The organism is Phocaeicola vulgatus ATCC 8482, assembly GCF_000012825.1.
GTDB classification, from domain to species: domain Bacteria; phylum Bacteroidota; class Bacteroidia; order Bacteroidales; family Bacteroidaceae; genus Phocaeicola; species Phocaeicola vulgatus.
On record NC_009614.1, the window covers coordinates 2,075,049 to 2,997,794 of the forward strand.

Genomic DNA, 922,746 nt, shown 5'->3' on the forward strand with positions numbered 1-922,746 from the left:
CTGCGGTAAGGCCCGTTACTTGTTCTTCCCGGACCTTTGCTGTTGTTGTTTCAGTCATAACCGTTGCCATTCATAAATTATTTCTACCAGTTCTTCGTCCGCCAGTTTTTGGATTTCCTCGTCCGAGCAATAGCAGGCGATTTCCTCGTCCAGCTTGAAAGCTGCCGGGTCAAGGCTTCTGATGCCGTCCAGCAGTTCCGGCACCAGGCTGTCTGCGGCAACCGTATAGCTTCCGTCCCTGCCTTGCACCTTCCGTGCGGGATAGCTCCTTTCCCGATAAACCAACATTCTCATTTTCGGATTGGCACCCTGCTGTCCTTTGTGGACTTTGCTTGTTGTCTCTCTGTTCATACCTTCATTTTTTTAGTTTGTTTGACATGATCGGCTCCGTGGAGCCGGTTTTTCGGTTTCTTACTTGCCGGACTGTCCTTTGCCGGGGATTGCGCAAGGCTTGGCAAAAGAAAATACCGCAGCGAAGCGAGGATGATTTTCTTTTAGCCAACCAGCCCCTGAAAGGGGCCGCCTTGCGCAATCAACCCGGCAAAGGGCTATATTTGCAGGTAAGAAATTGAAAGAATGGCTGGGATTTTCAATTTGTCGGATACAACATGTAATAAGTGTAATGAGCAAATTTAAAAGCATACAACGAAGGTTTTTCAAATATTTTCCAAACTATCGGATATCAATATCATATCGTAAAACAAGCGAAGGCGTGGCATTCCGGAATAAATACATGTCTTCGCGTCAAAGGTGATTGATTGAAATGAATATATTCTCTGCTTTTGATACGGGTGTCATGGTAGCTCTCTTGCTGGGTATTGAGTTTCTTAGGAGTGATATCCAAACAATTCTCTATTGTAAAAGAAACGATCCCGGGATTTTTAAGAGCTGCCTGTATACATTATTTATATTGTTGGCAAGTCTTTATTCCATTGTGGCCGGAGCCATGCTTAACCCCGAGCCCGTACCCGTTTATGAATTGATGCCCGGTTTTCAAATAGGAGTTTATGGTTCTTGTTTTTTGTTTATATTTCTTGTTATCGCCGGTCTTTACCGTAAAATATTACCTCTCGTCCTTTTGGGGTACGCTATGGTATATGTAATCGGTGTACTGATACCGTTACTTGGATATGTAGTGTCCATGATGAATTATTTCGCCAGCGTAGGATGATTATGAAGATCAAAGATGTTTTCCAGAGAAAATGGATAACAGACAGTATAACAAAAAGAAGGTATCCTTTTCAGATACCTTCAATGACGGGCCGGTTGCATATTTACCCTAATTTCCGCAAGCGAATGAAATCAGAGATTGCCATGCATTTTTTAGTGAGTTTATTATCTTTACATTGTGTTTTAGTGAAACGAAGGTGCCAAAGGTCCACTCTTTTGCATAACTTCCCCTTACCCCATGAAGCGACTTGAGGCAATACGCATTACCCACCATTAGAATAAGGATTAGCCAAAATCCTGTTGAAAGGCTATTTTATACGCTGGATTCTCGGTATAGATGTTTAGCACGTACGTCCTTGAAGTCCTAATCCACTTTGCGGCAATCGAGATGTATTTGAAAATATTGGTGTCCGGTAAAAGTTTGACCGAATCAAAAATACAAGGCTGAATCCCCTCTCGGAGGTCCAGCCTTTTTCGTTACCTTTGTTTCTGCTAAAAAATAAATCAATAACGATGAACAAAGGTAGTCATTTCAACGGACAGCCGGCATATGGTCAGCTGATAAATTTGCTGGACAAGTCAAAAATTCTCCAAATCAGTCAAGAAAAGGGCGGCGAACGGTATGTCAAACACTTTGACGCTTGGCAGCATCTGCTGATAATGTTGTATGCCGTGATCAAACGGTTCGATTCGCTGCGGGAAATCACGGACTCGATGTTCCCTGAAGCGAGAAAGCTTGCCCATCTTGGGATAAGCATGATGCCCCGGCGCAGTACTCTGTCTGACGCAAATGCACGCAGGTCAGAGGGAATCTTTGAGGCAATCTATCGCGACCTGTACAAGACATACCGCAACGAACTTTCATCGGACAGCCGAAACAATCCATCTTCCAGTTGGATAAACCGGCTGCAGATTATCGATTCGACGACAATCAGCCTGTTCTCCAACCTTATCTTCACGGGAGTCGGACGCCATCCGAAGACGGGGAAGAAGAAAGGCGGCATAAAGGTCCACACCAATATCCATGCAAACGAGGGAGTTTCTTCAGATATCAGGTTCACATCTGCCGCCACTAATGACAGTTTCATGCTCAAGCCGTCAAATTACACAAGCGGAGACATCGTTGCCCTGGACAGGGCCTACATCGATTACGCCAAGTTCGAGGAGCTGAGCCGGGCAGGTGTCATATATGTCACCAAGATGAAGAAGAATCTTGTCTATGAGGTTTCTGCTGATACGATATACATGACAGAAAGTGGGTTGATGGCACTTCGGGAACGCCATGTGACATTCACGAAGAAGGTCAAAGATGGCGACGATATAAAGCACCATGCACGCATAGTCACCTACGTCGACCAAAAGAAAAGAGGGGCCAAGCTCATATCCCTCCTCACAAACGACATGGAGATGAGCGCCGAGGATATTGTGGCAATCTACCGGAAACGCTGGGAGATAGAGCTGTTGTTCAAGCAGATAAAGCAGAACTTCCCCCTTCGGTACTTTTACGGCGAAAGCGCCAATGCCATCAAAATCCAGATATGGATAACCCTCATCGCCAACCTTCTACTGATGGTGCTGAAGAAACGCATCAAACGCAGCTGGAGCTTCTCGGGATTGGCAACAATGGTCAGAATCATGTTAATGTATTACGTCAACCTCTACACCTTCCTCGAAGAACCCGACAAAGACTGGTCAAAACTGGTAGCCGAGGCAGAATCGCCACCCAAGGAACTCCTGCTCTTTGGATAGAGGGGCTTACCAGACAAAACAAACACCCGCAATGCCTATCAAGTGACACTGCGGGTAGGCGAATCGTACTACACTAAACTTTAGCGGACAGCAATGATTTGAAAACGAAAGTCTTAATACGACTCGATATGGATAGGCCAAAATCCTTAACGTTTAATTTTCGGATGATTGTTTTGTAGAAGTTCCTTATCAATGCAGTCATCAGCAGGTATACTGCATTTTCTGCCATGAATGACTTTGGCAAATGTTTCCATCCAAACCCGTTGTTCATGTCATCGAGGATTCTTTCCTTCCCACCGCACAGGTTATAGAACTCTACGACATCCCTTATGTCGGATTCGAAATCATTGGTAAGGATACACCGGTAGGTATATTCTCCTTCCCATAGCTCCCGTATGTCATCTGTTCTTCTTTGTCTTTGGATGACAAGACGGTATGGTTTCCCCTTCCACTTTTCTACGACAATCGAATTCAGCTCGAACCTGATTCCGTTGATCTCCTCAGCCTTCCATCCCCTGAGGGCGAACATGTCATCGTAAAAAGCGGAGCATCTGTTGGCTCTGATATAGAAGTACTTGCAATGGGCCTTGACGGTATCTACAATCTCTTCGGAGCACGACCCACAATCCATACGAGCTCTATTTATATGAATGCCGTTACATTCCAGCCTGGTGAAGATTCTTTCCAATGTACACTGCTGGCAGAACCGGACATTCGTGTTGCCATCCCGATTTTCAATGCCGACAATATGGTCACCTATAACGGCCACTCCCGGGCTGTATCCTGTGAACTTCTTGTATGTACGTTTGGCATCATACTTCTCCGTTTCAATGAACTGGTGGTCAAAATCCAGATCGTAACCCTGCTCCTGACATAATTCTCCGGTAGCAATGAGAGACTTGACCAACAATTCGTTCATTGTGTCAGCTGTATTGAAGTCATATGATTTACCTGAGTCTGGAGATGAATACGTTATGTTGTCTGTAGTCAGTTCTTTTATGGCGCGAAGAATCGTGTCTGCGCTGCAGGTTTTAAGTTTGGGATGCAGGGAAAGATGGGGCATGAGATGAGTGGATATGTCTTCAATGCACGAGCCGCCACAGAAGAATACGCACATGAGAGAACGGATGATTTCACTGTATTGGTAACCATAGGTTCTGCTACGCAGTCCTAATGTGGAGTCGATTACGTCCGATAAAAGAGCATCAAATTGCTCCATGATTGAAAATATTCCGCCAAAAGGTGTGATTGAATCGAATTTTATTTGTACTTTAGCCATGTCTGCTGAAGATTGGTTTGATTTTTATTGCAACACGAAGTTAAGTGAATCTTCTGACATGACAAAGCACTGGGTAATACATTACTACTCAGTGCTTTAAATTATTCTTGTACAAAAGTGTTGCGGAAATTAGGTATATCAACAATTGAGGAAGCGTTATGCTTGTTTTGTTGTGACTCCACTCAAAATGCGGTGTTCCGGTTTCACGCTTCCATGTATTATCAGGTTCTTCCAAGAAACCTGGAAGGCGTAAAATAATCCACATTTATGAAGCAGTATTGGTCTTTTTTCAAATCGGGCAAGTTTGCTTTTCTTGCCTTGTTCTTCGTATCACTTACGGTAATATCTTGTGACAACGATGACGATAACAATGTTTCTCCCGATCCGCCTATTGAGAAAGGCGAAATTGAGCTTGCAGAAAATGCCCAAGCTCTCAACTATTTTGATTTTATCAATCCGAACGATGTGGAGATCTTAAATGCTGACACAACACAGATTCGTGTGAGCCAGGCATACCTGGATAAGATAAAGACAAAGGTAAACAAGAACGATGTGTTGTCTATATGGCGCAGCATTGACACGCCACCTTTCATTCGGAAGGTATCAAATGTATCGGCAAACGGAAAGGATGCTATTCTGACGACAACCCAAGGTACATTGGCAGACCTGATAGAGCATGGCGACTTCAAGCTGAGCACGGAATTGTATGTTAACTACGGCGAGAAAGGCTTGAAGAACCGTTATTCCAAAGACGGCGTTTATCATCCCAGCGTGGTTATCTTCAGCGGTACAGAAGACAATGGCAAAAAGTATGCAACAGCCGAAGAGCTGCTGGCCCAAGAAGCTACATGGCATATTTTCAACAAGGATGGAATAACCAATTATTCATACGAAGAAAAAGGCTTACGCATTGGACTGAAGGATGTACAGACCCACACAGCATTAGACCTTGAAATCGGCATCAACATTTCCTGGTTCAAATTACGTAACTTTGATTGCTACTTCACAGGTGAGTACAAACTGGATGGTCCTCTGTTCGTTGAATGGGATGTGAAGGATAAATCAAGCGGCGGTGAAGTCCCATTAGTCTATTATCCTCCTATTGTAGTTGTATTCCCGATAGCAGGTCCCATTCACATTTCGGTCATGGTTATACCCACTTTAACTATGGACTGTAATGCACATGCAAAAGGCACGATAGGCATAACTCTGCCCATGACTTTTGATTCTTCCTTTAAGCTGGGTCCTTCCTATGCAAGAGACAGAGGCTGGGTCTTTTATAAAGAATACAACCATTCGTTTAACTGCTATGTAGATCGAACCAACATCACTTACTCTGGTGAAGTGGCTGCAAGCCTGGGTGTATATTTCAAGACGGAAGTCAATATAGCCTATTGCGGAGGTCCTTTCGTTAAAGTAGGTCCTTCTGTTTCAACAGATCTGTCTGCAAGTGTAGTAACGGGTTCCGACTATCAGTTCAAGGTCAACACCAGCGGCAAGTTTAAGCTGGCCGGTAAGACAGGAGCCGAATTGCATATAGTGGGATATTCGTTAGGCAAGTGGGAAACGGAATATGTTTTAGCGGAGAAAGATGCCTGGAATAAAGAATTTATAGTAGATATGTGGCCTAAGTAGGGCTTTTAGCGGATAAACCTCAATCAGTCATTAGAACGAGAAAAGTAAAGCGACTGACTATTTTTATTCGTTCTAACGACCGAATTGGGTTAAAAGAGACAAAATGGGCGAGGAAGACCACTGAGCTTTCAGCCTATTTTGTGACTTTCACTTATAGTCTAAAACGATATAGCATTAATGAATTGTCTTCCTCGTCCATATTGGGTATGATATACGAATAATAATAGGGTGCCATATATCCCATTACTCTAAAATTCGTAGGAACGGATACATCTGCAATGAGCTTACCTTCTTTATAAATTTGCAGCCCATCTTTTTCTATATCCTTCTTTTTATACGATCTGAATAAAGATTGATTGCTGATTACGTGTGTTGAAAATAGTTTAGGATATCTTTTGTCCGCCTGACTACTCTAATGCTATCCACTTTCTATCCACCCTTATTTTTGTGACAGACTGTTGGCTGGATGCTCGTGGAAAATCGTTACTTTTGCAGCCGTTTTCAGGCAGGATAGGTTCATGTAATTGGGATAAAGTGGCATTAGCCGTAGGAATTCCTGCATCAGAAAGTGATTATTATCAACATAAACCTAATTTCCGCAACACTTTTGTATAAGAATAATTTAAAGCAGTGAGTAGTAATATATTACTCAGTGCTTTGTCATGTTCGAAGATTTACTTAACTTCGTGTTGCGTAAAAATCAAACCAATCTTCAGCAGACATGGCTAAAGTACAAATAAAATTCGATTCAATCACACCTTTTGGCGGAATATTTTCAATCATGGAGCAATTTGATGCTCTTTTATCGGACGTAATCGACTCCACATTAGGACTGCGTAGCAGAACCTATGGTTACCAATACAGTGAAATCATCCGTTCTCTCATGTGCGTATTCTTCTGTGGCGGCTCGTGCATTGAAGACATATCCACTCATCTCATGCCCCATCTTTCCCTGCATCCCAAACTTAAAACCTGCAGCGCAGACACGATTCTTCGCGCCATAAAAGAACTGACTACAGACAACATAACGTATTCATCTCCAGACTCAGGTAAATCATATGACTTCAATACAGCTGACACAATGACCGAATTGTTGGTCAAGTCTCTCATTGCTACCGGAGAATTATGTCAGGAGCAGGGTTACGATCTGGATTTTGACCACCAGTTCATTGAAACGGAGAAGTATGATGCCAAACGTACATACAAGAAGTTCACAGGATACAGCCCGGGAGTGGCCGTTATAGGTGACCATATTGTCGGCATTGAAAATCGGGATGGCAACACGAATGTCCGGTTCTGTCAGCAGTGTACATTGGAAAGAATCTTCACCAGGCTGGAATGGAACGGCATTCATATAAATAGAGCCCGTATGGATTGTGGGTCGTGCTCCGAAGAGATTGTAGATACCGTCAAGGCCCATTGCAAGTACTTCTATATCAGAGCCAACAGATGCTCCGCTTTTTATGAAGACATGTTCGCTCTCAGGGGATGGAAAGCTGAGGAAATCAACGGGATCAGGTTTGAGTTGAACTCGATTGTCGTAGAAAAATGGAAGGGGAAACCATACCGTCTTGTCATCCAAAGACAAAGAAGAGCAGATGACATACGGGAGCTATGGGAAGGAGAATATACCTACCGGTGTATCCTTACCAATGATTTCGAATCCGATATAAGGGATGTCGTAGAGTTCTATAACCTGCGCGGTGGGAAGGAAAGAATCCTCGATGACATGAACAACGGGTTTGGATGGAAACATTTGCCAAAGTCATTCATGGCAGAAAATGCAGTATACCTGCTGATGACTGCATTGATAAGGAACTTCTACAAAACGATCATCCGAAAATTAAACGTTAAGGATTTTGGCCTATCCATATCGAGTCGTATTAAGACTTTCGTTTTCAAATACATCTCGGTTGCCGCAAAGTGGATTAGGACTTCAAGGACGTACGTGCTAAACATCTATACCGAGAATCCAGCGTATAAAATAGCCTTTCAACAGGATTTTGGCTAATCCTTATTCTAATGGTGGGTAATGCGTATTGCCTCAAGTCGCTTCATGGGGTAAGGGGAAGTTATGCAAAAGAGTGGACCTTTGGCACCTTCGTTTCACTAAAACACAATGTAAAGATAATAAACTCACTAAAAAATGCATGGCAATCTCTGATTTCATTCGCTTGCGGAAATTAGGTTTACCATTCCAGACGTTCCTTCACATTGTTCATCGCCTCTTTCAGGCTGCTGTTCATGACCCGCGCATAATGCTGCGTCATGCGTGTGGAGGCATGTCCGAGCATGACGGACACGTCCTGCAAGGGTACATTGTTGGCGAGCGTGACGGTGGTCCCGAAAGTGTGCCTGGCCACATGCGTGGTCAGATTTTTCTTTATGCCGCAGAAATCGGCGATTTCCTTGAGGTAGCTGTTCATTTTCTGGTTGCACATGACAGGCAGGCAGCATCCTTTCTTTACGCAGATCGGATGTTCCCTGTATTTCTCCAATATGGCCAGTGGAACGGGCAGCAGCGGGATGTTGCTGATGGAAGACGCTTTTCTGCGGTGTTCCAACTTGACCCTTCCCTTCCTTATCCACCAGTCACCGAGATTGTCCTGTACCAGGTTTTCACCACTCAGAGTGGCGACATCGGAGAACGCCAGACCGGTGAAGCACGCGAAGACAAATATGTCCCTGACCAGCTCGAGCCGTGGGATGGTGAATTTCTTTTTCATGACGGCCTGCAACTCGTCGTAGGTCAGGAATACCGGATCGGTCTCGTCCTGTTCCATCTTGTAACCGTAAAAGGGATTCTTACGCATCCATTCCTTTGCCAATGCCATGTTGGTGAATTTCTTGAAACATTTCATGTAGCGGACTATCGTGTTACGGCACAGTCCCCCCTCCGTTTTCAGGTAAATGTCAAACGCGCGGATGAACTCCGGTGTCAGCTCATGGAAGGTGATATCCTCCTTGCCGTAATAAGAGGGGATAAGCCGCTGCAATTTCTTCACCACGTTCTTGTACCGGTTGATCGTAACGGGAGAGTAGTCTATGCCTGTCAGTGTTTCCATTTCCTTGATGCCATCCTGCATGGTACCGAGCAATGTACGCATTTCGGTGTCTTTCCCGAAAACACGTTTCAGGATCAGTTTCGGGGTAATCAGGGCCTGTTCCAATACCAGTTCCTTGTGTTTCTCGAGGGCACGTGCGTGTAACTCCGCAATATAGGTATTCAATGCGATGGATGCCCTGTCCCTGCCCTTGCTGCATCCTTTGGCCGCATTCCATAAGTTCAGAGGCACGCTTCTTTGGATACGGGCATCGTCGTAGCTCCCGTTGATGGTTATCCGCATCAGTACGGGGGCCTCACCGTTTTTCAACAATTTCGTTTTGAGCACGAAAAAAAGAATGTTCATTGTTCCTTGTTTCATCACTTTTGTTTTTTTAGAGGTGTTACATCCAATTGTTTCGTCAAAACCGGATGGCATGAGGACGTGAAACGAAATGTTAAATTCGGTGGCTTTTTTGAGGGACTTGTGGAATAGCCATAAAAATCCCATTTTTATCAGGTTCGAATTGCCTTTTGTATCCCGGGTTCGATTCCTTTTTTTATCCCGATGGGAAATACCGAATTTTTAAATTTATTTCACATTTTCAACTCCATCCGGTCATGTGTGCAAAATTACTTTTTCACACCGGAGATTGAAATTGTCAAACAGTTGAAAAACAATGAAGTATGATACATATTTATGGCTTTTTCAAAAGCCTTAAAAAAAGCCACTGAACTGGCAAAATCCAACTTCACAAATATGTAATGAAATGCGTAGCGAGGGTAAAAAAAGAACCCTTGAACTATCTCTAATTCAAGGGTTTTCTAAAATTGAAAAGCTTTTTGGTGGTGCCACCAGGAATCGAACCGGGGACACAAGGATTTTCAGTCCTTTGCTCTACCAACTGAGCTATGGCACCATTATTTCTTGTTTGCGGTTGCAAAGGTAGTGAAACTTTTTTAAACTACAAACTATTTCTAAAAAAAAACACTGATAAAAACATAAGGTGCTTATTATCAGTGTTGTTTAATTAAAATTATTTTTCTTTTAGTGGATTCCAACCTTGCGCTTTCAGCTCAAACTCTTGTCCGTCACGGGTAATCAGGGCACATCCCAGCTCCGGTTTGGTGATGTGACCAATCACTTTTATACCCTCTATAGCCGAAACTCGTTCATGCTCTGTTAAAGGTACAGTAAATAATAGCTCATAGTCCTCACCACCATTTAAAGCACATGTTGTCACATTCATATTCAGTTCTTCCGCCATTACAGCCGTTTGGTAATCAATGGGAATTCTTTCCTCGTAAATGCGACAGCCGGTATCGCTTTGTGAGCATATATGTAGCAGTTCCGAAGAAAGGCCGTCGGAAATATCCATCATAGCGGTGGGCTTGATTCCCGCTTTTGCCAGTTTCTCAATGATATCCTTACGTGCTTCAGGCTTTAACTGACGTTCCAAAATATATTCTTTTCCGGAAAAATCCGGATTTGCTTCTTTTTCTCCTTGGAAAACAGCCTTTTCACGCTCTAGAAGTTGAAGTCCCATATAAGCTCCTCCCAAGTCACCGCTGACACAAATCAAGTCTGTATCTTGTGCGCCGTTGCGATAAACCACTTTGTCCTTGTCCGCTTCACCTATGCAAGTAATACTGATGGCGAGCCCGGTTACGGATGAAGTTGTATCTCCACCCACAATATCTACATGGTGTAGTTCACAAGCCAGTTTTAGCCCATCATAGAACTGTTCTAAATCTTCAATACAAAAGCGTTTGGACAGTGCGATAGAAACTGTGATTTGTTTTGGAGTACCATTCATAGCATAAATGTCCGAGAAGTTTACGATGGCCGATTTATATCCCAAATGTTTCAATGGGGTATAAACCAAATCAAAATGTACCCCTTCCATCAGTAAGTCTGTGGTCACCAATACCTCTTTATCTTTAAATTCCAATACGGCTGCATCGTCTCCCACACCATATTGGGTTTCCGGATTTTTTAACTCGATATCCTTCGTTAGATGTTTAATGAGGCCGAACTCACCTAAGGTCGCTATTTCTGTTCTGTTTATTTCCTGCATGTTCTTAAATTCGATTAATCATTTCACGCATAATGGTAGTCATGCGCGGTTGCGCTTCATCTGCCGCTTTCTGAACCTCTTCGTGTGAAACTTCCACAATTTTTCCCTCCACGCCTAGGTCGGTGATAACCGATACTCCAAACACTTTGATGCCACAATGGTTTGCTACAATAACTTCAGGAACGGTAGACATACCTACGGCGTCAGCTCCAAGAATGTGGAACATCTTGTATTCTGCCGGAGTTTCGAAGGTAGGTCCCTGTGTACCGATATATACTCCTTGTTGTACTTTGATACCTTTTTCTTTAGCGATCTCCAGTGCTTTGTCTATCAGTTCTTTGGAGTAGGCTTCACTCATATCCGGGAAACGGGGGCCGTATTCAATGTTCTTGCCGTGCAACGGATGTTCGGGAAAAAAGTTGATATGATCTCTGATAATCATCAGATCACCAATTTCAAAGTCTGCATTCGTACCTCCAGCTGCATTGGATACGAACAATGTTTTGATGCCTAATTCACGCATCACCCGTACGGGGAAAGTAACTTCTTTCATGGAGTATCCTTCATAGAAGTGGAAACGTCCTTGCATAGCCATGATGTCTTTATTACCTAATTTGCCGAAAATCAATTTACCGCTATGTCCCTCTACGGTTGAAACAGGGAAATTAGGGATATCTTTGTAACTGATCTCGTATTTATCGGTAATTTCGTGTACCAGGCTTCCTAAGCCGGTACCTAATATAATAGCAGTTTCGGGACTGGTATGCATCTTTTCTCTAAGAAAAGTTGCTGTTTCTTGAATTTTTTCTAACATAGTCGGTTATATTTGAGTTAAACAGTTCTTGTTGGTCTTGTAAAAAGGCTACCTCAATGGGCAGCATATATATATAAGGTTTCAGCATTTCGTCCATCAGTGGATGGGCTGCTAGTCGTACAGAGTCTTTTTCAGTGGTGATAATCATGCGTTTACCTTCCGGAAGTTTCATGAAACGCTTCTTTATCAGTTCCATATCTCTTGCTGTAAAGTCATGGTGGTCACTGAAAGCCAGTGACTCAATGTGCTCATTGTATGGTGATAAATCTTGAATGAGTTTTGCTGGGGAGGCTATGCCTGTCACCAATAGGATATGCTTGTCTTTTTCTATCTCTTTTAATGAAACTGCATTCCCTGCTGTAAACAACGGATGCAGCTTGCCGTATGTTAATGTTGTGAAGTAGAGCTGCTGATAGGGGTAAAGTTCCATTTGCTTGCTTAAGACTCTTAAATCCATAGGGGTGATGTCCTTAGGACATTTAGTGACAATGACAATATGTGCCCGGCTTTTTCCGTTTTCAGGTTCGCGCATTCGTCCGGCAGGCAGCAAGGTGTCTTCGCAAATCAGTCGGTGGTAATCTACTAATAAGATGTTTATTCCGGGCTTTACATATCGGTGCTGGAAAGCATCATCCAAAATAATCACTTCTGTTCCAGGGGCGATGTGACTATTGCATAACTGCTCTATGCCATGACAACGGTCCCGGTCTACTGCCATATGGATATCCGGAAACTTCTGTTTCATTTGGAAAGGTTCGTCACCTATCATCTGTACGGACGTATCCGGTCTGGCAAGTACAAAGCCTTTGGATTTGCGTTTGTAGCCGCGGCTTAGTACGGCTACTTTGTAATCTTTCTGCAATAATCTTATCAGGTATTCTGTATGGGGGGTCTTTCCGGTTCCGCCTACGGTGATGTTGCCTACCGAGATGACCGGGATATCAAACTTACGTTCTTTGTATATTCCCCAGTCAAACAATTTATTACGCAGCCATACACCGGTCCCATAAATCCATGAAACCGGATATAGCCACTTGTTTATCTTGATAAGATTACCTTCCATGTGCAATTTATTGGATATTAGGGTCAAACGGCATACGTGCCTGTATACAGTTGGCGTCTTTTATGTTCTCCAGCGCCTTGAAGCTGTTATAATAGCTTCCCAAATATTCTTTAATTTCGCTGTTTATATAATGTTTTTTCTGATTTCCCAGCAGGCTTGCGAAAATATTTTCTTTTTCAGGATAGCCGATAATACTGTAATTTTCGATACCGGCTTGGGTGGCGGCGGCATTCAATGCTTTGTCTATACCTCCCAGCTCGTCTACCAGACCAAGGTCTTTTGCCATGGCACCGGTCCATACACGGCCTTCAGCAACTTTTTCAATAGCCTCTGTAGACATTTTTCTACCTTCAGCGCAACGGTTTACGAACAGCTTGTATCCTCGGTTGACATAGTTCTGCATTAATTCTTGTTCTGATGCATTTAGCGGGCGGGTGAGAACCGGACCTAGGCTGGCACCCAAATCAGCCATTTTATTAGTTTTCACTACATCAAAATTTAGTCCTAAAGTTTCAGTAAACAGTTTCTCACCTGAATACATCATGCCGAATATGCCGATAGAACCAGTCAGCGTAGTCGGGTCAGCGAAAATGCGGTTTGCAGCGCAGGAAATGTAATAGCCTCCTGATGCAGCATAATCTCCCATAGAAACGATTACCGGTTTTTTCTCTTTCAGTCTTACTACTTCACGCCATATTTGATCTGAACCGTATGCGCTGCCACCCGGTGAGTTGACGCGTAATACAACAGCTTTTACGTCATCGTTATCACGTAATTTGCGCAGGTCTTTACACATCTTTTGTACATCAATACAATCTTCTGTGGAACTGCCGGGAGCATCCAGGATCTCGCCGTATGCATAATATACGGCTATTATATTTCCACTTTTGTCTTTGGGCACATTTTTCTTGACGTTTATCATGTCTTCTATGAAAAGACTGTTTAGTTTGTCGTTTTCGTCACGACCGCTTAATTGTTTCAGATAGGAAATAACCTCATCTTTATACATCAGGGTATCTGCCAGTTTGCATTGAATATATTCTTCTGCCTGACAAAAATCCATATATCGGTCAGCATAAGCATTCAGAGTATCTGTCGGGATGCGTCGTGAGTCGGATACATCTGCAAGAATACGATGCCAGACAGATTCCAGACATTCGGTCATCTGTTCGCGGTTGGCCGGACTCATTTCTGTAGCAATAAACGGTTCCACGGCTGATTTGTAAGTGCCCACTCTGAATACCTGTACTTCCAGTCCTAGTTTGGAAACCAGATTTTTGAAGAAAACAGGTTGCATGCCTGCTCCGTGCCATCCAATACTTCCTTGCGGATTGATAATTATTTTATCGGCCACGCTGGAAAGATAATACATCCCCTGTGCATATTGGTCTGCATAAGCAACGATGAATTTGCCGCTTTCTTTGAAATCCAGTAATGCATTGCGTATTTCCTCTAAGGAAGCGTATGATGCTTCCAGATAAGAAGGTTGGATATAAATACCCTTGATTTTGTCATTGTCTTTTGCCTTCTTGATAGAAGCTAGAATGTCATCCAAACCGTATGCTTCAAATTCTTCTCCCAAAAGTTGTTGGAGTGGGTTTTCCTGTACACGTTCGGACAAACTGCCTTTAAAGTCGAGTACGAAGATAGAGTTGTCTTTCACCACCGTTTCAGTATCCGATGAGGCGACTATGCCAACCAGAGTGATAATCCCTAGTATAGTGAACACTACGCCTGCCAGAATGACGCCGATGACGCTGGCAAACGTAAATTTTAGAAAATCTTTCATTGAATGTGTTGTTTTTAATGTTAATAATTAGCTAACAAAAATAGGTTATTGCATTGAAAAAAGCAAAAAAAGTGAACTTCTTTTGTTACCTGTTTGTTCTTCATTTATAATAACCCATAAATACGTTGTTTTATATGACAAAAAGTTTTAAGGAGGCTCTGAAAGCCCGTCGTACATTTTATCGGATCCAAAACAAATCGACATTGTCTGATAAAGAAATAAGAGATTTAATTTGTTTTGCTGTAGAATTTGTCCCCTCAGCTTTCAATTCTCAAACCACTCGTGTTGTGTTATTAACAGGTAAGGCGCATGAAAAGTTGTGGAACATTGTAAAAAATGTCTTGCGTAAGCGAGTTCCGGCTGAGGTATTTGGCAAGACCGAAGAAAAGATTGATGGCTGTTTCGCTTGTGGATATGGTACTATTCTCTATTTTGAAGATATGGCTATCGTTCGCTCTTTGCAGGAAAGTTTCCCCACTTATAAAGATAATTTCCCTATCTGGGCAGAGCAGACCGATGCTATGCATCAGTTGGCAGTCTGGACCATGCTGGAAGATGCAGGAATGGGGGCGTCTTTGCAGCATTATAATCCGCTGATTGATGATGAAGTACGTAAAGTTTGGAATTTGTCTGATGACTGGAAATTGATAGCGCAGATGCCATTCGGTGTGCCTGTTGCACAACCGGGCTTTAAGGAAGTGAAGTCATTGGATGAGCGTGTTTTTGAATTTACTGATTAAAATTCATGTCTTATCTTTTGGCTTATTAGGGGAAAATAAGCATCTTTGTGTGCAATAAAAACAAAGATGTGCTATGAAAAAATTATTATCACTTCCCCCTAATCTGGTGGAATGTTTTCATGATATAGAGAAAGCGGACCAGACAGAGTGGTTTTGTACTTCCGATCCTATAGGTAGTAAGCTAGGATCAGGCGGGGGGACTGCATGGCTGTTGGAGGCTTGTTGTCAGAAAGTAGCTCCTGACAGCGATTTTCTTACTTGGCTGGGAAAAGAAAAACGTATTTTACTTCATGCAGGCGGGCAGAGTCGTCGTTTGCCCGGATATGCGCCATCCGGCAAAATTCTTACTCCCATTCCTGTATTCCGGTGGGCCAGAGGACAACGGCTGTCACAAAATCTGCTTTCCCTCCAGCTCCCTTTATATGAACAAATCATGGAGAAAGCTCCGTCTTCTCTTCATACATTGATTGCAAGTGGAGATGTTTATATCCGTGCGGGCCAACCGCTTCAGACTATTCCTGATGCGGATGTGGTGTGTTACGGTTTATGGGTAGATCCTAATCTGGCAAAAAACCATGGTGTTTTTGTTTCTTCACGGGCTACTCCCGATAAGCTTGATTTCATGCTTCAAAAACCTTCGGTGGAGGAATTGGGGAAATTAATGCAAACCCATCTTTTTCTGATGGATATCGGAATTTGGCTGTTAAGTGACCGTGCGGTTAGTCTGTTGGTAAAACGATCTTATAAGGAAGGAAAACTCTCTTATTATGACATGTATTCTGATTTCGGACTTACATTGGGAGAGCACCCGCGTATGATGGACGATGAACTTAACAAGCTGAGTGTGGCTATTCTGCCGTTGCCCGGAGGGGAGTTTTATCATTACGGAACCAGTCGTGAACTTATTTCTTCTACATTGGCAGTACAAAATCTGGTAAACGACCAGCGGGAGATTATGCACAAGAAGGTAAAACCGCATCCGGCCATGTTTGTTCAAAATGCTGAGGTAGGTTATCAACTTACCTCACAAAATTCGGAAATATGGATAGAGAACAGTTATGTAGGAGCAGGATGGAATATCCATCACCAGACCATCATAACAGGGGTTCCCGCTAATAATTGGAACCTAGAGGTTCCGTCCGGTGTGTGTATTGATGTGGTTCCTTTTGGAGAATCTGGCTATGTAGCGCGTCCATACGGCTTCAATGATACTTTCAAGGGAGCTTTGGCTAAGGAAGAAACATATTATCAAGGAATGTCTGTAGGTGAGTGGTGTGCTGTACGCGGCATTTCGGTGGAAGAAATAGAAAACGGTCACGACTTGCAGGCCGCGCGTTTGTTTCCGGTTTGCTCATCTGTAGAGGAATTGGGAGCAGTTATGCGCTGGATGGTCTCTGAACCGGCATTACAGCAAGGAAAAGAAATATGGCAACGCTGTCGTAAGTTATCTGCCGATGATATATCTGCTTATTCTAATCTTTATCGTCTGGCAGAACAGCGTGAAGCTTTCCGGATAAAGAATTGGCCGGCATTGGCGCATAATTATGAACGAAGTGTCTTTTATCAGCTAAATTTGGAGAATGCTGCTGGAGAATTTGCTCGGTATGATCTGTCGTTGCCTGAGCCTTTATCAGAATCGGCTCCGCTGATGACACGTATCAGTGATAATATGTTTCGTGCCCGGGTGCAGCAGCTTAAGGGGCTGGCTTATCGGGAATATGAGAATGAGGCTTTTCGTTTGATGCGCGACGGACTTACTGCTTCGGCTTTAGCCAAGAGGCAGCAACCGCATTTGTCAGTGTACTCCGATCAGATTGTCTGGGGGCGTAGTCCGGTCCGTATTGATCTGGCCGGCGGATGGACGGATACTCCACCTTATTGCTTGAATGAAGGGGGGAATGTGGTGAATATTGCTATTGAGTTGAACGGGCAGCCTCCTCTACAAGTTTACGTGAAACCCTGTCGGGAGTATAAGATAATTCTTCGTTCTATAGACTTAGGCGCTATGGAAGTGGTTACAACTTACGGGGAGGTAAGGGATTTCATGCAAGTGGGATCCCCATTCTCTATACCTAAAGCGGCATTGGTGCTGGCAGGTTTCCAGCCGGGCTTTTCCACCGAATCGTATGTTTCATTGGAAGAGCAGTTGAAGGCGTTTGGCTCCGGAATGGAAATCACTCTGCTTTCTGCGATTCCTGCGGGCTCCGGTCTGGGTACAAGTTCTATTCTTGCATCAACTGTGCTGGGGGCAATCTCTGATTTTTGCGGACTGAACTGGGATAAGAACGAGATATGTAACCGTACGCTTATTTTGGAACAGTTACTGACTACCGGAGGGGGGTGGCAAGATCAATACGGAGGTGTGCTTCGTGGAGTGAAATTATTGCAGACTCATGCAGGTATGGATCAGAGTCCGTTAGTGCGCTGGTTGCCCGATTATTTGTTTACAGGTGGCGAATATCAGAAGTGCCATTTGCTTTATTACACGGGAATTACCCGTACAGCCAAAGGAATTTTAGCTGAAATCGTGCGTAGCATGTTCCTCAACTCCACAGAGCATTTGTCTATACTTGGCGGTATGAAGGGGCATGCTCTTGACTTGTACGAAGCCATTCAGCGTGGGAATTTCGATGAAATGGGGCGTTTGGTTGGTAAAAGCTGGAAGCTGAACCAAGCGTTGGATCCCGGCACTAATCCCGAGGCAGTTGAGACTATCATTCGCCGGATTGATGATTATTGCCTGGGATATAAATTGCCAGGTGCGGGGGGAGGCGGCTATCTTTATATGGTGGCTAAAGATCCTGAGGCTGCTATACGTATTCGAAGTATTCTTACTCAGAACCCACCCAACAGTTGTGCCCGTTTCGTTGATATGGCTTTGTCCGACAAAGGCTTGCAAATTAGCCGAAGCTAGTTATAACTGAATAGAGTTGGGAAACCAGCCGGGTGATATTTTCTTTAGCAAACTCCGGTTCCATTGCCTTCTCCAGGGTGATGGGGCCGGGGGCTATAGAGAATATACCTTTGAATCCCGCTTTGTTTAATTCCGGCAGGTTTTCTATACTGCCTGCCAGTACAATAACGGGAATATGTTCTTTTTGTGCTTCCTTTAGTATTCCGTATGGTACTTTTCCCATAGCTGTCTGCCGGTCTGCTTTTCCCTCGCCCGTAATAATGAGGTCTGCTCCTTTTATTTTTTCGGAGAAGTCGATGGCTTTCAATAATAATTCTGTTCCCGGTTTTAGCTCTGCGTTAAAAAAAGCCAGTAGTCCACCACCCATGCCTCCGGCTGCACCTGCACCGGGGTAGTTCGTGATATCTTTTCCTGTCGTTTTCTTTATAACTTCGGCTAATGATTGCATGCCTTCATCCAGTCTTTGCACCATATTTGAATCGGCTCCTTTTTGTTGTGCAAAGATATATGCCGCTCCGTCAGGGCCGTAGAAAGGGTTGGCTACATCACATGCTACCATGAAGTGTGTTTCTCTTAGTGCGGGATGAATACCGGATGTGTCTATGTTTGCCACGGCTTCCATTATTTGGCCTCCTGTACCTAAGGTATGCCCTGATTTGTCTAGAAAGCGGAAACCTAGTGCCTGTAGCATTCCTAATCCTGCGTCATTAGTCGCGCTTCCGCCAATACCGATTATAAAATTTCTGCATCCTTTGTTTAATGCGTCTTTTATCAATTCTCCTGTACCAAAGGTTGTTGTCAGCATAGGATTTCTTTGTTCAATAGGTACGAGAGGTAGTCCGCTGATGGCAGCCATTTCTATAATAGCTGTTCTGCCATTGCCGGACAGACCGTAATGTGTTTTTGCCATTTTCATTAGCGGTCCATGTGCCGATAAGGTTATATATTTCCCTTTAGTGGCTGTGATGAGTACGTCCAGTAAACCTTCACCGCCATCAGCGATGGGAATAACTGAAGTGTGGCAGGAAGGATTTATGCTTTTGATACCTTTTTCGGCAGCTTTTCCTGCTTCTGCTGAAGTTAGACAGCCTTTGAATGAATCGATGGCGATAATTATTTTCTTCATTGTATATCTTTATATAGTGCAAATCTACTGAAAACTTTTCTTCTTTAAATAGAACAGGTTGTCTTTTATTTGTGGATTGGAATATGTGTAGCTTGATGGATAAAGTAGATGTTTTTTGCTTTTGTCTGGGTGTAAGTATTGGTTCTTGAAGTTGATGGTGTTTCCGAACAACCGTCGAGATGTAAGAAAATGATTTTTATTCTTCTCGGCATTTTTTTCCTACAGTTTTTCCCCAGTGTTTGCGGAGTCAGCACTTTTGAGAGCTCTGTGGTTTGTGTTTCGTAACCTGTCCGGTTTTTCTTCGGGCTTGCTTCTTTTCCGTCTTTCCTTGTTTTCCGTCTGCTATCTTCGTATGGGTCCCTTCCTTTTTCCGTCCCTATACGCGCGTGCGAATATTATAATGTGTGTGTCTTTTTCCTCCGGTGTCCTCCGTTATAAAAACATGCTTTGTAACACATCTGTTATTCAGTGTATTACAAAAAAGTTTCAGGAAATCCGTATAATTTTTCCTTCGTATGTTTGCTGGTAATCGTTAAAAGGTCTACCTTTGCATCCGCAATCGAGAGAGATGCGGCACTTCAGACAGTGTGTGACTGACTTGGTGAACCAAACGTAGGAGAGTTTTCCTTGACAGTGTCTGCACCCAGTATCTTACCTTAGCGGGGCTAAGGGAGCGAGAACGGATAAGACCTGGGAAGGATGAACGTCCCGCCTTTTATGGAAGTTTCGAAAAAAAACTTTTTCAAAAAAACTTTCGAAAACATTTGGCGGTTACGATAAAATCTCTTACCTTTGCATCCGCTTTCGGAAACGATGGCAAGACATAAATGAGAGTTCTTTGAAAGATTTAAGATAAACAAACAAGTAGTACAAGCCGGTGCACCGTATGTAATATATATATGGTGTACGGAAAAACAAGAACCGTCAATATTGATATTGATAGATTTGGAATCCTTGAGCAGATTATCAACTGAATAGTTGGAAAAAGATATTATTACAATGAAGAGTTTGATCCTGGCTCAGGATGAACGCTAGCTACAGGCTTAACACATGCAAGTCGAGGGGCAGCATGGTCTTAGCTTGCTAAGGCCGATGGCGACCGGCGCACGGGTGAGTAACACGTATCCAACCTGCCGTCTACTCTTGGACAGCCTTCTGAAAGGAAGATTAATACAAGATGGCATCATGAGTCCGCATGTTCACATGATTAAAGGTATTCCGGTAGACGATGGGGATGCGTTCCATTAGATAGTAGGCGGGGTAACGGCCCACCTAGTCTTCGATGGATAGGGGTTCTGAGAGGAAGGTCCCCCACATTGGAACTGAGACACGGTCCAAACTCCTACGGGAGGCAGCAGTGAGGAATATTGGTCAATGGGCGAGAGCCTGAACCAGCCAAGTAGCGTGAAGGATGACTGCCCTATGGGTTGTAAACTTCTTTTATAAAGGAATAAAGTCGGGTATGGATACCCGTTTGCATGTACTTTATGAATAAGGATCGGCTAACTCCGTGCCAGCAGCCGCGGTAATACGGAGGATCCGAGCGTTATCCGGATTTATTGGGTTTAAAGGGAGCGTAGATGGATGTTTAAGTCAGTTGTGAAAGTTTGCGGCTCAACCGTAAAATTGCAGTTGATACTGGATATCTTGAGTGCAGTTGAGGCAGGCGGAATTCGTGGTGTAGCGGTGAAATGCTTAGATATCACGAAGAACTCCGATTGCGAAGGCAGCCTGCTAAGCTGCAACTGACATTGAGGCTCGAAAGTGTGGGTATCAAACAGGATTAGATACCCTGGTAGTCCACACGGTAAACGATGAATACTCGCTGTTTGCGATATACGGCAAGCGGCCAAGCGAAAGCGTTAAGTATTCCACCTGGGGAGTACGCCGGCAACGGTGAAACTCAAAGGAATTGACGGGGGCCCGCACAAGCGGAGGAACATGTGGTTTAATTCGATGATACGCGAGGAACCTTACCCGGGCTTAAATTGCAGATGAATTACGGTGAAAGCCGTAAGCCGCAAGGCATCTGTGAAGGTGCTGCATGGTTGTCGTCAGCTCGTGCCGTGAGGTGTCGGCTTAAGTGCCATAACGAGCGCAACCCTTGTTGTCAGTTACTAACAGGTCATGCTGAGGACTCTGACAAGACTGCCATCGTAAGATGTGAGGAAGGTGGGGATGACGTCAAATCAGCACGGCCCTTACGTCCGGGGCTACACACGTGTTACAATGGGGGGTACAGAGGGCCGCTACCACGCGAGTGGATGCCAATCCCCAAAACCTCTCTCAGTTCGGACTGGAGTCTGCAACCCGACTCCACGAAGCTGGATTCGCTAGTAATCGCGCATCAGCCACGGCGCGGTGAATACGTTCCCGGGCCTTGTACACACCGCCCGTCAAGCCATGGGAGCCGGGGGTACCTGAAGTGCGTAACCGCGAGGAGCGCCCTAGGGTAAAACTGGTGACTGGGGCTAAGTCGTAACAAGGTAGCCGTACCGGAAGGTGCGGCTGGAACACCTCCTTTCTGGAGAGGACGAAAGATCGATAAGGTTTTTGTTCTTGTACTGCTGGTGTTGTTTATTCAAGATATGATTCCGTAATGATACGGAAGAGAGAAAGTAAGAAGCCGGGTCTAATTAAACAGACTAGGTTGAACTTAGTCCTATAGCTCAGTTGGTTAGAGCGCTACACTGATAATGTAGAGGTCGGCAGTTCAACTCTGCCTGGGACTACGAACGGAATCAAGTTCGGGGGATTAGCTCAGCTGGCTAGAGCATCTGCCTTGCACGCAGAGGGTCAACGGTTCGAATCCGTTATTCTCCACTCCATCGGAAACGTAAGAAACGAAGATGAACGATCTATGACATATTGTACAAGCAAACAGTAATTTTAGTAGTAAAGAGCTGAAAGTATATATCATCCCGCTGGCACGCAAGTGTGAGCGAATGGATAAGGAAAGTAAAAAAGGGCGCATGGCGGATGCCTTGGCTCTCGGAGGCGATGAAGGACGTGATAAGCTGCGATAAGCTTTGGGGAGGTGCAAATGACCTTTGATCCAGAGATTTCCGAATGGGACAACCCAATATCTTGAAGAGGTATTATCTTACTATGTAAGAGGCTAACGCAGGGAACTGAAACATCTTAGTACCTGCAGGAAAAGAAAATAAACAATGATTCCCCCAGTAGTGGCGAGCGAACGGGGAACAGCCCAAACCATCCATGTTACGGCATGTGTGGGGTTGTAGGACTACGCCGTTGCATGAAGACATCAGAGAAGAACTTTCTGGAAAGAAAGACCATAGAGCATGACAGTTGCGTATTCGAATGTTGTCGAAGCATAGTAGTATCCTGAGTAGCGCGGAGCACGAGGAATTCTGCGTGAATCTGCCGGGACCATCCGGTAAGGCTAAATACTCCCGAGAGACCGATAGCGAACCAGTACCGTGAGGGAAAGGTGAAAAGCACTTCGAACAGAAGAGTGAAATAGTTCCTGAAACCGTGCGCCTACAAGCGGTCGGAGCTCGTTAATGAGTGACGGCGTGCCTTTTGCATAATGAACCTACGAGTTGCCTTTGCCGGCAAGGTTAAGTGTGACGACACACGTATCCGAAGCGAAAGCGAGTCTGAACAGGGCGTATAGTCGGCAGTGGCAGACGCGAAACCAAGTGATCTACCCTTGGCCAGGTTGAAGGCTGGGTAACACCAGCTGGAGGACCGCACCAATAAGCGTTGAAAAGCTTCTGGATGAGCTGAGGGTAGGGGTGAAAGGCTAATCAAACTTGGAGATAGCTCGTACTCCCCGAAATGCATTTAGGTGCAGCCTTGCGGGTTACTGATGTGAGGTAGAGCGACTGATAAGATGCGAGGGCTTCACCGCCTATCAAGTCTTGACAAACTCCGAATGCGCATCAGTTCTACCGCAGGAGTGAGGGCATGGGTGCTAAGGTCCGTGCCCGAGAGGAGAAGAATCCGGACCACCTGCTAAGGTCCCGAAATGACAGCTAAGTTAAACTAACGAAGTCTGACTGCTAAGACAGCTAGGATGTTGGCTTGGAAGCAGCCATTCATTTAAAGAGTGCGTAACAGCTCACTAGTCGAGGAGTCGGGCGTGGATAATAATCGGGTATCAAGTTGTCTACCGAAGCAGTGGGATCATTAATATGATCGGTAGGGGAGCATTCCAGTCGGCGTCGAAGGCGTACCGTGAGGTATTCTGGAGCGTCTGGAAAAGCAAATGTAGGTATAAGTAACGATAAAGGGGGCGGGAAACCCCCTCGCCGAAAGACTAAGGTTTCCTGATCAACGCTAATCGGATCAGGGTCAGTCGGGTCCTAAGGCTCAGCCGAACGGCGATGCCGATGGCAGAAACGGTTAATATTCCGTTACTACCTTCAGGAGTGACGTGGAGACGCAGTAGTGACAGTGCCGCCATCTGACGGAATAGATGGTTGAAGGGTGTAGGAGTCGATCATGGCAGGCAAATCCACCATGAGATCCGAACCTGATAGTATGCCGCGTCCTTCGGGACAAGGCAATAGTGCGCGTAAGCATGCTGCCGAGAAAATCCGCTAAACTTAATCCTGGAGGTACCCGTACCGCAAACGGACACACGTAGTCGGGATGAATATTCTAAGGCGCTTGAGTGATTCACGGTTAAGGAACTAGGCAAACTGACCCTGTAACTTCGGGATAAAGGGTCCCTACCCTTTTATGGGAGGGCGCAGAGAATCGGTCCAGGCAACTGTTTAACAAAAACACAGGGCTGTGCCAAATCGAAAGATCCAGTATACAGCCTGACACCTGCCCGGTGCTGGAAGGTTAAGAGGAGATGTCATCGATAAGAGAAGCGTTGAATTGAAGCCCCAGTAAACGGCGGCCGTAACTATAACGGTCCTAAGGTAGCGAAATTCCTTGTCGGGTAAGTTCCGACCTGCACGAATGGTGTAATGATCTGGACGCTGTCTCAACCGTGAGCTCAGTGAAATTGTAGTATCGGTGAAGATGCCGATTACCCGCGATGGGACGAAAAGACCCCGTGAACCTTTACTATAGCTTATCATTGAATCTGGGCACGTGATGTGTAGGATAGGTCGGAGGCTTTGAAGCAGGTACGCCAGTATTTGTGGAGCCGCTGTTGAAATACGACCCTTTATTTGTTTGGATTCTAACCCGTGGATACGGGGACATTGATTGGTGGGTAGTTTGACTGGGGTGGTCGCCTCCAAAAGCGTAACGGAGGCTTCTAAAGGTGCCCTCCGGCCGATTGGTAACCGGCCTTAGAGTGTAATGGCATAAGGGCGCTTGACTGGGAGACTAACAAGTCGATCAGGTAGGAAACTAGAGCATAGTGATCCGGTGTTTCCGTATGGAAGGGACATCGCTCAAAGGATAAAAGGTACTCCGGGGATAACAGGCTGATCCCTCCCAAGAGCTCATATCGACGGAGTGGTTTGGCACCTCGATGTCGGCTCGTCACATCCTGGGGCTGGAGAAGGTCCCAAGGGTTGGGCTGTTCGCCCATTAAAGTGGCACGCGAGCTGGGTTCAGAACGTCGTGAGACAGTTCGGTCTCTATCTATCGTGGGCGCATGAAATTTGCGTGGCTCTGACACTAGTACGAGAGGACCGTGTTGGACAGACCTCTGGTTTGCCGGTTGTGCCGCCAGGTGCATTGCCGGGTATCTAAGTCTGGATCGGATAAGTGCTGAAAGCATCTAAGTACGAAGCCGGCCACAAGATTAGATTTCTCAGGGTCGTTGTAGACTACGACGTTGATAGGATGCAGGTGTAAAGATGGAGACATCAAAGCCGAGCATTACTAATTGCCCGTTCACTTTCCTTATATGTCGGATGGTGTATACCTTTGGTTTTTACTACAGAATGAAATTACGATAACAGCTCAACAATATGTCAACCTTATTCAGGTGGCTATAGCACAAGGGTTCCACCTCTTCCCATTCCGAACAGAGAAGTTAAGCCTTGTCACGCCGATGGTACTGCGTCACAGTGGGAGAGTAGGTAGCCGCCGTTTTGATTGAAGCCTTCGGACTTGAAGAAGTTCCGGAGGCTTTTTTTGTATCCGCACGCATGAAATGTGGCCTCTACCGTTTTTTCCCCGTGGGTGTGGGTACCTTTCCCACGGAACTGTCCGGAAGGGGCAGGTTTTTATTTAGAATTAGAAAAGGGGTTAAAAAGATTGTATTTCATAATTTCTTTATGATTATCGAATATATTTACCACTTGAACTTGAATAATTTTTAGGTCTGCGTGAACAAAAAAACAATAGAATTGTTTCAATAATATAAACCGAGAATCTTTCGAAACTAGTAGCCAAAATGAAGCTTATCGTCAAAATAGGATTAATAGTCCTGCTTTTAATGTTTAATTATCAGGGAGTCGATGCAGATGTTGTTTCTTCCGCTATTGACAGATATGCTACTACTACAGAACATCAAGATAATATGGCATCTGATCATGGTACATTGGATACCATGTCTTTCACCCACTCTTTACTCACAGGGCAACAGCAGGTATTAGCGAAACTAATGCCCGACGATCTCCGTATCCGCAGAGCAGAGGAACTTCAACAGAACTTCTTAAAAATTCTCATAGGTCGTTTTTCACTACGGGAAGAAATACTGGCAACTGACCGCGCTAAGATCTTTCCGTCTAATCCCATTCATTGTGTGTCTCCGGCATGTCATTATTTCGTGTTCACGCTGAGACGCATTTTGATTTAATTAATCGTTATAAATTTAGTTGTTTCACCTTCTCCGGCGCCCTGCAGAGTGTCGGGGTTGGTATAGAATTGTCATTTAACTATAACGATTAATTAAAACATATATCATGGAAACTATTCAAAATAAAACTACTAATAAGATTGTAGGTATTAAAAATGCGGGTTGGGTAATTATATGCTGCTTTATCATTGCAGTTTGTATCTATCACTTCATATTGGGGAATCCATCCAACTTTATGAATAATGACCCTAATAACCATCCGTTGCCGGGCAGTTTCCTGGGAACAATTTACAAAGGTGGTGTAGTGGTGCCCATTATCCAGACCCTGTTGCTCACCGTCATAGCGTTGAGCGTTGAGCGTTATTTAGCCATCCGGTCTGCTTTTGGCAGAGGTTCGCTGGTGAAATTCGTCGCTAATATTAAATCTACCCTGGCCGCTGGTGATATGAAGAAGGCACAAGAGCTATGTGATAAACAAGGCGGTTCTGTAGCCAATGTAGTTACTTCGACTTTAAGAAAGTATGCCGACGTGGAAAACGATGCGACACTTTCCAAGGACCAGAAAGTACTGGCCATTCAAAAAGAATTGGAAGAAGCAACTGCACTGGAGCTCCCTATGATGGAGCAGAATCTGCCTGTTATCGGTACAATCACCACATTGGGTACCTTGATGGGACTACTCGGTACGGTAATTGGTATGATCCGTTCATTTGCAGCTTTGTCTGCCGGTGGTGGTACGGACTCCATGGCTTTGTCACAAGGTATTTCCGAGGCGTTGATCAATACGGCATTCGGTATCTTGACAGGTGCATTGGCGGTTATTTCTTATAACTACTACACTAATAAGATTGATAAATTGACTTACAGCCTCGATGAAGTAGGTTTCTCTATTGTACAGACCTTTGCGGCTTCTCATAAATAATCGTGCCAACCCTTTAAAATAAACTGCTATGGGTAGAGCAAAGATTAAAAAGAAAAGTACGTTCATAGATATGACGGCCATGAGTGACGTCACTGTGTTGCTGCTTACTTTCTTTATGTTGACTTCAACATTCGTAAAGAAGGAGCCGGTACAGGTGTTTACTCCAGCCTCCGTTTCTGAAATCAAGATTCCGGAAACGAATATCCTTCAGATTCTGGTGGACCCGCAAGGGAAAATATTTATGAGCCTCGACAAACAGCCCGACATGAAGGCCGTATTGGAGAAAATGGGTGAGGAGTACGGAGTTGATTTTACTCCTGAGCAGGAGAAGAAATTTGTGACAGCTTCTACATTTGGTGTCCCGATGAGAAGCATGCAGAAATATCTGGATCTGCCTTCCGACCAGCAGGATAAACTGTTGAAAAATGAAGGTATCCCCTGTGACAGTACAGATAATCAGTTTAAATCATGGGTACGCAGTGCTCGTCAGGTGAATCCTGATTTACGTATTGCTATCAAAGCTGATGCGTCAACTCCCTACGCTGTGATTAAAAACGTAATGAACTCACTTCAGGACCTCAGAGAGAACCGGTACAATCTGATTACTTCTCTGAAGACTACTTCTGATAAATAAAACCGAATAATTATGAGTGCTGAAGTACAAGAAAGCAGCAAAAAAGGAAAGGGTTCGAAGCAAAAAAAGATGACTGTCCGCGTAGACTTTACGCCTATGGTGGATATGAACATGTTGCTGATTACTTTCTTTATGCTGTGTACCACGCTGAGCAAACCTCAGACGATGGAAATAAGTATGCCGAGCAATGACAAGAACATCACTGAAGAGCAGCAGAGCAAGGTGAAGGCTTCACAAGCAATTACCCTGTTACTGGCCGGAGGAGATAAATTGTATTATTATGAAGGAGAACCTAATTATAAAGACTATACATCGCTGAAGGAAACTTCCTATAATGCAGATGGTCTGCGTTCCATTCTTCTTAAAAAGAACTCGGCGGCAGTTCGTGAAGTAAACGATCTGAAAAAACAGAAAGCTGATCTAAAGATATCAGAGGAGGAGTATACGAAAAAACTGGCTGAAATAAAAAGCGGAAAGGATACCCCGACTGTTATTATTAAAGCAACGGATGACTCTTCATACAAGAATCTGATTGATGCTCTAGATGAAATGCAAATATGCAATATAGGTAAGTATGTAATTACAGACATCGCAGATGCAGATCAGTTCTTGATCAAGAACTATGATACGAAGGGCGATCTGAGTAAAGACATTGCGGAATAGTAACACACATTTAAAAGGAGGAAAAGAAAATGGCAAAAATAGATTTGACCTCACCTGAATGGTGTGAACTGATATTCCAAGGTAAGAACAAGGCATACGGTGCCTATAAGATGCGTGCCAATTCACCTAAACGCCACACGTGGGCAATGGTAATTGTAGTGATCATTGCTGCCATAGGTTTCAGTATACCGACATTGGTAAAACTGGCAACCCCGAAGCAGAAAGAGGTGATGACAGAGGTGACTACCTTGTCACAACTGGAAGAACCCGAAGTGAAACAGGAAGAGTTCAAGAAAGTGGAACCGGTGGCTCCGCCTCCTGCTCTGAAAAGCTCTATCAAATTTACAGCTCCTGTCATCAAAAAAGATGAAGAAGTGCGTGATGATGAAGAGATAAAGAGTCAGGAAGAATTGACTCAGACCAAAGTGGCTATCTCTATTGCCGATGTGAAAGGTAATGATGAGTTGAACGGTAAAGATATTGCTGAACTGAAAGAAGTGATAACCAAAGCCCCCGAAGCAGAAGAAAAAACATATACTATGGTAGAACAGATGCCTCAGTTCCCGGGTGGTGATAGAGAATTGCTGTCTTTTATAGCAAAGAATTTGCATTATCCTACCATTGCGCAGGAAAAAGGAATACAGGGTAAAGTGTTTGTCCGCTTTGTGGTTTCGGCTACAGGTGACGTAAAGGATGTGAAGGTGATGCGTTCTCTGGACCCGTATTGCGACAAGGAAGCCATCAGGGTGATCCAGTCATTGCCGAAGTGGATTCCGGGAAGACAGAACGGACGTAATGTTCCCGTGTACTATACCGTTCCTATAACTTTTAAGCTACAATAATATCTATATATGATGATGAAGCTGTATATTGCATTATTGGCTGCTTCGTTGCTGCTGCTTTCGGGCTGCGGCAACAAACCCAAACCGGGGGAAGACGATACGTTGACCTCTGGCACTATAACGATAGCGGTGGACGAAACTTTCCGTCCCATTATAGAAGAGGAGTTACAGGTGTTTTATGCATTGACACCGGATGCCACCGTGCATCCCATTTATTGCAGCGAAGTGGAAGCCATGAAACTTTTGCTGGCGGATAGTGTACGTCTGGCTATAACCACCCGGCAACTCACCAGGCAGGAAACAGCCTATCTTAATGACAAGAAATTCTTTCCTGTATCGGTAAAGATGGCGACAGATGGTTTGGCCTTGATAGTGAACAAGCAAAATACGGATTCATTAATTACGGTTGACCAGTTTAAAGAAATACTGACGGGGAAAGTTACTGACTGGAAACAGTTGAATCCTGCTTCCCGTTTGGGTGAGCTCCAACTGGTATTTGATAATCCCAATTCGAGCACCGTACATTATGTACTTGATTCGATCTGCGGCGGTATGCCTTTGTCGAAGGACCTGAAGGCGCAGAAAACAAATCCGGAGGTGATTTCGTATGTGGCTAAGAATCCCGCAGCTTTAGGGGTTATCGGTGTCAACTGGATAGGAAATCCTGCGGATAGTACGCGACTCTCTTTCAATGACGTCATTCGGATAATGGCTGTCAGCCGTGCGGATTCGGCTACAGTGGGAAATAGTTTCAAGCCTTATCAAGCTTATCTGGCTTTGAACCAGTATCCGCTCACTCGCAATGTGTACATTTTACTCAATGATCCTAAAAGTGGTCTGCCCAGTGGTCTGACTTCTTTCCTGACAGATTTCCGGGGACAGCGTATCATCTTGAAATCAGGACTGGTACCTGCTACGGCTGCTGTGAGGATTGTAGATGTAAAAGAGGAATAATAAATGAACAAAAAAGAAGAACCATGAAAAAATTAGTATTAACCGTGATGAGCCTGTGCCTGGCCGTAACTATGTGGGGACAGACACCAGCAGGCAGCGAATGGTCACCCCAAGTGAAACAGGCTGCCACGATGATAAAGGAGAATCCGGCAAAAGCCTCCGAGGCTTTTGATGAACTGATGAAAGGTAAAAATAAGAAGAATACTTCCTTGTTGGTAGAGATAGGCCGGGCTTATCTGGACCAGGGAAAAACAGCAGAAGCTGCCGAATATGCACAGCGCGCTAAAGATGTGAACAGTAAATGTGCTGTAGCCTATCTGCTGAGTGGTGATGTGGCATTGAAACTAAATGATGTGAACAAAGCCAGCAGTGATTATAACCAGGCTATTTATCTGGATGAAAATTGCAGCGAAGCTTATTTTAAATATGCACAGGTATATAAAGGTGTAGACCCTCAACTGTCACTGGATATGTTGATGCGTTTGCAGACTAAGGCTCCGGACGATAACCGTATCAGTAAGGAATTGGCCGATGTATATTATACGATGGGGCAGTATGGCAAAGCAAAAGAAGCTTATGAAAGTTATCTGAAAGTAGGTACGCCTACCGAACAGGACTATACCCGCTATGCCATGTTGCTATATCTGAATAAGGATTATGCGCAGTCTTCGGATATGGTAAAGAAAGGTCTGGAACTTGCTCCGGAAAATCATGTGCTGAAACGTCTGGCGATGTATGATAATCTGGAGTTAAAGGATTACAAAGAAGGACTGGAAGCAGCCGCCACTTTCTTTTCTAATCCCGGTAATCCGGATTATGTATATTTGGATTACGTTTATTTCGCCCGTTTGCTGGAAGCTGACAAGCAGTATGATGAAGCGGTGGCACAGTTCGACAAAGCACTGGCTATGGACAAATCGCATACGGAAATCTATAAAGATATCTCTGATGTATACGAAAAGGAACGTGATTTTCCGAAGGCCATAGAGGCTTATAAAAATTATTTGGGCGGAATGAAAGGTGATCCGGATATTAGTGACCTGTTTTTATATGGACGTTTGAACTATTATGCGGCTACTGATTCTGCTTATCAGGATAAGCAACCACTTTATCTAGCTGAAGCCGATACTATTTTTGCACAAGTGGCTGCTAAAGTTCCCGATAACTATTTAGGAAACTTCTGGCGTGCCCGTGTTAATTCTTTGCGTGATCCTGAAACAACTCAGGGATTGGCAAAGCCTTATTATGAGGCTGCACTGAGTATTCTGGAACAGAAGCCTGATGCTACTAAATCAGTGTTGGTGGAATGTAACAGCTATTTGGGATATTATTATTTTGTAAAAGAAGATTATAACCAGTCAAAACTGTATTGGAATAAGATATTGGAAATTGATCCTGGAAACGAAACTGCTACTAAAGCACTAGGAGGAATTAAATAGTCCTTCTTTTTTTCATTTATCATTTGAGTTGAGCGGACAGTACTTGGTTGCCGCCCGCTTAATTCGTTTAACGGTTAATGAATGTTAAAGATGAGTCATTCTTCTTGTTTATTCAAATAAACTATATACATTTACAGTGTACTAATCAACTAATACACTAAATAACTAATAAAACCATAAACACAATGATGATTGAAGTAAAGAACTTGTCTTTCAGTTATGGAAAGAGAAAACAGAAAGTCTTTGATGACTTCTCGCTAGCATTGGACAAAGGTTCAGTTTACGGCCTTTTAGGGAAGAACGGTACAGGTAAATCTACTTTGCTTTATTTAATGACAGGTTTGCTTCGTCCTCAGGCCGGACGGGTGCTTTACAAAGGGGTGGATGTTTCCATGCGCTATCCCCTGACTTTGCAGGACATGTTTCTAGTGCCTGAAGAATTTGCTTTGCCATCAGTCAGTTTGAAACAATACTTGAAGCTGAATACTCCGTTTTATCCGAATTTCAGCAATGAACTCTTGAGCACTTGCCTTCGTGATTTTGATATGAATGAAGATATTCATTTGGGCGAGCTTTCGATGGGACAGAAGAAGAAAGCATTTATGTGCTTTGCATTAGCTACCAATACCTCTTTGTTGGTAATGGACGAGCCCAGCAACGGATTGGATATTCCTTCTAAAAGTCAGTTTCGTAAAGTAATCGCTTCGGGCATGACCGATGAAAAATCAGTCATCATCTCTACGCACCAGGTGAGAGATATTGACAGCCTGCTGGATCATGTGGTTATTATTGACGGTACCCGCGTATTGTTGAATGCATCGGTAAAGACCATCTGTGACAAAGTCTATTTTGCAGAGCAAGGCATGAATGAACCGACGGACACAGCACTCTATGTCCAGCCGTCCGTCCAGGGAAACAGTGTCATCTTCCCGAACACTGAGAATGAGGAAACGAATTTGAATCTGGAAGTATTATTCAACGCTATGCTGGCAGAGAGAGAAAAAATGCAAACCATGTTTAACAAGTAACACACACAAACATTATGGATACGAATAACTTCTTTAGCTTTTCGCGTATTGCAATGGTAATGAAACGCGAGATTATGGAAAATTGGAAAACGAATCTTTATCGTTTGATAGGAATTTATGCTGCATTCGCCTTGGTAATGATACTTCATATGTGGACAATGAGTTCTGGTAGGTCTTCTCAGATATCGTTTACTACTTATTGTTCTAATATAATGGGGACCTTTGTTTTTATCATTGGTATTGCCAGTATTGCTTATGCTGCCAACATTATGGAAAACATGATTACAAAAGAAAAACGTATCGCTTTTCTGATGCTTCCGGCGACTATGATAGAGAAATTTGTAGCACGATTTTTAATTGTTACGGTAGGGATGGCCGCAGCCATTATAGTTGCCGCTTCATTGGCAGAGATTACGCGTTATCTTGTACTTCCTTTGTTTAATTTGCCCGAGGCATTCCATCAATCAGTGTTGTACCATCTTCTTTCTATGGCTGCTATAGATGGAGAACAGGTATTTAGGGGATCGGGATCCGCTTTGAATATGTCCTACCAGAACTGGCTGGGTGAGCTGTGCGGATGGGCTTTCTTGGTGTGGTCACATTCACTTTATATTCTAGGGGGGAGTTATTGGTACAAGAAACCTTTTTTCAAGACATTGGGTACATTGATGCTTATTTCTATTCTGTGTTCGGTCTTGTCAGTACATATCATATCATGGGTAGGCAATGACGGTATGCGTAGTTTCGCTGAATGGCTGGAAGCTAATTTCCAGTGGGTGACATTAAACAAGTTACTTTCCTTAGGGGTGGCGTTCTTCAGTGCATTCACCATGTTCAACTGGTGGCTGAGTTACCGGCTCTTTACCCGTTCACAAGTTATTAAACCCAAATTCCGTTTGCTATGAAATTTAAAGAAAGTAAATCCATTTACTTGCAGATAGCTGACCGGATATGTGATGAAATCCTGCAAGGACAATATACGGAAGAAGAGCGTATTCCATCGGTCAGAGAATACGCCGCCACAGTGGAGGTGAATGCAAATACGGTGGTCCGCACGTATGATTACCTTCAGGGACAAGAGATCATTCACAATAAACGCGGCATTGGTTATTTTGTATCGGCAGGGGCTAAAGACCGGATTATTGCTTTACGGAAAAATACATTCCTGCATGAAGACCTGCCTGAGTTTTTCAGACAAGTGAAGACATTGGATATTCCCATGAAGGAGATAGAAAAAATGTATAAGGAATATCTGACTCAACAATGACACAACACCAAGCACATCTACGACAACACATACACAACATCGGTTAGATAAAGAAATCCCGGCAGAGCGATGACTCGCCGGGATTTCTTATATCCGGTTACTTGTCTGCTATAAAAATTGTAGTCCAGTATAACCATTCGGTTGCAGCTCGGAGGATATCGGGATTGATAGATTGGGTGTTATCTTTGGGATGATGGTAATAACCGCCTCCCAAGGCCCATAAGTCTATACATGGATAGCCGGCTTTCATAAAGACTGCACCGTCTGTGCGAGGGCGGGTCAGGAAATGAGTCTCACTAGTGAACAGACGTCGATGTACATACCTATCATTGGCTTTCTCTGATAGCTCAGCCAGTTCGGGGTATTTATAGTGATAATTCGCTCCTAGCATCTCACCTACACCCACTTGTTCCAGATTCAGGATTGCTACCACTTTGTTTTGGGGCACAAGGGAATGGTTGGTGTAGTAGGTACTTCCGGTGAGTCCGGCCTCCTCGCCGTCCACACTCATAAAGATGATGCTGCGTTTCGGTTTTATCTTTGATTTTGCCAGTGCTTCGGCTACTCCCAGCATGGCAGCGGAGGAAGAATTGTTGTCATTCGCTCCTTCAATTAGGAAAGGAATCATTCCTAAGTGGTCCAGATGGGCGGAAATGATTACATATTCATTGCATAGTATAGGATCACTGCCTTTGATCATGCCCAAAATATTTTTTCCAGTAGCATTGGGATTATAGGTAGCATTCATTTTGATGTGGGCTCTCTTTCCGGTATGGAAAGAGGCAGGCTTCTGAGTCTTATAAATCTGCCGGATGGTTTCTTTATAGGTCTTGCCTGTTCCCCTGAAAATATCATTGACCACAGTGTCTGTAACATGACAATAGACAAATCCCGGATTATAGGGGGCATTCGGACCGGGAACCCATTTGTATAACAAGCCTGCCGCACCATGGGCTGCAGCGTTGTTCAGCTTGGTTTGGTGCAAAGTATGTTTGTACCACATGGCCAGTGAATCGGGGTTACGGCTTATATTGGGTGTTTCTCCCTCTACCAGCACAATCTTGCCTTTTACATCTATGTCTTTGTAATCATCATATCCTAATTCGGGTGCTGTAACGCCAAATCCGGCATATACCACATCGGCTGTCACTTCTCCGTTACTGGTCATTCCTCCGGCAAACCAACCATCTGCCCAAGGGTATGTCTTGGAGATCCATACAGTTTTTTTCTTGTCTTGGGTGACAGGAAATAGGATATCCATAGTGCTTCCCGGTTGTATCTCTACACAAGGGTGGGGGAATAGCTGTATGTAGGAACCATTCTCACCACGAGGTATTAGTTTCCACTCTTTAAAATATCCTTTTACGATATCTACAGCTTTAGCCATTCCGGGCGAACCTGCGAGTCGTCCCTCCAAGGCCGGGTCTGAAAGTTGCTTTACATAACCGAAAATCTTTTCGGTAGTGATGTTACGATGCATGGCATCAAGGTACATTTCTTCATCAGTCATGGTAGCCGTTCTTCTTTGGGCGGATGAAGACAGGGAGCCCAATGCAAGAATTGCAGATAACAAGAGGAGTCCTTTTTTCATGTTAATATGTTGATTTAAGATTCGGTTCTAAAGATAAAAAGAAAAGATCAGATTCCTGTTTATCTCCTTGTAAAAATCTTAAGTTCGTATTTCTTGATATAAATCAAACCGTTACATCGTGAAAAGTCTGTACCTTTGCACCCCGAAAATCAAGGGTAACAAGTGGACGTAATTCAAGAACCGAGAAGTGTACGAAAGAACCTTGCCAGACTGGCGGTTCCTATTTTCATTGAAACATTGCTGATTATGATGCTGGGCGCGGTAGATACCGTGATGCTGAGTCAGTATTCAGACAATAGTGTGGCTGCCGTCGGGGTGGTCAACCAGCTCATCATGTTTGCTTTCCTGATATTCGAGGTGATTAATATAGGAACTTCCGTACTCTGTTCGCAATATTTGGGAGCAAGAATGCACAAGAATATGGTGCAGGTGGTGGGAGTATCATTGATACTCAATTTGGTGTTCGGCCTGTTTGTCAGTGCTATTCTGCATTACGGAGCCACTTCTCTGCTATCTATGATGGGACTTCGTCCCGAACTGATGGAATATGGAGTGAGTTACATGAAGATAGTAGGGGCATTCGCTTTTTTTCAAGCCATATCTCTGACTATTTCTGCCTCTTTGCGTAGTGCTAACAAAGCGGTTTATCCCATGATGGTAACGGTAGTTGTGAATATTCTGAATATCATCGGTAACTATTCGCTGATTTTCGGTAAGTTCGGCATGCCGGCTTTGGGAGTGGAAGGTGCGGCTATCTCTACAGCATTTGCCCGAGGGGTATCTATGGTGATACTTTTTGTAATTCTTTTCCGCAAGCATATTCCCAGATTTCCGTTATCCTATTTTTGCCCCTTCCCGTTTGTCGAGCTGAAAAACCTGTTGAAAATCGGAGTCCCCTCGGCCGGAGAAAATATGTCCTACAGTTTCTCTCAGGTAGTATTGACCTATTTTATTAATATGTTGGGGAATGAAGCGCTGGCTACCCGTACCTATGTGGTGAATATAGTGATGTTCGTTTATTTGTTTGCTATTGCCATGGCACAAGGCGGAGCCATCTGTATCGGACATCTGGTAGGTGAAAGGAAAATTCATGCTGCCTATCTGTTAGGCAAATATGTGATGCGTATTTCTATTTTGGTTTCTTTGGTTTTATCCTGTATCTGGGCTTTGATGGGGCATACCTTGTTTAGCTGGTTGACAGATAATCCGGAAATTATCCGTCTGGGTACTATTATCCTGTTTATTGATGTGATTTTGGAAGTGGGACGGGCTATTAATATTTATGCGACGAATGCTTTACGTGCAACGGGTGATGTAAATTATCCGTTTTATGTAGGATTTGTTGTTCAGTGGAGTGTTGCCGTAGGTTGTGGTTTCTTGTTCGGCATTCATTGGGGATGGGGATTGGTAGGTATGTGGTGTGCGTTTGTGCTGGATGAAAATCTTCGTGGTATTATCTTTGTACAGCGTTGGAACAGTCTGAAATGGACTAAAAAGGGATTTGTGAAATAAATCTTCATTTTCGCAAACTTTATGCATCTTCAGGCCGTTAAACTCAAGAAAAAGAATTAATTTTGCAGTCTGATAATTATCAAAGAATATAATATGGAGCTCGATTTACTCACGGCAATATCACCTATTGACGGTCGATACAGAGGAAAAGCGGGAGCTTTGGCCTCTTATTTTTCTGAATTTGCACTCATCAAGTACCGTGTGCAGGTAGAAATTGAATACTTTATCACTCTGTGTGAACTACCGTTGCCACAGCTGAAAAGCTTTGATCATGCACGTTTTGATGCATTGCGCGCTATTTATAAGAATTTTTCAGAAGCTGACGCACAGCGTATTAAAGAGATAGAAAGTGTAACAAACCACGATGTAAAGGCTGTAGAATATTTCATCAAAGAAGAATTCGATAAGTTGGGCGGAATGGAGGAATACAAGGAATTCATTCATTTCGGATTGACATCACAGGACATAAACAATACTTCTGTACCTTTGTCTATAAAGGAGGCATTGGAACAAGTGTACTATCCGCAAATTGAAGAGCTGATTGCTCAGTTGACTACATACGCTGAAGAATGGGCAAATATCCCTATGTTGGCAAAAACACATGGGCAGCCTGCTTCTCCTACTCGCCTGGGTAAAGAAATCATGGTTTTCGTTTATCGTCTGAATCGTCAGCTGGCTGTATTGAAAGCTTGTCCTGTCACGGCTAAATTCGGTGGTGCGACGGGTAATTACAATGCACATCATGTAGCTTATCCCGAATATGACTGGAAAGCATTCGGAAATCAGTTCGTGGCAGAGAAGCTGGGGTTGGAACGTGAGGAATATACTACTCAGATTTCTAATTATGATAATCTGGGAGCCATCTTTGATGCCATGAAGCGCATCAATACCATTATGATTGACATGAACCGCGACTTTTGGCAGTACATCTCTATGGAGTACTTCAAACAGAAGATTAAAGCGGGCGAAGTCGGTTCCAGCGCTATGCCGCACAAAGTAAACCCCATCGACTTCGAAAATGCTGAAGGTAATCTAGGTATGGCAAACGCTATTTTGGAGCACCTTTCTTCTAAGTTGCCTGTTTCCCGCTTGCAACGTGACTTGACAGACTCTACTGTGTTGCGTAACGTCGGTGTACCTTTCGGTCACATTGTGATTGCTATCCAAAGTTCGTTGAAAGGTCTGCGTAAACTGTTGCTGAATGAGAAAGCAATCTATGCCGACTTGGATAATTGTTGGAGTGTGGTGGCGGAAGCTATCCAGACTATTTTGCGCCGCGAAGCCTATCCTCATCCGTATGAGGCATTGAAAGCTTTGACCCGTACAAACCAAGCTATCACAGAAGGGGCTATTAAAGAATTCATAGAAACACTAAATGTAAGCGAAGATATTAAAAAGGAACTGCGAGTGATTACACCGCATAATTATACAGGTATTTAAAAAATAGTTAGTTGGATTTTAATCAAAAAAGCCCGAGAGGGCGTTATACATTAATTAATAAACAAAAGGAAAACCATGAGTACAGAAAATGAAAGCAGACAAGAAGGTGCTGCAAACGAAGAAAACCAGAATGTAAGCCGTGATGGTGGTTATAAGTCTTATAACAGAGACAGTAATTACAACAGATACAACAACGACGGCGAACAGCGTCCTTATCGTCCTCGTACGAACAGCTATAATCGCGAAGGTGGCGACCGTCCTTACCGTTCTTCTTATAACAACGGTGACCGTCCTTCCTATAATCGCTATAATAATAATGGTGACCGTCCGCAACGTCCCCGCTTTAATCCTAACAGTGAGGATGGAGGAGAACAACGTTCATACCGTCCTCGTACAAATTATAATCGTGAAGGTGGTGAGCAGCGTCCATATACTCCGCGCCCTCGTTTCAATAATGGTGAGGAAGGTGGTGACCGTCAATACCGTCCCCGTACAAACTATAATCGCGAAGGTGGTGAGCAGCGTCCTTATACTCCGCGTCCCCGCACCGGAGGATATAATCGCGAAGGTGGCGAGCAGCGTCCATATACTCCGCGTCCCCGTTTTAACAGCGGTGAAGGTGGTGAACAGCGTTCTTACACTCCGCGTCCTCGTACCGGCGGTTATAATCAAGGCGGCGACCGTCCTTATCGTCCTCGTACCGGTGGTTATCAAGGTGGTGGATACAATCGTCCCTATCGCCCCCGTACGGCTGATTATAACCCGAATGCAAAGTATAGTCTGAAGAAACAGATTGAATATAAAGATATATTGACCGATCCAAATGAGCCGATTCGTCTGAACAAGTTCTTGGCTAATGCAGGTATATGTTCCCGTCGTGAGGCTGATGAGTTTATTACAGCAGGTGTAGTCAGTGTAAATGGTGAAGTGGTAACCGAATTAGGTACTAAGATCAAGCGTACTGACGAAGTGAAGTTCCATGACGAACCGGTAAGTATTGAACGCAAAACTTATATTTTGTTGAATAAACCGAAGGATTGTGTGACTACTTCTGATGATCCTCAGGAACGTAAGACTGTAATGGATTTTGTGAAAGGTGCTTGTAAGGAGCGTATTTATCCAGTTGGGCGTTTGGATCGTAATACTACCGGTGTATTACTGTTAACTAACGATGGTGATTTGGCTTCCAAGCTGACTCATCCTAAGTATTTGAAGAAGAAGATTTATCATGTATATTGTGATAAGAATGTAACCAAGGCAGATCTTGACCAGATTGCAGCAGGTGTGACATTGGATGATGGAGAGATCCATGCAGATGCCATCAGCTATGCATCGGAAACAGACAAGTCACAAGTCGGTATTGAAATCCATTCCGGAAAGAACCGTATTGTGCGTCGTATTTTTGAATCCTTGGGATATAAGGTAATCAAGCTGGACCGCGTTTATTTTGCTGGCCTGACTAAAAAAGGTTTGCGTCGCGGTGACTGGCGTTACCTGACGGAACAAGAAGTGAACATGCTCCGCATGGGCTCATTTGAATAATAAACAATAAAGAGACAAAACAATGGAAAAAATTAGTAGAACAAAGATTGTTGACTTGCTGAAGCGCCGTGATTTTGGTGCGATGGTCAATGTAAAAGGTTGGGTTCGTACCCGCCGCGGTAGCAAACAGGTAAATTTTATCGCCCTGAATGACGGTTCTACAATAAATAATGTGCAGATTGTTGTTGATTTGGCAAACTTTGACGAAGAAATGTTGAAGCAGATCACCACCGGTGCATGTATCAGTGTGAACGGTGAGTTGACCGAATCCATTGGCTCTGGTCAGGCTGCCGAAGTTCAAGCGCGTGGAATCGAAGTATTAGGTACTTGTGATAATACTTATCCGTTACAGAAGAAAGGTCATACGATGGAGTTTCTTCGTGAGATCGCTCATTTGCGTCCCCGTACCAATACATTTGGAGCTGTATTCCGCATCCGCCACAACATGGCTATCGCTATCCATAAGTTCTTCCATGAACGTGGTTTCTTCTATTTTCATACACCTATTATCACAGCATCCGATTGTGAAGGTGCGGGACAGATGTTCCAGGTTACTACCAAGAATCTTTATGATTTGAAGAAAGATGAAAACGGAGCGATTATTTATGATGATGATTTCTTTGGCAAACAAGCCAGTTTGACGGTTTCCGGACAGTTGGAAGGTGAATTGGCTGCTACTGCTTTGGGGGCTATTTATACATTTGGACCTACATTCCGTGCGGAGAACTCCAATACGCCGCGTCACTTGGCCGAGTTTTGGATGATTGAACCTGAGGTTGCGTTCAATGATATTACTGATAATATGGATTTGGCCGAAGACTTTATTAAATATTGTGTACAGTGGGCGCTTGACAACTGCTATGATGATGTGAAGTTCTTGAACGATATGTTCGATAAAGGATTGATAGAACGTTTGCAGGGCGTGCTGAAGGAAGAATTTGTCCGTCTGCCTTATACGGAAGGTATCAAGATACTGGAGGAAGCTGTAGTAAAAGGTCATAAATTTGAATTCCCGGTATATTGGGGAGTAGACTTAGCCTCTGAACATGAACGTTATTTGGTGGAAGAGCACTTTAAACGTCCTGTAATCCTGACAGACTATCCGAAAGAAATCAAGGCATTCTATATGAAGCAGAATGAGGATGGCAAGACGGTGCGTGCAATGGATGTATTATTCCCGAAGATTGGCGAAATAATAGGTGGTTCTGAACGTGAGGCTGATTATGACAAATTGATGACCCGCATTCAGGAACTGGGAATTCCGATGAAGGATATGTGGTGGTATCTGGATACCCGCAAGTTTGGTTCATGTCCTCATTCTGGTTTTGGACTTGGTTTTGAACGGTTGTTGCTGTTTGTTACCGGTATGACCAATATTCGTGATGTGATACCTTTCCCACGTACTCCGCGCAATGCTGAATTCTAATTGTAGGAAATAATAATTCAAAAAATCCTGCCCTATAACATAGAGCAGGATTTTTTTTGTGTTTAACTGTAAAAAAGTTATTTGAAAAGCAGAAAGTTTGAAAAATTTTTCTAATTTTGTTGTATCCACATAACGCAATTTGTTAACTAAATATATACAGCTATGAAACGGAAAAAATTATTCCTACTGATGATAGCATTCTTGCTAATCGGTACTTCGCGTGTAGTGGGACAGGAAAAATCGGATGCAGCCCCTGTCAATTTGAAAGGGATTTGGCAGATGTGCTTTTATGTATCAGGTACTCCTCAGGTGCCGGGTGAGTTGAAACCAAGTAATTCTTTTAAAATTTTGTCTGATGACGGCAAGTTTACCAATATGACCATGATTCCTAATCATGGAGCCATTATTATTGGTTCCGGTACCTATCGGCAGACTGCTCCTAATGCTTATACAGAGCATGTGGAGAAAAATCTGCATCTTCCACAATTGGTAGGTGTGGATAACATTTTGGAATTTGAGATGAAGGGGGGCGATGTCATGGTACTGAAGTTTTTTGTGAAAACGGATAAGGATGGAAATGAAATCAATTCCTGGTATTATGAAACTTGGAAACGGGTGAAAATGCCTCCTGTTTATCCAAAGGATTTGGTCAGATAAGTTTGAATCTTTGTTTATAAACAAAGGATAGTCATTGGGGAGGGGCTGCTCTTTCATTTTTTGAAAGCGTGGTCCCTATCTATATGGTGGGATATGTGTCTTGTTTATATGATTACTTGTTTGGATACTTAAATGAAAGGTGTCTATGTATTAATTGTTTCCAATAAAATGATGTAGTGAGTAACTGTTACCTGTTTGCAGGTTGCTTAAATATACGGTAAAATTCCTGTAATCTCTTCTTAATTTGCACAGAATTTCAAAAAATGTGCTATTCTTCATCACTTTTATGCCTTTTCGAGAACAAAAATTGGAAATAATCGTTAACTTTGTCGCCAATAACAGAAATAGAAAAGGAGATTAATGTCTAAACTTTATATAATAGCGGGGTGTAACGGAGCTGGTAAAACGACTGCTTCGTATACGGTATTACCCGAAATTTTAGAGTGCCGTGAATTTGTCAATGCCGATGAAATCGCCAAGGGACTTTCTCCTTTTAACCCCTCAAGTGTAGCAATCGAAGCGGGACGACTGATGCTGAAACGCATCGGAGAACTGTTGTCAGCCGGAGTCAGTTTTTCTGTTGAAACTACATTGTCTACCCGTTCTTATATCAATCTTATCCAGCAGGCACAAAATCAAGGATATAGTGTCAGCCTTATTTATTTTTGGCTGAATTCGCCTGAACTGGCTATAGAGCGAGTGAAACAGCGTGTTGCCAACGGAGGGCATGATGTACCTGCTCCCATTATCCGTCGTCGTTATCGTTCGGGGTTGGAAAACTTTTTCCGTATTTATATGCCTTGCGTGGATTATTGGATGCTTGCGGACAATAGCTGCACACCGCGTGTTATTGTGGCGGACGCCTTCCGTTTGGGAGATGAGGTCCATATCTATAATCAAGAACTTTTTACTAAAATCAGAAGTTATGTCAACTGAAGAAGAATATAAGGAATTAAGTGCGAAGTTGCGTTATGGTTTAGAATTAGCGGAACAGCGGTTGATAGAGGAAACTGCACGGCGCGAAGGGACACTGTGTTATGGTCGTCCCGATGGAAAAGTAGTTCGGATCTCAGCAACTGAACTTTTAAAGCTTCGTCAGTCCGGTGGAAACAATGCGGCATCTGTGGCTGTTTGTACTTGCTCTGAGATGGAGAGTGGCTGGAATCGTTGAAAATATATGAATAACTGTATATGTATAGGGAAGAATCAAAATTTCTTCCCTATGTTTTTACTCCGTTATTCAAAGCCTAGATGTGGTTGTATCAGCCTTTTGTATGCAAAAAGCAGGAGGAAAAAATATCTTAATTTGTTTGTCAGTTCAAAGAAAAGCCGTACCTTTGCAAGCCGATTATTATCAAAAGTTTATAAAGAATTAATTCTTAGCGTGTTAATAGTTCTTTGTCCGGGAACGGTTAGAAACGCTGGGAAGAATTGTTTTTTAGTAGTTAACATTTAAAAAAGAATTTAAGAGTGGATACTTTAAGTTACAAGACCATTTCTGCAAACAAAGAAACAGCTCATAAAGAATGGGTTGTTGTCGATGCAACCGATCAGGTCGTAGGCCGTCTCGGTTCGAAAGTTGCGAAACTGTTGAGAGGAAAGTACAAACCAGACTTTACCCCTCATGCTGACTGCGGTGATAATGTTATTATCATTAATGCAGACAAAGTGAAATTTACCGGAAACAAGTGGAACGACAAGGTTTACTTGCGCTATACAGGTTATCCCGGTGGTCAGAGAGAAATGACTCCTGCCCAGTTGATGAAGAAACCTAACGGTGAAGAAAAACTGTTGAAGAGAGTAGTAAAGGGTATGCTTCCTAAAAATCGTCTGGGAGCACAGTTGCTGGGCAATTTGTATGTTTACGCTGGTAGTGAACATAAACATGAAGCTCAGACTCCGAAATCAATTGATATAAACTCACTTAAATAATAAAGAATGGAAGTAGTAAATGCATTAGGCAGACGTAAACGCGCCGTAGCACGCGTGTTCGTAAGCGAAGGTACAGGAAAGATTACTATTAACAAGAGAGACCTTGCACAGTACTTTCCATCAACTATTCTTCAGTATGTAGTAAAACAGCCTTTGAACAAGCTGGAGGCTGCTGAAAAATATGATATCAAAGTAAATCTTTACGGTGGTGGTTTTACAGGTCAGTCACAGGCTTTGCGTCTGGCTATCGCCCGTGCGCTGGTTAAAATCAACCCTGAAGATAAAACAGCTCTTCGTTCAGAAGGCTTCATGACACGTGATTCTCGTTCTGTAGAACGTAAGAAACCGGGTCAGCCCAAAGCACGTCGTAGATTCCAGTTCAGTAAACGTTAATATCCGGTTTTACTTGGAACTGGTTAAGAAGCGTTTAGTATCTAAACCAGCGGGACTCTACTTGGTAGCGGACTACCCGATGGTTGGTTGAGATAAACAAAAAAGAAAGTAAACGATTTAAAGAATAACAAAATGTCTAGAACTAATTTCGATACATTATTGGAAGCCGGTTGCCACTTCGGACACCTTAAGAGAAAGTGGAATCCCTCAATGGCTCCTTATATTTTCATGGAACGCAATGGTATCCATATCATTGACCTCCATAAAACAGTTGCTAAAGTAGATGAAGCTGCTGATGCACTGAAACAAATCGCAAAATCAGGTAAGAAAGTCCTGTTTGTTGCTACTAAGAAACAAGCTAAACAAGTAGTAGCTGAGAAAGCTGCTTCTGTAAATATGCCTTATGTAATCGAGCGTTGGCCGGGTGGTATGTTGACTAACTTCCCGACTATCCGTAAGGCTGTGAAGAAAATGGCTACTATCGATAAGTTGACCAACGATGGTACTTATTCAAACCTTTCTAAGAGAGAAGTTCTGCAAATCTCTCGTCAGCGTGCTAAATTGGAGAAGAACTTAGGCTCTATCGCTGATTTGACTCGTTTGCCGTCAGCACTGTTCGTTATCGATGTGTTGAAAGAAAACATTGCAGTTCGTGAAGCTAACCGTCTGGGTATCCCTGTATTTGCTATCGTTGATACAAATTCAGATCCTTCAAACGTAGACTTCGTGATTCCTGCAAACGATGACGCTACTAAGTCTGTAGAAGTGATCTTGGATGCTTGTTGTGGCGCTATCGCTGAAGGCTTGGAAGAAAGAAAAGCTGAAAAAGTAGATATGGAAGCTGCCGGTGAAAATGCTCCTAAGGGTGCTGGTAAGAAGAAAAATACCAAGGCTCGTATGGATAAAGCCGAAGAAGAAGCTATCAATGCTGCTAAGGCTGCCGCTTTCTTGAAAGAAGACGAAGAAGCTTAATAGTATAAATTGAGAGTTGAGAATTGAAAATTGGGGAAGGGGCAGATTATGCTGTTGATTCTCAATTCTCAATTTTCAATTCTCAATTCTGTTTTAAAGATATTACTAACAATTAAAAAATAAAGGAATATTATGGCTGTAACTATGGCTGAAATAACCAAGCTTCGTAAGATTAGTGGAGCTGGTATGATGGATTGCAAGAACGCCTTGACTGAAGCAAACGGCGATATCGATAAAGCAATGGAAATTATCCGTAAAAAAGGACAGGCTGTTGCTGCAAAACGTTCTGACCGTGAAGCATCTGAAGGTTGTGTGCTGGCAAAAAAGGATGGCGAATTTGCTGCTATCATCGCTTTGAAATGCGAAACCGACTTCGTTGCTAAAAATGCTGATTTCGTAGCGTTGACTCAAGCTATTCTGGATGCTGCTGTTGCCAACAGATGCAAGACTTTGGAAGAAGTAAAGGCTTTGCCTATGGGTAACGGTACTGTACAGGATGCAGTAACAGACCGTAGCGGTATCACTGGTGAAAAAATGGAATTGGATGGCTACAATGTGGTTGAAGGTGCTTATACTTCTATTTATAACCACCAGGGAAATAACCAGCTTTGTACTATTGTTGCCATGAATAAGGAAGCTGAAGCTGCCGCTCACGGAGTTGCTATGCAGATTGCCGCTATGAATCCTATTGCAATTGATGAAGCCGGTGTTCCTGAATCTGTAAAAGAAGCTGAAATACAGGTAGCTATTGATAAAACTAAGAAAGAACAAGTAGACAAGGCTGTTGAAGTTGCTTTGAAGAAGGCTGGTATCAACCCTGCACATGTAGACAGCGAAGAGCACATGGAAAGTAACAAGGCTAAGGGCTGGATTACTGACGAAGATATTGCCAAAGCTAAGGAAATCATTGCTACTGTTTCTGCTGAAAAAGCTGCCAACTTGCCGCAACAGATGATTGAAAACATTGCTAAAGGTCGTCTGGGTAAGTTCTTGAAGGAAGTTTGCTTGCTGAACCAGGAGGATATCATGGATGGTAAGAAGACTGTAAGAGAAGTGTTGAAGGAAGCTGATCCTGAATTGCAGATCGTTGCTTTCAAACGTTTCACTTTACGTGCTGAATAAGATTTCCGCAATTATAGAATGGGGGACTGTGTGACAACAGTCCCTTTCTTTTTTCCGGTTATTTGGTCTGGGTATATCCTTCAGCTTTCAATAACTCGATGACCCGTTGCTTGAACTCTCCTTGGATAAGGATCTCCCCGTCTTTTACTGAACCGCCTACTCCACATTTGCTTTTCAATAATTTACCCAACTCTTTCAGGTCATTTTCTGTTCCGATGAACCCGTTGATTAATGTCACGGTTTTGCCACCCCGTCCTTTTTTTTCTATATTGACACGGAGTTTCTGTTGTTTTTTATCTAATGTCTCAACCGCTTCCTCTTCAACACTTTCATACTTGAAATCAGGATTTGTGGAATAAACCACATTCAGACGTTCTTTCCAATCGTTATTTTTCATGTGAATTTTGCTTAAATGAATACTCAAAGATAAGACTTTTTTTATACTCTATCCGTCAATGTAACAAATAAAAGTGTACTTTTGCAAATTACCTAATGATAATACCTAAAGAAAAAGATGGATATACGTATGCATAAATTCTCGGATAAAGTGCCTGAGCCGACTTTGCGCAGACTTCCGTGGTATCTTTCGAATGTGAAACTGATGAAAGAACAGGGAGAAACGTACGTGTCTTCTACCCAAATATCCAAGCAAATCAATGTAGATGCTTCCCAAATAGCGAAAGATCTTTCTTATGTAAATATATCCGGCCGTACACGTGTGGGGTATGAGATTGATGCGTTGATAGAGGTGCTGGAGCGTTTCTTGGGATTTACCAAAATGCATAAAGCTTTTTTGTTTGGTGTCGGTAGTTTGGGAGGTGCTTTATTGCGCGACTCGGGGCTGCATCATTTTGGATTAGAGATAGTAGGTGCGTTTGATATTAATCCCGGATTGGTCGGGAAGGAAATAAATGGAATTCCTATTTATCATTCGGATGAATTTGAGATAAAAATGAAATCCTGTGATGTGAATATCGGGGTATTGACTGTGCCTATTAATATAGCACAGGAGATAACAGATAAAATGATAGCGGGTGGCATTAAGGCTGTTTGGAACTTTACACCGTTCCGTATTCGTGTACCGGAAAATATTGTGGTGCAGAATACATCACTTTATGCTCATCTGGCTGTAATGTTTAACAGATTAAATGTAATTCAAGAATAATAATATGAAGATTATAGCCGTAGGAATGAACTACGTTGCACATTGCCACGAGTTACATGCTGATGAAAAATTACCGGAAGAACCGGTTATTTTTATGAAACCGGATTCGGCTCTGCTGAAAGACAGCAAGCCGTTTTTTATTCCTGATTTTTCTCAGCAGGTGGATTATGAGACAGAATTGGTAGTACGTATTAATCGTTTGGGAAAGAATATTGCTCCGCGTTTTGCCAGTCGGTATTATGATGCGGTGACGGTAGGAATAGATTTTACGGCACGTGACCTTCAGCGGCGGTTCCGGGAGGAAGGCAAGCCTTGGGAGCTGTGTAAAGGGTTTGATAGCTCGGCTGCCATAGGTGATTTTGTGCCGGTAGACAGATTTAAGGATATACAGAATTTAAACTTTCATTTGGATATAGATGGAAAAACAGTGCAGAGAGGCAACACTGCGGATATGTTGTTTAAGGTGGATGAGATAATTGCATACGTTAGTCGGTTTTTTACATTAAAGATTGGAGATTTGCTCTATACGGGGACTCCTGTGGGAGTAGGGCCAGTCGGCATAGGACAGCATTTGCAGGGGTATTTGGAAGGTGAGAAATTATTAGATTTTTATGTAAGATGAAAATAAGAGTAGGATTTGGATTCGATGTGCACCAACTGGTAACCGGTCGTGAACTATGGCTTGGAGGAATAAAATTTGAACATGAATTGGGGCTATTGGGACACTCGGATGCCGATGTGTTGATTCATGCCATTTGTGACGCTTTGCTGGGAGCTGCCAATATGCGTGATATAGGTTATCATTTTCCTGATACTGCGGGTGAATTCAAGAATATTGATAGCAAGATTTTATTGGCTGAAACGGTGGACCTGATTGCTGCAAAAGGATATAAAGTAGGTAATGTGGACGCAACGATTTGTGCTGAACGTCCTAAATTGAAAGCGCGGATTCCGGAAATGCAGTTGGTACTTGCTCATTTGATGAGGATTGATGTGGATGATGTTTCCGTAAAGGCTACCACTACAGAGAAACTGGGATTTACGGGCAGGGAGGAGGGCATTTCCGCTTATGCCACTGTATTGATAGAGAAAGCGGAATGATTTGTTGCGCTTTATTGGGAAATATCTTCTGGCAAGATCTTGCTGGAAGATTATAGGATAAGGCCGAATGCTAGTAATACGCCGAATAGCAGCATATTGCGGGAGGTTTCTCCCAATATGCTGTTTAATTCTTTTCCCCTGTTGATTTTTACCATTCTTTGCCATGCCATGAAGTGAGGTAACAGATAAATTTGGGGTAATAATGCAGCCCAAATGTGCCCGGTCGGGATAAACAATAAACAAAGCCATGCGGCAGCCAATCCCAAAAATAAGTATAATTGTTGCCCTGCATTGGCTCCCCAGCGTACTACGATTGTTTTCTTTCCGCTTTTTGCATCCTGATCGCGGTCACGGTAATTATTCACCATCAACAAGGTATCTATAATCAGTCCGCAAGCTAGAGAGGCGAGTGTCACATTCCAAGTCCAGTCACGGCACATCACATAGTAAGTGCAGCCTACCGGTACAAATCCGAAAAAGACAATGACAAGTATGTCTCCCCATCCGTGATAAGCTAGCGGATAAGGTCCTGCTGTATAAAGAAAAGCGAATAAAACACATAAAATTCCTACTGGAATCATTTCAATCCCTCCATAAGCTAATAGGCATAACCCTGCTAAACAAGCTGTTGCTGTGGTCAGGGCGATTCCCTTTCTCATGGCGTTCAGTGTGATCCATCCTTGCGCGCAGGCACGTTCAGGACCCAAACGGTCTTCACGGTCACTGCCTTTCAGGTAATCAAAGTAATCATTAATGAAGTTGGCGTCTATCTGCATCAGAAAAGCGAAGGCAAAGCAAAGCAATGCTGGTGTCATTTGGAAGCAGCTGTCTGCATAGGCCAAGGCACATCCCAGTAAAACCGGAGTGGCGGCTCCTGCCAATGTTTTAGGGCGGGCGGCTAGAAGCCATGCTTTTATTGAGTTAACTTGAACAATTTCCATTTCTATTTATAATTAAGGTTGTGCAAAGATAAAACAATTAATTCTGTATCTTTGTCTCCAAATAGAAAGGATTATGAAGAAACAGTTTCTTTTTTTGCTTTTAGCGGTTATTCTTTTGTCTTCTTGCGCCACAGCTACTTTGTCCGAGTTTCCGGGGGTAGGGCGTGTGAAGCAATATGATTTTTATAGTTATGATATTCCACCCGCTTTTGACGGTTTTCGGATAGGGTTTGCTTCGGATTTTCATTATGAGAGTCGCTTTAAGAGGAGTGAATTGAACAGCGCGGTGCGGGCATTAAAGTCAATGCATGCCGATGTCTTGCTGTTGGGTGGAGATTATCGTGGCAAGAAAGGTGGAAATCTGGATACTTTGTTCACCGCCTTGAGCAGAGTTTATACGCCTTACGGAACATTTGCTGTGATGGGAAATCATGATTATGGCTATTGTTATTCCGAAGTGGTGGAGGCCATGCAAAAGAATCATGTGCGGTTGATGGAACATAAAAGCTATAAGCTGATGAAAGATGGTCAGTATATTATAGTGAGCGGTGTACGCAATCCGTTTGATTTAAAAAAGAATGGTGACTCTCCATCCCAGCATTTTCCGGCGGATGATTTTATTATATTGCTCACGCATACTCCCGATTATGCAGAAGATACCGATGTGTCGAATGCCAATTTGGTGTTAGCGGGGCATACTCATGGTGGGCAGGTGAGCTTGTTTAAAAAATATTCTCCGGTAAAGCACTCTATTTATGGAAACCGTTTTCTGACTGGTTGGAAAGAGAATAGCAAAGGTACTCCGATTATTATAACCAATGGATTGGGTACTTCGCGCGTTGACGTCCGTTTATTTACTCCCAGCGAAGTTGTTCTGGTAGTCTTGCATCGTGTTGAAAAGCAGAAAGAATAGACTGTTTGTCCGTTAATAATGTACAGGGTGTCCATAATCGGACACCCTTTTTTATGTTTACTTGTTGATACTTAGTGGATTAATTCCGTGGCATGTACTTTGCACTTTATAAAGTGAAGCGACTCAAGAAAAAAAACGGATCATGTTGCAACGTTTTTAGAGTCATTTGCGTCTTATAAATAAAGACACAAATAAACACGAATTATAAACATTAAAAATAAGACATTATGAAAACTACAATGCTCACTAAAGCCATGATGGCAGTTCTTTTTGCAATGACAAGTGTATTAACATTGAATGCGGCCAAGCCTGTGAAGATTACAAATGAAGAGGTGGAAAATGGTCGGGTGTCGGCTAAGGTCGTTTATGAACAGGAAGGTACTTTCCTGACTCCGGAGTATCGTTTTGAGTTCAGATACAACGATAAGGGACAAATCATAGAGAAGAAAAGTATGAAATGGAATGGCACGGATTGGATAAATTATTATTGTATGGAAGTTACGTACACAGACACAGAAGCGCATATTGATTATTCTTTGTGGAATAAAAATAAAAAAGAGTTTGTCCCTACGCAGAAATATGTATATACGTTAGATGAAGCTGGGAAGTTTTTGGCGTGGCACTCATATAAAAAGGATACGACAGGCTGGGAGTTGGACGGATTGATAAATAGTAAGGTACTGCTGGCAAAGCGTTAATGGAGTGCGTCCTTTGAATTTTAGATTAAATAATTGATGTGTTTTTCCCCGGGGAATTTGGATTGTATCCTCCCGGGGATTTTTATTTTTTCAGTCGTTCATATACTGCCGGATGCAGGAAATATCGTATATCTCGTCCTTCCGCCAGTGCCTGTCTGATAAAAGTAGAACTGACTTCCAATAACGGAGTATCGGCTAATTGCACGGAAGGAGGAAGGGTTGTTGGATCAATAGTGAAATTCGGACGGGGATAGATCATTACATGATGATTCTTTAAAATCTCCTCTGCTTTGTACCAACGGGGGAATAAAAGCCAGTTGTCCGCCCCGATGATAAGGGTGAATTCCCGGTTGGGATAGGCTTTGTGTAAAGCATCCAATGTGTGTATAGTATAGGAAGGACGAGACAGGTGGAATTCGAAGTCGGAAGCCCGGAATTTGGGATAATCCGCAATGGCCAGTTTTACCAGTTCCAATCGCAGATTATCATCCCATAAATCCGTTTGTTGCTTTAATGGATTGTGAGGAGAGACGAGAAACCATATTTCATCCAGTCCATTATATTCACATAAATAATTGGCAAGTGCCAGATGGCCCATGTGGATAGGATTGAATGAGCCGCCGAAAATACCAGTCTTTATCTTACTCTTTTCCATTTATTGTAATTCCATACTTGTCCTACAGTGACAATACCCATTGCTATGGCAATAATGTATTGTTCCATTGCCATTGCAATGATGCCTACAGCCAAAGCTATAAAACCAATGAGGATACAAAGTATCGACATTCTTTGGGCCAGTTTTTTCGGATCTTTGATCATCGTCTTATTGTTCAATAAAGTTTCTAATAACTTTCAGTGCTTCCGCCTTTGCCTTCTCCAAATCGTCATTTACTATCACGGTATCGAATTTATCGGCGAACCCCAATTCGAATTCTGCTTTTGCGATTCGGCTTTCAATCACTTCGGGGGCATCAGTACCACGGCCTTGCAGGCGTTTACGGAGTTCTTCTACACTGGGTGGTTGAATGAAAACAGACAATGCGCGGCTGCCATAATATTTTTTGATATTACATCCGCCTACCACATCTACGTCAAAAATCACATTTTGTCCGGCTTCCAATTGTTTTTCCACTTGTGCTTTCAAGGTTCCGTAGAAACGGTTTTCGTATACTTCTTCGTATTCCAGAAACTCATTATTGGCAATGCGTTGTCTGAATTCCTCAGGAGATAGGAAGAAATATTCCACACCATGCCGTTCTTTTCCGCGAGGAGGGCGGCTGGTGGCAGAAATAGAGAAAGACAGGTTCAGGTTTTGTGTCAACAGATAGTTGATAATGGTTGATTTGCCCGAACCCGAGGGGGCTGAAAAAATGATAAGTTTTCCTGTTGCCATATCTTGATTCTTTGCTTATGAGAATGGTGTCCGGTATGTGAACCGGTTACATTACATTTAACACCTGTTCTTTGATTTGTTCCAGTTCGTCCTTCATCTGCACTACGATGTTTTGCATTTCGGCATGATTGGATTTGCTGCCAGTCGTATTGATTTCGCGTCCCATTTCCTGTGCTATGAAACCAAGTTTTTTTCCTTGTCCATGACCGCCTGCCATGGTTTCACGGAAATATCTCAAGTGATTGCTCAGTCGTTGTTTCTCTTCGTTAATATCTAATTTTTCAATGTAATAAATCAATTCTTGCTCCAGGCGGTTTTTATCATAATCCACACTGATGGTCTTTTCCAAAGCATCTGTAATGCGTTCACGTATCTTGGCTACACGCTCTGTTTCGTAGGGTTCGATGGACTTTAACAAACGCTCGATGTTGTCAATCTTTTCGTTGAATTTCTTTTCCAAGGCGGTTCCTTCCTGTTTGCGGAAATCTACCAAATGGTTGATGGCCTCTTCCACTACCCGGCGGACTACCTCCCATTCGTCTTCCGAAAGTTCTTGTACATCGGCTTTGGTCAGTACGTCAGGCATTCGTAGAAGGGTTGCAAACCAATCTTCGGGCATTGGTATATGGGTCATTTCGGAAATAGATTTTATCTGATTGTAGTAGTTTTCTACAAGGGCGGCGTTAATGGGAGTGGCTGTATCCGAAACGTCTTTCTCTATCCACAGGCTGAAATCAACTTTACCGCGTTCCAATGATTTGGAAATCATATTGCGGATTTCCATTTCTTTTTCACGGTATAAAGGAGCGATCCGTGTAGACAAGTCCATTGCTTTACTATTTAAAGACTTGATCTCTACGTTAATTTTTTTTTCTCCGAATATAGCGGTTGCTTTACCGTATCCGGTCATTGACTGTATCATAACTAATATGTTTTTTTGCAAAAGTAATCTTTTTATGGAAATGAAGTATAAATAAAAGTGTATATTTGCAGATTATATTATATAAGTAGAGCATTATGTCGTGTATTTTGCATATTGAAACTTCAACAGAGGCCTGCTCTGTTGCCGTCAGTGAGGATGGATTGGCGGTGTTCTCCAAAGAGGATTTGAAAGGACCTTCACACGCCGTGCAGCTGGGCGTATTTGTAGATGAGGCTTTATCTTTTGTCGACAGTCATGGTATGCCGTTGGATGCAGTGGCTGTGAGTTGCGGGCCCGGCTCGTACACAGGGCTGCGTATTGGTGTTTCTATGGCGAAGGGTATTTGCTATGGACGTAATTTGCCACTTATCGGTCTGCCGACATTGGAGGTGTTGTGTGTGCCGGTGTTGTTACATCATGATTTGCCTGAGGATGCCTTGCTCTGTCCTATGATAGACGCACGTCGCATGGAAGTCTATGCAGCTGTTTATGATCGCGCATTGGGCGTGAAAAGGGAAATAGCCGCCGATATTGTTGATGAGCATTCCTATTTGGAGTTCCTGAATGAACATCCGGTCTATTTTTTTGGTAACGGTGCAGCCAAATGCCGTGGGCAGATTACTCATCCCAATGCTCATTTTATTGATGACATCCGTCCGTTAGGTAAATGGATGTTCCCATTGGCAGAAAAGGAAATGGTAAGGCAGAACTTTAAGGATGTGGCTTATTTTGAGCCTTTCTATTTGAAAGAGTTTGTAGCTTCCAAACCCAAAAAGCTTTTGTAACAGCCGATGAACAAATCAGTGCATAAATCATAAATTTTAAATATATATGGAGTATAATACTCAACAACGAACTTTACCCCTTCCTGAATATGGCAGAAGTGTGCAGAACATGGTAGACCACGCCTTGACCATCGAGGACAGAGCTGAGCGCCAACGTTGTGCGAACACGATTATCAACATTATGGGCGGTATGTTTCCGCATTTGCGGGATGTGCCCGATTTCAAACATAAATTATGGGATCATTTGGCTATTATGGCCGATTTCAAGCTGGATATCGATTATCCGTATGAAATTGTGAAGAAAGAAAGCCTGGAGGTGAAACCCGATATGTTGCCTTATCCGCATAATGGAATCCGTTACCGTCATTATGGACGTATTTTGGAGAACATGATTAAAAAGGCAGTGGACTATCCGGAAGGTGAGGAGAAGAAGCAGCTGATCAGCCTGATTGCAAACCACATGAAGAAATGTTTCCTGAACTGGAACAAAGACGGGGTGGAGGATCAGAAAATCTTGGATGATCTTCGCGATTACTCTAAGGGAATGATTAATCTGACCCCTGAAGACCTGCATTTGAATGAACAACAACGTGTTTATGTTCCACGCAGGCCGCAACAGAACAACAATCAGCGCAGACCGCAACAAAACAACAACCAAAGAAAGAAATATTAATTCCTAAAAAATGATACCATGGCTTCGTTTGTAATTGAAGGAGGACATAAATTGCACGGCGAAATACACCCGCAAGGTGCTAAAAATGAAGTGTTACAGATTCTTTGTGCCACTCTGCTGACCTCGGAAGAAGTGACCGTAACTAATATTCCGGACATTCTGGATGTGAACAATCTGATTCAGTTGTTACGTGATATGGGTGTCAAGGTATCAAAAACAGGGATTGATTCGTATACATTTAAGGCTGACACTGTGGATTTGAACTACTTGGAGAGTGATGAATTCTTAAAGAAATGTTCCAGTCTGCGTGGATCAGTCATGTTGGTTGGTCCGTTGGTTGCCCGTTTTGGAAAGGCTTTGATTTCAAAACCGGGCGGTGACAAGATTGGCCGCCGGCGTTTGGACACTCACTTTATCGGTATTCAGAAACTGGGAGCCTGTTTTAATTATGATGAGGAACGAAGTGTTTTCAGTATTTGCGCAGAGCATTTGGAAGGTACTTATATGTTGCTGGATGAAGCTTCGGTTACCGGTACGGCTAATATTGTGATGGCTTCTGTCCTGGCGAAGGGCAAAACGACCATTTACAACGCAGCTTGTGAACCTTATCTGCAACAACTTTGTCGTATGTTGAACCGCATGGGGGCGAAGATTTCCGGTATTGCATCTAATTTGCTGACTATTGAAGGAGTGGAAAGTCTGCATGGCTGTACGCATCGGGTGTTGCCTGATATGATTGAAGTAGGCAGTTTTATCGGAATGGCAGCTATGACAGGAAGTGAACTTACCATTAAGAATGTATCGCATGAAAATTTGGGCATTATTCCAGAAAGTTTCCGTCGTTTAGGTATCAGAGTAGAACAGCGGGGAGATGATCTGTTTATCCCCGAGCAGGAACATTATCAGATAGAATCGTTTATTGATGGCTCTATTATGACCATAGCAGATGCTCCCTGGCCGGGGCTGACTCCCGACTTGCTCAGTGTGGTACTGGTGGTGGCTACACAGGCGAAAGGCAGTGTACTGATTCATCAGAAGATGTTTGAAAGCCGCCTGTTCTTTGTGGACAAGCTCATAGATATGGGAGCACAGATTATATTATGTGACCCTCATCGTGCCGTTGTGATAGGGCATGACCGTAATTTCCAGCTTCGCGCCGGAAATATGATTTCACCCGATATCCGTGCCGGTATCGCTTTGCTGATAGCGGCAATGAGTGCCGACGGTATAAGCCGCATACACAATATAGAGCAGATAGACCGGGGATATCAGAATATAGACCAGCGTTTGAATGCGCTTGGCGCACGTATTACTAGAATTTAGAGAAATCAATCATGATTAAGAAAGATGAAGTTTTCAAGATTGGTATATTCAACAAACCGCATGGAGTAAAAGGAGAAATCTCATTCACTTTTACGGATGATATTTTTGACCGTGTGGAATGTGAGTATCTGGTCTGTTTGTTAGACGGTATATTCGTGCCTTTCTTTATTGAAGAGTATCGTTTTCGTTCAGATACCACTGCTTTAGTCAAACTGGAAGGGGTGGATACCTCGGAAAAGGCCCGTATGTTTACGAATGTAGAGGTCTATTTCCCGAAGAAATATGTCGGTGAGGAGGAAGATTCGGATGATATACCTACCTGGAACTATTTTATTGGCTTTAAGGTGGAAGATGTGAATCATGGTGAGTTGGGCGAGATTGTGGCGGTGGATGACAGTACGATGAATGTCCTTTTTGCCATTGAGAAAGGTGGTGAGGAACTTTTGCTGCCTGCCCACGAGGAATTTATCACCAAATTGGATAAGAAAAAGCGTTTGCTGACGGTCGAAGTACCTGATGGCTTGATATAAATATAGAAGGTGCGCACGATGAAGAAAAAAGGAAGGAAAGCATTTTGGCATAATTTCAAGTTTAAGTATAAACTGACCATTACCAATGAAAATACGTTGGAGGAGATTGTGGGACTGCACGTTTCCAAACTCAATGGTGTGTCTGTATTGCTGTCTGCCGTAACGGTAATTTTCCTGATTTCGGCAACTATCATTGTTTTTACTCCTTTACGTAACTATTTGCCGGGATATATGAACAGTGAGGTACGTGCGCAGGTGGTGACCAATGCCTTGCGGGCCGATTCATTACAACAAGTGGTGACGAGGCAGAATATGTATATCATGAACATTCAGGATATATTTAGCGGGAAAGTAAAAGCTGATACAGTCCAATCTATCGACTCTCTGACCATTCTTCGTTCTGATTCTTTGATGGAACGTACCAGGCAGGAAGAAGAGTTTCGCAAGCAATATGAAGAATCGGAACGATATAATCTGACGGCTGTTGATGATAATAATGCCGCTTCCGGATTGATATTCTATCGTCCTACACGGGGCATGATGTCATCTAATTTTGACTTGGAGAACAGGCATTACGGTGTGGACATTGCCGCTAATCCAAATGAAAGTGTGTTGGCAACATTGGATGGGACAGTGATTTTGTCTACTTATACGGCAGAAACCGGTTATGTTATTCAGATACAGCATGGACAGGATTTTGTGTCGGTGTATAAACATTGTGGTTCGTTATTAAAGAAAGAAGGAGATCCGGTGAAAGGTGGTGAAGCTATTGCATTGGTAGGAAATACCGGTGAAAAAACTACCGGACCGCATCTGCATTTCGAATTATGGCATAAGGGACGTGCGATTGATCCCTCAAAATACATTGTATTTTAACAACATTATGAAAAAACAAATAGCGATATTAGGTTCTACCGGCTCTATCGGTACACAAGCTTTACAGGTAATAGAGGAACATCCAGATTTATATGAGGTCTATGCGTTGACAGCCAATAACAGGGTCGATTTATTGGTAGAACAAGCCCGTAAGTTCATGCCCGAGGCGGTAGTGATAGCCAATGAGGAAAAATACCTTCAATTGAAAGAGGCGCTGAGTGATCTGCCTGTCAAAGTATATGCAGGAGCGGATGCGCTCTCTCAAATTGTGGAATCACAACCTATTGACATTGTACTGGCTTCTATGGTAGGTTATGCCGGATTGCGTCCTACTATAAATGCGATAAAGGCAGGTAAAGCTATTGCTTTGGCTAATAAAGAAACACTGGTTGTAGCCGGGGAGTTGATTAATGCACTGGCAAATCAGTACCATACACCTGTACTTCCCGTGGATTCGGAGCATTCGGCTATCTTCCAGTGTCTGGAAATAAATAACCGGTTGGAGAAAGTGATCTTGACAGCTTCAGGAGGGCCGTTCCGTACTTATACCATGGAGCAGTTGCAAACAGTGACCAAAGCACAAGCTTTGAAGCATCCCAATTGGGAGATGGGAGCGAAGATAACCATTGATTCGGCTTCCATGATGAACAAAGGGTTTGAAGTGATTGAGGCTAAATGGTTATTCGGAATGCGTCCGGAGCAAATTGAAGTGGTAGTTCATCCACAATCTGTCATTCATTCTATGGTGCAGTTTGAGGATGGGGCTGTGAAAGCACAGTTGGGCATGCCCGATATGCGTTTACCTATTCAATATGCTTTTTCGTATCCGGAGCGCGTGAAATCTTCTTTCGAGCGGTTGGATTTTGCCCGTATAACAGACCTGACTTTTGAACAGCCTGATACCAAACGTTTTCGTAATTTGGCATTGGCATACGAGGCTTTGTATCGGGCCGGAAATATGCCCTGTATAGTGAATGCAGCTAATGAAGTGGTGGTGGATGCTTTCCTGAAAGACAAAATATCTTTCCTGGGTATGAGTGATGTCATAGAACAGACTATGGGTAAAGTTGCTTATATCAAGGAACCGACTTATGAAGACTATGTGGATACTGATGCTGAGGCGCGTCGGGTAGCGTTGTCCCTTTTGTCATCTTAAATGGTAGTTGGCAGAGAATTATGTTAATTATAAATTATAAAATAGTAAATAGTTAGATGGAAACATTTTTGATTCGTGCTCTTCAATTGATAATGAGCCTTTCATTATTGGTCATTATTCATGAGGGAGGACATTTTCTTTTTTCACGTCTTTTTAAAGTAAGAGTAGAGAAGTTCTACATATTTTTTGATCCGTGGTTTTCTTTGTTCAAATTCAAACCGAAGAACAGTGATACGGAATATGGTATTGGCTGGGTGCCTTTGGGGGGATATGTGAAAATTTCGGGTATGATAGACGAATCTATGGATACCGAGCAGATGAAACAGCCTGCTAAGCCATGGGAATTTCGTTCAAAACCGGCTTGGCAGCGTCTGCTTATCATGGTGGGTGGTGTCTTGATGAATTTCTTGCTGGCTATCTTCATCTATTCCATGATTTTATTCCATTGGGGAGATTCTTTTGTATCGCTGCAAGACATGACTCATGGTATGAAATTTAATGAGCGTGCCCGGGAAATAGGTTTCCGTGACGGTGATATTCTTCTTCGTGCAGATGAAAAACCATTGGAGCGTTTCGGGGTGGATATGCTTCGTGATATTGCTGAGGCACGTACAGTGACTGTATTGCGCGACGGAAAGGAAGCCGAAGTATATATGCCTGAGATCAGCTTGTTGGATATAGCAAAGGACGATCCGATGTTTGTTACGGCGTTAGTTCCTAATGTCGTTGACTCGGTGATACCGGGCGGTGGCTTGGATAAGGCCGGTATACAGAAGGGAGATAGTCTGGTCGCGGTCAATGGCGAGAGGTTGAACTCATGGAATGCATTGGTGGAAAAACTGGATAATATGCAGGCTGATGCGGAAGCTACAGGAGATAAAGATGCTTCTCTACAAATGGTATATTCGCGTAACGGACTGCGTGACACCGTGACGGTGCGTACAGACTCTTTGTTTAGAGTGGGTGCAACATTCTCTTCATTGGCTGATTATAAAGAAACAACCCGTGAATTTGGTTTCTTTGAATCTTTTCCTGCAGGGGTACAATTAGGAGTAAATACATTAAAAGGATATGTGAACGATATGAAATATGTGTTCACCAAAGAAGGAGCCAAGAGCGTAGGTGGTTTTGGAACGATAGGAAGTATTTTTCCGAAAGTATGGGATTGGCATCGCTTTTGGGAAATGACTGCTTTTCTGTCAATCATCTTGGCGTTTATGAATATTCTGCCTATTCCGGCATTGGATGGCGGACATGTATTATTCCTGCTTTATGAAATCATTGCCCGCCGTAAGCCGAGTGACAAGTTTATGGAATATGCGCAGATGGTAGGTATGTTTTTACTGTTTGCCTTGCTCATTTGGGCGAACTTTAATGATATCATGCGATTCTTGTTCTAGGTCTGCATGACAGAAAAGGACACGGCATTTTTATAACAATGCCGATAGGCACGGATTTCCGCAAAGATTGAATCAATCGTCTTTGCGGAAATCTGCGTTTTTTATATTGTTTCTCTCCCGTGGTGAAAAAAAGACATAAAAAAAGAGCGAAAGTTTTTATCAAACCCGCTCACATCCTGAAGAACCCCCCTCCATTATGGGGTTCTTTTCATCTTTCTCGTCTCAGTTGTGTTATCCTCTCTCTCTTGTACCTAAAAAAACAACTCTTTTAATACCTATAAAACTAATCTCCTGAAAACTTTCTTTTTCTAATTACCTTAAATCTTACTACTAATACCTTTCTAAATCAATCTTTCTTTACCTAAATCTAATACCTTAAATTAAAATCTTTACCTTAATACTTAATACCTAATTTTGTTCTTTTCTTTATTAACTTAATATTTGGTTTCACAACCACATTGCAAAGGTACGGTTTTTCTTGAAATTAGCAAGTAAATATATGCTGAAAAACATAAAAAAGGGTGAATTCATGATATATATCAAGAAAACACCCCTTTTTTATTTCTTTTAGCGTTATCGCACACGGATGATGCGTTGATTACTGCTGCCCCGAAATTCCAAGTAAGGAGAGTACAAATCCGGCTCAAATCGTCCGTCTACTATAACATCCACATAATCCAGTATCGGTTTTAACATTTCATCGTTTTGTATCTGTTCAAATGTATATCCAGTATAACACCAGATGTTTTGTCCGGTAGCTTCTTTGATCTGTTTGACCAGAGCCAGGAATTCTTGGGGATGATAAAGTGGATCTCCACCGGAAAAGGTGATTCCGTCCAATAATGGATTGGCATTTATTTCGCAGATCATTTTTTCTATTTTTTCCGGTGTGAGCGGAGTGCCTGCCGATGGATTCCAGGATTCGGGATTCTGGCAACCGCGACAATGGTGACGGCATCCGGCCAGATAGATGGAATAGCGGATGCCTTCACCGTCGACTATTGTTTCAGGATAGGTAAATAACAAGTTCATGCTGATTATCCATGCTTTACCCGGTCACGTTCTTCAGCACGCTTGGCTGAATTCCAAGTGCTGAGGTCGCCTGTCAAATACCCGGTAATGCGACGCATTCGCATTATATTCTCGCTCTGGCAAACAGGGCACTTGTCGTAAATGACTCCTTTGTAACCGCAAGCCTGACAAGTATCAACAGGATGGTTGATGGAACCGTATCCAATGCCTTCGTCATGCATTACTTTTACAATCTTGGCTATGGCTTTTACATTTTTCTGAGCTTCTCCGTCCAGTTCCACGTAAGTGATATGCCCTCCGCGGGTAATGGCGTGGAAAGGAGCTTCCCGTTTTATCTTCTCGGTGATGGTGATGGGCTCTTTTACATCTACGTGGAAAGAGTTTACATAATAGTCATTATCCGTCACGCCGGGAATGATGCCGTATTTGCGGCGGTCCATACGGGTGAAGCGTCCGGAAAGTCCTTCGGCAGGAGTGGCAAGTACGGAGAAATTCAACTGATATTTCTGTTTGTATTCGTCTGCCACTTTATTCATTTCCGTAACGGCTTCGAATAATGTATCCCATGCTTTCTGGCTATGTGCGTGACCTTCTCCATAAAGAGCCATCATGGCATTGTGTCCGCCGATAAAGCCTATCCCTAATGTGCCTTGACGCAATACATCCCCCACCTGGTCGTTGGGCGAAAGTTTTCCTCCGCCTTTCCACACATCATTCCCCATCATGAACGGGAACTGGCGTGCCAAGGCTGTACGTTGATACTGGTAGCGTGCATACAATTGTTCGGCGATTAGTTCGGACAAAGCATGTACACTTTCTATGAATATTTCTTTTGCTTTTCTTTCTATGGCCTCTTTCTTGCCTGACTCTTCCAGACTTTCTGCCTTGATGCGTGCTTCGATGGCCAGCCGGGGCATATTCATGGTGGTGAATGACAGGTTGCCACGTCCTAATGAACTTTTTTCACCTGCTATATTTTCGTATACGCGGGTACGGCATCCCATAGTTGCCAGTTCATAGCGGTAGCGTTTAGGGTCCTTGATATCCCATTTCTCATTTTTGTTATAAGGAGTATCCAAAAACATAAAATTAGGGAACAAGGCTTTTGCGGTGGTACGGCAGGCTTTCAGAAACAAGTCGAAATTGGGAGCTTGGAATTCCATTTTGCCTTCCAGTGCCGCTTCGAAGTTTTCCATGGCTTTCTTATAGTCCTCTTCGGAATAAGATACTCCGTCTTTAACCTTGAATATCTGTATGGGGAAGACCGGTACTTCGCCACGGGTACCCAGGCCTTCGATGGTAGCTTTCAGCAGTTCCTCTATGACCATGCGGCCTTCGGGAGAAGTGTCTGTTCCATAATTGATGGAACTGAACACGACTTGGTTTCCCCCTCGCGAATGCATGGTGTTCAGGTTGTGGATGAATCCTTCCATGGCCTGATGTGTATCTTTGCGCGTCATGGCGTATGCTTTCTCTTCAATTTTCTTGAGAGCCTCTGTTCCGGGTTCTTTTCCCTCTACTTCTATATAAAACTCGGTTAAAGTTTTCAGATGTTTGCGAAATGTCTTCCGGACCCCTTCCGCCATAAAGAAGTCGAAGGCGGGAATAGCTTGTCCGCCGTGTTGCTCGTTCTGGTTTGTCTGGAATATGATGGTGGCCAGAGTGGCATAACTTTGAATGGACTGTGGAGTACGGATACTTCCGTTTTTAGTGCGGAAGCCGCGTTCGAACAAGTCATCCAGGTCATATTGGATACAAGTGGTAGTCTTGGTGGGATAGTAATCCAAATCATGTATATGTATGTCGCCCAACTGATGTGCTTCGGCATATTTTTTAGGCAACAGGTATTTATAGGTATAGTCTTTAGTAACTTCCGAGGCAAAAGTCATCATCTGTCCGGCGGGAGTATGGCTGGACATGTTGGCATTACTCAGGTTGACATCATTTTTGTCGATGGCTACAATGCCGTCCATGATGTGCTTCATTTGCGTTTTACGGTCGCGTTCCGTATTCCGCCATTCGCGATAAATAATATATTTCTTGGCCACTTCGGGACGTACTTTCATCAGTTCCTTTTCTACCAGATCCTGAATCTCTTCCACACTGATGGTTGGAGATACGAAATTGCTGATAACCCGCATGGTAATTTCAGCAATCAGTTTGTCTTCATTGTCAATTCCGGAGGCATGGAATGCCTTGCCGATTGCATTTTTAATTTTACTGATGGAAAAGTCTTCCCGCTTTCCATCACGCTTAATAATACAAATCTCAGCGTAATTCATTGTTTGAAAAATTAATTGTTAATTTAAAAAACTTGGCTGTCCTTCCAGGCAGGTTTTCTGACTTATCTCTCCCTTAAAACGCCTTCCCGCAAATGGTTTTGTAGTGGCATATTGTTTCAGCTCTACGAGAATTACAGCAGCGGGTACTGTTGCTGATTTTCACGGCATTCCCTCTTGGAAGTGGTTAACTTCACCTTGTCGGACAGCTGCAAAGGTATAACATTTTGGGAAACTTTCTATTTAAAAAATGGATAAAAGTTTTCCAAAACGGATAACTTATTGAAGATGGGAAGGTTATAAAATGTACCACAATGCCATCATGTGGCAGACCGTTCCTCCTAATACGAACAGATGGAAAACAGAGTGCATATAGGGCAATTTGGGGAAGGAATAAAAGACAGCTCCGGTGATGTAAGACACTCCTTCACCGATTAACCAATAAATAAAAGCGGGAGGCACATGTTGGCAGAGCGGCTTGAAACCTACAAAAATGCTGCATCCCATGGCTATATAGCAAATTGTTTCCAGGTTGCTATGTTCTTTCAGGTTACAAAAACATAGAATGATCCCGGCGAGGGCGCATAGCCATACGAAACTAAGAATTCCCCATCCCCAATAATCTGCTTCCCGCAAGGCTATCAGCATGATGGGGGAATAGCTGCCTGCGATATGCAGATAAATCGAAGCATGATCGAATTTGCGCAACACTTCGCGGTGAGGAGATGGTTTGCTGGCATGATACCAGGTGGAGCTGATATAGGAAGACAGCATACCGAATAGGTAGAGCCACATGCCGCCTGTTGCCCACGGATTGCCACTTTTCATGGCAGTAAGCAACAGATAACCGCCGCCGGCGATACCTATCAGGATACCAACGCCATGTGACAGGGTATTGGCCCACTCTTCTCCTTTGGTATAGTGTATGGTCAATTTCTTATAAGTTTTTTGGAGTTAATCCCATGCTTTTTGCTTTCTTCAACATGTGTTCTAAAGCAGCATCATGTTCATTAGGGATGATTCCATCCAGTATGGCATCCTTGATAGAACTTTTCAGACTGCCTATTTCACGGCAGGGCTGCAGGTCGAATATCCGCATAATTTCTTCTCCGTCTACCGGAGGTTGGAAATTGCGTATCCGGTCTTTTTCTTCCAGGTCTTTCAGCTTCTGGCGTACCAGTTTGAAGTTATCCAGGAATTTTTGTTTTCGTGCTTCATTTTTTGAAGTGATGTCCGCTTCGCACAGCATCATCAAGTCGTCAATATCATCTCCGGCTTCAAAAAGCAGACGTCGCACGGCGGAATCGGTTACTACATCATCTGCGATAACAATGGGGCGCATGTGCAGGCTGACCAACTTTTGGACATATTTCATCTTCTCATTCATGGGCAGTTTCATCTTGCGGAAGAGATCCGGAACCATTTTTTCACCGATAAAGTTATGATTATGGAAAGTCCATCCTATACGTGGCTCCCAGCGTTTGGTACGTGGCTTGCCTATATCATGCAACAGCGTAGCCCAACGCAGCCATAGGTTGTCGGTATGTTTGGAAATATTGTCCACAACTTCCAGGGTATGATAGAAGTTGTCTTTATGGGCACGCCCGTTTCGGGTTTCCACTCCTTGCAGCGCCACCAGTTCGGGAAAAATCAAAGGCAGCAGTCCGCAGCGGTCCAGTTCTATAAAGCCTTTGGACGGTATGGGGGCGAGCAGGATCTTGTTCAACTCGTCGGCGATGCGCTCTTTGGAGATAATATGAATGCGTTCCTTGTTGCGTGACAGTGCTTCGAAAGTGGTGTCGTCAATATAGAAGTTCAGTTGTGTGGCAAACCGGACACAACGCATCATGCGGAGCGGATCGTCACTGAAAGTGATGTCCGGGTCCAGCGGTGTACGGATAGTTCTCTCTTTCAAATCGTCCAGCCCGTTAAAAGGATCTACCAGTTCACCGAAACGTGCTTTGTTCAGGCACACTGCCATGGCATTGATCGTGAAATCGCGCCGGTTTTGGTCATCCTCCAAGGTGCCGTTCTCTACTACAGGCTTGCGGCTGTCATGGCTGTATGATTCCTTGCGGGCCCCCACAAACTCCACTTCCGTATCATGGTACTTGATTTGTGCCGTACCGAAGTTTTTAAAAACAGAAACGCGTGCCCCACGTCCCAGCTTCCTGCCGAAGGCCTGTGCCATTTCAATTCCGCTCCCTACTACTACAACGTCTATATCCTTCGAGGGACGCTTCAGGAATATATCTCGTACATAACCTCCTACAACGTAACATTCCAATCCCAGTTCGTCTGCCGTTTCGGAGATTAACTTGAATATCTTATTATTAAAGTGTTCTTTTAGTTCCATATTCATCTTAAAGAGGGGCAAATTTACGATTTTTTGCGCAGGATAAGGAGAAATCACGCAATTAAATTGTATTTTTGCCTGCATATAAAACGATCAAGTACATGAAAAAGATAGGATTAGTAGCATTATTTGCCTTGTTGCTGGCCGGTTGTGATGATGGCGGCGAGAAGAAAGCGCAAGAAAATTTGCGTAAGGCCGAAGCGGCTTTGGAAAAAGAGAACTTTAATGAGGCCAAATTGCAGATAGACAGTATCCGCATCCTTTATCCGAAAGCGTTTGAAGCTAGAAAACAGGGAGTCAAGCTGATGCAGCAGGTGGATTTGAAAGAACAGCGGAAAAGTCTGATTTACCTGGATAGCATGATGGTGGTGAAACAAGCTCAGCTGGATTCCGTCAAGGGTAATTTTGTTCTTGAGAAAGATACTGCATATCAGGAGGTGGGTAACTATTTTTATCCCACCCAGACGGTAGAAAAGAATATAGGCCGTTCATTCTTGCGCGGACAGGTGAACGAGCAGGGGGAAATGTCCCTTACCTCTATTTATTGTGCTGGCGGTACGTTGCATCATACGGCGGTGAAAGTGAGTGTGGGGGATACCTTTGCCGAAACTCCCGCCTCGAAAGACAGCTATGAAACCACTGACTTGGGCCGTGCAATCGAGAAGGCCGATTACAAGATGGGGGAAGACGGCGGCGTTATCGCTTTTATTGTAGCGAACAAAGATAAGAATATCCAACTTCAGTTTATCGGAGACCGTACTTATAAAACGGCTATGCAACCCAATGACCGTAAGGCGATTGCAGAATTGACGGAGTTGGCGCGCATCCTGTCCGGCATGGAACAAATCCGTAAAGATAAGAAAGAAGCGAACTTGAAAATAGAGTTTGTAACCCGCAAAATGCAGGAACAGGAGGAAGAGAAGTAATGTGGATGGGAACACAAACAATGCGGATCCTGAAGAGAATCTCCCCAAAGTCCGCATTGTCCGTGTTCCTTGTTTCATGTACAGCCCTTACAATCGCTTCAAGGCCAGCTTGATCACTTTCTCTACCGGGGCGGCAGGCTCCTCTTTCAGTATGGCAGCCACTACCTTTTGTGATGCGGCTTGTGCGAATCCCAGCATGGTGAGTGCGGCGACAGCCTCGTCATGAATTTCCGTATTGCCCGGATTGGCAAACATTTCACTGTTCACCGTCTCCACGCCCGAAGTGGCGATCTTGTCCTTTAAGTCCACTATGATGCGTTGGGCAGTTTTCAGGCCGATGCCTTTTACCGTTTTCAATAACTTGTCATTACCGGAACTGATTACTCCGCACAGCTCGGAAGGGGATAAGGCCGACAGAATCATACGTGCCGTGTTGCCGCCGATGCCCGATACGGAAATCAGTAACAAAAACAACTCCCGTTCCTGTTTGGTCGAGAATCCGTAGAGTACGTAGGCATCTTCCCGGATCGCTTCATAAATATATAATTTCGTATTGCTCTGATTCTGAATGGCCGAATACGTATTCAATGAGATATTGATGCCATACCCCATCCCGTTACAATCTAAAACCACCGTTGCCGGAGTAATCTCCGCAATGTCTCCTTTAATATATTCTATCATGGTTGTTTCATTTGAAAATTTACAGTTCTTTGCAAAAATAGGACATCTATCTTTTAAATTATAAGTTCGGCAAGAATATTTTTAAATTATTAGGTCGTAGTGAACAAAAAAACGAGGCAAAATGTTTATTTTTGCAGCGAATTAACAGATAATAGTAAACTAAACCCAATAAAAGATGAAAAAAATAAGAGCGGCCGTGGTTGGATACGGTAACATTGGTCAGTATGTAGTGGAGGCTTTGGAAGCTGCTCCCGATTTTGAGATTGCAGGTATCGTCCGTCGTAGCGGTGCGGAAAACAAGCCTGCCGAGTTGGAAGCATACGCTGTGGTGAAAGATATAAAGGAATTGAAAGATGTGGATGTGGCTGTGCTGGCTACTCCGACCCGTAGCGTGGAAGAATATGCGAAAGAGATTCTGGCAATGGGTATCAATACGGTAGATAGTTTCGACATTCATACACAAATCACTTCTCTCCGCCGTTCATTGGATGAGTCGGCAAAGGCCGGTAAGGCTGTCGCTATTATTTCTGCCGGATGGGATCCGGGAAGCGATTCTGTAGTCCGTACACTGCTGGAAGCCATCGCTCCGAAGGGCATTACTTATACCAATTTCGGTCCGGGACGCAGCATGGGGCATTCCGTAGCAGTCCGTGCCATTGATGGAGTGAAGGATGCTTTGTCCATGACTATTCCTGTGGGAACCGGTATCCATCGCCGTATGGTGTATGTGGAACTGGAAGAAGGTGCGGACTTCAAGACTGTGGAAGCCGCCATCAAGTCGGATCCTTATTTTGTAAATGACGAGACACATGTAAAACAAGTTCCATGTGTGGACGATTTGAACGACGTGGGTCATGGCGTTAACCTGGTTCGCAAAGGGGTATCGGGCAAGACTCACAATCAGTTGTTCGAGTTTGACATGAAGATTAATAATCCGGCTCTTACCGCGCAGGTGCTGGTTTGCGTGGCACGCGCCTCCATGAAACAGCAGCCCGGATGTTATACCATGATCGAAGTTCCTGTAATTGATCTGCTGTGCGGCGACCGTGAGGAACTGATTGCCCATTTGGTATAAAGAGGTTTCCTCAAAAAGAACGATATTCTGAAAATCTCTTCTCTGTTTTATTCCGGAGAAGAGATTTTTTTATTTCCTTTGTGTTCATAAACAAAGAAATAGAACAATGATAGCAAGTATTGTATGGGATGTGGATCCTATCTTATTTAAAGTAGGTAGTTGGGAAGTGCGTTGGTATGGGCTGATGTGGGGCCTTGGTTTCATATTGGCTTATGAAATGGTAAGCCGTTTATTCAAAAAAGAGAAGTATCCGGAAGAGTGGGTGGACAAGCTTTTTGTCTATTGCATAGTCAGTACGGTCATTGGCGCCCGTCTGGGGCACTGTTTGTTTTATGAATGGGACTATTATGGCGCCCATCCTGTTGAAATATTCAAGATTTGGAAAGGCGGGCTGGCAAGTCACGGAGGGGTGTTCGCCATCATTCTGGCTCTGATGTGGTACTCGAAAAAAGTAACCCGGAAAAGTGTGTGGTGGTTGTTTGACCGCATGATACCTGCTGTGGCGATTGTCTGCTTCTGTATCCGTTTTGGTAATTTAATGAATTCCGAGATATTCGGATATCCCACCACGTTGCCTTGGGGATTTGAATTTGTCCGTTCCCGGGAGTGGCATCAGCTGTATGAAGGTTTGCCTTGCCATCCTACTCAGATTTATGAAATGCTGTATTGCCTGGTTGCCGGTGTAACTGCCTGGGTGATGTACCATACATACCATTTACAAAAGAGGGTGGGATTAATAACCGGAGTAAGCTTGCTTATATTCTTTGGCACTCGCTTTGCTCTGGAGTTTATGAAGAATCCGCAGGTTGCCGAAGAGGCGGATATGACTTTTAACATAGGGCAGTGGCTCAGTGTGCCTCTGATTCTGCTGGGGGCGTATCTCATAGCCACCAGCCGCACCCGGAAAGAATAAAGGTTCCGGGAGAGGGGGGAAGCAGGTGAAAGGATACCTTTTCAGCCTTCCGGCATCGCCCTGTATATCACGTGCGGGGCGCGTCCGTCTCTTTCTATTTTCTTTTCGCTGCTCCATTGGCGTAGTTCGCTGCCGGCTTTTGTTTTCAGCAACCCTGTCAAGGCACAATATTCCTTGCAAGTGATAATGGAGTGCTCTTTCAGATAATTTGTCAGCCGTACAAAGCGTTCTTCTGCTGAATATCGGGTGGAGGAGGTCCGGAAACCATATTCCGCCCGTTCCAGCTTTCCTTTGCTTCGTACCTCCTTACGGAATTTCCGGGTGGGTTTGAACTTTATGTTGTCAAAATGTACCGATGCGGCGCGTATCTCGCTTTTGTCCGTTACCTTGCGGCAAGTCAGAGTGGCCGAGAATGTACCCAGTTCTCCCAGTTTTACGTTATAACCGTCTGCCAGGTAATTGGCGATAATGCTTTCCAGGTCACATAACAGACCGACGACGGTCCCTTCGTGGACGGTGGAACGCCGGGCGATGTCTTTAGCCAGGTCTTTCAGGTTTTTTGTGCCCGATACTACAATTTGCGGATACAGGGTGGGCTGTTCCTTCTCTCCCTGTATGTCGGGGGAGGTTTTGAAATCATACTTTGCTGCCATGTTTAATGCTTTTTAATAGGGAGATTAAGTCGTTTCTTGCTGAACGCTAAGGGGATTCTTTCTATTAACTTCTATAGACGCAGGCAATGGACCGTACGGTTTACTGTAGTGGACTGTACGGTCTGCTATAGTGGATTGTACAGTCTGCCATCGGAGTCTGTCTTAGTATTCAGGACAAAAGTACTTAATCATACTGGAAAAACCTATTAATTCATAGGAGAAAAGAGCTTATACGGGCAAATTAGATGTTTCCCTTGAAGGTTTGAGGGATTTTCCTTTCATTGTGGTGTCTTTCTTTTCAGTTGGTGTGCTGTAAAGGTAAGTGTTTTATGCTGATTACCGGCATACTTCGGATAGAAAAAGAGGAGGCGGGCTGACAGTAGGCTGAAGGATTATCCTTCAGGTGTTTTCTTCGATGGAATGGGGAAAAACAGCCCAAACTGAAGGCTGAAGGAAAATTGGCATGAATTTGTTTTTAGAGGTGAAAAGGCGTATGGTTCACGAGAAATGTTACATAATCCGTCACTTTTGTTGCAATGAAACAAAAATGCCGGCAGCTGTAACAAATGTTTTATAGAGGTTGCCGGCTGTCCCCTACCTTTGCCTCAGAAAAACTTCTAAAAACATTTAATGCTATGAACAAAAATCAGCAAAAGAACCGGATGGGAGCGGTCATTATTTTACTTGCCGCCGCTTGCTTGAATGGTTATGCACAACAAGATTCTACCAAAGTGTCCTCTGATTCGAAAGAGGAAGGCAATCGCAATGTCATGTTGAATGCGGCTAGTGCCAATGGTCCTCGTGAAATCTCTATCGGTCTGCCCGGTGGTGATGTGAATGTACTCGAAAATGGTCTGCCTGTGGTATATAATTCGAATCCTCATAATGTAAACACGCATTGGCGCGGAGACAGCAGCTTGGGACATACCGGATTGCTGAAGATTTCCGAAACAGCGATTACTACCGGTAATATAGGTTATGCTGTCAATTCGTTTACGGAACTCGGCTTGAATAAAGAGAAGAAAATGAATGGTGTGCTGAACTACGGCACCAATCATTTCGGTAAACAGCAATTTGACTTCAATCTGAATGGAAGCATCGGAAAAGATTGGTTTTACAGCGGCAGCATCTATCAGAATTTTGATCCGGGTTCGTTCAAACTGCGTTTTGCGCAATATCAGGACCGGACTCAGATCTATAAGTTTGCCTTGACCAAGTTCTACAATGAAGGACGTGGACAGCTCTCTGCCATCTACCATTACAGCAACAGCCATTGGTTGTCCAATGCTACCACCGGTGCACCATTTATTTATGTAGGCGATGGGAGTGTGAAGGAAATTCCCGGTTTCGGACTGGGGACTTCTTCTTATCTGCCCAATGTATCGGATATGGTTTATATGGACATGCGTACCGGCGAGATGAAAAAGATCAGTCTGTATGATGCTACGGCCAGTAAAGGAAATCAGTTGACGGTTCTGAACCGTTACCGGTGGGATAACGGGTTGGAGTGGAAAATCAATATGAAGTATGACCATGCTTTGGGTTCCTATCTGTACCAGACTCCGATGTCTATGGAGCAGAAAGTAGGAGCCGACGGCTATAGCACCAAAGGACTGGATGGAACATTGAATCCTTATGAGGGATATGTACAGAGCCGCATGTCCTGTTTCAACCGGGGGAATATAGATGAGTTCTTCTTTACCACCGAGTTGTCGCGGAAGTATGATGATATGACTTGGCGTGTGGGGGTGAACGAATGGTATTATGATGTGGACTATGCTTCGAACACTACCATGTATGACCATACGGTGGAAGAATATCCCCAAATGTTGTACAGCGCCGATACGAAGGATATTCATCATTACGGAAACACTCCTTATTATAATCTGAACCAGAATGCTTCCGAATATTACAAAGGACATGAAAACAAACTGGCTCTTTATGCTACTCACGACTGGGACATCACCGATAAATGGAATGTGTATTATGGCGCACGCTTCGAGTACCAGCGTCTGGCAGGAAAGAACCTGGCGGTATATAATGCCGAAGGCAATCCGGTAGGCCGCTTTGCCGGTTATCATATCGGGGCAGTTGCAGCCGATGGTACGAAGATAGCTCCCCGTTATTTCAGTTACAACTGGCTGAACATGGCTTTCACGGCTGCCGCCACTTATAAAATGACAAAGCAGTTTGGCTTTACCGCCGATTTCACCTACAATACCCAGCGGCCGAATATGTCGAACTTTGCTCCTGCCGAGATGCCGAATGTAGATAAGATTACGATTCCGTTGGGGCGTGCGGGTATTTATTTCAATAATGACTGGATTAGTCTGACCTCACTGTTCAGTTATATTGCCAAGACTAACAACAACTCTACCTTGAATCTGATTAATCCGAATAATGATAAGGATATTAAGGCGGCTGCATTGAGTTATGATATTGAAACAATAGGGTGGACGACGGATGCGGTGGTGAAACCTTTCAAAGGATTTGATTTCCACTTCCTGTTCACTTACCAAAGCCCGAAGTATAAGAAGTATGAAACGGGAGTGACCTTTAGTGACGGGACAACATCGGGTATCAATGCCACCGGCAATATCGTTACCGAAATTCCGAAGGTGCTGATTGAGCTGGACCCTAGTTACAACATTACCAAAGACTTGAAGGTATGGGCCAGTTTCCGTTACTTCAGCAAGACGTATGCAAATATTAAAAATGCTTATTATTTCAACGGCCGTTGGGAAACATTCGGTGGAATAAACTGGAATGTGAACAAACATCTGTCCTTAAGCGGAACTGTGATAAACTTCTTGAACCAGACCGGGGCGAAAGGAAGTATTTCGGGAGCCGAGCTGGTAGATAAGGAGAATGCGGCGGCATATAACGGCGCATGGATGGCAGGCAGCTATATCCGTCCGTTCACCGTAGAATTTGCGGCGAAAATAACATTCTGATTCAAGAGGGATTTAATTCTTCTTTATGGTGGAAAAGTAACATTTATACATAAGAATGAAACAAATGTTTCAGCCGGTAAGGCAGGTTTCCGTTAACTTTGCCGATAACGAAAAACAATCAAACAAAACTTTTAATATCCTATACTTCATGAAAACAAATCTTGTTAACCTTGCATTAGGTTTAGCCTTTACAGGAGGCGCTGTTTCTTGTCAGTCACAAAAAAATGACCTGGTTTTCGAACATCAGGGAGATACGGTGACAATCGTACATATTGTCCGTCCCGCTAAATATTTGTTGCTTCCGATTCAGGAGAGCAGCAAGGAAGGACTGGTAAGGCTGGATACTGGGAGCCCCGCAGATACCGATATGGATGTGCGTCTGGCTACAGACAGCGTTGAATATTATGTTCCGTTTGCCTTGCCTCAGGGAAGTGAGGAAGCTACTGTCATTATAAAGAAGGTGGAGGCAGATGCGCTGTGTTGGGACAGCATCCGGGTTTCGGATACATTTGATACGGCAAACAGGGATAAGTTCCGTCCGGTTTATCATCACACTCCGCTTTATGGCTGGATGAATGATGCCAACGGACTGGTTTATAAAGACGGTGAATATCACCTTTATTTTCAATATAATCCATACGGCTCCGTATGGGGAAATATGCACTGGGGACATTCCGTGAGCAAGGATTTGGTTCATTGGGAGCATCTTGACCCAGCGATTGCCCGTGATACATTGGGGCATATCTTTTCGGGAAGTGCCATTGTGGATAAACATAACAGCGCAGGCTACGGTGAAAATACAATTGTCGCTTTTTATACTTCGCACCGTAATATACCCAGTGGGCAGAGCCAGGTGCAAAGTATGGCATACAGTACGGACAACGGGCGTACTTATACGAAGTATGAACAGAATCCGGTTCTTACTCCGTTTGACGGACTACAGAATTTCCGTGACCCGAAGGTCTTTTGGTATGAACCCGAACAGAAATGGATTATGATTGTCAGTGCGGATAAGAATATGCGTTTTTATTCATCTGCCAACTTGAAGCAATGGGAATACATGAGTGAGTTTGGAGAAGGATTTGGCCCTCAGCCCAATCAGTTCGAATGTCCGGATTTCATCCAACTGCCTGTAGATGGTGACCGGACCAGGATGAAATGGGTGATGATTGTCAATATCAATCCGGGATTTGTCTATGGAGGCAGCGGTACGATGTATTTTACAGGCGACTTTGACGGGCATCAGTTTGTATGTGATACGAAACCCGAGGTGGTGAAATGGCTCGACTGGGGAAAAGACCATTATGCCACTGTTTGTTTCTCGAATACCGGCGACCGTGTCATTGCCGTACCTTGGATGAGCAACTGGCAGTATGCTAACTATACTCCTATACAACAGTTCCGCAGTGCCAATGCTTTGCCGCGTGAGCTGAGTCTGTATACGGGAGAAGACAAACAGCTTTATCTGAGTGCCGCACCGGTAAAGGAAACGGAGCACTTGCGGAAAGATTCTAAAAAGCTGGATGATTTTACAGTAAATGGCGAGAAGCGTTTAGAAACACTTTTTGAAAATAACGACGGCGCTTTTGAACTGGAATTGCAACTGGTGTCGGCTGGTAAAGAGGCTGGTTTTGAATTGCTGAACAGTTTGGGTGAGAAGGTGAAGATTTATTTGGACGCTTCGGAGGGACGTGTGGTAATGGACCGTGCGGAAAGTGGTATTGTAGATTTTGGCAAGAAGGTAAAACCGCATGATTTGGATACCGAAGAAAGTTATGCTCGTTATAAAGAGGTTACGGTGAATTATAAAAATGATTTTGCTTTGGGTACTTGGGCTCCGATAAACACCGCGAAGGCACATAAAATTCAAGTTTTTGTGGATAATGGAAGTGTGGAGTTGTTTGTTGACGGTGGCCGCGTTGCCATGACTAATCTGGTATTCCCGAATGAACCTTATAACTCTTTGCGTTTTTATAGTAAAGGAGGAGAGATGAAGATTTCAAATTTCACAATATATAAGTTAGGTTTGTAAACTAAGTATAAAGCCATGAATAGCAATAAAAATCTGTATGCCAAATTAATTCCGGTGATGCTGTGTTTCTTCGCCATGGGATTTGTAGACCTGGTGGGGATTGCATCGAATTATGTAAAAGCGGATCTGGATCTGACAGACTCTCAAGCCAATATATTTCCTTCCTTGGTCTTCTTCTGGTTCCTGATTTTCTCCGTACCTACAGGTATTCTGATGAATAAGATAGGGCGTAAGAAGACAGTTCTTCTGAGTCTGATTGTCACTTTTGCCTCTTTGCTGCTCCCAATATTCGGCGACGGCTATACGCTTATGTTGATTTCTTTCTCTTTACTGGGTATCGGTAATGCGTTGATGCAAACCTCTTTGAATCCGTTGCTGAGTAATATTATTGCGGGGGAAAAGTTGGCAAGTACATTGACTTTCGGTCAGTTTGTAAAAGCTATTGCTTCCTTTCTTGCCCCTTACATTGCCATGTGGGGAGCGATGCAGGCTATTCCTACTTTCGGGCTTGGCTGGCGGGTATTATTTCCTGTTTATATGGTGATAGCCGTTTTTGCCATCGTGTTGTTGGGGCTGACCCCTATTGAGGAAGAGAAACCCGATAAAGCGTCCGGCTTCAAAGCGTGCTTTTCCTTGTTGGGAAAACCGTTTATTCTCTTGTCTTTCATTGGGATCATGTGCCATGTCGGTATTGATGTCGGTACGAATACAACGGCTCCTAAAATCTTGATGGAGCGTTTGGATATGACATTGGCTGAGGCCGGTTTTGCAACAAGTCTTTATTTTATTTTCCGTACGGTGGGTTGCTTCCTCGGAGCCTTTATCTTGCAAAAGGCTTCTGCAAAGTCTTTCTTTGCTCTCAGTGTCGTGTTCATGTTGCTGGCAATGGTGGGATTATTTATATTCCATTCGGAAACAATTATTTATATTTGCATTGCCATGATTGGTTTCGGTAACTCCAATGTGTTCTCTATTATATTCTCGCAGGCATTGTTTGCCATGCCCGAAAAGAAAAATGAAGTTTCCGGATTGATGATTATGGGGCTGTTCGGCGGTACGGTATTTCCGTTGGCCATGGGAGTTGCCAGTGATGCCATGGGGCAGAGTGGCGCTGTGGCGGTGATGACTGTCGGAGTTATCTATTTGTTGATGTATACCTTGAAAATAAAGAAATGATTTTAATTGTAAACAGTAAATAATATCATGAATCAAATCATCGTAGGAATGGGTGAGGCACTATGGGATGTGCTGCCCGAAGGAAAGAAAATTGGTGGTGCTCCGGCAAACTTCGCTTATCATGTGTCACAATTCGGTTTTGACAGCCGGGTGGTCAGTGCGATTGGCGATGACAAGCTGGGTAATGAGATACTTGAGAATTTTGATGGCAAGAACTTGAAGTATCAGATAGAGAAAGTGCCTTATCCCACAGGAACCGTACAGGTGGAACTGGACCCTAATGGGGTACCTATGTATGATATAAAAGAAGGGGTGGCTTGGGATAATATACCTTTTACACCTGCTTTGGAAGAGTTGGCAAAGAATACCCGTTCCGTATGCTTCGGCTCGTTGGCACAGCGTAGTGTGGTTTCAAGGGAAACAATCAACCGTTTTCTGGATGTGATGCCCGAAGGAGAAGGACAATGTAAAATTTTCGATGTGAATTTGCGCCAAGGTTTCTATACGAAGGAGATTCTTTGCAACTCGATGAAAAAATGTAATATTTTAAAGATTAATGACGAGGAGTTGGTCACAGTGAGCCGTATGTTCGGTTATCCCGGCATAGACTTGCAGGATAAATGCTGGATTCTGTTGGCGAAATATAATCTGAAGATGTTGATTTTAACGTGTGGTGTCAATGGCAGTTATGTCTTTACTCCGGGTGAGATTTCATTTGTAGAGACTCCGAAGGTGGAGGTGGCCGATACGGTAGGTGCGGGCGATTCGTTCACGGCGACTTTTGTAGCTGCTATTTTGAAGGGAAAGCCGGTTGCCGAGGCGCATAAACTGGCTGTTGAGGTTTCTGCATACGTATGTACGCAAAACGGGGCTATGCCTGAGTTGCCGGCTCGTTTAAAGAATGAGTTGATTTAAATTTTAATGGTTGCGGATACTCATTCAAATTGGATTGGAAATCATATTGTCTGAGGCTGTATCGCGAAGAACCTGTAAATACAAAGTAGATGTAATCAGGTTCTTCGCGATGTTCTTTTTTTACTTTCTCTTGCAGATGTTTGTTTTATTAGCGGTTACCTTTTATCTTTGTTATCTATAAATACCTTGAGGAACATGAAAAAACATCTTTTGTTTTTGATTTTATGCCTTATGGGAATTCTGACATCGTGCAGTCAGAAACATACGCGCTATTACATTGGTGTTTCACAATGTAGTGATGACGAATGGCGGCATAAAATGAATCATGAAATTGTACGTGAAGCCTTGTTTTATGATGGGGTGGAGGTGGAGATCCGTACCGCGAAAGATAATAGCCGGAATCAGATAGAAGATATCAACTATTTTATTGACAGGAAAGTTGATTTATTGATTGTCGCTCCGAATGAGGCGGCGGCTGTCACTCCTGTTGTGGAGAAGGCATACGGGCTGGGAATACCTGTTGTGGTAATTGACCGTAAGATTTTGTCGGACCGTTATACGGCTTTTGTGGGCGCTGATAATTGTGAGATTGGCAAAGATGTGGGACAATATATTGTGAACCGTTTGGGTGGAAAAGGGAAGATTTTGGAGATAACGGGACTGGAAGGTTCCACTCCGGCTATGGAGCGTCATAGAGGATTGGCGGATGCCTTGAAGGCAGAGCCTGGAATAGAAATTACCGCCAGCGTGGACGGAGCCTGGCTGCAAAGTGTGGCTGGGGAGAAAATGGATTCCATACTTCAAGACAATAAGGGTATAAATCTGGTTTTTGCCCAAAATGACCGCATGGCTGTCGGGGCTTATTTGTCGGCCAGACAGCGACAGTTGGAAAAGGAAATGTTGTTTGTCGGTATTGATGCGTTGCCTGGCAAGGGGTATGGAGTGGAGCAGGTACTGGAAGGGGTGTTGGATGCCACTTTTATTTACCCTACCGGAGGAGATAAAGTGATGCAGGTGGCGATGGATATTTTGGAGAAGCGTCCGTATGAACGGGATACTAAGTTATCAACAGCCCTTGTTGATAAAACGAATGCCCGTGTCATGCAGTTGCAGACAGACCACATTGCCGAACAGGACGGAAAGATAGAACGGCTGAATAATCAGGTGGACGAATATTGGTCAAGATACTCTGCCCAGACCATGTTTCTGTATGCATGTCTGATTATCCTGTTACTGTTTGCTGCCTTATTGGCGATCATCGTCCGTGCGTATTGGACAAAGAACCGGATGAACATGGAGTTATCCCGTCAAAAGAAACAATTGGAGGAACAACGCGACCAACTGATCAGCCTCTCCAAGCAGTTGGAAGAGGCGACTCATGCCAAGCTGGTCTTCTTTACGAATGTTTCTCATGATTTCCGTACTCCGCTTACTTTGGTTGCCGATCCGGTGGAACAGCTTTTAGAGGATAAAGACTTGACCTCTAAGCAACGATCCTTATTGAAAGTGGTACATAAAAATGTGAATATTCTGTTGAGGCTGGTCAACCAGATTCTTGATTTCCGTAAGTATGAAAATGGTAAACTGGAGTTGGTGAGAACCAATATGGACCTGCGTGCGCAATTACAGGAATGGAGCCATGCATTTCAAACATTGGCTTTGAGAAAGCATATCCATTTTGTTCTGGACGTGAACGATGACCGGACAGACTGTCTGATGGCGTTGGATGCCGAAAAGATGGAACGTGTCTATTTTAATTTATTGTCCAATGCGTTTAAGTTTACCCCGGAGAATGGAACTATCACTGTCACACTTTCTACTTTAATAAAGGAGGAAAATAGAAGATATGTCCGTCTGGTAGTTGCTGATACCGGTTCGGGAATCTCTGTCCGGCACATCCGGCATATTTTCGACCGCTTTTATCAGATGGATGTGAACCATGCAGGCTCAGGTATTGGTCTTGCTTTGGCAAAGGCTTTTGTCGAGTTGCACGGCGGGGTGATAACGGTGGACAGTGTGGAAGGAAAAGGAACAGTGTTTACGGTGGATATTCCTATGGAGATAGTGGAGGGGCAGTCTGTAGATCGGATACAGGAACCGCACACTACACAGCCGACGGTGGTGGAGGAATTGGAGGAGACGGAAACAGAAGAAAGGCTTCCGGATGAGAATAAGGAATGCATCTTGATAATTGACGATAATGCGGATGTACGTGGCTATGTGAAATCATTATTGAAAGAGGAATATACGGTGATAGAGGCTGCCGACGGACATGCCGGATTAAAGAAAGCTATGAAATATGTGCCTGATGCCATTATCTGTGATGTGATGATGCCGGTGATGGACGGATTGGAATGTTGCAGGAAGCTGAAAATGGAATTACAGACTTCTCATATTCCGGTGATGTTGCTTACTGCCTGTTCTTTGGATGAACAGCGGATACAGGGGTTTGAATGTGGAGCGGATTCTTATATTTCCAAACCTTTTAATTCCAAATTGTTACTGGTGCGTCTTCGGAATCTGATTGATAACCATAAGCGGTTGAAACAGTTTTTCGGAGATAAGATTACTTTGTCTAAAGAGTCTGTAAGCGAGGTGGATAAAGGATTTGTGGAGCGCTTCAGAGAGCTGATAGAAGCAAATTTGACAGATTCTGAGTTAAGTGTGGAAGAATTAGGCAGTAAGATGGGATTAAGCAGGGTGCAGCTTTATCGTAAGATTAAGGCACTTACCAATTATTCTCCCAATGAACTGGTGCGTATTGCCAGATTAAAGAAAGCTGCTTCTTTGTTGGCTTCTTCTGAGAAAACCATATCCGAGATAACGTATGAGGTAGGTTTTACATCTCCTTCTTATTTTACCAAGTGTTACAAGGAATATTTCGGAGAAAGTCCTACGGATTTCTTGAAACGCAGAGGATAATTGTGGGGGCGGACACGCAGCTCCGCCCCTACAAGGAATACTTTAAATCAGTGTTGATAAATCTTTTTCGGCTACAAAAGAGAGATTATTAAGAATAATCACTTCCCTTGCTCTGTCCGGATTGTCTGTCCGGAAAATCAAGATGCCTTTATTTCCTAACAGGAAGGAATACAGATAAGTAATGCCTATTTGGGCTTCACTGAAAATGGTGATGGCGTCTGCCGCCCGCCCCGGCTGATTGTCTAGTGTGATGGCGAACACATCGGAGAGTGCCACGGAGATTCCTGCCTCTTTCAGCGTCTCGTATGCGCGTTTGGGTTCCGAGCAGATGATACGGTAAATACCATACTCTACTGTATCGGCAATGGTAGAGGCAATCAACTGTATGCCTGCTTCTTTCAATAAGTTCAATACTTTCTGTAGTGTCCCCGATTTGTTTTCGATGAAGACGGATAATTGTTGTATAGTCATAAACTTATTTTTTAAAAGGTTTTACGTAAGTCTTTCACACGGACTGCTTTACCTTCCGATTTAGGCAGTGCTCCTTTGGGTACCAGTTTCACACGTGGGGTAACCAATATCTCATCTTTCAGTTGGCGGGTAATTTCCCGGGTCAATGCTTGCAGGCGTCCATAGTCATCGGTGAACAGTTGGCTCAATTCCACTTCTACAGTCATTTCGTCATTAGATTCGGCGGTTTCGAGTGTGATCAGATAGTCACTGCCCAATTCTTTGAATTGCAATAAAATCGTTTCAATCTGAATGGGGAAGATATTGACCCCTTTCAGGATAATCATATCGTCGCTGCGCCCTTTCATTCTGTCCAGACGTTTGTGATGGCGGCCGCAGGGGCATTCCCCCGGCAGAATGCGGGTCAGATCACGGGTACGGTATCTCAATAACGGCATCGCCTCGCGGTTGATGGTGGTCAGTACCAGTTCGCCCACTTCACCCTCGGGCACAGGTTCCAATGTGTCGGGGTCGATGATTTCTACGATATAATAGTCTTCCCATATATGCAATCCGTTTTGTTCCTGGCATTCAAAAGCCACACCGGGACCGCACATTTCGGACATGCCGAAAGAGTTGTAGGCTTTTACACCCAGCATATCTTCGATGCGGCGGCGTTGTTCTTCGGAATGAGGTTCCGCTCCTATGATCAATGTTCTCAATTTGGTGTCACGACGCGGATCAATCCCCATTTCCTGCATTATCTCGTACATACGGGCTGCGTAACTGGGAATGGCGTGCAAGGCGGTGGTTCCGAAATCGGAGATGAATTTCAACTGGCGTTTGGTGTTTCCGGCAGCGGCAGGTACAGTCAGCATTCCCAGCCTTTCAGCACCATATTGAAAGCCCAGCCCGCCGGTGAACATTCCATAGCCGGAAGAGTTCTGGAAAATATCTCCCGGACGTAATCCTACCATATAAAGACAACGGGCCACTGCATTAGCCCATTCGTCAAGGTCTTTTTGGGTATGCAGAATGACAGTGGGATTTCCGGTTGTTCCACTGGATGAGTGAAGGCGGACTGTTTTTTCCAAAGGTACGGACGCCAGTCCGAAAGGATAAGTGTCACGTAGATCTTGTTTGGTGGTAAACGGGATTTTCTGTAAATCATCCAATGAACGGATATCTTCCGGACTCAGATGATTTTCGGCAAACCGTTGTTTATAGAAAGGGGAATTCATGCAATGGCGGACAGTCTTTTGCAGTCGTTCCAATTGTAGTTTCTCAATTTCGGGTCGTGTCAGGGTCTCTAACTCTTTGTGTAAATACATAGCATTTCCTGTTTAGTTGGTTATCAGTCCGACAAAAATAGAAAAAAATATAATGCGGTTGGGAATAAGCTGACAAAATATGTATCTTTGGAGGATTTTAATTTGAAAATGTGATGAAAAAGACATTGTTTGTAATAGGTATGCTGTTATGTGGGCTTTCATTGTACGCTCAGGATATGAAAACTCTTTTTATTGCCATGCCCGATTCGGTGGCTCCTTTATTGACAAAGGTAAATCGTGAGGATTGTGTGGATTTTCTGGCAAGCAATATGAAAGCGGAAGTGAAAAATCGTTTTGGCAAAGTATCTGAACTGAAAAGACTGACGGATGATTATTTGTTTCTGCAAACCACCGGAAGTAGTTCTATGGAAATTAAACTGTTACCCTTGAATGATTCTGTAAAGGTGATTTGTGTAGTGAATACTGTTTGCGGTCCGGCTTGTGATAGTGAAGTTCGTTTTTATAATACGGACTGGCAGCAACTGGCGAAGGAGGATTTTATTCAGCTTCCCTCCGTCGGGGCTTTTTATCTGCCGGTGGATACGCTGACCGATGAGGCTTATGCCGCGATTAGAGAGAAGGCGGATATGGAGTTGGTGAAAGCCACTTTATCAGAAGACAAACCTATTATTTCTTTTACTTATACTACTCCGGATTATCTGGCAAAGACGGAACGGGAAAAATTGGTTGTATACATCAGGAAAGAACCTGTAGTGTATGAATGGAAGGGGGGAAAGTATAATGATGTATCTTTGAAATAAAGGTGGATATGTATGATAAAATAAAAGGCTGCAAACTTATCGGGTTGCAGCCTTTTATTTTGGAACTTATGTATAAGTTACAAATTACTTTTTCATACGGTTGCCGTAGCGGCTCATGAACTTGTCTACACGACCAGCTGTATCTACTAATTTGGATTTACCAGTGTAGAACGGGTGTGATGTATTAGAAATTTCCAGTTTTACCAACGGATAAGTTTCACCTTCGAATTCGATGGTTTCTTTTGTGCTACAAGTTGAACGTGACAAAAATACATCACCGTTTGACATGTCTTTGAATACTACGGGACGATAGTTTTCAGGATGAATACCTTTTTTCATTTCTGTATATTATTTTATTGTTATTATTTTTTTTACTTGTCTGGTAAACAATATTGGGTGTAATGGTCCATTTTGGACCGCAAAGATACTGCTTTTCTTTGAAATAGAAAAAACTTCGGGCTGTTTTTTCTTCTAAAAGCCTTATTTTCTTCTTTTATAGTATTGTAAGGTAGACATTACAATATAATCAGTTTGTATGTTTTAGTGAAGAAAATAGTTAATAAAATCATTTTTTATGAGATATTTTTGGTGTGAACTTGCCATAGTTAGCGCATTTATGATTACTTTTGCAGTGGAATTTAATTCACTAACAATTATAAATATTAGAACAATGGTTAATTACAAAGATTTAGGTCTGGTAAACACTAGAGATATGTTTGCTAAGGCTATCAAAGGTGGATATGCAATTCCTGCATTCAACTTCAACAATATGGAACAGATGCAGGCTATCATCAAAGCTGCAGTAGAAACAAAATCTCCGGTTATTTTGCAGGTTTCAAAAGGTGCTCGTCAGTATGCTAACGCTACTTTGTTGCGTTACATGGCTCAGGGTGCTGTAGAATATGCAAAAGAATTAGGTTGTGCAAAACCTGAAATCGTTCTTCACCTTGACCACGGAGATACTTTCGAAACTTGCAAGAGCTGTATCGACTCAGGTTTCTCTTCTGTAATGATCGACGGTTCTCACCTGCCTTACGAAGAAAACGTAGCTTTGACTAAGAAGGTGGTTGACTACGCTCATCAGTTTGATGTAACTGTAGAAGGTGAATTGGGTGTATTGGCCGGTGTGGAAGATGAAGTTTCTTCTGATCATCATACTTATACTGACCCTGAAGAAGTAATTGATTTTGCTACTCGTACAGGTTGTGACTCATTGGCTATCTCTATCGGTACTTCTCACGGTGCATACAAATTTACTCCGGAACAGTGCCACATTGATCCTGCTACAGGTCGTATGGTTCCTCCTCCTTTGGCATTCGAAGTATTGGATGCTGTAATGGAAAAACTTCCGGGATTCCCCATCGTTCTTCATGGTTCTTCATCAGTTCCTCAGGAAGAAGTTGAAACAATCAACAAGTATGGTGGTGCATTGAAGGCTGCTATCGGTATCCCTGAAGAAGAATTGCGCAAGGCTGCCAAGTCTGCTGTTTGCAAAATCAACATTGACTCAGACTCTCGTTTGGCTATGACTGCTGCTATCCGTCAGACTTTTGCTGAAAAACCGGCAGAATTCGACCCGCGTAAGTACTTAGGTCCGGCTCGTGACAATATGGAAAAACTGTACAAGCACAAAATTATTAACGTGCTGGGTTCAGACAATAAATTGGCTGAATAATTGATTCATCCTATATAAACAGAAAAAAGCTGCTTTCTTTATCGGAGGCAGCTTTTTTTGTTTTAAGACCGGTTTCGGTATTGAAGAGGGGACTTGCCTGTATGTTTCTTGAAATAGCGGCCAAAAAAAGATTGGTCAGGGAAAGATAATCGGTTGGAGATCTCTTGAATACTTAGAGATGTGGATTGTAGTAATGCTTTAATCTCAAGAATTACATGTCGGTCAATAATGCTTTTGGCTGTGTTGCCGGATACGTTTTGTACGATTGTGGAAAGGTAACGGGGAGTGATGAATAGTTCGGCTGCATAGAAAGATACCTCACGTTGGGTGGTGCAATGTTTATGAATTAATTGGATGAAACGTTTGAATATCTCTTCCTGGCGATTTATTCCTTCGGTCTTTTTTTGCAGGAACAGGTGTTGGGTCTTGTCATAGAAGTCCAGAATGAAGTTTTGAATGAAATTTTTGAAGATCTGAATGCGGAAACTATTATCCCTGTCTTCATAAAGATCTTTCATGACCAAGCTGAGTCCGATGAATGGTTTTACACGTTCTTCAGGGATGACAATGCATGGATGCTCTTTTAGAAAGTGAAAGAAGGAGGGATCCAGACGTGAGGTGATCTCCCTGAAAAGGGTGTCGGAAAAAACAATATAGGAAACGGTAAAATCATGGCTGGCGCAGGTGCAATTGAAGATACTGCCGGGGAGAAGCAGAAGTTGGGTGTTCTCCGTCACTTCGTATGCCTGCAAATCAATTTCTATGTGGGCTTTTCCGCTACGGCAATGAAAAATAGATGCGTCTGCTAACTTCATGATCTGATTGGAGCATATATCTATATTTTCTTCTATTCCGGTGATAAACGGTTCATTCTCTGGTAAACTCAATATTTCCATATTTATTCTTGTTTTGATGCAAAATTAACTATTATTTTTGTTATAATAGGAAATCTATTCCGAATTTGAACAATGGTAGCTAATAATTGAATGTGTCGGCTTGAAAAATTCCATCTACCTTTGCGTCCGAATTTAAAAGATTGGAATATGATGACATTGAACAAAAAATGGATGCGACTAATGGTATTGGTTGGTTGTGCTGCTTTGACAGCGTCGTGTAAACAGGCGCCTGTTGCACAAATGGAGGCGGAATATGCGGTATTAAAGGTATCACCGTCGGACAAAGTTTTGTCTACTACTTATTCGGCTACGATCCGTGGCCGCCAGGATATTGATATTTATCCGCAAGTTTCCGGTTTCCTTACCCGGCTTTGTGTGGAGGAAGGACAGGCAGTGCGTAAAGGGCAAGTCTTATTTATTATTGACCAAGTGCCTTATAAGGCGGCATTGGAAACTGCTGTCGCCAATGTGGAATCGGCTAAAGCCGGTCTTGCCACAGCCGAACTGACTTATAACAGCAAGAAAGAATTGTTTGCCAAAAAGGTGGTTTCAGAGTTTGATCTGAAGACTGCGGAAAACTCTTACCTGACCGCTAAGGCTGGATTGGCTCAGGCTAAGGCGCAGGAAGTCAGTGCTCGCAATAACCTTTCATATACCGAGGTGAAAAGTCCTTCGGATGGGGTGATTGGTACATTGCCTTATCGGGTAGGTGCATTGGTTAGTGCCAGTTTGCCACAACCGTTGACTACGGTTTCTGATAATTCGGATATGTATGTCTACTTTTCGATGACTGAAAATCAATTGTTGGCTCTGACCCGTCAATATGGTTCCAAAGCAGAAGCGTTGAAAAATATGCCGGAAGTGGAACTGCAATTGAATGACAAGTCTATGTATGGCGAAAAGGGACGCATTGAAACCATCAGTGGGGTGGTAGACCGTAATACGGGTACCGCAAGTCTGCGTGCCGTATTCCCGAATAAGAATGGGTTGCTGTATAGCGGAACATCGGGAAATGTGATTCTTCCGGTTACGATGAAAGGAAGTTTGGTTATTCCTCAGGCTACAACTTTTGAAATTCAGGATATTACATACGTATATAAAGTCGTGGACGGCAAGGCACAATCAGCTCCTGTCAGTGTGACCCGTGTAAATGGAGGACAGGAATATATCGTGAACGATGGATTGAAAGAGGGGGATATCATTGTAGCGGAAGGCGTAGGTTTGCTGCGTGAAGGTACTCCCATTAAAGTAAAACAGAACTAAGAAAGACTATGAATTTAAGAACCTTTATAGAACGCCCCATCCTGTCGGCTGTTATTTCTATTTCGATAGTGGTAGTGGGTATCATCGGGCTGTTCACTTTGCCCGTCGAACAATATCCTGATATTGCTCCGCCTACCATTCAGGTAAGTACCTCTTATTTTGGTGCCAGTGCGGAAACTCTTCAGAAGAGTGTTATCGCTCCGTTGGAGGAAGCGATTAACGGTGTGGAAAATATGACTTATATGACTTCTACCGCTTCAAATGCCGGAGTTGTGGATATCACTGTGTATTTTAAACAAGGGACAGACCCCGATATGGCAGCGGTCAATGTGCAGAACCGTGTATCGAAGGCAACCGGACAGTTACCGGCAGAAGTAACGCAGGTGGGTGTGACTACCTCAAAGCGGCAGACCAGTATTTTGCAGATGTTCTCACTATATAGTCCGGATGATTCGTATGATGAGAAATTCTTGTCCAACTATATCAGTATTAACTTGAAACCTGCTATTCTTCGTATCCAGGGTGTGGGTGATATGATGATTATGGGGGGTGACTATAGTATGCGTATCTGGATGAAGCCTGACGTGATGGCCCAGTATAAATTGATTCCATCGGATGTGACCCAAGTGTTGGCTGAACAGAATATTGAATCGGCTACCGGTTCATTCGGAGAAAACTCTGATGAAACTTATCAATATACAATGAAGTATAAAGGGCGTCTGATTACTCCGGAAGAGTTTGGGGAAATTGTGATCCGGTCTTCGGATAATGGCGAAGTGTTGAAGCTGAAAGAAATTGCCGATATAGAGATGGGCGAGGAAAGCTATGCCTATCATGGGGCTATGAATGGTCATCCTGGTATTTCCTGTATGATTTTTCAGACGGCAGGATCGAATGCGACAGAAGTAAACAATAATATTGATGTTTTTTTGGAAGAAGCAAGGAAGGATCTGCCCAAAGGGGTGGAGATGGTTCAGGTTATGAGCTCCAATGACTTTTTGTATGCATCTATCCATGAAGTGATAAAAACCTTGTTCGAGGCCATTTTTTTGGTAATCTTAATTGTATATGTATTTTTGCAGGATATCCGTTCTACTATTATTCCGTTGGTGGGGATCATCGTGTCCTTGATTGGTACATTTGCTTTTATGTCCATAGCAGGATTCAGTATCAACCTGATTACCCTGTTTGCTTTGGTGTTGGTGATCGGTACGGTGGTGGATGATGCTATTGTTGTCGTCGAGGCGGTGCAGGCGCGTTTTGATGTGGGATATCGTTCTTCTTATATGGCTAGTATTGATGCGATGAAGGGGATTAGCAATGCGGTCATCTCTTCTTCGTTGGTATTTATGGCTGTGTTTATTCCGGTTTCGTTTATGAGTGGAACTTCGGGTACTTTCTATACTCAGTTTGGTTTGACTATGGCGGTTGCCGTAGGTATCTCTGCCGTCAATGCACTGACTTTGAGTCCGGCGCTGTGTGCTTTGTTCTTGAAACCGTATATCAATGAGGATGGAACGGAAAAAAACAATTTTGCAGCACGTTTCCGTAAAGCGTTCAATGCTGCTTTCGATGCAATGATTGAACGATATAAGAAAGGGGTATTGTTCTTTATCAAACGCAAATGGATGGTATGGACACTTCTTGCGGCCTCGGTAGTACTATTGGCTTTCTTGATGAATACAACTAAAACCAGTTTGGTACCTGATGAAGACCAGGGGGTTGTATTTGTGAATGTCAGCACGGCGGCAGGTAGTTCATTGAAAACGACTAATGACGTAATGATGCGTATTGAAAAGCGCATGATGGATATTCCTCAGGTGCTGCATGTGCAGCGTGTGGCAGGTTATGGTCTGCTAGCCGGACAGGGTAACTCTTTTGGTATGTTGATTCTGAAACTGAAACCTTGGGATGAGCGTGAAGGAAAGGAAAATGATGTTCAGGCAGTAATCGGACAGGTATATGGCCGTACGGCAGACATCAAGGATGCCAGTATATTTGCTATTTCTCCGGGTATGATTCCGGGGTATGGTATGGGTAATGCGTTGGAACTCCATATGCAGGATAAACAAGGTGGTGATGTGGGCACTTTCTTCAATACCACTCAACAATATCTGGGTGCTCTGAACCAACGTCCCGAGATTGCGATGGCATACTCTACTTTTGATATCCGTTATCCGCAATGGACGGTAGAAGTGGATGCGTCCAAATGTAAGCGTGCCGGTATCACTCCGGATGCTGTGCTAAGCACATTGTCCGGCTATTATGGTGGGCAGTATGTTTCAAATTTTAATCGTTTCTCTAAAGTATATAAGGTTATGATTCAGGCAGATCCGAAATATCGTGTGGATGAAAGCTCGTTGAATAATATCTTTGTGCGTATGTCTAATGGCGAGATGGCTCCTCTCAGCCAGTTTGTGACATTGACCCGCAGTTATGGGGCAGAATCGCTGAGCCGTTTCAATATGTTCAATTCTATTGCTGTAAATGCAATGCCTGCCGAAGGGTATAGTACCGGTGATGCCATCCGTGCCGTTCAGGAAACTGCCGTACAGGCACTTCCCAAAGGTTTTGGGTACGACTTTGGTGGTATTACCCGTGAAGAGACCGACCAGGGAGGTACTACCATTATCATCTTTGCTATCTGTTTCTTGATGATTTATCTGATTTTAAGTGCACTTTATGAAAGTTTCCTCATTCCGTTTGCGGTGTTGTTGTCTGTTCCGTTTGGGCTGATGGGTAGCTTCCTGTTTGCGAAGATGATGGGACTGGAGAACAATATTTATTTGCAGACCGGTTTGATTATGTTGATAGGTTTGCTTGCTAAGACTGCCATTTTGCTGACCGAGTACGCTACCGAGCGTCGTAAGGCAGGTATGAGCCTGACTTCCGCTGCACTTTCTGCCGCCAAAGCCCGTTTGCGTCCTATCCTGATGACGGCACTGACTATGATTTTCGGTCTGTTCCCGTTGATGGTTGCCAGTGGAGTAGGTGCTAATGGAAACAGTTCGCTGGGAACAGGTACTGTGGGTGGAATGGTGATCGGTACGCTGGCGTTGCTGTTTATTGTACCTTCTTTGTTTATCGTATTCCAATATTTACAGGAAAAGGTACGTCCTATTCAGTTTCAGCCGGCGGCCGATTGGCAGATTCAAGAGGAATGTGTAGAAGCAAAAGAAGAGAGACAACACCACATCGAAAGCAAAAACGAAGAGAAAAAATGAAAAAACAGATCATCACTCTGACTGTCGCAGCGCTCACACTGAGTAGCTGCGGCATATATACCCAATATAAACCTGCAACCGAAGTGCCCGATAATTTGTATGGGGAAGAGGTGGCAGTTGCTGATACCGTGGATAATATCGGCAATCTGAGCTGGCAGGAGATTTTTACAGATCCGCGGCTTCAGGAATTGATAGAGCAAGGCTTGCGGAACAATACGGATTTGCAGTCAGCACAATGGCGTGTGAAAGAGGCGGAAGCTGCTATGCTGTCAGCCAAATTGGCTTATCTGCCTTCTTTCGCTCTGTCACCTCAGGGGACAGCAAGTAGTTTTGACAAAGGAAAAGCTGTACAAACTTATACTTTACCGGTGGCGGCAAGTTGGGAAATTGATATTTTCGGCCGCATCCGTAATGCGAAACGCCAGGCGAAAGCATTGCTGGAACAGAGCCGTGACTATAAACAGGCTGTCCGGACACAGCTGATAGCCGGTATAGCTAATACTTACTATACCTTGCTGATGCTGGACAATCAGCTGGCCATTTCTGTCCGGACTGAAAAGTCCTGGAAAGAAACCGTAGATGCAACCCGTGCTCTGATGGAAGCCGGATTGGCAAATGAAGCTGCCGTTTCACAAATGGAAGCTACATATTATACTATATGTACTTCAGTTCTTGATCTGAAAGAACAAATTAACCAGGTAGAAAACAGTTTGTCGTTGTTGTTGGCTGAATCTCCTCATGCTATTGAGAGAACGGGCACATGGGACAGTTCTTATATGATGAAGGAACATTTTCCGGTAGGCATCCCTGTGCAAATGCTTGCCAACCGTCCCGATGTACGCAGTGCGGAGCGTTCGTTGGAAGCAGCTTTCTATGCCACAAATCAGGCTCGTTCCGCCTTTTATCCTTCTATTGTTTTAAGTGGAAGTGCGGGATGGACTAATTCAGCAGGAAGTATGATTGTCAATCCGGGCAAGTTCATTGCAACGGCTGTAGCTTCGTTGACCCAGCCACTGTTTAATAAAGGTGCGAACATAGCACAGCTAAAGATAGCTAAAGCTCAGCAAGAAGAAGCCAAACTGAGTTTTCAACAGGCTTTGTTGAATGCAGGAAGTGAAGTGAACGAGGCTTTGGTGAAATATCAGACGGCCCGTGATAAATCTGTTTATTATGATAAACAAATAAATTCATTAAATAAAGCTTTGGAAAGTACCTCTTTGCTGATGCAACATGGGAATACGACTTATCTGGAAGTTTTGACGGCTCAGCAGACTTTGCTTAATGCGGAGTTAACTCAGGTTGCTAACCGTTTTACTGAAATGCAAGGCGTAATCAATCTCTATCAGGCATTGGGTGGAGGTCGTGACTAATTTAGCATACTGTTATCTTCAACGTGTTGAAGAAAGAGAACGCTGCTCTCCGTGAGGAAAGCAGCGTTCTTTTATGGTTGTCAAGGTTCCACTATAACACAAACCGGATTGGATTCTTCATTGATTTCCTGTAAAAAGCTTAGCTTTCCTTCTTGGACAATTCCCGGATTTTTATCCATCCATTCGTCTATTTTCCCTATCTCCAATAAAGCGGCATACTCTCCTTCTTCTGTACAAGTGATGGGATAGAAAGGCATGAAATGCGTCAGGTCATCTGTCAGCCCCACATTGGCATCATTCATATAAGTAATATGTTTTTCTTTGTCGTAAATACCGTAGAAGGGTTTTCTCTTGTCGTATAATCCCTGTAGAGATATAAAGAAGAGATGTTTGGGAGTTTCCAGAATACCGGTTATAACGATGTAGTTGTCTGTATCCTCTTTTTGTCCCATTTTTTCAGCCGGGAAATGCCATTGCCCGGTATGGAAAGTGGTATGGACAGTAGCTTCGTGTCCTTTAATGTCGTAGATTGTGTCATTGAACGCTTTTCTGAAATGTATGCTGCCGTTGTTCAGCCAAAGTGAAGGCTGGTCTATAGGAAGAACAGTCATTGTTCCATCCTGATAATTTATATATATTAACCCTCCTATGTTGGCGTTGCCGGGTAATTGCTTGAATACGTTGATGCTGGATATCTGGTCCATGCCCATAGGATCACCTGGATTGGCAAATTCCGGCAATGAGTCTTTTACTTCTCCCTGTTCGTTGAAGTAAAGTAACGCACTTGCTTGCGGTTGTCCTATTCCTTCTCCATAATGAGCAAGAATAAGGGAGTCGGAAAAAGTAAAGTAAAGGGATGGGGAAATCTTTTGTGGTAGGTGTACTTGCCCTAGATAGTTACCTTTTGTATCGTATTTTACCAACTTGTCGGGTTGGCGATAAAAGTAGAGATGGTTGGTATGGGGGTGAATAAAGCAGTTGGCATTGCTGTAGCCTTGTGGATCTTCTCCTTTGTGCCCGATGCTGCCAAGATATTTTCCGGTTTGCTTGTTGAATGACAGGCATCGTCCGTTGGTAGAGACAAAGATATGGTCTTTAGATAACTTGATGGAATAGGAGTTGCCAATCAGGGATGAGTCTGTTGTTTCCAAAGGGATATAACGGATTTGTTTTCCCAATTGGGAGGTCTTTAATTCTGTGAGGTGTTCCAGACTTGCGGCAATGTCAATTGCATTCGGGTCATTCTCATTGTTTTGGGGAGCACAGGAGCCTAATAATAGGAGTAGGCCGCCCAGCATGATTTGCTTCTTCATAGTAGTATTGTTTTATGGAAGAAAAGAAGTTGTTTGCATGGGCAACTTCTTTTCTTTGTGTTTAAATGATGTTGTGTTTATTATCTTGCAGCAAAAAACAAGGAGTTTCCTGTAGCTATTCTTGCGGTAGCAATACCTTGTGCATCAGGAGTGACAGTCATGGAGGTTCCGTTTTGCAGGCTCAAAACAGCCGTTCCGTCTTCGTTCATTTTCACAAGTTCGAAGCTCTGTCCGTTGGCTACGGCATTCCATGTATTGTTTTCTTTGTTATAGACCAAATCTACAGATTTGTCTTCTCCTTTTTTGGTAATGGTATAACCGTTTTCGTTGGTTTTTACCAAGTATTCGCCATTTTCTCCTTGCACTGTTTTTACTTCACCGATAGAAGCTGTAGGGTTGGAACCGCTCCAGAATTCGATGGAATTTAAAACCAATGCGTCTGCCAGATAAGCAATTTCATAAACAGGGACAATATGGAAAGCGAGAAAGATAAGTTCGTTGACAAACTTGTTGCTTACCCCCTGGTTCCAGTCTTTCAAACTATTCCATAATCCGAAAGAACCGATGCATGATGAAAATAAGACGCTGCCACTCAACATGGCGCAAACAAGAAATGTTTTGCTTTTTTTCATGATCAATAAAGTTAAGTTTATAAAAAGTAATTTTATGACGATTTCCTACAATAAAACGATTTAATCGTCACGCAAAGATAGAACTTTTTTATGGAAAGAGGCTTCTCTACCTAAAAAACTGTATCTTTGTAAGCAGAACATGAAAAACTATTAATCAAAAATCTTATAAAAGAATGAAAGAACAAATTCAAAAAAAGCTCAATGACTCCAAGGTTCTTCGGTGGAGTGTGTTGGCGTTGGTGGCTTTCACCATGCTATGCGGTTATTTTTTGACCGATGTAATGTCCCCCTTAAAACCGATGCTTGAAAAGGAGCTGCTGTGGGATAGTCTGGATTATGGTATTTTTACCAGTGCATACGGTTGGTTCAATGTCTTTGCCTTTATGCTTATTATCGGTGGTATCATTTTGGATAAGATGGGAGTGCGCTTTACTGGTATGGGAGCATGCCTTTTGATGGTGTTGGGCTGTGGGTTAAAATATTATGCTATTTCTACTACATTTGCTGAGGGAAGCACTTTGCTTGGAATGAAAACCCAGGTAGGACTGGCTGCGTTGGGATATGCTATATTTGGTGTCGGTGTAGAGATTGCAGGCATCACGGTCTCAAAAATTATTGTGAAGTGGTTTAAAGGAAAAGAAATGGCTCTGGCCATGGGTATGGAGATGGCGACAGCCCGTTTAGGCACTATGCTGGCTTTGGCTGTTACGGTTCCTATCGCTACTTTCTTTGGTATTACTGATGATGAGGGTGTGTTCCATCCTAATATTCCTGCTCCATTGTTGCTGTGCCTTACTATGCTTTGTATTGGTACGGTAGCATTCTTTATTTATACTTTCTATGATAAGAAACTGGATGCTTCTTTAGAAGAAGAAGGGGCGGAACCTGAAGAGCCTTTCCGTATGAAAGATATTTGGTTGATTGTAACCAATAAAGGATTTTGGCTGATTGCGTTGCTGTGTGTGTTGTTTTATTCTGCCGTATTCCCTTTCTTGAAATATGCTACAGACTTGATGGTGCAGAAATATAATGTAGATCCGGAATTGGCGGGTACTATTCCTAGCCTGTTACCATTGGGAACTTTGTTCCTTACTCCGCTTTTCGGTAATGTGTACGATCGGATAGGCAAGGGAGCTACGCTGATGATCATCGGTTCTGTGCTGTTGATTTTTGTTCATACAATGTTTGCGTTACCTGTCTTGAATGTATGGTGGTTTGCCACTATCATTATGATTATATTGGGGATTGGCTTTTCTTTGGTGCCATCGGCTATGTGGCCCTCTGTTCCTAAAATTATTCCGGAAAAGCAGTTGGGTACAGCTTACGCTTTGATCTTCTGGGTACAAAACTGGGGGTTGATGGGTGTACCTGCTTTGATTGGTTTTGTCTTGAATGAGTATTGCAAAGGACCGGTAGTAGATGGAATGCAGACTTATGATTATACACTTCCCATGTGGATATTTGCAGGCTTTGGTGTGGCTGCATTGTTCTTTGCTTTGTGGCTGAAAGGTGAGAATAAGAAAAAGGGGTATGGATTGGAGGAACCAAATATTAAAAAATAATTGATTGTCTTTTAGTGAAAATGAGGGTGTCCAGTGTATTATGGATACCCTCATTTTGCTATGTAGGGGTGAGATGGAGTTTTAGTCTTTATCAATCTTCACAATTCCTCCGGTATTAGGATTAAAGATCACTCGTGTATTTACTTTTTTATTAAAAAGGTTATCTATCAGACATTCCGTTGTCCCAAATTGTGTAACAGGTAGTTCTCCGTCAAAATAACGTTTGTTTGGAGTGAATACGGTAACCTGAGCTTTTCCCGGAATATTGTAAATAACACCATCCGTCTTCTTTTTTTCTTTGCCTTTCGGATCCATCGGTGGCAATGTTTCTTGGTTGACGATGGAAATGTAATAAGGTTCACCGGATAAATTATCGGCATCCAGCATCCCTAGTTTCTTTGAGAAACGGAAAGCTACTTTTTCTTTCATGTCCGCTTCTGGTTTTATGCGGATGGTAAATGATTTTTCTATGCGGTCTGTTGTGCCGGCAAACATTTGCATCATGGCTTGTTCCTGTTCATCCAGATTGTCCAGCATGAGTTTTAAAGCGGCTCCGTCTTTGGGCATATAATCTGCTTGCCCGCGGGTCAGGCTGTTTTTGCTTTCTCGTATATTGTAGATTTCTTTCGCCACCAACTCAGCCATTTTAGCGGTAGAACCGGCTATCAGAATCTCTTCGGTCATAAAACTGCGTGGGTCAATACGTTTTTTGACCGTATCGGCAACCTTTGTCACAGGTGCTTTCTCTATAGGAGAGGTGGTGTTGATAGCCTTTATGATTCCTTCAGGAGTCAATTCTACCTGTGAGGCCGCACTTTTGTCTTTCAGTTTTACAGCGTATGCATTGTCCGGGTCAGGAATGCCTATGGAATTTACCTTGATACTGTTTATTTCCCAATGTTCTTCCGGTTGGGATGATATGCCTGTAAGGCGCAGATAGCGATCGGCGTATTGGCAGAATTCTCCGGGCGTGTAGACAACTTTGGTTGCGGTGACTTGCAATTCTATTTCGGTCTTAGGCAAATAATAAACCACTCCTTCTCCCATGGTTCCGGGAGTATATGTACTGACATCTTGTGCGGTGCCGCTTAATGAAACCAGTAACCCTGCTGCGATTAATCCTTTTTTCATATTTCTATATTCTATCATATATGTAAGCAAATATAGCTATTCTTTTGTAAATCTGCCTTTTGTTTCTGTTAATTTCTTCCATGCTGCGGGTAATGCGTCAATAAGATCACTTGAGGTGGTTCCTATTTCTCCTTTTTCTTCCGCTGCAATGTCTCCTGCCAGACCATGTACGTAGACGCCTAGGCGGCATGCATCTTCTTGAGTATATCCTTGTGCCAATAAGGCTGCCAGAATACCGGTCAGCACATCACCGCTGCCGGCGGTTGCCATACCTGGATTCCCGGTGGGATTGAAATAACAATTTCCTTCGGGGGTGACAACTGTGCTCCATGATCCCTTTATAATGATATAGCTTTGCAGATAGGCTGCCAGTTCTTTCGTCTTTGTCAGCCGTTCGTAAGTATCCATGCATTTACCTATCAGTCGTTCCAGTTCCTTTAGATGGGGGGTGAGAATACAGCGCTTCGGCATCCGGCTGAGCCAGTTGCGGTGAGTGCCGAAAATATTAATGGCATCCGCATCCAGCACTAAAGGTACCGGACAACCTTGTATTTGTTCCATCATGGCCAACGCTGTATCTTCTTCTTGTCCCAACCCCGGACCGATGGCTATGGCTTGATAACGGTCTGTATCCACGGGCTCGGCAAAATAATGGTCGTGTATGTCTGTCTGTACAATGGCTTCGGGAACAGTGGTCTGAAGTAAATCATGGTTGTGGATAGGTACATGGACAGTCAGTAATCCCACTCCCGAACGCAGGCAGGCACGGGCAGATAAAATGGATGCTCCTGCCATGCCATAAGATCCTGCGATGAGCAGTGCATGGCCGAAAGTTCCCTTGTGGGCAAATCGTTTCCGCGGTTTGATGAGACTGCGAATTTCTTCTTCCTCTGTGATATAGTAGGGACTTTGTGCTGTATCAATAAAGTCTTTTTTCAGTTGGATGTCCAATAGTTGCCATTCGCCTACAATGTCTTCGTTTTCGGGGAAAAGAAAGGATAACTTAGGTAGCTGAATGCTGAGAGTGACATCCGCGTGTATCATGTTTTGACGGATATTATAAGTGTTGTCCTCACACATTAATCCTGAAGGTACATCAATGGCTACTACCTGTGCCTTGGATGCATTAATATATTTCACTACGGCAGCAAATCCACCGTTCAGTGGTTTGTTGAGTCCGGAACCGAATAATCCGTCTACTACCAGATGCCTTTCTGTCAGGACTGGAGGATCAAATTGTGTGCTTACTTCAGTAAAGTACACCGAGCCGCATTCTTTTAACCGTTCAAGATTGGTCTGACATTCTTCCGACAGTTTTCCTTTGGTGTTAAACAGAAAGACTTCTACGTGATAGTTTTGCTTAGACAACATACGGGCTACGGCAAGCGCATCGCCCCCGTTATTTCCCGGTCCGGCGAATACTACAATATGGAAAGAAGTATCCCATCGGTGGGTAATGGCACGAGTCAGTTCTTCGGCTGCCCGTTCCATCAAATCAATGGAGGCAACCGGTTCTTTGGCAATCGTGTACTTGTCCAGCTCTTTTAGTTGGGTGCTCGAAATAATTTTCATGACAATCTCTTTTGTTTGAACGTACAAAGATAACACTATTTACAAAAAGAGGTTATGTGAATACTTCGATACTTGGAATAAAAATGTTATTTTTGCAGCAATTTAATAAAATAGCGGTTATGGATACCATTCAAATCAAAGATAAACGTTTCACTCCTTTCATTCCTGAAGAACGGATCTTAAAAGAAGTGGCACGGGTAGCGAGTGAGATTAATCGGGATTTAGAAGGAACTAATCCCTTGTTTTTAAGTGTATTGAACGGCGCATTCATGTTTGCTGCCGACTTGATGCGTAACCTTACCATTCCCAGTGAAATTTCTTTCGTGAAACTGGCCTCTTATGCAGGAACTTCTTCTACAGGAAAGGTAAAAGAGTTGGTAGGTTTGAATGATGATATTGAGGGTCGTACAGTGGTGATTGTGGAAGATATTGTGGATACCGGGGTGACAATGAAGCACTTGTTGGAAACATTACAAGCTAGAAAACCGAAAGAGATCCGTATCGCTACCTTGCTGCTGAAACCTGATAAATTGAAGGTGGAATTGGATATACATTATGTGGCCATGCGTATTCCCAATGATTTTATTGTGGGGTATGGTCTGGATTATGATGGCTTGGGACGTAACTATCGGGATATTTACACCGTAATGGAATGAAATTTGTACAACTAAATATAAAAATAAAAGGTAAAACAAGATGTTGAACATTGTAATTTTTGGAGCTCCGGGTTCTGGTAAGGGTACTCAGAGTGAACGTATTGTAGAGAAATTCGGTATTAATCACATTTCAACAGGGGATGTGCTTCGTGCTGAGATTAAGAAGGGTACAGAATTGGGAAAGACAGCCAAAGGATATATCGATCAGGGCCAGTTGCTGCCTGATGAATTGATTATTGATATTCTGGCAAGTACGCTGGATAGCTTTAAGGAAAGCAAAGGGGTTATTTTTGATGGATTTCCCAGAACCATCGCCCAGGCAGAAGCGTTGAAGAAAATGCTGGCCGAACGTGGACAGGAAGTATCTGTTATGTTGGACTTGGATGTACCCGAAGAAGAATTGATGACTCGCCTGATTAAGCGTGGACAGGAATCGGGACGTGCGGATGATAACGAGGAAACAATAAAGAAACGTTTGGTTGTTTATCACTCGCAGACGGCTCCGCTGATTGACTGGTACAAGAACGAAGGTAAATATCAGCACATTCACGGTTTGGGTACGATGGATGCTATTTTTGCCGACATTGTTGCTGCTGTTGAAAAATTATAGTAATATGCTAATGTGCTGATGCAGCAGTCCGCCAATGTGTCAGTCTGCATAATGATACATGGAGTACAGTTTCGTTGGCACATTAGTAAATTGATAAATTAGTAAATTATTAATTATGGCTGAATCGAATTTTGTTGATTATGTGAAGATATATTGCCGCTCGGGTAAGGGCGGGCGAGGCTCTGCGCATATGCGTCGTGAGAAGTATGTACCCAATGGTGGCCCTGACGGTGGTGATGGCGGTAGAGGAGGTCATGTTATTTTGCGGGGAAACCGTAATTATTGGACATTGCTTCACCTGAAGTATGACCGCCACGTGTTTGCCACACACGGCGGCAATGGATCGAAGAACAAAAGCTTTGGTAAAGATGGTGAAGACAAAGTTATTGAAGTACCTTGTGGTACAGTGGTTTATAATGCTGAAACAGGTGAATATATCTGTGATATCACCGAACACGGACAAGAAATAATTCTGTTGAAAGGAGGACGTGGGGGATTGGGAAACTGGCACTTCCGTACAGCAACCCGTCAGGCGCCACGTTTTGCACAACCGGGAGAACCCATGCAGGAGCTGATGGTTATTTTGGAATTAAAACTGTTGGCTGATGTAGGTTTGGTAGGTTTTCCAAATGCAGGGAAATCCACTTTATTGTCTACCGTATCGGCGGCACGTCCTAAAATAGCCAATTATCCGTTTACTACGCTGGAGCCGAATTTGGGTATCGTGTCCTATCGCGAAGGAAAATCTTTTGTCATGGCGGATATTCCCGGAATTATTGAAGGGGCCAGTGAGGGAAAAGGACTGGGACTTCGTTTCCTGCGCCATATAGAACGCAACTCTTTGTTGCTCTTTATGGTACCGGGTGATACAGATGATATCCGTAAGGAATATGAAATCCTGCTGAATGAGTTGGCTACCTTCAACCCGGAAATGTTGGATAAACAACGTGTGCTTGCCATTACCAAAAGTGACATGTTGGATGAAGAACTGATTGCCATGTTGGAGCCGACATTGCCGGATAATGTTCCGCATATCTTTATCTCGTCGGTAACTGGCTTGGGGATACAGCAGCTGAAGGATATTTTATGGACAGAATTGAATAAGGACAGCAATAAGTTGGAAGGTGTCCGTACGGAAACAATTGTTCATCGCGCCAAAGATGTTGCCAAACTGCAGGAAGAGTTGAAAGACATGGGTGAGGATGAGGACTTTGAATATGAATATGAAGAAGATGCCGATGATGACTTCGATTATGAATATGAAGATGAGAATTGGGACGAAGAAGAGGAAAAGAAATGAAACGGCTGACATCAGATAATAAAATGTTGGGATATGAGCTGATGAAGGCATATCCCAACATTTCTTGTTTTTCTACCACCCGTCACGGAGGTTGTAGTAAGGGAAACTACGCTTCGTTCAATTGTAACGGATATTGTGGGGACGAGGCAGAAGATGTGAATCGCAACCGGGAATTGCTGCGTAGCTTGTTACCCGGGGAATCGGTAGAACTCGTAATTCCGCATCAGACCCATAGTGACCATGTGAAAGTTGTGGATACTATTCAGGTAAATACTGAATTGGAAGGAGTGGATGCATTGGTAACAGACATTCCCGGTTATTGCTTGTGTGTATCTACGGCCGATTGTGTTCCTGTTTTATTATATGATACCCGAAAGAAGGTAGTGGCTGCCATTCATGCCGGATGGCGTGGTACGGTGGCCCGGATTGTGGAGAAGACAGTTTCAGTCATGGATAACCAATACGGCTCGCAAGGGAAAGATCTCATTGCTTGCATCGGTCCCAGTATTTCATTGGAGGCTTTTGAAGTAGGGGATGAAGTTTATCAAGCTTTTTGTGAGGCGGGGTTTGATATGAATCAGATTGCCCGTAAAGAAGCAAAATGGCATATTGATTTGTGGGAAGCCAACCGTCAGCAATTGTTGGCATACGGTGTGAAGCCTGAACATATTGAGATATCCGGCATTTGTACGTATCATAATAACGATGATTTCTTTTCGGCCCGCCGGCAAGGAATCCGGTCGGGAAGGATATTATCGGGCATTCTTTTAGGTGTCTGAGGAATACGCTCGTTGGAATAACGCAGTATAAAAATAAATATGGAAATAAAAGTATCGGAAGAAATAAAGAAAGCCTGTCCGCAGTTTGCCGGTATAGCCATCCGTGCTACGGTAGAGAACACTGCTTATAGCGAATCTTTGTGGAAAAAGATAGACGAGTTCACTATACGCTATCGTGAAATGTACACTACGGATTCCATTAAGGATATGGTTACGATTCATGCCACTCGGGAGGCTTATAAGAAATGTGGGAAAGACCCTAGCCGTTATCGTCCTTCGGGGGAAGCGCTCTGCCGTAGAATCCTGCGTGGAATTTCCTTGTATCAGATAGATACTTTGGTAGATCTTATTAACTTGGTATCTATTCGTTACGGATATTCCATCGGTGGCTTTGATGCGGATAAAATACAAGGAGATACATTGGTGTTGGGTATCGGTAAATCCGGAGAGCCTTATGAAGGGATAGGACGTGGAGAGTTGAATATAGAAGGAATGCCTGTTTACAGAGATGCTATGGGCGGAATCGGTACGCCGACCAGTGATAACGAGCGTACTAAACTGGAGGCAGGAACTACGCATCTGCTGACTATTATTAATGGATATAGCGGCAAGGAAGGTTTGCAGGAAGCGGCAGATTATATGTTGGAGCTCTTGAAAGAGTTTGCAGCGTCCAAGGATGAAGAATTAATTTATTTTTAAAATGAGATAATGAAAAGCACACAATTACTATTTTTATTGTTCATAAGTGTGGCGGCATGGGCTGGGGGGCCGGCCAAGAGTAATTTTACCGCAATGGAAGTAAACCATATCAGAGTCAAGACTCCCGGGCTCTTTAACGGGCGCAAGAGTTTCTCCATTCATCTGGATAGTATAAAAGAGAATGAATATTGTTTTCCTCTTCCCGGTGGTAAAGTGATTTCTGCATACGGAGCCCGCCGGGGGCACAGTGGAACGGATATAAAGACTAAGGCCAATGATACTATCCGTTGTGCGTTTGATGGAATAGTACGTATGGCAAAAACATACGCTGCTTATGGAAATGTAGTTGTTGTGCGTCATGATAATGGATTGGAAAGTATTTATAGTCATAATTCCCGGAATTTGGTAAAATCCGGAGATATCGTGAAGGCCGGTGATGCAGTAGGATTGACAGGCAGAACCGGACGTGCCACTACTGAACACCTTCATCTGGAATTCCGGATAGATGGACAACATTTCAATCCGAATCTGATTTTTGATATGAAAGACCGTACTTTGCACAAAACGGAAATTGTTTGTACCAAAGCCGGCAATAGAGTGATAGTAAAACAGAATTTAACACCTAAAAAATAGACGATGGACATAGAAAAAGCAATCACCGAAGGAATTGTATTCAAAGGTGGTAAATCTCCTAGTGGTAAGCAAGAAGATAAAGTGAAGACCAAGGCTAAAAAGAAAAGCTATATAACAGGGTTGCATGGGTCGGGAGCTGCCAAGATGAAAGCTGAGTTTCGTAAAAAACGTGCTAACAGACATAAGAATAAATAGGAATGTAGATTGAATTTAATATTCAGTACTTTATTAATAATTAAACAATTATCCTCTCCTTTGTTTTGGAATTATTCGTTTTTATATAAAATATGTTGTAAAACATAGAATAAACTGTACCTTTGCAATGTAAAACACAAAGAAGGCAAACCTCTTCGGCGTGGATTAATAGGTAAAAAGTTTAATTTAAAAATGACAAAAGAGATGAAAAAGATTGTATTGTCTGTTATTGTAGCATTGATTGCTATTACTGCAAATGCGCAGGTGTATGTAGGTGGAACATTTGGAGTAGGTTCTGATAAAGTGGAAACAGAAGGAACAGAAGTTAAGAATACTACTTTCAAGATTCTGCCGGAGGTCGGTTATGAACTAAATGAAGATTGGTCTGTCGGTACAGTAGTCGGTTATGAATATAATAAAAGCGGTGATGTGAAAACTAATACTTTCACTATTGCTCCTTATGCACGTTATTTCTTTTTGAATAGTGATGTAGTCCGGTTATTTGCCGATGGCGGATTTGGCTTTTCTACTTCAAAAACGAAGGGGAATGACGCTTTGAATTCGTGGAATATTGGTATTAAACCGGGTATTGCCATCAAATTGTCTGATCATTTTTGTCTGGTTGCCAAGTATGGTTTTCTTGGATATTCCAAAAAAGAGAATCATGGATATGAGAGTGAAAATGTTGGTATAGATTTTGATACGGATGAGTTAAACTTTGGCTTTCATTATATATTCTAATCATATATAAATGTATCTGATAATCAGGAATCATATAACTGTATAATAGTTTGGTGAGCGGAATTTTTCATTTTATGAAAGATTCCTCTTATTTTCTTTACACATTAGGACTGGTTTCCAAAATAAAGCTTATATTTGTGAATGTAATGACGGTACAAAGGAATTGGGAACTGAAATTTATTATTAACTAAAAACAAACAGTCATGAAAAAACTAGCCTTTTTTATTTTATTGTCATTGGTTACACTAGGTGTCTCTGCACAATCAAATCTGAAATGGAATGTGAATGCGGGTATTGGTATGTCAAACTGGTATGGTGATGATACGGATGGTACAGATGCTAAATTTGCTTATAAAGTGGGTATAGGTTTGGAGGTACCTTTTGCTAATACTAATATATGGTCTTTCCAGACAGGTTTGAACTTTATTTCTAAAGGTGTGAAAGGTGATGGAGTAACTGACGCCTGGGACGTGGTTGATGTGACGATCAACCAGCTTTATCTGGAACTGCCTTTGATGGTTGGTGCTCGGATACATACGGCCAGCAATTTTGATCTTCTTTTCAAAGGTGGTCCGTATTTGGCTTATGGAGTTGGCGGAAAAACTAAAATAGATGGTGTATCCGAGAAGGCTGATACTTTCGGTGATGATGGTTTAAAAAGGTTCGATGCCGGTTTGGGGTTAGGAGTTGCTTTTGAATTTGGCAACATAGTTGTAGGTGTTGAAACTGGCACAAGTTTTACTAAAGTAGCTAGCGGTGTTAGTGCTCATAACCTTTCTGCATTGGCCACTATCGGTTATAAATTCTGACCACAGATATAATCTTACCTTTAAATATATAAAGAACGGCTGTTTCTCTTTTAGAAAGAAGCAGCCATTTTTTGGGGTCAACGTAACAATCTGAGGGATTTTATATTTAAGCATATAATTTAGCAAGTCTATATAAGAAAAAAGCTCTATCTCTTACTCCTCTGAACTGTGCTCTAAATGCTTTGATTTTAGCATTGAATGACTCAGCTTCGGCATTGGTTGCCCTCCTTTCAAAAAAATTGATTATATCCAGATAATGTGTTTGTATAGAACGTGCGACCCTTCCAAAGGTGAGGAACCCTGATTTATCTACTTCATCATACCACCTTGCCAGCCTTGTCAAAGCAATATCCTTAAACTTACACTGATGATAGATTAAGCCTAACCGCATAGACAGATAATATCCTTTCTTTATATCGGGATATTCCTTGAAAAGAATTTCAGCCCGTATTCTTTGAGACTGAGTCCATAAGGATTCCTTCTTGTAAAGCAGATAAATACTTCTCGCTAACAACTGCTTTCTTGTATCTCCATTAGCGAAAACAGGTGCATGATACATCTTTCCACAGGCCTTTGCATAAGCAATCTGAGTGGACTCTTCATCCAAAGCCTCCCAGCGAGCTTTTACCCGCATCTCCTGCACCGCTTCATAAGCTAACTTCTGTACGTGAAAGCGATCGGTAACACGTTTGGCCGCAGGAAAGCAGATGCGTGCAATCTGCTCCATGTTAGGAGCCATATCCAAAGTAATCTCGCGCACTTGGTAACGGCGGCGACGGGATAGCTTAAGCAGGACAGAAGTGACCGTATGAACGTCCGTACCTTTAATGATGGCAATCATACTACCTTTACCACCGTGAGCTTCTTTATTGGTCAGTACAGTATAGAGTTCCCCACGCGAGAGGGCTACTTCATCAATACAGATATAAGCACCGATATTCTTTTCGAATAGTAGCCAATCCTCTGCATGAACAAGTTGGTCCCAATGGAGATAACCACTTAGATGGTTACGGTATTGACGCTCCAATAAATCCCCGTCAACTCCAGATAAAACACCTAAGAGCTTGCAACTGATCGGATAGCTATCAATATAGTTCTTTTAAAAAAGACGCAAAATCCTGCGTCATACGAGTACCTTCAGCCACCATACGCCAGTTACGAGAGATATACTCATTATGCTTCTTTAAGAGCCAGCGACGACGACGAATATTAAGGAAGACCTTCTTGCCACGAAGAGGAAAATCCTGAACAATAACAGGATCATAAAAGCCTTTACTCTCAGTATCCTGATCTGTATACTTCTCAGGAACGATATTTTTCTCCTCAAGGTAGAACACAACTTCATTTACGCTTTCCTTCACATCAACAAGATCAAAGTAATCTAAAGTGCCTTCAGGAAGAAGAAGGCGATAACCGTTTAACTCCATAAGCTATGAATTTGGAGACAAAGATAACAATTTATAAATTTACCCCTCAGCTTTTTACATTGACCCATTTTTTTTAGATGAAGCGTGGTTTATGAAATAAAAGCTATATTTGCAGATTATGATTAAAGACACAATTTTTTAGGGATATGGCATTAATAGATAAGGTAAGAGTGATAAAACTACTTCTTTTTGCACTGTTTATGATGGTAAGCATGGTGACTCCGGCTCAGAGTCAGGTGGATTGGAGTATAAAGGCCGGTATAGGCATGGCAAATATTATAGGTGATAATATGGGATCTCCTAAAGTAAAACTGGCGTATAAATTAGGCATTGGCTTGGAGTGCCCTTTTGATAAGATCTGGTCTTTACAAACAGGCGTTTCGTTTGTTTCCAAAGGCACTAATCATACGATTGTTGAAACAGATGGAATTTCGGCTCAGGCTAAAGTAAATGCATCCTATTTGGAGTTTCCTGTAATGGTGGCAGCCCGGTTTGCAATGGATCGGAATACTTATATACTTGTTGCGGCAGGTCCCTATGGCGCATGGGGGATTGGTGGCAAAACCAAGGCTTTAGGGTATAGCTGGTCATCATCGTCTACACCGGATTGGAATACTGGAAATGTGGTTGAAATAAATACTTTTGGCAAAGATGGACTTGATCTGCGTCGTTTCGATTATGGAGTGGCGATAGGTTTATCGGTGGAATACCGGCATTATGTGATAGGAGTGGAAGGACGATTAGGGCTGTGCAAACTTCAAAAAGAACTTCAAGGGAAGAATATTACCGGTTTTGTAACAGCGGGATATAAATTTTAAGACGATTTTTTATATGGATTGTAAACACGGATCTTACAGGCTAAGTATGGTTTGCTTTTTATCTGTAAATCCGTGTTGCAATTTGCACTGAGTATGAATAATTAATGATGGAATAAACGAACACCAGTGAATGCCATGGTGATGCCGTATTTGTCACAAGTGTCAATTACATGGTCATCACGTACAGAGCCTCCAGCTTGTGCTATGTATTCCACTCCGCTCTTATGCGCACGTTCTATATTGTCACCAAATGGGAAGAAAGCATCCGAACCCAATGATACCCCCTTCATGGTATCCAGCCACGCGCGCTTTTCTTCGCGAGTCAGCACTTCCGGTTTTTTAGTGAAGAATTGTTGCCAGATGCCGTCAGCCAGAACATCTTCATGATCGTCACTGATATAGACATCAATTGTATTATCACGATCTGCACGGCGGATTTTTTCTACCCACGGCAGATTCATTACTTTAGGATGTTGGCGCAAATACCATATATCCGCTTTATTACCGGCAAGACGTGTACAGTGGATGCGGCTTTGCTGGCCGGCACCGATGCCGATAGCCTGCCCGTCTTTTACATAACAAACAGAATTACTTTGTGTATATTTTAAGGTGATAAGGGCAATAATCAAATCGCGTTTTGCTTCGTCTGGAAAATGCTGGCTTTTAGTTGGAATATGAGTCAGCAGGCTTTCGTCCAGTCTGATTTCGTTGCGGCCCTGTTCAAAAGTAATGCCGAATACATCTTTGTGTTCAATAGGTGCAGGGCGGTAAGCTGGGTCTATTTTAATTACATTGTATGTTCCCTTGCGTTTGTTTTTCAGGATTTCCAGCGCTTCCGGTGTGTAATCGGGAGCTATGACGCCGTCTGAAACTTCACGGTTGATGAGGCGCGCGGTAGCTTCGTCGCAAGTATCGCTCAATGCGATAAAGTCTCCGTAAGAAGACATGCGGTCAGCGCCACGAGCACGGGCATATGCGGTAGCCAATGGGGTAAGTGGCAAGTCATTCACAAAATAAATTTTCTTCAAGGTGTCATTCAACTCGATTCCTACTGCGGCTCCTGCCGGACTGACATGCTTGAAGGAGGCTGCTGCGGGTAGTCCGGTAGCTTCTTTCAATTCTTTGACCAGTTGCCAACTGTTGAAAGCGTCCAGAAAATTGATGTATCCGGGACGTCCGTTTAATACTTCGATAGGCAATTCCCCTTCTTGCATGAAGATGCGTGACGGTTTTTGGTTGGGATTGCAGCCGTACTTTAATTCTAATTCCTTTGCCATAGTTTTATAATATTTCGGTTTATAGATTTTCAATGTGTGGCAAAGGTACAAAATAAATGGGGAAGACAGGTTATAAGAACTGTTTTTGGTTGCAGGCAATATGCTCGGGTGTTATTGGGGGAAAGTTGGAATGTGAGATAGGAATTGCTTTGCAATATGAAAATCTATTTAAATTTTATTTAAAAAGAACTTTCAAAAGAATACGGAACAACATTTAAGCAGGAACTAAGTTTCATTTTTTTATTCGGAATTTTGGGTTTGTCGGACTTTGGTGGGGAAGTATGATCTGAGCTTGATGCGACTGTTTTTCTATTTTTTCTCCTACAGTTTTTCCCAAGTGTTTGCAGAGTCAGCACTTTTGAGAGTTCTGTAGTTTGTGTTTCGTAACTTGTCCGTTTGTCCTTCGGATTTGCTTCTTTTCCGTCTTTTCTTGTTTTCCGTCTGCTGTTTTCGTATGGGTCCCTTCCTTTTTCCGTCCCTATACGCGCGTGCGAATATTATAATGTGTGTGTCTTTTTCCTCCGGTGTCCTCCGTTATAAAAACATGCTTTGTAACACATCTGTTATTCAGTGTATTACAAAAAAGTTTCAGGAAATCCGTATAATTTTTCCTTCGTATGTTTGCTGGTAATCGTTAAAAGGTCTACCTTTGCATCCGCAATCGAGAGAGATGCGGCACTTCAGACAGTGTGTGACTGACTTGGTGAACCAAACGTAGGAGAGTTTTCCTTGACAGTGTCTGCACCCAGTATCTTACCTTAGCGGGGCTAAGGGAGCGAGAACGGATAAGACCTGGGAAGGATGAACGTCCCGCCTTTTATGGAAGTTTCGAAAAAAAAACTTTTTCAAAAAAACTTTCGAAAACATTTGGCGGTTACGATAAAATCTCTTACCTTTGCATCCGCTTTCGGAAACGATGGCAAGACATAAATGAGAGTTCTTTGAAAGATTTAAGATAAACAAACAAGTAGTACAAGCCGGTGCACCGTATGTAATATATATATGGTGTACGGAAAAACAAGAACCGTCAATATTGATATTGATAGATTTGGAATCCTTGAGCAGATTATCAACTGAATAGTTGGAAAAAGATATTATTACAATGAAGAGTTTGATCCTAGCTCAGGATGAACGCTAGCTACAGGCTTAACACATGCAAGTCGAGGGGCAGCATGGTCTTAGCTTGCTAAGGCCGATGGCGACCGGCGCACGGGTGAGTAACACGTATCCAACCTGCCGTCTACTCTTGGATAGCCTTCTGAAAGGAAGATTAATACAAGATGGCATCATGAGTCCGCATGTTCACATGATTAAAGGTATTCCGGTAGACGATGGGGATGCGTTCCATTAGATAGTAGGCGGGGTAACGGCCCACCTAGTCTTCGATGGATAGGGGTTCTGAGAGGAAGGTCCCCCACATTGGAACTGAGACACGGTCCAAACTCCTACGGGAGGCAGCAGTGAGGAATATTGGTCAATGGGCGAGAGCCTGAACCAGCCAAGTAGCGTGAAGGATGACTGCCCTATGGGTTGTAAACTTCTTTTATAAAGGAATAAAGTCGGGTATGGATACCCGTTTGCATGTACTTTATGAATAAGGATCGGCTAACTCCGTGCCAGCAGCCGCGGTAATACGGAGGATCCGAGCGTTATCCGGATTTATTGGGTTTAAAGGGAGCGTAGATGGATGTTTAAGTCAGTTGTGAAAGTTTGCGGCTCAACCGTAAAATTGCAGTTGATACTGGATATCTTGAGTGCAGTTGAGGCAGGCGGAATTCGTGGTGTAGCGGTGAAATGCTTAGATATCACGAAGAACTCCGATTGCGAAGGCAGCCTGCTAAGCTGCAACTGACATTGAGGCTCGAAAGTGTGGGTATCAAACAGGATTAGATACCCTGGTAGTCCACACGGTAAACGATGAATACTCGCTGTTTGCGATATACGGCAAGCGGCCAAGCGAAAGCGTTAAGTATTCCACCTGGGGAGTACGCCGGCAACGGTGAAACTCAAAGGAATTGACGGGGGCCCGCACAAGCGGAGGAACATGTGGTTTAATTCGATGATACGCGAGGAACCTTACCCGGGCTTAAATTGCAGATGAATTACGGTGAAAGCCGTAAGCCGCAAGGCATCTGTGAAGGTGCTGCATGGTTGTCGTCAGCTCGTGCCGTGAGGTGTCGGCTTAAGTGCCATAACGAGCGCAACCCTTGTTGTCAGTTACTAACAGGTCATGCTGAGGACTCTGACAAGACTGCCATCGTAAGATGTGAGGAAGGTGGGGATGACGTCAAATCAGCACGGCCCTTACGTCCGGGGCTACACACGTGTTACAATGGGGGGTACAGAGGGCCGCTACCACGCGAGTGGATGCCAATCCCCAAAACCTCTCTCAGTTCGGACTGGAGTCTGCAACCCGACTCCACGAAGCTGGATTCGCTAGTAATCGCGCATCAGCCACGGCGCGGTGAATACGTTCCCGGGCCTTGTACACACCGCCCGTCAAGCCATGGGAGCCGGGGGTACCTGAAGTGCGTAACCGCGAGGAGCGCCCTAGGGTAAAACTGGTGACTGGGGCTAAGTCGTAACAAGGTAGCCGTACCGGAAGGTGCGGCTGGAACACCTCCTTTCTGGAGAGGACGAAAGATCGATAAGGTTTTTGTTCTTGTACTGCTGGTGTTGTTTATTCAAGATATGATTCCGTAATGATACGGAAGAGAGAAAGTAAGAAGCCGGGTCTAATTAAACAGACTAGGTTGAACTTAGTCCTATAGCTCAGTTGGTTAGAGCGCTACACTGATAATGTAGAGGTCGGCAGTTCAACTCTGCCTGGGACTACGAACGGAATCAAGTTCGGGGGATTAGCTCAGCTGGCTAGAGCATCTGCCTTGCACGCAGAGGGTCAACGGTTCGAATCCGTTATTCTCCACTCCATCGGAAACGTAAGAAACGAAGATGAACGATCTATGACATATTGTACAAGCAAACAGTAATTTTAGTAGTAAAGAGCTGAAAGTATATATCATCCCGCTGGCACGCAAGTGTGAGCGAATGGATAAGGAAAGTAAAAAAGGGCGCATGGCGGATGCCTTGGCTCTCGGAGGCGATGAAGGACGTGATAAGCTGCGATAAGCTTTGGGGAGGTGCAAATGACCTTTGATCCAGAGATTTCCGAATGGGACAACCCAATATCTTGAAGAGGTATTATCTTACTATGTAAGAGGCTAACGCAGGGAACTGAAACATCTTAGTACCTGCAGGAAAAGAAAATAAACAATGATTCCCCCAGTAGTGGCGAGCGAACGGGGAACAGCCCAAACCATCCATGTTACGGCATGTGTGGGGTTGTAGGACTACGCCGTTGCATGAAGACATCAGAGAAGAACTTTCTGGAAAGAAAGACCATAGAGCATGACAGTTGCGTATTCGAATGTTGTCGAAGCATAGTAGTATCCTGAGTAGCGCGGAGCACGAGGAATTCTGCGTGAATCTGCCGGGACCATCCGGTAAGGCTAAATACTCCCGAGAGACCGATAGCGAACCAGTACCGTGAGGGAAAGGTGAAAAGCACTTCGAACAGAAGAGTGAAATAGTTCCTGAAACCGTGCGCCTACAAGCGGTCGGAGCTCGTTAATGAGTGACGGCGTGCCTTTTGCATAATGAACCTACGAGTTGCCTTTGCCGGCAAGGTTAAGTGTGACGACACACGTATCCGAAGCGAAAGCGAGTCTGAACAGGGCGTATAGTCGGCAGTGGCAGACGCGAAACCAAGTGATCTACCCTTGGCCAGGTTGAAGGCTGGGTAACACCAGCTGGAGGACCGCACCAATAAGCGTTGAAAAGCTTCTGGATGAGCTGAGGGTAGGGGTGAAAGGCTAATCAAACTTGGAGATAGCTCGTACTCCCCGAAATGCATTTAGGTGCAGCCTTGCGGGTTACTGATGTGAGGTAGAGCGACTGATAAGATGCGAGGGCTTCACCGCCTATCAAGTCTTGACAAACTCCGAATGCGCATCAGTTCTACCGCAGGAGTGAGGGCATGGGTGCTAAGGTCCGTGCCCGAGAGGAGAAGAATCCGGACCACCTGCTAAGGTCCCGAAATGACAGCTAAGTTAAACTAACGAAGTCTGACTGCTAAGACAGCTAGGATGTTGGCTTGGAAGCAGCCATTCATTTAAAGAGTGCGTAACAGCTCACTAGTCGAGGAGTCGGGCGTGGATAATAATCGGGTATCAAGTTGTCTACCGAAGCAGTGGGATCATTAATATGATCGGTAGGGGAGCATTCCAGTCGGCGTCGAAGGCGTACCGTGAGGTATTCTGGAGCGTCTGGAAAAGCAAATGTAGGTATAAGTAACGATAAAGGGGGCGGGAAACCCCCTCGCCGAAAGACTAAGGTTTCCTGATCAACGCTAATCGGATCAGGGTCAGTCGGGTCCTAAGGCTCAGCCGAACGGCGATGCCGATGGCAGAAACGGTTAATATTCCGTTACTACCTTCAGGAGTGACGTGGAGACGCAGTAGTGACAGTGCCGCCATCTGACGGAATAGATGGTTGAAGGGTGTAGGAGTCGATCATGGCAGGCAAATCCACCATGAGATCCGAACCTGATAGTATGCCGCGTCCTTCGGGACAAGGCAATAGTGCGCGTAAGCATGCTGCCGAGAAAATCCGCTAAACTTAATCCTGGAGGTACCCGTACCGCAAACGGACACACGTAGTCGGGATGAATATTCTAAGGCGCTTGAGTGATTCACGGTTAAGGAACTAGGCAAACTGACCCTGTAACTTCGGGATAAAGGGTCCCTACCCTTTTATGGGAGGGCGCAGAGAATCGGTCCAGGCAACTGTTTAACAAAAACACAGGGCTGTGCCAAATCGAAAGATCCAGTATACAGCCTGACACCTGCCCGGTGCTGGAAGGTTAAGAGGAGATGTCATCGATAAGAGAAGCGTTGAATTGAAGCCCCAGTAAACGGCGGCCGTAACTATAACGGTCCTAAGGTAGCGAAATTCCTTGTCGGGTAAGTTCCGACCTGCACGAATGGTGTAATGATCTGGACGCTGTCTCAACCGTGAGCTCAGTGAAATTGTAGTATCGGTGAAGATGCCGATTACCCGCGATGGGACGAAAAGACCCCGTGAACCTTTACTATAGCTTATCATTGAATCTGGGCACGTGATGTGTAGGATAGGTCGGAGGCTTTGAAGCAGGTACGCCAGTATTTGTGGAGCCGCTGTTGAAATACGACCCTTTATTTGTTTGGATTCTAACCCGTGGATACGGGGACATTGATTGGTGGGTAGTTTGACTGGGGTGGTCGCCTCCAAAAGCGTAACGGAGGCTTCTAAAGGTGCCCTCCGGCCGATTGGTAACCGGCCTTAGAGTGTAATGGCATAAGGGCGCTTGACTGGGAGACTGACAAGTCGATCAGGTAGGAAACTAGAGCATAGTGATCCGGTGTTTCCGTATGGAAGGGACATCGCTCAAAGGATAAAAGGTACTCCGGGGATAACAGGCTGATCCCTCCCAAGAGCTCATATCGACGGAGTGGTTTGGCACCTCGATGTCGGCTCGTCACATCCTGGGGCTGGAGAAGGTCCCAAGGGTTGGGCTGTTCGCCCATTAAAGTGGCACGCGAGCTGGGTTCAGAACGTCGTGAGACAGTTCGGTCTCTATCTATCGTGGGCGTATGAAATTTGCGTGGCTCTGACACTAGTACGAGAGGACCGTGTTGGACAGACCTCTGGTTTGCCGGTTGTGCCGCCAGGTGCATTGCCGGGTATCTAAGTCTGGATCGGATAAGTGCTGAAAGCATCTAAGTACGAAGCCGGCCACAAGATTAGATTTCTCAGGGTCGTTGTAGACTACGACGTTGATAGGATGCAGGTGTAAAGATGGAGACATCAAAGCCGAGCATTACTAATTGCCCGTCCACTTTCCTTATATGTCGGATGGTGTATACCTTTGGTTTTTACTACAGAATGAAATTACGATAACAGCTCAACAATATGTCAACCTTATTCAGGTGGCTATAGCACAAGGGTTCCACCTCTTCCCATTCCGAACAGAGAAGTTAAGCCTTGTCACGCCGATGGTACTGCGTCACAGTGGGAGAGTAGGTAGCCGCCGTTTTGATTGAAGCCTCCGGACTTGAAGAAGTTCCGGAGGCTTTTTTTGTGTACGCACGCATGAAATGTGACCTCTACCGTTTTTTCCCCGTGGGTGTGGGTACCTTTCCCACGGAACTGTCCGGAAGGCTCCGCCATGTCTTTTCTCCGGCAGGGGCAGGTCCGGAAACCCTCACCGGGTACTTATGCCTTGGAATAGGGACTGGAAATAGAACAGGCAGGTCTGAAGGCCTGCCCTGATAGAGAACCGGGAGATGATTATAGAGTCTTTATGCAAGCTATCAGTTTGTCGACATCTTCTTCTGTTGTATCGAAAGAGGTAACAAGTCTCATTTCTCCTATGGTTTCGTTCCAAAAGTAGAAATGATAATATTCTTGTAGCTTATCTTCTTTTTCACGCGGCATGATGAAGAATAATTGGTTGCTCTCCACTGTTTGGGTAAACTTTATATCAGGCATTGTGGAAAGTTTCTTGTACAAGCGTTGCGCCATTGCGTTGGCATGTTGTGCGCATGTTAACCATAGGTTATCTTCAAGGAAGGCTGTGAACTGGCAAGAGATATAACGCATTTTGCTGGCCAATTGGCAAGATTGTTTTCTGGCATAACGTGCTTCCTTTATCAAATCCTGATTGAAAATCACTACACATTCGGCTCCCATCAGTCCGTTCTTTGTTCCTCCCAAAGTCAATGTGTCAACTCCGCAAGCTCCTGATATATCATCAAGACTCATTCCCAATGCTGCCGCGGCATTAGAGATACGGGCACCGTCCATATGCACAAACAGTCCATGCCGGTGTGCAAATTCTGTCAATGTGCATATTTCTTCTGGTTTATAAATTGTTCCTAATTCACTACATTGACTTAGGTAAATTGCTCCGGGCTGAGAATGGTGTTCTATACCAAAGTTAACCATAAATGGTTTTAGTAATTCCGGAGTCAGTTTGCCATCCGGAGTAGGAATTGTGCGCATGAAACAGCCAGTCGCTTTACTGGGGGCACCACATTCATCTACAGCAATGTGAGCTGTGTCGGCACAGAAGATAATATGGTAAGGACGGGTCATTATTTGCAGCGCCATAGTATTACTGCCTGTGCCATTAAAAACAAACAGTGCTTCACATGGACGTGAAAATTGTTCTTTCACTTTGTGGGCGGCTTCTTCTGTCCATGGATCATCTCCATAGCCAAGTGCATGTCCGTTATTGGCCTTCATTAACGCTTCCATGATGCGGGGATGTACACTTGAATTATTGTCAGATGCAAAACTTCTCATATTCTTTTTCTATTTTACAATTTATTTGTAAAGGTAGGAGCTTTTTCAACAAAATGCAATGAAACGTCATTGAAATAAATACGCAAAAGGAGTATCATGCAGATGTATTATACATGTAATGCTTTTATCTGATCTTTGCCATCGGAAAAATAACAAGGTAAAAGTATGATGAAAGCTCAGATGAAAGGCATTAGCCTTATGATAATTCTCTTGATGTTGGTATTGACTGTACAGGCGGCTGCTTTGAGAGGAACTGTAACAGATAAAGCGACTAAAGAGCCACTTATTGGTGCTGCTGTACAGTTAAGTGGTACAAATACAGGAACTATTACTGATGTGGATGGTAATTTCGAACTTGCGGGATTAAGAAATGGAACGTACAAGCTTATTATATCTTATGTGTCTTATTGTACACAGACTGTTGAGGTTACAATAAACGGCATGTTCGAAATAAAAGTAGAACTAGAACAGGATAATCAACAATTAGGAGAAGTTGTGGTTGTAGCGGATGCTAAAAAGAATACGGAGAATGCTATTATTACCCAACAACGTACTAGCTTGGTTATGCAAACGGGAGTTTCTGCCCAGCAGATTACCAAGACGCAAGATAAAGATGCTTCGGAAGTGATTCGCCGTGTACCGGGTATCAGTATAATTGAGGAGAAATTCGTTATGGTACGTGGGCTTTCACAACGGTATAATAATGTGTGGATTAATAATAGTGCCGTACCTAGTTCTGAAGCCGATGCGCGTGCTTTCTCTTTCGATATTATTCCATCGTCGCAGTTGGATAATATGTTGGTAGTGAAATCGCCTGCACCGGAATATCCGGCTGATTTCAGTGGTGGTTTTATTTTAGTGAATACCAAAGATGTTCCTAGCAGTAATCTGTTTACTATTTCGGTTGGAACTAGTTTAAATGATCAGACTCATTTTAAAAAGTTTCTGTATAATAAAGGAAGTGGCACAGATTTTCTAGGTTTCGATAATGGCTTTCGTAGCTTGAAAGGTGGAATCAATGCTGTGCTTAGTCCGATGAACAATGGCTATGATTTATTAAATAATGGGTTAAATAATGACTGGACCGTTAAAGATCGTAGGCCCTTGGCAGATCTTAGCCTGAATATGAATTTCAGCCGTCGCTGGGTGGATAGTAGCGGACGTACTTTGGCTATATTAGGAACAGTGAACTATAGCAATAGCTATAGGACATATCTGGATATGGATAACAATTTGTTTGGTGCTTATGATATGACTCACGATTGTTCTAATTATTTACGTAAAAGTATAGATGACCAATATAATCATAGTGTTCGTATAGGAACTATGCTGAATTTTACTTATATACCTGCCAGTGGTAACAGTCGCTATGAGTTTAAGAATATTTTTAATCAATTAGGGAAAGACCGCTATACTTACCGTAAGGGAACAGATGCACAAAGTGATTATGAAGAGAGTGCGGAATATTATTATCAGAGTCGTACCACTTATAATGGTCAATTTACGGGGAAGCATACATTGGGTAATACCGATAAGTTGGATTGGAGTGCTGGATATTCTTATGCCAATCGGAATATGCCGGACCGCCGTCGATATACTACCGTACTCAATGAGGAGACCAATCAGTTGGAAGTAGAGAACTTGAATGAGATTAATCGGGAGTTTTCCCGATTGGATGAACATATTTTGTCGGCTAACATCAATTATCAGCACGATTTCTCTTTCGGGATTTTTACTCCTAGCCTGAAGGTTGGAGCTTACACGGAGCATCGTGCTCGTGAATATAATACCCGTTTTTTTATCTATAGTTGGAAAAATGGTTTGCCGGGTGCTTATAAAGTAATGAATGTCCCTAATGAATTATTACAAGAGAAGAATTATGGAGAGAATGGACTTTATTTATTGGAACAAGTGGATTGGCGCAATAATTACGAAGGCAATAACCTCTTGAGTGCTGGTTATGTAGGGGGTAATCTTCCGTTGGGCAAATTGAATGTATACGCAGGAGTTCGTTTTGAATATAATAGAATGGAGTTGGTTAGCCATACACAGAAAAACGAGGAAAGCCCCACTAGTGTGTTTTACACGTATGATGACTTTTTCCCGTCTGTAAATGCGGCTTATCGTTTGAATGATAAGCATCAGTTCCGTTTATCTTATGGACGTACTGTGAATCGTCCGGAATTTCGGGAGGTTTCTTCTTCTGTATATTATGATTTTGATCTTGCCAGCAATGTACAAGGTAATTATAATTTAAAGCCTGCTTATATTGATAATTTAGATTTTGGTTATGAGTTTTATCCCAGCAGTGGAGAGCTGATTTCTGTTTCTCTTTTCTATAAAAGGTTTAAGAATCCTATTGAATGGACTTATACTGTATCCGGAGGTACAGACCTTATCTATTCGTATGTCAATGCCAAAGGAGCGGATAATTATGGAGTAGAAGTGGATATACGCAAAAATCTGGATTTTATAGGTATGCGTAATTTTAGTCTTAGTCTGAACGGGGCTTTAATTAAAAGTAAAGTGAAATTTGAGCCGGGAGCCAAAGAGAAGGACCGTCCGATGCAAGGTCAATCTCCATATTTGATTAATGCCGGTTTCTTCTATCAACATGCCGATAGCGGATGGAATGCTGCATTGCTTTATAACCGTATCGGTAAACGTATTATTGGTGTAGGCTGTAGTTTGGGAACCGCAGACAATGAAGTCAGAGTACCCGATTCTTATGAAATGCCCCGTAATGCAGTAGATTTAAGTGTTTCGAAAAAAATTGGTAATCTGGAAATAAAGGTTGCTGTACGCGATTTGTTGGCGGAGAAAGTTTCTTTCAAGCAATTTGAAGAAACTAGACATGGAAAAGTGGCGCAAATTACCCGTCAATACAAATCAGGGCGTAATTTCAATTTGAACATTAACTATACGTTTTAAAATAGAATGAATCTTTCATTATTAACCAATAAACAAATGGAAATGAGAACTGACAAGTTTATGATTTACGTATTCTCAGCAATAATGCTGGGGGGAATGGTTGCTTGTAGCAGTGATGATCCGGAAACTGATACAGGAAACGGTAATGGCAACGGTGGAAATGCCGAAGCTCCTTATGTATGGGGGGCTGAGGGGGCTATTAAAACATGTGACCACTTGTTATTTAATGATGATAAAACAGAGAATGCCAAAGGTACCGTGATAGGAAATGGAGATCAGGAGTTTATTTTTAAGGGTACACAGACTTTGTCCAAAGGAACTTACCTGATGAAAGGATGGATTTATGTGGGGACTGGGTCGGTATTGACCATCGAACCGGGGACTGTTATCAAAGGGGATAAAGATACACAGGCTGCCTTGATTGTAGAACCGGGCGGCAAACTAATAGCCGAGGGTACTAAAGACGCTCCGATTGTTTTTACCTCTGAACAGCCTAAAGGCCAGCGTAAACCGGGAGATTGGGGGGGATTGATTATTTGTGGTAATGCCAAGAATAATCAGGGAGTGTTGAACCAGCAGATTGAAGGAGGTCCACGTACTAAACATGGAGGAAATGATGATGCTGACAATTCAGGTATATTGAGATATGTACGTGTGGAATTTGCTGGTTATCCTTTTCAAAAAGATAAGGAAATTAATGGTATAACTTTTGGATCTGTAGGTAGTGGAACTACCATTGATCATTTACAGGTTTCATATTCCAATGACGACTCTTACGAATGGTTTGGAGGTAATGTAAATTGTAAATATCTAGTGGCTTATAATGGATGGGACGATGAGTTTGATACAGATAATGGCTTCTCCGGTAAGGTCCAATATTGTCTTTCAATCCGTGATCCGAGAATCGCAGATACTTCTCAGTCTAATGGTTTTGAGTCGGATAATTGTGGAGACGCCTCATTGATAGAACCCTATACGACAGCCGTATTTAGTAATGTCACTTTTATCGGACCGTTGGGGCGTGATGCCAACTTTGTTAATAATGAGAGTTATATTACGGGCGGTAGCTTCAATCCTAATAATGGTTCAGCTTTAGGTAAGTTTCAGTCTGCTATGCAGATCCGGCGTTCCAGTCGTTTGAATTGCTTTAATTCAGTAGCTGTAGGGTATCCTGTCGGTTTAATTATTGATGGTGAGAAAGGTAATACAGTTGAGATGGCGAAGGCAGGAAACATAAAGTTGGAGAATATTTGGTTTGCAGGTATGACGGTGGTCGGTTCTGATGCTAACAAAGTATATGATGATGTGCTTTATGATGCCGTGAACAAGCAAATCATTGATGCTGGACAAGAGTCTTATTCTTCTACTTTTTTCAAGACTCAGAAAGGAAATAAAGTATTGACTGATGTCAATGAGTTGAAATTCAAGGACGGGCGTAATATCGGTGTTAATTATATGCCGGATGCAGATAGCCCTGTGTTGACAGCCGCTTCATTTAATGACGCACTGTTGAGCAGCGGTTTTGAGACAGTAGAATATATCGGAGCGTTTGGAACAGATGATAATTGGTTGGATGGCTGGACTAATTTCGATCCTAATAATACAGACTACTAATACACCTTTGAATATACACACATAGCTGTTAATTTTAGGGGATTCTATGCGGTAAAGTCATAGAATTCCCTTATTTTTGTATCCAAACCTAGAAACTATTAATTAATACACCTATGTATCCATTTAAATTTAACCCCATTCTGAAATCCACCATTTGGGGTGGAGAAAAGATTATTCCGTTCAAACATCTGAATATTGAACAGCCTCAGGTTGGCGAAAGTTGGGAAATTTCTAATGTCCCAGGCGATGAGTCTGTTGTTGCTAATGGAACTGAAGCCGGCAAAAATTTGAGCCAGTTGGTAAAAGAATATAAAGGTTCTTTGGTAGGAGAAAGTAATTATCAGCGTTTTGGCGATAATTTTCCCTTGTTGATCAAATTCATTGATGCTTGTGACGACCTCTCTATACAAGTGCATCCGGATGATGAACTGGCCAAGAAGCGTCATAATTCGATGGGCAAGACCGAAATGTGGTATGTTATTGACAATGCCGGGGGGAAAGCACATCTGCGTTCGGGATTAAGTAAAAAAATTACTCCCGATGAATATGCTGCAATGATTGCTGATAATACTATTTGTGATGCATTGGCTGATTATGCCGTACAACCGGGTGATGTGTTTTTCTTGCCTGCAGGACGTATCCATAGTATTGGAGCCGGATGCTTTATTGCTGAGATTCAGCAGACCTCGAATGTGACTTATCGAATTTATGATTTCAATCGTAAGGATAAAAATGGCAATACTCGTGAGTTGCATACAGAATTGTCAAAAGATGCCATAGATTATTCTGTAGAAGAGGATTATCGTACTCATTATACTCCGAAACAGAATGAATCTGTCGAGTTGGTTACCTGTCCGTATTTCACTACTTCTGTTTATGATTTGACTGAAAATATGACGATAGATTATAGTGAACTTGATTCGTTTGTAATTTATATTTGCATGGAAGGTACATGTACGGTAACTGATGGGGATGGTAACTCATTGGAATTGCAAGCCGGTGAATCTATCCTTTTCCCTGCCACAACAAAAGAGGTGAAAGTGACTGTGGAAGGTCATGTTAAGTTCTTGGAAACTTATGTATAAAGATTCGTTTTGTTTTTGATAAAATAAACTGCTGTTTCCAATACATACAACGAAAGCAGCAGTTTATTTTATTAAAAACAATGTTTCCTGTTTAAAAGGTAAACTTCAGGCATACAGGTTTATTGGTTTTTATTGTTTTGCCTGTGTCTTTCAGTAGTCCTGTTTGGGAATCTCTTTCAAATACTTGTATGGAGTTGCTGTCTCTGCAGGCCACTAACAGGTATCGTCCGTTCCGGCTGATAATAAAATTACGTGGATGGATACCAGTCAGCTGATAACCTGTCTTTGTTAATGTTCCTTCTTCCTGATTTATGGAGAAAATAGCGATACCGTCTGCTTTTAAGCGGTTGGATGCATATAGAAATTTTCCATCAGGTGAAATGTGAATATCTCCGCTACCTTTGGCACCCACTGTGTCAGCTTCTATATATTGTATGGCGTTTAATTTTCCTTTGTCGTAAGAGAAAGCTATAACTTTTCCTGAGATTTCATTAATCAGATAAGCGAATTTTTGGTTCGGATGGAAACAAATGTGGCGTGGTCCTGATCCTGATTCTACTTTTATATTAAATTCTTCGGATTCATTCAGCAAGGAATGGGATACACCATCAGTTACATTCTCACTAACAGGAAATACATGAATCTGGTCTGTTCCTAAATCACTGGCAAGTAGATATTTATGGTCTGGAGTGAATTCTATACAATGTAAATGTGGCTGTGTTTGTCTCTCTTTGTCAAGACTATTTCCTGTAAAGGAAATAAGGCGTGTTTCGGATTTTAATTTGCCGTCTTTATCTAGTGGGAAAACGGTAATGCTACCTCCTATATAATTTGCTGTCAGGACAAATTTTTCCGACGGGCTGAGAGTTATATAACAAGGTGCACCGCCGTCAGTGGGTTGAGAATTAAGCAAAGTTAGTTTCTTTTGTTCTTTATCGAATTTGATGGCATTGGCGGTAGAACTTTTTCCGGAATCCTCCCCTACAGCATATATTCTTTCTCCATCAGCCGAAGGAATGAGGAAAGATGGGTTGGATATTCCTTTTATTCCGCTGATATATTGTGAGTTGCCATTTTGTTCATCAAAGTTATAAACCTTGATACCTTCTTCCTCCGGAGTTGCATAACTGCCTACCAACATATACATCATATTCGGATTTTCTTCAACTGTAATTGCTTCCGTTTGTTTCTTGGGAGAGGGTATACAGCCTCCCAGTATCATACTGCTCATACACAATACCATTAATTTTTTGTTCATATTGTCTGATCTGTTAGGATTAGAAAAATTATTTTCAAAGATACATTGTTCTCATTAAAATGCTATAAATAAATGAATAAATAATTGGATATTAACAGAAGTGTGTGTATATTTGTAATCTCTTTATGAGTTACCAGTACGGGGTTGACTGGATTTGACAGCGTGGCTAAGTGGTATGTAAGCATGCAGTGCGTGGTTGATTGGCACTATAATCCCAGTTTTCAAAATTTTATCTGGCAACGAAAATTATGCTCTTGCTGCTTAATCGAATCATAGTAGATTAGCTTTATTTCTGCCAAAGTGGTGGAAACGAGACATCACTCAAAAGCTCTTGTTCCGAAGCGTTTGATCAAGTGGTGCAGTAAAATCGGGAATAGTTAGAGATCCGCCTCGTGTCTCTTACGAAAATTTAGAGGATAAGGTATAAGTTGGTGGCTTCGGTCCTGCTTATACTCGAAAATTTAGGCGAAGATAAGCATGTAGAAAGCGTATGGCTTCCTCGTTTGGACGAGGGTTCGACTCCCTCCAGCTCCACGAATGGATTTGAAAACCGCTGATTTTCAGCGGTTTTTCTTTTGAAAAAATCAGATACTCCCCCTTTTACTCCCCCTGTCTTTTATATTCATTTAACCTGTTCCTGTTAAATACCATAAAAAATGAACTTATTTCTTGATTAGATTGGGACTTGATACTTTTATTACTATGTGTAGATTACTTGTTTCATAAACGAGAAAAGAGGAACCATACGTAATCCATTGTATAGTTCCTCCTAAATACTATGTAAAAAGTTTATATTATAGTTTTTCAATCTCTTCTTTAGACAATCCTGTAGCTCCAATAATTAATTCCATTGCGGTTCCTGATGACTTTAGATAACGGGCGACTTCGATAGCTTTCTTTCTTTCTCCTTCTTCAAGACCTTCCGCCCTTCCTTCTTCACGTTCAGTATTGATATTATCACGAAGGATTACAATGTTATCCAAGTGACGGTAGTAAGCGGCAAGTTCATCTTTAGTCATACTATCCAACTTTAATCTTTCACGGGCCTCCTCAAGACCGGGAGCTGTGGCAGTGGAAGGTATCTCCCCAGTGTTAAGATAGTAGATCCATTCTTCCAGGGGACTTTTTGCTACCTGATTAAAACCGTTCACTTTCAGGATATAATATTCAGGATATAGCTGACTTACCGTATCCACCTTGAATGTCTGTTTCTGGAACGGGGTGAGTTCAAGAAGATCATTAGTGTGGATACCCCTGAATTCCGTCTTTCCATGATAAACGAAGTCTCTGCCATGTCCTAGGGAGAAGTAGACTATATTGACGCTGTATACTTTACGAACCTTGTCATAGCTTTCCCCTCTGTTGATATATTCAGTGACCAGCTTGGAAGTACCGAACAACATACGCTGGAAGTAGGCATATTCATTATTGTTCTGCACCTCTATCAATACCAGCTCACCCTTGGAGTTCTCGGCAAGCATATCCACACGGTTATACTTGTCATACTCATCCTCCTGATTGCTCTCGCTTTCAAGAAGTCTTTGGATAATGATCTTCTCACCCAGTAACGTGGTGAGCAGGCCTTCAAGGACACTGAAGTTTGCCTTGTTCCTGAGCAGACGTTTCATCGCCCAGTCAAAACGGATTATCTGGTTTTTATTATTGCTGTTCATAATGGTCTGATATATTGGTTACTACAAAGATAGGTAAAAAACTCAAGACCTCCAAAATAATATGGGTTATAGTGAAAAGTGGCTATTCTCAACGAACCGCCACTTTGTAATGAATCAATTTGTTTTATCATTCATGAGGGAAATCTATTTCAGAACAATTTTTTGATGTATCCTGTTCAATGACCCTGTGTCCAGTTCGTCTATGCTTATTATATATAAGGTGTCGGTCACATATATTCCGTTCTCTCCAAGAAATATGTATGCGGCATCGAAAAACCAGCCCTCACCTCTTACCCTCATGTCTATTCTGATATCGTTCTGTATCTCACAGATTTTTCTTATAGCCTCAATCAGTTCGGTTCTCTCCATATAATGCTCCTTTATCCGTATACAACAGGGCATCCGGATTTTTGTTTGCGGACTTTTCATTTATATATCAAAAGTATGGCCGTTCATTTTTCCCTCCTGAAACCTTCCAAACCCTTATATATGAGAAAATAGCTTGGAGCATTATTCAGCACCATTAAGATAAGGTGCGTCAGCTTCGAGCGTTATAAAAAGTAATTTTCCGGGTTAAATCTAATTCAGATGATGGTTAGAACTTTAATTCGAGGGATAGCAACGGTACGAGTAGTTTTCACAGCTTTAGTCTTGATTACCCAAAGTATGCAGTCTATCGGAAAGTCAAGTCAGATCGAGGAGGTTTGATGACGGCTTTTCTTTTTTTTCTTCCCCTTTCTTGAATCCTTCAAAGCCTTATATGTGAGAATAATATATAAGAGAATAGAAACGTAATAATAAACAATTGAAAATTAGAGAAATGGGAAATTTGGTAAAAGCATTGAAGATCGCCGCAAATGTAGCGGAGATCATCGTGGCAGGCTCCGTATTGATCGAGCTTGCCGAGAAGTATGGTGGCAGATTGGGAAAGAAAAAATCCGCCACGGGTAAAGTCGAAGCTGTGGATGCGGCGGTGACTGAGAACTAACATAATGTCTTGAACAGTGGATTATGATAAGGGTCAGGACGTAATAATAACAATCCTTGAGGTTACTACATCAATACTCAAGGGAATCAAGAAGCTAAGAAGTTTATTTATAAAAGCAAAGAAATAAACCTCTTGGCTTTTTTTCGTTTATCGGATTTTATTAACAACTAAAAAATAACAAAGAGTATGGAAACAATGACTAATGAACTTACTGTCATTCCAAGAACAATCGGAATGATGACAAGAATGATGGATGTGATTAATACCGAGAATATTGAAGATGCTGTAATCGTATCTGAAGAAGAGCAGGAAGAACATCCCAATTTCATAGAATCGAATACTTCAGGCATTACACTTGAAGAACTTGAGAGAAACTGCATTGTACCCAGTTTCGGAGATAACCAGCTTACAATCAGCCACCAGACATTCATACACCGGATCGAGGAGGCTGCAAGGAGTTATTTTACGGGTGAGAGCTTTGGAAACACGGAAATCAGGGTATCACATAGAATCCTGGGCAGGGTTCCGGGAGCATTAACCAAAAAGAAAGAGGAACTTAAACCTGAGGACGAGACTATCTATTATCAACGTATGGCTTTCTGTTTTCATATCAGGTCTATGAGCAGAATGATGAACGGAGAAGAAGTACATTTATGTATCGGAGGTGTAAGAAGTCTGAACGAGGAAAACCTATACGCCCGAAAATCACCCGAGAAATTCAAGATATTCATAGGATGGAGAGTGAAGGTTTGTTCAAATCTAATGCTGACCAATGATGGTCTGACCGGAAGATTGGAAGTAATGAGTGATGCAGATATATACAGTTCAGCACTACGGTTATTTCAAGACTTTAATCCCGAACAAAATCTCATGCTACTTGAAAATCTGGGAAGAACGAATATTTCACAGGAACATAATCAAAGAAATCTTCGAATTATCACAGCTTGAAGAAAATAAACCGATTTATATAGTGATGAACAAGAAAGAAGGTGCATCGTGCATTACGACACACCTTCTTCTTAGATCAAAGCAAACTTCAATACAACATCATCATGAAATACATTCCTTTCAAATCCGTTCTTCCGATGGATGAGGTGATCCATTGGTTCGAAACGGCATCCGGTGAAAAACTTTTTGTTCCCTATCATTGGGAAACCAAAATTAGTCTTCAATAGCGCCTATATGTCCGCCATGACGACCCTGACTATGCAGCCTGCAGGGTTGGCAGCCTGCAGCAGCTGATGGAACGCAAATTGGGATATATGGATTGGATTTCTGTCTCCGCCACAATCCATAAATGGCTGATGGAAGCGGTGGAAAACTGGACAGCTTCCTGCGGATATCAACCAAAGTCTATAAGCCAAAGATGGAGTAGCGACAGATAGTCTTTTAAAATTACCCTTAGTATTTTTGTAGCTTGATTGATGCGGTAATAAATCGTTTTATCGGAAACGTTGGTGACATCTGCAATCTCCTGCACACTCAGACCTTTGAACTTGTACAGCACAAAAGCGTTTCGGTATTCATCTGGCAGGTTAGCCACCGCCTTGTCTATGTTGTCCATCAAATCTCTTAATTGCCAAAGCGAGTATTCTTCAATGAGGGACTGGTGTAATATATAATAGTTTGTTTCTGCCCGAGCTACAGCTTCTTGCTTTGCAATTAGGTTAAGGCTCTTGTTATGAATCATGCTGAACAGATAGGCTGTCAAGGATTTTTCAGCAGGCAAATCTTGTCTGTTTTCCCATAACCATATCAAGGTGTCCTGTGCGACTTCCTGTGCCTCTTCTTTTACTAAGAATTTATGCGCATATGCATACAGGACTGGATAGAACAGTTTGAATAGCTTCTTAAAAGCTCCCATCTCTCCTTGAGACAGGGATTTCAATAGCCGATTTATTGCTGCCTGATCCGTTTTGTTTTCCATACTCACCTTTTTTTTTGCAAAAATACGTTTTTTTTTTAAATAAATCGAGATTCCATTAGAAAAGACGTGTTGAGGACTGTCTACATCATAAAAGGACAACAATTATGAATGTTTCAAAAGATAGCTTCAGTGATATAGAAGACCTCCTTCCCCGATTTTGTGAAGGAAAAACCAGCCTTGAGGAAACCAGGCTGGTGGAAAAGTGGATGTCGGAGGATGCTGATAACCGTAGATTGGTGCAGCAGATTCTTGCACTCAACCTTGCTGTAGATGCACAGAAATTCGAAGAGGAATCAGACTTGGACAATGCTTTCAATAAGGTAAAAAGAAGGATAAATTCAAGTAGTAAAGCATGGTGGAATTGGGCAATACGGGCTGCTGCTGTATTGTCCATACCACTGCTTTTCAGCACGGTAACATTATATTTGCAACGGCAGGATCAATTGGCACAATTTCAGATTATAACAGCCCATGCTTTTCCTGGTATGCGGAGTAAAGTTTTGCTTCCGGATAGTACGGTAGTCTATCTGAATGCAGGATCCACGTTGAAGTATCCTTCTCGTTTTTCGGAAAGTCTGCGAGAAGTGGAGCTGGAGGGTGAAGGCTATTTCGATGTACGGGCGAACCGGAACTCAAAGTTTGCGGTCAATCTCAAAGACGGCATCTCGATTGAAGTATACGGGACAAAGTTCAATGTTGACGCTTATCAAATAGACAGCATGGTTTCCGCCACACTTCTCGAAGGGTCCATAGGTTTTGCCTATTGTGGGGAAAACGGAAAAAGGATGTTGCATAAGTTGCAGCCCAATCAACGGCTCACTTTTCAGCCAAAGGACAAAAGTTTGAAAATAAACGGTACTGAGGGTTTAACGGAAACAGCTTGGATTGATGGACAGTTCATTTTTAAGGATACTCCCATCAGGGAGGCGCTGTACATCTTGGGCAAACATTTCAATGTAAGGTTCACGCTCAAGCAGTCACTGAATGACTTGTCTTATACAGGAAAATTCACTTCAGAACCTTTGGAACTTATTCTTAAGCATTTTGAAATCTCTACTAATATGCGATGGAGATATCTCGATGATGCAGTAGACGCCAAGAAACGTACAATTGAAATATACTAATACTTTGTTGAACTAAAAAATATATTATGCTTATGGTAAAAGAAAATAGATAGAAAAAACCATGCAGTCTGATATTGGCGTATCAAACTGCATGGGAAATGAATCAAATCCGTTTGGCGACGGAAAAATGAAAACCTTTTTTTATATCAAATACATTACAAAATTATGAAAAAACATCTATTTGTCCAATCAAAACGGGACAATTGTTCATTCAACCCATTGTTAAAGAATTTATCTTTGCGTATGAAGACAAGTGCGTTATTTTTGCTCTGCGCATTAAGTTTGTCCAATGCATCAAACATTCAGGCTCAGAAGGCTAAGGTTTCGGTTGCCCCCGGAGCCTACACTGTACAGTCCATCCTTGACATGATTGAGGGACAGACGGACTATGATTTCTTTTACAGCAATAATCACATTAACTTGGATCGTGTGGTCCATTTGACTGATAATGCAAAAGATGTGAATACCATCCTTACAAAGGTTTTTCGTGGAACCGATGTGACGTTTTCAGTCTTGGATAAGCGGATCATTCTTACTAACGTTTCTACCACAACTGCCAAGCAAACAAGCTATACGGTTAAGGGAAAGGTTGTCGGAATGGATGGGGAGCCCATTATCGGAGCAACTGTGATGGAGGTAGGTACCGATAATGGTACGATTACAGACATTGACGGTGCTTTTCAGCTGACTATCCAGTCATCGGAGAATCGGATAAGAATTTCATATGTCGGTTATAAAGAAATGACGCTGAAAGCAAATATTCTATCCGAAATGATAGTCACAATGTCCGAGGATTCCGAACTCATCGAAGAGGTTGTGGTGGTAGGCTATGGCAAGCAATCTCGTGCGAAAGTGACCAGTGCAATCAGCAAACTGGAAGGTTCCAAACTCCTTCAGGATATGAACGTCTGCAGTTTTGACCAGGCGCTTGCATCAAAGATGCCGGGCGTGAACATCCAGCAGGCGACCGGTGCACCGGGTGCTGGCATTCATATTAAGATCAGGGGTTCCAATTCAATCAACTATTCCAGCCAGCCGTTGATTGTAGTCGACGGCGTTCCCCTCAGCAGTAGTTCCTCCAGTGCTGACATGCAGGGCGAAAGTACAGGGTTCCAATATGGATCAAATCCTCTGTCGATGATTAATCCGGCGGACATTGAAAGTATTGATGTGCTCAAGGATGCAGCTTCAGCGGCGATATATGGTTCGCGCGGTTCCAATGGTGTAGTTATCATCACGACCAAGCAAGGTAAGGTCGGCAAGACGAAAGTGAACTTTAGCATGTATTCCGGTATTTCACAGATTACCAAAAAGGTGGATGTAATGGATGCTTACGAATTGGCCAACTTTACCAAGGATTCTCGCGACATGGCGTATCAGCTTGCCGGTGGTAATCCGGATGACCCGATGGAAATGCGCACCAATCCCAACCACAAATACCCGTCGTACATGGTTCCCTATATTGAGGGAAAGCAAGGCTTGGTCAATACGGATTGGCAGGACGCAATTTACCGTACAGCGTTTCAGCAGAATTATGACTTGAATGTCAGTGGGGGCAATGAACGTATGAACTTCTATGTTTCCGGCAATTTTACAGACCAGGATGGTATCATCATCAATACTGGCATGAAGCGCTATTCGTTGCGTACGAACCTGAACGCAAACATTACGGACAAGCTGAAAATGGGCTTGCGTATGAGTGCGGTTCAATCAGATAACAAGCTCGTGCGTTCAGAGGATGCCTGGTCTCGTGAAGGGCTCGTTATTACGACATTGATGTATCACCCCAATTTGCCGATTTATAACCAGGACGGTACATTGGCAACAGATTTGATGTTGCTTGAGAACCGAGGTGGGGTCAATGTGGCTCAGATACAGAATCCGGTAGCATTGGCTACCATGGTAAAGAATCAACTCACGACGCGTACCTTCAACGGGAATCTTGACTTGGAATACAGTCTGCTGGATAACCTGAAGCTGAAAACCTCTTTTGGGGTCGAAAGTATAGGAATGCACCGAGAGTATTATCGCCCCAAGGGCTTGTCTGCTCGTTATGAGCTTGCACCTACAACAACCTATAACGTGGGTGAAGATACTCGTTCAAGTATTTTTAACTGGATATCCGAGACGAACCTGACATACAATCAGAATTTCGGTGATCATAGTTTGGACTTTATGTTGAACTTCTCAGCCCAGAAAGAAAAGTCCGAATATACTTATCTGCATGGCATGAACTTTCCCAATGACAATGTGACGACCATAAATGCGGCGGCAACAACAAAAGGACGTAGCTATGGACAGGAAGCTGCTATGGTTTCATTCTTGGGCCGTGTCATGTATTCCTACGGTAATAGATATCTGTTTACCGCGTCTTTGAGAAGGGATGGTTCCTCACGCTTTGCAAAAAACACTAGATGGGGTTGGTTCCCGTCTCTTTCAGCAGGTTGGAATATCAGCAAAGAAGCGTTCTATCCGGAAAATGCACTGGTTAATAATCTGAAGTTGCGTGCCAGCTATGGTATTACCGGCAACGCCAATATACCGTACTACGGGGGTACATCTGTCTTGGCTTCTAACAATTATATTTTGGGGAACGGAATTTTCCAGGGTTTTGCACCGGGAAATTCTCCCAATCAGGACCTTTCCTGGGAAAGCACATCGACAGCAAACTTCGGAGTCGATTTCTCCTTGTTCGACAGTAAACTGAGCATAGCTATCGATGCTTACCAGTCTGAGACACGTGATCTGCTTCTTAACGTAACTGTTCCTGCTACTTCTGGCTTTACATCCGCATTACAGAATATCGGAAAGATTCGAAATAGAGGTCTGGAAATCATGCTTTCCACCAATCAGTCATTTGCGTGTGGATTGAACTGGGAAGGATCTTTTGCATTCTCTACCAACAAGAACAAGGTGCTTGCACTCGGTCCGGGGCAGGAGCAGATATTGTTCCGCAGCGGATTGAATGACGACTCCTATATCGTTCAGGTAGGAGAGTCTTTGGGCTCGTTCTATGGCTATAAGGTAAACGGCATTTTCACATCTCAGGAGCAATTTGATACTACCCCGCACCTGGAAGGCCAAAAACAGGGGGTAGGTGACTTCATCTATGCAGATATCAACGGCGACAACAAGGTTGATGCCAATGACCGTACAATCATAGGTAACGCGAATCCCGATTTCACTTGGGGTCTGAACAATACATTCAGATGGAAGGATATCGATTTCGGCTTCGGATTGGAAGGTAAGCATGGAGGAAAGATATTCAATGCCACCCACAGGTACTTGGCTGAAGCATGGGGTAACAACCTCAAAATCTATGGCACGGACAAGGCTCCCCGCAGCGTATGGGCTTACGGAACCAAGAGCCATACCAGACCATCCACATGGCATGTCGAAGACGCATCATTTATTAGAATCCGCAGTATATCCTTAGGATATACATTTCGTAACCTGTTTGGGATTAATATGATTCGTTTATATGCATCGGCTACAAATCCGTTTACATTTACTGACTATTCAGGGTATAATCCCGAGGTGTCAAATAAGGGAGGTAGTGCAATTACTGCCGGCGAAGATTTCGGTAATTACCCTGTATCCAAGTCATTCACCTTTGGTCTCAATGTCTCATTTTAAAACAAAGTAACCATGAAAAAATTCTTTACACTGATAATATCTGTCATTTCGCTCTCTTCTTGTAATGACTTTATAGATCTGAAACCTTTGTCGCAATCTACTGCAGACGGCTTTTATAATGACGAATACGAAATGCAGCAAGGCTTGGCAGCTGCCTACAGTGAGCTCCAATCTACTAACCAGTACGGTGGCATTGGCTTTGCTTCCTTCATGGAAGTTTCGGCCGATAATACGTGGAATTTGAACACAACCCAGAATGGGGGGCGCTATGCTGCATTTGACAACTTTGCGGTTGATGAAACCAATGCCCAGTTGCAAAGCACATGGGTTTCATGCTATAGCGGTATACAGAAAGCTAATCTCGTCATTACCAGGACCAAGAAGAATACTAGCATACCGGAAGAGAAAAGACACCAGATTTTGGGTGAAGCGTATTTCCTTCGTGCGTTGACCTATTTCAACATTGTCCGTATCTGGGGAAATGTGCCGCTGATTACAGAAGAGGTCGAAAACGTAAATGACGCATTCAGCCACACACAGGCTAGCCCTGAAGAAGTATATGCCCAGATAAAAGAGGATCTCGAATTCGCGGTGGATGCATTGCCTATTCAATACGGACCAGCTGATATCGGAAGAGTGACGAAGGGCGCAGCACGATGCTTGTTGGCCAAAGTCCATCTCACACTCAGCGAGTGGGATAGTTCATTGGCATGCCTGAAGGATATCATCAACAGTGGTATGTATACGCTGATTCCGAATTTTGCTGATGTGTTTTCTGTAGAGAACAAGAATAATGCTGAGTCTTTGTTTGAAGTGCAATTCGATAAAGTCCTTCAGGATGAGGGGTATTATGGAGGTGATCCTCTGGAAGCTGGCAGTGATGTAAACAACCTTCCATCCCATAGCCTGCTCGAATTGTTCGATGCTCATCCGGATGACCGCAAGGCTGCTTCAGTTATTGATATGGGCACACAGGGAATGCGCTTGTATAAATGGCACGACACCAAAGGAAGCAACGGAGGGTTAGGCTTTAACATCATTGTACTCCGTTATGCCGATGTGCTTTTGATGGCTGCCGAAGCCATGAACGAACTGAGTTACGGTGATGAATTGGCTTTGGAATATTTGAACAAGGTCCGTGCACGTAGTCATGCTAAAATATATACCTATTCTGAACTGGATTCACAGGAAAAGTTTCGTGACGCATTAGCTTTGGAACGCCGTCTTGAGTTAGCCTTCGAAAATCATCGTTGGTTTGACCTGGTCCGTACCGGCAAGGCATTGGAAACGGTTAATGCCAACAATGGAGGATCCGTACTGAAAGTTGACGCCAAACAGCATCAGCTTCTGTTCCCGATTCCTCAAAACCAAATTGATGCGAGTGCAAACAAATTGATTCAAAATCCTGGATATTGATAATATGAAGAGATTGATCATATTTACTGCTGTGTTTGGTTTGTGTACCTTTGCTTCAGCACAAACGCTTACAAAGCTAGAAGTCTTCCGTTCTAAAGGATGCGGAGACTATGTTTGGGTAGCTTCACATCGGGCTGACGGTGTGTTCGCTCCAGAAAATTCTCTACTGGCCCTTCAACATGCTATACAATTGGGTTGTGATATTGTCGAAACCGATGTTCATTTGACCAAAGACGGCAACATAGTCATTATGCATGATCATTCCGTTGATAGAACGACCAATGGAGAGGGTAAGATAGCAGATCTTACATTAAAAGAAATCAAGGAATTGAACCTACGTGACAACTGGGGGGCATCCACTGAGTGCAAGGTACCTACCCTCGAAGAATACATCCAGGTAGCTAAGGGTAAAATCTTCTTGTACTTGGACAAGGCTGGATACGATTTGCCTGGCCATGAATCAGGATACATGGTTAAGAAACTGCTTCATGTATTGGAGCGCACCCAGGCTTTGGAACAGACGATCTTTGTACTTGACTGGCCCTATGAAAAAGCCAAGCGGATTTTTGGGGATTGTCTGGAGAAAGTAATCTTTTGCCCTGTCGTTGATGACCGGATACCTGATCTTGAACAATACGTAGATGAATATATCGACAAGCTATCACCGGTTGCCTTTCAGTTCCGATTTAAAGATTGTAACACGACGACTTATTCGCTTATCCCTAAAGTACAGGCCTCAGGCAGCAAACTGTTCGTAGCTGCTACGTGGAACAACCATACTGCAGAACATAGCGATTATGTATCCGTGTTTTCTCGTCCGTCAGAAGGGTGGGGGTGGCTCATTGACAAGGGGTTCAGAGTAATCGAAACTAATTTTGCTCGCGACCTGATTCGCTATCTCAACGTAGAAAACAGGCGTATATTTCCATCGGATGATTAGGATAACAGATGTATGTCATCCTGTTTGCTGATACAGGATGTTGATACACACACTTTTCACAATGAACGTTTGACTGTTTTGTGAAAAAGTTCATTAATGGAAGCAGGTGGTGGTTATATCCTGAAGATAACCCTTGCCTGCTTTCTTTAAATTGGCTACGACTGTTTTGTGTGCGGATGTTCTTCTTTGGCTGGTTCCATAGATGCTAGGCGTACTGTTGTAACCTGCATTTCGTAATAACCGATATAGGTAAGCATCCGCAGAAATACACAATGTGCACCCTAAGGTTTGATTGTAGTTAGTACTCGCGAAAGAAATCAGCCCCTAAGAAGCTGTTTAAAATTTAGGTATTAAGGAACAAATGGACACCATTACAAATCGTTATAACAAATGGTTATACTTGTTCCATATTTCAAGTTGCTAAGATAACAAAAAGGGAGTGTAGTTATGCTCCCTTTTTAGTTTGATCCCAATTTATCTTCCATCCTATTTTTAGATATAATATAATGAAGAAATATCCAATGAGAGAATAAGAAATAATATCTGCTATAGTATTTATTGTTGGAGTTACTATACTAAAATTAAACAGTCCGATAATTAACATACAAACTTTTAAAACACATCCAACAAAGGCTATTAATGCTGCTGTTCCAAATTTTACAATCTTCATTTTTTCAATGCTTTTTCAAATAGTGAATATGTCTTAATTAGTTTCTTTGCGTTCTTTTCTTTTATATCAAAATCGTAATATCCATCATTGGTATAAATCCTAATAGCAGTCATTGTTTTATCTTTGAAAACCGAACAGTTTCCAATCAAAGTTAATTCAACTCCAAGCAGATTCATTCCAAAAGCAACGACAGCCCCACCTCCAGGTGTAGATAAAGTATAATCTTTGTTTTTAAAATTGTAAGTATTTCCATCTTTGTCAAGAAATACAATATCAGCATCAGAATCAACGGATAAGACTTCTTTACTGCACCATCTTAACTGGGCAAAATCCAATCCATGATCATGTGCAAAACGTAACCAAATGTTTTTCCCAATAGGAGATACCATCATTACAGATTCAGAAGATATTTTTTCAAAAGAAGTATATACTTTTTTCTCTTTGGAAAATTTGTCTACTTCGTTTATTTTCAAACTTTGTCCATAGACAGAAACACCTATAAGTAAAGAGGCGCATAATAAACAAATTCGGCTGTGCATAATCTAATAATATTAATTTTTGCACAAAAATATAAACTTATATTTTTATCGCATTAAATCTAAGTTATTTTTATGTAATGTTAACTATTTGAAGAATATGCTTTTAGTAAAATAAAATTGCAAAATTAAACAGGTGCAAAGATATTATAGAGCCATTTTATACAATGAAATTACGATGATTATGGAAGTGGCAATTATAAATGGTAGATAAGTGTTAAATCTATCTGCTATGGCCATGAGCATGAATCAACATTAATGTTTGATACAGAAGAAGAGGCATTGAAAGTTACTAAAGGATACATATATTTATCTTAACAAAATGACAATGAATGGAGTATATAAAGAATGGGAAAAGGCGATAAGTCATTTAAATAAATAGTCCTTGTGCACCCTTATCTCTATTTAGCAACTTCCAAAACACTATTTTCTATTTGGGAAAAGGAATAAGGGTAGCCTTGTTTGCTAATGCCATTGTGAGAGCCATAAATGACACTGCATCACATTTTCCTACAATCGGCTGTTGAGCTAACTCATAGAAAATACCTACGTGATAATGATTTTCATCCTCCACGTTCCTTTTAACCCTTGCCGTACAATCCATTATATCCTGAGTATGAATAATACCAACATTTAATGTTGCATATCCAAACACTTCATCGCCAGGAGTGCGCGGAGGAAAAGTCACATTTTCTCGTGTGGGAGTCTTGTGTAAAGTGCGCCATACGGATAGATATTTCTCCCATTTACCACTGCGTAATTGTTCTAAGAAAAACGCATTACGGCTTATCCTCCCTTCTTGAACCATTGTTGGAGAAAAAAGGATACGGGCAACTTCTTCTGATTCATCAACATCGTATAATGTTTGAGCCATATTAAGTAAAATAGCCAAATAGGTTGCTCATAGCAATGAGAGCCTCAACCGCTTTATCTATATTAAATTCCCTCTGTTCCATTATAGAATCTCCTGATTCTTTCATGGCAACATACGAGAAGTCTTTGTTTCCGACACTCATTGCCGCAATCTCTCGTTCTTTGAACTCAAAGGAAATAGTGCCGTTAGGTGACGGAAAGACATTCCACAACCGAAGAATCGAATCAGGGGTATCCATTACTATTTTACGGGCATTTAAGTATGAATCTCGTTCTATGGGAAAGGCATTGTAACCATCCCAACCCTCTTTGTTCAATTTACAGAAAAAATTAGAAAGTTTCCCTAGCATCTTTTCTTTTTCAGAATAAGAACCTGTAAAAGTCAAGATTTCCTTTTCTATACGTTCAATCTTTACAGGACATACAATATCATTAACACTAACCAAATCACTATTGGAAACATCACTTGTCTCAACATTATCAGACGTACAAGCAACTGCAACTATAGTAGCAAGGACAAATCGTGTTACAACCTTTCTCTTTTTAGCCTTAGGCAAAGATGCTGGAGATAAAAAAGTGTAATCAGTTGTTTCCATAATATTATTGCTGCAATAAATTAATCGTTTTATCTGAAACCATATTACAAAATGCACTGAATATAATATGATTCAATACATCTGCGTTCGCAATTATATCTTTAGTGTCAATATCATAAACAGTTCCTATTAAATCCATTTGAAAATAGAAATTATCTTTATCAACAACTTCAACCAAAAAAGGTACACGAACTTCGCCCCCATCAAATTTTCCAGCCCCCTCAATTGTTATTTTAAACGGTTTGTCACTAACAGATGAGTTAGCAGCAAGCTCTCTGAGACTTTCATCTTTAAAAGATTCATGTAACGCAAATCTCCATGAAGAATAAGCATTGGGAGAAGTCGCTTTAAACAAATTTTTCTTAGAGATTGTCAAAGCCTCTATTTTTTCAATTCCTAAAGCCTTTAAAAATTCAACAAGGCGTTTCATTTTAGGAGCCAAAGTAACTTTATAGCACCGATAGATGCTGGCATCGAGTGTTAACGATGCAGAAGTAGTTGAGAAATTATATCTTTCAACTGCCGTTTCGGCTGATAAGGTTATTCCTCCAACTGTCAGGGTTCCCGGAAAGTATTCAATTATTCCAAAATTTGATTTCAAGAAATGAGTTATTGCTTCTTTATTATTCAACAAAGGTGTTTCGACAAATTTTATACTTGCCGAAACTTCCTGTAGAAAAGTCCGATTAAAGACCTTGTGAGGAATCTCCGAATATGGATTTTGTATAACCATAATTTTAGGTTGCGAAATTAGTCAATTGTAATCATACACACAAATTTTCAAGCATGATTTTCTAAACCTTTCTAAACGATTTGGCTTCATTAACAATCTTTTTCCAATTAAAAGTATGAAGTGCTTAAATTGTTTCACCCCGATTAATCAGAACTTCATTGCTGCCAACGCTTTGTCCCAGCTGGAAATGCACCCCTGCTTCTTCTACTTTATTATACCAGCGTACTAGATATAATATTTAATATATCCAACTGTTTTACGCAATAAATCATATTTGTTTAACTAAATAAAAATAGATAATTTTTCAGAAAAGGTATTCATTTTTTCTTTTCCCCCTTATTCATTGCTTCCAGAATCTTTATCCATGATTCAGGAACTTCCACATCCATGATGTTCCCATCTCCATCTTTTACGATGTATTTATTCTTCTTTTTCTTTTCGTCCTTTGGCTTTTCTTTCTTATCATCCTGCATATCTGTAATCTCCTATATCTAAGTATTGCAAAAGTAATCTAAATCTGTCAGAATCGCTAAGTTTTCTGGTATTAAATCTAAAGACAAATTCATCTACATAGCGTTGCATATATTTCTTGCTTATATGATAATATGTGGCGTATATCCTCTTGAAAACAGACCAAGCGTTTTCTATCGTATTGGTAGTAATCATCACCGTTTCTTTATTATCATTGTAATAAGTAATACCATAATATTTACGCCCGTGATCTACAGATATTTGGTTGTACATTTCGGATACTTCGCCATAATCCCATCCATCAGTATATATTGTACTTCCTTCTTCAACATACTTTCTTATAATTGGAAGCAGCTTGGATGAACCTGTTCCGCTTACTACTTTGGCAACCAAATCCCCATTTCTGCCTATTAGTCCAAAAACAGGAACTTTGTCTTTAAAACTTCTCCCCTGGCATCTCTCCACTTTTTTATCCTTATGTCGGTTTGCATTTTTTCCACCTGCAAATGATTCATCAATCTCAACTTCTCCTTCAAGATAGTAGTCGTTTTCTCCTGTCATAGCCTTACGTATCTTATGTAACATACGCCATGCGGTCTTTTGAGAAACATCAATATCTCTAGATACCTGATAGGAAGATATGCCTCTTTTCCCTTGAGCAAATAACCACATAACATAGAACCATTTAGTAAAAGGAATCTTACTATTTGCAAAACACGTTCCTGTTTTTACTGTGAAATACCTGTTTGTATTCTTGCATTTATACTTATGGTTCTTACACTTATAAACCTTGGAGGTGGGATCAAATGGAGAAACAACTTTGTCACCCCATTTCCATTGTTCGTACAGATCATAACAAGCATTTTCATCCTTTACAATCTGTATAAACTCTAGAAAATTCATTGACTTTTTCATACAGCCTCCTTTTCTTTGATTCTTTTGCAATATAACGATAAAAAGTTAAATATGCAAATAAATACAAAGAAAAGATAGAATGTAATATTATGTTATATAACTTTATAAATTTGATTTGACACAATCAGAAAATATATAATTATAACATTTTGTTATAACTTATTTATCAAGTGTCCATTTGTTCCTTAATGCCAAAATTTATTGAAAATAAACATTAGGGATATTCAGTAAATGTCCCCAAAAATAAGATGGCATATGAAGAGATTATGATCCGGATACGATAGACGGACTGCTGGATTCAATAACTGAGGATATTTCTGCTGATGTGATTCTGACTGCTCTTGTACATAAACGTTATATAAATGATTTCCGGCGTAACCATTTCAGTACGATCAAGGAACTGACCAACTATGATATGATGCAGTATGTCCTTATGAAATCTTGAGTAGTGTATTATATGATGTGAATGCTTTACTTCATAAATGGGGGATCGGTTTCTAGAATGAATTCGTGAACTTTCAGCATCATATCCTCTATTTTCCAGTAACTGTTTATTCTTGCTGACGGATGAAAACTGTCTATCAGCAGAATATTCAGTTTCCTGCTATAGTGGCAGAAATAATTTATTTCCCTGAATGATTCATTCTCATATATTATGCTTTTGGCTATATTCAGAACCGTGCCTTTTCCTCCTCCACATACTATGATATTGGGGTGAAGGATGTCACGTATCTGCTCCTGTAAGAAAGCCTTGTCCCTGTTTGCATATTCGTACAATGTTTTGTTTGAGACGAATGAAGTTCCTGAAATTTTTTTGATATTGACTATGGCAAGCGGATATTTCGTAACAACAGCATTGGGTACGGTTGCATAATCTCCATTTTCCATTGTGGGAATAAAATCTTTGCTTATTCTCGACAATCCTTCCAGCCATTTAAATATGCAGTTGAAAAAATTGTGATTTATATTTCTCCAGTGCCATTCCCTGTAATCACTGTCTGAATTGTTGTTTGTATCCTTCATCAGAAAGAGTATGCGTCTGTCGGTGTTGTTCCAAAGTTTCTCCTCATTACCTTGGTGTGCATTCTTACCATCATTGTAAATTTCTCCATTATAGCATAGTCCGTCAAAACAGAATGCTTTCCGTTCGTCATCGGGATAGGATTTCAGCCAGCGTTCCCGTAGATCGTCCTCAAGTTCATGAATGTTTTTCATTTTGTTCTTTTATCAAATTAATAATAGTTTTGAAATATGTCTTATTTCAAGTCTTTGTAAAGATAGAAAAAATATTTCATATTTGCGTTTTTTTGAATGGAATTCCTTGGCTGTTTGATTATGCAATCCGGGGTGGACATGGCTTGTTCTTTCTCTTTTTTACCCTCTGTTAGTAAGCATTCGGCCTCGTGCGTGTTTTTTTCCCCTCTTTTCCTTCCTACCTTTGTGGCTTCATTATAATCTTAATCCATTATGTGTTCAGTATTAGAATTTTCTAGCGAAAGTGATAAACTACGTACTCTCTTTTCCGAGTCTAACCATTTTGATTCTGTTCTTTTCATATTTGATGGCGGCCGTCGTTATAAAGTTTCGTCTTCCAGCCTTGGTATCCATTCCCCTCAGGACCTACTTCTCCCTTTAGGTCTTGGCCTTTTCCGCAGCAGTCCTTTTTGGTCTTATTACCTTTATCCCCAAGGTTGTAATTTCCATAAAGGTATTGACGGTCTTTGTGGCGAGGTCATCCGACACACGGGTTCCTGCGTGTCAGAGCAGAGCTGTCATATTTTTCCCGACCGCTCCCGTAGCAGGTTGCATATCCTTTATCGGTGCGACGACGAATACCGTCTGGAATGCCGTCGTCTGAATCGCGGTTCTTTCCTCTTGAAAAAGGAGGAACGGAAGAAGGATTTTCTTCAAATTTCCTGGAATCGCCTGAATGAGCTGCTTACTGTTAAAAAGTATCGGAAAACAGTTGAAAAGTAATTCCCCATTCTATAAGCCGTGCAGTTTTATTTTGATAACTTTGCCACATAATAAAAAGTGGATGTACAGTGAAAGAACCGGTTATTACCCTTACTTTGGAAGAGTACGAAGAGTTGCGCAAGGAACATGAATGCCTTGAAAAGGAGCATGCGGAACTTCAGAGAAAATACGAAGCCTCTTTGCAGGAGTATTCCCGCCAGGTCGAAGAAATCTCGGCCTGTACAGCCGTCATTGCCGATCTGAGATGGAAATTGGCTGACTTGACACGCCGTTTATGGGGTAAATCCAGTGAAAAACGTCATCTTCCCGAAGATGCCGGCCAGCTGAGCATCTGTTTCGAGTCTCCGTCCGATGTCAATGACCCGGTAGCGGAAGAACAGAAAACCGCTGGGAAATCCGTCACATCGGAGAATGGCTACAATCGTTTCCGTAAAAGCTTCACGAAAAAGATCACTCCCCACGCCCGTAAGCCCATCGACCCGTCCCTTCCCCGTGAGGAGATTATCATTCCCATGCCGGAAGGCCTTTCGTTGGAGGGAGCGACGAAGCTGGGAGAGGAAGTGAGCGAACAGTATGCTGTCAGTCCCGCCCGATTCTATGTGAAACGCATCATCCGTCCTAAATACCGGCTCGCCGACGGTCGTATCATAACCGCTCCCATGCCCGTAATGGCACATCCCCACAGCAATGCCTCGGAAAGTGTACTGGCCCACATTGCTACCGCCAAATATTACGACCACCTGCCTCTGCACAGACAGCTGGATATCTTTGAGCGTGAAGGAATCCATCTGAGTCCTTCCACCGTAAGTAACTGGATGATGGCTGCCGCACAGCGTCTGGAACCAATCTATAATGAACTTCGTGAACTGGTCAAGGACAGCTATTACGTCATGGCCGATGAGACACCCCATCCCGTACTTGAAAGCGACCGGCCCGGTGCTCTTCACCGCGGGTATATGTGGAACTTCTATCTGCCCCGGTTCCATACCCCCTTCTTTGAATATCACAAGGGCCGTGGCAGCAGCGGAATAGACACACTGCTGGCAGGACAGGTCCGGGTGGTACAGAGTGACGGCTTTGCAGTATATGACAAGTTCGACACGCTACCCGGAAAGTTGCATCTGTGCTGCTGGGCGCACGTCAGGCGCAACTTTGTGGAAGCGGAAGGAAATGACCCTCCCAGAGCAAGGCATGCACTTGGAAAAATAGGCGGACTGTATGCCGTGGAGGAGAAAATCAGAATGGAACATCTGGAAGGGGAGGCGGTGGTAAAGCTTCGCCGGGAAAAATCGTACCCTATTATCAAAGAACTGGAAAAATGGTGCAAGGAGGAATATGGACATACGGTCGATAAATCGCCTATTGCCAAGGCCATGTTCTATATGTACACACGCTTTGAACAACTGTCCGGATATGTCAATGACGCACAGTTCTGCATTGACAATAATCCGGTGGAGCGTTCTATAAGGCCGTTGACTTTAAACAGAAAAAATACGCTCTTCTCCGGATCACATGAGGCAGCACATGCAGCGGCAATTTTCTTTTCACTGATGGGATGCTGTAGGGAAAATAAGGTGAACCCAAAACTATGGATGCAGGACGTGCTGATTAGGGTACAGGAGAAAGAAAGAGAAGAGAAAAACGATTACACCGATTTACTGCCATTTAATTGGAAAGGATAAACAGGAAAGCTATAATAAAGTCAAAAGCCAGACATGCTTCGTCTGGCTTTTGACTTTATTATAACTTGGAGAGAAACACGCACGAGGCCGAATGCTTACCTCTGTTAATGTAAGTGTCTTATTCTTTAAAAAACAAGTTTTCCTATTTTTTATACGCTTTTATTGCAGGATAATCAAAATACTCTTATCTTTGTTGCCTGAAAAGATCGAAACATTATGTAAACGGAAGAGTTCAGTTCTTCCGGTAATTTTAGACAGTGCTTCTTAAGTAATTGAAATACAGAAATATAGGTGTGTTTCAATGCTCCATAATTATGTACTCAAGTGAAAAAATGCAATGGTTTGCGATGCGTGCTACTTATCGCAGAGGCATGCAAATCAAAGGACTTCTTGACCAGAAAGGAATCAACAGCTTTATTCCGATGCGTTATGAAATCCATTTAAAAAATGGACACAGGAGACGTGAACTTGTTCCTGTAATCCGTGATATTGTCTTTGTCCATACAACCCAGTCCGAACTTCAGAGAATAAAGTATGGTATCCCCTATTTTCAGTATATGATGGATATCCGTAACGGTGAGAAGATCATAGTTCCCGATGAGCAGATGAGGCGTTTCATTGCTGTGGCAGGTACTTATGACGAACAGATTATTTTTTTCAGTCCCGATGAGGTTAACTTAAGAAAGGGAACAAAAGTCAGAATCACAGGAGGACAGTTCGAGGGATATGAGGGAGTTTTTGTGAAAGTGAAGGGAAGCAGGGACCGGAGAGTGGTTATCAGCTTGCAGGGTATACTGGCTCTTGCAATGGCCACACTCTCACCTGATCTTATAGAAGTAATTGAGGAACCGAAGAAAAGAAATCATGACTAAGGCTTTACCGGCAGGAATCAGGCTTCAGATGCTGATAAAGGATCATCATAAGGATATCTTGGAGAGAGAGAGGAACAACGGGAAGTTCATCCACCTTTATAATATAGGTACATACTGGGTGGCTTTTGAAAGATCAGCCTTTCGGGTGGATAATATTTTTCAGGGATGTGAGATTAGTCTGTTCATGGTTTCCGGTTATCCTGAATATGTCGTGATGGCTTCTGTTCCACATGATGAGGCTGATGATTATTTTCGGAAACATATTATTCATCACGACAAACCTGATTATAAGGTTCTGTCTATTTCTCCGGCTGCTTTGAATGGAAATTATCATAGGTGGCATATTCAGGCGGTGAAGAAAGTGTTGTGAAGTAGTAGTTAGTATAGAAAGACTATATGGTTAATATAAGATCTAAAATTTACTCTTATTTTACAAAAGGTAATGAACGTAGCGTTATCATAAAGAAAAATATCGCAGCTTCATTAGTCTTGAAATGTGTCAGTATTTTGATTTCATTGCAGGTTGTTCCTTTGACCATTGATTATATTAATCCGACAAAATATGGAATCTGGCTGACTTTAAGTTCAATTATAGCTTGGTTGTCCTATTTTGACTTGGGGTTTGCTCATGGTTTTCGTAACCGTTTTGCAGAAGCGAAAGCGAAGGGGGATATCAGACTGGCTAAAGAATATGTCAGTACTACTTATGCTGTACTGTTTCTGTTGTTCTCTGTTATTCTATTGATAACCTTGATGGTGAACAAATACCTAAACTGGAGTAGTATATTGAATATTGACGCGGTTTATAACGAGGAGCTTCATATCGTGTTTGGTTTGCTGGCCTGTTTTTTTTGCATCAATATTGTAGCCAGTGTTTTTACCACAATGTTGACTGCTGATCAGAAACCTGCTCTGGCTTCACTGATACAGACCGGAGGACAAGTTTTGGCCTTTGTTTGTATTTATATTTTGACGAAAAATACAACAGGAAGCTTGAGTGTATTGGCAATTGCATTTGCTGGAGTGCCGTGTCTTTTGTTAGTCTTAATTTCTTTTATCATGTTTTGTGGAGGGAGATATAAGATTGTAGCACCGTCATTGCACTATATTCGTTTTTCGTTGACTAAAAAGATTTTGGGATTGGGAGGACAGTTTTTTGTTATCATGATTTCCATGTTATTTATCTTCCAGTTCATTAATATTATTTTGTCTAGAGTAGAGAGTCCAGAAGCTGTGACGCAATATAATATTGCTTATAAATATTTTAATGTGCTTAATATGGTGTTTGTGATTGTTCTTACCCCATTTTGGTCGGCTTTTACGGATGCGTATGTGAAAAAAGACTATAGTTGGATGGGAGGAATAGTAAGAAAATTGGAATGTTTATGGTTACTATGTATTCCTGTCCTTATTTTGATGGTGCTATGCTCTAATTTTTTGTATCAATGGTGGGTGGGCAATTCTGTATCTGTTCCCTTTTCTTTATCCGTATGTATGGCTGTATATATTTTGTTTCAAATGGGGGGGAATGTATATATGTACCTTATTAATGGAACGGGTAAAGTACGTTTACAGTTGATGGTTTATATCATATTGGCTCTTGTGGCTTTGCCTTTGATAAATGTTTGTTGTAAGCAGTATGGTGTGAATGGAGTTTTGATTGTTCCTGTCGTAGCTTTTGCTCTGCAAGCAATTGTAGGTCGGATGCAAATTTGGAAAATCATAAAAAATAAGGCTAAAGGGATTTGGCTTGAATAATTAAATTCGATTGTGTATGGAAAAACCTTTGATATCAGTTGTGACTGTTGCTTATAATGCTGTTGCTACTATTGAACAGACCATTCTTTCTGTTATAAATCAGACTTATCCCAATATTGAGTATATCATTATTGATGGTGGCAGTACGGACGGAACGGTGAATATCATCAAAAAGTATATGGATCACATTGCTTATTGGGTGAGTGAGCCGGATAAAGGGATTTATGATGCGATGAATAAAGGTGGAATTAGGGCTACCGGTACTTTTATTCAGTTTCTTAATGCTGGTGATTGGTTGGAAAATGAATATGTTGTGGAAAAAATATTTAAAAAAAATCCTAAAAACGTAGATGTGATTTATGGTGATATGATTATCCGTCGTAGTGATGGAATATATTATGCAAAGGCTCAAGATTTGTCACATTTTAAATGTGACTTTCCTTTGTTTCATCCTTCAACATTTATATCTAAGTCCATATTTATTAGTCATTTATTTGATGTATCATATAGGATTTCAGCAGATTTTAAACTCTTACGTGATATTTATTATGAACATAGAATTTTCTTATATATTCCTTTTGCATTTACTAATTTTGATGCTGTCTATGGACTTTCTTCGACAGGGTGTGCTTTGGAAATATTTAGGGAGCGGGGAAGAATTTATGGCAAGGATAAAATGCTAGCATGGAAGTTTATATATATGATTTACAATGTGAATTTAAAAATTAAATTTTTGTTGAAACAGATTTTGCAATCTTGTTGGCCATCTTGTTGGAGAAGAGTTGTAAAGATGCGTATTCCAAGCTATTTAGAAAAAATCTCATGACATATTCTTTTATTTTATCTGACAGGAGGAATAATCAATATAAAATTATAGGTATATTGATATTTATGATATACCCTATATTATCATTCCCATTTATTTTAAAGGGAATATTAAAAAAAGAAAGATGGGCTTATCTATTAGGGGCAGTTCTGATGGGGTATATGGGGATATTGTATCCTCCGGCAGGAGATATGTATAGATATGCTGAAGATTTTAATTTATATAAAGAACTGGATTGGGAATATTTTTGGCTTTTTATGGCATTGAAATTTGACTATTTCTTGCCGTTACTTTCATGGGGATTGGGGAAATTAGGTGCATATCCAGAGTTGACACGCTTTTTGTTTGTTGCATGTTCTTACTATTTGTTATTAGATTTGTATCATGATATCACATTATCAAATAAGAATATGACTAGGCGGATTAGAGTTTATTCTCTTGTATTACTTGTTCCTTTAACCTTTTCAATTTATCTTTTCCGAATGGGGTTTGCTCAAACAGTCTTAGTTTATGGAATTTATTGGTTCCTAATAAAAAATAGAAAGAAAGGTGTTTTCTTTATAGTATTTGCAATCTTCATCCATGTCAGTTATATACCTTTTATTTTTATTGCGATAGCCAGTAGATATAAAATATTTAATTTTTCATCCAATATATTTTGTTGTCTTTGTTTTCTTTTAGTTTTTGTAGAGTCATCATCATTAGGTGTAACTCTTTTACGTTCTCTTCCTTTTTCGGAATCTTTGTTGGCTCATCTTGAGGAGTATATTTCCGGAAGTCAATCAGAGGATTTAAGTTCTCTGTTTACTATAAAACAACTGGTTGCAAAATATTTTTTTAATATTGTTTATTATATAACATTGTATCAATATTACATATTTTACAAATCAAATCCACAGCCATTGAAAATAAAGCGTTTTGTGAATATATTTATTCTTGTTATTATTATGAGTTCTTCAGTGCCTGTATTACATGACCGTTTGCTTGATGTTTTGAAGGTATTTTTGATATTGTCATCATTATGTTTTATGACTAATTCGTTCAGAATGCAAAGACTTTTACGAATAGTAGTAGTATTTACGATAATCAATATGTTGTTCACTTTTTGGCAGTTACGCTTTTATATAAGATTTGGAGAGTATAATAAGCTTTTAACATCTTCTTCTTTGTGTATAATATCTTTTCATTATACAGATGAATGGGTATCTAAAAATATTGATAAAGATGGTAATATAGTGCAATGGCTTAAATTGGGATATAAACCAGTAGAAAAATAGTATAAATGATAAAAGTTGTGGAACGGATTGTTTTTTACTTGCTAATGATATGTATATATTTTTTAAGACAATATAGGAATGAATGTGCTTAATGATAGTGTAGATGATACAGTGCAAAAAAAAGTAGCTTTTTTTTTGCCGACATTGAATATTGGGGGAATTGAACGTGTTTTTATCACTTATGCGAATTACCTGATAGATAAAAAATATAATATTTATTTTATCTTGTGCAAAAGAAGAGGAGAATTGTTATCTCTCTTAGATTCAAATATAAAGTTATATCATTTAGGCAATGTTCAATTAAAGTTTTCTTTTTTAAAGTTGAGGCAATCTCTGAAAGAGATTCAACCGGATGTTATTGTTAGTGGTGGGGATTTTCCAAATTTGATACTTATTGTATCTTCTTTGGGTTTAAAAAAAGTACCCAAAATCATTATTTCTCAGCACAATTATTATAATGTAGAAACAAGAAGATTGGGATGGTGGGCATATGGAACCTGTTTTTTTATGAAAAAAATCTATCCTAAAGCTGATAAAATTATAGCTGTATCTGACGGAATTCGTGAGTTCTTAATTAAGAAGATACATATATCAGCTGATAGGATAATAAAACTTCCCAATCCAATAGATATAAAAGGTATAAAGGAAAAGAGTTTAGAATTATTGGATATAACATTGCCTGATAGATATATTCTATTTGTAGGGCGATTAAGTTATGTGAAAAATTTATTTTTTTTATTGGATGCATTTGAAATGGGCAAATTAGATAATAACAGTTTGGTAATAGTAGGTGATGGTGAGATGAGGAATGCATTAATGAAAAAAGCTAAAAAGATGCATAAGGCTGATAATATAATTTTTTTGGGTGCAATGGAAAATCCGTTGCCAATTTTAAAAAAAGCTCAACTATTGGTATTGCCTTCCTTTTCAGAAGCTTATCCTACAATTTTATTAGAGGCTCTTTGTTTATATATTCCAGTTGTGTCTACTCCTACCAAGGGAGCAAAAGAGATATTGCATAATGTTTCTGGAACATATATTTCAACTGATTGCTATAATATAGAAGAATTTGCCAGACTCATGGAAAGGGGAGTGAAAGAGAGAATTAGTCATAAAGTTATAGATGATAAAATTGGCTTAAATTCTATTGAAAATATAGGTCTTAGAATTCAACGTGAAATAATAGAAGATAACAGATTATGAATATTTTAGTTGATTTAACCCAAATACCGATTCAAAAGGTAGGGGTAGGGGTATATGCTAAGGAAACGTTTAAATTTCCTAATGAAGATGCAAATGAATTATTTTTTTTGTTACAAGACGATGATAACGACTTAAGAAGTACTTTTTTAAAATCCAAAATTATTTTAGTAAAATCTAAATTTTTTCGATTTTTTTTCTGCCGGTTCTTATTAGAGCAATTTTATATTCCTTTTTTATGTTATAAATACAAGATAAATATATTGCATAGTCTTCATTATAGTTTTCCTATATTCTTGTTTAAAGTGAAAAGAATTGTTACTATTCATGATCTTACTTTTTTTATACATCCAAGTGTTCACACATTTATAAAACGGTATTACTTTAGATTATTTATAAAATTGGCATGTCGATATGCTGACCGGCTTATTTGTGTATCAGAGTCAACTAAAAAAGATTTAGAGAGAATATGTGGAAGGAGATCTGTTTCAATTGATGTTATACCCTTGTCGTGTTCTCCTAAGATGCAAGTTGGGGAGCAGGAGTTAGAATTAGTAAAGAAGAAATTCGGTGTGGTATCCCAATATATGTTATTTATAGGAACATTGGAGCCTAGAAAGAATATTCTTAATTTGATAAACGCCTTTTATAAGTTTTCTCAAAAGAATAGAGATTATAGTTTGGTTATAATAGGAAAAAAGGGGTGGTTTTATGAGTCGATATTTAAATTGGTTGAAGAGTTGCATTTAGAAAGAAGTGTTGTTTTTACAGGATTTGTTACTACAAAAGAAAAATTTATATTGTTATCAGGAGCACATTCTTTTATTTATCCATCAATTTATGAGGGGTTTGGTTTACCAGTTTTGGAAGCTATTACTTATGGTATACCTACTATCACAAGTAAGTTATCATCATTACCTGAAGTCGCAGGAAATGCAGCGCTTTATATAAATCCTTATGATGTTCAAAGTATATCTGACGCTATAGAATCTGTGAATTGTGATGAAGAAACAAGAAGAAAATTAATTAAGAATTCTGAAAAACAAAGATTAAAGTATAGTTGGAAAAAGACTGCCAATTTAACATATTCTTTGTATAACAGATGTGGAAGTATTTAGTTGGATACTTGTGCTATTTACTCTTGGTCGTATTTTTTAGTAAATTTTAAATGGTATAATAAATTGGGTTTCCCATGAAAAAACATGCTTATCTTATAATCGCTCATGATAATTGGAAGATATTAGAAAAATTATTGATTTTATTGGATGATAAAAGAAATGATATTTATTTACATATAGATCGTAAGTCTAATCTTATAAACTTCTCAAATAACGTCCATAATGCAAATCTTTTTGTTTTTCATGAAATAGATGTTAGATGGGGAGATATATCTCTAATACAAGTTGAATTTTTCCTTTTTAAAACTGCATATTGTAAGGGGAATTATTCTTACTATCATCTGATTAGCGGTAGTGATTTACCATTAAAAACACAAGATGAAATTCATGCTTTTTTTGACGCTCATTATCCCACTGAATTTATTGGATTTTCATTAGAAATGACATGTGATGATCGTGTAAATAGGGCTTACATCTTCCCAAAGTATCAAAGAATAAAAAACAGGTATGGTAATAAACTGTTAGGTTCACTCCGCTCCTTTTGCGCTTTTCTGCAAAAAATCTTGAATTATAATCATTATAAGTTGAAAGATAAATTGATGATAGGACCTGAATGGGTTAGCATTACAGAACAGTCTGTAAGTTTGATTTTGTCAAAGGAGAAAGTTATAATGAAACAATATAGATTTGCTTCTTGTGGTGATGAAGTTTATAAACAGACTATTATAGGAAATTCTTTTTTATTTAATTATGTATATGACAAAAATGATGATTATAAGGGATGCATGAGATATATAGATTGGACTAGAGGCAATCCATATATATTTCGTTCTGCCGATTTTGAGCAATTAATGTCCTCAGATAGAATGTTTGCAAGAAAATTCGATGAAAAAGTAGATTTTGATATAGTTGAAAGAATATTTGAGGTATTGAATGGGCAAACAAGTGATTCTAAGATGAAATATTACTTCTAATATGTTTAATTAAGAAAATTATGATTACAGCAGCGGTTGTTACATTTCACACATCTCGGAAAGACTTAATTCGTTTAATAGATTGCGTGTTACAATCTTCGGTAGATAAGTTTTTTATTATAGATAATTCAACGAATGATGCTTTGCGTGAATTAGAATCGGTGTCAGAGCGAATCACTTATATTTATAGTGACAATTTGGGCTTTGGAAGTGGGCATAATATTGCTATTGATCGGGCAATAGATTTAGGTAGTGATTATCATATCATAATCAATCCGGATATTTATTGGAATGGAGATATAATAGAGCAGTTGGTGCAATTTATGGATCAGAATAAAGATTGTGGCTTGGTAATGCCTAAAATTCTTTATCCCAATGGAGAGGTTCAATATCTATGTAAGCTTCTTCCGACTCCTTTAGATTTATTTGGAAGAAGATTTATTCCATTCAAAATGTTTCAAGAAAAGCGTAATGCATGGTATGAAATGCATTGGAGTGGGTATGATAAAGTTATGGAAGTTCCTTCTTTATCAGGTTGTTTTATGTTTATACGGACTGATATATTGAAAAAAACAGGAGGGTTTGATAAACGTTTTTTTATGTATGCTGAAGATATGGATTTATGCCGTAGGATAGGTGAAATAACTAGGACGATGTATTATCCTTCAGTTTTAGTTTTTCATGAATATGAAAAGGGATCATATAAGAATCGAAAGTTATTGAAATATCACATCTGTTCTATTATTAAATATTTTAATAAATGGGGCTGGTTTATTGATAAAAAGAGGAGAAAAAAGAATGATTATTGCTTGAAACTTACGGAACACATTAGAAACTAAATATAACATGCTACTGAACATTGTTTTTATTTTTTCCGGCTTTCTAACAGCTGTGATTCTTGCTCGTATTATCATCCCTCGTATTTTAATCATTTCTCTTCGTAAAAGATTGTTTGATACGCCTGATATACGGAAAGTACATAAGAAACCTGTTTCTCGTTTAGGAGGTGTTTCTTTTTTTCCTGCCATATTGTTCACCGTTACTTTTCTTATAGGTGTTTGTGATAAGACGGCATGGATACCTTTAGTGGATATAGCACGGCATTGGATACAGATTTTGTTCCTGTCTTCCGGATTGACATTATTGTTTATCATAGGTATTGCTGATGATCTGATAGGAGTCCGTTATCGTCAAAAATTTTTAGTCCAGTTACTTGCTGCCATGATGCTTCCGTTATCGGGTTTGTATATTAATGATTTTTACGGTCTGCTTGGTATACATGAAATCTCTTCATTTATAGGTGTTCCTATAACCCTATTGCTTGTGGTCTTTATCACAAATGCTATTAATCTGATAGACGGTATTGACGGTCTGGCTTCTGGACTTAGTATGGTTGCATTATCTGTTTTTGGGTTCTTGGCTGTTTTCAATGAAAGGTGGATGAGTGCGTTGCTTGCTCTTACCACAGTGGGCGTGCTGCTTCCATTCTTCTTTTATAATGTGTTTGGTAACGCTGATAGGGGAAGGAAGATCTTTATGGGGGATACTGGAAGTTTGACCTTGGGGTATATACTGAGCTTCCTGACTGTACAGTACACGATGAATACTTATGAAGATGGTATTGACTATGAAGGTGCCATATTGATAGCTTTCAGTGTGTTGTTGGTTCCTTGCTTGGATGTGGTAAGGGTAGTTCTAGGTCGTGTACGTCGTGGTAAAGACCCCTTTATGCCGGATAAGACACATATTCATCACAAGTTTCTTGCCATGGGATTCACACCGCGTAAAGCGATGATTTCCATTCTTTGCATTTCATTTTTCTTTTGTTTGATCAATATTATTTTAGTCAGTTATATAGACAATACGATATTGTTTCTCTGTGATGTGGCTGTATGGACATTGATGAATCTTTATATGGATAAGATAATATTACGTTATAATAAATCAGGAATATGATTATTCCCTCTTTCCGTCTTTATCATTTTGCAGTAAAACTGATATGGAAATCCATGTTGGTGCTTACCTTTTTCTTTTGGACCGGTCTAGCCGTTATATTTTATCTTGTAAACCATGTTGCTATATGGGTTGAGTATGGATGCTGGTTGTCTCTTATGATTTTTGGAACTTATTTTCTTTTTATGGATGTGAGGTTGATGGTGATGATTATGCGTCATGAGGAAAAGAAAAAATGGAAACGGTACTGGTTAAAAAATAAATTTGAAGAATGAGATCTAATAGAATTTTCATAAGTGTATTGCTCGTTTTTCTGTTTTTTATACCGGCAACAGTAATTTCCCAGATCAATTATGGTACCACCGGATTAATGAACATGCCTACAGCCGATATGCAGAGGGACAAGACTTTCATGGTTGGAGGTAACTGGTTGAATCATCACGCTACAGTACCGAGATGGTGGTATGATACATGGAATTACTATATCAATATAACTGTTTTTCCCTGGTTGGAAGCAGGTTATCTATGTACCGGTCATAAGGCTGTTCCTGTGGATTATGGTAATCGTTCCGGTTATTGGGTTCCTTCTACTTATGGTAAGTTTGTCAATCAGGACCGTTCTTTTCATTTCCGTTTCAGAATTTGGAAAGAAGGCTGGTGGAAATCATGGACTCCCCAAATAGTTATAGGTGCTAATGATGGGATTGGAGATTCAGCCAATGGTGGTTCATTATCGAATCTGTCGGAACAGGATTATGGAAATGGTTTCTTGAACCGTTACTATCTGGCTATAACCAAACATCTTTATTTTGATAACATCGGTACATTGGGTGGACATATCTCATGGATTTATAGCAATCGTTTTGATAACAAGCTTAATAATCCTGCTTTCGGTGCTAATTTTCGTTTTGGCCTGAAAGAAAATGGTTCGTTGATGAACAGGATTATTAATGGTGTGAATCTGATGGGTGAGATTGTTCCGGGTTATACTGATGTGAGATCTGATCTGACATTTGATTCTGATGCCTCGAAGTATCAGGTAAATATAGGAATGGAATACAGTTTCTGGAAAGACTATATAAATGCAGTGGTGGAACTTAATAGGTGTCGTTATTTTTCCGGTGGGCTGGTGTTCAAGGTGCATCTGAAATAAAAATTGATGGTAATATCTATTGTAGTGGTAAGGTATCTGTTTTCATGGATACCTTTTTATTTGTATCCTTTGAATTATTGCCTTAATTTTGTACAGATAGTCTTATCATGAAGAAAGAAGTATTTTATGTTATATTACTTTCGATCTGTGAGAACTAGGACGTGATTTCTTATTCAACGCTGCTTTCAATATGATGGTGGCGTTTTTTTAGTTGTATATAACTACTTATGTCATGGAACCTGCATATCTTTATAACATTGCAGAGGAAAATATAATTTTATTTTTCTCACCTGTTTGTTCATACTTATGAAGGCAGGACAGGCTGATTATCAAAGAATTTAGTTTTGTGGAGAGGTTATTTCGGAAGGGGTAGCCTCTTTGTTTTTCATATTGCTTGTTGAAATGGGTGGATGGATAAAGCTGTTACTGTCTTTCACAGACCATAACAGATGATTTTAGGATTTTCACAATAAAATTAAAAAAGTCCCGTTGTAAGAATAGTGGAAGAGCCTATCCTGAATATAAAAATGCAGCCGTTTTGATCTTGGGTTTATTATTCCTATTTTTGTATTTATCAAGTCCTGTTGTGATCTGTAAAATAATAAATCTTATTGGGCTGAGTGTTCCTAAAAAAGATCACTTACAGGACTTGATTCTTGTGATGTGGAAAAAAATGAAGGAGACCGAGCATTGAAGTTCAGTCTCCTCTTTTTATTGGCTATTTCTTTCTTGATTTATATTTCCTACGTTCACATCCGAAAGTATTATGGGAGTAGGCATATTCAATTATTTCAGTAATATCAAAATCCGGAATAAGCTCTTCGATGAATGATTTGGCTCTGTTTTTCTCTACTCCTGCCTTACATAGAACACCGGCATAAGACATCGTAGTATTATTCCTCCCGTTGGCTATTGATTTTCCAGTCCAGATTTTCCCAAGGATACGGATTATACTATCATCGGAAACAACTTGTCTGCTCAGAGTGTTCAGGAATTTGGCTACATAAGAATCATCCTCCGTCAGTATTTCATTTCCGGCTTCATCCTTTATTATGGTTTCTGTAACAGTTTCGGGTATAATTGGTTCAGAGGTGGATGGAATGAAGTGGAAAGGTTGAGGTTTCGGATTTTTCCATAGGTTCGGATCATAGCTCAGAAAATTACCTCTGGCCAAATCCGTTGTACTCTTATCTATCTCAGGGCAATCAAACAACTTCAAGAGCTGATTATACAAGTCATAATGATAAAGCGGTTCATAATTATCATGAAGAATAATCGCTTTATAACCCTTACCGCTCGGAGTGACATAATAGGCATAGATACATGGAAATCCTTGTAACCATTTTCCGAACTCATCCATCTTCTCTGGCTGAATATGGTCGAAGTCAAGAGCCGTGAATGAAGAATAGTGTATAAGGTCGTTCCTGTTTTTGGTCTTGAAAGTTCCGTTCCATGTTACAGCCGGAAGTTTCATCTTGGCTTTCTCTTTTTCTTCCTTGGTTTTGGCTTTCCTTACCGCATCAACTTTTTCGGCTACATGATAATAACTACTAGTCTTGATTATATCCAATACCTTATCTATTTCATATTCTTCAGGGTGATTGATGTCTGTAATTCTATTGAAAAGTGATATTTTTGTTCTGAAGTGTGATGTTACCTTGAAAGTCGCTATCAATTTATCTTTCATCCTGACAGTCCTATCCTCGCAGGTCAGATATTCGGATATATCAGAAGCACTTGGTTTTCCTGCTATATTCAGCTCCTTATAGATACCTTGAAGTAAATCCTTGACTTCTGATTTGGTATAAGTCTTGTCTGTCTTCAAAGCATCTATTAGTTTCACTGCTATCTGATCCTTGGGTAGCTTGTCAAAAGGAGTAGGTTCGATAGATTGTCTGATATAGTCTTCCCTCCAACATAACGCTTCAAATCCTTCTTTTCCAAGAGCGTCATGATATTTCTTATATTTGCCCTCTATGAAAGTACAGTCCTCCAAGAGTTCAGGGAAATTATCATATAGGTCACAATACAGTCTGGCTTTTCTAGGGAACTGATTATCCAGATTCCACTCCTTGAAAATCCGCTGTACTTCAGGATCATCACTTCCTGAGGATTTTGTAACGACAGCACCAACCCTTAAAGCACGGTACATGGAAAAATCATTGTTATAGATCCGGTTTGTAACTTCCCATGCTCTTCTTTCAGATATTTCAAGGATTTCATTCTCAACAATTCTGACATTATTATCCGCATCCTTGATAATACAGCAATAATGTTCCTTGTGCCCTTGCTGCCTGATTGTATTTTCCATCATCTGCAATTGTTCATCCTTGTTCGGAACCGCATTAAAATTATCAATCTGCTTCTTTGTCTTATCCTTCTTTTCCTTGATTGAGTTCTCCAGTTCCTCTTCCGTAACCTTTGATTTTCGGGTATTAAAGTAAAGAGTGGCTGTATTACGGAACGGATTTGTATCAAGTCTCTGTCTACCTATTATCTGTTGTAAATCCACTGAAACATCCACGGTCATGCTTTTCACCAGCGGATTGGCAAAGATATAGGAATAGGCGTTGGTGGAATAGAAATCAGCACCTATATATACGGTGGAAGTACAGAAGGTGAACATCTTATGCGGTTCTCCCTTACCCGGAATATCACCGATCATAAACTTTTCTCCCACCTCCCTGGATAATTCATTCAGTTTCTTGATGTTTTCTGATTTGGAAGAGCAGATTATGTTTACCTCGTCCGCCTTCAAGCCATTTTTTTTTATGATATTCTTTATAACGGAAACATCATTGATATAGAAAACAGCTTCCTTCGCTACAAATTCCTTACCATCCACGACAGTACTATTTCCTTTTCCTTCCCTGTATTTGCCGATCAGCTCACTACATAGTTTGAAGACAGACTTCTTGGATTTTATAACCTCCACTTTCGGAATCTGTATCATACTTTCAGGCCATAAAAGTTCATAGAAAGTCATATCCTTGAATTGTCGGGTCATGTCAAGGTAGGATTCCAGGAAAGGTGTGGCTGAAAGATAGACCACAGTATTGAAAGCTCCCAGGATCTGCCCAAATTCGTATTCTGTTGTAGGCTTGAACTGGCAATCATAGAACATGGCTTGAAATTCATCCACTACCACAGTCCATTTATCCAGGTTTTCTTCATCAGCTACCAGAACTTCCTTAATCTTCCTGAGTGAGTCGTATGTGGTAAGGATCTTTTTCCCACCTGATTTTATATATTTCCCCAGTTCATCGTTAAAAGCAAAGACATCCTTTTCCGAATAAGACTTGCTCTCAAAATACTTCTCACGGTTTCCCTGATAACGGTAGAGATGGAGGTTGTCGGAGAGATGCTGTGAATACTTGTTATAGAGGAGCTGTTTTCTGGGACTGGCCAATATCACTTTCCTGTCTGAACCGATATAGGCTTCAGTAGCTCCACAACCACAAATCCTTTTATTCAGGATATAGTGTTGGTTCATAGGCAGAAGGTTCCATAACTCCTTCCATTCTGACAGATACTTTATTCCGTCAGGTACATTTAATGTTATCTTTTTCATTATCTGGAATTAAAAGTTTATGTTGGGGTTGGTCAGAGACAGAAGTAGATACGAAGTATGAGTATGGTACATAACCCGAAGGGATGTTATAAAAAAACTACAAAAACGTTATTCTTTAAGCATTTGTACCTCATTTGCACACTTTTTTATAACACTTTGTCTTACAGTTATGTATTACATTCCACTACGTTCCATACTCTTGTCTCCGACCAACCCTGATTATTCATTTATTGATTGTCAGGTAACTTGAAATTGGGATTATTCCAGTTTAGTTCTTTGGTCAGCTTATCTATATCCTCCCTTTTCTTTTTCATATACTCTTGATACTCAGAACTGCTTTCTTCCACCCATTCAAGATTATCTGCATGGTAATCAAGATAGTCCATGTTCTTGTGAAGCACTCTCGGTCTTTGCATTGTAGATTTATCTCCATCCACAAAATCAGCAGCAGCCATCAGGTCATCTATATGGGCATGTTTTTCCTCGGTTCTTCCCCATGGGTTTTTCCAATAATAACGTACATAAGGATCTATCGCTGTCATTTGATCCATATCACTGTTTCCTGTTTCTTTCACAATAGGCAATGCTTTCTTCTTGTCAAGTATTGTTCCATCAACTTTCACTTTTAAACCATTATCTAAAGTACGTTCAGTGGCTAATGGACCATATTTCCTGACCTCTTTCCATTCAAGATTATTGGCTTGACAGTTCCCCAGGTTCCCGTCTTTATGAATCAGGATATATTCCTTTCCATCATTAGGCATGGGTCTGTAACAGATGGCTATAGCTTCATCGAGTGGAATCTCACCATGACTTTTGGTGTTTAGAAATTTACTTCCGTCAGGTCTTGTATGGATTATCAGGGGACAATTCCAAGTAGGATCATTATATTCCCGATAAGCATAATCACCGGCATTGTTCACCCAGACATTATACTTCACACAATACCGCATCATTCTCCCGTTTATTATTTTGGGAGCCTTTATTTTCTGTTTTGTATTCATTGTCTTCTGCTTTTAATGGTTAATAAAATGTTTCTCTCTTCTCTCAGGTATTTCACCAAAGAGTTATACGCTTCGCATCTTCTACGCTTTCTTGGAATTACAGCAAGAAGTTCACTCAATGTAACTTCAATGCTGAGACCGGAAATGAAATGTTCCTCACCGATATAACCTGCCAGTACTTCGACATCATTTTTGAATTTTTCCGGAGTTATACTTATTTTTCTGGCGATAACATCAGGAGCAGTATTTTCCTGACGATCCTTTGAAGATTCTGAACCTCCAAGGGATGTATGATTAAAATATAAATTCATATCAGGAATAAGGTTCATAAGGTTACAGAGGAGCGTTTTAGCGGTTTGGGGCGGATTATGGCTCTGAAATTCCTAAATCTGATTAGTTGTGGAGAAGCCCTGCTGTTTGTATATTTAGGCTTCCCCACTGTTTATTGTCAAGGTTTTATCTTTCTTGGAGTCGGATAAGCGTGGTATTCTTTTCCGTCCAAAAGACACCCGTTTTCTTTAGCACTACGTTTCACTCCATCAGCCCCCCAAGTACCCCATTGTTTGAAAAAGAAAGCTGTACTTGTGGAAGCGTCACACTGGGATTTAATATTCAGAATCCAGTCCTTTTCCACTTTTCTGGCTCTGTTTCCCGATTCACCGCCAACGATAACCCAGTCAATATCAGACAAGTCAAGTGTTCCCAGGTCTTCCAGCAGAGGCTCACAACTGAGGAACCGTACCGGAGCATCCAGTTTCTTCAGGTAATCAATACGGCCTTTCACCTTCTGATTCTCGACTGTAACACCAAGCCATACATTTTCAGGAATGGCATGAGTCGAAAAATACTCATACATCCTCTCTGCCCGTTTTGTCAAAATCTGGAATGTATGCTGTGGACATTTGGTGATAACTTCTATTACTTTGTCGATGAAATCAAACGGAATATCCTTATGGAATAAATCTCCCATACTTACCACAAACACAAGCTTGTTCCCTTTCCATCCAAATGGCTCGTTTAAACATTCAGAATGAATAGTCGGGATAAAGCCATTCTGATATTTGGCCTGTCCCATAGCTTTCAGACGTTCGGCCATCATTCTTGCGTAACAATTCTTACATCCATCACTGATCGGATCACAACCCGCTGTAACGTTCCATGTGGTTGTAGTCCATGAGATTTTGCTGTTATTACTCATTGTTTCTTATTGTTTTTAAATTCAATACTATTATCCCTCTGTCCCTCAGTTTCTTATATCCTATACCCGGGATATTTTTAGGCATAGAAGGGGCTGTAATGGAAATTTTCATTTTTTCCATTATCCTAAAATTTTTAATTATGTTATTGCTTGTTCTCTTCAAATCCACAGACCGTTTCCGATTCCATAACCTCTCTTTGGAAACCATGATGAAAACGGTCTTGTGGAAAGTGGATGTTTTCCGGTTCTATCAGTCTGTTGATTCCACCAAGTTACCGGAAGCATTATATAGTTCGATACTGTGTCCCAGTTCCTTCTCGATATGTTGCTTCAGTGTTTTCGGGTTGACAGCCGGTGAGTCGGCATAGAATCTGATATTTTCCCGACATCCCCTGAAGGCGTTTGTCGCAATACTACCGATACAAAGTGGAATATGAATATCAGTCAGCGATATGCATCCTTCAAATGCTGCCTCACCGATATTCGGATCTATGGGGAGGGTAACTTCCTTCAGGTTTATACATCCCTTGAACAGATTGGCCGGTACTGTATCCGCATAATCTGGAAGTATCACCCTTTTAACGTGTCGGTTCATATAAAAGGCACCGGGAAACAAGCCCGTCCCACTTTTTGACAAATCAATCTCTGTTTTCTTGCAATACATCCGTTTTTGGAATGTATTTTTGTTCCCTTTTAAATGTTTCATAATCATTTTTTATCTTGGCTGGAATTATTCTGTTGGTTGAAAATCACCATCCTGTGTTCCAAAGACGATTATCAAGTTCTTTTTTCATGTCATCCGTCAAATCTTCTCCTTGATATTTGATTTGATCTGTAAACCTGTTAAATACGTAGAATTTACAGTATTTATATCCGAAAGCTAATCCTTCGGAAAACAACCATCTCACTTCTCCGGAGCATTTTGAAATATAACCGTTACAAGAAAGAATACTAAAGAAGAGGTCCTCTCCGTATTTGGTAGAATCCGAAAAACATTCAAGAAACGGTCTGGTAAAGAATGCAAGTTGGGGTTCATCGGCGTTATCCGGATGAATCCATCCTATAGTCATGTCATCACCGCCATCTTCAAGAACAAATTCTTTTGTCAGGGAAACAATTATTCCCATTTCCACCCTATACTTATAGATATAGGCTGTATAGCCATCTCCCCAGTCGAAAGCATAGAAATCGTCACAATGTGAATCCATATCTGAATGGTCAGTATCAGAATGCTCCTGGTACAAAAGAGTATTTTTCTTAATTACCTGATCTATTGTATCCATAATATGATCCCAATTACTGACAAATTCTTCCACTACTTCACCCAGGCAACTATATTCTTTCCGGCCGGGAATAGGTAAACTATCAGCTTCGGAAATATTATTACTATTTAAACCCGAAGACGATTTGCCGTTTTCAAAGTATAATCTCAGCATGATATTCTTTTTTTTATGTTATTTACTGCTATCCTTTTGTTTTCAAAGCCTTTATATTCTACACCAAGGATATTTTTAAGCATAGAAAGGGCTGTAATGGGAATTTTTAGTTTTTCCATTATACCAAATTTTAATTAAAATTAAACTGTAGGAAGCAGGCAGGGCCCATGCCTGCTTTATATTAGAATTTTACATATCTGCCGGGAATAGTTTCAATGTTTATTTCCTCATCCTTGAGAGCAGATTGTAACAGAGCATACCAGAGGTTCAGATCATTGCCAATAACGACCAGCTTCTTTTCCAGGTCGTTATCCAGTGCAGTTACGAGATCACCGTTCCCATCCACTACAGACACCCCACGTACCAGATAATCATTGACCGTAGTAACATGAATTATAACATCTCCAACAGGACACATCAACTGGCATTGTAACTTGTTGATGATTCCGGTATCAAGTTTTGGTTTTTGAGGGGGACATATACTGTATCCATCTTCCCTAAGTTTCTTCAAGTTATTCATTTTCTGAATATTTCTTATAGAATCCCCATCACCTCTCACATGATGGGGAGTTATAGATTACTTCATCCGTTCATTATACAGAGCGTCCAACGCATTTCTCACATTCTGCGCCCTGTCAGCACCTTTGATTTTCTCAACCTTGTCAGCATCCGAACGTGTGAGTCTTGAAGCGAATTCTATGATTTTTTTTGCAGCTTCAGGACCTGGCATATAATCCAGTTCATCCAGTTTGCCAATCACCCATTCCGGAAAAAATTTGCATCCGAGAATTGATTCGGCAAAAGTCCTGGCAAAAGCATCATAAATGGATTTACCACGTTCAAATTTGGAAGAGTCGCTGATTTCCTTGTAGGTTGTTTCAGCTTTCTCATCCGTACCGGCTGCCTTTATCAGCTTTGTTCTTGAAGGTACACCCAGTTTGTTTAATTTGACCCATTCCCATGTCGCTGTATCCCCAAGTTTTTCCAACTTGGACTGGACCCAGAGAAGCATTTCATTTTTTGCAGCCTCCTCATTGGACATTATCAGACTGGTCAGAAAATCCGAACCACCCCACGGTCTTGTTACGACATTGGACTGTCTGAGAAGCTCCAATATGGGAACTGTATTTACGATGGGAAGATAATAATAGCATTCTTTTTTCTCCTCACCACTCTTCAGACTGGAATTTATTTGCTGTACCGCCACATGCCTGTGCTCTCCGTCAATAACAATCAGTATCCTGTCCAGGTTTGGAGTATCCCAGGTTATGGCCTTTCCGTCAAACCAGATAATTTCAAGACCTGCCTCCAGACAATCCCTTGCTGTTACAACCAGACAGGGGGATATGACTCCGTAAGATTTTATGGATGCTATTTTTTTCTTCAAAGCCGCCTGGTTCCTCGCTCTGTTGATTTTCAGTTTGCCAAAAGAATATCCCCGGTTTATCAGAAAGGACAGAGCGACAATATCTCCGATGGTAAGACGGTTCTTTTCTTTTGACTTCGTTTTCTTTGCATGTCCGTCTTTCGCTTCCCCATATACCTGTGGATTCCGTGTCGGTTCATTTGTATTTTCCTTGTCGGTTTCCATTCCGGTTTCTCCTTTATTAGGTGAAGTTGTATCGTTCCCGTTCACTTGTACAGGTGTTCCCTTGTCAGCTTCTGAACTAGGTTGTTGTGTATCACAGGCAGATACACTTGCCTGTAGATCCTTATCCTCTACAGCGGATTTTACTTTCACATTTGACCCTTGCAGATCCAGTGTGGAAACTGCTTCATTGATTAAATGCTTTTCCATTGTACTTTTTAATTTTTAGAGTTAAACTTGTTTTTCTTATTACTCACATGCAGGATCTCCAGTACCTTACAGGTGTCAAAGATTACAGTCTTGCCATTCTGAAAGAGCGCATCATCAAGCAGCCCCTCAGCTTTCATTCTGCTTACCGTACTCACAGAAATACCTAACAGTCTTGCCAACTCTTTAATACCTGTAATGAACTGTGGCAAATTCGGATAATCACCCACTAAAGGATACTTCACCGTTTCCTTTGTTTCCACATCTTTCAATTGTTTCAGTAGTTCTAGTAATTCTGCACCGTTCATTGCCAGTACCGGCTTGTTTAAAAGCGGTTCTATACTCTGATAATTTTTATTCATAATTTTATATCTTGAAATTTTATATTCTGTTCTTTTCCCGGGGACTGCCGCAAATGTATAAACAAAAAAGCAGTTATATGTTGTCACATAACTGCTTTGATATCAATAAATTATATATAACACTACTTGATAATAGAAAGTGGTGTCCAATGTTAATTATCGAGACCTAATACTATCGCTAATGCTAGTTTATACTATCATTTACGTTTTTTTCATCCCTTTATTAAATAGCTTTATAATTTCGTCAATCTTTTGTTTGTCTTCCTTTCCTACTTTATCTACATTTTTTCCTAATTCCCCGGATTGTATTGGTAAATTGTCTATCACAAAGATATTGGCAATTTTATCCCACATATCTCTGGGCATCCTTTTCCGCTTCACCAAGTATAGTCTGACCATAAAGTATTGCAAGGCATGTTTTCCCTTCTTCCATTTTATTCTTCGGCATCCGACTTCATCCGCTTTAAAGTCTGTGCCCATAGTACCTCCAAGCCAATATCGGAACTCTTGTGGGGTACATTGAAAGAATTTATCATTACCTTGCTTGTATAATGTTTCAAAAGCTTTATTCAATAGTTTGGAATCATACTGTTCAAATAGTTCAGGCAGAGATAACGGATTATATATAATGTCTGTTCCCGTATATAACCTTTTAGGCTTCTTCGGGCGAGCAGGAACACTGACATTCTGTGTCTCTGCTAATGAATCCTTCCGTTCGTCAACTTTTACATTCTTTTCTTCGGACACAGGGATTAGCTCATGTGCCTGTCCATTCAGAAATGTGTCTGTTACCTTTCTGTCATCAGATTCTTGATTCTTACACTCATTTTTTTCCTGCACATCGCGTCTGAATCTTGAATTCGAACGTCTATAGCCAAAACGGTTTGAAGTGTTCTCTTCCATGGAAAGATATTCTTTTGTTCTCCTTTTCCTCCTGTATAAATAGCTGCCTAGAATAAATATTCCCTTAGCACATAACTTTATTATAATATCATCCACACCGCTACCGGAAAAGGAACACCATATAGTTTCCTGTGAATTGGCATTTTTTGAGATTTGTCCCATCATATTGCAACTCTTTTAAAATTAATACAATTAATAAAGCAGTACCCGATCTTAGCCAACCGAATACCGCTCCAAATATAAGTAATAAATTTCAAGCTATACCTTTCACATATTCAAAAAGTTGTTTTAGCTGTGTTGCATTCATTTTATCCAGCTTTTCTATGATCTCCGATTTGTATTGGTGGGTGTTCCATTTCTCCATCTGCATCTTTTGGGTTTCGTCAGCCACTTCAATGTAAGGCTTCATACTTTCATAATCCGAATGTCCTGTACAGCTCATTACCACACTGGCCGGAATACCAAGAGCGAGTGAACAACATACAAAAGTCCTTCTTGCATCATGACAGCTAATTTGCTCCCAAAACTTATAGGTATCTTCATGTCTGGTATTGCCTTTGAAATAAACCTGGGATATTTCACGGTCCAATCCGGCAAGTTTGGCGGCTTCTTTCAAGTAATCATTTAATTTTTGATTGCTTGGGACAGGAAATATAGTATCACCTTTGTACCAGGAATATTTTTCAATGATCTTCATGGCATGTTCATTCAGAGCGATATGCAGTTTGTCATCGGTCTTTTCAGTACAGAAATCCAAGTATCCATCCACCAGATTAACCGGTTTGAGTGCGGCCAGATCCGAATATCTGAGTGAGGTGAAGGCCATGAAGCAAAACATGTCCCTGGCTTTTGACAAGTGTTCTTTCTCTTTGGGAAATTCAAAGTGGAAGAAATGCATCAGTTCCTTATATTTTAAAAAGGTGACAGCTTTCGGTATAACTTTTAACTTAGGTTTGAACTCCAGTACACCGGGTTGTATTACATAGCCATTTCTGGAAACCCAACGAAGAAATGATTTTAGCATTTTAAATTGTTTTACAATGGTGCGATTACAATAATTGTTTTTAATGTACCAGTTCATTAGTTGAATCATTTTATCTTTATTCAGCGTGTCCAGTTCTATTTTAGGATCATAGCCTGTTAATTGATGCCACATTTGTTCATATTTATATTGTGCATTTTGACTCCAATTCCCTTCTTGTGGGCGAAGTCGTAAAAAATCAGAAAATATATCTTTTAATGTTTTGGATTTGTTTTCTTTTACAATTTCCTCTTCTTTAATTCTTCCTAATTTTTCATTCACCTGTTCTTTCAAATCTGTGGTAGTTGGTATTGCTGAATGAATGTTATATTTAGCAAACACTTCCTCAATACAGGCAATGAAACTACGGATTGTACTATTGATTTCACGGGCATAAACTGTTTTTCCACTAATCTTATGGGTCGTGTTACTTTTTACCAGTTGCCTGTCGCTATCCCATTTAAGAGGGTCAATAGTGTAACCAACAGAGAACCCCACTTCATTTTTCTTGCTGTTCCATCTCACACGGATCATCAGTTGTCCGTTCTTCATTACATAAGCTCTTGTACTAAAACTTGTCTTCTTCATACGCTTTAAAATTTAATTCTAGTGTGAAATTAAGGGGAGTATTTTAAAGGGAAAAGAGGGTGATATCACATGGGACTGAATGATATTACAAACTAGTTTTCCCTGTTTTATTTTTTAATTTCAAAAGCTAAGATACGAAGACTAATCGGGGGGGAGTAAGACCCTTTAACTACTCCCCCGATTTCTAAGATTATATGGTATTATTAGAGATTAATATAGATCGTTATTTTGGTATATTGTTGATTATTAGTGCTATATGATGTCGGAAAAGGTCTGGTGAATTTATTTCTCATCTCCCTCCAGCTCCACAAACTAAGAGTGATTCGTCCTTGGGTTTTCATAATCCAAGGACGAATTCTTTTTTAGAAGAGTAATGTATGTAGCTTACTCATGTTTCTTTTCTGATTTTTGTAGAATACATTTTCTCTCTTTTTCTAAAGATATTCTTGTTTTTCACGTAAAGACACTTGTTTAAAGATGAATGCTATTTTATTGTTTAATGACTAATTCTATTACATAATCTATGTCATCAGGTACTTGAGGCAGTTTTATAAATATGCCGTCTTTCTCCTGTTTGAAAGAAAGTGGAGTTTTGGAAATGAACTGTATTGCTTTCTTTACTTTTGCCTTCAGAGGTATATAAAGTGCATCATCCTGCAAATCTAGTATATGGATGAATAAACGGTCACCTTTGCGAGTTGATACCCCCCATGTATGAGGAACTACATCACCACCACGGGTTCCATAAATCGTTTCTCCATATTGATTCATCCATTTACCCACCTGTTTTAGATGCTCTACAGCTGTAGCTGGTAATTCTCCGTTGGGTTGAGGTCCAATATTCATTAGCAAATTTGCATTTTTTCCAGCTGCCTTAACCAAATAGTGTATCAATTCTTTAGGGGATTTGTAATTTTGGTCTTCAATTCTGTAGCCCCACATTCCGTTCATTGTTTCACAAGTTTCTAAAGGGAGTTCACTTATTCCTTGTCCTGCTGAAAAACCGGCTTTGTTTTCACCGGGCAAATCACGTTCGAACATTTGGAAATCTTCTCCTGCATAAGGAGTTCGGTGATGATTGTTACCTATTAGACAGGATGGTTGCAGTTTATGAATTAATGCGTATTGTTCTTCCAGTTGCCAATTGAAGTTGGTAGGTTGATCCCAAATACCATCAAACCAAATGGCACCGACAGGACCATAGTTAGTCAAAAGTTCGGTCAGCTGTTTATTCATAAACTTGTAGTAACTTGCCCAGTTTCCATGTCCTTTGGGACGTCCTGTTCCATGTCCGGTGTTTCCTTCCGGATAGTCGTCACGAAACCAATCCAAATGCGAATAATAAAAATGGAGTTTGATGCCTTGTTTTTGACATTCTTCTGCCAGTTCTTTTAGTATGTCTCGTTTGAAAGGGGTGGCATCTACGATATTAAAATCGGATTCTTTTGTATCAAACATTGAGAAACTGTCATGGTGTCTACTGGTAATACAGATATATTTGGCTCCGGAGGTTTTGATGGCGGAAACCCATTCGGCAGCATCGAAGCGCGAAGGATAGAATCCGGATGCCAGTTTGGCGTATTCATTACGGTTGATGTTGTGAGTGTTCATATACCATTCTCCTTGGGCGGTCATACTGTAAATGCCCCAATGAAGGAATATACCGAATTTATTATCTTGAAATTCCTGCCGTGCTTTTATATTTTCAGGAGTAGGTGTATAAATTTGATTGGAGGTTTGTGCGAAGGCTGAAGTTCCCGCCATCAATAACAAGGCTGCGCCTAATTTGATTTTTTGTGCTAATTTGTTTCTCATTGTTATTATAAATTTGTTTTGCGAAATATAGTTATACTCTTGGAATATTTAAAGCATTTTTTGAAAAATGTTGCACTGTGAATTGAGTTTTAATGGATTCTAACTGGGGGTATGTAAAGAGTCTTTTTTGTTTATAAGGTATAAAAAGATGTTTTCTATTGTTTGGAAATTAATCATTCTATACCTTTGTGAAAGTAATATTGAATTTTATATGAGAGTAAAAGAAATTCCTATACTGCTTTTGACCGGTTATCTGGGCAGTGGAAAAACGACATTAGTGAACCATATTCTTTCTAATAAACGTGGTATTAAGTTTGCGGTTATTGTCAATGATATCGGTGAGGTGAATATTGATGCCGACCTCATACAGAAGGGGGGGATTGTAGGAAAGAAAGACGAAAGCTTGGTAGCACTTCAGAACGGTTGTATCTGTTGTACTTTGAAGATGGATTTGGTGGAGCAGATAGATGATATTATGAAGCAGGAGCGTTTTGATTACATTGTGATTGAGGCAAGTGGGGTTTGTGAACCAGCTCCTATCGCACAGACTATTTGTTCTATTTCAAGTATGGGGAATACGTACGGGGGATGTCGTTTGGATTGTATTGTGACTGTGGTAGATGCCTTGCGTCTGCAAAGTGAGTTTTCTTGTGGCAACGATTTGACCTGTAAGGGTATTGACGAAGAGGATATTGAAAATTTGATTATCCAACAGATTGAATTTTGTAATGTTGTATTGTTGAATAAGGCCTCGGAAGTGAAACGTGACGAATTGGAACGTATCAAACAGATTATCCGTACATTGCAACCTGCAGCTGAAATAATAGAATGTGATTATGCTGATGCAGATTTGGATAAGATAATCTATACTGAAGCATTTGACTTTGAACGTACTGCCACTTCTGCCGGTTGGATACGTGGAATAGAGAGTGCCCTTACGGAAGAGCAGAAAAAAGAAGCGGAGGAGCATGAGCATCATCATCACGATGAGGAGCATGCACACCATCATCATCATGAAGGTAGTGAAGTGGATGAATATGGCATCAGTACTTTTGTGTATTATCGTCGTCCGGCTTTTGATATCCATAAATTTGATCGTTTTGTATCCACCCAGTGGAGTCGTAATATTATTCGAGCAAAAGGAGTCTGTTATTTCAGCAATAATCGTGATATGTCTTTTCTTTTTGAACAGGCCGGTGTGCAGAAAAAGTTGAAGGAAGCCGGTTTATGGTATGCTACGGCACCTGAAGAAGAACTGATAGAGGTAATACGTCAGGAGCCGGGCTTATTGCGGGATTGGGATGATAAATATGGAGATCGTATGCAGAAAATAGTTTTTATCGGGCGACATCTTGATAAAGAAGAGTTGATACGTGAACTTGATGAGTGTCTGGAATAGGTTCTCAAAAGAGGATATAATCTTTGGTATGATGGCATCTCATTATACCAAAGATTTTTTATCTTATTTTCTTACCTTATTTCCATTGATATACAGTTCTTTCAGTACTACATCCTTAGCTCCGGTAATTAAATTTCCCTTTTTCTCTACATTATTGAAACGGCTGTTTGTTACATGGATGTCTTCAATATTGACACGGTCGTCATATCCGGTAATCAAGACTCCGTACTTACTTTTTTCACTGGTAACATTATCCAGATATACATGGCGTACTACAGGTGGGAAATTTCTGTCACATTTTTCACGGTTTTCATATTGCAGGTTGATTTTCAAAACGGCTTCGCGACATTCACCTACTTCTACATTACGCACATAAATATTTTCAATGACACCACCACGGCAGTTGTTGGTTTTGATGCGGATGACACGTTCCAGGTTCGGGCTGTCCATTTTGCAGTTTTCAACAAACAGGTTCTTATATCCTCCCGAAATCTCACTGCCTACAACTACACCACCGTGTCCGTCTTTCATTTCGCAATTGCGTACAATGATATTTTCACTTGGTACATTCCATTTCCGTCCGTCGGCATTCCGTCCGCTTTTAATGGCAATGCAGTCGTCTCCAGTATCGAATATACAGTTTTCAATTAATACGTTCTTACTTGATTCCGGATCGCAGCCATCGCTATTGGGACCGTGACTGGAAACTTTAACCCCACGCACTGTCAGACTTTCACAAAATAAAGGATGGATAACCCAAAACGGAGAATTTTTCAATGTTACATTTTCTATTAAAATAGTGTTGCAACGATATAGATTGATAAGTTGGGGACGTAAACCGTCTTCAAAAGTCATTTGGCGCTTATCTATCGGGGCAAATGTTTCGGCGTACATCAGTAATTTGTCTCTGCCGCCATTTTTTTGAGCTGTCATACCTTCCTTCCAGCCATAGTGTGGAGCACCACACATACTCCACCAGTTATCATTACTGGCCTGTCCGTCTATAATACCTTTACCGGTAATGCCTATGTTGCTTTCACCATAAGCATAAATTAATGGATGCAAATTGTAACAGTCTACTCCTTCCCAGCGAGTGAGTACGGTTGGAGTATATAGATATTTCTCTGAAGAAAATTTTAGATAGGCACCTTCTTCCAAATGCAGATTTACATTACTTTTCAGTGTGATAGGACCTGTTAGAAATTCTCCGGGTGGAACTAATACAGTTCCTCCACCTGTCTGGCTGCATGTGAGGATAGCTAGATTGATTGCTTCATGGCAGAGTATTTCACCATTATTTCCTTCTTTGGCACCGAAATCTTTAATGTTGTACACACGATCGGGAAAAGAAGTCTTTTTGATTTGTTTTTCTATTTGCTCACTTTCTTTCCAAATCTCTTGTGGTATTTGTGCATGAGCAAGTCCAAAATATGCACATATACAAAGTACACTAACTAACTTTTTTACCATATCTTTGATGTTTAATAATTAATAATTTCATAGTTACCAAAAAATATCTACGATGCAATATTAAAGCATATAATTAGAAAATAAGTGGATTAATTGCCCATTATTGTGTAAATTCTAATAATAGAGGAATAACTGCTGCTACATTTTTATATTATTTGTATATTCGTACCTTAATAATCTGATATTATGAAATACATCACTTGTATATATTGATATCTGTTGGGGAATTCTTGTCGTGATAGGAGGTAGTATTTCTACTACCAAAGATAGTCTTCTGAATATTATAAGATATACAAGCGCAGGATTCCATTAATTCTTCTAGTCTGAAAAAATAATTTAGTGAACTACCTGTAAAGTATGGAGTAGATCAATTGAACTATGAAAATTACCGTTTGGAAACTAAGAACAGGAGTTTTTTAGTAATTAGACTTTTTATGGTACTTGTATTGGTGAAATTACCAAAAGGGGAAATGTTTATCTCCACCAATGAATTGTATTTGTCGTTAGTGATAGAGAGCCTGTTTGATAATACTAATAAATTTACAGATTCTGGATCTGTAACTCTTAAAATAAAGTTGGATAAGGCACAAAGTAAGTTACGAATTGAAGTAACTGATACCGGCTGTGGCATTCCTCCCGAAGAACGGGAGGAAATATTTCTGTGTTTGTCTGTATAACTTAGTGTGTGCCTTCTTCAATGTCACGCTTTCGTTTCAATGCTTCCAGGAAATAATAGTCTGCATAATTTAAAGGTACATCTATTTCTGTGCCATGAGGAATACTGCCCACTGAATGCATTAATAAAAAGTTACCATTTTTTCCAAGAGATGCCAGATAGTTTGGTGAGGCTAGAGAGGCCATAATACTGTCTGCATAGTTCTTATAACTGTTTGCATCAGGCACATCCATTGTACTAATTTCATAAAGTGCAGAAGCTATACAAGAAGCACTTGAAGCGTCTCGTGGTTCATTGGGAATATTGGGAGCATCCATATCCCAATAAGGAATCAAGTCTTTGGGAAGCCGGGGATGTGTTTTCATAAATTGGAAAGTCTTCAATGCCTGATTCAGATACTTTTTATCATGAGTTTCCCGGTAACACACAGTGTAACCATAAATCGCCCATGCTTGTCCACGACTCCAAGTCGATTCGTCTGCATATCCTTGGGCTGTTTGTCTATGCCGTACCATGCCGTCTGCCAAACTATAATCTATTACATGATAACAACTTCCGTTTGTACGGAAATGCTCTTTCAAAGTGCGGTCTGCATGGTTCACTGCTATATGATAAAAGGTGGAATCACCAGATAATTTAGTTGCTTCAAATAGTAACTCTAAATTCATCATATTATCTATTATGACCGGACATTCCCAACCGCGTTCCGATTGCCAGCCGCGGGTCACATCCCATGATTGGATAATTCCTGGCTTTTCACGGAAACGAGTAGCTAATGAACGTGCAGCTTCTATCATGACTTCTTTGTATTTGGGTACTTTAGTTGTTCGCCATCCATTGCCGAAACTACAATTTATCATGAAACCTACATCATGGTGCCAAGTCAGTTTTTTGGCTTCTTCTATGGCCGAAGTGTATTTATCAGCTAATGATAAGAGAGTAGTGTCGCCACTTAACTCATATAGATACCACACTGACCCAGGGAAAAAACCACTTCGCCAGTCGGCGTAGTCACAATAATAAATGGTACTGTCAGTTTTCAATGTAACGGGGTTTATAAATTTCTCTGATTTTTCTATAATTTGTATTTCATTCCCGATTTGTGCACGTGCAAATGCTACATTTTTTTCTATAAAGGAATCTGTTCTGGCGGATTGTTTATTTTTCTCTGTGCAAGATCCCCATAAAGTAGAGCAAGCGAGTATTGTAATATAGAGGACTTTCTTCATAGTACTTATTTTTTTATAATTTGCTACGAAGATAATGATAAATTTGTTGAAGAGAAACTTTAAGGTATTCTTTTACTTTGGAAACAGATTGATTCTGCCTCCAAAGTAAAAGAATATTGATCATAGAAATATAATAATCATTTCAGTTATTATTCTTCTTTTTGTAACTGAACTTTTATAGTATTGCTGTATCACTTAATAGTTGATATACCCCACTTATAATTCCTAAAACGAATATGCCGGCTACACATACCAACAGACTGATGCGCATCGGAGTTGCTGTACGAAAATTGCCGATAGGGTCTTCATTAGGTGTGATGAACATGGCTTTTACAATCAATAAGTAATAATACAATGAAATGATTGTATTGACCAATGCGATAAATACAATAAGATAATATCCGCTATGGAATGCTGCCATGAATACAAAGAACTTACTGAAGAATCCGGCAAATGGCGGGATACCTGCCAATGAGAAAAGAGCAAGTGTCATGACCATAGTTAGTTTGGGGTTGGTCTTATAAAGTCCGTTATAATCTTCGCGCTCTATTTTACCGTGGGTATGTTGCTCAATGGTACTGATGACACCGAATACGGCGAGATTGGCGGCAATGTATACTACTATATAATATACTAGGGATGCCATGTCCTGCGGAGTTCCAGCCAGTACAGCCAACATTATGTAGCCGGCTTGTGAAATACTACTGAAGGCCATAAAGCGTTTCAGGTTGTTTTGGCGGATGGCGAACAGATTGGCTATAGTGATGGTGGCTACAATGATAATACATAGTATTTCACTCCATTGTTCAGTCATTGGTCCGAATACTTTCATTAAAATAATCATTAAAGCAAAAGCAGCTGCACCTTTTGAAATAACGGATAGGTAGGCGCTTACTGTAGTCGGTGCACCTTGATAAGTATCTGCTGTCCACAGATGAAAAGGTACCAAGCTTAACTTGAAGGCCAGTCCGGAGAAGAAAAATACTAGTGCAAGAACTTGTAATGGAGTTCCTGTCAATCCGGCAGGGATATCTTCAAAATATAAAGTACCTGCTGTCCCATAAATCATAGAAATACCATAGAGGAAAATACCGCTGGAGAATAAAGCCGAAAGAATGAATTTAGCTCCGGCTTCGGCACTATGTCCTTTATATTTATCGAAAGCTACGAGACAAGCCATAGGAACGGTTGCCAATTCCAATCCAAGGAAGAATAGCAGGAAGTGCCCTGCGCTTACCATGAAATACATACCCAGCAAGGTACTGAGGGTAAGGATGTAGAATTCGCCTTGTTTATGGCGGGTGTCTTCACGTTTTAGCCAAGTGTCTGCTTGTAGGAACACCAGTATGGTACCTATGGTAAGGATGCTTTTTAGAACAGACGCCATAGGGGTTGAGTGGTACATGCCGCCAAATAAAGTCACCTCTTCCGGCCATAGGTTTGCTAAGAGTTGAATGGTCAGCAGGATACATGCCATGGGGCGTAACCAGTGACGTTGTGTTGCCGGTAAAAATAAATCTAACAGAAACATCAGAATAAAAACGGCTGTCAGACTCAGTTCGGCATGCATATGGAGTATTGCAGTTATGTCCATCATTGCTATTTTTTAATTTTTAATTCTCAAATTTTAATTTAATAATTGACTTATGATTGGTTCTACACTGTTACTGATCAGATCGCTTATCCAGAATGGAGCCATTCCTAAACCTGCTACACAGGCGATGAGGCAGATAACGGCTACTCGTTCATCCCAGGTTGCGTCTGTGAGTTTCAGATGTTCGGGATTCAAAACTTTACCATAAAGAATTTTACCTACTACACGCAGGATATAGACTGCGGTAATGACGATACTTGTTGTTGCCACTAGGGTACATACGCGATGGAATGTATCATCATTTTGGAAAGAACCTACAAAGACCGTCATTTCAGCAACAAAACCACTTAGTCCCGGAAGTCCCAAGTTAGCAAGACCGGCAATAACATAACCTACAGCCAGGAAAGGCATAATCTTCATCAAACCTCCCATTAATCGGACATCACGAGTGTGGGTACGTCCGTATATCATACCAATAAGGGCGAAGAACAAAGCGGTCATTAATCCGTGACTCAACATTTGGAGAATAGCACCCGTACAACTGGTGCGTGTCATCATCAGCAGGGCAAAGAGCACCAATCCGCAGTGGGATACGGAGGAATAGGCATTGATATATTTTAAGTCGGTTTGTACCACAGCACTGAATGCACCGTAAACTACAGAAATAGTGGTCAATATCAGGAATACATCTCCCCACATGGCTGCACCTTCAGGCATCAGGTACATAGCAACACGGAAGCATCCGTAACCTCCTAGTTTCATCAATACTCCAGCGTGAAGCATAGAAACAGCAGTCGGTGCAGAAGCATGACCATCGGGACTCCATGTATGGAAAGGGAACAAAGCTCCTAAGACTCCGAACCCCAAGAAGATAAGCGGGAAGAAGATGCGTTGCATTTCATGAGGTATATGCAGTTTGGCGATTTCCAGCAAGTTCATAGTTTCACCGCCTGCACCATAAAAAATACCGAGAATTCCGATCAGTAGAAATGCAGAACCACCCATTAACATTAATGTAAGTTTCATGGCGGCATATTCTTTACGTCCGCTTCCCCATACACCGATGAGCAGATACATTGGAATTAAGGCTACTTCATAAAACATGAACATGGTGAACAGGTCTGTTGAAACGAAGAATCCGAATACCCCTACACTCAATAGAGTGAACCACATGAAATATTCTTTTGTCAATGGTTGTAACTTCCACGATGCAAAAGTACCGGTGAATACAATAATGGAACTAAGTAGCAACATTGCTACTGATATACCGTCTACTCCTACTGAGTAACATATATGGAGTGGTGCATACCAAACTGTGCTGGCTGTGAACAGCATCTCTCCTGTAGCACCGGCTTGGCGTAGTTCGATATAATCAATGGTGAGGTAAACGGATAATGCCAATAATATGGAAGATCCGACAACCATCACTCCGCGAACTTGATTGACGCTGCGCGAAGCCCAAAGGCTCGCGAGCATCAACAAGGGAACTATAATGAAAAAACTTAGTATGTTCATCTTTTTAAATTAAAAATTAAAAAATGGCCATGCGGCGGATTTTTTATTATTCATTAAATTAATAGTATCAGCGTCAATATCAATGCACCTGCAAGGAACCAAATACTGTACTGCTGTACGTTTCCACTTTGCATGTCACGTATTTCATCGGCGGTAGCATGAGTACTCCACGCAGTGAAGTTAAAGAATTGATCGATAACGTGCCGGTCCCACCAAGCTATCGGAGTACTGATGCACCGGAAGATGATTTTCTTGGTTACGAACAACCATATCTCATCCATATAGAAACGGTGGTAAGCTGCTGTGTGCAAACGTGGGAATGTGCGCGCCAGATAGTTGGCTACGGGTTGTCTCTTACCTGCATACATCCATGTAGCTAAAGTGATGGATGCTATAGCAATAATGATACTTGTAGCAGCTATCTGTATATCCAGATGAATGGTATAGGCTTCTCCGTTACTACTGATCAGATTGCCGAAGGGTATGAATCCGGCAATACAGGTGATAGCGGCTAAAAACATCAGCGGGAATGTCATGGTACGTGGAGCCTCATGCGGAGTATGTGCATCAGGTCCGGATTCGTGGGAGTGTCCTTTCCATTCTCCATTCCAGAAAATACAATAATAAAGGCGGAACATATAAAATGCTGTCATGGCGGCAATGCCTGTCATTATCCATCCCATAACAGGACTGAATTGGAAGCAGGCAGTCAGAATTTCGTCTTTAGAGAAAAAACCTGAGAATGGCCAAATACCCGAGATAGCCAGACAAGCAATCAGGAATGTCCAGTGGGTGACGGGCATGAATTTATGAAGTCCTCCCATGGCGCTCATCTCGTTACTGTGTACGGCATGAATGATACATCCGGCTCCTAAGAACAGCAATGCCTTGAACATGGCATGTGTGAACAGGTGGAACATGGATGCCATGTAACCTAGTCCTCCTTCATGAGGATTCATGGAAGTACAAACGCCTAATGCAACAATCATAAATCCAATTTGAGATATAGTGGAGAAGGCGAGCACACGTTTGATATCGCTTTGTGCACACGCCACACTAGCGGCGTAGAATGCAGTGAACGCACCGATATAAGCTATCCAGTGCAGCACTTCGGGCGCATATCCTATAAACAACGGGAACATACGGGCTACCAGATATACACCGGCTACTACCATGGTAGCAGCATGGATTAATGCACTGACAGGAGTAGGACCTTCCATAGCATCCGGTAACCAGATGTGCAATGGAAACATCGCACTTTTACCGGCACCACCGATAAACATTAGCCCCAAGGCCAATGGTATCATACTTCCGGCAACTGCAAGTACCTGAAGTTGGGGGGTGAACGAGAATGTTTCGGCATAATAGCCGTAAATCAAGATACCGATCAGAAAGCCTAAATCAGCGAAACGGGTAACAATAAATGCTTTTTTACTGGCAGCAATCGCTTCTTTCTTGGTGTAATAAAAGCCGATAAGTAGATAAGAAGAAACACCTACCAGTTCCCAAAAGACATACATCTGGAAAATATTAGTTGCTACTACGAGTCCCAACATGGACATGGTAAACAGGCTAAGAAATGCGTAGTAACGTTGAAAGCCTTTTTCACCTTTCATATATCCGAATGAATAGATATGTACCATCAGACTGACGGTGGAAATAACGACTAGCATCATAACTGAAATAGGGTCAAGCATGATTCCCATGTCAATATGCAGGTTCGTTGTGAAAGGTAACCATTCAAAATTATAAGGTGTGAGAGTAGGATAGACGCCTTCTGCCGTACGCCCTCCTGCAAAATAATTGAAGGCAGTGAGGTAGGAAAGCAACGTCACCCCTGCCAGTGAAACGGTGCCGATGGTTCCTGCCAATCCGTTCTTCATACGCATACCTGCCAGCCCCAGTATCAGGAAACTGAGGAAAGGTAGGATAAGGATTAGTATTGTATGTTCCATAATTAGTTTTTCATTTCATTTAAGTTCTTCACTTGGATATTGCGTACATTGCGGTAGATATTGATAATGATAGCAATAGCTACTGCTGTTTCAGCCGCACTCACGCCGATAGCGAACAGGGCGAAAAAAAAGCCTTCCAGTTCTTCGGGAAAAAGGTATCGGTTGAATACGGCGAAGTTGATGTCTACCGAATTCAGTATCAGTTCCACACTGATGAGCATGGCCAATAAATTGCGGCGGGTGAAGAAACCATAGATTCCCGCAAACATCATAAAGGTGGAAACCACCAGATAATATTCCATGTGTACCATAAGTTCTATCTTTTTCTAGCAATTAGGATTCCTCCTACGATGCAAGCGAGTAATAACACGCTGATTACTTCGAAAGGAAGGATATATTGATATTTTTCCATGCCCATCAGTGCATGACCGATCGTGCGTACATCCAGTTCACCATGAACAAAATGAGAGGGCAAGAATTCGTTCTTCAGCATGACGAACAGACAGATAGCCAGTCCTGCTATAGTAGAAATAGCTCCGGCCACCATCTTTCCATTTTTTAATCTCTCTGCTTTGTCTCCCTGTGAAGAGGTCAATAAGATACTAAATACATAAAGCACTGTTATACCACCGGCGTAAATCAGTAATTGTACAGCTCCCAAGAATGAGTAGTTGAGTTGGAAGTAAATACCTGCTGTACCAAATAAAACGAACAGCAGATAAGTTGCTGCACGCAAGATACGTGAGGTCGTGACTGCCAATACCGAACAGACAGCGATAAACAACGCCAGTACAATGAATACAATTAGTTGTAGTGTCATAATATCGTTTGTTTTTTATTTTTTGTTCAGAGTGAGAACTAGTTTGCTGCGGTCGAATACAGCATTTTCGAATTCTGTATCGAACCGAATGGCATCGTGTGGACAAGCGTTCACACAAAGTTGACAGAACATACAGGCTCCCAGGTCGTACTCATACTTTACCAATATTTTCTTTTTCTTGCCTGTTTCTTCGTTGGTCACAGATTCGCTGGTAATGGTGATTGTATCATTGGGGCAAGCCATCTGGCAAAGTCCGCAAGCAATACATTTGTTATTACCATTCTCATCAACCGGCATGATAAGCCGTCCTCGGAAACGGGGCGATATTTTTAATGTGGCACGGTTTTCGGGATATTGTTCAGTGACTTTAGGAGTGAAGAACTCTCGTCCTGTCACTTTCATGCCGGTAAGTAATGTACCGATGCCATGAAGCAGCCCTTTTATATAGGAATGTTTTTCTTCTTTCATCAGAAATGTAATTTAAATACAACAATAATTACCATCAACAACAGGTTGCACAAACCTATTGGAACCAAGTACTTCCATTCCAGCGTTAGAATTTGGTCAATACGCAGACGGGGAAATGTCCATTTGATCCACATTAGTAACCATACTACAAAGAATGACTTGCCAAAGAACCAAATAAATCCGGGTATATAATCCATGATGGCATTGAATCCGTCTAGCCCAGGAATATGTAGCGGCATCCATCCTCCCAGGAAGATGGTTGTGGCTACTGCGGCGATGATAAACAAGTTTACAAATTCTGCCACATAGAACAGACCGAAGTGCATACCGGAATATTCGGTATGATATCCCGCAGTCAGTTCACTTTCTGCTTCAGGCAAGTCAAACGGGCCGCGGTTGACTTCTGCATTTCCGGCTATCAGATAAATGATAAAAGCGATCAATGCAGGTATATGTCCTTTAAAAAGGAACCAGCCGTCAGCTTGGCGTTCTACAATTTCGCTTAGTTGCATGGTATCTGTTAAGATTACAATGGTAAGGATGCTTAATCCTACAGATAATTCATAACTAATCATTTGAGCGCCACTTCGCATGGCTCCGATTAATGAATATTTGTTATTGGAACTCCAACCTGCCAGCAAAATACCTACCACGCCGATACTGGATGCTGCCAATAAGAAGAAAATACCTACATTGAAATCAAGGACCTCCATGCCCTTGTTGATGGGTAGGCAACTGAAAGCCATGATAGAGGCGAGGATAACAATGTAAGGTGCCAAATTGTACAGGAACTTGTCAGCATGCCGGATGGTGATAATTTCCTTGATCAACATCTTGAATACATCGGCAAACACCTGTATGGTACCTTGGGGACCTACACGCATTGGCCCCAAGCGGCATTGGAAAGCGGCGCACACTTTACGTTCCATGAAAATCATAATGATAGCAATAACTGCATATGCCAACATGATACATACGCCAATTACTATACATTCTATGAGCACTGCCAGTTCTTCAGGCATAAATGACGTGAGCAGTGAGTGTACCCATTGGGTGACTATACTAAAATCGAACATAATTTAATAATGTGTCAATTTGCTAATTTGCCAATAGGCAAACTTGTAATTATTTAATTTGTTAATTCTCAGTCTGATAAATAGTGCATTCTCCAAATTGTATATTGAAGAATCGGCACATTATTATCGGTCAATATCCGGTACTACATAATCCACCGTTCCACCAATAGCAATTAAGTCGGCAATTTTTGCGTTGCGGCACATAGTTTCCATTGCTGATACTAAAGGCAAACCGGTAGCGCGGAATTTCATGCGGTAAGGAAATTTGTCTCCACGACTTTCCAGATAAACACCGAACTCTCCGCGAGAACCTTCCACTGCGGCATAATAATTCCCTTCGGGCACACGTATAATCGGTTTCATCTTTTCCTGATAGTTCCCTTCAGGAATATTGTCTATCAGTTGCTCAATGATATCCATACTTTCCAGTATTTCTTCCATACGGACCATATAACGTGCAAAGCAGTCACCTTCAGTGTGGACAATCTCTTTAAAATCTACCTTGCCATACATCGCATAGGGATGACGCTTGCGGACATCGCATGCCCAACCGCTGGCGCGTCCTGTACCTCCTGTCGCTCCGAAAGAGATGGCATCTTCCCGTGAAAGAACTCCCACACCTTTCAAACGTTCTTGGGCAATGACATTTCCGGTGAATACTTCATGGTATTCTTTTAGCATCGGACGCAGATAAGCAATGAATTCTTTTACTTTCTGTACAAAGTCCGGAGCGATATCAGCTTGTACCCCTCCAATGGTGTTATAATTCTGTATCAAACGTCCTCCGGTAGTTGCTTCGAAGATATCCAATATCTTCTCACGATCACGGAATCCATAGAAGAATGCGGTCAAGGCACCCATATCCATACAGAGACAGGAGAAGAAAAGCAAGTGAGAATCTATACGTTGCAATTCGTCCATAATGGTACGAATGTATTGTACCCGTTCGCTTACTTCTACGCCCATTGCCTGTTCAATGCACATACAGAGAGCATGGCGGTTTTGGTGCGCACCTAAATAATCCAAACGGTCGGTCAGGGCCAAGGTTTGGGGATAGGTAAGACTTTCGCACATTTTTTCGATACCTCGATGGATGTATCCGCAGTGCACATCCAGTTTTTTGATAATCTCACCTTCCAGTGAAACACGAAAACGAAGTACACCGTGGGTTGCCGGATGTTGAGGACCTATGTTAATGATATATTCGTCCTCATCAAAAATGGTTTCGCGTTTTTCTATTACACTGCCATCATGTTGTACTTCTATATATTGTGTCGTGTCTACAGGTTCCTCATTGGTCATACGGAGTGGGTTGAGGCTTTCATCGTAGTCCTTACGCAATGGATAGCCTACCCAGTCATCACGCAGGAACAAACGGCGCATATCAGGATGTCCTATAAAGCGGATACCATAATAGTCGTACACTTCGCGTTCATTGAATTCAGCACCTTTCCAAATATCACTTACACTAGGAAGTTCCGGCTTTTCTCGGTTGGTTGTGCGAGTGCTGACCACTATATTTTCTCTTGTATTCGTATCTTCCAGATGATAGACTACACCTAGTCCTTCTTCGCCCCAGTCCATTCCGGTAAGGCTGCGTAGAAAATCCATATGTTTACCCTGCCGCAATTTCAGCATTTCTTCATGTAGCTTTTCGGCAGGTATTTCTATTCTTTCACTCATGCTTGTTCGGGATTTTGTGGTTCATTTTCTTTGCGGTTCACTCCGCCGAAGAATTTTTCCAGTTTTACTTTACGTTGCAATTGTATCATGCCGTACAACAAGGCTTCAGGTCGGGGCGGACATCCGGGAATATATACGTCAACGGGAAGAATTTTGTCTACTCCGTTCAATACGTGATATGATTTTTTAAAAGGACCGCCGCTAATGGCGCATCCGCCTACTGCAATGACGTATTTAGGATCCGCCATCTGGTCATACAAACGTTTTAGTACCGGAGCCATCTTGTGTGTGATAGTTCCTGCTACCATGATCATATCTGCCTGGCGCGGACTGGCACGGGCTACTTCAAACCCAAAGCGGGCGAAATCATACCGGGCAGCACCCACTGCCATAAACTCGATTCCACAACAACTGGTTGCAAATGTAAGCGGCCACAACGAATTGCTGCGTCCCCAGTTGATAAGGTCATCCAAACAGCCCACCAGTACTTTGGTACCGCCTTCATTGAGCTGCTTGACCATGTTTTCCAAATACTCATTGTCTTTGAAGTCTTCATAAGGAATAGACTTTATGGTTGGTTTCTTTACTTCCATTCCAACGCTCCTTTCTTCCAGGCATATGCCAGACCTAAAACTAATATAACTAAAAAGAAAAGGATGCTAAACAGACCGTACACTCCTAGGTCTTGTACCACTACAGCCCAGGGAAATAAAAATACTGTTTCCACATCGAACATCAGGAAGAGGATAGCAAATAGATAATAACCTACTTTGAATTGCATCCACGACCGTCCCCGCGTAGGAATACCACATTCGTAAGCTTCTCCCTTTTGTGAGTTGTATGAACGGGGAGAAATGGCACGGGCAATTCCCAATGCTACGGCAACTAATGCGATTGCCGTCAGGATAACGACAACTAATAATGTAAAATACATATCTAAACTTTTTTTGATTAGACAAACGAATAGAAAAATTTTCCTTATAAGACGTTTGTTATAAGGATTTCTACTCAGCAAAATGCTGAAAAAAGATTAAAAATTAAATGATGATCCGCCGGAGTGCATAGATATAATAATCTACTGCATCAGTGTAAAGCGAATGAAAAGTGTGGCAAACTATATGGTTTGTTTGTAGCTCCTGCTTTTTAAGTTCGTTCAATGCTGCTAAAATGCGGACTATACATTTGAACTTTGATGTGGAAGGGTTGTCAAGTGATATGGCTATTTGTGGCATATCTGCAAAATTATTGGTAAACAGGAAGTCCACTGTTCTTTTGCAGGGGTCTTGTTGTTGCTGGTAACAAGAGGTCTGTGGGGGTAAATCTGTTGTCTCAACCGTATGATAATCCTGACCTACTGTTATCGTAAACAGTAGAAATAATAGGATATATACAATGTATCTCAACATATTATTCATCTTGTTACCCTTTAAATGAGGGTGCAAAGATAGCCAATATTTGAAGCTTCATTGAGATTTTTTGAATTATTTATGTATAAAAATGGTTATAGGACGTAAATGTCAATGCTTTTTCCAAAAACTCGGCATGAAGAGCAGAAGTACGGTAAATAATTCCAAACGCCCTATCAGCATCAATATTGCACTTATCCATTTTGCTGCATCCGGCAACCCGTTCCATGAATAGGAAGGGCCGCATTTTCCAATACCTGGTCCTACATTGCCCAAACTGGAAATGACTACGCTATAAGCTTCTTCAAACCCTACTCCAAACAGCATAAGAACCAGCCATCCAATAAAAATAATAGCCATATATAGAAAAATGAATGCAAGTACTGCTGACTTGGTTGTTGATGAAATAACTTGGCGATTGATACGTACAGGAAGTATAGCATTGGGATGAATGATATGTTTGAATTCATTTTTAGAAACACGGCTCATAATGGCTATGCGTATACATTTTATTCCTCCTGTGGTGGATCCGGCACAAGCTCCAAACAGCATGATGATGCACATTAATGTCCAAAGTACAGGTACCCAGGTCATATAATCTGCAGAAATGAATCCGGTAGTGGTTTGTAAGGAAACAACCTGAAATATGGCTTTACGGAAAGATTCTTCAATACTGAACGGACTGGTGAAAATAAGAGTGACGGTAGTGAAAAGGGTAAAAAATCCCACAGTTCCCAAATACCAGTGGAGTTCTGTATTTTGGAATAAGCGTTTGAAATTTCCTTTTAAGAACAGTAGATATAGTAAGGTGAAATTGATACCTGCCAAAAACATGAATAGCGTAATTATATATTCTATGTAAGGAGAGTTGAAGGCGGCAATGCTATTTTGTTTGGTTGAATATCCTCCTGTGGCGGTAGTAGTCAGAGAATGACATACACTGTCGAAAAAGTTCATGCCTCCAGCAACCAGCAGAATAATCTCTGTAATGGTCAGCCCCAAATAGATAGTCCAAATCCATTTGGCCGTAACTCCAATACGCGGATGTACTTTATCATGGGTGGGACCGGTGGCTTCCGCTGCAAATAATTGTACACTGCCTACTCCGAAAATCGGTAATACGGCAATAGTAAAAAAGACAATTCCTAATCCTCCGATCCATTGTGTCATACTTCGCCAGAACAAAAGCCCGTGTGGCAATGACTCTATATTGTCCAAAATACTTGCTCCGGTGGTGGTGAATCCTGACATGGTTTCAAAAAAAGCATCCGTTATAGTGGGAATATATCCGCTTAGATAGAATGGAAGCATACCGAATAAAGAAAAAAACACCCAGGCAAGGGTTACAATAACGTATCCATCGCGGCGGCTGATTCTCTTTTCTGCATTTTTCCCTGCTAAAGCGGCTATGCTACCTGCTCCGGCTGTTATTGCGGCAGAATATAGGAAAGCTGAAATATCTGATTCATTATAATAGACAGCGAGAAACGAGCATAGAATAAGAAACCCCGCTTCGATGAAGAATAACGCCCCCATAATCCGGGCTATCATTTTTGCATTTATCATCAATTGAAGAATTTTTCTATTTTCTTAATCATCATACCTAGACAGAATACTACGACATGGTCGTTAGGTTGGATGACGGTATTACCTGTCACCAGTATCCCTTCACCGTTGCGAATCAGTCCGCCAATGGTGGCACCTTTGGGAAGGCCGGCATCTTTGACAGCGCATTTGGTTATACGTGAACCGTTTTTAACCGTAAATTCGGCTACATCAGCATTGGCAAAAGTCAGACATTTTACGTTGGAAACATCTGCATCCAGCATCATTTGATAGATATGGCTGGCGGCAATCATTTTTTTATTGATAACCGTACCGATATCCAGGCTTTCTGCCATGCTGATATAATCGATATTTTCTACTTCTGCCACAGTTTTGGTTACTCCCATACGTTTGGCGGCAAGACAAGCCAGAATGTTTGTTTCAGAATTGTCCGTCAGAGCGACAAATGCTTCCGTGTTTTTTAACCCTTCTTCCATGAGCAGATCCATATCCCGTCCATCTCCGTTGATAATCATTACTTTGTCATCTACCACTTCGGTCAGCCGGTTACATCTGTTGATGTCATTTTCAATAATCTTGACCTGCATGTAATCCGGTACATATTGTGTGGTGCGAACAGCTATGCGGCTGCCGCCCATAATCATCACATTGCGTACATCGGGATAATTTTCTTTTCCTGTAATCTTGCGGATATAGGGAATGTATTTCTTTGTTGTTGTGAAATAAACAATATCATGCAGTTTGATAACATCATCTCCCCGGGGGATGATTGTTTCATTTCCCCGTTTGATAGCTACAATGTGGAATGGAATATTACGTCCTCCCAGTTCATGAAGGGGAACGTTCAGAATTTCTGCCGTTTCGCGCATTTTGGTACCTATCAGGACCAATGCACCACCGCAAAATTCCCACCATTGGCGTATCCAGCTCATTTTGATGGCATCTACTATATCTTTGGCGGCCAGCATTTCCGGATAAATCAGTGAGTGTACTCCTAGTTGGGAAAAGAATTCTTTATGTTTAGGAAGTAAATATTCGTAATTGTCAATCCGGGCTACAGTCTTTTTTGCCCCCATATTGGTAGCCAACATACAGGCCGTCATATTGCGGCTTTCTTCCGGCATGACCCCGATAAATAAATCCGCGCCTGCCACTCCTGCATTCTTAAGGCCGGAAATGGAGGTGGGGGATGCATTGACAGTCATTAAATCGAAGTTGGAATCAAGTTTGCTCAACTTTTCTTCGTTTTCATCCATCAAAATGATGTCTTGCTTTTCATCCGATAATAATTTCGCCAGATGGGTGCCTACTGCTCCTGCTCCTGCAATAATGATTTTCATTGTTCGTCTCTCTTAGAATGATATCAAAACTTTGTAAATACCTTCTTCGTCCATGCCGCAAATATGATATAGTTCTTTTACTGAACCATGCTGGACAAATTGATCCGGTAGTCCGATACGTTTTATTTGCGGATTATACTCATTGTCTGCCATAAATTCCAGTATGGCACTGCCCATTCCACCTTTTAGCACACCGTCTTCAACAGTGACCACTTGCTTGAATCTCTTGCCTATTTCGTGTAACATACTTTCATCTAACGGCTTTAAGAAACGCAAATCATAGTGAGCAATGCTTTTTCCTGTTTCCTGTTCGGCATGTGTGATAGCCTTTTCTGCTTGAACGCCAATGGGCCCCAGCGTAATGACCGCTATGTCTTTTCCTTCTTTCAATTTTCTTCCTTTTCCTATCTCAATCTCTTGCATTGGACATTTCCAGTCTACCAATGAACCTCTTCCACGTGGATAACGGATGACAAAAGGACCTTTGTCAGGTAACTGGGCGGTATACATCAAACAACGCAGTTCATGTTCGTTGTAAGGGGAGGCCACAATGAGATTGGGTATCGGTCTCATATAAGCCAGATCGAATGCTCCGTGATGAGTAGGACCGTCTTCTCCTACCAATCCAGCGCGGTCCAGGCACAATACTACATTGAGTTTTTGTATCGCTATATCGTGAATCACATTGTCATAGGCACGTTGCATGAAAGACGAATAGATATTGCAGAAAGGCAATAGACCATCTTTTGCCATTCCTCCTGAAAAGGTAACGGCATGTCCTTCGGCAATTCCCACATCAAAACCTCTTTCGGGCATGGCTTTCATTAATATGTTCATAGAGCACCCTGAGGGCATTGCGGGAGTGACTCCTACGATTTTATCATTTGTTTGGGCCAGTTCCAATAGGGTATTTCCAAAAACATCCTGAAACAAAGGGGGCATTCCTTTGGTATCGACAACGATACGCTCTCCGGTTTCCTTGTCGAATATGCCCGGAGCATGCCAGATGGTGGCAGCTTTTTCTGCCGGACCGAAACCTTTTCCTTTGGTGGTATGTATATGGAGCAGTTTAGGTCCTTGCATATCTTTAATCTCTTTTAATACACGTGCCAAATTGTTGACATCGTGTCCATCAATAGGTCCGAAATAACGGATATTCATGCCTTCAAATACGTTTTGCTGTTGTACCAGCATGGATTTCAGGCTGTTGTTAAATCGTATCAGGCTTTTCCGGCGTTCTTCGTTCAGGATACCCCATCGATGGAACATTTGTGATATTTTATAGCGTATCCGGTTGTATCCTTCAGACATTTGCAGGTTCAACAGATATTGTTTCATGCCTCCTACACTACGGTCTATAGCCATGTTGTTGTCATTCAGGATAATCAGAAGGTTATTAGGAGTTGCTGAGGCATTGTTCAGCCCTTCGAAAGCCAGCCCTCCACTCATGGAACCGTCACCAATTACAGCAACGACATGCCGGTTATTCTCTCCGTGCTTTTTGGCTGCTACAGCCATACCTAAAGCTGCGGAAATAGAATTTGACGCATGCCCGCAAGTAAATGTGTCATATTCACTTTCGGATGGAGAAGGAAAAGGACGTATGCCATTCAGTTTACGGTTGGTACAGAACGCATCCCGGCGTCCGGTTAAAATTTTATGCCCGTAAGCTTGATGCCCTACATCCCATACAATGCGGTCATAGGGTGTGTTGAATACATAATGTAAGGCGACGGTCAGTTCTATTACGCCCAAACTGGAACCGAAATGCCCCGGATTACATGAGAGCTCATCTATAATCTTTTGCCTTAGCTCTTTACACACTTCGGGCAGTTTGTCTGCGCTTAAATGGCGCAAATCATCCGGAGTATCTATGCTTTGCAGTAAGTTATATAAATTATCCTGTTCCATTCCTATGATATGATAAATATCGTGCAAAAATAGCATAAATATGTGTATTATGATTACATTTGCCCTTAAATTTTAAAAGCTTTCCTTATCGTATGAATTTCAGAACGCAAGTAGAATTACCTAAAAGGGAAACAGAAATCCGGCATTCGGACCGAATCATGCTATTTGGTTCTTGTTTTGCAGAAAACATCGGAAATTTGTTGTTGGCAAATAAGTTCCGTTGTGATGTAAATCCTTTTGGAATCCTCTATAATCCTTTATCCATAGTGGAAGCTCTTTGGCAAATTCTATCCCATCAAACATATACGGAAGAGGATTTGTTCTATGCCGGAGGCTGTTGGCACAGTTGGATGCATCATAGCGTTTTTTCAGCCTCTACGGCAGCATCTTGTTTGTCTTCTATAAATACGCGGCTGGAACAGGCTTCAGCCGGACTTCCTCAGCTTGATTGGCTGGTTATTACTTGGGGGACTGCATTTGCTTATTGGCTGAAGGAAAGGACCATGGTGGTAGGAAATTGCCACAAACAGCCCGACAGCCTTTTTACCCGACAACTTCTTACGGTAGAGGAAATTGTCACTGAATGGGAATGTGTGTTGGTGGAATTGAGAAAAGTAAATCCGTTCTTGAAGATACTTTTCACTGTCAGCCCCATACGGCATAGCAAAGATGGTATGCATGGTAATCAGATAAGTAAGTCCACTTTGCTTCTTGCGGTGGATGAATTATGCCGCCGCTGGTCTGATTGTTACTATTTCCCTTCTTATGAAATCATGATGGATGAACTTCGTGATTATCGTTTTTATGCAGATGACATGTTGCATCCTTCTCCTGTTGCTGTATCTTATTTATGGGAATGTTTTACAGAATGTTATTTTAGTAAAGAAACGGATAGAATAATGAAAGAGTGGGAGGATATCCGGAAGGCTTTAGCTCACAAACCGTTTAATGCCCAATCTGAAACATATCGCAAATTTTTAACTCAAATAGTGTTAAAGATAGAGCGACTTAAAGAAAAGTTCCCGTATTTTGACCTTCAAAAAGAATTAGAACAATGTCAAGCTCGATTGAAAATATAGAAAAAGTTCTGGGAGCAAAGCGGTTTGGGGACCGTAGTGCACAGATTGATTGGATTTTAACTGATAGCCGTTCATTGTGCTTTCCGGAAGAAACATTATTTTTTGCTTTAAAAACCAAACGGAATGACGGGCATAAATATCTTCCGGAATTGTATGAACGTGGAGTCCGTAATTTTGTAGTGGGCGAATTGCCGGCCGATATGAAATCTTTTCAAGATGCGAATTTCCTGCAGTTGGCCAATCCTCTGAAAGGATTACAGAAATTGGCGGAAAAGCATCGGGAGCAGTTTCAGATTCCGGTTATAGGAATTACAGGCAGCAATGGAAAAACCATTGTGAAGGAATGGTTGTATCAATTGCTGAGCCCGGACCGTGTGGTAACCCGTTCGCCACGTAGCTATAATTCACAGATAGGTGTGCCACTTTCGGTATGGTTGATGAATGAACGCACTGAGTTGGCTATTTTTGAAGCGGGTATTTCCGAAATGGGGGAAATGGAGGCGTTGCAGACTATCATTAAACCTACTGTGGGGATTTTGACTAATATTGGTGGTGCGCACCAAGAGAACTTTTTCTCTTTACAGGATAAATGTATGGAGAAGCTTACTTTGTTCAAAGACTGTGACGTCATCATTTATGATGGCGATAACGAACTGATCAGTTCGTGTGTGGCAAAATCTCTTTTTACCTCGCGTGAGATTGCTTGGTCGAAAAAGGACAATGAACGTCCGTTGTTTATTGAGTCCATTCAAAAAGGGGCACATGCTACCACTATTAAATACCGTTATCTGGGGATGCCGAATGAATTTAGTATTCCTTTTATAGATGACGCTTCTATTGAGAATTCGCTGCATTGTCTGGCTGTGGCTTTGTATATGATGGTTTCCCCTGAACAAATAACCGAGCGCATGGCGCGTTTGGAACAGATTGCTATGCGTCTGGAGGTAAAAGAGGGCAAGAATGGCTGTGTGTTGATCAATGATAGTTATAATTCGGATTTGGCTTCTTTGGATATTGCTCTTGACTTTATGTCGCGTCGTTCTGATGATAAAGGAAAAAAACGGACACTTATCCTCTCGGATATGCTTGAAACAGGCCAGAGCGGCAAACTGCTTTATCGTCAGGTAGCCGAATTGGTACATAGCCGGGGAGTAGAGAAGATTATCGGGGTAGGAGAGGAAATTCGGACTGCTGCTGCCCGTTTTGAGATAGAAAAGTATTTTTTCCGTACTACAGAAGAACTGTTGGAGTCGGATTTGCTGGCTGGGCTGCGTAATGAGGTGATTTTGGTAAAAGGTTCGCGGGCTTTTCATTTTGACCGGATTTCAGATCGTTTGGAACTGAAAGTGCATGAAACCATTTTGGAGATCAATTTGAATGCTTTGGTTGATAACTTGAATTATTATCGCAGCAAACTGAAACCGGAAACAAAAATGGTATGTATGGTGAAGGCTTCTGCATACGGTGCCGGTTCATACGAGATAGCTAAGACACTGCAAGATCATCGTGTGGATTACTTGGCAGTAGCTGTGGCTGATGAAGGTTCGGATCTGAGGAAAGCGGGAATTACCTGTTCCATTATGATTATGAATCCTGAGTTGACAGCATTCAAGACCATGTTTGATTATAAATTGGAACCCGAGGTTTACAGTTTCCATTTATTGAATGAACTGATTAAAGCTGCCGAAAAAGAAGGGGTAACGAATTTCCCCATTCATATTAAATTGGATACGGGAATGCACCGTTTGGGTTTTGCACCCGAAGAGATTCCGGAACTGATAGACCGTCTGAAGAAACAGACAGCTGTTATTCCACGTTCTGTATTCTCCCATTTGGTAGGCAGTGACGGGGCTCAGTTTGATTCGTTTACGCGCAGACAGATAGAAATGTTTGAAGCTGCTTCTGAATGTTTGCAGGAGGCTTTTCAGCATAAGATATTGCGTCATATCTGTAATACAGCCGGGATAGAACGTTATCCGGGTGCTCAGTTCGATATGGTGCGTTTGGGAATCGGTCTTTATGGAATTGATCCGTTTACCAATCAGATCATCCATAATGTAAGTACATTAAAAACCACTATTCTTCAGATTCATGAGGTTCCTAAGGAGGAAACAGTGGGGTATAGTCGTAAAGGACATTTGGAAAGGGATTCCCGCATTGCCGCTATTCCTATCGGCTATGCCGACGGGCTGAACCGACGTTTGGGAAATGGACATGCCTACTGTTTGGTGAATGGGCAGAAAGCGCCATACGTGGGTAATATCTGTATGGATGTATGCATGATTGATGTGACGGATATTGATTGTAAGGAAGGGGATAAAACTATCATTTTCGGAGATGATTTACCGGTCACTGTCCTGTCAGAGATTCTGGAAACTATTCCATACGAGATCTTGACCAGTGTGTCTAATAGGGTAAAACGAGTTTATTACCAGAATTAACGAAAAAAAGAACGAAAGAAAAAGACTTGAAAAGGATGAACATACGTTACTTTTGCGTATCTTTAGGAAGTTACTAAAAATAGATAGCTATGAAACGTATATTCTTCCTTTTGTTATGTCTTTGTTTCTCGGTGTTGTCATTTGCCCAGAGAACGAATGAGACCAAGCAGTTGACCAAACAGGACTCTTTGCGTTTGCAGCAACTATTGAGCGGTCAAGTAGAAATTGTGATAGATGATGAAACACAGAAAGAGATTGACAGATTGTTCAATCCCGAAAAGTGGAAAATGAAATCAACTCCCTTCCCTAAAAAAAACATGAAGTTTGAAACGGAACTTCCTCGTTATTATATCTCTCAAATGGATACAATAGATGGTAGAGGGTATATCAGGTTATTGCCGTACGGACCGTTTGAAACTCCGGAAGAGGAACAAATTTATGTAGAGATTCCTATCAACAAAGAGTTGTTGGCAGGCTATGATCCTCGTTTGGAACCTGCGCCGGCAGGCAAATTTACTCCTAGCGCTTTGATGGTGGGGGCGGGTATCAGTGCTACGTTTGATGCCGATAAGCTGCTGGGAATCATTTTCAGTAAGAAAATGCGTGCAAAAGCCCGTAATGCCAAAGAGGCTGATGCCTGGAAGAGTTATTGAACTATTAAGTAAAGAAACGAATGCCGGATATATGTGGAATACACCGGGATCTTGTGAATTTCATGTTGAAAAAACAGGAGCCACGTTTGGATAGTGCCAGCCGTGGCTCGTGATTAGATATTGTTGAATTTGATTTATTCAACTGCTGATCTTATTTTATATTATTTATACTTACCTTTTTCCAAATGAAATTGTCAATCATTTCTTTGTCGCATTCCCCGTTTTTAGCTTTAATGTTCAGGTTTTCGAATGTAAAGTTAGTAAGTTGATATTGATCAGACTTTTCTACGCTGAAGAAATTATCGCATTTAAAATCAATGTTTCTCATTGTCACATGGTTTGAGTAAGAAACGGGAATGTCTTTTCTATCTTTCAGGTCGAAGAATTGTGTCCAAGGCTTGATATACAGAAAATGATCTGCATCTCCGGTGATATCTTCCACCAGAATATATTCATATTGTTGGGGGGTGTCCGGCCGCATCTTTAACCATAACAAACGATTGGCATTGGTGATGTGAATGCGTCGCAAGATAATATTGCGATTGTGGATGGATTCGCTTCCACAAGTGAGGGCGCCGTGGCAGAAGCCGTAGGTACAATCTTCGATGATGATGTTGAAGTTACCTCCATTGTTCGGGTCTTGGTCTGCCCAGGGACCTTTGCCGCCTTTTAAGGCTATGGCGTCATCATTGACAGACATATAGCAGTTCTTCACCAGTACATTGCTGCATACATCAATATCAATGGCATCCGTACTTGGAGCCTTTACCGGTTTCTCCGGTGAGAAAATATAGAGGTTCAGTAATTTTATGTGATTACATTTATAAAGATGGGTAGTCCAAAAGGGAGAGTTGATGAGGCGTACTCCTGAGAGTTGGACGTTATTGCTATGGGAGATATGAACCAGCCGAGGGCGTAATTCATCCATATTGGTACATTGGGGATTGACTTTTCGACGAAGCCAGAATGATTTCCAGTATCTTAATCCGTTGCCATCAATCGTGCCTTTTCCGGATAACGTAAAACCGTCCACTTTGTCGGCATTGACCAACGCCGCGAAATATTTCAAGCTTTGCCCTTCCATGCGGGTATCTATGATGGGGAAGTTGCTGATATCATCACTTCCCTTCAACACAGCTCCTTCCTCCAGATGCAGGTGTGTTTTGGGTTTGAAGAACAGCGCTCCGCTTAAATAGGTTCCTTTGGGAATGACGATAACTCCGCCGCCATTTTGTGCGGCAGCATCAATGGCAGATTGGATTTTCTCTGTTTGTAACAGGGTGCTGTCATTGATGACACCGTAATCTGTCAGAATGTATTTCTTGCCTAATGTGTTTATATCTACTATCTTACTGTCCTTAAACCAATCGGATACAGGCGTGCCGTCCGGAAATTTTTCTTGTGCCAAAGACGGAAGGCATAGAAAGGCGGCACATACAAAAGTTATTAATTTCATGATTCTGCTATTAAATTAATCACTAACTACTATTCACTTGTTTATTGTCGGAAATCAAACATCAAATTCAGATGTAACCCTTCATCCCCCGATTTGATACGGATATTACCCGGCTGGCTGTTCGGTCCTTGTTGCTCGATGGGTTTAAAGGAGCAAATAGCCGGGATGTCCAGCAGGAAGGATATATCCCCTTCGGGGAATTTGGGCATGGTGTCTTTTACGCGTCCTTTCGGTTCTTCGGGAGTGAACACATGGAAGAAGATACCGTCATTCCGGGAATAAACGGTGAACGGTGTCGTGTCACTTTCCAAAGTGGCCCAATACATATTGGCATGATATCCTTTGAATTCCGGATAAACCAGATTTTCAAAACTTTCTCCGGTGATGGTATTGTTGTACTCTTTGTGCCATACTCCATAGTTCGTTCCCGGAATCCGGTTTTTCCAGACACGGTACGGGCCGCGGCCCATCCATTTCATGCCGGAGCAATTCTTTTCAGGATAAGAGAAAGTCAGACCGAGATTGAATACTTTGGAGTCCATGAAAGCATCATCGAATCCACCTCCGCCGGAAGCTCGGTTCAGCAGAATGGCATCCATATAGAGTAATCCTTTGTCTGTAAGACGCCATACGATGGAGTCGGCGGCACCTTTGTACTTGGCACTGTAAACAGCTCCCTCGTTGCTGTTGCGGACATAACTCAATGTTGGCTCGTAGCGCATTTTCATGCCCACTGCCACAGGACCGTCTTTGAATGGAACTTCTGTTCCTCCTGATGTGATACGGCTGATCATGCCGGTAGCCGGATCAAAAGTGACGGTTACACGGTCGCTTTTCAGTTCGATGGAGGTAGCGGTTTGAGTGGCGGTGGCCGGTTGTACCGCTTCCGGGGTCATCGGAGTCTGCGCCATTTTATGATCAAAGTATTGTTTTGCCAGTCGGATAGGATAAGTCCAGTTACAGATACTTTTCCCCTCTTTGTCAAATGCCTCTAACTCCAGTACATCACCTTCCCGGAAAGAAGCAGGAAGAGTGAAGCGGGCTTTTCCGGTTTCACCTGGTGCGATGGCTGGCAGTTGTACATGGCCTTCTGCGATAACTTTACCGCTTTCCATGGCATTTTTCAAAGGTGTTTCGCAAGTACGTATTTTGTAAGTCATGCGACATTTGTCCAGGTTAGTATACGTATATTCATTAGTAACCAGGAAACTGCCGTCAAAGTGGTCGGTAATCAGCAGGGGTTTTAACTGGATGGGCGACCATTGTGCGCGGATAGCATAGTAACTTCCTTCTTTTTCTCTACGCGGACCAACTACCCCGTCAGGAGCATTGGATTTATCAGAATCCAATATGCCTCCTTTATCAGAACGTTTGGGGGCTTCGTCACAGAATACCCAGATAAAGCCTCCGGCAAACATGGGGTTCGTGCACCAACGATCCCAAAAGTCACGTAGTCCGGCACCGCCTCCCTGATCGTACATGGCATGCATGAATTCGGTAGGCATAAATACTTTATAGCCGTTGGTAAAACGTGCCACTCCGGTCAGATAAGTGGGATAATGGTGGGTGTCCAGATCATTGAAATCGGCCCAAGGGTGTACCATGTGGCGTTTCTGTAATTTATCGTATTTGGCGAATAAAGGATCCAGATTATAATTCCATCCTCCTTCGTTGCCATTACTCCAAATAATGATGGAAGGATGATTCACATCGCGTTCTATCATTTCTTTGACTAATTTAGGACCTACTTTTGAATCGTATCCGTTTTGCCATCCTGCCAGTTCGTCCATATAGACAATTCCTAATGAATCACACATATCCAGGAAATGTTCATCAGGCGGATAATGTGAACGGACCGCATTCATATTCATCTCTTTTACCAGCAAGGCATCCTGACGGCTCATAGCCGCACTGGTAGCACGACCTCCATCTACGGAAAAAGAATGGCGGTTGACACCTTTCACCACTAGTTTGGTTCCATTCAGATAAACTCCGTCTTGTGGAAAGAATTCAATGGTGCGGAAACCTATCCGCGTTTCACGGCTTTGCACCGTTTTCCCTTCGGGGTCTTTCAGTTCCAGTCTGGCTACGTACAGATTGGGGTCCTCTGTAGACCAAGGTTGGATATTCATCCAGTTTCCTTCCATCAACTGTTCCTTGTTCGAATCCTTAATCTGATGAGAAACGGTAGGTTTGTGTCCTTGAGTGTACATTTCTTTTCCATCCTTTAATGAACGGACGGAAACAGACAATTCATATCCTTTGGCATCCCCTTCCATTTCTATTGCCGCTTGCAATTTTCCATGCTGATCGGCGTTCAGAACAAAATGTCGCATGTGGACTGCCGGGACAACTTCCAGCCATACGGGTCTGTAAATACCACCATACAGCCACCAGTCGGCTTTACGTTCGGCTGCATTGATGGATTTGTTGGCTGATTCTTTGGCTATCTTTACTTCAAGCAGGTTCTTTTTGCCGGGCTTCAATAAATCGGTGATATCATAACTGAAGCGGTAGAATCCTCCCTGGTGCATTTCGCCTGCGGGTTTTCCATTGATGAAAACTTCCGTGTCGGTCATTACTCCGTCAAAGAATATTTTTATCCGCTCACCGGGAGTTGTTGCCGGAGATTCAAATTTATATCGGTAAATACCCGTTTCGTCGCTTGGCCTTTCACCTTTTATGGTGTACCAACGACCGTAAGTATATTCTCCGAATCCTTGCAGTTCCCAGTTGCAGGGTACTTCGATCTTTTTCCATTTCCCACTGTTTTGTCCTCCCGAACAAAAGAACTCCCAAGTCTTGGTGTTGTCAATACCGGTTCCCGATAAATAGATACGTTCGGGGTGCGGAGCTTGTGCCTGCACGGTTGGTCCACTCCACAGGGCAGCTATTGCTAAAGCCGCCAGTTTGGTCCATTTGTTTTTCATAATACCATTGAATACTGTTTTCATGATACAAAAATAAGGCGGGATAACCCGCCTTACAATGGAAAATCATACATTATGATGAAAAATGATACAATTCTAGGGGATTATAGTTGCGGAAGTGGGTGTGATAAGTGTGATTATTTAGGAGAAAGATTGGAACGCAAATGACGCGAATGACACAAATAAAGCCCCCTCACTACATAGAGGCAAAACCTACCGAAAGGTTAAATTTGTGTCATTTGCGTCATTTGCGTTCCAAATCAGACCGATATTTAGTTACTTTATTTCTATCCTCATGGGAGATTCCTTTTTATACTCAACCTTTTCCTGATTGGCATTGATGTTCTTGAAAACAATGTTTCCGGATCTTTCCCCTTCCACATTCACCATGATCTCTCCGGCGGGGAGTTTGAAATGTATATCCTCGAACAGGATGTCTTTTCCATCCAATATGTGAATGTCATTGTGCTGCGATTCTATCGTCAGCTTCCGCATCGTAAATCCGGCGGCATCATTCAGGGCACCGATTAATTTCCTGCATTTGATCTCTCCATTTTCCACCACTACCTGGTTGAAAGGTATTTCGGGAATACCATTGGCGGTAAAGAACTGGTCGGCTGATTCTACAATGAAATCTTTGATCAGGATATTCTTTACATCAGGCGTCAGCCGGTTTACTTTTCTTGCCGGATAGCGTGCGGCCAGTTCGCCCATATAATAAGCACTGCCCAACAAATCCCAGGTAAAGGCTTTTCCTACATTGATCATGCGCAGTCTCTCATAGTACGTGTTGTCACTGCCTCCTCCACGGTTGCGTCGTGTCTTGAAACGGATGCCGGTACGGGTTCCGTCGAATACACAATCGTGTACATACAGATTCTTGATCACTCCGGCTGTTTCACTACCACAAGTTATCCCGCCATGTCCATGCTGGGCCAGCGAGTAGCGGATAACTACATTTTCTGTAGGTTTGCCTACACGTAATCCGTCTTCTGCTCTACCGGCTTTCAGGGTAAAGCAATCATCACCACAGTTCAGCGTGCAGTATTCAATCAGTACATTTTTACAGGATTCTATGTCAATGCCGTCTCCGCTGGGCACCTTGGTGGAGTTGACGGTAATGCCTCTTATAATTACATTCTCGCAATAAATGGGTACCACATTCCACAAGGTACTTCGTTCCATCGTGATCCCTTCTATTAATACATTGGTACAGTTGATGGGAGAGATTGTTTTAGGACGATAGAAAGTCCTGCCTTCCATACCGTCATAGATACGTTGTTCTATAGGCATGTCCCACGGAACATCTTTTTCTACCACTGAAGCACCGTTAGGACGTTTTCTGATTTCAGCATCCATAGGTGGTCCGTAGATGGTTCCTTCTCCCGTAATGGCGATGTTGTTTTCCCCATTGGCGTAAATAAAGGCGGCCGGCCCCATTATTTCTACCCCTTCATGGCGTGTGAAAACCGCCGGCAGATAATCTTCCGCGCAACCGGAAAACTCTAGTTCGGCTCCTTTGGCTAAATGCAGATTGACATTACTTTTCAGTACAATACGGGCCGATTTCCATTTTCCCTCAGGAATGACGACTGTTCCTCCTCCTTGTTTGCTGACTTCGGCAATCGTCCGGTTCACTAAATCTGTAATAGGGGCATCTTCTGTCATTCCTTTGTCTTTCATATTGACGATGAAATCAGGGAAAACGGGACGCTTCAGCTGAGGCATATTGAAATAGGGATTCTTGATCGGAACGATATTCCGGGGCATGGCTTGTGCACCGACTTCATTTAAATAGGGGATAGCCGGTTTCAGTTCTGCTGTCAGTTTATCCAATACTTCCGGATTCGAGTTTGCTTGTATTGTTCTGATGTTATGAAGACTTGTGTCGCTTCGGACAGTATATAAAGATTCCCCATTGGTAATTTCATTGATATGGGATGGGGTATAGTTTTTTTGATTATCAGTTTGGATATTTGTATTTTCTATCTTTTGAGCGACACTTTGTGTGCTTGCCATACATATCCCGATACACAGTCCCCAAAAAGCGTTTCTTGTCATACTTAGTCTTTTAAAAGTTAAATGGCCTTCATTTTGCGGCTCTTATAGGTAATGACGTTTATAGATCGAATTTGTAACCATTGGATTTGTTCTTATTTTTATAAAGCGGTTCGATGTCTTCTTGTTTGTCTGTAAAGGGAAGAAAAAGGTTGTTTTTATAGGAGTCAAACCAAAATATGTTGTATATTTGAAGGCGAAATAATCAAATACCTATGAAAAAGTATATTATAACTCTGCTGTTTTGCACGTTGTTCTGTCATCTGGGCATTGCTCAAGGTTTGAAATCCGTTTCTATTCTGGGGGATTCTTATTCCACTTTCGAAGGCTATGTTCAGCCCGATACTAATTTTGTATGGTATCTGAAGACGCCTCCTAAAGGACGGAAGACAGATATGGTTTCTGTACGTAATACCTGGTGGCATCAGTTTATTAAGGAGAACAACTACCGTCTTTGTGTGAATAATTCGTTTTCCGGTGCTACTATTTGCCATACCGGTTACCGTTCGGAGGATTATAGCGACCGTTCTTTCATCACCCGGATGAAGGCATTGGGCTGTCCTGATATTATTTTTATTTTTGGCGCGACTAATGATTATTGGGCAAAATCTCCTTTAGGAGAGTATAAGTATGCGGATTGGTCTAAAAAAGATTTGTATTCTTTCCGCCCTGCCATGGCTTATATGCTGGATACAATGATTGATTACTATCCTAATGTGGAGATTTATTTTTTGTTGAATGATGGTTTGGGAAACGAGATAACTGAATCAGTCAGAACAATTTGCAAACATTATCAGATCGATTGCATCGAATTGAAAGAGCTTGATAAGATGAGCGGCCATCCTTCGGTGAAAGGGATGAAACAGATTAGTGAACAGGTGAAGGCGTATATGAATTCCCGGCAGAATTGAGTATGACGGTTTATGTGGTGATTATTTTAGAGGAATAATGATAAACAGTTTCCGATGATATTTTAGTGAAAGATATACTGGTTGAAGTATATTCTCTCACTAAAATATGCCTATCACTTCTTATTTTACAAAAAACAATCGTCAAATGGCTTTCAGTTATAATCCGATCTCGATGGTTAGAGCAGGTAAACCGGAAAGTTTTTTCATTGTGATTTCATTAAAGTTTCTTTTTTAGCCTTTAAAAATGAAGAGAGCTTATTAATTTCGCTTCTATACTTTCGTTCGTTGACCCTGTTCTTATTTTCTTCTGGATCTATGTGATGGTCAAACAACATTCGAGAATGAATCTTTTCTTTTTGTTTCCATTCCGCATAGTTGTATCTATTGCTAACAGTATTGTCCCCTCCTTCCCATTGGATATATACTTGGTCTTTTATTTTTGCTTTTAAATTTGTTAAAATAGGAACAAAACTAGTGCCATCTAATTGATTCTTTGGTATGGGCAAATGACAAAGTTCACATAGTGTCGGATATAAATCTACGAATTCTACCATGGACTTAGTCTTTCCTTTTTTCAATCCGGGAACACGTACAATTAAAGGAACGTGAGTAGAACGATCCATTAAATTATGCTTACCGAGAAAGTTATGTTCCCCTAGATGCCAGCCATGGTCTCCCAGTAATACAACGATGGTATTATTTGCTAAACCTAACTCATCCAGAGCGTCCAGTACTTTCCCTATTTGCGCATCAACATAACTCAGACAAGCATAATATCCATGTTTGGCTTCTTTCTGAAAAGAAATATCATCTGCTGTGGTGGTACGTGCGTAAGCGTAGATTTCTGTAGAGTTTTTAACCTCATTCGGTAGATCTTTAGGACGAAAACGATTGTTAGCAACTGGAATTTTCTCTCGGTCATATAAATCCCAATATTTTTTAGGGGCATTAAAAGGTAAATGTGGCTTCCAAAATCCACATGCCATAAAGAAAGGTTTTCCTTGTTCTTTTAAACGTTTTAAGTCTGCAATGGCTTTTAATGCCAGTTTTCCGTCATCATAAGCGGTGTCAGGTACTTCAGCCCACTCACAGAAAGGTCCACGCATTGTTTTGGGATTGATAGTTCGTGCGGAGGCTTCATTCATCCATAATTCCCATTTATTGTATTCTGCCCAATATACATCATATCCGTCGGGATGTTTACGGTAAGGGGGTTCACTCCATGAATTAGCATGATCTGAAAGATGGTGGAAAACCTTGCCGTTTGAGATTGTGTAATAGCCATGTGATGTAAACCATCTTGATATCGGAATTGCGGTCGGGCAATCTTTGCTGGCATAAGCGGAATAGTTGACAAAACGATCTGGATAGTGTGGATACACTCCTGTTAATAAGCTGGCGCGTGAAGCTCCACTTACTGGGATATTGCAGTAAGCGTTCTGAAATAATAACCCGCTGGCGGCAAAACGGTCAATATTGGGGGTCTTTACTTCTTTTACCCCATAGCATCCTAACTCAGGGCGCATATCGTCTGCCATCAAGAATAGAACGTTCATTTTCTCTGTCTGTGAAAATACAGACAGAGAAGAGAAGGCAAGCATTGAAATGCTTGAAAACAAAGTGTATTTTAACTGCATAATTTTATTTATTGTTTTCCCATCCAGGATTTTGTTCGAGAGCAGGATTGAGTGCCAATTGATTTAGAGGAATTGGATTTAGATAGTAATGTTCCAACCACCCTATGGGTTTCTCGAAATAATATACATATCCTTCATTGTTGGATGGACCATTCATAACTTTTACATTAAATTCACTTGCATCTTTTAAATAGACTCCAGTAGGTTGTTTGTTTACATAATGTCCTTTTTTCCATCGGCGTAAATCGTCCAGACGAGTTCCTTCACCCATTAATTCAACGCGGCGTTCACGGCGGATTTCCCATAGTAAAGGATTTACATCTTGATCTCTGTCAGGATCAAAATCTGTGGTAATATCTGTCAAGACCATGTCGGCCACGTGAGCACGTTTCCTCAGTTTGTTAATAGTTTTATCTGCTATAGATTGATCGAATAGCCCTAGTTCATACATTGCTTCGGCATAATTCAACAGTATCTCGCCGAGTCTGAATAGGGGAGCGTCTGTAGTACAAACTCCATTGGCAGTGCTGGCATCGGTATGGGTATTATAGTATTTCCATACCCAGAAACCCATTTGGCTGGCATTCCATCCCTGTCCCCAATTGACATTTTTAAAATGGGGTTGCCCTTTGGTTATAAAACCTTTGAAATTAGATGTCGGCAACCGGTGATAAGTTTCTTTAGAAATTGTTGCCATCAAGTCAATATACTCGCGTTCAGAGGGATTATCTGTGAACTTCCATTGAGTAGTAGAGGCACTTGCTAGACTTACCATATAGGGAGGACATACTGTGTGATATAGACGATAATCCCTGTTGCGGAACTGGGCATACACATCTTTGTCACCTCCGTATGTGGTACTGTTTTTGATAGGATGTCCGTCACTGCACAAATAACTGTCCACGGCATCTTTGGTTGCTTCTATTTGTGACTCGCCGGTTCTTACCATACGTGTGAGTCCATGGCATAGCTGGCTGGTAGCATACTCTTTGTATAGAATAATTCCATTGATGCCAGCTAAAGACTCTGAGTTGAAAAGTTCTTCATAGTTGGGGTGTAGGGTAGTATATTTATTCATGACTTCCTTGGAAGCCCGTGTACATTCTTCTAAATAGGTTGTGGCATTTGGTAGGGCATGATATTTTCTCCATGTCCCTTCAAACAAACAAAAACGGGAGATTAATGATTGTACTACAGCTCGATTGATTGTATTATTGCCATCTCCGTCTACTTTGATATGTTCTTCTGCGTATTTCAAGTTATTCAGAATATTTTGGGCCACAACATCCCGTGGGTCTCTAGGGAAATATAGTTCCTCGCTGTCTTCTGATAAGGTATGTTCTACCCATGGTAAGTCTCCATATAGAGACAACATTTTAAAATATTTATAAGCGCGAAAAAAATATCCAACACTTCTCCAGTGTGCTTTTTCTGCATCATTCATGGATGATTGGTCTATATTGTCCAACATTAAATTTACCCGGCGGATGTATTCATAATCCCATGAATCAGAGGATGCAGGTACCTTAGCTTTTTGATACGCCCATTGGCTTTCATTGCCTGAGACATGCTTGATCATATTGTCAGCTTCATAATCTCCTTTAAAGATTTCATCAGTTTGTCCTGTTTTATATGCATAGCCGAAAAAGACGTTATACAGTCCCCAAGAGTAAGTCTTGAAGTTTTCATATGATCGGAAAGAGGTTAATTCCGTTTGTTGATCTTTAGGATATACCTCCATAAAATCATTATTTAAACAAGAGTTCATCAACAGGAAGAGTCCTGCTGCTACTATATATTTTTTCATAATGTCAGCTTTTATTATAAACTTAAATTAATACCAAATGAGAATTGACGCATATAAGGATAAGTAAATCCACGTTGTCCCAAATTGTCTGTTACTACACGTTCAGCATCTATCCCTTTGGGCAGATGATCAAATGTAAAGAGGTTCTCTCCACCAAAAAATACTGATAAGTTAGTAATACCCAGTGGCTTGATCAGTTTTATGGGGAAGGTATATGATAAACTGATATTGCGTATGCTCAAATATGCTCCATTTTGCAAAAAACGGGTTTGTGGTTTTTGATTGGCTTTAGTGTTTCCTTCTGCCTTTTCATATAAACGTGGGAAATAACTGTTTGTATGTTCTGGAGTCCAGTAATTCAATTGAGAGTCAAACAAAGTTGAGTAAGCATCGTAATGTGGATAGAATAGCTCGTTCATGAGCCAAAGATCCCGTTTGCCGACTCCTTGTAAAATAAATGACAGTGAAATACCTTTCCATGTTGCACCACCACGAATTCCGTATTGATATCTGCGAGTATCATTACCGATAATACGAGTGTCGCCTGGTTCGTTTGATGTGTTTTTACCATTGTTTATGATACCATTCCCATCAAAATCCACATAAAGTATATCTCCCGGATTAGGATTATAACCTTCCACTTTGGGAATATTGTTTTTTAACTTTCCTTGACTGTCAAAATCTTCGGTAGTATATAAGCGGTCTGTAGTATACCCCCATATTTCACCTAATTCCATTCCTTTCCGGTAAATCAGATTGTCATCCGAATCTTTTCCTAGTAAGCCTACCTCATTGTCGTATTTTGTGATTTTCGTACGCGAGTCATATAGGTTAAAACCTAAATAATATTGCACATTGCCGATACGGTCATTCCAATCCAAGGATATTTCCCAACCTTTGGCGCGTAAGTCGGCAGAGTTTTGTAATGGGGCTTTGGCACCCAATACTCCTGGAAGTTCCATACCTGGAGCCAACATTCCTTTTGTATCCCGTTGGTACCAATCAAATACAACATTTAGGCGGTTATTAAACAGTCCTAGGTCAAATCCGAAATCCAAGGTACTAACTTTTTCCCAAGTGAAACTATTGCTGACTAGGGCTGGAGGAGCCAATGTTGTAGTAGCTTGTCCGTTTACAACCCAATTAGCCAATGGAGAATCCATGCCAGGAATAAAAGCATAAGGTTCTATACTTTGATTACCGATATTACCATAAGAACCTCTCAATTTTAAGTTAGAAAGAAAAACTTTATTCCATTCCATAAATTGCTCTTCACTGACACGCCATCCTACGGAAACAGAAGGAAAGAAGCCGAAACGATTTTCTTTAGGGAATTTCGAAGAACCATCATAACGCCCGTTTGTTTCGAGTAAATATTTACCGGCATAAGAGTAATTTATCCTATAGAATAATCCTCTGACATGGTATTCTTCAAATTCATCACTGTTTTTATAATCTCCTGTAGCTTGTGATAATGAGGGTAAATCTTCGTTAATCATATCTGTGCGTGACGCTTTCATCATCTTATAGGAATTGCTTTCCTGATTGAAACCAGCCATAATTCCAATGTCATGTTGGCCTAATGTTTTGTTGTAATTGGCATATACATTAAAAGCATTATAATTGGTTGCCCGATTTTCTATTTCATATTTCGAATTTGAAACAGACTGTTCTTTGCGGAAGTTAGCTCCGTGAGCATAAGCAAATTTCTTATCGAAAGTTGTGATTTCTCTGGTCTTTCTATTAAATGTATATTCACCGATTATTTTCAGATCTTTGAACGGAGTAATAGTCAGCTTGCCAAAGATGCGTAAATCGTTTCTGTCATTTTCTTTAGGTGCTGACAGATTGATGAAATTATGAGGAGTATTGATAGGCAAGATTTCACCATCCAGTTCCATATTACCTAATGGAAAATAAGATGGAAAGGCTACTGCTGCTCCCCAAATACCATAAGAAGCTGAAGTATAGGGAAGTTCTGAATGTGAATTCGCATATTTGATGTCTAACTCTGGAGTAATCCAGGAATGAATGTCGGAGCGGATGTAAGATGATATATTATAACGTTTATATGAGTCTTTGTCTGTAACAAGAATTCCATTTTGATTCACCATACCGGCTGACATTCTGTAAGATATTGATTTATTACCTCCTCCAACAGAAATGTTATGTGTTTGTTGAAAACCTGTTTCCATCATGTCGTTTAAGAGATCTGTTTCTTGTAAACTGTATCGAAGTCCGTCTACAACGGCATAACCGTCAGGATAATTGCTTGAATTAGTATTATATTCTTTCAATAACTCTAACCAGGTATCTACATTTTGTCCTGTCTGATATGATACTGTTCCCATATCTTTATAAGCTTGTACTGTTTGTAACGGAGTTGCTTTATGGGGTAAATTACTGGGCTTACTGAATGAGAAGTTATTAGAGTAGTTGATAGAGAAGCGAGTGTCTTTCATTCCCTTTTTAGTGGTAACTAGGATAACTCCGAATGCAGCGCGTGCACCGTAAATAGCCGAAGATGCGGCATCTTTTAATACAGAGATAGATTCAATATCATTAGGATCCAGCATATTTATGTCCATCTCTACATTGTCAACTAATACAAGCGGGGCACCTTCATTGATGCTGTTCACTCCACGGATATTGAAAGACATTTCAGCACCGGGTTGGCCTGATGTGCCTGTTACCTGCAGTCCCGGCATTGCTCCCATCAGTACATTACTAACCGAAGTGACAGGACGATCACCCAATATTTCATCCATTTTTACACTGCTTACTGCTCCTGTCAGGTTGGCCTTTTTTTGTACGCCATATCCTACGACTACTACCTCTTCCAAAGTTTCAGTATCTTCCTTTAATACAACATTAAGTTCTTTCTTTCCAGAAACTTTCACTTCTTGAGAAACATACCCGATATAAGTAATCTGTAAAACGGCATCTTTGGGAGTATCCAGAACGAACCGCCCGTCTATATCTGTGATTGTACCAGTTGACTGGCCTTTTACGATGACATTGGCACCGATTATCGGTTCGCCATTCGCATCTTTCACAATACCTGTCACCTTATTTTGTTCTTGCTGTATTCCTTGCACAATCTCAGTAGAAAGAATGATTTTCTTTTCAAGCACCGAATACTTCACATTCGTTCCTGCGAAAATCTGATCCAATATCTTGAAGATATTATTGTTGTTTGCCGAAACTGATACAATACGTTTCAGATCTACGTGTTTATTGTTGAAGAAGAAATCAAACCCCGATTCTTTTTTCAGCTTTTCCAACACAGTGCCAACTGTTTCATTACGCACTTCAAGACTGATCATGGTCTTTTGCGCATACGACTCTGCCGCATAAGTCATACTTAGCGAACAGATTAAAAAGAGTACACTCAGTTTCATAGGTAATGGAGTTTTATTTAAGATTAACCTACACGACTTTATCATCCATAATAATTGGACGCTAAAATAAATTTTCATAATTTTGTAATTGAGATAAAGTGAATAAAATGTTGTCTTTGCTTGTCGCCAAACAAGCATGGAAAGATGATTTTTTCATACGGGGTGATACGCCAATATCCTCCCGTATGTTTTTGTTTAGGGAGCCTGTTGTCTGTTCATTTTTCTAGTATTTAAATTAAGGGTTAAACGTATATTAGTACACTTCTATTTTCAGCTTTTCCGTCTTTATATCTGCACTGTCAATGTAACGCCAGCGTATGTGGGAAGAAATCCGGAAATATTCCATAATACGCTCCAGACGCTGATGGGTGAATGTTCCTGTGAACGAACAGCCTTTCAGCCCCTTGTTGGACAATACGAATTCCACATTGAACCGCTTTCCAAGCATGTGCAGCACTTCATCCAACGGAGTGTCATTAAAGATAAGCTTGCCGTCTTTCCATGAAATCTCCGATTCGCCCGAGGTAGCGTAGCACTTGATATCTCCGGTTTGTGGGGAATAAACCAGCTTCTGTCTGGGGGAGAGCATACTCTTTTGAAATTTTCCTTTGCTATTCTTATAAATAAACCCTACGCTGCCTTCGATAAGCGTGGTGGAAATGGGAGTTTCATTACCGTATGCTTCCACATTAAAACTTGTTCCGTACACTTCCACCTGCGAATGGTGAGGGGTGGAAACGATGAATCGTTTCCGGGGGTGTTGGGTCACATCGAAATAAGCTTCACCGTTTAATTCCACTTGGCGCACATCGCCGGCAAAAAAGGTGGGATAGCGGAGGGAGGATTCCGAATTGAGGTGAACTACCGTGCTGTCCGGTAACAGGACGGAGGTAGTCATGCCTGCATTGGTTTTTATTTCCACCATCTGAGCGGTGACTACCGGCTGCTGTCTGTCCGGATACAGAGCCAATACACCTATCAGGAGGGGAACGGACAGGATGGCCGCAATGCGTTGTGTCCATCCCCACCAGGACAGGTTTCTAACTTTTGTTCTGCTTTTTACCTTGTCTAATGCCTTTTCCGTATCTATCTTCTTTGTGATGTGCTGTGTGTCTACAGCCAGATAGAGCGTATTCAGCTGCTTGGCTATACGCAAATGCTCCTCATCGGCATTCAGCCAGGCTTCTATCTGTTCGTTCTCCGGCGGAGTGGTGTTTCCTTCGAAATACTTGGTCAACAAAGTTTCTATATCGGTATGGTTTTCCATGAATTATACTTTAATGTTTTCCTTTATATTATTAAGACAAGCGAGAATGAAAGGTATCTAAACGAAAAATGCTTTTTTTTTAAAAAAAAGTTTTTTCCGATAAAAACAACTATCTTTGTACACAAGGAAAACAGTTATTATACTATGAATCATACCGTGGAAGACTTGTCTTTGTTTAATGCTCTCCGACAGGGGGATGGTAATTCTTTTGACCATTTATTCAGAAGGTACTATCCTATGCTGTGTGCCTATGCTCACCGCTTGGTGTCGCTGGAAGATGCCGAAGAGATTGTTCAGGAGGTGATGTTATGGCTGTGGGAGAATCGTGGGGATTTGATAATCGAGTCTTCATTGAATCAGTATTTGTTCAAAATGACTTATCGGAGGGTCTTGAACCACTTGACGCGGGAACAGGTGAAAACCAAGGCGGAAGCTGCCTTTTATGAGCGGACACAGGCGGCATTGTGTGAAGTGGACTATGGTCGTTTTGAGGAATTGGACCGGAAAATAAAAGAGGCGATGGCTGCTCTTCCCGACAGTTATCGGGAAGCCTTTGTGATGCATCGCTTTAAGGAACTGAGTTATAAAGAAATTGCTGAAGTGCTGGATGTGTCGCCACAGACGGTGGCTTACCGCATCCAGCAGGCATTGAAGCTGCTTCGTGTTTCCTTAAAGGATTACTTGCCTATGCTGGTATGGCTGGTGGGCTGAAAAGTATCTCCCCCGGAGTTTCCCCTGTTTTTTCTTTCAAATCCTTCAGCCTCTTCGCAAACGCCCGTCAATAAAGAAAAGCGGCTGAAGAATTTCCTCCCGGAATTCCTTCAGCCTAGTGTAGAAGTTTCAGCTCTTTATGGTTTGAGCTTCGTTTGTAGAAGTTTTCTATTATATTGTTTCGTTGTATATTTACTTTATTGTCAGGTCCGTGTCGTTTGTTGCCGATACGTTTTCCGTTTCGTTCTCCGGTTCGGGCAATTTCTCTTTTCCGTAGAATCCCGGCATCGGTTCATAGATGGGGTTGCGCGGAATGGAGATATTGCGCAGTTTTTTATCTTTCGCCAACTGAGCGATATAACGTCCCGCGGTAGCTCGTGTCAGTCCGCATAACGATTCAAACTTCCGGCGTGTCAGCACGCTGTTTGTCAGGAAGTATTCCGTCAGTGCTTCGTCTATACTCTCTTTGGTTACCGGCATGGAGTGCGGCTTGTATTTCGAACGCTCGGTCTTGACGTCGCTCAACTGATGCTTCAGGTATTTGTCCGCACGGAATGTCACCGATTTGAATTTCACCTTGTTGGCACGTGTGGAGCTTGGTGTCCGTGTCTCGGGGCAGGTAAGCGATATATGGAAATATCCTATCCCTTCGATATGTACCCGGGCACCGTCCTTCAAGTAGTAGGCCAGTTTCTCGCTGAGCGAGATAATGGTTGCCTTGATGTCCGCCACGGTGAGCGAGGAGCCGTACTGTATTTCCCGCGCCAGATAGTCGGTGTTGATGCGCTGCCAGTTTACTACACGGGCGTGATAGCGCTTCTTGCGCGTACCTATCGTATTGGGTGATTCATAAAATTCAAATTTGATAGCCATTCGCTTATTTGTTTTTATCCGGTTGTTTATGCTTTCTTGTACGGAAGAGTTTGCTGCAACTTCCTTTCAAGTTAATCGTTTCACTTTAGTGATGAAATAATATCACTTGAGTGATGAAGTTGTATCACTTAGGTGATGAAACTTCATCATTCTAGTGAAACGATTAACTTGACGGTGCAAAAGTATGAAATAGTCTTGATAAAAACGAATAATTTCCCAGTTATTTTCGCTTAGTCACTTTTTTGCGGTAGTGTGGGGTAAATGCTTGTAAAAGGGCATTTTGAGTGTTATCTTTGTGATATTACACAACCCCAAATAATGAAAAAGGATGAAAAAATTAGTGGAAAATTTACTGAGTTGGTGCAAAAAGAGTATGAAAATGAGGAGATGCGTGGGAAAAAGCACGGCTCCGGTTACCGGGCAGTCGGTGGGGCAAACCGGAAATGCGGAAGGGGTGTTGCCTTCAACGGCTACGGAAACGGTGGATGAAATTGTTCTCCCAGCGGCTGTCGAAACAGCTGGCATGGTAGAAACTATCGATGAAAAGGCGGCTTTTGGCAAATCGGGGCGCAAGAAGCCGGAGAATATGCTGGATGCCTTGCAACGCTTCTTGACCATACGCTATGATTTCCGTTACAATCTTCTCACTGAACAGACGGAGTATCGTGGGAAAGAGATGCCGGATGAAGAGTATGCCATGGTGGCTCAACGTGATTTGAATACATTCTGCCTGGAGGCGCGTACCGGTGGCATCAACTGCTGGGATAAGGATGTGAGCCGTCTGCTCCATTCCAGAAAGGTGGAAAACTATCATCCTTTTCTGCATTATATGAGCCACTTGCCTCAATGGGACGGGGTGGATCGTGTTACTCCGCTGGCCGTGCGTATATCGCGTAAGCCGATGTGGGTGAAAGGGTTTCACCGTTGGATGCTGGGTGTTGCCGCCCAATGGCTGGGGCAGGCGCAGGATTGCGCCAATGCGGTGGCGCCTATGTTGGTGAGTCGTGAGCAGGGGAAGCGCAAGTCTTCTTTTTGCAAGATTTTGATGCCCAAGGAACTTACACCTTATTATATAGATAAGTTCGACCTGACGAGCGAGAGTGGATGTGAACAGAAACTTTCGCTTTTCGGACTGATCAATATGGATGAGTTCGACAAGTACCGTGCCGGGCAGATGCCTGCCTTGAAGAATCTGATGCAGACGACCACACTGACTTTCCGCAGGGCACATCGTCCGGCATTCAGTCATCTGCCCCGTATCGCCTCTTTCATCGGTACGTCCAATATGACGGACCTGCTGACTGATCCCACAGGAAGCCGCCGTTTCCTTTGTGCGGAAGTGGACGGCAAGATTGACTGCACACCGCCCGATCATGCGCAGCTGTTCGCCCAGCTGAAAGCGGAGCTGGCCGGAGGAGAGCGTTACTGGTTCTCGGAAGAGGAAGAAAAGGAGATACAGCACAGCAACCGGAATTTTTATAAAATGCCTGCCGAACAGGAATTGTTTTTGCGTTGTTTCCGGATGCCGCAGGAAGGGGAGTTGTCCAAGCCCTATACCACGACGGATTTGTTCAATTATTTGCAGAAACATTATCCGGCGGCCATGCGTGGGGTGACTCCGAACCGGTTGGGCAGGATGATGGTTGCATTAGGGATACAGCGTGTTCATACTGAGTATGGCAATGTGTACCGGCTGGTGAAGCTGAAGGATTCTTCCGCGGCCTGAAACTTTTTCCCGGTGTGATCCTTCAGCCGGAACGCCCTCCTGCAAAGGGTTTGCGGGAGGGCTGAAGCTTTTGAAGGATTTTTCAGGGGGAATCGTATAAGGGGAAATAAATGAAAAATATTGCTTGGCGATTTGTTTGTTCGACTTTTTTAGTGGTGGCGTTTTTATCTATAAAAACATGGAAGTGACAGTTTACATATTTATTGCATTGTTTCTTCTTGGGATTGTCCGGAAACGAGATGCTCCAAGTTTCATGCTGCTCCGGGAGATACTTTGCAGTTGAAAGTTTCCTTCCGGTCGGACAGCATAGGGGTGTTTGTCCGTGAATTTCATATCTATGGCAACTTTTCCTTTTTGCCACTTGGTCTGACGGTGGAGGGCGATTGCATATAAGGCAAGCTCATAGCATATAAGAGAAAGAATTAACAGGATAATTTTGTTTTTATCGAAGGTTTATTGCTAACTTTGCTCTACCATCGTAATATGGATGAAAAGCACAACCGATATACAAATGAGCAAAATGTCTGGAAATTCTTTTAATGATATCTATACCTCTTATTATAAGAAGTCTTTTTTCTTTGCCAAATCATACGTTCATAATGATTTGGCGGCAGAAGATATTGCCTCCGAGGCATTAATAAAGTTGTGGGAAAAGTTGAAGGCCGAGCCTGTTGAAGAGAAATATATCTTACCATTGTTACTGACAATTTTGAAGAACAAGGCTTTGGACTATCTAAAGCACGAGGAGGTAAAACGCAGTGCTTTTGAAGTGATGGTCGACTGGCAACAACAGGAATTGTCTATCCGTATGTCTGCCTTGGAAGCGTGCAATCCTGATGAGATTTTTTCGGAAGAAGTGGAAAAAATCATCAGTGCTACTTTAAGTACCTTGTCGGAACAGACCCGACGGGCATTTATTTTGAGCCGTTTTGAAAATAAATCCAATAAAGAGATTGCCGAAGAGATGGAAATCTCTATAAAGGGGGTGGAATATCATATATCAAAAGCATTGAAAGTACTGCGGGTGACTTTAAAAGATTATCTTCCTTTATTTTATTTCTTCTTTTATTATTAAGCCTGACCGGATAGGGATACGGATGTTTTTGAGGACAAAAATGATTTTTTTATATTTTTCTTCATTTTCTTTTAGGGTAGTTTCTTCTTGAGTCGTTTCTAATAAAACAGCATAGAATATGAATCCTGAATTATTGCAAAAATATATAGCCGGAAATGCTACTGAAGCCGAAAAGCAGCGTGTGACCGAATGGATACAGGAAAATCCTGAGAACATGCGTGAATATATGGCACAACGGAAGTTGCATGACATGGCATTGTGGCGTACGGAACCTGTGGCGGAGGAGAATAGCCGGGAAAGGAAACATTTCTCGTTACGCGGAGTATGTATGGAAGCTGCCAAGATAGCAGCGGTATTGGCGATCGTCTTGTTGGGTACACATTATTGGACAGGAAAACATCAGGTACCGGAAGACAAAACATGGCAGTCTATTTATGTGCCGGCGGGCCAACGGGCGGAATTGATGTTGGCGGATGGTACGAAGGTTTGGTTGAACTCACGCAGTACCTTGACTTTCCCGGGAAGTTTCAAAGGGAATATCCGAAATGTGAAATTGGATGGTGAGGGTTACTTTGCGGTGACAAAGAATGTGGAACAGCCTTTTATTGTAGAGACGAACAAGTGTAATGTGAAGGTGCTGGGTACAGAGTTCAATGTAATGGCTTATGCAGCGGATAGCGTATGGGAAACTTCTTTGTTGGAAGGTGCTGTAGAAATTTTAGTGCCCGGTTCGAATAACAGTGGAATGAGGCTGGAACCGAACATGATGGCCAGCTTGAAAGGCAACAGACTGGTGAAAGGACGCATCAAGGAGGTCGATTATTTTTTGTGGCGTGAGGGCTTGCTTTGTTTTAATGATATATCCGTACGTGATATGATAGAGAAACTGAAACTGTATTATGGGGTGGATATTGTGGTAAATAATACCCGGATTTTAAAGAACCGTTATACAGGTAAATTCCGCACGAAAGATGGGGTGGAACACGTACTGAAAGTTTTGAGACTCAATAATAAGTTTACTTATACAAAGGATGATGAGACGAATGTGATAACAATTAATTAACCCTTAAAAAAGAATATGCCTATGAAATAACACACATGGTCTAAAAAGGAAATGGGATAGTGCTGCAACACCATCCCATGGAAACGTCAATTACGTATTGACAATTTTTTTCTCAAATAATCTTAAGTTGAACCTAAAATTAGTAATGCAAATATATGAAAAATATTTTGTATCAGGAATCTATTGTAGAAATTAAACATTTATTCCGTATGATGAGAAACACACTCTTAGCCCTGTTTGTCTTTGCCGGAACAGCTTTTGCCACTGAGTCTTATTCTCAGACAATGAAGGTGACTGTTGTGGCGGATAACATGTCAACAGGCAAGGTAATCAGTGAAATAGAAAAACAGACAGATTATCTGTTTGTATATAATGTAAACGAGGTGAATCTGAAGCGCAATGTGAAGGTGAATGCGCAAAATAAATCTGTAGCCGAAGTGTTGAATAAGGTTTTTGAAGGTACTGATATTTATTATGCCATGGAGGGTAAGAATATCATGCTGATGAGCAAGGCGAAAGATGGGGAAGTTGCCCAACAGGCAAATAAGGTGACAGGTATTGTGAAAGATACGAATGGCGAGCCGATAATCGGTGCCAATGTCACGGTGAAAGGTCAGTCAATAGGTACGATAACAGATATAGATGGGCGGTTTGTGTTGGATGCCCCGAAAGAAGCCGTTTTACAGATTACGTATATCGGGTATGTTTCTCAAGAAGTGAAAGTTTCTGGGAAGAGAGAAATTAATGTAGTATTGAAGGAAGATTCGGAGATGTTGGATGAAGTGGTGGTGGTAGGTTATGGTACAATGAAGAAAAAGGATTTGACAGGTGCAGTTTCTCAGATTCGTCCGGCTGAACTTTCTAATGAAGCTCCGAAAACTGTACAAGATGTTTTGCGTGGTACTGCTGGCTTGCGGATTGGATTTGATGGGTCTGCTAAAGGTGGTGGCTCCATGCAAGTTCGTGGTCAACGTTCTGTTTATTCAGATGGAGGACATAACGATCCACTTATTATATTGGACGGTATGATTTTTTATGGAGAATTGTCTGAAATCAATCCGAATGATATCAGTCAGATTGATGTGCTAAAAGATGCTTCTTCTGCTGCGGTTTATGGTGCTAAAGCTGCTAATGGAGTAATTATTGTAACGACAAAAAAAGGACGTTCGGAAAAACCTGTTATCAATTTTAGTGCAAATATAGGCTTCGTTACTATTGGTGATAGCCGGAAAGTATATGACTCTCATGGATATCTAAAATATCGTGAAGATTTTTATACGACAGACACTTATGGTATAAATGCTCAAACAGGAAATTATGAAGCTTATCAGACAGGAAATACTCCTGTTGGTTATTATAGTCGTCCTACAGAAACTAATTTGAATAAGTATGGCATTACTTTGGAAGCTTGGAAAGCTCAAAGTAATCAAGATGGTTCGATGAGTACAGAGGAGATTTGGGGAAGAAGATTGGGATTACAAGCTAGTGATATAACATTAAATAATTTTTTATTAGGCAAAACGTTTGATTGGTATGATCATTCTTTCCATACAGGATTGAATCAAGATTATAACGTCAGCATTTCAGGTAATAATGAAAAAGTGAATTATTATCTTTCATTAGGTTATCTTTCTAACGAAGGGGTAGCAAGAGGTAATGAGTATAGTGCAATACGCTCAAATATGAAACTTAATGCCCAAATAACTTCTTGGCTTAATGTAGGGGCAAACATTAATTTTCAGAATCGTACAGATGGGGATATTGCAACTAATTGGGAAAGCCAAATATTGGATAATAGTCCATTTACTTCTCCTTATAATGAAAATGGGGAACTAGTGCCTCATCCTATGGGTGAAAATGCTTATTGGAAAGGATATAACTTTGATTACGATCGCCAATATCTTGACTTGGATAAAGGTTTTACAGTTTTAAATTCTATTTTAACAGCCAAAGTAACTTTACCCTTAGGAATTACTTATTCGTTTAACGTATCACCGCGTTTACAGTATTTTCATGATCGCTACTACCGATCATCAGAACATCCTGATTGGCAAGCGGAAACAGATGATCGTGTAAACCGTGAGCAAAGTAAACGTTTTGATTGGTCCTTAAATAATACTATTACTTGGGAGCACATTTTTGCAGAAAAGCATCATACTATTTTGACTTTGGTACAGGAAGCTGAAGAACGTCAATCTTGGGCAGATCGTATTGAGGCGCGTAATATTCTACCTTCTGAAGCTTTAGGATTTCATGGCACTGCTAATGGTGATAAAAATCTGAGCTCATTTAGATCTACTGATACGCGTGAAACAGCATGTGGTTATTTGGCTCGTTTATTTTATTCATACAATGATACTTATATGGCTACATTTTCTTTTCGTCGTGATGGTTATTCTGCATTTGGAACAACTAATCCTTATGCTAATTTCTTTTCAGGAGCATTGGCATGGACTTTTACTAATGAGAATTTTTGGAATTGGAAGCCGTTAAGTTCTGGTAAGCTGCGTGTGTCATTCGGACAGAATGGTAACCGTAGTTTGGCTGATTCATACATTGCTTTAGCAAACTTGTCACTTGGAAAATATACACAAGGATATATAAATTCTGCTTCGGGGGCGTTGATGGATCTAAAGTATCTTTTTGTAAGTCGTTTGGCTAATCCGAATCTACAGTGGGAAAAGACTACTTCTTGGAATGTAGGTCTTGATGTGGGATTTTTTAACAATAGGATCAATGCAAGTATGGAATATTATGTAATGCCTACTACGGACATGATTATGAACCAATCATTGCCTGACTTTACAGGATTTAATTCTATTACAACTAATTTGGGTAGAATAGAGAATCGGGGATTTGAATTGTCTATTAATTCACGTAATATTGAAAAGGCAAATTTTCAATGGGAAACCGGATTTACTTTTTCAGTTAATAAAAATACTATTAAGAAATTATATGGAGAATATGAAACCATAGTTGATGCATTGGGCAATACAATAGTAAAAGAACGAGATGATGTGACTAATGGCTGGTTTATTGGGCACCCTGTTAGTGCTATTTGGGATTATAAAGTTACAGGTATTTGGCAAAAAGATGAGGTGAAAGAAGCTGCCAAATATAGTCAACGCCCAGGTGATCCTAAAGTACAGAACATTTATACAGACGATGATAAAGTAAATGCTGATGGAAGCGTAACCCCTGTTTATAATAATAAAGATAAACAGTTTATGGGGGAAACAACACCTCCTATACATTGGTCCTTGAGGAATAGTTTTACTATTTTTAAAGATTGGGTTTTTTCATTTAATATGTATTCTTATATGGGACACAAGAGCTTGGATACTAATTATTTGAATAATGATAATAATTATTCGCAGATAACTAACTGTAGAAATGTCTACACTAAAGAATATTGGACTGTAGATAACCCTTCCAATACTTATGCGCGTCTTAGTGCACAAGGTCCAACTGGCATATCTGCACCGGCCCGTGTGATAGATCGCTCATTTATCCGATTAGAGAATATTTCGTTGGCTTACAATATTCCAATGAAATTTTTAGAGAAATATAAGATTCAGAATGCCAAGATATTTACTACTGTCCGTAATGTAGCAACTTGGAGTAAAGAATGGGAATATGGTGATCCTGAAACAGGTGGTTTGGCTCCTCGCACTTATTCTTTGGGAATTAACTTAACATTTTAATAATATGACATATGAAAAACTATAAAAATATATTTAGAATATTGATAGGAACTGTTTGTTTTCAATTATCTATGACAGGTTGTTCTGACGACTTCTTAACCCCCGATCCGCTATCACTTTATGAACCTTCAATAACTTTTAATACAGTAGAAGGGTTAAATGCAGCTTTAGCTTCAGCTGATAAAGCATTGCGGGCTTATTGGACAAATACCGAAGCGTGCGATCTGATGCTTCCTTTAATGAGTGAATACCTGTTCTCTGATTTAACCGTAGCAGCAAAAACAGACGATGCGCTTATTTTTTGTGACATCAATGAACGCTTTACTCCTAATAATGGTTGGTATAATTTTGACCAAAACCGTTTGGTTATCTTTTGGGGAGAAACCTATAATGGTATTAAATATGCTAATACGATTATCAGTTATATTGATAAAGTGGAAGGACTGGACGAATCAATAAAGAATGAATATTTAGGACGAGCCTATTTTCATCGTGCTTATCGCTATTTAAATTTGTGCTTCCAATTTGGCGATGTACCTTTTGTGTCAAAAATTATAGATCGACCAAAACAGGATTATAAAAGTACAAAACGAGAGGCTATCATAAAAAAACTAGTGCAAGATATGGAATTTGCAGTGCAGCATGTGCCTGATCAAAAGGATATGACTTACATTGGTATGATTAATAAAGGAGCTTGTCGCCAGCTACTTATTAAATGTTATTTAGCTAATGGGGAGTTTCAGAAAGCCAAAGAACAAGCTGATATATTAATTAGTCAGTCTGGGTATAAGCTGATGACGGAAACCTTTGGTACTTTCTCTAATCCACACCCTACTACATGGAATATTACTAATAATGTGATTTGGAATTTGCATCAAGGAAATAACAAAGTTATTGCAGCTAATAAAGAAGCAATTCTTGTTATGCCTAATCGTTATGGTTCAGATTCCGGTATCCGGACACGTACAATGCGTAATTTGGTACCTTGGTGGAATGCAACGTCTATTTCTACGCCTGACAACAAGTTGGCAGTAGACCGTTTTGCTCTTACTCATGCTTCCTATGATGCATCAATGGATTATAATAGAACGTTTGGACGTGGAGTAGGAGTTGTACGCCCCACTTATTTTGCAGAAAACTCATTATGGTATCTTAATGGTAACCATGATGATGGGGACTTGAGGCACAATTCAAAAGTTGGTAATTGGGTACATATGGAAGACTTGAAATACAACAATCCCAATTCTGTATATTATGGCAAACATTTGAGCTACAGTTGTATTAATGATAATGGAGAAGAACAGATCCTTTGCAATGATACTGTTCGGACTTGGTTTGATTGGCCTCATTATAAGACATGGTCTGAGTCTCCAGAAGATGAGGCTCCTCATCTTAATAATTATCAAGGTAGTGGATATAGTGATTTCTATTTGTATCGATTAGCTGAAACTTATTTACTTCGTGCTGAGGCCAATTATTATTTAGGTAATATAGAAGAAGCTACAGCAGATGTTAATATTATACGTCAACGTGCAAAATGTGACATCTTCTATTCAAAAGTAAATATTGATGATATTGTAGACGAACGTGCTCGTGAACTTTATATGGAAGAATGGAGATTTACTGAGTTGAGTCGTATTTCTTATTGTTTGGCTTTAAGTGGTAAACCTGATAATGAAGGGAAGGTATATGATGTGGATAAACTTTATGAAGATAGTTTTTGGTGGCATCGTATTAATAAATATAATAATTATTATAACAAGCCTGATGCACCAATAGTAAAAGGACGTAAATATACTATAGGACGTCATAATATAAATTGGCCTATTCCACAAAGTGCAATTGATGCTAACCTGTTAGGGAAACTCGGTCAGAATCCTGGATATGACGGTTATGATCCTACTGTAGAAAAGTGGAACACATGGGAGGAGGCCGTAGCCGACGAACAATAAATCAGAATAGATTTGAAGAAAGTAAATTGATACAATTGGGGCTGTTGCGTCAATTTACTTCTTCAGAACAATTACAAATTAAATATTGACTTTATGAAATGTATATTGGGGATGGTTGCATTATTATTGCTTGCAGCATCTTGTAGTAATAAAAAGGAAAATACTGAGACTTCTGAGGAATTACTGGAAATAATTCATCGTGTGAACCAGCGCTATCAGTCTATGCATAAGCCACAAGTCCGGTCATTTTGGGACAATGCTGTATATCATACTGGAAATATGGAAGTTTGTGCACTGACTGGAAATAAGGATTATCTGCAATATTCTATTGATTGGGCTGACTATAATCAATGGAAAGGAGCTACCAGCAACAACAAAGCTGAGTGGCGAAGCACTTATGGAGAATCACCGGAATATGTTCTTTTTGGTGATTGGCAAGTTTGTTTCCAAACTTATGCCGATCTATATAAACTTGACCCTGATACAATAAAAATAGCGCGTGCCCGCGAAGTAATGGAATATCAGATGTCTACTTCAAAACTTGATTACTGGCATTGGGTTGATGCATTATATATGGTAATGCCTGTCATGGTGAAGATGTATGATATAACAAAGAATCCATTATATTTGGAGAAATTACATCAATACCTTACAGTAACAGACAGCATTATGTATGATAGGGAAGTTGGTCTTTATTATCGTGATGCTAAATATCCGTATCCGTTTCATAAAACAATAAACGGAAAAAAAGATTTCTGGTCACGGGGAGATGGATGGGCATTTGCCGCATTTGCTAAAGTACTGAAACAATTGCCGGCAGAGGATAAGTATCGTGAAGAATATATAACTCGTTTTCAGACAATGGCAAAATCTATTGCTGCCTGTCAACAGCCTGAAGGCTATTGGACACGTAGTTTAATAGATCCGGAACAAGCTCCGGGTCCTGAAACAAGTGGTACTGCTCTTTTTACTTACGGCTTTCTGTGGGGAATTAATAATGGATTGCTAAATGCGGATATTTATTCGCCTATTGTAGAAAAGGCTTGGAACTATCTTAAAACAACAGCATTGCAAGCTGATGGAAAAATCGGATATATTCAACCTGTCGGAGAAAAAGCAATACCAGGGCAGGTGGTGGATGCTAATTCATGTTTCAATTTTGGAATAGGAGCTTTTTTATTAGCTGCTTGTGAACGAGTACGTTTCTTACAATAAAAAGGTAAAGAAGATGAATAAGTTTATTTTAATTGGATGTACGATATTATTTTTGTTTTTCTCTGCCGATTTGTGCGCTAAGCACAAGACAAAGAAAATGGCTGATCGTGAAATATGGTGTGATGTCATGTATCGGATGGCTGCACCGGTATTAAGTAATATCAGTGAAGGAAAATTGCAAAAAAACATGCAACTTGAATTAAGTCCTACGTGGGATGGACGTGACCGGCGAGTTTCTTATATGGAATGTTTCGGACGTTTAATGGCTGGTCTTGCACCATGGCTTTCGCTACCAGATGATGATACAGCGGAAGGTATTCAGCGAAAACAGTTAAGAACTTGGGCATTGCAAGGATATAAAAATGCTGTGGATCCCTTATCTCCTGATTATTTACTTTGGAGTGAAAATTTCCAAACATTGGTAGATGCGGCTTATATAGCTGAGAGTTTTATTAGGGGATATAATTCACTTTGGATGCCACTTGATGAGGTAACAAAAGAACGATATATAAATCAATTTGTTGCATTAAGGCGGATTAATCCATTATATACTAATTGGTTGCTGTTTTCATCTACTATAGAAACATTTCTTCATAAAGTAGGAGCGAAAGCAGATTATTACCGCATAGATTCTGCCTTGCGAAAAATTTCAGAATGGTATATTGGTGATGGATGGTATTCGGATGGTCCTTCATTTGCCTTTGATTATTATAACAGTTTTGTTATTCATCCTATGTTTTTTGAATGCGTGGAAGTTCTTACTGATGGTGGAAAGAAAAAACGGGAATGGGCGGGAACAACTTTTGCTCATGTTACTAAACGTATCCAACGTTATAGTATTATTTTGGAACATCTCATATCTCCTGAAGGAGCATTTCCTGTATTTGGTCGTTCCATAACTTATCGCACAGGGGTACTTCAACCTTTAGCATTGATAGTTTGGAAAGGATTGTTACCAGAAGAACTTAGTAATGGTCAAGTAAGAACAGCAATGACTGCCGTTATAAAACGTATGTTCGCTGATGGACAAAACTTTAATGAAAAAGGATTTCTCACATTGGGATTTAACGGTAAGCAGCCGCATACGGCTAATGTATATACTAATAATGGAAGCCTTTATTTAGCATCTTTAGCATTTTTGCCATTGGGCTTGTCAGCCGATCATCCTTTTTGGACTTCCCCTAGTGAATCTTGGACTTCCAAAAAGGCTTGGGAAGGAGAAGAATTTCCTAAAGATCATACATATTATGAAAAACACTCAATGAATTACCAGTAAAAAAATAATGTATGCAGTATAAAGTATTATTCAAGAGATGCTTGTTGGCTATAGTGGTAATGTTTGTCGTTACCTCTTTACAAGCGCAGCGGGAAATGAAGACTATCAATGATAATTGGGAATTTCGGAAATCTATAGATGAATCATGGGAATCTGTCAATCTCCCCCATACTTTTAATATAGATGCTTATCAACAACGAAATTATTATCAAGGTAAGGGATTCTACAGGCGTACTCTCGTTTTACCGGAAATTGTTGCGGAACGTCGTTATTATATGAAAATAGATGCTGCTAGTAAGGCTGCTAATATTAGAGTGAATGGAAAGGAAGTAGGCAGTCATGTAGGTGGTTATACAGCTTGTATTGTAGATATAACAGAGTATATCAGAAAAGAGAATTTGATAGAGATTACGGTTGACAATGGGAGAAAAGATATTACTCCTATATCGGCAGATTTCACTTTTTGGGGGGGGATCTACAGAGATGTATGGCTCATATCTACTCCAAAACAACACTTCAATATGAGCAATATGGGATCTGATGGAATTTTTATTAGTACTCCAGTAGTGAATGAAAAAAGAGGAGTATTGAAAGTAAAATGTGAAGTGACTAATGATTCTCATGAAAGTTCTATATTGGAAGTCAGAAGTGCAATTTATAGTCCGCAAGGAAAACTTTTGCAGACTATTAAACAAAAACAAAAACTTAAGAGTGGCGAAACCTATATTTTTGAAAACACATCTGGTGCTATTGAGAGTCCTGATTTGTGGAGTCCAGAAACTCCTTCACTTTATTTGGTAAAAACTACCTTGGTAGATCCGAAGTCAGGAAAGCTATTGGATGAAAAAAATCATAAGGTGGGATTTCGCTGGTTTACCTTTGATGGAAGTAAAGGTTTTTTCCTTAATGGAAAATCTTATAAATTACGTGGACTCAATCGTCATCAAGATCAAGCTCCGGCAGGGGTAGCTTTAGATGACGAAGCCCATCGACGAGACATATTTTTAATGAAAGAGTTGGGATGTAACTTTATTCGTATTTCACATTTTCCACAAGATGATGCAATATTGGAAATGTGTGACGAATTGGGACTATTGGCATGGGAGGAAATTCCTATCATTAATATTGTACCGAATACACCTGGATATGATGATAATTGTGAATATAATCTGCGTGAGATGATTCGCCAGCATTATAATCATTCATCTGTTATAACATGGGGATATATGAACGAAATTCTTCTTACTGCTCCTTCCATTGGTAAACCTGAGTGGCTAGCATGTAAAGAGCGCACGGTAAATCTAGCACAACGACTGGAAGCCGTTCTGAAAGAAGAAGATCCAGGAAGAGCCAGTGTTATGGCATTTAATATGACCAATCTATACAATGAAATAGGTTTGAATCTAGTAGACGTAGTAGGTTGGAATTTATATCATGGTTGGTATGTTGATAAATTAAAAGATTTTAATGCATGGTGTGAAGATCAACATCGTCGTTACCCTGACCAACCTATGATTATCAGTGAATGGGGAGCAGGCAGTGACAAGCGGCTGCATTCCACTCAAGGACGTGCCTTTGATTTTAGTATCGAATATCAACAAACGTATATAGAACATTATCTTCCTTTTATAGAGAATACAGAATGGATTAGTGGATGCGCTTATTGGAATTTCATTGATTTTAATGTGGCTGCTCGCCAGGAGTCAATGCCTAGAGTAAACAATAAGGGATTGGCTTATAATAACCGTATATGGAAGGATGTGGCTTACTATTTTAAGGCTATGTGGCGGAAAGATATTCCAGTAATAAGAATTGCCAGCCGTGATTGGGAAATGCGTACTGGGGAAATAAATAAGCCACAGTCCATTAAAATTTATTCAAATATGCCGGAAGTGGAATTGTTTATTAACGGACAATCAATAGGATGTCAAAAGATAGCTAATTGTCACACTGTCTTTAATGTAATTTTACCGGAAGGTATATCAGTTCTTATGGCGCAAGGAATCAAAAATGGGAAAACAGTTCAAGATGCTATGACAATTCAGTTCAAGTCACTTCCTAATATAGCTGAAGGAGATGAATTGGCAATTAATGTAGGAAGTAATTGTTACTTTACGTCAGATATCAGTAATCTTACTTGGTTACCTGATCAACCTTATACTGCGGGAGGTTGGGGATATATAGGTGGAAAAGCGCATAGCACTACCTCTGAAATTTATAATACTTTAGATGGGCCAATATACCAGACGTGGCGTGAAGGAAACTGGAGTTATAAAATCGATGCTCCTATAGGAGAGTATGAAATAGAACTGCTTATAGCAGATGTTACTAAACCTGCTGCTCAGTTGGCCAATCTTTTAAATAAGAATAAAGAAGAAAAGCATTCGGGAGAAACACGTTTTCATATTTCCATTTGTGGAAAACAAGTAGAAACTAATTTTTCTCCAATTGATGGAGGAAAGCATCGTACTGCCTTTAAGCGTCGCTATATTATTCGAAACGAACATGATCATATTGTTATTAGTGCAGGGGCAGTGAAAGGAGAACCGTTTTTAGCTGGTATTAAGGTACGGAAACTTTGATATGTGACAAAAGAGTCTTAAAAAGAAAGAATTTGTCTCAAAACACTTTTGATACGGATTCTTTCTTTTTAAATAGTGCAATTTATTGTCCGTACTGTACTATTGATCATAATAAAGTATTGTTATTGTTTATTCTAGTTTAGTATTTCAGAGAAAAAATGTTGAACTCATAAATTGCCGTAATGGAAAATACTTTGGATGAATAATAAAAAGGAATTGTACTATAATACAAAGAAATGAACAGGAATCCATAGTTACTATAATTTTATGTTCCGATATTTGCATGGAATTTATAGTAGATGAAAAACATGAATAAAAAAATTAAGTTATTAGGCATTCTGATGACTGTATCATTTCTATGTTGTTATGCCCAGACAAAAGAGTTCGATCCTTCTCTGGCTCCTAATGTAACCATCGTGAGCCGGCAATCTCAGGAGGAATGGAACAGTCGCTATATGTGGTATCCGGGACAACTGGCTGCTTTCTACCAGCAACAATGTGCCCGTATCTCAAAAGAGCGTTGTGTCAATGTATCCGGGTAAATTTTTTGCAAAGAATAATCATGTCTGGTTCAGAAAAGAGGTAAGATTGAAAAAGGAAAGTAGTCTTTGCTGGGAGGGTCCGTCGGATATTGTTCTTTATATAAATGGTGTAAAACAGTCTGTTTCCGGTAAACAGGTTATTTTACCCGTGGGCAGATCCTCTTTATTGTTTGAGGTGACAACGGATGACTCATTACCTTGTATCATTCTGAAAGGGGCGGGACTGGAAAATCCGGATGAATGGCAAGTCAGCATGGATAAAGAGCATTGGACAATACCCGAGAGTGCCGTCATGTATAATAAACCGGGCGTGCTGCCGGATGCTCCGCAAGATATGACAGCCCGGATTAAACCTTCACAAATACTCCCCATGCGCAATGCTGAGATGCAAGGTAAAGACGGAATTAGTATCGGAAAGAATGGTTATGTCCTCATCGACTTTTTCCATCTTGAGATTGGAACACTGACCTTTCAAGCGAAAGGAAAGGGAACTATAACCGTACGCGTTGGCGAAACTCCCGAAGAAGCACTGGAACGGGATGATAAGAAACTGGAACAATATCCATTGGCTCCTGTTACCTTGTCAGAAGAAGGAGGCACCATCACTTTGCCGGAACGCGCTCTCCGATATGTTTCACTGGAATGCGACAAGGGGGCTGAGATTACCTCCCTTCGTTTTGATGCGTCATTGTGGCCGGTAGAGCACCAGATGCAGTTTGAAACGGATGATGATTATGTGAACAACCTGTTCAAAATGAGCAGTGCGACATTGCATACTAGTATGCACCGCTTTTATCTGGACGGGGTGAAGCGTGATTTTCTTCCCTGGTCCATGGATGCGCTGGTCAGCACCCTGGCGGGGGATTATCTTTTCGGTGACCAGCAGGTGTCAAAAAACGGAATTTCCATAGCACTGATGCCGCTTGATCCGCAGAAATCAGATATAGGGATTCCTGATTATCCGTTGCATGCCCTGTTCGGCCTGAAACAGAACTATCTGCGTTTCGGTGACTTGACCACTTCCCTTCAATACAAAGACCGCATCATCCAGTTGCTTGATTTTTATGCCTCCATCGTGGATGAGAATGGTTTTGTACACGGCAATTATGGAGACAGACAGTTCGGTTATACCCCCGGATGGTCCACTTATAACGGTCCTGCCCGGAAAGGGGTGGCGGCCTATGCCCAGATCATGCTCTATTATAATTATGTGACCGGAGCTTATTTCGCGGATCTGTGGAAGGAGAGTGCATTGGCGGACAGATACCGCAAGTTGGCCCGGAATCTGAAAAAGAAGATTTTTGAACATTTTTGGGATAATGACCGGAAAGTCTTCATCAACGGTACAATGAATGACAATGTGACTGTGGACAAGCGTATTTCGCATCATGCCCAATATTGGGGAATACTGGCCGATATCTTTCCCAAAGAACATTATGACAACCTGTTTGAAAATGTTCTGCCGAATTTGCCGAACTATTATGAGGTGGTCAGTTATGAGAAGGGTTATGAGTTTCTGGCTTATGCCAAAGCCGGGCGGATAAAAGAGTTATGGGATCATATCTATGGTGTGTTCGGCGACTGGATGGATCAGGGACATACCCGTTTCCCGGAGAACTTTATGATGAATGCCTCCAGGGCCCGTCAACTGGTATTTTATAATCGTCCGTACGGCCTGAGTCTTTGTCATGGGGCGAATGGAGTCCCGGTAGTGGTAGGCGCATTGAACGGTCTTATCGGTTTCAGCCAGTCTTCGATGAAGACGAATGAATATACCATTAAACCGGAGTTACTCCATTTGAAGTGGATTCATTCCAGAATTCCGGTAAAGGAAGGATATATTGTCTTGAAACTGAATGCCGAGGGGGAGAGCACTATTGACATTCCGGCAGGATGTACAGTCAGAATTATAAAAAAGATCGGAAAGAAGCCACTGGTACTGAGAGAACAGGGCGGGTACAGCTTTCGGTTGAAGGACTGAGCGTTGAATAGAAAAAAGTGTCTGTTCAATAGCCATATTCTTTATTAAGTCATTCTTAATGTACTTGATTAAACCGACAAGTTGCAAGTTCTTGAATTTCTTCCTAGCTTTGTATTCGTTTGTTTTCAACAGGAGTACTTGCGTGAAGAATATGAAAAACATAGGAAGGATAGTATTACCAATCATTATTTTGTTATTGACTGTGCGGATAAATGCCGTTCCGGTCAAAGCATTTGATATGATAGTAAGAAACCTTCCTAATTCGGAACAGTTGCCGACCAAAGAATTGCTTTGTATCTTCCAGGATTCGGAAGGATATATGTGGTATGGCACTGAGGGGGGAGGTTTGTGTCGTGATGATGGATATATGGTGAAAGTGTTCCGTTCTGATTTCAAAAATCCGGGAATCTTGGAAAACAACAGTGTGACGTGTATTACTGAAGACGGTGAAGGGAAAATATGGTTTGGAACGAAGCGTGGCGCCTATATTTTGTCAAAAACAGATTATGAGATAAGGGCGCTTGCTGATGAAACGATAAAGAGCTGGACTATAACTACAATGACAGCGACGTCTGATGGTACGATCTGGATTTCGACTAACAGGCATTTGTTTCGATACAATGAGTCAGGGGAAAGAACCGGAAAATACATTCTTAAATGGAAAGGACGGGAGAATACCGTCAATTCTATTTATGAGGATAAGAAACAGACTGTTTGGGTAACTCAAGCAAAAGGCGGGCTTTTTTGCTATGATAAGGTAAAGGACTCTTTTATTTCATATCCTTGGCCCTATGATGAGTATCCCACAAGCATGACGGAAGATCATAACACTCCGTATTATTGGGTTACTACTTGGGGAAAAGGAATTGTACGTTTTGACCCCAAGGCACAGGATACGGACAAAATGTTTGGATTGCAAACAGTGGATAATGCGTCTTCTAACTCCGATGCCCGAAAGCTTCATCATATCATACAAGATTCTGTTAAGGGATATTTGTGGGTGACTGCGGCAGATAACTTATATGCCTATAAAATAACGGCCGATGCATCCTTGGATAAGGTGGATCTCTCCCGTTTATTATCAGCTGACAGGAAAATCCTCACAAAGATTCTTTCCGATCAATCCGGAAATTTATGGGTGACAGGTTATTATCCTTCTTCTTTCATTATTTCTTTTCTACCCAATGAAGTGCTTCCTTTGTCTATGGAAGGGGTAAAGCAAAATCTGGGGGTAATCGCATCTCCTATGCAGTTTTCTCAAGAGAAAAATTATTATTGGATCAGGCAAAAGAAATTGGGGCTGTATGCTTATGATCCCCAAAGAGATCGTATGTCTGTTGTTAAGAATGACAGGGAGCTTTCTTTTTTCTTTGAGAGGCCATCGGATAGAGAGGGAATCTATATGGTAAGGGATCATTCGGTAATTTTAATTCGGTATAAGGAGGACCGGCTTTTTGAATCCATCGTATGTACCATACCCATTAAACAAGGTGAGCGTATCCGTGCTTTGCATGATGACCGTCGTGGGAATCTTTGGATAGGGACTACTTACCATTTATTCCGGTATAGCTTGGAGGAAGGCCGATTGACTACAGTTTGTGATGATGTTGGTTTTATAAATGCTATCGTTTCGTCTAATGAAGGAGTTGTTTATTTTGCAACTGAAAGTAGAGGGTTGTGGAGAATTTCCGGAGAAAGCCGGTTGCAAATAAAGGATACAGGAGAAAATTATTCGGTATTGACTGTTGCACCGGACAACAATCTTTGGGTGGGTACTAAACAGGGCAATGTGTATAGTTATTCTCCGGATACGAATGATTTTATTTCCCGGACAAAAGATTGTGGATTGACAGGGGATGCTGTGTTGGATATAAAGTCGGATGACGATGGGAATCTTTGGATTCTTACATCACAGCGGGTGATGGTCTATCATCCCGGAACACATATCTTTACTATGATGTCTTGTACTGATTCTTGGATAAATCTGGAAGATTTCCAGTCATTGTATAAAGATCCTCGGGGAGAAATGAGTGTGGGTGGACGAGGTGGAATTGTGACTTTTCCTCACTATAATGAAAAAAAGAGGAGGATACCTGAACCAACGGTGCATTTGACATCCGTCGAAATGAATAACACCTCTGAAATCGGGGTGGATAATCAAAAGAAAATAAGCCTGTCTCCTCATGAGAGAAATGTGAAATTGTTTTTTTCTACTTTTGACCATTTGAATACGGATAAGGTAAGATATGCTTATCGTTATAAACAAAGAAACGATAATTGGGTGGCCTTGCCGGCAGGGGAAAATAGTATCGGATTGTCAGATTTGTCAAAGGGGGAATTTGAACTGGAAGTCCGTGTTACAGATGAGAATGGGCTGTGGAGTAAGAGTACATTAACGGTCATGATCCAGTGTTTGCCTGCTTGGTATGAAACAGGTTGGGCGTATTTGTTTTATGTGCTTGTTGTTTTATCGGTTGTTTGGGGATTGGGCCGGATGTATATGAAATTACGGAAGTCCATTGTTGCACAGACTGTTCTGCCACTGGAACAAAATCCGGAGCAAAGGCATGAGATAGATCCATTGTCGGAAGAAGGAAAAGTAGAAGCGAATTCTATTTCAGCATCTGATGAGCAATTAATAAGGAAGGCATTGGATATGGTTGAGAAGAACCTTAGTAATCCTGAATATTCCATAGAAGATTTAAGTAGGGATATGTGCATGAGCCGTGCTACTCTTTATCGTAAGATTACATCCATCACCGGAAGCTCGCCTTCTGATTTTGTGAAGAATGTACGTCTTCGTAAAGCTGCCGAATTATTGAAAGAGGGAGGGCTTACCATTGCTGAGATAGCTGATAAGGTTGGTTTTAATACACCTAGTTATTTCACAAAATCATTCAAGAAACTGTTTGGGGTGTTGCCTACACAATATAAATAAGTGATGTTTTAGTGATAAGAAGGAGATAGCTTTTGTGGCAGTTGATGGAGGAATAATTATAAATATGATTCATAAAGTTCAATTAAAGTGTATAAATTTCCATGTTAATGAACAAAAATACATTTTTGGGCTTTATAAATAACGATATATTTGTAAAATGCTGCTTGAATATTTCAGATTGAAAGAAATAAGGTACTCATTTTACATTTAAGACCATGAAAGAACTAAAGATGTACATCGATGGGCGATTCATCGAAAACCAATCCGATAAGTGGATTGATGTATTGAACCCTTCTACGGAAGAAGTGATATCTAAAATGCCTGATGGCACACCGGAAGATGCACGTGCTGCTATAAATGCTGCCGTGAAGGCACAGCTTTCTTGGGAGAGTCTTACCTCTATTGAACGTGCCGGCTATTTAACTCGGATTGCACAAGGTATCCGCAAGCGGGAACAGGAATTGACTGATATTATTATCCGGGAGGGTGGAAAAACAAGAGGATTAGCTAATGTAGAGGTGTTATTTACGGCTGATTACCTTGATTATATGGCCGGATGGGCCCGTCGCTATGAAGGGGAAATCATTCCTAGTGACCGTCCTCACGAAAATATATTTGTCTTTAAGAAACCTATTGGGGTGACAACAGGCATCCTGCCTTGGAATTTTCCTTTTTTCTTGATTGCCCGTAAGGCCGCTCCTGCTCTGTTGACGGGGAATACAATTGTGGTAAAGCCGAGTCAGCTGACACCGGAAAACGCGTATGTTTTCGCACAGATTGTAGATGAAGTTGGGTTGCCTAAAGGTGTATTCAATCTGGTGAACGGTCGTGGTTCGGTGATTGGACATGAATTGGCTGCTAACCCCAAAGTAGGTATGGTTAGTCTGACTGGAAGTGTGGAGGCTGGAATACAGACTATGGCAGCCGCTTCTACCAATGTGACGAAGGTTTCTTTGGAATTGGGAGGGAAGGCTCCCGGTATTGTAATGCCGGATGCAGATTTGGATTTAGCTGTAAAATCCATTATTGCTTCGCGTGTTATTAATACAGGACAGGTATGTAATTGCTGTGAGCGCGTGTATGTACATTCTAGTATAAAAGAGGCTTTTCTTGAGAAATTGTTGGCAGGATTCAAGCAGGTGAAAGTGGGTGATCCGAATCAGTATACAGACCTCGATATGGGTCCGTTGATTGATGCCAATGCACTGAAATCAGTAGAAGAGAAAGTGGAAAAAGCTATTGAGCAGGGAGCTGAGTTGCTATGCGGTGGTCATCGTATCGGTACTAAAGGATATTTCTTTGAACCGACGATTTTGACTAATTGTACCCAAAAGATGGATATTATTCAGGAAGAAACTTTTGGACCGGTACTTCCGGTTGTTGAGTTTACAGAGGTGGAAGACGCCATTGCCTGGGCTAATGATTGTGAATATGGGCTGACTTCTTCTATTTATACCCAGAACCTGGATATGACATTCAAATTGATTCGTGCGTTGAAATTTGGTGAAACTTATGTGAATCGTGAGAATTTTGAGGCGATGCAGGGATTCCATGCCGGATGGCGTAAATCTGGTATCGGCGGCGCGGATGGTAAACATGGGCTGGAAGAGTATTTGCAGACGCAGCTGGTTTATTTGGAAACTAAAGGCTGATTCTCATCATTATTCTATGTAGGATTGTCTCGGGATATAATTCGTATTTTATGTCTCGAGATACATCTTGTTATATGATGGATATTTATTATTGATTTAGATTGATACTTTAAGAAGTATAGAGTACAAAATACTTGTTGTTTCGTCCTGTTGGAAAAGGTTTATTCATCATAAAACAGCATGCTATGAAATTGTTTTTTTCCTTCGTTTTTGCCTTATTGGCTTTTACAGCTTGTACAAAACCCGAAAAGGAAGTCTATATCTTCACTTCTCATCGTGAGCCGGCATTGGACGGGTTACATTATCTTTACAGCTATGACGGCTATCATTGGGATAGTATCGCAGGTTCATGGTTGAAACCGGAAATAGGAAATAAGACTCCTTATTATAATTATTTCACTAAACAGACCGAAGAACAGAAATATGCTCCCAATTCGATGATGCGTGATCCGTCCATGACCCAAGGCCCGGATGGAACTTTCCATTTAGTGTGGACAATCAGTTGGAATGGAGAACAGGGATTTGGTTATGCCAGTTCTAAAGACTTGATTCATTGGAGTGAACAACGCGAAATCAAAGTGATGAAAGACTCTTTGACTAACAATGTGTGGGCACCGGAAGTTTTCTATGATGATGAAAAGGAACAGTTCATCGTTGCCTGGTCTTCTGCCATTCCTGTAGAAAGATATACGGCAGCCGATAGTTTGGGAGCTAATAAAAGTCACCGTGCCTATTATACCACGACCAAGGATTTCCAAACGTTTACTCCTGCAAAGGCGTTTTATGATCCGGGATTTAATTCTATTGACGGATTTATAGTAAAGCGTGATAAAAACGACTATGTATTAATTATAAAAGACAATCGCAAGCCTGGTTACAGTGATTTGTTCTGTGTATCCGGGCCATCGGCAGAAGGACCTTATGCTGATCCGTCAGTAAAATTTGCACCGACTTACTCTGAAGGTCCGTGTGCCGTGAAAGTAGGTGATGAATGGTTGATTTATTTTGATGTTTATCGGGAAGGACGGTTTGGAGCCGTGTCTACAAAAGACTTCAAGAACTTTACTCCCATTGACGATCAGATTTCTATTCCGCAAGGACATAAGCATGGTACTATCATAGAAGTTCCCGAATCAGTTTTGCTCAACCTGAAAGCGGAGGAAGCTAAAAGATTCCCTCAAAAAGACTAGTTATTACCCAGAATTGTCTGCTTGAATAAGTTACTTTGGGCTTTTGAAATTTATAAGATGAATGCACAAATGAAAAACAAGAATCTAGTATTATTATTCCTTCTTCTGATGGTGGAAGGAGGGCTGCTTTCGGCAGCAGCACAGAGCAAATCGTCGGTTTATAAGCCTTGGAGTCATGGACAACTGAAAGTAAGTAAAGAGAACCGTTATCTGATGAATGCGGACGGAACTCCTTTTTTCTGGTTGGGGGATACGGGATGGCTGTTGCCCGAGAAACTGAATAGAGATGAGGCTGCTTATTATCTGGAACATTGTCGTCAGGCAGGTTTCAATGTGGTGCAGGTACAGACTATAAATGGAGTTCCTGCCATGAATTTCTATGGCCAGTATTCCATGATAGATGGTTTCAATTTTAAGAATATAGACAGAAAAGGAGTTTACGGGTATTGGGACCACATGGATTATATTATTCAGAAAGCTGAGCAGAACGGCATTTACATAGCGATGGTATGTATCTGGGGAGGGCTTGTGCGCTCCGGAAAGATGAATGTTGAAGAGGCCAAAGCGTATGGTAGATTTTTAGGTGAACGATATAAAGATGCTCCTAATATTATTTGGGTAATCGGTGGAGATACTTATGCTGACCGGAATACTGAGATTTGGGAGGCGTTGGCGAATAGTATTCTTGCTGTGGACGAGAATCATATCATGACCTTTCATCCGTTTGGTCGTACATCCAGTGCTACCCATCTGAATAATAAGGAGTGGATGGATATGAATATGTTCCAAAGTGGACACAGGCGTTATGGCCAGAAAAAAGGAGATGGTGATACTTCTGTTACGGGATTGGAGGAAGACAATTGGCGTTATGTAGAAGAGGCTTTGTCCATGACTCCACTGAAGCCTGTTCTGGATGCAGAACCCAGTTATGAAGGTATTCCTCAGGGATTGCATGATCCTGCCCAGCCACGCTGGCGTGACTGTGATGTGAGACGCTATGGATATTGGTCTGTTTTTGCGGGCTCTTGCGGACATACATACGGACATAATAATATCATGCAGTTCTTGAAACCGGGTACACCCGGTGGGTATGGAGCTGATGGAATAGAGAAACCTTGGTATAAAGCAATGCAGGATCCCGGCTTCAATCAGATGAAATATCTGAAGAATCTGATGTTAACTTTCCCTTATTTTGAACGTGTACCGGATCAAAGTGTAATTGCCGGTACGAATGGGAATCGTTATGACAGAGCCATTGCGACTCGAGGAAAGGATTATTTGTTAGTATACAATTACTCCGGAAATCCGATGTCTGTTGACTTGACTAAAATCAGTGGCGCAAAAAAGAAAGTATGGTGGTATAGTCCTAAAGATGGAAAACTTTCTTTTATAGGAGAATTTGATAGTAAAATTACTCCTTTTACCTATGACGGCAGTTATAATCGGGATAATGACCAGGTATTAATTGCTATAGATTCAAGCAAGAATTATATTTCTACCGAATGGCTGGAACTTCCTATGGTAAATCAATAGCATTTTTAAGGAATACAGCCAAAAAGTCTTATTAAGTCTTAATGAAACGGGAAAAGTCAATGCGGAAATTGTAATTTTGAAAAAACACATTTACAAATGAAACGCATTGGCTTGTTCTTATTCTTTTGTATTCTTTCCTTGCATGGCATAGCTCAGGTTGAAAATGACAAGGATACGCTCATCATCCGGCAAGATAAAATCAATGAGTTTATCAATGAGATGAATGAGGCTGATAAAAGTATGGATTTTATAAACGAACCTCCTACGTTGACACCTCCCGTTTTATCTGATACGTTGCGGATGCCAAAATTTGATTTTACTCCCCGTGAAGAAATGCCTAAGATATCCCCTTATACTTTTTCCGGAAATCCTTTCGGACATGATTATATAGATGGACGTGCTTATCAGATTAATAGTACAGGGATTCTGAGTGGTTATCATTCCTTTCAAGGGTTGCCTTCTATAGGTGAGGCACGTAATGCCGGAGTGATGTACACACAGCGTCTCAATGATTTTATAACCGTGACGGGAGGAGTATATGCTGCTAAATACAATGTATATGGAGTCCGCTTTAATGATTTAGGTGCTAAGGGAAGGTTGTCTTTTCGCATTAATGACAGAATGAAGATCAATATGTTCGGCACATACTCGGTGTATAACGGATATGGTATGACTCCCGCTTCACAGCTTTTTATGAACCAGAATTCATACGGAGGCACTTTGGAATTTAAAATATCGGATAGTTTCGGAATTGAAGCGGGAGCAGAGAGGGAATTTAATCCGATGACCCGTAAATGGGAAACCCATCCTATTATTATGCCAGTATTCTATAAATAATAATTTGTGTATCTTTACGGCATGAATGAAGAGATAGAAGAATATTACGAAGAGTTATACAGGCTTTATGTAGATGAAAACCAGCCATTGGAACGCCGTTACAGGCAATTGCGTGAATCATTGGAGCGTGTGGTGCGTGAAAAGATACAAGGGAATAGTTTGCAGACCACTGATTTGGCCGCCCGTATTAATTATGTAGCCACTCAATATGGGCTGGATCTGAAAGAACAGAATCAGTTACATACCTTTCGTCTGACTTCCAATGATATTTTGAACCATCGTAAGTCTCCTGTAAAAGAAGAGTTCCTGCGTGATTTGCGTGCAGTGGCATACGCATATAGGAAGATGTTTGCACAGGATATTCCATTGAAGTTGTTCTCAGTTCTTCCCAAGCAGGAAATAGCATCTTCAGGGAAAAAAGAAAAGATGGAATACATCCGCCGCATCCGTGTATGCTTTGATTATGCCGATGATACCTATTTGTATGTACATCCTGTAGATGTAATAGCTGATGAACCTATACGAGTTGTTTATAATAAACCCGGTATCAATCATGAATTTGAAGAAACCATAAAGGAACTTTGGCGATATGCCCAGCTTAATCTGCTGGATGTTTCTGTAGATAGGGATGGAATTTATACCCCTTCTTTTATCGTATTGGAACCGGATTATTTGATAGATATCAGTTCATTGGCGGAATGTTACAAGGATTATGGCAGCCATCCGGCAAACTATTTTTTGAGCCGGCTGGTGCCGATTGATAATGCCCGCCCTTTGCTATTGGGAAATATAGCCAATCTGTTCCTGGATGAATGGATACATGCAGGTGAGGAGGAGCCGGACTATATAGACTGTATGAAGAAGGCATTCCGGCAGTATCCCATTGAACTGGCTGCTTGTGCCGAACTTCGTGACCCGTCCAAAGAGAAAGAGTTTGCCAAGGATTGCCGGATGCATTTTGAGCATATACGGGACGTTGTACAACACACTTTTTTGGAGCCGGGGTATAATCTGGATAAAAAGGAGGCTGTGCTGGAACCGTCCTATATTTGCGAGGCGTTGGGCATTCAGGGACGTCTGGACTATATGCAGCGGGATATGAGCAGCTTTATAGAAATGAAATCGGGCAAAGCGGATGAATTCTCCATGCAGGGAAAAGTGGAACCCAAGGAAAATAATAAGGTTCAGATGCTGCTATATATGGCAGTGTTGGAATATAGCATGGGACAGGACCGGCGGCGTATGCATCCCTATTTGCTTTATACCCGTTATCCTTTATTGTATCCGGCCAGAGCATCGTGGGCTCAGGTAAGGCGGGTTATCAATTTGCGTAACCGTATTGTTGCTGCCGAGTATGGGGTACAATTCCATAATCATCCTGATTTTACACGCAACTTGTTGGCACAAATCAATCCGGAGGTGGTGAATGAAAGAAAACTGAGCGGCAGATTCTGGGAACAGTATTTGAAGCCCTCTATCTCGCGTTTCCGGGAGAAGCTGTCGGCGTTGGAACCTTTGGAGCAGGCCTATTTTTATACGCTTTATAATTTCATTACAAAAGAACTTTATACCTCCAAATCGGGAGATGTGGATTATGAAGGACGTGCAGGGGCTTCAGCTCTTTGGCTGAGTACACTGGATGAGAAACGTGAGGCGGGAGAGATATTATATGATTTGCAGATAATGGAAAATAGGGCATCACAGGCTCATAAGGCTTATATACTTTTGTCTATTCCGCAATATGATGAAATGTTTCTTCCCAATTTCCGTACAGGAGATGTGGTTGTGTTGTATGAGCGTAATAATGACTTGGATAATGCGACCAATAAAATGGTTTTTAAGGGTAATATTGAGCAGATTACAGATACAGAATTGCGTATTCGTTTACGTGCTACCCAACGTAATGCTTCCGTTTTTTCTCCGGACAGTCGTTATGCTGTAGAACATGATACGATGGATACTACATTTCGCAGTATGTATTTGGGACTCTCCGCTTTTCTGGATGCGAATACGGAAAGACGGGAATTATTGCTGGGACAACGGCCTCCCCGCTTTGATTCGTCTTTTGATGAAGCTATAGCGCTGACCGGTGATGATTTTGAGAGGGTGGCGTTGAAAGCTGAGTCGGCCCGTGATTATTTTCTTCTGGTGGGACCTCCCGGAACAGGAAAGACTTCGAGGGCGTTGCGTAGAATGGTGGAACATTTCTATGCAGCATCATCTATGCAGATATTGTTACTGGCTTATACCAACCGGGCTGTTGATGAAATTTGTCAGTCACTGTCCTCTATCACCCCCTGTATAGATTATATACGGGTGGGAAGTGAGCTTTCCTGTGATGTACGTTTTAGAGGACATCTGTTGGAGAATATATTGGCGGAATGTAACAGTAGGAGAGAGGTGAATATCCGTATGGCAGATTGCAGAGTATATGTTGGAACCGTGGCCTCTATTGCGGCTAAAGCTGAACTTTTTAAATTAAAACGTTTTGATGTAGCCATAGTGGATGAAGCCACCCAAATATTAGAACCCCAATTGTTGGGTATTCTGTGTGCCAAGTTTGCCGATGAAAGAAATGCAGTGGGTAAATTTATCCTGATAGGTGATCATAAACAGTTGCCTGCCGTTATTTTGCAGAATAGCGGACATTCTGAAGTGCATGATGAGGGACTTAGGGAAGCCGGACTTTTTAATTTAAAAGATTCTCTGTTTGAGCGGCTTTATCGTTTTCATTTAAAAGAAGAATCTCCTAAAGCGATAGATATGCTTTGCCGTCAGGGGCGTATGCATCCGGGAGTGGCTTTTTTTCCCAATAAAGCATTTTATGCCGGAAAATTGGAGGCTTTGGGATTACCTCATCAGTTGGAGCACATAGAGGCTCCGGTACGTTTTATCCCTTCGAAGCAAGATTTGGAGAGCGTTTCCGGAAAAACAAACAGATATGAGGCACAGATTGTCGCCGGTTTAGCCAAAGAGGTGTATCTGGCTCATGAAGAGGAATTTGATCCGAATCGAACGTTAGGGGTCATTACTCCTTATCGAAGTCAGATTGCTTTGATACGTAAAGAGCTTCAGGCATTGGCTATTCCTGCTTTGAGTAGGATTTCCATTGACACTGTGGAACGGTATCAGGGCAGCGAACGTGATGTCATTATTTATTCTTTTTGTGTGAATCACCTCTATCAATTAAGGTTTCTGCCCAACCTGACAGAAGAGGACGGTGTACAGATTGACCGTAAGCTGAATGTCGCTTTAACGCGTGCACGCAAGCAGCTTTTTATCACAGGAGTCCCTGAAATATTAAGTCATAATTCTATCTATCAATATCTTCTGAAAACTATTTATTAGGGAAAAAAATACCACAGGCTACTTAGGTGTGTAGTCTGTGGTGAATTCTTTAATTAGGCATCAACCGGTTTGTATTTGGGGACCAATGCTTTCATGATAATCCAACCAACCAAATAAGCTACGGCACATACACAGAATATGATGAAGTAGCCGGCAGGTTTTCCTTCGAATCCCATAAAAGTCATATTCGTTTCTGCTGCATAGTCAAACAGTCTGCCAGATCCCATATTAATACAGAATGAACCTATACCACCTGCCATACCACCAATACCTACGATAGTAGCGATGGTGCTTTTGGGGAACATATCACCTACTACAGAATAAATATTGGCAGACCATGATTGGTGTGCAGCACCTGCAATACCGATAATAATGATAGGATACCAATATGAATAATTGCCTAAAGGTTGGGCAAACAATGCCAGCAGTGGGAACAAGGCAAAGATAAGCATAGCCTGCATACGGGCTGCATATGGATTCTTACCTGTTTTATTAATGATAATAGTAGGTAACTTACCACCATAAATAGATAACATGGTAATAGCATATAATACGAAAATCAACATTTGTGCGGTACCCGTATCTGAAGCGAAACCGTATACATCCGAAATATATGCCGGAGTCCAGAACAGGAAGAACCACCATACGCCATCAGTCATGAACTTACCGACAAATACAGCCCATGTTTGGGGAAATTTGAAACATTGCAAGAATGAAATCTTCTTGTTGTCGAAGTCGTTGGCAGCAGCTTGTTGTTCTGCTGATTCTTCAGGATTGTTGTTGTCTTGTTCGATATATTCCAGTTCGGCAGCATTCACGCGAGGGTTGACATTGGGTTTCTTATAGAGGAACATCCAAAGTCCCATCCAAATGAATCCTAAACCACCGATAACGATGAAAGCCATTTCCCATCCGTTGCCCACACCAATACTTTGGAAATAACGTGCCAAAGGAGGAATAGTGATCGGAGCGGCTAAAGCACCTACTGTAGAACCTGCATTAAAGATGGAAGTGGAATATGCACGGTCCTTTTTCGGAAAATATTCGGCTGTTACCTTAATAGCTGCTGGGAAGTTTCCTGCCTCACCTACACCTAATACGATTCGGGCAGCGATAAAGTAATAAACGCTGGTAATAGCGATAGTTGAAGCGACGGCTCCTGTTGCAGAAAGCATCTCTTCTGCGTTATGAATACCTAATGTTTCTTCGGTTGCCCAACCGCACAATGCATGAAGACAAGCTCCTAAGGACCAGACAAAGATAGCCCAGAGATAACCTTTTTTAGTTCCCATCCAGTCAATGAAACGACCGGCGAACAGGTTGGCAATGGCATACACTATAGAGAAAATAGCTGTGATATCTCCGTAATTCGAATCCGTCCAGTGAAATTCCGGAGCAATGAAGTCTTTCCAGGTTAGTGAAAGCACCTGACGGTCGAGGTAATTGACTGTAGTGGCAAAGAATAGCAGACCACAGATTATCCATCTGAAGTTTGTCATCTTCTCACCTACTTTTTGAAATGTACTCATGATAATAGATTTAATTATGTTTTTCTTATTAGACGCAAAAATAACCATTCTGTACCTATTCTCTATGCAAAAATTGGTGGAAAGCCTGTATAAATCGGTACAATGGTAAGATTTCTAAAAAAATCATTCTGAATGTCGCAAAAAAAACTGAAAACGAGTTGATTTCTTGCAACATTCAGAATGACAAGAGTTAATGAGTAATGGTGTGTACCATTCTACTTATCTCATATCTGTGTATTTTATTTCATCCTTGTCACTGTATTTCAGGTTTTCACCTCCCATACCCCAAATAAAGGTATAGTTGCTGGTACCTGCAGCGGCATGGATAGACCATTCGGGAGAAGTGATAGCTTGTTCATTGTGTAACCATACCAGACGCTCTTCTTGCGGTTCGCCCATCAGGTGGCAAATGGCATTTCCTTCAGGCAGGTTGAAATAGAAGTAGGCTTCCATACGACGGGTATGTGTATGGGCCGGCATGGTGTTCCATACAGAACCCGGAGCCAGTTCAGTAAGTCCCATCTGTAATTGGTTTGTACCACCGTTTTTCACTCTTTCCAATACATCTTTTACAATTAACTGGTTTACAATACGGTCGTTGCTATCTTCCATTTTTCCATAATGATCTGAGATAGCTAAAGCATACTGTTTAGGATTTGCTTTTTGAAGCTTGGCGTCGGTAGTGATCAATTGAGTAACGTATGGCTTGTAAGCCGGTGCCGAATTGATATAGAATTTAGCCGGTTTGGCAGCGTCATTACTTTTAAAAGTAACTTCTTTATTCCCGCAACCTACATAGAGGGCTTCCTTGTATTTCATAGGATATTCTTTACCGTCTACAGTAACTACGCCATCACCGCCTACATTGATGACTCCTAGTTCACGCCGTTCAAGGAAGTAAGTGATTTCCGGACCCAGTTCACGGAAAGTTTCCAGCTTCAAAATTTTGTTTACCGGCATAGCTCCTCCGTAAATAAGACGGTCGTAAAGGGTGTATGTAACATTGATCTCATCCGGCGCCATCACCTTTTCCATCATAAATGAACTACGCAGACGTTCTGTATCATAGTGTTTCACATCTTGCGGATGGCAAGCGGTCTGTACTTTGTAATTTACTTGAGCTGAAGCTGCCAAGGCAGAAACACTCAGCATCATTGCAATCGCTAATTTTTTCATAATCATTATCTTTAAATTTTAATTTTTCATTGTTTTCTGGTATTTAATGATAGAACGACGGTTCAGCACCATTAAGAATAGTGTTATCAGTACTAAAATTCCGGAACCAATCCATTTGAATGAATAAGTCAAATGGAAAATAGCCCATGAGAAAGGACTTGAAGCAAAATCCAACGCACCACCTTCAAAACCAGACGGGATGTTTACGGCAGCATCTTGTGTCTTGGCGTATACATCATGTGCTGCTTTGGTGAAATAAGGAGCCAGATCTGTTACAAAATACAGACCGATGGCCAGCACAACAAAACCAATGATGAAAGTCTTTACTACATTTCCTTTTGTGATAGGTAATATCAATGGGAATACATAGAACATGCCAGCTAATGAAGCCAATGGCAAGAATTCATTGCCCGGAAGCACCACTGCCAATAAGATAGTAACAGGGATTAATAGTAATGATACAACCAACGTGGCCGGATGTCCGATCACCAAGGCAGGACTCATACCGATATTTAAGCCTACAGCACCCTTAAACTTCTTGGCGATCAGTTCGCGGGTAGCGTCCGAAATGGGTTTCAACCCTTCGATGAACAGGCTGGTAATACGGGGAATCAACTCCATTACCGCTCCCATCTTGATACCTAAACCTAGAATATAAGGAATCTTGTCTACTATTTCTTGTCCGTTCTTGCAAGATAATGCACCGATGCCACATCCTACCAGGATACCCAAGAAGAGAGGTTCGCCTAATAAACCGAATTTCTTTTTCATACCTTCCGCATCAATGTTCAGCTTTTCAAATCCGGGAATTTTGTCCAATACCTTATTTATAATGAGAGCGAATGGTACGAAACCTGCACAGAAGGGCTGCGGAATAGAAATACCTTCCATTTTATCATAGAAACCTTGAAATTTGTCTGCTGTGTAATCTGCTAAGATTAATGTGATGATATAACAGATAACAGCAGCGAAGAATCCCCACAAAATACTATCTGTTGCAAAATAAACTACGGCTCCGATAAAAGCGAAATGCCAATAGTTCCATAAATCAATATTAACCGTACGGGTGGTTTTAGTCAATAACATTAAGATGTTAACGGCCAGACATACCGGAATGATGAATGCCCCTACGGAAGTGTTATAAGCTACGGCTGCAGCAGCAGGCCATCCCATATCGAATACTTTCAGTTGCAGGCCATATATTTCGACCACTTTGCTTAAGGCCGGACCCAGACTGCTGGTCAGAAGTGCGGTAACCACTGATAGACCAACGAAACCAACACCTACCAACAAACCGCTTTTTAATGCTTTGCTGAATTTGATTCCGATACAAACGCCTAAGATTGTAAAAATTATAGGCATCATCACCGCTGCTCCTAAACCGATGATATAACTAAAAACTTGTTCCATTCTCTTGTGAATTAATAGTAAATGACTGTGTTTTCTACAATAGTATAAATTAAAAACTGCCCCAAAAATAAAACCTTTTCTCAACTTATCAAACCTGAAAGACATAATAATTAGTAAAAAGACAATTTTTGAACGATTTTTATCGTTATCGTGCACAAAAATAACCGTTTTCGCACACGAATACCAAATAATACACTTAGTAGGTTGAAAAGTGCACACTGCTTTTCGAGGAAAATACTACTTTTGTTTCATAAAATAAATAGGTCTAATACTAAAAATAAGTGTCTTCATGAAAAAGAATTCTATTTGTAAAATTATTGTGTCCGGTTTGCTTGCGGCTGTTCCTTTGATTGGCATGGCTCAGCAGGTTTGTGGTAATAAGCCTTGGTCTGTACGTATGGCGGAATCAGAAATGGTGCGTTGTCCCGAATCTTGGCAATTGGATTTTCAGACCCGTTTGAAGTGGGATTACTGTCATGGCCTGGAACTTCAAGCTATGCTGGATGTATATGATGCATACGGTGATAAAAAGTTTTTTGATTATGCTGTGGCTTATGCTGATACAATGATTCATCAGGATGGCTCTATCGAAACTTATAAACTGGAGGAATATAATATTGACCGTCTGAATTCCGGCAAGATGCTTTTCCGTATTTATGAGCAGACTAAGGACGAGAAATACAAGAAAGCATTGGATTTGTTGCGCAGTCAGTTGGATACGCATCCTCGTAATGCCGATGGCGGTTTCTGGCACAAGAAGATTTATGAGAATCAGATGTGGCTGGATGGGCTTTATATGGGGCAACCATTTTATGCGGAGTATGCTTACCGTAACAACCGCGTGAATGATTATGCTGATATTATCAATCAGTTTGTCACAGTGGCCCGCCATAATTATGATCCGAAGACAGATCTATACCGTCATGCATGTGATGTGAGCAAGCGTGAAAAGTGGGCGGATAAAACTACCGGGTGGTCACAACACTGTTGGGGACGCGCCATGGGATGGTATGCAATGGCTTGTGTGGATGTACTCGATTTTATACCGGAACACGAAGCCGGACGTGAATCTGTTATCGAAATATTGAATAAACTGGCTGCCCAGATTAAACGTACTCAAGATCCAGCAACAGGGGTATGGTATCAGGTGATTGACAGAAGCGGGGATGAGGGGAATTATCTGGAATCCTCTTGTTCTACCATGTTTGTATATACTCTGTTGAAAGCGTTACGTAAGGGATATATTTGTCCTTCGTACATGGAAGTGGCTAAAAAGGGATATGAAGGGCTTTTGACCCAATTTATAGAAGTGGATGATAAAGGTGTGGTTTCTATTACTAAAGGTTGTGCTGTTGCAGGTTTGGGAGGCAAGCCGGTGTATCGTACCGGAGATTATAATTATTATATAACTGAAAAAATACGTTCTAATGATGCGAAGGCAGTAGGTCCGTTTATTATGGCCAGTCTGGAATGGGAACGTTTGTTTCAGAAAAACAGTTGTGGAACTGCATGTGAATAATAGGAGGTGATACGATGAGGAAAGTTTTAGGATTATTGTTGCTATTGTCTGTTGTAAGCGCAGCATGGGCTCAGGAACGTCAGGATACAATTGTAGTCTCACGTGATGGAACGGGGAATTTTCGTACTTTGCAGGAGGCTATAGAGAGTGCGCGGGCTTTCATGGATTATACTGTTACGATCTATGTGAAGAACGGAGTATACAAGGAGAAAGTGATTGTTCCTTCATGGGTGGAAAATATAGATATTATAGGTGAAGATCGTGATAAGACGATTATTACTTATGATGATCATGCGAATATAAATAAAATGGGTACTTTCCGCACTTATACGGTGAAGGTAGAGGGCAGTGATATCACTTTTAAAAATTTGACTATTGAGAACAATGCGGCTCAGTTGGGACAGGCGGTAGCTTTACATACGGAAGGTGACCGTTTGAAATTTATCAATTGTCGTATCTTGGGCAATCAGGACACTATTTATACCGGTGCTAAATTTACCCGTCTTTATTTCAAGGATTGTTATATTGATGGTACTACCGACTTTATTTTCGGTCCTTCCACCGCTTTATTTGAAGATTGTATTATTCACAGTAAACGCAATTCGTATGTAACGGCTGCTTCCACTCCGAAAGAGGCTAAATATGGATATGTCTTTAAGCACTGTAAGCTGACGGCAGAACCGGGAGTGGATAAAGTGTATTTAGGTCGTCCTTGGCGTCCATATGCTTATACTTTATTTATAGAATGTGAATTGGGGAAACATATTGTTCTTGCCGGATGGCACAATTGGGGTAAGCAGTCTAATGAAGAAACCGCCCGTTATATGGAATATAAAAATACCGGTGAGGGCGCAAATGCTTCGGAAAGGGTGGCGTGGAGCAAACAATTAACAAAGAAAGAAGCTGAGGCGGTGACGGTCGATGCTATTTTTCGTACTCAAAGTGATTGGAACCCAATAGACTAGATTGATTTTGTAATTGCTTGAAAAGGAGACTTCTACGTTGGTGGAGGTCTCCTTTTTTTGTTGTACTGAATAATTGGATCCCGTAAAAAATACCTAATAAATCCACATAAAAAGATAAAAACTACACATCAAGGTAATGTTATATCCATAATTTTGCAACAGTGAAACTAAGGTCAAAACCTTAAAAAACATTTTAATAACTATAAAAACACATCTTATGAATCTAAAAGAATTAGCTAGAAAAGCTGTCTCAACTCTCTTTTTGAGTATGCTTTGTTTGGTTGCTTTTGCTCAAGGTCGTCAGGTGAACGGTACTGTTAAAGATGCAGCAGGTGAACCGATGATTGGTGTAAACGTCTTGGTAAAAGGAACGACTAATGGTACCATTACGGACTTCGATGGTAATTTTTCGCTTTCTGGGGTTAAAGACAATGATGTTTTGTCTGTAACTTATATAGGTTATATTACTCAAGAAGTGAAAGTGGGTAATCAAAAAACAATTAATGTCGTACTGAAAGAAGATACCGAAACTTTGGACGAAGTTGTGGTTATTGGTTACGGTACTGTGAAGAAACGTGACTTGACAGGTTCAGTAGCTTCGGTAAGTAATGAAGCTTTAGTTGCCAACCCGGTTGCCGATGTTTCTCAGGCTTTACAAGGTAAATTGGCAGGTGTTTCTGTCGTTTCTCAAGATGGTCGTCCTGGAGCTTCCGTTTCTATTCGTGTACGTGGAGGAGGCTCTATTTCACAAAGCAATGATCCTCTTTTTATAGTGGATGGTTTCCCGGTTAGTTCTATTTCTGATATTCCTGCAGATCAGATTGTGTCAATTGATGTCTTGAAAGATGCTTCTTCAACAGCTATTTATGGTGCTCGTGGTGCAAATGGTGTGATTTTGGTTACGACTAAAGGTGCGGATAAAGATAGGGTTTCTGTATCATATAGTGGATATTATCAAAGTAAATGGGCTGCAAAGACTCCAGAACCTATGTCTGCTCAGGATTATGTAAAACATACTTGGGGATATGGAACTGCATTGGGAATGGGAGATCAGATGGCTAGTTATTTTGGTTTAGGAGAAAAATATGGTAATCATTATAGTGAATATGCGAATATGGATTCCCATAATTGGACTGATGATATGCTTCGTACAGCTAGTGCTCAAAATCACAATGTGACCATAAATGGTGGCAGTGAAAAAACGAAAATATCATTTTCTGTTAACTATCTGAATGATGATGGTATTAAAATAAAATCAGGCTATGAACGTTTCTCTACTAACTTGAAATTGAAACAAGAGTTGGCAAAAGGACTGAGTTTTGAATTGGATGCACGTTACGTCAGCACTAATGTTGAAGGTAAAGATGAGGCTAGAAGTGGACGTGGTTCTCTTTTATCTTCTGCTTATCAGTATCGTCCGATTGATACTCCTTTAGGAAACGGTGACGATGCTTTGTTCCAGATGGGATCTAAGAATATTGAGGTGGGTGCCAATCCTGTTGGTCTTACTAATGCTATCACTGATTTGACAAATCGCCAAAATATCCGTGCAAATGCTGCTTTGAACTGGGAGATTATTAAAGGTTTGAAAGCTCGTACAGAATTTGCGATTGGTCACGGATGGAGTGAGGGTAAATATTACGATGATGGTTCTGCTTCTTCTGCTGATAATTTTACTAGAGGATATAAATATGCTAAGTTGACAAAAGGCAATACTGAAAATTGGCGTTCTGTTACTACAGTGAATTATGAAGTACAAGGTTTGGGAGATAATCATAATCTTTCTTTCTTGTTGGGTAACGAAGTCATTAAAAATACGGGTGCTTCAAGTGAAATGATTGGTGCCGGATATTCGATGGCTGAAAGCTGGGACATGGATCGTGTCTTTGGTATGTTCAATATGTATCAAGCTGGTCATGCCGATAATTCTTATTCAAATAAAATTAATACTCCTTCTACTACGGTTTCTTTCTTTGGACGTGGTAACTATTCGTTGAAGGGACGTTATTTATTGACTGCTACATTACGTGCTGATGGCTCTTCTAAGTTTGGTCCCAATCATCGTTGGGGATATTTTCCTGCTGGTGCTTTTGCATGGCGTATTTCTGATGAACCATTCTTTCAGCCATTGGCAAGAGTTGTTGATAATTTGAAATTGCGTCTTTCTTATGGACTTGCGGGTGCTGATAATATTGATGCTAGTTTATGGCGTGAAACTTGGAAAACAGGAACTACTACTTATAATGGTAATGTGGTCTCCACTTATGAACCGAACGGAATGAAAGCTAATCCAGACTTGAAATGGGAAACTACTACTTCACGTAATATTGGTTTTGATTTTGGATTGTGGGGAAGCCGTTTGTCTGGTACTTTGGATTTGTATTGGAATACAACAAGTGATTTGTTGATGCGTCAAGAAATTGATTCTTCTACAGGTTATAGCTATCAGTATCGAAATATTGGTCAGACTTCTAACAAAGGTGTTGAATTGGCTTTGAATTATCATTTGATTCGTACTAAGGATTTTAATTTGAACGTATCGGCGACTTATAACTTCAATAAGAATAATATTGATGAGTTAGATGGTGGTAAAGATATTTACTATAATAGTGGATGGGGGTCTTCAGCACAACATCCTTCATATGACTATGTTCTGTCAGAGGGCAAACCTGTAGGTGTTATTCGAGGTTTCAAAAGTGCCGGTTTCTATACGGTAGATGATTTTGATTATGTGGATGGCGTTTATAAATTAAAAGCAGGTATACCTGATATCTCAACTGCAGCTACTGGTACTTATCGTAGACCATCAGAACTGCAAGTGGCAGATGGTCAGATTGCCTTTCCTGGCGCTTTGAAATTACAGGATGTTGATAAAAGTGGTATTGTTGACTTGGATGATGTTGTTGATTTGGGTGAAGTCCAAGCAAAACATACAGGTGGTTTTTCTTTAAATGGTAATTATAAAAATATTGATTTTGGAGCTAATTTCACTTATCAGATTGGAGGAAAAGTATATAATGTTGCTACAATGAGTCAGCTTAGTGGTGGTAAAGAAACTGGTTTGGGACTTAATAAGTATAAAGATTTGGCAGGTGCTTTTCAATTGTATGATATACAGAATGGAAATTTGGTACCGGTAATAGAGCCGACAGCTTTGAAACAATTAAATGCTAATGCTAAATATGCTCTTCCTTATTATGAAGATGCCCCTATATTATCTGATTATGTAGAGGATGCTTCATATTTGCGTTTGAATACATTGACTGTCGGTTATACTTTGCCAAAAGCATGGACAACAAAAGCATACATGCAGAAAGTACGTATATATGTCACGGGAGGTAATTTATTCTGCATTACAGGTTATTCAGGTCTTGATCCTGAAGTAAACTCAGATCCGGATAAAGCCAAGTCTTATCCTACTCTTGGACTTGACTGGGGGGCATACATGCGTGCTCGTACATTTACGGTGGGTTTGAATGTTGAATTTTAATTTGAAGTCTAATAATTAAAAAACACGTAACGATGAAAAAAATATTATATACAATGATGGGTGTAGGAATGCTGTTTGCTGCTACATCTTGTGAAGACTTCTTGGATACTTCTTCACCTTCAGAGGCTGATGTGGATTTTGTATTTTCTGAAGCGTCTACTGCCCGTGCCGCACTTTATAATGCTTATGAAAAGTGGCGTGGAAATGCAGGGGTACATTCTAATGGCGTATTTTATGACTTGGTGGTTTGTGGTTCTGATGCAGAGCGTCATCCTGAGGCTTATGCATCACAAATAGCTCGTCATGTTCCTGAAAATTTATATGGTTATTCAGATGCTACTTTTACAAAGAAGGGACCTTCTAACTATACTATTTCTCAATATGGTAATGCAAAAGGAACTTGGGAATCACTGTATGCTATTATTGCTACAACAAATACATTGATTTCTGCTGTGGAAGGGTCTTCTGCTTTTGCTGGATTTGCGACTCAGGACGGACCATCTGAATTGAGTCAGATTTATGGTGAGGCTGTCGCTTTGCGTGCTACTTGTTATCATGAACTGATTCGTTTTTATGGAGATATTCCTCATCAGCTTCAGGCTGGTGAAGAGGCCAGTGAGATAACTCCCCGTGATGTGATTGCGGAATATCATATTAATAAATTGAAAGAGGTTGAGCCTTTAATGTTTAGAGCGGGAGAATCTTCGGGGATTGATAAGACTTTCATGACTAGAACTTATGTACAAGGCTTGATTGCTCGCATGGCTTTGATGGAAGGTGGATATCAGACTCGTCGTTCTGATTTTGGAAATGATTATTATAAGGATCTTGACGGTAATGTATTGTCTTTTGAGAAAGCAGGCGAAACATCAGCTACTCAGTGTTTTTATGGTCGCCGTACAGATTGGGAGAAGTTTTATAAGATTGCAGAAACTTATCTTACTTCTGCTGTAAATAATTCTGGTACTACAGCTTTGCAGGTTAATGACCCTAGAAGCAGTGATAAGAAGACATTTGGTAATCCTTATCAGTATGTATTCCAACAAATGATGGATGAAACGATTGCAGATGAAAATGTATATGAAATTCCTGAAACTCGTGGTAAGCAGGGTGAACGTCCTTATGCATTCGGACGTCCGTCGTCTGGTGGCGGTTCTGCTGCTTATCCTTGTAAGAACTATGGTCAGAGCCGTTTCCATGCAGTTTATTATTATGGTGATTTTGATCCGAATGATATGCGCCGTGACGTTACATGTACGGTGACCGGTTCGACTGGTGATGGCTCTGAGAAGATTATTCCTTTTACTATGGGCTCTGTAGCTAATAATGGTGGTATTGCTTTGAATAAATGGGACGAGAATCGTCAAGCTAATCCTTGGGTTATTAAGAGCCGTCAGGCTGGTATCAATACTCCTTATATGCGTTTTTCGGATATCATTTTGATGTTGGCTGAAGTAAAAGCAGCATTGGGTGATGACGCTTCTGCCAAGCAATATTTGTCTATGGTTCGTAATCGTGCTTTTGCTTCTACATCAGAAGCTAATGTAGATGGCTTTATCAGTAAATGTGGTTCTGTATTGGATGCTGTCCTTGAAGAACGTAAGTTGGAGTTTGGTGGTGAAGGTATCCGTCGTTATGATTTGATCCGTAATAATAAATTGGGAATGGCTATTGATAACTTCCATAAGCGTACTAGTGCAATGATTAGTGATTTAAAATCTAAAGGTTATCATACTTTTGATAATGGTAATACTATTTCATCCTATATTTGGGTTAAAAAAGTAAATCCTGCAGATTTTGGAGTAAATTATAGACTGACTACGACCTGTACTGATAAAACGAATCCGGTACTCTTTCCAGGTTGGAGAGGTCAGAACGATGATTGGGCATCTGTAGCTGCTTCTAATGGGACTTCAACGAAGAATCTTACAGCTGGGAATGTTACTAATCTTGCTATTAAAGGATTGTTTGAATATATCGATCCGAATGGAAGTGAGGCTAAAGCTTTAGAAGCTGATGGATATACTAAACAACCATGGGGAGCAAAAATCGTAGAATTGGAAAATGAATATAATTCGTATGTATTTAATGGATACATTGCAGGTGAGGCTCCTATTTACTTAATTCCTTATCATCCTGATGTTATCAAGAATTCAAACGGTGTTTTAACTAATGGATATGGTTTTGGTCAAGAATAAGAGATCGTAAGTAAATGAAAAGAGGATGTGTCAAAACGACACATCCTCTTTTTTGTTTTATTAAGAATGTATTTCTAAACAAGTATTCCCGTCATTATAGCATTAATAATTTGAACTCAAGGTTTACTCTCTTGACGTTTGTAATTTCTGCTATCACTTCTATACTTCCCTATCTATAGATGATTCGGCAAAATGGTGGAAGTAGTGGCAGCAAAGTAATAAACCTTTGTTATAGGAAGTTACAATAAAAAATCAATCTTTTTCTTGATAGGTTAGTTCGTGTGTTGCTAAATTATGCACATAAAAGACCAATTTTTACCTTATTTTTCTTTGATTGCTTTTTACTTTTGTATCAAGATATATTTTTATCTGATACGAAATGAAATTAAAAATTTTAGTAAGTGCAATAGTGAGCATTATTATATGGCCGGCAAGTATTACGGCACAAAGTGAATTGATTCCAATGATAGAAATACCCGCAGGAAATTTCTATATGGGAACTTTGGGTGAAGATGAGAATTATGATGAAGCACCTATGCATAAGGTGTATATATCCAAACCATTTAAAATGGGGCTGACCGAAGTGACTAATGCGCAATATGAATTGTTCTGCCCTAAACACAAGTTGCTGCGTGGTAAAAATGGTTTTTCAAGTGAAGATGACGAAGCGGTGGTGTTCGTAACTTATCAAGATGCCGTTGCCTTTTGTGACTGGTTGACCCAGAAAGAAGGAAAAACTTATCGTCTGCCTACCGAAGCTGAATGGGAATATGCATGTAAGGCAGGCCGTTACTGGAATTTCTATATGGATGACAAGCTTCCTGCCGCCTGGCAAAAGAATCAAGTGATAGCGGCTACTCCCAAACCCTTGTCTTTGAAAGTGGCACAAACTCCTCCTAACGAATGGGGGCTACATGATATGTGTGGAAATGTGGAGGAATGGTGTTTGGACTGGTATGGGCCCTATATAGACAAGGAACAGACTGATCCTGTCGGCTATTCGGACGGTATAGCACGGGTGACTAGAGGAGGTAGTCATAATACACCGATGAAATATCTCCGTTCGGCAAACCGTATGGCTATGTTGCCGGAGGACAAACATGCAATGACAGGCTTTCGGGTGGTACAGGCAGAGTATCCGCAGACCGCTCCGCTTTCTCAGCCAAAAGATGAGTATGCCGTGTCTCAGATAAAATGGGATTGGACTTCTCAGTGTATCACGGAACCTGTCTTCACTGCTCCTTTGGTTTATGTGCATGAACCGGATGCGCATAGTGGAACGCCTTTTTTCAAGCATAATCATCAGCCGGCATTGACTTGGTGTGATAATGGAGACTTGTTGGCTGTGTGGTTTTCTACCAATGAAGAAAAAGGCCGTGAGATGGTGGTGCTCTCTTCGCGCTTGCGTGCCGGAAGCCGTGAATGGGAAAAGCCTCGTATGTTTTATCAGATAGCTGATCGTAATTTGACCGGAACTGCATTGTTGAACGACCGCCAAGGGACTCTTTACCATATCAATGGAGTGGAAGCGGCCGGACATTGGCAGAATTTGATGATGACTTTGCGTACAAGTACAGATAATGGACAAACTTGGAGTAAACCTCGTATGATTGCTCCAGAGCATACGAGACGCCATCAAGTGATAGCCGGAACCTCTATTACAAAGGAAGGCTGGTTTGTTCAGGCTTGTGATGCCGGACCCGGTGGAAGAGACGGGGCTGCTGTTCATATCAGTAAGGATAAGGGAAAAACTTGGACGGACCCGTGGAATGGAGCGCCCTTGCCCGATTTTAAAGAGGGAGGGACAGGTACCACTATCGCCGGAATCCATGCCGGAGTGGTGCAATTGAAGGATGGCAGATTGATGGCATTGGGACGTAACAATAGTATTCGTGATAAAGAAGGACGTCTACGTATGCCTATGAGTGTATCTGATGATATGGGAAAGACTTGGCATTATTCCGCTTCGGAATTTCCACCCATTGATGGAGGACAACGGCTGGTATTGATGCGTTTGAATGAAGGTCCTATTTTGCTGATATCTTTTACTGAACATCCTTATCGTACTCCGAAAGAGGAGCGTGGTATGATGTTTACTGAAAAATCAGGAAAGCCTTTTAAAGGATATGGCATGTACGCTGCTTTGTCATACGATGAAGGTAAGACCTGGCCTGTAAAACGTTTGTTGACTGATGGCACTTATCGTTTCCTTAATGGTGGGGCTTGGACTCAGTTTTTTGAAATGGATGAGAATCATGCTGAACCTCGTGGCTACCTGGCCGGAACACAAACACCTGATAATATGATTCATTTGATAACGAGCCGCTTTTATTATAAGTTTAATTTAGCTTGGTTGAAAGAAAACTAGTATAATAAGGTAAAGAGTATATATGAAAAACATTTTATCTGTTTGCGCATTTTTGCTAGTCTTTGGGATGCTCCCTTTATGGGGCAGTTCCAAGATTCTTTAAATGAAGATCAAACTATTGTACGTATTTGGGAAGGTGATAATTAGGATCCTTCTATTGTCCGTTATGGAAAGTCTTATTATCTGGTCCATTCTTCTTTTGTTTATATTCCGGGACTGGTAGTTTACACGTCGGATGACTTGGTCAATCTATGCTTATGAGAACGGATTTCAAACATTGGGTTGTCAGGATCCTTTTATGTGAATTGGTTCAGAAGGAGAATGGTTACATTTGAAAGAAGGAGTTATTTCTTTACCTGTACCGGATCACTTAATATGCTAATTTGCCGTATGGTTCTGCTATGTTCGCATGTCAATTGGCCTATTAGCAAATTGGCAAATTAGCACATTATTCAAAATTTGCACATAATAGACCAATTTTTACCTTTTTGTTCCCTGTCTCCTGTTTACTTTTGTATTAGAACAAATCTTAATCTATACAAAATGAAACATTTACATTTTCTTGCTTTTGCCTTGTGCTGGCTTGTATGGGGACATCTGTTAAAAGCACAAAGTATTGATCATTATAGTTCGTTAGATCCTTCGCAACCTATAGAATTTAAAGGAAACTGCCTTCGTTATGCAGATAAAGAAATTATTTTAGGTCCGAAAACATTTTTTGTTGATGGGCAGTTGTCCGATAGGGAAGTGGCGGGTAATCCTTATGTTTTTAATAGTTTCAATAAAGCTGCCGCTAATTTCTCAGCTGGTACGGAAGCGGAACCTATGAAAGTTTATTTGGCTCCTTATGTCTATTGGATTGATGATCCAGATGACCCTGCTATTCGTGTTGGTAAAGACGGCCGTGAACCGTTCGGCTTGGTTGTTAAATGCCCTTATCTCCATATTATCGGATTGAATACTCATCCTGAAAATACAGTCCTGGCATCCAGTCGTGGACAGACACAGGGGGCTGTCGGTAATTTCACCATGTTTGATTTTTGGGGAGACGGTCTGTTAGTAAAGGACTTGACCATGGGGAATTTCTGTAATGTCGATTTGGAATACCCTCTGAAGAAGGAATTAAGCAGGAAGAAAAGAATGTCTGCCATCACTCAGGCACATGTCGCTTATTGTCATGGCGACAAGATTGTGGCGGATAATGTACATTTCATCAGCCGCTTGAACATGAATCCGTTGAATGGCGCCAAGCGGATACTTTTTAATAAATGCCACATGGAAAGTACGGATGACGCATTGACCGGAACAGGGGTTTATCTGGATTGTACACTTCATTTTTATGGTCAGAAACCTTTTTGGAGAAGTGATATGGGCGGAGCTGTATTTTTGAACTGTGACTTTTATGTATGTCATGAGGAAGACCGGCAATATTTTTGTAAGTCGGTCGGGCCGTTAAGTATTGTCGATTGCCGTTATCATTCGAAGAAGCCGGTTTATGCGGGCTGGACACATGATCCTACAGATTGGTTGCGTTGTTACCAATACAATGTGAAACTGAACGGGCAACCTTATGTAATAGGGGCTGACAAGCCTTATAATACGGTTTGCATGGATCAGCTGAAGCAACTGAAAGCTTTCCGGCTGGAAGAGAATGAAGAGGTAGTTTATAATACTTACAATTTATTGAGAGGAGAGGATGATTGGGATCCTCTTCAGGTGAAAGACCGTGTCATTGCTATAGGTAAGCGGGATGGAAGGGATTATACCCGGATGCCCTCCTGTCTTTCTGTAGAGCCTTTAACGGCTTCCATCCAGACTGGTGGCCGGACGGTCAAATTGACTGCAACAGTAAAAAGGCATTGCAACTATGTACTGAATAATGTTCCCGTGAAGTGGAAAGTACAACAAGGTTATGAAAAGGATGTGAAATTATCTACTTCCGAGGGTTATGAATGTGTTGTCGAGGCAACTAATACGGAGGATGAAACAAAACATTTCACTGTGATAGCCTATACAGAGGATGGCTTGGAATGTGCGACGGAACTTACGGTTGCTCCCGATTATGTACCGGCTCCCTCGTTTACGGAAGAGCCGGAATTGAATATTGCTAAAGGAGTAGCTACTGTCAGTTATGCTTTAAATTTGAATGGGCGCAAGGATGAATCATTGATAACCTGGTATAGATGTACGGACAGGAACGGGACTGATAGACTTCCGGTTTCTGTATCCCGCTTGAATGAACCGGAATATTCCTATACGTTGGTAAAAGAAGATGTTGGTTATTATCTGATGGCAGCTATCGCTCCCAAGCATCTGCGTTGTTTGCCGGGGGAAGAACGGATTGTTGTTTCCAATTCTCCGATAAAGAAAGGGCAAGTGAATATCACTCATATATTTGAAACGGATTTTCAGAACTTTCCATGTAAGAATCAACCACAACTTTTACCGGGATTTTGGACGATTGGTGGATATAAGCCTTTGGATACGGCAGCATACGATTGGCAGGTAGTTCCGGATAAGGATTATTGGATTTATGGACCTGGAATGAATGGTTCTCACGGAACCGGTTTGTTGCAGGATCAGAAAGGAGCCCGTTTGCTGTATACTCCATTGGATGGCAGCTATGGAGATATGGCAATCACATTGAATGTGGATGCCAGTAAAACAGCAGGACAAGGTTTTGGTAGTGCTACAGGACAGTATTTGGATTTGTATATCAAGTTTGATACCCGTACTTTAACGGGATATGCATTGCGTATCATTCGTACGACCAAGTATAGTAATGCGGTTGATTTTATTTTGATGAAATATGAGAACGGGGTGGCTGAAGCCATCAGTCAACCGGTGTCTTCTACCTGCTATCGTACAAATTGTACTCTGACATTGACTGCTAAAGGAGGAAAATTGACAGCACATGCTTCAACAACGACTCCGCTTCCGGCGCCTGTAACTGATCCGAACTTGAAACTTTCGGTAGATTTGGAGGCGGATATAGCCTCGAACACTTTTGGGGGCACCGGTATCCAGCATACGGGCAGTTGTGGTGAAAGTACAACGATGCTGCATTATATGAAGGTGGAATGGGAATAGAATGATTAAGACTTGAATTTAATACTGATGAATCTATGGTTACATTAAAATCGTTTTTAGGTATGATTGCCGCAGTTCCTTTTATAATGGCGTGTAATCAGACAGGGCAGGTCAATGCAACACTTTTTCCTGCTTCCGGTTCGGAAAATGTCAATCCGGACACTCATTTGGTTCTTACTTTTTCCGAAACTCCTGTCCTTGGAGATTCCGGTATGATACGGGTTTATGACGCAGTTACTGACCAAGTGGTGGACAGTTTGGATTTGAGTATTCCGTCTGGTCCTACGGAGAGCCGTACGTATGGTCCGGAATGTGATTATACAAAAGTGCCTTATGACTATACTCGTACCGTTATGCCTACCAATAAAGATACTCGTCCGGGTACTCCTTCGGGAACGGCGGAACCTACTCCTCCTGTGTACCAGCTTACTATTATAGGGGGATTTACGGATGCCTTTCATTTTTATCCCGTCATCGTGCGTGATTCTATAGCTACTATTTATCTACACAATAATATGCTGGAATATGGGCATACTTACTATGTGACTATAGATAATGGTGTGTTAAATTTAGCTGATGGCAGTTTTCAAGGAGTCACTAAAGAAGATGAGTGGATTTTCACTACTAAATCTGACATGCCGGAACTTTCAGATACATTGATTGTGGATGTTGCAGGAAAAGGAGACTTTAATACAGTTCAGGGAGCCTTGGATTTTATTCCTGATTTTAATGAACAACAGACTGTGATTTTAGTTAATCCCGGTGATTATGAAGAATTGGTCTATACAAGAAATAAATGGAATGTTAAAATTAAAGGAGCAGGAATGACCGATACTAAAGTACATTATGCAAATAATGAAGTCTTTAATCCTCATCCGCTGACTGTGAAAACCAATGAGTGGCCCGGTACATTTCCTTCCCGTCGGGCGGCTTTCATGCTTGATAATTGCAAGGATATAGTCATTGAGGATATGACCATTGCTACAGATTTAAAAGGTCAGGCAGAAGGGTTGTTGATTAATGGAGAAAGGATTGCTTTATACCGTGTACATATTATAGGTTCAGGAGATGCATTGCAGGCGAATGGAACAATCTATATGGAATCTTGTGAGTTGGATGGTGGTGGTGATACTATTTTAGGACGTGGCAGCTTGTTTGCTTATAAAAGTAATTTCCGTAATGGTGGCGGCCCTTTCTCATGGGTAAGAAATACGGCGGGCAATCATGGTAATGTGTTTGTTGAATGCACTTTTTCTACGGAGGATGGTAAACAGGCGGATTACGGACGTACTAAAAGTAACCACGGTTCGGCCTATCCTGATGCAGAGTTTGTCTTGATAGATTGTAAAGTGAAAAATATAATTCCTGAAGGCTGGAGTTCTATTGGAGCGAAGACTGCTAAAATGTACGAGTATAATACTTGTGATATGGTGACAGGAAATCCGGTTGATGTATCCAAACGTCATCCATATTCCCGCCAGCTGACAAAAGATAAAGATACAGAGCTGATTAACAATTATCGGAACCCTGCTTTTGTTTTGAAAGGCTGGGTGCCGGATAGTTGTATAAATGGGACGAAGTAATAATTAGTGGAGATAAGTTTGCGCATCGAATATTGAGGTATCTAATTAAATATCGGAAACAGATATGGATGATCTATTAAAGTTGGAAACAGAAACTTTTAATAAATTATATACTGATTACAGGTTACGGTTTATTCGTTTTGCGCAAACTTATATTCTCGATATTTCTATAGCTGAAGATATTGTGATGGACACTTTAGCTTATTATTGGGAACATCGAAGAGATATAAAGAACGATGAGAATATATTAAGTTATCTTTTAACGGCTATAAAGCATAAATGCTTGAACTATTTAAGACAGGAACGCTTTCATTATGAAAAGAATAATTCTTTGTCTGAACTTGCTTTATGGGAATTGGATTTTAAGATATCAGCATTATCGGCATGTGATCCTTGTGAATTGTATACTAATGAGGTGCAAGAGATTGTAAATCATACGCTTGAAAAATTGCCATCAAAAACTCGACAGATTTTTTTTATGAACAGATATGAAGATATATCCTACCCTGAAATAGCTAAAAAGTTATTTGTGAATCAAAAAACCGTTGAATATCATATAAGTAAGGCATTAAAAGCTCTACGTGCTGTCCTCAAAGACTATCTTTCTTTTTTGATTTATCTAATTTAGCAGATTTTTTTGTTTTTCGTTTAGGGTATTTCCATTCTCATGTGCTTATAGAGTAAATAATGGAAAGAAAATGAATTTATTATCGTTGTATCATTTTTTTGCAGGCAAAGCATCTGACAAGCAGAAAGAAGCTATTAAACGATGGGCTGAAAGTTCACCGGATAATTATGAGACATTATGTCGTGAAAAGAAAATATTTGATGCAGGTATTTTGTTGGTAGATAAAAAGGAACTGTTTCAAAAAGAAAATGCCCCGTTGTTATATAAGTTAATTAATTATACCGTAAAGATAGCTGCGGTTGTTCTTTTGGTTGTTGTGTCTGTTACTATTTATAAGTATCAGGAATTGGTGAAAAAATCAGAGGTATTACAAACCATACTTGTTCCTGCCGGTCAAAGAATAAACATAATTTTACCCGATAGTACGTTTGTGTGCCTTAATTCTAATACGAAATTTAGTTATCCTTCTGTTTTTGCAACAAATAATCGTAAAGTAAAGTTGGATGGAGAAGCTTATTTTGAAGTATCGGCCAATAAAAATAAGCCATTTTATGTACATACTTCAAAAGGAGAAATCAAAGTACTCGGTACTCATTTTAATTTGGAAGCTTATTCTAACGCTGATGTATTTAAGACTTCTTTGTTTGAAGGCAAAGTCCGTGTCAGAGTAAAAGGTAACAATATTTATTTGAAACCTGATCAAATGGTATGTTATCATAAAAATGGAAAAATTCATTTGGAAACCATCCACGATTATGACCAGTTCCGATGGCGTGAGGGATTAATTTGTATAAAAAGCGCAAAATTGAAGGACATCATGAAAACTTTTACTAAATATTTTGGAGATAGCATTGTTATTCAAAATAAAGAGGTGGAACATTATAAATATACAGGAAAATTTAGACAAAGTAGAGGGGTTATTAATGCGTTAAGGTTATTGCAGAAAGATGCTCCTTTTACTATAGAGCAGGATGAGGACAAACAAATTATTTATATCAAATAGAGGTTCAAATACATAAAACACAACTATATTTTTTTTAAAACTAAAATCTAATAACATGGAAACAACTTATTTAAACGTATGTGATAGGCCAATAAGTCGGTGGTCTATTGTGAGATTACTGAAAACAGTCTTGTTGCTATTATGTGTGTCATTTAGTTCAGTGTACGTACAAGCATCAGATCGGAACGAAGGTATCACTATTTCATGTAAGAATGAAAGCTTGGAACAAGTGATACACTTGATTGAGAGCCAGTCATCTTATCTTTTTGTGTTAAATGATAAGGTGAATACTAAACACAAAGTAAGTATAAAGATAGAGAATGGAAATATAAATGCTATTCTGAATAAAATCTTTCAAGGTACCAATATGACGTATCAAGTTGATGGAGATCATATTTTAATTTCAACTACTCATAAAAGTATCGGTTTGGATGAAACACGACAGGCTACCATGATAAAAGGAAAAATAGTAGATAATGCAGGTGAGCCTATGATTGGAGTAAATGTATTGGTAAAAGGAACGACTAATGGTGCCATTACTGACTTTGAAGGTAATTATTCTCTTGCTGATGTAAACGAGAATGATGTATTAATGGTGACCTATATTGGCTATCTTACTCAGGAGATAAAAGTCGGGAAACAGTCTGTCATAAACGTTGTGATGAAAGATGATACTCAATCTTTGGATGAAGTGGTAGTGGTTGGATATGGTGTTCAAAAGAAGAGTGATTTGACTGGTTCTATATCTTCTATAAAACCAGCGGATATTACATCTACTCCTACTACCAATGCGTTGAAATCTTTGCAAGGTAAAGTAGCGGGATTGGATATAACACAATCTAGCGGGCAACCCGGAGCCTCTATTTCATTAACCATGCGTGGTAATCGTTCTCTTAAAGCTGACAATAATCCGTTAGTATTGGTCGATGGTATAGATTACGGATCATTTGTTGATATTAATCCTACTGATATTGAGTCTATTGAAGTCTTGAAAGATATCTCATCTACAGCTATTTATGGAACGAAAGGAGCTAATGGTGTAATTATTATTACAACAAAATCCGGAGCCAAGGGACAAAAGACGAAAATCGATTTTAATGCTTATGTTTCTATTAAAAATAAGGCTAAATACCCTCGTATGATGAATGGAGAAGAATATGCTCAATTAAAGAGAGAGGCCTATAGAACTACTAATTCAGCAGCGCCGGATCAATATATGGATGATGCTTTGATTTTCAATGCAGAAGAATTGGAGTATTTGGAAAAAGGTTATTGGGTTGATTGGCAGGATTTATTGTTGGGTACCGGTATTACCCAAAATTATGAAATCAGTATGTCTGGTGGTACGGAGAAAACATCTTATTCATTATCATTTGGTTTTCAAGATGATAAAGGATTGTTGAAAAATGATGTATTGAAACGTTATAATGGTCGTATTAGTCTTGATCATAAGATAAATAAAATTTTCAATGTGGGTGTGAATGTTTCATATACTTTTAAAGATCAGGATAAGAGACAGAATCCATTGAATTTGGCTAACAAAATACCATGTATAGGCAGAGCTTATGATGATAATGGTAATTTTATATTAAACCCTGCTCCTGGAAATAGTTCTGCATTCAGTCCTTTATGTGATGAGCAGCCGGGTGCTTACGAGGATAATATTCGTACGAAACGTATGTTTGCTTCGGGGTATTTGAATGTGAATATTCTGAAAGATTTTTTCTTTAAATCCACTATTGGCATTGATGTTACAGATAGTCGGGAAGGTATTTATAAAGATAAAAATACAGTAGCTAATCTTGGTGTAAAATCTACCTCTTCTGTTCAGGCGGATAACGATTGGCGTTATACTTGGGAGAATATACTGAATTACTCCAAAACATTTGGGAAACATGGACTAACTGCAATGATTGGTAGTAGTACCACTGCTTATGGATATGAAAAGGTTTTGGCTAGTGGAGCTAACCAAGCTTCTGCTCTGACTTCATTCCACGATCTGGGAGCAAATGCTGATTCAAAAGAAAATGCCAGTCAATTGATTGAGACGCAAATGGTTTCTTTCTTTGGACGATTGAATTATAAGTTTAATGAACGTTATTTATTCCAAGCTTCTTTGCGTGCTGATGGATCTTCCGTTTTGGCGAAAGGGCACAAGTGGGGGTATTTCCCGTCAGCATCCGCTGCGTGGCGTATTTCAGAAGAAGGCTTTATGGCTGATCAAGATATTTTTAGTAATTTGAAATTACGTTTAAGTTGGGGAGTTGCTGGTAACAGTGCAATTGATGCTTATGCTACTTTAGGAGGACTTAAAAAATCAGTATATACATTTGGCAGTAGTGTTTATGGATATTATCCTAGCGAGATTGCAAATAAAGATTTGACTTGGGAAAAAACATCGACATGGAATCTTGGACTGGATTTCTCAATTTTAAGAAATCGCATATCTGGTACAATTGATACTTATATTTCACAAACCTCGGATTTGTTACTTCCAAGTTTATTGCCTAGTTCTACTGGATATGCATCTGTTATGCAGAATATAGGTAAAACAGAAAATAAAGGTATTGAAGTGACATTGAATACAATTTGGTTTCAAAATAAAAATTTTAGTTGGAATACGGATTGGACATATAGTTTGAATCGTGAAAAAATTAAAGCTTTAAATAGTGGTGTAACGCGTGATGAAGGTAATCTTTGGTTTGTTGGCTCTCCTACTCAAGTTTTTTATGATTATAAAAAGATTGGTATCTGGCAATTAGGTGAGGAAGTTCAGGCCAAAGCTTTTGGAGGATTTAAGCCAGGGGATATTAAAGTGGCAGATATGTCACCTAAAGGTTCTGAAGGTGAAGGCGTTTTCTCTACGGATGACCGGGTTATTTTTTCAAGAGTTCCTAAGTATACGTTTGGTATAACTAATAATATCATCTATAAGAATTTTGATTTAATGTTCTTTATTTATGGTCGTATCGGACAATATGTAAAAGATGCCTATACTCAGCTATACAAGCCAAGTGCGTTGGAAAATAGCGCACCTGTAAATTATTGGACACCTGAGAATCCTAGCAATGAGTATCCTCGTCCCAATAGTGGTTATTCAACGAACAGCTATTTGTTACAGTCTTCATTGGCATTCCGTAAAGCTTCTTTTGTGAAAATACGAGATATTACATTGGGATACACACTGCCTAAAGAATGGACATCCAAAATGATGGTGCAGAAGTTGCGTATTTATTGTTCTTTGAATAATTTCATTACCTTCACGGATTTCCCGAATTATGATCCGGAAAGCAATGGAAGTATGGACTTTCCATTGGCGAAGCAAGTGTTGTTTGGCATCAATCTTAGTTTGTAATCTTTAATTATGATCATTATGAAAACAAAATTTTATTATTATATAAGCATATTATTTCTTTGTTTATGTCATGTCTCTTGTGAAGACTTTCTAGAAGAAACTAATAAAAGTGGATTGACAACGGATCCATTTATGAAAACGAAAGTTGGAATAGAGAGTGCGTTGAATTCCTGTTATTCGGGTGCAAGGACATTTTATGGTCAGGAAGATGGTTTTGGTATGACAGAATCTGGTACTGATTTGTTTTTGCGTGGGGGAGATAATAAAGCAAATCAATTGGCTGATTATACTATTGACTTAAATGGCTCCCAATCAACTATCGGAAATGTTTGGAAAAATCTTTATTTGTCATTAAGCGCTTGTAATCAGACTATTTCTTTGTTGCCAAGTGAAGTATTGACCGAAGCTGAAAATAAGTCATTTGAAGGCCAGGCTAAGTTTTGGAGAGCCTTCTATTTGTGGTTGATAACAGAAACTTGGGGAGACGTGGTATTGAACACAGAACCTATAACGGGTGCTGTTACTGAAGCACACCGTTCGTCTGTAGAAGATTTTTATAAAGTTATTTTTGATGATTTAGATGTGGCTGTCAATCAACTGGCACCAGGCAAATCAACAGATGGTAGAATAACTCAGGATGTAGCTAAAGCTTTTAAAGCAAGAGCTTGTTTGACCAGAGCTTGTGCAACGGGCGAGGCTTCGCTTTATGCTGAGGCCGCTGTGTTGGCAAAGGATATTATCAATAGTCAACGCTATTCTTTCTATACTGATTATAGTGATATGTGGGATATTGCCAATTGTGATGGAGGTACAAACAAAGAAGCAATTTTTTCTATAAATTACACCAACTCAGAATTAGAAAATAATGCTTTTGATGCTACTGCTACTAATTCGGGTAATAAAGGGATTGTTGATTTTGTGATGAAATATGATAAGGAAGCCGGAATGGAACGCGATGTCTTGAATGCTCGTCCTTTCCAAAGATATATGCCGTCCAGGTATCTGCTGCAATTATATAATGAGAATATAGATCAGCGTTATAAAGTGACGTTTAAAGATGCCTGGTACGCTAACAAGAATCCGTTATCCGAGAGTGATTTAAAAGTTTATCCTTTAATGGCTACAGGAGATACGGCCATATATATCATGAAAACGGCTGCTACTGATTCACAAAAAGTATGGGCGTCAAAGCGGTATCGTTTGCTGGATGTTAATGACGTGTACACTTCGGAAGGTAAAGCTATCTTAAGGTCGCAATTTGTAGAAATGCATAAGTTTGCCGATCCTACGGCGGTTTATAATCAGGATTGGTGTCAACGGGATGCATTTGTCATTCGTTTGCCGGAAATGTATTTTATTGCAGCCGAAGCGATGCTGCAAACGAATAAACAGGAAGCGGTGGATTTGATGAATGAATTCTTGATGAAACGTGCAATACCAGGTAAAGAAAATGACATGAAAATTACTGAATCGGAACTGACTATCGATTTTATTTTAGATGAGAGGGCTAGGGAATTGTGTGGAGAACAAATACGTTGGTTTGATTTAAAACGAACTAAAAAGTTAGTTGAATACGTTAAGTTGCATAATATGGATGCAAAAGATAATATTCAAGAATATCATATGCTACGTCCGATACCCCAAAATCAATTGGATGCGGTGACTAATAAAGATGAATTCACTCAAAATCCCGGATATACAAAATAAAGTAATTTTGTAAAAGGAGTATATTGAAGTATTTCTTCTTAACATACTCCTTTTATAATATACCATAAAGAAAAATAGAGGTAAAATGAAATCAGCTATAAAAAAAATATTCGTTTTAGCGGGTTGTGTACTATTGTTTGTAACATCTATGAGAGCACAGAGGGCATGTCTCAATTTATCAGAAACTCTATGGAATATCACTCTTGATCGTTCGGCTGTATGGCAAAATGATTCTCTTTATGTTCCTCCTGTCAATATTCATGACCTCCCTGTTCATATACCTACCGGAGGCTGGAATTTGCTTGATACACCCGATAAGATAGGGGTGACACTTCCTGCTACCGTAGAGCAACACCTATGGAGATGGAATGGAGAAACATTTGGAGTTACCGGAAATTATGTAGGGGTTTCATGGTTTGATACAAAAATAAATGTACCTGCTGATTGGAGAAATAAACGGATAGTGATGAATGTTGCTTCTGTCCGTTTTAGAGCTGAGATTTTTGTTAATAAAAAATTGGTGGGATATGATTTGGTGAATAGTACGCCGTTTGCTGTAGATGTGACACCTTTTATTCTACCTGGTCAGGAAAATGTGATTGCTTTCCGCATTACTGATCCAAATGGTAATTTTAATTGGAAAGATTCCCAAGTCTATACATGGGGAGAGTATAGAACTAATCCTTCTCATGGTTTTGGCGGTATAACTGGAAAAGTGGAGTTGGTTGCTACGGATAAGTTATATATTGGAGATGTTTTTATTAAAAACCAACCGGACCCTCATTCTATTGAAGTTGAAGTGACGGCTTGTAATGAAACAAAGAACCCGATGAAGGCTCAGAAAATGCTTTTAACAGTAAAAGAACATAAAGGTGAGAAAGTACTTTACCGAAAAGAATACCCTGTTGAAAATCTTGTTGTCGGAGAGAATAAACAAACTTTTCATATTCATTTGCCAGCGGCAAAATTGTGGAGTACGGATTCTCCTCATCTTTATGATTTGTCTGTTTCAGTAGGTACGGATAATTATACGCAGCGTTTTGGATTCAGATGGTTTGAAGTGAAGGATATTCATGGAGATAAGCAATTTTTCTTGAATGGAAAAAGAATTGTTTTACGTACAGCTATTTCATGGAGTTTCTGGCCGGATAATGGGATCACTCCATCTGATGAGTTGGCTAGGAGACAAGTGGAGAGTGCTAAAAAGCTAGGACTTAACATGTTGAATTTTCACCGTACTATCGGGCATAGCAATGTCTTGGATTATGCTGATGAATTGGGACTATTATACTTTGAAGAACCGGGAGGCAATCAGTATCCTATCAGTCACTTTAATGATAATAACAAGCAAAGCAAGTTTTATTTTGCTTACCGGAATGAAAAATTGGCGCGAATGATTAAACGTGACCGTAACCATCCGTCTCTTGTTATTTATAATTTGCATAATGAACGGGGAGCTTGGCCACAGGTACAGGATTATGCGCAGATGCGTATGGCACATTCGTTGGATCCTACCCGTATCTTAACTTATAATTCCAGTAATGGAGAGAATCCGGAAAATGAGGCGAATGCCCGTTTTAAATTGCACTTGATGCCAAACGATACTACTTTTTATGATTATGGATGGTATGACAGGCATCATGCAGGTGGTCCGGGTTGCTATCATGATAATTTATATTTGGGTAAAGATAACTATCACCGTTTTTCAGATCATAAGGATGAGATTATTTATTGGGGGGAAGACGGGGCTATTGGTACTCCGCCGCGTCTTCAGCTCATTCGGGATGAAATCCTGCAATCTGGCACTACTTCTGGATGGGAAGCGATGGATTATATGAAGTGGTATGATGCATATGATTCGTTTCTTAAACACAATGGATTTGCCAAAGCATTTCCTACAGTGGATGATTTGACCCGTGCCATGGGGAATGTGGCTTTCTATTATCAAGGTAGGGTAATTGAGAATATTCGTATCAGTAATACGGTGGATGCTTATGCTGTAAATGGTTGGGAAAGTATGAAACTGGAAAATCACTCCGGCATTGTTGATAATTATCGTTATCCTAAAGGAGATGTGGAAGTAATGGCTCGTTATAACCAACCGTTATTTTTAGCTGTAAAAATGAATCGGAAAGTGCTGAATGTTGGAGATACGACTATAGTAGATACTTATATTGTAAATGAAAAGAATTTGAAGGGGAATTATTCTCTTCAATTGATCGCGAAAGATGCGGAAGGTACTGTATTGGCTACCCATGTATCTAGTGTACATGTTAAAGGGGGGAATGTATATGGTCAATGTTTACAGATCGGCTGGAATTTTGTTCCTCGGGCAACAGGCTATGTTTGTATTGAAGCAAAGTTGGTCAAAGGCAAAAAAACTTTTGCAACTGGAAACGATTCTTTGTTTGCTGTAAGTTTGAATACGAAAGGAATTACAGCTAATGGTTCTATTGCTGATACTACGGGCGTTCTGAGCAATTTTATGAAAACAGTTGGTTTTGATATTCCGGAATATAAAGAAGGAACACCTTCGGGAGATTATTTGTTGGTTGGCGCCTTTGAACCTACTCAATGGGGAAGTGGTATGAGTGATATTATGGAATGGGTTTACAAGGGACATACATTGATTATTGTGGATAATGCGGAAAGGTGGGCTGAGTTCTTAGCGGATAAAGAAGTTTTGGATTATCGTGGTTCAAAGAAACTAGGTACGGCTTGGTATGGTGGGAACTTTTTCAATAGAGAACATCCTATTTTTGATGGATTGCCTGTCAATTGTGTCTTTAATTGGGAATATCAATGCTTTGCTACTTACAACCGTCATCGTGTAGGGTTGCGTTGCTTTAATGGGGAAACATTGGTTGCTTGTGTTTCCGATCATAAAAAAGAAGTTTATTCTGCCTTGTCTGTTATTCCGGCAGGTCGTGGAAAAATAATTATTACTACATTGGATATTCCTGCATGTATAAAGGATGTCAAAGCTTATACAGTTCCTGTTGATCTTGATGGCATGAACGAGTCGATGAATACTTTTAATACCAAAAGCGAGAATAGGGCTAATGTAGTGGGCCAACAGTTATTATTGAATTTAATAAAAGAAAGTAATAGATAATTATGAAGAAGAGTATTATTGCCATAGCATTTTTGTTGTTATGTCCATTTTATGGGGTGAGAGCACAGGAGAGACCATTTTTTGATTTGTCAGGAAAAGGATGGCATTTATGGCAGGATAAAAATGCAGCTTGGCAGACAGAGGATATTTATTTGACATTGGAAGAGGCACGGAAAAGTCCTGTAATTGTTCCTACAGCGGGATGGGATATATTGACTTCTGCCCAGACTCTTTCGGTACAGGTTCCTGGAACAGCTGAAGAATATCTTCAAACTCAGTCCGGACCCGAAGGAGATATTACAGGAGTTACATGGTGGAGTCGTACAATGGATATTCCGGTATTGAAGAAAGGACAAAAAGTCTTTTTGAATTTTGGCTCTATACGTTCACGGGCGGAAATTTTTATTAATCAGAGATTAGTGGATTATCAGATTGTGGACAATGTTCCTTTTGAAACGGATATTACTCCTTATATAAAATCAGGAGAACAGGTACAATTGGCTGTACGTATAACGGATGCGGGTGGTAACCATGATTGGCGTGACTACAGAACTATTCCGTGGGGAGATAAAATGTTGCCTCCCGGTCATGGCTTTGGAGGAATAACAGGAAAAGTTAGTATGAAGGTATGTAATTCTGTTTATGTGGCAGATATTTATATGCAGAATACTCCTCAGATAACTACCGCCAACGCTATTCTGACATTACAGAATGAAAAAGGAAAGACTGCGAAGCAGGATCTTCGTATAACGGTGTACGAGTGGAAAAATAAAGAAAAAATAGTTTATTCTAAAGAGATAAAGGGTATCTCATTAAATAAAGGTATGAATGAACTGAAGATTCCTGTATCAGCTCCGGATGCGAAATTATGGAGTGTGGATGATCCTAATCTGTATGTATGTGAGGTGGAGTTGTCCGAAGGACAGAACTGGGTGGATAAAGATTCCCGCCGTTTTGGATTCCGTTGGTTCGAGGCTTCCGGTATAGGTGATGATGCTGTTTTTCGTTTAAATGGAAAACGTATCATGCTTCGCTCGGCCATCAGTTGGAGTTTTTGGCCAGTCAATGGTATTTTTCCGTCGGAAGAATTGGCTGAAAGGCAAATTCGCATAGCTAAGGAGTTAGGATTGAATATGCTGAATTTTCATCGTTTTATCGGTAATACTGACGTAATGAATTATGCTGATGAGTTGGGACTGCTCTATTTTGAAGAGCCTGGCGGTTTTCGTCTGGACGTAAGACAGCCGTTTATGAATGCTGTTTTGCATGAAAAGGTCATCCGTATGGTAAAGAGGGATCGCAGTCATCCCTGTCTGGTTATCTATAATATGATGAATGAATCGGGAAATGCTGCTCCTGAAAAGTTAGAATTGGAAATTCAAGCGATGAAGGATATGCGTGTATTGGATCCTTCCCGGTTGATTCTTCGTACCTCGGCTTGGGCTAAGGGAGATGATATAGAAGATCAGGCTAAAATTCATATTCGTCCTTACGATGAAAAAGTGTATTGGAGTGGCTGGTATGATTATCATCGTGCCGGAGGACCTGCTGTTTGGAATGAAGGTTTGTACAAAGGCCCTGAAGATTATTATAATGATACAAAGAATAAGCGTGAAATTGTATTCTTTGGTGAGGAAGGGGCTTTATCATCACCTCCTCGTTTGGAAAAGAATAAAGAAGATTTGGAAAAATATAGCTATAAAGGATGGGATGGTAGAGAGTTTCTACGTTGGTATGATGAATTCAATAAATTTCTGGATGCTAAACAGTTAAGGACTGTTTATCCTACCGTGGATGATTTGTGTGTGGCTATGGGAACTGTATCCTATGAACATCAGGGACGTAAAATAGAATCGGCCAGAATGAATAATTTGACGGATGCATACGTTGTTAATGGATGGGAATCGGAATTGACGGAGAATTATTCGGGAATTGTCGATTGTTTTCGTTATCCCAAATCAGATCCGGCTATCATAGCTCGTTATAATCAGCCTTTGTATGTAGCGGTAAAGACCAGGCAACAGGTTGCAGCCGCAGGGGGAAAGGTGACCGTTGATTTTTATCTGATTAATGAGAAGAATGTCCGGGGAAACCATCAATTGAAAATCTCGGTGACAGACTCTCAAGGAAAAGTGATGGAGGTAGGGACTTATGAAACGGAAGCTGCCGGAGGTGAGGTTTATGGTCAGTTGTTGGTGAAAGATGTAAAAATACCTGTTCCTACAGCTGGAGGACTTTGTAGGATTGAAGCAAAACTGTGTAAGGAAAATTCTGTTGTTACAACTGGGTATGATGATATATTGTCTGTAAATCTGGCATCCAATATGTTGGATGGTAAAGGGGCCGTTTGGGAAGATGGGAGTGCTTTACAGAATTTCTTGAAGGGAAAAACGAAAGAAGCGGTTGCAGCTTACGAGGATAATTTAGGAAAGTTGGATTGGATTATGGTGGCCCGTCCTCCTAGGAAAGATCAGTTGACAATGGTGCCGATGGAAGCGTTACGCTCTGCCGATGGCAAACCGGGATTGGATGTGGTCTATTATGAGGATATGGAATTTCAGAAGGAAGTTTATCATGAAGTGGCCAAGGTGGTTAATCTGAGTGCTATTGAGGGAGCTACACCAAGTCCTTTTGTGTATATGCTTGATGGTTATGGTATTAAATGGAGTGGTAAAGTACTTCCTTCTGTCAGTGGTGAATATACGATTATTCCTCAGAGTAATGATCGTAGTATGATTGAAGTCTTTGTCAATGGTAAGAAAATATATGAAATAACCAGGAAGAAAGAGCATTTGGGCGATGGAAAAGTCTATTTGGAAGGAGGCAAGTCTGCCGATATAGAGATCCGTTTCAGGCATCCTCGCAGTAACGCGCGTTGTCGTTTGGATTGGGCTGTTCCTAATGATAAGATGCCGGATGCACAGCGTTTAATGGAACGTGCCGTAAATGATGGAACCAAAATCTTTATTATTCAGAGTGCTGATGAATGGTCGGAATTTATAGCGGCTAATAGTAAAGCGGTGTTTAAGGACAAATTCTTTGTTGGAACCAACTGGCTGGGCGGGGTGATGTTTAATAAGCCACATGATATTTTCAAGGAACTTCCTGTCGGAAATGCTCTCAACTGGCCTTATCAGGCATTGATACATACAGGGGTGGAGCGTATGGGATTAGTGATGGAAGGTGAAGAATTGCTGGTCGGAGCCTATCATACTTATCCTATGGCTATCGGAACTGCTATGGGGATTGTACCTATGGGTAAGGGTAGTGTTTTGTTCTCTACATTGGATATCTATGGGAACATCATTAATGATTCGGCTGCCGGACTCGTAGCCAAAAAGCTGATTTTCAATATGATTGATTTTAAATAAAATAACAGATACCATGAAAAAACGAATCCTATGCTTTTGTTTATGCCTGTATTGTATAGGGCTATGGGCGGCCAATGCTTCTTTTAAGAAGACAGGAAATGATTTGTTGTTTCTTCTGCCTCAGGGAAATGTGAAATTGGAATTTTGTACAGATGATATGTTCCGTGTACGTCATTCTCAAGGTACCGTGTTCGCTGAAAATGAGCAGTGGATGGTTCGGAAATATGATTTTACTCCTGTACACTATACAGTGGAAGATAAAGGTGCTGCATGGTTGATTACGACCGGAAAACTGATTATAGAGGCTACCAAGAATCCGTTCTGTCTGTCTGTTTCTGATAAAAACGGCAAACTGCTTTATACGGAACTTGCGGAACAACGTTTTTATAAGGATTCTGTCAAGACGAAAGCTGTTCTACAACCGGATGAGCATTTCTTTGGTTTTGGGGAACGTATGGATTTCATGGATCAGCGAGGGCGTAAGGTCTATCTGAATGTAGAGTTGGGAAGAGGGATAAAACCGGCTGTAGGAGGAAAAGATATTTTACGTGCCAATTATTGTCCCGTACCTTTTATGATGAGTACCAAAGGATATGGTTTATTCTTTCATACTCCGTTTGCTACCGAGTGGAATATGGGGTGGGATAGTAGTGATTATTATTCATTCAAAGCTTTTGGCGGTGATTTGGACTATTATTTTATTTATGGTCCCGATTTTTATACCATGGTTGACAGATATACGGAATTGACCGGAAAATCCCCCATGCTTCCTCGTTTTGCAATGGGGTTGCATGTCGGTACTTATTCCGGTGGAACCTGGAAGAATGAAGAGATGACTTCCGATAAATACCCGCCTGCTTTATGTAAACGTTTGCGTGAGGAAGAAGTGCCTTTTGATTTGCTTTGGCTGGATTCTACTTGGAGGCTGTTTAATACCACTTACGGAAATGGTGGTTGCTGTTTTGAATGGCGTAATACGTTCAAAGATCCGAAAGCCATGTTTGATAGTTGCTATGCGCAAAATGTAAAAATGGTGGGGCTTCATATCCGTTCTATATTAGATAATGGCCCTGAATATCATCTGTTGGATAAGGCGCGTGAACAGGGAAACGTGCTGTATCCCGGAGCAAAGATAGAAGGAGTGGTGAATTTCTTTGATCCGAAAGCTGTAGATTGGTGGTGGGAGAACGGAGTAATGAAAGTCGCTTCTATCGGGGCTAAGTTTGTGAAAACGGATGTCGGAGGAACGATGGACCTGAAAGGACTTCATAATATTTTTCCTTTAGCTTATGCGGAGGCCCCCTATCGTAAATTTCAGGAATATAATAATATGAGGGGGGTGACACATACCCGTGAAGGTTATGCGGGAATTCAGCGTTATCCTTATATCTGGGCTGGAGACTGGGGAAGTGAATGGCAGTGGTTTGAACCGGTGATACGTGCAGGACTTAATATTGGTATGAGTGGTGTGGGTAACTGGACTCATTGCATGGGAGGATTTGAACAATATTCTCCTTACGATACAGAATTATATACTCGTTGGGTACAGTTCGGTATGTTTTCACCTATCGCCATGGTGTTCGGTATGGACCATCCCCGTTACCATGAACCTTGGACTTATGGTCCGGAGGCTTTGGCCAATTTCATCAAATATGATAGTTTGCGTTATACATTGATTCCTTATATTTATAGTAATGCCTATCAGCTTTATAAAACGGCACGTCCCATGATGACTCCTTTAGTGATGGACTATCCTCAGGATGAGAATACTTATCAGCTGACACGTCAGTATATGTTCGGGCCATGGATGATGGTTTGTCCTGTCACTACCAAAGGTGCACTGAGCCAACATGTTTATTTTCCCGGTGGAGAATGGTTTGATTATGAAACCGGTGAGCGTTACGAGGGCCGTCAATATAAATCTTTTCTTACTCCGTTGGATGTGTTGCCTATCTATATAAAAGCCGGAGCTATTATTCCCATGCAACCTGTTATGCAGTGGGTAGATCAGCACCCTGTAGAGATGATAACATTGGATGTCTATCCGTCAGGCATTTCTTCTTATGAGATGTATGAAGATGATGGTATATCAATGGATTATCAAAAAGGGATTGGTTCATTGACCCGTTTTACCAGCAGGCTTGCTGATGATAGTTGGACGTTTACTGCAGATAAACCGGTAGGGAAGTACAAACCTGCCAAGCACACTTATCTAGTAAAGGCTTATTTGCAGAACGCTCCGCAATCTGTGATAGAAAATGGTAAATCGTTGCCCGTTCTTTCATCAGTTACAGATGCAGAGCGGAATACAGGCTGGTTTTATGATATAGAGCATAAACGTTTGTATGTGAAGACAGCCGGAGATAACCGTCAGAAAATTGAAATTGTGGTACAATAACTTAAAGGGATGATTCTATGAGAAAAATTATCGGTTTTCGCACTTTATGTGTAGGTTTGGGAATATGGGTGGGGACTGTTGTGGTTTCTGCTCAGGGGGAGTTCAAGGCATTACCTTGGAGTCAAAGTACTGCTTATAATTCTTATCTGATGCGTGATGTACATCGGCAGTTTGCATCCCGGCAGTCAGCCATTCAGCAAGCATTTACTTCTCCTGCCGGGATGCAGGAGTACCTGGAGGGTTGCCGTGAACGATATAAACAAATAGTAGGTACTTTTCCTGAAAAAGAGAATTTAAATGTTCAGGTGGTGGGGAAGATACAAGGTACCGGCTATTATATAGAGAAAATAATTTTTGAAAGCAAGCCTGGCCGCTATGTCACAGCACATCTTTATATGCCGGAGAACATGACTGTTCCTGTTCCGGCAACATTGGAACTTTGCGGACATGGATTGAATGGTAAAGGTTCTTCGTCTCATGCCGCTATGCTGATGGCATCCAATGGTATTGCTGTACTAGTGGTAGATCCCATAGGCCAGGGAGAACGGTTGCAACTTATTGATAGGGAAGGAAAACCGCTGACACGGGGGGCTACCACGGAACATACCTTACTGAATGCGGGCTTTAACTTGCTTGGTACTAGTTTGGCGGCACAGGAATATTGGGATAATCATCGGGCTTTGGACTATTTATTGACTCGTAAGGATATTGATTCGGAGCGTATCGGAGTATATGGATCTTCTGGTGGTGGTACTCAGACCGCTTATTATATAGGTTTGGATCCCCGTGTAAAGGTAGCGGCCATTTGTAGTTTCTTTTCTACCCGAGAACGTACTATGGAGTTGCAAGGTCCTTCCGATGGTTGCCAACATATACCATACGAAGGGCGTGAACAACTGGAAGTACCTGATTTTGCTTTAATGATGGCTCCACGGCCTTTATTGATTTTAAGCGGTAAATATGATTTTGTCGATTTATGGGGTGCACAACAAGGGTTTGCTGAATTACAACAGTGCTATAAAGTATTGGGAGTTCCCGAAAAGGTGGATATGCTGACAGTAGAAACAGGGCATGGACTTGGAACTGAAAAAAGGCAAAAGTTGGTCAGTTGGTTCAAGCGTTGGCTGAAAGATGATCAATCTCCGGTGAAGAAATCGGCACAAGACCGTTTCCGGTTGTCTGATATGCTTTGTACGACTAAAGGACAGGTGAATGTATCTATGCCTGGAGCACTCAGTATTATGCAGGAAAATGTGAATCAGCTGGATGAGTGGGCTTCCAAGCGTGAGGCGTTTCTTTCGAAAGGAAAGAAAACTGTCCAAGCAAAGATGCTGGATTTGTTAGGTCTTAAAGGTCTTCCTGACCATAAAATAAGAATTGAAGCAACCGGACATGATTCAATGCGTGAAAATGAACAATATAAGTTTCAGCTTATAAGGGAAGGGGAGATGCCTGTTCCTTGTATTCTTATCATGCCGTCCAGAGCGAATGCTGATTCTCCTGTTGAGTTAAGGTTACAGGAAGAGGGAAAAGGAACTTATTTGAGTGAATATGCGAATTTTGCTGCTGCCTTGACGGAAGGAAAAATCTTGTTGTTGGCAGATTTGCGCGGATTTGGGGAAACAACGGATCCTGCATTCTATACGGATGCTAAATATTGGAACCGTGAGTATCGCAATGCAATGGTCAGTATGCATATAGGGCGTCCTATTATGGGACAACGTGTTGTCGATATTTTGACTTTGCTTGATTTTTGTTCAGAACACGAATTTCTGAAAGGACACCCCGTCAAGGTATTTGCCAATGGTATTTATGGTCCGGTTGCAATTCATGCTGCTTATTTGGATGAAAGAATCAACAGTGTGGAGATAAAACATAGCGTGAAGACTTGGAAGGAATACATTGAGAGGCCTATGCAGTGGGATATGTATTCTAATGTGTTGTATGGTGCTTTGAAATATTATGATTTACCGGATTTGATAAGGTTAAGCAATTGTCCCATTCGTTTTGCAGATTAAAAAATAGAATTCATTTCCACTGTAGGAGCATATTAAATGCCCAAAGGAGGGCACAGCAATCTGCTCCTGCAGTGGATGGAATATATGGCTTGTCTATTTCTTTTCCAGGAAATCAGCACGCATCGGGCTGAAACAATCTATCAGCATACCCGGCTCCAGGCATACACAACCATGCACAGCATCCGGTTCCTTATATAGACAGTCGCCGGCCGATACAATTTTTTTCACACCATTGATGGTGAACTCAAATTTTCCACTTTCCACATAGGTCACTTGTGAATGGATATGATGGTGGACAGCTCCTACAGCTCCCTTTTCAAATTTTACTTTAACAACCATGATGTCATCATTGTAACCCATGATCTGGCGCACTACACCTTCGCCTGCAGGTTCCCATTCTTTGCCTTCTGCAAAAATGAAGTTTTCACTACCTGTTTTCATAACCTTTTTTTCAGTGTTTTTGTTTGTTTCTTCAGTACACTCTTTGTTGCTCTCTTTTTTTTCACTTTGTGCATTGCAGCTCTGCAATAGTAGTGGTGCCATCAAGGCGCAAGCATACAATGCGGTTCTTACTTTACGATTCATGATCTTGCATTTAATATAAAATGAATAACTAAAACTTTTCTTCAAATATACTTATAATATGGGGAGGGTAGTTCGTCGTGATTAAAATATACGAGGAAAAGACCAAATATTACAAATCCAAGCTCCGGAAAATGGCTTATTTTGCTTCATAATGATATTTAAACTTGAATCAAAACACTAAAACAACAATGAAAAGCACATTAAAGAAGAACTGGGAAAGAATTGTCCTTTGCCTGTGCATGGCAAATTTTGCTTGTATAGGTATAGCCCAAACTAATAAAAAATTAGATGACCAAGTTATAAATACGATGAAAACCGCCACTCGGTTTATGATGGACAAAGTGAGTTATAATGGTGGCTTCGTATGGAATTATTTGCCGGATATGTCCCGTTCATGGGGAGAGATGGAAGCCAAGAGGACAATGGTATGGATTCAGCCGCCGGGAACTCCTTCTGTCGGTCATTTGTTGCTTGACGCTTATCATGCTACAGGAGATGAGTATTATTATGAAGCTGCGAAAAAAGTGGCTAACACCTTGATTTGGGGACAGCTTGAATGTGGCGGATGGAATTATGTGTTCGATTTTGCAGGAGAGAACTCCTTAAAGTCCTGGTATGATACCGTTGGTAAAAATGGCTGGCGTCTGGAAGAATTTCAACATTATTATGGAAATGCGACTTACGATGATGCGGGTACTATGGAGGCTGCCAAATTTCTACTTCGTATGTATGTGGAAAAAAATGATCCTGCTTTCCGTCCGGCTTTGGAGAAAACCATTGATTTTGTCTTGAAAAGTCAATATCCGGTGGGCGGATGGCCTCAACGGTATCCTTTGATGTATGATCACCCTTTTCAAGGTAAGAAAGATTATTCGTCTTTTATTACTCTGAATGATGATGTGATTCCTGATGCGACCGAGTTTTTGATTCAATGCTATCAGGCAATGGGGTTGCAAGGGGTAAAGGAGCCTATTATGCGTGCTATGTACTTGATGATTTCCCTTCAACAAGGGGAACCTTATGCAGGCTGGGCAGACCAATATACAGTAGATGATTTGAAACCGGCTCATGCCCGTTCTTATGAACCGCGCAGTGTGAACACCGGTACTACCGTCCGTCTTGTTAATTTAATGATGGATTACTATAAACTTACAGCTGATACTCGTTTCCTGTCGGGGATTCCTGCTGCAATTCGTTTTTTGGAATCAATGAAATTACCGGAATCGGATGTGAAGAAATGGAAGAGTCAGTCGACTAATCCGGAAGCTATTTTGGTTCCTCGTTTTGTAGATCCTGATACTGGTAAACCACTGTATGTCCATCGTAAAGGAAGTAATGTGAAAAACGGTACTTATTATATAGATCAGAATATAGAAAATACAATAGCTCATTATAATTCGGCAACTTTTGTGAATCCAGGTGAACTGCGTCGTCGTTATGAGGAAGTGAAAAAACTTCCTGTATCCGAATTGGCGAAGAATTCACCTTTGCTGCAGGATCATTTGGTTCCTTTACCTAAATATTATACTCGTTTACGTGGAAAAGCTACGGAAGAAGTTGCCCGGAAATTGGTGAAATCACTGACTAAGGACGGTTGCTGGCTCTCTCCTTTAAAGTCAACCTCGAACCCGTATAAGCCATATACTGTTTCAGGACCTAGTGAGGAAACGAAATATATAGCTACCTTTGTAGGGGACGAGCACGATACATCACCTTATCCGTGTACCACCGGAGAATTGTGCATCTCTGTTGGGGATTATATTGATAATATGATAAAATTAATTAGTTACCTTGAAAAGTAAAGTTTGTTAGGTATAGGTTTATGAAGAATACTGTAATTTGTTTATTGTTGTTTGGGATAAGTCTGACGGCTTCTGCTCAAGAAAAGGTGGAAACAGTCTCTATGCGTTATGAAACGCAGAATGATATGCCGCTGTTCTATCAGAAGATGAAAGAAAACCTGACTTATCCTATGGCTTGGGGAAATTCTTCCATCAGAAATTTCAAGAAGTGGCGTGAGGAAGCTCGAAAAACGTTATTGGATTGCATGTTGCCTGCTCCTCCTGCTACGGCTTTTGATAAGGAAGTGATAGATACCGAGCAACGGAATGGATATAGGGCGGAGAAGATTTTGTTCAGTGTTTCGGAATATTCTCGTGTTCCCGCTTATCTGTTGGTTCCTGACGGGAATGGCCCGTTCCCGGCAGTATTGCTGCTTCACGATCACGGTGCGCATTTTTCGATAGGGAAAGAGAAAATGGTACGTCCGTTCGGTGTGGAAGCATCTGTACTGGCCGATGCGGACGATTGGGCGGAAAAATGTTATGACAAACAGTATGTAGGTGATTATCTGGCAAGTCACGGATATGTAGTGCTTGCTGTGGATGCCTTGTTTTGGGGGGAACGGGGACGTAAGGAAGGAGTACGCTATGACTCACAGCAAGCGTTGGCGGCCAATATGTTACAGATGGGAATGTCTTGGGGAGCCTTGATAGCCTGGGATGATATCCGTAGCGCGGAATTTCTGGCCTCATTGCCCATGGTTCATAAGGAAAAGATAGGTACTATGGGATTTTCTATGGGAGCACATCGTGCCTGGATGGTCAGTGCCGCTACAGATGTGGTGAAGGCAGGCGCTGCTGTGTGCTGGATGAATACTACAGATAGCTTAATGACACTTACCAATAATCAGAACAAAGGCGGGTCTGCTTATTCCATGATTATTCCCGGAATACGGAATTGGATGGATTATCCTCATGTGGCATCTATCGCCTGCCCCAAACCGATGTTGTTCATCAATGGCTTGCGGGACAAACTTTTTCCTGTAAAGGGCGTTGAAAGCGCTTTCTCTACCATGCAGGATGTATGGAAGAGTCAATCGGTAGAAAATCTGTTGACTACCAAGTTCTATGATTTGCCCCATTTTTGCAGTAAGGAGATACAGGATGATATACTTGAGTTCTTTAATCAAAATTTAAAATAGAAAGCGATGAAAATTAAGATGTTGATGGCATTTGTTGCCTTGTTGTTTTCTGCTTTTACGGCAGACCGCACAATTACTATCTTTATGATAGGTGACTCGACTATGGCTAACAAACCCTTAGAGGGAGGTAATCAGGAACGTGGATGGGGCCATGTGCTGGGAGGATATTTCAGTGAGAATATTCGTGTGGAAAACCATGCTAGAAATGGTCGGAGTTCTAAAAGTTTTATTGATGAAGGATTGTGGGAGGTAGTAATTAATAAAGTAAAGCCGGGTGATTATGTTTTTATTCAGTTTGGGCATAATGATGAGAAGGCCGATGAGAAACGTCATACTGATCCCGGATCTACTTTTGATGCCAATCTACGCCGTTTTGTAAAAGAAACACGTGCTAAAGGGGGAATTCCCGTGTTGTTTAATGCCATTGTCCGTCGTAATTTCCGGAATAATAAAAATGCGGTAGCCGAAGATGATGTGCGCAAGGATTTGTCAAAGGGGAGTGTTTCTCAAGATGGAGAAGTGTTGATTGATACTCATGGAAAATATTTGGAGTCTCCGCGTAACGTGGCAAAAGAGTTGGATGTGCCTTTTGTGGATATGAACAAGATAACGCATGATTTGGTGCAGGAGATGGGACCGGAGGCTTCAAAAAAATTGTTCATGTGGATTCCTGAAGGTGTGTGTGCAGCTTGTCCGAAAGGGCGTGAGGATAATACGCACCTGAATGTATATGGGGCGCGTACTATTGCTGGTTTGACGGTGGATGCTATAGCTAAAGAGGTTCCTGCATTGGCGCCTTTTGTACGTCATTATGATTTTGTAGTGGCAAAAGATGGCAGTGGTGATTTCTTTACCATTCAGGAAGCGATTCATGCTGTCCCCGATTTTCGTAAAGCAGGACGCACTACTATTCTAGTCCGTAAAGGGGTATATAAAGAAAAAGTGGTTATTCCTGAAAGCAAGATTAGTGTTTCTTTGATAGGTGAGGACGGAGCAATTCTGACAAATGATGATTTTGCTGCTAAAAAGAACTATTTCGGAGAAGAAATGTCTACCTCCGGTTCATCAACCTGTTATATCTATGCTCCCGATTTCTATGCTGAGAATATCACTTTCGAGAATAGTGCCGGCAGAGTGGGGCAGGCAGTGGCCTGTTTTGTTAGTGGAGATCGCGCTTATTTCAAAAACTGTCGTTTTTTGGGAAATCAGGATACTTTGTACACTTATGGCAAAGACAGTCGTCAGTTTTATGACCATTGTTATATAGAGGGTACAGTGGATTTTATTTTTGGCTGGTCTACGGCATTGTTTAAGGATTGCACCATCCATAGTTTGGGTGATGGGTATGTTACCGCTCCTTCTACAGATCAAGGCAAAAAATATGGCTATGTTTTTATAGGCTGTAAATTGACGGGTGTGGCTGAGGCTCAGAAGGTGTATTTGTCCCGTCCTTGGCGTCCTTATGCACAGGCTGTTTATATTCATTGTGATTTGGGAAAGCATATTCTTCCGGTGGGTTGGAACAACTGGGGCAAAAAAGAAAATGAGGAAACCGTATTCTATGCTGAATACCGGAATACGGGAGAAGGGGCGGCTACCGCTTCGCGTGCTTCGTTTGGAAAGCAGCTGAACGATATCAGTAATTATAATGAAGCACAGATTTTGGCAGGTGATGACGGATGGAATCCGGTGGAAAATGGAAATGTGTTGTTGCAGAATTTAAAGAGATAAGCTGTTCTTTCTACCAGTAATAATACTTTGTCACTGTAGGGAGGAATTCTATTTGTTCCTATGGAAAGTGTCAGGGAAGAGTAGAATGATAAAGGGGGGATTTAACTTTTCCCCTTTTGTTTTTTTAGGAGCTTGTATATCAGTATCTCTCGTTTTTTATGTATTTTTGCCTATTATATATGAAAATCTACGAAATGAAAAGACACATTCTGTTTATACTTACTTTGCTGCTCTTTTTTCATGCAAAAAGTCAGCCTAATTGTATCTTTACTCATTATTCTTCGGAAAACGGCTTGTCTCAGAACTCCATCATGAGCATGGTACAAGACCATAATGGAGTTTTATGGTTCTCTACTTGGGATGGAATCAACCGGTTCAACGGTTATGACTTCAAAGTTTATAAAGCCAGACAAGGGAATAAAATTACTATGACTAACAACCGGGTAGACTTATTGGAAGTAGACCCTTATAATTATATTTGGCTGCAAACGTATGATTATCGTGTGTATCGTTTTGACCAAAGAACAGAGAAGTTCGAACAAATTCCTGCCGAAGGTGAAGAGGAGGGCATGCGTTTCTCTTCTATTAAAATATTGCCCGACAGTGTCATTTGGCTACTTTCTGAAAATGAGGGGGCTGTCCGTGTGAAAACAAACCCTAAAGATTACAGTATAACTACCCAAGTATATGCTACTCATAGTCGTGGAGGAAATGCCGTTCATATTAATCAGGTTTTTAGCGATGCTTACAATCAAGAGTGGTTGCTTACTGATAACGGTCTGCTGAAGATTACGAATGATAAAGAAGAGCCTGTCTCTTATTTTGTGAATATCCAGTCAGGCAAAGATGAACCCGTACAGGCCTTCTACTCTTTTTGCAGTTATGGTGACGAACTTTATTTTGGATCAGACAGAGGACGGATATGGTGCTATTCTTTGCAGAATGAAATCTTTCGTCTTTGGGAATTGCCGGTAAAGGATAAAGTGATTGCTATAAATGAAATAAAAGGTACGGGGCTGTTGATAACAACTGCCCATGAAGGATTGATATTGTACCATTCGGATACAAAAGAGTGTAAAGTCTATAATAAGTCCAATTGTCCCGAATTCCCGGCAGACGCTTTCCGTTCTGTTTATGTTGACAGTAAGCAGGAAGCATGGTTTGAGATGACCGAATGGGGAAAGGTTTGTCATTTCAATCCTTTGACAGAAGTATTTAAGCAAGAAAAGATGCAAGTGGAGCCTCGTGGTGCCGATCGTTCCTATCCCAGTTTTCATATTTGTGAAGACTTGAACGGTAATTTGTGGGTACATCCGCAAGGAGGAGGGCTTTCTTGGTATGACAGAGAGGCAAATCGGCTGTTACCTTTCTATAATGACCCCGATTCACCCGATTGGCACTTTTCCAATAAATTACATTCCATGTTATCCGATAAGCAAGGCAATCTTTGGTTATGTACTCATTCTAAGGGGTTGGAGAAGATTACTTTTTTAGGAAGCCAGTTCCATATTTATCCCCGCATGGGTCACAGTTATGACTTGAATTCCAATACGGTACGTGCGTTGTTTGAAGATAGCGAACATCGCATCTGGATGGGAAAACGGGATGGTCAGATTGAAATTTATTCTTCTGATTTAGATTTTCAGGGTATTCTGACTGAAGAGGGGGATATAGCCAAATCTGGCAGGCCGTTACGGGGAGTTCCTTATCATATCATGCAAGATTCTCACGGAAACATTTGGATTGCGACCAAAGGGGATGGTATTATTCTGGCAGAAAAGGAGGGGACCCATTTTAAGTTTACTCGATTCAAATATGATGAAGATGATATTTATAGCCTGAGTCATAATAGTGTTTACTGGTTACATGAAGACAAGTATGGACGCATTTGGGTGGCAACTTTCGGTGGAGGGTTGAATTATATTCAGAAAACTCCTGAAGGGAAATATGTGTTTATTAGTTCTAGAAATAACCTGAAAGGTTTTCCGTATGACCGTTGTTACCGTGTACGCCATATCACTTCTGACAAGAAGGGGAATATATGGGTGGGGAGCAGTGATGGCGCGCTTAGTTTTAAAGAGGATTTTAAAGATCCGGAGTCGATTGTGTTCCATCTTTATGCACGTATCCCCGATGATATGAATTGTCTGAGCAACAATAACGTATATCGGATTGTAACCACTTCTCAAGGAGAAGTTTATTTGGCTACATTTGGGGGTGGTCTTAACCGGCTTGTTTCCATGAACGGAGAAGGGGGAGCTATATTTAAATCTTATACAGTGAAGAATGGCCTGCCTTCAGATATCCTGTTGTCTGTAGAAGAGGATGGCGCAGGAAACTTGTGGATAAGTACGGAAAACGGATTGAGTAAATTTATTCCGTCCGAACAACGTTTTGAGAATTATAATGAAAGGGATTTTGGTGGTAAGATACGTTTTGAGGAAGGAACATCGTTGAAGCTTGGTCCCGACACTATTTTGTTTGGCACCAGTCGTGGCGTGCTTTATTTTGAACCGGAGCACATTAAGAAGAGTAATTATGTTCCATCCATTATTTTAGGTACTTTGAAGATATCCAATCAGGAGGTAGTTCCAGGCGTACCGGGAAGCTTGTTGCGGCAGTCACTCAATAATACAGAACATCTGGTGCTTTCACATAAGGAGAATATTGTAACCTTATCGTTTGCTGCGTTGGATATGATTTATCCTGAAAATATCCGTTATGCTTATCGTTTACGCGGATTTGATAAAGAATGGAATTATGTAGACAGACAGCGTACCGCTACATATACTAATCTTCCGAAAGGAGAGTATGTCTTTCAGGTTAAATCGACCAATAGTGATGGGGTTTGGGTAGAGAATGAGCGTAGTTTGAGAATCACCATTCAGCCTTCGTTTTGGGAAACGGCTTGGGCTATGGCAATTTATATTCTTGCTTTTCTGTTGATTCTGTTTTCAGGAGTATATATATTGTTTACTATTTATCGTCTGAAACATGAAGTGTCTGTGGAACAGCAGGTTTCTGATATAAAGCTTCGCTTTTTTACAAATATTTCTCACGAACTTCGCACTCCGCTGACATTGATTGCAGGTCCTGTGGAATATGTTCTGAAAAACAAGACTTTGCCGGATGATGTACGTGAGCAATTGCATGTAGTAGAACGTAATACCGACCGTATGCTTCGCTTGGTGAACCAAATTCTTGATTTCCGCAAAATACAGAAAAATAAGATGAAGTTGCGTATAGAGCAGATAGATATTGTTCCTTTTGTACGCCATATCATGGATAATTTTGAATCGCTGGCCGAAGAGCATCATATTGATTTTGTATTCGAAAGTGAAATGCCTTCCTTAAAACTGTGGGTAGATGCGGATAAGTTGGAAAAGATTGTCTTCAATCTGCTTTCCAATGCTTTCAAGTATACTCCACAGGGTAAGATGATTACGCTTTTCATTCATGAAAATGAACATAATGTGGCGATTGGTGTGCAGGATCAAGGTATAGGAATTTCTGAAAGCAAGAAAGCTTCCCTTTTTGTCCGTTTTGAAAATCTGTTGGACAAGAATTTGTTTAATCAGCAAAGTTCTGGTATCGGTCTTTCTTTGGTTAAGGAATTGGTGGAACTGCACAAAGCGACTATCCGTGTGGATAGTAAAGAGGGGGAGGGCAGTTGTTTCACGGTTGAGTTTTTGAAAGGCAAGGAGCACTATACGGAGAATGTAGAGTTCATTCTCTCTGATTCTGTCGAAATGAGGCCGGAAGAGGTGGAAGAATCTGTTCAGGGACATGAAGAGAAGAGGAATGAAAGCAAAACGATGTTGCTGGTTGAAGATAATTTGGAACTTCGTTTCTTTTTGCGTAGTATCTTCATCTCAAATTTCAACGTCATAGAGGCTGTCAATGGGGCTGAAGGTTTGGATAAGGCTTTGAAGTTTGTTCCGGATATTATTATTAGTGATATCATGATGCCGGAAAAGGATGGTATTACCATGACAGAAGATTTGCGTGCTAATATGGCGACCAGTCACATTCCAGTCGTTTTACTGACGGCTAAAACGGATATGGACAGTAAGTTGGAAGGTATGGAACTGGGAGTTGAGGATTATATAACGAAACCGTTCAGTGCTACTTACCTGAAGGCCAGGGTGGAGAATATTCTGACACAACGTGTCAAGTTGCAACAGTTGTATTGTGCGAATCTGATGAATATTCAGCCTGTTGCGGAGGAAGAACAGCAAACACAGCCTGAGATGTCTTCCCATGACCGTAAGTTTATGGAAAAACTGACGGAATTAATGGAGAAGAATATGGATAATGGCGATTTGATCGTGGATGATTTGGTACAGGAGCTTGCGGTGAGCCGTTCTGTCTTTTTCAAGAAACTGAAGACCCTGACAGGACTTGCCCCCATTGAGTTTATTAAAGAGATGCGTGTGAAACGTGCCGCACAATTGATAGAGAGTGGTGATTATAATATGACGCAGATTGCTTATATGGTAGGTATTAATGATCCTCGTTATTTCAGCAAATGTTTTAAACAACGTTTTGGTATGACACCTACCGAATATAAAGAGAATGCGAAAAATAAGCGATAACTTTTGCTGCTATTGGTTGGTTTTTGCAGCGTTTGTTTTTTTTGATTTCTTGAACGATATGTTTAAATGTAGGGTGTTTCTTTTGTTATGTGAGTGAGTTGCTCATGTTATTTTATTATTTTTCCGGATATGCAATGGGGGTTTTTCTGAATTTTTAGTCTTTTACATAGATAATGAACTAAAAAGAAGAAAAAGATGAAAAAAGTAATTTTATTTATGGCAGGTATTTTGGCGAGTATGATGTTGAACGCTCAGTCTCGTTGGAGTGTTACGCCGGAAGCCGGCTTGGTAGTGAATAAGGAAAATGAAGGGACATCAGTTACATTAGGTTTTAAAGCCGGTGCCGGTGTGTTGTATCAGTTAAAGGAAGGGGTGGGAAAGAAGCCTTCTTTTGGCTTGAAGTCCGGGGTTTATATCTTAATGCAGAAAGGTGGGTATCATCCTATGAGCTGGGGAAACATATCAACAGGGGGAGGATTTAGCATGGATTATGAAAAAACGAATGTTGAGTCCACGCGTTATTATTTGCAATTGCCTGTTATGGCTCATTGGGGTTTTAAACTTTGTGATGATGTGCGTCTTAAATTAGCAGTAGGACCTTATGTAGCTGTAGGAATTGGTGGACGTACTAATGCTTATGTTTCTTCCTCAAAATATAATATAGATGAAGAAACAGGTGTTGGACAGTACGAATACCGGAATGATTATTACCGGTTTGGCACATTTAAAGGAAAAACAGTAAATGAGGAATTTGGTTTTGAAGCGTCCCCTCGTTTGGATTGGGGAGGAACGGCTTCTGTCGGGATTGCTGTTAAACGGATTTCATTTACTGTCGGGTATGATTTGGCTTGGGGAAAATATAATAAGGAGCAGAATGATTTAAGGATACGGAATCATATGGTTAGTTTTACTTCAGGGTATAGTTTCTGATAAGAAAAGGATAAATGAAACAAACATACACAAAATTCTTTGTTTAAGATTGTTAAATGAAGAATTTTGTGTATGTTTGTTTTTTATAAACACGATAAAAGTTCAATCTATGAGGAAAATGCTATTCATTACCCTTTTAATGGGCGGTTTGTGTACGACAGTTTCTGTTGCAAAAGCGCAGGAACGCTTGCCGGAATATCTGCAGGCAGAGAAATACACACAAGAAAAATTGAACACCATGTTGTTTTCTACTGTGGTGGATCCGCATTGGTTCCAGAAAGGTAATAATTTCTGGTTCGAGTACAAAACAAGTGAAGGAACCTTTTGGTATGTGGTTGATCCGGCTGCCCGGACAAAGAAGCTTTTGTTTGATAGGGATGAATTAGCTTCCCAGCTTACCGAAATTGTAAAAGATCCCTTTGAGGCACGCCATTTGCCAATCACAAATCTGAAAGCGGAAGAAGATGGGCGTACCTTTACTTTTGAAGTAAAGTCAACAAAAGATGCGACACCAAAGAAAGATGGCAAGGATAAGAAGGACAAGAAGAATGAGAAGGAAATCTTTTATTTTTCTTATGACTATCCTACCCGTAAATTGACCCATCTGAAAGATAAAGAAGACGACCTGAAGAAAATCTATTGGGGATCGGTCTCTCCTGATGGTAAAACGGTGATTTATGCCAAGGATTTGAATTTGTATCGCATGAGTCGTGAAGATTATGAAAAGGCGAAAAAAAATGAAAAGGATAGTACGATCGTGGAAATCCAGCTTACTACAGATGGCATGAAGGATTTTGGCTATGGTATTCCCTATAGTATGTTGAATACAGATACTTTATGTAATGGCAAGCGTCGTCGTGTAGGTGGAGTGTGGTCTCCGGATTCACGTTATTTTGCTATGACAGTTTCTGACGATCGCGCTGTGAAAGAGTTATGGGTAATAAATTCGATGGCCCGTCCACGTCCCACATTGGAAACTTATAAATACCAGATGCCGGGAGAAAAGGAAGCTCCCATAGAACACCTGTACTTGTTTGACTTGGTTGATAATAAACGTAAGGAAATTAAAGTAGCAGCTTATAAAGATCAAAGCATTGGCCTGGAATACAAACCAATGATGCAAAAACAGCGTGATATGGAAGATCAGGCTGCCGTTTGGCAGGGTGATAACAACCGTTTCTTCCTGACCCGCAGCAGCCGTGATTTACATCGGATTGATGTTTGTTCCTATACGATAGGACAGGATTCTGTTGTACCAGTAATAAAGGAACGGATGAATACCTATCAGGAAACTCGTCCTTTAAGAGTCTTGAATGGTGGAAAGGAAATTATTCAATGGAGTGAGCGTGATGGTTGGGCACACCTTTATTTATATGATGATCAGGGTAATTTGAAAAATCGTATCACAAAAGGTCCCTGGCACGTGGAGGAAATCTTGAAAGTAGATGACAAGGCGCGTGTGATTTATTTTACTGCCAATGGAATGAATGCGAAAGAACATCCTTATTATGAACATTTGTATCGTGTGAATCTGGATGGCAGCGGTTTGAAATTACTGACCAAAGGGGATTATTTCCATCGTGTGGAAGTGGATGATGATGCTCGTTTTGTGGTGGATAACTATTCGCGTGTAAATACGGTGCCCTGCGCCATCCTGCTGGATACTAATGGCAATAAGGTAATGGATATTCAGGAGAGTGATTTTTCACAGCTTTTTGCTGCCGGTTATAAATTTCCGGAAATATTTAAGGTAAAGGCGGCTGATGGCGTGACAGATCTGTATGGTGTGATGTATAAACCTTTTAATTTTGACTCAACTAAGGTTTATCCTATTGTGGATTATGTTTATCCTGGGCCACAGGTGGAAGGTGTTTATTATCCGTTTACCCGTATGAGCCCCCGTACCGACCGTTTGGCACAGGCCGGATTTATTGTTATTTCTGTGGGACAACGCGGCGGGCATCCTAGCCGCTCTAAATGGTATCATAATTATGGATATGGAAATATGCGTGATTATCCGCTGGCCGATCATAAATATGCTATCGAGCAATTGGCGCAGCGTCATCATTTTATAGATATAGATAAGGTTGGTATTCATGGACATTCGGGAGGTGGATTTATGAGTACGGCGGCTATGTGCCAATACCCGGATTTCTTCAAAGTGGCTGTTTCTTGTGCCGGAAATCATGATAACAATATCTATAACCGTTGGTGGAGTGAAACGCATCACGGCGTAAAAGAGGTGGTGAGTGAGAAAGGGGATACAACTTTCGTTTATAAGATTGCTACTAATCCTGAAATAGCGAAGCAATTGAAAGGAAATTTGTTACTGATTCATGGTGATATTGATAATAATGTGCATCCGGGCAATACCTTACGGGTAGTTGACGCCTTGATTCGTGCCGGGAAGCGTTTTGATATGCTGATTCTTCCTCAACAGCGTCATGGATTCGGTGATATGAATGAATATTTCTACTGGAAACTGGTTGATTACTTTTCCGAACATCTGAAAGGGAAAAGTGAAAAATCGGTAGATATACCGAAACGGTAGATTTAGGATCATTGCCGGACGAATATGAAAGGAGCACAGAGGTTCGTGTCATTAAGATACCTTTGTGCTCCTTGTTGTTTTTATATTATAGCAGACTGTTGATATAAGCCTTCATGTCCGGTGTAGCGGATTTTGCTTCCAGATACAGTTTATACTGCGCTTTGGTGCGTACCAGATTATGGTCTTTATACCGGGTTTGATAATACGTGTCTCCGTTTATATAATCTGCTAAAAAGCGTACAGCTTGCATATAGGGGAACAGGGTGGCAGCGTAAGGTAGCATTTCTATTTCGAGAGGAGTCAGGAAAGTCCGGGCCGATTCAATATAACCTTTGGTAAATGCTTTGAAGATTTCCATGTTGAACTTCACCTTATTTAAATCAGCCTCATCCTCCTTGCCGGTATTGGCTGCCGAACGGAGGAAATCACCGAAATCGGAGAAAATGAAACTGGGCATTACCGTGTCCAGGTCAATGACACACAACACTTTTCCGTTTTCATCAAATAACATGTTGCTTACTTTTGTGTCACAGTGGCAGATGCGTTTGGGCAATTTGCCTTCACGGTAAAAACGTTCAGCGCTGCACATCGTATCAGCATCTTTTTCTATAGCGTCCACTATGTCCTGTACTTCTGCCAAACGGCCGGATATGTTGGCGGATACGGCTTCACGTAATTGTTTTAAGCGGAATTCCATATTGTGGAAATCGGGGATGATTTCTCCGAGTTGTTCGGGCACATCAGCCAGCATGGCCTGGAATTCACCAAACTTCAGTCCTGCCAGATGGGAAGATTCCGGTGTAACTGTTTCCAATGTTTGTGAACGCGGAATAAATATTGAAATTCGCCAATAACCTTCTCCATCATAGAAATAGGTCTTGCCATTGGTGGAAGGTAGAAAATGGAGTACCTTACGTTCAATGTCCTCTTCGTGTCTGGCTTCCAGCTTTTGGCGGATGTGTCTGGTCACTACTTCTATATTGTGTTGCAGCATTTCAATATTGGTAAATATTAAATGGTTGATTCGTTGCAATACATAGTCAGGCTCTTCAGGAGATACCGATTTTACCAGATAAGTCTGATTGATGAGGCCGGATGTCAAAGCTTTGATTTCTTTCACTTCACCCACTTTGGGGAACTGTTTGATAATTTTTTTGAGGTTTTCCATAGGTTTGTTTGAATAATGTCTATATATACGAAACAAAGATAACTTCTTTCCTTCAATTGGAGGAAAGAAGTTATCTTAAAAAACATATAATAGGAATATAAATCTTTTTATTTTTTCAAATCAGTCTGGAACATACGGTCGGCGCGTAACAGATGACGCCAGTAGGAAACCAATTCTTGTGATTCCTGCAATACATTGAGGTACACCATGGAAGCTTTTACATTGACATCCCGTTCTTGTATGCGGTCCATCTGTTCTTTGCGCAAGGTAGAGATCTTGCCTTTCAGAAGGGCGCCTTCACGTAGCAAGGCATCAGTCTGATCGTAGGCCTTGTTGGCAAGTACTTCAGTAGCCTTGGTCATTAATGCGGTCATCTCATCGCGGATAGGGATGAACTCGTTAGTGGCACGTTCCGATAATGGGGTGAACTTATTGTCCACATGTTCTTTACAAGGATCGCAGATACGTTTCAGACAGTAAAGCATTTGTTCACAACTGTTGCTTCCCAAGTGGAACCAAGTGTTTTTCTCGATAGCAGTAAAGTTGTCTATACGGCGCAGACCTAGTATTTCTTTACGGCGTATCTTTTTTAACATTTCTTTCTGATTGTCGGTATTGTTCACGGCCTTGCGCAGAGCTTTCAGATTTTCGTTGATGAAACCGTCGGTTATCTGCCGATAGGTTTCATTGGTGAATGCCATTTCGGCTACCAATGTGTTATTTACATGCTGGCGGAGTAATCTCCAACGCTCTTCTTTGTCTTTACTGGCAATGAGGCGGGAGAATATGTCGTCTTTGCCTTTATCCTTCTGTTTCTTGCTGTAGTGTATGTTGCTGCGAACCAATAAGAAGATGGCAAGTGCAATAAGGGCCAACATGGCGAATGTGCCTCCATAATACATGATGAGCGTAACCACAAAACAGATAGTGAAAGCGGCTCCGGCAGTGATGAACCATCCACCGATAACAGAAAGCACACCGGTGATACGGTATACGGCACTGTCACGGCTCCAGGCACGGTCGGCTAATGAACTACCCATAGCTACCATGAAAGTTACGTAAGTGGTAGAAAGAGGGAGTTTCAAAGAGGTTCCCAAAGCTATGAGCAGACCGGCCAGTACCAAATTGACAGAAGCGCGTATCAAATCAAATGCTGCCCCGTTCTCCATAATCATCACATCTTTGTTAAAACGGCTGTCGGCCCATCGTTTCAGATTGTCGGGCAATATTTTGGCTATACTTTCCGAAGCGCTCATGGTAGAACGGACAATACTGCGTGCTACAGCGGAAGAACCAAACATTTCGTCACCTTCATCCTGACGCGAGAGATCTACCGAAGTCTTCACTACATTTTGCGCTTTTTTTGAAGTAATCAGCGCATATACCATAATGACGCCTGCTAAAAATAAAAAAAGAAATGGGGTTTTAGCCGGACCATTCAGTGAGTTCATCAAGTATCCCATTGGTTCACCGTTTCCATTAGCCATGAAGTCTGTATAAGCTGAGAAGCCTGCCAAGGGCACACCGATGAAGTTTACTAAGTCATTGCCTGCAAAAGCCATAGCTAAGGCAAAAGTACCTAACATTACCACCACCTTGAATATATTTATCTTGCACCAATGCAATATTTGCATCAGAATGGTGAAGAACACAAAACTGCAACTTACTAACATCAAGGTGTTTTCCTGAATCCAATGTTTGTTTTCGGTGGTCATGAAGGCGGAATCTTTCAGACCTTTTATCAACATGAAGTAGATAATGGCCGTAACAGCAATACCGCCGAACAGTCCGATAGTGTATTTCAGTTTCTTTGTATAATTAAATGTGAAGAGAAGACGGGAGAGATATTGTACTAATGTGCCGAAGAAGAAAGCTACTGCTACTGAGAGGAAGATACCTAAAATGACGGACAATGCCTTTTCCGTATTCAGCAGATCAGCAAATCCTAGCATTCCGGTTTCGTCTCCTGCTATTTTGATAAGAGCTAGAACGAAAGTACCTCCCAATAGTTCGAATACCATGGATACGGTAGTGGAGGTAGGCATTCCTAAGGAATTGAAAATATCCAATAGGACTACGTCTGTTACCATAACTGCTAGAAAGATACACATTAACTCCTGAAAATAAAATTGTTCAGGCCTGAAAATACCGTGCCGTGCGATTTCCATCATACCGTTGCTCAGTGTGGCGCCGATGAAGATACCGAAAGCGGCAATGGCGATGATGGTCTTGAATGACGCGGCTTTAGCACCGATGGCGGAATTCATAAAGTTCACTGCGTCGTTGCTGACGCCTACTACCAAATCGAATATGGCTAGCAGAAAAAGGAATACGACGATTCCCAAAAACATTGTTTCCATATAATTTTGTCTCTCTATTTTATTGGGCGCAAAGGTACGGGAGGTATATTATGATAAAATGTCATATATGTTACATTTGTGTTACAGGCGTTTTTTTGTTCGCCACGGATTGCACGGATTCACACAACTTGATTTTTAATTTATTATTATCCATATTTAGTGGCGGATCTCTTCTTTTTTGAAACAAATATGAGTGGATAAATAATATTTCACGTTTATGTGTGGAATTTATAGAGTGAAAATTTATACCTTTGTAGCCCAAATACTTAATCTATAAAAAATGTCAGAGGCTAAGAGAATTAAAACCGCATTGGTGTCGGTTTATCACAAAGAAGGTTTGGACGAGATTATAACCAAACTACACGAAGAAGGAGTAGAGTTCCTGTCAACAGGAGGTACAAGACAGTTTATCGAATCTTTAGGTTTCCCTTGCAAAGCGGTGGAGGATCTTACTACTTATCCCTCTATTTTGGGCGGACGTGTGAAGACACTGCATCCTAAAGTCTTTGGAGGTATTTTATGCCGTCGTGGTTTGGAACAAGATATGCAACAGATAGAAAAATATGAAATACCCGAAATAGATTTGGTCATCGTTGACCTGTATCCGTTTGAGGCAACTGTGGCTTCGGGGGCCGAAGAACAAGCTATCATCGAAAAAATTGATATAGGTGGTATTTCTTTGATTCGTGCTGCTGCTAAGAACTTTAATGATGTGGTGATTATCGCTAGTCAGGCACAATATAAGCCGTTCCGTGATATGTTGCTGGAACATGGCGCTACTACTTCACGCGAGGAACGCCGTTGGTTCGCAAAAGAAGCGTTTGCTGTTTCTTCTCATTATGATTCTGCTATCTTTAACTATTTTGATGGTGGTGAAGGTTCGGCTTTCCGTTGCGCGGTGGAAGAACAAAAACAACTTCGTTATGGTGAAAATCCTCATCAGAAAGGTTATTTCTATGGAAATCTGGATGCGATGTTCGACCAGATTCATGGAAAAGAAATTTCCTATAACAATTTGTTGGATATCAATGCGGCCGTAGATTTGATTGATGAATTTGATGAGGTGACATTTGCCATTCTGAAGCATAATAATGCCTGTGGATTAGCTTCGCGCCCTACTGTGCTGGAAGCATGGAAAGATGCGTTGGCAGGCGATCCGGTGTCGGCTTTCGGAGGTGTGTTGGTTACTAATGCCGTGATTGATAAAGAAACAGCGGAAGAAATCAATAAACTGTTCTTTGAGGTAATTATTGCTCCGGATTATGATGTAGATGCATTAGAGATTCTGGGACAGAAGAAGAACCGTATTATTTTGGTTCGTAAGGAAGCTAAATTGCCGAAGAAACAATTCCGTTCTTTATTGAATGGGGTTTTGGTTCAGGAAAGAGACCTGGATGTGGAAACTCCTGCCGACTTGAAGCAGGTTACTGAAAAAGCTCCTACGGCGACTGAAATAGAAGATATGTTATTTGCAAATAAGATTGTGAAGAATAGTAAAAGTAATGCTATTGTACTGGCCAAGAACAAACAACTGCTGGCTAGCGGTGTAGGTCAGACTTCACGTGTGGATGCATTGAAACAAGCCATTGAAAAAGCAAAATCATTTGAGTTTGATTTGAATGGCGCAGTGATGGCCAGTGATGCTTTCTTCCCTTTCCCCGATTGTGTAGAGATAGCGGATAAGGAGGGTGTGAAAGCTGTTATCCAGCCGGGAGGCTCTGTAAAAGACGAGTTGACTTTCCAATACTGCAATGAACATGGCGTAGCTATGGTCATTACAGGGATTCGTCACTTTAAACACTAAGATCATTGCAATTTACCATTTGCGGCTACAATCGGACTGTTTATACAGCATTGTTCAGGTAAATGGTAAATTGCAAATGTCAATTGTAAATTGCTAAATTGTAAATGAATTTATGGGATTATTCTCCTTTACACAAGAGATTGCGATGGACCTTGGCACTGCCAATACCATCATTTTAAATAACGGGAAGATTGTAGTGGACGAACCTTCGGTCGTTGCGCTTGATCGCCGTACCGACAAGATGATTGCCGTAGGCGAACGGGCTAAAATGATGTACGAGAAGGAAAATCCGAATATTCGTACTGTACGTCCGCTACGCGACGGGGTTATTGCCGACTTTAATGCCTGTGAACAGATGATGCGCGGTTTAATAAAGAAAGTGAACATGGGTAATCGTTTCTTTTCTCCTTCTTTGCGTATGGTGATCGGAGTTCCCTCAGGTAGCACTGAAGTAGAGCTTCGTGCGGTACGTGACAGTGCTGAGCATGCGGGAGGACGGGATGTTTATTTGATTTTTGAACCTATGGCCGCGGCTATTGGTATCGGTATTGATGTAGAGGCTCCTGAAGGTAATATGATTGTTGATATAGGTGGTGGTTCTACAGAAATTGCCGTGATTTCATTGGGTGGTATTGTTTCCAACAATTCGATACGTATTGCCGGTGACGATCTTACAGCCGATATTCAGGAATATATGAGCCGCCAGCACAATGTGAAGGTGAGTGAACGTATGGCCGAACGTATCAAGATACATGTAGGCGCTGCCTTGACTGATTTGGGAGATGATGCTCCCGAAGATTACATTGTACGCGGGCCTAACCGTATCACTGCTCTTCCCATGGAAGTTCCGGTGTGTTATCAGGAGGTGGCGCATTGTTTGGAAAAGAGTATTGCAAAAATTGAAACAGCTATCCTTAGTGCATTGGAACAGACTCCGCCTGAACTTTATGCTGATATTGTTTTGAACGGTATTTATTTGGCTGGTGGTGGTGCTTTGCTGCGCGGTTTGGACAAGCGTCTGACAGACAAAATCAATATTCCGTTCCATATAGCCGAAGATCCTTTGCTGAGTGTGGCGAAAGGTACCGGTATTGCACTGAAGAATGTAGATCGTTTCTCTTTTTTGATGCGGTAAATGATTTGCTAATGAGGCAGTTTGCTAATTTGCTAATGCCATGCGGTATGGATAGCGCAGTACATTGGCACATTGGCAAATTAGCACATTGAACAATTGGTATTAATGAAAAATCTGCTGAATTTCTTTTTAAAGTATAACTACTGGTTTCTCTTTGTTCTTTTGGAGATAATCAGTTTTGCTTTATTATTCCGCTTCAACAGTTATCAGGGGAGTGCGTTCTTTACATCTGCTAATTTTGTTTCGGGAGCTATGTATGATGCAGCCAATAATGTTACCGGATATTTTCATCTGAAAACGATCAACGATGAGTTGGTACAGAAAAATGTGGAACTGGAATTGCAGTTGGAGAGTATCCGTAAAGCTTTGATTGAAGCGACGGAAGACAGCAGTGGTGTAGAACAGCTTAAGCAGGAAGCACTGGCAGGATATGATATATTCAAGGCTAGCGTGATAAATAACAGTGTGACTCATGCTGATAACTATATTACACTTGACAAAGGAGAAGCGGATGGCATTCGTAGTGAGATGGGAGTGGTAAATGGAAGCGGTGTGGTTGGTATTGTTTATCTCACCTCTCCACATTACTCCATTGTCATTCCGGTATTGAATTCCAAAAGCAGTATTAGCTGTAAGATAAAACGGAGTGATTATTTCGGCTTCTTGAAATGGGATGGCGGTTCATCCGAATTTGCTTTTATAAAGGATATGCCCCGTCATTCATTATTTTCTTTAGGTGACACCATTGTAACCAGTGGACACAGTGCTGTTTTCCCTTCCGGCATTCCGGTGGGTACGGTAGATGATATCGCCGATAGTCACGATGGCTTGTCTTATTTGCTGCGGGTGAAACTATTTACGGACTTCGCCCGTTTGAATGATGTGCGCGTAATTGCCCAAAAAGGGCAGGAGGAACAATTGGAGTTGGAAAAGCAGGTAAAAACGACTAAGTAAGAAGGTTGATGTTGACTTATCTACAAAGAATAGAGTGGTTTATCGGACTGGTACTGTTGCAAGTGCTGGTGCTGAATCATATGCATATCAACGGGTATGCCACTCCTTTCTTTTTTATCTATTTTATTTTGAAGTACAATTCGGGAGTTAGCCGTAATGTCCTTATGATATGGGCATTCCTGTTGGGATTGACAGTCGATATATTAGGCAACACTCCGGGGATGAATGCGGCTGCGGCCACTGTACTGGCTTTTATGCGTGAACCTGTATTACGATTAGTCACGCTCCGCGATAGCGTCGAGGATTTTGAACCGGGTATCAAGAGTATGGGATTCTCGCCTTTCTTCCGGTATATCTTATTGTGTACTTTCTTATTTTGTACCATTTTACTTGTCATAGATACTTTTTCATTCTTCAACCTGCCTGTCTTATTGTTGAAAATATTGACAGATGCCTCAATAACCATCATTTGTATATTGTGTGCTGAGGCAATCAGGAGGAAAAAATAGTGGAAAGAGATTATAATCTGGAGAAGCGGAAATATGTAATCGGTGCATCGGTGATCGTTATTGTGCTGATTTACCTGATACGTCTTTTTACCTTGCAGATTATGAGTGAGGATTATAAAAAGAACGCCGATAGCAACGCTTTTCTGAACAAGACACAATACCCTAGCCGTGGGGTGATGTACGATCGGAACGGTAATCTGCTGGTGTATAACCAACCTGCCTATGACGTTACGATGGTGATGAAAGAGGTGCACAACCTTGATACGCTTGATTTATGTAAAACATTGAATATTACCCCCGACTATTTTAAAAAGCGTATCCGCGAGATAAAGGACAGACGTTCCAATCCGGGCTACTCTCCATATACTCATCAGGTATTTATGACCCAGCTTTCGGCAGAAGAGTGCGGAGTCTTCCAAGAAAAACTGTTCAAGTTTCCCGGTTTCTATATTCAGCGGCGTACTATCCGCCAGTATAATTACAATGCGGCTGCTCATGTTCTGGGAGATATTGCAGAAGTGTCCAAGGGGGATATTGAAGCCGATGATTACTATGTACGCGGTGACTTCATAGGGAAACAGGGGGTGGAACGCTCATACGAAAAACAGTTGAGGGGCGAGAAAGGAGTGGAGATATTACTGCGCGATGCCCGTGGACGTATTCAGGGACGGTATATGGACGGGAAATATGACAAGACTCCCGTTCCGGGGAAGAATCTGAAACTAGGTATAGACATAGAGCTTCAGATGTTGGGAGAGCGTCTGTTGGAAGGGAAGATAGGCAGTATAGTGGCTATCGAGCCATCCACAGGAGAAATACTTTGTATGGTATCTGCTCCCACTTTTGACCCAAGATTGATGGTGGGGCGCCAACGGGGTAAAAATCATCTGGAACTGGCGCGTGACAGTTGGAAACCATTGCTGAACCGTTCTATTATGGGGCAATTCCCACCGGGATCTACTTTCAAGACTACTCAGGCGTTGACTTTCCTGCAAGAGGGGATTATTACTCCTCAGACAGCCTATTCTTGCTATCATGGCTTTGTGTATGCCGGTCTTAGGGTGGGCTGCCACTCTCATGGGTCGCCCCTGCCTTTGGTGCCTGCCATTGCAACTTCCTGTAACGGTTATTTCTGTTGGGGGTTGTTTCACATGATAGGGGCGAAGAAGAAGTATGGTTCTGTACAGACTGCCATGAATACATGGCGTGATTATATGGTTTCTATGGGATTTGGTTATCCTTTGGGAGTAGACCTTCCGGGTGAGAAGCGTGGGATGATCCCGAATGCTGCTTATTATGATAAGAACTATCGGGGATCATGGAACGGACTGACGATTATTTCTATTTCCATCGGCCAGGGGGAAGTGACGGCTACTCCGTTGCAGATTGCTAACCTTGGGGCTACTATTGCTAACCGGGGCTATTATATTACTCCGCATGTAGTGAAAGAAGTGGAAGACGAGCCGTTGGATACCCTGTATACGACCAAACGTTATACTAAAGTAAGCCGTGAACATTATCAGACGGTAGTCGAAGGTATGCGTTCGGCAGTATTGGGAGGAACTTGCCGTAATGCGAATATTCCGGGAATTGAAGTGTGTGGCAAGACAGGTACGGCGCAAAACCGTGGAAAGGACCATTCTGCTTTTATGGGGTTTGCACCAATGAATGATCCTAAGATTGCCGTGGTAGTCTATGTAGAGAATGGAGGTTGGGGAGCAACCTATGGTGTACCTATCGGTGCATTGATAATGGAGAAATATTTAAAAGGCGAACTTTCACCGGAAAGTGAGGCGAAAGCGGCGGAAATACAAAACAGACGAATAGATTATGGCATACACGAACGATAGTATATGGAAATCAGTGGACTGGATGACTATCTGCATTTATCTGATGCTGGTTATCTTTGGATGGTTCAGCGTATGTGGAGCCAGCTATGATTATGGTGAGATTGATTTTTTTAGTTTCGACACTAGGGCAGGAAAACAGTTTGTATGGATCTGTTGCTCTTTGGGGCTCGGATTTATCCTGATGATGTTGGAGGATAAGTTGTATGATATGTTTGCTTATATTTTATATGGAGGCATGATGCTGCTGTTGTTGATAACACCTTTTCTGGCAGAGGATACTAAGGGATCTTACTCATGGATAAAATTCGGACCTGTAAGTTTGCAACCGGCGGAATTTGCTAAATTTGCCACGGCGCTGGCTTTGGCTAAATTTATGAATGTCTACGGGTTTACAATGAGTAAGTTAAAGTATTCATTGCCTGTGGTAGGGATGGTGTTGCTGCCCATGCTGCTTATTATTTTGCAACGGGAAACGGGGTCGGCTTTGGTTTATCTGGCTTTCTTTTTTATGCTGTACCGGGAGGGGATGCCGGGTTCTATTTTGTTTGCCGGGATTTGCGCCGTGGTCTATTTTGTAGTTGGAATCCGTTTTGGCAATGAATTGATGGCGGATGACTGTACTTCCATCGGTGAATTTTCTGTGTTGCTGCTGATAGTCATCCTTTCTGCTTTATTAGTTAATAGTTATTGCAAAAAAGCATCGGTAGTGTGGTATATCGGAGGGATTGGTGTTGGTGGTACCTTGCTGGCTTTATTATTTTCGTATTATGTTATCCCTTTTGACATTACTTGGTTCCAATATGGATTGTGCGTAGTTTTATTGTTCTATTTGATCTTCCTTTCTATGCATGAACGTATGCGTAATTATTTTTATATTGCTCTATTTGCGATAGGTTCGGTGGGATTTCTTTTTTCTGCCGATTATGTTTTCAATAATGTGCTGGAGCCACATCAGCAGATACGTATTAAAGTGGTGCTTGGTATGGAGGAAGATTTGGCGGGGGCAGGATACAATGTGAATCAGAGTAAGATTGCTATTGGGTCGGGAGGCTTATGGGGGAAAGGCTTTTTGAATGGTACACAGACTAAACTGAAGTATGTGCCTGAACAGGATACAGACTTTATCTTCTGTACGGTAGGGGAAGAAGAAGGCTTTGTAGGTTCGGCGGCCGTATTGTTTCTTTTTACCGGACTTATTTTGCGTCTTATTGTGGTGGCGGAGCGTCAGCATACTCGTTTTGCCCGTGTTTATGGATATTCGGTATTAAGCATTTTCTTATTCCATCTGTTTATTAATATAGGTATGGTTTTAGGACTGACCCCCGTTATAGGCATACCACTGCCTTTTTTCAGTTATGGGGGATCTTCTTTGTGGGGATTTACGATCTTGCTTTTTGTATTCTTGCGTATTGATGCAGGGCGGGGAAAACGTTAGAGCTTATTGGTTTTCCGGTTTGCGCAACCGGATACCTATATCGCTGATTCCCGTCAACGGGTTGTCCGTCATGATATGGACGATGCGGAAAGTACGTGCGCTTCCTTCTGTACGGATAGGAATAGATGCTTTATAAGGCAGGTCACATTGATATAATCCACAAAGACCATTTCCTGTTTTATTTCCAGCTTCGTCAACCAGAAAAAGTTGTAAAGTGTCTGTGACGTAAGTCAAAGTATCCTTTGTGTTATGGCTGACTTCTAGCCAAATATCTCTGTAAGGATAAGATTCTTGATAACGGATACCGATTTCTGCTTCGTAATTTCCGGCAGGGATAGAATTGGGCAGGGTATAAACAAGAGTATCACTTTTATCCCATCCGTCAAGGGGGACGGGGGCGTAAGAGTGATAGATGATATTGTTTTGACAGGCTGCCAATATGAGTATTGGCAGCCATGTCAGTTTATTCTTTAGTTGATACAGGAGTTTGTGGCTTTTCATTCGGGATTTGGCTATTGTTTCCGTTGTTCTTGTTGTCATTTTCCTTTCCTCCTCCGTTATTCCGGTTTTCACTGCCTCCTTCATTATTACCATTATTGGGGCGGCGTTTATTGCGGTTCCGGTTTCCGTCTTCCCGATTTTCACGACTGCGCTCTTCCCGGTTGCGACTTTCCCTGTTGCGATTTTCTTCTTTAGGGCGGTTTCCGTTCTCTTCGCGTGGCTGCTGAGCCTTGTTTTCTTTAGGCTCTCTAGGTTGTTTGGGACGTCCTTCTCTAAGTGGCCGGTTTTCTTTGGGTTGTTGTGACCGGTTCTCTTTAGGTTGTTGCGGACGTCTGTTTTCATTGGGAGTACCTTCTCCGTTATTACCGTTATTTTCCGGCTTACGTTTTTTCTTTCGGTTGCTGTTGTTGCCTTTTCGTTTGTCGAATCGGGTTAAGCTTTCTTGTTCTACTAAATCAACGGGCTTTTGAGGTTCGTTCTTTTTGACAGATTCGGTTAAGCTTTCCGGTTTCTCACCCCGTCGGTTCATATTAATAATTTCAAAAGCACGGCGTGCGGTGATGGTTACAGCATTAGCTATGAAGTTTTTGTCAGTAGAGTACATGATAGTTCCCTTCAAAATATCCGCTTTGAAAAAATAGAATGTACTATCCGTCGTTTCTAAAGTCATTTCTTTGCTTGGAAGGCGTTTTTGGGACTCTACATAGGCGTCTACCTCATAGTTTAGGCAGCATTTCAGCTTGGCACATTGTCCGGCTAACTTTTGGGGATTCAGAGAAATATCTTGATAACGTGCCGCACTGGTAGATACAGATACAAAATTTGTCATCCAGGTAGCGCAGCACAATTCACGTCCGCAAGGTCCGATACCGCCAATGCGTCCGGCTTCCTGACGGGCGCCAATTTGTTTCATTTCTATACGTACACGGAAAGCTTCGGCCAGTACTTTGATCAGTTGGCGGAAGTCTACACGTTCGTCCGCGATGTAATAAAAGATAGCTTTGTTGCCATCGCCTTGATATTCCACATCACCGATCTTCATGTCTAGGTTCAGATTCTTGGCTATCTGGCGGGACCGGATCATTGTGTCATGTTCTTTGGCTTTTGCCTCCTCGTATTTTTCCATATCTACAGGTTTTGCCTTGCGGTAGATACGCTTGATTTCGGCATCGGGTTTGATGTTTGCCTTACGCATTTGCAAAGGTACCAATCTTCCCGTCAGGGTTACTGTACCGATATCGTGTCCGGGACTTGCTTCTACAGCTACTATATCTCCTTTTTCCAGCTTCAGTTTGTTGCTGTTCTTATAATACCCTTTGCGGGTATTCTTGAATTGAACTTCAACCATTTCCTGTTCCTCGGTGTTGCCGGGAATATCAGCCAGCCAGTCGTAGGTGTTCAGCTGCTTATCCTGTCGTCCGCAGCCTTTGCAACACAAACAGCCGCTTCCGTTCTTTAATTTGAATTCATTGTCCATAATTCTGTTTTAATTGAGAATTGAAAATTGAGAACTAAGAAATAAATGCCATGCGGTTCTGTTATTTTTTAATGCTCAATTCTCAACTTTTAATTTTTCAATAGCACAATCATTTTTAAAGAGAAATCAAAGAACACCATTTTGGGATTCACATTCTGTCCTATATGTAATTGTGCTTCACTAAGTTCGTCCATTATGCCCATCACATTCCGCTCGTTGACAAACGGTGCGAAACGGGTGGAAAAATTTTGTTCTTCGGGATTCATATACACTAAATCACGTTGATGAAAGTTGTATATGAAGTTTTCTCGTATCATACGTTGGCAGTAGGCCAGAAAATTCTTCTGACGTTCACGCCCCATGGAGGCTACCGCATCGCTCCATTGTCTCATTTCGCGTATCTTCCGTTGATAGGAAAGGCGCATCAAATTTATAAAGAGTTCAAAGAACAGTTTGTTTTCCTCGCTCAGATGTATGGTTTCCAGTGCTTTCAGAAAATTGCCTTCTGAGCGGTGTGCTATATCGTCAGCATCTTCCGGTTGTAGTCCGTATTTGGTTTGCAATACTTTTGAGATTTCAGGTTCTTTGATCCCATGAATGTTAAATCGTTGGGTACGGCTTTGGATCGTTTGCAAAATGGCATCAGGCTCTTCGGATACTAATAAAAAGACAGTCATGGCAGGAGGCTCTTCCAGTAACTTCAGCAGTTTGTTGCTGCATTCCACGTTCATCTTTTCGGGAAGCCATATAATCATGATTTTGTAACCGCCTTGACTGGATTTTAAGCTGAGCTTTCGTACAATCTCATCGCTCTCTTTTACAAAGATTTGCGCCTGTTGGTTTTCTGCTCCCATCTCTTTCAGCCAATGGTTCAGATTAAAATATGGGTTCTGCAGGACAAAGTTGCGCCAGTCTGCTATGAAATCATCGCATACGGTATCCTTTCCGGCTTTTTTCTTGATAACAGGAAAAACGAAATGCAGGTCGGGATGTATCAGCTTATTGAATTTCACACAAGTGGGGCAAATTCCGCAGGCATCTTGTTCACCACGGTTTTCACAGCAGATGTAACGGGCATAAGCTATTGCCAAAGGCAACTTTCCTGTACCTTCGGGACCGCAAATCAGTTGTGCATGAGGGATTCTTCCTTCTTTTACCTCGGCTATGAGCCGCTGTTTTGCTTCCTCTTGTCCTATTACATCTTTAAATAACATTGCTTTTTATAGTCATTTATTTACTGTTTAATAAATTGCTTTTGCAACTTCCTTTACACTGTTCACGGCACTTACGGTATAGAAATGAATGCTGGGAACCCCACAGGCTATTAATTCACGGCACTGGTGTATGCACCATTCTATGCCAAGACTTTCCGCTTCTTCATCTGTTTGACATTTCATCGCTTCGCCTGCCAGTTCTTGCGGCAAGTCTATCTTGAACGTCTTGGGTATCATGTTCAGCTGGGATAATTTGCGGAAAGGCTTGATACCCGGAATAATAGGTACATTGATTCCTTCTTTTCTTACCCTTTCTACAAATTCGAAATATTTGCGGTTGTCATAGAACATCTGTGTCACAGCATATTCAGCTCCTGCTTCAATCTTTTTCTTCAGCCAATAAATATCTTGTTCCATATTGGGTGATTCCTCGTGTTTTTCAGGATAGCAGGCTACTCCATAACTGAACGGAGTTCCTGTTACCTTGATGGGGGAACCGTCTACAAATACGCCTTTATTGAAATCATTGATCTGCTCTTCCAGTTCTATGGCGTGGTTGTAACCGTTGTTTTCGGGTACGAAAGCTGATTCGTGCTTTGCCTTGTCACCACGCAGTACCAACAAGTCGGTGATGCCCAGGAATTGTAGATCTAACAATACATATTCTGTATCTTCGCGGGAAAAACCGCTGCACAGGATATGTGGCACTGTCGTTATATTGTATTTGTTCTGCAAAGCGGCGGCAACAGCAACTGTTCCGGGACGGCGGCGCTGGCGTGTACGTTGGTACAGCCCGTTTCCCAGCTCCTTGTACACATATTCGCTGCGGTGGGTTGTAATATTGATATATTTAGGGTCGAATTCGCGTAGCGTATCAACCGTTTTATACAGTTTTTCAATACCCGTTCCTTTCAGCGGAGGGAGAATTTCAAAAGAAAAAGCCGTATTGTCCGTGCTTTTTATTAAATCAACTACTCTCATCGTTCTGTCTCGTTCTCTTATGCCTTATCGGGCGGAATTACATATTTGGGCAAAAATAAGAAAAATATCGTAGTTTATGGGGATGAAAAAGCGATTTATTTTATCTTTGTTCTATAATAAAGTGAAACATACGGAGAGAAAAGCGTTTCCTTGCAGCTAAGCCGTGGTTTTCCACACTTGTCAGGGATACCGTCCGTGATGGTGGAGTAACATTTCTCCTGCCTACAGGCATTGCTCTCTTTGATGATGACCTGTCAAGCTTTACTGCATGGAGAATACTTGCGGATGGGATAAGCCCCGTCCTTGCAGGAGATGAAATAATCTGTAAACCTTTGTTTGGGGAAGTAGCGGAGGTTTATAGGAATGGAGTGAACAGATTGGCGAACCAACCGACGAAGCGTTTCCATCCGGAGCGTTTTTTATATTCTTCCTTGGTAAACAGGGTACTGTCCAGCTTGTCATGCTCGAACATGGTGTTCAGTTCATGTGTGGTTTCTTTGTCAAAAATGAAAGCGTTGACCTCATAGTCATAGCGTAGGCTGCGGCTGTTCAGATTCGTACTTCCCACAGTGCAGAACAGGCTGTCCACCATCATGATCTTAGAGTGGTGGAACCCGCCATTGTACACATAAATCTTTGCTCCTTTCTTACGCAGCTTGTTTGCTGTATAGAACGCGGCATCGGGGGTAAAAGGAATATCCGATTTGCCCGGTATCATGATTTCTACTTCAACGCCTCGCTTCAACGCACGTTTTATGGCTTTTTTAATGCTTGGAATGGGAGTGAAATAGGGATTCACTATTTGTATTTTATCCTGTGCGGCATCAATGGACTTGATATAAGTCTGCCTCATCAGTCTGGGTTCTTTTTTCGGAATGCGGTCTACAATGGCTACATTCTTATTTCCCTTGAAAGTAGAATCGTTTCGTAGGGGATAGTATTGGCTTCCGCTTACGTGTTGTTTAGTGCTTTTGTTCCACATGGCCAGGAAGATGTCCTGCAATTCGTTTACGGCATTTCCCTCTATACGGATATGCATGTCGCGCCAGTCGCCTATTTCCGGCAGACCCTTTATATAGTAATTGGCTATGTTCATGCCACCGGTATATCCTATTTTTCCGTCTATGACTACAATCTTGCGATGGTCTCTGTGCAGGGCATGATTGATATAGGGGAATTTGAAAGGGTCGAACTTGACAATTTCGATTCCTTTGTCACGGATTGCTTGTATGTGTTTCTTTTTCAATGGCTTGTTGTTTGACAAATTGCCGAAGGCATCAAACAAAGCTCTGACTTCCACTCCTTCTTTCACTTTTTCTCCCAATAAATCAAATAGTGCGTTCGCTATGGAATCGTTACGAAAATTGAAGTATTCTAAGTGGATATGATGTTTGGCATGCCGTATTTCTTCAAAGAGATCGATGAATTTGGCCCGACCGCTTTTTAATAATTTCAGTTTGCTGTTTTGGGTGATAGGAATGCCGGCATCCTTTAAGAAATTGATAACGGCAGAGTCGCTGGTATAGGTTGGCACCGTATCTGTCGCTGCTATATGGATGTTGGTAACTTCTTGTGACTGAGCTGTCTCTACAGTGAAAGATAAGATGAATAAAAGTATTAAATAAATATGTTTTTTTATATCAAACTTCATTGCTTTTTTATTAAGGCTGCAAAGGTATTTATTATTCTAGGAATGAACAAGCCATCGGTATTATTTATGTTTAAAAGGGAGAAATAGAACAGTGTGGCCATTTGTTTGAACAGTTGGTAAATTGAGGTGGTAGAAATTTAATGAAGGTTGTTTTTATTGTTCCATTCATATCTTTTTTCAGGCTCGGTATAAACATCTGTAGTGTGTGTGAAAGAAGTTTGTCGGTCCGGTTTTTCTGCTGTTGTGACATTCAAGAGGAGGAGATACGGAAAAATAATAATCCGTCGGCGGGATTAAAAGAATGCATATCGCATCCAGCCCTGTTGCCTAAGCCTTTTCTATCTCCAGATTAACCCTTTTTATGCGGATGTATTCTATCTCCATAGCCTTGGGAGTTAACTCCATAGCCTTGGGAGATAACTCCAAAGCTTATGGAGATAACTCCAAAGGCTTGCGGAGATAAAACAGACGGGAAGAAAACCTTTAATCATACGGCGGGAAAGGTTTGGGGATACAGGTAAAATCTTTTAGTGATGAATCCGGTGTATGTACAGGGTTATACATATATTATATTCATTCTTATATGTATGTATATGAACTTCCATACGTTCAGAATGAAAATCCACATCAGGGCAGGGGTGTTTTTTATCTCTGCCGATGCATCGTAAGCCGTCATTCCTTGGAGGTACAAATCTTTTATGGTGCTTTTTCATTGAAAAAGACTTGGAATGCTCTACTTTGTGTCAAGCTGGAATAGTTTATAAAAAAGAGAGTATATGATTGATAAACAGTATGCTATGTGAAATTTTCCTTGAAAATGTAGTGAGGGCATGAGGGTATGAGTGAGAGCAAGTATTTTTACCATTGGCGTATAAATGGTTTATAGTTAGCTTGTTATGTTTGCAGTGAGGGCATGAGGGCATAAATGCTTCGAACTTTCTAGTGGGAGCTGAAGGGAAAGGCTGATACGCCAAGAATATTTTGGAAAACTGATCCGGAAAATCCATTCTTGGTTTAACTCTCGGTTTAACCGAACCATGTAAACCGGCGCGTTTAAGGCATAAAAAAAGAGAGTTACTTTGGTGTAACTCTCTGATTCTTTGGTGATCCGCTTGGGGCTCGAACCCAAGACCCCAACATTAAAAGTGTTGTGCTCTACCTGCTGAGCTAGCGAATCAATCCTTTGTTATTGCTATTCTTCCGAATTGCGAGTGCAAAGGTAGACGTTTTAGATGAAATATGCAAATATATTACTTGATTTTTTTGAATTATTTTTCGTTAGAATTCTCTTTGTGCTGAAAATCAGAGTGTTCTATCCCTCCGGAAAATTCTTTTTCTTTTATTCGTATGTATCTTTGATAGTAAGAAAGCATCAAGCTGGTACAAGGCAAAGCGATAATCATACCTACAATTCCCATTAATGCCCCCCAGACGGAGAGGGATAATAAAATGATAGCAGGATTCAATCCTGTGATTTTTCCCATAACTTTCGGTACAATCAGACCGTCTTGTATAATTTGTACGATGCAGAACACAAGGAAGGCGCAAAATAATATCCACCAGAAATTCTCTCCTGTATCCGCAGCCTTCAGTAAGGCTAATAAGACTGTGGGAATAAAAGCGATAAGCTGAAGGTAGGGAACCATATTGAGAAGCCCGATAAACAATCCGAAACCGATGGCTAACGGGAAATCAATAATAAGAAACCCTATGCTGAACAGAATCCCTACACAAAAAGCGACAAACGCCTGCCCGCGGAAATATTTGTTCATGCCGTCCTGTACATCCGTGACAATATGTACTGTCATTTCACGGTGTCTGGCAGGGATCAGTTTTATCCATCCCCGTGCAATGGCTTCATAATCTAATAGAATGAAGAAAGTGTACAGCAGGATGATGAATGAGGTGAATACACTGAATACAATATTGACAGATTGGGTCAGCAATGCCCATACTTGGGGAAGAACATTACGCATGGTATTCGCAAAATTGCTTTCGTTCAGCGCTTCGTGTATTTTCAACATATCTATGTGCTCTTTTATGAAATTGGCCACTGTGCCGGGAATGGCTGCTTGCTTGGATCCTTCGATAAAATAGGCGGTGAGCAATTCTTTCAGTTTGCCGAATTCTTCAATGATTGGTGGTACAAGTCCTACAAATGCTAAAGTGATAATGGACAGCAATACCAGCAAAACAACTAATATGGAGATTACCCGGTTCCTCAGACGCAATTTGTTCTGAAAGAAAATGACCATCGGATAGATAAGATAGGCTATCAGCCATGCTATGAAGAAAGGAAGCAGCACTCCGCTGAGTCGGTTGACCAGATATAGAATGCCGATAATGACCATCGCTGTCAATATTCCGCGGATAAAACTATCGAATGTTATTTTTTTCTGTATCATAAAGTGTGTGTTATTTATTTTCAGTTTCCTCTTTCAAAGCTTCCATATAGCAGGTCCGGCAAAGAGGCTCATAGTCTGCCTTTTCCCCTAATAGGACCCGTTTTTCGCTTTTGGTGATTCGGTGGGTGGCATAGGCCAAGTTCCCACATTTCACACAAATGGCATGAACTTTGGTTACTTCGTCTGCAATAGCCAGCAAGGCAGGTATAGGTCCGAAAGGAACTCTCCTGAAATCCATGTCCAATCCGGCGACAATGACTCTTATCCCGTTGTCAGCCAGCTTGTTGCAGACATCAACCAAACCTTCGTCAAAAAATTGCGCTTCGTCTATACCCACTACATCCTTGTCTGAGGAGAAAAGCAAGATGCTGGCAGAAGAATCAATAGGGGTGGAGGCAATAGAGTTGCTGTCATGTGATACAACTTCTTCTTCCGAATAGCGTGTATCTATGGCCGGTTTGAATATTTCAACCCGTTGACGGGCAAACTTCGCTCTTTTCAAACGGCGGATTAGTTCCTCGGTTTTACCTGAGAACATTGAGCCGCATATTACTTCTATTCTTCCTCTTCTACGTGTTTCCTGGATGTGGTCTTCTGAAAAAACTACCATAATTTAGTTATAACAATTAGATTAATTCTGAGTGCAAATGTACGACTTGTACCCCGAAAAAGGATTATTTTCACTTGGAAATTTATTAATAAAAGATATAATGTTAAACAAAAGTGCAACATCTGTTAAATAATTGGGACAATTAACTTTATGCATTTAAATTCTTTCTACATTTGTTCCAGTATAACAGAATGCAATTGTTTTATGGGAAAACTGTATGTCGTACCTACTCCAGTAGGAAATTTAGAGGATATGACTTTCCGTGCCATCCGTGTGTTGAAAGAGGCTGATTTGATATTGGCGGAAGACACGCGTACTTCGGGTATTCTTTTGAAACATTTTGAAATTAAAAACGCCATGCAGTCTCATCATAAGTTTAATGAGCATAAAACAGTGGAAGGTATTGTGAATCGCATCAAAGCGGGCGAAACTGTTGCTTTAATATCTGATGCCGGAACTCCTGGTATTTCTGATCCCGGATTTTTAATAGTGCGTGAGTGTGTGAAGAGTGGCATTGAGGTGCAATGTTTGCCTGGAGCTACTGCTTTTGTACCTGCGCTGGTGGCGTCGGGATTGCCTGATGAACGTTTCTGCTTTGAAGGATTCCTGCCACAAAAAAAAGGAAGAGTGACCCGTTTGACCTCTTTGCAAGAAGAAAAACGGACGATGATATTTTATGAATCACCCTACCGTTTGGTGAAAACCTTAACTCAATTTGCCGAGTTTTTCGGTGCCGAAAGGCCTGTTTCCGTATGTCGTGAGATTTCAAAAATTCACGAAGAAAGTGTTCGGGGCACATTAACTGAAGTTATAGCGCATTTCACTCAAAACGAGCCGCGAGGTGAAATCGTAATCGTACTCGGTGGGAAAGAGGACTAAAAATGAATAAACTTAAAATGTAAAGCAAATGAAAAAACTAGTATTTTTATCGTTGTTATCTGTGGCTTTATTGACTTCATGCGGTAATGGAGCTCAGAAAGATGCCTTGAAGGCTCAAAATGATTCTTTGATGGTGGAACTGTCAAACAGAAATGCTGAATTGGACGATATCATGGGTGCTTTCAATGAAGTACAGGAAGGTTTTCGTCAGATAAATGAAGCTGAGAATCGTGTAGACTTACAGAGTGGTTCTATTCGTGAGAATAGTGCTGATAAGATAAAAGAAGATATTCGCTTCATCAGTGAAAAATTACAGTCAAACCGTGAGCAGATTGCGAAACTGGAGAAGCAATTGAAGAATAGTCAGTATAATTCCGCTCAGTTGAAGAAAGCTGTAGCCAACCTGACGAAGGAGTTGGAAGCTAAACAGCAGCAGATTGAGACTTTGCAGGCTGAATTGGCTTCAAAAAATATTCGTATCGCTGAGCTGGACGATGCTGTGGCCGGTTTAAGCCAGAATGTAAGTGAACTGACCGCTGAAAATGAGGCGAAGGCTGCAACTGTAGCCAGCCAGGATAAAGCTTTGAATGCTGCCTGGTTTGTTTTTGGTACAAAATCTGAATTGAAGGACCAGAAAATTCTTGAAAAAGGTGATGTCCTGAAAAGTGCGGATTTTAATAAGGATTATTTTACTCAGATTGATATTCGTACTGATAAGGAAATCAAGTTGTATTCTAAACGCGCCGAATTGCTGACTACACATCCGGCTGGTTCATATGAACTGGTGAAAGATGCGAAAGGCCAGCTGACTTTGAAGATTACAAATCCTACTGAATTCTGGAGCGTATCACGCTATCTTGTTATTCAGGTGAAATAAGGAATTTAAATTATTGTTCTGTGAAAGGGTTGTGCCGTGAGTGACGCAACCCTTTTTTAATCTGCTTTATGTTGTATGTATAGAAGTATATTTATTGATTTGGATGATACGGTATGGGCTTTTACTGAAAACGCTCGTGATACATTCCAAGACATGTATGATAAATATCATTTTGATCGTTATTTTCGTTCTTTTTCGCATTTTTATACTTTGTATAGCGGGAAGAATGAGGAGTTGTGGAATGAATATGGTGCTGGTAGGATTACAAAAGATGAGTTGAATGAGCAAAGATTTGCCTATCCGTTGTTGCAGGTAGGCGTTGCAGATAAAGCGTTGGTGAAAGCCTATTCGGATAATTTTTTTGATGATATAGTTTACAAGAAGAAACTGATGCCTCATGCAAGAGAGGCTTTGGAATATTTGGCATCCGCTTATAATCTGTATATTTTGTCCAATGGATTTAGGGAATTGCAAGAGCAGAAGATGCGTTCTGCCGGTGTGGAAGGATATTTTAAGAAAATAGTTTTGTCAGAGGATATAGGAGTACATAAACCGTTTCCGGAGATTTTTTATTTTGCCATGTCGGCTACGCAGTCCGAGCTGCATACTTCTTTAATGATTGGAGATAATTGGAAGAATGACGTTGAAGGTGCGAAAAACGTAGGGATGGGAAATGTTTATTATAATATAAAAGGTGAGAAGAGCTTGCCTTTTAAACCTGGTTTTGATATGAGGGATTGGCGGGAAATCGCTTCTTTCTTATAAAATTGAATGGAAGATGTTGATGGATAAGTCTGTTGGCACAAACAATGTATTTGCATAAGGAATGCCCGATATTTGTTTTAAAGGGATGCTCCTGTGTATGGGGGCATCCCTTGAAAAGCATTTTTTTTTCAAAATAAAAAATGTGATTATTTATTTTGGAAGAGTATTTGTCCAATTGTTCTGAGTTACTCCGAATCCAGCGTTGATTTCTGCACTAGGAATAGGAAATACTAAATTTGATATTTCGTAATTAGTATAAGTAAATTTGATGGCTGGAGCACTGTTGGCATATACACTGACTCTTTCATTCCAGCGACGCAAATCATATAGACGCATACCTTCTTGGAATAACTCACGAGCACGTTCGTCTTTTATAAAACTCATAAGATTTTCTTTTTCGCTCGGTAAATCGTTTGTTGATTTTATATCTAAATTACGCTTGGCTACTACTAATAAAGCTTCTTTGGCTTCATTCAATTTGTTTAATTGTACATTTGCTTCAGCCTTAATTAAATACATTTCCGGAGCATTTACAATATAATTAGTTCCACGAGCAGGGTTACCTGACGAAAAGTGAGCAATTTTACCACCTGTGTAAACAGGTTCAGATTCTGTAGAAGTTTTATCTCTTCCATCAATAAGAATTTTACGGCAATCGTTAGTTGCATACATTGAAATTAGTTTAGGACTAGGACTAAAGTTGTATGTAGACCACAAAGTTCCATATGAATTAGCTGACCAGTTTGTTGTATTAGTAATAGCTAAAGCAAACATACTTTCGGAATTTGATATTTCACTATTATAAAGAGCTTTGTATGCATTAGCATCGTTGGTTAAAGTAGTAATACCCGCTATTTTTAGTGCTTGTTCTGCATAGTTTCTTGCTTCATCCCAATTTTCTAAATATAGGTAGGTACGGGCCAATAAACCATTAGTAGCAGCTTTTCCTAAATATTGGAGTTCTCCTCTGTCTTTACCAGCTGCTTCAAAATGGGATAATGCATTTTTTAGGTCATTGATGATGGCTTCATAGCTTTCGCCAACAGTAGAACGGCTGATTTTAGTCAATGCTTCTTTGGGTTGGTCAATTATGACGATTCCTAGTTCGGAAGAAAAATCTTGTCCATTCACTTTTATTTGGTGCCCATAAATATTAGTAAGCAATAATTGTGCGTAACCTCTTAGAGCATAAGCTTCAGCCATATACATATTAAGTTCTGTTTTTTCATCATCGCTTGCATTGTTATATAGTGCTTGAGAAGCTTGAATTACACGTGCTGCATTATCAGCTGTTTTATAACCATACTCCCAAATACTTTTTAAATAAGTATCTGTATCTGTAAAAGTATAGGTATAAATACCATCAAAATGTCCGGTTTTAGTATTCCAATAAGTAATATCTGTAGGAATATCACCAATAGCTAAAGCATAGTTACCAGCAAATGCATAATAAAATAATTGATAATAAGTTCCATTTAATGCTGTACTAACGTTAGTTACAGTGTTGAGCCCTCCTTCTAGGTCCACTCCTTTATAGTTGTCAGTTTCAAGAAAACTGTCACCACATGAGGAAAGTCCTGTTGCAAATGTAAAAATGGCAATTGCATTTAAAATATATTTTTTCATATCTTTCCTTTATTAAATTTTACCTTATTTAAAAACTTAATTGAATACCTCCGATGAATGTACGGGTTGCTGGATATTGCCACGCAATTACACCATTGGAATAGGTTTCAGGATTATATCCAACAAAATCATTGGATGTAAATGTATATAAATTATCAATGGATATATAAGCTCGTAATTTTTGAATGAATATTTTCTTTGTTAGATTTACGGGCACAGTGTAACCTAAGGTCATGTTACTGATACGTAAGAAATTACTGCTATATAAGAATCTAGAAGAAGTTTGAGTTGCTTTATTGGGATCTCCATAAATATATTGTGGATATTTGGCATCTTTATTTTCTTCTGTCCATGAATTTAATGCAACGTCTTTCAACGGAGTACGATTGGCCATACCAAATCCGGTGAATGAAGCTCCGGAATCGAAAACTTTTCCTCCTAATCTATAGGTAAAGTTCATGTTAAAGTCAAATCCTTTCCAGCTTAAATTTGTACCGAATCCACCTAAAACTTTGGGGTCAGCATCGCCTACATAACGTTTGGCTGCTGCATTATAGTCGGAGGTCGTTTCGTTGCCTTCTTCATTCAGATACCATAATGGTTTACCATTTTCGCGGTCAACGCCTGCATATTCTTTCATATAGAATTGGCGATAGGGGCGTCCTTCTTCAATAATTTGATAAGTATATTCTATGGGTTCATCTGTAGATAGTTTGATGATCTTATTTTTGTTCCATGTCATATTTGCATAAATATTCCATGTAAGATTATTGTTGTTGATAACAGATGCATTGATAGATGCTTCAATACCACGGTTGCGGATTGCACCAATATTTTGGTATACTGTAGACATACCTGTAGTCATGGACAATGGTACTTCAAACAATGCGTCACTCGTCTCTTCATTATAATAATCGAAAGTAAGATGGATACGATTAATTAAAGATAAATCAAAACCTATATCAAATTTTTTTGAAGTTTCCCATGTCAAATCTGAATTAGAGATGCTAGTGGGAGTCATACCAGGCTTTTCGTTATAATTGTATCCGGAAGAATAGAAACCACGTGCTGCATACCAATCGATATCTTGATTACCTACGGTTCCGTAAGAGGCCCGAAGAGTGGCATTGGTAATAATAGAATTATCTTTAAGAAATTCTTCTCCACTTACACGCCATTTTCCACCAACAGACCAAAAGTTACCCCAACGATGATTTGAACCGAAAACAGAGGAACCGTCACGGCGGAATGAACCAGATACATAATATTTATCCTCGTAAGAGTAGTGTGCATCCATAAAATATGATGCCAATCGAGCTTCTTTCTTATAATATTCCGATCCTTGAGGAGTTCCAGCAGTAGAAAGGTCGGTTTTTCCATCAGCTGCAAATGGGAAATCAGAGCCTGAATAATATTCATAGAAATAATTCTTTCGTTGCATCTCTTGACCTAATAACAAGTTAATATTGTGTTTGTCAAAAGTATAGTTCCAACCTAATACATTGTTCCACGTAATTGTTGTATAACGAGAATTGTACTGTTGACCTAATCCATTATAATCAACAGCTTGTGGATTATATAATGCACTCCAATATTGATATTGACGTAAATCAGCAATATTTACACCTAAGGTAGTTTTTGCATAAATACCTTTTCCGAGATCAATCTGCAAATATGGGTTGAAGTTCAATGTTTGATTATTGTTTTCATTGATTTCACCAGCTTTTTCATCATATAAAGCTAGAGGATTATAATTACTGATATTGGCATAACTTCCATCTTCATTATAGAAAGGCATCATAGGATTCATAGAACTTATAGCTGCTACAGTAGCGCTGGACATAGAGCCACTTGTAGCTTGTGAAAAGCCGTTTTGGGTAGAATTACTGTATGAAGCGTTGACACCGATAGTAAAGCAACTGAACTTAGAGTCTAGGTTCAAACGTCCTGAATAACGTTTCATGTCAGAACCAATAATCAATCCTTCAGTATCTAAATAACCTAAACTAACATAATAACCAGTAGAACCAGAACGTCCTTGGAGGTTTACATTGTAGTCTTGGTAGTATCCTTTACGGGTGATAGCATCCATCCAATCGTAGGATGAAACACCATCCCAACCATAACCTTGATATACTTTTTTCAAATAATCATAGCTCTCATCATAGGTGTTACCATAAGCAACAGAACGTCCGTGAGCAAATAGATTCATAGATTCTTGAGCATTGGCGTAATCCATATTATGATTTCCCATTGAAACAAATCCTTGTTTAATGTCTAAGTTGATGCTCATTTTTCCCTCTTTTCCTTTTTTAGTAGTGATTACAATAACGCCATTAGCTGCGCGTGAACCATAAATGGCTGTAGCCGCAGCATCTTTTAGAACTGTAACACTTTCAATATCAGAAGGGTTGATTGCGGCCATCGGATCAAAATTATTATTTGTAGTCGTACTCATACCATCTGTTTCAGAGTTGACAGGCATTCCATCTATTACATATAATGGCTGAGTGCCTGAATTCAAAGAACCACGTCCACGAACATAAATCTCGCTCCAAACACCAGGCATACTGGTAGAGTTGCTCATTTGTACGCCTGGTACAGCTCCTTCTAGTGCTTTCACAAAATTAGCATCAGATTTTTTGGCTATAACATCTTCACCAATAATAGCAGCAGCACCAGTAAATGAAGCTTTGCGTTGAACTCCATATCCTGTTACTACCACTTCTTCAAGCACTTCGGCATCCGACTTCAAAGTGATATTAACAGTCTGTTTTATAGCTACTTCTTGTGTAGCCATTCCGATAAAGGAAACTACCAAAGTCTTTGCGGAACTTGGAACATTTGATAATGTAAATTTACCATCCATGTCAGTAACTGTACCTACAGTAGTACCTTTTACTAAAATAGAGGCGCCAACTACGGGTAATCCGTCCTCCTCCGAAATAACAGTACCTGTTACCTTCGTGATCTGAGCGGTTACCAAACCTATACCTACAAAAAGGCAGGTCAATAACAGCATTAATTTTCTTTTCATAAAATTCTCTCTTAAAGTTTAACTTTACATTAATATAAATTCATTCACTCTAACAAATGACAAAGGTATGAATAAAATTGTAATATCAAACAAATTATTGTAAAAAACATACTAAACTGCTATATTTTTATGCTTTTAGGCATTTAAAACTCACAAAAGACGAAAATAAACCTCATATTTATTCTTTTTTTTAAGTCATTAAAAAGAGAAACTTTCAATTTATAAGTGATCAGGTAAACATACATTAACCTATAAATGTTAACGAATCGTCTAATAAATATAAAGATGAGAACAAAATAGTAGGATAATGCTTTTCTACTTTTCTTTATTGCGTCTTATTATAGAATTTCAATTAAAGAATTAAATTATGAGGAAAATCAGTTATCGTTTCGTTTACAATCGAAAAAAAAGTTTAAATGACAGAGGGACCGCTTTGGTCCAAGTTGAAGCCTACTTGAATAAAAAGAAAGTGTATTTTTCCACACATGTTTATTTACGGCCAGAACAATGGGATGTAAAAAGGAAAATCATCAAAGATCATCCTAACCAAGATGCGCTGAATGGCATGCTTAATGAATTTATTATTGAATTAGAGAAAAAAGAATTAAGTTTGTGGAGGCAAGGAAAGACAATAACCTTAAGCCTCATAAAAGAAGAGTTCAAATCGAATACAGATGCTTCATTCTTAGGGTTTGCGCGTAAAGAAATAATGTCTTCTCAGCTAAAAGATAGCACTAAGCGCAACCATTTAACAACAATATCCCTTTTACAATCGTTCAAACCGACAATTGAGTTTGAAGACTTAACCTATAATTTCGTTACGGATTTTGAAAAAAATCTTTATGAATCTGGATATCAAACAAATACAGTAGCCAAGCATATGAAGCATTTGAAATCTTTTGTTAATGCTGCAATTAATAAAGGATACATTGATCCCAATAACTATGCCTTCAGAAGATATAAAATTAAAATGAAGGAAGGAAAACATGTTTTTTTATTACCGGAAGAAATGAAAAAATTGGAAGAAGTGTCTTTGACAGGAAGAAATAGTTGTCTGGAACATACTCTTGATGCATTTTTATTTTGCTGCTATACGGGATTGCGGTATTCTGATTTTGTGAATTTGAATGAGAAAAATATCGTAAAAATGGATGGAAAATTATGGCTAATCTTTGACTCTGTCAAAACAGGTACAGAAGTGAAATTGCCTTTAAACTTGCTGTTTGAAGGTAAGGCTTTAACTTTATTACAAAAATACCAGGGAAAATGGAGTTCGTTTTTTTCAATTAAAAATAACTCAAGTGTAAATAAAGAGCTGATACGAATTGGCAAATTAGCAAAAATAAGCAAACACTTTTCATTCCATTCTGCAAGGCATACTAATGCTACTTTATTGATATATAAAGGTGCTAATATAACAACCGTGCAAAAATTATTAGGACATAAAAACCTTGCTACAACACAAATTTATGGAGAAGTTATGGGAAGTACAATTATACGAGACTTGAAAAAATGTCAAAAAAGATAATTAACTCTATTGTCTATACATTATCTCTTATAAAGATGAAGAAGAATCATTTTCAAAAGTGAATATAGCCTTATCTTCTTAATAAAGTTTATCGTTTTGTGAACATGATAATTTTTTGTTGTGATTGCAATACGATAAACTAAAAGAAATAAAATGTGACAATATTTCCATCTCAGCCTAACCGGGTAGAAAATAGGTATCAAGGTTATTGAATTTCTGCAAAATTCATATATGTGTATCATATAATATGCGCATATAAAATTCTATATCAGAAAATGATAATAATAGTTTGCTAATTTACTTCATGTCCTACTATCTTCTTTTGTAATCTAAAGTGCAAACAATCTTTGGAAGTTTTGAAATATTTAAAAAGTTGAGAAATATCAATCTTAGTACTTCAGGTATTTTATGAACAGAGTAACAACGAACAGGAATGCTGCAAGTCAATTCTTTTTTCAGTAGAAGAAAGGTAGAAAATTATTATTATCATACTCTTTAAACGGCTTAAATCAAGGAAAACGAATAAGAGATTCAGTAATACATATGCTGGTTATCAATTATTTACATAAATAATTAGTTCCGCAAAGACTTTGGTAGTTTCCTTTATCGGAATGGCTAGTCAAGAGGTTTCTATCAAACAGAATGTTAGCATCATTTTAAAATCTGATACTAAAGTGCTTGGAGAAGTGATGGTTGTTGCATATGGCACTGCAAAAAAGGAATCTTTTACAGGATCAGCATCCGTTATTAATAATAAGAAACTGGAATTACGTCCTATAAGTAATGTTACTAAAGGATTGGAAGGACAGACTACAGGTCTGTTAACAACTTCAGGCTCAGGTCAACCTGGCGAAGCTGCCAAGATCGTGATTCGCGGTTACGGTTCCATCAATGCCTCACAAGATCCTTTGTATGTAGTTGACGGAATACCTTTTAGTGGAGATATGAGTTCTATCAATCCTGCCGATATTGAAAGCATGACAGTTTTAAAAGATGCTTCAGCCGGAGCCCTTTATGGAGCCCGTGGTGCAAATGGTGTAATTATGATTACTACCAAACAAGGAAAAGAAGGCAAGACTAAGGTATCTTGGCGTTCTACGGCAGGTTGGTCTTCACGTTCCTTGAAAGCCTATGACATGGTTGACCAAAAAGAATTTGTACAGTTAACGTATGAAGGTTTACGCAACGGATATATCTTTGACAATGGATATAACTGGGAAGCTGCCGGTAGACAAGCATCAGCAGATTTAGGTGGCGTTTTAGGTGGAGAACAATATAATCCATTTAAAAATTACACATGGGGAACAATTATAGATCCTGCAACAGGTAGAGTGCAGGGTGATGCTACATCCGCATGGAATGAATCTTGGATGGATGCAATACAAAGAGACAATGCATTTCGTCATGAACACCAGTTGTCTGTTAATGGAGGTACAGAAAAGACCAAATATATGTTCTCTTTGGGATATTTAAATGAAGATGGCATCTTGATTAATACCGGTTTCCAACGTTATAATGCCCGTGCAAACATAAACACTGAAGTGAATAAATGGATGAAGACTGGATTGAATGTGTCACTTTCCAATTCCACACAAAATTTTAGTGATTACGAAGGTTCATCTAATTCAAATGTATGGTACTCTGCACAATTTATGGCTCCGATTTACCCGGTGTATATAAAGGGAGAAGATGGTAAAGATGTATTAGATGCTGATGGAAATCGCCAACTGGACTACGGTGACGGTAGTGTACAACGCCCACAGTATAGTGATTTCAATCCCGTAGGCGGTTTGGTAGATGACAAGGCTGATATAAAAACAGATGTAGCTGGTTTGCGCACATTTTTGGCATTCGGCTCAGATTCGGAAGATGCCGGATGGGCTAAAGGTATTAAGCTGACTTTGAACTTTGGTCTGGACTACCGGAACAAATCTCAAAAATCATATATGAATATGCACCATGGTAATCAGGCAGCTGCCGGCGGTTTGTTGATGAAATATAACAGAAGAACCCAATCTTATACTTTTAACCAGTTACTGACATGGGGGCGTTCTTTTAACTTTCATAACATCGATCTTTTGGTTGGTCATGAATTTTATGCATATAAATATGAATTTCTGTCTGCCGGAAAAACCAATTTAGTAGATGGTATTCTTGAATTGCGTCCGGGTACAAATCTATACAATGCGGATTCATATTCGGAAGATTATCGTGTGGAATCCTTCTTTGGGAGATTCAATTATAACTTTAATGAAAAATATTATTTTTCAGCCTCTATCCGTACGGACGGTTCTTCACGCTTCCAAAAAGATAACCGTTGGGGTACTTTCTGGTCTGTCGGTGCCAACTGGAGAATTTCACAAGAAAAGTTTATGCAGAATTTGACTTGGATTTCTAATTTATCAGCTAAAATCAGTTATGGTGAACAAGGTAATGATAATCTGTTAAGATATGATAGTCTTGAAGGAGGATATGTACCAGATTATTATCCTTGGCAAGGACTCTATCCATTGGAATATCCGAATGCGAATCAAGTAGGAGGCCTGATCGGTGCTTTGGAAAACAAAAAACTTTCATGGGAAAAAAGCGGTAATTTAAATGTCGGTATTGAGGCAAGTATGTTTGACGGACGCTTGAATGTCAGTGCTGAATATTATAACCGCAAAACAACGGATATGTTGCTGGGATACCCCAAGGCTACTTCTAGTGGATTCTCTGAATACAACGCGAATATCGGTTCTATGCGTAATACCGGGTTTGAATTTAGCTTAGGTGGTTCCCTTATCAAAACCACTGATTTTATATGGAACTTAACTTGGATGGGCTCTACTGTAACCAATAAAGTGCTGAAACTGACTGGGGAATCTCCTGAAATTATCAAGGGAGTTTTCAGTATTAAAGAGGGAATGCCTATTAATACATATTATATGGCTAAATCTGCCGGTGTGGATCCTGCAACAGGAGCGCAGCTCTATTGGGTATATGATAAGGATGATAATGGCAACATCACTAACGAATATATCAGCAGTGACTATCAAAAAGCTGCGAACAGCAAATATTATTCCGGCAGCCGTATACCTGATTTATATGGTAGTATCAATACCGATTTCTCTTACAAGAATTTCGATTTGTCAATATTGGGTACATATTCTATAGGAGGTAAAGTTTATGATTCATTATACGCTGGTTCTATGGAGGTTATGTATGCAGGCAATACATGGAACAAACATGCTTTGAGACGTTGGCAACAACCTGGTGACATCACAGATGTACCTCGTATTCAAATTGGAGGTTCCTACACAACTTCAGACCGTTTTTTAGTTGATGCTTCATACTTTGCTATCAAAAATATCACTTTGGGCTACACTATTCCCAAACAATGGCTAAAGAAGGCCGGGCTAGAGTCTGTCCGCATATTCGGATCGGTAGATAATCTCGCTTTATTTTCTCATTTGGACGGTATGGACCCACAGTATAACTTCAAGGGCGAAACAGACTATTCTTATGCTCCCAACAAGACTTATTCAGTAGGTTTTGAAATTAATTTCTAACAATTTAAAAGAATACAGGAAAGTATGAAAAAAATATTTAAATACATATTTGCCGGGATGGCTGCAATGTCTGTGGTAGCTTGCAGTGAGGATGCTTTGGAAACCAGTCCTTCATCTTCTGTTTCTGGCAACGAATTATTAGGAACAGCAACTAATGCATTAGTATCATTGAATGGTGTATATCGAGCAATGTATACAGCAGGGGTTTCAAACAGCTCTAACACTCATCAATGCTTCGGTATCACAGCTTATAATCTGGTGGCAGATGTTATGGGTGAAGATTGCATTATGAACGGACAAGGTAGCGGCTGGTTTTGGTATGATTGCGTTTACAATGTAAAATCAAGATATACCTCTACCGGATGGCGTTCTTATGATATGTGGAATGGCTATTACACTTGGATTTCTAATGTCAATTACATTTTGGCAGAAGAGGAAACCATGTCTGGAAGTGAAACCGAAAAGAATTATGTGCTTGGACAAGCCTACGCTGTACGTGCTTACAGTTATTTTATGCTGGCGCAAATGTTTTCTCGCACTTATAAAGGACATGAAAGCGAACCTTGTGTACCACTCTATACAGAACCGACTGATATTGCAACAGAAGGTAAAGGGCGCGCAACGATTGAAGAAGTATATCAACAAATCACTTCGGATCTTGACAAAGCAATTACCATGCTAGGCAACTCAGGTAAAAGAAAACATATCAGCCATATCAATGAGGCTGTTGCCTCAGGTATAAAGGCTCGTGTCGCTTTAGTGATGGAAGACTGGCAGACCGCTTTGGATGCCGCGAATGCCGCAATAAGCAAAAGCGGGTGTAGTGTCGGCACTGGAACTGCGGTAACCGGTGGAATGAATGATGCTACTGCCAATAATGTGATGTGGGCGGCCGAAATCATAGCCGACCAGTCCGGAATGTATGCAGGTTTCTTTACACACATGGATGCGGATCAAGGGAAATATGGAGCTAGTGCTCGAAAACAGATAAACAAACTGCTTTATGCAAAGCTAGGCACAAATGATGTCCGCAAAAAATGGTGGAATCCACAAGACGAGAATAATGAAAAGAATGGTTACCAACAAGAAAAATTCAAGTTTAAAGATTATGCGAAATGGACAGGTGACTATATTTTTATGCGTATTGAGGAAATGTTCTTAACCGCAGCAGAAGCATCTTGTCGTTTAAATGATGACAAAGGCGCACGACTGATGTTGAACAGTTTAATGCAAAAACGTGATGAGGATTACACTTGCAAAAAAACAGGAACGGCATTAGGTAAGCTCACCTCGGATGAAACCGGTTCTTTACTTGAAGAAATTATAATTCAACGCCGTATTGAACTTTGGGGAGAATTTGGACGTATCTATGATATACGTCGTCTGAAACAAGGGTTCAGACGTACTGCAGACATGGGCTGGCCATCCAGTGCTTTAATTGCTGGTACAGATACGGAAGATCCTGAGTCGTATGCATGGGTATTAACTATTCCTCAAACGGAATTTGATGGTAATCCGAACATGGATCCTAGCAAAGATCAGAATCCGATAGGTGATCATAAATAGTATTAATCTGTAAGCAAGTAAATTATGAAAGTAAATAAATATATAATCGGCATGTTTGTTGCCACTGCAACTCTTTTTGTATCGTGCAACACCGACAATGAAGGAGATATATACAATGGCACAACAATGGGGGTGACATTCGCCACAGGTACACAATCGGTTTCCTTTCCTTCCACAGGATATGAGGGTTTTGATGTGGAAGTCTTACGCGCGAAATCTTCGGAAGCTACTACAATTAATTTATCAGCAACATTAGTTGTCGGTGATAAAGAGCAGGAACTCCCTGCCTCCATTACCGTACCTTCCTCGGTTTCATTCGCAGCAGGGGAATTTAAGACCAATATTCATGTTACAGTTGGAGATATAACTCCTGGACAGAATTATAAAGTCAAGATATCTTTGCCGGAGGAAATGGTTACGATAGACCAGACTTCGGATAAAGTCATAACTGTTTATAGGGATTATACTTTTTCTTCATTAGGAACTGGAACATTTAAATCTGCGGCTATGGCAGAGGAAGGGGAAGATTTTACAACTTGGGAAGTAGAAGTTCAAAAAGCAGACCAGATATCATGGTATAAAGCTATGAACTTATATGAAAAAGGATATAACATTGTCTTCAAAGTTAATGAAGCCAATGAGGTCACTGTAGAATCTCAGCCGGCATGGAAGCACGCATCCTATGGAGAAGTTTTTGTTTCAGGCAAAGGTGCTTTGGAAGACGGAGTTATTACTGTGAAGCTGTCGCATGATGTACCCAATGTTGGTGGTTTTGGTGAATTTAAAGAAATACTTTACCTACCTGCTAAATAATTTAGATTTAAGATATGAGGAAAAGATGAAGCTTTCTCCTTAATTATCCAATAGATTATTACCCAAGTATACAAAAATAATGTATACTTGGGTAAATCTATATAGTAAATCGGTCTTTGGAAATTATCGATAAACATCTGTTAACTCAAATTCGATTACTATATAAATGTGCCTGTAAAGACATATATGTTAAATATTTAGTTACATATTTGGAAGGAACACAACAAACCACCATCAATCCTTATGAACTGATTGTAATTCCTGACGGGAAGTCAAATTCTGATTACACACGGAATCTTTCATCAGTTTTTTAATGTTCTTCCCAGCCAAAACTCAAAAAAACGATCATAGACCGGATATAGCATATTATGCCGTCAAACAGTTGATATATTTCAGATATAACATTTTTATTAATGTACTTCCCGCTTTTCTGGAAATGGTGTGTAACAAATTTTGTATATTCTTTCAGTCTGATAGATTGTTGATCCAAAATCATAGTACTTTGATAAAAAGCCGGAAGACTTATAAAAATTTCTCCCGTCATATGACATTGTGAACCTAAATATATAAAATGGGCATTGTACAATGTTATATATCGATGCTCAAAATGGCTTTAACGTTCTTTCTCGAATCGGATCTTGAGCAATAACTTGAAATTAGTCAATCGCCACTAGGCAGATTTTGTCTGCTTTTCCTAGATAGCTAAGTATTTCGTCCAAAGTAACAGACGTTTTTTGCTCTCTCCCATTTCTAAATTCCAATTTGGATCTCCTCTTTCATTATTTCATGCATTTTTTTAAGAAAAAGATTATAATCTTATTACAATACAATTATCATAATGAGATTTATCGCAATTAGACTTTTTTATCGTATAAAGTAATTCTGAGGTAGAACAAAAGTAGAAAAAAGGTTATCATAACTTTGTTTAAAGTAATTCCCGCAGAGTTAATAAATAGAATCGACAAATTTTAATCTTTTGATTATAAACACTTTATATATTTTGTTAGTTCCGCAAAGACTTTGGTGGTTTCCTTTATCGGAATGGCTACACAAGAAGTGAATATTAAAGCGAATTTGAATATTGTATTAAAGTCTGATACAGAACAGCTTGAGGAAGTAATGGTTGTGGCGTACGGTACTGCCAAAAAGTCTTCGTTTACGGGATCTGCTGCTGTTGTTAAAAATGACAAAATAGAAAAAATGCAAACGTCTGATGTGACCAAAGCATTAGCGGGTGCAGTGTCGGGAGTCCAAATTACCACAGCTTCAGGTGCCCCTGGTTCTGGTACAAGTATTCGTGTACGTGGCCTTGGTTCTATTAACGCTTCCAGTGAACCTCTTATTGTTGTGGACGGTTCTCCTTTTGATGGAGATTTGAGTATGATTAATAGTCAAGATGTTGAATCTATGACTGTATTAAAAGATGCTGCTGCCAATGCATTATATGGTGCACGTGGTGCTAATGGTGTTGTCTTGATTACTACTAAAAGAGGTAAAATAGGTAAAGCTACTATAACCGTTGATGCTAAATGGGGATCTAATAGTCGTGGTGTACCTGAGTATGATGTAATGAGAGATCCTGCTACTTATTATACTACATATTGGCGAGAGTTGAAAGGAATGTATGAGGCTAATGGCGAGGCTAATCCCGGACAATTAGCTTCGAACGCTTTGATTACCGACAGTGGTAGTGGCTTGAGTTACAATGTTACGACTGTAGGTAATAACGAAGTGGTATTACCGGATGGAACATTTAATCCTAATGCTAGAATTAAATATGCGGATAATTGGGAAAAGGAAATGTTTCACAGCGGTTTACGACAAGAATATAACGTAAACATGAACGGGGCTAATGAAAAGACTAGTTATTATTTGTCATTTGGTTATTTGGATGATGAAGGTTATATTGTAAAATCCGGTTTTACACGTTACTCTGCCCGTTTGCGTTTGGAACACCAGTTTAACAAGAATATTAAGATGGGTGGTAATTTTGCTTATGTCAATACTTCTACTGTAGCCACTTCAGCTACAGAAGAACAAGACCAAACTGCTGGCACCAATATGTTCTACGTATCACGTACCATGGCTCCCATTTATCCTATCTACAAACGTGATGAAAATGGTAATTTTATGTATGATAGTCATGGTCGCATAGTGTATGATTATGGAGATACTCCGGGTATGCAGCGTCCTGTATCAGGAAATTCAAACGCATTAGGTAGTCAGAGTTTGGATGATCGTAAAAATGGAAAAGATTATTTCAGCGGAAACATGTTTGCCGAAATTTCCTTTTTGAAAGATTTTAAATTTACTTTCCGTGCCGGAATAGAAAACGATAATACTCGTCAAATGGTATTTCAAAATGGTGAATACGGACAGTTTACTGCACAAAACGGTATTGCAACTCATTATAGCACTCGCAATATGACTATTAATTTGCAGGAATTGCTTACATGGGAACGTACTTTTGGAGAGCATTCGGTAAATGTACTGCTTGGACATGAAACTTATCAGAATAAGTATGATTATTTATACGGATCAAAAAATAACTTTGCTTTGTGGGGGTCAACTTCATTGAATCATGCAGTGAGTAATCCGCAAGCTGGTTCTTATGTGACAGAATATACTACTGAAGGTTTCTTGGGACGTGTGGAATATAATTATAAGGATAGATATTACTTCTCGGGAAGTTATCGTCGTGATGCTTCTTCAGTATTTCATCCAGATTATCGTTGGGGGAATTTTTGGTCTGTAGGTGCTAGTTGGAGACTGAAAGAGGAAAATTTTTTGAAGGACGTTGAATGGTTAGATAACTTAAAGTTTAAAGTTAGCTATGGTTCGCAAGGTAATGACTACTTGTTGTTGAATGGGGTGCGTAACCGTTATGCTTATATGGATCAATTCAGTGTGAGCAACAATAACGGACAACCCGCAATTACTCAAACATATAAGGGTAATGATAAATTAAAGTGGGAAACTAACTATAATTTTAATACAGGTATTGAATTTAGCGTATTAAACGGACGTTTGAGTGGAGGCTTTGAATTTTTCTCCCGCTATGCAAAAGATTTGTTGTTTAACCGTCCTTTAGCAGCTAGTACCGGTTCTAATTCTTATCCGGATAATATTGGTGATATGCGCAATACCGGATTTGAAGTAGAATTAAGTGGGGACATTATTCGCACAAGTAAGATTAATTGGAATATTTCTGTTAATGCAACTACCTATAAAAACAAAATTTTGACTTTACCGGAAGAAAAAAGAGAGTCCGGTATTTGGAATGGTATTTTCAAAATGGTTGAAGGAGGTTCGTACTACGACTATTATATAAAAGAATGGGCTGGTGTAGATCCGGAAGACGGAAAGGCTATGTGGTATAAAGATGTTACTGATAAGAATGGAAATACGACTAAAGAAACAACTAAGACATATAGCGAGGCGACGGATTATAAAGCAGGTTGTGCCTTGCCTGATTTGTATGGTGGTATTAGTACTTCATTAAATGCTTATGGATTCGATTTTAGTATTGCACTTACTTATCAATTAGGAGGACAAGGCTATGATTATACCTATGCAACTTTGATGAATAGCGCTCAGGGTGCAGGAACAAATTATCATAATGATATTTTAAATGCTTGGACACCGGAAAATAAATATACTGATGTGCCAAAATTAAATGCAAAAGAAAGTAATAACAATTCTACTTCTACCCGTTTCTTGACTTCAACTTCGTATTTAAGTTTGCAAAATATTTCTGTAGGTTATACATTGCCGAAGAATTGGATTGCAAAATTGGGTTGCGAGAGCTTAAGAGTATATTTTGTGGCAGACAATGTAGCACTACTTTCTGCTCGTAAAGGTTATGACCCTCGTACAAATTGGAATGGCGAATCAAATTATAATTATTCGGCATTGCGTAGTATTTCTGGTGGTATAACAATGAAATTTTAATTGATAAAACAAGAAAGCATGAAAAAAATTTTAAAATATACGGCTTTTGCAGCCATGGTAGGATTGTTTAGCAGTTGTTCTGATAGTTTTTTTGAGGCTGAATCTGGTGATATCATTACTAGTGATCAGATGGATGAAGTTGATCCGGTGGCAGGTTTGAACGGTATGTATGCCTATTTGTATAAATTTGATACAATGGGATATGGTGATGAAGCTCAACATTACGATTATGGTTATCATCATATTTTGTTATGTTCGGATTTGTGGGGGCAGGACATGATTCAGTATAGTTCTAAATATGGATGGTATTATACTGATTATCAATTTAATCAGAATTCTAGAGCATACCAATATATTTCTACGTTCTATTTTTGGAACTATTTGTATAAATTAATAAAATCGGCTAATGACGTATTGAAAACAACTACAGATGATTCTAAAAAAGAAGATCGTGGACAGGCTTTAGGTATGCGTGCTTTTGCTTATTTGACTTTGGTACAGATGTATCAGCATACTTATGCAGGTCATGAAAATGCTCCTGCGGTACCTATTGTCCTAGAAACTACCGAGCCAGATGTATTGAGCAATAATCCTCGTGCAAGTGTAAAGGAGGTTTATGATTTGATTGAAAAAGATTTAGTGCAGGCACACAGTGATTTATCTTCATACCAACGTTTGAACAGCACTTATATCGACCAAACTGTGATTTCTGGTTTATTGGCACGTATGTATCTGTTAAAAGAAGATTGGACTAATGCTGCCAAATATGCTAAAGAGGCTCGTGCTTCTTATGGAGCACCTGCCGATAAGGCTGAATTGATAGATGAGGGTTATATCGATATGAACAAACATCATACTTGGATGTTTACCTCACATATTACAACGGATGCGGAGATTGTTCAGACAGGTATTGTTAACTTTATCTCCCACATCAGTTCTACCGCTTATGGTTATGTCACGGCTGGAGGAATGTTCAAGAATATTAGTTCTGAATTATACAGTAAAATAGCTGACAATGATATTCGTAAAGGATGGTTTGCGGATAAGGACTTTACTTATGAAGGAGGGCCGATGGGAAGTGTAGCTTTACCTAAATATGCTAATTTGAAGTATATGTGGTATGATTTGGAAGGTAATAATTGCAACGATCTGTGTTATATGCGTGCTGAAGAGATGTGGTTGATTGAAGCAGAAGCTTTGGCTATGGGAGGTAATATTGCCGGTGGTAAATCATTATTAGAAGAATTTGTGAAAACCCGTCAACCGGATTATGTATGTGATGCAACAGATGCAAAAGGAATACAAGATGCCTGTTGGTTACAGCGTCGTATCGAATTTTGGGGTGAAGGCATTGCATGGTTCGATTTGAAACGCTTAAAGAAGCCTATTATTCGTAAATATGAAGGAACCAATCACAATTTGGATGCACAATACGATTTTCCGGCTGAAGATGATATCTTTAGAATTTTGATTCCAAGAAAAGAAATTCAAGATAATAATGGTATTGGCGAAGAGGATAATAATCCAATGCCTAATATTTAATAATTCTCATATTAACTTTTCTATAAAAGAAGGTGTGTCAAAATGCACACCTTCTGTTTTTTACGCACAAAGCCCCGACTTTCACAAGCTGGGGCTTTGTTATTACCTAAAGATTTTGTATCTTTAGGTAATAAGAATTTCACTATGACAAAGATACATTTTCGTTCTTACAATCCCAACCAAACCGTTCTTTTTCCTCAAAGAATTGATGAGGATATTGCAGAAAACGATCCGGTGCGCATGGTTGACGCCCTGGTTGAGGGCTTGAATCTTGAAAGTTTCAGAAAGCTGTATAAGGAATGCGGGCGCAGCCCTTACCACCCCAGGATGATGCTCAAGGTCATTCTGTATGCCTATATGAACAACATCTACTCCTGCCGGAAAATTGAAAAGCTCCTTCACCGTGACATCCATTATATCTGGCTGGCCGGATATGAGAAACCGGATTTCATTACCATCAACCGTTTCCGCAACCGGGTGAAGAATGAAATCAACGAGGTGTTTACCCAAACCGTACTCCTTCTCTCTTCCAAAGGCTTCATCAGCTTGAATGTGGAATACATTGACGGGACAAAGATTGAGTCCAAAGCCAATAAGTATACTTTCGTCTGGCGGAAAACGGTTGAGCGGAACCGTGAACGCCTGATGAAGAAGATACATATCCTGCTAGGGCAGATAGACAATGTCATCGCCCAGGAGAACTCATCGGAAAGCAATGAGGAGATTGAGTTCACTCCGGCCATGCTGACTGAAATGGCAGGAGAATTGCGTCAAGCACTCGAACAGGTTCCTGAACCCTCCACGAAAGAGGAAAAGACTGCGTTGAAAAAGAAACGCAAACAGCTGAAGGAGTTGGAAGAGCACAGGGACAAGCTACAGGAATACGACAACCGTCTGGACACGCTGCAGGACAGGAATTCCTATTCCAAAACGGACAATGACGCTACTTTCATGAGAATGAAGGAGGATGCCATGCGCAACGGACAGACGAAGCCCGGTTACAACCTTCAAATCGGCACCGAAAATCAGTTCATCACCGATTTTGCACTCTTCCCGAACCCTACGGATACACTGACCCTGATTCCTTTCCTGCAATCTTTTTCAAACAGGTATGACCGGATGGCCCATACGGTGGTTGCTGATTCCGGCTATGGCTCCGAAGAGAATTACCGCTTCATGTCCGAAAACGGCATGGAAGCCTACGTAAAGTACAACTATTTCCACATGGAGCAGCGGCCGAGATTCAAACCGGACCCGTTCAAGGCCGAAAACTTCTACTACAATGAAGAACATGACTTCTGCATCTGCCCTACGGGGCAAAGGATGCGGAGGATAGGCACCAGGAATGTGAAAACCGCATCCGGATATGTCAACGAAAATGCACGGTACAGAGCTGTCAGGTGTGAAGGATGTCCCCTGCGATGCCGCTGTTTTAAAGCAAAAGGAAACAGGACGATAGAACTGAATCATAGGCTTAGACAATACAAGCGGAGAGCCAAAGAACTGCTCTGCTCTGAGAAAGGACTGAAACACAGAGGGCAGAGATGCATAGAACCGGAAGCCGTGTTCGGACAAATTAAAAACAATATGAACTACAAACGTTTCCGACATTTTGGAAAGGACAAGGTCTTCATGGACTTTGCCTTCCTAGCCATTGCCTTCAATATAAAAAAGATGTGTGCAAAACTGACAAAAAAGGGTATGAACTGGCTGATTAGACTGTTTTATGAGCTTACAACTGCTGTTTTTAGATGCTGGGAACACATAAATCAAAGAAATCTTCAAAAGATCGCAGCTTAAAGAAAGTGAACAGATTTGTATAGTGATGAACAAAAAAAGAGGTGCATCGTGCATTACGACACACCTCCTTTATAATTATAGCTACAATTATATTTCACTATAAAGTTTAAAGAAATACCTTTGATAGTGTCTTTTTCATGATAATAAAAAGCTTTTCTTACAATTAGTTTTTGTTTCAAGCATTCGTTTTATTCCAGTAATAAATATTGTGATATGACTATTGTAATGTTTATTTGATTAAAATAAAATGGAATTTCATTTCATAAATAAATAGAACAATGGCAAATTTAGCGAATTTATATAAATTGGTTTACTTATTTCAGTAGAATAAAGGTAGAAAATTATTTTTTTTATACTTCTCAAACAATTTATATAGTAGAAAAGCAGGCAAAGCGAAGAAATACTTTTGTGTTGATTGTCAGTTCTTTACATAAATAATTAGTTCCGCAAAGACTTTGGTAGTTTCCTTTATCGGAATGAAGAGTCAAGAATTGGATGTCAAGTCTAATTTACATATTAGTTTGAAACCCGATACTGAAACTCTTGATGAAGTTGTGGTGGTTGCGTATGGTGCTGCTAAGAAAAATTCATTAACAGGTTCGGTAGCTACTGTGAAATCGGATGCTTTAGAGAAAGTCCCAACTGCTTCTTTTGAGAAAGCGTTACAAGGATTATCCGCAGGCGTACAAGTAGAAAGTCAATCAGGTCAACCTGGTTCAGTAAGCCAAGTACGTATCCGCGGTATTGGGTCTATGTCCGCATCCAGCCAGCCTTTGTATGTTATTGATGGCGTTCCTGTTTCATCAAAGAATATATCAAAAGTCGCAGATGAAGATAGTTATGGAACTTCTGTAAATCCATTATCCAATTTGAATCCTAATGACATAGAATCCATATCGGTTCTGAAAGATGCGTCTGCCGCTTCATTATATGGTTCGCGTGCTGCTAACGGGGTTGTCATGATAACTACAAAGCAAGGTGCTTCCGGACAAGCAAAGATCGAATTTAAAGCTCAAGTAAGTTCTTCACATTTACCTTCCAATGGCTATGATTTAATGAGTTCTACAGAACATTATAAGACTTGTTACAAAGGATTCTATACTCAAAACATAAGCGACGGAATGACTTCCGAAGCAGCTAGTATTGCAGCTAATGCATCTGTACAAGATATGTATAAAGCCAATCCTTTTAATATGGCTAATCCTTTTACTGGAGAGGGTATTTTGGCAAGTGGTGCAAAAGCTATGATAAATACAGACTATTTAGACGAACTGTTTAAGACAGCAACTACCCAGCAATATGATTTAAGCATCAGTGGTGGTAGTGACAAATCTAAATATTTTATATCTTTGGGATATATGGACCAAGATGGTTTGGCCGTTGGTTCGGATTTATCACGTTATTCTGCCCGCATTAATGTCAGCAGTAAAATTAAGCCTTGGGCAGAAATCGGTGTAACATCCACAATGTCAGTCAATGAGCAAAACACCCCTCCGGGCGGTGGAGGTGGTTCATCACCTTTAACCAATGCTTTTTTTGTCCCTAATGCTATCTCGCTCTATAAATTGGATAATGATTTTAATAAAATCTATGATGAAAAAGGCAATCCTGTTTATAACTATGTGAACCCTGTGTTCAATGACATGAACACACTGGCTTTTTCGAAAATGGATATCTACAATACTAAAACGCATCGGGCATTAATTAGTCCATTTATTGATTTGAATATTTTCGGTGTACATTGGCGTAACAGTTTCTCTTATGACTATACCAATATGGATGAAATGCGTTGGTATAATCCAGAACATGGTAATGGTGCGGCAGTAGATGGACGATTAAGCAAATATGCTATTAGTGACATCACATCCACATTTACCAGTACGTTGAATTATGCTTTTTCTTTGTTTAATGATCATCATATTGGTTTGCTGGCCGGTTATGAAGCATATAAGAACACTTATTCCATGCTTCATGCCCATGCTACAGGCTTTTCTAATAGTGAAATGATTGAATTAAGTATGGCCTCTACTCCTTATGAAACTAAATCAAAGAAAGATCACGAGCGTATGCAATCATTTTTCGGGCGCATAAACTATGATTATTTAAACAAATACTTTCTTTCATTCAGTATTCGTACCGATGGCTCCTCACGGTTTGCACCTGGACATCGTTGGGGAACGTTCTGGTCTATCGGTGGCAACTGGCGTATCAGTGAAGAGAATTTTTTTAAAGGTATTGAATGGGTTGATGATTTAAAATTACGTGCCAGTTATGGAACTTCAGGTAACAAACAATCTGATTATTTGTATGGCTTCCAAGGCTTATATGATACAGGAAACAATTACAATGGTCAAAATGGCATTACACACTTGCAAATTCCTAATGATGAATTATCATGGGAAAAGTCTAAAAATTTTAATGTAGGTATTGATTTTGGAATATTTGGATGTTTGAATGGTAGTATTGAATATTACAATAAAACTTCAGATGCCTTATTACTTGAAAAACCATTGGCGCCCTCAACCGGATTTGAAAATGCTATATCAAACCTAGGTGGTATGCGTAATCAAGGTATAGAAATTGATTTGCATTCAACAAATATCAATACGAAAGATTTCACTTGGACAACGGACTTTAATATTGCTTTTAACAATAATAAAATAACATCTTATCCTCAAAAAGAAGAAGTGGTTGGCACCAAAATTCGGACTGTAGGCTATAGTATCTATGAATTCTATATGCAAGAATGGGCTGGTGTAGACCCCGTTAATGGAGACCCACTGTGGTATATGGATGTAACTGATGATAAAGGCAACCCTACAGGAGAACGTACCACAACCAATACATACTCTAAAGCTACAAAATATAAATTAGGGTCTGCACTTCCTTCAGCAACCGGAGGTTTGACTAATACTGTTTCATGGAAAGGTGTAGATTTCTCATTCATGTTTACTTACGGATTTGGAGGTAAGATATATGATGTATATGAGGAAAATTTATTAAATGATGGAAATAAGACTGGATATCAGTTGATAACAGAACAAGCAGATAGTTGGACACCGGAAAACACAAATGCTTCCAATCCAAAATTTATTCCAAATAATTCCAATACTTCTAATGGAAGATCAAGTCGTTATCTACATAATGCAGATTTCATTAAGTTAAAGAATATCAGTTTAGGTTATTCACTACCCAAATCACTGATCAAAAAAAATCTATTACAGAATGTACGTATCTATGTCAGTGCAGACAACTTGATAACTTGGAATTTGGATAAAAAATTCAAAAGTTATGATGTAGAATTAGGTGGTGTTGATGGTTTGCTTGATGGAGGCGGTACAGTTCCATTGGCGAGAACATTTACTGCGGGAATTAATCTAACTTTCTAACTTATAAACCAGATATATATGAAAAAAATATCCTATATTTTTGCTTCTATACTGTTGACTGCTTCATTAAGCGGCTGCAATGATTTTTTGGATGTAACTCCTTCTGACCAGTATTCAGATGCAAGTGTTTTCACTAGTACTGAAGGAGCACAGCAGGTGTTAATTGGTGCTTATGACTGGTTTACTAATGGCCATTACGCTCATTATACCAATCAATATATTTTCTTTATGCCTGATGTGATGGCTGATGATGCAATGGTAAACAGTACAGGTAACTATAATCGTTTTGTTTCACCTTATCAATACTCTATTACTCCAAGCAGTACTTATTCTGTGGATCCTTGGATTGGTTGCTATAGCTTAATTGATAACTGTAATGCTATTTTAGATAATTTAGAAACATTACCGGAAAGTAGTGAACGTAATCGTATTGAAGGAGAGTCTTTGGCATTGCGTACCTATGCATATCACTATTTGATTAGAATGTATGCAAAACCTGTTAATAAATATCCTGATAATCCAGGAGTTATTCTTCGTTTAACATCTTCAACTACAGACATACCTCGCTCTACGGTAAAAGATTGCTATGTTCAAATGGTGAATGATATTGAAAAGGCTTGTACTTTATTGACAGGTACATCCTCTTCTTCAAAATGTTACATAACAGAACAGGCAGCTCATGGAATTGCTGCTAGAATTTATTTAGACTTAGGCGATTACACTAATGGAACGTCACATGCAAACAAAGCTTTATCAGAAATTACATTGATGTCAAAAGCTGATTATAAAAACAAGTTCTGTGAAAATAACACTGAAACAATATGGTATTTTACATGTACCTCTACTGACAAGCAATCATTCTTATCGTTGCCAGCATTTTGGTACTATTGTGACCAAGATTCTACTTATGTAAAAGACGGGTACAGTTCTCTAGGTGTTGCAAAAGAGTTGATTGATATTTTTGATGATACAGATATCCGTAAAACTTTATTTGTAAAGATAGATGGCAAATATTACAAACGCAATGGCAGCTATGTCACATGCAAAATTAACAGCCGGAAGAATGACGATAGCGATGGAACAAAAGGATCTGGTACAGTAGCTTTTGCTGAAGGTGATTATAATATGATGCGTGGTTCTGAAATGTATTTAATTATAGCTGAACTAGCCGCTGATAATAATCATGAAGATGAAGCCTTAGCTGCTTTGAATAAAGTGAGGGAAGCACGCGGTATAAGTGCATATTCAGGCACAGGTGATGTTTTAAAAACAGAGATACAGAATGAACGTCGTCGTGAACTTTTTGCTGAAGGTCACCGTTTATTTGATCTTAAGCGCAGAGATTTACCAATGGACCGTTCAAATTTAACATTGGATTGGAGCAGAGTCGGATTGATTCCTGCCGGTTCAGACAAATTAGAAATGCCCATACCTCAAAATGAAATTGATGCGAACGGTGCGTTAACAATAGCAGACCAGAATCCTGCATATAAATAACTAATATACAGCAAATATTGTTATTCGGTACTAAGGAAAGAACTGATATTTTCATTTAAATTGAGAATATCAGTTCTTTTATAATATATAGTCAAAATATATTTAAAACAAAAATGAAGTAAACACTTTATTTCAGTAGAATAAAGGTAGAAAATTATTTCTTTTATACTTCTCAAACAATTTATATAGCAGAAAAGCAGGTAAAGCGAAGAAATACTTTTGTGTTGATTGTCAGTTATTTACATAAATAATTAGTTCCGCAAAGACTTTGGTAGTTTCCTTTATCGGGATGGCTAGTCAAGAGGTTTCTATCAAACAGAATGTTAGCATCATTTTAAAATCTGATACAGAGATGCTTGACGATGTAGTGGTTGTTGCTTATGGTACTGCGAAAAAGTCATCTTTTACAGGATCAGCGACTGCTGTTAGTGGAGAAAAAATAGCAAAAATGCAGGTTTCTTCAGTATCTAAAGCCTTGGAAGGTGCAGCAGCAGGTGTACAAGTAATCAATACCAGTGGGCAGCCTGGAGAAAATGCTAAAATAAGAATCCGTGGTATTGGCTCTTTTAGCGCATCATCGGCTCCTTTATACGTAGTTGATGGTATGCCTTATGACGAAGAGTCGGTTAATGCATTAAATCCTGCCGATATTGAAAGTATGTCTATATTAAAAGATGCTGCATCTGCAGCCCTTTATGGCTCACGTGCAGCAAATGGTGTTGTGATGATTACTACTAAAAAAGGTATGGTAGATAAATCCAAAGTTACTCTTGATGCACGCTGGGGAGTAAATACTCGTGGTGTTCCAGAATATGATATCATGAAAGATCAAAGAGAATACGTACTAACAGCCTGGAATACTTTAAAAAATCAATCTACAGGTGCAGAAGCTTCCGAAGAATTAATAGGTAGCATTGGATACAATCCATTCATCGGCGTAGCTAATAATGCCATGGTTTCAGCAGATGGCGTAGTTAGTTCTGCGGCTCTACGCCATAATGACGATTGGGCTGATGCCGCATTACATAATGGTATGCGTCAGGAATATAATTTGAGTCTGCAAGGTGGTAACGCTAAGACAACTCATTTTTTATCATTGGGATATTTGAAAGATGAAGGAATCTTAAGACATACTGACTTTGAACGTATTTCAGCACGTGCCAATATTAATCATACTGTAAATAAGTTTATTGATATCAATGGTAATTTGGCTTACGCAAGAGCGGAAAAAAATGCAGGCCAGTCACAAAATGCTAGTTTGTCTAATTACTCTAATGCTTTTATGTTCACTCAGCAAATCGCTCCTATTTATCCTGTATATGCGTATGACGAAAACGGAAATCGCATATATGACGAAGAAGGCAACACTGTTTATGATTTTGGTGATGGTACATACAGTACACGTATGGGCGGTTTCAGTAATCAAAATGTTGCAGCTAATTCTGGGTTGGATGTGCATCAGACTTTGAATGACAATTTTAATGGCCGTGGTACTATTAACATTAATATTATTGATGGTTTAAAAGCGACTGCTAACATTGGTTATGATTTAATGAATCAAATCCGTACAGATCACATGAATCAGTTATATGGGGATGCTGCTAATGTGAATGGTCGTACTTATAAATATAATCAACGTATTGAATCGTTTACAGCAAATCAACTTTTAACCTATAGTAAAGCATTTGGTCATCATAATATTGACATAATGGCTGGTCACGAATCTTATTCATATACACTGAAATATCAGTATGCTCATAAATACAATTTTTATACTATTGGAAATCCTGAGTTCAACAATGCCATAACTATGAGTGATATGAATTCATATACACAAGAACATAGTATGGAAAGTTTCTTTGGTCGTGTAAACTATGATTTTGATAACAAATATTATCTATCTGCAAGTATTCGTTCAGATGAATCTTCCAAATTCCATCCTGATCACCGCCGTGGTACTTTTTGGTCTGTCGGAGGTTCTTGGAGATTAACACAGGAAGAGTTTTTGAAAGATGTGGAATGGTTGTCTAATCTTAAACTAAAAGCAAGTTATGGAACACAAGGTAATGATGGAATTCTTGATATAAATGGTTATGTAGTCTATCAACCATATCTGAAGCAATATTCTGTAACCAATAATAACGGAGATTTCTCTGTAGTCGAAACTTATCGTGGAAATAAAGATTTGACTTGGGAAAAAAGCAAAAATTTAAATATCGGTTTGGAAGCTGCTTTTCTTAATAACCGTTTGAAACTAGAAACTGAATATTTCTTGAAGAAGACTTCGGATATGTTGTACAATATGCCTTATCCTATTTCTTCTGGAATTTCTTACGTTCCAATGAACCTGTTGGATATGCAGAATAAGGGGATTGAATTTACTATTTCTGCCACCCCAATTCAAACAAAAGATTTTATATGGAATTTATCTTTTAACGGTACACATTATAGCAACAAGATTTTGAATCTTCCAGAAGACAAAAGAGAGAATGGAATTATTCATGGTACTGCTTCTTTGTTCCGCTTAATGGAAGGAGGGTCTATTTATGATCTTTATACCTATGAATACGCAGGTGTTAATCCAGAAACAGGAGCAGCACAATGGTATATGGATGAGAAAGATGCTAATGGCAAAGTGACTGGAAGGACCGTAACCGAAGACTATACTCAGGCAAGCAAATATGAATTAGGTTCTACTTTGCCCGATTTCCAAGGAGGTTTTTCAACTGATTTTGCATACAAAGGAATCGATCTTTCTATAGCTACAAACTTTCAAATTGGTGGAAAGATATATGACAGCATGTATTCTTCTTTCATGCATGCGGGAAGCAATATTGGCAGTAACTGGCACAAGGATATCTTGAATGCTTGGACTCCGGAAAATAAAAATACAAATGTGCCTATAATGGATGGTGCACAAAATAGTAATAGCCAATCTTCACGTTTCTTGATAAATGCATCATTCTTTAACATCCGTAACATTTCATTAGGATATACTTTTCCGAAAGAATGGATGAAAGCAATATCAGCAAGCAGTGCACGTATTTACGTATCTGCCGATAATGTAGCTTTATTCTCTAAACGTAAAGGTATGGACCCACGCCAATATGCTTATGGATATTCGGCTGCTAATTATTCTGCGATTCGTACTTTATCATTCGGCATTAATTTGAACTTTTAAAAGAATAGAATTATGAAATATACAAAATATTTAGCAATATTGGCTGCAGCGTTTATGATGGGATCTTGTAGCGATGACTTTTTGGACAAGGAACCTTCAGAAAATGCATCAGAAGACCAAATTAAAGATTTGCTTGATAAAGATCCTACAGCTATTCAAGCATATATTACAGGATATTACAAAAATATGTTTTCTCCGGAAGCACAGCAAAGTCATGATGATTTCGGATTAAAGGCATTTGAATTGGCTACAGATTTGATGGGAGATGATATGGCATATATGACCTCACACTTCTTCGTATATGATTATCTGCTTGACAACCGTGCTTCAAGTTATCGTCGTACGACCACTTATTGGCAAGAATTATATGCTGTAATCAGTGGTGCAAATGAAGTAATCAGCGGTCTGAAAGAACAGGCAGATAGCGGTGATGAGAGTGTTGAGAAGATGTTGGGACAAAGTTATACCATACGTGCTTACTGCTATTTTTGGTTAATAAACATGTACCAGCAACCTTATGAATGGAATAAAGATAAATTAGGTATTCCTATTTATACTGAATCTGAAACCAAATTGAATCGTGTTCCTGTAAGTGAGGTCTATGAACAGATATTAAGTGATATAGATAAAGGATATAATTATTTGAAAGGAAAAGGAATAGCCAAGAAAGATGAATTAAATGAATATGCAGCAGCTGCTATTTATGCAAACATTCTTTCATTTGTTAATGATTATCCCGATCAATGGAATGAAGTTGCTAAATACGCAAAATTGGCTATTGAAGGTGGCTCACTGATGAGTGAAAAAGAATTACTTTCCGGCTTTAATGACCTTTCTTTGAGCGAAGTGTTATGGGGGGCTGATATTAATGGTGAAACAAATACATTCTACGCTTCATTCATGAGTCAAGTTGATCCTTACGGCCCGGGATACGGTGGTAATTTAGGAAATTACAAAATGATTTCCAGTGATTTGTATGAAAAAATTTCAGATGATGACATTCGTAAAAAATGGTTTGGAGTTGATTTGGGAGAAACAAATACTCATTATAAAGTAAGACAATATGTGCAGCGCAAATTTATTGATATAGGTTCTACCGCGCCTGGTTTTACTCCTACAGGTGATACTTTTTGCTCTGACTATATTTATTTGCGTACTGGTGAAATGTATTTTGTAGCTGCAGAAGCATTATATAGGGCAGGGAAAGAAAATGAAGCCAAAACAATGCTGACTACGATTATGAAAACTCGTAATCCAAAATATGAAACATCCGCAACAAGTGATGCACTTTTACAAGAAATTGAACTTCAAAAGCGTATTGAAATGTGGGGTGAAGGTCGTCGTTTATTTGACATGAAACGTCGTAATGAAAGTTTGGATAGAACACATGCAATTAATCATAGTGCGATTGCTCCAAAGGAAGTCCCTGCAGGTAGTAAATTATTCATTTATCAAATCCCCGATAAGGAGTTAAATGCCAATAGTGAGATTACTGATAAAAACGAATAGCTAATAATAGGTCTATAATAAAAAAGATGCTTAGATTACTAGGCATCTTTTTTATGTTTAAGGTAGAATAAAAGTAGACATAAAATCAAATTATTTTTTTATGTTATAATATATAGTTGATTTATAGTTTGTTATAATAGATGTAATATTGTATATCTACAAGAGAGCAGAATGCTAAATATTTGATTACTAGATGTTTTTTTGTATATTTTAGTTCCGCAAAGACTTTGGTAGTTTCCTTTATCGGAATGGCTACACAAGAAGTGCCAGTTAAAGCAAACTTGAATATTGTATTAAAGTCTGATACAGAACAGCTTGAAGAGGTAATGGTGGTGGCTTATGGTACAGCGAAAAAATCTGCATTTACAGGTTCGGCTGCTACTATAAAAAATGAAAAAATAGCGACGAGACAAACTTCAAATGTGACAAATGCTTTGGCGGGTCAAGTAGCCGGAGTACAAACTACGAGTAATAATGGTCAGCCGGGCAAAGATGCTGAAGTGCGTATTCGTGGTATTGGATCTATATCGGCTAGTAACAAGCCTTTGTATGTGGTAGATGGAGTTCCGTATGATGGTGAAATTTCTGCTATCAGTACTTCTGATATAGAATCAATGACAGTGTTGAAAGATGCTGCTTCTAACGCTCTGTATGGTGCACGTGGTGCCAATGGTGTAATCTTGATTACTACCAAGCGTGGTAAGAGTGGGGAAGCCCGTGTCACTTTTGACGCTAAATGGGGTGTAAATAAACGTGGAGTACCTAATTATGAAACAATTACGGATCCGGCTACATTCTATGAATTAAACTATTCTTCTATTTATAATGCCGATTTGAAAGGATATGCGGCAGCCGGAGATTTGGCTAAAGCTAATGCGTACGCTAATCAAGCGATGCTTTCTTCTACATATTTGGGATATCAGGTGTATTCCATTCCTCAAGGACAGCAACTGATCGGTATGGATGGCAAATTGAATCCTAATGCGACATTAGGTTATTCTGATGGTACATATTATTATACTCCGGATAATTGGTCGGATGAAATTTTTGAAAATAACCTGCGTCAAGAGTATAATTTAAGTATCAGCGGTGCGACTGAAAAAATGAATTATTATATGTCGGCCGGCTATTTGGATGATAAGGGAATTGTTCCTAACTCTGGTTTCCAACGTTATTCTGCACGTTTGAAAGCTGACTATCAAGTGAAGCCTTGGTTGAAGATGGAAGGAAATGTATCATTTACTCATTATGATAGCCGTGAACAGGATACTGAGGGTGGTACATCAAATGCAAACATCTTTTATGCATCAAATATTATGGGAGCCATTTATCCTATGTATGTTCGTGATGCACAGGGTAATATTATGGTAGATAATCGAGGTTTCCTTCGTTATGATTATGGAAAGCCAGGACAAGATTCAAATGGTAGCCGTAATACGATTCCTAATGCAAATCCGTTGGCAAGTTATATGCTGGATAAAATGAAATATTCGGGTGATGTGGTTAGTGGAAAATGGTCTGCTGATATTGATATTTGGAATGGAATCAAGGCAAAAGTGAATATAGGTGTTGATGTAAATAATGTGCGTGCTACAGAGATGGTTAACCCCTTCTACGGACAGTATTCTGAAACTAGTGGAGTCGGAGGTTTGATCAGTGTATCTAGTGAGCGTACATTTAGTGTAAATCAGCAGTATTTATTGACATACAACAAAACATTTAATGATGTTCATAATGTGGATATTTTGGCCGGACATGAAAGTTATGACTATAAATATCAATATTTGTACGGACAACGTGAGAAATTGTATGATCCGAATGTTCCTGAATTAGGCAATGGTATTATGAACCAGAGCAATAATTCATATTCTCGTAATTATGCAACAGAAGGATGGCTGTTCCGTGCACAATATGACTATGATGGACGGTATTTTGTTTCAGCTTCTTTCCGTCGTGATGCTTCTTCTTGTTTTCACCCGGATAATCGTTGGGGTAACTTCTGGTCTGTAGGAGCTGGATGGTTATTAAGCAAAGAGAAATTCTTGGAAAACCAGTCTTGGATTGATATGTTGAAATTTAAAATCAGCTATGGTTTGCAAGGTAATGATAACTTGATGTTCCAAGGTGGTTTGTACCGTAACTACTATCCGTATCAAGACCAGTATACATTGGCAAACAGTAATGGCGATTTTTCAACTTCTCTATATTATAAAGGTAATAAGGAAATTACTTGGGAAACTTCACACAGCTTTAATACTGGATTTGATTTCGCTTTTTGGGGTGGTAAGTTAGGTGGTTCTGTTGAGTACTTCTCACGTAAAACAACCGATATGCTTTATTTCAAACCGGTAGCAGCTTCAATGGGTTATTCCCGTTTTCCTGAGAATGTGGGTTCAATGGTAAACCGTGGGGTTGAATTGGACTTGTATTCCAATATAATTGAAAACAAGAATTTTTCCTGGAATGTAAACTTTAATCTTACACATTTTAAGAATAAAGTCTTGGAATTATCTCCAGAACTGAATGGACAATTGATTGACGGTGCTCGGATTTATCGTGAAGATGAGTCTATGTACCAGCTTTATTTACCTAAATATGTAGGTGTGGATTCTGAAACAGGAGAGAGTCTGTGGGCGCTGGTGACTCCGGATGAGAATGGTAATACAGTTACGAAATCTTATTCTGTCGCTTCTGAAAACAGATTCGCATCAGGTGACATTTTACCTAAAGTTTATGGTGGTTTTGGAACAAGTGTCACAGCCTATGGCTTTGATCTCTCTGTTTCGTTTGCATATCAGCTTGGTGGACGTATTCTGGACTATACTTATCAAGGATTAATGGATGTGGCAGCCACGGGTAGTGCTTTGCATAAAGATATGTTAAAAGCATGGACTCCTGAAAATAAAAATACGGATGTTCCTCGTATGAATATTAATGACCAATATACGAACAGATTAACAGATCGTTTCTTGACTAGTTCGGATTATTTAAGCTTGCAGAATATTACATTGGGTTATACTTTGCCGAAGAGTCTGACACGTAAAATGCAGATTGACGGTGTCCGTGTATTCTTTGTTGCAGATAATGTGGCTTTGCTGACAGCTCGCAAAGGGTTGGACCCACGTCAAGGTTATGTGGCTGCTGACAATGTATATTCACCTATCCGCACAATTTCCGGAGGTATATCTTTAAATTTCTAATTTAGCAACCCATTTTTAAGAATATGAAATTGTCAAATAAATATATAGCATTTGCAAGTGTCGCTTTATTAATGGCATCTTGCGATTTGGATAAATTTCCTGAAGGAGATTACATATCTGAAGAACAGAAAGAAGATATAATCAATGGCAGACCTAATTTGATAACTGCTGAAGTGAACGCTATGGCAGCCAAATTAAATACTTTTGGTACGATTTCAGATGATGCCACTACTTATCATAATGACTATGGTATTCCTGCGGTATCTATGATATTGGAATCAGGAGGGCAGGATTTGGTTGCATTGGTTAATGGATATAACTGGTTTAATACATCTCAGAATTATAGTGACAGAGTATACGATAGTTCAAGCGATGAATTGATTTGGAAAACGTTCTATAATCACTTGAAAGCTGCAAACAATGTATTGAAATTGATAGCGGCAGATACGGAAGATTCTTCTTTGAAGGTTTATCGTGGCCAAGCTTTAGCTGCTCGTGCTTATGACTATCTGAACTTGGTTCAAATTTATCAGTTTACTTATGCAGGTCATGAAAATAGCCTGGCAGTACCTATTGTTACAGAAACAATGACTGATGAAGATATGCAGAATAATCCGCGTGCAACTGTACAGCAGGTGTATGACCAGATTATGAGTGACCTGAATACGGCTGCTGATTTATTGACCGGGTATGATAATGGCTCAAACAAAGATCAGATTGATGAGGCAGTAGTTTACGGATTGCGTGCTCGTGCTAATCTGTTAATGCAAAAATGGGCGGATGCAGCTAAAGATGCAGAACGTGCCATTGCTGGCGGTACACCTCAGACTTTAGCCCAGGTATCTACTCCTACCTTTAATTCAGCATCGGCAAGTTCATGGTTATGGGGAGTGATGATTACGCCTGATAATGATGTTGTCCAGACAGGTATTATCAACTGGCCTTCGCACTTGTGCTCTTTTACCGGGAACGGTTATACTTCAGGAGTGCCTGATGGATATAGAAAGGTGAATTCTGCATTATATGATTTAATACCCGAAACAGATATCCGTAAACAATGGTTCTTGTCTCCGGATAATAAATCTTCATTGATTGATAATGAGCAGATTGAGGGTACTTCCATCGTTGAATATTTTGGTTTGACTCCGTATGTAAATACAAAGTTCGGAGCTTATCAAAGTATATTTGGTAACACAACCAATGCGTCAGACTGGCCTTTGATGCGTGTTGAAGAAATGTATCTGATAAAGGCTGAGGCAGAAGCCATGGGTGGTAATCTGAGTGGCGGAAAGAGTACATTGGAAAATTTTGTACGGACATATCGGGATCCTTCCTTTACAAGTAAAGCTAATTCGGCACAGGATTTTCAGGATGAGGTTTGGTTGCAGCGTCGTATGGAACTTTGGGGAGAAGGTTTCTCACTGTTCGATATCCTACGCTTGAAAAAGCCGGTGGTTCGTAAGAATACGAATTATGACCCGTCTGTACAATATAATTCAGCAGCAGAAGCGCAGATCCTGATCTATCGGATTCCGCAATGTGAAATGGAAACCAATTCCGGAATCAGTGACACTGATAACAATCCGGCTGCTCCACAACCACAACTATAGGGAATAACTGTAATAAAAAAGAGGATGACGTTCAACGTTCATCCTCTTTTTTTGTTATATTTGTCGCGAACTTATTTAGATTGATAGATAAATGAAAGAATTTGTAATTTCTGAAGCACAGGTTGAAACTGCCATCTTAGTTGGTTTGATTACTCAGACACAAGATGAGCGTAAGACCAAGGAGTATTTGGATGAGTTGGAGTTCTTGGCCGAAACGGCCGGAGCAACAGTGGTGAAAAGGTTTACTCAGAAACTGCCTGCTGCCAATTCCGTGACCTATGTCGGTAAAGGAAAGCTGGAAGAAATCAAGGAATATATTCATCAGGAAGAGGAAAATGAGCGTGAAGTCGGAATGGTGATTTTTGATGATGAACTTTCTGCCAAGCAGATACGTAATATAGAAGCTGAACTGAAAGTGAAGATTTTGGACCGTACTTCGCTGATTCTGGATATTTTTGCCATGCGGGCTCAAACTGCAAATGCTAAAACACAAGTGGAGCTGGCCCAATATAAGTATATGCTGCCTCGTCTGCAACGTTTGTGGACTCACTTGGAGCGTCAGGGAGGTGGATCCGGTGCCGGTGGAGGTAAAGGCTCTGTGGGATTACGTGGGCCGGGTGAAACTCAGTTGGAAATGGACCGTCGTATCATTTTGAATCGTATGTCATTGTTGAAAGAACGGTTGGCTGAAATTGATAAACAGAAGTCCACTCAACGTAAAAACCGTGGGCGTATGATACGTGTAGCTTTGGTAGGGTATACCAATGTGGGAAAATCTACTTTAATGAATTTGCTTTCAAAAAGCGAGGTCTTTGCTGAAAATAAACTTTTTGCAACATTGGACACCACAGTACGCAAAGTGATTATTGAGAATCTGCCATTTCTGCTTACAGATACCGTAGGATTTATCCGTAAATTACCAACGGATTTGGTTGATTCCTTTAAATCAACCTTGGACGAAGTGCGTGAAGCTGATCTACTGATTCATGTGGTGGATATTTCTCATCCGGATTTTGAGGAACAAATTTCTGTGGTTGATAAAACGATTGCTGATTTGGGGGCAGGTGGAAAGCCTACCATGATTGTTTTTAACAAGATAGATGCTTATACCTATATAGAGAAAGCAGAGGATGATTTGACTCCTAAAACCAGGGAGAATATTACATTGGAAGAACTGATGAAGACATGGATGGCAAAATTGAATGATAATTGTATCTTCATTTCTGCCAGAGAGAAAATAAATATGGATGAATTGAAGACTATTATATATAATAAGGTGCGCGAGCTACACGTACAGAAGTATCCTTATAACGATTTTCTTTATCAAACCTATGATGAAGAATAAATACATATAGAAGATGAAAACTTATCGTTCACTTACACAAGAAGAAATACAACAATTAAAAGAGAGATCATGCACTGCGGTTGATTGGGATGAAATTGAAGTAGTAGAGAACTTTAAGACGGACTATATTTATCATACCCGTTTTTCCGGAAAGGTCAGATTGGGGGTCTTTGAAGATGAGTTTACGTTGGCAGGTGGCATGCGTAAACATTCCGGATTGTATCATGCGACTTTGCATAATGTAACGGTGGGCGATAATTGTTGTATTGAGAATATAAAGAACTATATAGCCAACTATATCATTGGGGATTATGTATTTATAGAGAATGTAGATATCATTCTGGTAGATGGCCGGAGCAAGTTTGGGAATGGCGTTGAAGTAGCTGTATTGAATGAAACGGGTGGACGTGAAGTGCCTATTCATGATCGTCTGTCAGCGCATCAGGCCTATATTCTGGCATTGTACCGTCATCGTCCTGAATTGATTTGCCGGATGAAAGCCATTATTGACCGGTATGCTGAAGAGAATGCTTCGGATACAGGTACTATTGGCCACCATGTTACCATTGTTGATGCGGGATATATAAAGAATGTACGAATAGGTGATTATTGTAAGATAGAAGGGGCGGGACGATTGAAAAACGGTAGCTTGAACAGTAATGAGCAAGCGCCTATTCATATCGGCTATGGAGTGGTATGCGATGATTTTATTATATCAAGCGGCTCCAATGTGGAAGATGGAACTATGTTGACCCGTTGCTTTATCAGCCAGGCATGTCATTTGGGACATAACTATTCTGCATCTGATTCTTTGTTTTTCAGTAATTGTCAAGAAGAGAACGGTGAGGCATGTGCCATTTTTGCCGGACCCTTTACGGTGACTCATCATAAGTCTACTTTGCTGATTGCCGGAATGTTCTCTTTTATGAATGCGGGTTCCGGCTCTAATCAAAGCAACCATATGTATAAGTTAGGTCCGATTCATCAGGGAGCTATGGAGCGTGGGGCGAAGACTACTTCCGATTCTTATATTTTATGGCCCGCACGTGTAGGTGCATTTTCTTTGGTTATGGGGCGTCATGTGAATCATGCCGATACTTCTAATCTGCCTTTTTCTTATCTGATAGAGCAGCAAAATACCACTTATCTGGTGCCAGGGGTGAATTTGCGGAGTGTAGGTACGATTCGGGATGCTCAAAAGTGGCCTAAACGTGACAAACGTAAAGATCCGAACCGTTTGGATCAGATTAATTATAACCTGTTGAGTCCCTATACTATTCAGAAAATGATGAAAGGGCGTAGTATTCTGAAAGAATTACGTAAAGTATCCGGAGAAACTTCAGAAACTTACTCTTACCAAAGTGCGAAAATTAAGAATTCTTCTTTAAATAATGGCATTCGTTTTTATGAAACGGCTATTCATAAATTTTTGGGTAATTCATTAATCAAGCGTTTGGAGGAGGTTCGTTTTAGCAGTGATGAGGAAATCCGTGCCCGGTTGATTCCTGATACAGAGATAGGGACAGGAGAATGGGTGGATATTTCCGGATTGATCGCTCCTAAAAGTGAAATAGAGAAGTTGATGGCAGATATAGAATCTGGAATCCTGACTAATGTGGATCAGATTCATGACCGTTTTGTTGAGATGCATCGTAATTATTATACATACGAGTGGACATGGGCGTATGGGAAGATGCTTGAGTTTTATAATCTGCGTTCCGATGAAATAACGGCAAAGGATGTTATTGCTATCGTGAAGAAGTGGCAGGAGGCTGTTGTCGGATTGGATAAAATGGTCTATGCCGATGCGAAAAAGGAATTTTCTTTGTCTGCTATGACGGGGTTCGGTGCAGATGGATCACGTGAAGAAATGGAGCAGGATTTTGAACAGGTGCGTGGGGTATTTGAAAGTAATCCGTTTGTGACAGCGGTATTGCAGCATATTGAAGCGAAAACAGCGTTGGGTAACGAGTTGATAGAACGGATTGCTTCTATATGATATTTTTGATGAGAGTATCCAGACTAAGATGAACCTTCGGAAAAGTTACAGATGGTAGTTACATATAAAAAGAGCCGTATGAATGCTGGAGTAGTCATACGGCTCTTGCTATTGGATGACATTTGAGCTTGTTGGGATACTTCCTTTTTATTTTTTTACCACAGGTAGTATAACTCTGCTTGCAGCTCCTTGCTGATGATAAATTTTGATCTTTTGTTTCATCACAAAATCTTCTACCGTACAATGATAGGTATCAATAAACCTTTGTGGATTGCGGTCAATAATGGGGAACCAGGAACTTTGAATTTGAATCATCAGTCTGTGTCCCGGCAGGAATGTGTGTGCCACATCATACAGTGTGTAATTAACCGGAGTTATTTCTTCCGGTTTGAAAGGCAGGGGATTGTCGAATCCCTTACGGAAGCGTCCTCTGAATAATTCGCCACGAATCATCAGCTGGTACCCACTCATTGGGTAGTCACTCTTTAAATAACTGCGTGCAGTTTTGGAATATTCAAATTTTTCAGGATATACATCAATTACTTTCACCATAAAATCAGCGTCAGTACTACTGATGGCAGTCATTAATTCCACTTCTATAGGACCGGCCAATGTTAATGTATCACATAGCGGCTCCGTCATGAAAGTAATGACATCGGGACGTGAAGTAGCAAAGCGTTGGTCATCTACCATGAATTCTTTTGTCCGGTAAGTGGTAGGGTTTGCCGTATAGGGTACCGGATGTGACATATCTGAAATATATTCTGAATAAGACTCTTGTTCTGCCGGTGCTTGTGTGGATACTGATCCGTTTTTATGTATATAATAAGGTGTACCGGCAGTCTTTTGTACAGGCCATTCGTTGTATGTTTTCCATTCGTTTTCACCTGTATGGAATATATTTACTTTATGCTTGGGCTTTTCTCCCTTTCCTTCCAGGAAATATCGGAAAAAAGGATATTCTATTTTGTCCATGTAATAAGCCGAAGTGCTTTTACCGAAATACAGATTACCGAAACCTTGGAACCCGCGTACTGTCCATGCTCCATGCCACCAAGGACCGAATGTCAGATATAAATCTGTGTCCGGTGATTGCTCTTTGATGGCTTTATAAAGATTCCAGGCTCCGTAACAGTCTTCGGAGTCATACAGTCCACCTACCACCAATATGGCTGGCTTCAAGTTATAACAGGAGGTGCGTGCATCGCGCTCTTTCCAGAAATCATCGAAATCAGGATGGTTTTTGATATCATTCCACAATGTCTGTGTGGTATCACGTACCAGGTCGTCTACATTCTTAAAGGTACCGAGTGCCAGAAAATCTGTGTAAACATCATTCTTTACAATTTGGTTCATCACTCCTTTTCCCATGTGGCGTCCTTCCAGTCTGGGAAGGAAATTAGTGGTTTGCAGCAGGGTGAAGGCTCCGTTGTGATGACGGTCATCTCCACGGAACCAGTCAGTAACGGGAGCTTGCGGAGAAACAGCTTTCAAAGCCGGATGATTGGAGGAGGCTGTCATAGTGGCATAGAAACCATCATAACTGATTCCCCATGTTCCTACATTTCCGTTATTATATGTGTTGTGAATCAACCATTCTATGGTATCGTATGTGTCCGTAGCTTCGTCTATATTCTTTTTATCTTTCTTACCCTTTTTGTTTTTGTTGAGAGGGCGTACTTGGATAAATATTCCTTCACTCTTATGTCGTCCACGTACATCTTGGAAGACGATAATATATCGGTGCTCTATATAGTTTTTCAGATTAGTTCTGAAATGACGGTCAAATCCTTCTCCGTATGGGGAACAAGAGTAAGGGCTGCGGTGCATCAGGATAGGATGCTGCCTGCTGTTGTCTTTCGGTTCGTAGACAGCGGTGTAAAGCTTGATTCCGTCACGCATGGGAATCATGACTTCCCGTTTCGTGTAGATTTCCTTCAGTTTGAGTTCGATACTGTCCGGTTGGTTTTTTGCTTGGGTTTGTGTCCATCCTCGAGGGATGAGAAAGCATAACAGTAATGAAGTAATAAATAAGAATTTGCCTAATCTTTTCATGTATAATGTGATGTTATTTTAATGAGTTGGCAAAGGTAAGGACATTCCTTGAAAGTTTTCACGCTAATTAAGGAAAAATTTCGATAATAGTTACTACCTTTGTCACACTAATAACTTTTAACTAAAATAAGTATCAATATGGCAACACCTCCGTTCCACTATCAGCACATGTTCCCGTTGGGACCTGATAAAACCGAGTATTATTTGCTGACTAAAGATTATGTGTCAGTAAGTGAGTTTGAAGGAAAACCTATCTTGAAGATTGAAAAAGAAGGTCTGACTGCTATGGCTAACGCTGCTTTCCGTGATGTTTCTTTCTTGCTTCGCCGTTCACACAATGAACAGGTTGCTAAGATTCTGAGTGATCCCGAAGCCAGTGATAACGATAAGTATGTAGCATTGACTTTCTTGCGTAATGCGGAAGTTTCAGCTAAAGGCAAATTACCTCTTTGTCAAGATACGGGTACTGCTATTATCCATGGTGAGAAAGGTCAGCAGGTATGGACCGGCTATTGTGATGAAGAAGCCCTTTCCTTGGGAGTTTATAAGACTTATACGGAAGAAAATCTTCGTTATTCTCAGAATGCTCCTTTGACTATGTACGATGAGGTGAACACCAAATGTAACCTGCCTGCACAAATTGATTTGGAAGCTACTGAAGGTATGGAATACAAGTTCCTTTGTGTGACTAAAGGTGGTGGTTCGGCGAACAAGACCTATTTATATCAGGAAACGAAAGCTGTATTGAATCCGGCTACATTGGTTCCTTTCCTTGTTGAAAAAATGAAGACTTTGGGTACGGCTGCTTGTCCTCCTTATCATATTGCATTTGTAATCGGTGGTACATCGGCAGAGAAGAACTTGCTGACTGTTAAGCTAGCTTCTACTCACTATTATGACGAGTTGCCTACTACCGGTAATGAATACGGGCGTGCTTTCCGCGATGTGGAACTGGAAAAACAAGTATTGGAAGAAGCTTATAAGATTGGCTTGGGTGCACAGTTTGGTGGTAAGTATATGGCTCACGATGTCCGCATCATCCGCTTGCCTCGTCACGGTGCTTCTTGTCCTATCGGTCTGGGCGTTTCCTGTTCTGCTGACCGTAATATAAAATGTAAGATCAATAAAGATGGTATCTGGATTGAAAAGATGGATGATAAACCGGGTGAGCTGATTCCGGCAGAACTCCGTGAAGCCGGTGAAGGCGATGTGGTTAAGATTGATTTGAACCAACCGATGGCGGATATCCTGAAAGAATTGACCAAGTATCCGGTAGCTACCCGTCTGTCATTGAACGGAACCATTATTGTAGGTCGCGATATCGCTCATGCTAAATTGAAAGAGCGTTTGGATCGTGGCGAAGATTTGCCGCAGTATATCAAAGATCATCCTATCTATTATGCCGGTCCGGCAAAGACTCCGGAAGGTATGGCTTGTGGTTCTATGGGCCCCACTACAGCAGGACGTATGGACCCGTATGTGGATTTGTTCCAGTCACATGGCGGTAGCATGATAATGTTGGCAAAAGGTAATCGTAGCCAGCAGGTAACGGATGCTTGTAAGAAGTATGGCGGTTTCTATCTGGGCTCTATTGGTGGTCCGGCTGCTATCCTTGCTCAGAATAATATCAAGAGCATTGAGTGTGTGGAATATCCGGAATTGGGTATGGAAGCTATCTGGAAAATTGAAGTGGAAGATTTCCCGGCATTCATCTTGGTGGACGATAAAGGTAATGACTTCTTCAAGCAGTTGAAGCCGCGTTGCCTTGGAAATTGTAAATAATTAAATTATTCCGTAATAATACTAATACAGCCTTCCTCCCTTTAAAGGCGAGGGGGCTGTTCTGTTTTTTATTTAATTGGTGTTATCCGTTACCTTAATAATATGATGAAAAAACTACGATTGTTGTTTGTGCTGTTATGGATGACAAGCAACTTATTTTCTTCTCCTGTTACAGGATTATTAGAGCGCATCGACAAAGGAGCTTCCTCCAAATTTATTATTGAACGTCAGAAATCGGAAACTGATTTTTTTGAACTCGATCAGAAAGGTGATAAAGTAATTATCCGGGGTAATGACTATGTAAATATTGCTACCGGATTGAATTGGTATTTGAAATATTATGCAGGCATACATCTTTCTTGGAATGGAATGACTGCAAAACTGCCTGCTGTTTTGCCCCCTGTGACTAAAAAGGAACGGCATGAAACGGATCTGCCCTATCGTTATGATCTGAATTATTGTACTTTCTCTTATTCCATGGCTTTTTGGGACTGGGAGCGTTGGGAAAAGGAGATAGATTGGATGGCGCTTCACGGTATCAATCTTTCCCTGGCATTGACAGGGACTGAGTCGGTTTGGAGAAATGTACTTCTAAAACTGGGATATACTAAGGATGAAATTAATGAATTTGTAGCCGGACCGGGTTTTACAGCTTGGTGGTTGATGAATAATCTGGAAGGGTGGGGAGGACCTAATCCTGAAAGTTGGTATACCCGTCAGGAAAAACTTCAGAAGAAGATTGTAAAAAGAATGCGTGAATATGGCATCGAACCTGTGTTGCCGGGATATTGTGGCATGGTTCCTCATAATGCAAAGGAGAAATTAGGATTGAATGTTGCTGATCCCGGATTTTGGTGCAGCTATCATCGTCCTGCCTTTTTACAGCCGGAGGATGAGCGCTTTGAAGAAATCTCTGCTTTGTATTATAGAGAACTGACAAAACTGTATGGAAAAACAGGTTTTTACGCTATTGATCCGTTTCATGAAGGGGGAAGTACTCAAGGAGTAAATTTGGATGCAGCCGGTAAAGCCATCATGAAAGCCATGAAAAAAACAAATCCGGATGCTGTGTGGGTGGCTCAGGCATGGCAGGACAATCCTCGTACTCCGATGATAGAGCATCTGGAAGCAGGAGACCTGTTAGTCTTGGACTTGCATAGCGAATGCCGTCCGCAATGGGGGGACCCGGCGTCAGAGTGGTGTCGCAAAGGAGGATACGGGCAGCATGAGTGGGTGTACTGCATGTTGTTGAATTTTGGTGGTAACATTGGGCTTCATGGTAAAATGGATGCGCTGATTGATGGCTTTTATGACGCGAAAGCAGATGTTCATGCCGGAAGGACATTGCGTGGAGTAGGGATGACTCCGGAAGGTATTGAGAACAATCCGGTTATGTATGAGCTGGTGATGGAATTGCCATGGCGTGAACATCGGTTTACTCGTGATGAGTGGTTGAAAGGATACGTATATGCTCGTTATGGGGTAGAGGATGAGGCTTTGCAACAAGTTTGGGATTTATTAGGTAACGGTATTTATAATAGTCCCAAGGAGAAAATACAACAGGGAACGCATGAGTCGGTATTCTGCGCTCGTCCGGGGTTGGATGTATATCAGGTATCCAGTTGGTCGGAGATGAAAGAATACTATAATCCGCAGGATGTGATAGAGGCTGCCCGACTGATGGTTTCTGTGGCTGATAAATATCAGGGTAATAATAATTTTGAATTCGATTTGGTGGATGTGCTCCGGCAGGCATTGGCAGAAAAGGGGCGTTTGATGCAAAAAGTGGTAACGGCTGCGTTCCGGGCAGGAGACAAGCAAGTATTTGAGTTGGCTTCACAGCATTTTCTGCATCTTATTCTATTGCAAGACCAGTTGTTGGGTACCCGGAAAGAATTCAAGGTTGGAACTTGGATTGAAGCGGCACGTTCAGCAGGACAGACCCAGGAAGAAAAAGCATTATACGAATGGAATGCACGTGTTCAGATTACTACATGGGGAAATCGTGTAGCGGCAGATCAAGGCGGACTTCGTGATTATGCTCATAAAGAATGGAATGGCATTTTGAAAGATTTCTATTTTATGAGATGGAAGGCTTATTTTGATTATTTAGCTTGTGTCCTGGATGGAAAGCAACCGGAGGAACTTGATTTTTATACCTTGGAAGAAGCATGGACTAAAGAAACAGGATTCTATTCCTCAATTCCTGAAGGAAATACTGTGGTAGTAGCTAAAAACATTTTTGAAGAAGTTTTTTAAATGTTCTTTCTACTATGGATAACTTAAGACTTTCATAGGTTATAAGGCTTGATTATGGGTTCAGAACCGATGGGTATGAAACTATGATAACTTTATTCACGGTAGGGGGTGGATTGAATTTACCCCTTACGGTGAATGAAAGTTATGGAAACAGATAGCGTGTGGAAAACGCTTACTTCTTCTTCTCGGATGTCTGTTTCCAGATACGTACCATATAGAATGCGCAATGTGTGAACGCAAAGACGAACGAAATAGCGAGCAATGTCTTGTCTTCTTCCCAGCCTACTGTCTGTTGATGCCACAATCCTGTAATAACTGAAAGTACAGACAGGGCGATTCCTGTCATATTCAATATGGTGAGTCCTTTGCGTCGTTTTACGTTATGCTCCAGCTTGCTGTGTTTTACTCCATAGCAGGCATAAACATCCAGACCTATCAGCATCCATAATACCAATCGGATCCAAGTGTCAGCCGGAAGAAACAACATCATACAAAGGCAGGTAAGGATGCCTAAAATCGGTACCGTGGGAACAAAAGGAGTTTTAAAGGCACGATGTACGTCAGGCATACTTTTACGCACGATCAATACTGCCGCGCAAACCAATGTGAAGGCGAATAAGGTACCTATACTGGTCATTTCTCCGGCTACACGTGCCGGAACAAATGCTGCCAGCCCTCCTACAATGACCATGAATAACAAATTACTGTGTGCCGGTGTCCGGTATTTCTCGTGAATCTTTGAAAAGAAAGGAGGCAACAGTCCGTCGCGGCTCATACTTAGAAATACACGGCTTTGTCCTAGCAAAGTTACCATAATAACCGAGCAGTAACCAAACAGGATAGCCAGTACGATGGCCCGGTTCAACCACGGATAATCCGGATGAATTACTCCTGTGGCATCTGCATGTCCCATGTGGTCAATCGCTACGGCAACAGGTGCGATACCTTGTTGTCCTGCAAAGTCAGAATAATGGGCAACTCCCGTCATTACGTAAGCAAACACCATATAAAGAATGGTGCAAATCAGCAGGGAACCTAGAATGCCGACGGGCATATCCCGTTTCGGATTTTTTGTTTCCTGAGCGGCTGTACTTACGGCATCAAAACCAAGAAAGGCGAAAAATACAATCGCTGCTCCACGCAATACACCCGAGAATCCGAACTCGCCTAAAGTACCAGTATTGGCAGGGATATAAGGAACATAATTCTCTGCATTAATGTATTTCCATCCTAATACAACGAAAATAAGAATCACTGCCACTTTCAGGAACACAATGAAGCCGTTAAAGATAGAACTTCCTTCTGTTCCACGAATCAGAAAAATACTCATCAGCACTACAATCAGTGCGGCTGGTATATTCACAATACCTCCGTCCCAGGGACAAGCAGCAAGTGCATGGGGGATATTTATCCCCACTCCTTCCAGAAAAACAACGAGATATCTGCTCCAGCTGATACTGACGGTAGTAGCGGCAACAGTATATTCCAATACTAGATCCCAGCCGATAATCCATGCTATAAGTTCGCCCATTGTAGCATATGAGTATGTATAAGCACTACCTGCTACAGGTATCATGGAAGCAAACTCGGCATAACATAAACCGGCAAAGCAACAACCTATTGCCGCTATGGCGAAAGATAAAGTAATGGCAGGCCCTGTGTATCCTGCGGCTACTGTTCCGGTGATGGAGAATAATCCGGCACCGATGATAACACCTACTCCTAATGCGATCAAGCTCCATGGTCCCAAGACTCTTTTCAGGGTCTTGTTTCCAGATTCATTGGCTTCGGCTTGTAATGCAGCAAAAGGCTTCTTGATAAATAATCCCATATCTTTTTACAACATATTTAGTGATAATTGTGTGCAAAGGTACGGATAACTGCCCTGAATTACAAGCTATAAGTAAAGGCTATAACGATTATTCGAGATATTTCGTTATTCTTCCACTTAGTTGGAGCAGGGAAATTTCACAGACTTTGGTGTTATATTCAGCAGACAAAATACGTTCTTCCGCATCAAGCAGGCTCTTTTGGGCTTCACGCATCTCGATGCCGGAGAGATCTCCCAGCAGATAACGTTCTTTGGCTATTTCATGGTTTTCACGGGCGGCAACCAGATTCTGGCGTTCCAAATTTAATAAACGTAAATTATTGCGATAGGCCTGCCACAGATTGCTTAAATCCGCTTTCAAGCCCAATTCCAGCTGTTCTCTTTCCAGTTGCGAGTTACGTATTTGCAGGCTGGCATTGCGCTTTTCACGGCGACGGTTACCATCCCATAGGTTAATGCCTACGGTAATTCCTCCGTTTAGTCCCCAATTGCTTCTCCGGCTGGTGGCGTTTGTTTCATATTTGTTGAATGTATAGCCATAACCGGCGTTCAATTTTACATAGGGATAATTACGGGATAGAACCTGACGGTAATCCAATTGGGCAATTGTTGTATTTTGATCAGCTTTCAGCAGGTTGGCATTCGTCTTGAGGGTGGATTCCCATAATTCATCGTAATTCAGCGCATCATTCACTGTTATAATGGAGTCATTGACACGTAGCGGTCGGTTGACTTCCTGTACGGCCATTAACTCGTTCAGGTTGATACGTGAGGTAACCACCAGTTCCTGTTGTTTCATATATTGTGCACTGTCTGCATTGAAGTCCACTTTGGCTTGTTGATAATCCAGCCGGGAAAAATTACCGATATGGTATCGTTCTTCTACAATGCGCAGGCGTTCTTTGGATAAAGACACAGCGTAAAGGAAGTTCTTCAGACGTATTTCCTGTTGTACATAATTATAGTATTCGGCAGTGAGTCCCGCTATGAAGTCTTCAAGGGTAATACGCGTGTTGGTTTCTCCCTGGCGTTCCAGTTCCTTCAGTTTTTTGTAGGTGGTGCTGATATTGAATCCGTCGAACAGAGTCCAGTTTACATCCAGTCCGGCCTTTAAGGTTTGGTCGTAGATGTTTCGTTCACTGGCTGTGGTGCCTGTACTTCTACTCTTGGTATCCGTATTGTCCAACGTTCCTGTATATCCGGCAGACAAATCAACAGTCGGCAGATAACCGGCATTTGCTAATGTGGCATTGTTATGGCTGATCTGTTCTTCATTACGGGTGATACGTATGGAATAATTGTTTGCAAGTCCTTCCTCCAGACATTTTTTCAGCGTATAAGGATATTGCGCATAGGTGGAAGCCACCCATGCAGTACAGATACATAAAGTTATAATGATTCGTTTCATACAGTTTCTGTTTTAACGTTTCGGTTGGTAGATATATAACTATAAATAGCCGGTACGATATACATGGTCAGGAAAGTAGATACTAACATTCCTCCCACAACAGCCGTACCCATGGCGATACGTTGGTTGGCGCCTTCTCCTGTTGCGAATGCCAGCGGGATCAAGCCTAATACGGTAGAGGCACTTGTCATGAGAATAGGGCGCAAGCGTTGCAAAGCGGCATCCCGTATGGCCTGCATCTTGTTTTCACCGGATTCTTGTTTCTGATTGGCAAATTCCACAATCAAGATACCATTCTTTGCTACCAGACCAATCAGCATAATAATACCGATTTGGCTGAATATGTTCATGGTAATGCCACCGGTATACATGAAAATCAGTGCTCCTGCAATGGCCAGAGGAACGGTAAGCATGATGATGAAAGGGTCCTTGAAACTTTCGAACTGTGCCGCCAGAATAAGATAGATAAGTATCAATGCCAGAATGAAAGCAAACATCAGGCTGGATGAACTTTCCCGATAGTCTTTGGAGTCTCCCGACAAGGCGGTACGGAAGGTTTCGTCCAAAGTCTGGGCGGCGATTTTATCCATTTCTTCCAAGCCTTGTCCGATGGTCTTTCCATCTGCCAGTCCGGCAGATACGGTAGCGGAAATAAAACGGTTGTAGTGGTACAATTTAGGAGGAGCTACGGATTCTACAAATTCTACCAGATTGTCCAATTGAATCATTTCCCCTTTGTCGCTTCGTATGTAAATAGATTTGATATTGGCCGGTGTATTACGTTGTTGGCGGTTTATCTGACCCAAAATCTCATATTGTTTTCCATTCATATAAAAATAGCCCATACGTTGTCCGCTGAGACCGTATTGCAGTGTTTCGGCTATATCACGCACGGTGGCTCCCATTGTACCTGCCTTATCACGGTTAATATTCACTCTCATTTCCGGGCTGCTGAACTTCAGGTCCACGTCCGCCATCTGGAAAGTAGGGTTGTCATATACTTTGCTTAAAAAAGCCGGTAATACTTTCTCCAGTTTTTCTATACTGACAGCTTGTAGTACATATTGTACGGGCATACTTCCTCTCCGTCCGCCGAAAGAAGACTGTTGTTGCACAAAGGCACGTGCTTTCGTCTTGTTGCGGATGGCCTGTGAGATACGTTCGGCAACTTCCATCTGGGTGTAATCACGATCTTTGATATCTTTCAATGTGATACGTATATTTCCACTGCCACTGGAAACACGTGCGGTTACAGATTCGGCATCGGGTATAATAGAATCTACCAGATTGTTGATATCTTCCGTATAATCACGGATGTATTCATAGCTGGCGCCTTCGGCTGCACGGGTATTGATACTTATTTGCGACCGGTCTTCCATCGGAGCCATTTCAGCGGGTATCTGGACCCAAAGTACTCCGATGGCTATCAACATAATCACTGTAACAGGTATTGCCCATATGCGTCTTTTAAGAAAAGCGTTCAGTGAACGGGCATATATGCGGTTCATACCTTCAAAGAAAGGCTCTGTCTTTTGGTAGAACCATCCCTGTTTTTCCCGTTTTATCAATAGCTTGGTTGCCAGCATAGGGGTGAACGTTAATGCGGCAAAGGAAGAAATGATGACCGAACCTGCCACAACGAAACTGAACTCACGGAACAGACGTCCGCTGGTTCCTTCCATAAATACGATGGGCAGGAACACTGCCACCAAGGTGATAGTGGTGGAGATAACAGCGAAGAAAATTTCTTTTGCCCCTTCTATTCCTGCTTCGAACGGACGCATACCTCGTTCTATGCGGATATAGATATTCTCTGTCATAACGATGGCGTCATCCACTACCAAACCTACGGACAATACCACCGCCAGCATGGTCAGCACATTGATGGAGAAACCTGCTATGTACATCACAAAGAAAGCTCCGATCAATGAAACCGGAATCACGATGCAGGGAATCAGTGTCACGCGCCAGTCGCGCAAGAACAGGAAAATGATGATGATAACCAGTACGAACGCTTCATACACCGTACTTTTTACTTCATCAATGGAAGCGCGGATAAACTTAGTGTTGTCAAAGCCATAGCTGTATTTCACATCGTCGGGCAAGTCCTTCTTCATCTGCTCCATACGCTGGTATACGGCATCGGCGATTTCGATATGGTTGGCACCGGGTTGTGGAATGACAACGACACCTACCATCGGCACTCCGTTCATTTTCATGTAACTCTTGATATCTGCCGGACCTAGTTCGGCGTAACCGATATCGCTGAAACGGACCACTCTTCCGCCTACTTCTTTTAATATGATGTTATTGAATTCTTTAGCGGTGTGCATTTGTCCCATGGTGCGTAAGGTCAATTCTACGGTATTACCTTCAATGCTGCCCGAGGGGAGTTCTATATTTTCATTGGTTATCGCGTTCTTTACATCTACCGGAGTAATACCATATCCTGCCATTTTGGTGGGGTCGAGCCATAGGCGCATGGAGTAACGTTTTTCTCCCCAAATAGATACGCTGCTTACATCCGAAATGGTTTGCAGTTGTTCTTTTACGGTCAAGTCTGCTATTTCACTCAGTTCCAACAGAGAGCGGCTGTCACTTTGGATAGCTACCATCAGGATAGGCGTTGCATCGGCATCAGCCTTGGATACAGTAGGAGGGTCACAGTCGCGTGGCAGGTAACGTTGTGCGCGGGACACTTTGTCGCGTACGTCATTGGCGGCAGTTTCCAAATCGACGGATAATTCAAATTCCACTGTGATACGGCATTGCCCTTGTTGGCTGACACTGGACAAAGAACGGATTCCCGGAATACCGTTGATGTTTTGTTCCAAAGGCTCGGTTATCTGATTCTCGATTACATCGGCATTGGCACCCGAGTAACTACAGGTAACAGAGATGATCGGATTATCTACTGAAGGATATTCGCGGACTCCCAATGTATTGTAACCGATCAGTCCGAAAAGTAATATGATGATGGTAAGCACGGTGGCAAGCACAGGCCTACGGATACTAAGTTCGGAAATATTCATAAAAGTATTTTTTTAGTTGTTAGTTAATGGCCTGAAGTTCCACAGGCATTCCCTTACGTAATTGCAGTGTACCCGATGTCAGGATGGTATCACCCACAGACAATCCTCGTACAATCTGTACTTCGGCTTCGGTACGAAGACCTATGATAACATCTACAGGGTCTGCAACTCCGCTACGATAAACAAATACTTTATTTTTACCCATTTCGGGGACAATCGCTTCGGATGGAATCGCTATCGCATCTTCTATTTCTTTTTGTTTTAATTGAATATCTGCATATCTGCCTGCCAGCAGTTCGCCGTTGCGGTTGGGGTAGATGGCACGGATGTTCAATGAATGGGTTTCCATATCTATACTGGATTCGGTTGCATAAACCTGTGCATGATAGGTATCCAGTTTTCCTTCTACTTTGAATTCCAGATTAGTCCCTTTTTTTATTTCCCGGGCATAACGTTCCGGTACAGCGAACTCTACTTTCAATGGAGTCACTTTGGTCAGTCTGGCTACTACAGTGGTGGGGGAGGCGTATGCTCCCGTACTGACCTGCCTCAATCCGATGATACCGTCGAATGGTGCGCGGAGTTCGGTCATGTCAATGTTGGCTTTGATATTTTCGATATCAGCGTTAAGGGTGGCAAGTTCGGTTTTTACCTGTTCGTATGCTTCTTTACTGACCGCATCTCGTTTTAACAGGGCGTTTTGGCGGAACACACGGTCTTCGGCTAAAGGTATTTGTGCTTCCAGACGTTTTAACTGAGCCTGTAACTGCCGGTCGTTTACTTTGGCAAGTAATTCTCCTCGTTTTACCAATGTGCCTTCTGTGAAAAAAATATCGGTGATCTTTCCGGAGGTTTCAAAAGACAGACTCACTTCTTCGTCAGGAACCAGGCGTCCGGTCACCAATATTTCATCTGTCAGCAAGTGTGGTTTTATGACTTGTGCATTGACTTTCAATGTGCGTTGCTTGTTTTCTTTAGGCAACGCGTCGGCGGCTGTCAGTTCTTCATTTTCGTGAGGGGTAAATTGATAGATGCCTAGTCCGGCCAAGCCGGCTCCGATTAATATAATGATGCCCCATTTGATTCGTTTGTTCATGTGCCTTTCTATATGGGTTTAATAAATACGTTAATGTAAGATTAGATAAAAAAACGTGGCGTTCAGTTTAAACGCCACGTTCTTTTTTAATATTTTTTTTCGTTTGCCAGTTTCCACATCGCAAGGAAAGAGGCTTTGGTTATATCGACTATCTTCAGCCAATTGATTTTCTGTGTTTCATCTCCCGGAAGGTGATAATCGGGATGGGCATCAGTGTGATACCATATAATAGGTATTCCCAGTTTGGCGAACGTGCCGTTGTCGCTGCCTCCCACCGGATTGTCCCAAGCCCGGTAGTCAGGGGATAACTGCAAGCGGTAATCCTCAATATCTTTTTTCAGCCAGTCACCGAAGGCCTGATGGGCTGCGGTATAGAAGTAAACGAAATAATCGGGCTGGTCCTCCCGGTTGTTACGTCCTATCATGTCATAGTTCAAATAGCCTTTTACCTTTTTAATATCCGGATAGTTCATGGCGAAATAACGGGAGCCCAGCAATCCCTTTTCCTCACCATCCCAAAAAGCGAAGATAACGGTACGTTCCGGCTGCTCGCCGGTAGCAAGAAAAGCACGGGCTACCTGTAATACGGCTTGAACGCCTGATGCATTATCATCTGCACCGTTATAAATCTGATCTCCTTCCAGCATCGGATCGTAGCCTATGTGGTCGTAATGTGCACCGATAATGACAATTTCATTTGGATTCTTTCCTTCTATTTTACCTAAGATATTACGTAATGCCAATTTTTGATATACCACTTTTTTCAGTTCCGCAATAGAATCGGGATGTACTTGCCAGCGTTTCCCTTTCACTTGCCGTTCAGCATGATACACGTCAAAGGGCTGTATATAGTCTCCGTCCAGTGGCTTTATTCCCATCTGTTTCAGGCAGGAAATGATATAATTGCCTGCAATGCGTCCACCTTTCCATCCGGCTTCGCGTCCTTCCAGTTCGTCACAGGCCAAAAAGCCGATATGTGCTTCGGCTGTGGCACGGTTAATGGTTTCTACTCCTTTTTTTTCAGGAGCTACTTTTTTAGGAGAAGCGGCATTCAGCCCGGTGGTGCATAATGCAAACAGTGCAATAGCTAAGAGGTGTTTTTTCATAAAGTTGTGGTTTTTAGTAAGCGGCGCGATACTTGCCTTCTTCCTTGTCTTCCAACATATTCAGGTAAGAAGTATAGCGTGACTCGCTGATTAGATGTTTCTCCACTGCATCGCGTACGGCGCATCCGGGCTCGTGCCTGTGGGTGCAGTTTCCATACTTGCAATGAGCGGAATATTCAAATATTTCTTTAAAGTAATGTCCTACTTCCTCTTCTTCCATATCGAATGTTCCGAAACCTTTGATACCCGGAGTGTCGATGATGTATCCGCCGCCGTCTACCGGGAACATTTCGGAAAAGGTTGTGGTATGCATTCCCTTGTTATGGTAATCGGATATTTCACCTGTTTTCAAAGTTTGTTCAGGTAAAATGGCGTTGATTAATGTTGATTTCCCTACTCCTGAGTTGCCGGAAAGCAAAGTGACCTTCCCTTCCAGGTCTTTTTTCACTTCATCTGTACCTATGTTGTTCAGTGCGGAAACTTTGAAGCAAGGGTAACCGATGTATGTGTACAGGTTTATCAGAGCATCCATATAGCGTGTATCATCCTCATTATACCTGTCTGTCTTATTGAATATCAGTTTGACGGGTACACGGTATGCTTCCGCGGTGGCTAGAAAACGGTCAATGAATATAGTTGAGGTTTCGGGATAATTAATTGTAACAATCAGCATACATTGATCCAGATTGGCAGCCAGTATGTGCGATTGTTTGGAAAGGTTGGAGGCGCGCCGGATGATATAGTTCTTGCGGTCTTCTATCTCACTGATGAAGGCGGTTCCTTCATTGTTGATAATGATTTGTACATAATCTCCTACAGCAATGGGATTGGTACTCCGAATACCCTTTAAACGGAAATTTCCTTTGATCTTGCATTCGATGGTACGTCCGTCTTCTGTTTTGACAAGATACCAGCTGCCTGTGTTTTTTATTACTAGTCCTTTCATAAATTAAAATGAAGAATGAAAAATGAAGAAAGAGGAATTGGATCGCACGGACAAAAGCAAGGCTGTGCAGGACAATTCTTCCTTCTTCATTATTATTGCTTCATTATTTTAAGTTCTTCATTAAACCGTCATAATTTCTTTATCTTTCTCTGCTAGAAGTTCTTCAATCTTCGCGATATATTTATCGTGTACTTTCTGAAGTTTGGCTTCCGCATTCTTTTGCTCGTCTTCGGGCATACCCTCTTTAACGGCCTTTTTCAGTGTGTCTATAGCGTCACGGCGTGCGTTGCGTATACTTACTTTTGCGGTTTCGCCTTCGCCTTTACATTGTTTGGCCAGTTGCTTGCGGCGTTCCTCTGTCAATGGCGGAATACCCAAACGGATAATTTCACCGTTGTTTTCGGGAGTGATGCCCAGATCAGAGTCCATGATAGCTTTTTCGATGATACGGAACATACTTTTGTCCCATGGCTTGATGGCGATACTGCGTGCATCGGGAGTAGTCACGGCAGCTACATTACTGATGGGAACCATGCTTCCATAAGAGTCAACACGAATGCCGTCCAGCAACCGGGTACTGGCTTTTCCTGCACGAATGTGCGCTAAGGCTTCTTCCAAATACATAACGGCCATGTCCATTTTCTCTTGTGCGTCGTTGATGCAAGTTTTTGCGTCTATCATACTGTTCTGTTATTTAAGTTGTTTATTGATTCGTTTTAAGTGAAACAAAAGTAATTTATTTTTTGATTATCTGCAATAAAAGAGAGATGATTTTATATTTCTAACGGCTCTTTACCTTATCATCACCAGTTTAAGTTGTTGGGGCTTTATTAAAAACAAATGAAAAGTTTTTGTGTTTTATCGGATAACAGCTATCTTTGTTTCTATCCCATAAGCAGAATTAGAAAACAATGAGAATATGGAAGAAAATTACAGACGATACCCCATAGGTATACAGAATTTTGAGCAGTTGCGTAACCGGAATTGTGTATATGTAGACAAGACCGAACTGGTTTACCGATTGGCTAACACGGACAGTGTGTATTTTCTGAGCCGTCCGCGGAGGTTTGGGAAAAGCTTGTTGGTGTCCACTCTTGAGGCTTACTTTCAAGGGAAAAAAGATTTGTTTAAGGGGCTGGCCATGGAGCGTCTGGAAAAGGACTGGAACGTGTATCCGGTATTCCATATTGATTTCAGTCTGACTAAATATACTACCCTGTTCGATTTGCAGGAACAGTTGAATCTGTTTTTACTTCGTTGTGAAAAGGTTTATGGGGCGGAAAAGGAGGAAAAGACTCCTGCTGCTCGTCTGCAAGGTATGATCCGTCGTGCGTATGAACAGACCGGTCTGCCGGTCGTTGTCCTGATTGACGAATACGACGCTCCTCTTTTGGACAGTAATTCCAACATCCCCTTGCAGCAGGAGCTTCGGAATGAACTGCGTAAGTTTTTCAGTCCTCTCAAGGGATTGGGGCAATACCTTCGTTTCCTCTTTATCACGGGAATCAGCAAGTTCAGCCAGATGAGCATCTTCAGTGAGCTGAATAATTTGAAGAACATCAGTATGCGGGATGACTTCAGCGCGATATGCGGCATCACCGAGCGGGAGTTGCTGGACGAGCTTCGTCCGGACATTGAGCGGATGGCTTTGGCGAACGGCGAGACGTATGAAGCTGCCTGTGCGCATCTGAAGCGGCAGTATGACGGGTATCATTTCAGCAAGCATTGTGAGGATATTTACAATCCTTTTAGTCTGTTCAATGCCTTTGATGCAAAGGAGTACAAGAATTTCTGGTTCTCTACCGGCACTCCTACTTTCTTGATTGATTTGTTGCAGGAAACGGATTTTGACGTGCGCCAGCTGGAGGGGGTGGAGGCTACAGACGAGCAGTTTGATGCCCCGACGGAACGTGTAACTAGTCCTATCCCCGTTTTATATCAAAGTGGTTACCTGACGATCAAGGGATATGATCCCGAGTTCCAGGTGTACCGGCTGGCCTATCCCAACGGGGAGGTGCGTAAAGGTTTCATCGAGTCCCTGTTGCCCGCTTACCTTGAGTTGCCGGGTCAGAGCAGTACTTTTTATGTCGTTTCCTTCATTCGCGATCTTCGTAAGGGAGATATAGAGAGCTGCTTGGAACGTACGCGTTCTTTCTTTGCTTCCATTCCCAATGATTTGGAGAACAAGACGGAGAAGCATTACCAGACCATCTTTTATTTGTTGTTCCGTCTGATGGGGATGTATGTGGACAGCGAGGTGAAAAGTGCGGTGGGGCGTGCGGATGTGGTCATAAAGATGCAGGATGCCATTTATGTGCTGGAATTTAAATATGACGGTACGGCCCGGGAGGCATTGGCGCAGATAAACAGCAGGCTGTATGCTGTTCCTTATCGCAAGGATGGCAGGCGCATCGTGAAGGTGGGGATTAATTTCGACAGTGCCACCCGTACTATCGGGGACTGGGTGATAGAAGTGGAAGATACGGTGGATAATTTGTAGCTTGCAGGCGGAGTGACATTTCGAAGGTGGCTGTCTGCTTTTGATGAATACTTAAGCCTTTTTCCCCTGTATACTAAGTCTTTTCTACTGCATGATTAAGCTTTTTCATACGGTAACCTACTACAGACTCCGATAATGGACTGTATAAACTATTGTAGTGGACCGTACGGTCTGATGTAACAGACTGTACAGTCTACTGACGGAGTCTGTAGTAGGTTACCGCATGAAAGGCCTTAACTGTACGGAAGAACCCCCTTAATCTACGGGGAGAATACTTTTATAGGCAAGATTGTTATTTTTTTATCATCTGTCTGAAGATTGCTTTTCTTTGGAAAGGAGAATAAGAAGGTTGCCCTTTTGAAGTAAATCTGGCCGGTAAGCATTATCTTTGCATTAAAAAAGATGATAACTTTATATTTAGCCCGTCACGGGCAGACAGAAGAGAATATCGCCCGTATTTTCCAAGGACATATGCCGGGCACGCTGACTGTTGAAGGAATAGCACAGGCTGAAGCGCTGCGTGATACTTTGCGGAATATCTCTTTGGATGCAGTGGTCAGTAGTGATTTGAAACGGTGTGTGGATACGGCCCGTATCGCGGTGGAAGGTCGGAACCTGCCTTGGGAGAAAACGGTCTTGTTGCGTGAAATCGATTGGGGGAGTTGGACAGGTCTTGCCATTAAAGAAGTTGATTTGCAACATTTTCCGGCAGATGTGGAAACGGAGGCAATGCTGTATGAGCGTGCGGGGCGTTTTGTGGACTACTTGAAAGAGCGATATGATGGAAAACAGGTGTTGGCAGTCGGGCATGGACTGATAAACAGGGCGGTACAGGCACACATTCAAGGAGTGACTTTGGAACATTTACGTAGTGTGCCAAAGATGAATAATGCGGAACTACGCCGGTTCAAGTTAACGTAATTCCGCATTGAATAACACGTGGTTATTGCAAAGTGATTCCCATGATTCCTATCACCACATCATTGGACAGGGTTTCCAGGGTCAGCCTTTTTAGTTCCTTGGAATGATCCAAAGGAATATCGAGCAATATGCCTGCACCACCTTCTATCTCACGTCCATATACACCAGTGATGTTGAGTTCCTTACCCAGATCACGGCTTACTTTACCGCTTTTCAAGTGCAGACGGTACGGCCGGGGAGCAGTTGCTTGGAATGCTTTGCCGTCCACATAGAAATCTTGTTCTATAGGACACCAGTTGTCCGGATTGGTCAACTCCGTTGCTTGGGAAGTTCCGTCTGCATAGTGTATGCGTATTATTCCATTGGCAATGTGGCACTGCATGTGGTTGGTACTTCCCGCCATCAGCAGATAAGCATGTGAGGCAGTGCCTGATAGTGAGATGGTGGAACTGTCCGGGTAATTATCCCATAGGGAGGTGAAAAGAATGTTGTTTCCTTTTTCTTTCAGACGGAAGGGGATGCCTAAAGACGTTTGGAAAGTATCATGATGTACAAGACTGCGTAATCCCGAGTCGTCTATGGTAGCACTCAGCAGCGGATGACACCATTCTCCTATTCCCTGTGTGGGAAGTTGCAACGTAGTGTATGGAGACCGGGGAGACAAGTATTCATTTTGATATATATCGGTGACGGAAGCATTCAGTTGCCGGTCAAAATCAACCATCCGGCATTTTTCGGGACGGATATCTGCAAAGTCTGTATAGGAGGGGGATTCCCAGACGTTCTCTATATAGATATTAACAGGTTGCCACCAATCCATTTCTCCCTGATGGGTGTAAACAAAGAAAGTGTGGTGTCCCGGTTCACCTTTTATCTGTGCGTTGAAAGCGGTGGCTTCCACAGTGTGATTTGCTAAAACGCTCTGAGGATCATATACTTGGGAGATGGATGCTCCCGAAGGTATTTGCAAAGCCAACTTCCCGTTTGAAGTGATGACTGGTTCTTGGACTGCCAACGTGTGAAGTGGTGCTCCTTCCCATTCGATGGTAATGGTGGTTGAAGATGTTCCTTCCGCCTGGATTGAAAGAAGAGGATAGCCATGGGCCGATTCGATGGATTGCCATGTGGCAGGGACACCGTTCACTTTTACTGAACGGATCTTCTCTTTTCTGGCATTGACGTGCAATACCGGATGGAGAGGAGTCTGGAACCGTTGTGTGATATGATAGGTATCCGTATCTTCTTTCCGGGTAAAGCGATAGTTTATATCGGGAGTGCTGACGGAAGCCTTGTCCCAGTCGTCCGGGAAGCCCGGCCGGAGGATGATTTGCTGGTTCAGGGCATCCGGCAGGATACCGAACAGACCTTGGATCAGTACTCGTGAAGCGACTCCGATGGGATCACCGAAATCGCGGTAGCATTCTCCGCGTGCGGCATCATAGAAGCTGATCTGGCCGAAGTTACCCGGACTGTCTCCTAGATACATGCCGTCCAGAACAGAACTTTTCAAAAGTTTGTATCCGGCGTCGGCACGTCCGGCCTGGAAGTATGACAATGCGGTATGCATCACTTCGGCAAAGGCGACATTATTGATGCTCCATGAGTAGGGCAGCCAGTTGGTGGTGGCGATAGTGGCATAGCCATTCTCTTTTAATCCATGGGCCGTGACGGGGATATGAGGAATGGACGTGTCTACATAACGGGTAGCTTGATAGGCTTGGAACGGATTGGCTGTCTCGCTGTCTATAGCATGATAAATGGTCCATACAGCGGCACTTTCGTGTACTCGCTTGTGACCCATAAAATCTTGATATTCCGCCCAATGTCCTTTGTCGGGAAGCCATAGCCTCTCGTTCATGGCTTTCAGAATCTTTTCGGCTTCGTTGCGGTAAGGAGTGGGATCTTCGCCTATCTTTTCTGCCAATTGAGCCGCTGTCTTGTTGGCACGGTAGTTATAAGCCGATGAATGGGTGACTGCTCCGCTATTGTAATAAAGGGCGTCACTGGCCCAAATGCAGGCGTACGCGTCATACAGCCCGTCGTTATCCGGGTCGTAGTTCAGCTTTTCCCATGTGAGGTGACGGGTGATGACAGGCCACATTTGGCGGACATAATCCAAGTCCCCCGTCCACTTGAAATGCCATAACAATTCGTCTATGTAGCAAAGGTTCATGTCGTAGTGGTGCATCTGATTATTGCGGTGCGGATTACGGCAGATGTATCCGTTACTGTATTGGGGTGTACCCCATTTCTTGACGGAACGTGCCAGATGCAGGGCGGAATCTTGTGCCGGATGGGGGAAGGTGTTGGGCACTTCGGTGACCTGACTTGCCGCGTATGCGTTGAAATGGGTCCGGGCACGGTCATGCCATCCCAAAACATCGCCGGTATAGGCGGCTCGCCAGCCACTGAGGGGCATTCGCCAGCCTATGGCACCGTGTAGCCACACTTCGCCGTCCCAGATTCCATCGGCAGCCATAGCCAGCGTGCCTCCTAAGGTGTTGAAATAAGGGTCGGGTGTTTCAATGCGGATGCGTGAGGCTGTTTCGGAGCGGGCGGCTTCTGCCTTTTTAAACAGGTTTTCGCCTTCGGCAGTCGTCAGTGTGCGTAGTTCCTGGTTTTCCAATAGAATATAAAGTGTTCCGTCTATCTGCACCGGGAAGGATTGTAACTGTTGAGGCTGGAGAGGAGCTTCGAAACTGTCGGCAGGGTCGGCTCCCATGTCTCCGTTACGGTTTAGTTTGGAATTACGTATCTCTGAAATGGATGCCAGTAGAACGGGATGGAATTCCTTGAAATTCCGGGCGTTGAATTGCCAGATGGCCCCTTCTTTATCGGGAAGTGCCCATGTGGTAATGGATAAGCTTCCGCCTCCGAAAGCCGGATCAGATAAACTGTAGCTGCGGCGTCCCGCTGTATAACGGGACTCGCAGTGTTCGGTAGAGTCAAGGGCTACCGTGCCTCCGGAGGTTTGCAGTTTAAAGCAGATGTGCTTCGGATTCTCCTTGGTATAAGCAGCGAATACGGGCCGGTCGCTTGTTTCCAGCCGGAATGCTGTGTGGCTGCCGTATAAGGCACGGGTAAAGCGATTCTTACCGTTGATGCAGACAAAATCGTCTCCGTCAGGGGTATATTGCAGGCTTCGGGTGGCATTCCGGCGATGTTCGTTGTACGAAGTGGATTCTATGAAATCACCTATCTTTTGTGGCTGCTTGGTTTGTCCTGCGCCGGAAACGCTACCGATGCCCAACAGGCATAGAAGTAAATATGTCGTTTTCATGATAATAACTGCTAACTCCTGTTCTTACGGTAACGGCTGTAACCCTTCCCAGCGTACATTCCATTTGCCATCTTTCGGAAATCCGGGATTGTTTCCTTCCGATCCGTCCCATCCGGCGCACATCATGGCGACTGTGGTCAGTAATCCACCGTTGCCGGGCAGGTAAATACGCAGACGCCCGTCCTGGTAATTGTGACCGTTTACCAGATAGGTGTTGGTACGCTTGTCCATCAATAATGCGCTGACCGCCTTTTCGGGCTCACCCATTCGGGCGGCATTCATGGCTGTCATCGGATAATCCCAGCCCCAGGTCTTGTCCCAGTTCCAGTTATCCCAAATCCAGTGCAGGGTGTTTTTCATATATCCGGCATGAATCAGCTGATTCATGGGCAGGATGCCGACAGCGCCCAGCACTGCCATGTGGTCTGAGGTAAAACGGATATCTTTATAGGTATCCACCGCGGTCTCGGCTGCCAGATACAGCTGTTCGTCGTTGTATGCCAGCGGAGATAATTTCTCTATCAGCACATCCCATTCGGGTACACGTTCCATCCCTGTACGTTCACGCCATGTTTGGGCGACTTGCATGGCGAAATGCCAGTACGAAAGTTCAAAAGGCGGATTGACAGTTTCGGCGGCGCGCAACGTTTCCTGTGCGGGGATAGCGCCTTTCAAGACATAACGGTCGTGCTCTTCCTCGTATGTGGCGAATGAATACATGAATTCGGCGGTTTCCTGTATCAGGCTATTGTATTTTTTCAGCAGTTCTTCCGATGGATTAGCCCGATAGAGCAATTCTGCCAGGTAGATGAGATGAGGCTGTTGCCAGATCAGGAAGCTGCCTACTTTAGAGGGGGCTTCCGTACCGCTGGGATCAGTCATTTTCATCCATCGTATGCCTTTGAAACCTTGTCTTTCCGCTATCTGGCGGGCTATGGGTTCCACGGTTTCATACCAGGATAAAGTGCGGTCCAGCAATTCGGGATGTCCCCATAAGGCGAATTGTGCCTGATGCCACCAGATCATTTCCAAATGGAATTTCCCGAACCAGGAGTTGTAAGTCAGTCCGGTTTCCTGTGGCGGGGTTGATCCGGCGCATTGGATGGCGAGCAGATATTGGCTTAATACGACCCGGCGTTCCAATTCTTTGGCACGGACATCCGTACATTGTGAGAAGTCGGCGACAGCTCCCTGTGTCCAGTAATTTTGCCAATGTCCGGAAGAGGCTTGTTGTACTTCCGCAAAAGTCAGGATGGGAGAAGCGGACGCTTGCGGTGTGAATTGGCAGGTGAATGTAAATACACTGTCCGTTGGCGTGAGTACGAAATAGTTTGCACTTTTTTCCCTCAGCTTCGCAGCGCCTTCCCAACTGATTGTTACATAATAGGTGGTTGCGTCGAGTGTTCTTTTTAACACGGCCGATTGTGCATCTTCACTGACCAGGGTCGTGCTATGCTTATCATTCGCCTCCCAATTACAAGCATCGTCACAGTGACCGCCCGTGGGATAGGGGAAGTGAAACTTGATGCCGGCAGGTTGTCGGGCCGACAGGCGTGCGGCAATCATGTCACGCTCCGGATGGCAGACTGTCTGAATGTGGTAGGGAGTTTCTTTGAGGGTGAACCGGCTGTTGATGATACCGTTCCACATATCCAGTGATTGCTGTATGTTTTGCACATCCGAGGGACGTACTTCATTTTCTAATTCAAGTCCGATGATACCCAGATGCAGGCGGTGTGGGTTTACACGATACCAGTCGGATGCTTCCTTTGCTCTGCCGGGTTCTTTGGGTTGGGTGGCATATAGCTCTTTGTGCCCGTGGCCGAAGTCATACTCCACCAAGGCTTCCTCCGGTTTATAGTTTTCGGGATTTCCGAAGCTGTGCCATCCCCATTGGCTTTGTGTACCCAGTGGAACTCCGTTTTTATAGACTTCGGGAAAAGTCTGCAATCCTGTAGCATCTACCGTGTAGGCAAATTCTCCGTTTCCTACCGACAGGGAGGATAATGAATCCATGGCAGTTACTTCCGGATTATTGCGTGTTACCAGTGCATGGCGGTCTATGGCTTCCTCTTGGGGAGAGGTGCAAGCGGCCAATGCAAACATTGTCAGAGCATAAATGGTGTGTTTCATTGTATATAGCTAATTTAAAAAGATGGATAATTCTGTTGTTTATGCGATATGATTCTATTTGCCAAGTTGCAGGCAACCCATGATGAAAGGACCGGTAGCTTTGACATCGTTGTCACGCATCTTTTCGCCAATGTAATATTCAAAGCTTCCGTCGCGGTAAGGAGTGCCGCCCAGTCCGCCTACTTGACAGCAACGGGTCAGCGTCAGAGTTCCGTCGGGGTTTTCGCGAAGCAATGTTTTCTTTAATCCGTTGAAGGCTTTTTCCGCGATGGTCCGGTATCGGGCGTCTATATATCCTTTGTTCACCGCTTTGGCATAAGTATACATACATTGGGTGGTTACGGATGCTTCGGGAAAATTACCTTCACGTTCGGGCTGGTCTATTACCTGATACCATAGCCCGTCTCTTTGATAGTTGGGCAGGCTTTCTGCCAAACCTTGAATCCAACTGATAAGCGAGGCACGGCCGGGGTGGTTGTCGGGAATATAGTCCAGTACATCTACCATGGCCATGAACCACCAGCCTATACTGCGTCCCCAGAAGTTAGGTGAAGTACCGTCTTGCGGATTTGCCCAACGTTGGGATTTGCTCTCGTCCCAGGCATGATGATATAATCCGGTTTCCGGTGAATAGGTATGTTTGTGGCAAAGTGTGAATTGTTTTACCGCCTCATCAATCAGATCAGGACGGTTGAATTCCGCTCCATAGCGGGCTAGGAAAGGAGAAGCCATATAAAGTCCGTCCAGCCACATCTGATGTTGATAGATCAATTTATGCCAGAAGCCACCTTCCAGCGTACGTGGTTGTCTTTTGAGTTGTTCGACCAGCAGGTCCATGGCTGCTTTATATTTTTCTTTGCCTGTTTCTTTATAGAGGTCGAACAGTACTTTTCCTGAATTGATGTAATCCAAGTTGTAAGTTGACATATCATAGAGGTGGATTTCTCCTTTTTCGTTAATCAAACTATCCGCCCATTCCTCAACATACGTAAAGTAACGTTTGTCACCGGTATTTTTCCACATATCCAGCATGGCGCAGCAGCCTACTCCTTGTGAATACCCGAAAAAGAGCCGTTTGCCATGATCCAGCTGATAAGCTTTGGGAAAGCGGAGCATCTCAGAGTCGGCAAAGCGCCGGGCATACGAGTCGGAAGATATGCCGGGAAGGGTTGTGGGGACTGTAGGGAGAGGGGCTACACATACTTCTCCACTGTACGGAATTGCTTTTTGGGCTTGGAGAGACATGGGAGCCATGCAGGCAGTCAATAAACAGATGTAACAGTAATTTTTCATGGTATTTCCTGTCGTTTTTATAGTCTTTGAATGATTTACATTTTTTGCTGATGTAAAAATAGGCTAATTAACGCTATAAGTCCATGAATAATTGTTCATTTAGATGGAAAATCTATCGGTTGAGTCTCTTTTTTAAGGAATATGTGTCAATAAAGAACGAATTTGTGGAAAAAATGGTAAGACAGAGAAAAACTGTTCACCCATCTGTCATTTAGAAGGAAATAAGGAATGACAAATGGATGAACTTGATGAGAAAATCAGTTGTGTACCAGTGTTCCTATATTTTCACCGGTCATTACTTTTTTCAGGTTACCTACTGTGTCCATGTCGAAAACGATAATGGGCAGGTTGTTTTCCTTGCACATGCAGGTTGCTGTAAGATCCATTACTTTCAAACCGCGCTTCAATACCTCATCGTAGGTGATATCGTCAAATTTCGTAGCAGTGGGGTCTTTTTCCGGATCAGCTGTATAAATGCCGTCCACGCGTGTTCCTTTCAACATCACATCGGCTTCTATCTCGATACCACGCAGGGAAGACCCGGTATCGGTAGTAAAAAACGGATTGCCTGTTCCGGCAGACATAATCACAACTTCTCCGTTTTCCATCGCTTCAATCGCTTTCCATTTGTTGTAAAACTCACCGATGGGTTCCATGCGGATAGCTGTCAATACACGTGCCTTGACTCCGGCCGCTCCCAATGCGGAACTCAATCCCAAGCTGTTGATAACGGTTGCCAACATCCCCATTTGGTCACCTTTTACACGGTCAAAACCTTTGGAAGCTCCGCTCAGCCCCCGGAAGATGTTTCCACCACCGATTACAATACCTATTTGTACGCCAAGGTCGTGTATTTCCTTGATTTGTTGCGCATATTCACCCAGACGTTTTTCGTCTATACCATATTGCTTTTCGCCCATCAGGCTTTCGCCGCTCAGCTTCAGTAGAATTCTTTTAAATCTTGCCATATTGGTTTGTCTTTTAGTTTTTTGCAAAGATAAAAATATTAATCTTTTTTACTTGTTTTATATCCTAAAATATTTCTTCCCATGACTCCTTGCATTACTCCGCGAAGTAGAAGATAGGTAATGAATGCCATCCATAAAGCGTGATTGCCCATTGTCCCCCGGAAACCATAGTAAATAAGAAAGAAACTGACAGAGGCTACTATCATAGCTTTCAGCATCAGATGGGTGGCTGTCGCACCGATGAATATTCCATCGAACAAAAAAGCAGAGAAGCCTGCCAAAGGAATGGCAAGTACCCAATAAAAATAACTTTCGGAAGCATGAATGACAGTTGTTTCGTCAGTCAGTAATCCGAGAAAGGATTGTCCCCCTATACTATATAATAAGGTGAAAGCAAGCGATAATCCTACTCCCCAGCCGAATAGTTGGCGAACCGTCGTGTGGAGTGCTTTCTGATTATTGGCTCCGATATATCTTCCTGCCAATGCTTCTCCGGCGTATGCGAAGCCGTCCATAATGTAGGAGAATAAAGTGAATAATTGCATAAGTAATGTATTGACCGCCAACACCACTTCTCCTTGTGCCGCACCAGCCGAGGTGAAAAAGACAGTAACCGCTACCAGGCAGATGGTACGGAAAAAGATATCCCTGTTTACTTGGAAGAAACGGTACATGGCCTGTTTGTCAAAGAAGGAATGCCATTCTATGCGTTTCCGCAGGGTGCTGTAGTAGCGTAACCACAACAAATATGCCATGACTAGCCCGGCATATTGTGCAGTTAACGTTCCGATGGCGACACCTTCTATTTTCATTCCTAATCCATATACAAGAAGAAGACTGACCGCAATGTTCACTATATTTTGTGTGATGGCTATATACATGGGGAAACGGGAATTTTGCATACCGATATACCAGCCGGCAAAACTGTAAAGCCCTAATACAGCCGGTGCTCCCCAAATACAGATATAGAAATAGAGGGACGCCAGATGTTCTACTTCTTCAGTCGTTTGGATAAAGGTGAAGGCGGTTCTTTCTATAGGATATTGCAAGGCTAGCAAAGTAAATGCAATGAATAATCCTACTCCGACGGAACGGAGTAGTAACCGGGTGACTTCATTCAGGTCGTGCCTGCCGTATGCTTGTGAAGTCATGCCGCTGGTTCCCATACGCAGAAAACCGAAAATCCAGTAGATGATGTTGAAAAGCATTCCGCCTACAGCTATCGCTCCGATGTAGGCGGCAGAGCCCAAATGACCTACAATAGTAACATCAATCAAGCCCAACAGAGGAACTGTAATGTTTGAAACGATAGAAGGGATGGCTATTTGAAGTATTTTTTTGTTTCCGTTATTAAGTTGAATCATGAGTGTAGATTGATAGAGATGGATACAAAGGTACTCTCTTTCTCATAAATAACCAATGAAAATTTAAATTTGAATTGAAAATAGTTGTTGTTTAAGATGATATATCATTGGAATATAGATATATTTGCGGTTATTAAAATGATCAAAACAGGAGAATTATGAAAGAGAATTTTCAAATCCATATTTGGTTGGGCTTATTGTTATGTCTGTTAGGCATGTCATGTTCGGATGATACTCCGGCTAAAGGAGATGACCCGGGAAATGGTAACACGGAGTTGGAAGTCAATGAGTGGATAGAGAGTGTCATGCGCAGTGATTATTTGTGGAATAACGACATTCCTGCTCAAAATAAGTTGGATTTCTCTGCTGATCCCCAAACATTCTTTAGATCTATGCTCAGTTTGAAAGATGGAAAGACGAGAAACGGAAAGCATCTTTATTATTATTCTTATATGGAGAAGAATAAAGATTATAAAGCACGTACCAGCATTGATGCGGATGATACTTATGGTATGGAGTTTACTTTATTTAATGTTGTAAACGATAGTAATCAACCTTTAGGATATTATTATGCCCGTATTCTGTATGTTCTTCCTAATAGTCCGGCATCAAGTGCAGGTTTGGAAAGAGGGGATTGGATCGTGGGTGTTAAAGGAAGAAATAATATTAATTCCGATAATTATGGAATCTTATTAAATGGAGATAGGACTCAATGGCTCGTCAAACGTGGCGATACAGAGGTCAGAACTATTGATATAGAAGCTTCCCGGGCCGTGGAGGACAATCCCTTGTTCTATCACAATGTATATACTCGGGGAGATAAGAAGATTGGGTATTTGGTTTATAATCATTTTACTTCCGGACCGAATGGATATTCGGATCGTACCTATGATGAGGAAATGAAGAAGATATTCGCCGGATTTCAGGCGCAAGGTGTGAATGAATTTGTGCTGGACTTGCGCTATAATGGAGGTGGATATGAGAATTCTGCTAATATGCTCGCAGGACTCCTCATTCCAGAAGCTTCTCGAAAAAAGGTGTTTGCTGTTTTCTCTGACAATAAGGGACAATCCTATTCCAATGATTTTTGTGTGGAAACGAAAGGAACGGCAGGTTACTTGAAACTTAATTCCAATCGAATTTATATATTGACAAGCCAAAGTACGGCTTCTTCTTCGGAAGTCGTTATTAACAGTCTCAACCCATTTATGGATGTTATCCTTATTGGCGAATTGACAGAAGGGAAAAATGTAGGAATGGAGATGCAAAAGAATGATAAATATGAATGGATATATTGGCCTATCACATTGAGAGTGACTAATGCGGTGAATGATGACTACAGTGCTGGTTTTAAACCGGATATAGAATGGAATGAGTATGATTTGACTCAGAATCCGACAGATGCTTTATTACCATTGGGTGATCCGGATGAATTCATGCTGGGTAAGGCCATCTCCTTGATCACAGGAATAAACCGGTCAGCCAGAAGCATGAATACGTTAGGGATATTCAGTAAATGTCTCTAAAAAATAAGATGGCATATGAAGATGATAGGGCATGACCATTTCATATGCCATTCTTATTGTCATTTTTCCGTGCTTTCTCACATACTTCTATCCGACAGGACATGACGTTCCGGAAGAAGTCTGATGACCTCTTCTGATTCTGTGAGTAAAATCATATCATGCTGCTTTAGCTGTTTTGTTTCTGATTTTTTCTATCATCAGTATGGCATTTGCCGTATGTATTCCAAAGAAAATCCACAGTATTTCCGTCTTCCTGTTTCTGGCCTTTATCCTTGAGAGCGAGTAATGTTGCTTTTGAGTGCCGAAGCTTCCTTCAAGCCGTGTTGCCCTTTCTTTTGAGAGTTCGCTTCTAAGCACCTTCCTCAAAGGCTCATCTTTGGCCGCCCTTCCCTTGCGCACAAAGGATGTGGATATCCCATATTTTGTACAGAACTTTCTGTTGGCATTATTGGCATATATGGAATCGGCAGCCACACATCTTACCCTTACATTCATAAGCTTCTGCTGCATACGGATACAGTCCTTCAAGCGTATACCCTCATTGAATGCCTTGAACGAGAGGTGTTCGATGAACGATATGCCGTCTATCTGTATATTATTGACCTTTGCACCGAACTCGACGGACTTGTTTTCCTTGCCTCTGACGATGGGACGTACATAATGACGGTCAATGCTGACGATGCGGTCACTGACTTTCCGCCCTTCAAACATTTCCTTTTCTTGTACAAGCACCTTTCTGATGATGGAAAGACGCTTATGATAATCCTGGGTATATCGGAGTAAAGCACCGTACTCGCTATGGATCCCATCCCTTTGACTGAGGAGCTTTTCAAGAAGCTTGATCATACGGCGCTTAAGCATTCTTGTCCTTGAAGCTCTCCTCTTTCTTTTCTTGCAGTAGGACAGATAGGATTCCGCCACATTCCTGTATTTGTTGCGCGGACGCCTTATGCCCAACTCCCTGCAATGCCGGCATATATGCCTGTAGAGCCATTCGAGGCTTTCCCAAAGGAGTTTCATGTCCGTAGGAAAACGCATGTGGCTTTCATAGCATGTGGCATCGGTCATGCAGACGTGAAGGTTATCAAGATAAGGTTTCCAGTGTGAAGCCAGGAGCTCCTGGAAAGAATCAATGTCAAGGCGGGATGCTATCTCATTACGGATGGCACTGACTATCTTGAAGTTGGTTATGGGAAGGGACGGGGGAATCATAATTCCACAGAAAATCTGGTAGTGTATGTTCCCGTTCAGATGTTCCACCAGTTGCCTGTCGGAGAATCCGGTGTATGCCTTCAGGACCATAAGGGCGATCTTTGCGGAAGGACTGAATCTGTTCCTGCGTCCCAGGCGCCGGTCCGACAGGCCGGCGGCTTTTGCCATACATTCAAACGGAAAGACCGAATGAAGCTTGCCAAGCTCACTCTCATTAAAACTCTTGCGGTATTTTTCCAGAATATCAAATTCTGTAAAACCCAAAGTAGGGTGAATTTCTGAAATATTCACTATCTTTGCCATATCTTATTAGTTTGGATATTTCCCCCGTTTTGGCCGTCAAATCTTATTTTCGGGGGAATACCTAAAGATACAAAAAAGCCAACTAATTCGCAATACTTTGTGTATGAATTAGTTGGCTGATTTTGTAATATTTAATGAATGTCCCTACGTTATCCCAACCGATTATGAGGGGGGAATCTGTGTATCAATCGACAGAACGTCATGCCACTGGAGGAATGTTGATGGTTCCTGAAGAGAAGAACAACTAAAGGAGGTATTTAACTTCTTTGAAAGCATATTTTCTAAGAGAACCGTTTTTATCTTTCAGAATCAAATGTCCGTCGGGCTCCACACGGATCAGTTTGGCAGTAAACTCTCCTTTTGCATCGCAATAGGGGTGATAACCTTTCTTGCGGTATTGTGCTTTCAGGTAGTATTCCTGAATTTTGGTAATGATATCGGTTTCTCTGTTTTCTATCCGGGAATAGAGATCTATGATATGTTCCAATACGCTGTTCAGAACTTCCATTCTGTCTGTTTTCTTTTGAGTAATTTGTCTTAATGAAACAGGGTTGGGAGCAGATGAATGAAATTCTTCCTGGTTAATATTGATCCCTATCCCAATAATGCTCTGTGAAATTTGGCTTCCTGTTAAATCATTTTCAATCAATATGCCGGCTATTTTTTTGTCTTTCCAATAGATATCATTGGGCCATTTTATTTGCAGGCAATCTGCATGGACATAATGGGCCAATGCGGTACAAATGGCAGAAGCTACCGTCATAGATAAAATGAACTGACTGGCGGGAGCGATTGTTTGGGGGTAAAATACAGTGCTGAATGTCAGATTCTTGCCATATTCTGATTCCCATGAATTTCCACGTTGCCCTTTTCCGGCGGTTTGATATTCTGCCATAAGCGTGGTGAATTCCTTGATTTCTTTTTCCTGGCAAAGTTCTGCAAGTCGGTCATTTGTTGAGGTTACGGTTTCTTCTTTTAAGATTTTGCTTGACCAGTTAGGGGATCTCATCATATTCTTTTTTAAGTTTACGGGTGAATTTTTTGATAACCTCTTCGTATGAGTGGTCTATCAGTGATAAAATAAGTTTGTCGTCAATGTTACCTTGTAAGGATACTTGGTTCCAATATTTCTTATTGAAGTGATAGGCTCCTTCAATGCCGGAATGATGTTCTCTTAATTCCAAGGCATATTCGGGTGCACATTTTAAAGATAGCCATCCCGGGTTGTCCAATCCGATACAGGCATACATTTTCCCCATGACTTTGAATACTAAGGTGACATTGTCAAAAGGGAATTCTTCTGTTGTTCCTTTCTTTCTGATACAGTAATCGCGTATTGTTTCTATGTCCATATATAATATATATATTTTTACCAAATCGGAGGATAAAAGGCTTCTTCAATATGCTCTATAGTGAAAGGAGTCTTTTCGCCCACTAAGGTGATGATATCAAAACGTACAGGTAAATCTACTGAGAACTTGCGCAAGTATGCATCAGTTGAAGCTATAATTCTGCGAATCTTCTTATCTGTTACTGCATCTTCCGGATTACCGAATCTAGTATTCTTGCGGGTCTTTACCTCTATGACAATTAGTTCGTTCCGATATTCGGCGACAATATCCAGTTCTTTTTTTCCGCAATGCCAGTTCCGGTGGCGGATAGAATATCCTTTATCTATGAGATATGCAGCGGCCTCTTCTTCTCCCTCTTTGCCAAATTCGTTGTGTTCTGCCATTCTGTTTCTTTTTGTACAAAAATACTCTTTTTTATGCTTTGTATTTACAGAAGTAAAGCTAATTTTGCAGAGAATATGGCAAACAACGTAAAAAAGAGAGTAAAAGTACCGGCATCAACCCCTAAACGCAAGCAGCGTATGGTATGTTTGATGAGTGAAGAGGAAGTACGGATTGTGGATTGTTATCTTAAAAAGTATAAGATAACCAATAAGGCGCGTTGGTTACGCGAAACAGTATTGACTTTTATCCATCAGAAGATGGAAGAGGATTATCCTACATTGTTTAATGAACATGATATGAGAAGATAAGATGGCAGATGATACCTATTATATGAAACAAGCCTTGATGGAGGCTGTAAAAGCGGCTGAACAAGGAGAAGTTCCGGTGGGGGCGGTGGTAGTCTGTCGTGACCGCATCATTGGTCGTGGGCATAATTTGACAGAAACATTGAATGATGTTACAGCTCATGCCGAAATGCAGGCTGTCACAGCTGCGGCTAATACCTTGGGCGGGAAATACCTGAATGAATGTACTTTGTATGTCACTGTGGAACCGTGTGTGATGTGTGCCGGTGCCATAGCCTGGGCACAGACAGGAAAACTTGTCTTTGGTGCTGAAGATCCCAAAAGGGGATATCAAAAATATGCCCCCGATGCCTTGCATCCAAAGACGATCGTGGTGAAAGGAATACTCGCCGATGAATGTGCCCGATTGATGAAAGATTTCTTTAAGAAAAAACGATAATTCTTATTTCACCTCTTCATAATCTACATACTCTCCCTCATCGTCATCAAAGATTTTTTTTCTGTTTCCCGATGAATGAGAATGTCTATTTGAAGAAGATGAAGAGAATTCTGCAAAGTTTTCATTCTCGTCATTCGTTTGAGTCTGGGTATATGTATTTTGTTTTTGGTGGGTAGATGTTCGATTCTGGTAGGAGGGATGCTTGCCGATCCCGAACAATACACGCAGAATGTTGCCTAATATAGTGAAGCCGATAAAAACAATCAGCAGAAAAATAATAAGTAGAAAGCCTAAAAATCCAAACATAGTAATTTCTTTTTTTATATACCACGTACAACAAGCGTGCCACGTTTATTGTTTACGCTCTTTTTTTAGTTAAAAGAGATAGAATGATATACCACAGGATGATAGCTGCAAAACTGCTGATTTTGAAGAAAGCCAACAGGGGAATACATACAATGAGGAAAATATAGCTGACTTTGTTCTGTTTCCAGGCAAGACTCTTGAATTTTAATGAGAACATTGGAATTTCTGCCACCAGCAATAATGACATAATAACTACCAAGATGAAAAGATATGCCGCATTAAAAGAATCGGATATAAGAAAAGAATGTGCTCCTACAGTCAATGACCCCCAAAATAAAGCATTAGCCGGAGTGGGCATACCGATGAAACTACTGCTCTGGCGTGGGTCAATATTGAACTTGCCTAAACGCAAAGCTGAAAATACGGAAATAAGAAATGCTGTATAAGGCATATAATCGGCAACAGGCAATAGAAAATCAGGATAGTGTACCTCTTTAAATAAAGAAAAGACAATGGCGGAAGGAGCGAACCCAAAAGTGATGTCATCGGCCAACGAGTCTAATTCTTTTCCTAAAGGCCCTGATACTTTGAACAAACGTGCCAACATGCCATCAAAGAAATCAAATACAGCGCCTAGTATAATGAAAGAGATGGCCAAGGTATAGTTTTCGTTAAAAGCCATGACACTGGCAATACAGCCGGAGAATAAATTACAGCAAGTTACCGCGTTAGGAATGTGGCGTGTGATACAGTTTGCCATTGGTGATTTTCTTATTTTAGTTTAGCAATGACGGTTTCGTTACCTACAGTCGCTTGTCCCATCTTGACACAGACTTCGGTTCCTAGTGGGAGATAAACATCTACACGCGAACCGAATTTAATAAACCCCATGTGTTCATCAATATAGCAATCTTCTCCTACTTCGGCATAGGTCACGATTCGACGGGCTATTGCTCCTGCTATCTGGCGCGCCATGACAGTATGTCCTTCAGGAGTTTCAATAACGACCATAGAACGTTCATTTTCCGTACTGGCTTTAGGCAGCCATGCTTTCATAAATTTACCGTTATGATGGTCTACATGTTTCACTACTCCGTCTACGGGATACCAATTGGCATGTACATTGACAATGCTCATAAAAATAGAAATCATTAACCGGCGGTCATGAAAATATTCATGTTCATCTACTTCTTCTATAACTACTATTCTTCCGTCTGCCGGGGCTACTACGATTTTTTCAGTGTCGTGCTCGAATAATCGAATGGGACAACGGAAAAAGTTAACCATTAACAGGTAAACAACGATACTTGCGGTGGCAAATATATAAAATGGAATTTTGCACTCAATTCCCCAAAACAATAGGGCATTGATACCAATTAACAGGATGGCACTGACAATCAAGATGCTTGTTCCCTCTCTATGTAGTCTTATTTTCTTTAATTTCTTCAGTCGGTTCATGATTGTATAAAACCAATTATCGTGCAAAAATAAACTTATTTTGAAAACCTTGCAAATAAAAGTTGTTAGAAATGCCTATTTCGACTTCATTTAAGATAAAAAAAGCGAATGTTGATAACTTCTTCTTTATCTTTTTGCAGGTTTTATGAAAGCAGAGTATCTTTAGACAATTTTTTAGTAGAGTAACGATTATGCAGGATTTTGTCCATTTACATGTCCATACCCAGTATTCCATCCTTGATGGCCAGGCGTCTATTCCACGTTTGGTAGACAAGGCTATGGCTGATGGAATGAAAGGTATAGCCGTAACAGACCATGGTGATATGTTCGGTATCAAGGAATTCTTCAACTATGTAAATAAGAAGAATAGCAGTACTAACAGTGAGATAAAGGATTTGAAGAAAAGAATAGCCGGACTGGAAAAAGGTACGGTGGAATGTGATAATCCCGAGACGGAACTTGTGGCATGCAAGGAAAAATTGGAAACGGCAAAGAAGAAACTGTTTAAACCGATTTTCGGTTGTGAGATGTATGTGGCGCGCCGTCGTTTATTCAACAAAGAAGGAAAACCCGATCAAAGTGGTTATCACTTGGTTGTGCTTGCTAAAAATGAAAAAGGATACCACAACCTCATAAAATTAGTATCAAAGGCATGGACGGAAGGGTTCTATATGCGTCCGCGTACTGACCGTGTGGAATTGGAAAAATACCATGAAGGGTTGATTGTCTGTACTGCGTGTATTGCCGGAGAGGTTCCTAGAAATATCATAGCTGGAAAATATGAAGAGGCTGAGGAAGCTATCCAATGGTATAAACGTGTATTCGGAGATGATTTCTATTTGGAATTGCAACGTCATAAAGCGACGGTTCCTCGTGCGAACCATGAAGCTTATAAATTGCAGCAAATTGCTAACGAAAAGCTGATAGAGTATTCTAAAAAATTCAATGTCAAGCTGGTTTGTACCAATGACGTTCACTTTGTAGATGAAGAGAATGCTGAAGCACACGACAGGCTGATCTGTCTGAGTACGGGTAAGGATTTGGATGATCCTAACCGTATGCTCTATTCAAAGCAAGAGTGGATGAAGACACGTGCCGAGATGAATGAAGTTTTCGCTGATGTTCCCGAGGCTCTTTCAAATACGGTGGATATTTGTGATCAGGTGGAATTTTATAGTATAGATCATGCACCGATTATGCCTACTTTTGCTATTCCTGAAGATTTTGGAACAGAAGAGGGATATCGGAAGAAATATACAGAAAAGGACTTGTTTGATGAGTTCACTCAAGATGAAAACGGTAACGTGGTAATGAGTGAGGAGGCCGCTAAAGCCAAAATAGAGAAACTGGGTGGCTATGACAAACTCTATCGTATTAAACTGGAAGCTGATTATCTGAAGAAATTAGCGTTGGAAGGTGCGCATAAGCGTTATGGAGAAGTATTGAGTGAGGAAGTGCAGGAACGGATCAAATTCGAACTTCATATTATGAAGACGATGGGTTTTCCCGGTTACTTCTTGATTGTGCAGGATTTTATTCGTGCCGCGCGTGAAGAATTGGATGTGTCTGTGGGACCGGGACGTGGATCGGCGGCAGGTTCTGCCGTAGCATATTGTTTGGGTATCACTAAAATAGACCCTATTGCATACGATTTGCTGTTCGAACGTTTCCTGAATCCCGACCGTATTTCTTTGCCTGATATTGATGTGGATTTTGATGATGATGGTCGTGGACGAGTATTGAATTGGGTAACTGAAAAATATGGTCAGGAAAAGGTGGCGCATATCATTACATACGGTACGATGGCAACCAAGCTGGCAATCAAGGATGTAGCCCGTGTACAGAAATTACCTTTATCGGAGTCCGACCGTTTGTGTAAGTTGGTTCCGGATAAGATTCCTGATAAAAAAATGAATTTGCCTAATGCCATAGCTTATGTTCCCGAACTACAGGCAGCGGAAGTCTCACCCGATCCTATTTTGCGTGATACGATAAAGTATGCAAAGATGTTGGAGGGGAATGTCCGTAATACAGGTGTGCATGCGTGCGGTACTATTATATGTCGAGATGATATAACGGACTGGGTGCCTGTAAGTACGGCAGATGATAAGGAAACCGGTGAAAAAATGCTGGTGACCCAGTATGAAGGTTCAGTTATTGAAGATACTGGATTGATCAAGATGGACTTTTTGGGTCTGAAGACCCTTTCTATTATCAAAGAGGCGATTGAAAATATCAAGCATAGTAAGGGGATTATCTTGGATATTGACGAGGTTGACATTTCGGATCCTCCTACTTATGCTCTTTATAGTGAAGGACGGACGATTGGTACATTCCAGTTCGAATCTGCCGGTATGCAGAAATATTTGCGGGAATTGGAACCTAGCACTTTTGAGGATTTGATTGCGATGAATGCCCTTTATCGTCCGGGACCTATGGATTACATTCCGGACTTTATCGACCGTAAGCATGGCCGTAAGCCTATTGAGTATGATATTCCTATTATGGAGAAATATTTGAAAGATACATATGGTATTACGGTATATCAGGAGCAGGTCATGCTTTTGTCACGTTTGCTGGCGGATTTTACTCGTGGCGAATCCGATGCCTTGCGTAAAGCAATGGGTAAAAAACTGAGGGACAAACTAGACCATATGAAGCCTAAGTTTATTGAAGGCGGACGGAAGAACGGTCATGATCCCAAAGTACTTGAGAAGATTTGGACGGACTGGGAAAAGTTCGCTTCTTATGCATTCAATAAATCTCATGCTACTTGTTATTCGTGGGTGGCTTATCAGACAGCTTTTCTGAAAGCAAACTATCCGGCGGAATATATGGCGGCTACGATGAGCCGGAATATTTCGAATATCACGGAAATTACTAAATTGATGGACGAGAGTAAGGCGACTGGTATCATGACCAAGGGACCTGATGTGAATGAAAGTTATCTGAAGTTTTCTGTGAATCGTAAAGGGGATATCCGTTTTGGACTGGGAGCCATTAAGGGAGTGGGGGAAAGTGCTGTGCAGTCTATCCTTGAAGAACGTGAGAGAAATGGAGAATATAAAGATATTTTCGATTTTGTGCAGCGTGTAAATCTTTCGGCTTGCAATCGTAAGAATATAGAAAACTTGGCTTTGGCAGGTGCTTTTGATAGTTTCACAGGAATAAAGCGTGAAGACTTCTTTGTAAAGAACGCTAAAGATGAAACATTTACCGAAGTGTTGGTACGTTATGGGAATAAGTATCAGATGGATAAAGCCGCGGCTGCAAATTCTTTGTTTGGAGGTGAGAATCAGGTGGATATTGCTACTCCCGAAATCATTCCGTCTCCTGCATGGGGGGATTTGGAACGTTTGAATAAGGAACGTGATTTGGTAGGTATCTATCTTTCTGCCCATCCGTTGGATGAGTATGCTGTTATATTAGAGAATGTATGCAATGTCCACATGGCGGAACTTGCCGATTTAACCCCTTTGCAGAACAGAGACTTAACCATGGGAGGGATTGTGACTGCAGTGCGTGAGGGGTATACCAAGACGGGAAAACCATACGGTATTGCTAAAGTGGAAGATTATTCGGGCTCAGCAGAATTTGCTTTCTTCGGTAATGAATGGGTAGAGAAGAAGAACTTTTTTATGACCGGTATGTTTTTATTTATGCGAGGGAAATGTCAGCCAAAACAATGGCGGCAGGAAGAATGGGAGGTGAAGATAAGTACTATTGAGTTGTTACCGGAAGTAAAGGAAAAGATTATTGAGAAACTTACAGTTTCAGCTCCTTTGTCTGCATTGGATGAAGAGCTGATAACGGAGTTTTCAGCCTTAATCAAGGCACATCCCGGTAATGCAGAGCTTTATTTTCATGTGATGGATGAGGATGGACAAATGTATGTCAATCTGATGTCACGTACTATGAAAATTTCAGTTCAAAAAGAGATCATGACTTATTTAAAGAGCCAACCACAGCTCTCTTACAAAATTAATTAGTATATTTGCGCTAACATTTTAAATAACTAAGTATAATAATTATGGCACTAGAAATTAAAGATAGCAATTTTGAAGAATTGCTGGCATCAGGCAAGCCTGTAGTAGTGGACTTTTGGGCAACATGGTGTGGTCCTTGTAAAAAAATAGCTCCGGATGTTGAAGCTTTGGCAGAAGAATATAAGGATCAGGTAATAATTGGAAAGTGCGACGTGGATGATAACGACGAACTGACCGGTAAATTTGGTGTACGTAACATTCCTACTGTTCTTTTTATCAAGGACGGTGAAGTGAAAGATAAGACTGTAGGTGCAGTGACCAAAGCTCAGCTGGAAGAAAAAATAAAAGCTTTACTGTAATAAAAAGAATATTCACCCCTTTAATATATACGACTATGGGAATGGAAGACGATTTCTTATTGGAAGATGAGGATGATCAAAAAACGATAGAGTTTATCAAAAATTATCTGCCTCAGGATTTGAAAGATAAATTCACGGAGGATGATTTATATTATATCCTTGATGTGATTGTGGATTACTATACCTCCAGCGGATGCCTTGATGTACAACCTGATGAAGAGGGATACATTAACATTGATCAAGATGAAATTGTGAATTACATAGTCAAGGAAGCCAAGAAAGACGGAATGGGGCCTTATGACCCCGATGATGTATTCTTTGTAGTCCAAGGGGAAATGGAATATGGGAATTCATTGGGACAAGTGGATTAAGAAGAAAGTCTCATAATAAAATAAAAGATGCGTATCTCTATGTAGGGGATGCGCATTTTTTTATACTTGAAAACAAGGTAGTATCTACTATTAGCTCTCTTATTTCTTTTGTAAAAGAAAATAATAGAATACCTTTGTAAAAACACTCATGCTCATTTTAACTATAAAAACATTGCTTAATGGCTAAAAAGAAAAATTCCCAATTCCTGCCTGGTCTTTTGGAGGATATCATGTCTTTATTGACCCCGGAAGAACAAGAAATTGCATTTGAATTGTTTAATGATGGAGCGAATCAGGTAGATGAAGAACTGTCTCATATTTATTATCATCATCAGTGTCCCGATTATAGATTGATTGCGCAGCCGATCGCATCTTATCTGATGCCTTTGTGGACGATGGATGATATGAGTAGTCTGTCACCGGCTGAAATCTACTCTTCTTGTGCTGTTATTCCACAAGAAACATTGGAACGAGATCTCCGCAATTTTATCTTTAATATCTTTGTCGTATATCGGAAAATGCCCGAAAAATGTTATTCATATAGAATGTGGTATGCATTAGGAATAATGGAGCATTTTCGTATGGAACATTGTTTGGATATTGTTTTGGAAGTGCTGCGGCAAGATTTGGATTTTTATGATTTTTATTTCGGTTATTTGTATGAAACAATGTTGTCTGCCATTACCTATCAATTGGGACAGAATCAATTAGATGTTTTGATGGACTTTATGAAAGAGCCCGGACTGCTTCCTATGTCTAAATATAGAGTGATTGAAGCTGTTGCTCATATTGTGATAACTCATCCTGACAGAAGAGAGGAAGTGATGGATTGGTTTGGTAATTTGTTGAGTTATTATTTTGATGTACTGAAAGAGCAGAAGAATGATATTTGTTCTACTTTGCTGCTTGATCATGTTACAGCTTGCATGATGGATATTCGCGGGGTAGAAACTTTACCTATTTTGCAAAAGATTTATCGGACTTATCATATTAAACCTTATGGTATTCCAAGTATTAATGAACTAAAGAAAAAAATGCCTTATGCGGAAATGCATGGGTTGGAAATGGAACGGGTAGAGGATTATTTAGTTGAAGTTTTCGAGGTTGCTACTGACGAGGAAGAAGATGAGGAGATTTATGATGATCCGCTTTATATGGAGGATCAGCCTGCTAAAAAATTTAGAATAAAAATAGAGTTGAAAGACTCTGAACCATTAGTCTGGCGCATATTGGAGGTTCCTTCGAATATTTGTTTGGAAAGATTTTCTGAGGTGGTAGAAGTGGCAATGGGATGGGATGGTTATCATTTGCATCGTTTTATTAAGGGGAACACTTATTATCTTCCTCCCAAAGATCGGGCAGATGATTGTTTTTTTGAAGGTGTACCCAAACAGTTTGATTCCGGTATGCTTTCTTTAGGTGAATTATTAAGTCGTAAGGGATCAAAAATTAAGTATGAATATGATTTCGGTGATAGTTGGATACATGAAATTATATTAGAATCCTGCCAGTCCTATAAGAAAGAGGAAATTCCGGTTATAGCCTTGTTGGATGGTGAAAATGCTTGTCCGCCAGAAGATTGTAATGGCATATGGGGGTATAGGAAAATGCTGAAAGCTTTAGAAAAGCCTCGCTCTAAAGCTGCGCGTGAATATAAAGAATGGTTGGGGTATAATTTTGATCCTACTGAATTTGATCTTGATGAAACTAGGGGGCTGTTGGCTGAAATTGTAGATTGATTTGGATTTTTGTTATAACAGGGGGCGGGTGGAAATCCTGCTCTTTCCTAAAAAACTTGTTTTATGTCTGTGGATAGGGGAATGTAATATCCACAGATTTTGTTCACTATGTGTTTATACGATGCCTTGTACATTCAAAAAGAAATAAATGCCTGTAGCTATCATTAATAGTCCTAATATAGCATAGAAAAGTCGTGCACGCTGACGCCCTGCATTACTGACAATGAACTGTGTGTTGTGTGCGGTAAAGAACCACTCCCAATTAAATAAGGCTGCCAGAACGGACAATAGTCCTACCAATACGAATATGGCTTGGATCAGATAATGCATTCCCATAATTTAATGAATTTGGCTGTAGGGGCAGATTTTGTTCGTCCCTACAGTGAATATTTTTCTTTTATTCAGCTTCAAAGTGCATGATTCGGCTTCCATCTTCAGATTCTTCAATCTCGACTTTTACAGCATTGCCAGGCAAAAGTTCTTCTACCAGTTCCGGCCATTCGATGAAGCAGAGGGCACCGCTATAGAAATAATCCTCATATCCCATGTCGTATACTTCGTCCAGTTTCTTGATACGATAGAAATCAAAATGGTAAATAAGTTCACCGGTTTCATCCGAACGGTATTCGTTGACAATGGCAAAAGTTGGCGAGTTGATGACATCTGTTACCCCCAGCTCTTCGCATACAGCTTTGATAAATGTTGTTTTACCGGCTCCCATCTTTCCGTAGAAAGCAAAAACGGTATTATCACCCATAGCTGCGATGAATTGTTTGGCAGCTTCGTGGATAGAGTCTAAAGAATTGATTTTAATTTCCATATCCATTGGTTTGATTGAGTTTCTTTTGTTTGCAAAGGTACATGCTTTTCCCCATTTTGCAAAAAGTATAGATGAGGATTGAAAAAAAGATTATTGCTGCACCCGAAGGAACTTGTAATTTATAAGAAATGAACAGTCCGCCTAAACAACCTGCATAACCGGTGATGACGGACCACCAGATAATTTTCTTGAAACTATGGGTAAACAAATTGGCGGTCATTTGCGGTAAAGTCAGCAGGGAAATGGCAAGTACTATACCTACCATGCGGAGGCATGATACGATGGTCAGTGCGATGAACATCATCAGAATATATTCAAATAAAGCTACCGGTATACGTTGGGAACGGGCGAATTCCCGGTCGAAAGCGATGCAAATGATAGGATTCAGAAATAAAGTGAAGAATAGTGTCAGCAGCACGGAAAGAATGGCAAGTAACAGAATATCTGTGGGCGTAATGGTCAGAATGTTGCCGAACAGAAAGGCGGATAAATCGGGAGTGAATCCTGGAGCTAGAAAGCTAAAGATAATACCTACTGCCATACCGAAAGTCCAAAACACGGCGATAGCGGAATCTTCGCGCATATCTTTCCGTTTGCTTAACCATTCTACCCCAAAGGAAGAGAGTACGGAGAAGATTGCAGCAGATAATAGAGGGGAGATTCCTGCGTATAATCCTAGGCCGATACCTCCAAAAGAGGCGTGGGTAATTCCTCCACTGATGAATACCAAACGGCGCGTCACAATGTATGTGCCGATAATGCCACAGGCAATGCTGGCAAACAAGCTTCCTAGCAAGGCATGTTGGAAGAAAGTATAATGCAAAAGTTCTAATATATCCATATTTTTTTCAGTGGTTTTTATTCAAATGGAGACTTTGCTTGGTGTAGGCGGATTATTTGAATCTTCGTTCACCTACAATCAGGAAAAGCTCGTCTTTCAACTCGTCCGGCAGTTCTATTCCACGCAATTGCAGGCTACGGCTCCATCCGGCTACTTCATCTTCTTTACAAGTGTACATGATTTCCCGAAATTCTTCCACTTCTTCTTCATTATAACCATTTGAGGGACGGCCGCGAAAGCGGTCCAGTTCCTCGTCATCATAATATTCTATTTTTTTGCTGACAGCGGCAAGCAGGCTTTCTTTTTCACAAATTTCATGTTGCCCACAACATTCAGCGTCTGCTTCCACTATTTCGGGAGCAGCCTTCAATTCTCCGCTTTCTATCTTTTTTTGTATCTGGCGGTTGTGTAAAACTCCCACTGTCATGGCGATACCTGCCAAAATAATCAGACCAATAATAAGTATGAGCATAACTTTATACCTCCTCTATTATAAAACCAGCTTTCTTTAAATCTTCCCAATAGTAAGGATAGGATTTTGAAACGACCTGTGGATTATTAATCCGGATTTCGGGCATTACTACACAAGCCGGAGCGAATGCCATAGCCATACGGTGGTCCTCATAAGTGTCAATGGCAACATCAGCGGTCATTTCACATCGTTCACCTTCCCAAGACAGAATACGATCATCTGTTTCATGAAGTATATATCCTAGCTTTCCCATTTCTTGTATCAAGGCTGCCATACGGTCTGTTTCTTTAATCTTCAAACTTTGTAAGCCTGAGAAGCGGAAGGGAATATTCATTAACGCACAAGTGACGACAAACGTTTGTGCCAAATCCGGTTGGTTGATGAAATCATAATCCAGCCGTTCGGTTATTTTATCGGTCTTTTTCAATGTTACCGTTTTATTTCCATAAATACTTTCGATTCCTAGTAACTGGAAAATTTCAGCCACTTTACTGTCCCCTTGATAGCTTGTTTCGAATAATCCCGGTAAGATGATTTCCGCTTTGTTGGAAAGAGCGGCTATCTGATACCAATATGAAGCTGCGCTCCAATCACTTTCCACGTAGAAAGGTATGGATTGGTAGGGTTGCGGCTCAACTTTTAGTTGATATTCATTGAGCCATTTGGCTCTAGCACCAAAATCGTTCATCAGCTGCAGGGTAAGGTTGATATAAGGGCGGGATATGATTTCTCCTGTCAGTGTAAGGGTCAGTCCGTTACTTAGTATAGGGGCAATCATCAATAAGGCTGAGATATATTGAGAACTGACATTACCCGGCAGGCTGATGGTATCTTTCTGCAGTTTGTGCCCGGTGATACGCAGAGGAGGATATCCGTCATTGATTATGTATTCAATTTCTGCTCCCAGCTCACGTAAAGCATTGACCAACACCTGGATAGGACGTTGTTGCATACGTTGTGTACCAGTGATGATCCGTGTTCCCGGAGTGACGGACAAATAAGCAGTAAGAAAGCGCATGGCTGTTCCGGCTGCCATAATGTCTATGGTATTTTTGCCGTCATTTAAGGCGTGAATCATTACTTGGGTATCATCGCAGTCAGATAGGTTCTCAAGTTGGAATGTTCTATTTCCCAGTGCATTGATTATCAATGCACGGTTGCTGATACTCTTGGAAGAGGGGAGCTGGATAGTTGTATGTATTTGAGCGGGTGCCGTTACTTTTATTTGCATCATACCTTATATAATATAATAATGTGTATCGGATTGCAAAGGTAGGAATATTATCTTAATACTTGAAGGTTGCTACTTAAAAAAGGAGGCCGGAGAGTATAAAAAAGCCGGGAACATGGAAAGGTGGTTGTTTTGTTCCCGGCCCGGACATATAATGAAAGTTAAGCTATAGTGATGCTTGAATCCAAATAAACATCTTGAATGGTATTTAGCAATTCAATTCCGTCTTTCATTGGTTTTTGAAAGGCTTTACGTCCACTTATGAGGCCCATACCTCCGGCACGTTTATTGACGATTGCTGTTATTACTGCGTCTTTTAGATCAGAACTGCCATGAGATTCACCTCCAGAGTTGATTAATCCTACACGTCCCATGTATCCATTGGCTACTTGATAGCGACAGAGGTCGATAGGATGTTCTGAAGTCAGTTCGGTATAAACTTTATCATTTGTCTTTCCGAATTTAATGGCTGTAAAGCCACCGTTATTGACCGGTAATTTCTGTTTTACAATATCTGCCTTGATAGTAACTCCCAAATGATTGGCTTGTCCGGTCAAATCGGCTGCTGCATGATAATCTACACCGTCTTTTTTAAAAGCATTGTTACGTAAGTAACACCATAAAATAGTAGCCATGCCTAGTTCGTGGGCATATTCAAAAGCTTCCGCTATTTCAACCAGTTGTCTGCGGCTCTGTTCAGAACCGAAATAGATAGTGGCACCTACTGCTACAGCCCCCATATTCCAGGCTTCTTTTACAGTACCAAACATCACTTGGTCGTAAGAATTGGGATAAGTCAATAATTCATTGTGATTTAGTTTGGCAATAAAAGGAATCTTGTGGGCGTATTTGCGGGCAACGGAACCTAATACTCCGAAAGTAGAGGCTACGGCATTACAGCCCCCCTCAATAGCGAGTTTTACAATATTTTCCGGATCAAAGTAAAGTGGATTGGGAGCAAATGAGGCTCCTGCTGTATGTTCTATGCCTTGGTCTACAGGAAGAATAGATACATACCCTGTATTTGCAAGTCGCCCGTGTCCTAACAGGGTTTGAATACTGCTCAGGGTACGAATATTGCGGTCTGATGATATCCAAGTATCATCAATGGTGCTTGAAGAAGGGATATGGATTAATGATTTATCTATAGTTCTACAGGTGTGCTCTAAATAAAATGCTGCTTGGTCACCCAATAAATTTGTTATTTTACTCATACTCTTTTTTCTTTAATTGATTAATAATCTTTTATCCATAATGTTTTCTTTCTAGTATAAAAGCGTATGATTGCGTTTGAATGCACTATTGAAAACACTATTTTGATGTATTCTCCATTCTGTGATGGAGGTTTCGGACAGCGCAGGAAAATTATTTCCTGCCACCGGGGTTGGTTTTTCCTTGATCGGCTACAGCTTCCATTAGTTTTTTTATTTTTTCCGGATCTCCCAAAAAGTAGTCTTTCTTCAAATTCAGGTCATTATCAAACTCGAATACATACGGAACAGCAGTAGGTAGATTAAGACCTACAATTTCCTCATCCGGTATATGTTTCAAATATTTAATAATTCCTCTGAGGCTGTTTCCGTGAGCTACTACCAGCAGTTCGTTTGCTGTAGCTAGATTGGGGAAGATGATGCATTTCCAATAAGGTAATATACGTTCTACTGTTTCTTTCAGAGATTCGGTACGTGGAAGATCTTTGTCAGGAACTTCTTTATAACGGGTATCTGTTTTCGGATTGCGCGGATCATCTTCCGGTAGGGCATTGGGGGCTACGTTAAAACTACGGCGCCATATCAAGACTTGTTCTTCTCCGTATTTAGAAGCTGTTTCGCTTTTGTTTAATCCTTGCAATGCGCCATAATGTTTCTCATTTAGGCGCCAACTTTTCTCTACAGGTATCCAGTCTTGATCCATTTTATCTAGGACACAGTTTAATGTTTTGACCGCACGCTTTAAAAAAGAAGTGTAAGCTTTATCAAAATGAAATCCTTTTTCTTTTAAGAGTATACCTGCTTGGTTGGCATCAGCGATACCTTTTTCGGTTAAATCTACATCTGTCCATCCTGTAAAACGGTTGTCTTTGTTCCAAGTACTTTCTCCATGGCGGAGTAATACGATTCTTTTCATTTGTTCTCCTTTCTTTATTACCCGGTAATACATTTTCTGTTGGCGGCAAAATTAGTTGTAGCATACATACTTATCAATACCCATTAATTATGAATTTAACAGCGGAAGGCAAGGTTTTGTTTCTCTTTTTATTATTTTTGTACTTTGTAATTAAACACATGCCATGAAAAGAATTAAAACAGGACTAACGGGATTTATATTAGGAGATTGGTTGGGAATGCCTTACAGGGGAAAAGGAAAAGGGACATTTAAACCTATGTGGACAAAATCTTATCTTCGGGGAGACAAATGTTCAGGAAATACTTCGATGTTATTATGTGCTTTGGACAGTCGTTGTAATTTGGAACTTTATCAGCAGAATTTAAGAGATTGGTATTTTAATAGAAAGTATACAGGAGAAAACATTGAGTTTGATATTGATCAGGTAACCCAAAAAGCAATCATGAAAAATTTCAGGGGAGTGTCTTCGGATTCTAATAGCGGCAACCGTAGTTTGATGGGATGTTGTGTTTTGGCTTTTTCGCCTTTATCTAAAGAAGAGATTTTTCCTTTTATTAAGATTACTCATAATAGTCGTTATAGCTTTAAGTATACTTGGTTTTTTATTGAGTTTATTCGTTGCCTGTTGGAGTATGAAGATAAAGGACAGGCATTACAGCAGGCTGAGCAGAGATGTGGTGTGGAGGTTAACAGGCAAAATCTTTGTAATGGAAGCTTTGTTGTAGATACGGTGGAGTCAGTGGTCAATTGGTTTATGGCAGGAAATAGTTATAAGGAGTGCGTATTTTCGGCTATAAACTCAGGTAAGTCAAGTGATGCGGTAGGAGCATTGACAGGTTTGCTGGCGGGAATATATTATGGATTAGAATTAAAGAATGGAGTGAAAGGGTTTGAAACAATGGAATCTTATATTGATTCATTTATCCAGTACCTTAATCATCCCACTCTTTAAATTCCAATGAAAGTTGTTCCCATTGTTTTTTTATTTCTTCTTTTGGATTAGATACGGATAGTCCGATAAGGCGGATGGGGTGGCTTTCATAATCAATTTCTTTCAGTAATTTTTTTGCTAAAGGAAGAATTTTATCCATGCTTGTCAGTTCACTGTCTTGAGTGATGCTGCGGGTTATTTGGTTAAAGTCATGGAATTTTATTTTTAAAGTAAGTGTATTACCACTGAAATTAGTGCGTTTCAGTCTTTCTAGCAATTCGGTGACTACATGATATAGTTCAATGATGGCGGAAGAATGAAGAGAAATGTCTTTTTCCAATGTATGTTCGCATCCTACGGACTTACGGATTCTTATGGGTTCTACAGGACGGAGGTCTATGCCTCGTGCAAAATCGTAATATAGATTACCTGCTTTGCCAAACTGTCGGGTAAGCATTTCTAAAGTGCAGGCTTGTAATTGGGTACCATTATGAATACCTAATGCGTGCATTTTTTGGGCTGTGACCGGACCTACTCCCCAAAAAGATTCGATGGGAAGATGGGCGATGAAATCCAATGCTTGGTCGGGATGTATTGTACATAATCCGTCGGGTTTGCGGTAATCCGATGCTATTTTGGCTAGAAATTTGTTATAAGAGACCCCGGCTGAAGCTATCAATCCCAATTCTTTGCGGATACGCTTTTTTATATCTTTGGCTATATCTATAGCAAGTGAAAAGCCTGCTTTATTTTCAGTTACATCCAGAAAGGCTTCGTCTAGTGACAGAGGCTCTATGATATCTGTATAGGTATGAAAGATATCGTGTATCTGCCGGGATACAGCTTTATATACATTCATCCGCCCTGGAACAAAAATCAGTTCTGGGCAAAGTCTTTTGGCTTTTTGTGATGACATGGCGGAATGTACTCCGTAACGACGGGCTTCGTAACTGGCAGCAGCTACCACACCTCGTTCTTCAGCGTGTCCCACAGCAAGCGGTTTTCCACATAATTCGGGGTTGTCACGCTGTTCTACCGATGCGTAGAATGCATCCATATCGATATGTATTATTTTGCGTTCGGACATCTTCATGAAATTTGTAGAGCAAAGGTATGAAAAAGGTTTTTGGTTGATGAGTTCTTTAACAGCTTTATTTGTTATATTTTCATTAATGTTATTTCTGTATAACGAATACGAGAGAGACACATAAGAACTGCCCCTTTTATTTATCTGATGATGCGAAATTTCCGCTGGGCCCCGAATATTGGTTTCGGTAAGGTAAGATCAATGTTGGGTAGTATAATAAAAAGAAGGAGTTAGTTTTCACTAAACTCCTTCATGCTCAGCTTGTCGGGGTGACTGGATTCGAACCAGCGACCACACGCCCCCCAGACGCGTACTCTAACCGGGCTGAGCTACACCCCGAATTGCGGATGCAAAGGTACGGCTTTTTTTGGTATTTGCAAATATTCTCTGTACTTTTTTACATTAAAAGTGCATCTTTTTATGCAAGGTATTGATGAAACTAATAAGTCGATTCCCTATATTCAGAGGGAGACATATTGGTGTGTCTTTTAAAAAAACGACCTAAAGCAGACTGGTTCAGGAACTTAGTTCTGATTGTTATTTCCTGAATATTAAGAGAACTGTTTTTCAATAATTCTTTTATCTCCAGTAATGAATAATCTATAATCCAGTCCTTAGGAGATTTTCCACTGGTTTCTTTAACTACTTCAGACAGATATTTGGAAGAAACATGAAGTTTGTCGGCATAAAAGATAACCTCTTTATGCTCTCTGTAGTTGTCCATCATTAGCGTATAGAATCTATGCGTTAAATCTTCTTTACGTGTTGTACTTGTATTATTTCTATGATTGATGTAATTTTCAAAATCGTTATATAAATCTAGGAATATAATTCTTAGCAGAGCTATAATTGCTTCTCTGGAAAAACTTTTGGGAAGTTTGATCCGACTCTTCAGTAACGTATAATAATTCATGAAATACTGCATCTCTTGTTCCGGCAAGGGATAAAGGAAACGAGATTTCATGTAAGAGAAAAATTGAGGAGAAAAACTCCTGATAGTTTTTATTACATCATAGAAAAATGTGTTTGAAAGTGTAAAATAGTTTGTTGTGAAATGAGGACTTGTCTCTATGACTGAGACTAGCAGTCCCGGCATAAAGACAAAAACATCATGTGGGTGTATAGTATATTCTTGAGAATCCATTCTTATTTTAGCATTTCCTTGTATACAGATTCCAATAGTACATATAGGGGTATAAGAAGGGCAATCTGTAATGGGCAATGTTGATGCATTAGATTGCATGCAAAATTCATTCTCTAATATATCTTCTCTATTCTTTTCAAATTCCTTATATAACATTTATACCAACCAATTATATAATGCAAAAATAGGGTTTCTGAAGCATTGAAAAGTTGATCAATGGTATTTAGGAACAATTTTACGGAAAAAAGGTGCTTTATATTTGTCTTTTTTAAATGATTGTCCTGTTTTTTAACTAATGTATTATAAATACTCTAATTGCTTGATTGTTAAAAGTTTGATCGATTATAATTGGGAATAAATAAAAGATGTTTTTATTGTATCGGACAGATGGAAAGTTTGTATAATCCTTTCCATCTGTTTGAAGGGAGATCAGCAACCCATGGATTCATGATAAAAATCCAGCATTTCAAAAATTTCGTCTTTACTTGCCGATTGATTAATCTGTATATTTCCTATTTCAGTTAATAGGGTGAAATTGATAATGCCTGCTGAGTTTTTCTTATCATGTTTCATGAATTCATAGAGGCGTTCATATTGTTTGCAATTAAAAGGCATAACTCCATAATGTTCTTTGACGAACAGGATGGTCTGACGTAGCTTGTCTTTAGGAAAACCAGTTTTGATATGGGAGAAATAAAGTTCACAAACTATTCCCCATGCCACAGCGTAACCATGTAATATCGGATGCTGTGTTTCTAATGCCAGACTTTCAAAAGCATGCCCTACGGTGTGTCCCAGATTTAAAGCTTTGCGGATTCCTCTTTCAAAAGGATCCTGTTCCACTATATCTTCTTTAATCTGTACAGATTTTCCGACTAAAGTCTGTAAGACCTTGTAATCTATATTGTTGAAGTCAAATTTCAACAATTCTATCCAATGATCATGGGTGCTGATAAGACCATGTTTCAACATTTCAGCGTATCCGGACAATAGATTGCGAATATCCAGTGATTTTAGAAAATTAGCGTCAATCAATACACTTTCGGCAGGAGAGAAGACTCCGATCTCATTCTTTAATCCGTTGAAATTGATTCCGGTCTTGCCTCCTACAGATGCATCAACCATAGCCAGCAGTGTGGTAGGAATATTAATATATTTGATCCCTCGTTTGAAAGTTGATGCGGCGAATCCTCCTAAATCTGTAACCATCCCTCCACCTAAATTGATAAGTAGCGAATGACGGCTTGCACCTTTATCTCCCAACTCTTTCCATACATATGCCAGTGTTTCCAAGTTTTTGTGCACATCTTCAGCCCCTATATAAATAAAATGGGCATTTTTAATACAATCAAATTCTGATAAAACAGGAATGCAAAGTTCACGTGTATGTTCGTCAGCCAAGACAAATAATTTGTCATGTGGGCATTGGTTTATTGCCTTATTGAGATTTTCTTCTAAGTTATGGCAGATAATAACTTCTTGTTTACTCATATTTTCTATTATTTGCCTGCAAATTTAGGTAAAAAAGCAAAAAGATGACCGTTCTTTGCTTACAAATAATTACTTTTGTACGTTAAAATATAAAATAATGAAAGGAATTTTACCGGTTTATTGTAGGACGATGGGATATGTTGTTCTGTTGTTGTCTGTTTTCGTACCGTTGTTCATGTTTATGTTTGGCATGATAAACGATAGTAACCTGTTGTTTACAAAGGCTTCTATCAAGTTACTTATCTGGTTTTCTTTGTTTATGATCTTCTTGGCAAAAGTGAAGGATGAGAATGAGAAGATTTCCCGAATACGTATCAAGGCTATTTGTTATGCTATTTATTTGTTGGGCATTTATTATATTGTAATGTTGGTCAGAGGAGTATATAATGGAAATCTGGAAGAAGCGGATAATTCCATTGCTATAGTTTATATGGTTTTTAATGTTATTTGTCTGGAATTTGGTGTACAAAAAAGCCGGGTTGACCGATTGTTTAAGAAATAAATACATTTTTCCGTTAAACCTTTTGTCGACAAGAGTGTCCAAAGGACATTAGGCATTAAAATTTCAAGGAAAAAGAAAAAATGAAGAAGTTAGTATTATTGTTGTTACTGGTATGTACCTGTGCAACTCTCTCTTGGGCGCAAAGTGGCAAGCGCATAACCGTGACGGGATCTGTGATTGATGGTGATGATAAAAGCCCGGTTGGACAAGCTACCGTACAGTTACTTTCTCTACCCGATAGTACAATGGTGGTAGGAAATGTTACCAATAACAACGGAGTATTCTCTATTGCTGCCCGCCCGGGGAAATATGTACTTAAAATTTCATTTGTAGGTTACCTTACTCAGGAAAAATCTTTGCAGCTGACAGCTGGTAAACCGAGTGTTAATATTGGAACAGTCACTTTACCCACCGATGCTATCATGTTGGGTGAGGCGGTTATTGTAGCCGAGGCTCCGCAGGTAACCATTTCAGAAGATACTATTGGCTATAACGCTTCTGCTTATCGTACTCCTGAGGGGGCGATGTTGGAAGAATTGGTGAAAAAACTTCCGGGAGCAGAAATAGATGAAGACGGAAACATAAAGATGAACGGCAAGGAAATCAAGAAACTTATGGTAGATGGCAAAGAGTTTTTTGGCGGTGATGTGAAGACCGGTTTGAAGAACTTGCCAGTCGATATGGTGGAAAAACTGAAAACCTATGATAAGAAATCCGATTTGGCACGCATTACGGGTATTGATGATGGTGAGGAGGAAACAGTGCTCGATTTGACGGTGAAGAAGGGGATGAATCAAGGCTGGTTTGGAAACGTGGATTTAGGCGCCGGAACGGAAGACCGTTATACAGGAAGAGCTATGATTAACCGTTTTTATGATAAAACTCAGGTTTCTATTATTGGTTCCGCCAATAATGTGAATGATCAGGGATTTTCGGGAGGAGGACCTCGTTGGAGGCGTAACAATGGATTGAACGCGACTAAAATGCTAGGAGCGAATTTTGCTACAGAAACAGAAAAACTGGAATTGGGAGGTAGTATGCGTTACAACTATCGTGATGCAGATGTAGTAACAGTCGGATCTTCACAGCGTTTTTTGCAGTCGGGGGATTCTTATTCCAATTCAAACAAAGCCAATAGTAATAAGGAAACAGGTTTCAAGGCAGATTTCCGTATGGAATGGCGTCCCGATTCAATGACCAATATTATTTTCCGGCCGAATGTTTCTTATGACAAGACAAGGGGAGCTTCAGTTGCAGAGTCAGGTACTTTTAATGAGGATCCTTATCAGTATGTGGTAAATCCCAATGATTATTTGAACTTTGACAATATAGAGTCTGATGATCCGTTAAGGGATACTCGTATTAATGCTACCAATGAACATAATCTGTCCAAATCAAATAGTTTGTCGGCTAATGCAACATTGCAGCTGAACCGGAAACTGAATAATGAGGGACGTAACATTACATTCCGTGGTTCATTTGGATATGGAGATGATGACAGCGATCAGTATGCTCAATCGGAAACCCGTTATTATCAGATAAAGAACTATTTAGGAGGGGATTCTATAGAACATCGTAATCAATACATTACGATGCCTACTAAAAATTATAATTATACAGCACAGTTTACTTATAGCGAACCTATAGCACGGGCTACTTTCCTGCAATTTAGTTATAGATTCCAATATAAGAATAGCAAGAGTGATAAATCGACATACGATTTGGGGTATCCTTGGGATATAAATGACGGATTACCCGAAAACTATGAAACTGCTTATGTGGATAGCTTGAGTAAGGATGCTGAATATAAATACTTTAATCATGATATTTCTTTGGGACTACGATTTATCCGGGAGAAATATCAGTTGAGTGCCGGCATGTCCTTACAGCCTCAAAATACGAAATTGTCCTATAAGAAGGGAGATTACATGACTGATACCACAAGAACGGTATTCAATTTTGCTCCGAATCTGGATTTTCGTTATCGCTTCTCCAAAGTAAGTCAGTTGCGTATCACTTATCGTGGGCGTAGTAGCCAGCCTAGTATGGAAAACCTGTTGCCGATTGTCGATAATTCCAATCCGTTGAATATCCGTGTGGGTAATCCAGGTTTGAAGCCTTCGTTTGCCCATACCATGCGTTTGTTTTATAACACTTATAATGCCGAGAAGCAGCGTGGCATAATGACTCATGTAAATTTCACTGCTACTCAGAATAGTATCAGTAATAGTACGGTATATGATGAGAATACGGGTGGTACTACTTCAACTCCTCAGAATATCAATGGAAACTGGAATGCGTTTGGATTGTTCGGTTTTAATTCGGCTTTGAAGAATAAAAAGTTTACTATAAATTCTTTTTCTCGTGTGAGCTACCGGAATCAGGTAGCGTTCTTATACAATAAGGAAACATTGCATGATGATAAGAATACGACTACCGGTTTGACTTTGGCGGAGAATCTGAATGGGTCCTATCGGAATGACTGGTTTGAATTTTCATTGAATGGTTCTATTGAGTATACAGCGGAACGTAGCAAGCTGCGTCCTGAAAAGAACCAGAATCCTTATACATTCTCATATGGAGCGAGTACCAATGTCACTTTACCATGGCAGATGACATTGTCTACTAATATCACCAACCAGTCCCGTAGAGGATATGATGATGCCAGTTTGAACAATAATGAACTGATTTGGAATGCCCAAATAGCACAAAGTCTATTGAAAGGAGCTGCAACTGTTAGTTTTGAAATGTACGACATCTTAAAACAACAGAGCAATATCAGCCGTTCTTTGACAGCGGATGTACGTTCGGTTACCGAATACAACAGTATCAACAGTTATTGTATGGTACATTTTATCTATCGTCTGAATATTTTTGGAAGTAAAGCCGCCCGTGACAAGATGATGAATAGCCATAGGGGATTCGGCGGTCCCGGTTTTGGTCCCGGTCCGGGAAGACATGGCCGGCGTCCTTTTTAAATGAAACTATATCTTAATCTTTTCCCAATCTATATTGTTATAGGTTGGGATTTTTTTTATAAGTTTGCTTATAAGTAAATTACTGGAATTATATGGTAGAGTGGAGTATCTTTAATGAAATCTTTGCTGTTGCTTTTAACGTGCTTTATTTTGTGATTATCATCGGAACTATCTTTATAGTGATACTTGATAATCGTAATCCCGTTAAAACAATGGCATGGGTACTTGTGCTCTTTTTCCTGCCCATTGTGGGGCTTGTGTTCTATTTCTTTTTCGGCAGAAGCACACGTAAGGAGAAATTGATCAGCAAGAAAGGGTTCACCCGTCTCATAAAACGTCCCATGGCAGAATATCAGGCGCAAAAGGCGTTTAAGTGTCCTGATGAACAGCACCAGTTGATGCGTTTTTTCCGGAAAGTGAATAATGCTTTGCCCTTTGAAGGAAATGCGACGGAAGTTTTTACGGATGGTTATTCCATGCTGTATTCATTGATGAAAGAAATCAGTAAGGCAAAGCATCACATCCATTTGCAGTTTTATATTTTTGAGGATGATCCGGCAGGCAGGTTGCTGCGCGATTTGTTGATAGATAAAGCGCGGCAGGGAGTAGAAGTGCGTTTGCTATATGACGATGTGGGCTGCTGGAAAGTTCCCCATGCTTTTTTTGATGAAATGCGGGGAGCAGGTATTGAGGCACGCAGTTTTTTGAAAGTCCGTTTTCCTTTATTTACCAGTAAGGTAAATTATCGTAATCACCGTAAAATAGTAGTAATCGACGGTCGTGTGGCTTATACGGGAGGGATGAACATTGCTTTGCGCTATATGAAAGGCTTTCCATGGGGGATATGGCGGGATACTCACATTAAAATAGAAGGAAAAGCGGTATATGGGTTACAGACTGCTTTTTTGACCGATTGGTATGTAGTAGACCGTACCCTTATCACTTCCTCCCGTTATTTCCCCGAAGTCGGAATCTTTGGAAAGGCTCTGATACAGATTGTCACTTCCGATCCTGTAGGCGAATGGCGGGATATTATGCAAGGGCTACTGATAGCTATCAGCAGCTCCCGAAAGTATTTTTATATACAAACACCTTACTTGTTGCCTACCGAACCTATTCTGATGGCATTGAAAACGGCAGCTTTGGCAGGCGTGGATGTTCGCATTATGATACCGGCACGTGCCGATACATGGATAACACATTTAGGTTCGTTATCTTATTTGGATGATATCATGCGTGCGGGTGTCAGGATTTACCTTTATCAGAAAGGTTTTTTGCATTCCAAGCTGATGGTCAGTGATGATACTCTTTCTACGGTAGGTTCTACAAATATGGACTTCCGTAGCTTTGAGCATAATTTTGAGGTGAATGCCTTTATGTATGATCCGTCCTCAGCATTGCTGTTGAAAGGTATTTTCCTGCAAGACCAGAAGGACGCCATCCTGTTGCAGAGAAAAACATGGATAAAGCGTCCTTGGTATCAAAAAGCACAAGAATCTATTGTCCGGTTGCTGGCACCGTTGCTTTGAAGAAAGAGAAGTTCACACTGCCATATGCACGGCGCTCAATAAAATGGGGGTCATCCTCAAAATGATTCTCTTTGCCATGTTCCAGTACCAGTAATCCGTCTTCCTTTAAAATCCCGCTTTCGAAAATACGGGTGGGGATGCTTTCCAACTCTTTCAAGGCGTATGGAGGGTCGGCGAAGATGAAATCAAATTGCTCGCTGCATTTGTCTATAAATCTAAAGACATCAGCACGGATAGGAAAACATTTGTCGGTCTTCACTTCACGCATCATCTGTGAGATGAAAGAAAGGTGCTGGGGATCTTTTTCTACTGAAATAACCCGGTCACAACCGCGTGAAACCAGTTCTATACTGATGCTGCCCGTACCGGCGAAAAGGTCCAAGGCTGTAACTCCGTCCTCGAAGTCAAAATAATTGTTACTTAATACATTGAAAAGGTTCTCTTTGGCGAAATCCGTTGTCGGACGTGCCTTGAATGTATGAGGCACATCGAAACGGCGCCGTTTGTATATACCGCTGATTACTCGCATAATAATAAGGTTTGCATGTCAAAAGGTATCTCTTCTATTTTACTTATCTCGGAGCGGTTGAATTCCGCTTTGGGGCTGATGACGAATACCTGGCGCAGATAATTGCGCAACTCTTTCAGTAATTCTTCTTTGTCCTTTAATATTCCTGTCAAGTGCAGCTCGTCTCTTTCCTGATTATAATTTAATTGTTGCCATACATATAATAGGTAATACACACGGTCTGTGGTTTGTTTGCATGGAAATGAGTTGATCAGTAATAAGTTGCCCTTATCAAAACAAAAAACTTCCATTTGTTGCTCGCGTATGTATGTATATAGTTTCCGGCTGTTACCCAACCGGCTTTTCCGGGCGAAATATTCAGTCAGCGGGCTGGCGGTGGAGAAGAAACGAGCTGTAGGAAAATGTTCAGTCAGTAACAAATGGGTATGTTTGTCCATAGCAAAAAGTATTACCACATTGCTTCTTCCCAGGACATTGCAAAGTACAATCTCGTTATTTCCTTTAGCTTTAGGAAAATTATGATAGAAAATTGTATCCATCTGTTCGTCTTCGAATAATTCCAAAGGAACAGGGGTGAAACGGGGGGAGTCATACAAGATGTTAACCCGTTTATACGGATACTTCAGCGCTTCTGTTTTAGTCAGCATATCTTTCAGATTGGCCGTCATGGAATATCCGGTGTTGACCGGATGCGGAACAAAGCAGAAATCATTATCTGTCAGTGGGTTATAGATAGAAAAAGAAAATCCATCCGCACTGAGGCGGATGGATAATGTATATTGTTCTGATTTTGTAAAATCGATACGTTCAGTCATTCTTATTCCCAGTTACCTGCGTTATTGTTAGGCTGTTCGATATCACCCACTCTTAAACCGCAATATTTACCCAATTTGGTCTGAAGGTCTTTAAGGTTAGCCAATTCTTGAGTATTCAAGCCGCCCAAATATGTTTCATACGGAGTTTGAGCTTGGAACAAGTTCAAAGGAGCACCCGATTTGGTAGTATCGCTGCGGGTAACCATCTCAAATTGTACGCCGTTTCCGAAGGGAACATATCTCAAAGAGTCTGCATTGAAGCCCGGAGCATAGATTGTATCTGTTACGGCAACCCATAAAGTATCACGTTTGAAGTTCATCAAACCTTCTTTTTCAACTTCTTTCCAGTTACCGGTCTTTTTGGCTTTGTTGATGATTGCCATCGCTTTCTTTTCAGTCATACCGGCTTCCAGTTGTGTATCAGACAAAACTCCTTCTTTCTTTACAAACGGAAGTTTTGCAGTTTTGACGAAATCAATCAAGGTGTCGAAGCTTGCAGTATATCGTCCATTGTGCAGGTTACGGTATTCCAACTGTGCCTTACGGATGTCAATTAAGCGTGCAATAACTTGTTTCTCTCTAGTCTTTTTAGCGTCATCGAAGTTGATCGGTCCCATGATACTGCCGTAGCAAACGTATATCAAACCGATAACGCAAGCAGCCAATACAATATTAATAACTGTTTTCATGATAAATATGTGTTTTTTTTAGTTTATATTCGCATCGCAAAAATAAAACAAATAAATCTAATAACGCACAGTTCAAGGAACTTTTTATTACGCAATTATGATTAATAGTTATTTAGTGCAGCAAATTAAGGGAAATTTTCTATATAAACCAACTTTAGAACAAGAAAAAGCTGTTAAATTTTTAGCAGATTTTCTCTTTTCCCGCCAATCGGACTCGGTTTTTCTCTTAAAGGGATATGCCGGTACGGGTAAAACATCCCTTATCGGAGCATTGGTGAAGACCTTGGACCAGTTACAGCAAAAGTGTGTTCTGCTTGCTCCGACGGGAAGGGCGGCTAAAGTCTTTTCACATTATGCACAGCATCCGGCTTATACTATCCATAAGAAGATTTACCGCCAGCGCAACTTTTCAAATGACCTGGACAACTTTTCTTTGGATGATAACCTGCATCAGCATACTTTGTTTATTGTGGATGAGGCGTCGATGATCGCTAATGACGGATTGGCGGGGGCGGTCTTTGGTACAGGGCGTTTGCTGGACGACTTGATTCAATATGTATATGCCGGAACAGGTTGCCGTCTGATGCTGATAGGAGATACGGCGCAGCTTCCTCCGGTGGGAGAGGAGGAGAGTCCGGCTCTTTCGGCCGATAAGTTACGCGGGTATGGCATGGAAGTATATGAGGCGCAGCTCACTGAGGTGGTCCGTCAGATGCATGATTCGGGGATTCTTTGGAATGCGACAGAATTGCGCCGCTACATATCCGAGGAAAATTTTCTCACTTTGCCTTCTGTCCGTGTGGAAGGGTTTCCGGATATCCGGATGGTTTCTGGTAGTGAGCTGATTGAGGTAATCAATGATTGTTACGGTCAGGCAGGTATGGACGAAACGATTGTGGTCTGCCGTTCCAATAAACGGGCGAATATTTATAATAAGGGAATCAGGAATACGATTCTGTTTCGGGAGGATGAGCTGAACAGCGGTGACCTGCTGATGGTGGCGAAGAATAACTATTTTTGGACGGAGGGTTGTAAGGAGATTGATTTTATAGCCAATGGAGATATAGCTGTGGTTCGCCGTGTCCGTCGGGTGCGTGAGGCATACGGCTTTCGTTTTGCCGATGTGGTGCTGGCGTTCCCCGACTATGATGGTATGGAATTGGAGGTGAAACTTTTGTTGGATACCTTGCATACTGAAACACCCGCACTGCCTAAAGAATTGAATGACAAGTTGTTTTATTCGGTATTGGAGGATTATGCTGATATAACAGTGAAACGTGAGCGGATGAAGAAAATGAAAGCCGATCCTCATTACAATGCCTTGCAGGTGAAATATGCGTATGCCGTTACTTGTCACAAAGCGCAGGGTGGCCAGTGGAAACGGGTCTTTTTGGATCAGGGTTATATGACGGAGGATATGTTGACTCCGGATTATTTCCGTTGGCTGTATACGGCTTTCACCCGTGCTACGGAAATTCTGTATCTAGTGAACTGGCCGAAGGAGCAGACGGAATGAGCGGGCAGTCAGTGAGGTGTTAATGACTGATGATATGTTTTCAACCGTTTGGTTAATGTTTTTTTCTTTATGGCTAAGCCTTTTTGAACGTTTGTATTCTATCTCCATAACCTTTGGAGTTAACTCCCAAGCTTATGGAGTTAACTCCAAAGGCTATGGAGATAACTCCAAAGGCTTGGGAGATAGAAATCTTCCTTTTTATTTCCCTTATCCATAAAGAAGAAAAGGCTTAGTAAACCAGATAAAAAAACTCCGCCATCGGCTTTCAGACCAGATGGCGGAGTTTTGATATATACGAAATATGGACGAAATTCGAATAGATTACAATGCAGCCAGCTCTATCACTTTATCAACAGCCGCATTCAGACCGTCGGGATTCTTACCGCCTGCCGTTGCGAAGTGGGGCTGACCGCCGCCGCCGCCTTGAATCAGTTTGGCTGCTTCACGGACCAGTTTACCTGCATTCTGTCCGGCTTTTACCAAGTCTTCGCTAATCATGACAGTCAGCATCGGTTTGTTGTTGTCCACACTACCTATTACAACGAACAGATTGGCAGGAATCTCACCTTTCAGCTGGAAGGCAATATCTTTCACTACGTCGGCAGACATCGGAATGATGGCTTTCACCACTTTCACACCATTTATTTCTTTGGCATTCTCTACCAGTCTGGCTTTCAGTGCGGCGCCCTTTTCTTTCATGAACTCTTCCACCTGCTTCTTCAATCCTGCATTTTCGTCAATATACTTGCGGATGGCGACTTTCAGATCGGGAGCATTGTTGAACAATGCCTTCAAGTCATTCAGCGTATCTTGGACCGTATCCATCAATTCCTCTACTTTGGCCCCCGTGATAGCTTCGATACGGCGCACACCGGCAGCAACAGAGCTTTCGCTGATAATACGGACCATACCGATCTTGCCTGTAGCCGGAACGTGGGTACCTCCACAGAATTCAATAGAGTTTCCGAATTGGACAACACGTACCTCATCACCGTATTTTTCACCGAACAAAGCAATAGCACCCAGTTCTTTTGCCTTTTCGATAGGAAGATTGCGGTATTCCGTCAAAGGGATGTTCTCACGGATTTTGGCATTTACCAAATGTTCCACTTCACGAAGTTGCTCGTCAGTCACCTTCTGGAAGTGAGAGAAGTCGAAACGTAATGACTCAGGGGTTACCAAAGAACCTTTTTGTTCTACGTGAGTTCCTAATACCTGGCGCAACGCTTCGTCCAGCAAGTGAGTACAAGAGTGGTTGGCGGCACAGGCGGCACGTTTTTCTGTATCTACACAAGCCATCATCGGAACGTCAAGGTGTTCGGGCAGTTTTTTGGTGATATGGATAGGAAGGTTGTTTTCCTTCTTGGTGTCAATGATTTCAATGGTTTCGAATTCGCTTACGATCACCCCTGTATCACCTACCTGACCACCACTTTCGGCATAGAAAGGAGTATCGCTCAGTACAATTTGATACAATGTCTGGTTTTTCTGCTTGATCTGGCGATAGCGCAGGATGCTGGTTTCATATTCGGTAAAGTCATAACCTACAAAGTGGGTGTCACCTTCCTTTATGGTGATCCAGTCGCCGGTTTCAACGGCTGCCGCGTTACGGGCGCGTTCTTTTTGTTTCTGCATTTCGGCGTTGAACTCTTCTTCGTTTACAGTCATGCCGTTTTCTCGGAGAATCAGTTCTGTCAGGTCGAGGGGGAAACCGAAAGTGTCATATAATGTAAAGGCATCCACACCGCTGATCTCTTTTTTCCCGGCAGCTTTGGCATCGTTCATAGTCTTGTCCAACAGACGGATACCTGTTTCCAGTGTGCGCAGGAAAGATTCTTCTTCTTCTTTGATCACTTTCTCGATCAGTGTTTTCTGTGCGTTCAACTCCGGATAGGCCTCGCCCATATTCTCAATCAATACAGGCAGCAGCTTGTACATGAATGCTTGTTTCTGTCCCAGGAAAGTATATCCGTAACGGACGGCACGGCGGAGGATACGGCGGATTACATAGCCGGCTTTTGCGTTGCTGGGCAATTGGCCGTCGGTGATTGAGAATGCGATGGTACGGATATGGTCGGCTATAACGCGCATGGCGATATCTTTCTGGTTGTCTTGACCATAGGTGGTTCCTGCCATTTCGGCAATGGCTTTCAGTATCGGTTGGAACACATCAGTGTCATAGTTGGATGTCTTGCCTTGCAGTGTGCGCACCAAACGTTCGAATCCCATACCGGTATCGATCACTTTGGCGGGAAGACCTTCCAGTGAACCGTCTGCTTTGCGGTTGAACTGCATGAATACAAGATTCCAGATCTCGATTACTTGCGGATGATCCTTATTTACCAGTTGGTTGCCGGGGATTTGAGCTTTTTCTTCTTCCGAACGTGAGTCGATATGGATTTCGGAACACGGGCCGCAGGGACCTGTATCACCCATTTCCCAGAAGTTGTCATGTTTGTTGCCATTGAGGATATGGTCTTTCGGCAGGAACTGTTCCCAGTAAGAGGCGGCTTCGTTGTCCCGTTCCAGTCCTTCTTCGGGACTTCCTTCGAATACGGTGGCATACAGATCTTTCGGATCTATCTTCAGTACATCTACCAGATATTCCCATGCCCAGCCGATAGCTTCTTTCTTGAAGTAATCTCCGAAAGACCAGTTGCCCAGCATTTCGAACATAGTATGGTGGTAGGTATCATGTCCCACTTCTTCCAGGTCATTGTGCTTGCCGCTTACACGCAAACATTTTTGTGAGTCCGCGACTCTTTTGTATTTGGCCGGGTGGTTGCCCAGAATAATGTCTTTGAACTGGTTCATACCTGCATTGGTGAACATCAATGTGGGGTCATCTTTAATGACCATCGGAGCCGATGGAACAATCTGGTGTCCTTTCGACTCGAAAAAGCTTTTGAAAGAATCTCTAATTTCTTTAGCTGTCATCATGTCGCTTATAATATATTGTCTTCTAGTTAATATTCTCAAAAAGGATTTGCAAAGATAATTGGTTTTATTATTTTTGTCGTCAAGAATTGTGCAAAATATTGATGTGTTGTGCATTAAAAACTTCAAAAAGCAGAATTAGATGCGTAAAGTCTACTATATTTATAATCCTAAGACCCGAACTTATGACCGCATTTACCCCACAGTGAGGCAGCGTGCCTTAAGCATCTTGCGCCGTTTGTTTGTGGGAATGGGCTTGGGGGCAGGCAGTTTCATTATCTTATTATTGATCTTTGGTTCTCCGTCCGAGAAGGAGCTCCGTATAGAGAATACCCGTTTGCTGGCCCAGTATAATGTGTTGTCCCATCGTCTGGATGAGGCTATGGGGGTGATGCAGGATATCCAACAGCGTGATGATAATTTGTATCGGGTGGTGTTGCAGGCCGATCCTGTATCGGATGCAGTCCGTAAGGCCGGTTATGGGGGGACAAACCGCTATGAACAGTTGCGGGATATGGCGAATGCCGATCTGGTTATCAATACCACTCAGAAGCTGGATATGTTGAACCGGCAGCTTTATATCCAGTCCAAGTCTTTTGACGAGGTGGTGGATTTGTGCAAGAATCATGACGAGATGCTGAAATGTATTCCGGCCATAATGCCGGTATCCAATAAGAATTTGAAGAAGACGGCTTCAGGTTACGGTGTACGTATAGATCCTATTTATAAAACAGCCAAGTTTCATGCGGGAATGGATTTCTCTGCCAATATAGGTACTCCTGTTTATGCTACGGGAGACGGAACGGTGGTAAAGGCGGGATGGGAAACCGGTTATGGAAATCTGATCCAGGTGGATCATGGTTTCGGGTACGTGACTTGGTATGCACATTTAAGCAAGTATAAGGTTCGCCCGGGGCAAAAGGTGGTACGTGGGGAAGTGATAGGGGAGGTAGGAAATACGGGCAAGAGTACCGGGCCGCACTTGCACTATGAAGTGCACGTGAAAGGAAAAGTGCAGAATCCTGTGAATTATTATTTCATGGATTTGAGTGCGGAAGATTATGACAAGATGATACAGATTGCAGCCAATCACGGTAAGGTATTTGACTAGCCGTGAATTTTTAATTCTTAATTTTAATTTACCATGGCCTATAATCCGAATAAAGAATTGAAACTTTACTATTCCATTGGGGAAGTGGCGAAGATGTTTGATGTAAATGAATCCTTGTTGCGTTATTGGGAAAAGGAATTTCCTATTATTTCGCCCAAGAAGGCGGGAGGGAATGTCCGTCAGTATCGTAAAGAGGATATTGAGAATATCCGGCTGGTCTATCATCTGGTGAAAGAGAAAGGGATGACTTTACAGGGGGCTAAGCAGAAACTGAAGATGAACAGGGAAACCACTATCCGTACTACGGAGATTTTGGACAGATTGAAACTGATACGTGAGGAATTGGTCAGTATGCGTAAAGAACTGGATTACCTGACTTAAGAATATTCACCACAGATTGCACGGATTAAAAACGAGTTGCAGATAATCGTTATGGACAAATCAGTGTAATCTGCGGTGAAACTGGTATTGGTTAATTCGGCTCGTCTTCGAACTTTTCGATACGGGTGACGGTTTTTATCTCATCTATTTTCCTTAGGTTGGTAGTGATGGATTTTACATCATCCACATCGTGCACAAATAGCTGTATTCTTCCTTCAAAGATACCATCGTTACTTTCAATATTCAACTTGTGGATATTTACATTCAATTGTTGTGAAATGATTTCTGTTACCTTGTTTAACAGACCGATGTGGTCAATACCTTTTATGTAGATATTTACAGGGAAGTACAAGGACTTTCCTGTTTCCCATTGGACAGCCAACAAGCGGTTGCCATAACTGCTTTTCAGTTTGGTAGCCAACGGACATTGGCGTTTGTGGATGATGATACGATTATTGTCGCCTATATATCCCAAAACGTCATCTCCCGGAATAGGTTTGCAGCATTCTGCTATCACATAGTTCTTTTGGATAGCTTCGGGAGTCAGTTTCAATATTTTCTTGCTGTCTATCTTTGGTAGGGGAACCTTCTCTTCTGTCGGTTTCTCCTTGTTTGTCTTGCTGCCTCCGAAAGCGAAAGAGATATACTTTTTCCAGTTACTGGAAACCGGTTTGTCTTTCAGTTCGTTTTTATCGTTTTCTCCTAGAATGATTGTTTTGAATCCGATGGCTGCAAACAATTCTTCCTGTGTCTTGAGGGTATGCAGATTACAGATCTTTCGTATGTTTTCGGGAGTGTACTCTACTCCCTCCCTGGAGAAGAATTCCCGTAACATTTCCTCACCGGCCTGCTGCATACCTCGCTGTTCGCGTTTCAGTATGGCCTGTATCTTAGCCTTGGCTTTTGCAGTGGTGGCAAAGTTTATCCACGAAGGCTGTACATGTTGTGATTTGGAAGTAAGAATCTCCACCTGGTCGCCGCTTTGCAGTTTGTGGCTCAAGGGCACCAGCTTGTGGTTGACTTTAGCTCCGATGCAATGGCTGCCCAAGAATGTATGGATGGAGAATGCAAAATCCAGTGCCGTACAGTTTTGCGGCATCGTTTTGATTTCACCTTTCGGAGTGAAGACAAATATTTCAGAAGCGAACAGGTTCAGTTTGATGGTATCCAGAAAGTCCATGGCATCCGGTTGCGGATCATCCAGAATTTCCTTGATGGTACGCAGCCATTTTTCCAGTTCGCCCTCGTCCTCACTGCCTCCGCCTTCTTTATATTTCCAGTGTGCGGCAAAGCCTTGTTCGGCTACATCATTCATCCGCTCGCTGCGTATCTGCACTTCTATCCATTGGCCTTTGTTGCTCATCAGAGTTACGTGAAGTGCCTGATAGCCGTTGGCTTTAGGATGGCTTACCCAGTCGCGCAAGCGGTCTGGGTGCGGTTTATAAATCTTGGATATGGATACGTATATGTTAAAGCACTCGTTGAGTTCTTCTTCCGGATTTTTGGGACAGAAGATGATACGGACAGCCAGGATATCATATATTTCTTCAAATGTGATATGCTTGGTCTGCATCTTGTTCCAGATGGAATAAGGGGATTTGACTCGTGCTATCAATTGATAGCTGATACCCATTTTGTCCAGTTGTGCGCGGATAGGTGCTGTAAATTCACGGAATACTTCTTCGCGTTCCGCTTGTGTTTCTTGTAGCTTGGATTCTATCTGTGCATATTCTTCCGGATGCTCATATTTGAAACTGAGATCTTCCAGTTCTGTCTTTATTTTGTTTAACCCCAAGCGGTTAGCCAGTGGCGCATAGATGTATAAGGTTTCTCCGGCAATTTTGTATTGTTTGTTGGGAAGCATGGAGCCAAGTGTACGCATATTATGCAGACGGTCGGCTATTTTGATGAGGATAACCCGGATGTCATCACTCATGGTCAGTAGCAATTTCTTGAAATTCTCGGCTTGTGCGGAAGCCCGGTCTCCGAATATGCCGCCGGATATTTTAGTCAGGCCATCTACAATCTGTGCGATTTTAGGACCAAACAGATTTTCAATGTCTTCCACAGTGTAGTCTGTATCTTCAACCACATCATGCAGTAAAGCCGAACAAATGGAAGTTGATCCCAGTCCTATTTCGGTACATACAATTTTAGCAACGGCTATGGGATGCATGATGTATGGTTCACCCGAGCGTCGTTTTACTCCTTTATGTGCTTGTTTGGCAAAATTGAATGCCTTTGTGATGATTTCTACTTTTTTGCGGTGCTTGGTCGCTAGATAACTGTCCAAAAGTTCCTGAAACCCTTGGTTTATCATTTCCTCATCCGCCTGTTCCTGAGTCTGCTTTTCATCCGTCATATCTTTGCCTCCTATAATCTATACTGCAAAAATATACAAAAAACATATTCAAGCAAGTATTTTCAGAAAATGTATAGTGTTAAATCTGTATTTTTTATCAATCATCTGATCCGCAAACTTCTTCCGGCTCTGATATTATTGCCCTTTATACCGTTTAGATTACGTAATTGGCTGATGGATACGTGGTATTTGGCAGCAATTCCTCCCAATGTGTCTCCTTGTTTGATTTTATGATAAAGAGTTCCCTTGGATGAGCGGTTTCTGCTACTGGTTGTTTCCTTGATGGCTACCGTTTTTCTTTTGGTCAGATATTCATTGGGCTTATAAGCGAACACGCTGTCTTGGCGGTCAATGAAAGTACTGACAAAGTTATTGGGCAGACGAAGTGCGCACAACTCGCTGTTACCGGGAATAATATCCTTTTTGTATTGGGGGTTCAGGCTGCGAAGCTGGTCTAGGTTGATGTTGCATACTTCTGCCACTTGTTGTAAGTGGAGGTCTTTGTTAATGTGAATGGTGTCTGTAGCGTTGGGAAGCTGTGTTTCCATGGGACAGATGCCATGTTCGCAATAATAGGTCATGATGTAGTTTGCCGCTATGAAAGCAGGAACGTACCCACGGGTTTCTTTGGGCAGATAGTTGTAGATTGTCCAATAATCCGTGGCTCCTCCGGCACGGCGTATGGCTTTGTTGATAGTGCCCGGCCCGCAGTTGTAAGCTGCCAATACCAGATTCCAGTCTTGATAGATGTCGTACAGGTCTTTCAGGTAACGTGCTGCCGCCCAAGTTGATTTGACCGGGTCCCGTCTTTCGTCTATCAGGCTATTGTTCTTCAGCCCGTATATTTTTCCTGTACCCAGCATAAACTGCCATAAGCCGGTAGCTCCCTGGCGGGAAACAGCGACAGGATTTAAGGCGGACTCTATAATCGGCAGATATTTCAGTTCTTGAGGAAGGTCGTATAAATCAAGTGCTTCTTCAAAGATAGGCATATAAAAATTGGTTGCCGCAAGCATAAAGGATACTTTATTGCGCAGACGGACGGCATACATATCAATGAATTTGCGTACTGCCTCATTGTAAGGCATTTCTATGATAGAGGGAATACGTGACAGACGATCCATATAGATGGAATCACTTACAACAGGGTTGGTAGAGGCCATTGTGCAGTTCTCTCCCAATGTGATGTGATTCTTAGATTGCCAGTCCCAGTAAAGACTGTCCATTTCTGACTGCATACTTTCAGGAACATCAATAATTTCTTCTTTTCCTGTAGTTTGCGAGTGAACGGTAATACTTTGGGTTTGTGCGCTTATTCCCGTTGTTCCTATAAATGTAAATAAACCAATTAAAAAGTTTTTCATGCGATTAAAATTTGAAGCTGCATTGCAGGCCTATTGTATTAGGTATCCTGCTCCGGCCGTCATTAAAAATAACAGGTTGTATTTGAAGACCTAAGTCTTTGGATATGTCAAAATCAGATAGTTCGGCATCCACGTATGCGTCTATGACAGACAGTATATATACACCGATAAAACAGAATATGCTTAAATCCCGATTTCGGCGATAGAAATCTTTTCGTTTTTTAAAGGTGTCCTCCATACCTTCCGCGCTCATGCCATGAGGCAGGAAGTCTTCGTAGCTTTTGGTATCAGGGTCATCGTCCATAATATCCAGATAGGCTTGAGAATAGTCCTTGTACATTCTGTTGTTCCAGGTCAGCGCATATGCACATCCCACAAACCCACCATATACTATCGGCAGTTTCCAATATTTACGGTTGTATATCTGTCCTCCGCCGGGAATTACCAACGCCAGCCAGATGGCACGGTTGGAGTTCGGGATAAACCGGGGTTTTGTTTCGGCAGCCATTGCTTTCTGTATGGAATCATTTTTACGGACTAAAGCGGCAGTATCAACAGGTGCTTCCATATTTTCTATCTTTTGCCGTTCTTCCAGCAGTTTCAGGCTGTCAATGACAAGTGAATCTTTGACTTGTATAATAGAATCTGTCTTTATACCCATACGGCGGTTGCGTGCCTTTTGGGCGTGAACATTCATGCTTCCAGCCATCATAAGGCATAAAAGCAGGAATGTAAACAGTTTATATGTGGATGTTCTTCTTTTCAATGTAGTAATAACGCTTTATTCTTTCTTTTTCAGTGAATCCAGTATTTCCATGATTCGTTCCAAGTCCTCTTCGTTATTGAACGGAATACTGATCTTGCCTTTTCCTTTGGCTGTACATGATAGCTGTACTTTCGAACCGAAGAATCCGCAGAGGTGGCTTTGCAGCAAAGTGTATTCCTCGGATAGTTTGGAGCCTTTCGGTTTGATCTTCTTCCCACCGCTGTCCACTGTCTCGCCACTGCTCAGTGCCTTGACAATTTCTTCCACTTTACGGACAGAATAGCCTTGTGACTGTATTTCATTAAAGATACGTATTTGGGTCTTAGGATCATCTAAGGACAATAAGGCACGGGCGTGTCCCATGTCTATTTCGCGGTTTTTCAATGCTACTTGAATCTGGGCCGGAAGTTTCAGCAGGCGCAGATAATTGGCGATAGTGGTACGTTTTTTCCCTACACGTTCGCTCAGCCGTTCCTGTGTCAATGCATATTGTTCCAATAAATGTTGATAAGCCAGTGCAATCTCCAATGAATTCAAATCTTCACGCTGAATATTTTCAATCAACGCCATTTCCATTACATTCTCGTCATCGGCTGTGCGGATGTATGCCGGAATAGATTTAAGTCCTGCCTGTATGGAGGCGCGGTAACGACGTTCTCCGGCTATGATCTGGTAAGAGTCTTCACTCAGTTGACGCAACGTAATGGGTTGGATGATACCAATTTCGGCAATAGAGTCGGCCAACTCCTGTAACGCCACCGGATCAAATTCACGACGCGGCTGGTTAGGGTTGACGGATATTTTGCTCAGTTCTATCTCGTTGATAGAAGATGAGCCGGCTGTCTTTACTTCTTCAGTCGAGATCAGTGCGTCAAGCCCGCGTCCTAAAGCAAATTTCTTCTGTACTGCCATTGTTTACTTACTGTTACGTGTTATAATTTCTTGTGCCAATGCCAAATGATTCTTGGCTCCGGTAGAGTCGGCATCATACAATATTGCAGGAATGCCGTGGCTGGGAGCTTCGCTCAGTTTGACGTTACGCTGTATAATTGTCTTGAATACCAATTCTTGAAAATGGCGTTTCACTTCATCATAAATCTGGTTGGCCAGACGCAGACGTGAATCGAACATTGTCAGCAGGAAGCCTTCTATTTCCAGTGAAGGATTCAGTTTCGATTTAATAATCTTAATGGTATTCAGCAATTTGCTGATGCCCTCTAATGCAAAATATTCGCATTGAACAGGGATAATCACTGAATCGGCTGCTGTCAGCGCATTGATTGTTATCAAGCCTAACGACGGGGAGCAGTCTATCAGGATATAGTCATATTCGTCCCGCATGGGGGCTAATACTTTTTTCATGATCTTCTCGCGGTCTTCCAGGTTCAGCATTTCTATTTCTGCGCCAACCAGGTCGATGTGTGAAGAAACAATGTCGAGTCCGTCAATGTCGGTGGTATAAATTGCTTCCCGTATATCGGCTTCGTTGATAATACATTCATAGATAGAGCATTCTACCTCTTTGATGTTCACACCCAATCCTGATGATGCGTTGGCCTGAGGGTCTGCATCAATAACCAGCACCTTTTTCTCCAGTGTTGCCAGAGAAGCTGCGAGGTTAATCGTTGTGGTAGTTTTACCTACGCCACCTTTTTGATTGGCTAAAGCAATAATTTTTCCCATATTAATCAGTTTTTCTCGCTGCGAAGTAACAAATAATAGGTGATTGCACCTATAAAAAACGGCAGACATTAGCAAAACTGTTGATAACTCATTGGTTTTGTTAATAACTCAACGGCGGCAAAGATAGAAATTTTCATTCAATTCTATTCTATTTTTAGCACTGGGTTGTAGAACATTAAGATAATTTTCTTTTCCGGTGAGGGGTAGTTCCGGCAAAGAGTTGTATCTTTACGCTCCGAGAAAAAGAGTGGAAAAATATGAAGAAAGAAAAACCGTTGATATTGCTGTCAAATGATGACGGCGTGGAAGCTAAGGGATTGAATGAATTGATACGCGGGTTGCGTGGAATGGGTGAGATAATCGTAATGGCACCGGACGGTCCTCGTTCGGGAGCTTCGGGGGCGATCACTTCCGAGCATCCTGTGAAGTATTACAAGGTACGTGAAGAGGAGGATTTGACTGTGTATAAATGTACGGGCACACCGGTAGATTGTGTGAAACTGGCATTGCATACGGTGGTTCCCCGTCGTCCCGATGTGGTGATAGGTGGAATAAACCACGGTGATAATTCTTCAGTGAATGTGCATTATTCCGGTACGATGGGGGTAGTGATTGAAGGGTGTCTGAAGGGGATCTCTTCTATCGGATATTCATTATGTAATCATTTTGCGGATGCTGATTTCTCTTCATCGCTGCCTTATATACGCCGTATTACTGAGCAGGTCCTGGAGCATGGCTTGCCTTTGGGGATTTGCTTGAATGTGAACTTTCCGGATACAGCTTCCTTGAAAGGGGTACGCATCTGCCGTCAGACGAATGGGGCTTGGATTAATGAATGGAAGCGTAGTCTGCATCCTCGGGGGGGAGAGTATTTCTGGCTGACCGGAGAGTTTGATAACTATGAACCGGAAGCGGAAGATTCGGATCACTGGGCATTAGGGCATGGGTATGTGGCGGTAACTCCGACCCAAATTGATGTGACTGCTTATGGGATGATGAATGAGTTGAAAAACTGGAATCTGGAAGTATGAAATACTATTTGATAGTAGGCGAGGCATCAGGCGATTTGCACGCATCTAATTTGATGCGTGCCTTGATACAGGAAGATCCGGAAGCAGAATTCCGTTTCTTTGGCGGGGACTTGATGACGGCTGTTGGTGGAACGCGGGTGAAACATTACAAAGAACTGGCTTATATGGGTTTTATCCCGGTGTTGTTGCATTTGCGTACTATCTTTCGGAATATGAAAGAATGTAAGCAGGACATTGTTCGTTGGACTCCTGATGTAGTGATTCTGGTGGATTATCCCGGCTTTAACCTGAAAATAGCCGAGTTTATAAAGAAGCAGACGAAAATACCTGTCTACTATTATATTTCTCCTAAAATATGGGCTTGGAAAGAGTATAGGATTAAAAATATCAAGCGGGATGTGGACGAACTGTTTTCCATCCTGCCTTTTGAGGTTGAGTTTTTTGCCGGACATCAGTACCCTGTTCATTATGTGGGTAATCCTTGTGTAGATGCAGTGGATGCTTATTGTAAGGAACATCCGGATGGATTTCCGGAATTTGTGGCGGATAATGGCTTGTCCGAAAAGCCTGTTATCGCATTGTTGGCGGGCAGCCGGAAACAGGAAATCAAAGACAACCTGCCGATGATGCTGGAGGCTGCTGCTCCGTTTACCAAAGATTATCAATTGGTGCTGGCAGGGGCTCCGGGGATGGACCCTGCCTATTATTCGGATTATATAAATCCGAATGTACCGGTTAAAATCATTTTCGGACAGACCTACAGGTTGTTGCAGCACGCGCAGGCGGCATTGGTGACTTCGGGTACTGCAACTTTGGAAACAGCTCTTTTCCGTGTTCCTCAAGTGGTGTGTTACTATACTCCGGTAGGGAAATTTATCGCTTTTCTTCGCCGGCATATTCTAAAAGTGAAATATATTTCGTTGGTTAATCTGGTAGCCGACAAGGAAGTGGTTCGTGAACTGGTGGCGGATACGATGACGGTGGATAACGTGCGTTCAGAGTTAGAATCTCTTTTATATAATAAGGTATACAGAAATAAGGTGTTGGAAGAGTATGATCGTATTATTCAGATTTTAGGTCCGGCAGGAGCTTCGGGGACAGCAGCCCGTGAAATGGTAGCTTTGTTGAAGAAATAAACTTTTCACGATCTCTTTTTGTTCTTTCGGGTAAACAACTTAAACCTTGGAAGTATATGAAATATTTTTTTCAATCTATGTTAGGGGCGATGCTTCTTTTGAGCGGAGTATTCGCCTTTTCATCTTGTGGTAATGATGAAAGTGATCCGGACAGTACGGTGACTATAGCTATGGCTACCGTAGAAAAACAACCTCAGTATGATGCTCCTTATTTGGTGTTGGACAACGGAGAGAAGTTGTGGGTGGTGCAGCATATTGTTCCTTACCGGGATTTGAAGGCAGGAGAACGGATTTTTGGAAATTATTCTTTTTTGGAAGCCGGTGAAAGTGGATTTGCTTATAATATCCGTTTGAATGACTATACCTTAGTACCTGTTCAGAAAATTATCGGATTGAACCCCGATAATATGGACAGTATTGGAAATATGAAAGTACAGATCAAGGATATGTGGCCTTCTGATGACTATCTGAATGTACGTTTTATGTTGAATTTTCCCAGTCCGCAGAAACCTATTCTTAATCTGGTTGTGAATGAGATGATTCCTTGGACAAAGGACGGATATGCGCATTTGGAACTCCGCTATAATAACAACGGAAGTCAGGGCAGATTGGTACCTGGTATGGTTTCTTTTAAATTAGATGATTATTCACCGGAAAACAGTGAATTGAAAGGAATAAAGGTATTGGTTAATCCTGTGGACGGGGAAGAAAAAACATATATTTTCTCTTATCCGCTCACTGGCGAGGATGTACCGGGCTTTAATCCTTTGGATTTGGCGGAGTTAAAATAAAGAAACTACATACAGATAGACTACTGCTGCCGGGATTGCGAGAATCGCGCTGTCAAAACGGTCGAGCATTCCACCGTGTCCCGGTAAAATATTGCCCGAATCTTTGATGCCTAGACGGCGTTTTAATAAAGATTCCGTTAAATCTCCCCAGGTTCCGAATACTACCACTGTCAATGCTAGTCCGATCCATACTCCGGTAGACATGAAAGGGAAGAAGTGAGATAGCAGGAAAGAAGCTATGATACAGAAAATGCCGCCGCCAATAGAGCCTTCCCATGACTTCTTAGGAGAGATGCGTTCAAATAGTTTATGTTTGCCAAATAGCATGCCTGTACAGTAAGCACCTGTATCATTCACCCAGTTGAATATAAAAATAGATAGTGGGAGAATAGCGTTGTATTGTGAAAGGCTGGCTGTTTCGTCCGAATGGAAAGCCAATACATTCAGCAAAGCGAATGGCAAGGCAATATACATCTGGCTTAACATGGCATAAGCCCAATTATTCAGCGGGTTTTCTTTTTTCAAATAAAGTTCGCTGACCATCAGATAAATAAATAAAGCTAAATAAGGAATAAATATACCTGTTTGTGAAGGATCTATTCCAAAATAGAAAAAGCACAGGAAAAGAAAAATTCCGCTGAGAATACATATACGTTTATTTACTTGTATTCCTTCTACATGATTGACCAAATTACAGAATTCATTGATTGCCAATGCGCTGATAATGGCAAATAGGATGCCGAATGAGACAGCCCCTCCCACGATGCAGCCTATCAGTACTGCAACAAAAATAATTCCGGTTATGGCACGTTGTAAGAAATTGCTTTTCACGGTCGTTAGTCTTAAGTGATTCAAAAATCAAAGTAGAAGATCTGTTTTTTTATCATTCTGAGTGACTATGAAGAATCCGGATATATCTGGATTATTACGGACTCTTTGTATCATTCAGAATGACAATGCTTATATAGTTGACAGATCTTTCTACGATGTTATGCTTCTTTTTTTTCTTTTTCCTTTTCCTCAGAATCTGAAGAATTCTTCTCTTCAAAATCTTCGGTTACTTCTACTGGTTTTGCTGTAGCTTCTAAAGCCATAATTTCTTCTGAACGTGAAGTCCAGGGGCGTTTGCCAAAAATGCGTTCCACATCTTCGGCGAAAATTACTTCTTTTTCAACCAACAGACGGGCCAGCTCGTTGTGACCATCTTTATGTTCGGATAATATTGCTTTTGCCCGATCATATTGTTCGTTGATCATTCTTTTCACTTCTTCGTCAATCAGTTCGGCTGTACGTTCACTGTAAGGCTTGCTGAAAGAGTATTCATCGTTGCTGTAATAACATAAGTTGGGTAACTTTTCACTCATTCCGGCATAAGCAATCATTCCATATGATTGTTTTGTCACACGTTCCAAATCGTTCATGGCACCGGTTGAAATATGTCCGGTGAACAGTTCTTCGGCTGCACGTCCCCCTAAAGTGGCACACATTTCATCCAGCATCTGCTCTTTGGTTGTGATCTGCCGTTCTTCGGGCAAATACCATGCGGCTCCCAATGCACGTCCACGGGGAACAATGGTTACCTTAATCAAAGGATTGGCATGTTCCAAAAACCAAGACAGCGTAGCGTGACCGGCTTCGTGTAAGGCAATAGTACGCTTTTCTTCGGCAGTCATGATTTTGGTTTTCTTTTCCAAACCACCGATAATACGGTCTACAGCATCTAGAAAATCTTGTTTCCCAACCGCATTCTTACCATGGCGGGCGGCGATCAGTGCTGCTTCATTACATACATTGGCAATATCTGCCCCACTGAATCCCGGAGTTTGACGGGCGAGCAAATCCAGATCAACACTTTCGTCCAGTTTTAAAGGCTTCAAATGTACTCCGAATACTTCTTTACGTTCGTTTAAGTCGGGTAAGTCAACATGAATCTGGCGGTCAAAACGACCGGCACGCAATAATGCCTTATCCAATATATCCGCGCGGTTGGTAGCGGCCAAAATGATCACACCGCTATTTGAACCAAAACCGTCCATTTCTGTCAATAATTGGTTTAATGTATTTTCGCGTTCATCATTTCCACCCATGCTTGGATTTTTGCCACGGGCACGTCCTACTGCGTCAATTTCATCAATGAAAATAATGCAAGGAGCTTTCTCTTTCGCCTGGCGGAACAAGTCACGTACACGGGATGCACCTACTCCGACAAACATTTCCACAAAGTCGGAACCTGAAAGCGAAAAGAAAGGTACATCCGCCTCACCGGCAACAGCTTTTGCCAGCAAAGTCTTACCGGTTCCCGGAGGGCCTACCAGTAAAGCGCCTTTAGGTATCTTACCTCCCAGCTCCGTGTATTTCTGAGGTTGTCTCAGAAACTCTACAATTTCCTCCACTTCTTGTTTAGCTTCCGCTTGTCCGGCTACATCTTTAAAAGTAATCCGGTTAGTTTTGTCTCCTTTTTCGTATACCTGAGCTTTGCTTTTACCTACGTTGAACGGATTGGCGCCTCCGGCCCCTGCTCCGCCGCTCATGCGGCGCATGGCAAACATCCAGATACCGATCAACAGTAAAAACGGAGCGATATTCCAAAATAATGCACCGAAGTAGTCGCGTTTCTTTTCATAACTGATAGATCCGGTAAAATGACCTTCTTCCTGTGCCTTTTCCATGAATTTATCCAATGACTCCATGGAACCTATTTCTACGTTCAAGGCTGGATTACGACCTACTTTTTTATAGTCATTTTTAAATACATCTTTAACAAATTCCGGTTTAATGTACATTTCTACCGTATTGTCATCGTATGCAATTATTTTATTGGCATATCCCTTGTTTATCATATCTTTAAACTCGGTATATGTTATTTGTTTGTCAATTCCTCCTTCTTGATTGGAAAAGTAGAGGATGGCAAAACTCATGGCAATGATAACATACAGCCAACTCAAATTGAAGCGTGGCATGTTTATCTTTGGTTTATTATTGGTATTTTCACTCATTTTGATTCTGTATTGGATTAGTCTAGATCAGGAATTTGGGTTAGTTTGGCATCTGCCCATAAATGTTCCAGATTATAAAAATTTCTTGTTTCCGGCAAAAAGACATGTACCAGTACATCACTGTAGTCCATTGCAACCCATTCTGCGTTTCTCAGTCCGTCTATTCCCGTAGGTTTGTCATTTATTTCTTTATGTACATATTCCTTGACTGAGTCAACGATAGCTGTAACTTGACTTGGGGAATTACCTTGACAGATTACGAAATAGCTGCAAATGGTATCATTAATGGCGGTGAGGTCCGCTATTACAATGTTTTTACCTTTCTTTTCTTGAATGCCTTCTGTTATTTTTTTTACTAAAGTCTCTGCTTCGTTCATTATAATGTTATTAACAACTGATTATTCTAATATATGTATTTACAACAATGCACAAAGATACTTGGTTTTCTCATTCTAGCGAAAAAATGTGCATTAAATATATTCGGTTTTTGTTTTTTTTAGTTAGAGAATCTTTTTATTGTTATGTTAAGTCTAGAATGATGATACACGGTCAAGAAGGATAAGGAAGGCCGGAAAAGAAGGCAAATGGAGAAAAAAAGAATCTTGATTAGAAAAAAAAGCTTCAAAAATTTGTGGATTAAATAAAAAGCCGTATCTTTGCAGCGTCAAAATCAAAACGGGTGTTTTGATAGGAAAATTGGGATATGGTGTAATGGTAACACAACAGATTCTGGTCCTGTTTTTCCAGGTTCGAATCCTGGTATCCCAACAGACAAATCACTTGTCAAAGACAAAGATCTTCTAAAATTATAATTTTAGAAGATCTTTTTTTATTTTGTGTTGGTTATCTTAAGAATTAGTAGTGTTATATGAAAAAAAGAGTCTAACGCAAATGCGTTAGACTCTTTTTTTCATATAACTGTTTTTATTCGTTTTTCATTGATTGGTCGATCACCTCAATTTTTTTCAAGATCAATTCTAGGTCTGCTTTGAGTTTTTCCACTTTACGATTCATTTCCGTAACCAAACTGCTACCTTTTTTGGAAGAACTGGTCAAGAAGCCCAAGTTGTTCTCGTATGTTTGAATTTCATTCTTCATGTTTTCGTAAGCACGAACCAGTTTTTCGCGTTCACGATAAAGGTTGCCTTCCTTGCTGATGGTTGATTTAAAATTGCTTAATTTTTTCTGTGATGCGGAAAGATTCAGCTTGTCAAACAACTTGTCGATGACACCATGATATTGCTTGTACAGTTTATCTTTTTCTTTAAACGGTACATGACCGATGCCGTTCCATTCTTTCATTAATTCTCGAATGGCGTTTCCCGCATCCTCTTCCGGTGTTTCCTGTGCGTCAATTGCATTTAATTTTTCAATGATCGCCTTTTTCTGAACCATGTTTTCCTGTTCAACCGAGCGTTGTGAAGAAGTCGCCTTGTTCTTTTGCTCGAAGAAATAATCACATGCGGCAATGAATCGTTTCCATACGGCATCCGAATACTTTTTAGGTACAGGACCGATTGTTTTCCATTCCTTTTGTAATTTGCTTAGAATATCAGCAGTTGCTTTCCAGTCTGTGCTTTCTTTTAGTGCTTCTGCTTTTTCACATAATGCTTTCTTCTTTTCCAGATTGCCTGCCATACTTTCCTTGATGGATTTGAAGAACTCGGCTTTGCGTTTGAAAAACTCATCACAAGCGGCACGGAAACGTTCGAATATCTTCACGTTCATTTTTTGAGGTGCGTAACCAATTGTTTTCCATTTAGCTTGCAAAGCAATGATTTCCTGAGTTTTGTTTTCCCAGTCTTGGAAAGTAGTGAACGTATCGTATTCCATCGCTTCCACAATTTCACAGATTACGGTCTTTTCATCCAAATTACGTTGCTCTTTTTCTTTTAAGGCTTCGAAATGTTGCTGGTGACGACGGTTTACGGCTGTAGAGGCAGTTTTGAACCGGGTCCATATATCTTCGCGCAATTCTTTTGCAACAGGACCCGTATTCCGGAATTCCTGATGTAACTTTTGTAATTGGTGGAAAGCGGAAATCACATCTTCTTCATCAGCCAATTTCTCTGCGGCTTCACAGAGATGAGTTTTTATTTCAAGATTCTTTTTAAAATCATACTCACGGAATTCATTGTTCAGCTTTATCAAGTCATAGAACTTTTCTGCATAGTGCTGATAATTTTTCCATAGTTCATTTACCTTGGCAGCCGGCACCTGTTTTATATCGTTCCATTCCTGTTGCAGTTTCTTGAATTCATTGTATGCTTTGTTGGCATCTTCGGGAGATTCGGCAAGTTCTTTCAAGCGGTCGATAATGGCGAGCTTTTTCACCAGGTTATCTTCTTTTTCTTTATCTTGTTCTGCTTGTATGGCGCTTCTTTTCTCTTTGATAGAGCTCATGATATCTTTGAAACGGCTTTCAGCATCGTCCGGTTGGGGAATAAATGCCTCAGGAGCACCTCCGCCATCAATAAATGCCTTACGGGCGGCTTCTTGCTCAGCCTTGTGCAGCTTGTAGAAGTTCTGTTTCAATAAATCCAACTCTTGTTTGTCTGCATTGCAGGCGTCTTCGTTGATTTCTTTTAAACGTTCGATGACCTCTTCTTTCGTTTGTTTAGGTACATACGTAGCGTTATTTTCTTCTGCAGTAGCGGAAGATGATACCAAAGTTTCAGATGTCTGTTCCACTGGAACTTCGGTTAAAGGGCGGATAGTTTCATTCGAGTCCATCGTATAGATTTTTAAAGTAAGCGTTTTTGTTATAACAACAATTTACAAATTAAAAGAAATAAATTAGAACTTCATACTGTTTTTCCCGATTTTTTTAGGAAAATCCTTAAAAGTGGAGAAAATAGGAGAATCAAGGGGGATAAATGCACTGCAGATTACATAGATTCATACAGATTCTCTTTTATTGTGATTCTTTGCCGGTTTCTGTGTGAATCTGTTTTTCTCTGAATTTCAATCTATGTAATCTGTAGTGAAATGTGTCAGGATAGTAATACGGTGATGCCCATATAAAGCATCATACCTATAATGTCATTGGTGATGGATATGAACGGACCTGTAGCGATGGCCGGATCTATTTTTAGTTTTTCCAGTGTCATAGGAACCAGGGTCCCAAAGATGGAAGCGAACATGACTACTGCAAACAGGCTGAATGAAACCGAATAAGTCACGGTGGCACTTGCCCCGAAACGGATGAAATTATAGATATATACCAGCATAGAAATAATAGTAGCATTGATTACGGCCACTACAGATTCCTTTACTATTTGTTTCCAGGTGTTTTGGGCATCCAGCGAGCTGTTTGCCAGTCCTTGTACGATAAGTGCCGAGGACTGTGTTCCCACATTCCCCCCTGTTCCGCCGATAAGGGGGATGTAGAGGGCCATTTCGGGATGTGCGGCAAAAGTGCTGTCAAAGTTGCCCAGAATCATGGAGTTTCCTATTCCGCCTATCATGCCGATGAGCAGCCAGGGCAGACGGGCTGTAGTCTGGCGGAATACATTATCGTCTGTTTCCACGTCTTGTGACAAACCTGATGCCAGCTGGTAGTCGCGCTCAGCCTGTTCACGTACTTCGTCCATCACATCGTCTACCGTAATCCGTCCTACCAGGCGTCCGATACTGTCCACTACCGGAACGGCGACCAGGTCATATTTTTCAATGATTTGTACCACTTCGTCTATAGGGGTATCTACATGGACGGATATCGGTTCTTTCCTCATCACGTGCTTCACTTTGGATACGGAAGGGCTGGTGATCATTTTCTTCAACGGGAACACACCGCGCAGCCGCTGGTCATCGTCTACTACATATACATAATAGATTTCGTCCATATCTTCCGCCTGGATGCGCATTTCCTTCAGACATTCGGGCATACTCCAGTTTTCGTTTACGATTACCATTTCGGTACCCATCAATCCACCGGCAGTGTCTTCGTCATATTTCAACAAATCGACAATATCTCCGGCTTGTTCTATGTCTTCAATGTGTGAGAGGACTTCTTCTTGTTTGTCCTCGTCCATTTCACGGATAATGTCCACGGCATCATCCGAATCCATGTAGTCAACGAACCGTTTGGCGATTGTTTCAGAGGGAAGGATTTCCAGGAATTCCTTACGGGCGTCTTCGTCCATTTCGATAAGGACATCGGCGGCAGTCTCATTGTCCAGTAACAGGTATATGAACCGTGCTTCTTCCGCATCCAGTTCATTGCACAGCTCTGCTATGTCGGCAGGATGCAGTCCGGCAAGCAAGTCCTTCAGTTGCTCTGAGTCTTTTTGCTCGATCAGCTGCTCTACTTTTTCTAATTCCTCTTTATTCATCCTATTCTTCCGTTAATATAATAAATAGGTGTTATTCTTTCTTGTTTGTTCCTTTCCGGGCGATATCATTGCTATAGACAATATCCGTCTTGTTTTTCAGCGCCGCTTCCACCTGGTTGGTCAGTTCGATAAACTCTTGTACAGACAACTGTTCCGGGCGTTTGTTGAAAATGGGGTCTGCGCTCAATGGGTTCTCTTTGTCTAAAATGGAAGAAATAGAGTTTCTCAAAGTTTTACGCCGTTGGTTGAATGTTGTTTTTACAATGAGCTTGAACAATTTTTCATTGCATCCCAGTTCCGTCGTTTCATTGCGTGTCATACGGATGACCGCACTTTTCACCTTGGGAGGCGGATTGAATACATGTTCGTGTACGGTGAACAGGTATTCTACTTTGTACCAGGCTTGTATCAGGATACTGAGAATGCCGTATGTCTTGCTTCCGGGACCGGCGGCAATGCGTTCGGCCACTTCTTTTTGGATCATTCCGGTACAACAGGGTATCAGGTCTTTGTAATCCAGCATTTTAAAGAATATCTGGCTGGATATATTATAAGGATAGTTGCCGGTCAGGACAAAAGGTTTTCCGTCAAATAATTTTTCGAGGTTCAGTTTCAAGAAGTCGTCTTCAATGATATTATCTTCCAGGGCAGGGAAGTTCTCACGGAGATAGGCTACAGATTCATAGTCCAGTTCCACCACTTTTACCGGACGGTTTTTCTGCATAATAAACTGGGTTAGTACCCCCATCCCCGGTCCTACTTCCAGAATTGGCAAGTCAGGGCACACGTCTACCGTATCGGCTATATCTTTTGCAATACTGAGATCTTTCAAGAAGTGTTGTCCTAGAAATTTTTTTGGCTTTACTAATCCCATTCCGTTATTTTTCTATCGTTAATAAATAGGTTTATTTCGCTAAGATAGTATCTTTGCATCGTGCAAAGGTAAACATTCTAAATTAATATACACAGATTTTGGAACGAACTCGATTAAAAAAGATTATAAATAAAGGTTTGCAGATTGCATTTCCGTTATTTTTGGGGGCAGCGATACTGATATGGATGTATCACGGATTCAATTTTTCCCGGGTGTGGGAGGTCTTGGATGGAGGAATGAACTATGGGTGGATGTTAGTGTCATTAGTGTTTGGTGTGTTTAGCCATATTTTTCGTGGCTGGCGGTGGAAGCTTACGCTGGCTCCGTTGGGCGAGCATCCCAAAACATCCGATTGTGTGTATGCCATCTTTGTGTCTTATGCCGCCAACTTGGTTGTTCCCCGTGTAGGTGAGATTTCCCGTTGCGGGGTGTTGGCTAAATATGATGGTACATCTTTTTCCAAATCGCTGGGTACGGTGGTTACGGAACGGCTGATTGATACGCTGTGTGTGTCGTTGATTACAGGGGTAACTCTTATAATGCAGGCAAGGGTATTCGATACTTTTTTTAAAGAAACCGGCACGGATACCACGGTTTTGGCACAGGTATTTACTTCGGGGCATTTCTATATCACTATCGTCTGTGTGCTGGCCGTATTGGTGCTGGCTTTTTTTCTGATCAGGAATGTGACGGTCTTTGCTAAGGTGAAAGGCATTCTCCATAATGTATGGGTCGGTGTACTGTCTTTGCGTCATGTAAAGCGGATGCCTCTGTTCATTCTTTATACCGTCGGTATCTGGACTTGCTATTTCCTGCAATTCTATGTTTCTTTCTTTTGTTTCGATTTTTCCGATAATTTGGGAGTGATGGCGGGACTGGTCATGTTTGCTGTAGGTAGCATTGCGGTAGTAGTTCCGACTCCTAATGGGGCGGGTCCGTGGCATTTTGCTGTCATAACGATGATGATGCTCTATGGAGTGGGAAAAGAAGATGCGGGAATTTTTGCCTTATTAGTGCATGGAATACAAACTTTTTTATTAATTTTGTTGGGTATATATGGATTAGCGGCTTTGCCGTTCACAAATAAAACTAAGAAGTTATGAGTACAATTCTCTCTCTCGCTCCGCAGAATGTGTGGAAGCATTTCTATTCATTGACTCAGGTTCCCCGCCCTTCGGGTTACTTGAAGAAAGTGCAAGAGTTCTTGCTGAACTTTGGAAAAAGTGTAGGCGTAGAGTCATTCCAGGACGAAGCCGGTAATATCATTTACCGTAAGCCTGCCACTCCGGGGATGGAAAACCGTAAGAAGGTGATTCTTCAGGCTCACATGGACATGGTTCCTCAGAAGAATAACGATACAGTGCATGATTTTGAAAATGATCCTATCGAGACTTACATTGACGGAGATTGGGTGAAAGCTAAAGGCACGACTTTGGGAGCCGATGATGGCATGGGTGTTGCCGCTATCATGGCTATCATGGAAGACAAGACGCTGAAACATGGTCCGTTGGAAGCACTGATTACTGCCGACGAAGAAACCGGTATGTTCGGTGCGTTCGGTTTGAAGCCGGGAACGGTAGACGGTGATATTCTGTTGAATCTGGATTCGGAAGAAGAAGGAGAATTGTATATCGGTTGTGCAGGCGGTGAAGACCTGACAGCAGTGTTGGAATATAAAGAAGTGGAAACAGATCCGGCTGACATTGCTTTGAAAGTTACCTTGAAAGGGCTGCGCGGTGGTCATTCAGGATTGGAAATAAATGAAGGACGTGCCAATGCCAACAAGCTGATGGCTCGTTTCATGAACCAGGTGATAACTTACGATGAGGCTTGCCTGGTGTCCTGGCAAGGTGGCAATATGCGTAATGCCATTCCTCGTGAATGTGAAGTGGTCATTACGGTTCCGGCTGAAGAAGAAGCGGACGTACTGGAATTTGTGCAGGAGTGCGAAGCATTGTGGAATGAAGAATATCATGTACACGAAACACCGATCAGCTTCAAGGCAGAACGGGTGGAATTGCCTGCGATGATGGTTCCCGATGAAATTAAAGATAATCTGGTGGATGCCATTTATGCTTGTCAGAATGGAGTGATGCGTATGATTCCTACTATCCCCGATACCGTGGAAACCTCTTCCAATCTGGCTATCGTTTCTATAGGTGGTGGCAAGGCGGAGATAAAAATCCTGGCCCGCAGTTCACGCGATTCAATGAAGGATTATCTGAATACTGCATTGGAAAGCTGTTTCTCTATGGCAGGTATGGAAGTAACCCGTTCAGGTGGTTATTCAGGCTGGGAACCCAATGTGGATTCTCCTATTCTGAAAGCCATGAAGGAGTCTTATAAGGCACAATTCGGTACGGAACCTGCTGTGAAAGTGATTCATGCCGGCTTGGAATGCGGTATCATCGGTGCGGTGGTTCCGGGATTGGATATGATTTCTTTCGGTCCTACCTTGCGTTCTCCTCACTCACCGGATGAACGCTGCTTTATTCCTTCTGTAGGCAAGTTCTATGATTTCGTAGTAGCTACGTTGGAAAATACGCCGGTAAAAGAATAGTCTTTAATATCTTATAAAGATTTCGGGCGCGGATGATAGGGATTTCGTCCGCGCCTTTCTATTAATACTCCACTTTGTCACTTTTCTCTGTCCATTGTTGGAATGCCTTTATCGCCTCTTCCGCCAAAAGAACTTCGGAAGGCAGCTTGCGTGCCGAAGGTTTCAGGCTTAACTCATCATAGATAAAAGAGTCGTCAAACCCTATATTCTTGGCATCCGTCTTGTTGTTTGCATAATACATTTTATCCAGCCGTGCCCAGTAAATGGCTCCCAGACACATGGGACACGGTTCACACGAAGTATAAATTTCACATCCGCTCAAGTTGAATGTTCCCAGTTTGCTTGCCGCCGCACGGATGGCGCTGACTTCCGCATGGGCGGTAGGGTCGCATTGTGAGGTGACACGATTGGCTCCGGTCGCAATGATTTCACCATCTTTGGCAATTACGGCTCCAAAGGGTCCGCCGCCGTTTGCCACATTCTCTATAGAAAGCTCAATGGCTTTCCGCATTAATTCTTCTTTCTTCATAGTGGTTCTATTTCTTTAGTACAGAGCAAATATACGATATTTCCGGCTATATATGCGGGAGAGGGCTTATTTTATTCGGAAACTGCCGCTTCATGTGTACACTTGTCGGTTTCTGCTACCATTGAGGTGATTATCAGTGCCTCCGGGGACATTGCCCTGTTTTTTGTTTCAGAAGCTTCAGCCTCTCCGCAAAAGCCCGTCAATAGGGCAAAGTGGCTGAAGGATTGCCTTTGGAAATTCCTTCAGCCCGATTATGGAAGCTTCAGTTTTTGGTTGTTCGGGATGTGTTTGTGGAAGTTCATTTTCTCTGGTGCTTTTATGCCTGTTGGAAATGATGTTACTATTAGGAAGAGTTTGCTGTGACTGCCGTAATAGCTTTATTGCTTCACCTTAGTGAAGCAGCCGTTTTATACAGGTGACAATGGATCTTCACCAAAGTGGAATGGCGTGTTCACCTAAGTGATGGACAGAAAATACAAACTTATCCTGATGAAAAAGAATATGTTTCCGGTTGTGTCAGTTTGCTCATTTAGGGGTGCGATACGGTGACAAGTGCCTGGATATAGGACTTTTGAAGCATTGGGGAACCAATCTGTGCGGAGTATGCATACCCCAAGAGGGTGCGGCTGAAGGATTTTTCTTCGGGCTGAAGCATTTTCAGGTGTAATCCTTCAGCCGGAATGCCCACTGGCAAAGGGTTTGCGGAGAGGCTGAAGCTTTTGAAGGAATTTTCCTGTCCTTTTTCTTTGTATCACGAATTTGCTGAATACTCCTGGTTTTCCGTAATGCGCTGGTTTGGGCTAATACTTTGCACCCTTTCGGGTATATTATGCAAAAGAAGCTAATAAATTATACCCATTAGGGTGTAATTATCGCTGGTTTTGCTATATTGGTACCCTAAAGGGTGTAATTATGAATAATTCATTGTCATTGTTTGTTAAGGAAATGCGCAAGCGGTTCGGACTTACGCAAGTAGATTTGGCAGCTAAGGCGGGAGTGGGGCTTCGCTTTGTGCGCGAGTTGGAACAAGGAAAGCAAACTTTGCGAATAGACAAGGTAAACCAGGTGCTTGCCCTCTTCGGGTATGAAGTGGGAGCAGTGCCTGCAGGAAAGGAGCATAGCGTATGAGAAGGGGAAAAATATACCTGAATGATATATATCTACGCGGGGACGCTGACGGAAGACGAAAATGGTTTTACCTTTATCTATGATGCCGGATTCTTGCGTTATCCGGCTGGCACCTGAAGAACTTTTCATTGTATGACACGGGGATGGGCTATAGTCTGACGCCTGCATACCATTTGCTGTCCACGGTTATTGTCATGCCCGAGGATACGGAGGAGCTCGCCGGGGGGCAGTGGCAAGGTAATAGAGAACATCGCTTGGAAATTCCGACGTTCCATCATTAAATGGATGGAACTGATAGATGTTTCCTTCCTGCCCGAAGACATGAAGAAACCCTATAAAAGACTGGTGCTGCAACGTTTGCTTTGGCTGCGCTGAAAGATCTTTCCTTTTCTGTTTTAGTTATTTTAATTAAAACGTATGCAGTCTTTAAACATCTATTTCGTTTCTTTGTTAAAGAAGACTTAGTACGAACTAAAAGATTGTAGATATGAAAATTCGTTATTTATCTTTGATAGTGTTACTGGTAATGAGCGTATTTGCTCCTATGCAGGCACAAACCTATGACAATTTGTGGAAAGAACTGGAAGTATTGGAACGAAAGGATCTGCCCAAGTCGGTTATTTCCGAAGCAATGAAAATCTACGATAAAGCAAAAGCGGAACAGAATGTACCGCAAATGATGAAAGCCTATCTCACTGCCATGCAGTACCGTTCCCTTTTAACTCCCGATAGCTTGAAGGTAGATATGAATGGTTTGGAACAATGGGCTTCCCAAACCGGCAGTATGGAAGACAAAGCTATATTGTATTCTATTCTGGGTGAAATGACCATGCCTGCCGACGTAAAAAAAGGATTGGGTTATTTGCAGGCCTCTCTCAAGGATAAAGACCGGTTATTACTTATCCCGGTCGAGAAATTGAGACCTATGGTGAGAGTGGGAGAGGCTAGTAAACGGTATTTTCGTGATAATCTGTACAACCTGCTGGCACGTCGTGCCATACAAATCATGCAGCAGTACAGGTGGCAGGCGGCTGCTAAAGCAAATCAGACAAACAGTCTGTCTGTGGATATGACGGATATGGATCAGTTTGTTACTTATCAGTTTGTTCCCGTCTCTGATTGTGACCTGACGGCAGCTGTCATGCAGACTTATCAGTCCTTGCTGAAAGCATATGATACGGAAACGGAGCGTGAGGGCTGGTTGCTGACCGGGATAGATGCATTGAATTACCTGTACCGCAATTTTTCCGGAAACTTCTCGAATGACGTATGCCAACAGGAACTTCGGAAGTGGATTCATACTTATCCGGCTGTGAAAACAGTCCCTGAAGCTTATCTGGCTTTGGCACAATTTCTACAGTATCAAAATAATCAGGTAGAGCGCTTGCGGATAGTTCGTGAAGGAATAGCCGGATACCCCCGTTACGAAGGTATCAACCAACTGAAGAATATAGAAAAGGAAATTCTGAATGCAAGCCTTTCACTGGAAATAGCTACGGCCTATCCGGGTGAACAGCAGTCGGTGAAAGTAAATTATAAAAACCTTACCGGCATCACCTTGCAGTTATATAAGGTGAATTTACCCGTAACCTCTGCCGTATTGCAGAACAGAACCACCCATTTTGAAAGTAAATATGCCCGTTTGCAACGCGAGGAGCATTTTTCTTTGAAACCTACTACAGATTATTTGAATGTCGATACCACCCTGACCATACAGGCTCCTCAAGCGGGAATTTATTTCTTAAAGGCAGTGCCCGATGGGAAGAAGGGCGTTTCGGACGGAACATTAATGAATGTCACCGCTTTAAAGACCATTTATCGTCCTCTGCCGGATGGTACGTTGGAACTGGTGGTGGTAGATGCAGTGAGCGGACAGCCTGTTTCTGAGGCGGAAGTAACCATTTATACGGAGAAGGGAGGAGGTTATTCTCCCCAACAGACCTACCAGGCGGATAAACAGGGTACTTTGAAACTGGATTTCCTGAATAGTAACAAATACTGGTATAATGCACATACGGCGGCTGATAATGCGATGCCCATCTTGAATCTTTGGAAAAACGATTATTACTATAAAGAGAGCAAGAGGAAAGAAGTTTTGCAATTATTTACCGACCGCTCCATTTACCGTCCCGGTCAAACCGTATATGTATCCGGCTTGGCTTATGAAATGGAAAAGGATTCTACGCGTGTGCTTGCGGATAAAAAATATACGGTATCCCTATATGATGCGAATAATAATGAAACAGGAAAAGTGGAAGTACGGACGAATGGTTTTGGCTCGTTCAGCGGACAGTTTGTTTTGCCCTCTCCTTGCCTGACCGGTTATTTTAGCTTGCGTGCGGCCGATACTTCTGTCAGTTTTAAGGTAGAAGAATATAAACGTCCCACCTTTGATGTCACGTTTGAGCCCGTGAAAGTGGAGTATCAAGTGGGTGACTCTATAGAAGTGGTGGGTATGGCAAAGACTTTTGCCGGTGCGCCTGTGCAGAATGCCAGGGTACACTATAATATATCTCGTTCCTATGCCTGGGTCTGGCGGTTTATGGGCAGAGGTTCAGCCCGTTGGGAGGGAGAGGCAATGACCGATGCGGATGGTAAGTTCAGCGTTCCGGTGCATTTTGAAATAGACTCGGACAGGAGAGAATCTCCGTTGTGGTATTATACGTACAACATACAGGCGGATGTGACGGATGGTGCAGGTGAGACACAGCAAGCTAATTTGTCATTGCCTTTAGGAAGTACTTCAATGGTGCTGAATATGGATAATCTGCCCGATAATTTGGTGAAAGAAAAGAAGCTGGAAATAAAACTGACAGCCATGAATCTTTCGGGTGAGCCGGTAGATACTCCGGTTACTTATCAGGTAGTCGAGATGGAGGAGCAGAAAGACGGTCAGGAAAAAGAAGGCAGAAAGGTATTGACCGGTACGGTGGAAGCCAACAAGAGTTTTGTTCCTGAGGCTATTTATGCCCTGCCTTCCGGCAATTATCGTTTGAAGCTCTCGGCTAAGGATACGCAGGGCAGAGAGTGTACGGCATCTAAGAATTTCCTTCTGTTTTCATTGAACGACAAGCGTCCGCCTTTCGTGATAACGGATTGGTTCTATCAGGATGGTCTGGAATTTGATGCAGCATCTCCGGCTACTGTATATATAGGTAGCAGCGAAAAGAATGTCTATCTGCTTTATGATGTATTTGCAGGAAATAAGCGCTTGGAAAGCAAACGTATAGAGCTTTCGGACTCGGTGGTCAGTTTCCGCTTCCCTTATAAGAAGGAATATGGTGACGGCATTCTGGTAAGTATGGCATTTGTGAAAGATGGCAGACTTTACAGTCATAATGCACGGATTATGAAACCGGCCCCTGAAAAGAAGTTGCAGCTGAAATGGACTACGTTCCGTGACAAACTCCGTCCTGGACAGCAAGAGGAATGGAAACTGACGGTACTTTATCCGGATGGAAGCCCGGCTGAGGCTGAAATGCTGGCTACTATGTATGATGCTTCTCTGGATAAAATCTATAGTGCACATAAGTTGGACTTTGGAGTGGACTTTCATTATGTGGTTCCTTTGACTTATTGGAATACATCCTATATGCGGAATGCTTATTTGTATGTTGATTTCCCGTTGAAGAGGCTCCGTGCGGTTCCTTTGGAATATAGTGAATTGATCATTCCATCTACAGGAAGAATGGAGGCTATGGTGGTAGGTTACGGAGGCAGTCCTCGTGCCACTCTTGCAGGAGCTTTGAAGATTAGAGGCAGGAGTGCCGCAAATGCTGTGATGAACCAGGAGGCTGTTACTGATATGGTGCTCCAGGAAGAAATGGTAGAAACATCTGCACAGGAAAAGGTAGAAATGGGCAGTTCTGAAGAACTGGCAGAAACGGGTGATATACAGATACGTGAAAACTTTGCGGAAACGGCATTCTTTTATCCACAGCTCCGCACCAATGAAAAAGGTGAAGTCAGTATTTCCTTTGTACTGCCCGAAAGCCTTACCCGATGGAAGTTTATGGGCTTGGCACATACCCGGAATGTGGATTATGGAAAGATAGAAGCTACCGCTACTGCCAGCAAGGAGTTTATGCTTCAGCCTAATATGCCCCGCTTTGTCCGCGTGGGAGATAAAGCGAATATTGCCGCTTCACTGATGAACCTGTCGGACAAGGGAGTGAAAGGGACTGTCCGCATGGAATTGTTTAATCCGGAAACAGAAAAGGTATTCTATTCACAAAAACAGAAGTTTGATGTGAAGGGAGGAGAAACCGGGCATGTGAACTTTACTTTTGAAGTGGGTGACAAATATGCGGTAATGGCATGCCGGATGGTAGCGGATGGAGATACCTTCAGTGATGGAGAACAGCGTTACATCCCCGTTCTGACAGACAAACAGTGGGTGACGGAAACCGTTCCTCTGAACGTGAATGGGGAAGGTGCGCATATTTTCTCTTTGGAAAACCTGTTTAACAAGCATAGCAAAACGGCTTCCGAACAACGGTTGACCGTAGAATTTACTGCCCATCCGGCTTGGTATGCCGTGCAGGCTTTGCCTGTAGTGGCTAATCCTCAGAATGAAGATGCTCTTTCTTGGGCTACCGCTTATTATGCCCATTCATTGGCTGCATGTATAGTCAAAGAAAATCCCCGTATCAAGCAAATCTTTGATAGCTGGAAGGCTCAAAGTGGCACGAAGGAGACTTTTATGAGCAATCTGCAAAAGAATCAGGAACTGAAAAATATACTGTTGGCTGAAACTCCTTGGCTGACAGAAGCTACCAATGAAGCCGAACAAAAACAGCGTATCGCCACTTTGTTTGACCTGAATACAATGAATAGCCAACTGGCTGTTTCTGTAGAGAAACTGGGAGAATTGCAAAATGCCGATGGCGCATGGAGTTGGTATAAAGGTATGCAAGGCAGCCGCTATGTAACCACTCAGGTAATGGAAATGCTGGTCCGGCTGAATGCATTGACTCATCAGGATGCTGACAGCCGGATGCAGCCTATGATTCAAAAAGGGTTCGAGTATTTAGGCAAGCAGGCAGCCGAAGAGTATAAGTCAATGAAAGAAGCTGAAAAGAAAGGAGCCGTCGGCCTCCGTCCGTCAGAGCAGGTTCTCAGGTATTTGTATATCTGCGTTTTGGATGGCAAGGCTCCGGTTGATAAAAAGGTGAACCAGTATTTCATAGACAAGTTATCCGGTGAGGGAAAAGAACTGACGATTTATGGAAAGGCGTTGGGAGCTATCATCTTGCAGCAAGCCGGTAAGGTGGCAGAAGCCAAGCTGTTTATGCAGTCATTGATGGAGTATTCTGTTGTGACGGATGAAATGGGACGTTACTTTGATACTCCTAAAGCCCGATATTCATGGTTCAGTTATAAAATTCCGACTGAAGTGGCTGCTATGGAAGCTATACAGCGTATAACAAAAGATACGAAAGCGATCGATGAAATGAAACGCTGGCTGTTGAAGCAGAAACAGACACAGACTTGGGAAACGCTGATTGCAACGGCTGATGCAGTGTATGCATTGATGGCTACAGGGGCTTCGGATTTATTGGCAAATACAGGAGGAGTAGAGATTACTTTAGGTAAAGAAATGATCCGGACTCCGGTAGATGATGCCATCGGTTATATCAAGAAGACGGTGATCGGTGATGTGATGAATATAAAGAAAGTAAGGGTGGATAAAGAAGGAACCGGAATGGGTTGGGGAGCCGTTTATGCCCAATATCTGGAAAGTATGGATCAAATAGGTGAGCAGGGAAACGGATTGTCTGTCAGCCGTCAATTATATAAAGGAGATGAGGCTTTGAATGAATCTGCTCCGTTAAAGGTTGGCGATAAGATTACCGTTCGCCTGACTGTAAAGGCTGACCGTGATATGGATTTTGTTCAGATTAAGGATGACCGTGCAGCTTGTATGGAACCGTTACAGGCAGTTTCGGGCTTCCGTTGGAGCAACGGGCTGGGATATTATCAGGCTACCAAAGATGCTTCGACTCAGTTCTTTATCGATCAGATGAGAAAAGGAACTTATGTCATAGAGTATCAGGTGTATGTGAACCGGACAGGAGAATATCAGACCGGAATTGCAACTGTTCAGTCTGCTTATGCTCCGGAATTCGGAGGGCATACGGGAGGATATCGGGTGATGGTGGAATAAAGACACGGGATGTCTGGAATTAATTGTGTGATTTCATAAAAAGTAAGTTAGCTTGCTAACTTACTTTTTTCTTATGCTTCTGCCGTCCACCCATTCTAGTCTTATTTCAAAACCATCTTCAGCCGTGCCATAAAAATAGCGGCCTGAAACGGATGGATATTCAATTATAAATGTATAACCATCTGAATAATATAGATACAACCAACCGTTTTGAATTTCCCAGTCAAACTTATATACCCTATAAAGTTCATCATTATAGTAACAGCGTTCTTCCGTACCTACACCATGATCTGTGAAAGCACCTGAGGTGAATGTGATGTAACTGTAAAGAGGTTCTCCATATCGGTCTTCAAATCCCATATCGCCCCACCAAGTCTTACCGTATAATCCTGAAATGTCAAATCCTCTTTCCTCATCGCTTTCACATGAAGAAAAACTTATCATTGTAATCAATGCAATGGCAACGAACCAGTAATGTTTTACTATTTTCATAATTTATCTGATTTTTAATGCGGGACAAAGATAAAGGTTATTCATAAGATAAAATAAATTATAGGCTGAAAAAATGGGTAAAGGATGTTTTTTGTCTATCTTTGCTATCTAAAAAGCATAAAATAATTGTATGAAACATATTATACTGATAGTAAGTTTGTTAATGGGAGTGACTTTGGGAGTACAGGCACAACCCAAAGCATTATTTGATAAGACAACGCATGAATTTGGAACTATTTTATGGAAAAATCCGGTGACGGCAACCTTTAAAATCACTAATAAAGGAGATAAACCTTTAGTGATATCTAATGTGACAACGTCTTGTGGCTGCACGGTTGCTGATTGGACCAAAGAACCGATTGCACCGGGAAAGACCGGGATTGTCAGTTCTACTTTTGACGCCAAAGCCATCGGACGTTTTCAGAAGAGCGTAGGCATTTATTGCAATGCCTCGAATAAACCTATCTATCTGGCTATCCGGGGAGAGGTAACAGCCGATCCTAAGAATTACACTTTCACACATCCTTTTCAAATTGGCGCTATTCGTCTGGATAAGGAAGAAATAGAGTTTGAGGATGCCAATAAAGGTGATAAACCGACTATGGAATTGTTGGTTGCCAATACGTCAGATAAACTATATACCCCTGTGCTGATGCATTTGCCTCCTTACCTCAGTGCTGTTGCAACTCCGGAAAAATTAGGAAGGGGACGTACGGGTAAAATCAAGATCACTCTTGATACGGATAAGCTGCCTAAATTGGGCTTGACAACAGCTTCTGTTTATCTATCCCGTTTTCCGGGAGATAAGGTAGGAGAGGAAAATGAAATTCCGGTTTCTGCCATATTATTGCCGGATTTCTCGCATATCAGCCAGCAGGAACGCTTGAATCCGCCTGCCATTCATCTTTCTGCTAAAGAGTTGCAGATGGGAGAACTGAAAAGCGATGAAAAGAAAGCACATACGATTATTGTTAAGAATGTAGGAAAATCTAATCTGGAAATTCTTGATTTGCAGGTGTTTAATTCTGCTTTGGGGGTCCAGTTGAAGAAACGTGTCTTGAAACCGGGTGCGTCTACCAAGTTGAAGATTACTGCTTTCGGTCAAAATTTGAAGAAAGTAAAGGGTACTCCGCGTGTCTTGATGATAACCAATGATCCTAACAATCCGAAGATAATTATAAAAGTAAAAGTAACCTCAAAAAAATAGCTATGGAACATCCTGAAAATAGTGAAGAATATAAGGGATTGACAGTGAACAAAGGTATTGAGCAACCATCTATTGTGAATCCTTATTTGAAACTACGTAAAAAACCTCGTCGTCGTGAGTTTTCCGTAGGTGAATATGTAGAAGGCATCGTAAAAGGTGATGTGACCGTATTGAGTCAGGCGGTTACTTTGGTGGAGAGTGTAAAACCGGAACATCAGGCTATTGCCCAGGAAGTGATAGAGAAGTGTCTGCCTTATTCCGGAAATTCTATGCGAATCGGTATCAGTGGTGTGCCCGGTGCCGGCAAGAGTACATCTATTGATGTATTTGGATTGCATGTGCTTGAGAAGGGAGGAAAATTAGCTGTTTTAGCTATTGATCCCAGTAGTGAGCGTTCTAAAGGCAGTATTTTGGGAGATAAGACCCGCATGGAGAAACTATCCGTCCATCCGAAGTCTTTTATACGGCCTAGTCCGTCGGCAGGTTCGTTGGGAGGGGTAGCTCGTAAGACTCGTGAAACGATCATACTTTGTGAGGCTGCGGGCTTTGATAAGATTTTTGTTGAAACGGTTGGAGTAGGGCAGAGCGAAACGGCAGTGCATTCTATGGTGGATTTCTTTTTGCTGATTCAACTGGCCGGTACTGGTGATGAATTGCAGGGGATTAAGAGAGGTATCATGGAAATGGCGGATGGAATTGTTATCAATAAAGCCGACGGCAGCAATATTGAGAAAGCAAAACTGGCTGCCAGTCATTTCCGCAATGCTTTACATTTGTTTCCTGCTCCTGATTCGGGCTGGAGTCCTAAAGTAATGACGTATTCCGGCTTTTATGGTATTGGAATTAAAGAAATCTGGGATATGATCTATGAATACTTCGCTTTTGTGAAAGCGAATGGTTATTTTGAATATCGCAGAAATGAACAGGCCAAGTATTGGATGTATGAGTCTATCAACGAGCATTTGCGTGATAGTTTCTATAATAATGAAAAGATAATTTCTATGTTGGCTGCAAAAGAGGAAGAGGTGCTGAATGGCAAACTGACTTCGTTTGTTGCTGCCAAAAAGTTATTGGATGCTTATTTCTCAACCTTGAAATAAGGTTTTGCTACCAACAGGCAAAACAAAAAACGCAGATTATGATTATTCATTAAATCTGCGTTTTTTTTATTGTCTGTGGTGGATGAAATTAGATAGAAAGTTCGTGAAGTACATTCACCAATTCTCTGTCTATAGGCTTGTCGTTCTTTATAGCTTTAGCGAAAGGTACATAAACAATCTTATCATCATCAATACCAATCATTACATTACGTTGTCCTTCCAATAGTGCTTGGATGCTGGCCACTCCCATACGGCTGGCAATGATTCGGTCATGCGCTGTGGGGCGTCCGCCACGTTGTAAATGTCCTAATATCGTTACACGCACATCGTATTGCGGATATTCGTTCTTCACACGTTCGGCATAGTGCATTGCACCCCCGGTCAGTTCGCTTTCGGCTACTAATACGATGCTACTGCTCTTGGATTTGCGGAAACCATGTTCGATGAATTCTTCCAATTGGTCAACTTCTGTGCTGAATTCCGGAATAATAGCTGCTTCTGCACCTGCGGCAATAGCGCCGTTCAATGCCAGGAAACCTGCATCACGTCCCATCACTTCAACAAAAAATAAGCGTTCGTGAGAAGTTGCCGTATCACGGATTTTATCTACTGCATCCAAAATTGTGTTCAAAGCTGTATCATAGCCGATGGTGGTGTCGGTTCCATACAGGTCGTTGTCAATCGTTCCGGGCAGACCGATACAAGGCACATCAAATTCCTGAGCAAAGATACGTGCACCGGTCAACGAACCGTCACCGCCGATAATGACCAAAGCATCAATCTCGTGCTTTTTCATATTTTCGTAAGCTTGTGCCCGTCCTTCGGGTGTCGTGAATTCTTTGCAACGGGCGGTTTTCAGAATGGTACCTCCCATTTGTATGATGTTGCTAACATTTTGGCTTTTGAATTCCTGAATTTCATCTGTTACCAATCCTTTGTAACCTCTATAAATGCCATATACTTTCAAGCCGTTATAGATGGCAGAACGTGTGACTGCACGAATGGCAGCATTCATTCCCGGAGCATCTCCTCCAGAGGTTAAAATACCAATACTTTTAATCGTTCCCATAAATACCCATTTTAATATTTTTATGTCGCAAAGTTAACAAATTATCAGTTGGACAACGATAATTTTCTATTTTTTATTGGTCTATTTTTCGTTTAAGATTGCTTTTTTACATTCTTCCATCAACCATTTGGGGGTGGAAGTCGCTCCACAAATGCCGATGGAACGGACGTCCTCGAGCAAGTTCCGGTCTATTTCTTCCGGCTGGTCAATGAGGTATGAATTCGGATTGATCTTTTTGCATTCTTGATATAAGATCTTTCCGTTTGAGCTTTTTCGTCCGCAGACAAAAAAGATCAGATCATGCGCTGCTGCAAATTTGCGGATGTTAGGCATCCGGTTGGCCACTTGCCGGCAGATTGTGTCGTAATATTCAAAAGTGGCATCGGGTGAGATATGCTCCTTGATATATTCTATGATTTGCCAGAATTCTTCCAAAGACTTGGTTGTCTGGGAGTACAAGCGTATGTCTTTGGTGAAGTCCAGATGAGCAGCTTCAGCAGGTGTTTCTATGACAATTGCTTTTCCATGAGTTTGACCTACCAGCCCCAGTACTTCGGCATGACCGTTCTTGCCATAAATCACGATTTGTGTGTCTTGACTTGCCGGAACATTGTCATACTCCTGTTTGATGCGCTTTTGGAGGCGTAATACTACCGGACAGGTGGCGTCAATGATCTCGATGTTGTTGGTACGGGCTATAGCGTATGTTTCAGGAGGTTCTCCATGTGCGCGCAACAGTACTTTGGCATCGTGTAATTGGGCAAACTCTTCGTGGTTTATTGTGATAAGCCCCATTTTTTTTAGGCGTTCACATTCCTGTCCGTTGTGTACAATGTCTCCCAGACAATAAAGAGTGTTTCCTTTTGCCAGTTCTTCTTCTGCTTTACGGATAGCTGTGGTGACTCCGAAGCAGAACCCAGATCCTTCGTCTATCTCTATGTTAACCATTTATCGCTGCTTGAAATTTTTCGGTCAGCCACTTTTTCTGTTCGGCAATGCTCATGTGGCTGTTGTCCAACAAGATAGCGTCATCCGCTTGCCGTAACGGGCTGACTTCACGGGTTTGGTCTATACGGTCACGCTCTTCCACATTTTCCAGAATTTTTTCATAAGAGGCCTCTTGCCCTTTACTTCTTAATTCATCATAACGGCGCTGTGCACGTATGGCAGCCGAGGCGGTTACAAATATTTTCAGTTCGGCATCGGGGAAAACAACGGTTCCAATGTCCCTTCCGTCCATGACAATTCCTTTGGCCTTTCCCATTTCCTGTTGTTGTTTCACCAAAGCCTCACGTACAAAACCCAAGGCGGCGATAGGGCTTACATGAGAGGAAACTTCCATGCTGCGGATGGCATCCTCTACATTTGTATCGTTCAGGAAAGTCATGGGGCGTTGTGTCTCCGGATTTAACCGGAATGAAATATGTATATCGGGCATCGCTGTTTTTAACGCTTCGGTGTCGATGCCTCTTTCCGTAAAGAACCCTTTCTGCAGGCTATATAATGTAACAGCACGATACATGGCACCGCTATCAATATAAATGTATCCTATTTCACGTGCCAAGTCTTTGGCCATCGTGCTTTTTCCACATGATGAATAACCGTCAATGGCAATAGTTATTTTTTTCATATATAATTAATGTATAGGTGACTACTAAAAACGCTTCAAAGATAGATAAAAGTTGGGTGTATGTCTATGAAATCGGATGAAAATAAAATGAATTAGCATATTTTTCATGTGAAAATACTTTTTATTTAAAAGATTTGTGTTACATTTGCCCTCAGTGAGAAACACTTAATTTTAAAACACAATTTATGGAAGTTAAAAAATCGCCTAAAGCAGATCTCGAAGGTAAAAAGAGTACCTGGCTGCTTATCGGTTATGTGTTTATCCTTGCTCTCATGTTTGTAGCTTTCGAATGGACTGATCGCGACAAGCAAGTGACTACGGAAACAGGTATAACCGATGTCGTATTTGAAGAAGAAATTATCCCTATTACGGAACAGGAACAAAAACAAGCTCCTCCTCCTCCCGAAGCTCCTAAGGTAGAAGAAGTGCTTCAGATCGTTGAAAACGATGCTAAAGTAGAAGAAACTGCCATTCAGGCTTCTGAAGAAACAGGTCAGGCTGTGGAAGTTAAATATGTTCCGGTAGAAGTGGAAGAAGAAGAACCTGAAGAACAGCAGATATTCCAAGTTGTAGAGGAAATGCCTGAATTCCCCGGAGGTATGGCTGAATGTTTGAAGTTCTTGGGTAAGAATATTAAATACCCCACTATTTCTCAGGAAAACGGTGTGCAAGGTAAGGTTATCGTTCAGTTTGTCGTTAATAAGGACGGTTCTATCGTTGACCCGGTAGTTGTGCGTAGTGTAGACCCCTACTTGGATAAGGAAGCACTCCGTGTAATCAAGACCATGCCGAAATGGAAACCTGGCAAACAGCGTGGTAAAGCTGTACGTGTGAAATATACAGTGCCTGTAACTTTCAAATTACAGTAATAAAATACTTTAATATCTTAATTAAGAGGCTGCCTTTAAAAAGCAGCCTCTTTTTCTAGAACCCCTTAATCAAAATAATTTATGGCTTTTTCTGCAGACCAGTTATTGGAAAAGGTAAATACTTATCTTGCTACGATGCCTTATGTGCGCGAACCAAAAGGATTGTATGCTCCTATAGAGTATGTCTTGTCATTAGGCGGTAAACGTATCCGTCCTGTTTTGATGTTGCTTTCCTATCAGCTTTACAAAGAGAATGTGGATGATATTTTACCACAAGCGGCAGGTATAGAGACTTATCATAATTATACATTGTTGCATGATGATTTGATGGATTGTGCGGATATGCGCAGAAACAAGCCTACCGTGCATAAGGTTTGGGATGAGAATACGGCTATTCTTTCGGGGGATGCCATGCTGGTGTTGGCTTATCGGCTGATGAATAATTGTCCGGAGCGTTATTTGAGGCAAGTGATGGATATTTTCAGTCAGACTGCTTTGGAAATTTGTGAAGGACAGCAGTGGGATATGGAATTTGAAACCCGGAATGATGTTACTGTTCCCGAATATATGGAGATGATTCGTTTAAAGACATCGGTACTTTTGTCTGCTGCGTTAAAAATTGGTGCTGTATTAGGGGGGGCTTCGGAAGATGATGCCCGCAAATTATACGATTTCGGTATCAAAATGGGATTGGCATTCCAGTTACAGGATGATTATCTGGATGTGTATGGGGATTCGAAAGTGTTTGGAAAAAATATAGGTGGAGATATTTTATGCAATAAGAAGACTTTTATGCTGATCAATGCGTTGGCTTTGGCAGATGGGATACAACGGAAGGAGTTGGAAAAATGGATAGCTTCTACTGCTTTTTGTCCGGAAGAAAAGATAAAAGCTGTAACAGCTCTTTATGATAAGATAGGCATCGGCGGAATTTGTGAAGAAAAGATTAACGCTTATTATGTCGAGGGGCTTTCGTTGTTGGAAAGTATAGCTGTGCCTTCTGAAAGAAAAGAAGAGCTGAAGTCTTTTGTTTGTCATTTGATGAATAGAAAAGTATAATATGATTGACACGCATTCTCATTTGTTTGTTGAGGAGTTTGATGAGGATTTGCCGGCTGTGATAGAACGTGCTCGGGATTCCGGAGTATCTAAAGTCTTTATGCCCAATATTGATGACACCACGGTGGAAGCGATGTTGAATGTCTGTACGGCATATAAGGGGTATTGTTTTCCTATGATTGGATTTCATCCGACTTCTGTTGGGGCTGATTCGTTATTCCGTATTTATGAGATGAAAAAGCTGCTTTCCGGTGAACATCCTTTTGTGGCTGTAGGTGAGGTGGGAATGGATTTGTATTGGGATAAGACATATTTGAAAGAACAACAGAAGGCGTTGGATATACAGATTCAATGGGCATTGGAATATCATCTGCCTTTGGTGTTGCATTGCCGTGAAGCTTTTCCGGAGTTGTTTGAAGTGATGGAACCTTATAAAAAAACTGAGTTAAGCGGTATCTTTCATAGTTTTACGGGTGCTCTGGAGGAAGCAGGGCAGGTTTTAGAGTATGCTCGTTTTTTCTTTGGAATCAATGGAGTCGTTACATTCAAGAAGAGTAGTCTGGCTGAGGTTTTACCTCATATCCCCTTAGACAGAATTGTTCTTGAAACGGATTCTCCTTATTTGGCTCCTGTGCCTTTCAGGGGAAAACGGAACGAGTCTTCTTATATAAAGAATGTAGCGATGAAACTTGCCGAAATCTATGGTCTGGATTTTAAAGATGTGGATAGAATTACTGCCAATAATGCTTTAAAAGTGTTCAAAATGGCTGAATAAGTTTTTAAAGTTTATTAATTTTGATAGGTAATTTAAATATTGGCAGGGCTAATTCTACGTAAGACGAAAAAAAAGAATACATTTGTAGCTGAAATCGCTTGCAGTTCCCGATTTTCTTTGTAATTTGCACCCGATTTTAAAAAAGATAGTATTGTGTCGCCCGAAAAGGAGAGATGCTCGAGTGGTTGAAGAGGCACGCCTGGAAAGCGTGTAAACGCCAAAAGTGTTTCGCGGGTTCGAATCCCGCTCTCTCCGCATTGTAATGGAAAGCACAACAGACTGGAAGACAATTAAAACAAATAAATAACAATTAATTAATTAATCTTAAAAATTAGACACACAATGAAAAAGTTATTTGCAATTCTTGCAGTGATGGGAGTCCTTACTTTAGGATCAGTTCAGCCTGTTATGGCTCAAGACGCAGCTCCGGCTCAAACAGAACAGACTACTGAAGCAGCAGTGGTTGAAGAAGGTGGTGGTCTTCACAAAGAGTTAAAAACCAAATTTATTGAAGGTGATGCCAGCTTCATGTCATTGGTAGCTATCGCATTGGTTTTAGGTTTGGCTTTCTGTATTGAACGTATCATTTATTTGAGCTTGGCTGAAACGAATACAAAGAAGTTGATGGCTAACATTGAGGCTGCTTTGGAAAAAGGTGATGTTGAAGCTGCTAAAACTGTATGTCGCAATACTCGTGGTCCGGTCGCTTCTATTTGTTATCAAGGCTTGATGAGAATAGATGAAGGTATTGATGTAGTAGAACGTTCAGTTGTTTCTTACGGTGGAGTTCAAGCCGGTTATTTGGAAAAAGGATGTTCTTGGATTACATTGTTCATCGCAATGGCTCCGTCTTTGGGATTCTTGGGTACTGTAATCGGTATGGTTATGGCGTTCGATAAGATTCAGCAGGCTGGTGATATTTCTCCGACAGTTGTAGCTGGTGGTATGAAAGTGGCTTTGATTACTACTATCTTCGGTTTGGTTGTAGCATTGATTCTTCAGGTATTCTATAACTACATCCTTTCTAAGATTGAAGGTTTGACAAGTGAAATGGAAGACTCTTCTATCACTTTGTTGGATATGATCACTAAATATAACTTGAAATACAAAAAATAATTAGGAGATGGCTAAGTTATCATATAAAGTGTCTTACTACATAATGTACATTTGCTTTGCGCTGATTCTTGTCGTGCTGGGAATGTTCTATTTTGTAGGATACAATAATCCGGTAGGTGAATATAATGCACCTGAACATACGGAAACATTGATTTACTTAATGTATGCAATGTTTGGAATATGTGTGGCAGTAACTGTAATTGGTGCGATAGCACAATTTGGCGCTGCCTTGAGAGATAATCCTAAAAGTGCAATAAAGTCTTTGATCGGCTTGGTCTTGTTTGTGGTAGTATTGGTCGTTTCTTACGGTATGGGTTCTGACTCTCCTGTTGTTTTGGCCGATGGTAGTGCTTACACTGATACAGGTTGGTTGAAAATTACTGATATGCTGATTTACTCCATTTATTTCTTGTTTGGTGTGGCTGCAATCGGTACTTTAGTAAACTTGAGCGGTATCTTTAAAAGATAATATTATCTACATTGATTAAATAATTTAAAACGAAGTAAGTAAAATGGCAAGAAAAAAAAGAGGCGTACCTGGAATTAACTCCAGTTCAACAGCTGATATTGCCTTTATGTTGCTTATTTTCTTCCTGATAACAACATCAATGGATACTGACCGTGGTTTGGCGAGACGGCTTCCGCCTCCTCCCGAAAACAAGGATCAGAAAGATGATGATATTATTGTAAAGGAACGAAACATCCTTCAAGTCCGTCTGAATAAAGACAACCAGCTGATGTGTGGTACGGACTATATTGATGTGAAGCAATTGAAAGAAAAGGCAAAAGAGTTTATAGCCAATCCGTATGATGATGAAAATCTGCCTGAAAAGCATAGAAAGAATATTCCTTTGCTGGGTGATTGTATGATTACGGAAAATCATGTAATCTCTGTTCAGAATGACGTTGGAACTAGCTATCAAGCATATATTGATGTGCAAAATGAATTGGTTGCTGCGTATAATGAACTTCGTAATGAACTAGGTAAAGCTAAATTTGGAAAGCTTTATAATGAGTGCAACGAAGATGAACAAAAAGCTATTCGTGAATATTATCCGCAGAAGATTTCTGAAGCTGAACCTAAAAAGTATGGAGGTAAGTAATGGGAAAATTTAATAAAACAGGTAAACGTGGAATGCCTGAGTTGAATACCTCTTCATTGCCTGACCTTATCTTTACCATGTTGTTCTTCTTTATGATTGTAACAACCATGCGTGAGGTTACATTGAAGGTTCAATTTCAGGTTCCTCAAGGAACAGAATTGGAAAAGTTGGAAAAGAAGTCGTTGGTTTCCTTTATTTATATAGGTAAACCGTTGCCGGAATTCCAAAAGAAAATGGGTGCTGAAAGTCGTATTCAGTTGAATGATAAGTTTGCTGAAGTGTCAGAAGTTCAGGACTACATTTATCAGGAACGTGAGAATATGAAAGAAGAAGACCAGCCATTTATGACAGTATCCTTGAAAGTTGATAAAGATACAAAGATGGGTATTGTACAGGATGTAAAGCAGGCACTTCGTCAAGCTTACGCTTTGAAAATAAACTATTCAGCTACTCAACGTCAGTAATAGTTATATAAGCATAGATAAAAAAGGAAGCTGTTTTTAACAGCTTCCTTTTTTTATGTTTTCCATTCTATTTGTTATGGACGAATTTATCCGTTACCTATGGCTAGTAATAGTACGTACAATGGATTTTTTGAGGACAAACTCCTGTGTGGTGGCTCAGGGAATTGAAGAAAAAGATGAAGAATGAATGTTCAGATCTCTTGTCCGTAAACTTCTTTGTAAAGAGTCTTTTTAACTTTCTCAAAATCACTTTCCATATCTATATCTCCATAGGTCATTAAGAGCATTGGTAGGCCGCTATCTCCCTTACGGTAGGGAGGTTGTATATAGGGCTTTTTATGTAAAGTGAATTCCAAACGTTTATAGAAGTGAATACGGCGTGTGCTCATTTCATCATTAGGCTCCTCTACTTCCAATACAATTGGACCTTTTAACTGTTTTTTTATCATTTCCAGCACACGTTTTCCATACCCTCCGTTTCTGAGGCTGGGATCAATAGCGAAATGTTCGATATAGTAAAAATCTCCCATTGTCCAATAGCTGATCATACCAATGCTGTTACCGTTTTCTAAAATAATGTTGTTGCAGAACCGGGGATTATTATCAGAATATTCTCTCTGCTGTACGGTATCACGGCGTTCTTCTTGAGGGAATGCCGTATGCATTAATTTTTCCACAAAGGTATAATTAACCTCATCTTGTGTTTTTACTTGTTTAATTTCAATCATTTTATCTGTCTTTGTTTAGTCTTAAGTTATGAACCTATTTCGCAGTATAAAAGTTTATTAGTCTTTCTAATGCACGTTGGCATACCGGGCAGAATGCAGGTGCTTCGTTTATCTTCATTCTGCATTCGGTAGTAGGACGATAAAGTCCTTTTTGTGTATAGCCTGCTCCTTCATAGACACCCACCTTGGTGTATAAGTCGGCATTTTCTGTAGCTACCGGAGTAGGTATGGCAGTACCTTCCGGAATCATATCTTTCCATTTACTGTCGAAATCAATTAATGTGGTGATATTTGGCTCCCAAGGTTCCACTTCATATGGATATTGCGGGCTTGGGGTTTCGGTATATGCATATTCATCTGCTAATCCTCCAAAACTATGGCCGAATTCATGGACTACAACCGGTTGAAAATCAGGATGGTGGGCTGTGGTCAGTGTATATGAGTTATAGATGCCACCTCCTCCGTAGGTGTCTGTATTGGCTAGAATAATGATATGCTCGTAAGGAATTCCAGCCAACCAATTATGAATACTTTTTACCCGACTGGTAGTGAGATACCGGTCGGAATAGAACGTGTTGAAATGTGAACTTACAGCTGTAGATTTCCATTTGCCTTGTCCCGGTATGCTGACTCCGCTGTCTTCCGAAGGGCTTGCCACAGCGACAATATTAAATTTGTCCTTCAGTTTCTTGAAAGGTTCATGACTGAACAGGGCGTCACACGCTGTCTGGGCATCTTTATAAAATATATCCATCTCTTTTTCTGTATATCCTTCTGCCATGATTGCTACATCGATGCAATCTGCGGCATTTCCGTTTTGCAGAAGATAGCGATGAGGGGTAATATGGTTTGTTCCCCTCTGATGGATCAGAATATCATTGGGGATTATTTCATGTGTGAGTGAGGCATTTACTTTATGATATACATCTTTTAGAGATATGGTCACTACTGCTTCTTTTTTGGGATAAGGCAAAAGAAAAGAATTCTCGAAGCCTCTTTTTATCCTACTTGCTTCTTCTTCGCTTACCCATTCTTGGAAAAGGCTAGAGAATGACGTTCGATAAATGGTTTCTCCTGTTGCTTTGTCTTTCATTGTGATTTCACCGTTGCCTGCCAAAGGAAGTTCTGCTAGATGATGCTTGCGTCCTGCCCATTGCGGAAGGCTTGACAGTTCGTCCAGATATACTTCTTGTTTTTTGGCATCTCCGGTAAAAATATAATCTGCCCGAAGTGTTTTATCTTCGAAATAATCACTGAAATTTTGAGCGTTTACAGTCATGCTGAATAAACTGCACAAGGTAAAAATAAATGTCTTTTTCATCGTCTTTGCATTTTCTGCAAAGATAGGACATTCTATTAAATTATTGGTATTTATACAATAAAAGTTATGAATCGCACGAATATTGTCGGGAAAAGTCATATCTTTGCAGAAAATTAAACTAAAAAGAATGGGACATCATCAATTAGACAGTTTGGATGAGCAGATTTTGAGGTTGATAGCCAGTAATGCTCGTATTCCGTTTTTGGAAGTAGCCCGTGCTTGCAATGTATCCGGTGCAGCCATTCATCAGCGTATTCAGAAATTAACTAATCTGGGAATTCTTAAGGGATCTGAATATGTTATTGATCCAGAAAAGATCGGATATGAGACATGTGCATATATTGGTCTTTATCTGAAAGATCCGGAACAATTTGATTCAGTGACAGAGGCTTTGAAAAATATTCCTGAAGTCGTAGAATGTCATTTCACTACGGGACAATATGATATGTTTATCAAGATTTATGCAAAGAACAATCATCATTTGCTTAGCATAATTCATGATAAGTTGCAACCATTGGGCTTGGCTCGTTCAGAAACTATTATATCTTTTAATGAGGCTATCAAGAGACAAATGCCTATCCTCGATTTAGCTGATGAAGATTAATCGTTACTTTATCCGGCTATAATTAATAAAACTATACGGGTAGAGATGTTTTTCATCTGTCGGGTGATCTTCTCTGCCTGTTTCTTTCCATTCCTCTTTCTTTATTTCGGGAAAATAAGCATCAGCTTCCTTGGATGTGTCATCAATAAATGTGATATATAATTGTTGGGCTATATGCATTGCCTCTTTATACAAGCTTGCACCGCCTATAATAAATATTTCTTCTTCTTCTTTGCAGTGGGATAAAGCGATTTCCAATGCAGGGAAACATTCAGCTCCGGCAAAGACTGCTCCTTCCCGGCGGCTTAATACAATATTCCGGCGATTGGGAAGTGCTCCTTTGGGAAGTGATTCAAAGGTTTTGCGTCCCATGATGATAGTATGTCCGGTTGTTAAAGCTTTAAAACGTTTCAAATCGTTGGGAAGCCAATATAATAATTTATTTTCAAATCCAATGCCGTGGTTGCGTGCTATTGCTACTATAATTGAAATATTCATAGTGATGAGTGGTTAGTGGTGAATGTTTAGTGATATTAGTGGTAAGTGATGAATAAGCTTGTGCAGCCTATTCACCATAACTGCTAAACAGATACTTTACCCGCAATGTGTGGCCATGGATCATAATTCACCAATTCAAAATCTTCATATTTAAAACTGAATATATCCTTGATATCCGGGTTGATTTTCATTTGAGGTAAGGGACGGGGTTCACGGCTCAATTGAAGTTTTACTTGTTCCAAGTGGTTGGTATAGATATGTGTGTCACCTAGTGTATGAACAAAATCACCGGTCTGTAATCCGGTAACTTGTGCTACCATTTGCAGCAACAATGCGTAGGAGGCGATATTAAAAGGTACTCCCAAGAATGTATCTGCACTGCGTTGGTAAAGTTGTAGGCTTAAACGTCCGTTGGCAACGTAGAATTGAAAAAAAGCATGGCAAGGGGGAAGATTCATGTTATTTAAATCGGCTACATTCCATGCACTGACAATGATGCGTCGTGAATCCGGATTATGCTTGATCGTTTCTATTGCTTCGGAAATTTGGTCAATAAAGCCTCCATTGTAATCTGGCCAGGAACGCCATTGATAGCCGTAGATATGTCCTAGGTCTCCGTTTGCATCGGCCCATTCATTCCAGATGCGTACCCCGTTGTCTTGCAGGTATTTCACATTGGTATCCCCTTGCAGAAACCACAGAAGTTCGTGAATGATGGATTTTAAATGCAGCTTTTTGGTGGTGACCAAAGGGAAACCCTCTTCCAAGTTGAAGCGCATTTGATGACCGAATACGCTGATGGTTCCTGTACCGGTGCGATCCTCCTTGTGAACACCTTCGGTCAGGATACGGTTTAATAGGTCTAAATATTGTTTCATGTTCGGATATTCATTTTATAGATTGCAAAAGTACACAAAATCTTTCTTTTTCCGAGCATGACCCTAGTTCTATTTCAGTTTTCACCATTTCAGGCTGCATACACGTTGTAAGCCGATGATGATAAGAACCGCAGTGGCGATAACCAGTGATTGGAAATTAGTATCACTTACCAAATAATAAGTTTGGGAAGTAACTATGTCACTGATTGTCTGGCATAGAATTTCAAAGCCATTGAAAATGTAGAATAATGCACAACAGACAATGGCGCAAGTTACACTGAGTATATCCGATAACCATTGGGCTGGTTGGGGGAGGCGGCGGATAACCCCGCGTGAAAATCCATTGTCCTCAATTTCATGTTTGTTGGCAAGCATGAAATTCTTAATTAATGTATCATCGTTTTCCATCATAACCATTCTGTTTTAAGAAAGTTGTCAATTTTGTTTTTCCGCGTGATAAATGGGACTTGATTGTTCCTGCAGGCATTCCTGTAATCACTGCAATTTTTTCTATCGGAAGATCTTCCATAAAAAATAAGGTGATGCAGGTTCGCTCTACCTCTTTTAATTGGCTCAATCCCCGATATATGTCCATGTGTTCACCTACTTGCCTTTGTTCTGTTTGGTAAACAGCGTCTATTTCCCAAGTTTCCAGTCCGGACGTTTCTTTTTTGCTGCGAATATAGTCATAAAATATATTATAAGCAATACGGTAAAGCCATGTGGAGAAACTGGACAAATTTTTAAATGAAGCCAAGTTGGTGTATGCTTTTATAAAAGTTTCCTGTGCCAAGTCATCGCTGAGCTCTGTATCTCCCAATGTTTGGTGCAGGAAAAAACGCCTGATGGGCGATTGGTACTTTTTGACCAAAGTATCAAACGCCCGGGTGTTTTTAAAGACCACCACTTGTGCTACCAACGCTATGTCGTTGATTTGGCTCATTTTTATTCTTCGTTGTAGGGAGTGTCTATATTGTTCTTTATGTTTTGTGTTTCTTTGGTCTCTTTGTTACGTCCCAGTTCAATATTTTCAATTTTCATTGATCTGACTCCGTTTTCATCTTGGTTTATTCGGGTAGGAGGGAAAGGATCATCTTTTTTCTTTTTGTGTGGAGTGGTAGTGTAAGCTATCAATACTTGTCCCAACCCCATACAGAAAATAAGGAATCCGATAGCTGCCAATCCTTCTTCTTCTGTCAGTACCCAAAGGAATACTCCCAAACCAATGCCTAAGAATATATTCTTGATCCCCTTTGTCATTACAGCATTTCCTTGTTCTTCGGGGTCATTGAACAGTTCGGCCGGAATGGTTCGTCCTGCTGCCAGAGCCTCTGCAGCCAGTTTGTATTTGGCTTGTTTGTTCTTGTACCTGAACCAAAGTACAATAGCTACGATAAAGAAAGGGAGTCCACAACAGATGATGAGTGCGACAATTGCTACCGAAGTAGGAGGACCGCTATTCCAATCACCGAAATCCGAACTAATGTCATGCATGGCAGCATTCTGATCTTCATCTACATCTTGCAGGTTGCTTATAACGACTGTATCCATCCGAGTGCTGTCAAGGGCTGAAGGTACTAATTTGATTGTTTTGGCATGGGTTGCGAAGCAAGTCCCTATGAGTAAGGTCAAAATAAAAAGTAACTGTTTCATGTTTTTATATCTTTATTATTGTTTTCTGCTAGTTAGACGGAACGAATAAGGAAATAGGTTGCAAATAGACAGAAAATTTTCTGATAATCCCAAAATATCATCGTATTTTTGTAACATAAAAAGGAAGGAACATGAAATTACCATCAGAATTTGAAGCAAGAACCCTGGAATGGATGGGAGAAGAAACTTATCGCGCGTTGGAAGCGGCTTTGCAGACGGAGCCTCCTGTCAGTATTCGTGTCAATCGTACGAAGTGGAGTGGGGAAGTTGCAGGAGAACCGGTACTTTGGGCATCTGCAGGGGTTTATTTATCGCAACGGTCCACTTTTACATTCGATCCGTTGTTTCATGCTGGTTGCTATTATGTGCAAGAAGCATCTTCCATGTTTGTGGAACAGGTATTACGCACTTATATTACCGGACCTGTAGTGATGCTCGATTTGTGTGCTGCTCCCGGTGGCAAGTCTACTCATGCGCGTTCAGTTCTCCCCGTAGGTAGTTTGTTGGTGGCTAATGAGGTGATGCGTAACCGTTCTCAGGTATTGGCTGAAAATTTGATAAAGTGGGGAAATGCAGAAGTTGTGGTGACGAACAACGATCCGGCCGATTTCACTTCTTTGACAGAGGTGTTTGATGTTGTCTTGGCAGATGTGCCTTGTTCCGGTGAGGGGATGTTCCGGAAGGATCCTGTGGCTGTAGAGGAATGGAGTACGGACAATGTGCAGGTTTGTTGGCAACGTCAGCGTAGGATTTTAGCGGATATATGGCCGGCTTTGAAACCCGGTGGTCTGCTGATTTATAGTACCTGCACTTATAATAGGGAAGAAGATGAGGAAAATGTGGCTTGGATTGCTGATGAATTGGGTGCGGAGAAACTGAAAGTGCCAGTGGCGTCGGAATGGGGGATAATAGGAAATTTGGCGGGACAGGATTTTCCTGTTTATCGTTTTTTGCCTCATAGAGTGAAAGGAGAAGGATTTTTCTTGGCTGTATTGAGGAAGAGTGCTGCCATTTCTCATGTTGTTCCTTGTATTCGTTGTCAGGATGACAAAGAGAAAATAACAAAAAAGAAGAGAAAAGGAGAAAAGGGGAGCTTGTCTCAGGTTGTTCCTTTTCCCAAAGAAGTAAAAAGTTGGTTAAAGCAGGCGGAGGATTTCCGATTTGAGGTAAGAGGCACGAAGGTGATAGCCTTCCCCAATGTCCATCTTTCAGAATATGATCTGTTCCGTCAGGAATTAAAAGTTGTTCATGCGGGTGTTACTATAGGTGAGTTGAAAGGAAAAGACGTTATACCGGATCATTCGTTGGCAATGAGCACATTGCTGAATCATGATGGTTTCTCTCGTTTTGAATTGACCTATGAACAGGCTATTGCTTATTTGCGTAAAGAAGCGATCACATTGGATGCTTCTGTTCCGCGTGGTTATATACTTTTGACTTATAAAAACATTCCATTAGGATTTGCCAAGAACATTGGCAATCGGGCTAATAACCTCTATCCGCAGGAATGGCGTATCCGAAGCGGTTATTTACCCGAAGAACTTTCTTTTGTATGCTAAAAGGAGCCATAGATTTGTTCGGGAAGATTGTGCATATTGTTTTTCATAGACTGGCGCAATGCTTCTCCGGGTACAGACTTGTTTGTATTCTATAATATACAAATTTGTTTGGCTTCGTACAAGGAAAATGTGATTATCAGAAAGGCTTCCTGTAGGTACACCCGTTTTTCCATTCTGAGCAGCCATACGCGGTTTTTCCTTTTATAATCGTTCCTTTGCCACATAGCGGGCAGGATTTTCCCACCAATTCGTTATCGGATGGGATAGTGGGAGCGGGCGTGGCTGAAGAAGCGTTTTTTCGTGAGGTCCCTGCCTTTTTTTTCGGCTGTTTGACCGTAGAGGTTGTTGCAGTTTTCGTTGCTGTTTCCTCTATTGTGGTGACGCGGCGGTTTGTATTATCACTTAAAACGCTGTATACTATTTCACTTACCATTTGCTTTAATTCATTTAGAAAAGTCGTTGCATCATAGCTTTTCTTTTCTATTTCACGTAGTTTCTTTTCCCATATTCCCGTTAATTCGGCGGATTTCAACAGTTCTTCGCGAATTAGTCCCACCAGTTCTATTCCGGTAGGGGTTGCGATCAGATTTTTACGTTCTTTACGGATATAATGGCGTTTAAATAGGGTTTCAATAATGGCTGCACGTGTAGACGGACGTCCTATTCCATTTTCTTTTAATGCATCGCGTAGCTCGTCATTATCTACCAGCTTACCGGCAGTTTCCATAGCGCGTAGTAAAGTTGCTTCTGTATATGGCCGTGGGGGTTGTGTCCACTTCTCGTCCAGTTTGGGCAGATGCGGCCCGCTTTCTCCTTTCACAAAAGCGGGCAAGGAGTGTTCTTCGTCATTTTCACGGGCTTCTGCATCGGGATCGGTCATACCTTCTGGCAGATTGGTTTGTGGTTTGGCAAAGATAACGCGCCATCCGGGATCTAGAATCTGTTTTCCTGTGGCTTTGAATTCTATACTGTCAGCTTCGCCTATTACGGTAGTAGTGGCAAACTTGCAGTCGGGATAGAATACGGCAATAAAGCGGCGTGCTACCAAATCAAATACCCGTTTCTCCATTTCTGTCAGATTTACAGGAGGTTGTCCCGTAGGAATAATGGCATGGTGATCCGTTACTTTTGAATTGTCAAATACTTTTTTGGACTTGATGAGCTTTTGTCCTGCCAACGGAGCGGTAAATACTGTATATGGAGTTAGTCCCGCCAAGATATTGGGACATTTGGGATAGATGTCATCGCTTAAGAAAGTAGTATCTACACGAGGATAAGTAGTCACTTTCTTTTCATACAATGACTGGATAAGTTTTAGAGTTTCGTCAGCTGAATAAGCAAATTTTTTGTTACATTCCACCTGTAGGGAAGTCAGGTCAAAAAGACGGGGAGGTGCTTCTGTGCCTTGTTTTTTTGCTACTTCTGTCACGGTAAAAGGAACATTTTTGATACGTTCCATAAGTGCCTGTCCGGTAGCAAGATCGGTGATGGGAGGAATTCCCCTGTTCCCTTCAGCCTTTTTGGCTTTCTTGGGGTTCTCTTTAGCATCGCTTTCTTCCTGAGCCAGTTCCTCATCGCTTTTGCGGATGATGGCAGAGAATGTGGTTTCCCGGTATAAAGTAGCCAGTACCCAATATTGTTGAGGAGTGAAGTTCTCTATTTCTTGCTGACGCTTTACTATCAGTGCCAAAGTCGGAGTCTGCACCCGTCCTATCGATAGAATTTGTCTGTTTTGTCCGTACTTTAAGGTATAGAGCCGGGTGGCGTTCATGCCCAATACCCAATCGCCGATAGCACGGCTTAATCCAGCTTCGTATAAAGGTTGGAATTCTTTTTGATCTTTTAGTTTGCTGAATCCTTCGCGTATGGCTTCTTCAGTCAAGGATGAAATCCATAGACGTTTCACCGGGCAGTGTGCTCCTGCTTTCTGCATGACCCATCGTTGAATAAGTTCTCCTTCCTGGCCGGCATCACCGCAATTTATAATTTCATCGGCATTTTGCATCAGTCCTTCTATAATACGAAATTGTTTTTCAATGCCCGGATCGCTGATTAGCTTAATGCCGAAACGAGGTGGAATCATAGGAAGGCTGGACAGACTCCATGCTTTCCATGAGGGAGTGTATTCATGAGGCTCCTTCAAAGTACAGAGGTGTCCGAATGTCCAGGTAACCTGATATCCGTTTCCTTCTATATATCCGTCTTTTTTGGTTTTTGCTCCCAGTACATCCGCTATGTCACGGGCTACGGAAGGTTTTTCGGCAATACAAACTATCATATTTTTTTTCGTTTCTGTTCAAATAGGATTGCAAAGGTAATAAAAACCTCGGAAGAGATTTTGTTTTGTCTTTATTAGTTCTTCTTTTATAAGAATTTAAAAGTAGGTATCGGGGGCTTTAAGGTCATTTCAGTGCAAATGGGCTGTTAGGTATGGTTTTTCTGTTATTTGCTGTTTGACGAATGTCTTTTGAACTTTTCTCTATGATTTCAGTTTCTTTTCAGAATCCTATAAGAATTTTGCATCAAAAAGAAACTATAAAACAATGTAATTATGAAAAAGAATTGGATGTTATTTTTATTTTTCGCAGCTTTTGCTGCACTAACTTTTAGTGGTTGTAGTGATGATGACAATAGTGATGTTCCTGAAAACACACATTTGGTTTCAAAAGAAGTACAGGCTGCATTTAATGCAAAATATCCGCAAGCCAAAGACGTGGAATGGGAGCTGAAAGGTGATTATGCTGTAGCAGATTTTTATTGGGATGGTGGAGAGCATTCTGCATGGTTCAATCCGTTATCGGCTGCCTGGTATATGACAGAAACAGATGTTCGTTATGAAAATCTTCCCGAACCTGTACTTGCTGCCCATAAAGCAGGCAAATATGCTGACTGGCGGGTGGATGATGTGGATAAGTTGACTCGTGAGGGAATGGAAACTCTTTATGTCATTGAGGTGGAGAAAGGAGAATCCGAGCTGGATTTGTTTTATTCGTCTACAGGTATATTGGTAAAAACTGTTGTAGATACCGGACACGAAGAAGATTATGATGATTATTTGCCGCAGCCTGATGCAAACGGCATTATAGCTATTGTCAAGCAGAAATATCCCAATGCGACAATTGTAGAAATAGAACGTGAAAAAGGTTTGCAGGAAGTTACTATTTTAGATGAAAACAAAGAGAAAGAGGTTTATTTCAATGAGCGGAATGAATGGATGGGAACAAGCTGGGATGTACAGGTGGCAAATTTACCGGAAGCGGTAAAAAAATCGGTTATGGAAAAATATTCAGATTATGTGATAGATGATGCTGATTATGTGGTGACACCTGATAATGAATGGTATATACTTGATTTGGAAAACAAACAGATCGATAAAGAGCTTAAAGTAAAGGTAGATAAGGACGGCGTTTGGTTGTAATTTTATTATCCCCTAGGCTATGCTAGGTAAACAGGCGGATGTTTCATAGGGCCGGACAGCTTTGGGGTTTTTAAACATTATGATTTTTGTGGCAGGCAGTTGAAGTGTGAATTTGTATTTCTGTTATACATTTTTTGTGATTTTGATGAGAGAGTAAAAGATGAATGTGGAAAAATAGATTTGTATGATATACGATATTCAGTTACATTTGCATTTAGAATAAAAAATAGCATGATGGAAACAGGATTAACTTATACTTCGACTGTTGTCGTTTCAAAAGAAAATGTAGCTGCCACCATGGGTAGCGGCGATTTGAATGTGTTTGCCACTCCCGCTATGGTGGCGTTGATGGAGAATGCTGCCATGAGTGCCGTGGCAGATGAGTTGCCTGAAGGTTCCACTACAGTAGGGGCCATGATGAACACTACTCATATCAAGCCCTCGGCTGTGGGAGACACGGTTTCGGCTACTGCCGTATTAAAAGAGGTGGAAGGCAGAAAACTTACTTTTGAAGTGCGGGCGCAAGATAGCAAGGGCGTGATTGGAGAAGGTACACATGTACGTTATATTGTGGACAAAGAGAAGTTTATGAGTAAATTGTCTTAATAATTATTTGAAATTATGCCACAACTGAGAGCTTCCCTTCTTTTGTGATTCTGAATATTATTTGTTCCGATAACGGGAAATCAAGTAGAGGAATGAAGAACGTGCTTTAATAAAAAATATTTAAGGAGAGCAAAACGAATGACAATCTGAAAAAGAGTGTCATGGAGTTCTGCCCTCCTTCTTTTATTCTTGCAGCGCCAAGATATATTCGTATAACTTCTTATAAAACGGATGTTTCGTCAGCGTAGAGGCATCTCCTAATATAATAAGTTTCATGCGTGCACGTGTAATTGCTACATTCATTCGTCGCAAGTCATTTAGAAAACCAATTTGTCCCTCTTCATTTGCACGTACTAAACTGATGAGGATAACGTCTCGTTCCTGTCCCTGAAAACCATCTACCGTATTGATGGTGATAAGGTGTCGGTAAGGCTTGAAGAAAGCATCTCGTTTTATCAGTTGACGGAGATATTGTACTTGTGCTTTATAAGGAGAAATCAGTCCCACATCAATCCGTTCTTCCAGAAAACGGTCTTTACCTATTTTATTGATATAGTTGGTGAGTTGGGAAATGGAGAGTGCCGCCTCCTCTTTATTGATACGGCCGAAGCTTTCACCCACAAACTCTTCGTTGCATTCCATTCCTTCCGTATTTATCCATTCTATCGGTGTGTCATAGTCCAATATACTCCGATATTTTACTTCGGGAGCTGATTTCAGTTCACCCTGATAGAACCATTCTGAAGAGAAACGCATAATTTCGTCATTCATTCTATATTGTACCTTTAACAAGGATACAGTGTCGGGTTTGTTGTCTGCAATCTCCTGCATCAGTGTCCGGTCTAATCCTCCACGAGCTGCTTCCATGCATTTAATGGTAGGAGGAAGCTGGCAATAATCACCGGCCAGAATGACACGGTCTGCTTTGCGGATGGCAATCCAGCAGGCAGGTTCTAGAGCTTGTGCGGCTTCGTCTATGAATAAGGTACTGAATTTGCGTCCTGTCAATATTCGGTTGGCGGAACTTACCAGTGTGCAGGCTATCACACGTGCTTCGCCGAACAATGCTTCGTTGATGCGAATTTCCAGTTCGGTGGCACGGTCTTTCAGTGAGTTTATTTTCTGTCGGATATTCTCACGTTCCGCTCCTTTGCGCGAACGTCCGTAGAGCTCGCGTATTGCTTTTCGGATACTCCATAATTGCGGATAATCGGGATGGCTTTCAAAACGGCGTTCATAGGTAAAAGCAAGCATTTTGTCATTGACGCGGATGGGATTACCAATACGGAGAACGGGAACACCCCGGTCCACCAGTTTCTCGCTAATCCAGTCTACAGCCATATTGCTCTGTGCACACACCATGACTTGATTTTCCCGGTGAAGGGTCTCGTAAATGGCTTCTACCAATGTGGTAGTTTTACCGGTTCCGGGCGGACCGTGGACTATAGCAACATCTTTGGCATGCATCACTTTATTTACTGCTTCCTCCTGCGTATTGTTTAACCAGGGGAAACGGGTGAAGCCGAAACTGAAAGTTTCCGCCTTTTGGTTGCCATGAAAAATCTCACGTAACTCTGCCAGACGATTCCCTTTTGCCTTGAGGACTTGTCCCAACGCTTCGAACATCAACCGGTAACTGGTTTCATCAAAATAAAGCTGTACTCCCAATTGTCGCTCGGTTGCCTGTATGCTGAGCAATGCATCTGCCGAGGGGAGAACGATTACCATTCGGTCTTCGTCCACGTAGTTGACAGTTGCCGTAAAATTGAAATAATGTAATTGGCCTGATGCATTTTGCGTAAAAAAGCATACCGGACGGCCGAATTCAAATACATGTTCTATGTCTTTGTCTTCTTGCCTTTCAACTTCTACAACCAATTGATTCAATGAGTTATAATAGCTTCTGCCTGCCGATATAGGATACCAGCACATACCCCGTTTCACTTTGCGCCCGATGCCCATAGCTTCAGTCTGTTGCCTGAAAGTCTCTTTTTCGTAATCATATTCTAATTTTAGTAACAACTCTTTGCGTTGTAGTTTGTTAATTATATTAGAAAGGGGTATATGTTGGTTCATAATGATGCTTTTTTCTATAAGAATTGCAAAGATAATAATAATCCTTTAGGTAGGACTTTATGTTTTATTTTGTTAAACGTATTATAGATTACACAAGAATTCAAATATTATTCCTATATTGCCAAAAATAAAATAGATTTAAAACTGTAATAATTATAAATGGTAAAAGGTATGGTATATGACTTGGACATGTTAAAGGCCTTTTATGCTTCTTTCGAAAAGAAGATAGGTCGGGTAAGAGCCGTGTTGCAGCGTCCGCTGACATTGGCTGAGAAAATTCTGTATACACATCTTTATGATGATGCTCAACTGAAGAATTATGAACGTGGCGAGGACTATGTGAATTTCCGTCCCGACCGCGTGGCTATGCAAGACGCGACGGCGCAAATGGCATTGTTGCAATTTATCAATGCAGGAAAGGATTCCGCTGCCGTACCTTCTACTGTGCATTGTGACCATTTGATTCAGGCATATAAAGGAGCGGGCCCGGATATTGCAACGGCTACGGAAACCAACCGTGAGGTATACGATTTCTTACGAGATGTTTCTTCGCGTTTCGGTATCGGGTTTTGGAAACCGGGAGCAGGAATCATTCATCAGGTGGTACTCGAAAACTATGCTTTTCCCGGGGGAATGATGGTGGGGACGGATTCTCATACCCCCAATGCCGGAGGATTGGGGATGGTGGCAATCGGAGTCGGTGGTGCCGATGCTGTGGATGTAATGACCGGTATGGAATGGGAGTTAAAGATGCCGAAACTGATTGGAGTTCATTTGACCGGAAGCTTGAATGGATGGGCTTCGCCAAAGGATGTGATTCTGAAATTGGCCGGTATTCTGACCGTGAAAGGTGGAACGAATGCCATTATAGAATATTTTGGAGAAGGGACAGCTTCACTTTCGGCAACCGGTAAGGCTACTATCTGCAATATGGGTGCAGAGGTGGGGGCTACCACATCCTTGTTCCCCTATGACGACCGGATGGCTGTGTATCTGAAAGCTACCGGAAGAGAGTCTGTAGCAGAGATGGCCGGAAAAGTGGCAAATGATTTACGTGCCGATGCTGAGGTTGTTGCCAATCCTTCTGCTTTCTACGACCGTGTGATTGAAATTAATTTGTCCGAGTTGGAACCTTATATCAACGGGCCGTTTACACCGGATGCCGCAACACCTATTTCAGAGTTTGCCGAAAAGGTATTGGTTAATGGTTATCCGCGTAAGATGGAAGTCGGGCTGATAGGTTCATGTACCAATTCATCTTATCAGGATTTAAGTCGGGCTGCTTCCATTGCCCGTCAGGTAGCTGAAAAACATTTGGCTGTGGCTGCTCCTTTGATTGTCAATCCGGGTTCTGAACAGATTCGAGCTACCGCCGAGCGTGACGGGATGATTGATGCTTTCCAAAAGATTGGGGCTACTATTATGGCGAATGCTTGCGGTCCGTGCATCGGACAGTGGAAACGCCATACCGATGATCCTGTCCGCAAAAACTCGATTGTCACTTCTTTCAACCGTAATTTTGCCAAACGTGCCGATGGTAATCCGAATACACATGCATTTGTGGCTTCTCCTGAATTGGTATTGGCTCTGACTATTGCCGGTGATTTATGTTTCAATCCGTTGAAAGATACGTTGATAAATCAAGAAGGCGAGAAGGTGAAATTGAGCGTTCCCGAGGGAGATGAATTGCCGTCGGCAGGTTTCACTCAAGGTAATCCCGGTTATTTGGCTCCTGCCGGTGCACAGGTAGAAATTAAGGTGAATCCCGAATCACAGCGTTTGCAGTTATTGGCTCCGTTTCCGGCATGGGATGGAAAGGATTTTACGGATATGCCTTTACTGATTAAGGCTCAAGGTAAATGTACCACAGACCATATTTCGATGGCAGGCCCGTGGCTGCGTTTCCGTGGTCATCTGGAAAATATTTCGGATAATATGCTGATGGGGGCGGTGAACGCTTTCAATGGTGAAACGAACAAGGTGTGGAACCGATTGACAAATACCTATGAGAGTGTATCGGGCGCGGCTAAGCAGTATAAAGCGCAAGGCATCGGGTCTATGGTAGTTGCGGAGGAAAATTATGGAGAAGGTTCCAGTCGTGAACATGCCGCTATGGAGCCTCGTTTCCTGAATGTAAAGGTTATTCTGGCGAAGAGTTTTGCCCGCATCCATGAAACGAATCTGAAGAAGCAGGGAATGTTGGCGGTGACTTTTATAGACAAAGCGGACTATGACAAGATTCAAGAACATGATTTGATTACCGTCAGCGGATTGGCGGACTTTGCTCCCGGAAGAAATCTGACTGTGACTTTACACCATGAAGATGGCACTCAGGATGGTTTTGAAGTACAGCATACTTATAATGAACAGCAGATAGGTTGGTTCCGTGCCGGCTCTGCTTTAAATGCAAGATAAAAGATGAAAAAGACAGTACCTTATATTACAGGAGACGGAGTGGGAGCAGAAATTACTCCCGCTATGCAAGCCATAGTGAATGCGGCCGTGAAGAAGGCGTATGGCAATGAACATGAAATAGAATGGATGGAAGTACTGGCAGGTGAACGTGCTTTCAACGAAACAGGTTCCTGGTTGCCGGATGAGACGATGGAGGCTTTCAAGAAATATGGTGTGGGCATAAAAGGTCCGTTGACTACTCCCGTAGGAGGTGGTATCCGTTCCTTGAATGTGGCTTTGCGCCAGACGCTGGATCTGTATGTGTGTCTGCGCCCCGTACGTTGGTTCAGCGGAGTGGTATCTCCGGTGAAAGAGCCTCAGAAGGTGGATATGCATATTTTCCGCGAAAATACGGAGGATATTTATGCAGGTATAGAATGGGAAGCAGGCACGCCGGAAGCTGAGAAGTTTTATCGTTTTTTGCATGATGAAATGGGAGTGGCTAAAGTGCGCTTTCCCGAATCTTCTTCATTTGGCGTGAAACCGGTGTCCAAAGAAGGAACGGAACGTCTGGTACGTGCGGCATGTAAATATGCTTTGGAGCATGGCTTGCCGTCAGTGACGTTGGTGCATAAAGGAAATATCATGAAGTTTACTGAAGGCGGCTTCAAGAAATGGGGATATGAACTGGCGGAACGTGAATTCGGAGATGCCATTGCGTCAGGCAAGTTGGTGATAAAAGACTGCATAGCCGATGCATTCTTGCAGAATACGTTATTGATTCCCGAAGAATATTCGGTGGTGGCTACCTTGAATTTGAACGGAGATTACATCTCGGATCAGTTGGCTGCCATGGTAGGCGGCATCGGAATTGCTCCCGGAGCGAACATCAATTACAATACCGGTCATGCCATTTTTGAAGCGACTCACGGTACGGCTCCCAATATTGCCGGAAAGGATGTGGTGAATCCTTGTTCATTAATCCTCTCGGCTGTCATGATGTTGGAACATTTTGGCTGGAATAAGGCGGCGGAGCTGATAGTGAATGCTTTGGAATCCAGTTTTGGCGAAGGCAGAGCCACACATGACCTTGCCCGTTTTATGCCCGGAGGTGTCTCGCTTGGCACGTCGGCATTTACAAAAGAAATAATAGAAAGAATAAACTCCTAAAAACTCACGGATATGAAGAAAGAATATATCATTTACAAACTCTCCGAGGATATGAAGAATGCAACCCGGATTGAGAACGAATTGTTCAAGAAGTTTGATGTAAAGCGCGGATTGCGTAACGAAGATGGCACCGGTGTTTTGGTAGGGTTGACCAAGATAGGCAATGTAGTAGGGTATGAACGTATTCCCGGTGGAGGATTGAAGCCGATTCCCGGCAAACTTTTCTATCGTGGGTATGATTTGGAAGATTTGGCACATAGTATCATTAAGGAGAAACGTTTTGGTTTTGAGGAGGTGGCTTATCTGTTATTGTCCGGTCATTTGCCTGACAAGGAAGAGTTGGCGTCTTTCTGTGAGTTGATTAATGACAATACTCCGTTGGAACAGAAGACCAAAATGAATATCATTGAGTTGGAGGGAAATAACATTATGAACATTCTGGCCCGTAGCGTGCTTGAAATGTACCGTTTTGACCCGCAGGCGGATGATACTTCGCGTGATAACCTGATGCGTCAGAGTATTGACTTGATATCCAAATTCCCGACCATTATTGCATACGCTTATAACATGTTGCGCCATGCCACGTATGGTCGTTCGTTGCATATCCGTCATCCGCGTGAAAAACTGTCTATCGCAGAAAACTTCCTGTATATGTTGAAAAAGGATTATACGGAACTTGATGCGCGCACGCTTGATTTGCTGTTGGTACTTCAGGCTGAACACGGAGGTGGTAATAACTCTACTTTTACCGTCCGTGTAGTTTCGTCCAGCCGTACGGATACTTATTCGGCCATCGCCGCAGGTATCGGCTCGTTGAAAGGTCCGCTTCATGGAGGGGCAAATATCCAGGTGGCGGATATGTTCCATCATTTGCAGGAAAATATCAAGGATTGGACCAATGTGGACGAAATTGATACTTACTTTACCCGTATGTTGAATAAGGAAGCGTATGATAAGTCCGGTCTGATTTATGGTATCGGTCATGCGGTCTATACGATATCCGATCCTCGTGCCATCTTGTTGAAAGAATTGGCTCGTGATTTGGCAAAAGAAAAAGGCAAGGAAGAAGAATTTGCTTTCCTGGAATTGTTGGAAGAACGTGCCATCGCTATGTTCGGAAAGATTAAGAATAACGGCAAGACGGTGTCCAGTAATATCGATTTCTATTCAGGTTTCGTATATGAAATGATTGGTCTGCCACAGGAAATATTTACACCTTTGTTTGCGATGGCTCGTATCGTGGGGTGGTGCGCACACCGCAATGAGGAGCTGAATTTTGAAGGAAAACGCATTATTCGTCCGGCATACAAGAATGTGTTGGAAGAACTGGAATATGTGCCTTTGAAACAGAGATAACGGTTTAGAGGCACCTCGGTTGGCGATAAGCTTTGGTATTATTGTTTTAGCTTGGCGGCAATGAGGTCTGTATTGTTGTAAAGAAAAGTAAGATATCTTCGTGGACAAAGTAAGATATGTTTCCGAGCAAAGTAACACCACGTACATGTTCCACGAAGATATCTTACTTTTTTCAGTGAGATATGGTCGTTCATAATACTCTATATAGAGTACCTTGAAAAATCCTTCAAATCTTTCAGCCTGCTCGCAAATGCCCTGCCCGTCGGCTTTTCGGCTGAAGAATTGGGCTCGGGAATCCTTCAGCCGGACCGGTGTTCTTCCAGTTCTTAGGGAATTGGTTTTTCTGAAGGATATTTTCCGGCTGAAACATTTCACAATGCATATCCTTCAGCCGGAATGCCGACGGGCAGGGCGTTTGCGAGCAGGCTGAAAGATCTGAAGGAAAAATAAGGCGTTTCGGCATGTAGATGCCGTTATGGGAAAAAACAACAGGTCAAATTTTAAAAAGCTCTTGTTCTTTCAATGAAAACGTCTTGTTCTTTTCTGAAAAGAACAAGGCCTTTAAAAAAAAGAACAAGACGTTTGAAAGGTTAGTAACGTGTATGCCGGAAGGTTAATAACGTGTGGGATGATACGTTACTATTGAATATTTTACAATTATAATTCATTATATTGCATACTATACATATCAAAACCGTCAGCCCAATAATTGCGTTTGATTTCATTCAGTGTGAATCCTTGCTTTTCATAGAATTTATATGCTAATTGCGAGGTTCGGACTGTTATTTTTTTGATACTGGGAATAGCCTTTAAAACCTCAATTCTGTATCTTAAAAGCTTTTTACCTAAAGATTTGCCTTGATAGTCGGGATGCATAATATCCCAACTTATTTTTCCAATGGTTCTTTTTTCTGCGAAATTTATCCCGCCGCATCCAACCACTTTCCCGTCAACGAGCAAGACATAATAGAGCTCTATTTCTTTATCCAAATAATTGCTCAAATCATTAACTTCCTCTTTTGCAAAGAAGTTGGGTGTGTTTAATTTAATTAAATTCATGACAACTTCTTTATCTGTCGTCAAATATTCTCTAATTACAATTGAATTATCTTGTGTCATAGAACTTTCGTTTGAAATTCGTGGCAAAGATACGAAAATTAAAAACTGACAAGAGATCAAAATATTGTCTATTGAAAAAATAGTAAATAATTATTTGACAGCATAGCACCACAAATTATTGAAATTTGCACAGTTGCTGAATCGTTACCTCTGTTCCTTAAATATTACGCTAAACATTTGTTTTTTCAATTGGTTAATCCAAGATGATGAAAATCTAAAATAAACTGCTCTTAATATAATTTTGAAATATCTTATCCCAACTCTTTTTCTGTGTCTAAGTCTGGGTACAATAAAAAAGCATGTCCAGTTTGCTAATGGCGTTACGAGCTTCCTGTATATGTCTGATGCTGAAATGCAACGTGATGGTACTTTGATGATTGGCGGGGGAGGGAAGTCGGAAATCAATGGAAAACCTGTAGAAAATAGTATATACCTCTCTAAGTAAAGTCTTCTCTGCGATAAAAATCGTATCCTTTTTTTGCAAAAAATCTCTTAATTGTTGCTTTCCTCTGATTTTTCCCTTAAATTTGTTAGTGACTTACTAAATTTAATACAGGGAGGAACGAGTATGGGACAACAGACTTTTGAATTTTTGCTATTGGCAATGTCCGCACTTGCGGTGATTGTATTTGTAGCCCTCTATTATGTACGTGCCGGTTATGGTATGTTCCACACCCCGAAATGGGGACTTTCAGTGAACAATAAATTAGGTTGGGTACTGATGGAAGCGCCTGTATTCCTTGTAATGCTTTATCTGTGGTGGAACAGCAGCGTGCGTTTTGATGCCGCTCCTTTCCTCTTTTTTCTTCTTTTTGAATTACATTATTTCCAGCGCTCTTTTATCTTCCCTTTCCTGATGAAAGGAAAGAGCCGGATGCCCCTTGCCATTATGTTGATGGGAGTGGTCTTTAATGTCCTGAACGGACTGATGCAGGGCGAATGGTTGTTCTATCTGGCTCCGGAAGGACTCTATACAGATGCCTGGCTCAGTACTCCTTCTTTTTGGCTTGGGGTTATTCTGTTCTTTATAGGGATGGGCATTAATCTACATTCCGACAGTGTGATCCGCCATTTACGTAAACCGGGCGATACACGCCATTATTTGCCGCAGAAGGGAATGTACCGATATGTCACTTCGGGCAACTATTTTGGCGAGTTGGTGGAATGGATAGGGTTTGCCGTACTCACTTGTTCGCCCGCTGCATGGGTGTTTGTGCTGTGGACGTTTGCTAATCTGGCTCCACGTGCCAATTCCATCCGTAACCGTTATCGGGAAGAGTTTGGTAAGGATGCGGTAGGAAAAAAGAAAAGAATGATTCCTTTTATTTATTGAATTTGAATAGTATATCGTTTCTGTTTCAGGAAATGATGAAAGCGAAACATAACATATGAATGATGAACTCTAAATTATTTACTCCCGCTTCTATCGGACCGCTGACTTTGCGTAACCGTACGATTCGTTCGGCTGCTTTTGAGAGTATGTGTCCGGGCAATGCTCCGTCCCGGCAATTGAAGGATTATCACTGCTCGGTGGCGGCAGGTGGAGTGGGAATGACTACTATTGCTTATGCAGCAGTTACACAGAGTGGCCTTTCTTTCGACAGGCAATTGTGGATGCGCCCTGAAATTATACCGGGATTAAGGGAAATAACCGATGCGGTTCATAAAGAAGGGGCTGCCGTAAGCATTCAGTTGGGACATTGTGGAAATATGTCGCACAAAAGTATTTGTGGGGTAACACCCATAGGAGCTTCTTCCGGTTTTAATCTTTATTCGCCTACTTTCGTGCGTGGCTTGCGCAAGGAGGAACTGCCGCAGATGGCAAAGGCATACGGTCAGTCGGTCAACTGGGCGCGTGAGGCCGGATTTGACGCGGTGGAGATACATGCGGGGCATGGCTATCTTATCAGTCAGTTTCTTTCACCTTACACCAATCATCGTAAAGACGAGTTCGGCGGCTCGTTGGAGAATCGTATGCGCTTTATGGATATGGTGATGGAGGAAGTGATGCGTGCCGCAGGTAATGACATGGCCGTTCTGGTAAAAACCAATATGCGTGACGGTTTTAAAGGAGGAATGGAAATAGATGAAGCTGTGCAGGTAGCGAAACGGTTGGTACAGGACGGGGCTCATGCGTTGGTGCTGAGTGGAGGTTTTGTAAGCAAAGCGCCTATGTATGTCATGCGGGGAGCGATGCCTATAAAAAGTATGACACATTATATGAACTGTTGGTGGCTGAAATATGGGGTGCGTATGGTAGGCAAATGGATGATTCCGACAGTACCTTTCAAAGAGGCTTATTTTTTGGAAGATGCATTGAGATTCAGAACAGAAATAAAGGAAATTCCGTTAGTATATGTGGGGGGGCTGGTATCTCGTGAAAAGATAGATGAGGTATTGGATGATGGTTTTGAATTTGTACAGATGGGAAGGGCGTTGCTGAATGAACCTGGTTTTGTGAATCGGTTGCGCACTGAAGAAAAGGCGCGTTGCAATTGCGGTCATAGTAATTATTGCATTGCGAGAATGTACACTATTGATATGGCATGCCACAAACATTTGGAAGAGAAATTGCCCCTTTGCTTGGAACGTGAAATAGAAAAATTAGAGAACCAATGAGTAAATTAGCCATAATAACCGGTGCCGATGGAGGAATGGGAACCGAAATAACCCGTGCGGTAGCACAGGCCGGTTATCATGTAATTATGTTGTGCTACACTCTTTTCAAAGGAGAGGAGCGTAAGAACCAGTTGATTTTGGAAACAGGCAATAAAGAGATAGAAGTCAGACAGGTTGACCTTTCTTCTATGGCTTCTGTGACTAATATCGCAGAAGATTTGTTGGGGCGTGGAAAACATATCGACTTACTGATGAACAATGCGGGAACCATGAGTTCCGGAGGTTTGATTACAACGGAGGATGGTTTGGAATATACGGTAGCCGTGAACTATGTGGCCCCTTTTTTACTGACCTTGAAATTATTACCTCTGATGGGGCAGGGAACCCGGATTGTGAACATGGTTTCTTGTACGTATTCCATAGGGAAGATTACTCCTGAATTTTTTGTTCGTGGAAAGAGAGGAAGTTTTTGGCGTATCCCTGTTTACAGCAATACAAAGTTGGCTTTGTGGCTTTTTACCCGTGAACTTTCTGAAAGGCTGAAAGCAGAGGGAATCACCGTCAATGCTGCCGATCCCGGTATTGTTTCTACCAATATCATCCGTATGGATATGTGGTTTGATCCGTTGACCGACATACTGTTCCGTCCTTGTATCCGTACTCCGAAGCAAGGAGCTGCGACAGCTGTCAGTTTGCTTTTGGATGAGCGATGGAAAGAAGTTACAGGACAGATGTTTGCTTCTTGCAAGCCTAAAAAAGTAAAGGATAAGTTTATGAATCATCCGCAGGCAAGACAGCTTTGGGCGGATACGAAAGCATATTTGGAGAAACTGAAATTGGAGGAGCCAATTGGCTGAGAATTCCTTTAAATACATAAAAGCCGTATCGTTACTCAAAAGTAGAGTGGATACGGCTTTTATGGTCGGTGAAGAGTGTCTGGTTTCGGATTGCAGTGTAGTTGAGGTTATTCTTTCTTGGCTGCTTGTTCTGCCAGCATCTGTTCACGGCTTTTACTTTGGGTTACAATATAAACTCCCGTGAATACCAGTGCCACAGCTATTCCTTTGGCAACACCGAAGGTTCCCATTCCTAACAAGATAGAGACACTGGTTCCTACAATAGGCTGCACATAGTTGTACATACTGATGACAGTAGGGCGCAATGTTTTCTGTCCGATCATCATCAGAATATAGGCAAGGAATGTTCCACCTACAATGACATAGGCTACACAGGTCCATGTGGAAGTGGAAATTTCGTGAAAATGTATGGTCGAGACCTCATGATAGGAAAATGGAATAAAGCAGATGGCTGCATAGGTGAACATCCATTTCATTAAAGTAAATATGTTGTATCTGCTGATCAGTCCTTTGAAAATAGCCAGATAGAATGAGAAACTGATTTGTGCCAACAGGCAAAGCAAATCTCCCGGAATACTTCCGCCTTTTCCATCTGTTGAGCCTTGGCTGCTCAGTATGAGTGTTAAAGCTCCGATGGAACCTAGAAAAATGCCAATCACTTTTTTCCCTGTAACCGGTTCTTTCAGATAAATGGCAGCGACAATCATAGTGGCGATAGGGGCTGTGGTTGTTACAATGGAAGCATCGATGGGGGAAGTCAGTGATAGTCCGAAAGTAAAACATCCCTGATTCAGGACGATACCCAACAATCCTGCAAAGAACAACATCATCAAGTCGTGCGGCTTTACTTGTTCTTTAGGAGCGAAAATAGAAGCTATCCAAAAACAGATAGCACCTCCTGTCATTCGAAATGTAGCGAGGGAAAGGCCTGAAATACCGTTTTCTAACGCCGTTTTACCAATTGGGGACATTAATCCCCACATTATGGCAGCGCCTAGCAATGCCAAATGTCCTTTGTACTTTTGAATAGCCATTCTTTTTACCTTAAATAACAGTGCAAATGTAGGAGGTTTTTTTTATATTTTCTATCTTTGCTTACAAGTAAATCTATCAAAAATGAAAAAGCAAGCTGATTATATAAAACGTATCGAGATAAAGCGGCTTTGGGGCCGTAAAGATATCTCATGGGAACTGCGTCCGGATGTCAATATTCTGAGCGGAGTGAATGGTATCGGCAAGAGCACTATCCTGAACAGATCTGTGAATAGCCTGACGGCTTTGGAAGGTGGAGCGTTGAGTAACGGTTCGGCTCCCGGTGTACATTTTGTCTTCTCTCCGGAAGATGCTACCCAGATACACTTTGATGTAATCCGTAGTTTTGACCGTCCGTTGATTCATTCGGAACTTCTCGAAAAGATGGCGGATAAGAATGTTAAGACAGAATTGGATTGGCAACTTTATCAGTTGCAACGGCGTTATCTGGATTATCAGGTAAATATCGGTAACCGCATCATCGAGTGCCTTACCTCCGGTGGCCCTGACGGTCAGCTTCGTGCCGCCGAGATGTCTTACCCCAAGACAAAATTCCAGAATCTGATGGATGACTTGTTTGGTGAGACCGGTAAGAAAATCATTCGTAAAAGCAATGAGATTTTGTTTGAACAGGATGGAGATATACTTTATCCTTATCAACTGTCTTCCGGCGAGAAGCAGATTTTGGTTATTTTGCTGACGGTTCTGGTGCAAGACAATCGCCGCGGGGTTTTGTTTATGGATGAGCCTGAAGTATCCTTGCATGTGGAATGGCAACAACGCCTTATTTCATTGATACGGCAATTGAATCCTAATGTACAGATTGTATTGACAACTCATTCGCCTGCTGTGATTATGGATGGCTGGCTGGATGCAGTGACCGAGGTGAGTGATATTACAAAATAAACAATTTCTAACGACGATACTATGGGAAAAAGATTGTCCGAGAATCTGTCCTCCTTATATATTGGTGCGGCCAACAAATTGAAGCCTAAATGTTCGCGACGCAAGATTATTGCATACGTTGAGAGTTATGATGATATTTCATTCTGGCGTACCTTGTTAGGTGAATACGAAAATGAAACTCGTTATTTCGAAGTGATGCTTCCTTCGAAAACCACTTTGGCTAAAGGTAAGAAGTCTGTGCTGATGAATGAACTGGGACCTCGGTTGGGACAAAATATGATAGCTTGTGTAGATAGTGATTATGATTATCTGTTGCAGGGGGCTACCCATACCTCACGTTATATAATAAATAACAAATATGTTTTTCATACCTATGCATATGCTATAGAAAACTATCAGTGTTATGCTGAAGCATTGCATGAGGTTTGTGTCATGGCAACGTTGAATGATCATCCATTGGTGGATTTTGTCGCTTTTATGCGTATGTATTCTCAAATAGCTTATCCGTTGTTCATCTGGTCGGTGTGGTTTTATAGAAAACATAATCTTTCCGAATTCTCTTTGCTTGATTTCTGTTCGTATGTAAAATTAGATAGGGTCAGTGTCTATCATCTTGAACGGAGTTTAGAGAGTATGAGCCGCAGGGTGAGGCGTAAATTATTGGAGCTGGAACGCCGCCATCCGAAAGCCTTGGAGGAAATAGAGGCGATGAAGGGGGAATTTGCCAAATTGGGAGTGAATGAGGACAATACCTATATGTTTATTCAAGGACATCACATTATGGATAGTGTAGTGATGAGATTGTTAGTACCTGTCTGCAATGTGTTACGCCGTGAACGTGAAACGGAGATTAAAGAACTGGCAGAGCATAATATGCAGTTTCATAATGAACTGACCAGCTATCAGCGCCGGCAGTTGGGAGTAGACATTGTACTCCGCAAACATACCAGCTATAAGTTATCACCTCTTTATAAAAAATTGGAAGCAGATATAGAACGTTTCTTGAAACATATCTGAATCGGTTATTTCTTATGGGAGGCAAGTGCTTTGGCTATGAAATGATCTAGTGAGAATTTACCCGGTCCTGCTATATACAATAATATGAATACTACCAGATAAATAAAGGCTAATTCTTTAACGGCGAAAGGATCAGAACCATGAACAACAAAGAATGCGATACACATGGTGAAGATCATCGGAAGCATTGCCAAGCGATAAAGGAATCCGAAAATGAAAGCCATCGAACAAACCATTTCACCAAAAATAGCCAGTACCAGTGAAAGTTGGCTGCCTATTCCTAAAGGATCGGGAAAACTGCCGGACATGACATCGTAGTTGGCCCATTTCTGTACACCGTGCGACATGAGTAAAATACCAAACAGGATTCGTAAAGCTAATATCAGAAGTGACATAGCAGTGCCATCGGGCTTGGATGGAAATAAGAATTTATAAATGACTGACATAATACGTTTTTATTTTTTTGTTTATACTATATTTATATAAACGTAACAAAAGGGTGAAATGTTCAAATCATTCACTGTTTGTTTCTTTGGAGATGGTTGATTCGCTCATATTAATTTTTTATTGTAGAAAAACTCTTGAAACGAATGTCAGGACTTCGTGCAAAAGGAATAAAAAAAGAACAATTATAATAAATATTAGTTCTATATGGTATAATGTTTGTCGTACCTTAGGTAACGATAAAAGCTAACATACGAATATATGAAAACAATTAAATGTATTGGAGTGCTGACATCCGGAGGGGATGCTTCTGGCATGAATGCCGCTATCCGTGCGGTAACCCGGAGTGCAATTTGTAACGGATTTAAAGTGAAGGGTATTTATAGAGGATATGAAGGGCTGATTAATGGAGAAGTGAAGGAACTGACCACCCAGGATGTGAGCAGTGTTATTCAACGTGGAGGAACGATGTTGAAGACAGCCCGTTCTGCTGAATTCCAAACAGTAGAAGGACGCAAGAAAGCATACGATACTATGCAGCGAGAAGGAATTGATGCTTTGGTGATTATAGGTGGAAATGGTTCTATTACAGGAGCCCGGATTTTTGCGGAAGAATATGATGTGCCTTGTATCGGGTTACCTGGTACAATAGATAATGATCTTTATGGTACTGACTTTACCATAGGTTACGATACGGCTTTAAATACGATTGTGGAATGTGTGGATAAAATCCGTGATACGGCAACCTCTCACGACCGTATATTCTTTGTGGAAGTGATGGGACGTGATGCCGGTTTTCTGGCTCAAAACAGTGCCATTGCTTCTGGTGCTGAGGCAGCGATTATTCCTGAAGATCGTACGGATGTGGATCAATTGGAGAAATTTATCGGGCGCGGTTTTCGTAAGACAAAGAATAGCAGTATTGTTATTGTTTCCGAGAGTCCGAAAGACGGAGGTGCCATGCATTATGCAGAGCGTGTCAAGAAAGAATATCCTCAATATGATGTGCGTGTTACCATTTTAGGGCATTTGCAACGTGGAGGTTCGCCTAGTGCTTATGACCGTATTCTTGCCAGCCGTCTGGGGGCGGGAGCTATTGATGCCATATTGGAAGGGCAGCGCAACGTGATGATTGGCATTCATAACGATGAGGTGGTATATGTACCTTTTTCTGAGGCAATTAAAAAAGACAAGCCCCTTGATAAATCGCTTATCAAGGTGCTTGATGAATTATCTATTTAATGAAAATAATCATGAAAGGAGAAGCGGAAGTAATTCTTCTGCTTTTTCTATGATATGTGCCGGATGTAAGGCTTCCAATTCTGTGCGCGGCCGGAATCCCCATGCCACACCTATAGCTGTTACTCCGGCATGATGCGCTGTTTGCATATCTACATTAGAATCACCTACATAAAGTATATCTTCCTGTTTGACTCCTGCTTTTGTCATGATTTCGTTTATGATGGATGGATCGGGTTTTGCGGGGATACCTTCGCGTTGTCCCAGTACTTCCACAAAGTTTATTTCTGGAAAATAGTGTGCTATTAACTTTCGGGTAGCTGCTTGGTATTTATTGGAGGCGACCGCTATCATGATCCCTTGCTGTTGCAGTGTTTTTAATAATTCGGAGATACCGGGATAAGGGCGGCTTAAATCGGCATTGTGCTCATCATAATAAGGGATGAATTGTGAACGTATCTTTAATACATTCTCTTCCGTACGTTCCCCTTCAGGCAGAGCACGCTCAAATAATTTATTGATTCCGTTTCCTACAAAAAAGCGGTATGCTTCCGTTTCATGTGTAGGATAGCCATAATATTGTAAGGCTTGGTTGGTGGCGGCAGCCAGGTCGGCAATGGTGTTCAGTAATGTGCCGTCCAGGTCGAATATTACAAGTTTCTTCATATTTGTACTTCTTTTATCGGTGCAAAGTTACTATTTTTGTATGCAAACTAATAATAATGCTTATGAACTTTCTAGAATTAGTGAAGGCGCGCTATTCTGCACGCAAATATGCCAATCGTCCTGTTGAGGCTGAAAAGTTGGATTATATCATGGAATGTGTACGTTTTGCACCATCTGCAGTTAATTTTCAACCATGGCGTTTCCGTATTGTTACAGATGAGGCCGTACTGAAAGCGTTGTATTCATGTTATAAACGGGAATGGCTTGCTACGGCTCCTTGTATCATAGTGGCTTGTGTGGATCATAATGAGTCTTGGCATCGCCGTGCCGATAATAAGGATCATGCTGATATTGATATTGCTATTGCAGTAGAACATCTTTGTCTGGCTGCTGCCGAACAAGGACTGGGTACTTGTTGGGTTTGTAATTTTGATGCTCCGCAATGCAGTGAGGTTTTGGGACTGCCGGAAAATTTGGAACCGGCCGTTTTGATTCCGGTCGGTTATGCGGAGGATGAACCTACAGAAAAGAAGCGGAAACCATTAAATGAAATCCTTCTTTAAAAAATCACAAAACCACCTTTCGGAGTGTCATCGGGCAGGTAGATTCAATTTCCTTTTACAGTGGATGAAGGTACTGTTAATTTCTTGACCTGATGACTGTTCCGGATTTTAAGCACATTTCTTTAGACTCTTCTTATTTTCTGATAATTTTGCATATTTTGTATTCCATTTATGATAGAAGTAAAGCCGAAATGGCTAAATTTGAGCACTTTTTAGGCTTTGAATAACCTATGAGTGTAGTAAGTACTATTAATAACACTGAAAATTATGGAGAACATAGGAGTTGGATTGATGTTGATGGTGGTCGGTATGGCGACCGTCTTTGTCATTCTCCTCATCGTTATCTATCTAAGCAAGTACCTTATTACTGTTGTCAACAAAGTGGCCCCCGAAGAGACCCCCAAAAAAGCACCTGCTGTAGCACCTACGGCAGATACTGGTGCTATGGATGCTATTAAGGCGGCAGTTGAGATTTTGACAGCAGGTAAAGGTCAGGTGATAAAGATTGAGAAGTTATAATCCAAAAAAAGAAAAACACATTTATCAAAAATGGAAAGAGAAGTAAAATTTAGTCTGGTCTTCCGCGATATGTGGCAGAGTGCGGGTAAGTACGTGCCTCGTGTAGACCAGTTGGTTAAGGTTGCCCCGGCTATTATTGAAATGGGCTGTTTCGCCCGTGTGGAAACAAATGGTGGTGGTTTTGAACAGGTAAATTTATTGTTTGGTGAAAATCCGAATAGAGCTGTGCGCGAGTGGACGAAACCCTTCCACGAAGCAGGCATCCAGACTCATATGCTGGACCGTGCGCTGAACGGTCTCCGCATGAGTCCCGTCCCGGCAGATGTCCGTAAATTATTCTATAAGGTTAAACATGCGCAAGGAACAGATATTACCCGTACTTTCTGCGGATTGAATGATGTCCGCAATATTATCCCTTCTATCGGCTATGCTCACGAAGCCGGAATGATTTCACAATGTTCGCTCTGTATCACTTTTTCTCCGATACATACTGTGGAATATTATGTGAATATGGCCAGGCAGCTTATAGAAGCCGGAGCCGATGAAATCTGTATTAAAGATATGGCCGGCATCGGACGTCCCGTTTCATTGGGAAAGATTGTTGCCGGAATCAAGAAGATTAAAAATATTCCTATACAGTATCACTCTCATGCGGGGCCCGGATTCAATATGGCTTCTATTTTGGAAGTATGCCAGGCTGGTTGCGACTATATTGATGTAGGTATGGAACCATTGTCATGGGGAACCGGCCATGCTGATTTGATTAGTGTGCAAGCCATGTTGAAAGATGCCGGATTTAAAGTGCCCGAAATTAATATGGAAGCGTATATGAAAGTGCGTTCCATGATTCAGGAGTTTATGGATGATTTCCTTGGTTTATATATCAGTCCCAAAAACCGTCTGATGAATTCTTTACTGATTGCTCCGGGATTGCCGGGCGGCATGATGGGAAGTTTGATGGCCGATCTTGAAACGAATCTGGAATCTATCAACAAGTACAAGGCAAAACGTAACCTGCCGTTTATGACTCAGGATGAATTGTTGATCAAGCTGTTCAATGAAGTTGCTTACGTATGGCCGCGTGTGGGTTATCCTCCTTTGGTTACTCCGTTCAGCCAGTATGTGAAGAACCTTGCCATGATGAATGTAATGGCTATGGAGAAAGGTAAGGAACGTTGGGGAATGATTGCCGATGATATTTGGGATATGATTTTGGGTAAAGCGGGACGTTTACCGGGTAAACTGGCCCCTGAAATTATTGAAAAGGCAGAACGTGAAGGCCGCAAGTTCTTTGATGGCAATCCGCAGGACAATTATCCCGACCAGTTGGAAAAATATCGCAAGATGATGCTTGAAAAACAATGGGATAAAGGACAGGATGACGAAGAACTGTTTGAGTATGCCATGCATCCGGCCCAGTATGAAGCTTATAAGAGCGGGAAGGCAAAAGAAGACTTCTTGGCAGATGTGAAGAAACGTCGTGAGGAGAAAGCGAATGCCACTACTCCTGTCGAAGCTGAAAACAAGACCAAGGTATTGACGGTGGATGTGAACGGGCAACCTTATCGCGTTACAGTGGCATATGGTGCTGTAGATCCTGCTACGCTGACAGCTCCTTCGGGTGCAGTTCCTGCACAAGCTGCTCCTGCTCCAGTAGGGGAAGGGAAAGATGTGCTTTCTCCGTTGGAAGGTAAATTCTTCTTGGTAAAGAATGCCCAGGAAACTCCGAAGAAGGTGGGTGAAAAGGTTAATAAAGGTGATGTGATTTGTTACGTCGAAGCAATGAAGACCTATAATGCGATTCGTGCGGAATATGACGGTACTATAACTGCTATTTGCGCTAATTCGGGTGACACGGTTTCAGAGGATGACGTATTAATGAAAATAGTATAATGGAAGATATATTTGAAAGACTTTATGATATGACTGCTTTCAGCAATATTATTGCTGAACCGCAATTCTTGATAATGTATGCCATTGCGTTCATCTTACTTTACTTGGGGATCAAGAAAAAGTACGAACCGCTGCTGCTGATTCCGATAGCTTTCGGAGTGTTGCTGGCTAACTTTCCCGGTGGTGAGATGGGGGTTGTCCAGGCCGATGAGAACGGCATGGTAATGGTGAATGGAGCACTGAAGAACATCTGGGAAATGCCGTTGCACGAAATTGCGCACGACTTGGGCCTGATGAACTTTATCTACTACATGTTGATTAAGACCGGTTTTCTTCCGCCTATCATTTTTATGGGGGTAGGTGCTTTGACAGACTTTGGTCCGATGTTGCGTAATTTGCGGCTTTCTATTTTCGGAGCTGCTGCACAGTTGGGTATTTTCACAGTATTGTTGGTAGCTATCTTGATGGGGTTCACTCCGAAAGAGGCGGCTTCATTGGGTATTATTGGTGGAGCAGACGGTCCTACCGCTATCTTTACCACTATTAAACTGGCTCCCCATTTGCTAGGGCCGATTGCTATTGCCGCTTATTCGTATATGGCTCTGGTACCCGTTATCATTCCGTTGGTTGTGAAAATCTGGTGTACGAAGAAAGAATTGAGTATCAATATGAAGGAACAGGAAAAGAAATATCCTTCTTCGGTAGAAATCAAGAATCTTCGTGTGCTGAAGATTGTATTTCCGATTGTAGTGACTACGGTGGTCGCTCTGTTTGTGCCAAGTGCAGTGCCTTTGATTGGTATGTTGATGTTTGGTAACTTGATTAAGGAAATAGGTAGTGATACTTCACGTTTGTTTGATGCAGCTTCAAATAGTATCATGAATGCGGCAACTATCTTCTTGGGGTTGTCAGTCGGTGCGACAATGACTACGGAGGCATTTTTGAATTGGACTACTATCGGTATTGTGATAGGTGGTTTCTTGGCGTTTGCCTTGTCTATTTCCGGTGGTATCTTGTTTGTGAAGTTGGTGAATCTTTTCACTAAGAAGAAGATCAATCCACTGATTGGGGCTACAGGTTTGAGTGCTGTGCCCATGGCCAGCCGTGTGGCTAATGAAATTGCTTTGAAGTATGACCCCAAAAATCATGTGCTTCAATATTGTATGGCAAGTAACATTTCAGGAGTTATCGGTTCTGCCGTGGCTGCCGGTGTGCTGATTTCATTCCTACAATAAAAATCATCGTATTTAAATTGTTCGGGCACGAATTATACGGAAATTACAGGTGTTTTAGACAATACTGTAAGATCTGTATAGTTCGTGTCTTTTATTCTCTTTCTGTATCGTTCTCCTGGCTAAAACAATAGAATAGGCCCTCTCCTCACGAAGAAAGCCTATCGTTAGATTAATGTTTAATATAAGAGAGAGTTTTATAGTCCTAACAGTTCATTGAACTTCTCTGCTGTCTTGGGATCTGACGGACGGGTCATATTGGCAGAGATGATTTTGCCATCCCGATCCAGCAGGATAAAACGGGGAATGCCGTTGATGAGGTAAGCATCCATAAAGGTCCTGTCTGTTCCCATGTGTAACTGGATCCCTTTCAGTTGATCCTTTGTTACCATGTTCTCCCATGCCTTTTTGTTCTTGTCGCATGACAGGCTGACAAAATGAATATCCTTTCCTGCATATTTCTCTTCCAATTCCTTTAACGCAGGAAGTTCTCCACGGCAAGGGCCACACCAGGTAGCCCACACGTCAATATAGATATATTTCCCTTTCAAATCTGCCAAAGATACTGTTTTCCCATTTATATCCGGATAGGAGAAGCTAGCTGCTGAGGGATTGCCTGATCTTAATTTTTCCCACTTGGTACAAAGTGCGTTGAATTTTTCTATGGACTTTGCATCCTTCACATGTTTGCGGAATAGGACAATCAGCCCGTCTGCTTCATCCAGCCCGTTATTGTCTACAAAGTTATAAACAAATTGGTCAATCAGAAATTCTGCAACCTTTTCATCTTGTATGGTTGCATCTACGTAGTTTACACTTTGTTCTGTAGAATTGGATGCAACTGTTTTTCCTTTATTACTAAAGGCGCTGATAGCATCGGGAAGAAAAGCCTTATATTCTTTTAGAGCTAATAAACCGGCATTGATCGGAGTAATAGCTTCCAGTTTTTCATAATATGCTTTGGAAGGAATATAGTTGTCATCCTTTCCAAAATGAGGATGATACAAAGCGTATTTGGAGAAATAATAATACGTATAGAATTGCAAACGTATTTTTTCCTGTGCAGTGAAATCGGCTGGAAGTTTTGCGGCTTCCAATACTTGGCAATTGGCTGCGTACAGGCTGTCTCCTTTGTGTATGAGGGCGGCCTCTTGCATTTTCATATCGGGCATACCGAGTGATTGGAGCTCTTTGCTTCCCAGATAGGTGTTGATAGCGGCACCTGCTCCTTCAAAGGTTGTGTTTCTCCACATGTTGTCACTGTCGAATGACAAGGTAAGGTCTTGATTGGGATCCAGATAAAGAGTACGGCGTCCGCGTGTGTATTGCATGGTTACATATTGCGGAGTGAATCCTGTGATTTCTATGTTGCCGTTTCCAGCGGCATCAATCGCCACTTCTTTTTGTTCGCCACTTTGGCTGAAAGTCAATCTCACTTTGACCTTCTCATTGGGATTGGTGACCTTAAAAGTGAGCTTTGCAGCTTCTGTAGCGGTAAAGGTACTCAGCGCAAGGCCAAGTACCATGATGGATTTTAGAGTTCTCATCTTATTTTTTTCTTTTAGGTTTCATTTTCAATGCATCGGGACGCATGTTATAGACTTTTTTTCCGTATGCGGGTTCTGTGCTGAGGCAGGCAGGGATGGGGGCTTTGCCGTTCAGTTTGCGAAGCACCATTTCCAAGGCGGCTGCATATTCCTGATGGATGAAAGCATCATCTCTGTCTGTTTGGTTATAAGCAATGTATTGCAGATAGCCTACACATTTGTTGAACCAGAATTCGGGAAGTTCCTCTGCTTTGTATCCCAAACGGGCGATAAATTTCAGTCTACTGATTAACTCTTGCTGATTGACTGTGGTGTCTGCAATCATCGCATCAATCTGGGTAGCTGCCGCTTCATACTTTTGTTCCCGGATATCATTATTGATACGGATCATTTTCAGATTGAAATCTTTTCCTTCATAGTTGCATAAGGCTTCAATTTCCGCCAATTCGCCGTATGAAGTTTCTTTTGCCAATTTAGCATCAACAGCTTTTTTGCCGAAACGCTGGCAGAAATCTGCATAATTGTCTGATACTTGCTTCAGGTACGGGTTCATGCCATTGATAGTGTTTACATATACTTCCCATACATCCGGATCAGTCAGTTTGGCACCTCCTTTTATTAATTCATCAAAAGCGGCTTGTACGTTATTGCGTGCATAGACTGAATAGTGATAATTGATGTAATCAATCAGGAATGCACGTTCTCTGTTCCCCTTGGTATATTGCTCTTGCAGGTAAAAAGAGCGTTTGGTAGGAATGTTTGCATCTTTTCCTGTCTGAATAAACTGTTCGGGAGTCTGACGGCTGCTGCTGCGATGAACAATTTCTTCGGTAGCAGGATCGACGAAGGCATAAGTAGGGTAGCTGCGTACACCGTATTTCTTGGCTAATGTAATTCCTTCACCTTCTTCAGCATCAATTTTGAGGTTGATGAAAGTTTGGTTATAGTAGTAACCCACTGTAGGCAATGAGAATACAGTTTGTGCCATATTCATGCAAGGTCCACACCATTGGGTATAGAAATCAATGAATATCAATTTGTTTTCTGCTTTGGCTTTAGCTACGGCTTCTGCCCAAGTAGTGCCGTGCAGGAAATTGATTCCTGCATTCTGGGCATTTAAGTGAATCGCATAGATACATGCGAAAATGAGTAAGATATATTTTTTCATGTCTTTGAATTTAATATGTTAATAACCAGGGTTTTGTTTACATTCCAGATTAGAACTGATTTCTGATGACGGAATGGCATCGATACGGCGGTCTATGATGCGTTGGTAATAATTGTCTCCTTGTGCTTCCGATTTTTCATATTCTTTTTCCAAAGCTTCTCTTAACGTCTTGTTCAAAGCAAGCAGACGGGTGAAATCGGGTTTCTCTGTGTATCCTGCAAAACGGATCATGGCAAACCATTCATGCCAGTTCTCGAAAGACAATTCCAGCATCCATTCGTTGAATATGGCGGTTTCCAGTTCTTCGTTATTGGCTGGAAGAATTATTTCGGCTCCTGCTCTTTCGCGTAGTTTACGGATCGGTGCGTAGGCTTCGGATATAGAGGCTCCTGAACGATACAAGGCTTCGGCTTTAATCAGGTAGAGTTCGGAAACACGACTGAAGATGACAGGCATGTCATTGGCATCATTCAGCAGCTTCTTTACCGATTTCAGGTTGTAGGCTACCGCAGAACTGCGGCTGTCCATCAGGCTGTCTACTTTAGAGAAGATGGCATCGGCGCGAGGATCATCCCCCACCAGTTCCACATACTCATTGGTGGGCCCCCAGTAACCTTGTTTTTTCGTGGGGCTGTTACCGTAACATTGCTGACGGGTTGAAGTGTTGGTGGCATCTTTTTGGTCGAATACACGAGCGAATAGAATCTCTTTGGTTGTTGAAAACTTATCAAAAACGTCACCATAGTTTGCTTCCGGCAATGGAGAATTTGTATCAATTGCATCATTAACTGCTGCTACCGCTTCTGTGTATTTTCCTGCATACAGCAATACTCTTGCCTTTAATGCCTTGGCTGCTTCTTTAGAAGCTTGTGAAAGCTTTTTCCAATCAGGAGCTTTTTCAATAGCTATTTCCAGTTGATCCAGAATATATTGATAAGAATCGGCTACGGAGCTACGCGCCTTTAAAGCATTGGATACGGATGGAGCTTCATTACGCATGACAACTCCGTATTCACTATTCATATCCCAAAATTCGCAGTAACGAACCAGGATATTGAAGTAGGCCAAAGCGCGTAAATAGGCTATTTCACCTAACACTTCGGCTCTACGGTTTCCGGAGAACTCTCCGTCACTCATGCGGTTACAGGCTGTTTCCAGGAAGTTGGCGTTTTTGATTACAGCGTAATCTGCATCCCATTCCGTTGCATCACTGAATGATAGGGTAGGCAACATTCGTTCGGAGTAGTAAACGGCATTACCGGCGCTGACAATTTCTTGACGCCACATGGTCCCGGCTTTGAAGGAACCACTTACTGTAGGAAATATGACATTGAATCCATTTCCAGGCAAGGAGTAATAGATTCCGTTTAAGGCTAACTCTACAGCAGCGGGTGTTGTGATGGCACCGTCTAAATCTGCTTCGAATTCGGGCTTTTGGTCCAAGACATCTACCAACTGGCACGAGGAAACGCCCATTGTAAGTAAAGCTAAGAATATATATTTTTTCATTCGATTATACATTTAAATGATTATAAGTTAATTTTTAAACCAGCCGAGAAAGAGCGGAAACCCGGATAAGTGGAGGTTTCATAGTTACCGCCATAGTTGCTGTTACTGTTTACGGTAGCAGGGTCTGTTCCCGGATAAGAGGTGAGCGTGAACAAATTGGTAGCCGAGACAAATAGTTGTCCTTTTATCACTTTGTTTAAAGGTAAATTATAAGTCAGACGCACTTCCTGCAAACGGAAGAAGGAGGCATTAAACAATTCATGATCGGTTAGTCTAGGTACACCGTCACCTATATACAAGGCCGGGTATTTGGCATTTTTGTTGGTGTCAGACCATCTGTCATTCAATCCATAGTCAATCAAACCGGTTAATTGTCCGGGTAGATTCTGCAATGTTTTGTTATAAATCTTCAAACCACCGATCTGATATCCGAAGTTGGCGAACAGGCTGAATTGTTTATAAGATAAATTGGCAGTCAGACCGCCGAACAGATCCGGATCAGGATTACCGATAATAACACGGTCATTGTAGTTGATGATTCCATCTCCATTTAAATCCTTAATTTCCAAATGTCCCGGTTTTAATGAGTTACCATCGTAATAACTTTGTCCCTTTGATTTAGCATAGGCATTCAATTCATCTATTCTGGCTTGATCTTGTATGATCCCGGCATATTCATAACCATGGAAAGCTCCCATTGGATAGCCTACAGCCAATACTTGGTCGGCATAGCTGCCTTGAACTACTACATCCATAGCTGATTGTGCTCTACCTTCTTCAACCAGTTTGGTGACTTTATTCTTGTTATGTGACATATTCAAGGTCAGGTCCAAGTTCCAGTCTTTAGTAGATAATACACGGCCTACCAGGTTTATTTCAATACCGCGGTTGGTCAATGCTCCGATATTACGGTTCATCTGCATAGAGCCACCGGTTGCACTGGGCGGGAAATCAAATGACCAGATCAAGTCTTTGGTATCTTTGATATAGCCGGAGATAGAACCGGTCAGTCGGTAATCGAACAATGCGAAATCAAGACCTAAATCATATTGGGTCGATTTTTCCCAACGGATGTCGCGGTTACCCACTTGTTTATGTATAATGGCTGACAGATTATTATAACTGGTTGCTTCGTATAAATCACGATTAGAGAAGCTGGTTAAGTTTTGGGTACCGGTAGTACCTACGCTGGCACGTAATTTCAAATCATTAATGAATGTCAGGTTTTTCATGAATTTTTCCTGAGAGATACGCCATGCAATGGCTCCTGAAGGGAAGAAACCATAACGGTTGTTCGAACCAAACATGGATGAACCATCATAACGTCCTGTAAAAGTGAACAGGTAGCGCTCCATTAATTTATAATTGATACGGGCAAATGAAGAGAACAGACCACTTGCATTATATCCGTTACTCCAAGATGAGATGCTTGCGGCACTTCCTAAATTGGTGTAAATATCATTATCCGGATAAGTCTGGCCATTCATTCTTGTACTACGGCTTATACCACGTTCAAAGGAGATACCGGCTACGGCATCCAAAACATGATTCTTGTTGAACTCATAGTTATAATTCAATGTATTGTCGAATACGGTTTTTGAATATTTATAATGATATTCTGACCCACTGGCTTCATTTCTAGTACTTAGAAAACTTGGACTGAATGAATTGTTTTCAGTAAATTGTAAATTACCCGATAAACTGGAACGGAACCGGAATCCTTTCCAAATATCAACTTCTCCGTATACGGTTCCCATGATGCGGTAAATATTATCATGGTTTTTCTTATAGGTGTTGGCCACCGGGTTGGCTTGACCTGTGGACATATCAAATTCCCCGTTATCATTATATATAGGCATATCAGGACGATAACCTTGTGCGCTGAACAGTGAAGTTCCTGCATTATCCTGATCTGTATAACTCATATTAGCATTGATACCAAAACGGAGGATAGGCAATACATTCATTTCTGTAGACACGCGTGCATTATATCGGCTTAAGTCACCTCCTTTAACCATACCTTGCTGATCGAATATGGATAATGAAATAAGATATTTGGAAACTTTGCTACCTCCACTTACTGTCAAGTCGGCATTGTGGCGGATAGCTGTTTGTTTCACTTCGTCAAACCAATTGGTGTTGGCACTGCCTAATGCGGTGGAATTAGGCTCAAGAATTTCTAGTGCATATTGGTTGGACGGATCATACACCAAGGTTTCTTTAGCAAAGCGGCGTACCGTTTCGCGCCATTCATCACCATACAGGATACGGAAGTTCTTAATTTGAACATCAGTGGTTACATTATAGTTGAAGTTGACGGTAGGTTTGGAACCCTCCACCCCTTTCTTGGTGGTAACGATAACCACACCGTTTGCAGCACGAGAACCATAGATAGCAGCTGCAGAAGCATCTTTCAATACGTCCATAGATTGGATATCATTCGGAGAAATGGCATCCAGCATGCTGGGATCTTCTACAGGAACTCCATCGATAACATACAAGGGTTCATTAGAACCGGTTAATGACGTAGCACCACGCACACGTACACGGACTGTCTCACCCGGAACACCGGTATTCTGTGACACCTGTACACCTGCTGCCAGGTTTTGAAGCATAGAAGTTACATTAGGAGTATTCAATTGGCTCAACTGCTTTAGGCCTACTGAAGCTACAGAGCCGGTCAAATCCTTTACAGAAGAAGTACCATAACCTACTACGACTACTTCGTCCAGATTGGTCACCTCGCTTTCCATTTTTACATTGAAAACGTGTCTGTTGCCAATTTTTTCCTTAACTGTCTGCATACCGATAAAGCTGATCATCAGTTCGTCGTTTTTAGTGTTTTCAGGATAAGACAGCATGAATTGTCCATCCATATTGGCTACTGTACCGAACGTGGTGCCTTGGATAACAATAGAGGCTCCGATGACCGGTTCGCCCATATCATCTTTGATCACTCCGGTAATTGTTCTGCGCTTGGCATTTCTGTCAATCGGTAATATGAGTACATAATTGTTCTCTACTAATTCATAGCGCATACCTGCCTGGCTACAAATCACGGAAAGTGCTTGTTCCAGAGGTTCTTTGTTTAATGTAAGTTTCAAAGGTACATTGTTCAATGTTGCATCTTCGTACATGATATGAATGCCTGTTTGCTTTTTAACCATGTTAAGAGCCTCTTTTACACTGATGTTTTCACTTTTGATAGTGACAGTCTTGTCGGCTAGTACGTTTGCAAACATTGCGTTGAATGTGCAGAATATGCACATTAACATTACTAATAGCCTCATTTTTGGAGGTTTAGCTACTAAACGATTCCAAAGTTCGTCTTTTTTCATAAAACTCAAATAACTCATTTAATTTAGAATATTCCTGTTATACAGGGTTTGATTATTGTTTTTTTACAAATATAGTTTCTCCTTTTCTCTCAAACTTGACATCGGATACGCGATGAATAATATCTAATGCAAAATCCAAAGGCTTGTTACGGAAAATGATTCCGGTAAACTTCATGGTTTCCAATTCCTTGGATGCTATTTGAATATCTACATTATAGCATCGTGACAGTCGGGCTGTCAGCAAAGGGAATGGCATTGCGTCAAATTCCATAGCACCATCTGTCCATGAAGTATAGAATTCTGTATCTACTTTGCTAACTTTTGATTGTGCAGAAGAGTAATGTTCACCTGGCAGCAGGTAGTATTCACCTGAAGGAGCAGTTACTTTTAGTTTACCTTCAATCAGAGTCACAGATAATTCTTCATCGGGATAAGCCGAGATATTGAAAGTTGTTCCTAATACATAAATAGCATGGTCGTGTGCTTTTATTATGAAAGGACGGGCTGCATCGTGGGTTACCTCAAACATAGCCTCTCCTTCTAAGGTGATTTCACGGGTATCTCCAAACTGAACCGGAAAATCGATATGGGAGTCCGCATTCATTTTTACTTTTGTACCATCAGCCAATACTATTGCATATTCCGAACCTTTTGGCACTATGATCTTATTTTGTAATAGTTCGGTATCCAGTTCTGTTTTATGGGGGTAATCACTTTCTTGAGGGAATATGATTTCTCCATTGTTAATATAACTTCCGTTGATTTCCCGTTGGTTTTCATAGAGGGGAATTACAGATTGGTTTGCTTGTACCCAGGTGGCTTTAGGAGTTTGGGTGTTCTGGGGAAGAGATGATTGCTCGCTTTGGGTAATGGCAGGCGTCAGATTCCGGTTATTAAAATATAAAATGGAAGCAATCCCTATGATAACAGCTATCGCAGCGGCAGATGAATAAATCGCAACCCGATAGCGGATAGAGTGGGGCTGCTTGCAACGTTTTTGAATAGCTTCCCATGAAGCTTCTTTATCAAACTGTTGTAATAAGTTAAGTTGGTTATTGACATGGCGGAGTGAAAGTAACTTCACAAAAATTTCTTTATGTGAAGCGTCTTCTTCAATCCATTGTTTTAATTCTTTAAATTCCTGTTCATTGAGTTGGTGGGACAGGTATTTTTGAATTAAGGTTTCTGTTTTACTCTTTTGCATAATTGTTGTACTGTTTAACACTAAGTATCACAAATACGCAAAACGGGTGACAAAAATCTGAAGAAAATTATAAATTAAATAAGATTAGGATTTCTATCATATTGAAACGACGCAACATTTTTAATGCGCGTGATAAATGAGTTTTTACTGTATTTACGGAAATATGGAGTTCTTCGGCTACTTCTTTGTACTTTTTGTCTTCCAGAACAATCTTGACTAAAACATTGTATTCCTGTTCCGGCAGTTTTTTTAATTCGGCCAGCAACTGGCTTCTTTTTTGCAACAGTTCTTCTTCATCATAAAAGTCATCGATGGGAGAATAAGATTCTTCCTCCAGCTCGTCTAAGGAGAAATAGCGTTCCCGTTGTACTTTGGTCAGTGAGGAAAAACGGACGGCATTGAACAACCAAGCATGTAGGTTGGAGGAAATGGCAGTATGCGAGTTCTTGTCCCAGAAACTGACAAATAGATTCTGCACGATATCTTCTGAAGTTTCCGTAGAGCCTGTGAACTGTACAGAGTAAAGGCATAAGGGAAGGTAATAAGTATCATAAAGCAGACGAAAGGCTTCTTCTTTGTTTTCAGTAAAGAGGGCTAATATCCTTTCGTCTACTTCATCATATTTATTGTATTTTCTTGCATTATTGTCCATAGATGCCTTTTATGGCACAAAATTAGGAATTTAACCGGCAAAATGTGCGATTTACATCAAATAAAAATGCAAAAAGTACAATGTATATAGAATATCTTCTTTATTTTTCAATTCTGAACCAGTCAGCGTCCGTCCATCCTCCGTCATTGGTTACAATAGCGGGGCGCGTACAGAAGATACCTACCTTGGCTCCTATCCATTTACCTTCTTTTACTTGGAAAGTTTCTCCTAATGGCTGGAATTTCTTGCCGTCCGTACTGTAACTGAGGTTACATTTCACTAACAGGTCGTGACCGCCTTCACTGGCTTTAATCTTGTCTCCTTTTGCGGAAAATTTAGCGCGAAGATAGATTGTGCCGTCTTTTAAGGGAACGGAAGCATTTACTTTTTCAGTACCCCCTCGATCGGCTTTCAGGCATTCCACTTGTGACAGGACGAGTCCGTTGTCTGTGTTTTCAACAACTAATCCGGCATAATCCATTCCCATTACAACCAGTCCCGTACGTTCACCTTTATATTTTTCTGTCGGCTTGAAAGTAAGCTTGGTGGTGGCAGTGAAATTGGGAGCCGGAGTCTTTTGTAGCATCAGATTAGAAACATCCCATAAACTCTTATAATCTTCGGGAACCGGGTAGGAGTATAGACGTACAAATCCTTCTCCTCCGTTGAAATAAGCCCATTTTTCATTGATGTTAGCCTGCCATTGCCATTGAGGAGACAATGTATAACCATCAAACTCGTCACTTTCCTGCGGAGTACAAATAGGATAGTTCTTACCTACATTAGGCTTTTTATAAGTCAGAACAGGTTCGCCACAGCCGTCTCCGTCTTTATCAATACCTATGACGGGCCAATCATCAACCCATTTCATAGGTTGCAGGTGAACCAGGCGTCCGTAAGCACCTACGTCCTGGAAGTGCATGAACCAGTCTTCTCCCGTAGGGGTGTCCACCCAGCCTCCCTGATGAGGTCCGTTGACGGGAGAGTTGCCTTGCGCTAATACTGTTTTCCATTCGTATGGACCGTATACGTTTTTTGAGCGAAGTACGACTTGCCATCCTGTAGGAACGCCGCCTGCCGGATGGAAGATGTAATAGTATCCATTACGTTTATAGAATTTGGGCCCTTCACAAGTCTGATGTGCTTCATGACCATCGAAAATGATACGGGATTGTGTGATAGCTTTACTTGCATCAGCACTTAGCTCACAAATTGTAATTACACTTTTCAGTCCGGCCCGGCTTCCTGCATAAGCGTGAACCAGATATACACGACCGTCATCATCCCATAATGGAGTCGTGTCGATGATGCCCTTTCCGGCTTTCACCAAAACTGGCTCGCTCCAGGGACCTTTCGGATCTTTGGCTTTCACCATGAATGCTCCTTGGTCCGGGTCACCCCAGAATATATAGAATTCACCGTTATGGTGGCGGATACTGGGTGCCCATACACGGTTGCCATGTTCAGGACGGACATCGGTAACAGGGGGCAGTGCGTAGGGTACAGCCGCACCTATGATAGTCCAGTTGACAAGGTCTTTGGAGTGTAATATTTGTAAACCGGGCAGACAGTTGAAACTGGATGAGGTCAAATAATAATCGTCTCCTACACGGCAAACGTCCGGATCGGAGTAATCCGCATACAGGACTGGATTTTTGTAGGTCCCATTGCCTTGGTCGGCCACCCAGGCTTGGGATACATAATTCTGTGCGGGAGCAGATAAAAAACAGCCTCCTAGCAGACAGAGAGTGATTAGTCGTTTCATGGTTTTAGATTTTTTATTTAATCGTAATTTTGCAAGGATGTTCCAATTCTTTTCTCCATTGGGGAAGATAATTGAACCAGTCTTTCATATCTTTAAATCCGAAACTTTCTTTTTTTGAGGTGAAAGTAACGTAATAGTGGAAATGCTGTTGCCCCGGTGCTTGTAAGGTATATAAGTAGTTTGATCCGTCTTGTACTTCTTTACCGATATATTTAGGAATGAAAGTTCCCATACCTGTTGTTTCCTTCACATAACCTATGGTGTCTGTGACAGGCCAGTCGGTTCCCCAGCTTCCAGTCAGTCCTTTATGGTCGCTCATGTGACCTCCTTCTTTCAGAATCTGTACACCTGCTGCAAAGACTTCCTGTTTAAGCGGACGGTCAAACAGGACATCTACCTTCATGTCCCGATGACCGCCATAGATGGTATATCGATTGATCATGTTCAAATCGTTTCCTTGATATTCCCAACCGATGACTTCTGCTTCGACGATGGCACGTACAGGACCGGAGGCTAGTACACGTTCCGTGCGGTTTACTACTGGTTTTATGTGGGTCGCCTCAGTACCATTCCAACCTTTTAATGCACCTACACCACCACTATTGTAAACACGTAGCGCATCATCTCCGTAGCCGTTGGCACGTTGCGCTTTGGTAGGGTAGAAACAAGTCTCTTTTATTTCCAGTCTTTTATTTACTTTGCTATATGGATCTACCGTCTGTTTTTCGTTGAAATAGATACGATAGGCAACTAATTCACTCTCTATAGCCGGTCCGTGATGGTAAACAAAACTATATACATTCTCGGTTCCTGCCGCTGAAAATCCCGTAATATTGGCGAATTTGTTGTTATGTCCGTAAGCTTTCATTTGGGCATAAGTACGTGCCGGATAGTTTTTTTCACTTTTTTCTGAAGAGAGAATTATACGGAAACTTTTGTTGCTTTTGGCTGGCATATCGATGAGGAAAGCCAGTTCGTCAGCACGTGCGTCACCGTTCAGATCGTCCAGTTGGGACGGAATTTCTTTATTACCTTCCCATACAGTGGCGGATTTGATGTTGAAACCTGCTTTCAGGTTATTTAAATCTATCACTATCGGTTCGTCGGTCTTATTTTGAGTCCATTCATTGCTGACTTCTACGGTCAGTGTCTTTTCGCCTTTTTGTGCAAAAGAGTTGGTAAAGCATCCTGCTAATAATGTGAGGACAATAATTGAGCGCTTTTTCATAATGATGTATAGTTTATTATTTTAAGCACGGATCATACGGATTACACAGTGTTAGTATGAAAACCGTGTTTATCCGTGCAATCCGTGCTTTACTATTTTTATAAATTAAGTGGAGAAATGCACTAATGGGTGTAAGAATTAGAAGTTGAGTTCTTCTCCTTGTGCCCCGATTTCAGCATGATTCTTTCCGTCTATCGTTACATTGGAAACATTTTGCATCTTCAAGTTCTTTCCACTTTTTAATAACTCTATTTTGATATTTTTCATATTAACTTCGTCGGCTTCGCTTAATACTACACCTTCTTTAGCATTAGATACGATGATATTCTCCATATTGATATTCTTGATTCTCATCTCAGGCAAGCCATTGAAGAACACAGCCCTGCCTGCTCCGTTACAGGTTACATCTTTGATAAAGATATTACGGAATATCGGAGTTTCTTCTGTTACAGGAGGGATGGTAGTTTCTGCTTTCTTTTCATCCTGATTAGGATCTTCACCACGACCTTTTCCACCATAGTATAAATTGAATATTAATGCTTCGTTCGGAATATTAATCATGTTGATATTGCTGATGTAGATATTCTCTACCAATCCGCCACGCCCACGATTACTTTTAAAGCGTAAGCCAACATCTGTACCCATGAAAGTACAATTGTCTACATATATGTTGTTTACACCTCCTGACATCTCACTACCTACAACAAAACCTCCATGTCCATGTAATACGGTGTTGTTCATAACGATAACATTTTGACAAGGTTCACCGCGTTTGCGCCCTTGTTCGTCCTTTCCTGACTTTATACAGATACCATCATCTCCTGCATCAAATGAGTTGTTTATAATCAATGCTTTATTACATGATTCCAAATCAAGAGCATCTCCGTTTTGTGAGTACCAAGGATTAGAAACAGTAACTTTATTAATTGTAATATTTTCACATGATAGCGGATGTAAGCACCAACTGGGTGAATTTTTGAATGTCGCTCCTTCCAGCAATACCTTATTACATTTGATGAAACTTAGCAATACAGGACGTAACCAGTCGCGCATGTAGTCCCAGTCAGAATCGGTAAGTTCTCCACGAGGTACGTTGAAGTTGTCTTTTGACAGGATAGCACCTTTCAATGCACCTTCACTAGGATACCAGATTCTTCCGTCGGCATCTACCACACCACCGGAGGCGACCAATTTTTTCCATTGGCCTTCAGTCAGTTTATCTTTCTTGGTCGGACGCCATGTGTCTCCATTACCATCAAATACTCCGTGGCCTGTAATCGCTATATTTTCAGCATTACGTGCTGAAATAGGAGACTGGCAACGACGGGTTTCCAAACCTTCAAAAGAAGTGTTTATAATGGGATATAGTGAATGGTCTGCACTGAATAATACTAACGCATTCTTTTCTGTATATAGATTCACATTGCTCAATAGTTCGATGGGACCGGTTAGCCACAAGCCTTCAGGAATAATGACTTTGCCACCTCCTTTGGCATTAACCTGTTGGATTGCATCATTAATAGCCTTTGTGTTTAAAGTAATACCGTCTGGCTTGGCACCGAAATCTATGATGTTTACCGAATAGTCTGGGAAAGTAGGTTGTTCAACTTTATCCATCTTGAAAGGGAGGCTTGTATAGATGGCGGGATCTATAATATCTTCTACAATAGTCGTAGACGGACAATTATTACATCCGGTCAAAAAAGGAATTAAACATGTGGCAGGAAGTAATAGAATCTTCTTTATTAAAGTAGTCATTGGTATTATATATGTTTAAGATTAATAATTATCTAGTTGATTGTTGCTTTAAGAAGTCTTATCACTCTCCCGTAAAAGACCCTCACGGGCTATTTACGGGAGCAGCAATAATGTTTCATGTTAACCTAATTCTAACCTTAAATAAATATTATGAAAAAACCTCTTAATTCAATGGCAAATATAGCTGAAAGAATTGTCCTTTATGTGCACTATTTGATAGAATAAGTGGATTTTTTGTTAAATTCTCATTTAGCTGAAACCTTAAATGGTAAAAATTAGTTTTATAATTGCATTATTTCTTCATTTGTGTGCAAAAAAAGCTATGATTAATTTATTTGTTTGTATCTTTGCAAACTAATTTAACAATAAAGAAGGTATGAGTTACAATTTGTTGAAAGGAAAAAGAGGTATTATTTTTGGTGCATTGAACGAACAGTCTATCGCATGGAAAGTTGCTGAAAAGGCTGTAGAAGAAGGTGCGTCCATTACATTGTCCAATACTCCGGTAGCTGTCCGTATGGGAGAAGTTTCTGCTTTAGCTGAGAAACTGAATTGTGAGGTAATTCCGGCAGATGCAACCAGCGTAGAAGATTTGGAGAATGTTTTCAAACGTTCGATGGAAATATTAGGTGGAAAAATAGATTTCGTTCTGCATTCTATCGGTATGTCTCCTAACGTTCGTAAGAAACGTACTTATGATGACCTCGATTATGATATGTTGAGCAAGACTCTGGATATATCTGCCGTTTCGTTCCACAAAATGATTCAAGCTGCTAAAAAGCTGGATGCTATTGCGGAGTATGGTTCAATTTTGGCTTTGAGTTATGTTGCTGCACAACGTACATTCTATGGATATAATGATATGGCGGATGCAAAAGCATTGCTTGAATCTATCGCACGCAGTTTTGGTTACATTTATGGTCGTGAACATCATGTGCGTGTGAATACCATATCTCAGTCACCGACCATGACTACTGCCGGTTCAGGTGTGAAAGGTATGGATAAGCTGTTTGACTTTGCTAACCGTATGTCACCATTAGGCAATGCTTCGGCAGACGAATGTGCAGATTACTGCATTGTAATGTTCTCTGACCTGACTCGTAAAGTGACTATGCAGAATTTATATCATGATGGAGGTTTCTCCAGTGTAGGTATGAGTTTGCGTGCTATGGCAACTTATGAAAAAGGTCTGGATGAATATAAAGACGAAAACGGAAACATCATTTACGGATAAGAAATAGATGATGCGCAAAATTATATTCATATTAGTAGTATGTCTTGTTGCTCTTTCCTCCTGTCAGTGGGATGGGAAGAGTGGCAATACTGCTGATGTGGATGTAAGAGTTGCCCGTTATGATCGTTTGCAGTATGAGTATGTCACGATGAATAGTTTCTCGGCACTGCAAAAAATGAATACGGACTATCCTCAGGTTACCAAGCTGTTGATAGAAGATGTATTGGCGATAGGTGAGGTGGATGACATGAAGATTAACGACCGGATGTTGGAATATTATTCGGATTCTACTTTATTGACTTTGATGCACGATGCCGAAGAGAAATTTAAGGATCTTGGTTGGGTTGAGGAAAAACTGACCAAAGGTTTTAAACGTTTGAAAAAAGAGGTTCCTACATTGTTCGTTCCTCATTTTTATGCTCAAATAGCTGCTCTGAATCAGTCTGTTGTAGTTGGGGATAGTATTTTGGGTTTTAGTATTGATAAGTATATGGGAGCAGATTATCCTTTATATAAACGCTTCTATTATGACTATCAATGTCGCAGTATGGAGCCTGATCGTATTGTTCCGGATTGTTTTACCTTTTATTTGCTGAGTCAGTATCCTTTGCCATGGCAGCCTGGTCGTACTTTATTAGATATGATTATGCATCGTGGAAAGATAAATTGGATAGTGGCTCATATTTTAGGGTATGAATCTTTTGAGAAAGAGATGGGATATAGTGAGGATGAGGCTGAGTGGTGCAGGAAGAATAAAACAAGTCTGTGGAAGACAATGGTTGAAAATGGTCATTTATATGCTACCGATCCCCTTGTTGTACGTACTTATATACGCAAGGATCCCTTTATTTCTATTATGGGTGAGAAAACTCCTGCAAGTATTGGAGTATGGATGGGGATTTTGCTGATTGATGAATATATGAAAAAGCATCCTGATATGACAATAAAGGATTTGTTGGCTAAGACGGATTATCATCAGATGTTGGCTGAAACAGATTTCAAACCTTGATATTTTGATTGATTAGTAGTATGATGGAAGTTGCTTTGTATCTATTGCCTGTCACATTAGGCGAAACTCCTGTGGAAAATGTGTTGCCTGTGTATAATAAAGAGGTCATTCTCGGCATCAAACATTTTATTGTAGAAGATGTACGCTCGGCACGTCGCTTTTTGAAAAAGGTAGATCGCGGGATTGACATAGATGCATTGACTTTTTATCCATTGAACAAACATACTTCTCCTGAAGATATTTCCGGTTATCTGAAACCTTTGTTGGCCGGACAGTCCATGGGAGTTATTTCTGAAGCCGGTTGTCCGGCTGTTGCTGATCCTGGAGCGGACGTGGTTGCTATTGCTCAGCGTAAGAATCTTAAAGTGGTGCCTTTGGTAGGACCTTCCTCTATTATTATGTCTGTTATGGGATCGGGTTTTAATGGACAGAGTTTTGCTTTTCATGGTTATTTGCCTATTGAGCCTGGTGAGCGTGCGAAACGTATTAAGGTATTGGAGCAGCGTGTTTATGCAGAAGATCAGACGCAGCTTTTTATTGAAACTCCTTATCGTAATAATAAGATGGCGGAAGATATTCTTAAGAATTGCCGTCCGCAAACCAAACTTTGTATTGCTGCCAATATTACGTGTGAAGGAGAATATATAAAGACTAAGACAATAAAGGAGTGGCAGGGGAAATTGCCGGATTTATCGAAGATTCCCTGTATTTTCTTGATTTATAAGTAATGCGATAACAGATATTCATTTAAATTCCTCCCACATCTGTGTCACTATGTTCAGATGATCTATTTCTTCTTTTAGAAAAGAACTATATTGGGCAGAATTCATTTCTATTTCTTCGGGAGTTACAAATTTTCCTCCGGTAAAATGTATCTGTTCTTCATCGTTTAAAGGAAGAATATATAGCATGATGGTTTTTTTAACTCCATTGGTTTCTTTTACCAAATGTTTCAAACTGAAGCGTGGTTCCGGTTGTCCGGTAATATGGTTGCTATATTTATTTTCTACTTCTTTGGCATATTTATCCGTATCTGTCTTGCAGGCATAAATGTAGTCTTCCATAGGTATGTCCAACTTGCCGGGTTCTTCACCTTGATAACTGCGGGGAGCAACATAGATCTTTCCATTGCAAATAGGGGCGATACGTAAAAAAGGCATTTTTTTATAGGTTAAACTGATTGTTTTCACAAAAGCATGATTGACAATAATGCAAATGACATATATCAAAGGAGGGATGATGTGGGTCATAGCGTAAAGGGTATTATAAGATAGTGGACTGAAAAATAAATAAATTATGCAGGAAGCAAACAGGTGAATGCCGGATAAAACAGCTATAACCTGTGTGGCCCAACAGTTCAGAATAGATATCTTATAATGAAAGTAGGAGAATAGTTTTGTATAAAAATTGGGGACCATGAGATAGAGTAGTGAAAAACAGAGTATCAGTATTTCTAGCGTAATGGGAACTGTTCGGTCCGGAATAAGCATATCTCCGCTTATGCCTTTTATGATGGATGCAATGATTAATGCCAAAGTTCCATGTAGTAATACTAGATTTGGCTGATAAACAGGAGGTTTGACAAGTCTGTATAGGATATAAATAATGCTAGCCAAACTACAGACATACAAAACAACTGCATCTTGAAAGAAAATGCAGAAAATCATGCATACAATGGCTGGTATTAACCCTGTGGACATGATTAAATTCTTGTATTCCAGTAACGATTTCATTCTCTCTATCTCTATTTATATCTTTATAACAAAAAAGATATAAAGTTGGTTTACTCGTTACCCTTTAAATTTTATATGTTTTTCTGCATGATAGGAGGAACGTACCAAAGGTGCGCTTTCCACTTCTCGGAATCCTTTCTTTAATCCAATTGTTCTATACTGTTTAAATTGATCGGGAGTAATATATTCCGCTACCGGATAATGGCGGTGGGTAGGTTGTAGATATTGGCCAATAGTAAGTATCTTGCAGCCTTGTGCCAATAAATCGTCCATGACTTCTTCTACTTCTTCCGGGCGTTCTCCCAAACCTACCATAATACCGGATTTAGCTGTAATACCATTATTGGCTATTTGTTTGATGACCTTTAAACTGGTTGCATAGTTGGCTGCGCTTCGTACCAGGGGACTGATGCGGCGTACGGTTTCCATATTGTGTGAGATGATGTCTGGTTTGGCGTCAATGACTAGCTGAATCAGTTCGCTCTTTCCTTGAAAATCAGGGATTAAAACTTCGGTTGTGGTTTCCGGATTCAAGCGCTTGATTTCTGAAATCGTTTTAGCCCAATGGGCAGCACCCAAATCATCTAGATCATCACGGTCTACAGAGGTAATAACGGCATGAGATAATTTCATGAGTTGAATGGACTCTGCTACATGGGTGGGTTCTTCAGGGTCTAACGGAAGAGGCCGTCCGGTCTGTGTGTTGCAAAATTTGCAGGAACGGGTACAAATTTCGCCACCTATCATAAAAGTGGCAGTACCTTTTCCCCAGCATTCTCCCATATTGGGACATCGTCCGCTACTGCAAATGGTATGTAGTTTGTGGGAATCTACAATATGTTTGGTTTCGGTATATCGAGCATTTGCCCCTATGTTTATCTTAAGCCAGTCTGGTTTTTTAACGTGATTCATGATGATATTAGATTTATAATTCACCACAGATTATACCAATGCAAATTGTTTTCATTCGGTTTTTATGTAAAATTGTATAATCTGTGGTGAATGGTTTTTTATTTTAAATTATCAATAAAGAAATTGGCTACGCGAGTCAGTAAATGTTTAGTTGTGTTGCCTCCACTGATTCCATGGTTGCGGTTGGTATAGATTTGCATGTCAAATTGCTTGTCGGCCTGTACCAATGCTTCACTGTATTCTGCGTTGTTACGTAAGTGTACATTATCATCTGCTGTGCCGTGGATCAGCAACAATTCACCGTTCAGTTTGTTGGCACGGTTAATAGCAGATGCAGCATTGTAACCTTCCATGTTTTCTTTGGGGGTACGCATGAAGCGCTCTGTATATACCGAATCGTAGAAACGCCAGTCTGTAGGAGCTGCAACAGCTACTCCAGCTTTGAATATCGGTGTTCCTTCACTCATGGACATTAATGTATTGTAACCTCCATAGCTCCATCCCCATATACCGATACGGTTACCATCTACATAGGGTAGTGTACTTAAGTATTTGGCGGCTTCTACTTGATCTTTCGATTCTTTTACTCCTAAACTCAAGTAGGTGCATTTTTCAAAATCAGACCCTCGGCCACCGGTTCCGCGTCCGTCTACACAAGCCATGATGAAGCCTTGACCGGCCATATAAGCTTCGAACATGCCGCCATCTCTACGGGCTCCAATTCCCCATTTGTCTGCAACTTCTTGTGAACCCGGTCCACTATATTGGTGCATGATAACAGGATATTTTTTGTTCGGATTGAAATTTGCGGGTTTCATTATCCAACCATTCAATTCCACACCGTCATTGGTCTTGAAACTAAATAGTTCTTTATTTGGCATATTCAGACGTGAAACTTGGTGTTTCAATGTGTTATTATCTACTAAGGTTGCCAATTCTTTACCATTATTGTCATTAAGGGTAATGACAGGAGGGGTGTTGATATTAGAGAAAGTATTGATGTAATACTTCATATTGTTACTGAAAATAGCTTTATGAGTTCCTTCCTGTTTGGATAGTTTGGTCTTTTTACCTTTGCCGTCCACTTTGTAGATAGCGGTGCGTAGCGGACTACCTTCATTGCTTTCAAAATAGAATGTGTTGGTAGCTTCATCCCATCCCAGGAAATCTTTCACTTCGAAGTTCCCTTTTGTGATTTGCTTAACCAGGTTTCCTCCGCTAGTGTAAAGATAGAGATGGTTATAACCGTCTTTTTCACTCATCACCACAAAGTTTTTTGGATAGAAAACGATGTTGGAGTAGGCTTCTTCTTTAATGTATTGGGGAGCTTCATCACGTACCATCAGTTTACACAATGTACTTCGTGGATTGGCAAAATAGAGGTCGAAACGGTTTTGATGACGGTTCAAAGTCGTGATTGCCAACGCATTTTCATCATCCGTAAACTTGATGCGAGGGATATAACCGTCTGCATCTAGAGGCAAGTCCATCTTGCGGGTTACCTTACTTTTTATATCAAAAGTATGAACGGTTACTTTGGAATTGTCAATTCCTGGCATAGGGTATTTGTATTCATATTCTCCCGGATAAGTGCTGAATTTCTCTAATGCGGGAACCATACCTTTGTATAGTGGAAAAGAATACATAGGTACTTGACTCTCATCAAAACGGATATAGGCAAGCATCTGGCTGTCTGCACTGAAGTCGAAAGCACGGTTGAAGCCGAATTCCTCTTCATATACCCAGTCGGGAATACCATTTAGCACTTCGTTGAATTTGCCGTCTTTGGTTACTTGTGATTCACTGTTGCCAAACAATAATTTTACCAGATAGATATTATTATCACGTACAAAAGCTATCTGATTGCCATCCGGCGAGAATAAAGGAACCTGTTGTGGACCGTTTTCTGAGAGCGGTTCCATTTTATTGTTTTTTACGTTGAAAATATAGTAATTGGCGGTAAACGAACGACGATAAATAGGTTTGGTTTCAGTCTGTATTAGAATCAGTTTTTCATCGGGTGACATGATATAGTCATCAAATGACTTGATGCTACAGTCACGGGCCGTATTTACATCGAAGATGGTACCTGTTTCTTTGCCGGTCTTGAAAGAATACTGTATGATTTTTTTGCCATCGGCACTCATTTGGGTATAATGTTCTCCATCCAACATCGGTTTGATACCTCTGATTCCTTCGGCATGATACGTTCTGTTTGCTACGTCTTGCAAGCTTACTTGTTGAGCTCCGACTGTCAGCAAGCAGAAGAATAAAATAATAAATATACTTAATTTTCTCATAATAGATAAATTCTTTAAATGATAATCAAAGACAAAGGTAAAACTTTTGTTTGAAAATACGTATCTTTGTCCCGCAAAATAAGTTCATGAACAGAGAGATGCTTTATAACGACTTATCCGGCTTTTTAGCTATGCACTTTCCTTGTAAAGTGCAGAAGATTTCTATTAATGCCGGATTTACTTGTCCTAACCGTGACGGCTCGGTAGGATACGGAGGTTGCACTTATTGTAATAATCAAACATTTAATCCGGCCTATTGCCATACGGGAAAGTCTGTTGCTCAGCAGTTGGAAGAAGGAAAGCGGTTCTTTGTACGCAAATATCCGGAAATGAAATATCTGGCCTATTTTCAGGCTTATACCAATACGTATGGGGAACTGGAAGAGTTGAAAAGAAAATACGAAGAGGCGCTGATGGTAGAGGATGTGGTAGGACTGGTGATAGGAACTCGTCCGGACTGTATGCCGATATCATTATTGGATTATTTGGAAGATCTTGGTAAACGCACTTTTGTATTAGTGGAGTATGGCATTGAAAGTACGGATGATGAAACGTTGCGCCGGATAAACCGGGGACATACTTTCGCCGTTTCTGCGGAGGCTGTTCGGAAGACTGCAGAGAGAGGGATTTTAGTAGGAGGGCATATAATTCTTGGTTTGCCCGGAGAAGAAAGAGAAATGTTAATCAGACAGGCAGGAGTACTTTCACAATTACCTCTGACTACTTTAAAGCTGCATCAGTTACAACTTATTAAAGGTACGCGCATGGCGAGTGAATATGTGAAAGAGCCTGAAGCTTTCCATCTTTATACAGCTGATGAATATGTTGATTTGGTTATTGATTATATAGAACATCTTCGTCCGGACATCGTACTGGAGCGTTTTGTTTCCCAATCACCTAAAGAATTGTTGATAGCTCCTGATTGGGGATTGAAAAATTATGAATTTACGGATAAGGTGAAAAAACGGATGAGAGAAAAAGATGCCTGGCAAGGCAAATACTATAAATATTAAAAGAAGAAAACAGATATGGAAATCAAAGGAAAAGTACATTATGTGGGAGTGAATGACCGTAACAAGGCTTTGTTTGAGAACTTGTGGCCGTTACCTTACGGTGTGTCTTATAACTCTTATTTGATTGACGACGAGATGGTCGCTTTGGTGGATACAGTAGACGTATGCTATTTTGAGGTTTATTTGAAGAAAATTCGTAGCATTATCGGTGATAAACCTATCAATTATTTGATTATAAATCATATGGAACCAGACCATTCCGGTTCTATCAGTTTGATCAAGCAATATTATCCTAACATTGTGATTGTCGGTAACAAGAAGACTTTCGAAATGATTGAAGGGTATTATGGTGTAGGCGGTGAGCGTTATGTAGTGGGTGAAGGAGATTTTCTAGCTTTGGGACATCATAGACTGCGCTTTTCATTGATTCCGATGGTTCACTGGCCCGAAACGATGGTTACTTTTGATGAAACGGAAGGTATTTTGTTTTCCGGTGACGCTTTCGGTTGTTTTGGTGCATTGAATGGTGGTGTGGTTGATACAAATATTAATACAGATATTTATTGGAATGAAATGGTGCGCTATTATTCTAATATTGTAGGCAAATATGGTGCGCCGGTGCAGAAGGCCTTACAGAAATTGCAAAACTTGAAAATAACGACTGTTTGTTCTACTCATGGTCCGGTATGGACAGAGGAAATTCCTCGTGTGGTACGTATTTATGACCGTTTGAGTCGTTATGAGGCCGAAGAAGGGGTTGTAATAGCTTATGGCTCGATGTATGGTAATACAGAGGAGGTGGCAGAAGCTATTGCAGAAGAACTGAGCAAGCAGGGAATTCGTAATATCGTGATGCATAATGTTTCTCATACCAGTCATTCTTTTATTATTGCGGATGTATTCAAATATAAAGGACTGATTGTGGGATGCCCCACTTATAATACTCAGATGTATCCGGAAATGGAAGCTCTGCTGAGCAAGCTGGCTTCTCGCGAGATAAAGGGACGTTATCTGGGATATTTTGGCTCATTTACATGGGCTAGCGCTGCTGTGAAGAAAATTGCAGAGTTTAATGATAAGTTGAAATTTGAGCCTGTCGGAAATCCTGTAGAAATGAAACATAGCATGAAGGCCGAAACTAACACTCAGGCAAAGGAGTTGGCTAAGGCTATGGCTGATCGTTTGAAAGCGGATAGAAAATAAATCTTGTGATAGCATACAAATGACGCAAATGACACATGATTGATAAGATCAAGCTTGTGACAATTGCGTCATTCGTGTTCTAAAGATTTCTGACGTTAGGCTTGATGTACAGTAAGCTGTGGGAATGGGAAGTTAATTCCTTCTTTATTAAAAATAGTATAGACAGTCTGATTCATACTGAAAAATACGTTCCAGTAATCCGAACTATTCACCCATACGCGGATTTTTATATTTACACTGCTGGCGGCAAGTTCTCCTAATTCAATAAAAGGGGCAGGACTGGTGAGAATACGTTTATCATTGGCAATGATTTCGCGCAATACTTTTTCTACTTTATTATAGTCTTCTCCGTAGTCCACGCCAAAATTCCATTCTATACGGCGGGTGTCCAGTTTGCTGTAATTTGTAATGACCCCACTACTCATGGCTCCATTAGGTACATATATCATCTTGTTGTCTGCAGTGATAAGAATAGTATGAAAAATCTGTATTTCTTTTACTGTTCCCGAGGCACCGGTAGAAGCTTCGATAAAGTCCCCCACTTTATAAGGCCTGAACAATAAGATAATCAGTCCACCGGCAAAATTTTGTAAGTTACCAGACAGTGCCATACCGATGGCAACACCGGCAGAAGCGAGAAGTGCGGCGAATCCTGTCAGCTCGATACCTAATTTCCCTATCACAGCAAGAATCAGCATGATGAGCAGTAAGATATTCACCATACTCTTTAGGAATGACTGGATACTCGGGTCCACTTTTCTTTTTTCCAAAATACGTGCAAAAAGTCTATTCAGCCAATTTACGAGGAACTTTCCGATTATAAAAATAATAAGTGCTCCTAATACTCTTTCTCCTAATTGAATGCCGGAGTCGATAAGTTTCTCTAATGCATTGGTTAATTGAATACTTGTTTCAGATGCTAATAACATGATAAATTTACTTTAATTTGACATTTCTAATATATAAAACAATTCAGATTAAAAATCGTTCAGAATACCTTTACCTTGACGTACAATTTCTGCTTCTCCGTTTGTACAGTTCACAATGGTAGAAGGTTCTATGCTTCCGATACCTCCATCAATAATTAGTTCTACCTCTTTGCCGAATTTTTCTTCTATCAGTTCTGGAGTGGTAATATATTCTATGTCTTCGCCGTCTTTCAGAGGCAACGTGGTGGTCATGATTGGTGCTTTTAGTATATGGCATATTTCCCTGATGATGTTGTTGTCTGGTACGCGTATACCTACTTCTTTACGGTTCTTGAATATTTTGGGCAGACGGTTTCCCGTATTCAGGATAAAAGTGAACGGTCCGGGAAGATTGCGTTTCATTAGCTTGAATGTGCTGTTGTCTACTTTGGCATATTCGCTGATATTGCTTAAGTCGTAACAGATAATGGATAAATTGTTTTTACGTGGATCAATGTTTTTCAGTTTGCAGATACGTTCTATTGCACGTTCTTTCAGACCATGACATCCTATGGCATACATCGTATCGGTAGGGTAAATAATTAACCCTCCCTCTTCCAATATCCGGATTACTTCTTCCAGATCTTTGGGATTATTATTCTTATTATAAAGTCTTAAAAGCATGTTATTTTAATTTTTAGATTTTTTTTCACGCAAGCGTTCCGCAATAGCCCATTGTAGGGCGGCTTCCTCTTCTTTTCCGATTCTCATCAATGCGTCTCCGAAATATTCATGGGCCTTCGGATGTTCCGGCTTTAAAGAAACAGCCCGGTCAAAATCTCCCAAAGCTCCTTCTATATTATCTAATGCCAGTCTGTTTTTTCCTCGATTGTAAATAGCTTTGAATAAAGCGGGACTAAGGCGTACCGCTTCATTCAGACAAACTTCGGCTTCGTAGTATTCCTTGTCATTATGTAATGTGATACCTTTACGTATCCAAGCGTCCGTATAAGAAGGATTCAATTCAATCGCTTTGTCATAATTGGCAATAGCAGCACGTGAATCATGTGCCTGGATGATACATTCATTTCCCATTAAATAATATTCGCGGGCATATTTTTCAAGATTTTTGCGTTGTACATGGAATTGGTCTTTTAGCCGTTTGTTTTCGACTTTCAAATTGTTGATGATTCCCAGCTTCTTACGTATAAATCTTTTGATCAAAGGCTTTTCGATATCATAACGTGAATGGATGGCAAGAAAGAATTGTTCTAGAAATCTTTCAAAATCACCTTTGTCGAAGTGTTGTACCGCTTCTACATATTGTACATCAGCTTGTGCCTGCTTCAATGCTTTTTCAATGGACTGGCGGTTATTGAATCGTTGCGAGAACTTTACTATTTCCGGGCGGACAAAGATATCTCCACGTGTAATTTGCTTTTTTAGTTGGATGCCGTCTAGTGAAGTACAGCGGCTCAATGCTACGTAGGCTTGTCCACCGGCAAACACCCCTCCTGTAAAATCAATAACGACCCTGCTGAAAGTCAATCCTTGGCTTTTGTGTATCGTGATGGCCCATGCCAAACGGATAGGATATTGTATAAATACTCCTAATTCTTCTTCTTCTATTTTTTTTTCTAGTTCATTATATTTATATCGTATATTGCGCCAACTGTCTTTTTTAACGTCAAATTCCTGTCCGTCTTCTGTGATAACATATAATGTATCCCCTTCGTCTATACCTGAAATGGTGCCAATCGTACCGTTCACCCAACGGTGGTCGTAATCGTTTTTTATAAAAATAATTTGTGCTCCTGGTTTTACTTCCAGTTCCATTTGGGTGGGAAGGCTGCTTTCTGGAAATTCTCCGTGTATCTCACCGGTCAGAATCGTTGATTCTCCAGGTAGTTCAGATAATTTCTTTTCATTGATAAAGTCTACGGTGTCTCTCCGGGTAGCAAGTGTGATATACATATCACTTTCATTTTCTTCTATGTGAGTGTTGTAACGGGTGTTCAGTAGTTGCAAGTCGGCTGCTCCGGCAGTATTGGTCCGGATATGATCCAATACGTTAACAAAAATTTTGTCCGACTGGCGGTATACTTTTGTCAGTTCTATGGATACCAGCTCCATTTCCTGAAAGACCCGTGCCGAAAAGAAATAAGGGGTGGGATAGAAGCGGTTGATTATCTCACGTTCGTCATTTTTAATGACTGGTTCAAGTTGAAAAACATCTCCTACCAGCAATATTTGCTTGCCTCCGAATGGTTCACGCATATTTTGTGAATATACCCGCAATATTTTGTCTATAAAGTCAATAATGTCTGCCCGAACCATGGAAATTTCATCGATGATCACTAATTCTACTTCTTTTATCAGTTTTCGATGAGCGGAAGTATATTTTAGAAAGCTATGTAACTTTCCATCTTTCAAACTGAATTTAGGATCATCCGGTAAAAGTGGATAGAATGGTAATTTGAAAAAACTATGCAGTGTGCTTCCGCCGGCATTGATAGCTGCAATACCTGTGGGAGCCAGTACTATATGTTTCTTTTTGGTTACTTCGCAAACATATTTTAGAAAAGTAGATTTACCTGTACCCGCCTTTCCAGTGAGGAATACTGACTGACGTGTATATTGGATAAGGTTCAAGGCATCTTGAAACTCTTTATTATGGGTGTCTACTTGCATTTTGTCCATACGTTTGAAAATGAATGGACAAAGATAGTGGAAATCCCGTAAAAGGGCATAAAAAAGACGGTTAAATAACCGTCCTTTTTTATAGTCCTACAGGGGGTTGCCCTGTATTGGTTCTAATTTACTTTGTTTCGTTCAACATAACGTAACCCCAAATCATAGGATCAGCGTTAGCAATTTTGTGAAAAATGTTTTTTACCTTTTTCATAATGTTATCCTTTCTTTTTTTAATTAATACCTAAAAACACTCATAAATAGCAGGCGCACCTCCCGGTTGGCCTTCTTTAAACAATCTTTCTTTTTACCTTAGTAGCTACTAAAAAAATATCTTTTTATGTTTTACAACACAAAGATAAGGAGTTTGTTCGTTATAATATATGTTTTACAGCATATTTTTAATCGATATCTCAATTTTATTGATTTAGGTCAAAAAAAGTAGGAGTTTCTTATTGCATTTTGGTGAATATTTTGTTTGCTTCTGTCGTATAACATATAAATCAGTTTGTTTATCTCAAGAAGTATTGTTTGATTTGTGATATCATAATAATATCAAAAATAAATCATTATGGAAACAAAAGAAATGTCTTACAATGAGCTGGTAATTAATGGGTTTATGGCTTTGTTTTTTAACTTGGTTATGTTGCCTGCACTAGTATTCCTGAACTTTTTGATTTTTGGGCAACTACCTTGGTTATCTATTCCTGTTTTGTTTATGCTGGTATTGTTGTTTGTGCTGATGCTTCCGGGATATTTTTCTCAAGAACCTAATGAGGCACGTGTGATGGTGTTTTTCGGTGAATATAAAGGCACTTTTAAAAACACAGGCTTCTTTTGGGTAAACCCTTTCATGAACAAGAAGAAGTTGTCTCTTCGCGCCCGTAATCTGGATGTGGAGCCGATAAAGGTGAATGATAAGATTGGCAATCCTATTCTGATAGGGCTGGTTTTGGTCTGGAAATTGAAAGATACTTATAAGGCGATGTTTGAGATTGACGCGCAGACGATGGCGGACAGTAAAGGGACAGGGACGGCAAGTGTCAGCGTGGCAGGGCGTATGAATGCCTTTGAGGATTTTGTACGTGTGCAGAGTGATGCGGCCCTCCGCCAGGTGGCCGGACAGTATGCTTACGATGACAATGAGCATGATACGAATGAGCTGACCTTGCGTGGCGGAGGTGAGGAGATTAATGACCAGCTGGAACGTCAGCTTAATGAGCGTCTGGCTATGGCAGGTATGGAAATAGTAGAGGCCAGAATCAATTATTTGGCTTATGCTCCGGAGATTGCAGCGGTGATGCTTCGTCGTCAGCAGGCAAGTGCTATTATTACCGCGCGCGAAAAAATAGTGGAGGGGGCTGTTTCTATGGTTAAAATGGCTTTGGATAAATTAGCCGAGGATGGAATTGTAGAACTGGATGAAGAAAAAAAAGCCGCTATGGTCAGTAATTTGTTGGTGGTACTTTGTGCGGACGAGCCGGCACAGCCGGTAATTAATTCCGGAACGTTGAATCATTAGTGTAGGAGATGGCAAAGAAAGAAACGATAAAAAGCTTTGTGCTCAGAGTGGACGCGGAAATCATGGAAGCTATCGAGAAATGGGCGGCGGATGAATTCCGTTCCACGAATGGACAGCTTCAATGGATTATAGCGGAAGCTTTGCGCAAGAGTGGCAGAATGAAGAAAAAGAAGACAATAATCAAAAAGGAAGAAACAGAATGATACAGTTTATCTAATGGAAACAAAGTGTTTCCTACTGTTTGTAAAAGTAGAAAAATGATTAATAATCAAATAGTTATGGACTTTTATCTTGGCTGGCGGTAGGTAAATCGAGTATTATGGAGCATATTTTTCTGCGAATTCCGTTACTTACCCGTTGTTTTGCAAATGCGGATAGTCAGAAAATGGTAAATGATTTTTCTTTCAATGTATTGCGTTACTTTTCATAACTTCAAAAGGCTCGATGTTCATTAATTTTGTAGCTAAAAGAAGCGAGTAATAACAATAGAAGTTGTCAACAAAATCTCGGTAGACATCTGTGAAATTATTCTCTTCCAAAAGATAAGGACACTTTTAAAAAAGATCAAGAGCTTTTCAAAAAAGAACAAGAGCTTTTTTGAAAAGATAACGGGCTTTTTTAAAAGTGTCTTGGCCTTTTTACCACTACCGGGGATACTATTATATTTCGTGGAGATATGCACACTGTTTGCGAGCAAAAAAACGAGAACACCCTATTTTACATCAAGTTGGAATAGTCTAAAAAAGAAGTTTATATAACTGAAAGTAAGCATGTTATACAGAAATCAGCTTCAAAACGTAGTGAGGGCATAGGGTATAAGTGAGGGCAATAATTTTTACTATAACTACATAAGTTGCTTATAATGAGTTTGTTGTGTACGAAGTGAGGTCATGAGGGCATAAATGCTCCCAACTTTTTTTGAATGATGCGTCAAGAAGACTTTCGGAAATTGTTCGAAGAAGAAAATGATACTTTAAGAGCGCCCCCCTTCCTATGATTTTGCAGGTGAGCCGATGTTTACCCAATATTCATTTTAGTCTGTCGCGCGCGATAATATAATATGGTGTATACTTTTTGATATTGTAAAATGGATTATCGAAATAAACATTACGTATAATCTGTAAATCAGATGTTTATAAATATAATCACAAAAAAAATAGAAAAAACAGTAGATATATTTGGATAAAGAAATGAAATCAACTACTTTTGCATCCGCTTAGCAAGAGAGGTAAGTTTAAAACTGACAAGATGATTTGAAGAACATAGATGAAACAAAAAAGTTTTAAAAAAGTTCGATGTTTTTTTGGTAGTTTGAAATAAACGCTTTATCTTTGCAAAACATTTCCGAGAAAAAACGGAAATAGACGTGAATGAGTTCTTTGAAAGATTTAAGATAAACAAACAAGTAGTACAAGCCGGTGCACTATATGTAATATATATATATGGTGTACGGAAAAAACAAGAACCGTCAATATTGATATTGATAGATTTGGAATCCTTGAGCAGATTATCAACTGAATAGTTGGAAAAAGATATTATTACAATGAAGAGTTTGATCCTGGCTCAGGATGAACGCTAGCTACAGGCTTAACACATGCAAGTCGAGGGGCAGCATGGTCTTAGCTTGCTAAGGCCGATGGCGACCGGCGCACGGGTGAGTAACACGTATCCAACCTGCCGTCTACTCTTGGACAGCCTTCTGAAAGGAAGATTAATACAAGATGGCATCATGAGTCCGCATGTTCACATGATTAAAGGTATTCCGGTAGACGATGGGGATGCGTTCCATTAGATAGTAGGCGGGGTAACGGCCCACCTAGTCTTCGATGGATAGGGGTTCTGAGAGGAAGGTCCCCCACATTGGAACTGAGACACGGTCCAAACTCCTACGGGAGGCAGCAGTGAGGAATATTGGTCAATGGGCGAGAGCCTGAACCAGCCAAGTAGCGTGAAGGATGACTGCCCTATGGGTTGTAAACTTCTTTTATAAAGGAATAAAGTCGGGTATGGATACCCGTTTGCATGTACTTTATGAATAAGGATCGGCTAACTCCGTGCCAGCAGCCGCGGTAATACGGAGGATCCGAGCGTTATCCGGATTTATTGGGTTTAAAGGGAGCGTAGATGGATATTTAAGTCAGTTGTGAAAGTTTGCGGCTCAACCGTAAAATTGCAGTTGATACTGGATATCTTGAGTGCAGTTGAGGCAGGCGGAATTCGTGGTGTAGCGGTGAAATGCTTAGATATCACGAAGAACTCCGATTGCGAAGGCAGCCTGCTAAGCTGCAACTGACATTGAGGCTCGAAAGTGTGGGTATCAAACAGGATTAGATACCCTGGTAGTCCACACGGTAAACGATGAATACTCGCTGTTTGCGATATACTGCAAGCGGCCAAGCGAAAGCGTTAAGTATTCCACCTGGGGAGTACGCCGGCAACGGTGAAACTCAAAGGAATTGACGGGGGCCCGCACAAGCGGAGGAACATGTGGTTTAATTCGATGATACGCGAGGAACCTTACCCGGGCTTAAATTGCAGATGAATTACGGTGAAAGCCGTAAGCCGCAAGGCATCTGTGAAGGTGCTGCATGGTTGTCGTCAGCTCGTGCCGTGAGGTGTCGGCTTAAGTGCCATAACGAGCGCAACCCTTGTTGTCAGTTACTAACAGGTTTTGCTGAGGACTCTGACAAGACTGCCATCGTAAGATGTGAGGAAGGTGGGGATGACGTCAAATCAGCACGGCCCTTACGTCCGGGGCTACACACGTGTTACAATGGGGGGTACAGAGGGCCGCTACCACGCGAGTGGATGCCAATCCCCAAAACCTCTCTCAGTTCGGACTGGAGTCTGCAACCCGACTCCACGAAGCTGGATTCGCTAGTAATCGCGCATCAGCCACGGCGCGGTGAATACGTTCCCGGGCCTTGTACACACCGCCCGTCAAGCCATGGGAGCCGGGGGTACCTGAAGTGCGTAACCGCGAGGAGCGCCCTAGGGTAAAACTGGTGACTGGGGCTAAGTCGTAACAAGGTAGCCGTACCGGAAGGTGCGGCTGGAACACCTCCTTTCTGGAGAGGACGAAAGATCGATAAGGTTTTTGTTCTTGTACTGCTGGTGTTGTTTATTTCAAGATATGATTCCGTAATGATACGGAAGAGAGAAAGTAAGAAGCCGGGTCTAATTAAACAGACTAGGTTGAACTTAGTCCTATAGCTCAGTTGGTTAGAGCGCTACACTGATAATGTAGAGGTCGGCAGTTCAACTCTGCCTGGGACTACGAACGGAATCAAGTTCGGGGGATTAGCTCAGCTGGCTAGAGCATCTGCCTTGCACGCAGAGGGTCAACGGTTCGAATCCGTTATTCTCCACTCCATCGGAAACGTAAGAAACGAAGATGAACGATCTATGACATATTGTACAAGCAAACAGTAATTTTAGTAGTAAAGAGCTGAAAGTATATATCATCCCGCTGGCACGCAAGTGTGAGCGAATGGATAAGGAAAGTAAAGAAGGGCGCATGGCGGATGCCTTGGCTCTCGGAGGCGATGAAGGACGTGATAAGCTGCGATAAGCTTTGGGGAGGTGCAAATGACCTTTGATCCAGAGATTTCCGAATGGGACAACCCAATATCTTGAAGAGGTATTATCTTACTATGTAAGAGGCTAACGCAGGGAACTGAAACATCTTAGTACCTGCAGGAAAAGAAAATAAACAATGATTCCCCCAGTAGTGGCGAGCGAACGGGGAACAGCCCAAACCATCCATGTTACGGCATGGGTGGGGTTGTAGGACTACGCCGTTGCATGAAGACATCAGAGAAGAACTTTCTGGAAAGAAAGACCATAGAGCATGACAGTTGCGTATTCGAATGTTGTCGAAGCATAGTAGTATCCTGAGTAGCGCGGAGCACGAGGAATTCTGCGTGAATCTGCCGGGACCATCCGGTAAGGCTAAATACTCCCGAGAGACCGATAGCGAACCAGTACCGTGAGGGAAAGGTGAAAAGCACTTCGAACAGAAGAGTGAAATAGTTCCTGAAACCGTGCGCCTACAAGCGGTCGGAGCTCGTTAATGAGTGACGGCGTGCCTTTTGCATAATGAACCTACGAGTTGCCTTTGCCGGCAAGGTTAAGTGTGACGACACACGTATCCGAAGCGAAAGCGAGTCTGAAGAGGGCGTATAGTCGGCAGTGGCAGACGCGAAACCAAGTGATCTACCCTTGGCCAGGTTGAAGGCTGGGTAACACCAGCTGGAGGACCGCACCAATAAGCGTTGAAAAGCTTCTGGATGAGCTGAGGGTAGGGGTGAAAGGCTAATCAAACTTGGAGATAGCTCGTACTCCCCGAAATGCATTTAGGTGCAGCCTTGCGGGTTACTGATGTGAGGTAGAGCGACTGATAAGATGCGAGGGCTTCACCGCCTATCAAGTCTTGACAAACTCCGAATGCGCATCAGTTCTACCGCAGGAGTGAGGGCATGGGTGCTAAGGTCCGTGCCCGAGAGGAGAAGAATCCGGACCACCTGCTAAGGTCCCGAAATGACAGCTAAGTTAAACTAACGAAGTCTGACTGCTAAGACAGCTAGGATGTTGGCTTGGAAGCAGCCATTCATTTAAAGAGTGCGTAACAGCTCACTAGTCGAGGAGTCGGGCGTGGATAATAATCGGGTATGAAGTTGTCTACCGAAGCAGTGGGATCATTTATATGATCGGTAGGGGAGCATTCCAGTCAGCGTCGAAGGCGTACCGTGAGGTATTCTGGAGCGTCTGGAAAAGCAAATGTAGGTATAAGTAACGATAAAGGGGGCGGGAAACCCCCTCGCCGAAAGACTAAGGTTTCCTGATCAACGCTAATCGGATCAGGGTCAGTCGGGTCCTAAGGCTCAGCCGAACGGCGATGCCGATGGCAGAAACGGTTAATATTCCGTTACTACCTTCAGGAGTGACGTGGAGACGCAGTAGTGACAGTGCCGCCATCTGACGGAATAGATGGTTGAAGGGTGTAGGAGTCGATCATGGCAGGCAAATCCACCATGAGATCCGAACCTGATAGTATGCCGCGTCCTTCGGGACAAGGCAATAGTGCGCGTAAGCATGCTGCCGAGAAAATCCGCTAAACTTAATCCTGGAGGTACCCGTACCGCAAACGGACACACGTAGTCGGGATGAATATTCTAAGGCGCTTGAGTGATTCACGGTTAAGGAACTAGGCAAACTGACCCTGTAACTTCGGGATAAAGGGTCCCTACCCTTTTATGGGAGGGCGCAGAGAATCGGTCCAGGCAACTGTTTAACAAAAACACAGGGCTGTGCCAAATCGAAAGATCCAGTATACAGCCTGACACCTGCCCGGTGCTGGAAGGTTAAGAGGAGATGTCATCGATAAGAGAAGCGTTGAATTGAAGCCCCAGTAAACGGCGGCCGTAACTATAACGGTCCTAAGGTAGCGAAATTCCTTGTCGGGTAAGTTCCGACCTGCACGAATGGTGTAATGATCTGGACGCTGTCTCAACCGTGAGCTCAGTGAAATTGTAGTATCGGTGAAGATGCCGATTACCCGCGATGGGACGAAAAGACCCCGTGAACCTTTACTATAGCTTATCATTGAATCTGGGCACGTGATGTGTAGGATAGGTCGGAGGCTTTGAAGCAGGTACGCCAGTATTTGTGGAGCCGCTGTTGAAATACGACCCTTTATTTGTTTGGATTCTAACCCGTGGATACGGGGACATTGATTGGTGGGTAGTTTGACTGGGGTGGTCGCCTCCAAAAGCGTAACGGAGGCTTCTAAAGGTGCCCTCCGGCCGATTGGTAACCGGCCTTAGAGTGTAATGGCATAAGGGCGCTTGACTGGGAGACTGACAAGTCGATCAGGTAGGAAACTAGAGCATAGTGATCCGGTGTTTCCGTATGGAAGGGACATCGCTCAAAGGATAAAAGGTACTCCGGGGATAACAGGCTGATCCCTCCCAAGAGCTCATATCGACGGAGTGGTTTGGCACCTCGATGTCGGCTCGTCACATCCTGGGGCTGGAGAAGGTCCCAAGGGTTGGGCTGTTCGCCCATTAAAGTGGCACGCGAGCTGGGTTCAGAACGTCGTGAGACAGTTCGGTCTCTATCTATCGTGGGCGTATGAAATTTGCGTGGCTCTGACACTAGTACGAGAGGACCGTGTTGGACAGACCTCTGGTTTGCCGGTTGTGCCGCCAGGTGCATTGCCGGGTATCTAAGTCTGGATCGGATAAGTGCTGAAAGCATCTAAGTACGAAGCCGGCCACAAGATTAGATTTCTCAGGGTCGTTGTAGACTACGACGTTGATAGGATGCAGGTGTAAAGATGGAGACATCAAAGCCGAGCATTACTAATTGCCCGTTCACTTTCCTTATATGTCGGATGGTGTATACCTTTGGTTTTTACTACAGAATGAAATTACGATAACAGCTCAACAATATGTCAACCTTATTCAGGTGGCTATAGCACAAGGGTTCCACCTCTTCCCATTCCGAACAGAGAAGTTAAGCCTTGTCACGCCGATGGTACTGCGTCACAGTGGGAGAGTAGGTAGCCGCCGTTTTGATTGAAGCCTCCGGACTTGAAGAAGTTCCGGAGGCTTTTTTGTATCCGCACGTGTGAAATGTGACCTCTACCGTTTTTTCGGCTCAGTTTGAAAACTTGGGGGAATTAGTTAAAAACCTTATCTTTCCCGTGGGTGTGGATACGTTTCCCACGGAACTGTCTGGAAGGCTCCGCCATGTCTTTTCTCCGGCAGGGGCAGGTCCGGAAGTTTTGCTCTGTAGGGGGAGATGTTCATAAAGTGAGTATTCAATTTGCTTCTATATCTAAAGTGATCTATATCTTTGCAGATACACTTCTATAGAGATACTTGTAGATATATATTCCTATAAACTGTTACTCTAAAAGTAGAATAAATAAAAAATCGTAGTTTATATAATGAAAAAACTTTCATTTTTATTTTGCGTTTAGAAAATAATCTCTACCTTTGCAACGTTTTAGATAAAATAAGAGATAAACAATGAACCAAGGATTTATACATATTTTGCTATGCGGCATTATTATTCTACTGGCAAAGTCAGCGGGAAGTGAGTGTTGTGCATAAAAGTATGTGTGAACAATGATATACGAAAGCCTTTCTCACTTCCCTGTGTGAAAGGTTTTTTTTATGAATATAATAATAGTAAAATATAAAATTGAAATTTATGAGTGACAGATTATTTATTTTTGATACCACTCTTCGTGATGGCGAACAGGTTCCGGGATGTCAGTTGAATACAGTGGAAAAGATTCAGGTGGCTAAGCAGTTGGAAGCTTTGGGAGTGGATGTGATTGAGGCAGGATTTCCTATTTCAAGTCCGGGTGATTTCAATTCAGTAATTGAAATTTCTAAGGCTGTTACTTGGCCAACCATTTGTGCGCTGACTCGTGCAGTTGAAAAAGATATCGACGTAGCTGCTGACGCATTGAAGTTTGCCAAGCACAAACGTATCCATACTGGCATTGGAACTTCAGATTCTCATATCAAATATAAATTCAATTCTACTCGTGAAGAAATTATTGAACGTGCTGTGGCTGCTGTGAAATATGCACGTCGTTATGTAGATGATGTGGAATTTTATGCGGAAGATGCAGGACGTACGGATAATGAATACTTGGCTCGTGTGGTAGAAGCTGTTATTAAAGCGGGAGCGACAGTGGTGAATATACCTGATACTACAGGTTATTGCTTGCCTGAAGAGTATGGGGCGAAAATTAAATATTTGGTAGATCATGTAGATGGTATCGATAAGGCTATTATTTCTACTCATTGTCATAATGATTTGGGTATGGCTACTGCCAATACGATTAGTGGTGTGTTAAATGGAGCACGTCAGGTAGAAGTGACTATCAATGGCATTGGAGAACGTGCCGGTAACACTTCCTTGGAAGAGGTGGCAATGATTGTCAAATGCCATAATGATATTAATATTCAGACAAACATCAATACCCAGAAGATTTATCCGACTAGTCGTATGGTATCAAGTTTGATGAATATGCCGGTTCAGCCGAACAAGGCAATTGTGGGACGCAATGCTTTTGCACATTCATCCGGTATCCATCAAGATGGTGTTTTAAAAAACGTACAAACATACGAAATTATCGACCCGAAGGATGTGGGCATTGATGATAATGCTATTGTTTTGACTGCTCGTAGCGGACGTGCTGCGTTAAAACATCGTCTTCATGTTTTGGGAGTAGAACTGGAACAGGACAAATTGGATAAGGTATATGAGGATTTCTTAAAACTGGCTGATAAGAAGAAAGATATCACGGATGATGATATTTTGGTATTGGCAGGTGCCGATAGAAGTGTTAATAACCATATAAAATTGGATTACTTGCAGGTAACAAGCGGAGTGGGCGTTCGTTCGGTGGCAAGTTTAGGACTGAATATTGCAGGAGAGCACTTTGAAGCTGCTGCCAGTGGAAATGGACCGGTAGATGCTGCTATCAAGGCTTTGAAAAAAATTATTGACCGCCACATGGTGTTGAAGGAATTTACGATCCAGGCTATCAGTAAAGGTAGTGATGATATGGGTAAAGTACATATGCAGGTGGAATATGACGGACAGATGTACTATGGTTTCGGAGCGAATACAGATATTATCGCTGCATCAGTAGAAGCATATATTGATTGTATCAACAAGTTTAAAAGATAATAATACGTAATACAAAAATGGCTAACACATTATTTGATAAGATTTGGGACGCCCATGTGGTACAAAAGGTTGAGGAGGGACCTACTCAACTTTATATAGACAGGCTTTATTGTCATGAAGTAACTAGTCCGCAGGCTTTTGCGGGACTGCGCGCACGCGGGGTGAAAGTCTTTCGTCCGGATCATGTATATTGTATGCCGGATCACAATACTCCGACACATGACCAGGATAAACCGATTGAGGATCCGGTTTCCAAAACACAGGTGGATACTTTGGCAAAGAATGCCAAAGATTTCGGCTTGGCTCATTTCGGTATGATGGATAAAAGAAATGGTATTATTCATGTAGTAGGTCCGGAAAGAGGGCTGACTTTGCCGGGGATGACAATTGTTTGTGGTGACTCGCATACTTCTACCCATGGTGCGATGGGAGCTGTTGCTTTCGGTATTGGAACCAGTGAAGTAGAAATGGTGTTGGCTTCACAATGTATCTTACAATCTCGTCCGAAAACCATGCGTATCACTATTGATGGTGAACTGGGTAAAGGAGTGACGGCGAAAGACATGGCTCTCTATATGATGTCTAAGATGACAACCAGTGGTGCTACTGGATTCTTCGTGGAATATGCCGGTTCGGCTGTCCGTAACTTGAGTATGGAAGGTCGTCTGACTTTATGTAATCTGAGTATTGAAATGGGGGCACGTGGTGGCATGGTTGCTCCTGATGAAGTGACTTTTGAATATATAAAAGGCAGGGAACATGCTCCGAAAGGTGTGGATTGGGATAAAGCGGTGTCTCATTGGAAAACATTAAAGAGTGATGATGATGCTGTATTTGATAAAGAAATTCGTTTTGATGCAGCAGATATTCAGCCGATGATTACATACGGAACGAATCCAGGAATGGGTATGGGAATCACTGAGCATATTCCGGTAGATGATAAAAGTGCTTCTTTTAAAAAGTCTTTGGACTATATGGGCTTTCAGCCGGGCGAATCCTTGCTAGGTAAGAAAATTGATTATGTATTTTTGGGTGCTTGCACTAACGGACGAATTGAGGACTTCCGCGCCTTTACCTCTTTAGTAAGAGGGAAAAAGAAAGCAGATCATGTGACTGCATGGCTGGTTCCGGGATCATGGATGGTAGATGCACAGATTCGTGAAGAAGGTTTGGACAAAATCTTGGAGGAGGCAGGTTTTGCCATCCGTCAACCGGGATGTTCTGCTTGTCTGGCTATGAATGATGATAAGATTCCGGCCGGAAAGTATTCGGTATCTACTAGTAACCGTAATTTTGAAGGACGCCAGGGACCGGGTGCTCGCACGTTGCTTGCCAGTCCGCTGGTAGCTGCTGCTGCGGCGGTGACCGGTGTAATAACAGATCCTAGAGAACTAATTTAAAAATGCGAAGACAATGAAACAGAAATTCAATATCATAACAAGCACTTGCGTACCCCTTCCTTTAGAGAATGTGGACACAGACCAAATTATTCCGGCCCGTTTCTTAAAGGCGACAACTCGTGAAGAGAAATTCTTTGGTGATAATCTGTTCCGTGACTGGCGCTACAATCCGGATGGTTCTCTGAACAAGGATTTTGTATTGAATAATCCTACTTACGGTGGACAAATCCTTGTAGCGGGAAAGAATTTCGGTTCTGGTTCCAGCCGTGAACATGCAGCATGGGCTATCGCCGGATATGGTTTCCGGGTAGTTGTGTCCAGTTTCTTTGCTGATATTCATAAGAATAATGAATTAAATAATTTTGTACTTCCGGTGGTGGTGAGTGAAGGATTTTTGAAGGAACTTTTTGATTCAATTCATGCAGATCCGAAAATGGAAGTGGAAGTAAATCTGCCCGAACAGACTATAACCAATAAGGCTACAGGTAAAAGCGAACATTTTGAAATTAATGCATACAAGAAACATTGTTTGATGAACGGATTGGATGATATCGACTTTTTGCTGACCAACAAAGACAAGATAGAAGCATGGGAAAAAGCGTCAAAATAGAAATCATGGATACAACACTCCGCGATGGTGAACAAACCAGCGGAGTATCTTTTGTGCCCCATGAAAAATTGATGATTGCCCGATTGCTATTGGAAGATTTAAAGGTAGACAGGGTAGAGGTTGCCTCGGCCCGTGTATCGGATGGCGAATTTGAAGCCGTTAAAATGATATGTGACTGGGCTGCCCGCCGGAATTTGCTTCACAAAGTGGAGGTGCTCGGATTTGTGGATGGCCGTACTTCTGTAGATTGGATACAACGTACAGGATGCAGGGTAATTAACTTATTGTGTAAAGGTTCGTTGAAACATTGTACACAGCAGTTGAAGAAAACACCTGAAGAACATATTGAAGATATTGTGAATGTGGTGCGTTATGCCGATGAACTGGATATTGCAGTTAATGTATATCTGGAAGATTGGAGTAACGGAATGAAGGATTCTTCTGACTATGTATTCCAGTTGATGGATGGATTGAAGGATACCAGTATCAAACGGTATATGTTACCGGATACATTGGGTATCTTGAATCCTTTGCAAGTGATTGAATTCATGCGGAAGATGAAAAAACGTTATCCTCATACTCATTTTGATTTCCATGCGCATAATGATTATGACTTGGCTGTGAGTAATGTACTTGCTGCTGTGCTGAGTGGGGTTAAAGGACTTCATACTACTATCAATGGATTAGGGGAACGTGCAGGAAATGCACCGCTTGCCAGTGTTCAAGCTATTCTGAAGGATCATTTTAATGCTTTGACCAATATCGACGAAAGCCGTCTGAATGATGTGAGCCGAGTGGTGGAATCTTATTCTGGTATTGTTATTCCTGCCAACAAGCCGATTGTGGGTGAGAATGTGTTTACGCAAGTGGCCGGCGTTCATGCCGACGGTGATAACAAGAATAATCTTTATTGCAATGATTTGTTGCCGGAACGATTCGGACGTAAACGTGAGTATGCGTTGGGCAAGACTAGTGGCAAAGCCAATATCCGTAAAAATCTGGAGGATTTGGGACTTGATTTAGATGAAGAATCCATGCGTAAGGTAACGGAACGTATTATCGAACTGGGTGACAAGAAGGAATTGGTTACTCAGGAAGATTTGCCTTATATTGTTTCCGATGTGCTGAAGCATGGAGTGGTAAGCGAAAGTGTAAAACTGAAAAGTTATATTGTGACACTGGCGCATGGATTGAAGCCGATGGCTACTGTAAAAATAGAGATTAACGGAAAAGAGTTTGAGGAGAATTCCAGCGGTGACGGTCAGTATGACGCTTTTGTGCGTGCATTGCGTAAAATTTATAAAGTGACATTAGGGCGTAAATTCCCTATGTTGACCAATTATGCGGTAAGTATTCCTCCTGGGGGCCGTACAGATGCATTTGTGCAAACAGTAATAACTTGGAGTTTTGAAGAAAAAGTATTCCGTACTCGTGGGCTGGATGCTGACCAGACGGAGGCTGCTATCAAGGCTACCATGAAAATGCTGAATATAATAGAAAATGAATATGAAAATAATAATGGTTAGTGATTAGTGGTTAGTGGTTAATGAACAGTGTCGTCAGATTTCATTAACCGCCAACTATTAATCACTGACCGCTAACCATTAATCACTAAAAAAATGGATTTTAAAATTGCAGTTTTAGCCGGTGACGGTATCGGACCGGAGATTTCAGTGCAAGGCGTTGATGTGATGAACGCTGTTTGTGAGAAGTTTGGCCATAAAGTAAGTTATGAATACGCGATCTGTGGTGCAGATGCGATAGATAAAGTAGGTGATCCGTTTCCCGAAGCTACTTTTCAGGCTTGTAAGAATGCCGATGCAGTGCTTTTCTCGGCTGTAGGCGACCCTAAATTTGATAATGATCCTACAGCAAAGGTTCGTCCGGAGCAAGGTTTGCTGGCTATGCGTAAAAAATTAGGTTTGTTTGCCAATATCCGTCCTGTGCAGACTTTCAAATGCTTGGTTCATAAGTCTCCGTTGCGCGCCGAATTGGTGGAAAATGCCGATTTTATCTGTATTCGTGAACTGACCGGAGGGATGTACTTCGGTGAAAAATATCAGGATAATGATAAGGCATATGATACCAATATGTATACCCGTCCGGAGATTGAGCGTATTTTAAAAGTGGCTTTTGAATATGCCATGAAGCGCCGTAAGCATCTTACTGTAGTTGATAAGGCAAATGTGCTGGCATCTTCACGTCTGTGGAGGCAGATTGCACAAGAGATGGCTCCTCAGTATCCGGAAGTGACTACAGACTATATGTTTGTGGATAATGCTGCCATGAAGATGCTTCAGGATCCTTGTTTCTTTGACGTGATGGTGACTGAGAATACATTTGGTGATATTCTGACAGATGAAGGCTCTGTTATCAGTGGCTCTATGGGATTACTTCCTTCTGCTTCTACGGGTGAAAGCACTCCGGTATTCGAACCTATTCACGGTTCATGGCCACAGGCTAAAGGATTGAATATTGCCAATCCATTGGCTCAAATCCTATCGGTGGCCATGCTGTTTGAGTATTTTGATCTTAAGGAGGAAGGCACCTTGATTCGTAAGGCTGTAGATGCTTCTTTGGATGAAAATGTGCGTACTCCGGAAATTCAGGTTGAAGGTGGGGCCAAGTATGGTACTAAGGAAGTGGGTTCCTGGATTGTGGATTATATCAAGAAAGCATAGAATTTTATAGTTTTTTTACGGAGAATCAGAAGTGAATGCCATTTTACTTCTGATTCTTTATTTTTATTGGATAAGAAAAAGTATATTTGATGCTGCAAATAAAACAAAGATAATAATTGAAAGACATTCAGATGAAGAATTTAGTTTATGCTTTGGTAGGAGCTGGTTTTATGATTGCCTGCCAGCCTTCGGACCAACCGGAAATCAGCGGTATGCTGACTGGTATCGAGAGTGATACATTATTGGTACAATCTTTTCCTGTAAATGATCGTGATAGTCGTAGGACAGATACGATTGCCATGCAAAATGGAAGTTTTGCTTTTAATTTAGGTGATAGTGTATTGAAACAGGTTTATATTTATGGTAAACCGTCAGTGAAACCCAATGAGGATGGCAGTATACCTGCCATATCGATGAAAGCTATAAATTTTTTGCTGTTGCCTGGCCAACCTATAAAAATTTCAGGTTCATTGGATGAATATAAATTGGAGGGAGGTTCCTTTTATGATGATTATAATGAAGTGTTGGAGGACTGTAAAGCATATAGTCATAAAATAGATTCATTGAATGTAGTCTGTATGGATATGGAGAAAAAAGGAATACCCGGAGATTCTATCCGTAAAGTTTATGCTTCAGCAAAAGAATGGTATGGAAATATTTTAAAAATAAAAAGTGACTATGTTAGGCAGAATCCGGATAAAGATGTATCAGTATATGTAATGTCACAGTTGACAAGGGACCAGTTGGGGGATGCTTTTAATGTTTTGACTGACCGGGTAAAGGAAGGAATGATGGCTCCTTTATATCAGAGAATGAGAGAAGGATATGAGAAAGAACTGGCTCGCGATAAAGCAAAAGAAGCAATGAAACCAGGTAATCCTGCTCCGGAATTTACTTTGAAGGATTTGGATGGAAAGAATTTTGATTTATCTTCTCTGAGAGGTAAATATGTAGTGCTTGATTTCTGGGGAAGCTGGTGTGGATGGTGCATAAAAGGAATTCCCGAAATGAAAAAGGCATATGAAAAATACAAGGGAAAAATAGAATTTGTAGGGATTGACTGCAATGATACAGAGGATAAATGGAAAAAAGCAGTAGCTGAGCATCAATTGCCGTGGATTAATGTACGCAATATAGGTGAACCGGATGTGGCGGTGATGTATGGAGTAAGTGGTTATCCCACTAAATATGTGATTGATCCTGAAGGGAAAATTGCTAAACAGGTAGTTGGCGAGGATCCCGAATTTTATATGTATCTGGACGCATTGATGAAATGATGAAAGGTTCCGGATAATTATGAATAACAGAGGTGTGCCATTATTTGAACACACCTCTGTTGTTTAATTTAGAATTTTTTTACGCGTATATGACAGTAAGGTTCTCCTCCCGTTTTATCGTAATAGTGCTGATGATAGTCTTCTGCTTCCCAAAATTTCTCGGCAGGGCGTAATTTGGTATTGACTCTATGACCTTTCGAGCGAAGCAGTTCGATGACCTCTTCAGCTTCGGATTTTTGTTTTTCATCCATGTAGAAAATCATACTCCGATATTGCGGTCCGAGGTCGGGACCTATTCCATCGGTTTGTGAAGGATCATGTATTTCAAAAAAAAGTTTGCACAAATCCACATAAGAAACCATGTCGGCGTCATAATCTACAAAAATAGCTTCTACATGGTGGGTCATGTGGGCTTTTACCTGAGTATATGTGGGGTTGGCTTCCGGACCACCTGTATAACCGACTGTAGTGTTTAGTACACCCGGAATACGTTCGAACTGATGTTGTACGCCCCAGAAGCATCCGGCGGCGAATATCGCTTTTTCTACTTTCATGTTCTTTATTCTTTTAAAATTGTATGCCAAATATACGGAATACCCTTTAAAACGAGAAACCTACCTTATGCTTTTTTTAATTAAACTAAAGGAATATCGTTAAAGATTCCTCTACCTTTGCAACCGGAATTAATTAATATAGAAAATCGGATGAAACAGATCGTATGTTATCTTATGTTGCTATGTGCATGTATGCAGTTGCAGGCGCAAACTTACGATGAGCTGATAACCTGTGCGTTGGATGCGGCAAAAAACGACAGTTTGACAAAATCAGAAATTTTGTTCAAACAGGCATTGAAGATGGATCCTGCCAATATGCGTAATGCTTTATTGTTTACTAATCTAGGAACGGTCCAGCGGAGATTGGGGAAAATAGATGATGCTATTGATTCGTACACGTTATCCTTGAATATTACTCCATATTCTGTTGTTACATTGCTCAATCGTGCTTCACTCTATTTGGAGAAAAATTTGTTTGACAGGGCTTATGTGGATTATTGCAATGTGATTGATATAGATAAGACAAATAAGGAAGCGTTACTTTTTCGGGCTTATATTTATATGCAACGTAGGGATTATAAGGGAGCGAGAATAGATTATAATACTTTATTACAGGAGGAACCGGGGAATAATACTGCACGTTTGGGCAGGGCACTTTTAAATCAGAAGGAGTTGAAGTATCGTGAATCTTTAGAAGATTTTAACAGATTGGTTTCCGATAATCCCAGAGATGTTTCTTATTTGAAAGCTCGCGCTACATTGGCTGTAGAAATGAATACGCCTGATTTGGCTTTATTGGATTTGGAGGAGGCCGCCAAACTGGCACCGGACGATGCGGAAATTTATGTGATGTGTGGTGAGATTTATTTAAGTCAGAAGAAAAAAAGAGAAGCGTATGTTGCTTTTGAAAAAGCAATAGAGTTGGGAGTTCCCCGACCGGAATTACAGGATAAGCTGAAAGCAAGTAAGTAAAAATACGAACAGGATTATTGTCATACAATCATCATGCTTTTACAACAGGAACAGAATTTGGGATATTCAGTAAATGTCTCTAAAAAATAAGATGGCATATGAAGATGATAGGGCATGACCATTTCATATGCCATTCTTATTGTCATTTTTCCGTGCTTTCTCACATACTTCTATCCGACAGGACATGACGTTCCGGAAGAAGTCTGATGACCTCTTCTGATTCTGTGAGTAAAATCATATCATGCTGCTTTAGCTGTTTTGTTTCTGATTTTTTCTATCATCAGTATGGCATTTGCCGTATGTATTCCAAAGAAAATCCACAGTATTTCCGTCTTCCTGTTTCTGGCCTTTATCCTTGAGAGCGAGTAATGTTGCTTTTGAGTGCCGAAGCTTCCTTCAAGCCGTGTTGCCCTTTCTTTTGAGAGTTCGCTTCTAAGCACCTTCCTCAAAGGCTCATCTTTGGCCGCCCTTCCCTTGCGCACAAAGGATGTGGATATCCCATATTTTGTACAGAACTTTCTGTTGGCATTATTGGCATATATGGAATCGGCAGCCACACATCTTACCCTTACATTCATAAGCTTCTGCTGCATACGGATACAGTCCTTCAAGCGTATACCCTCATTGAATGCCTTGAACGAGAGGTGTTCGATGAACGATATGCCGTCTATCTGTATATTATTGACCTTTGCACCGAACTCGACGGACTTGGTTTCCTTGCCTCTGACGATGGGACGTACATAATGACGGTCAATGCTGACGATGCGGTCACTGACTTTCCGCCCTTCAAACATTTCCTTTTCTTGTACAAGCACCTTTCTGATGATGGAAAGACGCTTATGATAATCCTGGGTATATCGGAGTAAAGCACCGTACTCGCTATGGATCCCATCCCTTTGACTGAGGAGCTTTTCAAGAAGCTTGATCATACGGCGCTTAAGCATTCTTGTCCTTGAAGCTCTCCTCTTTCTTTTCTTGCAGTAGGACAGATAGGATTCCGCCACATTCCTGTATTTGTTGCGCGGACGCCTTATGCCCAACTCCCTGCAATGCCGGCATATATGCCTGTAGAGCCATTCGAGGCTTTCCCAAAGGAGTTTCATGTCCGTAGGAAAACGCATGTGGCTTTCATAGCATGTGGCATCGGTCATGCAGACGTGAAGGTTATCAAGATAAGGTTTCCAGTGTGAAGCCAGGAGCTCCTGGAAAGAATCAATGTCAAGGCGGGATGCTATCTCATTACGGATGGCACTGACTATCTTGAAGTTGGTTATGGGAAGGGACGGGGGAATCATAATTCCACAGAAAATCTGGTAGTGTATGTTCCCGTTCAGATGTTCCACCAGTTGCCTGTCGGAGAATCCGGTGTATGCCTTCAGGACCATAAGGGCGATCTTTGCGGAAGGACTGAATCTGTTCCTGCGTCCCAGGCGCCGGTCCGACAGGCCGGCGGCTTTTGCCATACATTCAAACGGAAAGACCGAATGAAGCTTGCCAAGCTCACTCTCATTAAAACTCTTGCGGTATTTTTCCAGAATATCAAATTCTGTAAAACCCAAAGTAGGGTGAATTTCTGAAATATTCACTATCTTTGCCATATCTTATTAGTTTGGATATTTCCCCCGTTTTGGCCGTCAAATCTTATTTTCGGGGGAATACCTAAAGATACAAAAAAGCCAACTAATTCGCAATACTTTGTGTATGAATTAGTTGGCTGATTTTGTAATATTTAATGAATGTCCCGAATTTGTCTGTTCCTGTTGTTGGTATATGGGAAGAATAGTTTTTCATTTCTTCAGTACCTTTTTTATCAACTCTATAAACTCTTTTCCGTATTTTTCTTTCTTATATTCGCCAATACCATTGATGTTGCCGAATGCTTCTATTGTTGTAGGTTGTTGGGTGGCGATCAGGTGTAAAGTCTTGTCGGATAAAACAATATAGGCAGGTATAGCTTGCTGGTCCGCCAGCTTTTTACGCAGTATACGTAACTCCTCGAACAAGTCCTTGTTTTCATTACCAAAAGTAACCGGAGTGGGAAAGAGTACCTCTTCCTTGGCTTTCTTTTTGCGTTTTTCCTTAGCAGGTACGAATTCTTCCCGTTTAATGACTACCAGCATGGCGGATTCTTTGCCGAACAATACTTTTTGCCCGCTTTCAGTTATTTTGAGGTGATTGTTCTCGTTATAGGCTATTTCGAAATATCCTAGATTCAGCATTTGCAGCAGATAATCTTGCCAGTCGCGTGCGGGAATATCTCTTCCTGCGGCATATGTTTTCAGTTTGTCATAACCTTTGTCAATCAGTTCTTGGTTTGCTGACCCTTTCAATATGTCTATTAACATGTGAGTACCTATTTGTTGGTTAGTTCGGGCTATTGCACTCAAAGCTTTTTGTACAATGATTGTTCCGTCAAAGCGTTCGGGGGGATTACGGCACACATCACAGTTGCCACAATCATGGTCCATAGTTTCACCAAAATAGTTCAGCAGGATACGCCTCCGACAGATATCCGATTCAGCATATTGTTGCATCCGGTGTAATTTCTCTAAGTTAATTTCCTGCTGGCTGCTTTCTGTAGCGAATTTGGAAAGCATAACCAAGTCTCCCAGTGAATAGAACAGCAAAGTATCACTTTCCATACCATCACGCCCGGCACGTCCTATTTCTTGATAGAAACTTTCTATGCTTTTAGGAAGGTTATAATGAATAACCCAGCGTACATTGGATTTATCAATTCCCATCCCGAAAGCAATAGTGGCGCACACCACCTGTACACGATCATTTATGAAATCATTTTGTGCCTTATCACGCATATCGCTGCTTAATCCTGCATGATAAACGGTTGCACGGATACCTTGTTTCATCAGCATTGCGGCCACATTTTCTGTTTTGCTGCGGCTCATGCAATAAATGATACCACATTCATTTTTGTGTTTTTCTATGAATTCAAGAATAGTCCGCATCTTATCCTTTTGTTGATAGCCTCTTTTAACTTCCAAACTCAGATTGGGACGATCAAAGGAAGATATGAATATTTTAGGATCTTTCAAGGCCAATTGTTGTACAATGTCTTTTCGGGTTATTTTGTCAGCTGTAGCAGTCAATGCTACAATCGGTACTTTGGGAAACTGATTACGTAATACCTTTAATTGGGTATATTCAGGCCGGAAATCATGTCCCCATTGTGAGATGCAATGAGCTTCATCAATGGCAAATAAAGAAATTTGGATATCTTTCAGCAGGAAATTTGTTTCTATAAGTAATCGTTCAGGTGAAATATAAAGTAATTTGATTTTTCCTTGAAGACATTCGCGACGTAGGTTTATATTTTCTGTTTCATTATTGCTGCTGTTCAGTGCCCGTGCTGCAATTCCGTTTGCTTGTAAACTTTCCACCTGGTCTTTCATTAAAGAAATAAGGGGTGAAACGACAATGGCCGTACCTTCCATCAGTAAAGCCGGTAATTGATAACAGATGGATTTTCCTCCTCCTGTAGGCATTAATACCAAAGTATCCTTTTGAGCTAATATATTTTGAATAATATCTTGCTGTAAAGGACGGAAACTATCGTATCCAAAGTAGTTTTTTAGAGTTTGGAACATATCTGTTTGTTATTTTAAAATGTAATCGGTTACAAAGGTAGTAAAATCTTTAGATTTGGTAGGGATCTCTGCCTAATAATAGTAAATAAGATATACTTTTATTCATAATTCATTTGTTTTGAAATTACTGCTTAAAAGAGAGGTTGGTTATTGTAGATTGGACAAATAAACTTTTTTGCCACTTAAAAAACAAAGTGTTGTGATTATTTAAGAAATAAATTAAGCAAAAAAAGTTGCATATGAAAAAAACTTTTCCCACATTTGTCCAAAATTAGATATTTGCATTTATATAACTAACCAAACAACGAAAAATTAAAAGAAAAATTAACTGATGAGCGACGTGGAAAAAAAATCAGAAACCCAGGAAGCGGCTCCTAAGAAAAAACCGTATAACCTGAGAGAAAAGAAAGAGAAAAAGGCTGCTTACAGATCTCTGATTAGAGCAGAACTTGCCGATGAATTGTATGATAAGATTTTGAACATTGTAGTTGTTCAGAAAAAGTACAAAGACCCTAATTATTCAGCAAAAGATTTGGCGAAAGAATTAAAGACAAATACTCGTTATTTGTCAGCTGTAGTGAATTCCCGCTTCGGAATGAATTATTCTTGTTTGTTGAATGAATATCGTATTAAAGATGCTTTGCATCTTTTAGTTGATAAACGCTATATGGATAAGAATGTGGAAGAGATCAGTGCAATGGTAGGTTTTGCTAATCGCCAATCTTTTTATGCTGCGTTTTATAAGAATGTGGGTGAGACTCCTAATGGCTATCGTAAGAGAAATCAAGAAAAGAAATAAGAGCATAATTTGCTACATTATAATTAAGAAAAAGGAAAACAATTGTTTTCCTTTTTTTGTTTCGGCTCACGAATTATGAAAACGTTAATTGTAGAAATGAAACAGGTTGGTTGCAATGAAGTAGATAAAAGCATGAATGAAATGGAGGAATTTGATTATACGGTTGAACAATTTGCCGACTTACAGTTACTTCGATATAAAGTGTATGGATTTGAAGAACTGAGTTTGAAACAAAAAAAGTTGATTTACTATTTGTCACAAGCTGCTTTGCAAGGCCGTGATATTTTGTTTGATCAGAATGGCAAATACAATTTGCTTATTCGTAAAATGTTGGAAACCGTATATACAGAGTATCAGGGAGATCGTACAGATGTGAATTTCGTCAATTTGGAAACTTATCTGAAACGCATATGGTTTTCTAACGGAATTCATCATCATTATGCTTCAGATAAGTTCGTACCAGGTTTCACTCCGGAATTTTTTAGGGATGCATTGAATAGTGTGGATGCATTGAAGTTACCTTTGGGTAAAGGGGAAACAGTGGAAGAACTTTGTGAAGAAGTCTTTCCGGTGATTTTTGATTCTGAAATGATGCCTAAACGTGTGAATCAGGCAGACGGGGAGGATTTGGTCCTGACTTCGGCTGCAAATTATTACGAAGGGGTAACCCAGAAAGAAGCGGAAGATTTTTATCATAATTTGAAGAATCCGGATGATATGATGCCGGTAATGTTTGGTATGAACAGCCGTTTAGTGAAGGAGGACGGAAAAGTACAAGAAAAGGTCTGGAGATCTGGAGGATTGTATGGGCAAGCCATTGATAAGATCATTTATTGGTTGGATAAGGCTCTTGGTGTGGCAGAAGATGCACAACAAAAAATAGTTATCGAAAAATTAATTCGATTTTATAAGAATGGGGACTTGAAAGATTTTGATGAATATTCTATTGCGTGGGTGAAGGATTTGGATTCACGCGTGGATTTTGTTAACGGCTTTATTGAAAGTTATGGAGATCCGTTAGGACTGAAAGCTAGTTGGGAGTCCATTGTGAATTTTAAAGATCTGGAAGCAACCAAGCGCACGGAAATTATCAGCGCTAATGCCCAATGGTTTGAAGATCACTCACCTGTAGATCATCGGTTTAAAAAAAAGGAAGTGAAAGGTGTGTCGGCCAAGGTGATTACAGCCGCTATGCTGGGGGGGGATTTGTATCCTGCTACAGCGATTGGGATTAATCTCCCTAATTCCAACTGGATTCGTAGTGTGCATGGTTCTAAGTCTGTAACCATCGGAAATCTGACTGATGCCTATAATAAAGCGGCTCATGGTAATGGATTTACAGATGAATTTGTTTGCGGTGCCGAAGAGAAAGAATGGATAAAGAAATATGCAGATCTTACAGGGGATTTACATACTGATTTGCATGAATGTTTGGGGCACGGTTCTGGCCAGTTGTTACCGGGAGTAGATCAGGATGCTTTGAAAGCGTATGGATCTACGATAGAAGAGGCACGTGCCGATTTATTCGGTTTGTACTATCTGCCGGATGACAAAATGGTAGAGTTGGGGCTTACACCGGATGGAGATGCCTTTAAAGCAGAATATTATACTTATATGATGAATGGTCTGATGACCCAGTTAGTCCGCATCGAGTTAGGTAATATGGTAGAGGAAGCACACATGCGTAACCGCCAGCTCATTGCGCGGTGGACATTTGAGAAAGGTGCTGCAGATAAGGTGGTTGAACTGGTTAAGAAGGATGGGAAAACGTATGTGAAGATAAACGATTATCAAAAATTGCGCACTCTGTTCGGACAGTTGCTGGCTGAGATACAACGCATTAAAAGTGAAGGAGATTTTGAGGCTGCCCGTAAATTGGTCGAAAAGTATGCGGTGAAAATAGATCCGGTTTTGCACGCCGAGATATTGGCACGTTATGAAAAACTTCATCTGGCTCCTTACAAAGGTTTTGTAAATCCTGTATATGAGGCCGTGACAGATAAGGATGGAAATATTATAGATGTAAAAGTATCTTATAATGAAGGTTACGCGGAGCAAATGTTACGTTATAGCAAAGAATTTGCGAATCTTCCTTATAGAAATGAATAAGAATAAATATGGATGTACGCGAAACAATAAAAGACATAAAGGGGCAATTCCGTTTGTTTATGAATGGGGTGGTTTCCCAAAGTATGCGTGAGAAGGGATTAGACTATAAACTGAATTTTGGCATCGAACTTCCGCGTTTGAAAGAAATAGCTGCTCGTTATGAAAAAAATCATGAAGTGGCGCAAGCTTTATGGAAAGAAAATATCCGTGAATGTAAAATTCTAGCGGGAATGTTACAGCCGGTAGAAACATTTTATCCGGAAATAGCTGATATATGGGTAGAAGATATGCGCTATCCTGAAATAGCGGAACTGACTTGCATGAGTTTGTTCCAATATTTACCTTATGCTTCGGAGAAGGCTTTTGAATGGATGGCCGATGAGCGTGAATATTTTCAGTTATGTGGCTTTATGCTGATGGCAAGGCTGTTGATGAAGGGAAATCAGCTGACTGAGCGTTCGGAAGCTGAATTTTTGGATCAGGCAATGGCCACTTTACAAAGCGAGGGAGTGCTGCCCCGCAAAGCAGCTGCTACTGCTTTGAAGAAGTTTGCCGTTCAAAGCAAGGAAAATGGCAAAAAGGTGAATCGGTTGTTGGCTCCATTAACCAAATCAGATAAGGTAGAAATAGCTTCTTTGGCTGGAGAAATAAAATTAGAAACAGAATATTGGCATTAAACTTTCATGTTATCATAAAAAGGCTTAACTTTGACGGCGGAACTGAAATCTGTGATGGAAGAGAATGTGAAAGATAAGGTAAAGCAGATCTTGACAGAATATCTGCAGGTTAACGGGCATCGGAAGACACCTGAACGATATGCTATACTCGATACTATCTATTCCATTAAAGGTCATTTTGACATTGATACGCTTTATAATTATATGGCAAATGAAGGGAAATTCCGGGTAAGCCGGGCTACTCTTTATAATACCATCATTCTTTTTATCGATGCAAAATTGGTTATTAAACATCAGTTCGGCAATTCTTCCCAGTACGAGCGTGCGTACAACAATGAAACCCATCATCACATGATATGTACGGAATGTGGCAAAGTGACCGAATTTCAGGATGAGAATCTGAAACAAGCCATTGCCAATACGAAACTGAAGAAATTTCATGCCTCGCACTATTCCTTATATATCTATGGTGTATGCAGCAAGTGTACTTGGGCCAAGCGTAGGAAGAAAAAAGATAAGTAACATAAAACGAAGAAACATGAAAGTAGATGTCTTGTTAGGTTTGCAATGGGGTGATGAAGGCAAAGGAAAGGTTGTCGATGTTCTGACTCCCCGTTATGATGTGGTAGCTCGTTTCCAGGGAGGTCCGAATGCAGGTCATACACTGGAATTCGAAGGCCAGAAATATGTGCTCCGTTCCATTCCTTCCGGAATATTTCAAGGAAATAAAGTAAACATTATTGGTAATGGTGTGGTACTGGATCCGGCTTTGTTCAAGGCTGAGGCTGAAGCTTTGGAGGCTAGCGGACACCCCCTGAAAGAACGTTTGCACATTTCAAAGAAAGCTCATTTGATTTTGCCTACTCACCGCATTCTGGATGCTGCTTATGAAGCTGCTAAAGGAGATGCCAAAGTGGGAACTACCGGAAAAGGTATAGGTCCTACTTATACTGATAAAGTGAGTCGTAACGGTGTACGTGTAGGTGATATCCTTCATAATTTTGAAGAAGTGTATGGAAAGGCAAAGGCACGCCACGAACAGATCTTGAAAAGTTTGAATTATGAATATGATATAACCGAACTGGAAAAACAATGGTTGGAGGGTATCGAATACCTGAAACAGTTCCATTTGGTGGACAGTGAACACGAAATCAATAATCTTCTGAAGTCGGGTAAGAGTGTGCTTTGTGAAGGTGCGCAGGGAACGATGCTTGATGTTGATTTCGGTTCTTATCCTTTTGTCACTTCTTCAAATACTATTTGTGCCGGTGCTTGTACCGGTTTAGGTATCGGTCCTAATAAAATTGGTAATGTATACGGTATCATGAAAGCGTATTGTACCCGTGTGGGGGCAGGTCCTTTCCCTACCGAACTGTTTGATGAAACTGGTAAGAAAATCCGCGATTTAGGTCATGAATATGGTGCGGTGACAGGTCGTGAACGTCGTTGTGGCTGGATTGATCTTGTAGCTTTGAAGTATTCTATCATGGTAAACGGGGTGACTCAGTTAATTATGATGAAGAGCGATGTGTTGGATGATTTCGAAACCATCAAAGCATGTGTGGCTTATAAAGTAAATGGTGAGGAAATTGATTACTTCCCTTATGATATTAGTGAGGGGCTGGAACCTGTATATGCGGAGCTGCCCGGATGGAAGACTGATATGACCAAGATGACCAGTGAGGATGAATTCCCGGAAGAATTCAATGCGTATGTCACTTTCTTGGAAGAACAGCTGGAAACCCCGATCAAGATTGTTTCGGTAGGTCCTGATCGTGGTCAGACTATTGAACGCTATACGGAAGAATAATAGAGAAGAATCTTATAAGATAAAAAAGAGATACTGTTTTCCTTTGGAGTCAGTTTCTCTTTTTTTTTGTATACATCTATCTGTTTCTATGTATATTTGATAAAATTGTAACATCTATAATGATACCCATGTAAGATAATATATCTTTCGTCTTTATCGTATATCTTTCCGGTTACTATTTTAAGATGTGTGTGGAGCATCAATTGTGCATTATTGCGTATTATTGTGCCAAATCGCGTCATTCCGTCTGGGTTTCTTTCTATATTTGTCATCAATAAAAATATCGATATGGCATTACAAACAACCGGATTGGAATTTTTCTACTTGAGTGTGGATTTCTCCGAGAATGATAAAATATTGTTGGTGGAACAAGAGTTGGGCTACATTGCTTGTATTGCATTTATTGGCACGTATTTACCACAAAGGATGTCTTTGCTGTTGGAGAGAGGATAGGTGTCTGCTTTTTACTCGCAGATTGTCCGAAGGATGTACGGCCGATTATGTACAGCAAGTAGTGGATGCACTGTTGGAACGTGGATTTTTTAGTAAAGCCCAATACGAAAAAAATGGAATTCTTACTTCGGAAAGTATACAGGACCATTACTTTGAGGCGGTACAACAACGGAAGTGTGTAGAGGTGAGTACTGATTACTTGTTGATAGAGATTTCAAAATACAAGAATTTGTATGTGGATGGTAGTAACGTAGGCATTTCAACGGAAAATGTGGACATGAAAACATGAAGTTACAAAGTAAAGCAGAGCAAAAAAAGAAAAAGGACTCCTCTTCATTTTGTTCTCCAGAAAAGAAGAGGATTTTTGCGGAGAAAGAGACTTTTTCTTCTATTCCTGTAGATGGAAAATGCAGAAATGCTTCCGGACCAGTTGAAGCTTTGCAGCAGTGAGGGATAGGAGATAAGATAGTAGGGTACTGTGATTATGGTGTGATAGGGCATCCGATATGGCAAATATTAGCTGATATGCGTATGTCAGGTGGAAGGTTATATCAATTGTTAGCCTTTATTGGGGCGCGCCTGCGAGTTTGACCGATTAGAATTTAGTAGATTGATAAATACTGTAATTGTGTAATAAAGAAAACGATTGATCGTTTTATGGTTCATATAAGTAGAAAATAAATAGAATATTAAATAGATAATAGCCTGATTTTTAAAGTGCTGATTATGCTAATGGTAGAGTATAAGTAGAAAGTGACTAAAAAAATATTCATAATATATTGTGTATCAAGTAAAAGGGGGAAATAATATAAGTATGGTGGACTTAATGAATAGAGGAGAACGGTAAGCATAAGTTCTTTTGGAACTCATTTTATTAATAATATTGCAAAGATATAAAATTTTATTGAAAATAAAAGAATAAGTCTATTATTTTTTGTCTATGATATTTTTTTATTCATAAGTATTGTTTAGTTGTGATATTTGTTAGATGCAAGGTAATTATTTTATTTTTAGTATAAAATGATGTGAAATACATGAAAATTGTCAAGATAATCATTTTCTTCTTCAGATATCTTGTTCCAAATAAAGTATCTTGTTTTTTTTATTTCTTTAACTATTTATCCTTTGTGTGAAATTACTCTTTTAACAGTTGAATATCGTTTGGAACGACTAATATTTAGGCGTTTTTTATAAGAAATGAATTCTTGTACTTTCTTCTTTTATAGAACTAAGTTCCAAAAGAACTTGGATAATGTTTAATTAAAAGAGAGTGAGTATGAAAGAAAAAGTGTTAATGTTACTAGCTTGTCTGTGGTTGGGTATCGGCTTCTCTATGGCTCAAGCGCCTAAAACAGTTGCAGGAGTTGTAACTTCTGCGGATGATGGTGAGCCGATAATAGGTGCGTCTGTTTTAGTGGAAGGGACTACTATAGGAGCAATTACGGATGTGGATGGCAAGTTTGCTATCAATAATGTTCCTACAGATGCCAAAGCGCTGATTGTTTCTTATCTGGGTATGATTACTCAGCGAGTTGGAATTCAGCGTGGTACTATTACTGTAACAATGAAGTCGGACACAAAAGTGTTGGATGAAGTGGTTGTAACTGCTCAAGGATTGAACCGTAAACAAAAAGCGTTGGGTTATTCTACACAAAAGGTGGCAGGTGAGGATCTAACTATTTCACGACAGACTGATTTGGGTAATGCTATGGCCGGTAAAGTGTCGGGAGCACGTTTTATAGGTGGTGCCAGTTCTGGTTTTGATGCAGGTACTATTATTTTGCGTGGTGCAGGTTCCATTCCTTCTTCGTCCCAGTCAGATAATCCAGCCAATGAACCTATTTATGTGGTAGATGGTGCTATCACTAACAAAAACTCTATCAATATGGATGATGTGGAAAGCATAAACGTATTGAAAGGTCCCGCGGCTACTGCCCTTTATGGTTCGCGTGGTGGTGCAGGTGCTATCATCATAACTACTAAGGCGGGACAAAGTGAGAAAGGGTTGCTTGAAGTAAGTCATACATTGCAGGCCGAAACTTACTATAATCATTTCAATATGCAGAAGCTGTATGGTGGTGGAGGATATGGAGGTACGGAAAAAGGTAACAGGGCTCAGGATATTTATGATTTGTATAGTGGTGATATTCCCGGTTTGCAAGGTGCTTATGTGTACGATTATAATGAGGACACTTCTTGGGGAGCTGCATACGATCCGGCTGTGAAATATGTCACTCCGTTGTCATTAGACGAAACCAGTGGTCATTATGGAAAACCAGCCACTTGGCAACATGGATTGGATTTGAGAGATCTTTATCGGACTGGTGTAACCAATACAACCAACGTTTCGTTTTCAAAGAGTGTGAAAGATTTTAATACCCGTGTTTCTTTCACCAATAGCTATCGTACTGGTGTGCAGCCCAATTCGGATGCTATTCGCCGTTTCTTAGGGTTCAAGACAAATTTCAAACCCACACCGTGGATGAATGTGTCATTGGATTATAAATATACTTATCGTCAGGATCATAATGCTGCCGAAAGTGGATATAACGGTTCACGTACCGTTTTGCAGGAATATACCCAATGGGGACAGACCAATGTCAATTTAAAAGATTATAAGGACTATAAACGTCCGGACGGATCATGGAGGACGTGGAATATCAACAGTGTGAATAATCAAAGTGCTGCATTCCATGATAATCCGTATGCTTTATTTCATGAATATAATCATCGCACCATTTATCAATGGAATGTATTCAGTGGTGATGTGTCTGTGGACCTTCCTTATAACTTGAAGGCAGGGGTACGCGTAAATGGTAACATACGTGGTTACAAATTGGAACGAGAACGCCCTTCAGGATCTATTAATTTCCGGTCAAATTATCGTCAGGATCAAAGCTGTTTGATTGATTTGACTGTACAAGGACGTTTAACTTGGGGACAATCATTTTTTAAAGATAAACTAACGGTAGACGCAGCTCTTTTTGCAGAAGCACGTGACTATACGTACGATAATTTATATGCATACACCAATACGAATTATGATTTGTCTTTGGACGATTACTATAATTTGGCTGCTTCATCGGGTACTATTGCTTTAGCCTATAATGAGAAAACACATTACAAAGAACGTAGTGTTTATGCCACAGCTACCATGGGCTGGGATGATACTTATTTTCTTGACGCTTCTGTTCGTAACGATATGTCTTCCACATTGAGTCCTAATCATAACAGCTATTGGTATGGTGGCCTTTCCGCTTCTGTCCTTGCTCACAAATGGGTGAATGCAGAATGGCTGAACTTTTGGAAACTGCGTGCTAGTGCGGCTCAAGTAGGTACTACGCTCAATGCTTACAATATTTATCCTACTTATTCGCTGGATACCAGTTATGGTTCACATGTTACAATGTATGAACCTTCTTCTCAGAAAAATTATAATATCGAGCCGTCTATTTCCACTTCGTATGAAATAGGTACGGAATTCCGTTTGTTCAATAATCGTTTATGGGGTGATTTCAACTATTATACCCGGGATGACAAAGATCAGATAATCTCCGTAACCTCTGCTCCGCAATCGGGGTATTCCACTCGTAAGATGAATGCTGGTTTAATTCGTAATCGGGGTGTTGAATTGAGTTTGGGCGGGATGCCTGTTTCCACTAAGAACTGGAAATGGGAAATGAATTTCAATATAGCGAAGAATAGTAATAAACTGGTGGAACTAGCTGATGGAGTGGATTCTTATTCTATTTATTGGACTTCATTCACAACTCGTTTGTATAATTATGCTATGGTTGGTAAATCACTTGGTGTGATAACCGGTAATACATGGGAACGTGATGACAATGGCAATATAATCTTCCATGAATTGAGTGCTTCGCAGAAGGCGTTGTATGGTGGTGAATATGTACCTACTTACAATCAGAATACACTAGATGAACTGGGTAACTTCCATCCGGATTTCACTGGTGGTTTTAATACTAGTATCAGTTTTAAGAATTTCCGTCTGTCGGCTAATATTGATTTCTCTGTAGGCGGACAGATTGTATCCTATACTAATATGTGGGGTAGCAGTAGCGGTATTCTTGATAAAACAGCTGAACTTAATGACCGTGGCGTCAATGTTCGTGAACCGGTAAGCAAAGGTGGTGGTATCCACATGACTGGTGTGGATCAGAATGGCAATAAGGTAGATACCTATGTCAATGCTAAACTATATTATACCACAGCTTCCCGTGTATGGGAAGAATGGGTGTATGACCGTACTTACGTGAAACTTCGTGAAGTGTCATTGTCGTATGTTTTCCCGTCACAAACTTTGAAGAAACTAAATATCGGTCTGAGTCGTGCCAGTGTGGCAATTAATGCTTCCAATCCATGGTTGATCTACTCAGCTTGTCCTAATGTGGATGTGTCTGAAATTGGTATGGGATATTTTGAAGGTGGTAATGCCGCTGCAACCCGTTCGATAGGTTTTACCGTTAATCTTGCTTTTTAAACCATAAAACGAAGAATCATTATGAAATATATTAAATTATTACTTTTATCTCTGAGTTTTGCAGCAACATTCACAGCGTGTGATATGACTGACTTTGGCGATATTAACAAAGATCCCAATGAACCGTCGGAGGCTAATACTGGTATGTTGTTTACATACGCTTGTACTTATGTGAAATACTTCTCTATGAACTCAAATTATTATTACCCGTGGACGCAAATGTATCCGGGGTATATGTCCGAGAAAAATAATAATCAGTATGGTGCGTTTGGCGGACCTACTATGAGTACAAGTTCTTATTATCTTTATCCGTTGAAGAACTGCCAGAAGATTATTGACTTTAATAGTGATGAGGCTGAAAAAGGTAAACCTGCCATTGTACAGTTTGGTGATAATGCTAATCAGATTGCGGTTGCACGTACATTGATGGGATTCATCTATATGCACCTTACAGATGCTCTAGGGCCACTTCCTTACACAGAAGCATTTCAGGCAGGTGAGGAAAATTTTACTCCGGTATTTGATTCACAGGAAACGATTTATGCTAAGTTAGATGCCGATTTGAGGGAAGCGTATAATCAGTTTAATGAAAGTGGCTCGTTGAGCACAGCCGACATCCTGTTCGATGGTGACATTCGTGCATGGAAGAAACTGAATGCTTCTACCCGTATGATGCTTGCTATAAAACTGGCAGATGTGGATCCTGCCGAAGGACGCTCGCGTTTTGCTCAAGCTTACGCTGATGGCGGTATTGAAGAAAATGCCTATAATTTGAATTATACTTTTGAGGCCAATACTGTGGGATATTTATATTATAATGGCGTAAACCATAATTATAATTTTGTTCCTAATAAGTATTATGTAGATCAGTTGAAGGAATTGAAGGACAACCGTTTGTTCTCTACTTGTTCGCTGATTCCTTTTGGCAAGACACAGGCAGAGGCGGGCGTGACGGATGAAGACCTGAAGAATTTTGATAAATACCAAGGTATGCCTTTGGGTATTGAGTCTGCAGATGTGAACACGTGGAATAAAGTCTGCTGTTTTTATAATCCTTCGCTTACACAGGTAACCTCTACTTTCCCTATTATTACTGCTTCTCGTATGCTACTTATCGAGGCTGAAGCTGCTCAACGTGGCTGGATTCAGGCTGATCCTGCCCAACTTTATGCAGCCGGTGTGAAGGCATCATTTGAACAATGGGGAGCCGAAGGTGTTGATGAATATTTGGCACAGGAAGCAGTTGCTTATACGGGTACTGATGCTGATAAAATTAATAAAATTGCTCTTCAGCGCTGGATTAGTGGCTTCATGGCTGATGGTTTTGAGGCATGGTCTGACTGGCGTCGTTTTGATATTCCGAAACTAGAAGTCGGTCCGGTTTGTACAACGATTGATCACATCCCTTATCGCCATCAATTTGATAGCGAAATTTATCAAGGTAATCTTGAAAATTATGAAGCTGCCGTGAAAGCAGATTTGAATGGTGATGATAGCCGTGAGCAACGAGTATGGTGGAATAGAAGATAAGATTTGAAGTATATAATTCTCTTTAAAGTTTCGTTTAAATATAGGGGACATTCTCAGTGATGAGAGTGTCTTCTTTTATTGAAATAAATCAAAAAATATATAGGATAAACGTTAGTTAAGACTAGGTAATTCATAAATTGCCTCGATGGATAGATATACGTATTGCTTTTTCTTATTGACTTTTGTTGTGTTCGGTTGGGTGGCATTTGAAGAATGCTATTGTTGGGATATTGAATTTTTATGAAGAAATTCTCCTGTTTTAAAGCATAAAAAAAGGCTATCTATCCCAGACAGCCAATCTTTTGTTAACCTTAAATCTAATACTATGAAAAACACACTACAAAGATACGGACTTTGTTTATAATAGCAAGTTTTTAGTCTGTATTTCACCGTTTTATAACATGCTTTATAAATATATCGCACCTTGTTAACAAATTAATTTAAAAATGTAAAGTTTTGTTTATTATGACCTTTCGGACTTTTTGTCTTATGAATGATAGAAGAGGGCAAATGAAAATAAAAGTATGTGATAGCTGTTTTTCTATTTCTTATTTTATATCTTTGATGTCACTTTACTGATTGAAAAAATAACAGTTACTTATGAAAAACAGACAGTTTATTGTATTTGCTCTTTTATTAGCATGTCCGTTGCTGTTACACGGACAGGAAACGTTTCTTTGTGGAAAAGAATCATGTAATAAAGGTTATATCCGGCATCCATGGTATGGAAAAAAGGTTGGTTATATAGGAGACTCGATAACTGATCCCAATTGTTATGGAGATAACATAAAAAAGTATTGGGATTTTTTGAAAGAATGGTTGGATATCACTCCTTATGTGTATGGAGTGAGTGGACGTCAATGGAATGATGTACCCCGTCAGGCAGAACAATTGAAAAAGGAGCATGGAGAAGAGGTTGATGCCATTGTGGTTTTGATGGGGACAAATGATTTTAATAGCAGTGTACCTGTCGGGACTTGGTTTGCAGAGAAAGAAGAGCAGGTGATGGCTGCCCGTGGTGAAACTAAAAAACTGGAAACGCGTAAAAGGCGTGTTCCTATAATGACGAATGATACGTATAAAGGCCGTATTAATATTGGTTTGAGTCATTTGAAAAAATTGTTTCCCGATAAACAAATTGTTTTGTTGACCCCATTGCATCGTTCTTTAGCGGAATTCGGCGAAAAGAACGTACAACCGGATGAAAGCTATCAGAATAAATGCGGAGAATATGTGGACGCTTATGTACAGGCCATTAAGGAAGCAGGTAATTTGTGGGGAGTTCCTGTAATAGATTTTAATTCGGTTACAGGTATGAATCCGATGATTGAAGAACAACTTATTTATTTCTATGATTCGGGGTATGATCGTTTGCATCCTAATACCAATGGTCAAGAACGTATGGCACATACATTGATGTATCAATTACTTTCTTTGCCTGCATCATTCTGACAGTTGGACATTCATATTTTGCCTTTTTGGAAGAGTTTGTCTATTGGGGAGAACCTTCGATGTTTCGATATGAATTTGAAGAATTGAAAAAATGTTCAAGTGGCAAATTGATGTTGTTTGAACATCTTTTTATTAGTTCTTATTTACTGAAAGAGTAATTGAACTATTGATTTTGAGCAAATTTCTATATTCTTGTATCATTTTTTATGGTTTCTTTTCTTGTTTACTTTTGCCTAAATCTTTTAACTTATAAAATGTATATGAAAAACATGAAATTAAAAGTATTACTTGTTTTATGTGCTTTACTCCTGTTATCGGCTTTTATTGCTGAGAGAAAAGCCCCCATTACTATTTTTATGATTGGTGATTCTACCATGGCGAATAAAAGTCTGAAGAATGGTAATATAGAGCGTGGTTGGGGACAAATGCTTCCCGGATATTTTACGGAAGAGGTTGTGGTGGATAATCACGCTATGAATGGATGAAGTTCACTCAGTTTTATCAATGGAGGACGTTGGGATGTAGTGCTTTCTAAAATTCATAAAGGTGATTATGTATTTATTCAATTCGGGCATAATGATGAGAAATCTAGAGTCACATTACATACAGAATCCGGAAGTACCTTTGATGATAATTTAAGACGTTTTGTGAATGGAACATGTGCTAAGGGAGGAAATCCTGTACTGTTCAATTCTATAGTTCGTCGTAATTTCCCCCCCCCCCCCTAAAGGTGTGACGGAGATAAAGGGTAGTTATGAAAAAGAAGGTCCGGTATTGGTTGATACCCATGGGAAATATCTGGAATCTCCCCGTCGGGTAGCCGGAGAAATGAATGTATCTTTTATTGATTTGAATAAATTGATCCATGACTTGGTTACCGGTATGGGAGTCGAGAATTCAAGAAAATTGTTTATGTGGATTCCAGCAGGACAATATGAATTTTGTCCGGAAGGGAAAATTGACAATACTCACTTGAATATATATGGTGGACGTATAGTTGCCGGGTTGGTTGTGGACGCTTTGATGGAAGAAGTGCCGGCTTTGGCAAAATATGTGCGACGTTATGATTATGTGGTGGCGAAAGATGGGAGTGGAGATTTCTTTACAGTTCAGGAAGCAGTGAATGCGGCAGTTGGTGGGAGCAAGAAAACAATATCTATACTTGTCCGTCCGGGAGTATATGAAGAGCATGTTTCTATGCCGGAATCATCGCCTCGAATAGAATTGGTGAAACAGACAGGGGCTGATATCAGGGATAACGGGTTCACACAAGATGTTTATGTGGCACCTTATAAGGGTGACAGAGTGTGTGCTATTAGTTATACATTTGATAAGAACAGGGGTAGGTACATGTACTGAACAATATCACATCGGGGGAGATAAGTCGAAATCGACTCCTGCGTCTTTAGATAAATGGGTGGAAAGCTTGGTAAACTCCGGTAGATAGGGAGTTGGCAATGATACATGGAATATCGCAGGGATATGATGCTTTTCAAAATCCTGAAATATTGTGGGAATAAGGTAAAGGCTATGGAAAATGAAATATGGGTGGGTACATTTAGAGAGGTAGTTGCTTATAACAAAAGAACGAGAAAAAAATCGCTTGAATGTGCTAGAAAACGGCTATAACATAACTCCTCATTTGGATATGAATGCACAATTATTTACAGAACCACTGACTATGGTATTGAAATCTGTGGGAAACAGAGTTTCGGAGATTAGGCAAGATGGGAAAAAGCGTTTTCTAAAGAAGGATACTGATAAGGTTCTTTTCGATTTTAATCTTTATGGAGTGATGATTCAGATTCGTTTTATCTGAGGTGTTGGATATAGTTTTAAAACTAGAATAGGGAAATCCGTTAGTCTTTATTGTGACCATTTAAGGTGTGATAATAAGATTAACGGATTTGTTTTTTTGCTCTTTTATAAAGTTACTCAGAATTAATTTTTAAATTTGTTCCCGTTAACTTTATTCCTTTTTCAAAAGAAATAAAATGGAAAACACAGAGAAACTGATTGTAGAACAACTGAAAAATGGCAACGAAGATGCTTATAAATACATCTATGATTATCATTATGTTCTTTTATGTCATGTAGCAAATCAATATTTGAACGATAATTTTTTATCGGAAACTATAGTTGGAGATGTAATATTTCACCTTTGGGAAATCAGAGAAACTTTAAACATTACTATTTCTATTAGAAGTTATCTGATAAAGGCTGTTCGTAATCGTTGTATAGACTATCTGAAATCTAGATCTGAAAAAAAGGAAATTTCATTTTCAGTTTTAGTACCGGAAGAGATGTCTGAAGAAAAGTATTTGCAGTCGGATAATTATCCTTTGGGAATATTATTAGAACGTGAATTGGAGCATGAAATCCGTATGGCAATAGATAAACTACCGGTTGAATGTAGATGTGTTTTTGAAAAAAGTAGATTTGAGGAGAAAAAATATGAAGAAATTTCTCAGGAATTAGGTATTTCTATAAATACGGTTAAGTATCATATAAAGAATGCATTATCTTTCCTTCAGACTGAATTGAGCAAATATTTAATTGCTTTGATTTTATTTTTTTCGTGTTAAAACAGAAAAAAGTTCTTTTAGGACTACCCTGTATTTAAAATAAATCGTCTTCACTTTAGAAACAACAAAGATGAAAGCAGAAAAAGAACATATTGATGAATTAATAGTATCCTATTTAAGTAATGAGTTGGATGGAAATGCTGTGCATGAACTGAAGGAGTGGATAGCTGCGTCTGTGGAAAATGAAAAGTATTTTATGCAGCGGCAAGAAATTTGGTTTTCTGCCATAAGTGTGAAAGAGGATGTTAAATATGATAAGAGCAAAGCATTTGAACAATTTAAAAATAGAATTGCTAATCAGAGGTTGAATGATAAAAGAGAACGTGAAAATTTCTGTTTGTCTAAATTTTGGCGTTATGCAGCTGTTATTGTTGTATTGTTCTCAGTTTCTTATTTTTCTTATTGGAGGGGTGGAATAAGTATAAAAGAGGTATTTTCGGATATCATTGTGGAGGCTCCTCTTGGTTCCAGAACAAAATTGACCTTGCCGGATGGGACATTAGTGTGGTTGAATGCCGGATCGCGTATAACATATTCACAAGGATTCGGAGTAGGGAATAGAAAAATAGAATTGATAGGAGAAGGGTATTTTGAAGTTAAACGAAATGAAGAAGTTCCATTTCTTGTGAAAACGAATAGTTTGCTGGTAAAGGTATTGGGGACGAAATTTAATTTTCGGGATTATCCGGATGATGCAGAAGCCATTGTTTCTTTGTCCGAAGGAAAAGTGGCATTGAATAATTTATTGAAAAAAGAAAAAGAAGCTTTTTTGTTACCCAATGAAAGGGTGGTCTTGAATAAAAAGAATGGCAGAATGCATGTGGAGTATTCTACTGTTTCCAATGCATTACAATGGACTAATGGATATTTATTTTTTGATGAGGAATTGTTGCCAGATGTTGTGAAGGAGTTAGAACGTAGTTATAATGTGAAAATACAAATAGCTAGTGATACTTTGAATACTTTCAGGTTCTATGGAAATTTCGTTCATCGTGAGCAAAATATTCAGGAAGTTTTGGAAGCATTATCTGCGACCCGTAAGATTCATTATATTATTGAAGGACACAATATAACTTTATATTAAGTAGGGAGTGGATTAAAATTGTTTAACCTTAAAATTAAAAGTATGAATAGAATTAGAGCTGTAATACTGTAATAGGGGTACGAAAGGGATGAAAAAGAAAAGGTGGGAAGATATAGGGATTTTCCCACCTTGATGAAATCTCTTTTTCGACTTACGATTGTGAGTGCGCTTTTAGAGAATGCAAAGTTAATGATTTTTCTCTTTAAAAGCTAAGTTCATTTAATTTTTTAATTAATAAATTACTAATTTATGAAAAACAAGAGAAAGGCCATATTATTGGTCGGGGCTTTGCTTTGCCTTAATTTGAATATCTTCTCACAGAATATACCATTGAAAATGAATAAAGTATCGGTGAAAAAAGCTATGACTGAGCTAAAAGAAAAAAGTGGATATTCATTTGTGTATATAGCTGGGGATTTAGATACGAAAAAGATTGTTGATATAGACGCTGAGCAACTGCAAGAAGTTATTGAGCAAATCTTGGAAGGACAAAATGTTTCTTATGAGATAAAAGATAAAAATATCATTATTCGGAAGAAGGAAGTAGAACAGTCCATGTTGAACGAGAAAAAATTACAAGATATTTCAGGGCTTGTGATGGATGTTATGGGAGAACCTATCGTAGGAGTTAATGTGATGGAAAAGGGGACTACTAATGGTACTATTACTGATATGGATGGTAAGTTTTTACTTAAAGCTCCTGCGAATGCAACTCTTATTATTAGTTTTATCGGTTATAAGACTCTTGCTGTTAATTTGGAAGGGGAAAAGAATGTGAATATAACTCTGAAAGAGGATTTGGAACAATTAGATGAAGTGGTGGTGGTTGGTTATGGAACTCAAAAAAAATCTAGTTTGACAGCATCCGTGGCGACAGTGCCTGCAAAAGAACTGAGTAAACAGATGGGGCATTCTGTTGCAGCTGCTTTGCAGGGGAGGGCTCCAGGAGTAGAAATATTGCAAAAGGGGGGAGAAGCTGGGGCAGATATCAAGATACTTGTTCGGGGAGCAGGTACATTTGGTGCTACTGAACCTTTATATGTTATTGATGGTGCATTTTCTAATAATGGGCTAAATTCGTTGAATCCTTCAGATATTGAATCAATAGAAATCCTGAAGGATGGTTCGGCGGCTGCCATTTATGGCTCTCGCGCTGCAAATGGGGTTGTGCTGATAACTACCAAGCATGGTCAAAAAGGTAAAGCAAAAGTTGAAATTTCTGCAAACTATTCTTTGCAGACTCCTTCTAAATATCTTGATTTTCTAGATGCAAATGAGCATCGCGAATATACTAAGCAAATTGTTGCAAATTCAACAAACCAGACTCAAGCTCCAGAAAATATTCATCCTACTAATCCTGATATTAATACTGACTGGCAAGATGCATATCTAAGAAATGCTCCTATGTATAATTTGAATGCTTCAATTTCTGGTGGTGGTGAATATTCAACTTTTAATACAAGTTTGGGGTATTTTGATCAGCAAGGTATTATGGAATTTTCTGGTTTTAAGAAATATAATGCACGTGTCAATGGAACGTTTAAGAAAGGACGTTTGACTGTTAGTGAAACTCTTTCTGCTGCTTTTACAAATAAGGAGCCTCAAGTAAGGATGGTGATGGGGATTCCTACTGTTCCAATGACTGATGTAGAGGGAAGGTATGTATCTGCAGGTAAAGATTATTATGTAAATGAAGGAAAAGTTACTAATCCGTTTGCATCTTATTCCAATACTGTTCGAAGAAATAAAACAGTTAATGTTACTGGTAGTTTGAATATAGGACTGAATTTATATAAAGGATTGGATTATAAGCTACTACTTGGAGGTGACTATATATCAACAAATAATATATCTCGGTCCATTGCTTTTGACTCCAATTGGGATGAGAATGGTAATGCAGATCCTGATTATAGCAGAACGATTAATTCACTATCTGAAAGTCGTGGACAGCGATTTAGTTATACAATTGATAACATTTTGACTTATAAGAATATGTTTGCTGGTCATACTATTGACGCAATGGTAGGTACAAGTTGGATGAGAGAATACTATAGAACTATGGGGATTGGTTCTGGTTCTACAGATTTGGGTGGTCCTAATATTACTATTTTTAATGGGAAAGGAGATATAACAAGTGAAGAATACAATTCAGCTTTACTCTCCTTTTTTGCTCGCTTGAACTATGACTATAAGGAGCGTTATCTTGTTTCTGCAAGTATTCGTAGTGATAAATCTTCCAAATTTGCTAAAGGAAATAGGGTCGGTTACTTTCCTTCGGTTTCAGTGGGTTGGAATATACATGAAGAGAATTTTTTTAATATAGAATGGATAAGTAAAATGAAGATTAGAGCTAGTTATGGTGAATTAGGAGCTAATTTTATAGATTCATATTCTTTCCTTTCTACGGCTTATGGTCCAATACCTTCTGTATTCGGTGAAAATCAGATTGGTCAAAGTAGTGTGATGAATGGTTATGTAACCAAATTTGCTCAGGAAAATTTGACTTGGGAAAAATCAATATCTAAAAACGTAGCATTGGAAATGGCTTTTCTGAATAATAAAATTTCTTTTACAGCTGAATATTTTTGGAAAGATAATAATGACTTACTTGCTCCATTACTTCCATTAGCATCGTCAGGGCAAACCATTATGACTAATGGGGGGGATTTGCCAGTCTTTAATTCTGCATCTGTTGAAAATAAAGGTTTTGAATTTACGGTAGGTTATCGTAATAATTGGAAGGATTGGAGTTTGGATGTTACTGCCAATATTTCGGCATTAAGAAATAAAGTAAAGAGTTTGGGTGAGGGAGTACAACCCATTAAGGCAGAGGTGATGATGAGTGGTTCTTTTAATGACCGTCCTACTATTACTAAACCGGGCTTGCCTATTGGTACCTTTTGGGGATATGTGGTGGAAGGTTTTGATAATGATGGTAATTTTATTTTTCAGGATAATAATGGTAGTGTGAATGGTGTATTGACAGGAAAACCGGATGGGAAGATTGATGAGAATGATAAAACGGATATTGGTAATCCTCATCCGGATTTTACTTATGGTTTAAATATAAATGTAGGTTATAAGAATTGGGATTTGACTGCTTTTTTCCAAGGAACGCAAGGTAACGATATTTTTGCTTTAATGAAATATGATTGGTATTTTGGAGGAGCTAATAGTGCTACCCTAAAGGATGCTTTCTATAATTCATGGACTCCGCAAAATCCTAATGCAGAAGCTCCTAAACTGAATAGTAAAAACAGTTCTGGCATAAACTCGCTTCCAAGTACATTCTATGTGGAGGATGGTTCTTATTTCAGATGCAAGAATCTACAAATCGGTTATTCCTTTAATAAGAAATTATTGCAAAAATTCCATATAGAATCATTTAGAATATATGCGGGGGTACAAAATTTATTCACTATCACAAAATATCCCTTGTATGATCCCGAAGTTAGTTCAAACGTGTTGTTTGACAGAGGTGTGGATGGTTTCTGGCAAGCACAGGAAAGTCCTCATGAAGCAACAATGAATTCTAGAGTATATAATCTTGGTGTCAATTTAACTTTCTAAAAACAGAATAAGTATGAAAATAATGTTGCGTAAAATTATAGTTATCATTATCAGTTTTGTAACTATTGGAATGATGGGCTCATGTGAAGATATTTTTAATGATTTGGCGGTGAATCCTAATCAATCAGACGTTAATTCATTTTATACTACACTAGAAAATTGTAATAAGGGAATTCTTGGTATCTATGGGTATATTTCGACTCCTCGTAATTTGGGAGCTTGTGGATTTGGTTTGATGTTGACTCGTAGTGATGAGGGGTGTTCGGTAGCTGATTATGGAGTACCAGGTGCTTATAATGAAGAGTTTACCCCTTCTTATTATTCATTGGTTCAACCTTTTCAGTTAATGTATACAGCTGCTTCCCAAGCTAACCAAATGATTGAAAGTCTTACTGAAATAGAATTCAGCAATAAAGAATTACAGGATGCATATTTGGGGGAGGCTTATTTTCTTCGTGCATTTACACATTTCTTTTTATTCATCAATTATAGGAATATTCCTTTGATTAAAGAATTGCCTAAGGCTCCTAATGAATATAAGCCTCAGGCAACACCTGAAGAGGCTTGGGATTTTATTATAGATGATCTGATCAAAGCTAAAGATTTACTTCCTGACAAGAATTTTTGGGATGCTAAAAATAAAGGACGTGTGACGAAAGCTTCTGCTTATGCACTTTTGGGTAAGTCATATCTTTATAGATCCGGTATTGAACCCAAATATGGAACTTCACAAACAACTTATTATAATGAGGCTGCTGCGGCTTTTGCAGAAATCATTAATGGTAATTGTGGAAACTACAGATTGGTAGATGACTATTCATGGAACTTTGATGTGGCACATGAAAATAATGATGAATCTATTTTTGAAGTACAATTTGTCGGAGTGTTGAATACAGGATTTAACCCAGGATTTGTGGACAGTGGGTTGTTCAATGATGTCCGGTGTAAAATGTGTATAATGAATAGAAGTAGAAATTCGAATAGTTCTGCACAGGTTATGCACAATTGGTTATATGATAAATTTGTAGCGTCAAAAACAGTGACAGGAGAAACTGATCCACGTATGTTTGGTTCGTTTGTTTTTAATGATAATGTATCGGAGATTATACGTCCGAAAGGTATGAAGGTTACTTTTCTTGAAGGGAAGGATTGGGAAGCAGAAATGGGTTCAAAGGAAGGAACATTTGGTGAACAATATGAGTTGGCAATGGGATATAAAATGTGTAGTAGGAAATGGTTGGATTGGACCTTACCTCCGACAGATGATGCTGGTGGGCATTTTTTTAATGGACGTGCACAAGGAGTAAACTGGAGAATGATTCGTTATTCGGATGTTTTGCTGATGTATGCTGAAGCTGTAGTAATGGGAGGGAAAGCCACTGCAAACATAACCCCGTTAGAAGCAATAAACAAAGTACGCGATAGGGTAGGAGTACCTCATGTAACAGAAGCTAATATGAGAACTATTGAAGATGAACGTATTCTAGAACTTACCTATGAAGGCTTCCGATTCTTTGACTTGCTTCGTTGGGGTAAAGTAGTAGAGCGTTTTCGCGAATTGGAAAATACTGATCCTTTGTTTAAAAGGTTTAGCAGGGCTCAATATATGGGGTTTAAGGAAAATAAGAATGAATGGGTTCCATTGCCAATTGATGAAGTAGAGGGTAATCCATATATCACTAAAAATAATCCAGGATGGTAATTAAAAATAGAATAATTATGAAAGTATTTTATTATATTATATGTGCAGCTTGCTTTGCCGGCTGTGTGTCATCTTCCAATGATAAAACGGTGAAAGAGAATGGTAGAACATTGCATAATGGCATTGTGCTGCCCGAGCAATGGCCTCCTAGTATGATTGATGATGGAGTACGTCGCGAAATGTCTTTACCTTATATTTCAAACAAACCGACTGTTATTTCTGTAAATCTAGGACGCCAATTATTCGTTGATGATTTTTTAATTGCAGAAACAGATATGGAGCGTGTTTCCCATAAGGCTATGTTCTATGAGAATAATCCGGTACTTGCTCCGGATAAGGAGTGGGAATACACTTTTGAACGTGCTCCTTATGCTGCTCCTTTCAGTGATGGAATATGGTATGATGAAAGCGAACAAAAATTTAAAATGTGGTATTTGGCTGGTGCCGGATCTATGCACAAACATCGTCAAAGCTTTTATACTTGTTATGCGGAGTCAAAAGATGGGAAGCATTGGGAAAAAGTGAATATGGATATAGTGCCGGGTACGAATATTGTAGATACTTGTGATCGGGATGCGGCTACAGTTTGGCTCGATAAAATGTGTCCAGAACCAGAAAAACGTTTCAAACTCTTCAATGTGGAAAAACATAGTGGAGGATGGAAAATAATTTTAAAATATTCAAAAGATGGTATTCATTGGTCGGAAGGAGTTGCGCAATCAGGACCGGTGGGGGATCGTACCACTGCTTTCTATAATCCGTTTACTCAAAAATGGGCTATTAGTCTACGGCAGGGGAGTAAAGCAGACGGACGCTCTAGAGGCTATTTGGAAAATGAAGATCCAGAGATGGCAGTTAGCGTGGCGCATTCATTGGCTAAAGGAATAAAGGATAAAAATATAGTTTTGTGGTTTACTCCTTCCGATAAGGAACTGCCACATCCTGAATTTCCTGATGTGCGTCCAGCCATTTATAATTTTGATGCTATGCCTTATGAAAGTGTTATGCTAGGGTTCTATGCTATGTGGAAAGGACCAGAGAATGATCTCTGTGGTAAGTTAGGTATTCAGAAAAGAAATGAAATAGGGATGGGATATAGTCGGGATGGTTTTCATTTTTATCGTCCCAGTTATGAACCTGTTATGGGAGTAAATGAAACGGAAGGGGCATGGAATTGGGGAAATATGCAGTCTGTTATTGGCGTACCTCTCATTGTTGGTGATTCTTTGTATTTGTATTCTAGTGGAAGAATGAAGAATAAAGTGATGTGGGATGGATTTACTTCTACTGGGTTGGCAACTTTACGTCGTGATGGGTTCGTTTCCATGCATACAGACACAGAAGGGGTACTTGTTACCGAGAAAATAAAGTTTGATGGTAATCATTTTTTTGTGAATGCACAAGCAAAGGATTTGCAGGTGGAGATAATGGATGAAAATGGTAATGTGATTACGGGATTTTCCAGAGAGGATTGTAAGGAAATGAATGATTTGAACAGTACTAAACAATTGGTAACTTGGAAATCAGGTAAAAAACTTGCTGCTCTTTCAGGCAAGATAGTTAAAGTGAAGTTTTATGTTACTTGTGGCGATTTATATGCTTTTTGGATTTCTCCATGGGACACAGGAGAAAGTAGGGGATATACAGGTGGTGGTGGTCCGGGACTCAATCCTTGTGGAATCGATATTAAATAACTGATATGTGTAAAACATAGTTGTGTTACGTCGTGTATTTTGTTGGTGGCTGCTTCATGAGAATGAAGCAGTCATTTTTTGTATTACAGATAAATTTTGCTTGGTTGAGCTAAGTCAATATTTAAGTATGAGGAAAATGTAGACATAAAAAAAGGAGCAACGCCTTGCTCCAACCTTTGTTAACCTTAAATCTAATACTATGAAAAACACGTTGCAAAGGTACGTGTTTTAGTGGATTTTGCAAATAAAACAACTAAAAAAATATGTTTTCTAACACGTTTTAATACTTTTGTCCTATTTGTTAAGGATGAGGACTTTTTTTATTTACTTGTATTTTGTCTTTTTTACATATAAAACCGTATATTTGTTGCCACTTTTGCAAAAGGATAAAAACGAATGGTTTCAGTAGATAATTTGAAAGTAGAGTTTGGAGTAACGCCTCTGTTTGAGGATGTGTCATACGTTATCAATAAGAGAGATCGTATTGCGCTGGTCGGGAAGAATGGGGCCGGTAAGTCTACTATGCTTAAGATATTGGCAGGAATACAGGCGCCTACTTCAGGTAGTGTTTCTGTTCCGCGTGATGTGACGATAGGCTATCTGCCTCAAGTCATGATTCTGAGTGATAAACATACTGTGATGGAAGAGGCGGAGATGGCTTTTGAACATATCTTTGACTTGCAGGCTAGTATTGAGAGAATGAATCAGGAGTTGGCGGATAGAACAGATTATGATTCAGAAAACTATCATAAACTGATTGAGAAATTCACCCATGACAATGAACGCTTTTTGATGATGGGAGGTACCAATTATACAGCTGAGATAGAACGTACATTGATGGGGTTGGGATTTAGCCGGGAGGATTTTAACCGTCCTACATCTGAGTTCAGTGGTGGATGGCGTATGCGTATAGAGTTGGCCAAGTTGCTGTTGCGACGGCCCGATGTGTTGCTGTTGGACGAGCCTACCAATCATCTGGATATAGAAAGCATTCAATGGTTGGAAAACTTTTTGAAGACAAGTGCGGGAGCCGTTGTATTGGTGAGCCACGACCGTGCATTTATTAATAATGTGACCAATCGTACGATTGAAATATCTTGCGGGCATATCTATGATTATAAAGTGGCTTACGATGAGTTTGTGGTATTGCGCAAAGAACGTCGTGAGCAGCAATTGCGTGCATACGAGAACCAGCAGAAGCAAATTCAGGATACGGAAGATTTCATAGAGCGTTTCCGTTATAAGGCTACCAAGGCTGTACAGGTGCAGAGCCGCATCAAGCAATTGGAAAAAATAGTTCCTATTGAAATTGATGATGAAGATAATTCAGCCTTGCGGTTGAAGTTTCCGCCTGCCATGCGTTCCGGCAATTATCCGGTCATTTGTGACGGGGTGAAGAAAGCATATGGCAGTCATATCGTTTTTCACGATGTGACTTTGACTATTAATCGAGGTGAGAAGGTGGCTTTTGTCGGAAAGAATGGGGAAGGTAAGTCCACTTTGGTGAAATGTATAATGGACGAAATCCCATACGAAGGTAAACTGACCATCGGGCACAACGTACAGATTGGTTATTTTGCTCAGAATCAGGCTCAGATGTTGGATGAAAATCTGAGTGTCTTTGATACGATTGATTATGTGGCAAAAGGGGATATTCGTTTGAAGATTCGTGATATTCTGGGAGCATTCATGTTTGGAGGTGAGGCTTCTGATAAAAAAGTAAAGGTACTGTCGGGTGGGGAGCGGAGTCGTCTTGCCATGATAAAACTTTTGTTAGAACCGGTGAATTTCCTTATTTTGGACGAACCTACCAACCATCTGGATATGCGCTCAAAGGATGTATTGAAAGAAGCTATCAAGGAATTTGATGGAACGGTGATTGTTGTTTCTCATGACCGTGAGTTCTTGGATGGACTGGTGACCAAAGTTTATGAATTCGGAGGTGGAGTAGTAAAAGAACACATTGGCGGCATTTATGATTTTTTACAGAAAAAGAAAATAGAGAGTCTGAATGAGTTGCAGCTTTCGGCTTCTCCTACTGTGTCTGCCACTAAAAAGGAAGAACCCGAAACGGTTAGTGAGAACAAATTATCTTATGAGGCGCAAAAGGAATTGAATAAGAAAATTCGCAAATTGGAGAAACGAATTGCGGATTGTGAACAGAAAATAGAAAAGCTGGAAACTGAGATTGGCGAGGTGGAAGCTGATATGGCTACTCCCGAAGGTGCATCGGATATGGCTTTGTATGAAAAGCATCAGAAACTGAAAAAGGACTTGGATCAGACGGTAGAAGAATGGGAGACCGTTTCTATGGAATTAGAAGAGATGCAGGGAAGTTAAAGTATGTATCATATATATAGAATAAATGAAAGCAAAACATTATTTACCAATGGCTGTATTGGCTCTGGCAGTAGCTGCCGGATGCGACAGTAAAAAGGAAGCCGTCATGACTTCGGGTATAGACTTGACAAATTTGGACACTACGGCTGTTCAAGGAGCTGATTTTTATCAGTATGCTTGTGGCGGATGGATGAAGAAACACCCTCTGACCAATGAATATTCCCGTTTTGGCTCATTCGATATGCTTGCTGAAAATAATCGGGAACAACTGAAAGGATTGATTGTGGAAATTGCTGCCGGGCAGAATGCGCAAGGTACAATAGGTCAGAAAATAGGGGATATCTATAATTTGGCTATGGATAGTGTGAAACTGAATGCGGATGGAGTAACTCCTATTCAAGCTGATTTGGAAAAGATTGCTTCAGTGAAGGATAAATCGGAAATAGTTCCTTTGATGGCGGAACTGGCTCATAGCGGTGTATTCCCTTATTTCAGTTTCTATGTGGGTGCCGATATCATGGACAGCAAGAGCAATTTGTTTCAATTGTATCAAGGGGGTATCAGTCTGGGTGAAAAAGAATATTATCTGGACAATGATGATGTGACTGTCAATATCCGTAATAAGTATAAGGAACATATTGTAAAGATGTTCCAATTGGCTGGTTTTGATGAGGCTGCCGCTAAAAAGAAAATGGAGGCTGTAATGGATATCGAAACCCGTATTGCAAAAGCTTCTTTCAGTGCGGTGGAACAGCGTAACCCTGCGGCCAATTATCATAAAATGTCTTTGGATGAATTAAAGAAAGAGATTCCGGGCATTGACTGGGATGCTTTCTTGAATGGTATAGGCGTGAAAGGGGTGACTGAACTGAGTGTTTCTCAAGTGGAGCCGATTAAAGAGGTTGAGAAAATTATCAATAGCTTGCCGGTTGAAAATCAGATCGCTTATATGCAATGGAGTCTGATAGACAGGGCTGCCGGTTACTTGAGTGATGATTTGGTGGCACAAAATTTTGATTTTTATGGAAAAACACTATCCGGCAAACAGGCTAACCAACCTCGTTGGAAGCGTGCTGTAAGTACTGTAAATGGAGTACTGGGTGAAGCGGTAGGTCAGATGTATGTGGAGAAATATTTTCCGGCAGCCGCAAAAGAACGTATGGTGCAGTTGGTAAAGAATCTGCAGACCGCATTGGGAGAACGTATTCGGAATTTGGAATGGATGGGTGACAGCACAAAGATTAAAGCTATTGAGAAGTTGAATTCTTTTTATGTAAAGGTAGGCTATCCTGATAAGTGGAGGGATTATACCGGTTTGAATATTGAAAAAGATTCTTATTGGGCCAATGTGAAGCGTGCTACAGAATTCGAACTGGATTATATGTTATCCAAGGCAGGAAAGCCGGTTGACAGAGATGAATGGGGAATGACTCCGCAGACTGTCAATGCATATTATAATCCGACCACGAATGAGATTTGTTTTCCGGCGGGTATTCTTCAATATCCGTTTTTTGATATGAATGCTGATGATGCATTTAATTATGGAGCTATTGGCGTGGTTATCGGTCATGAAATGACTCATGGATTCGATGATCAGGGACGTCAGTTTGATAAGGATGGTAATTTGAAAGATTGGTGGACAGCCGAAGATGCCAAACGTTTTGAAGAACGTGCTCAGGTAATGGTGAATTTCTTTGATAGCATCCAGGTTTTGCCGGGACTCAATGCCAACGGTTCTTTGACTTTAGGTGAGAATATAGCCGATCATGGTGGTTTGCAGGTTTCTTTCCAGGCGTTCAAGAATGCGACAAAAGATGCTCCCCTGCCGGTAAAAGACGGATTTACTCCGGAACAGCGCTTCTTCTTGTCATACGCCGGAGTGTGGGCTGGCAATATCCGCGACGAGCAGATTCGTTTGCAAACCAAGTCTGATCCACATTCATTGGGCAGATGGCGTGTGAACGGAGCACTCCCTCAAATAGGTGCATGGTATGATGCTTTTGGCATTAAAGAGGGGGATCCTATGTATTTGGCTCCTGAAAAACGTGTCTCTATTTGGTAAGCTTTGTATGTAAAAGATAATAAGAAAGCATGGTAATTGCTGAGAATTCGGCATTTACCATGCTTTCTTTTTGGATTTTACATGATAAACACCTATTTTTGTGCCCGATGAAACGGAGACGATACATAGCATGGGTATTGATGTTGGTCAGCATTATCATGTTGACAGCATCTGTTCTGCCTCATCATCATCACCGGGAAATTCTTTGTTTGCAGCATGATATGACTTTGTGCGGCTGTCAATGTTCCGTGCAGCATCAGCAGCATAATAATAGTTCTGATGAGAATCATACATGTAATGCCGGATGTGTGACCAAGTTTAAAAGTGTAACTCCGGATCGGGCCCAAGACAGTGTTTCTCCTGATTATTCGTTTTGTTTGCTGTTATATACGGTGACGGATGTATTGGCGCTTTCATTGCGGTTGACAGAACACAACACATTACCTTATAATTACTATTTAGAAAAACTGCATTCTACGTGTCTTCCCCACGTAAAGGGGTTGCGTGCTCCTCCTTGCGATGTTCTTGCTTAACAGATAGAAAGTTTATCTTTTTATCCGCAACTTTGTTGCATTTTCTTTACACTAATTTTGCATTTAATAAAAAGTAAGAACAAATAATATCATCATGAAGAAACTTATTTTTATGGGAGTCTTAGGCTTGTTCCTCTTAGGCTCTTGCAACAGTAAATCGGGTCATGATCACGAAGGACACGATCATGGAACGGAGGAAGCACATAATCACGACCACGAAGGGCATGACCATAATCACGAAGGGCATGACCATGAAAAAGAAAACCACGACCATGAGAATGAAGGTCACGAAGGGCATAATCATGAAGCGGAAGCTTCTGCAGCCGGACATTCCGATGAGATAATTCTGGCTCCAGAAAAAGCAAAAGCAGCCGGGGTAGAATCGGAAATAATCCGGCCTGAATCATTCCGTCAGGTGATAACGACCAGCGGTCAGGTGCAGGCAGCACAAGGCGATGAAAGCGTAGTAGTCGCCAATGTAGCCGGTGTGGTTTCTTTCCGCCATCCGGTAACGGACGGTATGAGTGTGAGCAAGGGGGCTCCCATTCTGAATATCTCTGCTGAGAATATGCCGGACGGAGACCCTGTAAAACGTACCCGTATCGCATATGAAACCGCCAAAAAAGAATATGAACGTGCCGCCAAGTTGGTAAAAAGTCAGATAATATCGCAGAAAGATTTCAATGCCATTAAGGAGAGTTATGAAAATGCATTATTGGCATACGAGGCTATTTCAAAGAACCAGACCAAAACAGGTGTGTCCGTTACAGCTCCTTTAGGTGGCTATATCAAGAATTGTCTGGTGCAGGAAGGTGACTATGTGTCGGTAGGCCAGCCTTTGGTGAGTATCACTCAGAACCGTCGTCTGTTCCTTCGTGCAGATGTTTCCGAGAAATATTATGGTTATCTGCATAGCATCCAGTCGGCAAACTTCAAGACTCCATACGATAATAAGGTATATGAGCTGGGTGAGTTGAAAGGGCGTCTGCTTTCTTATGGTAAAGCATCCGGTGGTACTTCTTTTTATGTGCCTGTAACTTTCGAATTTGATAATCGGGGAGATGTGATTCCCGGTTCGTATGTGGAGGTGTATCTGCTCTCGTCGGAAATGCCCGATGTGCTGGCCTTGCCTGTTACGGCACTGACCGAAGAACAAGGTTTGTACTTTGTTTATCTGCAACTGGATGAGGAAGGATATAAGAAACAGGAGGTAACTTTGGGAGCGAGCAACGGAAAGGAAGTGCAGATTCTGACCGGTTTGAAAGCCGGTGACCGTGTGGTAACAAAGGGAGCTTATCAGGTGAAATTAGCGTCGGCCAGCAATGCGATTCCGGCTCATAGTCATGAACATTAATCAGCCGTCCTATGCTAAATAAGATTATACATTTTTCCCTTCAGAACCGTATATTGGTTCTGGTGGCGTCGGTTTTGCTGCTTATCGGCGGTACTTACACGGCTTTTCATACGGAAGTCGATGTGTTCCCCGATTTGAATGCGCCGACTGTAGTGATTATGACCGAAGCGAATGGTATGGCAGCCGAAGAGGTGGAACAATTGGTAACCTTTCCTGTAGAAACTGCCGTGAACGGTGCGACCCATGTGCGCCGGGTGCGTTCATCTTCCACCAATGGCTTTTCCGTTGTGTGGGTGGAATTTGAATGGGATACCGATATCTATCTGGCCCGTCAGATTGTCAGTGAGAAATTGTCCTTGGTCAGCGAGGAGCTGCCCGAGAATGTAGGTAAACCTACCATGGGACCTCAGTCTTCTATTTTAGGTGAGTTGCTGATTATCGGTCTGACTTCGGATACTACTTCCATGCTCGATCTCCGTACACTGGCAGACTGGACTATCCGTCCGCGCCTGCTCTCTACGGGAGGTGTGGCACAGGTTGCCGTGCTGGGAGGTGATATCAAGGAATATCAGGTGTTGCTTGACCCTGCCCGCATGAAACATTACAATGTTACGTTGGCAGAGGTGATGAACGTTACCCGTAACATGAATCAGAATGCCAATGGCGGAGTGATTTATGAATATGGAAACGAATATATTGTTCGCGGGGTGCTTTCCAGTCATGATGTGGCTCAGTTGTCACGTTCCGTCATCAAGACGGTGGAAGGGGTGCCCGTTACATTGGAGGATATTGCCGATGTGAAGATTGGTTCGCAGGAACCCAAACTGGGTACTGCTTCGGAGAGAGGAAAACCTGCCGTACTGCTGACCGTTACCAAACAACCCAAGACCGGGACTATTGAACTGACAGAGCAGTTGGAAGCCGCATTGAAGGATTTGCAGAAGAATCTTCCGGCTGATGTACACGTTTCTACAGATATTTTCCGTCAGAGCCGTTTTATTGAAAGCTCTATCGGCAATGTGAAGGATTCGTTGTATGAAGGTGCTGTTTTTGTGGTGATTGTTCTCTTCCTGTTCCTTGCCAATGTACGTACCACGGTTATTTCATTGGTAACCCTTCCGTTGTCATTGATTGTTTCTATATTGACTCTTCACTATATGGGACTCACCATCAATACCATGAGTTTGGGTGGTATGGCCATTGCCATTGGTTCGTTGGTGGATGATGCCATTGTGGATGTGGAAAATGTATGGAAGCACTTGCGTGAGAATCGCTTGTTGCCCGAAGGGGAACGTAAGAGCGTGATTGAAGTCGTGTTCAATGCTTCGAAGGAAGTGCGTATGCCTATCTTGAACTCTACCTTGATTATTGTAGTCAGCTTTGTTCCTTTGTTTTTCCTGACAGGAATGGAAGGGCGTATGCTGGTTCCGTTGGGCATTGCCTTTATTGTGGCGTTGTTTGCTTCTACGGTAGTGGCTTTGACACTGACTCCGGTACTGTGCAGCTATCTGTTAGGTAATAATAAAAGCAAAGGATTGCCCAAAGAGGCATTTGTGGCCGTATGGATGAAAAAGCATTACCGCAATGCCTTGTTATGGTCCTTGAATCATAAATCCGCAGTATTGGGTTTTACGGGTGGACTGTTTGCGGTGGCATTGGTTATGTTTTTTACATTAGGACGCAGTTTCCTGCCATCTTTCAATGAAGGTTCGTTCACCATTAATATCAGTTCATTGCCGGGAATCTCTTTGGCAGAATCGGACAAGATGGGACACCGTGCAGAAGAGTTGCTGATGTCTATTCCCGAAATACAGACCGTAGCCCGTAAAACGGGACGTGCCGAACTGGATGAGCATGCATTAGGGGTTAACGTGAGTGAAATTGAGGCCCCGTTTGAATTGAAAGACCGTTCCCGCCAGGAACTGGTAGCCGATGTGCGTGCCAAGTTATCTACCATTACCGGTGCGAATATCGAAATAGGCCAACCTATCAGCCACCGTATCGATGCCATGCTTTCGGGTACCAAGGCCAACATTGCCATCAAACTGTTTGGTAATGATTTGAACAAGATGTTTGCCATCGGTAATCAGATAAAGGATGCCATCAGCAGTGTGGAGGGTATTGCCGACTTGAATGTGGAACAACAAATCGAACGTCCGCAGCTCAAGATTGTTCCCAAACGCGAGATGCTTGCCAAATTCGGTATTTCTTTACCGGAGTTTGCCGAGTTTGTATCAGTGAACATGGCGGGTGAAGTCGTTTCACAGGTATATGAAGAAGGCAAAGCGTTTAATCTTATTGTCCGTACCAAGGATGAGGTGCGTGATGAGATGGAGAAGGTGCGCAACCTGATGATTGATACCGGTGACGGTCAGAAAATCCCTGTCAACTATATAGCCGATGTGGTTTCTGCCATGGGACCGAATACCATCAGCCGTGAGAATGTGAAGCGTAAGATTGTGATTTCGGCCAATACCAGCGGTCGTGATTTGCGCAGCGTGGTGAATGATATACAGGAACGGATTGATGCGCAAATCAAGCTTCCCGAAGGATATCATGTGGAATATGGCGGTCAGTTTGAAAGCGAGCAGGCGGCCAGCCGTACGCTGATGCTCACTTCGTTTATGAGTATCGTGGTTATCTTCCTGTTGCTTTATACCCAGTTTAAGAATGCAGCCCAAAGTGGAGTCATTTTGTTGAATTTGCCTTTGGCGTTGATTGGTGGGGTATTTGCATTGATGATAACAACGGGTGAGATAAGCATTCCGGCTATTATCGGCTTTATCTCGTTGTTTGGCATTGCTACCCGTAATGGTATGTTGTTGATAAGTCATTACAATATGTTGCGCGAAGAAGGTATGGATTTGAAAGAAAGCATTCTTCACGGTTCGTTAGACCGTTTGAACCCTATCCTGATGACTGCGTTGTCTTCCGCGCTGGCTTTGATACCTTTGGCATTCCGTGGCGATTTGCCGGGTAATGAAATACAAAGCCCGATGGCGAAAGTTATTCTTGGAGGTCTTTTGACATCGACTTTCCTGAACGCTTTCATTATTCCGATTGTTTATGAACTGATGAACCGAAAGAAGAAATAATAGAAATAATATGAAACGAATCTTAGTTATAATAGCCCTCTGCTCTCCCTTGCTGATGCAGGCTCAGAGTATTGAGCACATTTTGAAAAGCATAGAGCAGAACAATAAAGAGCTCAAGGCACAGAAACATGCCGCCGATGCGACCAAGATGGAAAACCGGACAAACAACAACTTACCTGATCCTACGGTGAGCTACAGCTCTTTTTACAGTAATGGTGCCGAAGGTGGTCACGGTACGGAGTTCGTTGCTTCGCAAGGTTTTGATTTTCCTACTCAGTATATTGCCCGCAACCGGCAGGCTACTTTGCAGAACGAAGCGGTGGACAAGCAACAACAGGCTGCCCGCCGGGATATTCTGCTGAATGCGAAGAATCTCTGTCTGGACCTTATTCTGTTGAATCAGGAAAAGACATTGATGGATATCCGTATGAAAAATGCAGATGAATTACAGGCACTTTATGAAAAACGTCTGACGACCGGTGATGCGAATATACTGGAAGTCAACAAAATCAAGATGGAGCGTATGAACGTGCAGACGGAAGTTGCCCAAAACAGCGCAGCTCACCGCACTGCCTTGCAGTCTCTGCTTGCCATGAACGGTAACATGCCTTTGGAGTTTGCTGAAACCACGTATCCTGCCATACAGGAAATCAATGATTACAATGTTATGAGGGATGAAGTGATGGCGTCAGACCTTGACTTGCAGGCCGCCGCCGCCACTGCCCGTGCCGCCGAGAAGCAGGTTTCGGTAGACCGCCAAGGATGGTTGCCGAAGCTGGAAGCCGGCTTTCGCCGTAACACGGATGATGCGGTTTCGATGAATGGTTTTGTGGTAGGGGGCTCCTTGCCTTTGTTTCAGAATCGTAAAAAGGTAAAGATAGCCAAGGCACAGGCTATCAGCGCTCAGCTTATGCAAGAAAGTGCTAAAGACCGGGTCGAGGCTTCCCTGATGTCTCTTTTCAATGAGATGCAGCAGTTGAAGGATGCCATGAATGCGTATGATGTTCCTTTGATGTACCGTTCGCTGGATTTATTGAAACAGGCATTGACCGAAGGACAAATTTCATTGATTGAATATTTTGTGGAAACGGAAAGTATTTATAAGAATCTTCAGGCGTATATGCAGATTGAGAATCAATACCAGAAGGTGATGGCGAATATTTACAAGAATAACCTATAAAATGTTAGGACTCGGTAAAATCTGTCATTTGATTATTATAAGGATGAAGAAATAATCCAAATAATATTAATGATTTGTCTGTTTGGAATACAATAGGATAGGGGTTATGTTATATAGGCATGACCCCTAAAACTATAAATATGGATAACTTGAAATTACTGGCAATAGTAACCGGAGAAGGCGAATTTGTGAATAAGAATTTAAGAACCGGATTATGGCTGAGCGAACTCACCCATATTTATCACGGCGCCAAAAAGCAAGGAATAGAAATTACCGTTGCCAGTCCCAAAGGAGGCGATACTCCTATCGATCCGGAGAGTTTGAATCCCTTACTCATGGATGAGATAACTAAAACCTGTTGGGAAGATTCCATATTTAAGAATGTATTGCAGCATACTAAAAGTTTGGATGAAGTCTCCGAATTTCAGTTTGATTGCGTTTATTTGGCGGGAGGACATGGTTCCATGTATGATTTTCCGGATAATATTGTCCTGCAAGCCATCTTAAAAAAGCAATATGAAAATGAAAAGAAGGTGGCAGCCATTTGTCACGGTGTTTGTGGATTGTTGAATGTGACGTTGGCTTCCGGCGAATATCTGGTTAAAGATAAGAAGCTTACAGGATTCAGCCGGGCTGAAGAAATTCTGGCAAGAAAGGAAAGGGTCGTGCCTTTCGATTTGGAAACCGAACTGAAAGACAGAGGTGCCCGCTACGAGAAAGCATTGATTCCGATGACTTCAAAAGTCGTTATTGACGGTAATCTGTTTACCGGAGAGAATCCGTTCAGTTCCAAGAAAATGGCAGAAGTCATCCTGCAATGTTTCAGTAAGAAATAAAGTTATTAATTTGAATAGGAAATGAATTTAGAAGAGGTATTGAACTTCCGCCGGTCTGTGCGGAGGTATGATAAAAATAAACCGATAGACCCGGAAAAGGTGAAACATTGTCTTGAACTGGCTACGCTGGCTCCCAATAGTTCCAATATGCAATTGTGGGAATTTTATCAAATAACGAATCCCGGACTGATGGCGAAAGTTTCAGAAGCTTGTTTAGGGCAGTCGGCTGCTTCTACGGCTTCGGAAATTGTTGTTTTTGTTACTCGTCAGGATTTGTATAAAAAGCGTGCTAAATTTGTGCTTGACTTTGAAGAAGGAAATATCAGGCGCAATAGTCCGAAAGAGCGTCAGGAAAAACGTATTAGGGACAGGAAGCTGTATTATGGTAAACTGATGCCTTTCATTTATGCAAGGTTTTTCGGGCTTCTAGGGCTTTTCAGGGTGATATTGGCGAGAACCATCAGCCTGTTCCGCCCTATGATGCTGGAAGTTTCGGAATGCGATATGCGTGTGACGGTAAATAAATCCTGTGCCCTTGCTGCCCAAACCTTTATGATTGCCATGGCAAACGAAGGCTATGACACTTGTCCGCTGGAAGGTTTTGACAGCAGGCGGATGAAGAAACTATTGAAGCTGCCCCATGGGGCAGGCATCAATATGGTTATACCTTGCGGCATACGGGATGGGAACAAAGGCATTTGGGGAGAACGGGGCAGGGTTCCTTTCGATGAAATCTATCATAGGATATAAGAGAACAGGGTATTCCTGGCGGGTGATGAAGGTGTATTCCCTTAGATATTCCATCAGCATGCCGAATCGCTCTTCCTGAGTGTGCTTGGAAGAAGACGTCTTGAAACCGTATGTGGGGTCTGCGTGTTCCAGTTCCTTTTCACCCTTTCTGTATACTTCTTTGACAAAATGGCGTGTCGGATTGAATTTGACACTGTCGAAGTGCTTTGGCCGGAAATTATAAGAATGCCGGTTACATCCTTTTTTTGATTCTCGATAAAATCCGGAAACGGTTGTTGTTCGGACGGCATAAAAAATGTGCCTGAAGAATTGGGCTGCCTTTTATGACAGAGTGACTTCCGGCACATTTTTTCTTGTTTATTCCTGTTTATTTCTTTTTCTTCTTAGCTTCTTTCGCCCATTCTTTAGCTCCCTGCTCTTTCAGTTTCGCGGTGAAAGCCTTTGCTTTTTCCATGTTTGCGTTTTCGTCTTCGGGTGAAGCGTATGCATGTTTGTAACCTTTGGTCACGTTCCATTCACCTCGTGTGAAGTCCGGGAAGGCTACTGCCGCACAGCCGTTATCCATAGAGATAGCTCCCAGTTCGGCCAAACAGCACCATTCGGCCAGGTCATATACATCCATGTCCAAAGGCAGTCCGTTTTGCAGGCAATATACCAGACGGCTGTCCATGATGAAGTCCATACCGCCATGGCCGCCGACTTCTTTTGCCATTTCACCATATTTCTTTAAAATAGGATGCTGGTATTTCTCAACAAGTGCTTCCATTTCTGCCTGAGGTAAGAATCCGTGAGAGTTCAAATCGTCTACTTTGGGTTGCACACCCGATGCGGTCAGTTGTGCTGCATCCAAAGCATATCCTTCAACGGGATATTTATTGGCAAACCCTTTGCTTCCTGTCAGTTGGTACAGGCGGTTGTAAGGTTGGGGAGTCATTACATTATGTTGGATTTCAATAACTTTTCCATTTGCTGTGCGAAGCAGGGTGGTGGTATGGTCTCCGTTACGGAATTCTTTACATTCTTCGCCGGTTCTCTTCTCCACTAAATCTTTACCAACAACAGATTTGGTGTCCATAGCTACTAAAGTGGTTATACGGTCACCACGATGGATATCCAATGCTTGTGCTACAGGACCCAGGCCGTGAGTGGCATATACATCACCCCGGTGTTTCATGTTATAATCCAAACGCCATCCCAGTTTGTCTTCTTTGCCGTTTTTCCAATAATGATCCCAAAACGGGCTTAAATTGTGAATGTAGGCTCCTTGGGCACGGATTACTTCGCCAAATACACCTTGTTGTGCCATATTCAGTGTATTCATTTCAAACCAGTCATAGCAACAGTTCTCAAGAATCATGCAATGCTTGCGGGTTTTTTCACTCAGGTTGATTAAGTCCCAGCATTCTTGCAGGTTCATGGCCGAGGGAACTTCAATAGCTACATTTTTACCGTTTTCCAATGCGCATTTTGCTACCGGGAAATGATGCAACCAGTCTGCGGCGATATAAACTAAATCTATGTCTGTACGTTTACATAATTCTTCATATCCCTTTTCTCCGGAATAAATGGCAGCTTTCGGCATAGATGCTTTCTTTAGGATATCCTGACATTTTTCTGCACGGGATGCTTCATAATCACAAAGGGCCACAATTTGTGTACCGGGAATATAAGTGAAGCGCTCTACGGCTCCGGGGCCTCGCATTCCCAATCCGACAAATCCTACGCGGACTACCTCCATTTTAGGGGTGGTTAAGCCTAATACGCTTTTCTGGCCGGTCGGACGTTCAGGAGTATCAATCACAATGGTTCCTTTGTCCCATGTCCAGGAATCTCCTGAACTTACGGTTTGTGCTGTCGTGGTTTGTGGTAAGCACATGCATAGGGTTGTACCCATACATAAGCTTATCATCAATGATTTAAAGGTTCTCATACTTTTTGAATTTAAAGATTAAAATTTAAAAATATAGGTTGTTTCTTGAGTCAACCACTTGAAACTTAATTATATTTCATGTTAATAATAAGAATATTTTTTATTTTTGCGCTCAAAGATAATTAATCTTTTTTGATTATGGATATAAGTTCGTCCTCTTTTTTCTAAGAAAAAGGTGAGTTAATAAATAATATGAAAGAAGGGAAAAAGTGGAATCAAGACAGAAGTTGTGAAGGTATGAGTGAAAATCTAAAAATAATCAAGGTTTGTTGATCGAAAACGATCAGGGAAAGGAAATAATTTAGTTCAAAAGATCGTTTAATAAGGAGAATTGGCGGGATTTTTTTAATTTTGCACTTACAACTAATTAACAGATAAGAAAATGCCGTTAAATTTACCCGATAAACTACCTGCTATTGAATTGCTGAAGGAGGAAAATATCTTCGTCATAGACAATTCACGTGCCAGTGCACAGGATATTCGTCCGTTAAAAATCGTGATATTGAATTTGATGCCGTTGAAGATAACGACAGAAACGGATTTGGTACGTTTGCTTTCCAACACTCCCTTGCAGTTGGAAATATCATTTATGAAGTTGAAAAGCCATACATCGAAAAATACGCCGGTAGAACATATGAAAGCATTCTATCATGACTTTGATTTGATGCGCGACGAGAAATATGACGGGATGATTATTACGGGAGCTCCGGTAGAGCAGATGCCGTATGAGGATGTGAATTATTGGGATGAGATTACTACTATTTTTGATTGGGCGCGTACTCATGTTACCTCAACTCTTTATATTTGTTGGGCGGCCCAAGCCGGGCTTTATCATTTCTATGGAGTTCCCAAATATCCGCTGAAACAAAAAATGTTTGGTATTTTCCGTCATCATATCAATGTACAGGGATTGCCCATATTCCGTGGTTTTGATGATGAGTTTTTTGTACCACATAGCCGTCATACCGAAATACACCGTGAGGATATTCTGAAAGTAAAAGAGTTGGCTTTAATAGCTGAGTCTGATGAGTCTGGGGTTTATATGGCTATGGCTCGTAATGGGCGTGAATTCTTTATTACCGGGCATTCGGAGTATTCTCCTTATACGCTTGATACGGAATATAAGCGTGATTTGGCGAAAGGGTTGCCTATTGAAATGCCTGTAAATTATTATAAGGACGATAATCCGGACAATGCCCCGGTGGTGCGTTGGCGCGGACATGCCAATTTGTTGTTTTCTAATTGGTTGAACTATTATGTATATCAGGAAACCCCGTTTGATATAAATCAGATACGATGATCAGACAACGAAAAATAGAATTATTAGCTCCTGCTAAAAATCTGGAGTGCGGTATTGCAGCTGTTGATCACGGTGCTGATGCCATTTATATTGGTGCTCCCCGTTTCGGAGCACGTGCGGCTGCGGGGAATTCATTGGAGGATATCGCTGAGTTGGTGCGGTACGCTCATGTGTATAATGTCCGTATCTATGTGACGGTGAATACGATTCTGAAGGATGAGGAACTGAAGGATACGGAAAAAATGATTTGGGATTTATACCGTGCCGGAGTGGATGCTTTGATCGTGCAGGATATGGGATTGTTGGAATTGAATCTGCCCCCTATACCGTTACATGCCAGCACACAGATGGATAATCGTACTCCTCAAAAAGTAAGATTCCTGGCTGAGGCAGGTTTCCGTCAGGTGGTATTGGCTCGTGAACTTTCTCTTGTTGAAATAGGAAATATCCATCATGCTTGTCCTGATGTGCCTTTGGAGGTATTTGTACATGGTGCTTTGTGTGTAAGCTATAGTGGACAATGTTATGTTAGTCAGGCTTGTTTCGGACGTAGTGCCAATCGGGGAGAATGTGCCCAGTTCTGTCGCCTTGCTTTTGATATGGTAGATGCGGACGGTAAATCTATAGTAAGGAATAAGCATTTATTGTCTCTGAAAGATTTGAATCAGAGCGAAGAGTTGGAGCAATTGCTGGATGCCGGAGCTTCTTCCCTGAAAATAGAGGGACGTTTGAAGGATGTATCTTACGTTAAAAATGTAACAGCTTATTATCGCCAGAAGCTGGATAGTGTTTTCAAACGTCGTAAAGAGTATATCCGTGCTTCATCGGGGAAAGTGAAATTAGAGTTCAAACCTCAATTGGATAAGAGTTTCAGTCGTGGTTTTACTAATTATTTTCTTTTTGACAGGAATAAGGATATTTTTTCTTTTGATACTCCCAAGTCTTTAGGGGAGGAGATGGGGACAGTGAAGGAAATTCGTGGTAATTATCTTACCGTAGCCGGAATCAAGTCTTTTAATAATGGAGATGGCGTCTGTTTTTTGGATGAGACTGGTAAGTTGCAGGGATTTCGCATAAACCGGGTGGAGAATAATAAGTTATTTCCTCAAGAGATGCCTCGGATAAAGCCCCGTACGATACTTTATCGTAATTTTGATCAGGAATTTGAGAGGTTGATGTCGCGTAAATCAGCTGAAAGGAAAATTGCTGTCATTTTAAAATTGGCTGAAAATAATCGGGGCTTTACTCTGTCTCTGACCGATGAAGATGATCACAGTGCCAGTGTGGTGCTGGAAAGGGAGAAGGAACGTGCCCGTACTCCGCAGGAAGATAACTTGCGTACACAACTTGGAAAGTTAGGAAATACTCCATTTGAAGCGTCAGATATAGTGATTGACTGGTCGGACAATTGGTTTATTCCAGCTTCTATGCTTGCCGAACTTCGCCGTAAGGGAATAGAGAAACTGCTGGAAGTGCGCCGTATTAACTATCGGCAGGAAATTTACAAGTTGCCTCGAACGCATCATGCTTTTCCTGTGAATGAATTGACTTATTTGGGAAATGTGATGAATGCTGATGCTGTTTCCTTCTATAGGAATCATGGCGTGCAGCGTATTGCTCCGGCTTATGAAAAGGCTCCGGCAGAAGAAGCGGTATTGATGTTTTGCAAGCATTGTTTGCGTTATAGTATGGGATGGTGTCCCTCTTGGCATAAAGTGCGTTCTCCTTATAGGGAACCTTATTATTTGGTTAGCTCGGATAACAGACGTTTCCGCTTAGAGTTTGATTGTAAGAATTGTCAGATGAAAGTCTATGCTGAAAAGTAAGTACATCGGATTACTGTTTTTGGTGTTGGCTATTTTAATGGCTTGCCAATATCCTTCACCTGTTACTCCGAGTGGGGATATGCCGCAAAAGAAAAGGGATTCTGTCAATTATTTGATAGAACGGCATTATACATTAAACAGTAATTTTGAGGTTACTTCAGATTCGCTTATGTTACAGCAACTGCCATTGGTTGATGTGCTTCCTGTTTTTAAAGGAGAACGGCTGGTGGTAGCGGAGTTTATGATACAAGCTGCTGATAGTGTGGATTCTGTATGGGTAAAGGTAGCACGGGACCAGGAAACAATGGGATGGATACATGAAAAGGAATTGTTGGAGAAAGTAGTTCCTGTGGATTCAGTGTCACAGTTTATTCATTTTTTCAGTAATTCTCATACCATCGCTTTCTTTGTCATATTAGGCTTTTTCGGTATTTGGTATATTCATAGGGCTATTCGTCGCCAGAAGCTGCAATTAATCTGGTTGAATGATATTGATAGCGTTTTTCCTACAGTTCTTTCTTGGTTGGTAGCTACAGCAGCTACGCTTTATGCCAGTATTCAGCATTTTGTTCCGGGAACTTGGGAGCAGTTTTATTATAATCCTTCTTTGAATCCTTTTAGCTTACCTTTTATTCTTTCTCTTTTCATGTTTAATATTTGGGGGATTATTCTTGTGGGGTTGGCTACTTTGGATGATTTGTTTCATCAGACACATATTGAAGCTGCATGTTTTTATTTGTTGGGATTGATGTCCTGCTGTATCTTTTTATATTTGTTTTTTACATTTACTACGTATTACTATTTGGGTTATCCATGTTTATTGGTATATGCTGTATGGTCATTTAATCGTATAAAGCATGCTTCCCGGTATAAATTCAGTTGTGGAAATTGTGGGGCGAAGATAAAGAATAAAGGAGTGTGTCCTCATTGCGGCGCTGTCAATGAATAATTTTATTGTTTGTTTCTTTTGACAAAGGCTCAAGCAGTTTTCTATTGTAAACAGCATTTTCTCTATGTACATACACTAAAACAAATAGGTTTGTTCTAGAAGCTATGGGTATCATTTACAGCAATAATAAAGTTCTTGCTTTTCTTGGTGTGACAGAATAAAAAATAAACTTGATTTGGTAAATGTGGAAACAGAAAGGGAGTTCGTGATGAACCCCCCTTTCTGTTTTTGCAAGAATGGTTAGAAGTGATAACGTATATCCACTCCCAGTTGTAAAGGCCTGCTTTTTTGTTCGAATCCTCTATGCATGGTTTCAAAATAGAAGGTTGTATAATCCTTGTTGGTTAAATTACGTCCCCATACATCTATCTGTAAAGCTTTTGTCTGCAAAGAAATGCGCCCGTTCAGTGTTCCGTAAAAACTTTGTGAGACATTGTTTTTTTCAGTCCAATAAATTTTTCCTGCTCCGGTATAGCTCATGCCTAAAGTCAGGCTTTGCATCCAATTGCTTTTATCGAAAAAGAAACTATAATTTGCGCCTGCATTCATGGTATGGCGGGGAACAAATGGTACATAATTGCCGCTATAATCAATTTGCTCTTCTGATGATGTAGTACCTCCGTCATATTTTTTGAATGTGGAATGAGTATATCCATAACTTACATTCATATTCAGGTTTTTGTTGATGGATGCCAGAAAGCTGGCCTCTACTCCATAACTTTCGCTACTACCGGCATTGACCATCATTCGTCCCAAGCCACTATTGACAAATTTGGCGATTTGTTGGTCGTGGGTATCCATGTAGAATGCGGCAAGGTCGGTCTTCAGTTTGCCGTTGAACAAACTGAGATGTGATCCCACTTCGTAATTCCAGCTGTACTCGGGCTTGTAGACAGTTGTTTCTTGTACGTTCAATTCTTTTCCGTAGTTGGGCATGTGTTGCTTGATCATTCCTTCTATCATACCTGCCATAGATTCTGGTGCCTTGTCTAGTATGGCTTCAATCATTTTTTGTTGCATGTCACTTTGTATCAGTTCTGAAAACATCTGTACGTTATAACCTCCGGAACGATATCCTCTGGTTATGCTTACATACATATTGTTTGCAGGGCTGAAATCGTATTTAAAAGCTAGCTTGGGAAGTAGCTGTACATAGTCGTTTTTTTCTTTTCCTTCCAATAGCGGTGCGGCATTCAAATTCCTGAATGGAATATTAAGGGGAGGCATTGCCATTTTAAGAAAGAAATCGAAATCAATATTACTATCCGAGAAATAATTCATAGACATTTTTTCATATTCCAAGCGCAAACCTGCTGTTACTGAAAGGCCTTTCACAAACAGGTCGTTGAATGTAGATTGGTGGTACAGTGCGGTGCTGAATACCGGTGTGTCAAAACTTCCACTTACGCGGATACGGTTGTTCAAAACGTCCAGACTCATTTCAGGGGTACGGCGGGGATCGTCTAAATGAATTTTCTTGAAAGTATTGTTGATGTTTCCTTCGATCATATCGGTCACTCCGTCCTCCATGAAGTTTACCGGACCGGTGGTATGTAGCCATTGATAAAAACCACTAACCCCTGTAACCCATTGCCAGCGCTTGTTGTTTTTGCTTTTAAAAGTAATTTCTTCACTGATGGTATTCAGACGCTGCTTCTGCTCAATGGTATAAATGCTGACAGGCAGGAAATCCTGGTCCATAAACATACGGTCGTTTAAATTCTGGAATCCTGTAACAGCGCTTAAGATAAACTTTTGCGCCTGGTATTCAATATTCAAACCGGTATTGAACAGTCCACGGCGATAAGTACAATCCTGATCGTATGAAATCTTCCCTATGTAGTTTTTATATTTTTCATTCTCTTTGTCGTATCCGTCTATAGCTCCTGTATAGTAATAAGGGTATCCCCCTTCGTCATTATAATCATAGCCTATGGTGAAGTCTAGTTTTAAGTTTTCTGAAGGCAGCCAGATAGCATGTATTCGTCCGCCTCCCGCTTCCATATTATCTACTTTTTTCCCATTGAGCGAATTGCGGAAGAATCCGTCTGATCCCTCATAATAACCACCGGCGGAGAAAGCGAAACAGTCACTCCAACGGTGGTAGTGGGTTAATGAAGCACTGCGGTAGTTACTTTTTGTTCCATAACTCAGTTTTACGTCTGTTCCCTGATAGGAGAATGGAGAGCGGGTATGTACCTTGATTAGTCCCCCCATGGTATTGCGTCCGTACAAGGTTCCTTGTGGACCGCGAAGAATATCAATACGTTCTATATCATAAAAATTGAAATCAAATGCAGATTTGTCAATGTAAGGGATATTGTCCACATACAAACCTACCGCAGGAGTATTGATACGCGATCCGATTCCCCGGATGTAAATGGCTGAGGTGAGTCTTGAACCATAGTCGGGCATAAAGAAATTGGGTACCAGTGAACTCACGTTCTTTAAAGTGGTGATTTGGTTTGCTTGCATATCTTTTTGGGAGAGTAAAGATACGGCTGTAGGAAGTTCCCTTAATTTTCCGGTTTCTTTAGGTGAAGCGATAACTACCACCTCTTCTATATCAATGACTTTTGTAGTGTCCTTAGGCAGCGTGTTGATATCTTCAGCAAAAGTTGTTGCAGCCAGCAGGCAGGATGTAATGAATAAAATGTTTTTTCTCATATTTATTGTTTGGTTTTATTTGATACATCACGGATAACCAGAGTTGCTACAAGTTTCTACCAGGCGGAAAATTTATATATTCCACTCTGTATAATCCATGATGGAGAATGATTCCGGCTGCAAAGTAACGGTAAACCTGATATGTGTGCAATCCTAATAAATGAGGATTTTATATTCTGTCTGCTTCAATGTAGCCATTCATCACAGCATAAACGGTAAGACCGGAAACAGACTTGATGCCCAGTTTTTCAGTAATGTTCTTGCGGTGGGAGATAACGGTGGTCAGGCTGATATTAAGTTTGTCGGCTATCTCTTTGTTGATAAGTCCTTTGGTGATAAGTATCAATACTTCTATTTCCCGGACAGACAATTCATGTTCCGTTTTTTCTATGTGCATTGCTTTATCTGCTGCTTGTTTTCTTGCCTGATGTCCATATTGGCGCAATTGATGGATGTCTTTTATCAAAGAACCTTCATCTTGGTAGATATTCAGTTTGGGAACACCGGATAATTGAGGCTGGTTGTCACCTCCTGCTAATACAATTGTTTTTGGTTTACGAAGTAAAAAGAAGGAAGTATGTTCAAAATAGATTTGGGCAGAGATAAAATAATGGGCATACATGTCCGGTGTGTCATCCGTCAGCTCACCAAAGGAATGGAATACACGGATAGTAGCCATTGGAATGATATCTTCCAAAATGTTTTTTAACCCCAGGCAAGTGAGGGTATTTGGGTCTACTATGGCTATTTCGGGATGATGCATGATGTTTTCTTTGGTGCAAAGATACATATCTTTTATAAAAAACAGATTCATAAAGACAAAGAAATCTTCTTTTAGGCAACATCACCAATCATTTATTTGTAGGGGCGCATTTGAATGCGCCCGCATATGTGCTGTAAATCATTTTCGGATAGGTTCAATCTGTCATTACTCCTAAATAAGTGGCTGCTGCTTCAGCACATTTTTCTCCATCGATACCTGCTGAAACAATTCCTCCGGCGTAACCTGCTCCTTCTCCACAAGGAAATAACCCATTGACAGTGACATGTTGCAGTGTCTCATTATCTCGCAGGATCCGTACCGGAGCCGACGTGCGTGTTTCTACACCAATCATCACTGCTTCATTGGTCAGGAAGCCATGGCTGCTCTTTCCGAATTGTTGGAAACCTTTGCTCAAACGGTCGGTAATGAATGCAGGCATCCAAAAATGCAGGGGAGAGGAAACTAATCCCGGACTATACGAACTGTCGGGTAAATCATAGCTTAGTTTTTTGCGGGTGAAGTCCACCATTCGTTGTGAAGGTGCGGTTTGGCGCATATTGCCTTGCTGCCAGCAGGAGGCCTCCAATGCTTCTTGGAAATACATCATGGTTAATGGACAATGGTCGGTAGTCCATTGACCATGATTTTTATTAGTGGCTTTTAATTCTTCACTTTTCGTTTTTAATTCTTCTGTAAAAAGATTATTTTCCGCCAGATCTTCCGGCCTGATTTCTACCACCATGCCGGAGTTGCTCCATTTGGAGCCGCGGTTGCTGGGACTCATGCCGTTTACTACAATCTGATGCGGACCGCTTGCGGCAGGAACAACAAATCCTCCCGGACACATACAAAAACTATAGACACCACGTCCTTCTACTTGTGTCACAAAGCTATATTCAGCGGCAGGCAGATACTTTCCACGTCCGTTTTTATTATGATATTGTATTTGGTCAATCAGCATGGACGGGTGTTCCAAACGTACTCCTACTGCAATTCCTTTGGTTTCCATCTCTATACCATTGTCATACAACCACCGATACACATCCCGTGCGGAATGTCCGGTAGCCAGAATAACAGGTCCTTTGAAAGTCTTTCCGGTATTTGTTTCTATACCTGTGATTTTGTTTTTTTCTATAATAAGGGAATCCATTCGTGTTTCGAAATGCACTTCACCACCACATTCTATGATGGTATTCCGCATATTTTCAATCACACGCGGCAACTTGTCTGTACCGATGTGGGGATGGGCATCTGCCAGGATGGAGGTACTGGCGCCATGTTGGCAGAATACATTCAGAATTTTGTTCACATTCCCTCGCTTTTTGCTTCGGGTATAGAGTTTGCCGTCTGAGTAGGCTCCTGCTCCTCCTTCTCCGAAACTGTAGTTGCTTTCAGGGGCAACTTTGTGCTCACGGCTGATACGGGCGATATCTATTTTTCTATCGCGTACATTCTTACCTCGTTCCACTACGACAGGCCGGAGTCCTAACTCTATTAATCGCAAAGCAGCAAAAAGTCCGCCCGGTCCTGCTCCCACGACAATGACTTGTGGTTTCCCATCTACCTTATTATATATAGTACGGGTGAACTCCTCATCTTGTGGCATTTCATTAATATATAGGCGTATTTTCAAATTTACATAGATGGTGCGTTGACGTGCGTCTATGCTCCTTTTTAAGATGCGAAGGGCATGGATGGTACGTATATCCAATCCCTTGTCATGTCCGATGAACTGTTTCAGTGACTGTTCGTTGGCTGCTTGTTCAGGCAAGACTCTTATTTGAAATTCCTGTATCATGGTTCTTATTTGGATTGTTCGCCTTCCGGCATTAATTTTTTACGGTAATAAGAATTGGCGGTATATAGTGCGGCGGCAGGGTTGTGTCCTGTCACACGGTCTTTGGTCACTAAAGTTGTAGTATAGGCATTAGAGTACTTGTAGAATAAACTGTCATGTCCCACACATAGTCCGATAACCACGTTCAACTCTGTATATGCTTGGTTGAGAAGGCGTGCTTGTAGGATAGGGTTACACATTGCCGCACCGATTTTTTCACATTCTTTGGGGATTCCGATAGAGGATTTGGCTATTCCGGCTACTTTGCAGATTACTGAATATACCTCAAAGCCGTTAGCACGGAGGATGCGGGCAAAAATACGGGCTTCATTCACCAGTCCGATACAATAGGCAATTCCTAGTTTTTTATATCCCATCTTGCGTGCGAAAGTCATGATTTCTTCCACACGGGTTAATCGGCAGTAACCTTCATATTCCACTTCGGCACTGGCTGCCATTATCTTGTTGTTGTCGTTATATTGTTTCAACGCCCATTCCAAATCTTCTTGTTCCAAATGGGTAGTCAGACAAAATTCAGGGTAAGTGCGCTCTTTGAACTTGCAGTTCTGTGTGCCGCAGTCTATGCAGGTCGGGGGGTATGATTGTTCTTTTGTCATTTTATATCATTATTCAAATTAAGTTTTCTCTTATTTATCTCATCCAAACAAAGCTCGGAACGCTTCTTCTACCTTCCTTACCGGAATGATTTCTATCTTTAATTTTGATGTATCCATTCCTTGCAAATTATGTTTCGGTATAAGAATTTGTTTGAAACCTAATTTCTCTGCTTCTCCGATGCGTTGCTCAATACGGTTTACAGGTCGGATCTCACCACTCAGTCCTACTTCACCCGCCATGCAGGTGTCACGTTCTATTTCCGTATCCATATTGCTGGATAGAATGGCACTGATGACAGACAGGTCGATGGCCGGATCATTCACTTTCAATCCACCTGCGATATTCAAAAAGACATCTTTTTGTGCCAGTTTGAATCCTACCCGTTTTTCAAGTACTGCCAGAAGCATGTTCATACGTCGTAAATCAAATCCGGTGGCAGAACGTTGCGGATTCCCATATACTGCCGAACTGACTAAAGCCTGTGTTTCAATCAAGAAAGGGCGGACTCCTTCTATGGCAGAGGCGATAGCAACCCCGCTCATCCCGTCATGGTCTTGGCTAAGCAACAGTTCGGACGGGTTGCTCACTTGGCGCAAACCGTTTTGGCGCATTTCATAAATGCCCAGTTCGGCGGTGCTTCCGAAACGGTTCTTGATGCTGCGGAGAATGCGGTACATATAATGTTGGTCACCTTCAAATTGCAATACGGTGTCTACAATATGTTCCAGTACCTTGGGGCCGGCAATGCTTCCTTCTTTATTGATATGGCCGATCAGAATGACCGGCGTATTTGTTTCTTTGGCAAATTTTAAAATAGAAGCGGAACATTCACGTACCTGTACCAAACTGCCGGGAGAAGAGTCTATCGTTTCGGTTGAGATGGTTTGAATAGAGTCGATGATCACTAAATCGGGTCGTGTATTCTTGATATGGACGTAAATCTGCTCCAACGAAGTTTCACAGACTATCAGGCAGTCGGAAGAATTATGCGGGATACGGTCTGCACGCAGTTTTAATTGCCGGGCACTCTCTTCTCCCGATATATACAATACTTTTTTGTCAGGCAGATGAAGTACGGTTTGCAGCACCAAAGTGGATTTGCCTATCCCCGGTTCACCGCCCAGTAGAACGAGTGATCCCGGTACTAAACCGCCTCCCAATACCCGGTTCAGTTCTTCGTCGTGCATATCAATTCGAGGTTCGTCCCCTCCGGTAATGTCATTCAGTGTGACAGGCTTGCTTTTTACGGATTCCAGGCCGGATACCGGTCTTTTGTTTGCAGGTTCCTTGCGTATAATTTCTTCTACGTATGTGTTCCATGCACCGCAAGACGGACATTTCCCTACCCATTTGGGTGAATCCTGCCCACAGTTGGTGCATACATATACAGTCTTTTCCTTTGCCATATTCTTACGGGATAATTAAAACAGCGCAACTTGAGGCTGAATTTGTACAAAGGTAAGGAAATAGTTCTGCATATCAACATGGGCAGGATAAAAAAGTTTTGTCTTATTTCTGCTTTAATAAAAACCATTCTTATATTTTATCGCAAAAAAATGGGAAATTGTGATAGATTGTAGGAAATTGTTTTTATATTTGCATCGTTCAAATAAAAAACAGAAGAAGAACAATAATAAAATGACGATATACTATCTCCATACAACCACCACATTAGGGATGGGGCACATGACAACTACAATGTCCACATCCACAACAATGACCCCTCGGGGTTAAGGATAGTATATGTGTTTCTACGTGATACACGCTTACGGACGTAAGCAAAACAAGCTTTTAATTTTATTTTTTTAGTGTAAACAGATACAGTTTCTTTTCGTTGTCATGCTGGGTGAAACGAAAGTAGATTCTTTACCGGACTTGAAATGGCTCGGAGGACAGAATGGCAAAAGAAGCTGGAATAAAAATAGATAATTGCATGAAAGTTATGAAATTCGGCGGGACATCCGTAGGTTCCGTGAACAGCATTTTAAGCGTCAAACAGATAGTAGAGGCAGTTGAAGAGCCCGTAATTGTAGTTGTGTCGGCATTGGGCGGTATAACTGACAAGTTAATCAATACTTCGCAGATGGCTGCCAATGGGGATTCCGCATACGAGAAAGAATACCGTGAAATTGTGAATCGTCACATTGAAATGGTATATACCGTAATTCCGGCAGGTAATGAGCGTACTGTTTTATTGGATAAGGTCAATGAATTGTTGAGTGAACTGAAGGATATTTTTCAGGGAATTTATCTGATAAAGGACTTGTCGTCTAAAACGTCGGCTACTATTGTAAGTTATGGTGAGCGCTTGTCGTCTATTATTGTAGCTTCGTTGATAAAGGGGGCTGTATGGTATGACTCCCGCAACTTCATTAAGACTGAAAAAAAACATGCCAAACATATTCTGGATTCCGAACTGACCACTCGCTTGGTTAAAGAAACTTTCCAGAAATTACCGGAAGTGGCATTGGTTCCCGGATTTATCTCTACTGATAAGAACAGTGGTGAAGTGACCAATTTGGGACGTGGCGGTTCAGATTATACCGCTTCTGTCATAGCTGCGGCACTGAATGCGGATAGCTTGGAAATATGGACGGATGTGGATGGTTTCATGACGGCAGACCCGCGTGTAATCAGTACGGCCTATACCATTAATGAGTTGAGCTATGTGGAAGCGATGGAGCTTTGTAACTTTGGAGCGAAGGTGGTTTATCCGCCGACTATTTATCCGGTATGTCATAAGAATATTCCTATTCTGATTAAGAATACATTCAATCCTCAAGGCGAGGGAACTATCATAAAGCAGGAAGTGAATTCCGGTTCTAAAGCCATTAAAGGTATCTCATCCATCAATGATACGAGTTTGATTACGGTTACCGGTCTGGGAATGGTGGGAGTGATCGGAGTGAATTTCCGGATTTTTAAAGCATTGGCACAAAACGGCATCAGCGTGTTTATGGTATCGCAGGCATCTTCCGAGAACAGTACTTCTATCGGTGTGCGTAATCAAGATGCGGCGCTGGCTTGTGAAGTGCTGAATGAGGAATTCTCCAAAGAAATAGAAATGGGGGAAATCAGTCCGGTTGTTGCCGAAATGAATTTGGCTACCATTGCCATTGTCGGTGAGAACATGAAACATACACCGGGCATCGCCGGTAAGCTGTTCGGGACTTTAGGCCGTAACGGCATTAGTGTGATTGCTTGTGCGCAAGGTGCTTCGGAAACCAATATCTCTTTCGTGGTAGAATCCAAGTCACTGCGCAAATCATTGAATGTGATTCATGATTCGTTCTTCCTGTCCGAATATCAGGTGCTGAACCTTTTTATCTGCGGTACAGGTACGGTAGGAGGCAGTTTGATAGAGCAAATCCGTTGTCAGCAACAAAAGTTGATGCAGGAACGCGGTTTGAAGCTGAAAGTGGTAGGTATAGCCGATGGACATCATGCGTTGTTTACCCGTGCAGGCGTAGACTTGTCACATTATAAGGAAGAGTTGGCAGAGAAAGGAATGCCTTCGTCCACCCAGGTGTTGCATGACGAGATTATAGGTATGAATATATTCAACTCTGTGTTTGTGGATTGTACAGCCAGTGCAGAAGTTGCATCCTTATATAAAGATTTTCTGATGAATAATATTTCGGTGGTAGCGGCCAACAAAATTGCCGCTTCTTCCGAATACTCCGTTTATAGCGAACTGAAACAAATAGCCCGCCGTCGCGGTGTAAAATTCTTGTTTGAAACCAATGTAGGTGCAGGGCTACCCATTATCAACACAATCAATGACTTGATAAACAGCGGAGACAAGATATTGAAAATAGAGGCGGTATTGAGCGGTACGCTGAATTACATCTTTAACAAAATCAGCGCGGACATTCCTTTCAGCAAGACCATCAAAATGGCACAGGAAGAGCGCTACTCGGAACCCGATCCGCGTATTGACCTGAGTGGCAAGGATGTGATTCGTAAACTGGTTATTCTGGCTCGTGAAGCCGGATATAAATTGGAACAGGAAGATGTGGAAAAACATCTTTTTGTACCGAATGATTTCTTTGAAGGCCCGTTGGAGGAGTTCTGGAAGAAAGTACCTTCCCTGGATGCGGATTTTGAATCACGCCGTCAAAAGCTGGAGGATGAAAACAAACGCTGGCGTTTTGTAGCCAAACTGGAAGATGGGAAAGGCAGTGTGTCTTTGCAGGAAGTGGACAGCAAACATCCATTCTATGGTCTGGAAGGCAGCAACAACATTATTCTGCTTACAACCGAGCGATATAAAGAGTATCCGATGATGATACAAGGATATGGGGCCGGTGCCAGTGTGACTGCCGCCGGAGTATTTGCCGATATCATGAGCATCGCTAATATTTAGGCTTATGAAACATATTATTATTTTAGGCGACGGTATGGCCGACTGGCCTGCCGAATCACTGGGAAACAAAACATTGCTGCAATACTCCAGTACACCTTATATGGATAAGTTGGCCGCTATGGGACGTACCGGGAGGTTGGTTACAGTTGCTCCCGGATTTCATCCGGGTAGTGAAGTGGCGAATATGTCTGTTATGGGCTATAATTTACCGAAGGTGTACGAAGGCCGTGGGCCGTTGGAAGCAGCAAGCATCGGGGTGGAGTTGCAACCGGGCGATATGGCTATGCGTTGTAACATTATCTGCATCGAAGATGAGAAGATAAAAAATCACTCCGCCGGACATATCACTACCGAAGAAGCTGATGTGCTGGTTAGATATTTGGAAGAAAAATTGGGTTCTGACCGGATTCATTTCTATACCGGTGTACAATATCGCCATTTGTTGGTGATAAAAGGGGGAAATAAACAATTGGACTGCACCCCGCCCCATGATGTGCCTTTGCAGCCTTTCCGTCCGCTCATGGTGAAGGCGGAAGTACCGGAGGCGCAGGAAACAGCCGGATTGATAAATAATCTTATCCTGGCTTCCCAGGAATTGTTGGCAGATCATCCGGTTAATCAAAAACGTATAGCCGAAGGCAAAGATCCTGCTAATAGTATCTGGCCTTGGAGTCCGGGGTATCGCCCGCAGATGGAACCTCTCTCCGGGAAGTATCCGGCCATAAAGAAAGGGGCTGTTATTTCAGCGGTGGACTTAATCAATGGCATAGGACATTATGCAGGATTACGCCGTATTGCTGTAGAGGGGGCTACCGGTTTATATAATACGAATTATGAGAATAAGGTAGCTGCGGCATTGGAAGCATTGAAGACGGACGACTTTGTGTATCTGCATATTGAGGCCAGTGATGAGGCCGGTCACGAAGGAGATTTTAAGTTGAAGCAGTTTACTATTGAAAATCTGGACAAACGTGTTGTAGGACCTGTTTATGAAGCAGTGAAGGATTGGGATGAGCCTGTGGCTATCGCCGTGCTTCCGGATCATCCTACGCCTTGCGAACTCCGTACCCATACAGCCGAACCTGTGCCTTTCCTTATCTATTATCCCGGTATAGAACCGGACTGTGTGCAGACCTTTGATGAAGTGGCATGTGTGGAAGGCAGTTATGGAATATTGAAAGAAGATGAGTTTATGAATGAATTTATGAAAAAATAATGTGGCAGTTTGCTAATTTGCCCCAATGGCAACCCTCCATGCAAAGCCCTTGGCACATTAGCACATTGACGCATTGAAAAATTGTTTACTATGAAATATTACAGTACGAATCACCAGGCTTCCGATGCTTCTCTGGAAGAAGCTGTAGTGAAGGGGCTGGCTTCTGACAAAGGTTTGTATATGCCCGAGGCCATCAAGCCATTGCCGCAAGAGTTTTATGATCAGATTGAGAATCTGTCGTTTCAGGAAATTGCTTATCGCGTGGCCGATGCTTTCTTCGGTGAGGATGTTCCTGCTGAAACACTGAAGCAGATCGTTTATGATACATTGAGTTTTGATGTTCCTGCCGTAAAGGTAAAGGATAATATTTACTCTTTGGAACTGTTTCATGGTCCTACATTGGCATTTAAAGATGTAGGTGGACGTTTCATGGCCCGTTTGTTGGGCTACTTCATTAAAAAAGAAGGGCAAAAGCAGGTGAATGTACTGGTTGCGACTTCGGGGGATACCGGTAGTGCTGTAGCCAATGGCTTCCTCGGAGTGGAAGGTATTCATGTGTATGTGCTTTATCCGAAAGGAAAAGTCAGTGAAATTCAGGAAAAGCAGTTCACTACTCTGGGGCGGAATATCACAGCGTTAGAAGTGGACGGTACTTTTGATGACTGTCAGGCATTGGTTAAGAATGCGTTTATGGATGCTGATTTGAATGCGCACATGAAGTTGACTTCTGCCAACTCCATCAATGTGGCTCGTTTCCTGCCACAGGCATTTTATTACTTCTATGCCTACGCACAGTTAAAGAAAGAAGGAAAAGCGGATCATCTGGTAGTGTGCGTACCTAGCGGAAACTTTGGTAATATCACCGCCGGACTATTTGGTAAACGCATGGGCTTGCCTGTCAAGCGTTTTATTGCAGCCAATAACCGGAATGATATTTTCTACCAATACTTACAGACCGGAAAATACAATCCTCGTCCTTCCATAGCTACTATTGCCAATGCAATGGATGTGGGAGATCCAAGTAATTTTGCCCGTGTACTGGCATTGTACGGTAACAGTCATGCTGCCATAACAGCGGATATCTCTGGTGCGACTTATGCGGATGAACAGATTCGTGAAACGGTGGGTGAGGTATATCGGGAAACCGGTTACTTGCTCGATCCGCATGGAGCCTGCGGTTATCGTGCTTTATCCGAAGGATTGTCCCCCAGCGAAACGGGTATTTTCCTGGAAACGGCACATCCGGCTAAATTCCTGGAAACTGTGGAAGGCATCATTGGCGACAAAGTGGAGATTCCCGCCAAACTGCAAGCGTTTATGAAAGGAACCAAACAAAGTGTTCCGATGGAAAAAGACTTTGAAAGTTTCAAAGGCTATTTGATGAAAGAATAGCTTTTAGAAATAGATATCTGATAAGAAAAGAGAGGGGCAAAAGTCCAAAGTAACTATCCAATGGTTCACCGTAGGGGCGGATTGAATAGTTACTTTGGGCTTGTTTACATAAAGAACAAAAAAGTTCCGTCACAGCAACGTGCTCATTACTAGTTACTTTCTGTGTAAAAGAATCTCAAACCTCCTTCAATCGGTATGCTTCCGGCTATCGAATCCTGTTACGTATGTAACAAAGTTTGTTCCTACCGTATCTTTCACTCCGTTTCATTTTCACTCCGTTTCATTTGATATTTCACTTGGGTGAAGCAACTGTTTCACTTAGGCGAAAACGGCTGTTCATCTAAGTGAAATCGCCTCTTCACTTGGGTGAAGCAACAAATGCAGATGGGCAAAAATAAGCCTTATGACGCTCTCCTGCAAGGAAGTAACCGCAACTATGGCACAGGAATTAGAACAACCGATATACGTCAAGCCGAATTTGATAGCGGAGAATGGAAAACCGTTTCAGGGGAATTTAGAATATTTTTTCACATTATATTGTTGATTTACAGAGAGATACTGCGCGTGGTCCGGAATGGTTGATGCGTGTCTTTATTTTATTTCTTCCAGCAACTTCCCGAACGAAGTGAATGTCCGTTGTTTCCCGCCCCAGGTGAGGTACAAGGTATCGGGAGCGATGACTTGTAGATGGGGCAGACCGGCAGGAACGTTTTGGGTTTGCAGACAAGTATATCCGTGACGGTTCAGTGCGTTGATAGTCCAGTGCAATAAGGTTTCGTCTGTCGCTTCCACCGTTATTTCCTGCTTTCCATTCACGGTTGGATAGTAGATGCCATGATCATAATCGAACCGGATATTACTGTGTGAGAACAGCGTGTCCATCCGATGGTTCAGAATCATATCTTCCGTCACTCCGCATTGCAGTCCTGTTTCTTTGGACAGCAGCCAAAGCTTGTCCGACAGTACCAGGGCTTGTTCTATGTCATGGGTGGATAGCAGGATGGCCTTGTTTTGCTCCACCGCCAATTGATGCAGCAAAGTCATGATTTCAATGCGGCTCACCACGTCCAGAAAAGCGGTCGGCTCATCCAAGATGATAAGCGGACATTCCTGAACCAATGCTTTGGCTATCATTACCTTTTGCCGTTCTCCGTCCGAAAGTTCGGCGGTGTAGCTTTCGGCTTTGTGGGCAATGCCTACGGCATCCAATGCCTCTTTGATAATGAGATGGTCTTTGGGATGGAGCCGTCCGAAGAAACCTGTATGCGGCTGGCGTCCCAAAGCTACCAGTTCATACACGGTCAGCCCTCCGGCTTGTGTCTTGTCTGTCAGGACCACGCCGATGGTGCGCGAACGTTCCTTTTCCGAATACTGCTGCAAAGGCTTGCCCAGCAATTGCAAATCTCCTGCCAGTGAAGGTTGCGAAGCGGACAGGGTGCGGAGCAAAGTCGATTTTCCGGCCCCGTTTGCTCCAAGCAGACTGGTCAGTTCTCCCGGATAGAGTCCGAAAGAAAGGTGTTCGTGCACTTTCTTTTCTCCTTTGTGGGTACGATAACCTATGCACAGGTCTGTGGCGGTGATGACAGCTTGCTTTTCCATCAGTTGAAGTACTGGATTTTACGTTGGTTCACAATGACATAAATAATAATGGGCGCACCGATGACCGGAGTGACGGCATTCAGTGGAATGATACCTGCCTCGCCCGGCAGAATGCAGATGAAGTTGCAGAGCAGGGCAATGGCTCCTCCCGTCAGCATGGTGACAGGTAGCAGAGAGTTATGGTTGGAGGTTCCCAGCATGAGGCGGGCAATGTGCGGCACAGCCAGTCCGATAAAGGAAATCGGGCCGCAGAAAGCGGTAGTCGTCGCTGTCAGTAATCCGGTGGCGACAAGCAGCAGGTTACGTGTACGGCGGATGTTGATTCCCAGGTTTTCGGCATAGCGTGTTCCCAGCAGCAGGGCATTCAGAGGCTTTATCAGCAGTATGGTAATCAGCAGTCCCGCCATTGTGACCAAGGAGAAAAAGGGAAGCTGCTGCAAAGATACTCCTCCAAAGTTTCCCATTCCCCAAATCATGTAGGAATGCACCCCTTCTGCCGTGGAGAAAAAGTTGAGCAGGGAGATGGCAGATGAAGTGATATACCCTATCATGATACCTATAATGAGCAGCATGATGCTGTTTTTTATCAAAGTGGAGAAGAACAGGATGATTCCCATCACCAGCATGGAGCCTATGAATGCTCCGATAATGACGGACAGGAATCCGGATAAAGTGAATACTCCGGCAGTAATCGTACCTGCGCCTGCCAGCATGACCAAGGCAACTCCCAAACTGGCTCCCGAACTGATTCCCAGTATGGAAGGGTCGGCCAAAGGGTTATTGAATGTGGTTTGCAACATCAGTCCCGATGCTGCGAGTGCCATTCCGCAAAGGAGGGCGGTAATGGCTTGCGGCAGACGGGATTCCCAGACTATGAAACTCCAACTCGCCTTTTCTACTTCATTGCCTGTAAGGATATGCCACACCGCATCGGCAGGGATGTTTACCGAACCGAACAACAGGTTGGCTCCTGTCAATGCAAGGATGAGAAGGAGCAGTATGATACCGTATTTTGTTCCTTTGTTATTCATTGATACTGTTTGGGGGTACGCCCACTGTAGGGAGTGTGTCAAAACTAACCCGGCCTATCCTATCGTCAGCTGTAGGGGCAGCATTATCCACGTTTTGACATAACCCTACGGTGATTTACTCCGCTAATTTAGTGAAATATTTTAATTCATACCCTTCTAAAAGCGTAGGATGGAATATTTTTATCAAATCTTTCAGTAATCGGTCGGGATGGAAAGGGGAATCTTCGTAAAAGTCTACCTTCCCTGTGTTGCATCCATAAATGTTGCGTTCCTTGAATGCACGGAAACCGGTGTATGGAGCATAGTCCTGCTCCAATTCCTTATAAGTCTTGTCAATGGCCTGATTATATTTGATGAGCCAGAAATCTGCATTCTGACCTTTGTCAAACACGGTTTCGAAGGCTAGGGGAACAGAACCGCTATGCTCGTCATCGGCAAACACATAATTGGCTCCGGCATCCGCATAGATGCGTGCAGAGGTGCTTTTACCTCCCGGAACATACCAAGCCGAACCGTTTTTCAGTTCGCTGATAACGCTCGGTGCAGATGAAAGGGGAGCAACCAATGCTTTCAGCTCATTATAGTTTTTTTCCACCTCGGCAAACAAACTGTCCGCTTTTTGTGCCTCACCGAACAGAAGGCCGTAGAAGCGCATCCATTCGGCACGTCCCAATGCCGAAGTTTCCATGTAGTCTGCACATTCGATAATGGGGATGTTGAGTTTTTCCACCCGTCCGTATCCGCCACTGTTCTCGAAAGGGGAGAGCATAATGGCATCGGGGTGCAGGTCGATTATCTTTTCTATATCCGGGTTCATTCCATTCCCTACATCGGCGATGCTTCCTGTGCGGCAGCCATCCTGCACTTCTTGCAGTTTGATATACTTCAAATCGCAGACTCCTCCAATACTTTTCAAAGCACCAATCTGGTTGAGCAATCCGCAATGTACGGATGAGTAAACAACGGCCTTGCTCAATGGCGTGCGGACAAGTGTCCCTTCCGGCAAGTCGGCAGGCAGGGACTTTTCTTTGTCAACCAAGACATAGGTATGCAGTATCCGGGTCGTATCCCATGGATTGCGCAGACGGGCAATGGTATAGTCTTCGGTTGCAGACAGATTGAGGTTTTCTGCATAACGCAAAGGGATTGCTTTTTCTGCTTCTATTACAGAAGCAGTCTTGCTTCTTCCGCCGCAGGAGGAAAAAAGCAAGACTGAAAGCATCAGGTGAATAAAGAGAGAAAATTGTTTCATTGGTTAGTCAATAAATACGGCTGCTCTAGGACTTACACCACCGCTCTCGAATTTTTCAATAAAAGTACCGTCTTTCTTGAAACGATATATATCTCCGTTAGTATTATAATCGGTAGTACCGACATAAAAATCTCCATTTTCAGGATTGATACTCAACATATAAAAGATACGAGTCTTGAGTTCTTCTGGCATTTGTAAAAAACTAGTTTCTTCTTTTTTGTTGGTTTTAGCATTATAAGAATATAATGTATGGTTGGATGTATTTGTATTATAGTCTGTTTCTGAATAGATAACATATACCACATCATTATATTCAGCCATTAATGTGCCCGGTCCAATTTTTTTGTAGGTTTTGTTTTCTTTGTCATAGATTGCTACAGTATAGTCATAATCAGGGTACGGACCACCATATCCTTGGATGAAAATTTTGTCATTAGCTTCTAGTATCCTATCCGGATTCTGGAAAATTTCCACATGCTCTGCTGTATCAAAAGTCTTGATATCAATGATAGACAAACGATTGTCATATCCGAAACCGGAGTTTACCAGATATAGTTTGCCATCTTCTTCAATAATATGCTCGGGATTTTGTCCTACAGCTACCATCTTTTCAAAAGTTAATGTGTTAGCATCCAAACGGGCTACATTACCACTGCTTAAAGTAACGTAAAGTTTTCCGTCTTCAGCAGCCATATAGCGAGGCTGTCCTTGCTCGTCTGTAAAGCTATAACGCGCTTGTTCTACACAAGCTTCATTCAGTTTGCATACATATTTAGAGCCATACATGGATACATAAATATTATTATTATATTTTATCATATCTTGTCCTGTATCTCCTAGTTTGGCTTCATTTTGCTTATAGAAAATGTCATCTATTACATTGTTTCTTTTATCGGGATCATAGTATGTGATGCCGGCATTGTTCTTTTGATAAGAACCTTCATTCAAAATGTAGACACGATTTTCAGGCAATTCCACCTTCGAACCTTCATCGTTTTTTTTGCTGTCATCGTCATCATCACTACATGAGGTGAATGAAACACCCAGCATTAACATACACAGTGTTCCAAAAAATAAGCTTCTTAGTTTCATAATTAATTTTTAAAAGTTAGACATTTATATTGTTTAAAATCTTAATACTCCCGTTATGCGCCAGGAACGTCCGGGCATGGGATAATATTTGATAACATCATATTGCTTGTCAGTGAGATTGATAACTTCTGCCTGAAGGCGGAGGTGACAGCCTTTCATTGTAAATTCCCGCCATAAAGTGGCTGTGTGTTCTACATAACCGTCTATCTTATTCACCGGTATATTCTGTGCCATATAGTAGCGTTCGCTGACCCCTGTCAGGCTGTAACCCACATTAATCCAAGGAGTTTCGATGGTGGTCGAAGCATTGCCGCTATGCTGAGGCGTATAGGGCAGCTGGTCTTTATAATTCTTGGCATCGGGATTTGTCATATCTATGGCTTTTTGCCAGGAATAATTGCCGCTTAATCCTACGTTTATGTTAGGGCAGACAGGTATGGAAGTAGCCATTGTCGCATCAAGGCCGGTGATATGTACCGTGCCGTAATTCTGCATTTTCCATACATAAGTACTGGGAAAGGCGACTATTTTATCGGTTACTTCATTATAATATCCGTCAAGAGTGATAGAAAGGAAATCGGTAAACGAAAACGGCTTGCCGTTCCAAGTGACACCTATATTGTATTCGCGTGCCTTTTCCGGGCGTAAGGAGGTATTTCCTATGCGTAGATAATAAAGGTCATTGAAGGTAGGTACGCGGAACGTATTCTTATACATTGCGCGGACGTATAATTGTTCTTCTTTCCATGGCTGAATGGAAACGGACAGGGTGGGCGACAGGCGTTTCCGGTCGTCGGGAGTATTCCCTGCTTTTACTTCTTCCGTAATGAAAGTCCCCACCAATGTGCCCGATAGCTTGATACGTCCCCATTGGTAACGTGCATTGAGGGCTGTGAGCGAGGAATATCTCACCGGGTTGGGGCTGTCGTTGATATTGGTGTGAAGGGTATTGATGAATCCATCCTGCGCGAGCGATAATTCCAGACCTTTGACGGGCTGATAAAGCACGGCGGCGGACAGATAATATTCGTCCTGACGGTTGATGTCGGTCTGCTTTCCGTTTTCATACTTCACGTCTGTATCTTCGTATTTGTTCCAAGAATGGTTGAACTTGGCTTGCGCCTGCAAAGTCCATTTGGGGGAGAAGGTTTTCTTATAACGGGCTTGGGTGAAGAAATTCTCGTCCCACAAACGTTCTTCTGCCTTCGGGTTGTATAGAATGACAGCACCGGGCAGTCCGCGTTCGGAATAAAAATAATAGGCTTTCACATCCAGTGTACTTTCGTCATGGAAAGTATGAAACAGATTCGCCTCTCCCTGCCATGTATGAATATCCGAATTGTTTCTTTTCTCTTGAGTGATGTATTTTCCGTTTTCCAATGTGAAGGGATAATTACCGTCGGCACGTATAAAGGAAGCATCGACTGACAGACCGGTGTGTTCTCCCAGCTTCTGCCATCTGCGTATGGATGGGGCTATGTAGCCAAAGGCTCCTCCCCGGATTTGTATTTGTGACAGGGAGGATTTCCCATTTTCGAAGACGGGTTTCTCCGTTTCAATGCTGAGTACTCCTGCCGAAGCATACAGACGGGCCGGTTGCAGCAGATTCTCATCTTGTCCGATTGCCAATGAAAGAGAGGATACATTGTCGAGGGAGAAACGCCCGATATCGATTTGTCCTGCCTGACTGTTGCTGACGACTACTCCATCGTAGCTGACTGCTGTGTGTGCAGCTCCTAAATTGCGGATGGAAACGGTCTTCAGACCGCCTATGCCTCCGTAATCACGGACGTTGGTTCCGGCAAAACGCCTTACGGCATCTGCCATATTCTGTAACCCCAAGTTCTTTATATCTTCCTTGTTGATAAGTTGTACAGGGCTGCCGGTTGTTACTTTGGCAGGCGGACGTCTTGCCGTAACCGTAACTTCATCTATTTTATGCACTTTTCCGGTGATGGAATCTCCTTTCTCCTGTGCCTGTATTTCAAGCGGCAATAGGAGAAAGCTGCAAAGCAGACAAAGCCATAGCTTATAAGCCTGGTTATTTCCTTTCATTTAAAAAAACATATTAATGAATAAATACCGCATTCTTACCGCTGCTCTTTCCTCGAAAGCGACGGTCGATGACTTTACGTTTTGCAGGTCTTCTGACTTACTCCTGTTTACTTGCCTTCCCACCTTATTATATATACAGGCAGTGGCGTGAGTGGATAAGTAAACCTATCCCCTTATAGAGGTAGATGGAGCTTACAGCAGCGGGACTGTTCAGGACTTGCACCTGATTCCCTTTTCATCCGCTTCCTCGCATCAGTCGGAGGTACGCGGAACAAAACATGGCAAAGATAGTTTGTTTGGATGAATAAGAAAAGGAAAATGATAAAAAATCCTTTTTTTAATTAGTTACAGATTTATTTTCTCCCAGCAAAAGTAGGCGTGTATAACGGTTCTTTTTTTAGTGACAAAACGACTTGATTCTATCCATGTTGAAGATAAAATAGAATAGTATTGAATAAAATAAAACTGATGCTTAACAACATTCAAATATTGATTCGCTTTATTCAATACAATCACTATATTTGTTAAATGGATAATCTTAAAATACGTAATAGATGAAACACTTGAATTTTATTTTAGCCGGTTTATTTTTCCTGTGCGGTCTTTGTTGTCGGGCACAAGTGCTTCCTTTGGAAGAAAATGTGGTGCTGAACACCAAGGAAGGACAAATCAAAGGAAAACTGCTTTTGCCCGGTGGGGTGAAAACCTGTCCGGTGGTGCTTATTATAGCCGGCTCCGGACCTACGGATATGGATGGTAATTCAGCCATTGGCAATTTGAGGAATAATTCGTTGAAGTTTCTGGCGGAAGGCTTGGCGGCAAACGGCATCGCTTCCTTGCGCTTTGACAAGCGGGGGATAGGAACCAGTGCGTCGGCAGGTAAGGAGGAAGCGAAACTTCGTTTTGAAGATTATGTGAATGATGTGACGGGCTGGATTGATTACCTGGCGAAAGAGAAACGTTTTACGACAATCACGGTGGCAGGACATAGCGAAGGGGCGCTGATTGGAATGCTGGCCTGTCAGAACCGGCCGAAGGTGAAAGGCTATATCTCGGTTGCCGGTGCGGGGCGTCCTGCCTACGAGATTATAGAGGCGCAAGTGGCTGCTCAACAGAATCCGGAAGCGGTGCGGAAGGAGGTGGCATCCATTAACGGGTCCTTGAAAAACGGCAAGGAAGTGAGTGACGTGCCGGCTTATCTGCAATCATTGTATCGGGCTTCTGTCCAGCCTTATTTGATTTCCTGGTTCAAGTATAATCCCCGGACGGTGATTGCTTCCGTCAAAGTGCCGGTCCTCATCGTTCAGGGTAAAAATGATATTCAGGTATCGGTGGAGGATGCCGAACTTCTGAAAAAGGGTTGCCCGGCTGCCGAACTGCTTTTGATTGATAAGATGAACCATGTGCTGAAAGATTGTGAATCAAAGGCCGTACAGCAGCAGATGCTTACTTACGGGAATCCTTCTCTGCCGGTGAACAGTACTTTGATAGCTTCTGTCAGTACATTTGTGAAAAAACTGAAATGATATGGGAGAAATAAAGAAACGTTTGCCGTTGCAATGCCCTGCGTGTGATGCACCGTTGAGGGAGATTCATTTCGGTCCGGCACCCAATCCTGTCTGGTGTGTTATGCGGCAGAGCATCTGATGGTGTGGCTGTTGTGTCGTATGTTGATAAGCCATCTTTATGGATAAAATAAAAAAGAGGATGCCAAAAGTCTTGTTGAAGCTTTGACATCCTCTTCTATGTTATACTGATGCGTTATTTAGGGACATTCATTAAATATTACAAAATCAGCCAACTAATTCATACACAAAGTATTGCGAATTAGTTGGCTTTTTTGTATCTTTAGGTATTCCCCCGAAAATAAGATTTGACGGCCAAAACGGGGGAAATATCCAAACTAATAAGATATGGCAAAGATAGTGAATATTTCAGAAATTCACCCTACTTTGGGTTTTACAGAATTTGATATTCTGGAAAAATACCGCAAGAGTTTTAATGAGAGTGAGCTTGGCAAGCTTCATTCGGTCTTTCCGTTTGAATGTATGGCAAAAGCCGCCGGCCTGTCGGACCGGCGCCTGGGACGCAGGAACAGATTCAGTCCTTCCGCAAAGATCGCCCTTATGGTCCTGAAGGCATACACCGGATTCTCCGACAGGCAACTGGTGGAACATCTGAACGGGAACATACACTACCAGATTTTCTGTGGAATTATGATTCCCCCGTCCCTTCCCATAACCAACTTCAAGATAGTCAGTGCCATCCGTAATGAGATAGCATCCCGCCTTGACATTGATTCTTTCCAGGAGCTCCTGGCTTCACACTGGAAACCTTATCTTGATAACCTTCACGTCTGCATGACCGATGCCACATGCTATGAAAGCCACATGCGTTTTCCTACGGACATGAAACTCCTTTGGGAAAGCCTCGAATGGCTCTACAGGCATATATGCCGGCATTGCAGGGAGTTGGGCATAAGGCGTCCGCGCAACAAATACAGGAATGTGGCGGAATCCTATCTGTCCTACTGCAAGAAAAGAAAGAGGAGAGCTTCAAGGACAAGAATGCTTAAGCGCCGTATGATCAAGCTTCTTGAAAAGCTCCTCAGTCAAAGGGATGGGATCCATAGCGAGTACGGTGCTTTACTCCGATATACCCAGGATTATCATAAGCGTCTTTCCATCATCAGAAAGGTGCTTGTACAAGAAAAGGAAATGTTTGAAGGGCGGAAAGTCAGTGACCGCATCGTCAGCATTGACCGTCATTATGTACGTCCCATCGTCAGAGGCAAGGAAACCAAGTCCGTCGAGTTCGGTGCAAAGGTCAATAATATACAGATAGACGGCATATCGTTCATCGAACACCTCTCGTTCAAGGCATTCAATGAGGGTATACGCTTGAAGGACTGTATCCGTATGCAGCAGAAGCTTATGAATGTAAGGGTAAGATGTGTGGCTGCCGATTCCATATATGCCAATAATGCCAACAGAAAGTTCTGTACAAAATATGGGATATCCACATCCTTTGTGCGCAAGGGAAGGGCGGCCAAAGATGAGCCTTTGAGGAAGGTGCTTAGAAGCGAACTCTCAAAAGAAAGGGCAACACGGCTTGAAGGAAGCTTCGGCACTCAAAAGCAACATTACTCGCTCTCAAGGATAAAGGCCAGAAACAGGAAGACGGAAATACTGTGGATTTTCTTTGGAATACATACGGCAAATGCCATACTGATGATAGAAAAAATCAGAAACAAAACAGCTAAAGCAGCATGATATGATTTTACTCACAGAATCAGAAGAGGTCATCAGACTTCTTCCGGAACGTCATGTCCTGTCGGATAGAAGTATGTGAGAAAGCACGGAAAAATGACAATAAGAATGGCATATGAAATGGTCATGCCCTATCATCTTCATATGCCATCTTATTTTTTAGAGACATTTACTGAATATCCCTATTTAATCTTTTCTCGAATCTTGCTAAGATAGGCACGCATCCCCGCAGCATCTTTCTTGTTGATGATATCCAACAGCTCATTTAATTCTGTACGGATACCTTCTACCTGTGCAGGGGTGCGGGGATTGAATAAAATTTCCTGCAACAGGTAGTCGTCTTCGTTCAATACTCCTTTGGCTATCTTCATGTGGCGTTTGAAAGTAGTACCGGGAGCGTCCTGATGCTTCATCACTGCCGCAAAAACGAAAGTGGAGACAAAAGGGATGGACAGCGAATAGGCCACTGTCTCATCGTGCTCTTCAAAGGTATATTCAAAGATGTTCAGACCAAGGTTTTGGTATAAGTCCTTGAAGAAGATTTTACCCAGATGGTCGCCTTCGCTGATGATGATGGCATTTTCGGTGCTCAGTTTGTCAAGGTTGGCAAATGTGGGACCGAACATGGGGTGGGTAGATACATAACGGAATCCGCATTGGTCATAAAACTCTTTCAGTCCGGTCTTTACCGAGGCAATATCGCTGATGATGCAATCCTTGGGGAGAGCGGGCAATACTTGGTGAAAAGCATCCAGCGTATATTTCACGGTTGCCGCATTGATAACCAGTTCGGGTTTGAATTCTTCAATCTCTTCGAGTGTGGTATATCGGTAGGTATTGTAAACGAAACGAAGGCGTTTCGGGTCTACATCAAATACAGCGGTTTCGTGCTGGAAGCTCAATACATCGGTAAAGAAGGAGCCCATTTTACCGGCTCCTAAAATTAATATTCTCATCGGTTTACTTATTTATGATTTCCATTTGTTGCCTTACGCTTTCTTCGTGAATGGCTTCGAATACTTTTTTAATGAATTCTGAATCCATGCCGCACAATGAACCTTGTGCACCACGCTTGTCCAGAATCTCATTGTAACGACCTGTCTGTAGAATGGTCATATCATGTTCTTTCTTGAATGTACCGATTTCACGGCAGACACGCATACGTTTTGCCAATACTTCGATAATCTCATTGTCGCAATCATCGATTTGGTTACGCAGTTCACCCAGGTTTTCAGTTGTTTGGGTTTCTTTGCGGATGACCAGCAGATTCAGGATGTAGTCCAGCACATCGGGAGTGACTTGTTGGGCGGCATCGCTCCATGCACAGTCGGGATTGCAGTGTGATTCTACGATTAAGCCGTCAAAACCTAAGTCCATCGCCTGCTGGCAGAGGGGAGCTACCAACTCGCGCTTGCCACCGATATGGCTGGGGTCACAGAAAATAGGCAGTTCGGGAATGCGGCGGCGCAATTCGATAGGGATATGCCATTGGGGTAGGTTACGGTAAATCTTTTTATCATAAGAAGAGAATCCGCGATGGATAGCACCCAGTTGCTTCAAACCTGCATTGTTGATGCGCTCGAAAGCTCCAATCCACAATTCAAGGTCAGGGTTGACAGGGTTTTTAATCAATATAGGAATATCCACACCTTTCAGTGCATCGGCAATTTCCTGCACGGCAAACGGATTGGCAGTGGTGCGTGCGCCAATCCAAAGCACATCAATACCTGCCTTTAAACATTCGTAAACGTGTTTGGCAGTAGCTACTTCGGTGGCAACATACATACCGGTTTCCTGTTTCACACGTTTCAGCCATGCCAGGCCATCTACACCGATGCCTTCGAAACCTCCCGGTTTGGTACGCGGTTTCCAGATGCCGGCACGGAAAATCTTAATGCCTTTATTGGCCAGCATAGTGGCGGTATCCATTACTTGTTCTTCGGTTTCGGCACTACATGGGCCGGCGATAATCATCGGGCGTTTCTTTTCAATTCCCGGAAGTTCGATGGGTTTTAAATCTAATTCCATAATCTGATATTTTGTTTTGTTACATTATCTTTTTAATTCTTTCCAGTGCTTCTGCCAGCTTTTCTTCTTTGGCACAGAGGGAAATACGGATATAGCGTTTGCCGTTGCTGCCGAAGATAAAGCCCGGAGTAATGAACACACGTGCTTCGTGCAAAACTTTTTCGGTCAGTTCTTCTACATCATTGTAAGATTCGGGAATGCGTCCCCAAAGGAACATACCTACCTGATTGGGATCAAAGCTACAACCGAGTACTTTCATAATCTCTTCTGCCAGTTGGCGGCGACGGCTATATACATTGACGTTCGCTTCTTCGTGCCATTCCACACTGTTGTTGTAAGCTTGTGCGGCGGCCAGTTGCATGGGGCGGAAAGTTCCTGAGTCAATATTACTCTTTATTTTCAATATCCATTGTACAAACTGCGCATTGGTGGCGAGCATTCCCACACGCCAGCCGGGCATGTTGTGGCTCTTGCTCATAGAGTTGAACTCGATGCAGCATTCTTTGGCTCCGGGCACATTAAGAATACTCAGTGGTTTCTTGTTCAGGATAAAGCTGTATGGGTTGTCGTTTACAATCACAATATTATGGCGGCGTGCAAAGTTTACCAGCTTTTCATACAGTTCCATCGTGGCGTTCGCTCCGGTCGGCATATTGGGATAGTTGGTCCACATAATCTTGACGCGGCTCAAGTCCATCTTCTCCAGTTCATCAAAATCGGGTTGCCAATGATTGTCTTCGCGCAGGTTGTAGTTCACAATCTCACTGCCCAATATTTTATTTAAAGAGGTGTAGGTAGGATACCCCGGATTGGGAACCAATACCTGATCACCCGGATTGACCAATGCCAGCGTCACATGCAGGATACCTTCTTTGGAACCGATGAGCGGCTGGATTTCGGTTGCCGGATCAAGCTCTACATGATACCAACGCTTGTACCAGTCGGCCATGGCTTTGCGCAATTCAAGAATGCCGACAGTAGGTTGGTATCCGTGCGCATCAGGACGCTTTGCCTGTTCGCACAACACATTGACGGTTTCTTCCGAAGGAGGCATGTCAGGGCTTCCGATACCCAAACTGATTACATTTTTACCTTCGGCATTCATTTGTGCCACTTCTTTCAGTTTACGGCTGAAGTAGTATTCGCTAACATTCGCCAGACGGTCTGCCGGCTGAATATTATATGGTTGATGTTCCTTCTGCATATTCTCCTAATATTTTAAGTTCTTTTGTCAATGGTGAAACGGCGTCGATAGACTGCTTGTATCTTAAATAATCATTGAAAATTACGTCTACATAGAACAGATATTCCCATTCGCGGCCTATAATCGGTAATGATTGAATCTTGGTCAGATTTATTTTATAGAAAGAAAAGATAGAGAGCACTTGCGACAGGCTTCCTTCGTTGTGGGGGAGGGAGAAGACGATATTGGCCTTGTTTACTTTCGAACGTTCACGTAAGTCATCGGCTTTCCATGGGTCGGCCACTACAAGGAAACGCGTGAAGTTGTGTTTGTTTGTTTCGATGCCTTCTTCCAATACTTTCATTCCGTACAAATCGGCGGCGTATCTGGAGCAGATAGCGGCGTGTCCTTTCAGATTTTCCCGTTTGATGGCTTCCGCACTTCCTGCCGTATCTTCCGTTTCTACTATTTTCAGTTTGGGATGTTGTATCAGGAATTCACGGCATTGTGCCAAGGCAACGGGGTGGGAGTTGACTTCTGTCAGTGTTTCCCAATTGTCGTCCGGCAAGCACATGAAGCTGTGTTTGATGCGTAGTTTGTGTTCGCCGACAATGGTCATGCCGCTTTCGCGCAGTAACTCATAGTTGTGCAGCAAACTGCCTGCAATGGTGTTCTCGATAGCGAGCATACCAATTACATTGCTATCCTGCTTTATGTTCGCAAAGACTTCTTCGAACGTGGAACAGCAGATTAGTTCGATCTCTTCTCCGGGGAAGAACTTGTGGGCGGCAATGTCGTGATACGAGCCCGGTACACCTTGTATTGCTATCTTTTTCATTCGTATATATATTATAAAAAAATCCCGCTTCTGCCGGAAGCGGGATTTCGTTGTTATTATCGCATTGTTTTAATCATTGTTTAACGTACACATACAAATTCCCGCTTCACTTTGTTGCTAAAGTAAAAGTAATAAAAGAAGAAAAAGTATGTATTGTATAATGCTTTCATTTTGTTCTTATTGTTATTGAATACGCTGCAAAAGTAATATATTTCTAGCAAAAACAAATAAATAAGAAGCTTTTTTTCAATTTTTTTTTAGGCTGTGCCTGTTTGGCTCCTGCTTTCCATAATTCCCGGCATCTGTTGTAAAGCCCAATCTACTAATCCTTCTATATGTGGTATTAAGCTTTTCCCTCTTTCTGTCAGTTCATATTCTACTCGCGGCGGAACTTCGGCATACACCTTCCGGCTCACTAGTCCGTCAGTTTCCAGTGTGCGCAGAGTTACAGTCAGCATACGTTGTGAGATATCGGCTATTGTTTTATGAATGTCGCAGAATCGCATGGTTCCGTTAGCATTTAATGTGATAAGAACCAGCATAGACCATTTATCACCAAGCCTGCACAATACATTCCGTACAGGGCAATTATTATCCGGATGAAAATTTTTCATTTTTTAATATTCTCTATTTGCTTGCCGTTCAACAATGGTTACCTCTATGTAAGTTCCTTATCTACAGGTGCCTTCTTGTTTTTGGGAAAAAGGATACTTACATTTGCATCACAAAAGTAATAAACTTACTCAAGGTAACTATTGTTTTACTAGATAAATTTATTGTTTCACTTATAATAAGTTAAGATTATGGCAAAGAAAGTAGCTGTTTTAGCGGTAAATCCGGTGAACGGATTCGGTTTGTTCCAGTATTTGGAAGCGTTTTTTGAAAATGGTATATCCTATAAGGTGTATGCAGTGGCGGAAACAAAGGAAATTAAAACAAACTCGGGCATTGAATTGGTGGCCGATGATGTGATTGCAAATCTTATAGGGCATGAAGATGATTTTGATGCTTTGGTTTTTGCCTGTGGGGATGCGGTTCCTGTATTTGCTCAAAATGCGGATAAACCTTATAATGTGGACTTGATGTCGGTCTTGAAGGCATTTGCCGGGAAGGGAAAGATCCTGATAGGTCATTGTGCTGCAGGCCTGCTGTTTGATTTTGCTGGAATTACAGAGGGAAAGAGATTAGCTGTGCATCCTTTGGCGAAACCAGCTGTAAGTAAAGGGATGGCTACTGATGAGAGATCGGTTGTTGATGGTAATTTTTATACAGCACAAAGTGAAAATTTTGTTTGGACAATGATGCCTCAGGTAATTGAAGCCTTGAAAAAATAAGGGAATATTAATGTCGCCCAATGTAGAAATTTCCTATATTTGGGCGACAATTCCTAAAAATAGAAACAATGAAATACAATTTTGATAAAGTGATAGATCGCAGCGGTACGTCTGCTGAGAAAGTAGAAGGGCTGAAACATATTTGGGGACGTACGGATTTGATTCCTTTATGGGTGGCTGATATGGATTTTGCCACAGCTCCTTTTGTAACAGATGCTATTCGTAAACGTTGCGAAAATGAAGTTTTAGGGTATACCGGCAAACCAGATAGCTATTATAATGCGATTATAAACTGGGTAAAACAGCGTTATGATTTGATCGTGACCAAGGAAGTGATAAATTTTGTTCCCGGCATTGTACCGGGCATCGGTATGGCTATGAATTGTTTTACTCAGAAAGGGGATAAGGTAATGATTCAACCTCCTGTTTATCATCCTTTTGCATGGGTTACGACTCGTAATGAGCGTACTTTGGTCATAAATCCGTTGAGATGGGAGAACGGGATGTACCGTATGGATTTGGATGCTTTTCGTGAACAAATTAAAGGTTGTAAGCTCTTTATTTTATGTAATCCTCATAATCCGGGTGGCGTTGTGTGGACTGAAGCAGAGTTACGAGCGATAGCTGATATCTGTTATGATGAGAAAGTATTGGTCTTCTCGGATGAAATTCATGCGGATTTGACTTTACCTCCTCATACGCATCGTCCTTTTGCTACTGTCAGTGAAAAGGCTCGAATGAACTCCGTTACTTTTATGTCTCCTAGCAAGGCTTTTAATATGCCGGGACTATCTGCCTCACATGCTCTTATTTTTAATGAAGATTTGCGTAAACGCTTCCGTATCTATATGGATGCCGGTGAGTTGGATATGGGACATGTCTTTGCTTTTCTTTCTGTTGAGGCTGCTTATAGTCATGGTACGGAATGGCTTGACCAATGTTTGGCGTATATACAAGGAAATATAGATTTTGTCGACGAATTTTTGAAAAAACATGCACCTAAAATCAAGGCCATTCGTCCGGAGGCTTCTTATTTAGTTTGGTTGGATTGCCGTGAACTGGAGTTGAGCCAGAAAGATTTGAATGAATTCTTTGTAGATAAAGCGCATTTGGCATTGAATGACGGGGAAATGTTTGGTAAGGAAGGCATTGGCTTTATGCGTTTAAACGTGGCAAGTCCGCGTTGTATCATTGAAAAGGCGATGAAACAACTGGCGGATGCTTATCAACTATATATAAAGTGATTATTTTAAGTATTGCGTCTTAAAGATATTCACGCATAAAATGAAGATGGATAACAATAACGGTCCGAATATGACACCCATGAATCCGAATAAGGAAAGTCCGATGACCACTCCAAAAATGGTGATGAGTGGATGGGTGTCTGCCATCTTCTTTTGCAGAATAAAACGAATTAGATTGTCAATGTTTGTTACAATTAATCCACAATAAAGAAGTAGTCCGACGGCATGTGTCCAATCTCCTGAAAGAGCAAGATAGGCGGCTAGCGGGAACCATACCAATGCTGTTCCTACAATAGGAATGACGGTGGCAAAGCAGGTCAGGAAGCCAAACAATAGCGCGCTGGGTACATCAAACAAATAGTAGCCTAATGTAGCTATTCCTCCTTGAATGACTGCCAGTAAGGGAATACCTATTGCATTACTCCTGACAATCATATTAATTTCTTTCAGTACATTTTTTTTGTTTGTATCGCTGAAGGGAAGTAACTCATAGATGTATTTTTCCATTTGAATTCCGCCAATCAGCATGAAGTAGAGAATAAAGACCAATACGAAAGCATTAACGGCAAAGCTACTGATACTTCCCATCAGAAACTGTCCGATGGCAGGAAGAATTGAGGCTATGGATGAAATGTTTTCTGCGCTTAGTAAGTCATATCCCGTCTTGGTATGAAGCCAATCGGCAAGATTGGTTACCGTATGGATAAAACCTGTCGTATCTACGTTTACCGTCTGTAATTTATTGATCAGTAACCATACAGCCAATGATAAAGGTACAAGAAAGCACATGATGGCTTCTATCAAGAGTAAAATGGCTGTAATACTTTTTTTGAAATGTTTTTCTTGGGTAAGATAAAACATTTGTTTTCTTACCATGATGTAAATGGTGCATGCTCCTAAAATACCTCCTATGAAAGGAGACATTTTTATAAATAAAATAAGTCCTAATCCCAGTATAATGGTGATAAGGGAATATTTCCAATACTGTTCTTTTACGCTCATGTGTTTTTTGCTTATTTTGTATATAAATAAACAATAAAACGAATTGAAATGTTCCGCTTTTAAAACGGAACATTCTTAGTCATGTTTTCATAATTATTGTATTGACCGCTAATATTCATTTCATTTTCAGGAGCCAGTTCTATTGCTTTCTTCATATCTTCCACAGATCCGTCTTTGTCTCCTTTAAGTAATTTGATACGTCCTCGTTCATGATATGCTTTGGCAAAGTTGGGATTGATTTCAATGGCTTCATCATATACAGCCAATGCTTTGTCAAAATCTTTGTTTACCAGATATAGTTCTCCTGACAGGATATAGGCCTTTTCATTGAACGGATTGAGTGACAATACTTGATTAAAACATTCTTGTGCTTGTTCCGGTTCATTGGTGGCGGCTAGAATTTCTCCTTTCAAAAGCAAGGCTTGTTCGTCGTCGGGATTGAGGCTGAGCAACTTTTGTATATCTTCGGCAGCATCTTTTGCTTGTTTCATTTTCCAAAGTACTTCAGCGCGTAGCTGGTATGCTTCGGTATAATCTTCTTTTAATACGATAGCTTTAGTCAGCATAGCGATGGCGGTGATATCATCTTTCATGCCGATAGCTGCTTTTGCTGTCAAATAGAAAGATAGGGGGTTCTTATTATCTAAAACCAAAGCTTTTTGGCAGGCATCCTTCATATTTTCGTAATCTTCCTGCATATAGCAGATGCCAGCTAGTGAAAGGAAGGTGTTTACTTGTTCAGGATCTTTTGTAGCCATGCGGTCTAGTGTGATACGGGCATCATCTAGTCGGTTTGCCTGTGTATAAGCAGTGGCTAGCAGGCTGAGTGTTTCCAATTCATCGTTGATGGCAACTGCTTCTTCAAAACATTTAATGGCATAAGGTAGTTTACCCATACGTTGGGCGCGGATGCCGTCGTATTTTAAAATCTCGAAGTTCTTTTTATCATTTTTCTCTTTTTCGGTTTCGGGGGTGTTGTTTCCGCCGAATAAGGATTTAAATAAGCCCATAATTTATAGTTGTTTTATTTGTCTATTGTTATAATAAATCGTCTGAGGTAAATTTCTTGTTCCTGATGCTGCATGTTGGTAAAACGTACTGCCTTTATTGGTTTCTGTTGTAAACTGGCAGTCAGTCGGTTGTTTTCTTGTGTAAAGTGTACTTTACTCCAGTCTTTTCCATTTGCAGATATCTCAAGACTTCCCCAAGTTTCGATTTCCGGTTTCCCGAAATCTATCTCTATATTTTCTCCGGGATAAACTTGATCCAGTTCGATAGTCAATGAACCATTACCGGGCCATCTGATAACTTCCAGCGCCGGAGAAATCTGAATGCGGTTTATCTTTACCTGTAAAGGTAAGTTCTTTATCTGACTGATATCGCTTATTAGTTTATGCGGCATATAGTCGGTTTCAGCATTCAGCAGTGTGCTATATTTTTGGTTATAGCATTGCGTGACGGTGGCGAAAGTTTGATCAATCAATGGCTTGATTACTCTTCCTGCTGTCTTTATACCCGGCTGGTAAGGGTTTTGGTTGTATGTCTGGTCAATTTGAAACATTTGTTGTTGCAAGGCTTTCACGTGTTTGTATTTACGCATAAATAAAGATTGGTCATTTTTGTCGTATGCTTTGACCATTGCCAGTACTTCATTTCCGGTTTCACCCAATAGTTTGAACTGATAAAGCCAAGGCATGATTTCTACTATAATCGGATTTTTATCAGCATGGGCGACTAAAATATCACTTGATTCAACCATCTGGCTGAAGGTTTCTTGTAGAATAGAGAAGTCTTTTTCAGTGTAAGTTTTATTTTTTATGTAACTTTCAGTAAAGCTCTGCGCTGTGGGTTGGAGATTTACAGATTCCTCTCGGCGATATTTATGTCCGTTGGGGCCCAAGTCCGAATTATGGGCGGCAAAGAATTCCAGTTCAGTGGCAGCATCGGGCAAAATGTTCATAATAGCGTCTTTCCAAGTTTTTTCACTGTTATATTTTGTTGGATTCCAAGCGTATGAGGCTACACTATAAATGGCTATTTTAGAAGCCTCGGCATGTTCCATCGGATTAGTTACAAAGCCAGACATCTGATTGGCTATTTGAGTATCGTTTCCATATACTGGTCCCATGAGCAGATGATCTCTAACGTAATCGGAAACAGGAAAGTTCCACCATATATATGCCGGACGTTTAATCCGTTCGTTTATCCATTGAATACCATCTTGGGTAATATCGGAAATAACCCGGTCTCCTGTCCACATAATTTGTATGGATGGATTCAGTTTGTCTCCTAAAGTAGTAAGATATCCTTTAGCAGGGTCGGACCAACTTTTATTGTATTCTGTAGGACACATGATAAGGGGAGTTACATCCGGTTTTACTTTTACAAAATGTTCATCTATGTAATTCAGCAGTTCTGCTTGTTTCACAGGGTTGGTACCTTCTCCTGAAATATCATCAAAGAAGACGGCAAAAGAACGGACACCGAGATGATACATCTTTTCAAATTTTGCCAATAATAATTCACGGTCTTCTTTATTCCATTTGATGTCTTGTCCCGGATGGATAGCCCAAACAAAATCGACTTCGTTTTCTTGAGCTACTTTTACTAATTCCTGTAATTGTTTTGCTTCTTTTTCGGGGTAAGGCAGACGCCAGTTGGGAGAACTATGGTAAGGGTCATCTTTAGGGCCGTATATATAGGTGTTCATTTTGTTTTCACCATAAAATTGAAGTTGGCGAAGACGGGCATTATGGCTCCAGGGGGTCCCGTAAAATCCTTCTACGACACCACGGTAGCGTATGGCCGGATAGTCTTGTATCTCTATTACCGGTAATTGGTTATCTTTGAGCAATTGTTTTAAGGTTTGCAAGGCATAGTAGGTTCCACGTTCATCGTTTCCTGCCAGAATTATTTCCTTATTATTGATGGATAGATAATAACCTTCCTTTTGGTTGGGGATCTGACGAGTAAACTTGCGGATGGACTTGTCTCCTTTTTCTCCTATATAAATGCGCAAACCGGTATTGGCCGGGTGTTTTCCACCTAATAAATCTTTTAATTCTTGTACGGCATATGGATTGGCTTCAGTTTCTCCCAAGAGTTGGTAAGTTTCAGGTAAATTGATTTGTCCGTCTTGTTTGGAAACTTGTTGAGGGATGGGCTGTACTTCTATGTTTTGGGCAAAGATAGTACAACCGGTAAAAAGACAAATGATTGCCAAATGCATTTTTTTCATGTTCTGTTGGGGTAAAAGGTTAATAAATCAATGGCAAAGATACGATTTATACAGAAAGAATTCCATCTTTTAATTGTATTATTTCTTCGGAAAGTAGGTAGGAGAGTACCTTTTCCGCTTTTTCACGATTGCTATTCAATTGGTTCAGTAGTTCTGAAGCAGGCATGGCACCTGCCTGCAATAGCTGTTTGATTTGTTGTTCCAATTCTTGAAATTCTCCCTGTTTTATTCCTGAATGATGGTTGTTAAGACATACATCACATTGTCCGCAGTTGTGCTCGTTCTTTTCTCCGAAATATCTGAGTAGCATTCGGCTACGACATTTATCATCGGCTGTGGCATATTCTATCATAGCCTTGATTCGGGTGGTATAGCTTTTTTTCCGGTCTTCGTATATTTCCCGAGTTAGGGCAAGGCGATTCTTTTCTTGCCGTTCACGGGTATATATAATATAAGGTGTCTTTTTCCGTGGAATGTAATGTATGATATGTCTACGAGTCAGCGCCAGTAGAATTTCATAGATTCGTTGGCGGGTTAATCCGGAGCGGATTACTAAGGAATCTTCGTTAATATAGGCATAATCAGTAAATAGTCCTGTATAAGAACGCAAGATGATGTTTATCAGTTTCTCTGTATCTGTATCATTCTCGTGTAGTTTATAGAGTTCGTCGCGTTTCATCGTGAAAAGAATACGTGAAGCATTATCTTGCTCGTCTGTATATTCTAAATATCCGGCACGGGTCAGAATCTTTAAAGCGCTGTCGGCTTGTACGGGGAAATGTTTGAAGTTACGACAGAATTCATCCAAGTTAAAAGCAAAGGTGCAACCCATACCGTCTCCCATGGCCATTTGAAAATAGTAGTTGATATCTTCGTACACTTTTCGGATATAATCCTTGTCGGGAAATGTATCACTGATACGTTTGTTGAGGGTGGTTTTATCACTTTGGGCGTATAGCAGGACAGCATATGCTTTCTGCCCGTCGCGCCCTGCTCGTCCGGCTTCTTGAAAATAGGCTTCAGGAGAATCAGGCATATCTATGTGGATAACGATACGTACATCTGGTTTGTCGATACCCATTCCGAAGGCGTTGGTTGCTACCATAGTACGGCTTTCTCCGGTGAGCCAGCTTTTTTGACGTTGATCTTTTACATCATTATTCAAACCGGCATGATAGAAAGTGGCAGTTATGCCGTTATTGACCAGTAGTTCGGCAATTTCACGTGTACGTTTCCGGTTGCGGGTATAGACAATGGCGCAGCCGGGCACACTATTTAAAATATGTAATAGCTCTTCCTGTTTATTTTCTGTAGGACGTACAATGTAAGCCAAGTTTTTTCTTTCGAAACTCATTCGGAAAACCTGACTGTCTTTTTTAAAGTTTAGCTTTGTTTGAATATCTGTTACTACTTCCGGAGTGGCAGTTGCTGTCAGTGCCAATACAGGTATGTCGGGAAGGAGTTCGCGAATTTCTGCAATTTTCAGATAAGCAGGGCGGAAATCATATCCCCATTGAGAGATACAGTGTGACTCATCTACCGTGATCATGCTTACCTTCATGTTCCGTAGTTTGCTACGGAATATTTCAGTATCCAGCCTTTCCGGAGAAATATAAAGGAATTTATAGTCGCCGAAGATACAGTTTTCCAATGCAACAATGATCTCTTCGCGTGTCATGCCTGAATAAACTGCCAAAGCTTTGATACCTCGGTCGCGTAAATTGCGTACTTGGTCCTTCATCAGGGCAATAAGAGGTGTAATAACCAAACATAATCCGGGTTGTGCTAAAGCTGGTACTTGGAAGGTAATGGATTTGCCGCCACCGGTAGGCATCAATCCTAGCGTGTCGTGACCGTTGCCTATACTTTCAATGATTTCTTTCTGTATGCCCCGAAAGTCATCATATCCCCAATATTGTTTTAGAATTTCTTTATAGGTCATTGGAAGGGAAATAAGAAAATTATGTCAAAACTCCAATGACTTATCATCTTATTATTCTGATAAGTGTCTGATAACGTCATTAAAGTTTTGACTTATTTCAAAGATAAATCTTTATCATTATTCCTCACTGGGTTTTATATCTTCTATTTGCAATTGTACTTCACCACGTTTGTGCGTATTCTCTTCAATGGTATAACAAATATCAAAAGAACGTTTGGTCTTGATATAGCGTGCTTGTGAACTTTGTCCGAAAGCGATGCCATTCATCACATTGTTTGATTTATTGTCTACCAATTCCAACTTGATGTGTTCCTGATCACGCCCTACTACTTTGCTGGTTCCATAATCATATACATTATGTGTACAAAAGATTGGTTTGTGGTTGTCCGGTCCGAAGGGATTGAACTTTTTCAGGTCGGCATGGAACTTCGGAGTGATATCCCGGAAGTCAATTTCTGCATCAATATCAATTACAGCACTGGTCTGTTCCGGCAAAATATGTTCTGTGACATAGGTTTCAAAACGACGGGTGAATTCTTCCACATTTTCCACTTTCATGGATAGTCCTGCAGCATAAGTGTGTCCTCCAAAGTTTTCCAACAAGTCACGACAATGTTCGATAGCTTTGTAGACATCGAAACCTGATACGGAACGGGCGGAACCAGTTGCCAGATTATCTGTACGGGTTAATACAACTGCCGGGCGGTAATAAATCTCTGTAAGGCGTGAGGCTACGATACCGATAACACCTTTATGCCACGCTTCATTATAGATGACAATGGAACGCCGGTCTGCTAGTCCTTCCAAGTGGTCTACAATTTGGTTGGCCTCTTCGGTCATGGTCTTATCCAGATCTTTACGGGTTTCATTGTATTGGTTGATTTGGTTGGCTTTCTCCAATGCTGCCGAGAAGTCCTTTTCTATGAGCAGTTCCACCGCCTCTTTTCCGTTCTGTATACGTCCGGATGCGTTGATGCGCGGACCTATCTTGAATACGATATCACCTACGGTAATTTCTTTTTCTGATAATCCGCATACATCGATAATAGCTTTCAGACCTACACTGGGATTGGAATTCAACTGTTTTAAGCCGTGGTGTGTCAGCACTCGGTTTTCTCCCATGATAGGTACGATGTCTGATGCTACACTGACAGCAACCAAATCTAATAAAGGAGTTAGTTGATGAAATTCAATGCCATTATTCAAAGCGAAAGCCTGCATGAACTTGAAGCCTACACCACATCCCGAAAGATGATCGTAAGGATATGTATTGTCAGCCCGTTTGGCATTCAGAATAGCTACGGCTGGTGGCAATATATCATCAGGCACATGGTGGTCACAGATGATGAAATCGATACCTTTTTCTTTTGCATAAGCAATTTCCTCTACGGCTTTAATACCGCAATCTAACACAATAATGAGTTTTACACCTGTTTCACAGGCATAATCCACTCCTTTTACTGATACTCCGTAGCCCTCATTATATCGGTCGGGAATATAGTAGTCAATGTTCGAATAGAACTGCTGGAGAAATTTGTATACCAATGCTACAGCTGTTGTACCGTCTACATCATAATCTCCATAAACCATGATACGTTCTTTCCTGCCCATAGCTTGATTAAGCCGTTCTACAGCAATGCTCATATCCTTCATCAGGAATGGGTCGTGTAGCTCGTTAAGCTGGGGGCGGAAAAATCTTTTAGCCTCTGCTGCTGAGGTTATACCTCTTTCCAGCAACAACTTACAAAGAATCGGGCTGATCCCTGTTTCTTTGGCTAATGCTTTAGCTGCTTCTGTCTGTTCTTGGCTTGGAGGTTGATAATTCCATTTGTGATTCATTTTATATATTGTTTTTTCTTTTTTCTGCTCTCGGAGACGGGATAATACCATTTTCTGGTTATACTTACCCAATCAATCCGTAAAGTTAGGAAAAAACAAATAAAAAAACCGCTAATTCCATATATATTTTATGGAATTAGCGGTAAAGTATTGTATAGTAGCGGATTATTTGATACCTAATTTTTTAGCAATTTCTTTAGGCAGTGCATTTTTATTGACTACGATATTCATGGTTTTGTAACGGACGAATGCTTTAGAGGCATACCATAAGCCATCGTATTTTCCGGCTTTTCCCCAAGAATTCTTTACCATATAATAGTCGTTTCCTTCTTGATCCTTAGCTATACCGTAAATCAACATACCATGATCATCGGTTGTTTCCCAATTGTCATAAGCTTCCTGGCGTTCTTCTTGTGTACACCATTTCTGAGGTTGTGGTTTGGTGTTCAGTTTCTTTTCTTCCGGTTTCATTTTCAACCAATGAGCCATGTCTGATCCACTTAGTTCTTGTACTTTTTCCGTATCGGGCATAACAGCTACGCCGTCACGTGTAAAGCCTTGTTCACTGACATCAGATCCCCATGCGATTGGATAGCCGTTATTAATGGCATTATCAAAAACCTGCATGAATTCATCAATGGGAAGGTTGTATGATTGCCCCCAACGCCAGTTGTCTTGAATTTCAAGAACAAATGGTTCGTAGAACGGATGGTGGGTGTACGAGGTCAATGAAATGTAATCATTTGGATTCAATCCTGTTGATTCGAAGAATGAATGGGGAGTGTATTCTTTTCCTTTATAAGTGAATTTTTCAGGGCATTTACCTAAATAGATATCATGAATAGCGGCAATGGCCTTTTTCCATAATGGATTATGGTTATTATCTGTCTGGAGTTTGCGTAATTTTCCTTTGGCTATTGCTGCTACTACAGCATCCGATACGGCTGTAAGTTCTGTATGGTTACTTAATGTATCACCATACATGACTCCCGGACGCATAACTTCTTCGGGTACCAGACCAAATTTTTTCATTCCATAGATAACGTCATAGAATGATCCTCCTTGGGAAAAAGATACATCTCCGTGAGTACGTACGGCGGCATCGGCTCGATCCAAATAAGTTTGGTGTACGATGTACATTTCAGAAAAGTCGTATTCTCCTTTTCCCATACGAAGTAATTCTGATTCTAGAAAAGCCATACTGGAATAGCACCAGCAAGTACCGGCACGGCTTTGGTTCTTGACAGAAGTAATAGGCAGTTCTTTTACTGTAGTGAATACAAACCCTTCTTCCTTTGGCTCTTCTTTTTGTGCATCTTGTGCAAAGAGGCTTATACTGCATAAACCTAATGCTGCTAATAATGTAAATCTTTTCATTTTAGAAATAATAGTTTTGTTTGTTATGTTACTCATTCATGATAGTTTCTACTTCTTCGATAGTGATAGGGATGCGTTTCTCGCCAGTGAAACGGGAGCCTTCCGAAGTAATCAGAATATCGTCTTCCAGGCGGATGCCTCCAAAATCTTTGAATTTTTCAATGGCATCAAAGTTCAGGAAGTCTGTATGCATTTTCTCAGCTTTCCATTTGTCAATCAATGCTGGAATAAAATAGCAGCCCGGTTCATCGGTAATCACAAAGCCTTCCTGTAAGCGACGTCCCATGCGCAGGGAGGCTAGCCCGAACTGGGAAGAAGGACGGATTTCATCGTCATATCCTACGTAAATTTGTCCCAGGTCTTCCATGTCATGTACATCCAATCCCATCATATGACCTAATCCATGGGGCAGGAATAAAGCGTGTGCACCAGCGGCAACAGCTTCTTCCACATTGCCCTTCATGAGCCCCAGGTCTTTTAATCCTTGAACCAGCACTTTGCAGACTTCTAAGTGTACAGACATATAGGTTATACCTGGACGAGTAATTTCCAATGCTTTATCATGGCAAGCCAATACAATATTATACACATCTTTTTGCCGTCCTTCAAATTTGCCTCCCACAGGTACGGTACGGGTATGGTCAGAACAATAATTTGTCACTCTTTCAGCTCCGGCATCTGTCAGCATCATGCGTCCTGGTTCTAATATATGGCTATGGTCATGATTATGTAATGTTTCCCCATGTTGGGTCAGGATAGTGGCAAATGAAGTCATGCTTCCATAAGAAGCGGCGATGCCATCCAGTACTCCGGCGATATATTGTTCCTTTATTCCAGGTTTACATAGACGCATAGCGGCTGTGTGCATTTCATAACCGATATTACATGCCAAATCGATTTCTGCTATTTCGCAAGCTTCTTTTACAGAACGTAAATCAACTACAGCTTTTATCAATTCTACAGAAGCGTATTTCTTTACTATAGCGGCACGGATACCGGTTAAGTCTTCCAAGAGCATCATATTATCGAATCGGTAGGGAGGAAGGAAATGTACTTTTCTACCTTGCGCGATAGCTTTTCCTACCACCTCTTTTAGCTGGGGAAAGGGAAAACTTTTCTGAATACCTACTTGTGCAGCCAACTCTTTCACACTGGGTTGGGGCCCCATCCAGATAATGTCGTCCATATCTACATCATTTCCGAAGAAATAATCCTCTCCTGCTTCTATATCTATTACACCTGCATATCCGGGGTGAGAATGACCGAAGAAGTAGAGGAATGAACTGTCCTGACGGAATTTATATGTGTTATCCGGATAGTTTGCCGGAGCTTCATTATTACCTAGTATAAGGATAATACCGTTTTGCACTTTGTTTCTAAGTGCCTGACGGCGTCTTTGATAAGTTGCGGAATCAAACATGGCTAACTTTATTTTAATTGAAAATTTATTGAACTGTGTTGCAAATGTAATAATTATAATCTTAAAAGTACTATTTGCTTATTTGATTTTTTAATCGATTTCGGCTTTATTTTTATCATTTGTCAATCTTGCTTTTCTAATTTCACAGGTTTCTCTTATTTTTCCTTGATAAGTTGCCATTCAGTAATTTATACTGCTAGGAGAATTTGATTGATATTTATGATGGAATGCAATTATTTAATAAATATAAAAGATACGGCTAAATACTTTGAAAAGGTTAACTTTGCAGTGAACTCTTTCAAGGATAGATTTGTTCCTCAACATTGATTATGAAAATAGATGATAAAACAGGGCTGGTACTGGAAGGCGGAGGTATGCGCGGAGTTTTTACCTGCGGGGTATTAGACTATATGATGGATAAGAAGGTTTGGTTTCCGTATGGGGTAGGAGTTTCTGCCGGAGCGTGCAATGGTCTTTCATATATGTCTCGCCAGCGTGGTAGAGCTAAGTTTAGTAATATTGATTTATTGGAGAAATATCATTATATCGGCATAAAGCATTTATGGCGTAAGCACAGTATTCTTGATCAGGAATTGCTTTATGAACATTTTCCTAAGGAAATTCTTCCTTATGATTATAAAACATATGCTGAAAATCCTGCTCGTTTTGAAATGGTGACTACTAATTGCATTACAGGTAGGGCGTGTTATTTGGAAGAGAAACATGATCCTCGACGTATTATTGCCATAGCTAAGGCGTCCAGCAGTCTTCCTTATGTTTGTCCTATAGCTTATGTAGATGGTGAGCCGATGCTGGATGGGGGAATTGTGGATTCTATTCCTGTGTTGCGTGCTATTGAACAAGGATTTGATAAAAATGTAGTGGTACTTACCCGTAATCGGGGATATCGCAAAAAAGGAAAGGATATGAAAATTCCTCATTTTATCTATAAAAAATACCCTCGTTTGCGCGTGGTTTTAAGTAAACGTTGTCGTATTTACAACGAACAGCTTGATTTGGTAGAGCAATTGGAAGACAAGGGCAGGATTGTGGTAATTCGTCCTGAAAAGCCGATGGAAGTGGACCGTATTGAAACAGATATAAAGAAACTGACCGATTTATATGAGGAAGGGTATGCCTGTGCAAAAAAAATGTTCGAAGAAAAACGAATACTTCAAAAATAAACTTTTGGCCAAAAGAATGTTTTTTAGGGACATTCATTAAATATTACAAAATCAGCCAACTAATTCATACACAAAGTATTGCGAATTAGTTGGCTTTTTTGTATCTTTAGGTATTCCCCCGAAAATAAGATTTGACGGCCAAAACGGGGGAAATATCCAAACTAATAAGATATGGCAAAGATAGTGAATATTTCAGAAATTCACCCTACTTTGGGTTTTACAGAATTTGATATTCTGGAAAAATACCGCAAGAGTTTTAATGAGAGTGAGCTTGGCAAGCTTCATTCGGTCTTTCCGTTTGAATGTATGGCAAAAGCCGCCGGCCTGTCGGACCGGCGCCTGGGACGCAGGAACAGATTCAGTCCTTCCGCAAAGATCGCCCTTATGGTCCTGAAGGCATACACCGGATTCTCCGACAGGCAACTGGTGGAACATCTGAACGGGAACATACACTACCAGATTTTCTGTGGAATTATGATTCCCCCGTCCCTTCCCATAACCAACTTCAAGATAGTCAGTGCCATCCGTAATGAGATAGCATCCCGCCTTGACATTGATTCTTTCCAGGAGCTCCTGGCTTCACACTGGAAACCTTATCTTGATAACCTTCACGTCTGCATGACCGATGCCACATGCTATGAAAGCCACATGCGTTTTCCTACGGACATGAAACTCCTTTGGGAAAGCCTCGAATGGCTCTACAGGCATATATGCCGGCATTGCAGGGAGTTGGGCATAAGGCGTCCGCGCAACAAATACAGGAATGTGGCGGAATCCTATCTGTCCTACTGCAAGAAAAGAAAGAGGAGAGCTTCAAGGACAAGAATGCTTAAGCGCCGTATGATCAAGCTTCTTGAAAAGCTCCTCAGTCAAAGGGATGGGATCCATAGCGAGTACGGTGCTTTACTCCGATATACCCAGGATTATCATAAGCGTCTTTCCATCATCAGAAAGGTGCTTGTACAAGAAAAGGAAATGTTTGAAGGGCGGAAAGTCAGTGACCGCATCGTCAGCATTGACCGTCATTATGTACGTCCCATCGTCAGAGGCAAGGAAACCAAGTCCGTCGAGTTCGGTGCAAAGGTCAATAATATACAGATAGACGGCATATCGTTCATCGAACACCTCTCGTTCAAGGCATTCAATGAGGGTATACGCTTGAAGGACCGTATCCGTATGCAGCAGAAGCTTATGAATGTAAGGGTAAGATGTGTGGCTGCCGATTCCATATATGCCAATAATGCCAACAGAAAGTTCTGTAAAAATATGGGATATCCACATCCTTTGTGCGCAAGGGAAGGGCGGCCAAAGATGAGCCTTTGAGGAAGGTGCTTAGAAGCGAACTCTCAAAAGAAAGGGCAACACGGCTTGAAGGAAGCTTCGGCACTCAAAAGCAACATTACTCGCTCTCAAGGATAAAGGCCAGAAACAGGAAGACGGAAATACTGTGGATTTTCTTTGGAATACATACGGCAAATGCCATACTGATGATAGAAAAAATCAGAAACAAAACAGCTAAAGCAGCATGATATGATTTTACTCACAGAATCAGAAGAGGTCATCAGACTTCTTCCGGAACGTCATGTCCTGTCGGATAGAAGTATGTGAGAAAGCACGGAAAAATGACAATAAGAATGGCATATGAAATGGTCATGCCCTATCATCTTCATATGCCATCTTATTTTTTAGAGACATTTACTGAATATCCCTTTTTATACATGGGGATATTGGAGGAATGGGGGATCATTCTTGTTATATGGGGTAGATGAGGTTCTACTGCATATAACAAGAATGAATGCTCTTTCCTTTTGGAAAGAAAGATAATATATTAATAATATAAATGTGACGGTACAGTTAATACTTGCTCGGTATAAACTTGCTCGACGGTCGGATAATCTATAGTGAATGTCTTTTTTAAATCCTCAAAAAAAGCCATGAGGACTATGGGGGAAGTCCTGGAAGAAGGTATATATTCAGAGATTATAAATGTTCTTTTGGGTTGTTCTGGAAGAGTTAGATCAAATGAGATGATATGTCTTGTACCCCATTGTTCATTTTCTATTTCATTGGATTTTCTTTCAAAACTACCTTCTATAGCCTTGTTTCCAAACTTTTCTTGATAAACCAGTACTTTGCCTCTTGCAATTTCTGCATCCGTGTAGATAAATTTGTATCCTCCTCCTGTCTTTACTGGTATTGTAGCTAATGCTTTTTCTTTAATTGTTTGTTTTTCAGAATCTTTTAAGTCTCCTGTAAGAAGTATATCCTGTTTGCTTACAATGTAATTATCGGTGTAATAGTCTACTATTACATGAATGTCAAGTGTGTTTCCTGATTGATCTCTTACAGTAATAATCGCTTCACCTAATGCTAATGCTTTTATGGATATGTCGCAAGAAGAAATCATTTTGGTTTCTATAATTTCCGGTTTATCGCAGCTTATTTCATAATTCCCGTCTCCCCCTTGCAAAGGAAAAGAGTATGTCTGATTATTAGGATAGTTTAATTTTATATTTGCTGTTTCTCTATTTTTTAAGGAGATGGGAGCAAGTTCATCATTGCTGCACGATGAAATTACTAAAGAGCAAAGGAAAATAAGCACTGTGGCTAGCATACTGTTAAGTCTCATAGTTTGATCTTGTTTTATGTTCTACATAATTTAAATGAAGGATTAGATGATTTACTGCTTGGCAATTAGAAATTTATTTTTTTTCTTGAGTTTGTCCAGACTGTGGATAAAATGTGGGAATACAAAATGAAAAATCCCTCTTTCTTCTAAAGAAAAAGAGGGATTATAGTTGAGTTTCTTGTTTCTGATTTTTATTTGGCGAAACTTACCGCACGTGTTTCGCGGATGACTGTAATCTTCACTTGTCCCGGATAAGTCATTTCGTCTTGAATCTTTTTCGCAATTTCACCGGATAAACTTTCAGTCTGTTTGTCGTCAATCTTGTCGGCACCTACAATCACACGTAATTCGCGGCCAGCTTGGATGGCATAGGTTTTTGTTACCCCTGGATAAGACATGGCTAATTGTTCTAGATCGTTCAAACGCTTGATATAAGCTTCTACGATTTCACGGCGAGCGCCTGGACGTGCGCCTGAAATGGCATCACATACCTGTACGATGGGAGCCAGCAGGCTAGTCATTTCAGTTTCGTCATGGTGAGCACCGATAGCATTACATATGTCTGGTTTCTCTTTATATTTTTCGGCTATCTTCATGCCTAACAATGCGTGCGGCAATTCCGGTTCTTCATCAGGTACTTTACCTATATCATGCAGTAATCCGGCACGTTTTGCTTTTTTAGGATTCAAACCTAGTTCAGAAGCCATCACAGCGCAAAGATTGGCTGTTTCACGAGCATGTTGTAGAAGGTTCTGACCGTATGAGGACCGATATTTCATCTTACCGATAATACGGATCAATTCAGGGTGCAGGCCATGAATACCTAAATCAATAGTGGTACGTTTACCGGTTTCAATAATTTCTTCTTCTACCTGTTTGCGTACTTTAGCTACCACTTCTTCAATGCGTGCCGGGTGGATACGTCCATCTGTAACCAGTTGGTGTAATGCTAAGCGGGCAATTTCGCGGCGTACAGGGTCAAACGCTGAAAGTACAATAGCCTCGGGGGTGTCATCTACAACGATTTCGACACCGGTTGCTGCTTCTAAAGCCCGGATATTACGCCCTTCACGGCCGATGATGCGTCCCTTTATTTCGTCCGATTCAATATGGAATACGGTTACAGAGTTTTCGATAGCAGTTTCTGTGGCTACTCGTTGGATAGACTGGATAACGATACGTTTAGCTTCTTTATTAGCTGTTAATTTGGCGTCGTCCATAATGTCGTTAATATAGGAAGCAGCCTGTGTTTTCGCTTCTTCTTTCAAAGATTCAATCAGGCGTTCTTTGGCCTCCTCAGCAGAAAGACCGGAAAGAGCTTCCAGTTTTTCACGTTCTTGCATTTGTAATTTATCCAGTTCATCCTTTTTCTTGTCTATGATGACAATTTGAGCTTCTAGATTTTCTTTGATAGCTTCCGCTTCTGTACGTTTGCGTTGAACCTCTTCCTGTTTTTGGTTCAACATCAGTTCGCGTTGTTTTAATTTATTTTCGGCTTGCTGAATCTTTTGGTTACGTAGGGCGACTTCTTTTTCCAGATCAGCTTTTTTGTTCAGGAATTTTTCTTTTACTTCCAAAAGCTTGTTCTTTTTAATTACTTCAGCTTCCGTCTGTGCCTCTTTGATGATGATGTCATACTTAGATTTCAGGCCATATCTGAAAAGCATGTATGATAGGCCACCACCTACAGCGAAACACACAATTGCTATTATTACCGTTGTTATCATTGTTATTAATTTATATATAAATAAAAAACGCACAATCTATCTGTTAAGAACCCTTCTCTTAACAGTATAGCTGTGCGTGAATATCTTCAATTCTAAACGATTACTCTCTGTTACTGATTTGTTTTTCTATCTCTTTGGTCAGCTCCTTCAATTTTTCCTGATAAGGTGCAGTATTATTCCTGTCTTTCATAGAAATATTTTCAAAAGCTAACTCCAGCGCAGCCATTGCCCAATGCCTTGCGGGGCTGAAATCAGGGTAATAACTACGGTATTTGTTTAGTTTATTGTCAATCTGTTTGGCAGCGTCCCTGTATAACTGTTCATCTTCACGACGGATGGTCATCGGGTATCGTTCGTTGTCAATCAGTAGATGTATCTTCATCATATCGTCCATAATACTATCGTTTTATTGTCCAACTTTTTTTATTCGTTTAATAAAGCGATGCATTTGTCGACCTCACGCACAAGCCTTGACAACCGTTGTTTTGTATCATTGATGTCTTTATCATGAATACTGATTGTCCTCGCCATTTTCAAATTGGTATACCTTACTTCTAATTCTTTCCGGCTATTTTCCAATCGTCTTACCTCCTCGTTTTTTTCAGTGAGAAGTTGCTTTAACTGTGCATTTTCATGTTTCAATTCATCATGCAAATACATAAAATGCCTCAGTCTTGCCTCGAAAGTATTTAATAGCTTTTTGTCTTCTTCAGTCATTTTATACCAAAATTGTACACAAATATAAAGGATTGGAAGCAAACACGAAAATATTTCGTCCTAAATTTATCGTTTGTCGTTTAAAAAACTTTTTTAACGTCTTTATTAGCTGTTTTTCCCGTGCTGTTCGAATATGATCTTTTTACTATTACATATGTCTGTTGAGGATTGTCTATCGTTTTAATGTTTTATAGGACAAGATGTGCCAGGTAGTACCGATTGCAATAATCAGAAACAGGATTCTTGCCCAAATGTAGGGTAGTGTCCAGATGGCGCAATAGCTTAGGGTAATCCATATTAATGATACGGAAATGATTTTGGCATGTAAAGGTATTGCTTTATGCTCGCGGAAATTGCGGATGTAGCTTCCTAAATATTTTTGTTGGATGAGCCAATGATACCAGCGTGGTGAACTGCGGAAATACATGGCGGCTGTCAGTAATAAAAAGGGGGTGGTAGGCAGTAAAGGAAGAAATATGCCGATAATGCCTAGTATGAGTGAGGTTGTTCCTACAATGGTATATAGTATTTTCATAGGTGCAAATATAGACCAAAAAACAAAAAAATACAGTGTCCTTTTTATATTATTCTTTTTTATGGTGTATCTTTGCGTCCTGTAGCACCGAGGTGACATTAGGTGTGAGTTCTTTCTTATTATAATTAAATGCTATGTATACAGTAATTAAACGAATGGAAATTTCAGCTTCCCATAGCTTGAAGCTGTCGTATAGAAGTAAATGTGAGAATTTGCACGGTCACAATTGGATTATTACCGTTTATTGTCGTTCCGAGGTTTTGAACGAGGATGGTATGGTGGTGGATTTCACGCATATCAAGGAAACGGTGATGGGGCGTTTGGATCACCGGAATTTGAATGAGGTTGTTTCTTTTAATCCTACAGCTGAAAATATTGCACGCTGGGTATGTGAGCAAATTCCCACTTGTTTCAAGGTTGAAGTTCGCGAGTCAGAAGGAAATACCGTTATCTATGAGAAGGATTAATGAAATATTTTACAGCTTACAGGGGGAGGGGTATCATACTGGAATACCTGCCGTTTTTGTACGTTTTTCCGGGTGCAATTTGAGATGTCCTTTTTGCGATACTCAGCATGAAGAAGGTACATTGATGAGTGATGAGGATATTGTGATGGAAGTGGCAAAATATTCGACCCAGGTAGTAATACTGACTGGTGGTGAGCCAGGATTGTGGATTGATGAAAAGTTAGTTGATGCATTGCATCATGAAGGGAAGTATGTTTGTATTGAGACAAACGGCACTTGTCTGCTGCCTGAAAATATAGATTGGGTTACTTGTTCCCCTAAAGAAGGGGCGAAAATAAATCTAGATCGTATAGATGAGGTGAAAGTGGTTTATGTGGGACAAGATGTTTCTGCTTATTTGGATTTGTCTGCCAGTCATTATTTTTTGCAGCCTTGTTCTTGTGCTAATACAGAAGAAGTGATTGCTTACATTTTGCAACATCCAGAGTGGCGGTTGAGCCTACAAACTCATAAACTTTTGCAAATTCCTTAAGAAAGTAGAAGATATAAAAAAAGATTATCCAATGGCGTGGCATTGAATAATCTTTTTTGCACGGGAGGAGAGGCTCGAACTCCCGACACCCGGTTTTGGAGACCGGTGCTCTACCAACTGAGCTACTCCCGTGTTTGCGGCTGCAAAGGTAGTGTAATATTTGGAATATACAAACCTATTTATGAAAAAATATTGTTCATTATTCGTTTAATAGGCCTAACTCATTGAACATGACCCGGTATATTGCTGATTTTTTTTCAATGGGCAACGGGTAGGCACGGCTGGACGAAGGCATTCTGTATAATCGCATTGTCCGGTCTTCGAATTCGAAAGGTTCACTGGTTCCTACAACGGGTTCTTTTACCTTTATTTGTTCACGAATAATATCCGTTGCTTTTTGTCCTGTGGTTACAATGGCCTTGCACATTGGAATCTGCTTCAGTAGCAAACTGATATCTGTCTGTTCTACAACTTCCAGAAATTTGTCTGAGGCATTGTCCTGTAAACGGCGAACAGCTGAAGCGGTATCATAAAGTGCGATGCCTTTTTTGTTCAAAAGATCAATAATACGTTCCTTGTCAAATACCTTTTTGTCAGGATTCAGAAAGTGGTCTTTGTTTTGGAAAAATATTATTCCAAAAATACGCCACATATCATTTTGCAGATTGGGATAAAAGAATTCCATGCTCCATCGTTTCTTTTGTGGGGGAAAACTGCCTAACATCAGTAGTTTGGCGTTAACCGGTAAAAAAGGCTCTAATGGATGTTCTTCTATATTTAATAAGGATTTCATAAAATCTTTAATGATTATTCTTTTGGCTTTGGTTCTTTTTTAGCCAGTAATACAATGTTATACACATATTCCGTCATCCAGTTTTCAGAATATCCTAAGGCTTGTTTGTATTTACGGATGGCAACACAGGTCTTGTGTACGCTTTCGTCTTTCCAGTCGGTCTTGGTCATGATATCATGAATTGTTTTCTCGGTCATGTTACGTAACATTTTTTTCATTACGCTGGGCATACGGAATTTCCATTGCATCAAATTACCTATCAGCATCATCAAGTCATTGCTGAATCCTTGGAACATAAAAAGATAAGTCTTGACATCATTTACATTCTTGCAATTCTTTTTTATAGAACCGTCAATTTCTTTAAAGAAATCATCACTTAGACCATAAAGTTCTACTAACATCTTTTTGCAGCGTGACTTCTCAGCAATTCCCAACTTGTTGTTTTGGGTCGGTATTTTAAGGGTGCGTTTGAAAACTGCCATGTCTGGCAAAAAATTAATATTTGTGATACCTATGTTGCAGGCCATTACAGACTGATAATATACACGGATTAGTGTCATGAAGTCTTCCATACCACCTATGCGGCTTGTTTCTTCTCCTTCTGTCTGTTTTTTACCAAATAATTTTGAAAATATGCTCATTGTGTTCTTAAATTATATTGTTTTCCTGTCTGCAAAGATAGCGATAAAAACTGAAACATTTTTGATTAAAATCCTTTTGTTTTACTATTTATCATTTTTATTGAATGGTTGATGCCGGGGGAATTGCTTTGTGTTACCAGCATTCCAAATCATTTTCAATATCTTTCATTCTGTCTTTGGTGAAAACTGGATTTTTGACCCCGTTACGTTTCTGAATTCGATAGTCTTCCAATAGACGGAATGCATATTTCCCTAGTAAAGTAATGGCTATCAAGTTACAGATAGTCATAAATCCCATTGCCATATCGGCCAGGCTCCATGCCAGTTCCAGACTGGCCAATGCCCCAAACATAACCATTCCTCCCACTGCTATACGATAAATGGGGATAGCCCATTTCCGATGAGTTATGTAACGTACATTGGCTTCACCGTAATAATAATTTCCCAAAATGCTGCTATAGGCGAAAAACAGAATTGCCACCGCCACATAAATAGTTCCGATGTTGCCTATTTCATTATTCAGTGCCATTTGAGTAAGTTTTATTCCATTGGCTTCTTTTGTGGAGGCTACTCCGCTGAAAAGAATGATGAAAGCAGTGCAGGTACATATGACAAGTGTATCGGTAAAAACTCCCAATGTCTGAATTAATCCTTGTTTTACAGGATGGGTAACATCGGCACTTGCCGCTACATTGGGTGCGGAACCCATACCGGCCTCATTGCTGAATAATCCACGTTTGATTCCTTGCATTAATGCCATGCCTATACCTCCGCTTAATGCCTGTTCCCAGCCAAAGGCATTCGCTATAATCAATTCAATAACTTCTGGCAAATGCTTTGCATTTACAATTACGATGAAAAGGGATAAAAAGATGTATCCCAATGCCATGACAGGAACAATAATGCTACTTACTTTAGCAATACGCTGAATGCCTCCGAAGATGATAATTAATGTGAGCGAGGTCAGTATCACTCCCATTAGGCTGGGAGGAATATTGAATGCTTCTTCGAAAGCGGCACAAATGGTATTGCTTTGTACTGAATTAAAAGCAAATCCAAAAGTAAAGATAAGCAAAAAGGCAAACAAAACTCCCATCCACGGCTGTTTTAATCCTTTTTTCATGTAATAAGCTGGCCCGCCAACGAAAGAATTATGTCCGTGTACTTTATATAATTGAGCCAATGTGGACTCAATAAAAGCGCTGCTGGCCCCAAAAAGAGCAATTACCCACATCCAGAAAACTGCACCCGGACCACCCAAAGTAATGGCGGTGGCGACTCCTGCCAAATTGCCTGTTCCTACGCGGCTAGCTATGGAAACGGCAAAAGCTTGAAAAGAGGAAATATGGTGTTCGCGACCTTCTGTCTTGCCTGTAGAATCACCTAATAGACGTATCATTTCTCTTATCATGCGGAATTGTACGAAATTTGTTTTAAAAGTAAACCAAAATGCACATCCTAACAGCATGATGATCAAAATATAAGTCCAAAGCACATCATTCACTCTGCTGATTAATAGGGTCAGTATATCCATTTTACTTATTCCTTGTTTAATTTAAAATAGAACTTATGTCCATGGAAAACAAGTTCCACTAGACCAAAACGGATAAAGTCTGCTAATAGTTCACAAGTTGTCTTGTGGTTTAACCTGCAAAGTTTGCAACATTGATTTAATGAAAGTTTCTCTTTTTCTTTCAAGGCATCCAGTAACCGTTGCTCTCTTTCGGTAAATGTTACAAGTGCTCCTTCAGGTTTCTTGCTGTGTTGCCACATCTTTAGATGGACGGGAGTGGCCAGTATGTTTTCGTCTTTGATGCGGATATAGGCCCATGGCTTATTCGTTTCATCTAGGGCATATACAGGTTTAGAAACCGTTTCGTTAATACGTATTTCCAATACAGTCTTTCCTTCTACCTTGTAAGTCTGCGTTTCCAGTTCTACTTTGGGCTTGCAATACATGGTTGCTGCTGCTTCTATCATATATATTTCTTCGTCAGAGCGGACTCCTGCTATTTTGCCATTGTCCTTTACTCCTATTAACAGCCTGCCGCCCTCGGTATTGGCGAATGCGGAAAGGCTACGGGCTATTTTGCGTGCGTCCGAAATCTCGAATTTGAAATCCTGATGACAGTGTTCTCCCTCCGAGACAAGCTGTCGTATGTATTGTGTATCCGTTAATGCTTTCATTTCAATTGCAAAAATAGGAAAAATGAAACATATTGTGGGTATCGAATGATAAAAAAGCCGATATTAGTTTGTCTGTTATCAAGCTTTTTGCTTCATTTGCAGTGGAATAAAAATAATTAGCCTTTAAAATCTATGGGAATAAGAAAAAAATGTTTGATCATTACATTATTATGCTTTTCTAGTCTGATGCATGCAAGTGAATTCATGTTTAAACATTTGGAGGTGAAAGATGGTCTGTCAAACAATCAAGTCCTTGATATATTTAAAGATTCCGAAGGTTTTATGTGGTTTGCCACAGCTTCCGGTTTAAATCGGTATGACGGGTGCCAGATGACTTTGTTTCGTAGTAATAATGCTGATCCGGCTTCTTTACCTGATAATTATATCAAAAGCATACAAGAAGATTATAAAGGAAATTTATGGATTCTTACCGGTGTGGGTTATGTCATTTACAACTCGGAATCAGAAACATTTGATAGGGAGGTGCATGCATGGCTATGTGAAGTCGGTATTGACGGAACTCCAGCATTAGTATATATAGACCATAATAAAAATATGTGGTTTTATATAAAAGGAAAAGGCTGTTATTTGTACATTCCGGAATCTCAATTACTGTATCCGCTTTTGTTTGATACTCATCAGTTGCCAGAAGGTGATATTACGGACATTGTAGAATGTAGCAAGGGAATCTTGTTGGTATATAATACCGGAAGACTTGTTTGTTTGGATACTCGGACAAATGAGATTAAATGGCAGCAGGATGATTTGGTTGGGGAATTGGGAACTGACAAGCAGGGAATTTTCACTCTGTTTGTAGATCGTGATAATGATATATGGATGTACAGTCCGCTTGGAATATGGGTTTATAATCCGGAACAGGAAAAGTGGCTGTCTTGGCTGACAAATATTATCAAGCGTCGGTCTCATAACATGGTCCGTGCTGTATCACAGGATAAGCAGGGGCGTATATGGATAGGAACAGATCAGGATGGCATTGATATATTGGATAAGAAGACAGGGGAAGTGAGGCAGTTGCGGAACAAGACAGGTGATGAACGTAGTTTGCAAAATAATACAGTAATGGTTCTATACGAGGATTCCAGTGAAACTATGTGGGTGGGGACTTATAAAAAAGGAATTTCCTATTTTAATGAGTGTGCTTTTAAATTTGGTGCAGAGTATATAGGAGATATTAGTTGCATTGAAGAAGACAAAGAGGGGTATGTGTGGCTGGGTACCAACGATGTCGGTATCATATATTGGAATTCCGTGACTGGCAACCGGGCTGCTTTTCCACAGAAAGGTATGGATAAACTCACTACTGATGCTATTGTTTGCATTTTGAAAGCCGGTGATGGGAAACTTTGGATTGGTACTTTTGGGGGAGGCTTGATTTGTTATGATAACGGTCGTATTATTCATTATAAAAAAAACATACCGGAACGGCAAAATTCTTTGGCTCATAATAATGTATTGGCTTTGGCTGAAGATAAGCAGGGGATTATATGGATAGGTACATTGGGTGGGGGAGTGCAGAGTTTGAATCCCAAGACGGGTTTGTTCACCACTTATAATACAACTTCGGCCGGCTTGATATCCGATTATGTTTCCTCTTTGTGTATGGGAAAAGAGGGCTCTTTGTGGATTGGTACCGCTCAGGGACTTTCGGAATTGGATATTGAAACTAAAAAAGTGGTTAATCTGGAAGGTACTAAATCTGGTAAGGAATATTTTTCTGATCAGAATATAAGTCAGGTGTATGAGGATAGCCGTGGATTGATATGGATTGGTACATGTGAGGGGCTGAATGTTTATAATCCCAAAACGGATGAACTGATTATATTAGGAGTGGAGCAAGGAGTTTCCAGCCCTATCATTTCTGGAATAGTAGAAGATGGTAATGAAAATATATGGGTGACTACAGCACGTGGAATAACTAATGTCATACCGGCAGTAGATTTAAAAACAGGGCGCTATATTTTTCATAGTTGTGTTTATGATGACAAAGATGGTTTGCAAAATAGTGGGTTCAACCTGCGTTCCATTAAAAAATTGTCTTCTGGAGAAATTCTTATGGGAGGGCTGTATGGTATTAACCGCTTCCGTCCGGATGATATAAAATACAATAAAAAACGTCCCAGCGTGATGTTTACCCGTTTGTTCTTGTTCAATGAAGAAGTAGGGGTGGGTGAGGAATATGAAGGTAGGGTGATTTTGGATAAGGCGTTGAACAAGGTAGATCAGATAAAATTGAGTTATGAACAGAATATGTTCAGTGTACAATTTGCTTCTGATAACTATATTTTGCCGGAAAAAACGGAGTATGCTTATAAACTGGAAGGTTTCAATGAGGGTTGGATGACTACTGCCTTTGGCAAAGTGACTTATACTAATCTAGCTCCCGGAACTTATATGCTGAAGGTGAAAGCAGTCAACAGTGACGGATATGGTGGAGATGAAGAAGCTTCATTGAAAATTGTTATCTATCCTCCTTTTTGGCGTTCCGTTTGGGCATATGTTGTTTATAGCCTTTTGTTGGTTGCTGTATTGATATTGGGACGCTATTGGATTCTGCGTGGAGAACGGGATAAATTTAAAAAACAGCAAATAAAGCAAGAAATAGAGAGGAATCAGGAGAAGGCAGATATGAAATTGAAGTTCTTCACTCATGTCGGCCACGAATTACGTACTCCGCTCACTCTTATTATCTCACCGTTGGAAACGCTGATGAAGGAATATCAATCGGATGCTGCTCTGATGGATAAATTGAATATAGTGCAACGCAATGCATTAAGGTTGTTGAATCTTGTAAATCAGTTGTTGGATTTTAGGAAAATTGATGTGAATGGATATTATTTAAGTCTGTCTGATGATGATATCATCTCTTGTATTCATACGATTTGTGATTCTTTTATCTCTTTGTCTGAAAAGAAAGATATTTCTCTCATTTTTCATTCAGCAGTTCCTTCGTTGAATATGTTGTTTGATGGGGATAAAATGAGGGAAGTGATGATGAATCTGCTTTCCAATGCTTTAAAATTTACTTGCAATGGTGGACGAGTTGATGTGTCTGTCGGTTTAGTAGAAGGACAGGATTCTCGGGAAATGCTGGAAATCAGAGTGGTTGATACAGGTGTCGGCATTAAAGAAGAAAACAGAGAACGCATTTTCGAACGTTTTTATCAAGTGGATAATCCGGATATGAATATCTCAGATGGCGGAGGTGGTCTGAGTATTGTACGTGATTTTGTCACACTTCACGATGGCACGGTGAACGTAATGGATAATACTCCTGTCGGTTGTGTTTTTGTTATCCATATCCCGGTAAAGCGTTCCGAGAGTAAACCGACGAAGATAGAACAGGTGCAAGTTACAGATAAGCCGGTAGAAGACATTTCCACACTTCAGATTCCGGAGTTTTATATGGCGTCTAATGCCGGGGAGGAATCGGAAGAAGAACCAAACCATATAATAACAATAGAAGGACTGGAGGAGGATATCCGAAGATTAGAATCTGGTAATACGGAAGAAATTGCAGAAGAAAAAAACATAGAAACAATCTCAGCCGTTGCTCCACAAAGAGCAACGGTGATTCAATTGATTGAGGGTGAGGATAATGAGATGATAACTCATATTATTCCACCGGAGGAGTTGCCGGAAATGGTGACTGCTGTTCCTGAAGAAAAAAGTGAACAGAAGTTGAAAACGGTTTGGAATCATGCTTATATTGATTTCAAACCTAGTGGGACTGCTATAACTTCGATGGATGAAAAACTGATAAATCATGCTGTGAAATATGTAGAAGACAATATTGCACGCAGTGATTTGTCTGTAGAAGAGTTAAGCAAGGAATTAGGGATGAGCCGCGTTCATTTATATAAAAAGTTATTGGCTATTACCGGTAAGACTCCTATCGAGTTTATTCGTATAATTCGTTTACAGCGGGCTGCCCAATTACTCCGTGGAAGTCAACAGAATATTTCGGAAATAGCCTATCAGGTGGGCTTTAATAATCCGAAATATTTCAGTCGGTATTTTAAGGAAGAATTTGGTATACTACCTTCGGCTTTTCAATATAGACAAGGCAGATAGTTCTCAATATTTTATAGTGTCATTTAAAGTGTGTATCGGAGTTTCGTCAACAGACATACGTTCTGTAACAGATTTCATCTATGAGTAAAAACAATTCCATTTTATTATTGTTTTTATTAGTAATAGTCATACATTAAAACCAATATAGAATGGAACATACAGTTATACATGACGAGAAAGTAGACCGTTTCGAAGTATTTGAATCGGGACAAATCGCCTATTTGCAATATGATGAAAAGAACGGAGTTTTGGATATCCTTCATACCATAGTTCCCCCACAGTTGGAAGGGCAGGGAATAGCTCAGGCTTTGACCGAGGCCGCTGTGAGATATGCTTCGGTTGTAGGGCTTAAAATACGTCCTACTTGTTCTTTTGCAAAAATGTTTTTTACCCGGCATACCCAATATAAAGACATGTTGGTGGAGTGAGAAATAAAATCAGACACGGATTGTATAAAATGCCGTGTCTGATTCGTTTTTAACTCTCTTATCTTTATATATATTTAATCACATTGTTTGTGGGTCATAATATCCAATACTAGTTTATCGGTTTCATTCATGCCTTGTGAACCAATTCTGGTCAGGTTGCGGATGCTGCGGTCCACATCATTGTCAATGATACCTTCTACAGAAGATACACATTTATGTTCCATCGCTAATATAGCTGAAAATACAGCAGTAGAAACACCGCTGCTTAATTTCAGAGCACAACTGGGCTTGGCTCCGTCACAAATCATACCTGTCAGGTTAGCGATCATATTCTGTACGGCAAAAGTGATTTGCTCGTAAGTGCCTCCCATCAAATAAGTGATACCACAGCTGGAACCTGTTGCAGCCACTACACAGCCGCATAGTGCAGACAGACGTCCCAAGCTTTGTTTGATGTAAATCGCTGTCAGGTGGCTAAGTGTCAGTGCGCGGATCAATTCTTCTTCTGATTTATGGTTATCTTCGGCATAGACTACTACCGGTAAAGTAGCTGTAATTCCTTGGTTCCCACTTCCTGAATTGCTCATGACAGGAATCATAGCTCCCGCCATACGTGCATCGCAAGCTGCCGAGGTATAAGAAAGGATGTGGGTAAATGTATTACTTCCCAATATTTGTTCTTCGCTTTTGCTGCTTTTCAGAATCTTGCCTAATTCGTGACCGTAGTTTCCTTTGAAAGAACGTTCTGCCGCTGCTTTGTTCAAACGTTTGGTCTCAAGAATAAAACGAATTTCATCCAATGGTGTGGTGGTGGCAAAATCGTACACTTTCCGCAAGTTCAACTCCGGCTCTTTTGCATCCTCATTGCAGGTGGAGGTAGTTTGTTTGTTTAGTAAAACTTGGTTGTTTAGGGCCACATATATAAAATTGGTATGCCCGCAAGCAATAATGGCCGTCGCTGTATCACCATCAGCTTCACAGATAATTTCGATATATAACTTTTCTTCTATATTCTCTTTCAGCCCGATAGAGATAGCTTGTGAGTCAATTAGTTTTTTACCCTCTGCTACGGCGTCAGGAGTGCTGTCTTTTAAGACTTCCAATTGATATTCGGATTTTCCGATTAATGCCCCTAAGGCGATAGCGATAGGTAGCCCAATCATTCCTGTTCCCGGGATGCCTACTCCCATGGCGTTCTTAAGAATATTGGCGCTGAGTAAAGCTTTAATCCTTTCAGGTCTTTTACCTAGTGTTTCTGTTGCTTTTGCTACACAAAGGGCTACGGCTATGGGTTCTGTGCACCCGATAGCCGGAACGACCTCGCGATTTATAAGGGCAATGATTTGCTCTCTTTCTGGTTTGGCGATCATAGTAGATAATTATTAAGGGGTCTTGCAAAAATCTTTTTGAAAGTGTGTCAAAACTCGGATAAAACTATCGTTTCGTTTGTCTTTTCCTTTTTGTTGATTTTCAGAATATTTTTCATTAAAGAATATTCTGAAAGAATAAAATGATAGGTTTATTTAGTTTTGACACTCCTTCGACTTTTGACACACTTTGGTTATTTTTTATAGTTTTGTAATCCGGTCTGGAGGAAATCAACATATTTGTCTATATCCTCATCATATGAATATGATTTATTCAACGGTTTTCCCTCATTGTCAATCAATACATAGAAAGGTTGTGCATTGGCACCGAATTTAGAGCGTTGCAGGTAACTCCATTTATCACCGATCGTGCGTAGTGTACGTTCCTTACCGTTCTCCATCACTTTGATGTGTTCGGGCAATGGAGTTTTGTTATCAACGAACAATGTAATCAGTACATAGTCCTCAGTCATCAACTTGTTTACTTTCGGATCAGTCCATACAGCAGCTTCCATTTTACGGCAATTTACACATCCGTAACCTGTAAAGTCAAGCATTACCGGTTTTCCGGTACGTTTTGCATATTCCATACCGGCATCGTAGTCATCAAACTGCGCATGTACTTCATTGGTGTATAAGTTGAAGTCTTGTGTATTCATGGGAGGAGCAAATGCGCTGACAGCTTTCAAAGGAGCACCCCATAAGCCCGGTACCATATATACAGCAAATGCAAGTGAGATAAGAGCCATAAAAAAACGGGCAACACCTACTTTATCATCATCATCATCGTGAGGGAATTTGATCTTACCCAGCAAATAGAAGCCTAGCAAAGCGAAAATCACAATCCACAAAGCAAGGAATGTTTCACGGTCTAGAATTCCCCATCCATAAGCCAAGTCAGCAACCGACAGGAATTTCAAAGCAAATGCGAGCTCAAGGAAACCTAATACTACTTTAATTACATTCATCCAACCACCGGATTTAGGCATGGATTTCAGCCAAGACGGGAACATGGCAAACAGTGTGAATGGCAACGCTAATGCAAGAGCAAAACCTAACATGCCGATAGCAGGGGCAACTACACTACCTGTAGTGGAAACTTCTACCAACAAAAAGCCGATGATAGGACCTGTGCATGAGAATGAAACCAAAGATAGGGTGAATGCCATCAGGAAGATACTTAACAAACCACTGGTCTGTTCCGCTTTACTGTCTACTGCATTGCTCCATTTTGAAGGAAGAGTAAGTTCGAATGCTCCAAAGAAAGAGGCTGCAAACACAATTAGCATCAAGCAGAAGAATATGTTAAAAATAGCATTTGTGGAAAGTGCATTCAAGGCACTGGCACCGAATATCAAGGTTATGGCAAGACCTAATAATACATAGATCACTACGATAGAAGCACCATATGTCCATGCATCACGGATTCCTTTCTTTTTGTCTTTGCTACGTTTTAAAAAGAAACTTACCGTCATTGGGATGATAGGCCATACACAGGGCGTAAATAAGGCAAGTAATCCACCGATAAACCCGGCAAAGAAGATGTAAATCCATGAACGGTCTTGTTGTGATGTCGTTTCGCCAAATGCGTTCAGCTCTTGGATAACCGGAGTCCAATAATCTTGGACAGCAGTGTCATTGCCGATCAGGGCGGCAGTTGTAGCACTATCTGTTGCGGTAGTTGCAGTAGCTGTTTCCGCTACAGGAACTTCCGTTATGGCTGTTTCTGTTTTTGCAGGTTCAGTAGTCTTGCTTGTAGTGGCAGCGGCAACTCCTTTTCCGGAGAAAGAGAAAGAAACTTCAGTAGGAGGCAGACAGTTTTCATCGTTGCAGGCACCGAATTCCATATAACCTTCTATCATATAGGTAGCGCCCGTTATTTTTAGTTTCTGAATGAAAATGGCAGTGTTCTCAAAGTAACGTAATTTCATTTCAAACACCTTGTCGAAGTTTTCAATTTCTTTACCTTGTGGAGTGAGCTTTCCTACTAATTCTACTCCTTCTATCTTGTCTACGTTGAAAGTTGCGGAGATAGGACCTCCCGAAGGAAGATCAGTGGAATAAACGTGCCATCCGGCATCAATCTTACCAGTGAATACTATTTGTGCTTCCGTATCGGAAATCGTCTTTAACTCGGTTTTGAATTGTACCGGATCTTGAATCTGGGCAACTGCCGGAAGCAATGCCATAACGATTAAGAGGCAACTTAAAAAAAACTTCTTTTTCATTACGTATTATTTAAATTTGGATTAATGTTCATACCGCAAAGTAAGGGATAATATCTTAGATATGCCTCTTTATACCTATATTAATATCGGCAATTGCTGTTTTCAGAATAAAAAAAAGAGCAAAAAGATAACCTATTGCTCTTTTTGAAGTTCCATAACTTTGTTCCTATATTGGGAGGGAGTCATTCCCACTGAGGATTGGAAAAGGTTATAAAAGGTGGAAATGGAGTTAAATCCCAGCTCTGTAGAAATGGCTTTCAGCGGAGTTTCGTTATTGGGGTCGGATAATAGACGGATAGCTTCTTCAATACGGAAACGGTTTACATAATGAGTGAAGGATAGTTTGGATTGTTCATTGATGATACGTGATAGATAAGTACGGTTAGTTCCTAATATTTCTGCTACTTTGTCTTTTGTTATAAAATTGTCTTTGTAAATTTTTTCTTCTCTCATAATACGCTCTAATGTACGGAAAAGTTCTAAACTTTTCTCGTCGGTGAGTGAGGAGGAAGCATATTTTTCGGAAGTAGAAACCATGGAGGGGGCATTGGTTTCCAATTCTTTTATACGGCGATGCAGTTCCGTTTCTCTTTTGATTGCTTCTTGATTTTGCTTGACTATACTTAAATAAAGTTTGTTTTTACGGTGGTAGAGGTAATAAAGCAATCCTAGAACAATCACAATGATAATAAGAATAAATGTCTGTTGTTGTATACGCTGTTCTTTCTGCATTACATCCAGTTTGCTTTGTTTTATCAAATTTTCCTGCCGCTCAGAGTCGTATTTGAATCGCATTTCACTTAAATCTCTTTCTTTGTCCTTGTTGAAAAGACTGTCGTTTTCCAAACGGAATATTTTATAATATTTCAGTGCGTCATGATATTGGTGCAATTGCTCATAGCAGGTGGACAGATTTTCGTATAGTTCATTGCGATGGATGGCGTTGACGCGTGCATAAGAAATAGCTATTCCTTGTTTTAACAATAAAATAGCTTCTGGTTGTTTGTTTTGCTGCATTAGTATACGTGCATATCCCAAATGGGCATAGACAATAGAGGAAGTTTGTGCCGCCTGTTTGTCCTTCATGGCTTTTTTGTAATATTCCAAGGCCTGGGCATATTCACCCATATCATATAATATATTGCCAAAGAGATTGTAGGTATGGGCTTGGTCGTAGAAATCATTTTCCAGCATCAATGTTTCGGCTTCATGTATATATTTCATTGCTTCCTCATTCTGTTTCATTAAAAAATACATATAGGCAGAATTTACTGCACCGGAATAAATGATGTATGGATTACGCATACTGTGTCCTAATTCATAACATTCTAATGCGTATTTGATACCGGCTGTATCTTTTTTGAGGTAATAGATGTTTGCTAAATTGCCTAAAAGCAAAGCGTATTGTTGTTGGAAATTATTTTGTTGTGCCAACTGGATACCTTTATAAAGCCATCGTATGGCACGGTAATAATCGGTTTCAATATTTGCAGAGTAGAGTCCGAGACTACCATAGACGGAACAAAGGGTGGAGTCATTATTCAGTTTGGTTGCTAGTTCAAGAGAAAGGTTCAAGTTTTTTTTGGCTATTTTTTCCCGTCCGCTCATCATTTGTGCTTGTGCTTGGTAGATATATGAATAGAGTTGGAGTAGAGGATTTTTAGTCTTGTCCGCTACGTTTTTCATAATCTCGGCGTAAGTGATGGTTTTGGAATAATCTCCTTTATTTAAATAGTATTGGCATAGAAACTTTAATGCATCCCCGTTATCAGGTTCTTTCCTAATGATCTCCAACTGTTTCTCAAGGATGACGGGGCGCTTTTGTGCATGTACACAAAAGGATATTCCCAAAAGTAACAGTAAGAAAAGACATTTTAGTTTCATATGCTTTTTTTCGGTTGAGAGTGCAAATATAATAAAACCTTTAATTTTTCTTGTTCAAAAGTCTTGCATATTTAAAATAAAGTCGTACCTTTGCAACGCTTTCAACAAAAAGCACTTCTGAAAGGAAGTTTTGGAGAGGTGGCAGAGTGGTCGATTGCGGCGGTCTTGAAAACCGTTGTACCGCGAGGTACCCGGGGTTCGAATCCCTGTCTCTCCGCAAAAATAGAATGCAAATGAAAGAAAATCCCTGTAAACTAACAAATTACGGGGATTTTTTATTTTTGGTACATAGCAAAAATAAGCATATTAAAGCATTCTTTCGGTGTACTATTCGGTGTACCTTATTACCTTCAATGTCAGGTACACCTATTTGGTGAATAATTCATTGTTTATTAGTATTTTGCATCTTGACTTGTTGCTCTTAGAAATTTAGTTTTGTGATTAAAAAACAAGTAAGATGGAAAGAACAACATTTTGTCTATTGTTCTACATTCGTAGGACGAAATTGAATCGGAACGGTGAGGCTCCGATAATGATGAGAATTACAGTGAATGGAGTCCGGGTTGATGCTTCAGTGAAGAAAACAATTTTTCCGGAGTTCTGGAGTGCGGCAAAAGGAAAGGCTTTGGAAAAGAAACGGGAGTACAAGGAACTGAATTTGTATCTTGACTCAATCCGCTTACGGATAATGAAGATTCAGCGTGAATTGGAGATAGAGGGTGTATCCGTTTCTGCCAATAGTGTCCTGGAGCGTTTCTTGGGTAAGGATGCTCCCGTACAGCGTACTTTGTTTGAGGTCTTTCGGGAACATAATGATAAATGTGCTCAATTGTCTGGTACGGACATGGCACCTGCAACTGTACAGCGTTATGAAACATCTTTGAAACATACCCAGGATTTTGTTTGGGAAACATATCATAAAAAAGACATTCTTTTGGGAGATGTTTCCCGTCAGTTTATTGAGGATTATGAGTTCTGGCTGAAGACAGAGAAAAAGTGTTGTCACAATACTGCTACTAAATATCTAAAGAACTTCAAGAAGATAATCCGTATAGCTTTGGCTAAGGGATGGATGAAGAATGATCCATTTTCTGAAATAAAGTTCTCACTGGATAAAGTAGAACCGGATTTTTTGGAAGATTCGGAGATTCAAAAACTGATTTCAAAGGAGATTGATATTCCACGGTTGGGTCAGGTGCGTGATGTTTTTGTGTTCTGTTGCTTCACAGGTTTGGCTTTCTCGGATATTCATGATTTGAAAAAGGAACACATAGTAGAGGATTCGAACGGTGCCAAATGGATACGCAAAGGGAGACAGAAAACCAAAATTATGTGTAATATTCCATTGATGGAAGTGCCTTTGAAGATCCTAGGAAAGTATTCCACTAATGAATATTGTAAAAGTCGCGGTGTGCTTTTTCCTGTTCTTTGTAATCAAAAGATGAATGCGTATCTCAAGGAATTAGCTGATATTTGTGGCATTAAGAAAACATTGACGACTCATGTGGCCCGTCATACTTTCGCAACGTTTGCTTTGGCAAATGGTGTTTCCATTGAGAGTGTTGCTAAAATGTTGGGGCATACCAATGTTCAGATGACCCGTCATTATGCACGTGTGTTAGACCGTACGGTGATACGTGAGATGTCGCAGGTCAGAATGGATTTTCAATTATCTCTGTAATGTGATTATAGAGTAAGTTTGTATTATATTTTTCTGTTTCTTCTTATCAAAAGATTCTTTTTAAGCATATTCTTATAATTGTGAAATAGCCGGAATTACCCTCCGGCTATTTTTGTACCTCTTTGTCGGTTTCTGTCCTTTTTTGTCGGTTGCTCAACGGTTGAGTAACCAATGGCCTCATAATAACTCTGTAATATTGCACCATAAATGATAAAAACAAGGTCAATATGTTAATGCTATCAATTTTACACAGGACAAAAAGACAAGCCCTTTTTTACGAAATGAATGTAAATAGCTGTATTAGTGCTAAATATTGGGTTGTACCGTTTTTACCGGACAGTAATAAAAAACTTTGCAGAAGTTATCTGTTATATGAGAAATTTTGTAATTTCACGTTCGGTGAACATAGCAGGGACCGTTTGTGGTTCTTTGTAACTGGATATTATAAGGATACAACAGTTTCTGCTTAATTATTGTCTTAACTTCAAAATTTTTTTATGCATGCAATTTTAAATACATTCAAATCTGGAGTTGGTGATTGTGTATTTATGAGGCTGATAAAAGACGATGCCACGTTCAGTATTATGATTGATTGTGGTAAGTATACGCCTGAGATAAATCTATTCATAAAAGAGAAATTGCATAAGCATATTGATCTTCTTATTGTTACACACATAGATGATGATCATATAAATGGAGTATGTGAGATGCTTATTGCAATGCCAGAGATTACAATAGGTAAGATTTTTTATAATTGTTATCAGTTGTTATCTGGCGAGAAGATAGCGGCACTAACCAAGATTGTTAGTAGTGATATTGAAATTCTAACCCAAAATCTCCCCAAGCAGCGTACTGATACAAACGGTAAAATAAATATGGAGCATGCTTCTGTTCTTGCGTCAATCCTTTTGAAAAATCCACAATGGAACAGTGCTTGGGAGAAAACATTTTATATAGAGAACAGTTTGGAGCCATACCCATTGGGAGATGGTTTGGGGCAGTTGGTTTTTATTTCTCCAACAAGTTCTGAACTTAAAACGCTGGATATGAATTTTGCCCGTGAATATTTACGATTGACAAGACATGAGGTTATCAATGCACCTTTTGAGGGACGCGAAACTCTTTTCGAATTAGTCTCTCGACTTGTATCAATGAAAATTAGAGAAAGAGAATACGTCAAGAAGCAAAAAATTGCTGGCCTAATAGATAAATATTCAGTTGAGAGATGGAAAAAAGCTAAAGATTTTGAGCCGTCTGGCATAACGGATGAGAATAAAGGTTCTATTGCATTTATTTGGGAGTACAAAGATACGAAAGTGCTTTTCATGGGGGATGCAGAACCTGATATCGTAAAAACTGCCATTGTGAATAAATATGGTAAGGTGGATAATATGAAAGCCATAAAGGTATCTCATCATGGAAGTAAGCATAGCACCAGCAAAGAACTGATGGAAGTAATAGACAGCTTTGATTATTTTATTACAGGCGGTTCGGTTGGCGATAAGCCTTCAATGGAGACTTTGGTTAAGATAGTGGACAGAGGTGATAATAAAGTACGGACTATTCACTATAACTATGACAGAAATATCTTGATGAAAGATATGGCATCTGATGAATCTGTAGAATTACGACAAAAATATAATTTCCAAATCGATACAAATAATGAACTTGAATTTGAATATTGACAATTATGGCGGTAAGTCAGTTGTGCCAGTTAAATGCAGAGAAGTGCAAGGTACTGCTTTTTATATAGGCAATGGATATTTATTAACTGCTTATCATGTGGTTTCTGATGCAGAATACGATCGTTCTTCAATCATAGTCACTATAGATGGTAAAGATGTATTATGTGAGTTAATGAAGATAGGGGACATTATGGATGTTGCCTTACTGAGATGTCTTGAGCCAATAGATGAAAATCTTATTGAGAAGATTCCATTACTTAATACAGAGTTCAAGAAAGGACTGGATTTGGAAATCATTGGTTACCCTCAGGAAATAGGTAATGGTATAGATTACTTTGGTGTTAGTGTACGTAACGTTAGAAACCTCAGTAATCATACCCTGGGATTCGATATAGTTGTTCAAAGAACTGATGCTTTTGGTTTTTATTCGTATTCTGGTTTTTCTGGTTCTCCTGTGTTAAATGAGTTTGGATATGCCATTGGGGTTGTGACAGATCAATTGCATAGGTCATTGGGCTATACGTCTATAAATTCAATTGTACAAGCTCTTCCCAAAGAGGTTAATGTTGAAAATAATGCTGATGAATTTGATTCTCGGCCTTATGGAATAGGTACTTGTATAAAAGCGACAGAGGAATCTCTAAAGAAGATGAGTTCTAGATATAGAGAAGATTTGCATTCTGAGGATTTAGAGTTAGAGAAGAATATCCGATTATTTTGTGGTTTAGATATAAAAGAGGAACAAGAGGAACTCAGAATCAAATACTGTAACTGGTACGACACTCTTCCAGAGAACTATAAGGAGTTTTGTAAAGCACATTCTGCATTTATTCATTATCTGTCTACGGGTGAGAGAAATAAGGATTTCTATCTGGATTTAGAGAGGATTGGGTCATGCAGAGACCCTAGATACCATGAGGATTATTTTATCAGAGGCTACTATCATAATGTCCTGCAAGACTTAATGGATGAATTGCAGGATGTTCAAGATAAGGAAATGCTCAGCAAGAGGAGGCTATTGTACATTACAGGTGATGCAGGATATGGAAAAACGCACCATCTTTGCCATATAACGAATAAGTTGTGCAAAGAGGTTAATATATATTTGTTCTTTGGTACTGAGTTTAGTACCATGGAAGATCCGTTGAGAACAATAGCGACTATAAGACGTTGGGAAGATGTTGATTACATGAAAGTCCTAAACAATGAAGTTGCCAAAAAAGGAAAATATGCAATATTCATAATTGATGCTCTTAATGAAGGTGAGGGTACTTTTTATTGGAAAGAAAAACTACCACAAATTGTAGAAACATTCAGAACTTATCAGAATATAAAACTCATAGTTTCCGTAAGAACAATGGAGTCAGATGATGAACTGCATACGATATTGAATGCGAGCGATTGGGAAAAACTGGATTTAGGCGGATTCAGTAATACTAAAGCTGCATTACAGAAATATTTTAAGGTTTATGGCATCTATGAGGATCCTGAGATATACTCTAATTGCAAAGAGTTTACAAACCCCTTGCTCTTGAAAATATTTTGCGAGTCATTCTATTTGTTGCCAATAGATAAGCGAAAAGAGATTGATATTCTGCTGTTGTATAATCTGTATTTCCGCAAGTGCAATAAAAATGTATCAAGATGGACAGATGAAGATCCGCAGCGGGATGTTACTACCACTTTGATGTACAGTATCGGCAGAAGGTCTCTTGAAAAATACCATTGCTGTGACATTCCCCGTAGGATAGCAATTAGAATAGCAAACAAAATATGTCGCAACAGACTATGGTCTAATAATCTTTATCATAGTGCTGTCAAGGAAAACCTTCTTATGGAGTATGGAACTATAGACGGTTGTCAGTTTACAACATTCCAATATGATAATATGGGCGATTATGTGCGTGCAACGAATCTATTCGTACAGGATAAGACTGACGAAGAACGTTTTGAGCACATAAAAAGATTGCTTGGTTATTGTGCTCAAGGAACAATGACCCAAAAAGAAAAAGTAAAGACGTTAAACACTGTAACGGCTTTCCTATCTGTATGGAACCCAGATGAAAAGTTGTGGGATAAACCAGATTTTAAGGGCGGTCTTATGAGAGCCTGTCTGATTCGCAGTCTTTCTACAAGAAATTTAGCATCTAGTAAAAATACGTTACATCCTGAATTTGTCCAAAACTTCTTAAAAGAGGATGAAAATCTCTTAAATGTTATTCGTGTTTTTGAGCAGTTTAATCTGTACAAAACGTTGCTAATGCCTTATCTTCATGATAGACTGATGACGATGAGTATGCTTGAAAGAGATGAAAAATGGACAATTGGAGTAAATGGACTTTTAGATAGCTACAGACTTTCTTATACGATAAATAGTGTTTCTTTAAAGACTGCTGAAGATATTAAAATATATGTATGGCTGTTGTGCTGGATGTTCACTTCTTCGCATCCCAATCTTCGTATCCGTATGATACGCGTCGTGCGTTCATTGATGTCAAAGCAACCCTTGTTGTGCAAAGATATTATTGATGTTTTCTATTTGGTGAATGATCCTTACGTGTTATCTGGAGTATATGCAGCGATTTATGGTGTGTTATTGACAAATCGAGACGGGCAACTTACACACAATGTCGCAGAACGGATTTATAAATACCATTATGAGAATCAAGTAAAAATTCCATCTGATATTGATGGACGTATATGGACTCTGAAAATATTGGAGTACAATAATCACATCAATCCTGAAGACGATTTCTGGAATAATTCCCAGCCTCCTTATAAGCCAGCTGAAGATTTGATTACATATCCGACAACAGAAACTTTTGGTGATGATTATTTTGGTCCGGAGGGCGGTGCTTATTGTTTGAGGCATTCTTTGTTTGCATGGGATTTTAACAGATATATAATTGGCACAAATAGTAACAATGAATCGAAAACTTTTATCTTCAACGATAGAAAAATATTGTTAGATGATATAACAAAAGCTGTTGCCTATCGTATAAAACACGTTTACGGGTATTCCGAGATTTTATCAGAATATGATAAGAGCGTAGAGTGGGGGGACAGGCACTATCATTTGAAAGAGAGAATAGGCAAGAAATATCAGTGGATAGCATTAGGAGAGGTAAAGGCTTATCTTTGTGACATCTGTAAGATGACTAAGAACAGGTTTACAGAAGAACTAGCCGAAATTCCTTATCCATGGTATGCTGATAGATCATTCTATTTTGATCCAACACTAAAGGTCGTTGAGAATCAAATAGTGCTAGATAATGAGATGTTTGACTATTTGCCATCTGAAAACTTGTTTGGCATTACAGATGGTAGAGAATGGTTAGATTCAAGAGAGGTGTTACCTTCTTTAAATATTATCTTGAGAGACCGAAATCAGTGCGAGTGGGTCGTTATCGTAGGTTATCAGAAATATACCCAAGAGAAAGATGGTGAGAAACGAGAGTCTTTCATATACTATGCCCCTTGTCTTGTGAAGGATACTGACGATTGCGCTAACAAGTTTGAATCATGGGCAAAGGAACAGGATTTTTATGGTCGTTGGATGCCAGAGAGCACTGGCAACTATGAGTTTATATGGAATGAATATCCTTGGGCGGATACATTCAAACAGATAAAAAATGATGAGGTAGAGATATGGGGGCATAAAGCGCCATGCAATATAAAACTTCCATATAGTGCCCAATTACAAGAGGATAGGGTTGCAATAGATGACGAAGATGACATAAAATCAACAGTATATATGCCTTTATCGGAATTTTACGAGATGTTTGGACTTTATAATGCGGAGCGTGGAGTGGTTCGCAATAATGATGGATACATCATTGCACTCAACCGGAATATACCAGGAGACGCTTTTGATGGACTTGTGATTCGAAGAGATTATCTTAATAAATTTCTAGCAGAAGAAGGATACTCTTTATTCTTTTGTAATCTGGGCGAAAAACAACTATGGTCAGACACCAACCTGATTGATATGCAGAGGCTCAGTAGCTGTTGCAAATACATGCATGTGGGTGAAGTCGAAGTTATACAACCAATGAAAGACGAGCGTGATTTCCATCCTTCTTCATCAAAGGAAGAGAATAAAATCTTCTCAGGTATAAACATTGAAGATTGGCTATCGTTGGAGAATGATGATAGTGCAAAATATTTGATTGAAAAATTGAAGAATAATTAACTGATGTGTCGAGGTATAATACTGCCCCTTGATCTACTAAAAATCATAACAGGACTCTGAGACAAGATTGTTATCAATCCTTGTTGTCCTTTTTGTGGTTATAAGATGTAGCGGATTTAGCTAATCGCCATATTTGTAGATAGCTATATTTTATTGACCTCATGTTAAATATGTATCTGTAATCATATTTTGTAGATAAAAAAAGAATAATGTTTTCTCTACGGGAAACATAGTATTTTAATGCAACTCTCTAAAGATTAGATAAATACAGAGAACCTAAAAGATGAGGTAACGATTTGGAAACGGAAGTACTGCTTCGGGTTACACTACTTTGCATAGTTTCAAATAACTCATATACAAATGTAGGCAATATTGGGAATATAACAAAATCTTTTCTTGTTTATTTCTATACAAATCTGATTATTAGAGTATTAACAAACATAGGCGTACTTATTAATAGTTACTTATCAAAAAATAGCCGGGAAAAGTGCCTCCCGGCTATTTTTTGTCATAACTTGACGTTTCCTGTCTTTTTTTGGCGGTTACTTAACGGTTGGGTAACCTGTGACCTTATATCTCTGTAATATTGCACCATAAAAAATAAAAATAAGCTCATTATAATAGCAGAAGAACTATACCGGGTGGGCGCAGATGCGCCACATGCTTAGTGCCATACTCGCCAAAGTAACCAATATTGAAAAGTTAGTGGCTCCTACTATACATAATTTGCCCGACAGCGAAATACTGGATTCAAATGGCGTACGCCTACTTACCAAGATGTCCGACAGGATACTTTTAAGACGACGCAATGACGGCTCATAGGCTTTCCACCGTGACAAGGGGGAAGATTTACTACCACCGTTCGGATGTGCTGCGTTGCTGGAAAAAAGAAGAACACTCTAAAAATAAAAGGTTATGAAAATGATAATTAAGTTTGAAAGCGGCTCATTTGCTGCACTCGTGAGAAGTAACAAGAAGTCTCTCAACATGCTGACCGTGCTGCAACATATCTGCGAGGACAACTGTGTCAAACTCTCCATGCTGCCCGATGAAGTCTGCGAACTGATAAATCTCGATTCGTCAGAAATTGAGAGCGTTTGAGCGGGTGTCTGCATTTTGCGGAAAAGGAGAACGGAACCAGGTATTAATCGATTGTGGATATAATCAATCTGAAGGATTCCATTAACTGTAAAGTTATTAACAGACAGGTGAAAAACCTTTCCTTTGAGGAAGAAGAATGATAAAGTTTCCTTCTTCCCTTTACAGACAAAGGTATGGCCAGCAGGTCGGATTTATTCCGGGTACTAGCCATACCTTTGTCCTTTCTTGAAAAGCGGCTCTTTGCGGCAAACTTAGGATATTTTTCAGTCCATTTGACGGAGCGGCAATCTCCATTGAGGGTACGTATCTTCTTTGGCAAGTCTGGTTTCCGTCATTCGTTCTGCCTTCATGCCCACCTACCGGCTTTATGGTAAGCCGTATTTTCCGGTTCAACGTGGCAAGTTCCTCAATCAGCGCTTGATTTCCGCATCCTTGGGCCATGGCCAATGGTGTCTCGATAGAGAGTGTAACCAAGATGTTGGGGCATACCAATGTCCAGATGCCCCGCCATTATGCACGTATTTTAGATTGTACAATAATTCATGAAACGTCACAAATTAAAGTAAATTTTATTTTCCGCATAGAATAAAAACTAAAAAATGCCCTTGAGTAAATTTTAGGGAATTCTCACCTATTTTTTAGATTGTGTGACTAGCAATATTATCTATTCTGAATATCTAATATTGTAAACTATTGAAAATTAATTATTCCATATTTTTAATAGTTGTTGATTCAAATCTTCGTCAGGAGTAAAATTTGTTAAAATAGAACGATTATATCCACTTCTTTTCAAATATTTAACTACTCCTTTTCGAAGCTTCTTGCATTTATCCCATTCTTGCCAAAATGGTAAGGATTCAGCGTGAATATAAACTGCATCCCATACCTTGGCTGAGCTATAACGCAACGCCTCATGTATATGATAGAAAGAGTGTTCTAAATATAATAGAGCATTATTATCTTGCCACTGAAAAGCTAATTCAAATAGAAATAAATAATAATCTATACTCTTATGCTTAGTATCTTTGACTACCAAGCATTGCCATAAATCAGAACTATATTGGCGAACTATCTGACTTGCCGGAATAATATTGTCTACAAGTATTTGTTCAATCAAATCGGAACACGTTTTCTGTTGTGACAGCCAAGATAATAAAAGATCAATATTTTCACAAGCTTTCTTTGTAAGTGTGCCATCAATAGGTTTCGCATTCTCTTTGTTTAAAAAGTCAAGTATTATTTTTGCAGCATTGTCAGCTCTAAGGAAGAGTTCTTCAGCTATCTGACGAGATAACATTATACGATCAAATAATACACGAATTAGTAATTTATTCCAATTATAAAACCCGCTCTTGTCCATGATAACAAAACATGCCATCATATCATTAAATCGATCTTTTGGATAATCAATCCAGTCACCTCGATTCATATATTCAGGATTTAACGTGGCAATATTCACGAAGGATCGCCAATTCCTTTCTGCAAAGTCAGTAAGCGTTTGATAATCTATTTTGCGAAATGAGTTATTCATTGCATACTGTCCTGCTTCGTTTATCATGTCGGTTTCTGATATTCTGACTAATAGGTTAATGAAGTCTAATGGCTCTTTTTGGGCTAGTAAATCTATACGCTTTTCGTAATCGAATTCATCTTTTGAAAAAGGTTTTAAGTTGCTAAGGGTACATATTTCATATAAAAATTCCGTTTCACTACAATAAAGTGAAACAATTCTTTGGCTCAGGAAGTTTAATTTTAGTAATGATCCTTCTTTTTCATTAGGGAAGTTTTTGATCAATATCGAAAGAATATCGGTATATGAATCTATGCTCCTTGATTTACTGGCGCCACCATAAAGGTATTTCATTAAACAAGCAAAAGCCTTGAATTTCTCAACACTATCCGATATGTCATCAGCAAAAACTCTTATCATTCGAGCTAATTCAGCGTTTCCTTCTTTACAAGCATTACACATGAATTGAATACTTTGCGGAAAATTATCTTTTGATATATCCTTTGTCCACGGAGGAGAGATTAGTGATACAGCATTATCTTGCTGTACGAACTGCATTGTCAGAAGTGTTTCTTTGTCAAGTTGTCTGTAAGCATCACTACCTGTACTGAATGACAACTTCCACAATAAACCCACAGGAAGATACTGCATAAGATTCAAAACAAATAACTGGTTCTCTAACGACTGTCTTTCTACCTTTATTCCAAAACATCCATTTGCATTCAACAACGTGTTATAGATAAAAAGTAAACTAACATCATCTGTAAACTTAGGCATGGGGGCTTTGTAAACACTTTTATTAATATCTATATCTAACGTTTGACTGTATAAATTGTACGTTCCCTTCTTAGGCCTTTGAAAAAAAATCAGTAGGCTTCTGAAATCAAATTGATTGTCAATTTCTGACAAATTGATAAGAAATACTTGTGTCCAAACACAACCTGGACGTTCCATTTCATAGGCATACCATGATTTTGCTACAACATAATAAGGGGAATCTACCAAAGGAAACGCTGTAAGATATGAATCATCATCATCGGTTGTTCTATATCCAGACCAATCACTAAGCATTGCAAGACGCGCTGAATCAGCAGCAGAATTTATCAATATAGATCCTGTCAACAATGTATGTCCATCGTCATACCCATATAGCAATTGTTCTATTTTCATATTGTAAAACTCTTCTTATCTTAGTAATGCGGCTAATGGAACCGTTATATCGTGAACTGATTCATTATTGATAAAAGCTCTTTTTCCCTCTCGGGTTTTTTCAAGGAGTTTTTTACGAGATTCCTCTTTGATAACTTTCACCTTTCCTTCATTTCCTATTTTTTCTTCATATTCATATTCTGCTCCTTGAGCACTGATACCAAAAAATAGAACTTCTGGAAAATGAAACTTTATGAAGTTATACAAAGCAGGAGATTCATCCTTCAGATATTCTTCAGGGTCCTTATTAGGTGAAAGTCTGGTAATTTTGTCCCACGCTGTTATACAAATTGCAAATTTTTTACATGATGTATGTTCCCTTATATACCTAAGTATTAACATATTCTGTGTGGCAGGAGTCATTTTTTCTGGTTTCAATGGAGGGACAACTTTTGATGTTTCTTCTATCTGTTCTTCCTCTTCTTCTTTTGGAAAATCATCTGCAAAGATGCCAGGGCTAATATTTGATATCATGTACATGATGCAATTAGCTTTCTTGCACCAATTATCTAGCTCTGTAGGTTGATTTTTGGTAATAATCTGACGTATAGATTCTCCTTTGAAGTCGGGTACATTAAGGGTAAATTCCGTATCTTCATCTTTAGATTTTAGAATCATACTAATACTATTTGGAACATCTTTACTGGTCCTATCCATATCTTCCACATTACGCCAATGTTTGCTCAATGTGTTCAGTTGGTCGGTGTTTTCGGGTAGGTTCTCCTCCGAAGCTACCAACGATAAATCGATCTTATCTGTGTCATGCTTGACCACATGCCACAATGCTCCTATATATGTGGATTTTCCAGAGAATGGTAATCCTGCTATTAAACAATTTTGAGCCTCCATGATTATTTGGTTTTGCTATATTTGTTTTTTACCCAGTTAATTTGCTGTAATAATGCTTCGTCTATGTACGGTTCATCTATGTTTCCAGATAACAAATACTTGAAGAAATTGTTTAAATCTTCATTTTCTGCATTCAGCGAAGAAATCTTGAACTTTTTATTTATCTGCTTCTTTTTACTGATAATATTTTCAATGCTTTCTGCATTGCTTCTGAAGAGTTCCTTTGTTTCCTCTGTTTTCAAAATATCAGCTTTATTATACACAATATCAACAAATTTCTCTCCATCAAAAGCACCGTATTTGTTCATGCGCAATATCAAATCAGACAAATCATCCTGCAAATCAAAGATCTTGTCAGATGCTATTTTTGAAGCATCTAAAAAGAATATGATGTGAGCTGCATTTTTTAAAACCATATCCTGATTCATATCTGTCTCTGACTTTGCATATCGAAGATAGTTCTCGCCAGAACGATCTGACAATACAAGCTTTACACGTTTCTTGGTCACAGAATGAACAAAGAGCATACTCAGAAAATAGTCGGCATACACAGGAGTACGGTCAATTCTATCATTAATTTTTAATTCGATGTCACGAACTTGAGCTCTACGTTCAAAACCAGCCAAAGTATCCGAATCCACAAATATATAATCGCCTACACATCCAGTTGTCAGTACTTTGTGGTAGAGGGATGCAACAAATGTTGATTTACCATACTTAGGAAAACCGACAAGTATAACAACATGCGGAATTTCGTCTCCTACCAGTTCATTGATATTTGTATCATTCAAGGCATCGCCATAATACTTCGAACCTTCTGTCTTGGTGACATAATCAGCAGGACTAACAGGACTAACCTGCGGTTTCTCTTGTATCAGTCCTTCTACAATTTCGAGCTGTTCCATATTATTCAAAATATTTTTCAGACATTAATTCATAGTAAATATATGCACCAAATTCTCTTGGTGTAAGCGTCGTTCTAGAAAATGAAAGTTTTTGTAAGGTATCATTCTCTTGCATCATAAGAAGCAAAATAGATGACTTGCACTGTATCTCTGGCAATTCCACTTTTCCTTTTAAAGTTTGTACTATTGTTTCAATAGTTTGATTCTGTTCAACGGAATCTATGTCCAACAGATCGAGTATATTACCAAAACGCTGATTTATGAAAAACCAAGGCATACTATTGACAATATGGCTTAATGCCGTGAACACCCTTTCGTATAGATTATCTATTTGACAAATTCTAGCACTTATAATATAATTTTCAGTATCGTAGTACCACGCATTTCTTAGAAGGTGACGAATACTGTCGATATGTTCTGCGAGTTCGTTTTCTGACACACTATTGAAATTTCCATTATCATCACACCCAAACACCAAATTCATACAATCTTCAGGGGCATTGTTGTTTAGTTTACCTTTTTGGGTATAATATTCGTCAAATTTTGACATATACGAACCGAACACTTCTGGATAAGGAATTTCCTTTTCATGCTTATTAAGAATAATCATGCAATTCATCAAAGCGAGAATATTTATAGCCGAGGATTCGTCATCTACCTCTTCTATCATTAACTCTATGATGTATGTTGCAATGGCACGCATTGTGCATTTTGGAAGTTTGATTTTTTTCTCTACTTTTTCGTTGTATATCTTTTCTATTTTGTTTTTCAAGTCATCTAGTGGACCTTTTGAGAAAACAGCAATAGCTAAACCTGCTACGTCATCGTCTGAATGATGCTCATTGCTATAAGATTTACAGACCTCCGATAATGCAGCTATTATTTCTTCTTCGTAAGGGATAATAAGACAACCTTTAAGTAATACATCTAATGTAACCATATTGCTCATTTATTTATTTTTGACCATAACTCACCCCATAAGTTGTACTGCATGATAACATCAAGAAAACGCATCTTGTTAGAGTAGAGAGGTTGTGAATTGTCATAACAAAACAAACCCTTATCCATTTCATCCATAATTTCTCGTGCTATAGGAGACTTTGTGAAGGCGATTCTTATTTCTCGTTTAGATATACCTTCTGGGAGATTAATGTGTTCCATTTGTTCCCTTTCTTTCCAACGGTTATTATTTGTCAATTTTACTTGGAATTGCGATGATTCATTAATATCATATTCAAATCTACGTCCGTTCCAGTAATGGACTTGTAAATTAATATGTAGGTTATCTCCGCCATTTTCTGCCGGTCTTACATCCAAATCTATCATGTTGAATACAGGACGATATTCTTGATTTCCTTCCCCAGGTTGTAATGAACCAGAGAAGACATGTACTGCATTGTTTTCACAATTAGACTTTGATATATGAACATGGCCAAACAATTGAATCTGATAGCGTTCATCCAAATCTGTACGTATATTATCTGGTGAAGCAAGGAATAGAATTGGGTGATGAGCCATTAGTATATTGATATTTCCGTCTGTCTTATGACCACCTTTATATGCTATCTTTGGCAAGAACAACTTATGACCGTCATCACGGACACCTGGGTCATAGTCTTGCAGATCACTTGTTAAAGCTGTATTGACTCCATAGACTCTAACATGATAACCATTCAAGCCATTACCAAGTTCGTCCTCCCAGTACATAGTATCGTTTTTTTCATTATAAATGATGTCTTTACTATTTTCTATATCTTGAGATAAGAGTTTGCGCATTAATGGCTCAGTACAGCCATAATTAGTTGTAAATTGGTCGTAGTTGTAGAATGGATGATACAGCATTTGTAGTGAGGTTTTATCGTTTTCAATCCAATCACAGAGAGTCTCATCATTTTTGTCTGATTTAGCCAATGTCTGATTTAGAATTTCACGCGTACTTTTACATTCTGCAAAAATATTCTTGTCGTGATTGCCTGGTACCATAAATACTTCAGACGGCTTGCATCCAGCAGCATTACAAAGTTCATTTAAAAATTCGTCCGCTTTACGATATTCAACTTCATTACCACTATATGCTATATCGCCACATATGAGTATATGATCAAAAATCGTAGCCTTTTCATAACAATAGTTTCTAATGTCTTGAATAAGTCCCTCACGAATATCACGATAAACGTCTGTTAAGGCATGAATATTATGCCAATGTATGTCTGAAATCTGGAGTATCTTCATATGTCCAAATATTAAACTTGTATTCTAAGACTTATGTTACATTGTTTTTACATTATTTAGGAGGGAAATCTTTATAATAAACGTATAAACATTCCTCCCAAACTATTTACAAAGTTAATATTTGTTTTTCATCCTGCCAAATTTGGAGATATAGATGTGGTGCTTCTTTTCTGACTTTAATCACATTTAACTTGATTGATATCCTAATATTTGATGTTGGTCCATTTTTGTTATCAACTTAAGTAGCATAATTATGTATTTTGATGCAACAGTATGAATGTTAGTTAAATATATGCAGTTTGAAAGGTCTTATTGACGATTGGGTGATGAAAGTTCTAGCTCAAGTTACACAACTTTACATGGTTTTTAAATAACATCATATACAAATGTAGGCAATATTAAGAAATATAACAAAATATTATCCTGTTTGTTTTTTAGATATTGACTGCTAAACTATTGATAAATATATAATTTGTTGATAACTACTTGTTATAGAATAGTCGGGGACAGTGCCTCCCGGCTATTTTTTGTTTCAAATTGGCGTTTTCTGTCTTTTTTTGGCGGTTGCTCAACGGTTGAGTAACCAATGGCCTTATAATATCTCCGTAATATTGTACCATAAACAATAAAAATAAGGTCATTATGAATAACAGAAGAACTGCACCGGGTGGACAGACAATCCACATGCTTAGTGCCATACTTGCTAAAGTTACCAACATTGAAAAGTTATTGGCTCCTGCCGTACATAATTTGCCGGACAGCGAGATACTGGATTCAAAAGGTGTGCGCCTGCTCACCAAAATGTCGGACAGGACACTTTTAAGACGACGTAATGACGGGACACTTCCCTTTCACAGAGACAAGGGGAAGATATATTACCGCCGCTCGGACGTGCTGCGTGCCATGTTGCTGGAAAAAGAAGAACACTCTAAAAAATAAATGTTATGAAGAAGATGATTAAAATTGAAAGCGGTTCATTCGCTGCACTCGTGAGAAGTTATAAGAAGTCGTTGAACATGCTGGCCGTCCTGCAACATATCTGTCAGGAAAATGACGTGGCGCTTTCCATGCTGCCTGATGAAGTCTGCGAACTGATAAATCTCGATCCGGCAGAGATTGAGAAACAGCGTTTGAGCGGACGGCTGCGTTTTGCGGAAGAAGAGAACGGGACAAAGCATTATTCGATTGTGGATATTATCAACCTGAAAGACTCGATTGACTGGAAAGTAATCAACAAGCAGGTGGAAAGCCTTTCCTTCGAGGAAGAGGAATGATGTAATTTACGGCTGACAGACAAGGGCACGGTCGGCAAGGTCGGATTTATCCGGGTGCCGGCCGTGCCTTTGTCCTTTCCTGAAAAGCGGCTCTTTGCTGTAACCTGCGGAAGTGGAGCCTGCGTAGCTTCCGGGGGTTACAGCAATGTGCCGCAGGAAACATTAGGATATTTTTTTCAGTTCCCTTGCCGGGTTTACGATTTCCATAGACGGTACATGTTTAGCCTGCCGTGGTAAATCCGGAGTCACGTCACTGCCACTGACAAGCCTCTGTTCTTCCGCTCCCGTTTCTTTACCTTCTACATTTTCATGCCGTCCTACCGGTTTAAGGGTAAGCTGTATCTTCCGGTTCAATGTGGCAAGCTCTTCACCCAACTTTTTGATTTCTCCCTCTTTGGGCCATGTGGCTGCCACTATTTCCTGCAAGACCGGAATATCTTTTGACAACTCCGCATTTTCCTTTTCCCGTTTCTCAATCATGCCGGGAATACGTTCCAGCGCATTGATGAAATACATTACGGCCAGTTTCGGGTCTTTGGCAATGTAACCGTTATGATAGGTATATTTGATACCGTCCAGTCCCTCGACCATGAATTTGTTATGCAAGGCTTGCGTGTCTCCGTCACAAGTCTTTTCGGTACGGACAAGGATACGAAAATCGAACAGGGTTCCGATTTTCATGTAATCGTCTTCCGTTCGGGCCTTCTGATTGATTGCGGCAAGCCGGTTACCGAGTATCTCCATATTGTCCGAATCCACACCGTCCAGTTTCAAGGGGTTGGGGCGGAGTCCGGTTTTCGCATCTACGGGAGCCACCTTATTGAGATATTCCCAATCTCTGGTAAAGCGTCCGATAAAAATATTGTTCTTCTCTATTCCGGCGGTCTTTTCATTCAGTTTTCCTTTCGCGTTTCCTTTATTACGGTGATATGCCTGCCTTTCGCTTTCAAGAACTGCCAGTTTCTTGTCCAGCTTCGCCTTTTCCAGCAGGTCGTCATTACCTGAAAGGATGGCCACGTATTCACTGAAATTGCCTCCGCCGTTTTCGTCAATCGCCCCCTCGTCAATGGTACGGGCAGCCAGATTGCGGCTTTTAAGCTGGTTGATGAACACCTGTTTGTTTTGCAGCAGGTTAAACTTGTAACTATCCAAAGACTTTTCTACCGCATAGATGTAACAGTCCACCTTATTGTCGGCATATTGCTTGGCGATGATATTACCCTTTCTTACCGCCCGTCCGTTACGCTGTTCCAGGTCGGACGGCCTTCAGGGTATGTCCAGATGATGGATGGCCACGGCACGTTCCTGCGCGTTGACTCCCGTTCCCAGTTTCTGTGTGGACCCGAAAAGGAAACGGATGCGTCCGGAGTTCATATCCTTGAACAGTTCCTTGCGTGCGTTGTCGCTGTTTGCTTCCTGAATGAACTTTATCTGCTTTTCCGGGATATTATGGTCTTCCACGAGCTTGCGCCTTATCTCGCTGTAAATGTTCCACTGGTCAGGCTTATAAGTACTAAGGTCTGAAAAGATGAATTGCGTTCCCTTTTGGTCGAGATATTTATAGTAATACTCCGCAATCTTGGCCGCGCAATGGGATGCCTTGTTACCCGGACTGTCACCATATTCAGGGTCTATCAGCCGCATGTCAAGCGACATCTTGTTCGAGTAGTTGGTGGCTATCAGCATCTGTGCCTTTTCCTCCGCTTCGGACAGAGGCTCCCTGTCTATGTAGGTCGCATCCCCGGTTTCTGCGAACTTTATCAGTTTCTGGATGAAAATCTCCTGCTGGGAAGTGGGCGGTATGTGATACAGTTGCTCGTTGAGTTCCGGCCTGTCAACCCCTACGTCCTCGGCTGTCTTGTAATCGGTTATCTCCGCATAGAAATTGGCGAGTTCCGGCACTTTGATAAAATAGCGGAAACGCTCTTTCTGCACGACCTGGTTGGTTACTGAAAATTCAAAGTCCGTGCTTTTCTTCGCATAGACGGCCGCCCAGCCGTCAAAGCAGGTAATGCCCTGCCGCTCCATTTCCTTCGGACGGAGATATTTGAAAAGGAGATAGAGTTCGGTCAAACTGTTGGAAATGGTCGTACCGGACAAGAATGTGGCTCCCAAGTCCCTGCCCGTGCGTTCCTGTATGGTACGGATGGCGAAGAGCATGTTCATGGCCTTCATGCTTCCTTCGGGATTGCCCATACCGGAAACCCTCGCATGGCGTGTGTTGAACATCAAGTTCTTGAAATTGTGTGATTCATCAACGAAGAGGTGGTCGATGCCCATTTGCCTGAAGTCGGTCACGTCATCCGTCCGGTCTTTTATATCCTGCTCCAGCTTTTCAAGTTTGGCCTCAAGGTTCTCCTTCCTTCTTTCCAGCCCCTTCTTTATCCAGCCGCTCACTTCATTGCCCTGCTGCTCGAATACGGCGAGATTCTCTTCGATACTGTCAATTTCCTGTGTATATATTTCCTGCTGTATTTCGGGAGACTGGGGTATTTTTCCAAACTGGTCGTGTGTCAGGATGATGCAGTCCCAGTTGTTGTTCTTGATGTCATGGAATATTCCGACACGCTTCTCCGGCGTAAAGTCCTCCTTACCCGGATACAGTACTCTGGCATTCGGATAGGCCCTCTTGAACGTGTCGGCTATGTCATGCACATTGCTTTTGAGTCCGATAATCATCGGTTTGTTCGCCAGTCCGAGACGTTTCATCTCAAAGGCGGCCACACACATGATAAGGGTCTTGCCGGTTCCTACTTGATGGTCAATTATCCCGCCGCCGTTCATCTTCAGCATCCATACGGCATTTCTCTGGCTGTCGTACAAATTCGGTATCCCCAATCCTTTCAGGTCAAGGAACGGAAAACTTTGCAGGGAACCGTCATAATCGGGACGCACATAGCAGTTGAACTTGCGGTTGTACATGTCGGCAAGATTCTGCTTGAACTCGGGGAGCTGCTCGTTCAGCCAACCAGTGAAAGCCGACCGAATTTCATTGATTTTGGCATCGGCAAGCTGGATGGCCTCGGCATCCCGTACCTTTATATCATTGCCTTCTTCATCCTGCACGGTTTTTGTTATGTCGGGCACCGTGTTATGCAGCGCATGTTTCAGCAGGTCGTTTCCGTAATAACCTCTTTTTTCCCCTTTCACATAATATCTGTCGGTGATGTTCGCGTTGGTACTCTCGAAGTTCACACTAAACTCGTCGATGGATTCCGTATAATGGATATGGGCCTTTGTCTCAAAGAGGTATCCGGCAAACTCTTCATATACGGACATGGGTATCCAGCGTTCCCCCAGATTGAAGTCAAGCAACTCGAAGCTGATCGGTTCCGGTATGGCTTTTCGCAAGGCTTCCAATGATTTTCTGCTTGCATCATCATCGGGATAGTCTTTCAGGTAGTTCTCTATCCATTCGGCTTTGGCTACCACATTGCCTGCTATGAAACGGTCTTTGATTTCATAGTTCTTCATCATGGGATTGTAGAAGATACGGGTATCCAGTTGTTTGAGCAACTCCTGTATGTCAATTTCACTGAGATTTTCCATATATTCCAGGTTGACCTCTCCGAACTTGTTCAGGGATGCCGCAAGCGCTTCCTGCGGTGTATCCACATGTTTCACTTCACTGGCGTTGAACGATACGGGAACAGAGAATATATCCGCCTTCTGTATCTTGCCGTTAACGGAACGCTCCAATGAGAGTATTTCCCGCCCTCCGGCATCCATCAGCAGGAATTTGGCGTTGTCCTTTCCGTTCAATTCCCTGAACATGCGGTAAAAACTGTCATACCGCTTGACCAGTTCTTCCCGCAGTTCCGGTTGTTCCGTTTCCGTTTCGGCTTCCGTATTGTAGAGGTCATGATAGGCTTCCCGGAGCGGGATGTAGTAGGCGGCCCGGTATTGCTGGGTGACTGTCAGTTTGAGCGGATGGAATTGTATATCGGGAGTGCCCATACCTCTTAAATACCCGTATTGCTCACCCGACTTCACGATGGAACCGTTCTTGTATTCGGGGCGTATCTCCCCGGTAAACGGCCGTGGTTCCATTTCTTTCTTCCGCTCTTCTTCAAATTTTTGTCTGCGCTCCTGCCATTTTGCTTCCGCTGCCGCCCGTTCCCCGGTCATGTCTTCCTGCGTGGCGGCTTCATCATACATATTCTCTTGCGAGAACAGATTGAACATTTCCGGTTCATCCCCTTTCTTTTTGCGGGATGCTGACGGTACCCGGCTTGGGGAAGGCCTGCTTTCCACTGCTTGCACCTCCGCTTCCTCTTCGTCCGCATAGGCGGCAAACAGGTTGAGCATGGGTTCATAGGGTTGTGAGGGACTTTCTTCCCGCACCTCTTGCCGGTGGTTCTCAACCGCTATTTCCAATGGTGTTTCAAATTCCGGTTCAAGACCGGTAGAAACGGCTGGCCGGGATAGATTGGCATCATAGAGTTCCCGGTTAAGATGGTTCTCCACATCTTGCGCCAATAATTGTCTGAGATGTCCAGCGATAGCTTCAATACCACCTGCATGAATAAAATTCATGGCCGGTTGTCCGTACATGTTTTTTCCCATAGATACGGAAGTATGGACGATATGGTCCAAACCGGAGTAGCAGTTGTTGATATTGATGCCGCCGGATACAAGACGGGTTTCAATAAAGTTCCGTTCCTTTTCGGTCAGTTCTGTTTTTTTTGTATTCTTCTGCAATACGATCAGGTCACTGCCCACTTCCGTACCCGCATCAACAAAAAGGTTGTCCGGCAGACGGCTGGCGGAAACAAGATTGGCATGGTTCATCAGCCATTCCCTGACGGGACGGTTCTGTGGAGAGTCCATGACACCCGAAGTCGTGATATAGGCCAGTATCCCGCCTTCGCGTAACGTGTCCATACCTTTGAGAAAGAAATAGTTGTGTACAGCAGCGAGTGAGGATTTACGCACGGTGTCTTCGCTCCGGTCGAAGTTCCTGTCGTAAACTCTGGTATTTTCAAATGGGATATTGGAAGAAACCATATCGAAGTAACCGTTATAATAGGATTGTATGGACTGGAAACCGTCTATGGTCACTCTGCTTTTCGGATAGAGGGATGAGAGTATCTTTCCCGTGAGCTTGTCTTTCTCGAAACAATGAACTTCAGGAATATCTTTCAACCGGCTGATAAACATGCCCGTTCCGGCGGAAGGGTCAAGGAAACGTCCCGGACGGATTTCCGGTACCTGCAAGGATTCCTGCATGGCCGCTACCAACGGTTCCGGTGTGTAAAAGGCTGTGAGAACGGAGCTTTTAAGGCTTTGGACGTATGCCTTGTATTCTTTCTCGTCTTTGGAATACTCCCGCAACAGTTCATGCAACAGCCGGACTTGGGGAAACAGTTCCCTGTCTGTCGTTCATCTTTCAATGTCCGTGTCTTTCTCTGCCGGATTCAGAATGCACTTCAGCCCTCCAAAACCCGAATAACCATTTAATACTTTGCGTGCCTCTTCCGTGAGACAAAACTCCGGACGCATGAATATCCATTCAAGAGCGGCTATGTTGTCCGCCAGATGTTGTCGTTTGTTATATGCCATATTTTTCGATATAAGATTGTATGAAACCTGTAAGTTCAATGGTAAGCGTATGATAGGACGGGGATGATTCAAACCGGTCATCTATGGGGTATTTGTTGAACACCGCTTCTGCGGGTGGCAATACTTTCAGACAGAAACCCGTCCGTTTTTCGGGCCGTACTTCGGGAAACCACTCCGACACGACCTCGAAAACCGTATCGAATCTGGAAAAGCGCAAGTCCTGATAGAGAACGGCTTCGACCAGTTGCAAAGCCTGCATAACGGATAAACCGTCACGTATGGCACGTTCATAACCGGCTGCCGCCTCGTCGGTCCGCGTTCGGACAAGTTCTTTGTCACCGGCAATATGCGGATGGCTTTCCTTTAAATAAAGAAGGAGAGTCGTCTCAAAATAGGACAATTCTCCGGTTGCGGTATTTTTATCTTGCATAGTCATTTGCTATCGCTTTAAAATATTAATTTGATATTAAACATATACCCGGCTACCATAAAAGAGAACCGGGTATATATTTGATGTAAACATCTATTACATGACTGAAAGGCTCTTTTTTGACTGTGCCTTTACAGATGCCACATGGCGGGATGCCTGCTGTTTCACCTCTTTTTTCTTGTCGTTCTTCTTTCCTTCAACAGTTGGTTTGTATTCACGGGCGTTGCGTCCTATCAGCAGTTGGTTACTCTTGTTGCTGAAACGTACATCATCGGAAAACACCCTGCCTTTGTAGCGCATATTCTCAATGAACACCATTTCATGGTTCTGGAGCATCTTCTTCTGTTCAGGTGTGATTTTGGCACCCATGATAGTGTCGTTGACCTTCAGTTGTTCGCCGGACTGCTTGAATGCGATGTCCATAATTCTCGGATCGACGAAAGCTACACCTGAAAGCAGCGTGTCGTTTTTGCGCTGTATGTCGTTGATGGGAAGCTGTCCGCCTGACGCAAGAATTTGCTTCTGTTTGTCATCCAGCCTTTTTCCGTAGATATAATCGGGTATCTTGATGGCATCCACCGGCATGGTAATGATACGGTTGCTCGGTTCATGGAAGGACACATAACAGTTACAGACCGTTCCCGTATGGGTATCTTTCATCTCCTTGATTGCCCCCAAAGTTCCGGTGTCTTTAAGCGACTGCTTTTCCTCGTCGGTGAATACTCCTTTATAGGCAGGCAGGTCATACTGCGGTTTATCGAGCCTGCTTAGAGTTTTCAGTTGTACTTTGCCGTCCTCCCCTTTGACACAGAGGAAACAGGCTTCTCCCATATCCTTCTTTTCTCCGTTCACTTCCTTGCTGATGGGGAAGGCCATGGAAGTAATCCTTCCTTTCAGCATCTCACCCATGCAGTGGTTGTCAAAGAGTAATTGCTTGTCAACTCCCAGTGCGGCGAGTTCTTTCCACGGAAGTTGGTGTTCATCGAACTTATACCGACGGGCAAGTTTGGCGATGCGCCCTTCATCATTGAGCTCGCTATTCTCCACCAGTTTTTTACCTTCCGCTCCGGGGTCTTCCCCTTTTCGGATCTGGACCACGGCATTCAGTGTCTTTTCCAAAAGGACGAGAGGTACGAGGAAGAAACTGAAACTCGTGGGATTGTTGTACTGGTTCTTGAAATTCGTGAAGAACAGTTCCAGCGGTGAGGTACGGTCCAGTTTTAGGAAGCTGCTGCTGTTCTTCTTGTCGGGTGGTACGATTTCGAGACTGCCGTCCTGCTCGTTCATTTTGGAAACGACTGCGGTCTTGTTCGTTCGCTTGTCAAGGATGGCCATTACATGTTCGTCCTGACTCTGTTCTTGTTGTTCTTGCTTTTTCTTAGCCATAAAATCAATAATTTAAGTGATACAATAATTAATCAATACCGGGTAAACTTTAGCCCGTCGGTGCGAATGTAGAGGTTTAATTGATAGGTTATTATGGTTTTATTTGTGTAAGGCATAGATGGCGGCGATTGGCGAGAAATGTCCGATTGGAATAATGAATACTTTTTAAATTTTTGCTTTTAGATAAAAGATGTATATTTGTATAAAAATGTCAAGCAGGCGGATGTTAGACACCACGCCCGTCTTCTGGCGGTTGATGTTTATCCACTCGTGTTCATCGAAGTAGGTGCGGATGTTCTCTTCCGTCAAATTGCGCATATCGGCGAATGACAAGCCCGTGAAGGCGCAGAACAGGTAGAGGTCGCGGTATAGTTCCTGTTTGGCGTTCTTCAGTTTACCTTCCATCAGCAGGCGGATTTCGTCTTTGGTCAGGAAACTGCGTGTCGTTTCCTCCTTCTTGATTTCATACTCCCTGAACGGGTCGCGTGTGAGCCATTCGTTGTTGATGGCGATGAACACCATCGTCCGAAGTGGGCATACATACAGCCACACGGTATTGGTGCAGCAGTGTTTGTCCGTGCGCAGAAACATCTCGAAGTCGGAAATGAAAGCGGGGGTAAGCTCTTTCAACGCGATGTCCTTCACGTGGTAACGGATGTTGAGAAACTCTTGCAGGTGCTTGTAAACGGTCTTGTACTTCAAGAGTGTGCCTTTGGCTTTCATGCCTGCTTCCACCTGCTTGGCATAGTCCTCGTTGTGTTGCTGGAACACCTGCATCAGCGTGTGATAGCGGTGTTCCAGTCCGAGAAAGGCGTTCTTCACCTTCTCTGCCGTGACGAAGTTGTCACGCTCCATGATTTCCTGATAGTGCTTGTTGATGCGCACCCGCATCTTGTCAAGCATGCGGTTCGTTTCGAGTGCCGCCGTGCTTCTGCCCGTGACACGTCCCCCTTTGGTGTCCCACAACTTGGGATCGATGGTCAGTTTGCAACTGAATTGCGTCTGGCTGCCGTCCACCGTGATGCGTCCCATGACGGGAACCGTCCCGTCTTTTTTCACTACCTGACGTTTGAGGTAGTAAATAACTGAAAATGTACTCTTCATCGTCCTTAATTTTTTTGTTCAAAATTAGTTGGTGAAGAGCCCTCCTCTGATACGCAAATTGCGGAAGAACGGCGCAATCTTTTTTCGTTACCGGATTTTTTGCGTGAGTTGTCAGTAACTCACTAATCCTTAAAGCCTTGTTTCGTTATTCGTGTCCATTTCGTCACCTATTGAGCGTGGTTACGAACAAGTAACGTAGCTCCGTCTTGATTTGGCTTCGGCGTGGATTGAAATGGCTCTCGGAATAATTGGCAGCGTAAATGAAACCCCTGTAAATCAAATCCATTACCATATTCTTCCGCATTTCACTTTTTTGTAGTAACTTTGTTGTACAAAGAAGCTAACTTTAAATTACTTATATATGAAATCTATAAAACCTCAATTAACCGCTGTACTATTAGCTCATACTATTCCTGATAGAGTTGCATCTGATGATGGATTAATTGTGAATAGTTATAAAGAACTTAGAAAGTATGTAGCGGAATTATCCTGTAAAAATAAAGATTGTATCTTATTCTATAGGGGACAAAAGGAAGATTATAAAAATAGTAAAAGTAAATCAACCTTTTATCCTACTATATATAGAGGGGAACCCTTATCTGCTGATGAACTTGCTTTTCGCTGGAGAAAATTAAAATCGGCAAGTAAATTATTAGTAGATAAGATTAAAGCTGAAAAGATAAGCGAAAAAGATTTATTAATTAGAAAAAAACTGCTGCAATGGAGTATTATTCAACATTATGAAGTAACCGAAACTCCTTTGATAGATGTTACTCAATCTTTAAGAGTTGCTTGTTCTTTCGCCCAATTAGATAATGCTAATAATTATGCTTATATATATGCGTTCGCTTTACCATATTATACAAATAGAATTTCTGTAAATTCAGAGCAATATTTAACGAACATAAGATTGTTAAGTGTCGCTCCACCTGAAGCACTGAGACCATATTTTCAGGAAGGCTTTCTCATTGGTGAAGATGAAATAAATGAAACTTATACAAATAAATCAGAATTAGACTTGAATAACCGTTTAATTGCCAAATTTAAAATTCCTAATAATAATAATTTCTGGGGAATTTCAGAGAAAGCAATATGTAGGGATGATTTATATCCTGACAATGATAAAATGGATGATATATGTCAGGAAATTAAGGCGGAACTTTACAATAATATTCTACCTAATGAAGTACCATTATCTGATATGGAATTTGGCAGTTTTATGTTGTCTTGGACAAAGTTAGAAGAATTGCTTATGCATAATTATTGTACAACAAGCTCCAATAGGCCTACTGTTTTAAATGCAATTCAAAATATAGCAGATCAAAATTTACGTAATAAATTAAATAAAATGAGAAATTTACGTAATTTACTTGTACACAATCCAAAAGGCTTTGGCGAAAAGATGAGAGCTTCTATTTTAGGTATAGACATGTTACTCAAAGATTTGCAAGATTATTATAAATAATAGTGATTGTTAGTGAGAAATATAATAGTTGTGTATCAAACTATTTGTTAATAATATTACGGTAACTATAATATTAATACTAAATAAATATTATAGTTACCGTAAGTTGTTAGTTTATTGAAATACTATAGTTACATTTCATTGTTCAATAAATATTTGAGTTCCGGGTCGTTCTCTATGCGGATCAGTTCGTTCTCCACCAATTCAACAATATCCTGTTTGATTTGCCGATAGTTGGCCTGTATCTGCTGCTCCATTGTATCGTTACCGTTCTCGTCCAGAAAACTGCTGATTTCGGGTATGGGCTGGTAGGCCGCCGTCTCTTTCTGTACGGCTTCATTGTCAACAACTATCTGCGCATGGAAAATTTTCTGTTCTATTGTCTCTCCGAAGTTGTCTGCTACGGCACCGACAAACATACCTTGCGAGAGTGTACTGATTTTGGATGCAGGTATCAGACTGTCCAGTTGCGTGTTGATGGAAGTGGACGTATCGTTGCGGTTGATGCTCATGGACTCTCTTTTTTGCAGGATTTTCCCAAATCTTTCCGACAAGGTTTTGGCCGTTTCACCCACTACCTGACCGCTAAAAACATTGCCCACAGTTGACATAATTACGGCGGCCTCCTTGTCTCCGTAGTCGCGCTTTAACTGGCTGAAATCCTGAAAACCTAACACAACCGCGACCTTGTTGCTTCGTGCCGTGGCAATCAGATTATCCAGACCTTTAAAGAAGATGGTCGGTAACTCGTCAATAATCACACAACTTTTCAGTTGTTTCTTCTTATTTATCAGCTTAACAATACGGGAGTTATAGAGTCCCAGTGCTGCTCCATAGATTGAAATTCTATCGGGATTGTTGCCCACACATAATACTTTCGGTTCTTTGGGATTATTAATATCCAACGTAAAATCACTGCCGGACATTACCCAATAGAGTTGCGGACTTATCAGTCTGGATAACGGGATTTTAGCGCTTGCAATCTGGCCCTGGAGCTGCTCACTCGCTCCGCCTTTCCATGCGTCAATGAACGGGCTGAGATAGTTCTCCAAATCGGGATAACTTGTCAGAATGGTAAAGACGTCTTCATACCTTTTATTAAGCAATTCAATAGCATGTGGGAACGTACAGAACTTGCCACCTTCATAGATTTTCAAAAACCATATTATCGCCGTAAACAAGACAATCGGGGATTCCACGAAGAAGTCCCCCTGCTTTTGCACCCACGACTTATTGAGGTTGAGCATGATGGTGTACGACGATTCGTAAGCATCTGAAATATCCGTCATCAGTTCCGGTGCCAATGGATTACAACGGTGGCTTTTCCTCGGATTATCGAAATTGATCACATAAAATTTAGGTGGAACCTTATAGCGGTATCTGTACTTGAGCAGATGGTTATAAGCGATAACCGACAGGTCATCAAACTTAAAATCATATATATAGAGCGCATAGGATTTCTCTATAGTCTGCTTTATAAACTGGTTGACAATGGCATAGGACTTCCCGCTGCCCGGTGTTCCCAATATCATTGTCGCTCGAAAAATATTAACAAGGTTGATAAATCCGTTGTAAGTCTTCCCTCTGTACCAGAATTTGGTCGGTAGATTGACGGAATATTCGTTTTCCATAAGGCGAGTTTCCTGCATGAACGATTCATTCTCAGTATTGAAAACGTCCTCCAGTAAATTGTTCTTCAACAGACGGCTTATCCACAATCCTGATGCCAACAGACTGAAAAAGCCGCCGACCAATGTCGTGGTATAAAGTATGGCGCATACACCGGATGATGCGTCAATGGACAGCAACCACCAGTTCAGGAAAAAGAGTATGGCACCCGCTATGGCCGCAATAATTATTTTCCTTCATGTGATTTCATGCTTCTTCACTCCCTTGTTGCCCATGCAGGACAGACCGAGGAAAAGGACACAAAACAGTTTTGTGTAAAGCAAAGATGAAAATAGTCCGGTGGTACGTTGGAAATTTGATAGTATTTTATCCACTATGCCAAGCGTTCAGCCCATTTCATGCAGTCAGCCGTAACAAAACCAATAGATGTGTATCGCCAAAAATAAAAAACTGATGGCCCGCATAAAGTCTGTGACTTTGGCAAGACCTCTTAAATCATCTTCATTCTGCATAATTGTAACTATTAAAATTAAACTTCTTGTTCTATACCTTTTATATTATAGCCTACGCCTGCGCTTCTTCTTTTTCTTGCGTCCATAGCGGAAAGCCGGATCAATGTACTCGTGTGTATGGTCATCTTCCATAAGTACGGAGAAAATGTCAACGGCACCGAGTGCGGATGTGTCAATCAGACTTTCGGAAGTTTCCGGCTGCCGGTGGTATTGTTGTTCCTGCCGTTCTTCAGTCTCTTTTCTTTCCTCCCGTTCCGTATCTCTGTCTTGCCGGGATACTTCCTGTCCGGTTGGTGGTATCAACCTCTCACGGTCTGCCTCCGGATTATTGAACAGTTCGTTGAACACATTGGCAGAAAAGGGTTTTCCCAAACGCGAGCCGTTGAACACTGTCCGACTGGTATGGTCTATGAAAGTGATGCCGTACAGGCGTCCTTCGGGATTGATACGGTAAACCACTTCTATATCCGCCTCTTTCAGCCTGCGGGCAAAATCTTCTTTCGTGCCGATGTCCTGCATGGCTTTGGTGATTTCCTGCCTTGTCCTTTCTGGGAGGTTGTCCTTTTTCACCTTTTCAGCGGAAGCGGCAAACTTCTTTTGCAGTGCTTCATAACCGAATACCTTGCCGAACTTACTGGATTTGAAAGGTGTTCCCACCTGCTGTCCGTTATCATCCAAAGCTCCGTACATGATACCGTGGTATTCCTTTCCGTCCACACTTCCCCTTACCTCGTAAACAGTGATGTTATACAAATTCAGAAGGGTGTTGTATTCGCCAAGTGAATGACAGTTGTAACATTCCAGCAAGGTACGGGCGGTATGCTTTGCTTGCGCTTTCACGTCACCTTTCGGATAATCCACTTTTTGCAAGGCCAACAGTTCCCGCTCACCGTGTTCTCCGAGTGTGGGATGAAGCCCGTACTTCACTTCCATTTCACGACAGATGTTCTGTGCCCGGACGGCTTCCCGGTTGTGGTCTATCTTTTCTCCTTTCTCGTTGATGCGTACCGAAACGATGTGCACGTGTTTGCGGTCGATGTCTTCGTGCAGCCAAACTATATAGGGCTGGTTCCCGTAACCGAACTTTTCCATAAACTCCTGCGCCAGTATGGTCATCTGCTCTTCCGAAAGAATGTCCTTCGGGGAGGGATTCAATGAGATATGGATAACCGGTTTTCTGACGTGTGAATTGAGTGCAATGTAAGGTTCGAAAGCCTGCACGCAGTTTTCAATTGGAACATTCCCCGAAGTGTCAGCCGCAATTTTCGGATGTCACAATACCTTTGCCGTACCGTCATCCACCTTTATCTTATTGTAGGCAATCACTCCATAGAATGAACTGCCTGATGTAATATTCGGCACCATAATATTATTCCTTTTTAGTGAGATATTCCTTATCGAACCGCTTTGTCAGTTCGATAATCTGTTTGCAGAGTTCCTCCAGTTTGCGGGTTTCTTCAGCAAGTTTATAAAGAAACGCAAGCGATTTCTTTTCCCCGTAAATGGTATGGATGGTCTTTACACATTGGTTGTAGTTGTTTCCTATCCTTCGGAACTGTTGATAGAAAGCAGTTAATTGGGCATAATACTCCTGCGCTTCCTTATCAATCTTCACTACCTTGAACTCTCAACCGAAGATGCGAGCAAAGATAAATTCAGCTTTGTTCTTCATGCCGGATTGTTCGAACATGGAGATAAACTTTTCGTCTTCCTCGTCATTTAGACAGAGGTAATAACGGTGCGTGCGTGGATCGGCCAGCACCTTGCGCCCTGCGGCGCCACGGATTCTTGTTTCATCTTTCATAACATGAATAATTTAGGAAGTTCGACTTGGAAGAACTGACATCCCCGAAAGCACTTTCGGGGCGAGACTTTCAGCGGGTGGAAATATTTTCAACCGCTGAAAGTACACCTCGCTATATGCTGACGCATATTAAAATCCGGCTGGGCCGGATTAAAGGTCTGAAGGGTTTGTTTTACGTTCTCTCTTCGAGAACGGGCTGCGCTCTCCCGGCGACAAAGGTAGATAGTTTTTTCGTTATGGTCATTATCAGGCATCACGCCAACAGCCGCCAACAAATGACTTTGAAACCACAGGTACATTACGGATGCTCTTTTTGAGGTTTATTTGCAGTCGGATAGTTATTTAGCTACTTATCCGGACAGATAAAAAGATGGTTATCAGGATAACTATGCGGACGGTTTTCTATCTGAATGGCTTTTTGTCTGAATAGCCATTTGATTAAGTAAGTTTTCAGATAAGCGTTCATAAGGCTATCTATCCGCTTATACAGCCATACATATATAAAGATGTATAGACAAGAATGTGAATATTCGGATAAATGGACAGGTAAATAGATTATTAGCTAAATACTTAGATAAACAACCGGATAGCTATGTGGCTACATAGCTATGTAAGTATGTAGCTAAATAGACAAATAGCTTCATAGCTAAGTAGCTATATAGCTAAACTGATAATGAAATGAATGAACGGATAGGTGTCTATCCGCTAAACTATCAATAAATCAAATTATTCACTTAAATTAGGAACAATGGAAAAGAGAATGAAAACATTATTCGTTTCGTTCGCTACCCAGAAAGGTGGCGTGGGTAAATCAACATTCACCATTTATGCGGCATCGTGACTGCATTATGTGAAAGGACTGAATGTAGCTGTGGTGGATTGTGACTATCCGCAGCACTCAATCATCAAACAGAAAAAGCGGGATATGGAAGTGGTGAAGACCACACCCGTTTATCAGAACCTCTTGGTGGAGCAGACCGGGCGGTTGAAGAAAAAGGCTTATCCGGTCATTGGAAGTACCCCGCCGGATTGTATGACTGACTGAAGGAGATTTGAAGGGAAATCGGACATACATTATGACATGGTACTGTTCGACCTGCCCGGAACTATGGGTAGCGACGGGGTTATCGCTGCAATTAGTGCGCTCGATTATCTGTTCGTGCCGATAAAGGCAGACCGTCTTGTGCTGGAAAGCACGCTGAACTTTGCCACCACCATTAATGACCGGCTGATAAAGACCGGCGTGTCCGCACTGAAAGGTCTTCATCTATTCTGGAACATGGTTGACCGCAGGGAACGCACGACATTGTATGATGTGTATCAGCAAGGTTTTTCCCTGTTAGGGCTGGATTGTCTCAAAACACGTATTCCCGTGCGCAGTAACTTTACCAAGGACTTGTCCGCTATGGGCGGCCCCGTTTACCGGAGTACGCTGTTCTCTCCCGATGCGGCATTCACCAAAGAGTGCGGCTTCGATACGTTTATGGATGAAATCATATCTGTACTTAAAACCGAATAGTCATGGCAAAGAAAACAAGCGGACAAAATCCGGTGGATGAAGCGTACCTGCGCAGCCTGATGGCAGGGGTTCCTTCGGAGCCTCCTTTATCATCTGTACCTTCAACCGGCGGAGGTAATGGCGAAAATAGAGAAACCGCTTTATCCGATGAGAAAGGAAAAGCGGATGGCACTGCAAATGAAACAGTCAGGGATGTTTCCGATGCAGGTGGTGCCGACCGTTCGGAAGTGGTTACGGAAAAAACGTCACCGAAAACGATTCGCACGGCTCTGGCTGACTTTATACGCAGATTCCTCACCCCTTATAAATGTGAAGGCAGACAGGGGGTATATATAGACAAGGAACTGCACCAGAAAATATCAGTCATCGTGGGCATTGCCGGAAAACGGCAGTTGACGGTAGGAAACTACATAGACAATGTATTGAAGGAGCATTTCGAGAAACATGCGGATGAGGTGAAGACCTATTTACAAAAGAGTTATAACAAAATATTTTAGGGTATGAATATACAATCAGGTTACTATGAAGCCGGAATCGCTCTGTTCTGGCTATTGTTCGCCTATCTGTTCATGGATAAGTTCCTGTTCAAGGGACAGCTTGGCGAAATATGTTTCGGAAAGGCACGCCGCCGCATGGCAAAAGCTCTGCGGGGCGTTGCCGGATGGTTCGATCCGGTGAAAGAGGAACAGAAAAAAGGGCGCAGGCGCTCGAAAGGGAAAGCGGAAAAGAAAGACGTTCTGGTAGCGCCGGAGTCTGAAAAGAGGAATGTCACGACCGCAAAAACGGAAATGAAGGATGACGAAAAGGTAGAAGCTAAGAAAAAAGCAGAAGGCAAAAATATGGAAAAACCTCCCCAAAAACGCTCTGAAACGGACAGTCTTGTCGTTACAAAAAGCTACGGGATACGTCAACGGCCGCCAATAAACGTCACCGGTTCCGGAACTATTGCAGGTAAAGAAAATGCCTCTACTTTTGCTGGCAGAAACGAAGATACAGCGCCACAAAAGGTAGCACAAGTGCCGCCGGAGCGCATTCCGGAACTGTTCCGGGACAAGCGCGTGGAAGAGTGGAGGGCTTCTTCGGATGAGAGTTCCGGCAAGCCGGATGGCGATAGCGGACAGGGAGGAAACGGTGACGAAGTGGATACAGATGAGTTGAACGAGGAACTGGATGATTTGAACTGTATCCGCGAAGAGTATTCGGGCGAGGCAACCGGCATAGGGCCGGAAGAGATTGACCTGATTATCGACCTCTGCAACGGCAAGGATATTCCGACAGACAAACGATTGTCCCTTTTAAGGGCGATCCACCATATCAAAGATACGCAGATTGAACGCTCGATACTGGAAAGTATCAATGGCAGCGACAGCCGTATCAGCAAATTTCTGGATGAAGCCGAGCAAATGGGCGGGGCTGCTCCGGACAGAGATTAACCAATTAAAAAAGGAGGTAACAATGACAAGAGGTTATTTTGATACGGGTTGACAGCCCGTATCACCTTAAAGAGAGAAATTCGCTATGGTATTAATGACTGAATAAACCAACAAAACCATGTATATGACTTATTTCGATTCGGGTTGATAAATGGATGTTCCCGCCTGGTAAGGGAACACTCCAATCAAGAAGAGACAATACCTTTGGTAACTTACTTATAAAACAGAATGGCTATGACAAAAGGCTATTACGATTCGGGATGACAGACCGCCTGCGGCATTCACCCGGTAAGGCAACAAGAACTATTCACCATTAAATTTTATCCGTATGAATATAGGACTGGTAGATGTGGACGGACATAACTTCCCCAATTTTGCGCTGATGCGCCTTTCAGCTTATTACAAGGCAAAAGGGCATCGGGTGGAATGGGCAGAACCGACGGGACGGTATGATAAGGTGCTGGCAAGCAAAGTGTTCACTTTTAGTTCTGACTATGATTACAATCTGCTGGATGCGAAGGAAATCATAAAGGGCGGAACGGGATATGATATTGCCGGCAGGCTTCCCGAAGCTGTGGAAAACAGCCGGATGATGGATTATTCCATTTACCCCCAATATCCTTTTTCCCTTCAGTTCTTTTCAAGGGGCTGCATCCGTAAATGCCCCTTCTGTCTCGTCCGTGGGAAGGAAGGATACATTCAGGCCGTGGAGCCGGTGGAGCTGAACCCGAAAGGGAAATGGATTGAGGTGCTGGATAACAATTTCTTTGCCAATCCGCAGTGAAGATCGGCGGTAGATTATTTGATGAAGGCCCGGCAACCCGTTAAACTGCACGGTGTGGATGTGAGGATTATGAATGAGGAACAGGCCTGGCATCTAAACCGGATGAAGATGAAGCAGAACATCCATATTGCGTGGGATTTGCCCCGGCTGGATCTGACCGACCGCCTGAAAGAGATGGTCAGGCATGTGAAACCTTACAAGATAACCTGCTACGTGCTGATAGGATTCAATTCGACCGTTGAGCAGGATTTGTTCAGGTTGAACGTACTGAGGGAACTGGGGATTACTCCCTTTGTTATCCCTTTCCGGGATTATGCAAACAAGCGGACGCCTACGCAATACGAGCGTGACCTTGCCCGATGGGCGAACCGGATGTGGCTATTCAAGTCTACCTCCTTTGAAGACTATACACCCCGCAAGGGTTTCAAGTGCGGGGAATATCTGAAATAACCTGATAAAGACAAGACACAATAGAGACAATGAGAACAAACGGTTATTACGATTCGGGATGATTCACATCCTGCTTTCAAGAGAGAATTAACAAGAATGTTTCACCACCAAATCAAGTGACAATGCAAATAGCATATTATGACTCCGGCTGATTTCCGGCCGGAACTTACCCCCTGAATCAGTAAACCATAAACGGCCACGGCTGCCTTATGGGGATAGTGAAAGGGGGCAGTCCGTGGCTTTTTAAATCATTTAAAAAATCACAGAAATAAATGAAAAAGAAAAGATTGATTATGATGCTGGCCGCTGTTGCGGCGGCAAGTGCGGCAATGGCACAAGGAAACGGGCAGGCAGGTATCACCGAAGCGACACAACTCGTGACCGGATATTTCGATCCCGGCACAAAACTGATTTATGCAATCGGTGCCGTAATCGGCCTCGTCGGTGGAATCAAGGTCTATCAGAAGTTCGTGCGACGTGAAGTTGCGTAAGTGATTGTGTAACATCAAGATTACACCTCCAGTTCCGTCTGGAGTAGCCTACGGACACGTGCATTGGGAGTAATCCTTTTGTACGGAGCTGTCCCGACAAGGTAGCCTTTCCAAAAGGAGAAGATTGAACCGTGAGGGGAAATCAACGGCTGATAACACCATTCAGCACGAGGAGCTTGGCTTAGCGGTATGGTCAACGAAAGTGAACTGTCCGATAAACATCGTAAGGTATAACGAGCCAAAGGCTGTTGACAGGCTCGGACCAAAAGGTAAGCAGTCGGCTGTCCTCTTGAACTTTGGGGGCACACGGACATTAGCACTGCCGGTGGAATAGACAGGACCTAACCCGCTTATTTATCACTTATGTAAAACACGGTAAGCCCGTATCTCTCCAGTTCATCAGAGCTGGTAAGCAAGCCGCAAGGCAAGCCTACATGGGGTGTGGGTATAGGATAGCGGAAAAAGCGAATGCCTCCCTGTAATGGGGAGGATACGGATTGAGCCAATATCACGGGTTGGTAAAGGTAACATCATCCGACACGAAAGTGGGCAGACTTCCGCCTATGGTGACACTTTACAAGATAGTTTACAGAACTTTTAAAGAAAGGAAAGCAAATGAACGCAAAGAAATTGGCGTGTGCGCCCGAAGACATAGACATTCACGAACTCTGGTCGAAAATCGACTGGGACAAATGTGAGCGTTTTGTCCAAAAGCTGCAAGCACGTATTGTAAAGGCTCAAAGGGAAGGCAGAAATAACAAGGTGAAAGCCCTGCAATGGATGCTTACCCACTCGTTCTACGCCAAAGCATTGGCGGTAAAACGAGTTACGACTAACAAAGGAAAATCTACTTCCGGCGTTGACAAGATTACATGGTCTTCTCCATTGGCGAAAGCCAAAGCCATATTCACTCTGAAAAGACATGGCTACAAGCCACAACCTTTAAAACGTGTAAATATCAAAAAGAAGAACGGGAAATTACGCCCACTCGGAATACCAACGATGAAAGACCGTGCGATGCAGGCATTGTACCTAATGGCACTTGACCCGATAGCGGAAACCACTGGCGACAGCCATTCCTACGGATTCCGCAGACATCGCTGTACACATGATGCCATCGAGCAATGCTACATCGTTCTTTCTCGTTCGGTCGCTCCCGAATGGATTCTTGAGGGGGACATCAAAGGATGCTTCGACCATATCAGCCATGCGTGGTTAATCAACAATATCCCTATGGATAAGGAGATACTACGCAAATGGCTCGAATGCGGATATGTGTTCAATGGAGAACTCTTTCCTACGGAAGAGGGAACCCCACAAGGTGGCATAATATCCCCAACTCTTGCAAACATGGCACTTGACGGACTGCAAGATTTGTTGGAAAAGAGTGTCAAGAAATATCAGGTGAACTACAAAAAGATAGTTCCTAAGATACATCTTGTACGATATGCAGATGATTTCATTGTAACGGCAAAGGATAAGGAAACGATAGAACAGGTTATACTTCCATTAGTACGTAAGTTCCTTGCGGAAAGAGGTCTGACACTATCAGAAGAAAAGACAAAAATCACACATATAAATGAGGGATTTGACTTTCTCGGTTTCAATATCCGAAAGTTCCGCAATAATACGCTGCTGACAACTCCATCCAAAGATGCGCAAAAGAGGTTTTGCGAAAAAATCCGCAAGACGATAGAAGCCAACAAGTGTGTAAAACAGAAGTCACTTATTATGATGCTGAATCCAATCATAAAAGGTTGGGGTAATTATTATAAATATGGTACTTCTGCGAATGTATTCCACCGAATGGATTGGGAAATCTTCAAGAAAATATGGCAATGGGCAAGACGCAGACATCCGCAGAAATGTAAAGGATGGGTAAAGGATAAGTATTTCAGAACACTAAATGGGCACTCGTGGAGATTTGCGGCAGATATGGGCAAGAAAGATAAGATTGATTATCTCGAACTGACCTATCTACCAACCATCCACCATGAGAAATTCGTCAAGGTTCGGCATTATGCCAATCCGTATGACCCATCAGATAAATCGTACTACGAATGGAGAGAAACCTACCGAATGAAGCAAACGCTGAAAGGCAGGCAATCTCTAATAAACATTTGGAAACGACAGAATAAAGTATGTCCTGTATGTGGAGAGCGTATTGACAGGGAAAGACCTTGGAGTATCACTGAACAAATAGTCAGTGGACGAAAGGTAAGAACTCTTGTACATACCAGTTGTAAACGTAAAATGCAAAGTAGATTATGAATATGAAAGTCGAAAATGAGATGGCTCTACCGATAACAAAGTCGGTAACGGTCATGTTGCTTGAGCCGTATGCGGGGAAACTCGCACGTACGGTTCTTAGAGGGGAAAGCTCCCGTAAGGGGGCTGACCTACTCGACAGTTCGGGCGACCCCGACACGAGTAAAACTGCCAGTTCGTGGTTCGGAGCCTGTATCTTTCTGATAGTCGCCGCCACCATTCTGAGGTCGTTCTTCCTCTAAAAACATAAAAAAGACAATAACTTATGGCTGATTTTGAAATAAATAAAGGGGTGGGCCGTGAAGTTGAGTTCAAGGGACTCCGGGCACAGTACCTGTTTATTTTCGCCACCGGACTGCTTGCCGTATTCGTGATGTTCGTCATCATGTATATGGCGGGTGTCGGACAGTGAATCTGCATCGGTTTCGGAGTATCGGCGGCTACGGTACTGGTATGGCTGACCTTTACGCTGAACCGTAAATACGGCAGCCACGGACTGATGAAGCTGTTCGCGGCCCGGCAACATCCCCGGAGAATCCTCTCACGAAAACGTATCACACGTCTGATCAACAAACAACAATCGTAAATTATGAGAAGTATATTAAAAGCATCCACACTAGAAAGCAAGTTTCCCATCATGGCGGTGGAACACGGCTGCATCGTCAGCAAGGACGCCGACATCACGGTCGCTTTCCGGGTCACACTGCCGGAAGTATTTTCGGTATCATCCGCAGAATATGAGGCGATGCACGCCACATGAGCGAAGGCAATCAAGGTGTTGCCGAACTATTCAATCCTGCACAAACAGGATATTTTCATCACGGAGAAATACGAGCCGGACATTCGCCGGGACGAACTCAGCTTTCTCTCCCGCAGTTTTGAACGCCACTTCAACGAACGTCCCTACCTGCACCACGCCTGCTACCTGTTCCTCACCAAGACCACCAAAGAGCGCTCCCGGCAGCAAAGCAACTGGAACACGCTTTGCCGTGGTTTTCTGGTGCCGAAGGAAATCAGGGACAAGGAAATGGTGGAACGCTTCATGGAAGCGGTGGGACAGTTTGAAAGTATCGTTAACGACAGCGGACTTGTCAGGCTGGAACGGCTGACCACGGAAGAGATTACGGGAACGGAGAACGAACCGGGTATTATCGAACGGTACCTTACGCTCTCGGCCGACGGAACGAGCATGTTGCAGGACATGCAATTGAATCCGGACGAAATGCGTATCGGTGACAAGCGGCTCTGCCTGCATACACTTTCCGACCTCGATGACCTGCCGGGAAAGGTAAGGACGGACGGGCGATACGAACGCCTCTCGACAGACCGTTCGGACTGCCGTTTGAGTTATGCCGCCCCCGTGGGCGTAATGCTGCCCTGCGACCATATCTACAACCAGTGGATATTCATAGATGACAGCAACGAAAACCTTTCCCGTTTCGAGAAGATGGCGAAGAACATGCAGTCGCTTTCCCGGTACAGCCGCAGCAACCAGATCAACAAGGAGTGGCTGGATGAATACCTGAATGAGGCGCATAGCAACGGACTGCAATCCGTGCGCTGCCATTGTAACATCATCGCATGGGCGGAAAACGGGGACGAACTCCGGCGGGTGAAGAACGATGTGGGAAGCGCACTGGCATTGATGGAATGTACTCCGCACCATAACACGACCGACCTTCCGGCTCTCTATTGGGCGGGCATACCGGGAAATGAAGCGGACTTTCCGGCCGAAGAGACGTTCTACACGTTTACCGGGCAGGCGCTCTGTTTCTTCACGGCTGAAACCTGTTACCGGAACTCGCTCTCTCCCTTCGGCATCCGCATGGTGGACAGGCTGACGGGAAAGCCCGTCTTCCTCGACATATCGGATTTGCCCATGAAAAAAGGGGTGGTGACTAACAGAAACAAATTCATACTCGGCCCCAGCGGCAGCGGGAAAAGTTTCTTTACCAATCATCTCGTGAGGCAGTACTGGGAACAAGGGACGCATATCCTGCTGGTGGACACCGGAAATTCATACAAGGGACTCTGTGACCTGATACATCAGAAGACCGGAGGGGACGACGGGATTTATTTTACATACAAGGAAAATGATCCGATTTCTTTCAATCCGTTTTTCACGGAGGATTACCGGTATGACATCGAGAAGCGGGACAGCATCAAGACACTGATACTCACCCTTTGGAAAAGGGAGGACGAACCGCCCCGACGTTCGGAAGAGGTGGCGCTCTCGAATGCGGTCAGCCTGTATATCGAAAAGATAAAGAAGAACCGGAAGATAAAGCCGAACTTCAACTCGTTCTATGACTTTGTAAGGAAGGACTACCGCAAGATACTGGCAGACAAGAACGTGCGGGAGAAGGACTTTGATGTGGACGGTTTTCTGAACGTGCTGGAACCTTATTATAAGAACGGTGAATACGGGTATCTGCTGAACTCGGACAAGGAACTGGATTTACTGAACAAACGGTTTATTGTATTTGAGTTGGATGTTGTGAAGGATAATCCAATCCTCTTTCCGGTTGTCACCATCATTATCATGGAGACGTTTATAAATAAAATGAGACGTTTGCAAGGTATCCGCAAGATGATACTGATTGAGGAAGCTTGGCTGTGACATGTAAGTCTTGTATATGATTGTTCAACTTTCATTCCACGAGTTGGAAATAGAACGATTGAACCTGTTGTTCCGTCAACAGTAGCCTATGGGAACGTGCGGTATTAAGCAATGACCCCGTGCGGTAACAGAACCAACAATGAAGCCCTTCCGAAAGGAGAAGTCTGAACCGTGAGGGAATGACAACTGCTGTTAGTATCGAATGGCAGGGGAGCTAGGCTGAATGGTATGAATAACGTAATGTGAACCGTTGATAAACGTCGTAACTTCGAATGAGCTACTAATGATACTAGGCTCTAACCCAAAAGGGATGCAGTCGGATAACCTTCTCCATGCTAAGGTTACACGGACATAACGACTGCCGGCGGATAGACGGATTCTAACCCATTCGTTTGTCATATACAAGAAACATGGTAAACCCGTACTTCTCCTGTGTAACAGCAGGTAAGCAGACCGTAAGTGAAGCCGAATGGAGTGCGGGCAGAGGAATGCGGAGAAAGCGAATGCCGTTCTGTAATGGGACGGATAGAGGTTGAAACATCACCTCACACGAAAGTGGGCAGACTTCCGCATGGTGGATGTTTTACAAGAAACTTATAGAACTTATTAAAGGAGAAAAGCAAATGAACGAAATTAAAACATCGTGTGCATCTACTGACCGGAAATGGAACACTTGGGAAAGCATAGACTGGAACAAGTGTGAGATAGCGGTTAATAAGCTACAAGCACGTATTGTAAAAGCTCAAAAGGCGGGCAAACACGGCAGGGTGAAATCCTTGCAGTGGGTGCTGACGCATTCGTTTTACGCTAAGGCTTTAGCCGTAAAGCGTGTTACATCAAACAGTGGCAGTGACACCGCAGGTGTTGACAAGGTGAAATGGTCAACTCCCAATGCCAGATTCAAGGCTATCGGTGAACTGAAAAGAAGAGGCTACAAGCCCCAGCCGTTAAAAAGGGTCAATATCAAAAAGAGTAATGGGAAACTACGTCCTTTAGGTATCCCGACAATGAAAGATAGGGCTATGCAGGCATTATATCTGCTTGCGTTGGAACCTGTATCGGAAACAACTGCGGACAGTAATTCCTACGGTTTCCGTAAAGAAAGAAGCACTAGAGATGCAAGGGAACAATGTTTTTGTGTCCTTGCAAAGAAAGCTTCTCCCGAATGGATTATGGAGGGTGACATCAAAGGTTGTTTCGACCACATCAGCCATGAATGGCTGCTGAACAATATCCCTATGGATAAAGTGATGCTGCGAAAATGGCTCAAATGCGGTTTCGTCTTCAACAAGGAGCTATTCCCTACGGAAGAGGGTACTCCACAGGGCGGTATCATTTCACCAACTCTTGCGAATATGACACTGGACGGACTGCAAACTATGCTTGCAGAGAAGTATCACAAGAAATTTGTAAACAGGAAAACGACCTACTATCCCAAAGTACATCTTGTACGCTATGCGGATGATTTTATCATCACGGGTAGAAGCAAGGAAGCTTTGGAAGAAATCAAACCGTTAGTAGTGGACTTTCTCAAAGAAAGGGGATTAACCCTGTCGGAAGAGAAAACAAAGATTACACACATTGATGACGGATTTGATTTTCTTGGGTACAATATCCGAAAATACAAAGGAGTGCTTCTAATCAAACCGTCCAAAAAGAGCCTGAAGAAATTCATGCAGAAAATCCGGGGAATCATTGATTCCAATAAAGGAAGCAAACAGGAATCACTTATAAGGCTCTTGAATCCTGTGATAACAGGCTGGGTAAACTACTATAAGAATTGTGTGGCTTCTGACACATTCAGAAAAGCTGACTACCTGATATTTGAAAAGTTATGGCAATGGGCTAAGAGACGACACCCCAAGAAAGGCAAATATTGGATTGCCGACCGATACTTTACACGGGTAAAAAACCGTAACTGGTGCTTCGTGGCAAACTTCAAGAAAGGCAAGACTGATGACAGGATTGCACTGAAAAGGCTGTATGACACAAAGATTACCCGATATGTCAAGGTAAAAGGTGAAGCAAATCCCTTTGACCCCGAATGGACAGAATATTTTGAAAAGCGCAAGACTTACAAGATGTTACAGTCGCTCAACGGTAGAAAATCGTTGCTGTACATGTGGGAAAGACAGAACCATTTATGTCCCGTATGTGGTAAACCCATAGACAAGGAACATCCTTGGGGAACTTCCCAACAAATAGTCAACGGCAAGAAAGTAAATTTTCTGCTGCATGACAGTTGTAGAAGAAAAGTCATTCAAACTAATAAGATGTAACTATGAGCTGGTTTCTATTAAATAGAAATTTAACACTGCTTGAGCCGTATGATTGGAAACTTTCATGTACGGTTCTGAGGGGGGAAAGGGGCAGTAATGCCCCTGACCTACCCGGCAAGGCAATCGCCAAGGAAGGTATGGCAAACTACATCCGTTATCTTTTTAAAACAGTCAGAAAGTTTTACGGAGAGGCGGTTGTAGTGACGCAGGAAGTGGATGATATTATCTCTTCCCCCGTTGTGAAAGAGACGATTATCAACAACAGTGACTGCAAAATACTGCTCGATCAGCGGAAGTATCAGAACAAGTTCGACCAGATACAGAACCTGCTCGGCCTGACGGACAAGGAACGCAGCCAGATACTTTCTATCAATCTTGCCAATGCAGCGAACCGCCTTTATAAAGAGGTCTGGATTGGGCTTGGCGGTACGCAAAGTGCGGTATATGCGACAGAAGTTTCGGCTGAAGAGTACCTTTGCTACACCACCGAAGAGACTGAGAAACTGGAACTTACCCACCTTACGGAAAAGCTGGGCGGAAACATCGAGCTGGCTATCAAACAACTTGCCGAAAGCAAACGGCAGGAAAACAAGTAACCATATTAATCTATAGACAACAATGAGTAAGAAAGATTTATTAAGCCAATGCAGGGAAGCACTCGGAGATGCGACCCTGACCAATCTGGATCTGCTGAACCTGATCGGAGAAATGAAGAAGGAACTGGAACACGACCGCATCTGCGGTCACTGAATGAACAAGGAAGGCGGCTCCACGCTGACAATCCGTAAATCCAACCATGTGACGGACGGATTCAAGGGATACAAGGCTACGCTGTTCGCCGGAGAAATGAGTTATACCGAAATCAATATCCCGCTTCGGAAAGGGGACGACCTTTTCCTGCACGGGAACAAGGATGCCGGATGTATCGGGTATTTCAGCGGAAGCGAGGTATTGCTGTTCGGCTGTTACGGACTGTTTGCCCGTGATGACGACAGCCGGTATTTACTTACCAAAGAAAGGAGATAGACGCATGAAAAAGAGACTACTAATTCTATTCATGGCAATGCTGTCCCTTTCGGTAACAAGCAAAGCACAATGGGCAGTGATAGACCCTACGAACCTTGCTCAAGGCATTGTAAACTCGGCCAATGAAATTGTACAGACTTCCACAACGGCACAGAACATGTGAAGTAACTTTCAGGAGACTGTAAAGATTTACCAGCAGGGAAAGGCCTACTACGATGCTTTGAAATCCGTACACGATCTCGTAAAAGGGGCACGCAAGGTACAACAGACTATCCTTCTGGTAGGTGACATCAGCGATATTTACGTGACCAATTTCAATACGATGATGGGCGACCCGAATTTTACCGTGGAAGAACTCTCGGCCATTGCTTTCGGGTATAACCGGTTGCTTGAAGAAAGCAGCAACCTGCTGCTGGACTTGAAGGAAGTGACCACGGCTACCGGACTCTCGATGACCGACAAGGAACGGCTGGACATCATCAACCGGATATATGGCGAAGTGCTGGAATACAAGAACCTGACATGGTACTATACCCGAAAGAATATCGGCATATCGTACCTGCGCAGCAAGAAGAAGGGGGATTCCCGGCGGGTGCTTGCCCTGTACGGGACACACGACCAGCGTTACTGGTAATCATTCATCCTTAAAAAACAGATAGACTATGGTATTACTATCAATAGACTGGACGAACCTACATGAGTTGTTGCGTTCGCTTTACGATGAAATGATGCCGCTGTGCGAGGATATGGCCAGTGTGGCAAAGGGAGTGGCCGGTATCGGTGCCCTGTTCTACGTGGCCTACCGGGTGTGGCAGTCCCTTTCAAGGGCGGAAGAGATAGACGTGTTCCCACTCTTCAGACCATTTGTGCTGGGCCTTTGCATCATGTTCTTTCCTACTATGGTGCTGGGGACAATCAACGGGATTCTTTCCCCCGTATGCAGTGCCACTTCCTCACTGGTGGAACAGCAGACTTTCGACATGAAGAAGTATCAGGAAGAGAAGGACGAACTGGAACGGGAAGCGATGCTCCGTGACCCGGCAAAGGCTTTCCTTGTGAGTGATGAGGAATTTGACAAGAAGATAGACGAGCTTGGCTGGTCGCTGGGGGACATGGACACGATGATAAACATGTACGGGCAGAAGGCGGTGTATGACATGGGGGAAAAGGTGAGGCAATGGTTCCGGGAACTGCTGGAACTCTTCTTTCAGGCAGCCTCGCTGCTGATAGACACGCTGAGGACTTTCTTTCTGATTGTCCTTTCCATACTGGGGCCTATCTCTTTTGCACTGGCCGTCTATGACGGGTTCCAGAGTACGCTCACCACATGGTTGTCACGCTATATCTGTATTTACTTATGGCTACCCGTGGGCGACCTGTTCGGGGCTATCCTCTCACGCATACAGGTTCTGATGTTGCAGCAGGACATCAAACAGATGCAGGATCCGACATTCATACCGGACGCATCGGGCAGTGTGTATTGTATATTCATGATTATAGGTATCATCGGTTATTTCTGCGTTCCCACGGTGTCCTCGTGGATTATCCAGGCAGGCGGTGCGGGAGCTTACGGGCAGAAAGCTAACGGTGCCGGGAAGATGGCAGGAAACGGTGCGGCAGCAGTCGGAGGCGCAGTCGGAGGATCGGTTGCAGGGCGCATCAAGAAAATGTTTTAACGGACTATTAATTAACAAAAAAACATGGAATTTAAATCATTAAAAAACATCGAGACATCGTTCCGGCAGCTACGGCTGTTCGGAATGGTATTCCTGGGAGTATGCGCACTGGTAACGGTCTTCGCTACCTGAAAGGCATACGAGTTCGCCGAGGCGCAGCGGCAGAAAATTTATGTGTTGGACAGCGGAAAGTCACTGATGCTGGCACTCTCGCAGGATGTGCAGCAGAATCGCCCCGTGGAAGCGAGGGAACATATCAGACGTTTCCACGAACTGTTCTTCTCCTTGTCACCGGACAAGAGCGCCATTGAAAGCAACATCCAGCGTGCCCTTTACCTCTCGGATGAAAGTGCCATCGGTTACTACCGGAACTTGCAGGAGAAAGGCTACTTCAACCGGATGATAGCGGGAAACATCTCGCAGACGCTGACGGTGGACAGCATACAGGGGAACTTCAACAGTTATCCATACGAGATGAAGACCTATAGCCGGCAGCACATCATCCGTTCGAGCAGCGTTACCGAAAGGTCGCTTGTCACCACCTGCCGTCTGAGGAATGTAACCCGGAGCGACAACAATCCGCAGGGCTTTCTGATAGAGAGTTTTACCATCATCGAAAACAGGGACATCGGACAGTATGAAAGATAACGGTATAAAAAAGGTCTTCCACTCGTTCAGAACGGAGAAAGACCGACATACAGCAAAACTCCGCAGGCGGTGGCAACGGCTGAGCTACCGGCAGCAAAGGATGATCATCCTTTACCTGCTCGGACTCTTCGCCGCCATCGATCTTGCCTACATCGTGGGCGGTTTCTGCGGGACAGACAAATTTCCGATTGAGGTACAGCATCTCCAAAGGATTGCGCTTCCCCAAACGGGCAGTATCCAACCATTAAAAAACAATGTATCCAATGACACAATCCGATAAGAAAGAAGAAAAGAATAAAAAAATGCAGAAAGCGGAACCTGCATCCGAAAAGGAGAAGAAGTTAAACCGCAAGGTTACCGACAAGCTGAAATTCTATGGCGTAGTGACATTCCTTTCCCTGCTTTGCGCCGGGTTCATCTGGTTTATCTTCAAACCGGACGCACCCGAAACGGTGGAAGGGACGGCAGGCATCAATACGACGATACCCGACGCTATCGCACCGGAGACAATGGCCGACAAACAGAAGGCTTACGAACTGGAAGAGATGAAGAAACGCAGGCAAGAAAAAGTGAGAACCTTGCAGGATGTGGCCGGGGGCTACCTAATGCCGGACACAACGGACGGGCTGAAACCGGAAGAAGATGTACCGAAAGCGGATGCTATCCGGGAGTCCAGAGAAAAACAGCGGCAGATTTCAAGGCAGATCACCTCGTTCTATCAGGAACCGAAGGAGAGTCCGAGGGTGGACGAACTGGAACGGCAGGTGAAGGAGCTTAACGAAAAGCTGGAACATGAACGGAAAGGACAAGACCCGCTGGAACTGATGGAAAAGTCGTATGAGATGGCGGCACGCTATTTCCCCGGACAGATGGGCGGACAGGTGAAAAACATACAGCCTGCGGGCGTTACGGGCGGTTCATCCGGTAATCCTGCCGCCATAGCTGCCGGACGTGCTACGGAGAATGTGGTTTCGTCACTGGCCGTACCTCCGGTCCCCGACACGATACCCCGCAATTACGGTTTTGCCACTGCCGTGGGCGGCGGACAGCTTGCCGGAGCCAATACGATACGTGCCTGCGTGGCTGAAGACCAGACAGTGACCACCGGAGCATGACTGAAGTTCCGGTTGCTGGAACCGCTGCAAGTGGGCGGTGTGCTTGTACCTGCCAATACTCCGCTATATGGTACGGTGCGTATCGAAGGGCAACGGATGGCAGTCACAGTAAACTCCATAGAGAGTGGCGGCAATATCCTGCCGGTGGAACTAACGGCTTACGATATGGACGGGCAGGCCGGACTTTTTGTTCCGAATACCGCAGAACGTACCGCCATGAAAGAAGCCGCCGCCAATATCGGAGGCAGTTTCGGAACAAGCATCTCGTTCGCACGCAGTGCCTCGCAACAACTCGTCATGGACGTGACAAGGGGCGTGCTTGGCGGCGGATCACAATATCTGGCCACAAAGATGCGTGAGGTGAAGGTGGCCGTGAAAGCTAATTATCAACTTTTATTAATATCCAAAAAGCAGTAATCAGATGAAGACAAGATTTATTCTATCAATAGTCATGCTTTTAACCGTATTGTCGGTAAAGGCTCAGGAACCGGTGGAAACAAGGATTTTCCCCACCAACCGGATTATCTCACCGCATAAGATTGAGGTGACTTTTCAGAAAACCGTACATATCCTTTTCCCTTCCGAAGTGAAATATGTGGATTTGGGTTCGTTCGACATCATAGCGGACAAGGCCACGGGAGCGGAAAATGTGGTACGCATCAAGGCGGCGGTGAAAGGTTTTGAAGGGGAAACGAACTTCTCCGTCATCACTGCCGACGGTTGTTTCTATTCTTTTAATGTGGTTTATAAGGACGAACCGGCCTGGCTTTCCATCGAGATGGAAGACTGGCTCCGGGACAATCCCGAAGGCGGGATTGCGGGCGACCGCATGTTCGTGAAGCTGAAAGAACTCGGCGGGGAGACACCGCTGGTGGTGAACCGTATTATGTACACGCTGTATAAAAAGAACAAAAGGGATATCAGGCATATCGGTTGCAAGAAGTACGGCATACAGACACTGCTCAAAGGGCTTTATATCAACAATGACCTGCTGTACCTGCATACTTCCCTGCGCAACAGTTCGGATATATCGTTCGACATCGACTACATCCGTTTCAAAATTATCGACAAGAAGGTGGCCAAGCGCACGGCCATGCAGGAGAACTTCATAGAACCGGTAAGGACATACAACCGTCTGACAACGGTGGACGGAAAAGCCACGGTACGTAACATATTCGTGCTGCCCAAGCTCACCCTGCCGGATGACAAACTGCTCGTGGTGGAGGTTTACGAAAAGGGCGGTGCCCGTCACCAGTCGTTCCGCATAGAGAACACAGACCTTGTGGCGGCAAAACCAATCAGTGAACTGCATCTGAAATAATAACCTATATATAATATAATGTATATGCAAAGAATACTATTCATACTGACAGTTGCCATGTTGTCGCTCTTTGCGGGCGAAGCATACGCGCAGCGTGACCTGCCGGGACAGACGGGTGTACAATTTACAACAGGGGGAGTCAATCATTTCCTTTCATGGAAGAGTGGCGGCGAACGCCACTACTTCACCTCGCTGGCCTTTACACATACCAACCGTAACCGTACCTGCTGGCTGTATGGTCTGGATTATCAGATAAAGGAGTACACCTACGAAAATAAGGCAATACCCAAAGCGCAGTTCACGGGGGAACTCGGCTATTTTATTCCCGTATTGTCGGACAAGGGCCGGAACGTCTGTTTCCGTATCGGACTTTCCGTTTTGGGCGGCTTCGAGACAGTCAACTGGGGAACCTCCCTGCTTCCTGACGGAGCGGCGGTGACAAACGGTGACTGCTTTATTTATGGCGGCGGTCTGACGGCGGCTTTCGATGTCTGGCTGACAGACCGGATTATCCTGCTGATGCAGGTAAAGGAAAGGGCGTTCTTCGGAACGGATGCGGGTAACTTCCATACCCAGATAGGATTGGGCGTTCGCCTTATTATTAACTAATAAAAAGAGAAAGGAGAAACAAAAAATGAAAAACGTATTATATAAATGTATAGGTGCACTGCTTGCGGCGCTGGCCTTCAATTCTTGTAACGACGGGATAGACATCCGGCAGGATTATGATTTCAGCCTCTCGTCATGGTATCTGCAAAAGCAGATTGCAACGGGTGAAACGGTGGAGATACGCTTTTATCTTGACCGTGAAGGAGACTATGAAAAGGCGGAGTATGAAATAGGTTACATCCAGATGGAAGGCAAGGGAGAGGTGTCCGACAGTGAAGGCATAAAACTTGTGAACCGGGAAGTGAGGCCGCTGGCAGAGGTGCCGGGACTGGATACGGAAAATCCGGTGAAGCAGGTATTCACCCTCTTTTACCGTTCGACAAGTGCCAAACGCTCGGAACTGAAATTCTTTGTCCGGGATAATTTTGGCAGGGAAAGAGAAATGACGGTGACGTTCGATTTAGAAAGCACTACGGCAAAGGAATAACTGCTACCATTATCTATCAAGAAAGACGGTGGGGAAACCTATCGTCTTTGTTTTATGAAATTTGCTTAATGAAAACAAATGAATAAGTAATTGTTTCGGATTGCACAAAATTTGTTTTTATATTTAGCCGGAAGTTAATAGTTCAATCATATACGCATGAAAACAACACTCAGAATATTCCGTATCATCAGCAAGCTGTTGCTGCTGGCTTATGTCACGATAGTGAATTTTGTCTTTATTACGGTGTTTTACGCATTGCTACTTTCAATCTTGCGCCATATATGGCCGGCATATATACCGGGGCTGTTTGATGAGGGGGTGATTCCGTATTTAGTCAATACGTTACCGTATTATCTTTTGCTGTTATTCATCCTTTATTCCATTTCTCCGCTAAATGTGTGGGTGCTACGCAGAAAAGAAGGATACCGTCCTTTGAACAGTTCCGATCGCATGAGGCTGGAACGGTTGCTTTCAGAAATGGGTATGAACCGGAGGCTGAAACTTTATCGTAACAATGACGCACGGGTAAATGCCGCCGCATTCGGTTTCAATACGATAGGACTGACGGGCGGAGTACTCGCCGCAGCTTCGGATGAGGAGCTGAAGGGCATCATCAGTCATGAAGTGGGGCATATCTCCCATTACGACTTCGTCTATCAGGTGCTTTTATTCTCGATGGAGTCGTTCGGTTACCGCTGCCTTTATGGTATATTTCTTATTCCGGCTCTGATATTCGGGATAATTGGCAGCATGGTGTTCGCATTGGTTCCGGCTTTGGGCCTTGTAGGTGAACTCATAGCGAAGTTATGGTGGGCCGTTTACAAACTGCTTCACCGGATTATATACGGCATCAGCCGGATAACTGACGTGAATATCAATAAATATGCCGAGTACCGTTGTGATGCCTATGCAGTGAAATATGGTTGCGGCGAAGGATTGCTTTCTTTCCTCCGCCGGTTGAAAAGGACGGAAAACGTTTACGGTGAGCATCCGACTTTCACCGAATATATCATGAGTACGCATCCGTCCACCGAAAAACGGATTGCACGGCTGGAGAAACTGCTGTAACCTGCGGTAAAGAATGTGTGCCTATATCATTTTACGGATATTGGTATAGGGAGTACCGGATGCGCATATCTGCTGCATTTCTGTGGAAAAGTCATCGTAATAACAGATGATATGACCACCGACAAGCGCATTGCCAAAAAACTCTTTTTCCGGAAGTATTTTTTTATTGTCCGCCTGCTTTATCAGGTCGTCATACAAGGCACAATACACCTTGTCGGTATCTGCCGGAAAAGCGGTTTCCGGTATGGCTACTGAAAGGATTATCTCCGGGCATTTGCCCGCTTCACGCAGCATGACTATCGTATCCGCACCTAATAATCCGATATAGGAATGCGGATTGCAGGTGAATGTGCGATAACCTTCATTATAAAGTGGAAGGATTATCCGGTAGAGTTCCATACGGATTTTATCTTCCCTGAATTGGTCGTATTTGGTTGTCTTTTCAATGGTACTGCCGGTAATGGCAACGTTCTTGTTGTACATCTTCCTGTGATTTTTGAGTAATACCTTGTCCGTAACTTCCTGTTATGTACCAAAAATACACGGAACTTAACAGGTTCTACTCTCCGGTACGACCAAGCACCCATGCAGGAAACGAGTTAAGACCGTGCCATTGGTGTATGACAAGGACTCTGCCCGTTTATTCTCCTGCATTGAATTTGGTCGTTTCGAGAGTAAGAACAAACAGCTAAAAGCTATTCTAATATGTTATCATTCAAAATCTTTAATCTTATAACTTTCTTTTTTGGTTCAACCCTGCAAAAATAGAAAAAAGCCGGGCAACTGCATAGGGATTGCCCGACTTTTTTAAGAGGATGTATTCAAGTGTGGGGTGTGGCAGGTCAGTCCACGGGTTCGCCGCCATAGCGAAGGCGGCAGATGTCCTTGTGGATTTCACACATGATATGCATCTGCATCTGCTTGCTGATATGGCGGCTTTGGGAACGCATGAACAGACGGTTCTCTACCAGACTGCAAAACTTTGTACCTTCCCTGCTCACGATGCAGAGGATTTGATGTTCAAGGAAAAACTCCCTGTCGGTGGAATACTCCACGTTAGGGGACATTTTTATATATTTCATATGCTGATATTTTTAAAGGTTTTACGGTGGCGGTGTGGGTGGGGTCGTCCGGCCCTGCCCTCTGTTCTCTTGGAGGGTGGTGAAAAAGATGTGCCGGATGTTGTCTCCGGCACATGCTTTCTGTTCGGCTTCAGGCGGCTTTTCCGCTTTCGGGCTTCTCCGTTTTCGGGGCGGTGACTTTCTTCTCCGTCTTTTCTGCCGTCTGCTGTTTTTCCGCTTCTTTGGCTGCTTTCTTTTCCGCTTTCTTCATTTCCTTTATCCTTTCTTCCAAACGTTCATGCCGTTTCTGATATTCTTCCTCGTGGGTGGCTTTGGCAAGTCCGTACTGGTCGGGAAAGTGCATGTTTGCGAAGTCTCTTAACAGTTTGGATGCGTTGTTGTCTCCGTGGCCGTTCTCACAAAGGAAGTGGCTGATGAAGTCCCGTTTGATTACCGTCTTTTGTGCGTCCGTCAGTTTGGCAACGATTTTCATCCGCTGTTTCTCGTCCAATGCGAAAGGCTGGTCCTTGATGCCAAAAAGCGAAAAATGCTTCCTTTGCAGTTGGGTAAGCATGGCGAAATAAATCATGCCGTCCTCGTACTGCGTGAACGGACTTTCGGGATAGTCGTTCTCCCGGACAATCTTTTTCGTGTCGGCAACGGTTTTTTCGATAGAAAGCTGTTTGAAACGCTTGTCCCTCTCCTGCAATGTCCCGATAGTGACGGGGGCGGTTTCCTTCCTGTTTATCTCCACGTAGCAGAGTTCGGGTTCCGTCTGCCCTACCTTCACATAGGTCTTTATCCTGCCTTCCTCCTTCATGCGGTCAAGTTCCTCCACCTTTCGGGCATATTCCTCGTTTCTGCGCTCAAATGTCTGCACCGCCTGTTCGTACTCTTTCGCTTGGGGGAACTGCTCTTTCTTCGGTGCTTCGGGGGCTTTTGGAAATTCCCTTGCCGATACGTTGTAGTCAAGTTCCTTGATTTCATGCCCTTTCTTGTCCAATTTCTGTAGTGCCATATCGTTACGGCTTCCGTAGTAGGGGCGTGCGACAACCAGCTTCGGATCGGATTTCAAAAGTTTCTCCGTCTCTTTTGCCACATGGGCGGCATTCTTGGTTTCCAGACATTTGCGGTTTGTGCAGTGTCCGCATCCGTTATGCTCGGCAAAGAGATTGTAATTGGCTGCGTTGTGTACGCATGCCTTGCATTCCGTCTTGTCGAATTTGTATTGCTCAAGGTCGGTTGTGTAGTATTTCTCAAAATATTTCTTGAACAGATTGAGCGTGTAACCGCTCCAATCGTCCTTGTTGTCTGACTTGAGGTGGTTCTCATACACGTCCTTTTGGATATTTGCTTCATAGGTGCTTATCTCTTCGGCTACGCTGATAGTAATTGTTTCATTGTCTAACAGTTCACCGATAGGCGCATAGAGTTCGTTCAGTTTCAATCGGGTATAGATATACTTCTCGCTTCGTCCGAAACGGCTGACAAGTGAATACATATCATACCTGCCCTTTTCAAGCAGGCGTTTGAAGGCTTTCGCTTCTTCGGTGGGGCGTACCTGCTCACGCTGCAAATTTTCACTCAGTGACATATCTTCCGCTTCATCATCTGTTATATTATTATAGATAGTTGCCTTTATCGTCTTTGCTCCTGCAAGCAGTGAGGCACGATAACGGCGTTCTCCGTAAATGATTTCGTAACCTCCTGCCGTGTGGGGGCGTACTGCGATAGCCTGCAAAATGCCAACTTCCCGAATACTTTCCGCAAGTTCCTGCAAAGATGCGTTATTGAACGTCTTGCGGTGGTTGTCTGCGCTCGGATGCACGGTGGTAATATCAAGGTCTGTTTCGGCTGTGGCCGTTGCAAGCGGTGTCTTGAACGTGACCTGCTGCGGTGCTTCTTCCGTAACGGTGGGAACGGTTGCCGTTTCGGGTGCTTCCGCCACTTCGGTAGCCGTGGGCACGTCCTGCGGTGTGAGTAACATTATCGGCTTCGGGATAACTGCCAAAGCAGTTACTTTTACTGCATTTTCTTTCTCTGATTTCTGTACGCTGTTCTTCTGTACTTTTTTGTTCGTCTTCATAATGGTAAGTTTTTAAATGTTGATAATTAATTGAATAGTTTTCCGTCTGAAAGGTATTCCCAACCGTTGGCGTTGCTTTCTTCCGTGAAGTATTCCAAAGTCTGGGTGCTTTCCATATCATCCCGACAAGCACGGAAAAAGCTGTCGAGACATTTGTTCATAAGGTTATCAAACGTGACATTCCCGGTGGGGGATTTCAAGAACTTATAAATCGGATCAAGAATGCAGTCATCTATGTAGTAGCCCGTAAGAGGGCAACAAATATCTACAAATATCCTGCTTTTTCGTCCTTTCATCCCTTTCCAAAAATATTTGGGGGTGTATAGGTCGTTCCAATGGTTGTTCATCAAATAGGCCATCAATCGCCAACCGCTCAGGCTGTCTATACAATCTTTCTGCCTGCTACGGTAGTCATAGCTGTAATTGCATGCGTCATATCTCCAATTACGGCACACAATGCCGAAGCGTTCACAAAAGGTGTCAAGAGTTTGGCGGTTCTCGTGCGTCCAACCGTAAAAGTATCCATTGCATAACCACTGGTTATACGCCTTTTCTTTGGCTTCCTCGGATAACTCGGTTATCCGATAGAGGGTGTATGTTCTTGTTTCTGTTCTCATGTCGTTACTTTTTTATGGGTTTATTGATAGGTGGGCGGATTGCTCCGCCCTGCCGTTCATGCTGTCATACATGGATGCACGTGGCGAGTGCTTCCCTTACTTTCAGCTCCTGCTTCTTGGAATATATCCACCCTGCACGCCTTTCGCCCTTATAAGTGAGGTTTGCACGGAACAGACCGTTCAAGTTTTTCAGAACGTCCTTTATCGGCTTGGTGTCACCGAATACGGCAATCGCCTTTTCGCTGTATTCCACGATTTCAAGACTGAGGGTTGAAGGGTCTGCGGTTGCTGTCGGCTGTTGTGCTTCGTTTTCCCTCTGCGGTGCTTTCATGCAAAGGTTGGCTTCATCCCCTGCGGTGTGCGCATACCGTTCTATGAACTTTTCAAGGTCGTAGATAGGCTCTTTCTCAATCGTCCAACCGCTGTACTTGTTCCTGCCCAAATACATGCCGTCCCCCATGCTGTAATTTTCACGGTGTTCGTAATCTGCGTTATATTCTGCCAAATAGGCCGTTTCCTCAAAATTGGCGGCATGCTTGCGCATTTCTGAAAAGAGGTTGCGTGTATGTTTGGAAAAGCCTAAAATGACGGTTCTTGCTATACTATAGTCGTAATAGTCCGTATAACTGTCGCATTCGTTCACTCTCAATGTGCCGATAATGACCGCCTTTGCATCCGTCGGGATAAGGGGGCGCAAACGTTCCGCACCGATTTTGGCGATACGTTCGTATTCCTCTCTTGCTTCCTTCGCTTTCTTTTCTTCTTCGGCTTTCTTCTCTTTCGCTTTGGTCAGTAAAGCGGCTGTTTCCAACGGATCCAAAAACTTGGGGTTCGCATCATCGTAATAGATGCCTATTCCGAATTTCTCTGATAATGGCCGGATAAGGTCGGAAGTGTGAAACTCGTGTGTCCGCAAATTGACAAGATGATAGGTTATTCCCCACTTGTCACGGGTTACTTCATACACAACATAGCTGTCATAGCTGTAGCCTTCCAATACTACCACTTGATTGACTGAAACGGTCTGAACGCTTCTGTCGTAACTTTTGTTAGCTCCCAATAAATGTACTTTAGTCATAATGATTTAATTTAAAAATGATTAATATTCTGTCAGAGTATCACGCAAAGAACAAGGATGAGAAGAGCGAGCACGCAAAGGGAAAGGAAAGCGGAAAGGATGCGCCACACGGCACGGATGAGGAAAAACACCACCGCCAAAACTGCCAACATGGGCAACTCACCGCCCAAGCCAACCACTACACCACCGACAAAGGCACACACGAAACGTACTGCCACATAGACCATGAAACCGACCGACAACCACTTCACCAAATTTTTAATGCCGGTTGGAGCGAAGCCGAAGCCTCGTTTCAAATCTTGTTGTATTTCAGTTCTCTTTTTCATAACATTGACTTTTTTTTTATGCCTTGTCGGTGGCCTCACCTTGCTCGTTTCAGGGGGCAGATACGGACGGGGAGAAAATATGCAAGGCTTTTGGTGAAAAATTTTCAACCGCCCCACTGGACGGATTGAAAATTTTTCGCCAAAACCCGCAGGGCGCGAAGCGGGCTTGCAGATTTTTAGGGGACCCGGACGTAGCTTTGCACCCTGAACCACGCAAGGTGGAGCTACTGACGGGATAATAAAAATGGGGAAATCGTTATAAAGGGAAAAAAGAACTGAAATATGGCAGGATTCGAGAATTAGGCTAAATAGGCACATAATAGTGTGTATTGAGCTTGGGGGCTACATCTTGCGGTGGTAATAGTTTATATGTATTGATATACAACATTGTTTCAATAAGATTTAGAAACTATTTTGATTCTTCTTTTAGAAGTTTAATAAGTCTCCTTACAAGAGCTCTTTTATCTATTTCCCTCTGTCACATAGCCTATTATATTATTTTGAAAAAATAGATAAATCCTCAAAATAACTTTCGAGAGTAAGCTGAAATAAAATAAAAAAACAGCTTTTTAATATGCTTATACATAATGTAAGTACTTTGTCTTTTATATGAATCCTCGTTAGTGCCTGTAAAATAATAAGCATAAAATTGTATAATATGAATGGATGATATTAAGGTGTATATTAGTTGTGGTTTTTCTTAGTTTTGAATTATAGCAATTCAAAAGTTCTTAGTTACTTGGTGTGGTAGAAAATATTGACTATATTGATAGTCTGCTATATTATAAATTTATTAATAAAAAAACGTTGTAAAGTTTATTTTTATCTGAAACTTATATTTTAATGGGTATCTTAACTAACTTTACCTCTTAAAGTGGCAAAGAACTAATTCAAATCTGTCTATTTCAAATAGACTATATTGCGTTAATTGTTAATATTATGCAACAGATTTCTAGTTGTTTGTTTGATATTAATTATCTCTAAAGAACTTATTTAGAGTCTATTTAAATTTTCTTCAAAAAGTTTTTTATTCTGTTTCTTCCTAAGTTTCTTTTCGGTCTGTTTTCCTCTTTTTATTCGTTAAATAGCTTGCTATGCTTCTCGTAAAACAGAAAAACATCCTCAAAAAGAACTCTCAAAAGAATGCTAAATAAAATTTAAATAGGCTCTTATCTTTTATTTTCTATGGCGTTTGATATATTCCGACGGAGATACGTTGAACTCCTTGAAAAAACAGTCGCGGAAATGGGGCATGTTGTTAAAGCCTGTTCTAAAGGCTGCATCCGAAACATTATATTCCCCGGTCTGTAATAAAAGGGCACAATTTCTTAATTTGATTTTTCGGACGAACTCGTTAGGTGTGAGTTCGGTCAATGCTTTTACTTTACGATAGAATGCCGAATAGCTCATATTCATGCGGTCTGTCATAAAGGCAATATCTATTTTTTCCTGCTCCAGATTATTTTCTATTAAAGAAGTCAATTTGGTAAGAAAAGCCTCATCCAGTTTGTTCAATTGTGGCTGGGTGGAAGATGGCGTTTGCAAATCGTTGGACTCTTCTGTTATTGTAGTTGGGACGTTTGCTATAAACCGTTTGGCTAAGCGTTTCTGGATTTCCAATAAATTGTTGATCCGGCTTCTTAGTAGTTTAGCACTGAAAGGCTTAGTCAGGTAAGAATCCGCTCCGCTGTTATAACCTTCCTCTTTATCTTGTATAGAATCTTTGGCTGTCAGTAAAATGACCGGTATATGACTGGTGTTCATGTCGCTTTTAATAGCCTTACATAAGGCTATTCCATTCATGTTGGGCATCATTATGTCGCTTACTATGATATTAGGAGTATATTTCAATGCTAAGGCTAACCCCTCTTTCCCGTCATCGGCTTGCAATATTCTATAGGTATCTTGCAGTTCGTTTGCAATATATTCCCGGATATCTCTGTTATCTTCCACGACCAGTAGGATAGGAAGTGTGTTTTCGGGGTCTTCTTCCACAATTTCTTTTGCAGGAATTGCTGAATCCTCTTCTTCTTTATGCAGTGCCTCGGGGTAATCATAGTCAGTCTTTATGCGAAAGAAGAAAGTGGTTCCTTTTTCAAGCACGCTTTCTACGTCCAATGAGCCATGATGCAAATCAACGAGTGACTTCACCAATGCCAGTCCGATGCCGGTACCCGAAGCTTGGTGCTTACCTTTCGCCTGATAGTATCGGTCGTAGATGTGTGGCAAAGACTCGGCATCGATGCCATAGCCGGTATCTGCCACGACCATTTCTACATAACTCGTGCCGTTTGCCTTTATCTGGTGCATAGAGAGAGTTATCTGGCCTGCCGGTGTATATTTGATGGCATTGGACAGTAGATTGTTGAGTATGATGGTGATGATTTCAGCATCGAAATAGACAGTCTTTTTCATAGGTTCTACTTCGATGTTGAAAGTCACATGTTCATTCCTGTTCAGTTCTTTGTATTTCAATCCTATCTCTGTAACCAAGTTGTTTAGATTTCCTTTGACTACTGTCAGTTGGCGGTTTTGAGTTTCTGTCTTGCGGAACTCCATTAGCTGGTTGATAAGATTGAGCAGTTGTACGGCACTACGATAGATGGTCTGTATCTTTGTGCGGAAAGGAGTAGGCATGCTTCTGTTGTCCTTTAAATCTTCCAATGGACCGATAATCAGCGTGAGCGGTGTGCGTAGCTCGTGTGCAATGTTTGTATAAAAACGCAGCCGCTCACTGTTCAGTTCGTGTTCCTTTTGCCGATTCTTTTTTTCCATTTCCAAGGACTTTTTCTCTATGTCCAAAGAATTTTGCAGTAAAAGTCTCTTTTTATATGAGCGGAAAATGAAATATATCAAAATCAATGCCAGCAATGTATAAAACAAATAGGCATACCAGGCTCTCCAAAACGGAGGATTGACAATGATGTGTAGAGGAACAATGTTGTCCTCATTCCATCCTCCGTTTTTTAGGCGTGCCTTTATCTTGAATGTATATTTGCCTGGCGTGACATTGCGGAAAGTAATGGTATTGTCATCTTCTGTATTATACCAAGAGTTATCCATTCCTTCCATCATATAAGCATATTCCACTTGCCCATTCTGTGCATAGTCTGCTGTGGAAAATGAAATGCGAAATGTGTTCCGGTCATAAGGTAAACGAATGAATCCCTCGTTGTCCGGTGTCATTGTTTCCGATTTTCGTCCTCCCTCTTGTGTATTGAAGCTTTCACAGGATATGATTTCTATAGAAGAAACGGTTTCGTTGGCTTCAATTGTTTGCGGATTGAAATAGCAAACTCCATGTAACGAACCAAAATAGATAGTGCCATCTGGTGTTATGGTTGCCGAGCCCTCTACAAATCCTCCCATAGGAACTCCATCCTGATAATCATAATTATGGAATTTTTGCTGATAAGCATTCCAACAGGCTATGCCGGTATAGGTACTGACCCATATATTCCCCATCTTATCCTGTTGAATGGCCCGGATATGACTGTCTGCCAACCCATTTTTTTCATCATAGACCTCTATTTGCTCCGGATAGTTGGAGTCTTTTACATAGGCTAATCCTTTATAAGTTGCAATCCATAATCCTCCTTGCCTGTCTTTGTATATTTGGTTAATGTTGTTGGAACAGAAATTCTTATCTTCATGCAGATGTATAAGCTCTTTATTATTGGCATCAAGAATGTATATACCGGAACCTAATGTGCCCATCCATGTCTTCTGTTGCTTGTCCTTCATTATGGCAAAAACTGTAGGTGGCCAGTTTTTCCAGCTATTCATCGCAATCTTGTTTATAGTCCCTTTACTATAAGTATATAACCCTATTTCACTGCCTATCAGCATTGTCCCGTCCTCATCTTCATAGAAAACACGGATATCCAAGTTATCCACATCCAAATCCACATGGCTGAAAAAGTCTTTTTGTGGATTGTAGCACATGACTCCTTCATCGTTGATTCCCAGCCAAAGATTATTGTTTTTATCTTTTTCTATGGTATAAATGACCGAATAGGAACGATACATATATGTGGAAAGATTCACGCGTCTGGATATCTGATGTCCGTCATATAGGGACAATTCATTTTCTCCTCCCAACCATACAGTGCCATCCGGATTGGCTTTTACTCCATAAATTCGTTTCCGGATTTTTGTTTCACCTATTTCATAGAAATAAGGTATGATATGAAAGTTTGATTGGTTATGGCTGATAAAATCAAGACCGGAACTGTAGTTGCCAATCCATACATTGCCAAATTTATCTTCTTGTATCATTCGTGTGTTGGGAGAAGACAGACTGCTGTTAAGATGGGTAATATTCTTAAACTCTAAATTCTCAACATTTTGAGTACTAAAATTATGTAAATCCAGTAGGCTGATTCCTCCTAAATCGGAAGCTATCCAAAGATTTTCATCCTTCGTCTCTGTGATGCAATGAATGTTGTCTCCTACCAGTGAATGCTCATTTTTGTTGTCGTGTCGGAAACAGGTGAATGTCTCTGTCATCGGATTGAACAAAGCCAGTCCGCCATTGGTTCCCACCCATATATTTTTCAGGTGGTCTATGAAGATGGAGCGTACATTATCTCCGGGAATACTTTGAGGATCATCTGGTTCATGAAGATATTTTTTTGCAGTTTTCTCCTTTAAGTTGATTATTGTCATTCCATTCCCTATGTGACCTACGTATAAAGCTCCGTTCTTGTCATCTCTGCAACAGCGGTTTCTTCCGGTCAATCCCGGAATGTTTCGGCTATTGTATGAGATGATTTTCTTTGTCTGTTTGTCATAGAAGTCTATTTCCCCACTTAAATATGCAATCCATACGCCTTTATCCCCAGCTGCCGGCATAATGTCGGTTACACTATTGCTGGACAATCCTTCATCTGTTGTGAAATCTTTGAATTGTTGCGTCCGGCAGTCGAACAGACTGATACCTTCTTGTCTGGAGCCAACCCATAGTATATTCTCGGATGGATCATAATACAAGGAGGTAAGTTCATTACTTACCAGTCCGGAATTACTTTCCTTATATACAATATTGCTCCCATTGCCGACCCATTTATTCAACCCCGCTTCCGTTGCAACCCAAACACATCCTTGTTGGTCAATTGCCATATCCAATACAAAATCGTTGGACAAGCCGTTTTGCGAACTGATGTGCTTAAAGTTGTAAGTTGCTTGTCCGGCCAAATTTTGGAGTATGGACAAGCTGATGATAAGATATGTCAATAGATTCTTCATGCACTGTATTTTTCAATGATACAAAATTAAGCATTTGCCATTGATATGGCATAATAATTTGAATAAAGAAAGAAAAACAACCCTAAAAGATGGATTTCCATCTTCTTTAACGCCTTTATAGGCGTGGAATAGTATTTAGAAAGAATACTAACTTCAAAAAAGAACTTTCCATCCCCCTTGTTCACGGTAAAACCTATAATTTTGTAGGGTCACTTTTGACATAACTCTTAATACATATATTTTATGACAAGAAAAACATTGCTGGTATTTCTCAGCTTCCTGCTTGCAACGGGTATCAATGCCCGTTCAGTTGGTTTGTTCGGACATGACAAGCTGGATGTGTCCGATACCGTTCGGTTTGCGGTCAATCCGTTTACCGGTGCCATTGACGAATTGACTGTTGAAGGCGACAAGCATCACATGAACTGGATAGTGAAAACTGACGGCAGTCAATACCCTTGGATTACGGAAAGATACAGTTGGGGATTGGGTTATTTCACGCAAGTAAAAGGACATGAAAGCCTGAAAAAGGAATGGATGCGCCCTCTTGTAGTAGAGGACGAAGGAAAAAAGGTTCTCTATAAGGAGGGTGACGTACTTATCCGTGCCGAACGCAGCATGGATGGTGGTGATTTGATAGAAGAGTACACTTTTACGAACAAGGGCGGAGAGCGGATCTGGTTGTACGATATAGGCATTTACACTCCATTTAATGATAATTATCCGAATTCTCAAACCTGCATCACCAATCGTTGCCATGCGCATGTATGGAATGGCGGAAGCGGTGCATACGTCAATGCGTTGCGAATGGGTTTTGAAGCCCCCCATGTAGGGATGATGCTGACCGAAGGAGCCATTGATAGCTATGAGATATGGGGACGGGGCAGGAAAACGAGCAGTTCGCACATGCGTGGTATATTTGCCATGAACCTGCCGGACATGCGTCTGAATCCGGGAGAGTCGTATCGCCTGAAATGGCGGTTGTTCTCGCATGGGGGAAAAGCGGACTTTCGTGACAAAATGTTGGACAAAGGCGGTGTGCTTGTCTCATCAGATAAATATGTATATGAAATAGGTGAAATGGCTTACGTTACTATGCGATGCAATTCTCCGCTCCGAAACTGTACTGCAAAGATAAATGGTATCCCCGTCAAAGTCTATCATGCAAACGGCATATGGACGGTAAAACACAAAATGGAGCAGGCGGGAGAAATGAGGGTGGAGTTCTGCTATGGCAACGGAAAGAGAACCCATGCCGACTTACTGGTAATAGATAATGTAAAAGATTTGGTGAACAAACGCATATCGTTTATCCGCAATCGTCAGCAGATGAACAATCCTCGCGACTTGCGCGACGGGGCGTATATGGTTTATGACTGCGAGGCCGACAGCATTTATCCGAACAACACGCCCAACTGTAACCCGGTGGACCGTGACGAAGGTGCCGAGCGTGTAGGTATGGGCGTGCTGTTGGCCAAGCAATACCTCTTGTCCGACAAAAAAGACAATGATTTGAAATCCTCTCTTCTCCGCTATGCAAAATTTCTCCGTACCCGTTTGCAGACACCCGAATACGTCACCTATTCCAGTGTGGATCAAAAGAACCGGAACCGGGCATACAACTATGTCTGGATTGCCGAATTCTATTTCTATATGTATCGGGCTACGGGAAACAGACAGTTTGTCCGTGACGGTTACGAAACGCTTCGTTCCATGTTTCGCCAGTTCGGTCATGGCTTTTACGGCATCGGTTATCCGGTATGTTTAGGGTTGCAATGTTTGAAAGAAGCCAAGATGGAGAACGAACACCAGCTACTGCTGGATGACTTCAAAACGATTGGTGACAAATTCATAGCCAACGGGGTGAACTATCCGGCCAGTGAAGTGAATTATGAACAGAGCATCGTGGCCCCGGCCCTGCAACTGCTCGCTCAAGTCTATTTGGAAACCAAGGAGCGGAGATATCTGGACGAGGTCAAGCGGCAACTTCCCGTTGTGGAGGCGTTCAACGGTTTTCAGCCCAGTTTCCACCTGAACGAGATAGCTATCCGCCATTGGGACGGGCATTGGTTTGGCAAATACGAGCTTTTTGGCGATACTTTTCCTCACTATTGGAGTACGGTTACTGCATCGGTTTACCATTATTATGCTTTGTGTACCGGCGATACATCTTATCAGAAGTTGGCCGAAGAGATTGTGCGCAATAACCTCTGCTTGTTTTTTGAAGACGGGAAGGCTTCCTGCGCCTACATGTATCCGCATAAGGTCAATGGAGAAAAAGCGCATTTCTATGACCCTTATGCCAACGACCAAGATTGGGCATTGGTATATTGGCTACAGGTGATGAAGAATCTGTAAGAATGGTGTAACAGACATAGATGATAGGATTGGGAATCTTTCATGATAGCGAAAGATTCCCAATCCTTTTTTGTGCCCTTTTATTTAGAAAGAAATGAACCCTTTTTAGAAACATTACAAATTACGGCTTGTGCTTATTATAACTAATTTTGTCACAACTTGAAATAATATTTCCAACGTTAACAAAAGACTATGAAAATATGGCAAAAAATGTATTGAAAGCATGGCCGGTGGACAACACCGTGACTACCGATGACAAGGCGGACAAGATTTTCTCTTTGGAGACTACCCACAGCATCGACAAGGGAAATCATACTGGATCGCATGGTGGCAAAGAATCCTGGCGTGCGGTGCGAGACGATGGCGAATATACGCTTACAGTGACTACGCAGTACAGGGGCGGTGGCGGCGACCTGCTGAAGACACCCCGCAGCACTTCCCATACCATTTACATAGGTAAAGCACCTGAAGGCAGTGGCTCCACCGAGAAACCGGGCGGCAGTGACGGAGATTCTGATGACTCTCCGATGGACTAAAAAACACTCATCGTATAGACAAAAAATATAATAGGATAAGACATAGGCTTTTAAAGGTAAAAGGGAGTATTCAGGATAACACTTTGCTTCCGCTATATTTCGGGGCAGATTCTTGACCAAGGTAGTCAAGCACTTTGACTAAGGTAGTCACGACCTTTGACCAATCCAGGGGCGTTCAAACAGGAACCAAATTTATTAATCTAATTTTAATACCAGAACAATGAAAACAGAGACTTTTAAATTCTCCCGTAAGGCGACGACAGCCTTATTGCTCTGCACGGGGCTTGTGGCAAGCCAGCCGCTATCCTTGTGGGCAGAGAATGATTCCGGTGCCGTGCAGATTGTACAGCAACAGAAAATCACCGTGAAAGGCACAGTGAACGATGCCATGGGACCCGTCATCGGGGCCAGCGTTGTGGAAAAGGGCAACTCTTCCAATGGTACGATTACCGACATGGATGGTAATTTCTCCTTGTCGGTGCAGCCGGGAACTGTACTCGTCGTATCGTACATAGGATACAAGACACAAGAGGTGACGGCCACTGTCGGCAAGGCAATTAACGTTACACTGCAAGAAGACAATGAGATGCTGGACGAAGTGGTTGTGGTGGGTTTCGGTACGCAGAAGAAAGTCAATCTGACCGGCTCGGTTGGCATTGCCACAGCCAAAGAAATAGAATCCCGTCCGGTAACATCAGCGGTTCAGGCCTTACAAGGTCTAGTCCCCGGTCTGAAAATCAGTACGAGCACCGGAGAGTTGGATAAGAACATGAGTATTTCTGTCCGTGGTACAGGAACTGTAGGCAGCTATTCAAGTGGTAGCCCGTTGATATTGATTGACGGCACGGAAGGGGACTTGAACACCATCAATCCACAAGATATTGAGAACATATCTGTTTTGAAAGATGCGGCAGCTTCCTCCATTTATGGTTCACGTGCACCGTTCGGTGTGATTCTTGTCACGACCAAGAGTGGTAAAGCCGGGAAAACTTCCGTAAACTACAACAACAGCTTCCGTATAGGCAGCCCTATCAATATGCCGGAATCGATGGATTCATACTCTTTTGCCGTGATGTTCAATGAAACTTACAAAAATCAAAAGGGAAGTGGACAGGTTTTTACGGACGAGGTGATGCAGAAGATGCTGGATTTTCAAGCCGGAAAACTTACCGGAGGAATGGATTCTGATCCGGCAAATCCGAATGCATGGAACTATCCGTGGTACAATGCGTATGCCAACGTAGACATATACAGTGAAATGTTTAAAAGCAGCGTATTCTCTCAGGAGCATAATGTAAGCGTGAACGGAGGATCGGAAAAGGTGACTTATTATGCTTCTTTCAATTATTTGGATCAGGGTGGTTTGCTGGAATACGGTGAAGATGGATTGAGCCGCTACAACGTGGCTGCTAAAATCAATGCCAATATCACAAAATGGCTGAAATTCAATTACAGTACACGTTTTACGCGTAATGATGTTTGGCGACCGACATCCTTCAACTCACAGTTTTATGACTATTTTGGCCGTATGACTTGGCCAAATATGCCTATGTACGATCCGAACGGGTATCCATACGGAGAGGTTAGGAATATCGCGGAAGGCGGGCAACGCGATGTACAAACTGATCGGCACTACCATCAGGCGACGTTGATTATCGAACCGATAAAAAATTGGGTCACTAATATCGAACTCAATTATCGCATTACGGACGGCGGTGTCAAGGAGACTACATTGCCCGCATACAACCATTTGCCGGATGGTTCCGTCGATGATACAAAAGCGAATTCGAGCCTGTACCAGGAAGATACAAAGGAAAACTATTTGAATTTCAATGCTTATACGTCTTATTTGCATACTTTTAATGACACGCACAACCTGAAGGTTATGCTCGGATTTCAGTCAGAAGAAACGAAATACGATTTCTCATCCACTAAGAAATACGGTCTGATGGTTAATGGTCTCCCCCAATTTGACCTGACTACCGGACTGGACGGTACAGGAAACAAGAAAGACACGGAAGTAAGTGGATATCATAATGAATGGGCTACGGTAGGCTTTTTCGGCCGTCTCAACTATGACTATAAGGGACGCTATTTGGCGGAAGTGAATATGCGTTATGACGGGACATCTCGCTTTCGTCGAGGTTCCAGATGGCAATTGTCTCCTTCTTTCTCTTTAGGGTGGAACATAGCGCAAGAAGAGTTTTGGAAACCAATAGAGAATATAGCCAACTTGTTGAAAGTCCGTTTTTCTTACGGTGAACTGGGAAACCAGAATATCAACAATTGGTATCCTACTTATCGAACAATTTCTATTGGTTCACTGAATGGAGACTGGTTGCAAAATGGATTATCTCCTAATACTTCATCTGTCGGCGGCCTGATAAATACGGCTCTTACTTGGGAAAAGGTCCGTACATGGGATGTTGGCGTGGATTACGGACTATTCAATAATCGCTTAACCGGTTCTTTTGATTACTTTGTCCGTTTCACAGAAGGTATGGTAGGCCCTTCTGCCGAACTGCCTGCAACATTGGGCATATCAACTCCCAGTTCCAACAACAGCGACTTACGGACGAAAGGCTGGGAAGTGTCAATTGGCTGGAAAGACCGTCTGAAAAATGGTTTGGGATATGGCATTAACTTGTCATTGTCAGATCAAATCACGATGATTGACTCTTATCCGGACAACAAGACATTGTCCATCGACTCCTATCTGCCAGGATACAAGGATGGACTTATTTGGGGATATGAAACCATCGGCATAGCCAAAAGCGATGAAGAAATGCAGGCACACCTGGCTTCTCTGCCTAAAGGAGGACAAGATGCAGTGGGCTCGCAATGGGCAGCCGGTGACATCATGTATAAAGACTTGAACGGTGATGGCAAAATCAGCGAGGGAGCACGTACCTTGGGAGATCATGGCGATTTGAAGATACTGGGAGACACTTATTCGCACTACTTCTTTGGAATAGATCTGAATGCCGATTGGAAAGGATTCGATTTCCGGGCTTTCTTCCAAGGCGTTTTGAAACACGACTATTGGGGTAGTGGAAACTTCACTGGCATGTTGTTCGGTGTACGCGGCGGATACAGCCGCTGGCATACACGAGGATTCAAACAGCATGAAGATTATTTTCGTGCAGAACCCGCCGGGCTGGAAGGGCATGAGCTTCCCGCTAACCTCGATTCGTACTATCCACGGCCTATTTTCTCCGATTCATCCGATGGAACCAGCTTCGGAGCAAAGAATCAAAAGGTACAGAGTCGTTATGTGCAGGATGCTTCCTACATACGCTTGAAGAACTTGCAGTTTGGTTACACCCTACCTGCTAAATTTACAAATAAGTTCGGGATAAACCGTTTGCGCATATTCGTTTCTGGTGAAAACGTTTGGACCGGGACTGGTTTGACCAAGTTGTTCGATCCGGAAACCATTAGCGGCGGTAATGGAGGAAATGCTTATCCGTTGTCACGCACGTGGTCTTTTGGCTTAAGTTTAACTTTATAAATTTAGAATACAATGAAGATAAGACATCTATTTTTGACAGCTGCATCTATTTTGTGTGGCAGCATTTTTATCTCTTGTGAGGATTTCCTAGATCGGGAACCGGAATCGTCCATCTCTCCGGAAATATATTTTACCGATGCTAGCCAGTTGCAGTCATGGGCCGATAAGTTTTATTCTGCCATATTGCCCTCTTCCGGCAAAAACAGCTACGGATTTTATGCCGAAGATAAACATACGGACAATCAGATAGCTTCTGATACTCCTAATCGCTTGACTAAAACACTGTGGAAAGTACCGCAGGACGATAGCAACTGGAAATTCGAGAATATTTATCAATTGAATTACTTCTTGGATAATGTCCTTCCTAAATTCGGTGAAAATTTAGATGGATCGCAGAACCAGATTTCGGGCGATTTACAATCTATCCGCCACTACATAGGCGAAATCTACTTTCTTCGTGCGCTCGATTACTTTAACCGCTACCAGAAGTTCGGAGATTTCCCTATCGTTGAACATGCACTGACAGATGACATGGAGGCTACCACCGAGGCAAGTAAACGCAGTCCGCGCAACGAGGTGGCTCGTTTTATCCTTTCCGACCTAGACAAGGCTGCCACGTTGATGGATGGGATAGACTTTGCCACCACCCGGATTAACCGCGACTTGGCACTGCTGCTTAAATCACGTGTAGCCCTATATGAAGGGACATTCCTGAAATATTTCAAAGGGACAGCTTTTGTTCCCAATGGCGAAGGATGGCCAGGTAAAAGCAAAGAATACAATGCCAATTATGAATATCCGAGCGGAAACATAGATAACGAGATAAATTTTTTCTTGGATGAGGCAATGGCCGCCTCTAAGGAAGTGGCCGAGAAATACAAAGGGCAGCTGACCGCCAACACCGGAATGCTGCAACAGGCTGCGGACGATCCGGAGAATCCCTACTATAACATGTTCTGCGATGAAGATTTGTCCAGTTATCCCGAAGTGCTGCTGTGGAGACAATATACAATGAACAAGGGAAATGATATTGCCTTGGCAGCCAACATGGGGAATTGGGGCGTTGGAATTACTCGCTCTTTTGTACAGAATTTCCTGATGGCTGACGGTACTCCCGTATATACACATGGAACGTACGCGGACGGTGATGGCTACTATATGGGCGACCAGACGATAGCCGATGTCCGTACCAACCGTGACAGTCGTTTGTCTCTCTTTTTGAAAGAGCCCGGGCAAACGAACATCGTGTGGGATGACCAGCCCGGACAGAGCCTCAATTTGATAGAACCCGTACCTAATATTATCGTAGGCGATATGCAACGTGCTTATACCACCGGATATGCTTTGCGCAAAGGCGGAGCACTCAATTCAAAATACTGCATACAGCTTAAGGGATACGTTGCATTGGTGTGCTATCGGGCTGTTGAGGCCTTGCTTAACTATATGGAAGCAAGCTACGAAAGGACTGGGACACTAGATGCCACTGCTCTCGGCTACTGGCAGGCTATTCGCAGTCGCGCCGGGATAAGCACGGACATCGATGCCACCATTGCAGCTACCGAGATGGATAAGGAAGCAGAGAACGATTGGGGGGCTTATTCCGGTGGAAAGCTACTTACTGACAAGACATTGTATAACATCCGTCGCGAACGGCGGTGTGAAATGCTGGCCGAAGCTTTGCGCAACATGGATGTCTGCCGTTGGAGAGCAATGGATCAATTGATAACCAGCCCCTATGTACCCCAAGGATTTCACTTGTGGAATACGCCGATGGAGCATTGGTATGACAATAGTGACGGTACATCGGCTCTGGTATCCGATGGTACAAGCAACTCCAATGTATCGCCGTCTAGCTACAGCGAATATCTTTGCCCATTCCAAAAGACATCGAACCAGATAGGATATGGTGGATTTACTTGGAACATGGCTCATTATCTGTATCCGATACCTATAAAGCAGTTCCTGCTGACTTCACCGGATGGTACCAATGTAGAAGAATCCGTCATTTATCAGAATCCATACTGGCCAATCAAGGCTGATGCCTCAGCTGAAAAATAGATATGCTTAACAGCATACGTGTGATAGAATAGAATATGGTGTTTGGAAAACATATTCCCAGTCAAGACAGAAATAGAGATGAATTTATCCTCGTCTCTATTTCTGTCTTAATTGAGAATCCGACTACCACCATAAGGGAAGATATCTTTTATAGAAGATTATCAACCTTTCTGCTATTAGCCCGGTATTTAGGTGGTATTCCATCCCTTTTAGACAGATTTTTCACCTATTCATATCCCCTTCCTTCTATAATTTTGCAGGAACCATATAATGTACAACTTTATTAATATCACGAATTGAAATAAATGTGAAATAGAGATTGGTAGTATTATCATTATGCTATTGCCGTATGAACTGTAATTGTACATTATCATATATCTTATTTTTATGTTCTTTCTTGTTAAAAAATATATCATGAGAAAGTTGAATTCGAAATTACTATATGTATTTTGTGCGCTTCTTTTCTTTTCCGCTTTTACTAGCGGAAAGAAGGATATAATCACCATTTTTATGATAGGTGATTCTACTATGGCGAATAAAAGTCTGAAGAATGGAAATATTGAACGTGGTTGGGGACAGATGCTTCCTGAATTTTTGATTGGCGATGTACGGGTGGACAATCATGCCATGAATGGTCGGAGTTCACAGAGTTTTATCGATGAAGGACGTTGGGATGTCGTACTCTCCAAATTGAAGAGCGGAGACTATGTATTTATCCAGTTCGGTCATAATGATGAGAAATCTGCCGAAGAGCTACATACTATTCCCGGAAGCACTTTCGATGAAAACTTGCGTAGATTTGTAAGGGAGACGCGAGCAAAGGGAGCTTATCCGGTGCTGTTTAATTCAATTGTGCGCCGGAATTTTCCACCGGAAGGGACCATTGGGCATAAAGGCAGTTATGAGACGGAGGGAAGCACATTGGTAGACACTCATGGAGAGTATTTGGAATCACCAAGAAGAGTGGCAAAAGAAATGGATGTTCCTTTTGTAGATTTGAATAAGCTGACGTATGATTTGGTAGTCAGTATGGGGGTAGAGAAGTCAAAAAGCCTTTTCATGTGGGTACCTACGGGAATATATGATTTCTGCCCAAAAGGAAAAATTGATAACACCCATCTGAACATTTCTGGTGGAAAGGTGGTGGCGGGAATCGCGATGGAAGCTGTTGCCAAAGTTGTGCCGGAACTAGCTGCATATATGCGTTCTCACGATTCGGAAGTATATGTGGCAGATTATAAGGACGATAAGCAATGTGCTATCAGCTATACTTTCGATGATGGTCTGGAAGAACACTATACGCTTGTTTTCCCGGAAATGGAAAAAGTAGGTTTCAAAGGGACTTTTTGGATATGGGGAAAAGGGATAGAGAATGTGACGGAGCAGCAAGATAAACCACGTATGACTTGGACGCAAATGAAAGAAATGTTTGATAAAGGGCATGAAATATCCAGTCACGGTTGGTCACATGCAGATTTGAGGCATCTTAGTCTGGAAGAAGTGAAAGCGGAAGTTGGCAGGAATGATAGCATTATTCAGGCTGAAATAGGCGAAAGGCCGCTAACCTTCTGTTATCCGTTTAATTCTTATAATGAAGATGTACGGCGGATTGTTTCAGAAAATAGAATAGGTACACGTATCAAACAATATGCCATAGGAGGTGAGAAATCAAAATCAACGGTTGAATCGCTGGATAAATGGGTAAAGGAGCTCATGATTTCCAATGATTGGGGAGTGACTATGATACATGGAATTTCTACCGGTTATGATGCCTTCACTTCCCCGGATATATTATGGGAACATTTTCGTAGAGTGAAAAATCAGGAATACGATATTTGGGTAGGTACTTTTCGCGAGGTAGCGGCATATGTTAAAGAGCGGAGGAATGTACAACTGGATATTGTGAAAAAGGAATCGCAGTGGGCAGTTATACCTCGTTTGTTACTGGACAAGGAATTATTTAATGAACCTTTGACAATGGTGCTGAATAAGAAAGGAAAGGGAAAAGTGAAGGTGTATCAAAACGGAAAGAGACTGTTAGTAAAAAAACGGGATGATAAACAGGTCTTTGATTTCAATCCGTATGGGGGAACTATAAGAATAAGTTTTTTTTGATAATCCAGCACAGCTAAAGGAACATCCCGTTGGTGGAATTTATCTCGAACTTGATTCTGCCAATAGGTAGGAGAAAATATCGTTTATAAGAGCAGATTAGCAACCTTTCTGTTATTAGTCCGGTATTTAGGTAGTATTCCATCCCTTTTAGACGGATTTTCCACCTATTCATATCTTCTTCCTTCTATAATTTTGTAGAAACAATATCATGTATAACTTTATTAATGTCACGAATTGAAATAAGTATGAAACACAGATTGGTAGTATTATCATTATGTTATTGCTGCATGAACTGGTCGGCAATGGCAAACGCGAAAAATGTTGTTCCTACAGAAAGGAAGCAACAGGTCATTTCAAATGTAGACACAAGCCTTGAAGGTACACAGAAGTATGTGCTTCGGGTGACAGGTACGCCGTTTTATATGACCAATATACAGTTGCGGCTGGATTTGCTGAGATATTCTGAAGAATGGAGCATGGACTTGTGTGAAAAACTTGTTGCGCAAGTGGCGGCAGACGGATTCAATACAGTGTCTGTTCCGGTACATTGGTATGAGGTGGAGCCGAAAAAGGACCGGTTCGATTGGACTATCCTGGACAGTTATCTGAAGCTGGTGAATAAATATGGGTTAAAAATGGAAATGCTCTGGTTTGGTGCAAACAGCGGAGGGCATGTGCAATGGCTGGGACGTCCTAATAAAAATGCCGTACACTTACGCACACCGGACTATGTGCTTTATTCCCCTTCACCATCTTCTAAAGAAACAACTAGTGAATTTACCATCCGGAGAGATATGTCTGACTACACGTTGGATATTGCAGATGACCGTTTGCGCGAAAGGGAAACCTATGTGTTGAAAGAAGTAATGAACCACATAGCCGATTGGGATGCTGCCAATGAGAAGAAGCATCCTGTAATCGGTGTGCAAATCAATAATGAATTCATTGGGATGCGAACCACGTTTCCCAATTCGTTAGCTATTTCTTATCTGAATGGAGTGGCCGGTGCGGTGAAACAATCGGATTATGTTGTATGGACCCGTGCCAATTGTGTGTTTTGGAACGTTGCCGGACGGATCCAAGAGAATGAAGCCCACAGGCTTTCAGGGGAAAAGACTAATCTTGATTTTGTAGGAATTGACACTTACCGGCATCATTTTGCTTCGGATGCCTCATTCATTGCCAGTATGCGTAACAATGTCCCATACGTTGGCAAGAATTTCCGGATGATAATGGAAACCAATTCGGGTATTCCTATCTCTGCCCAGATGCATTTGGCTGCCTTGTCGGGCAATGCTGCTTTCGACTATTATAGTATAGAAGCGCTCTATGGCAGGAATGGGAACAAGATTGTTCCGCTGGTAGGGCACTTGGACGACATACGGCGCATGAACAAGATTTTACAGAGCGACCCGGTGGACCTTGCTACCAAGACGCATGGTTACGGATTGTTTGTACACAATTGGGAAGGCGTTGATGGAGGTACGAGTACTGCCAACAGCGGAATATCATACTCCCCTATTTATCCGACATCGCAAGGTATCAGTATTCTGCGTAGTGATACGGAGGTAGTTTTGATGAGCACCGGTGGAGGACGTTTCACATTGCCTGTTGGCATGCAAGTGGAAAGCGCATCGTATGGTTATTTCGATAAAGGTAATCAGTGGGTGGGACAAGGTAACGTCAGCTTGGGACAAACGGAATTGTTCGACACGGCATCTGACAAAAATCCGTCGGTATTCGTGGAGGCAGGCACTACCGTGTTACTGAAATGCAAAGGGACCTTGTTCCCGAAACCTTATCAGATAGTCCAGGCAGAGTTTGTATCGCTCAGTTCGGATGCTGTTGCGGAATATGACATCCAGAATATTGGGTTTGCCGGGAATGGTTATGTGAAATTGCCTTCTCATGAGGGTGCATATATTACTTGGGAACAACTGGACGGTAAGGAAGGGGGCGAACATATCATCCGCATCCGTTATTCTTTGGAGGACAACCGGCAGGCCAGCCATATTCTGACTGTGAACGGGAAATCTTATCGGATAAAACTGGAACCTACAGGAGGAGGCACTAAATATAATTATTTCAGTATTTCTGTACCGTTGCAGAAGGGGAAAAACAATACCATTCATTTGGAAACGACAGGTAACTATTATCGTCCTAATAGGGTTGTTGTGCCAGCTCCTGCAGGAAATATCGATGAAATACAGATACTATGAAAGAGTTGAAACATATCATAATATTAATCACTTATGCAGAAACGTAATTTATTAATAATCATTTTATTCTTGTTTACCGGGACAATAGGATGGTCTGCCGAACGTATCTGGCAGAATTTTGATTTCGATTGGCAGTTCCGTTTGGGAGAACAAGGTATCTATAAACCTGTCCAGCTTCCGCATGACTGGAGTATTGAACTGGACTTTAACGAAGAGGTGGGTCCTGAAAGTGGATATTTGCCGGGGGGTATAGGTTATTATAAGAAAGATTTCAATGTGCCTGCGTCTTACAAAGGTAAGCGGGTCAGCATTGTGTTCGATGGCATCTATCATAAAGCTACCATCTATCTGAACGGACAGGAGGTAGATTACCATCGTTACGGATATACTTCATTTGAAACTGACTTGACTCCTTACTTGAAATATGGAGGAAAGAATACATTGAGCGTGAAGGTAGATCATTCGGAGAAATCGCGCTGGTACACTGGCTCGGGTATTTATCGCCACGTATGGATGCAAGTAACCAATCCGATACATGTCAAGATGTGGGGTACATATATTACCACTCCCCGAGTGTCGGCAGAATCGGCCATCGTATCTTGTGTAACAACTGTAGCCAATACTTCGGCATTGACCGGTGAAATAGAAATTATGCAACGAATAGTGGATGCACAAGGCAATCTGTTGAAGATAAACGGCAAGCAGTATGCAGCCCGAACAGAGGTTGTGATGCCGGAAAACGGGACAAAAGATATTGCACAGTCTTTCACGCTGTCCAACCCACAATTGTGGAATTTGGAAAAACCTTATCTTTATCGTTTGGAAACAATATTGAAACAAAAGGGAAAGGTGATAGACCGTTACACGACCCGTTTCGGGGTGCGGACCATCGGTTTCGATAAGGACAAAGGCTTCTTCTTGAACGGGAAGAATATCAAGATGAAAGGTGCGTGCCTGCATCAGGATGCTGGATGCTTGGGGGTTGCCGTTCCAAACCGTTCATACGAACGCCGTCTGACTATCTTAAAGGAGTTTGGAGCAAATGCCATCCGCTGTTCACACAATCCGCCTTCACCGGAGTTCTTGAATTATTGTGATTCCATTGGTTTCTTAGTCGTTGACGAGGCTTTCGACAAGTGGAAGTCGGGATATTATGAGCAGTTCTTTGATGAATGTTGGCAACAAGATATTCGTGACATGATTGTGCGCGACCGTAACCATCCTTCCATCGTCCTTTGGAGTATCGGCAATGAATTGGCAGAAGCCACCCGTAAGGACAACGTGGGTGTGGAACGTGCCACCTTGTTGCGTGACTTCGTACATAAATTAGAACCGACACGTCCAACCATGTTGGCACTGGCACCGGCATACCAAGATAAGTTTGCTTCAGTAACTGATGTGGTAGGGTATAATTATAGCGAACTATCTTATATAGAGGACAAGAAAAAGCATCCTGAACGAATCGGCCTGATAAGTGAAAGTTATCCCTATTATAGCGGATTGAGACCTTATGAGGCAAGGGATTACTCTCCCAAGAATCCGTGGAATTATGTGATGGAAAATGATTACTTTTGTGGATCGTTTGTTTGGGCCGGAGTCGATTATATCGGAGAAAGCATGGGTTGGCCGAGTAAGGGATGGGCTGCTACGCTTTTCGATATGTGCATGGACGAGAAGCCTCGTGCCGCCTATTTCCGTGCGATGTGGACAGACAAGCCTGTCTTGAAAATGGCTGTCGTGGACTATAGCATAGATGAAGATCCGGGTAAGGACCACTGGCAGACACCGCCTATGGTGCATGACTGGACTTTTCCATATACCGATTCACGTGTGTTGCCAATTCATACCCCATCTAATTGTGACGAAGTGGTACTGATAGATCCACGTGGAAAGAAATATGGACCGCGCAAACCGAAAGACTATCTGAATAATACCATTATTTGGAATCAGCCTTATCGACCTGGGAAGGTGGTTGCTATCGGATACAAGGATGGTAAAGAGGTGTGCCGCGACAGCATTCAGACAAGTAAAATTAAAGCAGCATGTTTCACACTTACACCTGACAAAACCGTATTGCAAGCAGACGGACAAGACCTTGCTTTCATTGCTTTACAATTATTTGATGAAAATGGGGTGCCTGTAAGGATAAACGACCGTGTGGTAAATGCAACAGTGGAAGGCACTGGAAAATTGCTGGGGATAGATAGTGGAGAAATGCGTCGAGCATATCGTTTCAACAGCCATGAGCTTCCTACTTATCAGGGCAGGTGCATGCTGGTGATACAGGCTGGACGAAGTAAGGGGATGATGAGCGTAAAGGTTTGCGTAGAAGGCCTTCCTGAACAAACAATAACGATAAAAGTACACTAATTTTTATAATAGCAGTAAGAATGACAACATTAAAAGATTTATTTGCTGGTTTGCTTCTTGTTATCTTCTTTCCCATTAGCTCATGGGCTGAAGGGGTGAAGCTTCAGCCGGTGGAGGTAGAGGCTCCTTTCCCTATGGACTCTGTATTTTTGTGTATATTCCCACAGAGGGATTTCTTGATAACCAAATATGGAGCTAAGGCAGGAGGAAAAAAACTGAATACAAAGGCAATAGCCAAGGCAATCACTGCCTGTCATTTGGTAGGTGGCGGTCGTGTAGTCATTCCCAAAGGAGAATGGCTGACTGGTCCTATCCACTTGAAAAGCAATATAAACCTCTACATGGAGGAAGGAGCGGTATTGCGTTTTACAGACACTCCTTCGGATTATCTTCCGGCGGTAATGACCTCATGGGAAGGCATGGAGTGTTATAACTACTCTCCGCTAATTTATGCATCTGATTGCGAAAACATCGCCATTACAGGAAAAGGAGTATTGGCTCCCAAGATGGATACATGGAGAATATGGTTTGCCCGTCCGCAAGCTCACATGGAGGCTTTGAGGAAGTTATATACAATGGCTTCCACTGATGTTCCTGTGGAAGAAAGGCAAATGGCTGTTGGTGAGAATAACCTCCGTCCTCATCTGATTCATCTGAACCGTTGCAGGAATGTGTTGCTTGACGGCTTTAAGATCAGGGAAAGTCCCTTTTGGACTATACACCTTTATATGTGCAAGGGTGGCATTGTCCGTGGTCTTGATGTCAAGGCGAACGGCCACAACAACGATGGCATAGATTTGGAAATGAGCCGTAATTTCCTGATAGAGAATTGCAAGTTTGACCAGGGAGATGATGCTGTAGTTATTAAATCGGGGCGAAACCGAGATGCGTGGAGATTGGGCACCCCTTGTGAGAATATCGTTGTACGTAATTGTCAGGTAATGGAAGGACATACTCTATTGGGCATTGGCAGTGAACTGTCTGGAGGTGTGCGAAACGTTTATATGCATCATTGTGATGTACCCGCATCTGTGCATTGCTTATTCTTTATCAAAACCAACCGAAGGCGGGGTGGAATTGTGGAAAACATCTACTTGGAAGATGTTACGTGCAAGGATACTGAATATTTGGTTGGGTTGGACATGGATATTCTCTATCAATGGCGGGAGTTGGTTCCTACTTATGAGGAACGTCTTACCCGTATCGAGGGAATTCATGTGAAGGACATTCGGTGTGGTTCCGCGGATTTTGTCTATGAGTTGTGCGGTGACGAAAGGTTGCCACCCAAGGACATTACTATTCGAAACATTGTAGTGGATAATTCCAAGGGAGTCCCCAATCAGAGCCATCATATTACAGGACTTACATTGGATAGTATTTGTTATTCTCATATTCGGCCGGATATGGTGACAAAACCACGGAAAAGATGGCGCTGAAGGCTGTGCTATTGTGTTGTCAAGAATGAATAATATTCACAAGGGCTAAGAAGTTAGAAGAAGTTGTCGCCCGCTCCGGGCGAGCTTAGAAGTTAAAGTCAATAGACAATATATTGGCAGCAATGTATCGGCTTAACTTCCTAACTTCTTTCTGCCCCTCCTCCGGTATCAAGTTTACCCCTGTCTATATCGTTTCTGATATTCGGATGGAGGAATGCCATATTCTTTTTTGAAACAATCGCGGAAGTGTGCCATATTGTTAAAGCCGGTCATTGAGGCGGCTTCTGACACATTATGTTCTCCTGTAAGTAATAGATGTGCACTATTTCTTAGCTTAATCTTTCGAACAAATTCATTGGGACTAAGTTCTGTCAAAGCTTTTACTTTACGATAGAAGGCAGAATAACTCATGTTCATACAATCAATCATAAAAGCGGTGTCTATTTTCTCTACATCCAGATTATCTTCTATCAATGAAGTCAATTTAGAGAGAAAGGCTTCGTCCAATCTGTTCAATTGCGGATGAGGGGATGAAGTAGATTGTCGCTTTTCGGTGTTCTTGACCACCGTAGACGGAACATTTTCCACAATTTGCCGGGCAAGGCGTTTCCGCATCTCCAACAAGTTCTTGATGCGACTCCTCAATAGTTTCGCACTGAAAGGTTTGGTCAAGTAAGAGTCGGCTCCACTGTCGTACCCCTCTTCTTTATCTTGTATGGAGTCCTTGGCTGTAAGGAGGATGACAGGGATGTGGCTGGTATTCATGTTCTCCTTGATGCCCTTGCACATGGCTATGCCATCCATTTCCGGCATCATGATGTCACTCACTATAATATTTGGAGTGTATCTTAACGCCAAAATCAGACCCTCCTTTCCGTTATTGGCTTGCAATATTTTATATGTATCTTGTAATTCATTGGCTATATATTCCCGGATGTCAGCATTGTCTTCCACCACCAACAGAATAGGGAATGCACTTTCCGGTTCGGCATCTTCTGCCATTTCCTTTACAACAGTAACCACTTTTTCTTCCTTGTGCAATGCCTCGGGGTAATTGTAATCGGTTTGTATGCGGAAGCGGAAAGTCGTTCCTTTCTCCACGGCACTTTCCACCTCCAGTGAACCGTGGTGCAAATCAACGAGCGACTTCACCAATGCCAGCCCGATACCGGTACCCGAAGCCTGGTGCTTGCCCTTCGCTTGATAGTATCGGTCGTAAATGTGCGGCAAGGACTCTGCGTCAATTCCATAGCCAGTATCTGCCACTATCATTTCTACATAGCTTATGCCATTTGCCTTTATTCGGTGCATGGAGAGTGTGATATGTCCTGCCCGAGTGTATTTGATGGCATTGGACAACAGATTGTTAAGTATGATCGTGATGATATCCGCATCGAAATAGATATTTTCCTGTACAGGTTCCACTTTGACATTGATTCTTACATGCTCATTTTGATTCAGCTCCTTATATCTCAATCCTATTTCTGTAATCAGATTGCTCAGGTTGCCTTTACCCACAGTCAGTTGTCTGTTTTGAGTTTCGGTCTTGCGGAATTCCATCAGTTGGTTGATAAGATTGAGCAGTTGCACGGCACTGCGGTATATGGTCTGTATTTTTGTACGGAAAGCGGCGGGTATGCCTTTGTTATCCTTTAAATCCTCCAACGGACCGATAATCAGCGTAAGCGGAGTACGTAATTCATGTGCGATATTTGTATAGAAGCGAAGCCGTTCATTGTGCAGTTCTTGTTCTTTCTGCCGATTTCTCTTTTCCATCTCCAGCGAGTTTTTCTCCACCTTTAAAGAACTCTTCAGCAGCAGTCTTTTTTTGTATGAACGGAAGATGAGATAAATAATGCACAATATTAATAAGGTATATAATGATTTGGCATACCATGTTGCCCAAATCGGCGGATTAATGACAATGTGTATGGATGCAGTATTTTTTTCATCCCATTCACCATTTTTCAGCCGTGCTTTAACTCGGAAGATATATTTACCCGGATCTATGTTTCGGAAGGTTATTTGTTGTTCTCCTTCGGTATCATACCACGTTCTGTCCAGTCCCTCCATTTGGTAGGCATACTCAACTAGACCTTCTTGTGCGTAATCTGGTACGGTGAATAAAAAGCGGAATGTATTGCGGTAATAAGGCAGGCTGATTACCCCTTTGTCATTGGGAACTGTTGTTTCTGCTTTTCTGTTTATTACCTTACGGTCAAAACTTTCGCAAGCGATGAGTTGGATAGGGGAGACAATATCCGTATTATTGATAAGTTGTGGATTGAAAGAACAGACACCATGTAAAGAACCGAAGCAGATAGTTCCGTCCGGCAAGATAGTTGCCGAGCCTTCGATAAAGCCTCCTGCAGGTATCCCGTTGTGATAATCATAATTGTAGAATTTCTGGCGGTAAACATTAAAACAGGCAATCCCCGTATAGGTACTTACCCAAATATTACCCAGTTTGTCTTGCTGGATGGCTCGGATATGGTTGTCGGCAAGTCCATACGCCTCATCGTATAATATAGTCTGTTCCGGTTGGTCGGTATCTTTCACATAGACCAGTCCATTATATGTAGCTATCCACAGTCCGTCATCCCGGTCTCGGTAAATTTGATTGATGTTATTGGTACGCAGGCGATTGCCGTCATACAGTCTTGTCAATTGTTTATGGTTTGCATCAACAACGTAGATTCCTACTCCCAATGTCCCTATCCATATTTTTCGTTGTTTATCTTGCATAAGAGCGAATGCAATCGGATTCCACCGTTTCCACTCCGGTACATTCCATCTTTGGATGCTATCATGGTGGCTGATATAGACTCCTTCCTCACTTCCTATCCACATTTGTCCTTGTTCATCTTCGTAAAAAGTGCGTACATCTATATTCTCCATACCCAAATCAATACGCTTGAAAGTATCATTCTTGGGATCATAGCGTAGTACTCCTTCGTCATCAATACCCATCCAAAGTCTACCTTGGCTGTCTTGTTTCATACTATAAATAACGGAATAAGCATGTGACAAGTGTGAAGAAACATTCCATTGCTTTTTTACTTTGTTGCCCTGCCAGCAGGTTAACGTATTTTCTCCTCCCAGCCATATTTCCCCTCCGCTATTCGCTTCTATGCTATACACTCGGCTGGGTGTTTTCACTCCATCCTTTTCACTATAGAAGGGCAGGGTATGGAAAAGGGGGCGGTTGTTCTCTATGAAGTCAACGCCAGTACTATGGTTACCTATCCAGATATGGCCGAATTTATCCTGCATTATGACACGCGTGTTGGGGGATGAAAGTCCGCTATTGATGTGAGTGATGTTCTCAAGGTGTAATTGGTCTTCCTGTCTCTTTAGCTCAAAATTGTTTAAGTCGAGTGTGCTGATTCCTCCTAAATCCGAGGCTATCCACAATACATTGTTTGTTGTTTCCGTGATATGATGTACATTGTCTCCAACCAAAGATTGGAGATTGTCGTCTTCATGGCGAAAGGAGGTAAACTCTTCTGTCATCGGATTAAATAATGCAAGCCCACCATTTGTCCCTACCCATATATTTTTTTTATGGTCTATGTAAATGCTTCGTACATTGTTTCCTGGCAAACTTTGGGGATTTTGGGCATCATGATAGAATTTTTTCACCGTTTTATTTTTCAGGTTGATTATGCTCATCCCTTCAGTAATATGTCCTACATACAAATAACCGTTGTTGTCATCTCTGCAACAACGATTGCAGTCTTTCAATCCTGATAGTGTAGAAGAATTATAGACATATATCTTGTGCGTATTTCGGTTGTAATAACTTATTCCGTTATCCACATGAGTAATCCATAAACCTTCATCACCAGCAGGCATGATATCTGTGATAGCATCACTGGCAAGTCCTTCTTTGGTACTCAGGTGGCTGAATTGCGATGTATGGCAGTCGAATATGCTTATGCCTTTTTGTCTGGAGCCTGCCCATACGCTATTGCTCTTCGCATCATAGTACACGGTTGTCAATTCATTGCTTGCCAATCCGGAGTTGTTTTCCCGGTATATGGTATTTCCGTTGCCAGTCCATCGGTTCAGTCCCTCTTCGGTGGCAATCCAAATAAACCCTTTTCCGTCCACGTCCATATCCCGTACAAAATCATTCGATAACCCATCGCGACTACTGATGTTCTTAAACAAGTAGTCAGACTGTGCGATGATGGGTATACATGAAATTGTAAGAAATAATAGTATTAGTACTTTTTTCATAATATATTCGATTAGGCTATTTTTTTATTATCTTTTCTTTTTATGTAGACAAATATTGCTTTGACAATGACAAAGATAATGTTTCATGGTGAAAGGAACAAAAAAATGGAAATGAAGAGTATTGTCTGCCATACTTGTGTCGAAGAAAAAAGATTTCCATCGCTTTGTGAAAGATTTCCATCGTTACCGTTATTGTTTTTCCATCTGTCGTCATGCTTCTAAATATTTAGAAAGAATAGTAGCGGCATAAGGAAGATTTACCTCTCATTCGTACCTCTCATTTTCTATATATTTGCAGCGTTGATATGACATATTAGTTTATTCTATTTTGATATATAGATAATTTTGTCATATCAATAATGCAATATTATATTGCCAATGTTAACAAAAAGACTATGAAAGTATGGCAAAAAATGTATTGAAAGCATGGTTGGTAGACAACACGGTGACTACCGATGACAAGACGGACAAGATTTTCCAATTGGAGACTACCCGCAGCATTGACAAGGAAATCATCTTGGATCGCATGGTGGCAAAGAATCCCGGTGTGCGGCGTGAGACGATGGCACTGGGCATCGAACTGATGGAAGAAGTGGTGGCCGAAGCGCTGATGAATGGTGAGAGTGTGAACACTGGGCTGTTCCGTGGCGTGGCACAGTTCCGCGGCGTGGCGAAACAGAACGCGTGGGATGCTGCGACCAACAGCATCTATGTTTCGCTTACCCAGGGCAAGGCACTTCGCGAGGCCATTAAAGATACACGTGTAGACGTGCTGGGCGAACGCCCCACAAAATTCTATATCGGCAGCGGGCAGGATGCCACCACTCGCGCAACGGACTTCAGCGCCACGGCAGGTCGCAACTTCACCCTTTTTGGCAAGAACCTCACGGTGGCAGGTACTGACCCTTCGGTAGGTGTCACGCTCGCTTCCGCCGCCACGGGAACCGTGACAAAAATAGACAATGACATGATTGTGCTGAACGAGCCTTCGCGACTCATTATCTTGCTGCCTGCATCGTTGGAAGACGGCGAGTATATGCTTACAGTGACCACGCAGTACAGAGGCGGTGGCGGTGCTCTGCTGAAAACACCCCGTAGTACCTCTCATACCATTTACATAGGCGGGGCACCCGAAACTGGTGGCTCTACAGGGCCCCCGGGAGATAGTGACGGAGATTTAAACGAAAACCCATTAGGATAGAAAAACATTATTGTATAAGCAATATAGATGAGTAAGGCATAGGTATCGTATAATTTAAGGTATAAGAAAGTATTCAGGATAACACATTTCTTCGGGCATACTTCAGACGAAACTTTAGACTAAGGTAAGCGAGAACTTTGACCAGAGGTGGTCAAGACCTTTGACTAAGTTGGTCAGTCACTTCTTCCAATGTCAGGCGAGACTTTCGTCCGAAATCCGAAGAACTTCTCACTTAGAAAAAAAGAAACTAAAAGAAATTAAGCCAAATGTCTAATAAAAAACAAGAAAGACAATGAAATCAGATTCATTCAGATTCTCGCGTAAGGCGACAGCCGTCTTACTGCTTTGTACCGGTCTCGTAGCGAGCCACCCGATTGCCCTGTGGGCAGAGGACGGCGTGACTACTGTGCAGGCCGTGCAGCAACAGCAAGTCATAGTGAAAGGTACGGTCAGTGATGCCATGGGACCCGTCATCGGTGCCAATGTTATTGAAAAAGGAAACAGAGGAAATGGAACCATTACCGATATTGATGGAAACTTCTCGCTCAAAGTGAAACCGGGTGCCACTTTAGAAATCCACTACATCGGCTATAAAACCGTAGAGGTAAAGGCTGTACCGGGAAAACCGTTGAATGTGACCTTGACGGAAGACAGCGAGATGCTAGACGAGGTGGTTGTTGTGGGGTACGGCACAATGCGTCGGAAAGATGTCACCGGCTCCGTCGTACAGATACGCCCCACAGCCATGCAGAACGAAGCCCCCAAGACCGTGCAAGACGTGCTTCGCGGTGCACCGGGGCTGAAGGTGGGACTCGACACGTCGGCCAAAGGCGGTGGCTCACTCGAAGTCCGTGGCGACCGCTCGCTGTCCAGCTTGACGGACGGCTCTCCGATGATTGTCCTTGATAATATGCCGTTTTATGGTGAGTTGTCTGAAATCAATCCTGAAGACATTGGGCAGATAGACGTGTTGAAGGATGCTTCGGCAGCAGCCGTTTATGGTGCCCGTGCGGCAAATGGCGTGGTCATCATCACTACCAAGAAAGGAAAGATAGGCAAACCTGTCATTAACTTCAGTGCAAAGGTGGGCTTCGTAACTAAAGCCAATTATAAAGAAGTATATGATGGTGACGGTTATATGAAGTACCGTGAAGACTGGTACAAGACCGCTACTTACGGAATGAATCCCGAAACCGGAAAGTATGAGGCATATCAGACGGGAACTATCAAGCCCGGTTATTATGACCGTCCCGACCGCTTGCCTGCCGGTGTTTCCATCGAAGACTGGCGCAACTATTCGGTCAATGCCGAAGGGCAGTCAGACCTCGGTATTTATGCCGACCGTGTGTTGACCCAGACAGACCAGTTGATACGTGACAACTTCCTTGCCGGAAGAACATACGACTGGTACAACAGTGCTTACCAAACCGGTATCAATCAGGATTATAATGCCAGTGTCTCCGGAGCGGGCGAGAAAATGAACTATTATATGTCCGTAGGCTATCTTCGTAACGAAGGGGTCATTCGGGGTACTGAATACCAAGCCATCCGTGCCAATATGAAATTGACTACCAACATTACCGACTGGCTGGAAGTCAGCGGCAATGTCAACTTCCAAAGCCGTAGTGATGGCGACCTGGCATTGAATGAAGGCTCCACTCTCGCCAACAGTCCCTTTGCCAACTACCGCGATGCGGATGGAAACCTTGCCGTACATCCCATGGGTGAGAAGAACACCTACAACATGGGTTATAACTACGACTTCAACCATCAATATGAGCAACTTGAAAAGGGATATTACGTGCTGAACTCCATTTTCACAGCCAAACTGAAACTGCCGTTTAACATTAACTATTCATTCAATGCTTCTCCGCGCCTCCAGTGGTTCTACGACCGCTGGTTCCAGTCATCCGAACATCCCGATTGGGATGCGGTAAGCCACGGTGCCAACCGTAATACAGCTTCAAAATTCGACTGGTCTATCAATAACACCTTGTCATGGGACCATACTTTCGTTAAGAAACACCACGTCATACTGACCCTAGTACAAGAAGCCGAGAAGCATCAGTCATGGTCGGAAGGTATTGCCGCCCGTAATTTCCAGCCCACCGATGTATTGGGATTCCACTATGTGAATACGGCAGGAAAATTGGAGAGCAGCTTCTCTTCAGAAGATACTTATCGTACAGCTGTAGGTTTGTTGGGACGTCTGTTCTACTCTTACGATGACCGCTACATGATTACCGCCTCCGTTCGCCGCGATGCCTATTCGGCCTTCGGAGAGAAAGAACCTTGGGCCACATTCCCCTCTGTAGCCCTGGCATGGACTTTTACCAACGAAAAATTCTTCAAGTGGGAGCCAATGAGTATGGGTAAACTGAGACTCTCGTGGGGGGTGAACGGAAACCGTGCCATTAACAACCCTTATCTGGCACTTGCTACCCTTGACATCGGTGCCAAGATGTTTAGTTACTTGGATGCTTCGGGCAATCTGAAAGAGATGGAATACCTGAAAATCGGTCGTATGGCAAATCCTGACCTGAAGTGGGAAAAGAGCGAAGCCTACAACGTGGGCTTGGACTTCGGTTTCCTGAACAACCGCATCACCGGCTCTTTGGAAGGCTATGTGATAAAAACCAAGGATATGATTATGGGGCGTACGCTTCCTCCTTTCACCGGTTTCGATGAGATTGCCACCAATTTGGGAGAGGTACAGAACAAAGGTGTGGAACTGACCCTCAATTCGCAGAACATGGCTATGAAAAACTTCGAGTGGAACACCAGTTTCAGCTTTGCTTACATGAATAACGAAGTGAAGCATCTGTATGGCGAATATGAAAATGTGCTTGATGCCAACGGAAACATTGTGGGCAGCAAGGAAAAGGACGAATATGGCAAATGGTGGATAGGACGCCCCATCTCTGCGATATGGGATTACCGTGTCACCGGCATCTGGCAACCCGACGAGATTGAAGAAGCTAAGAAAGTAGGCCAGCTACCGGGTGACCCCAAAGTGGCCAACAACTACACGGAAGACGACATCATCAGTTCCGATGGCAGTCGTATCCCTGTTTATAACGACAAGGATAAGGAGTTCTTGGGACAAACTACTTCTCCTTACATTCTTTCCATGCGGAACAACTTCACTATCCTGAAAAATATCGACTTCTCCTTCAATCTCTATTCCTGTATCGGTTCCAAGATGAAAGACACCTCCTACCTGAACCAAGTGAACGCTTCAGAAATAGATTATGGCTTGAATCAGAGTATAAAAGAATACTGGACTCCGGAGCATCAGTCCAACACGTATGCACGGCTCAATTCTAAAGGACCTACGGGAGTAAATTCACCGGCAAGGTATATTGACCGCTCGTTCATCCGTCTCGAAAACATTTCGATTGGGTATACCTTCCCGAAATCCATTGTTTCCAGATGGGGACTTTCTAATTTGAAGGTTTATGGCACCATCCGTAATGCTGCCCTTTGGACCATGTCTCATTGGAAACTGAACGACATAGAGACCGGTGGTCTTGCACCTCGCACTTATTCTTTAGGTATAAATGTAACTTTATAAAACAGCACTCATTATGAACAACAATAGATTAAACAATAAGAAAAAAGGACTGTCTGGTTTAACAGCGGCTGCATGCGGCCTGCTTCTTCTCTGCGGATGCTCGGATTTTTTGGAGCCTAAACCGCTTTCCTTCTATGACCCGACAACCACATTTACCACAGAAGCCGGTCTGCAAGCCACCATGGCAGCTGCCGACAAGCAACTACGTGACATTTGGATAAACGGTGAAAGCAATGCTCTTGCCTTGGAATATCGCCTTTCGGAATTGGCGGCTAACGGGAAAACGGATGAAAGCAATCCTTTTTGTGACATCAACGGTACGCTGACACCTACCAACATGCGCGACCAGACCAGATGGTTCTGGAATGATGTTTATTACTCCGGCATCAAGTTTCCCAATACGATTTTGACCTACATCAACGGGGTGGAAGGGCTTGAAGAAGCCACCAAGAATGCCTATATAGGCCGTGCATATTTTCATCGTGCAATCCGTTACCTGAATCTGGTGTTCCAGTTCAAGGACATTCCTCTGCTGACCAAAGTCATTTCAGTACCTAAACAGAATTACGCTACTACTGACCGCAAGGCCATTTTGGATATGATAACCAAAGATATGGAGTTTGCCGTGGAATGGGTGCCCGAGCAAAAGGACATGGATATGGTCGGCCAAGTGAACAAGGGCGCATGCCGCCAACTCCTGATAAAGTGCTATTTGGCCACCGGGCAATGGGAAAAGGCAAAAGAACAGGCTGATATCCTTATAGATAAATCCGGTTATGAACTGATGAAAGAACCTTTCGGTACTTTTGTAGAGAGTGGGGAGCCTGAAACTTGGAAGATAACCCGTAATGTTATCTGGGATTTGCATCGTGCAGAGAACAAGCTGACGAGTGCCAACAAGGAGGTAATCTATGGCATTGTCAGCCGTGGATCGGGAAAATCCTTAAATGAATTTCATACTATGCGTGCCTTCGGACCGTTTTGGACAGATGCTAAAATCAAGGGACCGGATGGGAAACCTGGTGCTACGAATTTTGCCCGTAACAACGCCAAGTATAACAAAAAGTATGACTTTGTGCGGGTCATAGGTCGTGGTATAGCCAATATCCGTCCCACTTACTTCGCCACCCACACTTTGTGGCAGGTGAATGGTATGGACGATAAAGGTGACTTGCGCCATAGTGCTAAGGTGGGTAACTGGTTCCCCATGGATTCGCTGAAATACAATGACCCGGCATCGGCTTATTATGGCAAGACGTACGCAGAGGTACGTCCGGATTGTTCGCAAGACACCATCCGTTCCTGGTTCGATTTTCCTCTGTATAAAATCTATTTAAAGGATGTAGTAGCTGAAGGCAAGCCGCAAGAAAACAACTTCAAAGGCGCAACCAAAGGGTCTATCGCCGACTGGTATATCTATCGTTTGGCTGAGACGTACCTGCTCCGCGCCGAAGCTAAATTCTACATGGGCGATGCAACCGGTGCGGCAGACGATGTAAATGAAGTGCGGAAGCGGGCACATTGCGAACAACACTACACCACTGTTACCATCGGAGACATCATGAACGAACGTGCCCGTGAACTCTATCTCGAAGAGTTGCGTCAGGTGGAACTAAGCCGTGTCTCCTACTGCCTTGCACTGAGTGGAAAGCCTGATGAATGGGGGAATGTTTATGATGTGAATACTTACGATCGGCAAGAAGGTACTGATGCCAACGGGGGTAGCTATTGGTATCAGCGGATAGTGCATTACAGTGGCTTGTACAACACGGGCAAACCAATCAATGCCAATGGACGTGTATTCAACTACGAAATAGGTAAGCACAACCTGTACTGGCCGGTTCCCAACGAGGACATCAAGAAAAACACAGGCAGGCAAATGCGTCAGAATTTCGGCTACGATGGTTACGATCCAAACATCACGATGTGGGAGAATTGGGAGGATGCCGTGGCTGATGAAGACAAGACAGAATAAGATACTCAATAGGTTATAAAGTATATGTAGTATTATTTGTCGGCGAAATACGGTTTGTTTTGGGGGGATTGTATTTCGCCGACTTTGGTTCATGAGTTTTGTTGGAACCGAATAATCACCGGGCAGCGAGTCGGGAATATTAGATTCCGGCTGTGACTGAGGCTGATACCGGAAGCTATATTTTCTATTCCTAGTGATAAATGGGGAGAAACTGAAAGTTTTGTCGGGAAAGATAATCAGTAAGGGTACAACAAATGTGTTATTATGAGATTGATGATAAGAAATTTTTTTATTGCAATATGTTCTATAATTTTCTGTCCTTATAATCTGCAAGGACAAAATGGTGTTTCTTTAGAAACTAAATTAGTACATAAACTGACCTTAGTGGCAGATTCACTAACCAAGCATCTGAAACCTTGGACAGTCCCCGTTTCTATATTCGATGTACGGAAGTATGGAGCAATAGGTGATGGGAGTACGCTGAACACCACTGCTATACAGAAGGCAATCGACGCTTGCTTTGTCGCAGGTGGAGGAACCGTACGGATAGCAGGAGGAGAATACGTGACGGGCACTATAGAATTGAAATCCGGTGTGATGCTGGAGGTAGCCAAAGGTGCTCGCTTACTGGGTAGCACGAATTTGAAAGATTATCCAGACAAGGTGGAACGCTTTCAAAGTGTGATGAACGTGATACACAAATACCGCATTTCGCTGATTTATGCCGAACGGGCGGAACGTGTGGGCATTTGCGGGGAGGGTGAGATATACTTTCGCGGCGAAGCAAAGAATTTTCCGGGACCAGAGACCATCGGAGCATTGGAAGGACGTCCTTTCGGCATCCGCATGATAGAGTGCAACAACGTGGTCCTGAAAGGAATCACCCTGCGCAACTCTGCCGCATGGATGCAAAGTTATATTTATTGTCGCGACTTAATATTCGATGGCATTACCGTGTTTAACCATGCCAATCACAACAATGACGCACTTGACCCGGACGGGTGTAAGAATGTCATTGTAAGAAACTGTTTTTTCAGTTCGCACGATGATGCCATGTGTCTGAAAAGTGCCAGTGCCAAACCTTGCGAAAACATACTGATAGAAAACTCTACCTTCTACTCCACCTGCAATGCTTTTAAACTGGGTACAGATACTCAAGGCGATTACCGTAACATCATCGCTCGCAAGTTGGTGCTGGGTGGCCTTCCGGATGCTTCCCAGTCTTTTCGTAACCGCGATGACTGCAGTACCGGTATCACATTGGCTACCGTGGACGGAGGAAACATCGAGAACATCTTGATACAAGATATAGAGATAAACCGTAGCCGTTGCCCCATCTTTCTTCGTATCGGTAATCGCGGACGCCGGCTCAACGAGAAGATGGAGCATCCCGGATATTTGAAGAACGTGGTAATCAAGAACATCAAAGGTACGGACAACCGTCTGCAAGGCTCGCTGATTTCGGGTATCAAGGAATATCCGGTAGAAAACGTTGTCATTCGCAACATGGATATTGAAACTGTGGGTGGCGGCACTCAAAAGATGGCAACATTGGAAGTGCCGGAATTGGAAGGTGGTTATCCCGATGCACAGGATTTCCGTCGGAACGGTTTGCCAGCATTCGGTTTTTATGTGCGCCATGCACAGAATATCTATTTCAAAAACATCCACATTACGCCGAAGAAGGCCGAGGAACGTCCTTTGTTCCGTGTGGGCAAAGATGTAGAGAATCTCTGGGTGGACAGCAAGGAGATGGCGGATGTGAAATATACTTTCAGGAATCCCATTCTTGGCGGTGATTATCCGGATCCTACTATCATCAGAAGTGGAGAAGATTACTATATGACACACTCCGCCTTTAACTATCTCCCCGGACTGACTATATTCCACTCACGCGACCTTGTAAACTGGCAACCTGTTAGTGTAGCGTTGACCCGTTATTTGGGTTCTGTATGGGCGCCGGACATCTGTAAGTATCAGGGAAAGTATTACATTTATTTCACTGTGTCACAGGGTAATGATCGCTTCAGCAATCATGTGGTTTATGCCGATTCACCTGAGGGGCCTTGGAGTGAACCGGTGGACTTGAAGATTGGGTACTGGATAGACCCTTGTCATGTAGTGGATGAGAGTACTGGCTAGCGGTGGTTGTTTCTTAGCGGTGGGCATCGGGTGAAATTGACGGATGACGGGCTGTCTGTAGCTGGAAAGTTGGAGAAAGTGTATGATGGCTGGCCTATCCCACAGCATTGGACGGTGGAAGGCATGGCACTTGAAGGTCCGAAGATGAAGAAGATTGGCGAATATTACTATTTTCTGAATGCACAGGGCGGTACTGCAGGGGCACCCACCAGCCACATGGCGGTGGTAGCTCGCTCCAAATCGGTAGACGGACCATGGGAAAACAGCCCTTGCAATCCGTTGATTCACACTTACAGCGGTGAGGAACAATGGTGGTCGAAAGGGCATGCCTCGCTCGTTGACACACCCGATGGCAGATGGTGGGCTGTGTATCATGCCTACGAAAAGGATTATCTTACGCTGGGGCGGCAAACTTTGTTGGAACCGATAGAGATTACGGAAGACGGTTGGCTGAAAGCTCCTTTGGAGAAGAAAGTAGAAGAGGAAATACCTTCCCCCTTGTCACTGAACGGTGCGGCAGACCGTCACGCACGATTGGATGAGTTTCGCATTGGCTTTGACTGGAAATTCTACAAGCGTTACCAACCCAGACGTGTACGTGTGGAAGGCGACACGCTTGTGTTGCAAGCACAAGGTGGTAATCCGGCGGAATCATCGCCCATGATGTTCGTTACGGGAGCACATAAGTATGAAATCAGTGCTCGTATCGAGTGCGACAGTGCTGCCGTTGCCGGACTTATCCTCTACTATAATGACCGCTTCTATGTAGGCACGGGGTGTGATCGGCACAACCGACACAAGTGGCGACGGGGTAAGTATCGTGGCCGATCGGGACAAGGTGATTACACTGCTCTTTGGCTGAAACTGCGCAACGAAGACCATGTGGTGACCGGCTATTACAGCTACGATGGCAAAAAGTGGATGAAAGAGACATTCGGCATGGAAATTTCCGGTTACAACCATAATACGCTGGATGATTTTCAGAGTGTGTTGCCCGGCCTGTTCGTATATGGCAAGGGGAAAGCACAGTTCACTGATTTTCAATATAAAGAGCTGGAATGATGCATCTTATCGTGAATATGATTACTTTTGTCATGAATTTATCGTATGAATGAAATCTTTTAATTAAAGCAGATTTATGATTTTGGATTATTTTAATGTAAGAAAGCTTGTTGTGGTCGCAACTGTGGCTTGGGTAGGAAGTTTTCAGCTTTGGGGACAGTCTGTAATAAGAACCAGCAGTACCGAGAAGGCTGTCTGGCAGCAGTCTAAGGATAGGTTGAAAAGCACGGCGGAAGTATCGCCAATATTCTCTATAACGGGAAATGAAAAAGGTACCGAATGGAAAGCATGGGGAACGACTTTTAATGAACTGGATTGGGATGCGTTGCTGATGCTGACACGTGACGAGCAGGAAGAAATTATGTACAATCTTTTCGCTCCACAAGGTGATTTGAAGTTCACACGTGGACGTATTTCTATGAACTGTAATGATTATGGCCGTTCATGGTATAGCTGTGATGAAGTGCAAGGTGACTTGGAACTACGCTATTTTAACATTGAACGCGACAAGCGTAGTATCATCCCTTTGATTCGTGCTGCACAGAAGTACAATTCGGCTCTCACCTTTTGGGCTTCTCCCTGGAGTCCGCCAAGCTGGATGAAAATAAACAATGACTATCCGGTGGTGAGCAGCCGTCATAATCATGCCAATCCGAACATAGACTATCTGCTTTACGGTAGCGTGGAAGGTATTGATGAAAACGAAATGCAATTCTTGGGAGAACGCAAAGGTAAGTTTCCGCGTCGGCTTGCCACGCAGGACTATTTCATTCAAGACCCGCGTTACTTACAGGCATACGCCAACTATTTCTGCAAGTTTATCGATGCTTACAAAGAGCAGGGCGTAAATATTGATATGATTATCTACCAGAACGAGGCTTATAGCTATACGCCCTATCCGGGCTGTGCCTGGACGGCAGAGGGAACCGTATGTTTCAACCGGGATTATTTGGCTCCGACACTCCGTTCACGTCACCCTGAAGTGAAACTCTATTTGGGTACGTTCAATACCAATCGTCGGGACCATGTGGAGAAGATACTATCCGACGGGGAGTTGCGTAAGAGCATAGACGGCATCGCTTTCCAATGGGAAGGCCGTGAGATATTGCCGGAAATACGCCGTCAATATCCCGATTACCATTACATCTGCTCGGAGAGCGAATGCGGCAACGGCAGCATGGACTGGAAAGCGGGCGAGCACACCTTTTTCCTGATCAGCGACAATGCCGGCAACGGATGCGACGAATGGTTCAACTGGAACTTCCTTCTGCCCGACAATGGAACCAGCCCCTGGGGATGGAAACAAAATGCTTTGATTCAGGTGGACTCTAAAACACGCAAGTTCCGCTATACGGCGGAGTATTATGCGGTAAAGCACTTTACGCATTATGTAATACCGGGCAGTCGGATGATAAACTACTATCCGCAGAAAGAGAAAAAGCTGTACACTGTGGTATGGCAAACTCCGGCAGAGGATTATGTGACGGTCATCGGTAACTTTGGTGACGCGGAACAATCCATCTCCATAGGCTTTGGAAAAAAGTTCCTCAATACAGTGGTAAAGCCCCATTCATTCAATACCTATTGTATAAATCATAAGTAATTCTCATGAAAAAGTTTATATCTATATCTTTCTTCACCTGGCTGTTTGTAATGTTCAGCTATCCTCTGTTTGTAGAGGCTGCTATGCCAGAGCGGAAACAGTTGTTTGATGACAATTGGCGTTTTAAACTCGGCGATACACCCGATGCCCCTTCACTTGCATATAACGATGTCGGTTGGCGAAGCTTGGATCTGCCTCATGACTGGAGTGTTGAAGCCGATTTTGATGCGGAGGTTCCTGCCGGAAACGATGGTGGCTATCTGCCTACGGGTATTGGATGGTACCGAAAGAAGTTCCACGTAGATAAGGTGATGGAGGGTAAGGAACTGCGCCTCTATTTTGAGGGTGTTTATATGAATTCGGAAGTATTTGTCAATGGAGAGCGTGCTGGAGGGCATCCATACGGTTATTCATCCTATTTCTGTGACATTACTCCTTACCTGCATTTCGGGCAGGAGAACATTGTAGCCGTACGTGTGGATAACTCCCAACAGAAGAACTGTCGTTGGTATAGTGGTTCAGGCATCTATCGCCACGTGTGGCTGCTGACTACAGAGGCGATATACATTGATGACTGGAGCGTTTATATTCGCCCGACTCAAAAAGAAGGCAGCGATGATTGGAATCTGGACATTGCCATGCGCTATATAGACAATGCCCGGACCGGGACAAAACCGGAAATCAAGCATACGATTTATGATGAGGCTGGCAGAGTGCTAGTAACATCCGCAAGCGGACACACGAAGCAATCGCTCTCTGTAAGTCATCCGAAACTATGGTCGCCGGATACCCCAAATCTTTATAAGGTATGTACGCAACTGATTGTTGGAGGCAAAGTGGTAGATGAGGTAACGAATATGACCGGATTCCGAAACATAACTTTCGACAGTCAAAAAGGCTTGTTTGTGAATGGTAAACCTATACTTCTGAATGGCGGATGCGTGCATCACGACAACGGCATATTAGGTGCGTGTTCTTTCGATGCAGCCGAAGCACGCAAGGTGCGATTGTTGAAAGAAGCTGGCTTCAATGCCGTGCGTACCTCGCACAATGTGCCTTCGGAAGCCTTTCTGCATGAATGCGATCGTCAAGGATTGCTCGTTATCGACGAGGCTTTTGACGGATGGCGTGATGCCAAGAACAAACATGACTATTCCGTGCTTTTTGACAAGTGGTGGAAACGTGATATTGAAGCGATGGTGCTTCGCGACCGCAACCACCCCTCCGTATTCTGCTGGAGCATCGGCAATGAGGTGATAGAGCGCAAGAAACTGGAAGTAATCACTACGGCAAAGAGACTTGCCGAACACGTACATCGGTTGGATCCTTCACGTCCGGTCACTTCTGCACTAACTACTTGGGACAAAGACTGGGAGATATTCGACCCGTTGGCAGCCGTACATGACATTGTAGGCTATAATTACCAGTTGCATCGTGCAGAATCTGACCACGAACGTGTCCCCTCCCGCATCATCATGCAGACGGAATCCTATCCACGCGATGCTTTCCGCAATTGGGATTTGGTAAACAAGCATCCCTATATCATCGGCGACTTTGTATGGACGGCATTGGATTATCTGGGAGAATCGAGCATCGGGCGTGCCTATTACAAAGGTAGGGAGAAAGACGGTTTCCATACCGGGCAGCTCTATCCTTGGCATGGTGCCTATTGTGGTGACATCGACCTGACCGGGCTGCGAAAACCCATATCCCATTATCGTGACATGCTCTACAACCCCGATAAGAAACTCTATATGGCCGTACGTGAACCCAATGGTTACCGGGGAGAAATAAAAGTAACTGATTGGGGTGTATGGCCTACCAGCGAAAGCTGGACTTGGAGCGGGCATGAAGGAAAACCGATAGAAGTAGAGGTCTGCTCCCGCTATCCCCGTGTGCGGCTTTTCTTGAACGATTCACTTGTGGACGAACGCCCGGCAGGCTATGTACAACAGTTCAAGGCTGTCTTTACATTGCCCTATCAGGCAGGTACACTGCGCGCGGTAGGTGTGGATGAGAACGGTATAGAGCAGGAAACCGTAGTGTTAAAGACTTCCGGAACTCCTGTTTCTCTACGCCTTACCACTCAAGATCAAACCATAAAGGCTGACGGACAAGATTTGGCTTTTGTTATCATTGAGGTCGTGGACAAAAATGGAAACGTAGTACCTGATGCTGCTAATGAAGTGGAATTTTCCGTTCGTGGAACCGGTATGCTGGAGGCTACGGGCAGTGCGGATTTGAAAGACGAAAAATCATATACGGCTCCCATACGTAAGGTCTGGAAAGGTCGTGCCATCGCTGTAATCAGAAGTACGAAACAAAACGGTAAAGTCAAACTGAAGGTGGCGTCAAAAGGACTTTCTCCGGCTTCAGTAATAATTAAAACTAAAAGATAAATAATATGAAAATAGGATTCCTAACAATTTTACTCTTCCTTGTCGTACAGACGGCATGGGGACAGTTCCGTGTGCATTCAGGTATGACGGTTACAGTGAACTGTGACAAATCGGAAGCTCCGGTGGTGCATACAGCCTTGGAATTGCTTCAACGGGATTATCGGGCTGTTTTCTCCGATTCTTTACATTGCGAAGAAACGCGTGGTAATATCCTTGTTGGAACTTTGGAAGTAAACAATGCGGTTGAGCAATCTAAAGCCGATCTTTCTGGATTGAAAGGTATGAGAGAAGCCTTTTTGCTGACTGTGTTACCTGACGGGCGGTTATTGATTGCCGGAAGTGACAGTCATGGTACTGCATACGGCATCATGGAACTTTCGCGATTGATAGGCGTGTCTCCTTGGAAGTGGTGGGCGGATGCCACTCCTATGAAACGAAAATCTTTTGAGTTGCCTTCCGGTTATCGGAATGTACAGGCTCCGTCCGTGGAGTATAGGGGTATCTTTATCAACGATGAGGACTGGGGGCTGATGCCGTGGAGCAGTTTGCATTACGAGCCTTGGTACAAGCCGGGACGCATCGGTCCTAAAACCAACGAACGTATTTTTGAATTGCTGCTCCGCTTGCGTGCCAACACTTATTGGCCGGCAATGCACGAATGCACGCAACCTTTCTTCCTGACAAAAGGCAATCGTGAGGTAGCAAAGAAATTCGGCATTTACATCGGAGGGTCACACTGTGAACCGATGGCTTCGAGCACCGCCGGTGAATGGAGCCGCCGAGGAAAAGGGGAGTATGATTATGTGAACAACAGTACTTCAGTTCGTAACTTCTGGGAAGAACGTGTGAAAGAGGTTGACGGGCAGGAGATTTTATATACGGTAGGTATGCGAGGTGTGCATGATGGTGCGATGAATGGTGCCAGAACGGTGGAAGAACAGAAGCGTGTACTCGAACGTGTGTTTGCCGACCAACGGAGTTTATTGCAGCAATATGTCAACAAAGATGTGACAAAGGTGCCACAGGTGTTTATTCCTTATAAGGAAGTACTTGATGTGTACAATGCCGGATTGGAGGTGCCCGAAGATATTGCGTTGATGTGGTGTGATGACAATTACGGCTATATCAAGCATTTTCCGACGGAAGCAGAACGTGCCCGTAAAGGCGGTAACGGCATCTATTATCATGTCTCGTACTGGGGACGTCCGCACGATTATCTTTGGTTAGGTACATTCAGCCCGTATCTGCTCTATCAACAGATGAAGCAGGCGTATGACCATGATGTGCGTAAGATATGGATTTTGAATGTGGGTGACATAAAGCCGATAGAATATCAGACGGAGTTGTTTTTGGATATGGCATGGAATATAGAAGAAGTGAATAAAGAAGGAGTTTCTGCTCATTTGAGCAATTTTCTTTGTCGGGAATTTGGTGAAAAGGTTGGTCGAGAACTGCTCCCTGTCATGCAGGAACATTATTGTCTTGCCCATATCCGCAAACCGGAATTCATGGGGAATACACGGGAGGAGGAATATCATACGAATGATTACCGCATTGTGAAGGATATGCCGTGGAGTAAAGAGTATATCCTGCAACGGTTGTCGGATTATCAGACTGTTTCGGATGAGGCTGAACGGCTGTCTGCGCAAATATGTGATGGACGTGAAGATGTTTATTTCCAACTGGTGAAATATCCCGTACAGGCTGCTGCTGAGATGAACAAGAAGATGCTCTACGCCCAACTTGCCCGTCATGGCGAAGCCGACTGGGGGCGGAGTGATGCGGCCTACGACAGCATCGTTTCATTGACTCGCATATATAATACAGGTATAAGGAATAATGGGAAATGGCATCGTATGATGGATCACCAGCCGCGTCGGTTACCTGTATTCGAACCGGTAGACCGTTCTGTCACGATGAAACCCATGAAAGAAGAGCGTGCGGCAATCCGTCGTTGGAATGCGGTAGAATGTGCAAAGGGGGATTTCGTCCCTTGTGAAGGTTTGGGATATGAAGGGAAGGCGGCTGTCATTCCTAAGGAGAAAGAGGTCACATTTGAATTGCCAGACTGTCCGTCTGATTCTGTAGAGGTAGAAGTCCGTTTGTTGCCTTCCCATCCCGTGGAGGGGACACAGTTGCGTTTCACTATTGCATTGGATAAGGAGGAAACTCTGCCTATCCATTACGAGACTAAAGGACGCAGTGAGGAATGGAAAGAGAATGTACTCAGGAATCAGGCGATAAGAAGAGTGGCTTTGCCTGCCCGGAAAAAGAAACTAAACAAACTTGTGATAAAGGCTCTTGATGAAGGTGTCATACTGGATCAAGTATCGGTTTATCCACTTTAATATTGCATAGAACGGATGGAAAAAACATGGAGATGGTTTGGCAAGAAAGATGAGATTACACTTACCATGTTGCGTCAGATAGGAGTAGAAGGGATTGTTACTGCTTTGCACGATGTACCTAACGGTGAAGTCTGGCCCTTGGAAACTGTCAAGGAAATGAAAGAGTATATAGAATCTGCCGGACTTCGCTGGTCGGTGGTGGAAAGTTTGCCTGTATGTGAGGCAATCAAGTATGCAGGCCCTGACAGAGACCGGTTGATAACAAACTATATACAAAGCCTTACCAACCTCGGCAAGGCGGGCATCAAAACTGTGTGCTACAACTTTATGCCGGTCATTGACTGGATTCGTACGGACTTGAACCATCCCTGGCCGGACGGCACCACATCACTTTATTTCAATAAAACACGTTTTGCCTATTTCGACTTGAAAATCCTGAAAAGGAAACATGCGGAAAAGGATTATTCCGAAAAGGAACTGATGGAGGTGGAAAAATTAGGCAGCCGCATCACTGGGGAGGAAGAACTGGAGCTGATAGATACGGTCATTGTGAAGACACAAGGTTTTGTGAATGGAAATATACGGGAAGGGGAGACTGAGCCCGTTTCGGTTTTCAGGAGGCTTCTATCCCTTTATGAAGGTGTGGACAAGGGCATGTTGCGCGAGAATATGCGTTATTTTCTTGCAGCCGTCATGCCGGTGTGTGAGAAATATGGCATTGACATGTGCGTGCATCCCGATGACCCACCCTTTCAGATGCTTGGACTTCCCCGTATCGTGACCTGTGAGGAGGATATTGCCTGGATTCTAGATGCCGTGGACAATCCACACAATGGGCTGACATTCTGTGCCGGTTCACTCAGTGCCGGTGTACACAATGACACCCGTGGGCTGGCACGCAGGTTTGCCGGTCGTACCCGCTTTGTCCATCTTCGCAGCACAGAGACTTTGTCCGGTGGGGATTTCATAGAGAGTTCGCACCTGTCCGGCCGGGGACATCTGATAGAACTGATTCGTGTCTTCGAATCCTCAAATCCCGGCTTGCCCATGCGGGTGGATCATGGCCGCATGATGCTTGGGGATGAGAAACTTGGATACAATCCGGGATATTCGTTTCATGGACGTATGCTGGCATTGGCGCAAGTGGAAGGGATGATGTCCGTTGTGCAGGATGAATTGCAGGAACAGCGAATGAGATTTTAAATAGTAATATGGATTATACCGATTAAATTATATGCCGATTGAAATGAATGAATTATTTGGAATTGCAGGAAAAGTAGCCGTTATCACTGGAGCCGGTGGAGTTTTAGGCGGTAATATCGCAAAACATTTTATGCGGCAGGGTGCAAAAGTCGTTGCAGTTGATATCCGTCAGGAACAACTGGACAAGCGGGTTTCCGAACTGAAACAATATGGAAATGAGGTGATTGGCGTTGTTGGCGACGTACTTGATGTGGCAAGCCTGGGAAAACTGGCCGGACAAGTACTTTCTCAATGGGGGAAGATTGATATACTTCTGAATATTGCAGGGGGGAATATGCCGGGAGCCACACTTGAACCGGAGCAACACTTTTATGATATGGATATAGCCTGCTGGGAGAAGGTGACCGGCCTGAATATGAACGGTACTGTGTATCCGTCAATGGTCTTCGGCAAAGTGATGGCGGAACAAAAGAAAGGTTGTATTGTCAATGTATCTTCGATGGCCGCTTATAGTGCCATTACCCGTGTACCCGGCTATTCGGCTGCAAAATCTGCAGTTGCTAATTTTACCCAATGGCTTGCCTCTGAAATGGCTTTGAAATATGGTGACAGCATTCGTGTCAATGCCATCGCTCCCGGTTTCTTTATCGGCGACCAGAACCGGAGGGTATTAATTAATCCTGACGGATCTTTGACGGAACGAAGCCGCAAGGTACTGGCCAAAACCCCGATGGGACGCTTTGGGGACATTACCGAACTCAACGGTGCGGTTCAGTTCCTATGCAGTGATGCGGCAAGTTTTATAACCGGTGCATTACTGCCTGTTGACGGCGGATTCAGTGCTTACAGTGGAGTGTGAAGGGGGATATGGAGGCTGACCGGGTGATAATGGGGTGACTCATTTGTTGCCCGGTTGTGTATGTCGGCTTGTTGGTCGTACTTTTAGCTGTACATATATTATCTACTAATTTTCAAATATTGTGTCACGCAATTGTTATTTGTTTTAATTGATACTAGCCTATTCCAAGATGAGATCTTTTCTTTCCATACTCCAGTTGAAGATAGCCGGCGGATACATTCTGCTGCTGGCATTGCTCTGTGCTGTGGTTTTTCTTGTCCGGCTGGAGCATGGAAAGATGGAGGAACTGGATTCCAGGGAACATTCGACCAATATGAGAAGGAAGGCCGTCAACCGGACCTTTGAAAAACTGCTGGAATTCTCCTTCCATGACCATTTCCTGCTGATGCAGGACAGTGCGGATATCCGTGAATGCGGGAACAGTTGTGCGGCGGCTCTGGACGCCTTGAACGGACTGAAACCTTATTATGCGGCAGAACAGCATCCGGCCATAGACACCGTATCCATGCTCCTGCTGGAAAAGGAGCGGCTGCTGTATGAGTTGACGAACACCCTTTCCGGTTTTCCCCGTGCGGACAGCCTTCTTCTGAGAAAGGCTCCCGGAATCGTGCGGCAGGTGCGGGATGCCGGACAGCCGGATACACCGTCGGCAAAGAAAGGCCGGGGCCTTCTCAATGTTCTTATAGGAGGCAGGAACAAGAAGTCCGCTTATGCCAATCGGAAGGAGAAGGAGATGCGGAACCGAAAAAGACAGTCCTCCGTAAACGGAGAGTTCATCCGGCTGCAAAAGGACATGTACAGCCAGTATGCTGACTACCGGAAAAGACTGGAGGCCTGCTCGGACAGCCTGCGGTGCCGCAACCGGGAACTGGACGCACGTATCAGCGGCCTGATACATGATTTCGAACGGGCAGCCGATATGCAATATACGGAGGATATGGAAGAAACGGCGGCATTGAGAAGGCAGTCGTTCCGTATCATCCTTTCTATAGCCGTCATTTCCGTTCTTCTGATAATCCTGCTCTATCTTCTTATCCATGCCGACATCAGAAAGAGGCAGAAGTACCGGATGACACTTGAGGCCGCCTGCTCCCGGAATGAAGAGCTGCTGGTGTCCCGCCGTAACCTGATGCTGTCGGTGAGCCATGACCTGCGGGCGCCTCTCGGTACGGTCTGCGAGTTTGCGGAACTGATGCAGCATGAGAAGGATGCCGGGCTTGTAAGGGAGTTCGCCGCCAACATCCTGCACGCCTCCCGTCATGTCATCGGACTGGCCAACAACCTGCAGCACTACTACAGGCTGGAAGAGGGTAAGGAACAGCCGGAGAATGCCGTATTCCATCTGGGGCAGACTATCGGGAATGCCGTGCGTGTCTATCTTCCCTCCGCTGAAAAGAAGGGGCTCGGACTGACAACGGAAATAAAATCGTGTGATGTGCTTGTCAGGGGCGATTCCGGACGGCTTGTCCGGATTCTCGGCAACCTGCTGTCAAACGCGGTCAAGTTCACGCGTACCGGTTACATCCATGTGGGGGCCTCGTACGGAAACGGCAGGCTCCTGCTGTTCGTGAGGGACACTGGCACAGGTATAGACAAGGAGCGGCAGCAGCTGATATTCTCCGACTTTGAACAGGCCGGCTTCCCCACGGACGGCGGCTTCGGGCTGGGGCTGGCAGTCACCTCAAGACTGGTCTCCCTGCTCGGGGGAGACATCCGTGTGGAGAGTACGCCGGGACGTGGAAGCACTTTCGAGGTCCGGCTCCCCCTCGGTGAGGCCGACATGCCGGATATGCGGGATGCGGCCTCCGGTGACGGCCTCCCGCTCAATATCAGGGTATTGTACATTGATGACGACCGGATGCAGCTGGATGCCGTCCGAAGGATGTATCTCCGTCACGGCATCGAATGTGACTGCTGCACGGACATCGACGGGATGGTCACGACATTGCGGAGGAACCGGCATGACCTTGTCCTGACCGACATGAGGATGTCCGATACGGACGGTTATGGTGTGCTGGCATTGCTCCGCAACAGTAACATAGGCCAGTCCGGAACGCTCCCCGTACTGGCCGTGACCGCCCGTGTCGACAGCGATGCCGCCCGTTTCAGGGAGGCCGGTTTTGCCGGATGCCTGCACAAACCCTTCTCCGGGGACGAACTGATGGCGGCCACACGGGGTGTGGAACGTCCTGACTTTACATCCGTCATGGAGGGCGAGGAACACGCGGACGAGCTGCTGGATATTTTCATCGAGGACACGGAGGCCGGACTTGCCGGCATACGCGATGCGGTCAGTTCGGGCGATTATAAAAAACTCGGAAATATCATACACAAGGCCGTCCCCGTATGGGAGACGATACGGATAGACATCCCCCTGCAGGAACTGGCATATATGGGCTCTCTGCCGCCTGAAAAATGGGCCGGTATGTCGGACGAGCGGATCGGAAGGTTGGTCAGGGCTGTAGAGAATGCTGTAAGGAAGGCCGTAACATTAAAGGAGAAAATGAATGGAGACAATACTCATAGTGGAGGATGACCGTACATACGCACGCGCCACCGCCAACTGGCTGGCTCGAAACGGCATGGACACCCGTTACGTGCTCTCGGCGGACGCCGCAAAGGAGTTTCTGGGCAGCCATGAAGCGGCTCTGGTTCTCTCGGATTTCCGTCTGGGTGACTGCAACGGCGTGGAACTGCTCGAATGGATGAGGGCTCACGGCTACCGTATGCCCTTTCTTGTCATGACGGGTTATGGGGACATATCCGGTGCCGTGGAGGCCGTGAAGAAAGGGGCCGACAATTATCTGCCCAAGCCCGTGCAAACGGAAAAGGTGCTCGGTGTCATCCGCGGACTGTTGGGGCGTGGGAGGAAAAGGACGATGGAACAGAACTTCTACATCTGCAAAAGCCCGCCGGCTGTAAGACTTCAGGAGATGGTACGTCTGGTGGCTCCTGCGGACGGTCTGTCCGTGCTGATACGCGGGGCGTCGGGTACGGGCAAGGAGCGGGTGGCACGGCAGATACACGCTTTCAGCAAGCGTTCGGCCGCCCCTTTCGTAGCAGTGGACTGCGGAGCCCTTCCACGGGAACTGGCCGCATCGGAACTGTTCGGGCATAAGAAGGGGGCTTTTACCGGAGCGGTGGAGGACAAGAGCGGCGTGTTCGCTGCCGCCGAGCACGGGACATTGTTTCTGGATGAGATCGGCAACCTGAATATGGAGACGCAGGTACAACTGTTGCGCGCCCTGCAGGAGAAGCGCTACAGACTTGTCGGTGGAACGGAGGAGATGCATGCGGATGTCCGGCTGTTGGCGGCCACCAACGAGGACCTGGAACAGGCGATAAGCGAGGGACGGTTCAGGGAGGACCTTTTCCACCGGCTGAACGAGTTCCCGCTCCATGTTCCGCCTCTGAAGGACTGCGGGGAGGACATCATGCCGCTGGCCGGATTCCTCCTCTCTTCCGCGAATGAGGAACTGGAAAAGGAAATAAGGGGATTTGACCGGGACGTCAGGGAGGCTTTCGTGTCCTATCCGTGGCCCGGCAATATCCGTGAGCTGAAAAATGTGGTGAGACGTGCATGTGTGCTGGCGCAGGGGGACTGGATCACTCTCAAGGAGATCAGCCTTCCGGTGGATGTATCCCCCTCGGATAATTACAGACTGGATATGGAGCGGACGGAGCAGGAGGCGATACAGAAGGCGCTGGAAATTACAGGTAATGACCGGAAAGCAGCCGCACGGCTGCTGGGCATATCCCGGAGCACGCTTTATCTGAAATTGAAAAAGTACGGCCTGATTTGAAACTGTCCACATTTCTGGACACACCGTGTCCGACGGGAGATTATGGACATGGACACACAATTATACACTGATATTATAACATTCACGTTTTCAAAAGATTGCTTCACACGTTCCGGTATGGCACATCTCTTGCACTTATGGTTATGATAACGGACAATAAAACAGAAACAGTTTTAATTTTAAAATATCAATACCATGAGAACATTGACAAATACACCGCTGTTCGGAATGTTCACCTCTTACGTGGAAGGTTCGGAGCTCATGCCGGGAAACTTGCCTGCCGCCTATGATGATTTTGTAGGACTGCTTACCAATTTGCCGCAGGACGGGGACACGGTAGGACAATTAAGACGCTTGAATTACACAAGAATAGAACTTTCCTTCATGAGGCAGACTAGTGATGTATTGAAGGAGAAACGACACGTGCTCTATGACGTGTTCATCGACAAGGTCCTTTCCCTGCTGGATGCGGAGATAGAAATGCTGAAAGAGTGTTTGCGTCACTATACAGATGATGCCGGTATGGGAATGGAGATCCGCCCGCAGGGCTGCAAGCGTAAATCCGCATTGCGCTGGAACGGTACGGACAGCGACCTGATAGAACTCGTGGCCGCATTGATGGCAGCCGGATCGGTGGACTGTGCGGAGGGAAAGAAACTGACCATTGTGGATGTCATCAGGGTATTCGAGGACGCCTTCAATATCAAGATAAACGCCTTGTATACCAAACGCGGCAAGGTGTTTGACCGCTGTACGGATTCCACGCCCTTCATCGACTCCCTGCGTAAAAGCTATATCAGGATGCTGGACGAGCGGCTGGCGTAAGGATTGTCCGCCAACAGCTGCCAACGGGCGACTTGCAAGCATGTCTTGTTGTGGATTGACGACCGGAATGTTTTCTTTGCAGTCAAAAACTTTAGTAAACAAATCAAGCTATGGGACTATTGAATGACTGGACAAAGCGCTGGCTGGTTCGTCTTACGGGCAAGGCGGCCGAACCGGGCAGCGTGTTCATCACACTGGACGAAAAGAATACTCCGGTGGATGTACGCACGGGTGATGCCACACCGAAAGCGTATGAGGATTATATCGGGAAGACGGTGAGGAACTTCGACAAACGGGGCTACCTACCCGGCTGAACGATTCTAAAAGCGGATTTCGCAGATAAAGGGAAGATACCTTCCCGACGGGGAGAACTGGCGAACTGGTATTTTCATACTCTGGTTCCGGCTATCCATAGACATAAGGCAGTGACGGGAAGGCGGATTCCTTTGAGGGATGCGGCCTATACGCTGAAAACGGGGTTGAAACTGTTCAGCCGCCGGGCATCATCCGCAGCACTGCAAAAAGACAAGCAATATAAAGAGTTTATCCGGCATAACGAGGCTAAAGGCTGGAACAATGAAAGACTGGCCGGTGAAAAGGGGCGGGTGTATGCCGTGGCAACGGATGAGGGCGTACTGTTTTTTTCGGACAGTGAAAAAGGAATGAAAGCACGTAACAGCTATCTGCAACATCTGGCAGACGGATTTTTCAATATGGCCAAAGGGACGGAAACATTGAAAATGTATGAGATGGAGACACCTTCCCGACAAGTGGCGGAACTGGCGGACAACTGCATCGACAAACTGGCGAAAAGCGATTTGCGCAGTGCCGGTACGCAACTGCGCAAATCGGAGTTCAGCTTCACTTCTGAGAAACTGGCAGGAAAAGAAATGCTGGAAGGTGCTGTCTGTACGGACAAATACGACTTAAGACCGGATTACAACAACTTTGACCGGTTAACCAGAGATTTCAATCTGGGCATTTCTCCACGCAATTATGATGTTGCCTCTCTGCTTTATATTTCGGAAAACGGGTATGCCGGTCATGTAGCGGCGGACTATTTTCATCCGTTCAGTTACGAATATGAGTTCAGGGACTTGGCAGAAAAACTGGGTGACAGCATCAAGGCACGGCAATCGGCACCGATGTCGTCACATGATTTCGGCTATGCAGCCTTGCAGATGGAAGCGAAAGCAATGGCAAGAGATATTTTGCAATCGGAGTTCCATATAACGGATGGAGAATTCAAGTTGAGCGGAAGTATCAACCGGGTGGAAAAAACGGAAAGAATACACCCCACCTCTTGTCAACATTCCCAAAAACAAAAGAGGGGTAAATCTTCCGGGGCAGACCATATACGAGAGATTCCGACACTGAATAACAGTCAGCGGCAAGCGAAGCATGTTGCTTCCATTACTCCCGATAAAAAGGAAAAGAAACAGCTAATCATATAGGATTTATGGAAGAAAAGAAAATGCAAGCGGGGGAAAGCGGCAGCCTGTATATGACGCTGGATGCTTTTTACCGCCCCGTTTATTTAAGTATGCGGGGACAGGGAGAAGAAGGATTCTCCCGATATATCAGCAATAACGTACGGTTTCATACCGCAAGCAGGGAATTTGTACCCGACCACTGAATGTTCCGTTTCGATTTCAGAGACAAAAGTCTGATTCCCCCCATACTCGGAACGGATAATGCGGATTATCTGGAACGACTCATGCCGGTATTGGAACGGGAAAGGATTCATCCTTCGGGTGTGGTAAGACTGAGGGATGCGGCATTCTGTGAGGAAAGGGGCATCGTGCAACTGTCATCATCGGCGGAACATACGGCCTTATTGGAAAATGATGACTACAAGCGGTTGGGGCACCGTTTCGGAATGGACGGGGATGTGATAAGGAACGGACTGGCCGTTTTTCCTACTTGCACAGTAGTGGAATACGGACAGAAGGTGTTGCTGCTGGGAAAAACGAACAAAGGGGACAAGGCATTGGAAGAGTTTCTGAACGGTTTGACCGGACACTTTTTCGACGGGAAACGAAAGCCGGAGGAATTGAGATTCCATGAGGTGGCACCGTTGGATGCGGAATTTCGGGCGGAAATCGGAGACTGCAAGACTACTTCACCGGATATACTCCGATACGGGATTTGTACGAAGCGGTGCGATATGGCCCCCACACTGAGGAACTTTAACCGGCTGAGAAACCTGCAACTGATGCGTGCGCCACTCTCAAAGGAGCAGCAGCGGATTGTCTCGCTGCTGGTTACACGGCCGGATAATGTACGGTTCCCGGAGACGGAAGTGAAGACGAGTATGCCATTTAAAAAGAAAGGACAGGGTATAAACATTTAATTCTTTGATATATGGAGAATAAACAGAACGGAACGACAAAAGGCGGCAGCGTATATATAACTGTGGACAAATTTTTCAATCCCGTGCATATCAGCATGAAGGGTACGGGAGAAGAGGGTTACCAGGAGTTCATGCAGGAAGATGTGGAGAAAGCATTGAAAAGCGGGGAAATGCCGGATATGGGCCTGATGTATTATAATGTGCCCGATATGGGTATCGTGCCGCCATTGGAGGAAGGGGACAATGAGGATTACCTGAAAAGGCTGGAAAAGGCAATGGACGAGCATGGAATCATATTGCAGAGATACCAGCGCTTGTCGGAAGTGGTGTATTGCCTGTGAAATGAAATAGACCCGTTTTCGAAGGATGAGACTTATATCCGCCTGCTCACGCCGAAGATATGGACGGAAATAAAGTCGTCACCCGTAGCGGTGGCGGATATGCTGGATGATTTGAAGCACGGGAATAAGTTCTATACGGGTGTTGAGACGGACAAGGGGGTATTGCTTTTCAGCCGGAATTATGAGGGAAACCACCAATACGGGGCCTTTATGGAGGCGAATATCGAGAGGCATTTCTTTGAGCCGGATTTTGAAGGCAGGCCGCTGACTGTATATGAACTTCGGGGATGGCCTTCGTTGATGGCGGGGAAGATAAACCGTTGTTATGATGATTACGATAACCTGTTACCATTGGAGAAGATTCCGTCAGATGCCTTCCTTGATAAATCGGCTCTTAAAAGCATTACGGACAAAGAGGTGTATGACCTTTCACCCACATGGGAGAATTACGCCCGGCTGACGGATAGTGAGAAGGGGCTTGGCCTGCTCCGAAGCATGGACAATTATGACCGGATGACATTGCTGTATATTATGGACAAGGGTTATCCAATGGAAGGGCTGACAAATGAGTATCCGGACAATTTCAGTTTTCATGAAAATTTTGAAAAGATAGAAGGAGCACTGCTGGGCCGGAACAGATGGAACATTTATGACGAGATGCAGGAGAAGGCGAGAAAACTGGCCGGAAAGCTGTTGCGTGAGCATTTCCCCAATACATGGCAGAAAGTGGCGACTAAGGAAAAAGAAGTTTTACGGAACAGTAAAAGTATAAAGATGTAGAAGACAATGGAAGACAAGCAGGGGGGGAAGGCGCATTGCCAGCGGATGCAAGTGGTGCGCCTTTCACTTCTATATTGGGCTTCTGAAATCTTTTGGTTTGAGTAAATATGGAGAAAAGAAATTGGATAGCAATACTTTCTGGTATGTTTTGGGGGACAATGTGCGCCAATGGGTGACTTTGATTCCGGAGGCTTTTCCGGACATGGAAATGTGCTTTACTTTGCTTCACAAATAGTAAAATTATAAATCAGATTTGTTATGGAATTAGTTGTAATTGAAAAAAGTGCGTATTTGCGGTTAAAACAGCAGATTGAAGATTTGTCCACACAGATTGAAGCCGTTAAAAAGAAATTTGGCTCTGTTGAAAAGGAAAAATGAATGGATGCCCAAGAAGTCTGTCTGGTGCTGAATATTTCCAAGCGGAGTTTGCAAAGTTATAGGGAATATGGCATTATTCCGTGTTCTTTCATAGGTGGAAAATATGTGTACAAGGAAAGTGATCTGGCTAGGATATTAACTCAAAAAGGCAAATAGGATATGGATGGGGTAATTACAAAACAGTCAGAAGAGTATATCGGGATGATGGAGATGCTCAAGAAATGCTCCAAGGAGATTTTTGCAATTCAGGATTTGCCTGTTCCTGTAGCCAATGAGGTCTATATGACTGGTGAACAAGTATGTGCCATGTTGCATATATCGAGCAGAACCTTGCAAAAGTTGCGTGATGAAAAGGGGATAGCTTATACTGCCATAGGTGGTAAGTTTCTTTATCCTCTTTCAAAATTGCAATTGTTATTGGAAGAAAATTATAGAAGTTATGTTCGTTAAATCAAGCGTTTGATTTGTATTTATGCCCCTTTTTTACTACTTTTGTAAAAGTAAGAGTGTAACAGGAAGAAAGTTGCAGCATATACGCGGTGAATTATTCGGTGTCATAGGAGTAGAGTCTTTTGGTAAGATGCTGATAATGAGTAGGGGAGATGAAAGTTAATCGTTCCCTGTCTCTCCGCTGGAAAGAATTGCAAAACAAAGAAAATCCCTGTAAATTAATACTTTACGGGGATTTTTTGTTTTTGGTGCATGGCAAAAACAAGCATATCAAAGCATTCTTTCGGTGTACTATTCGGTGTACCTGGTCTTATGCTTACATATGTGATATCTTCATGCTCTCAAAAAAGATCAAGAACTTTTCAAAAAAGACGACGACCTTTTTAAAAAAGAACAGGAACTTTTTTAAAAACGTCTTGGTCTTTTTTATTGTTACCAATGCATCGTAAACCGTCATTCTGTGGAGGTACAGACCTTTCATGCGTACTTTTTGCGGGGAAAAAGCCTAAAACACCCTACTTTATATCAAGTCGAAACGATCTATAAGAAAATGGTATGTGGCTGAAAACAAGTAATTTATGTGGAAATATACTTCAAAACATTGTGAGAGTATGAGAGCATGAATGAGAGCAATTTTTTTTATCCTTACTACATAAACCGTTAATAATAAACCTGTTATATATGCAGTGAGGGCATGAGGGTATACATGGCTCGAACTTTTCTTTGGAATATGCAAAACGGCTATATTCCACGATATAGGAATATATGCCGTTTTGATAGAGGGGAAATTTTTTATGGTATATAATTCCAATAATCCATATTTGTAATGATTTGAACTATAATTTTACGATCTCCTTCTCGTATTTCGTTGGGAGCATTCTGAGATGCATACGATATTTTTGCGCCCACTCCTTTTGCTTTTAACATTTTATTGGGAACTCCTTTCTTTATAAGTGCATTGACTACAGCGTCTGCACGTTTTTGGGATAGATCCATATTGTATTGTGATGATCCTTTTGCATCAGTACATCCTGTGATGAGATATTTTTTGCTTGTGTCTGTCAGCATAATTTGAGCTATTTCATCAATGATAGTAGCTGCTTTAGGAGTTATTTCTGTTTTATCAAACTCAAAATAGATATTGTTGAATAAATCACATAAAACATTGGGCTGGCTTGGAGTTTCTACAATTTGTTTCATGATTATAGGTTTTTCTATAACTTTTTCTATGATTTTTTCCACATATTGAATTTCCGGTTTGACTTTTAGGGATTTACCACCAATGCGCCACATCAATCGAATGCTTCCTTGCCATGAATTGGCTATATGTTTGTATGGCATGATGAGGTAGTCTCCTTGGAGTCCTATGCCAATGTTGTCATTAAGCCACATATTCACGCCTATTCCCAATGAAATAGGGATAAGATTTTGTTTATCTTTCCCTTCTTTAGTATAATCATTTGACAGATTCCATCCCATCTCCTCACTGTTGAATTCTTCCATCCCCTTATAGTTGATCTTAAAATTCTTGTACATATAGTTGGCTCCCATCCGTAGGAAAGGATCAATATAATTTGAATGGAGATATTCACCTAGACGCCACTGTAAACCGATTCCTGCCATACCTAGCCATCTTGATTCTTTACCGTTACGGACAGGATCGGAACTGTAGTCTAATGTTCCTTGTAAATCTAGATAAAAATGAGAGTTAAGTTCACGAGCAAAATATAGATTTCCTCCAAAAATAAAATCTTTTTTATTAGTACCTACAGTGTAACCGCCTTTATTATTAGTATGGAAATTAATGACATTAAAACGTGTCATTTGAAGTCCGGTTGCGCCTATACCTATTTCCCATGCTTTTTTATTATTATCGGCTGCTCCATTCTTTGCATTTTGTTGTGCATTTATAGGTAAACCGAAACATAATACTGAGGTAAAGCATAGTATGAGATGGATTTTATGTATATATATTTTCTTCATATTTTTATTCTTCATAGATAACTTGTACTTCGGGCAACTCATAAGAGCTGCTATAGTTTTCAATAATAAATGTTTTTTCATCCTTTCCTTTTCGGAGATAACCTTGATAATATCTATAGAAATATGAACTGTTGCCACTGTCAATGTATATGGATGAATTTAAAAATGGTGCGAATACTTTGAACGTTGGAACTTCTGCAGAAGATCTGTTATTAGAACTTGATGCTTCTTGTGAGCCAGCTGTTGAGGTATATCTGAATGTGATATATGCCATTTTAAGTTTGCTGGCTTCTTCTTCAGTATATGCTATCGGTTCTACATAGTCCATTCCATTTTCTTTAACGACACGTGTGGTCGATGATTTGTAAATTCTTGTAAAGTCTATTTTTGAAAAATCCAATTCACCTTCAGCAGATGAGAAACTGGGTGCTTCTCCATTGGATATTATTTTTAATTTTAATGTTTTTAGCGTAGGTCCCATTTGATAAGGAGCTAATAAACAAACACCATTCCATTGGAAAGTTTCTCCATAATAAGGTTCTCTAGCTTTTACAGTGTAATAAACGTCACTTCCATCCCAATATTCAGATTGATTGTTTTTGAATTTTCCGGGATTTTCTTGAATGAACCGATAGGTATAAATATAGTAATAATATCCTCCATTATTTGAACTATAACTTTGGTTTGAATATAGTTTTTTGTCTGGCAAAATACTGTTGGGATTATTTTTGTCAGAGACTCTATATGCGTCTAAATTCCTTGAACCACTATTAGGTAAATAAGAAGGGATATTTTGCCATTGGTCTTCCGGATTAACTTTTCGTTGTATATAGAAATATAGATACTGATAATCGTATAATGAATTTGAATTATCGCGGAGGATCATTCTCATGCGTACTCTATTAGGAACATATGTGTTTTTAGCGGATTCTTGCGGCAACTTTCCGGCTAGGGTTACTTCTTTTACCGTTCCCCAGCGTAAGTTTATGTCTTGTATTTCGGGTAAATCTTCTTTAGGTACAATAAACTCTCCGTTTTCATTGGTAATGTAAGTTTTTTCCGCATTGATACCCGGCATGCCTTTTACTTGAGCTTTTGGTGCGATTTGTCCAGTTTCATCATATACTTTATAGAGTACACCTCCATCAGTTGTGCGTACATATTCACCATATTCTGATTGAGAATATTGTGCAATAACATTAGGTATACCCTTAATGATGGTAACTTCTGTTCCCGGTTTTCCTGGTTCTCCGGGTTTGCCGTCTTTGCCATCTTCTCCGTCTTTGCCATCTTTCCCGTGTAGATAGTCATAAAAATCCTTTAACGTATTTTTTTCACAGTCCCATACTCCACCATTTTTGTGGTCAATAAGTGCATCTGTTGTACCGCAAAATTTAGCTAAGTCATTTTTCCACAGTTCATGTGCTGATAAACCATTGCTTCCGTTTATTCCGTCTTTACCAGCTAAATAATTGAAAAAATCATATTCTGAAACTTTGTCAGAAGGCCATTTTTGTCCTGGATTTTTAGGATCATTCATATTGCCTGTTCCTACAGTTTCTTTCCATAGTTCATAAGCGGATTTTCCATTGTTACCATTTGTTCCACTGAGGTAAGTGTAAAAATCTGCCATTGTAATTTTATCTTTGGACCATGCTGAATTATTTTTGTCTTTGATTTTATCATTTTTGACGTCATTTACCCATAATTCGTATGCAGATGCTCCGTTAACTCCTTTTTCTCCTTGAGCTTTTATTCTTGTATCAGTAGTACCTATCCACCAATTTCCGTTATTACCTATATGGGGAGATACGCCATCATCTCCTTTCTCTCCTTGAGCTTTTATTCCTGTATCGGTGGTGCCTATCCACCAGTTCCCATTTTTTATCACCGGGGTAAGTCCGTCCGCTCCTTTATCACCTTGTTCTCCTTTGGGACCTTGCACTGCAATCCCTGTATTGGATGTGCCTATCCACCAGTATCCGTCTTTAATGAAAGGGGTTAATCCATCGCTTCCTTTTTCTCCTTGAGCTTTTATTTTTGTATCGGATGTATTGATCCACCAGTTTCCATTAGGACCAATATAAGGGGATGTTCCGTCTTTACCATTTTCTCCTTTTTGACCTTGAGCCGGAAAATTTGTATCACGATTGCCAATATACCAATTACCATTTTCACCAACATGTGGAGTAATACCATTTTCACCATCTTTCCCTTTTAAATATAAAAAGAAATGTTCCATTGTTGTTTGGTCTTTGGGCCAATTTATATTGCCGCCAGCAACAGATTGTTTCCATAATTCATAGGCGGAAAATCCGTCTTTGCCATTAATTCCATCCTTTCCATCTTTGCCGATAGCTTTGATTTTTGTATCTTTATTGCCGATATACCAATTCCCATTTTCGCCAATATGAGGTGATTCTCCGTCTCTTCCGCTAAGAAAATCCCAAAAATCGGCTTCTGTATTTTTTGAAGAAGGCCAAATGAGCGAAGGGTCATGAGGGTTGGTGACATTACCTTGGGTGATCAGGATTTTCCATTGATCGTATGCAGACATTCCATCTTTTCCTTTGTCTCCTTTTTCTCCTTTAATATAAACTAAAAAGTCTGCTAAATCAACTTGGGTGGAAGGCCAGTTTATATGACCGGTTTCAACTTCTTCTTTCCATATCTCATAAGCGGATTTGCCATTGGTTCCCTGAGGACCTTGGGGTAATTCAAAATCAATACTGCTGCACGAGAAAAAAAATGTGCAAAGTAGCACTGATAATACATAAATTTTGCATTTCTTCTTTGTATACATGACTGTAAATTATTAAAAATGAATTGTTCTTTGTTGTTACATATTGGATAAACTCCGTTCTGCTTTATTGAATATTGTATCGTTGGGGGGCATGCAATTTTATATTTTAGGTTATTCTGCTGTGTGCGATTTACATTATAATAATATTCACATTTTATTTGGGTGCAAAGTTCTATATTTGGTACTAAAAAGAAGTTGCGTATTTAAAAGATTTGTTTGCATATAATCAGTTCTTTCTTTTATATCTGCATAAAAAGGTTTCCTATTTTTCTAAATGTTCGTTTTGGGATAGTTTTAAATGGTAGATGCTTTATATGATTTTACAGAGGGGTATATGTGATAAGTTTTCCATATATTGATGGTGGATTATGATTAGGTTTTGTGATATTTGTTATTATAGATGTATAGAAACTCTTAAAATAGATCCATATACCGAGATCAGGAAACAAACTTATTATTAGCTTTAGTGTGTATGATGGAGATAACTATATTCATAATCTTTAGGATGCGGGATGTTTGTTTAATCGTTTGCAGAAACTGAATATGTTTCAAGAGAAGGTGTATCTCTTGATTCTTCTCCTTTTTTACGTATTTCGTTAGGAGTAGCTCCGATATTTCTTTTACAGTAGGTTGTAAAATGGGAGAAAGTCTTGAAATGATAGTCCAGCATTATTTGTTTGATGGGTAAAGTACTTTTTTTTAATTTGAATTCAATTTCATAAGATGTTTGTTTTTGTAACCATTGATATGGTGTATCTCCATGGAAGTTTTTTTTGAATAACTGTGTGAAAACAGTATCATTATATCCACATAAAACAGCTAGTTCTTTGGCTGTTCTGCAAGCTTTGTAATGTGTCATGACGGATACGAAGAATTGAAGGTCGTTAGATAGCGCATCACGGAAAATGGAGGCAATTTCATTCTTCTTATAGCAAATTTTAAATAATGAGAACAATTCATATTCTTTGGCTCGATGTAAGTCGGGAATTTCTGTTCCATTTTTCATGTAATCGACCAGCAAATCTAAGTAGGAACGCATTAACGGATAAATGGGAAGGACTTCTACCGGTTTTACTTCTTCGATGGATATATCTTGCAGATACTCTATTGTTCTGCTATGTAGATAAGGAGCCACAATATTACATGCATGAATGACAAGTTGTACTTCATCCATTGCCTTGATTTTACATTGATGCAGGCTGCTGATGAAGAAAAATTCATTCTGCATTGCCATCAGAGGCATGGATTCTATATGATCTCTGAATAGGCATAATGATCCTTTTAGAACAAAACAAACTTGAAATTCATGGGTTTCGTTCAAGTTTTGGATAATCTCTCCTTTACTTATATGAAGACACCTGAATTGGCTGAATCTGGATAGCGCAAGAGGATCACGGTATAAATTCTTTAGTAAAAATAGCATTTCCATACATTATAAACATTTTAAGATAAAAAAAGTTTTGATACATCTATCCCGGACAAATATAACTTGATATTTAAAATGTTTTAAAGCTATAGGAGGAATATGCAACTAAATCATTGCTAATATGAAATTGAATCTTCTGTTTAAGAAAGAGTTTATCAACATATGAAATTATAAGGTATTTAAGGCCGGATGCTTTGGATGGTAGCTTATAAAGTGGAAGATGTTTACTGATTTTTTTTATGAGTGAATGTAAATAAGTGATTTGGAATGGAGATAAATCTAAGGATCTTTTTCTTATTGCAATGAACAATAAGGAAATTACAAATAAAAATCCGAATATAAGGCCGCTCATGTGATACTGATTACTAAGTATCGATTATATAAGTATTCCCCATCTTCGGGAGTATGGTTCAAAGTACAAAGCAACCATTGGCATAATGGATTATTTGTGTCGTGGGAACAATAGAAGTAAATAAGGAATGACGGACTACCTATAAGTAGGGTAAGTACTGTCAGAATCTCTATTGTTCTATGATGAAGTGTCTTGTTCACAGGCATTTCATGATGTGTCAATTTAATCATGCTTGCTTTTTTTACAAAATTGGTTATAGAAATACATACTGATAATACCTATTAATGGTGATAATTTTCGGCTTTATACCTAAAAATAAGTACTCATGTATTTTATGATGTATATGATTATCAGTAATAAAACCCCAATTTTTAGGTATTGTGTACTCTTGGTGGCAAGGGTAACTTTGCAACAAATTTGAAAACATAAAATAATAACTATTAATCAATAAAACTAAAGTATTATGAAATTGAAAAACTTTTTAGCGATGATGGCTATTGCATTGTGTGCAGTAGCATGTAGTGACAATGATGATAAAAAGGAAGATACCGTGATTCCGGCTCAGGAGGTTGCTGGTATTTACAATGGAACATTATCACTCTCAGTATCAGGAAATGATCAAGGAACGTCTGACAGTCAGGTGAAAATTACTGCGGAAGAAGGGGGAACTGTTCAAGTTCTTCTAGTTGGCGGTGCTGGTGAAGGAATGATGTCATTGCCGGATATTGCTATACCTGGAATTAAAGTGCATACCTCCGATAATGTCACTTATATTTTGCCGGAAAGTGCTGTTGATGTAACTGTTGGTTCTGTAAAATATACAGGAAGTTTACAAGGAACGATTAAGGATGAAAAGGCTGATCTGATCTTTACACTAAAGCCGGGAGCCATGCCTATGGCTATTACTGCGACTTTTGTAGGCACTAAATAGCATGAAAAGATATCTCTCTATTATAACCATACTGGGAATGATGCTTTTGCCATTCTCGGCATGTGATGGTATTTTGGAAGGAATATATGATAGTCCTGCTGCTTCGGATAGTAATGAATTGGGTTTTATAAGAACAGACCCTTCTACCCATTCGGGTACTATTTATATTGATGCTACTGATTATAGACGTTGGACTTTTATCGATTTCCATACACAAAAAGTAGATTCTGTAAATGTGACGGATTCTGAACAGAAAGAACCGGAGGAATGGGATATTGCTGTTCATCGTTATGATGTTAAAACCAATGCTGGAGCAGTATTGGAAACCGGTTTCACAGGTTTTTCTGCTTTACGGAATGCGGATGCGATGCCCGAAGGAGCCTATGTTGAGGATGTTTGGACTACCGCTAAGATAGCCATTGATATGTCAGGTATGATGGATGGTAATATTGTTTATATGGAATCCTATTATAATGAAGAACTATCCAAATGGTTGAATGTTGATAAAAGTAATATGCCACCTACCTATACTCTTTCAAACAAGGTTTATATGGTAAAGCTGAAAGATGGAACTTATGCGGCTGTTCGTCTCACAAATTATATGAATGCTAGTGGTGTAAAAGGCTTCATGACTATTGATTATATTTATCCGTTTGAATTGTAAACCGACATACGATATGCATAGACTACTCAGAAACGTGTGCTTGATACTGTGTTGGCTGATGGCGGTATCAGTATCAGCACAACGAATTATTTCGGGAACTGTATTTGATGAAAATAAAGAACCTCTGACGGGAGCAACAGTTTCCGTAAAAGAAAAAGTAACTTTGGGAACCACTACGGATACACAGGGAAAATACATGTTGAAATTACCCGATAATAGAGAATATACTCTACAGGTTTCATACATGGGGTATATCTCGCAGACTCATAAAGTGTCTGTCAGTAAAACAGGTAAAGTTGATTTTATACTGAAAGAAGATGCTGTAAATATGGAAACTGTAGTTGTAACGGGAACCCGTACTCCGAAACTCCTGAAAGATGTTCCCATTGTAACTCGTGTCATTACTGCCGATGAAATAAAAAAAGTAGATGCTACCCATATTGGAGATTTACTTCAGGCAGAACTGCCGGGAATTGAATTCTCTTATTCCATGGACCAGCAAGTTTCTCTCAATATGCAAGGATTTGGTGGAAATGCTGTACTTTTTCTGGTTGATGGTGAGCGTCTGGCAGGTGAGACTTTGGATAATATAGACTACAACCGATTGAATATGAGCAATGTGGAGCGTATTGAAATTGTAAAAGGTGCGGCTTCTTCACTCTATGGTTCGAATGCGGTAGGAGGAGTGGTAAACATCATAAGTAAAGTGCCTGCGGAGCCTTGGACTGTGAATCTCAATGGACGTTACGGGGCTTATAATGAGCAGCGTTATGGAGGAACAATAGGTTTCAATGTTGGAAAATTCAATAGTGTGACTAATGTACAGCATACCCAAGTAGATGAAAAAGATTTGGCAGATGGAAAAACAAATGAGGAAACGGAGGATTGGGCATTTAAAAAGGTGTATGGTGATAAAACTTGGAATTTCAAAGAACGTTTGGTCTATACTGCTAATGACCATCTGAAACTGACGGCACGTGCCGGATATTTTTTTCGTGAACGTGAGAAGTCACAGACTAGTAAAGACCGTTATCGAGACTTCAGTGGTGGGGTGAAAGGAAATTATGTATTGGATAAAGATAAGGATCTGGAAATAGCTTATTCTTTCGACCAGTATGATAAGAGCGACTACTTGCCGCAAGACGCTAATGATGTACGTGATTATAGTAATGTACAACATTCGGTTCATACTTTTTATAATCATACTTTTGTCGGTAAGCATATTCTCACCGTGGGTGGTGATTATATGCGTGATTATTTAATGTCCTATCAGTTTGCCAATAATGGAAGTAAACATCAGTATACAGTGGACGGCTTTGCACAGTTTGACTGGAACCCGACGAAATATTTCAATGTCATCACAGGATTACGTTTTGATTATTATTCAGATTCCGATATTAATCATTTCTCTCCCAAATTAGGACTGATGTATAAAATAGGAAACTGTTCATTGAGAGGTTCCTATGCCGGTGGTTTCCGAGCTCCTACTTTGAAAGAAATGTATATGAATTTTGATATGGCAAGTATTTTTATGATTTATGGTAATCCTGACTTGAAGCCTGAAACCAGCCATAATTTTTCTCTTTCGGCAGAATATATGAAAGGTCGTTATAATTTGACGGTGACAGGTTTCTATAATGTAGTTGATAATCGTATCACTACGGCGTGGAGTGAGGCGTTGAAAGGGCAGGTATATACCAATATATCAAATATCAGGATATCCGGTGCCGAGGCAAATGCTTCCGTCAAATATCCTTGTGGACTGTCGGCACGTTTATCTTACGCCTATACACACGAGAATATAAAGAAAGGGCAACCTGTCATTTCAAGTACTCGCCCGCATACGGCTACTGTCCGTCTTGAGTATGACAAGCATTGGAAGAACTATGCGTTTAATGTTGCTTTGAACGGACGCTTTCTGTCCAAGGTGAATACGGAGGAATATACTTCGAACACTTCTTATGAAGAAACTGAGAAGGTGACTTATCCGGCGTATACAATGTGGAAGCTTACGTTGTCTCAGAAAGTATGGAAAGGTGTTGATATGACTTTGGCGGTAGACAACCTGTTTAATTATGTCCCTTTCCGTTATTATAATAATTCGCCTGCTACTAAAGGAACAACTTTTTCAGCCGGTTTGTCATTGGATATAGAACAATTGTTCAAATGAAATTTGGCTGCTAATACTAAATAAACTATGTGATTTAAATAAAGATATGAAGAAGAAACAATTATTGATTGGCGGAGGGATAGCAGTCATCTTGCTGCTTTTGTTTGGTGTATGGAATCTTTGGTTCAGTGCAACTAAAGTGGCTTTCATCAACTATCAGGTAATCAGTTTAGGGCAGATATCTAAAGCTAATGACAATTCATTTATTAAAATCAGTGAACTGAGCACAGATGATCTGAACCGATTGGCCGGTTATGATATGGTATTTATCAATGCCATGGGATTAAGGATTACTGAAGAGCAACGTGCGCAAATACAAAAGGCAGCCGATGGTGGTCTGCCGGTATTGACTACTGCCGCTACCAATCCTGCAAACAAGATTATTTCATTGGATTCCATCCAAGCGGATACATTGAAACATTATCTGTCTAATGGAGGACGTCGTAACTATCGCAGTATGCTGAATTATGTGCGTGTGCATATTGATAAAAAACTATTCTCTGTGTCTGAACCGGAAGCCGTAATGAAACGTGCCGATGATGTGCTTTATCACATGGATCCAAAGAAACCCGAAGACGAAGAGTTGGGTTTCAATACGGTAGCCGGATACAATACTTTTCTGCAACATAACGGCTTGTGGAAAGAGAATGCTCCGCGTATTATTGTGACCGGTCCGATGGGTGAACCTTCCGGGCTTATTGCTAAATTGGAGGAAACTGGCAATATGGTTTATCCTATACGTTCCATGCGTTCTTTTATTCAGAACCATGGAATTGATTCTGTCCGTCCGTCTGCTATTATCAATATGGCGCATGGACGTATGGGTGAACCTATTGTAGATTATCTGGCGAAACAGAATATACCGCTTTTCTCTCCATTGAATGTAAATCGCTTGGTAGAGGAGTGGGAGAGGGACAAGATGGGGATGAATGGCGGCTTTATGTCACAAAGTATTGTTACTCCCGAGATAGATGGAGCTATCCGTCCGTTCGCTCTTTTTGGACATTATAAGGATGAGGAGGGTTTGCAACACGCTTATGCTATTCCAGAACGCTTGGAAACTTTTGTAGAAACAGTTAATAACTATATTGCTCTGCAGCGTAAACCCAATAGTGAGAAACGCGTTGCTATTTATTATTATAAAGGTCCTGGTCAGAATGCACTGACTGCGGGTGGTATGGAAGTGGTTCCTTCACTTTATAACTTGTTGCAGCGTATGAAACGCGAGGGCTACAAGGTGGACGGTTTGCCTACCTCTTCGAAAGAATTGGAACAGATGATACAATCTCAAGGAGCCGTATTTGGTTCGTATGCCGAAGGAGCTTTTGATCGGTTTATGGAAACCGGCAAGCCCGAACTCATAACAAAAGAACAATATGAGAGTTGGATAAAGAAATCCATTCGTCCTGAAATGTATGCCGAAGTAATAGCTGCCAATGGTGAATTTCCCGGAGCATATATGACTACTTCCGACGGCCGTTTAGGAGTAGCTCGTTTGCAATTTGGAAATGTGGTGCTCTTGCCACAGAATGCGGCCGGTAGTGGGGATAATGCATTTAAAGTAGTACATGGAACCAATGCAGCTCCTCCACATACTTATATTGCTTCTTATCTGTGGACACAATTCGGATTTAAAGCTGATGCGTTGATTCATTTCGGTACTCATGGCAGTTTAGAGTTCACTCCGCGCAAACAAGTTGCTTTGTGCAGCAATGACTGGTCCGACCGTCTGGTAGGTGCATTACCTCATTTTTATATTTATTCCATCGGCAATGTAGGTGAAGGGATGATTGCTAAGCGTCGTTCGTATGCGGGATTGCAATCTTATCTTACTCCACCTTTTATGGAAAGTAGTGTCCGCACCATTTATCGTGAACTGACTGAGGCTGTCAAAACATACAATAATTTACTTCCGGCCGATGGGCAGGCTGTACTGTCTACCGGAAATAAAGACGCTTTGAACCGTGCTTCATTGGCGGTAAAGAAACTCACGGTGAAACTGGGCATCCATCGTGAATTGGAATTGGATAGTCTTCTTACTGTTCCTTATGCCGAGGAAGATATTCAGCGTATAGAAAATTTTGCAGAGGAACTGGCAAATGAGAAGATTACAGGTCAGTTGTATACAATGGGGATTCCTTATGAACCCATTCGTATTACTTCCAGTGTGTATGCTATGGCTACCGAGCCGATAGCCTATAGTCTGTTGGCATTAGATAAACTACGTAATCGTGCGGACGGACAGGTAGAGAAACATCGCACTCTTTTTACTCAGCGTTATTTAGAACCTGCACGTGATTTGGTCACTCGTCTGTTGGCTGATCCATCGTTGGCTTCTGATGAATTGATTTGCCGTATTACTGGCATTACTTCCGATGAACTTGCTAAAGCACATGAAATCAATAAATCCCGTAATACTCCTCAAGGCATGATGACCATGATGATGGCATTAGCTGAAGAGGCTCCGGCTGAGGCTAAAACACATGCTGATATGAGCAGTGGAATAATGCAGGCTGACCAAAGCGGATGTTCGAAAAGGAATAGCATATCCGGGTCTATGAAAGAGAAAATGAAGGAAATAGCGAAAGGTATGAATCCTGAGAAAGCTATGGAACTTGCAAAAAAAATGGGTGCAAGCCCTGAAGCTTTAAAGAAAATGGAAACAGGAATGTACAAGAGTCGTGCTGTAGGTATGAATACACTGGCCAAAGATACGGTTACAATGAAAACAACTTCTCGAGGAAAACGTGAAAAAGCGGATAGTGATAAATTCGGAGGCATGGAAGCGATGATGAAAGCTATGATGTCCAAGAAAAAAGAATATTCTAAAGAGGAGATGAATTTTGCTTTGGCTGTCGTGGAAGTAGAACGTACCTTGAAGAATGTGGGCAATTATAAGAGTGCTCTTTTGGAAAGTCCGGAAAGAGAATTGACCTCTATGGTGAATGCGTTGAACGGAGGATATACGCAGCCTTCACCGGGTGGTGATCCCATCGCCAATCCTAATACATTACCTACAGGACGAAATCTTTTCGCTATCAATGCTGAAGAAACTCCGTCGGAATCTGCATGGGAAAAAGGAAAACAATTGGCTGACAACACTATCGAAATGTATCGCCGTCGTCATAATGACTCTGTTCCTCGTAAAGTAAGTTATACATTATGGAGTGGAGAATTTATAGAAACCGGCGGTGCTACTATTGCACAGGTGCTTTATATGCTGGGTGTAGAGCCTGTTCGTGATACGTTTGGGCGTGTGACGGATCTTCGTCTGATTCCTTCTGCTGAATTAGGCCGTCCTCGTATTGATGTGGTAGTGCAGACTAGCGGGCAGCTGCGAGATATTGCCGCTTCACGTCTGTTTCTTGTTAATCGTGCCGTAGAGATGGCTGCCAATGCTAGAGAAGATCAATTTGAAAATCAAGTAGCAGCAGGTGTTGTGGAAGCTGAACGTGTATTAATAGAAAAAGGTCTGACTCCAAAAGAGGCCCGTGAAATGTCTACTTTCCGTGTGTTCGGAGGAGTGAATGGTAATTATGGTACGGGTATACAAAGTATGGTGCAATCTGGTGACCGTTGGGAAAGTGAAAAGGAAATCGCCGATGTTTATTTGAATAATATGGGTGCTTTTTATGGTAGTGAAAAGAATTGGGAAACTGTTCGCCAATTTGCTTTGGAAGCTGCTTTGACACGTACGGATGCGGTTATTCAGCCACGTCAAAGCAATACATGGGGTGCATTAAGTCTGGATCATGTGTATGAGTTTATGGGAGGTATGAATCTTGCTGTCCGTAATGTGACCGGTAAAGATCCTGATGCGTATCTGAGCGACTATCGTAACCGTAACAATGCCCGTATGCAAGAGGTGAAAGAAGCTATTGGTATAGAGAGCCGTACCACAATATTCAATCCTGCTTATATTAAGGAAAAAATGAAAGGGGAGGCCGGCGCAGCTAATACTTTTGCTGAGATTGTGCAAAATACGTATGGTTGGAATGTCATGAAACCTCAGGCTGTTGATAAGGAAATGTGGAATGAGATATATGATGTGTATGTAAAGGATAAATTTAACTTGGGAGTGCAGGATTATTTTGAAAAGCAGAACCCTGCCGCTTTGGAAGAAATGACTGCGGTAATGATGGAAACTATCCGTAAAGGAATGTGGCAGGCTAGCGGGCAACAGATAGCGGATATTGCCAAACTACATACCGATTTGGTGAATAAATATAAACCGTCTTGTTCTGGTTTTGTTTGTGATAATGCTAAATTACGTCAGTTCATAGCTTCTAAAACGGATGCACAGACTGCATCCCGGTATAAGGAAAACATCAGTCAGATACGTGAAGTTGCTGCTTCAAAAGAGCAAAAGGGTATGGTGATGAAAAAAGAAGAGATGAATACAGTCGGTACGGAACAACAGACGAATACGGTAAGCAATACTGTTGTTTGTGTTGTAGTGGTGGCTGCAGTTCTTGTTTTAATTGTATTGGTGCGTTGTCGCCGTAAAAAAATGCAAGAATAACAGGCTATGGAAACAGTTGTAGTTGTTCTTATGATATTGGTCTGTTTCAATTTTATGATGAAACAGACATTTCGTAAACGAGGATCGGTTGCAGCAATAGCTGTTGTAGCCACCCTCTTTGTGGGACTGATGTGGCCATATGCTATTCAGCAGTCTAAGACACAGATTGCTGATTGGTTGGCAAATGTCCAATTGATGCTTGACACTTCGGTTGTGCTTACAGTGGAAGTTGCCTTACAGATGGCTTTTTGTATGTTGGCTGTTCATGTGCTTACTACAGGGCCTGTTAAGAAACGTACTCTTTTGGCTTACCGTGCTTTACGTTGGTTTCCGGGGATTTTGATATTTCCTGTCTTGTTTAGCGGATTGGTATATCTTATCTTCTCTTTTCCGGGTGTTTCCTTTTCTCTTGTCGCATGGAGTATGGCGGCAGGTGTATTGATATTGATTTCTGCAGGCACATTGTTTCTTCGTTATCTTTTGCCGGAAAAGGAATTACGGTTGGAGCTATTGTTCCTCACTAATGCATTGACCGCCATATTGGGAATTATTGCTACTGTAAATGGTCGTACCGCCGTAACAGGTGTAAGCGAGGTGGATTGGGGGGCATTGACCGGCTTGATAATTATGCTGGCAGGTGGAGGACTCATTGGATTGGTTATATATAAATATAGACGAATAAAAACAAACATTTAAAACTTACTGACATTATGAATCTTATATCAGACATTCTGTTTTGGATTTCGAACGGACTTTTAGTCCCTGTTGTTGTATTGCTTATTATTCTTTTCATCCGTTCGCTATTATTGATAGGCAGTTTTTTCGGGCAGTATCTGGCTATTCGGCGTACGGATGCGTTGTTGCGTCAACAGCTTGATACATTGACTATAGATACTTTGTCCGAATTGGAAGGCAAACTTCCTGTGAAGTCTAACTCGTTGGTCATTGCGTATATCCGTCGGGTGTTGGAGTCAAAAGACCGTCCGGCACATGTGCAGCGCCTGTTGGCTGATTTTGAAATTACTGCTGATAAGGATTTGGCTATTTCAAAAACATTGACCAAGATGGGACCGATGCTTGGATTGATGGGTACATTGATTCCAATGGGACCTGCTTTGGTGGGACTTTCTACTGGTGATATCGCTTCTATGGCGTATAATATGCAGGTCGCTTTTGCTACGACTGTAGTTGGTCTGTTTTCTAGTGCTATCGGTTTCATAACCCAACAGGTGAAGCAACGCTGGTATTTACAGGATATGACTAATCTGGAATTCCTTTCTGAATTGCTCACTGAAAAACGTACAGCTTGAGATGAAACGTAATTTATTAAGAAAAGAGGAGGATAGTGACCCGATGAGCGTGGTCAGCAATCTGTTTGATGTGGCGATGGTGTTTGCTGTAGCGTTAATGGTGGCCTTGGTTACCCGTTATAATATGACTGAAATGTTTAGTCAGGAAGATTTTACGATGGTGAAGAATCCGGGTAAGGAAAACATGGAAATCATAACCAAGGAAGGGCAGAAGATTAACCGTTATACCCCTTCTGAGGATCAGGATGTCAAAAGCGGCAAGAAAGGAAAAAAGGTGGGTATTGCTTATGAATTGGATAATGGAGAAATCATTTATGTACCCGAAGAATAAACTTGTATAAAGGAAAGGGAGGATAAAGTTAAAACTAGAACTTGCCATTTTATATAGCCAAACAGAATTTATTTGAGAAATATAGGGCAAATAAAGTAACTTGACTTCGTGAGCCAAGTAAGTTAAGTGAAAGTGTCAAGTAAGTTAAGTTACTTGCCCAATGCACTTAAGTTACTTTTGAAGCTATCGGGGATTCATCCATCCTATTTCCCACAAGTTAATTCTGTTCGGCTTTTAGTTTGAAGTACCTTTATTACATACATATGTGTGGTCCGATATATATATATGTATGTAATAAAGGTATTTTCCCTTTTTCTAGTATCGGTTGATAACTTTTTTTGCTTTGTTTACGGCAGTGGTAGGAGAAATCTTATCCATGCTTGATTCATCAAACATTTTCAAGGTTTTGTCTATATTCTTAATAGCTCCTTTATTGCCTTTTTCTTCAAATTCTTCTTTCAGAATGCGTACTTTCTCAAAAAATTGTATTCCTTCTGTCAGGCGTTCCAGCCGGATGGATGAACGGGCGCCCGGATAAATCATATACGTGTCTCCGGCAGCCCAAGCTGTGAAACGGCTGTCTTGTAGGGGATTTTTCACCCAGCTGTTTAAAGCCCAACGAAGATATCCGTCCAGATTTTCTTTCGCACTATGCCATGCCAGCCATTCAGCTTCGGCAGGTTCGCTGAAAGTGAAAGTGTTGGGGCGGGGCTCTGTGCAGCAGGTATAATAAGTAGTTACTTTGCCTGCCTTCCGGCGCGCTTCAATCTCTTCGGGAGTAAATTTCTCGGCAATGGTGATACAATAATCATTCAGATCATCCAATAGTTCTTTGTGATAAGTTCCTGCCAAAGAAACTTTAAAGTCTTTATCAGCCTTACGGATCACTTTCAGTGTTTCCTGCATGTCCTTCATCGGGCGTTCGTCCATCGCAATGTGAGTGATATCGAACCAGCCTTTTGCTTTCAGATGCTTTGAGAAATCTTGCAGCATATTCATCCAAAATTCTTCATAAGCAACTTCACCCGGTTTGGCGTCCAAAAATTTGAAAGAGTTGCTGGCCTGATCAAAATATTGGAAAGAAAGGCGCCAGGGAACCATAGAATAGCAACTGATTTGTTTTTTGACACCAAGATCCATCATAAATTCCACCCACTTGTCGAATACGGTATAGTCAAAATACCAGGTTCCATCCGCTTTTTTCAACCAAGTGACCATGCTTTCAAAAGCATCATAGGTCTGTCCGTTCCAAGGCTTGTGCATAATGGAGGCTGTGATTACCTTACCACCTGCATCGGCATACAGTTTCATCAATGGGCGCATCAAATCGAAATGTTTTTTGCTGAACGGTTCCACATTGTAGTAACGGGATACTGCATAAGGGTTCTGCCATAAATCCAGATGGAAAGCCCATTCGGAAGGAGGAGGCAGAGTACGGTTCTTCACTTGGAGGTTCAGTTTTAATTCAGACAAGGTGATACCGTCGGCTTTCACTGTGACGGTTCCTGTGTATTTCCCGGCTTTAGTGCCCTGAGGGATGTTTACGCTGATCCATCCCCCTTGGGTGGAGTTGGCGGGAAGGGTTAGAGTAGGAGTGATATGGTCTATTACATCTGCTACTAAAGTTGAGTCAAAATCAGCACTGTTTCGATAGCCGCATGCGCCCAAACCATCTTTGTTCAGTTCATCGGTTATAACGTAACGGACAAAGCCTGTTCGGATATTCTCTTTACTGATGGTTGCACTGCCTGAGGTTAAATCGCTGACCATGAAAGTCAAGTCATTTAGCACTTTGGGAGTCCATACTACCAGTTGGGCTGAAATTTTCTCACCTTTCCATGCAGTAAGATTCATACTTTTCTGCGCACTATGGATGGGAGCCGGTTCCTCTTTCTTATAGCGGATGTCTGTGCTTCCCCAGCTGATTTGTGGAGCTGTAACTTTCGCCCATAAAGCGGGGTTGGTGGCAATAGGATTGGCTGCTTCCTGATAATATTCGGAAGTTTGGGCGTTCATACATACTGTTGACAACAGGAGAGCGCCTAGAAATAGGAGTTTTTTCATAGGTTATATAATAGTTAGTTGAAGTTACAAAGGTAACTCAGGGAGAGTTAATTTCCAAATAGGAACGGTGGAGTTTGCATAATTGCATAGGAATATTTATTTTTGACGAGTTATAATAATAAGGAAGATAGAGATGAAAAGAATGGTAAATGTGCTTTTTGCTGGTGTACTGGCTATGACTGTACTGTCCTGTGGCGAAGAGAAAAAAGGATATACTCTGAATGGAGAAATATCGGATGTTAAAGATGGAATGGTGTATCTGAAAAAATATCAGGATAAATCGTTCATAGCTGTGGATTCGGCTGTGATTACTGACGGTACTTTCAAATTTGAAGGTGTTTGTACTGAGCCATTGGCTTATGGGCTGACTACGTTCAGGGATAGCAAACGTCCGTTGGTATTCTTTTTAGATAACGAAAAGATGCAGTTGAAGATGAATGAATCAGAAAAGATACTGACTGTGACAGGTTCTGCCATTAATGATCTGTATGCACAAAATGCTCCTTTGACTCGTCAGGATGGATATAGCATAGATAGTCTGGTTGCTGTTCACCCGGCATCTGCTGTTACCCCTTATTTCATAGTGAAGGATTTCGCTTATAAGTTGAATCTGGAAGAAATGAAGGCATTGCGTGCCAAACTGGATGCTTCATTGGATGAAACCATGTATGTCAGTCAAATAGATGGCTTTATCAAGCGGATGAAAGATATTCAGGTCGGTGCTGTGGCTCCGGATTTTACATTGCCCGATGTAGACGGTAATCCTGTCACATTATCCGGTTTGAGAGGAAAATATGTACTGATTGATTTTTGGGCTTCCTGGTGTCCTGATTGTCGCAAGGAAAATCCGAATATTGTTGCTGCCTGGAATAAATACAAGGATAAGAATTTTACTATTTTAGGAGTTTCTTTGGATCGTAAGAAAGAACCTTGGTTGGCCGCTATTGAGAAAGATCAATTGGCATGGACTCATGTTTCAGACTTGAAGGACTGGAAATCGGATGCAGCCGTGCAGTATGCTATTCGTTGGATTCCTATGAATTTCTTGTTGGACCCCAATGGGGTGATCTTGGCTGTAGGATTGGAAGGGGAGGCTTTGCAACAAAAGCTGGATGAGGTTTTGAAATAACAAGTTTGCTGTAAGATTATGAAAATAAATGTACCAAAAGCCAGGGGTTACTGTTGGTTCTCCATTGGCTTTTGATACATTTTGTTGTCTTTGTTCACATCATTGTTCTTTCTCTTTAGTCATTATCACGTCCGAAGGAACAGAAAATCCTATCAGTTCTGTATATTCATCCGGTTCTTCAAGGGCTAATCCTAATTTTTCATCCAGATGCCAACGAATTTTATCGGAAGAAAGCAGAAGTATTTTTCCGCCTAATATCCCTTTTCCGCCGAAGTGCTTCTTCCGTTGGTCGTAAAATAAAACTCCGACTCGATTAGGATCAATGTAGTCCAAACTGGTAGCATTGTTTGAAGCCCAGATAGAAAAATCTTGAGTTCCCTTTTTTTTGTCCAAGTGCCAAATAGTATCTCTGATACTAAAATAGTTTTCTACAATTATTCCCTTCACTGATAGAAAATATCCTCCCATAAGACCATTTATAATCATGTGTTGATCCTCTGCATATCCTTTTTTAAGAACTATTTTAAAAATCGTATCATTTGACTGATACATCCAAGTCCCGATATAAGCATCCAAGTTTTTTGTTGGAGCAATTTCCTTTTGGGCAAAACTAACTGTGCTGATAAAAAACAAACACAAAACAAATTCTATTCTTTTCATGACTTTTCTTTTTATTGGTTACATTCCATATTTACAGATTTCCCATTAGAAGCTAGTTCCTGAGCATTCCAAGTCGGATTGCTTTCATCAATATTCGAACTAAACATCACTGACAGACCGGAGTTATTGCGATCTAAAAATTTAAGCAACTGACCTATACATTCATCAACTCCCCCTCCGCTTGCACCAACTATATAAGCGTTCCAACTTTCGGAAAGTTCACCATTTCGAACTTTGGTAGCGAAAGTATTAAAATCTGTTGGAGAAGTTATCATAATACTCATACATCCGAACTCTGAAACTACTCCATAAGTAAAATTCTCTGATTTCACATATCCTTGTTGGTATCGTATAGCTAAAGCCTTTAAATCTGCCCATGAAGTAATCATAGAGCCTGTAGGGTGGGAATGGTACCATTCCATGATTTCTTTTCCTGCTATTTGATCATTTGTGAATTTGGCACTTCCTGATTCTTGTACGTTCGGGAAAATAGTTTGCCCGTCTGAAGTCTGTATAAAGCCTTGCTCCACAGTATTGCCTGCGGAAAATGTTTTTCTATACACATCTTTTATACGCGATTTAAATGCTGCGTCCTGCGACAATGTTTTAGCACGTTTACAAGGAGTAGGAGGTGTTTCAGGAGGATTTGAAGGAGGATTATATCCACCACCTCCGCCATCCATTTCGTCATCATCCAATGAAACGCAAACTTCATGATACTCAGGATGTAAATACTTGTCGCAAATTACATCGATGCCGGGCAGCCCCAGTTCATGATCCCAAACGATATCATTATGACAATTCCGCTTTTCCATCCAGTCTATTTCCGTATTACATACGGATTGTCCTCTTCCTCTTTGCAAACTCATACGGTATCCTTCCTCTGTTCCCGGAGAAATGGAGGCTGTTATTTTCCCTGATTCATATTTCCAACCATTTACCAATCCATAATTGAAATTGTAGAATAAAACTTTTCCATCAAAATCAGCTTCACGATGTAAATAAGAATTGTTTTCAAAAGAGGTGGTATGCATCAAATAATCATAAGTACCTATGAATACCATGATGAAGTTGTAAATCTCACCTGTTTCTAGATTCTTCAATATTACCATGCGTACTACATTATATATTTTATCCAAATCATCTTGTAGTTCATATTTTTCTTTTGTCTCGTTATCCATAAAAAATGTACTACCGCTTGTCATTAGAGTTGTTTCGACTACCTCTAAATCTCCTTTTCTACTTTCTTTAGCCTTGTTCCAATTAGGCTTTGCTGGAATTCGCCCGTCAGCACTTAAGGACCTAACTGTAGTAGCTGAGGGATTGGTGGCATTATACCATTGTTCTGCTTTAGCAATGGTCAATTCTTTATTGCTGTCAAAAATAACTTCATCAGTTACATTGGAGGACCATTCATCTTGCCAACATGAATAAACTATCATACTGACAAAAACCAAAATGCCAACAATAGAAATTTTTCTTTTAAGTGTTTTTCGTTTCATAGTATCTATTTTTGATTTGTGGTTAGTATGGGTTGAGAATATTTGCAATAATATCAAAAAAGTAACTTTACAAAACCCTTAAGTAAAAAGATAGTTATTAGAGAGCCTTTATTTAAAAGCCTTCGGCTTCGAAGCTATCTTTTTTTCGAAAGTATCTGTAATAAGCGTTAGTGCCCCATCTCCGGTAATATTACAAGCTGTTCCGAAACTGTCCTGTAATGCAAAAATCGTAAGTAGTAATGCCGTTCCGGCTTCATTAAAGTGAAGAACAGAGATGATTAGCCCTAAAGAGGCAAGTACTGTTCCCCCCGGTACTCCCGGTGCACCGATGGCGAATAATCCTAATAACAGGATGAATAAAGTAATTTGTAATATACTGGGCATACTTCCATAAAGCATTTGGGATACAGTGAGTACAAATACGGTTTCTGTCAGGATAGAGCCGCATAGGTGTATATTGGCGAATAAAGGTATCGTCACATCACTGATTTCTTTTCGAAGGATAGGGCTTTTGCGGGCACATTCCAACGCCACTCCCAGCGTAGCTGCTGAAGACATTGTACCTAATGCTGTGAGGTAAGCAGGACCATAGTATTTCAATACCTGCCAACTATTTTTTCTTGAGTAAACAGCTGCAATGAAATAAAGCAATGACAGCCAGATGAAATGACAAACAATAACAACTATCAATACGGAGAGGAATACCGGTAACTGCTTCGTAACAGCTCCCTGATAGCTAAGAATGCAGAAGTTAGCGGCAATAAATACGGGAAGTACGGGAAGCAGTACTCTTTTCACCAATTCAAGTACCATCTTTTGAAAAGTATCCAGTAGTTTTGATATTTCATCCGATTTAACCCAAGCAGTAGCAAGTCCTATCAAAGCTGCCAGTACAAGGGCCGTCATAACATTCATGACCGGTGGAATATCTATTTTTAGTAAATTTTCCGGCAATGCTTTCAGTGTATTGGCATCATCGGCTATATGCAGAAAAGGAATCACATTGTAACCTACGGCTGCTCCGAAAAAAGAGGCTCCGATAGATGATAGGTAGGCTATGCCGAAAGCGAATAAAAGCATCTTTGATGCATTGCTGCGCAAATGGGCAATAGAGGGGGCTATGAATCCCAGAATAATAAGGGGAACCAGGAAAAATATAATCTGTCCCGTGATGTGCTTTATACAGATAACGACTTCCAGCACTGCGTCATTAACAACAAAGCCTGCCAACAGTCCGATAATTACGGCAATAAGCAGTTGTACGATAGTATTACTTAGAAACTTTTTCATATATTTTTTTCAGTTAAACGATGAATATCCGGAAAAAGTTTGCTGTATAGGTATGTTATTTCATAGCTTGAACAAAGATAGAAAAATAAAATAGAATGCCGTATGAAAAATAGAAAAAGACGGGAAACATAACGCTCCCCGTCTTACAAAGTCTTTTTGCCTTATGCTAATACCTTGATTAAGTGAAACATTTAGACTCTCTCTTATAAATAATCATTATTATTGGAATATGAATTAAAAGTTGTTTTTACCTGTGTCCCACCATAGCCGTGTACCGCCATTGTCTGCACCACCAAGAGCCGTACACAGATTTTTATACTGCTCAGGATCTTTTTTGGCATCATCTTGTGAGAAGGGGAGGCGGCGAATCATGATGTCTGTATCAATTGTACCATTGCTGTTGTTGGTTTGTACTTTGAATAATTTCGGATATCCGGTACGGCGCTGTTCTGCCCATGCTTCCATGCCTTCTGGCCAGCAAGCAATCCATTTTTGAGTGATAATTTTTTCAAGTTGTTCTTCTTGATTAACTGCATCGTCAAAATTGGGAGTGGTGGTTATTAATGCTTTCATGTCTTTTCCGGGGCCTGCTGCGTAATTAATGTAATCTGTCGGTTTACCTTTACTTGTCAGATATAGGCTTGCATCTCCGGCGCCCCATTGGCTGAATGAAGTTTGGACACCGGCTTCATAACATTGCTTTGCGCTTTCGTTTTTCGGATTGATACCTCGTAAAGATGCTTCAGCACGTAAGAACCAAGTTTCTGCTGCTGTCAGAAGAACGGCGGGTGTGGATGCTGTGATTGTTTGGGTGTTGATAAAGGAATAGCTTTGGTAATAATTGGGGTCACCGTCCTTGGCATATACTCCTTGAGGTACTCCTAGATATTCCTCTGTATGCTCTGCCAATGTCGCCGGATTATAATATATACTGATGCGTGGATCTTCATAACCGTTTAGGACAGAAGCTATTGTTGCTCCCATATAGGTTTCTCCCCAACCGGCAACACCTGCTAACGGGTTTTGATACCCCTTACCGGAGATTTGTATGTTTTCATCAGAAGATTCTATGACACCATAAGAGTTTTCTAATGCTTTTTGGGCTTCACTGGTAGCAAGTGTCTTATCTACATTAGATACGCGCATAGCTAGACGAAGACGTAATGAATTGGCAAATTTTATCCATCTGCTGGCTGTAGGACAATTGCACATATTAATGCTTTTCACGCCATCTTCTTTGCCGCCTTCTTTCAAATAAGTATCCAATGCGTCTACAGCTTTATCCAGATCATCAAAGAATGCTTTATAAGCTTCTTCCTGGGTATCAACAGAGTTTGTTTCGTTTTTTCCGAATTTAGAATAGACAATAGGGCCATAAGTATCAGTTATACGGTGCATGGCTTCTACTTTTAAAATAAGGGTTGCACCATAAAAATGTTTGTATTTGGCTTCATCTTGTGTAATTAATGTTGATTTATGGGCTACTGGAAATATATAATTATAAGTATAATTCCACGCACTGGCTGTCCATCCGGCCTCTAATGCATATACTGTATTTTTATCGCTGAATTTGGAGGCAAAATCATGAAAATATCCTGAGAACATATCATGATTCAAGTTTTGGAATGTCTGCCAAGGCCAAGTGGTGCCTTCTCCCCAGTCGTAGTTAAAATAAATACCTTTTTGAATTGTCTCAAAGTTAGTAGTGTATTTTTGGAAATCATATTCTTTTACAGTATCATCAAAACTACCGTTGATTTTATTGTCAGATTCGAATCCGTCTGTGCATGAGGCTAAACTCAGAAGGCTTCCCACGCATAAAATTGAAATATATTTTGAACTTTTCATAATGTCTTTGTTTTAAAATTAGAATGTAAATTTAACGTTGAAACCAATATTACGTGTAGTCGGCATGCCGAAAACATCAACGCCCTGCAGAGTATTACCTACTGATAAAGTTGCATCCGGGTCAAATGGAGCATCTTTGTACAAAAAGAATAAGTTACGTGCAACCAATGTGAGATCTAATCCTTTGATGAATTTGGTTTTGGCAAGGAGGGTTTCCGGGAATGAATAGCCTAGTGTCAATTCTCGTAAGCGTACATTCGTTGCATCATACATATAGTATTCTGAGATGCCGTTACGTCCTCCGACTGTACCATAGAAGTTAGGAACATCTTTGAATTGGATGCCTTCATATTCCACATAACCGCGATCACGGGATTCTCCGGATTCTTTGCTGACTCCCATTGCGTCAAGATGTGCTTGTGTCAATGACATGACATCTCCTCCGATACGTGCATCAATCAAGAAATACAAAGTAAATCCTTTGTAAGTAAAGGTATTGCTCCATCCTAATAAAGCATCAGGATTAGCATTGCCTAGTAAAGTATTGTTACCTGTAACTTTGATTGGATTTCCTGTCTCGTTTAATTTAATCTTACCATTTTCATCTCTTTCGAATCCGTTTCCATAAATATCTCCCAGTTTCCCACCTTCTTTTACCCACATGTCATAAGCCATGGAGAATCCTTCAGAACCGTAGCGGAATGATTTATAATCCTTGTGTAAGGAAACAACTTTGTTTCTGTTCATGGACATGTTTACAGCGGTTTTCCAACGGAAATTTTCATTCATCAAAGGAGTACCCTCTAGTGTCAATTCGATACCAGTGTTACGAATTTTACCTGCATTGATATAACGGAACGCATAAAGTGAACCAGCCGGATTGGCTACTCTTAACAGTTGGTTCTTTGTATCTGTACGATACCATGTAAAGTCAATTCCGAAGCGATTATTGAAAAACTTCCATTCTGTACCGAATTCAATGGAAGTACTGATTTCCGGTTTCAAATCACCACGTTGTTCTATATCGTTTGTTTGGATACTTCCACCACATTGAATGATATCAGCTAAATTGGTGATGCCGATGGGAAGGTCATTGCCGACCTGTGCAAATGAACCACGGAATTTTGAAAAATTGATCCATTCCGGTAGTTTGATGCTGTTGCTCATAATCCAAGTCAAACCTACTGACGGATAGAAAAATCCATTTTTCATACTTTCTGTGTTTGCCAGGGTGGAAGACCAGTCATTACGTGCTGTAATATCTAAATAAATAGCATCTTTCCAACCCACTTGTGCTGTACCAAATAAAGATTGTATAGTACGTTTCGCATCAATTGTTTGGTTGATATATCCCTTTGAAGAGAATATAATATTGGAAACGGTAAATACATTAGGACGATATAAAGATGCTGTTTTGGAGTCGATCATTAAAGAATTGGCTTTGCTGACGTTAATGCTGGTTCCTAATGCGGCATTGATGGAAAAATCACTAAAGGTTTTGTTGAACATGGCCATGAAATCACCATATACTTGGAAGTTTTGTTCATCCGACCATACATAGCGTCCGTTAGGTAACCCTGTTTCATCATTTTTTCCGGCAATGTTTGCTGCTGTTGATGCATACATCTTGTTGTCAAACTTATCACTTACATAGTCTACATTCCCGCGTGCCTGGATACTTAACCAGTCAGTTGCTTTTATATTTGCACTGATAGAAGCTAATGCACGGTAACGTTTACTCTTGTTGGTCACACGATTTTTTATCCAGTACGGATTCTGATCCCATTCGCTGAATGAGCCGTCTTCATTTTTTGTATACCAATTCTGTAAGTTCATATTGCGGTCAGTATCGAAAACTTCAAAGTTTTCAGCGTAGGGAGCCAGATCGGCACCACGGGGAAAAGAATACAAGCCAACCAGCGGATTCAGATAATAACCACCTCCGACAGGAGTATTACGGATAGTTTGTGTCATCAAACTGGCATTTCCGTCCAATTTTAAACGATCATTAAAGAAACTGGCTGTTTCACGGAAAGTAATATTGTGCTTTTGAAGCTTATTTGAGTCCACGATACCTGTTCCCCGGGTATTGGCATAAGAAAAGTAAGTTTGCATTTTGTCATTACCTGTTTGGAAGGTTAAAGAGTTGATGGCTGTAATACCATTGCCAAACCAATTACCTACGTTATCATAGTCTGTCAGATTTCCTTTGTCGCCCCAACTGCTGGTACCATCGGCAGTTTGTCCATAATTGTTTTGAAATTCCGGCAGGCTGACAGCATGGTCTACTGTCAGGTTAGAGGAGAATGTAACTCTTGACATACCGGCTTTCCCTGATTTTGTAGTAATTAAAATAACACCGTTGGCAGCTTGGGAGCCATAGAGAGCAGCGGCAGATGCACCTTTTAATATACTCATACTTTCAATATCATCAGGGTTCAAGTTGGAAACACCGTCACCAGAGTCATGGTTGACCCCGTCATTTTCACCTCCCATAACGGTGGCTGTTGATTCTGTTGTGATATTCAGCATAGGAACGCCATCTATGACATATAACGGTTGGTTGTTACCACTGGCGAATGCTGAACGTGCACCACGGATAGATACTTTTGCCGAACCTCCCAGACCGGATGAACTCTTTGTTATTTGCACACCGGCAGATTTACCGGCTAATGAATTGATCATATTAGCGTCCTTTACTTTATTCAGTTCGTCACCATTCAGTTGCTGAGTGGAATAAGTTAAAGAGGCTTCTTTCTTTTTAATACCCATAGCGGTTACTACAACAGTTTCCAGTTTCAATGCATCATCTTCCATTTTAATGGTAAAATTAGTCTTTCCGTTTACTGGAATTATGACTTTTTTATAACCGATATAAGATATAACCAGTTGTGCATCAGCCGGAACTTCTAACGTAAAGTTACCGTCAATATCGGTAATTGTACCGTTAGTAGTACCTTGTTGAATAATGTTTGCACCGATAATTGCTTCACCTTGCATATCAGTTATAGCACCTTTAACAGTGATTGTATTTTGCTGTTTTACTTCCTCACGGGCTATATTGCTTTCTTTTGTCAAAACAATGTTTTTACCTTCCATAACATAAGTGATACCAGTTCCGGAAAAAACTTCATCTAGAATTTCGGATACGGCTTTATTTTTTGCGTTGATTTTTACCTTGCGGCTTAGATCTACATTTTTCTTACTATAGACAAACAGGTAATTAGTTTGTGATTCGATGGCAGAAATCAATTGGGCTACCTTCATGATGTTGGTATCCAGACTGACTTTGGCGTTCTGAGAGTGTACATCCATACTGAATGCGCTGAATGCTGTGGTTAACAGAAGAATTAAGGTGATCTTCATAGTTCGTAATATTTGTTTAAAAGCTAAACTTTTTGGGCATAAGTACCCTTCCAAAGAAATTTTTCTCATATCTTTGTAATGTGTTAAGTTAATAAATTTGATTAAGGTCAATTGTTAGCTGTCGAATCGGGGAGTATGGGGGTACTTTCCGATTCTTTTTTCAAAGGTTTTTATGTAATCATAACAGTTCATTTTTTAAGGTTAAACTTCTATTGTGATTTTATTCTATGGTTATCTTGTTATGTTCGTTATCAATATTGTATTTAAACGGATGGTCTTTTTGTATAACTTTTAGTATATGCTCTATGCCGTCCAAATCTTTGAATTTACCAGTGCAGCGGTAGTTCTCTAAGATTTTAGGATTCTTCACTGTTATCTTATAATTATAATATAGAGCAATCTTGTCCAGTAACTCTTTAAACGGAACATCATCGAAATAATAAATGCCTTGCATCCATGCCAAAGCATTGTTACTGCTCATTTCGCCCGTTTTGTATTTGCCGTTTTCCATTGAGAAATACTTTCCTTTTGTCAGGCTGGTAATTGGCTTTTCTTCTTTTGCATTGTTGGTAAGCAAGTTGATGGAACCTTCTATCAGTCTGGCTATAAAGCTGTTTGAACCTTTATAGGAGCATACATCGAATTTTGTTCCGGTGACTTGCACCTTTATGTTTTCTGTCTGCACATAAAAAGGAATCTCCTTATTGTGTGCCACCTCGAAATAGGCTTCTCCGTCTAACGTGACTTTACGGTCTTTTTTACCGAAGTTTTCATCATAAGTTAGTGTGGTTTGGGAATTCAACCATACTACAGAACCGTCAGGAAGATCCATCTGTGCACGTTGACCTGCTGGAATACGGATGGTTTGTGACAATTGTTGTTTAGGTTTATGCATATGTGGCAAATCCATTACAAAAACAATAGCCAGCATGGCGGCAATGGCAATCAGTGGGTACAGGTACAGATGCCCTTTCGGTTTCCGTTGTATGTTCGAACCGTCAGAAAAAAGGGTTACATCAAACAGCATTCGCTCTTTTAGAAAGTGTTCCTTGTTTTCTACACTGCTTTCTACCCATTCCACAATCTGGTTTTCCTCTTTTTCGGTGGTTTCTCCTCTGAAATATTTATGTAGCAATTCGGTTTTCATTCTTTTTGCATTTTGTATATAGAACAGGATAGCTGGAAACAACCCTAGTGGAAAAATGATTTTTTTTTCGATTTTCTCAAAAAAAGTGCTTTTTATCCTCTTTTTTCATTTCAAGTAAAATTATTACCCCCCTGACACACTGCTAATAAAAAATATTAGTAACTTTGCAACACCCAAAATAAGCGAGATTGTATTTATACACTATAAACAAAAATAAGAGATTATGATGACAATTGACAAATTCAACTTTGCCGGTAAAAAGGCAATTGTCCGTGTGGACTTCAATGTACCTTTGGACGAAAATGGTAAAATTACTGATGATACTCGTATCCGTGGTGCTCTTCCTACACTGAAAAAAGTGTTGGCTGATGGTGGCAGCTTGATTATCATGTCACACATGGGTAAACCCAAAGGTAAGGTAAATGCTAAATATTCATTGAGCCAGATTGTCGATGCTGTTTCTGAAAAATTAGGTGTACCTGTTCAATTTGCTCCTGATTGTGCGAAAGCCGGTGATGCTGCAGCTGCTTTGAAACCGGGTGAAGTCCTGTTGTTGGAAAATTTGCGTTTCTATCCTGAAGAAGAAGGAAAGCCTGTTGGCATTGACAAAGAAGATCCTGCATACGAAGATGCCAAGAAAGCGATGAAGGCTTCTCAGAAAGAATTTGCCAAGACTTTGGCTTCTTATGCTGATTGCTATATCAATGACGCATTCGGTACTGCTCACCGTAAACATGCTTCTACAGCCGTTATCGCTGACTATTTTGATGCGGACAACAAGATGTTGGGGTATTTGATGGAAAAAGAAGTTCAAGCTGTTGATAATATCCTGAAAGATATCAAGCGCCCGTTCACTGCTATTATGGGTGGTTCCAAGGTGTCTACTAAGATTGGTATCATTGAAAACCTGATGGATAAAGTGGATAACTTGATTCTTTGCGGTGGTATGACTTATACTTTTGCAAAAGCTCAAGGTGGAAAAATTGGTAATTCTATCGTAGAAGATGACAAATTGGATTTGGCTCTTGATATCATTGCTAAGGCTAAAGCTAAAGGTGTGAATTTGGTATTGGGCTCTGATTGTGTGGCTGCTGATGCATTCTCTAACGATGCTCATACTCAGGTTGTTCCTGCAAATAATATTCCTGACGGATGGGAAGGTTTGGATGCAGGTCCTGAAACTCAGAAAGCATTTGCTGCTGCTATTGAAGATGCCAAGACTATTCTGTGGAACGGTCCTGCCGGTGTTTTTGAATTCGATAACTTTACTGCCGGTTCACGTGCTATCGCTGAAGCTATCGCAAAAGCAACTAAGAACGGTGCATTCTCATTGATCGGTGGTGGTGACTCTGTAGCTTGTATCAACAAGTTCGGCATGGCTGACCAGGTTTCTTATATCTCTACCGGTGGCGGTGCTTTGTTGGAAGCAATTGAAGGAAAAATTCTTCCGGGTGTTGCAGCTATCAAAGGTGAATAATTAATTTTCTGCTATATATAAAAAAGGCAGCCTTTTCGAAAGCTGCCTTTTTTATATTCTTTATTTTGTACTTTTCAGAACATGAACAAAACTGTTGCTACCAGTCTGTTGTTTGAAACAGAATGAGTATCAATAATTTTTCCGTTAGAACTTTTCATGGAACCATACCATGCGGAAGTAAGATTGTATTCAACTCCCAATTTCCAGTGAGGCACATTATAGGTTAGTTCTGCGCTGGTGCTTACCAATTGGTCTACATTGGTTCCTGTACCATACATTTTACTTATTTCGTCACTCGTTCCTAAATTTTTCATATAACCTAAAAAAACAGCCGGTTTCCATTTCTTACCGTATGCAATGTTCAGCCATGAACTAGAATTCCGGTTGGGGGAATACTCTTGTTCTCCCGTACGGGCATCAGTGGATTTTACACCGTATCCGCCCAGCATGGATACTTGTGTAAGATTGGAACCCAAAATACTTTTTGCTGCCACATACCATAGAGGAGAAGTATATTTCATGTGAACTTCGTAAGACAGGGCAGTGACACGTTCATCCACTTTGTAAACTTCATCTTCTACTACCGATTGAGTACGAGGTTTTAATGAAATCATTTCAATGCCTGCTCCCACTAGCCAGTTGCTTCTTTTGTAATCTGCACCAATATAGATTTCGGGTATACAACTTTCTTTTATGTATTTCTGGCTTTTCCCATCAGGACCTTGAGACAGGTATTGGGATTGCCAAATAGCCGCGCCTGTCAGTTGTATATCACCAGCTTTGTAGCGGAATCGTATTTGTGGGGCACGGCTGAACGGTTGGAAAGGAGCTCCCATATTCAGATTCAGAATTTGTGGAGCAACGTCACCATATAACGGATGCCAGGTTTGTCCCAACAGTAAAGACGGTTTTCCCCAATCAAGGTTTAAATAGGCATGGCGCAGACGTACAGTGGAGAAGGTTGTTCCTGATCCGCGGAAGTCCATTTCTACTTTTGCGGAGGTTTTTGCTCTTCCCAACTTGGGACCTTGCACATCTATTCCCAAACGGGTATATAAAGTATAAAAGCTTCCATTGGCTGTCGCATTCAGGTCTTTACCTGTTGCATCGTACACTTTATCTTTAGGATACATATAGAAGAGCCCGTCAACAGTTTCTTCATTGGCACGACTATTGTAATAGAAGTCGGTGCGGATTTGTCCGTAGAACTTGTAATTGAAATCTTTGTCTTGAGCAAAACTTTTTGCCGATAGCAGTAAAAATGTGAATAAAAATAAATATTTTCTCATATTTTAAAGGGTTATTATAAACAGTCGGCAAAATTACATAATTTATTTGAAAATCGCACGTGTGTCTTGGTAAAAGAATTGTGCGCCTCTACATATAAAGTCTGCACCGATACAAATTATTTTTGTTGCCTCATTCAAGGCAACATTTGAATCTTGTCGTATTCTTCATCGGTTACGGGTTCTAACCATTCATTGGATGTGTTTTCTCCGGAAAGTTCGAATGCAAGGTGGGCGAACCAACTGTTGGCGGCTGCACCGTGCCAATGTTTTACGTTGGCAGGGATATGGATCACTGTGCCGGGAAGAATCTCAACAGCTGCTTTACCTTCCTCTTGATACCAGCCACGGCCGGCTATGCCGATAAGCATTTGTCCGCCACCTTGAGTTGCATGGTGGATGTGCCAGTTGTTACGGCAGCGTGGTTCAAAGGTGACATTGGAAATGCTTGCCTGTTCACGAGAGATAGGGGCGAGGTAACTGTTACCAGTGAAATATTGTGCATAAGCGGTGTTTGGTTCTCCGATAGGAAAAATCATTTCGCGTTGGAACGTTGTTTTTTCATCTTTATCTTTACAAGAGATATCTTCATTCCATACTTCTTTGGCAAGACGGAATGCCGCCCATGCTTTCGGCCATCCTGCATAGAAGCCGATGTGAGTGATGATCTCTGCAATTTCCGTACGCGTAATACCGTTGTTTTTGGCTGATTGGAGATGGAATGTAAGCGAACTGTCCGTTATTCCTTGACTGATGAGTGAGGTGATTGTGACTAAACTGCGGTCACGAAGACCGAGTTGCTCGGTGCGGCTCCACACTTCTCCAAAAAGAATGTCGTCATTAAGTTCTGCGAATTTAGGAGCAAATGTTCCTAATTGGTCGCGTCCTGCTGTCTGTTTGATCTTTTTTTGTGCCATACTGGTTGTTGTTAAAATACTGAATATTAAAAGTAAAATGACTTTGTTCATAGCGTTCATATTTTAAGTCTTTCAATATAAATTCTATGTACAAAAGTATGGAGTTGAAAAAAATAAGATTGTACCCGGATTACAGATTTTTATACCATTTTTCCTGTTTCGTTTGTTGTGCTTTTTAAAATGAAATTCCATTGTCATCCGGCTAAGTTTTCAATCAGGAAATAGAAAACAAGGTTTTGAGCCGGATTACAATGGAATTCAATTCTCCTTATATAAATAGGTAATTAATAGATTTCTATTTCGTCCAAAGCTATTGTGCTGGGTACCTCGCTTTTATCATGAGGGCTATAGCAATCAATTCCATTGCGTATTTTACCTCCGCTTGTAAATTCTATTTTTACCTTCACCGCTTCTTGTGCCGGAAATTCTATTTCTTCATCGAAGCCTCTGAACGTATTTTCTTTGATATCGTAAGTGAATTCTTTTTCGGCTACTTTCTCGAATTTGTTGTCTAAAGAGGAAACATAGACTACAGCTTTGCTCACCGGCAATATTCCACCTGCTGCATTATACAATGTACCGAATCTGATTTTACGGATAGTGGCTTTCTCAAAGTCTACTATAAAAGTAACTTTGTCATTATTGTCTGGGCTGATACCTACCCACGGGGTGGAGGAGGCATTATTTCCACGTTTTCCATTGGTCAGTCCTAAAGTCACAGTGTCTGCGCCCAATATATCATTTTCTCCTAAAATATCACCTTTCATACCTTTGGGTTCGGGCATGATTTCATATTTTTTCCCACTGATTAAATTCTTGTAAAGCTGTTTATGAGTAACCTTACCGATTTGTTTGCCGTTAACGAAAGCAGCGGCTTTCAAGTCGTATGTGCCGTCCAATGGGAATGGACGATTGTATAAGTTGGCATGTATGGATGGTTGCTCACCATGAGTCGTATAATAGATTTGTGCTCCCGGATAGAATGTTTCCAGCTCTACATTCAGTACACCTTCTTGGGTAGCACGGGTGTTGATATTTACATCAAAGAAGTTGAGGCAAGGTTTTACGCCCATTGCTTCCAGACGTTGGAAGTCTTCAACCATGCGGTTGCAGAATGAAGTAAAATTCTTTTTCTTCATCGGAGTCCAGCCGGTTTCGGATATAGCGATCAGGCGTGGGAAGATTTGATAATCACGGTTATCCTCAGTTGGCATATATTCTGCCCAGCAATTGGCCTGTACACCAATGATGTGCTGTTTTACCAAACTGTCTGCATCAGCCGGTACAGGATTATAGCTGTATGTCTTTTTCAGTGTGTTGTATCCACCGATAGTAACAGGAGCTATTTCCGGTTCTTCCTGGTAATGGTCAAGGTAAGCGTAAGGATTAGGAGTCATAATAGCATCATGTCCGGCTTTGGCTGCGGTCATTCCGCCTTCCACACCACGCCATGACATCACTGTGGCGTTGGGGGCAAGCCCTCCTTCCAGTATTTCATCCCAACCGATGATATTACGTCCTTTGCTGTTCAGGTATTTTTCCACACGGCTTACGATATAACTTTGTAATTTCTCTTCTTTCGTATGCTTTCTTCCGTCTACGGGATTGGGAGTGATGTCATTTTCCAATCCCAGTTCACGTATCAGTTTTTGACAATGTTCACATTGTTCCCAGGCTGTTTTAGGACATTCATCACCACCTATATGTATATAAGAGCTTGGGAATAATTCCACCACTTCGTCCATGACTCCTTCCATAAACTGGAAGAAGGTGTCGGTAGGGCAGAATACTTGGTCAAACACACCCCATAATTTGCAAACTTCGTAGGTGCTGTCCGGAGTACAGGACAATTCAGGGTAGGAAGCGATAGCGGCCAAGGCATGTCCAGGTAACTCTATCTCCGGAATGACAGTGATATATTTGCTTTGAGCGTATGCAACGACTTCTTTTATTTCGTCTTGTGTGTAAAAACCTCCGTGGGGCTTGCCGTCATATTTGAATGGGTAATGGGTATAGAAATAATCCACCATGGTTTCTGAACGTTGAGAGCCGATCTCAGTCAGTTTGGGGTATTTTTTGATTTCAATTCTCCAGCCTTGGTCGTCTGTAAGGTGCCAGTGGAAGGTGTTCATTTTATGTGCAGCCAATACATCTATGAATTTTTTGATATAATCTATAGATGCGAAATGGCGGCATACATCCAGCATGGCTCCGCGATAGCGGAATGTTGGGGCGTCTTCTATTTCAACGCAAGGTACACTCCATTCGGCATTACGTGCTCTTTCTTTACAATAGACATCCACCGGCAACAGTTGATACAGGGTCTGTAATCCATAGTAAAAGCCGTTAGGCGCCGATGCGGTAATTTTTATCAGTTGAGGGGTGACCGATAACTTGTAGGCTTCTTTTTCCATCCCCGGAATGCTGTCAAAAACAATGGAGGGTACATTTTCATGTAACTCGTCAGTCGGTTTCAGCTTGAGACCGGCTATATCCAGGAGAGTGGTTGACAGGCCGGAAGCAATGTGTTTCACTTCTTGTGAGGCGTTAACGACGATAGGAACATCACTGTTCAGGTAAAAACGTCCCTGCTGCTCGCTCATGGTAACAGGCAATGGAACTACATTGTACTCATTGATTACTTCTTTCATTTGGCATCCACACATTAATAACCCAACGAAAAATACTGGCAGACTCTTTTTCTTCATAATAAATCTGTGTTAAGTTTTTAAATAAAGGGGGTATAGAAATTCTTTTTGGACAAAAATAGCAATAAAAACGGAATAAACATGTTTTTCAGAGAGATTAATATGTTTACAATATAAAAATATTTTTCACAGATTTGTTTCTTTATTGCTAATAGAATGCTATCTTTGTCCGAGTTAACCAATTTATTAATCTAACACGCATGACAGCAAATACCCCCAAACGGTTGCTTGCTCTTGACATATTGAGAGGCATCACTATTGCAGGCATGATTCTTGTAAATAACCCCGGTTCATGGGGGTATGTGTATACTCCGTTGGAGCATGCCGCCTTTAACGGGTTAACCCCTACCGATCTCGTTTTTCCTTTTTTTATGTTCATTATGGGAATATCCACTTATATTTCTTTGCGGAAATATAATTTTACTTATTCTCATGCTACATTACGGAAGATTGTGAAACGTACAGTCGTTATTTTTTGTATCGGTCTATTTTTGAATCTTCTGGCCAAATCGGTTTTTACACATCATCTGAATTTTGAAGAGTTGCGTTATTTAGGAGTCATGCAACGGCTTGCTATAGGATACGGTGTGACTAGTCTGGTTGCTATAACGGTGAAGCATAAATATTTTCCCGCTATCATTTTGGTAACTTTGGCCGTCTATTTTCTTTTATTGGCTATGGGAGACGGCTTTAACTTGTCGGCCACTAATATAGTGGCCCGTTTTGATGTATGGGCATTGGGTACATCCCACATGTACCATGATGGTGGAATGGCGTTTGATCCGGAAGGACTATTGAGTACGCTTCCTGCGGTGTGCCATGTAATGGTAGGGTTTTATTGTGGAAAGTTATTGTTTTCTGCTAAAGATAATGACGAGAAGATACAACGATTGTTTTTGGTGGGTACTATTCTCACATTTGCTGGCTTTTTGTTAAGTTACGGCTGCCCTATCAATAAGAAAGTGTGGTCGCCTACTTTTGTCATTACAACCTGCGGATTGGCATCCAGCTTTTTGGCTCTGCTTATCTGGATCATTGATATAAAAGGCTATCAAGGTTGGTGTGTTTTTTTCCGGTCGTTCGGAGTGAACCCTTTGTTTATCTATGTGTTTGCGGAAATAATGGGGATTCTATTGGGCGCTACGGGGGCAAGTGTCTTTATTTATGAAAAGGTACTGGTTCCGGTGTTGGGAAATTATCCCGGTTCATTAGCCTATGCTTTGTTGTATGTATTATTTTGTTGGAGTATTGTTCATATTTTATACAAGAAAGGTATTTATGTCAAGATCTAAAAACGGAAACAGAAAATTAGTTAAATGAAAGAGACGAAGAATGTTTTTATGTCAGAACTGACGGAGGTGTTTAGCAAACGTCAGCAACAGTTTGTTCAGTTTGCTTACTCGTATGTCAGGAACAGGGAAGAGGCTGAGGATATTGTAATGGGGGCTTTTACTAATGTATGGGAGCACCGGAATGAGTTACAGGAGGATACCAATATTTCTGCGTTGCTGTTGACTGCCATAAAAAATCGTTCATTGAATCATTTGCAACACTTGGAGGTACGTATGCGTGCCGAGCAGCATATAGGAGATATGCGGCAGAAAGAACTGGCTTTGCGTATCTCGACTTTGGAGGCTTGTGATCCCGATAAATTGTTTTGTGATGAGATTCAAGCTTTGGTGCAGGAAGCCATTAGTGAATTGCCTCCTACAAGCAGGGAGGTGTTTATTTTGAGCCGGATGAAAAATTTACCGAACAAGGAAATTGCTTTGCGGCTGGATATTTCTGTAAAGACTGTAGAATTTCATATCACCCGGTCGCTGAAACAGTTGCGGGTGCAGCTGAAGGATTATCAGTTTCTTTGGAGTTTTTTATAAAACAAGACCATGTCTCAGTTATTTGGACATGGTCTTGTTCTTATTTCATATACAGGAATCAGAAACTATAATCTGCACTTAAACCGAACACTTTGTTGGTACGGCTATATACATTTGTTCCGGGTAGTCCGGTTCCGTTATAGTTGGTTGATTTTTTTGTATAATCCTCATAATTAGTCCACATATAACCAACATTTAAATAGAGGTGTTTGTTCATCTTTATTTTGGCTCCGACTCCCAAAGAGTAAGAATCACAAGAAAAACTGGTGTCTGATTGATAGTTATCTGATAGTCCGTAGTCAGTGATTTGTCCACCACAGCTGAGAGTTAGTTGCTTGGTTACATCAAATTCAATACCTGCCAAGTATTCATTGGTTCCTTTAGTCAGATATTTTTGTTTGCCGTTTGCCATACCTGCATTTTTGTCATCATAAAAATGATATTCTACAGAAGCGCGAAGTACCGGAAGGAATTCGTAGGCGGCTGCGATAGAGAGCATGGCTGGAATATCATTGGGAGTATTCACACCGTGTTCGTAGGGGGCTACCATATCTTTGGCACTGGGTGGATATTGTAAGTTCTTTGTATTGTTTTCGATATTCAAGTTGGTCTTGAATTCATATTTGGCACCAATGTTCAGTTTACCCAGTTTAGCATCTACACCGATAACAGGAGTAAGTCCCCAGCCGGTTTGGTCACAGTCTAGAGCAAGAGGCAACAGGTTTGTGTCTGTTCCTTTTACAATAGCGTTCAGAAAGCCTTTGTAGCCACCGGTAAAGTAGTTCATTCTACCTCCACCGAATACGGAAAGCCATTCGGTAGCTTTATAGGATAATCCCAGCTGCAAAGAGTAAATATATTGTTTACCGTCCATGGCACTTGTTATATCATACATATCAGGAGTTATAACCGTAGGTTTTTCTGCTTTTAAACCTTCTTGAAAAATACCTGCCATAGCTGAGGCGTCGAACATAGGCAGTCCGTCATCAAAAGACGCCTTTCCACCTCCGGCAGTGATGGCGAAGAATCCTGAAATTGTCCACTCACCTTTTTTATATGCGGCGAAGAGGCTGGGGATAACCGGTGCGGCGGCTGTTCCTTCGTAATATTTTTCAAAAGGCTTGTCTGCAACAGTAGGACCTGTGGCGTTAACGCCATTGTATGTCATAAAACTGGCATCAATATTTCTAGTCTGATAAGCGCTCTGAATGCTCAATCCTACATGGAATCCGTCTTTGGGCAAGAAAGCCAGGCCGGCAGGATTAGATAAAGCACCGTCTATTTCTGTTGTAGCACCACGAGATAGCATACGGAGAAAAGCTGCATGTTGATTTGTATTGGTTAAAATACCTCCTGCGAAAGTTGAATTTGAAACGATTAGTGTCGCTGCACTAATTAATAATAGTTTCTTCATTTATTACTTGATTTTTTGTTTGCGGGCGCAAAGGTAGGATAAAATAACACACGGGCAAACCTTTTGTGCAATTATTTGTGTCGTCTATTGAAAAAATCAACTGTTTCAACAGAAACTATTTGCCTGGATGATGAATATCCTTTTTTTATTTGTGTGATTGATTGGTAGGAACTGTGGAATGAGGGAGCATGCTGATGCTTTTGTGATATATTTGTTCCGGCACGCCTGTCCGCTAAGTAAATTCCTGGTCTGTTTACAGTTTCTTCACTCCATTCAGAACACCGGATTGAAAAGAATGTAGTATCTTTGCAACTCTTTTACTCAATGCAAAAAAAATATATGTATACCAACAAAGAAATATGGAACGTAAGTTATCCGATTTTTCTCGGATTATTGGCGCAAAACATTATCAATGTGACAGATACTGCTTTCCTGGGCAGGGTAGGAGAAGTCGAGTTGGGAGCTTCCGCCATGGGTGGATTGTTTTATATCTGTGTCTTCACTATTGCTTTCGGTTTTAGTGTCGGTTCACAAATCTTGATTGCTCGTCGTAATGGAGAAGGACGTTACAAAGATGTGGGTCCCGTAATGATACAGGGAGGGACATTCTTGCTGGGATTGGCGGTGCTCATGTTTGGGCTGACACATCTTTTGGCCCCATCCATTGTCCGCTTGCTCATTTCATCTGATTCCATTTTTGATGCTACCATGGAATTTCTCAACTGGCGTATTTGGGGCTTTTTCTTCGCCTTTGTCAACGTGATGTTCCGTGCGCTGTATATTGGTATTACACGTACTAAGGTGCTGACAATGAATGCAGTGGTCATGGCATTGGTGAATGTGCTGTTGGACTATATTTTGATTTTCGGTAAGTTTGGAATGCCGGAGATGGGGATTAAAGGAGCAGCTGTCGCTTCGGTGATGGCTGAAGCCGCTTCATTGGCTTTTTTCTTGATTTATACCTACGCAAAGGTGGATTTTAAGAAATTCGGCTTGAATCACTGGCAGAAGATTGACTTTTCTTTATTGGGAAAAATTCTGAGTATTTCGTGTTTTACCATGATACAATATTTTTTGGCCATGGCTACTTGGTTTGTCTTTTTCATCGCGATAGAACGGTTGGGTCAACGCGAGCTGGCGATTGCCAATATCGTGCGTAGTATCTATATTGTGATGCTCATTCCGGTTCAGGCATTGTCTACTACTACCAATTCATTGGTCAGCAATCTGATTGGTGCGGGGGGGATAACCCATGTCATGCGTTTGATTTGGCGTATAGCCCGGATGTCGTTTCTCATTATGGTGGTCTGTGTGGCGGTGGTGGTGCTTTTTCCTCATGCCATGCTTTCGGTTTACACCAACGAACCGGCGTTGCTGGTAGAGTCTGTGCCTTCGTTGTATGTCATTGCCGGAGCGATGATTATTGCATCAGTGGCGAATATTTATTTCAATGCCATTTCGGGAACTGGAAATACGCAGGCTGCTCTGATACTTGAAATGGGGACTTTGGTATTCTACGCCCTTTACATTCTATGGATAGGCATGGTGGTGAAAGCACCGGTTTCTGTTTGTTTTTCTATAGAGGTGGTGTACTATAGTTTGTTACTGCTTAGCAGCATTATTTATTTGAAAAAAGCAAAATGGCAGAATAAAAAGATATAAGGTTCATAAGTTTTTTGTATTTTTGCACCCTGTTGTTATTCTGAAGGTTAGTAAAGAAGGACAGGCAATCATAATTTGTAATTTATAATTAAATATATATGTTCGATAATTTAAGTGAGAGACTGGAACGGTCTTTTAAGATTCTGAAAGGTGAGGGGAAAATCACCGAGATTAATGTAGCGGAAACATTGAAGGATGTGCGTAAAGCTTTGTTGGATGCTGACGTGAACTATAAGGTCGCCAAAGGCTTTACTGATACTGTGAAAGAAAAAGCTTTGGGGCAGAATGTGCTTACGGCTGTGAAGCCCAGCCAGTTGATGGTAAAGATTGTACATGATGAACTGACTGCATTGATGGGCGGTGAGACTGCCGAATTGGTGTTGGAAGGTCGTCCGGCGGTTATCCTGATGTCAGGTCTGCAAGGTTCCGGTAAGACTACTTTCTCCGGTAAACTGGCCCGTATGCTGAAAACCAAGAAGAACCGTAAGCCGCTGTTGGTGGCTTGTGACGTTTATCGTCCCGCTGCTATCGAACAGTTAAGAGTATTGGGAGAACAAATCGAGGTTCCTGTATATAGTGAATTGGACAGCAAGAATCCGGTGCAGATTGCATTGAACGCTATTCATGAAGCAAAAGCGAAAGGTTATGATTTGGTTATTGTCGATACAGCCGGTCGTCTGGCTATCGACGAACAGATGATGAATGAGATTGAGGCGATTAAGAAAGCGGTCAATCCGGATGAAACATTGTTCGTTGTCGATTCAATGACCGGTCAGGATGCGGTGAATACAGCCCGTGAATTTAATGAACGTCTGGACTTTAACGGTGTTGTGCTGACCAAGTTGGATGGTGATACCCGTGGCGGTGCCGCTCTTTCTATTCGTACCGTTGTGAATAAGCCTATCAAGTTTGTGGGTACCGGCGAAAAGTTGGATGCTATCGACCAGTTCCATCCTGCACGTATGGCAGACCGTATTCTCGGTATGGGTGATATCGTGTCTTTGGTAGAACGTGCGCAGGAGCAATATGACGAGGAAGAGGCAAAGCGCCTTCAGAAAAAGATTGCCAAAAACCAGTTCGACTTCAATGACTTTTTGAGCCAGATTCATCAGATAAAGAAGATGGGTAACCTGAAAGAGTTGGCTTCCATGATTCCGGGTGTGGGTAAAGCGATTAAAGACATTGATATCGATGATAATGCCTTCAAGAGCATTGAGGCGATTATTTATTCCATGACTCCGCAGGAACGTACAAATCCCGAAATCCTGAACGGAACACGTCGTACGCGTATAGCCAAAGGCAGTGGAACCAGCATTCAGGAGGTAAACCGTCTGCTGAAGCAGTTTGACCAGACCCGCAAGATGATGAAGATGGTGACCGGCAGCAAGATGGGTAAGATGATGCCGAAACTTAAAAAGTAAGGTTTAAATAAACAGGTAGGGAGAAAGTGCGGAACTTTCTCCTTTTTTTATTATGCAACGTGGCTGATTTATGCTACATTTGTTGCTCAATGGATTATTTATAAATAAATAGTATGCAACTAATTGATGGAAAAGCTATTTCGGAACTGGTGAAGCAGGAGATTGCTGCGGAAGTTGCCGGAATCGTGGCTAAAGGTGGCAAGCGTCCCCATTTAGCTGCAATCCTCGTTGGACACGACGGGGGAAGTGAGACATACGTGGCGGCTAAAGTAAAGGCCTGTGAAGTATGTGGTTTCAAATCCAGTCTGATCCGTTATGAAGCAGATGTGACGGAAGAAGAATTACTGGCAAAGGTCAGAGAACTGAATGAGGATGCTGACGTGGATGGTTTTATCGTACAACTTCCCTTACCGAAGCATATTTCCGAGCAGAAAGTGATTGAAACCATTGACTATCGGAAAGATGTGGATGGTTTTCACCCTATCAATGTAGGTCGTATGTCCATTGGTCTTCCTTGCTATGTATCTGCTACTCCTAATGGTATTCTGGAATTGCTGAAGCGTTACCATATTGAAACACAGGGAAAGAAGTGTGTAGTATTGGGCCGTAGCAATATTGTGGGTAAGCCTATGGCGAGCCTGATGATGCAGAAAGCTTATCCGGGTGATGCCACTGTAACTGTTTGTCACAGCCGCAGCAAGGATTTGGTAAAAGAATGTCAGGAAGCTGACATTATCATTGCTGCACTGGGTCAGCCGAATTTTGTGAAGGCTGAGATGGTGAAAGAAGGTGCGGTGGTTATTGACGTGGGTACTACCCGTGTGCCGGATGCCACAAAGAAATCCGGATTCAAACTGACCGGAGATGTGAAATTTGATGAAGTGGCTCCCAAATGTTCTTATATCACTCCTGTTCCGGGTGGTGTGGGACCTATGACTATTGTATCTTTAATGAAGAATACGTTGCTGGCTGGAAAAAAGGCCATTTACAAATAAGTGCCACACGCTTTGCGAAGCTTGCTGGATAAAAAAGAATGTGTCAAAAGTTTGGTAATGCTTACAAGATAAGCTGACCTGCTTTTGACACACTTGTTTTCATGAACAAAAGTTATGCCTGTTTTTCGGACTTACCTGTAAAATCATAAGGAAGGATTTTCGCTCTTAAAAGATTATTTTGTTCTTCGGAGTAATCATACTTTCGGGAGTGTCCTTGATGTATCGGTCTTTCTCGCTGGGAAGTTCGGGACATTTATGCCCTCATGCCCTCACTGCATGTATAATAGGTTTATTATAAAAGATTTAGATGGTGAGGGCAAAAAATATTGCTCTCACTTATGCTCTTATGCCCTCACTGTATTGTGAAGCTGAATTTTGCATAAAATGCTTGAATACAGTTATATATATACTTTTTATAGGCTATTCCGTTTTGATGTAAAGTAGGCTATTTTTAGGTTTTTTTTGTAAGAAGTGCGCATGGAGGATTTGTACCTTTATGGAATATGGCGGATTCCGGCTGTGGTAAAAAAGATCAGGTCATTTTTAAAAAAGATGACGAGCTTTTTTTAAAAGGCCGCCGTCTTTTTTAAAAACGTCTTGGTCTTTTTTTTAAATGTCCTTGTCTTTTGGACTGGCGGTTGGCATGCTTGCTGACGTGGTTTCTGTTGGGGTCATTGTCATCAATAAGGCATGTGTGTGATATATAAAGATTTGTTGCAAATGCTTGTAGATCCTCTTTCTAATTTTTTATTTGTATTATTCGCTTGAAAAAAACGATGGTACTGCTGTTTCAGAACGGGTGCAGGTTAGTGAAGCCTGTTGGCACAGTTCGGGGTTGCTCCTACGGAATTCAAGCGTATGAAAACTGTAAATTAGTGTAGAACTTTGTTCTTTACGAATTTTTTCCTATCTTGTACCCTTTAATGTTAGAATAGATGAAACAGATCTTCATTCTTTTTTTGCTATGGTTTGGTTTGTCGCTATCGGCGCAAGATCAGATCTCTTTGTTGTTTGTCGGTGATTTGATGCAACATCAGGCTCAAATTGATGCAGCCAGGCAAGGAGACGGGTATAATTATAATGATTGCTTCCGTCATGTGAAGAAAGAAATAAGTGAGGCGGATATGGCTATAGGGAACTTAGAGGTGACATTGGGAGGAAAGCCTTATAGAGGGTATCCGGCGTTCAGTGCTCCGGATGAATATCTTCATGCTATAAAGGAAGCCGGATTTGATGTATTGCTGACCGCTAACAATCATTGTCTGGATAAGGGGAAGTTGGGGTTGGAACGTACTATTCTGATGTTGGATTCTTTGAAAATACATCATGCTGGAACCTATAGGAACCCGGAAGAACGTCATAAGAACTACCCGTTATTGATTGAGAAGAATGGTTTTAGAATTGTATTGTTGAACTATACTTATGGAACGAATGGCTTGAAGACTGATGCTCCGAATGTGGTGAATTATATTAATCGGGAACAAATAAAAAAAGATATTCTTGATGCACGCAGAAAACTTCCTGATGTTATTATAGCCTGTATGCATTGGGGAGTGGAATATTGTTCGTTCCCTGAACGATCGGAGTGTGAATTGGCTAACTGGTTGATTGAACAAGGAGTTGATCATGTAATAGGTTCGCATCCGCATGTACTCCAGCCTATGGAAATTGTAAAAGACCCCCGGACTCCTGCCCGGCATGTCATTGTTTATTCATTAGGTAATTTTATCTCAAATATGTCGAAAGAAAAAACGGATGGAGGAGCTATGGTAAGATTGAAGTTGCAACGGATTTTTCGAATAACCCGTTTAGCGGATTGTGAATATGCATTGGTTTGGACTTCAAGACCTGTTTTAAGTAAAAAAAAGAACTTTGAATTATATCCTGTTACTTTTATTAATAAATCCATTAATAATGAGGAACTTAATGTGATGAAACGTTTCTTGAAAGGAACTGAAAATTTATTAGGAAAATCGAATGGAGGCATAAAAGAGTATTTTTTTGAATAATTTTTCCTCAAAAAGTTTGCAGATATAAAAAAAAGCAGTACCTTTGCATCGCTTTCGAAAGGAAAGCCTAACATGGTGACTATAGTTCAGTCGGTTAGAGCGTCAGATTGTGGTTCTGAATGTCGTGGGTTCGAATCCCACTAGTCACCCCTTCACCTATGAAAGGTTCTGTAAATCTAATGATTTATAGAACCTTTTTCAGTTTTTATGTCTATTAGTGTATTATCATGATGATAAATTTGAAAGATAATAGCGAAAAGGATAAGTATATCTTGGAGTTGTTCCAGACATCTCCTAAGGAGGCTTTTCGTTTATTATTTGATGCTTATCACATGAAATTATGTATATATGCGGTGCAGCTGACCGATTCTTTTGAGATGGCTGAAGATATTGTGCAGGATTTCTTTATCTATTTTTGGGAGAAGAAATATTATTTGAAAATAAATCAGAATCTTCGTTATTATCTTTATTTGTCTGTGCGGAATGCGGCCATCAATGCTTTGCAGAAAAACAACATGTTGTCTATGGAAGAACTCTCAGGCATTGATATGGGTATTCCTGAAGAGTCTATAGATGAAGAGGAGCAAGAGGAACGAAATAAGTTATTATTGGAAAAACTACAAAAATTACCTCATCAGGAATTACAAGTGGTGAGAGCTGTCATTATGGAAAATAAGAAATATAAAGAAGCTGCTGAGGAACTTCATATTTCTGTGAATACCCTAAAAACTCATCTGACAAGAGCATTGAAACAATTAAGAAAAGAATACAATCTGCACTCACTGTTTTACTAAAATTAAATTTTTCTTCTTTTTCTGTCACCCATTTATTAATTTGGACTCTCTTTTATTAAAAGAAAGTAATCAATGAACAAAGAGAATCCAAAAAAGAACAAAAAGTCTTTTGAGTATTATATAGCGCAGCGAAAAGAAGAATTTCGTTGTCAATATGATCATGAACGTTCATGGGAAAACCTGCAATATAAGCTTCAAAAAAGAAAGAATCACCGTCTCAGTTTATATTGTGTAGCAGCCTCGGCAGCTTTTCTTTTTCTTATTTTAGGAGTCAGTCACATATTCTCTCTTCACAATAACACACAAAACAAGGAGGCCGTAGTGGCTGCTGTGGTTTCATTTCCGGAAACAGGCAGCCGCAAGGCTATCCTTACTTTAGAGAATGGAGAAAAAGTGGATCTGTCTGTTAAAAAGGGTACGATTTCTAATGCAAATTCTACTGTAATCAATAATAATGCCAATCAATTATTGACTTATAGAAAAGTGGAAGAGGTTTCTTCAACTCCTCAGATTAATACATTGGCTATTCCAAGAGGAGGGGAATATCAGTTGATTTTATCGGATGGAACAAGGATATGGATGAATGCTGAAAGTCTTTTGCGTTATCCAACTTCTTTCATTGGAGAAAAAAGAGAAGTTTTCCTAGAAGGGGAAGCTTTTTTTGAAGTGGCGAAAGATGCTAAGCACCCCTTTATAGTTCATACAAACAGACATTCGGTGGAGGTACTTGGTACAAGTTTTAATATATCTGCTTATCCTGATTATAAGGTATATACGACTCTTGCAGAAGGGCGTATCAAAGTAAGTACAACTAAAGTTTCGGTTGTGTTAAATCCTGACCAACAAGCGGTTATTGAACCGAATAATGATGATATAGTGACACGTGATGTGCCTGCTTATCTATTTACTTCCTGGGCGAAAGGAAATTATGAGTTTCGTAATACGTCTTTGTCTGAAATTGTTGCCCAACTGTCACGGTGGTATAATGTAGATATCTATTTTAAAAATGAATCTTTGAAAGATAAAAGATTTGCAGGTATCATTTTCAGGGATGAAGAGTTGAATTTTGCTATTGAAGTGATTGAGAGAGTGTCTAATGTACATTTTACTCGCGAAGAAGAAACGATTTACATTGAAGATAGTAGAGAAAAGTGAGTTATAACAAATAATATATTTATTAAATTAATCAACAAACATTATGAGTGCAAAACTTTCGAGCAAAAATTTTTACGGCGGAAATCTCATGGTTAAATGCTTTGTTGCATTGGTCATATTCTTTTGTTCAGTGGGAAATCTGTTTGCTCAAACTGAGACGAAGGTAACTATCAATGTAGATAAAGTGTTGATCAGAACAGCGTTGGAACGGTTACAAAAAGAAACAAAGGTCCATTTCGTTTATGATGAAGAAAACATAGATCAGGATAAAAGAGTGAGTTTGTCTTATACTCAGGCTCCTCTTAAAATAGTTCTAGAAGATTTTTGTAAACAAACATCGTTACGTTATGAAGTGAAAAGAAACTTGATCCTGATTTTGCCGGGAAAGGCTGACAGGAATGTAAATCGTCAGTCTTTTTTAATGAAGGGTGTCGTTACGGATGAGGATGGAGAAAGTATAATTGGGGCTACAGTTATGATTGGTGGAACTAGTAAAGGTACTGTTACCGATATAAATGGGCAATATACATTGGAAGTCCAGTCTGGGGATTTAGTTTCATTTACTTTTGTGGGGATGACTGATAAAGTTATAAAAGCACAGGTAAATAAAAAGATGGTTAATGTTCAGCTTGAGAGTAATGCAACTGCTTTAGCAGATGTTGTGATTACTGGATATCAGACCTTATCAAAAGAACGCGCAACAGGTTCATTTGATAAAGTAGATTCCAGTGTGTTATCATCACGTCCGACAGCAGATCTTTCTACGGCATTACAAGGTTTGGTTGCTGGAATGCAGGCGACGGAAAAAGAGGATGGAAGCATTGATTTTTTAATTCGTGGTTCAAGTTCATTATATGCTGATAAAAAGCCATTGCTTGTAGTGGATGGTTTTCCTATTCAGGGGGATTTTAGTAGTATAAATCCGAATGATGTGGAAAGTGTTACAGTTTTGAAAGATGCGGCTGCTGCATCAATTTGGGGAGCTCGTTCCGCTAATGGGGTTATTGTTGTTACGACCAAAAAAGGTAAAAAGGATAAAGTTCAAGTTGATGTACAGGCATTTGTTCGTATAGGTACTAATCCTGATCTTGAATATATTATGAATCAGGCAGATAGCCGTACAATGGTTGATTATGAAATGAGAGCGTTTGAGAATAACTGGAAGATGGCAGCTTGGGAATATGCTCCAATTTTTTCAAAAATACAGAATTCTCTAACTTTGGCACAAGAGTTATATTATGCTAATAAATATCAAGGGCTTTCTAAAGAAGAAATGGAGCAGGGATTAGAGCGTTTACGTAATACTAGTAATCGTCAACAATTGAAAGATTATTTAATGCAAACACAGTTATTGCAACAATATAATGTCAGTATATCTGGAGGAACTGAACGTATGTCAAATTATATGTCTTTAATGTATGAGAAAAATGATGAAAGTACTATTAAACGTGGATATGAGAAGTTCATGATTAACTATAATAATTCATATAAGGTTACAAAATGGTTGACTGCTAATTTGATAACAACCTTGCAACGTAAGGATCAAGAAACGTCTGGCGTGACTATTGGTGAATTCAGTAATTTGTCACCTTATGAAATGTTATTGAATGAAGATGGTAGTTATGCAACTAATTTGAATGTATATAATCGTGCGGAATTAGAAAAATTGCCTTTAGAAAAATTACCTTATAGTGATTGGTCATACAATATGCTTCGTGAAGTGCGTGGGCGTGAATATAAGACTACAAATACAATGTATCGTGTTCAGCTGGGGTTAAATGCTCAAATTATTAAGGGACTGAATTATGATATGCGTGTGCAGTATGAATCGACATCTTCAGAATATAAAAATTATGATAGCGAAGATACTTTTTATGCGCGTAATTTAGTAAACTCATATACGGAATATAATAATGAAACACAGGAAGTAGGGGTTTCTCGTATTCCTAAAGGTGGGGTCTTGCGATCAGGTAAGACGGAATATTCAAATTATGTATTTAGAAACCAATTGAATTATAACAATTCATTTGCAGAAAAACATGAAATTTCTGCATTAGCTGGTATTGAAATAAGCCAATATGATACCGAAGGTACTGTTAATCCGTATGTGTATGGATATAATAAAGAGAAAAATACATCATCTGTTCCTCCTTATGGGTATGGTAGTAATGTAGACTCATTCAAGAATTTTTTTGGAAATAGTGCAACAATTGAGGGTGGAAATACAAGTTATAGTCTTCGTTGTGACAGATATGTATCCTATTATACTAATATAGGGTATGTATATGACGGAAAATATGGAGCTTCTTTCAGTGCTCGTGGTGATGGATCTAATTTTGTTTCGGATGACCCGTCTTTGCGTTGGTCGCCTATGTGGTCTGTTGGCGCAAAATGGAATATAGGTAAAGAAGAGTTTATAAAAGATATAGATTGGATTAACTATTTAAATTTACGTGCTACTTATGGAATAAATGGTAATGCGGAAAAAAGTACCTCGCCGTTGACATTGGTTTCTGTTGGAAGTTCGGTTAATTCTACTACAGGTACTATTACTGGAAATATCTCTAGCTTTGGTAATCCATCTTTGCGTTGGGAGAAAACTTATACTACAAATATAGGTGTTGATTTTGACTTGTTTAGAAGTAAATTATCCGGTAAGTTGGATTTTTATAATCGGAAAAGTAAGGATGTTATCGGACAGGTTACTATTCCGTCTGTATATGGTACTAGTACTCAGAAATTTAATAATGCTGAAATATTAAATCGAGGTGTTGAATTAGAGTTGACAGGAAACTTCCATATACCATCGGTAGATTTGGGGATTCGTTCCACTGTGACTTATGCTTATAACTACAATAAGATTTTAAAGCTTTATTATCCGGCTCTTTATTGTTATGAATTAGTAGAAGCAGATACTCATGTCGAAGGAAGACCAGTCGGTAGTTTGTATTCATATGATTTTTTGGGAACGGAAAATGGAATACCTTATGTTATTGGGGCTAATGGAGATAAAATATCCATGAATGATGTTTCTGTACATAATCGTTCTTTGGGACTTGATATCTTGCATTATAGTGGTACTACTATTCCTCCCCACACATTTGGATGGTCTAATCAGTTTACTTGGAATAATTTCAGTTTATATGTTTATTTAACAGGTAATTTTGGTGGTATCTTTCGAGCGCCTACTGCCGGAAGTATTCCTTCTGTAGGTAGCGGAAAAACTTTTGTCAGTAGTTCTATTAAGGATTTTGCTGATAGTGATGGTACTCTATATCCTACTTGGCCTCTTAAAGATGAATCTAATTTTTATTTATGGGATCGTTATACTCCGAATTTAGAATATTTTGTTCAAGATGCTTCTTTTATTCGTTTGAAAGAAATCAATTTAGAATATAATTTGTCTAAAAAACTTGCTGGAAAATTACATCTTAGGGGGGCGAAACTTTTTGTTCAAGCACGTAATTTAGGATTGATTTATTGTGCTAATGATTATGGGTATGATCCTGAATGGCTACCTGGAAGTAATAAACCATCTGCAACAATTGCCTTTGGCGCTAATATTAATTTTTAATTTAAAGATTATGAAACAAATAATATATGTTTTTTTGTTGACTGTATTGTCTTCGTGTGATAGTTATCTGTCTAAAGTGCCTTCGCCTTCTACTAGTGCTCCTATTAATAACGTGGAACAACTGGTTGCAATTTATGATAATGCAACAGCATTTATTAATGAAACCAATCCCTTTGCTTGTTATTCCAATGATGATGCCGACTTGACAGCCGAATTATATAAAGCTGATCCTAGTGCATTTGCTATATCAAGTACGGTTTTTTATAATATATTGCATACAGCAGGGATTGCTTCACAGGCTTCGGATGGTTTATGGAATGGAGAGTATTCAAATATTTTTAAAGCTAATACCATAATTAACAATGTGGATAAAGTTACTGGAGATGAAAGCGAGAAAATAAAATTAAAATGTAATGCCCATTTTTTACGTGCTTATTCGTATTTCGTATTAGCTCAATATTATTGCTTGCCTTATTGTGAAGCCAATAAAAATGCTTTGGGACTTCCCAAACGTTTGAATACGGATTTTGAGGAGTCAATAGCCAGGGTGTCATTGGACGAAATTTATCAATTGATATTAGATGATTTGGAAATTGCAGCCGTGACCCCAGATAAGAGTGTAAATCCTAATTTTCCATGGCGTATTTGTCAGGCAACAGTAAATGCATTACTTTCACGTGTATACTTGACAATGGGGAATTATAAGGAGGCACAAGCTACTGCGGAAAAGGCTTTGGAAGGAGCTCCTGAACTATTGGATTTTAATGAATTGGGTTATGCTCCTGTTGAATCTTATCCAGAAATGGAGGGTCTTCCGGCACAGGATGTATATAATTGTGAAACTCATAAATGGACAACGATTAAGTATTTATATTGGAAGGAATTTCTTTTCCCACGTTTTACTTATGCGCGTAGTCAATGGATTATTCCATCTGATGATTTAGTGAGTCTATATGATCAGCAGAATGACCGCCGTTTTAAGTTGTTTTTTGTGGAACATGGAAACCGTCGTATGGGAGTTCCGTATGAAGCATATCGTTATAATCAATTCTATGATGGACGTTATATAATATCTGGCTTGACTACTGCTGAAATGTTATTAAATAAAGCAGAGGCACAAATTCGCCAAGGAATGTGGCAAGAGGGTTTAAAGACTTTGGACGTGCTTCGTGAAAAGCGTTATGAGGCCGGTACCTACATTTCTCTTAGCGCAGGTAACCAAAGTGAAGCTTTATCTATTGTATTGGCTGAAAGACGTCGTGAAATGCCATTTTCTATGCGTATACCTGATATCAAACGTTATGGTGTAAATGAAATATTGGAAGATGATGTGACAGTAGTAAAGAATTTTTTTGAAATATCAATGTCTGAGGTTTTTATAGATAAGCCTAAAACTTATACGATTCCTTCCAATAGTTTGTTGTGGGCGATGCCAATAAATGATGTTGAAATAGGGTCAAGCAATGGTGCTATTCAACAAAATAGATATGAATGAACAACCTTAAATAGTGCAAATCTTCAATGATTTTTTGAGATGCTACGTTTGGGGTATATGTAGTATGTTTTTGACAAAATGATATGTTATTAATTACATTATAATAATTGGCGATATGAGAAAAAATATTTTTTTTATAGTATTCATTATTTTATGTGCAGTTTCGTGTACAGAAAAAAAATCAAATTTTATTAATACGGTTCATTTGAAAGGCCAGTTGCTTGATATGGGTAGCCAGAATGTGCGTATGAGATTTGACGGAGCAGCATCTATGCTAGGTGACAGCCGAGATATTTTGTTGAAAACGGATGCTGCCGGTTATTTTGATACTACTTTTGTACTTAAAGAGCCGACATATTATACTATCAGCCGCAACACATTGTATCTTACTCCAGGAGATGACATGACTATCAAAGTAACTCAGACAAATACAGAAGCGGAATTCTCGGGAATCGGAGCCGAAGCCAATAATTACATGAAGTTCCGTCTTTTTCCGAAAGGTGGTTCTTATCTGGAAGCCGGTGGTAACTTGCGTGGAGATTTTGTGTCCACTAAAGCGTTGGTTGACAGCTTGGCCGCTATACGTATGCATACATTGGATACGTTGAGTAATGTGTCTGATGCATTTAAAAAGCTGGAAACAGCACGGATCAAAGCGGATATTATCAATAGTTATATCTGTTATGCAAGTTATTCAAGGATGTTTGCCGAAGTGAAGAATGAAGAAGAGATGCGGGCTAAATGGAATGAGTTTAATGTTTCATTAACTCAGGATGTAACTCCGCTATATAAGGAGATTGTGAATGAAGATATGCTGAATGTAGCTGTGGTGCGCGATGTTTTGTCTTATCAGGAAGATTCTACATTGGCTTCTCTTTGGTTTAAGGATATTTCCATTCCTGCGCGTACTACGGAATTATATGCTTGTGCTAAAATAGTCGATAATCTGAGAAATGAAGCTTCAGAACAGACTGTGAACGAGGCGAAGGCATTTTTGCAAACAGTGAAGAATGCTGATTTTGCAACAGAAATTGAAGGAAAGATTGTTCAAGCTTCCAAGTTGCTTCCCGGACAACCTGCCATTGATTTTGAAATGTTGGATGTGGAGGGTAATGTGAAGCATCTTGCAGATTTTAAGGGTAAGGTGATTTATATTGATTTATGGGCGACCTGGTGTGGGCCTTGCATTCAGGAATCTCCGGCATTTGAGGCTTTAGGTAAGAAATATGTGGGTAAGGATATCGTTTTTCTTCCGGTTTCTACAGATACTACAACGAAACCTTGGTTAAGGTATTTGGATGGACATAAGAAAGAATTGACTCAATATCATTCCAATGATGTTGCTTTAAAAGAAAGTTGGGCTATCATGTATATTCCTCGTTTTATTTTGATTGACAAGGATTTCAATATTGTGAATGCATACGCTCCACGTCCGTCAAGTGAAGAGATTGGTACTTTGATTGATTCTGTTCTTAATAAATAGTAAATTTATGATTTATAAAAAATATCTATTATTAGGCGTTTCTTTATGCATGTTAAATGCTTGCAATGAGTCTAAGTCTGTGTCTTTAGAGGGTAGTCTTGATGGAATCCAGGCTGATTCTATCTATTTATATCAAGTAGACAATGAGCATTATGGTAGTGTGAAACTGATTAAATCTATTGCTGTTACCGATGGTAGGTTTGCTTATCCCACTGATTCTATACAAGCCGGTCTTTATTGTTTCTCTTTGCAGAATATGGAGCGTGGAGAGTATTTACAGCAATACGCTAATTTGTTTTTGGAACCCAAATCCATGCAGCTTACCTTGGGTAAGGATAAGTATGATCAACTGAGTTTACATGCTACAGGGTCTGCATTGCAGGAGCAATACGAAGCCTTGCAAGAAGCGAAATATGTAGCAGGTAATCGTATGGTTCTCGATTCTTTGGATCATATGTTCTATGAAGCTCGTGAAAAAGGGGATCGTGAGGAAATGGAGCGTATCCGGGAGGTTTCCAGTCCTTATTATGAGAGTGCCTCGGAACAGACCCGTAAACTGATAAATGGGGAAATTGCTAAAAATAAAGGCTCATACTTCGGTTTGTATCTTTATTATACTTATCGCTTCCAAAATCATACTTTTAATACAGTTGAGGAGATTGATGAGGCACGTAACTTCATAGGCAGTTTTGATGAGGCGTCCAGGCGAAGTGGTATATATGTAAAAATGCAAGAAGGTTTGGATAAATTTGCTAGGTGTGCTACCGGTAGCGTTGCTCCTGCTATAACAGGAATTGATTTGAAAGGGAATTCTGTCAGTTTGAACGATTTCAAGGGTAAATATGTTCTAGTCGATTTCTGGTTTGCCGGTTGTAGTTGGTGTCGTAAGGAAACTCCTTATCTGTTGAAGACGTACAATGCTTTCAAAGATAAAGGATTTACTATTTATGGTGTGTCTACAGACCGTCGTGAGGAAGATTGGAAAAAGGCTATTGAAGAAGACAAGAGCTATTGGAATCAGGTTCTGTTGCAGAAAGACGACGTGAAGGATGTGTTGGAATCATACTGTATTGTCGGTTTCCCACATATAATTTTAGTAGATCCGGAAGGTAAAATTGTAGCGAAGGAGTTGCGTGGAGATGATCTTTATAATACCGTCGAAAAGTTTGTAAACGGAGCAAAATAAAGAAATGTGTTTTTTAACTCATAAAGCAGTAGGCTGGGAATGTCCGGTCTACTGTTTTTTCTTTTATGGAATATGGTTTTTTTTTGAAGGAATGATATGGTTTTATTATAGGTAGTGATGTTCTGTATTGTATTTATTTTTTAAATAAATCTAATGTGTGACCTGTATTTCTTTAATGTTTTCCTTTTGAAGAACATATTGTCTGTCGGATAAGTTAAAAGTTTACCTTTGCAATATAATCAGAGGATGAGATATTGATCTATAATAAATATTATAAATAAAACGCATAGGTATTGTAAGCGTACAATACTTTTTGGTGGTCTCGTTGGATGCTTGTGTTCAGATTTAAGGCGAGGTCACCTTATTCTCGTAGAGAATTTAGATTTTAATTTGAATGATACTTGCTCGCGATGAGTAGGTATCATTTGTTTTTTAGTCTATTCTGTATGGAAATGGCTTGTAAGATTATACATAGAAGATAGAATAATTAGATCACTCTGCCGTTGAAATGGAGGATTTGAGCGGATTATTTTAATTATTGGAAGAATTGTTCTATCCTTTAAAGCATATTGCTTCTATCTTTGCCATACTGAGAAAAACATTAAATTACACTATTATGAAGAATTTTCTTATCTTATCTCTGTTGTTAGCCTTTTTGACTACGGAAGTATGTGCGCAGTGGAAACCGGCTGGTGACAAGATCAAAACACAGTGGGCAAATAAAATAAATACCTCTGCCGTATTGCCTGAATATCCACGTCCTATAATGGAACGTAATGAATGGAAGAACTTGAATGGTTTGTGGGAGTATGCTATCACCGATTTGGGAGGAAATGTTCCGGCGCATTTTGACGGGCAGATTTTGGTACCTTTTGCAGTGGAATCTTCTTTATCAGGTGTGGGACAAAGAGTCGGTGCAAAAAAGGAATTATGGTATTCCCGTTCATTTGAAGTGCCTGTTGCTTGGAAAAATAAAAATGTATTACTTCATTTCGGTGCTGTGGACTGGAAAGCAGATATTTGGGTAAATGATGTGAAGGTTGGTAGTCATACTGGTGGTTTTACTCCGTTTTCTTTTGATATCACTGCAGCGTTGTCTGGTAAGGGAAATAATAAATTAGTAGTAAAAGTTTGGGACCCTACGGATGAAGGGTATCAGCCTAGAGGTAAACAGGTGAATAATCCGGAGGGTATTTGGTATACTCCTGTGACTGGCATTTGGCAGACTGTTTGGCTGGAACCGGTTACTGCCAGACATATTGAAGAACTTCGAATCACACCGGATATTGACCAACACTTACTGACTGTAAAAGCCCATTTGAATATGAGGGCACCTTCCGATCTGATTGAAGTAAACGTATATGACGGCAATCAGTTGGTTGCCACTGGGAAAAGTATTAATGATGAGGCTGTGGTCATACCTATGCCGGAAGATGCTAAATTATGGAGTCCTGATTTTCCCTTTTTGTATACTTTAAAGGTTATGTTGAAAAGCGATAATAAAATATTGGATCAGGTGAACAGTTATGCAGCTATGCGCAAATACTCTACGAAACGTGATGCTAATGGAATTGTACGTTTAGAACTGAATAACCAACCTTTGTTCCAGTTCGGACCATTGGATCAGGGATGGTGGCCTGATGGATTGTATACCGCTCCTACTGATGAGGCTTTAGTATATGATATACAAAAGACTAAATACTTAGGATTCAATATGATACGTAAACATATTAAAGTGGAACCGGCCCGTTGGTATACTCATTGTGATCAATTGGGAATTATTGTGTGGCAGGATATGCCTAGCGGTGATCGTAATCCGGAGTGGCAGAACCGCAAATATTTTGAAGGTACGGAAAAAAAGCGTTCGGCGGTTTCTGAGGCTTGTTACCGTAAAGAATGGAAAGAAATTATGGATTGCTTGTATTCTTATCCATGTATCGGAACATGGGTTCCGTTCAATGAGGCATGGGGGCAATTCAAGACTCCGGAAATTGCAGAATGGACTAAAGAATATGATCCGACCCGTCTGGTAAATCCTGCAAGTGGAGGTAACCATTATACTTGTGGCGATATGCTTGACTTGCATAATTATCCTGCTCCCGAAATGTATCTGTATGATGCCCAGCGAGCTAATGTTTTGGGAGAGTATGGTGGTATCGGTTGGGTAGTGAAAAATCATATTTGGGAACCGGATCGTAACTGGGGATATATACAGTTTAATTCTTCCAAAGAAGTAACTGATGAGTATATAAAATATACAGATATGCTTTATGACCTGATAATCAGGGGATTCTCGGCGGCTGTTTATACTCAGACTACGGATGTGGAGGTGGAAGTGAACGGACTGATGACTTATGATCGTAAGGTGATTAAAGTAGATGAAAAACGAGTGAGAGAAGCCAACGCACGTATCTGTAAATCATTAAAGTAAGGAATATGAATAAGCTGTTCTTTTGGGTATGTGCAGTCCTTATGACTGCATGTGCTTCTTATAAAAATGATGAGGTCTTGACTGAATCCGGTTTAAGTAACAGTCGTTTTCAAACGGAGATAAATGGTGAGAAAACTGATCTGTTTGTATTGAAGAATAAAAATAAGATGGAAGTTTGTATCACCAACTATGGCGGTCGTATTGTTTCTGTTATGGTTCCTGATAAAGATGGAATAATGAGGGATGTAGTATTGGGTTTTGATTCCATACAGGACTATATCAAATATCCGTCGGATTTTGGAGCAAGTATAGGGCGTTATGCCAACCGTATAAATCAGGGACGTTTTTCATTGGATGGGATAGTATACCAATTGCCTCGAAACAATTACGGACATTGTTTGCATGGAGGTCCTCAAGGATTTCAATATCGTATTTATAGAGGTATTCAAGTGAGTGACAGAGAGGTGAAACTGACTTACTTGTCTAAAAATGGTGAAGAGGGTTTTCCTGGAAATTTGAATTGTACTATTATAATGAAATTGACGGACGATAATGCTATTGATATTCAGTATGAAGCAGAAACGGATAAACCGACTGTTGTAAACATGACTAATCATTCTTATTTTAATTTAGATGGAGATCCGTCAAAAGATAATTCTGATTATTTATTGACTTTGAACGCGGATTATTATACTCCTGTTGACAGTACTTTTATGACGACTGGAGAAATTGTTCCGGTTGAGGGTACTCCTATGGATTTCAGACTTCCTGCTGTCATTGGAACTCGTATTAATCAAGATTTTGAACAATTAAGATATGGGAATGGCATTGATCATAATTGGGTATTGAATACTAAGGGGGATATTCATCAAGTTTGTGCCACATTGGAGTCACCTGTTACGGGGATTGTACTCAATGTTTATACTGACGAGCCGGGTATTCAGGTTTATTGTGGTAATTTTCTAGATGGGACATTGACGGGTAAAAAAAATACAATATATAATTTTCGGGCCTCTGTGTGCTTGGAAACGCAAAAATATCCCGATACACCTAATAAGGCAGACTGGCCTACGGCAGTAGTGAGACCAGGAGAAAAATATCAAAGTCATTGTATTTACAAGTTTTCGGTACATAAATAATGTATGTTAAGGTAGAAGGAATTGTGGAATATAACATTTGGGATAAATAAGATTCAGAGAGGAAGAGTCCTGAAAGAAGCGGTGAGAGTAAACACTGGTTCTTTTGGGACTTTTTCCGGATAATTATTGATATGGAGAATTTAATCTTTAATTTTGTACTCTCTAAACTAAATTGATATACTATGAAAAGAATATTCATAATAGGACTTCTTTTTTTATATGCATTTACTCTTTACTCTCAAAGTAATATCCGATATTATTTCAAAACATTGGATATTCAAGACGGACTCTCGCAAAACACGGTGAACGCTATTTTGCAAGATAAACAAGGTTTCATGTGGTTTGGAACAAAAGATGGTTTGAATCGTTTTGATGGCCTGAGTTTTCGTATTTTCAAAAAAGAGAATTCTGCTTTAGGAAATAATTTTATCACTGCACTTCATGAGGATAAAGAAGGAAATATTTGGGTTGGAACAGATGCAGGCGTTTATGTGTATAATCCTTTATTAGAAGACTTTACAGTATTTGATAGAGTTAGTGACACAGGTGATATGATTAGTCGTGCTGTGACTCGTATTGAAAGTGATGAAGATAGTGATATATGGATTTCCGTGGATTATCAAGGATTGTTTCATTTTGATCGTGTGCAAGATCGGTTAATTAATTGTCTGCATAGAGATAAGCGTAAGAACCAATTGGCCAATGTTACGCGTTTTTGGTTTGAGGAAAAACTATGTTGGGTCAGTTTATATGACGACAACCTATATTATACAAAAGATAATTTTAAGACATTGTTTCCCTTTCAGGATTCTGAAGGAAAAGAGCCTTTTAAAGATGATATCATTAATACTTGGATTATGGGTCCCCATAATTGTTGGTATATCGGTTCTTCTAATGGTTTGACTGAAATTAATCTGACAACAGGGCGGGTAAGGCGTTTGTTGAATTATTATGTGCGTGATTTAGGCTTTAAATCGGATAAGGAATTATGGGTAGGTACGGAGTCGGGGCTATATATTTATGATTTGGAAAAAGGTGAAATAGCTCATCTCACTGTTTCAAACGGGAATGATTCTTATGCTTTAGCCGATAATGCTATTTATTCTATATGCCGTGATAATGAGGGAGGAATGTGGATCGGATCTTATTTTGGCGGGGTCAATTACTATCCGCGTCAATGGACTTATTTTGAAAAATTCTACCCTCGTGATGATATTAAAAATTTTGGGCGTAGGGTACGTGAGTTCTGTGAAAGTAATGATGGTACTGTTTGGATTGGTACTGAAGATAAGGGATTATTTCATTTTTATCCGGAAAGTGGAAAGATTGAAAAATTCTCACATCCTGCTATTTATCAAAATGTTCATGGTTTATGTTTGGACGGTGATGATTTGTGGGTAGGCACTTTTTCCGGAGGTTTAAGCCGTATTGATTTGCTTACGAAGCAAGTAAGACACTATCAAAAAGATATAAGCCCAAATTCTTTGGATGCCAATAATGTATTCTCTATTTGTAAAACTACATCTGGTGACTTATGGATTGGCACTACATCTGGATTGCTGCGATATAATCGTGATACAGATGACTTTACTAGGATGCCGGAACTAGCTAATATGTTTGTTTATAAAATATTGGAGGATTTTAGTGGGAATTTGTGGCTGGCAACTTATTCTAACGGTGTTTTTCGTTATGATGTGAATAAGAAAGAATGGAAGAATTTTATTTTTCACAAGAACGATTCCACTTCATTACCTTATGATAAAGTAATCAGTATTTGTGAAGATAGTCGTAAGCGGTTATGGTTTATGACACAAGGGGCGGGTTTTTGCCGTTTTAATCCGGAAAATGAAAGCTTTACTCGTTTTGATATGTCGAAAGGTTTTCCTAGTAATATCATTTATCGGATGGTAGAGGATAATCGGGGGAATTTATGGTTGACAACTAATAATGGTTTGGTTTGTTTCAATCCGGAAACAGATGATAAACGAGTTTATACTACAGCAAACGGATTGCTAAGTAACCAGTTTAATTATCAGTCTGGGTATAAAGATAAGATGGGACGTATCTATTTAGGTAGTATAAATGGTTTTATCACTTTTGATCCATCTACTTTTGTAGAAAATACTTTTGTTCCACCAGTTGTCATTACAGATTTCTTCTTATTCAATAAACGAATGCAGATCGGCAGTAAGGATTCTCCATTGAAAGAAAGCATCGTCTTTTCTGATGAGGTCGAGTTAGAATCTGATCAAAATTCTTTTTCATTGCATGCGGCGGCATTAGGTTATCAGGCACCGGAAATGAATCAATTGGTTTATAAAATGGAAGGATTTGATAAAGAGTGGTATAATGTAGGGCGGAATTCGGTAATCAATTATTCCAATTTACCATATGGAACTTATATTTTCCATTTAAGAGGATCGAATAGTGACGGAAAATGGAATGAAAAAGAGCGTATATTGAAGATTCATATTTTACCTCCGTTTTATTTATCAGGGTGGGCCTATTTTATTTATTTGCTATTAGGAATTCTGTCTGTGGTAGGTATCATTTATTATTTCCGGAAAAGGAATGAGCAGAAACACCAACAGGCCATGGAGAAATTCGAACGGGAAAAGGAACGCGAACTCTATACTGCAAAAATAGATTTCTTTACGAATGTGGCGCATGAGATTCGTACTCCTTTGACATTAATCAAAAGTCCGCTTGAAAATGTGCTTGTTTCTCCGAATGTATCTGCAGATATCCGTGATGATTTGGAAATAATGAATCTGAATACTACCCGTTTACTGGATTTGGTTAATCAGTTACTTGATTTCAGAAAGACTGAAACACGTGGGTTTCAACTGAATTTTGTAGAGTGTAATATTTCGGATATATTACAGCAGATTTATATGCGGTTTACTCCATTGGCACGGCAAAAGAAATTGGAATTTGTTATTGAATGTTCGGAATCTATCTATGCGTCGATAGATCGTGAGGCGTTGACTAAGATAATTAGTAATCTGTTTACTAATGCCATTAAATATTCTGAAACTTATATTCATGTCCGGTTGTGGATGGAGGATACTTGTTGGTTCTTGTCTGTCTGTAACGATGGCAATGTAATTCCTATGGAAATGCGTGAAGAGATTTTTAAGCCTTTCATACAGTATAAGGACGGATTTTCCCGTAAGGTTTCGGGTACGGGAATTGGTTTGGCATTGGCAAGATCTTTAGCTGAGTTGCATGAAGGGAACTTAATTATGGATGATTCACAAAAGCAGAATTGTTTTATTCTTTCATTGCCAGTAAAGCATGAACATACTATTGCCATTTCGAAGAGTGAGATTAAGTTGAAAGAGGATCCGAAAGAAGAGGATCCGGGACAATTGCAACAGAAGCCGCGTTACACTGTATTGATTGTGGAGGATAATGTTGAAATGTTGGCTTTTGTTGTCAGACAATTGTCACCTGTTTATCAAATATTGACTGCAACTAACGGAGTGGAGGCCTTAAAGGTGTTGGAGGGGCATACAGTGAACTTAATAGTATCGGATATAATGATGCCCGAAATGGATGGGTTGGAATTATGTGACCGTATAAAATCAGACTTGGATTACAGTCATATTCCTATTGTACTGTTGACGGCTAAGACCACTTTACAATCAAAAATAGATGGTTTGAAATCTGGAGCGGATGCTTATATTGAAAAGCCGTTTTCTGTGGAGTATTTGAAAGTGTCTGTTGCCAATTTATTAAGTAATCATGAAAAGCTGCATGCGGCTTTTGCACATTCACCGTTTATACAGACCAATTCTATGGCTATGACGAAAGCGGATGAAACTTTTTTGAAAACCTTGAATGAAGTGATTGTTGCCAATATGCAAAATCCGGACTTCTGTCTGGACGATATGGCGAGTTTGCTCAATATGAGCCGTTCCAGTTTGAACCGCAAAATAAAAGGAGTGTTGGACATGACCCCTAATGACTATATCCGTTTAGAGAGATTGAAAAAAGCTGCTCAATTATTAAGGGAAGGAGAATGTAAGGTAAATGAAGTATGTTATATGGTTGGCTTCAATACTCCTTCTTATTTTACTAAATGTTTTCAGAAGCAATTTGGTATTTTACCAAAAGATTTTGTGAAATGATTTTTTTCGGCGCATGAAATAGAATAATAGAACTAATCGCCCTCAGGAACTATTCTGAGGGCGATTTTTGAATGTATTATTCTATTAATTGGTTGAATAGTTCTAGCACATTCGGGGAGTTTGGAATACATTTGCATCACAAAAAGTTGAGAATATGATTCATGTAATACTGTGAAAAAAGAAATGCCTATGACATAACAAGAATGTGACCTTTAAATTCTATCTGTTGTATGTATATTTATGAACATACTTGTGATTAATTAAAAAGCGGAACTGAAATCTCCGCACAATTTTACAAATCTAATTCTATAAAAAATGATTAAAAAATTATTAGTCTTCTTTCTGACTATTTTTACGATGACTGCTTATGCGCAGAACGTAACAATGACCGGAACCGTAGTAGACACAGACAACTTGCCTTTAATTGGTGTGAATGTGGTTATTAAGGGTACTTCTACCGGTACTACTACTGATTTGGATGGTAAGTTTACTCTTACTGGAGAAAATGGACAAACATTGGTTTTCTCATATATAGGGATGACCCTCCAAGAGATTGTTTACAAGGGAAAACCTTTGCACGTGATAATGAAGGATGATTCCAAGGCTTTGGAAGAGGTGGTTATAATTGGTTATCAGACTGTGAAGAAATCTGATCTGACGGGTGCAGTAGCAGTAGTTGATACCAAAGAGATGAAAAAAAGCTCAGCTGGAACACTTGTCAGTCAGATGCAGGGGCTTGCTACAGGTGTAAACGTTCGTAGTAGTGGTAGAGCAGGTGAGGATGCTTCTATTCAAATTCGTGGTGTGGGTTCATTAAGTAATAATGCTCCGTTGTGGGTGGTCGATGGGATGATAACTGATCCGGGAGTTGACTTTAATCCGGCTGACGTTGAATCTATTCAGATCTTGAAAGATGCTTCCGCTGCCGCTATATATGGTTCTCGTGCTGCTAATGGGGTGATTATTGTTACTACTAAGAAAGGGGTGAGTGGTCCTATGAAGGTGAATGTGAGTGTGAAAGAAACATTGGAGTGGAGTCCGAAGTTTGATTTGATGAATGCGGCAGAGTACATTAAATATAATGATATAGCTTATAAAGAAGCGATAAAAGATGGTATAGCCTCCATAACAACAACTCAGAAGCATTCCGAATATGATACCAATTGGCAGGATGAGGTATTGAAGACAGCTTTGGTACAGGATTATAATGTATCTTTATCCGGTGGTGGAGATTCGGGTAGTTATTTTGTTTCAGCTGGTTACTATAATAATGATGGTGTATCTTATGGAAATACGTTTGATCGTTATAGTTTCCGTGTTAACACACAGGGGAAAAAAGGTTGGTTTTCATTCGGTGAGAACTTGGCCTACTCATTAACTAATACAGATCCGAACCAGACAAATACTTATAATGACTTTTTACGTATGATGCCTACTATTCCGGTTTATGATGAGAATAATCCAGGTGGTTATGGATATGGAGATGCGGCTAAATATAATACTTTCGGTGTAAATCCCATTGCACGTGAAAATTTGGAAAAACGCCATATGAGACAAAATCGTCTGAATGGTTCATTGTGGTTGGAGTTCAAACCTTTCGAGTTTCTTTCTTATAAGTTCAATGGGGGCGTTGACTTGTATTTCTATGAAAATTCATGGTTTCGTGGTGAAGGTAATTGGCAACAAAATCAGGAACATCGTGATCCGGAGAGCCAGAAAGCACGTGATAATACTTATAATATGCTGATTGAGCACACGTTGAATTTTAACAAGGATTTTGGAAAACATCATGTCGATGCAGTATTAGGTACTACTTACCAACATCATGAGTGGGAGGGGTTATGGGCTTCCCGTCTTAATTTTCCTATGTTAGGTAATGGTGATTATCTGACAGTGTTAAATGCTGGACAAAGTAACCAACAGAATACTAATAGTATTAGTGAGAATGCCATGATCTCTTATTTGGGACGTGTTAATTATATTTATGATGACAAATATTATCTGACAGCTACTTTCCGTCGGGATGGTACTTCTCGTTTAGCTAAGGAAAATCGCTGGGGTAATTTTCCTTCTGTTTCTGCTGCCTGGAGAATTTCTAAGGAAAGTTTCTTTAAGGTACCTTGGATTGATGATTTGAAGATCAGGGGAAATTGGGGGCGTTTGGGTAATGCTTCTATCGGTGATTGGGATTATGTTGGTACTATTAATCAAAGCATTGTGACGGTATTTGGTGGAGCTATTGTACCTGGAGCCACTCAAGTAAAATTAGTGAATACCAATCTTGTTTGGGAAACCAAAGAAACCGTAAATATTGGTTTTGACGCTAGTTTTCTCAATTCACGTTTGACTTTCAGTGCCGAGTATTATCATTCAAAGACTAAGGATGTTTTGACGGAAATGCCTATTGCCATCTCTACCGGTAATCAAGAAGGGGCACCTAAAGCAAATGCGGCTAGTTTGCGCAATCGTGGATTTGAATTGAGCTTGGGGTGGAAAGATCAAGTTTCAGATTTCAAATATGGTGCATTGTTGAATATTACAACTTTGAGTAATAAAGTATTAAGTTTAGGATATGAAAAACCTTTTATTGATTCAGGTCAGGCAAGAACGAGGTTGAATGGTCCGTTGGCAGAATTTTTTTTGTATAAAACCGATGGGATTTTTAAAACACAAGAACAAATAGATAATTATGTAACTCCTGATGGCGAACCTATTATGATTTCCGGGAAACGTCCGCAATTAGGTGATGTGAAATATATTGATACGGATAATAATGGACAGATTACGGCGGATGACCGTCAATTTTGCGGAAGTCCGTGGGCAAAGATGCAAATGTCATTGGTCTTGAATGCTGAATGGAAAGACTTTGATTTCAGTATGATGTGGAATGGGCAATTTGGTAATAAAATTTATAATGTATCCAAATGGCAAGGACGTTTGTTCTCGGACAATTCCAATTATCTTCGCTTCAAGAAGGGAGAAGAACCTTATCAGGTAAATCAGAATTCTGATACGCCACGTATAATTTATGGTGACCAACGTAATTCATGGGATGCGGATCGTTTCCTTGAAAACGGTTCTTATTTCAGACTGAAAAATATTTCTATCGGATACAATCTTAAAAAGGAATGGTTGAAGAATTTGGGTATTGACAAACTTCGTTTATATGCTACCGGTAGTAATCTGCTCACTTTTACAGGCTATTCCGGGCTTGATCCTGATTTTATAAACACTAATATTTGGAATAGTGGAACGGATAGTTTTTCATATCCTAATACTCGTTCTGTTATGTTTGGCTTGGATTTGACCTTTTAACTTATAAATTAGTATACTGATATGAAGAAAATATATAGATTTTTATTTGCTGGTGTCTTGGCTTTGTGTGCTACCGGATGCAGCTCAAGTTTATTGGATATAGAAAATCCGAATGAAGTAACCAATACTACTTTTTGGAAATCGGCGGATGATGCAAAAGCTGGAGTAAATGCTTGTTACAGTTTCTTATATAAAGAAGGGACTTGGATGCGTTGGTTGTCTTTTCGTTACGATCTGTCATCAGATGAAGGATGGAGTTCGTCTCCTTGGATAGAATTAGGTGACTGGACGCGTTTTCTTTATAATAATTATGATTTCTATGAGGGTAATAAGGTACATTGGGAGCATTTTTATGTAGGGATCTTTCGTTGTAATCAGGTTTTGGCTAATGTGCCTGCGATTGAAATGGATGAGGTTCAAAAGAACCAACTTTTAGCACAGGCTTCCTTTTTACGTGCTCTGTGGTATTTTCAGATAAATCTTTTGTGGGAGAAAGGGACATTAGTTCTTGAACCTCAAAATGCTGATTACATACCTAAGGACGCTTCAGAACAGGAAATTTGGGATCAGATAGAAAAAGACCTTACGTTTGCAATGGAGAATTTGCCGGAGGCATGGGATGCGGCAGATTTAGGCAGAGCGACAAAAGGTGCTGCTAAAGCTTTGTTGGGCAAGGCTTATATGCAACAACATAAATATGATAGGGCCAAAGAACAGTTGCAATGGCTGATTGATAGGGAAGGCTCTTTGTATGGTTTGCTTGATAACCGTGAAGACAATTTTACCGATTTGAATGAAAATAATCAGGAGGGAATATTTGAAATTCAGTTTGATGATCAAAATAAGGGGGGCACAGGCAATGATGCCAGTATGGCCTTTGGTTTCCAGCGTACTCAGTTTTATGCACCCGGTGGCACTCATGGTACGGGTTGGGGCGATGGTAAAGCGCGTCGTTGGCTAGTAGATGAGTTCTTGAAAGAGAGAAGGGTTGATGGCAGAAATGACTTGCGTTTATACAATAGTATTCTTTATAAACATTTTGGAGATGATTTTCCTGATCAGTCAAAAAAATACTATGCCAATGAAGATGCGTCACAATGGTTTGATGAGTGGGGACAGGACACAGAGGATTGTTATATTCGCAAATACAATACTTCTTACTATCGTGAACGTGAAGACTATTTCGCACGTAATAATTATCGTATTATGCGGTATGCTGATGTTTTATTGAGTTATGCGGAGTGTTTGGTTGAAACTGGAACTTCGGCTTCTGATGCGGCTGTTTATGTTGATAAGGTAAGAGAACGTGCAGGGTTATCCAAACTGAAAGATAGTCGGTGGAAGGATTGTTTAAGTTCAAAGGAGGTCTTTATCAAACGTCTTCAGATGGAACGTGCTTTGGAACTTTGTTTCGAAGGCTGGCGTTGGGCGGATTTGAAGCGCTGGGGATTGCTTGATTCACAGGCTGGTATTGACGAGCTGAAAGCTCGTGACAAGGACTTCAACAATTTTGTGATTGGCAAACACAAACGTATGCCTATCCCTACATCGGAAGTTGAAATCAGTAAGATTGATGATGTTCCTCAACTAACTCAGAATCCTAATTATTAATAAAAAAGAAAGACTGTGTCGGAGTGTTTTTTCTTTTTATAATACTTCCGGCATAGTCTTTATTTAACTAGTATCATTTATGCTTGTCTGCAAAAAAATACTGATCTTCTGTGCTTTTGCTTGTTGCGGTACTTTATTCGCGCAAAACATACAGAATCCGGTGCTTCCCGGAGTAGCGGATGCCGGTGTGATGAAATATAATGGTAAGTATTATATAGGTGGAGTATTTACCAATGGGGATTTTTATGTTTCCGACGACTTGGTTCATTGGGGTAAACCTGTTCATGTCGTGACTATGGATAATGGCTGGAGTAAAGGAAGTGGTGCCGGTAATGAGCAGATTCACGCCAATGATATGTTTTGTTTGAATGGTGATTTTCACTTATATTGGTCTGTCAATTATTGGGGTAAGGATAAGCATGCTGTTCACATTGTACATGCTCAAAGTAAAAATGTGTTGGGGCCCTATATAGAGCCTGATAAAAAAACTTGGATGGATAATCGCATTGATCCTAAGGTTTTTAAAGATGATGACGGACAATTATATATGTATATGGTGCGTTTTACTGATGGAAATACTATTTGGGGACGTAAAATGAAGAATCCGGCGGAATTTGCCGGAGAACCAGTGTGCTTGTTTGCATCATTGCCGGATACATGGGAGACCATGGATAACAGAGTGGCAGAGGGACCTTGGGTGATGAAATACAGAGACCGATACTATTTGATGTATAATGCCAATCATACCTCTACTGAGTGGGGGAATTATCAATTGGGGGTTGCGGAGGCAGACTCACCTTTAAGTTTTCAAAATGGGAATAAATATAGCTATCCGGTAGTAAATTCTAATCAAATTCTACTGGAAGAGAATTATGTGGATCTTTTACGATATGGCATCACTTATGAGCCATTGTTTGATTATACAGAAAATAATCCTGGAGTCGGTTGGATGCTTCCGGTATATCAGGCTTCCGATTGGAAGAAAGGAGAATGTGGATTCTCATCTAAAGAGATAAAAGGATCTACCACTCGTCATTTAGGTACTTGGTGGACATCTCCTTCATTGTGGTTACGTAAATCTTTTTTTGTTGGCAAACAGGTGGGAAATTTAGCACTCAGGGTTGCTCATGACGGAGATACAAAAATATATTTGAATGGAACATTGATTTACGAAAAACAGGGACGGGATTATTGTATGGTAAACCTTGATGAAAAGCAACGAGAGCTTCTGAAAAAAGGAGAGAACTTGCTTGCTGTAGAAACAAATAAAGGGCGTGCCCAATTTTTTGATGTTTCTTTGTTTGATATGAGGAGTGAAACAGCAGATGATATTTTGATGACCCCGGGACAACCTAATATTTTAAGGGGGCCCAATGGATTTGAATGGTGGCTTATATATATGGCTAATAAAAATAATGAGTGTAGGGGGCAGTATATTAACCGTGTTCATTTCTTTAATAAAACATTATTTGTTGAAGGAATAACCGGTCCTTGTACAGATGGCTATCATCCGGAACCTTCTTTGCCCACTTTTTCAATGAAAGGGGAAACACCTTCTTTTGGAGTGCTGCAACAAGTGAAACCTTCTACAACTTATATGTTTGAAACAGCAGTCAAAACAGATGGAGATGCTGGTATCATTGCGTGGTGGAAAGATGTGGATAATAATGCTTATATCGGTTTCGATACAAAGAACCACAATTGGTATTTGCGTACCATTATTAATGGTAAAGAAAAGGAGGAATATTTCACTTTGCCTAAAGATTTTCGTTGGGGTGTTTATCATCATTTACGTATTGAACGTAATCAGGATTGTTTAAAAGTATGGTTGGATGAAATACCATCTCCTCAAAAACATCTGTTTACAAAGATTATTCCTGTGACGGAACCCGGTGTTCCCGGAGTGTTTGATCGGACTAAAAAAGCTTTGTTCGAAGGGGTGACTTATACTATCGGATTTGATGATGACCGGATACAGTTAAAAGAACATTCAGAAATATTGAAAGGTGATTTTCTTGATCATTATGAATTTAGTTTTCAACTTTCAGGTTTGTCCGATTGTAAGATGTCAGGAAGCTATCCGGTTTATGTGGATAAAGATAACTATGTAAAAGCTCAATTTAATGGTATCACGCGTATGCTGGAAGTGGTAGTTGTAAAACAAGGACAACAGATACTTGATAAAAAATATCCGTTGGAACATTTACAAATGGTTTATCCTGATGTGAAGTATACTGATTTTGTCGAAAAATGTTATCGTTTTATATCGCCTTCATGGATAAATGCCCTTTACCTGAACCGTCATGAAGTAGGGAATAAGGCGGAGTTTGTAGACGATATGTTTAGTAAATTTACAATAGAATATTTGAATGAGGGAAAATGGTATCCATTGAATAACAGCGGGGCGACGGTGGCAGAGCATCTGGCTTATAATCGTTTGTCTTTTACTCCGATAAAAACGGAAGGTATTCGTTTTATTAATAAAGACGCTCAGGATTTGGAACGGCATATTTATAAGTTGGGAATTCAAGAACAATTAAAGGAATCTTATAATTTCCGTGCGGTGAGAAGGGGAAATAAGCTCTATCTTTTTGTTGACGGAAGAGAATTAGGGAGATTGGATATTCATTATCCTGCTTCTTGTGTAGGATTTTGTTCTGGAAATTATTCTCCGGTATATAAAGGAATATTGTATTATCATATAGGAAACTGACTAGTATTATGAAAAAAAAAATGATTTTTATTTGGTTATTGATGTTGGGGACATTGACTTCTTGTCAGTCATGTTCCTCAGAATATAAGAATGTGAATGAAATAATTGTGGAAGAGCTGGAAATACCTGTTCCACTGGGTGACCCGTTTATATTGTTGCACAATGGGACTTATTATGCTTATGGTACTCACTCGGATGAAGGAATAGAGGTTTATATCTCGGATAATTTAAAAACGTGGAAATATAAAGGGCTGGCTTTGAATAAGAAGGATTCATGGGCAGACCGTTGGTTTTGGGCACCGGAAGTATATGAAGTGAATGGTAAATTTTATATGTATTATTCGGCAGATGAGCATATTTGTGTAGCAGTGGCAGATTCCCCTGTAGGACCATTTATACAAAATAAGCAAGAACCTATGATTGTTGAGGAGAAATGTATTGATAATTCTTTTTTCATGGATGATGACGGTACTCCTTATTTGTCATTTGTCCGTTTTAATGATGGGAATAATGTATGGATAGCCGAGTTGGAAAAAGATTTGATAACCCTTAAGAAAGAAACGATGCGTCCTTGTATTCATGTTTCACAGGCTTGGGAGGAAGTGTGGCCTCGAGTCAATGAAGGTTCTTATATTCTCAAACACAATGGAATTTATTATATGACTTATTCTGCGAATAGTTATGAAAGTCCATTCTATGGTGTAGGTTGTGCTACAGCTACCGATATAATGGGGGAATGGGCTAAATACGACGAAAATCCATTATTGCAAAATCCTGGTGGGTTGGTAGGTGTAGGGCATAGCGCCATGTTCACTGATAAAGAGGGAAAACTTCGTATTGTATTCCATGCCCACAAAGATAAAAGTAATATTCATCCGCGTGCTATGTATATTGGTACGGTAAATTTTGAGAATGTGAATGGAACAGACCGTATGAGAATCAGTAAAGAATATATAACTCCTAAATTACTGCAATGAGAAAAAATTTGATCCTGTCTATCTGCTTTTGTTTGGTGTCTTGCTCATCATCGTCTGCGCAAGAAGAAATATCTGATGGTGATAAAACCAGCTATTACTGGAATCCGGTGATAGATTATAGTCTGCCCGATCCTACTATTATAGAAGGTGGTGATGGTTATTATTATTTGTATGCAACCGAAGATATTCGTAATTTGCCGATCCATCGTTCCAAGGATTTGATTAATTGGGAATGGGTAGGTACAGCATTCACGGATCGAACGCGTCCTGATTTTGAACCGGGTGGAGGCTTATGGGCTCCGGATATCAATAAGATAGGTGATACGTATGTACTTTATTATTCTATGTCTAAATGGGGAGGTGAGTGGACCTGTGGTATCGGTTGCGCTACGGCAGACAAACTTTCGGGGCCATTTAAAGACCATGGTCTGATGTTTCGGAGTAACGAGATTAATGTACAGAATTCTATTGACCCTTTCTATATAGAAGATGCCGGAAAGAAATTTTTGTTTTGGGGCAGCTTTCGGGGCATTTATGGCATTGAATTAAGTGAGGACGGTCTTTCAATAAAACAAGGGAAGAAGCCTCGGCAGGTGGCTGGTACAGCTTATGAAGGAACTTATATTCATAAAAAAGAAGGTTTTTACTATTTTTTTGCTTCCATAGGGACTTGCTGTGAAGGATTGAATAGCACTTACACTACTGTAGTTGCTCGTTCAGAAAATTTGTTTGGACCTTATGTTGATAAGAACGGGAGGACAATGATGGATAACCAACATGAAGTGTTGATTCATAAGAATAGTTCGTTTGTGGGAACAGGACACAATTCGGAGATTGTGACTGATAAAGTGGGTAATGATTGGGTATTTTATCATGCAGTGGCCACAAAGCATCCTGAAGGGCGTGTTTTGATGATGGATAAAATAAGTTGGAAAGACGGATGGCCTGTGGTAGCTACGGATTCTCCCTCATTGAAATCGGAAAAACCTGTATTGTAATTAATAAATACATAAAAATATGAATTGGAAAAACTTTGTATGTAGTGTGGTGTGTCTGGCAGGAATGACTTGTGCGGAAGCTGTGAACTATACACCGGAAAATGTTTCGGCTTCCATTGCTTTGAAAGTGCCTGGTAATGATGCGAAGCGGTATCCGCTGACTTTGCAGCAATTGGATAATAGTAATTTTGAATATCAGTGGGTGGCGGCCGATAAATTACCTGTGGTGATTTATCAGAATGTTGAAGAAAAAGACGGCAACCAGCGTATTGTCATTTTTATGACTGCATTGGATGATGTTTATTTCAATTTTGGTGAGCAGGTAATGACTGGTTGTCATCATGATGATTGTTTGTTTTATATGCCTGGATTTTGGTATCGTCGTAACTTGCGTTCTCCTCAAGAAGCGCCGTCTTTTCATACCTCGGATAGCTGGTTGGTTCGTGAAGACCGTTTAAGTACTCCCTTGACTGCTATTTTTGATGAAAAGAATAGGAAAACATATTCTGTTATCCGGCTGGATAATATGGCTTCGGATGCTTTGACTACCCATAAGGAAGGGGAAGTGATATTGTCTGGTAAAACCTCTATAGGTTATACAGGATTTGAAAACCTCTCGGGTATCGCTTCTTTGTCTTTTGGGTTTCCTTACAAGGAAGCTCCTAAAACTTATATTCGTAAATTGACATTGGCTCCTTCGGTTGAGGCCTATCAATTATTACGTAAAGGTGAGAGTCTTTCTCTGACTTGGGAATTACATGAGTCGGAAATTGCTGATTTTTCAGAATGTGTGCAGCATATTTGGGAATATTCTTATGATACAAACTGTCCTCAAATTGTAAATACACCTTATTCTCCTGAGAAAATGAAGGAAGTGATGAGTAATTTCTTCGTGGAAAGTTTTGTCGGAAATACTCCTACTCATTATTATTCGGGGGTGGAATTGCGTACAGCTACTTGTGACCAAACGGATGTTGCCGAAGTGGGTTTTGTGGGACGTACTTTGTTGAATGCTTTTAATGCATTGGAATATGGAGAACAGCAGCGTCGTACGGATTTGGTGACGAATGCTTATAAAATTTTTGATTCTTATTTGCAGAATGGATTTTCGGAAACGGGTTTCTTTAATGAAGTAGTACATTATAGGCGTAATTTTGTAGAGTCTGTTCATAGTATCCGCCGTCAGTCTGAAGGGGTATATGCCCTGCTTCATTTTTTGAATTACGAAAGACTGCAAGGTCGTAAACATCCTGAGTGGGAAAAGCGTATAAAAAGTATGTTGGATATGTTTCTGCGTTTACAAAATAAGGACGGTAGTTTTCCTCGTAAGTTTAAAGATGACTTTTCTATTGTAGACAAGAGTGGGGGAAGTACCCCTTCGGCAACTTTGCCATTGGTTATGGGATATAAATATTTTAAGGATAAACGGTATTTGGCAAGTGCAAAACATACGGTGGAGTATTTGGAAAAGGAATTGATTTCGAAGTCCGATTATTTTTCTTCTACTTTGGATGCTAATTGCGAGGATAAAGAGGCATCTTTGTATGCGTCAACTGCCGCTTACTATTTGGCTTTAGCTACAAAAGGAGCTGAACGAGCCCATTATGCTGGGTTGGCGAGGAAGGCAGCTTATTTTGCATTGTCATGGTACTATACATGGGATGTCCCTTTTGCCCCCGGTCAGATGTTGGGTGATTTAGGGTTGAAAACTAGAGGCTGGGGAAATGTTTCTGTAGAAAATAACCATATTGATGTCTTTATCTTTGATTTCGCTGACGTATTGAACTGGTTGGCAAAAGAATATAATGAAAAGCGTTTTTCGGATTTTTCTCAGGTAATCAGTACATCAATGCGTCAGTTGTTACCCTATGAAGGGCATCGATGTGGTATTGCCAAAACAGGATATTATCCGGAGGTTGTCCAGCATACTAACTGGGACTACGGTAAGAATGGTAAAGGCTATTATAATGATATTTTTGCTCCGGGATGGACAGTGGCTTCATTGTGGGAATTATTTTCTCCGGGACGTGCCGAGAAGTTCTTGAAAAAATAGTTTGAAAATTGATAATTTATTATGATGTTAAGTGATTAGCATTTCATTTAAAACTTGATTTTCTTTTCTTTTGTAGGGAAAGGTATGTCCTTTTTCAGAAAATCAGCTTTCTCTTTAAGGAAGGATACCTGAAGTATATTAAAAAGCCGGGGATTGTCTTTACAGATGTTCCCGGCATAATTTTTTACCGTCACTGGCATTATTGTTCTGACTTTACATCTCTTATTGAATAAAACAAGTAAAAGAAAGAATTTCTCTATGTTAAGATAACAGTTTACTTTAAATTCTTAACTTTGTTCCCCTTGAAAAATGATTGTTACAAGATAATTTAACAGCTAAAAATGCAACAATATAAAAGACCGGAAGCTATAAAACGTATGAATGAGCTGGCGGGTAGCCGGAAGCCTTTCCTTTTTATTATAGATTATAAACAGCAGTGTTCCTTGATAGAGGAAATAAGTCGGATTGATTCTACCCGTTGCCGTTATAACTTTAATGGAGTGAAAAATGTGGATACTGTAACAGAAAGTTACAGTGGGCAGATAGACTGGAACTTTGTTCCAATGTCTTTGACAGACTACCGGCAGGCTTTTGAAATCGTAAAACGGAATATTCTGGCAGGTAACAGCTATCTCGCTAATTTGACTTGCAAGGTTCCTGTCAGTACTAATCTTACTTTGGAGGATGTGTTCCGGTACTCCAAAGCGCTTTATAGACTTTGGTTGAAAGATAAACTGGTCTGTTTCTCACCCGAAATTTTTGTTCGTATAGAAGATGGCGAGATAAAATCTTTCCCCATGAAAGGAACGATTGACGCTACCTTACCTAATGCGGAAAAACTGTTGATGGATGATTCTAAGGAAACTGCCGAACATGCTACCATTGTAGATCTGATTCGTAATGATTTGAGTATGGTGGCGGAACAGGTCAGGGTTGTCCGCTATCGTTATTGTGACCGGCTTGAAACCAATAAGGGACCTATCTTTCAGACAAGCTCCGAAATATGTGGTGTCTTGCCCGATGATTACCCATCGCATATAGGAGATATTATATTTCGTTTGTTACCAGCCGGTTCCATAACCGGAGCGCCCAAATCCAAGACGATGGATATTATTGAAGAAGCGGAAAATTATGAGCGTGGATTTTATACGGGCATAATGGGTTATTGTGACGGCAGGACTTTAGACAGTGCGGTGATGATCCGTTTTTTAGAACAGGAAGGAGAGAATCTTTATTATAAGGCGGGGGGAGGAATTACTTCAAAGAGTGATTTACAAAGTGAATATAATGAAATGATACAGAAGATTTATGTACCCATTTATTGAAACTATACGGATAGAACAAGGAAAAGCGTGTAATTTGTCTTATCATAATGAAAGACTGAACAATACCCTTCATCATTTCTGGCCGGACTGTGCCGGCATAGAATTAGGTGAATACCTGAAATTGACACCGGAGATGAACGGAATGAAATGTAGGGTGATTTATGATGGAAGTGGAATAAAAGAAATTAGTTATGAAGCCTATCAGATGCGTCCGGTACATTCTTTGCAGTTGGTTTATTCGGATGATATAGATTATACTTATAAAAGTACAGACAGGGAAGCTTTAAACCGGCTTTTTGCCTGCCGTGGAGAACGGGATGATATTTTAATTGTCAGACGCGGACTGCTGACCGATACTTCCATAGCTAATATTGCCTTGTTTGATGGTAAGGATTGGTTCACACCTAAATTACCTTTGTTGAGAGGGACTTGCCGTACAGCATTGATTGACAACGGAATTATAAAAGAAAAAGATATCCGGCCGGAAGAACTATCCTCTTATTCTTTTGTTAGGTTATTTAACGCTATGATTAAATGGGGAGCGTTGGAATTTTCTACCGGAACCATTTACGGATAATAAGAAAGAAGGTGGAATTTTGAAGATTTTTGTTTGTTTCCTTAAATAATTTGCTATATTTGCAAAAAAAATATAAATATAGGTAGGGTATGAGATTGCGGACAGTTGCCAAGTTGGGTATGGTGCTATCAGTGGTATTGTTTTGTACGGCTGTGGGCTTTTACGGCTTTGCTAAATTAAGCCTGACGGATAAGAGTCGTGAGATCAATCTCTTCTCACTTGTACCGGCTGATTGCATCGGTGTGTTGGAGAGTGATAATATTAATTATTTTCTGAATGAATTTCCTCAATTGAACTATTCTGAAGAACTGGGTAATTTCCAGTTTCCCGGTTTGTTTAATTATGTGTTGGGAGGTTTGAACGAATATACCACTAACACTGCTCATGGTCTGAGCAGTAAGATGAGCCGGGTGGTGGTCAGTTTCCATTCTCCGGGTACTCCGCGTGACCAGGTGGTATATTTCCGTATGGGGGCTGATGATAAGGAAACATTGGGAGATATGTTGTTAGAGAGAACTCCGGGAAGTTTTTCACCTAAAAAAGAGAAATACAGAGGAAAAACTATAGCAGTCTATCCATTGGGCAATAATGATTTTCTAGCTGTCTATAGCGAGGCGGGATTCTATGTGGTGAGTTATCAGAAGAGTTTGATAGAGAAAGTGATTGATGCGCGTGAGGATGAAGAGAAAGCATTGAGTAATGATCCCGTGTTTGCCAAAGCGATGCAGAAAAAGAAAACGCATAACTTCCTGACTTTATACGGACGTACACCGTCTATGCCTTTCTTGCAGGATAACAGTGGCTGTTGGAGTGAGTTTGACTTTCACATGAACAGTGATGTGGTGTACCTCACCGGAGATACTTTTATGCCTGATTCATGCGGCTGTGTGAACCAGATGGCCAAAAAATTGAAGAATATTCCGGATATAAGGGAAGATAGTTTGATTATTTCTGCTGATAAAGATTCCATGGCAAATTATATGGAAGAGGCCTACGAAAGAAATAGCAGGACATTGTTCAATGAATGTGTAGCCAATCTTTCACGTGATGCAGCCTTTATGCTTGTGGCGGACATGAACAAGATTTCCCGCAACCCGGAACGTTTCGAGCCTTATTTGCCGGCATTTCTGTTGGAGAATGCTCCTTTATTCCATTCGTTTATTCTTTCAACCCAATTGTCGGTTGTGAACGACCGGCTTTCCCATATCATGGTACTGACATATAAGGATTAGCGCAACTTATGTCGGTGGAAGTGGGGAGCCACTTTGCTTCTAAAATAAAATAACGAAATAACAGTGAGTGCGGCTCCGAATAGATAGGCCATCTTGAAGGTGGCTATTTCTGCTATATATCCGCCCAATAACATGCCGGCGCCTATACCTACATCCCACGAAGTCAAGTAGGTACTGGTTGCCGTACCACGCTGGTTGTTGGGGGCCAAGTTCACAAACAGCGTGTTATAGGCAGGGAACATGGTTCCAAACCCAATACCTAGTAAAAGAGCTATGGTGAACAGAAAATAAGTGGTCCATTGCAGACTCCATGTTGTCAGCCATCCGCATGAACTCAAACCGAAGAAACAGAAGCAGACCAGATACAGGCCGGCTTCAATAACTTGAGTAACCATTCCCCGGTCTACCAGGCGTCCGGAGAAAAGACGGGAAACTGCCATTCCCAACGCCATGAAGGTGAAGAAGAAACCGGTGGATGACTGGATACCTATTTGCTTGGCATACATTGCAACGTAATTGGTGGTCATGCCATAAGGGATGGATAGTAATAACAGACTGAAACCTGCCGGTATTCCTTTAAGCAAAATAAAGCGGTCCAATGATATCGGTTCTCGTTTTACAGGAGGTTTGTAGGTGGTCTTTACCAATGAGGCGCATAGAAATCCTATCAGGCAGGAACCTAATGAGCAACAGAAGATAAGCGTATAGTCTGCTCCTGCATCATGTAGGAAGAGTCCGGTCATCGGTCCGATGGACATGGCTATATTGTTTGCCAGCCCATAATATCCTAATCCTTCCCCACGACGTGAAGAAGGCATGATATCAATGACAATGGTATTTCCGCTGACTGTCACCATGCCGAATGATACTCCGTGTATAATGCGGAATAAAATAAATAAGGTTAGTGTTCCTGCAATGAGATATCCTCCGAAGATGGCGGTAAAAGTGAAATAAGCCAACAGATAAAGTGGTTTGCGGGCAAATGTATCTAACAGATAGCCGGAAAAGGGGCGTATGCACAGGGCGGCAATGGTGTAACAGGAAAGTACGGCCCCTATGGTTGTTTTGTTGGCGTCAAAAACTTCTGCCAGATAGAAAGGCAATACAGGCATCAGTAACCAGAATCCAAAGAATAATAGAAAATTGGCTGCCAGTATTTCTATATAATTTTTGGTAATCAGCTTGTCCTTCATAAGCAATAATGTGCTAATATGTCAATGTATCAATATGCTAATGTGGCAATATGTTAATATGCCAATTGACCGCGTTCTATTCCGCATGGCAATTGGCATATCAGCACATGGTCACATTGACACATTATTAATTGGCTGCTTCGAATTCTTTCAGGAAGCGGGTATCGTTTTCAGAGAATAATCGTAAGTCGTTTACACGATATTTCAAGTTGGTAATGCGTTCAATACCCATACCTAGCGCATAGCCTGAGTAAACTTTGCTGTCAATGCCGTTGGCTTCCAATACATTCGGATCCACCATACCACATCCCAGAATTTCCACCCAGCCTGTGCCTTTACAGAACGGACAACCTTTTCCGCCGCAAATATTACAACTGATATCCATTTCGGCACTTGGTTCGGTGAACGGGAAATAGGACGGACGCAGACGGATTTGAGTATCTTCGCCGAACATTTCTTTGGCAAACAACAGCAATACCTGCTTCAAATCAGTGAATGATACATTCTTGTCAATGTAGAGTGCTTCCACTTGATGGAAGAATGCATGGGCACGATAACTGATCGCTTCATTGCGGTATACACGTCCCGGACAGATGATGCGGATAGGAGGTTGCGAATGTTCCATAGCTCTTGCCTGTACGGAAGAGGTGTGAGTGCGAAGTACGATGTTCTTTTTCACATCTTCCTGATTGGCTTCGATGAAGAAAGTATCTTGCATATCACGTGCAGGATGGTCTTCGGCAAAATTCATGGCAGTGAATACGTGCAAGTCGTCTTCTATTTCGGGACCGTCGGCAATACTGAAGCCCAGCCGATGGAATATATCAATGATTTCATTCTTTACAATGCTCAGCGGGTGACGTGTTCCCAGTTCGATGGGATAAGCCGTACGGGTAAGATCCATTTCGGCTGCGCTGTTATCTTGGGTTTCGAAAGCTTCTTTCAATGAGGCGATACGCTCCTGAGCCTTGTTCTTCAGCTCGTTCAGTTTCATACCCACCTCTTTTTTCTGCTCGGCAGGTACGTTGCGGAAGTCTGCCATCAACTCATTAATCGCTCCTTTTTTGCTAAGATATTTAATGCGCAAGGCTTCCAATTCTTCCGCATTGGCTGCTTGCAAGCCTTCAATTTCCTGAAGTAATTGTTCTATTTTAGCTAACATAGTTTCTTCTTTATTTTTTAATGACCGCAAAGTTAGCGAATTAAACCCATATATTTTGCTGAAAACTAAAAAAAACGATATTTTTGCATCGATTTTTTCTAAATATAGAAAATGAGAAAACTAATAATCGGAGTTTGTCTGCTTATGCTGATAAGCTCCTGTGGAGGTGGAAAAAAGAAAATGGACCCCTTCGAGACGCTTACTGAGGAGATTGATTCGCTGACTGCACCCCCGGACACAACAGAAGCGATGGCTGCGGTAGAGGAAGAACCAATGGTTCCCGCTACGGCCGACGAAAGTTTTGCCGACTTTTTCTACAATTTTGCCAGTGATGAAAAGTTACAATTGTCACGCATCGTGTTCCCTTTGCCGTATTATACAATGGAAAAGAAAGAGCACATTGAAAAGGACCAATGGAAACACGATCCTTTATTCAGCCGGCAAGATGCCTATACAGTTCTGTTCGATAAGGCGGAAGATATGGAAATGGAGAAAGATACGGGGCTTACCAGTGTCAAGATAGAATGGATTTACTTGAAGAAGGGAAAAATCAAGCGGTACTATTTTGAGCGTCTGAAGGGGCTGTGGAAACTGGAAGCCATAGATTTCGCGGATATGCCGAGAGAGGATACCGGTAAGGAGGACTTCTTTGAGTTTTATGAACGTTTTGCCAATGATTCGGTTTTCCAGTTGTCACGTTTGCACGAACCGTTGAAGTTTGTGACTGCTGATCCCGAAGACGAGTTTCAGATACTGGAAACGACTTTGGAGGCCGGACAATGGTTCGCATTCCAGCCTGTGTTGCCTCGTGAGAATCTGACTAATGTGAACTATGGCCAGAACGAGAATGTGCATTCCAATACGAAAGTGATTGAAATGAAAGGTTTTGGCAATGGATTTAATAATACGCTCTATTTTGAACGGCGGCACGGTCTATGGAAACTGATGCAGTTTGAGGATCTGAGCGATTGATTTGATTGTAAATGAAGGAAATAAAAGACTATTCTCTGTTGCCTCATAATACATTTGGTATGGATGTGAAGGCATCTTTGTTTGTGGAATATGAATCGGTGACAGAGCTGCAATCCATCTTGTCGGATAAAAACCTGATGGCCGGTAACTGGTTGCATATCGGCGGAGGAAGCAATTTGCTTTTTAAAGGTGATTATGCAGGGACTGTCCTGCATTCGGCTATCCGGGGGTATGAGGTGGTTGCTGAAAACGAACAGGAAATAGAGGTAAGGGCAGGAGCCGGTGAGGTGTGGGATGATTTTGTGGCATATACCGTGAAGAACAGTTGGTATGGTGCTGAAAATCTGTCATTGATTCCCGGTGAAGTGGGTGCTTCTGCCGTTCAGAATATCGGTGCGTATGGTGTTGAGGCAAAAGATTTGATTGTAAGTGTGGAAACCGTCGAGGTGGAAACCGGCAGGAAACGGATTTTTACCAAAGAGGAATGCCGTTATGCTTATCGTGAAAGCATTTTCAAGAAAGATTTGAAAGGTAAATATATAGTGACTTACGTCACTTATCGTTTAAGTAAGCAGCCGGTTTTTAATCTGGAGTATGGAAATGTGCGTGGCGAATTGGAAAAGCGAGGAGGTGAGGTGGCATTGGAGAATGTAAGGAAGGTGATTATTGCCGTGCGTGAAGCCAAGTTGCCCGATCCCCGGGTGCAGGGAAATGCCGGAAGTTTCTTTATGAATCCGATTGTTCCACGCAGGCAGTTTGAAATAGTACAGCAACAGTATCCTGATATGCCACATTATGAAGTGGATGGCAATCGGGTGAAGATTCCTGCTGCATGGATGATAGACCGTTGCGGCTGGAAAGGCAAACAAATAGGGCGCGCGGGTGTTCATTCTAAACAGGCGTTGGTCTTGGTGAACTGTGGAGGCGCTACGGGAGATGAAGTGATTGCTCTTGCCAGACGGATACAGGAGTCTGTGCTTCAAAAGTTCGGGGTAGCTATCTCTCCCGAAGTGAATTTTATATAAAGTATAATATGAAGATTACAATACTAGGCAGCGGAACGTCTACGGGAGTACCCGAAATAGGGTGCAAATGTCCGGTATGTACCAGCAGCGATCCCCGGGACAACCGTTTGCGTTGTTCGGGACTGATAGAAACGGAAGGGCTCCGGATTCTGATAGATTGCGGTCCCGATTTCCGTGAACAGATGATACGGTTGAACGATTTCAAGCCGTTGGACGGTGTTTTGATTACTCACGAACACTATGACCATGTAGGAGGCTTGGATGATTTGCGTCCTTTCTGTCGTTTTCGCGATGTGCCGGTTTATGCCGAACAATATACGGCAGAGCGTTTACGCCAGCGTATTCCTTATTGTTTTGCCGAACATCTTTATCCGGGAGTTCCCCGTATTACATTAGAGGAAATTGTTCCCGATTCTCCTTTTATTATCGGCAATCCCGAAGGAAACAAAGTAGAGGTGACACCTCTTCGGGTAATGCATGGCAAACTGTCCATTTTGGGATACCGTATCGGCCGGATGGCATGGATTACCGATATGTTGACGATGCCTGGGGCTGAATATGATTTGCTGCAAGGACTGGATGTGTTGGTAATGAATGCATTGCGTCCTCAGCCTCACCATACCCACCAGAATTTGAAGGAGGCTTTGGACAATGCACAAAGAATAGGAGCCGGGGAAACCTATTTTATTCACATGAGTCATCATATAGGATTACATGCTGATGCTGAACGGTTATTGCCGCCGCATGTGCATTTTGCATACGATGGAATGAAAATTTGTTTATAAAGCCGGCTTCAACGAATACCGGCACAATCCGTTCAACCCGCATTCCGAACATTTCGGTGTCCGTGCCACACAAACATATCTTCCGTGTAAAATAAGCCAATGATGTGCGGTGGGCACAATCTCCTTCGGAATATATTTCATCAGATATTTCTCGGTAGCCAGCGGTGTGGTGCAGGTTTGAGGAACCAGCCCGATGCGGTGGCTCACGCGGAACACATGTGTATCTACCGCCATGGCCGCTTTATTGAATACTACACTTTGGATGACGTTGGCTGTCTTGCGTCCCACTCCCGGCAGTTTGACCAGTTCTTCCAATGTTCCCGGTACTTCGCTATGAAAATCTTTCACCAGCATTTGCGCCATGCCCACCAGGTGTTTTGCCTTGTTGTTGGGATAACTTACACTCCGTATGTATTCATAAATCACTTCCGGCGTCGAAGCGGCCAATGCCTCAGGAGTCGGGAAATCCCGGTAAAGAGGAGGGGTGATCATATTTACCCGTTTGTCCGTGCATTGTGCACTCAGGATAACAGCTATCAATAACTCGAATGGGTTATTGTAATGAAGTTCGGTTTCGGCAACAGGCATCGCTTCTTGAAAATAAGCGATCACCTTGTTATAAAGTTCTTGTTTTTTCATCTTACCTTCTTTTTTCGGTTACAAATATAATTGATAAATCAATAGGGTAGAATTATTCGGGCAATTCATTTGTTTAGTTGAGTAAACTTCTTATATTTGCATAAATATATTAGATTTATGCAGCTTAACGTAAAGAATGAAACTTCTACATTGAAAGCTGTGGTGCTTGGACAACCCGGTTCCATAGGGAAGGTCCCCACGCTGGAAGAAACTTATGACGCCAAGTCATACGAGTCCGTATTGCATAACATATACCCCCATGAAGAAGATATTTTCAAAGAGATGAGATGCTTTGAAAGCGTATTGTTGAAATATGGGGTACAGGTCTATCGCCCGTGGACACTGGAGAATTGTAATCAGGTGTTTGCCCGTGATGTGGGGTTTGTGATTGACGACAAGATTATTGTTTCCAACATCATCCCCAACCGGGAGGATGAGAAGGAAGCCTACGAAGTGGTCTATAATCAGATAGCTTATAACAAGATTTTCAACCTTCCCGAAAAGGCGCACGTAGAGGGAGGTGATGTGGTGCTTTACAATAATATAGTGTTTGTAGGCCTTTATACCCAGCCCGATTACCCGCAGATGAAGACGGCACGTACCAACCGGTATGCTTTTTCCTTTCTGAAAGAAATCTGTCCGGGGAAGATATTCATCCCCTTGGAGCTGAAAAAACATAATACAGATCCACGTGCGGGGATTCTGCATCTGGATTGTACCTTTATGCCGGTAGGGAAAGGGCATGCGATTATTTATAAGGACGGATTTATGTATCCTCAGGATTATCATACTCTGCTCGATTTGTTCGGCAGGGAGAATGTATTTGAAATAACGCGGGAAGAGATGTACTATATGAATACGAATGTCTTTTCCATCTCTCCTGAGGTGGTGGTTTCTGAAAAGAACTTTATCCGCCTGAATACCTTTATGGAAGAGGTATGGGGAATGACGGTAGAGCGTGTACCTTATTATGAAATATCTAAGATGGGCGGACTGTTGCGCTGCTCCACCTTACCATTAATCCGAGAAAATGACTAAACAAACAACAAACCACATTTTGATGGTGGAACCCGTGGCCTTCGGGTTCAATGAAGAAACAGCGGCCAACAATTATTTCCAGCAGCGGACAGTTGCGGCAGGTGAAACAGTACAAGCTTGTGCCTTGAAGGAATTTCGGGGCATGGTGGATAAGTTGCGTGCAAACGGCATAGAGGTAATAGCGGTGCAGGATACCCCGATACCTCATACTCCGGATTCCATATTTCCGAACAACTGGGTGTCCTTTCACGACGACGGAACGGTGGTGCTGTATCCTATGTTTGCGGAAAACCGCAGGGCGGAAAGACGGGCGGATATCTTGCAGCGGATAGAGTCGGAGGGGTTCAGCATCCGTCGGAAGGTAGATTATACAGGTTTTGAAGAAGAAAACCGGTTTCTGGAGGGGACCGGGGGAATCATTCTGGACCGGGTGAACCGTTATGCATACGCGGCTTTGTCGCAAAGGGTGGACGAAGCTTTATTTGGTCGGTTCTGCAAGGAGCAGAATTTTATTCCAGTGTCCTTTCATGCTTATCAGACTGTAAACGGACAGCGTCTGCCCATTTATCATACCAATGTCATGATGTGTGTGGCGACAGATTATGCGGTCGTTTGTCTGGACAGCATCGACGACGTGGAAGAGCGTGAGCAGGTTTGTCACGTCTTGCGGCAGACAGGGAAAGAAATCATTGCCATCTCCGAGGAACAGATGCATCACTTTGCCGGAAATATGCTTCAGGTGGAGAACGGGAAAGGCGCATTGTTTCTAGTGATGTCTCAAAGTGCTTACGATTCGTTGGATGAAGGCCAGTTACAACGGCTGTCTAAGTATAACGCGTTGCTTCCCATGCCCATCCCTACCATTGAAACGCTGGGAGGAGGAAGTGCCCGTTGCATGATGGCGGAAATATTCTTGAAGAAAGAAAAACATTAAATAATAAAAAGCTTATGGATGCAAAATTATCGGCAGCTCAATTGATGGAGCTTGAGAACAAACATGGAGCACACAATTATCATCCTGTTCCTGTGGTATTGGATAAAGGAGAAGGTGTGTTTGTATGGGATGTGGAAGGAAAGAAATATTATGATTTCCTTTCCGCTTATTCGGCAGTGAACCAAGGACATTGTCATCCGCGTATTATCGATACGTTGGTAAAACAGGCGCGAAAGCTGACTTTGACTTCACGCGCTTTTTATAACAGCCAGTTGGGACGGTATGAAGAATTTGTCACCCGTTATTTCGGATATGACAAGGTTTTACCGATGAATACGGGAGCCGAGGCAGTAGAAACCGCATTGAAGCTTTGCCGCAAATGGGCGTATGAAGTAAAAAAGCTTCCCAAGGATACGGCGGAAATCGTTGTATGCCGGAATAATTTTCATGGGCGTACTACCACTATCGTTTCTTTCTCCATTGATCCGGACGCTTACAATAACTACGGACCTTTTACCCCCGGCTTTGTCGTGATTCCCTACAATGATGCCGAAGCATTGGCGAAAGTGCTGGACGAACATCCTCATGTGGCCGGATTCCTGGTTGAGCCCATTCAGGGAGAGGCAGGTGCTTATGTACCCGATGAGGGATATTTGAAAAAATGTTACGACTTGTGCCGTGCCCACAATGTACTTTTTATAGCCGATGAAGTGCAGACCGGCATTGCCCGTACAGGTAAATTGCTGGCTTGTGACTATGAGAATGTTCATCCGGATATCTTGATTTTGGGAAAGGCTTTATCGGGTGGGGCCTGTCCTGTTTCTGCGGTATTATCATGCAATGAAGTGATGGATGTTATCCGTCCGGGGCAACATGGCTCCACTTTTGGCGGAAATCCTATTGCTGCGGCAGTGGCTGTTACGGCGCTTGAGGTAGTACGGGACGAACAGTTGGCGGACAGGGCATACAGGCTGGGACTGATATTCCGGGAAGAGATGAGAAAACTGTGCGAAACATCTCGTGTGGCTTCTTTGGTCCGGGGCAAGGGATTGCTGAATGCGTTGATAATCAATAATGATGAAACGAAGGATTTGGCGTGGGAGATTTGCTTGAAATTGGCCGAAAACGGTTTGCTGGCCAAACCGACACATACGAATATTATTCGTTTTGCTCCGCCATTGGTGATTACAGAGGAACAATTAAAGGAGTGTATCGAAATTATAAAGAAGACGATTGCTTTGTTTGAATAAAGGATTTTTTTATCCTGTCTTTTAGGGGTGGATTCAATCTGCCCCTAAAATCGTTTTCACTGATACCCACCTGTTTGTGACGCTTCATCTTTCATTGTTCCATACTGTTTGGCTATAGAAAAGGTAATTGTTTGATGAGGCTGTTTCTTCTTGATAAGAATATTTAATGCAGTTATATCCGGTTAACTCGGAAATAATTTCTATCTTTGCACCCCGAATTAAAAAATAGACGTATGATGCCGTGAATAGCGGTCGTGTATTCTAGAACACCACGTAAAAAACAGGAGAAATGAAGAATAATAATACTGTATCTGTATCGTTCATGTTGCTTGGCATACTGTTTTGTGTATGTCTTGTCGCAGCAAATTTATTGGAAACCAAAGTTGTCCAGATCTGGAAAATTACGGCGACTGCCGGACTGGTTGTATTTCCTATCTCTTACATTATCAATGATTGTATAGCCGAAGTATGGGGCTTCCGCAAGGCACGTCTTATCATCTGGATGGGCTTTGCCATGAATTTCATGGTGGTAGCTTTGGCGCAGCTTGCCATTCTGATGCCCGCAGCTCCGTTTTGGGAAGGAGAGGATGGCTTCAACTTCGTTTTCGGCATGGCGCCCCGCATCGCTGTAGCCAGTCTGACCGCTTTCTTGGTCGGCTCTTTTCTCAATGCCTATGTCATGAGTAAAATGAAGCTGGCTTCGGGAGGAAAGAACTTTTCACTTCGTGCCATCACTTCCACTTTGGTGGGTGAGAGTGCCGATTCCATGATTTTCTTTCCTGTTGCCTTTGGAGGTTTGATGCCTGCCGGTGAACTGATAAAGATGATGGTTATTCAGGCAGTGCTCAAGACACTCTATGAAATTATTATCCTGCCCGTTACCATCCGTGTGGTAAATTACATCAAGAAGGTGGATGGCAGTGATGTCTTTGATGAGCATATCTCATACAATGTATTGAAAATCAAAGAACTTTAATAAGGTGCTGATGTGTCAGTGTGCCGGTTAGCCAATTACCATACGGTATATGGCGCAGCATATCCACATAGCGCGGCAATTGGCACATTGGCGTATTAGTAAATTGAAAAATTGTCAACAATGAATAAAAGTGACGCATTGGTTGTGTTCAGCGGAGGGCAGGACTCAACCACTTGCCTGTTTTGGGCAAAAAAACATTTCCGCAAAGTGTATGCTTTAAGCTTTATCTATGGACAAAAGCATGTGAAGGAAGTGGAGCTGGCCCGTGTTATTGCCGGAAAGGCAGGGGTGGAGTTTAAAGCGATGGATGTTTCCTTTATAGGCAACCTGGGTAAAAATTCGCTGACAGATACTACGATAACGATGGATGAGGTGAAGCCTGCCGATAGTTTCCCTAATACGTTTGTGCCGGGGCGGAATTTGTTCTTTCTGAGCATTGCGGCTGTCTATGCACGCGAATTGGGAATCAATCATATCGTGACCGGTGTGTCGCAGACAGACTTCAGCGGTTATCCCGATTGCCGGGATGCTTTTATCAAGTCGCTGAATGTGACATTGAACCTTGCCATGGACGAGCAGTTCGTGCTTCACACTCCGTTGATGTGGATTGATAAAGCGGAAACATGGGCGTTGGCGGACGAATTGGGCGTGCTCGATTTGATCCGGCATGAAACGCTGACTTGCTATAATGGCGTACAGGGGGATGGCTGCGGTCATTGCCCGGCCTGTAAGCTCCGTCGTGAAGGATTGGAAAAGTATCTGGAGATAAAGGCGGAAAGAGAGAAACGATAGGATAAACGAAGGTGTTTTCTCTTTGTATGAAAGGTGTTCCTTTCTTGCCGGGTATATCGTTTCACTTTAGTGAGCAAGTTTTATCACTGAAGTGAAGAAGTTTCATCACTCAAGTGGTACAGTTTCATCACTTTAGTGAAACGATGTACTTGGCAGGGAGAGAATTTCTATTCCAAGGTATGAAAGAGAAAACATGAATATGAAAAAAACAGATTTTAATGGAAAGAAAAGATGAATTGACCCTTCTCGGGTCGAAGACCGAGTACAGGCAAGATTATGCTCCCGAAGTGTTGGAGTCCTTTGTGAACAAACATCCCGGAAACGACTATTGGGTACGTTTTAACTGTCCCGAATTTACCAGTTTGTGTCCTATTACAGGACAGCCCGATTTTGCGGAAATCCGTATCTCCTACCTGCCTGATGTGAAAATGGTGGAGAGCAAGAGCTTGAAGCTGTATTTGTTTAGTTTCCGTAATCATGGCGATTTTCATGAAGATTGCGTGAATATCATCATGAAAGATTTGATTAAGCTGATGGATCCTAAATATATTGAGGTGACGGGCATTTTTACTCCGCGCGGTGGTATTTCCATTTATCCGTATTGTAATTACGGCCGTCCGGGTACTAAGTATGAGGAATTGGCGGAGTATCGGATGCGTAATCACGATTTATAGATGTATCTCTTGGAATGATTAGATAGATTGTGGACTCAAATATTTGCTGGTTTTGAAAATTTGTTCTATTTTTGCACTCCGAAAAAAGGAGAGGTGCTCGAGTGGTTGAAGAGGCACGCCTGGAAAGCGTGTATACCCCAAAAGGGTATCCGGGGTTCGAATCCCCGTCTCTCCGCAAAAGTAGAAAAGTTAAAGTTGTAGATTCTTGAATTTGAACAATTCAAGAATTTTTCTTTTTCCAGCACTTATCTGTATGGATGATAATGCGGAAAGTGGTGAATACAAAAGGTGAATAAGAAACAGTACCCATAGTTCAGGCAGATTGATTTTATAATGGATGTAAAAACAATCTAATCGGGATATTATTATGGATATAAATTGATTGACGCAAAGGCTGGAAAAGTATAGCTTACGCTCAATGAATCATTTATGAAGGATCCCTTTCAAAATCCTTCACGACAACACATTGAAAAACAATGTATTGTGTAAATATGAAGGATTTGAAGGATTTCCCGGTGTTTTTTTATTTTAATAGGTTTTATGATAACTCCAATCCCAGTGCTTCTTTTAATTTCAGCAGATTCGGGTTTTTCTTGCTCATCATCTGGAAACGTTCCACGTGGCTGTAAGCACGGATGTTCTCGGTAGGGGCACTGACACGTACCGTCATGGTGATTTTCCGGTTGTGCAGACGTTCGCGTAAGTGATTCTGAACCGATGGTATCAATTGTACCATATATTTTTCCACCATATCATTGTCTACTGTCACTTCAAAAGTCGTGTCATTCAACAAATGCGGATGCATGTTCATCATTCGTGCGGAGTTAGCCTTCTCTTCCTTGGGCAGGGCGGCTGCAAATTCACGCCAGTAATAGTCCAGATCTTTTTCATTGAAAATATAATCTTCGTATGTGGCATCGTTTTGGGCAGCGGTGCTTGCCGCTTTTGCTTCTTGCTTCTCCGCGGCTTGCTGTTCGTGCAAAGGACGGCGCAGGGATATACCGAGTGAGCCCGCCTTGAACACCGGGATTTTTTTCTCTTCTCTGGTCTGAGGCAGCGGGCTTGGACGGCTTGCGTTCATACTGCCGGCTGTACTTGTACCCTGTGGCTGAGGAGCGGAGGTTGCTGCGGTCTGTGCAGCGGCAGTTTTAGCCTGAGGCTGTGACTGCGTGGCGGCTGTGGAAGCCGCTTGCTGCGTAAATAGGGGTTTTAATATCTTCTTAGGGCCACGCCCACCACTTGCATCGTCGGCATCGGGCAGAGTGAGTTGGGCGCATTGAATCAGTGTCAGTTCTACCAGCAGACGTTTGTTTTTGCTTGCACGATAGTTCAGGTCACAATCATTGCATAGCTTCATGGCACGGTACAGGAATTTCTGGTCGCATTTTTGTGCTTGTTCTTTATAGCGGTCGCGGATACCGGCGCCTACTTCCAGCAATTGCAGGGTGGAAGGGTCCTTGCTCACCAGCAAATCCCGGAAATGAGAGGATAGTCCGGTGATGAAATGACTGCCGTCAAATCCTTTTTTCAATACGTCGTTAAAAAGCAGCATGGATTCGGGAACTTTGTTTTCAAGCAACAAATCGGTCAGCTTGAAATAATATTCGTAATCCAAGACATTCAGGTTTTCAATCACACTTTTATAAGTGATGTTCCCACCTGTGAAGCTGACTACCTGGTCGAAGATGGAAAGAGCATCGCGCATACCGCCGTCGGCTTTCTGTGCGATGACAGTCAGGGCTTCGGGTTCGGCGTTGATATGTTCCAGTTTGGCAACGTATTGCAGATGGTCGATAGTGTCTTTGATGCCGATGCGGTTGAAGTCATAAATCTGGCAACGGCTCAGAATAGTCGGCAGTATCTTATGCTTTTCCGTTGTGGCAAGGATGAAGATGGCATGATGAGGCGGTTCTTCCAATGTTTTCAGAAAAGCATTGAAGGCGGCTTGCGACAACATATGGACCTCATCAATGATATATACCTTGTACTTGCCGATTTGTGGCGGGATACGTACCTGCTCAATCAGCGAACGGATATCTTCTACCGAGTTGTTGCTGGCGGCATCCAGCTCATGTATGTTGTAAGAACGCTGTTCGTTGAATGCCAGACAAGACTCACACTGATTGCAGGCTTCTCCTTCGGCAGTGGGGGTCTGGCAATTGATGGTCTTGGCAAAGATACGTGCACACGTTGTTTTTCCCACTCCACGCGGTCCGCAGAACAGGTAGGCATGTGCCAGCTTGCCGGTGGCAATAGCATTTTTTAAGGTGATGGTCAACGCGTGTTGCCCTACAACCGATTCGAATGTAGCGGGACGGTATTTTCGTGCCGATACGATATAATTTTCCATAAGCGGAGTTCTTTTTTCTAATATGAGTTCTGCAAAAGTACATAAATTATCCGTTTTTATGGGTAGGATTGCTTGAAATATTTCTATCTTTGCAAAAATCAAAAAAGGGATTCTTTGTATGAGCAAATTGCTGACTATTTGGAACTACATCCGGCGCCATAAGTATATGATTACGGTGCTGATCTTTATTGTAGTTATTGGTTTTCTGGATGAGAACAGCTTGATTCAGCGGGTAAAGCATCGCAGTGAGATCAGCGCGCTGAATAGTGAGATAGAGAAATATAGAAAGCAATATGAGGAAGATACGGAGAAACTGAAGGAACTGACCACGAATCCTGAGGCTTTGGAGAAAATAGCACGCGAGAAGTATTTGATGAAGAAGTCCGACGAGGATATTTTTGTGTTTGAAGAATGAGTAAATCTTATAATATAATTTCGATGGCAGGGGCAGTCCTGCTGCTGGCAGGTGCGGTGTTGCAAATCACCCGGTGGGAGCTTGCGCCTTATCTGTATACGCTGGGTGCTGTGATGTTCGGCTATGTGCAGGTCATGGGGAATCGTTATGATGGAAGGAATTTTATCATCAAGCGTTTGCGTAGACAGCAGATTTTCGGGGCTGTCGCACTGGTCTTTACAGGAGTATTGATGTTTACCATGAAACGTAACGAATGGATTGTTTGTCTTTCCATTGCCGCTGTCCTGGAACTTTATACGGCTTTCCGTATTCCGCAGGAGTTGGAGAAGGAAAAACGTTAAGGAACCAGTGTCATTTTTTGTCCGCGTTTATAGAGGCTTATCTTGTGAAAAATAGGAGAACGCGGACGACACTTGTTACGTGTGGTCCGCGTTCTAAAAAATAGTTGTCCGGTATTGTTATTCCACAATGGTCATTTCATCTACCAAGTGTTTCGCTCCTGCAAACTTATCAATAATAAATAAGGTATAGCGGATATCCACACAGGCTGCACGTTGTAACTGGGAATTGTAAGCAATGTCACCGGTCAGTCCTTCGTAGTTGCGGTCAAAGCCGGTACCGATCAATTCCCCTTTGTTATTGAAAACGGGGGAGCCGGAATTACCTCCTGTATTGTCTGTTCCTGTAACAAAACAGATGGGCATTTCACCATTTTTCATGGCATAGCGCCCGAAGTCTTTCTTGTTATACAAGTCCTTCAGTTTGGCCGGAACCACGAATTCATAGTTGTTCGGATCCTCTTTTTCCATCACTCCTTTCAACGTGGTGTAATAGTTGTATTCCATACCGTCTTTGGGGCTGTATGAACCTACTTTACCATAAGTGAGACGTAACGTGGAGTTGGCATCCGGATAAATAGGAGTGCCTTCATGCTGTTTCAGCTTCATCATACCCTCTACCCAGGTTTTATGGGCCAGATTATAAGCATCGGTTTCGGCTTTCATGGCTGCATCGGTATCTGCATAACCTTGGTCTACTGATTTGGCATATTGCACCATCAGGTCATTTTCCAATGTCTTGGCATCCGGCTTTGCCACAAAGTTGTCAAAGGCTTCACGGCTTCGGAAGATGGATGTATCAAAACAAGCATCGACAAAGGCGTCAATGTTTCCTTTGAATTCTTTGTCTATTACTTTAAAGATGCTGATGCGCTGTTCGGCCGGAATTAATTCTGCGTAAGTCTTCAGCAAAGCTTTGGAAACTTTACGGTCTATTTCGGGATTATAGTCTTTATTGAAAAATTTATCGGCTTGTTTGATCAGTGTGCTTAATGCATGATCCAGCGGATTGATTTCTTTAGTAGCATGAGGTACTTTATATCCTTTTTCCAATGCTTGCAGGACTTTGTCTGTGGAAGGAATCTTATAGAATTCCGTTCCCAGTTTGCAAACTTCGTAAATGGCTTGCTGATGATATACGGCATCCCGGCGTTTGCTCACGATTTCTCGGATAGCATCGAAGGCTTTCTGGTAGGCGTCAGTACCCGTCTCACGTCCGTAAGCCAGAAGCTTTTCCTGTTGTTTCTTTTTCGTATCAAGTACTTTCAGCTGAACCAGTCCTTCGTTCATACCGATAGCATTCTTCCAGTAATTGGCTGACGAGGCGTATTTGCTGGCATACTGGATGCGTACTTTATCACTTTTCAGCATCTCTTCCAGCAGATTATTCAATCGTACGGTGCGGACGGTCTTACGCATGAAGTTGGTAGTCTGCATACGTTCTTCCACTTCGTCCGAAATCATGTATCGCCAGTTGCGTCCGGGAAATCCCATTACGAAAGTGAAGTCTCCCTCTTTGATTCCTCCCAGGTTGATGGTCAGATGTTTTTTCACCTTCAAGGGTACATTGCTTTCGTTATAGTCAGCAGGTTTACCGTCGGGTGTTGCATAAATGCGGAACATGGAGAAATCGCCACAGTGACGGGGCCACATCCAGTTATCGGTGTCAGCTCCGAACTTTCCGATGGAAGAAGGAGGAGCGCCTACCATACGGACGTCTTTATAGATGGTCTTTATAAACAAGTAATAGCGGTTGGCTCCGTAGAAAGGCTTTAGTTCCAAAGCGGTGAACGGAGTGATCTCTATATTTTCTTGTTCGGCAAAACGTTTGGCTACTTTGCTCAGATAGGAGGGGGACAGGTAGTTCAATCCTTCCGGGTCCTCATCTTTGGCCAGTTGTTCCTTTACATAAGGAGTGACGTCCAGAATTCTGTCTATGAAGGTGACAGTCAGCCCCTTGCAGGGAAGTTCTTCTTTGCGGCTCATAGCCCAGAAGCCGTCAGTCAGATAGTCGTGTTCTACCGAACTGTGTTGCTGGATATAGCTGTAACCGCAATGATGATTGGTCAGCACAAGACCTTCGGCAGAAATGATTTCACCGGTACAACCACCTCCGAAATGCACTACAGCATCCTTCAGGCTGATGCTGTCCGGACAATATACTTTATCAATGCTGATATCCAGTCCCATATCATACATGGTGGCCGCATTCTGTTCTTTCAGATCAGTCAGCATCCACATCCCCTCGTCGGCATGGCCGGCAAGGGTTGTGAAAGTAAATAGCGAGAGTAATAGTATCTTTTTCATTATTCAACAATAGTCATTTCGTCAATCAAGTGTTTGCATCCGCCCAATTTGTCGATGATGAATAATACATAACGTATATCCACTGCGATACAACGCTGTAAGTTGTTGTCGAAATTAATGTCACCACTCAGTGATTCCCAGTTGCCGTCAAAAGCGGCACCGATGAGTTCGCCGTTACCGTTGATGACGGGAGAACCTGAATTACCGCCGGTAATATCATTGGTAGTCAGGAAACAAGCAGGCATATCACCGTTGGGCAATGCATAACGTCCAAAATCTTTTGCTTCATACAATTCTTTCAGTTTGGCGGGAACAACAAATTCCGGATTGGTAGGATCCTCTTTTTCCATGACACCTTTCAGCGTAGTGTAGTATTTATAGTGTACGCCGTCTTTGGGATTGTATGATTTCACATTGCCGTATGTCAGACGGATGGTGAAGTTGGCATCCGGAGCTTTGGGTTCCGGTGAATACATTTCACACAGGCCGCGTACATAAGTTTTGTGTAATAAATCCATGCCTTTCATCGATTCTGCCAGTTCGTTTCCCAGCTTGTCCATCAAGTCATATTTAGCCCGTACGTATGCAGTCATAGGATCTTTTTCTATGGCTTTCACGGTAGGTTTCTTGATGAATTTATTGAAATTCGCTTCGTTGGAGAAGATGGAATTGTCATAACAATGGTCTACGTATGCGTCATAGTTACCTTTAAAATCCTTCTGGATGGTAGTATAGAAGGCAGGTAAAGCATCGGCAGGAACCATTTCGGCATACAGGGGCAACAGAGCTTTGGCCACTTTGCGGTCTACTTCGTGATCGTAGTCTTTGTTATGTATATCGGCATATACTTTTTTCAGCGTTTCAATATTTTTATTAATCGCTTCTTTATCTTTATTTTTGATTGCGTCTTTCAGCTTGTCCAGAATCAGATAAGGAGTGCCGAATTCTATACCTCCTTGAAAGACTTCACGGAAACAGGTGTAGTTATAAAGAATAGGATTACTCTTTTCGATGGCGGCATCAATTTCGCTGACTACTTTTTCATAATCAGTGTTGCCTTTGGCTTTAGCAAATGCTGCGAACTTGGCTTCCTGTTCTGCTTTTGTTTCCAATACCTTGTTGTCGATAATGGCTTTATTCATGCCGATAGAGTTTTTCCAATAGTTGCTGGAACCTGCATATTTGCTGGCGTATTGGATACGTACTTTGTCACTGGCAGCCATTTCTTTCTTCAGTACATCCTGACGCACACCACGTATGCGGATACGGGGTTCGTTGGTGGAATGCATCCGTTGTTTCACTTCACTTTGAGTCAGATAGCGGTTGGTGCTTCCGGGGAATCCCATAATCATGGCATAGTCACCCTCGTTAATACCTTTCAGTGAGATAGCCAGATGCTTTTTGGCTTTCAGAGGAACATTGTTTTCATTATATTCTGCCGGTTCGCCGTTGGCATCCGCATAAATGCGGAAGACGGAGAAGTCGCAAGTATGGCGGGGCCACATCCAGTTGTCTGTTTCACCACCGAATTTACCGATGGATGAAGGCGGAGCGGCAACCATGCGTACGTCGCTGTAGGTTTTCAGATAAATCAGATAGAATTTATTGCCTGCATAGAAAGGCAGAGCTTGTGCGCTGATACCTGCTTTTCCGTTCAGGTCACTGGCTTTCAGTTCCTCGTCGGCCAGTTTTTTCAGGAAGTCGTATTCAAAGGTTTCCTCTTCTTTTACTTCGCCTGATTTTACTTTATTGTTTACTTTATCTGTGACATCGACAATGCGTTCTACAAATTTGAACTTCAATCCCGGAGTCGGTAGCTCTTCTTTGCGGCTTTTTGCCCAAAAACCGTCAGTCAGGTAGTCATGTTCTACCGAGCTATGTTGCTGTATCGCTCCGTAGCCACAGTGGTGGTTGGTCAGGATCAGTCCGTCCGGTGAGATGATTTCACCGGTACATCCTCCTCCGAAAATGCCTACTGCATCTTTTAATGAAACGCGGTTCGGGTTATAAATGTCGTCTGCTTCCAGCAGTAAGCCTTGTGCTTTCATGCGGTCTGCCAAATGCTGCTCTTGCATCAGTTGCAACAGCCACATACCTTCGTCTGCCTTCGACGGCAAGAATGCTACACACATCAATGCGAGCAATAAAAGTTTGAATTTTTTCATGTTGTGTACTAATTGTTATTTCTTTATCCTTATATCGGTTACAAAAATAGAAAAAAAGAGGGAACTTTGCACTATAAATTGCCTTCTCGGTAATAATCTTCTATTTAGTTTTAAATTTTAATAAAATATTTTTGTCACTGAATTATAGATTGTACCTTTGTATGCGAAAAATAGTAATGGGGCGTAGATAAGCATGAATAAACTTTTTTTCTCTGTGGTGTCTTTATTGGCTTTTACTTCATGTGCCAGTGAGTATAAGATAGAAGGTAGTTCTTCTGTTTCTCGGCTGGATGGGAAAATGCTATTTGTAAAAGTTCCTAGTGGAGACCGGATGCTGAGTATTGATTCGGCAGAGGTAATTCATGGAATGTTCAAGATGGAAGGTATAACCGATTCTACTTCAATGGCATCCTTGTATATGGATGATGAGAGCATCATGCCTTTTGTCATTGAAAAAGGGAAAATATCCATCAGTATCGATAATGCCCGTATTGTAGTTACCGGAACTCCGTTGAATGATCGTCTGTATGATTTTGTGGGAAAAAAGACTTCTTTGGATGATAGAGCATACGAGTTGGAGCGTCAGGAGAGCCGTATGATTATGGATGGAAAAGCACCGGATGAAATTCAACGTGAGATAACGAGAGAACGTGAGAAACTGGCTGCTGAAATGAATGCATTGGCTAAGGAGTTTATCCAAAAGAATTATGATAATGTATTGGGACCGGGTGTTTTCATTATGTTGTGCAGCAATTTTCCTTATCCTGTCATGACTCCCTTGATTGAGGAAATTATAGAGGAGGCTCCTGACCGATTTAAAAACAACTCCTTGGTAAAGGATTATGTGACAGTAGCCCGTTCGAATATGGAAAAATTAAAAGCTCCCCATTAATGAGGAGCCTTTTTTTATCTGTCTTGGTCTGGATTGTCTATTTTTCCTTGATATTTTTCAGGTAAGTCTTTCTCAATTTCCCTGTAAGCCTCTTCCATGGTTGCTTTGATGTTTTCCATTCCCTGGCTTTGCGGATAAATGGGCTTATGTACGACTAATGTCATAGGATGCCAGGATACAAAACCGCCGGTACGGGGAAGAATATTAAAGGAGCCGATAATAGTGAGTGGTACTACGGGAAGTTGCAAATCATCTGCCAGTTGGAAAGCACCTTTCTTAAAATATCCCATGTGCCCGGTAAAAGTACGTGCACCTTCGGGAAATACCACTAGAGAAGTTCCATCCTGTAGTACGTGACGGGCGTGTTCTATGGTTTCTATTACCTTCTTGGGACCGGATTTATCAACGAATATATGTCCGGCAGCTTCACAGGCTTTGCCGACGAAAGGCATTTTGCGCAGACTTTTTTTCATCATCCATTTAAAGTTTCGTCCCAGAAAACCATAAATCAGGAAGATATCGAAAGACCCTTGATGATTGGCTACAAACACGTAGGATGTTTTTTTAAGTACTTCCGGATGTCCTACTACCTTGACAGGAATAAGTAATACATAGCAGAAAAGCTGTGACCATATTTTTCCCGGATAATATCCCCAAAAATGCGGATTGCCTATCCATGAACCAATAATGGTAACTATTGCTGTAAGTATGGTTAATACCAGCAAAATGGGAAGTGCTATGAATAGTTGGTATAAAATATATAGTACTTTCATTTGTCTGAATTTTAGTTGTACAAAGATAGAAAAACTATTTTATATTTTATGTAACGTGATTACTGTAATTTCCGGCCATGCTCCAAGGCGCATAGGGAACATCAGGTAGCCCAAACCAATATTGACAAACAAGGATTGTTTTCCTTCCTGGTATAAACCGTTGTGTTCGGGATATACGAATTTAGCAGGAGAGAAGCCAAACAGGCTGAACTGCATTTCATGGGTGTGGCCTGAAAGCATTAGCTGTATATCACTTTCCGGCAAGACTTCTCTGTGCCAATGAGTGGGGTCATGGCTCATTAATATTTTATACATTCCTTCCGTTCCTTTTAATGCTTTCTGCAGATCTCCATAATTAGGAAATGGGGGATTTCCGCTGTTCTCTACACCTGCCAGGGCTATACTGTCTCCATGATGATGTAGAATGACATGATCGTTATTGAGTATTTTCCATCCCATGGCAGCCTGTTTGGATTTCAAGCTGTTCAGGTTGGCTTCTTGAGCTTCTTCTGTTTCCCATTTTATATAAGGGGAATAGTCATGGTTGCCTAAAACGGAATACACTCCGTCTTTTCCTTTTATCTGTTCTAGAATAGGGATAAATTCGTCCAATTCCGTTGCCACGTTATTGACCAGGTCACCTGTAAAAAGTACCAGGTCAGCATGTTGTGCATTAATAAGGTTTACAGCCTTCTGTAAAGCAGCACCGTTGCCAGTCCAGCTGCCGGAATGGATATCAGATATTTGTACAATGCGGTAGCCGTCAAAGCCGCTGGGAAGTTCATCGGAACTGATGGTTACCTCCCTGATTTGAAAATGCTGTTTTCCTTCGGTTGCTCCATATATTACATATATTAACGAGGCTAAAGCCAATCCTCCTGCTACATATCCTCCATACAGTTTTTTGCCGGAGATGATATATAGGAGCTTCATAAACAGGATAACAATGACGAAAAGTGCCTTGGGTACGGAGAAACAAAGAAAAATCAATAAGAAATTGCTAAGTCGCTGCATGGAATCCGGACGTGGCTCATGTATAGAAAAGACTAATGTCATTCCCAATAAAAGAAACAGACTGGGAAGCCAATAAGCCCAATGTGTCCATTTTTGGGAAACACGGCGTATATATGCCTTGTATATATACATATCGGGCAATATCAGTAGCAGTAGAAAAAACAGAAATAACTTTATCAGCATCATAATTTATTCGTTTTTTATAGATTGGCGGCGAGAAACTTTTTAGTTTCTTCTATACTCATGCCCCGGCGGGCGGCGTAATCTGCCAATTGGTCTTCACCTATTTTTCCGATGGAGAAATAGCGGGAAGCCGGATGGGCAAACATGAGTCCGCATACAGAGGCATGGGGCTTCATCATACCATTCTCGGTCAATGAAATTCCTATTTGCTTCATATCCAGCAACTCGTCTAATAGGAAATTGACGGATTGGTCGGGCAAGGAAGGATAACCTACGGCAGGACGTATCCCTTGATATTTTTCATTATGCAGGTCTTTTACGCTTAGGTTTTCATCAGGTGCATATCCCCAAAGTTTTTTGCGTACATCTTCGTGTAGTTTTTCGGCAGTAGCTTCCGCCAGTCTGTCGGACAATGTTTGCACTAACATACGTTTGTAATCGTCTTCTGCATAGAGCCGCTCCATTTCTGCATCTACCGTAGTGGCGAATGCTCCTATTTTGTCTGTGATACCCGATGATAATGGACGCACAAAGTCACTCAGACATAAAAACGGGTCATCTTCTTTCAATTTTGCTGTTTGTTGACGCAAAAGCGGAAAACGCTTGCTGTTCAGCAGCAGATCATCTCCGTCGGCATTGGCATCCATGATATTGACCACTCCGTGGGTCTGATACGCTGTATCCAGTTCATTCAACATCCGATTTGCCTCTTTGAAAAGCTGCATGGCTTCACTGGCTTTCGGACGGTCTTCTTCCGCAAAACCGGTGAGCCACATGGCCCGGCATGAATCACATCCATGTATGTCCGCAATGGCGGCAAACTTGGGTTGAAAGCCCCATGCATGGAAAAAATAAATCCAGTTAATGTATTCGCTTACTTCGTGAATCTTGTAATTTACAATCATCTTTTAAACCTTAATTCTTGTCCGCGATGACTTTGGTCTACCTTGTTGTCACTGTAAACCAGATCACCATTGACGAATGTTTTTTCTACCCGTGTGTGGAATTTCTGTCCTTCCATCGGAGTCCATCCGCATTTGCTTAAAACGCAGTCGGCAGTTACAGTCCATTCATGATCCGGATTTACCAATACGAGGTCGGCTTGATAACCAGGACGGATGTAGCCTCGTCTTTCAATATGATAAAGTTCGGCCGGTGCATGGCACATTTTCTGAACCAGTTGCTCTATGCTTAATATGCCTTCGCGTACTAATTCCATGATAGCTACTAATGAAAACTGTATCATCGGCATACCCGATACGGCTTTCAATGCTCCCCCTTCCTTTTCTTTCAGTAAGTGAGGGGCATGGTCGGTACCTATTACATCTATCATATTGGTAGACAATGCTTTGCGTAAAGCATTCCGGTCTTCTGAAGTTTTGATGGACGGATTGCACTTGATACGTCCTTTCAATGTCTCATAATCTTTGTCATAGAAGTATAGATGTGACACGCAAGCTTCCGCCGTAATCTTTTTTTCACTCAGGGGTTTGTCTTCAAGCAAATCCAGTTCTTGTGCGGTGCTGATGTGCAGGATGTGCAGGCGGGCATTGTTTTCTTTTGCCAGCCGGATGGCCAGTGAGGAAGAATATGCACATGCTTCCGCACTACGTATCTGCGGATGGTATTTTATATCAGGATCTTCTCCATATTTTTCTTTGAAGGCTGTTGTATTGGCGCTGATTATAGATTGTTCTTCACAATGTGCTGCAATCAGCATACCTGCATTGGCAAATACTTTTCTAAGTACTTCCATGCGGTCTACCAACATATTTCCCGTGCTGGCTCCCATAAATAATTTAACACCGCATACCCGGCTTTTATCTAGTGTGGGGAGTACATCCGCATTCGTATTGGTTGCTCCGAAATAGAATGAATAGTTTACGATGCTTTTGGTTGCCGCATCCGCAAACTTGGCATTCAAAGCTTCCAGGGTCGTAGTTTGCGGAGTGGTGTTGGGCATGTCCATAAAACTGGTGACGCCACCTGCCGCCGCCGCTGTGCTTTCAGTATGTATGTCGGCTTTATGAGTCAGTCCCGGGTCACGGAAGTGTACATGATCGTCTATTACTCCCGGCATCAGATAATAGCCTTTCGCATCTATTATTTCTCCACAAGGCTGGGAGGGAACTGTTTCTTCTGCCAGCACTTCAGCTATGACTTCATTCTCAATCACTATCGAACCGTGAAAAATCTTGCCTTCATTCACAATCCGTGCATTCTTTATCCATGTACGTTTCATACTGTTTTCTTTTGCGGGTATTTGCGGAACCAGCTACCCAGTTTTAATTGAATGACTCCTAATACAGCTTCACCGAAGATACTTCCGTTCATTTTTGAAGTACCTAATTCGCGATTGACAAAAATCACAGGAACTTCGGCTATCTTGAATCCGCACTTGTAAGCAGTGAACTTCATCTCAATCTGGAATGCATACCCTTTAAAACGGATGCCATCCAGACCGATTGTTTCCAAGACTTCACGGCGATAGCATTTAAATCCGGCGGTAGTATCATGTATGGGTAACCCTGTGATAATCCGTACATATTTGGAGGCGAAATAGGACATCAGCACACGCCCCATCGGCCAGTTCACTACATTCACACCACTGACATAGCGTGAACCGATAGCTACATCATAGCCTTCAACGGCACATTTGTTATACAGCCTTGGCAGGTCATTCGGATTATGACTGAAGTCAGCATCCATTTCAAATACAAAATCATATTGATGCTCTATCGCCCATTTGAATCCGGCAATGTAAGCAGTACCCAGTCCTAATTTACCTTTACGCTCAATCATGAAAAGACGGTCGGGGAATTCTGTTTGCAGTTTACGGACAATGGTTGCCGTGCCGTCTGGTGAGTTATCTTCAATAATCAATATGTGGAAGAACTTTTCCAGTCCGAATACAGCCCGGATAATGTTCTCTATATTTTCCTTTTCGTTATAGGTGGGTATAATAATAATACTATCGGATTTCTCCATACATTTTTTGTATTAGCTGAATAAATATCATACAAAAGTAACTATTATATTAACACTCCCGTCAGAATTTAATTTTATTAATTAAAAAAAGAGGATTACCCCTGCCTGGCGCACGGATAATCCCCCTATTTAACAGAATAGTTTAGAAATCTTTAGAATGCCACACCAAGGCGGAAACCGAAATTGTTTAATTTATCCATATCATAGTTAAATACGGTTCCCTTGTTGGTAGAGTAGCTGTAGAATGCTGCCAGATGGAAGCCGATACTGTTTGTCCAGGGGTAGATATTCACACCGACTTCTGGTGATACATAGAAACCCCAAGTGTTGTCTTTCACTTCGTAAATGTAAAAGTCACTGGACATTTTGGTATAGTTGGCACCCAGCTTCAATCCGATATAAGGTTGGCATGCACCGTCACTGAAGCGATAGTGTGTTGCGAAACCGAAAGGCAACTGAAATACGGAATGTTGCTGGTCGGTTGTCAGGGCTGCCGAGTTGCTGATTGGTAGTGTCTGACGTGAAATATACTCATTATTGGTATGATAATTGATAAAGGCACCGATTGACAAATCCGGCAGTACATAATATCCACCTTCGAAGTTCATACCCCAACCGCTTGCTTTGTTTGCAAAGTTATTGCTGATAGGAGCGTTGAACTGCCAGTCTACATTGAAATAGGTAAACGGAGTTACCTGTGCTTTTGCCGGCAGGGCAAAGGCTATGGCGATAGCGGCTACCGCCATCAGTCTGAGAGTTAAATATTTTATAGTTTTCATATTTCCTTTTTATTTTAAATGAATACTTGTTTCACTTACGTTTATTTTTTCAGATAAGGACTCTGAGTGAATGCTTGGTTGATGGCAGTCGTTGTACGGTTTACATTCAAACTGCCACTTCCGCCCAGTAACCCGCTGATGTATGCATTCCAGACAACAGTTAATTTTTCTTTTTGTCCTTCCGGAGCATTCTTTAAATTAATCATGTCGGCCAGCAATGAACCGGTGCTATAGCTGTAAGTGATAGGATAGGGATAGTACCATCCACCTCCCCAATTGCCGCCCCAGTAGCCGGGATACCAATAACCGGGATAATAGCCCCACCAGGGTCCGTCATTATAGTAACCGTGGAAATAATAAGTACTTGCTACGTAGCTTACCTGTAGGCCGAGGTCGGCGTCGTCTTTATTAGCTGCGGTGTAGCCGGCAGCGTTCATCTTAGTCTTGAATGCATTGATGATGATCTGTGCATTCTCGTCCTTCCAGTATTCAGGGTCTTTCTTGTCACCGATGATCAGGATGCTGTCAGGGATATAATAAGTACTGAAGTCATTGAACTTAGTACTAGTGTCATGACTGGTGAATACCAGATACTCATTGTCCAATTTGTCCATGTCCGGGTCTTTCTCGCAAGATACCAAGGCAAAGACCGCCAGTAGGATAGGAATTAATTTTTTCATGTCAAGTTTTTGTTTAAGTTAATACTAATTGTTTTTCGTCTAGTTTCTCTCATACAACGGCCAGCTTATGTTTTTGTTCACTAACAGTCTGTTCTTTAGTGAATTTTTTTGCAGCCAGGTTAATTAGAGTTTCTTTTTTAAAGTGTAATTTAGTTTAGAAACAGCTTTCTTGAAGTCCTTGCCAATCATTGTCAGTGCACTGTCACCCTCTGCCAGAAAGTTTGTCTTTTCGTGTCCCGGAGTAGCGGAAATTAATTGATAAACGATAGCGGTGCTGTCATTAGGAATTCCAATAATAGTTACAACTGTACCACTGTCGGTAAATGCCTGGTTACCATCTTTTGTTCCTAAATAAGTGGTCGTCAGATTGTATGTGCCCAGTGAGTCTTGGCCTGCCTCCTGAAGTGTCAGTTGATAGTTGATACCTTCGGCATCGGCAGCTGGCAGAATACCTTCATAGCTATATGTTTGTAATTCACCCAGTGTGCTGTCGTTCACAGCGAAAATAGAGTCACTTTCACTTTCGGCTATTATTTCAGCACTTTTGTTTCCTTTAGAGCCACAGGAAACAATCATGGCAGCCAAAGCTGCTGCAATAAATACTTTTTTCATTGTTAAGTCAGGTTTTTAATGGTTATTTGGGTACATAACATTTGTTATGCCCGTTTTGTTTTTAATAAGTTCTCTTTTCAGAAAAAACAAGACCATGTTTAAAATGCATTAAACACGGTCTTTAATAAATAGGGCGTTGTATCTGGATAAATCGGACTACCGTAGCCGTATGCCGTTCATACTTCTTCGAATCAGTGAGTTATAGATAATTTTTCCTTTTGATACTTGTTCTTCTGTTTGTGGCAGGTCGGGCATACTTCCTGTCGTAATATAAGCTATGGTGTTCTTCAATAAATACTCTTTGGTATCTCCCAGTGGGTAGAGAGGGGAGATGAGGTTACGTTCGCTCAATGTGAAATCGGGGGTGATTCCATTTACATAGTTGGCTTGTCCTGCCGAGTTGAGAACGTATGCCACAACCGGCCATAAAATAAAGTTGTAACGCTCATCTTGGTATGGTTCCATGGCTACATTTTTGCCAACAGTCGTTTCACCTATTACCACTACATTTTCTGTACCTATATATGGACGGAGACAATTTATGACTGCTTCTGAGGCCGATGCAGTAAATTTGCTTGTCAGTACGTAGAGCTTGCTTAAGTTCAAGTTTTCGGAAGCAAGTCCTGTATTGAGAGGGAAATCAATTTTTTGCGGGTCACTGATGTCATTATACAAAGTTGTGCAAAATACTTTCCCTAGATCTGCCGCAGGTGCCAGATAACTTCCTAAATCTGTGGCACAACTCAAATAACCACCGGGATTGTAGCGTAAGTCCAGAATAAAAGCGTCGGGTGACTGTCCCTTGAACCGGGCGAATATCTGTTTCATCTGTTCCCTGTATTCTGTATCTGTTGCCTGGTTATTGGGGCCTGTACTGAATTCATTGTAGACCATATAGGCTATTTTTTTCCCGGATACCTCATATACAGTATCTATATAGAACGGATTCAATTCTACAGGGCGTGATGCCGCTACTTTGACTGTATCTGTTGCAATCCAGCTGGAATTGCCTTCCTCATCAAAAACCAAGCTTTCTCTGGCGAAAGTTGTATTGCCGCCTTCCATCAGATATCCGTAATTATTGTTGGTCAGTTCTTCTTTGCCAATGGCTGATATCCAGTTCCCTCGTTCCAATCCGGCTTCTGAGGCCGGTGAATTGGGCAGTACGAATAAAATACGGGCAAATACGTGTGATGAGATTCCGGTAGGATCGGTCATTAATTCAAAATCAAATCCGTAAGTAGAAGTACGTTGCAGGTAGGAACGTGCCGCATCGGAAGCGTCCTTTATTTCTATATACGAATACGGGTCTCCTTTTCCGTTTTGTGCCTTGGTATAAACCAATTTTTGCAGGAAGTCTTCCGGTTCGGCAAAATAGTCCGTTTCCTTTATTGCCGGAATACTGTCATACCACAAATAATGCTCTTTCATTATTTGTTCTATCCATACATTCTCTCCAATTAATGCATAGTATTCCCCACTGCGGTCTTCGCCACATGAAGCCATTATAAATAAAGTGGTTAGAAGAAAAAAAGTGCTCCGTATATGCTTCATAATCTAATTCCTTTTTCGATCTGCAAAGCTAGGGATTTTATTTTAAAGTAGGGATAAGGTTTGGAATAAATAATCCAAAAAACCTTTATATAAAAAAGAAATCCGCCGGTTAGGTCAAGCAGACTTCACGGCGGACGTTCTTAATTTTTTATTTCTTTTCAGATTTCCATTTGTCAGCATATTCATTCAGAATTCTGCGGATACTGAGTCCGATTTTGATATAATCTTTCTCGTTCAGGTTGGCAAGTGATACACGTACACTCCATTCGGGTCCGTCGAATCCACCACCATTCAATACGACCAGGCCTGTTTCATTGGCAAGACGGAATACTACGTCCAATGGATTATGAGTTGTCTGCAGATGTTGTACGAATTCATCTCCGTAAAATTTCTTGGCCCATACCAGCATGTCTATTTCTGAATAATAACCGGCTCTTAGTGGATCGTCGAGGAGAATGAACCCTGTGTTGTCCCATAATGCTTTCAGACGGGTATGGATTAAATTAAGCATGGCATGACGATATGTATTTTCTTTGTCCAGCAATGAAAAAGAAGCAAAGAGTGACATCTGCATTTGTTGTGGCAAGGACAGTCCTGCTGTATGGTTCAAGGCTACTTGACGGCTGTCTGCTACCATACGGTCAATGAATTTCATGTTTTCTACTTGCATACTCAAGCTGCCATACCGTTTGGTTAGTTCGCTTTTTCGTTTGCGGGGCAGATTGGCAATCATTCTGTCGAATACATTTTTCTCATGTAAGGCAATTACAGCAAGGCGCCAACCGGTCGCTCCGAAATATTTGGAGAAAGAGTAGACACAAATTGTGTTCTGTGGCAAATCAGCCATCAGGCTGCGGAAGCCGGGAACAAAAGTACCATATACATCATCTGTTATAATCATCAGATTGGGATTCCAGCGTGTTACTACGTCTTTCAGGGCATCTACGCATTCTTTGTTCAACTGATAACTGGGTGGATTGCTCGGATTGACAATAAACAAGGCTTTGTATTTCGTGTCTCGCAGTTTATTGATATCTTCCACTTTGTATTGCCAGGTATGAAGTCCTTCTTCATTTAGAGTACTTGCAGGAATATTGAGCACATCATAATCGTAACGTGTCAATTCGGGTATCTCTATATAGGGTGTAAAGATAGGAACCATCAATGCTATACTATCTCCTTTGTGTAGCAGGAAATTTTCTTCCAGCGAGTCGAATACATAGCACATCCCTGCTGTTCCGCCTTCGGTGGCGAATAAATCGAATTTACCTTGCGGGGGTTGCCCGTTGCACATTTCCTGATTCAGGTAATCCTGTACTAGAATTTCTGTATATTTCAAGATGCGGTCAGGCATGGGATATTGGTCGCCTACAATACTTTCGGTCCATTCGTGTACCAGTTCGTCCGGATCGGCTGCATGTTCCATCAGCATATAATTATAGGTACGTTTCAATAGATCTGTCCCCGCATTTCCTTCATGCTTTTTCAGGTACTCCTCAAAACGTTGGGCTATGCCTGTTTTTTGAGGAATACCGGCAATGCCTTCGGGCATGTCCATGACCCGGCGACACTCTTCAATGCCAAAACCGCCCAAGGCGAAGAATGCTTCACGAGCCTCCGTTGCAATCCAGTTGGGATTACCTCTGCCTGCATTCAGCATGACGTGCGCCATTTTCTTCACACTTTCATCTGCCATTTCAATCAAACGGTTTTTTAATTCGAAGGGACTGATCTTTTCCAAATTCTTGTCCATTCGGGCAACGCTGCTTTTATCACTTAAATATTCCATAATGTATGAGTTTAGTTTTTTAGTTGATTAATAATACAATGACCACTCCCCATATGATGAGTAGTGTATTTCCTACGGCGTAGGTCACGGTGTATCCTAAGGAAGGTGTTTCGCTGCCTACTGCTTCTTGTATGGCGCCCAATGCAGCAGTGGTAGTACGGGCTCCTGCCGTGCATCCCAAAGAGAGGGCGGGATGGAACTTGAATACATATCTGGCTAGAATCAGCCCTAATAATAGAGGCAAGGAGGTGGCCAACGCACCTATGATAAACAACATAGGACCTACTTCTTTTAGTCCCTGTACAAAACTGGGTCCTGCAGAAATGCCGACTACGGCGATGAACATATTCAAGCCTACATTATTCAGCACCCATAAAGAGGATTCCGGTATTTGTCCGAAGGTAGGGCGTTTGCTGCGCCACCAGCCAAATACTAATCCGGCTATCAAGGCTCCTCCACTAGTGCTCAGGCTAATAGGTACTCCGCCGATATGGATTGCAAGTGCTCCGATGATACCTCCCAGTAAAATGCCGAGTCCTACAAATGTCATATCTGTGGCATTGGTGGGGCGGTCTATGTATCCTAGTTCTTTTGCAGCAGATTCCACCTCTTTTTTCAGGCCGACCAATTCCAGAGTATCTCCGCAGTCGATAGTGGTTTGTGCGAAAACAGGGATATCAATGCCTGCCCGTTTGATACGGCGTATACTGACGCCGTGCATAAAGCTTTGACGGCGTATGAAGTCCAATTTTTGGTTGGAATATGGCTTTTTGTGTATCATGACAGGGAGTACTTCCACAGGGAAATCAAGCAGTTGGGGATCGACGATTTCTTCTCCAATCCAGTCTTCCTCACCAATGGCGAATTCTCTTCTTCCGCTCAGTACCACTTCGTCTCCTTTTTGTAATAATTGTCCGGGAATAATATCATTGACAATGGAAGATCCATGTCGCATTCTTTCAACAAACAATCTTTTCCCTTGTGAAATAAAATAGGATTCTAGCTGGTCAACGGTCTTGCCGTTGCCAAACCAATCGTTCTCTATGCGGTAAGCGCGAAAAACTACCGGACGGCGTGCCTGTTCAAATCCGGGTTCGTCTGCTTCACTGGTACCCATCCGGGTTTCCAACTCTTTGCAAGCGGCTTTCACTTTTTCTAATCCTCCCAACATTTTAGGACCTAAAGAAGAGAGGACCCAGGCAGAGCCTGCCGTACCGAAAATGTAAGTTACAGCATATGCCACGGGAATGATATTAATCATATCACTTTTTTGGGAAGAGGATATGTTGAGTCCGTTTATGGTATCTTCTGCTACTCCTATGACGGCAGAGATAGTTTGTGCTCCGGCCAGTAACCCGGCTGCTTCACCGGCATTATATCCCATTAAGATAGCTAATAACCAAGTGATAATCAAACAACCTATACACATGAGCGCGGCGAATCCTACTTGAGGTAAACCATCTTTTTTCAGTCCGCGAAAGAATTGTGGTCCCACTTTGTATCCGATAGCAAAAAGGAATAAAAGAAAAAACACGGATTTCACCGGTTCTTCTATTGTAATGTTAAGCTGTCCCACTAATACCCCTACTAGCAATACACTGGTGACGATTCCCAAACTGAATTGTTTTATTTTCATTTTTCCAATCCAGAAGCCTGCGGCGATTGTCAGAAAAATCGCCAGTTCTGAATGCTGTCTCAAAAGATGTATAATCCATTCCATATTTCTTTCTTATTATAATTGCTGTTTAAAACAGAGTGGGGGTAAAGAAGTTGAGTTAAAAAGCTCCAAATTGTACTTAGTTCTAATATTTTTTATTTTATTTGCATAGAGATGATACTTGACTTATGAAAATAAAGTTATTTGTAAAATATATTTCTTTGTTAGTTCTCTTGTTTGTTGCTGATGGTTGTAAAGAAAAAAAAGCTGACACATATGTGACTAAGGTCACCGATTTAACGGGAGAGGAAGAACAAGTTTTGAAATTGGAATATGATCGTGATGGTAAAATTATAAAGTATGGGGATACCCCGGTAAGGTATGAGGGCGACCAGATAACCATCGGACAGATGAATTGTTTGAATACCGGCAATAAGCTTTGCAATGTTACGTTTCAAATAGGAAAAGGCAAGGCGAGGGAGAGTAGGGCCCGTTGTATGTTGAAGGTAGGAGAGGAGGTTTATGAAGCTGATAAACAGACTGTCTATGATTATAAAGGAGATACTATTTTTATCAATTCTGATTATCGTGCTACTTCCGATTATCGTTTCTTGAAGAAAGTGCAAGGAAAATATGTTTTTGATCAGTTGGGACGGTTGAAGGAGGTGATGACTGTTTTTACTGAGGCAAATGATAGTGTGTCCAGTTGTCATACTTATTATAATTATGATAATAACATCAATTATCAGGCGAATCTGAATTTACAGGCTTATGTGATTGATTATGATGGGGTGGATAGTTTCTTCTATTTTTTATTGAATCTTGGGCAGTTGAGGAATAGAACAGCCTTACCTAATGATATTGGATATTGTATGAATCATGGTTTAAGCACTTATAATGTGCATGCCAATTATCGTCTGGATGATGAGAATCCGGTCAGGATAGAAGTTTTATATAATTATACCAAACTTCTATCCCGAATAGATTTATCTTATAATCCTTTAAATTAATTCGGGACATTCATTAAATATTACAAAATCAGCCAACTAATTCATACACAAAGTATTGCGAATTAGTTGGCTTTTTGTATCTTTAGGTATTCCCCCGAAAATAAGATTTGACGGCCAAAACGGGGGAAATATCCAAACTAATAAGATATGGCAAAGATAGTGAATATTTCAGAAATTCACCCTACTTTGGGTTTTACAGAATTTGATATTCTGGAAAAATACCGCAAGAGTTTTAATGAGAGTGAGCTTGGCAAGCTTCATTCGGTCTTTCCGTTTGAATGTATGGCAAAAGCCGCCGGCCTGTCGGACCGGCGCCTGGGACGCAGGAACAGATTCAGTCCTTCCGCAAAGATCGCCCTTATGGTCCTGAAGGCATACACCGGATTCTCCGACAGGCAACTGGTGGAACATCTGAACGGGAACATACACTACCAGATTTTCTGTGGAATTATGATTCCCCCGTCCCTTCCCATAACCAACTTCAAGATAGTCAGTGCCATCCGTAATGAGATAGCATCCCGCCTTGACATTGATTCTTTCCAGGAGCTCCTGGCTTCACACTGGAAACCTTATCTTGATAACCTTCACGTCTGCATGACCGATGCCACATGCTATGAAAGCCACATGCGTTTTCCTACGGACATGAAACTCCTTTGGGAAAGCCTCGAATGGCTCTACAGGCATATATGCCGGCATTGCAGGGAGCTGGGCATAAGGCGTCCTCGCAACAAATACAGGAATGTGGCGGAATCCTATCTGTCCTACTGCAAGAAAAGAAAGAGGAGAGCTTCAAGGACAAGAATGCTTAAGCGCCGTATGATCAAGCTTCTTGAAAAGCTCCTCAGTCAAAGGGATGGGATCCATAGCGAGTACGGTGCTTTACTCCGATATACCCAGGATTATCATAAGCGTCTTTCCATCATCAGAAAGGTGCTTGTACAAGAAAAGGAAATGTTTGAAGGGCGGAAAGTCAGTGACCGCATCGTCAGCATTGACCGTCATTATGTACGTCCCATCGTCAGAGGCAAGGAAACCAAGTCCGTCGAGTTCGGTGCAAAGGTCAATAATATACAGATAGACGGCATATCGTTCATCGAACACCTCTCGTTCAAGGCATTCAATGAGGGTATACGCTTGAAGGACTGTATCCGTATGCAGCAGAAGCTTATGAATGTAAGGGTAAGATGTGTGGCTGCCGATTCCATATATGCCAATAATGCCAACAGAAAGTTCTGTACAAAATATGGGATATCCACATCCTTTGTGCGCAAGGGAAGGGCGGCCAAAGATGAGCCTTTGAGGAAGGTGCTTAGAAGCGAACTCTCAAAAGAAAGGGCAACACGGCTTGAAGGAAGCTTCGGCACTCAAAAGCAACATTACTCGCTCTCAAGGATAAAGGCCAGAAACAGGAAGACGGAAATACTGTGGATTTTCTTTGGAATACATACGGCAAATGCCATACTGATGATAGAAAAAATCAGAAACAAAACAGCTAAAGCAGCATGATATGATTTTACTCACAGAATCAGAAGAGGTCATCAGACTTCTTCCGGAACGTCATGTCCTGTCGGATAGAAGTATGTGAGAAAGCACGGAAAAATGACAATAAGAATGGCATATGAAATGGTCATGCCCTATCATCTTCATATGCCATCTTATTTTTTAGAGACATTTACTGAATATCCCTAATTCATCGGGAAGTATAAACAAGTCTACTTCATTGGCGCCTTGCTTTATCAAGTCTTTCTTATCTATTTGGTAAAGGCGGACAAACTCATCATGACTGTCGCATAGTTCCTGGGCTTTGCGATAATATTCTATTGATTTTTCTGTTTCATTCAGGATATAATACACATGTCCTGCATTCATCCAGTCTTCCATAATGGGCTTGGGCTCGGATATCAGCAAGTCGTAATATTTCTTGGCTTGTTGATGGTTGCCGGTAATGAAGGAACACCATCCGATGGCGCGTCGGGCATTCTGTGGCTTTTTATCCAGATACTCCACTTTGAAGAAATAAGCCAGTGCTTCATCGTATCGTTCCAGTGCCATCAGGCATTGTCCTATTTGTAGTGCCAGATTCAGACTGTCGGGCTGTGCCTGTTCCACCTTGTTATAATATTCCAAAGCTTTTGGGTAGTTTCCCTCTTTTCTATAACATTGTGCCAAATGGCGGTTATTCCATGTATTATCGGGGATCAGCAGATCTGATTGCAGGTAATAATCTATCGCTTTTTTATAGGAACCGATTTTCTGATAAATGAAACCTGCTTTCTGCCATAATTCGGCATTTTTACGATTGTATAATTCAATTGATTTATCATAGAGAATTCCGGCTTCTGCCAAGTCGTCGTGTGTGAATAGGTAATCTGCCAGTTTGTTGATATACTCTTTGTGTAACAAGGCTTGAGACAATGCTTCTTTATTCCATAAGTCCAGAGTGTCCTCAAAAATGTCATGTATTTCATGTCTTCTTGACCATAATTTGAAGAAACGGTAGAGGTCATGAATGTATTGCCGGCTCACGAATTCAGCGCGAGCTTTTGATTGTGACATCTCTTTTAAACGTTCTTTCAGTTCTTCAGAAGCTTCATGTTGTCCGTTCAATTGTTGCTGCATGAGATTCCTTTGGCTTTCCGGCATTTGTAACATGGTAAAACAAAAAGAGTATTTGTCGGAATTGCAGAATACATCCGAATTCATCAAAATGTTGAGCAGAGAGATTTTTTGTTCGTCATTTCCGAGAGATAATTTGGCGATATCCTGATATTGGGGGTCAAAAGGATAGAACCAGTGAGAAATTTTGCGGAAAAACGGGAATTGTTTCAGCTGTGAAAAGGTACTCATATACACATCTGCCCCGGACATTTGCAGTTCACCTAATTCGCGCAATTTATCGGTAATGCCTGAACGGTCAATCCATTCTTCCCATTCCGGATTATGATCTTCGGCATCTTCATCCAGTCCTTCCAAATTAAGTTTGGGATTTTTCATCATTTCGGGAATGATTTCTTCACGCATCTTCTTGTCTATCTTTCGGGTTTCACGGGAAGATTGCAATAATTGAATCTGGATATGATGCAGGTTTTTGATGAACTCGGCATTTTCATTCAGTTCATTTATGCGCGACACGGCTTCAGGGTATTGAAGGATACGCTTTTCATAATAGTAGCATGTTAGTGCGATCCCTGCAATAGCCCGCTGATTCAGCATGGTATCCTGATGGGTATAGGCGTTCAATAGAAACATGAACTTGCGGATGTCGAATATTTGCAGCAGGCTCATGGTGACGGCGCTGACCATTATGGAAAGGTCGTTGACTTGGATCAATAGTGAGTTGAACAAAGTTTGCGCTTCAGCATATTCCGATTCACTCCACCGGGTGGATACCCATATTTTTTCAAATAATTCGTCTACGGCTGTTTCGTGACGTTTTCTCATGGCATCCATTTCTTCATTTCTTTTGGCCTCGGTGGTATATATCAATGGGGCTGTAGCCATATCTTCTGTATACGCCTCCAATTGCATTTGTAATTCGGCATAGCTGTGAGGAGGGCTTTGGACAAAAGTGCGCATTGTGTCATAATAGGCTCCGTAATTTTGTGTTGCCTGTACGGCTATATGGATACGGTCGGCCAGTTCGTATGCCGTGCGTAACATTTTATGGTATATTTCCACTTTATTGGGATCTTTCATCCCTTTTGAAGTATATTGCAGCATCAGGTCGTATGACGTTTGCAGGGCTTCTAGCTCATTCTTTAATTGCCAGTCGGAAGTATGGGTGGCATATCCTGTCATTTGGGATAATGCTTCTTTTAACCGATATTGGTCTAATAGTTTTATGATTTCTTCGCGCATATTTTAAAGTTCTATTTGTATGTCTTTTATAAACAAATGCGGGCAGACTTCGGTTCTTGGCTTATTTCAGCCAGGTTGCCCGTTTCCATATATATTCCATCGGACCGTGAGAGTGGTGATTCATCCACCAGCGGCAGAAAGAGAATTGCAAGATGAAGAAAACTATTCCTGCCAGGCAGCTGGCTGTGATACCAAACTGATTGTGCAATGCAAATCCCCAGTTGTAGTATAACATGGAACCTACTATACTTTGAGTAATATAATTGGTAAGGCTCATCTTTCCGTATGGCGTTATTTTCATTAATCCGTCGTGTAAGTTTGTCTTGTAAAAAGCGAAGACGACACCGGATACCAGAATCAGCATAAATGCAAAATTGGAAAGCGAGGTGATGATTAGTGAAAGAGGGGTCAGAATGGATTTATTTGTGATAAAGTCCGGTAGCATATTGCCCAACCCATATAAAGGGAAAAATGCGACGAGTGAGCTTGCAAGTACCTTGTTCCATACCTTCAAGTGCTCTTTCAAAAAAAGTCCCTTGCGCCCTATCAGCATACCGAGCAGGAAAAGGGCGGCTGTTTGGAATACCCGTCCGTGATCCCAGGCCCAGGCAAGGCTTGCCAACTGTCCTTCCCATAAATTGACACGGATGGTTTCCAGAAAATTACCATTGCTTTGCACTGCAAAAGTTGCATTCCAGAAGCTGCGGGTGGGGATGGCCGGAGTAACAAATTCCGGATCGAGACAGGCACGTATTACATAATAAAGTGGCAATGGCTGGATCAATAGCAGACATGCCAATGCAAATATCCATTTGTCTTTCAGCCGGCAAGTCAGTGGCAGGATGAAACCTACTAAAGAATAAAGGACTAGCACTTCCGCTGTGAAAAAACTGGCATTGATATTACCTATCAGGAAAAGAAGAATTAACCGCCAACAAAAACGTAGACGGAAATCATTGCCCCGTAGGCGTTGGTTGTCATCTTGAATAAAAAAGCTAAAACCGAAAAGTAAAGCGAATATGGCGTATGCTTTTCCGCCGAACATGAAGAATAACCCGTTCCAAATGGCTTTGTCCGAGAAGTTCAGCCACGCACTTTGTCCGGCTGTATCGGGAAATGAGTAGAAATTAAAATGTTCGATAGAGTGCAGGATGATGATTCCCATCACTGCCAGTCCGCGTAGCACATCAGCTACATCTACACGTGCGTGTCCTTTCAATTTTGTGTTTATTGCTTTTGTTTCCATGGGGTTATATATTAGCGTACAAAAATAGGAAAATCTTGAATAGTTGGCAAAAAAAGGAGGAAGTAATCAGATATTTCTTTAATTTTGTCCCCATCTTAAAAAAAGATATGGATATTTCGGAATTGCAACGTATTTATGCCGGTCATCCTAACACTAAGGGACTGGCTGCGTTATTGGAAGATTCCTCAGTGAGGACTATTTTCCTGGGAGGATTACATGCTTCTGCGGCAGCTTTATTTGTTTCCTCCTTTCTTAGAGAGAATAAACAGACATTTGTATTTGTACTGGGTGACTTGGAGGAAGCGGGTTACTTTTATCATGACCTGACACAGGTGAACGGTGATGAGCATATTTTGTTCTTTCCATCCTCGTATCGTCGGGCTGTTAAATATGGGCAGAAAGATGCAGCCAATGAGATCCTGCGTACGGAAGTGCTGAGCCGTTTACAGAAAGGCGATCCGCTATGTGTGGTGACTTATCCCGAAGCGTTGGCGGAGAAAGTGGTATCACAAGAAGTACTGATGGACAAGACGTTAAAACTTGGTGTGGGTGAGCATGTGGACACAGAGTTTATCACGGAAGTGCTGGCCGGTTACGGATTCGAGCATGTAGATTATGTTTATGAACCGGGGCAATATGCTGTACGCGGTAGTATTATTGACGTCTTCTCTTTTGCTTCCGAGTATCCTTACCGTATTGACTTTTTTGGTGACGAGGTAGACAGCATCCGTACTTTTGAAGTGGAAAACCAGCTTTCGAAAGAGAAGAAACAGAGCATTGCCATCGTGCCCGAGCTGACGAATGCCGCCGACAAGAGCGGGGTGTCTTTCTTTGAATTCATTCCTCGGGAAACAGTTCTGGCAATGAAAGACTTTCTTTGGGTACGTGAAAGAATACAGGTAGTACGGGAAGAGGCACTCTCTCCTCAGGCGCTTGCCGCATACGAGGGAGAGAAGACGGAACTGATGAATTTGGAACTGAAGCTGATAGACGGGGCGGAATTTACAGTACGGGCTTTGGATTTCAAACGGATTGAATTTGGTAACAAACCTACAGGAACTCCACAGGCAACGTTGGCTTTCGATACGACGGTCCAGCCTATTTTTCATAAGAATTTTGATTTGGTAAGCACTTCATTCACTGATTATCAGAAACGAGGTTACACCTTATATATATGTACCGATAGTGAGAAGCAGGCAAAGCGTCTGAAAGATATCTTTGAGGAGCGTGGTGATCATATCACGTTCATTCCGGTCAACAAGACTTTACATGAGGGCTTTACAGATAATGTATTGAAAAGCTGCTTTTTTACAGACCATCAGATTTTTGACCGTTTCCATAAATACAATCTTCGTAGTGACAAGGCGCGTAGCGGTAAGGTGGCATTGACCTTAAAAGAGTTGAGCCAGTTTGAGCCGGGTGACTTTGTGGTACATATAGATCATGGTGTAGGCCGTTTTGGCGGTTTGGTACGCATTCCGAATGGAAATACTACCCAGGAAGTGATTAAACTTATTTATCAGAATGAGGATGTGGTATTTGTTTCCATTCATTCCCTGCATAAAATATCCAAGTATAAAGGGAAGGAGGGAGAAACTCCCCGCCTGAACAAATTGGGGACCGGTGCGTGGGAAAAAATGAAAGAGCGTACCAAGAGCAAAATCAAAGATATAGCCCGTGACCTGATCAGACTGTATTCGCAACGTAAACAGGAAAAAGGATTCTCGTATAGTCCCGACAGTTTTATGCAACATGAATTGGAGGCGAGCTTTATTTATGAGGATACCCCCGACCAGTTGAAGGCGACTCAGGATGCCAAAGCCGATATGGAGAGCGACCGTCCTATGGACCGTCTGGTGTGTGGTGATGTGGGGTTCGGAAAGACTGAAGTGGCTATTCGTGCTGCTTTCAAGGCTGTGGCTGATAACAAACAGGTGGCTGTGCTGGTTCCCACTACGGTGCTGGCCTATCAGCACTTTCAGACTTTCAGCGAACGGTTGAAAGATTTTCCATGCAAAGTTGATTATTTGAGCCGTGCCCGCAGTGCAAAAGATGTTTCCAGAATAGTGAAGGAACTGGCGGATGGAAAAATAAATATTTTGGTCGGTACACATAAAATCATCGGTAAAAGCGTTAAGTTCAAAGATTTAGGATTGCTGATCATTGATGAGGAACAGAAGTTCGGAGTTAGTGTGAAAGAGAAGTTGCGTCAGATGAAAGTGAATGTGGATACACTTACTATGACCGCTACCCCCATCCCCCGTACTTTACAGTTCTCGTTAATGGGCGCCCGTGATCTTTCTGTCATTCAGACTCCGCCTCCCAACCGTTATCCCATTCAGACAGAGGTGCATACCTTTAATGAAGATATCATAACGGAAGCGATCAATTTTGAAATGAGCCGTAACGGACAGGTGTTCTTTGTCAATAACCGCATACAGAATCTGGTAGAATTGGAAGCCATGATCAAGCGGAATATACCCGATTGCCGTGTCTGCATAGGTCATGGACAGATGGAGCCCGAAAAGCTGGAGAAGATTATTTTCGACTTTGTGAACTATGATTATGATGTGCTGCTGGCAACCACCATTATCGAGAGTGGTATTGATATACCGAATGCCAATACGATTATCATCAACCAGGCGCAGAATTTTGGATTGAGTGATTTGCACCAGATGCGTGGACGTGTGGGAAGAAGCAATAAAAAAGCATTCTGTTATTTGTTGGCGCCTCCATTGACTTCACTGACTCCCGAGGCAAAGCGCCGTCTTCAAGCCATTGAGAATTTCAGTGATTTGGGCAGCGGTATCCATATAGCCATGCAGGATTTGGATATCCGTGGAGCAGGAAATATGCTGGGGGCGGAGCAGAGTGGCTTCATTGCCGATTTGGGTTATGAAACTTATCAGAAGATACTGGCCGAAGCGGTGAAAGAGTTGAAAGAGGATGAGTTTGCCGATCTTTACGCAGAGGAGTTGCAGGCAGCGGGAGAAGAGAAAATCAGTGGCGAGAACTTTGTGGATGAATGTCAGGTGGAAAGTGATTTGGAATTGCTTTTCCCCAATGAGTATATCCCCAGCAGCAGCGAACGTATGTTGCTTTATCGTGAACTGGACGGATTGGAATTGGATAAGGACCTGCTCGCTTTCAAGGCACGGTTGGAGGACCGTTTCGGAAAGGTTCCTCCCGAAGGGCTGGAACTTCTGCGTATCGTACCTTTGCGCAGATTGGCTAAACGGTTGGGGGTGGAAAAAGTATTCTTGAAAGCCGGACGAATGACTTTGTTCTTTATCAGTAATCAGGAAAGTCCTTATTATCAAAGTGCGGCTTTTGGCAAGGTGATTGATTACATGAGCAAGAATCCGCGTTACTGCAATTTGCGTGAGCAGAACGGCAAGCGTAGTATGGTAGTCAAGAATGTGGAAACGGTAGAGACTGCGGTAGGTATTCTGCAGGAGATGGTGAGTTTGTGATAAAAGATGTCTGTATTGGCAGAAACCGGCATTGCCGTAGAGTAAGCAGGATATGTTAACGTAAAATTGAATATTAACTAAATAAACAGCTGATTTTTAATTAATTGTTTAACGGAATTGAATTTGGGGTGTTTTATATTAAAAAATAATATAAGACACTCCTTTTTCTTTTAACTTATCTATATTTTTACTATCTTACTTCCAGTTTAAAAGCGGACACTGAGATTTTTACTCACATATTGTCTAATTTAAAAAACACTTGTTATGGAAGTGAAAAAAGCACGAAGAGCCGACCTTGAAAAGGGTAAGTCCCGTTGGCTGTTCATGGGTCTCATTGTGACGCTGTCGTTTATGTTTGTTTCGTTCGAATGGACTGAACGTAATGTAACTTACGCGATCAGTGATTTAGTCAGTGACCCGGATTTCTTTGAAGAATTAGTTCCTGTAACCTATAATCAGGATAAACCTCTGCCGCCACCGCCTCCACCGGCTGCCGTCAACCCGGAAGAGCTCAATATAGTGGATAATAACTCGACGGAAACAGAAACCGATATTGCAGCTTCAGACCCTACGGATGCTCCGGTAATTATACCGACCCCTATTGAAGTACCCGAAGAAGTAGTGGATGAAAATGTGGAATTTGTGGTGGTGGAAGAGATGCCGGTATTTCGTAACGGTAATGCTGATTTGATGAGGTATCTGAGTGAAAACATCAAATATCCTACCGTCAGTGCCGAGCAGGGAGTTCAAGGAAGGGTAGTGGTGCAGTTCGTTGTGGGTGTTCATGGAGAGATCCTGAATCCGGTAGTGGTGAAGAGTGTGGATCCGTATCTGGACAAGGAAGCAATCCGCGTGATCAGTTCCATGCCAAAATGGAAGCCCGGCAAGCAAAGAGGAAAAGCAGTGAGGGTGAAATACACTGTTCCTGTAGTCTTCAGACTGCAAAGTTAAGATTTAATTAGTATGGATGGAGGAAGCGTAATCTCAGAAGAGGACGCTTCCTCTTTTTTTATCGAGGAATAAATAGGGGATATTTATGAAAACATGTAAGAAAAAAGGGAGTGAAAGGAAATAGTTAGTAATAAAATGCTTGCTATCTTATTATATTTGTTACCTTTGTGGGTCTTATAATATGAAAAACAATGAAAATAACAATTCTACAGAGAAATATAGAATGGGCCAATCCACAGGCCAATATAGCAAGGGCGGACGAAGCGATAAGCTGTCTGCCGGATGCTGATCTGTTTGTTTTACCCGAAATGTTTTCCACCGGTTTTTGTACGCAACCCGAAGGAATTGCGGAGAGCACCGACAGTGAAACCCTGCACTGGATGAAGCGTAAGGCAGCCGAGCGGAATTGTGCTATTGCAGGCAGTGTAGCTGTATGTGAGAATGGAAACTATTATAATCGTTTTTACTTTGTCCATCCGGACGGAGCCGTGCAGCATTATGATAAGAAACATTTGTTCACCTTTGGGGGCGAACACAAGCGTTTCACTGCCGGCACAGAGCGTGTGGTGGTGAACTTCCGTGGGGTACGTATTCTTTTGGAGGTATGTTATGACCTCCGTTTCCCTGTTTGGTCACGCAACCTGGGGGATTACGACATGATACTTTATGTGGCAAGCTGGCCCACTCCCCGTGTGGATGCCTGGAGCGCTCTGCTTCGGGCGCGGGCTATTGAGAACCAGTGCTATGTGGCCGGAGTGAACCGCATGGGAACTGATCCTACCTGTGAATATTCGGGTGGCAGCGCCATCATCGATCCCTACGGAAAAACGATAGCCGAATGTCCGTGGAGCAGGGAAAGTGCGGTATCGGCTGATATAGATATGGAGGCATTGCAGGCTTTCAGGAAGAAATTCCCGGTATTGGATGATGCAGACCCTTTTACATTGATATGAAACAATTAACAAAATAATAGATAATGGCTGAAAAGAAATTATTGTTGGGCGATGAGGCAATTGCCCTCGGAGCGATACATGCCGGCATATCGGGTGTATATGCCTATCCGGGTACACCGTCCACTGAAATCACAGAGTTTATCCAGAATAATCGTTTGGCAAAGGAAAGAAAATTGCACAGCACTTGGTGTACCAATGAAAAAACGGCCATGGAGGCTGCATTGGGTATGTCATACGCAGGAAAACGTGCTTTGGTATGTATGAAACATGTAGGCATGAACGTGGCTGCCGATGCGTTTGTCAATTCTGCCATAACCGGCGTGAACGGTGGTCTGGTGGTGCTGGCTGCCGATGACCCTTCCATGCACTCGTCACAGAACGAGCAGGATTCACGTTTTTATGGAAAATTTGCTATGATTCCCATGCTGGAACCGTCTTCCCAACAAGAAGCATACGATATGATGGATTACGCATATACACTCTCGGAAAAACTGAAGTTGCCGGTGCTGATGCGTGTGGTTACCCGTCTGGCACATTCGCGTGCCGGTGTGGAAGTAGCCGATATCCGTGAGGAAAATCAGTTGAATCCTGACCATGAACGTGCCCACTGGGTATTGCTGCCGGGTAATGCGCGTAAACAATATCTGGATCTAGTGAAAAAGCAGGAGAAGCTGGAAGAAGCTTCCTCCAAATCTCCTTATAATTATCTGGAAGGGTTGAATCCCGAATATGATTATGAATTCGGAGTGATAGCCTGTGGTATCGGTTATAATTATGTGAAGGAGGCGGATACGGACAGTTGCCATATTCCGGTATTGAAAGTTTCGCAGTATCCGTTGCCGGCTGAAGAAATCAGGACGATGGCAGACCGCTGCGGATATGTTCTGGTAGTGGAAGATGGCCAGCCGTTTGTGGAAGAGCAGGTAAAAGCGATACTTTCCTCGGACTATGAGGTAAAGGGACGCTTGACGGAAACTTTGCCGCGTACCGGTGAATTGACTCCGGATAATGTGGGCGAGGCGATCGGATGGGGAATCAAACGTCCGTTTGGTAAGTCTCAGGTGGTGATGCCGCGTCCGCCTGCATTGTGTCAGGGATGTGGTCATCGGGATGTGTATGATGCATTGAACAAGGTGGCTGCGGAATATCCGGATGCACGCATTTTCGGTGATATCGGTTGCTATACATTAGGTGCGTTGCCCCCGTTCCGTGCTATCGACAGTTGTGTGGATATGGGTGCTTCCATAACCATGGCCAAAGGTGCTTCCGATGCAGGGGTATTTCCGGCCATTGCTGTTATCGGTGACTCTACTTTCACTCATTCCGGTATGACCGGTCTGCTGGATGCGGTGAATGACCGTGCCAATATTACGGTGGTGATTTCGGATAACCTGACTACTGCCATGACCGGTGGACAGGATTCTGCCGGTACGAACAAATTCGAGGCGATCTGCCTGGGATTAGGGGTAGAACCCGAACATGTGCGTGTGGTGGTTCCATTACCGAAGAATATGGAAGAAATCACCCGTACCATTCGTGAGGAAATAGAATATAAAGGGGTGTCTGTCATTATTCCGCGCAGAGAGTGTATCCAGACATTGAATCGTAAACTAAGACAGAAAAAAGCAGATAAGGCATGAGAAAAGATATCATACTTTCGGGCGTAGGAGGACAGGGTATCCTGACTATCGCTACTATTATAGGAGAAGCTGCTACGGCAGAAGGCATCAATTTGAAGCAGGCCGAGGTACACGGTATGAGCCAGCGCGGAGGAGATGTGCAGTCCAATCTGCGTTTGTCCGACGAAACGATTTATTCGGATCTGATCGCTCAGGGTGAGGCGGATCTGATTATTTCCATGGAACCGATGGAGGCGTTGCGTTATCTGCCTTACTTGCAGGAAGAAGGTTGGGTGATTACTTCCGCTAATCCTTTCAAGAACATTCCCGACTATCCTGAAGAAGTGGATCTGATGAGGGCTTTGGAGAGTCTTCCGCATGTGGTGAAGTTGGAAATAGAGGATATGGCAAAAGAAAACAGTATGCCTAAATGCGCGAATGTGATTCTGCTGGGCATGGCTGCGAAGTATATTGAAATCGTATCACCGGAACAGTTGCGCGAAAGCATAGGGCGTGTGTTTGCTGCAAAAGGTGAGAAGATTGTTGAAATGAATCAGAAGGCTTTTGATATAGGATTGAATGCGGTAAAGAACTGGTAATGCCATGAAGATATTTAGTGAAGAATTAGTGGAGAAGGCGGTGAAGGAACTGCACATCGCCAATCTTGCACAGGCTACTATCGGTGATGTGTTGTTGGTAGCCCAGTATCTGGAAAAGGAAACGGGGATTCCTTTTATCCGCATGGATCAGGGATCTCCTGGTCTTGCCGCCAATCAGATAGGGATTGAAGCGGAGAAAGCTGCTTTGGACAGGGGAGTCGGATCGCAATATCCGGCTGCCGCAGGAGTGCCCGAGTTGAAAAAGGAGGCTTCCCGTTTTGTAAAAGCTTTCTTGAATCTGGATATCTCTCCGCGCGCTTGTGTGCCTACCACCGGGTCGGTGGCGGGTTCATTCGGCTCGTTCATAGCCTGTACGCAGCGTATTCCGGGGAAAGACAAGGTATTGTTCATTGATCCCGGATTTCCTATTCAGAAATCCCAGCTTCGCATTATCGGCGTGGAGTGGGAAGAGTTTGATATCTATCATTATCGTGGACAGGCCTTGCGTGAGAAATTGGAAAGTTTCCTGAGTAAAGGCGATATAGCAGCGATTATCTATTCTAATCCGAATAATCCGGCATGGATTTGTCTGGAAGAGGAGGAGTTGCAGATAATCGGTGAACTGGCAACCCGGTATGATGTGATTGTCATGGAAGATCTGGCTTATTTCTGCATGGATTTCCGTCGGGATATGGGGCATCCTTTCGAACCGCCTTATCCGCCCACTGTGGCAAGATATACGGATAATTATATCCTGATGCTTTCTTCTTCCAAGATATTCAGTTATGCCGGACAGCGTATGGCATTGGCATGTATCAGCGACAAACTGTTCGACCGCCAGTTCCCTGCCTTGGCAGAACGGTATAAAGATGCAGGGGTGTTCGGTCCTACGCTGATTGCTTCCATTCTTTATATGATTACTTCGGGATGTACGGCTTCCACTCAGTATGCATACGCTGAAATGCTTCGTCTGTCTACCGAAGGTAAAATCAATTTTGTGGAAGATACCCGCGAATATGCCCGTCGTGCGGAACGCATGAAGAAAATATTTACCGACAATGGTTTCCATATCGTATATGACTATGATGCTACCCAGGTGGTGGGAGATGGTTTCTTCTTTACCATTGGTTACGGAAATATGACAGGGGGTGAATTGCTCCGGGAGTTATTGTATTATGGGGTAAGCAGCATCTCGCTTTCTACTACCGGCAGCGAGCAGGAAGGTGTCCGCGCCTGTACGTCACGGATGCGCGATGAACTTTATCCGGTGATGGAGGAACGCATGAGAGCTTTTCATGAAGATCATTGAAAATAATGTGCTAATAGGATAATGTGCCGATTGCCATACAGTGGGTTTGTGTGCCAGTACATTGGCAGATTAGCACATTGAAAAATTATTTATTATGATTTGGAATAAAAATAAAGAGTGCATGAGTCGGGACGAGATGAGCGCTCTGCAGGGAAAACGTCTGAACAAGTTGGTGAACTTGGTTTATCATAATGTTCCTTTTTATCGTAACAAGATGCAGGAGATGGATTTGTCTCCGGATGATATCCAGACTATCGAAGATATCGTAAAACTTCCTTTTACTACCAAGCAGGATTTACGTGATAATTATCCATATGGTCTTCAGGCTGCTCCTGCTTCGGAAATTGTACGTGTGCACGCTTCTTCGGGAACAACCGGGAATCCTACCATTGTGGGATATACGCGTCGTGACTTGTCTGTATGGTCCGAAGTGATGTCACGTTGTCTTTCAGCATACGGGGTTACCCGTAATGATACCTTTTCTGTCAGTTATGGCTATGGCTTGTTTACAGGCGGGTTGGGCGCACATTATGGGGTGGAGAATCTGGGGGCGACTGTTATCCCGGCTTCTACAGGAAATACGGAAAAGCATGTCCGTCTGATTCGCGACTTGGGTATAACGGGGATTGCCTGTACTCCTTCATACGCTCTTTATCTGGCAGAAGTGGTGGAACGTATGGGATTGACCAAGAATGATATCAATCTCCGTATCGGAGCTTTCGGAGCCGAGCCATGGACGGAAAGTATGCGTAAGGAGATAGAAGAGCGGCTGGGATTGAAAGGGTATAATATTTATGGATTAAGTGAGATTATGGGACCCGGTGTTTCCTACGAATGTCAGGAGCAACATGGTTCGCATATCAATGAGGATCATTTTTATCCTGAAATCATTAATCCTGAAACGCTGGAACGTCTTCCGGATGGAGAAGTGGGAGAATTGGTGTTTACTACCTTGACAAAGGAGGGGATGCCGTTATTGCGTTATCGTACGAAGGACTTGACTTCCCTGATGGAGGGTGAATGTCCGTGTGGAAGAACCAATATCCGTATGTCGGGTATTGTAGGCCGTAGTGACGATATGCTTATTATCCGTGGCATCAATGTTTTCCCTTCTCAGGTGGAAAGTGTTATTTTGGATATGCCTCAGTTTGAACCTCAGTATATGCTGGTGGTGGATAGGAAGAATAATCTCGACTCTTTGCAAGTACAAGTGGAAGTCCGCAAAGACTTCTTCTCGGATGATATGGGAAGTATGCTTGCCATGAAGAAAGCGTTGAGCGACAAACTGAAAAGTGTCCTTTCCATCAGTGCCGAAGTGAAGCTGATGGAACCTAATAGCATTGCCCGTAGTGAAGGTAAGAGTAAACGTGTGATAGACAATCGGATTTTAAAATAAAAAAGTATGCGATATGACAATCAAGCAATTATCTGTTTTTCTGGAAAACAAAACCGGAAGAATAAATGACGTAACCAAGACATTGGCAAAGTATGATATCAATATGCATGCGTTCAGCATGGCGGAATCTACTGATTTCGGTATACTTCGCCTGATTGTTTCGGATGTGGAAAAAGCGGTGGAAGTACTTCGTGCCGAGAATTTTGCCGTGATGCTGACCGATGTGGTATGTATCAGTTGCCCGAATGTGGCAGGTTCTTTGGCTAAAGTTTTGGACTATCTGGCAGCAGAGAATATCTTTATTGAATATATGTATGCTTTTGCTCAAGGAGATACGGCACATGTGGTTATCCGTCCGTCTAATGTGGAGAGATGTGTGGAGATATTGAATAAATTCAATTGTAATGTTTTGACTAAGAACAGTCTGTAATGAATTTGACTTTGTGGGTATGAATGCATCACAAGTCTTTTTACCACAGGTTACTTGGGCTCACACGGGTGTTTAAGCTGAAAACTTTAAGATTGAACCTGTGCGAATCCGGGTAATCTGTGGCTGTTTTGATGGAACAGTCTATCAATAGCAAAACCTGTTTGTTGGAGAATGCAGAATGTTATGAGCGTTCTTTGACAATGGGACACTCGAACCGATAAAAAATACCGAAGTATTGTACATGATTACATTGGATAATTTTGAGGACTTTGTTCCCTATAAAATATGGATGCGTGGGGAAGAGTATTATGAAACAGACGCTGTTTCCGAATTGGAAGAAATCTCACCCGGTGAATGGACTGCGACTGTAGAAGGAACAGACGATTATAATGTGGAGATATCTATGGATGGAAACGAGATAGAATCCTGGTACTGTGATTGTCCGTATGATGGAGAAATCTGCAAACATGTTGTAGCGACATTGTTGGCAATTCGCGACAATAGAAAAAAGGCGGGTAATAGTATTTTCTCGAAGATGAAAATCAAAGCGGAGGAAGCCCCTGTTTTAGAGGAAATAAAAGAAGTGGGTAAGCAGCCTTGTCCGTCTTTGGTAGACATACAGCAACTGTTGTCTTTCATTGATCCGCAGGAACTCTCGAAATTTATCTGTGAGTATGCTTCAACGAATCTGGAATTTAAAACGGCACTTTCAAATCATTTCATAGCTAAGGAGTTATCTTTGTCATCAAAGGGAAAAGATTACAGAATTGAAATTCAAAAAGTTTTTAAAGGATCTGGTTACCATAAAAGGTCTCGTTATCACAATCGTTATGATAATTACGACCGTGACTGGAAAACTATTTTCAATCAGATGGACACTTTTTTGGAGAAAGCGGATTTCTTTTTGAATTTGGAAGCTATGGATAATTCTATTGCCATAGCTCTTCAAGTACTTCGTTCCATCGGTGAAAACTATGATGATGAACTTTTGTATGATGATGGTATTTCTTCTTCTGACTATTGTGAACAGGCAGGAGATTTGCTCCTGAAAGTGATTGAACATCCTAAAACCACTCAGGCACAAAAGATGGAGATACTTCAGGGCTTGCGTGAGATTGCTGAAATATCTATTTTTCGTGAATATGATCTTTATGATGTAGACGAATTGATGATGCAGATCAATCTTTCGATTCAACCGGCAGAAAAAGCGTTGGAATTGATTGATGAACTTCTTGAAGTAAGAAAGGGAACCTGTGATATCTATCAGTTAGTCATTCGTAAGGTCAATCTGTTGTTAGAACAGAATGAAGAACAAAAGGCGGATGATACGATTCGTCAATATCTTTATCTGACTGAAATACGAAGAATGGAGGTTGATAAATTGATTGCCCGTTGCCAATATGATGAAGCCATTTGTTTGCTGAATGACGGAATAGAAATAGCGGAAAGAGAAATGCATTCTGGCACTGTGGGTGAATGGCTGAAAATGAAATTGGATATTTATGAAATAACCCATAGGGTTTCTGAGGTAATTGATACATGTCGTCTGTTGTTTGTGGTGGGTAGTGATAAATTGATATATTACAGCAAACTTAAAACTCTGGTACCGAAAGAACAATGGAAAAGTTTTCTGGATAGGATGATGAAAGAAGCCGAGTTAAGTGACTATTTTTCTTTTGTCGGAAATGATAAGGCTGAAATTTATGTGAAAGAAAAGGATAATGACAGCTTGTTCTCTTTGCTGTCGTCAGTCCGATACAATCAGTTGGAAGCATTGATGAAATATGCCCATTATTTGAAGGACACTCATTCTGAGAAATTGATTGCTATATATACTTCTTTATTGAATGATTATGCTGAACGGAATCTGGGACGGGAGCATTATGAATTTATAGCACGGGTATTATCCTGCATACGTAAACTAAACGGTGGACAGGCTGTTGTGAAAAGCTTGGTGGCAGAGTTCCGGATAAAATACAAACGTCGTCCGGCAATGATGGAAGTGTTGGGGAAGTTTTAAAAATAGTTTATCAGAATCTTTTTTAAAATTAGAAAGCCGCCTCCTCCGAAGCGGCTTTCCGTTTTTCTATCAGAACAAACTCCAAGCAACTGTCAGTCCGGCCATTACAATGGCGACCATACTCATCAGTTTAATCAGAATGTTCAAACTGGGTCCGGATGTATCTTTAAACGGATCACCTACTGTGTCACCGGTAACCGTTGCTTTGTGTACTTCGCTTCCTTTACCTCCGAAATTACCTTCTTCTATAAATTTTTTCGCATTATCCCATGCGCCTCCCGCATTGGCCATAAAAATGGCAAGAACGAAGCCCGAGGACAAACCACCTATCAGCAGACCGATAACACCGGGAACACCAAAAATCAGTCCGGTAGCGATAGGGGCAATGATAGCCAGTAGAGAGGGGAATACCATTTCACGTTGTGCTCCTTTGGTGGATATTTGTACGCAACGGGCATAGTCGGGTTCTGCCTCTCCTGTCAGAATCCCTTTTATTTCACGGAACTGGCGACGCACCTCCTCTACCATGTGAGCGGCTGCTCGGCCTACGGCGTTCATGGTCAGACCGCAGAACAGGAATGCCATCATACTGCCCAAAAACATGCCGCTTAGCACTTTGGGGTTCATCAGGGTTACATCGTAATAAAGCATATAGTCAGTGAAACTGGCGTTATGAACATCTACGGTAATGCCGTTTGGTAATTCCAGAATGGTTTGCCCCAACCGGGTTAATCCGATACGGATTTCTTCTACATAGGATGCCAGCAGGGCCAGGCCGGTCAGAGCTGCGGAGCCGATGGCAAAACCTTTGCCTGTAGCGGCAGTCGTGTTACCTAACGAGTCGAGGGCGTCAGTACGTTTGCGTACTTCTTTGCCCAGTCCGCTCATTTCAGCGTTACCGCCGGCATTGTCTGCAATCGGTCCGTAAGCATCGGTAGCCAAGGTGATTCCTAATGTCGAAAGCATACCTACGGCAGCAATACCGATGCCATACAATCCCATGGAAATATTGGCAAAATCAAATCCTGAAGCGAGCCAGTAGGACAAGATGATACCGGTTACTACTGCCAGTACAGGGATGGTGGTGGAAACCATACCTAGTCCGATACCGGAAATGATAACGGTGGCCGGACCGGTCTTTCCACTTTCGGCCAACCGTTGTGTGGGTTTATACGATTGAGAAGTATAATATTCGGTGGAACGGCCGATAACGATACCTACTATTAATCCCACTACCACAGCAAAGGAAATGTTTACCCAATTTTCCAAACCTAATGCCCAGAGGATAAGGAAAGTGGCAACGACAATCAGTACCGAACTTAAATTGGTTCCTGTGGCCAATGATCCGAGTAATTCCTTCATTCCTGCATTTTCTTTAGTACGGACGGCAAAAATACCGATGATAGAGAGAACGATACCCACTGCCGCAATCAGCATAGGTGCGATAACCGCTTTAAACTGCATCACGGTATCATCCGAGCCAATAAAAGCGGCAGCACCTAAAGCGGCGGTAGCTAGAATAGAGCCGCAATAGGATTCGTACAGGTCGGCGCCCATTCCGGCTACGTCACCTACATTGTCTCCCACATTATCGGCAATGGTTGCGGGATTGCGGGGGTCATCTTCCGGAATACCGGCTTCCACTTTACCTACCAGGTCGGCACCTACATCGGCTGCCTTGGTATAGATTCCACCTCCTACACGGGCGAAAAGTGCTTGTGTGCTGGCTCCCATACCAAAGGTAAGCATGGTGGTTGTGATGACACATAATTTAGCAGAAGGGTTCAAGGCGTCTGTGGGAATGCAATAGTCCAATAATATGTACCAGAAAGAAATATCGAGTAGTCCCAAGCCGACAACGACCAACCCCATAACAGCTCCGCTACGGAAAGCTACACGCAGTCCTTTGTTCAGGGAGTGTTGGGCGGCATTGGCGGTACGTGCAGAAGCGTATGTAGCCGTTTTCATTCCTAAAAAGCCGGACAGTCCGGAGAAGAAACCGCCGGTAAGAAAAGCAATGGGCACCCACGGATTTTGTAAGTTGAAGCCGTATGCCATGATAGAAAACAGAATAACTAATCCCAGAAATACCAGCCCTACCACCTTGTATTGTTGTTTCAGATAGGACATGGCGCCCTGGCGCACATAAGAAGCGATTTTCTCCATCGTCGGAGTTCCTTCGCTTTCAAGCATCATTTGTTTGTAGAAATACCATGCAAGTACCAATGCCAAGAGGGAGGCAATGGGCACAATCCAGAATAGATACGTTTCCATACGCAGTATTGATTTAAAAGTTGGTTTTGCCCAAAGATAGCAAAAAATAAATGATATTCAATAGGATAGGTCGTATTTTTATCAATTAATATTTGCGGTGCTTTTCTAATTAAGTTTAGGGGGGAATAAATATCAATATCTGTAACTTGGAACACATGTACCTGTTCCTGTGTTTCGTCAAAACACGATGAAAGGTAAACAAGACGTTAAAAAACAGTTTCACCACAGATCAAATCTGTATAATCTGTGGTGAATTTAAAACTCAGGCTTTGTATTTACCATACAGCTTATCTATCAGATCAGCGCGTCCTATTTTGCGCAATTCATTGATGATAGCACGTCGTTCTTCGGGTTTATACCAGAAAAAGAACATCCGTTGAGCCAGTTTTTCTTTTGGTGTTTTAGCGGAAAATACCGGTTGCAACGTATATGGATGATAACCTGTGTACCAGGTTTCAGTGGCTACGGTCATCGGAGTAGGAGTAAAGTCCTGTACTTGTTCCAGATGGAAATCCAATTTCTTGGTGATCACTGCCAGTTCTGCCATATCTTCTTCTGTACATCCGGGATGGCTGCTTATAAAATAAGGTATAATCTGCTGCCGCATATTCAACTCCTTATTTATTTTGTCGAAAGTCTTTTTGAAGTCATAAAATTGTGAAAACGAAGGTTTCCTCATGATTTGCAGCACTTGGTCGCTGGTATGTTCCGGAGCCACTTTCAAGCGCCCACTGACATGATGGGCTATCAGTTCGCGGGTATATTCAGCTGTACTTCGGTTTACTGCCGGATCTTTGCTTTGATATTGTAACAGGTCATAGCGTACACCGCTTCCGATAAAGCTTTTCTTGATACCGGGAAGTGCGTCTACCGAATGATAAATATCCAATAAGGGGCGATGGTCCGTGTTCAAATTGGGACATACTTTGGGATGGATACATGACGGCCGTTTGCATCGCCGGCAAATTTTCTCATCTTTACCACGCATGGCATACATGTTGGCGCTAGGTCCTCCCAAGTCACTCAGATAGCCTTTGAAATCAGGCATTTCAGTTATGGCTCGCACTTCTCTTAAGATACTCTCTTTACTTCGGCTTACAATAAATTTCCCTTGATGGGCGGAAATGGTACAAAAGGCGCATCCGCCAAAACAACCACGGTGCAGATTGACCGAGAATTTAATCATGTCGAATGCGGGAATGCGTTTTCCTTTATATTTAGGATGAGGCATACGCGTATAGGGCAAATCAAAAGAATGATCCAGTTCGCCTTGGCTCATTGGAGGATAAGGCGGATTGACTACTACTGTTTCATTGCCTGTATCTTGCAAGATGCGGGAGGCTTCGTACTTGTTGCTTTCCTCTTCAATGAAGCGGAAGTTCTCGGCTTGTTTCTTTTTATCTTTCAGGCATGCTTCATGAGAGTGTAGGATGATGTCTGGCTTTTCGTTCACACACTCAATTACAGAGTGCTCGGACGGAACTGATCCTTTCTTACGGATAATATAAGCCGTTTGTGGTATATCGTGGGGAATATCCTTTTGTAAGGGTAGATGGGCTCCGTCCTGACTGTCTTTGCTTTCTTTCGTTCTCTTGCAAAGTTCCGTAATCGGCTTCTCTCCCATTCCATAGATCAATAAATCGGCTCCGGAATCTATCAGAATTGATTTACGCAGGCAGTCCTGCCAGTAGTCATAATGGGTGACACGGCGCAAAGATGCCTCTATACCTCCCAGAATGACAGGTACGTCGGGATAGATTTTCTTTAAAATCTGTGTATAAACGATGCTGGGATATTCGGGACGCATGTCGTGGCGGCCGTCGGGAGTATAAGCATCCTCGCTGCGCAAACGCTTGTTGGCAGTGTATTTGTTTACCATGCTGTCCATACATCCGGCGGACACACCGAAAAAGAGGCGTGGACGTCCCAGCTTCTTAAAATCGCGCAGGTCATCACGCCAGTTGGGTTGAGGCACAATGGCCACTTTCAAACCTTGCGCCTCTAATAATCTTCCAATTACTGCCGGACCAAATGAAGGATGATCTACGTAGGCGTCACCGCTGAACAAGATTACGTCCAGTTCATTCCATCCGCGCATCTCTACTTCTTTCTTGGTTGTCGGCAACCAGTCTGTAAGTTTGTATTCTTTCAATGATAAATACTGTTTTTTTTGTTTTGCTACAGAGAACACAGAGATTGTTTATTATATCTCTTCTTCATCTTTATTTTTCTCTTTCTCCCATTGGATATAAAGCAGAATGAGTTGATGAAGTCCGAAAGCTTTCATGTTATTATGATAAATTACATCGATACAAAGGTCGAGCAGCTCTTTATTGTTTCCTTCCTCGCTGGTTATCAGTGAACGGATATTCAACTTCAGTTTCTCCAGCACCGACTCGTCCACGATACCGTTGCTGTCTATCAGATGCTGGAATAAAGCATATTTCTCAATAGTTTGCAGGTTCTCTTCTGAGATTTCCATGCTGCGTGTGCCGGAGGCATTAGTCTGTATAGTGTACATAGTCGTTTTATTTTAATGGTTTATACGGACAAAGTTAGGCGTTTTTATGAAATAACCTCTTATTTGCCCTTTTATTTTCGTTTAAAAATATCACTTGCTGCCAAAGAAGCCCAGGATGGCACTCATTACCCGTGCTCTTTCCTTCACTCCCTGAATGCTTTCAAAGGGGAAACCCAGGACAAAAGTCCGATATTTGCCTTTATAGGCGATACCGGCACTGTAACTGCCCGGATTATATACAAAAGCGGAGTAAGCAGGGGCTATCGGGGTCAGACAGTCGGGAGCGGGTACGGCGTATGTTTGCTCGTTGATAGTGCGGGGAATACTGAAACGGGTGTTGGCTCCATATATTTCTCCCGAAGTGGAATTTATCATGCTGCCTCCGAAACTATATTTTAATATGTTTTCGGTGAAGTTCAGTGCTGTGGGACTGTTCATGTTGCTTCCTATATACGAGCCGCTGAGCATCAGGTTGCCGCCTCCTTGACAATAGGTTGTGAGCAACTGTTGCAATGTGTGGGAGAAAGGACGCCTGTCGGCTCCGAATATCAGGTCTGTAATGGGGTAATCTGCCAGCCGGACAAAACCATTTTCAACGGCTTCATCACTACACGATACAAAAGAGTATCCTCCGGCTGCCTGGATGGCTTTTCCATGAATGAACGGATAATCGAAAGTATTTCCGGCTATCAACATTCCTTCCAGTTCGCTGCCGCTATATCCCAGCCCGTCTTTAGTCTCCCGTCCTATGCGGCTGCGGTCGAAGCTTTGTTGCGTTCCGCAGAAGGCGGGTGTATTTATATAAGGTATTCCCGGATCCGTATTCAAGTCAAAGCCTTGCAAGAAAGGAGATCCTACGGTAGCAGGTCTGCTTAAACGGTCGAATCCGTTGACTATCAAGATTGTTCCTTTACTTTTCTTTGCCTGATAGGCTGACAGGATTTCGGAAGGAAAACTTTCTCCGCCCTTGTTGACTGCGGTTATTTTGAAACTATATACCAGTCCCGGTTCGGCTTCGAAGGTATATTCAGTACCGCGTACTAACGTTCCATTGTCAAATCCACCATGTCCCAGACGGGTATAGACTATGTATTGTTGAGCTTTGGCAGTCGGTTCCAACGGGTCGTCTACCGCTTGCCAAGTTAGTTGGAAGGTGTTTTTCCTACTTCCGGAGTGAATGGCAAAGTTATTTACCGGTAAAGGTTGGACTACGTAATCCGTCCCATGCATGGTACTCAGGTATTTTAGTATGGATTTGTAAACAGAACGTCCTACGGTAAACTTGAAACGCGGATCGTGCCCCAATTTCAAATCGGCGAAGTTCTGGTGGGAGAGGAGTTCCAGAATCATCGAGGGAACGGCAGGCAGACGGGTTTCGCTGTAATTGCGGTTCCACAGGCTGCGGCGTTGCCACCGGATACCGAATTGGGCGGAGATATCCTGTTGCAGACCGGTCAGTACCATGTCCGCCAAGTCGCGGGAAGCATAACGGGAGATACCGGCGTTCAGTTCACCATTATTATAATCGGTGGTATAGATACCCAGCGTGCCTATTAAATAATCTTCTTTGGAAAAACCTGCATCGCTGTGCACTCCCAAGGTCATTTCAAAAGGAACGCCCAATCCCTTCTCCTTTGGATTGTACACAGAATTTCCGCTGAGATAGTTTATTATCCAGCTGCGGGCGTTTATATCATCGGTATAGTCATTCTTACCTTCGCTGGGACTGTAAACCGAATAAGGAAAACCCGACCATTGTGCGGCATAGCGTGCCCCTTCCAGATAACGGGGCAGGCCGCTGGTTTTTCCACCGCGCGATATGTTTCCCATTCCTCCGCCAAAACGGACGGCATCGGCGCATACCACTCCTTTTTGTCTGCTCTCATTACTTAGTACCACCATACCGTAATCGTTGGTTCCTTTGTCGAATTCAAAAGTGCCCAGATAAACCCAGGTTCCTCCCCCTATTTGTTGGTTGACCAGAAATTCGGTGACACCCCCTTTATGGAAAACCAGATATTTAGCGTCACTCACACTTCCGGGTAAAGTCTGATAAGTCACATAGACGGCATATTTTCCTGTTTCGGGAATATGGGGAATCCATTGTGCAAAGGCTTTTTCCGGTTTTTTCTCGGTGGAGGCAAAGCGGGCTGTACCTTCTTCAAAAGGATTTTGTCCGTCCCGGTAAACCAATCGTTTTTGAGCGAATGCCGGGGTGGGGGCGGTTTTCCATTTACCTTTCCGGCTTTTTATCTCCTGATAGATGCAACCTTGGGGATGGGTATCATTATCCACAATCACCTCATTGCGTTGCCAGTCACGTTCACGAGGGGTATAAACTATGGCTCCCGCATTTTCCAGCATGGGTATAATATAAGGTATGACGAATGATTGGGTGAACAAGTCTTCTGTGGTACAGAACAGGCGGGGACGTTGCCATTCCCAACATCCCTTGTCCTTTTTATAATATTTTCCGTGGCTTTGCCAAAGGGCGATGTGTCTGCCTTCCAGTCCTTTGCTGGCAGTAAAGGGGCGGGAAATATTTTTTACCCATGGATCACCTTTATAATCTGTCCGTTGCCATAAGCGGCTTTTGTCCTGTTTCTTCCTCAGATAGTTGGGAATCAGGTCTTCGATTGATTTGCCATCGGCATAGATGGTTATATCGTAATAATTTACAGGACCGGGTAGGCTTTGTCTAAGTAACCGGTAGATAGCTTCTGTCTTTTCGGGGGTAAACGGTTGGTAGCCGAAGCTGGGGCTGGCATATACATTCAGTCTTTTTTTGTCATGATTTACTTCATAACGGTCTAATTTACATTTACCTATGTTGGCATAAGATGTTTCGTACCGGGTGAAAAAATCTTTTAGACGTTGTTCCACATTACCATCTAACCCTTGTGCCAAAGTGTGTGATATTCCTGCCATTACCAGCAGGAAGGACAAAAATATCTTTTTCATGTTGTTTTCTTCTTTATTTATGGTTGCGAAGTTAGGAATTTTTGTTAGTTTTGTCATTCTAACTAATCTATAATGAACCTAAATGAAACGAATTATCTTTAATTTCTGCTTCGTATGGCTGGCTGTTTCCGCTTTTGCCGGAAGTAAGGTAGTCGAAATGCGAAATTATGGTCTGGTACCGGACACACACGAGAATCTTTCACCCAAATTGCAGAAGGCGTTACAAGACATCAAGTCTCAAGTTGCTTTGGGTGATAAGGTCACCCTGCTTTTTGAATCCGGACGTTACGATTTCCATCCTGAAGGGGCGGCTGTCCGTGAGTATTATATTTCCAATCATGATCAGGACAATCCGAAAACGGTAGGTTTCCCTTTGGAGGATTGGAAGGGGCTGACGGTGGACGGACAGGGTGCCGATTTTATCTTTCATGGACGTATGCTTCCACTTTCTCTGCTTCGTTCAGAGAATTGTACTTTGCGTAATTTCAGCATAGATTTTGAGACTCCTCATATTGCTCAGGTCAAGATATTGGAAAGCGGAGAGGAGGGAATTACTTTTGAACCTGCCGCATGGGTGAAATGCCGTATCAATGAGAAAGGTTTTTTCGAAGCATACGGTGAAGGCTGGTCCAGTGCTCCCCAGGGAGGAATTGCTTTTGAAGAAAAGACAAAGCGTCTGGTATACCGCACCAGTGACTTATGGTGTCCTATGGAAGGGGTGAAAGAAGTTTCTCCACGTGTCTACCATGCTCCTCAATGGAAAGACGCCCGGTTGAAACCGGGGACAGTGGTGGCTCTTCGTACTTATTATCGTCCTGCTCCGGGTATATTCTTGTCCAATGATAAAGACACCCGTTTGCAGAATGTGAAAGTGCATTATGCCGAAGGTATGGGACTGCTGGCCCAGTTATGTGAAAATATCACGTTGGATGAATTCAGCGTTTGCCTTCGTGGCGATAAGGATCCGCGTTACTTTACCACGCAGGCGGATGCTACCCATTTCTCCAGTTGCCGGGGGAAGATTGATTCTCGCAACGGGTTGTATGAAGGAATGATGGATGATGCGATTAATGTACATGGTACTTATTTGAAAATCAAGCAACGCCTTGATGACCATACGGTGATTGCCCGATACATGCATCCGCAAGCATACGGATTCGAATGGGGCGTGAATGGCGATGAAGTACAATTTGTACGTTCCGCCACCATGGAACTGACCGGTGGAAAGAACCGGGTGAAGGAAATCCTGCCCAATGACAAAGATACGGTGAAAGGTGCAAAAGAATATCGTATCACTTTTGCCGAGCCTTTGGATGCGGAGATTACGGATAAAGAAGGTTTCGGCATTGAAAACCTGTCCTGGTGTCCGGAAGTTTATTTTGCGGATAATGTCATTCGTAATAATCGAGCACGCGGTACGCTGTTCAGCACTCCCCTGAAAACGGTGGTAGAGCGTAACCTGTTTGATCATACATCAGGAACAGCCATATTGCTGTGCGGTGATTGTAACGGCTGGTTTGAAACGGGAGCTTGCCGGAATGTGCTGATTCGTAACAATCGTTTTATCAACGCATTGACTAATATGTTCCAGTTTACGGAAGCTGTTATCTCTATTTATCCGGAGATTCCCGATTTGGAGCATCAGAAAAAATATTTCCATGGTGGAAAAGGAGAAAAAGGAGTAGTGATTGAAGATAACTATTTTGAAACCTTTGACCGCCCTGTACTTTTTGCAAAATCCATTGACGGATTGATCTTTAAAAACAATGTGATCCGCCAGAATACGGATTATCCGGCTTTTCATCATAACAAATCCCGTTTCCGCTTGCTTCACACCCGGAATGTGAAGATAGAGAAGAATAATTTTGAGGATGGGGATGAGAGTATAGCAAGAGAATAGATACAAATAACACTGATTATGCGGGTGAAAATACAATCCGCATAATCAGTGTTTTCATATCTGAAGAACTACAACGGAAGGGTTATTCTATTTTTCCAATGCTGAAGTTTTCAGGATATTTGCCTTTGAAATTCTTATAATACAATTTGATTTCACGCATATCCTTGTCCAAATCACCGCTGGGATGTATTACCTTTTCGGCTGTGATGCATTTCTTCTCGTAGTCGATAGCTACCAGAATAATAGGCAGACCAGCCCCTTGCGCAATATAGTAAAACCCTTTCTTCCAATTGGGATTGGCTTTGCGTGTTCCTTCCGGAGTGATAGCCAGATGGAATTTTTGACTCGATTTGGCAATCTTAATCATCTGGTCCACCAATGAAGTCTTGCGGCTACGGTCTACGGGAATCCCTCCCATCCAGCGGAAAATAGGGCCTAGAGGCCAGAAGAACCAGTCTTTTTTCATCATAAAACCGGTTTCGCGACCTATAGCTCCCATAAACAGTTTGCCTATGAACAAATCCCAATTGGTGGTATGCGGTGCGGCACAGATAATATATTTGTCATAATCGGGAACGGATACTTTAGTCTTCCATCCCAATAGTTTGTAGTAGATAAAACCACAAATAGCTTTTTTCATTCCTTAAATCTTATGCTTTTGTAGCTTTAGCCAGTTCGTCTGCAACCACTTTTATTTCTTTGTTCAAATCCTCATTCAGTTTCTTGTAGAAACCTTTTACGTTACCCGGTTCAGTGTGACTGATGCGTATAATCAGTTTGATCACATTGTGTACAGAGTTGCAAACTACTTCACGGTTAACACCTTCCATCAAACTGACTAAAAACAAATCACTTGCTATATTGGTTATTTTTTTCTTTAAATTTCTTCTACTTGCCATAAATGTAATGTTTTAAGTTAATACATAATTCTAAATTCGCGGTAAAGGTAATATTTTTATTTGTATACGTTTTCATATTTGCGAAAAAAGAACGAAATTTGCACGTGAATTATAAATGAAATTATACACCTTTAAATAGAATAATAGAATATGACTAAAAGTGCATTACAAATTGCCAGAGCTGCTTATCAGCCCAAACTTCCTAAAGCGTTGAAAGGCGCTGTAAAAGTAAAGGAAGGTGAACCTACACAGTCAGTTGCTGACCAGGAAGCTATCAAAGCCTTGTTCCCTAACACTTACGGCATGCCGTTGATTCAGTTCGTTGAAGGCGAAGCTGTCAATATGCCTGCCATCAACGTAGGTGTCATCTTGTCTGGTGGACAGGCTCCCGGCGGACACAATGTTATTTCCGGTTTGTTCGACGGTATCAAAGCATTGAACAAGGACAGCAAACTGTATGGTTTCATTCTGGGCCCCGGTGGTTTGGTAGACCATAATTATATGGAACTGACTTCCGATATTATCGACGAATACCGCAATACCGGTGGTTTCGATATCATCGGTTCGGGACGTACCAAACTGGAAAAGGTAGAACAGTTTGATAAAGGTCTGGAAATCATCAAGGAATTGGGCATCAAGGCATTGGTAATTATCGGTGGTGATGACTCAAACACAAACGCTTGTGTATTGGCAGAATACTATGCTGCGAAGAACTGCGGTGTTCAGGTTATCGGTTGTCCGAAGACTATCGACGGTGACTTGAAGAACGAGATGATTGAAACTTCTTTCGGTTTTGATACGGCTTGTAAGACTTACTCTGAAGTAATCGGTAACATTCAGCGTGACTGTAACTCTGCCCGCAAATACTGGCACTTTATCAAGCTGATGGGACGTTCGGCTTCTCATATCGCTTTGGAATGTGCTTTGCAGGTTCAACCTAACGTATGTATCGTTTCAGAAGAAGTGGAAGAGAAGAACATGTCATTGGATGATGTGGTTACTTACATTGCTCAGGTGGTGGCTAACCGTGCCGCACAAGGCAATAACTTCGGTACAGTGTTGATACCTGAAGGTTTGATCGAATTCATCCCCGCAATGAAGAGATTGATCGCTGAATTGAACGACTTCCTGGCTGCTAACGCATCAGAGTTCGCATTGATCAAGAAATCTCACCAACGTGAATATATCATCTCCAAGCTTTCTAAGGAAAACTCGGAAATCTATGCTTCTCTGCCCGAAGGCGTTGCACGTCAGCTTACTTTGGATCGTGACCCGCACGGAAACGTACAGGTATCACTGATTGAAACAGAAAAGCTGTTGTCTGATATGGTAGCCGTTAAATTGGCTCAGTGGAAAGAAGAAGGCAAGTATGTAGGTAAATTTGCCGCTCAGCATCACTTCTTCGGTTACGAAGGACGTTGCGCTGCTCCGTCAAACTTCGATGCTGACTATTGCTACTCGTTGGGTTACACCGCTTCTATGTTGATTGCCAACGGCAAGACCGGTTATATGTCTTCTGTACGTAACACTACTGCTCCTGCCGAAGAATGGATTGCAGGTGGTGTGCCTATCACAATGATGATGAACATGGAACGTCGTCACGGTGAAATGAAACCGGTTATCCAGAAAGCGTTGGTAAAATTGGACGGTGCTCCTTTCAAGGCGTTCGCCGCACAGCGTGAACGTTGGGCTATTGAAACAGACTATGTATATCCGGGTCCTATCCAGTACTTCGGTCCTACAGAAGTTTGTGACCAGGCAACCAAGACATTGCAGTTGGAACAAGGAAAATAATTTTTTCTTATTTCTATAAAGCATAAAGGAAACCCATCGGGGCTGATTGTAAAACCATTCTCCCGATGGGTTTTATTGCATAGTATGTGGGAATAGGTAAGGTAAAAACAGCTAAATAGGATAAAATGGTAAGAGCGAAAAGCACACGTCCTGCCCCTGTTAAAAAAAAGGCAGTCGCGAAACCTGTCCGCCGGACCACACAGCGGAAGGCGAAAAAGAAACCGCAAAGAGAGATGCCGTCATGGCTTCGGTATGTCATTGCGGGAATTATTGCTTTTTTATTCCTTGCCGCTTTCTTTTATTTCTTTATCCGTCCTTACTCTTACCGTTGGAAGCCTTGCTATGGCTTTAAAGCATACGGTGTATGTATGCCCTCAGGTTTTCATGTGCATGGCATTGATGTTTCCCATTATCAAGGAAACATAGACTGGAAAATGCTGACCCAGACCCGACAGGGAAAATTTCCTATTCATTTTGTCTTTATGAAAGCTTCGGAAGGAGGCGATTATGGGGACAAGGCTTTTAGCTCCAATTTTGATTCGGCGAAAACACATGGGTTTATCCGTGGGGCTTATCATTTTTACAATCCGAAGACAGATCCTGTCCGTCAGGCCGATTTTTTTATCAATTCCGTCAAGCTGGATTCAGGTGATCTTCCTCCTGTGCTCGATATTGAGAAGAGGGGAAAGGATGAGAATCAGCTCCGTCGTGACCTTAAACTGTGGCTTGACAAAATAGAACAGCACTACAAAGTGAAGCCTATTCTTTATACTTCTTATAAGTTTAAAACGCGTTATCTGAATGATTCGGTCTTCAATTCTTATCCTTACTGGATAGCTCATTATTATGTAGACTCGGTGGAATACAGGGGGGAGTGGAAATTCTGGCAGCATACGGATGTGGGTACGTTGCCGGGTATTCGTGAGAAAGTGGATTTGAATATTTTCAACGGTTCGTTGGAAGAATTGCAATTAATGACCATAAAGAAATAAGGGAACTGTGCCTGAGGTTCCGAAAACTTTGCTTATATTTGCTTTATGAACTTACTGCTCAATATTATTTGGCTGATTTGCGGCGGATTTCTGATCTGCGTGGAATATATTGTTTCCAGCCTGTTGCTGATGATTACTATCGTCGGCATTCCTTTCGGTTTCCAGACTTTGAAGTTGTCTATGCTGGCTCTTTGTCCTTTTGGGCGGGAAATACGCAGTTGTCCCGGTGATGGTGGATGTCTCAGTGTGTTGATGAATATCATCTGGATACTTGTAGGTGGAATCTGGATCAGCCTCTCTCATCTGGCATTCGGGGTGTTGCTTTGCATCACTGTCATCGGCATTCCATTCGGACTGCAACATTTCAAGCTGGCGGGTTTGGCACTTACTCCTTTCGGAAAGGAGATTGTATAATAAATATAATACCGATATGATCGTTTGGTCACTTTGGATAAAATGCAGCGTCCTACGTGCGTTTGTCACCGCTTGATTCCGGTTCTAATTTTCAGGGAAGAAGAACAAAAGGACAAAAGAGAGAAAATCCGTTCTTTTGTCCTCGAATAAATCAATGCATATCCTGCGTGGTTGGTGGCAATTCCGTCTTTATCGCGTCTTTGCCATACTTGAAAATGGTATTATTTCATGATGAATTTCACAGCTGCCCAGTTGTTCTTTTCCCGATGATGTACGAACTCCATTCCCAGACTCTCCGCTTTTTCGCGGATAAAAGGAATATCCTGTATATAGAATCCACTCATAAATATTTCCGAACCCGGATGCATACAGGCGGCATAATGGGGAAGGTCTGCCAGAAGAATATTCCGGTTAATGTTGGCAATAATCACATCAAACGCTTTGCGCCCTTTCAGCAGATTGGCGTCACCCAGTTCCACTGTAATGTTATGGATATGGTTCAGTGCAATGTTGTCTTTTGAATTGTTGACGCACCAGTCGTCAATGTCGATGGCTGTCACAGGATTGGCTCCTCGCATGGAGGCAAGGATGGCAAGAATAGAAGTGCCGCATCCCATATCCAGGACTGATTTTCCTTTCAGGTCGGCTTCTAACAGCTCGCTGATTATAGAGCTGGTCGTTTCATGATGCCCTGTGCCGAAAGCCATTTGCGGGTTAATCAGAATTTCATACTCAGTTTTCGGAGTGTCTTTGTGGAACGTGCTGTGAATGCAGCAACGGTCACCTATGACGATGGGTTGAAAGAAGTTTTTCTCCCATTCTTCATTCCAGTTTTTGTCTTCGGCTTCCTTTATGGTGTATTCTATCCGGGTGTCAGGTAAAGGGAAGTTCGCAACCATTTCTTTCAGTGCTTCCTCGTCAAAGAGAGTTTGCTGGATATAGGCCTGTATTCCCCCTTCACATTCTACAAAACTTTCAAATCCTATTTCTCCGGCCAATGCGGACACTACATCATTCACTGTCTCATTACAGGGATGTGTTGTAAAGGTTACTTCTAAATATTTCATATCTTTTCGTTTATTCTATCACTTTACGGAGCAATGCCTCCATCTCATTTTTGAAGATGCCCGCTTCATGCACTTTCACCCCGTCCACATAGAACGTGGGAACGTAATAATAGTCGTATTGGTCGGCTATATCAGGATGTTGGGTTTCTTCTATCATTTCTATTTCTATAGGTTGGAATTCAGGATATTCTGCTTTCAGTTCTTCAATATAGCGCAGTGCTTTTTTGCAGAACGGGCATCTTTCCTGATAAAATAATTTCACTGGTTTCATACGATTGTTGGTTTAAGGATGATGACAAAGATAATTTCTTTTCATTACTTTCACAAACAAACCTTCCGTCTTTTTGTTTCAGACTTGTGCTCTCATTGCAATGTTAGATGCAATTATGCCCTCATGCCCTCATTTGTGAGGTAATTTGTTTATAATGAACAGGTTATTTGTGATGGTAGCATAGAAGAGTATGAGGGCATTGCCCTCATACTCTTCTATGGTAAAATAAATTATTTCAACTTTGTTACATGATATAGGGTACCTCTGGTACTGGTCTTTTTAGGAATGTTCAGTTTGCGGAGAATACGTCCAAACCAATTTATTTTATTGATAGACAGTTTGTCGCGTGTGTTCTCTTGAAGATAATTAAAAATATCCATGGCAGTCATCCATTCTCCCTCCTTTTCGTTGGTTGCAGAAGAAAAGTTACAATGGAATAAATGCTCCAAAGGTGATATTTGTTCAAATTCGCTGTTGCTTTGTCGTAAAACGGCCTCATCTTCGTCATTCAGCCAATAACGTTCGTTCTTATAAAGTAAATGCATGGCTTGCGCATAGAGTTGGCGGTAGTCTATGGTGACATTGGTATCAATGGGATCGGTCACTTCGATACAGATAAAGCGACGGCTTCCCGTGGGGTCGGTGAGCAAATCCTTCTGATTGCTGGTGCCGATGAATGAGGCATAGCGGCGTAATTCGCGCACGCTGGTTCCGTAAGGCTTGCGCAGATTGGCTGTCGGTTTTTGTAGCAGATGTTTCAGAAAGCCTTGTTGATTTACGGTAATCTGGTCGAATTCGTCCAGGTTGATAAGGAAAAATCGTCCCAAGGCACGTTCCGCTTCCTGTTTGCTGCTGAAGTCCAGGCTGTCGGCATAGCCGAAACGGAGTTCGGGTGGCAGCAAGATACGGCAATATGTTAAGTTGTTAAAGTTATACCTTGCTATTGAAAATACTCTTTATCTTTGCATCAAAGATAAGATAAACAATGAAAAGAGTTATAGGTTATATTCGTGTTTCTACTGATAATCAAGACCTTGAAAGGCAAAGGGTGTTGATTAGAAAGTATTGTGAGAATAAGGGGTACTCTCTGTTAAGAATAGAAGAAGACTATGCCATATCTGGAACAGTCAGCAACAGAAACGGATTGAACAGTATTCTAAACATTACCAATAGCGTTGCTGACATGGTAGTAGTTAGTGAGTTGTCTAGACTGTCACGTCAAGATGATATATTTGAAACTTTGACACAGATTCACACAATCATTAGAAACGTGGATTTAGTAATACTAGACGAACCAGACAAGGTATATGAAGCTGGAAAAACTATCATTCTTTCTGACTTTTTAATGCTTGCAATCAAAGCCTATGGAGCAGCGGATGAAAGAAAGAAAATAGTAAGCCGTATGACTACAGGTAAAGACAGTAAAGTACAAGCGTTTCCGTTAATGCTTACAGACAGTAATATACCAACTGGCTTTAAGGCAGTGCCCAATCCGAATTATATAAAGGGAGCAACCCCCAAAATGTTATTGGTGGAAGATGAGGAACGTATGCAGTTAGTCAGAGATATATTTAACTATGTGGCAAACGGTCTTTCTCTAGGAAAAACAGCAGAAAAACTGAATATGCTTGGATATAGGACAGCAAGAAACAAACCGTTCTATGAACAGTCTATCAGAACAATTATAAATGATTCCATTTATAACGGTGTCAGATATTGGAAAGGCATGAAACTGGAACTTCCCGTAAAATTCATATCAGATGAAATCTGGAATCTGGCACACAAGAAAGTGCAGGAGAACAAGAATTATAGCGGTGAGGCACAAAAACATTATAACCCGTTGAAAGGCATTATCAAGTGTCCTTGTGGGCAAACCTCAATGTATGGCAGAACCTCATCCTGCATTACCTACAGATGTCTTGACAGAATAAAGATGGGAATAAAAAGCCCATGCACCAATGTTGGCATAAAGGCTGAAACTTTAATATATGCGGTGTGGAAAGATGTCAGACTTAGAACTCTGGATGAAACTTACCAAGCCAAGAGCAATGAGAAAATTGCAGAAATAGAAGCTGAAAATATAAAACTGACACAAAGCATAAAAGAAAAGGATTCTGAAATAGCCAAACTACAGTCTGATTTGAAAACAGTCATAGATAATGTTATGGCTTCCACCAATATAACAATAGTCAAGGCATTGAATGGCAAGGCGGATTCAATAGACAGCCAGATAAAGAGTATAGAAGCGGAAAAGACAGCCATTGATGAAGAAATTGCATCCAATAACAGAAGAATAGCGGATGAAATAAAGAGCCAGTCAAGAAAAGAACTTGACAGCCTTTCTCTGGAGGGCAAGGGAGAAATGTTCAGAGAATTACTTAGTAAAGTAGTTTATTATTCCGTTTCTTTAAATAGCGGATTCATAGTCATTACTTACAAGAATGACTTGGAAACTATCATAGCGTATCATAATAGGAACAAACCATTTTTATGGGCACTTCCTATAACTTTCAGATTCAACAAGGTAAAACGGACTGTAATAGTTCCAACTTTACCAGAGCAACCTAAAATGACTTCTTTTGTCTTGGAACGTATCAAAGAGAAAGAATACACATTTAAACAGTTGCAGGAAAGTTTCAATCTGGAAGAATATAAAATATAAAAGTCTGTATTCTACAAACTTTTCTGTTATTTTGCAGTAGAACTAATAATGAATGTACCATGCTAGAAGAAAAACTATATCAGATAGAGGAACTTTCAGATTTGAAAGTTAATTGGACTGAAAGCTACAAATGTCTGGATGAGCCACTATTAGAATATGTGTGGGAAGTAGCCAACCACTTTCTACCAGATTATGAAGAAACAGATAAGGGAATGATACCAATAGAATCTACAGCACCTGCTATATTTGCCAACAGATATGCGGAAAGAAACTTGTCCGTTGAAGAAAGATACGAGAGAAACAAAGAAATGAACACTTTCAAAGGAACTTTGGAAGAATACAAAAAACGGGAATACAGAGAGTTGGACGATTCTTTCAAAGAGAAGTTTTTGAATAATAAGAACTTACAGCATACCATTGAAGCATTTGATTTTGATGTCAGCAAGTTTTGGTATCTGCTTCTTTTCGTATATGACTTTATAGAGGATATTGGAACTGATGCGCCTACTGTAGAGAAACCGCTACTTGAAGATTTCGCTTCTTTTCTAACTAATCTATGCGGAGCATCGAGCATAACCTTGAAACAGGGCGACAAGAATATTTATTCTACAGAACGGGAAGACTTGATAGACATTATCCAAAGGGCTGTTTATCATTTCGGTGAAACATATAGCAAGATTGTAAACGGAGAACAAGACCTAAAAACAAAAATCAAACAATTACAGAAGTTAGGCTTGAAAGGCTTTATAGATAACAGCCTGTTATCGCAAATTAATTTCAACGGCAAGTACACTCTTGACTATTCCCACAAAAGATGGAAGTTTGCAGAAATGTTCCTGTATTTCTTGGAGGGCAAGAAAGCAGATAAAAAAAGAGTAAGTGACAGAAACGTAAGGATTTCTACTGAAAAGAACCTATTCGTTTCGAGACTTCTCTATACCACAGGCTATGTCTCGGAGGTGTACGACAGAGAGTTCTTTCCAAACGGAAAGCCCAACAGGACATTGTCCCTTATCATCCGAAAATACAGTAAGGAGAAATTTCCCCCTGTTATAGCTAACAACTATAATGCAGTAGCACTTTAGGCATATATAACAACAGGAAATGCGTACTGAAAGACTTATTCTTTTCGGTACGCATTTTTTTTGCGTACTGAATGCAACAGATGATAAGTACGTATATTATTAATTTACAGCGCTTTGCAGTGAAATAAAATATATTTTTCTTTGCATCGTCAAAATGAAAACCAAGATGCGCATCAACTAATGATTTTCGATTGACATTAGTTTCTAAATTAAAATTGTTAGCTATGAGCAAAATAGTACAGGTGGCGACCTCAAACGCAGATGTGTTAATTAACGCTACGGAAGTAGCAAGTGTAGAATCTCAAAACGACAATAATATGAATGAAGTGACGAGCACAGACTGTTGCCCGAAAGAAAAGACAACAGTTATCGCTATCATTGAGGGTGTTAAACAAGAAGTTAAATTGGCTCGCACCATCTATAGCATGGACGTGCTGAAGAAAAGCCAAGAGAAACTCCTTGGAGAAATTGACAAGAGCAAGTTGCTTGATGAGATATTCCACTTTTCAGACCCCGAAATCTTCCGCAAGGCAGGGATTCCCCTCTACGACTGTGAGGGGGAAGAAATTCCTAAAGATGAGGAGAATGTGCTTGTGCCTATTGAGACAGGAGCAAACTATTGGAGGTTCAGTTTCGATGCCGTACTGAAACACGTACAGATACATACCTTTGAAAGCGTGGAAGAGTATGCGCAAGTGGTAGGAATGGCAGACCTTTTCACCCGTTCAAGAAGCACAGTCGAGAAGATAGGCATTGCGGCTTTGGCTACAGGGGATGCCACTTATCAAGCGGTCTATGAACTTGCGAGAAAGACAGGTATGCCCGGCAGCAGTGCTTATGCGTACTTGGGGGTACAACTCCAAGCATCCACCACGTTGGAGATGTCTATCGGTATAAGACGGAAAGACGTGCCTGTGCTGAGCAGAACCCTTGAAGAAGCGTTGGAACTCCACAAACAAATCTGCCTTACGTTTACTCCAGCCGACGCAAGGAAGCGTTACGCAATTCGGGCTATCAACTCCGTTATGAAAACAGGAGACTATGACCTTGCAACCATCATGCAGGCATTACGAACCATTCCAGCGGAAAGCGTCACACGTGCCCGCCTAATGGATTGCGGAATAAAAGAGACCTGCATAGCCAATGTCCTAATCAAGTACATCATTGAAATGCGGCAAAAGAGAGCCGCCTAAACAGCTCCGAAGAATGAGCCTGTGTGACAGGCAGGCTTGTTCTTCACATTAGAAGCGTCTCTTTCCAATGTAAGAAAAACCAACAGATTATGGATATATATAAATTCAGTCTGACAGTACAACAATGAACGGAGGATGCTCTAATGTGGCTGACTTACAAAGACAGAAAGTGTAAGAAAATTTTTAGGAGAAAAGATTATGATTACGTATAAAATAAGTGTAAAGGACGGTTACATGGTAGATTCCGATTTACCACACAACTGTATCTTTAATAAAGCGAGGACAGGCTGCGGTGGCACAAGCATCGCATTGAATAACGGCGAGAATTACGTTGTTGCCGTACCCACCACCGAACTGATAATAAACAAGTGCAGTTCCAATGACAGATGTTTTGGCTTGTACGGAAACTTCACGCCCAAACTGAAAAAAGAACTGTCCGACTACATCCAGCAACACGAATGCAGGAAGATTATATGCACCTATGACAAGCTGCCCAAACTGCTGGCTTTGGTTGATGGAAAGGACTACAGGCTGTTGGTGGACGAATACCACAATTTCCTCAAACAGTATTCGTTCAGGGACAAGGCTATTGACGGAGTATTAGATAACTTTAAGGCGTTCAAGTCTTTCTGTTTCATGTCCGCCACTCCGATTGAAACGGACTTGAAGCCAAATGTTTTGGATGGCGTGACGGAATATGTTGCCGATTGGAAAGAACCGCTCCCGATATGCGTCCTTCCCTATCAGACCAACAAGCCTTATCAGTTTGCAGCCAATGTTATCGGCAAATACAAGATGCAAGGCTGTTTGGAAGTGAACGGGCATGAATCACGGGAAGCCTATTTCTTCTTGAACAGCGTACAGGAGATTGCGCACATCATCAGACAGTGCGGGCTGACCAATGACAATTGCAGGGTGATATGTGCCAATACAAGCCACAACCAAAAGAAACTGGGTGAAATGAAAATATCCAACTCGTTAAGCCCTGCAAGGATGTTCAATTTCATCACCTGCAAATCATTCGAGGGTGCGGACTTTTTCTCTGAGACAGGGCTTTGTTTCGTTATCAGCAATGTCTATAAAAAACAGACCTTGGCAAGCATGGATATTGACATACCCCAAATTGCAGGAAGAATCAGAAACAGGGAAAATCCGTTAAGGCATACGGTCTTTCATATATTCAACACCAAGAAAGATGATATGTTTGCCAGCTATGAGGAAGTCAGGAAAGACACGCTCAAACAGCTTGAAATAGCAGAGGAAAGGGTTAAGGCATACAATTCCTTTTCAGCGGATGCCAAGAAACAGCAGGCTAAAGAGGTCAAAGATTCCTTATATATAAGGTATAACAACGGTATGTTTGAAGTGAACGACAGGGCTGTAAACTATATCCTGTATGAATACAAGCTGATGCACCAAATATACCAGTCGAAAGAGAATGTTGCGGATGCCTATGCCCATGCAGGTTTCAACTATGGCAATATCCGATGGGAGAAATTGCCAAACGAGGAGATTGGAAAGTTGGGCAGGAGAATTGCGTTTGCGGAGATAGCGCAGAGATACTATGACCTGCAATACAGCTTTAACAATGGCAGGGCAGAGATTGAAAGGCAATACCCTTTCATCCGTGAAGCGTTCCAACTGTTAGGCTTTCAAGAGATACGCAGGCTAAGAAGCAGGAAAGCGGTGGAAGAAGCCTTGCTACAAGCCAAGTTAGCCGATAAGCCAAGCCGTTCTGAAATGTTCGGACTACTTTCGCAAGTGATAGAAATCGGCAGATTCTACTTGACAGCGGACTTACGGGCAATCTGTGAACAGTTCCATCTTTCCAAGATTAAGGATTTGAGGGAATGGTACAATATCAAGAGTGGAACAAAACGGATAAATGGTGTTCCACGAAACGGATATTGGATTAGGAGTTTGATTGTGTAATATTAAAACTTATTTATTATGGGATTAAATTTAAGCAAGGGGGATATGTACAAGTTTGTTAACTATACTTGGAATCCTATCAAAGGCAAATGCCTGCACGATTGCAGCTATTGCTATATGAAGCAGATAAATCCAAATGCCAATCCGCCAAGATTGGCAGAATATGAACTTAATACAGACCTTGGCTGTGGCAGGTCTATTTTTATTGGCAGTTCCACGGATATGTTCGCAGAAGACATACCATCCGAATGGATTGCCAGAGTGTTGGATTACTGCTATCAGAACAGAAACATGTTACTGCCCAACGCTTACCTGTTGCAGTCCAAGAACCCCAAGAGATTTTTGGAGTTCATCAACCATCCGATTATGGAACGTGTGGTATTCTGCACGACCATTGAGACCAACCGTTTCTATCCGGAGATAATGAACAAAGCTCCAAGAATTGATGAACGGGTGGAAGCTATGGAAGAGATAGCAAGGCTTGGACGCCCCACAATGGTAACGGCAGAACCTTTGATGCAGTTTGACCATGAAGAAATGGTGTCTTTTATCAGAAGATGCAGCCCCAAGTTGGTGAACATAGGAAGAAACTCTTGCAGGAGAATTGTACTGCCAGAGCCTACCCAAGAAGAAGTCCAGCAACTCATTGCGGAACTGAAATCGCTGAAATCGTTTACCAAGGTGAACGTGAAAGACAACGCATTGGAATGGTGCAAGTAACGGCAGAGAAAGAAAGTTGGAGGAAACCTGCAATATGGCGGAATCCAACTTTCGCTTTTTATTAGAGTTATATAGCCTATACTTTATAATATTCCACATACAGCCAATGACATTAAAAAGGCTACCTAATTAAAGAATCACCTATATGCAGTTTAGCTAAAAGTCAAGAGAACAGACATATAAGGTACTTAATACAGAAATCCCCCCCTCCCCATTCAGCCAGTGACCTAAAATATATAAGAGTGTCTGCCTCACGAGTTCACAACCCCTCAAGTCCCCCTCTGTATATTGATATAAAAAAGAATTATTAATCATTTAAACTTTTATCATTATGACAAATTTAGTTATCATGCCAACAGAGAACAGAGAGAGAATGAATTTAGGTGAGTTTGCAGAAGAAGCAACCATTATTGAAGAAACTGCAACGCCTAAAAGAGTAAATCATTTCATTGAGGCAAACACCCAAGAAGCTACCTTGCAACATTTGAAAAATGACTGTATTACTCCCGTTTTTGCAAAAGACAATGAGCTTACAGTAAACCATGCTGCATTTATTGAAACTGTTTGGGAAGCTGCAAACTCCTACTACAATGGTGAGACTATCGGAACACCCGATATTCGTGTCTCTCATGTGATTAAGGGGCGCATCCCCGAAGCTATCCACAAACCTGCCAATCAGTTGTTGGAATCAGACAAAACAATCTACTATGAGAGGGCAGCTTTCAGTATTGACATTCCCACAATCTATGAAACGGTTGAGGGAAACAAGTTGAACCTTTCAATAGTGGGGGTCAGAGCCTATAATCAAATGAACTTATACAGCAAGAAAGTTCCAGAGTTGTTTAGGTTGGCTATTGGCTTTAAGAACCAAGTATGCTGCAACATGTGCGTCTTTACAGATGGTTACAAGGATGATTTAAGGGTGAGCAATACAAGTGAACTTTACCGTTCTGCCTTGGAACTGTTCAACAACTACAATCCTGCCAAACATCTGCATTTGATGCAACAGTTGGGCAATACTTCAATGAGTGAACACCAATTTGCACAAATATTGGGCAAAATGAGACTTTATCAGTGTTTGCCCAATGGCTACCAAAAGAGACTGCCAAGAATGTTGCTTACTGATACACAGATTAACAGTGTTGCAAAAGCCTACATTAATGATGAGAACTTTGGCAGCTTTGGAAATGACTTGAATATGTGGAAGTTCTACAACCTATTAACGGGTGCAAATAAGAGCAGCTATATAGATTCATTCTTAGACCGCTCATTAAATGCAACTGAAATGGCTGTTGGAATCAATGCAGCCCTGCATGGGGATGAGCATTACAAATGGTTTATTGACTAATTAATGAGAGGACATCTATTTATTAGGTGTCCTTTCTTTTTTAACAACTTAAAAATACTACAGAATGGAAGATAATGGAAAACTAGTACTATGGGGTACATTGGTAGTTCTACTACTAATAATAATTGGTATTATCAATCCTTTTTTGCTGATACTGATTATTGCAATCTTTACTTATCTGCAATCATAAATACTCACTAATATACAAAGTGAATGTTTTGCTATAAATCAACACATTAGCTAATTAGCTAGTATGTTGGTAATGGTGAAACATTCACTTTTATTTATTTACATATAAAACAGAACATTATGAGTTTAAAGTATTCAAGCACTACAGCAGATTATCTAGTTTGGTCTGATGCTATGAATTTAATAAGGAAATTGGCTAAAGATGGTAATTACAAAATTTCACTTCTTATAGCTTTGGGTTGTTTCACAGGATTGAGAATATCAGATATTTTAGCTTTGAGATGGAAACAGATATTAAATACCAGTGAATTTACAGTAATAGAGAAAAAGACAAATAAGGTGAGAACTATTAGGATAAATGCCCAACTTGGGCAGCACATTAAAGAATGCTATGAACAGATAAAGCCTATAGGAATTAACTCACCTATTTTAGTGAGCCAAAAAGGAACTGTTTTCACTATCCAGAGAATCAATGTGATACTAAAAGAGGTGAAAAAGAAGTATAAATTAAAGATTAAGAACTTTAGCTGTCATTCACTTAGAAAGACTTTTGGCAGACAAGTTTATAATATGAACAGTGACAATTCAGAACTAGCCTTAGTCAAACTGATGGAACTGTTTAATCATTCCAGTGTAACTATAACTAAAAGATACTTAGGTTTAAGGCAGGAAGAACTGTTAAATACTTATGACTGCCTAAGTTTCTAATCTGTTGGAATGTGACAAAGTTTGAAATTTCTGAGCTATTTACAGAGATAGAAAGTTTTGTCACATTCTGATAGTCCTATGCAAACCAGTTCCGAAATGAAGTGGGAACCGTCTTTTTAAAAAGGCATGGTACGGCTTGTAGTTTATGGTATGTGCGATTTGTGGGAACTACTAATAAAGTTTGAATGGTTATATCAATCTGCAATATTAGCTATAATCTTTCTAGCTAACAGTAAGTATGAGTTCCGTCTTATATGCCCACTTCTAATTTTTATACTGCAATGAAGTTACAACTAAAAGAAACTGATACTAGCTAATTATCTATTACAGATATGTTTTGGAACACTTGGAACTGCATTTATCAGCGTTTTATCTTTAGCTATTCAAAACCTTTCATTAACTTTGCAGCAATTTCAGAGGTCTTAATGCGTTAAGACACTGGAAGGACATATTTTAGTAAAGGGCGTTTAGCAAAGTTATCCTTCACTTGAATCTGGACAATTCTTGACTGTGGGTAATGAGCAAGAAGCGTCCGCGTCTATGGTATTTTATATCCTAGCTATAGGAATATCATATCATTAGGCGTGGACTTTGCTTATTATACAGTCAAGGCAGTCCAGAGCCTAAGTGGAATAATAAGTTAAAGTTTCCACGCCTTATTTTTATCCGCTTCTGTCTGGAAACTGGGAAGCATGGATTTAAACAAGATGAAAGCCTACTTATTGGATATTCCTAACAAATACCACAGATTCAGTAAGAATCTGGATGTTAAGGCTATTCTATGTAATAAGTCTTGGTTGGTATTTAATGATTCTGGAGATAAGGAGTTATATATCTTTCAAGAAAACGGTTCTCTCATTACTTCTGTAAATGGTAGTGTTATAAATGCTACATGGCAATATATTTCTGCCAATAATTCCTTAGTGATTTCTTTCAAAGAACAATCTTATATGCTTCATCCATCATTCAAGGATGATGTTACATTTGTTTTACAGCTAGACGGAACAGAAAAATTTGCCTTTATGATAGAAGAAAGCCAAAGCAATTCTTTTCATCCAAAATCACTAAAAGAACTTACTGCCTATTTTGAAAACAAAGAACGTAGAAATATAGAAGAAAGGCAACAAGAAAAAAGATTCTTATTGCAACAGCAAGAAACTAGGCAAAAAGAAATAAGAGAATTTCAGATAGACCAGAAAAGACGAAGAAAAGAGGAAGAACGAGAAGAAGAAATTTTGAAGAATTGTAACTATTACTTGAAATTCAGCATAATTGCAGGGAGTATATTCGTAATATATACAGTTCTGTTTATTATTTATTATCCTCCAACACAGAACCTTAGAAGTTTTATAGATATGCTTTTTACATTCTGTTCTCCAATATTATTTTTCAGTGTCATTGCAATAATAATTGATATTAGATTAAGAAGCAGAATACTTAGACGCTATAACCAAAGATAAATATCCAGTGATTTAATCAACATAATTAATAACTTAAATATCAAACAGAAATGAAAACTTTTAGATTAATTGGAATGGCTTTACTAGCCATAGTCATGTGTGTGAATTTCACTTCTTGCAGTGATGATGAAGAACCTAGTAAAAATGATGATGGTGTTATCACCAATCAAAAGCTACTTATTGAATTAAGAATGACAAACGAAGATGGGGTATCTATTACTGAATATTCCTACGGTAGTAATGGTAAGCTAATATCAGCTACAAACACAGAACAATACGATGGTAGCACACACACCAGTACTTATACAGTCACTTGGGGAGCAAACAAAATCATTGAAAGCAGAAATGGAGAGGCAATCACATATACATTAGAAAATGGATTGATAACACATACTTCTGATAGTGACGGAGGAGATTTGGATAATACAGACTTTACTTATAATGCAAACAATCAGCTAGTAAAATTGCAATATGATGAAGAGGACTATCTGTCTTACACATGGCAAGGTGAAAAATTAACTAAAATGGCATGGAGCTTTAGCGATGAAGATATTCACGAATTGTCTTATAGTGGAAAAACTTGTAAAGGCTATCTCCCGATAATGGTATGGAGTGTGGATGATTTGCGTCCGTTATTGGAAGCACATCCCGAATTGGCAGGAATGAGATGCAACCAACTTCCAGACAAAATATATAGCAAAGATGAAATTGACGAAACTACAGAGCAATATACCTATACATTTGATAAAGACGGATATGTGGAAAGCTGTACTGAAGTATCTACTTACAAACGCCTAGATAATAATGAAACAAGAACAGAAACTACAATTTATACTTTCACATGGGAATAGTCTAGTGAAACTGTAACTAATGCAAAAAGCCAGCCTATCCAATTACGGATAAGTTGGCTTTTTCAGTTCTGAACACTTAATCATTAACATCTTTTCTTGGACTTCATTATAGGAACAAGTCCAATAGTAGAGAAATAGTTCCGCATTATCTCTCTGTTACCAATTGGTTTCTTTATTAATTTCTTCATAGCTATAAATTTTAGAGTTTCACATATCCAACTGTATTCAATATTACAGAGAAATCAAAATGAGAATACACTCTATATCTCATAACATTCTGTATTTCTTTATTTTAAGCAAGGTATAACTTTAAAAAGTCAAATTAAGTGGATTTCCGGAATCCTTGCGAACCTACAAGTAAAGGTGAAGTGCTGTTTCCATGCTGGCGGTCCATCCCCCTCCAATGCGCCACCATGCCTAGAAACCAACGGTAAAAGAGTTCTTCCCAATGCGGATTGCCGCAAGGAACGAGCCGGGCAAGTGCGCGGATGCGGTCAGTACCGTCCCAGCGGGGAAGGTCACACAAGTATTCTTCTACAGGATTGTAAAGCGGAACGAAATCGGAGGTGAGAAAGCGGTCTATATCCCGGTCCCACACTTGCAGCCCTTCTTTTAAGGCGCAGAGGGCGATACTGTTGCGGGTACGTTTATCTAAAGGCTTGAAATAGAAATGAACAGAGTCCCGTTGACGGTATTCCACCTCGTCCAGCACGGTGTTGAAGCGGAATTCATACCGTCTTTTCAAGAATTCCTCCAGCCGGAAGGTGGCTTCCTGCTCTTTACTGAAACCGCTTTTTTTACCGAAACCTTTCATTTCCCGGTATCCGTTGCCAAAAGCTGTACGGATGGTTTCTGTGTCCGTTGCGTGAAAATAGTGCATCAGCGTGCGCTGTACGGCTTCCTCTTCGGGGATGCCTGTTTTGAAGCATTGTTCTACCAGATGGGGCAGTAAAGGTTCCAGCCCGTCATCACGTTTCCAGTTTTCCATCTCGGCCAATGCTCTTTTCCGTGCCGACTGGTACATCTGGGCAAAAATCTGCATACTTTCGCAGCCGGGTGTCATTCGTTCCGGTGCGCTTTCGCTGTTTTGTTTCCGTTGCCGGAAAGTTTCCTCATCGGGCAGGGCAAGCGGTTGCTCTATGCAGAAAGGAACGGACGAAGGGTTATAGTAAGGTTGTTCATCCACGGTCATGCGACAGCTTTGCATCAGGTCCGGTTCCTTCAGTGTGATGCCGAAAGGAAGCATGGGCTGGTAGCATGTCACCGCCAGCCGATAGGCGTGGGCATGAAACAGGAGGACTTCTTGTGTGGCAGTGGGCAAGCTGCCGTCAGTGCGTGCGAAGCGTATCCATATCTTTACGCTCCGTCCGCTTGAACCGCAGAAAGCGGCAAAGGTTTGTGGCAGTTGCTCTACTTGGCGTTTCACATATTCCACCTCATACAGGTCGGCGAGCCGGTTCACTTCCAGCTGCACCAGTCCGTTGTAATGTTTCATACGTTTCTCACCCTTTTGTTTGCGGGTATATTCTACGGCAGGATAGACACGCGGCAGTTTGTCGATGTGGACGTAGCGGGCGGACGATCCTGCCAGCCGGGGTAGTATTTCACGCAGTTCCGATATATGCCCTGCTTTGTTCTCTGTCTTTACTTTCTCGAAGAATGCGTCCGTATCGCATAGTGACAAGGCTTCTGTCCCCTGTTCTTCATCTTTCCTGATGAGTGTAATTTTCATATTTGTCTTTCGTTTGAATGTTTTTTTGGTTTTATGTACCTCCCATGGAAAAGATGATGTTCTGTCGTGTGGAGAAGACTGCGTATTGCGAGTGTCTATGTGTGCATATTTTTAGTAAAGATAAGGTTTCTTTCCGGATTCTGCAAATGCTTTCCGGATTAAATGCCGTCTTTTTCTTTTTCCTTTCTTTTCTGTGTTTTTATTCTTAGTCTCAGTGCATATTCCCCTGTCTCTTATTTGTTTTCTACCTTTTCTTTTCTTATTTTTGTATGTTTGTAATTAGTTATCTACCCTTGTGATTAAGTCTGATCATAAAGGTGATTAAAATTAATCACAAAGGTAGTTAAGCTTAATCACATCCGTGATTAATAGATATTGAACTTTCATCAATAAAAAAAGAACAGTATGGCAATACTATTTGATTGGTACGAGAATCCCAAAACCTCTGAGCAACAAGGGGAAGAGAATATGTTGCATCCGCGTCTCCGGCTGAATGGGAAAGTAAGCACGGCCCAGCTCCGTGCCCGTATACAGAAATATTGTACATTGACGGAAACGGATGTAATAGCCGTGCTCGATGCGCTGTCACACGCCATGGGCGAGGAATTGGCGGAAGGCAGGCAGGTGCATCTGGACGGCATCGGCTTTTTCCGTCCCAATCTGGTGAGCACCGAGCCGGTAACCGAAAAGACGAAACGTAAAAATACAAAGGTAAGGCTTAAGGGGATTGTTTACCGCCCCGACCGATTATTGATGGATGAGGTGGGGAAGGTAAAGGTGCAGCGTACCCGGTTCTCGTTTCATTCAAGTAAACTGACCGATGAGGAAATTGACGCATTGCTGACGGAGTTCTTCACAACTCATGATTTTGTGCAGCGGAAAAGTTTCCAGCTTCTTTGCAGTATGACACAAAGTACGGCCAGCCGCCATTTACACCGCTTGTGCGAGGAAGGAAAGCTGAAAAATGTGGGACTTCCCAAACAACCGGTTTATAAGCCGATAAATGGGTATTATGTTGTGAATGAATGATTTAAGTGAGATGTGCAAGAAAATAGGAGTGAGGGCATGAGGGCAATGCTCTCACTTTTTAACATGCCCTCACTGTGTGTAGTGGTTTAATAATGAGTAGGTTATGACTTTTAGTGAGGGCATGAGGGCATAAGTGGGTGCAACTTAATATAAAAAGTTGTTTTACCACCAGATTTGTTTACCATCAACGTATGTGAACGGACGTTCTTCTGTTTTCCGTGTGTGTGCAGAAATAGATAAAATAGTTGAAGTCCGTTACTAAAATAGGGAAATCCCTACCAACTAATAGGGATTTTCTTTGTTATGAACTGAAACCTCTGGCTATCTTTGCACTAGAAAAAGTAGATAGAATAACAAATAAAACAGGTATGAGTATGAAAAAGATTGTATTAGCTTCGCTTATGATGGTGTGCTTGCCTTATTGGGCAATGTCACAAAGCGTTGATGACGACCTTTATTTCATCCCTAAGAAAAAAGCTGAAAAGAAAGAGGAGGTTAAGCAAGAGGTGAAAGTGGTGGTTCCGCAGAAGCAGAACACGACTACCGTTTACGCAGCCCCCGGTTCTACAGTGGTAGTGAAGGATGTGAAAGGAAAAGTGCGCGATGTGGATGAGTATAATCGTCGTTATACTTCACGAGATAATAACTTCTCGATGGAGAATGATACCTTGTATATTGAGGAGAAACCTTTGAATGAGAGAGGGGAATGGGTTAATGGTTTTGAGGGCTCTCAAGACGATTATGAATACGCGATGCGTATCGTCCGTTTCCGCAATCCCCGTTACGCCATTCCGGTAAGCAGTCCGCTCTATTGGGATGTGGTTTACGGTTTGCCTTCATGGGATTGGAATGTATATGATGACGGATTGTATGCATACGTTTTTCCCACTTACACGAACCGCTTGTGGTGGGATTGGCGTTGGAATTATCCATATGGCGCCAGCTGGGGATTCAGTTGGGGATGGAGTTCGCCGTGGTACTACAATAGCTGGTACTATCCCGGTTATTGGGGTGGCGGCTACTGGGGTGGCTATTGGGGCTACCATCATCACCACCACCATCATTATTATCCGCATTATTCCGGTCACGGTTGGGGCGGCGGCTACTGGGGAGGCGGTCATGGATGGTATGGCTCAAGCAGACGTAATCCGGGAATACATGCCGGAAGATACACCAACAGCTATGGCTCTTCACGCCCAAGCCGGAATAATTATGTGAATAGTTATGATAGGAATAGTCGTAATTCGTATGTAGGAAATTCCAGACAAAATGTCCGTAATAGTGCTAATAGCTATCGTACCGCAACACGTAACGGATCTTCATCAGGAAGAGTGGTTTCGGGATCTGACGGTGTAAATTCGGTTCGTCCTAATAGAAGCGCTATCAGAACCCGTACAGGAGCAACTCTTTCACCAAGTCAGGCTGCAGGAGTCCGTCCGGGTAATTCGTATTCACGTCCGACAGAAGGAAGGGGTTCTTCCTATACCAGACCAAGCAGTACCCGGAGAAGTGTGGGAAATGCAGCAGGATCTGCTTATCAGAGAACAGGGGCTGCAAGCCGTGGCGCTTATCGTAACAATAGTGGCGTTTCGAACTCTCGCAGCAGTTCATATTCCCGTAGCAGCAGTCCTTCCCGTAATAGTTCGTCTAACTCTTACCGTAGTAGTGGAACTTCTTCTTCCCGTAGTAGTTTTTCTAGTGGCGGTGGGGCTTCCCGTAGTTCCGGAGGCGGTGTTTCCCGTTCAAGTGGCGGTGGCAGATCGCGTACCAGATAAGTAGCAGATTAAACCAGACTGTTGTATTTAATAGAATTGATGTATGAAAAATAAAGTAATAGTAACCGCTTGTACGTTGCTGGCAATGGCAACGGCAAGCGCACAAAATGCTTATGATGCGGAAAAGTTGCTGGGGAATGACTTGAATGGAACAGCACGATTTGTTGGTATGGGTGGTGCCATGGGAGCTTTGGGAGGTGATATATCTGTCATGAGTTCCAACCCTGCGGGTATCGGCATTTTTCGTAGTAATGATGTGTCCGTTTCTTTTGGTTTTAATAATACTTCGACAAAGAGTAACTTTAGTGGCGTGTCAATGAATGAAGACAAAACGCGCGCTTCATTTGACCAGATTGGATTTGTTTATAGCAATAAGATAGGCAACAATACTTCTTTGCGTTTTGTGAATTTCGGATTCAATTACCATAAAAGTAAAAACTTCAACCGCCTTTTCTCTATGGGAGGGGCGTTGGATAATATGTCACAAAGCTTCCAGCTGGCTCAGGAAATGGAACGATATGGATTGACGGAAAGCGAGTTTAATGACATACTGGATGCGAAGAATCCTTATACCAAATATTGGAACCAGTTACCTGTTTTAGGAGTAATGGGGGTGAGAACCGGTGTGGTTGACTGGTTTAATGATCCTGAAAAAAACATTCATGCTCCATGGGGGTGGAATGGTTTTAACAATAACTTCTTTAGTAAGGAAACTGGAGGTATCAGTCAATATGATTTTAATGTTTCATTCAATATTGAAGACAGGGTCTATTTAGGAGCTACCTTGGGGGTCTATGATGTGAATTATGACCGTTATACTTCTTATACGGAAAATTTGAATGATGATAAGGGTGCGGATAATGGGGGGTATACATTGGATAATTATTATAGACTGGAAGGAACTGGTATGGATTTGAAGTTGGGGGTTATTGTACGTCCTATAGAAAGTTCTCCTTTCCGTTTGGGATTTGCCGTTCACACGCCTACATGGTATGATTTAAGAGAAAGCTATAATGCCACTTTATCTTCTGATATTTTAGCTTATGAAAAACCCTATATCCAGACATTGAGTGATTTTCTGGTAACTCCGGAATATGATTATTTGACCTATGATTATAATCTTACTACTCCGTGGAAATTTAATGTCAGCGCGGGTACTACTTTTGCGGGTGCGGTGGCAGTAGGTGCGGAATATGAATATCAGGATTATTCTTCCAGTAAGCTGAAGGATGTGGATGGTTATGAATTGGGAGATCAGCCTAGCGTTGAGAATTATCTGAAAGGTGTCCATACTTTCCGTATAGGAATGGAAACGCGGATCATACCTGAGTTTAGCATCCGTGCAGGGTATAATTATTCTTCGGCTGCATTTTCAAAAGATGCTTATAGTGCCTTGTCTTTATATAGCACGCGTACTGATTTTAATAATACGGAGTCTAAGAATACCTTTACGTTTGGTCTTGGATACCGTGGCAGTGTAATTTATGCGGATTTGGCATATAAATATGATATGTATAAATCAAACTTTTATGCTTTTGACGATATAGATCTTCCGGCAACTAAAGTGGACAATGAACGGCATCAGCTCTTGCTGACAGTCGGCGCCCGCTTCTAAGAATTTATTGTGAGTCTAATATAATTAACCTGTGATATACCGGAAGAACTTTATAGGCTTCCGGTATATTTTTTATTTATCGCGGAATTCTTTCCTTTTCCAGAAGTTGAATCCTGCATATACACGAACGGTTCCGAATGTATTAGTGAGAGAGAAATTCCTTTTCCGATAATCGTATGTATGCATCACCAGTGAAGCACCTACAAAGTACTTGTTGGTATTATAGACCACGGCGGCACGTGTTATCAGGTCAAAATTGATATCCTTTATCCAATGATTGTCGGTGTTAGGCGTATCGTCTATTTTTGATTTTTTATAGGCAATGGCCGGTAAGAGTGAAAGATTGGAAACCCAGTTTTTTGCAAATACCCAGTTATAGCCATAACCCACGTTGATGCTGTAATCAGAATATTTCACTTTCTTGAAAAGCAGGGCATCATGCAGTTGGGCTCTCACTTCACCGGGAAGCTTTTCGTAATCAAAAGATATGTTGTGCTGGGAATAAGAAAAGCCCGCCATCAGGGAACCCGCGCTTTTACGCTGGTTGGTGGACTGGCTATAGGCTGCCGGATAAGAGAATTTTTTATAATTGAAAATCCAATAGGCGTTCAGTCCTTTGATTTTACTTTGCAATCCGTTGAAATTCAGATTTTTAATGGGAGTTTTCAGGTCAAATCCGCTGGAAGAACGTATCTTGAAATCGCTTCCTGTCTTTCTGTAATATAAATCCACACCAAATTTGGAACTATAAAGATTCAGTGCCATTTCGGTTTTCTTGGCCTTGTTCTTGTGTCCGCCGAAAATATCTTTTACATCGAAAGAATATCCTAGAAATATCCAGCGCCATCCGAAATAGACCCCCAGCTTGAAACTGGCATTGGGGGAGAATCCCAAACTTTGTTCGCCGTTGTTTCCTTTACTGCCTAACCGATAGTATTCGTACCAACTGCTGGATTCCAGCATGAAAGCCAGATTGTAGAGGTTAGGCGAGATATAGGTGGTATCGACCGCGTTGAATTCTTTTCCCACTTTCCTGATTTTTCTTCCGGTATGACGGACAGTTGTCGCTATTCCATCGGTCAATGTAATGAGAACACCCTTGTTGTCCTGTACTGTCGAGTCCTTCTGTTCCGCTTGTGCATATACACCGAGGGCGGAAAGGAAAGACAGACAAAACAGGCATAATTGACGGATGTCCATAGGCAGAAATCAGAGTTTGTCAAGTATACGGTCCATTACCCAGTTGGTGGGTGTCGCACTGATGCCGTCGCAGGTACAGACAGCTTTTCCCTGCAAGTGTTCTACTACGGCTTTTATGAGCGGAAGTTGTACATGAGGGGGATTTTCGGGAAGAAACTCCTCGCGGCCTCTTTCAGTATGCAGGGCGATGGGATCGTAAGTGAAAACAGAGAAACAGATCATTCCCTTGTCTCCGATGATTTCTATACGGTCTTCCTTGGCCGATTCATGGGCAACGAAACACCATGATCCTGATCCCGGCAGACCGGAATCAAATTTGAAGCAGGCACTTATCGTATCTTCTGCCGGATATAACCCGCCACGGTTGCTCTTGTATCCTTGGGCTTCGAGAATGCAGCCGAACATATCTTGTAGCAAATCCAGCTGGTGAGGAGCCAGATCATAGAAATAACCGCCGCCGGCAATATCAGGTTGTACACGCCAGGGAAGGTTGGTACTGTTGTAATCCAAAGCGCGGGGAGGCTGGGCGAAACGTATCTGTATGTTGATGACATTGCCTATTTCTCCGTCCTCTACCATCTGGCGTACTTTTTGGAAATAAGGAAGATAGCGTCTGTAATAAGCTACGAAACAAGGAATTCCTGTTTCCTGTGATATGCGGTTGATGCGTGCACAGTCTTCATAGCTGGCCGCCATAGGTTTCTCGATGTATACGGGCTTTCCTGCCTTCATGGACATAATGGCAAAAGTGGCATGAGAAGAGGGGGGAGTGGCTATATAAATAGCATTGACATCTTCATCTCCTATTAACTGCTGCGGATCGGAGTACCAGCGGGGAATGTTGTGTCTTTTGGCGTATGATTGAGCTTTTTCTTTGTCACGGCTCATTACGGCCACTACCTCTGAACCTTCGATCAGGGCAAAGGCTGGTCCGCTTTTCTTCTCGGTCACTTCTCCGCAACCGATGAAGCCCCATTTTACTTTGTCTAATTTAACCATGGTAATAACTTTTTTGTCATTCCGCTTAAAATAATAACAATTTATATTGCAAAGATAGGACTATTTTGCAATTTCAGCCGGATAAAAATCAGTTATTGTAATATTTCTTGCGCAACAGTTTGAATGCAGGAGTCTTGACGTAGTCATTTAACCAGGAATTCAGGCTGTCAAGCAATATTGGAGAATGTTTGCTTACTCCCCATGAATAGAATTGTGAGAAGCTGATGGCTGTTTCTATATCCAATTGTGGAAAATCATTGATGGAGGCTTTGGCAATGCTCTCGTCGCATACGGCATAGTCTATGTCACCATGTGCTACCATGGCCAGTAATTGTTCTTGTCCGTATTTCTCCACTTCTTTGATATAGATGGTATCGCCTATTTCGTTACTTAAATTATGTATGCGCAGGATGGCAGGTGAGTTTTTGACTAGATGAAGGGTCTTGCGGGCTAGTTCCAACTGGCTGTGAATGTACAGACTATCGTTTTCTTTTTCGGGTTTACGCTGTACCAGTACTTGTTTGTTCAGTATAATGGGGCGGGTAAACAACAGGGAGTCTTTGTATTCTGTGGTAACTACCGTGCTGTTGGCCAATATATCGTATGTTCCTTTTTGTACGTCTTCCAGTCTTTTGGAAAAGCTCATTTCAGGAGTGATTTCCGGTTTCAGTCCTTTGCTGTGTGCAAAAGCATGGAGCAGTTCGTAGTGGAAACCGGAAACGGTGTCGCCGTCGGCATAAAAACTGATAGAATTGTACTCGGTAACGGCACGCAGGATTCCCGATGCCGCTATTTCTGCATAATCGCGGGGCAGACTGGTTTCAGCCTCCGTTTTCTTTTTGAAGAAGATGGAGGATAGGGTTACTGCAAGGATACCCATCAGAATGTATTTCAGATATTTTCTCATATAGACCGTCAATCAAAGAAATTCCATGAAAGGCCGAACTTTATCATTCGCGGATTGATTGGGTAGTGAGGCGCCAGGAAGTAATTGGATTTTCCCGAACCGGCATTGACGTGATACATCATAATAAAGAAGCGGGTACGTTTTAAATGCAGGTTGGCATAGACGTTGACTATCGGAAAAGCTCCTATCTCGATTTTGTCATCAGGATTCTGGTTATAGAATTGTCCGATGACGGGGGAGTAGTCTGGCGCGTAATATTTACTGAAATAACGCACATCTGCTCCCATTTCTATCTGGAGTACTTTTTTGGCGAGACCGAATTTCATGTACAAGTTGCCGTAAGCCGACAATTCCGGTAAGGGCAGAATGTCTTGCTCACTTGATTTTTGATAGGCTACTTCACCGTCGAGATGAAATATTCCTACTTTCAATTTTTGTTGCAACATTGCTGTGAATATTTGTATATTGCCGGAGTGCTGTCTTACGGCTGCATTGTTCTTGAAACCGGTGACATTTCCTTCACTGTCTTTTACCGGTATGCTGGCATTGGCCAGATAAGTGTAGTTCTTTATATTTTCCACTCCGGCACGCAGTTGGGTTCCCCATCTGTTCAGACTTAGTTTTCCTTCCAGGCGGGTTCTCATTATTTTGGATAAATCGTTGTTGTCCCACCAGTAATGTTTGGATTGGAAATGCCTGAAATAGAATACGGGGTTCTGGTTCTTGATGAATGCATTTACATCCAGTCTCACCGTATCTCCGAATAAACGGAGATTCAGATCCCCTCTGCCTTCTACGCTGAATTGTCCTGCATCTTCACCGGCTATGGCCAATTCTCCTAGAATATTGTAATGTAATAGTTTTCCTTGTTTTTTGGATAGTTCGCCGCCAATGGAGAGTGAACTTTCCTTATAGTTGTTGATAATGCGCTGTCCCGGTATGTTTGTCGTGTCGGTCAAGGCGAAGTTTCGGTATTCATAACTTAAAAAGGCGGTAAGTCCGGCTTTCGCCCATTTGTTGAATCCTTCTTGTAAAGCAATGCCAATGGTATTTTTGATGGATGTGCGCTTCGTCTTGTCTATTGAGTCGGTCCCCAGATAGTTATGTTCAAAATACTTCTGATTCTGTGCGTCATCGTATGAGATGTATTTGCGATTGTTCAAGTCCACTTGTAATGTATGTATGAAGCTTGTGACAGGAACAAATACCTGCGTTATTTTTACGGAGTCCGTATCCACACTGTCCTGTTTTTCTTTATAGAACCCTAAGTTGTAACGATGTGTCAGGAAGGCATGGTAGCTGGTGTTGTGATTCCATATCTGACTCAGTCGCGTTGGGATTTCGTTGGCGGAATATTCTTTTTTGCCTTCTGCCATATCCAGCGGGTTGGTGATATACCGGTCGTCCGTGATACCTCCGTTTTCTGCCATCTTCAAGTTATCGTTGTTGAATATGAAATGCATGTCATATTTGTCTCCCCGGTAGCTGGAGAACAGGCCACCGTTGAAGAAGGCTGTGGACTGATCTTGGTAAAGCCCCCGGCCATACAGGTAATCTATGTAGAATCCAAACCCCAGTCTTTTGTTTGCATTGATGGCAAAATAGGATTTGAAGCGTTCTTCTCCGTCACGGCTGCCTCCTCCTTTGTAATAGCTCAGGTTCGTGAATGGAGAAAATGTATTGGTGAATATGACATCTTCCGGACGTTGTACGCAAAAGTCGTATGGGTCGGTGAAAAAGTATTGGCTGGGATCCCGACGGTCAAAAAAGATGCGTGAGAGGCGGGGGGAACCCAAATTTCCCAAGTAATTGTATTGTCCGGTGTAGCCCCCCATGTCATTTGAGTTCTGGAAAGCGTGCTGCAAGGTATCTACGGGGATATAAGTGACATTGCCAAAACGACTGTCCACTTTCCATGAATACAGTCCGATGGGGATAGTGTTGGCATCTACTACGGCTGTCGTGTCTATGGGGTTTCCGTTACGGTCATATTGGTTTCTGTCCAGTCCGTTTGCCGAGGAACCGAACTGATTGTTCAGGGTATTCATTGTCCGCTGTGCCATCAAGGAAGTATGGAAGCACAGGAATAATAAAAAAATAATAGAGAATATTCTTTTCATAACGGCGGCAAAGATACAATATAAAAATAAAAGGAAGAGCTTTTCCGCTATGGAAAGTTCTTCCTTTTATTATTCGTTTAGAGTTATTTTAACTTACTGAGGTTTAATAATCTCCATTCCGATTCGGATGGCTTCTTCATTCATCGGTATCAGATGATGGTGACGTTCGGGCAATGTTTTGCGTAAAGCTTTTATTACACTTTCAATGGATACTACGGGACGCAGTTTCAGCAAGCCTCCTAAGACAATCATATTGAAGGTCTTTGCCATTCCTTTTTCGTTGGCGGCATCCATTGCGTCAATACGATAGATTTGTATGTCCTTACGTGTCGGAGGCTCGATGATTCCGTATCCGTCATAAATGAGGATACCACCCGGTTTGATTTTGCCTTCAAACTTTTCCAATGAGGGTTGGTTCAGTATGATGGCTGTGTCATATTGGCTGAGAATGGGTGAAGAGATGCGTTCATCACTGACAATCACCGTTACGTTAGCGGTTCCTCCCCGTTGTTCGGGACCGTATGCCGGCATCCAGGTTACTTCCTTGTCTTCCATCAGTCCGGAATAGGCAAGTATCTTACCCATGGATAGCACACCCTGACCGCCGAATCCTGCTATAATGATTTCCTGTTTCATGGTTTCTGTCTTTTTATTCTTTATCTTTCAAATCACCCAGCGGATAGAAGGGGAACATGTGTTCCACCATCCAGTCATTGGATGCTTGCGGAGTCATTTTCCAACCGGAATTACAAGTCGATACAATTTCCACCAAATTGGATCCTTTGCCATTCATTGAGTTTTCGAATGCCTTGCGGATAGCCTTTTTTGCTTTGCGGATGGCAGGAACCGTATGTACGGCCTGGCGGGTAACGTAGGCGGTGCCTTCCAAAGTGGCGGCAATTTCTGTCATTTTCAGCGGATAGCCATGAATGGCTACATCACGACCATAGGGGCAGGTGGCTGTCTTCATGCCAACCAGCGTGGTAGGAGCCATTTGCCCACCGGTCATTCCATAAATGGCGTTGTTGATAAAGATGATAGTAATGTTTTCGCCACGATTTAAAGCATGGATGGTTTCGGCAGTGCCGATACATGCCAGGTCACCATCTCCCTGGTAGGTAAATACCAGACGTCCGGGCCATAAACGCTTGATGGCGGTAGCTACGGCTGGTGCGCGTCCGTGGGCGGCTTCTTGCCAATCGATGTCTAGATAGTTGTATGCAAAAACGGCACATCCTACCGGTGACACACCGATTGCCTTATCTTCCATGCCCATTTCTTCAATAACTTCGGCTATTAACTTGTGAACCACACCGTGGCTGCATCCGGGGCAGTAATGCATCGGATTGTCATTCATCAGTGTCGGTTTCTTATAAACCAGGTTTTCGGGTTTTATGATTTCTTCTTTTGTCATAGTTTCTCCTCCTATTGCTTATAACATGAACCGCATAAAGAATTCCATCAGCTTGAGAAAAATAGCTGCTGCACAGACATAGATGAATACTTTGAAGTCACTTGCCATGAAGTAAGTGATGACAGCCGCTAGTGCCAGTGCCATGAAAAGTATGTTCAATATGTTTCTGATCAGATCGATATTCATACGGTCTTATTTTATTAGTTTCTCTTTCAGTGCAGTGATTACTTCATCCGGATCGGGAACAATACCACCCAGACGTCCGAAGTGTTCTACAGGCACTTTGCATTCTACGGCCAGACGGACATCTTCTACCATTTGTCCGGCGTTCAATTCTACAGTGAGGATACCTTTTACCTGTGCGGCGCGTGCTGCAATAGCTTTCGACGGGAACGGCCATAGGGTAATAGGACGGAGCAAACCAACTTTGATGCCTTCTTCCCGAGCCATTTCCATTGCTTTTTGGGCAATGCGGGCACAAGAACCGAAAGCTACGATCAAATATTCGGCATCTTCGCAGTGAAGTTCTTCGAAACGTACTTCGTTTTCTTCTATTTCTGCATATTTTTTCTGAAGATGGATATTACGTTTTTCCATCTCGGCAGGATCGAGTTCCAATGAGGTGATGATGTTGGGAGTACGGTGGTGGGTTCTGCCGGTAGTGGCCCACGGACAACGGGCTATGACTTCTTCATCTGTCAGGCGTGTGCGCTGTTCGGGCAATACTACTTTTTCCATCATCTGTCCGATAACGCCGTCTGCCAGAATAATGGCGGGATTGCGGTATTTGAAAGCCAGATCAAAAGCTATACCTACGAAATCTGCCATTTCCTGTACTGATGCAGGAGCCAGGGCTATGAGGCGATAGTCTCCGTGACCGCCGCCTTTCACTGTTTGGAAATAGTCGGCCTGACTAGGTTGGATGGTTCCTAATCCGGGACCTCCGCGCATGACATTGACAATCAGGCAGGGGAGTTCGGCACCGGCAATGTACGAGATGCCTTCCTGCTTTAAACTGACGCCGGGACTGGAGGATGAGGTCATTACCATTTTACCGCTCGCTGCACCGCCATATACCATGTTGATTGCTGCGACTTCACTTTCTGCCTGCAACACCACCATACCGGTAGTTTCCCAAGGTTTCTCTTCGGCCAGCGTTTCCAATATTTCCGATTGGGGAGTGATGGGATAGCCAAAGTAACCGTCTACTCCGATACGGATAGCGGCGTGGGCTATGGCTTCATTTCCCTTCATTAAAACGACTTCTTCTGCCATATTTGTTACATTTATTGTTGTTTTACTTTATACACAGTGATGCATCCGTCCGGACAGACTGTGGCACATGATGCGCAACCATTGCAGGTATCTTCTAATACCTGGTGGGCGAATGTGTATCCTTTTTTATTCACTTGTTTGGCATTGAGCGCGATTACATGCAGCGGACATGCCACTACACATAGATTGCAACCTTTGCAACGCTCTGTGTCTACTACAATAGCACCTTTAATCTTTGCCATGGGTTAGTTATTATTGATTATACATGTCTTTGTTATAGAAATTCAGAATATTCATAATCATGTTACGGGCGGAAACGGCCGGACTTTCCGGATTACGCTCGATGGCTTCCAGATAATTGTTCAAAGCTTGTTGCCAGTCTCCCATTTTGCGGTAGGCGTTACCCAGTAAGTAATAGGGTTCATCGTTGACGTGCGCATCGTTTCGGATGAAATTAGTTAGCGCATGAATGGCTCTTTCCGTATCACCCTGTTCGATAAGTGTCTTTATGTCCTGTAATTGTTCCGTCATAAGGCATGATTGTCTCATTGTTGTTTACAAAGATACTCTTTATTTGTTATGAAAGGGAAGATTGGAGCAGAAAAAACGGCTTTCTTGCTAAAAACATTTAAAAAAAGGAGAGAAAGATAGGGAAAAAATGGAAGAATGATTTCTTCTAATGGTTTGATTATTATAGAAATGGTTTCAAGTGAAACGGTTGATAGAGGAACGGTGTTATTTATTCTTAAAGGGGAGACATGTTTGAATGGTATTTGTCATGGTGCTTTTGGGGAAGTATATGGTAGATCGTTTGTATGTTTTTTAGGGGGAGTTGTCGGGTTATCTCCCCCTAAAAAAAGTTTTATGTATTATCAGAATAAACTGTCACGGTATAAATATATGGGAGAAAAGACTATTTTATTACTTCACCTACATACATATTATATGCCTTCTGACCGTCATTACTGGGGTTCATCTTTTTTGCTTCCTCACCGGTAACGGTCTGTTTCATCAGTTTCTTGCAGTTTACTATCAACCACGGCTCGCTATTACCTTGCTTGTAGAACGAAATTTTATAATTATCGCTCTGATCCATCAGCATATTGCCCATTGATTTGGCTTGGTCGATTACGCAGAATGCTACTTCTTTGCCGAATAACTGGCCGAAACCTCCCCAGCATTCTTTACCGATTTCGAATTGTTCATCGTTTCCGGCAGTAATTGTCATACGTGAGGATGCCTTGATTTGGTCATCTATGCTTTGTTCTTTGCTGGGAGTTGCATTATTGGCTGCTTTTATTTCGGTATTACCCTCAGAACCACCGATGACAGCCGGTTGGGCAGGGGGAGTTACCGGAGTGGCGGTAACGATTGTTGTTGCATTTGATATCGGAGTAGCTGTCACGCCCGGAGCAGGAGCAACTGCAATTTGTGAGTTGTTCAAGACCTTGTTGCCCAATGTATCTTGGATGGATTTGAACAGTGTGTCTTTCAAGTCAATAGTCTCTCTTCTGAATTTGCCGCAGATGGGAGCCAGCTTGGTCTTCGATTTGTTTAAAGCCATATCGTCTACAATCCATTCCTCTGCACTGTATTTTTCTCCTCCGTCACGAGCTTCATCATACCAATAACGGATACGGGTCATTTCGATATCACATTTTCCGTTTTCGCAGGTGATAAACAACTGATAATAAATTCTGGTTCTGTCCAATGACAATGCGGAGGAGGAGAATACCAGATATTCTTCGCCACCTGCTGCAATGGTTCCTTCATCTTCATTGGTGTAAAGAACACGTGCATTGAACTTGCCTTCGGGCTTGAAACGTTCTGTGGCCCATTTCAGCATGGTGCCATATAGTTGGTCTTTCGTTAAAGACGGTGCCTGTATCTCTGTTTTGAAAGAAACTTTACCGTCATCCATAGTTATCGCTCCCGCCAGATATTTGGGATCTGTCTGTGCCATAGCGATGAATGGCAGACATAGGAGCATTAAAAAAAGAATCTTCTTCATAGTAATATTTTTTATTTTATATTTTAATCTAAGCAAAGATAGGAATAAAAAAAAAGAGAAGCTATAATGCCTCTCTTTTTTTACTTTTATTATTATTGCGTGAATTTTACTTTACAGGTATCTTTTCAATGCGCTTTTGGTGACGTCCGCCTTCGAAGCCGCTGTTAAAGAATTCATCCAATATTTTTTCGGCCATTTCATGGTCAATGAATCGTCCCGGCATTACCAGAACATTGGCGTCATTGTGCTGACGTGACAGATGGGCTATCTCGGGCATCCAGCATAGTGCCGCACGGATACCCTGATGTTTGTTCAATGTCATGCTGATGCCTTCACCGCTTCCGCAAATTGCCACTCCGGGTCCGCATTCTCCGGCTTCTATAGCCAGTGCAAGCGGATGGGCATAATCTGCATAGTCACAGCTTTCTGTACTGTATGTACCGAAATCTTTGCATGGATAGCCTTTTTCAGTTAACCATGTCTTTACAAACTCTTTCAGTTCAAATCCTGCATGATCGGATGCCAGTCCTACTTTTTTCATGCCAGCATTTCTTTTACTTGGTTATACACGTTCTGTGCGGTAAAGCCCAGCTTTTCATCCAATACTTTGTAAGGAGCGGAGAATCCGAATGATTCCAGACCGAATACCTTACCGTTGGCACCTACCAAACCTTCAAGGTTTACAGGAAGACCGGCAGTCAGACCGAATACTTTAGCCCCTGTGGGAATGATACTGTTTTGGTATTCCTTGCTTTGGCTGCGGAACAATCCCTCAGAAGGAGCGGATACGATACGTATTTTTATGCCATCCTTGCGGAGAAGTTCTGCACCTGCTTCCAAAGTGGAAACTTCGGAACCTGAAGCGACTAGGATTACATCCGGATTTTCATCGGAGCCTGCAACAATATAAGCGCCTTTGGCAGCCTGTGAATAGTCGTTTCCTGCAGGCAGATTCGCGATATTCTGGCGGGAGAAGATCAGTGCGGTGGGGGTGCTGGTATTTTCCATGGCCAATTTCCATGCCACAGTGGTTTCTTCCGCATCTGCCGGACGGAGTACCAACATAGAATTGTGTCCTTTGTGGTTTTTCAGTTTTTCCATCAGGCGGATTTGTGCTTCTTGTTCTACCGGTTCGTGAGTAGGACCGTCTTCACCTACACGGAATGCGTCGTGTGTCCAGATGAATTTGACGGGAAGTTCCATCAAGGCAGCCATACGTATGGCGGGTTTCATGTAGTCTGAGAATACGAAGAAGGTAGCGCATGCAGCAATCACACCTCCGTGAAGTGCCATACCCAGGCAGCAGCAAGCCATGGTTAATTCGGAAACACCTGCCTGCAGAAATGCACCGGTGAAGTCGTCTTTTGTGAATGCATGTGTTTTCTTCAAGAAACCGTCGGTCTTGTCTGAATTTGACAGGTCGGCAGAAGAAACGATCATGTTTTCTACTTCTGTAGCCAGTACACCGAGAACTTTGGCAGAAGCGCTGCGTGTAGCATCTCCGGCTTTTTGTTCGATAACATTCCAATTTACTTTCGGAGCTTTGCCAGAGAACCATAGTTCCAATTTAGCAGCCAGTTCGGGGTTAGCTTTAGTCCATTCAGTTTTAGCCGCATATTTTTCTGCAACAATTTTTTTCAGTTCCTCTGCACGTTTGGCATACAACTCTTTTACTTCAGGGAAGATTTGGAAAGGATCGGTTGGATCGCCGCCTAAGTTTTTGATTGTATTGATGTAAGCATCACCTCCCAAAGGAGCACCGTGGGTGGCACAGTTACGTTCATAACTGGAATCATCCGCTTTGCGTGCGCCTTTACCCATAATGGTCTTACCGATAATTAATGTGGGCTGACCGGTTACGGCTTTCGCTTCTGTCAGAGCCGTGCGGATTGCATCGGGATCATTACCGTCGATGGTAATTACTTTCCAGTGCCATGCTTCGTATTTCTTGGCAACATCTTCGCTGGTAACAGCATCGGTAGCGGTAGACAGCTGGATGTCGTTTGAATCATAAAACATGATCAAGTTGTCCAGCCCCAAATGACCTGCCAGACGGCCTGCACCCTGAGAAATCTCTTCTTGAATACCCCCATCGGATATATAGGCATAGATGGTCTGGTCCATGACATGACCCAGACGGGCTTTCAGAAATTTGGCAGCGATAGCAGCACCTACTGCAAAAGTGTGTCCTTGTCCTAACGGGCCGGAAGTATTTTCAATACCGCGCATGATGTCCACTTCAGGGTGTCCCGGAGTCGGACTGCCCCATTGGCGGAACTGTGCCAGTTCTTCCATGGTGAACTTGCCGGTCAGTGCCAAAGTGGAATACAGCATCGGTGACATGTGGCCTGGATCAAGGAAGAAACGGTCACGCCCTTCCCAACGCGGATTTTCAGGATCGTAAACTAAAAACTCAGAGAAAAGCACGTTTACAAAATCAGCGCCACCCATAGCTCCACCCGGGTGTCCTGAATTAGCTTTCTCTACCATCGAAGCAGCCAGAATACGGATGTTGTCCGCTGCACGGTTCATAAGTTTCTTTTCGTTCATATTAAAATAATATTATAATTTGAATGCTATTAGTGAGTCGGTTTATCTTTGCTATTTTATTTAATATCTGCAAAGATAACTCTTTATGTGTAAACCGCAACATGTAAAGAGGCTCTTTTTTAAGCCCGTTTGACTCACTTCTTAAATCGGGTCGCTGCTTCTTCAACAGGCAGTCCTGCCTTATAGTTTTCGATATATGTGTTGAATCCGGCTACATCTTCGGCTGTTGGCGATATTTCAATACCGGCATCACCGGCGAATACTTTGTCTTCCAGAAAATCTGCCAGGGATTGGTTCTTTTCATTGTTGACAAGGTAAGAACCTAGCAGGGCGATTCCCCATGCGCCACCTTCACCGGCAGTTTCCATTACGGAAATAGGGGAGTTTATAGCTGCTGCAAGTATTCTCTGGCCTACACCTTTCGTTTTGAATAATCCGCCGTGTCCTGTGATTCTGTCTACTTTGATTTTCTCTTCATTGAAAAGAATGTCATTACCTATCTTAAGAACTCCGACTGAAGCGTATAAATGGGTACGCATAAAGTTGGCGAGGTTGAATTTGTCATTTGCAGAACGTACAAACAATGGCCTTCCGTCGGCAAGTCCTGTCACGGGTTCACCTGAAATATAATTATACGAAATAAGACCACCGCAATCTGCATCGCCTGCGAGCGCATGATTGTAAAGTTTTCCATATAATTCATTCATATCTACGGGTATACCCAGCAGTTCTTGGTATTCTTTGAACAGATTGATCCAGGCATTGAGGTCGGAGGTGCAGTTGTTGCAATGTACCATAGCTACAAGGCTTCCGTCGGGAGTGGTAACCATGTCAATCATTTCGTATGGCTTGGACAACTCTTTTTCCAATACAATCATGGAAAATGAGGAAGTGCCTGCTGATACATTCCCGGTGCGTTGCTTGACAGCGTTGGTTGCTACCATGCCGGTTCCGGCATCTCCTTCCGGAGGGCAGACAGGTACACCTGCTTTCAAGTGGCCCGACACGTCCAGCCTCTTGGCACCTTCCGGGGTAAGGAACCCTGCATTCTCGCCGGCGGGTAAGACTTTGGGCAGGATATCTGTCAGTTTCCAAGGGTATCCTTTAGGAGCTACCAACTTGTCGAACTTGGCTATCATTTCGGCAGAATAATTCTTGGTAGCCGGGTCTATGGGAAGCATTCCTGATGCATCACCTATGCCCAGAACTTTCTGACCTGTAATTTGCCAATGAATGAAACCTGCAAGGGTGGTCAGATAGTCAATGTTACTTACGTGTTCTTCATTGTCTAAAATAGCTTGGTATAAATGAGAAATGCTCCATCTCAGAGGAATGTTATATACGAATAATTCAGATAAAGCGGCGGCTGCCGGACCGGTATTGGTATTTCTCCATGTACGGAAAGGTACAAGGATTTCTTCTTCTTTATTGAATGCCATATAACCATGCATCATGGCACTGACACCGATTGCCGCCAAGGTTTCTATTTCTGTGTCATATAGCTTTTTTACGTTGGAACGGAGATCTGCATAGCAGTCTTGCAGGCCATGCCAGATAGCTTCCACACTGTAAGTCCACAGTCCGTCTACCAGTTGGTTTTCCCAGCTGTGGCTTCCCTGGGCAATGGGCTTGTTTTCCTGGTCAATCAAAACAGCTTTGATTCGTGTTGATCCGAATTCTATGCCTAGAATAGCTTTTCCTGCTTCGATGGTTGATTTTGCATCTGATTTCATATTAAAACCTATAATTTAAGGTACAACAATAATGATGATAAAATAAGGTGGGATGTGCCAAGAATCTTATTAGCCTTGACACATCCCCTCTTTATGGATGAATTAGCAAAGTGCTTTGTTCAGCATATAGTAGACTTCGTTCATGCGAAGCTCTTTCTTGAAGTTGCTGATGGTAGTATCTTTGTCGATACGGATCATTTCGATACCTGCAATCTCAGCATAGTCTTCCCAATATTCTGCTGTCAGATCATAAGAGAAGCAAGAATGATGTGTTCCACCTGCTAGGATCCATGCGCCTGCACCTACTTCGAAATTAGGCATCGGAATCCACAGGGCGGAAGCAACCGGTAATTTGGGCAACGGTTTCGACTCGATGCATTCTACGTCGTTCACGATCAGACGGAAACGGTTACCCAAGTCTACTACAGTGGCGGTACAACCTGAGCCTACTTTTGAAGTGAATACAAGACGGGCTGTCTGGCTCTTGCGAATACCTATGCCTAGGAAGTGTACTTCCAGACGTGGTTTGGAAGCGGCGATAAGAGGGCAAACTTCCAGCATATGTGATTGCAGGATAGCACTGTTTGCACCATCGAAGTTCAATGTGTAATCTTCCAGGAAAGAACAACCTTTGGAAAGTCCTTGGTTCATCACCCATACGGTACGGTAGAGAGCTGCTGATTTCCAGTCACCTTCCGCACCGAATCCGTAGCCTTCAGCCATCAGACGCTGGGAAGCCAGTCCCGGAATCTGATCGAAGTAGCTGCCGTCTGTTTGGCCCAAATCATCAAAATTAGTAGTGAATCCTTTGGCGCCTTTGGCTTTAAGGATGGCACGAAGAGCTAATTCGGCTTTTGCAGCGTTCCATACTTTCTGATAAGCTTCGGTTGATTTATCTTCTAATGAAGCATCGTGGTCGTATTCGTTGAAGTAAGTTGCTACAAGTGCCTCTACATCTGTATCCTTGATGTTTTTATGGTATTTCATCAGTTCGCTTGCCGGACAGTAATCTACGTGATACCCCATACGTTGTTCTGCTTCCACTTTATCACCGTCAGTTACAGCTACATTATTCATCTGATCGCCGAAACGGATGATCAGCATATCCTGAGAGTCTGCCCAACCTGCACAAACGCGCATCCAAACGGCAATCTTGTGCTGGGTGTCTTCGTCTTTCCAGTAACCTACCACTACTTTGCGGCGGATGCGCATACGGGTACAGATATGTCCGAATTCGCGGTCACCATGGGCGGATTGATTCAGATTCATGAAGTCCATATCCATGGTATCCCAAGGAATTTCCTTATTGAATTGAGTGTGTAGATGTAACAGTGGTTTCTTTAACTGTTGCAGACCGTGAATCCACATTTTAGCTGGGGAGAAAGTGTGCATCCAAGTGATGACACCGATACATTTTTCATCGTTGTTGGCTGCTTTGAACACTGCTTCCACTTCTTTGGAAGAGTTGGCTGTTCCTTTATATACTACTTTTACAGGAAGTTTCCCTGATTCGTTCAGTCCGTTTACCATTTCATTGGAGTGAGCGTCTACTGCTATAACTGCGTCACCTCCGTACAGAAGCTGTGCTCCTGTTACAAACCATACTTCATACTGATCAAATGCTTTTTCCATAATGTTATATTTTAAAAGGGTTATTAATTTCTTTGTTTCTTATTTCTGTCCATAATAGGCATTGGGGCCGTGTTTGCGGTTGAAATGCTTTTCTATTAATAAAGAATTCATCGTTAAATGAGGGTTGGCGGCAAAAGCGATACTTGCCATTTTGGCTACCTGTTCCATGACTACTGCATTATGTACAGCATCATTGGCATCTTTTCCCCATGCAAAAGGACCATGATTTTTTACTAGTACTCCCGGAGTATGTACAGGGTTCAGGTTCTTGAAACGTTTCACAATCACATTGCCTGTTTCCTGTTCGTAGGCACCTTTTACTTCCTCTTCAGTCATATCTGCGGTACAAGGAATGGCGTCATGGAAATAATCGGCATGAGTCGTTCCGATATTGGGGATATCCATTCCGGCTTGTGCCCAGGCGGTAGCATAGGTGGAGTGGGTATGTACCACTCCACCTATTTCGGGGAATGCTTTATATAGAACTACATGGGTGGGAGTATCTGAAGACGGACGAAGAGAACCTTCTACCACGTTGCCGTCCAGATCTACTACAACCATGTCTTCAGCTTTCATATCATCGTATGATACGCCACTGGGTTTGATTACTACCAGACCTGTTTCACGATCGATGGCAGAAACATTTCCCCATGTAAAAATAACTAGTCCGTGTTTCACCAAATCCAGATTGGCACGGAATACTTTTTCTTTTAATTTTTCTAACATAATGAATAATTGGGTAATGTGGCAATCTGCTAATTTGTCAATTGGCAAATTATTGCATCGGCACATTATTTTAAAGTTTAAATTTCGGATCTTTTCTGTAGGCCTTATCATTAAATTTATAAAGATAAGCACCTCGTCGGGAACCTGATTTGTCTATCAAATCTGTTTTTTCAATGAAATCCATTTCGGCTACCCGCTTGCGGAAATTCCGCTTGTCCATCGGTTCGCCATAGATTGCCTCATATAGATTTTGCAACTGTGTCAGGGTAAACAGTTCGGGCAGCAGGTTAAAACCAATTGGATTGTATGATGCTTTGTGCTTCATCAGTTCACGTGCTTTGGAAATCATGATCGGATGGTCGAAAATGAGCTGTGGCAGTTCGTCTATTTTTGTCCAATGGGCATTGTGCTGCTGCACTAGTTCCCTATCATATTCATTTACATTGACTAAAGCATAATAGGCTACTGATATGACTCGTTCTCCCGGATCGCGCTCTAAGTCGCCAAATGTGCCTACTTGTTCCATATATACATTTTCCAATCCGGTCAGTTCTGCCAATACCCGTTTGGCG

General features: G+C 41.6%; 673 protein-coding genes, 15 tRNA genes, 9 rRNA genes, 1 other RNA gene, 21 pseudogenes and 2 riboswitches (2 of these 721 running past the window's edge). Of the genes and pseudogenes, 415 read left to right on the forward strand and 304 right to left on the reverse strand.

What is annotated here, in order from left to right:
• The 3 genes in view from BVU_RS08085 to BVU_RS22715 are tightly spaced (at most 60 nt apart) and all read right to left on the reverse strand, a layout consistent with a single transcriptional unit that may run on beyond the window.
• A protein-coding gene (locus BVU_RS08085; RefSeq protein WP_007851204.1) for a hypothetical protein crosses the window boundary here: on the reverse strand, positions 1–70 show its start. 1,073 nt of this gene lie to the left of the window's left edge; only the first 70 of its 1,143 coding nucleotides appear in the window; the start codon lies at positions 68–70; the stop codon falls past the left edge of the window.
• Complete coding sequence (locus BVU_RS08090; protein WP_005634950.1) at positions 55–351, reverse strand: hypothetical protein; 297 nt, start codon at positions 349–351, stop codon at positions 55–57. The genes BVU_RS08085 and BVU_RS08090 overlap by 16 nt, the downstream gene beginning before the upstream one ends.
• 60 nt (positions 352–411) lie before the next feature.
• Entirely contained in the window at positions 412–642 is a 231-nt protein-coding gene (locus BVU_RS22715; protein ID WP_005792615.1) for a hypothetical protein, read from the reverse strand.
• Between the two features lie 121 nt (positions 643–763).
• Here BVU_RS22715 and BVU_RS08100 point away from each other — a divergent pair, with 121 nt between their 5' ends.
• Together BVU_RS08100 and BVU_RS08105 are read left to right on the forward strand one after the other, a co-directional pair.
• On the forward strand, positions 764–1,171 hold the full coding sequence (locus BVU_RS08100; RefSeq protein ID WP_005640474.1) for a hypothetical protein: 408 nt from the start codon (positions 764–766) through the stop codon (positions 1,169–1,171).
• Positions 1,172–1,683: 512 nt separating this feature from the next.
• Complete coding sequence (locus BVU_RS08105) at positions 1,684–2,919, forward strand: IS4 family transposase (RefSeq protein WP_005640472.1); 1,236 nt, start codon at positions 1,684–1,686, stop codon at positions 2,917–2,919.
• A gap of 97 nt (positions 2,920–3,016) precedes the next feature.
• Here BVU_RS08105 and BVU_RS08110 read toward each other — a convergent pair.
• Positions 3,017–4,198: pseudogene (locus tag BVU_RS08110) on the reverse strand (IS1380-like element ISBvu1 family transposase); the annotation flags it as partial.
• A 267-nt stretch (positions 4,199–4,465) separates the two neighbouring features.
• On the opposite strand from BVU_RS08110, the gene BVU_RS08115 reads away from it, so the two are divergent.
• The gene (locus tag BVU_RS08115) at positions 4,466–5,833 is read left to right on the forward strand and encodes a hypothetical protein (protein WP_005640468.1); all 1,368 of its coding nucleotides are present in this window, start codon (positions 4,466–4,468) and stop codon (positions 5,831–5,833) included.
• 721 nt (positions 5,834–6,554) lie between these two features.
• The gene (locus tag BVU_RS08120; protein WP_005640453.1) at positions 6,555–7,844 is read left to right on the forward strand and encodes an IS1380-like element ISBvu1 family transposase; all 1,290 of its coding nucleotides are present in this window, start codon (positions 6,555–6,557) and stop codon (positions 7,842–7,844) included.
• A gap of 178 nt (positions 7,845–8,022) precedes the next feature.
• On the opposite strand, the gene BVU_RS08125 is transcribed toward BVU_RS08120, so the two are convergent.
• The 6 genes from BVU_RS08125 to sppA form a co-directional block, all read right to left on the reverse strand.
• The gene (locus BVU_RS08125; RefSeq protein WP_005864602.1) at positions 8,023–9,258 is read right to left on the reverse strand and encodes a site-specific integrase; all 1,236 of its coding nucleotides are present in this window, start codon (positions 9,256–9,258) and stop codon (positions 8,023–8,025) included.
• Positions 9,259–9,720: 462 nt separating this feature from the next.
• Positions 9,721–9,796 (reverse strand) — tRNA-Phe (locus tag BVU_RS08135).
• Between the two features lie 117 nt (positions 9,797–9,913).
• Positions 9,914–10,954, reverse strand: coding sequence for a thiamine-phosphate kinase (gene thiL / locus BVU_RS08140; RefSeq protein WP_005845048.1), 1,041 nt, complete (start codon positions 10,952–10,954; stop codon positions 9,914–9,916).
• 4 nt (positions 10,955–10,958) lie between these two features.
• Complete coding sequence (locus BVU_RS08145) at positions 10,959–11,768, reverse strand: purine-nucleoside phosphorylase (protein WP_005845051.1); 810 nt, start codon at positions 11,766–11,768, stop codon at positions 10,959–10,961.
• On the reverse strand, positions 11,731–12,831 hold the full coding sequence (lpxK, locus tag BVU_RS08150) for a tetraacyldisaccharide 4'-kinase (RefSeq protein WP_005845053.1): 1,101 nt from the start codon (positions 12,829–12,831) through the stop codon (positions 11,731–11,733). Before lpxK ends, BVU_RS08145 begins: the two co-directional genes overlap by 38 nt.
• A 7-nt stretch (positions 12,832–12,838) precedes the next feature.
• The gene (gene sppA / locus BVU_RS08155) at positions 12,839–14,620 is read right to left on the reverse strand and encodes a signal peptide peptidase SppA (RefSeq protein ID WP_005845055.1); all 1,782 of its coding nucleotides are present in this window, start codon (positions 14,618–14,620) and stop codon (positions 12,839–12,841) included.
• Between the two features lie 134 nt (positions 14,621–14,754).
• Between sppA and BVU_RS08160 the strand changes: the two genes are divergently transcribed.
• Both BVU_RS08160 and BVU_RS08165 read left to right on the forward strand, forming a co-directional pair.
• Positions 14,755–15,360, forward strand: coding sequence for a nitroreductase family protein (locus BVU_RS08160; protein ID WP_005845057.1), 606 nt, complete (start codon positions 14,755–14,757; stop codon positions 15,358–15,360).
• Between the two features lie 73 nt (positions 15,361–15,433).
• Entirely contained in the window at positions 15,434–18,274 is a 2,841-nt protein-coding gene (locus tag BVU_RS08165) for a bifunctional fucokinase/fucose-1-phosphate guanylyltransferase (protein ID WP_005845059.1), read from the forward strand.
• Here the strand turns inward: BVU_RS08165 and BVU_RS08170 are convergent.
• Entirely contained in the window at positions 18,261–19,400 is a 1,140-nt protein-coding gene (locus tag BVU_RS08170; RefSeq protein WP_005849477.1) for a glycerate kinase family protein, read from the reverse strand. The genes BVU_RS08165 and BVU_RS08170 overlap by 14 nt on opposite strands.
• 996 nt (positions 19,401–20,396) lie before the next feature.
• On the opposite strand from BVU_RS08170, the gene BVU_RS08175 reads away from it, so the two are divergent.
• From BVU_RS08175 to BVU_RS08250, 15 genes are all read left to right on the forward strand, one after another.
• Positions 20,397–21,924, forward strand: a 16S ribosomal RNA gene (locus BVU_RS08175).
• Between the two features lie 134 nt (positions 21,925–22,058).
• Positions 22,059–22,132, forward strand: a tRNA-Ile gene (locus BVU_RS08180).
• A 17-nt stretch (positions 22,133–22,149) separates the two neighbouring features.
• Positions 22,150–22,223 (forward strand) — tRNA-Ala (locus tag BVU_RS08185).
• A gap of 129 nt (positions 22,224–22,352) precedes the next feature.
• Positions 22,353–25,241, forward strand: a 23S ribosomal RNA gene (locus BVU_RS08190).
• Positions 25,242–25,319: 78 nt separating this feature from the next.
• A 5S ribosomal RNA gene (rrf, locus tag BVU_RS08195) occupies positions 25,320–25,430 on the forward strand.
• Together the 16S, 23S and 5S rRNA genes with 2 tRNA genes alongside form the textbook arrangement of a ribosomal RNA operon.
• 304 nt (positions 25,431–25,734) lie before the next feature.
• Positions 25,735–26,139 (forward strand): hypothetical protein, encoded by a 405-nt coding sequence (locus tag BVU_RS08205; RefSeq protein WP_011965241.1) that lies wholly within the window; start codon positions 25,735–25,737, stop codon positions 26,137–26,139.
• Positions 26,140–26,245: 106 nt separating this feature from the next.
• Positions 26,246–27,061, forward strand: coding sequence for a MotA/TolQ/ExbB proton channel family protein (locus tag BVU_RS08210; RefSeq protein WP_005853661.1), 816 nt, complete (start codon positions 26,246–26,248; stop codon positions 27,059–27,061).
• Positions 27,062–27,089: 28 nt separating this feature from the next.
• Complete coding sequence (locus BVU_RS08215; protein ID WP_005839160.1) at positions 27,090–27,695, forward strand: ExbD/TolR family protein; 606 nt, start codon at positions 27,090–27,092, stop codon at positions 27,693–27,695.
• Positions 27,696–27,707: 12 nt separating this feature from the next.
• Positions 27,708–28,358, forward strand: coding sequence for an ExbD/TolR family protein (locus BVU_RS08220; RefSeq protein ID WP_005839162.1), 651 nt, complete (start codon positions 27,708–27,710; stop codon positions 28,356–28,358).
• A 29-nt stretch (positions 28,359–28,387) separates the two neighbouring features.
• Positions 28,388–29,200 carry an energy transducer TonB gene (locus BVU_RS08225; protein WP_005839163.1) on the forward strand — a complete coding sequence of 271 codons (813 nt, stop codon included), beginning with the start codon at positions 28,388–28,390 and terminating at the stop codon, positions 29,198–29,200.
• Between the two features lie 9 nt (positions 29,201–29,209).
• Positions 29,210–30,154: a PstS family phosphate ABC transporter substrate-binding protein gene (locus BVU_RS08230; RefSeq protein WP_005839165.1), complete on the forward strand. Its 945-nt coding sequence runs from the start codon at positions 29,210–29,212 to the stop codon at positions 30,152–30,154.
• Between the two features lie 23 nt (positions 30,155–30,177).
• Positions 30,178–31,593 (forward strand): tetratricopeptide repeat protein, encoded by a 1,416-nt coding sequence (locus BVU_RS08235; protein WP_005839167.1) that lies wholly within the window; start codon positions 30,178–30,180, stop codon positions 31,591–31,593.
• Positions 31,594–31,778: 185 nt separating this feature from the next.
• A complete protein-coding gene (locus tag BVU_RS08240) occupies positions 31,779–32,621 on the forward strand; it encodes an ABC transporter ATP-binding protein (RefSeq protein ID WP_011965242.1) in 843 nt (280 codons plus the stop codon).
• A 14-nt stretch (positions 32,622–32,635) separates the two neighbouring features.
• A complete protein-coding gene (locus tag BVU_RS08245; protein ID WP_005839172.1) occupies positions 32,636–33,526 on the forward strand; it encodes a hypothetical protein in 891 nt (296 codons plus the stop codon).
• Positions 33,523–33,888, forward strand: a complete 366-nt coding sequence (locus BVU_RS08250; RefSeq protein WP_005839174.1) for a GntR family transcriptional regulator — start codon at positions 33,523–33,525, stop codon at positions 33,886–33,888. The genes BVU_RS08245 and BVU_RS08250 overlap by 4 nt, the downstream gene beginning before the upstream one ends.
• Before the next feature lie 97 nt (positions 33,889–33,985).
• Here the strand turns inward: BVU_RS08250 and BVU_RS08255 are convergent, their stop codons facing one another.
• Positions 33,986–35,479, reverse strand: coding sequence for a M28 family peptidase (locus tag BVU_RS08255; RefSeq protein ID WP_011965243.1), 1,494 nt, complete (start codon positions 35,477–35,479; stop codon positions 33,986–33,988).
• A 246-nt stretch (positions 35,480–35,725) separates the two neighbouring features.
• Here BVU_RS08255 and BVU_RS08260 point away from each other — a divergent pair, with 246 nt between their 5' ends.
• The 11 genes from BVU_RS08260 (at position 35,726) to tsf (ending at position 46,475) form a co-directional block, all read left to right on the forward strand.
• A complete protein-coding gene (locus tag BVU_RS08260) occupies positions 35,726–36,991 on the forward strand; it encodes an MATE family efflux transporter (RefSeq protein WP_229056157.1) in 1,266 nt (421 codons plus the stop codon).
• Positions 36,992–37,084: 93 nt separating this feature from the next.
• Positions 37,085–38,431 carry an adenylosuccinate lyase gene (gene purB, locus BVU_RS08265; RefSeq protein ID WP_005839180.1) on the forward strand — a complete coding sequence of 449 codons (1,347 nt, stop codon included), beginning with the start codon at positions 37,085–37,087 and terminating at the stop codon, positions 38,429–38,431.
• 75 nt (positions 38,432–38,506) lie between these two features.
• The gene (locus tag BVU_RS08270) at positions 38,507–39,973 is read left to right on the forward strand and encodes a pseudouridine synthase (protein WP_011965244.1); all 1,467 of its coding nucleotides are present in this window, start codon (positions 38,507–38,509) and stop codon (positions 39,971–39,973) included.
• A 22-nt stretch (positions 39,974–39,995) separates the two neighbouring features.
• Positions 39,996–41,399: an asparagine--tRNA ligase gene (asnS, locus tag BVU_RS08275; protein WP_005839184.1), complete on the forward strand. Its 1,404-nt coding sequence runs from the start codon at positions 39,996–39,998 to the stop codon at positions 41,397–41,399.
• Between the two features lie 162 nt (positions 41,400–41,561).
• Complete coding sequence (locus BVU_RS08280; protein ID WP_005839187.1) at positions 41,562–42,056, forward strand: DUF4488 domain-containing protein; 495 nt, start codon at positions 41,562–41,564, stop codon at positions 42,054–42,056.
• 360 nt (positions 42,057–42,416) lie between these two features.
• A complete protein-coding gene (locus BVU_RS08285) occupies positions 42,417–42,992 on the forward strand; it encodes a zeta toxin family protein (protein ID WP_005839189.1) in 576 nt (191 codons plus the stop codon).
• The gene (locus BVU_RS08290; RefSeq protein ID WP_005839191.1) at positions 42,982–43,227 is read left to right on the forward strand and encodes a hypothetical protein; all 246 of its coding nucleotides are present in this window, start codon (positions 42,982–42,984) and stop codon (positions 43,225–43,227) included. Before BVU_RS08285 ends, BVU_RS08290 begins: the two co-directional genes overlap by 11 nt.
• Positions 43,228–43,526: 299 nt before the next feature.
• Positions 43,527–43,988 carry a 50S ribosomal protein L13 gene (rplM, locus tag BVU_RS08295; RefSeq protein WP_005839194.1) on the forward strand — a complete coding sequence of 154 codons (462 nt, stop codon included), beginning with the start codon at positions 43,527–43,529 and terminating at the stop codon, positions 43,986–43,988.
• Between the two features lie 6 nt (positions 43,989–43,994).
• The gene (rpsI, locus tag BVU_RS08300) at positions 43,995–44,381 is read left to right on the forward strand and encodes a 30S ribosomal protein S9 (RefSeq protein WP_005839197.1); all 387 of its coding nucleotides are present in this window, start codon (positions 43,995–43,997) and stop codon (positions 44,379–44,381) included.
• A 132-nt stretch (positions 44,382–44,513) separates the two neighbouring features.
• The gene (gene rpsB / locus BVU_RS08305; protein WP_005839199.1) at positions 44,514–45,353 is read left to right on the forward strand and encodes a 30S ribosomal protein S2; all 840 of its coding nucleotides are present in this window, start codon (positions 44,514–44,516) and stop codon (positions 45,351–45,353) included.
• Between the two features lie 132 nt (positions 45,354–45,485).
• Positions 45,486–46,475, forward strand: coding sequence for a translation elongation factor Ts (gene tsf, locus BVU_RS08310; protein WP_005839201.1), 990 nt, complete (start codon positions 45,486–45,488; stop codon positions 46,473–46,475).
• Positions 46,476–46,533: 58 nt separating this feature from the next.
• On the opposite strand, the gene BVU_RS08315 is transcribed toward tsf, so the two are convergent.
• On the reverse strand, positions 46,534–46,872 hold the full coding sequence (locus BVU_RS08315) for a translation initiation factor (RefSeq protein WP_005839203.1): 339 nt from the start codon (positions 46,870–46,872) through the stop codon (positions 46,534–46,536).
• Positions 46,873–46,989: 117 nt separating this feature from the next.
• Between BVU_RS08315 and BVU_RS08320 the strand changes: the two genes are divergently transcribed.
• From BVU_RS08320 to ispF, 3 genes are read left to right on the forward strand one after another with little or no spacing between them, the layout of a single operon-like run.
• Positions 46,990–47,640: a redox-sensing transcriptional repressor Rex gene (locus BVU_RS08320; RefSeq protein ID WP_005853629.1), complete on the forward strand. Its 651-nt coding sequence runs from the start codon at positions 46,990–46,992 to the stop codon at positions 47,638–47,640.
• Positions 47,641–47,644: 4 nt separating this feature from the next.
• Positions 47,645–48,262 (forward strand): fumarylacetoacetate hydrolase family protein, encoded by a 618-nt coding sequence (locus BVU_RS08325; protein ID WP_005839207.1) that lies wholly within the window; start codon positions 47,645–47,647, stop codon positions 48,260–48,262.
• Entirely contained in the window at positions 48,259–48,741 is a 483-nt protein-coding gene (ispF, locus tag BVU_RS08330) for a 2-C-methyl-D-erythritol 2,4-cyclodiphosphate synthase (RefSeq protein ID WP_005839209.1), read from the forward strand. The genes BVU_RS08325 and ispF overlap by 4 nt, the downstream gene beginning before the upstream one ends.
• 50 nt (positions 48,742–48,791) lie before the next feature.
• On the opposite strand, the gene BVU_RS08335 is transcribed toward ispF, so the two are convergent.
• Positions 48,792–49,682, reverse strand: coding sequence for a 1,4-dihydroxy-2-naphthoate polyprenyltransferase (locus tag BVU_RS08335; RefSeq protein ID WP_005839212.1), 891 nt, complete (start codon positions 49,680–49,682; stop codon positions 48,792–48,794).
• A gap of 73 nt (positions 49,683–49,755) precedes the next feature.
• On the opposite strand from BVU_RS08335, the gene BVU_RS08340 reads away from it, so the two are divergent.
• Both BVU_RS08340 and BVU_RS08345 read left to right on the forward strand, forming a co-directional pair.
• Positions 49,756–50,595 carry a metallophosphoesterase gene (locus BVU_RS08340; RefSeq protein ID WP_005839213.1) on the forward strand — a complete coding sequence of 280 codons (840 nt, stop codon included), beginning with the start codon at positions 49,756–49,758 and terminating at the stop codon, positions 50,593–50,595.
• A gap of 227 nt (positions 50,596–50,822) precedes the next feature.
• Positions 50,823–51,293, forward strand: coding sequence for a DUF3836 domain-containing protein (locus BVU_RS08345; RefSeq protein WP_011965246.1), 471 nt, complete (start codon positions 50,823–50,825; stop codon positions 51,291–51,293).
• Between the two features lie 82 nt (positions 51,294–51,375).
• Here the strand turns inward: BVU_RS08345 and nadD are convergent, their stop codons facing one another.
• The 4 genes from nadD to BVU_RS08365 are packed head-to-tail and all read right to left on the reverse strand — an operon-like array spanning position 51,376 to position 53,608.
• A complete protein-coding gene (gene nadD, locus BVU_RS08350; RefSeq protein WP_005853621.1) occupies positions 51,376–51,948 on the reverse strand; it encodes a nicotinate (nicotinamide) nucleotide adenylyltransferase in 573 nt (190 codons plus the stop codon).
• Complete coding sequence (locus BVU_RS08355) at positions 51,930–52,112, reverse strand: hypothetical protein (RefSeq protein ID WP_005839218.1); 183 nt, start codon at positions 52,110–52,112, stop codon at positions 51,930–51,932. Before BVU_RS08355 ends, nadD begins: the two co-directional genes overlap by 19 nt.
• 4 nt (positions 52,113–52,116) lie before the next feature.
• Entirely contained in the window at positions 52,117–52,686 is a 570-nt protein-coding gene (gmk, locus tag BVU_RS08360; RefSeq protein WP_005839220.1) for a guanylate kinase, read from the reverse strand.
• 46 nt (positions 52,687–52,732) lie between these two features.
• Complete coding sequence (locus tag BVU_RS08365; RefSeq protein WP_032934774.1) at positions 52,733–53,608, reverse strand: YicC/YloC family endoribonuclease; 876 nt, start codon at positions 53,606–53,608, stop codon at positions 52,733–52,735.
• A gap of 95 nt (positions 53,609–53,703) precedes the next feature.
• Here BVU_RS08365 and tsaB point away from each other — a divergent pair, with 95 nt between their 5' ends.
• Genes tsaB through rseP form a run of 7 tightly spaced genes read left to right on the forward strand, consistent with a single transcriptional unit; the run spans position 53,704 to position 60,351 of the window.
• On the forward strand, positions 53,704–54,393 hold the full coding sequence (gene tsaB, locus BVU_RS08370) for a tRNA (adenosine(37)-N6)-threonylcarbamoyltransferase complex dimerization subunit type 1 TsaB (RefSeq protein ID WP_005839224.1): 690 nt from the start codon (positions 53,704–53,706) through the stop codon (positions 54,391–54,393).
• A 46-nt stretch (positions 54,394–54,439) separates the two neighbouring features.
• Positions 54,440–55,066, forward strand: a complete 627-nt coding sequence (locus tag BVU_RS08375) for a DUF4290 domain-containing protein (protein ID WP_005839226.1) — start codon at positions 54,440–54,442, stop codon at positions 55,064–55,066.
• Positions 55,067–55,084: 18 nt separating this feature from the next.
• Complete coding sequence (murA, locus tag BVU_RS08380; protein WP_005839229.1) at positions 55,085–56,389, forward strand: UDP-N-acetylglucosamine 1-carboxyvinyltransferase; 1,305 nt, start codon at positions 55,085–55,087, stop codon at positions 56,387–56,389.
• Between the two features lie 11 nt (positions 56,390–56,400).
• Positions 56,401–56,919: a ribosome maturation factor RimM gene (gene rimM, locus BVU_RS08385; RefSeq protein ID WP_007831330.1), complete on the forward strand. Its 519-nt coding sequence runs from the start codon at positions 56,401–56,403 to the stop codon at positions 56,917–56,919.
• A gap of 18 nt (positions 56,920–56,937) precedes the next feature.
• Positions 56,938–57,795 carry a M23 family metallopeptidase gene (locus BVU_RS08390; protein ID WP_005839236.1) on the forward strand — a complete coding sequence of 286 codons (858 nt, stop codon included), beginning with the start codon at positions 56,938–56,940 and terminating at the stop codon, positions 57,793–57,795.
• A 7-nt stretch (positions 57,796–57,802) separates the two neighbouring features.
• The gene (locus tag BVU_RS08395; protein WP_005853614.1) at positions 57,803–58,951 is read left to right on the forward strand and encodes a 1-deoxy-D-xylulose-5-phosphate reductoisomerase; all 1,149 of its coding nucleotides are present in this window, start codon (positions 57,803–57,805) and stop codon (positions 58,949–58,951) included.
• Positions 58,952–59,007: 56 nt separating this feature from the next.
• Positions 59,008–60,351 (forward strand): RIP metalloprotease RseP, encoded by a 1,344-nt coding sequence (rseP, locus tag BVU_RS08400; RefSeq protein WP_005839240.1) that lies wholly within the window; start codon positions 59,008–59,010, stop codon positions 60,349–60,351.
• Positions 60,352–60,924: 573 nt separating this feature from the next.
• Here rseP and nrdG read toward each other — a convergent pair.
• From nrdG to BVU_RS08420, 4 genes are all read right to left on the reverse strand, one after another.
• On the reverse strand, positions 60,925–61,383 hold the full coding sequence (nrdG, locus tag BVU_RS08405) for an anaerobic ribonucleoside-triphosphate reductase activating protein (RefSeq protein WP_005838696.1): 459 nt from the start codon (positions 61,381–61,383) through the stop codon (positions 60,925–60,927).
• Positions 61,384–61,388: 5 nt separating this feature from the next.
• Positions 61,389–63,665, reverse strand: coding sequence for an anaerobic ribonucleoside triphosphate reductase (locus BVU_RS08410; RefSeq protein ID WP_011965249.1), 2,277 nt, complete (start codon positions 63,663–63,665; stop codon positions 61,389–61,391).
• A 29-nt stretch (positions 63,666–63,694) separates the two neighbouring features.
• A riboswitch (cobalamin riboswitch) is annotated at positions 63,695–63,878 on the reverse strand.
• 81 nt (positions 63,879–63,959) lie between these two features.
• On the reverse strand, positions 63,960–64,595 hold the full coding sequence (gene trhA / locus BVU_RS08415) for a PAQR family membrane homeostasis protein TrhA (RefSeq protein ID WP_005838692.1): 636 nt from the start codon (positions 64,593–64,595) through the stop codon (positions 63,960–63,962).
• Between the two features lie 4 nt (positions 64,596–64,599).
• Positions 64,600–66,102 carry a CCA tRNA nucleotidyltransferase gene (locus BVU_RS08420; RefSeq protein WP_041174429.1) on the reverse strand — a complete coding sequence of 501 codons (1,503 nt, stop codon included), beginning with the start codon at positions 66,100–66,102 and terminating at the stop codon, positions 64,600–64,602.
• A gap of 17 nt (positions 66,103–66,119) precedes the next feature.
• Here BVU_RS08420 and BVU_RS08425 point away from each other — a divergent pair, with 17 nt between their 5' ends.
• Positions 66,120–66,944 carry a hypothetical protein gene (locus BVU_RS08425; RefSeq protein WP_005838688.1) on the forward strand — a complete coding sequence of 275 codons (825 nt, stop codon included), beginning with the start codon at positions 66,120–66,122 and terminating at the stop codon, positions 66,942–66,944.
• A gap of 87 nt (positions 66,945–67,031) precedes the next feature.
• On the opposite strand, the gene ruvA is transcribed toward BVU_RS08425, so the two are convergent.
• Positions 67,032–67,625, reverse strand: a complete 594-nt coding sequence (gene ruvA, locus BVU_RS08430) for a Holliday junction branch migration protein RuvA (protein WP_005838686.1) — start codon at positions 67,623–67,625, stop codon at positions 67,032–67,034.
• 175 nt (positions 67,626–67,800) lie between these two features.
• On the opposite strand from ruvA, the gene BVU_RS08435 reads away from it, so the two are divergent.
• Both BVU_RS08435 and lgt read left to right on the forward strand, forming a co-directional pair.
• Entirely contained in the window at positions 67,801–68,700 is a 900-nt protein-coding gene (locus BVU_RS08435; protein ID WP_005838684.1) for a diaminopimelate dehydrogenase, read from the forward strand.
• Between the two features lie 106 nt (positions 68,701–68,806).
• Positions 68,807–69,613 (forward strand): prolipoprotein diacylglyceryl transferase, encoded by an 807-nt coding sequence (lgt, locus tag BVU_RS08440; RefSeq protein WP_005838681.1) that lies wholly within the window; start codon positions 68,807–68,809, stop codon positions 69,611–69,613.
• A gap of 41 nt (positions 69,614–69,654) precedes the next feature.
• On the opposite strand, the gene BVU_RS08445 is transcribed toward lgt, so the two are convergent.
• A complete protein-coding gene (locus BVU_RS08445) occupies positions 69,655–70,266 on the reverse strand; it encodes an HU family DNA-binding protein (RefSeq protein WP_005838679.1) in 612 nt (203 codons plus the stop codon).
• Between the two features lie 635 nt (positions 70,267–70,901).
• Between BVU_RS08445 and BVU_RS08450 the strand changes: the two genes are divergently transcribed.
• The 5 genes from BVU_RS08450 (at position 70,902) to BVU_RS08470 (ending at position 80,265) form a co-directional block, all read left to right on the forward strand.
• Positions 70,902–73,220, forward strand: a complete 2,319-nt coding sequence (locus BVU_RS08450) for a TonB-dependent receptor (RefSeq protein WP_011965251.1) — start codon at positions 70,902–70,904, stop codon at positions 73,218–73,220.
• 148 nt (positions 73,221–73,368) lie between these two features.
• Positions 73,369–75,252: a DUF4980 domain-containing protein gene (locus tag BVU_RS08455; RefSeq protein ID WP_041174528.1), complete on the forward strand. Its 1,884-nt coding sequence runs from the start codon at positions 73,369–73,371 to the stop codon at positions 75,250–75,252.
• A 15-nt stretch (positions 75,253–75,267) separates the two neighbouring features.
• Positions 75,268–76,428, forward strand: coding sequence for an MFS transporter (locus tag BVU_RS08460; protein WP_008667877.1), 1,161 nt, complete (start codon positions 75,268–75,270; stop codon positions 76,426–76,428).
• Positions 76,429–76,455: 27 nt separating this feature from the next.
• On the forward strand, positions 76,456–77,343 hold the full coding sequence (locus tag BVU_RS08465) for a carbohydrate kinase family protein (protein ID WP_005838670.1): 888 nt from the start codon (positions 76,456–76,458) through the stop codon (positions 77,341–77,343).
• A gap of 195 nt (positions 77,344–77,538) precedes the next feature.
• Positions 77,539–80,265 carry a hybrid sensor histidine kinase/response regulator transcription factor gene (locus BVU_RS08470; protein WP_011965253.1) on the forward strand — a complete coding sequence of 909 codons (2,727 nt, stop codon included), beginning with the start codon at positions 77,539–77,541 and terminating at the stop codon, positions 80,263–80,265.
• Positions 80,266–80,307: 42 nt separating this feature from the next.
• On the opposite strand, the gene BVU_RS08475 is transcribed toward BVU_RS08470, so the two are convergent.
• Positions 80,308–80,736 carry an amino acid-binding protein gene (locus BVU_RS08475; protein WP_005838664.1) on the reverse strand — a complete coding sequence of 143 codons (429 nt, stop codon included), beginning with the start codon at positions 80,734–80,736 and terminating at the stop codon, positions 80,308–80,310.
• 11 nt (positions 80,737–80,747) lie between these two features.
• The gene (locus BVU_RS08480; RefSeq protein ID WP_011965254.1) at positions 80,748–82,046 is read right to left on the reverse strand and encodes a phenylacetate--CoA ligase family protein; all 1,299 of its coding nucleotides are present in this window, start codon (positions 82,044–82,046) and stop codon (positions 80,748–80,750) included.
• A 113-nt stretch (positions 82,047–82,159) separates the two neighbouring features.
• Between BVU_RS08480 and BVU_RS08485 the strand changes: the two genes are divergently transcribed.
• Positions 82,160–82,807: a DUF3256 family protein gene (locus BVU_RS08485; RefSeq protein WP_011965255.1), complete on the forward strand. Its 648-nt coding sequence runs from the start codon at positions 82,160–82,162 to the stop codon at positions 82,805–82,807.
• A gap of 84 nt (positions 82,808–82,891) precedes the next feature.
• On the opposite strand, the gene BVU_RS08490 is transcribed toward BVU_RS08485, so the two are convergent.
• On the reverse strand, positions 82,892–83,146 hold the full coding sequence (locus BVU_RS08490; RefSeq protein ID WP_005838658.1) for a type B 50S ribosomal protein L31: 255 nt from the start codon (positions 83,144–83,146) through the stop codon (positions 82,892–82,894).
• 331 nt (positions 83,147–83,477) lie between these two features.
• On the opposite strand from BVU_RS08490, the gene BVU_RS08495 reads away from it, so the two are divergent.
• Positions 83,478–84,482 (forward strand): class II fructose-bisphosphate aldolase, encoded by a 1,005-nt coding sequence (locus BVU_RS08495; protein ID WP_005943012.1) that lies wholly within the window; start codon positions 83,478–83,480, stop codon positions 84,480–84,482.
• 62 nt (positions 84,483–84,544) lie between these two features.
• On the opposite strand, the gene BVU_RS08500 is transcribed toward BVU_RS08495, so the two are convergent.
• Positions 84,545–85,378, reverse strand: coding sequence for an AraC family transcriptional regulator (locus BVU_RS08500; RefSeq protein WP_011965256.1), 834 nt, complete (start codon positions 85,376–85,378; stop codon positions 84,545–84,547).
• Between the two features lie 147 nt (positions 85,379–85,525).
• Here BVU_RS08500 and BVU_RS08505 point away from each other — a divergent pair, with 147 nt between their 5' ends.
• The 3 genes from BVU_RS08505 to BVU_RS08515 are packed head-to-tail and all read left to right on the forward strand — an operon-like array spanning position 85,526 to position 91,235.
• Positions 85,526–86,641 carry an efflux RND transporter periplasmic adaptor subunit gene (locus BVU_RS08505; protein ID WP_011965257.1) on the forward strand — a complete coding sequence of 372 codons (1,116 nt, stop codon included), beginning with the start codon at positions 85,526–85,528 and terminating at the stop codon, positions 86,639–86,641.
• Positions 86,642–86,649: 8 nt separating this feature from the next.
• Positions 86,650–89,865 (forward strand): efflux RND transporter permease subunit, encoded by a 3,216-nt coding sequence (locus BVU_RS08510; protein ID WP_011965258.1) that lies wholly within the window; start codon positions 86,650–86,652, stop codon positions 89,863–89,865.
• On the forward strand, positions 89,862–91,235 hold the full coding sequence (locus BVU_RS08515; RefSeq protein WP_008667889.1) for a TolC family protein: 1,374 nt from the start codon (positions 89,862–89,864) through the stop codon (positions 91,233–91,235). Before BVU_RS08510 ends, BVU_RS08515 begins: the two co-directional genes overlap by 4 nt.
• An 80-nt stretch (positions 91,236–91,315) precedes the next feature.
• Here BVU_RS08515 and BVU_RS08520 read toward each other — a convergent pair whose 3' ends face one another.
• Together BVU_RS08520 and BVU_RS08525 are read right to left on the reverse strand one after the other, a co-directional pair.
• Positions 91,316–92,548: a DUF4934 domain-containing protein gene (locus tag BVU_RS08520; RefSeq protein ID WP_011965259.1), complete on the reverse strand. Its 1,233-nt coding sequence runs from the start codon at positions 92,546–92,548 to the stop codon at positions 91,316–91,318.
• 80 nt (positions 92,549–92,628) lie between these two features.
• Positions 92,629–93,180: a DUF3332 domain-containing protein gene (locus BVU_RS08525; RefSeq protein ID WP_011965260.1), complete on the reverse strand. Its 552-nt coding sequence runs from the start codon at positions 93,178–93,180 to the stop codon at positions 92,629–92,631.
• A 173-nt stretch (positions 93,181–93,353) separates the two neighbouring features.
• Here BVU_RS08525 and BVU_RS08530 point away from each other — a divergent pair, with 173 nt between their 5' ends.
• Positions 93,354–94,742 carry an MFS transporter gene (locus BVU_RS08530; protein ID WP_005838636.1) on the forward strand — a complete coding sequence of 463 codons (1,389 nt, stop codon included), beginning with the start codon at positions 93,354–93,356 and terminating at the stop codon, positions 94,740–94,742.
• An 81-nt stretch (positions 94,743–94,823) separates the two neighbouring features.
• Here the strand turns inward: BVU_RS08530 and BVU_RS08535 are convergent, their stop codons facing one another.
• Both BVU_RS08535 and BVU_RS08540 read right to left on the reverse strand, forming a co-directional pair.
• Positions 94,824–95,873, reverse strand: coding sequence for a DUF4831 family protein (locus BVU_RS08535; RefSeq protein WP_011965261.1), 1,050 nt, complete (start codon positions 95,871–95,873; stop codon positions 94,824–94,826).
• Positions 95,874–95,909: 36 nt separating this feature from the next.
• A complete protein-coding gene (locus BVU_RS08540) occupies positions 95,910–97,445 on the reverse strand; it encodes a bifunctional ADP-dependent NAD(P)H-hydrate dehydratase/NAD(P)H-hydrate epimerase (RefSeq protein WP_011965262.1) in 1,536 nt (511 codons plus the stop codon).
• Positions 97,446–97,564: 119 nt separating this feature from the next.
• On the opposite strand from BVU_RS08540, the gene hpt reads away from it, so the two are divergent.
• The 9 genes from hpt to BVU_RS08585 all read left to right on the forward strand — a co-directional run bounded on the left by hpt (position 97,565) and on the right by BVU_RS08585 (position 103,867).
• Positions 97,565–98,101, forward strand: a complete 537-nt coding sequence (gene hpt / locus BVU_RS08545; RefSeq protein WP_011965263.1) for a hypoxanthine phosphoribosyltransferase — start codon at positions 97,565–97,567, stop codon at positions 98,099–98,101.
• Positions 98,102–98,141: 40 nt separating this feature from the next.
• Positions 98,142–98,711: an adenylate kinase gene (locus BVU_RS08550; RefSeq protein ID WP_005839600.1), complete on the forward strand. Its 570-nt coding sequence runs from the start codon at positions 98,142–98,144 to the stop codon at positions 98,709–98,711.
• A gap of 115 nt (positions 98,712–98,826) precedes the next feature.
• Positions 98,827–100,011: a GTPase ObgE gene (gene obgE, locus BVU_RS08555; protein ID WP_005839602.1), complete on the forward strand. Its 1,185-nt coding sequence runs from the start codon at positions 98,827–98,829 to the stop codon at positions 100,009–100,011.
• Positions 100,008–100,790: a peptidoglycan editing factor PgeF gene (gene pgeF / locus BVU_RS08560; RefSeq protein WP_005839604.1), complete on the forward strand. Its 783-nt coding sequence runs from the start codon at positions 100,008–100,010 to the stop codon at positions 100,788–100,790. Before obgE ends, pgeF begins: the two co-directional genes overlap by 4 nt.
• A gap of 39 nt (positions 100,791–100,829) precedes the next feature.
• On the forward strand, positions 100,830–101,489 hold the full coding sequence (locus BVU_RS08565; RefSeq protein ID WP_005839606.1) for a B3/B4 domain-containing protein: 660 nt from the start codon (positions 100,830–100,832) through the stop codon (positions 101,487–101,489).
• 9 nt (positions 101,490–101,498) lie between these two features.
• Positions 101,499–102,122 carry a M23 family metallopeptidase gene (locus tag BVU_RS08570; protein ID WP_005853570.1) on the forward strand — a complete coding sequence of 208 codons (624 nt, stop codon included), beginning with the start codon at positions 101,499–101,501 and terminating at the stop codon, positions 102,120–102,122.
• Between the two features lie 3 nt (positions 102,123–102,125).
• Positions 102,126–102,317 carry a hypothetical protein gene (locus BVU_RS08575; RefSeq protein ID WP_005839609.1) on the forward strand — a complete coding sequence of 64 codons (192 nt, stop codon included), beginning with the start codon at positions 102,126–102,128 and terminating at the stop codon, positions 102,315–102,317.
• Positions 102,318–102,521: 204 nt separating this feature from the next.
• Complete coding sequence (locus BVU_RS08580; protein WP_008667901.1) at positions 102,522–103,058, forward strand: outer membrane beta-barrel protein; 537 nt, start codon at positions 102,522–102,524, stop codon at positions 103,056–103,058.
• 203 nt (positions 103,059–103,261) lie between these two features.
• Positions 103,262–103,867, forward strand: coding sequence for a porin family protein (locus tag BVU_RS08585; protein WP_005840300.1), 606 nt, complete (start codon positions 103,262–103,264; stop codon positions 103,865–103,867).
• 106 nt (positions 103,868–103,973) lie between these two features.
• On the opposite strand, the gene BVU_RS08590 is transcribed toward BVU_RS08585, so the two are convergent.
• Positions 103,974–104,942, reverse strand: coding sequence for an ISAon1 family transposase (locus BVU_RS08590; protein ID WP_418792646.1), 969 nt, complete (start codon positions 104,940–104,942; stop codon positions 103,974–103,976).
• A 10-nt stretch (positions 104,943–104,952) separates the two neighbouring features.
• Positions 104,953–105,294, reverse strand: coding sequence for an ISAon1 family transposase N-terminal region protein (locus tag BVU_RS08595; protein ID WP_005844522.1), 342 nt, complete (start codon positions 105,292–105,294; stop codon positions 104,953–104,955).
• A 146-nt stretch (positions 105,295–105,440) separates the two neighbouring features.
• On the opposite strand from BVU_RS08595, the gene BVU_RS08600 reads away from it, so the two are divergent.
• Complete coding sequence (locus BVU_RS08600) at positions 105,441–106,112, forward strand: porin family protein (RefSeq protein WP_011965265.1); 672 nt, start codon at positions 105,441–105,443, stop codon at positions 106,110–106,112.
• 101 nt (positions 106,113–106,213) lie between these two features.
• On the opposite strand, the gene BVU_RS08605 is transcribed toward BVU_RS08600, so the two are convergent.
• Positions 106,214–107,416 (reverse strand): phosphoribosylaminoimidazolecarboxamide formyltransferase, encoded by a 1,203-nt coding sequence (locus BVU_RS08605; RefSeq protein ID WP_257228563.1) that lies wholly within the window; start codon positions 107,414–107,416, stop codon positions 106,214–106,216.
• A gap of 1,072 nt (positions 107,417–108,488) precedes the next feature.
• Here BVU_RS08605 and BVU_RS08610 point away from each other — a divergent pair.
• From BVU_RS08610 to rrf (BVU_RS08630), 5 genes are all read left to right on the forward strand, one after another.
• Positions 108,489–110,016: ribosomal RNA gene (locus tag BVU_RS08610) — 16S ribosomal RNA — on the forward strand.
• A 134-nt stretch (positions 110,017–110,150) separates the two neighbouring features.
• Positions 110,151–110,224, forward strand: a tRNA-Ile gene (locus BVU_RS08615).
• A 17-nt stretch (positions 110,225–110,241) separates the two neighbouring features.
• Positions 110,242–110,315 (forward strand) — tRNA-Ala (locus BVU_RS08620).
• 129 nt (positions 110,316–110,444) lie between these two features.
• A 23S ribosomal RNA gene (locus BVU_RS08625) occupies positions 110,445–113,333 on the forward strand.
• 78 nt (positions 113,334–113,411) lie between these two features.
• Positions 113,412–113,522, forward strand: a 5S ribosomal RNA gene (gene rrf, locus BVU_RS08630).
• A 254-nt stretch (positions 113,523–113,776) separates the two neighbouring features.
• On the opposite strand, the gene BVU_RS08640 is transcribed toward rrf (BVU_RS08630), so the two are convergent.
• Positions 113,777–114,793 carry a threonine aldolase family protein gene (locus BVU_RS08640; RefSeq protein ID WP_005842902.1) on the reverse strand — a complete coding sequence of 339 codons (1,017 nt, stop codon included), beginning with the start codon at positions 114,791–114,793 and terminating at the stop codon, positions 113,777–113,779.
• Positions 114,794–114,958: 165 nt separating this feature from the next.
• On the opposite strand from BVU_RS08640, the gene BVU_RS08645 reads away from it, so the two are divergent.
• The 3 genes from BVU_RS08645 to BVU_RS08655 all read left to right on the forward strand — a co-directional run bounded on the left by BVU_RS08645 (position 114,959) and on the right by BVU_RS08655 (position 120,423).
• Positions 114,959–117,724, forward strand: coding sequence for a TonB-dependent receptor (locus BVU_RS08645; RefSeq protein WP_011965268.1), 2,766 nt, complete (start codon positions 114,959–114,961; stop codon positions 117,722–117,724).
• Between the two features lie 36 nt (positions 117,725–117,760).
• The gene (locus BVU_RS08650) at positions 117,761–119,338 is read left to right on the forward strand and encodes a hypothetical protein (protein ID WP_016271029.1); all 1,578 of its coding nucleotides are present in this window, start codon (positions 117,761–117,763) and stop codon (positions 119,336–119,338) included.
• Positions 119,339–119,451: 113 nt separating this feature from the next.
• Positions 119,452–120,423: a type I phosphomannose isomerase catalytic subunit gene (locus BVU_RS08655; RefSeq protein ID WP_005849416.1), complete on the forward strand. Its 972-nt coding sequence runs from the start codon at positions 119,452–119,454 to the stop codon at positions 120,421–120,423.
• Positions 120,424–120,514: 91 nt separating this feature from the next.
• Here the strand turns inward: BVU_RS08655 and BVU_RS08660 are convergent, their stop codons facing one another.
• Positions 120,515–121,681, reverse strand: coding sequence for a lactonase family protein (locus BVU_RS08660; protein WP_011965270.1), 1,167 nt, complete (start codon positions 121,679–121,681; stop codon positions 120,515–120,517).
• Positions 121,682–121,821: 140 nt separating this feature from the next.
• On the opposite strand from BVU_RS08660, the gene ssrA reads away from it, so the two are divergent.
• Positions 121,822–122,218, forward strand: a transfer-messenger RNA (tmRNA) gene (gene ssrA, locus BVU_RS21505).
• 257 nt (positions 122,219–122,475) lie between these two features.
• On the opposite strand, the gene BVU_RS08665 is transcribed toward ssrA, so the two are convergent.
• Together BVU_RS08665 and BVU_RS08670 are read right to left on the reverse strand one after the other, a co-directional pair.
• Entirely contained in the window at positions 122,476–123,354 is an 879-nt protein-coding gene (locus BVU_RS08665; RefSeq protein ID WP_005849412.1) for an Rpn family recombination-promoting nuclease/putative transposase, read from the reverse strand.
• A 144-nt stretch (positions 123,355–123,498) separates the two neighbouring features.
• The gene (locus tag BVU_RS08670; RefSeq protein ID WP_041174529.1) at positions 123,499–123,723 is read right to left on the reverse strand and encodes a hypothetical protein; all 225 of its coding nucleotides are present in this window, start codon (positions 123,721–123,723) and stop codon (positions 123,499–123,501) included.
• A 451-nt stretch (positions 123,724–124,174) separates the two neighbouring features.
• On the opposite strand from BVU_RS08670, the gene BVU_RS22515 reads away from it, so the two are divergent.
• The 3 genes and pseudogenes from BVU_RS22515 to BVU_RS22720 all read left to right on the forward strand — a co-directional run bounded on the left by BVU_RS22515 (position 124,175) and on the right by BVU_RS22720 (position 125,517).
• Positions 124,175–124,342: a hypothetical protein gene (locus BVU_RS22515; RefSeq protein ID WP_172773437.1), complete on the forward strand. Its 168-nt coding sequence runs from the start codon at positions 124,175–124,177 to the stop codon at positions 124,340–124,342.
• A 186-nt stretch (positions 124,343–124,528) separates the two neighbouring features.
• Positions 124,529–125,254: pseudogene (locus BVU_RS08675) on the forward strand (DUF3871 family protein); the annotation flags it as partial.
• Between the two features lie 140 nt (positions 125,255–125,394).
• On the forward strand, positions 125,395–125,517 hold the full coding sequence (locus tag BVU_RS22720; RefSeq protein WP_257228443.1) for a hypothetical protein: 123 nt from the start codon (positions 125,395–125,397) through the stop codon (positions 125,515–125,517).
• A 167-nt stretch (positions 125,518–125,684) separates the two neighbouring features.
• Here the strand turns inward: BVU_RS22720 and BVU_RS08680 are convergent, their stop codons facing one another.
• Positions 125,685–126,269 carry an RNA polymerase sigma-70 factor gene (locus tag BVU_RS08680; protein ID WP_011965274.1) on the reverse strand — a complete coding sequence of 195 codons (585 nt, stop codon included), beginning with the start codon at positions 126,267–126,269 and terminating at the stop codon, positions 125,685–125,687.
• A gap of 104 nt (positions 126,270–126,373) precedes the next feature.
• Between BVU_RS08680 and BVU_RS08685 the strand changes: the two genes are divergently transcribed.
• The 4 genes from BVU_RS08685 to BVU_RS08700 all read left to right on the forward strand — a co-directional run bounded on the left by BVU_RS08685 (position 126,374) and on the right by BVU_RS08700 (position 133,385).
• Positions 126,374–127,393 (forward strand): FecR family protein, encoded by a 1,020-nt coding sequence (locus BVU_RS08685; protein ID WP_011965275.1) that lies wholly within the window; start codon positions 126,374–126,376, stop codon positions 127,391–127,393.
• Positions 127,394–127,636: 243 nt separating this feature from the next.
• On the forward strand, positions 127,637–131,029 hold the full coding sequence (locus BVU_RS08690) for a SusC/RagA family TonB-linked outer membrane protein (protein ID WP_049764179.1): 3,393 nt from the start codon (positions 127,637–127,639) through the stop codon (positions 131,027–131,029).
• Positions 131,030–131,041: 12 nt separating this feature from the next.
• Positions 131,042–132,445 carry a RagB/SusD family nutrient uptake outer membrane protein gene (locus BVU_RS08695; RefSeq protein ID WP_011965277.1) on the forward strand — a complete coding sequence of 468 codons (1,404 nt, stop codon included), beginning with the start codon at positions 131,042–131,044 and terminating at the stop codon, positions 132,443–132,445.
• A 4-nt stretch (positions 132,446–132,449) separates the two neighbouring features.
• Positions 132,450–133,385 carry a glycerophosphodiester phosphodiesterase family protein gene (locus BVU_RS08700; protein ID WP_011965278.1) on the forward strand — a complete coding sequence of 312 codons (936 nt, stop codon included), beginning with the start codon at positions 132,450–132,452 and terminating at the stop codon, positions 133,383–133,385.
• Between the two features lie 445 nt (positions 133,386–133,830).
• On the opposite strand, the gene BVU_RS08705 is transcribed toward BVU_RS08700, so the two are convergent.
• The 8 genes from BVU_RS08705 to BVU_RS08735 form a co-directional block, all read right to left on the reverse strand.
• A complete protein-coding gene (locus tag BVU_RS08705) occupies positions 133,831–134,055 on the reverse strand; it encodes a hypothetical protein (RefSeq protein WP_016271351.1) in 225 nt (74 codons plus the stop codon).
• Entirely contained in the window at positions 134,052–134,528 is a 477-nt protein-coding gene (locus BVU_RS08710; RefSeq protein ID WP_227193995.1) for a hypothetical protein, read from the reverse strand. Before BVU_RS08710 ends, BVU_RS08705 begins: the two co-directional genes overlap by 4 nt.
• A 493-nt stretch (positions 134,529–135,021) precedes the next feature.
• The gene (locus tag BVU_RS08715; RefSeq protein ID WP_241510259.1) at positions 135,022–135,483 is read right to left on the reverse strand and encodes a hypothetical protein; all 462 of its coding nucleotides are present in this window, start codon (positions 135,481–135,483) and stop codon (positions 135,022–135,024) included.
• Positions 135,467–136,060, reverse strand: a complete 594-nt coding sequence (locus tag BVU_RS08720; protein WP_011965281.1) for a hypothetical protein — start codon at positions 136,058–136,060, stop codon at positions 135,467–135,469. The genes BVU_RS08715 and BVU_RS08720 overlap by 17 nt, the downstream gene beginning before the upstream one ends.
• 4 nt (positions 136,061–136,064) lie before the next feature.
• Entirely contained in the window at positions 136,065–136,793 is a 729-nt protein-coding gene (locus BVU_RS08725) for a hypothetical protein (RefSeq protein ID WP_011965282.1), read from the reverse strand.
• 317 nt (positions 136,794–137,110) lie between these two features.
• Positions 137,111–137,266 carry a hypothetical protein gene (locus tag BVU_RS22520; protein ID WP_007855667.1) on the reverse strand — a complete coding sequence of 52 codons (156 nt, stop codon included), beginning with the start codon at positions 137,264–137,266 and terminating at the stop codon, positions 137,111–137,113.
• Complete coding sequence (locus BVU_RS08730) at positions 137,256–138,179, reverse strand: IS1595-like element ISBvu2 family transposase (RefSeq protein ID WP_011965283.1); 924 nt, start codon at positions 138,177–138,179, stop codon at positions 137,256–137,258. The genes BVU_RS22520 and BVU_RS08730 overlap by 11 nt, the downstream gene beginning before the upstream one ends.
• Positions 138,180–138,650: 471 nt before the next feature.
• A complete protein-coding gene (locus BVU_RS08735; RefSeq protein WP_011965284.1) occupies positions 138,651–139,394 on the reverse strand; it encodes a hypothetical protein in 744 nt (247 codons plus the stop codon).
• A gap of 252 nt (positions 139,395–139,646) precedes the next feature.
• Here BVU_RS08735 and tnpB point away from each other — a divergent pair, with 252 nt between their 5' ends.
• The 13 genes from tnpB (at position 139,647) to BVU_RS08805 (ending at position 152,969) form a co-directional block, all read left to right on the forward strand.
• Positions 139,647–140,156 carry an IS66 family insertion sequence element accessory protein TnpB gene (tnpB, locus tag BVU_RS08740; RefSeq protein WP_008671451.1) on the forward strand — a complete coding sequence of 170 codons (510 nt, stop codon included), beginning with the start codon at positions 139,647–139,649 and terminating at the stop codon, positions 140,154–140,156.
• 68 nt (positions 140,157–140,224) lie between these two features.
• Complete coding sequence (locus BVU_RS08745) at positions 140,225–141,838, forward strand: IS66-like element ISBvu4 family transposase (RefSeq protein ID WP_011964728.1); 1,614 nt, start codon at positions 140,225–140,227, stop codon at positions 141,836–141,838.
• A 314-nt stretch (positions 141,839–142,152) separates the two neighbouring features.
• The gene (locus BVU_RS08750; protein WP_011965285.1) at positions 142,153–142,710 is read left to right on the forward strand and encodes a UpxY family transcription antiterminator; all 558 of its coding nucleotides are present in this window, start codon (positions 142,153–142,155) and stop codon (positions 142,708–142,710) included.
• Positions 142,703–143,080: a hypothetical protein gene (locus tag BVU_RS08755; protein ID WP_011965286.1), complete on the forward strand. Its 378-nt coding sequence runs from the start codon at positions 142,703–142,705 to the stop codon at positions 143,078–143,080. Before BVU_RS08750 ends, BVU_RS08755 begins: the two co-directional genes overlap by 8 nt.
• Positions 143,081–143,106: 26 nt before the next feature.
• Complete coding sequence (locus BVU_RS08760) at positions 143,107–144,468, forward strand: LPS biosynthesis flippase (protein ID WP_011965287.1); 1,362 nt, start codon at positions 143,107–143,109, stop codon at positions 144,466–144,468.
• 16 nt (positions 144,469–144,484) lie between these two features.
• Positions 144,485–145,294 carry a glycosyltransferase family 2 protein gene (locus tag BVU_RS08765; RefSeq protein WP_011965288.1) on the forward strand — a complete coding sequence of 270 codons (810 nt, stop codon included), beginning with the start codon at positions 144,485–144,487 and terminating at the stop codon, positions 145,292–145,294.
• On the forward strand, positions 145,291–146,571 hold the full coding sequence (locus BVU_RS08770; protein ID WP_011965289.1) for an EpsG family protein: 1,281 nt from the start codon (positions 145,291–145,293) through the stop codon (positions 146,569–146,571). Before BVU_RS08765 ends, BVU_RS08770 begins: the two co-directional genes overlap by 4 nt.
• A gap of 78 nt (positions 146,572–146,649) precedes the next feature.
• Positions 146,650–147,774 (forward strand): glycosyltransferase, encoded by a 1,125-nt coding sequence (locus BVU_RS08775; protein WP_011965290.1) that lies wholly within the window; start codon positions 146,650–146,652, stop codon positions 147,772–147,774.
• Positions 147,771–148,889, forward strand: a complete 1,119-nt coding sequence (locus tag BVU_RS08780; RefSeq protein ID WP_011965291.1) for a glycosyltransferase family 4 protein — start codon at positions 147,771–147,773, stop codon at positions 148,887–148,889. The genes BVU_RS08775 and BVU_RS08780 overlap by 4 nt, the downstream gene beginning before the upstream one ends.
• Positions 148,890–148,963: 74 nt before the next feature.
• Positions 148,964–149,863, forward strand: a complete 900-nt coding sequence (locus BVU_RS08785; RefSeq protein ID WP_011965292.1) for a beta-1,6-N-acetylglucosaminyltransferase — start codon at positions 148,964–148,966, stop codon at positions 149,861–149,863.
• Between the two features lie 20 nt (positions 149,864–149,883).
• Positions 149,884–150,702 carry a glycosyltransferase gene (locus tag BVU_RS08790; RefSeq protein WP_011965293.1) on the forward strand — a complete coding sequence of 273 codons (819 nt, stop codon included), beginning with the start codon at positions 149,884–149,886 and terminating at the stop codon, positions 150,700–150,702.
• 7 nt (positions 150,703–150,709) lie between these two features.
• Positions 150,710–151,819 (forward strand): MraY family glycosyltransferase, encoded by a 1,110-nt coding sequence (locus BVU_RS08795; protein ID WP_011965294.1) that lies wholly within the window; start codon positions 150,710–150,712, stop codon positions 151,817–151,819.
• Between the two features lie 268 nt (positions 151,820–152,087).
• Positions 152,088–152,969, forward strand: coding sequence for a YjbH domain-containing protein (locus tag BVU_RS08805; protein WP_011965296.1), 882 nt, complete (start codon positions 152,088–152,090; stop codon positions 152,967–152,969).
• A 718-nt stretch (positions 152,970–153,687) separates the two neighbouring features.
• Here the strand turns inward: BVU_RS08805 and BVU_RS08810 are convergent.
• The 13 genes from BVU_RS08810 to BVU_RS08870 form a co-directional block, all read right to left on the reverse strand.
• Positions 153,688–156,540 carry a BT4734/BF3469 family protein gene (locus BVU_RS08810; protein WP_011965297.1) on the reverse strand — a complete coding sequence of 951 codons (2,853 nt, stop codon included), beginning with the start codon at positions 156,538–156,540 and terminating at the stop codon, positions 153,688–153,690.
• Between the two features lie 227 nt (positions 156,541–156,767).
• On the reverse strand, positions 156,768–157,544 hold the full coding sequence (locus BVU_RS08815) for a hypothetical protein (RefSeq protein WP_011965298.1): 777 nt from the start codon (positions 157,542–157,544) through the stop codon (positions 156,768–156,770).
• Positions 157,541–157,873 (reverse strand): hypothetical protein, encoded by a 333-nt coding sequence (locus BVU_RS08820; protein WP_241510258.1) that lies wholly within the window; start codon positions 157,871–157,873, stop codon positions 157,541–157,543. The genes BVU_RS08815 and BVU_RS08820 overlap by 4 nt, the downstream gene beginning before the upstream one ends.
• Positions 157,874–157,992: 119 nt before the next feature.
• Positions 157,993–158,742 carry a phage Gp37/Gp68 family protein gene (locus BVU_RS08825; protein ID WP_011965300.1) on the reverse strand — a complete coding sequence of 250 codons (750 nt, stop codon included), beginning with the start codon at positions 158,740–158,742 and terminating at the stop codon, positions 157,993–157,995.
• Positions 158,743–158,992: 250 nt separating this feature from the next.
• Positions 158,993–159,448: a leucine-rich repeat protein gene (locus tag BVU_RS08835; protein WP_011965301.1), complete on the reverse strand. Its 456-nt coding sequence runs from the start codon at positions 159,446–159,448 to the stop codon at positions 158,993–158,995.
• 43 nt (positions 159,449–159,491) lie between these two features.
• A complete protein-coding gene (locus BVU_RS08840) occupies positions 159,492–160,178 on the reverse strand; it encodes a hypothetical protein (protein ID WP_011965302.1) in 687 nt (228 codons plus the stop codon).
• On the reverse strand, positions 160,172–160,297 hold the full coding sequence (locus BVU_RS22725; protein ID WP_257228433.1) for a hypothetical protein: 126 nt from the start codon (positions 160,295–160,297) through the stop codon (positions 160,172–160,174). The genes BVU_RS08840 and BVU_RS22725 overlap by 7 nt, the downstream gene beginning before the upstream one ends.
• Positions 160,298–160,359: 62 nt before the next feature.
• Complete coding sequence (locus BVU_RS08845) at positions 160,360–160,698, reverse strand: hypothetical protein (RefSeq protein WP_011965303.1); 339 nt, start codon at positions 160,696–160,698, stop codon at positions 160,360–160,362.
• Positions 160,699–160,755: 57 nt separating this feature from the next.
• Entirely contained in the window at positions 160,756–161,976 is a 1,221-nt protein-coding gene (locus BVU_RS08850; RefSeq protein ID WP_011965304.1) for a hypothetical protein, read from the reverse strand.
• A gap of 8 nt (positions 161,977–161,984) precedes the next feature.
• A complete protein-coding gene (locus BVU_RS08855; RefSeq protein WP_011965305.1) occupies positions 161,985–162,335 on the reverse strand; it encodes a DUF3853 family protein in 351 nt (116 codons plus the stop codon).
• 201 nt (positions 162,336–162,536) lie between these two features.
• Complete coding sequence (locus tag BVU_RS08860) at positions 162,537–163,403, reverse strand: hypothetical protein (RefSeq protein ID WP_011965306.1); 867 nt, start codon at positions 163,401–163,403, stop codon at positions 162,537–162,539.
• Between the two features lie 88 nt (positions 163,404–163,491).
• Positions 163,492–164,847: a site-specific integrase gene (locus tag BVU_RS08865; RefSeq protein ID WP_011965307.1), complete on the reverse strand. Its 1,356-nt coding sequence runs from the start codon at positions 164,845–164,847 to the stop codon at positions 163,492–163,494.
• Between the two features lie 489 nt (positions 164,848–165,336).
• Positions 165,337–166,662 carry an alpha-L-fucosidase gene (locus BVU_RS08870; protein WP_005842890.1) on the reverse strand — a complete coding sequence of 442 codons (1,326 nt, stop codon included), beginning with the start codon at positions 166,660–166,662 and terminating at the stop codon, positions 165,337–165,339.
• A 211-nt stretch (positions 166,663–166,873) separates the two neighbouring features.
• On the opposite strand from BVU_RS08870, the gene BVU_RS08875 reads away from it, so the two are divergent.
• On the forward strand, positions 166,874–168,061 hold the full coding sequence (locus tag BVU_RS08875; RefSeq protein WP_011965308.1) for a GTP-binding protein: 1,188 nt from the start codon (positions 166,874–166,876) through the stop codon (positions 168,059–168,061).
• 63 nt (positions 168,062–168,124) lie between these two features.
• On the opposite strand, the gene BVU_RS08880 is transcribed toward BVU_RS08875, so the two are convergent.
• The gene (locus BVU_RS08880) at positions 168,125–169,531 is read right to left on the reverse strand and encodes a glycoside hydrolase family 28 protein (protein ID WP_005842886.1); all 1,407 of its coding nucleotides are present in this window, start codon (positions 169,529–169,531) and stop codon (positions 168,125–168,127) included.
• Positions 169,532–169,965: 434 nt separating this feature from the next.
• Here BVU_RS08880 and BVU_RS08885 point away from each other — a divergent pair, with 434 nt between their 5' ends.
• Positions 169,966–170,208, forward strand: coding sequence for a sensor histidine kinase (locus BVU_RS08885; protein ID WP_011965309.1), 243 nt, complete (start codon positions 169,966–169,968; stop codon positions 170,206–170,208).
• A gap of 1 nt (position 170,209) precedes the next feature.
• Here BVU_RS08885 and BVU_RS08890 read toward each other — a convergent pair whose 3' ends face one another.
• From BVU_RS08890 to dxs, 15 genes are all read right to left on the reverse strand, one after another.
• Positions 170,210–171,436, reverse strand: coding sequence for a glycoside hydrolase family 88 protein (locus BVU_RS08890; protein ID WP_005842882.1), 1,227 nt, complete (start codon positions 171,434–171,436; stop codon positions 170,210–170,212).
• A 175-nt stretch (positions 171,437–171,611) separates the two neighbouring features.
• A complete protein-coding gene (locus BVU_RS08895; protein ID WP_041174433.1) occupies positions 171,612–173,033 on the reverse strand; it encodes an NADH-quinone oxidoreductase subunit N in 1,422 nt (473 codons plus the stop codon).
• A gap of 30 nt (positions 173,034–173,063) precedes the next feature.
• Positions 173,064–174,545, reverse strand: coding sequence for a complex I subunit 4 family protein (locus BVU_RS08900; protein ID WP_005842878.1), 1,482 nt, complete (start codon positions 174,543–174,545; stop codon positions 173,064–173,066).
• A gap of 53 nt (positions 174,546–174,598) precedes the next feature.
• Entirely contained in the window at positions 174,599–176,500 is a 1,902-nt protein-coding gene (nuoL, locus tag BVU_RS08905; protein ID WP_011965311.1) for an NADH-quinone oxidoreductase subunit L, read from the reverse strand.
• Positions 176,501–176,502: 2 nt separating this feature from the next.
• A complete protein-coding gene (nuoK, locus tag BVU_RS08910) occupies positions 176,503–176,811 on the reverse strand; it encodes an NADH-quinone oxidoreductase subunit NuoK (protein ID WP_005842874.1) in 309 nt (102 codons plus the stop codon).
• 5 nt (positions 176,812–176,816) lie between these two features.
• A complete protein-coding gene (locus tag BVU_RS08915) occupies positions 176,817–177,320 on the reverse strand; it encodes an NADH-quinone oxidoreductase subunit J family protein (protein ID WP_005842872.1) in 504 nt (167 codons plus the stop codon).
• A 15-nt stretch (positions 177,321–177,335) separates the two neighbouring features.
• On the reverse strand, positions 177,336–177,788 hold the full coding sequence (locus BVU_RS08920) for a NuoI/complex I 23 kDa subunit family protein (protein ID WP_005842869.1): 453 nt from the start codon (positions 177,786–177,788) through the stop codon (positions 177,336–177,338).
• Positions 177,788–178,864 (reverse strand): NADH-quinone oxidoreductase subunit NuoH, encoded by a 1,077-nt coding sequence (gene nuoH / locus BVU_RS08925; protein WP_005849254.1) that lies wholly within the window; start codon positions 178,862–178,864, stop codon positions 177,788–177,790. The genes BVU_RS08920 and nuoH overlap by 1 nt, the downstream gene beginning before the upstream one ends.
• A 123-nt stretch (positions 178,865–178,987) precedes the next feature.
• Entirely contained in the window at positions 178,988–180,547 is a 1,560-nt protein-coding gene (locus tag BVU_RS08930) for an NADH-quinone oxidoreductase subunit D (RefSeq protein WP_005842864.1), read from the reverse strand.
• Positions 180,544–181,140: an NADH-quinone oxidoreductase subunit B gene (locus tag BVU_RS08935; protein WP_005842862.1), complete on the reverse strand. Its 597-nt coding sequence runs from the start codon at positions 181,138–181,140 to the stop codon at positions 180,544–180,546. Before BVU_RS08935 ends, BVU_RS08930 begins: the two co-directional genes overlap by 4 nt.
• Complete coding sequence (locus BVU_RS08940) at positions 181,131–181,481, reverse strand: NADH-quinone oxidoreductase subunit A (protein ID WP_005842860.1); 351 nt, start codon at positions 181,479–181,481, stop codon at positions 181,131–181,133. The genes BVU_RS08935 and BVU_RS08940 overlap by 10 nt, the downstream gene beginning before the upstream one ends.
• A gap of 103 nt (positions 181,482–181,584) precedes the next feature.
• A complete protein-coding gene (locus BVU_RS08945) occupies positions 181,585–181,962 on the reverse strand; it encodes a hypothetical protein (RefSeq protein WP_005849251.1) in 378 nt (125 codons plus the stop codon).
• A 102-nt stretch (positions 181,963–182,064) separates the two neighbouring features.
• Complete coding sequence (locus tag BVU_RS08950) at positions 182,065–183,519, reverse strand: TrkH family potassium uptake protein (protein WP_005842856.1); 1,455 nt, start codon at positions 183,517–183,519, stop codon at positions 182,065–182,067.
• Positions 183,519–184,859, reverse strand: coding sequence for a Trk system potassium transporter TrkA (trkA, locus tag BVU_RS08955; protein WP_005842854.1), 1,341 nt, complete (start codon positions 184,857–184,859; stop codon positions 183,519–183,521). The genes BVU_RS08950 and trkA overlap by 1 nt, the downstream gene beginning before the upstream one ends.
• Before the next feature lie 12 nt (positions 184,860–184,871).
• A complete protein-coding gene (gene dxs / locus BVU_RS08960; protein WP_005849246.1) occupies positions 184,872–186,806 on the reverse strand; it encodes a 1-deoxy-D-xylulose-5-phosphate synthase in 1,935 nt (644 codons plus the stop codon).
• Between the two features lie 56 nt (positions 186,807–186,862).
• Here dxs and BVU_RS08965 point away from each other — a divergent pair, with 56 nt between their 5' ends.
• From BVU_RS08965 to BVU_RS08975, 3 genes are all read left to right on the forward strand, one after another.
• Positions 186,863–187,849, forward strand: coding sequence for a GSCFA domain-containing protein (locus BVU_RS08965; RefSeq protein ID WP_005842849.1), 987 nt, complete (start codon positions 186,863–186,865; stop codon positions 187,847–187,849).
• Positions 187,825–190,290, forward strand: a complete 2,466-nt coding sequence (locus tag BVU_RS08970; protein ID WP_011965313.1) for a bifunctional UDP-N-acetylmuramoyl-tripeptide:D-alanyl-D-alanine ligase/alanine racemase — start codon at positions 187,825–187,827, stop codon at positions 190,288–190,290. Before BVU_RS08965 ends, BVU_RS08970 begins: the two co-directional genes overlap by 25 nt.
• 89 nt (positions 190,291–190,379) lie before the next feature.
• The gene (locus BVU_RS08975; protein ID WP_005842844.1) at positions 190,380–190,943 is read left to right on the forward strand and encodes a DUF4858 domain-containing protein; all 564 of its coding nucleotides are present in this window, start codon (positions 190,380–190,382) and stop codon (positions 190,941–190,943) included.
• 151 nt (positions 190,944–191,094) lie between these two features.
• On the opposite strand, the gene BVU_RS08980 is transcribed toward BVU_RS08975, so the two are convergent.
• The 3 genes from BVU_RS08980 to BVU_RS08990 all read right to left on the reverse strand — a co-directional run bounded on the left by BVU_RS08980 (position 191,095) and on the right by BVU_RS08990 (position 197,390).
• Positions 191,095–192,399 (reverse strand): rhamnogalacturonidase, encoded by a 1,305-nt coding sequence (locus BVU_RS08980; RefSeq protein ID WP_011965314.1) that lies wholly within the window; start codon positions 192,397–192,399, stop codon positions 191,095–191,097.
• A 41-nt stretch (positions 192,400–192,440) separates the two neighbouring features.
• The gene (locus tag BVU_RS08985; protein ID WP_011965315.1) at positions 192,441–195,353 is read right to left on the reverse strand and encodes an exo-beta-1,4-galactosidase; all 2,913 of its coding nucleotides are present in this window, start codon (positions 195,351–195,353) and stop codon (positions 192,441–192,443) included.
• 252 nt (positions 195,354–195,605) lie between these two features.
• Positions 195,606–197,390, reverse strand: a complete 1,785-nt coding sequence (locus BVU_RS08990) for a glycoside hydrolase family 28 protein (protein ID WP_011965316.1) — start codon at positions 197,388–197,390, stop codon at positions 195,606–195,608.
• Between the two features lie 212 nt (positions 197,391–197,602).
• Here BVU_RS08990 and BVU_RS08995 point away from each other — a divergent pair, with 212 nt between their 5' ends.
• Positions 197,603–198,298, forward strand: a complete 696-nt coding sequence (locus BVU_RS08995) for an SGNH/GDSL hydrolase family protein (RefSeq protein ID WP_011965317.1) — start codon at positions 197,603–197,605, stop codon at positions 198,296–198,298.
• 203 nt (positions 198,299–198,501) lie between these two features.
• Here BVU_RS08995 and BVU_RS09000 read toward each other — a convergent pair whose 3' ends face one another.
• The 4 genes from BVU_RS09000 to BVU_RS09015 all read right to left on the reverse strand — a co-directional run bounded on the left by BVU_RS09000 (position 198,502) and on the right by BVU_RS09015 (position 206,410).
• Complete coding sequence (locus BVU_RS09000) at positions 198,502–199,935, reverse strand: sulfatase (RefSeq protein WP_011965318.1); 1,434 nt, start codon at positions 199,933–199,935, stop codon at positions 198,502–198,504.
• A 4-nt stretch (positions 199,936–199,939) separates the two neighbouring features.
• On the reverse strand, positions 199,940–201,742 hold the full coding sequence (locus tag BVU_RS09005) for a RagB/SusD family nutrient uptake outer membrane protein (protein WP_011965319.1): 1,803 nt from the start codon (positions 201,740–201,742) through the stop codon (positions 199,940–199,942).
• A 14-nt stretch (positions 201,743–201,756) separates the two neighbouring features.
• Positions 201,757–205,143: a TonB-dependent receptor gene (locus BVU_RS09010; RefSeq protein WP_041174434.1), complete on the reverse strand. Its 3,387-nt coding sequence runs from the start codon at positions 205,141–205,143 to the stop codon at positions 201,757–201,759.
• 253 nt (positions 205,144–205,396) lie between these two features.
• Complete coding sequence (locus BVU_RS09015; RefSeq protein WP_005842818.1) at positions 205,397–206,410, reverse strand: FecR family protein; 1,014 nt, start codon at positions 206,408–206,410, stop codon at positions 205,397–205,399.
• Between the two features lie 144 nt (positions 206,411–206,554).
• Here BVU_RS09015 and BVU_RS09020 point away from each other — a divergent pair, with 144 nt between their 5' ends.
• Positions 206,555–207,121, forward strand: a complete 567-nt coding sequence (locus BVU_RS09020) for an RNA polymerase sigma-70 factor (protein WP_011965321.1) — start codon at positions 206,555–206,557, stop codon at positions 207,119–207,121.
• A gap of 192 nt (positions 207,122–207,313) precedes the next feature.
• On the opposite strand, the gene BVU_RS09025 is transcribed toward BVU_RS09020, so the two are convergent.
• Positions 207,314–207,994, reverse strand: coding sequence for an HU family DNA-binding protein (locus BVU_RS09025; RefSeq protein ID WP_005842814.1), 681 nt, complete (start codon positions 207,992–207,994; stop codon positions 207,314–207,316).
• A 328-nt stretch (positions 207,995–208,322) separates the two neighbouring features.
• On the opposite strand from BVU_RS09025, the gene BVU_RS09030 reads away from it, so the two are divergent.
• The 16 genes and pseudogenes from BVU_RS09030 (at position 208,323) to BVU_RS09100 (ending at position 236,608) form a co-directional block, all read left to right on the forward strand.
• Positions 208,323–209,720 carry a DUF3874 domain-containing protein gene (locus BVU_RS09030; RefSeq protein ID WP_011965322.1) on the forward strand — a complete coding sequence of 466 codons (1,398 nt, stop codon included), beginning with the start codon at positions 208,323–208,325 and terminating at the stop codon, positions 209,718–209,720.
• Positions 209,721–209,927: 207 nt separating this feature from the next.
• On the forward strand, positions 209,928–210,113 hold the full coding sequence (locus BVU_RS21510) for a DUF1573 domain-containing protein (protein ID WP_234209344.1): 186 nt from the start codon (positions 209,928–209,930) through the stop codon (positions 210,111–210,113).
• 94 nt (positions 210,114–210,207) lie between these two features.
• Positions 210,208–210,795: an RNA polymerase sigma-70 factor gene (locus BVU_RS09035; RefSeq protein WP_041174435.1), complete on the forward strand. Its 588-nt coding sequence runs from the start codon at positions 210,208–210,210 to the stop codon at positions 210,793–210,795.
• A 118-nt stretch (positions 210,796–210,913) separates the two neighbouring features.
• Positions 210,914–211,858 (forward strand): FecR family protein, encoded by a 945-nt coding sequence (locus BVU_RS09040; protein WP_011965325.1) that lies wholly within the window; start codon positions 210,914–210,916, stop codon positions 211,856–211,858.
• A gap of 155 nt (positions 211,859–212,013) precedes the next feature.
• Complete coding sequence (locus BVU_RS09045; RefSeq protein ID WP_011965326.1) at positions 212,014–215,562, forward strand: SusC/RagA family TonB-linked outer membrane protein; 3,549 nt, start codon at positions 212,014–212,016, stop codon at positions 215,560–215,562.
• 11 nt (positions 215,563–215,573) lie between these two features.
• The gene (locus BVU_RS09050) at positions 215,574–217,514 is read left to right on the forward strand and encodes a RagB/SusD family nutrient uptake outer membrane protein (RefSeq protein ID WP_011965327.1); all 1,941 of its coding nucleotides are present in this window, start codon (positions 215,574–215,576) and stop codon (positions 217,512–217,514) included.
• Between the two features lie 93 nt (positions 217,515–217,607).
• The gene (locus tag BVU_RS09055; protein WP_011965328.1) at positions 217,608–218,729 is read left to right on the forward strand and encodes a glycoside hydrolase family 88/105 protein; all 1,122 of its coding nucleotides are present in this window, start codon (positions 217,608–217,610) and stop codon (positions 218,727–218,729) included.
• Between the two features lie 13 nt (positions 218,730–218,742).
• Positions 218,743–220,005 carry a DUF2264 domain-containing protein gene (locus tag BVU_RS09060; protein ID WP_011965329.1) on the forward strand — a complete coding sequence of 421 codons (1,263 nt, stop codon included), beginning with the start codon at positions 218,743–218,745 and terminating at the stop codon, positions 220,003–220,005.
• Between the two features lie 11 nt (positions 220,006–220,016).
• Positions 220,017–222,587 (forward strand): glycoside hydrolase family 2 TIM barrel-domain containing protein, encoded by a 2,571-nt coding sequence (locus BVU_RS09065; protein ID WP_011965330.1) that lies wholly within the window; start codon positions 220,017–220,019, stop codon positions 222,585–222,587.
• Between the two features lie 308 nt (positions 222,588–222,895).
• Positions 222,896–225,110: pseudogene (locus BVU_RS09070) on the forward strand (glycoside hydrolase).
• A gap of 151 nt (positions 225,111–225,261) precedes the next feature.
• Complete coding sequence (locus BVU_RS09075) at positions 225,262–228,048, forward strand: two-component regulator propeller domain-containing protein (RefSeq protein WP_032946382.1); 2,787 nt, start codon at positions 225,262–225,264, stop codon at positions 228,046–228,048.
• A gap of 215 nt (positions 228,049–228,263) precedes the next feature.
• On the forward strand, positions 228,264–229,700 hold the full coding sequence (gene aldA / locus BVU_RS09080; RefSeq protein WP_011965334.1) for an aldehyde dehydrogenase: 1,437 nt from the start codon (positions 228,264–228,266) through the stop codon (positions 229,698–229,700).
• 185 nt (positions 229,701–229,885) lie between these two features.
• Positions 229,886–230,890 (forward strand): glycoside hydrolase family 43 protein, encoded by a 1,005-nt coding sequence (locus BVU_RS09085; protein ID WP_011965335.1) that lies wholly within the window; start codon positions 229,886–229,888, stop codon positions 230,888–230,890.
• 69 nt (positions 230,891–230,959) lie between these two features.
• Positions 230,960–232,423: a glycoside hydrolase family 140 protein gene (locus BVU_RS09090; protein ID WP_005849183.1), complete on the forward strand. Its 1,464-nt coding sequence runs from the start codon at positions 230,960–230,962 to the stop codon at positions 232,421–232,423.
• Between the two features lie 96 nt (positions 232,424–232,519).
• A complete protein-coding gene (locus tag BVU_RS09095) occupies positions 232,520–233,260 on the forward strand; it encodes a hypothetical protein (protein WP_011965336.1) in 741 nt (246 codons plus the stop codon).
• Positions 233,261–233,281: 21 nt separating this feature from the next.
• Positions 233,282–236,608: a DEAD/DEAH box helicase gene (locus tag BVU_RS09100; RefSeq protein ID WP_011965337.1), complete on the forward strand. Its 3,327-nt coding sequence runs from the start codon at positions 233,282–233,284 to the stop codon at positions 236,606–236,608.
• 53 nt (positions 236,609–236,661) lie between these two features.
• Here BVU_RS09100 and BVU_RS09105 read toward each other — a convergent pair whose 3' ends face one another.
• From BVU_RS09105 to BVU_RS09115, 3 genes are all read right to left on the reverse strand, one after another.
• A complete protein-coding gene (locus tag BVU_RS09105) occupies positions 236,662–238,137 on the reverse strand; it encodes an MFS transporter (protein ID WP_005842798.1) in 1,476 nt (491 codons plus the stop codon).
• A 219-nt stretch (positions 238,138–238,356) separates the two neighbouring features.
• On the reverse strand, positions 238,357–239,313 hold the full coding sequence (kduI, locus tag BVU_RS09110) for a 5-dehydro-4-deoxy-D-glucuronate isomerase (protein ID WP_008782301.1): 957 nt from the start codon (positions 239,311–239,313) through the stop codon (positions 238,357–238,359).
• Positions 239,314–239,331: 18 nt separating this feature from the next.
• Positions 239,332–240,723, reverse strand: coding sequence for a PTS galactitol transporter subunit IIC (locus BVU_RS09115; protein WP_005842794.1), 1,392 nt, complete (start codon positions 240,721–240,723; stop codon positions 239,332–239,334).
• 289 nt (positions 240,724–241,012) lie between these two features.
• On the opposite strand from BVU_RS09115, the gene BVU_RS09120 reads away from it, so the two are divergent.
• The 16 genes and pseudogenes from BVU_RS09120 (at position 241,013) to BVU_RS09190 (ending at position 273,531) form a co-directional block, all read left to right on the forward strand.
• Entirely contained in the window at positions 241,013–242,242 is a 1,230-nt protein-coding gene (locus BVU_RS09120) for a glycoside hydrolase family 88/105 protein (RefSeq protein WP_008669625.1), read from the forward strand.
• Between the two features lie 14 nt (positions 242,243–242,256).
• Entirely contained in the window at positions 242,257–243,207 is a 951-nt protein-coding gene (locus BVU_RS09125) for a pectinesterase family protein (RefSeq protein ID WP_005849176.1), read from the forward strand.
• A gap of 217 nt (positions 243,208–243,424) precedes the next feature.
• Complete coding sequence (locus tag BVU_RS09130) at positions 243,425–246,697, forward strand: SusC/RagA family TonB-linked outer membrane protein (RefSeq protein WP_011965338.1); 3,273 nt, start codon at positions 243,425–243,427, stop codon at positions 246,695–246,697.
• Positions 246,698–246,729: 32 nt separating this feature from the next.
• Positions 246,730–248,895 (forward strand): RagB/SusD family nutrient uptake outer membrane protein, encoded by a 2,166-nt coding sequence (locus tag BVU_RS09135; RefSeq protein WP_005849174.1) that lies wholly within the window; start codon positions 246,730–246,732, stop codon positions 248,893–248,895.
• Between the two features lie 379 nt (positions 248,896–249,274).
• Complete coding sequence (locus BVU_RS09140) at positions 249,275–251,263, forward strand: SUMF1/EgtB/PvdO family nonheme iron enzyme (RefSeq protein WP_011965339.1); 1,989 nt, start codon at positions 249,275–249,277, stop codon at positions 251,261–251,263.
• A 22-nt stretch (positions 251,264–251,285) separates the two neighbouring features.
• Positions 251,286–251,512, forward strand: a pseudogene (locus tag BVU_RS22735) (family 43 glycosylhydrolase); the annotation flags it as partial.
• A 294-nt stretch (positions 251,513–251,806) separates the two neighbouring features.
• Positions 251,807–254,353, forward strand: coding sequence for a hypothetical protein (locus BVU_RS09145; protein ID WP_011965340.1), 2,547 nt, complete (start codon positions 251,807–251,809; stop codon positions 254,351–254,353).
• Between the two features lie 35 nt (positions 254,354–254,388).
• Complete coding sequence (locus tag BVU_RS09150; protein WP_011965341.1) at positions 254,389–255,936, forward strand: pectinesterase family protein; 1,548 nt, start codon at positions 254,389–254,391, stop codon at positions 255,934–255,936.
• Positions 255,937–256,000: 64 nt separating this feature from the next.
• Positions 256,001–256,564 (forward strand): RNA polymerase sigma-70 factor, encoded by a 564-nt coding sequence (locus BVU_RS09155; protein ID WP_011965342.1) that lies wholly within the window; start codon positions 256,001–256,003, stop codon positions 256,562–256,564.
• Between the two features lie 70 nt (positions 256,565–256,634).
• Positions 256,635–257,567, forward strand: coding sequence for a FecR family protein (locus BVU_RS09160; protein ID WP_011965343.1), 933 nt, complete (start codon positions 256,635–256,637; stop codon positions 257,565–257,567).
• A 55-nt stretch (positions 257,568–257,622) separates the two neighbouring features.
• The gene (locus BVU_RS09165; RefSeq protein WP_011965344.1) at positions 257,623–260,922 is read left to right on the forward strand and encodes a TonB-dependent receptor; all 3,300 of its coding nucleotides are present in this window, start codon (positions 257,623–257,625) and stop codon (positions 260,920–260,922) included.
• A gap of 18 nt (positions 260,923–260,940) precedes the next feature.
• Complete coding sequence (locus tag BVU_RS09170) at positions 260,941–262,629, forward strand: RagB/SusD family nutrient uptake outer membrane protein (protein WP_011965345.1); 1,689 nt, start codon at positions 260,941–260,943, stop codon at positions 262,627–262,629.
• 85 nt (positions 262,630–262,714) lie between these two features.
• On the forward strand, positions 262,715–265,744 hold the full coding sequence (locus BVU_RS09175) for a glycoside hydrolase family 2 protein (RefSeq protein WP_011965346.1): 3,030 nt from the start codon (positions 262,715–262,717) through the stop codon (positions 265,742–265,744).
• A gap of 2 nt (positions 265,745–265,746) precedes the next feature.
• Complete coding sequence (locus BVU_RS09180; protein WP_011965347.1) at positions 265,747–269,115, forward strand: sugar-binding domain-containing protein; 3,369 nt, start codon at positions 265,747–265,749, stop codon at positions 269,113–269,115.
• A 13-nt stretch (positions 269,116–269,128) separates the two neighbouring features.
• Positions 269,129–271,513, forward strand: a complete 2,385-nt coding sequence (locus BVU_RS09185; protein ID WP_011965348.1) for a glycoside hydrolase family 31 protein — start codon at positions 269,129–269,131, stop codon at positions 271,511–271,513.
• Positions 271,514–271,530: 17 nt separating this feature from the next.
• Positions 271,531–273,531 carry an alpha/beta hydrolase family protein gene (locus tag BVU_RS09190; protein ID WP_011965349.1) on the forward strand — a complete coding sequence of 667 codons (2,001 nt, stop codon included), beginning with the start codon at positions 271,531–271,533 and terminating at the stop codon, positions 273,529–273,531.
• Positions 273,532–273,624: 93 nt separating this feature from the next.
• Here the strand turns inward: BVU_RS09190 and BVU_RS09195 are convergent, their stop codons facing one another.
• On the reverse strand, positions 273,625–273,972 hold the full coding sequence (locus BVU_RS09195; RefSeq protein ID WP_008674400.1) for a cupin domain-containing protein: 348 nt from the start codon (positions 273,970–273,972) through the stop codon (positions 273,625–273,627).
• Positions 273,973–274,304: 332 nt separating this feature from the next.
• On the opposite strand from BVU_RS09195, the gene BVU_RS09200 reads away from it, so the two are divergent.
• The 6 genes from BVU_RS09200 to BVU_RS09225 all read left to right on the forward strand — a co-directional run bounded on the left by BVU_RS09200 (position 274,305) and on the right by BVU_RS09225 (position 286,906).
• Positions 274,305–275,918, forward strand: coding sequence for a pectate lyase (locus BVU_RS09200; protein ID WP_008669644.1), 1,614 nt, complete (start codon positions 274,305–274,307; stop codon positions 275,916–275,918).
• A gap of 20 nt (positions 275,919–275,938) precedes the next feature.
• Positions 275,939–277,099: a dienelactone hydrolase family protein gene (locus BVU_RS09205; RefSeq protein WP_011965350.1), complete on the forward strand. Its 1,161-nt coding sequence runs from the start codon at positions 275,939–275,941 to the stop codon at positions 277,097–277,099.
• A gap of 6 nt (positions 277,100–277,105) precedes the next feature.
• The gene (locus BVU_RS09210) at positions 277,106–278,830 is read left to right on the forward strand and encodes a pectinesterase family protein (protein ID WP_008669649.1); all 1,725 of its coding nucleotides are present in this window, start codon (positions 277,106–277,108) and stop codon (positions 278,828–278,830) included.
• 194 nt (positions 278,831–279,024) lie between these two features.
• Complete coding sequence (locus BVU_RS09215; RefSeq protein WP_011965351.1) at positions 279,025–283,425, forward strand: hybrid sensor histidine kinase/response regulator transcription factor; 4,401 nt, start codon at positions 279,025–279,027, stop codon at positions 283,423–283,425.
• A gap of 195 nt (positions 283,426–283,620) precedes the next feature.
• Positions 283,621–284,355 carry an outer membrane beta-barrel protein gene (locus tag BVU_RS09220; protein ID WP_011965352.1) on the forward strand — a complete coding sequence of 245 codons (735 nt, stop codon included), beginning with the start codon at positions 283,621–283,623 and terminating at the stop codon, positions 284,353–284,355.
• 109 nt (positions 284,356–284,464) lie between these two features.
• On the forward strand, positions 284,465–286,906 hold the full coding sequence (locus tag BVU_RS09225; RefSeq protein ID WP_005849164.1) for a S9 family peptidase: 2,442 nt from the start codon (positions 284,465–284,467) through the stop codon (positions 286,904–286,906).
• Positions 286,907–286,991: 85 nt separating this feature from the next.
• Here the strand turns inward: BVU_RS09225 and BVU_RS09230 are convergent, their stop codons facing one another.
• Together BVU_RS09230 and BVU_RS09235 are read right to left on the reverse strand one after the other, a co-directional pair.
• Entirely contained in the window at positions 286,992–288,074 is a 1,083-nt protein-coding gene (locus tag BVU_RS09230; protein WP_005842748.1) for a phosphotransferase enzyme family protein, read from the reverse strand.
• 107 nt (positions 288,075–288,181) lie between these two features.
• Complete coding sequence (locus BVU_RS09235; RefSeq protein WP_005842746.1) at positions 288,182–290,434, reverse strand: inorganic phosphate transporter; 2,253 nt, start codon at positions 290,432–290,434, stop codon at positions 288,182–288,184.
• A gap of 280 nt (positions 290,435–290,714) precedes the next feature.
• On the opposite strand from BVU_RS09235, the gene purH reads away from it, so the two are divergent.
• From purH to rodA, 6 genes are all read left to right on the forward strand, one after another.
• Complete coding sequence (gene purH / locus BVU_RS09240; protein WP_005842744.1) at positions 290,715–292,238, forward strand: bifunctional phosphoribosylaminoimidazolecarboxamide formyltransferase/IMP cyclohydrolase; 1,524 nt, start codon at positions 290,715–290,717, stop codon at positions 292,236–292,238.
• A 112-nt stretch (positions 292,239–292,350) separates the two neighbouring features.
• Entirely contained in the window at positions 292,351–293,373 is a 1,023-nt protein-coding gene (locus tag BVU_RS09245; protein WP_005842742.1) for a rod shape-determining protein, read from the forward strand.
• A 105-nt stretch (positions 293,374–293,478) separates the two neighbouring features.
• Entirely contained in the window at positions 293,479–294,327 is an 849-nt protein-coding gene (gene mreC, locus BVU_RS09250; protein WP_005842738.1) for a rod shape-determining protein MreC, read from the forward strand.
• A gap of 8 nt (positions 294,328–294,335) precedes the next feature.
• Positions 294,336–294,836, forward strand: coding sequence for a rod shape-determining protein MreD (gene mreD, locus BVU_RS09255; protein ID WP_005842736.1), 501 nt, complete (start codon positions 294,336–294,338; stop codon positions 294,834–294,836).
• A complete protein-coding gene (gene mrdA, locus BVU_RS09260) occupies positions 294,836–296,686 on the forward strand; it encodes a penicillin-binding protein 2 (RefSeq protein ID WP_011965353.1) in 1,851 nt (616 codons plus the stop codon). Before mreD ends, mrdA begins: the two co-directional genes overlap by 1 nt.
• A complete protein-coding gene (gene rodA / locus BVU_RS09265) occupies positions 296,667–298,121 on the forward strand; it encodes a rod shape-determining protein RodA (RefSeq protein ID WP_011965354.1) in 1,455 nt (484 codons plus the stop codon). The genes mrdA and rodA overlap by 20 nt, the downstream gene beginning before the upstream one ends.
• A gap of 3 nt (positions 298,122–298,124) precedes the next feature.
• Here the strand turns inward: rodA and BVU_RS09270 are convergent, their stop codons facing one another.
• The 5 genes from BVU_RS09270 to cls (BVU_RS09290) all read right to left on the reverse strand — a co-directional run bounded on the left by BVU_RS09270 (position 298,125) and on the right by cls (BVU_RS09290) (position 303,945).
• Complete coding sequence (locus tag BVU_RS09270) at positions 298,125–298,622, reverse strand: gliding motility lipoprotein GldH (protein ID WP_016270960.1); 498 nt, start codon at positions 298,620–298,622, stop codon at positions 298,125–298,127.
• Positions 298,585–300,099, reverse strand: coding sequence for a PSP1 domain-containing protein (ricT, locus tag BVU_RS09275; RefSeq protein ID WP_005842725.1), 1,515 nt, complete (start codon positions 300,097–300,099; stop codon positions 298,585–298,587). Before ricT ends, BVU_RS09270 begins: the two co-directional genes overlap by 38 nt.
• An 89-nt stretch (positions 300,100–300,188) precedes the next feature.
• On the reverse strand, positions 300,189–301,313 hold the full coding sequence (locus BVU_RS09280) for an ATP-binding protein (RefSeq protein WP_005842722.1): 1,125 nt from the start codon (positions 301,311–301,313) through the stop codon (positions 300,189–300,191).
• Positions 301,314–301,340: 27 nt separating this feature from the next.
• Positions 301,341–302,294 carry a methylenetetrahydrofolate reductase [NAD(P)H] gene (gene metF, locus BVU_RS09285; RefSeq protein WP_005842720.1) on the reverse strand — a complete coding sequence of 318 codons (954 nt, stop codon included), beginning with the start codon at positions 302,292–302,294 and terminating at the stop codon, positions 301,341–301,343.
• Positions 302,295–302,649: 355 nt separating this feature from the next.
• On the reverse strand, positions 302,650–303,945 hold the full coding sequence (cls, locus tag BVU_RS09290; protein ID WP_005842718.1) for a cardiolipin synthase: 1,296 nt from the start codon (positions 303,943–303,945) through the stop codon (positions 302,650–302,652).
• Positions 303,946–304,312: 367 nt separating this feature from the next.
• Here cls (BVU_RS09290) and BVU_RS23105 point away from each other — a divergent pair, with 367 nt between their 5' ends.
• Entirely contained in the window at positions 304,313–304,408 is a 96-nt protein-coding gene (locus tag BVU_RS23105) for a left-handed beta-roll domain-containing protein (protein WP_100069351.1), read from the forward strand.
• A 638-nt stretch (positions 304,409–305,046) separates the two neighbouring features.
• Here BVU_RS23105 and BVU_RS09295 read toward each other — a convergent pair.
• The 3 genes from BVU_RS09295 to BVU_RS09305 all read right to left on the reverse strand — a co-directional run bounded on the left by BVU_RS09295 (position 305,047) and on the right by BVU_RS09305 (position 306,960).
• A tRNA-Lys gene (locus tag BVU_RS09295) sits at positions 305,047–305,122 on the reverse strand.
• 91 nt (positions 305,123–305,213) lie between these two features.
• Positions 305,214–306,350, reverse strand: coding sequence for an AI-2E family transporter (locus BVU_RS09300; protein ID WP_005842664.1), 1,137 nt, complete (start codon positions 306,348–306,350; stop codon positions 305,214–305,216).
• A gap of 10 nt (positions 306,351–306,360) precedes the next feature.
• Positions 306,361–306,960, reverse strand: a complete 600-nt coding sequence (locus BVU_RS09305; RefSeq protein WP_005842663.1) for a thymidine kinase — start codon at positions 306,958–306,960, stop codon at positions 306,361–306,363.
• A 204-nt stretch (positions 306,961–307,164) separates the two neighbouring features.
• On the opposite strand from BVU_RS09305, the gene rsmI reads away from it, so the two are divergent.
• The 3 genes from rsmI to BVU_RS09320 all read left to right on the forward strand — a co-directional run bounded on the left by rsmI (position 307,165) and on the right by BVU_RS09320 (position 309,481).
• Positions 307,165–307,839, forward strand: a complete 675-nt coding sequence (gene rsmI, locus BVU_RS09310; protein WP_005842662.1) for a 16S rRNA (cytidine(1402)-2'-O)-methyltransferase — start codon at positions 307,165–307,167, stop codon at positions 307,837–307,839.
• A gap of 28 nt (positions 307,840–307,867) precedes the next feature.
• Positions 307,868–308,716 (forward strand): hypothetical protein, encoded by an 849-nt coding sequence (locus BVU_RS09315; RefSeq protein WP_005842660.1) that lies wholly within the window; start codon positions 307,868–307,870, stop codon positions 308,714–308,716.
• A gap of 75 nt (positions 308,717–308,791) precedes the next feature.
• Entirely contained in the window at positions 308,792–309,481 is a 690-nt protein-coding gene (locus tag BVU_RS09320; RefSeq protein WP_005842658.1) for a YjjG family noncanonical pyrimidine nucleotidase, read from the forward strand.
• A gap of 150 nt (positions 309,482–309,631) precedes the next feature.
• Here the strand turns inward: BVU_RS09320 and BVU_RS09325 are convergent, their stop codons facing one another.
• Entirely contained in the window at positions 309,632–311,107 is a 1,476-nt protein-coding gene (locus BVU_RS09325; RefSeq protein WP_005842656.1) for a RagB/SusD family nutrient uptake outer membrane protein, read from the reverse strand.
• 28 nt (positions 311,108–311,135) lie between these two features.
• Positions 311,136–314,144, reverse strand: coding sequence for a SusC/RagA family TonB-linked outer membrane protein (locus BVU_RS09330; protein WP_005849136.1), 3,009 nt, complete (start codon positions 314,142–314,144; stop codon positions 311,136–311,138).
• Positions 314,145–314,511: 367 nt separating this feature from the next.
• Here BVU_RS09330 and BVU_RS09335 point away from each other — a divergent pair, with 367 nt between their 5' ends.
• The 15 genes from BVU_RS09335 to BVU_RS09410 all read left to right on the forward strand — a co-directional run bounded on the left by BVU_RS09335 (position 314,512) and on the right by BVU_RS09410 (position 346,625).
• On the forward strand, positions 314,512–315,672 hold the full coding sequence (locus BVU_RS09335; protein WP_011965357.1) for a site-specific integrase: 1,161 nt from the start codon (positions 314,512–314,514) through the stop codon (positions 315,670–315,672).
• 611 nt (positions 315,673–316,283) lie between these two features.
• A complete protein-coding gene (locus BVU_RS09340) occupies positions 316,284–319,223 on the forward strand; it encodes a SusC/RagA family TonB-linked outer membrane protein (RefSeq protein WP_117615958.1) in 2,940 nt (979 codons plus the stop codon).
• 24 nt (positions 319,224–319,247) lie between these two features.
• A complete protein-coding gene (locus BVU_RS09345) occupies positions 319,248–320,789 on the forward strand; it encodes a RagB/SusD family nutrient uptake outer membrane protein (RefSeq protein ID WP_005839570.1) in 1,542 nt (513 codons plus the stop codon).
• A gap of 24 nt (positions 320,790–320,813) precedes the next feature.
• On the forward strand, positions 320,814–321,602 hold the full coding sequence (locus tag BVU_RS09350) for a hypothetical protein (protein ID WP_005839567.1): 789 nt from the start codon (positions 320,814–320,816) through the stop codon (positions 321,600–321,602).
• A 993-nt stretch (positions 321,603–322,595) separates the two neighbouring features.
• Positions 322,596–325,553 (forward strand): SusC/RagA family TonB-linked outer membrane protein, encoded by a 2,958-nt coding sequence (locus tag BVU_RS09360; protein ID WP_049764195.1) that lies wholly within the window; start codon positions 322,596–322,598, stop codon positions 325,551–325,553.
• 18 nt (positions 325,554–325,571) lie between these two features.
• Positions 325,572–327,095 carry a RagB/SusD family nutrient uptake outer membrane protein gene (locus tag BVU_RS09365; RefSeq protein ID WP_011965361.1) on the forward strand — a complete coding sequence of 508 codons (1,524 nt, stop codon included), beginning with the start codon at positions 325,572–325,574 and terminating at the stop codon, positions 327,093–327,095.
• A gap of 144 nt (positions 327,096–327,239) precedes the next feature.
• The gene (locus BVU_RS09370; protein WP_011965362.1) at positions 327,240–328,895 is read left to right on the forward strand and encodes an IS1182 family transposase; all 1,656 of its coding nucleotides are present in this window, start codon (positions 327,240–327,242) and stop codon (positions 328,893–328,895) included.
• Positions 328,896–329,350: 455 nt separating this feature from the next.
• Complete coding sequence (locus BVU_RS09375) at positions 329,351–332,284, forward strand: SusC/RagA family TonB-linked outer membrane protein (protein WP_080510696.1); 2,934 nt, start codon at positions 329,351–329,353, stop codon at positions 332,282–332,284.
• Between the two features lie 18 nt (positions 332,285–332,302).
• A complete protein-coding gene (locus BVU_RS09380) occupies positions 332,303–333,781 on the forward strand; it encodes a RagB/SusD family nutrient uptake outer membrane protein (RefSeq protein WP_005847051.1) in 1,479 nt (492 codons plus the stop codon).
• Positions 333,782–334,049: 268 nt separating this feature from the next.
• Complete coding sequence (locus BVU_RS09385) at positions 334,050–336,962, forward strand: SusC/RagA family TonB-linked outer membrane protein (RefSeq protein ID WP_080510697.1); 2,913 nt, start codon at positions 334,050–334,052, stop codon at positions 336,960–336,962.
• A gap of 12 nt (positions 336,963–336,974) precedes the next feature.
• Entirely contained in the window at positions 336,975–338,471 is a 1,497-nt protein-coding gene (locus BVU_RS09390) for a RagB/SusD family nutrient uptake outer membrane protein (protein ID WP_005839145.1), read from the forward strand.
• A 182-nt stretch (positions 338,472–338,653) separates the two neighbouring features.
• On the forward strand, positions 338,654–341,671 hold the full coding sequence (locus BVU_RS09395) for a SusC/RagA family TonB-linked outer membrane protein (protein WP_011965365.1): 3,018 nt from the start codon (positions 338,654–338,656) through the stop codon (positions 341,669–341,671).
• 23 nt (positions 341,672–341,694) lie between these two features.
• Positions 341,695–343,281, forward strand: a complete 1,587-nt coding sequence (locus BVU_RS09400) for a RagB/SusD family nutrient uptake outer membrane protein (protein ID WP_005839819.1) — start codon at positions 341,695–341,697, stop codon at positions 343,279–343,281.
• Between the two features lie 91 nt (positions 343,282–343,372).
• On the forward strand, positions 343,373–344,626 hold the full coding sequence (hflX, locus tag BVU_RS09405; RefSeq protein WP_005839821.1) for a GTPase HflX: 1,254 nt from the start codon (positions 343,373–343,375) through the stop codon (positions 344,624–344,626).
• Positions 344,627–344,639: 13 nt separating this feature from the next.
• On the forward strand, positions 344,640–346,625 hold the full coding sequence (locus BVU_RS09410; RefSeq protein ID WP_005839823.1) for a DUF4954 family protein: 1,986 nt from the start codon (positions 344,640–344,642) through the stop codon (positions 346,623–346,625).
• A gap of 147 nt (positions 346,626–346,772) precedes the next feature.
• On the opposite strand, the gene BVU_RS09415 is transcribed toward BVU_RS09410, so the two are convergent.
• On the reverse strand, positions 346,773–348,680 hold the full coding sequence (locus tag BVU_RS09415) for a CocE/NonD family hydrolase (protein ID WP_005839825.1): 1,908 nt from the start codon (positions 348,678–348,680) through the stop codon (positions 346,773–346,775).
• A 138-nt stretch (positions 348,681–348,818) separates the two neighbouring features.
• On the opposite strand from BVU_RS09415, the gene BVU_RS09420 reads away from it, so the two are divergent.
• Together BVU_RS09420 and BVU_RS09425 are read left to right on the forward strand one after the other, a co-directional pair.
• The gene (locus BVU_RS09420) at positions 348,819–350,462 is read left to right on the forward strand and encodes a fumarate hydratase (protein WP_005839827.1); all 1,644 of its coding nucleotides are present in this window, start codon (positions 348,819–348,821) and stop codon (positions 350,460–350,462) included.
• A 102-nt stretch (positions 350,463–350,564) separates the two neighbouring features.
• Complete coding sequence (locus BVU_RS09425) at positions 350,565–352,721, forward strand: alpha-N-acetylglucosaminidase (RefSeq protein WP_085938692.1); 2,157 nt, start codon at positions 350,565–350,567, stop codon at positions 352,719–352,721.
• 172 nt (positions 352,722–352,893) lie between these two features.
• Here the strand turns inward: BVU_RS09425 and BVU_RS09430 are convergent, their stop codons facing one another.
• The 7 genes from BVU_RS09430 to frr form a co-directional block, all read right to left on the reverse strand.
• Positions 352,894–354,552: an amino acid permease gene (locus BVU_RS09430; RefSeq protein ID WP_008669383.1), complete on the reverse strand. Its 1,659-nt coding sequence runs from the start codon at positions 354,550–354,552 to the stop codon at positions 352,894–352,896.
• An 88-nt stretch (positions 354,553–354,640) separates the two neighbouring features.
• Positions 354,641–355,960: a TolC family protein gene (locus tag BVU_RS09435; protein ID WP_005839834.1), complete on the reverse strand. Its 1,320-nt coding sequence runs from the start codon at positions 355,958–355,960 to the stop codon at positions 354,641–354,643.
• Positions 355,957–358,992 carry an efflux RND transporter permease subunit gene (locus BVU_RS09440; protein WP_011965367.1) on the reverse strand — a complete coding sequence of 1,012 codons (3,036 nt, stop codon included), beginning with the start codon at positions 358,990–358,992 and terminating at the stop codon, positions 355,957–355,959. Before BVU_RS09440 ends, BVU_RS09435 begins: the two co-directional genes overlap by 4 nt.
• Positions 358,993–359,011: 19 nt before the next feature.
• The gene (locus tag BVU_RS09445) at positions 359,012–360,088 is read right to left on the reverse strand and encodes an efflux RND transporter periplasmic adaptor subunit (protein WP_005849123.1); all 1,077 of its coding nucleotides are present in this window, start codon (positions 360,086–360,088) and stop codon (positions 359,012–359,014) included.
• Positions 360,089–360,174: 86 nt separating this feature from the next.
• Positions 360,175–361,194: a M28 family metallopeptidase gene (locus BVU_RS09450; RefSeq protein ID WP_011965368.1), complete on the reverse strand. Its 1,020-nt coding sequence runs from the start codon at positions 361,192–361,194 to the stop codon at positions 360,175–360,177.
• A 13-nt stretch (positions 361,195–361,207) separates the two neighbouring features.
• Positions 361,208–362,140, reverse strand: coding sequence for a ribosome small subunit-dependent GTPase A (rsgA, locus tag BVU_RS09455; protein ID WP_005839841.1), 933 nt, complete (start codon positions 362,138–362,140; stop codon positions 361,208–361,210).
• A 120-nt stretch (positions 362,141–362,260) separates the two neighbouring features.
• Positions 362,261–362,821, reverse strand: coding sequence for a ribosome recycling factor (frr, locus tag BVU_RS09460; RefSeq protein ID WP_005839846.1), 561 nt, complete (start codon positions 362,819–362,821; stop codon positions 362,261–362,263).
• A 238-nt stretch (positions 362,822–363,059) separates the two neighbouring features.
• On the opposite strand from frr, the gene BVU_RS09465 reads away from it, so the two are divergent.
• Positions 363,060–364,640 (forward strand): ATP-binding protein, encoded by a 1,581-nt coding sequence (locus BVU_RS09465; protein ID WP_005839848.1) that lies wholly within the window; start codon positions 363,060–363,062, stop codon positions 364,638–364,640.
• Between the two features lie 402 nt (positions 364,641–365,042).
• The gene (locus BVU_RS09470) at positions 365,043–365,561 is read left to right on the forward strand and encodes a histidine phosphatase family protein (protein WP_005839851.1); all 519 of its coding nucleotides are present in this window, start codon (positions 365,043–365,045) and stop codon (positions 365,559–365,561) included.
• 22 nt (positions 365,562–365,583) lie between these two features.
• Here the strand turns inward: BVU_RS09470 and BVU_RS09475 are convergent, their stop codons facing one another.
• The 5 genes from BVU_RS09475 to BVU_RS09495 form a co-directional block, all read right to left on the reverse strand.
• Entirely contained in the window at positions 365,584–368,841 is a 3,258-nt protein-coding gene (locus BVU_RS09475; RefSeq protein WP_011965369.1) for a DUF4450 domain-containing protein, read from the reverse strand.
• 24 nt (positions 368,842–368,865) lie between these two features.
• Complete coding sequence (locus BVU_RS09480; RefSeq protein WP_005839855.1) at positions 368,866–370,974, reverse strand: glycoside hydrolase N-terminal domain-containing protein; 2,109 nt, start codon at positions 370,972–370,974, stop codon at positions 368,866–368,868.
• A 54-nt stretch (positions 370,975–371,028) separates the two neighbouring features.
• Entirely contained in the window at positions 371,029–372,267 is a 1,239-nt protein-coding gene (locus BVU_RS09485) for a glycoside hydrolase family 88/105 protein (protein WP_005839857.1), read from the reverse strand.
• Positions 372,268–372,524: 257 nt separating this feature from the next.
• Positions 372,525–373,235: a UMP kinase gene (pyrH, locus tag BVU_RS09490; protein ID WP_005839859.1), complete on the reverse strand. Its 711-nt coding sequence runs from the start codon at positions 373,233–373,235 to the stop codon at positions 372,525–372,527.
• Positions 373,236–373,273: 38 nt separating this feature from the next.
• On the reverse strand, positions 373,274–374,599 hold the full coding sequence (locus tag BVU_RS09495) for an MATE family efflux transporter (RefSeq protein ID WP_005839861.1): 1,326 nt from the start codon (positions 374,597–374,599) through the stop codon (positions 373,274–373,276).
• 158 nt (positions 374,600–374,757) lie between these two features.
• Between BVU_RS09495 and BVU_RS09500 the strand changes: the two genes are divergently transcribed.
• Entirely contained in the window at positions 374,758–376,125 is a 1,368-nt protein-coding gene (locus BVU_RS09500) for a S41 family peptidase (RefSeq protein ID WP_011965370.1), read from the forward strand.
• Between the two features lie 156 nt (positions 376,126–376,281).
• Here the strand turns inward: BVU_RS09500 and BVU_RS09505 are convergent, their stop codons facing one another.
• The 4 genes from BVU_RS09505 to BVU_RS09520 all read right to left on the reverse strand — a co-directional run bounded on the left by BVU_RS09505 (position 376,282) and on the right by BVU_RS09520 (position 379,375).
• Positions 376,282–377,640 carry a transposase gene (locus BVU_RS09505; RefSeq protein WP_011965174.1) on the reverse strand — a complete coding sequence of 453 codons (1,359 nt, stop codon included), beginning with the start codon at positions 377,638–377,640 and terminating at the stop codon, positions 376,282–376,284.
• A 244-nt stretch (positions 377,641–377,884) separates the two neighbouring features.
• Positions 377,885–378,652: a biotin--[acetyl-CoA-carboxylase] ligase gene (locus BVU_RS09510; RefSeq protein WP_011965371.1), complete on the reverse strand. Its 768-nt coding sequence runs from the start codon at positions 378,650–378,652 to the stop codon at positions 377,885–377,887.
• On the reverse strand, positions 378,636–378,992 hold the full coding sequence (locus tag BVU_RS09515; protein ID WP_005839873.1) for an MmcQ/YjbR family DNA-binding protein: 357 nt from the start codon (positions 378,990–378,992) through the stop codon (positions 378,636–378,638). Before BVU_RS09515 ends, BVU_RS09510 begins: the two co-directional genes overlap by 17 nt.
• A 17-nt stretch (positions 378,993–379,009) precedes the next feature.
• Positions 379,010–379,375: a YraN family protein gene (locus BVU_RS09520; protein ID WP_005839876.1), complete on the reverse strand. Its 366-nt coding sequence runs from the start codon at positions 379,373–379,375 to the stop codon at positions 379,010–379,012.
• 75 nt (positions 379,376–379,450) lie between these two features.
• Here BVU_RS09520 and BVU_RS09525 point away from each other — a divergent pair, with 75 nt between their 5' ends.
• Both BVU_RS09525 and BVU_RS09530 read left to right on the forward strand, forming a co-directional pair.
• Positions 379,451–379,684, forward strand: a complete 234-nt coding sequence (locus tag BVU_RS09525; RefSeq protein ID WP_008674910.1) for a hypothetical protein — start codon at positions 379,451–379,453, stop codon at positions 379,682–379,684.
• A gap of 1 nt (position 379,685) precedes the next feature.
• The gene (locus BVU_RS09530; RefSeq protein ID WP_005839880.1) at positions 379,686–380,120 is read left to right on the forward strand and encodes a nucleoside deaminase; all 435 of its coding nucleotides are present in this window, start codon (positions 379,686–379,688) and stop codon (positions 380,118–380,120) included.
• Positions 380,121–380,123: 3 nt separating this feature from the next.
• Here BVU_RS09530 and BVU_RS09535 read toward each other — a convergent pair whose 3' ends face one another.
• From BVU_RS09535 to BVU_RS09545, 3 genes are read right to left on the reverse strand one after another with little or no spacing between them, the layout of a single operon-like run.
• Complete coding sequence (locus BVU_RS09535; protein WP_005839881.1) at positions 380,124–380,426, reverse strand: DUF4834 family protein; 303 nt, start codon at positions 380,424–380,426, stop codon at positions 380,124–380,126.
• A 52-nt stretch (positions 380,427–380,478) separates the two neighbouring features.
• Complete coding sequence (locus BVU_RS09540; protein WP_005839882.1) at positions 380,479–381,186, reverse strand: CDP-alcohol phosphatidyltransferase family protein; 708 nt, start codon at positions 381,184–381,186, stop codon at positions 380,479–380,481.
• Positions 381,187–381,197: 11 nt separating this feature from the next.
• Positions 381,198–381,884, reverse strand: a complete 687-nt coding sequence (locus BVU_RS09545; RefSeq protein WP_005849101.1) for a phosphatidylserine decarboxylase family protein — start codon at positions 381,882–381,884, stop codon at positions 381,198–381,200.
• 191 nt (positions 381,885–382,075) lie between these two features.
• On the opposite strand from BVU_RS09545, the gene dnaE reads away from it, so the two are divergent.
• The 4 genes from dnaE to BVU_RS09565 all read left to right on the forward strand — a co-directional run bounded on the left by dnaE (position 382,076) and on the right by BVU_RS09565 (position 388,339).
• On the forward strand, positions 382,076–385,873 hold the full coding sequence (gene dnaE / locus BVU_RS09550; RefSeq protein WP_005839888.1) for a DNA polymerase III subunit alpha: 3,798 nt from the start codon (positions 382,076–382,078) through the stop codon (positions 385,871–385,873).
• A gap of 41 nt (positions 385,874–385,914) precedes the next feature.
• Entirely contained in the window at positions 385,915–386,229 is a 315-nt protein-coding gene (gene trxA / locus BVU_RS09555) for a thioredoxin (RefSeq protein ID WP_005839896.1), read from the forward strand.
• 35 nt (positions 386,230–386,264) lie between these two features.
• The gene (locus tag BVU_RS09560; RefSeq protein WP_005839898.1) at positions 386,265–386,600 is read left to right on the forward strand and encodes a hypothetical protein; all 336 of its coding nucleotides are present in this window, start codon (positions 386,265–386,267) and stop codon (positions 386,598–386,600) included.
• A gap of 179 nt (positions 386,601–386,779) precedes the next feature.
• Positions 386,780–388,339 (forward strand): plasmid pRiA4b ORF-3 family protein, encoded by a 1,560-nt coding sequence (locus BVU_RS09565; RefSeq protein WP_005839900.1) that lies wholly within the window; start codon positions 386,780–386,782, stop codon positions 388,337–388,339.
• A gap of 114 nt (positions 388,340–388,453) precedes the next feature.
• Here BVU_RS09565 and BVU_RS09570 read toward each other — a convergent pair whose 3' ends face one another.
• The 7 genes from BVU_RS09570 to gpmA all read right to left on the reverse strand — a co-directional run bounded on the left by BVU_RS09570 (position 388,454) and on the right by gpmA (position 393,830).
• Complete coding sequence (locus BVU_RS09570) at positions 388,454–388,675, reverse strand: immunity 17 family protein (RefSeq protein ID WP_008656251.1); 222 nt, start codon at positions 388,673–388,675, stop codon at positions 388,454–388,456.
• A gap of 61 nt (positions 388,676–388,736) precedes the next feature.
• The gene (gene tsaE, locus BVU_RS09575) at positions 388,737–389,165 is read right to left on the reverse strand and encodes a tRNA (adenosine(37)-N6)-threonylcarbamoyltransferase complex ATPase subunit type 1 TsaE (protein WP_005849089.1); all 429 of its coding nucleotides are present in this window, start codon (positions 389,163–389,165) and stop codon (positions 388,737–388,739) included.
• Entirely contained in the window at positions 389,149–390,000 is an 852-nt protein-coding gene (locus tag BVU_RS09580; RefSeq protein ID WP_005839906.1) for a metal ABC transporter permease, read from the reverse strand. Before BVU_RS09580 ends, tsaE begins: the two co-directional genes overlap by 17 nt.
• A 52-nt stretch (positions 390,001–390,052) precedes the next feature.
• Entirely contained in the window at positions 390,053–390,472 is a 420-nt protein-coding gene (locus BVU_RS09585) for a hypothetical protein (protein ID WP_005839908.1), read from the reverse strand.
• Between the two features lie 4 nt (positions 390,473–390,476).
• Entirely contained in the window at positions 390,477–391,706 is a 1,230-nt protein-coding gene (locus BVU_RS09590; RefSeq protein ID WP_011965372.1) for a 3-phosphoshikimate 1-carboxyvinyltransferase, read from the reverse strand.
• 158 nt (positions 391,707–391,864) lie between these two features.
• Positions 391,865–392,917, reverse strand: coding sequence for a class I fructose-bisphosphate aldolase (locus BVU_RS09595; protein ID WP_011965373.1), 1,053 nt, complete (start codon positions 392,915–392,917; stop codon positions 391,865–391,867).
• A 151-nt stretch (positions 392,918–393,068) separates the two neighbouring features.
• Positions 393,069–393,830 carry a 2,3-diphosphoglycerate-dependent phosphoglycerate mutase gene (gpmA, locus tag BVU_RS09600; protein WP_005849083.1) on the reverse strand — a complete coding sequence of 254 codons (762 nt, stop codon included), beginning with the start codon at positions 393,828–393,830 and terminating at the stop codon, positions 393,069–393,071.
• 163 nt (positions 393,831–393,993) lie between these two features.
• On the opposite strand from gpmA, the gene BVU_RS09605 reads away from it, so the two are divergent.
• Positions 393,994–394,782 carry an ADP-ribosylglycohydrolase family protein gene (locus BVU_RS09605; protein ID WP_005849081.1) on the forward strand — a complete coding sequence of 263 codons (789 nt, stop codon included), beginning with the start codon at positions 393,994–393,996 and terminating at the stop codon, positions 394,780–394,782.
• Here BVU_RS09605 and dinB read toward each other — a convergent pair.
• The 4 genes from dinB to aroB all read right to left on the reverse strand — a co-directional run bounded on the left by dinB (position 394,763) and on the right by aroB (position 398,483).
• Positions 394,763–395,848 (reverse strand): DNA polymerase IV, encoded by a 1,086-nt coding sequence (gene dinB / locus BVU_RS09610; protein WP_080510729.1) that lies wholly within the window; start codon positions 395,846–395,848, stop codon positions 394,763–394,765. The two genes, BVU_RS09605 and dinB, sit on opposite strands and share 20 nt — an antisense overlap.
• Positions 395,849–396,112: 264 nt before the next feature.
• Positions 396,113–396,187: transfer RNA gene (locus tag BVU_RS09615), tRNA-Pro, on the reverse strand.
• A gap of 100 nt (positions 396,188–396,287) precedes the next feature.
• On the reverse strand, positions 396,288–397,148 hold the full coding sequence (locus BVU_RS09620) for an AraC family transcriptional regulator (protein ID WP_005849077.1): 861 nt from the start codon (positions 397,146–397,148) through the stop codon (positions 396,288–396,290).
• Between the two features lie 273 nt (positions 397,149–397,421).
• The gene (aroB, locus tag BVU_RS09625) at positions 397,422–398,483 is read right to left on the reverse strand and encodes a 3-dehydroquinate synthase (RefSeq protein ID WP_005845784.1); all 1,062 of its coding nucleotides are present in this window, start codon (positions 398,481–398,483) and stop codon (positions 397,422–397,424) included.
• A 97-nt stretch (positions 398,484–398,580) separates the two neighbouring features.
• Between aroB and BVU_RS09630 the strand changes: the two genes are divergently transcribed.
• The 3 genes from BVU_RS09630 to cls (BVU_RS09640) all read left to right on the forward strand — a co-directional run bounded on the left by BVU_RS09630 (position 398,581) and on the right by cls (BVU_RS09640) (position 403,492).
• Positions 398,581–398,985, forward strand: a complete 405-nt coding sequence (locus BVU_RS09630; RefSeq protein ID WP_005849075.1) for a hypothetical protein — start codon at positions 398,581–398,583, stop codon at positions 398,983–398,985.
• Between the two features lie 80 nt (positions 398,986–399,065).
• A complete protein-coding gene (locus tag BVU_RS09635; protein ID WP_005845788.1) occupies positions 399,066–401,963 on the forward strand; it encodes a TonB-dependent receptor in 2,898 nt (965 codons plus the stop codon).
• Between the two features lie 92 nt (positions 401,964–402,055).
• Complete coding sequence (gene cls, locus BVU_RS09640) at positions 402,056–403,492, forward strand: cardiolipin synthase (RefSeq protein ID WP_005849070.1); 1,437 nt, start codon at positions 402,056–402,058, stop codon at positions 403,490–403,492.
• Here cls (BVU_RS09640) and BVU_RS09645 read toward each other — a convergent pair.
• The 3 genes from BVU_RS09645 to BVU_RS09655 are packed head-to-tail and all read right to left on the reverse strand — an operon-like array spanning position 403,461 to position 405,525.
• Entirely contained in the window at positions 403,461–404,021 is a 561-nt protein-coding gene (locus BVU_RS09645; RefSeq protein ID WP_011965375.1) for an RsmD family RNA methyltransferase, read from the reverse strand. The two genes, cls (BVU_RS09640) and BVU_RS09645, sit on opposite strands and share 32 nt — an antisense overlap.
• Positions 404,012–404,836 (reverse strand): DUF3822 family protein, encoded by an 825-nt coding sequence (locus BVU_RS09650; RefSeq protein WP_008669341.1) that lies wholly within the window; start codon positions 404,834–404,836, stop codon positions 404,012–404,014. Before BVU_RS09650 ends, BVU_RS09645 begins: the two co-directional genes overlap by 10 nt.
• Positions 404,837–404,838: 2 nt before the next feature.
• A complete protein-coding gene (locus tag BVU_RS09655) occupies positions 404,839–405,525 on the reverse strand; it encodes a hypothetical protein (protein ID WP_005845793.1) in 687 nt (228 codons plus the stop codon).
• Between the two features lie 97 nt (positions 405,526–405,622).
• On the opposite strand from BVU_RS09655, the gene BVU_RS09660 reads away from it, so the two are divergent.
• Positions 405,623–407,041 (forward strand): ATP-dependent DNA helicase, encoded by a 1,419-nt coding sequence (locus tag BVU_RS09660; protein WP_005849066.1) that lies wholly within the window; start codon positions 405,623–405,625, stop codon positions 407,039–407,041.
• Positions 407,042–407,362: 321 nt separating this feature from the next.
• On the opposite strand, the gene alaS is transcribed toward BVU_RS09660, so the two are convergent.
• Positions 407,363–409,981 carry an alanine--tRNA ligase gene (alaS, locus tag BVU_RS09665; protein WP_005845795.1) on the reverse strand — a complete coding sequence of 873 codons (2,619 nt, stop codon included), beginning with the start codon at positions 409,979–409,981 and terminating at the stop codon, positions 407,363–407,365.
• A gap of 139 nt (positions 409,982–410,120) precedes the next feature.
• On the opposite strand from alaS, the gene BVU_RS09670 reads away from it, so the two are divergent.
• Positions 410,121–411,089 carry a M23 family metallopeptidase gene (locus tag BVU_RS09670; RefSeq protein ID WP_005845796.1) on the forward strand — a complete coding sequence of 323 codons (969 nt, stop codon included), beginning with the start codon at positions 410,121–410,123 and terminating at the stop codon, positions 411,087–411,089.
• Positions 411,090–411,122: 33 nt separating this feature from the next.
• Entirely contained in the window at positions 411,123–411,470 is a 348-nt protein-coding gene (locus BVU_RS09675) for a MerR family transcriptional regulator (RefSeq protein ID WP_005845797.1), read from the forward strand.
• A 91-nt stretch (positions 411,471–411,561) separates the two neighbouring features.
• On the opposite strand, the gene BVU_RS09680 is transcribed toward BVU_RS09675, so the two are convergent.
• The 5 genes from BVU_RS09680 to BVU_RS09700 all read right to left on the reverse strand — a co-directional run bounded on the left by BVU_RS09680 (position 411,562) and on the right by BVU_RS09700 (position 417,645).
• On the reverse strand, positions 411,562–413,832 hold the full coding sequence (locus tag BVU_RS09680; RefSeq protein WP_011965376.1) for a RelA/SpoT family protein: 2,271 nt from the start codon (positions 413,830–413,832) through the stop codon (positions 411,562–411,564).
• A 101-nt stretch (positions 413,833–413,933) separates the two neighbouring features.
• Positions 413,934–415,196: a lytic transglycosylase domain-containing protein gene (locus BVU_RS09685; protein ID WP_005845800.1), complete on the reverse strand. Its 1,263-nt coding sequence runs from the start codon at positions 415,194–415,196 to the stop codon at positions 413,934–413,936.
• 4 nt (positions 415,197–415,200) lie between these two features.
• Positions 415,201–415,962 (reverse strand): DUF5683 domain-containing protein, encoded by a 762-nt coding sequence (locus BVU_RS09690; RefSeq protein WP_224205276.1) that lies wholly within the window; start codon positions 415,960–415,962, stop codon positions 415,201–415,203.
• Positions 415,963–415,977: 15 nt separating this feature from the next.
• On the reverse strand, positions 415,978–416,874 hold the full coding sequence (locus BVU_RS09695) for a ParB/RepB/Spo0J family partition protein (protein WP_005845804.1): 897 nt from the start codon (positions 416,872–416,874) through the stop codon (positions 415,978–415,980).
• A gap of 3 nt (positions 416,875–416,877) precedes the next feature.
• On the reverse strand, positions 416,878–417,645 hold the full coding sequence (locus BVU_RS09700) for a ParA family protein (protein ID WP_005845807.1): 768 nt from the start codon (positions 417,643–417,645) through the stop codon (positions 416,878–416,880).
• A gap of 257 nt (positions 417,646–417,902) precedes the next feature.
• On the opposite strand from BVU_RS09700, the gene surE reads away from it, so the two are divergent.
• The 3 genes from surE to BVU_RS09715 are packed head-to-tail and all read left to right on the forward strand — an operon-like array spanning position 417,903 to position 420,603.
• Entirely contained in the window at positions 417,903–418,676 is a 774-nt protein-coding gene (gene surE, locus BVU_RS09705; protein WP_005845809.1) for a 5'/3'-nucleotidase SurE, read from the forward strand.
• On the forward strand, positions 418,673–419,812 hold the full coding sequence (lpxB, locus tag BVU_RS09710) for a lipid-A-disaccharide synthase (RefSeq protein WP_011965378.1): 1,140 nt from the start codon (positions 418,673–418,675) through the stop codon (positions 419,810–419,812). The genes surE and lpxB overlap by 4 nt, the downstream gene beginning before the upstream one ends.
• 56 nt (positions 419,813–419,868) lie before the next feature.
• A complete protein-coding gene (locus tag BVU_RS09715; RefSeq protein ID WP_011965379.1) occupies positions 419,869–420,603 on the forward strand; it encodes a NigD-like protein in 735 nt (244 codons plus the stop codon).
• Here the strand turns inward: BVU_RS09715 and BVU_RS09720 are convergent.
• The 3 genes from BVU_RS09720 to rsfS form a co-directional block, all read right to left on the reverse strand.
• Positions 420,595–421,434: a phosphatidate cytidylyltransferase gene (locus BVU_RS09720; RefSeq protein ID WP_005845815.1), complete on the reverse strand. Its 840-nt coding sequence runs from the start codon at positions 421,432–421,434 to the stop codon at positions 420,595–420,597. The two genes, BVU_RS09715 and BVU_RS09720, sit on opposite strands and share 9 nt — an antisense overlap.
• A 158-nt stretch (positions 421,435–421,592) precedes the next feature.
• Positions 421,593–423,599: an ATP-dependent zinc metalloprotease FtsH gene (gene ftsH, locus BVU_RS09725; RefSeq protein ID WP_011965380.1), complete on the reverse strand. Its 2,007-nt coding sequence runs from the start codon at positions 423,597–423,599 to the stop codon at positions 421,593–421,595.
• A gap of 17 nt (positions 423,600–423,616) precedes the next feature.
• Positions 423,617–423,976, reverse strand: coding sequence for a ribosome silencing factor (gene rsfS / locus BVU_RS09730; RefSeq protein WP_005845819.1), 360 nt, complete (start codon positions 423,974–423,976; stop codon positions 423,617–423,619).
• A 320-nt stretch (positions 423,977–424,296) separates the two neighbouring features.
• Here rsfS and BVU_RS09735 point away from each other — a divergent pair.
• Positions 424,297–424,367 (forward strand) — tRNA-Gln (locus tag BVU_RS09735).
• A gap of 156 nt (positions 424,368–424,523) precedes the next feature.
• On the opposite strand, the gene BVU_RS09740 is transcribed toward BVU_RS09735, so the two are convergent.
• The 3 genes from BVU_RS09740 to rsmA form a co-directional block, all read right to left on the reverse strand.
• Positions 424,524–426,332 carry a DUF349 domain-containing protein gene (locus BVU_RS09740; RefSeq protein WP_005845821.1) on the reverse strand — a complete coding sequence of 603 codons (1,809 nt, stop codon included), beginning with the start codon at positions 426,330–426,332 and terminating at the stop codon, positions 424,524–424,526.
• A gap of 260 nt (positions 426,333–426,592) precedes the next feature.
• Positions 426,593–427,933: a magnesium transporter gene (mgtE, locus tag BVU_RS09745; protein WP_011965381.1), complete on the reverse strand. Its 1,341-nt coding sequence runs from the start codon at positions 427,931–427,933 to the stop codon at positions 426,593–426,595.
• A 31-nt stretch (positions 427,934–427,964) separates the two neighbouring features.
• A complete protein-coding gene (gene rsmA / locus BVU_RS09750; protein WP_005849048.1) occupies positions 427,965–428,807 on the reverse strand; it encodes a 16S rRNA (adenine(1518)-N(6)/adenine(1519)-N(6))-dimethyltransferase RsmA in 843 nt (280 codons plus the stop codon).
• A 98-nt stretch (positions 428,808–428,905) separates the two neighbouring features.
• Here rsmA and BVU_RS09755 point away from each other — a divergent pair, with 98 nt between their 5' ends.
• Positions 428,906–429,910 (forward strand): lysylphosphatidylglycerol synthase transmembrane domain-containing protein, encoded by a 1,005-nt coding sequence (locus tag BVU_RS09755; protein ID WP_005849046.1) that lies wholly within the window; start codon positions 428,906–428,908, stop codon positions 429,908–429,910.
• Positions 429,907–431,367 carry an aminoacyl-histidine dipeptidase gene (locus BVU_RS09760; RefSeq protein ID WP_005845829.1) on the forward strand — a complete coding sequence of 487 codons (1,461 nt, stop codon included), beginning with the start codon at positions 429,907–429,909 and terminating at the stop codon, positions 431,365–431,367. The genes BVU_RS09755 and BVU_RS09760 overlap by 4 nt, the downstream gene beginning before the upstream one ends.
• A gap of 61 nt (positions 431,368–431,428) precedes the next feature.
• Here BVU_RS09760 and BVU_RS09765 read toward each other — a convergent pair whose 3' ends face one another.
• On the reverse strand, positions 431,429–431,896 hold the full coding sequence (locus tag BVU_RS09765; RefSeq protein ID WP_005845831.1) for a nucleoside deaminase: 468 nt from the start codon (positions 431,894–431,896) through the stop codon (positions 431,429–431,431).
• Between the two features lie 912 nt (positions 431,897–432,808).
• Here BVU_RS09765 and BVU_RS09775 point away from each other — a divergent pair.
• A complete protein-coding gene (locus tag BVU_RS09775; protein ID WP_005845833.1) occupies positions 432,809–433,024 on the forward strand; it encodes a helix-turn-helix transcriptional regulator in 216 nt (71 codons plus the stop codon).
• 487 nt (positions 433,025–433,511) lie between these two features.
• The gene (locus tag BVU_RS09785) at positions 433,512–439,190 is read left to right on the forward strand and encodes an alpha-2-macroglobulin family protein (protein WP_011965383.1); all 5,679 of its coding nucleotides are present in this window, start codon (positions 433,512–433,514) and stop codon (positions 439,188–439,190) included.
• A gap of 60 nt (positions 439,191–439,250) precedes the next feature.
• Here the strand turns inward: BVU_RS09785 and BVU_RS09790 are convergent, their stop codons facing one another.
• The gene (locus tag BVU_RS09790; protein WP_005845839.1) at positions 439,251–439,682 is read right to left on the reverse strand and encodes a hypothetical protein; all 432 of its coding nucleotides are present in this window, start codon (positions 439,680–439,682) and stop codon (positions 439,251–439,253) included.
• A 130-nt stretch (positions 439,683–439,812) separates the two neighbouring features.
• On the opposite strand from BVU_RS09790, the gene BVU_RS09795 reads away from it, so the two are divergent.
• Positions 439,813–440,889: a DUF1573 domain-containing protein gene (locus BVU_RS09795; RefSeq protein WP_005845841.1), complete on the forward strand. Its 1,077-nt coding sequence runs from the start codon at positions 439,813–439,815 to the stop codon at positions 440,887–440,889.
• A 2-nt stretch (positions 440,890–440,891) separates the two neighbouring features.
• Positions 440,892–441,989, forward strand: a complete 1,098-nt coding sequence (gene meaB, locus BVU_RS09800) for a methylmalonyl Co-A mutase-associated GTPase MeaB (RefSeq protein WP_005845843.1) — start codon at positions 440,892–440,894, stop codon at positions 441,987–441,989.
• Between the two features lie 88 nt (positions 441,990–442,077).
• On the opposite strand, the gene pfkA (BVU_RS09805) is transcribed toward meaB, so the two are convergent.
• The 3 genes from pfkA (BVU_RS09805) to cmk form a co-directional block, all read right to left on the reverse strand.
• Positions 442,078–443,058, reverse strand: coding sequence for a 6-phosphofructokinase (gene pfkA / locus BVU_RS09805; protein WP_005845845.1), 981 nt, complete (start codon positions 443,056–443,058; stop codon positions 442,078–442,080).
• Between the two features lie 81 nt (positions 443,059–443,139).
• Positions 443,140–444,006, reverse strand: a complete 867-nt coding sequence (locus tag BVU_RS09810) for a 4-hydroxy-3-methylbut-2-enyl diphosphate reductase (protein WP_005845847.1) — start codon at positions 444,004–444,006, stop codon at positions 443,140–443,142.
• The gene (gene cmk / locus BVU_RS09815; protein ID WP_005845849.1) at positions 443,999–444,688 is read right to left on the reverse strand and encodes a (d)CMP kinase; all 690 of its coding nucleotides are present in this window, start codon (positions 444,686–444,688) and stop codon (positions 443,999–444,001) included. Before cmk ends, BVU_RS09810 begins: the two co-directional genes overlap by 8 nt.
• Before the next feature lie 185 nt (positions 444,689–444,873).
• Between cmk and BVU_RS09820 the strand changes: the two genes are divergently transcribed.
• From BVU_RS09820 to BVU_RS09855, 8 genes are all read left to right on the forward strand, one after another.
• On the forward strand, positions 444,874–445,557 hold the full coding sequence (locus tag BVU_RS09820; protein ID WP_005845850.1) for an energy transducer TonB: 684 nt from the start codon (positions 444,874–444,876) through the stop codon (positions 445,555–445,557).
• 81 nt (positions 445,558–445,638) lie between these two features.
• Positions 445,639–446,616 (forward strand): polyprenyl synthetase family protein, encoded by a 978-nt coding sequence (locus BVU_RS09825; protein ID WP_011965384.1) that lies wholly within the window; start codon positions 445,639–445,641, stop codon positions 446,614–446,616.
• A gap of 1 nt (position 446,617) precedes the next feature.
• Positions 446,618–447,391: a TatD family hydrolase gene (locus tag BVU_RS09830; RefSeq protein ID WP_011965385.1), complete on the forward strand. Its 774-nt coding sequence runs from the start codon at positions 446,618–446,620 to the stop codon at positions 447,389–447,391.
• A 167-nt stretch (positions 447,392–447,558) separates the two neighbouring features.
• Positions 447,559–447,646 (forward strand) — tRNA-Ser (locus BVU_RS09835).
• 87 nt (positions 447,647–447,733) lie between these two features.
• The gene (locus tag BVU_RS09840; protein ID WP_005845856.1) at positions 447,734–448,507 is read left to right on the forward strand and encodes a MotA/TolQ/ExbB proton channel family protein; all 774 of its coding nucleotides are present in this window, start codon (positions 447,734–447,736) and stop codon (positions 448,505–448,507) included.
• Between the two features lie 7 nt (positions 448,508–448,514).
• On the forward strand, positions 448,515–448,976 hold the full coding sequence (locus BVU_RS09845) for a hypothetical protein (protein WP_005849022.1): 462 nt from the start codon (positions 448,515–448,517) through the stop codon (positions 448,974–448,976).
• Between the two features lie 43 nt (positions 448,977–449,019).
• Positions 449,020–449,610, forward strand: coding sequence for an ExbD/TolR family protein (locus BVU_RS09850; protein WP_005845860.1), 591 nt, complete (start codon positions 449,020–449,022; stop codon positions 449,608–449,610).
• Complete coding sequence (locus BVU_RS09855) at positions 449,610–450,074, forward strand: ExbD/TolR family protein (protein WP_005845862.1); 465 nt, start codon at positions 449,610–449,612, stop codon at positions 450,072–450,074. Before BVU_RS09850 ends, BVU_RS09855 begins: the two co-directional genes overlap by 1 nt.
• 191 nt (positions 450,075–450,265) lie before the next feature.
• Here the strand turns inward: BVU_RS09855 and BVU_RS09865 are convergent, their stop codons facing one another.
• A complete protein-coding gene (locus BVU_RS09865) occupies positions 450,266–450,802 on the reverse strand; it encodes a GNAT family N-acetyltransferase (RefSeq protein ID WP_005845863.1) in 537 nt (178 codons plus the stop codon).
• 34 nt (positions 450,803–450,836) lie between these two features.
• On the reverse strand, positions 450,837–452,123 hold the full coding sequence (locus BVU_RS09870) for an IgA Peptidase M64 (protein ID WP_011965386.1): 1,287 nt from the start codon (positions 452,121–452,123) through the stop codon (positions 450,837–450,839).
• Positions 452,124–452,250: 127 nt separating this feature from the next.
• Between BVU_RS09870 and BVU_RS09875 the strand changes: the two genes are divergently transcribed.
• A complete protein-coding gene (locus BVU_RS09875) occupies positions 452,251–452,727 on the forward strand; it encodes an Lrp/AsnC family transcriptional regulator (RefSeq protein ID WP_005849015.1) in 477 nt (158 codons plus the stop codon).
• Between the two features lie 3 nt (positions 452,728–452,730).
• Here the strand turns inward: BVU_RS09875 and BVU_RS09880 are convergent, their stop codons facing one another.
• The 5 genes from BVU_RS09880 to BVU_RS09900 form a co-directional block, all read right to left on the reverse strand.
• Complete coding sequence (locus BVU_RS09880; protein ID WP_005845866.1) at positions 452,731–453,225, reverse strand: dihydrofolate reductase; 495 nt, start codon at positions 453,223–453,225, stop codon at positions 452,731–452,733.
• An 83-nt stretch (positions 453,226–453,308) separates the two neighbouring features.
• On the reverse strand, positions 453,309–454,103 hold the full coding sequence (locus tag BVU_RS09885) for a thymidylate synthase (RefSeq protein ID WP_011965387.1): 795 nt from the start codon (positions 454,101–454,103) through the stop codon (positions 453,309–453,311).
• Between the two features lie 81 nt (positions 454,104–454,184).
• On the reverse strand, positions 454,185–454,514 hold the full coding sequence (locus BVU_RS09890) for a DUF5056 domain-containing protein (RefSeq protein ID WP_008667769.1): 330 nt from the start codon (positions 454,512–454,514) through the stop codon (positions 454,185–454,187).
• Positions 454,498–455,046 carry an RNA polymerase sigma factor gene (locus BVU_RS09895; protein WP_005845869.1) on the reverse strand — a complete coding sequence of 183 codons (549 nt, stop codon included), beginning with the start codon at positions 455,044–455,046 and terminating at the stop codon, positions 454,498–454,500. The genes BVU_RS09890 and BVU_RS09895 overlap by 17 nt, the downstream gene beginning before the upstream one ends.
• A gap of 2 nt (positions 455,047–455,048) precedes the next feature.
• Complete coding sequence (locus tag BVU_RS09900) at positions 455,049–455,756, reverse strand: DUF6249 domain-containing protein (protein WP_011965388.1); 708 nt, start codon at positions 455,754–455,756, stop codon at positions 455,049–455,051.
• Positions 455,757–455,887: 131 nt separating this feature from the next.
• On the opposite strand from BVU_RS09900, the gene BVU_RS09905 reads away from it, so the two are divergent.
• Entirely contained in the window at positions 455,888–457,315 is a 1,428-nt protein-coding gene (locus BVU_RS09905) for a methyltransferase RsmF C-terminal domain-like protein (protein WP_011965389.1), read from the forward strand.
• Positions 457,316–457,451: 136 nt separating this feature from the next.
• Here the strand turns inward: BVU_RS09905 and BVU_RS09910 are convergent, their stop codons facing one another.
• Entirely contained in the window at positions 457,452–459,593 is a 2,142-nt protein-coding gene (locus BVU_RS09910; RefSeq protein WP_011965390.1) for a DNA topoisomerase 3, read from the reverse strand.
• 273 nt (positions 459,594–459,866) lie between these two features.
• On the opposite strand from BVU_RS09910, the gene BVU_RS09915 reads away from it, so the two are divergent.
• Positions 459,867–460,733 (forward strand): PepSY-like domain-containing protein, encoded by an 867-nt coding sequence (locus BVU_RS09915; protein WP_011965391.1) that lies wholly within the window; start codon positions 459,867–459,869, stop codon positions 460,731–460,733.
• A gap of 231 nt (positions 460,734–460,964) precedes the next feature.
• Entirely contained in the window at positions 460,965–461,339 is a 375-nt protein-coding gene (locus BVU_RS09920; RefSeq protein WP_016270902.1) for a thioesterase family protein, read from the forward strand.
• Positions 461,340–461,522: 183 nt separating this feature from the next.
• On the opposite strand, the gene BVU_RS09925 is transcribed toward BVU_RS09920, so the two are convergent.
• Positions 461,523–463,415, reverse strand: a complete 1,893-nt coding sequence (locus BVU_RS09925; protein ID WP_011965392.1) for an AAA domain-containing protein — start codon at positions 463,413–463,415, stop codon at positions 461,523–461,525.
• A gap of 171 nt (positions 463,416–463,586) precedes the next feature.
• Here BVU_RS09925 and BVU_RS09930 point away from each other — a divergent pair, with 171 nt between their 5' ends.
• The 3 genes from BVU_RS09930 to BVU_RS09940 are packed head-to-tail and all read left to right on the forward strand — an operon-like array spanning position 463,587 to position 468,335.
• On the forward strand, positions 463,587–465,830 hold the full coding sequence (locus tag BVU_RS09930; protein ID WP_016270900.1) for an aconitate hydratase: 2,244 nt from the start codon (positions 463,587–463,589) through the stop codon (positions 465,828–465,830).
• Between the two features lie 3 nt (positions 465,831–465,833).
• Positions 465,834–466,979, forward strand: a complete 1,146-nt coding sequence (icd, locus tag BVU_RS09935) for an NADP-dependent isocitrate dehydrogenase (protein ID WP_005845877.1) — start codon at positions 465,834–465,836, stop codon at positions 466,977–466,979.
• Positions 466,980–466,991: 12 nt separating this feature from the next.
• A complete protein-coding gene (locus BVU_RS09940) occupies positions 466,992–468,335 on the forward strand; it encodes a citrate/2-methylcitrate synthase (RefSeq protein WP_005845878.1) in 1,344 nt (447 codons plus the stop codon).
• A 657-nt stretch (positions 468,336–468,992) separates the two neighbouring features.
• On the opposite strand, the gene BVU_RS09950 is transcribed toward BVU_RS09940, so the two are convergent.
• The gene (locus tag BVU_RS09950) at positions 468,993–469,454 is read right to left on the reverse strand and encodes a GNAT family N-acetyltransferase (protein ID WP_005848970.1); all 462 of its coding nucleotides are present in this window, start codon (positions 469,452–469,454) and stop codon (positions 468,993–468,995) included.
• A gap of 568 nt (positions 469,455–470,022) precedes the next feature.
• On the opposite strand from BVU_RS09950, the gene BVU_RS09955 reads away from it, so the two are divergent.
• Genes BVU_RS09955 through BVU_RS09965 form a run of 3 tightly spaced genes read left to right on the forward strand, consistent with a single transcriptional unit; the run spans position 470,023 to position 472,930 of the window.
• Complete coding sequence (locus BVU_RS09955) at positions 470,023–470,787, forward strand: DUF1295 domain-containing protein (protein ID WP_008667760.1); 765 nt, start codon at positions 470,023–470,025, stop codon at positions 470,785–470,787.
• A 59-nt stretch (positions 470,788–470,846) separates the two neighbouring features.
• Positions 470,847–472,073 carry an NADH:flavin oxidoreductase gene (locus BVU_RS09960; RefSeq protein WP_008667759.1) on the forward strand — a complete coding sequence of 409 codons (1,227 nt, stop codon included), beginning with the start codon at positions 470,847–470,849 and terminating at the stop codon, positions 472,071–472,073.
• Positions 472,070–472,930 (forward strand): SDR family NAD(P)-dependent oxidoreductase, encoded by an 861-nt coding sequence (locus tag BVU_RS09965; RefSeq protein WP_005845883.1) that lies wholly within the window; start codon positions 472,070–472,072, stop codon positions 472,928–472,930. Before BVU_RS09960 ends, BVU_RS09965 begins: the two co-directional genes overlap by 4 nt.
• 107 nt (positions 472,931–473,037) lie before the next feature.
• Here the strand turns inward: BVU_RS09965 and BVU_RS09970 are convergent, their stop codons facing one another.
• Positions 473,038–473,964, reverse strand: coding sequence for a DMT family transporter (locus tag BVU_RS09970; protein WP_011965397.1), 927 nt, complete (start codon positions 473,962–473,964; stop codon positions 473,038–473,040).
• Positions 473,965–474,046: 82 nt separating this feature from the next.
• Here BVU_RS09970 and BVU_RS09975 point away from each other — a divergent pair, with 82 nt between their 5' ends.
• Together BVU_RS09975 and BVU_RS09980 are read left to right on the forward strand one after the other, a co-directional pair.
• On the forward strand, positions 474,047–474,868 hold the full coding sequence (locus BVU_RS09975) for an AAA family ATPase (protein ID WP_005845885.1): 822 nt from the start codon (positions 474,047–474,049) through the stop codon (positions 474,866–474,868).
• Between the two features lie 21 nt (positions 474,869–474,889).
• Positions 474,890–475,885 (forward strand): DUF4435 domain-containing protein, encoded by a 996-nt coding sequence (locus BVU_RS09980; RefSeq protein WP_005848961.1) that lies wholly within the window; start codon positions 474,890–474,892, stop codon positions 475,883–475,885.
• A gap of 5 nt (positions 475,886–475,890) precedes the next feature.
• Here the strand turns inward: BVU_RS09980 and BVU_RS09985 are convergent, their stop codons facing one another.
• Positions 475,891–476,331, reverse strand: a complete 441-nt coding sequence (locus tag BVU_RS09985) for a DoxX family protein (protein WP_007836156.1) — start codon at positions 476,329–476,331, stop codon at positions 475,891–475,893.
• A gap of 259 nt (positions 476,332–476,590) precedes the next feature.
• On the opposite strand from BVU_RS09985, the gene pfkA (BVU_RS09990) reads away from it, so the two are divergent.
• On the forward strand, positions 476,591–477,571 hold the full coding sequence (gene pfkA, locus BVU_RS09990) for a 6-phosphofructokinase (protein WP_005845888.1): 981 nt from the start codon (positions 476,591–476,593) through the stop codon (positions 477,569–477,571).
• 9 nt (positions 477,572–477,580) lie between these two features.
• Here the strand turns inward: pfkA (BVU_RS09990) and BVU_RS09995 are convergent, their stop codons facing one another.
• A complete protein-coding gene (locus BVU_RS09995; protein WP_005845889.1) occupies positions 477,581–478,234 on the reverse strand; it encodes an HAD family hydrolase in 654 nt (217 codons plus the stop codon).
• Positions 478,235–478,296: 62 nt separating this feature from the next.
• Here BVU_RS09995 and BVU_RS10000 point away from each other — a divergent pair, with 62 nt between their 5' ends.
• The 4 genes from BVU_RS10000 to BVU_RS10015 all read left to right on the forward strand — a co-directional run bounded on the left by BVU_RS10000 (position 478,297) and on the right by BVU_RS10015 (position 482,444).
• Entirely contained in the window at positions 478,297–478,797 is a 501-nt protein-coding gene (locus BVU_RS10000; protein ID WP_005845890.1) for a nitroreductase family protein, read from the forward strand.
• A gap of 267 nt (positions 478,798–479,064) precedes the next feature.
• Positions 479,065–479,316, forward strand: a complete 252-nt coding sequence (locus BVU_RS10005) for an OadG family protein (RefSeq protein ID WP_005845891.1) — start codon at positions 479,065–479,067, stop codon at positions 479,314–479,316.
• Positions 479,317–479,346: 30 nt separating this feature from the next.
• The gene (locus BVU_RS10010) at positions 479,347–481,209 is read left to right on the forward strand and encodes a biotin/lipoyl-containing protein (protein ID WP_011965398.1); all 1,863 of its coding nucleotides are present in this window, start codon (positions 479,347–479,349) and stop codon (positions 481,207–481,209) included.
• Positions 481,209–482,444: a sodium ion-translocating decarboxylase subunit beta gene (locus tag BVU_RS10015; protein WP_005845893.1), complete on the forward strand. Its 1,236-nt coding sequence runs from the start codon at positions 481,209–481,211 to the stop codon at positions 482,442–482,444. The genes BVU_RS10010 and BVU_RS10015 overlap by 1 nt, the downstream gene beginning before the upstream one ends.
• 194 nt (positions 482,445–482,638) lie before the next feature.
• Here BVU_RS10015 and BVU_RS10020 read toward each other — a convergent pair whose 3' ends face one another.
• The 9 genes from BVU_RS10020 to BVU_RS10060 form a co-directional block, all read right to left on the reverse strand.
• Positions 482,639–483,988, reverse strand: a complete 1,350-nt coding sequence (locus tag BVU_RS10020; protein WP_011965399.1) for a TlpA family protein disulfide reductase — start codon at positions 483,986–483,988, stop codon at positions 482,639–482,641.
• Position 483,989: 1 nt separating this feature from the next.
• Positions 483,990–485,156, reverse strand: a complete 1,167-nt coding sequence (locus BVU_RS10025; RefSeq protein ID WP_005845895.1) for a thioredoxin family protein — start codon at positions 485,154–485,156, stop codon at positions 483,990–483,992.
• 18 nt (positions 485,157–485,174) lie between these two features.
• Positions 485,175–486,665: a RagB/SusD family nutrient uptake outer membrane protein gene (locus tag BVU_RS10030; protein WP_005845896.1), complete on the reverse strand. Its 1,491-nt coding sequence runs from the start codon at positions 486,663–486,665 to the stop codon at positions 485,175–485,177.
• A gap of 20 nt (positions 486,666–486,685) precedes the next feature.
• The gene (locus tag BVU_RS10035; protein WP_011965400.1) at positions 486,686–490,003 is read right to left on the reverse strand and encodes a SusC/RagA family TonB-linked outer membrane protein; all 3,318 of its coding nucleotides are present in this window, start codon (positions 490,001–490,003) and stop codon (positions 486,686–486,688) included.
• Between the two features lie 52 nt (positions 490,004–490,055).
• The gene (locus tag BVU_RS10040) at positions 490,056–491,207 is read right to left on the reverse strand and encodes a FecR family protein (protein ID WP_005845898.1); all 1,152 of its coding nucleotides are present in this window, start codon (positions 491,205–491,207) and stop codon (positions 490,056–490,058) included.
• A 67-nt stretch (positions 491,208–491,274) separates the two neighbouring features.
• Positions 491,275–491,859, reverse strand: a complete 585-nt coding sequence (locus BVU_RS10045) for an RNA polymerase sigma factor (RefSeq protein ID WP_005845899.1) — start codon at positions 491,857–491,859, stop codon at positions 491,275–491,277.
• 100 nt (positions 491,860–491,959) lie between these two features.
• Positions 491,960–493,624: a glycoside hydrolase family 43 protein gene (locus BVU_RS10050; protein ID WP_005845900.1), complete on the reverse strand. Its 1,665-nt coding sequence runs from the start codon at positions 493,622–493,624 to the stop codon at positions 491,960–491,962.
• A gap of 13 nt (positions 493,625–493,637) precedes the next feature.
• Positions 493,638–494,852, reverse strand: coding sequence for a DUF4861 domain-containing protein (locus tag BVU_RS10055; RefSeq protein WP_005845901.1), 1,215 nt, complete (start codon positions 494,850–494,852; stop codon positions 493,638–493,640).
• 138 nt (positions 494,853–494,990) lie between these two features.
• Positions 494,991–496,610, reverse strand: coding sequence for a glycoside hydrolase family 28 protein (locus tag BVU_RS10060; protein WP_005848933.1), 1,620 nt, complete (start codon positions 496,608–496,610; stop codon positions 494,991–494,993).
• A 376-nt stretch (positions 496,611–496,986) separates the two neighbouring features.
• On the opposite strand from BVU_RS10060, the gene BVU_RS10065 reads away from it, so the two are divergent.
• The 3 genes from BVU_RS10065 to BVU_RS10075 are packed head-to-tail and all read left to right on the forward strand — an operon-like array spanning position 496,987 to position 499,581.
• Entirely contained in the window at positions 496,987–497,844 is an 858-nt protein-coding gene (locus BVU_RS10065; RefSeq protein ID WP_005845903.1) for an enoyl-ACP reductase FabI, read from the forward strand.
• Between the two features lie 7 nt (positions 497,845–497,851).
• The gene (locus tag BVU_RS10070; protein WP_005848930.1) at positions 497,852–498,853 is read left to right on the forward strand and encodes a hypothetical protein; all 1,002 of its coding nucleotides are present in this window, start codon (positions 497,852–497,854) and stop codon (positions 498,851–498,853) included.
• 23 nt (positions 498,854–498,876) lie between these two features.
• Entirely contained in the window at positions 498,877–499,581 is a 705-nt protein-coding gene (locus tag BVU_RS10075) for an SAM-dependent methyltransferase (RefSeq protein WP_032934791.1), read from the forward strand.
• A gap of 15 nt (positions 499,582–499,596) precedes the next feature.
• Here the strand turns inward: BVU_RS10075 and BVU_RS23020 are convergent, their stop codons facing one another.
• The 3 genes from BVU_RS23020 to BVU_RS10090 all read right to left on the reverse strand — a co-directional run bounded on the left by BVU_RS23020 (position 499,597) and on the right by BVU_RS10090 (position 503,798).
• On the reverse strand, positions 499,597–500,586 hold the full coding sequence (locus tag BVU_RS23020; protein ID WP_008667743.1) for a hypothetical protein: 990 nt from the start codon (positions 500,584–500,586) through the stop codon (positions 499,597–499,599).
• 57 nt (positions 500,587–500,643) lie between these two features.
• Complete coding sequence (gene lipA, locus BVU_RS10085; protein ID WP_005848926.1) at positions 500,644–501,498, reverse strand: lipoyl synthase; 855 nt, start codon at positions 501,496–501,498, stop codon at positions 500,644–500,646.
• A gap of 98 nt (positions 501,499–501,596) precedes the next feature.
• Positions 501,597–503,798 (reverse strand): S9 family peptidase, encoded by a 2,202-nt coding sequence (locus tag BVU_RS10090; RefSeq protein ID WP_011965402.1) that lies wholly within the window; start codon positions 503,796–503,798, stop codon positions 501,597–501,599.
• Positions 503,799–503,884: 86 nt separating this feature from the next.
• Between BVU_RS10090 and BVU_RS10095 the strand changes: the two genes are divergently transcribed.
• Both BVU_RS10095 and BVU_RS10100 read left to right on the forward strand, forming a co-directional pair.
• Positions 503,885–504,811, forward strand: coding sequence for a TIGR01212 family radical SAM protein (locus BVU_RS10095; RefSeq protein ID WP_008667739.1), 927 nt, complete (start codon positions 503,885–503,887; stop codon positions 504,809–504,811).
• A gap of 15 nt (positions 504,812–504,826) precedes the next feature.
• Positions 504,827–506,014: an FprA family A-type flavoprotein gene (locus tag BVU_RS10100; RefSeq protein ID WP_005845911.1), complete on the forward strand. Its 1,188-nt coding sequence runs from the start codon at positions 504,827–504,829 to the stop codon at positions 506,012–506,014.
• A gap of 95 nt (positions 506,015–506,109) precedes the next feature.
• On the opposite strand, the gene BVU_RS10105 is transcribed toward BVU_RS10100, so the two are convergent.
• The 3 genes from BVU_RS10105 to BVU_RS10115 are packed head-to-tail and all read right to left on the reverse strand — an operon-like array spanning position 506,110 to position 509,613.
• Positions 506,110–506,943, reverse strand: a complete 834-nt coding sequence (locus tag BVU_RS10105; RefSeq protein WP_011965404.1) for a mechanosensitive ion channel family protein — start codon at positions 506,941–506,943, stop codon at positions 506,110–506,112.
• A gap of 48 nt (positions 506,944–506,991) precedes the next feature.
• Positions 506,992–507,606, reverse strand: coding sequence for an L-threonylcarbamoyladenylate synthase (locus BVU_RS10110; protein WP_005848917.1), 615 nt, complete (start codon positions 507,604–507,606; stop codon positions 506,992–506,994).
• Positions 507,607–507,612: 6 nt separating this feature from the next.
• Positions 507,613–509,613: an AAA family ATPase gene (locus BVU_RS10115; protein WP_032946303.1), complete on the reverse strand. Its 2,001-nt coding sequence runs from the start codon at positions 509,611–509,613 to the stop codon at positions 507,613–507,615.
• A 571-nt stretch (positions 509,614–510,184) separates the two neighbouring features.
• On the opposite strand from BVU_RS10115, the gene BVU_RS10120 reads away from it, so the two are divergent.
• The 13 genes from BVU_RS10120 (at position 510,185) to BVU_RS10185 (ending at position 525,818) form a co-directional block, all read left to right on the forward strand.
• Complete coding sequence (locus BVU_RS10120) at positions 510,185–511,135, forward strand: SPFH domain-containing protein (RefSeq protein ID WP_005845921.1); 951 nt, start codon at positions 510,185–510,187, stop codon at positions 511,133–511,135.
• A gap of 8 nt (positions 511,136–511,143) precedes the next feature.
• Positions 511,144–511,338: an Arc family DNA-binding protein gene (locus BVU_RS10125; RefSeq protein WP_011965406.1), complete on the forward strand. Its 195-nt coding sequence runs from the start codon at positions 511,144–511,146 to the stop codon at positions 511,336–511,338.
• Between the two features lie 1,337 nt (positions 511,339–512,675).
• Positions 512,676–514,203 (forward strand): 16S ribosomal RNA (locus BVU_RS10135).
• A 135-nt stretch (positions 514,204–514,338) separates the two neighbouring features.
• Positions 514,339–514,412, forward strand: a tRNA-Ile gene (locus tag BVU_RS10140).
• 17 nt (positions 514,413–514,429) lie between these two features.
• Positions 514,430–514,503 (forward strand) — tRNA-Ala (locus BVU_RS10145).
• Positions 514,504–514,632: 129 nt separating this feature from the next.
• Positions 514,633–517,521, forward strand: a 23S ribosomal RNA gene (locus tag BVU_RS10150).
• A 78-nt stretch (positions 517,522–517,599) separates the two neighbouring features.
• A 5S ribosomal RNA gene (gene rrf, locus BVU_RS10155) occupies positions 517,600–517,710 on the forward strand.
• Between the two features lie 643 nt (positions 517,711–518,353).
• Positions 518,354–519,850, forward strand: coding sequence for a 2-isopropylmalate synthase (locus tag BVU_RS10160; RefSeq protein ID WP_005840837.1), 1,497 nt, complete (start codon positions 518,354–518,356; stop codon positions 519,848–519,850).
• A 17-nt stretch (positions 519,851–519,867) separates the two neighbouring features.
• Positions 519,868–521,250 carry a 3-isopropylmalate dehydratase large subunit gene (gene leuC, locus BVU_RS10165; protein ID WP_005840840.1) on the forward strand — a complete coding sequence of 461 codons (1,383 nt, stop codon included), beginning with the start codon at positions 519,868–519,870 and terminating at the stop codon, positions 521,248–521,250.
• 13 nt (positions 521,251–521,263) lie between these two features.
• On the forward strand, positions 521,264–521,860 hold the full coding sequence (gene leuD / locus BVU_RS10170) for a 3-isopropylmalate dehydratase small subunit (RefSeq protein ID WP_005848913.1): 597 nt from the start codon (positions 521,264–521,266) through the stop codon (positions 521,858–521,860).
• The gene (locus BVU_RS10175; protein WP_005840844.1) at positions 521,839–523,386 is read left to right on the forward strand and encodes an alpha-isopropylmalate synthase regulatory domain-containing protein; all 1,548 of its coding nucleotides are present in this window, start codon (positions 521,839–521,841) and stop codon (positions 523,384–523,386) included. Before leuD ends, BVU_RS10175 begins: the two co-directional genes overlap by 22 nt.
• A gap of 93 nt (positions 523,387–523,479) precedes the next feature.
• Positions 523,480–524,541 carry a 3-isopropylmalate dehydrogenase gene (gene leuB, locus BVU_RS10180; RefSeq protein WP_005840846.1) on the forward strand — a complete coding sequence of 354 codons (1,062 nt, stop codon included), beginning with the start codon at positions 523,480–523,482 and terminating at the stop codon, positions 524,539–524,541.
• Positions 524,542–524,672: 131 nt separating this feature from the next.
• Complete coding sequence (locus tag BVU_RS10185) at positions 524,673–525,818, forward strand: TlpA disulfide reductase family protein (protein WP_011965407.1); 1,146 nt, start codon at positions 524,673–524,675, stop codon at positions 525,816–525,818.
• A 68-nt stretch (positions 525,819–525,886) separates the two neighbouring features.
• Here the strand turns inward: BVU_RS10185 and msrA are convergent, their stop codons facing one another.
• On the reverse strand, positions 525,887–526,372 hold the full coding sequence (gene msrA / locus BVU_RS10190) for a peptide-methionine (S)-S-oxide reductase MsrA (protein WP_005848903.1): 486 nt from the start codon (positions 526,370–526,372) through the stop codon (positions 525,887–525,889).
• A gap of 117 nt (positions 526,373–526,489) precedes the next feature.
• Here msrA and BVU_RS10195 point away from each other — a divergent pair, with 117 nt between their 5' ends.
• Positions 526,490–527,344 carry a tetratricopeptide repeat protein gene (locus BVU_RS10195; protein WP_005848901.1) on the forward strand — a complete coding sequence of 285 codons (855 nt, stop codon included), beginning with the start codon at positions 526,490–526,492 and terminating at the stop codon, positions 527,342–527,344.
• 239 nt (positions 527,345–527,583) lie between these two features.
• Here the strand turns inward: BVU_RS10195 and BVU_RS10200 are convergent, their stop codons facing one another.
• On the reverse strand, positions 527,584–528,942 hold the full coding sequence (locus BVU_RS10200; protein WP_008667781.1) for a transposase: 1,359 nt from the start codon (positions 528,940–528,942) through the stop codon (positions 527,584–527,586).
• 189 nt (positions 528,943–529,131) lie between these two features.
• Positions 529,132–530,949 (reverse strand): DNA helicase RecQ, encoded by a 1,818-nt coding sequence (gene recQ / locus BVU_RS10205; protein WP_005841106.1) that lies wholly within the window; start codon positions 530,947–530,949, stop codon positions 529,132–529,134.
• A 331-nt stretch (positions 530,950–531,280) separates the two neighbouring features.
• Between recQ and BVU_RS10210 the strand changes: the two genes are divergently transcribed.
• The 24 genes and pseudogenes from BVU_RS10210 to BVU_RS10325 all read left to right on the forward strand — a co-directional run bounded on the left by BVU_RS10210 (position 531,281) and on the right by BVU_RS10325 (position 567,062).
• Positions 531,281–531,748, forward strand: coding sequence for a helix-turn-helix domain-containing protein (locus BVU_RS10210; protein ID WP_005841109.1), 468 nt, complete (start codon positions 531,281–531,283; stop codon positions 531,746–531,748).
• A 96-nt stretch (positions 531,749–531,844) separates the two neighbouring features.
• Positions 531,845–533,857, forward strand: coding sequence for a dipeptidyl-peptidase 3 family protein (locus BVU_RS10215; protein WP_005848899.1), 2,013 nt, complete (start codon positions 531,845–531,847; stop codon positions 533,855–533,857).
• 8 nt (positions 533,858–533,865) lie between these two features.
• Positions 533,866–534,534, forward strand: coding sequence for a DNA alkylation repair protein (locus tag BVU_RS10220; protein WP_005848897.1), 669 nt, complete (start codon positions 533,866–533,868; stop codon positions 534,532–534,534).
• Positions 534,535–534,564: 30 nt separating this feature from the next.
• On the forward strand, positions 534,565–535,056 hold the full coding sequence (locus BVU_RS10225; RefSeq protein ID WP_005841116.1) for a Fur family transcriptional regulator: 492 nt from the start codon (positions 534,565–534,567) through the stop codon (positions 535,054–535,056).
• Between the two features lie 16 nt (positions 535,057–535,072).
• Entirely contained in the window at positions 535,073–536,344 is a 1,272-nt protein-coding gene (locus BVU_RS10230) for an adenylosuccinate synthase (protein ID WP_005841117.1), read from the forward strand.
• Between the two features lie 346 nt (positions 536,345–536,690).
• A complete protein-coding gene (locus BVU_RS22745; protein WP_008667937.1) occupies positions 536,691–537,086 on the forward strand; it encodes a DUF4373 domain-containing protein in 396 nt (131 codons plus the stop codon).
• Complete coding sequence (locus BVU_RS22750; RefSeq protein ID WP_227225251.1) at positions 537,083–537,247, forward strand: hypothetical protein; 165 nt, start codon at positions 537,083–537,085, stop codon at positions 537,245–537,247. Before BVU_RS22745 ends, BVU_RS22750 begins: the two co-directional genes overlap by 4 nt.
• Before the next feature lie 826 nt (positions 537,248–538,073).
• Positions 538,074–541,295 carry a SusC/RagA family TonB-linked outer membrane protein gene (locus BVU_RS10240; RefSeq protein ID WP_011965410.1) on the forward strand — a complete coding sequence of 1,074 codons (3,222 nt, stop codon included), beginning with the start codon at positions 538,074–538,076 and terminating at the stop codon, positions 541,293–541,295.
• A 21-nt stretch (positions 541,296–541,316) separates the two neighbouring features.
• Positions 541,317–542,825, forward strand: coding sequence for a SusD/RagB family nutrient-binding outer membrane lipoprotein (locus BVU_RS10245; protein ID WP_005848889.1), 1,509 nt, complete (start codon positions 541,317–541,319; stop codon positions 542,823–542,825).
• A 600-nt stretch (positions 542,826–543,425) separates the two neighbouring features.
• On the forward strand, positions 543,426–544,277 hold the full coding sequence (locus tag BVU_RS10250) for an SGNH/GDSL hydrolase family protein (protein WP_005848887.1): 852 nt from the start codon (positions 543,426–543,428) through the stop codon (positions 544,275–544,277).
• Between the two features lie 269 nt (positions 544,278–544,546).
• A pseudogene (locus BVU_RS23025) lies at positions 544,547–546,096 on the forward strand (pectinesterase family protein).
• Between the two features lie 175 nt (positions 546,097–546,271).
• Positions 546,272–546,862 (forward strand): RNA polymerase sigma-70 factor, encoded by a 591-nt coding sequence (locus BVU_RS10265; protein WP_005842622.1) that lies wholly within the window; start codon positions 546,272–546,274, stop codon positions 546,860–546,862.
• A 70-nt stretch (positions 546,863–546,932) separates the two neighbouring features.
• On the forward strand, positions 546,933–547,946 hold the full coding sequence (locus BVU_RS10270; protein ID WP_005842620.1) for a FecR family protein: 1,014 nt from the start codon (positions 546,933–546,935) through the stop codon (positions 547,944–547,946).
• A gap of 249 nt (positions 547,947–548,195) precedes the next feature.
• Positions 548,196–551,516 (forward strand): TonB-dependent receptor, encoded by a 3,321-nt coding sequence (locus BVU_RS10275; RefSeq protein WP_011965413.1) that lies wholly within the window; start codon positions 548,196–548,198, stop codon positions 551,514–551,516.
• Positions 551,517–551,529: 13 nt separating this feature from the next.
• Positions 551,530–553,218: a RagB/SusD family nutrient uptake outer membrane protein gene (locus tag BVU_RS10280; protein WP_011965414.1), complete on the forward strand. Its 1,689-nt coding sequence runs from the start codon at positions 551,530–551,532 to the stop codon at positions 553,216–553,218.
• Positions 553,219–553,235: 17 nt separating this feature from the next.
• Positions 553,236–554,912, forward strand: coding sequence for a hypothetical protein (locus tag BVU_RS10285; protein ID WP_005842613.1), 1,677 nt, complete (start codon positions 553,236–553,238; stop codon positions 554,910–554,912).
• Between the two features lie 396 nt (positions 554,913–555,308).
• Positions 555,309–557,252, forward strand: coding sequence for an ABC-F family ATP-binding cassette domain-containing protein (locus BVU_RS10290; RefSeq protein ID WP_011965415.1), 1,944 nt, complete (start codon positions 555,309–555,311; stop codon positions 557,250–557,252).
• A gap of 25 nt (positions 557,253–557,277) precedes the next feature.
• Positions 557,278–559,314 carry a M13 family metallopeptidase gene (locus tag BVU_RS10295; protein ID WP_008782371.1) on the forward strand — a complete coding sequence of 679 codons (2,037 nt, stop codon included), beginning with the start codon at positions 557,278–557,280 and terminating at the stop codon, positions 559,312–559,314.
• 29 nt (positions 559,315–559,343) lie between these two features.
• The gene (locus tag BVU_RS10300) at positions 559,344–559,847 is read left to right on the forward strand and encodes a DUF6769 family protein (protein ID WP_011965416.1); all 504 of its coding nucleotides are present in this window, start codon (positions 559,344–559,346) and stop codon (positions 559,845–559,847) included.
• Positions 559,848–559,941: 94 nt separating this feature from the next.
• Positions 559,942–561,201 carry an efflux RND transporter periplasmic adaptor subunit gene (locus tag BVU_RS10305; RefSeq protein WP_011965417.1) on the forward strand — a complete coding sequence of 420 codons (1,260 nt, stop codon included), beginning with the start codon at positions 559,942–559,944 and terminating at the stop codon, positions 561,199–561,201.
• Between the two features lie 11 nt (positions 561,202–561,212).
• A complete protein-coding gene (locus BVU_RS10310; protein WP_011965418.1) occupies positions 561,213–564,296 on the forward strand; it encodes an efflux RND transporter permease subunit in 3,084 nt (1,027 codons plus the stop codon).
• Between the two features lie 10 nt (positions 564,297–564,306).
• Positions 564,307–565,476, forward strand: a complete 1,170-nt coding sequence (locus BVU_RS10315) for a TolC family protein (RefSeq protein ID WP_005940860.1) — start codon at positions 564,307–564,309, stop codon at positions 565,474–565,476.
• Positions 565,477–565,616: 140 nt separating this feature from the next.
• Positions 565,617–566,312 carry a type 1 glutamine amidotransferase domain-containing protein gene (locus BVU_RS10320; protein ID WP_008667973.1) on the forward strand — a complete coding sequence of 232 codons (696 nt, stop codon included), beginning with the start codon at positions 565,617–565,619 and terminating at the stop codon, positions 566,310–566,312.
• 21 nt (positions 566,313–566,333) lie between these two features.
• A complete protein-coding gene (locus tag BVU_RS10325) occupies positions 566,334–567,062 on the forward strand; it encodes a nitroreductase family protein (RefSeq protein WP_005848864.1) in 729 nt (242 codons plus the stop codon).
• A 367-nt stretch (positions 567,063–567,429) separates the two neighbouring features.
• Here the strand turns inward: BVU_RS10325 and BVU_RS10330 are convergent, their stop codons facing one another.
• A complete protein-coding gene (locus BVU_RS10330) occupies positions 567,430–568,992 on the reverse strand; it encodes a Gfo/Idh/MocA family protein (RefSeq protein ID WP_011965420.1) in 1,563 nt (520 codons plus the stop codon).
• A 382-nt stretch (positions 568,993–569,374) separates the two neighbouring features.
• Between BVU_RS10330 and metA the strand changes: the two genes are divergently transcribed.
• Genes metA through BVU_RS10345 form a run of 3 tightly spaced genes read left to right on the forward strand, consistent with a single transcriptional unit; the run spans position 569,375 to position 573,067 of the window.
• Positions 569,375–570,292, forward strand: coding sequence for a homoserine O-acetyltransferase MetA (gene metA / locus BVU_RS10335; protein WP_005842582.1), 918 nt, complete (start codon positions 569,375–569,377; stop codon positions 570,290–570,292).
• Positions 570,289–572,118: a peptidase U32 family protein gene (locus tag BVU_RS10340; RefSeq protein WP_011965421.1), complete on the forward strand. Its 1,830-nt coding sequence runs from the start codon at positions 570,289–570,291 to the stop codon at positions 572,116–572,118. The genes metA and BVU_RS10340 overlap by 4 nt, the downstream gene beginning before the upstream one ends.
• Entirely contained in the window at positions 572,105–573,067 is a 963-nt protein-coding gene (locus BVU_RS10345) for a zinc ribbon domain-containing protein (RefSeq protein WP_008667982.1), read from the forward strand. The genes BVU_RS10340 and BVU_RS10345 overlap by 14 nt, the downstream gene beginning before the upstream one ends.
• A gap of 240 nt (positions 573,068–573,307) precedes the next feature.
• Here the strand turns inward: BVU_RS10345 and BVU_RS10350 are convergent, their stop codons facing one another.
• From BVU_RS10350 to radA, 5 genes are all read right to left on the reverse strand, one after another.
• Entirely contained in the window at positions 573,308–575,734 is a 2,427-nt protein-coding gene (locus BVU_RS10350) for a TonB-dependent receptor (RefSeq protein ID WP_011965422.1), read from the reverse strand.
• Positions 575,735–575,903: 169 nt separating this feature from the next.
• Positions 575,904–576,524, reverse strand: a complete 621-nt coding sequence (locus tag BVU_RS10355) for a response regulator transcription factor (protein ID WP_005848856.1) — start codon at positions 576,522–576,524, stop codon at positions 575,904–575,906.
• A gap of 127 nt (positions 576,525–576,651) precedes the next feature.
• On the reverse strand, positions 576,652–578,295 hold the full coding sequence (locus BVU_RS10360) for an NAD(P)/FAD-dependent oxidoreductase (protein ID WP_011965423.1): 1,644 nt from the start codon (positions 578,293–578,295) through the stop codon (positions 576,652–576,654).
• Between the two features lie 5 nt (positions 578,296–578,300).
• Positions 578,301–578,951, reverse strand: a complete 651-nt coding sequence (locus tag BVU_RS10365) for a DUF1847 domain-containing protein (RefSeq protein WP_011965424.1) — start codon at positions 578,949–578,951, stop codon at positions 578,301–578,303.
• Between the two features lie 39 nt (positions 578,952–578,990).
• Complete coding sequence (gene radA, locus BVU_RS10370) at positions 578,991–580,358, reverse strand: DNA repair protein RadA (RefSeq protein WP_005842575.1); 1,368 nt, start codon at positions 580,356–580,358, stop codon at positions 578,991–578,993.
• A gap of 527 nt (positions 580,359–580,885) precedes the next feature.
• Here radA and thrA point away from each other — a divergent pair.
• The 3 genes from thrA to thrC all read left to right on the forward strand — a co-directional run bounded on the left by thrA (position 580,886) and on the right by thrC (position 585,926).
• Entirely contained in the window at positions 580,886–583,318 is a 2,433-nt protein-coding gene (gene thrA / locus BVU_RS10375) for a bifunctional aspartate kinase/homoserine dehydrogenase I (RefSeq protein WP_005848849.1), read from the forward strand.
• A gap of 4 nt (positions 583,319–583,322) precedes the next feature.
• The gene (locus tag BVU_RS10380; RefSeq protein ID WP_005848847.1) at positions 583,323–584,534 is read left to right on the forward strand and encodes a cofactor-independent phosphoglycerate mutase; all 1,212 of its coding nucleotides are present in this window, start codon (positions 583,323–583,325) and stop codon (positions 584,532–584,534) included.
• A 90-nt stretch (positions 584,535–584,624) separates the two neighbouring features.
• Entirely contained in the window at positions 584,625–585,926 is a 1,302-nt protein-coding gene (thrC, locus tag BVU_RS10385) for a threonine synthase (protein WP_011965425.1), read from the forward strand.
• Positions 585,927–586,517: 591 nt separating this feature from the next.
• Here thrC and BVU_RS10395 read toward each other — a convergent pair.
• The 5 genes from BVU_RS10395 to BVU_RS10415 form a co-directional block, all read right to left on the reverse strand.
• Complete coding sequence (locus BVU_RS10395) at positions 586,518–587,525, reverse strand: ABC transporter ATP-binding protein (protein ID WP_011965426.1); 1,008 nt, start codon at positions 587,523–587,525, stop codon at positions 586,518–586,520.
• Entirely contained in the window at positions 587,525–588,556 is a 1,032-nt protein-coding gene (locus BVU_RS10400; protein ID WP_011965427.1) for an iron ABC transporter permease, read from the reverse strand. The genes BVU_RS10395 and BVU_RS10400 overlap by 1 nt, the downstream gene beginning before the upstream one ends.
• A gap of 115 nt (positions 588,557–588,671) precedes the next feature.
• Entirely contained in the window at positions 588,672–589,808 is a 1,137-nt protein-coding gene (locus tag BVU_RS10405) for an ABC transporter substrate-binding protein (RefSeq protein WP_011965428.1), read from the reverse strand.
• A gap of 3 nt (positions 589,809–589,811) precedes the next feature.
• Positions 589,812–590,900, reverse strand: coding sequence for a YncE family protein (locus BVU_RS10410; RefSeq protein WP_011965429.1), 1,089 nt, complete (start codon positions 590,898–590,900; stop codon positions 589,812–589,814).
• A 33-nt stretch (positions 590,901–590,933) separates the two neighbouring features.
• Positions 590,934–592,955, reverse strand: coding sequence for a TonB-dependent receptor plug domain-containing protein (locus BVU_RS10415; RefSeq protein WP_011965430.1), 2,022 nt, complete (start codon positions 592,953–592,955; stop codon positions 590,934–590,936).
• Positions 592,956–593,019: 64 nt separating this feature from the next.
• Positions 593,020–593,247, reverse strand: a riboswitch (cobalamin riboswitch).
• Between the two features lie 262 nt (positions 593,248–593,509).
• Between BVU_RS10415 and BVU_RS10420 the strand changes: the two genes are divergently transcribed.
• Both BVU_RS10420 and BVU_RS10425 read left to right on the forward strand, forming a co-directional pair.
• Positions 593,510–594,481, forward strand: a complete 972-nt coding sequence (locus BVU_RS10420; protein WP_011965431.1) for an alpha/beta hydrolase — start codon at positions 593,510–593,512, stop codon at positions 594,479–594,481.
• 387 nt (positions 594,482–594,868) lie between these two features.
• A complete protein-coding gene (locus BVU_RS10425; protein ID WP_008667781.1) occupies positions 594,869–596,227 on the forward strand; it encodes a transposase in 1,359 nt (452 codons plus the stop codon).
• 179 nt (positions 596,228–596,406) lie between these two features.
• On the opposite strand, the gene BVU_RS10430 is transcribed toward BVU_RS10425, so the two are convergent.
• The 5 genes from BVU_RS10430 to BVU_RS10450 form a co-directional block, all read right to left on the reverse strand.
• On the reverse strand, positions 596,407–597,180 hold the full coding sequence (locus BVU_RS10430; protein WP_005842565.1) for a prephenate dehydrogenase: 774 nt from the start codon (positions 597,178–597,180) through the stop codon (positions 596,407–596,409).
• 4 nt (positions 597,181–597,184) lie between these two features.
• Positions 597,185–598,252: a bifunctional 3-deoxy-7-phosphoheptulonate synthase/chorismate mutase type II gene (locus BVU_RS10435; protein WP_005842564.1), complete on the reverse strand. Its 1,068-nt coding sequence runs from the start codon at positions 598,250–598,252 to the stop codon at positions 597,185–597,187.
• Between the two features lie 19 nt (positions 598,253–598,271).
• The gene (locus BVU_RS10440; protein ID WP_005842563.1) at positions 598,272–599,456 is read right to left on the reverse strand and encodes a pyridoxal phosphate-dependent aminotransferase; all 1,185 of its coding nucleotides are present in this window, start codon (positions 599,454–599,456) and stop codon (positions 598,272–598,274) included.
• Positions 599,431–600,273: a prephenate dehydratase gene (locus BVU_RS10445; RefSeq protein WP_005842562.1), complete on the reverse strand. Its 843-nt coding sequence runs from the start codon at positions 600,271–600,273 to the stop codon at positions 599,431–599,433. The genes BVU_RS10440 and BVU_RS10445 overlap by 26 nt, the downstream gene beginning before the upstream one ends.
• Before the next feature lie 257 nt (positions 600,274–600,530).
• Positions 600,531–600,887 (reverse strand): winged helix-turn-helix transcriptional regulator, encoded by a 357-nt coding sequence (locus tag BVU_RS10450; RefSeq protein WP_005842561.1) that lies wholly within the window; start codon positions 600,885–600,887, stop codon positions 600,531–600,533.
• A 189-nt stretch (positions 600,888–601,076) separates the two neighbouring features.
• On the opposite strand from BVU_RS10450, the gene BVU_RS10455 reads away from it, so the two are divergent.
• Positions 601,077–601,607: a DJ-1/PfpI family protein gene (locus tag BVU_RS10455; RefSeq protein ID WP_005842559.1), complete on the forward strand. Its 531-nt coding sequence runs from the start codon at positions 601,077–601,079 to the stop codon at positions 601,605–601,607.
• Between the two features lie 68 nt (positions 601,608–601,675).
• On the forward strand, positions 601,676–602,851 hold the full coding sequence (locus BVU_RS10460; RefSeq protein WP_005842558.1) for a MalY/PatB family protein: 1,176 nt from the start codon (positions 601,676–601,678) through the stop codon (positions 602,849–602,851).
• Here BVU_RS10460 and BVU_RS10465 read toward each other — a convergent pair whose 3' ends face one another.
• The 7 genes from BVU_RS10465 to BVU_RS10495 form a co-directional block, all read right to left on the reverse strand.
• Positions 602,852–603,853: an AI-2E family transporter gene (locus tag BVU_RS10465; RefSeq protein WP_005842557.1), complete on the reverse strand. Its 1,002-nt coding sequence runs from the start codon at positions 603,851–603,853 to the stop codon at positions 602,852–602,854. It abuts the gene before it with no gap.
• Positions 603,854–603,912: 59 nt separating this feature from the next.
• On the reverse strand, positions 603,913–604,863 hold the full coding sequence (locus BVU_RS10470; protein ID WP_005842556.1) for a tetratricopeptide repeat protein: 951 nt from the start codon (positions 604,861–604,863) through the stop codon (positions 603,913–603,915).
• 14 nt (positions 604,864–604,877) lie between these two features.
• Complete coding sequence (locus BVU_RS10475) at positions 604,878–607,091, reverse strand: beta-N-acetylglucosaminidase (RefSeq protein ID WP_005842555.1); 2,214 nt, start codon at positions 607,089–607,091, stop codon at positions 604,878–604,880.
• Positions 607,092–607,137: 46 nt separating this feature from the next.
• Entirely contained in the window at positions 607,138–609,033 is a 1,896-nt protein-coding gene (locus BVU_RS10480) for a RecQ family ATP-dependent DNA helicase (protein ID WP_005842554.1), read from the reverse strand.
• A 117-nt stretch (positions 609,034–609,150) separates the two neighbouring features.
• Positions 609,151–610,872 (reverse strand): single-stranded-DNA-specific exonuclease RecJ, encoded by a 1,722-nt coding sequence (recJ, locus tag BVU_RS10485; protein WP_011965432.1) that lies wholly within the window; start codon positions 610,870–610,872, stop codon positions 609,151–609,153.
• Positions 610,873–611,037: 165 nt separating this feature from the next.
• Entirely contained in the window at positions 611,038–612,249 is a 1,212-nt protein-coding gene (locus tag BVU_RS10490) for an aminopeptidase C (protein ID WP_011965433.1), read from the reverse strand.
• Positions 612,250–612,277: 28 nt separating this feature from the next.
• A complete protein-coding gene (locus tag BVU_RS10495; RefSeq protein ID WP_005842546.1) occupies positions 612,278–613,669 on the reverse strand; it encodes an aminopeptidase P family protein in 1,392 nt (463 codons plus the stop codon).
• A gap of 329 nt (positions 613,670–613,998) precedes the next feature.
• On the opposite strand from BVU_RS10495, the gene BVU_RS10500 reads away from it, so the two are divergent.
• Positions 613,999–614,853: a patatin-like phospholipase family protein gene (locus tag BVU_RS10500; RefSeq protein WP_005842542.1), complete on the forward strand. Its 855-nt coding sequence runs from the start codon at positions 613,999–614,001 to the stop codon at positions 614,851–614,853.
• A 171-nt stretch (positions 614,854–615,024) separates the two neighbouring features.
• Positions 615,025–616,382, forward strand: a pseudogene (locus BVU_RS10505) (transposase).
• Positions 616,383–616,681: 299 nt separating this feature from the next.
• On the opposite strand, the gene BVU_RS10510 reads toward BVU_RS10505, so the two are convergent.
• The 5 genes from BVU_RS10510 to BVU_RS21565 form a co-directional block, all read right to left on the reverse strand.
• On the reverse strand, positions 616,682–617,482 hold the full coding sequence (locus BVU_RS10510; protein ID WP_005839005.1) for a hypothetical protein: 801 nt from the start codon (positions 617,480–617,482) through the stop codon (positions 616,682–616,684).
• A 191-nt stretch (positions 617,483–617,673) separates the two neighbouring features.
• On the reverse strand, positions 617,674–619,209 hold the full coding sequence (gene rny / locus BVU_RS10515; protein ID WP_005848820.1) for a ribonuclease Y: 1,536 nt from the start codon (positions 619,207–619,209) through the stop codon (positions 617,674–617,676).
• Between the two features lie 100 nt (positions 619,210–619,309).
• Entirely contained in the window at positions 619,310–619,603 is a 294-nt protein-coding gene (locus tag BVU_RS10520; protein ID WP_005839009.1) for a cell division protein ZapA, read from the reverse strand.
• A gap of 29 nt (positions 619,604–619,632) precedes the next feature.
• Positions 619,633–619,926, reverse strand: coding sequence for a hypothetical protein (locus BVU_RS10525; RefSeq protein WP_005848819.1), 294 nt, complete (start codon positions 619,924–619,926; stop codon positions 619,633–619,635).
• Between the two features lie 172 nt (positions 619,927–620,098).
• Positions 620,099–620,461, reverse strand: coding sequence for a YbaN family protein (locus BVU_RS21565; protein ID WP_005839013.1), 363 nt, complete (start codon positions 620,459–620,461; stop codon positions 620,099–620,101).
• A 134-nt stretch (positions 620,462–620,595) separates the two neighbouring features.
• On the opposite strand from BVU_RS21565, the gene queD reads away from it, so the two are divergent.
• Both queD and BVU_RS10540 read left to right on the forward strand, forming a co-directional pair.
• Positions 620,596–620,928 carry a 6-carboxytetrahydropterin synthase QueD gene (gene queD, locus BVU_RS10535; protein ID WP_005839017.1) on the forward strand — a complete coding sequence of 111 codons (333 nt, stop codon included), beginning with the start codon at positions 620,596–620,598 and terminating at the stop codon, positions 620,926–620,928.
• Positions 620,915–621,460 (forward strand): 7-carboxy-7-deazaguanine synthase QueE, encoded by a 546-nt coding sequence (locus BVU_RS10540; RefSeq protein ID WP_005848817.1) that lies wholly within the window; start codon positions 620,915–620,917, stop codon positions 621,458–621,460. The genes queD and BVU_RS10540 overlap by 14 nt, the downstream gene beginning before the upstream one ends.
• A gap of 59 nt (positions 621,461–621,519) precedes the next feature.
• Here the strand turns inward: BVU_RS10540 and BVU_RS10545 are convergent.
• From BVU_RS10545 to BVU_RS10565, 5 genes are all read right to left on the reverse strand, one after another.
• A tRNA-Trp gene (locus BVU_RS10545) sits at positions 621,520–621,592 on the reverse strand.
• A 67-nt stretch (positions 621,593–621,659) separates the two neighbouring features.
• Positions 621,660–622,253, reverse strand: a complete 594-nt coding sequence (locus tag BVU_RS10550) for a uracil-DNA glycosylase family protein (protein WP_005839021.1) — start codon at positions 622,251–622,253, stop codon at positions 621,660–621,662.
• A 14-nt stretch (positions 622,254–622,267) separates the two neighbouring features.
• The gene (locus tag BVU_RS10555; RefSeq protein WP_005839026.1) at positions 622,268–622,894 is read right to left on the reverse strand and encodes a hypothetical protein; all 627 of its coding nucleotides are present in this window, start codon (positions 622,892–622,894) and stop codon (positions 622,268–622,270) included.
• Between the two features lie 133 nt (positions 622,895–623,027).
• Positions 623,028–624,428, reverse strand: a complete 1,401-nt coding sequence (locus BVU_RS10560; RefSeq protein WP_005839028.1) for an alanine/glycine:cation symporter family protein — start codon at positions 624,426–624,428, stop codon at positions 623,028–623,030.
• A gap of 5 nt (positions 624,429–624,433) precedes the next feature.
• Positions 624,434–625,081: an AlbA family DNA-binding domain-containing protein gene (locus BVU_RS10565; protein ID WP_005839031.1), complete on the reverse strand. Its 648-nt coding sequence runs from the start codon at positions 625,079–625,081 to the stop codon at positions 624,434–624,436.
• 132 nt (positions 625,082–625,213) lie between these two features.
• On the opposite strand from BVU_RS10565, the gene BVU_RS10570 reads away from it, so the two are divergent.
• Positions 625,214–629,173, forward strand: a complete 3,960-nt coding sequence (locus tag BVU_RS10570; protein WP_005839032.1) for a two-component regulator propeller domain-containing protein — start codon at positions 625,214–625,216, stop codon at positions 629,171–629,173.
• Between the two features lie 149 nt (positions 629,174–629,322).
• Positions 629,323–629,601, forward strand: a complete 279-nt coding sequence (locus BVU_RS10575) for a GNAT family N-acetyltransferase (protein ID WP_005839036.1) — start codon at positions 629,323–629,325, stop codon at positions 629,599–629,601.
• A 74-nt stretch (positions 629,602–629,675) separates the two neighbouring features.
• Here BVU_RS10575 and BVU_RS10580 read toward each other — a convergent pair whose 3' ends face one another.
• From BVU_RS10580 to BVU_RS10590, 3 genes are all read right to left on the reverse strand, one after another.
• On the reverse strand, positions 629,676–630,971 hold the full coding sequence (locus BVU_RS10580; RefSeq protein ID WP_005839040.1) for a serine dehydratase subunit alpha family protein: 1,296 nt from the start codon (positions 630,969–630,971) through the stop codon (positions 629,676–629,678).
• A gap of 191 nt (positions 630,972–631,162) precedes the next feature.
• Positions 631,163–633,196: a protein-disulfide reductase DsbD family protein gene (locus tag BVU_RS10585; protein WP_005848813.1), complete on the reverse strand. Its 2,034-nt coding sequence runs from the start codon at positions 633,194–633,196 to the stop codon at positions 631,163–631,165.
• Between the two features lie 132 nt (positions 633,197–633,328).
• Positions 633,329–635,080, reverse strand: a complete 1,752-nt coding sequence (locus tag BVU_RS10590; protein ID WP_005839045.1) for an AraC family transcriptional regulator — start codon at positions 635,078–635,080, stop codon at positions 633,329–633,331.
• A 132-nt stretch (positions 635,081–635,212) separates the two neighbouring features.
• On the opposite strand from BVU_RS10590, the gene BVU_RS10595 reads away from it, so the two are divergent.
• From BVU_RS10595 to BVU_RS21575, 6 genes and pseudogenes are all read left to right on the forward strand, one after another.
• Positions 635,213–635,297, forward strand: a tRNA-Ser gene (locus BVU_RS10595).
• 240 nt (positions 635,298–635,537) lie between these two features.
• Positions 635,538–636,761 carry a site-specific integrase gene (locus tag BVU_RS10600; RefSeq protein WP_011965434.1) on the forward strand — a complete coding sequence of 408 codons (1,224 nt, stop codon included), beginning with the start codon at positions 635,538–635,540 and terminating at the stop codon, positions 636,759–636,761.
• A gap of 497 nt (positions 636,762–637,258) precedes the next feature.
• Positions 637,259–638,446, forward strand: a complete 1,188-nt coding sequence (locus tag BVU_RS10605; RefSeq protein WP_011965436.1) for a hypothetical protein — start codon at positions 637,259–637,261, stop codon at positions 638,444–638,446.
• Entirely contained in the window at positions 638,424–642,638 is a 4,215-nt protein-coding gene (locus BVU_RS10610; protein WP_011965437.1) for a serine protease, read from the forward strand. Before BVU_RS10605 ends, BVU_RS10610 begins: the two co-directional genes overlap by 23 nt.
• A 634-nt stretch (positions 642,639–643,272) precedes the next feature.
• Positions 643,273–643,557: pseudogene (locus tag BVU_RS23030) on the forward strand (DNA-binding protein).
• A pseudogene (locus BVU_RS21575) lies at positions 643,554–643,879 on the forward strand (hypothetical protein). The pseudogenes BVU_RS23030 and BVU_RS21575 overlap by 4 nt, the downstream one beginning before the upstream one ends.
• Positions 643,880–643,898: 19 nt before the next feature.
• Here BVU_RS21575 and BVU_RS22765 read toward each other — a convergent pair.
• Positions 643,899–644,179: pseudogene (locus BVU_RS22765) on the reverse strand (hypothetical protein); the annotation flags it as partial.
• Here BVU_RS22765 and BVU_RS23110 point away from each other — a divergent pair.
• Positions 644,173–644,328: pseudogene (locus BVU_RS23110) on the forward strand (site-specific integrase); the annotation flags it as partial. The pseudogenes BVU_RS22765 and BVU_RS23110 overlap by 7 nt on opposite strands.
• A gap of 111 nt (positions 644,329–644,439) precedes the next feature.
• Here the strand turns inward: BVU_RS23110 and BVU_RS10620 are convergent.
• Genes BVU_RS10620 through BVU_RS10640 form a run of 5 tightly spaced genes read right to left on the reverse strand, consistent with a single transcriptional unit; the run spans position 644,440 to position 650,444 of the window.
• On the reverse strand, positions 644,440–646,419 hold the full coding sequence (locus tag BVU_RS10620; RefSeq protein WP_011965441.1) for a hypothetical protein: 1,980 nt from the start codon (positions 646,417–646,419) through the stop codon (positions 644,440–644,442).
• Between the two features lie 15 nt (positions 646,420–646,434).
• A complete protein-coding gene (locus BVU_RS10625) occupies positions 646,435–647,307 on the reverse strand; it encodes a hypothetical protein (RefSeq protein WP_011965442.1) in 873 nt (290 codons plus the stop codon).
• 2 nt (positions 647,308–647,309) lie between these two features.
• On the reverse strand, positions 647,310–648,212 hold the full coding sequence (locus BVU_RS10630; RefSeq protein ID WP_011965443.1) for a TRAFAC clade GTPase domain-containing protein: 903 nt from the start codon (positions 648,210–648,212) through the stop codon (positions 647,310–647,312).
• Position 648,213: 1 nt separating this feature from the next.
• Positions 648,214–649,152, reverse strand: a complete 939-nt coding sequence (locus BVU_RS10635) for a hypothetical protein (RefSeq protein ID WP_011965444.1) — start codon at positions 649,150–649,152, stop codon at positions 648,214–648,216.
• 5 nt (positions 649,153–649,157) lie between these two features.
• Positions 649,158–650,444, reverse strand: coding sequence for a metallophosphoesterase family protein (locus BVU_RS10640; RefSeq protein WP_011965445.1), 1,287 nt, complete (start codon positions 650,442–650,444; stop codon positions 649,158–649,160).
• A gap of 642 nt (positions 650,445–651,086) precedes the next feature.
• On the opposite strand from BVU_RS10640, the gene BVU_RS10645 reads away from it, so the two are divergent.
• Positions 651,087–651,383: a DNA-binding protein gene (locus tag BVU_RS10645; RefSeq protein ID WP_011965446.1), complete on the forward strand. Its 297-nt coding sequence runs from the start codon at positions 651,087–651,089 to the stop codon at positions 651,381–651,383.
• 5 nt (positions 651,384–651,388) lie between these two features.
• Entirely contained in the window at positions 651,389–651,718 is a 330-nt protein-coding gene (locus BVU_RS10650; RefSeq protein WP_011965447.1) for a hypothetical protein, read from the forward strand.
• Between the two features lie 162 nt (positions 651,719–651,880).
• Here BVU_RS10650 and BVU_RS10655 read toward each other — a convergent pair whose 3' ends face one another.
• The 6 genes and pseudogenes from BVU_RS10655 to BVU_RS10680 all read right to left on the reverse strand — a co-directional run.
• Positions 651,881–652,903, reverse strand: a complete 1,023-nt coding sequence (locus BVU_RS10655) for a hypothetical protein (protein ID WP_041174442.1) — start codon at positions 652,901–652,903, stop codon at positions 651,881–651,883.
• Between the two features lie 81 nt (positions 652,904–652,984).
• Entirely contained in the window at positions 652,985–656,947 is a 3,963-nt protein-coding gene (locus BVU_RS10660; RefSeq protein WP_011965449.1) for a DNA methylase, read from the reverse strand.
• Positions 656,948–657,100: 153 nt separating this feature from the next.
• A complete protein-coding gene (locus BVU_RS22455) occupies positions 657,101–657,280 on the reverse strand; it encodes a hypothetical protein (protein ID WP_032592988.1) in 180 nt (59 codons plus the stop codon).
• Positions 657,270–657,716 (reverse strand): DUF1896 domain-containing protein, encoded by a 447-nt coding sequence (locus BVU_RS10670; protein WP_011965451.1) that lies wholly within the window; start codon positions 657,714–657,716, stop codon positions 657,270–657,272. Before BVU_RS10670 ends, BVU_RS22455 begins: the two co-directional genes overlap by 11 nt.
• A 90-nt stretch (positions 657,717–657,806) precedes the next feature.
• The gene (locus BVU_RS10675) at positions 657,807–659,096 is read right to left on the reverse strand and encodes a DUF3945 domain-containing protein (protein ID WP_011965452.1); all 1,290 of its coding nucleotides are present in this window, start codon (positions 659,094–659,096) and stop codon (positions 657,807–657,809) included.
• Positions 659,097–659,303: 207 nt separating this feature from the next.
• Positions 659,304–660,200: pseudogene (locus BVU_RS10680) on the reverse strand (site-specific integrase); the annotation flags it as partial.
• Positions 660,201–660,561: 361 nt separating this feature from the next.
• Between BVU_RS10680 and BVU_RS10685 the strand changes: the two are divergent.
• The gene (locus BVU_RS10685) at positions 660,562–661,665 is read left to right on the forward strand and encodes an FRG domain-containing protein (protein ID WP_011965454.1); all 1,104 of its coding nucleotides are present in this window, start codon (positions 660,562–660,564) and stop codon (positions 661,663–661,665) included.
• Between the two features lie 131 nt (positions 661,666–661,796).
• On the opposite strand, the pseudogene mobC reads toward BVU_RS10685, so the two are convergent.
• The 4 genes and pseudogenes from mobC to BVU_RS21585 form a co-directional block, all read right to left on the reverse strand.
• Positions 661,797–663,806 (reverse strand): annotated as a pseudogene (gene mobC / locus BVU_RS10690) (conjugal transfer protein MobC).
• Between the two features lie 45 nt (positions 663,807–663,851).
• Positions 663,852–665,027: a conjugal transfer protein MobB gene (gene mobB, locus BVU_RS10695; RefSeq protein WP_041174443.1), complete on the reverse strand. Its 1,176-nt coding sequence runs from the start codon at positions 665,025–665,027 to the stop codon at positions 663,852–663,854.
• A 148-nt stretch (positions 665,028–665,175) separates the two neighbouring features.
• Positions 665,176–665,610 (reverse strand): annotated as a pseudogene (gene mobA / locus BVU_RS22770) (conjugal transfer protein MobA).
• An 89-nt stretch (positions 665,611–665,699) separates the two neighbouring features.
• The gene (locus tag BVU_RS21585; RefSeq protein ID WP_032844129.1) at positions 665,700–665,909 is read right to left on the reverse strand and encodes a hypothetical protein; all 210 of its coding nucleotides are present in this window, start codon (positions 665,907–665,909) and stop codon (positions 665,700–665,702) included.
• 551 nt (positions 665,910–666,460) lie between these two features.
• Between BVU_RS21585 and BVU_RS21590 the strand changes: the two genes are divergently transcribed.
• The 24 genes and pseudogenes from BVU_RS21590 to BVU_RS10830 all read left to right on the forward strand — a co-directional run bounded on the left by BVU_RS21590 (position 666,461) and on the right by BVU_RS10830 (position 685,404).
• Positions 666,461–666,655, forward strand: a complete 195-nt coding sequence (locus tag BVU_RS21590; protein ID WP_080510700.1) for a conjugal transfer protein TraA — start codon at positions 666,461–666,463, stop codon at positions 666,653–666,655.
• Between the two features lie 63 nt (positions 666,656–666,718).
• A complete protein-coding gene (locus BVU_RS10710; protein ID WP_032844135.1) occupies positions 666,719–667,129 on the forward strand; it encodes a ParA family protein in 411 nt (136 codons plus the stop codon).
• 2 nt (positions 667,130–667,131) lie between these two features.
• Positions 667,132–667,626 carry a DUF3408 domain-containing protein gene (locus BVU_RS10715; protein WP_009040018.1) on the forward strand — a complete coding sequence of 165 codons (495 nt, stop codon included), beginning with the start codon at positions 667,132–667,134 and terminating at the stop codon, positions 667,624–667,626.
• 3 nt (positions 667,627–667,629) lie between these two features.
• Entirely contained in the window at positions 667,630–668,562 is a 933-nt protein-coding gene (locus BVU_RS10720; RefSeq protein WP_011965462.1) for a hypothetical protein, read from the forward strand.
• Between the two features lie 328 nt (positions 668,563–668,890).
• A complete protein-coding gene (locus BVU_RS10725; RefSeq protein ID WP_011965463.1) occupies positions 668,891–669,346 on the forward strand; it encodes a hypothetical protein in 456 nt (151 codons plus the stop codon).
• Positions 669,347–669,367: 21 nt separating this feature from the next.
• The gene (locus BVU_RS10730; protein ID WP_009040015.1) at positions 669,368–669,796 is read left to right on the forward strand and encodes a hypothetical protein; all 429 of its coding nucleotides are present in this window, start codon (positions 669,368–669,370) and stop codon (positions 669,794–669,796) included.
• A 272-nt stretch (positions 669,797–670,068) separates the two neighbouring features.
• Positions 670,069–670,266, forward strand: a pseudogene (locus tag BVU_RS10735) (DUF4134 family protein); the annotation flags it as partial.
• A 636-nt stretch (positions 670,267–670,902) separates the two neighbouring features.
• Positions 670,903–672,558 carry a group II intron reverse transcriptase/maturase gene (ltrA, locus tag BVU_RS10745; RefSeq protein WP_004316241.1) on the forward strand — a complete coding sequence of 552 codons (1,656 nt, stop codon included), beginning with the start codon at positions 670,903–670,905 and terminating at the stop codon, positions 672,556–672,558.
• Positions 672,555–672,797: a DUF4134 family protein gene (locus BVU_RS10750; protein WP_032811114.1), complete on the forward strand. Its 243-nt coding sequence runs from the start codon at positions 672,555–672,557 to the stop codon at positions 672,795–672,797. Before ltrA (BVU_RS10745) ends, BVU_RS10750 begins: the two co-directional genes overlap by 4 nt.
• A 23-nt stretch (positions 672,798–672,820) precedes the next feature.
• Positions 672,821–673,141: pseudogene (locus BVU_RS22205) on the forward strand (DUF4133 domain-containing protein).
• A 3-nt stretch (positions 673,142–673,144) separates the two neighbouring features.
• Positions 673,145–675,169 (forward strand): annotated as a pseudogene (locus BVU_RS10760) (TraG family conjugative transposon ATPase); the annotation flags it as partial.
• A gap of 629 nt (positions 675,170–675,798) precedes the next feature.
• The gene (gene ltrA, locus BVU_RS10765; RefSeq protein ID WP_007845654.1) at positions 675,799–677,454 is read left to right on the forward strand and encodes a group II intron reverse transcriptase/maturase; all 1,656 of its coding nucleotides are present in this window, start codon (positions 675,799–675,801) and stop codon (positions 677,452–677,454) included.
• A 2-nt stretch (positions 677,455–677,456) separates the two neighbouring features.
• Positions 677,457–678,050 (forward strand): TraG family conjugative transposon ATPase, encoded by a 594-nt coding sequence (locus BVU_RS10770; protein WP_011965468.1) that lies wholly within the window; start codon positions 677,457–677,459, stop codon positions 678,048–678,050.
• A gap of 22 nt (positions 678,051–678,072) precedes the next feature.
• Positions 678,073–678,204, forward strand: coding sequence for a hypothetical protein (locus BVU_RS22775; protein ID WP_008020351.1), 132 nt, complete (start codon positions 678,073–678,075; stop codon positions 678,202–678,204).
• Entirely contained in the window at positions 678,205–678,480 is a 276-nt protein-coding gene (locus tag BVU_RS10775) for a hypothetical protein (protein WP_004313115.1), read from the forward strand.
• Between the two features lie 4 nt (positions 678,481–678,484).
• Positions 678,485–679,114 (forward strand): annotated as a pseudogene (locus BVU_RS10785) (DUF4141 domain-containing protein).
• Between the two features lie 28 nt (positions 679,115–679,142).
• The gene (gene traJ / locus BVU_RS10790) at positions 679,143–680,156 is read left to right on the forward strand and encodes a conjugative transposon protein TraJ (RefSeq protein WP_011965471.1); all 1,014 of its coding nucleotides are present in this window, start codon (positions 679,143–679,145) and stop codon (positions 680,154–680,156) included.
• A gap of 24 nt (positions 680,157–680,180) precedes the next feature.
• A pseudogene (gene traK, locus BVU_RS10795) lies at positions 680,181–680,804 on the forward strand (conjugative transposon protein TraK).
• 263 nt (positions 680,805–681,067) lie between these two features.
• The gene (locus BVU_RS10805) at positions 681,068–681,919 is read left to right on the forward strand and encodes a conjugative transposon protein TraM (protein ID WP_041174445.1); all 852 of its coding nucleotides are present in this window, start codon (positions 681,068–681,070) and stop codon (positions 681,917–681,919) included.
• Positions 681,920–681,931: 12 nt separating this feature from the next.
• Positions 681,932–682,336: a conjugative transposon protein TraM gene (gene traM / locus BVU_RS10810; RefSeq protein ID WP_005655072.1), complete on the forward strand. Its 405-nt coding sequence runs from the start codon at positions 681,932–681,934 to the stop codon at positions 682,334–682,336.
• Between the two features lie 4 nt (positions 682,337–682,340).
• Entirely contained in the window at positions 682,341–683,240 is a 900-nt protein-coding gene (gene traN, locus BVU_RS10815) for a conjugative transposon protein TraN (RefSeq protein WP_011965476.1), read from the forward strand.
• A gap of 18 nt (positions 683,241–683,258) precedes the next feature.
• On the forward strand, positions 683,259–683,849 hold the full coding sequence (locus tag BVU_RS10820; RefSeq protein ID WP_041174446.1) for a conjugal transfer protein TraO: 591 nt from the start codon (positions 683,259–683,261) through the stop codon (positions 683,847–683,849).
• Positions 683,850–683,874: 25 nt separating this feature from the next.
• Complete coding sequence (locus BVU_RS10825) at positions 683,875–684,336, forward strand: DUF3872 domain-containing protein (RefSeq protein WP_011965478.1); 462 nt, start codon at positions 683,875–683,877, stop codon at positions 684,334–684,336.
• A 156-nt stretch (positions 684,337–684,492) separates the two neighbouring features.
• Complete coding sequence (locus BVU_RS10830) at positions 684,493–685,404, forward strand: M48 family metalloprotease (protein ID WP_011965479.1); 912 nt, start codon at positions 684,493–684,495, stop codon at positions 685,402–685,404.
• Positions 685,405–685,425: 21 nt separating this feature from the next.
• Here BVU_RS10830 and BVU_RS10835 read toward each other — a convergent pair whose 3' ends face one another.
• The 7 genes from BVU_RS10835 to BVU_RS10865 all read right to left on the reverse strand — a co-directional run bounded on the left by BVU_RS10835 (position 685,426) and on the right by BVU_RS10865 (position 695,819).
• Positions 685,426–685,887 carry a hypothetical protein gene (locus BVU_RS10835; RefSeq protein WP_011965480.1) on the reverse strand — a complete coding sequence of 154 codons (462 nt, stop codon included), beginning with the start codon at positions 685,885–685,887 and terminating at the stop codon, positions 685,426–685,428.
• Between the two features lie 359 nt (positions 685,888–686,246).
• Positions 686,247–686,486, reverse strand: coding sequence for a hypothetical protein (locus BVU_RS10840; RefSeq protein ID WP_009040005.1), 240 nt, complete (start codon positions 686,484–686,486; stop codon positions 686,247–686,249).
• Between the two features lie 130 nt (positions 686,487–686,616).
• Positions 686,617–688,551, reverse strand: coding sequence for a ParB/RepB/Spo0J family partition protein (locus tag BVU_RS10845; protein ID WP_011965481.1), 1,935 nt, complete (start codon positions 688,549–688,551; stop codon positions 686,617–686,619).
• Positions 688,552–688,577: 26 nt separating this feature from the next.
• On the reverse strand, positions 688,578–689,168 hold the full coding sequence (locus BVU_RS10850; RefSeq protein WP_011965482.1) for a hypothetical protein: 591 nt from the start codon (positions 689,166–689,168) through the stop codon (positions 688,578–688,580).
• A 64-nt stretch (positions 689,169–689,232) separates the two neighbouring features.
• A complete protein-coding gene (locus BVU_RS10855; RefSeq protein WP_011965483.1) occupies positions 689,233–690,246 on the reverse strand; it encodes a hypothetical protein in 1,014 nt (337 codons plus the stop codon).
• 32 nt (positions 690,247–690,278) lie between these two features.
• The gene (locus BVU_RS21615) at positions 690,279–690,572 is read right to left on the reverse strand and encodes a hypothetical protein (RefSeq protein WP_011965484.1); all 294 of its coding nucleotides are present in this window, start codon (positions 690,570–690,572) and stop codon (positions 690,279–690,281) included.
• A gap of 1,176 nt (positions 690,573–691,748) precedes the next feature.
• Positions 691,749–695,819: a hybrid sensor histidine kinase/response regulator transcription factor gene (locus BVU_RS10865; protein ID WP_005831654.1), complete on the reverse strand. Its 4,071-nt coding sequence runs from the start codon at positions 695,817–695,819 to the stop codon at positions 691,749–691,751.
• Positions 695,820–696,062: 243 nt separating this feature from the next.
• Here BVU_RS10865 and BVU_RS10870 point away from each other — a divergent pair, with 243 nt between their 5' ends.
• The 8 genes from BVU_RS10870 to BVU_RS10905 all read left to right on the forward strand — a co-directional run bounded on the left by BVU_RS10870 (position 696,063) and on the right by BVU_RS10905 (position 712,422).
• The gene (locus BVU_RS10870) at positions 696,063–698,177 is read left to right on the forward strand and encodes a hypothetical protein (protein ID WP_005831652.1); all 2,115 of its coding nucleotides are present in this window, start codon (positions 696,063–696,065) and stop codon (positions 698,175–698,177) included.
• Between the two features lie 200 nt (positions 698,178–698,377).
• Positions 698,378–698,713 (forward strand): hypothetical protein, encoded by a 336-nt coding sequence (locus tag BVU_RS10875; protein WP_005831648.1) that lies wholly within the window; start codon positions 698,378–698,380, stop codon positions 698,711–698,713.
• 220 nt (positions 698,714–698,933) lie between these two features.
• Positions 698,934–702,224, forward strand: a complete 3,291-nt coding sequence (locus BVU_RS10880; RefSeq protein WP_011965486.1) for a SusC/RagA family TonB-linked outer membrane protein — start codon at positions 698,934–698,936, stop codon at positions 702,222–702,224.
• 12 nt (positions 702,225–702,236) lie between these two features.
• The gene (locus BVU_RS10885; RefSeq protein ID WP_011965487.1) at positions 702,237–704,282 is read left to right on the forward strand and encodes a RagB/SusD family nutrient uptake outer membrane protein; all 2,046 of its coding nucleotides are present in this window, start codon (positions 702,237–702,239) and stop codon (positions 704,280–704,282) included.
• Between the two features lie 414 nt (positions 704,283–704,696).
• Positions 704,697–706,397 (forward strand): polysaccharide deacetylase family protein, encoded by a 1,701-nt coding sequence (locus BVU_RS10890; protein WP_011965489.1) that lies wholly within the window; start codon positions 704,697–704,699, stop codon positions 706,395–706,397.
• A gap of 245 nt (positions 706,398–706,642) precedes the next feature.
• Complete coding sequence (locus tag BVU_RS10895; protein WP_011965490.1) at positions 706,643–708,616, forward strand: DUF4978 domain-containing protein; 1,974 nt, start codon at positions 706,643–706,645, stop codon at positions 708,614–708,616.
• Between the two features lie 33 nt (positions 708,617–708,649).
• Complete coding sequence (locus tag BVU_RS10900; RefSeq protein ID WP_011965491.1) at positions 708,650–710,986, forward strand: glycoside hydrolase family 2 TIM barrel-domain containing protein; 2,337 nt, start codon at positions 708,650–708,652, stop codon at positions 710,984–710,986.
• 20 nt (positions 710,987–711,006) lie between these two features.
• On the forward strand, positions 711,007–712,422 hold the full coding sequence (locus tag BVU_RS10905) for an alpha-d-galacturonidase (RefSeq protein ID WP_011965492.1): 1,416 nt from the start codon (positions 711,007–711,009) through the stop codon (positions 712,420–712,422).
• A 174-nt stretch (positions 712,423–712,596) separates the two neighbouring features.
• On the opposite strand, the gene BVU_RS10910 is transcribed toward BVU_RS10905, so the two are convergent.
• Positions 712,597–716,664 (reverse strand): hybrid sensor histidine kinase/response regulator transcription factor, encoded by a 4,068-nt coding sequence (locus BVU_RS10910; protein ID WP_011965493.1) that lies wholly within the window; start codon positions 716,662–716,664, stop codon positions 712,597–712,599.
• Between the two features lie 403 nt (positions 716,665–717,067).
• Between BVU_RS10910 and BVU_RS10915 the strand changes: the two genes are divergently transcribed.
• The 20 genes and pseudogenes from BVU_RS10915 to BVU_RS11010 all read left to right on the forward strand — a co-directional run bounded on the left by BVU_RS10915 (position 717,068) and on the right by BVU_RS11010 (position 743,960).
• Positions 717,068–717,865 (forward strand): DNA-binding domain-containing protein, encoded by a 798-nt coding sequence (locus BVU_RS10915; RefSeq protein WP_011965494.1) that lies wholly within the window; start codon positions 717,068–717,070, stop codon positions 717,863–717,865.
• Between the two features lie 292 nt (positions 717,866–718,157).
• On the forward strand, positions 718,158–721,439 hold the full coding sequence (locus BVU_RS10920) for a SusC/RagA family TonB-linked outer membrane protein (RefSeq protein ID WP_011965495.1): 3,282 nt from the start codon (positions 718,158–718,160) through the stop codon (positions 721,437–721,439).
• Positions 721,440–721,452: 13 nt separating this feature from the next.
• On the forward strand, positions 721,453–723,414 hold the full coding sequence (locus tag BVU_RS10925) for a RagB/SusD family nutrient uptake outer membrane protein (protein ID WP_011965496.1): 1,962 nt from the start codon (positions 721,453–721,455) through the stop codon (positions 723,412–723,414).
• A 684-nt stretch (positions 723,415–724,098) separates the two neighbouring features.
• Positions 724,099–726,618, forward strand: a pseudogene (locus BVU_RS22780) (family 43 glycosylhydrolase).
• A 76-nt stretch (positions 726,619–726,694) separates the two neighbouring features.
• Positions 726,695–728,221 (forward strand): glycoside hydrolase family 30 protein, encoded by a 1,527-nt coding sequence (locus tag BVU_RS10940; RefSeq protein WP_005831617.1) that lies wholly within the window; start codon positions 726,695–726,697, stop codon positions 728,219–728,221.
• Between the two features lie 5 nt (positions 728,222–728,226).
• Positions 728,227–730,620 carry a sugar-binding domain-containing protein gene (locus BVU_RS10945; RefSeq protein ID WP_005831615.1) on the forward strand — a complete coding sequence of 798 codons (2,394 nt, stop codon included), beginning with the start codon at positions 728,227–728,229 and terminating at the stop codon, positions 730,618–730,620.
• A 5-nt stretch (positions 730,621–730,625) separates the two neighbouring features.
• Complete coding sequence (locus BVU_RS10950; RefSeq protein WP_005831613.1) at positions 730,626–732,968, forward strand: glycosyl hydrolase 115 family protein; 2,343 nt, start codon at positions 730,626–730,628, stop codon at positions 732,966–732,968.
• Positions 732,969–732,983: 15 nt separating this feature from the next.
• On the forward strand, positions 732,984–734,171 hold the full coding sequence (uxuA, locus tag BVU_RS10955) for a mannonate dehydratase (protein WP_005831612.1): 1,188 nt from the start codon (positions 732,984–732,986) through the stop codon (positions 734,169–734,171).
• A gap of 43 nt (positions 734,172–734,214) precedes the next feature.
• Positions 734,215–735,030: an SDR family oxidoreductase gene (locus tag BVU_RS10960; protein WP_011965499.1), complete on the forward strand. Its 816-nt coding sequence runs from the start codon at positions 734,215–734,217 to the stop codon at positions 735,028–735,030.
• A gap of 169 nt (positions 735,031–735,199) precedes the next feature.
• Positions 735,200–737,566 carry an ATP-binding response regulator gene (locus tag BVU_RS10965; protein ID WP_011965500.1) on the forward strand — a complete coding sequence of 789 codons (2,367 nt, stop codon included), beginning with the start codon at positions 735,200–735,202 and terminating at the stop codon, positions 737,564–737,566.
• Positions 737,538–738,833 (forward strand): sigma-54-dependent transcriptional regulator, encoded by a 1,296-nt coding sequence (locus BVU_RS10970; protein WP_011965501.1) that lies wholly within the window; start codon positions 737,538–737,540, stop codon positions 738,831–738,833. Before BVU_RS10965 ends, BVU_RS10970 begins: the two co-directional genes overlap by 29 nt.
• Positions 738,834–739,028: 195 nt before the next feature.
• Positions 739,029–739,658, forward strand: coding sequence for an RteC domain-containing protein (locus BVU_RS10975; RefSeq protein WP_011965502.1), 630 nt, complete (start codon positions 739,029–739,031; stop codon positions 739,656–739,658).
• 110 nt (positions 739,659–739,768) lie between these two features.
• Positions 739,769–739,972, forward strand: coding sequence for a hypothetical protein (locus tag BVU_RS10980; protein WP_005831600.1), 204 nt, complete (start codon positions 739,769–739,771; stop codon positions 739,970–739,972).
• 111 nt (positions 739,973–740,083) lie between these two features.
• The gene (locus tag BVU_RS10985) at positions 740,084–741,112 is read left to right on the forward strand and encodes a DUF6047 family protein (RefSeq protein WP_041174448.1); all 1,029 of its coding nucleotides are present in this window, start codon (positions 740,084–740,086) and stop codon (positions 741,110–741,112) included.
• Between the two features lie 5 nt (positions 741,113–741,117).
• Complete coding sequence (locus tag BVU_RS22540; RefSeq protein WP_011965504.1) at positions 741,118–741,294, forward strand: hypothetical protein; 177 nt, start codon at positions 741,118–741,120, stop codon at positions 741,292–741,294.
• A complete protein-coding gene (locus tag BVU_RS10990; protein ID WP_011965505.1) occupies positions 741,295–742,011 on the forward strand; it encodes a DUF6047 family protein in 717 nt (238 codons plus the stop codon).
• A gap of 11 nt (positions 742,012–742,022) precedes the next feature.
• Entirely contained in the window at positions 742,023–742,352 is a 330-nt protein-coding gene (locus tag BVU_RS10995; RefSeq protein ID WP_005831592.1) for a hypothetical protein, read from the forward strand.
• A gap of 57 nt (positions 742,353–742,409) precedes the next feature.
• Positions 742,410–743,132 (forward strand): DUF6047 family protein, encoded by a 723-nt coding sequence (locus BVU_RS11000; RefSeq protein WP_241510230.1) that lies wholly within the window; start codon positions 742,410–742,412, stop codon positions 743,130–743,132.
• A 378-nt stretch (positions 743,133–743,510) separates the two neighbouring features.
• Positions 743,511–743,666 (forward strand): helix-turn-helix domain-containing protein, encoded by a 156-nt coding sequence (locus tag BVU_RS11005; RefSeq protein WP_005831584.1) that lies wholly within the window; start codon positions 743,511–743,513, stop codon positions 743,664–743,666.
• A gap of 3 nt (positions 743,667–743,669) precedes the next feature.
• Positions 743,670–743,960, forward strand: coding sequence for a helix-turn-helix domain-containing protein (locus BVU_RS11010; RefSeq protein ID WP_005831582.1), 291 nt, complete (start codon positions 743,670–743,672; stop codon positions 743,958–743,960).
• 792 nt (positions 743,961–744,752) lie between these two features.
• On the opposite strand, the gene BVU_RS11015 is transcribed toward BVU_RS11010, so the two are convergent.
• From BVU_RS11015 to BVU_RS21630, 4 genes are all read right to left on the reverse strand, one after another.
• Positions 744,753–745,943: an OmpA family protein gene (locus BVU_RS11015; protein ID WP_005839047.1), complete on the reverse strand. Its 1,191-nt coding sequence runs from the start codon at positions 745,941–745,943 to the stop codon at positions 744,753–744,755.
• A 4-nt stretch (positions 745,944–745,947) separates the two neighbouring features.
• Positions 745,948–748,746, reverse strand: a complete 2,799-nt coding sequence (locus BVU_RS11020; RefSeq protein WP_005839049.1) for a hypothetical protein — start codon at positions 748,744–748,746, stop codon at positions 745,948–745,950.
• Between the two features lie 520 nt (positions 748,747–749,266).
• Positions 749,267–750,175 (reverse strand): helix-turn-helix domain-containing protein, encoded by a 909-nt coding sequence (locus BVU_RS11025; RefSeq protein ID WP_005848809.1) that lies wholly within the window; start codon positions 750,173–750,175, stop codon positions 749,267–749,269.
• Between the two features lie 345 nt (positions 750,176–750,520).
• Positions 750,521–750,754, reverse strand: coding sequence for a hypothetical protein (locus tag BVU_RS21630; protein WP_016270013.1), 234 nt, complete (start codon positions 750,752–750,754; stop codon positions 750,521–750,523).
• A gap of 233 nt (positions 750,755–750,987) precedes the next feature.
• On the opposite strand from BVU_RS21630, the gene BVU_RS11030 reads away from it, so the two are divergent.
• Genes BVU_RS11030 through BVU_RS11060 form a run of 7 tightly spaced genes read left to right on the forward strand, consistent with a single transcriptional unit; the run spans position 750,988 to position 760,452 of the window.
• Positions 750,988–751,455, forward strand: coding sequence for a calycin-like domain-containing protein (locus tag BVU_RS11030; protein ID WP_005839054.1), 468 nt, complete (start codon positions 750,988–750,990; stop codon positions 751,453–751,455).
• 1 nt (position 751,456) lies between these two features.
• Positions 751,457–752,119 (forward strand): HmuY family protein, encoded by a 663-nt coding sequence (locus BVU_RS11035; protein WP_005839056.1) that lies wholly within the window; start codon positions 751,457–751,459, stop codon positions 752,117–752,119.
• Between the two features lie 13 nt (positions 752,120–752,132).
• Positions 752,133–754,289: a TonB-dependent receptor gene (locus BVU_RS11040; RefSeq protein WP_005848805.1), complete on the forward strand. Its 2,157-nt coding sequence runs from the start codon at positions 752,133–752,135 to the stop codon at positions 754,287–754,289.
• 46 nt (positions 754,290–754,335) lie between these two features.
• Entirely contained in the window at positions 754,336–758,811 is a 4,476-nt protein-coding gene (locus BVU_RS11045) for a cobaltochelatase subunit CobN (protein WP_011965511.1), read from the forward strand.
• Between the two features lie 6 nt (positions 758,812–758,817).
• A complete protein-coding gene (locus tag BVU_RS11050) occupies positions 758,818–759,507 on the forward strand; it encodes a hypothetical protein (protein ID WP_005839062.1) in 690 nt (229 codons plus the stop codon).
• Between the two features lie 14 nt (positions 759,508–759,521).
• A complete protein-coding gene (locus BVU_RS11055; protein ID WP_011965512.1) occupies positions 759,522–760,121 on the forward strand; it encodes a MotA/TolQ/ExbB proton channel family protein in 600 nt (199 codons plus the stop codon).
• Between the two features lies 1 nt (position 760,122).
• Complete coding sequence (locus BVU_RS11060) at positions 760,123–760,452, forward strand: DUF2149 domain-containing protein (protein ID WP_005839066.1); 330 nt, start codon at positions 760,123–760,125, stop codon at positions 760,450–760,452.
• A gap of 315 nt (positions 760,453–760,767) precedes the next feature.
• Here the strand turns inward: BVU_RS11060 and BVU_RS11065 are convergent, their stop codons facing one another.
• Positions 760,768–762,516, reverse strand: a complete 1,749-nt coding sequence (locus BVU_RS11065) for a DUF4091 domain-containing protein (RefSeq protein ID WP_011965513.1) — start codon at positions 762,514–762,516, stop codon at positions 760,768–760,770.
• A gap of 133 nt (positions 762,517–762,649) precedes the next feature.
• On the opposite strand from BVU_RS11065, the gene BVU_RS11070 reads away from it, so the two are divergent.
• On the forward strand, positions 762,650–763,645 hold the full coding sequence (locus BVU_RS11070) for a TlpA disulfide reductase family protein (protein WP_011965514.1): 996 nt from the start codon (positions 762,650–762,652) through the stop codon (positions 763,643–763,645).
• A gap of 99 nt (positions 763,646–763,744) precedes the next feature.
• Here the strand turns inward: BVU_RS11070 and BVU_RS11075 are convergent, their stop codons facing one another.
• The 6 genes from BVU_RS11075 to BVU_RS11100 form a co-directional block, all read right to left on the reverse strand.
• A complete protein-coding gene (locus BVU_RS11075) occupies positions 763,745–764,305 on the reverse strand; it encodes a DUF6705 family protein (RefSeq protein WP_005839072.1) in 561 nt (186 codons plus the stop codon).
• Positions 764,306–764,316: 11 nt separating this feature from the next.
• On the reverse strand, positions 764,317–765,807 hold the full coding sequence (locus BVU_RS11080; protein ID WP_011965515.1) for a hypothetical protein: 1,491 nt from the start codon (positions 765,805–765,807) through the stop codon (positions 764,317–764,319).
• A gap of 108 nt (positions 765,808–765,915) precedes the next feature.
• Positions 765,916–767,097 (reverse strand): dicarboxylate/amino acid:cation symporter, encoded by a 1,182-nt coding sequence (locus tag BVU_RS11085; RefSeq protein ID WP_008668046.1) that lies wholly within the window; start codon positions 767,095–767,097, stop codon positions 765,916–765,918.
• Positions 767,098–767,331: 234 nt separating this feature from the next.
• Positions 767,332–768,945 (reverse strand): SusD/RagB family nutrient-binding outer membrane lipoprotein, encoded by a 1,614-nt coding sequence (locus BVU_RS11090; RefSeq protein ID WP_011965516.1) that lies wholly within the window; start codon positions 768,943–768,945, stop codon positions 767,332–767,334.
• Positions 768,946–768,963: 18 nt separating this feature from the next.
• Entirely contained in the window at positions 768,964–772,380 is a 3,417-nt protein-coding gene (locus BVU_RS11095) for a TonB-dependent receptor (protein ID WP_041174449.1), read from the reverse strand.
• A gap of 151 nt (positions 772,381–772,531) precedes the next feature.
• A complete protein-coding gene (locus tag BVU_RS11100) occupies positions 772,532–773,458 on the reverse strand; it encodes a FecR family protein (RefSeq protein WP_011965518.1) in 927 nt (308 codons plus the stop codon).
• A 223-nt stretch (positions 773,459–773,681) separates the two neighbouring features.
• Between BVU_RS11100 and BVU_RS11105 the strand changes: the two genes are divergently transcribed.
• The gene (locus tag BVU_RS11105) at positions 773,682–774,935 is read left to right on the forward strand and encodes a phosphoglycerate kinase (protein WP_005848791.1); all 1,254 of its coding nucleotides are present in this window, start codon (positions 773,682–773,684) and stop codon (positions 774,933–774,935) included.
• A 74-nt stretch (positions 774,936–775,009) separates the two neighbouring features.
• On the opposite strand, the gene BVU_RS11110 is transcribed toward BVU_RS11105, so the two are convergent.
• The 3 genes from BVU_RS11110 to BVU_RS11120 all read right to left on the reverse strand — a co-directional run bounded on the left by BVU_RS11110 (position 775,010) and on the right by BVU_RS11120 (position 779,846).
• Positions 775,010–776,224 carry a hypothetical protein gene (locus BVU_RS11110; RefSeq protein WP_005848789.1) on the reverse strand — a complete coding sequence of 405 codons (1,215 nt, stop codon included), beginning with the start codon at positions 776,222–776,224 and terminating at the stop codon, positions 775,010–775,012.
• Between the two features lie 134 nt (positions 776,225–776,358).
• Positions 776,359–777,189: a carboxymuconolactone decarboxylase family protein gene (locus tag BVU_RS11115; RefSeq protein WP_011965519.1), complete on the reverse strand. Its 831-nt coding sequence runs from the start codon at positions 777,187–777,189 to the stop codon at positions 776,359–776,361.
• A gap of 233 nt (positions 777,190–777,422) precedes the next feature.
• On the reverse strand, positions 777,423–779,846 hold the full coding sequence (locus BVU_RS11120; RefSeq protein WP_008668055.1) for a beta-N-acetylhexosaminidase: 2,424 nt from the start codon (positions 779,844–779,846) through the stop codon (positions 777,423–777,425).
• Between the two features lie 200 nt (positions 779,847–780,046).
• Here BVU_RS11120 and BVU_RS11125 point away from each other — a divergent pair, with 200 nt between their 5' ends.
• Together BVU_RS11125 and BVU_RS11130 are read left to right on the forward strand one after the other, a co-directional pair.
• Positions 780,047–781,138, forward strand: a complete 1,092-nt coding sequence (locus BVU_RS11125) for an acyltransferase family protein (RefSeq protein ID WP_005839092.1) — start codon at positions 780,047–780,049, stop codon at positions 781,136–781,138.
• Between the two features lie 24 nt (positions 781,139–781,162).
• Complete coding sequence (locus BVU_RS11130; protein ID WP_005839094.1) at positions 781,163–781,723, forward strand: RNA polymerase sigma-70 factor; 561 nt, start codon at positions 781,163–781,165, stop codon at positions 781,721–781,723.
• Positions 781,724–781,781: 58 nt separating this feature from the next.
• Here the strand turns inward: BVU_RS11130 and BVU_RS11135 are convergent, their stop codons facing one another.
• Complete coding sequence (locus BVU_RS11135) at positions 781,782–783,137, reverse strand: OmpP1/FadL family transporter (protein ID WP_011965520.1); 1,356 nt, start codon at positions 783,135–783,137, stop codon at positions 781,782–781,784.
• Positions 783,138–783,476: 339 nt separating this feature from the next.
• On the opposite strand from BVU_RS11135, the gene BVU_RS11140 reads away from it, so the two are divergent.
• The 23 genes from BVU_RS11140 to BVU_RS11250 all read left to right on the forward strand — a co-directional run bounded on the left by BVU_RS11140 (position 783,477) and on the right by BVU_RS11250 (position 821,415).
• Positions 783,477–784,799 (forward strand): MATE family efflux transporter, encoded by a 1,323-nt coding sequence (locus BVU_RS11140; protein ID WP_005839098.1) that lies wholly within the window; start codon positions 783,477–783,479, stop codon positions 784,797–784,799.
• Between the two features lie 98 nt (positions 784,800–784,897).
• Positions 784,898–786,220: a signal recognition particle protein gene (gene ffh / locus BVU_RS11145; RefSeq protein WP_005839100.1), complete on the forward strand. Its 1,323-nt coding sequence runs from the start codon at positions 784,898–784,900 to the stop codon at positions 786,218–786,220.
• A 113-nt stretch (positions 786,221–786,333) separates the two neighbouring features.
• Positions 786,334–787,215, forward strand: a complete 882-nt coding sequence (folD, locus tag BVU_RS11150) for a bifunctional methylenetetrahydrofolate dehydrogenase/methenyltetrahydrofolate cyclohydrolase FolD (RefSeq protein WP_005848775.1) — start codon at positions 786,334–786,336, stop codon at positions 787,213–787,215.
• Positions 787,216–788,150: 935 nt separating this feature from the next.
• The gene (locus BVU_RS11155; RefSeq protein WP_011965521.1) at positions 788,151–789,224 is read left to right on the forward strand and encodes a CapA family protein; all 1,074 of its coding nucleotides are present in this window, start codon (positions 788,151–788,153) and stop codon (positions 789,222–789,224) included.
• Between the two features lie 75 nt (positions 789,225–789,299).
• A tRNA-His gene (locus BVU_RS11160) sits at positions 789,300–789,373 on the forward strand.
• Between the two features lie 78 nt (positions 789,374–789,451).
• The gene (locus BVU_RS11165; protein WP_005839106.1) at positions 789,452–790,018 is read left to right on the forward strand and encodes a sigma-70 family RNA polymerase sigma factor; all 567 of its coding nucleotides are present in this window, start codon (positions 789,452–789,454) and stop codon (positions 790,016–790,018) included.
• A gap of 72 nt (positions 790,019–790,090) precedes the next feature.
• Positions 790,091–791,173 carry a FecR family protein gene (locus BVU_RS11170; RefSeq protein WP_011965522.1) on the forward strand — a complete coding sequence of 361 codons (1,083 nt, stop codon included), beginning with the start codon at positions 790,091–790,093 and terminating at the stop codon, positions 791,171–791,173.
• Between the two features lie 43 nt (positions 791,174–791,216).
• Positions 791,217–794,747 (forward strand): SusC/RagA family TonB-linked outer membrane protein, encoded by a 3,531-nt coding sequence (locus BVU_RS11175; protein ID WP_011965523.1) that lies wholly within the window; start codon positions 791,217–791,219, stop codon positions 794,745–794,747.
• A 10-nt stretch (positions 794,748–794,757) separates the two neighbouring features.
• Complete coding sequence (locus BVU_RS11180) at positions 794,758–796,242, forward strand: RagB/SusD family nutrient uptake outer membrane protein (RefSeq protein WP_158303737.1); 1,485 nt, start codon at positions 794,758–794,760, stop codon at positions 796,240–796,242.
• Between the two features lie 115 nt (positions 796,243–796,357).
• Complete coding sequence (locus BVU_RS11185; RefSeq protein WP_011965525.1) at positions 796,358–797,725, forward strand: TlpA family protein disulfide reductase; 1,368 nt, start codon at positions 796,358–796,360, stop codon at positions 797,723–797,725.
• A gap of 7 nt (positions 797,726–797,732) precedes the next feature.
• A complete protein-coding gene (locus BVU_RS11190) occupies positions 797,733–798,911 on the forward strand; it encodes a TlpA disulfide reductase family protein (RefSeq protein ID WP_005839115.1) in 1,179 nt (392 codons plus the stop codon).
• A gap of 616 nt (positions 798,912–799,527) precedes the next feature.
• The gene (locus tag BVU_RS11195; protein ID WP_011965526.1) at positions 799,528–801,342 is read left to right on the forward strand and encodes a glycoside hydrolase family 2 protein; all 1,815 of its coding nucleotides are present in this window, start codon (positions 799,528–799,530) and stop codon (positions 801,340–801,342) included.
• Between the two features lie 5 nt (positions 801,343–801,347).
• Positions 801,348–802,481: an aldose epimerase family protein gene (locus BVU_RS11200; protein ID WP_005839119.1), complete on the forward strand. Its 1,134-nt coding sequence runs from the start codon at positions 801,348–801,350 to the stop codon at positions 802,479–802,481.
• A gap of 182 nt (positions 802,482–802,663) precedes the next feature.
• Entirely contained in the window at positions 802,664–806,614 is a 3,951-nt protein-coding gene (locus BVU_RS11205) for a hybrid sensor histidine kinase/response regulator transcription factor (protein WP_005839122.1), read from the forward strand.
• Positions 806,615–806,929: 315 nt separating this feature from the next.
• Entirely contained in the window at positions 806,930–809,929 is a 3,000-nt protein-coding gene (locus BVU_RS11210) for a SusC/RagA family TonB-linked outer membrane protein (RefSeq protein ID WP_005839124.1), read from the forward strand.
• Positions 809,930–809,950: 21 nt separating this feature from the next.
• Positions 809,951–811,540, forward strand: a complete 1,590-nt coding sequence (locus tag BVU_RS11215; RefSeq protein ID WP_005839127.1) for a RagB/SusD family nutrient uptake outer membrane protein — start codon at positions 809,951–809,953, stop codon at positions 811,538–811,540.
• A 79-nt stretch (positions 811,541–811,619) separates the two neighbouring features.
• Positions 811,620–814,253 (forward strand): family 43 glycosylhydrolase, encoded by a 2,634-nt coding sequence (locus tag BVU_RS11220; protein WP_005839129.1) that lies wholly within the window; start codon positions 811,620–811,622, stop codon positions 814,251–814,253.
• An 8-nt stretch (positions 814,254–814,261) separates the two neighbouring features.
• Positions 814,262–815,230 (forward strand): glycoside hydrolase family 43 protein, encoded by a 969-nt coding sequence (locus BVU_RS11225; RefSeq protein ID WP_011965527.1) that lies wholly within the window; start codon positions 814,262–814,264, stop codon positions 815,228–815,230.
• Positions 815,227–816,228 carry a family 43 glycosylhydrolase gene (locus BVU_RS11230; RefSeq protein ID WP_011965528.1) on the forward strand — a complete coding sequence of 334 codons (1,002 nt, stop codon included), beginning with the start codon at positions 815,227–815,229 and terminating at the stop codon, positions 816,226–816,228. Before BVU_RS11225 ends, BVU_RS11230 begins: the two co-directional genes overlap by 4 nt.
• 19 nt (positions 816,229–816,247) lie before the next feature.
• The gene (locus tag BVU_RS11235) at positions 816,248–818,281 is read left to right on the forward strand and encodes a hypothetical protein (RefSeq protein WP_005846023.1); all 2,034 of its coding nucleotides are present in this window, start codon (positions 816,248–816,250) and stop codon (positions 818,279–818,281) included.
• A gap of 341 nt (positions 818,282–818,622) precedes the next feature.
• On the forward strand, positions 818,623–819,606 hold the full coding sequence (locus BVU_RS11240; protein WP_005846027.1) for an aminodeoxychorismate synthase component I: 984 nt from the start codon (positions 818,623–818,625) through the stop codon (positions 819,604–819,606).
• Positions 819,590–820,183 carry an aminotransferase class IV family protein gene (locus BVU_RS11245; RefSeq protein ID WP_005846030.1) on the forward strand — a complete coding sequence of 198 codons (594 nt, stop codon included), beginning with the start codon at positions 819,590–819,592 and terminating at the stop codon, positions 820,181–820,183. Before BVU_RS11240 ends, BVU_RS11245 begins: the two co-directional genes overlap by 17 nt.
• Positions 820,184–820,272: 89 nt before the next feature.
• Positions 820,273–821,415, forward strand: a complete 1,143-nt coding sequence (locus BVU_RS11250) for a hypothetical protein (protein ID WP_011965529.1) — start codon at positions 820,273–820,275, stop codon at positions 821,413–821,415.
• Here BVU_RS11250 and BVU_RS11255 read toward each other — a convergent pair.
• Both BVU_RS11255 and pheS read right to left on the reverse strand, forming a co-directional pair.
• Positions 821,412–822,608 carry an MFS transporter gene (locus tag BVU_RS11255; RefSeq protein ID WP_005846035.1) on the reverse strand — a complete coding sequence of 399 codons (1,197 nt, stop codon included), beginning with the start codon at positions 822,606–822,608 and terminating at the stop codon, positions 821,412–821,414. The genes BVU_RS11250 and BVU_RS11255 overlap by 4 nt on opposite strands.
• A 127-nt stretch (positions 822,609–822,735) precedes the next feature.
• Positions 822,736–823,770: a phenylalanine--tRNA ligase subunit alpha gene (gene pheS, locus BVU_RS11260; RefSeq protein ID WP_005846037.1), complete on the reverse strand. Its 1,035-nt coding sequence runs from the start codon at positions 823,768–823,770 to the stop codon at positions 822,736–822,738.
• A 111-nt stretch (positions 823,771–823,881) separates the two neighbouring features.
• Between pheS and BVU_RS11265 the strand changes: the two genes are divergently transcribed.
• From BVU_RS11265 to BVU_RS11275, 3 genes are read left to right on the forward strand one after another with little or no spacing between them, the layout of a single operon-like run.
• Positions 823,882–824,742: a DUF4348 domain-containing protein gene (locus BVU_RS11265; RefSeq protein WP_007836994.1), complete on the forward strand. Its 861-nt coding sequence runs from the start codon at positions 823,882–823,884 to the stop codon at positions 824,740–824,742.
• An 11-nt stretch (positions 824,743–824,753) separates the two neighbouring features.
• Positions 824,754–825,767 carry a UDP-N-acetylmuramate dehydrogenase gene (gene murB, locus BVU_RS11270; protein ID WP_007845527.1) on the forward strand — a complete coding sequence of 338 codons (1,014 nt, stop codon included), beginning with the start codon at positions 824,754–824,756 and terminating at the stop codon, positions 825,765–825,767.
• An 8-nt stretch (positions 825,768–825,775) separates the two neighbouring features.
• Positions 825,776–826,552 (forward strand): MBL fold metallo-hydrolase, encoded by a 777-nt coding sequence (locus BVU_RS11275; protein WP_011965530.1) that lies wholly within the window; start codon positions 825,776–825,778, stop codon positions 826,550–826,552.
• Here the strand turns inward: BVU_RS11275 and nth are convergent.
• Positions 826,547–827,191, reverse strand: coding sequence for an endonuclease III (gene nth / locus BVU_RS11280; protein WP_005846047.1), 645 nt, complete (start codon positions 827,189–827,191; stop codon positions 826,547–826,549). The genes BVU_RS11275 and nth overlap by 6 nt on opposite strands.
• A gap of 117 nt (positions 827,192–827,308) precedes the next feature.
• Between nth and BVU_RS11285 the strand changes: the two genes are divergently transcribed.
• The 7 genes from BVU_RS11285 (at position 827,309) to BVU_RS11315 (ending at position 833,030) form a co-directional block, all read left to right on the forward strand.
• Positions 827,309–828,229 (forward strand): dimethylarginine dimethylaminohydrolase family protein, encoded by a 921-nt coding sequence (locus BVU_RS11285; protein ID WP_005846048.1) that lies wholly within the window; start codon positions 827,309–827,311, stop codon positions 828,227–828,229.
• On the forward strand, positions 828,222–829,163 hold the full coding sequence (ctlX, locus tag BVU_RS11290) for a citrulline utilization hydrolase CtlX (RefSeq protein WP_011965531.1): 942 nt from the start codon (positions 828,222–828,224) through the stop codon (positions 829,161–829,163). Before BVU_RS11285 ends, ctlX begins: the two co-directional genes overlap by 8 nt.
• A gap of 14 nt (positions 829,164–829,177) precedes the next feature.
• Positions 829,178–830,413, forward strand: coding sequence for an ornithine--oxo-acid transaminase (gene rocD, locus BVU_RS11295; protein ID WP_011965532.1), 1,236 nt, complete (start codon positions 829,178–829,180; stop codon positions 830,411–830,413).
• A 289-nt stretch (positions 830,414–830,702) separates the two neighbouring features.
• Positions 830,703–831,389: a queuosine precursor transporter gene (locus BVU_RS11300; RefSeq protein ID WP_011965533.1), complete on the forward strand. Its 687-nt coding sequence runs from the start codon at positions 830,703–830,705 to the stop codon at positions 831,387–831,389.
• 120 nt (positions 831,390–831,509) lie between these two features.
• Positions 831,510–832,181, forward strand: a complete 672-nt coding sequence (queC, locus tag BVU_RS11305) for a 7-cyano-7-deazaguanine synthase QueC (RefSeq protein WP_011965534.1) — start codon at positions 831,510–831,512, stop codon at positions 832,179–832,181.
• A 218-nt stretch (positions 832,182–832,399) separates the two neighbouring features.
• The gene (gene queF / locus BVU_RS11310) at positions 832,400–832,855 is read left to right on the forward strand and encodes a preQ(1) synthase (protein WP_005846060.1); all 456 of its coding nucleotides are present in this window, start codon (positions 832,400–832,402) and stop codon (positions 832,853–832,855) included.
• A gap of 87 nt (positions 832,856–832,942) precedes the next feature.
• Positions 832,943–833,030 (forward strand) — tRNA-Ser (locus tag BVU_RS11315).
• Positions 833,031–833,393: 363 nt separating this feature from the next.
• On the opposite strand, the gene BVU_RS11320 is transcribed toward BVU_RS11315, so the two are convergent.
• Positions 833,394–835,205: a DNA polymerase III subunit gamma/tau gene (locus BVU_RS11320; RefSeq protein WP_011965535.1), complete on the reverse strand. Its 1,812-nt coding sequence runs from the start codon at positions 835,203–835,205 to the stop codon at positions 833,394–833,396.
• A gap of 118 nt (positions 835,206–835,323) precedes the next feature.
• Between BVU_RS11320 and BVU_RS11325 the strand changes: the two genes are divergently transcribed.
• Complete coding sequence (locus tag BVU_RS11325; RefSeq protein WP_011965536.1) at positions 835,324–835,620, forward strand: FtsB family cell division protein; 297 nt, start codon at positions 835,324–835,326, stop codon at positions 835,618–835,620.
• 23 nt (positions 835,621–835,643) lie between these two features.
• Positions 835,644–835,961, forward strand: coding sequence for a hypothetical protein (locus BVU_RS11330; protein ID WP_005846069.1), 318 nt, complete (start codon positions 835,644–835,646; stop codon positions 835,959–835,961).
• A gap of 117 nt (positions 835,962–836,078) precedes the next feature.
• Here BVU_RS11330 and BVU_RS11335 read toward each other — a convergent pair whose 3' ends face one another.
• Positions 836,079–838,265 carry a S46 family peptidase gene (locus BVU_RS11335; protein ID WP_011965537.1) on the reverse strand — a complete coding sequence of 729 codons (2,187 nt, stop codon included), beginning with the start codon at positions 838,263–838,265 and terminating at the stop codon, positions 836,079–836,081.
• On the reverse strand, positions 838,265–840,430 hold the full coding sequence (locus BVU_RS11340; RefSeq protein ID WP_011965538.1) for a S46 family peptidase: 2,166 nt from the start codon (positions 840,428–840,430) through the stop codon (positions 838,265–838,267). The genes BVU_RS11335 and BVU_RS11340 overlap by 1 nt, the downstream gene beginning before the upstream one ends.
• Positions 840,431–840,623: 193 nt before the next feature.
• Between BVU_RS11340 and BVU_RS11345 the strand changes: the two genes are divergently transcribed.
• Positions 840,624–841,322 carry a DUF4369 domain-containing protein gene (locus BVU_RS11345; RefSeq protein ID WP_008781938.1) on the forward strand — a complete coding sequence of 233 codons (699 nt, stop codon included), beginning with the start codon at positions 840,624–840,626 and terminating at the stop codon, positions 841,320–841,322.
• Between the two features lie 14 nt (positions 841,323–841,336).
• On the opposite strand, the gene BVU_RS11350 is transcribed toward BVU_RS11345, so the two are convergent.
• The 11 genes from BVU_RS11350 to aspT all read right to left on the reverse strand — a co-directional run bounded on the left by BVU_RS11350 (position 841,337) and on the right by aspT (position 853,414).
• The gene (locus tag BVU_RS11350; RefSeq protein WP_005846078.1) at positions 841,337–842,095 is read right to left on the reverse strand and encodes a lysophospholipid acyltransferase family protein; all 759 of its coding nucleotides are present in this window, start codon (positions 842,093–842,095) and stop codon (positions 841,337–841,339) included.
• A gap of 39 nt (positions 842,096–842,134) precedes the next feature.
• Complete coding sequence (locus BVU_RS11355; protein WP_011965539.1) at positions 842,135–843,295, reverse strand: metallophosphoesterase; 1,161 nt, start codon at positions 843,293–843,295, stop codon at positions 842,135–842,137.
• A 14-nt stretch (positions 843,296–843,309) separates the two neighbouring features.
• Positions 843,310–844,197 carry a vitamin B12 dependent-methionine synthase activation domain-containing protein gene (locus tag BVU_RS11360; RefSeq protein ID WP_011965540.1) on the reverse strand — a complete coding sequence of 296 codons (888 nt, stop codon included), beginning with the start codon at positions 844,195–844,197 and terminating at the stop codon, positions 843,310–843,312.
• Positions 844,194–845,534, reverse strand: a complete 1,341-nt coding sequence (locus BVU_RS11365) for a dihydroorotase (protein ID WP_011965541.1) — start codon at positions 845,532–845,534, stop codon at positions 844,194–844,196. Before BVU_RS11365 ends, BVU_RS11360 begins: the two co-directional genes overlap by 4 nt.
• Positions 845,531–846,280, reverse strand: a complete 750-nt coding sequence (locus tag BVU_RS11370) for a polyprenol monophosphomannose synthase (RefSeq protein ID WP_005846085.1) — start codon at positions 846,278–846,280, stop codon at positions 845,531–845,533. Before BVU_RS11370 ends, BVU_RS11365 begins: the two co-directional genes overlap by 4 nt.
• A gap of 152 nt (positions 846,281–846,432) precedes the next feature.
• Positions 846,433–847,059 (reverse strand): outer membrane beta-barrel protein, encoded by a 627-nt coding sequence (locus tag BVU_RS11375; protein WP_005846088.1) that lies wholly within the window; start codon positions 847,057–847,059, stop codon positions 846,433–846,435.
• A gap of 41 nt (positions 847,060–847,100) precedes the next feature.
• Positions 847,101–847,739: a DUF4136 domain-containing protein gene (locus BVU_RS11380; RefSeq protein ID WP_011965542.1), complete on the reverse strand. Its 639-nt coding sequence runs from the start codon at positions 847,737–847,739 to the stop codon at positions 847,101–847,103.
• A 123-nt stretch (positions 847,740–847,862) separates the two neighbouring features.
• A complete protein-coding gene (locus BVU_RS11385; protein WP_005846092.1) occupies positions 847,863–848,351 on the reverse strand; it encodes a copper resistance protein NlpE N-terminal domain-containing protein in 489 nt (162 codons plus the stop codon).
• A gap of 156 nt (positions 848,352–848,507) precedes the next feature.
• Positions 848,508–849,905 (reverse strand): S41 family peptidase, encoded by a 1,398-nt coding sequence (locus tag BVU_RS11390; RefSeq protein ID WP_011965543.1) that lies wholly within the window; start codon positions 849,903–849,905, stop codon positions 848,508–848,510.
• Between the two features lie 148 nt (positions 849,906–850,053).
• Positions 850,054–851,694, reverse strand: a complete 1,641-nt coding sequence (locus tag BVU_RS11395; RefSeq protein WP_011965544.1) for a bifunctional aspartate transaminase/aspartate 4-decarboxylase — start codon at positions 851,692–851,694, stop codon at positions 850,054–850,056.
• Between the two features lie 19 nt (positions 851,695–851,713).
• Positions 851,714–853,414, reverse strand: coding sequence for an aspartate-alanine antiporter (gene aspT / locus BVU_RS11400; protein WP_011965545.1), 1,701 nt, complete (start codon positions 853,412–853,414; stop codon positions 851,714–851,716).
• Between the two features lie 125 nt (positions 853,415–853,539).
• Here aspT and BVU_RS11405 point away from each other — a divergent pair, with 125 nt between their 5' ends.
• On the forward strand, positions 853,540–854,361 hold the full coding sequence (locus BVU_RS11405; RefSeq protein ID WP_005848639.1) for a hypothetical protein: 822 nt from the start codon (positions 853,540–853,542) through the stop codon (positions 854,359–854,361).
• A 147-nt stretch (positions 854,362–854,508) separates the two neighbouring features.
• Positions 854,509–855,867: a transposase gene (locus tag BVU_RS11410; RefSeq protein WP_008667781.1), complete on the forward strand. Its 1,359-nt coding sequence runs from the start codon at positions 854,509–854,511 to the stop codon at positions 855,865–855,867.
• A 156-nt stretch (positions 855,868–856,023) separates the two neighbouring features.
• Here the strand turns inward: BVU_RS11410 and BVU_RS11415 are convergent, their stop codons facing one another.
• A complete protein-coding gene (locus tag BVU_RS11415) occupies positions 856,024–858,219 on the reverse strand; it encodes a tetratricopeptide repeat protein (protein ID WP_011965546.1) in 2,196 nt (731 codons plus the stop codon).
• Between the two features lie 61 nt (positions 858,220–858,280).
• On the reverse strand, positions 858,281–859,465 hold the full coding sequence (locus BVU_RS11420; RefSeq protein WP_011965547.1) for a DUF418 domain-containing protein: 1,185 nt from the start codon (positions 859,463–859,465) through the stop codon (positions 858,281–858,283).
• A 107-nt stretch (positions 859,466–859,572) separates the two neighbouring features.
• Between BVU_RS11420 and mfd the strand changes: the two genes are divergently transcribed.
• The 9 genes from mfd (at position 859,573) to BVU_RS11465 (ending at position 872,215) form a co-directional block, all read left to right on the forward strand.
• Positions 859,573–862,938, forward strand: a complete 3,366-nt coding sequence (gene mfd, locus BVU_RS11425; RefSeq protein WP_005848633.1) for a transcription-repair coupling factor — start codon at positions 859,573–859,575, stop codon at positions 862,936–862,938.
• A gap of 264 nt (positions 862,939–863,202) precedes the next feature.
• Positions 863,203–863,889 carry a TonB family protein gene (locus BVU_RS11430; RefSeq protein WP_005848631.1) on the forward strand — a complete coding sequence of 229 codons (687 nt, stop codon included), beginning with the start codon at positions 863,203–863,205 and terminating at the stop codon, positions 863,887–863,889.
• A 191-nt stretch (positions 863,890–864,080) separates the two neighbouring features.
• Complete coding sequence (locus BVU_RS11435) at positions 864,081–864,842, forward strand: amidohydrolase (protein WP_005846110.1); 762 nt, start codon at positions 864,081–864,083, stop codon at positions 864,840–864,842.
• Positions 864,843–864,865: 23 nt separating this feature from the next.
• Positions 864,866–866,482: a thiamine pyrophosphate-dependent enzyme gene (locus BVU_RS11440; protein ID WP_011965548.1), complete on the forward strand. Its 1,617-nt coding sequence runs from the start codon at positions 864,866–864,868 to the stop codon at positions 866,480–866,482.
• Positions 866,479–867,060 (forward strand): indolepyruvate oxidoreductase subunit beta, encoded by a 582-nt coding sequence (locus BVU_RS11445; protein ID WP_005846114.1) that lies wholly within the window; start codon positions 866,479–866,481, stop codon positions 867,058–867,060. Before BVU_RS11440 ends, BVU_RS11445 begins: the two co-directional genes overlap by 4 nt.
• A 4-nt stretch (positions 867,061–867,064) precedes the next feature.
• The gene (locus BVU_RS11450) at positions 867,065–868,369 is read left to right on the forward strand and encodes an aminotransferase class I/II-fold pyridoxal phosphate-dependent enzyme (RefSeq protein ID WP_005846116.1); all 1,305 of its coding nucleotides are present in this window, start codon (positions 867,065–867,067) and stop codon (positions 868,367–868,369) included.
• 94 nt (positions 868,370–868,463) lie between these two features.
• Positions 868,464–869,765 carry a phenylacetate--CoA ligase family protein gene (locus tag BVU_RS11455; protein WP_005846118.1) on the forward strand — a complete coding sequence of 434 codons (1,302 nt, stop codon included), beginning with the start codon at positions 868,464–868,466 and terminating at the stop codon, positions 869,763–869,765.
• Positions 869,766–869,778: 13 nt separating this feature from the next.
• A complete protein-coding gene (locus BVU_RS11460; RefSeq protein ID WP_005846121.1) occupies positions 869,779–870,195 on the forward strand; it encodes an ACT domain-containing protein in 417 nt (138 codons plus the stop codon).
• 241 nt (positions 870,196–870,436) lie between these two features.
• The gene (locus BVU_RS11465; protein ID WP_032945221.1) at positions 870,437–872,215 is read left to right on the forward strand and encodes an SWIM zinc finger family protein; all 1,779 of its coding nucleotides are present in this window, start codon (positions 870,437–870,439) and stop codon (positions 872,213–872,215) included.
• A gap of 69 nt (positions 872,216–872,284) precedes the next feature.
• Here the strand turns inward: BVU_RS11465 and BVU_RS11470 are convergent, their stop codons facing one another.
• The 4 genes from BVU_RS11470 to BVU_RS11485 all read right to left on the reverse strand — a co-directional run bounded on the left by BVU_RS11470 (position 872,285) and on the right by BVU_RS11485 (position 879,971).
• Positions 872,285–874,489, reverse strand: coding sequence for a sodium-translocating pyrophosphatase (locus BVU_RS11470; RefSeq protein ID WP_005846125.1), 2,205 nt, complete (start codon positions 874,487–874,489; stop codon positions 872,285–872,287).
• Between the two features lie 262 nt (positions 874,490–874,751).
• Positions 874,752–876,641, reverse strand: a complete 1,890-nt coding sequence (locus BVU_RS11475; RefSeq protein ID WP_011965550.1) for a YgiQ family radical SAM protein — start codon at positions 876,639–876,641, stop codon at positions 874,752–874,754.
• 51 nt (positions 876,642–876,692) lie between these two features.
• Complete coding sequence (locus tag BVU_RS11480) at positions 876,693–877,010, reverse strand: hypothetical protein (RefSeq protein ID WP_005846128.1); 318 nt, start codon at positions 877,008–877,010, stop codon at positions 876,693–876,695.
• Between the two features lie 90 nt (positions 877,011–877,100).
• Complete coding sequence (locus BVU_RS11485; RefSeq protein ID WP_011965551.1) at positions 877,101–879,971, reverse strand: xanthan lyase; 2,871 nt, start codon at positions 879,969–879,971, stop codon at positions 877,101–877,103.
• A gap of 82 nt (positions 879,972–880,053) precedes the next feature.
• Between BVU_RS11485 and glaB the strand changes: the two genes are divergently transcribed.
• Positions 880,054–881,871 (forward strand): alpha-1,3-galactosidase, encoded by a 1,818-nt coding sequence (glaB, locus tag BVU_RS11490; RefSeq protein WP_011965552.1) that lies wholly within the window; start codon positions 880,054–880,056, stop codon positions 881,869–881,871.
• Between the two features lie 82 nt (positions 881,872–881,953).
• Here the strand turns inward: glaB and BVU_RS11495 are convergent, their stop codons facing one another.
• Together BVU_RS11495 and BVU_RS11500 are read right to left on the reverse strand one after the other, a co-directional pair.
• Complete coding sequence (locus BVU_RS11495) at positions 881,954–882,511, reverse strand: lysophospholipid acyltransferase family protein (RefSeq protein ID WP_005846134.1); 558 nt, start codon at positions 882,509–882,511, stop codon at positions 881,954–881,956.
• A gap of 10 nt (positions 882,512–882,521) precedes the next feature.
• Positions 882,522–882,770, reverse strand: a complete 249-nt coding sequence (locus BVU_RS11500) for a hypothetical protein (protein ID WP_005846136.1) — start codon at positions 882,768–882,770, stop codon at positions 882,522–882,524.
• Between the two features lie 150 nt (positions 882,771–882,920).
• Here BVU_RS11500 and BVU_RS11505 point away from each other — a divergent pair, with 150 nt between their 5' ends.
• The 3 genes from BVU_RS11505 to BVU_RS11515 all read left to right on the forward strand — a co-directional run bounded on the left by BVU_RS11505 (position 882,921) and on the right by BVU_RS11515 (position 885,970).
• Positions 882,921–884,564 carry a diphosphate--fructose-6-phosphate 1-phosphotransferase gene (locus BVU_RS11505; RefSeq protein ID WP_005846138.1) on the forward strand — a complete coding sequence of 548 codons (1,644 nt, stop codon included), beginning with the start codon at positions 882,921–882,923 and terminating at the stop codon, positions 884,562–884,564.
• Between the two features lie 125 nt (positions 884,565–884,689).
• Complete coding sequence (locus BVU_RS11510; protein ID WP_005848612.1) at positions 884,690–885,556, forward strand: glycoside hydrolase family 25 protein; 867 nt, start codon at positions 884,690–884,692, stop codon at positions 885,554–885,556.
• A 45-nt stretch (positions 885,557–885,601) separates the two neighbouring features.
• Complete coding sequence (locus BVU_RS11515) at positions 885,602–885,970, forward strand: YccF domain-containing protein (protein ID WP_005846143.1); 369 nt, start codon at positions 885,602–885,604, stop codon at positions 885,968–885,970.
• Between the two features lie 221 nt (positions 885,971–886,191).
• Here BVU_RS11515 and prmA read toward each other — a convergent pair whose 3' ends face one another.
• The 3 genes and pseudogenes from prmA to BVU_RS11530 form a co-directional block, all read right to left on the reverse strand.
• The gene (gene prmA, locus BVU_RS11520) at positions 886,192–887,037 is read right to left on the reverse strand and encodes a 50S ribosomal protein L11 methyltransferase (RefSeq protein WP_005846146.1); all 846 of its coding nucleotides are present in this window, start codon (positions 887,035–887,037) and stop codon (positions 886,192–886,194) included.
• Positions 887,038–887,047: 10 nt separating this feature from the next.
• The gene (locus tag BVU_RS11525; RefSeq protein ID WP_005846148.1) at positions 887,048–887,308 is read right to left on the reverse strand and encodes a thioredoxin family protein; all 261 of its coding nucleotides are present in this window, start codon (positions 887,306–887,308) and stop codon (positions 887,048–887,050) included.
• A gap of 230 nt (positions 887,309–887,538) precedes the next feature.
• A pseudogene (locus tag BVU_RS11530) lies at positions 887,539–888,231 on the reverse strand (VapE domain-containing protein); the annotation flags it as partial.
• 62 nt (positions 888,232–888,293) lie between these two features.
• On the opposite strand from BVU_RS11530, the gene BVU_RS11535 reads away from it, so the two are divergent.
• The 9 genes from BVU_RS11535 to BVU_RS11575 all read left to right on the forward strand — a co-directional run bounded on the left by BVU_RS11535 (position 888,294) and on the right by BVU_RS11575 (position 899,456).
• Positions 888,294–889,970: a recombinase family protein gene (locus tag BVU_RS11535; protein ID WP_011964745.1), complete on the forward strand. Its 1,677-nt coding sequence runs from the start codon at positions 888,294–888,296 to the stop codon at positions 889,968–889,970.
• A 59-nt stretch (positions 889,971–890,029) separates the two neighbouring features.
• A complete protein-coding gene (locus BVU_RS11540; protein WP_011965554.1) occupies positions 890,030–891,055 on the forward strand; it encodes a hypothetical protein in 1,026 nt (341 codons plus the stop codon).
• A gap of 224 nt (positions 891,056–891,279) precedes the next feature.
• Positions 891,280–892,248, forward strand: coding sequence for a hypothetical protein (locus BVU_RS11545; protein ID WP_007212650.1), 969 nt, complete (start codon positions 891,280–891,282; stop codon positions 892,246–892,248).
• A 198-nt stretch (positions 892,249–892,446) separates the two neighbouring features.
• A complete protein-coding gene (locus BVU_RS11550; RefSeq protein WP_007842737.1) occupies positions 892,447–894,180 on the forward strand; it encodes a hypothetical protein in 1,734 nt (577 codons plus the stop codon).
• A gap of 18 nt (positions 894,181–894,198) precedes the next feature.
• A complete protein-coding gene (locus tag BVU_RS11555; RefSeq protein ID WP_007212648.1) occupies positions 894,199–894,900 on the forward strand; it encodes a radical SAM protein in 702 nt (233 codons plus the stop codon).
• Between the two features lie 331 nt (positions 894,901–895,231).
• Positions 895,232–896,248 carry a DUF3871 family protein gene (locus BVU_RS11560; RefSeq protein ID WP_007212647.1) on the forward strand — a complete coding sequence of 339 codons (1,017 nt, stop codon included), beginning with the start codon at positions 895,232–895,234 and terminating at the stop codon, positions 896,246–896,248.
• Positions 896,249–896,557: 309 nt separating this feature from the next.
• Positions 896,558–897,145, forward strand: coding sequence for a tyrosine-type recombinase/integrase (locus BVU_RS11565; RefSeq protein WP_011964752.1), 588 nt, complete (start codon positions 896,558–896,560; stop codon positions 897,143–897,145).
• Positions 897,146–897,852: 707 nt separating this feature from the next.
• Entirely contained in the window at positions 897,853–898,605 is a 753-nt protein-coding gene (locus tag BVU_RS11570; RefSeq protein WP_041174507.1) for a hypothetical protein, read from the forward strand.
• 50 nt (positions 898,606–898,655) lie between these two features.
• A complete protein-coding gene (locus BVU_RS11575; protein ID WP_011964754.1) occupies positions 898,656–899,456 on the forward strand; it encodes a DUF4595 domain-containing protein in 801 nt (266 codons plus the stop codon).
• Positions 899,457–899,781: 325 nt separating this feature from the next.
• On the opposite strand, the pseudogene BVU_RS11580 reads toward BVU_RS11575, so the two are convergent.
• Positions 899,782–901,188: pseudogene (locus BVU_RS11580) on the reverse strand (BT4734/BF3469 family protein); the annotation flags it as partial.
• Positions 901,189–901,593: 405 nt separating this feature from the next.
• Between BVU_RS11580 and BVU_RS11590 the strand changes: the two are divergent.
• The 3 genes from BVU_RS11590 to BVU_RS11600 all read left to right on the forward strand — a co-directional run bounded on the left by BVU_RS11590 (position 901,594) and on the right by BVU_RS11600 (position 905,607).
• Complete coding sequence (locus BVU_RS11590; protein WP_005846153.1) at positions 901,594–902,217, forward strand: DsbA family protein; 624 nt, start codon at positions 901,594–901,596, stop codon at positions 902,215–902,217.
• Positions 902,218–902,591: 374 nt separating this feature from the next.
• The gene (locus BVU_RS11595; protein ID WP_005846156.1) at positions 902,592–903,992 is read left to right on the forward strand and encodes a hypothetical protein; all 1,401 of its coding nucleotides are present in this window, start codon (positions 902,592–902,594) and stop codon (positions 903,990–903,992) included.
• Positions 903,993–904,035: 43 nt separating this feature from the next.
• The gene (locus BVU_RS11600) at positions 904,036–905,607 is read left to right on the forward strand and encodes a hypothetical protein (protein ID WP_005846158.1); all 1,572 of its coding nucleotides are present in this window, start codon (positions 904,036–904,038) and stop codon (positions 905,605–905,607) included.
• Between the two features lie 72 nt (positions 905,608–905,679).
• Here the strand turns inward: BVU_RS11600 and BVU_RS11605 are convergent, their stop codons facing one another.
• From BVU_RS11605 to BVU_RS11680, 17 genes are all read right to left on the reverse strand, one after another.
• A complete protein-coding gene (locus tag BVU_RS11605; RefSeq protein ID WP_041174450.1) occupies positions 905,680–906,807 on the reverse strand; it encodes a DUF4421 domain-containing protein in 1,128 nt (375 codons plus the stop codon).
• Positions 906,808–906,816: 9 nt separating this feature from the next.
• Complete coding sequence (locus BVU_RS11610) at positions 906,817–907,806, reverse strand: Gfo/Idh/MocA family protein (protein ID WP_005846163.1); 990 nt, start codon at positions 907,804–907,806, stop codon at positions 906,817–906,819.
• An 88-nt stretch (positions 907,807–907,894) separates the two neighbouring features.
• Positions 907,895–908,713, reverse strand: a complete 819-nt coding sequence (locus BVU_RS11615) for a transporter substrate-binding domain-containing protein (RefSeq protein WP_005846165.1) — start codon at positions 908,711–908,713, stop codon at positions 907,895–907,897.
• An 8-nt stretch (positions 908,714–908,721) separates the two neighbouring features.
• Positions 908,722–910,833, reverse strand: coding sequence for a putative porin (locus BVU_RS11620; protein ID WP_005848599.1), 2,112 nt, complete (start codon positions 910,831–910,833; stop codon positions 908,722–908,724).
• A gap of 93 nt (positions 910,834–910,926) precedes the next feature.
• Positions 910,927–911,469, reverse strand: a complete 543-nt coding sequence (locus tag BVU_RS11625; protein WP_005846169.1) for a 2-oxoacid:acceptor oxidoreductase family protein — start codon at positions 911,467–911,469, stop codon at positions 910,927–910,929.
• A 13-nt stretch (positions 911,470–911,482) separates the two neighbouring features.
• Positions 911,483–912,247 carry a thiamine pyrophosphate-dependent enzyme gene (locus BVU_RS11630; RefSeq protein ID WP_005848597.1) on the reverse strand — a complete coding sequence of 255 codons (765 nt, stop codon included), beginning with the start codon at positions 912,245–912,247 and terminating at the stop codon, positions 911,483–911,485.
• An 18-nt stretch (positions 912,248–912,265) separates the two neighbouring features.
• Complete coding sequence (locus BVU_RS22545) at positions 912,266–912,433, reverse strand: hypothetical protein (protein WP_005846173.1); 168 nt, start codon at positions 912,431–912,433, stop codon at positions 912,266–912,268.
• A 6-nt stretch (positions 912,434–912,439) separates the two neighbouring features.
• A complete protein-coding gene (locus BVU_RS11635; protein ID WP_005846176.1) occupies positions 912,440–913,522 on the reverse strand; it encodes a 3-methyl-2-oxobutanoate dehydrogenase subunit VorB in 1,083 nt (360 codons plus the stop codon).
• Between the two features lie 11 nt (positions 913,523–913,533).
• Positions 913,534–913,764, reverse strand: coding sequence for an indolepyruvate ferredoxin oxidoreductase subunit alpha (locus BVU_RS11640; protein WP_005846178.1), 231 nt, complete (start codon positions 913,762–913,764; stop codon positions 913,534–913,536).
• A 10-nt stretch (positions 913,765–913,774) separates the two neighbouring features.
• Complete coding sequence (locus tag BVU_RS11645; RefSeq protein ID WP_011965557.1) at positions 913,775–914,071, reverse strand: tetratricopeptide repeat protein; 297 nt, start codon at positions 914,069–914,071, stop codon at positions 913,775–913,777.
• A 364-nt stretch (positions 914,072–914,435) separates the two neighbouring features.
• A complete protein-coding gene (locus tag BVU_RS11650; protein WP_005848589.1) occupies positions 914,436–915,533 on the reverse strand; it encodes a DUF4468 domain-containing protein in 1,098 nt (365 codons plus the stop codon).
• Positions 915,534–915,639: 106 nt separating this feature from the next.
• The gene (gene rpiB / locus BVU_RS11655) at positions 915,640–916,074 is read right to left on the reverse strand and encodes a ribose 5-phosphate isomerase B (protein WP_005846184.1); all 435 of its coding nucleotides are present in this window, start codon (positions 916,072–916,074) and stop codon (positions 915,640–915,642) included.
• Positions 916,071–918,083 (reverse strand): transketolase family protein, encoded by a 2,013-nt coding sequence (locus BVU_RS11660; protein ID WP_011965558.1) that lies wholly within the window; start codon positions 918,081–918,083, stop codon positions 916,071–916,073. Before BVU_RS11660 ends, rpiB begins: the two co-directional genes overlap by 4 nt.
• A gap of 134 nt (positions 918,084–918,217) precedes the next feature.
• The gene (locus BVU_RS11665; RefSeq protein ID WP_008671064.1) at positions 918,218–919,816 is read right to left on the reverse strand and encodes a xylulokinase; all 1,599 of its coding nucleotides are present in this window, start codon (positions 919,814–919,816) and stop codon (positions 918,218–918,220) included.
• A 102-nt stretch (positions 919,817–919,918) separates the two neighbouring features.
• Positions 919,919–921,448: an L-arabinose isomerase gene (gene araA, locus BVU_RS11670; protein WP_011965559.1), complete on the reverse strand. Its 1,530-nt coding sequence runs from the start codon at positions 921,446–921,448 to the stop codon at positions 919,919–919,921.
• Positions 921,449–921,487: 39 nt separating this feature from the next.
• Complete coding sequence (locus BVU_RS11675; RefSeq protein ID WP_041174451.1) at positions 921,488–922,174, reverse strand: L-ribulose-5-phosphate 4-epimerase; 687 nt, start codon at positions 922,172–922,174, stop codon at positions 921,488–921,490.
• Positions 922,175–922,244: 70 nt separating this feature from the next.
• Positions 922,245–922,746: the 3' portion of an NUDIX hydrolase gene (locus BVU_RS11680; protein ID WP_005846195.1), read on the reverse strand. 176 nt of this gene lie beyond the right edge of the window; only the last 502 of its 678 coding nucleotides appear in the window; the start codon falls outside the window, past its right edge; the stop codon is at positions 922,245–922,247.

Excerpts from the sequence above, each read along its gene's own strand:
- BVU_RS08750 (WP_011965285.1), top strand. The coding sequence starts at position 142,153 with ATGTACTCAAGTGAAAAAATGCAATGGTTTGCGATGCGTGCTACTTAT.
- pgeF (WP_005839604.1), top strand. The coding sequence starts at position 100,008 with ATGAAACGGCTGACATCAGATAATAAAATGTTGGGATATGAGCTGATG.
- BVU_RS10160 (WP_005840837.1), top strand. The coding sequence starts at position 518,354 with ATGAGTGACAGATTATTTATTTTTGATACCACTCTTCGTGATGGCGAA.
- BVU_RS11080 (WP_011965515.1), bottom strand. The coding sequence starts at position 765,807 with ATGAAACGAAAAACACTTAAAAGAAAAATTTCTATTGTTGGCATTTTG.
- BVU_RS09045 (WP_011965326.1), top strand. The coding sequence starts at position 212,014 with ATGAAAAATATTTTGTATCAGGAATCTATTGTAGAAATTAAACATTTA.
- BVU_RS08315 (WP_005839203.1), bottom strand. The coding sequence starts at position 46,872 with ATGAAAAATAACGATTGGAAAGAACGTCTGAATGTGGTTTATTCCACA.
- BVU_RS09905 (WP_011965389.1), top strand. The coding sequence starts at position 455,888 with ATGAAATTACCATCAGAATTTGAAGCAAGAACCCTGGAATGGATGGGA.
- aldA (WP_011965334.1), top strand. The coding sequence starts at position 228,264 with ATGAAAGAACTAAAGATGTACATCGATGGGCGATTCATCGAAAACCAA.
- BVU_RS10915 (WP_011965494.1), top strand. The coding sequence starts at position 717,068 with ATGGCAAAAAATGTATTGAAAGCATGGTTGGTAGACAACACGGTGACT.
- BVU_RS08695 (WP_011965277.1), top strand. The coding sequence starts at position 131,042 with ATGAAAAAATTCTTTACACTGATAATATCTGTCATTTCGCTCTCTTCT.
- ricT (WP_005842725.1), bottom strand. The coding sequence starts at position 300,099 with ATGGACAATGAATTCAAATTAAAGAACGGAAGCGGCTGTTTGTGTTGC.
- BVU_RS09865 (WP_005845863.1), bottom strand. The coding sequence starts at position 450,802 with ATGATTGAAATTAAACAAGTAAAAACACAAGATGAGGTTAATTATACC.
- BVU_RS10500 (WP_005842542.1), top strand. The coding sequence starts at position 613,999 with ATGAAAATAGATGATAAAACAGGGCTGGTACTGGAAGGCGGAGGTATG.
- BVU_RS10890 (WP_011965489.1), top strand. The coding sequence starts at position 704,697 with ATGAGAAAGTTGAATTCGAAATTACTATATGTATTTTGTGCGCTTCTT.
- BVU_RS09830 (WP_011965385.1), top strand. The coding sequence starts at position 446,618 with ATGATTGACACGCATTCTCATTTGTTTGTTGAGGAGTTTGATGAGGAT.
- BVU_RS08980 (WP_011965314.1), bottom strand. The coding sequence starts at position 192,399 with ATGAAATTAATAACTTTTGTATGTGCCGCCTTTCTATGCCTTCCGTCT.
- BVU_RS09995 (WP_005845889.1), bottom strand. The coding sequence starts at position 478,234 with ATGAAGAAACTTGTAATATTCGACCTGGACGGCACATTACTGAACACC.
- BVU_RS08655 (WP_005849416.1), top strand. The coding sequence starts at position 119,452 with ATGTATCCATTTAAATTTAACCCCATTCTGAAATCCACCATTTGGGGT.
- BVU_RS08475 (WP_005838664.1), bottom strand. The coding sequence starts at position 80,736 with ATGACTATACAACAATTATCCGTCTTCATCGAAAACAAATCGGGGACA.
- purB (WP_005839180.1), top strand. The coding sequence starts at position 37,085 with ATGGAGCTCGATTTACTCACGGCAATATCACCTATTGACGGTCGATAC.
- BVU_RS11555 (WP_007212648.1), top strand. The coding sequence starts at position 894,199 with ATGGGATTAAATTTAAGCAAGGGGGATATGTACAAGTTTGTTAACTAT.
- BVU_RS10900 (WP_011965491.1), top strand. The coding sequence starts at position 708,650 with ATGCAGAAACGTAATTTATTAATAATCATTTTATTCTTGTTTACCGGG.
- BVU_RS08650 (WP_016271029.1), top strand. The coding sequence starts at position 117,761 with ATGGAAATGAGAACTGACAAGTTTATGATTTACGTATTCTCAGCAATA.
- BVU_RS10215 (WP_005848899.1), top strand. The coding sequence starts at position 531,845 with ATGAAACAGGTTGGTTGCAATGAAGTAGATAAAAGCATGAATGAAATG.
- BVU_RS09115 (WP_005842794.1), bottom strand. The coding sequence starts at position 240,723 with ATGGAACAAGTTTTTAGTTATATCATCGGTTTAGGAGCAGCGGTGATG.
- BVU_RS11335 (WP_011965537.1), bottom strand. The coding sequence starts at position 838,265 with ATGAAAAAGATACTATTACTCTCGCTATTTACTTTCACAACCCTTGCC.
- BVU_RS09380 (WP_005847051.1), top strand. The coding sequence starts at position 332,303 with ATGAAAAAAATATCCTATATTTTTGCTTCTATACTGTTGACTGCTTCA.
- BVU_RS09180 (WP_011965347.1), top strand. The coding sequence starts at position 265,747 with ATGAAGAAGAGTATTATTGCCATAGCATTTTTGTTGTTATGTCCATTT.
- BVU_RS09320 (WP_005842658.1), top strand. The coding sequence starts at position 308,792 with ATGTATAGAAGTATATTTATTGATTTGGATGATACGGTATGGGCTTTT.
- BVU_RS11050 (WP_005839062.1), top strand. The coding sequence starts at position 758,818 with ATGGAAACAGTTGTAGTTGTTCTTATGATATTGGTCTGTTTCAATTTT.
- BVU_RS10440 (WP_005842563.1), bottom strand. The coding sequence starts at position 599,456 with ATGCAGAAGGAACATCAACCATATAATATTCAGCCGGCAGACCGTCTG.
- BVU_RS11010 (WP_005831582.1), top strand. The coding sequence starts at position 743,670 with ATGGATGGGGTAATTACAAAACAGTCAGAAGAGTATATCGGGATGATG.
- BVU_RS10600 (WP_011965434.1), top strand. The coding sequence starts at position 635,538 with ATGGAAAGAACAACATTTTGTCTATTGTTCTACATTCGTAGGACGAAA.
- BVU_RS09810 (WP_005845847.1), bottom strand. The coding sequence starts at position 444,006 with ATGGTTAACATAGAGATAGACGAAGGATCTGGGTTCTGCTTCGGAGTC.
- BVU_RS09715 (WP_011965379.1), top strand. The coding sequence starts at position 419,869 with ATGAAATATTTTTTTCAATCTATGTTAGGGGCGATGCTTCTTTTGAGC.
- BVU_RS10395 (WP_011965426.1), bottom strand. The coding sequence starts at position 587,525 with ATGGAAAAGCAAGCTGTCATCACCGCCACAGACCTGTGCATAGGTTAT.
- BVU_RS10645 (WP_011965446.1), top strand. The coding sequence starts at position 651,087 with ATGAATAACAGAAGAACTGCACCGGGTGGACAGACAATCCACATGCTT.
- BVU_RS10340 (WP_011965421.1), top strand. The coding sequence starts at position 570,289 with ATGATCAGACAACGAAAAATAGAATTATTAGCTCCTGCTAAAAATCTG.
- BVU_RS09985 (WP_007836156.1), bottom strand. The coding sequence starts at position 476,331 with ATGTCAGTCATTTATAAATTCTTATTTCCATCCAAGCCCGATGGCACT.
- mreD (WP_005842736.1), top strand. The coding sequence starts at position 294,336 with ATGTTGACTTATCTACAAAGAATAGAGTGGTTTATCGGACTGGTACTG.
- BVU_RS10820 (WP_041174446.1), top strand. The coding sequence starts at position 683,259 with ATGTATATGCAAAGAATACTATTCATACTGACAGTTGCCATGTTGTCG.
- BVU_RS10625 (WP_011965442.1), bottom strand. The coding sequence starts at position 647,307 with ATGGAGGCTCAAAATTGTTTAATAGCAGGATTACCATTCTCTGGAAAA.
- BVU_RS09200 (WP_008669644.1), top strand. The coding sequence starts at position 274,305 with ATGAAAAGCACATTAAAGAAGAACTGGGAAAGAATTGTCCTTTGCCTG.
- BVU_RS09765 (WP_005845831.1), bottom strand. The coding sequence starts at position 431,896 with ATGAAGAAAGAAGAATTAATGCGGAAAGCCATTGAGCTTTCTATAGAG.
- BVU_RS09450 (WP_011965368.1), bottom strand. The coding sequence starts at position 361,194 with ATGAAAAAACACCTCTTAGCTATTGCACTGTTTGCATTATGCACCACC.
- BVU_RS09010 (WP_041174434.1), bottom strand. The coding sequence starts at position 205,143 with ATGAAACTGAGTGTACTCTTTTTAATCTGTTCGCTAAGTATGACTTAT.
- BVU_RS08850 (WP_011965304.1), bottom strand. The coding sequence starts at position 161,976 with ATGGAAAAGCATTTAATCAATGAAGCAGTTTCCACACTGGATCTGCAA.
- BVU_RS11630 (WP_005848597.1), bottom strand. The coding sequence starts at position 912,247 with ATGACAAAAGAAGAAATCATAAAACCCGAAAACCTGGTTTATAAGAAA.
- BVU_RS11165 (WP_005839106.1), top strand. The coding sequence starts at position 789,452 with ATGATGATAAATTTGAAAGATAATAGCGAAAAGGATAAGTATATCTTG.
- BVU_RS10250 (WP_005848887.1), top strand. The coding sequence starts at position 543,426 with ATGAAAAACAGACAGTTTATTGTATTTGCTCTTTTATTAGCATGTCCG.
- BVU_RS09675 (WP_005845797.1), top strand. The coding sequence starts at position 411,123 with ATGGCCTATAATCCGAATAAAGAATTGAAACTTTACTATTCCATTGGG.
- BVU_RS08170 (WP_005849477.1), bottom strand. The coding sequence starts at position 19,400 with ATGAAGAAAATAATTATCGCCATCGATTCATTCAAAGGCTGTCTAACT.
- BVU_RS10005 (WP_005845891.1), top strand. The coding sequence starts at position 479,065 with ATGGAGAACATAGGAGTTGGATTGATGTTGATGGTGGTCGGTATGGCG.
- BVU_RS08335 (WP_005839212.1), bottom strand. The coding sequence starts at position 49,682 with ATGGAAATTGTTCAAGTTAACTCAATAAAAGCATGGCTTCTAGCCGCC.
- BVU_RS11110 (WP_005848789.1), bottom strand. The coding sequence starts at position 776,224 with ATGAGAAAATATTTATTTTTATTCACATTTTTACTGCTATCGGCAAAA.
- BVU_RS10415 (WP_011965430.1), bottom strand. The coding sequence starts at position 592,955 with ATGAAAGGAAATAACCAGGCTTATAAGCTATGGCTTTGTCTGCTTTGC.
- BVU_RS10660 (WP_011965449.1), bottom strand. The coding sequence starts at position 656,947 with ATGCAGGAATCCTTGCAGGTACCGGAAATCCGTCCGGGACGTTTCCTT.
- BVU_RS10630 (WP_011965443.1), bottom strand. The coding sequence starts at position 648,212 with ATGGAACAGCTCGAAATTGTAGAAGGACTGATACAAGAGAAACCGCAG.
- BVU_RS11255 (WP_005846035.1), bottom strand. The coding sequence starts at position 822,608 with ATGAAGGACAAGCTGATTACCAAAAATTATATAGAAATACTGGCAGCC.
- BVU_RS09235 (WP_005842746.1), bottom strand. The coding sequence starts at position 290,434 with ATGGAAACAATGTTTTTGGGAATCGTCGTATTCCTTTTTCTGCTAGCC.
- BVU_RS11180 (WP_158303737.1), top strand. The coding sequence starts at position 794,758 with ATGAAACAAATAATATATGTTTTTTTGTTGACTGTATTGTCTTCGTGT.
- BVU_RS09105 (WP_005842798.1), bottom strand. The coding sequence starts at position 238,137 with ATGAGTACATTTCAAAAAGTAGGTGAGAAGATGACAAACTTCAGATGG.
- BVU_RS09220 (WP_011965352.1), top strand. The coding sequence starts at position 283,621 with ATGAAAAAAGTAATTTTATTTATGGCAGGTATTTTGGCGAGTATGATG.
- BVU_RS08470 (WP_011965253.1), top strand. The coding sequence starts at position 77,539 with ATGAAAAAACATCTTTTGTTTTTGATTTTATGCCTTATGGGAATTCTG.
- BVU_RS10125 (WP_011965406.1), top strand. The coding sequence starts at position 511,144 with ATGGCAAAGAAAGAAACGATAAAAAGCTTTGTGCTCAGAGTGGACGCG.
- BVU_RS08255 (WP_011965243.1), bottom strand. The coding sequence starts at position 35,479 with ATGAAAAAAGGACTCCTCTTGTTATCTGCAATTCTTGCATTGGGCTCC.
- BVU_RS10925 (WP_011965496.1), top strand. The coding sequence starts at position 721,453 with ATGAACAACAATAGATTAAACAATAAGAAAAAAGGACTGTCTGGTTTA.
- queD (WP_005839017.1), top strand. The coding sequence starts at position 620,596 with ATGTATACAGTAATTAAACGAATGGAAATTTCAGCTTCCCATAGCTTG.
- BVU_RS08755 (WP_011965286.1), top strand. The coding sequence starts at position 142,703 with ATGACTAAGGCTTTACCGGCAGGAATCAGGCTTCAGATGCTGATAAAG.
- BVU_RS11545 (WP_007212650.1), top strand. The coding sequence starts at position 891,280 with ATGAGCAAAATAGTACAGGTGGCGACCTCAAACGCAGATGTGTTAATT.
- BVU_RS08510 (WP_011965258.1), top strand. The coding sequence starts at position 86,650 with ATGAATTTAAGAACCTTTATAGAACGCCCCATCCTGTCGGCTGTTATT.
- BVU_RS10025 (WP_005845895.1), bottom strand. The coding sequence starts at position 485,156 with ATGAAAAAATATATCTTACTCATTTTCGCATGTATCTATGCGATTCAC.
- BVU_RS11375 (WP_005846088.1), bottom strand. The coding sequence starts at position 847,059 with ATGAAAACTATAAAATATTTAACTCTCAGACTGATGGCGGTAGCCGCT.
- dxs (WP_005849246.1), bottom strand. The coding sequence starts at position 186,806 with ATGCTATTTTTGCACGATATTTATCATATCATAGGAATGGAACAGGAT.
- BVU_RS09015 (WP_005842818.1), bottom strand. The coding sequence starts at position 206,410 with ATGGAAAACCATACCGATATAGAAACTTTGTTGACCAAGTATTTCGAA.
- BVU_RS09085 (WP_011965335.1), top strand. The coding sequence starts at position 229,886 with ATGAAATTGTTTTTTTCCTTCGTTTTTGCCTTATTGGCTTTTACAGCT.
- BVU_RS10420 (WP_011965431.1), top strand. The coding sequence starts at position 593,510 with ATGAAACACTTGAATTTTATTTTAGCCGGTTTATTTTTCCTGTGCGGT.
- BVU_RS08120 (WP_005640453.1), top strand. The coding sequence starts at position 6,555 with ATGGCTAAAGTACAAATAAAATTCGATTCAATCACACCTTTTGGCGGA.
- BVU_RS08285 (WP_005839189.1), top strand. The coding sequence starts at position 42,417 with ATGTCTAAACTTTATATAATAGCGGGGTGTAACGGAGCTGGTAAAACG.
- BVU_RS08515 (WP_008667889.1), top strand. The coding sequence starts at position 89,862 with ATGAAAAAACAGATCATCACTCTGACTGTCGCAGCGCTCACACTGAGT.
- BVU_RS22720 (WP_257228443.1), top strand. The coding sequence starts at position 125,395 with ATGAAATACATTCCTTTCAAATCCGTTCTTCCGATGGATGAGGTGATC.
- BVU_RS10675 (WP_011965452.1), bottom strand. The coding sequence starts at position 659,096 with ATGGCTAAGAAAAAGCAAGAACAACAAGAACAGAGTCAGGACGAACAT.
- leuB (WP_005840846.1), top strand. The coding sequence starts at position 523,480 with ATGGATTTTAAAATTGCAGTTTTAGCCGGTGACGGTATCGGACCGGAG.
- BVU_RS08530 (WP_005838636.1), top strand. The coding sequence starts at position 93,354 with ATGAAAGAACAAATTCAAAAAAAGCTCAATGACTCCAAGGTTCTTCGG.
- BVU_RS09650 (WP_008669341.1), bottom strand. The coding sequence starts at position 404,836 with ATGACTGAACGTATCGATTTTACAAAATCAGAACAATATACATTATCC.
- BVU_RS10940 (WP_005831617.1), top strand. The coding sequence starts at position 726,695 with ATGATTTTGGATTATTTTAATGTAAGAAAGCTTGTTGTGGTCGCAACT.
- BVU_RS11415 (WP_011965546.1), bottom strand. The coding sequence starts at position 858,219 with ATGCGCGAAGAAATCATAAAACTATTAGACCAATATCGGTTAAAAGAA.
- BVU_RS10405 (WP_011965428.1), bottom strand. The coding sequence starts at position 589,808 with ATGAAACAATTTTCTCTCTTTATTCACCTGATGCTTTCAGTCTTGCTT.
- obgE (WP_005839602.1), top strand. The coding sequence starts at position 98,827 with ATGGCTGAATCGAATTTTGTTGATTATGTGAAGATATATTGCCGCTCG.
- BVU_RS11200 (WP_005839119.1), top strand. The coding sequence starts at position 801,348 with ATGAATAAGCTGTTCTTTTGGGTATGTGCAGTCCTTATGACTGCATGT.
- BVU_RS11345 (WP_008781938.1), top strand. The coding sequence starts at position 840,624 with ATGAATAAACTTTTTTTCTCTGTGGTGTCTTTATTGGCTTTTACTTCA.
- BVU_RS10920 (WP_011965495.1), top strand. The coding sequence starts at position 718,158 with ATGAAATCAGATTCATTCAGATTCTCGCGTAAGGCGACAGCCGTCTTA.
- BVU_RS11030 (WP_005839054.1), top strand. The coding sequence starts at position 750,988 with ATGAAATTGAAAAACTTTTTAGCGATGATGGCTATTGCATTGTGTGCA.
- BVU_RS11615 (WP_005846165.1), bottom strand. The coding sequence starts at position 908,713 with ATGAGAAAATATCTGAAATACATTCTGATGGGTATCCTTGCAGTAACC.
- BVU_RS11285 (WP_005846048.1), top strand. The coding sequence starts at position 827,309 with ATGCAGCTTAACGTAAAGAATGAAACTTCTACATTGAAAGCTGTGGTG.
- BVU_RS10855 (WP_011965483.1), bottom strand. The coding sequence starts at position 690,246 with ATGACTAAAGTACATTTATTGGGAGCTAACAAAAGTTACGACAGAAGC.
- BVU_RS09155 (WP_011965342.1), top strand. The coding sequence starts at position 256,001 with ATGGATGATCTATTAAAGTTGGAAACAGAAACTTTTAATAAATTATAT.
- BVU_RS09300 (WP_005842664.1), bottom strand. The coding sequence starts at position 306,350 with ATGATACAGAAAAAAATAACATTCGATAGTTTTATCCGCGGAATATTG.
- BVU_RS09420 (WP_005839827.1), top strand. The coding sequence starts at position 348,819 with ATGGCAACACCTCCGTTCCACTATCAGCACATGTTCCCGTTGGGACCT.
- frr (WP_005839846.1), bottom strand. The coding sequence starts at position 362,821 with ATGATAGACGCAAAAACTTGCATCAACGACGCACAAGAGAAAATGGAC.
- BVU_RS09440 (WP_011965367.1), bottom strand. The coding sequence starts at position 358,992 with ATGAATATTTCCGAACTTAGTATCCGTAGGCCTGTGCTTGCCACCGTG.
- BVU_RS10045 (WP_005845899.1), bottom strand. The coding sequence starts at position 491,859 with ATGGACAATAATGCAAGAAAATACAATAAATATGATGAAGTAGACGAA.
- BVU_RS08975 (WP_005842844.1), top strand. The coding sequence starts at position 190,380 with ATGAAACGTATATTCTTCCTTTTGTTATGTCTTTGTTTCTCGGTGTTG.
- BVU_RS11675 (WP_041174451.1), bottom strand. The coding sequence starts at position 922,174 with ATGTTAGAAAAATTAAAAGAAAAAGTATTCCGTGCCAATCTGGATTTG.
- rsfS (WP_005845819.1), bottom strand. The coding sequence starts at position 423,976 with ATGAACGAAGCAGAGACTTTAGTAAAAAAAATAACAGAAGGCATTCAA.
- BVU_RS11075 (WP_005839072.1), bottom strand. The coding sequence starts at position 764,305 with ATGAAAAGAATAGAATTTGTTTTGTGTTTGTTTTTTATCAGCACAGTT.
- BVU_RS10715 (WP_009040018.1), top strand. The coding sequence starts at position 667,132 with ATGGCAAAGAAAACAAGCGGACAAAATCCGGTGGATGAAGCGTACCTG.
- BVU_RS11320 (WP_011965535.1), bottom strand. The coding sequence starts at position 835,205 with ATGGAAAATTATATCGTATCGGCACGAAAATACCGTCCCGCTACATTC.
- BVU_RS09855 (WP_005845862.1), top strand. The coding sequence starts at position 449,610 with ATGGGAAAATTTAATAAAACAGGTAAACGTGGAATGCCTGAGTTGAAT.
- BVU_RS08245 (WP_005839172.1), top strand. The coding sequence starts at position 32,636 with ATGGATACGAATAACTTCTTTAGCTTTTCGCGTATTGCAATGGTAATG.
- BVU_RS09685 (WP_005845800.1), bottom strand. The coding sequence starts at position 415,196 with ATGAAAAACTTTTTAATTGGTTTATTTACATTTATAGGAACAACGGGA.
- BVU_RS10345 (WP_008667982.1), top strand. The coding sequence starts at position 572,105 with ATGCTGAAAAGTAAGTACATCGGATTACTGTTTTTGGTGTTGGCTATT.
- BVU_RS10430 (WP_005842565.1), bottom strand. The coding sequence starts at position 597,180 with ATGAGAATATTAATTTTAGGAGCCGGTAAAATGGGCTCCTTCTTTACC.
- BVU_RS09630 (WP_005849075.1), top strand. The coding sequence starts at position 398,581 with ATGAAAGGAATTTTACCGGTTTATTGTAGGACGATGGGATATGTTGTT.
- BVU_RS11570 (WP_041174507.1), top strand. The coding sequence starts at position 897,853 with ATGAAAGCCTACTTATTGGATATTCCTAACAAATACCACAGATTCAGT.
- BVU_RS08845 (WP_011965303.1), bottom strand. The coding sequence starts at position 160,698 with ATGAATAACTTGAAGAAACTTAGGGAAGATGGATACAGTATATGTCCC.
- BVU_RS09000 (WP_011965318.1), bottom strand. The coding sequence starts at position 199,935 with ATGCAGTTAAAATACACTTTGTTTTCAAGCATTTCAATGCTTGCCTTC.
- BVU_RS10285 (WP_005842613.1), top strand. The coding sequence starts at position 553,236 with ATGAAAGTATTTTATTATATTATATGTGCAGCTTGCTTTGCCGGCTGT.
- BVU_RS10635 (WP_011965444.1), bottom strand. The coding sequence starts at position 649,152 with ATGGTTACATTAGATGTATTACTTAAAGGTTGTCTTATTATCCCTTAC.
- BVU_RS08855 (WP_011965305.1), bottom strand. The coding sequence starts at position 162,335 with ATGAATAAAAATTATCAGAGTATAGAACCGCTTTTAAACAAGCCGGTA.
- BVU_RS09885 (WP_011965387.1), bottom strand. The coding sequence starts at position 454,103 with ATGAAACAATATTTAGACCTATTAAACCGTATCCTGACCGAAGGTGTT.
- BVU_RS09660 (WP_005849066.1), top strand. The coding sequence starts at position 405,623 with ATGATTAATAGTTATTTAGTGCAGCAAATTAAGGGAAATTTTCTATAT.
- BVU_RS10300 (WP_011965416.1), top strand. The coding sequence starts at position 559,344 with ATGGTAATTGCTGAGAATTCGGCATTTACCATGCTTTCTTTTTGGATT.
- BVU_RS08730 (WP_011965283.1), bottom strand. The coding sequence starts at position 138,179 with ATGAAAAAGTCAATGAATTTTCTAGAGTTTATACAGATTGTAAAGGAT.
- BVU_RS09195 (WP_008674400.1), bottom strand. The coding sequence starts at position 273,972 with ATGAAAACAGGTAGTGAAAACTTCATTTTTGCAGAAGGCAAAGAATGG.
- BVU_RS11610 (WP_005846163.1), bottom strand. The coding sequence starts at position 907,806 with ATGGTTAAATTAGACAAAGTAAAATGGGGCTTCATCGGTTGCGGAGAA.
- BVU_RS11460 (WP_005846121.1), top strand. The coding sequence starts at position 869,779 with ATGACAATCAAGCAATTATCTGTTTTTCTGGAAAACAAAACCGGAAGA.
- BVU_RS10540 (WP_005848817.1), top strand. The coding sequence starts at position 620,915 with ATGAGAAGGATTAATGAAATATTTTACAGCTTACAGGGGGAGGGGTAT.
- BVU_RS11155 (WP_011965521.1), top strand. The coding sequence starts at position 788,151 with ATGAAACAGATCTTCATTCTTTTTTTGCTATGGTTTGGTTTGTCGCTA.
- BVU_RS10050 (WP_005845900.1), bottom strand. The coding sequence starts at position 493,624 with ATGAAACGACTAATCACTCTCTGTCTGCTAGGAGGCTGTTTTTTATCT.
- BVU_RS22545 (WP_005846173.1), bottom strand. The coding sequence starts at position 912,433 with ATGAATATCGATCTGATCAGAAACATATTGAACATACTTTTCATGGCA.
- BVU_RS10035 (WP_011965400.1), bottom strand. The coding sequence starts at position 490,003 with ATGAAAAAAGACGAACTTTGGAATCGTTTAGTAGCTAAACCTCCAAAA.
- BVU_RS11395 (WP_011965544.1), bottom strand. The coding sequence starts at position 851,694 with ATGGAATATTTAAGTGATAAAAGCAGCGTTGCCCGAATGGACAAGAAT.
- BVU_RS09670 (WP_005845796.1), top strand. The coding sequence starts at position 410,121 with ATGCGTAAAGTCTACTATATTTATAATCCTAAGACCCGAACTTATGAC.
- dnaE (WP_005839888.1), top strand. The coding sequence starts at position 382,076 with ATGCAGGATTTTGTCCATTTACATGTCCATACCCAGTATTCCATCCTT.
- BVU_RS10725 (WP_011965463.1), top strand. The coding sequence starts at position 668,891 with ATGAATATAGGACTGGTAGATGTGGACGGACATAACTTCCCCAATTTT.
- gpmA (WP_005849083.1), bottom strand. The coding sequence starts at position 393,830 with ATGAAAAGAATCGTATTACTCCGCCATGGAGAAAGTACTTGGAACAAA.
- BVU_RS11210 (WP_005839124.1), top strand. The coding sequence starts at position 806,930 with ATGATTAAAAAATTATTAGTCTTCTTTCTGACTATTTTTACGATGACT.
- BVU_RS11640 (WP_005846178.1), bottom strand. The coding sequence starts at position 913,764 with ATGGCAAAGATTAAAGGTGCTATTGTAGTAGACACAGAGCGTTGCAAA.
- BVU_RS09580 (WP_005839906.1), bottom strand. The coding sequence starts at position 390,000 with ATGGATATATTAGAACTTTTGCATTATACTTTCTTCCAACATGCCTTG.
- BVU_RS09005 (WP_011965319.1), bottom strand. The coding sequence starts at position 201,742 with ATGAAAAAATATATAGTAGCAGCAGGACTCTTCCTGTTGATGAACTCT.
- purH (WP_005842744.1), top strand. The coding sequence starts at position 290,715 with ATGTCAGAGGCTAAGAGAATTAAAACCGCATTGGTGTCGGTTTATCAC.
- BVU_RS08090 (WP_005634950.1), bottom strand. The coding sequence starts at position 351 with ATGAACAGAGAGACAACAAGCAAAGTCCACAAAGGACAGCAGGGTGCC.
- BVU_RS09325 (WP_005842656.1), bottom strand. The coding sequence starts at position 311,107 with ATGAAAAAATATATTTTAAATGCAATTGCCATTTTTACATTTGCAACA.
- BVU_RS10580 (WP_005839040.1), bottom strand. The coding sequence starts at position 630,971 with ATGATCGCCAAACCAGAAAGAGAGCAAATCATTGCCCTTATAAATCGC.
- BVU_RS10030 (WP_005845896.1), bottom strand. The coding sequence starts at position 486,665 with ATGAAAAAATATATATTCTTAGCTTTACTTACAATGGGCGTTTCCTCG.
- BVU_RS11090 (WP_011965516.1), bottom strand. The coding sequence starts at position 768,945 with ATGAAAAGTTCAAAATATATTTCAATTTTATGCGTGGGAAGCCTTCTG.
- BVU_RS09840 (WP_005845856.1), top strand. The coding sequence starts at position 447,734 with ATGAAAAAGTTATTTGCAATTCTTGCAGTGATGGGAGTCCTTACTTTA.
- BVU_RS11100 (WP_011965518.1), bottom strand. The coding sequence starts at position 773,458 with ATGAAAACCGAATTGCTACATAAATATTTCAGAGGAGAAACCACCGAA.
- cls (WP_005842718.1), bottom strand. The coding sequence starts at position 303,945 with ATGAAGTTTGATATAAAAAAACATATTTATTTAATACTTTTATTCATC.
- BVU_RS08720 (WP_011965281.1), bottom strand. The coding sequence starts at position 136,060 with ATGGAAACAACTGATTACACTTTTTTATCTCCAGCATCTTTGCCTAAG.
- BVU_RS09330 (WP_005849136.1), bottom strand. The coding sequence starts at position 314,144 with ATGAAAAGAAAATTAATGCTGTTATTGACCTGCCTTTTTGTAGGTATA.
- BVU_RS09225 (WP_005849164.1), top strand. The coding sequence starts at position 284,465 with ATGAGGAAAATGCTATTCATTACCCTTTTAATGGGCGGTTTGTGTACG.
- BVU_RS09170 (WP_011965345.1), top strand. The coding sequence starts at position 260,941 with ATGAAAACAAAATTTTATTATTATATAAGCATATTATTTCTTTGTTTA.
- BVU_RS21585 (WP_032844129.1), bottom strand. The coding sequence starts at position 665,909 with ATGTACCTGTGGTTTCAAAGTCATTTGTTGGCGGCTGTTGGCGTGATG.
- hpt (WP_011965263.1), top strand. The coding sequence starts at position 97,565 with ATGGATACCATTCAAATCAAAGATAAACGTTTCACTCCTTTCATTCCT.
- metA (WP_005842582.1), top strand. The coding sequence starts at position 569,375 with ATGCCGTTAAATTTACCCGATAAACTACCTGCTATTGAATTGCTGAAG.
- BVU_RS11635 (WP_005846176.1), bottom strand. The coding sequence starts at position 913,522 with ATGGCAGAAGAAGTCGTTTTAATGAAGGGAAATGAAGCCATAGCCCAC.
- BVU_RS09165 (WP_011965344.1), top strand. The coding sequence starts at position 257,623 with ATGGAAACAACTTATTTAAACGTATGTGATAGGCCAATAAGTCGGTGG.
- BVU_RS11020 (WP_005839049.1), bottom strand. The coding sequence starts at position 748,746 with ATGTATACAAAGAAGAAATGCAAAATTTATGTATTATCAGTGCTACTT.
- rodA (WP_011965354.1), top strand. The coding sequence starts at position 296,667 with ATGGCATACACGAACGATAGTATATGGAAATCAGTGGACTGGATGACT.
- sppA (WP_005845055.1), bottom strand. The coding sequence starts at position 14,620 with ATGAAAGATTTTCTAAAATTTACGTTTGCCAGCGTCATCGGCGTCATT.
- BVU_RS08325 (WP_005839207.1), top strand. The coding sequence starts at position 47,645 with ATGAAGATTATAGCCGTAGGAATGAACTACGTTGCACATTGCCACGAG.
- BVU_RS08970 (WP_011965313.1), top strand. The coding sequence starts at position 187,825 with ATGTCAAGCTCGATTGAAAATATAGAAAAAGTTCTGGGAGCAAAGCGG.
- BVU_RS08945 (WP_005849251.1), bottom strand. The coding sequence starts at position 181,962 with ATGAATAATATGTTGAGATACATTGTATATATCCTATTATTTCTACTG.
- tsaB (WP_005839224.1), top strand. The coding sequence starts at position 53,704 with ATGTCGTGTATTTTGCATATTGAAACTTCAACAGAGGCCTGCTCTGTT.
- araA (WP_011965559.1), bottom strand. The coding sequence starts at position 921,448 with ATGGAAAAAGCATTTGATCAGTATGAAGTATGGTTTGTAACAGGAGCA.
- BVU_RS08115 (WP_005640468.1), top strand. The coding sequence starts at position 4,466 with ATGAAGCAGTATTGGTCTTTTTTCAAATCGGGCAAGTTTGCTTTTCTT.
- BVU_RS09090 (WP_005849183.1), top strand. The coding sequence starts at position 230,960 with ATGAAAAACAAGAATCTAGTATTATTATTCCTTCTTCTGATGGTGGAA.
- BVU_RS09530 (WP_005839880.1), top strand. The coding sequence starts at position 379,686 with ATGGCAGATGATACCTATTATATGAAACAAGCCTTGATGGAGGCTGTA.
- BVU_RS09365 (WP_011965361.1), top strand. The coding sequence starts at position 325,572 with ATGAAAAAAATTTTAAAATATACGGCTTTTGCAGCCATGGTAGGATTG.
- BVU_RS10455 (WP_005842559.1), top strand. The coding sequence starts at position 601,077 with ATGGCAAAGAAAGTAGCTGTTTTAGCGGTAAATCCGGTGAACGGATTC.
- BVU_RS11550 (WP_007842737.1), top strand. The coding sequence starts at position 892,447 with ATGATTACGTATAAAATAAGTGTAAAGGACGGTTACATGGTAGATTCC.
- BVU_RS09430 (WP_008669383.1), bottom strand. The coding sequence starts at position 354,552 with ATGGGATTATTTATCAAGAAGCCTTTTGCTGCATTACAAGCCGAAGCC.
- BVU_RS08145 (WP_005845051.1), bottom strand. The coding sequence starts at position 11,768 with ATGTTAGAAAAAATTCAAGAAACAGCAACTTTTCTTAGAGAAAAGATG.
- BVU_RS08770 (WP_011965289.1), top strand. The coding sequence starts at position 145,291 with ATGACATATTCTTTTATTTTATCTGACAGGAGGAATAATCAATATAAA.
- BVU_RS10015 (WP_005845893.1), top strand. The coding sequence starts at position 481,209 with ATGGAAGATATATTTGAAAGACTTTATGATATGACTGCTTTCAGCAAT.
- BVU_RS09505 (WP_011965174.1), bottom strand. The coding sequence starts at position 377,640 with ATGGCAAAGATAGTGAATATTTCAGAAATTCACCCTACTTTGGGTTTT.
- pfkA (WP_005845845.1), bottom strand. The coding sequence starts at position 443,058 with ATGGGAACGATTAAAAGTATTGGTATTTTAACCTCTGGAGGAGATGCT.
- meaB (WP_005845843.1), top strand. The coding sequence starts at position 440,892 with ATGGAACATCCTGAAAATAGTGAAGAATATAAGGGATTGACAGTGAAC.
- BVU_RS10605 (WP_011965436.1), top strand. The coding sequence starts at position 637,259 with ATGCATGCAATTTTAAATACATTCAAATCTGGAGTTGGTGATTGTGTA.
- BVU_RS08790 (WP_011965293.1), top strand. The coding sequence starts at position 149,884 with ATGATTACAGCAGCGGTTGTTACATTTCACACATCTCGGAAAGACTTA.
- BVU_RS10175 (WP_005840844.1), top strand. The coding sequence starts at position 521,839 with ATGGGAAAAAGCGTCAAAATAGAAATCATGGATACAACACTCCGCGAT.
- BVU_RS10525 (WP_005848819.1), bottom strand. The coding sequence starts at position 619,926 with ATGACTGAAGAAGACAAAAAGCTATTAAATACTTTCGAGGCAAGACTG.
- BVU_RS10290 (WP_011965415.1), top strand. The coding sequence starts at position 555,309 with ATGGTTTCAGTAGATAATTTGAAAGTAGAGTTTGGAGTAACGCCTCTG.
- BVU_RS08995 (WP_011965317.1), top strand. The coding sequence starts at position 197,603 with ATGAAAAAGTATATTATAACTCTGCTGTTTTGCACGTTGTTCTGTCAT.
- BVU_RS11170 (WP_011965522.1), top strand. The coding sequence starts at position 790,091 with ATGAACAAAGAGAATCCAAAAAAGAACAAAAAGTCTTTTGAGTATTAT.
- BVU_RS09465 (WP_005839848.1), top strand. The coding sequence starts at position 363,060 with ATGGAAGAAAATTACAGACGATACCCCATAGGTATACAGAATTTTGAG.
- BVU_RS10055 (WP_005845901.1), bottom strand. The coding sequence starts at position 494,852 with ATGAAAAAGCGCTCAATTATTGTCCTCACATTATTAGCAGGATGCTTT.
- BVU_RS11595 (WP_005846156.1), top strand. The coding sequence starts at position 902,592 with ATGAAAAAGATTGTATTAGCTTCGCTTATGATGGTGTGCTTGCCTTAT.
- BVU_RS11600 (WP_005846158.1), top strand. The coding sequence starts at position 904,036 with ATGAAAAATAAAGTAATAGTAACCGCTTGTACGTTGCTGGCAATGGCA.
- trkA (WP_005842854.1), bottom strand. The coding sequence starts at position 184,859 with ATGAAAATCATTATTGCAGGAGCAGGAGCAGTAGGCACCCATCTGGCG.
- BVU_RS11435 (WP_005846110.1), top strand. The coding sequence starts at position 864,081 with ATGAAAATAACAATTCTACAGAGAAATATAGAATGGGCCAATCCACAG.
- BVU_RS09680 (WP_011965376.1), bottom strand. The coding sequence starts at position 413,832 with ATGACGGATGAAAAGCAGACTCAGGAACAGGCGGATGAGGAAATGATA.
- BVU_RS11120 (WP_008668055.1), bottom strand. The coding sequence starts at position 779,846 with ATGAAGAAAAAGAGTCTGCCAGTATTTTTCGTTGGGTTATTAATGTGT.
- BVU_RS11480 (WP_005846128.1), bottom strand. The coding sequence starts at position 877,010 with ATGTACACTATACAGACTAATGCCTCCGGCACACGCAGCATGGAAATC.
- BVU_RS22775 (WP_008020351.1), top strand. The coding sequence starts at position 678,073 with ATGAGTAAGAAAGATTTATTAAGCCAATGCAGGGAAGCACTCGGAGAT.
- BVU_RS10350 (WP_011965422.1), bottom strand. The coding sequence starts at position 575,734 with ATGAGAAAAAACATTTTATTCATTACATCCTGCCTGCTGGCTGCAACA.
- BVU_RS09185 (WP_011965348.1), top strand. The coding sequence starts at position 269,129 with ATGAAAAAACGAATCCTATGCTTTTGTTTATGCCTGTATTGTATAGGG.
- BVU_RS10000 (WP_005845890.1), top strand. The coding sequence starts at position 478,297 with ATGAACTTTCTAGAATTAGTGAAGGCGCGCTATTCTGCACGCAAATAT.
- msrA (WP_005848903.1), bottom strand. The coding sequence starts at position 526,372 with ATGAAAGTAGAAAAAGCGATATTCGCCGCCGGATGCTTCTGGGGCGTA.
- BVU_RS09525 (WP_008674910.1), top strand. The coding sequence starts at position 379,451 with ATGGCAAACAACGTAAAAAAGAGAGTAAAAGTACCGGCATCAACCCCT.
- BVU_RS09605 (WP_005849081.1), top strand. The coding sequence starts at position 393,994 with ATGAAAAGAATTAAAACAGGACTAACGGGATTTATATTAGGAGATTGG.
- BVU_RS08990 (WP_011965316.1), bottom strand. The coding sequence starts at position 197,390 with ATGACAAGAAACGCTTTTTGGGGACTGTGTATCGGGATATGTATGGCA.
- BVU_RS08235 (WP_005839167.1), top strand. The coding sequence starts at position 30,178 with ATGAAAAAATTAGTATTAACCGTGATGAGCCTGTGCCTGGCCGTAACT.
- BVU_RS11220 (WP_005839129.1), top strand. The coding sequence starts at position 811,620 with ATGCTTGTCTGCAAAAAAATACTGATCTTCTGTGCTTTTGCTTGTTGC.
- BVU_RS22515 (WP_172773437.1), top strand. The coding sequence starts at position 124,175 with ATGGGAAATTTGGTAAAAGCATTGAAGATCGCCGCAAATGTAGCGGAG.
- BVU_RS09480 (WP_005839855.1), bottom strand. The coding sequence starts at position 370,974 with ATGAAACACACCATTTATGCTCTGACAATGTTTGCATTGGCCGCTTGC.
- BVU_RS11250 (WP_011965529.1), top strand. The coding sequence starts at position 820,273 with ATGAGATTGCGGACAGTTGCCAAGTTGGGTATGGTGCTATCAGTGGTA.
- BVU_RS08390 (WP_005839236.1), top strand. The coding sequence starts at position 56,938 with ATGAAGAAAAAAGGAAGGAAAGCATTTTGGCATAATTTCAAGTTTAAG.
- BVU_RS09925 (WP_011965392.1), bottom strand. The coding sequence starts at position 463,415 with ATGAACCAACATATACCCCTTTCTAATATAATTAACAAACTACAACGC.
- BVU_RS10110 (WP_005848917.1), bottom strand. The coding sequence starts at position 507,606 with ATGCTTTTAAGACTTTATAATAAGAATAATAATCCCAAAGATCTGGAA.
- BVU_RS10610 (WP_011965437.1), top strand. The coding sequence starts at position 638,424 with ATGAACTTGAATTTGAATATTGACAATTATGGCGGTAAGTCAGTTGTG.
- BVU_RS08165 (WP_005845059.1), top strand. The coding sequence starts at position 15,434 with ATGAAAAAATTATTATCACTTCCCCCTAATCTGGTGGAATGTTTTCAT.
- BVU_RS08460 (WP_008667877.1), top strand. The coding sequence starts at position 75,268 with ATGAATAGCAATAAAAATCTGTATGCCAAATTAATTCCGGTGATGCTG.
- BVU_RS08785 (WP_011965292.1), top strand. The coding sequence starts at position 148,964 with ATGAAAAAACATGCTTATCTTATAATCGCTCATGATAATTGGAAGATA.
- BVU_RS10040 (WP_005845898.1), bottom strand. The coding sequence starts at position 491,207 with ATGCAAAAGAGTAAAACAGAAACCTTAATTCAAAAATACCTGTCCCAC.
- BVU_RS11365 (WP_011965541.1), bottom strand. The coding sequence starts at position 845,534 with ATGAAACGTACATGGATAAAGAATGCACGGATTGTGAATGAAGGCAAG.
- thrA (WP_005848849.1), top strand. The coding sequence starts at position 580,886 with ATGAAAGTTATGAAATTCGGCGGGACATCCGTAGGTTCCGTGAACAGC.
- BVU_RS08290 (WP_005839191.1), top strand. The coding sequence starts at position 42,982 with ATGTCAACTGAAGAAGAATATAAGGAATTAAGTGCGAAGTTGCGTTAT.
- BVU_RS08820 (WP_241510258.1), bottom strand. The coding sequence starts at position 157,873 with ATGAACCTTATTCCTGATATGAATTTATATTTTAATCATACATCCCTT.
- BVU_RS09950 (WP_005848970.1), bottom strand. The coding sequence starts at position 469,454 with ATGACACAAGATAATTCAATTGTAATTAGAGAATATTTGACGACAGAT.
- BVU_RS11405 (WP_005848639.1), top strand. The coding sequence starts at position 853,540 with ATGAAAATAAAGTTATTTGTAAAATATATTTCTTTGTTAGTTCTCTTG.
- BVU_RS11650 (WP_005848589.1), bottom strand. The coding sequence starts at position 915,533 with ATGAAGAAGATTCTTTTTTTAATGCTCCTATGTCTGCCATTCATCGCT.
- BVU_RS09875 (WP_005849015.1), top strand. The coding sequence starts at position 452,251 with ATGGGACATCATCAATTAGACAGTTTGGATGAGCAGATTTTGAGGTTG.
- surE (WP_005845809.1), top strand. The coding sequence starts at position 417,903 with ATGAAGAAAGAAAAACCGTTGATATTGCTGTCAAATGATGACGGCGTG.
- asnS (WP_005839184.1), top strand. The coding sequence starts at position 39,996 with ATGGAAAAAATTAGTAGAACAAAGATTGTTGACTTGCTGAAGCGCCGT.
- BVU_RS08640 (WP_005842902.1), bottom strand. The coding sequence starts at position 114,793 with ATGAGAAGTTTTGCATCTGACAATAATTCAAGTGTACATCCCCGCATC.
- BVU_RS10905 (WP_011965492.1), top strand. The coding sequence starts at position 711,007 with ATGACAACATTAAAAGATTTATTTGCTGGTTTGCTTCTTGTTATCTTC.
- BVU_RS10360 (WP_011965423.1), bottom strand. The coding sequence starts at position 578,295 with ATGATACAGGAATTTCAAATAAGAGTCTTGCCTGAACAAGCAGCCAAC.
- BVU_RS08705 (WP_016271351.1), bottom strand. The coding sequence starts at position 134,055 with ATGAAGATTGTAAAATTTGGAACAGCAGCATTAATAGCCTTTGTTGGA.
- BVU_RS08585 (WP_005840300.1), top strand. The coding sequence starts at position 103,262 with ATGAAAAAACTAGCCTTTTTTATTTTATTGTCATTGGTTACACTAGGT.
- BVU_RS10805 (WP_041174445.1), top strand. The coding sequence starts at position 681,068 with ATGACACAATCCGATAAGAAAGAAGAAAAGAATAAAAAAATGCAGAAA.
- BVU_RS10100 (WP_005845911.1), top strand. The coding sequence starts at position 504,827 with ATGGAAATCAAAGGAAAAGTACATTATGTGGGAGTGAATGACCGTAAC.
- BVU_RS08535 (WP_011965261.1), bottom strand. The coding sequence starts at position 95,873 with ATGAAAAAAGGATTAATCGCAGCAGGGTTACTGGTTTCATTAAGCGGC.
- BVU_RS11045 (WP_011965511.1), top strand. The coding sequence starts at position 754,336 with ATGAAGAAGAAACAATTATTGATTGGCGGAGGGATAGCAGTCATCTTG.
- BVU_RS10885 (WP_011965487.1), top strand. The coding sequence starts at position 702,237 with ATGAAGATAAGACATCTATTTTTGACAGCTGCATCTATTTTGTGTGGC.
- BVU_RS11230 (WP_011965528.1), top strand. The coding sequence starts at position 815,227 with ATGAGAAAAAATTTGATCCTGTCTATCTGCTTTTGTTTGGTGTCTTGC.
- BVU_RS10095 (WP_008667739.1), top strand. The coding sequence starts at position 503,885 with ATGAACAGAGAGATGCTTTATAACGACTTATCCGGCTTTTTAGCTATG.
- recJ (WP_011965432.1), bottom strand. The coding sequence starts at position 610,872 with ATGAATCACAAATGGAATTATCAACCTCCAAGCCAAGAACAGACAGAA.
- thrC (WP_011965425.1), top strand. The coding sequence starts at position 584,625 with ATGAAATATTACAGTACGAATCACCAGGCTTCCGATGCTTCTCTGGAA.
- BVU_RS11440 (WP_011965548.1), top strand. The coding sequence starts at position 864,866 with ATGGCTGAAAAGAAATTATTGTTGGGCGATGAGGCAATTGCCCTCGGA.
- BVU_RS11140 (WP_005839098.1), top strand. The coding sequence starts at position 783,477 with ATGTATACCAACAAAGAAATATGGAACGTAAGTTATCCGATTTTTCTC.
- BVU_RS22715 (WP_005792615.1), bottom strand. The coding sequence starts at position 642 with ATGCTTTTAAATTTGCTCATTACACTTATTACATGTTGTATCCGACAA.
- BVU_RS11360 (WP_011965540.1), bottom strand. The coding sequence starts at position 844,197 with ATGATTGTAAATTACAAGATTCACGAAGTAAGCGAATACATTAACTGG.
- BVU_RS08495 (WP_005943012.1), top strand. The coding sequence starts at position 83,478 with ATGGTTAATTACAAAGATTTAGGTCTGGTAAACACTAGAGATATGTTT.
- BVU_RS10200 (WP_008667781.1), bottom strand. The coding sequence starts at position 528,942 with ATGGCAAAGATAGTGAATATTTCAGAAATTCACCCTACTTTGGGTTTT.
- leuC (WP_005840840.1), top strand. The coding sequence starts at position 519,868 with ATGGCTAACACATTATTTGATAAGATTTGGGACGCCCATGTGGTACAA.
- BVU_RS11175 (WP_011965523.1), top strand. The coding sequence starts at position 791,217 with ATGAGTGCAAAACTTTCGAGCAAAAATTTTTACGGCGGAAATCTCATG.
- BVU_RS10120 (WP_005845921.1), top strand. The coding sequence starts at position 510,185 with ATGGAAACAAAAGAAATGTCTTACAATGAGCTGGTAATTAATGGGTTT.
- BVU_RS09215 (WP_011965351.1), top strand. The coding sequence starts at position 279,025 with ATGAAAAGACACATTCTGTTTATACTTACTTTGCTGCTCTTTTTTCAT.
- BVU_RS10555 (WP_005839026.1), bottom strand. The coding sequence starts at position 622,894 with ATGAGCATATTTTCAAAATTATTTGGTAAAAAACAGACAGAAGGAGAA.
- icd (WP_005845877.1), top strand. The coding sequence starts at position 465,834 with ATGAAAAAGACAGTACCTTATATTACAGGAGACGGAGTGGGAGCAGAA.
- BVU_RS09060 (WP_011965329.1), top strand. The coding sequence starts at position 218,743 with ATGAATAAGTTTATTTTAATTGGATGTACGATATTATTTTTGTTTTTC.
- BVU_RS09410 (WP_005839823.1), top strand. The coding sequence starts at position 344,640 with ATGAAAACTTATCGTTCACTTACACAAGAAGAAATACAACAATTAAAA.
- BVU_RS09390 (WP_005839145.1), top strand. The coding sequence starts at position 336,975 with ATGAAATATACAAAATATTTAGCAATATTGGCTGCAGCGTTTATGATG.
- BVU_RS09645 (WP_011965375.1), bottom strand. The coding sequence starts at position 404,021 with ATGCGAGTAATCAGCGGTATATACAAACGGCGCCGTTTCGATGTGCCT.
- BVU_RS09095 (WP_011965336.1), top strand. The coding sequence starts at position 232,520 with ATGAAACGCATTGGCTTGTTCTTATTCTTTTGTATTCTTTCCTTGCAT.
- BVU_RS09740 (WP_005845821.1), bottom strand. The coding sequence starts at position 426,332 with ATGGACTCGAATGAAACTATCCGCCCTTTAACCGAAGTTCCAGTGGAA.
- BVU_RS08795 (WP_011965294.1), top strand. The coding sequence starts at position 150,710 with ATGCTACTGAACATTGTTTTTATTTTTTCCGGCTTTCTAACAGCTGTG.
- BVU_RS10895 (WP_011965490.1), top strand. The coding sequence starts at position 706,643 with ATGAAACACAGATTGGTAGTATTATCATTATGTTATTGCTGCATGAAC.
- BVU_RS09915 (WP_011965391.1), top strand. The coding sequence starts at position 459,867 with ATGAAAAAGAATTGGATGTTATTTTTATTTTTCGCAGCTTTTGCTGCA.
- BVU_RS10115 (WP_032946303.1), bottom strand. The coding sequence starts at position 509,613 with ATGCAAGTAGACACCCATAATAAAGAGTTTCAAGATGCCTTGAACCTT.
- BVU_RS22750 (WP_227225251.1), top strand. The coding sequence starts at position 537,083 with ATGAAGTTACAAAGTAAAGCAGAGCAAAAAAAGAAAAAGGACTCCTCT.
- BVU_RS08840 (WP_011965302.1), bottom strand. The coding sequence starts at position 160,178 with ATGCTGAGATTATACTTTGAAAACGGCAAATCGTCTTCGGGTTTAAAT.
- BVU_RS08225 (WP_005839163.1), top strand. The coding sequence starts at position 28,388 with ATGGCAAAAATAGATTTGACCTCACCTGAATGGTGTGAACTGATATTC.
- BVU_RS09135 (WP_005849174.1), top strand. The coding sequence starts at position 246,730 with ATGAAAAAAATATTATATACAATGATGGGTGTAGGAATGCTGTTTGCT.
- rsmI (WP_005842662.1), top strand. The coding sequence starts at position 307,165 with ATGGGAAAACTGTATGTCGTACCTACTCCAGTAGGAAATTTAGAGGAT.
- BVU_RS09150 (WP_011965341.1), top strand. The coding sequence starts at position 254,389 with ATGGTTACATTAAAATCGTTTTTAGGTATGATTGCCGCAGTTCCTTTT.
- BVU_RS08780 (WP_011965291.1), top strand. The coding sequence starts at position 147,771 with ATGAATATTTTAGTTGATTTAACCCAAATACCGATTCAAAAGGTAGGG.
- BVU_RS08700 (WP_011965278.1), top strand. The coding sequence starts at position 132,450 with ATGAAGAGATTGATCATATTTACTGCTGTGTTTGGTTTGTGTACCTTT.
- BVU_RS09890 (WP_008667769.1), bottom strand. The coding sequence starts at position 454,514 with ATGATGGAAAACGATGATACATTAATTAAGAATTTCATGCTTGCCAAC.
- BVU_RS10280 (WP_011965414.1), top strand. The coding sequence starts at position 551,530 with ATGAAAATAATGTTGCGTAAAATTATAGTTATCATTATCAGTTTTGTA.
- BVU_RS11625 (WP_005846169.1), bottom strand. The coding sequence starts at position 911,469 with ATGAAACAGGAAATCATTATAGCAGGATTCGGCGGTCAGGGTGTGCTA.
- BVU_RS11330 (WP_005846069.1), top strand. The coding sequence starts at position 835,644 with ATGGCAGGGGCAGTCCTGCTGCTGGCAGGTGCGGTGTTGCAAATCACC.
- BVU_RS08860 (WP_011965306.1), bottom strand. The coding sequence starts at position 163,403 with ATGATGGGACAAATCTCAAAAAATGCCAATTCACAGGAAACTATATGG.
- BVU_RS11540 (WP_011965554.1), top strand. The coding sequence starts at position 890,030 with ATGCTAGAAGAAAAACTATATCAGATAGAGGAACTTTCAGATTTGAAA.
- BVU_RS09205 (WP_011965350.1), top strand. The coding sequence starts at position 275,939 with ATGAAGAATACTGTAATTTGTTTATTGTTGTTTGGGATAAGTCTGACG.
- BVU_RS09760 (WP_005845829.1), top strand. The coding sequence starts at position 429,907 with ATGAGTACAATTCTCTCTCTCGCTCCGCAGAATGTGTGGAAGCATTTC.
- BVU_RS08455 (WP_041174528.1), top strand. The coding sequence starts at position 73,369 with ATGAAAACAAATCTTGTTAACCTTGCATTAGGTTTAGCCTTTACAGGA.
- BVU_RS10960 (WP_011965499.1), top strand. The coding sequence starts at position 734,215 with ATGAATGAATTATTTGGAATTGCAGGAAAAGTAGCCGTTATCACTGGA.
- kduI (WP_008782301.1), bottom strand. The coding sequence starts at position 239,313 with ATGAAAAAATTAGCGATTGCAATGATGCTGAGTGTTTCTGCCTTGGCA.
- BVU_RS09075 (WP_032946382.1), top strand. The coding sequence starts at position 225,262 with ATGAAAAACATAGGAAGGATAGTATTACCAATCATTATTTTGTTATTG.
- BVU_RS09965 (WP_005845883.1), top strand. The coding sequence starts at position 472,070 with ATGAGTAAATTAGCCATAATAACCGGTGCCGATGGAGGAATGGGAACC.
- BVU_RS10265 (WP_005842622.1), top strand. The coding sequence starts at position 546,272 with ATGGAAAACACAGAGAAACTGATTGTAGAACAACTGAAAAATGGCAAC.
- BVU_RS22540 (WP_011965504.1), top strand. The coding sequence starts at position 741,118 with ATGGAAGAAAAGAAAATGCAAGCGGGGGAAAGCGGCAGCCTGTATATG.
- BVU_RS08410 (WP_011965249.1), bottom strand. The coding sequence starts at position 63,665 with ATGAATTACGCTGAGATTTGTATTATTAAGCGTGATGGAAAGCGGGAA.
- BVU_RS09785 (WP_011965383.1), top strand. The coding sequence starts at position 433,512 with ATGAAAATTCGTTATTTATCTTTGATAGTGTTACTGGTAATGAGCGTA.
- BVU_RS09940 (WP_005845878.1), top strand. The coding sequence starts at position 466,992 with ATGAAGAAAGAATATATCATTTACAAACTCTCCGAGGATATGAAGAAT.
- murA (WP_005839229.1), top strand. The coding sequence starts at position 55,085 with ATGGCTTCGTTTGTAATTGAAGGAGGACATAAATTGCACGGCGAAATA.
- BVU_RS09125 (WP_005849176.1), top strand. The coding sequence starts at position 242,257 with ATGAGGAAAGTTTTAGGATTATTGTTGCTATTGTCTGTTGTAAGCGCA.
- BVU_RS11500 (WP_005846136.1), bottom strand. The coding sequence starts at position 882,770 with ATGGCAAGTAGAAGAAATTTAAAGAAAAAAATAACCAATATAGCAAGT.
- BVU_RS08435 (WP_005838684.1), top strand. The coding sequence starts at position 67,801 with ATGAAAAAAATAAGAGCGGCCGTGGTTGGATACGGTAACATTGGTCAG.
- BVU_RS09140 (WP_011965339.1), top strand. The coding sequence starts at position 249,275 with ATGAAATTAAAAATTTTAGTAAGTGCAATAGTGAGCATTATTATATGG.
- BVU_RS09035 (WP_041174435.1), top strand. The coding sequence starts at position 210,208 with ATGAAAAGCACAACCGATATACAAATGAGCAAAATGTCTGGAAATTCT.
- BVU_RS08550 (WP_005839600.1), top strand. The coding sequence starts at position 98,142 with ATGTTGAACATTGTAATTTTTGGAGCTCCGGGTTCTGGTAAGGGTACT.
- BVU_RS10570 (WP_005839032.1), top strand. The coding sequence starts at position 625,214 with ATGGGAATAAGAAAAAAATGTTTGATCATTACATTATTATGCTTTTCT.
- BVU_RS11665 (WP_008671064.1), bottom strand. The coding sequence starts at position 919,816 with ATGAAATCAGATGCAAAATCAACCATCGAAGCAGGAAAAGCTATTCTA.
- BVU_RS10620 (WP_011965441.1), bottom strand. The coding sequence starts at position 646,419 with ATGAAAATAGAACAATTGCTATATGGGTATGACGATGGACATACATTG.
- leuD (WP_005848913.1), top strand. The coding sequence starts at position 521,264 with ATGAAACAGAAATTCAATATCATAACAAGCACTTGCGTACCCCTTCCT.
- BVU_RS09870 (WP_011965386.1), bottom strand. The coding sequence starts at position 452,123 with ATGAAAAAGACATTTATTTTTACCTTGTGCAGTTTATTCAGCATGACT.
- BVU_RS11525 (WP_005846148.1), bottom strand. The coding sequence starts at position 887,308 with ATGAAACCAGTGAAATTATTTTATCAGGAAAGATGCCCGTTCTGCAAA.
- BVU_RS10310 (WP_011965418.1), top strand. The coding sequence starts at position 561,213 with ATGCTAAATAAGATTATACATTTTTCCCTTCAGAACCGTATATTGGTT.
- BVU_RS11085 (WP_008668046.1), bottom strand. The coding sequence starts at position 767,097 with ATGAAAAAGTTTCTAAGTAATACTATCGTACAACTGCTTATTGCCGTA.
- BVU_RS11605 (WP_041174450.1), bottom strand. The coding sequence starts at position 906,807 with ATGGACATCCGTCAATTATGCCTGTTTTGTCTGTCTTTCCTTTCCGCC.
- BVU_RS10410 (WP_011965429.1), bottom strand. The coding sequence starts at position 590,900 with ATGAAACTAAGAAGCTTATTTTTTGGAACACTGTGTATGTTAATGCTG.
- BVU_RS11035 (WP_005839056.1), top strand. The coding sequence starts at position 751,457 with ATGAAAAGATATCTCTCTATTATAACCATACTGGGAATGATGCTTTTG.
- BVU_RS09850 (WP_005845860.1), top strand. The coding sequence starts at position 449,020 with ATGGCAAGAAAAAAAAGAGGCGTACCTGGAATTAACTCCAGTTCAACA.
- BVU_RS10060 (WP_005848933.1), bottom strand. The coding sequence starts at position 496,610 with ATGACTACTTTAATAAAGAAGATTCTATTACTTCCTGCCACATGTTTA.
- uxuA (WP_005831612.1), top strand. The coding sequence starts at position 732,984 with ATGGAAAAAACATGGAGATGGTTTGGCAAGAAAGATGAGATTACACTT.
- BVU_RS09065 (WP_011965330.1), top strand. The coding sequence starts at position 220,017 with ATGCAGTATAAAGTATTATTCAAGAGATGCTTGTTGGCTATAGTGGTA.
- BVU_RS11470 (WP_005846125.1), bottom strand. The coding sequence starts at position 874,489 with ATGGAAACGTATCTATTCTGGATTGTGCCCATTGCCTCCCTCTTGGCA.
- BVU_RS08685 (WP_011965275.1), top strand. The coding sequence starts at position 126,374 with ATGAATGTTTCAAAAGATAGCTTCAGTGATATAGAAGACCTCCTTCCC.
- BVU_RS08950 (WP_005842856.1), bottom strand. The coding sequence starts at position 183,519 with ATGATAAATGCAAAAATGATAGCCCGGATTATGGGGGCGTTATTCTTC.
- BVU_RS11215 (WP_005839127.1), top strand. The coding sequence starts at position 809,951 with ATGAAGAAAATATATAGATTTTTATTTGCTGGTGTCTTGGCTTTGTGT.
- BVU_RS09400 (WP_005839819.1), top strand. The coding sequence starts at position 341,695 with ATGAAATTGTCAAATAAATATATAGCATTTGCAAGTGTCGCTTTATTA.
- BVU_RS10965 (WP_011965500.1), top strand. The coding sequence starts at position 735,200 with ATGAGATCTTTTCTTTCCATACTCCAGTTGAAGATAGCCGGCGGATAC.
- BVU_RS11485 (WP_011965551.1), bottom strand. The coding sequence starts at position 879,971 with ATGAAAAAGATATTTTTGTCCTTCCTGCTGGTAATGGCAGGAATATCA.
- BVU_RS10640 (WP_011965445.1), bottom strand. The coding sequence starts at position 650,444 with ATGAAGATACTCCAGATTTCAGACATACATTGGCATAATATTCATGCC.
- BVU_RS08760 (WP_011965287.1), top strand. The coding sequence starts at position 143,107 with ATGGTTAATATAAGATCTAAAATTTACTCTTATTTTACAAAAGGTAAT.
- BVU_RS08240 (WP_011965242.1), top strand. The coding sequence starts at position 31,779 with ATGATGATTGAAGTAAAGAACTTGTCTTTCAGTTATGGAAAGAGAAAA.
- tnpB (WP_008671451.1), top strand. The coding sequence starts at position 139,647 with ATGTGTTCAGTATTAGAATTTTCTAGCGAAAGTGATAAACTACGTACT.
- thiL (WP_005845048.1), bottom strand. The coding sequence starts at position 10,954 with ATGCAGGAAATAAACAGAACAGAAATAGCGACCTTAGGTGAGTTCGGC.
- BVU_RS10880 (WP_011965486.1), top strand. The coding sequence starts at position 698,934 with ATGAAAACAGAGACTTTTAAATTCTCCCGTAAGGCGACGACAGCCTTA.
- folD (WP_005848775.1), top strand. The coding sequence starts at position 786,334 with ATGCAACTAATTGATGGAAAAGCTATTTCGGAACTGGTGAAGCAGGAG.
- BVU_RS08565 (WP_005839606.1), top strand. The coding sequence starts at position 100,830 with ATGGAAATAAAAGTATCGGAAGAAATAAAGAAAGCCTGTCCGCAGTTT.
- BVU_RS10825 (WP_011965478.1), top strand. The coding sequence starts at position 683,875 with ATGAAAAACGTATTATATAAATGTATAGGTGCACTGCTTGCGGCGCTG.
- BVU_RS11590 (WP_005846153.1), top strand. The coding sequence starts at position 901,594 with ATGGCAATACTATTTGATTGGTACGAGAATCCCAAAACCTCTGAGCAA.
- BVU_RS10245 (WP_005848889.1), top strand. The coding sequence starts at position 541,317 with ATGAAATATATTAAATTATTACTTTTATCTCTGAGTTTTGCAGCAACA.
- gmk (WP_005839220.1), bottom strand. The coding sequence starts at position 52,686 with ATGGCAACAGGAAAACTTATCATTTTTTCAGCCCCCTCGGGTTCGGGC.
- BVU_RS08895 (WP_041174433.1), bottom strand. The coding sequence starts at position 173,033 with ATGATGGACATAACTGCAATACTCCATATGCATGCCGAACTGAGTCTG.
- BVU_RS10090 (WP_011965402.1), bottom strand. The coding sequence starts at position 503,798 with ATGAGAAAATTAAGTATATTTATTATTTTATTCTTCTGCTTGCTGACA.
- BVU_RS10380 (WP_005848847.1), top strand. The coding sequence starts at position 583,323 with ATGAAACATATTATTATTTTAGGCGACGGTATGGCCGACTGGCCTGCC.
- BVU_RS08735 (WP_011965284.1), bottom strand. The coding sequence starts at position 139,394 with ATGAAAAACATTCATGAACTTGAGGACGATCTACGGGAACGCTGGCTG.
- BVU_RS10065 (WP_005845903.1), top strand. The coding sequence starts at position 496,987 with ATGAGTTACAATTTGTTGAAAGGAAAAAGAGGTATTATTTTTGGTGCA.
- BVU_RS10520 (WP_005839009.1), bottom strand. The coding sequence starts at position 619,603 with ATGGACGATATGATGAAGATACATCTACTGATTGACAACGAACGATAC.
- BVU_RS11505 (WP_005846138.1), top strand. The coding sequence starts at position 882,921 with ATGACTAAAAGTGCATTACAAATTGCCAGAGCTGCTTATCAGCCCAAA.
- traN (WP_011965476.1), top strand. The coding sequence starts at position 682,341 with ATGAAGACAAGATTTATTCTATCAATAGTCATGCTTTTAACCGTATTG.
- BVU_RS10075 (WP_032934791.1), top strand. The coding sequence starts at position 498,877 with ATGGAAGTTGCTTTGTATCTATTGCCTGTCACATTAGGCGAAACTCCT.
- BVU_RS09520 (WP_005839876.1), bottom strand. The coding sequence starts at position 379,375 with ATGGCAGAACACAACGAATTTGGCAAAGAGGGAGAAGAAGAGGCCGCT.
- BVU_RS09585 (WP_005839908.1), bottom strand. The coding sequence starts at position 390,472 with ATGCTCATACTTATTATTGGTCTGATTATTTTGGCAGGTATCGCCATG.
- BVU_RS08725 (WP_011965282.1), bottom strand. The coding sequence starts at position 136,793 with ATGGTTATACAAAATCCATATTCGGAGATTCCTCACAAGGTCTTTAAT.
- BVU_RS21565 (WP_005839013.1), bottom strand. The coding sequence starts at position 620,461 with ATGAAAATACTATATACCATTGTAGGAACAACCTCACTCATACTAGGC.
- nadD (WP_005853621.1), bottom strand. The coding sequence starts at position 51,948 with ATGGAAAAGAGTAAGATAAAGACTGGTATTTTCGGCGGCTCATTCAAT.
- BVU_RS11205 (WP_005839122.1), top strand. The coding sequence starts at position 802,664 with ATGAAAAGAATATTCATAATAGGACTTCTTTTTTTATATGCATTTACT.
- BVU_RS10585 (WP_005848813.1), bottom strand. The coding sequence starts at position 633,196 with ATGAAAAAGAAGTTTTTTTTAAGTTGCCTCTTAATCGTTATGGCATTG.
- BVU_RS08660 (WP_011965270.1), bottom strand. The coding sequence starts at position 121,681 with ATGAACAAAAAATTAATGGTATTGTGTATGAGCAGTATGATACTGGGA.
- BVU_RS10685 (WP_011965454.1), top strand. The coding sequence starts at position 660,562 with ATGAAATCTATAAAACCTCAATTAACCGCTGTACTATTAGCTCATACT.
- BVU_RS10210 (WP_005841109.1), top strand. The coding sequence starts at position 531,281 with ATGAGCGACGTGGAAAAAAAATCAGAAACCCAGGAAGCGGCTCCTAAG.
- BVU_RS10710 (WP_032844135.1), top strand. The coding sequence starts at position 666,719 with ATGGGTAGCGACGGGGTTATCGCTGCAATTAGTGCGCTCGATTATCTG.
- BVU_RS09100 (WP_011965337.1), top strand. The coding sequence starts at position 233,282 with ATGAATGAAGAGATAGAAGAATATTACGAAGAGTTATACAGGCTTTAT.
- BVU_RS11240 (WP_005846027.1), top strand. The coding sequence starts at position 818,623 with ATGCAACAATATAAAAGACCGGAAGCTATAAAACGTATGAATGAGCTG.
- BVU_RS09535 (WP_005839881.1), bottom strand. The coding sequence starts at position 380,426 with ATGTTTGGATTTTTAGGCTTTCTACTTATTATTTTTCTGCTGATTGTT.
- BVU_RS09270 (WP_016270960.1), bottom strand. The coding sequence starts at position 298,622 with ATGAAAAGCCACAAACTCCTGTATCAACTAAAGAATAAACTGACATGG.
- BVU_RS10105 (WP_011965404.1), bottom strand. The coding sequence starts at position 506,943 with ATGTTATTAGCATCTGAAACAAGTATTCAATTAACCAATGCATTAGAG.
- BVU_RS09930 (WP_016270900.1), top strand. The coding sequence starts at position 463,587 with ATGGTATATGACTTGGACATGTTAAAGGCCTTTTATGCTTCTTTCGAA.
- BVU_RS10945 (WP_005831615.1), top strand. The coding sequence starts at position 728,227 with ATGAAAAAGTTTATATCTATATCTTTCTTCACCTGGCTGTTTGTAATG.
- BVU_RS10315 (WP_005940860.1), top strand. The coding sequence starts at position 564,307 with ATGAAACGAATCTTAGTTATAATAGCCCTCTGCTCTCCCTTGCTGATG.
- BVU_RS10295 (WP_008782371.1), top strand. The coding sequence starts at position 557,278 with ATGAAAGCAAAACATTATTTACCAATGGCTGTATTGGCTCTGGCAGTA.
- BVU_RS11130 (WP_005839094.1), top strand. The coding sequence starts at position 781,163 with ATGAAAGAGACGAAGAATGTTTTTATGTCAGAACTGACGGAGGTGTTT.
- BVU_RS11575 (WP_011964754.1), top strand. The coding sequence starts at position 898,656 with ATGAAAACTTTTAGATTAATTGGAATGGCTTTACTAGCCATAGTCATG.
- BVU_RS10400 (WP_011965427.1), bottom strand. The coding sequence starts at position 588,556 with ATGAATAACAAAGGAACAAAATACGGTATCATACTGCTCCTTCTCATC.
- BVU_RS09825 (WP_011965384.1), top strand. The coding sequence starts at position 445,639 with ATGGCTTTTTCTGCAGACCAGTTATTGGAAAAGGTAAATACTTATCTT.
- BVU_RS23105 (WP_100069351.1), top strand. The coding sequence starts at position 304,313 with ATGTATTCTATCTCCATAGCCTTGGGAGTTAACTCCATAGCCTTGGGA.
- BVU_RS08985 (WP_011965315.1), bottom strand. The coding sequence starts at position 195,353 with ATGAAAACAGTATTCAATGGTATTATGAAAAACAAATGGACCAAACTG.
- BVU_RS08345 (WP_011965246.1), top strand. The coding sequence starts at position 50,823 with ATGAAAACTACAATGCTCACTAAAGCCATGATGGCAGTTCTTTTTGCA.
- BVU_RS09910 (WP_011965390.1), bottom strand. The coding sequence starts at position 459,593 with ATGATAGTTTGTATTGCCGAAAAACCTTCCGTAGCCCGTGACATAGCG.
- rpsB (WP_005839199.1), top strand. The coding sequence starts at position 44,514 with ATGTCTAGAACTAATTTCGATACATTATTGGAAGCCGGTTGCCACTTC.
- BVU_RS10565 (WP_005839031.1), bottom strand. The coding sequence starts at position 625,081 with ATGAAAGCATTAACGGATACACAATACATACGACAGCTTGTCTCGGAG.
- BVU_RS10990 (WP_011965505.1), top strand. The coding sequence starts at position 741,295 with ATGTTCCGTTTCGATTTCAGAGACAAAAGTCTGATTCCCCCCATACTC.
- rpiB (WP_005846184.1), bottom strand. The coding sequence starts at position 916,074 with ATGAAAAAAGTAGGACTGGCATCCGATCATGCAGGATTTGAACTGAAA.
- BVU_RS22725 (WP_257228433.1), bottom strand. The coding sequence starts at position 160,297 with ATGGAAAAACTAAAAATTCCCATTACAGCCCTTTCTATGCTTAAAAAT.
- BVU_RS08865 (WP_011965307.1), bottom strand. The coding sequence starts at position 164,847 with ATGAAGAAGACAAGTTTTAGTACAAGAGCTTATGTAATGAAGAACGGA.
- BVU_RS08220 (WP_005839162.1), top strand. The coding sequence starts at position 27,708 with ATGAGTGCTGAAGTACAAGAAAGCAGCAAAAAAGGAAAGGGTTCGAAG.
- BVU_RS08600 (WP_011965265.1), top strand. The coding sequence starts at position 105,441 with ATGGCATTAATAGATAAGGTAAGAGTGATAAAACTACTTCTTTTTGCA.
- BVU_RS23020 (WP_008667743.1), bottom strand. The coding sequence starts at position 500,586 with ATGAAATCGTTACTGGAATACAAGAATTTAATCATGTCCACAGGGTTA.
- BVU_RS09980 (WP_005848961.1), top strand. The coding sequence starts at position 474,890 with ATGGGAAAAAGATTGTCCGAGAATCTGTCCTCCTTATATATTGGTGCG.
- BVU_RS08485 (WP_011965255.1), top strand. The coding sequence starts at position 82,160 with ATGAAAAAGACATTGTTTGTAATAGGTATGCTGTTATGTGGGCTTTCA.
- ltrA (WP_004316241.1), top strand. The coding sequence starts at position 670,903 with ATGAACGCAAAGAAATTGGCGTGTGCGCCCGAAGACATAGACATTCAC.
- BVU_RS11515 (WP_005846143.1), top strand. The coding sequence starts at position 885,602 with ATGAACTTACTGCTCAATATTATTTGGCTGATTTGCGGCGGATTTCTG.
- BVU_RS10850 (WP_011965482.1), bottom strand. The coding sequence starts at position 689,168 with ATGAGAACAGAAACAAGAACATACACCCTCTATCGGATAACCGAGTTA.
- BVU_RS11055 (WP_011965512.1), top strand. The coding sequence starts at position 759,522 with ATGAATCTTATATCAGACATTCTGTTTTGGATTTCGAACGGACTTTTA.
- BVU_RS11535 (WP_011964745.1), top strand. The coding sequence starts at position 888,294 with ATGAAAAGAGTTATAGGTTATATTCGTGTTTCTACTGATAATCAAGAC.
- BVU_RS10720 (WP_011965462.1), top strand. The coding sequence starts at position 667,630 with ATGAATATACAATCAGGTTACTATGAAGCCGGAATCGCTCTGTTCTGG.
- BVU_RS10590 (WP_005839045.1), bottom strand. The coding sequence starts at position 635,080 with ATGAAACTAAAATGTCTTTTCTTACTGTTACTTTTGGGAATATCCTTT.
- alaS (WP_005845795.1), bottom strand. The coding sequence starts at position 409,981 with ATGATGACAGCTAAAGAAATTAGAGATTCTTTCAAAAGCTTTTTCGAG.
- BVU_RS10980 (WP_005831600.1), top strand. The coding sequence starts at position 739,769 with ATGGGACTATTGAATGACTGGACAAAGCGCTGGCTGGTTCGTCTTACG.
- BVU_RS08690 (WP_049764179.1), top strand. The coding sequence starts at position 127,637 with ATGAAGACAAGTGCGTTATTTTTGCTCTGCGCATTAAGTTTGTCCAAT.
- BVU_RS11430 (WP_005848631.1), top strand. The coding sequence starts at position 863,203 with ATGGAAGTGAAAAAAGCACGAAGAGCCGACCTTGAAAAGGGTAAGTCC.
- BVU_RS10320 (WP_008667973.1), top strand. The coding sequence starts at position 565,617 with ATGGATAACTTGAAATTACTGGCAATAGTAACCGGAGAAGGCGAATTT.
- BVU_RS11390 (WP_011965543.1), bottom strand. The coding sequence starts at position 849,905 with ATGAAGCATATACGGAGCACTTTTTTTCTTCTAACCACTTTATTTATA.
- BVU_RS10910 (WP_011965493.1), bottom strand. The coding sequence starts at position 716,664 with ATGAAAAAAGTACTAATACTATTATTTCTTACAATTTCATGTATACCC.
- BVU_RS11660 (WP_011965558.1), bottom strand. The coding sequence starts at position 918,083 with ATGAACGAAAAGAAACTTATGAACCGTGCAGCGGACAACATCCGTATT.
- BVU_RS11025 (WP_005848809.1), bottom strand. The coding sequence starts at position 750,175 with ATGGAAATGCTATTTTTACTAAAGAATTTATACCGTGATCCTCTTGCG.
- BVU_RS10230 (WP_005841117.1), top strand. The coding sequence starts at position 535,073 with ATGAAAGTAGATGTCTTGTTAGGTTTGCAATGGGGTGATGAAGGCAAA.
- BVU_RS08230 (WP_005839165.1), top strand. The coding sequence starts at position 29,210 with ATGATGATGAAGCTGTATATTGCATTATTGGCTGCTTCGTTGCTGCTG.
- BVU_RS09795 (WP_005845841.1), top strand. The coding sequence starts at position 439,813 with ATGAAACATATTATACTGATAGTAAGTTTGTTAATGGGAGTGACTTTG.
- ftsH (WP_011965380.1), bottom strand. The coding sequence starts at position 423,599 with ATGAGTGAAAATACCAATAATAAACCAAAGATAAACATGCCACGCTTC.
- BVU_RS22520 (WP_007855667.1), bottom strand. The coding sequence starts at position 137,266 with ATGCAGGATGATAAGAAAGAAAAGCCAAAGGACGAAAAGAAAAAGAAG.
- BVU_RS09470 (WP_005839851.1), top strand. The coding sequence starts at position 365,043 with ATGATAACTTTATATTTAGCCCGTCACGGGCAGACAGAAGAGAATATC.
- BVU_RS09695 (WP_005845804.1), bottom strand. The coding sequence starts at position 416,874 with ATGGCAGTACAGAAGAAATTTGCTTTAGGACGCGGGCTTGACGCACTG.
- BVU_RS09020 (WP_011965321.1), top strand. The coding sequence starts at position 206,555 with ATGAATCATACCGTGGAAGACTTGTCTTTGTTTAATGCTCTCCGACAG.
- BVU_RS11455 (WP_005846118.1), top strand. The coding sequence starts at position 868,464 with ATGATTTGGAATAAAAATAAAGAGTGCATGAGTCGGGACGAGATGAGC.
- BVU_RS10355 (WP_005848856.1), bottom strand. The coding sequence starts at position 576,524 with ATGTATCTTTGCACCAAAGAAAACATCATGCATCATCCCGAAATAGCC.
- BVU_RS08480 (WP_011965254.1), bottom strand. The coding sequence starts at position 82,046 with ATGTATTTACACAAAGAGTTAGAGACCCTGACACGACCCGAAATTGAG.
- BVU_RS08880 (WP_005842886.1), bottom strand. The coding sequence starts at position 169,531 with ATGGTAAAAAAGTTAGTTAGTGTACTTTGTATATGTGCATATTTTGGA.
- BVU_RS09955 (WP_008667760.1), top strand. The coding sequence starts at position 470,023 with ATGGGACAACAGACTTTTGAATTTTTGCTATTGGCAATGTCCGCACTT.
- BVU_RS09190 (WP_011965349.1), top strand. The coding sequence starts at position 271,531 with ATGAGAAAAATTATCGGTTTTCGCACTTTATGTGTAGGTTTGGGAATA.
- BVU_RS09345 (WP_005839570.1), top strand. The coding sequence starts at position 319,248 with ATGAAAAAAATATTTAAATACATATTTGCCGGGATGGCTGCAATGTCT.
- BVU_RS10975 (WP_011965502.1), top strand. The coding sequence starts at position 739,029 with ATGAGAACATTGACAAATACACCGCTGTTCGGAATGTTCACCTCTTAC.
- BVU_RS08595 (WP_005844522.1), bottom strand. The coding sequence starts at position 105,294 with ATGGAGTTAAACGGTTATCGCCTTCTTCTTCCTGAAGGCACTTTAGAT.
- BVU_RS11015 (WP_005839047.1), bottom strand. The coding sequence starts at position 745,943 with ATGAAGAAAATATATATACATAAAATCCATCTCATACTATGCTTTACC.
- BVU_RS09055 (WP_011965328.1), top strand. The coding sequence starts at position 217,608 with ATGAAATGTATATTGGGGATGGTTGCATTATTATTGCTTGCAGCATCT.
- BVU_RS08280 (WP_005839187.1), top strand. The coding sequence starts at position 41,562 with ATGAAACGGAAAAAATTATTCCTACTGATGATAGCATTCTTGCTAATC.
- pfkA (WP_005845888.1), top strand. The coding sequence starts at position 476,591 with ATGAAAACAATTAAATGTATTGGAGTGCTGACATCCGGAGGGGATGCT.
- BVU_RS10775 (WP_004313115.1), top strand. The coding sequence starts at position 678,205 with ATGAACAAGGAAGGCGGCTCCACGCTGACAATCCGTAAATCCAACCAT.
- BVU_RS10490 (WP_011965433.1), bottom strand. The coding sequence starts at position 612,249 with ATGAAAAGATTTACATTATTAGCAGCATTAGGTTTATGCAGTATAAGC.
- nth (WP_005846047.1), bottom strand. The coding sequence starts at position 827,191 with ATGAAAAAACAAGAACTTTATAACAAGGTGATCGCTTATTTTCAAGAA.
- BVU_RS09305 (WP_005842663.1), bottom strand. The coding sequence starts at position 306,960 with ATGGTAGTTTTTTCAGAAGACCACATCCAGGAAACACGTAGAAGAGGA.
- BVU_RS08425 (WP_005838688.1), top strand. The coding sequence starts at position 66,120 with ATGAAAAAGATAGGATTAGTAGCATTATTTGCCTTGTTGCTGGCCGGT.
- BVU_RS08450 (WP_011965251.1), top strand. The coding sequence starts at position 70,902 with ATGAACAAAAATCAGCAAAAGAACCGGATGGGAGCGGTCATTATTTTA.
- BVU_RS08365 (WP_032934774.1), bottom strand. The coding sequence starts at position 53,608 with ATGATACAGTCAATGACCGGATACGGTAAAGCAACCGCTATATTCGGA.
- queC (WP_011965534.1), top strand. The coding sequence starts at position 831,510 with ATGAATAAAAGTGACGCATTGGTTGTGTTCAGCGGAGGGCAGGACTCA.
- BVU_RS09500 (WP_011965370.1), top strand. The coding sequence starts at position 374,758 with ATGAAAGAGAATTTTCAAATCCATATTTGGTTGGGCTTATTGTTATGT.
- BVU_RS09350 (WP_005839567.1), top strand. The coding sequence starts at position 320,814 with ATGAAAGTAAATAAATATATAATCGGCATGTTTGTTGCCACTGCAACT.
- BVU_RS09970 (WP_011965397.1), bottom strand. The coding sequence starts at position 473,964 with ATGGCTATTCAAAAGTACAAAGGACATTTGGCATTGCTAGGCGCTGCC.
- BVU_RS09635 (WP_005845788.1), top strand. The coding sequence starts at position 399,066 with ATGAAGAAGTTAGTATTATTGTTGTTACTGGTATGTACCTGTGCAACT.
- BVU_RS08540 (WP_011965262.1), bottom strand. The coding sequence starts at position 97,445 with ATGAAAATTATTTCGAGCACCCAACTAAAAGAGCTGGACAAGTACACG.
- BVU_RS09145 (WP_011965340.1), top strand. The coding sequence starts at position 251,807 with ATGAAACATTTACATTTTCTTGCTTTTGCCTTGTGCTGGCTTGTATGG.
- BVU_RS09050 (WP_011965327.1), top strand. The coding sequence starts at position 215,574 with ATGAAAAACTATAAAAATATATTTAGAATATTGATAGGAACTGTTTGT.
- traJ (WP_011965471.1), top strand. The coding sequence starts at position 679,143 with ATGGTATTACTATCAATAGACTGGACGAACCTACATGAGTTGTTGCGT.
- aspT (WP_011965545.1), bottom strand. The coding sequence starts at position 853,414 with ATGGAATGGATTATACATCTTTTGAGACAGCATTCAGAACTGGCGATT.
- BVU_RS08160 (WP_005845057.1), top strand. The coding sequence starts at position 14,755 with ATGACAAAAAGTTTTAAGGAGGCTCTGAAAGCCCGTCGTACATTTTAT.
- BVU_RS10770 (WP_011965468.1), top strand. The coding sequence starts at position 677,457 with ATGAGCTGGTTTCTATTAAATAGAAATTTAACACTGCTTGAGCCGTAT.
- BVU_RS09545 (WP_005849101.1), bottom strand. The coding sequence starts at position 381,884 with ATGAACCGACTGAAGAAATTAAAGAAAATAAGACTACATAGAGAGGGA.
- BVU_RS11560 (WP_007212647.1), top strand. The coding sequence starts at position 895,232 with ATGACAAATTTAGTTATCATGCCAACAGAGAACAGAGAGAGAATGAAT.
- BVU_RS10970 (WP_011965501.1), top strand. The coding sequence starts at position 737,538 with ATGGAGACAATACTCATAGTGGAGGATGACCGTACATACGCACGCGCC.
- BVU_RS11185 (WP_011965525.1), top strand. The coding sequence starts at position 796,358 with ATGAGAAAAAATATTTTTTTTATAGTATTCATTATTTTATGTGCAGTT.
- BVU_RS09245 (WP_005842742.1), top strand. The coding sequence starts at position 292,351 with ATGGGATTATTCTCCTTTACACAAGAGATTGCGATGGACCTTGGCACT.
- BVU_RS08375 (WP_005839226.1), top strand. The coding sequence starts at position 54,440 with ATGGAGTATAATACTCAACAACGAACTTTACCCCTTCCTGAATATGGC.
- BVU_RS09510 (WP_011965371.1), bottom strand. The coding sequence starts at position 378,652 with ATGATGAGATCCCCTAACTGGTCAAGCAAAATCTTAAAAGAAGAAACC.
- BVU_RS08775 (WP_011965290.1), top strand. The coding sequence starts at position 146,650 with ATGAATGTGCTTAATGATAGTGTAGATGATACAGTGCAAAAAAAAGTA.
- lpxB (WP_011965378.1), top strand. The coding sequence starts at position 418,673 with ATGAAATACTATTTGATAGTAGGCGAGGCATCAGGCGATTTGCACGCA.
- BVU_RS11245 (WP_005846030.1), top strand. The coding sequence starts at position 819,590 with ATGTACCCATTTATTGAAACTATACGGATAGAACAAGGAAAAGCGTGT.
- BVU_RS08575 (WP_005839609.1), top strand. The coding sequence starts at position 102,126 with ATGGACATAGAAAAAGCAATCACCGAAGGAATTGTATTCAAAGGTGGT.
- BVU_RS10365 (WP_011965424.1), bottom strand. The coding sequence starts at position 578,951 with ATGACAAAAGAACAATCATACCCCCCGACCTGCATAGACTGCGGCACA.
- BVU_RS09790 (WP_005845839.1), bottom strand. The coding sequence starts at position 439,682 with ATGAAAATAGTAAAACATTACTGGTTCGTTGCCATTGCATTGATTACA.
- BVU_RS08810 (WP_011965297.1), bottom strand. The coding sequence starts at position 156,540 with ATGAAAAAGATAACATTAAATGTACCTGACGGAATAAAGTATCTGTCA.
- BVU_RS08930 (WP_005842864.1), bottom strand. The coding sequence starts at position 180,547 with ATGAGTGAAAGAATAGAAATACCTGCCGAAAAGCTACATGAAGAAATG.
- BVU_RS09975 (WP_005845885.1), top strand. The coding sequence starts at position 474,047 with ATGAAAAAGCAAGCTGATTATATAAAACGTATCGAGATAAAGCGGCTT.
- BVU_RS09040 (WP_011965325.1), top strand. The coding sequence starts at position 210,914 with ATGAATCCTGAATTATTGCAAAAATATATAGCCGGAAATGCTACTGAA.
- BVU_RS10865 (WP_005831654.1), bottom strand. The coding sequence starts at position 695,819 with ATGAAGAATCTATTGACATATCTTATCATCAGCTTGTCCATACTCCAA.
- BVU_RS08250 (WP_005839174.1), top strand. The coding sequence starts at position 33,523 with ATGAAATTTAAAGAAAGTAAATCCATTTACTTGCAGATAGCTGACCGG.
- BVU_RS09445 (WP_005849123.1), bottom strand. The coding sequence starts at position 360,088 with ATGAACAAACGAATCAAATGGGGCATCATTATATTAATCGGAGCCGGC.
- BVU_RS10470 (WP_005842556.1), bottom strand. The coding sequence starts at position 604,863 with ATGGGCTTATTTAAATCCTTATTCGGCGGAAACAACACCCCCGAAACC.
- BVU_RS11620 (WP_005848599.1), bottom strand. The coding sequence starts at position 910,833 with ATGAAAAGAATATTCTCTATTATTTTTTTATTATTCCTGTGCTTCCAT.
- BVU_RS08665 (WP_005849412.1), bottom strand. The coding sequence starts at position 123,354 with ATGAACAGCAATAATAAAAACCAGATAATCCGTTTTGACTGGGCGATG.
- BVU_RS10995 (WP_005831592.1), top strand. The coding sequence starts at position 742,023 with ATGGAGAATAAACAGAACGGAACGACAAAAGGCGGCAGCGTATATATA.
- nrdG (WP_005838696.1), bottom strand. The coding sequence starts at position 61,383 with ATGAACTTGTTATTTACCTATCCTGAAACAATAGTCGACGGTGAAGGC.
- rpsI (WP_005839197.1), top strand. The coding sequence starts at position 43,995 with ATGGAAGTAGTAAATGCATTAGGCAGACGTAAACGCGCCGTAGCACGC.
- prmA (WP_005846146.1), bottom strand. The coding sequence starts at position 887,037 with ATGAAATATTTAGAAGTAACCTTTACAACACATCCCTGTAATGAGACA.
- BVU_RS09130 (WP_011965338.1), top strand. The coding sequence starts at position 243,425 with ATGAATCTAAAAGAATTAGCTAGAAAAGCTGTCTCAACTCTCTTTTTG.
- BVU_RS10575 (WP_005839036.1), top strand. The coding sequence starts at position 629,323 with ATGGAACATACAGTTATACATGACGAGAAAGTAGACCGTTTCGAAGTA.
- BVU_RS08805 (WP_011965296.1), top strand. The coding sequence starts at position 152,088 with ATGAGATCTAATAGAATTTTCATAAGTGTATTGCTCGTTTTTCTGTTT.
- mgtE (WP_011965381.1), bottom strand. The coding sequence starts at position 427,933 with ATGAATAAAGAGGAATTAGAAAAAGTAGAGCAGCTGATCGAGCAAAAA.
- BVU_RS08900 (WP_005842878.1), bottom strand. The coding sequence starts at position 174,545 with ATGAACATACTAAGTTTTTTCATTATAGTTCCCTTGTTGATGCTCGCG.
- BVU_RS09425 (WP_085938692.1), top strand. The coding sequence starts at position 350,565 with ATGATGAAAAAACTACGATTGTTGTTTGTGCTGTTATGGATGACAAGC.
- BVU_RS08215 (WP_005839160.1), top strand. The coding sequence starts at position 27,090 with ATGGGTAGAGCAAAGATTAAAAAGAAAAGTACGTTCATAGATATGACG.
- BVU_RS09845 (WP_005849022.1), top strand. The coding sequence starts at position 448,515 with ATGGCTAAGTTATCATATAAAGTGTCTTACTACATAATGTACATTTGC.
- BVU_RS08100 (WP_005640474.1), top strand. The coding sequence starts at position 764 with ATGAATATATTCTCTGCTTTTGATACGGGTGTCATGGTAGCTCTCTTG.
- BVU_RS08340 (WP_005839213.1), top strand. The coding sequence starts at position 49,756 with ATGAAGAAACAGTTTCTTTTTTTGCTTTTAGCGGTTATTCTTTTGTCT.
- pheS (WP_005846037.1), bottom strand. The coding sequence starts at position 823,770 with ATGTTAGCTAAAATAGAACAATTACTTCAGGAAATTGAAGGCTTGCAA.
- pyrH (WP_005839859.1), bottom strand. The coding sequence starts at position 373,235 with ATGGCAAGATTTAAAAGAATTCTACTGAAGCTGAGCGGCGAAAGCCTG.
- BVU_RS11040 (WP_005848805.1), top strand. The coding sequence starts at position 752,133 with ATGCATAGACTACTCAGAAACGTGTGCTTGATACTGTGTTGGCTGATG.
- BVU_RS09315 (WP_005842660.1), top strand. The coding sequence starts at position 307,868 with ATGAAAAAACTAGTATTTTTATCGTTGTTATCTGTGGCTTTATTGACT.
- BVU_RS11095 (WP_041174449.1), bottom strand. The coding sequence starts at position 772,380 with ATGAGAAAAATTTCTTTGGAAGGGTACTTATGCCCAAAAAGTTTAGCT.
- BVU_RS09335 (WP_011965357.1), top strand. The coding sequence starts at position 314,512 with ATGAGGAAAATCAGTTATCGTTTCGTTTACAATCGAAAAAAAAGTTTA.
- BVU_RS11445 (WP_005846114.1), top strand. The coding sequence starts at position 866,479 with ATGAGAAAAGATATCATACTTTCGGGCGTAGGAGGACAGGGTATCCTG.
- BVU_RS08205 (WP_011965241.1), top strand. The coding sequence starts at position 25,735 with ATGAAGCTTATCGTCAAAATAGGATTAATAGTCCTGCTTTTAATGTTT.
- BVU_RS08490 (WP_005838658.1), bottom strand. The coding sequence starts at position 83,146 with ATGAAAAAAGGTATTCATCCTGAAAACTATCGTCCCGTAGTATTCAAA.
- BVU_RS08765 (WP_011965288.1), top strand. The coding sequence starts at position 144,485 with ATGGAAAAACCTTTGATATCAGTTGTGACTGTTGCTTATAATGCTGTT.
- ctlX (WP_011965531.1), top strand. The coding sequence starts at position 828,222 with ATGACTAAACAAACAACAAACCACATTTTGATGGTGGAACCCGTGGCC.
- BVU_RS11060 (WP_005839066.1), top strand. The coding sequence starts at position 760,123 with ATGAAACGTAATTTATTAAGAAAAGAGGAGGATAGTGACCCGATGAGC.
- BVU_RS08270 (WP_011965244.1), top strand. The coding sequence starts at position 38,507 with ATGAGTACAGAAAATGAAAGCAGACAAGAAGGTGCTGCAAACGAAGAA.
- BVU_RS10070 (WP_005848930.1), top strand. The coding sequence starts at position 497,852 with ATGATGCGCAAAATTATATTCATATTAGTAGTATGTCTTGTTGCTCTT.
- ltrA (WP_007845654.1), top strand. The coding sequence starts at position 675,799 with ATGAACGAAATTAAAACATCGTGTGCATCTACTGACCGGAAATGGAAC.
- BVU_RS10425 (WP_008667781.1), top strand. The coding sequence starts at position 594,869 with ATGGCAAAGATAGTGAATATTTCAGAAATTCACCCTACTTTGGGTTTT.
- BVU_RS11190 (WP_005839115.1), top strand. The coding sequence starts at position 797,733 with ATGATTTATAAAAAATATCTATTATTAGGCGTTTCTTTATGCATGTTA.
- BVU_RS09570 (WP_008656251.1), bottom strand. The coding sequence starts at position 388,675 with ATGGGAATGCATTATCTGATCCAAGCCATATTCGTATTGGTAGGACTA.
- rocD (WP_011965532.1), top strand. The coding sequence starts at position 829,178 with ATGGATGCAAAATTATCGGCAGCTCAATTGATGGAGCTTGAGAACAAA.
- BVU_RS10480 (WP_005842554.1), bottom strand. The coding sequence starts at position 609,033 with ATGACCTATAAAGAAATTCTAAAACAATATTGGGGATATGATGACTTT.
- rimM (WP_007831330.1), top strand. The coding sequence starts at position 56,401 with ATGATTAAGAAAGATGAAGTTTTCAAGATTGGTATATTCAACAAACCG.
- BVU_RS08580 (WP_008667901.1), top strand. The coding sequence starts at position 102,522 with ATGAAAAAGATTGTATTGTCTGTTATTGTAGCATTGATTGCTATTACT.
- BVU_RS11645 (WP_011965557.1), bottom strand. The coding sequence starts at position 914,071 with ATGAGACAATCATGCCTTATGACGGAACAATTACAGGACATAAAGACA.
- BVU_RS08885 (WP_011965309.1), top strand. The coding sequence starts at position 169,966 with ATGGTACTTGTATTGGTGAAATTACCAAAAGGGGAAATGTTTATCTCC.
- BVU_RS08260 (WP_229056157.1), top strand. The coding sequence starts at position 35,726 with ATGATGCTGGGCGCGGTAGATACCGTGATGCTGAGTCAGTATTCAGAC.
- BVU_RS10510 (WP_005839005.1), bottom strand. The coding sequence starts at position 617,482 with ATGAGACTTAACAGTATGCTAGCCACAGTGCTTATTTTCCTTTGCTCT.
- BVU_RS10730 (WP_009040015.1), top strand. The coding sequence starts at position 669,368 with ATGAAGGCCCGGCAACCCGTTAAACTGCACGGTGTGGATGTGAGGATT.
- BVU_RS11495 (WP_005846134.1), bottom strand. The coding sequence starts at position 882,511 with ATGAAAAAAGCTATTTGTGGTTTTATCTACTACAAACTATTGGGATGG.
- rsmA (WP_005849048.1), bottom strand. The coding sequence starts at position 428,807 with ATGGGATTAGTAAAGCCAAAAAAATTTCTAGGACAACACTTCTTGAAA.
- BVU_RS08645 (WP_011965268.1), top strand. The coding sequence starts at position 114,959 with ATGATGAAAGCTCAGATGAAAGGCATTAGCCTTATGATAATTCTCTTG.
- BVU_RS09595 (WP_011965373.1), bottom strand. The coding sequence starts at position 392,917 with ATGAGTAAAATAACAAATTTATTGGGTGACCAAGCAGCATTTTATTTA.
- BVU_RS08355 (WP_005839218.1), bottom strand. The coding sequence starts at position 52,112 with ATGATCAAAGATCCGAAAAAACTGGCCCAAAGAATGTCGATACTTTGT.
- BVU_RS08670 (WP_041174529.1), bottom strand. The coding sequence starts at position 123,723 with ATGGAGAGAACCGAACTGATTGAGGCTATAAGAAAAATCTGTGAGATA.
- BVU_RS08940 (WP_005842860.1), bottom strand. The coding sequence starts at position 181,481 with ATGTATTTTACATTATTAGTTGTCGTTATCCTGACGGCAATCGCATTA.
- BVU_RS11410 (WP_008667781.1), top strand. The coding sequence starts at position 854,509 with ATGGCAAAGATAGTGAATATTTCAGAAATTCACCCTACTTTGGGTTTT.
- BVU_RS11450 (WP_005846116.1), top strand. The coding sequence starts at position 867,065 with ATGAAGATATTTAGTGAAGAATTAGTGGAGAAGGCGGTGAAGGAACTG.
- BVU_RS08500 (WP_011965256.1), bottom strand. The coding sequence starts at position 85,378 with ATGGAAATATTGAGTTTACCAGAGAATGAACCGTTTATCACCGGAATA.
- cmk (WP_005845849.1), bottom strand. The coding sequence starts at position 444,688 with ATGAAAAAAATAACTATTGCCATTGACGGTTATTCATCATGTGGAAAA.
- BVU_RS09880 (WP_005845866.1), bottom strand. The coding sequence starts at position 453,225 with ATGAATATTTCAATTATAGTAGCAATAGCACGCAACCACGGCATTGGA.
- BVU_RS09540 (WP_005839882.1), bottom strand. The coding sequence starts at position 381,186 with ATGGCAAACTGTATCACACGCCACATTCCTAACGCGGTAACTTGCTGT.
- BVU_RS10240 (WP_011965410.1), top strand. The coding sequence starts at position 538,074 with ATGAAAGAAAAAGTGTTAATGTTACTAGCTTGTCTGTGGTTGGGTATC.
- tsf (WP_005839201.1), top strand. The coding sequence starts at position 45,486 with ATGGCTGTAACTATGGCTGAAATAACCAAGCTTCGTAAGATTAGTGGA.
- BVU_RS10495 (WP_005842546.1), bottom strand. The coding sequence starts at position 613,669 with ATGTTTGATTCCGCAACTTATCAAAGACGCCGTCAGGCACTTAGAAAC.
- BVU_RS08825 (WP_011965300.1), bottom strand. The coding sequence starts at position 158,742 with ATGAGTAATAACAGCAAAATCTCATGGACTACAACCACATGGAACGTT.
- BVU_RS08105 (WP_005640472.1), top strand. The coding sequence starts at position 1,684 with ATGAACAAAGGTAGTCATTTCAACGGACAGCCGGCATATGGTCAGCTG.
- BVU_RS08965 (WP_005842849.1), top strand. The coding sequence starts at position 186,863 with ATGAATTTCAGAACGCAAGTAGAATTACCTAAAAGGGAAACAGAAATC.
- BVU_RS10845 (WP_011965481.1), bottom strand. The coding sequence starts at position 688,551 with ATGAAGACGAACAAAAAAGTACAGAAGAACAGCGTACAGAAATCAGAG.
- BVU_RS09160 (WP_011965343.1), top strand. The coding sequence starts at position 256,635 with ATGAATTTATTATCGTTGTATCATTTTTTTGCAGGCAAAGCATCTGAC.
- BVU_RS09495 (WP_005839861.1), bottom strand. The coding sequence starts at position 374,599 with ATGATTCAACTTAATAACGGAAACAAAAAAATACTTCAAATAGCCATC.
- BVU_RS11300 (WP_011965533.1), top strand. The coding sequence starts at position 830,703 with ATGAAGAATAATAATACTGTATCTGTATCGTTCATGTTGCTTGGCATA.
- BVU_RS21630 (WP_016270013.1), bottom strand. The coding sequence starts at position 750,754 with ATGATTAAATTGACACATCATGAAATGCCTGTGAACAAGACACTTCAT.
- BVU_RS11070 (WP_011965514.1), top strand. The coding sequence starts at position 762,650 with ATGAAAAGAATGGTAAATGTGCTTTTTGCTGGTGTACTGGCTATGACT.
- BVU_RS10830 (WP_011965479.1), top strand. The coding sequence starts at position 684,493 with ATGAAAACAACACTCAGAATATTCCGTATCATCAGCAAGCTGTTGCTG.
- nuoH (WP_005849254.1), bottom strand. The coding sequence starts at position 178,864 with ATGTTCGATTTTAGTATAGTCACCCAATGGGTACACTCACTGCTCACG.
- BVU_RS11355 (WP_011965539.1), bottom strand. The coding sequence starts at position 843,295 with ATGATGCTGATAAAGTTATTTCTGTTTTTTCTACTGCTACTGATATTG.
- BVU_RS09515 (WP_005839873.1), bottom strand. The coding sequence starts at position 378,992 with ATGGACATAGAAACAATACGCGATTACTGTATCAGAAAGAAAGGAACA.
- hflX (WP_005839821.1), top strand. The coding sequence starts at position 343,373 with ATGAAAGAATTTGTAATTTCTGAAGCACAGGTTGAAACTGCCATCTTA.
- BVU_RS11115 (WP_011965519.1), bottom strand. The coding sequence starts at position 777,189 with ATGAACAAAGTCATTTTACTTTTAATATTCAGTATTTTAACAACAACC.
- rseP (WP_005839240.1), top strand. The coding sequence starts at position 59,008 with ATGGAAACATTTTTGATTCGTGCTCTTCAATTGATAATGAGCCTTTCA.
- tsaE (WP_005849089.1), bottom strand. The coding sequence starts at position 389,165 with ATGGATATGGAAATTAAAATCAATTCTTTAGACTCTATCCACGAAGCT.
- BVU_RS11465 (WP_032945221.1), top strand. The coding sequence starts at position 870,437 with ATGATTACATTGGATAATTTTGAGGACTTTGTTCCCTATAAAATATGG.
- BVU_RS10010 (WP_011965398.1), top strand. The coding sequence starts at position 479,347 with ATGGAAAGAGAAGTAAAATTTAGTCTGGTCTTCCGCGATATGTGGCAG.
- BVU_RS10840 (WP_009040005.1), bottom strand. The coding sequence starts at position 686,486 with ATGAAATATATAAAAATGTCCCCTAACGTGGAGTATTCCACCGACAGG.
- mfd (WP_005848633.1), top strand. The coding sequence starts at position 859,573 with ATGGATATTTCGGAATTGCAACGTATTTATGCCGGTCATCCTAACACT.
- BVU_RS09415 (WP_005839825.1), bottom strand. The coding sequence starts at position 348,680 with ATGAAAAGATTAGGCAAATTCTTATTTATTACTTCATTACTGTTATGC.
- BVU_RS08835 (WP_011965301.1), bottom strand. The coding sequence starts at position 159,448 with ATGAAACATTTAAAAGGGAACAAAAATACATTCCAAAAACGGATGTAT.
- BVU_RS08420 (WP_041174429.1), bottom strand. The coding sequence starts at position 66,102 with ATGCAGGCAAAAATACAATTTAATTGCGTGATTTCTCCTTATCCTGCG.
- BVU_RS10875 (WP_005831648.1), top strand. The coding sequence starts at position 698,378 with ATGGCAAAAAATGTATTGAAAGCATGGCCGGTGGACAACACCGTGACT.
- BVU_RS10870 (WP_005831652.1), top strand. The coding sequence starts at position 696,063 with ATGACAAGAAAAACATTGCTGGTATTTCTCAGCTTCCTGCTTGCAACG.
- BVU_RS09025 (WP_005842814.1), bottom strand. The coding sequence starts at position 207,994 with ATGGCTATCAAATTTGAATTTTATGAATCACCCAATACGATAGGTACG.
- BVU_RS09920 (WP_016270902.1), top strand. The coding sequence starts at position 460,965 with ATGATGGAAACAGGATTAACTTATACTTCGACTGTTGTCGTTTCAAAA.
- BVU_RS10670 (WP_011965451.1), bottom strand. The coding sequence starts at position 657,716 with ATGACTATGCAAGATAAAAATACCGCAACCGGAGAATTGTCCTATTTT.
- metF (WP_005842720.1), bottom strand. The coding sequence starts at position 302,294 with ATGAGAGTAGTTGATTTAATAAAAAGCACGGACAATACGGCTTTTTCT.
- BVU_RS10270 (WP_005842620.1), top strand. The coding sequence starts at position 546,933 with ATGAAAGCAGAAAAAGAACATATTGATGAATTAATAGTATCCTATTTA.
- BVU_RS09340 (WP_117615958.1), top strand. The coding sequence starts at position 316,284 with ATGGCTAGTCAAGAGGTTTCTATCAAACAGAATGTTAGCATCATTTTA.
- lpxK (WP_005845053.1), bottom strand. The coding sequence starts at position 12,831 with ATGGAAGGTAATCTTATCAAGATAAACAAGTGGCTATATCCGGTTTCA.
- BVU_RS10220 (WP_005848897.1), top strand. The coding sequence starts at position 533,866 with ATGGATGTACGCGAAACAATAAAAGACATAAAGGGGCAATTCCGTTTG.
- BVU_RS09485 (WP_005839857.1), bottom strand. The coding sequence starts at position 372,267 with ATGAAAAATTACTGTTACATCTGTTTATTGACTGCCTGCATGGCTCCC.
- BVU_RS08915 (WP_005842872.1), bottom strand. The coding sequence starts at position 177,320 with ATGACACTACAACTAATTGTATTCATTGTACTGGCGTTGTTTATCGCT.
- radA (WP_005842575.1), bottom strand. The coding sequence starts at position 580,358 with ATGGCAAAGGAAAAGACTGTATATGTATGCACCAACTGTGGGCAGGAT.
- nuoL (WP_011965311.1), bottom strand. The coding sequence starts at position 176,500 with ATGGAACATACAATACTAATCCTTATCCTACCTTTCCTCAGTTTCCTG.
- BVU_RS11275 (WP_011965530.1), top strand. The coding sequence starts at position 825,776 with ATGAAGATTACAATACTAGGCAGCGGAACGTCTACGGGAGTACCCGAA.
- BVU_RS11420 (WP_011965547.1), bottom strand. The coding sequence starts at position 859,465 with ATGGAAACAAAAGCAATAAACACAAAATTGAAAGGACACGCACGTGTA.
- ispF (WP_005839209.1), top strand. The coding sequence starts at position 48,259 with ATGAAAATAAGAGTAGGATTTGGATTCGATGTGCACCAACTGGTAACC.
- BVU_RS08210 (WP_005853661.1), top strand. The coding sequence starts at position 26,246 with ATGGAAACTATTCAAAATAAAACTACTAATAAGATTGTAGGTATTAAA.
- BVU_RS11235 (WP_005846023.1), top strand. The coding sequence starts at position 816,248 with ATGAATTGGAAAAACTTTGTATGTAGTGTGGTGTGTCTGGCAGGAATG.
- lgt (WP_005838681.1), top strand. The coding sequence starts at position 68,807 with ATGATAGCAAGTATTGTATGGGATGTGGATCCTATCTTATTTAAAGTA.
- BVU_RS09655 (WP_005845793.1), bottom strand. The coding sequence starts at position 405,525 with ATGAAAACAGTTATTAATATTGTATTGGCTGCTTGCGTTATCGGTTTG.
- BVU_RS10465 (WP_005842557.1), bottom strand. The coding sequence starts at position 603,853 with ATGAGCGTAAAAGAACAGTATTGGAAATATTCCCTTATCACCATTATA.
- BVU_RS11380 (WP_011965542.1), bottom strand. The coding sequence starts at position 847,739 with ATGAAAAAATTAATTCCTATCCTACTGGCGGTCTTTGCCTTGGTATCT.
- BVU_RS11195 (WP_011965526.1), top strand. The coding sequence starts at position 799,528 with ATGAAGAATTTTCTTATCTTATCTCTGTTGTTAGCCTTTTTGACTACG.
- BVU_RS09820 (WP_005845850.1), top strand. The coding sequence starts at position 444,874 with ATGGAAGTTAAAAAATCGCCTAAAGCAGATCTCGAAGGTAAAAAGAGT.
- BVU_RS10435 (WP_005842564.1), bottom strand. The coding sequence starts at position 598,252 with ATGGAATTAGATTTAAAACCCATCGAACTTCCGGGAATTGAAAAGAAA.
- rsgA (WP_005839841.1), bottom strand. The coding sequence starts at position 362,140 with ATGAAAGGACTAGTAATAAAAAACACAGGCAGCTGGTATCTTGTCAAA.
- BVU_RS10650 (WP_011965447.1), top strand. The coding sequence starts at position 651,389 with ATGAAGAAGATGATTAAAATTGAAAGCGGTTCATTCGCTGCACTCGTG.
- BVU_RS08395 (WP_005853614.1), top strand. The coding sequence starts at position 57,803 with ATGAAAAAACAAATAGCGATATTAGGTTCTACCGGCTCTATCGGTACA.
- glaB (WP_011965552.1), top strand. The coding sequence starts at position 880,054 with ATGAAACGAATTATCTTTAATTTCTGCTTCGTATGGCTGGCTGTTTCC.
- BVU_RS09900 (WP_011965388.1), bottom strand. The coding sequence starts at position 455,756 with ATGAAACAGTTACTTTTTATTTTGACCTTACTCATAGGGACTTGCTTC.
- BVU_RS08505 (WP_011965257.1), top strand. The coding sequence starts at position 85,526 with ATGATGACATTGAACAAAAAATGGATGCGACTAATGGTATTGGTTGGT.
- trxA (WP_005839896.1), top strand. The coding sequence starts at position 385,915 with ATGGCACTAGAAATTAAAGATAGCAATTTTGAAGAATTGCTGGCATCA.
- aroB (WP_005845784.1), bottom strand. The coding sequence starts at position 398,483 with ATGAGTAAACAAGAAGTTATTATCTGCCATAACTTAGAAGAAAATCTC.
- BVU_RS11135 (WP_011965520.1), bottom strand. The coding sequence starts at position 783,137 with ATGAAGAAACTATTATTAATTAGTGCAGCGACACTAATCGTTTCAAAT.
- murB (WP_007845527.1), top strand. The coding sequence starts at position 824,754 with ATGAAGGAAATAAAAGACTATTCTCTGTTGCCTCATAATACATTTGGT.
- BVU_RS10450 (WP_005842561.1), bottom strand. The coding sequence starts at position 600,887 with ATGAAAAATTTTCATCCGGATAATAATTGCCCTGTACGGAATGTATTG.
- dinB (WP_080510729.1), bottom strand. The coding sequence starts at position 395,848 with ATGTCCGAACGCAAAATAATACATATCGATATGGATGCATTCTACGCA.
- BVU_RS09175 (WP_011965346.1), top strand. The coding sequence starts at position 262,715 with ATGAAATCAGCTATAAAAAAAATATTCGTTTTAGCGGGTTGTGTACTA.
- BVU_RS09435 (WP_005839834.1), bottom strand. The coding sequence starts at position 355,960 with ATGAAACGAATCATTATAACTTTATGTATCTGTACTGCATGGGTGGCT.
- BVU_RS11370 (WP_005846085.1), bottom strand. The coding sequence starts at position 846,280 with ATGGAGAAATCCGATAGTATTATTATTATACCCACCTATAACGAAAAG.
- BVU_RS11125 (WP_005839092.1), top strand. The coding sequence starts at position 780,047 with ATGACAGCAAATACCCCCAAACGGTTGCTTGCTCTTGACATATTGAGA.
- recQ (WP_005841106.1), bottom strand. The coding sequence starts at position 530,949 with ATGTTCCAAACTCTAAAAAACTACTTTGGATACGATAGTTTCCGTCCT.
- BVU_RS09210 (WP_008669649.1), top strand. The coding sequence starts at position 277,106 with ATGAAAATTAAGATGTTGATGGCATTTGTTGCCTTGTTGTTTTCTGCT.
- BVU_RS08875 (WP_011965308.1), top strand. The coding sequence starts at position 166,874 with ATGAGAGTAAAAGAAATTCCTATACTGCTTTTGACCGGTTATCTGGGC.
- BVU_RS11265 (WP_007836994.1), top strand. The coding sequence starts at position 823,882 with ATGAGAAAACTAATAATCGGAGTTTGTCTGCTTATGCTGATAAGCTCC.
- BVU_RS10560 (WP_005839028.1), bottom strand. The coding sequence starts at position 624,428 with ATGGATATACTGACCCTATTAATCAGCAGAGTGAATGATGTGCTTTGG.
- nuoK (WP_005842874.1), bottom strand. The coding sequence starts at position 176,811 with ATGGTACACATGGAATATTATCTGGTGGTTTCCACCTTTATGATGTTT.
- BVU_RS11385 (WP_005846092.1), bottom strand. The coding sequence starts at position 848,351 with ATGAAAAAAGTATTTATTGCAGCAGCTTTGGCTGCCATGATTGTTTCC.
- BVU_RS10275 (WP_011965413.1), top strand. The coding sequence starts at position 548,196 with ATGAAAAACAAGAGAAAGGCCATATTATTGGTCGGGGCTTTGCTTTGC.
- BVU_RS08815 (WP_011965298.1), bottom strand. The coding sequence starts at position 157,544 with ATGAATACAAAACAGAAAATAAAGGCTCCCAAAATAATAAACGGGAGA.
- BVU_RS09560 (WP_005839898.1), top strand. The coding sequence starts at position 386,265 with ATGGGAATGGAAGACGATTTCTTATTGGAAGATGAGGATGATCAAAAA.
- rny (WP_005848820.1), bottom strand. The coding sequence starts at position 619,209 with ATGATAACAACGGTAATAATAGCAATTGTGTGTTTCGCTGTAGGTGGT.
- BVU_RS09280 (WP_005842722.1), bottom strand. The coding sequence starts at position 301,313 with ATGTTATTTAAAGATGTAATAGGACAAGAGGAAGCAAAACAGCGGCTC.
- BVU_RS10950 (WP_005831613.1), top strand. The coding sequence starts at position 730,626 with ATGAAAATAGGATTCCTAACAATTTTACTCTTCCTTGTCGTACAGACG.
- BVU_RS10305 (WP_011965417.1), top strand. The coding sequence starts at position 559,942 with ATGAAGAAACTTATTTTTATGGGAGTCTTAGGCTTGTTCCTCTTAGGC.
- BVU_RS11325 (WP_011965536.1), top strand. The coding sequence starts at position 835,324 with ATGAGCAAATTGCTGACTATTTGGAACTACATCCGGCGCCATAAGTAT.
- BVU_RS11565 (WP_011964752.1), top strand. The coding sequence starts at position 896,558 with ATGAGTTTAAAGTATTCAAGCACTACAGCAGATTATCTAGTTTGGTCT.
- BVU_RS10445 (WP_005842562.1), bottom strand. The coding sequence starts at position 600,273 with ATGAAAAAGATAGCAATACAAGGTGTACCGGGCTCGTATCACGACATT.
- queF (WP_005846060.1), top strand. The coding sequence starts at position 832,400 with ATGGAAAGAAAAGATGAATTGACCCTTCTCGGGTCGAAGACCGAGTAC.
- BVU_RS08525 (WP_011965260.1), bottom strand. The coding sequence starts at position 93,180 with ATGAAAAAAAGCAAAACATTTCTTGTTTGCGCCATGTTGAGTGGCAGC.
- BVU_RS08570 (WP_005853570.1), top strand. The coding sequence starts at position 101,499 with ATGAAAAGCACACAATTACTATTTTTATTGTTCATAAGTGTGGCGGCA.
- BVU_RS10750 (WP_032811114.1), top strand. The coding sequence starts at position 672,555 with ATGAATATGAAAGTCGAAAATGAGATGGCTCTACCGATAACAAAGTCG.
- BVU_RS11350 (WP_005846078.1), bottom strand. The coding sequence starts at position 842,095 with ATGAAAGTACTATATATTTTATACCAACTATTCATAGCACTTCCCATT.
- BVU_RS08320 (WP_005853629.1), top strand. The coding sequence starts at position 46,990 with ATGGATATACGTATGCATAAATTCTCGGATAAAGTGCCTGAGCCGACT.
- BVU_RS09370 (WP_011965362.1), top strand. The coding sequence starts at position 327,240 with ATGACAAAGATACATTTTCGTTCTTACAATCCCAACCAAACCGTTCTT.
- BVU_RS08125 (WP_005864602.1), bottom strand. The coding sequence starts at position 9,258 with ATGAAACAAGGAACAATGAACATTCTTTTTTTCGTGCTCAAAACGAAA.
- BVU_RS10550 (WP_005839021.1), bottom strand. The coding sequence starts at position 622,253 with ATGAAATCCTTATTAAATATAGAAGAACATCCATTAGAGCCTTTTTTA.
- BVU_RS11510 (WP_005848612.1), top strand. The coding sequence starts at position 884,690 with ATGGTAAGAGCGAAAAGCACACGTCCTGCCCCTGTTAAAAAAAAGGCA.
- BVU_RS10330 (WP_011965420.1), bottom strand. The coding sequence starts at position 568,992 with ATGAGAACCTTTAAATCATTGATGATAAGCTTATGTATGGGTACAACC.
- BVU_RS10185 (WP_011965407.1), top strand. The coding sequence starts at position 524,673 with ATGAAGAATTTAGTTTATGCTTTGGTAGGAGCTGGTTTTATGATTGCC.
- BVU_RS11340 (WP_011965538.1), bottom strand. The coding sequence starts at position 840,430 with ATGAAAAAATTCAAACTTTTATTGCTCGCATTGATGTGTGTAGCATTC.
- BVU_RS09960 (WP_008667759.1), top strand. The coding sequence starts at position 470,847 with ATGATGAACTCTAAATTATTTACTCCCGCTTCTATCGGACCGCTGACT.
- BVU_RS08870 (WP_005842890.1), bottom strand. The coding sequence starts at position 166,662 with ATGAGAAACAAATTAGCACAAAAAATCAAATTAGGCGCAGCCTTGTTA.
- BVU_RS09620 (WP_005849077.1), bottom strand. The coding sequence starts at position 397,148 with ATGTTATATAAGGAATTTGAAAAGAATAGAGAAGATATATTAGAGAAT.
- BVU_RS08935 (WP_005842862.1), bottom strand. The coding sequence starts at position 181,140 with ATGGAAGTAAAGAAACCAACCATAAAGTCTATTCCTTATGAAGACTTC.
- BVU_RS09700 (WP_005845807.1), bottom strand. The coding sequence starts at position 417,645 with ATGGGAAAAATTATTGCTTTAGCCAATCAAAAAGGTGGCGTAGGTAAA.
- BVU_RS11005 (WP_005831584.1), top strand. The coding sequence starts at position 743,511 with ATGGATGCCCAAGAAGTCTGTCTGGTGCTGAATATTTCCAAGCGGAGT.
- BVU_RS09565 (WP_005839900.1), top strand. The coding sequence starts at position 386,780 with ATGGCTAAAAAGAAAAATTCCCAATTCCTGCCTGGTCTTTTGGAGGAT.
- BVU_RS09895 (WP_005845869.1), bottom strand. The coding sequence starts at position 455,046 with ATGAGCCAAATCAACGACATAGCGTTGGTAGCACAAGTGGTGGTCTTT.
- BVU_RS10460 (WP_005842558.1), top strand. The coding sequence starts at position 601,676 with ATGAAATACAATTTTGATAAAGTGATAGATCGCAGCGGTACGTCTGCT.
- BVU_RS09475 (WP_011965369.1), bottom strand. The coding sequence starts at position 368,841 with ATGAAAACGACATATTTACTTCTATGCCTGTTGGGCATCGGTAGCGTT.
- BVU_RS09120 (WP_008669625.1), top strand. The coding sequence starts at position 241,013 with ATGAAAAAGAATTCTATTTGTAAAATTATTGTGTCCGGTTTGCTTGCG.
- BVU_RS09030 (WP_011965322.1), top strand. The coding sequence starts at position 208,323 with ATGAAAAAATTAGTGGAAAATTTACTGAGTTGGTGCAAAAAGAGTATG.
- BVU_RS11105 (WP_005848791.1), top strand. The coding sequence starts at position 773,682 with ATGATGACAATTGACAAATTCAACTTTGCCGGTAAAAAGGCAATTGTC.
- BVU_RS22745 (WP_008667937.1), top strand. The coding sequence starts at position 536,691 with ATGATAAAATATTGTTGGTGGAACAAGAGTTGGGCTACATTGCTTGTA.
- BVU_RS11225 (WP_011965527.1), top strand. The coding sequence starts at position 814,262 with ATGAAAAAAAAAATGATTTTTATTTGGTTATTGATGTTGGGGACATTG.
- cls (WP_005849070.1), top strand. The coding sequence starts at position 402,056 with ATGGTAGAGTGGAGTATCTTTAATGAAATCTTTGCTGTTGCTTTTAAC.
- BVU_RS11065 (WP_011965513.1), bottom strand. The coding sequence starts at position 762,516 with ATGAAAAAACTCCTATTTCTAGGCGCTCTCCTGTTGTCAACAGTATGT.
- mreC (WP_005842738.1), top strand. The coding sequence starts at position 293,479 with ATGAAAAATCTGCTGAATTTCTTTTTAAAGTATAACTACTGGTTTCTC.
- lipA (WP_005848926.1), bottom strand. The coding sequence starts at position 501,498 with ATGAATCACGTTAAAAAACCAGACTGGCTTAAGATAAACATAGGGGCA.
- BVU_RS10325 (WP_005848864.1), top strand. The coding sequence starts at position 566,334 with ATGAATTTAGAAGAGGTATTGAACTTCCGCCGGTCTGTGCGGAGGTAT.
- BVU_RS08520 (WP_011965259.1), bottom strand. The coding sequence starts at position 92,548 with ATGAAGAAGCAAATCATGCTGGGCGGCCTACTCCTATTATTAGGCTCC.
- BVU_RS08680 (WP_011965274.1), bottom strand. The coding sequence starts at position 126,269 with ATGGAAAACAAAACGGATCAGGCAGCAATAAATCGGCTATTGAAATCC.
- BVU_RS08445 (WP_005838679.1), bottom strand. The coding sequence starts at position 70,266 with ATGGCAGCAAAGTATGATTTCAAAACCTCCCCCGACATACAGGGAGAG.
- ffh (WP_005839100.1), top strand. The coding sequence starts at position 784,898 with ATGTTCGATAATTTAAGTGAGAGACTGGAACGGTCTTTTAAGATTCTG.
- BVU_RS10835 (WP_011965480.1), bottom strand. The coding sequence starts at position 685,887 with ATGTACAACAAGAACGTTGCCATTACCGGCAGTACCATTGAAAAGACA.
- BVU_RS08920 (WP_005842869.1), bottom strand. The coding sequence starts at position 177,788 with ATGAAAGAAGAAAAACATTCCTATATAAAAGGGCTGCTTCATGGCATC.
- BVU_RS08890 (WP_005842882.1), bottom strand. The coding sequence starts at position 171,436 with ATGAAGAAAGTCCTCTATATTACAATACTCGCTTGCTCTACTTTATGG.
- BVU_RS08465 (WP_005838670.1), top strand. The coding sequence starts at position 76,456 with ATGAATCAAATCATCGTAGGAATGGGTGAGGCACTATGGGATGTGCTG.
- BVU_RS21615 (WP_011965484.1), bottom strand. The coding sequence starts at position 690,572 with ATGAAAAAGAGAACTGAAATACAACAAGATTTGAAACGAGGCTTCGGC.
- BVU_RS09230 (WP_005842748.1), bottom strand. The coding sequence starts at position 288,074 with ATGGAAAACCTCAAAAAAATTATCAAACAGTTCCCCAAAGTGGGTGAA.
- BVU_RS22455 (WP_032592988.1), bottom strand. The coding sequence starts at position 657,280 with ATGGCATATAACAAACGACAACATCTGGCGGACAACATAGCCGCTCTT.
- BVU_RS09775 (WP_005845833.1), top strand. The coding sequence starts at position 432,809 with ATGAATAATTCATTGTCATTGTTTGTTAAGGAAATGCGCAAGCGGTTC.
- ruvA (WP_005838686.1), bottom strand. The coding sequence starts at position 67,625 with ATGATAGAATATATTAAAGGAGACATTGCGGAGATTACTCCGGCAACG.
- BVU_RS09590 (WP_011965372.1), bottom strand. The coding sequence starts at position 391,706 with ATGATGCAAATAAAAGTAACGGCACCCGCTCAAATACATACAACTATC.
- BVU_RS10020 (WP_011965399.1), bottom strand. The coding sequence starts at position 483,988 with ATGAGAACTCTAAAATCCATCATGGTACTTGGCCTTGCGCTGAGTACC.
- BVU_RS10475 (WP_005842555.1), bottom strand. The coding sequence starts at position 607,091 with ATGAAAAAAATGCATTTGGCAATCATTTGTCTTTTTACCGGTTGTACT.